The sequence below is a fragment of the Pseudomonas sp. LBUM1668 genome (assembly GCF_059695715.1).
The window spans coordinates 4,032,501-4,955,246 of sequence record NZ_CP166787.1; the positions used below are offsets into that span (position 1 = coordinate 4,032,501).

Consider the following 922,746-nt stretch of genomic DNA (forward strand, 5'->3'; position numbering starts at 1 on the left):
CTGCGCCCAACTGTCCTGAACCCTGCAGATCCACAACTCGGCCTGCTCACGCACCTGAATATCCGAACGGGCGATTTCCGCGCCTAACGCCGGCAACGCACAGCCGGACTCAGGCTGCTCAACGTGAGCCATGCTCAAGTAGTGTTTGAGGCAACGCTCCAGCCGCTCACGATCCTGCGCCCCCTGCCCGCCCAGCCGCTCAAGGCTTTGCCCCAACTCCCTCTCGACGATGGCAGTGAACAACGCATCCTTCGAGGAGAAGTGACTGTAGAACGCCGCTCCGCTCAGCCCGATAGCCTTCATCAAACCATCGACGCCGACCGTGGAAAACCCGGATCGCTTGGCCGACAGCGCACTGCTCTGCAATAGTTTTTCCCGGGTTTCCAGCTTGTGACTAGCGGAGTAACGCATGTTGTTTGCCCTCGAATTGACCACCTTGACGCTGGCCGAATCCTAGCATAACGTTCGTTCACTTAACGATCGTTTACTAAAGGGGTTCACCCATGAATAACAAGAAGGTCGTATTGGTTGTCGGTGCTGGTGATGCCACAGGCGGTGCGATTGCCAAGCGTTTTGCCAAGGAAGGATTCGTTGCCTGCGTCACGCGGCGCAGTGCCGAAAAATTGCAGCCGCTGGTGGACGCGATTCAGGCCGAAGGCGGCGAAGCTCACGGCTTTGCTTGCGATGCACGCAAGGAAGAAGACGTCATCGCGCTGATCGAAGACATTGAAGCCCGCCTCGGCCCGATTGAAGCTTTTGTCTTCAATATCGGCGCCAACGTGCCGTGCAGCATCCTTGAAGAAACCGCTCGCAAATACTTCAAGATCTGGGAGATGGCTTGTTTCTCAGGTTTTCTCAATGCTCGTGAAGTGGCAAAACGCATGGTCACGCGCAAACGCGGAACCATTCTGTTCACTGGTGCGACTGCCGGACTGCGCGGCGCATCGGGATTCGCCGCATTCGCCGGCGCCAAGCATGGCATCCGCGCGCTCGCACAAAGCATGGCTCGCGAATTGGGCCCGATGAACATTCATGTTGCCCATATCGTCGTCGATGGTGCCATTGATACGGATTTCATCCGCAACAGTTTCCCTGAGAAATACGCCACCAAGGATCAGGACGGCATTCTCAATCCCGAGCACATCGCCGAAAATTACTGGTATCTGCACAGCCAGCCACGCGATGCATGGACGTTCGAGCTGGATCTGCGCCCTTGGAATGAACGCTGGTAAACCCACCGCCCATAACAATAAATAGAGAGCAGCGAAAATGACCAAAACCGTGGAGTTCTATTTCGACCTCGGCAGCCCTGCCACTTATCTGGCCTACACCCAGCTACCGAAGATCTGCGCAGCAACCAATAGTCAGCTGATTTACATTCCGATGTTGCTGGGCGGCGTTTTCAAAGCGACCGGCAACGCCTCACCGGCAATGATCCCGGCGAAGGGTCGCTACATGTTTCAGGATCTGGACCGGTACGCCAAACGCTATGGCGTAGCGCTCAAGTTCAATCCGCATTTCCCGATCAATACGCTGCTGTTGATGCGCGCCGTCACTGGCATACAACTGCGCCAGCCGGAACGCTTTCAGGCGTTTATCGACTGCTTGTTCACGGCGTTGTGGGTGGAGGGCAGAAACCTGAGCGACCCGGCAACTGTGGCTGCCGTGTTGAGCGAAAACGGGTTCGTGCCCGATGACGTCCTGGCGCTGACCAATGACGAAACTGTCAAGGCTACGCTGAAGGACAACACTGAAACGGCCGTCAACCGAGGCGTTTTCGGTGCTCCGACCCTGTTTATCGGCAATCAGATGTTCTTCGGCCAGGATCGTCTCGACTTCGTCGAGGAAGCATTACGTCAGATTTAGATCGAAACGATGACAGGTGGGCGCTGATTTCAGCCCCCACCTGTCATGCGATCAGATTGCAGCAGTACGCGTATTCAGCCATTGGAGCGCGGCACCGTCGAGCAACGGGCTCAAGCGCTCACGCACCTCAGCGTGATAGGCGTTGAACCACTGTTTTTCCTCCTGACTCAGCAAGTCTGGCAGCAGACAACGCGTATCGATCGGGCACAGGGTCAAGGTTTCAAACTTGAGGAACTCGCCGAACTCGCTACTCCCCGCCTCACGGTTCATCGCCAGGTTCTCGATGCGCACGCCCCAACGGCCCGGACGATATGTGCCCGGTTCGATCGAAGTAATCATCCCCGGCTGCATCGCAGTCTGCAGTGTCGGCGCTGCCTGATAGGCAATGACTTGCGGCCCCTCGTGTACGTTGAGGAAATAGCCCACGCCATGCCCGGTGCCATGACCGTAATCCACGCTTTCAGCCCAGATCGGCGCGCGCGCGATGGCGTCGAGCAGTGGCGACAGAATGCCTTTCGGAAAATGTGCCCGCGACAGCGCAATCACGCCTTTCAACACGCGTGTGCAATCGCGCTTCTGTTCTTCAGTCGGCGTACCGACCGGCACCATGCGCGTGATGTCAGTCGTGCCGCCGAGATACTGACCACCGGAGTCGATCAGCAACAAACCATCGCCCTCGATCACCGCGTGCTCTTCTTCGGTGGCGTGGTAATGCGGCATCGCGCCATTGGCGTTAAACGCAGCGATGGTATTGAAACTCAGCGACACATAATCCGGACGACGCTCGCGGGCAGCGGTGAGTTTTTCGTCGATGGTCAACTCGGTAATGCGCTCACGCCCCCAGGCCGACTCCAGCCAGGCGAAGAATTCGCAGAGTGCCGCGCCGTCCTGCTCCATCGCTTTACGAATGTGCTCGGCGTCCGCTTCACTTTTTTGCGACTTGGCCAGTGTGGTCGGGTTCAAGCCTTCGACCAGTTTTACGCCACTGTCGAGGTTATCCAACAGACCGCTGGTGACTCGCGCGGGATCCACCAGCAGGCTTGCGCCGCTCGGTACGGCGCGCAAGGCATCGGACACTTCGCTGTAGTCGCGCAGCGTCACGCCGTCCTGTTCCAGCACGGCACGCAACTGCGCATCAACTTTGCTCAACGCAACGAACAGCGTGGCTTGCTGCTGATTGATCAGGGCGAAAGAGACGAACACCGGGTTGAACGACACATCGCCGCCGCGCAGGTTGAACAGCCATGCGATATCGTCGAGGGTCGCGATGAAGTGCCAGTCGGCGCCGCGCTCTTGCAAACTTTCGCGCAGTTTGGCGAGTTTCTCGCCACGGCTGACGGTCGCTTGTGGTGGCAGATGCTGATAGATCGGCGCGTTTGGCAGAGTCGGGCGGTCGCTCCAGACTTCCTTGAGCAGATCGATATCGGTACGCAGACGCGCGCCGCGTGTTTCGAGCTTGCTGCTCAAAGTGCGCGCCGAAGCCACGGCCATCACTGCGCCGTCTACTGCAACCACGCCACCTTCCGGGGTCTGCTCAGCCAGCCAGTCCAGCGGGCTCGGCTGCCCTGGTTGCAGCTTGACCAGTTCGATGCCGCTGCCGTTGAGTTCCTTGGTCGCCTGTTCCCAGTAACGACTGTCGGCCCAGACGCCGGCGAAATCGAGGGTGACTATCAGTGTCCCGACCGAACCATGAAAGCCCGACAGCCACTGCCGGCCCTGCCAGTAACCCGGCAAATACTCCGACAGATGCGGGTCGGCGGAGGGCACCAACAACGCATGAATGCCTTCGCGGCGCATCAGTTCACGGGTGCGCGCCAGGCGCTGGGGCACCGATCCTTCGGTCAAGGTCTGGGTACTCATCATGTCTCCTGCTAATCACTTGTTCGTTATTGTTCGTAGCCGTTGAATCGGCTGGTTATAGCCCTGTCGCCCAGAATGCCGGGGCACTGGCGCAGGCGTTCTTGATCAATTCGCAAGCCTTGTCGACATCTTCCGCGGTGGTGAAACGGCCGAGGCTCAAGCGAATGGTACGCCCCGCCAGCCGCGCATCATGTCCCAGCGCCACCAACACGTGGGATGGCGCGTTGCTTGCGGAGTTACAGGCTGAGGTCGCGGAAAACGCGATCGAATGGCTCAGCGCCGCGCTGTTGAATTCGCCCTCACTGAACGTCAGGCTCAAGGTGTGCGCAATGCGCTGACTGGCACTGCCATTAAGACGTACGCCGGGCAGGCTCAACAATTGTTCGAGCAAGCGTTCGCGCAACGCGACGATGGATTTTTTCTCTTCATCGAAAGCGCCAGCGGCCAACGCGAATGCGGCGCCCATTCCGGCAATCTGATGGGTTGCCAGCGTCCCGGAGCGCATGCCGCTTTCGTGTCCGCCACCATGAATCTGTGCCTGCACCCGTTGCTGCGCCCGCGGGCCGACATACAACGCGCCAATGCCTTTGGGGCCATAGAGTTTATGCGCCGAAAACGACATCAGATCCACCGGCCACTGCGCCAGGTCGATCGCCACTTTGCCGGCACCCTGTGCCGCATCGACATGGAACAGCGCCTCGCGCCCGCGGACGATTTCACCGATGGCCGGGACGTCGTTGACAGTGCCGAGCTCGTTGTTGACCAGCATCAGCGAGACCAGAAAGGTGTCATCGCGCATCGCTTCGCTGACCGCCTGCGGTGTGATCAATCCATCGGCGTCCGGGACCAGATAGGTCACGGCAACGCCGGCGTCCTGCAACTGGCGGGCGGTATCGAGAATGGCTTTGTGTTCGATCTGGCTGGTAATGATGTGGCCGCCGCAGACACCGCGCGCCTGCGCCACGCCTTTGAGCGCGAGGTTATTGGACTCGGTGGCACCGGAGGTCCAGACGATCTGTTCAGCTTGTGCCCCGACCAGTTCAGCGACTTGCCGGCGGGCCTGCTCGACCGTCTGCCGGGCCTGCTGGCCGAACGCGTGGGAGCTGGAGGCCGGGTTGCCGAAATTACCGTGAAACCCCAGACATTCGATCATCACCTGGATGACCCGCTCGTCCACCGGGGTGGTGGCGGCGTAATCGAAATACAACGGACGTGTGTTCATAAAAAGACTCGCAGAGCGTGTTCCGGGATCAGGAGGCTCGTGTCTGCAAACGGCACCGCGCAGCCTCGTGAGCTGCGCGTCGGTTCGAGAGCGTCATCAATACCTGATCGGATGCCGTTAAAGAAGAACAACTTCATTTAAAAGTGCGTAGGAACGCTCCTGAAGCCGAGCTTAACAGGCATCGGGCCGGCGGTTGAAGCAACGCGTCAGCTAAAGCTTTCAAGAAGTAACGGATACAACGAAATCACCAACAATGCCGCCATGCCCCAGTTGAATACGCGTAACCAGCGCGGTTCCTTCAGCACATTGCGCAGTAGCGTGCCACACGCTGCCCAGACGCCGACGCTCGGCAAGTTGATGATGGCGAACACCGCGGCGATCACCACGACGTTGGTGAAGTATCCCTGCATCGGCGTGTACGTGCTGATGGCACCAATGGCCATGATCCACGCCTTGGGATTGACCCACTGGAACGCGGCGGCGCCCAGATAGCTGATCGGTTTGGCTTCGCCCTGGACGTTGTCACCGACCGGCCCGGAATGGGCGATCTTCCATGCCAGATACAACAGATACGCCGCGCCGACGTAGCGCAGGACCGTATAGAGGATCGGATAGGACTGAAACACCGCGCCCAGGCCAAACCCCACGGCGACCACAAGGACGAAGAATCCACAGGTGATGCCGAGCATATGCGGGATGGTGCGGTTAAATCCGAAATTGACGCCCGATGCCAGCAACATGGTGTTGTTCGGCCCCGGCGTAATCGAGGTGACAAGGGCAAACAGGGCAAAGCCCAGCAGTAAATCAAGCGAGAGGTTCATGGTGCAGTCCGTCAGGGTCATTCAGGTGTAGACCCTACCCCACGCGGCCCGGCAAACCCACGGACAGTTGGCTAAAACTTCAACCAGTACAGTTTGTTTTTAGCTTGGGCGTCCATGCAGCTGTACGGCACGTTCAGCGCTCATCTCGCCCTGCTTGTCAAAACTGAAGGCCTTCTGTGGCTGGCCAAGTAATTGGGCTTTTTTGGCATGGTATTCGTCAAACGACAAACCGCTGCGGTTCAGCGCCTCCATGGCCAGTTCCCGAGATTCTTCTGCCGAGTAGGGCCGCAGTTCCGGAGAAACATGGCTGGCACATCCGGCGAGAACGGAGACGGCGAGCAACAGCGAAACAGTCAGTAAATGATTCATGGGAGCGTCCTGGCGGGCAATGTGGGGTCGATGGAGAAAGGCTACGCCCCGACACGCCTGCGCAGAAATCAACGCTTTCAATAGTGGCTATCAGCAAATCGTCACTAACCCACATATCTCTCCAAGGTGAGCGCCTGACCAAGCTGCCGATCTAACCGACCAGGTTGCAGTGCAACGCATCGTCGTGACTGCGGGCGATGCTGCTCAGTACCTGAAACGAATTGAAGGTCACTGTTTTCGCCTGATGGGCGCGGATCAACTCCCAGAAATCCTGTTCACCGCTTTCGAAACTGCGGAGCGCCGCCTCCCCCGCCTCGCGCGTCTGCCATTGCAGCAAGCTCAATACCCGCCGACCATCGTCGCTGGCTTGCACGCTCGCGCTGACAAAACCCTGGTAGCGCTGGGCCAGGCGTTCAGTCTGCATCGACAGCGCCGAGACCAGTCCCGGTTGCTGCCGAGGCTCGATCTCGAATTCGATCAATTGGGTGAAGCTGCGGTTTTTCGCTGATGCTTGCATGAAATTCCCCACTTGGCTGTAAGGCGAATCTTGCGACTCGAAGAAACGCAGGGTAAAACCTCTAGTTAAGTCAAGGTCAAGAGCAATTTCACCATGGTCACCAAGGAAAACCTGCACAAGCCCCTCACCGTCGGCGAAGTCGCGTCGCGTAGCGGTGTTGCGGTCACGGCCCTGCATTTTTATGAGTCCAAGGGTTTGATCAAGAGCCAGCGCAATGCTGGCAATCAGCGACGCTATGCGCGCGCCGTGCTGCGTCGAGTGGCATTGATCAAAGTTGCGCAGCGTCTGGGGATTCCGCTGGCGGAGATTGGCGAAGCACTGAAAGTCCTCCCCGACGATCGCGCACCGACGGCGGCGGACTGGAAGTTTCTATCGCAGCAGTGGCGACGGGAACTGGATGAACGGATCAATCAACTGACGCTGCTGCGCGACCGGCTCAATGGCTGCATCGGTTGTGGCTGCCTGTCGATGGAGGCGTGTCCGTTACGCAATCAAGGGGATGTGCTGGGTGAACAGGGGCCGGGGGCGCACTTTTTGGATAGGTAATGTGAGCTGCTGCTCGTCGGGCGAAATTCCTGGCCGGGAAGACAGTTCTATATTGATCCTTCCGGGAATCCGGTGAAGCAACATTTCGCAAAAACAAAAACAGGGAGAACGTCATGAGCGTCAAACCCATCCCCGAGGGGTATCACAGCATTACCCCGTATCTCGGCATTCATAAGGCCGCCGAGGCCATCGACTTCTACAAGAAAGCCTTCGGTGCCACCGAAGTCATGCGCCTGGCCATGCCCGACGGCGGCATCGGTCACGCGGAGCTACGTATTGGTGACAGCGCAATCATGCTCGGCTCGCCGTGCGATCAGGGGCCATTGAGCAGTCCGGACCAAACCGTCTCCGTCGGTTTGCACCTGTATGTGACGGATGTCGACAAGTCATTCCAAAGGGCGCTGGATGCCGGAGCAACCGTGGTGTCCGAGGTCAAGGATCAGTTTTACGGTGATCGCAGTGGAACGCTGAAGGATCCGTATGGGCATTTGTGGTTTCTCGCGACCCACAAGGAAGATCTGACTGAAGAACAGATCAAGCAGCGGGCGATGGAGATGTTTAGCCATAACTGATTGCTCCGTACCGGACCGGCTCGCTCCGACCTGAAAATACCTTTCAAGTGTTGGAGTGAGCCCGTGGTTCAGGACAGGATTTGTACTGCACAGGCGAATTGCGAAACATTTACTTTCACATTCCTTATCGGGATTTATCTCGCTCATCCGTCCTATAGAGATGCAGGCCGTTCGCGTAGGCAAAAGCCACGAGCGCCTTTCGGGGATACCCGTGCTGTGAAGCCCGCAGCCACGCGCCCTTTCACCATTCTCTAGACGCGTAATCATGTCGAAAAAATCCCGCTCAAAACTGTGGTTCCTCGTACATAGCTGGCTCGCATTACCCATCTGGTTTTTTGTTCTGATCGTCTGCGTGACCGGTACGCTGGCAGTGGTCAGCCAGGAAATCGTCTGGCTGGCCAACCCGCAGATGCGTGCCAGTCAGCCATCGGACGATGCGCCTCTGCTCAGTTACGACCAGGTTCTGGCCGCGATCAAAAAAGCCGAACCGCAAACCGTGGTCGAAAGCATCACCCGCCCTGACGAATCGCACTTCGCCCTGGACGTTGAGGTCAGCTACCCGGACGGGCGCTCGCTGACGGTGTACGTCAACCCATACACCGGGGTGATCCAGGGCACCGCGCCAGCCTTTGACTTCAAGGCTTTCACCCGCGCCTTGCATGGTTGGTGGCTAGTGCCGTTCACCAACGGCTTCAGTTGGGGATGGTATCTGGTGTCATTCCTTGGCGTGCCGATGCTGGTGTCGTTGATTACCGGCCTAGTGGTCTATAAGCGATTCTGGAAGGGCTTCTTGCGCCCCACTCTACGTATTCGCCATGGCGCGCGTATTTTCTGGGGCGATTTCCACCGTCTCAGCGGTATCTGGTCGATCTGGTTCATTGCGGTGATTTCCATCACCGGTGTCTGGTTTTTGATTCGGGCCTTCCTGTTCGATAACCAGATCTCCATCTCCAGCGAGCCGATCATCCCGGCCATGTCCCGTGAAAGCGTGCCGATTTCGGCGGCCGGCACTCCGCCGCCACGTATCAGCCTGGACCGCGCCGTAGAAATCGCTCAGCAAAAGATTCCGGGGCTGGAGGCCAGTTTCGTCAGCCTGCCGGGTAACGCTTACAGTCACATGAGCGTTGGCGGTCGCGGCTGGTATCCATTGATGTTCCAGACGGCGACGCTCAATCCGTACAACGGTGAGATGGCGGCTACACGGCTGCTGTCCGATCGTTCCTCGCTGGAGTTCGTCACAGAATCCATGCGCCCGCTGCACACCGGTGACTTCGGCGGGATCTGGATAAAGTTGATCTGGTTCTTCTTTGGCCTGCTGCTGAGCATGATGGTGCTCAGCGGCTTGCTGATCTGGACCAAACGCACCGCTCTGGCCACCGCCAATGCGCTCAAGCGCGAGGACAAAAAAAACCGGATCAAGGCACAACCGGCCCTCAGCCGTGAGCCTTCGGAGGTCAGCCTGTGAGCAAGTCCACAACGATCACGCCGCCATCGCGACTGGGGAGACTTTGGCACAAATGGCGATTCCACATAAATGTCCTGTTGTTGCTGATCCCGCTTGGTTTCATGCCCAAGTATTTTGCCGACGCTTCACTGTTTCGCGGCGACAGCGGCCTGGGACAACATGAAATCGGCAATATCCAGGTCGGCCCCTGGAGCCTGCGACTGGCCGAACTGCGCAACGAAGCCCCCACCCTCACGGGCCCGGCCGGCTATATGAAAGATTTCAGCGCGGCCCTGTGCGATGCCTGTGTCGACAAGGTCAAGGCCACTTACCTGCGCATCGGCAAACCGCGCAGCTTACGCGCTGCCGGGGCAATTTTTTTTGGTACGCCATACCGTATGGGCACACAACTGCCGATCCCGGAAAAAACCAAAGCTGACGCCGAACTGTGGATAACCATGGAAGGCTGGGACGGCAGCATGCATCAGGCCTCGATTCCCCTGAGCCAGGCCTCCCCCGCCACCATCGCCTGGCTGAACAAACAAGGAGCCAAACCATGACCTGCTCGCAACGCCCTTTCCGTCTGCGGCTCAGCGCCGCGCTGTTGGTGCTGTGCGCCGGCTTCAGTGCAAGCGCCCTGGCGCACAACCCGATGTGCGAATGCAAAGCCGTCGATGACGAACAGATCAAATGTACCGGTGGCTTTTCCGACGGCAGCGGCGCACCCGGTGTGACTCTGGATGTGATCGGTTACGACGAAACGATTCTGGTGCCGGGCAAGCTCGGTGCCGACTCGACCTTGACCTTCAAGAAACCCGGCGCCGAGTTCTACGTGCTGTTCGACGCGGGCCCTGGCCATGTGGTGGAAATCGACCAAGCGGATATCGAAGCGCCATGAGTACGCCCACCACACAAATCGTGCGTCCGGCCGGTGCCGGTCATGAAACCCTCAACGTGTTGCTGCTGTGCTTGCTGATCCTAGCGCTGGCCGGTTCCGTGGTGGCCTGGCGCGGGGTGTCCCATGAACCGGAACCGGTCGCCAGCAATCAACTGGACGCGCGCCGCGACCTCAGCGCCGCCGAGCAAGGCATCTATGCCGACCTGCGGGTGACACTGGACGAAATCCGCTTGCTGCGCGAAGAGCAGAAAACCTTGCCGACGCCACAAAATCTCGCGGACGAAGGTTTTGCCCCGTTCGCCCAGGACGCGAGTTCCGTCGCCCGAGGCGGTCACGCATGGCAAATGCCGACCGACGCCGCCTACTTCGGTCATAGCCAGACACCCTCCATCGCCGGTTCGTTTCTGATGCGCGTCGGCGCCGATGACCAGGCTGCGCCGGATATCTGGCTCAACCGTGACGCCGCACTCACGGCGCCTCGCGAGCTGACTGACGCCGCCCTGGCCGCTGCCGGCTGGAAACAGATCGTCGCGCAATACGATGCCGGGGTTACCCGCGAACATCGCCATTGATTCCTCGCCCTCACCCGAGAGAAGACCGTTTGCCCATGTCTATTTCATCTCCACGCCGTCCGTTGTTGCGTCTGTTTCTGTTGGGCCTTTGCGCCTGCCTGCTGAGCCCCCTGGCCAGCGCCGATCCGGCGAAACGCCTGCGCATCGGCATCACCCTGCACCCTTATTACAGCTATGTGGCGAACATCGTCGGCGACAAGGCCGAGGTCGTCCCGTTGATACCGGCCGGCTTCAATCCGCACGCCTACGAACCACGGGCCGAGGACATCAAGCGCATCAGCGGCCTCGATGTGATCGTGCTCAATGGCGTCGGCCATGATGATTTCGCCGACCGCATGATCGCCGCCAGCGAAACGCCGAACATCAAAACCATCGAGGCCAACGAAAACGTGCCGCTGCTGGCCGCGACCGGGGTCGCTGCGCGCGGCGCCGGCAAAGTGGTGAACCCGCATACCTTCCTGTCGATCAGCGCCTCCATCGCGCAGGTCAACAACATCGCTCGGGAGTTGGGCAAGCTTGATCCGGACAATGCCAAGACCTACACGCAGAACGCACGCGCCTACGGCAAACGCCTGCGGCAGATGCGCGCTGACGCGTTGGCCAAGCTGACCCAGGCGCCGAACGCCGAGTTGCGTGTGGCGACCGTTCACGCGGCTTACGACTATCTGCTGCGCGAGTTCGGGCTGGAAGTGACGGCGGTGGTCGAGCCGGCTCACGGTATCGAGCCGAGCCCGAGCCAGCTGAAGAAGACCATCGACCAACTGCGCGAACTGGATGTGAAGGTGATCTTCTCGGAAATGGACTTTCCGTCTACTTACGTCGAAACCATTCAGCGTGAATCGGGCGTGAAGCTGTACCCGCTGTCGCACATTTCCTACGGCGAATACACCGCTGAAAAGTACGAAAAGGAAATGACCGGCAACCTCAACACCGTGGTTCGGGCGATTCAGGAGTCTGGCGCATGACATCCAGAGAAACCCTGATCGCAGAAAACGCCGAGTCCCCTGTAGGAGCGAGCCTGCTCGCGAAGGCGCCCGGCCAAGCACCATCATTGTTGAATGACACACCGCAATCCCGAGCAGGCTCAGTCCTACAAGTGTGTGGTCCGACCCTGGAATTTGCGCAGGTCTGCCTGACACTGGGCCGCACGACAATTCTCGACAACGTCTCCTTCCAGGTGCAACCCGGCACCGTGCATGCACTGGTCGGCCCCAACGGCGGCGGCAAGAGTTCGCTGATCAAGACGTTGCTGGGGCAGATGCCGCATCAGGGGCAGTTGAGTCTGCAATGGCCCGGCGAGCCCGGCACCATCGGTTATGTGCCGCAGGCGCTTGAGTTCGATCGCGGCTTGCCGATGACGGTCGATGATTTCATGGCTGCCATGTGCCAGCGCCGCCCGGCGTTTCTTGGCTTGAGCAAGCACTACGCCGGCGCCATCGGCGAAGCGCTGGAACGGGTCGGCATGCAGGACAAACGCAAACGTCGCATGGGCGCGCTGTCCGGAGGTGAACGTCAGCGGGTGTTGCTTGCCCAGGGCTTGATCCCTGCACCGCAACTGCTGGTGCTGGATGAGCCGATGTCCGCTCTCGATGAGGCCGGGATCCAGGTCTTCGAACGCCTGCTTGGCGACTGGCGCGCGGCGGGCATCACCGTCCTGTGGATCGAACACGACCTGGAAGCAGTTGGCCGTCTGGCTGATCGGGTCACTGGTCTGAACCGTCGCGTGCTGTTCGACGCCACGCCACAACAGGCGCTGACTCCAGAGCGTCTGCTGACCCTGTTCTCGACCCATCCACGGAGCGCTGCCTGATGAGTTACGAAGCCTTTCGATTGATGGTCCAGGGTTGGGCCTCTTCCGGTTATCTGCCGGAGGCGCTGGCTTACGGTTTTGTGGTCAACGCGCTGCTCGCCGGTCTGTTGATCGGTCCGGTGCTGGGTGGCCTCGGCACACTGGTGGTGGTCAAGCGCTTTGCGTTTTTCTCCGAAGCGGTCGGCCACGCGGCGCTGACCGGTGTGGCCATCGGCATCCTGCTGGGCGAACCCTACACCGGGCCTTATGGCAGCCTGTTCGGCTACTGCCTGCTGTTCGGCATTTTGCTCAATTACCTGCGCAACCGCACCGGCCTGGCACCGGATACGTTGATCGGCGTGTTCCTCTCGGTGTCCCTGGCATTGGGCGCGAGTCTGCTGCTGATTCTCGCGGGCAAGATCAACGTGCACATTCTGGAAAACGTGTTGTTCGGCTCGGTGCTGACGGTCAACGGCAATGATCTGGCGGTATTGGCCATCGTCGGTTCGCTGGTCATGGCCCTGGCGCTGCCGCTTTACAACCGCATCATGCTCGCCAGTTTCAACCCGCAACTGGCAGCAGTTCGAGGCGTGGCAGTGAAGACTCTGGATTACCTGTTCGTGATTCTGGTGACACTGATCACCGTGGCTGCCGTGAAAGTCATCGGCGCGATTCTGGTCGGTGCCCTGCTGGTGATTCCAGCGGCGGCGGCGCGCTTGCTCAGCCAGTCGCTCAAGGGCTTTTTCTGGTGTTCGGTGCTGATTGCCACGGTCAGCACGTTGTGCGGGATTCTCGCGCCGATTGTTTTCGATCTGCCGATTCCGTCCGGCGCGGCGATCATTCTGGTCGCCGGTATTGCCTTCGCCCTCGCCGCCATCGCGCGCGGGGTTGTCCCGAGTCTGAAAGGGAATCTTGGATAAATGCTTTTTTCATTGCGCAACCTGACGTTGGCCATGGCCCTGTGCGGCGTGGTTTCCACACCTTTAATGGCCGCCGAAAGCGCCAAGCCCTTGCGAGTGCTGGCCTCTCTTCCGATCACCTACGGCCTGGGCGAGGTGCTGCTCAAAGGCACCGACGTCAGCCTCGAACGCGCGGCCCCGGCGAACTTGCCGGGCAGCCGCCAAACCGCGTACTTCACCGGGCGCGGCGCTCCGGCACTCAATAAACTGGCCACCGGCGCCGATGCGGTGATCGGCGTGCGCTCGCTGTGGGCCGATGACCCGCTGTACCCCTTCGCCCGTCGCAGCAACATTCGCATCGTTGAAGTCGATGCCGCACGCCCGGTCGACGGCGCGTTGCCCGGCATTGCCGTGCAACCGGATTTGAAAGTCGACGGTTTGAACAGCCAGCCGTGGCTGGCGAGCAACAACATGGGGCGCATGGCAGACGTGATGGCGGCAGATCTGGTGCGTCTGGCACCCAGCGCCAAGCCGAAGATCGAAGCGAATCTGGCGCTGTTGAAACAACGCCTGCTCAAACTCAGTGCCGCCAGTGAGGCGCGTCTGGCCAGTGCCGATAATCTGAGTGTGATGAGCTTGAGCGATCACTTCGGCTATCTGATCGGCAGCCTGAACCTTGAACTGATCGGGCAGGATCCCCGTCCTGACGCAGACTGGACGCCCGAGGATCTGAAAAAACTCACGGCGACACTCAAGGAAAACGATGTCGCGGTGGTGTTGCATCACCGTCAGCCATCGGAAGCGGTGAAAGCGGCGATTGCCGAGTCGGGTAGCCGATTGCTGGTGCTGAGTATTGATGCCGAAGATCCGGTGACGGAGCTTGAGGGCAATGTGGATTTGCTGCTCAAGGGGTTGAGCGGAGCGTAACTTCAGTTGTACCGAGTTATCGTTCATCGCTGGCAAGCCAGCTCCCACAGTGATCTGTGGTGTGTACAGCATTTGTGGAGCACAACAAAACCCTGTGGGAGCTGGCTTGCCAGCGATGAGGTCCTGACAGAAACCCCGTATCCCGGACATGAAAAAACCCGCTGACTGTCTCCAGTCCAGCGGGTTTCTTTTTGCCTGTCAGCTTATTGAGCTGCAGCCTGCCCTTCCATCTTCTGGCGCAGGCTGAGTGGGCGCATGTCGGTCCAGACTTCTTCGATGTAGGCCAGGCATTCCTTTTTCAGGCCGCTCTTGCCCACGGTGCGCCAGCCCTCTGGCACGGCCTTGTAATCCGGCCAGATCGAGTACTGCTCTTCGTGGTTGACCACGACCTGAAAGAGGATGTCCTCACGGTCGAATACTGACGTCATGCTGGTTCTCCATCGTTGTAAGGGTGGGCTGCACGTCGGGTGCAGCCGGGTATGTAGAAAGAACGTTCGGCGCGCTGAAAAATTTATACAGCGGCAGTAGCGGCAGCCAATGCACGACCGAAGATCTCGGCAACGCGGTCGATTTCGGCGGCGGTGATCACCAGTGGTGGCAGGAAACGCACCACGGCGCCATGCCGGCCGCCCAACTCCAGAATCAAGCCGCGCTTGAGGCATTCGCGCTGCACCAATGGCGCCAGACGCGCAAACGCCGGCGGATGGCCGAGCGCATCCGGGGTGCCCGTCGGGTCCACCAGCTCAACACCCAACATCAGACCAAGACCACGAATATCGCCCAATTGCGGAAAATCACGCTGCAGAATGCGCAGGTGCTCGCTCAGGCGCTCGCCCATGGCGGCAGCGTGTTCACACATCTTGTGTTCAAGCAGATAACGCATCACCGCAGAACCGGCAGCCATCGCCATCTGGTTGCCACGGAACGTGCCAGCGTGTGCGCCCGGTTGCCAGGTGTCGAGCCAGTCGCGATAGACCACCACCGCCAGCGGCAGGCTGCCGCCGATAGCTTTGGACAGCACGACCACGTCCGGGGTGATGCCGGCGTGTTCAAAGGCGAACATCTTGCCGGTGCGGGCAAATCCGCTCTGAATCTCGTCGACAATCAGCGCTACGCCGGCCTTCTCGGTAATCCGACGCAAGCCGCGCAGCCATTCGATGTCAGCCGGAATCACCCCGCCCTCACCCTGCACCGCTTCGACGATCACGGCCGCTGGCAATTGCACGCCGGCCTCGGGATCGTTGAGCAAATTGTCCAGATAGCTCAGATTTGCCTTCACTCCGTCAGCGCCGCCGATGCCGAACGGGCAGCGGTAGTCGTATGGAAACGGCATGAACTGCACGCCGTTGCTGAGTAACGCACCCAGCGGCTTTTTCGGCCCCAGGCTACCCATCAGGCTCAAAGCGCCCTGGCTCATGCCGTGATAACCACCGGAGAACGACAACACGGTGCTGCGACCGGTAGCCGTGCGCACCAGTTTCAGTGCCGCTTCCACGGCATCAGTACCGGTCGGGCCGCAGAACTGGATTTTCGCTTGCGACGCCAGTTCTGCCGGCAACAAGCCGAACAGATCCTGGACAAACTGATCCTTGACCGGGGTGGTCAGGTCCAGCGTGTGCAGCGGCAGTTCATCGGCCAGCACCTGCTGGATCGCTGCGATCACCACCGGATGGTTATGCCCCAGTGCCAGCGTGCCAGCACCGGCCAGGCAGTCGATGAACGTCCGCCCTTCGACATCTTCGACATAAAGACCCTTGGCGCGTTTGAGTGCCAAGGGAATACGTCGCGGATAGCTGCGGGCATTGGACTCCTGCTGTGCCTGACGAGCCAGCAATGGCGATTCATTGAACTCATACAACGTTTCCGCTGGCGCCGAGGCGACCCGGGCCGACGACTCTCTGATAAGGCTGGTGGCGACTGACATCTCTCGACCCCTCGATTCGCTATGGATAGTGACCAAAACAGCACACCGGACAGGTGCGCGTTCCAGTCACGGGGCGCACTTGCAGGTTTTCCTGTTTTGGAAACGCTTAAGCGAGGCAAGGATTTAGCCCCTTGAGCGACTGTTCATCCGGACATTGCCAGCGGCTTGCACATAGGCAGGATCTGCAAGCCGTTATGCGCGAGGGAGGGCGCAGATTCGCGGTAACCCAAATGGCGGTAGAACGCTTCGCCGGTGCGTGTGCTGTTGAGGTGGGCGGTGCGCACACCGCGAACCCGCAGCCAGCCTTCCAGATCGTACATCAGCGCCCTCCCGGCGCCACGGCGAAATGATTCGGGTTGAACGTGGCAGAGCACAACGTCGCCATTTGAACGGGCCATGCCGATACCGACCGGTTTGTCCGCCAGCATGGCAATACTCAGATAGAAGTGCGGATCGGCGAGCCAGGCGCTGATGAAATCGGCAGACTGCTGCCGGGTCCAGTCGCTGACGATCAGCGGGTCGTTGCGGTGATCGAGCGCACAACCAAAACGGATCGAGCGTTCGATGATACGGCTGATGATTCCGACGTCGGCCAGAATGGCCGGACGAATGCAGACAGGTGCTTGCATGGCGCTGTTCCCTCAATCCATTGAGTCAAGGCTGGCGCCGACCTTAACGTCAGCGCCGCCGATTAACCATTGGAGAGAAGTTACATTTGATGTGCCACACACCGATCCCCTGTAGGAGCTGCCGAAGGCTGCGATCGTTTGATCCTGATCTATAAACAAAAAAACAAAAGATCGCAGCCTTCGGCAGCTCCTACACGGGGAGTAGTGAAGTCAGATGGATTGCAATGGCATCGTCAGCTCAACGCGCAGCCCATCCGGGCGGCTGTCGAAATGCAGGGCACAGTCGCAACGCTGGACGATCGCCTGGACAATCGCCAGGCCGAGGCCGCAACCGGTGCTCTGGCCGTTGCGCCAGAAGCGCTGGGTAAGGTGTTGCAAATCATCCGGCGCAATACCCGGACCATGGTCACGCACGACGAAACGTACGCGGTTGCCGATGGTTTCCAGACGCAGCTCGACCGCACAATCCTCGGGGGTATGACGCAGGGCGTTGTCGAGCAGATTGCGCAACGCGGCAATCGACAGCACCGCAGGCATTTGCAACGGTGCAGAAGAGAATTCGGCGGGCAGGTGCAGTTTGATCCGCAGACGCTCTCCACCTGTAGCGTCAGCAATCGCCAACCTTGCCACTTGCTCGGCGCTGTATTGCGAACCGTCGTCGAAGGACAGACTGCCCTCGACCCGCGCCAGCAACAGCAGTTGCTCAAGCGTGCGATGCAAACGGTCGGCCCCCTCCTCGGCCCGCGCCAACGATTGATCGCGGGCGCTGCCGTCGGTCATGCGCGCCACTTGCAGGTGCGTCTTGATCGCCGTCAGCGGGCTGCGCAGTTCATGCGCGGCGTCACCGGTCAAACGACGCTCACGCTCGATGGTCTTGCCGATGCGCTGGAACAGCTGATTCTGGGTATCGAGCAGCGGCTTCAATTCGCTGGGAAACGATTGCAATTGCAGCGGCTCGAGCGAGTCGGCATTACGCCGCATCAAGGCTTCGCGCAGACGATTGAGCGGTGCCAGGCCTTGGCCGATTCCCAGCCACAACAGGCACAGACAGCCGAGCAACGCCACGCCCACCGGCACCGAAGCCGCCAGCAGGATCGACATGTTCAAGGCTTCGCGTTCGATCTGCCGATCCGCCGTGGTGATGCGCACATCGCCCCGGGCGAGGGTGAAACTGCGCCACGGCGCGCCGTCGATCATCTGATCGTGGAAGCCCATTTTCTCGGCTTCCAGCGCTTGCTCGGGATTGTTATGGCTGCGCGCGAGAATTTCCCCGCGCAACGAGCTGACCTGACAGGCCATGCCGCCGGGAATGTTCAGTTGCTCGGCACTGAAATGCGTGCCCTCGCCTTTGCTCGGCAATGTCGGCAATTGCTCCAGCAATCCGGCAACCATGCGCGCCGAAGCCACCAGACGCTGGTCGAGGGAAAACATCATCTGGTTGCGCAGATCGCTGAGCATCCAGGCCGCTGCCAGCGCCCAGATCAGCGCGAACGCAGCGCCAAGGGTCAGGCTCAGGCGCAGTCGCAGGCTCATCACTTGCCTTGATCTCCACCATCGGCCGGGCCCAGGCGATAGCCCAGACCGCGCACGGTTTCGACGATGCCCTTACCGAGTTTGCTGCGCAGGTGATGGATATGCACGTTCAGCGCGTTGCTTTCCAGCTCGTCGTTGAAGCCATAGACGCTGTCCTTCAACTGCTCGGTGGACAGGACCCGACCGCGATTGTGCAGCAGTGCCTGTAACAGCGATTGCTCGCGCCGCGACAGATCCACCGATTGCCCGGCCAGCCGGGTTTCGCGACTGCTCGGGTCGTAGGTCAGAGCACCGTGCTCGATCAGGTTGACGCTGCGCCCCGCCACCCGCCGCAGCAAGGTTTGCAGTCGCGCAAACAGTTCTCGCAGATCGAACGGTTTGAGCAGGTAATCGTCGGCGCCGGCCTGCAAGCCATCGACTCGATCGGTGACCGAATCTCGCGCCGTCAGTATCAGCACCGGAATTTCCAGGCCGTGCTGGCGCAACTGCTGCAACAGTTTCAGGCCATCTTCGTCGGGCAGGCCGAGATCAAGCACCATCACATCAAACTCGGCGACCTTGAGCATCGCCCGCGCTCTGGCCGCGGTATTGACGTGCTCGACGGTCAAGCCCTGGGCTGTGAGTCCGGCAACGATACCGCTGGCGATCAGTTCATCGTCTTCACAAACCAGTACGTGCATGGCAGCTCCCTGAGCAAAAACGCGAGTGAAACAGGTGAGGATTAAGCGGCAATTATGGCTGCCCCTGATGGAGACGGGAAGCAGGGGGAATTCTCGAGTGTGCCGGCGCTCGGCGATACAGTACGACATCGGCTACCGGTGCACTCCGCCCGCGCACAGAAAGTTCAGGAGCAACAACTTTCAACATATAGCGCCTGTCAATAAAAACAACTCTTGGATAACCTCGGCGAGCAACACAACCAAACTCAAATTAAAAGGAATTAAGTCAACATGCCTGCACTCGATAACTTCGTCGCCATTGATTGGCGCTCCGGCCCTGACCGCATCTATTTTTTCTTTCAGGATAACGACACTTACTCTAGATTCGATATTGGCGACAACAAAGTACCTGAAGGCTATCCCGGTGCAACCAAGGGTAGCTGGGACGCATTCGACCCATACACCAAAAAATTGCAATTCGGTTTTACCACTACATCATCTAGTTTTGAGAATGGCCTCGATGAAGACATCTCCTGGCTTTTCTTCTACGACGGAGACACGCCCACAGTCTGCAAATACAACCAGGACAAAGATAAAGTAGACGGCTTTTATAAAGTAGCCGACACGATCTGGGCGCCGATAACTGATTACTTTTTCGAAATCATGGCTGCCACATGGGACAAGTCAAGGAATGAAATCACGTTCCTTCTCCACGGCGCACGCTATATGTCTTTCGACTGCAGTGAACACACACTGACCGGAGGCAGGTTAGGCGAAGATCGCCTAGGAGCCTTGTTCCCGTATAGTAATCGGATCATCACGGCCGCCCAAAATGATCGAACTTTTGCGGACAGCTATTGGTATATATTTCTCACCGACAACCAATATCTTGTTTACAACATAGATGACGACAATCTCGTATCCGGTCCAAAAGACGTCAACGACGGCAATTGGCCTGGGCTGTTGCGTGATTGATCGGTTCATCCGAAGCTTCACGGGGCGCGGTTAGCCATCGGTTAACCGCGTGCCCCCGTCGCGCTCCTTAGCTACACAGAGGCAAGTTCCACCCCTGTTTTAGTCTGAGCGAGTTCCGGATCTCGGGCTTAAACATAGCGACAAGTAATTCCGCCTAAACAGAAGCGATAGACATACCACAACTTGCATAAAGGGATATTGATAACCATGCCTGCTTTAAATAACTTCGTCACCATTGACTGGCTCTCCGGCGCTGATAAGATTTATTTCTTCTTTAAAGATACCGATACTTACTCTCGATTCGATATTGGCGACAACAAAGTACCCGCTGGATATCCCGCCCCTACCCGAGGTAACTGGGATGCATTCGAGCCACATACCAAAGACTTGCTCTTCGGTTTCACCACCACCTCATCGAACCTTAAGAATGGCCTCTTCGACGAAGACATCGCCTGGCTGTTCTTCTACGACGGAGATACGCCCACAGTCTGCAAATACAATCAGGACGAAGATAAGGTTTCCGGCTTTTATAAAGTAGCCGATACCCACTGGAGTCCGATACTTCCCTACTTTGACGAAATCATAGCTGCCACATGGGAAGGCCCAAGGAGTGGCAACAGTGTAATCAGGTTCCTTCTCCAAGGCGCACGATATCTATCCTTCCACGGCACAAAACACACACTGACCTTACATAAATTCGGCAATGATCGTCTGGGCGCCTTGCTCCCGTATCACGAAAGGATCATCACGGCCGCCAAGAATGATCGAATTATCGCGGACGACTATTGGTATATATTTCTCACCAACAACCAATATCTTGTTTACAACATGGATGAGGACAAACTCGAATCCGGCCCACACTACGTCAACGATGGTAATTGGCCAGGGCTGTTACGCGGCTGACCAGTTCAGCCATTGCGCGGTTAGCCATCGGTAAACCGCGCCCTCCCAACGCCCTCCTTAGTTACACAGAGCCAAAATCCACAAATCGTGTTTCTTAGTCTAAATGAGTTTCTGATCTCGGGACCTACCCAAGCGACAAGCACGTTTGCCTAAACAGAAGCGATAGACATACCACAACCTTCATAAAGGGATACTGATAACCATGCCTGCACTAAAAAATTTCGTCGCCATCGACTGGCGATCCGGCCCTGATCGAATCTATTTCTTTTTTAAAGATAACGACACTTACTCTCGATTCAATATTGGCGACAATAAAGTACCTGAAGGTTACCCCGGTGCAACCAAGGGTAGCTGGGATACCTTCGACCCCTACACTAAAAACCTGCGTTTTGGTTTCACCACTGACGGAATGTTTTCCAGTGGCGCCGGAGACGATATTGCCTGGCTTTTCTTCTACTCGGGCAACACCCCGATGGTCTGCAGATATGATCAGGATAAAGACAAGGCTGCTGGCTATTGGAAGGTAGCTGAAAGTATCTGGCTCCCGATACTTCCTTACTTTGATAAAATTGTCGCCGGCACATGGACAGAAATCGCAGGCTATAGTCACCTGTTCACGTTTCTTCTCAATGACGGGCACTACCTGAGATTCAACTACCGGAAAAATGCTATCACCCGCAATGCCTTTGGCTCCAATATCTTTGGTGCGCTGATCCCCTATAAAGACCGGATCATTACCGCCGCACAAAATGACCGGACTTTCGCTGATAGCTATTGGTATATTTTCCTCACCAACAATCAGTACCTTGTTTACAACCTCCAGGACGGCAGGCTCGTTTCGGGCCCGCATGAGATCAACGAAACCAGTTGGCCGGGATTGTTACGCACCTGATTGGCCAATCGAGGAAGGCCTTGTAGGCTACGGTTAATTATCGGTTAATCGCCACCGCCCATTCTGCCCTCAATTGCACAGGGACAAGGCTCCTCCATGCGTCATATTTTTCTACTGTTTGCTCTATTGATCTCGGGCCTGGCCCAGGCCGGAAACAATCCTTTCGAGACAAAACCGGACTTTCTGCCGGTCGACCAGGCGTTCGTTCTCACCTCCGAACGCCTGGAATCCGGTGAAACCCAGCTGTTCTGGCAGATCACCGACGGCTACTACCTGTATCAGAAACGCCTGAAGTTCGACGGCTTGAGCGCTGCACAACAGCCGACGCTGCCCGAAGGCGAATCCCACAGCGACGAGTTTTTCGGTGAGCAACCGGTTTATCGCCAAGGGCTGGAGGTAAAGATCCCGGCGACGGCGACCGGTCAGATCAAGGTCAGCTATCAGGGTTGCGCCGATGCAGGTCTGTGTTACCCGCCGCAAACCCGGGTCATTGATCTGGGCGGCAAAGCGGTCACGCCGGCCAGTGCGCAAGCACCGGATGAAGCGTTGGCCAGCAGCCTGCAGCAACGAGCACTGGGCTGGAGCCTGCTGGTATTTTTCGGCCTCGGCCTGCTGCTCGCCTTCACCCCTTGCACGTTGCCGATGTTGCCGATTCTGGCGGGGATGATCGTCGGCAGCGGCGCGACGCCACGCCGGGGTTTTGCGCTGGCCGGCAGTTATGTGATCTGCATGGCACTGGTGTATGCGGCAATGGGCGTGATTGCCGCGCTGCTCGGCGCGAACCTGCAGGCCTGGCTGCAAAATCCGTGGCTGCTGGGGACTTTCGCGGCAGTCTTCGTGGTGCTGGCGTTGCCGATGTTCGGCTTCTTTGAACTGCAATTGCCGGTGGCCTTGCGTGACCGACTGGAACACGCCTCGCGCAGTCGCAGCGGCGGCAGCCTGATTGGCGCCGGCGTGCTCGGCGCACTGTCCGGCCTGCTGGTCGGACCGTGCATGACCGCGCCACTCGCCGGTGCGTTGCTGTACATCGCGCAAAGTGGCAATGCCCTGCACGGTGGTTTGATTCTGTTCTCGCTGGGGATCGGCATCGGTGTGCCGCTGTTGCTGCTGGTGACCGTAGGTAATCGCTTCCTGCCAAAACCCGGCGATTGGATGAACCTGCTCAAGGGCGTGTTCGGTTTCCTGTTCCTCGCCACGGCTCTGCTGATGTTGCGCCCGGTGCTGGACCCGTCGTTATGGCTCGGTCTGTGCGGCGCCTTGTTGTTGATCGCCGCTTACTGCGCGTGGAAGCAGTCCGAAGGCTTCGGCCGTGTCGCCCAGTTGTTCGGCGCCACTGCATTGCTGCTCGGGTTATGGGGCAGTTTGCTGGTGATCGGTGCAGCCGGCGGCAGTGATGATCCGTATCAGCCGTTGCAGGTTTACAGTGGCGACCGTGTCGCCAGTGCTGCGCCGATTGGTCATGACGCGTTCACCACCATCAAGGAACCGGCAGCATTGCAACGCGAACTGGATGCCGCCAAGGCCCAGGGCCAGTGGGTGCTGCTCGATTATTACGCCGACTGGTGCGTGTCCTGCAAAGTCATGGAAAAGCAGGTGTTCGGCAAGGACAAGGTGATGCAGGCGTTGAGTGACGTACGCCTGCTGCGACTGGATGTGACCGCTGACAATGCCGCCAGCCGCGAATTGCTCGGCCGCTATAAAGTGCCGGGGCCACCGACTTTTGTCTGGATCGGCACCGACGGCGAAGAGCGCCGCAGCCAGCGCATCACCGGTGAAGTCGATGCCGATACGTTCCTGCAACGCTGGACCACCACCCGAGACGCCAACTAATGCTGACTTTCACCCTCGGCACTTTTGCCATCGCGCTTAACCATTTGCTGCTGATCAGTGCATTGGCACTGGCGACCTTCGTCGGTTGGCGAGTGGCCAAACGCGGTGGCGATAATCCCGAGTCGGCGCTGTTCAGTCTGTTTTTGCTTGGCATGCTCGCGGCACGCATCGCGTTTGTCGCGTTGTACTGGAGCCACTACCGCAACGATCTGTGGCAGATCGTTGATTTGCGCGATGGCGGTTTCCTCGCCTGGCCGGGCGTGATTGTGTTGCTGCTCGCGGCACTGTATCGCGGCTGGCGTCGCCCGGGGCTGCGTCGGCCGCTGGGTTTTGGCGTGGCCAGCGGTGTGCTGTTCTGGGTGATGGCGACACTGTCGTTGAACATCTACGAACAAGGCACACGGCTGCCAGACATTTCCTTGCGTAACGCGGCTGGGGAAACCATCCAGCTCAGCGACTACAAAGGTGGGCCGCTGGTGATCAACCTGTGGGCCACCTGGTGTCCACCGTGCCGACGCGAAATGCCTGTGTTGGAAAATGCCCAGCAGCAACGCCCTGACCTGACGTTCCTGTTCGTCAATCAGGCCGAAAGCATGCAAAGCGTTGCGACGTTTCTCGAAACCCAGGGCCTGAGCCTGACCAACGTGTTGTTCGACCGCAGTGGTCGTTTGGGTCAGGCCGTGGGTTCCATGGCATTGCCGACTACCCTGTTCTATAGCCCTGATGGTCGCCTGTTGGCCAGTCACCTGGGCGAGTTGTCGAACGCCAGTCTGGCTCGCGCAATGGAAAACTTCGACACCCCGAATTCAAATCCGAACCCGGCCTCCGCACCGGCCACTTCGTCAAGGAAACTGCCATGCCCCGCCTCCGCCACCTGCTGACGCTGACTCTGGGCACTGCCCTGTTGCAACTGCCGTCGGTTCAGGCCGCTGAAGAATTGCCTGCCGCGATCAAGCAGATCGAAGCCAAAGGCGCGAAAATCGTCGGCCAGTTCGACGCCCCCGACGGTTTGCGCGGTTACGCGGCGCAATACCAGAACCGTGGCATGGCGTTATACCTGACCCCGGACGGTAAACACGTTCTGCTCGGCAACCTGTACGACGCCGACGGCAAAGACCTGAGCAGCGAACCGTTGCAGAAACTGGTGTACGCGCCAATGGCCAAGGAGGTCTGGGCCAAGTTCGAGGCGAGCAACTGGATTCAGGACGGCAACAAGGATGCGCCGCGCACGGTGTACCTGTTCAGCGATCCGAACTGCCCTTACTGCAACGTGTTCTGGGAACAGGCCCGCCCGTGGGTCAAGTCCGGCAAAGTGCAGTTGCGCCACATCATGGTCGGGATCATCCGCGAAGACAGCCCGGGCAAATCCGCCGCGTTGCTCGCCGCCAAAGACCCGGCCAAAGCGCTGGAAGATCACGAAAAAGCCGGCAAGAGCAGTTCGCTCAAGGCCTTGAAAGACATCCCGGTAGCCGTGCAGACAAAATTGGCGGCGAACATGCAGTTGATGGATGACCTGGAATTGCAGGCCACTCCGGCGATTTTCTACATGGATGCCAAGGGTGAACTGCAACAGCAACAAGGCGCGCCGACGCCGGACAAACTGGCGAAGATTCTCGGACCTAAATAAGCAAGATCAAAAGATCGCAGCGTGCCGCAGCTCCTACAGAAAACGCATATCCCTGTAGGACCTGCGGCACGCTGCGATCTTTTTCTCATCAGCGCCGCGAATGATGCTCAGCCAAAAACTTCAGCAACGCGTCATTCACAAACTGCGGATTCTCCAGATTGGAGATATGCCCCGCCTCCGGCACCAACACGCACGGGCAACCGATCAGTTCAGCCATTTCCTGCGCTTCGGCCGGTGGCCGGGGTTTGTCCTGATCACCGCACAGCACCAGAGTAGTTGCAGCGTTCAGCTCGCCCAGACGTGGCAACAGATCATCTCGACCGAAGGTGATGCGGCCCATCGGTACGATGCTTTCGCGCAGACGCTCGGATGAATACCCCGCCAGTTTCGCGCGAAAGTCCTGATACAGCGCCGATTGGAGATCGATGCCCGGGCGGAAGAAAATCGGTACGACGATGTCGAGCAACGCGTCCGATATTTCGCCGCTGTCTTCAATCTGTTTGAACAGCGAGAAGTAGTACTGACGGGTTGGCTCGGGTTCTACGCCGACATAGGTGTCCATCAGCACCAAACCGTTTATCCGATGCGGTGCCGACAGCGCCAGACGCACGCCCCACATGCCGCCAACCGACAGGCCGATCAGGGTGATCTGGTCGATACCCAGATGATCGAGCAACGCCTGCGCCTGACGCGCGATGTCATCCAGCGATGTGGTGTTTTCCGGCAATCGCCCGGATTCGCCGTGGCCCCAAAGATCCAGCGCAATCACCCGATAGTGCGGCGCCAGCGCAGCGATCTGCGGCGCCCACATGGTCTGATCCCACAGGTAGCTGCCCGCCAGTAACACGGCCGGGCCTGTGCCTTGATCGATGTAGTGAAGTGCTTGTCCGTCAACCGTGAAAAAAGGCATCGACTAACCCCTCGTTTGCAAAAAGAGAACCGGCAGACTGAGCTGCTACTACTCGGCAGTCAATTGTCTGAAAAGCGAAAAGATCGCAGCCTGCGGCAGCTCCTACAGGGAAACGCATATTTCTCTGTAGGAGCTGCCGCAGGCTGCGATCTTTTGCTTTTAAAAACCCTCCAGCTCCGCCATCAGATCATTCAACCGATCCACCTTCTCCTCAGTGATTTCACTGGCCGCCAGCCCATCGATGTACTCGGCCAGTTCCGCAACCGTACTGCACTCGAACATAGCTCGCAGCGGCACATCGCGTTGCAGGGTTTTCTGTACGCGCGAGGCGATCTGCGTGGCCAGCAACGAGTGCCCGCCGAGTTCGAAGAAGTTGTCGCGCACGCCAACCTGCTCGACCTTCAGCACCTCGGCCCAGATATCTGCCAGGGTTTGCTCCAGCTCGTTGCGCGGCGCCAGGTAATCCTGGCTCTGCAACTGACCGATCTCCAGTGCCGGCAAGGCTTTGCGTTCAAGCTTGCCGTTGGCATTGAGCGGCATCTGTGCGAGCCACAGCCAGTGCAGCGGCACCATGTATTCCGGCAGTTCACTGCGCAGGCGTTGCTTGATGCGCTCCAGACGTTCGCTCGGGTTCAGCGCAGAATCCGCTGCCACCAGATAGCCGACCAGATGCTTGCCGTTGATGCCTTCCTGCACACCGACCGCCGCATCGCGGACTTCCGGTTGCTCGTGCAGACGCGCTTCAATTTCACCCAACTCGATGCGGTAACCGCGAATCTTCACCTGATGGTCGACCCGACCGACGTATTCCAGCACGCCATCGCTACGACGTCGCGCCAGGTCACCGGTGCGATACAAGCGTTCGCCCGGTGCACCGAACGGGTTCGGCACAAACACCGGCGCGGTTCGCAGCGGATCGCTGACATACCCGCGCCCCACCCCGGTGCCCGCCACGCACAACTCACCCACTGCGCCCAACGGCACCAGTTCCAGCGCGCCATCCAGCAGATACAGCAAATTGTTGTCGGTCGGCGTACCGATCGGCAAATAACTGCCGCGAGTCGATGCCATGTCCACGCGGTAGAACGCCACGTCGTCCGAGCATTCCGCCGGACCATAAGCGTTGACCAGACCAATGTCCGGGTAACGCAGCAGCCATTGGTGCGCCAGTTCCGGCGGCATTGCTTCACCGGTCGGCAGCATCCAGCGCAGACCGTCGAGGCTCAGACGATCCGAGGCGAGCATGCCCTGAATCAGCGACGGCACACTCTCCAGCACGGTAATGCCCTGGGCCTGCACATGCACCAGCAACCCTTGCGGATCGTGAGCGATGGTATTCGGCACGATGTCGACCCGCGCGCCGAACAGCGGCGCAGCAAGGAACTGCCAGACCGAAATATCGAAGCTCTGCGAAGCGGTTTGCGCGATCACGTCAGCCGCCGTCAGATTCAGGTACGGCACCTTGCTCAACTGATTGTTGAGCATGCCGCGCTGCTCGACCATTACGCCTTTCGGCAGGCCGGTGGAGCCGGAGGTATAGATCACATAGGCGAGGTTGTCCGGGCCACTGTGAATGCCAGGGTTCTGCGCCGATGTCGCCAACGCTTGCACCTCTTCCCACACCAGCAAGCGTGGACGATTGGCGCAATTGAATTCATCGAGCAACGTCTGCGCCTGTTCACGGCACGCCTCGCTGCACACCAGCACGGGCGTGCGGCTCAGCTCAACGATCCGTTGCAGACGCTGACTCGGCAGACCCGGGTCCAGCGGCAAGTAACCGGCACCCGCCTTGAAGCTGCCGATGATCATGCCCAGCAAATCAAGATTACGCTCGGCCAGCAACGCCACCGGTTGATCCATTTGCACCCCGGCCGCGACCAAGGCATGGCCGAGACGGTTGGCATTCTGGTTCAGCGCCTGATAGCTCAATTGAACATTCAGGCAACTGGCGGCAATACGCTCCGGATGCGCAGCAACCTGCGCTTCGAACAGCGAAACGTAGCTCTGCTCCAACGGATAATCGTGGGCGCTCTGGTTGCAACCGTGGAGCAGGAAGTCCTGCTCCTCACTGCCCAGCAACGGCAGATCGGCCATGTCGCCATGGAAACCGTCGACCAGCGCCAGCAGCAGACGCTTGAACTCGCCGAGCATGCGCTCGACCGTCGACTCGTCGAAGTAACGCTGGTCATACGACAGGTGCAGCCCAAGGTCATCGCCCGGATAACACACCGCCGTCAGCGGGAAGTTGGTGTGGGTGCGGCCCGAATCCGAGGTTGCGTTCAGGCTCTGCGCACGGTCCAGTACCGAGACTTCTACCGGCGCGTTCTCGAACACAAACAGGCTATCGAACAGCGGCTGGCCTTTCGGCAGTTCGCTTTGCTCCTGAATGCTCACCAGCGGCAGGTATTCGTACTCGCGCAGTTGCATGTTGCTGTCGAGCAACCCGCTCAGCCATTGCCGCACGCTGGTACGCTGATCGTCCGCCGGCATCTGCACTCGCAGCGCGATACTGTTGATGAACAGGCCGACGGTGCGTTGCATTTCCGGCATCTCAACCGGACGCCCGGCAACGGTCACACCGAACAGCACGTCGCGATCACCGCTCATGCGCCGCAGCACCAGTGCCCATGCCGCTTGGGCGAAGGTATTGATGGTCAGTTGATGGGCCTGGGCCAGCTCACGCAGACGGGCACCGTCCGCAACATCGAGACGGGTGTAGCGGTCACCGACGATCATGCCGCCACTTTCGCCGGCATGTTCTCGCAGGAACGGTCGGTCGCTCGGGATCGGCGTGGTGCGTTCAAACCCTTGCAGGTTTTGCTGCCACCACTGACGCGCTTCGGCAAGACTCTGACGTTGCAGCCAGCCGATGTAATCGCGATAACGCGGCGGCACGCTCAGTTGAGCTTCGCGACCTTCGCCAAGCGCGGTGTAGATCTCGAAGAAATCGTTCATCAGCAGCGAACGGCACCAGGCATCGATGAGGATGTGGTGGTTGCTCATCATGAACCAGTAGCGCGCCGCGCCGACCTTGATCAGACGCAAGTGGAACGGTGCCTGGTTGAGCAGATCGAACCCGGCTTCGCGCTCGCTTTTGAGCAGCGCTTGCAGCTTGGGTTCCTGCTCGGCGTCGCTGATGGCGCTCCAGTCCAGATACTCGATTGGCGTGCGCCCCGGCGTGTGAATCACTTGCAGCATGTCTTCGCCGACGTTCCAGCAGAACGAGGCACGCAACGCTTCATGACGGCCGATCACGGCTTGCCACGCTTGAGCGAAACGCTCGGGGTCGAGTTCGCTGTTGATGCGGTAGCGATCCTGCATGTAGTACAGACCGGTGCCCGGTTCGAGCAAGGTGTGCAGCAACATGCCTTCCTGCATCGGCGTCAGCGGATAGACGTCTTCAATGTGTGCGGCAGGCACCGGCAAGGCATCGAGTTGCGCCTGGGTCAGTTTCGCCAGCGGGAAGTCCGACGGCGTCAGGCCACCGGCCTCAGCTTGCAGGCAATGCTCGATCAGGCTTTGCAATTCGCCCAGGTAGGCGTCGGCCAGATCATTGATGGTCTGCGCCTCGTAACGTTCGGCGCTGAAGGTCCAGCGCAGCAGCAGTTCACCGCCGTAGACCTGACTGTCGACGCTCAACTCGTTCGGCAACGGCGCCTGCGGATCGTGGGCCGCGCCGACCGGTTCATCCAGCGGACGGAACAGCGCATCGCTGGCGAAACTCTGATCGAACTGGCCAAGGTAGTTGAAGGTGATCGGCGCATTCGGCAGCGCGGCCATGCTGCGTTGGCTGAGTTCATCCGCCAGATAACGCAGCACGCCATAACCGAGGCCTTTGTGCGGCACAGCGCGCAACTGCTCCTTGATCGCCTTGATCGAAGCGCCCTGCCCGGCGGCTTCTTCGATGTTGTGCGGCGTCAGGCGCAATGGATAGGCGCTGGTAAACCAGCCGACGGTGCGGGTCAGGTCGATCTCGTCGAACAGGGTTTCGCGGCCGTGGCCTTCCAGTTGAATCAGCGCCGACGGTTGCCCGCTCCAGCGGCACAGCACACGGGCCAACGCGGTCAGCAGCAGATCGTTGACCTGCGTGCGATAAGCACTTGGCGCCTGTTGCAGCAATTGTCGGGTGCGCTCGGCATCGAGGCGCACGCTGACGGTTTGCGCGTGGCGATTCTGCTGGCCGCCCTGCGGATTTTCACACGGCAGATCAGCGCTCGGACCGGCCAGTTGGGTCCGCCACCAGTTGAGTTCTTCGCGCAGTGATTCGCTCCCGGCGTAAGCCTGCAGGCGTGCCGCCCAATCCTTGAAGGCACTGGTTTTCGCCGGCAGTTTCACCGACTGCCCGGCGTCGAGCTGGCGATACACGGTTTGCAGATCGTCAAGCAAGACACGCCAAGAGACACCGTCGACCACCAAGTGATGAATGGCGATGAACAGGCGTTGCTGAGCGTGCGGGCCATCGACCAGCAAGGCACGCAGCAGCGGACCGTTTTCCAGATCAAGACTGCGTTGAGCATCGGCGAACAGCGCCTCGCACATGTCCATCGACGCGACGTGCACTGACGACAAAACAACGGCATCCGAGACCGGTTGATGTGCCGCTTGCCACTCACCGCCCGCCTCGGTGAAGCGCAGACGCAGGGCGTCGTGCTGCTCGATCACCGCCAGTAGCGCTCGCTCAAGAAGCTGCGGCTCCAGCGCGGTAGTCGGTTCCAGCAACAACGCCTGATTCCAGTGCTGACGCTGAGGAATATCGGTGTCGAAGAACCAGTGTTGAATTGGCGTCAGACGCGATTCACCGCTCACCAAGCCTTGCTCGGCTGTCACCAACTCGGTGCGGCTGGCCACAGCGGCGAGGGTCTGCACGGTCTGGTGCTGGAACAGATCACGCGGACTGAAATGAATGCCCTGCTGGCGCGCGCGGCTGACCACTTGAATCGACAGAATGGAATCGCCACCCAGCTCGAAGAAGTTGTCGTTGAGGCCGACCTGTTCGACGTTGAGCACTTCGCACCAGATCTGCGCCAGGGTTTGTTCGAGCTCATTGCTCGGCGCCACGTAGTCCTGACGGTTCAGTTCGGGGTCCGGCGCCGGCAGTGCGCGACGATCCAGTTTGCCGTTAGCGGTGAGCGGCATGCTTGCCAGCAGCATCAGGTGAGTCGGCACCATGTAATCCGGCAGTTGAGCCTTGAGGTGCGTCTTCAGTGCTTCGCGCAGTTGAGCTTGTTCAGTCTCGCTGTGCTCGGCAATCTCGGTGACAAGGTAGCCAACCAGTTGTTTGCCGCTCGGCGCATCCAGCGCCAGCACCACCGCTTCGCGAATCGAATCGTGATCAAGAAGACGCGTTTCGATTTCACCAAGTTCGATACGGAAACCACGGATTTTCACCTGATGGTCGATCCGACCCAGGTACTCGACCAGACCGTCGGCACGCTGGCGCACCAGGTCGCCAGTGCGATACATGCGTCCACCCTCAGCGGCAAACGGGTCAGCGACAAAACGTTCGGCCGTGATACCCGGACGGTCGTGATAAGCCTGCGCCAGACCCGCGCCGCCGACAAACAATTCACCGGTCGCGCCTTGCGGCACCAGCGCCAGATCGGCGTCGAGAATGTACGCCACGCGAGCGCCGATCACGCTGCCGATCGGCACACTGCCGGCGCCCTCTTCGAGCACTTCCGGGGCCAGACTGGCCAGCGGCATGACCACGGTTTCGGTCGGGCCATAGGCGTTGAAGAACAGGCTCGGCTTGAACGCCGCACGAATGCGTTGCAGGTGTTCGCCGGTCAGCGCTTCACCGCCGGTGATGATCATCCGCACCGGCAGAATGTCGTTTTGCGTGGCGAGGAACTGCGCCAACTGGCTGCCGTAGCTCGGGGTGAAACCCAGTACGTTGATGCGATGGGTGCGGATCAGCCCGCAGATTTCTTCGGCGTCCCACTGACCTTGCGCCCGCAACACCACCTGCGCGCCGCTGAGCAGTGGCACCAGCAGTCGCTCGGTCGCAGCGTCGAAGTTGATCGAATAGAAGTGCAACTCGCAGTCGTCAGGGCGCATGCCGAAACGCTCGATGACAGCTTGGCAATGCATGGCGATTTCGCCGTGGGACACCACCACGCCTTTCGGTTTACCGGTCGAACCCGAGGTGTAAATCAGGTAGGCCTGATGCTGCGGCAGGCTGATAAATGGCAGCTCGGTGGCCGGGAAATCGGCCAGTGCGGCGCTGTCCTCTTCCAGGCACCAACTCGCCACGCTCGACGGTAGCTCGCCGAGCGCGTTGAACATCGCGCGATCACTGAGTAGCAGACCGATGCGGCTGTCTTCAATCATGTAATGCAAACGGTCGAGCGGGTATTCCGGGTCGAGCGGCACGTAAGCGCCGCCAGCCTTGAGGATCGCCAGCAGGCCAATGACCATCTCCAGCGAACGCTCGAGCGCCAGACCCACGCGCACTTGCGGGCCAACGCCGCGCTCACGCAGGGCCCAGGCCAGACGATTGGCGCGGGCGTCGAGTTCGGCGTAGCTCAAGGTCTGGCCAGCGAACGTCAGGGCTGGCGCATCTTTGCGCAGCAGTGCTTGCTCGGCGAACAGGTGATGAATGCACTGATCGAGACGATGCTCGCCCGGCTCGACGCCGAGGCTGTCGAGCAGTCGCTGTTGCTCCGGGGCGTCCAGCAGCGGCAGTTCGCTGAGGCGTTGTTGCGGGTCGGCGATCAGCGCTTCCAGCAGGTTGCGCCAATGTCCGGCCATGCGCGCGATGGTCGGCTCGTCGAACAGATCGGTGCTGTACGTCAGGCAGCAGCCCAGGCGATGGTCGAGGTCGGTGACCTCCAGGTTGAGATCGAACTTGGTCGCCCGCGCATCGTTGGCCAGGTACTCGACGGTCATGCCGGCGAGCATACGGCTCTGCTGGAATTCCCAGCGCTGCACGTTGCACATCACCTGAAACAGCGGGTTGTAAGCGGCGCTGCGCGGTGGCTGCAAGGCTTCAACCAGATGATCGAACGGCAGATCCTGATGGGACTGCCCTTCGATCACGGTGTGGCGCACCTGCTCGAACAACTCGCCGACCGACATCTGCCCGTCGAGCTGGCAACGCAACACCTGAGTGTTGAGGAACGCGCCGATCAGCCCTTCGCTTTCCGGGCGGATACGGTTGGCCACCGGTGCGCCGATGCGCAGATCGGTCTGGCCGCTATAGCGGTAAAGCAGCGTGGCGAGTGCGGCGGTCATGGTCATGAACAGGGTCAGACCGTTTTGCGCATTGAACGCCCGGACCCGCGCGGCGAGGTCATCACTGAGGTCGAAACGGAACAGCTCGCCCTGATGGCTTTGCACCGGTGGACGCGGGCGGTCACCCGGCAATTCCAGCAACGGATGTTCGCGGCCCAGTTGCGCGGTCCAGTAGTCGAGTTGACGCTGACGCTCGCCGGACTCCAGCCAGTTGCGCTGCCAGACGCTGTAGTCGAGGTACTGCACCGGCAACGACTCCAGCGGCGATTCGCGATCATCGACGAACGCTTCGTACAACGCGCTGAGTTCACGGGCAAAAATGTCCATCGCCCAGCCTTCGGTGACGATGTGATGCAGGGTCAGGACGAAGTAATGCTCATGCTCGGCAGTCTTGACCAGACAGGCGCGCAGCAGCGGACCGGTTTCCAGATCGAACGGCAGATGCGCTTCTTCGTCGGCCAGTTGCTGGACGTTCTGCTCACGCTGGTCAGCCGCGAGTGTCGAGAAATCTTTCCAGCCCATGCGCACGCCAGTCTCGGCGTGCACCTGCTGACGGGCCACGCCATCGACACTTGGGAATGTCGTGCGCAGGGTTTCGTGGCGCAGGATCAGCGCTTGCAATGCCGCCTCGAAATGCTCGACATGCAACACGCCACGCAGGCGCGCCATGCCGCCGACGTTGTACGCCGGACTGTCCGGTTCCATCTGCCAGAGGAACCACATGCGCTGTTGCGAGTAGGACAACGGCACGGGTTGGCTGCGGTCGACCTTTTCAATCGGCGGCTGTTTGTTAGTGCGACCGCTGACCTGGATCAGACGGATCTGTTCGGCGAAATCACCGAGCTCACTGTGTTCGAACAACGCGCGCAACGGCAATTCGACGTCGCAAGCCTGACGGGTGCGCGAGATGATTTGCGTGGCCAGCAGCGAATGACCGCCGAGGGCAAAGAAATCGTCACGCAGGCCGATTTGCGCCAGGCCCAGCACTTCGCGCCAGATGGCGGCGATCTGTTGCTCCAGTTCAGTGACCGGTTCGACATGCTCACGCACTTGCCATTGCGGCACGGGCAAGGCGCGGCGGTCGAGTTTGCCGCTCGGGCTCAGGGGCATTGCGTCGAGGCGCATCAGCTGCGCCGGGACCATGTATTCCGGAAGTTCGGCGGCCAGTGCGGTTTTCAGTCGGTTGATTTGCGCGTCCTGGTCTGCGCTGGCATCGGTCGCCGTGAAGTAGCCGATCAGTTGCGCGCCGGCAGCGGTTTCACGCACCAGCACCACGGCTTGGGCGACGCCGTCCTGTGCGAGCAAGCGTGCTTCGATTTCTTCCGGTTCGACGCGAAAGCCGCGCAGTTTGACCTGCTGATCGAGACGGCCGAGGTATTCGATCACGCCATCGTCAGTCCAGCGCGCACGGTCACCGGTGCGGTACAAGCGAGCACCCTGCTCGCCCAATGGATCGACCACAAAACGTTCGGCGGTCAGCGCCGGGCGACCGAGATAACCACGCGCCAGACCGATACCGCTGATGCACAGCTCGCCGGGTACGCCCGCAGGTACAGGATTGAGGTCAGCGTCGAGAACACGACAAACCACGTTGCCCAGCGGTCGGCCAATGGGCGAGCGCTCGCCATCAGCGGCGGTGCAATGCCAGTGGGTGACATTGATCGCGGTTTCAGTCGGGCCGTAGCGGTTGTGCAGTTGCACTGCCGGCAGTTGCGCCAGCACGCGGTTGCGCAACTCGGCTGGCAAGGCTTCGCCGCCGGAGAACACCCGGCGCAGGCTGGTGCATTCGCTGCTGAGCGGCTCGTCGATGAACAGCGAGAGCAGCGGCGGCACGAAGTGCAGCGTGGTCACGCCATATTGCTGAACCAGTTGCGCGATGCGATGCGGATCACGGTGTTCGCCCGGTGCGGTAATCAACAGACGCGCACCCGTGATCAGCGGCCAGAAGCATTCCCACACCGACACGTCAAAACTGATCGGCGCTTTTTGCATCAGCACGTCGGTTTCGTTGAGGCGATAAGTGTTTTGCATCCATTGCAGCCGTTCAGCCAGTGCCGCGTGGGTGTTGCCGACGCCTTTCGGTTGACCGGTGGAACCGGAGGTGTAAATCACGTAGGCGAGGTTGTCGCCGTGCAGGTGCAGTCCCGGCGCATGGCTTGGCCAGTTCTCCAGATGCAGGGCATCCATGGCAATGACGCTGACGCCATCGCTGGCCGGCAAACGATCTAGCAATTCGGTCTGGGTCAGCAGCAGCTCGACGCCGCTGTCGCTGAGCATGTAGGCCTGACGCTCGGCCGGGTAATCCGGATCGAGCGGCACATAAGCGCCGCCTGCCTTGATGATCGCCAGCAGGCCGATCAGCAGTTGCGGCGAACGCTCGGCCGCGATGGCCACGCAGACATCCGGGCCGACACCCTTGTCGCGCAGGTAATGCGCCAGTCGATTGGATTGAGCATGTAGTTCGGCGAAATCGAGACTGCCGCCCTCCCACACCAGCGCGGTGCGTTGCGGGGTCATGCGCAGTTGTTCGTTGAGCAGTTCCGGCAGCCATTGCTCAGCCTTGGCACAAGGGACGCTGCTCCAATCTGATTGCTGTTCGCTTTCGCTGGCAGTCAACAGTTGCAGATCACCGATGGCGTGGTGCGGACGCTCGCAGGCATCTCGCAGAAGATTGCTGAAATGCTCCGCCAGCCGCCCGATGGTCGCGGCGTCGAACAGCTCGTCGGCATAGTCGAAGGACAAGGTCAGGCGCCCGTTGCGGTCTTCTTCGCTGTGCAATTGCAGATCGAACTTGGCCTCGCGGCTGTGCCACGGCAACTCTTCGGCGAGTAGACCGGGCAGGCGTTTGAGTGCGCTGAGGTCGCGTTGCTGATGGTTGAACATGACCTGGAACAAACCCTGTTCGCGGGCCTGCGGGAAGGCTTCGAGCAGTTGTTCGAACGGCAGGTCCTGATGGGCTTGTGCGCCGAGTGCAGCCTCGCGGGTTTGCGCCAGCAACTCGGTGAACGACAGGCGTGAATCGACGTCCGCGCGCAGCACCTGAGTGTTGATGAAGAAGCCGATCAGGCCTTGGGTTTCCAGCCGTGGACGGTTGGCATTGGGCACGCCAATGCGAATATCGCGTTGACCGCTATAACGGTGCAACAGGCTCTGGAACGCCGCGAGCAACAGCATGAACGGTGTGGCATCGTGCGCTTGGGCAGTCTGGCGAATGGTTTCGCTGAGGCTGATGCTCAGACGTACGCTGTGGCGCGAGGCGCTTAGAAGTTGCTGGGCAGCTCGCGGATGATCGGTGGCCAGCTCCAGCGTCGGATGCTCATCGCCCAACTGCGCTTTCCAGTAGGCCAGTTGCCGCTCGCCCTCACCTTGCGCCAGCCATTGGCGCTGCCAACTGCCGTAGTCGGCGTACTGGGTTGGCAATGCCGCGAGCTCGGCGCGCTGGCCTTGGGAGGCGGCGGCGTACAGGCGCGAAAATTCATCGATCAACACGTTCAGCGACCAGCCGTCGGCGATGATGTGGTGCATCGTCACCAGCAGTTGATGGTCTTCGTCATCAAGGCGAATCAGCGTCACCCTGAGTAGCGGGCCTTTTTCCAGATCGAACCGGGTGCGCGCTTCGTCCTCACGGATTTGCTCAGCGCGAGCTTCACGTTCATGGGTTGGCAGGTCGCTGATGTCGACCAGTTGCAGGTTGAATTCAGCCGCAGCATCGACTTGTTGCAGTGCCACGCCGTCGCGTTCAAAGAAGCGCGTGCGCAGGGATTCGTGGCGTTCGATCAGTTGCTGAAAGCTTGCGCGCAGGGCGTCTTCATCGAGTTCGCCGCGCAGACGCAGCGCTCCCGGAATGTTGTAGGCGCTGCTTTGCGGATCCAGTTGCCAGGTGATCCACAAGCGATTTTGCGCCAGCGATTGTGGCATTGGCTCCGTACGCGACAGCGCGTTGATTGTGCCTTGAACACTTGCGCCATTCTGCTGCTCCAGGGCCACGGCAGCGGCGAAGGCGGACAGCGTCGGCGCTTCGAAAAGCAGACGCAGGCTCAGCGCCAGACCGAGCTCTTCGCGCACCCGGGCGATCACTTGGGTGGCGGCAATCGAGTTGCCGCCGAGCAGGAAGAAATGATCGTCGGCATTGACCTGTTTGACGCTCAGTTGCTCGGCCCAGATCTTGCCGATCAAGGCTTCGAGCTCGGAAGCTTGCAGGGTCGATTCGGCACCTTGCGCTTCATCTGAAGGGAACACCGCATAGCTGTCGAGGCTGCCATCGGCCAGGCGATTACGGCAGGCCGAACGCTGCAATTTGCCGCTGGAGGTTTTCGGCAATGCGCCCGGATTGAGCAACACCACCACGCTCGGTGCTTGCTGATAGGCCTCGGCCACCGCTTGGCGGATAGCTTTGATCAGCGCTTCTGGCGGCAGAATCTTCTGCACGCTGCGGCTGATCTCCGCCGCGATACCGATGCCTTCTTCGCCGTCCTGATTCACCGCAAATGCCGCGACCCGGCCCTTGCGCACCACTTCCACTTCGCTCTCGACCGTCTTCTCGATGTCCTGCGGATAGAGGTTATGGCCGCGCACGATCAACATGTCTTTCAGGCGACCGGTGACGAACAGTTCGCCGTCACGCATGAAACCCAGGTCACCGGTGCGCAGCCAGGTGCGGCCGGCGTGCTGGACGAAAGTCTTGGCGCTGGCCTCGGGGTTGCGCCAGTAACCGTGAGCGATGCTAGGGCCAGCCGCCCAGACTTCGCCGACGGCATTGTCGGCGAGTTCTTCAAGACGGGTTGGCTCGACGATCAGCACCGCGTGTTCTGGCTGGCTGATGCCGCAACTCATGATCGCGCTGCCGTCGCCCGGCTCTGCACGGTTTTGCGCCAGCGCCTGATCGTCCACGCGCAGCGCAGGAATGCCCTTGCCGCGCGGCGTGCCGGCGACGAACAGCGTGGCCTCGGCCAGACCGTACGAAGCCATGAAACTGTCGGCACTGAAACCACATGCCGCAAACTTTTCGGCGAAGCGTTCGTTGGTGTCGAGACGGATCGGCTCGGAGCCGGAATAGGCCACGCGCCAGCGGCTCAGGTCGAGACGTTCAAGCGCCGATTCACTGACCCGCTCGCTGCACAAGCGATAGGCGAAATCCGGCCCGCCGCTGATGGTGCCGCCGTATTGGCTGATCGCTTCGAGCCAGCGCAATGGCCGGCCGAGGAAGTACGCCGGCGACATCAGGATGCACGGCACACCACTGAAAATCGGCTGCAACAGACCGCCGATCAACCCCATGTCGTGGTACAGCGGCAGCCAGCTGACGATGACGTCATCGGGGTTCACGTCGATGCCGAAACCGTGGCGAATCAGCAGCTCGTTGGCGACCAGATTGCCATGGCTGACCTGCACGCCTTTGGGCAGTGCGGTGGAGCCTGAGGTGTATTGCAGGAATGCAATGTGATCGGCCGGCAGAGTCGGCTCAACCCAGCGCTCAGCCAGTGCGCTGTCAAGGGTATCGACACACAACAGCGGCGGCGCGCCTTCGATCTGCTGCAAGGCGTCGCGCAAGTCAGCGCTGGTCAGTAGCAGGCGCGGTTCGGCGTCGGCAATGATCGACAGCAGGCGCTCTTGATGATGACGGCGGGCCGATTCCGGTGGATAGGCCGGCACCGCGATCACCCCGGCATACAGGCAACCAAAAAACGCCGCAACGTAATCCGGGCCACTTGGAAACAGCAGCACCGCGCGATCAGCAAATTCGGCCTCGGCCTGCAACGCAGCAGCAATGGTGCGCGCGCGTTGGTCCAGTTCGCGATAGCTGAGGACCACAGCCTGCGCTTCGTTTTCGGCAAGAAAACGCAAGGCCAGCCGATCCGGCGTCAGGGCCGCGCGGCGCTGGAGGGCGTGGACCAGGGTGCTGGGGAGTTCGAACGCGTCGGTCATGAGGTTTCCTGCCTGAATTCGGCTTGCTAGTGGAATCGGGTTGCTGCGACACGCCCTCGCGGGGCATGCAGGGCGCGGTCTACGCCGACCGCGCAAGGCATGGGAATGCTGTCTGGCCGGGAGTCTTTATCCGGAACCATTCACCAATGAGAACGGATGACGTCTTGAAATAATTAGTCGGCAGGCTGGATCGCTAATAGGGCTGGGGTGCGGCGGCGTGTCGCAGTTCTCAGATCGCACCCATTCAATGGATTGTTTCTCTTTCTCATTTGACAATCATTATCATTCAACATAATTTGTCGCTCGATGTGTAGGGCAGCCCGCCCCCAGGCGCCCCACTAACCTATTGGCAGTAAGGTGATTTCCATGACGGAACAAGTATCCACAAGCAGGTGCGATTCACCGCTACTTCAGGCATTCGTCGACAACCGACTGATTCTGGTCAAGATTGCAGCACGCATTACCGGCTGCCGGTCACGCGCCGAAGATGTGGTGCAAGATGCGTTTTTCCGACTGCAGTCGGCACCGCCGATCACCTCGTCGATCAAGGCGCAATTGAGTTATCTGTTCCAGATCGTGCGCAACCTTGCGATCGATCACTACCGCAAACAGGCGCTGGAACAGAAGTACTCCGGCCCTGAGGAGGAAGGGTTGAACGTGGTCATTCAGGGTGCTTCGCCGGAAACCTCGCACATCAATTTCTCGACGCTGGAAAACATCGCCGATGCGCTGACCGAGCTACCGAGTCGCACGCGCTATGCATTCGAGATGTATCGCCTGCATGGTGTGCCGCAGAAGGACATCGCCAAGGAGCTTGGCGTGTCGCCGACCCTGGTCAATTTCATGATCCGTGATGCGCTGGTGCACTGCCGCAAGGTGTCGAGCAGCCGTCGGGATCCAGTGGCTGTGGGTCGTCGTTAAGACCGAGTTGTCCGCACAAAAAAGATCGCAGCCTTCGGCAACTCCTACACGGGTTTCGCGTTAACCCTGTAGGAGCTGCCGAAGGCTGCGATCTTTTGCTTTAAGGCAATATCAAGCCAGCTTGCACCGATCAAAAAACCGCTCACGCCCCAACATCATCAGCGCTGCACGTTTGTGCGGGAAGTCGAACTCTTTTTCGCAATGGAAGCACTGGTTCTGCATGTAGCCGATCATCTTCGCGTTGTCGGCGCGCGGTTCGGCGACCACTCGCTGAGTGCGCGGATCATCCAGAAACAGGTAATGCACCAGCGCCGATAACCAACTCGCCACTTTGTGCGGGCCGCGGTGATCCTCCTCACCTACCAACATATGAATGCCACGGTCGTAATTGTCGGCATCGTAGAACGGCGCGATGCGATCTTCCTTGGCCCAATAGGCTTCGAAATAGGCAAATGGCTGATCATCGAAACAGCCGATCAAGGTCAGCGTGTGCGGATCGGCGTCGAGTTTGCCGAGGTATTCGCGATGCTTTTCGAGACTGCCCTGTTCGTCCCAGAAACTGGCGACTCGCGGGTTGTTCTGCCAGCGATTGAAGCGCGGCAGGTCGTCTTCGATCTGGACCGTGCGCAGAGAAATCCAGGCGCCGAGGCGCGCATCGAAACGTCGATAGACTTCACCGCGCGGCTTCACCGGTCTTAAAGGATGGCGCTTGCCAGCGCTAATCTTCATTTGTTGCGGATAGCAGCCGGTCAGAGACGTGCCGAGCCACGGCTGCGGTAACTGCCAGAACAGCGTGCGCTCGCAGCGGTATTCGCCGGTCACTTCAGTGTTCACCAACAGACCGCTGAGCAAGGCTTCGGTCGGCGGCTGGTCGAGTTGCCAGGTCAATTGCTGGCACGCCGGATCGCGCGCGAACAGCCAATAACACGCTGCCCACAGGGCTTGCCCCGGCGGCAAAGCGAAACGCTCGTCGATCTGGATCGGCCCTTTGGCCTCGCGATCAAGGCGCAGGCGAATCAGCGGCTGCCCGTCCAGGCTCAGGCTCAAGCGGCTTTCGGTTGCATCAGCTACCAACTGGCTGCCCGAAGGCAATGCCAGGGCAGTCAGGTCATTCAGATTGGACATGGGTCGGCCTCACGATAATCGTCGACAGTTAAACGATGTGACGTGAGCCGAGGGCAAAAAATTAAGCTCAGTTGCAAAAATACTTAAACTTCGTTCCCTGACAACATTTCCTTCAAGCGAATACGGGTTACGTCGTAATCATTCCCGGCGACAGAATTAACATGACTGACCAGTCGCAGTTGCACAGTGCTGGAGTTGGCAATGAAGGTACTACCCACTGTGATCCATTCCGGCGATAGAAGAGGTGTCGGTTCTACAATGATCGACTGATCGCTTTCCAACGACAGTTTTGGCGCCGGATTAGCCGGACTATTCCTGCGAAGTTGCAGAGTGAATTCATAACTACGGCCCGGCTGCAGATACTTATAATCCTTGAACAGGTGAATACCGTTGTTGGGACTTGTATATCCCCAATTCCATAGATAGTGTCCAGTCTTGTCACTCTTCACAATGAGATCTAACGGATCCGCCGCGGCAGGTCCTTTCTTCCAACTGTTCCACCCCGTCAGGTCGAAATCTGTGAAGTCGTCGAGTAACTGATGCTCGCGCTGACGAATCTTGTGAGTCGTACGCGGAAGTTCCTGAGCAGTCTCAATATCTGATTGACCGCCATAGGCGAGAAAGCATTCAACTGTCAATGCTGAATAATCATCCAGGCCAAACAACCATCCGCGAGGAATAGTCAACTTGACACCCTCGACAAGATGACGCTCCTCAATCTCTTCCGCCTCCAGGAGCGTAAGCACTGTCTCGGACGGGTCAGCATGCAGGCCCGCAACACGAACCCACATCTTCTGACCCACGGCGAAAAAAGGTGGGGGGGCTAATGTGACTATCGCATCATGCGAAAGACTGCGCAGGTCCAGCACTTTATCCCCTTCGATTAGAGTCACATCTGGAAGTGCCGGGGCAGGGAGATCAGACATATCCAGATATTGCACCTGGAGTTCAAGCTTCTGTGATTCCCATGAGGTATTGCCTCGAGAAACCTCATACCAGACAAAAAGGGTTTTACCGATGCAGGCACCGATCGTGCAGGCAAGAATCCCGAAATCAACGCTTCCACTTTCATTACCTTGTTTTTCCTCGAAAGTGGGAACCCCTATACCTGCCGGCCCCTCGCAATGAAAAATAATGGTATCGGTCTTCTCCATCTTATATTTGACGGTCGCTGTTGCTCCGTCAAAAGCGTCCATTGGATAGAGCGTATTGTTAGTAAGCGCTTCTTTTACTTCCGGGACTGGTAAATCCATTTCCATGAAATGTGTCATTACTCAAACTCCTGCAAGATAAGGTCGTACACCGAGAGTCAGGTACGATCACGATTCAAACAGGAATAATCTGCCCCAACCACTGTCAGGTCTGACAGGTTAAAAAGCCTTCGCTGGGTGGTAGGCTGGCATGTTCAGAGTACCAACAGCATCTCTGTCAGTGATCATGCACCGGCACCACGGCAATCCGATAAGGATCGAAGATTTTCAGCATTTCGCCATTGTCGCGCAGGCCTTGCAGCAACTTGCTGAACGCTTCGCCGGTTATCGGCGCGGCCGGACGCAGGATGGCGTAATGGTGATAGACCTGATCGATGCGCTGGGACACCAGCAATTCATCGCGCACCTTCTCGTTGCGCAGCAGGTAGTCACTCAAGTACGAACGGGTCACCAGCGCAATATCCGCGCGTCCGCGTAGCACCATCAACAGGTTGCTGTCGTGGGAATAGGTCAGCGTGGCCTTGAAGTTTTGCGCGAGGAATTTCGGGTCGGCATTGAAGTTGGCGAACTCGTAGTGATAGCCACTGAACAGCGCCAGACGCTTGCCGCTCAGGTCGGCAAAATAGTTCTGCTGCCGGCCGTCTTCGCGTTGCGCGACAAAAATCTCGGCATCCTCAAGCCCCATGTCGACGTCGTTGTGAGGGATTTCCTTCCAGCCCCACTCAGGGTTCTCGAAGATCGCCATGTCGATCCGGCCCTGCTTGAAATCACCGAAACGGCGCGGAATCGAAGTTGGCACGAGGACGAACTGATAGTCGCTTTGCAGCCGGTTCAAGGCCTCGACCATCTGAGGCAACAGACCGGTGTCGGCACCGTTTTCGGGGCGAACGGTATAAGGCGGAAAGTGCGCTGCACCAACCCGAACCAATTGCGCTGCCTGAGCGGGCAATACCCATAATGCAGCCAGCGCTGCGAGCAATAACCTCGCGGCGGTCCGACTTGGCAAAGACTTCAAAACACCCCACTCCCCGAAAAAATACCGATCAATGCATTCAAGCTAGGCGGTTTCGCCCAGTTAGCCAGTTTCCCGGCCCGATAGAAAGCGCTTCAACGCTCTTCAAGCACCAGAATCAGCGCCTCATCAGCCAACTGATCAAGACTCAGACTGCCGCCGGCACGGAACCAGGTGGTGGTCCAGGACAGGGCACCGGTGAGGAAACGCCGCGTGACAAATACGTCCCCACGAATGAACCCGGCCTCCTTGGCTTCACCGAGCACCTGTAGCCAGATTTCTTCATAGACATCGCGCAAGGCGAGAACCTTGGCCTGGCCTTCTTCGGACAACGAGCGCCATTCATAGACCAGCACCGCCATGGCTTCGCCGCTGCCGCCCATGATCGATTGCAATTCACAGCGAATCAGCGCCAATACGCGCTCGCGCACATTGGTCGCATCGGCGAGCGCCGCGCGCATCAATGCGGTGTTATAGCGGATGGTTTCTTCCATCACCGCACGGAGAATTTCGTCCTTGCTTTTGAAGTGATGAAAAATGCTCCCCGACTGAATACCCACCGCGCCGGCCAGATCGCGCACCGTAGTACGCTCATAACCTTTGTTGCGGAACAGGTGAGCCGCCACTTGCAGCAGTTTGCCGCGGGCGCTGTCCGGGTCGGTCAACTGGCCTTGGTCGACCAATTCGCGCATGACCCTCAGGGCTTTTTGCTCGTCCACCCGTTCTCTCCTACAGTCGATCAGTCTGTTGCCCCCTGAAACCGCAGGGTTGCGCGCAATTTAAGCCGCCAACGACAACCAAGCAAGCGCTTGGGCAGAAGATATTTCAGCTGTTTACAAACCAAGCGCTTGCTTGGTAGCCTCCAAACACTTCTGTCGCAGGTCCCTGAGCCGGAGATAAAAATGCCAACCACCGTCCGCATCGGATGCGCCAGTGCTTTCTGGGGTGACACCTCTACCGCCGCCGCGCAACTGGTAGAGGGTGGGCGCCTGGATTATCTGGTGTTCGATTACCTGGCCGAAATCACTATGTCGATCATGGCCGGCGCGCGCATGAAGGATCCGCAGGGCGGGTTCGCCAGCGACTTCATCGACGTCCTCACCCCGCTGCTGCCACAACTGGCCGAGCAGAATATCCGCGTCATCAGCAACGCTGGCGGCGTCAATCCCCAGGCCTGCGCCGCCGCCCTGCAAGCTGCCTGCGACGCTGCCGGCATCAAGCGGAAAATTGCCGTCCTGCTGGGCGATGACCTGCAACCGCAATTCAAGCAGCTCGCCGCTCAGGGCATCAGCGAAATGTTCACCGGCGCGCCATTGCCACCGATGTGCGTCTCGACCAACGCCTACCTCGGCGCGCCAGGCATCGTCGAGGCGCTACGTCTGGGCGCCGACATCGTCATTACCGGGCGCGTGGTCGACAGCGCCGTCGTCAGTGCCGCGCTGGTGCATGAATTCGGCTGGTCGTGGCACGACTACGACAAACTCGCCCAGGCCGCACTGGCCGGGCACATCATCGAATGCGGCGCGCAGTGTACCGGCGGCAACTTCACCGACTGGCGCGACGTTCCGGATTACGAGCACATCGGCTTTCCAATCGTTGAAGTCAGTGCCGACAGCCACTTCATCGTCAGCAAGCCCGAGGGCTCCGGCGGCCTGATCACGCCGCTGACCGTCGGCGAGCAGATGCTTTACGAAATCGGCGATCCGCAGGCCTATCTGCTGCCCGATGTGGTCTGCGACTTCACTCAGGTCAAACTCCAGCAACAAGGCAAGAACGCGGTGCATGTGCACGGTGCCAAAGGCCTGCCGCCCAGCGACAGATACAAGGTCAGCGCGACGTATCCGGACGGCTTCCGTTGTACCGCCAGTTGCCTGATAGCCGGCATCGATGCAGTGGAGAAGGCCCGACGCGTCAGCCAGGCGATCATCGACAAGACGTCGGAAATGTTCAGCCAGCGCGGCTGGGTGCCTTACAGCGAAACCCACATTGAATTGCTCGGCAGCGAATCCACCTACGGCCCTCATGGGCAGCGCCACGACACCCGCGAAGTGGTGATCAAACTTGCCGTGCGCCATCCGAACAAGCAGGCGCTGATCCTGTTCTCCCGGGAAATCGCCCAGGCTGCAACCGGCATGGCACCAGGGCTGACCGGCATCGTTGGCGGACGGCCGACGGTCTATCCGGTTATCCGGCTGTTCTCGTTCCTGATCGACAAAAGCGTCTGCAGCCTCCACATCAACATGGCCGGTGAAAACCACCCGTGTGTCCTGCCCGCGCTGACCGCACTCGACAGCCAGGACTTGCCCATCGCCGAGCAACCACCCAAACCCCAGGGTCGCGCCGACGCCAGCCTGCCGTTGGTGAAACTGGCCGTGGCGCGCTCAGGTGACAAGGGCAACCACAGCAACATCGGCGTCATGCCGCGCAAGCCTGAATATCTGCCGTGGATCGCCGAAGCATTGACGCCTGAGGTGATCGTCGACTGGATGAGCCACGTTCTCGATCCGATCCACGGCCGCGTCGAACGCTGGTATCTGCCCGGCACCCATAGCCTCAACTTTCTATTGGAAAACGCCCTCGGCGGTGGTGGCGTGGCCAGTCTGCGCATCGACCCGCAAGGCAAAGCTTTCGCCCAGCAACTCTTGGAAATCCAGATCCCGGTGCCACAGAGCATCGCCGAACAGTTCGACTAGAGGATGGTTTGCATGGCTTACGCGTCGATTTTCAATGCCGATCTGTTCAGCGGCCAGACCATCATCGTCACTGGCGGCGGCAGCGGCATTGGTCGCTGCACCGCCCATGAACTGGCAGCGCTCGGCGCCCATGTGCTGCTGGTCGGGCGCAAACCTGAAAAGCTGCAAAAAGTCGCCGCCGAAATCACCGAGGACGGTGGTTGCGCGCATTGGCAGGCTTGCGATATCCGCGATGAGGAAGCGGTCAGACAACTGGTCAGCGAATTGATCGCTGAACACGGACCGATCCATGGACTGGTCAACAATGCCGGCGGCCAATACCCGGCGCCGCTGGCTTCGATCAATCAGAAAGGTTTCGAAACCGTACTGCGCACCAACCTGGTCGGCGGTTTTCTGATGGCACGGGAAGTGTTCAACCAGTCGATGAGCAAACACGGTGGCAACATCGTCAACATGCTCGCCGACATGTGGGGCGGCATGCCCGGCATGGGCCACTCCGGCGCGGCGCGTGCGGGCATGGACAACTTCACCAAGACCGCCGCCTTCGAGTGGGGTTACGCCGGGGCGCGGGTCAACGCGGTGGCGCCGGGCTGGATTGCCTCCAGCGGCATGGACACCTACGAAGGCGCATTCAAAGCGGTGATCCCGACCCTGCGCGAGCATGTGCCACTCAAGCGCATCGGCACCGAATCGGAAGTCAGCGCGGCGATCGTGTTTCTGCTCAGTCCGGCAGCGGCTTTCATCAGTGGCAGCACGTTGCGCATCGATGGTGCAGCCAGCCTCGGCAGTCGTGCGTGGCCGCTACACAAGGCGACCCACAGTGAATCGTTCAATGGTTTTCACCGGGCCTACCTTCCCGATGTGCTCAAGGACAAGGAGTAAGCCATGGCGCAGATCCAGTCCCGACTCGACCCGCACAGCGAGGCGTTCGCCCGCAACCGTGCGGCGATGCTTACCGCCATCGAGCAAGTGCAACAACTCGAACAGAACCTGCTGAACAAGGCCGCCGAAGCCAAGCCGAAATTCGACAAGCGCGGGCAACTACTGCCCCGCGAACGCTTGAACCTGCTGCTCGACCCCGGCGCACCTTTTCTCGAGCTGGCCAGCCTCGCCGGTTACAAACTGCATGACGACAAGGACGGCAGCGCGGCCGGTGGTGGCTTGATCGCCGGTATTGGCTACGTGTCAGGCATCCGCGCGATGGTCGTCGCCAATAACAGCGCAATCAAGGGCGGCACGATCTCGCCCAGTGGCCTGAAAAAATCCCTGCGCCTGCAACAGATCGCTCAGGAAAACAAACTGCCGGTGATCACCCTCGCCGAAAGCGGCGGTGCCAACCTCAACTACGCAGCGGAGATTTTCGTCGAAGGTGCGCGCAGCTTTGCCAATCAGGCACGGATGTCGGCGATGGGTTTGCCGCAGATCACCGTGGTGCATGGCTCGGCTACGGCGGGCGGCGCTTATCAACCGGGCTTGTCGGATTACGTAGTGGTGGTGCGCGGCAAGGCCAAGCTGTTTCTCGCCGGCCCCCCGCTGCTCAAGGCCGCAACCGGCGAAGTGGCGACCGATGAAGAACTGGGCGGCGCCGAGATGCACGCGCAGGTCGCCGGCACGGCCGAGTATCTGGCCGAGAACGATGCCGATGGCGTGCGTCAGGTGCGCGAGATTCTGCGGATGCTGCCGTGGAACGAGCAACTGCCGTGGCTGCCGGAACCGCAATACAAAGAGCCGCTCTACCCGATCGATGAATTGCTCGGCTTGATCCCGGACGATCCGAAAAAACCCTATGACGTGCGCGAAATCATTGCGCGGATCGCTGACGAATCGAACTTCCTAGAGTTCAAGGGCGAGTTCGACCAGCAAACCATTTGCGGCCAATTGAAAATCCAGGGCCGCGCCTGCGGCTTCATCGGCAACAACGGCCCGATCACGCCGAACGGTGCGAGCAAAGCTGCGCAGTTTATTCAACTGTGCGATCAGAGCCAGACGCCGCTGCTGTTTTTCCACAACACCACAGGGTTCATGGTCGGCACCGAGTCCGAGCAGCAAGGGGTGATCAAACACGGTTCGAAACTGATTCAAGCGGTGGCCAACGCGCGAGTGCCTAAACTGACGATGGTCGTCGGCGGCTCCTACGGCGCCGGCAACTATGCAATGTGTGGGCGCGGCCTCGATCCACGGTTTATTTTCGCCTGGCCCAACAGCCGCACGGCGGTGATGGGCGGTGCGCAGGCTGGCAAAGTGTTGCGCATCGTCACCGAAGCCAAACAGCTCAAGGACGGCCTGGTACCAGACCCGAAAATGCTCGACATGCTCGAACAGGTCACCGCGCAGAAACTCGACAGCCAGTCCACCGCGCTCTACGGCAGCGCCAACCTGTGGGACGACGGTTTGATCGACCCGCGTGACACTCGCACCCTGCTCGGGTACTTGCTGGATATTTGCCACGAAGCCGACATTCGCGCACTGCAACCCAACAGCTTCGGCGTCAGCCGCTTCTGACGGCCACGGATCTTACGGAGAACAATAAAAATGATCTTCACCCCGGAACACGAAGCACTGCGCCGCACCGTCCGCCAGTTTGTCGAACACGAGATCAACCCGCACGTCGATGAATGGGAAAAGGCCGGACGCTTTCCGATCCACGAGATCTTCCGCAAGGCCGGCGACCTCGGCCTGCTGGGCATTTCCAAGCCAGAAAAATTCGGCGGCATGGGCCTCGATTACAGCTACTCGATTGTCGCGGCTGAAGAGTTCGGCACCATTCATTGCGGCGGCATCCCGATGTCGATTGGTGTACAGACCGACATGTGCACCCCGGCGCTGGCGCGGTTCGGCTCGGATGAACTGCGCGAAGAGTTCCTTCGCCCGGCAATCACCGGCGAGCAGGTTGGCTGCATCGGTGTTTCCGAAGTCGGTGCCGGCTCGGACGTCGCGGGGTTGAAAACCACTGCGCGCAAGGACGGTGACGACTACGTGATCAATGGCAGCAAAATGTGGATCACCAACTCGCCGAGCGCCGACTTCATCTGCCTGCTGGCCAACACTTCGGACGACAAGCCGCACATCAACAAGTCGCTGATCATGGTGCCGATGACCACGCCCGGTATCAGCCTCAGCTCGCATCTGGACAAGCTCGGCATGCGCAGTTCGGAAACCGCGCAGGTGTTTTTCGACGATGTCCGCGTGCCGCAGCGCAACCGCATCGGTCATGAAGGCGCAGGCTTCATGATGCAGATGTTGCAGTTTCAGGAAGAACGCCTGTTCGGCGCGGCGAACATGATCAAGGGTCTGGAGTATTGCGTCGACAGCACCATCGAGTACTGCAAGGAACGCAAGACCTTCGGCAATGCACTGATCGACAATCAGGTCATCCATTTCCGCCTCGCCGAATTGCAGACTGAAATCGAATGCCTGCGCGCATTGGTTTATCAGGCCACCGAGCAATACGTTCGGGGCCAGGACGTTACCCGACTGGCGTCGATGGCCAAGCTCAAGGCCGGCCGGCTCGGCCGCGAAGTCAGCGACAGTTGCCTGCAATACTGGGGCGGCATGGGCTTCATGTGGGACAACCCGGTGGCACGCGCCTATCGCGATGTGCGGCTGGTATCGATTGGCGGCGGCGCCGACGAAATCATGCTGGGGATCATCTGCAAACTGATGGGCATCCTGCCGGGGAAAAAGAAATGAGTGGCCTGCCCGAGTGCCAGACGCTGCTTTTGGAACTGCATGGCGGTGTGCTGCACATCACCCTCAATCGCCCGGACAGCCGCAATGCCATGAGCCTGCAAATGGTCAGCGAACTGCGCGCGGTGTTGGCGGCTGTTCGCGATGACCGTGCTGTTCGCGCCTTGGTGCTCAGCGGTAGCGGCGGCCATTTCTGTGCCGGCGGCGACATCAAGGACATGGCCAATGCCCGCGCCGAGGGTGCCGAGGCTTACCGTGATTTGAACCGGGCGTTCGGCGCGCTGCTGGAAGAAGCCCAGCACGCGCCGCAAGTATTGATCTGCGTGCTGCAAGGCGCGGTGATGGGCGGCGGGTTTGGCCTGGCCTGTGTCAGCGACGTGGCGATGGCTGATCACAAAGCGCAATTCGGTCTGCCGGAAACCAGCCTCGGCCTGCTACCGGCGCAGATCGGGCCGTTTGTGGTGCAACGCATTGGCTTGACCGAGACACGCAGACTGGCATTGACCGCTGCGCGTTTCGATGGTCATCAGGCGCGGCGCTTGGGGGTTGTGCATTTTGTCGAGCAGGATGCGCAGGCATTGGCCGAGCGACTGGATGAGGTGTTGCAGCATGTCTTGTGTTGCGCGCCGCAGGCGAATGCCGTCACCAAACAACTTCTGCTGGCCAGTGCCGGGCAACCATCGACTGAGTTGCTCGATGAAGCGGCGCAGTGGTTCAGCGAAGCGGTGACTGGCGCCGAAGGCATCGAGGGCACCATGGCGTTCATGCAAAAACGCAAACCGGGCTGGGCCACCTGACCCTGTGGGAGCGGGCTTGCCCGCGAAGAGGCCAGATCATCTAGCACAAAACCAAAGGGAAAAAGCCCATGCCCATCATCCACAAAATCCTGATCGCCAACCGCGGTGAAATCGCCTGCCGTATCCAGCGCACCGCACAGGCCCTTGGTTACCGCACCGTCGCCATCTTCAGCGACGCCGACGCCGATGCGCTGCACGTAAAAATCGCCGATCAAGCCGTGCGGGTTGGCCCGTCGCCGGTGCAGCAGTCCTACCTGAACATTCCGGCGATCCTCGACGCCGCCCGCCGCAGCGGCGCCGATGCGATCCACCCCGGCTATGGTTTTCTCTCGGAAAACGCCGGGTTCGCCCGCGCCTGCGAACAGGCCGGCCTGATTTTCATCGGCCCGAGCGCCGAGGCGATCGAACTGATGGGCAGCAAACGCCTGTCGAAACTCGCCATGCTCGACGCCGGCGTGCCGTGCATCGCTGGCTATCAAGGTGCAGCGCAGGACGACACCACCTTGCTGAGCGAAGCCGAACGCATCGGCTACCCGTTGATGATCAAGGCCAGTGCCGGTGGTGGCGGCCGCGGTATGCGGCTGGTGCACAACGCTGCGCAACTGCCAACGCAACTGCGCACCGCGCGCTCTGAAGCCCTGAATGCATTTGGCAGCGACGAATTGATTCTCGAACAGGCGCTGATCGACCCGCGACACGTCGAAGTGCAACTGTTTGGCGATCACCACGGCAACCTGATCTACCTCGGCGAACGCGACTGTTCGATCCAGCGCCGGCACCAAAAAGTCATCGAAGAAGCGCCCTGCCCGGTGATGACCGCCGAGTTGCGCCAAGCCATGGGCGAAGCCGCACTGAAGGCCGGCCGCGCAGTGAATTATGTCGGCGCCGGTACCGTGGAGTTTTTGCTCGACGCGCGCGGGCAGTTCTATTTCCTTGAGATGAACACCCGTCTGCAGGTCGAGCACCCGGTGACTGAACTGATCACCGGGCTCGATCTGGTCGCCTGGCAATTGTCGGTGGCCGAGGGGCGGCCTCTGCCGTTGACTCAGGCGCAAGTCCAGCTCAATGGCCATGCCATGGAAGTGCGGCTTTATGCTGAAGATCCCGCGCAAGATTTTCTGCCGCAAACCGGGTGCATTCAGGCGTGGGAACCCGCGTTGCAACACGGCGCGCGGATTGACCATGGTTTGCATGAAGGGCAAACGGTCAGCCCGTTCTATGACCCGATGCTCGGCAAACTGATCGCTCACGGTGCCACGCGTGAAGAGGCCCGCCGCAAGCTGCTGCGCGCGGTGCAGGACACGGTGTTGCTGGGCGTGCAAAGCAATCAGCGCTTGCTCGAAAGTCTGCTGCAACATGCACAATTCATCAGCGGTGAATTCAGCACCGGATTCATTCCCCAGCATTTCAGCGATCACCAAAGCTTGCATGCCTACACGCCGAGTGCCGAAGAACTGGCCATCGCTGCCGTGCTGTTTTATCTGGCATCGGCGCAACAACACCGCGCGCCATTGAGCGGCTGGCGCAACAACGCCAGCGCGCCGCTGCATTATCGGCTGGGTCTTGATGAACAGAACTGGACCGCGCAACTGCTCAGGTGCGCGGGGGATGTGATTGAGGTGCAAATCGCTGAACGCGCCCTCGAGCTGAAACTCATCGATCACAGCACATGTTCAGTGACACTTGAAATCAATGGCCTGCGCCAACGCCACGCCTATCGCCTCGATGCCGGGCAACTCTGGCTGTTCACCCATCCCGGCAGTCTGCACCTGGAGGATCGAACTCACGCGGTGATCGACAGTCAGACCAGCGTCAGCTCCGGCACCTTGAAGGCGCCGATGGACGGTGCGATTGTCGACGTCCTTGTCAGCGAAGGCAGTGCAGTCAGCAAGGGTCAATTGCTGGTGGTGCTGGAGGCAATGAAAATGGAGCATCCGCTCACGGCCGGCATCGACGGCGTGCTCAAGCGGGTGCAGGTCAAGGTCGGCGATCAGGTAAAAAATCGTCAGGTTCTGTTGCAGGTCGAGTAGTCGCCCGAGCGCATCCGCGGGGTTTGACTACGCTCTGAATTATCAGAACGCGGAAATCAGGAACCCTGCGATGCCACACTGGCTGGTCATTGATCTGGAAGCTACCACCGACGAGGGTGGCTGGCCGGTCACGGAAATGGAAATCATCGAGATCGGCGCCACGCTGGTCGATCGTGCCGGACGCGAGCAGGATCACTTTCAGCGCTTCGTCAAACCGACACGGCGGCCCTTGCTGACGCCCTTCTGTCGCCAGCTCACGCACATCACCCAGGCCAATATCGACGCGGCACAGACCTTGACCGATGTCTGGCCGGCGTTCGAACGCTGGCTCGCCCAGCATCAGCCACGTCTGGAAGGCTGGGCCAGTTGGGGCGATTACGACCGCAAGCAATTGCTGCAGGAATGGCAGCGACTGGCAATCGACAGTGGATTGAGCAAAGTGCCGCACATGAATCTCAAGCAACGCTTTGCCAAGGCCCGGCGCCTGGAACGGCCGCTGGGGCTCAACGGTGCGCTGGCGCTCGCCGGCATGCAGTTCAGCGGCCAGCAACATCGGGCGCTGGAGGACGCGCGCAACACGGCGCGGTTGTTGCCTTTGGTATTGCCACTCTAGGGTCAATTCTCGACTTGCCGGACACGCGCCGGGCAGGTGACGGCGTGGAAAGCCTTGTGCATACTGGCCGCCCCACTTTTTAGCCCTTTTCGAGGAATCGCCCATGTTTAAAGTCAACGAGTACTTCGACGGCACCGTCAAGTCGATCGCCTTTGGCACCGCTGAAGGTCCGGCGACCATCGGCGTCATGGCCCCGGGCGAATACGAATTCGGCACTGCCCAGCGTGAAATCATGCACGTGGTGTCCGGCGCACTTACGGTCAAACTGCCAGACAGCACCGATTGGGAAACCTTCGCCGCCGGCAGCCAGTTCAACGTACCGGCCAACAGCAAGTTCCAGCTGAAAGTCGCCGTCGACACTGCTTACCTGTGCGAATACCGCGGCTAAACCGCTGGTTTCGAAGCACCAATGAAAATGCCCGTGTCCAAGGACACGGGCATTTTTTGTTTCAGTGAGGGGTTACTCGAGAATCTCCACCGGCATCCCGACCTCAAGACGACCGTTGCTGTCATTCACCAGGTTCTGCCCGAACATCGCGCCGTCAGCCTGCGCGCGGGTCTTTTGCAATGTCGCCAGCGGTTCGCGGTCAGCACTGCGCTCGCCGGTTTGCGGGTCGATGGTGGTGAGGATGCAGCGTGAGCACGGCTTGACCACGCGGAACTCGACGTCGCCAATGCGAATCCGCTTCCAGCCATCCTCGGCATACGCCTCACTGCCTTCTATCACCAGATTCGGCCGAAAACGCAGCATTTCCAGCGGCCGCCCAACCGCCTGCGACAAATGCTGCCGCGATGCCTCACCGATCAGCAACAACGGGAAACCGTCGGCTAACGCGACCTGATCGTCATCCTTGCCAAAACCTGCCTGAGTCATCCGCGCGCGATCCAGCGGCATTTGCACCAGACGGGTCGGTTTACCAATGAACTCACTGACCCATTGCGCCGCCTGATCACCCGCATCCGGCATTCGCAAGGTGTCGCGCCAAATGGTCACGCCGCGAAGTTCGGCGTCGTTGCCGGGCAAGTCGATTTCGATCGAAGCACGCTCGGGCGCACTCAGGGTCAAGCCGCCTTGGGCATTCCACAGCGCCGACAGCTGGCTCATCTTCGCTTCGGCGCGCTGGGTCAGGAACCGCCCGCTGGCTTCGTCCACCAGCATCCAGCGTCGATCGCCCTCAAGCCCCAGCTTGTCCAGGTTGATCCCTTGCAGAACCTCGCCCTTGCCGGATTTCAACGGATAACGATAAAGCGCGCTCAGACGCAGCATGGCCAGCTCCCTGGTGGGCAAAAAACGCCACCCTATACGAGCTTCAGCGGCGAATCAAAGACAGAGTTTGGATACTGCACGCAATCAATGCAGGAGCTGCGGCACGCTGCGATCTTTTGATTTTGATTTAAAGATCAAAAGATCGCAGCCTCGTTTCACTCGACAGCTCCTACAGAAGCGGTGGTGTTGCGATCAGGCCGGTACTTCATCAAGCATCAGGCGCTGACGCACCACGTCGACCAGTTTGTCCGGCTGGAACTTGGAGAGGAAGTTGTCGCAGCCGACCTTCTTCACCATCGAGTCGTTGAAACTGCCGGACAGGGATGTGTGCAACACCACGTACAGCCCGCGCAGGCGTGGGTCATTGCGTATTTCGGTAGTCAGGCGATAGCCATCCATTTCCGGCATTTCTGCGTCGGTGAAGATCATCAGCAGTTTGTCGGTCATGTTCACGCCGGTGTCGGCCCAGGCTTTGAGCATGTTCAGCGCCTTCAAACCGTCGCTGGCAATGTGCATTTTCACGCCGAGCTGACCGAGGGTGTCACGCAACTGCGAGAGCGCCACGTTGGAGTCGTCCACCAGCAACACTTCGCGGCCACGAGCGCGCTCCAGCACCGGATCATCGAGCTTTTCGCGCGAGACCTTGGCGTTGTACGGAACGATCTCGGCGAGCACTTTCTCGACGTCGATGATTTCCACCAGTTGATCGTCGACCTTGCTGATCGCCGTCAGGTAGTGCTGACGGCCGGCGCTGGCCGGTGGCGGCAGAATGGCTTCCCAGTTCATGTTGACGATGCGATCTACACCACCGACGAGGAAGGCCTGCACCGAGCGGTTGTATTCGGTAACGATGATGGTGCTCGTCGGGCTCGGCACCAATGGACGCATACCGATTGCCTGCGAAAGATCGATCACCGGCAACGTCTGCCCGCGCAGGTTGACCACACCGCAGACAAACGGGTGACGCTGAGGCATCAGGGTCAGCTTCGGCAGTTGCAGCACTTCCTGAACCTTGAACACGTTGATCGCAAACAACTGGCGCCCGGCCAGTCGAAACATGAGTATTTCCAGGCGATTCTCACCCACCAGTTGCGTGCGTTGGTCTACCGTGTCGAGAATGCCGGCCATCAATGACTCCTGGGCTTGTTCTGATGAATTCACTAAGAGGGGTTATCGGCTGCGAATGCCGAATCTTGATCCCCGCAGCAATCGCTCTGAAAATGCCATATCGGGGCATTGATGTCACATTAACATCATGCTTTACTGGCGCTGCATTTTTCATCTGCTAAAGTCTTTGCGGCGCGACCACGGTTCGCACGTTAGGTTCCCGCGCCTAAGGGATTCCCCTAGTATCAATCAGGCCCAACCTGATATTCGCAGTATCCAATAGCCATTAATGTGACGCCATTCTCATTGCATGAACGGAGTCAGGCTATTGTGTGCGATCGCAGTTCAGCGGAAACAAACCCTCTGGAACCTCTCAGTCTGTGCACCTGCACGTCTGGGCGCGATCTCCCGACGATCCACGATCGTCGTCACACACGGCATCCCCTCAGTAGCCATGATGTTGTGGAGATAAGCATGCCGATCGACCGTAAAGAGTGGGCGCAACGCTTCCCCGAATTTCTTGTCGAGGCTGAAACGCTCCTGGCCAAGTCCGAAGAATGCCTCAGCCATCTGCAGATGATCAGCAACGACAAGGACGCTATCGACTGCATGCTCAGTACCCTCCTCAAACTCGCAAGCAGGGCTGAAGCTCTGGCGCTTGAGGCGATTTCCGAGTTTTCCCTGCATATCTACGGTCTGCTCAATCTGGCACAGGATCACGTAGATCTGCACGAGCAGGCCCTGGAGGCGTTGAAGGAATGCTTCACACTGATGGCCTGGCAGCTTGAACTGGTCGATCATAAAACCGGGCAACTGAGCCTCGATAAAACCGAACAGACCTCACTGCTCGAAGCGTTTGCCTCTCAGGTCGGACAAGCTCAGTTTCAACCAGCGCTGAAAACCAAACGTTTGCCATTGCTGAACTATTCGGACCGCCAAGCCTGATTCGGCGTGACAGGGCTCGGCGAGGCTGACACACCGCAACGTCAATGTCGCAATTGAATAGCTCGTAGCTGCCAGCGACAAATCGAATAAATATTCATACCGGACAACAGCGTGTATTTCCTGCCGGGCTAAGGGTTTGCCTGTGTCTGAAGAGTTCAACTTCTGGCGATGCAGATACCATCGAACTCAATAAATCGATAATTTCATTATGGAACTCGCGTCCAACATGACGTATTTCCTGACGCATTGGACATATATAGCAAACGCGACCAACGGTATCTTAAGTGGTATTATGCCGCCCATTAAATGCTGCCAAGTTAATGGCACAGTGACTCCAGAGACAGGCATCCACCCGAAGTTGGTGATCCTGTACATTCACTGAGTCACGTTGAAATCCTAAACATTATTGACACCCTTTACAGACAGAGACCCGCCAGCCACCGGCCGGTCTACCCGCAGCGAACATCCATTGGCTCCATCCGTTATGTACGCCAGCCTCAAGTCAATCACTACATGGCCTCCCTCCCGGGAAAACGCGCGTCGGTTCACACTCATATTGTGCGTCGCGGCAGCACTTGGCAGCCTGCTGACCTACGGGTTTTCCGCGCAACTTCACCTGGGAGTACTGTTGCTGAACATTGCCGCCACCGCCTGTGTCTGGGTGCAATATCGGCTGTCACGCAAATCGATAAAATTCCAGCCACAGGAACTTGCTGACCGTTTGCTGGAAGTCCAGGAAAACGAGCGTCACCGCCTCAGCCGCGAATTGCACGATGATATCGGCCAATTGCTGACCGCCGCCAAGCTGCAAGGCGACTGGCTCAAACGACGAATGCCGGAAGATTTACAGGAACACTGCAGCACACTTTGCGAAACCCTCGAAGAGACGCTGAACAAAGTGCGCGATGTATCGGCCATCCTCAATCCCCGCCAGTTGACCAGCCTCGGCCTTGAGGCCAGCCTGCGAGCGCATCTGCTCAAGACAATGACCAACACCAGCGTGCACTGGAGTCTCGATTGTCAGCAACGCCTCAACGGCATCCCGGAAGAAATGGCGGTCGCCGCTTTCCGCATCACCCAGGAAGCCGTCACCAATATTTTGCGTCATGCACAGGCGAAAAACCTGCTGATACGCGTGCAGCGTCTGCCGAAAGGCCTGACATTGCTGATCAGCGATGACGGCCTGGGATTTGCCCCGGCTGCCAACCCGGGTCGTGAAGGACAGCGGGGCATGGCCGGGATGGCCGAACGGATCGAGCAATTGGGTGGCACCCTGAGCGTTACCAGCGAGCCGGGCAAAGGCACTCAAATCGAAGCACTTTTCCCCTGGGCGCCGCGGGCACTCGAGCGGGCCAGTACGAATAAGGTTATGCGTTGACTTGTAACTTACTTCTGGTGGATGACCACTCGCTGATCAGGGCCGGCGTTCGCGCTCTGGTGCTGGATATTCCCGGTTACGCGGTTGTTGGCGAAGCCAATGATGGCTCGCAACTGCTCGAAATGTTCGAGCAGCTCAGCCCCGATATTGTGCTGCTGGATATTTCCATGAAGCACACCGGTGGCCTGGAAGCCCTGCAACGACTCAAGCAAGTGCGGCCACAGAGCAAAGTGCTGATTTTGTCGATGCACACCGATCCTGCGTTGATCATGCAGGCACTGGAGTCCGGCGCTCACGGCTACCTTCTCAAAGACACCACGGCCACCGAACTCGAACACGCGCTGGAAGCCTTGCGCAATAACGAGCGTTACCTGAGTCCGGCCATCGCTCATACCGTGATCAACCAGGCACTGACTCGCAATCAGAAGCAGCCGGAAATCGCCGATTCGCACAACCTCACGGCCCGACAACTGGAAATCCTGCGCCTGATCGTGCGTGGAAAATCCACCCGGGAAATTGCCAATGGCCTGGGCTTGAGCATCAAAACTGTCGAGACCCACCGCTCGCAGATCATGAAGCGTCTGCAAATCTACGATGTAGCGGGCCTGGTGCTGTTTGCTGTACGCGAACAGATCATCAGTCTGGACGATTGAGCGCCAGATTTTCGCTCAACAGCGGCGAGTCCTTCGGCAGATGTATCTGCAACGCCGCCGGGCGCGCCTCGAAGCGCATGCTGTCGCCTTCCAGTGGCTCCCCGTCAAGATTGATGTAGAGCCCCTCGGCCACCTTGATCTCGACCCAAGGCAAGCGGGTTCGGACAAACATGTTGTCGATGCCGAATCCATCGCTGAGCAGGCTTTTCAGTGTGCCCACCAGCTCCTGTGGCGCAGGCAGGATGCTGATATCCAGCAACCCGTCGTCAGCCAGCGCCTGCGGGCATAAAACATGCCCGCCGCCAGCCTGGCGACCATTGCCTATCCCCAATGCCAGCAGCTCACCACTCCAGTGAAAGTCCGGCCCCTGCAGCTCGCCATAAGCGGCGTGCAGTTCGCTGAACCGCGACAAACCAGTGAACAGATAGGCCGCCCCGCCCAGTACCTTTTTCAGATCCTCTGAAGTATTGGCCGTGACCTGACTGCCGAAACCGCCGGTGGCCATGTTGAGGAAAATCTGCCCGCCCACTTCACCCAGATCAATGTCACGTGGCGGTACATCGAGGAGTTCAAGCGCCTCGGCCGGCTCCAGCGGAATCCCCGCCGCGCGGGAAAAATCGTTAGCGGTACCCAAAGGCAAAAGGACAAGGCTGGCTTTCCCGGGGTGGGCCGCAAGGGCTTCGGCGATGTCGCGCAACGTACCGTCTCCGCCGCCGGCAATAATTTTCGTGTACCCGTCCGCCAATGCTTGCTCGACCCAGCGTTGGGCATCCCCCGCCTCCCAGGTCAGGCGCACCGCCAACTCCCAGCCTTGCTCGCGTTTGTCCTCGACCGCGGTGCGAACCGCCTCGTTGAGTGCCTGCTTGCCATGCAGGATCAACAGTGCCCGGCGTTCACTCATAGCGTCACTCCCTGAATTGAATCGGTTGAAACATCTTGACCACCGTGGCGCGCAAAAAAGCCCAAAGAATGACAAATAATTCCTTCGTCTGGTTGCGGCGTCCTACACAGCGGTATTTTTTCTTACAAAACATGAGGAATCGGCTTAATTGACCGGGTGTAACAGTTGGTTCACCGTGTGCCAGCGGTATCAATCATCAATTCGACTACACAAGGACGTGCATGTAATGAGAGGTTACTCAAGGGTTTGTAACAGTTGGAGAGAGGGCAAATATTGCAGGAACAGGTTTGAAGCAGCAGATGGATATTTCCATGCCAAGCCGTGAAGCCAGAAAACCAGTGAATCCGATCGCCCCCCTCGCCGAATGTCGCGCGAATCACAAGTCCGATTTCAAGAAGACCACTGGAGCAGTTGATATGGAACCACGTGTGACCGAGCTGGAAACCCACCTCAAATATATTCGACGGGACATGGATGAAGTCCGCAGTGACGTCAGAACCATCAAGCATCGCCTGGCCTACTCAGCAGGTGCAACCGCCGTAATAATGGGTCTGCTGGGTTGGGTGGCCAATAGCCGATTCGACCAGCTGGTTACACTGTTGAGCCATTGACCGAATGAAACCTTGCAGGCACCGGCTGGATCAACCCATGCCTGCATTTGCCAGACAGGCTTCAGCCCAAGAGCTCACTTAGCGGGATGAAGACGACGGCGTCTCCTTCGAGCAGAGTGCGACCCTCAAGCACTTCCACCAATCCGTCTGCCCACGCAGCGCTGCGCAGCACACCCGAGCTCTGGTTACGGTAAATAGTCGCCCGCCCCTGCTCAAGACGGCCCCGCAGGTATTCACGCCGATTGCCAGCGACAGGCCAGACAAAGCCTGCTGGCACCGTGAACTTCAAAGGCTCGACGTCCTGCACACCCTGACGTCGCAACAGGTAAGGCCGAGCCAGTAACGCAAACGTGACCAACGTCGAAGCCGGATTGCCGGGCAACCCGATAACCGGCACATCGCGGAAATGGCCGAATGTCAGCGGTTTACCGGGCTTGATCGCCAGTTTCCAAAGGGCCAGTTCCCCTTCTTCTCGCAAGGCGATACCGAGAAAATCAGCTTCACCCACCGAGACGCCACCGGTGGAAAGAATCAGATCAACATCCTGCAACTCACCCAAACGGGCACGGGTGGTGGAAAGATCATCCGGAAGAATACCGGCGTCGATCACTTCGCAACCCAGGCGCTGCAACCAGCTGCACAGCAACACTCGATTGCTGTTGTAGATCTGACCCGGCCCCAGTGGCTGCCCCGGTTCGACCAACTCGTCACCGGTGGAAATCACCGCCACGCGAACCTTGCGCACAACCTTGACGCCGGCACAGCCCAGCGACGCAACCAAGCCCTGCTCTATCGGGCCAAGCCGGGTTCCGGCCGGCAAAATCAACTCGCCGACAGTAGTTTCCTGCCCTTGCGGGCGAATATTCTGTCCAATCTTCATCGGCTGGATGAAGCGCACGCTTCCATCGGCCTGGACCTCGGCGTTTTCCTGCATTTCCACGCAATCGGCACCCGGCGGTACCGGTGCCCCCGTGAAAATCCGCGCACACGTGCCGGGTTTCAGGGTTTGCGGAGATTGTCCGGCGAACACCTTTTGACTGACCGTCATGGCTTCACCCGTCCAGTCGGCCAGGTTCAGGGCATAGCCATCCATGGCACTGCTGGGCCAGGGCGGTAAATCCAGGGTCGAAATGAGGTCCTCGGCCAGCACTCGACCCTCGACCTGCGCCAGCGGCAAATATTCTTGCTCGGCAATCGGCGACGCTTCGGCCATTTCCAGCAGACGCGCCAGCGCAACCTCGACGGGCATCAACGAGCCCGTCTTGCCCGGCTTACCCACGGGATTCACAAGGCGCGGCCTGTTTCAGATGAGGGACGAAATTGCATGGACGGTGGCGCGCGTCCAGTTGCTCACCGAGAATGCCATCCCAACCCGTGCGCACGGCGTTGGTCGAGCCCGGCAGACAGCAGACCAGCGTACCGTTGGCCAGACCGGCCAGCGCACGGGACTGCACGGTAGAGGTGCCGATATCGGCCACCGATATCTGCCGGAACAACTCGCCAAACCCATCCACTTGCTTGTCGAGCAGGCAAGCCACGGCTTCCGGTGTACTGTCGCGGCCGGTGAACCCGGTGCCACCGGTAATCAGTACAACCTGAACAACATCGTCGGCGATCCAGTTGGCGACTTGCGCGCGAATTTTGTAGAGGTCATCTTTAAGCAGGACCCGCGCCGCCAGATTGTGGCCGGCCGCTGCCAGGCGGTCGACAAAGACCTGGCCTGAGGTGTCGGTTTCCAGAGTACGGGTATCACTGACAGTCAGCACCGCGATATTGAGCGGCACGAAAGGTACATCAGCCTTGGCTTTCATAGGCTCGTCCAGTTGTAGGAGAAACGGTGCGGTGTTATATCACAGCGCCCTGTTTTTTCGCCGCCCCTGTGGAGAGCTGCCATGACCTTTGAGACGCAACTGCCGCCCTGCTCCATTCTGCTACTGGCGGGCGGGCGCGGCCAACGCATGGGCGGTCAGGACAAAGGTCTGGTGCAATGGCAGGGCGAACCGTTGATTGCGCATTTGCATCGCAAGACTCGTCCGCTGACCGATGACCTGATCATTTCCTGCAACCGCAATCGCGAGCGTTACGCGCCGCTGGCCGATCAATTGGTGGAGGATGACGAAGGCGACTTTCCAGGACCGTTGGCCGGTATTCGCGCAGGCTTGAAAGCCGCGCGACGTTCGCACTTGTTGGTACTGCCTTGCGATGTCCCGCTTATCGACGATGCGTTGCTGCAAAGCATGCGCGAGTCCGCCAATCAGAATCCTGAAAAACCTTTAATGTTGTGGCATGACGAACATTGGGAACCCCTGTTGTGTGTAATTCCGGTAGCCCTTTCACCGGCATTCGAAAACGCCTGGAACGCTGGTGAACGCAGCCCCGGCCGCGTCATGCGCGGGCTCGGTGCCATGGCGCTGAAATGTCCCGACAACGACCCGCGACTGGCCAACCTCAACACCCCCGAACTGTTAAATGCTCACAACACTGTGTCAGACTGACACTATTCAAGGAACTCTAACGCCTTGTATACGTCTCAAGCTCAGTAACCAAAAGTATTCCCATTCGGAGACACACTCATGACTCAACGGACCCTCGCCACTTTCATGCTCGCACTGGGCCTTGCTACCCTCGCCGGTTGCTCCTCGCCTACAGTGATCACCTTGAATGACGGTCGCGAAATCCAGGCCGTCGACACCCCGAAATACGATGACGATTCGGGCTTCTACGAGTTCCAGCAACTGGACGGCAAAGAAACACGCATCAACAAGGATCAGGTTCGTACCGTTAAAGAGCTGTAAGCTCGACGTCGATCCCGGATACAGAAAAGCCCGCATTGATTGCGGGCTTTTTCATGGGCGCTCGAAAAGTTGCAGCAACCTCACCACTGTAAAGTGATGCGACTTTCGAACTCACGTTCCTCGCCGGTCACCGGATCGATAAAACGCAACCCTTGCGCCAGAAGCTTCAGCGGATGAGCATAGTCATCCTCAACATCCTTCAGTACGTCCGGGTAAAACGGGTCATTGCAGATACTCGCGCCAAGTGCAGTCATGTGTACCCGAAGCTGATGTTTTTTGCCGGTCACCGGGTACAGGCCATAACGCCAAAGGTCGCCGTTCTTTTCCCGAACCTCTACCGCCGTTTCGGTGTTACTGACACCGGGCCCTTCCTGCATACGGAAAAACGGTTCGCCATCGACCAGACGGCTTTTATGCACCAAGGGAAAATCGAGTCCAGGCAATGCCGGGGCAATGGCTTCGTAACGCTTGTCGATCTGTCGCGTTGGGAACAGCGACTGATAGGCGGAACGGGTTTGCGGGTTGGCCGAGAAAATCACCAGCCCCGCCGTATGCCGGTCGATACGGTGCAGGGGCACCAGATGGGGATTGTCCAGACGCCGGATCAGCCTGCGCAGCAAGGTTTGCTCTACGTACTCGCCGGCCGGCGTCACTGGCAGAAAATGCGGCTTGTCAGCCACCACCAGATGCTCATCGGCATAGAGAATCGACTCGACCACCGGGATCGGTTTTTCGTCCGGCACTTCGCGAAAGTAGTGAATGCGCAAGCCTTCCTTGTAGGGCAAATCCAGCGCAATCGGCTGACCGTGAGCATCCAGCACCCGCCCCCGAGCGATCCGGTCCAGCCACTGCTCGCGTCCAATGGCGCTGAAATGCTCGCACAAGCAATCGAGTACAGTCAGCCAGGCGCCGGGCGGCAGATAAAGCGTGCTGGCCTGATTCTGTGCAGCGGAAAACGTTGACGTGGACATATGAAAATTCGAACCCTCAAGGCAGGCCGGCATTATCCAGCACTGAGGGAAACGAACCTAGCGCAGAATCCTCAAGCCGGAATCGATTTGAGCGCCGCCGCGTCGGTAAACTCCTTGAGCCAGCGCAACACGTCGACAGCTTCCCAGCGGCCCGGGTCATACAAGGCGTACATCAGGCCCTGATACCCGACCACGTCCAGTTGCTTGTGATAACCGGCGCGCTGAAACAAGGCTTCGATCTCAGCAAAGCAGGTATTGAAATGCAGCTTGTTGAATGGCGTCTTGCCTTCCGTGACCAGCCCGTCCAGGCGCAATTCGAGAACCGCCTCGCGCACCACGTCAACCGACATCCGGTTCACGCTGTTCTTCAACTGTTCGACATTGACCACGGTTCGTCCCTCTGACCCAATTACTGTATGAACATACAGTAACCGAATAAGCCGGGAAGTGCCAAGGGATGGATTTGTGCCGGCGACCAGCGGGGCGCTGCGGGAAAACAGCTTAACGCAGGAACGCCACCACCTCGTCGGCGCTGAACGGCCAGCCAAGCTCCGCCCCGGTGTCGACTCGCCGCAGCACCGGAATCCGCAGGCTGTAAGCCTCATACCAGGATTCGTCTTCAGTGATGTCTACCAGTTCCACCAGCAGACCGCGTTCGACAAACTCCATCAGCATGGATTCAGCGACTTCACACAGATGACACCCCAGGGTGCCGAACAGCTGACATTCAGGAAGCATGTGCGCTCAACCACAGATTAATCCGCCTATTCTAGGCCGCCACCGAAAACCCGTCGAGCCACCGCCGCCCAAAGGCTTGAGCGCAGCCGCAAAGGCACATGCGCAAAACCCTGATGCAAATCAGCTCGCAAAAAAGCCAATCAGGCGATGCTCCCGGTCTTTTTGCTTCTACGCTTGAGAAGCCAGAGCCTGACCTCGGAGTGTCTAGTGTTTGCCAACCTGTTGATCATCCTCGCCTCGTCCCTCGTGGTGATTGCACTTTTTCGCCACCTGCGGCTGCCACCGGTCTTGGGTTATCTGTGCGTGGGATTGCTGGTCGGACCCAATGCATTCGATTGGGTCAATGAAAGTGAACATCTGCCCGACGTGGCGGAACTGGGCGTGGTGTTCCTGCTGTTTTCCCTCGGCCTCGAGTTTTCCCTGTCAAAGATGATCGCCCTGCGCCAAGTGGTGTTTCGCCTTGGCAGTCAGCAAGTGTTGATCAGCACGGCCGTGCTGGGCCTGTTATTGATGCTGTTGGGCATGCCGATAACGCCAGCATTGCTGCTCGGTGCCGGGCTTGCGTTGTCCTCTACGGCGATCGTCACCAAGGAATTGGGCAGCCTCGGTGAGGTGTTCAGCAGCCACGGTCAGAATGCGGTCGGCGTCCTGCTGTTTCAGGATGTGGTTGCGGTATTGCTGCTGACCCTGGTGCCGGTGTTCGCCGGCAGCAGCGAGCAGGCCTGGTACTGGGCATTGCCGCTGACGCTGGCGAAAACCGTGGTGTTGTTTGTCGGTCTGCTACTGGCCAGTCGTTGGTTGCTGCCCCGACTGTTCCATGAAGTCGCGGCCTCACGCTCGGCAGAATTATTTGTGCTGTTGGCGCTGGTGATTGTGCTGCTTACCGCGTGGCTGACTCACTTGCTCGGTCTGTCGCCCGCGCTGGGTGCTTTTCTGGCCGGCATGTTACTGGGTGAAAGCCATTACCGGCATCAGATCGAGGCCGATATCCGGCCCTTCCGCGACATACTGCTCGGGGTGTTTTTTGTCAGCATCGGCATGCTGATCGACCTGCAATTGTTCGTCAGCGATGGCCTGCTGATCCTCGGCCTGACTGTCGGCTTGATGATTATCAAAGGCATCGTTGTGGCGTTGCTGGTGAAGTGGCGCGGCAGTGACAGTGAAACCGCATGGCGCAGTGGTCTGGCGTTAGCTCAGGGAGGCGAATTCTGCTTCGCGCTGATGGCGCAGATGCAACAGAACAGCATGCTGCCCGAAAAGCTTGGCGCCTTGCTGCTTGCAGCGACTTTCTGCTCGATGCTGCTGACCCCCATCCTGTTACGCGCAGCCCCACGCATCGCCACGGCCCTGCACCGCAAACCCAATGAGGAAGCACAGATCGAGCACATCAGCGCGCTCAACGCCGGCCTCGACCAGCATGTGGTGATTTGCGGGTACGGACGGGTTGGTCAATCCATCGGCCGCTTCATGCGTAACGCAAAACAGCCTTACATCGCTTTGGACAATGACCCTGTGCGGGTACAGGAAGCTGCCACCGAAGAAAGTGACGTGCATTACGGTGACTCATCACGCGGTGATTTGCTCATCGCCGTCGGCCTGTTGCGCGCAAAACTGCTGGTGATTGCTGTGGATCAAACCGACGTTGCCCTGCACATTCTCAGGGAGGCACGCCGCCTCAATGATCAGATACCGATCCTGGTACGCACCCGCGACGACAGCCAATTGGCCGAACTCAAAGCCGCCGGCGCTACTGAAGTAGTGCCGGAGCTGTTGGAATCAAGCCTGATGCTCGGCTCTCACGCCTTGATCATGCTCGGCTTGTCGGCGCGCCAGGTACAAGAGAAAGCCGATCAAGTGCGAAGAGACCGCTATCGCCTGCTGCACGGCTTTTATTCCGGAGCCAATGATGAAGAAACCTAATCCTGGCTCACCGCGCCGATCTTGTGCACGGACAGATCGGCACCGTAATACTCTTGTTCCTGACTCAGGCGCAGCCCATGCAGCGCCTTGATCACGCCGTACACGGCAAAACCGCCGATCAACGCCACCGCCACGCCGAGCGCGGTGCCGATCATCTGGCTGATCAGGCTGACGCCGCCAAGCCCGCCGAGCGCGGTCTGGCCGAAAACCCCGCAGGCAATCCCGCCCCACACGCCGCAGAAACCGTGCAGCGGCCACACGCCCAGCACATCGTCAATGCGCCACTTGACCTGCGCCGCCGTAAAGCACCAGACAAACAGCGCGCCGGCGATGGCTCCGGTCACCAGAGCTCCGACCGGATGCATCAGATCGGATCCCGCGCAGATCGCCACCAATCCGGCCAGAGGGCCGTTATGCAAAAAGCCTGGGTCATTGCGTCCGACGATCAATGCCGCCATGGTGCCGCCGACCATCGCCATCAACGAGTTGACCGCCACCAGGCCGCTGACGCCTTGCAAGGTCTGCGCGCTCATCACGTTGAAGCCGAACCAGCCGACAATCAGAATCCACGAGCCCAATGCCAGAAACGGAATGCTCGATGGCGCGAAGGCCACCAGTCGTCCGTCTCGATAACGCCCATTGCGCGGACCCAGCAACAGTACCGCCGCCAGCGCCAGCCAACCGCCCATGGCGTGCACCACCACGGAACCGGCAAAATCATGAAACGCCGCACCGAACTGAGTGGTCAGCCAGGCTTGCAGGCCATAGTTGCCGTTCCAGATCATCCCTTCGAAAAACGGATAGATGAACGCAACGATCAGCGCCGTGGCGCACAACTGCGGCACGAAGCGCGCGCGTTCGGCAATGCCCCCGGAGATAATCGCCGGGATCGCCGCAGCGAAGGTCAGCAGGAAGAAAAACTTCACCAATCCATAGCCATGATCAGCACTAAGCACTGCTGCCGGCTGCATGAAGGTCACGCCGTAAGAGATCCAGTAACCTATAAAGAAATAGGCCAGGGTCGAGACAGCGAAATCGCTGAGGATTTTCGACAGCGCGTTGACCTGGTTTTTCTGGCGCACCGTACCGACTTCCAGAAAGGCGAAGCCAGCATGCATCGCCAGCACCATCACCGCACCAATCAGGATGAACAACGTATTGGAGCTGTGAACCAATGTTTCCACAGCGCTTTGCAGATTTTCCATAAAGAGGCAGACCTGAAAGATAAAAAGGCACCAAAGCAGTTCATGCACACATTTCTTGCACCAAGTTGCGCCCACAAAGTCATGAACCCGAAGGTCCGATGAACCGATTTGGCGCACAAGATCGATGTGCTGGCACGAACCGCTATTATCCGCGTCAGGCTTTTGCGGCCTGTACGCCCGGCAACAGCGCACGACTGACGAACGACGCACCACGACACAGCAAAAGTTGTACCAGTCATTTGTACTGAACCTTCGCGCAAGGCTCATACTCGAACGTTTCAGAAGCCACTTATACGGAGATCCACCCATGGCCAGCATCAAGGCAAAGACTGCTCAAGACATCCTGATGAACGACTTCCAGACACTGGTCGCCGACACCGAGCGGTTGCTCGAGCACACCGCCACTCTGGCCGGTGATCAGGCCGATGAGCTGCGTGCACAGATCCACGACAGCCTGCTGCGTGCACGCGAAACCCTGAAGCTGACCGAAGACACCCTGCGCGAACGCGGCCAGGCAGCGGTTACCGCCACCGAAGATTACGTGTCGGCCAATCCATGGCAGTCCGTTGGCATCGCTGCCGGTGTGGGCTTTTTGATCGGCCTGCTAGCTACTCGGCGCTGATTATGTCGATCGGTGAATCCGGCCCGGCTGCGGGCACCTCATCCTCTACGCGGCGTCTGGGCGCCGCTGTCCTTGGCTTGTTGCACAGTCATGTCGAGTTGTTCGGCATCGAACTGCAGGAACAGAAAGCACGCACGGTCAGCCTGTTGCTGTTCGCAGGTTTGGCATTGGTGTTTGCCTTGTTGTTGCTGGTCGGCTTGTCGACGCTGGTGCTGATCTTGTTCTGGGACACGTACCGCCTGCCTGCGATCATCGGCCTATGCGTTTTCTATACCCTTGCGGCAGCCTTTTGCGGGTTGCGCCTCAAGGCTGCGGTGTTCGATGAATCCTCACCCTTCCATGGCACGCTCGAAGAGCTGGCCAACGACCGGGAGCGCCTGCTGCCATGAGCCTGCCTGAACTTCCACATAACAGCTCACGTCGGGAAATGCGCAAGGCACTCATTCGCCTGCGCATGGAAATGCATCGGCAGGAAATCCGCCATGAGGCCGGGCAAGTGCTGCAACCTTTGCAGCGCATGCGTGGCATGTCGCAAAACCTGCAAGGCGGATTCGGGATCAAACATGCGCCGTTATGGGGTGTTGCCGCGGTCACGCTGTTGGGTTTCATCACCGGCAAAGGCGCGAAAAGCGGCGGTGTCGGTGGCCTTACCCGACTGATTCGCCTCGGTACCAGCCTAGGGCCACTGGTCAGACTGGTCATGCAGAGTTCTGGCAAGCGCTGAACTGACGTATCTGGCTACATTCTTGCAATGTCGGCGGGATTAACCTCTTTACCTGGAGGTTCAATCCCGCGTGCCTACCCGGTCGGCGGGTTCACTCAGAACAACAACGACTAAGGAGGCCTCGTGATCGACGGGCAACCGCTCGCCTGCTTTCAACCCTTCATCGATACCGCCACCGGACGTATTGCAGGCGTCGAAGCACTTGGCCGCCTGCGCCAGGCTGATGGACAACTGACATCGGTCGGGCCGTTGTTCGCCGATCCGCGTACGCCGGCCATTGCCCTGCGTCGCCTCGACCGACAGATCCGCGACAACGCTTTGAGCCGTCTGCACGAAGCACCGGCAGACTGGTTTCTCAGCCTGAACATGTCGCCCCACTGGATCAGCCGTCTACGCCCCGACCAAGCGCTGCCCAGCCTCAAACAAATGGCGCGACACAATGTCGATCCGCAACGCATCGTGTTCGAGATCACCGAACTTGGCGGCAACAGCCAACGTCTGGCCGAAGTGGTTGGCCGTTATCGCAAGGCGGGGGCGCGAATCGCCATCGACGATTTTGGCGCCGGTCACTCGCAGCTCGACCGGGTGCTGGCCCTGCAACCGGACATTCTCAAACTCGACATGCGCCTGTTTCAGGCAGCCGCTTTAGGCGGGCCAAGCAGCGACGTGGTCAAGGCGCTGGCGCAGATGGCCGAGAAGACGGGTTGCTGGATCATTGCCGAGGGCGTCGAGACCGAGGCTCAGCTGAATTTCGCCCTGGAATGCGGATCGCGTTACGTGCAGGGTTTTCTGTTCGCGCGGGCGCAAGAGGCGTTCTTTGCCACCGACGCGTTTGTGCAACGTTTTGCCGAACTGCGCCAGCGTTACGTTCAGCAGAAGCTCGCCGAGCGAGGACGACTGATGCAGATGCGCCACCAACTCAGCGAATTGATGGCGATCCTGCAGAACTGGGCACACGCTCGTGCGCCACTCAGCGCATTACCGCAACTGGACGCTTTCCCATGGCTGCTGCGGTTCTACCAATGTGATCGTCACGGCACGCAACTGACCCCCAATCTGGAATGGCGCCATAACGGCTGGGTCTCCGACGACCGCTATCTGGGGCACAACTGGTCGTGGCGCCCGTACTTCTACCATTTGCTCGCCGAAGGCTGGGAGGAGCGGCGCCTGACCCTGTCCAACACCTACCGCGATGCCACCAGCAACCAGTATTGCCTGACGGCCGGGCAATTTTTCGACAATGGTGAGCGGTTGCTGTTGATCGACATTGATGCGGCGGGACTGTAGTTGCACTTGCAGGCGCAGACCTGAACCCGGAAGCTAGGGCAATTCATCCATCAGACGGAGAGAATCAGCCTTGGATTGGCAAACCCTGCTCAACCGCGAACGTCTCGGAAAGCCGCTGCACAGTCCGCAAGAACTTGGCCGCAGCCCTTTTCACAAAGATCATGACCGCATCATTTTTTCTGGCGCCTTCCGCCGCCTGGGCCGTAAAACCCAGGTGCACCCGGTTACCAGTAACGATCACATTCACACTCGCCTGACCCACTCGCTGGAAGTCAGTTGTGTGGGCCGCTCGCTGGGTATGCGCGTCGGCGAAACACTGCGCAGTGCGCTGCCGCAATGGTGCGATCCGAGTGATCTGGGCATGGTCGTGCAATCGGCCTGCCTGGCTCATGACATCGGCAACCCGCCGTTCGGCCATTCCGGTGAAGACGCGATTCGCCACTGGTTTCAACAGGCGGCCGGGCGCGGCTGGCTGGATGGCATGAGCGAAGCCGAGCGCGGTGACTTCCTCAATTTCGAAGGCAATGCCCAGGGTTTCCGCGTGCTCACTCAGCTTGAGTACCATCAGTTTGACGGCGGCACGCGCCTGACTTACGCCACCCTCGGCACTTATCTGAAATACCCGTGGACGGCCCGACACGCGGACTCCCTCGGCTACAAGAAACACAAGTTCGGCTGCTATCAGAGCGAGCTGCCGCTGCTGGAGCAGATTGCTCACAAGCTTGGCCTGCCACAACTCGAAGATCAACGCTGGGCGCGCCATCCGTTGGTGTACCTGATGGAAGCCGCCGATGACATCTGCTATGCGCTGATCGATCTCGAAGACGGCCTTGAGATGGAGCTGCTGGAGTACGCCGAAGTCGAGTCGCTGCTGCTTGGACTGGTGGGCGATGACCTGCCGGAAACCTATCGTCAGCTTGGTCCGCAGGATTCGCGGCGGCGCAAACTGGCGATCCTGCGCGGCAAGGCCATCGAACATCTGACCAATGCCGCGGCGCGGGCCTTCGTCGAGCAACAGGACGCGTTACTGGCCGGCACGCTGCACGGCGATCTGGTCGAGCACATGCATGGTCCGGCCAAACGCTGCGTGTTGAACGCCAAGGACATTGCCCGCAAGAAGATCTTTCAGGACAAACGCAAGACGCTGCACGAAATCGGCGCCTACACGACGCTGGAGATCCTGCTCAACTCGTTTTGCGGCGCCGCACTGGAACAACACAATGGACGCACCCCGTCGTTCAAGAGCCGGCGCATCCTCGATCTGCTGGGCAACAACGCGCCTGATCCGCAAGGTTCGTTGCACACGTCATTTTTGCGCATGATTGATTTCATCGCCGGCATGACCGACGGCTACGCCAGCGACATGGCGCTGGAAATGACCGGTCGCTCCAGTCACTGACCTCGCCCCGTTCAGCCGGCCAGCAACCCGGGCCGGCTGAATGCAAGGCGCTCACCCTGCGCGATGCCATTATCAATGGCAAACTCTTGTCGATTCATGACGCAATGTAACCACTAAAAACAACCGGCCAACCCGCCAGATCTCACCAGACTTAAACACTATTGAAAGCCAATTACAGCCGGCACTTGCAAAACAAAAAAGGCGAACTATAAGCCAATACGTTTCTTGCACTTCCTTACGCTCGACCTAGTTCAGCTGTAGTCTTTTTCCTTATTAAATGTAGGAATTATCCGATAACACAACTGAAGTCATGTCAGCTCATGCGAGCGCTCATTCATCTGAGCTAAGGTGCGCGCTTTATTCGTGCTTGTATGGGATTTGATTATGAACTCCGCTTTTATTGTCGATGATCACCCGGTCATTCGTCTTGCCGTACGCATGCTGCTGGAACATGAAGGTTATAAGGTCGTCGGTGAGACCGATAACGGGGTTGATGCCATGCAGATGGTGCGCGAGTGCATGCCTGACCTGATCATTCTCGACATCAGCATTCCAAAGCTCGACGGACTGGAGGTGCTGGCCCGATTCAACGCCATGAGTTCACCTTTGAAAACCCTGGTGCTGACCGCTCAATGTCCGACCTTGTTCGGCATTCGCTGCATGCAATCCGGCGCCTCCGGGTATGTATGCAAACAGGAGGATTTGAGCGAACTGGTCAGCGCGATAAAAGCCGTACTTTCCGGCTACAACTATTTCCCCAGTCAGGCGTTGAATCCGGTTCGCAGTGACGATATTCGTTATACGGAACTGGAACTCTTCAAGTCCGTCAATGATCGCGAATTGATGGTTTTGCAATTGTTTGCCCAAGGTCGCACCAACAAGGAAATAGCCAAGGGGATGTTTCTTAGCAATAAAACCGTCAGCACTTACAAAAAACGTTTGATGCGAAAACTCAAAGCCAAATCCCTTGTAGAACTTATCGAGATGGCCAAACGCAACGCACTCGTGTGAGACCCCGCATGCACAGCCGTTTAAAGGACTATCTAATTGCGTTGAGTGCAGGGCTTTTCCTGAGCGCCAACGTGTTCGCCATGCAGGGCGGCTCACCGGACTACACCTTGCTCAGCCGGTCGGCAAACGAGTCGATGCCGGTAGCGTTTGAGCAGTCTCAACGACAGTGGCTGCAAACCCGCAGCGAGCTGCTACTGGGCACTTCCGCGCCGAACTATCCGCCTTTCGACATGACTGTCAGTGGCCAGGACTACGAAGGTCTGACCGCCGACTATGCAGGGATTATTGGCGAGGCCACCGGGATGCCGATCCGGATCAAACGCTTTCCCTCCCGGGAGGCCGCGATTCGCGCGCTGGTCGATGGTCAAATCGACCTGCTCGGTACGGCCAACGGCTATGAAGCCGGCAACGCCAACCTTGCGCTGTCCGAACCGTATGCCAATGATCAGCCGGTGCTCGTCACCCGCGAGGACGAAAGCCGCACATTGACCGAAGGCCTGGCAGGATTGCGCCTGAGCATGGTGTATCACTACCTGCCGCTGCATGAGGTCAAGGCGCTGTACCCCAAAGCCCTTATTACCTGCTACCCCTCCTACCAGAATGCAATCAACGCCGTCGCGTTCGACCAGGCCGATGTATTTCTCGGCGATACCATTTCCACGCACTACATGATCAACAAGGGCTACCTCAACAACGTACGCATGGCCAATTTCGGCAAGCAGGAAGCCCACGGTTTCAGCTTCGCCGTACGCCGCAACAATCCGCAGTTGTTGAGTATCATCGACACCGTGCTCAAAGCGGTGCCGCGTAGCGAGCGTGAAAATATCGCCAAACGCTGGAGCGCCGGCAGCGATCTGCTGCTCACCGACAAGAAGCTGCAACTGACCCAACGCGAAGAAGCATGGCGCAACCGGCATCCTGTCGTCAGTGTGGTCGTGAATGAGGCCTATGCGCCGCTGACCTTCTTCGACGGCGACGGCAATTTTCGCGGGATCAGCGCCGACCTTCTCGAACTGATCCGCCTGCGCACCGGTCTGCGTTTCGAGATCCGGCGCAGTCGTAGCGACGCGGAGATGATCCAGCAGATAGACAGCCATCAGGCCGACCTTATTGCCGCCCTCCTTCCGACTGCCGAACGGGAAAAAACCCTGAACTTCAGTCGACCCTATCTGGAAAACTCCTATGTCCTGCTGACGCGCAAGAGCGCCGACAGTCCGACCAATCTGGGCCAGCTCAAGGGCAAGCAACTGGCGATCGCCAAAGGCAATCCGATGGTCGAGTACTTGCGAAGCGAGTATCCGCGTATTCAACTGGTTGAGACGGCGGATACCTTCAGCGCTGTCTCCCTGCTGGCCGAAGGTCACGTCGACGGCGCGGTCAATTCACTGGTGATCGCCAACTACTTCATCTCCTCGCAAATCTTCGAACGAGCGTTGCAAATCACCACCACCATCGGCACCGGGCAGGCTGCGTTTTCTCTGGTAACCGCGCGTGACAACCCGGAACTGAATTCGATCATCAACAAAGCATTACTGAGCATTTCCCCCGAAGAACTGGGCGTAATCAATGGCCGCTGGCGTGGTTACTCCACGGCTTCGCAAAATATCTGGCGCAACTACCAGCGGCTGTTCTATCAAGTAATCATCGGCGCCTGCCTGCTCCTGCTGCTGTTGCTGGCGTGGAACGCCTACATGCGCCACCAGATCAAACAACGCCAGGCGGCGGAGCGGGCCCTGAGCGACCAGTTCGAATTCATGCGCTCGCTGGTCAACGGCACACCACATCCGATCTACGTTCGCGACCGCCAGGGGTTACTGCAAAGCTGCAACGACAGTTACCTCGAAACGTTCAATGCCAAGCGCGAGGACGTCATTGGCAAAAGCGTCATGCAGGGTACCGTGAGCAACGCTTTTGAGGCTCAAGCCTTCCACGCCGATTACCAGCGCGTCGTCGCTGAAGGCATTCCGCTGTTGCTCGACCGGCCGCTGCACATCGGCAACCGACGTCTGACGATCTATCACTGGATAATTCCCTATCGCGATTCCAGTGGTGACGTGAAAGGCATCATTGGCGGCTGGATCGACATCAGCGAACGCCGTCAGCTGTTCGAAGACCTGCGGGCAGCCAAAGAGCAGGCGGATGAGGCCAACCGCGCCAAAAGCACATTCCTCGCAACCATGAGCCATGAGATCCGTACGCCAATGAATGCCGTGATCGGCATGCTCGAACTGACCCTCAGGCGCATGGACCAACAGCATCCGGATCGCTCCTCGATAGACACCGCCTACCATTCGGCCAAGGATCTGCTGGGGCTGATCGGCGACATTCTCGACATCGCCCGGATTGAATCCGGGCGTCTGAGCCTGTGCCCGGAACGGGTCAACCTGGTCGATACGGTGACGTCTGTCGGAAGAATCTTCGACGGCCTCGCCCGACAAAAGAACCTCGCACTGCAAGTCATCTTCAACCCGCCGGATCTGGCAGTCGATGTGCATCTGGACCCCCTGCGCTTCAAGCAGGTGCTGTCGAATCTGGTCAGCAATGCCATCAAGTTCACTGAGCACGGACACATCAGGATCACCCTTGACCTCATGAGCACGGACGTGCCTGCGCCTGCGTTGATGCAACTGACGGTACAGGACAGCGGCGTCGGTATCAGTGCGGAGGATCAGCAGCGATTGTTCGAACCCTTCGCACAGGCGCAGAACAGCCATCAACTGGCCCGCAGCGGTGCAGGCCTGGGGCTGGTCATCAGCCGCAACCTCTGCGAAATGATGGGCGGCCAACTGCAACTGAGCAGCCAGCCCGGCATCGGTACTCAGGTCTGCGTTTCCCTGCCGCTGGAAACTTTTCCGGCGCAGGTGAGCACCGCCAGGAGCGAACCCTCGATCAAGACCTCACAGACACCCTTGCGCGTGTTGGTGGTGGATGACCACCCGGCAAATCGCTTGTTGATGTGTCAGCAGCTGGAGTTCCTCGGTCATCACTTCAGCATCGCCGAGAACGGCCGCAGCGGCTTTGAGCTGTGGAAGGATGGCGGCTTCGACCTGGTGATCGTCGACTGCAACATGCCTTTGATGAACGGCTATGACATGACCCGCGCCATTCGCCAGCACGAGCTGCAGAACCGCTGCCCGCCCTGCACGGTGCTGGGCTTCACCGCCAACGCGCAACCCGAGGAAGTACAACGCTGCAAACAGGCCGGCATGGATGACTGCCTGTTCAAACCCTTGAGCCTGAGTCAGCTCGGCCAGTGGGTCGACGGCATCACCCCGTTATCACCGACACCGGCATTCAATTTGCAAAGTCTGAACATGTTGACCGGTGGCAGCCCCGTACAGGCTCGGCGTCTGCTGGTGGAACTGCTCAAAAGCAGCCGTCTCGATCGTCAGGAGTTACTCACGCTGGCGCTGGAACATGATCGCGACGCGCTGGCGGTGGTCGCCCACAAAATCAAAGGCGCCGCGCGTATTGCCCAGGCATCGCGCGTGATCGAATGCTGCGATGCCCTCGAACAAGCCTGCGCGCAGGCATTGGCAAAAGAGGAGATTGGCCGTCGTTGCGAGGCGAGCAATCAGGCAATGCTCGAACTGGAGCAAGCTCTGCAGCAACAACTGGTTTTGTCCGATCAAGGCGCAATGAGCTTGCCTTAACTATGCTTAGGCGCTGAGCAGTGAGTCAAACGTCATGGAGAACCGGAAATGCCCAGCCCACTGCGCCCGGAACAACGCCGTTTCCCGCTGCACGTGCACATCAGCGTCATGTTCACGTTTCTCCTGCTGCTCACCGGCGTGGTACTGGGGTTGTTCAATTATCGCCAGACCACGCACATCATTCTGTCGAGCAGCGAGAAGCTGTTCAACCGGATCGAACAGGACGTGCGCCTGGACATATCCGCCACCTATCAGCCGATCCGGCACCTGCTGAGCCTGCTGGCGGACTACCCTGCCACTCAAGCGTTGAACCTTGAACAACGCTTGCCGCTGCTCAAGCCGTTCAGCCAGTCGCTCACGGACAACCCGAGTCTGGCTTCGCTCTATATGGGTTATGCCAATGGCGATTTCTTCATGGTGCGTCCGCTACGCACCGCAGCCCTGAAATCGCTGTTCAACGCTCCCGACGCCGCCGCTTACCAGGTCTGGAGCATTGAGCATGACTTGCAGGGTAAAGCGCGCTCGCAATCGCTGTTCTTTGATCAAACGCTGACTCAGCTCAGCCGCAAGGACAATCCCGTAGACTCATACGACCCGCGCAGCCGAGCGTGGTTCGTCAATGCCCGCCAGCAAACCGAACAGATCACCACCGAGCCCTACGTATTTTTTTCAACCCGCAATGTCGGCACCACGCTGGCCCGACGCAGCGGTGAAAACGCGGTAATCGGGGCCGACCTGACATTGGCCGCGCTGTCTGCCACCCTGACCAAACATGTGGTGACGCCGTCTACCGAAATTGCCTTGTTCGATGCCAAGGGCAACGCCGTGGCCTACCCCGACAGCAGCCGTCTGATCGTCGATGACAGTACCGCGCACCTGGTAAAAGCAGCCGACCTGAGCCCGACTTTGCACGCGCTGCTGTCCGATGCCCCCACCGCCAATCGCCTTGAGGCCGATGGCCGGCAATGGATCGTAGCCCGCAGCAGCATTCAGGAAGGCGGGCCGCAAGGTTTGCAACTGGCCCTGCTGGTGCCGGAAGACGAACTGCTGGTCGATGCCTATCGCATGCGCTGGCAAGGCGCGTTGATCACCCTGGCTACGCTGCTGATGTGCCTGCCACTGGGTTGGCTGATCTCACGAATTCTGGTCAAACCGCTGCATGCGCTGGTCAAGGAAGCCGATGCAATCCGCAGTTTCGATTTCAATTTTCCCCTGACTCGACGCTCACCGGTGCTGGAAGTCGACCAACTGAGCGTGTCGATGGCGCGAATGAAAGACACTCTGGCGAGCTTCTTCCGCATCACCGATACCCTGGGCGCCGAAACGCGCTTTGCCCCGCTGCTGCAACGTGTGCTGTTTGAAACGGTGCAAATCGCCCAGGCTCAGGCCGGGCTGATTTATCTGCGTGAAAACGACAGCAGTCGCATGGAGCCTTACGGACTGATCATCGACGGCGCACCGCAGTTGTTGGAGGCGTTCGATATTCAGGGTCACGACTTGCAGAAAAACAGCGGTCCGGCGTGGTTCGAAGAATTGGTCAGCGCCAATAATGTGGTGAGCAATTTCGGTGTCGATCAGGCTGGTGACCTGCAGCGAATCCTGCTGGCAATGGCCTCGCCCCGCGTTCATCTGATCGGCATCCGCCTGCACAACCGCCACAACGAAACCATTGGCTTGCTGATCCTGCTGGTCAACGACAGCGGCACGCCGGCCGACATGGAAAAACTGCGGCCCGACCGCATCGCCTTCTTGCAAGCGGTGTCCGGCGCCGCTGCAGTGAGTATCGAGAGCCAGCGTCTGCAGGACAGACAGAAGCAATTGCTTGATGCGTTCATTCATCTGCTCGCCGGCGCCATCGACGCCAAGAGCCCCTATACCGGCGGGCATTGCCAGCGGGTGCCAGAGTTGACCCTGATGCTCGCCCAGGCTGCAGCGGCGAGCACAGCGCCCCCCTTCAGCGCCTATCAACCCACCGAGGATGAATGGGAAGCCTTGCACATTGCCGCGTGGTTGCACGATTGCGGCAAGGTCACGACGCCGGAATACGTGGTCGACAAGGCCACCAAACTGGAAACCATCAACGACCGGATCCACGAGATTCGCACCCGTTTCGAAGTGCTCAAGCGTGATGCCTGGATCAGTTACTGGCAGGCGCGGGCCCTGGGCGGCGACGAACCATCACTGGCTGAACTGCGCGATACCAACCTGTCGGCACTGGACGAAGACTTCGCCTTTATCGCTCGCTGCAATCTGGGCAGTGAGGCGATGGCCGAGGCCGATCTGCAACGCCTCGACAAGCTTTCCCGTCTCACCTGGATGCGCACACTGGATGACCGTCTGGGCGTTTCATGGGAGGAAAACAAGCGTCAGGCACGCACGCCTGCACCGACTTTGCCGGTCAGCGAAAAACTGCTGGCGGACAAACCCGAGCATTTGCTTGAACGCAACGAAAACGAGCTGATTCCCGAAGACAACCCGTGGGGATTCAAACTGGAGGTGCCGCGTTACAAATACAATCGCGGCGAGCTGTACAACCTGAGCATTGCCCGGGGCACGCTGACCCGCGAAGAGCGCTACATCATCAATCACCACATGGTGCAGACGATCATGATGCTCAGCCACCTGCCCTTCCCCAGCCACCTGGACAGCGTTGCCGAAATCGCCGGCGGCCATCACGAAAAAATGGACGGCAGTGGCTACCCGAAACGTCTGAAACGCGAAGAAATGAGCCTGCCGGCACGGATGATGGCAATTGCCGATATCTTCGAGGCGCTGACCGCAGCCGATCGCCCGTACAAAAAGGCCAAGTCGTTAAGCGAAGCGCTGGGAATCATGGCGACCATGAGCCGCGAGGCACACATTGATGCGCAGCTGTTTGGTCTGTTCATCAACGAAGGCGTGTACCTGCAGTACGCCGAGCGTTTTCTCGACCCACAGCAGATTGATGCCGTGGACCCGGCCAGCCTGTTGCACAAGGCTGGCCTCGACGCATGATCAGCAGTCGGTCAGGCGCAGGAAAATCGCCGCCAGTTGCTCAATGCCAGCCTGATCGTGCACACCAAAACGGGCGAGCTTGGGGCTGTCGAGATCGAGCACGCCGATCAGGCGACCGTCCTTGACCAGAGGCACCACCAGTTCACTTTCCGACGCACTGTCGCAGGCGATGTGGCCGGGAAACGCATGAACGTCTTCAACCCGCTGCGTCTGCAGAGTGGCCGCAGCAGCGCCGCACACACCGCGACCAAACGGAATGCGCACGCAAGCGATCTGCCCCTGGAACGGCCCCAGCACCAGCTCTTCGTTGCGATTAAGGTAGAAGCCGGCCCAGTTCAAATCGTCGAGCTGGTTGAACAGGAACGCCGAAAACTGCGCGGCGTTGGCGATAAAGTCGCGTTCGTCCGCCAGCAGCGATTCCAGTTGTGCGGCCAACATGCCATAGCCTTCGAGGCCCTGGCCGCTCTGTTGCAAATCAATCATGCCTTGTGCTCCAACAATTTCAGTCCCACCCAGTATCGGGCGAATTGGTACGCGCAACGTCCGTTGCGATTGCCGCGGCCGGTGGCCCAGCGCACGGCGAGAATCTCCAGCTCTTCGTCGCGTTGCCAGCTCAAACCGGCCTTGGCAGCCAACTGGCCGATCCAGTGCTCGACGACGTTCAGGAAGTGTTCTTGCGTAAACGGGTAAAACGACAGCCACAGACCAAACCGGTCCGACAGCGCGATCTTGTCCTCCACCGCTTCGCTGGGGTGCAGCTCGCCGTCGACGCGCTTCCAGTTCTCATTGTCGCTTTCCTTCTCCGGCACCAGGTGGCGACGGTTGGAGGTGGCGTAAAGCAGGACGTTGTCCGGCGCCTGCTCCAACGAACCGTCGAGCACGCTCTTGAGGACGCGGTAATCGCCTTCGCCGGATTCGAACGACAGGTCATCGCAGAACAACACGAAACGTTGTGGCAGTTTGCCGATCTGCTCGACCACCCGTGGCAAGTCGGCCAGATGGTCGCGCTCGATCTCGATCAGGCGCAGGCCCGCCTCGGCGTGTTCCGCGAGCAATGCGCGCACCAGCGAGGATTTGCCGGTGCCACGCGAGCCCCAGAGCAAGGCATGGTTGGCCGGCATGCCATCGAGAAATTGCCGGGTGTTGCGCCCCAGCTGCTCCAGTTGACGGTCGACGCCGATCAGATCGGACAGACGCATGTCGAGGCTGACTTCCAGCGGCAGCAGGTACCCGCTGCGTCCGTCACGCTGCCAGCGCGCGGCCAGGCAGGTGCCCCAGTCAATCACCGGGCGCGTTGCCGGCAACAAGGGTTCGATCCGCGCCAGAACCGACTCGGCGCGTTCAAGAAAAGCATTTAATCGGGAATCCACGTCTTTTCCTCGGGCACGTTCACAGTGATGATGGCGATCCAGCGACGACACGCAGATAAAATTCCCGCTCCGTGCCTTGTTACAAGGCGATTCGGGAACCTCGGTATCGATGCATGATCGACTATGCTTGAGCAGCGAAGGGAAACGAAAGTGGTTCAACACCCCATGGATATCAAATTCACCCACCGGCTGTCGTACAAGCAAGCCAGGCTTACCGTGCTGGTCGGGTTCATTCTGGGCACGCTGCTCAGCCTGCTGCAAATCGGTATCGATTATGCCAGCGAAGACGCCTCCATCAATCGTGAAATCCTGTCTTTGCTGGAAATCAGCCACAACCCGGCATCACGCATCGCTTACAACATCGATGCCGAACTGGCCCAGGAACTCACGTTGGGGCTGTTGCGCTCACCGGCAATCATTTCTGCGCAACTGACCGACAACAACAATACGGTGCTCGCCAGCGTCAAACGCCCGGAGCTGCAAAGCGGCTATCGGGTCATCAGTGATTATCTGTTCGGCGCCAAGCGCCAGTTCGAAGATCGCCTGTATCTGGATCATCTGCCCAACGAATCGCTGGGGACCCTGAAGCTTGAAGTCGACACCTATGCATTCGGCAGCCGCTTCCTGCGCCGGGCGGAGGTGACTCTGCTCAATGGCTTCGCCCGCAGCCTGCTCCTGACCGGCATCCTCCTGGCGCTGTTCTATGTGATGCTGACCAAACCACTGGTGCGGGTGATCCGTGAACTCAGCGGGCGTGATCCGCGCAGTGCGGAACCTACAACCCTGGAATGCCCGAGCGGGCACGCCAACGATGAAATCGGCGTGCTGGTCAAAGTCGCCAATCAGCAATTCGAGAACATCGCCACCGAGATCCAGCAGCGACGCAATGCCGAAAACCGTCTGACCGATTACCTCGGTCAACTGGAAAACATCGTCTCGGCACGCACCGTCGAGCTCAAGACGATCAATGCCCGGCTCAGTCAGTCCAACGAAGAACTCGAAGTCGCCCGCAGCACTGCACTGGAAATGGCCGAAGCCCGCTCGGCGTTCCTTGCCAACATGAGCCATGAGATCCGTACGCCGCTCAATGGCCTGCTGGGGATGATCGCCCTGTCACTCGACGGACCGTTGAATGCCGAACAGCAGCAACAGCTGTCGATCGCCCACGACTCCGGCAAGGTGCTGGTGGAATTGCTCAACGATATTCTCGATTTGTCGAAGTTCGATGCCGGGCAACTCGAGCTTGAACACATTCCGTTCGATCTCGGCTCACTGATCGAGGACACCGCCAACCTGCTGTCGCAAAACGCGGCGCCCAGCGTCGAGCTGACTTGCCTGATTGATCCGCACTTTCCGGCGCTGGTGCTGGGCGATCCGACAAGGGTTCGGCAGATCGTCAGCAACCTGCTGTCCAACGCGCTGAAATTCACCCGTTTCGGTCGGGTCGATGTGCGTTTGTCGGCTTACCAGGAGGGTGTGCGTATAGAGGTTTGCGACACCGGTATCGGCATCGCGCAGGAAGCCCAGATGCGAATCTTCCAGCCGTTCACCCAGGCAGGCGCCGGTATCACCCGCCAATACGGCGGCACGGGGCTGGGACTGGCGCTCACTTACAACCTCTGCGAAGCGATGCAGGGACGCTTGACCATCAGTTCAGAGATCGGCTTCGGCAGCCAGTTTTGCGCCGATTTGCCCCTGCCGTGCCATACCCGCGCGCTGGCCCCGCCGCCCTTGCATGGCAAAATTCTCGCCATTACCGCGGCCAGCAGTGGTCTGGCGGAGTTGCTGAAGAATCTGTTGCCGGTGTGGGGCCTGACGTACGAACAACGCACCATCGACGACTCGCTGCTGGGTGTTATGCCCGACGTGGTGATCACCGATTGCCCGGAGTGCCTGTTCGGGCTGCGTCCGACACTTGTCGCGCCAATCCTGCTGGTGACCGCCTACGGCAGTTTCCTGCCCAGTGAGGAGGCGGCAGCCCTCGCCCCGTTGCAACAACAAGCACGGCCTCTGGCGCGCAATGCGCTCTACCAGAATCTGCGGCGCACCCTGCAACCTGAAGTCGCCACCCTCAACAATGCACAGCTCGAAACGTCGACACTGGTCGAACGCGCGAAGGTGTTGCTGGTCGAGGACAACCCGGTCAATCAACTGGTGGCAAAAGGCATGCTCGGCAAACTCGGTTGCGATGTCATCGTCGCCGCACATGGCGCCGAAGCACTGGATCAATTGGAGTACCACGAGTTCGACCTGGTGCTGATGGACTGCAACATGCCAGTAATGGACGGCTACGAAGCCAGCCGACAGATACGTCAGAGCGGACGCTGGCCAAACCTGCCGATCGTTGCGCTGACCGCCAACGCCATGTCCGAGGAACGCGAGCGCTGTCGGGCTGCCGGCATGAGCGACTATCTGGCCAAACCGTTTCGCCGTGAAGAATTGGCGGCGCTGCTGGATGAGTGGATCCCGACTAGGACAGCGCCTTGATCTGCACGAGCAGTTGATCAAGACCGTTACGCAGTTCGTTGAGCCGGTCCAGGTCCACCCCGCTGTCGCAAAGCAATCGGGCCTTGAGCGGCCCGACCTGGTCACGCAGCGCTTGCCCTTGCGGCGTCAGGCTCAGATGCACTTCGCGCTCATCGCGCGCCGAGCGCTGGCGCTGCACCAGTTGTAACTGCTCCAGACGCTTGAGCAGCGGCGTCAGCGTGCCGGAATCCAGCGCCAGACGCTCGCCCAAGGCCTTGACCGTCGGTTGCTCCGGCGCGGCTTGCTGCCATTCCCACAACACCAGCATCGCCAGATATTGCGGATACGTGAGGCCGAGCTGATCGAGCATCGGCTTGTAACCACGAATCACTGCCCGGGACGCGGCGTACAACTTGAAGCACAACTGACTGTCGAGCTTCAGCGAATCAACGGACAGGCTGTTCATTTGAGCAGGGCTTCGATCTCGCGGCTCAGGTCCTGCGGCTTGGTCGCCGGGGCGAAGCGCTTGACCAACTGGCCATCCTTGCCGATCAGAAACTTGGTGAAGTTCCACTTGATGCCTTGGGAACCGAGTACGCCCGGGGCACGTTTCTTCAATTGCACAAACAGCGGATGGGCGTCAGCGCCGTTGACTTCGATCTTTTTGAACAGGGGGAAACTCACACCAAAATTCAGTTCGCAGAACTCGCTGATCGCGCCCTCATTGCCCGGCTCTTGTTTGCCGAACTGATTGCACGGAAAGCCCAACACCACCAGACCTTGATCCTTGTAGGTCTGCCACAGCTCTTCAAGGCCTTTGTATTGCGGGGTGAAACCGCACTTGCTGGCAGTGTTGACCACCAGCACGGCTTTGCCGGCGTAATCGGCCAGGGTTTTCTGCTCACCTTTGATGGTGGTGCACGGGATATTCAGCAGGTTGTCGCTCATGTGACGGTCTCCGCAGATAGTCGAAGGGTAAACATAGCGAGCAATTAAATTGTGTGCAATTTAATTAATAGGATTACCCCCGTGTAGGAGCTGCCGAAGGCTGCGATCTTTTGATTTTGTTTTTACAGACAAGATCAAAAGATCGCAGCCTTCGGCAGCTCCTACACGGGTTCAATAGCTCAGCTCGAAATCACTCGCGAGGCACCAGATCCAGGCACACCGAGTTGATGCAATAACGCAGACCGGTCGGTGGCGGGCCATCAGGGAACACGTGCCCCAGGTGCGCATCACAGCGGGCGCACTTCACTTCGGTGCGAATCATGCCGTGGCTGACATCGCGAATTTCGGTCATGGCGCTTTCGCCGATCGGCGCATAGAAGCTCGGCCAGCCGCAGCCCGAATCGAATTTGGTCTTGGAATCGAACAGCGGCTCGTTGCAGCAGACACAGTGATAAACACCGTCGGTTTTGGTGGCGTTGTATTTACCGGAGAACGGTCGCTCGGTCGCACTGAGGCGGCACACGTTGTATTGCTCGGGGTCGAGCATGGCTTGCCATTCTTCCAGAGTTTTTTCCAACTTTTCCATCATCACACCTCAGCGGCTGAAAAAGCCCGATCTGTACCTTTTCCACGGATCGGGCGGCACGTATGATTGCGCCTCGTTACGCGCCAGTCTGGCAGCCAGACCGGGCGCATTCAAACGGATTCTTGGAGCCACGCGCTCAAGACGTCCGTCTGTGTGTAAACGCAGGAATCCCAGTACGGTTGTCCATCCGCCGCCTGGATCGTTCATTTTCGGGATCACATCGCCATGCAGTTCAGCAAATCGAACAAGCTCGCCAACGTCTGCTACGACATTCGCGGCCCCGTGCTCAAGCACGCCAAACGTCTGGAAGAGGAAGGCCAGCGCATCCTCAAGCTGAACATCGGCAACCCGGCGCCGTTTGGTTTCGAAGCGCCGGACGAAATCCTCCAGGATGTGATCCGCAACCTGCCGACCGCGCAAGGCTACAGTGACTCCAAAGGCCTGTTCAGCGCGCGCAAGGCCGTGATGCAGTATTACCAGCAGAAGCAGGTCGAAGGTGTCGGTATCGAAGACATCTACCTGGGCAACGGCGTCTCCGAGCTGATCGTGATGTCGCTGCAGGCGCTGCTCAACAACGGTGACGAAGTGCTGGTACCGGCACCGGATTACCCGCTGTGGACCGCGGCCGTCAGCCTCGCCGGCGGTAACGCCGTGCATTACCTGTGCGACGAAGGCGCCGACTGGTTCCCTGACCTGGCCGACATCAAGGCCAAGATCACGCCGAACACCAAGGCAATGGTGATCATCAACCCGAACAACCCGACCGGCGCGGTGTATTCGAAAGAAGTGTTGCTGGGCATGCTGGAACTGGCCCGCCAGCACAATCTGGTGGTGTTCTCCGACGAGATCTACGACAAGATCCTGTACGACGACGCCGTGCACATCTGCACCGCATCGCTGGCCCCGGACCTGCTGTGCCTGACCTTCAACGGTCTGTCGAAATCCTACCGCGTGGCCGGATTCCGCTCTGGCTGGATCGCTATCTCCGGGCCGAAACACAATGCCCAGAGCTACATCGAAGGGATCGACATGCTGGCCAACATGCGTCTGTGCGCCAACGTGCCGAGCCAGCATGCGATCCAGACGGCGTTGGGTGGTTATCAGAGCATCAACGATCTGGTGCTGCCGCAGGGTCGCCTGCTGGAACAGCGCAACCGCACCTGGGAGTTGCTCAACGACATTCCGGGCGTGAGCTGCGTCAAGCCGATGGGCGCGCTGTACGCTTTCCCGCGGATCGACCCGAAAGTCTGCCCGATCCACAACGACGAAAAATTCGTCCTCGACCTGCTGCTTTCCGAGAAGCTGCTGGTGGTGCAAGGCACGGCGTTCAACTGGCCATGGCCCGATCACTTCCGCGTCGTCACCCTGCCCCGGGTCGATGAGCTGGAAATGGCCATCGGCCGCATCGGCAACTTCCTCAAGTCCTACCGCCAGTAACTGGCCAGCAGTGCGCAACGGCCGAACGTTGCGCACTGTCTGATTCAGCAACACTTCTGCATTCCCTGCTTCCGCTCGCCTTCTACACTTGCGATTCATACCGGTCACATGCGTCTGACGCAATGGCGACGGGTCGCGAGTGTTCGTCATCCGTGTCGGTGTCTGCTGTGGGAAATGGGGTTGCGTGACGAAGAATCAGCTGTAGGACACAGTTTGAAATAGTCACCCGGTTGAATAGCCCGGTGCAGCACCTTATATACCCCGCAGTACGCTACATCTTTAGCTTGAGGAGATTTCTACAACCATGATGCGCATCCTGCTGTTTTTGGCCACTAACCTGGCGGTCGTGCTGATAGCCAGCATCACCCTGAGCCTTTTCGGCTTCAACGGGTTCATGGCGGCCAACGGGGTTGATCTCGACCTCAGTCAGCTGCTGGTTTTCTGTGCGGTCTTTGGTTTCGCCGGCTCGCTGTTCTCGCTGTTCATCTCCAAGTGGATGGCGAAAATGAGCACTGGCACCCAGATCATCAGCCAGCCACGTACCCGGCATGAGCAATGGCTGCTGCAAACGGTCGAGCAACTGTCCCGCGAAGCCGGGATCAAGATGCCCGAAGTCGGTATTTTTCCGGCCTACGAAGCGAATGCGTTCGCCACTGGCTGGAACAAGAACGACGCACTGGTCGCGGTCAGCCAGGGCCTGCTTGAGCGGTTCTCGCCCGATGAAGTGAAAGCCGTGCTGGCTCACGAGATCGGTCACGTCGCCAACGGTGACATGGTGACCCTTGCGCTGATCCAGGGCGTGGTGAACACCTTCGTGATGTTCTTCGCGCGAATCATCGGCAACTTCGTCGACAAGGTGATCTTCAAGAACGAAGAAGGCCAGGGCATCGCTTACTACGTGGCGACCATCTTCGCCGAACTGGTCTTGGGCATTCTCGCCAGCTCGATCGTCATGTGGTTCTCGCGCAAACGCGAATTCCGTGCCGACGAAGCCGGTGCACGTCTGGCCGGCACCAGCGCAATGATCGGCGCCCTGCAGCGCCTGCGCGCCGAACAGGGCCTGCCGGTGCACATGCCCGACACCCTGAATGCCTTTGGCATCAACGGTGGCATCAAACAGGGCTTCGCCCGCATGTTCATGAGCCACCCGCCATTGGAAGATCGTATCGACGCCCTGCGTCGTCTCGGTTGATTCAACCGGTAAAAACAAGAAGGCCCGCAGAGATGCGGGCCTTTTTTGTGGGGGCCATGTACTCGGCTGTTCATGCAGGCCTTATCGCTGGCAAGCCAGCTCCCACAGGGTTGTGTGGTGTTATCCCAATCTTCGATACACCGCAATTCACTGTGGGAGCTGGCTTGCCAGCGATGAGGCCGGAACAGCCAACACAACCTAACGAGTCGAAACCCGATAAACGCGCTCCTCCAGCCGCGTCACCCCTGCCTGCAAAAACTTCCCACTCTCCTGCAACACATCCTGCACTTGCAGCGTCTGCACCTGCCAACCAGTGCCCAGCAACCGCTGCACCTCATCATCCCCCACCGCAAACGGTGGTCCGGGAATCTGCGCCTGATAGTAATCCAGGGTGATCAGCAGCCCATTCAAGCCTTGCGGCAGAATCTGCTGGAGCTGCGCCGCATAGCGCTCGCGCATCGGCGGTGGCAAGGCAATCAACGCGGCGCGGTCATACAGCGCCGTGCAATCCGCCACATCGCTTGCCTTCAAGGCAAAGAAATCGCCGCACCACAGCTCGATGGCGTCAGCGCGATAGACCTTGAATGCACCGCTCTCGCTAATCTGTGGCTGTAGTTGATGCTCAGTGAAAAAGTCTTCGACAGCCTTCTGTGACAGCTCAACCCCGAGCACCTGATGACCACGCTCGACCAGCCACAGCAAATCCAGACTTTTCCCACACAGCGGAACCAGTACCCGCGCCGATGCGCGAATGTTCAGATCCGGCCAGTGCCGTTGTAAATGCGGGTTCACCTGCGGCAGATGAAAGCCGATCTGGTGCGACGCCCACTTCTTGTGCCAAAACTCAGGCTGCATGAATGACTCCCGATAATTCGATCAAAAAGCGTTAAAACTTATATTAGATTTAGATCAATGACTGTCTGAAGATGGGGCATCTTACCGCTCAGGAACCCATCATGTTTCCCAGCCTGTTTATTTCCCATGGTTCTCCCATGCTTGCCTTGGAGCCCGGCGCCAGCGGCCCGGCGCTGACACGATTGGCCGCCGAGCTGCCCAGGCCCAAAGCCATCGTGATTGTCTCCGCTCATTGGGAGAGTCACGAGCTGCTGGTCAGCAGCCATGCACAGCCAGAAACCTGGCACGACTTCGGCGGTTTCCCCCGCGCGCTGTTTGAAGTGCAGTACCCGGCGCCGGGCAATCCGCAACTGGCTGCTGAAGTCGCTGACCTACTTACATCCAGCGACCTGCCTGCGCGTCTTGATCCGCAACGACCGTTCGACCATGGCGTGTGGGTGCCACTGTCGCTGATGTACCCGCAGGCGGATATTCCCGTGGTGCAGGTTTCGCTACCGAGCCGTGGCGGTCCGGCGCTGCAAACCCGCGTCGGTCGAGCGTTGGCAGGCTTGCGCGAGCAAGGGATTCTGTTGATCGGCTCAGGCAGCATCACTCACAACCTGGGGGAACTGGATTGGCACGCAGGCCCGGAAAGCGTTGAGCCGTGGGCCCAGGACTTCCGTGACTGGGTGATAGACAAACTCGCGGCCGGTGATGAGGCAGCGCTGCATGACTACCGCCAGCAGGCTCCGAACGCGGTGCGCAGCCATCCGAGTGATGAGCACTTATTGCCGCTGTATTTCGCGCGAGGTGCCGGAGGAGCGTTCAGCGTGGCGCACAAGGGATTCACCATGGGCGCGCTGGGCATGGATATTTATCGGTTCGGTTAAACAGCCAGAGCAAAAGATCGCGCTCCCCTACTGTAGGAGCTGCCGAAGGCTGCGATCTTTTGATCTTTGCTCTTTGCCCTTGAAAAGCAGGCAAAAAAAATCCCCGAACCAGTCGGGGATTTTTTATGCTCGATCAATCAGCCCAAGGGCAGATCAATCTTCGCGATAGCGACGCAGCTTCAGCTGCTTACCAGCAACGCGAGTGTCCTTCAGCTTGGTCAGGAGCTTGTCCAGACCATCTTCCGGCAGCTCAACGAGGCTGAAGCTGTCACGCACCTGGATGCGACCGATCGCTTCACGGGCCAGACCACCTTCGTTGAGGATGGCGCCCAGCAGGTTTTTAGCGGCGATACCGTCACGCGCACCCAGCGCGGTACGGCAACGAGCACGGCCTTCGCCCAAAGGAATCGGCGCGCGACGCTCGCGATCACCACGGTCCGGACGATCACCGGTACGCTCAGGACGGTCGCCACGCGGTGCGTTGTTCGGCACCAGTGGACGTTCCCTCTCGATCGCAGCCAGAGTCAGCGCTTGACCATTGGTGGCCTTGCGCAGCAGAGCAGCAGCCAGAGCACGCGGCGTGCAACCGATGTCTGCAGTCAGACGATCGAGCAGCTCACCGTGAGTCGATTCAGCATCGGCAACCAGCGGCGCCAGGCTGTTGGTCAGTTTCTTGATGCGCGCATCGAGAACTGCCTGAGCGTCCGGCAGGCGAACCTCGGCAACTTTCTGACCAGTTACACGCTCGATCACTTGCAGCATGCGGCGCTCACGTGGAGTCACCAGCAGCAGGGCACGACCTTCGCGGCCGGCACGGCCAGTACGGCCGATACGGTGCACGTAGGACTCTGGATCGTACGGCATGTCAACGTTGAACACGTGAGTGATACGCGGAACGTCGAGACCGCGAGCAGCAACGTCGGTCGCCACAACGATGTCCAGACGGCCATCTTTGAGCGAGTCGATTACGCGCTCACGCTGGTTCTGGGCGATGTCACCGTTCAGCGCAGCGGCTTTGTAGCCTTTTGCGTCGAGGGCGCTTGCCAGATCCAGGGTCGCTTGCTTGGTACGCACGAACATGATCAGAGCGTCGAAATCTTCCACTTCCAGCAAGCTGAGAACGGCCGAAGTCTTCTGGTCAGCGTGAACCAACAGGTGAGCCTGTTCGATCGCGGTAACGGTCTGGGTCTTGGTCTGGATCTTCACGTGTTGCGGATCGCGCAGATGGCGTTCGGCAATGGCGCGGATCGACTGCGGCAGGGTCGCCGAGAACAAAACGGTCTGACGGGTAGCTGGCAGAGCCTTGAAGATAACTTCGAGGTCGTCCATGAAACCCAGTTTGAGCATTTCGTCTGCTTCGTCGAGAACCAGGTGGTTCACGGTCGACAGTACTTTTTCGTCACGACGCAGGTGGTCGCACAGACGACCCGGAGTGGCGACAACGATCTGTGCGCCATTACGGATTGCTTTCAGTTGTGGGCCCATAGGCGCGCCGCCGTAAACGGCCACAACGGTAACGCCCGGCATTTGCTTGGCGTAGGTTTCGAAAGCGGTTGCAACTTGCAGCGCCAACTCACGGGTTGGCGCCAGGATCAGGGCTTGCGGTTCGCGCTTGGCAGGATCGATGCAATGAAGAATTGGCAGAGCGAACGCGGCGGTTTTACCCGTACCGGTTTGCGCCTGACCGATCATGTCCTGGCCGGCCATGATGATCGGGATCGATTGCTGCTGGATAGCCGAAGGCTCTTCGTAGCCAGTCGCGATGACGGCTGCAAGAATGTTCGGATTAAGATTAAAAGCGGCGAATCCGCCGGTTTCCTGGGTCATGGGTCTGCCTCTAAGTGCATCCGCAAAGACCCATGCTCCAAAGCTGCGCATGCCGTGTAAGACTCAAGAGTCGCCCTGGCAGCTTTGTCGGCGGGGATTTGCGAAAACGAATGAAAGAAAAAAAGAAACGTCCAGGAAGAGCCCGCAGTGCGGACATGCAGCCGAAGCTGACTTCGGGGAATTGCGCTACCTTGACGCGGCCTGGCTAAAGGCCGGCGCGCACTATACCGGAAATTACCGAAAAAGGGAGCTTTTTTTATCGCCTGAATCCGTCCGTCACCGTTGTGTAACGGGGTTTTGCGGATAATCGTGCGAAGGTCTATTTTCCAAGGGCCCGGCCCTGCTGAAGATACTGCTTAAACGCTTCACCGATGTGCGGCATGTGGTCGCGGCCCCCTCCCTCCCCGCTCGAGGAAATTCTCATGAATCAGTCCTGTCCTGGCCGCGTCAGCCGGGAGCGCCGTGGTCACCTGCATATGATCGGCCTGGATCGAGCGGCCAAGCGCAATGCCTTCGACCTCGACCTGCTCAATGAACTGAGCCTGGCTTATGGCGAATTCGAGGCTGACAGCGAGGCGCGGGTGGCGGTGGTGTTCGGCCATGGCGAGCATTTTACCGCCGGTCTGGATCTGGTGAATGCCAGCACCGCCCTCGCCCAAGGCTGGCAGGTGCCGACCGGCGGTTGCGATCCATGGGGTGTTTTCGTCGGGCCGAGGGTCAGCAAACCGGTGATTGTCGCGGCACAGGGTTACTGCCTGACCATCGGCATCGAATTGATGCTGGCCGCCGACATCAACCTCTGCGCGAGCAATACCCGCTTCGCGCAAATGGAAGTACAGCGTGGGATTTTTCCTTTTGGTGGCGCGACTTTACGTTTTCATCAGGTGGCCGGCTGGGGCAACGCGATGCGCTGGTTGCTGACCGGGGACGAGTTCGATGCGCACGATGCGTTGCGCCTGGGATTGGTGCAGGAAGTGATGGCCAGCGAAGATCTGCTGCCGCGCGCGATTGAACTGGCTGAGCGGATTGCGCGGCAAGCGCCGTTGGGGGTGCAGGCGACGTTGCTGTCGGCGCGACAGGCGCGATATGAAGGCGAGACAGCGGCGGCACAGGGCTTGCCGCCGCTGGTGAAGAAGTTGCTGGCCAGTGAAGATGCCAAGGAAGGGGTGCGCTCTCTGGTTGAGCGGCGGCCCGGGATCTTCAAAGGGCTCTGAGCCATTGCCCAAACCCTTGTAGGAGCTGCCGCAGGCTGCGATCTTTTGATCTTGAAAAATCAAAGTCAAAAGATCGCAGCCTGCGGCAGCTCCTACAGGGGCTCAATCGCCATTTATGTCGCCGGGCGAATCGCCTTGATCAGCGACTGTAACGAATACCCCAAACTCGGCGCCAACGCCTCAGCCCGGGCGGCGAGCGCTTCCATATCCAACGCCTGATCGAGATCCGCCGGCACCAGCAGAATCACGTTGCCCTCCTTCACCGGCAGTTCCCAGTAATGGCGGTGATAGAGCCCGCGCAACAGTGCCGCGCCCAGTGGTTTGCCATCATCGGTGGCCCATTGATTGATCACCAGCCAGCCGCCCGGATTCAGGCGTTTCTGACAGTCACCGAGGAAACTCCAGGCCAGATGCCCGACGCCGGGGCCGACGTCGGTATAGAGGTCGACGAAGATCAAGTCCGCAGGCTCAGCAGTGGGCAGCAAATCAAGGGCATCGCCGACGCGGATGTACAAGCGCGGATCGTCATCCAGGCCAAGGTATTCAATGGCCAGGCGCGGAACGTCCGGGCGCAGCTCGATCGCCTCGACATCTTCCAGCGGCAGAAACTTGAGGCACGCCTGCGTTAACGTACCCGCGCCGAGCCCGAGGAACAGCGCACTCTCCGGGTGCTCGTGGCACAACGCGCCAATCAGCATCGCCCGGGTGTAGTCATATTCCAGCCAGCTAGGATCGGCAGTGAACACGCAGCTCTGCTCGATCGCATCGCCGAATTCAAGAAAGCGGTAATCGGCCACTTCCAGCACGCGAATCACGCCGAACTCATCCTGTACTTCGGCGAGCAGATGCTCGACGCGCTCCTCAGTCATCTCGTCTCCTGGTGGTCACCGGGCGCGGTGACGCGATGGCACCGCAGTGGCGCCGTGGCAAAGCGGCGATTGTCGACGAAGGGGCGGGAGCAGGTCACGCACTAATTGCTGCTAACATGGCCTTCCGTGCGTAGAACCTTAGAGACCGTGATGAGCCAACCGTGGAGCCCTGATAGCTGGCGCGCCCTGCCGATCCAGCAACAACCCCAATACCCGGACGCCGCGCATCTGCGCCAGGTCGAGCAGACCCTGGCCAGTTATCCGCCGCTGGTATTTGCCGGCGAGGCGCGGGAACTGCGTCGTCAATTTGCCGAAGTGACTCAGGGCCGCGCGTTCCTGTTGCAGGGCGGCGATTGCGCCGAAAGCTTTGCCGAATTCTCCGCTGCAAAGATTCGCGACACTTTTAAAGTGTTGCTGCAAATGGCGATCGTCATGACCTTCGCGGCCGGTTGCCCGGTGGTCAAGGTCGGACGCATGGCGGGCCAGTTCGCCAAACCGCGCTCGGCCAACGACGAAACCATTGATGGCGTGACCCTGCCCGCCTACCGTGGCGACATCGTCAACGGCATCGGCTTCGACGAAAAGAGCCGCGTGCCGGACCCGGAACGCCTGCTGCAGTCGTATCACCAGTCCACCGCGACGTTGAACCTGCTGCGCGCCTTCGCCCAAGGCGGTTTTGCCGACTTGCATCAGGTGCACAAGTGGAACCTCGACTTCATCGCCAACTCCGCGCTGGCCGAGAAGTACAGCCACCTCGCCGACCGCATCGATGAAACGCTGGCATTCATGCGCGCCTGCGGCATGGACAGCTCGCCGCAACTGCGCGAAACCAGTTTCTTCACCGCCCACGAAGCGCTGCTGCTGAACTACGAAGAAGCGTTCGTGCGCCGCGACAGTCTGACCAACGATTACTACGATTGCTCGGCGCACATGCTGTGGATCGGCGACCGCACCCGTCAGCTCGACGGCGCACACGTCGAATTCCTGCGCGGGGTGAACAACCCGATCGGGGTCAAAGTCGGCCCGAGCATGAACCCCGACGACCTGATCCGCCTGATCGACGTGCTCAACCCGGACAACGATCCGGGGCGCTTGAACCTGATCGCACGGATGGGTGCGAACAAGGTGGGCGATCACCTGCCGGCGCTGATCCGCGCGGTGCGGCGTGAAGGCAAGCAGGTGCTGTGGAGCTCTGATCCGATGCACGGCAACACCATCAAGGCCAGCAGCGGCTACAAGACTCGCGATTTTGCGCAGATCCTTGGCGAGGTTAAGCAGTTCTTCCAGGTGCACGAAGCCGAAGGCACTTATGCCGGCGGCATTCACATCGAAATGACCGGACAGAACGTCACCGAGTGCATTGGTGGTGCGCGGCCGATCACTGAGGATGGCTTGTCGGATCGCTATCACACGCATTGTGATCCGCGGATGAATGCTGATCAGTCGCTGGAGTTGGCGTTTTTGATTGCTGAAACGTTGAAGCAGGTTCGGCGCTGAGATCCTACATTTGTATCGTTTGAACTGGCCTCATCGCGGGCAAGCCCGCTCCCACAGGGATCTGTGTCGTATACAAAATTTTAGTACGACTCGGTCACTGTGGGAGCTGGCTTGCCAGCGATAGCGTCAGCTCAGACAACATCAATCTGCGCCAACGCCACCCGCAACCGCCCCGCACTCTCGCGCTGGCAATTGAGCTGCACCTGCGCCAGTCCCAACCAATCCGCCATTCGCCGCAAATTCACCGCCAGTGCCAACATCCCCTCTTCATCCAGCCCCGGCTCCTCCTCGTGTACCGCATGCACCGCCAACCGCCCCGCTGCCCGCTCGGCACGCAAATCCACCCGCGCGGCTATCCGCTCGTTGTGCAAAAACGGCAGCACGTAATACCCATAAACGCGTTTGTCCTGCGGCGTGTAAATCTCCAGCCGATAGCGGAAATCGAACAGACGCTCGGTGCGACTGCGCTCCCAGATCAACGAATCGAAGGGCGACAGCAGTGCACTGGCCGCGACCTTGCGCAGGACTTTCGGCTCCGGCAGGCAATAAGCGATTTGCCGCCAACCGGCGACTTCGCACATCTGCAATTGCCCCGCCTCGACCAGCTCGGCCAGTCGCGGACGTGCATCAGCAGGGTTCAAGCGAAAGTAATCACGCAGGTCTTTTTCCGTGCCGACGCCCAGCGCTTCGGCCGCATGCAGCAACAACCCACGCTGCGCCTGCGCTTCATCAGGCAACGGTTGTTGCAGGATCGCCGCAGGAATCACCCGCTCCGGTAAATCGTACAAACGCTCGAAGCCACGCCGCCCGGCGACGGTGACTTCACCGGCGGCGAACAACCATTCCAGCGCATGTTTTTCCGCACTCCAGTCCCACCACTGCCCAGGCTTGTCTTCGCGAGTCGATAAACTACCGGCGCCCAACGCGCCCCGCTCTTCGACCGCGCTCAAAACCCGGCGAATAACATCCTGTTGCTGAAGACCAAACTTCGCCAGTTGCTGATAAATATCTTTGCCGCGCTTGGCCCGCTGCATGCGCCAACCCATAAGCGGATACATCGACAACGGCAACAACGACGCCTCATGCCCCCAATACTCGAACAGCGTACGACGACGCCCCGAACTCCAGGCAGCCTGGTCGAGCAGATCGAAAGAATAGGAACCAAGACGAGAAAACAGCGGCAGATAGTGCGAGCGCACTACAGCGTTGACGGAGTCGATTTGCAGCAGGCCCAGCCGTTCGATCAGCCGGTTGATGTGGGGCGCCTTGACGGTCGGCGGCTGGCGCCCGTTGAACCCTTGGGCAGCCAGCGCCAGACGTCGAGCCTGTTTGAGGGAAAAGGACAGTGTCGCGGGCATGAGCATCTCCTTGTCTGCTCGCAACCTACCTCAGTCCAGAAGGTTTTGTGTAGCGATGGCCTCATCATTTATGCATCGGATCATCCCAGAACGGCCGCACTGACTCGTGCTCGACGTCGGCACGACTGACCCCGATGTCTTTCAACGCTTCGTCGCTCAGACTGGCGAGCAATTCACGCTCACGGTGAAGTTCGTACCAGCGGCTAAACTTGTGCAGCAAGTCAGAAACCATGTGGCCATGGCCGGAAAATTTTTCTTCGCCTACATACTCTCTTTGACCTTTCATCGTTTTGCTCTCCGTTGTGGATGGCTCAAGTCTCGCGCCAGCGCTAAGATCAATCCAACGAATGTTTCTGATGGTATGCATCACGGAGATTCATCAATTGTCGGCCTACCCCAGTATCGATACCGATGTCTTGCGCACCTTTGTCGCGATAGCCGATCAGGGCGGTTTTACCCGCGCCGGCGAAATGGTCAACCGCACGCAATCAGCGGTTAGCATGCAGATGAAGCGCCTGGAAGAGGATGTATTGCAGCGCCAATTGTTCGAGCGTGACGGGCGGCAGGTGCGCCTGACTGCCGAGGGTCAGGTGCTGCTCGGTTACGCGCGGCGCATCCTCAAACTGCACAGTGAAGTGTTCAATACCCTGCGCGAGCCACACATGGTCGGCACGGTGCGGATCGGCACGCCGGACGATTACGTGATGCGTTTTCTACCGGGGATTCTGTCGCGATTTGCGCAGTTCTATCCGTTGATCCAGATCGAGGTGCATTGCGAATCGAGCAAACAGTTGTTGCAGCGCACCGATCTCGACTTGTCGATCGTCACCCGCGAACCGGGCAACGAAATCGGCCAACTGCTGCGCAAAGAGCGTTTCGTCTGGGCCGAGGCACAAAATTTCAGCGCCCACGAACAGACGCCGTTGCCGCTGGCGATGTTCAACAGTGATTGTTTCTGCCGCTTGTGGGCGTGCAATGCGCTGGACGCGATGGGCCGCGATTACCGCATCGCCTACAACAGCAGCAGCCTCTCGGCGCTGATGGCCGTAGTGAGCGCGGGTCTGGCGATCACCGCGCAACTGGAAAGCCTGATAACCCCGGACATGCGCATTCTCGGTGCCGATGAAGATCTGCCGCAACTGCCCGAGGCCAGCATCATGCTGATCCGCAATCTGAACAATCCATCGCCGATCACCGAATGCCTGGCCGAACACATCGTCGAAGGCTTCAAACTTTAAAGGCGAGCATCACCGCGCACAGCACCAGGAAACCACAGAACAGCCCACGCAGAAGTTTTTCCGGCATGGCGTGGGCGACTTTTACCCCCCAACTGATGCTGGCCAGACCGCCAATCGCCAGCGGCAAACCGATCATCCAGTCGACTTCGTGGTGCACCGCGTAAGTCACCAGGGTGACGCCGGTACTCGGCAATGCCAGCGCCAGCGACAAGCCTTGGGCGACCACTTGAGTGGTGCCAAACAGGCTGGTCAACACCGGCGTCGCGACCACCGCCCCGCCGACACCGAACAACCCGCCCATGGTCCCCGACGCCGCGCCAAGTACGCCCAGCCATGGCCAGGAGTAACGCATCTCGGCCGTCGGCGCCGGGCGCTTGCCGAACATTTTCAGCAGGTTGTAAACCGAAAGCACTACGAGGAAGGCGACGAAACCAATGCGCATGGTCTGCGCGTCGATACCCACGGCCCAGATCGAACCGATCCAGGCAAAGCAGAATCCCATCACCGCCAATGGCAACGCGTGACGCAGTTCGATGCGATTGCGCTGGTGATAGCGCCACAGCGCCAGCATCACGTTCGGCACCACCATCACCAGCGCCGTGCCTTGGGCGATCTGTTGATCAAGCCCGAACCACACGCCGAGCAGCGGGATCGCGATCAAGCCACCGCCAATGCCGAAGATGCCACCCAGTGTGCCGAGCGCGGCGCCAAATAGCAGGAACAACAAAAACTCCATCACAGCCGAATTCCTCTTACGTGAGGCGACTCATCCTACGCAGTCGCGGCTGGCGGGGAAACGCACAGCAACGCACAATGGCTGTGCCGATTTCGCACAAGCGTTGAGTAACATGAATCCCAATCAATTGACCGATCAACTCGGGCTGTTTCTCGACGTGCTGGAAAGTGGCAGTTTCTCTGCCGCGTCTCGCCGTCATCCACTGACGCCTTCGGCTGTGGCGCGGCGCATCGACAGTCTGGAAAGCGCGGTGGGCAGCCAGTTGTTCATTCGCAGCACCCATGCCGTACGCGCTACGCCGGCAGGTCTGGCCTTTGCCGAACGGGCGCGGCGGATCGTCGCCGAACTGCAATTGGCCCGCGCCGAAGCCGTTTCCTTGAGCAGCGCACCGGAAGGCTTGATCCGCATCGATGCGCCGGCAGCGTTCGGACGCCGACATCTAGCGCCAGTGATTGCTGATTTTCTGGTGATGTATCCGGGCCTGGATGTGCAACTGCACCTGATCGACAGTTTCGTCGACATGCACGGCTCGAATCTGGGCAAGGTCGATTTGGTGTTGCGCGCCGGGCAACTGGCCGACACCCGACTGGTTGCTACGCCACTGGCGAGCATGGTGCGCATCGCCTGCGCGAGCCCCGATTATCTCAAGCGGCGCGGTGTACCGAATCATCCCGCGCAATTGAGCGAACATGACGGCCTCGACTGGGATGGCCTCGCCCCGCCCTTTGCCTGGCGTTTCGAGCAAGACGGGCAGATGCAGTTGCACCGCCCGGCACGCATCCGCATGAGCGCCAATAACGCTGAAGCACTGGTGTGCGGCGCGTTGGCCGGGTTGGGCATCGCGCACTTGCCGACATGGCTGGCCAGCGAATATCTGCTGCGCGGCGAACTGCTGCCACTGTTCTGCGAGAACGGTCTGCCGCAACCCGAGAGCACCGGCATCTACGCCTTGCGCATGGAGCAGCAGACAAACTCGCGCAGCCGTTTGTTGCTGGAATACCTCAAGACCCGCTTCAGCCCGGTGCCGCCGTGGGATCTGGCGTTGCAACGAGATTTGGGCAGACTCTAACGTCTGGAAAATTATCTGGCGCATTAAACATTCGAACGCTAGATTCATGTGCATCACTGATCAAGGCTTTGACATGACCACCGACCGCGACACCTGCGATGACCTGCTGCTGGATAATCAGGCTTGCTTCGCCCTGCATTCAACTACGCTGACGATGACCAAAGTCTACAAGCCCATGCTGCAAGCCATCGGCCTGACCTATCCGCAGTATCTGGCGATGATGGTGCTGTGGGAGAAGGATGGTCTCACCGTGGGAGAAATCAGCACGCGGCTGCTGACGGATCCGGGATCGATGACCCCCCTGCTCAAGCGACTGGAGGGTGAAGGGTTACTCAGTCGCACACGCAGCCGTGAAGATGAGCGCGTGGTGATTGTCGAGTTGACTGCGCAGGGCCGCGCTCTGCGAGACAAAGCTCAAAGCATCCCGCAATGCATCCTCGGCGCCAGCGGTTTCAGCCTTGAGCGTTTGCAGAATCTGCAAGCCGAGTTGCAGGCTCTGCGCAGTCACCTGCAAGAAAGCCTGATCTGAACCCGGGCTGGACCGAATCCATGTAGGAGCTGCGGAACGCTGCGATCTTTTGATGTTGTTTTTAAAGATCAAAAGATCGCAGCGTGACGCAGCTCCTACAGTTGAACCCTGCGCTGTGCAATTTTCCCGCCCCCTGTTCAATGCTGATAACTGCTCTGGATCAAGGGTTCTGACGCTCTTGGCGCTCCTGACGGACCCATGAAGCCAACTTTTTTTCAAAAATTATCTTGCGCGCTAAACATTAGCGAGCTACATTCACCTCGAACTTACTTAGCGCGCAAACAGTTAGCGCGACAAATCACACCCATCGAGGCTCACACCATGCAAACTCTCTACACCGCAATCGCAACCTCCACCGGCGGCCGTGACGGTCGTGCGATCTCCAGCGACAACGTGCTCGACGTCAAACTCGCCACCCCGAAAGAACTCGGTGGTGCTGGCGGCGCGGCGACCAACCCTGAGCAACTGTTCGCCGCCGGCTATTCGGCCTGCTTCATCGGCGCGCTGAAATTCGTCGCCAGCCAGACCAAACGCAAAATCCCGGACGATGCCTCGATCACCGCCCACGTCGGTATCGGCCAGATCCCTGGTGGTTTCGGTCTGGACATCGACCTGCACATCAGCCTGCCGGGCCTTGAACAAGCCGACGCACAAAGCCTGGTCGACGCCGCTCACCAGGTCTGCCCGTACTCCAACGCCACGCGTGGCAATGTCGAAGTACGTCTGCACGTCACGGTGTAAGCAAAGAAAAAGATCGCAGCCTTCGGCAGCTCCTACATGAACAGGTGTAGGAGCTGCCGCAGGCTGCGATCTTTTGATCTTTCTTGCAGACACAAAAAAGCCCGACTCAATGGTCGGGCTTTTTCTTTCCGCAAAAAGCAGTGCTTATTTGGCACGGCCTTTGTAGGAACCGCCTTCGCGGGTGTCGATTTCGATCTTGTCACCGATTTCGATGAAGTCAGCAACTTGCAGCTCGGTACCGTTGGCCAGTTTGGCTGGCTTCATTACCTTGCCGGAAGTGTCGCCACGAGCCGAACCTTCGGTGTAGTCAACGACGCGCACGATGGTGGTCGGCAGTTCTACCGAAACCAGACGCTCTTCGAAGAAGATCGCTTCGCAAACATCGGTCATGCCTTCTTCAACGAAAGGCAGAACGGCTTCGATGTCTTCGGCGTTCAGTTCGTACATGGTGTAGTCAGTGGTGTCCATGAACGTGTAGGTGTCGCCGCTGATGAAGGACAGGGTCGCTTCTTTGCGGTCGAGGATTACGTCGTCCAGTTTGTCGTCAGCGCTGTAAACGATCTCGGTCTTGTAACCGGTCAGCAGGTTTTTCAGCTTGGTCTTCATGATCGCGCTGTTACGGCCCGACTTGGTGAATTCAGCTTTCTGAACCAGCCAAGGATCGTTTTCGAGACGGATCACGGTACCGGGTTTGAGTTCTTTACCAGTTTTCATTGCGAATATCCGAATTTGGATGGGATTTACATAAATCTAGGCCGCGTATCATATCCAATTTAGGTAAAACTGTACCAGCGCTGCGGCAAGATCGGCCTGCAAGCCTTGTTCCAGACACCATGTCTCGGCATTTTCCTGCAGTTCTGGCCAGTGTTTACGGGCGCTGAGCCATTGATCGCCAATCGGCTGACCCGCACTCCACGCCTGCCATAGACCGTTCATCGCCTGCGCCGCTGCGGGCGAGAGGCCTTTCGTATACAGGGCAAGGAAGGCGTCGAGCTTGTCCAGATGGATGTCTTCGTCCTGCTGGTAGATGTGCCACAGCATCGGCCGCCCCGCCCACTGCGCCCTGACGAACGAGTCCTCACCGCGCACCGCGTTGAAATCGCAGCACCAGAGCAAGTGATCGTATTGATCCTGACGAACGAACGGCAGCACCTGCACGGTCAGCGCGTGACGCACCTCTATCGCCCCGACGGTCAAGGTTTCCACGCCGAGCCAGCGCGCAACGTCACCGAGAATCCGCCCTTCCGGCACCAGCAAATGCGTGGGCGTCGCGCCAGCCGCCAGCACGTCGAGCCAACTGGCTAGTCCAGCGTTCTCGTAGGCAAACAACGAGATCAACTGTGCGTCGGGCGCGCGCTCGATGCCTAGACCTTGAAGGAATTGTTGCTGCGCCTGGTCATCGCGCTGAAACTGCCGACGCTGTTCGAGCAAGCCTCTTTCGCGCAGCAGTCCACCCGTGCCGGGGCGGAACCCCGGGAAGAAGAAGATTTTCTGCACCGACTTGTATTTGACCGACGGCAGGCCGTGGCAGCCGGTGACCCAGTCTTCGGCGCTGAGATAGTCGAGGTTCAGCCACAACGGCGGCTTCTCCCGCTCGGCCATGACGTCCATGTAAGCACTCGGTAACTGGCAGGCGAACGCTGCGATCACCACGTCAGCGGCGTCGATGGGCAACCACTCGCTCGGCCAGTGCCGCACCTCTACACCTTGCTGCCATTGTTGCGCGGCGTTGATATCGATCTCTGGGCAAATACGTTCGAACGCACGCAGATCATCAACCCACAGCCGCACGGCCAGCGAATGTTCGGCCACCAATTGCCTGGCCAGACGCCAGGTCACGCCGATGTCGCCGTAGTTGTCGACGACGGTGCAAAAAATATCCCAGCGGGTATTCAGTGACGGCATTCAAGACTCCCGTTGGCAAAAGCACCGATTGTCCGCATTAATGAGCGAATGCAGAAGAGCCGACGGCGATTAATCTTCGTGCGACAATCGCCACTTGCCCGCAACCATCCGCCAGGAGGCAGCCATGCCCTATCGTCCCAACCCGCGTCGCCCCTTGCCTGTTCAGCTTAGCGCGCTGCAATTGACCGGCAGTATTGCCTTGGGCCTGTGGCTGGGTTTCCTCGCGATTGCGCTGACCTGCTGGCTGCTCTCGCGTTTTGTGTTCAATGAACAATTGGCGCCGGTGGCCCAGGCAGTTCAGCAACTGGCCACTCCACCCGTGGTGCAACCGGTGCCGGACATTGCGCCGCAGAGTCCGCTGTTCGATCAGTACGAAGAAAACCTGCGCAAGAACGAGCAACAGAATCGTCTGGATCAGGCACGCGACAGCCGCCGCAATCTGTCGAACCCCAAATGTCAGTTCTGGTTGCAACAGGACCAAACCGCGCCAAGCGAAAAAAGCCGCGCCAACGTTTTGCAATTCTGCGATTGATCATGAACAAACACAGCGTCCACCAACTGATCCTCGACAAGCTGCGCATCGACCTCGATATAGCCGAACGCGCCGCGCAAACCGCTTACGAAACCGCGACCCACGAAGAGAACATCGCCGAGAACAAGTACGACACGCTTGGACTTGAGGCGTCGTATCTGGCGGCAGGGCAAGCGAAACGCGTCGAGGAAATCCGTCAGTCACTGGCGCTGTGCCAGAACCTGACGCTGCGCGCCTATGACGAAAACCGTGGGATAGAGGTCGGCGCCCTGCTCGGTCTGGAGGACGAAAAAGGTCGCGAGCAATGGCTGTTCCTGGCACCGGATGCGGCAGGCCTGAAAATCGATGTGGTGGGTCAGCCGATCACCGTCATCACGCCGCGCTCGCCGCTAGGCAAAAGCCTGCTGGGCAAGTTCGAGGGTGATGAGGTAGAGATTCTGGTGGCGGGCACCCGGCAACAATTTGCTGTTACCGAGGTGCTCTGAAGCAGTGGATCAGTGGACCGGCAGTTCGACGCCGTCGAACAGCTCTTCCAGCTCCTGCTTGTTGTGGCACGCGATGGCTTTGGCCATCACTTCACGGGTCAGGTGCGGGGCAAACTTCTCGATGAAGTCGCACATGAAACCACGCAGGAAAGTGCCGCGACGGAAACCGATCTTGGTGACGCTCGATTCGAACAACTCGCTGGCATCCAGCACCACCAGGTCGCTGTCGAGTTTGGTGTCGACCGCCATTTTGGCGACGATGCCCACGCCCAGGCCCAGACGCACATAGGTTTTGATCACGTCGGCGTCGGCAGCGGTGAACACCACTTTCGGCGTCAGACCACGATGGCTGAAGGCTTCGTCGAGTTTCGAACGACCGGTGAAACCGAACACGTAAGTCACGATCGGGTATTCGGCCAGCGCTTCCAGAGTGAGCTTCGGCAGCTTGGTCAGCGGGTGGCCCTGTGGCACGACTACGCAGCGGTTCCAGCGGTAGCAAGGCATCATCACCAGATCGCCGAACAGTTCCAGCGCTTCGGTGGCGATGGCGAAATCGACGGTGCCGTCAGCTGCCATTTCGGCGATCTGCATCGGCGAGCCCTGGTGCATGTGCAGCGCCACATCCGGGTATTGCTTGATGAAGTTGCTGATCACCGGCGGCAGTGCATAACGTGCCTGAGTGTGAGTGGTGGCGATCGACAGGGTGCCTTTCTTCTCGTTGGAGAATTCCTGAGCGATCTGCTTGATGCTTTCAACCTTGCGCAGAATCTCACCGGCGGTGGTGATGATGCGCTCGCCGGCAGGGGTGACGCGGGTCAGGTGCTTGCCGCTGCGGGCAAACACTTCAACGCCGAGCTCGTCTTCCAGCAGTCGGATTTGCTTACTGATGCCCGGTTGCGAGGTGTAAAGGCTTTGGGCTGTAGCGGAAACGTTGAGGTCGTGGTGCGCCACTTCCCAGATGTAGCGCAATTGTTGAAGCTTCATATGTATCCCTCAAAGCAGATAGACGCCACGGGCATCAGCGACGGTATATAACTATATTAATGGTTTGAAGAATAAATCTAGAACTTTTTTGTCAAAGCGCCATTATTCCCGCTTCAGCGATCTTCGCGTCGCCGCCGCTCCACCAACGGCACCAGATAGACCGGCACCTTGGCCAGTTGCAGGACCCGCGCCGCCGTGCGCCCCAACGGCGTTTCAGCGCCCACCCCGTGGCTGTGACTTCCTACGATCAGCAAATCGACAGAGAGTTTCTGCGCCTGCTCGAGAATCACCTGCGACGGATCGCCCTGCACCACGCGCACTGCACGAATCCGCTGCAAATCCTGCTCGCCCTCTTCGCCAAGCTCTTCGCGAAAACTCTCCAGCACGCGCTGCTCGATATTGGCGATGACTGTTTTCAGACCCTGGCTATGAAATTCGTTCAGCGACTGCTCGTCGAGATAACTCTGCAACACCGATTCGGCGAACAGCCCCATCGGTTCCACCGCGTGCACTACATACAGATCGGCATTGAACGTTCGCGCCAACGCCAGGGCATGCTGCATGACGAAGGGTGCGTACAGACCGAGGTCAGTGGCATACAGCATCGAACGAATCATATGACCTCCTCGCAAGCCAACATGGCGGAGATTTGATTCAGCTTAGCAGTGCCTTGGCGAGTACGACGGGCAACGCAACGTCTTGAAGCACAGGGCTTTAGATCGACGGCTCGTTGCTGATGCCATGCGGCACATGGCCGGTGGCGACCACTTCACGGGCCAGTTCGCAATGACCGGCCTGATCGTCGAAGAACACGTCGGCGGCAAACGCTTCGAGGAACGCCGATTTGGTCAGGCCACCGAGAAACAATGATTCGTCGAGGCGGATGTCCCATTCACGCAACGTACGAATCACCCGCTCATGGGCCGGTGCCGAACGCGCGGTGACCAGCGCCGTGCGGATCGGACAGTCGTCGTCAGGGAACTCGCGTTGCAACAGGTTGAGCGCCGCCAGAAAGCCCTTGAACGGCCCGCCGCGCAATGGCTCGCGCGCCGATTCGCGCTCCTTGGCCTGAAAGGCTTCGAGCCCACCGGACTGATAAACCCGCTCCGACTCGTCGGAAAAAATCACCGCGTCACCGTCGAAAGCGATGCGCAATTCGTCGCTGGCGGCGCGGCTGGCGCCTCCGGACAAAATCGTTGCCGCAGCGAAACCGGCATCCAGCGCCGAGCGTACGTCTTCGGCGTGCGTGGAGAGAAACAGGTCGCAACCAAACGCTTTGAGGTAGGGATAAGGACTGCGCCCACCGACGAACGCCGCGCGAGAAATGGCCAGACCATAATGGTGAATCGAATTGAAGACGCGCAATCCGGTGTCTGCGCTGTTGCGCGACACCAGAATCACCTCGACACGCGCGCGGCCGAGGCGACTGTTCAGGCTCAGGAGTTTCTCCACCAGCGGAAAAGCATCGCCGGGGGCAAGAATTTCGTCTTCGTGTTCGATCTGATATTGCCGGTAGGCTTCGACGCCGCTCGACAGGTAGACCTTGTGGCTCTCGCTCAGGTCGAACAAGGCACGCGACGAAATCGCCAGCACCAGTTTGTCATCGATGTTCTTGGCCATACGTTCCCCCTCCTTGCGCAAAAAACCGACTCACGTGTTGCGTCGGTCAATAAAACTCAATGTTCGATACAGCGCTTCGATGCGCGGCAGTTCACAGCCTGCCGCTTTCGCCGCCGCCAAGGGTCGGGCATAAATCGCTTCAAGTTCCAGCGGGCGCTTGTGCAAAAAGTCGTGGTACATGCTCGGCCAGTAGTCGGGCATTTTTTCGGTCATCGTGAACAGGAAGTCGGCGTAACCGGGCGCCACGTCCTGGCCGCAAGCCTTGGCGCCCTGCACGACCTCGGCCATCAACGCCTGAATCAACGCGCGGCTGTCGGCATCGGCCATCAATGGCGTGGTGCCCGCGCCGAGCAGCACCGAGAGTCCGTTATAGGGAATGTTCCAGACCAGTTTCTGCCAGCGCGCCTGATGCAGATTGGGCATTGCCTGGGAATCAATGCCAGCAGCGCGGAACAGTCCGGAGCCCTCCTCGACGATCGCCATACGCGCGCCGTCATCGCATGCCGGGCCGCTGTGATAACCGACGTTGACTGCGCCGAGCGCCTGATGGGTGATCAGACCCGGGCCGTCGCGGTGCACGCAGATCAGGCACAGACCGCCGAGCAGATGCAGTGTGTCAGGCAGCAATTGCCGCAGGCTGTCTTCGACGTCGAGACCGTTTTGCAGCACCAGCACTTTCGCCCCTGGCTTGGCTGCCGCAATGATCGACGGCGCCAGCCCGGCATTGCTGGTGGTCTTGGCGCCGACCAGTAGCCAGTCGCATTTGGGCATGTCTTCGGCCGCAGAATAGGCCTGTACCGGATCGAGCTTCAGCAGACCATGCACCGCACTGTCCACCTGCAAGCCACGTTCGGCGACGGCAGAAAACTCGCTGCGCAACAGAAAGTGCACATCGAACCCCGCCCGCGCCAGCATCAACCCGTAGAACCCGCCAATCGCACCGGTGCCGATAATCCCCACCACCGGTTTGTTGATTGTCCCCATTTATGGCAACTCCTCTGCAATTCGACCCAGTGCCTGCGCCAATGCCGTGTTGAGTGCATCGGCTGTCAGGCGCGTATGCAATGCGCCAAAGAATTCGCCGTCGCGCACCACAAACAGCGCCGGCAAATGAAAGACCTGATATCGCTCGACCAGACCACCGTTGTTGCCGGCATCGATCCAGCACAGACGATCCACCGCCAGTGCGAATCCCGGCAACACCTCGCGGGCGAAGCGGCAACTGGCGCAGCCGACACTGGTGAAAATCACCAGCGAAACGCCGCTCATCGCCAACAGCCTTTGGTCGGCGTCGAAATCGGTCAGTTCGGATTCGACCACTATACTGGGGGAAACAATGTCAAATGGCTGACACAGGGAGTCTGTGCTCATGGGACGTTTCATTCCTCATCCGGACGAAGTGCCGGTTGAACTGACGTTGCTCAAGCCCGAATGTATTTCCAGGCAACAGCTGCACACTATCAGCCTCGGCGGCATCGCTTGCAATTACCACCGTGCCTGGCGCCATGGCACCGCGCTGCAAGTACGCCTGCCGACTCTCAACGCCGACCTCTGTTTTCCGGGCTATGTGGCGTGGTGTCTGCGCCGTAAAAAAGGTTATCTGGTGGGCATCGCCTTCACCGATGAACAAACGCTGTTCAGTGCACGAATGGGTGAGCAGGTGTGTCAGATTGAACGCTACTGCCGCATCAACGACGCCCACGATGGCCTGCAGAATATTCAAGCGGCGGCCCTGCAATGGGTCGAACAACATGCCGACGAGTTCTCCCACGATAGCGTGAGCAAGGCCTTTACCCTGCCAGTGCTGGATTAAAGCGGCGTTTGCCCATTGTCGAGCAGGCGCGTAACGCGCTAAGGTTCCGCTCCCCGACGCGCTTAAATCCGCTGTGCTCCGCCGCGCGGGGATCGCTGGCGGCCGGCACCCGTGACCTGACGAGTAAACGATGGCTGATTTACCGATCAACGACCTAAACGTCGCCTCTAACGAGACCCTGATCACTCCTGATCAGCTCAAGCGTGATATCCCTCTGAGCGACGCCGCCCTGCGCACCGTCACCAAGGGCCGCGAAGTCATTCGCAACATTCTTGATGGCACCGACCACCGTCTGTTCGTAGTGATCGGCCCATGCTCGATCCACGACATCAAGGCTGCCCACGAATACGCCGAGCGCCTGAAAGTGCTGGCTGCGGAAGTCTCCGATACCTTGTATCTGGTCATGCGCGTGTATTTCGAAAAGCCGCGCACCACCGTCGGCTGGAAAGGCCTGATCAACGATCCGTACCTGGACGACTCGTTCAAGATCCAGGACGGTCTGCACATCGGTCGTCAGTTGCTGCTGGACCTGGCTGAAAAAGGCCTGCCGACCGCGACCGAAGCCCTCGACCCGATCTCCCCGCAGTATTTGCAGGACCTGATCAGCTGGTCGGCCATTGGCGCGCGCACCACCGAATCCCAGACCCACCGTGAAATGGCTTCCGGCCTGTCCTCGGCAGTCGGTTTCAAGAACGGCACCGATGGCGGCCTGACCGTGGCGATCAACGCCTTGCAGTCGGTCTCCAGCCCGCACCGTTTCCTGGGGATCAACCAGGAAGGTGGCGTGTCGATCGTCACCACCAAAGGCAACGCTTACGGTCACGTGGTGCTGCGTGGCGGCAATGGCAAGCCGAACTACGATTCGGTCAGCGTTGCGCTGTGCGAGCAGGCGCTGAACAAGGCGAAGATCAAGCCGAACATCATGGTCGATTGCAGCCACGCCAACTCCAACAAGGATCCGGCCCTGCAACCGCTGGTGATGGAGAACGTCGCCAACCAGATCCTCGAAGGCAACCAGTCGATCATCGGCCTGATGGTCGAGAGTCACTTGAACTGGGGCTGCCAGGCGATTCCGAAGGACCTCGCCGATCTGCAATACGGCGTATCGATCACCGATGCCTGCATCGACTGGTCCGCTACCGAGAACACCCTGCGCAGCATGCACGCCAAGCTCAAGGATGTTCTGCCAAAACGCCAGCGCAGCTGATACGCGTTTTTCAGGCATAAAAAAACGCCGGGCATTGCCCGGCGTTTTTTTGTGTGCGATTCAGATCTTTGCGGCGCGGCGCTGATGACGTTCCATGTAACGCTCGACGTACGAGCAGGATGGAATCACCGTGTAGCCCATTTCTTCGGCATATTGCAGCGCGCTTTCGGTCAGCGCCGCCGCAATGCCGCGGCCGCGCAAGGCGTTGGGCACGAACGTGCGATAGATATCCAGGGTCTGTTTCCCCAGATCCATATAGGTCAGGTAGGCACGATGACCGTCCACATTGGTCTCGAACTGATGACCAGCCTGGTCATGGTGGATGGACAACGCCTCGCTCATCACTACTCCTCGCGGGTCTTGGATTCTGACCCCTACCTTACCGATGTTTTTCCGGCGAAGGAACATCTACGCCACCCCGTGCCTGATCGACAGCGAGAAGAGACACACCGATCTCGTACAACCGAGCACCTGATAAATAGTAGGCACCATTGGCAAAATTGCTCAAGGTGCGCTCGTCATCAAGCGGTTGACGGTGTTGGCTCCGATGGACGCAGGTGCGGTTTGGGAGAAGATCTTCCCGGGCCGCTCACCTGAACATTGCCGGATGTTGAGACTTAAGACGTGCGACCTTTTTTAAAGTCACCTCAACATGGATAAAGATAAGCGAAGCAGCACGCAAAATCGGAACAAAAGTGTGGACGAATTCATCTAGAAAGACTTTAGCCAACACTGCAAAAACAACACGCCATGACGGGAACTTTTTCTGATTGACTCGCTCAGCGCGGGGCTTGCAGCTGGATGTTTTTTATACAGCGCAGTTAAAAGTTGCTCGAAAAAGAATCAGCGCCTACAATTTTTTTTGCTTCTTGCTATACGTCAGTTTACTTACTACAAGTAATGGGTAGTATGTACGCCGGCTATTTCCTCAATCGGAGGAGACAGCCACTTAATTGAAAGTCCTTGAAGGGGAACACGATGAACAACGTTCTGAAATTCTCTGCTCTGGCTCTGGCCGCAGTTCTGGCTACCGGTTGCAGCAGCGCATCGAAAGAAACCGAAGCACGTCTGACCGCTACTGAAGACGCAGCTGCTCGCTCCCAGGCTCGTGCAGACGAAGCTTACCGTAAAGCTGATGAAGCTCTGGCTGCTGCTCAAAAAGCACAACAGACTGCTGACGAAGCTAACGAGCGTGCTCTGCGCATGCTGGAAAAAGCTAGCCGCAAGTAATAGTCCTTCGGGATTGTTATCAAGCCGACCCATTTTTTGGGTCGGCTTTTTTGTGCCGGATGCTTTTGTCCGGGCAATAAAAAACCCGCCGACGCTCACGCATCGGCGGGTTTTTTTTGAGCTTACTGCTGTAGATCGATCGGGGCGCTGGAGACCATCGGCGCCGAGGTGCCAGGCGTACCGATTTCGGTTGGCAGGCCATCTTCGGCTGCGACCACATCACGCACCACATCCCAATTCATGCGCAAGTTATTGGTGATGTCTTCACGCTTGAGCATCGCGTTGATCACTGCAGTGTGCTTGTCGACCACTGACGGATTGCCTTTGTCGTCGATCGGCGTGTGCGCTTCCAGATAGACCTTGCCGCCACTGCGACCGAACTTGTAGGCATCATTGAGGATGCGCACCGAAGTCCCGACCGGCACCATGCCGGCCATTTCCAGCACGTTGTTGTTGAACATGCGGAAGCAACCGTGGCTGGTGCGCATGCCAATGCCGAACTTCTTGTTCGAACCGTGGATCAGGTAGCCCGGCGTGCCCAGGGTGAACTTGAACGGACCCAGCGGGTTGTCAGGACCGGCCGGCACCACGTTTGGCAGCGGATCACCATCAGCAGCGTGTTCAGCCTTGATCGACGCTGGAGGCGTCCAGGTCGGATTAGGAGTTTTGGCGGTGATGGTGGTGTGCGCGATCGGCGAACCCCAGCCCTCACGGCCGATACCCAGCGGGAAGGTGTACACCACGTTCCGGCCTTTCGGGTAGTAGTAGAGGCGGTATTCGGCAAGGTTGATGACGATACCTTCACGCGGGCCCGGCGGCAGAATGAAACGTGTCGGCAGCACGATCTCGGTACCGGCACCTGGCAGCCAGGCATCGATGCCCGGATTGGCCGCGACCATTTCCGAATAGCCCAGATCGTAGGTGGTGCCCAGATCGGCGAAGGTGTCTTCGTACTTGGCTTTGATCACCTGCACCTGGCCGACGATGTCTTCACCGGGTGGTGGCAGGGGAAGCTCCAATGCAGCAACGGGACCGGCCACACACAGGGCGGCAAGTGACAGGCAGCGGGTGACGGCAGGAAAGCGCGGCAACATCCGGAAAATCCTTCGCATGATCATCAAGGGTATAAGAGCGCGATTGTACACTGCACTTTGAATATTCGGGGAGACAGGCCGATAGACCGCGCTGAGTGCGAAAAGATCGTCCGATCGCGGCCCGAGCCTTCGGCAGCTCCTACATGGGCTCGCGCAATCCTGTAGGAGCTGCCGAAGGCTGCGATCTTTTGATCTTAAAGCTCGAAACGCAACTCAGGCCAGATCGGCGAAGTCCCGCGCTTCTGCGACTCAAGAATCGCCCGGCACAGCGAGCACAGGCGCTGGTCCTGAAACACCCGGCGATCCACGCTCGACCAGCGTGGTTGCGCCGGCAGCAGGCTGCCGCACAGGGTGCGATCGGCCGAGCCGCCGAGTTCGAGTTGACGGGTCACCAGATGCACCCGCACTTCCTGGCAGGCGAACAGATCCAGCTGCTCGTCAGGCTCGATCAGTTGATAGGCAAAAAGGGACCAGGCAGAACGCGACATCGGGGCCTCCGATTAAGGGGGCGCCACATTAGCCGAAAGCCTGCCGCTAGAAAAGCCTCAAAGCAGCGGTTTTAGCGTCGGCCAGACATTTTCCAGCAACTTGCCCTGAGCCCCGGCCGCCGGGTGCAGACCATCGGCCTGCATCAGGTCCGGATGACCGCCCACGCCGTCGAGGAAAAACGGCACCAGCGGGATTTTTTTGTCATCGGCGAGTTTGCCGTAGACCTCGGCGAAAGCGTCGGTGTAGCGCTTGCCGTAGTTGGGCGGCAATTGCATACCCAGCAGCAGTACCTTCGCGCCGCTTTGCCGCGAGCTGTCGATCATCGCCGCAAGGTTTTGTTGCAATTGCGTTGGCGGCATTCCGCGCAGGCCGTCATTGCCACCCAGTTCGAGGATGACCAGTTCAGGCTTATGCTCTGCAAGCAGCGCGGGCAGCCGCGCCTGGCCTCCGGCACTGGTGTCGCCGCTGATGGAGGCATTGACCACTTTATCGTCGAAACCCTCCTGTTTAAGCCGTTGCTCCAGCAACGACACCCACCCCAAACGGGTATCCAGGCCGAAACCGGCGCTGATACTATCGCCAACGATCAGGACAGTACCCGCCGCTGCGTTCTGGGCCATGCACATCAAGGCCAGGCCAGCACTCAAAAACCATACACGCATCGGATTCTCCATGGGCGCAAGCATTCTCACCGCGAAGAACCTCAGCAAAGTGGTTTCCAGCGCGGAAGGTGAACTGACTATCCTGCACGAACTCAGCCTGGAACTGAACAAGGGCGACAGCCTGGCCATCGTTGGCGCGTCCGGTTCCGGCAAATCCACCCTCCTCGGCCTGCTCGCCGGGCTCGACCTGCCCAGCAGCGGCGAAGTCACGCTGGCCGGCCAGGGCCTGAGCGGTCTCGACGAAGACCAGCGCGCGCGCATCCGTGCCGAGCACGTCGGTTTCGTTTTTCAGTCATTCCAGTTGCTCGACAGTCTCAATGCACTGGAAAACGTCATGCTGCCGCTGGAACTCGATGGCCGCAAAGACGCTCGTGAGCGCGCAACCCAATTGCTGCAACGGGTCGGACTCGGCCAGCGCCTGACGCACTCGCCGCGCCAATTGTCCGGTGGTGAGCAACAACGCGTGGCGATTGCCCGGGCGTTTGCTGCCGAACCTGACGTACTGTTCGCCGATGAACCCACCGGAAACCTCGACAGCCACACCGGCGAGCGCATCAGCGACTTGCTGTTCGAATTGAATAAGGAACGCGGCACCACTCTGGTGCTGGTGACCCACGACGAACGCCTGGCCCATCGCTGCCGGCGTCTGATCCGTCTTGAAGCCGGGCTGTTGGTCGCCCCTCTGGAGCCTTGATGGCACGTCTGCCGCTGTTGCGTCTGTTCAGCCTCGCCATCCGCCAACTGCTGCGCGATGCCCGCGCCGGAGAATTGCGGGTATTGTTCTTCGCCCTCGTCGTGGCGGTGGCGGCGAGTACCGCCATCGGTTATTTCGGCGCTCGCCTCAACGGCGCCATGATGTTGCGTGCCACCGAGTTTCTCGGCGCAGACCTGGTGCTTGAAGGCAGTTCGCCGGCCCGCGAGGAGCAGATCAGGAGCGGCACAGAGCTGCGTCTGAACCATGCGCAGGTGGTGGAGTTTTCCAGCGTCATCGCCACCGACAACGGCATTCAGTTGTCGAGTATCAAAGCGGTCGATCGCGCTTATCCATTGCGCGGGGAGCTGAAAAGCGCGCCGGCGCCCTTCGCCACTGAAGAGCCCGGCGGCGAACCACAACCGGGCGAAGCCTGGGTCGAGGCGCGCCTGCTGACTGCGCTGGATCTGAAGATCGGCGACAGCATCGATGTCGGCTCGAAGACATTGAAGCTGACCCGGGTGCTGACCTACGAGCCGGATCGCGCCGGCAACTTCTACAGCCTGACGCCACGAGTGCTGATCAATCTCGACGATCTTGCCGCTACCGCAGTGGTGCAGCCTGGTAGTCGGGTGAGCTACCGCGAACTGTGGCGCGGCGAGCCGCAAGCGCTGGAAACCTATCGACAGTTGATCAAACCGGGGCTCGCGGCGAACCAGCGGATTCAGGATGCCCGCGACGGCAACCGACAGATTGGTGGCGCGCTGGGCAAAGCCGAGCGCTATCTGAACATGGCCAGTCTGGTCGCGGTGCTGCTGGCCGGGGTGGCCGTCGCTTTGTCAGCAAATCGCTTCGCCAGCCGTCGTTTCGATGCCAGTGCCTTGCTGCGCTGTCTCGGATTATCACGTCGGGAAACCATGCTGCTGTTCAGTATTCAACTGACGGTGCTGGGGTTATTCGCCGCCATTGGCGGTGCGTTGCTCGGTTGGTTGGCGCAACTGGGTTTGTTTGCGCTGCTGCATGATCTATTGCCGAGTGATGTGCCAGCGGGCGGCCTGTTTCCGGCCATCGCCGGGATCGGCACAGGGTTGGTGGCGCTGGCGGGGTTCGCCCTGCCGCCGCTCGCCGCACTGGGTCGTGTACCGCCATTGCGCGTGTTGCGCCGTGACATGCTGCCGATTCCATCGAGTACTTGGATGGTTTACGGCGCCGCTTTGGGCGCTCTCGGCTTGATCATGTGGCGCCTGAGCCTTGATCTGCTGCTGACGTTCGCACTGCTCGGCGGTGGCGTCGTTGCTGCGCTGGTGCTCGGTGGTCTGTTGCTGTTATTGCTGCAAAGCCTGCGGCGGATGCTCGCCCGCGCATCGTTGCCGTGGCGTCTGGGCCTCGGTCAACTGTTGCGCCACCCGCTGGCCGCAGCGGGCCAATCGTTGGCGTTCGGCCTGATCCTGTTGTCCATGGCGCTGATCGCGCTGTTGCGTGGCGAACTGCTCGACACCTGGCAAAACCAGCTGCCCAAAAACGCGCCGAACTACTTTGCCCTGAATATTTTGCCGGCGGACAAGCAGGCTTTCACCGATCACCTGATCAAGGTGTCCGCGCAAGCGGCGCCGCTGTACCCGGTCGTGCCGGGACGGCTGATCAGCATCAACGGCGACCCGGTGCAGCAAATCGTCAGCAAGGATTCTGCCGGCGACCGCGCGGTACAACGTGACCTGAGCCTTACCTGGGCCGCGGATATGCCCGCCGGCAACAAACTGACTGCCGGAACGTGGTGGACCGAACAGCCAACCGGCGATGTACCGGGCGTGTCAGTGGAAGGCAAAGTTGCCGAGAGCCTCAAGCTCAAACTGGGCGATCACATGGTGTTCAGTGTTGGCGGGGTCAATCGCGAAGCGAAGGTCACCAGTCTGCGCGATATCAACTGGGACAACTTCCAGCCGAACTTCTTCATGATCTTCCAGCCCGGCACATTGAAGGACCTGCCAGCGACCTACCTGACCAGTTTCTATCTGGCCGCGGGTCACGACCAGCAGATCGTCGAACTGTCGCGCGCCTTCCCGGCGGTGACCATTCTTCAGGTCGAAGCCTTGCTTGAACAGCTGCGCAGCATCCTCGCCCAGGTCACCCTGGCGGTGGAATATGTGTTGTTGTTTGTCTTGGCAGCGGGCATGGCCGTGCTGTTTTCCGGGTTGCAAGCGACGCTGGATGAACGCATTCGCCAAGGCGCGCTGCTGCGTGCCTTGGGTGCGGAGCGGCAATTGCTGATCAAGGCTCGGCGCATCGAGTTCGGCCTGCTCGGCGCGGTCAGCGGTTTGCTCGCGGCGATTGGCTCGGAAGTGGTAAGTCTGGTGTTGTACCGCTACGCGTTCGATCTGCCGTGGCATCCGCATCCGTGGCTGCTGGTGCTACCGCTGATTGGCGCAGTGCTGATCGGCGGCGCTGGTGTGTTCGGCACGCGCCGGGCACTCAACGCAAGTCCGCTGACAGTGTTGCGCGAGGGTTGATAGACTCAAGCGCTCGTCACCACAAGAAGTTGCCATGAGCCGTTATCGCCCTCCCCGCACCGCCGGCACCGCGCTGATCACCCCTGAAGGTGAAGCGCGGATGCGCGCCGAATTCCATGAGTTGTGGCACGTGCGCCGCCCGCAAGTGACGCAATCGGTCAGTGAGGCGGCGGCCCAGGGCGATCGCTCGGAAAACGCTGAATACACCTACGGCAAGAAGATGCTGCGCGAAATCGATAGTCGTGTGCGCTTTCTTACCAAACGTCTCGAAGCGCTCAAGGTAGTCAGCGAAAAACCCAGCGATCCGAACAAGGTCTACTTCGGCGCCTGGGTCACCATCGAGGACGAAGACGGCAAGCAATCGCGCTACCGCATCGTTGGCCCGGATGAACTGGATCTGAAACTGGGTTTGATCAGCATTGATTCGCCGTTGGCCCGAGCCTTGATTGGCAAGGCGCTGGATGCCGAAGTGCGTGTGCAAACTCCGACCGGCGAACAATGCGTTTACATCGTGGCGATTGATTACCCGTGAGCGCGATCAGCGACGGGTAATCAGCCCCTGCCGCGCGACACGCACCAGTTGCTTGATCATTTCAGGCGCATCTTCCTCACTCGGTGACTGAATCACCGCCAGATCGAAACTGTCACTGGCGAAACGCGTCAGCGACTCGCCGTCTTCAACGAACTGGATCAGGAACGCGGCAGGACCTCCGCTGCGACGTGGCCAGCCATCGAGATAACGCAACAGCGTCGGCTGATGTTTACCGCCAAGGAGGATTTTTGGATTGCGCTGGGTGATATGTGCCGTGATCGGCGCGGGACGTGCTGGAGGGCGTAGTGCATTCATTGTGTCGTGTCTCTGCCTCAAAAGTCTGCATGGCAGGTGAGAGGCAACACCGAACCAGCGCTTTAGCGGTATTTCGAAGCCCTGTTCCGGCTTCTGACGGCGACTGATCGAGTCACCTGGCGCCCCGCAAGTAGCTGTTTAAATCGGCGCATGGGCAACATCCTAGAGAACGTGACCGATCAGTGTCAAGAATCAGCGCCAACAAAAAAGGCCCGCACAATGCGGGCCTTTGCTTGAGCCAGAGCGGTCAACCGGCGATGGCGCGGTCCACCGAAAGCTTGCCGGCGCCTTCGATCAGCACCGCGAGGCTGCCACCGAGCAAAGCCAAGGCGAACTCGTAACCGTTGTTGGCCATGAACAGGCCGTTGCTGATGTGCACGGTGAAGATCGCCACCAGCGACAGGACGGTCAGACCCAATGCTGCCGGACGGACCAGCAGGCCGATGATCAGCGCCAGGCCAGCGAAAAACTCGGTACCACCCGACAGAACGGCCATGGCATAACCCGGCGTCAGACCCAGACTCTCCATGTACTGCGCGGTGCCGGCAAGGCCATACCCACCGAACATTCCGAAGAGTTTCTGCGCGCCATGTGCGGCGAAGATCACGCCGACTACGATGCGCAGGATGGCCAGGCCGTAGCCAGCGCGGGTGAACAGTACCTTGTTGATCAGAGAGCTCATGCTGCGTTCCTTGTTTTGCGAAAGTGTGTGTGGGTTGGCCGCTATATTAATCAGTTATTTTCATGTTTAAAGCGCAAATATTTCGCCATAACAATCGATTTATTTGATTATTTCCGTGAGACAACTTTCTGTCCACCGGGCTCCAACGACTCCCGCTCCCGATCGAACGCCAAGTAATACTTGTTCACGCTATTAACATAGCTGACGGCACCCATTCCCACCTGCTCCATGGCAATACGCTCGACCTGAAAGAACCATTGGTTGGGATTGAGTCCACGGCGCCGGGCTTCGGCGCGCATGCCTTGCACTCGCTCAGGGCCGATGTTGTAGGCCGCCAGCGTGAACGCCATGCGTTCGCGCTCGTTAAGTTTGGGGCTGTTGAAGAACTTGCGGCGGATCAGCGCCAGGTACTTGGCCCCGGCCTGCACGTTTGCATCGAGATTCTGGATATTGTTCACGCCGACGCGCTGGGCGGCGGATGGCGTAATTTGCATCAGCCCGGTCGGGCCACTGCCGCTGCGGGCGTTGGGCTGCAGCGCCGATTCCTTGAACGCCAGCGCTGCCAGGTTTAACCAATCCATATTTTGTGCAGCGGCGTGTTTTTGCAGGGTCGGGCGCAGTTTTTCCAGACGCTGACGGTCGGCCTTGGCCAATGGATAGTGAACCTGATAGAGCCGGCGATAAATGCGCAGAAACGCCGCATCTTCGTTCGCCGGTTTCTTGTAACCACTGATGAAGCGATCGACGCTGGCCCGCAACATCGACGCATCACGGCGCACGAACCAGTTTTCCTCACCCGGTTCGCTGATCACCAATTGTCGATCAACACGCAGCTTGGGCAGGATCTTGCCCCAGCGCTCGGCAATCGGCAGTTCAACGACGGTCAGGTGAAAGATGCCGCCCTGCACCATCTCCAACACGTCTTCGACGGCCAGCGTCGGATCGACCCATTCGATCTTGATCGGCGCGAGTTTGCGTAACGCCAGTTTTTGGTTGAGCTGACTGACCGCTTCCCCAGCAGCGCTGCCGGTGGGCAACGCGAGGGTTTTGCCGGCAAGTTGCTCGACCTTGGTGTAACGCCGCTCGCCCTTGATGCCGACCAGTACCAACGGCACGTTAGCGGCAATCGGCTCACTGCTGGCTACCGCATAACCGGCATGCAGATCGAGCAACTCCCCAGGGGCGACCAAGTCACCTTCGCCACGCTGCAACGCGCCGAGCAGTTGATCCTTGGCTTTGGGAATGATCTTGAGGGTAATTTCCTGGCCATCGCGGGAATGGCCATTGAGGTATTGCTCGAAGGCGCGCAGACGATGGTATTCGACGCCGATGGCCTGACCCTGGACTTCACCGGAACTGTTACGGCTCTGGTTGACCAGCACCCGCAACACGCGACTGCTGCGAATCTCCGAAAGATCGCGGACCTTGGCGGCAGGCACGGCTTGTAGCGGCCCGGGCAGACGCGCAACCGCCGTCATTGGCAGTAGCAACGATGCGCAAAACAGCAGCAAAACCGAGGGACGAATCATCCACTCTCCGGAAAGAATACGGGGCGAAATCACCGCGAAACGGTTGAGATCACCGACGAAAACAGAGCGCCAGGAGCGCTGGCATGGTGCGAGAGACTGGCACAGTGATGGCATTGCTGCCAACCCACGCTGCGTCGCGGCATCAAAAGACCGCGATAACTCATTGTAGTTCTTGGCTTTTCTTATGAATCTACAGCTCTGGTATGCTTTCCGGCCTTCGGCCCGAGGTAGCAACCATGCAACTCATCGATATCGGCGTCAACCTGACCAATCCAAGTTTCGCCGACAAACACCAGGCCGTACTCGACCGCGCCTATGCCGCCGGGGTCTGCCAACTGGTGCTGACCGGCACCAGCATCGAGGGGAGCGAGCAGGCGCTGGAACTCTGCCAGCAGCTGGATGAAAGCGGCCAACGACTGTTCGCCACCGCCGGGATTCACCCGCATTCGGCCAGTGACTGGAACGCTGACAGCGCCCGACGCCTGCGCAGTTTGCTGAAGGAATCCAGCGTGGTCGCAGTGGGTGAATGCGGTCTGGATTTCAACCGCGATTTCTCGCCGCGCCCGCAGCAGGAAAAAGTCCTCGAAGAACATCTGGCACTGGCCGTTGAACTGCAATTGCCGGTGTTCTTGCACGAGCGCGATGCCAGTCAGCGGCTGCTGGAGATTCTCAAGAATTTCCGCGATCAACTGCCCGCCGCCGTGGTGCATTGCTTCACCGGCGAGCAAAAGGCGTTGTTCAGCTATCTCGACCTGGATCTGCACATCGGCATTACCGGCTGGATCTGTGACGAGCGCCGAGGCACGCATCTGCATCCGCTGGTCAAAGAGATCAAGCGCGGACGGCTGATGCTCGAAAGCGACGCGCCGTATTTGCTGCCACGCACCTTGCGACCGAAACCGAAGAACGGACGCAATGAGCCGGCGTATCTGACTGAGGTGTTGCGTGAGGTGGCGTTGCATCGGGGTGAGACCGAGGAAGATCTGGCGGCGCACACGACCGCTTGTAGTCGGGCTTTTTTTGGTCTTCCTGAATTGGCCTGAGCATCAAAAGATCGCAGCCTTCGGCAGCTCCTACATGGACGGCATTCCCTTGTAGGAGCTGCCGAAGGCTGCGATCTTTTTCTTTCACCACCGGATCTGTTGACCCACATCAAATCGGCTCCCCTGCATAGCGGCACAATGCTGGCACCTTGCCAAAACTGTTTCCGCTATCAGAGAAGACCTCCATGGGTGCCTGGCTTAGCAATATCTCGCTGAAATACAAATTCTGGGCGGTCAACGCGGTCGCCTTCGTCACTACCCTGCTGCTGGTGCTGTATGCCGTTCAACTCGAACAGCAGGCCCGCAGTCAAGCGGCGCAATCGTCGGCGCAAGCTCAGGCGCAGTTGCTCAAGGCCTGGCCGGCCGGGCAGCCGCTGCCCAAGGCCGAGCAAGTGCTGACGTTTAAACGCGGCGAAGTACCGCGCTTCAACGATCAGCCGCTGTTGGAGATCACCGATAGCAACGGCTGGCACGAGCTCAATCACTTGCCACTGTTCGGCGACAACCTGCTGATCGGCGCTGAAGTGTTCAGCCGCGCCGACGGTCAGCAAGTCGCTGTCGTCGCCTATGGCCCGAGCCTGACTCAAGTATTCGGTGAGCGCTTCGCCAATTACGCGGTGGCGGTGTTCATCCTGATGCTGGCGATGCTCGGCGCTTCGCAATTGCTGATTCGCTTCCTGCTCAGCCAGCTGAACACGTTGAAAGACGTGATGCTGCACGTTGAAAAAAGCGGCGACCTCTCCGCCCGTGTGCCATTGGCCTGCAAGGACGAAGTCGGGCAGATGGCCAATGCGTTCAATGCGATGCAGGCCGGTTATCAGCGCGTCGTTACCACTGTCGCCAATACCGCACGGCAACTGGATGTCGGGGCGGCGCGCCTGGCGTCGAGCATGAACGAAGTGCGTCACGGCATGCTTGGCCAGCAGAGTGAAACCGATCAGGCAGCCACGGCGATCAACGAAATGACCGCCACCGTTTATCACATCGCCCAGCACGCCGGCGCCACCCGCGATCTGTCACAAACCGCCGATGCCCTCGCCGGCAGCGGCCAGCAGGTGGTGGCGCGGGTGCAGCATTCGATTACCGGCCTGTCCAGCGGCGTGCAACAGACCGCGCAGATGATTCAACGGCTGGCCGAGGACAGCCAGAAGATCAACGGCGTGGTCAGCGTGATTCACAGCATCGCCGAGCAAACCAATCTGCTCGCGCTCAACGCCGCCATTGAAGCGGCCCGCGCCGGTGAGATGGGCCGTGGGTTTGCGGTGGTCGCCGATGAAGTGCGCAACCTGGCCAAACGCGTGCAGGCCTCAACTGACGAGATCACCACGATGGTGTCGGCGTTGCAGGCCGGCACTCGCGATGCGGTGGATTTCATGCAAGAGAGTTCGTACAAGGCTGACGATTGTGTGCAGCAGGCGCAGGAGGCTGGCGAGGCACTGGCGGAAATCACTGGAGCGGTGGCGCAGATGCGTGAGAGCAACACGCAGATCGCCGTGGCGGCAGAGCAGCAAAGTCAGGTCGCCGAGGAGATGAATCGGGCGGTGGTGAGCATTCGCGATGTGACCGAGAACACCGTGCAGCAGACCGTGGATTCGGCGACGACCAGTAATGAGTTGGCGACGTTGGCTGGGGAATTGAGCAAGGCGATCGGACAATTGAAACTTTGAGGCCCTCATCGCGGGCAAGCCCGCTCCCACAGGGATCTCTGGCGGACACAAATTATGTGGACACCGCTCAACCCTGTGGGAGCGGGCTTGCCCGCGATGGCGTCAGCTGAATCGACATCGAATTTAGCCATTGTCACTATCACTTCAATAGCCAACCTTGATTCGCCGCCCTCCCCGCCCCGGCCTATTCTTCACCCATGTGTTCAACACGGATCGAGGAGTAGCAGACATGGGCAGACGTCACCCCAACCTTCCCGCGTGGCAATGGCGCACGCACCCGGGCAATGACCAGCATCCGACCCATCAGGTGCTGCACTTGATCGCAGTGCCGCTGTTCATCGTGGCGTTTCTGCTGATCGTTTCCGGCGTGTTCAGCCTGAGCCTGACCAGCGTGGCCATCGGTGTGATTGGTATCGTCGCGGCGGCAGGTTTACAGCGCCGCGGCCATCACCTGGAAGCGTGAGCGCCCGTCGGCATCGCGTCAGGCGAAGATCGTGACAGTCTGGCGACTCATGGCGATCAGTTCCCCTTGCGCGCTCCACAGCTTGGCGGCGACATGACCGTAACCGTCGGCAGCGTACTCGATGTCTGCCAGATATTGGCACCAGTCCAGCGTACTCAAGTCGCGTAGCGGCTGAACGAATTCGATGGTCCAGGTCAACGTGCTGCCCGGCGCAGGCTTTTTCAGATACGGCAACAGCGCGGGTGGCCACGCATCCACCAGCGCCAGCAGATGCGCTTCACTGACCGGCTCTTCTTTCACATCCCCACGCAGTCGTACCCAACCACCCATCAGCCGCGATGGGGTGCCGGTAAACGGCATGCCGCCGGTAGTCCAACGCATCGCCAGATGGCGCATGAACTCCGGCGTCACGCCTTTTATGTACGGCAACTCCTGGCATTCGTCCCAGTGCTTCATTTGCGGCGCGGGATACGCTTCAACCGCTACTTCCGATGGTCGCGAGGCACCAAAGCTGCCCTGAACGATCGTCACCACCTGACCGTTCTGCATCGCCCGGCCCAGCACCTGGCTGACGGCTTTGCCTTCTCGCAGCACATCGACTTCAAAACTCACCGGCACTTCGGGCTCGACCGGGCCGACAAAGGTGATCGCCAGCGAACGCACCGGGCGATCCGCCGGCACCTTGGCGCGCATGGCTTCAAATTGCAGGGCGGCGACCAGGCCACCGAAACTGGCGCGGCCCTGTCCCCATTCGGCAGGGATAGTCAGCGTCGAATCGCGGCGGACCGCATCAAGCAGATCGCTAAAGCGCATGGCAACCTCAGAAAGCAAAAATGAATGCCGGGATCTTAACCAGCCACGCAGAGCGCCGCAGCGTCTATTCCGGTCAAATGGGCAGACAGATAGGCCTTACACCGATTTCAAACCCAATGAAAAACCCTGTAGGAGCTGCCGAAGGCTCGGGCCGCGATTGGACGATCTTTTGATCTAGTTTTTAAAAACCAAAAATCAAAAGATCGCAGCCTTCGGCAGCTCCTACAGGGGGATTGCGGGGTTATTTGAAGCAGGAGGAACTGAGTTTTTCGAGCACCCGATCTGCCTTGGCTTCAGCCTTGATCATCGTTGCCTGCCACGTCGCGACACACGGCTGAAGGTCCGCCTCCAGCTCGGCCCGCGCCAGCCACTGCCAGCAATCGTGCCAATCGCCCAAGGCACCTTGCGCGGATTTCAGCCGTTCCAGCGCTGATTCGGGCAAGCGATCCAGTTCGGGATAGGCTTCGATGCCATAACGCACACGCTTGATCAGCAGTCGCAGGCGATGCCGGTCATGGGCCGGATCGTGCAGCGCCTGGTCGAGATTCTTCCATTGTTTGCCGAGGCGTTTTTCGATGCGCTTGCCCAGACGTTTGAGCAAGCCCTGACGCTGCGAGGCACGCAAAAAGCGCGGGAAAGCGTCGAGGATCATCAGCAGCGAGGCCACTTCCTGGCTCGCCGCCAGCGCCGGATAGGCTTCGGCCATTTGCGCCATGCGCCGTTGTGCGGCTTCAGGTTGATCGTGTTCGAGCAGGTACGCCGCCAGCACTTCGCGATCTCGCCACGGCGTGGTCAACTGGCCGACCGCCGACGCCGCGTCTTCCAGTTGCTCGACACCCGGCAAGCCGCGCAACGGCCGCAACAGGCTGCGCAAGCGCCGCACCGTAGTGCGCAGATCGTGCAGCGCCTCGGGGTCGGTCCGCGCGGTGAGGCGCGCCTGACAGACCAGCAATCGCACTTCCAGGCTCAAGACATGAGCCACCAAGCCGTCAACCAACGCAGACATCACTTGCTCCCTGATTCAAAAAGCCTGACGGCTGAGTCTGCAATGTCGCAGCCTCAGTCGACTTGTGCCAAGTCAGCAGCTTAGCGGCCGGCGCGAGATTCGCGAATGTAGAAACGCGCCTTCTCGGCTTTGCTGGCGCAACCCTCGAAGCCTTCAAATTGTTGTTGAGTTTTGGCGGCGGTCAACAATGACAGTGCTTTGGAATAACTCACGGTGCCGGCAAAGCCTTCGGCCTTGGCCAGATCCAGCTCATGCCACGCGGTGTCGAGCTGGCTGCCGCAGCTGTCGCGGTAAGCGGTCTTACCGGCGCAACCGGCCAATGCCAGAGCCAACAACGGTACACAGATCCAGGCTTTCATCACTCACACCTCAAAGATAGGTCAACAGTCGTGCAGGTAAGACGATAAGGCTGAGAAAAAGTGCCTTGTCGCCCCATGATTATGCGATGGCGAAAGGATAGCGCCGAGTGGTCACACAGTATCGAAAAAACGACGTCATCGACGCGCTGAGCGACTTCGGCGATTGAGCCACCTGCTCGATGAGTGCATTGTGCAACCTTGTCGGGAGGAAGTTTGATGAAAAAGCGTGTCGCACTGGTGCTGGGTTCCGGAGGCGCCCGGGGCTACGCCCATATCGGAGTCATAGAAGAGATCGAACGACGCGGTTATGACATCGCCTGTATTGCCGGTTGTTCGATGGGCGCGGTGGTCGGCGGGATCTACGCCGCCGGCAAGCTTGATGAATACAAACACTGGATCGAAAGCCTCGATTACCTCGACGTGCTGCGACTGGTCGACGTGAGCTTCCGTCTCGGCGCGATTCGCGGTGAAAAGGTCTTCGGCCAGATCCGCAAGATCGTCGGCGATATCAATATCGAAGATTTGCGTATCCCTTACACCGCGGTCGCCGCCGACCTCACCAACCAGCAGGAAATCTGGTTTCAGGAAGGCTGTCTGCATCAGGCCATGCGCGCGTCGGCGGCGATTCCCAGCCTGTTCACCCCGGTGATGCAAGGCAACCGGATGCTGGTGGATGGCGGGATTCTCAACCCGCTGCCGATCGTGCCGGTGGTGTCGAGTCATTGCGATCTGATCATCGCGGTCAATCTCAACTCGACCAACCAGCGGCATTACAAGTTACCGGTGATCCAGCGTCCTGCCGCCTTTCGTTCTCGGTTCGACAGCCTGATCAGTTCGCTCGGTTCGAAGCTGCCATTCCGCCGCACCCAGGCCGAGCAACTGCTGCGTCTGGAACAGGAAGCACTGCGTGCCGAAGCGGCGAGTATCAACCCGTGGCTCGAAGGCGCCGAACCCGAATCGCAACAACCCGCCGCGGCTCCCGAACGCGAAGGCGCACCGAAATCCGCGACGGGTTCATTCATCATCGATAACGTTGGGCCCGCGTCATTGCTGGACTTGATCAACCAGAGCTTCGAGGTGATGCAGACCTCGTTGGCGCAGTACAAGATTGCCGGGTATCCGCCGGACATCTTGATCAACGTGCCGAAGCGGGTGTGCCGGTTTTTCGAGTTTTACAAGGCGCCGGAGTTGATCGCTTTGGGGCGCGAGATTGCGCGGGACACCTTTGATCGATATGAAGAGGAGCAGAGCAGAGATTCCTGAAGTTCTCGACTGACTGTCAGGCCCTCATCGCTGGCAAGCCAGCTCCCACAGTGGTCTGTGTGAAACACAGTTTTCAACCACACCCGAGATACCTGTGGGAGCTGGCTTGCCAGCGATAGGGCCAGAAAAGGCCACACAAAAACTACAGACTGTTTTCACTCAACAGCCGATACCCAACCCCCGCCTCTGTCACGATAAACCGCGGCCGCGTCGGATCATCCGCCAGTTTCTGGCGTAAATGCCCAACCACGATTCGCAGGTAATGGCTGTCCTCGGTGTGCGTCGGCCCCCAGATATCCTTGAGCAATTGCTGCTGGGTGATCACCCGTCCCGGATGCCGCGCCAGTTGCGCCAGCACCGCATATTCCTTGCGAGTCAGGGCCACTTCGACGCCATCAAGCAACACCCGCCGATAGGCCAGATCCACCGTCAGCGGGCCGAAATTCAGCGCTGCCTGCTGCGCTTCTCCCGCCGGCGCCTGGCGCAACAACGCGCGCACCCGCGCCAGAAACTCCTGAATGCCGAACGGTTTGGTCACGTAATCGTTGGCGCCGCCGTCCAATGCCTCGACCTTCTGCCCTTCGCTGGCGCGCACCGACAGCACCAGCACCGGCGCCGTGGCCCACTCGCGAAACTCGCGCAGCACTTGCTGGCCGTCCATGTCCGGCAGGCCGAGGTCGAGCACCAGCAGGTCCGGTTTATTCAGCGCCGCTTGCGCCAGGCCCTCGGCGCCGGTGCCGGCCTCGAGCACTTTGTAGCCTTGTGAAACGAGGCTGATGCGCAGGAACTTGCGGATCTGCGGTTCGTCGTCAATGACCAAAATGGTCGCGGTCTGGCTCATGAATTCACATCAACACAAAAGATTGGCAAGAGAGTAGCGCAGTCGGATTCAAGCTTCATCGTCCATCCCCGGTTGCGCCTGCAATGGCAGGTGCAAGGTGATGCAGGTGCCGCGCCCGTCAATGCCATCGGCAACGCTGATTCGCCCGCCATGTGCACCGACCATGCCCTGACAAATCGCCAGGCCGAGGCCGGTGCCCTGGCCGCCGCGATCACCGCGTGCGGCGGTGTAGAACATATCGAAAATCTTCGCCCGCTCGTCTTCGGGAATCCCCGGCCCCTCGTCGCTGACCGAGAAGTAGATTTCGTTGTCGTTCGCGCCGGCATTCAATTGCAATCGGCCGTCAGGTGGCGAGAAACGTGCGGCGTTTTCAAGCACATTGACCAGCGCCTGTTCGATCAACGCCGCGTGCACGTACAGCAACGGCAACTCGGCCGGCACCTCGGTGCTGACCTGCAACGGCGCGAGCACTGCGCGCAGACGATTGAGCGAACTGCCGACGATATCGGCCGGCGACACCCAGTCCCGCGCCAGCTTCAGCGCGCCATGGCCCAGGCGTGTCATGTCGAGCAGATTCTGGATGTAGCGGTCGAGGCGTTCGGCTTCGTCACGGGTGCCTTCGAGCAGCTCGCGACGATCCTCCAGCGGGATCGCTTCGCCAAGGGCCAACAGGCTGTCGATGCTGCCACGCATGGACGTCAGCGGCGTGCGCAAATCATGGGAAACCGAGGCCAGCAGCGCGCTGCGCAATTGCTCGGTTTCGCCGTGCAGGCGCGCCGCTTCCAGATCATCCGCCAACTGCGCGCGAGCCAACGCTTGCGCCAGTGGCTGACTGAGCGCGGTGAGCAACCGGCGACGCTGGCCACTCAAGGTCTGGCCCTCTTTGGCGCACACCCCGAGCAGCGCCAGCGGACCGTCCTCGACCGACAGCGGCCACCACCACCAGCGACCGAACGGCAGCGTGCCGGTGCCCATCCCGGCCGGTTGATCGTGCTGCCAGGCCCAATCGGCGGCAGCGCGTTCGGATTCGGTGAATTGCAGCGGGCCGCCGGTTTCAACTTTCCAGCCACCCTGCCCGTCGCGATTGAGCAAGCAGATTTGCAGATCGCTCCAACCATTGAGGTGCTGCGCGGCGGCATTGACCACGGCCTGGCGGTCGGTGGCGGCGGTGAGTTTGCGCGACAGGTCGAGCAGCTCGGAAGTTTCTTCCTGGGTGTCGCGCAACGCCTGCAATTGCCGACGCTGACGCGCAGCCAGGTTGCCAGTGAGCGCCGCCATCAACAGAAAGAACAGCAAGGTCAGCACGTCTTCTTCACGCTGGATGCTGAACGAAAAATTCGGCGGAATGAACAGAAAGTCGTAGGTCAGAAACGACAACGCCGCACAGGCCAGCGCCGGACCGAGACTGCTGCGCACCGCCACCAGCAACACGGCCGCCAGGAACACCAGCGAGATGTTCGGCAGCGGCAACACACTCGACACTGCCCACGCCAGTGCAGTGGCCAACACCGTGGCGACCAGCGCCAGCAGGTAGTCGAACCAAACCAGTGTCAGTGGATTTCGAGTACGCGGTTGATCCTGTTGTTGATCGCTGTCGAGGACGTTGATTTCCAGCCCATGGGCCTGGCGCAGCAACCGAGCGGCCAGACCACCACCGAACAGACGACGGCGCAGACGCGGGCGGGACTGCCCGACAAGGACCAGACTCGCACGGCGTTCGGTAGCATGCTGGATCAGGGTTTTCGCCACCTCGCCGGCGCGCAGCAACACCACTTCGCCACCGAGCCGTTCGGCGAGTTGCTGAGCACTTTGCAGACGCAAACGTGATTGCTCGTCGCGCACGCTGCCGTTGTCGACGTGCACCAGACTCCACGGCAAATGCCGACGCTGCGCGACGCGGCTGGCGTGACGCACGAGACGCTCGGCCTGGGCATCGCCATCAATGCCGACCAGCAAACGTCCGCGCACCGCCGGCGCGGCCTGACCCATTTGGCGATAGCCTTGGGCGAGGTCGTTATCGACTTGTGCCGCGGCCGTTTGCATCGCCAGTTCGCGCAATGCGGTGAGGTTGGTCTGGGTGAAGAATGCATCGATTGCCGCCCGCGCCTGCTCCGGCACATAGACCTTGCCTTCGCGCAGCCGCTCGAGCAATTCACGCGGCGGCAGGTCGATCAGCAACAGCTCAAAGGCTTCTTGCAGCACCCAGTCCGGCAGGGTTTCGCGCACCTGCACGCCGGTGATGCCGCGCACCTGATCGTTGAGGCTTTCGAGGTGCTGGACGTTGACCGTGGTGAACACATCGATGCCGGCCGCGAGCAGTTCCTGAATGTCTTGCCAGCGTTTCGTATGGCGGCTGCCGGGGGCGTTGCTGTGGGCCAGTTCATCGACCAGCACCAGCTTCGGTTTGGCGGCGAGGAGGCCGTCGAGGTCCATTTCTTCGAGCATCACGCCACGGTATTCCGAGCGCACCAGAGGCTGCTGCGGCAAGCCGCCGAGCAACGCTTCGGTTTCGGCTCGGCCGTGGGTTTCAACGACGCCGGCGATGACTTTCACACCTTGACGCAGTTGGGTGTGGGCGGCCTGGAGCATCGCGTAGGTCTTGCCGACACCGGGCGCGGCGCCAAGGAAAACCTTGAGCCGGCCTCGGCCGTCGCGGGGCAGGTCTGCTAACAGTGCGTCGGCGCGGCCGGAGTCGCTCATCTGGGATTGCCTTGTTCGGTTTGAGATTGGTTGAAGCGTTAAAAGATCGCAGCCTTCGGCAGCTCCTACAATGGAACGGCGTACACCCTGTAGGAACTGGCGAAGCCTGCGATCTTTTGATCTACAGCTTCTCGAGCGCCATGTTCAGCGCCAACACATTCACCACCGGCGGCCCCACCAGCGGCTGCTCGATGTGTGCATCAAACAGTTGCTGCACGGTCGACACCGGCAGGTTACGCGCTTGCGCGACACGCGCCAGTTGATAGGCAATTGCCGCCGGAGGCAAGTGCGGATCGAGGCCGCTGCCGGAGGTAGTCAGCAGCGCCAGCGGCACCGGGCCTTGGCCGGGCACCTGCAACTTGTTGGCGTCGTCGATCACGCGGGTGGCCAGTGCCGGATTGCTCGGCGCCAGGTTGCTTGCGCTACTGGAAACAGTGGCAAAGGCACCGGCCGATGGCCGCGGATGGAACCACGCATCGCCAACAAAATCCTGGGCGATCAGCGATGAACCGCGGACCTTGCCGGCGGCGTCGTGCACCAGGCTGCCGTTGGCCTGCTCGGGAAACGCGAACTGCGCGACGCCCGTGACTACCAGCGGATAGGCAACGCCGGTGACGAGGGTCATCAGCACCAGCAGGCTCAGGGCCGGACGTATCATTGTGGACATTTCATAATCCTCGAATTCAAAAAGCACATATCGCATTAAGTCAGGTGGATCGAGTCGAGTTCATCGCCAGCAGGCTGGCTCCCACAGGGGAATGCATTTCAAATGTGGGAGCCAGCCTGCTGGCGATGGCGGCATGCCTGGCACGCCACTCAAAATCACACCAAGTGCAACGCCGTGAGCAGCATGTCGATCGCCTTGATCCCCACAAACGGCACCAAAATCCCGCCAACGCCATAAATCAGCAGATTGCGTCGCAGCAACGCCGCCGCACTCGCCGCTTGCACGCGTACACCGCGCAGAGCCAGCGGAATCAGCACTACGATGATCAACGCGTTGAACACAATGGCCGACAGAATCGCGCTCTGCGGACTGCTCAGGTGCATGATGTTCAGCACGCCCAGTTGCGGGTAGATCGAGGCGAACAACGCCGGCAGAATCGCGAAGTATTTGGCGATGTCGTTGGCGATGGAGAAGGTCGTCAGCGCACCACGGGTCACCAGCAATTCCTTGCCGATTTGCACCACGTCCAGCAGCTTGGTCGGATCGCTGTCGAGGTCGACCATGTTCGCCGCTTCGCGTGCGGCTTGCGTGCCGTCGTTCATCGCCATGCCGACGTCGGCCTGCGCCAGCGCCGGGGCGTCGTTGGCGCCGTCGCCGCACATCGCGACCAGACGACCGTCGTTCTGCTCAAGGCGAATACGCGCGAGTTTCTTCTCCGGTGTGGCTTCGGCGAGGACGTCATCGACGCCTGCTTCAGCCGCAATCGCAGCAGCGGTCAGCGGGTTGTCACCGGTGACCATCACCGTGCGAATCCCCAGTTTGCGCAGCTCGGCAAAACGCTCGCGGATACCCGGCTTGACCACGTCCTTGAGGTGGATCGCGCCGAGCAATTTACCGTCGACACAGACCAGCAACGGCGTGCCGCCGCTCTGGGCGATTTTGTCGATTTCCCGCGACAGGGCCGGGGCCAGATCGGTGCGTGGTTGACCGATGAAACTCAGCAGCGAATCCACCGCACCTTTGCGATAAACGCGGCCCTGATAGTCGACACCGGACAAGCGGGTTTCAGCGCTGAACGGCACAACAGTCAGGGTTTCCGGCGAAGGCTCAGGTTCCGGGTGCAGACCGCGCAGGTACTCGACGATGGATTTGCCTTCGGCGGTTTCGTCACCCAGCGACGCAAACAACGCACCTTCGGCCAAGTCCCGGCCCGTCACACCCGGCGCGGCATACACCGCGCTGCACCGACGGTTGCCGAAGGTGATGGTGCCGGTCTTGTCGAGCAGCAGCACATGCACATCGCCCGCCGCTTCCACCGCGCGACCGGATTTGGCAATCACGTTCAGGCGCACCAGACGATCCATCCCGGCGATACCGATCGCCGACAGCAGGCCGCCGATGGTGGTCGGAATAAGCGTCACCAACAGCGCCACCAAAAACACCAGCGGCAGGCTGCCGTTGGCGAAGTGGGCGAAGGGTTGCAGGGTCACCACCACCAGCAGAAAGATCAGCGTCAGACCGATCAGCAGGATATCCAGCGCGACTTCGTTCGGGGTCTTCTGGCGCTTGGCGCCTTCGACCAAGGCGATCATGCGGTCGAGGGTCGATTCACCGGGATTGGCGGTGATCTGCACCAGCAACCAGTCAGACACCAGTCGGGTGTTGCCGGTGACGGCCGAGCGGTCGCCACCAGACTCACGAATGACCGGCGCCGATTCACCGGTAATCGCCGCTTCGTTGACCGCCGCGATGCCTTCGATGACTTCGCCGTCACCCGGGATCATCTCCCCCGCTTCGACGCGAACCACATCGCCCTTGCGCAGACTGGTCGCCGGCACAACCTGGAAGCTGCCGTTCGCCTGTTTACGTCGAGCGCTGAGGCCTTCGCTGCCAGCCTTGAGGCTATCGGCGCGGGCCTTGCCGCGACCTTCGGCCAAGGCTTCGGCGAAGTTGGCGAACAGCACGGTGAACCAAAGCCACAGGGCGATTTGCGCGGCGACGAACGTCGGCACATCAGCGTCGGGAATGAAGCACAACACGGTGGTGAAAATCGCGGTCAGTTCGACCACCAGCATCACTGGCGAACGCTTTAGTTGCCGAGGGTCGAGCTTGACGAAGGCTTGCACCAGCGCCGGACGCCACAGGGCCGAGATTGCGGTTTTCGCTTGTTCCGGTGCTTTGGCGGCAGCGGGTTTGATTGCGGGCATATTCATCATTGACTCCTTAGAAGCCCAGGCTCAGATGTTCAGCGATCGGACCCAACGCCAGCGTCGGCAAAAAGGTCAGGCCGCCCACCAGCAAAATGGTCACGGTCAACAGGGTCACGAACAGCGGGCCATGGGTCGGGAAGCTGTTCTGGCCGATCGGTGCGGTTTTCTTCATTGCCAGGCTGCCGGCCAAGGCCAGAACCGGAAGGATGTAGCCGAAGCGACCGATCAACATGCCCAGGCCGAGCATCAGGTTGTGGAACGGCGTGTTCGCGCTCAAACCTGCGAATGCCGAACCGTTGTTCGCACTGGCCGAGGTGTAGGCGTAGAGCAACTGGCTGAAACCGTGCGGGCCGGGGTTGCTGATGGTTGCCGCAGGGCCTGGCAAGGTGGCGGCAATCGCACCGAGTACCAGCACGCCGACCGGCATCACCAGCAGCGTGACCACGAGCAATTGCACTTCTCGCGCCTGGAGTTTTTTACCGAGGTATTCCGGCGTCCGACCAATCATCAGACCGGCGAGGAACACCGCGATCAACACGTTGAGCAACATGCCGTAAAGCCCGGCACCGACGCCGCCGAAAATCACTTCGCCGACCATCATGTTGACCAGCGCAACCATGCCGCTCAGCGGATTGAGGCTGTCGTGCATGCCGTTGACCGAGCCGTTCGACGCCGCCGTGGTGGTCACCGACCACAGCACAGTGGCGGTGGTGCCGAAGCGCGCTTCCTTGCCTTCCAGCGGTGCGATCTGTTCGACGGCAGCGTTGTTCAGAGTCGGATTCGGCTGGTACTCAGCCCACAGCGAAGTCGCGCCGCCGATCAGGAACAGCGCCAGCATGCAGGCGATGATCGCGCGGCTCTGACGCAGGTCCTTCACGTAATGGCCGAACGTGAACACCAGCGCCGCCGGGATCAGGATGATCGAGGCGACTTCAAACAGGTTGCTCCACGCGGTCGGGTTCTCGAACGGATGCGCCGAGTTGACGCCGAAGAAGCCACCACCGTTGGTGCCCAGTTGCTTGATCGCAATCTGGCTCGCCGCCGGGCCCAGCGGGATCACTTGATCAACGCCCTGCAGGGTCACCGCATTCACATACTGCGCGAAGGTTTGCGGCACGCCCTGCCAGACCAGATACAGCGCCAGCAGCAGGCACAGCGGCAACAAGCCGTAGAGGGTAGCGCGGGTCATGTCGACCCAGAAGTTGCCCAGTGTCTTGCTCGACTTGCGGCCGATGCCACGGCACAGCGCGACCAACACGGCGAGGCCGGTGGCGGCGCTGACGAAGTTCTGCACGGTGAGGCCGACCATCTGACTCAGGTAGCTGAGCGTCGCTTCACCACTGTAGGACTGCCAGTTGGTGTTGGTCATGAAACTGACCGCAGTGTTGAACGCCTGAGTCCATTCCTGGCCCGGCAGGTTCTGCGGGTTCAGCGGCAAGTGATCCTGAAACAGCAGAATCGTGAACAACAGCAGGAAACCGGCAAGGTTGAAAGCCAGCAGCGCCAGCGTGTATTTCTGCCAGCTCTGTTCATCCTGCGGATTGACCCCGGCCACGCGAAAACAGCCGCGCTCGACCGGGCCGAGAATCGGCGTCAACCAGGTGCGCTGGCCTTCCATCACTTTGTAGTAGAAGCGCCCGAGGAACGGCGCCGGCAGCAAGACCAACGCGAAGAACGCGAGGATCAGCCAATAGTCATAACTGTGCATAGCCGCTCCTAGTTCCGATCCGCGCGCAACAGCGCAACCAACAGATAAATGAACAGCCCCACTGCCAATAGCAGTGACACCCCGTCCAGAACGCTCATGGAAGATCTCCGTGTTACGGCGTATTGCCGCGTGTGGAGTGATTGTCGGGAAGGAGGCTGTAAAGGAACGAGAGCGAGGGGTGTGGCGGGGCATAAAGAAAGCGTAAAGAGTGGGTTTATGCGGGCTTTACAGCCGATTTTTGCGTTGTCCGGACTGGCCTCATCGCGGGCAAGCCCGCTCCCACAGGTTCAGCGTCAGGTCGCAGTTGTGTGCTCGACGCAGATCCCTGTGGGAGCGGGCTTGCCCGCGATGGCGGCATTACAGACTCCACCGCACCCGACTGGCGCACAAAAATGCCAACATCCACCGCCGAACATCCCCGATACGACAAATTCAAGCCCATTACGACCCGCCAATACAAAATGGCACGCCCACTGCACACGCCCTCCCCCGAGCTTTCCAACCGTTCAGGGAGCAAACGCATGAACACACAACTCAAACCCACGCTAGGCACGCTGCACCTGTGGGGTATCGCCGTGGGGCTGGTGATTTCCGGGGAATACTTCGGCTGGAGTTACGGCTGGGGCGTGGCCGGGACGCTGGGTTTTCTGGTGACTTCGTTCATGGTCGCGACCATGTACACCTGCTTTATCTTCAGCTTCACCGAACTCACTACCGCGATTCCCCACGCTGGCGGGCCGTTTGCCTACAGCCGTCGAGCATTCGGTGAAAAAGGCGGATTGATCGCCGGGCTGGCGACGCTGATCGAGTTCGTCTTCGCACCGCCGGCGATTGCTCTGGCCATCGGCGCCTATCTGAATGTGCAATTTCCGGCACTTGATCCGAAACACGCGGCAGTCGGCGCGTACATCGTCTTTATGGGATTGAACATCCTTGGGGTGAAACTGGCGGCGACCTTCGAGCTGATCGTCTGCGTGCTGGCCGTTGCTGAATTGCTGGTTTTCATGGGCGTCGTCGCACCAGCGTTCAGCTTCAGCAACTTCGCCCTCAATGGCTGGGCCGGCTCGGACGTTTTCGGCGCGCCAGCGATTGCCGGGATGTTCGCCGCGATTCCGTTCGCTATCTGGTTCTTCCTCGCCATCGAAGGCGCAGCCATGGCCGCCGAAGAAGCCAAGGATCCGAAACGCACGATCCCCAAGGCTTACATCAGCGGCATTCTGACTCTGGTGCTGCTGGCAATGGGCGTGATGTTCTTCGCTGGCGGAGTAGGTGACTGGCGCACCCTGTCGAACATCAACGATCCACTGCCGCAAGCGATGAAAACCGTGGTCGGCGACAATTCCGGCTGGCTGCACATGCTGGTATGGATCGGCCTGTTCGGTCTGGTGGCGAGCTTCCACGGGATCATTCTTGGCTACTCGCGCCAGTTCTTCGCCCTCGCCCGCGCCGGCTACCTGCCCGCCTCGCTGGCAAAACTGTCGCGCTTCCAGACGCCGCATCGGGCGATCATCGCCGGCGGAATTATCGGCATCGCCGCGATCTACAGCGACGGCCTGATCAACCTCGGCGGCATGACCCTCACTGCCGCGATGATCACCATGGCGGTGTTCGGCGCGATCGTGATGTACATCATGAGCATGCTCAGCCTGTTCAAACTGCGTAAATCCGAACCGAACCTTGAGCGCACCTTTCGCGCGCCGTGCTATCCGTTGATTCCGATGATTGCATTGGTATTGGCGGTGGTGTGTCTGGTGGCGATGGCGTGGTTCAACACACTGATCGGGCTGATTTTCCTCGGCTTCATGGCGGTCGGTTTCGGCTACTTCCTGCTCACCGGCCAACTGCGTGCCAACGCCCCGGCCGACGCAATGCTTACCGGTCAATGAGGGATTGATCGGGTGCGCCGGGCATAACGGGCCTAGAATGGAACCACTGCGAGTTCACTTCGCTCAAAAGTTGTATGCAGCGGTTCACGGCGAAATCCTCGCCCACCGATCTGCCTTTAAGGAGAGCCGTTATGCCTTGGTATGCCTGGTTGATTCTGGTCGTTGCAATCGGCTCGATCGTGGGCGGGTTGATGATGTTGCGAGACACCGCCAACAAGGTCGAACTGACCGATGAAGAACGCAAGCGTGTCGCTCAACGCAATGCCGAAGCGGACGCGAAAGAAGCGCAAGACCGTTGAAACCAACCCCGCCTAACTGGCGGGGTTTGTTTTTCAGATCCGTATCCGCCCTTCTGTGTGTTTTTTAGAAGTAGAAGTACAGTCACCATTTAATTTTCCATGGTTAATATGGGGGTATTGTTGCGGAGAGATCCAAATGCGTTACTCGCAGGACCATAAAGCCCAGACACATCGACGGATAATCAAGGAAGCCTCAGCACGATTCCGCAAGGATGGAATCGGTGCGACAGGCCTGCAGCCGCTGATGAAAGCGCTGGGGCTGACCCACGGCGGTTTTTACTCGCACTTTCGATCGAAGGACGAGTTGGTCGAAAAGGCATTGCAAGAAGCAAGCGACCAGGTTGATGGGCTATGCGCTGAAATCTTTGCCCAGGAACATCCGCTGCAACTGTTTATAGACACTTACCTGTCCGAATGGCATCAGACGTCTCCACAGGAAGGCTGCCCTCTCCCGACCATCTCTGCAGAACTGGGATTGCGCGGACAACCCAGTCCAACCAGTGACGCCGTGCTTAACGCACGACTGGATCAGATCGAAAACACCCTCGAAGGTGACAATCGCGCCGACCGGGCCATCGTCATCATGTCGACCCTGGTTGGCGCGCTACTGCTGTCACGCAGTGTCGCGGATACCGAGTTTGCTCAACGCATCCTCGACGTCACCAGCGAGCACCTCAAACAATCCGAAGACTAATCCTGCCAACGCTTGAACAACACGCTGGCATTCACACCGCCAAAACCGAACCCGTTGGATAACGCATATTCGATCGGCATCGGCCGGGCCTGACCATGGACGATGTCCACGCCTTCACTGGCAGGATCCGGATTGTCAAAATTGAGCGTCGGCGGCACCACCTGATCGCGAATCGCCAATAACGTGAAGATCGCCTCAAGTCCGCCCGCAGCACCCAGCAAGTGACCGGTGGCGGATTTGGTCGAGGTCACGGCAATTTTGTTCTGCACACCGAACAACGCCTTGATGGCCGCCAGTTCGCCGAGGTCGCCAACCGGCGTGGACGTCGCGTGCGCATTCAGATGCTGGACCTGATCCGGCGTGATGCCGCCCTGAGCCAGGGCCAGCGCCATTGCCCGCCGTGCACCACTGCCGTCTTCCGGCCCAGCGGTCAGGTGATAGGCATCGGCCGTGGTGCCGTAACCGACCAGTTCGGCCAAGGGCTGCGCGCCACGAGCCAAGGCATGTTCAAGGGACTCGATCACCAACAGGCCGGCGCCTTCACCCATGACAAAGCCATCACGCCCACTGTCGAATGGACGTGAGGCGCGCTCCGGGGTGTCGTTATAGCCGCTGGACAGCGCTCGTGCCGCGGCGAAACCCGCAAGACTGACGCGATCGATCGACGCTTCCGCGCCGCCGCACACGGCGATATCGGCTTCACCGGATCGAATCAATCGCGCCGCATCACCAATCGCCTGAACACCGGCGGCGCAAGCAGTTACTGGCGCCCCCAACGGTCCTTTGAGGTGATGCTGAATGGATACGTGCCCGGCTGCGAGATTGACCAGAAACGACGGAATGGTGAATGGCGACAAACGACGCGGGCCACGGCTATCAGTCGTACGCACCGCGTCAGCGATGGCACCGAATCCGCCGACACCGGACCCGATGATTGTCGCTGTGCGTTCTTGATCCGTCGCATCGGCTGGATGCCATCCCGCCTGCTCCAACGCCTGCCGCGCCGCTTCCATGGCAAACATGATAAAGCGGTCCATCTTCTTCTGTTCTTTCGGCGCGGTGGCGCGATCCGGGTCGAAACCGGCCTCGGCGTCCTCTTCCAGAGTCGGCACTCTGCCGCCAACACTCGTTGGCAAGTCAGCGACCACTGCTTCAGGCAAATTGCGCAACCCCGAACGCCCCTGCAGCAAACGTTGCCAAACAACCTCAACACCGCTGCCCAAGGGTGAAACCAGGCCCATGCCCGTGACGACTATTCGACGCTGATCCATACCGCATGTACCTCTAACTGATTCAGAAAAACTTACTTGTAACGGCTGGCAGCCGAACTGCGGGACAGGTTCGGCGCCATCACCATCCGCGCAGCCACAAAGGCTTGCCACTCACCCGCATCCGGAAGGGACGGGATGGTAATGAGCTCGCCCTGATCCAGACCTGCCAGCGCGGCATCGACCATCTCGCCAGCGTCCATGACCATTTCGGCCGGTATGCCGCTGGCGTCGATTCCGGAACGCTCCCAGATTTCAGTGCGGGTAACGCCGGGCAGCACCGCCTGGACTTTTACACCGGTGCCGTCGAGTTCGGCGTTAAGCGATTGAGTCAGGCTCAGCACATAGGCTTTGCTGGCGCTGTAAGTGGCGTTGAAACGCTCTGGAAACAGGGCCACAACCGAGGCAATGTTGATGATCGTGCCGCGACCAGCCTTGGCAAAACTCGCCGCAGCGGCCGATGCCAGCCGGGTGACCGTGGTGACGTTGAGCTGGATCAGACGCTCAAGATTGTCTAAATCTGCATTGGCCAACAGACCATCAGCCGCAACGCCGGCGTTGTTGACCAGCAGGCTGATGCTGGAATCACTGCGCAGACGCTGCTCAAGTTTGAGCACATCATCTTTTTGCGTCAGGTCCGCCTTGAGCACTTCGACCTGAATGCCATGGGCATCCCGCAACCTGCTTGCGGCACTGTCCAGACGCTCTTGGTCACGGGCCACTAACAACAAGTCAAAACCGCGCGATGCCAACCGCTCTGCGTAAATCGCACCGATACCAGACGATGCACCAGTGACGAGAGCTGTACCTTGAGACGCAACAGAATTCATGACAGGACTCCTGGAATACTTGGGGGATCGCCCTCTGGATCTCGGTGATACAGAGCGCGCGGTAATTATTATAGGCATAATCCTAGCGCAATATGATAGCCGTAATTTTTAACTGGCAGACGAGCGTGCTTCTGGTTTCCTCAGGCAAACGCGCTACCTGAAAAACAAAAAGGCCGGTCAATGACCGGCCCCTTGGCGTTGAACAATCAGCTTAGTTCACTTCCAGCTTGTCGCGATTGCGATCCAGGATCGCTTTTCCAATACCCTTCACTTCCAGCAACTCGTCCACCGATGCGAACGGCCCATTTGTTTCACGATATGCAACAATCGCTTTGGCTTTGGCCTCTCCTACACCGGACAGTTCTTTTTGCAGCGTTGCCGAGTCGGCGTCGTTGAGATTGATTTTTGCGCTTTGTGAAGACGGCGCAACGTCAATGACGATTGGCGCCTTCACTGGCTCCGGTGGCGACAGAGGCGCAGCAATCGCGGCTATCGAGGCACTTGTAAGCAGGGCAAACATCAAGGAGTAAAAGTAACCGGTACGCATAGGTGACGCTCCATCATCATTTGAGAAAGCAGCTTTTCCGAAGCTGCTCTTCAAAAGTAGGCCATGACGGGCGCAAGTCAAAAATGCGTGCGTTACAGGATGTGAAACAATCAGGGCTCGAGGCGGCGTTGCTGGTAGATCCAGTCGACAATTTCGCCATCGGGGGTGTAGCCGCTGACGGTTTCGCGCAGGAGTTGGCGGACGCGGGTGTAGTCGTCTTTTTCTACAGCGATGAGCAACTCATCTAACTTGGCCTTCAATACCTCCCAAGGGAGGTGGTCTTCATTGGCTGTCATGATCATCGGGTGCGATGTTGCTGCGACGTTATCGCCGATCAGCAGCTCCTCATAGAGCTTTTCTCCCGGTCGCAAGCCGGTGAACTCGATGGAAATATCACCTTGCGGGTTGCGGTCGGAGCGAATGCTCAAGCCGGACAGATGGATCATCTTCTCTGCCAACTCGACAATTCGCACCGGTTCGCCCATATCCAGAACAAACACATCGCCACCCTGCCCCATTGAGCCTGCCTGAATGACCAACTGCGCGGCTTCCGGGATTGTCATGAAGTAGCGGGTGATTTTCGGGTGGGTGACTGTCAGTGGACCACCGGATTTGATCTGACTGTGGAACAGTGGAATCACAGAGCCGGACGAACCCAGTACATTGCCGAACCGCACCATGGTGAAGCGGGTTTTGTTGACCCGAGACACATTGGCGCTGTCACCAAACAGCACTGGAGCGACTTCACGACTCAGCGCCTGGAGAGTCATCTCCGCCAGACGTTTGGTACTCCCCATGACGTTGGTCGGACGAACCGCCTTATCAGTTGAAATCAGAACAAAGTTCGATACGCCAGACTGCAAAGCCGCTTGAGCCGTGTTAAGCGTTCCGATTGCGTTATTCAGGACGCCTTCAGCAATATTATGCTCGACCATCGGTACATGTTTATAAGCGGCTGCGTGGTAAACGGTGTCCACCTGCCAGGCTTTCATCACATCCAGTAACTTTTCCTGATGCCGGATAGAACCGAGAATCGGTAGCAGACGGATAGGCGCCGACTCTCGCGTACTTCGCTGCTCCAACTCTGAGAGAATGCTATATAGATTGAATTCGCTATGGTCGAACAGTAGAAGCTCAGTTGGCCCCAGCGAAAAAATCTGTCGGCACAGCTCCGAGCCGATCGAACCGCCGGCGCCAGTAACCATGACTGTCTTGCCCTTGATGCAGCGCTCCAGCAATTCCGGCTGCGCTGGAACGGCGTCGCGCCCCAGCAAATCGGCGATATCAACTTCCTGAATATCCTCAACCTTAACTCTGCCGCTGGCCAAGTCGGTGAAGTTGGGAACACTGCGTATGTGGAGCGGATAAGCTTCAAGAAAATTGAGGATTTCCCTGCGTCGTGCTCGAGTTGACGAGGGCAGCGCCAGGAGTATCTCCTGCGCGCCCGTGACATCGATCATCTGCTGAATATGCTTGGGTTTGTAGACCTGGAGACCAGAAATGGATCGATCAGCAATATTGGTATCGTCGTCGATAAACGCCACAGGCCGCATGACCCTGCCCATCCGTAATGCAGCAACCAATTGGTTGCCCGCAACGCCTGCACCGTAGATGGCGACCTTGGTCAGGCCATCATCGCGATTGGTGAACGGCACGTGCTGGGCAGCCGTGAACCAGTCCCCCATGAAATATTGACGCATGCACAGGCGCAGGCCACCGATGATGACGAGGCTCAGCCACCAGTAATTGAAGATAATAGAACGAGGTACTACGGCTTCATGGTTGCTGTACCAGTAAACAACTACAGCAAGAATCAGCGATGAAAGACTAACGGCTTTGATGATTGCAATAAGAGCGTCATTGCCAAAATAGCGCATTACGGCACGATACATGCCGAAGCGAATAAAAAGGGGAATAGCGATCACCGGAGCGCAAGCGAACAGCCAAAAATGTATTTTTAGCGGGTTGTACATGTCGTCTATTCCCAGACGAACGATAAACGCCAGCCACAAAGCGATCCAGACCAGGAAAACATCGGTAGCGACCTGAATCAGACGCTTGCGCCGTCGGGGCAGATTCACCAGATAAGTCCTGACTTTGTCCATAAATACCTCGCTCACCTCAAACTTCTCCTTTCCGCGGCTGCATTACCGGTCGAGCTCCGGACAGCATACCGCATTGACCTGAAGAATCTGAACGGCTCGAATCTGAAACTTTCTCGGTCAAGGGGAGTTTGATAGCCGATGAGAAGTCAACGAATGCACACCTTCTCCAATCCGTGAGGCGCATGAGCCGCGTTACCGTAGAGTCGGACCAACGCGGAGGAGAAGTGTTTCACTGAAACGACGAACGCACCCGAAAACGTTAACTGCTCCCGGCGTGTACATCTGTTTTGGCACGCCACTGCCTGATGCGGCTTATGCCGTGTAATACCCGGACAAACACGATAAGCTAACAAGCCTAGCTGTGATATCAAAGCTTTACTCGCCACCATGGAAAGAGCGTAAGACCTGTGCCAAATGACTCCTGCTCCCCTGCCGCCGCTACGAGTAAGCCAGCGATAGAAATTGAATGCGTGGCGATTCTTCTGTGCACCTACAATGGCGGTAGCTTTCTCAAGGATCAGCTGGACTCGATCGCTGCTCAAAGTCACGAGCGCTGGGTCGTATACGCATCCGACGACGGCTCGACGGATGACACCCTCGAAACCCTGCAGCGCTACCGTGAAGCCTGGGGTCAGGATCGCTTGATTATCCTGCAAGGGCCAGGACGCGGTTTTTCAAACAATTTTCTGTCCGTGCTGGGTCATGCGTGCGGTCGTCAAAAATATTACGCCTTCTGCGATCAGGACGATTACTGGCATCCCACGAAACTGCAACGAGCAGTGGCATGGCTGAAATGCCAGCCCGTCGACACGCCCGCGCTTTATTGCGGACGCACTCGAATTGTCACTGAGACAGGTGAGTTCGCCGGACTGTCTCCTTTGTTTTGCAAACCTCCGAGCTTCGAAAACGCGTTGATGCAGAATCTGGCTGGCGGCAACACGATGCTGATTAATCAGGCAGCCTGTTCTCTACTGAACATGACTCCGCCGGCCGCACCATTGGTATGTCATGACTGGTGGACCTATTTGTTGATCACCGGCTCTGACGGCAACGTCCATTACGATCCGACCCCCACGCTGGATTATCGTCAACATTCGCAAAACGTCATCGGCGCCAACACCTCGGTCAAAAGTCGCCTGCTTCGAGTCAAGCGGATGTTCCAGGGTTCAATGAAAGAATGGAACGATGCCAACATCGCCGCCTTGACGCTTCTTTCCGCGCATTTGAGCGAACGCAATGTGGAGACGTTCAAGCAATTTGAGCGCGGCCGCAATGCCGCACTTTTCAGCAGAATCAAAATGATGATTTCCAGCCGCTTTTATCGTCAGACTTTCATAGGCAATGTAGGCCTGGCTTTAGCGATCTTAATTAACAAAATGTAATCAGTAGATTGATTCACCCTCGCAGGAGTAACACTACCTGCTGATCGAAAGAGCCCTGATCATTGATTGGAACGCTCTGATCGAGCTCGACACCAATCAATTGCGCATACACCAGACATCATGGTCACGTGCCTGATCTCAGGAAGCTGCTGGCAAAACTTCAACCACGCCTTTGCGAGGGCCGCTCGACTGATACCGGCCACTCATTAGCCACCATCGGGCTCAGGCCATCCACGCATGGGACAGCCTTTGGAAAGCCCAGCAAAATCTCTGTCCTTTCCGCTTGCCAAGCTCTGAAACACTTCAGTTGAGCAACGACCGCTAGCCCTGAAACGCCATGTCCTGTTAATCTTGAGCGGCTATGCTCTGGGAATATTTCCCCAAATAAAGTTAGCTCCAGCCACGACCTACAGGTGGCGGCTGCCTCCCAAAGCGGCTAAAGGCTTTTAAGCATCAGGTATATTGAAGAGACAACTCAAAAATGTCGTATCTGTCACCCTCCAAACCGCCATATTCGATGTTTATCCAAGCGGCGGGATGCATAATGCGTAGTCCGACACTCGCTTCGATGAGTCGTCAAGCCGGTCAAATCACTAAAACAGCAACCACCCCTTCCTGTATTCACCCCGGCGGGCACTCACTTGTCGAGGTTGTCGGTTAATGCGTATCTTCCCAGCTACACCGGTTGAAATGGTGGCAAGCCTGTGGCGCCATCGAGCGCTAATTCACGCCTCAGCCAAACGCGAGGTATTAGGCCGGTATCGCGGCTCAATGCTCGGTTTGCTGTGGTCATTCTTCAATCCACTACTCATGCTTCTTGTATACACGTTTGTATTTAGCGTCGTATTCAAGGCTCGCTGGGGCACCGGCGGAGAGGGTTCAAAAATTGAGTTCGCCCTGGTGTTGTTTGCCGGACTGATCGTCTTCAATTTATTCGCCGAATGTGTAAACCGGGCACCATCACTGATCCTGTCCAATGCGAACTACGTTAAAAAAGTGGTGTATCCGCTGGAAATACTACCGTTCGTGGGGTTGCTGGCAGCGTTCTATCACGCTGCAATCAGCGTGACAGTGTGGCTTGTCGCCTATGCCCTTCTCATCGGCGCCCCTATGATCACGGCACTTTACCTGCCCTTGGTCCTGATTCCCTTCGCCCTGTTCATCATGGGCCTATGCTGGACACTGGCATCACTTGGAGTATTCCTGCGTGACGTGTCCCAACTGATCGCCGTAGTAACATCCGTCCTTATGTTTTTAAGCCCGATCTTTTATCCGGCCAGCGCCTTGCCCGACGAGTATCAACACATCCTTTATTACAATCCTCTTGTGCCCGTGATTGAGATGGTCAGGGACATTCTCTACTGGGGCAAATCGCCCGACCTGAACGCGCTGGCAATTTATACCCTGGCTGCTGCGGTTATCGCCTGGCTAGGTTTTGCTCTGTTTCAGAAGACAAGAAAGGGGTTCGCAGATGTCCTCTGAAATCGCTATCAAGATAGAAGGTCTGAGCAAGTGCTACGAGATCTACAACACGCCACGTGATCGCCTGAAGCAGTTCATTTTGCCAAAATTGCAGAGCACTTTAGGCATGCAGGCTCAGCAGTACTATCGCGAATTCTGGGCATTGAGGGATATATCCTTCGAAATCAAAAAGGGCGAGACCGTCGGTATTATCGGCCGCAACGGCGGGGGGAAATCGACGTTGCTGCAGCTTATCTGCGGCACACTCAACCCAACCGGTGGATTGATCGAGACCAACGGACGCATCGCGGCGCTGCTTGAACTCGGCTCTGGCTTCAATCCCGAGTTCACGGGCCGGGAAAACGTCTATTTGAGTTGCGCTCTGCTTGGGCTCACCAAAGAACAGACCGACGCGCGCTTTGATGATGTTGCCAGCTTCGCGGATATCGGCGATTTCATCGAACAACCGGTCAAGACATATTCAAGCGGAATGTTCGTCCGCCTCGCCTTTGCGGTGAACATCGTGTCCCAACCAGACATCATGATTGTGGATGAGGCATTAGCCGTTGGCGATATGAGTTTCCAAGCCAAATGCATGACTGCACTTCGCCGCATTCAAGATAACGGTGCAACCGTACTTTTTGTCAGCCATGACATCGGCAGCATTCGCAGTCTGTGCTCCCAGGCAGCGTATCTTGAACAAGGCAGGCTCAAGAGTTTTGGCAAGGCAAGCACTCTCACGGAAGAATATATTCGCGTCACCCGCGAAGAAATGAACAGTGAAGTGCTCAAATATTTGCCGGAAATAAAAAATCCGAAAGCCGACAAGACCGAGGTCTTGTCGACCTCCGCCAGCACTCATGGGTTTAAAGAATCCCAGGAGTTCGATCGTCGCGCCGCCGGCTTCCGATATGGCAAAGGTGGTGTACGAATTGCCTTTGCGGAATTGATAGACGCCTCTGGCGAGCCTGTGGTCGCTGCTGAGTTCAACCAGAAAGTAACCATCAGAATCTATATTGAAGCTGAAGAGCAGACGGAATGCTCAGTCAACTACTACATCCAGGACGACAAGAAGATTCAGATTCTTGGTGCTGGATTCAGAACGGCTGGACTACCGCTTCTGGAATGCGTGGCGGGCGGGCGGTACATTGTTTCCTACACTACCCTACTGCCTTTGCAAGAAGGCAATTACAGCATTCAGATTCAAATTTCAAAACCGGTGGTTTTAGAGCAAAGTGCCGAGTTTCTCGATGTCATTGATGACGCGATCGTTTTCAATGTGCAGAGACGCGCCGCGGGGCGTATCTGGGCCAAGGCGTATGTGGAAAACACTATCGAGGTGCAGAATCTATGAGCACGTCCACACTGAACGTTACAAGGCGCTTACAGCTGTCAAATGCTGGCACATGGTGCGCCGCTGAACCGGGTACTCCTGTGCATCCAGGCCGCCAATCCTCGCGCATCCTGCTCGTTGTAACTGCATCATGATTCCGGTTACCCGAACGCACCTGCCAGAACTGGATGTCTATACCGCGTACCTCAAGGGTATGTGGGAATCCGGGGTGCTGACAAACAATGGTCCGCTGGTGAAGCAACTCGGCGCAGAGCTCTCCAGTGCGCTCGGCGTAACCCACCTGCAACTCGTTACCAACGGCACGCTGGCACTACAACTGGCTATCAAGGCCCTTGGATTGCAAGGCGAGATCATCACCACGCCCTACAGCTACGTAGCTACGACAAACTCTATTCTTTGGGAGGGCTGCACGCCGAGATTTGTCGACGTGGACGCTGAATCCTTCTGCATTGACCCCTACTTGATCGAGGCTGCAATCACAGAAAAGACATCCGCTATTTTGGCAACGCATGTATATGGCTACCCATGCGATGTCGACAGAATTCAGGAAATCGCGGACCGTCATGACCTGAAGGTCATCTACGATGCCGCGCACGCGTACGGTGTGCGCCTGCACGGGCAATCAGTGTTAAATCACGGTGACTGCAGCACCCTGAGCTTCCATGCTACAAAGCTCTTTCATACGGGTGAAGGCGGTGCAATCGTATTTCGCGATAAGGAAGTAGCCGACGGGGCGTTCCTGATGAGCAAGTTCGGTCATTTGGGCGAGGATGACTACATTGATCTGGGCATCAATGCAAAGATGTCCGAATTACATGCAGCCATGGGGCTTAGCATGCTACCGCATGTCAGCTCGATCATCGAGGCGCGTCGCCAATGCTCGGCTTGGTACGATGAATTTCTGGCAGGTACTCGACTACAACGGCCACAAGTTGTCAGTGGGCTTGATTACAACTATGCGTACTACCCTGTCGTTTTCGAAACTCATCAAATAGCAATGGCAGTACGAGAAGCCCTGAACGAACGCGGCGTATTTCCACGTCGTTACTTCCACCCTTCTCTCAACACCCTGCCATTTCTGGATGATGCTACCCGTAGCCTGTGTCCCACCTCGGAATCACTGGCGAGCCGCGTCCTGTCGCTGCCACTTTATACTGCGCTCTCTCAGCAAGAAATCTCGATGATTTCTACTTGCATCAAGAATGTGCTTGAGTCCTGAGGTGGAACATTTGAAGCTGGCGATCATGCAACCTTACCTGTTCCCGTATCTTGGCTACTTTCAGCTGATGCGAGCAGTTGATGCATTTGTTGTTTACGACGACGTCAACTTCATCAAAGGTGGCTGGATCAACCGCAATTACATTCTCTCCAATGGTGACAAGCAGCTGATCACACTGCCGCTGCAGGGTGCCAGCCCAAACAAAATGATCAATCAGGTCGACATTGGTACTCAGCACAAGATCTTGCAGAGCATTCGGCAGAATTACAACAAGGCGCCCTATTTCGAGTGTGTCTTCCCCATGCTCGAAAAAATCCTCAGATACAACCACCGCAATCTGGCGGAGTTTCTTGATCACCAACTAAGAGTTCTATGCGGCTATCTCAACCTAAGCCCGGAGTGGCATATCTCCTCCGCACTCAAAAAAAATATCGAACTGCGTAGCCAAGACAAAGTAATCGCCATCTGCCGCGAGCTTGGAGCTACACACTACATCAATACGGCTGGAGGTAAGGCGCTTTATGATGCGCAATCCTTCGCCTCACATGGCTTGAAGCTTTCCTTCATTCAGTCACGCCCCATCAGCTATTCACAGTTCGGCAAAGAATTTCTGCCCAATTTGTCCATCGTCGATGTGATGATGTTCAATGACCGAGAGCAATGCGCTCAATTGCTTCAGGAGTACGACCTTGTCTGATGAACGTACGGCCAAATTTCGCCGCAACGAGTTGCTGGAAAATTTCCTCGCGGAGTTGAACAAGGATTTGCAGCCGTCTGAACAAGCCTTGTTGAAGCAACAGGGCAGCTTGGACGCCGACCACCCAGTGATATTCGTGATGGGCCCTCTTCGGAGTGGAACCACGTTATTTATGCAATGGCTCGCAAACACTGGCTTGGTTGCGTACCCGACCAATCTGCTGTCGCGCTTCTATCAGGCACCTGTGATCGGCGCCAAAATTCAACTTTTGTTAACCGATCCGCGGTTTGACTTCCGGGGCGAGTTGTCCGAGTTCGCACAGCAGACTCAGTATCGCTCCGAGAACGGCAAGACTGAGGGCGCTCTGGCCCCTAACGAATTCTGGTATTTCTGGCGCCGCTTTCTCGCTGAACCTTCACGCGATGTGTGGAGCGACCCAGAGTTGAAGCAGAACATGGATACCCAGACCATGCTAAGCGAGCTTCGAGGGATGATGGATGTTTTCCAGAAGCCATTTGCAGCCAAGGGAATGTTGTTCAACTACAACATTCCCTTCCTTGACTCAGTCTTTAATAAGGTACTCTTCGTTCATATCGTCAGAGACGAAGTGACGAATGCCGAGTCCGTGTTGGAAGCGCGCAGACGGCAACTGGGCGATGAAAAAGCCTGGTATTCGTTCGACATCCCGGAAAAAGAGCAACTGATGCACCTCAGCCCATCTGAGCAAGCGCTAGGCCAGGTTCGCGCCATCAATCAAGCCGTTGAGACTGGTCTGAAACACGTTGCCGAGTCTCGGAAGATGGTCGTCCAATACGAAGACTTCTGCGCTTCGCCTGCGAAGTATTTTGAAGCGTTGTCGAGAAAGCTGGGAATGACTGACGCGCCATACACCGGCACTGCAGCATTTGAAGTAACGAGAAAACGGTGAGCTCAACTCACAACGAGATCGCACGTGTGTTTTCAGGATTGCATGTTCAGCACCAAGGCGCTTTAAAACACACCTAAAACAATGGTAATGGTCATGTTGCAAGCCCCTACAGTCTCCGTCATTTTGACCTCTTTTAATCACTCGAAATATTTGCGAGCGGCGATTGAAAGCGTTCTGAACCAGACGTACGAGAATTTCGAGCTGATTATCTGGGACGATGCGTCTCAGGATGAATCGTGGGAAATTATCAACAGTTACGCCGATGCGCGAATTAAACCCTTTCGAAACAGCAAATCGAAGCGTGGCGTCTATGGCATCAACAAGGCCATTGCTGATGTTGCGCAAGGTGAATACATCGCCATTCACCACTCCGACGATGTCTGGGAAGCCGACAAGCTTGCCAAGCAAATAGGCTTTCTGAACACCCACCCGTCAGTCGGCGCAGTATTCTCCAACGCGCGGGCAATCGACGAAGACGGGGCAATCCATCCGGATACCTCGCATTACTATTCTTCTGTGTTCGATCGAGAAAACCGTTCACGCCAGGAATGGCTGCGCTTATTCTTCGATCAAGGTAATGCGCTTTGCCATCCGAGCGTGCTTATCCGTCGGCAATGCTATGACGACTGTGGCTTGTACCGTTTGGGTCTGGCACAGCTTGCCGATTTTGATATGTGGATCAGACTCTGCCTGAAATACGAGATCCACGTCCTGCCGGAAAAACTTGTCAAGTTCCGGGTGAGAGACAACGAGGCAAATTCCAGCGGGAATCGACCAGAAACACGCGCTCGTGTACTCTTTGAGTTCAGCATGCTACTGCCGCTTTACGGTCAGATCACTGACAAAGACGATCTTCTGAAGGTGTTTCCTGAAGCCGAGGCATTCCTCAGCGAGGAAGGCACTTGCGTGCATTACGCAATGGCAAGAGCCATGCTCGAGGTCAAGACATTTGACATTGTCGTACCTTTCGCCTTGACAGATCTTTTCAAAATTCTGAATTCGCCTGACAAAAAAGTGCCAGCAGAATTCAGCGTAACTGAGTTCGTCAGACTTACTGCAGAGCTTGATCCATTGAAGATGGGTCATTTCGACCACCTTGCCAAGGTGGCAGCTGAGCACGAAGCTGAGGTTTACAAGCGTGACGAGCACTTGGCCGAGTGCGGCATCGTGATTTCAGAACGTGAATCTCAGATTAAAGAAATTTCAATTGCGTTGTCGAAGCGCGAAGCACAAGTCGCCGAACTGGACGCACTGCTGTTGGAACAGCAGGCAAAGATCACTGACCGTGACTCCCAGCTGACACATCGCGAGCAGCAAATAATCGAGCGTGATGAAATGATAGCTCAGCGTGACGCGCAGATAGTTGAGTTTAGCGCAGTGATCTCCGAGCGGGACGCGCTGATAGATGGGTTTAACGCAGTGATCTCGGAACGTGACGCGCTAATCAATGAGCGTAACGCAGTGATCTCCGAGCGGGACGCGCTGATCAATGAGCGTAACGCGGTGATCTCCGAGCGGGACGCGCTGCGTAAAGCAATGATCTCCGAGCGGGACGCGCAGATTGATGGGTTTAACGCAGTGATCTCGGAACGGGACGCGCTGATCAAAGAGCGTAACGCAGTGATCTGCGAACGGGACGCGCAGATAGATAGGTTTAACGCAGTGATCTCGGAACGTGACGCTCTGATCAATGAGCGTAACGCAGTGATATGGGAGCGTGACGTGCAGATCAATGAACGTAACGCAGTGATTTTGGAGCGTGACACAAGGATAGAAGCGATTTACAAATCCAAAAGTTGGTGCGCCACGAAGCCACTTAGAACACTCAGCACTCTCTTCAAGAAACGTACCAAGCAAGAATCTGGAAAGGATGTTATGAAACAGCAAGCCAAGATCAGTCTGTTGTACAAACTTATAAAACTCAGCATTGCCAACCCCGGCTTTTTCGTGCGTAACCTCAACATGGCAAACGTACGCCGGTTCTTTGCCGCCGTACCCCGACACAATGAGGAAACTGTAATAAATCTGGCCAAGGACAAAATCGAGCAAGACAAGGTGCTTGCCCGCGTTCACCAGGCCGATGAAACCTCGCACCCAGGTTTGCTCAAGGCTCAGGCACTGGAAAAGTGCTACCCGGGTATCACGCAACCAGTTGGCCTGGGAAACATTTTCCTGCTGGAAGAAAAAATCTCCGCTCCACCGTTTGTAGTTGATCCTCTGGCACCTTCGCGGGTGAATGTCCTGTTGCCGCAACTGGATCCATTGATCATGTTCGGCGGCTATATCGCTTGCCTGCAGTTCATCTCGAAAATCCAGTCCGAGGGTTTTCAGGTCAGGATTCTACTCACCGAGTCTGATCGATTTGACCGCGAAGCCGTGGATTCAAAACTTGCCTCCAATCCGGCTTTGCAGAAAGCAGTCGCCGCTGCTGAAGTTGAAGATATTACGCAAGGGACGCACGAGCTGGTGATATCTCCAGGCGACGCATTTGTCGGCTATTCCTTCTGGACGTGTATCAAAGCGCACCATTTGGCCAAGGCAATCGGAAAAGAGTTCATCTTCTTTTTGCAGGAATATGAACCAATTTTCCACCCGCACGATTCCTTGTATGCCATTGGCAGTTATGTATATCGACTACCTCACAAGGTGATTTTCAATACCGAGTTGCTCGCCGACTATTTCCGCAGTAAACAACTAGGGGTGTTCTCGCGCCACGAAGGCGAAGAGCTGGAGGATCATTACGTTGCTTTTCAGCACGCCCTGACGCCTACAACACCGCCTTCGGTTGAGCAGCTGGCGAAACGCGAGACAAAACGCTTGTTGTTTTACGGACGTCCAGAAGGCCACGCTCGTCGTAATATCTTCGAGATCGGCATCCTCGGGCTCAAAGCTGCTATCGCCAACGGCGTGTTCGATAGCGATTGGGAATTCTATGGTGTTGGTACGCTGGGTCCTGACTACGATGTTGAATTGGGTCACGGCCGCGTGATGAAACTGAGCGGAACGCTTCCGCAGAGCGATTACGGTAAAGCCTTGGGTGAATTCGATATCGGCTTGAGCCTGATGCTGGCTCCGCATCCGAGTATTCTGCCATTCGAAATGGCATCGGCTGGTCAGGTCGTCGTCACCAACACCTATGAATCTCGTACCGCCGACGTGTTACGGTCTATTTCCTCAAACATCGAACCGTGCGAGGCCGATCCGTTCTCGATCGCCGAAGCCCTGGAAACTGCAGTGGCGCGCGCCAGTGATAGCGAAGCTCGCATTCAAGGGGCATCGTTCGACTGGGTTCGTGATTGGGATGATGCGTTCAATCCTCAAGTAATCGATAAGATCTCCAGGATCTTGCGGGCTTGAGTACTGCGGTACCTGGATCAAACTCTCATCTGACGCCAGTGGTGGCATTAACCATCGGTACGATGGATGAGGATTCCGGATACTGCGATTGGCTTGTTTTTAAAGCTCCGGCGATCTCAAAGCCATCGCCGGACCTTTCCCTTCATCCCATCAGGCATAACCAACATGATTTTCAGTTCGTGGCAGTTTATTCTGCTTTTTCTGCCCATCTCATTCTTCGTCTATTTTTGGTTAAACGACCGACGTTTAATCGTGGCAGGAAAGGTCTGGCTGGTTGCCGTCAGCCTGTTTTTCTATGCTTATTGGGACGTTCACTACCTCCCCCTCATATTGGGCTCGATTTTCCTGAACTTCGCGATAGGTACCGGCCTCGCCCAAGCGCACAAAGCCTCCCTTGACGATATCAAGAAGTCACATCACGCGATTAACAGAAAAGTTGTTCTGACAACTGGAATCGTGGCTAACCTGGTGCTCTTGGGGTATTTCAAGTACACCGACTTCCTGATTGGCAACGTTAACGCCGTTTTCGGCACTGACTACGCCATTCAGCATATCCTGCTGCCGTTAGCGATCAGCTTCTTTACCTTCACCCAAATCGTTTACCTGGTGGATAGCTATCGAGGCGAAACCGCAGAGTACGACCTGCTGAATTACTCGCTCTTCGTGACATTCTTTCCACATCTGATTGCCGGTCCGATTGTTCATCACCGCCAGATAATGCCGCAGTTTGCTTCGCGCTGGACACTGGTGCGCAGGTATCCGAACATCCTCAAGGGCTTGTTTATCTTTGCGATCGGCCTATTCAAAAAGGTCGTCATTGCGGACAGTTTTGCCGTCTGGGCCACTGCGGGATTCGATGGTAGTCATAGCCTCGGATTCTTCGAAGCATGGGCAACCAGTCTGGCTTACACATTCCAGCTTTATTTTGACTTCAGCGGCTATTGCGACATGGCCATTGGGGCATCGTTACTCTTCAATATCTGGCTGCCAATAAACTTCAATTCGCCTTACAAGGCCCTGAGCATCCAGGATTTCTGGCGGCGCTGGCACATAACGCTCAGTCATTTTCTGCGTGACTACCTCTACATCCCCTTTGGTGGCAATCGTTCTGGCGAATTTCGTACCTACATCAATCTCTTCGCCACATTCTTGCTCGGCGGTCTCTGGCACGGTGCAACGTGGATGTTTGTAATCTGGGGAGCGTTGCATGGCGCCGCCCTGGTCATCCATCGCTTATGGTCACAATTGCGCCGCCCCATGTCTCCGATACTTGGCTGGTTTCTGACCTTTATGTTCGTGAACGTGACATGGGTATTTTTCCGCGCAAAGACCATGGACGACGCGATGCGCGTGCTGAGCGGCATGGTTGATGTGAGCTCGGCATTTGGACACACAGCGGCTACCGTGCCAGTAGCAGATTTGGCTTGGGGAGGCAGTCTGTCCGATGTCGCATTGAACATCATGCCGGCAACACTGGTGGGTCAACTGCCAATTTTTGTGGCCATTGCTCTGGCGTTTATCATTGTTGCTCAAAAAAACTCGCTTGAAATGGCAAAAGGAGTGATAGGTAAATGGAGGCTGGCTTACGGTGCAGCCCTATTTTCGGTAGCGATGTGTTTCATGCTCGCTGCTACTAGCTCTGTATTTCTTTACTTCAACTTTTGATGGCGTCGACATGAAACGTATCGCACTTATTTTCCTATCATCAATTTTGCTCATACTGTTGTTTATTCCAGCAATAAACATCATAAATGCACCAAGCAAAAGCGCCATAAAACTTACTGAGAAGTCTTTTCTGTACAACATGGACTTCGTTGCCCGGTGGACGTCGAAAATACTCTATCCGTTCGGTATCAGCATAGATTCCAAACAGGTAATTATCGGCAAGGATGATTGGCTTTATCTGGGTGACATGTACCACGAAACCCTATCAAATAACCGACGTACCGCGACAGATTCGGACATTGTTCTTGCGAAAAGAATTGCCGCGGCCACCAAGAATTGGAACTCCTTCTTGGCAGATAGAGGCGTCAAAGTCTTCCGCATCATGATCGGACCAGACAAAGGCAGCATTTACCCTGAACATTTGCCATCGTGGGCTAAGACAGCCTCGTTCAATCCGACTGATGCGCTTCTTGCTGAAGCCGAGCCAGGGACCTTTATTGACCTGAGGCCAACACTGTTGGCAGCGAAAAAGACACACCCTGAGAATCTTTATTTTAAAACAGATACTCACTGGAATGCGCTGGGTGCCGGATTGGCATTTCGGGGTTTTGCTTATGAAGTTGCAAAAGCTGCCCCCGAACTTAAATGGCCTTCAGAGGAGGCGTACGGGATTGCACAAATCAAAAATATACATGGTGGTGATTTGGCAAACTTTCTTAGGCTGTCAGCGAGTCTTTCCGATAGCGAACCGCTCATAAATGCTGGCAACCTGCCGATAAAGACGACAAGAATTGACTTCGAAACCAAAAAAATTCTTTTTGAGGGTGGCAACCCGGAAGTCGGTCCTACCAGTAAAGCATTTATTGTAAAGTCTGAAGGTGCATTGAATAACAAAAAAGTGCTATGGCTGAGGGATTCATTTGGGAACAGCCTGTCGCCTTTGATGGCTGCGACGTTTAGCGAAGTGCTTCAAATTCATTGGGGTAACGCAACAGGGCCTGACGGTAACTTCACTGAACTGGTTGAAAAGTGGAAACCGGATTACGTTTTTATGACTGTAGTTGAGCGCGAGACGCCGTCACTTTGGTCGAGCAGCATGCCTGCAATCAGTGTGATCCCTACAGGTGAAAATTTCCAGGTTGGGAGCATCGCGTCGACCGCCAAAGTAAATCAATTGGCAACCGGACCGTCCGTTAATGAGTATGAAATCAATGGTGATGACGCCTACGTTGATTACTCATTCTCCAGTAAGGATGCGCGGATCAGTGCTCAGTACCTCAATATCAATCTGACGTGTACTGACGGCTCTCCAACCGTTCCGCTACAGTTGTTCTGGATGGAAGATGGGCAGGCCTACTACGATGAAGCGCATAGCACTCGGTTGCTGTTGCGAACCGGGCAGTCTTTGATCAACCTGAAAACAATTCCGAATTGGCCAGTAGGAGCTGACATCAAACGTGTTCGTGTGGATGTCGAGGCAGTTAAGAACTGCACTCGCTTTACGCTCGGCAACCCAAGTTTCGGCGTGCAGAATTGATCCTCTGAAAACTCAAGAACTGAATGGCAGCACCGAAGGTTATTGATGGGTTGCTGCCCTTCTCCTCCAGGTTCGATGCGGAAACTCACGGCATCCAGTTGTCTTTTGAAAAGACCAATAGCTTAAGATGCTATTGGTCTTTTTTTGCTATCAACTCTCGTCTGATCCTGAACAATGAAAAAGCCCTCAACCGCGTGACGGTTGAGGGCTCCAAGTGTTCAGAGAAAACTACTATTCAGCCTCGGGTTCATCCTTTGAAAAGCTTTTAACAACTTTGCTCGCCAGAGCACGGGCATGCTGACGAAGCTCAGGAACCGCCGTGGCTTCCCACAAATGAGCCTTAAGCATAGGGCCGACATAACTTAACCAATCCAGACTTTTCCCGGACCGATCAATAACTGCGTAATCGTCAGCAACTTTGATGCCGAGGTGCAGATCGTCGGCGCAAATTACAGACTCTTTCAGTAAGTAAGAAATGAACGGATCAGTAATTTTACAGACATCTGTGCACGGTCCCGTACAATTGATGACCTGATCGAACTGACGCTCGAGAATATTATCAGTGCCTCTTAATTTGATTTGCGCTGAGACACACGTTCCTTTGATGTCAATCGCTACGATTCGACCAGCGATCGAACTGACAGTGGACGCTGCAAACGCTTCCTGAAAAATCCTGAAAGTCTGCGGTGCGACTCGGTGACGGTAAACATCCCAGTGCGGTTGCAGGTGACGCAAAAAGCGTTTCCGCTCATTAACAGGCAGGCGCTCCCACAAAATAGAGGTAATGGGCCTGAGTGCCGCCACAACTTCACGCCAGTGCTCTGGGGAGCGGGAAACTTCCCTGCGAATTAGCTGGGTGTACACGGAAACAACAGGATCGGCGGCAAGCAGGTCATCACAGATCGTTGTCTTGAATCCAGGTGCAGGCAGCCGCACTCTATGTGCAGTCGGCAATAAGCCACGGCGCGAAACCATAGTTACTTTGGCATCCGGATGTGTACGACGCAGAGAGATCAAAGTATCAACTGCGGTCAGGCCACTTCCAATCAATAAAACAGTGGGTGCTTCTTGATTCATCTCGGCAGCGGGTGCAGACCAAGGATCTCCTAAATATGCTGGGCACTCGTCGAGTTTTTGTAACCCTTGAGGCTTGGCTGGCGAAAAATTCCCGAATGCCAACACCACATGATCCGCAACAATCCGCTCTCCGGTATGAATTTCTAATACCGCCCCGGTTCCCGAAGGCTCAATTGACAAGACCTCGCCCGTCATACGCGAACATTGGACTTCAGACTCTTTTTCAGCCTGAGCCAGCAACTCACTCAGATACGCACCGTACATTTTGCGCGAGACAAAACTACCGGAATGTACTTCTGGATCAAAATTGCGACAAAATTCAAGAAAGGAGTCGGGATCACCTACAAGTGCAGACATATTGCCTGCGGGTACATTCAGCAAGTGGTCAGGACTGCTGGTTCCATAAGCCAACCCACGCGCCATCTTGCCTGAACGGTTGATAATGGTGAGTCGGGATCCCTTGGGGGCGTGTTTGAGAAACTCAATAGCCGTTACTGCCCCGCTAAAGCCTGCGCCAATGATGACTAAACGCTTCACTTGGTATTCCATTGTTTCAAGTAAGCCATGATGGTATCCACCCCATCATCTATTGAATGAGTCAGTGTATCGATTTTGACGTGAGGAGAATCAGGCACTTCATAGGGCGAGTCGATACCGGTGAAGTTCTTGATAAGCCCCTGCCGAGCTTTGCTGTAAAGGCCTTTTGGATCCCTTCGCTCACACTCGCTCAGCGGTGTATCAAGATAGACTTCGATAAAGGACTCCTCACCAATCACACTGCGGGCAAGCGCACGATCGCGGTGGAACGGAGATATAAAGGACGTAATGACAATTAGCCCGGCATCCATGAAAAGATTAGCTACTTCCGCCACGCGACGGATGTTTTCCGTTCGATCCTGATCACCGAACCCTAGGTCCTTGCACAGCCCCATTCGTACGTTATCGCCATCAAGCAGATAAGTGTGGAAGCCATTCGCTATGAGCCGCTGCTCAAGCGCATCGGCCAGAGAAGACTTGCCTGAGCCGCTAAGACCGGTCAGCCAGATTACTACGGGACGCTGATTTTTTTGCTCGCCGCGCACCCGACTGGTCGTCGAGATAGGCTGGCAAGTGAGATTATTCTGCATAATTTCTCGTCATTTTGATGTCTGACCGTTTTCGAGTGCAGCCCCTGACCGACTGAATGACGCTCGGACAGCCTGCATCCACATTGTAAACGCCCCACTCGCTACAGATACCTTACGACTTCAAGCCTTGCCAGCACCAAAGCGATAAGCGAGATAAATCAGCGGAGTAAAAGCAATGAGCAGAGCGGTTATTACGCTCAACATGCCCAATGCAACGAACATCGATAAAGGCAGCAGGAACAGCACGTTTATCATCACAACGGCGAGCGTGACTTTCTTGTGACCTACACTTCGAGCAGCATGCTGGTAAGCGTGCGAACTGTGTGCCTGATAAACCTTGTCACCTCTGAGCAAGCGTCGACCGAGAGTCCATGTCGCATCCACGATGAAGACACCTAACAGGATAACCCAGCTGAACAGCAATTCAGGCTTGCTCCAGGCTCCTTGGAGAGACAAGACGGCTAGGATGATACCGAGAAAGCCACTCCCCGCATCGCCCATGAATATCTTCGCGGGAGGGAAATTCCACCACAGAAATCCTCCAACGGCCGCCGCTAGCATTAGTGGTGGCCAGATCAGCTCAACGCATCCAAGGACATAATAAACCAGACACATGCCCAGGCAGACGCTCATCGCTTCAGCGCTGGCCAATCCATCGATACCGTCCATGAAGTTGTAGAGGTTGAGCATCCAGACCAGATAAATCAAAGCGAGAAAGCACCCGATCCATCCCGGATCAAAGTTGATACCCCAGAGCAGGATCGCAGGCAGTCCATTGAGCCAGTACAACGCCCAGGCGGCAGCAACAAAATGGCCGATCAACCGCCATCTGGCAGCAATATGCCCGTGATCATCAATGAATCCGAGAACGGCTATCAACAAACCTGAACCCGAGAGCCCCCAGAGCGCAGCTGGGTTGATTAGATTCAACTGGGCAAGAACTGGTAAGACAAGTAGAAAGGCGGCAACGATCGCAACGCCCCCGCCCCTTGGAGTAGGCACAGAGTGGGAGCTACGTTCATTGGGTATATCCATCAAACTCTTCGCCAGAGCGTATCGACGCAGAATCATTGTCAAAACCCACGACAACACGAATACCGCCAGTAATAGGCTCCAAACAGTCATCTCTTTACGTTTTCCAGATAATGATCAGCAGTCTGTCGCATAGCGTCGTCAACGCTGACGGGCGGCGTCCAGCCCATTAATTCTCGATTTTTACTAATGTCAACATGCAACGAACCGCATAGTCGCTGAGCGAAAGCTTGCTTACCCAATGTGATGGCCGCCAGCTTCAAAAGCCAGGCTGGCACTGGCAAAAGTCGTGCAGATCTACCCATTGCTACCGAAAGGCGACGCAGCAATTGCGTTGTGGACAGATCTTCGCCGTCGCTTACCAAAAATGTCTGATTGGCCGCCATGGGGTGATCAATGCATACGACGATCAAATGCACGAGATTGCCAATTGCTACAAAACTTCGTTGATTGCGGATTGATCCCAGAGGCAGCGGAATACCCTTATCCAGCCACATCATCATGTTCAGAAAGTTGGCCTTCACCCCAGGCCCATAAACCAAGGGCGGCCGAATAATGACAACCTCCATCCCGGTATCGGAGTGTAGTTTCTTCAACGCTTCTTCGGCTTCGTATTTGGAGATGCCATAGGGATCCACAGGATTCGGCCGACTGTCTGCTTCGTAAGGTCTGGATGGGACTGTGCCTTCACCGTTGACCTTGATTGAACTGACAAAGATGAAACGTTTGACTCCCGATTCCGCTGCGCGCCGTGCCAGCCTCAAGGTTCCTTGCACGTTGACCTTGCGGAACTGCGCGAGAGCATCTTCTGCCGTTTCATTCATGACATGCACCCGAGCCGCAGCATGAACGACTACTTGAACATCATCCAGCGCAGGCAAAACATCGGCATTCATATTGAAAGGCTGGACGGAACACAATCCATTTAAGCGGGTGGCACTGCGCGATGCTGCGATCGGACAAAATTTCCCGTCCATCAACAACCTGAAAACCACAGCTTCTCCGACAAAACCGCTCGCCCCGGTTACCAAAACCTTTAGGGCAGTCATTGGGCCTTATTCCCAATCAACGCAGTGACCCAGCAAATACAAAAGAAAAAAACTTTATCCCTTACCCGACGGCGACACTGCCAGGCACTGAATGAAAGTTTAATTAATTGCCTGCGGCGCAGTTTGAGCCAAGTCATTACAAATGGATTTTTATCCTGTCCGACCAAGTGCACAATTAATTGAACTTGAGTGAACCACCAGCCGTCATGGATAGTTTTATAACGCGCAAACAATGGCGCCAACCCCTTGTTGGCGCCTACCTGGTTACGCTCATGCTGGCGATAGTCCATCGTCGGCTCAGGATCTATGTACCAAAGAAAACCATGGCTACGAGCAAAGGAATAGCAATACCAATCGTGCAGACTGACATCTTGTAACAGATGCCAATTACTGATCATTGACACCTTTAATGAGTCAGCGAGCCTTTTGTTCATAACATAAGTGCAGCCAGGCCCCGCCGCTTCAAAAAGAAAGTCCCAGTCAACCTGAAGCTGCGCCTTATCCAACAAATGGGTTTTTCCATCAGGCCAAAAAGCCGTGACATTGCTGGAGTAGGCGTCGACATGACGACTTTGGATGGCATGAGTCGCACGCTGCAACTTATCTACGTGCCAAATATCATCCTGATCAGCAAAGGAAACGAAATCGAAAGTTTCAAACTCAATATCGCGGATGAGTCGGAAGAAATTACGAGATGCGCCACCAAAGTTACCTGCTGGCGGCAAGACCCGAACTTGCGGGTGATTGGAGGCATAAACTGCACACCACGCTTCAGTACCGTCGGTAGAGGGGTCGATGCTTATATAAACGGTTACATCGACTGCTGACTGGCCAAGGATCGAGGCCAACTGCTCCTCGATCCACTGCATGCCATTATAAGCAGCCAGCAAAACTGCAACCTTGGGACGTTTTACTGGCATGCCATTCCTGCTGCACTGAAAAAACGCTGATGTTCGACGGGAACTGGTGTTTGAATCAGTGCGAAGGTGAATCCAGAAGTTTCTGGAGGTACTGACCGTAGCCAGTCTTTTTCAACGCGTTGGCTTGTTCACCCAACTGCTCGGCAGAAATCCAGCCGTTGTGGTAAGCGATCTCTTCCAGGCAAGCGACTTTCAGACCTTGGCGCTGTTCGATGGTGTGCACAAAGTGACTGGCCTCGAGCAACGAGTCGTGAGTGCCCGTGTCGAGCCAAGCGAAACCACGACCAAGCATTTCGACACTGAGGGACTTGCGCTCAAGATAAACGCGGTTTACGTCGGTAATTTCCAGCTCACCACGCTCAGACGGTTTGATGTTCTTGGCTATTTCCACAACTTCGTTGTCGTAGAAATAAAGACCCGTTACTGCGTAGTTGGATTTTGGGTTTAGTGGTTTCTCTTCAATGCTGAGCGCTCGGCCCTTAGCATCGAACTCGACTACACCAAAACGCTCGGGATCTGAAACGTGATAACCGAACACGGTCGCGCCGCTCTTCTGTTCGGTCGCCGAACGCAAATTGTCCGAGAAGTGCTGGCCATAGAAAATATTGTCGCCGAGGATCAGGCAGCAAGGATCCTGACCAATAAATTCCTCACCGATAATGAACGCCTGAGCGAGACCATCCGGAGTAGGTTGTTCTGCATAGGTCAACTTGATGCCATACAGGCTGCCATCGCCCAACAACTTGCGGAATAACGGCAAGTCCTCAGGCGTGGAGATAATCAGGATTTCGCGCATCCCTGCCAGCATCAGGACCGACAGCGGATAAAAGATCATCGGCTTGTCATAGATCGGCAGCATTTGCTTGGAGACACCAAGCGTGAGCGGGTGCAGACGCGTTCCCGATCCGCCAGCGAGGATGATGCCTTTACGATTTGTCGTGGTCATTTGTTCAGAACTTCCCTAAGCATTCGGGTTACACCACTTTGCCAATCCGGCAAGTGTAGAGAAAAATTGTCGCGCAGTTTCTGAGTATTCAATCGGGAGTTCAGGGGACGACGCGCAGGTGTTGGATACGCAGAAGTATCAATCGGATTGATCGCCGTAACGGCGAGTTCCTCACCATTTGTCTGCGCAAAATCGATCACATGACTGGCGTAGCCATGCCAAGAAACTTCGCCGCTGGCGGCCAAGTGATATAGGCCCGCCAATTCAGGGCGATGCATGACCTGCTGAATAGCCGATGCAGTCACGTCGGCAATCAGGTCTGCACCCGTCGGCGCACCAACTTGGTCGGCGATAACGCTAAGGGTTTCGCGATCCTTGGCCAGACGCAACATGGTTTTAGCGAAATTGTTGCCACGAGCGCCATACACCCAACTGGTGCGGAAGATCAGATGCTTGCAACCCGATGCGATAATCGCTTGCTCACCAGCCAGCTTGCTGGCGCCATAGTGATTCACGGGGGCGACTTGATCAGTTTCCTGCCAGCGCTGAGAACCTTGACCGCTGAACACATAGTCGGTCGAGTAGTGAATTAACCACGCGCCCAGGAACATGGCCTCATCAGCCATGACCTGACATGCCCCACCGTTGACCCGGTCGGCCAGCTCGGTTTCTGACTCAGCCTTATCAACCGCAGTGTAGGCGGCAGCGTTGACAATAACATCAGGTTTGACCAGGCGAATGGTCTCGCGTAATGCGTCCAAGTCGGACAGATCACCACCCGAGTTGCGGTCAAGGGCAATCAATTCACCGAGCGGTGCAAGAGAACGTTGCAGCTCCCAACCCACCTGGCCGTTTTTTCCTAAAAGCAGGATCTTCATGCTTTGCTCGAGCGATCGCTATAGTTCTGATCGATCCACTGCTGGTAGCTACCGCTCTTCACGTGCTCAACCCATTCAGTGTTGTTCAGATACCATTCAACGGTCTTGCGAATACCGGTTTCGAAGGTTTCTTCCGGAGTCCAGCCCAGTTCGCGCTGGATCTTGCTCGCATCGATTGCGTAACGCTGATCGTGACCCGGGCGATCCTGAACATATGTGATCAAGCTCGAATGTGGCCGATGCGCCGAATCCGGACGCAATTCATCGAGCAATGCACAGAGGGTATGCACCACTTCGATGTTTTGTTTTTCGTTGTGACCACCAATGTTGTAAGTCTCACCGATCACACCTTCGGTAACGACTTTGTACAACGCACGAGCGTGATCTTCTACATACAGCCAGTCACGAACTTGATTGCCTTTGCCATAAACCGGCAGCGGCTTGCCTTCCAGCGCATTGAGAATGATCAGCGGGATCAACTTCTCAGGGAAGTGGCATGGGCCATAGTTGTTCGAGCAATTGGTTACCAGTGTTGGCAGGCCATAGGTACGCGCCCAAGCGCGAACAAGGTGATCGGAACTGGCCTTGCTGGCCGAATATGGCGAGCTTGGCTGATACGGCGTGGTTTCGGTGAAGAGATCTTCCGGACCTTCGAGGTCTCCGTAAACTTCATCAGTCGAAATGTGATGGAAGCGGAAGTTAGTCTTGCGCGCATCATCCAACGCAGCCCAATAATGGCGTGCGGCTTCCAGCAAAGTGTAAGTACCGATGATGTTGGTCTGGATGAACTCTGAAGGGCCGGAAATCGAGCGATCAACGTGAGACTCCGCGGCCAGGTGCATGATTGCATCCGGCTGGTGCTCACGCAGAACACGGTCGATCTGATCGCGATCACAGATATCCACGCGCTCAAATGCGTAACGCGAATCCTGACTGACTTCTGCCAGCGACTCGAGGTTACCGGCGTAGGTCAGCTTATCGACGTTAACGACGGAGTCGGTGGTATTGGAGATGATGTGACGAATGACTGCCGAGCCGATGAATCCGGCGCCGCCGGTAACTAGAATTTTCACGCGAAACGATACCCTTGAGCTGCGGACAGAGCCAACAAAGAGCGCTGTCTAATCCATGAATGCAGAAGCCATCAAGTAGTGGCATCCGTCAGTGTCAGTCTGAAACGACGTGCAACAAGGCACTATCGAACAAGGGTTGCATTTTACAGCTTAATGACGGTTTTACTAATGGATAAAGATAGGTTGGAGAGCAATTTCGACAGATGCCCTGCACCTCTCGTTCTCAGACCAGTCGTTTTCGCGCAGCCCTGGAGGAACGCCCCAAGAACCAGCCGAGTATTGGCCCGATCAACATACCAATGAGCAACGCCAGTACGACGACCAACGAGACTGGCAACTGCGGACCAGACAGCCCAAGAAACAACAAAGATACCGACTGCTGATTCTCAAGCACAAACGCCAAAATCACCAACACCAGCAAAAGAATAAAAACGCCGAGAAGTATGCGCTTCAGGTTACGCATGACTAGCTCCTTGAAAGATCGCCACTGTCAAACCCCCTCCTCCTCTTCTTCGTTCACACGATCGCGCAGTTCTTTGCCCGGCTTGAAGTGCGGAACGAATTTACCATCCAGACTGACGGACTGGCCGGTCTTGGGATTGCGACCAACGCGCGGCGCGCGATAGTGCAGGGAGAAGCTGCCGAACCCACGGATCTCGATGCGATCACCAGTGGCCAGGCATTGGGACATTTGTTCAAGCATGGTCTTGATGGCCAGCTCCACATCCTTGGATGAGAGCAGCCCTTGATGGGTGACAATTCGTTCGATCAACTCCGACTTCGTCATATTTTTCCCTTCTTTTTCAAGCAGCTAGATCAGCGCTTGAAAGGTTTTAGCACGCCCGGAAGAATTTGAACAGCCCAGGGATTGACATATCTTCCACCGCGTCCAAACGCCCATTTTCGGGGCATCAACACCTGACCGATCACGCAAGATCAGCGACAGATCACCAGCATGGTCCGAGTCACGAAGCCCGCAGGGTTGAAGCCGAACGGGTAATCATCCTCATCCTTGGCATCGTCAGATCGCGTAATGACTTTGTAACCTGCACCCTTGCACTCCTTCGCCGCACGCTTTTGGCACTTTTCCCAGCCAGAGCCCAGCCCGGAACAGTCGACCTCGATACCACTGACGCCGCGCACAGCATGGGTCTTCGCACTTGTGGTGCAACCTGCCAACGCCAGCAACACTGCAACGACAATAAACTTGTTCATCCACTTCCTTATGCCAGGCCATGCCCGACGACTACACGCTTAAGACCAAGCTTAGTCGTGAATAGACGATTGATCCGATTAAAGAAACAGACCCACGAGCAAAGGAAATGGTTTCACGCGCTGAAGCGACGCATCAAATCGCAGGCACAAAAAAGGGCGACCGAAGTCGCCCTTTTTAATGATCAAGCAGAACTTAGTTCTGTTTGGCCATTGCCTGGCGCAGCAGTGCCGCCATGGTGGTGTCGCCAGCAGGAGCTTCTTCAGCCTTCAGGCTTTGGATAGCTTCTTTCTCTTCAGCATCGTCTTTCGACTTGATGGAGAGCTGGATTACGCGGCTCTTGCGGTCAACGCTGATGATCTTGGCTTCTACTTCCTGGCCTTCTTTCAGAACGTTGCGCGCGTCTTCAACGCGGTCACGGCTGATTTCGGAGGCTTTCAGAGTCGCTTCGATGTCGTCGGCCAGAACGATGATGGCGCCTTTGGCGTCAACTTCTTTCACAGTGCCTTTAACGATTGCGCCTTTGTCGTTCTCTTGAACGTACTCGGAGAACGGATCGCTTTCCAGTTGCTTGATACCCAGGGAGATACGCTCGCGCTCTGGGTCAACCGACAGGATAACGGTGTCCAGCTCGTCGCCCTTCTTGAAACGACGAACAGCTTCTTCGCCAACTTCGTTCCAGGAGATGTCGGACAGGTGAACCAGGCCGTCGATGCCGCCGTCCAGACCAATGAAGATACCGAAATCGGTGATCGACTTGATGGTGCCGGAGATTTTATCGCCCTTGTTGAACTGGCCAGAGAAATCTTCCCATGGGTTAGATTTGCACTGCTTGATGCCCAGGGAGATACGACGACGCTCTTCGTCGATGTCCAGAACCATAACTTCCACTTCGTCGCCGACTTGTACGACTTTCGAAGGGTGGATGTTCTTGTTGGTCCAGTCCATTTCGGAAACGTGTACCAGACCTTCAACGCCTTCTTCCAGCTCAGCGAAGCAGCCGTAGTCGGTCAGGTTGGTTACACGAGCGGTAACGCGAGTGCTTTCTGGGTAACGGGCTTTGATAGCAACCCATGGATCTTCGCCCAGCTGCTTCAGGCCCAAGGAAACACGATTGCGTTCGCGATCGTACTTCAGAACCTTAACGTCGATTTCGTCACCAACGTTGACGATCTCGGAAGGATGCTTGATGCGCTTCCAGGCCATGTCGGTGATGTGCAGCAGGCCGTCCACGCCACCCAGATCGACGAATGCGCCGTAATCGGTGAGGTTTTTGACGATACCTTTGACTTGCTGGCCTTCCTGCAGGGATTCCAGCAGAGCTTCACGCTCGGCGGAGTTCTCGGCTTCCAGGACGCTGCGACGGGAAACGACAACGTTGTTGCGCTTCTGATCCAGCTTGATGACCTTGAATTCCAGCTCTTTGCCTTCCAGGTGCGTGGTGTCGCGCACTGGACGGACGTCAACCAGGGAACCTGGCAGGAACGCACGGATGCCGTTAACGTCGACAGTGAAGCCGCCTTTAACCTTACCGTTGATAACGCCCTTGACCACTTCCTCGGCTGCGAAGGCAGCTTCCAGAACGATCCAGCATTCAGCGCGCTTGGCTTTTTCACGGGACAGCTTGGTTTCACCGAAACCGTCTTCAACCGAGTCCAGAGCAACGTGAACTTCGTCACCGACATTGATAGTCAGATCGCCAGCGTCGTTGTAGAACTGCTCAAGCGGGATGAGTGCTTCAGACTTCAGGCCAGCGTGAACGGTTACCCAGCGAGCTTGGTAATCGATATCAACGATAACACCGGTGATGATGGAGCCTGCCTGAAGGTTCAGGGTTTTTAGGCTTTCTTCAAAGAGTTCCGCAAAGCTTTCGCTCATTTTAATTCCTGTAAATGAGGGCGAAGGATACGCCCATCTCCACACCCCAGACGGTGTGGGTTAGTTTCATATAGAAGAAGCGCCGCAGGACTATGACTGGTCCCCTGCAACCTTCTTGGTCACCCGGCGATATCGCGAATGGCGATCTCGCTCATGATGCGTTCAAGCACCTGATCGATGGACAACTCCGTGGAATCCAGCTGTATGGCATCAGCCGCCGGCTTGAGCGGGGCTACTGCGCGCTGGGTATCACGCTCATCGCGTGCACGGATCTCATCTAGCAGACTCGACAGACTAACACCCTCGACTTTGCCCTTCAACTGCAAATATCGACGGCGCGCTCTCTCCTCGGCACTGGCGGTCAGAAAAATCTTCAGTGGTGCGGTCGGAAAAACCACCGTACCCATGTCGCGACCATCGGCCACCAGACCCGGCGCCTCCTGGAACGCGCGTTGACGCTGCAGCAGCGCCTCGCGCACGGCGGGCAATGCAGCCACTTGAGAGGCGCCGGAACCGACGCTTTCAGTACGAATGACATCGCTGACTTCGTCACCTTCCAGAATGATGCGCTGCAGCTGACCGTCGGTCGCCGCGATGAATTGCACATCCAGATGAGCGGCAAGTTTCTTCAGCAGCTCTTCATTGGTCAGGTCGACACCGTGATTGTGCGCAGCAAACGCCAGCAAGCGGTAAAGCGCACCGGAATCCAGCAGGTTCCAGCCCAGACGTTTGGCCAGAATCCCGGCTACCGTGCCTTTGCCCGAGCCGCTTGGCCCATCAATGGTGATGACCGGTGCAATTTTTTTCACGACTGAGCCTCTTGTGCCACACGAATACCGACCTGCGCACACAGCGCGAGGAAGTTCGGGAACGATGTCGCGACGTTGGCGCAATCATGGATGCGAATCGGCGCAGTGGCGCGCAACGAAGCCACGCTGAATGCCATGGCGATACGGTGATCGCCGTGACCATGCACTTCGCCGCCGCCGATCTGGCCGCCGTCGATGATGATGCCGTCCGGGGTCGGTTCGCACTTGACACCCAGCGCCAGCAAACCGTCCGCCATGACCTGGATGCGATCCGATTCCTTGACCCGCAGCTCTTCGGCGCCGGTCAGCACGGTGCGCCCTTCGGCACAGGCCGCGGCCACGAACAGCACCGGGAACTCGTCGATGGCCAGCGGCACCAACTCTTCAGGAATCTCGATACCTTTGAGCTTGGCTGCTCGCACACGCAGGTCAGCCACTGGTTCGCCGCCGACTTCACGCTGGTTTTCCAGAGTAATGTCCGCGCCCATCAGGCGCAGGATGTCGATGACACCGGTACGGGTCGGGTTGATACCGACGTGCTCAAGCACCAGCTCGGAACCCTCGGCGATCGAAGCCGCCACCAGGAAAAACGCGGAAGACGAGATGTCGCCCGGCACTTCGATATGGGTTGCGGTCAGCTTGCCGCCGGACTCGACCGATGCAGTCGCGCCTTCAACGCTCACCGGGTAACCGAAGCCGCGCAACATGCGCTCGGTGTGATCGCGAGTTGGCGCTGGCTCGGTGACGGTGGTCTTGCCTTCAGCGTACAGACCCGCCAGCAGCAAGCAGGATTTAACCTGAGCACTGGCCATCGGCATGCTGTAGGTCAGACCTTTGAGCTTGTGACCGCCACGAATAGTCATCGGCGGACGCCCTTCGGCGGCAGTTTCAATCACCGCGCCCATTTCACGCAGCGGGTTGGCCACGCGATTCATCGGACGCTTGGACAGGGAAGCATCGCCGGTCAGGGTGCTGTCGAAATTCTGCGCCGCCAACAGCCCGGACAGCAGACGCATCGATGTACCGGAGTTGCCCAGATAGATCGGACCCGGCGCAGGTTTCAGGCCATGCAGGCCAACACCGTGAATGGTCACGCGGCCGTGATGCGGGCCTTCGATAACCACGCCCATGTCGCGGAAGGCCTGCAAGGTTGCCAGAGCGTCTTCGCCCTCGAGGAAACCTTCGACTTCGGTGACGCCTTCGGCCAGCGAGCCGAGCATGATCGAACGGTGGGAAATGGATTTGTCGCCCGGTACGCGAATCCGACCGGACAGGCGGCCACCAGGTTGAGCCAGGAAGATCAGATCGTTGGAATTCATAGCGTCCACATAGGCCCTGCGGGCCAGGATTTTACTGAAATGCTCACGAGCAACCCGGGCGCGAGTGAAAACGCCCAACAATTGGTGCCCATCCCCTGCATCGACCGCGTCGCGCAAGGCGTCGAGGTCGCTGCGAAATGTATCGAGTGTGCGCAGAACAGCCTCGCGGTTGGCGAGGAAGATGTCGTGCCACATCACCGGGTCGCTTCCGGCGATTCTTGTGAAATCGCGGAAACCACCGGCAGCGTAACGGAAGATCTCAAGGTTTTCATTGCGCTTGGCCAACGAGTCAACCAGACCGAAGGCCAGCAAGTGCGGCAAATGACTGGTTGCGGCCAGCACTTCATCGTGACGCTCGACCTGCATGTGCTCGACGTCGGCACCCAATTCGCGCCACAACCGATCAACGATCGCCAGCGCAGCCGGATCGGTTTGCTCAAGCGGCGTCAGGATCACTTTATGACGACGGAACAGTTCGGCATTGGAGGCTTCCACCCCACTCTGCTCGGAGCCGGCAATCGGATGGCCCGGCACGAACCGCGCCGGCATGCCGCCAAACGCCTCGGTCGCCGCGCGCACCACATTGCCTTTGGCACTGCCGACATCAGTCAGAATCGCCTGACCCAGATCCATGCTCGCCAAACGTGCGAGGACTTTTTCCATGGCCAGAATCGGCACCGCCAACTGAATCACGTCAGCGCCCTGACAGGCAGCCGTCAGATCGTCTTCACAGCGATCCACCACACCCAACTCAACCGCCAGCTTGCGCGATTGCGCATCGAGATCGACCCCGACCACTTCGCGGCAAACACCACTTTCACGCAAGCCTTTGGCGAACGAACCACCGATCAACCCCAGACCGACCACCACAAGGCGACCGATCATAGGTGCAGCAGATTGCAGCGCAGTGACATCACCCACGAGCCAGAACCTTGCGCAGCGCTTCAAGGAAACGGCTGTTTTCGGCCGGCAGACCAATGGTGATCCGCAGGTGATTCGGCATGCCGTAATTGGCCACCGGGCGCACGATCACCCCTTCGGCCAGCAAGCCCTGGAACACCGGAGCTGCCACCTGAGCGAGATCGACGCAAATAAAGTTGCCTTTGGACTCGATCCAGCCAAGACCCAGCTCACGGAAACCGGCTTGCAACTGCTGCATGCCGGACTCGTTGAGCTGACGGCTTTGCGCCAGATACTCCTCGTCTTTCAACGCCGCACAGGCAGCCGCAAGGGCCAGGCTGTTGACGTTGAATGGCTGGCGAACACGGTTCAGCACATCCGCCACTACCGGAGTCGACAGACCGTAGCCAACGCGCAATGCCGCTAGGCCATAGGCCTTGGAGAAGGTGCGCGAAACCAGCAGGTTCGGGTACGCCGCGAGGAAATCCAGACCATCCGGCAAGTCGCTGCCTTCGGCGTACTCGATGTATGCCTCATCCAGGACCACCAGCACATGCTCCGGAACATCCTGCAGAAACTCGTCCAGCGCCTCGGCGCCGAACCAGGTGCCGGTCGGGTTGTTCGGGTTGGCGATGAACACCACGCGAGTGTTGGCATCGATGGCCGCCAGCATTGCAGGCAGGTCGTGCCCCCAATCCTTGGCTGGCACTACTTTGGCCTGAGCGCCGACCGCTTGAGTCGCGATCGGATACACCGCGAACGCATGTTCGCTGAACACAGCATTCAGGCCCGGCGCCAGATAGGCGCGCGCCACCAGCTCAAGAATGTCGTTGGAGCCATTGCCCAGCGTGACCTGGTCCAGCTCTACGCGGCACTGTTCGGCCAGCAGGGACTTGAGTGCGAAACCGTTGCCGTCAGGATAACGAGTCAGCTCGGCCAGCTCTTCGCGAATCGCCGCCAAGGCTTTAGGACTGGCGCCCAATGGGTTTTCGTTGCTTGCCAGCTTGACGATTTTCGCCGGATCCAGATCCAGCTCGCGCGCCAGTTCGTCCACAGGCTTGCCCGGAACGTACGGCGAAAGTTGTTGCACGCCCGGCTGTGCCAGAGCGAGGAAATTGCCACTCATTTACTACCGCCCCTTACAGAACTGCTTTCGGGTAGGAACCCAGCACTTTGAGTGCTACTGCTTCCTGACTGATCTTTTCCAGTACACCTTTGATCAACGGATCACGGTGGTGGCCGACGAAGTCGATGAAGAACACGTAGGTCCATTTGCCGCTGCGCGACGGCCGGGTTTCGATGCGGGTCAGGTCGATCCCGTTGTCATGGAAAGGCACCAGCAGCTCATGGAGCGCGCCGGGCTTGTTGCTCATGGAGACGATGATCGAGGTCTTGTCGTCGCCGGTCGGCGGCACTTCCTGGTTACCAATCATCAGGAAGCGCGTGGAGTTGTCCGGGCGATCTTCGATCTTTTCGGCCAGACGCGTCAGGCCATACAGACCGGCCGCCATGTCGCCCGCAATCGCCGCAGAATTCCACTCGCCTTTAACCCGCTTGGCCGCCTCGGCATTGCTGGACACTGCAACGCGCTCGACATTCGGGTAATGCGCGTCCAGCCACTTGCGGCACTGGGCCAGCGACTGAGCATGGGAATAGATGCGGCTGATGCTGTCGGTCTTGGTGTTTTCACCGACCAACAGGTGATGGTGGATGCGCAGCTCGACTTCGCCACAAATCACCATGTCGTGCTCGAGGAAGCTGTCGAGGGTATGGTTGACCGCGCCTTCGGTGGAGTTTTCCACCGGCACCACGCCAAAATTCACCGCACCGGCCGCCACTTCACGGAACACTTCGTCGATTGCCGCCATCGGCTTGCTGATCACTGCGTGACCGAAGTGTTTCATGGCCGCAGCCTGAGTGAAGGTGCCCTCAGGGCCGAGGTAAGCCACTTTCAGCGGCTGCTCCAGCGCCAGACACGAAGACATGATTTCGCGGAACAACCGCGCCATTTCTTCGTTGCCCAACGGCCCCTGATTGCGCTCCATCACTCGCTTGAGCACCTGGGCTTCGCGCTCAGGACGATAGAACACCGGCACTTCGCCTTCGGCCAGCGAGGCCATCTTTACTCGCGCGACTTCCTGGGCGCAACGCGCACGCTCACTGATCAGCTCCATGACTTTGGTGTCAAGAGCGTCAATGCGAACGCGCAGTGCCTTGAGTTCTTGCTCGGACATCAGCCGTGTTCCTTCTCGAATTCAGCCATGTACGCCACCAGCGCATTAACGGCGGTGATGTCAACGGCGTTGTAGATGGAGGCGCGCATGCCGCCCACAGAACGGTGGCCCTTGAGGTTGAGCAGACCGCGCTCTTCGGCACCGACCAGGAACGACTTGTCGAGACGATCATCGGCCAGACGGAACGGCACGTTCATCCACGAGCGGTCCGACTTGTTGATCGGGTTGCTGTAGAGGCCGCTGGCGTCGATGAAGTCGTACAGCGTGCGCTGTTTGGTGTCGTTCAGCTTGGCGATGGCTTCGACGCCACCCTGCTCTTTCAGCCACTGGAACACCAGACCGGACAGATACCAGGCCAGCGTCGGCGGCGTGTTGTACATCGAGCCGTTATCCGCCGCGACTTTGTAGTCGAGCATGGTCGGGCACAGCGCGCGCGCCTTGCCGAGCAAGTCTTCGCGAATGATGTTGACGACGATGCCGCTCGGGCCAATGTTCTTCTGCGCACCAGCGTAGATCATGCCGAAACGCGAGACATCGACTGGACGCGACAGAATGTCCGAAGACATGTCCGCCACCAATGGCACGTCACCGACTTCCGGAATCCACTGGAATTCCAGACCGCCAATGGTTTCGTTCGGCGCATAGTGAACGTAAGCAGCGTCTTTCGACAGGTTCCACTCGTTCTGGCCGGGGATGGCGAAATAGTCGTAAGGCTTGGCGGTGGCGGCAACGTTGACATGGCCGTAGCGCGAGGCTTCTTCGATGGCTTTCTGCGACCAGATACCGGTGTCGATATAGTCGGCCGAGCCGCCTTCAGGCAGCAGGTTCAGTGGAATCTGCGCGAATTGCTGGCTGGCGCCACCTTGCAGAAACAGCACTTTATAGTTCGACGGGATATTCAGCAGGTCACGCAAATCCTGCTCGGCCTGGGTAGCAATAGACACGAACTCATCGCTGCGATGGCTCATTTCCATGACCGACAAGCCCTTGCCATGCCAATCAAGGAGTTCACCCTGGGCGCGCTGCAGGACAGCTTCAGGAAGCGCCGCAGGACCGGCGCAGAAGTTATAGGCTCGCTTGCTCACATCCAATCTCGCTCTGATTTGGTGGTATCACAATAAATCTGTAAATCGATAATTCTGCACATCTACCTCTGCAGGAGTTGCCGAAGGCTGCGATCTTTTGATCTTGATTGTAAAAAACAGGATCAAAAGATCGCAGCCTTCGGCAGCTCCTCCAGGGTCTTGCGTTATTTTCATAAGGGACAAATAACAAGGGGGCGAATTCTCATCCGCCCCCTCGCTTGTCCGCTTATTCTTGCGGTTCTTCGTCTGCTGCGGCGTCGAGCTGCTGGTCTTCGGCAGCGTCGTCGATCACGACATTGCCTTCGAACTCCTCGCCCTCTTCACCTTCGAGCTCTTCACCTTCGACTTCCGAAGGCTCTTGCACCCGCTCCAGGCCGACCAGGGTTTCATCCTTGGCCAGTTTGATCAGCGTGACACCTTGAGTGTTACGACCCAGGCTCGACACTTCGTCGACACGGGTACGCACCAGCGTGCCCTGATCGGAGATCAGCATGATCTCTTCGCCGTCCTGCACCTGAACCGCACCGACCAGACGGCCGTTACGCTCGTTGCTGACCATGGCGATAACGCCCTGACCGCCACGCTTGTACTCAGGGAACTCGGTGATGGCGGTACGCTTGCCATAACCGCGCTCGGAAGCGGTGAGAATCTCGCTGCCTTCTTCCGGGATCAGCATGGAAATCAGCTTCTGACCTTCCGGCAGACGCATACCACGCACACCGCGGGCGGTACGGCCCATGGCGCGAACTTCGGATTCCTTGAAGCGAGTGACCTTGCCGCCGTCGGAGAACAGCATGATCTCCTGCTCGCCGTCGGTGACGGCTGCGGAAATCAGGATGTCGCCTTCGTCCAGCTCCAGCGCGATCAGACCAACGCTACGCTGACGGCTGAAGGCCACCAGCGGAGTCTTCTTGACCGTACCGTTGGCAGTCGACATGAAGATGAACGGTGCCTTCTTGCGGTCGGCAGCCTTGATGCGCGCGCGGCGCTCTTCGTCGGTCTCGTTGCTGTTTTCGATTTCTTCTACATCAGCCTCGGCGCCTTCGGCTTCTTCTTCATCAGCCTGACGCTTCATGGCTTCGAGATCGACCGGCAGCATGGTGGTGATGTATTCGCCCTCGCTCAATGGCAAGAGGTTGACCAGCGGACGACCACGGGCAGCGCGGGACGCTTCCGGGATCTCGTAGGTCTTGAGCCAGTACACCTTGCCCTTGCTGGAGAACAGCAGCAGCGTGGTGTGGCTGTTGGCAACCAGCAGGTGAGCAATGTAGTCCTCATCCTTGACGCCGGTCGCCGATTTGCCTTTACCGCCACGACGCTGAGCCTGGTACGCAGCCAATGGCTGGGTCTTGGCGTAGCCACCGTGGGAGATGGTCACGACACGCTCTTCTTCCGGGATCATGTCACCCAGAGTCAGATCGAGGCGCGCATCGAGAATTTCGGTGCGACGCACATCGCCGTATTCGGCACGGATCACTTCCAGCTCTTCGCGGATCACTTCCATCAGGCGCACGGCGCTGTTGAGGATGCGGATCAGCTCGCCGATCTGGTTGAGGATCTCTTGATACTCGGCCAGCAGCTTCTCGTGTTCCAGACCGGTCAGACGGTGCAGTCGCAGTTCCAGAATGGCTTGCGCCTGCTCTGGCGACAGGAAGTACTTGCCTTCGCGCAGACCGTATTGCGGATCAAGCGTCTCCGGACGGCACGAATCAGCACCGGCGCGCTCAACCATCGCGACCACAGCGGAGGATTCCCACGCGGTCTTGATCAGCGCTTCCTTGGCTTCCGACGGGGTCGGCGAAGCCTTGATCAGGGCGATCACCGGGTCGATGTTCGACAGGGCAACCGCTTGACCTTCAAGGATGTGGCCACGTTCACGGGCTTTACGCAGTTCGAACACGGTACGACGGGTGACGACTTCGCGGCGGTGACGAACGAAGGCTTCCAGCAGATCCTTGAGGTTGAGAATCCGCGGACGGCCGTCGATCAGCGCGACGATGTTGATGCCGAACACCGCTTGCAGCTGGGTCTGGGCGTAGAGGTTGTTGAGGATCACCTCAGGCACTTCGCCGCGACGCAGTTCGATCACGACGCGCATACCGTCCTTGTCGGACTCGTCGCGCAGCTCGGTGATGCCTTCCAGCTTCTTCTCTTTGACCAGCTCGGCGATCTTCTCGATCAGACGCGCCTTGTTCAACTGGTAAGGGAGTTCGGTGATGACGATCTGCTGACGACCACCGACCTTGTCGATGTCCTCGATGATCGAGCGGGCACGCATGTAAATGCGCCCGCGACCGGTGCGGTAGGCTTCGATGATGCCGGCGCGACCGTTGATGATCGCGGCGGTCGGGAAGTCCGGACCGGGGATGTATTGCATCAGTTCATCGACGGTCAGCTCAGGGTTGTCGATGAGCGCCAGGCAACCGTCGATGACTTCACCGAGGTTGTGCGGCGGAATGTTGGTCGCCATGCCCACGGCGATACCGCTGGAGCCGTTGACCAGCAGGTTGGGAATCCGCGTCGGCATGACCGCCGGGATCATCTCGGTGCCGTCGTAGTTCGGCACCCAGTCCACGGTTTCCTTGTGCAGGTCGGCCAGCAGCTCGTGCGCCAGCTTGGTCATGCGTACTTCGGTGTATCGCATGGCCGCGGCGTTGTCGCCGTCCACCGAACCGAAGTTGCCCTGACCGTCGACCAGCAGGTAGCGCAGGGAGAAAGGCTGAGCCATGCGGACGATGGTGTCGTACACCGCAGTATCACCGTGCGGGTGATACTTACCGATCACGTCGCCGACAACACGGGCAGATTTCTTGTACGGCTTGTTGTAGTCGTTGCCCAGCTCGCTCATCGCGAACAGTACGCGACGGTGCACGGGCTTGAGGCCATCGCGCGCATCCGGCAGTGCACGGCCGACGATCACGCTCATCGCGTAGTCGAGGTAGGACTGCTTCAGCTCGTCTTCGATATTGACCGGGAGGATTTCTTTGGCCAGTTCGCCCATGAGAAGCCTGATTCCTTTTTCTGGTGAAACTTCGTCATATCCATGTGGGAGCAACGAAGCTCGTCGGGCACGGCCGAGTGCCGTGCGCCGACTTACGACAAATCAACAATCCGGAGAGTGGATTTGCGCAGTAAAGACAGCTCCGTGGAGCTGCCTCGGAAAACGCCGGATGTTATCACAAAGGCCGCCACGCACCTATCCCCCAGACGCGCATGGAGCATAGTTAGTTGACTGGTGACAGGCTTAACGGGGACGAGAGAGGCTCAGAGCTTCTTTGAATGCAGAATTCGGGGTTGGTTTGAGGATGTTTATTGACTTTTAGGGCCCCATCGCGAGCAAACCCGGCCATCTATGACGACTCACATCCCTGTAGGAGCTGCCGAAGGCTGCGATCTTTTGATCCTGCTTCTTTGACAGCAAAGTCAAAAGATCGCAGCCTGCGGCAGCTCCTACATTGAATGAGTGTCAACGGTTTGAACGTGTCAGCCTCAATGCAGGCGCTTGCGGCACATCAACTGGGCCATTTTTGCCGTGTCCGGCCGCTCGACGATGCCCTTTTCAGTGACGATGGCATCGATCAGGTCCGCCGGCGTCACGTCAAACACCGGGTTGAACGCCTCAACGTCCGCGCCGACACGCTTGCCGCCGACTTCCAGCAATTCGGCACCATCGCGCTCTTCAATCGGAATTTCGTCGCCGCTGGCCAGATTCATGTCGATGGTCGAACTCGGCGCCACGACCATGAAACGCACGCCATGGTGCATGGCATTGACCGCCAGTTGATAAGTGCCGATCTTGTTGGCCACGTCGCCATTGGCGGTGATCCGGTCAGCGCCGACGATCACCCAGGTCACGCCTTTGGTTTTCATGATGTGCGCGGCGGCAGAATCGGCATTCAGGGTGACCGGAATGCCTTCGTTGGCCAGTTCCCATGCTGTCAGGCGCGAGCCCTGCAGCCACGGCCGGGTTTCGTCGGCATAAACGCGCTCGACCATGCCCTCGAGATATGCCGCACGAATGACGCCAAGCGCCGTGCCAAAACCGCCGGTCGCCAGAGCGCCGGTGTTGCAGTGGGTGAGAATCGCCTGAGCGTTGCCCTGATGCTTGCGGATCAGATCGACGCCGAGCTGGGCCATGGTCAGGTTAGCCTCGCGGTCACTTTCGTGGATGGCGATGGCCTCGGCTTCCAGCGCCGCCAGCGGATCGGCATTGCCTTTGAGGCGATCGAGCCGATCGTGCATGCGACCCAGCGCCCAGAACAGGTTGACCGCCGTCGGCCGGGAAGCGGCCAGCAGGGCAAAATCCTCTTCCAGCGCCGCGTACCAGTCGCCGCCTTCGGCTACCCGGGTACGGGCCGCGAGGACAATGCCATAAGCGGCACTGATGCCGATCGCCGGGGCGCCACGCACCACCATCGAACGAATCGCCTCGGCCACGCCGGCAGCGCTGGTGTAAGCGAGCCAGGTTTCCTCGAACGGCAAAATACGCTGATCCAGCAGGTGCAGCGCGCCATCTCGCCAATCGATGGCCTTCACTTTCTCCGCAGCCAACAGTCGATCGCGCATCCCACACCCCGCACTCATGAACAAAAGCCGCCGATTATAGCGATCCCCCCGCGAAGACGCTCGGGTATACTTCGCCATCCTTTACAAAAGCACTGGAACCGACCCTCGATGCCGAAACCTGCCATTGCGCTCGACTTATTATTGCTGCCGACCTGGCTGGTACCCGTCGAACCCGCAGGCGTTGTGCTCAAGGAGCATGGCCTGGGCATCCGCGACGGTCGCATCGTGTTTATCGGCCCGCGCAGCGAGGCGTTGAAGTGTAACGCCACTGAAGTACGCGAATTGCCGGATGTGCTGCTCAGCCCCGGCCTGATCAACGCCCACGGTCACGCGGCTATGACGCTGTTCCGTGGCCTGGCCGATGATCTGCCGCTGATGACCTGGCTGGAAAACCACATCTGGCCGGCCGAAGCCAAATGGGTCGATGAAGACTTCGTTCGTGACGGCACCGATCTGGCCATCGCCGAGCAGATCAAGGGCGGCATAACCTGCTTTTCGGACATGTATTTCTTCCCCAAAGTCGCCAGCGAACGCGTGCATGACAGTGGAATGCGCGCGCAGATCGCCATTCCGATCCTCGACTTCCCGATTCCCGGCGCCGCCAGCGCCGATGAGGCCATTCGCCAAGGTGTCGAGCTGTTCGGCGATCTGAAGCATCACGAGCGCATCAAGATCACCTTCGGCCCTCATGCACCCTACACCGTCGGCGATGAAAACCTCGAGAAAATCCGCGTGATTGCGGAGGAGCTGGACGCGTCGATTCACATGCACGTCCACGAAACGGCGTTCGAAGTGCAGCAAGCGGTCGAGCAGCGCGGTGAACGGCCTCTGGCCCGTCTAGGCCGACTGGGCCTGCTCGGCCCGCGCTTCCAGGCGGTGCACATGACGCAGATCAGCGATGACGACCTGGCGTTGCTGGTAGAAAGCAACACCAGCGTGATCCACTGCCCGGAATCGAACCTGAAGCTGGCCAGCGGTTTCTGCCCGGTCGAGCGTTTGTGGCAGGCTGGCGTGAATGTCGCGGTCGGCACCGATGGTGCGGCGAGCAACAATGACCTCGACCTGCTCGGCGAAACCCGTACCGCAGCGCTACTGGCCAAAGCTGTCGCTGGTTCCGCCACCGCGCTCGACGCCCATCGTGCGTTGCGCATGGCTACGCTCAACGGTGCCCGGGCACTGGGAATCGAGGCGCAGGTTGGCTCGCTGGAAATCGGCAAAGCCGCGGACATCGTCGCCTTCGACCTGTCTGGCCTGGCGCAGCAGCCGATCTATGACCCGGTTTCGCAGCTTATATATGCCACCGGTCGCGATTGCGTGAAACACCTGTGGGTCGCCGGCAAACAGTTGCTCGACGACCGGCGCCTGACACGCATGGATGAACAACAACTGGGCGCCACAGCCCGGGCCTGGGGCCAGCGCATCAGCGGCCACACCGAATCGTAAACACCTCGCAGCCAACCTGCGGGGCTACAGCCTTTTTCAAGTTTTAGAGGATTGAACCATGAGCAACGTCGACCACGCCGAAATCGCCAAATTCGAAGCCCTGGCCCATCGCTGGTGGGACCGTGAAAGCGAGTTCAAACCGCTGCACGACATCAACCCGCTGCGGGTCAACTGGATCGACGAACGGGTCAATCTGGCCGGCAAGAAAGTCCTCGACGTCGGTTGCGGCGGCGGCATCCTCAGCGAAGCCATGGCCCAGCGTGGCGCCACTGTGATGGGCATCGACATGGGCGAAGCGCCGTTGGCGGTCGCGCAGTTGCATCAACTGGAGTCCGGCGTCAGCGTCGAGTACCGCCAGATCACCGCCGAAGACCTGGCCGAGGAAATGCCCGAGCAGTTCGACGTCGTGACCTGCCTGGAAATGCTCGAGCACGTGCCTGATCCATCGTCGGTCATCGCCGCTTGCTACCGCATGGTCAAGCCGGGCGGTCAGGTGTTCTTCTCGACCATCAACCGCAACCCGAAGGCGTACCTGTTCGCGATCATCGGCGCCGAATACATCATGAAGCTGCTGCCGCGCGGCACCCACGACTTCAAGAAATTCATTCGTCCGTCCGAGCTGGGCGCCTGGAGCCGCATCGCCGGCCTGACCGTAAAGGACATCATCGGCCTGACCTACAACCCGCTGACCAAGCACTACAAACTGGCCAGCGACGTTGACGTCAACTACATGATCCAGACCCTGCGCGAGGAGTAAGCCGATGGCCATCAGAGCAGTTCTTTTCGACATGGACGGCACCCTGCTCGACACCGCGCCGGACTTCATTGCCATCTGCCAGGCGATGCGCGCGGATCGCGGCTTGCCGCCGATCAACGACAAGCACATTCGCGACGAGATTTCCGGTGGCGCCAAAGCCATGGTCGCGGTGACGTTTTCGATGGACCCGGAGTCGCCGGGCTTTGAGGAACTGCGTCTGGAGTTCCTGGAGCGTTACCTCGTCGGTTGCGCGGTGCACAGCAAACTGTTCGACGGTATGAGCGAACTGCTGGCCGACATCGAAAAGGCCAACCTGATCTGGGGCGTGGTCACCAACAAGCCTGTGCGTTTCGCCGAGCCGATCATGCAGCAACTGGGGTTGGCCGAGCGCTCGGCGCTGCTGATCTGCCCGGATCATGTGAAGAACAGCAAGCCGGATCCGGAGCCGCTGATTCTCGCGTGCAAGATGCTTGATCTGGATCCGTCGACCGTTCTGTTTGTGGGCGATGATCTGCGCGATATCGAATCGGGGCGCGATGCCGGGACCAAAACGGCCGCGGTAACCTACGGCTACATCCATCCGGACGACAACCCGCGGCACTGGGGCGCGGATGTGGTGGTGGATCATCCGCTGGAGTTGCGCAAGGTGCTGGATAGCGCGCTCTGCAGTTGCTGATCAAAGTCAAAAGATCGCAGCCTGCGGCAGCTCCTACAGGGGAGTTACCTAACTCATGTAGGAGCTGCCGAAGGCTGCGATCTTTTAGCTATTAACGGATTGTGAGGTTTTTATGTTTGATTATTCCGCTCGTCCCGAATTGCTCAAGGATCGGGTCATTCTGGTCACCGGTGCCGGTCGTGGCATTGGCGCGGCCGCCGCGAAAACCTATGCAGCCCATGGCGCCACCGTATTGCTGCTGGGCAAGACCGAAGCCAATCTGACGCAGGTCTACGACGAAATCGAAGCTGCCGGCCACCCGCAACCAGCAGTCATCCCCTTCAACCTCGAAACCGCCCTGCCCCATCAATACGATGAACTGGCAGCGATGATCGAAACCGAATTCGGCCACCTCGACGGCCTCCTGCACAACGCTTCGATCATCGGCCCGCGTACGCCGATCGAGCAGTTGTCCGGGGAAAACTTCATGCGTGTCATGCAGGTCAACGTCAACGCCATGTTTATGCTGACCAGCACGCTGCTGCCGCTGCTCAAGCTGTCGCAGGATGCGTCGGTGGTGTTTACCTCCAGCAGTGTCGGTCGCAAGGGCCGTGCTTACTGGGGCGCTTACGGTGTGTCGAAGTTCGCCACCGAAGGCCTGATGCAAACCCTGGCCGATGAGGTCGACGGCGTGGCGCCGGTGCGCTCCAACAGCATCAACCCGGGCGGCACCCGCACCAGCATGCGAGCGCAGGCTTATCCCGGCGAGAACCCGCTGAACAATCCGACACCGGAGGACATCATGCCGGTCTACCTCTACTTGATGGGCCCCGACAGCACGGGTATCAACGGTCAGGCATTCAACGCGCAGTAATGCCATACGTCGCTTTTGTTGCCGCGGCGGATTCCCGTCGCGGCAGGCATTTGCCGCTATCGGCCGTCACAATAAAGTCAAATATCCAGCACCTCCCCACCCAATGGTTTCACAAGCCATTGATTCATATGGGTTTAAATAAAACCGAACTGAATGGCACGACTTTCGCTCTAATTTCCCACAAAGCATGCCGTGTGAAGGCAGTGGGGCGAGGCCTGGTTCGATAGCTTACTAATCGTCATCAGGCAGACTAAACTTACGCCAAATGTCCTACGGGACTGATGGATCAGTACGACGCGCAGCCCATAGCCGCTCTCACCCAGCCTGTAAGACAGACTTACTGCTTAGGGGCTCACGCCACATGAAATCACCCTCCCAGACCAATGCAATTGACTTTGACAGTGCCAAATTGCAACGCCTGGGCTTTGGTCAGCTTCCTCCACTTCTGGAACGCCCGACCAGCCTGACGCAATTGCGCCAGCAAATGAGCCTGCAACTGCAAACCAGTCTCGAACCGCAACGCATACTCGGTCTGTTTTTCCGCGAGGTTCAACGCCTTGTGCCGCTGGACGCCTTGAGCTACGAGCACAAGGGCAGCGACTTGCGCCTGGAGTTCGGCGCACGCGGCCACCATTCCGTCAGCTACACCCTGAGCCACGAAGGCGAGCACATGGGCGAAGTGGTATTTCGCCGCAATCAGCGCTTCAACGAGCAGGATCAGGGCAATCTCGAATCGCTGCTGTCGTCGTTGCTGTACCCGATGCGCAATGCCTTGCTGTACCGAGCGGCCACCCAGAGCGCGTTGCGTGACCCGCTGACCGGCGCCGGCAATCGCATCGCGATGGAGCAGACGCTGCAACGCGAGATCGAGATGTCTCGACGGCATGTGCAACCACTATCGGTGTTGATGCTGGATATCGACCACTTCAAACGCGTCAACGACAGTCACGGCCACAGCGCAGGCGATGATGTGCTTAAAGCCGTAGCGGCGTCGATCAAGGGTCAACTGCGCAACGTCGACATGGTCTTTCGTTATGGCGGGGAAGAGTTTCTGATCATGCTGTCCAACACCAGCAGGGAAGCGGCGGCAATGGTCGGCGAGCGCCTGCGTTATGCGGCGCAAGCGGCGGAGTATTACGCCGATGGAAAACTGATCGAGCTGACGGTCAGTCTGGGTTGCTCCACCCTGCTACCGGGTGAATCGGCAGAAAGCCTGTTGCGCCGTGCCGACAGCGCGCTGTACGTGGCCAAGCGTGAGGGGCGGAATCGGTTGGCAATGGCGGGCTGAGCCCCTTCAGATACCCTAAAACAACTATAGGAGTGAGCCTGCTCGCGATGCGGTCTGACATTCAACAATGATGTTGACTGACAATCCGCCATCGCGAGCAGGCTCACTCCTACATTTTTTTGCGTTGTACCGAGCAATCAGTTCTCGAGCACAGCCCTGCGCTCACGGCTTACCAGCAAGCGCTCGGACGTTTCCAATTGCATGCACCGCTCCAGGAACAGGTACATGTAGTCGTAGCTCTTGCAGATTGCCTGACGCAATTCGGCCTGCAAGGCCTCGCTCGGGTTCATGCCCGCCAGGGTGCAGATGATTTCCAGCGCCTCCCATGGGTGAGCATCGTCGTACTGGGCGTGCATCTTCAGCCACTTCATCGCACGCTTGCGATCTTCTTCAGGGAATGCCGCGGCGTACACGCCATCGGAACAGACCAGCGCCGACCACTCCCCGGTCGCGCCCTCGATGGCGTAGTTGGTCGCGGCGATAGCGACGATCAGTGAATCGGCGGAACTGGTATGCCAGCACCAATGACTCAAGGCATGTAATTCGGGCGGCACATGCTGGGCTTGAAGATCCTCCAGGCTTACACCGTGCGCGCGACTCCAGTGCACCCAGTAATCGGCGTGATTGAGTTCGACGCGAATGTTGCGCATCAGCCAACGCCGCGCCATGTCTTCGCCGGGATGACGGGCAAACCTGGTTTTGGTCAGGTTCTGCGCCATGTACAAGGCGAACTGCTCAACAACCGGCCAGCCCCCGATCAGGTACTGGCGCATGGTTTTGGCGCTGAGTTTGTTGTCACGCATGCGCAGGTAAAGTTCATGTTCGACAACCCGGCGCTTGCTCTCGCTGCAATCATCTATCAGCTGTTGTGCCCAGCCTGGATAACTTGCGGCTTCCATGAGTGGTCCGGTTCGGTTGAATGTGTCGATCACTGTTCGGCTCCTTTTGATTTGTGATTGTAAGGATCGGCGAGAGACTTCAACGGAACGTGCCAGGCGCTTTGAATAACAGCGGTTGCGGTCTGGCGGGCCGACTTTGCAAACTGTCACAGGTAAATAATTGCGGACGCTCAATAACATAACCTTGAGCGTAATCCACACCAATTTCAAGCAATGCCTGTTCGATCTGAGTTGTTTCAACAAACTCGGCAATTGTCTGTTTACCCATGACATGCCCGATGTGATTGATCACTTCGACCATTGCGCGGTTTATCGGGTCGTCCAGCATATCCTTTACGAAACTCCCGTCGATCTTCAGGAAGTCTACAGGCAAATGTTTCAGATAAGCGAACGAAGACATTCCGGCACAAAAGTCATCCAGTGAGAAATAGCAACCTAAGCCTTTGAGTTCATTAATAAATCTAATTGCACTGCCCAAGTTTGAAATTGCACTGGTTTCAGTAATTTCAAAACAAATCATTTCAGGCGGTATTGAATACTTAACAAACTGCTCGCGCAGAAAGTGCAAAAACGCGTCATCTCCTATAGTAATGCCTGACAGATTAATCGCACACATCGCTAAAGGACCTTCATGCTCTTGCGCAATACATTGAGCAATCACCTTGAATACGTTTTGCACTACCCAGCGATCCAACTGAGTCATCAAGCCATAGCGTTCTGCGGCGGGAATGAAACTGTCGGGCAGAATCATTCGCCCGGCTTCATCATGCAGACGCAGCAGAATTTCAATATGCCCGCCCTTGCCTACACTCGGTTTCAGGGGGGAGATTTCCTGGGCATAAAGGCAAAAACGGTCTTCTTCCAGCGCCATGTGCAAACGCTGGACCCAGGCCATTTCACCGAAGCGCAGCGACAGTTCGGAGTCGTCGGCGTGATAGACCTGCACCCGGTTGCGGCCCTTTTCCTTGGCCATGTAGCAGGCCATATCAGCTGCACGCAGCGAGGTTTCGAGGGTCGTTGGCGTCTGCGTGATATGCACCAGGCCGATGCTGACGGTGGTCAGGAATGGCCGCCCTTTCCAGACAAAGTGCAGGTTCTGAACGGTCTGGCGCAGCGCATCGGCAATTTTCTCCGCCGCCTCCGGCGCGCAGTTCTGCAGCAAAATACCGAACTCGTCACCGCCTAGCCGCGCCAGCGTATCGCCCTCGCGCAGGCCCGATTGCAGCAGCGTGCAGATGTGTCGCAACAGTTCATCGCCCGCCGCATGGCCGCAGGTGTCGTTGACCAGTTTGAACTGATCCAGATCGAGGAACATCAATGCGTGCCGCCCCGCCTGCCGCGTGAGGTTGTGCAGCACCTGCTCCAGGCGATATTCGAACTCGCGACGGTTGGCCAGCCCCGTCAGCGCATCGTGGGTGGCCTGCCAGGAGAGATTGGCGATGTACTGGCGTTCCTGGGTCATGTCGTGCAGCACCAGCACCGTGCCGCTGACCTTGCCCGCATTGCGGATCGGTGCGCCGACCAGCGTCACCGACAACGTACTGCCGTCCAGGCGCTGGATCAGCTTGGAGTGTTCACTGCCGCCACTGAGCTGACCGCTGAGAATGTGCTCGATCAGTGCCAGGCCTTCGGCCTGGGCGTTGTCATCAAGCAAATTGAACAGCGCCGCCAGCGGCAGACCGGCGGCATGTTCGGCTTTCCAGTGGGTCATGGCTTCGGCGGCGGGGTTCATGTAATCGATGGCCCCCGTCACGTCGGTGGTAATCACGCCATCGCCGATCGATTGCAGCGTGACGTGCGCGCGATCCTTTTCCAGTTGCAGCGCCTCGGCAAAGGCGTGGCGCTGCTTGAGCAATTTCTGGGTGCGCAACAAGGCCAGCACGATCAGCCCCAGCGCCGTGGCCAGGTTGATCACCAGCAACAGGCGCAGGATCATCCGCGAGCCTTCGCCCAAGGCATCGCTGAAGGCTTTTGCCGCCGGAGTCACGGCATCATTGATCGCAAAGATCTGCGCCTTCCAGCGCAGGATATCGGCACTGCTGGCGGTATTCTCGGAAATACTGCGGTGCATCCCGCGCGCGAGCTCATCCAGCTCGACCAGATAAGCGTCACCCACCGTCCAGCGGTCGATGGCGGTCTCCAGGTAACTGAAATGACGGAAGTTGAGGTACAACCAGATTACGCTAGAGACATCGTCCGGATGGTTGCCACCCTTCAGAATGCCTTCGCGTGCGGCGGCCAGATCCGGCGGTTGACGATCCAGCGCCAGACGCAGCTGATGACCGCCCTGAGGGACGCCAATCGCGGTCCGGTACTTGAGGAATATCGTTTCGTCACGACTGTCTGCGTACAGATTGAGGTAGTAGATGGCATCTTTCTGGCCCTTGGACCAGAGACTTTCCCCCGCCACGTAACCGCGAACGGCCGACAGCACGTAAAGACTCACGCCCCCCAATAACGCTTGAAACAACACGACGGCAATAAATGGCCAGACGATGCCCAACAACCGTGGCGTTCCGAGAGTCCGCTTTTGCTCCATGAGATCCCTTGCGCAAGTACTGCCAGATGAACAACCGTAAAATCCCGCTCCTGACAGCTCAGCCTAGGCTAATTTTTGATATGTCAAAGGGACAGGTTGGCCGTCTGCAACGCTGATCGTGCAACCGACTGATCTTTAGAGGCTTTCCGAGCAGGTTTACTCAATGAGATTCACACACTGAGGGCAAAAAGGGCTGGAAGCTCAGGGACGCTGAATCTGCTGCAAATGGCCATACAACTTGGCGTACAGCCCGCCGTCGGCTATCAACTGCTGGTGATCGCCATCCTCGGCAACTTGTCCGCCATCGAATACCAAGACCCGATCCGCCTGCTTCACTGCCGATAACCGGTGCGCAATGATCAGCGTGGTGCGGCCATGGAGGAACCGCGCCATGGCTTGATGCAGGTTGTATTCGGTGGCGGCGTCGAGGGCCGAAGTGGCCTCGTCGAGGATCACCACTTTCGGCTCGGCGAGAATCATCCGCGCGATCGCCAGGCGCTGGCGCTGTCCACCAGACAAGCGCACACCGGAACGCCCAACAATGCTGTCGAGGCCTTCCGGCAAGACCCGGATGGCGGGTTCGAGCTGAGCGATTTCCAGCGCCTGCCAGCAGGCTTCGTCGCTGCGCGTGCGGCCCATGGTCAGGTTGGCGCGTACGGTGTCATTGAACAACGCCGGATGCTGCAACACCACCGCGACGTTTTCCCGAACCGTCTCCAGACCGATTTCCTGCTGGGTCGAACCGCCAAAGCGAATCGTCCCGGACAGCGGCGTGTACAGCCCCAGCAGCAATTGCACCAGGGTGCTTTTGCCACCGCCACTGGCGCCGACAATCGCGACTTTCTCACCGGGCGCGATGGACAGATTCAACTGATCCAGCACCGGTTCATCGCCGTAACCGAAGCTCAGGCCTTGCACCTCGATGCCCACGGTGTCGCGGCCCTTGAACGGATCGACGCCACCCGGATACTGCGGCTCATCGGCCCGCGCCAGCAGTTCGTTGATCCGCGCCAGCGCCCCGCCCGCCGCGTAGTAGGCGTATTGCAGGTTGAGCAGTTGTTCCACCGGGCCGATCATGAACCACAAGTAACTGAACACCGCGAGCATCTGCCCGATCGACAGGTCGGAGAACAGCACGGTGAGCATCGCCGCCGCGCGAAAGATGTCGATGCCGAACTGGAACAGCAGGCCACTGGCACGGTTGGAGGCGTCGGTTTTCCACTGCGAGTTGATCGCGTAATTACGCACTTCCTGCGCACGCAACACGAGCCGGCCGAGGAAGAAACCCTGACGGTTGCCCGCCCGCACTTCCTGAATCGAGTCGAGGGTTTCGCTCAGCGCCTGGGTGAACCGCGCGGTGCTGTCGTTCTCGAGTTTCTTCAGGTGTTTGACGCGTTTGCCCAACTGCACCGTGGCGTAGATCACCAGCGGGTTGAACAGCAGAATCAGCAGCGCCAGTTTCCAGTGCATCCACATCAGGATGCTCGCGGTGCCGACCAGCGTCAGCATCGCCACCAGAAACCGGCTGAGGGTTTCACCGACAAACTTGTCGAGGGTATCGAGATCGGTCACCAGATGGGTGGTCACCGTGCCGCTGCCCAGACTTTCATATTCGGCGAGGGAAATCCGCTTGAGCCGTTCGATCAAGCGCACGCGGATGCGATAGACGATGTCCTTGGCCAGACGCGCAAACAGCCGCGACTGCAACACGCCAAAGCCCAACGCGCCGCAGCGCAGGGTCAAGGTGACCACCAGCATCAGGCCGATATAGCCCGCCGCTTGCTGCCACATCGTCGGTAACAGGTGATTCATCACCTTCAGCGCCGCATCGCCATGGCCGAGCAGCACTTCGTCCACCAGCAATGGCAGCAGCAACGGAATCGGCACGCTGCACAGCGTCGCCAGAACGGCGACGCCGTTGGCGATCCACAGGGATTTTTTGTGAGTGAGTGCCAGTCGCCGGACTTCTGCCCAGCTCAGCCGGTCGACACGCTTTACGGCTGGCGTGTCATCGGCCCGGTCAGGCACAGGCTGCGCGCTCCAGCCATCGGCCGAGCAATGGCGACAGTTCACTGAGCGGCTGGTAACCGTTGGTCAACAGCGCCAGTTGGCCGTTGCGTTCGGCGAGCAGCGTGGGGAAACCGGCGATGCCGAGGTCCTGCACCCAGGTGAAATCGGCCTGAGTGGCTTTGTGTTGATCGGCATGATCGAACAACGCAGCGAATTCGATGCGCGGCACGCCCGCCTGCTCCGCCAACTCGACCAGTACGCTGGCCTGAGTGACATCGCGACCTTCAGCGTAAAACGCCTGCTGGATCAGTCCGACCAGTTTCCACGCACAATCCGGTGCCAGGCTGCGTGCAGTGACAATTGCACGGCAGGCAGGCTCGGTGTCGTAGACAAAACCGTCGGGCAACGCACCGTCAAGCTTGAACGGCTGTCCCGTGGCCTCGGTGACCGCTTGCCAGTGTTCAAGAATGTAGCGGCGGGTGCTCGGCTCCAGCGCCGAACCGCTGCCGGTGCGCAATCCGCCCACCACCAGATGCAGCTCGACCCCGGCTGCCTGCGCTTGCTCGACCAGTGCCTTGGCCACCGGAGCAAATCCCCAGCACCACGAACACATCGGATCCATCACATAGAGCAGGCGCGCAGACATGGTTAAGCCTCGGTAGATGCTTGCTTATAGTTAAAGCCGATCGGGTGCGGCTGGTTGCGGGCCTTGGCCAGTTCGATCTGCTTCTGCCGGTCAATGGCGCTGCGGCGAGTCTTCTCGCTCAGCGTGTTCCAGCAATGCGGGCAACTGACTCCAGCGACGTAGTGTTCGGAGGTGCGATCTTCAACGCTGATCGGTGTGCGGCAAGCATGACATTGATCGTAGTCGCCTTCGCTGAGGTCGTGGCGCACGGTCACACGGTTGTCGAACACAAAGCAGTCGCCCTGCCACTTGGTTTCTTCCTGCGGCACCTCTTCGAGGTACTTCAGAATGCCGCCCTTGAGGTGGTAAACCTCTTCAAAGCCTTCGCCCAGCATGTAGCTCGAGGCCTTTTCGCAGCGGATGCCACCGGTGCAGAACATCGCGACTTTCTTGTGCACGGCCGGGTCGAAGTGCGCTTTGATGTAGTCGGGGAATTCGCGAAAACTGGTGGTTTTCGGATCGATGGCGCCTTCGAAGGTGCCGATCGAAACTTCGTAATCGTTGCGTGTGTCGATCAACAGCACTTCAGGGTCGCTGATCAACGCGTTCCAGTCTTGCGGATCAACGTAGGTGCCGACTTTTTTGTTCGGGTCGACGCCATCGACACCGAGGGTGACGATCTCTTTCTTCAGTTTGACCTTGGTGCGGTAGAACGGCTGGTCGTCGCAATACGACTCTTTGTGGTCGATGTCGATCATGCGCGGGTCGTTCTTCAGCCAGGCGAGCAGGCCGTCGATGCCTTCGCGAGTGCCGGAAACCGTGCCGTTGATGCCTTCTTCGGCAATCAGCAATGTGCCTTTGATGCCGTTGTCGACCATCGCTTGCAGCAGTGGCTCGCGCAGGTTGACGTAATCTTCGAGGGTGACGAACTTATACAGTGCCGCCACGACAATCGGTTGTGTCATGGGTATTTCTCCAGGTGGCTACCCTCGTAAAGGGTGAACCGGATGCGAAAAAAAACGCGCCGGGTGAGCGGCGCGTTGCGGATTCTAGCAAAAACAGGATCGTTATAGGATGTGCCGAGAACTCTGTGGCGAGGGGATTTATCCCCGATGGGCTGCGAAGCGGCCCCAAAACCTGCGAATTCAGTCTCTCAGGGATACCGCATTCTGTGGGTTTACGACTGCTGCGCAGCCGATCGGGGATAAATCCCCTCGCCACAAAAGCTCCCACACCACAAAAAGCCCGTTACATACAAATCAGTGCTTGCTACCGCCGGCACAGGTCGGCGACGCGGGGGCGGCGCCGGTCTCTGCCCATTCCTGCGGGGTGTAAGTGTGCAGCGCCAACGCATGGAACTCGCCCATCAGCTCGCCGAGCGTGCCGTAGACTTTCTGGTGGCGCTTGACCCGGTTCAGCCCTTCGAACTGCGCGCTGACTACCACGGCCTTGTAGTGAGTCTGTAACCCACGACTGTGCATATGGCTTTCATCCAGCACCTGCAGATGTTCAGGCTGAAGCAGCGCCAGCGTCGATTCAATGCGTTGTTGCATGGTCATCACGAACTCCGCTTACTTCTTCTTGGCCGCAGGAGCTGCAGGGGCCAGCTCTTTGGTCATGTCTTCCAGCAGCTTGTTGACCACCGGCACGGCGCTTTCCAGCTTGGCCTGAGTCATCTGGGCCGATTGCTGAGTCAGCTGCGGCATTTTTTCCAGGACTTTCTTGCCCAGTGGCGACTTGTAGAACGCGACGAGGTCCTTGAGCTCGGACTCGCTGAAGTTGGTGGTGTAGAGCTTGACCATGTCCGGCTTGAGCTTGTTCCAGCCGATGGCCTGGTCCAGCGCAGCGTTAGCCTTGGCCTGATAGGTTTCCAGCACGGCTTTCTTGGCTTCCGGGGCTTTGGTCTGCTCAAAACGCTGGGCAAACATTTGCTGTACTTGCATGTACACCGGGGTGCCCAGTTTGTCAGCGTGCGCCAGGGTCAGGAAAGCTTCGGCACTGGCGTTGTGGCTGGCGGTATCGGCGAGGGCCTGGCCGCTGGCGCAAACCAGGGCTACTGCGGTACAGATGGCACGAAGACGAGTCATCGAGTTTCCTTTTCAGCTAGGCGAGGTAAAACCCCAAGGGCGCCCATTCTGCGCCTAACATTCATCGCGGCTCAACCCCCCAAGCCTTGCCGCGCTTGATTGGCGGGGTTTTACCGGTCAACAATCGATTCGAGGGAACCACCTGGGCCGACACCGGCCTAAACTGCGCAAACAGACCAACAGGAGTGTGCACGATGAGCCGTATCGAAACCGACAGCCTGGGCCAGATCGAGGTCCCGGACGACGCATACTGGGGTGCTCAGACGCAACGCTCGCTGATCAACTTCGCCATTGGTCAGGAACGCATGCCGCTGCCGGTACTGCACGCCCTGGCCCTGATCAAGAAAGCCGCCGCGCGGGTCAACGACCGCAACGGTGATCTGCCCGCCGATATTGCCCGCTTGATCGAGCAGGCTGCCGACGAAGTCCTCGACGGCCAGCACGACGACCAGTTCCCGCTGGTGGTCTGGCAGACCGGCAGCGGCACCCAAAGCAACATGAACGTCAACGAAGTGATCGCCGGTCGCGCCAACGAACTGGCCGGCAATCCACGCGGCGGCAAGACCCCGGTCCACCCGAACGATCACGTCAATCGCTCGCAAAGCTCCAACGACTGCTTCCCCACTGCCATGAGCATCGCCACGGTCAAAGCCGTGCAAGAGCATTTGCTGCCATCGATTGCCGAGCTGTCAGGTGGCTTGGCTGAATTGGCCGCGCGGCACATGAAACTGGTGAAAACCGGCCGCACGCACATGATGGACGCGACGCCGATCACCTTCGGTCAGGAGTTGTCGGGCTTCATAGCGCAACTGGATTACGCCGAGCGCGCGATCCGCGCGGCACTGCCGGCGGTGTGTGAGCTGGCGCAGGGTGGTACCGCCGTCGGCACCGGGTTGAATTCGCCGCACGGCTTTGGCGAGGCAATCGCGGCGGAGCTCGCTGCGCTGTCCGGCCTGCCCTTCGTCACCGCGCCAAACAAATTTGCTGCGCTGGCCGGTCATGAACCGCTGACCAGTCTGTCCGGCGCACTGAAAACCCTCGCCGTGGCCCTGATGAAAATCGCCAACGACTTGCGTTTGCTTGGCTCCGGCCCACGCGCAGGTTTCGCTGAAGTGCGCTTGCCGGCCAACGAGCCGGGTAGCTCGATCATGCCCGGCAAGGTCAATCCGACCCAGTGTGAAGCGCTGTCGATGCTCGCCTGTCAGGTGCTGGGCAATGACGTGTCGATCGGCATTGCCGCGAGCCAGGGCCATTTGCAGTTGAACGTGTTCAAACCGGTGATCATCCACAACCTGCTGCAATCGATCCGCTTGCTGGGTGACGGTTGCAGCAACTTCCAGCAGCACTGCATCGCAGGACTCGAGCCGGATGCGCAGGTCATGGCCCAGCACTTGGAGCGCGGTTTGATGCTGGTGACGGCATTGAACCCGCACATCGGTTATGACAAATCGGCGGAAATCGCCAAGAAGGCTTACAGCGAAGGGCTGACCTTGCGCGAAGCGGCGCTGGAGTTGGGCTATCTGACGGATGAAGAGTTTGATGCGTGGGTGCGGCCGGAGAACATGATCGAGGCTGGCGCCAAAGGCTAGAAGCAAAAAGATCGCAGCCTTCGGCAGCTCCTACAGGGGAACGCATTCCAACTGTAGGAGCTGCCGCAGGCTGCGATCTTTTGACCTTCAAGCCATCCGCAGGCGCCGTGCCTTGAGCCCGGCAAGCAACGAAGGCCCCAACGCCACCAGCGCCGAACCCAGCACCACCAGCACCGCCCCGCCATACCCCAGCGCATTGATTTGCTCGGCATGCACGTATTCCGGCCAGATCCTGGCCGCAATCGCCACCGCCACGAATGTCACCAGCGGCGTGATCGCCAGCGTCGCACTGACACGCGAGGCCTCCCAATGTGCCAGCGCTTCGGCAAACGCGCCGTAGGCAATCAGCGTGTTCATGCAGCACGCCAGCAGCAGCCAGCCCTGCACCGGGCTCAACTCAAGCGCTTCGAGCGGATGCACCCACGGTGTCAGCAACAACGCGCAAAACAGGTAAATCACCATCATTACCTGCAGCGAATTCCACACCGTCAGCAACTGCTTCTGGCCCAGCGCGTAGAACGTCCAGACCGTCGACGCCAACAGCACCAGCAACACGCCTGCGGTGTAATCCGACAGCGACGTCAGCAACTCCGCCAGCCGCTGATTGAAAAACAGCCCGAAACCGATCAGCAATACCGCCAGACCCACGCCCTGACCGATGCTGAAGCGCTCTTTGAACACAAACAGACTGGCGATCAGCAACATGATCGGGCCCATCTGCACCACCAGTTGCGCCGTGCCGGGGCTGAGCAGGTTAAGACCCATCAGGTACAGCACATAGTTGCCGACCAGCCCGAGCACCGCCATCAGCACCAGCCAGCCGCCCTTGGGCCCGAGCACCTTGCGGCTCGGCAAGCGTTTGACCGCGGCCAGATAAATGAACAGGCAGCCGCCGGACACCAGCAGACGAAACCAGGTCACCGTGACCGGGTCCATCACCAGCAACACCTGTTTGAGTTTGATCGGCAGGATGCCCCACAGAAATGCGGTCAGCAGCGCCAGGAACAAACCGTAAACCCAGCGACCGGATGAAATGTGCATGTGAACCCCAAAGCCTGCTGACTAGAGCGCTCATTCTAGGCTTCGCGCCTGATGCAACACAGGGACAGTTAGGGTCGGGCCGCTAATGAAACTGTGCAGGTCGCAGCATTAAATTGACGCAACGCCGTTGATCGGCTGGTCAGGCGGGCCAAGTGGTTCAGGCATAAGCTCATTCGATCCAGCCCAAGCGCTGCATCAGCAGGGAGATCGATCATGTTAGGCATGCGCGCCCAAGACCCCGCCCCCGCCACGCACTTTCGCAGTGACCGAGTGTGTCGGGTCAATGGCGAACTGTTTTTCAGCACCCGGGAAAATACCCTTGAGGGGCCGTTTGACAGCCATGAGAAGGCTGAGCAGGAGATCAAGGCTTACATCGCGCGGATGCAACTTCAGGATTCCAACCGCTAATCCGAACAGGACCCTGTGTAGGAGCATTCGAGTGAAACGAGGCTGCGATCTTTCGATTCTGGCTTTATTAGAGCAAGATCAAAAGATCGCAGCGTGCCGCAACTCCTACAGGGGTGCGGTGAGTCAGCGCACCGCCTCAAACAACCCCGTCGCCCCCATCCCGCCGCCCACGCACATGGTGACGATGCCGTAACGCAAGTTACGCCGCTGCAACTCCCGCACCAGATGCCCGACCTGCCGCGACCCGGTCATGCCGAACGGGTGACCGATGGAAATCGAGCCGCCATTGACGTTGTATTTGTCGTTATCGATCTCCAGCCGATCACGGCTGTACAAGCACTGCGAGGCAAACGCCTCATTCAGTTCCCACAAATCGATGTCAGCCACCTGCAAGCCCTTGGCCTTGAGCAGTTTCGGCACCGAGAACACCGGGCCGATGCCCATCTCGTCCGGCTCGCAACCGGCCACGGTGAAACCACGGAAAAACGCTTTCGGCTTGAGCCCCAGTTGCAGCGCCTTTTCCAGGCTCATCACCAGCGTCATCGACGCGCCGTCGGACAGTTGCGAGGAGTTGCCCGCCGTCACCGAACCGTCCTCGGCGAATACTGGTTTAAGCCCGGCGAGGCTTTCATAAGTAGTGTCCGGACGGTTGCAGTCGTCACGCTCGACGACGCCATCGAGGATCTGCACCTCGCCCGTGTTCTTGTCCTCAACGCGATACTTCACCGCCATCGGCACGATTTCATCGTCGAACAAACCGGCGGCCTGGGCTTGCGCGGTGCGCAGCTGACTTTGCAGGGCGTAGCGATCCTGGACTTCACGGCTGACACCATAACGACGTGCAACCACTTCGGCGGTCTGGCCCATCGTGTAATAGATGCCCGGGGTTTGCTGCTTGAGCAGCGGGTTGATCAGGTGATCGGTGTTAACGCTTTTCATCGTCAGGCTGATCGATTCGACGCCGCCCGCGACGATGATGTCGCTGCAGCCAGAAGCGATCTGGTTGGCGGCAATCGCAATGGCCTGCAAGCCCGAGGAACAGAAACGATTGAGGGTCATGCCGGCGGTACCGGTGCCCAGACGCGAGAGCACCGCGACGTTGCGACCGATGTTGTAGCCCTGCGCGCCTTCGTTGGAGCCGGCACCGACGATGCAATCCTCGACACTGGCCGGGTCGATGTCATTGCGCTCAAGCAGCGCGTTGACGCAATGAGCCGCCATGTCATCGGGACGGGTCTGGTTGAACTTGCCGCGAAAGGATTTGGCCAGGCCGGTCCGTACGCTGTCGACGATCACCACTTCACGCATGGCATACCTCATTGCTGTTGTCGGTTGAGAGTTGACCTGAGCATAAGTCCACCCGATTACCGACCGCGACAATCATTCACCTCGCGTATGCGTGCCCATCGTTTCAGTCCTTGTGCTTTTTCGCCTTCTTGTCGGATTTCTCGAAGGCCTCTTCCAACGCAAGGTTGATCGTGCGTAACACTTTGACCCGCGCCCAGCGCTTGTCATTGGCCTCGACCAATGTCCACGGCGCGATCTCGGTGCTGGTGCGATCAACCATGTCGCCCACTGCGGTGCGATAGGCGTCCCACTTGTCGCGGTTGCGCCAGTCGTCTTCGGTAATTTTGAAACGCTTGAAGGGGATTTCCTCACGTTCCTGGAAACGCTCCATTTGCGTGTCCTTGTCGATCGCCAGCCAGAACTTGACCACGATCACTCCCGCATCGGCGAGCTGCTCTTCGAAGTCGTTGATCTCGCTATAGGCGCGCAACCAGTCAGCCGGCGGGCAGAAACCTTCGATGCGCTCCACCAAAACCCGGCCGTACCACGAACGGTCGAACACGGTGAACTTGCCCCGCGCCGGCAGATGCCGCCAGAAACGCCAAAGATACGGTTGCGCGCGCTCTTCTTCGGTCGGCGCGGCAATCGGTACGATGCTGTACTGGCGCGGATCGAGTGCCGCCGCCACCCGGCGAATCGCCCCGCCCTTACCCGCCGCATCGTTACCTTCGAACACCGCCACCAAGGCGTGGCGGCGCATGCGCTTGTCACGCATCAGCCCGGACAGCCGTGCCTGCTCGGTGATCAATTGTTCTTCGTAGTCTTTCTTGTCCAGTTGTTGGCTCAGGTCGAGGCAGTCGAGCAGGTTTAATTGATCGACCGCAGTGCCCAGCGGCGCGGCGCTGACTTCGTGAGGATGAACGTCCGGACGCTTCAGAGCCGCTTGCAAACCTTCAAGGAGAATCTTGCCCACCGCCAGACTGCGATAGTTGGCATCCACACCTTCAATAACGTGCCACGGCGCATAGTCGCGGCTGGTGCGGCGCAACACACGCTCGCCGTATTTGACGAACTTGTCGTAGGTTTGCGATTGCTGCCAGTCCAGCGGGCTGATGCGCCAGCTGTGCAGCGGATCGTCAGCGAGGGCCTTGAGCCGCGCCTTCATTTGTTTTTTGGACAGGTGAAACCAGAACTTGAAAATCAGCGCGCCTTCATCGCAGAGCATCTTTTCCAGACGCTCGGCGCCGGCGATCGCCTGATCCAGCCGCGGGTCCTTGAACAAACCATGAACCCGGCCCTGAAGCATCTGGCTGTACCAGTTGCCGAAGAAAATCCCCATCCGCCCCTTGGCCGGCAGCATCCGCCAGTAGCGCCACGCCGGTGGACGCGCCAGCTCTTCATCGGTCTGCTGGTCGAAGGTGCGCACCTCGATCAGTCGCGGGTCCATCCACTCGTTGAGCAACTTGACCGTCTCGCCCTTGCCCGCACCTTCGATGCCGTTGATCAAAACGATCACCGGGAAACGCTTTTGCTGCTGCAGTTCGAACTGGGCTTCGAGCAGTGCTTCACGCAGCGCAGGGACGGCAGCCTCGTAGGTATCTTTGTCGATGGCATGACCGATTTCAGCGGATTCAAACATAGGACGGCTCCTTCCAGAATTCAGCAAGACTAGCGGATTGGGCACGGCTACAGGGCACAAATTCCCGAGGATCACACACAGATACTTTTGTGAATAAGAAACCTGTGGCGAGGGGATTTATCCCCGATGGACTGCGCAGCAGTCCCCAAACCATTCAACCCGGTTACTTCAGTCAAACCACATGTGCCGGGTTTGGGGCCGCTTCGCAGCCCATCGGGGATAAATCCCCTCGCCACAGGGATCTCCACCACAAAAATCCTTATATCCAGTCCTGAACCATCGATTGTCCGTGAGCTGTCCACCCTGCACTTTGCCATGGATCAAGCGCCCTGCTCCTGATCGGCTAGAATGGCCGCCTTGTCGTTGCCGAGCCTGCCATGAAACCTGTATCGCCCCACGCCCAACTCGACTGGGATGACCACGGACGTCCGCGTTCGCGGGAGTTCGATGACGTGTATTTTTCCGATCAGTCGGGGCTCGATGAAACCCGTTATGTGTTCCTTGAACAGAACCGTCTGGCCGATCGTTTTGCCGCGTTGCCGGCAGGTGGACGGCTGGTCATCGGCGAAACCGGGTTCGGCACCGGGTTGAATTTTCTCTGCGCCTGGCAAGTGTTCGAACAACACGCCGTGGCGGGTGCGCAGTTGCATTTTGTCAGCGTCGAAAAGTACCCGTTGAGCCCGGCGGATCTGCACCGCGCTTTGGCGTTGTGGCCGGAACTCAAGCCGCTCGCCGATCAGTTGTTGAAGCATTACGTGGCCATTCATCAAGGCTTCCAGCGCATCACGCTGGCCAATGGTCGCGTCACCCTGACACTGCTGATCGGCGATGCCCTTGAGCAATTGCCGCAGCTCGATGCCCAGATCGATGCGTGGTTTCTCGACGGCTTCGCTCCGGCAAGAAACCCCGACATGTGGACGGCCGAACTGTTCGCCGAACTGGCACGTCTGGCGGCGCCCGGCTCGACCATCAGCACCTTCACCAGCACCGGTTGGGTGCGGCGCTTGCTCAATGCCGCCGGGTTCAAGATGAAGCGCACGCCGGGCATCGGCCACAAATGGGAAATCCTGCGGGGTGAGTTCCTCGGCTGGCCCGAAGGCGTTGCGCCGCCCGCCGCCGAGAAACCCTGGTTCGCGCGCCCGGCCCCCTTGACCGGTGCGCGGCGAGCGCTGGTGATCGGCGCCGGTCTGGCCGGCTGTGCCACGGCGGCCAGCCTCGCGTCACGCGGTTGGCAAGTGAGTGTGCTGGAGCGTCACGCGAAGGTTGCGCAAGAAGCCTCGGGCAATCCGCAGGGCGTGCTGTATTTGAAACTGTCTGCCCATGGCACGGCGCTGTCGCAACTGATCGTCAGCGGTTTCGGCTACACCCGACGCCTGCTCGAAACCCTGCAACGCGGCACCGACTGGGACAATTGCGGCGTGCTGCAACTGGCGTTCAACGCCAAGGAAGCCGAACGCCACGCGCAGTTGGCTGCAGCGTTCCCGGAAGATCTATTGCAGTGGCTCGAACAGCCCGAGGCGCAAATCCGCGCCGGTGTCGGTCTGGCCCATGGCGGTTTGTACTACCCAGAAGGTGGTTGGGTGCACCCGCCCGCGTTGTGCCAGGCACAAGCGACGCACCCGAATATCAAATTGCTCAGCCATCAGGAGGCTGTCGAACTGCGCAGGGTCGATGATCAGTGGCAAGCCTTCGACGGTGACCATCTGCTCGCCAGCGCGCCGGTCGTGGTGCTGGCCGGCGCTGCCGAGATCAAGCGTTTCGCCCAAAGTGCCGAGCTACCGCTCAAGCGCATTCGCGGTCAGATCACTCGCCTGGCGCAGACAGTGCAAAGTCAGGCGTTGGCCACCGTGGTCTGCGCCGAAGGTTACGTTGCGCCCGCGCGATTGGGCGAACACACCCTCGGTGCCAGCTTCGATTTCAATAGCGATGACCTGACCCCGACCACCGCCGAACACCAAGGCAATCTGGCGATGCTCGAAGAGATCTCAAGCGACCTCGTCGCCCGTCTGCACATAGCCGAACAGAATGTCGAAGACCTTCAGGGCCGCGCGGCTTTTCGCTGTACCAGTCCCGACTATCTGCCGATTGTCGGCCCGCTCGCCGATCGCGAAGCCTTCACTCAAGCCTATGCAGCGCTGAGCAAGGATGCCCGACAAGTGCCGGACATCCCCTGCCCCTGGCTCGACGGTTTATACGTCAACAGCGGCCACGGTTCGCGCGGGCTGATCACCGCGCCGCTGTCCGGCGAATTGCTCGCCGCCTGGCTCAACAATGAGCCGTTGCCCGTACCGCGCAGCGTCGCCGAGGCCTGTCATCCGAACCGCTTCGTGTTACGCCAGTTGATTCGTGGCAAGTAACCCTTACACATCGGTCATCGCACAGATGCCCAGATCCACCCTGCGCATCGCTTCGTCGGTCAGTTGCTTGATCACCGCATCCTCGGCTTGCTCCTGTTCGAGCTGGATGGCTTCCATCTGGTTGCGGTAGTCGGCAGAACTCAATGAACCCGCCTTTTCGTACAACTCGTTCATCCGTGGCGGGTAAGTTGCGTCGATGCTGGCGAATTTCTGGCGCTGACTACGCTTGAGGTGGTCGCGCCAAAACGCCTGTTGCATCACGAATGCCTGCAGCTGAGGCGTCAGTTCTGAGGTAATGACCGCAGTTTTCGCCGCCGCCAGATCGGCTGTTGTCACTCCGGCGAGCGCGGCATAGCGCATGTGCTGCGGCTGGTTGGGAAGGCTCAATTCATTGACCAATCCAGTGCGATAGGCGAGCCCCACCTCCAGCGGATCGACCCCGGGGTTTTTCTTGATATGCGCCAGGGCAATCTCGTCAAGTTGCGTTAGCCGAAGCAGGCCGCGCCCAAGCTCGAGCAACCGCTCAGGGTTATCCGCCGCCCGGCTGACCTCCACGACGATTTCCACATCACTGAAATTCATCGCCGCGGTGTCCGTGCAGTTGATCGGCGAAGCGGCCACGTCCATTACCTGCGCGGACAACTGCGCATCCGGCTCGGCGGCCTCAAGTACCCGCCACACACGTCGATGCATGTCCTCTTTGACCCTCTCGGAGTCGGCGGTATCGCCCAGCTCCGAGAGCAAATGGAACAAGCCATCGGCCCTTTGATCATCCTTGAATGCCGTCCAGATCCGGTTGCGTCGCTCCCATTCCTGGCCGGCCTTATCGGTGAACCACAACGAACGTGCCTGGTATTCGTCCATACGGGCAATGTCGTTCTCCAGATAGCCCATGCCGATGCCGACGTTGTTGCGATAGTCGGCCAGATGCGTCTGGCTGACGAGTGACAAGGGGTTACCGCGCAGATTGAGCGTGCGACTGAAACGCTTGCCGGTCTTGAACAACCAGTCCGGCAAGTCCTTGATTTCATTGTTACGCAGATCCACCCAGTCCAGATGCGGCAAGCGTTGCAGCCCCAAGGGCAACTCGGTGGCGTGGGTATCGTTCAGACAAAGCGTGCGCAGATCAGCCAGTTTTTCGACTTTGAGGGTCGCACCCAGCGGATTCTTGTCCAGAATCAAGGTGCGTAATGTGCGCAAGTTGCCCAACTTCGACAGGGTTTGTTCGGTCAACTTGATGCGGTTGCGCGCCAGACTCAAATGCGTGAGCCTGGGCATTTGCGACAGCACCTCCGGCATGCGGGTCAGTTGATTGCCGTCGAGTTCCAGCGACACCACCTGCTTGAATGACTTGAGGAAATACGCAAGGTCATCGCCCTGCGCCATGTTCTTCAGCGACAAATGTTCGATATGGTCAAAGTTGAGCCCTGGCGGCAGCGTGGGTAACTTACCCCCCTGTAACCCGTCAAGATTGAGTGTGCAGACAAGCCTGCCGCTTTCATTCTTCTCCATGAACAGTCGCCGGAAGCTGTCTTCGATCTGCTCTGCCATCATCGTGCGGCTCTGTTGCACCTCGCGCACGTCGCCACCCAACGCCTTGATGGCCGCGTCATCGCCGTCCCATGCCTCCAGCACGTCACGCAGTTGCTCCAGATTACGGCGCAACGTTTTCACCCGGATCGCGCGGGTCAACGGGTCGGCACCCAGGTCGTCGATGAATTCGCTGGCCTGCACCTCGCTCAAGAGCGGGTAAAGTTTTCTGACCTTGCGCAGCAACGCAAGCGGATGCAGCGACGCTGTTGCCGGCGGGTTGGCCTGCATACACACAGGCTCATTGACCCGCGGATCCAGCTTGCCGTCCGCCAATACCTGCGTGCAGGTCTCACGATTATCGAGCGCAACGTCCAGCAGTTTGCCGCGCAGCCGCGCACTGTCGGCGTCCACAGGATTGGGGAAACCGACAGCACTGCGCTGGCGTGTTGGCAGCGCCTTGAGAATGGCTGCGTACAGGCTATCAGGGCCGGGGGCAACGCGACCGAGGGATTGACCGTCACCGGCAAATGCCTCGTAGCCTTCGCCGGACTTGACCAGCGTACAAGTGTGCAAAGGTGTCGCTGCCTCGTCGCCGATGGCTTCCAGCACCGGCCCGGTCAGCGTTTTGTCGCGCACTGTCAGGCGCAGTCGCGCGTCCCAGCCACTCAGCCGAGGCAACAACTGGATTGCCAGTTTTTCATTGTCGGCGTTGGCGATCTGCGGCACGTGGAACCCGCTCAGCGCGCGATCCACCCGCACTGTGGCAATGGCCCTTTGAACCTTCTGCCCCAGGCGCAAAGGCACTCGCCCGGTCGAGCGCAAATGCACTCGCTCGATACTCGGCGCCTGATCAATCAAGCGCTGGGCATAACGCGCCGGAATGTCGGCGAATACCTGGCGCAATTTTTTCACCTCGTCAGCATCACTCTGGTCGTAGCGCTGGTACATCCGCTCGAACACCCCACGCCGATCAGCGTTGAATGTCGCCCCCAGCTTCCTGGCCAAGGCCTGTCTCTGGTTGCCGGCACTGACCTTGGCCCCAAGCAATGTTTCGACCTCTTTCGGGTACAGGCCATCGATCACCGTCTGCAATAACTGCCCCTCTTCCAGCTGTTCCTGGCCGACCACCACACTGAGGGTCTCGTCATGCGCTACGTTGGCGGGATAGGTCGCCGTGATCCCACCCTCCGCATCGGTGATTTCCAAATAACGGTCAGTGGGCCAGCCTGGCGTTTGCGGCAAACCCTGCAATTGTTCTGGCAACGGCTGGGCTGCGTGTGTTTCACCGCTCGCAAGCTCGCGGATCAACTTATCCAGCTGCCGTTCGATCCGCATGCGTTGTACGGTGTCGCGCAAGCGAGCGGACAGCGCGAGATTATCGTTGTAGGTGCGATTCAACTCGTCATGAGTGGCACCGCCGAGCCGCCGGATCACGTCCAGATCCTTGTCGCCGAACTCGCACAAACCTGGATCAATACGTTTGAGTGTGTAAGGTGCGCTGTTCCATTCTTCGGCATCTTCAGCCGGAAGGCGCCAGCCCCCTTCAACGTGTTGGTCCAGCCTGGGCGTATAGGCCTGAGTACGTGCGGGATGTTCGAGGTGCCAACGGCGGGCGGCCGCATCATATGTCCCGGAAAAGATCCGGTGATCAACACAGCCAACGCTTTTGTCTCGGACTTGATACAACTGCACGGAGTCGTCCGCCACCGTGAACCCTGGTGGCAGGCGATGCTCGTAAGCCGTGAGATCAGGCTTCCATAGACGCGATTTTCCGGCGGAGTTGAGAATCGCGGTGAACTCACTGAAAAACTCCGGGTGGGCACGAACCAGTTTGCGCCCCAATGCTCCAACCACCTTCTGCCCCGCAGCAAACACGCCCATCAGCGCAATGTTTTCCGCCACGCTTAGCAGATGTGACAGTGCCTCCTGCTGATCGCCCCGCTGCCAGTCCTCGTAACCTTCATACACTTCGCCAAGGATTTGCCCGACAGCGACGCCCATCATCAACTGCCCTACGACCGGAACGAAAAACCCCGCCACCGTCGCCACCGTCACACCCAGTTCGAGAAAGTCGAGCAGGCGCTTGCGCCGCACATCTTCATCAATCTCGGCCGTCGGTACGGCGAGTTTGCAGGCGTCGATCTGCAACTTGCCGAGGTGACTTTGCACCATGAACTCGAACAGCGGCACGGTGATTGACAACTGTTTGATGTGTCCAAGGTCTGCGGTCTTCTTGAGGGCTTTGAAGAAGTCCGCCTTGTCATCTTCGTCAATACTGTTGGCCAGATAATCCTTGTAGCTTTGCGTACGCAGACTCTGCGCCAGGTATTGCTTGAACGCGGTGAAACTCTGGTATTCGTACAAAGGTCTTTGCGGCTCTGCAGCCATGTACACCACGCACTTTTCGTCTGGGTACAACTCGAACGAGCGCTGGGAAAACACCACGACGCCCCAGATGCAACTGTCTAGGACCTCAATGCCTTGCATGATCCAGGGACGTTTCCGGTAATGCAGGGTTTTCGCCGATACCACCCCGTCCGCGGCAATCAGTCTTTGCATCATCTGCGAGCCTGCTGGCGTGATGTGCTGCCTGAGCCCGGCCAGGTGCATATCCAGGTGCAGCAGGTGTTTTTTCATTGTTGCGATGTCCCGCGTTACCGGGCTGGTGGCCACTACCTTGCCTGCAGCGTCGCTGAGGCCGAACACCTCCTGAAAATGTTCCTGGTAGCGTTTGCCCAGATCCAGTTCGCGACAGAACTTTGCAAACGACGCCGGAGTCAACCCGGCCACGCCGGCAGGCGCACTGGCCACACGCACCAGGCTGCCGACGGGGTAATCGTTGGTCTCTTCGTCTTTGCTGAAATTCTGCATCGCCGCTTGCAGCAACGTCTGCGTGGCGTGGGGGAAAGTCTGAATACCCTCCTTGTCGGTAGCGCTGGGCGGGCAGCCACACTCGGCTCCCGGCAGACTCAGCAGGTCTTTTTCAACATCAAAAACGGCTGTCCACCTGGAATTCAGCGCCTTGATCAGTTGGCTTTTGCAGAAGGTGTGCAACGGTTGCAGCTTGCTCAGTTCCTTATCGACTGCCAACTGAGCGGCGTGCAGGTCGCGGGCCGTTTGATCGAGTGCGACCAGAGTTGCGGCCGAACTTTTGAGCAGTATGTCGGGCAGGCTTTTTTGCAGCGCTTCGGCGCTGTCCAGATCGCCCGTGCTTTCCAGTAGCACGCCAAGAACTTCGTTACTCGTTGGTGGCTGAGGGTTGACCTGGTTTTGTGTAGTGAGCATCGGCAATATTCCTTTATTGCAGGTTTGAGTTACAACCATATCGATACCAGACAAAATAAAAAACATAAAACCGGATATATTTAACCAATAGCAGACCGAGCACATTTGAAAAATAATTGTGCAATACATACCTATATCAATAATTCAAAATCCCGCTGAACTCACCCGCAAAACCATTAAATAATGGCGTTATTCTTTCACAAAGAAAGCACCTAGCATGACGCTGCCTTGCGGAAACAGACTGCGGCCCGCCGGACAAGACTTTCAAAACCCGCAAACTCCGGGCAACAAACTATTGTTGTTGGCGTTTATCTATCCAGCCTACACGCGCAAGACAACTTCAACCCATTAGACGGAACAACTTACATGACACTATTCAACTGGACAATTACCAACTGCTTCCCGCCCATGGGAAATACTAGTTCCAGAAAAAACCGGTACAAAGCGCTGCTTGTGGAAGAATTCATGTCCACAAAGATGAAAAATTTCGACCCGTCACACAACACCAGGATTGATGAATACCGTACGGCACTGGAAGAAGCATTTGTGCTTCAGTGCACACTCGAAGGGTCGCTTTCTACACTCGAGACACCCGTCGTCTTCTGCAAGCGAAAGCTCCGCGAGGCATTGCGAAAAAAATCCACAGCCCGGTTCAGGCCCAAGGACAAAATCAAGCTCAAACCCAAGACCTCCACAGAGGATGCCGGACACAGCATTACCCTGCTACAGGCTGTCATGTTGAACTTTTCCGGTGCCGAAATCGCACCGGATTACTACTCTAGCGACAGCGGCGTCTCATCCAGTGCGCAGGGTTCGCCTGACGAATCTCCAAACGAGAAAATCACCGCGCAGGCATTTGCCGAACTGAGCCGCAGTCTTGATATGGGCAGCGAATACCAAAAAATGCTCAAGGACAAATTTGATACTCCAGAGGCCCGCGAAAATGCCGTGAAACTGGCCATACTCAATATGAGAGTGGCGGCATACAGCAAGTTCTTCAGCGGTGAAATCAATGAAGAAACCTGGTTAACAATAAAAAAACTGACAGACAGAAAAGTCGACATTGTTAACGGTAGCGAACTCAAGAGCGAGCCGATTGTTTTTCACGCCGTGAGCCTTTTAGACAAGTACGTGGCGAATGCCGTAGCGCTGTTAGTTCGCGGAAAAACCCCTTCGACAAGCCAATACATCATATATGTACCCGATGACAGCGGGCCTGGCTTCCATGTGTACGACACCCCGGTGGAGTATCTCTCCAAGATGGATCACCAACTAAGACACGGCACACCACTGGCCAACTTCCTGGCGTCCCGAATGAGCCTGGTCGACCAAGCAACTTTCCTGAATGAGCTAAAGACATTTGACGAAAAAAAAGACACACAGAATGAGGATGTGGATCTGGCTGAAAAAAAACTTCCTGGGGGCGGATTATCCGGCAAGGACCGGGTAGCGTTCATTCCATTAAAGGAAAAAGGCCTGTTCGCCTATATTTCCACTCTGAATCTGAATACGTTTATATCCGACAGCAAACGAATTGCCGTTCCCGTAAACGAAGTCAACCAACTCATCCATGCCGACCGTCGTGCAAATTGTCATTCACATTCACGCCCAACGGTGTCCGAAAAGATCACCTATTCCTTCCGCACACGCCAGCGGTCGGCTCCAGTGGATTCTCTGTTGAACGAACTGTTTACAGGGGTAGAGACCTGGACGATTGAAGAAAAGCAACGGCAAGTGTGCCAATTACTGGAACTGAGGAAGCTGCTTAATCAGAAGAATACGCCCTCTATCAACAGCGATATTCAAACCCGGTTCATCGATTACTTCAAAGATTTCGAGCTGGTAAAAAACTCAAGGTCTGAAAATAAAAGTCTTCTTCTACTGTGGAAACGCGACCTGTCGGGTTACCAACAATCTGCGCTTGTGGCAAATCGACTGAAAAATTCAGGCAAACCCTCTAGCAATAATGACCGGACTTTAGACCTTAACGGCAAACACTATATTTGGATCAAGGACAGTGCCTATGAGGTTCAGCACACCTCCCAAGGTTGGCGAGTTATTCACCCGCTCGATAAAAGCGCATTCAGACCGCCCGTAATGCACTCGACAACCAGCGGATGGCATTTGCCCCAGTAAGCGTAGGCCGCTCAGGCAGGCAAAACTCAAAACAGACAATCACCTGCGCCGGATGACAAACGCTTCAGGGCCTGAGTTGCGCCCAGCAGTCGCCGTACTGCCAGCCTTATAACTTATCGTTCTAAAACTCCATTTACCGGGGCGGGTCAGTTTCTGAGTACCCGCCCTTTTGGCGAGGTAGCGTTTGACCCCTCCCCAACGGAAAAACCGGTAAGGATTTTATGTGTGGATTAGCTGGCGAGTTACGTTTTGATCAACAACCTGCAGACCTTGCAGCCATTGAAAGAATCACCCACCACCTGGCCCCTCGCGGCCCTGACGCGTGGGGCTTCCATGCCCAAGGGCCGATTGCCCTGGGCCATCGTCGCCTGAAAATCATGGACCTGTCGGACGGCTCGGCGCAGCCGATGATCGACAGTCAACTGGGCTTGTCCCTGGCCTTCAACGGCGCGATCTACAACTTCCCGGAGCTACGTGCCGAACTCGAAGCGCTGGGTTACGCCTTCTATTCCGGTGGCGACACCGAAGTGTTGCTCAAGGGCTACCACGCCTGGGGCGAAGCACTGCTGCCGAAACTCAACGGCATGTTTGCCTTCGCCATTTGGGAGCGCGATGCACAGCGTCTGTTTATCGCCCGTGACCGTCTCGGCGTGAAGCCGCTGTACCTGTCGCGCACTGGCCAGCGCCTGCGTTTCGCCTCTGCACTGCCGGCGCTGCTCAAGGGTGGCGACATCAACCCGATCCTCGATCCGGTGGCGCTCAACCATTACCTGAACTTCCACGCCGTTGTACCGGCGCCGCGCACTCTGTTGGCTGGCATCGAAAAACTGCCGCCAGCGACCTGGATGCGCGTTGAAGCCGATGGCACCACCGAGCAGAAAACCTGGTGGACCCTGCCCTACGGCCCCCGCGAAGACGAGAAAAACCTCAACCTCGAAGACTGGGTCGACCGCGTGCTCGACAGCACCCGCGAAGCCGTGGCGATTCGTCAACGTGCGGCGGTGGATGTCGGTGTGTTGCTGTCCGGTGGTGTCGATTCGAGCATGCTCGTCGGTCTGTTGCGTGAAGTCGGTGTGGAGAACCTGTCGACCTTTTCCATCGGTTTTCAGGATGCCGGTGGCGAGCGCGGTGACGAGTTCCAGTATTCCGACCTGATCGCCAAACACTACGGCACCCAGCATCACCAACTGCGCATCGACGAGAAAGAGATCATCGAGCAACTGCCCGCCGCGTTCCGCGCGATGAGCGAACCGATGGTCAGCCACGACTGCATCGCCTTCTATCTGCTATCCCGCGAAGTGGCCAAACACTGCAAAGTTGTGCAGAGCGGTCAGGGTGCCGATGAGTTGTTCGCCGGTTACCACTGGTATCCGCAGGTCGATGGCGCAGCCGATCCGTATGCGGCGTATCGCAATGCATTTTTCGACCGCAGCTACGACGACTACGCCGCCACTGTGCAACCGAAATGGCTGACCGCCAATGACGCTGCCGGCGACTTCGTCAAAGAGCATTTCGCCCAACCCGGTGCTGACGCCGCAGTGGACAAAGCCCTGCGCCTGGACAGCACGGTGATGCTGGTCGATGACCCGGTCAAACGTGTCGACAACATGACCATGGCTTGGGGTCTGGAAGCGCGCACGCCGTTCCTCGACTATCGACTGGTTGAACTCTCGGCCCGTGTGCCCGGCAAATTCAAGCTGCCCGATGGCGGCAAGCAAGTGCTGAAGGAAGCTGCGCGACGAGTCATTCCAAGTGAAGTGATCGACCGCAAGAAAGGCTACTTCCCGGTGCCCGGCCTCAAGCATTTGCAAGGCGACACATTGAGTTGGGTGCGCGAATTGCTGCTCGATCCAAGTCAGGATCGCGGCCTGTTCAACCCGGCCATGCTCGACAAATTGCTGACTGACCCGCAAGGCCAACTGACCCCATTGCGCGGCTCGAAGCTGTGGCAACTGGCAGCCCTGAACCTGTGGCTCAGTGAACAAGGAATCTGATTGATGAAACCCCACGCCACAGCCATCAACCAACGCCTGCTACGCGGCCAGACACCGTCGTATGAACGATTACAGGCGCGTCTGGCTGAAGACGGCAGCGAACTCAACACCACCCCGATTGCCGTGCATTGCGGCTGGGGCCGGTTGCTGATCGGTCACACGTTTCCCGACCCTGGATCATTGGCCCAGGAACTGCTCAACGAGCAGCCGGGCGAGCGTGATATCGCCCTGTACGTCGCCGCGCCGCAGCAGATTCTCGGCCTCGAACCGACACAGTTGTTCCTCGACCCGTCCGACACTCTGCGCTTGTGGTTCAGCGACTATCGTCCGGCCACTCGCGTGTTTCGTGGCTTTCGCATTCGTCGTGCGCAAAGCGAAGCGGACTGGCAGGCGATCAATCAGCTGTACCAGGCACGCGGCATGTTGCCGATCGATCCCGCGCTGCTGACCCCGCGTCATGAGGGCGGCCCGGTGTACTGGCTGGCTGAGGACGAGGACAGCGGCGCTGTTATCGGCAGCGTCATGGGCCTCAATCATCGCAAGGCGTTCAACGATCCGGAAAACGGCAGCAGCCTCTGGTGCCTGGCAGTTGATCCACAGTGCTCGCGGCCCGGAGTCGGCGAAGTGCTGGTGCGCCACTTGATCGAGCACTTCATGAGTCGCGGCTTGAGCTACCTGGATCTGTCGGTACTGCACGACAACCGTCAGGCGAAAAACCTCTACGCCAAACTCGGTTTCCGCAACCTGTCGACCTTCGCGATCAAGCGCAAGAACGGCATCAACCAGACACTGTTCCTCGGTCCGGGACCGGAAGCCGATTTCAATCCCTACGCGCGGATCATCGTCGAAGAAGCCCATCGGCGTGGCATTGATGTGCAAGTGGATGACGCCGACGCCGGCCTGTTCACGCTCAGTCACGGCGGGCGCCGCGTACGCTGCCGCGAATCGCTGAGCGACCTGACCAGCGCGATCAGCATGAGCCTGTGTCAGGACAAAAGCCTGACCCACAAAGTGCTAAAAGACGCCGGACTGAAATTACCGTCGCAGCAACTGGCGGGCAATGCCGACGACAATTTAGAGTTCCTCGATGAGCATCAGCGGGTGGTGGTCAAACCGCTCGACGGCGAACAGGGTCAGGGCGTTGCCGTGGATTTGCAGAGCATCGAAGAGGTGCAGCAGGCCATCGAAACAGCGAAGCAGTTTGACAGCCGTGTGCTGCTGGAAAGCTTTCACGAAGGTCTGGATCTGCGGATTCTGGTGATTGGTTTTGAAGTGGTGGCGGCAGCAATCCGTCGGCCAGCCGAAGTGATCGGCGACGGTCAGCATTCGATTGGCGCGCTGATCGAAGCCCAGAGCCGACGCCGGCAAGCGGCCACGGGCGGTGAAAGCAAAATCCCGCTGGACCATGAAACCCAGCGCACGCTGCATGCGGCGGGGTTCGACTACAGCAGCATCTTGCCGGCCGGCGAGCATTTATTCGTAAGGCGTACGGCGAACCTGCACACCGGCGGCACACTGGAAGACGTTACGGCGATTCTGCATCCGACGCTGGTCGATGCGGCTGTGCGTGCGGCACGGGCGCTGGACATCCCGATGGTCGGCCTCGATCTGATGGTGCCGGCGGCGGATCAGCCGGAATACGTGTTTATCGAAGCCAACGAACGGGCCGGTCTCGCCAACCATGAGCCGCAGCCGACGGCTGAACGCTTTGTGGATTTGTTGTTTCCGCACAGTCAGCCGGTTGTTTCTTGATTGCTTGGTTGCAGGACTGACGCCCTCGCTGGCAAGCCAGCTCCCACAGGTTCCCAGGTGCACACAAAACATGTGGGAGCTGGCTTGCCAGCGATGAGGCCCGATCAGGCAATACAAATTCTTTTCTCATCGAAACCATCGATGTGCTCAACCCATCAGGAGTTTCCATGACCCTCCAAACCCCCGAACCGGATCTCAACTATCTGCAAAAAGTCCTGCTGGAAATGCTCGCCATTCCCAGCCCCACCGGGTTTACCGACACCATCGTGCGCTATGTTGCCGAACGTCTGGAAGAACTCGGCATTCCGTTTGAGATGACCCGACGTGGCACCATTCGCGCGACGCTCAAGGGTAAAAAGAACAGCCCCGATCGCGCCGTTTCCGCGCACCTGGACACCATCGGTGCCGCCGTGCGGGCGGTGAAAGACAACGGTCGCCTGACGCTCGCACCGGTCGGCTGCTGGTCGAGCCGTTTTGCCGAGGGCAGTCGCGTCAGCCTGTTCACCGATAACGGTGTGATTCGCGGCAGCGTGTTGCCGCTGATGGCTTCCGGGCATGCGTTCAATACCGCCGTGGATGAGATGCCGATCAGTTGGGATCACGTCGAATTGCGCCTGGATGCCTACTGCGCAACCCGGGCCGATTGTGAGTCGCTGGGCATTAACGTCGGTGACGTCGTGGCGTTCGATCCATTGCCGGAATTTACCGAAAGCGGCCATATCAGCGCCCGTCACCTCGATGACAAGGCTGGCGTCGCCGCGCTGCTGGCAGCACTCAAAGCCATCGTCGACAGCGGTCAGGAACTGATGATCGACTGTCATCCGCTGTTCACCATCACCGAGGAAACCGGCAGCGGTGCAGCGGCGGCATTACCGTGGGACGTCAGCGAATTTGTCGGCATCGACATCGCGCCGGTCGCGCCGGGCCAGCACTCCAGCGAACACGCGGTGAGTGTGGCGATGCAGGATTCCGGCGGGCCGTACGACTATCACCTGTCGCGGCACTTGCTGCGCCTGGCCAGTGAAAACGAGCTGCCGGTGCGCCGTGATCTGTTCCGCTATTACTTCAGCGACGCGCATTCGGCGGTAACCGCCGGCCACGACATCCGCACTGCCCTGCTCGCCTTTGGCTGCGATGCGACTCACGGCTATGAGCGCACGCATATCGACAGTCTGGCGGCGCTGAGCCGCTTGCTCGGGGCGTATATCCTGAGCCCACCGGTATTCGCCAGCGACGCGGCGCCGGCGAATGCTTCGCTGGATCGCTTCAGTCATCAGATCGAGCACGACACGCAGATGGAAAGCGATACGCGGGTGCCGCCGGTGGACAGTCTGGTGGGGCAGCGTTCAGATAGCTGATTTTTTATTGACTGGACTATGGCTATCGCGAGCAGGCTCACTCCTACAGGGGAACGCATTCCAATGTAGGAGTGAGCCTGCTCGCGATGCGGCCGTATCAGGCAACACAAAACTGGCAGGTAACCCGCAATCGCCGTAGCATCCCGACATTGATTTAGCCGAGGTGCCCATGCTCATTCCTTACGACGCTCTTGAAGTCGACACCCTCACCCGCCTGATCGAAGATTTCGTGACCCGCGACGGCACCGACAACGGCGACGACACGCCGCTGGAAACCCGCGTACTGCGTGTGCGTCAGGCGCTGACCAAGGGCCAGGCATTGATTGTTTTTGATCCCGACAGCGAGCAGTGCCAGTTGATGCTCAAGCACGACGTGCCCAAGCATCTGTTTGACTGAAACCTCAACGGGCCTTTTCCAGGGCCTGTTTGCGCTGGATCCGTTCATAGACTTCCGCGCGATGCACATTGACCTTCTTGGGTGCCTCGACGCCAAAGCGCACACTTGCACCGTTCACTGACAGAACGCGCAGGGTGATGTCGTCACCAATTGAAATCAACTCACCAACGACACGGCTGAGTACAAGCATGAGATTCGTCCTTCAGGGTTAGCGAGCAATGAAGATGCGCGGCTTGCGGCGCCGGTTCAATGCATCGCGGACAAATCAGTAATGCCCTACAACCCTTCAGCGCGCCGCCCTTCAGACGTTTCCCGCAAATGGTTAAACAGCCTTTATCTCAAGCGGCAGAAAAGCGCGGCCCGAACAGAATCACGCTGGCACCGATCACGCACAGTGCCACGCCGATCCAGTCCGACCCCAATGGCCGAACCCGCTCGACTACAGCCAGCCAGCCAATAGACGCCACGATGTAAATCCCGCCGTAAGCGGCATAGGCACGCCCGGCGTAGGCCGCTTCAACACGCGTCAACAACAGAGCAAACAACGTCAGGCTGAGCAGCGCCGGGATTACCCACAGCGCACTTTTGCCCTGACGCAGCCACATGAAGAAGGCGAAACAACCGGCGATTTCAAACAATGCCGCGAGGAAGAACCACAAGTAATTGAGCATCAGCGCGTCTCGACAGGGTGACCATTGCGGCCACCCTAACGACGGTGCGTGTAACGGACAAGATCAACCGTTGTTTTGTTTGGCCTTGGCGCGCATTTTCTCGGCCATGGAGGTCATCTCGTTGTAGAGCAGTTGCGGATTCTTCTGCTTGATCGCCCATGCCATGCGCCCTTGTTCGTGGGGCAAGATCATGAATTCGCCGGCCGCTACTTGCTGATAGATGTAGTCGGCGATGTCCGCTGCGCTGATCGGCGAACTTTCCAGCAACTTGCCGACCTGGGCTTTCATCGCCGGGGTCGGGCCACGGAACGAGTCGAGCAAGTTGGTCTGGAAGAACGACGGGCAGACCACATGCACGCCGACTTCCTGTTGCGCCAGTTCAATCAACAGGCTTTCCGACAATGCCACCACACCCGCCTTGGCGACGTTGTAGTTGCTCATGGCCGGGCCTTGCATCAACGCCGCCATGGAGGCGATGTTGATGATCTTGCCTTTGCTTTGCTCAAGCAGTGGCAGGAACGCTTTGCAGCCCTTGACCACGCCCATCAGGTTGATCGCTATCTGCCAGTCCCAGTCTTCCAGCGACAGTTCGCTGAAGAACCCGCCCGAAGCAACACCGGCGTTGTTGACGATGATATCGATACCGCCAAGTTTCTCTTCGCAAGCCTGGGCGAACGCGGTGAGCTGGCTGTAATCACGCACATCGCAGCGCTGGATAAAACCGTCGCCGCCGGCCTCGCGGACCAGTTTCAAGGTTTCCTGCAGACCGGGTTCGCTGACGTCGGACAAGGCCAGTCGCCAGCCTTCACGCGCCCAGCGCAGCGCGATTTCGCGACCCAGGCCTGAGCCTGCGCCAGTGATCATCATGCGATTTTGCATAGCAGACAGCCTTGTTGTTCCGGGAAAGATTCGCCGAGTGTAGCGAAGGAACGGTGTCCACCCACGCTCCATCAAGTTGCTGAATGCAAGATCAAAAGATCGCAGCCTTCGGCAGCTCATACATGGATCGGTGTAGAAGCTGCCGAAGGCTGCGATCTTTTGATCTTAGGCTTCAAAGGAAATAAGCAAGCAATCCAAATAACTTAAAAAAACATTGAATTTTCTTTCATTCAGACCGGTCGGAATTTGTAAGCCGTCTGGAATTACTTAGTCTCCAGTCGCCCTAGAACACCAAGACTTCTCGAACGCTATCAACAAGGAAATCGCCATGGGCACAATTCTTATCATTATCCTGATCCTGTTGCTGATCGGCGGTCTGCCGGTCTTCCCGCACTCCAGAAGTTGGGGTTATGGTCCATCGGGCATTATCGGCGTGGTGTTGGTCGTGCTGCTGGTGCTGCTGTTACTCGGTCGGATATAACGATTCAAGCGTAAAAAAAAGAGGCCCTTTTCAGGGCCTCTTTTTTATTGTGCGGATCTTTGCAGCTGGATCAGTCCGGCTTGCCGTGGATTACACCGGCGGTGTTGTCCATCAGACTCTTGGTCGCCGTTTGCAGGAACGCTTCGAGTTTGAGTTTCAACTCGGCAGTGCGCGGTGCATTCGGCACGACCTGGGCACCTGGATTGGCACCCAACTGGTAATTCCAGATCTTCGGCCCCATATCCTTGTCTCTCGGCAGCACGAGGATCTGGTCAGCGGTAACGATCGCGGTGGTCTGCTCGCTGCCCGACGGCTTGATCACACCGAAACCGGTGTCGCCTTCCGGCAGATCGAGCAAGTCCCGACCCCAGCATTGATGACGCACTTCGCCACCGAGGCGACCCATGATGGTCGGCACGATGTCGATCTGCGTGCCCACGGTGTGGTCACGCGTACCAAACTTTTCCTGGATGCCCGGTGCGATCATCAGCATCGGCACGTTGAAGCGACCCAGATCCATTTCGGTGATCTGGCGCTCGTTGCCGAAACCGTGGTCACCGACGATGACGAACAGGGTTTCCTTGAAGTACGGCTCTTTGCGCGCCTTCTCCATGAACTGGCCTAGCGCCCAGTCGGAGTAACGCATGGCGGTCAAGTGCTCGTTCAGCGAGCCTCGGTCGGTCACGCGCTCAACCGGCAATGGCGTCGGCAAGGCGTACGGCGTGTGGTTGGACAGGGTTTGCAGCAGCGCGTAGAACGGTTTGCCGTTTTCCCGCGCCTTGAGCTCCTGCAGGCCACGGTCGAACATGTCCTGATCGGACACGCCCCACGTTGGATCGGAGAACACCGGGTTGACAAAGTCGTTACGGCCAACGAAGTTGGTCATGCCCTGGTTGCTGAAGAAACCCGACTGGTTGTCCCAGGCAAAGTCGCCGTTGTAGACGTAGACATCGTCGTAGTCACGGGCACTGAGCAACTGCGGCAGGCCAGACAGCTTGTGACTGCCTTCCGGGGTCTGCATCAGGTATTCGAAACCCGGCAGGTTCGGGAAGCAGGCCATGGTCGCGAACATGCCCTGGTGGGTGTGCGTGCCGTTGGAGAAGAAGCGGTCGAACAGCAGACCTTCCTTCGACAGCTTGTCCAGATACGGCGTGATGTTGCCCGGTGCACCCAATGCGCCGACCGAGTGACCGGCCATGCTTTCCATCAGGATCACGACGACGTTCTTGATCGGCAGGGTCTTGTCGGCGAGCGGCGTGTAGTCGCGGCGCACGGCGGCGATGTCGGCATCGACCAGTTTGTCTTGCGGCATCACCAGCATGTCGCGAACGATTTGCTGCGCTTGCTCTTGCGGCAGCGTGGCTTTCCAGATGTTGTCGCGATCCTCGCCCATGCGCGACTTGGCGGCAGCGATCAGCGACAGCGTGCCGTTAAGGCCGAGCTGGTTGGCGAAGTTGGAGTCGGTGGTGTACACGTCGCCCCAGCGCATTGGCGGGCCTTGACGCAGGGTGCCGCGCGCAGCGACCACGCAGATCAGCAGACAAACCACGAACACCGCAAGACGGGTGTACCACGGCGCCACCTGACGGGAGCTGACAGTACCGCCGCTGAAAGGTCCGCGTGGACGCGTGGCACGGTCGGCGCCTTTGAACGCCAACGTCAGAATCACCGTGCCGATGACCCACGCCAACAGATAGCGCACCACGGGGAAACCGTACCAGAGCATGCTCATCACGGTTTTCGGGTCTTCCTTCACGTACTGGAACACCAGGCCGTTGAGGCGCTGGTGGAACTCACGGTAGAAGTCCATCTCCATCAGACCGAGGAACAGCGCGATGCTCGACGCAACGGTCAGCCACAACCGGAAGAAGCCGCGCGCCGCCATGGCCCGGGCGCTGAACAGTGCCAGCACCAGCGGAATGCTCAGGTAAACCACCAGGCGCAGGTCGAAACGCAAGCCGTTGGCGAACGCTTCGAGGAACGTCGCAGCCGGGGTGTCGAGGATCATCTCGCGGTTGTAGACCAGCAGCGCGAGGCGCAGCACGGAAAACATCACCATCATGACCAGCGCACAAAGCAGCGTGTAGGCCAGATGCGATTTGACGGTCGGTTGCAGCAGGCGACTGGAAGATCGCTGCTGATTCAGGGCGTCCGGGTTTGCCATGTCGTTTTAGGACCCATTGGAAGTTGAAGTTGCAAAAATACAGCGGCGCCATGCCCTCTATTGGTCATTCCAGACCCCGGGGCGTGCGCAGTGCGCAAATGTTGCACGATCACCGGCACCATTGCCATTGATTAGTGCCCTGTCGCCAGAAGCATTCATTTGAAGTAACGGCCACGGGACAGCGTGGAAATAGCGCGGGCGGATTGTCTTGAACGCGTTGTGAAAATTTCGTTCAACGCATATCTGGAAACACAATATAAACCGCAAAACAAAACGCCCCGAATCAATCGGGGCGTTTCACTGAACACGAGAATTACTTCTCGGCGCGCTCTTTCAGGGCTTTCAGGGTATTGAAAGGAGCATCGACGACGAACTTGTTAGCAACCAACGCCGGGACGCTGCCACCTGGCTCGGTGTGCACTTGATAGGTCACTTCAACCTGATCGCCCTTGGGCACGAACTTCCAGAAGCCCTTGACCTGGGCCACGCGGACAAAGCCTTTTTCTTCCGGAACGTATTTCGGCACACCTTCAAGCGTGCGGGTCAGGCTGCCATCGGCGCCTTCGACGGTGGTGACATGTGTTGCCGAATCACGCGGAGTCACGGGCCACGGCGTATTGAACTGGGTGTAAGTCCAACTCTGATCGCCTTCGTGCTTGAGCAGCTTCTGGGTTTTGCATTCGTAAATCCAAGCACAAGCGCCCGTCACATCGTCCTGAAGTGCGCGCAACTTGGCGACAGTGGTCTTCATCAAGGCTACGCCCTGATAGGACTTGTAGTCCGAGCCTGGCACTTCACTCAGGGAAACCTTGATGCCGTCCTCGTTCTTGGCGACTTTCCAGTCTTCAGCCTGCGCCAGCGGCGTGGCCAGTACGGCGGTCAAACCACACAACACAGCGATACGATGCAGCGAACCCATAGTCTTATTCCTTATTGTTGAAGTTCCGTTCGTTTGACACATCAGGCCGCCGTCATTTGCTCCCACCAGCCGATCAACTTGATCGCCTCTTCCTGGCTATCGCCACAGACTTCGATATCAGCGGCAAAGCCCGAACAGACAGCCGGGCGCTCCGGGCGGCCGAAAATGCTGCACAGGTTTTCGACCGAGAGTTGCACGCAACGTTCGCCGGCAGGTTTGCCATCAGGCATGCCGGGAATCGCCGAGCTGATGGAAGGGGCAATGCAGCAGGCGCCACAGCCTTCACGGCATTTCATGACGAACAAATCCTCGCGACGGGCGATGTGTGAAAGGGACACGGAACAGGGTAACCGCTAAAACGGCTGTTTAAAATTCCCTGCACCGGGGTTTTTACGGATAAGTGAATGTGACTGACCAGTCTCCGACAAAGCGTCTGGTTCGCGGGTCACAGATGCGTTGGATTTACTGTTTGAATTCGAAATCCAGGGCTGCGCCTTCGACTTCATGGCGGTCTTCATTGCGCAGTTGCAACTGCATTTCGTTGCTGAGCAAACGGCCATTAAGCTGGAATCCGCTGTTCTTCTCGCCAAACATCTGCGGCAGGATCGGTTCGCGCTTGGGCAGAATCACCGTGCCGGGCGGTTTCAATTCTTCAACCATGTCCTTGGGCAAGCTCAAGTCGAGTCTGGCTGAGGGCAGTCTGGTTTTCGCCACTTCGCGGGCAGATTTCGACTTGGATGCCACTGGCGCACGCTTCTTCACCGGCGCAGCTTTCTTCTTCTGCGCATTGGCAGGAGTATTTTTTTTGCTCGCCAGCGGTTTCTTCTGGGTCGCCGCCGCGGCCGGTTTTTCCTGAACCGCAGCCGCCATGACATCCGGCGAATGACTGATCATCAGCAAGCAAAGGACAATCCCGGCGGCAGAAAAAATCGCTTTCATGAACCCAACGACACTAACGGCAGAGGGCCATATGCTCGCTTGTTGAGCGTCACAAGACAAGCATGTCCGTACGTTCGTTCAGAAACCGACCGCCGTTTCCTGACACAGTTGGGTTGCGAGCATTCCAAGGGTCATCAACGCCCGCTCCGCCTCGCGGTTCCACGGAATGCCGCAGTTCAGGCGGATACAGTGGTTGAATTGCTCGGTATTACTGAAGATCAGCCCGGGGGCAATACTGATGCCCTGCTGCAACGCGCGCACGTGCAACTCCTGAGTATTGACCCGCCCCGGCAGACTCACCCAGAGGATAAAACCGCCCGTGGGCCGGGTCATTTGCGTGCCTTCGGGGAAGTGCTGCTGCACCGCCAACTGGAAGGCGCTGAGGTTTTTCCGGTATTCCTGGCGGATGTACCGTAAATGCCGGTCATAACCGCCGTTTTCCAGGTAGGCGGCAATCGCCATTTGCGTCACGCTGCACGCCGAATGGGTGCTGAAGGTCTGCAAACGCTGGATTTCCTGCTGGTACTTACCGGCAATCATCCAGCCGATCCGCACACCAGGCGACAAGGTCTTGGAGAAGCTCGAGCAGTAGATCACTCGATCGAGTCGGTCATACGCCTTGAGGGCCTTGGTGCGGCCTTGTTCAAACATCAACTCGCCATAGATGTCGTCTTCGACGATCTGGATATCGAAATCCGAGGCCAGGCGCAGCAGTTGTTTCTGCCGCTCTTCCGGCATGGTGCCACCCAAAGGATTGCTCAGGCGCGTGGTCAACACCAACGCCTTGATCGACCACTGGTTGGCGGCCAGCTGCAGCGCTTCGAGGCTCATGCCAGTGGCGGGATCGCTGGGGATCTCGATGACTTTCAGGCCCAGCAGGTCGGCCAGTTGCAGCAGCCCGTAATAGGTCGGCGACTCGGCGGCGATCAGATCGCCCGGACGGGTGAGCACCCGCAGCGACATCTGCAACGCATCGACACACCCGTGGGTGATCACCACTTCGGACGGGTCGACCACCACACCCGCATCGCGCATGCGGATCGCCACTTGCCGGCGCAGCGGTTCGAAGCCGGGGCTGAACATGTAGCTGAACGCTCGCGGGCTGTGGAAGCGAGTGACTTTGGCCAGTTGCTGGTGCAGTGCCCGCACCGGCAAATAGTCCACGCTCGGCACTGCGGCGCCCAACGGAAATACGCCTTCGCGGCGCGACTCGACCAGAACCTGCTGAATGATGCTGCTGCGCGTGACCAGCCCTGGCCGTTCGACCCGGGCGATATCCGGCGTCGGTGCCGTCAGCGCGGGCGTCTGGTGCACGTAATAACCGGACTGTGGCCGTGCGCGAATCAGGCCCTGGTCTTCGAGATTGGCGTAAGCCTGCAACACCGTCGCATGGCTGACATTGAGCTGCGAACTCATCTTGCGTACCGAGGGCACGCGCTCCCCCGGTTGATAGACACCACGGCGGATGTCTTCGGCCAGTTGCTGAGCAATACGTTGGTAAAGCAAGAGATTGGTCATGACGCAGCACTCGATTTCACGGGCATTTTATTCTTGTGTGAAACAATACCGGAACAGTTTAGAAGTGTACTGGGACAGTTGTCACCATAGACGACCATACAGTGGGTTGTCTGCCACAACTGTACTGATTTGCGAGCAATTCGACAGGTGTAAAAAAGCCCGGCACTGCATGACAGTCCGGGCTTTCCAGAGACGCAACCCTCAACGGGCGGCGCCGAGCTGGCCTTTTTCGTCAGAGAACACAATTTCCACACGACGGTTCTGTGCTCGCCCACGCTCGGAAGCGTTGACGTCCACCGGGTATTCGTCGCCGTAACCTTCGACCTGAATACGTTTGTCGTCGATGCCCAGGTCCATCAGCACATCGGCCACCGACTGCGCGCGGTCGCGGGACAGTTTGAGGTTTTCCTGTTTGCCGCCGGTGCTGTCGGTGTAGCCCTCGATACGCACCACGCGTTTCGGATTCAGCTGCAGGAACTGCACAATCTTCAGGACCACGCGGTTGGCCGAGTTTTTCAGCTCCGCTTCACCGGTGTCGAACAACACGTCACCCAAGGTCATCACCAGACCACGATCAGTCTGCGTGGTGGCCAGCGCAACAATCTGCTCTTCGAGCCACTTGCCCTGCTGCTGCACGCTCAGCAGTTTCGATTCACGCAGGGCCAGTTGCAGGCGCTGACGATCCAGTTCGAGCTTGGCTGCACGCTCTTCGTTGAGCACTTGATTGGTGTGCTCACGGGCAATCGCGCTGTAACGCTGGCTAAGGTAGGCGTAGTGCACCACGTCCGAACCGCTGCCCCAGTAAGTGGACAGGCGATCGGCACGGGCCAGGGATTCACCGGCGCGGATCACGTCTTTCGGCGCAATGCGCAGCACGTTGGAATCTTCCTTGACCTTCTGGAAGTCGGTGCCGGCGTCTTGCAACGCGGACTCACTGTGCTGACCGGCGCAGCCGAACAGGCTTGCGCAACCGGCGAGGATCAGACCACCGAGGACCTGGGATTTGAGGCTCATTGGGCATCTCCCAGTTGCTTGCGCAGACGGACAATGCGGGTGTTCAGCACATTCAACTGTTCTTCGCTTTTCTGGGTCAGTACTTTGGCTTCTGCCAGACGTGCGTCGAGTTCGGCCTGTTCGGAACGCATGCGCGCGTTCCGAAAGGATTCGTCTGCCATATTGCCTTTGGCCCGGTTGTACTTGGTTTCGGCCAGTTTCATTTCCGGCACGTCATCGCCAGTGGCACCGACGGCCTTGGCCTGGGCGATGGCCTGCTCGGTCAAACGCATTTGTTCAATGGGTGCCGGATCGGTCGCGCAACCGGCCATGGCCAGAACGGCCACCGCCGCGAAAAGAGGTCGAATACTCACTAAGAATCCCTACTGTTTTGGGGCACTGACAGGTTGTTGCGGCTGTTGCTGCTGCGCCTTCCAGCGCTCGATATTGCGTTGCAGCGCGGCTTCCGTCAGTCCGGACGCGGGCAATTCTGTCATCTTTTTGGCCAGCTGTCCGCGCAACCACGGATCGTTGCACGCCGAGTTATGGGAAACCGCGAGGAACAGACCCGGTCTGTCGATGGGTTGCTCGAACGCCAAGAGGTCATTGGCCATGCCCAACGCCTGCGCGGCGGCCATGCCCGAGTAGCGTCCGGCGAGTACATATTCCACTTCGCCCAGCAGAAGTTTCTGAAAGGCCTGGGTGAGGTTTTCTGTCCGGACAAGGGTCAATTGCTGATCGGCGAAAGTGCCAAATGCCTGGGTCATCCGAGACTTTTCCGACACGCCACCGGTATGACCGTGCAGGTCACCGGCTTCGCTGTAGGTCAGCGTCGAGCCTTTGCGCGTCCACACCAGGTAGTCGTTTTCCAGCAATGGTGGATGGATATAGTCGAGATTCTCCAGCTCATTGAGCGTCAGCGGCGCGTCGGCCAGCATGTCCATGCGCCCACTGCGCACCTCGTCGAGGGCCTGCGAGCGCTTGCCGGCGTAGAGCAACTCGACCTTGATGCCCAAGTCCTTGGCCACTTGCTGCAACAGGTCTGCGCTGGCACCGATCATTTGCTTGGGGTTTTGCGGATCCTGCCACAGATACGGTGGAGCATCCGGACTGCCGGTTACGATCAGGCGCTCGCACTTGCCCGCAGCCGCGGCCAATCCTGGCAACAGGGCCAATCCCAACAACAATCCGCAGCGCAGATCCATGGCGAAACGCTCCCACTCAAACCCGAGACAAAAAAAAGCCCGACCAAAAGGTCGGGCTCTTTATAAGTGAAGCCGCTGGATTAGACCAGCTTCTCCAGCTCAGGGATTGCTTCAAACAGGTCCGCTACCAGACCGTAATCAGCTACCTGGAAGATCGGCGCTTCTTCGTCCTTGTTGATCGCAACGATCACTTTGGAGTCTTTCATGCCGGCCAGATGCTGGATCGCGCCGGAGATACCGACGGCGATGTACAGCTGTGGCGCAACGATTTTGCCGGTCTGACCGACCTGCATGTCGTTCGGTACGAAACCTGCGTCGACTGCGGCGCGCGAAGCACCTACAGCAGCGCCCAGCTTGTCGGCCAGGGCGTACAGGTGTTTGAAGTTGTCGCCGTTCTGCATGCCGCGGCCGCCGGAAACGACAATCTTGGCAGCGGTCAACTCAGGACGATCGGACTTGGCCAGCTCTTCGCCGACGAAGCTCGAAGTGCCCGCATCGTGAGCAGCGCCAACGGCTTCAACAGCAGCCGAACCACCTTCAGCGGCAACCGGATCGAAACCGGTGGCACGCACGGTGATCACTTTGATCGCAGCAGTCGATTGCACGGTAGCGATGGCGTTACCGGCGTAGATCGGACGCTTGAAGGTGTCAGCGCTTTCTACCGAGATGATCTCGGAGATCTGGTCAACGTCCAGCTGTGCAGCAACGCGCGGCAGGATGTTTTTGCCGTTGGAAGTGGCGGCAGCCAGAATGTGGCTGTAGCCAGCGCCGAGTTCTGCAACCAGAGGAGCAACGTTTTCCGGCAACTGATGCGCGTAAGCCGCGTTGTCAGCGTTCAGGACTTTGCTCACGCCAGCGATTTTTGCAGCAGCTTCAGCCACGGCGCCAGCGCCCTGACCTGCAACCAGAACGTGGATGTCGCCGCCAATTTTGGCAGCAGCAGCCACGGTGTTCAGCGTGGCCGGGGCCAGCACTTTGTTGTCGTGTTCGGCGATTACCAAGATAGTCATGATTAGATTACCTTCGCTTCGTTTTTCAGTTTCTCGACCAGTTCAGCCACCGACTTGACCTTGATGCCTGCGCTGCGTGCAGCCGGCGCTTCGACTTTCAGGGTCTTGTTGGTGGAGGCGGTGGAAACGCCCAAAGCGTCCGGAGTCAGCACTTCGAGAGGCTTCTTCTTGGCTTTCATGATGTTTGGCAGGGACGCATAACGCGGCTCGTTCAAACGCAGGTCGGTGGTGACGATCGCCGGTAGTTTCAGCGAAACAGTTTGCGCGCCGCCGTCGATTTCGCGGGTCACGGCAACGCTGTCGCCGGAGACTTCGACTTTCGAGGCGAACGTGCCCTGACCGTAGCCGCTCAATGCAGCGAGCATCTGGCCAGTCTGGTTGTTGTCGCTGTCGATGGCCTGTTTGCCAAGGATCACAAGCTGAGGCTGTTCCTTGTCGACCACAGCCTTGAGCAGCTTGGCCACGGCGAGCGAGGTCAGATCTTCAGCGGATTCGACGAGGATGGCACGGTCGGCACCCAGAGCCAGTGCGGTACGCAGCTGCTCCTGAGCGGTGGTCGGGCCGATGGAGACGACGACGATTTCAGTCGCAACACCTTTCTCTTTCAGGCGTACGGCTTCTTCCACTGCGATTTCGCAGAACGGGTTCATCGACATCTTGACGTTGGCGAGGTCTACGCCGGAATTGTCCGCCTTGACGCGGACCTTGACGTTGTAATCCACAACGCGTTTGACAGCTACAAGAACCTTCATGGATTCCTCGTTACTCTCCGGTGAAAAGAAAGTCGCCTAGGCGAACCTGGCGGTTGATGCTCATCGGGCTACAAGGGCACCTCTAAAAACGCCGGCCTGTGTACGAGATGATTCCACGCTGCGAAGTGCTGTGACCGTTCGTCAGTGGTGACCGACAAGTCATGCCTCTTCACGGTGTGTAAACTGCGCGCCGGACCTGCGCTGCGCATCACCTTGTACTGCCTACGCCCTGTCTTTAGAGGTGCTCTTGAAACCGCCAGTCTGCCTACGGCGAGCGCAAAACCGCCCGTATCTTGACCGGAACGCCTATTCCGGTCAATACAGCAAAATGACCATTCATAAGCCGCGCTTCTTTGATTTATCTGGGCTGGAGCCGATTCAAACAAACGTTTGTATTGGACGCTAGGAGTGGTGTAGATATAATGCGCCCCCTAGAGAGAAAGGTGGCTTCTCCTTTATCCCCTTGACGTTAACGTAAAGGCGTAGCGGAAGCGACATCAAACCTCCATATTAGAAAAAAAACTGTTGAGCCTTGAGTAGGAGATAGCCTGTGGAACGCGAATACATGGAATTCGACGTGGTCATCGTCGGTGCCGGCCCCGCTGGCCTGTCCGCCGCCTGCCGCTTGAAGCAGAAGGCCGCCGAAGCCGGTAAGGAAATCAGCGTCTGCGTGGTCGAAAAAGGCTCCGAAGTCGGCGCACACATCCTTTCCGGTGCCGTATTCGAACCCCGCGCACTGAACGAACTGTTCCCGGACTGGAAAGAACTTGGCGCCCCGCTGAACACGCCGGTTACTCGCGATGACATCTTCGTGCTGAAAAACGCCGAAAGCGCGCAGAAAATTCCAGACTTCTTTGTGCCCAAGACCATGCACAACGAAGGCAACTACATTATCTCCCTGGGCAACCTGTGCCGCTGGCTCGCCCAGCAGGCCGAGAACCTGGGCGTAGAAATCTACCCGGGCTTCGCTGCTCAGGAAGCGCTGATCGACGAGCAAGGCGTGGTTCGCGGGATCATCACTGGCGACCTCGGTGTCGATCGCGAAGGCAATCCGAAAGAAGGCCTGTACACCCCGGGCATGGAACTGCGTGGCAAATACACGCTGTTCGCCGAAGGTTGCCGTGGCCACATCGGCAAGCAACTGATCAAGCGCTACAACCTCGACAGCGATGCCGACGCCCAGCACTACGGCATCGGCCTGAAAGAAATCTGGGAAATCGATCCGGCCAAACACCAGCCAGGCCTGGTGGTACACACCGCCGGTTGGCCGCTGGACATCATGGGCACCGAGAACACCGGCGGCTCTTTCCTCTACCACCTGGAAAACAATCAGGTAGTGGTCGGTCTGATCGTTGATCTGTCGTACAGCAACACCTACCTGTCGCCGTTCGACGAGTTCCAGCGCCTGAAACATCACCCGGTGCTGGCTCAGTATCTGGAAGGCGGCAAGCGCATCAGCTACGGCGCCCGCGCAATCAGCAAAGGTGGCCTGAACTCGCTGCCGAAGATGGTTTTCAAGGGCGGCGCGCTGATCGGTTGCGACCTCGGCACCCTGAACTTTGCCAAGATCAAAGGCAGCCACACCGCGATGAAATCCGGCATGCTCGCCGCCGAATCGGTGGCTGACGCGCTGTTCGCTGAAAAGGACGGCACTGAAGAGCTGACCACTTACGTCGACGCCTTCAAGAAGAGCTGGCTTTACGACGAACTGTTCGCCAGCCGTAACTTCGGCCCGGCGATCCACAAGTTCGGCGCCATCGTCGGCGGTGGTTTCAACTGGCTGGATCAGAACATCTTCGCCGGCAAACTGCCGTTCACCCTGCACGACACCAAGCCGGATTACGCCTGCCTCAAGCTCGCGGCCGACTGCAAGAAGATCGACTACCCGAAACCCGACGGCAAACTCAGCTTCGACAAACTCAGCTCGGTGTTCATCTCCGGTACCAACCATGAAGAAGAACAGCCTTGCCACTTGAAGCTGACCGACCCGAGCATTCCGATCAGCAAAAACCTGCCGCTGTACGACGAGCCGGCGCAGCGCTACTGCCCGGCCGGCGTGTACGAGGTGATCACCAAGGAAGACGGCGAGAAACGCTTCCAGATCAACGCCCAGAACTGCGTGCACTGCAAGACCTGTGACATCAAGGACCCTTCGCAGAACATCACCTGGGTGACGCCGGAAGGCGCTGGCGGCCCGACTTACCCGAACATGTAAGCCGAACCGCTTAACAACAAGGCTCCCGAAATGGGGGCCTTTTTGTTGCCGCAATTCAGTGCATCACATCAAACCCTGTGGGAGCTGGCTTGCCAGCGATGGCGGTGGATCAGGCGACATCTATGTTGAATGTGCCGGCCTCATCGCTGGCAAGCCAGCTCCCACAGGGATTGTGTAAATCCTCAGGCAGCGCGCTCATCACCCGGGCTGCGCTCAAAGTAGCGCTTATATTCACGACTGAACTGCGACGTACTCTGATACCCGACCCGATGCGCCACCTGCGCCACACCCAGTCCCTCAGCCACCAACAACGTCTGCGCTTTCAACAACCGTAAACGTTTCAAATACTGCACCGGCGACAACAACGTGCTGCGTTTGAAATGCTCATGAAAGGTCGACACGCTCATGTTCGCGCAACTGGCCAACGTTTCGACGTTCAACGGCTCAGTGTAATGCGCGTGCAAATGACTGATCGACGCCGCCACCCGGGCGAACTGCCCCTGCTGCTCAACCAGCGCACGCAACACATCGGCCTGCGGTCCGCGCAAGGCGACGAACAGCAACTCGCGAATTCGCGCCGGGCCCAGAATCTGACACTCCAGCGGATCGTGCAGACAACCGAGCAACCGTTCGACACAGTCGCGCATGTCATCGTCGAGCACCACCGACGTCATCGACTCCGGTGTTTGCGCGGGAATATGCCGCCCCGGCGCCAGCCCCATGGCCAGCACCAGCTCGCCGAGCAAAACACGGTCGATCGCCACCGACACACCCAGCAGCGGCGCATCCGGCAAGGCAAAGGTTTCACACTCGAAAGGCACCGGCAGCGCCTGAATCAGATAATGTCCGGCGCCATATTCCATGGTGCGCGGCCCCAGAAACGCCAGTTTGCTGCCCTGGGCGATGATCATCAGGCTCGGTTCATAGATGTGCGGGCCACGGGCAACATCGCAACTGGCGCGCAGCACCTGCACGCCCGGCAGCCCGGTCGGGGAATAACCGTCGCGCAGTGCCAGCGGTTCAATCAGCGAAACCAGCGTGGCGTTGGCATCAAGGTGACGAGTTAATTGCATCGAGGTTCTTCAGAAAAAAGTAACGGAAAAAGGCATGAAAGCATCATCGCAGATCCTTTTGCCAATGCGACTGAACAAACCCGCTTGCCGGAGGATTAGGCATGAGACCCGGAGGAATCGCCATGGCCGGACAGTCGCGCGGCGCCCAAAATGCGCCGCCTCACTTGTCACTGCTTTGCGAGGTTTCACATGTATACCGCTATCGGCTATGCCGCCCAATCGGCCACCACGCCCCTCGCCCCGATGAAATTCGAACGACGCAGCCCTCGCGCCGACGACGTCGCCATCGAAATTCTCTACTGCGGCGTGTGCCACTCCGACATCCACCAGGCACGCAACGAATGGGGCATCGCTGTTTACCCGTTGATGCCCGGCCACGAGATCGTCGGAAAAGTCACCGCAATTGGTGCGAATGTCACCCAACACAAAGTAGGCGATCTGGTCGGTGTCGGCTGCATGGTCGACTCCTGCCGCAGTTGCGAAGCCTGCCAGTCGAACCTCGAGCAGTATTGCCTCGAAGGCCCGACCATGACGTACGCCACCCCGGACCGTATCGATGGCAGCAACACCATGGGCGGCTACTCCGACAGCATCGTCGTCAGCGAGCACTTCGTCGTGCGCATCCCGGAAAAACTGGCTCTGGCCAGCGCCGCGCCAATTCTCTGCGCCGGCATTACCACTTACTCGCCGCTCAAGCATTACGGCGTCAAGGCTGGCGACAAGGTCGGGATTCTCGGCATGGGTGGCCTGGGCCACATGGGCATCAAGTTCGCCAAGGCGATGGGCGCCGAAGTCACCCTGTTCACCCGTTCGGCGAGCAAGGCTGAAGAAGGTCGTCGTCAGGGCGCCGATCATGTGATCGTGTCCACCGATGCCGAGCAGATGAAGGCTGCCGCGGGTTACTTCGACTTCTTGCTGGACACCATTCCGGTGCAGCACGACCTCAACCCGTACCTCGATACCCTGCGCTTTGATGGCGTGCACATTCTGGTCGGCCTGATCGAGCCGGTTGATCCACCGGTACACGCCGGCAAACTGGTGATGAGCCGTCGCGTACTCGCCGGCTCGTTGATCGGTGGCATTGCAGAAACCCAGGAAGTGCTGGATTTCTGCGCCGAGCACAACATCACCTGCGACATCGAAATGCTCGACATCCGCCAGATCAACGAGGCTTACGCCCGCATGATCGCCGGCGACGTGAAGTACCGTTTCGTGATCGACATGGCAACGCTCAAGGTTTAATCACACCTTTAAACCCAGCTCCGCCGATAGCCGGGCTGTGACCCCTTTGATCAGGGGAATCAGCTCGGCCATTTTCTCCAGCGGCATGTATGGCACGGTGCTGGCGATGCTGATCGCCGCCACAATGCCCTTGCTCGCATCACGTATCGGCGCCGCCACGCAGCGGATCGACGGTTCGTTGTCTTCCAGATCGAACGCGTAGCCACCCGCCACGTATTCGGTCATGCGTTGTTCAAGCTGTTCCCACGACTGCTGCGGATGCTGCGGCCAGAACTGACTTTTCCCACCCGCCGGAAGGCTGATGTCGTACAGACGCTGCCAATCCTGCGGCGAGTCATCGAGCATCAACGCCTTGCCGATCCCGGTGCGTGCCAGCGGCATACGATGGCCGACCCGCGAACGCATTTCCGGGCCGTTGCGTCCCGGGTTCTTCAGCAGATACAGCACTTCATCGCCTTCACGAATCCCCAGGTGAACGGTGTCACCGGTCAGTGCCGACAACTCATCCAGATAGGGCCCGGCCAGGTTCACCAGCGGCAGTTCTTCACGCGCCTGAAAACCCAGTTCGATCAGCTTCGGCCCCAACAGATAACCGACTTGCGGCACTACGCGCAGATAGCGCTCGTCGACCAGACAACTGGCCAGACGATGGGTGGTGCTGCGCGTGGTGCCGATCAGCCGGGCAATTTCCTTGAGATCACGCGCGCCACTGGCCACGGCTTGCACCACGCCCAGTCCGCGAAGCAGCGTCTGGGTGCCAGTGGGTGCGGCGTCCTTGGTTTTTTCCGGAGCGTCTTCCTGCATATCCAGCCTTTACCGTTGAGCGAGGGAACGGGCGGCATTATGGTCGCCCGACGCTAAGCACTACAACTCGATACGTTCAACCTTGCCCACCAGCAGCACGTAGGACAAAGCACCGATCAACGCCAGAACCGCGATATAGGTGATCGCCGGGGCGAACGAATCACCGCTGGCGAGGAACCCGATCACGATTGGCGTGGCAATCGCCGACAGGTTGCCGATGAAGTTGAACACCCCACCGGTCAAGCCGAGCAGGCGTGCCGGCGCCAGTGTCGACACCAGCGACCAGGTGATCGATGCCAGGCCATTGCCAAAAAACGCCAGCGCCAGAAAGGCAATCACCAGCGGCGTCGACTCGACGAAGTTGGCGCCGATGATCGAAGTGGAAATCAGCAGCCCGCCAATGATCGGCAACTTGCGCGCAAACCCGATGGTGTAACCGCGACGAATCAAGAAGTCGGAAAAAAACCCCGAGCACAACACGCCTACGAACGCGGCGAGAAACGGCAACGAGGCCAGCAAGCCAGACTTGATGAAGTCCATGCCGCGATATTTCACCAGGTAGGTCGGGAACCACGTCAGGAAAAACCACAACGTCGAGTTCAGGCAGAACTGGCCGAGGTAGATGCCCCACAACTTGCGTTTGGTGAGAACGATGCCGAGATCGGTCCAGCTGAATTTGGCTTTGACCTTGGCGCTATCGGCCTGGATATCCACCAGCCCGCCGCCCTCGCGGATCAGCTCGATTTCTGCATCGTTGGCCCCTTTGAAATCCCGTGGCTCGCGGTACACCGCGTACCAGATCGCCGCCCAGATAATGCCCACCGCACCTGTCGCGACGAACACCATGTGCCAGCCGAATTCGTGTTGCAGCCACGCGAGAACTGGCGTGAGGAAGGCCAGCCCGACAAATTGCCCGGAAGTGTAAAAACCAATCGCCGTGGCGCGTTCACGCTCGGGAAACCAGGTGGTAACCACGCGACTGTTGATCGGATAGGCCGGTGCTTCCAGCGCGCCGACTGCCATGCGCAGCACGAACAGCGCAATGAAACTGGCGGCGAAACCGAGCATCACGGTGGCGATCGACCACGACAGTAGTGCGACGCTATAAAGAATCCGTGGCGGCACGCGATCCACCAGCCAGCCGCCGGGAATTTGCATGGCAGCGTAGGTCCAGCCGAATGCGGAGAAGATCAGGCCAACGTGAATCGGGTCGATGCCCAGCTCGCTGGTCAGGGCCGGCGCGGCAATCGACAGGTTGCTGCGGTCGAGGTAGTTGATGACCACGGTGATAAACAGCAACACCATGATGAAAAAACGCTTTCGGCTGGGCGTGACTAAAGACGCCTGCCCGGTGAGGGTTTGCGGTTGCATGAGAGATGCCTCTTCTTATGTTTATTTGAGGTCCTGACGCAAATCTCCCATCCATGGAGATCAATTGTGGGAGCTGGCTTGCCAGCGATAGCGGTACATCTGTCACATCAGTGTTGGACGTGCCGCCGTCATCGCTGGCAAGCCAGCTCCCACAGGGATTAGTGGTGTGTCAGGCGGGACTCACCACTCGGCAAAACTGCCATCGGCATGGCGCCAGATCGGGTTGCGCCAGCGGTGGCCGACGGCCGCGCGTTCGATCACATATTCCTCGTTGATCTCGATACCCAACCCCGGTCCGTTCGGAATCTTCACAAAGCCCTTGTCGTAATCGAACACCCGCGGATCCTTCACGTAGTCGAGCAAGTCATTGCTCTCGTTGTAATGAATGCCCAGGCTCTGCTCCTGAATAAACGCGTTGTAACAAACCGCATCCAGTTGCAGACACGCCGCCAGCGCAATCGGCCCCAGCGGGCAATGCAGCGCCAGCGCCACGTCATAGGCTTCGGCCATGTTGGCGATCTTGCGAGTTTCGGTAATGCCGCCGGCGTGGGAGGCGTCCGGCTGGATGATGTCGACGTAGCCTTCGCTCAACACGCGTTTAAAGTCCCAACGCGAGAACAGCCGCTCGCCAAGGGCAATTGGCGTGCTGGTCAGCGGTGCCAGTTCTTTCAGCGCTTCGTAGTTCTCGCTGAGCACCGGCTCTTCGATAAACATCAGTTTGTAGGGGTCGAGTTCCTTCATCAGCACCTTGGCCATCGGCTTGTGCACGCGACCATGGAAATCGACGCCGATGCCGACATTCGGCCCGACCGCATCACGCACGGCGGCGACGTTGGCCAGGGCGAGGTCGACTTTTTCAAAGGAGTCGAGAAACTGCAGCTCTTCCGTGCCGTTCATTTTTACTGCGGTAAAACCACGGCTCACGGCCTCTTTCGCCGCACGCGCGGTGTCGGCTGGACGGTCGCCGCCGATCCACGAATACACGCGGATCTTGTCGCGCACCTGACCACCAAGCAGATCACTGACCGACACACCAAGCGCCTTGCCCTTGATGTCCCACAGCGCCTGATCGATACCGGCCAGCGCACTCATGTGGATCGCGCCGCCACGGTAGAAGCCGCCGCGATACAACACCGTCCAGATGTCCTCGATGTTGCGTGGGTCTTTGCCGATCAGGTAGTCGGACAATTCCTCAACAGCCGCCGCCACCGTGTGCGCGCGACCTTCAACCACAGGCTCGCCCCAACCGGTCACGCCCTGGTCGGTTTCGATCTTGAGGAAGCACCAGCGCGGCGGAACGATGAAGGTTGTGAGTTTGGTGATTTTCATCTTGTTGTCTCTCTTATAGATGTAGCGCTCGCAGCGCCAAAAAGTCTTAGCGAAGGGCTTTCCAGGCAGCCACATAGGCCTTGGCATTCGCCGCTACTTGCTCAACGCTCATCCCCGGTTTGAATAGCCCCGAGCCGAGACCGAAACCCTTGACGCCAGCGTCGATGAATACCTGCATGTTGTCCGGGGTGATGCCTCCGACCGGCGCCAGAATCGTCCCGGCCGGCAATACCGCCAGCCAGGCTTTAACGACCGCCGGGCCCATCTGCTCGGCCGGGAACAGCTTGAGAATGTCCGCGCCCTCCTCCAGCGCCGCGAAGGCTTCGGTCGGCGTGGCAACGCCGGGCGACAGGTACAGCCCCGCCGCTTTCGCCGCGCGCAATACCTTGGCATCGCTGTGCGGCATGACGATGACCTGGCCACCGGCCGCCTTCACCAATTCGACCTGTTCGGGGGTCAACACCGTACCGGCACCGATCAGGCAATCGGCGGGCAAGGCCTTACGCAGGATGGCGATACTTTCGTACGGCGAAGGGGAATTGAGCGGTACTTCGATGACGCGAAATCCGGCCGCATACAGGACTTCTCCCACAGCGGCAGCTTCCTGCGGATGCAGGCCGCGCAGAATCGCGATCAGACCGTTTTGCGCCAATGCTTGCTTAAGCATGTCAGGCCTCCAGTCGGGGTTAACGGGATGAGGAATCGATCAGTCCGGCAGCCAGCGCCAGTTGCCATAAGCCACGCTCGGTGGCCTGTTCGGCCAGCGTCACGTTGGCGAAGCCACAGGCGTCAAGGGCACGGCTATAGCGTGCGCACAGTTGCGCATTGCCAATGAGGATGATCGAGGGAAGATTCGGATTGTCACGACGACGGCGCTGAGCGGTGGCAAGTGCCGCCAACTCATGACCAATCATCAGGCCGGACAAGTAATCCGCTTGCGCCGTCGGGCTGAGTTCGCCGGTCAGGCCCAGGGTACGGGCACTGAACAATGTAGAGAGCACACCGAGTTCACCGTCCGCCGACAGCGCAACCTGCACGCCGCGGTCAAATGCCTGACCATCGAAAGCGGCACCTTGCTGTTGGGTGCGGCCGAGAATGCTGTGTTCGCTGAGCACGGCGAACACTTCGCCGGTCATGAAGGTGTCGAAATGGGTGATGCAGCCATCGACCACCTCCACCCATTTCGAGTGGCTGCCCGGCAGGCCGATCAACAGATCACCGCCCGCCTCGACAGGTAGATTCTGCAGAACGCCCAGCACTTGGGTCTCTTCGCCGCGCATCACGTTCGGCAGACGCGAACGCTGAATCACGCCCGGCACGATATGCACTCGCGTACCGCGAAGAGTGACAACTGTTTGTAGGGAATTTCCGAGATTGGCGACGTTCGCCGGTGTGTCGCAGTAGGCAGCTTCGCGCCAGCCTTGCGCGCTGCCGACCATGCCGCAGGCGATCACCGGCAGATCCGGCTGCGCATCGAGCCAGTCGCCACAGGCCTCATCGAAAGCCAGTTCAAAACCGTCGGCACATTCGCGACCGTTGATGACTCGCGGGTTCTTCGGCAGTTGCATGATCCCGGACGACAGCGAGCGCTGTTCCAGCACCACACCGCCCGCCGCGAGTTTGTAAGCACGTAATGAGGTCGTCCCCCAATCGAGCGCGATCAATTGCGCCAGCATCGCTTCACCTGTTTTGTTTTTGGCAGTGAGTGCGACGGACTATAGACCTCTCAGCAGCAAAATCTCAATATGTAATTTCACATCCCATATTTTGGGACGAACTCAATCCGCGGCGTCCATCGCTCCACGGGTTGCAGTTTTTTATCGAGGATGACGCGCAGTACTTCATGTTCGCTGGCTCCGACTTCATGCGTCCGCCCTTCCTGATCGGTTACACCGGGCTCCAGGCGCCCATCCCCTCTGATGATGGTGTACGCCGCAAGCGGCGCGGGAGTTTCATCTACCTCTGAAACAAGTCGTAATTTGGTCTTGTATGGCGCGAATGAAGCGAGCATGCCGGCATAGGGCACGTCGCTACATAAACCGAGACTGTCGATCTGGTCATACATCGGCGACCGTTCATAGCGCCAGCGCAGAATGCACAGGGGCGCAAAGGGCACCCACGTTCGCGGTTGATCAGAGGGTTTGAGCGTCAGGCGTGAAGGCGCCACCCGCGGGTTTTCCACAGCGGCGATAAACCGCGAGGTGGGCAAATACATGACCTTTGAGTAATACGCCACGAACGGAAACGCAGTAATCACCACTTTGCATGGAATGTATTCCTGCGGTTTGAGGAGCTGCACCAACTCAACGGGCCTGATCTCGTTATGACCATCATTGATGACATGGTTCTCGACCCGAATGCTTGCAAACATTTCATAACGACGATCACCTTCGATCAATCGCATTTCACTGACAGTTCCGGCAGCTTCAAGCGCGATTTGATGTTCGACGGAAAAGTCCAGATCGCCATCCAGCGAGCACTGGATCGAGGTGCCGATCTGACCTTGTCGCCCATGCACCTTATACAAGTCGATCAGATTTCTGTCGGATGTAAAACGCAGATCGTAATAGGAAGAACTCAGGTGATCGATCGAGACAAACTCAAGCCTGGCGGGAGGGACATCCAGATGCATGCAAGCCGCACACGATAAAAAACCACCGAGCAAAAACCATTTAAAAATTCGCAAACTCAACATTTAGCCCTCTGTTCGATAACACGCACAAGCTCGTTGCGGCCAGCCAGAGCACGAAAAACACTATCATCAGAAACGTAAATCACATTGGAAAAACCGGCATCTCTTACTACATGTTATCCAGCCGTCCTCACCTGCCGAGTGCCCTTGTAAAGTCCTCTGAAGGGATGCGCATAAACTCCGAAAAGTAGGTTTTATATTTCGTTGTATTGACTCTAAACGTACATACGACAAATGGGTGCGCGCTCAAGGCACTGCGCAACCTATCGCCCTCAAGAATAAGTTCCTTGCCCTGCACGTCTCCGGTCTCTCGAAAAATAACCCGGGCGATATATTTTCCTTTCGAAGAGTCCTCACTCACCTCAACGATACCGCTACCATATCGTTTCTGGTAATGACCAATAGAAAAATCCAGATCATCATCCAGGGTACAAACCAACTCCTCGCCGATTTTAGACTGGAATAACCCTAACAGATCCGTATCACTTGAGAACCAAACGAAAAACGAACTCCCACTCGGCGTAATTGAAACGCTTTGAAAGTCAAGCACCGCTATTTGCCTGCCATGATTCGAGGAACATGAACTGCATAGCAATATGGCGATTGCCAAAAAAATTCTATTCACAGCTTATTTCTCCCTGAGATAACCGAGTATCGAGTCCGCCAACAATTGACGGGCCGATTTCCCACCCTCCAGTTTTTGATCAAACATAATATCCGCATCTGCGTGATTGACATCGACTCGACCACTGACATTGGGACCTGAAGTTATCTCCCACTGTTCACCAAAGTCTGCAACAGTATCCGATATGTCCCGATTCTGGATTTTCGCCGCGCGGATATTTATCCAGAACCTGGCAGTGGGCATGCGGTCGGATCGGTTACGCGGGCAGCAGGTTTACCACTCAATTCAAAGCTCCTTGCTTCAGAGGTTCCGGGTGTGACTGGTAGATGTCGACGTCGGTCGCGGCGAAGCGCCAGCGATTGTCGACGGGGTCGAACAGTGCGTGACGATACTCACGACTGTTCGGGTATGGAGTGGTTTGCAGTTGTTGCCAGGCATCGTCGAGTGGGTCACGGTCTTCGCTGACGCAGCGAAGGCTCCACGGGCGTGGAGAATTTTTGCCTGAGGCATTGCAGGTGTCGTCCGTGAGCGCGCAAAAATGCGCGCGTAGAATGCCGGACTAGAGCCTTGGCGACAATCGAATAAACACTAAATGGCCATCATCGTTCACTGGCCCTCGGCGAACTCGCGCAACACTTTGCCGTCCATGCGATAGCGCACCCATTCTTCCTGCGGTTGTGCGCCGAGGGATTTGTAGAATTCGATGGCCGGGGTGTTCCAGTCGAGTACGCTCCACTCGAAGCGTCCACAGTCATTGGCACAGGCGATTTTCGCCAATTGCCGCAGCAGGGTTTTGCCCGCGCCGCCGCCGCGTTGTTCGGGAGTGATGTAGAGGTCTTCGAGGTACAGGCAGTTGCTGCCAAGCCAGGTCGAATAGCTGAAGAAGAACACCGCGAAACCGATGGGCAAGCCGTCGCGCAGACAGATCAGGCCATGGGCGGTCGCGCCTTCGCCGAACAGGCTGCGCTCGATGTCGGCAACGCTGGCGATGACTTCGTGGCGAGCCTTTTCGAAATCCGCGAGTTCAGTGATGAAGGCGAGGATTTGTGGTGCATCGCTGGGAGTCGCCGGGCGGATCTCGATCGTCATGGACGGGCCTTGTCGGGGGAGGAAAACGCCATAGTAAATCGGTGCACGGTGCTCGTCACATGGCAATACACTGCTTCCCTGGCTCCATCGGCCATTGTGGTGAGGAGGTTTACTCCAGATGGCCTGCGCAGCGGGCCCTTTTTTCAGGGCCGCTTCGCGCCCCAACGGGGATAAATCCCCTCGCCACAAAAGCTTGAACGACACGATATGCACGTAAATCTGAAGGGATTCACATGAACCTCCAAGCCTTCACACCGCTGTCTTCTCTTGCGGCAGAACTGCTGCCCCACGCCCTCGAACCCTCGGATGACGGCGCGCACGACATCGCACACCTGCAACGTGTCTGGCACAACGTGCGTACTTTGCAAACCGAAGAAGGCGGCGATCTGGAAGTGCTGCTGGCCGCCGTGCTGCTTCACGATTGCGTAGCCGTCGAAAAGAACTCGCCACTGCGCTCGCAAGCTTCACGTCTGGCAGCGGAAAAAGCGTTGGCGGTGCTGACGGAGTTGAACTGGGCCGACGCTAAAATCGAGGCCGTCGCCCACGCCATCGAAGCCCATAGTTTTTCCGCCAACATCACCCCGCTCACCCTCGAAGCGAAACTCGTCCAGGACGCCGATCGTCTCGACTCGTTGGGCATGCTCGGCGTTGCTCGCACGTTCTATGTTGCCGGGCGCATGGGCTCGGCGCTCTACGACCCGCAAGATCCCGAAGCGAGGGAGCGCGACTACAACGACACACGTTTTTGCCTTGATCACTTCCAGACCAAACTGCTGCACCTCGCCGACGGTTTCCAGACCGTGGCCGGCCAGCGTCTGGCGCAGATTCGCCATCGGCGCCTGAAGGGTTTCATGGAACAGTTCAAAGAAGAGATCGGCATCGTCTGAAGCAATACTCCGGCCTGGTGCGATCCTGACTTCGCCAACCTCGCACCTAATCCCTGACCATGGCGTGGTAAACAGATGCTGTTCACCTTCTCGGGTCAAGGAACCGCGTCATGTCTCAAGCAACACCCCAAGTGTCGGGCAAGCTGTTCGGCTTGTTCTGCCTCGCCAGTTATCTGCTGTCGCTGTCCTACGGCTCGACGTTTTTGCTGGCGCTGTTGATCGGTTCTCGCGGTGGCAATGAACACGATGCGGGCAGCGTGATTTCTGCGGCGATGCTCAGTACGTTTGTCGCGGTGCTGGTGTCCGGGCATTTGTCGGATCTGCTGGGGGCGGCGCGTTCGATTGCCCTGTTTGGTCTGTTGCTTGTTGCGGCGAGCCTGGGCTTTGCGATGACGCCGGGGTTTGGTCATCTCTTGCTGTTTTTCGGTTTGCTGCTCGGCCTGGGCTGGGGTGTGTTTTACACGTTGGGGCCGATTATTGTGGCGAGTCTGGTGACCCCGGCGCAGCGGGCGAAGTACTTTGCCTTGCTGTCCGGCAGCATGATGACCGGAATCGGCAGCGGTCCACTGCTCGGGCGTGCGGCCAGCGCGCTGGAGTTGCCAGTGACCTCGGCGTTTTATCTGGCAGCGGCGGCGAGCCTCATCGGTGTGCTGTTGTTCTGGCGTCTCGGCTCGCGATTGAAAGGTAATCAAGCCACAACAGCCGCAAGCATCACTTGGCCAGCGATGACTCAGGTGCTCGGTTCCCGCGCAGTGTTTCCAATCATCATGGTCGGTCTGGGTGGCTGCGTATTCGGCGGTTTGTCGAGTTTCCAGACCAGTTATGCCGCCGCCCACTCGCTGGATTATTCGCTGTTCTTTCTCGGCTTCATGAGCGCGGCGATCAGCAGTCGCCTGTTGATCGCCGGGTTCGTGGTCAAGCGTGATCCCTTGCGGGCGTCGTGTCTGTTGTCGGGTTTGATGCTCGGCTCGATTGTGCTGTTCGCCTTCGGCATGCACAGCGCTTTCAGCTATCTGCTGGCGGCAGTCATGCTCGGTGTCGGATACGGCCTGACCTATTCGGTGATCAACGGATTGGCGGCCAACGAAGCGCCCGTCGGTACCACTTCACAGGCCTTGTTGCTGTTCAGCCTGGCGTACTTTATCGGCGTGTTCGGCTTTCCGCTGCTGGCCGGAAAGATCATCGTCGAACACGGTATGTCGGCGCTGCTGTACACCGTATTGGCTGTGGCGCTGATCAACTGGCTGATCACCATCGGCCGTTTGCTCTGGCGACGCCTCAACATCAGAACCGCGCCAGCGATCTAGACCGTTCGTCGCTCATCAGGCACCAATCGACGACGCGGGCAGACCAACAAAGGGTATGGATTCCAATCACTGGAGAAGCCCTATGATCCCGTCAAGGTTGACCGCTTTCGTATTCAGCGCCCTGCTCTGCCCCGCGGTTTTCGCCGCCACCGCTGCGGGCACCGGCCCTACCGATCCGACACCGCCCCGCGCGCCCGTCATCAACAGTGCCCCCGGCATTAACACCGATGGTTCTGGCGTGCCCCTGATCAATCAGCCACCTGCCACCGGTACTGACCCGCGCACGCAGGGCAGTGATCCCGGTCGCCAGGGTGGCATGAACACCCCCGACGCTCCCGCCACGCCAGACAACGCGGGCCCGGGCGTCGGTTCGAAAACCACCACCGGTGGCTCCGGTTCCGAAGGATCCGGCCAGTAGTTCGCCGACGCGAGCGTCCTATTCACACCCATGAAGAGGTAACCATGAACGTCGATAAAAACCTGGAAAAAGAAGTCCTCACCCGCCTGCTGCACGCCCACCCGAGTGGACTGGGCAAAGAGGTGCTGGACAATTACCGGGGCGAAAAGGTCGTGGCCAGCGCCCTCGCCTCACTGCAGGAACGCGGCTTGATACACCATGGCCATATCACCTGCAACGAGGCTGGCGAACACTCGTTGAATTTGCCGATCAAGCTCAGCGCTGCCGGGGTTGAAGCGGCGCGCAAACTCGATAGCTGAGTCGTGTAAACGTTTAACCCTGTAGGAGTTGGCGCAGGCTGCGGTCTTTTGACTTTGCCTGAAAAAGACAAGATCAAAAGATCGCAGCCTTCGGCAGCTCCTACAGGGGTTGCGTAAACGACATGAACTTTATGTGAACGATGTAGCCCCCCTGTGGCAGCTGGCTTGCCAGCGATGGCGGTAAATCAGTCGCCGCAAGTCTCGCGGATCAGCGCATCCACCTCAGCAGTCCCCGGCGCTGTCGCCGGCCCCCACCGAGTTACCGCCAAAGCCGCCGCAGCATTCGCCCGCCGCGCCGCTTCAAATGCAGTCAAACCCTGCGCCAACCCCGCAACAAACACCCCCGCATGCGCATCACCGGCACCATTGCTGTCCACCGCTTTAACGGCAAACCCGGGCACATGCCGACGCTCGTCACCTTGATGAATCCAGCAGCCCTGCGGCCCATCGCGCACCACCATCAACACGTCTTGCGGCAGATGCTCAGCCAGACAATCCAGCGCAACATCGATGTTCTCAGCCCCGGTAAAACGCAGCGCCTCGACGCTGTTGCTGGTCCACACATCAATGCGCGGCAGCAGCGCCTCCATCAGCGGTGAATCCGGCGATTCCACCAACGGGCCCGGATCGAACACCACGTGGATCGTGGCGGGCAATGCCAACGTCCAGGCAAGCAAAGCCTGCGCCTTACCCTCGTGCAGCAGGCTGTAACCGCTGAGATAAACATAGTCCCCGGCCTCAAAAGCCACGCTGTTCAAATCATCGACAGTGACCTCGCCTTCGGCGCCGATGTAGGAAATGAAACTGCGCTCGGCCGACGCATCGGTCAGCGCCACACACAACCCCGTGTCGCGCTGCGCAGGCTGGCTGATACCGATGTGAATCCCCTCGGCCTGCATCGCCTGCCGCGCCAGGTCGCCGAAACGCCCGGTGCCATGGCGACCGAGGTAAACCACCGGCAGGCCATTACGCACCGCCGCCGCCATCACGTTGAAACCGCCACCGGCCTCGAAACCGGCGGACTGTGCCAGTACGTCGCCGCCAATCTGCGGCAATTTATCCACGGCCATGACCAGGTCGATGATGACCTGGCCGGTGTGCAACATCTTAGGCATGAGCATTCTCGACTGGCGCGGCGCGGCGATCTTTTGCCCCGCCGAGGAGGAAATAAATGCCACCGGCGACCACGAACGTCACGATCCAGCCGAGGCCGTTGTGGCCCAGCCACGAGTCGGACAGGAAACCTTTGAACCAGACATTCTCAGCGGTGGTGCCGATGGTGCTGAAGCTGAAACCGAGCACGATGGCAATCGCCCACGCCCCGAATGCGCGCCACTCGATACCGCCGCGATACCAATAGGCGCTGCTTGGGCTGACGTCGAGCAGGTCTTGCGGGCTGTAGTAGTGACGATGAATCAAGTCGATCACGAAGATCCCGACCCACGCGGTGATCGGCACTGCCAGCAGGGAAATGAAGGTGATGAACGGGCCGTAGAAACTGTCGGCGATCAGCATGAAGTAGATCGAACCGGCGAAGATCGCAACGATGTCGACCACCACGGCGTAGACGCGCTTGACCTTGAGGCCGAGCGTCAACGTGGTCAAACCGGCGGAGTACACCGACAGGTTGTTCGACAGCAGCAGACCACCGAACGCCGTGATCAGGTACGGCACGGCCATCCAGGTCGGCAGCATGTCGCGGATCGCCACGATCGGGTCAGTCGCCGAGGCGAGATCGTTGTTGCCTACCGACAGCAGGCCGCCGAGGGTGATCAGCAGTACCAGTGGAATACCCGCACCGAACGCTGCGGACGCGACCAGACGCACGGCTTTGACGCTGCGATGCTGATAGCGCGACATGTCGGCGCCCGCGTTGGCCCAGCCGATACCGGTGCCGGCCGCCATGGTGCCGATGCCGATGATCATTGCGCTGACCGGCGCCGGTGTGGCGTTGAACACCGCGCTCCAGTCGATGGTGGCGCAGAGGAAGCCGCCGACCAGAATGTTCAGCGCGCCGAACACATACGTCGCCCACTTCTGGATCACCAGCAAGGTCGCATGGCCGAGGCCAGAGACCGCCAAAGTCAGCAGCACGAAAATCGCGATGAAGAGCAGCGTCAGCACGGGTGCGCTTTTCGCTTCAACCGGTGAGCCGAACAGGATCGAGCACAGCGACAGCAGCACGAATGCAGCGGTGGTGGTGTTGACGGTTTCCCAGCCCAGACGCGACATCAGCGAGACCAGTGTCGGGCCGATATTGCCGCGCACACCGAAGATCGCCCGCGACAAGGTCAGGCTCGGCGCGCGGCCACGGCGGCCGGCAATCGAGATGATCCCGACCACCGCAAACGAACCGGCAGCGCCGATGATCGCGACGATGATTGCCTGCCAGATCGCCAGGCCGCGAAACGCGACCAGCGTGGCACCCAGCGGCAGGCCGAGAATGGAAATGTTGGCGGCGAACCAGACCCAGAACAGTTGCAGCGGATGACCGTTGCACTCGGCTTCCGGTACCGGCTCGATGCCACGGGTTTCCAGTTGCCCGGCGCTTTGCCCGGCGTTCGATGAACTCATGAAAATGCTCCTGTTTGCCTTTTTTGTGGTTGTGGGCAATTTATCAACCTGCACCCTCTCCTGTAGGAGCTGCCGCAGGCTGCGATCTTTTGATCTTTATTTTCTGGCTGCCTGAAAACTGCTGAAGATCAAAAGATCGCAGCCTGCGGCAGCTCCTACACAGGTACCTCAGCGCAGGGTGAGAAGTCCATTCACCAGGGGCTCAAGCTGCAGATGATTGACGGCTTTCACCGTCTCGATCATCTCGGTCGGCCAACACTCAAGACCCAGGCAGGCCCCAAGCATCGCGCCGAGAATCGCGGCGATGGTGTCGGTGTCGCCACCCAGACTCGCCGCCATGCACAACGCATCGAACGCGCTCATTTCACCGATGGCCACCTGCTGCGCCAGGGCGAATGAGACCACCACTGATTCCTGCGACGCCACCGAGGTGCCGATCACGTCGTAGAGCAGATCGGCCAGCAACGCTTTGTCGCTGTCGACGCTGATGCTGCGCGCCCAACTGATGCGCGAAGCGATGCGCCCACCGGCCACCCAGTGACCGTGTACCTCGGCTTGTTGCGCGATTTGTTGGCCGAGGTTCAGCGCCTCGCCCAGATCCATGCCATTGATCCCGGCCGAGACCACCGCCGCCACCGCCGCCGCGCTGGAAATCCCCAACGTGGTGTTGTGGGTGACCTGACAGGCCTGCACCACTGCGGCGATAAACCGCTGAGGATCAGCAACATCCGCCGCTATCCCGACGGGGGTAATGCGCATGGCCGCGCCGTTGGTGGTGCCGTAGCGCCCGGACTCTTCCGGCGAATGACCCGCTAGGATCATTTCGATGGCGCGCTTGGTCGACGGGCCCAGCAGGTCCTGCGAGCCTTTGGCCTGCATCTGCGCTTCCCACTCGATCAGCCGTTGCGCGAGGATGGCCGGCTCGATATGGCCCTTGCCTTCGACCAGCAACTCGCCAACCAGAATCGCCTGTTCGGTGTCGTCGGTGATCGAGCCTTTGGGCATGTTCGCAGCGATGGGTTGCAGCGGACCGGCGTCTTGCAGATCGGTGATCTGGCCGAAGCGCGTCTTGATCGTTTCGCGGTTCAGCGATTGGGTCGGCATGCCCAGCGCATCACCGAGGGCCAGGCCATAAAACGCACCCAAGGCACGGTTGAGCGGGGTCATTTCGAATCTCCAAATTGCAGGTGCAGACGGAAATGCACCGGGTCGAGCAGGCTTTCGACCTGTTCCATGAAACGGTTCTGCCGGTCGTAGGTGGTGCGCAGGGCTTTGAGGAATACCGTGCCTGGCGGACGGCCGAGCAATTCGGCATCTTCGGCATTCAAGGGTTCGGCGCCGAGCCACTGATCGCCGCGCTCGCCGATGTAACCGTAGGCGGCCAGGGTGATGGTCAGGGAATTGTCGATCAGGCCGACACGCGGCAGGCTTTCCAGGCCTCCGTTGGCCGGCATCAGCGAGCGTTCGAGGGAGACCAGCGTGCCGTCGTTGGAGCGGCGACGGCGCTCGAGCAGGATGAATTGATCGGAGCCGAACACAGCCGAAAGATCGGTCCGGGTCACGGCTTCGAGGCGCAATACTTCGGTGTTGATCAACGCGCCAGTGTCTGCCAGCGCCTGCGCCCAGCCGCTGCGTTGGTCGAGGACCACACCGTCAAAGGTGACGATGGAGCCGACGCCGCTTTGCGTGGCGATGTATTTACGCCGCTTCAGTTCGGCCAGCGCTTCGCGCAACGTGCCACGGCTGACGTTGAATTCTTGAGCCAACTGATGCTCGCCGGGCAACAGAAAGCCGTCCTCCATGAGGCCGCTTTCGATGCGCCGGACGAGCTCGTCGACCACCCGTTGTTTCTTGTCGAATCGTACCTGTCTAATCATGTACAAAGTGATAACCGAAACGGTCGGTGGCGGGCAAGAAATATTTAAGGAAGATGACGAAAGGCGGGAAGTTGATGCGCTCCCCTGTAGGAGTGAGCCTGCTCGCGATGACGTCGGCACATTCAAGAACAATGTGTCTCAAAGAACGCAATCGCGAGCAGGCTCACTCCTCCATACCGCGGAATACGGTTTACCGTTGTTTCAAACGATCGATAACCACAGCCAACAACAAAATCGATCCCCGAATCACATACTGATAAAACGTATCGATGTTCTTCAGGTTCATCGCATTCTCGATGATCGCCAGAATCAACACCCCGGCAATCACATGCCGAATCATGCCGATCCCGCCGCTCAGCGACACCCCGCCCAGCACGCACGCGGAAATCACTGTCAGCTCGAAACCCTGACCAATCATCGGCTGCCCGGAGGTCATGCGCGATGCCAGAATCACCCCGGCCAGCGCACCGATCACACCGTGCACGGCGAAGATGATGATCTTGGTGCGATCAACGTTGACCCCGGCCAACAACGCCGCTTCCTGGTTGCCGCCGATGGCCATGGTGTTGCGCCCGTAGGTGGTGTAATTCAGCAGCCAGCCGAAAAACAGGAAGCAGACGATGGTGATCAGGATCGGTACCGGCACGCCGAACAACTGGCCGTTGCCAAACACGAAGAACGATTCCTGCGACACGCCCACCGCTTTGCCGTTGGCAAAAATGTAAGCCAGACCACGAACGATCTGCATAGTCGCCAGCGTCGTGATCAACGCATTGACGCGCAATTTGGCAATCACAATCCCGTTGATCAGCCCGACAATCAGGCCCATCACCAGCGCCGCACCGACGCCAAGGAATACGCTGTCGGTGTCGCGCATCACCACCGCCGCCACCACCCCGGCGCAGGCAATCACCGAGCCCACCGACAAGTCGAAATGCCCCGACGCCAGGCAATACAACATGGTGCAGGCGGCGATGCCGGTGGTGGAAATCGCCAGGCCCAACCCGCGCATGTTCAGCGGCGAAAGGAAGTTGTCGATCAGCAAGGTGCAGGCAACAAAAATGCCTACGGCCGCCAGCAGCATGACCCAGTCATCGAGGAAGCGGCGCATGTCCAAAGGTTTGCGCTCTTTCGGCAGGGTTTCGTTTTGGGTTGTCATCATAGTCACCTCTCAGTTCGCCACGCCGTCAGCACGGTGGCGCGGCAAAGCCAGTTGCAGCAGGTTGGATTCATTGGCCTGGTCGCGGCTGACTTCGCCGCGCAGGGCGCCTTCGCACAGCACCAGGATGCGGTCGGAAATACCCATCACTTCCATCAGGTCGCTCGACACCACAATCACCGAAATACCGTCAGCAGCGAGGTTATGGATGATCTGGTAGATCTCGGCTTTGGCACCGATGTCGATGCCACGGGTCGGTTCGTCGAGCAGCAGGACTTTCATCGGCACCGACAACCAGCGACCGAGAATGGCCTTCTGCTGATTGCCGCCGGAAAGAAACTTGATCTGCTGGCCGGCGTGGGGCGTTTTGACTTTCAGTGCCTTGATCTGTTTGTCGGCGTTGCCCTTCTCCCACAGACCGCGAATCAGGCAGCCAAGCCCCGAATGCGCGCCGCGCGCACTGATGTTGATGTTCTCGGCGACGCTGGCCAGCGGAATAATCCCTTCCTTCTTGCGATCCTCGGGGCACAGCAAAATCCCGGCGGCAATGGCATCGCGCGGTGAGCGCAATTTCAGTTCATGGCCTCGCAGTTCAAGGCGTCCGGCGGTTTTGCGCTCCAGACCACTGAGCAAGCGAAACAACTCGGTGCGCCCTGCCCCGACCAATCCGAACAAACCAAGAATCTCGCCTTTGTGCGCCTCGAAACTGATCGGCTCACGCAGGCCCGGACCGAGCAGGCCGTTGACTTTCAGCGCCACTGCGCCGCGTGGGCGATTGCGGTAATCGTAGATGTCCTGAATGTCGCGGCCGACCATGCAGGTCACCAGTTGATCGTGGGTCAACTGGCTCATGTCCTCGAAAGTGCGCACGTAGCGACCGTCCTTGAACACCGTCACCGCGTCGCAGATCCGGAACACTTCTTCCATGCGATGGGACACGTAAAGCACGACTTTGCCTTCGTCGCGCAGGCGCCCGATGATCGCCATCAAACGGTCGATCTCGCGCGCCGAAAGGCTGCTGGTCGGTTCGTCGAAGGCGATCACATGGGCGCCACGCGACAGGGCTTTGGCGATCTCCACCAGTTGCCGTTGGCCCAGCGACAAACGTCCGACTTTGGTCTGCGGATCGATTTCATCGGCCAGGCCTTTGAGGCAATCCAGTGCTTGCTGACGCAGCGTGCCGCGATTGATCAAACCGAAACTGGCCGGCAGATGACCGAGGAACAGGTTTTCGGCGACGGTCATTTCCGGCACCAGATGCAGCTCTTGGTGAATCACCGCCACGCCGCTGCCGATGCTGTCGGCGGTCGACTTGAACGCCATCGTCTGCTCGCCGATCTGCAACTCGCCGCTGCTCGGAATGTAAGCGCCGCCGAGGATTTTCAGCAGGGTCGACTTGCCGGCGCCGTTCTCGCCCATCAAGGCGTGAACCTGGCCGGGATGGGCGACGAAGCTGATGCCGTCCAGCGCTTTCACGCCGGGAAAGGTTTTGCCGATCCCGTTGAAGCGCAGGCTGCCGCCGTTGCGTTGTTCTTGTGTTTGTACTTGCGCGTGCATTTAAGCCACCTCTTCACACCGTTCAAACGGCCCGGTTGCCCGGGCCGTCGCTACGTCAGTTCCACAAGCCGATTTTTTCCAGCTCTTGCTTGAAGTTCTCGCGGGTGATCAGGGTGACGTCGTCCATGGCGGTGTATTTCGGTGGCTCTTTGCCGGTGGTGACCCACTCGTACATCATCTCGGCGGTTTTGTAGCCTTCGATGTGCGGGCTCGGCAGCATCGAACCGAAGAAGCCACTGTTAGGCTTTTTCAGTTCGCCGATGGCGTCGGTGCCGTTGATGCCGATGCCGATCACGTTGGCCGCGGCGAACCCGGCGGCTTCTGTGGCGCGGACGCCGCCGAGCACGGTGTTGTCGTTCATGCCGCCAATGATCAGGTTCTTCGCCGCGCTCGGCAGTTTCACCAACGCCGAGTTGGTGGCATCCATGCTGCCTGGCACATCGAGGGTTTTCAGCGCGGCGAAGAGGATGTGATCCTTCGGCATGCCGGCGTCTTCGAGGGACTTGACCGAGCCGTCGGTGCGCTTCTTGCCGGTGTCGAGTTCGTTGTAGGTGTTGACGACCGCGTAGGTGTCTTTCCAGTCCCAGTTGCGCTTTTTCGCTTCGGCAACCATCGCGGCGCCCTGCTTCTGACCGACTTCAAACGCGGCCATGCCGAGGTACGGCACGTCCTCCATGAACTTGCCGTTGGCGTCGACAAAACGGTCGTCGACGGCAATCACCTTGAGGTCATTGAGTTTGGCTTTGGCCATGATCGCCGGGCCGAGCGACACGTCCGGCGGGCAGATCACGAAGCCCTTGGCACCGTTGGCCGCGAGGCTGTCGATGGCCGACAGGGTTTTTTCGCCATCCGGGACGGCGATCTTGATCAGTTCAAAACCCCTGTCCTTGGCGGCTTTCTCGGCGAAAGCCCACTCGGTCTGGAACCACGGCTCCTCGGCCTGTTTGACCAGGAAACCGATCTTCACCGCATCGGCGGCGAGCAGCGAACTGCTCAGGCTGAACGCGGTGACCGCGAGCGCGGCACTGCACAGGGTACGAATCCCGAAACGACGTTTCATAAGCTGACTCCTTGTTATTTTTTTTGAGCAATGTTTGAAAAGCGGTAAAGCACGTTCCTGCAAAGCCTGTTGAAAATAGTCATATCGTATGATGATTGGATTTCAGGCGGATTTCTTCGCGTGGAATCCGATCGATCAGTCGTGGTACATCACCGAGCGGCCACCATCGATGGTGATGCACGAAGCATTGATGAATGGCGCTTCATCGCTGGCCAGGAACACCGCCGTCATCGCCACTTCAAGCGGCTGACCAATGCGTTTGGGCGGGTGCAGGTCGAGGGCACGTTGACGCTCGGCATGCGGGTCGGCGAAACCATTCCAGTAATCGACGTTCAGTTGCGTTTCGATGTAGCCCGGTGCGATGGCGTTGACGCGAATGCCCTTCGCTGCGTATTCGATACCGAGTGCGCGGGTCAGTCCCAGCAACCCGTGTTTGGCCACCGGGTACGGGAAACAGCCGGGAATAATGTGCGAAGAATGGGTTGAGGCAATGTTGATGATGCTGCCGATACCCTGCTCGATCATTTGCGGCAGGACCGCTTTGCAGCCGTACCACGCGCCGTCGAGGTCGATGGCGAAGCAACGGCGCCAGTCTTCTTCGGTCATCTCCAACGGATCGCGGAACACATTGACCCCGGCGCAGTTGACCAGCACGTCGATGCGCCCGTGCAGTTCAACGGCGCGTTTGGCCATGGCGTGCAGATCAGGTTGGCACGAAACGTCTGCCTTGATCGCCTGAACGTCAAAGCCTTGCTCGCGCCAATGGGCGGCAACCTTCTCGACTTTTTCGGCCTGGATATCACTGATCAGCAGCTTGGCTTGCTGCGAAGCGAAGGCTGCGACGATGGCTTCACCGATGCCCTGAGCGGCACCGGTGAGCAGCACAACCTTGTTTTTCAGGCGCTCGCCCTTCGGCGGTGCGGGCACCGGCGGCAGGGAAAGAGGTTCAGCCATGGCTCAGGACTCCTGTTCGCAAGCGCAAAAAAACCGGGCATCTGACGATGTCCGGTCTGGAGAGCGTTTAGAACTGAACAGGCAGGCGCCACTGACGGCATTGGACCGTTGCGTGGCACGGACTCCGCGTGGGAGTGCGATGGAAATTCGCTGCATCACTTCACCTGTTTTGTTCTTTTTAAGTGTGAGTGCGTGTTACTGCTGGAGCCGACTATAAACCCGACCGCCAAATAATCTCAATATATAATTTTGCATCCCATATTTTGGGATTTCTCCAGCGAAACGCGTACAGAGCTTTCCTGCAACATCAACCCGCATCGACAGTACCGCGCCGTCCAGCGGATGGTTGTGCGGGCTCATGGCGCTGGTGATGTACAGGGTTTTCAGGTCCTCGCCGCCGAACACGCAACTGGTCGGGCGACTGATCGGCAGATCGATTTTGCGGTCGACCTTGCCATCCGGCGACAGTCGCAAAAGACAGCTGCCGTCCCAACGGGCGTTCCACACATAGCCTTCGGCATCCATCGCCGAACCGTCAGGACCGCCATGTTGGTCGGGGCCGTACCAGATGTTGGCGGTGTCGAGGTTGCCGTCGGTGTGGATGAAGTAGCTGTACAACGTGGCGTCCATGCTGTCGCCGAACAACACCCGGGTGCCGTCGTCGCTCCACAGCAGCGTGTTGGGAATCCCCAGGTTGCGCAGCAACGGCGTGACGCGTTTGTCGGGATCGATACGGAACAGGGCCCCGGAACGCCGGACGATCGGCAGATCTTCGCCCTGCTCGCCGATGTTGTTTTGCATGGTGCTGAGCCACAGTCGGCCTTGCCCGTCGCAGCGGGCTTCGTTGGGTCGATTGCCGGGTTGCGGGTCGGCGACGCAGAACAGCGTCAGGCGCGGTTCAAGTCCCGGGGAGTCGAGGTCAAGGCGATAGACGCCACTGCTCAGGGTGACCAGCGCATCGCCGCTGGCGCAGGGGATGAACGCGGAAACGTGCTCGGGCATTTGCCAGATCTGCACGTTTTGGTCGATCAGGCGCAGGGCTTGTTGGCCGGCGATATCGACCCAGTACAGCGCCTGGGTCGGCGCGTCCCAGAACGGGCCTTCACCGAGTTGGGCGCGGTGTTGGGTCAGTGCGGTCCAGGTCATATCGACTCCTTCGTTATTGTTTTTATCTGTAGGAGTGAGCCTGCTCGCGATGGGACCGTGTCAGTTGAAATTAAAGTCACTGATCTACCGCTATCGCGAGCAGGCTCACTCCTACAATGGGACATGTGTTTTCAGCCGGCCTTTTTGTCGGCCATGACTTTCGGGTAAAACCGTTTGATCGCCAGGTCTGCGTTGTCGATCAGGGTCATGCAGGCCCACACACCTCGCGCAGAATCGCGAGCGGCGATGGCGTCGGCCATGTCTTTGTGAATCGGCAAGGTGCGGCGCAGTTCATCCGGATCGGCCGCTGATACTTCGAACGAGACTGCCAGCAACGCGCCCAGCGCCGGGACCATTTGTTCGATGAACTGATTATGGCTGGCGGCAAGGATGCATTCGTGGAAGGCCTGATCGGCACGGTTGTAATCGCCGCCGCTGTCTACCGCGCGCTCGAGGGCGTTGTAGGCCAGTTGCACGGCGTCGATCTGCTCCAGCGTCGCCCGTTCGCAGGCCCAGCGCACGGCCATCGGTTCAATGGTGCGGCGCAGGTCGAGCAAGTCATCGACGAAGTTTTCCGGCAGACCATTGCGTGACAGCCAACCGACGACCTGCGGATCGAACAGGTTCCAGCGGCGCACCGGCAACACGCGGGTGCCGACCTTCGGCCCGACTTCAAGCATGCCTTTGGCAACGAGGGTTTTGATCGCTTCGCGGATGACGGTGCGGCTGACGCCGAGCTGCTCGCCCAGATCCGCCTCGACCTTGATGGTCTGCCCCGGTTTTACCTGGCCAGCGGCAATCCAGCTGCCCAGCCAGTCAACCGTTGATGCATGAAAGCTGCTGGACATGAACACCTCAAAGCGGATCGCAATGGGTGACCAAGCTAATGATCATATGATTGGGTGTCAACGACAAAAAAAGATCGCAGCCTTCGGCAGCTCCTACAGGGAACGCATTTCCATGTAGGAGTTGCCGAAGGCTGCGATCTTTTAAGGTTCGAGGCCGATACGGAAGAACTCGCCGCCACTCCACACACCAAGCCAGCGCTGGCCGTCGATTTCGCGACTGACAGCCAGTTCAACCATCTGGTAGAACACGTTGCGATGAATCAACGCTTCAAGGTTGGTGCGCATATGCACGTACGGTGCAGGCTCTTGAGTGACCGGATCGATCTCAACTCGAATCGGATGCTCTGGCCCGGCTTCGGCAGTTTCGTCGACATTGGTGGTAAAGCGCAGCACCTGCGCCTCACCCTCGCCTTCAACCTCCACGGCAATCGCCACGAACGGCGCGTCGTCGACCTTGATCCCGACCTTCTCGACCGGCGTAATCAAAAAATAATCATCGCCGTCGCGGCGGATGATCGTGGAGAACAGCTTGACCATCGGCTTGCGCCCGATCGGCGTGCCCAGGTAATACCAGGTGCCGTCCCGGGCGATGCGCATGTCGATGTCGCCGCAGAAGTCCGGGTTCCACAAGTGCACCGGCGGCAGGCCTTTGGTTTTGGGGATTTGTCCCAACAGGTCATTGGCTTTTTGCGGGCCACTCATGGCGTACTCCTTGAAATTACTGGTTGCCGATCCCCAACAGGCTGCGCGCGTACTGCGCCAGCGGCGGGCCGATCAGGTCTTCGGGTTTGCTGTCGTGGAACGTCAGTAAACCGCCACGACTCTTGATTCGTGCAGTATCAATCAAATACTGGGTGCTGGTCTCGATCAACATGATCTGAATCACGCCACCGTCGATACCGAGACGATCCACCGCCTCCTCATCCAGCCACTCATCAGAGTTGCCGATGCGGTCATCAGCTTTGGCGAAACGGGTGTAAAGCAGGTAATGCGCACCGGCGTCACGGGCTTCGCCCATTGCCTGATCGAGGCCTGCCGGCGCACGGGCGCGGCGAACCATCGGGAAATATTCGATAAAGCCTTTGAACGCTTCCTCAGCGACCACGTTCGGCCGCGGATACGAACCACCCGGCGGCGCAAATGCTCCCTGGGCGATGTAGATGAATGAGTCCGGCTGAATGCGGAAGTTGTTCACGCGGCGGCTGTCGCTGTGGTCCAGCAGCCCCGCGTCGCTCATCTGATAGCGAGTGCCTTCGGCCATATCGCTGACAGTCATACAGCCGCCAAGCGCCAAAATGGCCAGCAGCAAAACCAGGCTACGCATCCTATTCCTCCAGAGGCCGGTGACGGAAAACCGGCGAATGGGCGTTGGATGCAGCTTTTGCGCCAGCTCAGGATCTTCGTGAAGTTATAGATCGCATTCGCGAGCAGGCTCGCTCCCACAGGGAAATGCATTCCCACTGTGGGAGCGAGCTTGCTCGCGAATGCGGGACTTCAGCCGCCGATGATTTTCATGATGGTTGCGCCGCCGGAAAACGCCACTTCCTGCTTGTCGCCCAAGGCCTTGACCAGCAAGCGCTGTAGCGCAGGCAGTGCCTGGTGACGCGGTTTATCGAGCAAATCGCCGACGTAGTGGCGGTTGCTCGACGACAGGCAACCATGCAGCCAACCGGTCGACGACAGACGCAGGCGTGAGCAGGTTCGGCAGAAAGGCACGCTTTCATTGGCAATCACCCCAAAATTACCCACCCCGGCAATCGCGTAACGCACCGCCGTAGCGTCGACAGGGGCATCAGCTTGCGCGTACTCGTAACGCTCACCGATCAGCTCCAGCAATTGTTGAAGACTGACAAACTGTTGCAGGAAGGCATTGGAGTCTTTGGCCAGATGGCCCATGCGCATCAGCTCGATAAAGCGCAGTTCATACCCGCGCTCCAGACAGTAGTCGAGCAACGGCATGACCTGATCGAGATTCTGCCCGCGCAACGGCACCATGTTGACCTTGATCTTCATCCCCGCTGCTGCGGCCTTATCCATACCGTCGAGCACGGTGGCCAGATCGCCGCCGCGGGCAATGCTGCGGAACGCGTCGGCGTCGAGGGTATCGAGAGAAACGTTGATCCGGCGCAGGCCGGCATCCACCAGCAGCGGGAGTTTCTTGGCGAGGAGTTGACCGTTGGTGGTCAGACTGATGTCTTCCAGCCCCATCTTGCCGACGGCGGTCATGAACGATTCGAGTTTGGGGCTGACCAGCGGCTCGCCACCGGTAATGCGCAAACGCTCGATGCCAGCAGCTTCGATCAGATACGCCACGCCGCGCGCCATGGCGTCGGCCGACAGCTCATCCTGCGCAGCCACCAACCGCTTGCCGTTGGGCACGCAGTAGGTACAAGCGTAATTGCAGGCTGAGGTCAGGCTGATCCGCAAATTGCGAAAACGCCTGCCTTGACGGTCAACGATCATGATCACTCCGGCGAAAGGAAATCGAGCGGCTAAAACTTGACTCACAAATCAAGTTTTAGCAAGCCCTATGCCTGAGTATATTCCTGCGGTACTGCGCCATGTAACGAAATCATCGCGCAATAAGGCAGCTGAATGGCTCAGCTGCTCGGCGTTTCCGGGTCGCGCTTGCGTTTGTTGCCCATGCGCACGCCGATGTCCATCAGGAACTGGAAGAAACCTTCCTGATCTTCCAGCACATTGCTCCAGAACGGTGAGTGGTACAGCGCGACCGCGCCGTGCACCAACGCCCAGGATGCGCAGTAGTGGAAGTACGGCGGCACGTCTTCGAGCTTGCCTTCGCTGATGCGACCTTTGATCAACAGGGTCAGGCGTTCGAAGTTCGAGGCACGGATCTTGTGCAGCTCCTCGACCATTTCCGGCACCTGGTTGCCCTTGACCACCTTCTCTTCGAGACGATCGAACAGACGGTAGCGCTGCGGATCGCGCATGCGGAATTCGAAGTAGGCACGGGACAGTGCTTCCTTGTCCTTGTCGACATCGGCCGAATGCAGCAGCTCGTTCAAATCGCGCTCGTAGTCGAGCATCAGGCGCAGATAGATCTCGGCCTTGGACTTGAAGTGTTTGTAGATCGTGCCTTTGCCGATACCCACGGCATCAGCAATCATCTCGACGGTGACACTGTCTTCACCTTGATCGAGGAACAGCTTGAGCGCGGTATCGAGAATTTCTTGCTCGCGGCGACGAAACTCACGGACCTTACGAGGTTCTTTGTGCATAAGAAAAAGGTCTGAAGGGTCAAAATTCGAAGCCGCGTATTATGCCTAACTTGCGCAAAAATGCACGGATCATCCGACCATATCTGTGTTTCTTGTTCATTTTGAGAACGTTTTCGGCGCAATGAGAACTCAACTGAAGCGAACGTATTCCAAATTTGTTTAAAAACCACGACCCGCTAACTGGACTGCACGCCAGACTGATCAATACTTCAACTGTCGGGCGGCATCTCCCCCAAGTGCCGCGCCGATAAAGGTACCAACGGACCGCGTGCCTTTGTTTTACTCCTAATGGTCTTAACCCGGATTCACCCCCCAGAACCCGGGTTTTTTTTGCCTGCGATTTGGTGATCGACCGGTCTATCCCGAACCTCACACTTGTAGCAGCTGCCGCAGGCTGCGATCTGTTGACCTTGCTTTTCAAAAAAAAGATCAAAAGATCGCAGCCTTCGGCATCTCCTACAGGTCGGCGGCGTTAACCTGAAGCTTTGACGTGCGCCAGCGGGAACAGGCGTTTGAAGTTCTCGGTGGTCTGCTCGGCAAAACGCTCGTACTTTTCGCCGCGCAGCATCGCCAGGAACTCTGCCACTTCACGCACGTATTGCGGCAGGTTCGGCTTGCCGCGATAAGGGATCGGCGCCAGATAAGGCGAATCTGTTTCAACCAGCAGACGATCCGCCGGGACTTTGCTCGCCACATCACGCAAGGCATCAGCATTGCGGAAGGTGACGATGCCTGACAGGGAAATGTAATAACCCATGTCCAGCGCGGCCTTGGCCATGTCCCAGTCTTCGGTGAAGCAATGCAGCACCCCGGCCTGTGGCAACGCGGCTTCACGCAGCAGTTCGAGGGTATCGGCACGGGCGCCGCGGGTGTGGATGATCACTGGTTTGCCGGTTTGCTGCGCCGCTTGCAGGTGCAGGCGGAACGACGCCTGCTGCAGCTCGGCGGCTTCCGGCTCGTAGTGGTAATCCAGACCGGTTTCACCGATCGCCACCACTTTCGGGTGGTTGAGTTCGTGCAGCAACCAGTCCAGCGCGGGGGCGGCGCCGGGTTGCACATCGAGAGGATGCACGCCTACCGAGCAATCGACATCGTCGTAACGCTCGGCGAGCGCTTTGACGTCAGCGGCGTTGTCGGCGCTCACGCCGATGCACAGAAAATGCCCTACCCCGCGCTCGCGGGCCGCATCGAGTGCGGCATCCAGCGAGCCGTCATGGGCGGCGAGGTCGAGGCGATCAAGGTGACAATGGGAATCTACGAGCATAAAAATACGGCTACTTACATCGTATGAGTGGGACGGTCGGACTTGAGGGCTCCGGCCAGATGGGTTTCGATGCGACTGCGCGCGGTGTTGTCGCCGTCGTTGAACTGCACGCCGACACCGGCTGCGCGATTGCCTTGTGCGCCTTTGGGCGTAATCCAGGTGACTTTGCCGGCAACCGGGATCTTTTCCGGCTCATCCATCAGGTTCAACAGCATGAACACCTCGTCGCCCAACTTGTAGCTCTTGTTGGTCGGGATGAACAGGCCACCGTTCTTGATGAACGGCATGTAAGCGGCGTAAAGCACCGACTTGTCCTTGATTGTCAGGGACAAAATGCCGTTGCGCGGGCCCGGGCTGACGGGTTCATTCATGTTGACCTCCACTGCTGATCTTCAGAGTCTAGGCGCACACCGTCGTTTTTGCGGGGATCACCGCTGGCCTGGCAGTCCCGCCCATTGCACCAACAGCGCTTCGAGCAATAGCGCCGGATTGAGATTGGCTTTGCTCAACACTTTTTGGCGCTGCGCGAGGATCCAGTCCTGAATTTCGAGCACTTTGCCTTGGGCGCTTTTCTGCGCCAGGTACTGCACCACCTTGCGCATATCCGTCAGACCAAGGCCGGCTTCATCCTCAGTCAGTTGATAACGCAGGATCAGGCTCGACCAGTCACAGAACCAGTCGAACAAACGCAGCATCGGGATGTTTTTCCATTCTTCGGCCAATTGCGTGGGCGATTGCTGCTGCTTGAGCAACTTCTTCACCCCTTCGACCACTTGCGCGCGCTGTTCGCGTACGCCCTGGGACTGAAGAGTGACCGCCATCAACGGCGAACCAGCGGCCAGCGTCAGCAGTTCGACACGCTCCGCTTCGGAACTCTCCGGCAGCGCCTGAGCCAACCATTGCAGGCTCATCGCTTCGCTCGGCAACGGGCAGGCTTGCTGCACACAACGACTCTTGACCGTCGGCAACAAACGGCTCGGCTGGTGGCTGACCAGCAACAACACCGTATTGCCGGAAGGCTCTTCAAGGCTCTTGAGCAAGGCGTTGGCGGCGTTGATGTTCATCGATTCCGTGGGTTCGATCAGCACCACCTTGCGCCCGCCCAGTTGCGCGGTCTGCACCACGAAACTGACCAGTTCGCGCACCTGATCGACCTTGATCGCCTTGTCGGCTTCTTCCGGTTCGAGAATGTAATTGTCCGGGTGACTGCCGGCCTTGAGCAGCAGGCAGGATTTGCATTCACCGCAAGCCTCCGGCGTCGGGTGCTTGCACAACAGACTGGCCATCAACCGCTCGGCCAGTGCGCGTTTGCCGATCCCGGCCGGCCCATGCAGCAGATAAGCGTGAGCATGCTGGCTACGTCCGGCCAGTTGCTGCCAGAGGCTTTCTTGCCATGGATAGGCCTCAGCCACGAGCCAACTCCAGCAAATTCGGGAGCAAGGTATCCAGCGATTGTTGAACCTTGACCAATGGTTGACCGGCATCGATGCGCACATAGCGCGCAGGATCGGCTTCAGCGCGCTTGAGGAATGCACTGCGCACCGCCTCGAAAAATGCCCGACCTTCCAGCTCGAAACGATCCAGACGTCCACGAGCGCTGGCACGGGCCAGGCCGATTTCTACCGGCAGATCGAAAATCAGCGTCAGGTCCGGGCGCAGATCACCCTGCACGAAAGCTTCAAGCGTCGCGATACGCTCCAGCGACAAACCGCGACCGCCGCCCTGATAGGCATACGTCGAATCGGTGAAGCGATCACACAGCACCACCGCACCGCGTGCCAGTGCCGGGCGAATCACCTCGGCCAGATGCTGAGCACGCGCAGCGAACACCAGCAGCAGTTCGGTATCCGGGTTCATGACTTCGTCGGCCGGGGCCAGCAGCACATCGCGAATCCGCTCGGCCAGTGGCGTACCACCGGGCTCGCGGGTCAGCACGACCTCGACACCGGCGGCGCGCAAACGCTCGGCGAGGTATTCGCGATTGGTGCTCTTGCCGGCGCCTTCAGGGCCTTCCAGGGTAATAAACAAGCCAGTCACAGGCAGTCCTTAATCAAAGTCATTGCGTGTTTTGTGGTGCGTCGGCGTCAGGAGTCGGCGCGGATTCCTCGGTCGGAACCTGCGGCAGCGACTCGGGCGCAGTATCCGGCGATGCCGCAGGAATCGACTCCTCGGCGGCCGGTGCCGCTTCCGGCGTAGTTGCCGGCGCCGGGCTGGAGCGGTAATCGGCACGGCGTTTGAGCTGAAATTCACGCACCGCATTGTTGTGTGCATCGAGATCGTCAGAAAACACATGGCTACCGTCGCCACGGGCAACAAAGTAGAGGCTGGTGCCTCCCACCGGATTCAGCGCCGCGTGAATGGCTTCACGCCCGACCATCGCAATCGGCGTCGGCGGCAAGCCAGGAATCACGTAAGTGTTATACGGCGTCGGCTCCTTGAGGTGAGCGCGGGTCAACTTGCCGGTGTAGCGATCGCCCAAACCATAGATCACCGTGGGATCAGTCTGCAGCTGCATGCCCAGCGCCATCCGGCGCACAAAAACCCCGGCAATCTCGCCGCGTTCCTGCGGTACACCGGTTTCCTTCTCGACCAGGGACGCCATGATCAGCGCTTGATAAGGTTCTTTGTACGGTGCATCGGCAGCGCGTTTTTCCCACTCTTTGGCCAGCACTTCGTCGAGACGATCGAAAGCCTTTTTCAGCAGCTCGGTATCGGACACGCCGCGCACGAAACGGTACGTATCGGGGAAGAAACGGCCTTCCGGGAACAGTCCCTTGTGGCCAATCTTTGCCATCACATCGCTGTCGCTCAAACCATTGAGGGTCTGTTCGATTTTTTCATCTTTCGCCAGTGCGGCACGCACCTGGTGGAAATTCCAGCCTTCAACCAACGTCAGGCTGTACTGAACCACGTCGCCACGCTTCCACGAATCGATCAGACCGTTGACGGTCATCCCGGGCTGCATGCGGTATTCGCCAGTGTGAATCGGCGTACCAGCAAGATTGAAACGCCAATAGACCCGTAGCCAGAAAGCGTCTTTGATGACGCCATCGCTTTCGAGTCCAAGGAAGGTACGGGTCGGTGTAGAGCCTTTGGGCACATCCAGCAGTTCTTCCTGCGTGATGTTCAGGGGCTGTTCCAGCGCGGAGTGAATCTTCCAGGCGCTGGCGCCCAACAGCAGCCCTGCCAGAACCAGTCCGGTTTCCAGCAGCAGCAAAAATTTACGTCTCACAAATCAGGCATCCAGTAGGGCGCGGGCAATGGTTTGCAGTTTACGGGTGAGCGGGCCAACCGGCCAGCTCAGTGCAGCGTAGGCGCGTACCGGCCAGACGCCATATACGCTGTTGCAGACAAACACTTCATCGGCCCATTGCAGCTGTTCCAGGCCGATATCGACGGTTTGGGTGGGGATGGCCAATGACTCGGCCTGAAACAATATTTCCGCGCGCATCACACCGGCGACACCGCAGTGTTTCAGATCGGGCGTGATCAACACACCATCGCGCACCAGAAACAGGTTACTGAAGACGCCTTCGATGACGCGACCGGTCTGATCGAGCATCAAGCCTTCAGCGTGCTCGCTGTCTTGCCATTCGGCGCGGGCGAGCACTTGTTCCAGTCGATTGAGGTGTTTGAGTCCGGCAAGCAATGGCTGTCTGGACAGGCGCGTGTTGCACGGAAACAGGCGGATGCCGTGTTCGGCATGTGCCGTCGGATAAGCAGCCGGCGGATTGCCTTGCAGAATGCGTCGACCCGGCGCCGCAGGGTCAGGCGCGTAACCGCGCAAACCGTCGCCACGGGTGAGGATGAGTTTGAGCACACCCTCGCCCATTGCGGCAGCGTAGCTCAGCAGTTCGTGGCGAATCAGTTCGATATCGGCAGAGATAGCCAGACGCGAGCAGCCATCGGCCAGCCGCGTCATGTGTCGATCGAGCAATACCGGCTGGCCGTCATGCACGGCAATGGTCTCGAACAGACCATCGCCGTAAGCCAGGCCGCGGTCTTTCAGCGACAGAGTGTCCGCCGGTTGACCGTCGACCCAGCTGTCCATCAGCCTGCGAACCGACGGAACGCCAAAGTACCGTTGGTGCCGCCAAAGCCGAAGGAGTTCGACAGCACGACATCGATGTCCATGTTGCGCGCAGTGTGCGGCACAAAATCGAGATCACAGCCTTCGTCCGGCTCATCAAGGTTGATGGTTGGCGGCGCCACCTGACTGTTGATGGCCAGGATACTGAAGATCGCCTCGACCGCGCCCGCCGCACCCAGCAGGTGACCGGTCATGGACTTGGTGGAGCTGACCGCCAGTTTGTAGGCATGCTCACCGAACACCGACCTGATCGCGTTGGCCTCGGCAAGGTCGCCGGCCGGGGTCGAGGTGCCGTGAGCGTTGATGTACTGCACTTGATCGACGTTGATCTTCGCGTCGCGCAAGGCGTTGGTGATGCAGCGAGCTGCACCCGCGCCGTCGGCAGGTGGCGAAGTCATGTGGAACGCATCGCCACTGGTGCCGAAACCGATCAGCTCGGCGTAGATGGTCGCGCCGCGCGCCTTGGCGTGTTCGAGTTCTTCGAGCACCAGTGCACCGGCACCGTCGGACAGTACGAAACCGTCACGCCCTTTGTCCCACGGACGGCTTGCGCGAGTCGGTTCATCGTTGCGGGTCGACAGCGCACGGGACGCGCCGAAGCCGCCCATGCCCAGACCGCATGCGGCCATTTCGGCACCGCCGGCAATCATCACGTCGGCTTCGTCGTACATGATGTTGCGCGCCGCCATGCCGATGCAGTGCGTACCGGTGGTACACGCTGTAGCGATGGCGTAGTTAGGTCCCTGTGCGCCCAGATGGATCGACAGAAAACCGGAAATCATATTGATGATCGAGCCTGGCACGAAGAATGGCGAGATTCGACGCGGGCCCGTCTCATGCAAAGTACGGCTGGTTTCTTCGATATTGGTCAGACCGCCGATGCCCGAACCCATGGCCACGCCAATGCGCTCACGGTTGGCGTCGGTAACTTCCAGGCCAGCGTTGCGAACGGCTTGAAAGCCAGCCGCGAGACCGTACTGAATGAACAGGTCGAGCTTGCGCGCTTCCTTGACCGACAGGTATTCCTCGACATTGAAGCCCTTTACCGAGCCGCCAAAGCGGGTGGAATAGGCAGAAAGGTCGGTGTGTTCGATCAGACCAATGCCACTGCGGCCAGCCAGAATGCCCTGCCAACTGCTCGGCACATCCGTGCCCAGTGGCGACAACATACCCATACCGGTGACTACGACGCGTCTACGCGACACAGCACTCTCCTTTTTCAAATGACGACTTTGCATCAGGCCTAAAGAAAAAACCGCACGCCGTGATGGCAGTGCGGTTTTTCCATGACAGCAAGCAACGATTACAAGCTATTAAGCCTGGTGGTTTGTAACGTAATCGATTGCAGCTTGTACAGTAGTGATCTTCTCAGCTTCTTCGTCAGGGATTTCGGTCTCGAATTCCTCTTCCAGAGCCATCACCAGCTCAACGGTGTCAAGGGAGTCGGCACCCAGGTCTTCTACGAAGGAAGCGGTGTTAACCACTTCTTCTTCTTTAACACCCAGTTGCTCGGCAACGATTTTCTTGACGCGCTCTTCGATGGTGCTCATACCTTGTTTTCACTCCTAATGGACAAATTCAGGCAGCTGGCCAGTGGGTAAGTGTATAGAAAGACTTTTCAGTTTTTCAACTGAAAGCTTCACTCCTCAAACCCTGCGGCCCTCTGCCTATAAATAGATTGCAGCTTTATAACGGATTTTAGACAGCTCGTATGACATTTTTTTGAAGCAATCCGTCACATTTTACTTACATGTACATCCCACCGTTCACCGGGATTGTAGCCCCAGTTACGTATGCCGCACCGTCGGATGCAAGAAAAGCGACCACAGACGCGATCTCTTGAGCTTGTCCCAGACGACCCAGCGGAATCTGCGTCTGCAAGGCTTCACGCTGTGCTTCAGGCAGTTCGCGGGTCATATCGGTGTCGATAAACCCTGGGGTTACCGAGTTGACCGTAATCGAACGCGAACCGACTTCACGCGCCATTGCACGGCTGAAACCTTCCAGACCGGCCTTGGCGGCTGCATAGTTTACTTGGCCTGCGTTGCCCATGGCACCCACCACCGAGCCAATACTGATAATTCGACCCCAACGGGCTTTGGTCATGCCGCGCAGAACGCCCTTGGACAGGCGATACAGACTGTTCAGGTTGGTATCGATCACGTCGTACCATTCGTCATCTTTCATGCGCATCATCAGGTTATCGCGGGTGATGCCGGCGTTATTGACCAAAATCGCCGGTGCACCGAACTGCTCCTGAATGGTCGCGATCACCTTGCTGACGGATTCGTCGCTGGTGACATTGAGTTCCAGACCGGTACCCTGAATGCCGTGCTCTTTGAGCGTGGCGGCAATCGCCTCGGCACCCTTGGCGGAGGTTGCGGTACCCACAACGATGGCGCCCTGACGGCCCAGTTCCAGTGCGATAGCCTGGCCGATACCGCGGCTTGCACCGGTGACCAGTGCAACTTTACCTTGCAGACTCATGCAAGTTTCTCCTGATTCAGGCCTGCGCTGCACGAGCGGCAGCGAAAGCGTCTGGGGTATTGAGGTTGGAAGTCGAAACGCCTTCGGCGCAACGTTTGTTCAGACCAGCCAGTACTTTGCCCGGGCCACATTCGACCAGATTGGTCGCGCCCTTGGCGGCCAGCGTCTGTACGGACTCGACCCAGCGTACTGGCTTGTAGAGTTGTTCGAGCAGATCACGCTTGAGGGTTTCCAGATCGGCCGGCACTTGTGCGCTGACGTTCTGTACCACCGGGATCTGCGGCGCCTGCCAGTCAATGGCGGCGATGGATTCGGCAAAGCGCTCGGCAGCCGGACGCATCAGTTCGCAGTGCGACGGCACGCTCACCGGCAGCGGCATGGCACGCTTGGCGCCACGCGCCTTGCAGCCTTCAATGGCGCGCTCGACGGCAGCCTTGGCACCGGCCACTACAACCTGGCCCGGGGAGTTGAAGTTGACGGCGCTGACCACTTCGCCCTGCGCCGCTTCAGCACAGGCCGCCAGCACGTCAGCGTCTTCCAGACCCAGAATGGCAGCCATGCCGCCCTGCCCGGCCGGAACCGCTTCCTGCATCAACTGGCCACGGCGCTCAACGAGCTTCACCGCGTCAGCCAGGCTCAGGCTGCCGGCAGCTACCAGCGCGCTGTATTCACCCAGGCTGTGACCGGCAACAAATGCCGGACGCGCGCCACCTTCAGCCAGCCACAGACGCCACAGGGCGATCGATGCGGTCAGAATGGCCGGCTGAGTCTTGTCGGTTTGATTAAGCAGCTCTTCCGGGCCCTGCTGGGTCAGTGCCCACAGGTCATAGCCCAGAGCAGCGGAGGCTTCTTGGAACGTTTCGAGGATCAGTGGATGTTGCGCGCCCAGCTCGGCCAGCATGCCGAGGGACTGCGAACCTTGTCCTGGAAAGACGAATGCGAGGGAAGCAGACATGTAACAAGCCCCTAATGATCTTGTCGTCGGAAAATGACGCCCCACTGGGGGACGCAAGAAACTGACAGTTGGATGGCCCTTTGAACCGGGCGGTCACATTTAAGCATTGTCCGACGAAAACGCCTAAGACAACAAATCCTCGAGACGCCCGTGAAGGCGCTCGGGCAGGTTCTCCTGAATCTCGATCAGCGCACGCTGAATCGCACTCTGGAAGCCCTGAACTCCCGCCGAACCGTGGCTTTTCACCACAATGCCCTGCAAGCCAAGGAAGCTTGCGCCATTGTGTCGCGCCGGTGCCAGATCTGCCTGCAGGCGCTTCATCAATGGCAGCGCCAAGGCACCGATTGCGCGCGAAGCCATGTTCTTTTTGAACAGCGCCTCGATGCGCGCAGCAATCATCGTTGCCAGGCCTTCGCTGGACTTGAGCAGAATGTTGCCGACAAATCCGTCGCACACCACCACATCCGCTTCACCGCGATACAGGCCGTCACCTTCGACGAAGCCGATGTAGTTAATGCCCCTGGCCGCCTGCAACAGCGTTGCCGCCAACTTGACCTGCTGGTTGCCCTTGATGTCTTCGGTGCCGATGTTCAGCAACGCCACCCGCGGTCGAGCAATACCCAACGTCTGCGCCGCCACCGAACCCATCACCGCAAACTGCAACAGATGCTCCGCACTGCAATCGACGTTGGCGCCAAGGTCAAGCAACTGGCAATAACCCTTCTGCGTCGGAATGGCGGCCACCATCGCGGGACGGTCGATACCCGGCAAGGTCTTCAACACATAGCGCGACAGCGCCATCAACGCACCGGTATTGCCAGCACTGACACAGGCTTGCGCCTTGCCATCACGCACCAGTTCAAGGGCGACACGCATCGACGAGTCCGGCTTGCCACGCAGGGCCTGAGTCGGTTTTTCGTCCATGGTGATGACTTCGCTGGCCGCAACAATCGTCAGGCGCGCGCGATCGGCAGCCGATTGGCCGTTGATCAATTCTTCAAGTAGGGAGGGTTGACCGACGAGGGTCAGGTGCAGCGAGGGCGTAGCAGACAGGCAAGCAAGGCTGGCCTGAACAATGCTGCGGGGACCGAAGTCCCCGCCCATTGCGTCAATCGCGATGACTTGAGCAGACAAGTGATTACTCGTCAGCGCCCTTGTCGATCACTTTACGGCCACGGTATACGCCTTCTGGCGATACGTGGTGACGCAGGTGAATTTCACCAGTGGTTTTTTCTACAGACAGAGTGCTCGCCGTCAGGGCGTCGTGCGAACGACGCATGTCACGGGCAGAGCGGGATTTTTTGTTCTGCTGAACAGCCATAATTGATTAACTCCTAAACGTTTGGGTCACGCTTTAACTGCGCCAATACACTGAACGGGTTGGACCGCGTTACCTCGTCCTCGCTCGGTTCGGGCTCATCTGACCCCGCCGGCTGCTGGCATTCTTCCGGATGATGAGCAGGCACGATAGGCAAGGCAAGCAAAAGCTCCTCCTCGACCAGTGACTGCAGATCCAATGGATCTTCGCCCAGTTCCAGCACGTCATAACCTTTCGGTAACGACTGGGTATTCGCACCCTCTTTCACCACAGCGTAACTGCATTCGCTGTGGATCGGCAGGGTGACCAGCTCAAGACAACGCTGGCAAACCATTTTGACCTCGGTGTCGATAAAGCTGTGAATTACCACAGATTTACGTTCATCTCGTTCAAAAACGAATTTCGCCTGCACCGTACCGACATTGTCGGAAAGCGGGTCGCAGAGTCTCTTCAAATCGGCCAGCAGCAGCTCACCTTGGATGGTGGTGCCACGATCAGCCAATTTGCGCGGGTCAACGTGAGGTGGAATCGGGTCATTCAACATAGGCGCAGCATTATAGGGATGCACCCACCCATGTCAAAGGAAATTGTGCCCTGTCCGTCACTTGCGTGCCTCCGCTAGAATTCACATCTGCCCCAGGAGACGCAAATGCTGCCTTTATTACTTGCCTCAAGCTCGACTTATCGCCGGGAATTGCTCGCCCGCCTGCACCTGCCGTTCGTCTGCAGCTCGCCGGATATCGATGAAAGCCACCGTCCTGGCGAACCGGCAATCGAGCTGGTCAAACGCCTCGCCGAACAGAAGGCCCGAGCATTGGCCGACAGCCACCCCGCTCATCTGATTATTGGCTCGGACCAGGTGGCCGTACTCGGCGACCAGATCATCGGCAAGCCGCACACCTTCGACAAGGCCCGCGAGCAACTGATGGCCGCCAGCGGCGCCAGCGTGACTTTCCTCACCGGCCTGGCGCTGCTCAATAGTCAGACGGGGCAAATTCAAGTCGACTGCGTACCGTTCACCGTGCACATGCGCCAGCTCGATCAGGCGCGGGTCGAGCGCTACTTGCGCATCGAGCAGCCTTACGACTGCGCGGGCAGCTTCAAGGCCGAAGGGTTGGGCGTGAGCCTGTTTCAGTCCACCGAAGGTCCTGACGCTACCAGCCTTATTGGTCTGCCGCTGATTCGGCTGATCGACATGCTATTGGTTGAAGGCGTGCAGATCCCTTAAAGCAAAAGATCGCAGCCTGCGGCAGTTCCTACAGCGTTCGTGTCATCGCAAAAATTGCAAATGAACATCGAACCTGTAGGAGCTGCCGCAAACTGCGATCTTTTGATCTTTACAACAAATTACCGCAACGATGGCCCGTGGAAACCCATCCACATCGCCAATTGCTCGGCCACACTGGCGCCAAGTTTCTTCGAGAAGCGGTCAAACGGCGATTCCTGGACGGTGAAGTCCACCAACTCTTTCTCGCCGACCACATCACGCGCCACCGAACTGGCATTGCCCAACCCATCGATCAAACCCAGCGGTAGCGCTTGCTCGCCAGACCAGACCAGCCCGGAGAACAGCTCCGGATGCTCTTTGTCCTTCAGGCGATCGCCACGACCCTGCTTGACGCTGTTGATGAACTGCTTGTGCGTGGTGTCCAGCACACCTTGCCAGAACGCCGTTTCTTCAGGCTTCTGCGGCTGGAACGGATCAAGGAACGATTTGTGCTCGCCAGACGTATACGTGCGACGCTCGACTCCCAGCTTCTCCATGGTGCCGACAAAGCCGTAACCGGCCGCCGTCACACCAATGGAGCCCACCAGACTCGCCTTGTCGGCGTAAATCTGATCCGCGGCGCTGGCGATGTAATACGCACCAGACGCGCCGAGATCGGAAATCACCGCATACAGCTTGATCTCGGGGTGCAAACCACGCAGACGCTTGATCTCGTCATACACATAACCGGACTGCACAGGACTGCCACCCGGACTGTTGATCCGCAGGATGACACCCTTGACCTTCTTGTCCTCGAACGCTGCGCGCAGGCTGCCGACAATGTTGTCGGCACTGGCCGGTTCTTTGTCGGCGATCACGCCGGTGACGTCGATCAGCGCGGTGTAGTTCTCGCCGCGAGTTGCGCTTTTCTCCATGTCCATCAGCGGCGTGAACAGGATCAACGCGACAAACAGGTAAACAAACGTCAGAAATTTGAAGAAAATCCCCCAGCGCCGCGAACGACGCTGTTCCTGCACACCCGCCAGAAGAGTTTTTTCCAGCAGCTTCCAGCTCTTCTCGTCACCGCCGTCGGCACTTGCCTTGGCCGGTGCTTTCCATTCGTCGGTCATGCCATCCACCCCAGCAAAAACGTATTAAGCCTGCAGCGCCAGCCAGGCATGCAATTCGGAAAAACGGTCGATCGACAGACGCGGCTCAAACAGCTTCAACGCCTCGATCGATTGCGCGCCATAACTGACAGCCACCGAATCCATCCCCGCGTTACGCGCCATCAGCAGATCGAAGGACGAATCCCCGACCATCAGCGCCTGGTCCGCACGCACCCCGCAATGCGCAAGTATCTGCTCCAGCATCAGAGGGTGCGGCTTGCTCGCAGTTTCATCGGCCGCGCGGGTAATGTCGAAATACTCTTCCCAGCCATTGGCCTTGAGCACACGATCCAGTCCGCGACGATTCTTGCCCGTCGCGACAGCCAGGTGATAACCCTGCTCACGAAAGGACGTCATCGATTCGACGACGCCCTCAAACAGCGGCGAAGGCACGGCTTCCGCTGCGATGTAGTGATCAGCGTAATACTCGCGAAACAAGGTCATTTCAGCGTCACTGATTTCGGGGTACAAGGTGCGGATCGCCTCGGGCAGGCCCAGACCGATGATGCCCTTGACGGCAAAATCATCACGCAACTCGAAACCGGAGCGCCCGGATGCGGAGTGCATCGCCTCGACGATCCGATGAATGGAATCGGCCAGTGTGCCGTCCCAATCGAAAATCAGCAGTTTGTAATCAGATGGGCGCACTCAATCGCTCCACGGTCTTGGCCCACATTTCATCGACCGGCGCCTGCAAGGTCAGCTTGCCGCCATCGGGCAGCGGCACGGTCAGCATGTAAGCATGCAGAAACAGGCGCTTGCCGCCCAGATCGCGGATTTCCTTGGTGAAACCCTCGTCGCCATACTTGCTGTCACCAGCAATGCAATGGCCGGCATGCAAAGTGTGCACGCGAATCTGATGGGTGCGACCGGTAACCGGTTTAGCCTCGACCATGGTCGCGAAATCACCGAAGCGGCGCAGCACCTTGAACATCGTCAGGGCTTCTTTGCCTTCTTCATTGACTTCAACCATGCGCTCGCCGGAACGCAAGTTGCTCTTGAGCAATGGCGCGCTGACTTTCTTGATCGAGGTCGCCCAGTTGCCACGAACCAGCGCCATGTAGCGCTTGTCGATGCCATCGCCGCGTAGCTGCTCGTGCAAATGACGAAGCATGCTGCGCTTCTTGGCGATCATCAGCAGGCCGGAAGTGTCGCGATCGAGACGGTGAACCAGCTCCAGCTCTTTGGTATCCGGACGCAACTGACGAAAGGCTTCGATCACACCGAAGTTCAAGCCGCTGCCACCGTGAACCGCAATGCCCGCAGGCTTGTTGATCACGATCAGGGCTTTGTCTTCGAAGACAATCGAGGCTTCCAGACGCTGCAACAGACCTTGGGCCAGAGGCACCGGCTCGTCACGCTCAGGCACGCGAACGGGCGGCACGCGCACGATATCACCGGCCTGCAGCTTGTATTCGGGCTTGATCCGACCTTTGTTCACACGCACTTCGCCTTTGCGCAAAATGCGGTAAATCAGGGTCTTGGGCACGCCTTTGAGCCGGGCGAGGAGAAAATTATCGATTCGTTGGCCGGCATACTCCGGCGAGACTTCAAGCAGTTGAACGCCTGGAGTCGTAGGGGCAGTAGTTGTCATGGCGCGGATGATAACAATTTTTATGGAATTGAAGCACTTAATCATTGCTGCTATAGTCGCGAACGCCGCCAAAAGCGGCCTGGACAGCGGCACCACGGTCAAAAACCGGCCCTGACCAACGCAATTCACCAGGACGCGAGGCCGTCCTACGGGGCTTTCGCTACGTAACGGTGGAGTTTGCAGTTGTAACAAGCGCAGGTGACATAAGGCCTGAATCACACCGCCGAGCAGAGTTTTTACTCGCCTGGCAGGCAAACATTCAAGGCCAGTTCACAAAGTGCAGTCAGCTGTGAATGACCCCGAGCGAAGGCTTCGGAAACAACGCCTAAATTAGCCATGATGCGTGACCTCCCCTTTCGGAGCTCACGGTAAATGCCAACCCGTTGCGGATTCTGCGCGCGGCAGCACCCGAATTATCAGGGATACGTGTAGGGTGGAGATGCACAACCGCTGGACTGTGTAGCATTAGGCTTTATCAAGACGCTTCATCTCGTCCACAGCCGCCGGTTGATTCCTCCTCCTGACTGAGTGCTTAAGTAGCCACAGCAAGCAGGACGCGTACGTCGCGGTCTCGGCCCAATTGGTCGCAATCGCCAGACACGGGAATGGCCAACCACTCCCGACGCACCTGACACCGACCGTGAGAAGTCGTGTGTGCCGAACGCCGTTTCCGGCAGCCCGGAAACCGACGGTACTACATGAAAAGAATGCTGATTAACGCAACTCAACCCGAAGAGTTGCGTGTTGCACTGGTAGATGGCCAGCGCCTCTACGACCTGGACATCGAATCCGGTGCACGCGAGCAGAAAAAAGCCAATATCTATAAAGGCAAGATCACTCGCATCGAACCAAGCCTTGAGGCTGCCTTTGTCGATTTCGGCTCTGAGCGCCACGGCTTCCTGCCCCTCAAAGAAATCTCCCGCGAATACTTCAAGAAAACCCCTGAAGGCCGCGTCAACATCAAGGACGTCCTGAGCGAAGGCCAGGAAGTCATCGTTCAGGTCGAGAAAGAAGAACGTGGCAACAAGGGCGCAGCCCTGACCACCTTCATCAGCCTGGCCGGTCGTTACCTCGTGCTGATGCCGAACAACCCGCGTGCCGGCGGTATCTCCCGTCGCATCGAAGGCGAAGAGCGCAACGAACTGCGTGAAGCGCTGAACGGCCTGGTTGCTCCAGCCGACATGGGTCTGATCGTGCGCACTGCCGGCCTTGGCCGCAGCAGCGAAGAAATGCAGTGGGACCTCGATTACCTGCTGCAACTCTGGACCGCCATCAAAGAAGCCTCGCTGGATCGCGCCGCGCCATTCCTGATCTACCAGGAAAGCAACGTGATCATCCGCGCCATCCGCGACTACCTGCGCCAGGACATCGGCGAAGTGCTGATCGACAGCGTTGAAGCCCAGGACGAAGCCCTGACCTTCATCCGCCAGGTGATGCCGCAGTACGCCAGCAAGATCAAGCTGTACGAAGACAGCGTTCCGCTGTTCAACCGTTTCCAGATCGAAAGCCAGATCGAAACCGCTTTCCAGCGCGTCGTCGAACTGCCTTCCGGCGGCTCCATCGTTATCGATCCGACCGAAGCCCTGGTGTCCATCGACATCAACTCGGCCCGCGCCACCAAAGGCAGCGACATCGAAGAAACCGCCCTGCAGACCAACCTTGAAGCGGCTGAAGAAATCGCCCGTCAGTTGCGCCTGCGCGACATCGGCGGCCTGATCGTCATCGACTTCATCGACATGACCCCTGCCAAGAACCAGCGCGCCGTGGAAGAGAAAGTCCGCGAATGCCTGGAAGCCGACCGCGCTCGCGTGCAGATCGGCCGTATCTCGCGCTTCGGCCTGCTGGAAATGTCCCGTCAGCGCCTGCGTCCATCGCTGGGCGAAAGCAGCGGCATCGTTTGCCCGCGTTGCAACGGCACCGGCATCATCCGCGACGTTGAATCGCTGTCGCTGGCGATCCTGCGCCTGATCGAAGAAGAAGCCCTGAAAGACCGCACCGCCGAAGTCCGCGCTCAGGTGCCGATCCCGGTTGCTGCGTTCCTGCTCAACGAAAAACGCAACTCGATCACCAAGATCGAACTGCGCACCCGTGCCCGCATCATCATTCTGCCGAACGATCACCTCGAAACGCCGCACTTCGAAGTTCAGCGTCTGCGTGATGACAGCCCGGAAGCCGCTACCGGCCAGTCGAGCTATGAAATTGCCGCCGCAGCTGCCGAAGTTGAAGAAGTTCAGCCAGCCGCCGCGACCCGCACTCTGGTTCGCCAGGAAGCCGCAGTGAAAACTGCTCCGGCCCGTGCCAATGCTCCGGTCCCGGCCGAAGTCGCTGCCCCGGCACCCGCTGCTGCGCCAGTTGCCATGCCAGAGCCAAGCCTGTTCAAAGGTCTGGTGAAGTCGCTGGTCAGCCTGTTCGCTACCAAAGAAGAGCCTGCTGCTCCGGTTGTGGTTGAGAAACCGGCCACCGAGCGTCCGGCCCGTAACGAAGAGCGTCGCAATGGTCGTCAGCAGAGCCGCAACCGTAACGGTCGCCGCGATGAAGAACGCAAGCCGCGCGAAGAACGTGCACCGCGTGAAGAACGCGCCCCACGCGAGCCGCGTGAAGAGCGTCAGCCACGTGAAGCCCGTGAAGTTCGCGAGCCTCGTGAAGCCCGCACCGAAGCGCCAGCCGCCCGCGAAGAACGCGCACCACGCGCCCCGCGTGAAGAGCGTGCACCACGTGCTCCACGTGAAGATCGCAAGCCACGTGGCGAGCGTGAAGAGCGTGTACGTGAACTGCGCGAGCCACTCGATGCCGTTCCAGCTGTAGCCGCCGCTGCTGCCGTGACCGCTGAAGAGCGTCCGGCCCGTCAGCCACGTGAAGAGCGCGCACCGCGCCCGCCACGTGAAGAGCGTCAACCGCGCGCCGAACAGGCCGCTGCTGCCGTAGCTGATGAAGAAGAAGTCATCAGCAACGAAGAGCAACTGCCGGAAGACGGTTCGGAGAGCGCCGAAGGCGATCGCCCACGTCGTCGTTCCCGCGGTCAGCGTCGTCGCAGCAACCGTCGCGAGCGTCAGCGTGATGCCAATGGCAACGTGATCGAAGGTTCGGAAGAGTCCGAGTCCGACGAAAACGCTGAAGGCCCGAGCACTGCCGATCTGGCTGCTGGCCTGGCCGTGACTGCCGCCGTAGCCAGCAGCGTGATCAGCGCTCCGGCTGAAGCACAAGCTCACGAGCAAGCCGAACGCGCCACCGCCGCTACTCTGGAAACTGCTCCAGTAGAAGCACCGGTTGTTGAAGCCACCACTCCAGTGGAAGTGACAGCAGCTCCGGAAGTTGAAGTAGCACCGGTTCGCGAAACCCAGGCTCAGTTTGAAGCGTTTGCTGAACCTGCCGCCGAACCTGCGGTAGTCGTCGAGGCGCCAGTCGTCGTTGCAGAGCCGGTTGTCGAAACCGTATCTGAAACCGTGACCGAAACCGTGCGTGAAGTTCGCGAAGAGCAGACTGCATTCAACTGGGTTGCCGAGCCTGCCGCCGCTGAAACACCAGCGCCTGCATACGAAGCGCCAGTGGTTGAAGAAGCCAAGGTTGCCGAACCGGCTCCAGCGCCAGTCGTTGAAGCGCCAGTCGTCGAGGCTCCAGTGGTTGCCGAAGCACCAGCTCCAGAAGTGGAAGTTGCTCCGGTCAGCGCCTTGGCAGCAAACGGCCGCGCACCAAACGACCCGCGTGAAGTGCGTCGTCGCAAGCGTGAAGAAGAGCGTCTGGCGAAGGAAGCCGAGCTGGCAGCAGCCTCTGCTCCGGTTGTTGCCGAGCCAGTGGTTGCTGAAGTGGTTGAGGCAGCTCCTGCCCCTACTGCTGAAGAAGCTGCGGTTGAATCGGTGATCGCCGAAGCGCCACGCTCCGTTCAGGACGCGGCACAGCAACACGAAGAGGCCCAGGAAAAAGAACACGAGCCTAAACCACTCGTCTGATTCCGTAAGCCACTAAAAAGCCCCGCCTGATTCGTCAGGCGGGGCTTTTTTATGCGGTTTGGAAGATCAAAAGATCGCAGCCTTCGGGAGCTCCTACAGGGGGATCGCATTTACACGATCGCTCCCATGTGGAGCGTGGGCATGATCAATATCTGGAATGCGATCCCCTGTAGGAGCTGCCGAAGGCTGCGATCTTTTGACTTTGCTGTTACTTAAATACCAAAGCCTCAGGCACATCGATATCCCACAACACCCCGGGATCATCCACCGACACTTCCACCACCCTTCCCTGCTTGAACAAGGGCCTGGCCCCGCGATCACCGCTCAACGCCAGCAACCCCGAACCAAACGAACGTCCAAACCCTACCGGATGCCCAAACTCGCCATCCTGCACCGGCACACTCACCGCATCGTTCGCCATCGCCGCCACCACCCGCTCGATACTCGACGGCAAGATAAACGGCATATCCCCCAGCACGATCAGCCAGCCATCAACATCCGGACAAGTCGCCACGCCCGCGGCAATGCTGTCGCCCATGCCGGTCGACTCGATCGAGACCACTTCACAGCCATATGCCTGCGCCATGCGCATCGCCTGCGGCCGTGCTTCAGTCGTCACCAGCACGCGCTTGTCGAGACTGGCCGGCAGGTTCACCAGCACTTGCTCGATCACCGAACGCACGGCGCCATCGCGACCGGTGCAATCGGCCAGCAACTTGTCCTTGTCCGCGCCCGCCACTTCGCGAAAGCGGCTGCCCTCGCCTGCTGCCAATACGATCACCGCGATGGAATGACTCATGCGCCCTCCACTGACTTCTTCTGTTTCAACTCGACCCCGTTCTTGATCGCTACAATCTCCGCGAGCAATGACAAGGCAATTTCCGCCGGCGAGTGACTGCCGATATGCAAACCGATCGGCCCGTGCAATCGCTTGATCGCCTCTACTGACAAGCCTAGCTGAGCCAGATTCTCCCGGCGTTTCTGACTGTTGACCCGCGAACCCAGCGCACCAACATAAAAGGCCGGCGAATCGAGCGCGGTGAGCAACGCCATGTCGTCCAGCCGCGGGTCGTGGGTCAGCGCGACAATCGCCGTGCGCTCATCGGTCTGGATGTTCAGCACCGCATCGTCCGGCATACCCGGAACGAAACGACCATGCTGTTCTTCCCAGCCGTAGACGAACTCGGTGCGCGGATCGCAGATCAGCACCTCGAAATCCAGCAGTCGCGCCATGTCCGCCACATACCGCGACAACTGGCCGGCGCCGATCAACAGCAGACGCCAGCGCGGGCCGTAAATCGCGCGCAGGGTCTTGCCATCGAACGCCAGCGCGTCGGATTTGCTCGCGGGCGTCAACACCACGTCACCCGTTTCAATGTTCAACTCACGGGCAACGATCTCGTGGGCTTCACATCGCGCAAGCAGTTCGGCGACCCACGCCGGGTCGCCGACCCGCTCTTCTGTCAGGCGCAACGTGCCACCACAAGGCAGGCCGAACCGCGCCGCCTCTTCGCGCGTAACGCCATAGGTGATCAGTTGCACCGGCGGCCCGTCGGTGGCAATGCGCCCGTCGTGCAGCCGGGCGATCAAGTCATCCTCGACGCAGCCGCCGGACACCGAGCCAATTACCACGCCATCCTCACGCAAGGCGAGCATGGCGCCGGGCGACCGCGGCGCCGTGCCCCAGGTCTGCACCACGCTGAACAGCACAACGCGCTGACCGGCGCGGCGCCATTCGAGCACGCTGCGCAGGACATTCAGATCAACGCTGTCCATCAGGCTTGTGCCTTCTGCCAGCCCTGCAACTGATAACGCACCGGCAGGTTGCGGATGCGTTTGCCGGTAGCGGCGAAGATCGCATTGCACAGCGCTGGCGCAATCGGCGGTACACCCGGCTCACCGACGCCACCCAACGGCACATCGCCCGGTGGCGTGACCAGATGCACGGCGACTTCCTTCGGCGCCAGCGACATGCGCGCCACTTCGTACATATGGAAATTGTCCTGCTGGACCTTGCCGTCCTTGAAGCTGATTTCACCCAGCACGGCGTTGCCCAGGCCCATCACACAAGCACCCTCGAACTGCGAGCGAATACGTTCAGGATTGATCTGCGGCCCGCAATCCACGGCGATGTCGGCCTTGTGCACGATCAGTGTGCCATCATCCTTGACCTCGACTTCAATCACCGCCGCCACGTAAGTGACGAAGCTGTAATGCACCGCCAGCCCCAGGCCACGACCCTTTGGCAGTTGACGACCCCAACCGGCTGCCTTGGCCGCGGTTTCCAGCACGGCGCGCATACGACCGGTGTCGATCGGATAACGCTCAGGGGATTCGCCGTAGTTCCACTCTTCGCTCAAGGTGCGCGGATCGATCTGCCGGTCCGGGCCAAGCAGCTTGATCTGATATTTGAGCGGATCCACACCGGCCTTGTGCGCCAGTTCATCAACGAAACTCTGGATCGCGAAACCATGAGGAATGTTCGACACCGAGCGATACCAGCCGACCCGCGTGTGCACCCTCGCTTCCGGGTTTTCCAGACGCACATTGGGAATGGCGTAGGCCATGTTGGTGAAGCCCATGCCCAGTTCGAACGCCGCTTCATGGTTCATGCCCGGCGCAAACAGCGCGGTGATGCTCGGCGCCACGGTGCGATGCAACCAGCCGGACGGCATGCCGTCCTTGCCCACGCCCGCCTTCAGGTATTCGGCGGACACGGTATGGAAATACGAGTTGTGCACGTCGTCCTCGCGCGTCCACTGCACCCGCACGGCCTTGCCAGGAAACTCCTTGGCGAGGATCGCCGCTTCAATGACGAAGTCCGGTTTCGACTTTCGCCCGAAACCGCCACCCAGCAGCGTCACATTGACGGTGACGTTATCGAATGGCAGCCCCAGGCGCTCGGCGATGCGCTCACGCGTCACCTGTGGTGCCTGACTCGGCGCCCACGCCTCGCAAACGCCGTTGTTGAAACGGGCGATGGCCACCATCGGTTCCATCGGTGCCTGCGCCAGATGCGGCAAATAATAAGAAGCTTCCAGGCTGCTGGCAGCACTGCTCAGCGCTTTGTCGATATCGCCGGTGTTGCGCACCACTTTCCCGGGCTTCAGCGACGCGGCTTCCAGTTCCTTGCGATAAGCGATCGAGTCGTAACTGGCGTTCGGGCCATCGTCCCATTCGATCTTCAGCGCCTCGCGGCCCTTGATTGCCGCCCAGGTGTTGCTGGCAACCACGGCCACACCGCCCAACGGTTGAAATTCCGAAGGCAATGGGCGGCCTTCGATCTGCATGACTTTTATCACGCCGGGCACTTTCAGCGCCGCGCTGTCATCCAGCGATTTGACCTTGCCGCCGTACACCGCCGGACGGGCGATGGTCGCGTACAGCATGCCGTCGAAATGCACGTCGGCGCCGTACACCGCACGGCCTTTGACAATGTCGTCACCGTCGATGGCTTTGCTGCCTTCCTTGCCGATGTAGCGAAATTCCGACGGCTGCTTGAGCCGCAGACTGTCGCGCGCCGGTACCGCCAACGCACTGGCTGCAGCGGCGAGCTCGCCATAACCCAGCTCACGCCCGGACGGCTTGTGAATGACTTTGTGCAGTTGCGCATGGCATTCGCCCACCGGCACCTTCCATTGCGCTGCCGCTGCTTGCTCAAGCATCGTACGGGCTGCCGCGCCGCAACGGCGCATCGGCTCGTACCAGTGACGCATGCTGCGCGAACCGTCGGTGTCCTGATTGCCGAAACGCACTTCATCGCCCGGCGCCTGCTGCACTTTGACGTGCGCCCAATCAGCTTCCAGTTCGTCGGCGACAACCATGGTCAGACTGGTGCGCACGCCCTGGCCCATCTCGGAGCGGTTGCACACAACAGTCACCGTGCCGTCGCTGGCGATGCTGACGTAGACCTTCGGATCATCGATCCAGCCGTTGGGCATGCCATCGGCACCGAACTGCTTCGGCTTGCCTTCGGCGAACGCATCCTGCCAACCCCAGCTCGCCGCCAGCACCAATGCACCGGTGGCGGTTGCGCCTTTAAGGAAGCCACGGCGACTGAGATTGCTCAGGGCGAAATCATTCGGCAGGCGACTCATGCCTTGGCCTCCTTCAGGTGGGTGGAAGCCTGGCGAATCGCGGTTTTGATCCGGTTATAGGTGCCGCAGCGGCAAATGTTGCCGACCATGGCCTCTTCGATCTGCTCGTCGCTCGGGTTTGGATTGGTTTTGAGCAACGCCGTGGCCGACATGATCTGCCCGCCCTGACAAAAACCGCACTGGGCCACAGCGCTGTCGAGCCAGGCTTGCTGGACGACTTGCCCGACCGGGTCGGCGTGCAGGTTGTCGATAGTGGTGACGTTCTGACCGACTACCGAGCCGATCGGCGTGATGCAACTGCGCGCCGGCAAACCATCGATATGAATGGTGCAGGCGCCGCACAGGCCCATGCCGCAACCGAATTTGGTGCCGTTATATCCGGCGACATCACGAATCGCCCACAACAGCGGCATGTCTTCGGTGACATCGAGTGGATGGTCTTGGCCATTGAGTTTCAGGGTAATCATGGGCACGCCCGCATATTTTTGGAGGTTATGGGGTCGAGCAATCTGCCGCCGGAAAGTCAGCGGTGGGTTCGCGCAGATCGACTCAGGCTAATGGGCTCTCTTGTGCCGACGGGAAGGTCTGCACCGGGCCTTTGGTGGAGCAAATGAACGGTATCGTTAGCTCGCTAAGTTAACCCAGCATTAACAAAAAAGCCCTGCACTTTTTAATCAGTGCAGGGCTTTGGATTACGCTCAGCAAGCGTAGCTTCAATACCGGTTGGGCTCCATTTCCAGTTCGACATTGAAACGTTCACTAATGTCTTTCTGAATACGCTGCGCCAAGTCGAGCAACTGCAGGCCGGTCGCCGCGCCGTAGTTGACCAGCACCAGCGCCTGCAATTTATGCACGCCGGCATCGGCCTCACGAAACCCCTTCCAGCCGGCGCGTTCGATCAGCCAACCGGCGGCGAGTTTCATCTGCCCGTCCGGTTGGGCGTAGGCCACCAGATCCGGATGCTGCGCCTTGATCTGCGCGACCAGCGCTGCCGATACCAGCGGATTCTTGAAGAAGCTGCCGGCATTGCCGAGCACGGCCGGGTCTGGCAGTTTTTCGCTGCGGATGCTGCAGATTGCGCGGCTGACGTCAGTGGGCGTCGGTTGCTCGATGCCCTGTTCGGTCAGGCGCTGACGCACCGGGCCGTATTCCAGATGCAGATGCGCGACGCGGTCGAGCGTAAAACGCACGCGCAGAATCAGCCAACGCCCCGGTTGCTGCTTGAACACACTGTCACGGTAGGCGAAGTTGCATTCTTCCAGACTGAAATCGCGCAGTTCGCCCGTGTGGCGATCCAGCGCGGTGAGCCCGGCGAATACATCCTTGATCTCGACGCCGTAGGCACCGATGTTTTGCATCGGCGCAGCGCCAACCGTGCCAGGGATCAGGCTGAGATTTTCCAGTCCGGAATAACCCTGCGCCAACGTGTGCTGCACAAAGGGATGCCACGGCTCGCCCGCTTCGGCTTCAATCACCACGCGACTGCCGTCATCGCTGATCACGCGGATACCACGCGTGGCCATGCGCAGCACCAGCGCCTTAATGTCAGCGGTCAGCAGCAAGTTGCTGCCGCCACCGATTACCAGCAAAGGCACATCGTGAGACTCGGCATACGCCAGCGCTTCTCGGACATCGGCGTCGCAGTGGGCTTCGGCGAACAGCTGCGCGTGAACGTCCACGCCAAAACTGTTGAACGGTTTCAGGGAAACCCGGGGTTGCACCAGCAGACTCATAACCGGCCCTTCACTTCGATCAGCAGTTGGTCACAGGCCGCTTCGATCAGATCCAGCACCTGCTCGAAGCCCTGGTCCCCGTCGTAATACGGGTCCGGCACTTCATCGACGACACCGGCATAACGACGCAGGAACAGATCCAGTTCGGCCTTGCCCGTGGACGGTTGCAGCGCCTTGAGGTTGCGCAGGTTGCTGTTGTCCATGGCCAGGATCAAATCGTAACTGGCGAAATCGGCACGGCTGACCTGCTGCGCGCGTTGCGCCGACAAATCATAACCGCGCACCTTGGCCGCGGCCTGGCTGCGCCTGTCCGGCGAGTTGCCAACGTGCCAGTCACCGGTGCCGGCGGAGGCCACTTCGACCTGATCCGCCAGCCCCGCTTCACGCAGTTTGCGGCGCAACACGCCTTCGGCGGTGGGTGACCGGCAAATGTTGCCCAGGCACACGAACAAAACCCGCATCAGGCCTCCAGCAGGCGACGAACGCGCTCGAGGTCTTCGACTGTGTCAACGCCGGTTGGCGGCGCGATCAGTGCGTCGGCGACATGAATGCGCACGCCGTGCCACAGGGCACGCAGTTGCTCCAGCGATTCAGTGTTTTCCAGCCAGCACGGGCCCCAACTGACGAAGTCCTGGAGGAACCCGGCGCGGTAGGCATAAATGCCGATGTGGCGACGATAAGGCACGCCATCAGGCAACTGCTCGCGGCTCTTGGCAAACGCATCGCGGGCCCACGGCAAGGTTGCACGGCTGAAGGTCAGCGCCAAGCCATTAAGGTCGCTGACGACCTTGACCACGTTCGGGTTGAACAGGGTTTCCACGTCTTCGATCGGCTCGGCCAGCGTGGCCATGCGCGCTTCAGTGTGGGCCGCGAGGTTGGCGGCGACCTGATCGATCACGCTTGGCGGAATCAGCGGCTCGTCGCCCTGCACGTTGACCACGATCGCGTCAGACTCAAGGCCCAGTTTCGCCGCGACTTCGGCCAGACGATCGGTGCCGGAGTTGTGATCTTCACGGGTCAGCACCACTTCGGCGCCAAAGCTTTTGCAGGCCTCGACGATGCGCGGATCGTCGGTTGCCACTACCACACGAGTGGCGCTGCTTTTGCTCGCCTGTTCCCAGACGTGCTGGATCATCGGCTTGCCGGCAATGTCCAGCAGCGGTTTACCCGGCAGCCGGGTCGACGCGTAACGCGACGGGATGACAACGGTGAAGGCAGTGGTCATTTATCCAGACGCTCATCGGTGGTCAGGGTGCGGGCTTCACTTTCGAGCATTACCGGGATGCCGTCACGGATCGGATACGCCAGGCCGGCGCCCTTGCTGATCAGTTCGGTCTTGTCGGCGCTGAGCTTGAGCGGGCCTTTGCAGATAGGGCACGCGAGGATGTCGAGCAATTTGGTGTCCATGAACATTCCCTGGATAAAAGAGTTAAGGCAAAAGACGATCCGGCATCAGGCGTATCAGCTGTGTGTCGAACCAGGCCACGAAGGCCGGCGACGGCACGGCATCGACCGCCAGATACCACCAGTCGGCAGCCGCGAAGGCACGGCACTTCACCGCGTCCTTTTCAGTCATCACCAACGGCAATGACGGTGTGAAATTCAAGGCCTGCACGCTGTACTCGGCGTGGTCGGCAAACGCATGCGGGACTGGTCGCCAGTCTAGCGCTTCGAGGGTATTGAAGAAACGTTGCGGATTACCGATCCCGGCCACTGCATGCAGCGCCTGACCGCCCGAAAAATGATCGAGCGGCTTGCGTTCGCCACTGCGCAGATTGATCAGCGAGGTGGGTTGCAGGCGGAAAGCGAAACCGTCGTCGCGGTCCTCGGTGGCACCGTTGAACAGCACACCGTCAACGCTTTGCAGACGTTCGATCGGCTCGCGCAACGGACCTGCCGGCAAGCAGCGTTTATTGCCCAGGCCACGAGCGGCGTCGATCAGCACCAGTTCCAGATCCCGCGCCAGGCGGTAGTGCTGCATGCCATCGTCGGAGAGGATCAGATCCAGCGGTTCACTGGCGCACAAGGCTTTGACGGCGGCGCTGCGATTGGGGTCGATCATCAGCGGCACGCCGGTTCGTTGCACGATCAGCAATGGTTCGTCGCCAGCAATGTCGGCGCTCTGATCGGCCTCGACTCGCCAGGGCAACTGCGGCGGTTTGGCGCCGTAACCACGACTGACCACGCCGACGCGCAAACCGCTGCGGCGACAATGTTCGATCAACCAGAGGATCATCGGCGTCTTGCCGGTGCCGCCGACCGTGATGTTGCCCACCACAATCAATGGCACCGGCGGCTGATAGATTTCGCCTTCACCGTCGAGAAAACGCTGGCGCTTGCCGATGACGACGCGCCGATAAAGCATTTCCAGTGGCCGCAACAGCGTCAGGGCCGGGTGCCCCTGATACCACGCGGCAAGCAAACGATCGGACAGGCTCATCAGGATTTAGGCGCCGCCTCGACCGTGGTCATGCGCAGATGGCTGAAACCGAGCTTGCCGGCCGCGTCCATGGCGGTGATCACTGATTGATGCTGAGCCTTGCCATCGGCACTGATCGACAACGGCATGTTGGTATCGCCGTTGGATTCCTTCTGCATGGCTTCCATCAGCGTCGCCAGATCGTTTTTCGGCAGAATCTTGTTATTCACCGAAAACACGCCTTCGGCGCTGATGGCAATATCCAGTTGCTTGAGTTGCTGATCTTCGGCCGGCGAGCCGCTGACCGCTTCCGGCAGATCCACGCGCAATTGGGTTTCGCGAGTAAATGTGGTGGTCACGACGAAAAACAGCAGGAGGATGAACACCACGTCGATCAGCGACGCGAGGTTGATGTCTACGGTTTCCCGGGGCTTGCGACGGAATTTCACGCGCGGCCCTCAGCCAGGTCGACGTCACGGTCGCCCTGCACCACTTCAACCAGTTTGATCGCTTCCTGCTCCATGCCCACCACCAGCTCATCGATGCGGCGTTGCAGGAAACGGTGGAAGAACACGGCCGGAATACCGACCATCAGGCCCGCAGCCGTGGTGATCAGCGCTTTGGAGATACCACCGGCCAGAACCGAGGCGTTGGTGGTCATGCCAGAACCGGTGAACGCGCTGAAAATGTCGATCATGCCCAGCACGGTGCCGAGTAAACCCAGCAACGGTGCCATGGCGGCGATGGTGCCGAGTGCGTTGATGTAGCGCTCGAGCTCGTGAATGACCCGGGCAGCGGCCTCTTCGATGCACTCTTTCATGATCTCGCGACCATGCTTGGAGTTGGCCAGGCCTGCGGCGAGGATTTCCCCCAGCGGCGAATTGGCGCGCAACTCCTTGAGTTTTTCTTTATTGAGCTGCTTGTCCTTGATCCAGACCCAGACCTGGCCCAACAAGTGCTCGGGGGTGACGCGACTGGCGCGCAGGGTCCACAGGCGCTCGGCGACAATCGCCATGGCCGCGATGGAACTCAGAATGATCGGCAGCATCATCCAGCCGCCGGATTTGACCAATTCCCACACAGTGACAGTCCCCTCGAAAAAGTGCGCCACTTTACCATACCGGTTCGCGATTAAGACCCGCCGCTCCGACGACCGTGATGTCGCTTTCACGCTTGCCCCGCTCAATGGGAGGACAGCGGCGGTTCACGCCAGAAACGCGGGTACTGGCGCATTGTCCACGGTGGTTTGAACGCGCCCAGTTGCAGATGAATGGCACCTTGCTCGGCGCTGTCGTAGATACGCAGGCCCTGCTGTCGATAACGCGCCATGACAATCGGATGCGGATGGCCGAACGAGTTGCCCTGGCCACGGGATATCAAAACGGCATTGGGTTTCAGCGCTTTGAGCAATGCCATCGATGAAGAACTGCGGCTGCCGTGGTGCGGGGCTTGCAGCCATTGAGTGGCTACGTTCAGAGGGCTTTGCAGCAACACTCGTTCAGCGCGTGCATCAATATCGCCGGTCAGCAGCAGGCGCTCGCCATTGGCCTCGATCTGCAGCACGCAGGAGCGCTGATTGCTGTCGTGAGCGTCCGCCCATTGCCAGAGTTGAAAACTGACACCGTCCCACTGCCATTGCTGGCCACTTTCACACGCCTGCGCGTTGAGTTCGGCTGGCAGCCCCGGCGGATCGCCGCTGATGACTTGCTTCACCTGCAAACGGCGCGCAACGGCCAAAGCACCACCGGCATGATCGGCGTCGGCATGGCTGAGCAGCATCAGGTCCAGTGTCTCGACATTCAGTTTGCGCAGGGCCGGCAGGACAACACGCTCGCCAAGATCGAAATCGCGAAACCGCGGCCCGGCATCGTAGAGCAGCGCGTGATGACGAGTACGGATCAGAATCGCCAGGCCCTGGCCGACATCGAGTTGCCAGACATCGGCCAGTCCGGCGTCCAGCCGCTCCCGTGGCGGCACGACCAGAATCAACAATAATGGCCAGCCCAACGGACGCAGCGGTACGCCCCGCGGTAGCAACAACAGCACGGCACCGAGGCTGCCGATAGCCAACGCCCACGCGGGAAGCGACGGCGCAATCCACGCCGGCCACTGCCCGGCGATCAGCGCCAGGCCTTGGAACAGCCAGTCGATCAAACCACCCGCCAGCCACAACAACCCTTCGCCGACATACGGCACTGGCAACAACAGCGTCCCGAGCAATGCCGGGGGCAGCACCACCAGACTGACCCAAGGCACCGCCAGCAAATTCGCCAACGGCCCACTGAGGCTGATCGGCAGATTCAGCGCCAACAACACCGGGCACAGGCCGATCGCGATCAACCATTGCGCCCGCGTCCAGGTCTGCCACCAGCGCCATGCCCCGAGACGCCCGCCAAAGGTGAAGATCAGCACCGCCACCGCCGCGAAGGACAACCAGAAACCGGGGCGCAGACTGGCCAGCGGATCCAGCAACAGCACGCCATTGAACGCCAGCAACAGTGGCCACCAGGCGCCGAGATGGCGAAAGCGCAGACGCCACAACAGTACCAGCCCGACCATCACGCAGGCCCGTCGCACCGGCACATCAAATCCGGCGAGTAACCCGTAACCGAGTGCCGCGGCGAAGGCCAGGCCACAGGCCCAAGGCAGCCACGGCCACCGCAGCGGCCACAGACCATATCGGGCCAGCCCGGCGACCAGCAAGTACATCACCGCCGCCAGCATGCCGATGTGCTGGCCGGAAATCACCAGCAAATGCACGGTGCCGGTGTCTTGCAGAGTCTGCCAATCCTCGCGACTCAGGCCCGAGCCATCGCCGAGCACCAGCGCCGCCAGCGCCCCTCCCCGGCCCTGCGTGTCGACCGCCAGCAAGCGCTGACGAATGCTGTCGCGCCACGCCCATCGCGCCTCGCCAAGGCGCTGACCCTCCTTGACCGTGCCCGTTGCGCCAATGCGTTGGGCGAGTAGCCAGGCTTCGTAATCAAAGGCGTCCGGATTTAGTAACCCGCCCGGGCGCTTGAGCTTGACCGCCAGGCGCCAGCGCTCGCCGCTGTTGACCGGCGGCCCGGCGTACCAGGCCAGGCGCATCAGTGACGGCAGTTTGCCGTGGCGCGAATGGGCGTTCGCCAATTCGAAACGAACCACGCCGTCGCTGTTTTGCGGCAACCCGACCACGCGCCCTTCGAGCCAACGGGTCTCGCCATCCAGCGCCACCGGCAAGCGATCCTGCAACGCCCAATGCGCGCTGACGCAAGCCCAGGTGAAACCAAAAAGCAGAAAAGCCAATGGATAGCTGCGAAACGGCAGCAGCATCAAAGCCACGACCGCCAGCAACACCATCAACCAGACCGGCGGTAAGGCCGGCACAAATATCGGAGCAAGCAAACCGACTGCCAGCGCCATCATCCCTGTGCGCATAAGCCCGTCCTTGAGAGTCCCGAACTTAGGCATAGCGGGTATTTGGCACGACCGCCGTCAACAATTGTCACAAAGTCTGAATGGGCCGTTCATGGAATCCAGACATACTTGCCGCCTTAACCGACCGAGAAGCCTTATGCCCCGGCGCTTATTCAAACGTTACATGCCCGACCCGACGAGCATCAGGGAACACAAATCCTTACGCTTTCTCGGCAAGTTGCTGCATGACCCAAACCTCTGGCACCTCAATCGCCACTCGGTGGCCCGAGGGATGGCGGTTGGGCTGTTCGCCGCTTTCCTGCCGATTCCCGCTCAGATGCTGGTCGCCGCGGCACTGGCAGTCGTGGTTCGGGGCAACATGCCGATTGCCGTCAGCCTGGTGTGGCTGACCAATCCGATCACCATGCCGGCGGTGTTTTTCTGCACCTATCAGACCGGCGCCTGGTTGATGGACGTGCCGGCGCGGCACTTGCCGGATGAGCTGACCTGGGAATGGATCAGCGGTGAACTGTCGACGCTGTGGCAACCGTTTTTGCTGGGCTCGGTCGTGGTCGGACTGGTGCTTGGCGTCATCGCCTATTTCGGCGTGATGATGTACTGGCGCTGGTGGGTGTCCCGGCAATGGGCGCGGCGCAAGAAAAAACGCATGTCCTGAATGCAAAACGGCCTCCGCAATGGAGGCCGTTTTTTGTGTTGCCTGAACTGACAACAATCCCACTGTAGGAGCTGTCGAAGGCTGCGATCTTTTGATCTTGCCTTTAAAAACCAGATCAAAAGATCGCAGCCTTCGGCAGCTCCTACATGTGCGTATTAAGTACGCATCCCGCGCCCACTCACCAGCAACCGCGCACAGCCGATATACAACACCACCGTCGCCACCAACATGAACGTGATCGCGATGCCGATGCGGATATCCGACACTCCCAGAATGCCGTAACGAAACGCATTGACCATATGCAACACCGGGTTAGCCATCGACACTGTCTGCCAGAACGGCGGCAGCAGAGTGATCGAGTAGAACACGCCACCCAGATACGTCAGGGGTGTCAGCACGAAGGTCGGGATGATCGAAATATCATCGAAGTTGCGCGCAAACACGGCGTTGATGAAGCCCAGCAGCGAGAAAATCGTCGCCGTCAGCACCACCACCAGAATGGTCACACCCAGGTGATGCACCTGCAAATCAGTAAAGAACAGCGACAGGATAGTCACGATCACCCCGACCATCAAACCGCGCAGCACGCCGCCGCAGGTGTAGCCGATCAGGATCGTGTGCGGTGATACCGGCGATACCATCAGCTCTTCAATCGAGCGCTGGAATTTGCTGCCGAAGAAGCTCGAGACCACGTTGCCATAGGAGTTGGTGATCACCGACATCATGATCAGCCCCGGCACGATGTACTCCATGTAAGTGAAGCCGCCCATCTCGCCGATCTGCCGACCGATCAGGTTGCCGAAGATCACGAAGTACAAAACCATGGTGATCGCCGGCGGCAGCAGCGTCTGCGGCCAGATCCGCGTGAAGCGTTTGACCTCGCGGTAAACGATGGTCTGGAGGGCGACGAGGTTTGGACGTAACTCGGAACTCATACCGCCACCTTCGACAGATTTTTCTCCACCAGGGACACGAACAACTCCTCGAGGCGATTGGTTTTGTTGCGCAGGCTCAGCACTTCGATGTTCTGCAACGCCAATTGGCCGAACAGCGCGGTAACGCCCATCGATTTGTCGACCTGGACTTCCAGCGTGTGCGCATCCACCAGACGAGCCGGATACCCGACCAGTTGCGGTGCGGCAGCCAGATCACCCTTGAGGTCGAGCAGGAAGGTTTCCACATGCAACTGACCGAGCAGCTGACGCATGCTGGTGTTCTCGACAATGGTGCCGTGGTCGATGATGCCGATGTTGCGGCACAGTTGCTCGGCCTCTTCCAGATAGTGCGTGGTGAGAATGATGGTGATGCCTTTCTCATTCAGTTCGGTGAGGAACGTCCACATCGAACGGCGCAGCTCGATGTCGACCCCGGCAGTCGGTTCGTCAAGGATCAGCAGACGCGGCTCATGCACCAGCGCGCGGGCAATCATCAGCCGCCGCTTCATGCCGCCGGACAGCGAACGCGACGGCACATCGCGCTTGTCCCACAGACCGAGCTGGGTCAGGTACTGCTCGGCGCGTTCCTTGGCGATCTTCGCAGGAATGCCGTAGTAACCGGCCTGGGTCACGACGATGTCGAAAGTCTTTTCGAACTGGTTGAAGTTGAATTCCTGGGGCACCACGCCAATCGAGCGCTTGAGCTGCGCAGGATTCTTGTCCAGGTCATGACCGAAGATATTCACCGTGCCGCTGGTCTTGTTCACCAGGGTCGAAAGAATGCCGATGGTCGTGGATTTGCCAGCACCGTTAGGGCCGAGCAAGGCGAAAAAGTCACCTTCGGCGACGTCCAGATCGATACCACTCAAGGCCTGGAACCCGTTGCCGTAGGTTTTGGTTAGCTGCCGGATGGACAGAGCGGAACTCATATCTGATTTACGCACCATGGTGAAGGGAAGAAAGACTGAATAAGGGCACGCGACGGCGAATTCAACCGCGGCGCAAGAGCGCAATGGTGCGTGCCGCCGCCGCACAAGTACAGTCAAGTGTGTCGATAGTAGGTATTAAGTCAACGCGGTCATAACTGCTTTGCGGTACGCCGGACGCTGCTTCAGGCGCTCGTACCAGGCTTGCAGATGAGGCTGCGGCGCGCGCTCGATGGGCATCTCGAACCAGGCATAAATGAAACTGCCGAGCGGGATATCGCCCATGCCGATTTCGTCACCGGACAAGTAAGCCTGGTCGGCGAGGGCCTGATCGGCCATGGCCAGCAACTCGGTGCATTCCTTGATTGCGGCGCGAATGGCTGGCCAGTCCTGCTGCTCGGCCGGGGTGCGCACCACGCCCCAGAACACGGTGCGGAAGGGGCCGGCAAAACTCGAAGTGGTCCAGTCCATCCACTTGTCGGCGACAGCGCGGGCTCGCGGATCGGCGGAGTACCACGCGCTGTTCGGTGCATGTTTTGCCAGCAGATAACGGACGATGACGTTGGATTCCCACAACACGAAGCCGTCATCCTCAATCACCGGCACCCGACCATTCGGGTTCATCGCCCGATACTCGGGCGTGTCGACGACGCCAAATGCGCCACCGGCATCAATCGCCTCGTAAGCCAGGCCCAATTCCTCGGCAGCCCACAGTGGCTTCCTGACATTCGATGAGTTTTTCCGTCCCCAGATCTTCAGCATGACCGCCTCTTTGCACATGAGTGGGCAGGCAGCATACGCCGGATCAGAGACGGCTTACATCACTGTGCATGTCACCCAACAGTTGCGGCTGATGATCGCCGAACAGGTGCGGATAGCATTTTTCCAGGTGTTCGAAGAAGAAGGTTTCCGGCACATCAGTGAACTGGCCATGATCGACCAGATACTCCATCAGTTGCGCGCCGTCACGGTTGAACGGGTGGAAAACACTGTCGTTGATACCGTCGAATTCCAGCGGTGCGACGTTGAACATCTCGCAGAGTTGCTGGTTGAACGCCGGGGTCGCCTTGACCCAGCGACCGTCGAGAAACAGCTCCGTGTAGCCGTGCATGGCGAACACATCGCTTTTCAGCAATTCAAGCAAACGCGGGGTCGACAGGTGATTTCTGACATCGGCCAGCCCGATACGCGCAGGAATACCGCAATGGCGTGCGCAACCGGCAAGCAGCGTGGCTTTCGGCACGCAATAGCTCTCCCCCGCTGCCAGCGCATAGCTGCCGCACAAAGTTTGCGGGTCACGGCTGAAGGTGTAGGGGTTGTAACGCACTGCCTCGCGCACGGCGTAAGAAAGGCTGATCGCCTGCTCACGCGGATCGCGGCTGGCACCACGATGTCGTTCGGCGAACTCCACCACCGCCGGGTGGTCACTATCGATGAAGCGGCCGGGACTCAGATACTCGCGCATGACGACAGATCTCCTGGGTGAGCCTCGAGTCTAGCGACAGCTCAAGCACAGAGATAACGACGTTTCGGCCAAACTTGGACGCAAAGGCGCGGAATAAGCGAACGATTTCCCACACGTGTTGCCCACCGAACCTACGAAAACCATCCGGGGTTTCCCACGATTTCAATCACCTTGCTCTGACCACCCGGTTTCGCAGATGCCGTCTAAGCTGTGGAGGGTCGATTTGCCTTGGTTCACGGAGGACTGAAATATGCTGTTGTTGTGGATACTGGTTTTGATCATTGGTGTGGCGTACCTCGCCCACCGGCGCATCGCCCCGCTGCCCGCGCTGGGCATCGTTGCCGTCTACCTTTTGGCAATGGGGATTTTCGGCCACGCGCCAGGCTTGCTGCTGCTGGTGCTCTGGGTCGTATTGGCGGTAGTCGCCGCGCCCTTGCTGTTGCCCGATCTGCGCCGCAAGCATTTCAGCGCGCCGCTGTTCAACTGGTTCCAGAAAACCCTGCCGCCGATGTCGCAGACCGAACGCGACGCGATCGATGCTGGCACCGTGTGGTGGGATGGCGAGCTGTTCAGTGGTCGTCCGGACTGGGACAAATTGCTGGCCTATCCCAAGGTTCAATTGAGCGAAGAAGAACAGGCGTTCATTGATGGCCCGACCGAAGAACTCTGCGCAATGGTCACGGACTGGCAGATCGGCCAGTCGATGGACTTGCCGCCAGAAGCCTGGACGCACATCAAGCAACACGGCTTCTTCGCCCTGATCATTCCCAAGGAATTCGGCGGCAAAGGCTTTTCGGCTTATGCCCACTCGCAAGTGGCCATGAAACTCGCCACGCGCAGCGGCGACCTCGCTTCCACCGTGATGGTGCCCAACTCCCTCGGCCCGGCCGAATTGCTGCTGCATTACGGTACCGACGAACAACGTAATCACTATCTGCCAAGGCTGGCCCGTGGCGACGACATCCCGTGCTTCGCCCTCACCGGACCACTGGCCGGTTCCGACGCCGGCGCGATGCCCGACACCGGGATCATCTGCAAAGGCCAATGGGAAGGCGAGGAAGTTCTCGGTCTGCGCCTGAACTGGGAAAAGCGCTACATCACCCTCGGCCCGGTAGCCACCCTGCTCGGCCTCGCGTTCAAGGCTTATGACCCGGATCACATGCTGGGCGACAAGACCGACCTCGGTATCAGCCTGGCGCTGATTCCGACCGATACAGCCGGCGTGGAAATCGGTCGTCGTCACCTGCCACTTGGCGCCGCGTTCATGAACGGGCCGAACTCGGGCAAAGATGTGTTCATCCCGCTGGACTTCCTCATCGGCGGTCAGGAAATGCTCGGCAAAGGCTGGATGATGCTGATGAACTGCCTGTCGGTCGGCCGTTCTATTTCGCTGCCGGCAGTGGGCACCGGCGCAGCCAAGTTCACCAGCCTGGTAACCGGCCAGTACGCGCAGATTCGTGAGCAATTCAACGTGCCGCTGTCGGCATTCGAAGGTATTCAGGAAGCGCTGGCGCGCATCGGCGGTAACGCGTGGATGATGGACGCCGCGCGGATGCTCACCGCCAACGCTGTGGATCTGGGCGAGAAACCCTCGGTGCTGTCAGCGATCCTCAAGTATCACCTCACTGAACGCGGTCGCGAATGCATCAGCCACGCCATGGATGTACACGGCGGCAAGGCGATCATCATGGGCCCGAACAATTACCTGGGACGCAGCTGGAACGGTGCACCGATCTTCATCACTGTGGAAGGCGCGAACATTCTCTCGCGCAACCTGATGATCTTCGGCCAGGGTGCGATTCGCTGCCATCCGTTCGTGCTCAAGGAAATGGCTCTTGCCGGTCGCGAGGACAAGGATCAGGCACTGAAAGAATTCGATGGCCTGCTGCTCAAACACATCGGCTTCGCCGTGAGCAATGCCGCCAGTACGCTGGTGCTGAACCTCGGTTTCGGTCATTTCGAAAAGGCACCGGGCGACAAGATCAGTCAGGGCTACTTCCGTGCACTCAATCGTCAGGCGGCTGCGTTCGCCATGCTCGCCGACTTCAGCATGATGCTGCTGGGCGGCGAACTGAAACGTCGCGAACGCCTGTCGGCACGTCTGGGTGATGTATTGAGCAATCTGTATCTGGCTTCCGCTGCGCTCAAGCGTTATCACGATCTGGATTCGCCGGCCTACATGGAGCCGTTGTTCAGATGGGCCATGGAAGAAAGCCTCGGCCAGTCGGAACGAGCGCTGGATGAACTGCTGAGCAACTTCCCGAACAAGGTCTTCGGCTGCCTGTTGCGCGTGATCGTGTTCCCGTTCGGTCGTCGTCATAAAGGCCCGTCGGACAAACTCGGTGCCGAAGTGGCAGGTGTCATCGGCCGCGCCAAAGGTGATCCGGCGCTGGAAGAACTGCTTGCCGGCTGCTATCGCCCGCAATCGGCGGACGATGCTGTCGGTGTGCTGCAACACGCCAGCGATCTGCTGAATGCCGCGCAGCCACTGCACAAAAAACTGCACACTTCGTTGAAAAGCGGCCAGGTCAAACCGGTGGCGGGCGAACACGCCATTGATGCGGCGCTGGAAGCAGGTGTGTTGCAACCGCTTGAAGCGCAGAGCCTGCGCGATGCCGAAGCAGCACGGCGCAAGGTGATCGATGTCGATGACTTCGACAAAGAGGAACTGGAGCTGGCGGAGGGCAAAGTGCGCTGATCGCCGCAACCGCCTGACCGTTACCCGTGAAAAAAGGGCGCAGGAGCTTTATACTCCTGCGCCCGTTTTGCTCTTGAGGACTTATCTCGTGTCCAACGTCGTTGCCGATCATCTTGTGTTACTCGACCATCTGCGCAGTATTCTGGTCGCCGTAGGTGAGGCCGAACAGGTTCCCGAAGAAAGCCATGCCTTGTTCCTGGAGCGCTTCGACGAATTGCTCGCGTCACTGCCGATCGAACCGATCGAAAGCCAATACCTGGGGCAGGACATCCTGACTCAAGTGATCAGCCGTTATCCGCAAATTGCCCACCTGATCCCGCGCGATCTGCTGTGGTTCTTTGCTGGCGATTGCCTGCACTACCTGTCCGATGAAGAGATCGACATGTATCAGGCTCTGGAAGAACGTCGCTTCGAGGCTGAACAGAACGATGAGCCGTTCGACTGGAATCAGGAAAAACAGCTGATGGCGATGTCCGCTCAGGACAGCAAGCACTGATTTTTATCTGCTGAAGATCAAAAGATCGCAGCCTTCGGCAGCTCCTACAGGAGAATACGTTCCCATGTAGGAGCTGCCGAAGGCTGCGATCTTTTGCTTTTACGCTACAACAACCCCTCGCTTTCCGGTAACTCATACGCCATCGCTGCGTTAACCACCCCACCCGGCTTCCCCGGCTTGCTCAAGGTCGGCTCTTTCTCCAGACACTCCACCAGATAGTCGATAAACACCCGCAACTTCGGCGGCAGGTAGCGCGTTGGCGAATGCAGCAACCACAGCCCACCATGGTATGAAGCCAGGAACGCCCAGTCTGGCAGCACCTGCACCACCAACTTCTGCTCCAGCGCATAGCGCGCGGTGAAATACGGCAGGCTGCCTATACCGATGTGCTGTAACACCGCACCCAAGCGCACGCCGGTGTGATTGGCGGCATAGCGACCGCGCACCCCCACCGTTACTGCTTTGGTGCCCTTCTTGAATTTCCAGCGCGCGTCACTCGGGGTTTCTCCCAGATAAATGCAGCTGTGATTGAGCAAATCGTGGGGATGCGTTGGCGTACCGTGCTCGGCCAGGTATTGCGGGGAAGCGCAGAGCAAATGATCGATGGTCAGCAGTTGCCGCCCGACCAGCCCGGCCGGTGGCCGATCCGTGATGCGGATCGCCAGATCGACATGATCGTCAATCAGATCGACCTGCCGGTCTTCCAGCAACAACTCGACATCGACCTTGGGGTAACGCCGCAGAAACTCGGGCATGTGCGGATGAATCACGAAACGCCCCACCGCCTTCGGCACACTGACGCGTATCAGGCCCTCGGCTTCATGGGTGAACTGGCCGCTGATCTCCATCACCGATTTGGCGGCGCTGACCATCTCCTGACAACGCTTGAACACCTCTTCCCCGCCGTCACTCAGCCGCAATTTGCGCGTAGTGCGCTGCAACAGCCGCGTAGCCAACGCCTTTTCCAGCCGAGAAATGCTGCGACTGACCGCCGACGGAGATGAACCGAGCTGGCGCGCGGCCTCAGAAAAGCTGCCGGTCTCCACGACCTTGACGAAAATCGCCATTTCGCCGAGCAGTGGTAGCGGTAGATTGATGCTCACAGCGCACAAGTCCTTTGATGTTTGAACGGATTATCACGTTATTGCACGATTCATATAATAAAAATAGAAACTTTAATCAGGGCATGGAATATGACGCTTCGCCTCTTTTTCCATAGTGATGACCTCAAGGCCAATGTGGAAGTCCTCGACTGCACGCCCCAAGAGAACGAATTCGCAGTAGTGCTGCGCGCCACTTTGTTTCATCCGCAAGGTGGCGGCCAGCCATGTGACACCGGCTGGATTGGCGAGAGTCTGGTGCTGCGCGTGGTGCAGGAACCGGATCGAATCATCCACTTCGTCGACCGACCGGTACCGCTCGGTATGACCTGCATCCGGGTCGACGAACAGCGCCGTGGCTTTAATACCCGCATGCATTCGGCCGGCCATTTGATCGGGCATTTCGTTCAGGCTCTGGGCTGGACGCCGATCAAGGCACACCACTGGCCAGACGAAGGACGCGTGCAATTCAAGCCGGGCGATGCCGCGCAGGAGGTCGACGCGCAATCCGTTCAACTCGGTATCGATCAATGGGTCGAACACGATCTGCCACGCTTGACGTCACTGCGCGAAGGCGCGCGGGAAATCGGTTTTGGTGAGCTGCCAGCCTATGGCTGCGGCGGCACCCACGTACGTAGCCTGAAGGATCTGGGCACAGTCACGATCGCGTCCCTTTCACAGAAGAAAGGCACGTTGTCCGTCCACTACAGCGTGGATTGAGCATTTCGGCCGCTGCCCTGCGCAGTGGCCGGCGCGGGGGAACCGCACGCGCGGATTCCGTTGACTATCGATAGATGGACCTAAAGAAAATGATGCTAGACGTCGAGCGTCTCGATGAGACGTGCATAAAAAAACTGGCCAACGAAGAAGTCCTCGCCATCCGCCTCAGAGGCTTTTTGCCCGAGCCGCTGGCGATCCGGATTGGCGACAAGATTCTTGCGCCCGGCTTTGAGGGCTACATCAACGCACCGAGTATCGGCCGCATCGGCATGGCGTTTTATGAAGCGGAAAACCAGCCGCTACTGATCGAGGATTATTTCGAGCGGGCCACCAGCAACATCGCCGAACTGCGTCAGCGCTGTGCGCCCTACTCTTCGCCGGTCGACACGCTGCGCTGCATGCTCGACGAATCCTGGCCCGCCGGCGCACATCTGGAAAACCTCTACGGACGCAAAATGTATGTCGGCCTTTCGCGCGTGGTGAAACCCGGCGTGTGCTTCCTGGCCCACCACGACATTTTCGCCAAGGACGCGCCGGAGAGTTTTCAGGCCCGCAGCCTCGAGGCGCAATTCGCCTGCAACGTATACCTGAACATGCCGACCGAGGGCGGCGCGTTGCAAATGTGGGATGACGACATTACGCCGGATCAATTCGACGAAATGCGCGGCGAAAGTTACGGCATCGATCCGGCACTGCTCGGCCCGCCCACCCTCGAAGTGCGACCCGAGCCCGGCGATTTCATCATGTTCAATTCGCGCTGTATGCACTCGGTAACGCCGGGCGTGGCCGATCCGCGCTTGAGCCTTTCCTTCTTTGTCGGCTACCGCGGCAATGCTTCACCCCTGACTTTCTGGAGCTGAGATGTTATCGAACTACCTGGGCGAGTTTCTGGCGCTGGCCACCATTCACTTTCTGGCCGTGGTCGCTCCCGGACCGGATTTCGCGGTCACCATTCGCCAGAGTGTGCGTTTTGGCCGACTGGTGGGAATTTGCACGGCACTGGGTATCGGCGCAGGCATTTCCGTACATGTGCTGTACACCTTGCTGGGCGTCGGCGCATTGATGCACACCACCCCGTGGCTGTTGACGGTCGCCAAGGTGATTGGCGGTGCCTACATTTTGTATCTGGGTGTCAGCCTGCTGCGCAGCAAGCCGAAATCGACACTCGAGGGTGACAAAATCGTCGATGAGCCCGTCGCCGAACAAACGCTGTTCAAAGCCTTCAGTACCGGTTTTCTGACTAATGCCACCAACCCCAAAGCCACGCTGTTCTTCCTCGCGATATTCACCACCATCATCAGCGCCAGCACACCGCTGGAGATTCAAGCGCTTTACGGTGTGTGGATGTGTTTTGTGAATGCGCTGTGGTTCGTGATCGTCGCGCTGTTTTTCTCAAGCAACAAAGTGCGGTTGTTGTTCATGCGCATGGGGCACTGGTTCGAACGCACCATGGGTGTCGTGCTGATTCTGTTTGCCGGTCGACTGATGCTGTCCTGGTAATTCGCCCACGCAACGCAAAAGGCCCACCGACTTTCATCGATGGGCCTTTTTTGTCTGCGTGATACTTGGGAAGAAGAATCCATAAAACGCGCATACAAAAACGCCGCTCATCACTGAGCGGCGTTTTTGTGAAATTGGAGCGGGAAACGAGACTCGAACTCGCGACCCCGACCTTGGCAAGGTCGTGCTCTACCAACTGAGCTATTCCCGCAAATGGCGTCCCCTAGGGGACTCGAACCCCTGTTACCGCCGTGAAAGGGCGGTGTCCTAGGCCACTAGACGAAGGGGACACGCTACCCGGAACACATGGTGTGTGTTTCGGTGTCCAGATCCGCATCCGAAGACTTGGTTCTGGTTTCACTCAGCCCCGCCCGAAAGCAGTGCTGTTTAAAAATGGAGCGGGAAACGAGACTCGAACTCGCGACCCCGACCTTGGCAAGGTCGTGCTCTACCAACTGAGCTATTCCCGCATTGGCGTCCCCTAGGGGACTCGAACCCCTGTTACCGCCGTGAAAGGGCGGTGTCCTAGGCCACTAGACGAAGGGGACACACTACAACATTCACTCCCTACCGCGTTTCGCTGTGTGCTTTACGCTGTAAGTGGCGCGCATTCTATGGATGGATTGGAGGGTCGTCAACCCCCTGATATAAATTTATTTAAATCAATGACTTCGACCTGCTTTCAGGCACCGTTCCGGCTTTTCCTTCGCCCGACGATTGACGCCTATATTCCGGCAGTCGCCAAGACGTTATAGTCACCGCACAGTGATGGCAATCTGCATATCATGCGCCAGCATTCATATAAGTGGTGCATGGCCGATACAGATAGAACCCACTGCGCCAACTCGTCGAACGGCGCTAGGCGCATAAATGCCCAACCACTACACTCGCATGCGAACCCTATAAAGAGGTCTTACCGGTGACACCACTCATGATCACCCTGCTAGTAGTAGCCGGGATCGCAATTCTGATCGCCATTGGCTACATGAACCATGTGGTGGAAAACAACAAACTGGAAAAGGCCCGCACCAAAGTCGAACTCAACGACCGCCTGCGCCGTTGCGGCGAACTGACCGAGACCTTCCCCGGCCAGTTCATGACCCCGGCCCTCAAGCTGTTGCTGACCCGCCTGGAACTCAACGTCTGCCAGCGCCTGCTGAACCTTGAGAAAACCAGCGCCGCCACCAAAGCCCGCATCACCGAACTGAACGCACTGGTAGCCCAAGGCGAATCGATCCCGGTCAACAATCCACCGGCGCCGATCCTGACCGAAGCCAAAGCCAAAGACGTACGCTTCCTCCTCGAAGCCCTGCACGGCCAGATCACCCGCGCCGCCCATGACGGCTTCCTGCCACCGAACGAAGCCAAACACTGGATCCGAGAAGTCCGCCACATTCTGGTACTGCTGCACATCGAGTTCTTCAACAACCTCGGCCAGCAGTCCCTGCAACAAAACCAACCCGGCCAGGCCCGCCTCGCCTTCGAACGCGGCGTGCAATACCTGCGCAAACAGCAAGACCCGCAGATGTATGCCGAACAACTGCAGTACCTGGAAAAACTGCTGGCTCGCGCCAACGCCCAGGTCATGGACAAAATCGCCCCGGTCGAAGGTGAAGAAAACCAACTGACTGCAGGGCTCAAGGATGCTGAAGCAGATGCGGACTGGAAGAAAAAAGTCATCTACGACTGATCGCTGATGCTGAAAGAGAAGCCACCGAGAGGTGGCTTTTTTGTGGGCTGATGTTGGTGTTTCATTTGCACAAGCAAGGTGAATGACAGGTCGCCATCGCGAGCAGGCTCACTCCTACAGTTTGGGATGGATGCATTCAACCAGGGATTGGCCAGCTCACACAAAGAGCAACAGCAAAATCAAAAGATCGCAGCCTTCGGCAGCTCCTACAGGGAGTCCCCACTACAAGCAAAACAGCAAGCAGCACCACCGCGGCGCAGCCGCCCCACTCAACAGAATGAGCGTTAGCTCGACTGCAGCTCTTGATCTTGATTCACCTGCCCCGTCGGCAGGCTGAGAGGAGGGATTCATCCGGGGGGCAGGCGCGCAGCGCCGTTCGACGAAGTCGAACACATCGAAAGGAGGTGCAGCGCAGCAAACCGGAAGCGATGCGCCCGGATGGATCCCGGAGCGAAGGAACCCCGAGCCCCAGCGAGCGGGCCGAACGTTGGGGCAAAGCCTTTTGGGTTACCTTTTCGGCGTTTGGAAAAGGTGACCCGCCGTAAGGGCGGAACCCTATGCCGCCATCACAAAAAAAACGGATATTCACCCCAACCCCCACAACATGGTCGGCCCAAAGGCCGCCAAGTCAAAAGCGTCAAAGCCGAAAATGCCCAACCATCCCCCGCAACTCACTCCCCAACTGCGCCAGCTCAATACTCGAAGCCGCATTCCCACGCATCGCAATCGACGACTGATCCGCACTCGCGCGAATACTCGTCACACTGCGATTGATCTCCTCCGCCACCGAACTCTGCTCCTCCGCCGCCGCCGCAATCTGCTGATTCATCTGCTGAATCAACGAAACCGCCGCTGCAATACTCCCCAACGCACTCTCAGTCTGCAACGCATCACTCACCGCCAGCTTCACCAACTCACCGCTACTCTGAATCTGCTGCACCGACGAATGCGCCGCCGAGCGCAATGCACTGACCAGCCGCTCAATCTCTTCGGTCGATTGCTGCGTGCGTCGAGCCAAGGCGCGAACCTCATCGGCCACCACCGCAAAGCCCCTGCCCTGCTCCCCGGCCCGTGCTGCCTCGATCGCCGCATTCAATGCCAACAGATTGGTCTGCTCAGCAACGCTTTTGATCACACCCAGCACCGTCCCGATATTCTGGATTTCGGCACTGAGACTCTCGATGCTTGAGCTCGCCGAATTCGCCGAATCCGCCAGCTGCTCGATCCGCGCCATGCTCTGGCGTACCACCTGCTGACCACTCTCGACCTTGCCGTCCGCCGTCTGCGCCGCCAACGCCGCTTCTTCAGCGTTGCGCGCGACATCGTGGACGGTGGCGGTCATCTGGTTCATGGCGGTGGCCACCTGTTCGGTTTCTTCCTTCTGACTGCTGACCTCAAGATTGGTCTGCTCGGTGACGGCCGACAGCGACTGCGCGGAACTGGCCAATTGTTCGATACCGGCCTGCAACCCACTGACAATCGTGCTCAATCCCGCGCCCATCTGCTGCATCGCCAACATCAGTTGGCCAATCTCGTCACGGCGAGTGACTTCCACGGTCGCACTCAAATCACCGGCCGCAATGCGCTGCGCGACATTGATCACACTGCGCAACGGCGCGACGATCAGCCGAGTAATCAGCCACGCCGCAATCAAACCGACCAACAGCGCCAGTGCCGAAGAACCCACAATCAACAGCGAGTTCTTTTTCAGCTCGGCCTGCATGGCGGCATCTTCGGCAACGTAAGCCTGATCCACCCGTTCCACCACTTGTGCCGCGCGCTGATGCAATTGCTCGTAGACAGTCTTTTCCTGTGCGAGCAATCCGGTGTACTCGGCCAGTTTGTCGTTGAAACCGGCGATGTGCCCCGAGACTTCATTGAGCACCGTCAGATACCCATCGTCCTTGACCGAGGACTTCAGCGCCTCTGCCTGGCTCTGGGCTTGCGCGGCCTGTTCGATATTGCCCTTGCCACCACTGTCATCGCCCTTTCGACTCTGATCCAGGCGAACCCGCGCCTCATTCATCGCTTGCAGCATCAGCCTCGACACCTGGCTGATCTGACTGGCCTGCTCGATGAACTGCGCACCGTCCTTGCCTTCGGTGTCCTTCAGGGTATAGGCACCGTCATCCGCCAGCCCGGCCTGCAACACGTCGAGGTTGTTGGCCACGCTTGAGACTGACCAACTGGCCATTTCCAGCGCCAGATCCTTGGCCTGGGTCAACGAGACAAACTCGTCGAACGCCTTGCGATAGGCGCCCAACGACTGCTCGACATCCGCCATTACCGTGACGTTGGCAGGCGATTGCGCCTTGAGCTCGTTGGCCAGGGCAATCAAGCCATCCACGCCCTCACGCAAGGCATCGGCCGTTTTCGGATTACCGCGCAAGGCATACTCCTGCTCGAGCAATCGAACCTTGAGCAGGCCGCTATTGAGCGAGGACATCTGTTTCAGCCCGTCAAATCGGTGGCTGATGGTTTGCAGGGACCAGACGCCAATCGCGGCCACCAGAGCGGTCAGCAGCAAAACCAGCACAAACCCGATACCCAGTTTTTTCGCCATACCGAGGTTGGCAAAACGTCCTTGCACGGCCGAAATCATTGCGCGTAGTCCCCTGCCAAAGTCAGTTGACGAAGAGTCGCAATGGCCATGAACGAGCACAAGTCTCTGGCATCGGAATAATGGCAAAAAGCTACGCCTGCGTCGTTTTCAGAACACTTGAGGTCGATCCGAACCGGTATTGCGAAAAAACTGTCGAGCCCGCGGATCACAGGCGTAAGCGACGTTGATGCGATGCCAGTCGCCTCCCTCGCCACTTGGGCTGAAGGCATCCGGGGCGGACAGCAAAACACCGCAACGCTGAGCCTGTGCGCGCACTCGCGCCTGATCCGCCACCCGCGCACGTGCCCAGATGAACAAGCCGCCAGTCGGTTTGCCGAACACTTCCCAGTCGGCGTCTTCCAGTGCCTGCAACGCCGCGGCGCGATCGGCATTCAAACGCTGCCGCTGGCGCTGCACCAGTTTGCGATAAGCACCGGTAGCCATCAGGTTGGCCAGCACCGCCTCGGAAAACCTTGAGGCCCCTAGACCACTGATCATCTTGACCTGGGCAAGCCGCGCAACAATCTCGCTGTCGGCGAGAACAAATCCGACCCTTATCGAACTGCTGAGTGTCTTGGAAAAACTGCCGACGTAAATCACTCGCCCTTCATCGTCCAGCGCGGCCAGTCGAGTACCGTTGCCAGTGTGCAGATCGGCGTAGACATCGTCTTCGATCACGCGCAAATCGTAAGTCTTGCTCAATTGCACGATGCGCTGCGCCACCGCCGGCGTCAGGCAACTGCCAGTGGGGTTCTGGTGATGGCTGTTGATGAACAATGCACTGGGCTGAAACTGGCGCAGCAACGCCTCGAGCGCGACCGTATCCGGCCCGCTCGGTGTGCGGTGCACTTCAAGCATCCGTACCCCGTGCAGCCGCAACAGGTCGAACAACGGCGCGTAACCGGGGGTTTCGACCACCACACAGTCGCCGGCCTTGAACAAGGTTCGAACGATCAGATCCAGCGCGTGACTGGCGCCGCACGTGCTAAGCAACTGCGTGCTGCGGGCCTCGACCCCGAACAGTCTCAGGCGTTTGACGATCTGCTCACGCAATGCCGCAAGGCCCAGCGGCGTGCTGTAGTTGAACAGGCTGGCCATGTCGGTGCGCGCCACCTCTCGCAGCGCATAGCTGAGATCGTCAGGCTCGCGCCAGCTCTGCGGCAAACCGCCGCCGCCAAGCTTCAGACCACTCGCGGCCCCACACACCGCATCACACCAGACAAGCCGGCTCTCGAAGGGTACGGACTCATCCTCTGCGCCCGTCGTCGACGGCGACGCTGCCACGATAAACCCCGCACCTTGGCGGGTGGTCAGGACGCCCTGCGAAACCAGCCGTTCGCACGCCTCGACGACACACGACTGGCTGAGCAGATTACCCCGGGCGATTTGCCGGATCGAGGGCAAACGGGTGTCTGGCGGTACCCCGCTTTGCAGGATCCACTCAGTCAGCCCGTCAACAATCTGCTGTACGACGGGCACCATTGCCTGTCGGTCAATTCTCAATTCCATGAGCAAGCAAACTCCTGTCCGTTTTGCTGGCGGCAGTTAATCACAGCCACGCCGCACAGGCTGTGCGACAACGCCCTCAAAAGCGACTGTTCTAATCATTTGATACACATTGTTTAGTGGTTTAAGTGAAGTGAACACGGCGCATAAAAAAACCCGCACGAATGCGGGTTTTTTCAACAGTGTGATTCAGAACGCGGTAACGCCACCATCCACGGCCAACGAATGACCGGTGGTGAACGCCGCGCCGTCGCTGCACAGATACAACACCGCACTGGCGATCTCCTCGACCTTGCCGATGCGCCCCACCGGATGCATGGCGTTGGCGAACTCGCCTTTCTTCGGATCGGCCTCATAGGCACGACGGAACATGTCGGTGTCGATGACTGCCGGACACACCGCGTTGACGCGAATTTTCTTCTTCGCGTACTCGATGGCCGCCGACTTGGTCAGACCGATCACCGCGTGTTTCGACGCCGCATAAATGCTCATCTTCGGCGCCGCCCCCAGGCCCGCCACCGAGGCGGTGTTGACGATCGCCCCACCGCCCTGAGCCAGCAACAGCGGCAATTGATATTTCATGCACAGCCAGACGCCTTTGACATTGACGCCCATGATCGCGTCGAACTCGTCCATCGAACCGTCGGCCAGTTTGCCCTTCTCGATTTCGATTCCGGCATTGTTGAAGGCATAGTCGAGACGGCCGTAGGTATTAATCACCTCGTCCATCAGATTTTTCACTTCGCTTTCGACGGTAACGTTGCAACGCACGAAGGTCGCTTCGCCGCCGGCTGTACGAATAAGCGCGACAGTGCCCTCCCCTCCGGCAGTATCCAGATCGGCCACCACCACTTTCAGACCTTCGGCGGCGAATGCCTGGGCCGTTGCGCGGCCAATGCCGTTGGCGGCTCCCGTGACTACGGCAACCTGACCGGAAAACGTCATGCTCATTGTTATGTCCTCGAACGGATAGATGCGGGGCGGTTTAGACATGCAGCGCAATTGCAGCATAGCGACAAGGGTTTGCCGGACGTCAGCACTATCAGAAGGCTGTCTATGTGCCCATGCGTCGCAGTGATAAATCCATGCCTATGACTATCACTGCATTGGATCGGCGTGCATTCGCCGCATCAGCCAACCTTGCGACATCCCCCATGAAGGTCTATCAACAAGGCTTCATTCAACTTGAGTGCCTGTCATGACTTCCCAGACCAATCGCCAGTTCCTGCTCGCCAAACGCCCGGTGGGTGCCGCCACCCGCGAGACCTTCACCTATCAGGAAGTGCCGGTCGGGGAGCCTGCGGCAGGACAGATTCTGGTCAAGAACGAATACCTGTCCCTCGACCCGGCCATGCGCGGCTGGATGAATGAAGGCAAGTCCTACATTCCGCCGGTCGGTATCGGCGAAGTCATGCGCGCCTTGGGCGTAGGGAAAGTCGTCGCATCGAACAACCCGGGGTTTGCAGTCGGGGACTACGTCAACGGCGCCCTTGGCGTGCAGGATTACTTCCTCGGCGAGCCCAGAGGTTTCTACAAAGTCGATCCGAAACTGGCGCCCCTGCCGGTTTATCTGTCTGCGCTGGGCATGACCGGCATGACCGCTTACTTCGCCCTGCTCGATGTCGGCGCACCGAAGGCCGGCGACACCGTGGTGCTTTCCGGCGCGGCCGGTGCGGTGGGCAGCATTGCCGGACAGATCGCCAAGATCAAAGGTTGCCGCGTGGTCGGCATTGCTGGCGGTGCCGACAAGTGCAAATTCCTTATTGATGAATTGGGCTTTGACGGCGCCATCGACTACAAGAGCGAAGACGTGGTTGCAGGGCTTAAACGTGAATGCCCGAAAGGCGTCGATGTTTATTTCGATAACGTCGGCGGCGATATTCTCGACGCGGTGTTGAGCCGTCTGAACATGAAGGCGCGAGTGGTGATCTGCGGTGCGATCAGCCAATACAACAACAAAGAGGCGGTGAAAGGCCCGGCCAACTACCTGTCGCTGCTGGTCAATCGTGCGCGGATGGAAGGTTTTGTGGTGATGGACCATGCCGCACAATTTGCTGCCGCCGGACAGGAAATGGCCGGGTGGATGGCCAAGGGCGAACTCAAGAGCAAGGAAGATATTGTCGAGGGGCTGGAGACGTTCCCGGAGACGCTGATGAAATTGTTCAGCGGTGAGAATTTCGGCAAGTTGGTGTTGAAGGTTTAAAACAAACCCATTGTAGGAGTGAGCCTGCTCGCGATTGCGGTGGATCAGTCAACTTTGATGTCGACTGACACTACCTCATCGCGAGCAGGCTCACTCCTACAGTTTAATTTTCAGTGTCTGATCAGGCGATTTCGGCGACGACGGAGGCCAACGCCTGCGCCGGATCAGCCGCCTGGCTGATCGGACGGCCGATCACCAGGTAATCGGAGCCTGCATCCAGCGCCTGACGCGGGGTCAGAATGCGCCGTTGATCGTCCTGCGCACTGCCCGCCGGGCGAATCCCCGGGGTCACCAGTTGCAGCGACGGATGCGCGGTTTTCAGCGCTTGGGCTTCCAGTGCCGAGCACACCAGACCATCCATCCCGGCTTTCTCGGCCAGTGCTGCCAGGCGCAGAACCTGCTCTTGCGGCTCGATATCCAGACCAATACCCGCCAGGTCTTCGCGTTCCATGCTGGTCAGCACGGTTACGCCGATCAGCAACGGCTGCGGGCCGCTGCGCTTGTCCAGCACTTCACGGCAGGCTGCCATCATGCGCATACCGCCGGAGCAGTGAACGTTGACCATCCAGACGCCCATCTCGGCAGCCGCTTTCACGGCCATCGCAGTGGTGTTGGGGATATCGTGGAATTTCAGATCAAGGAATACTTCAAAGCCCTTGTCCCGCAGAGTGCCGACGATTTCAGCGGCGCAACTGGTGAACAGTTCCTTGCCCACTTTGACCCGGCACAGTTTCGGGTCTAACTGATCGGCCAGCTTCAGTGCGGCGTCACGGGTGGGAAAATCCAGGGCGACGATGATAGGAGTCTGGCAGACGGACATTGGAAGGGCTCTCAGGCAGGTCGAAATCGGCGCGCATTGTAGCGGAACCGGCGGCGGCGCGGCACCCGATGATCGGTAAATCGTCGCGCCAGCCGAGATCAGCATAGCGCTCGCTGCTATTGTGTCGACTCCGATACACAGCCGACATGTCGCCAACACGCGCCCGCGCTAGCCTCGCCAGCCGCAACACGTCCTTACATCAGCACTTCCCGCCTCACCGCCGGACGCCTATGCTGAAACCACCACCTCGCAGCCCATCTTTGTGGTTGGCGGCCTACTGGCAGATGAACAGCCCCATGCACAACACCCAAATCACCATGACGGATGAGCAGAAAGACGACAAGCGCTGGAGCATTCGTGCACTGATCGTCGACGATGACGTGCCGATCCGCGAATTGATGATCGACTACCTCGCGCGTTTCAACATCCACGCGAGCGGCGTCACCGATGGCACATCGATGCGCCAGGCCTTGCAAGCCGAGCATTTCGATGTGGTGGTGCTGGACCTGATGCTGCCCGGCGAGGACGGCTTGTCGCTGTGCCGCTGGCTGCGCGCCGAATCGGACATTCCGATCCTGATGCTCACCGCACGCTGCGAACCCACCGACCGCATCATCGGCCTCGAACTCGGCGCCGACGACTACATGGCCAAACCGTTCGAACCGCGCGAACTGGTCGCGCGGATCCAGACCATCCTGCGCCGCGTGCGCGATGATCGCACCGAGCAGCGGGCGAACATCCGCTTCGACAACTGGCGCCTGAACAGCGTCCTGCGCCAACTGGTCGCCGACGATGGCCTGGTGGTGCCGCTGTCCAACGCCGAATTTCGCCTGCTCTGGGTGTTTATCGAACGTCCGCGCCGGGTACTCAGCCGCGAACAATTGCTCGACGCTGCTCGCGGTCGCTCGATCGAAGCGTTCGATCGCAGCATCGACTTGCTGGTCTCGCGCCTGCGACAGAAACTCGGCGACGATCCAAAAGCCCCGCAGTTGATCAAAACCGTGCGCGGTGAAGGTTACCTGTTCGACGCCCGAGACATCGGCTGATGCGAGCGCGCTTCGACACGCTGTTCGGCCGTCTGTTTGGCGTGCTGTTCTTGGCGATCGTCCTGGCGCACTTGCTCGCTTTTACCTGGTTCCGCCTCTACGGCCCACCCCCGCCTCCGCCGCCACCGGAATTTTCCCAGAACATCGAAGGCCAACAGCCGCCACACGATCCGCGCTACCCGCCACGCCCACCGCGCCCCTGGTTCGGCGGCCCGATCGTGCCGCTGACTTTTCAGTTCATCACCTTGATGATCGCCGCCTGGTACGGCGCCAAGTTGCTCAGTCGACCGATCCAGCGCCTGAGCGACGCCGCTGAACGTCTCAGCGAAGACCTCGACAGCCCCCCGCTGGACGAGTCCGGCCCACGCGAGGCGCGGCAAGCGGCGCACACCTTCAACCTGATGCAGCGGCGCATTCGTGAACAGGTCCAGCAGCGCGCGCGCATGCTCGGCGCGGTGTCCCATGACCTGCGCACACCGTTGTCACGCCTGAAACTGCGCCTGGAAAACATCAGCGACGACAAGCTGCAAAGCCAGATGCGCCAGGACCTGAACGACATGATCGCCATGCTCGACGCCACTCTCACCTACCTGCACGAGCAACGCACCAGCGAAGCCTTGCAACTGATGGACGTGCAGGCGCTGGTCGAATCATTGTGCGAAAACGCTCAGGACCAAGGCGCAGACGTACACGTGAGCGGCCACTGCGCACCGCTGCCGGTGCAACCGATGGCGCTGCGCTCCTGCCTCAACAACCTGATGGATAACGCCCTGCGTTACGCCGGGCAGGCGCGCATCGAATTGCACGATCAGCGCGAGCAACTGCTGATCCGCGTGATCGACCATGGGCCGGGGATTGCCGAGGACAAACGTGAAGCGGTGTTTGAACCGTTCTTTCGTCTGGAAGGATCGCGCAACCGCAATTCCGGTGGTGTCGGGCTGGGCATGACCATCGCCCGGGAAGCCGCGCAACGACTGGGCGGGCAATTGAACCTGGAAGAAACACCGGGCGGTGGTCTCACAGCGATCATTCGCCTGCCCCGCACCTGAAAACACCCACCCTGTAGGAGTGAGCCTGCTCGCGATAGCCGTACATCCGTCGATATTGATGTCGACTGACACGCCGTCATCGCGAGCAGGCTCACTCCTACAGGTTCAGTGGTGATCGTTCGATCTGTGTACCAGCCGGTACAAACTCAACATACCCACGACAACTTGCGCCTTGAGGCTGCATAAGCCGGTACGCCCACCGGTTTTCCAGTCCAAGGAGTGAGCCCGATGATCGGTAGCGTCAGCAACTACACGAGCTATACCAGCACCAACAGCACCGCCACGCAAAACGCCCGCAGCCAGCAACTGCAGAAAGACCTGTTCGCCAAACTCGACAGCAACGGCGACGGCGCGGTGGATCAGGACGAACTGAACAGCGCCCTGTCGCAAAAGTCCGACGACGGCCTGCTCGTCAACCTGAGCAAACAATTCGGCGACCTGGACAGCGACGGCAGCGGCAGCCTCAACGCCGAAGAAATGACGGCCATGGCGCCGCCACCACCGCCGCAAAACCAAGCCCCCAACACCGACCTGGCCGACGCCCTGATCAGCGCCCTCGACACTGACGGCGACGGTGCCATCAGCAACGATGAACTCAGCAGCGGCCTGACCAGCGCCGGTAGCACCGATGACAGTGCTGCGTTGCTCAAGGTTCTGGATAGCGACAGCAGCGGTGGCGTGAGCAGCGATGAGTTGAAAGCGGCTTTGCAGGCGGGGCGTGAACGTTCTGACGAAGAGCAGACCGCCAGTGCCCAGACCAGCTCTGAAGCGTTGAACCGCATGATTGCCAACTTGAGCAAGCAGTACTCGCTGGATAATGCGGCGCCAGTGGGCAAGTACCTCAACGTCGCTACGTAACCCGCCTACTGTAGGAGCTGTCGAGTGGAACGAGGCTGCGATCTTTTTTCTGTTTTTTTTGAATTTGCAGCAAGATCAAAAGATCGCGGCGTTTGGCGGTTTCTGCGTGGGGGGTGATGGGGATTTGGGGTTTGGGATTTGGGGCATATCCGTTGCTGCGGGTGTTGCCGCTGGCGGTTTCGCCCTTACGGCGAGTCACCTTTTCCAAACGCCGAAAAGGTAACCCAAAAGGCTTTGCCCCGGCGTACGGCACTTCGCTGAGGCTCAGTGTTCCCTCGCTACGGTGTCCATCCGGGGGCATCGCCTACGGTTTGCTTCGCTGCACCTCCTCTCGATGGATGCGGCTTCGCCGCACGGCGCTGCGCGCCTACCCCCTGATGAACACCTACGCTCGGCCTGCCGATGGGGCAAAAAATCAAGAGCCAGATCAAGAGCCAGATCAAGAGCCAAGGCCAGATCAAGAGCCCCTCACCCTAGCCCTCTCCCGGAGGGAGAGGGGACTGATCGAGGTGTTTGGCAGAGCTATGCCGACCTGGGATACCGAGTCGAACTCAGATTCTGAAAGCCTCACAAATCGGCTCCCTCTCCTCGGGGAGAGGGCTGGGGTGAGGGGTGAATCCAACACCGAACAAAAGCCGACCGCATGCTCTCCCACCACTCAACACAATGAGCGTTAGCTCGAGTGCAGCTCTTGATCTCAGAGCCCGTCGGCAGGCTGAGTGGAGGGATTGATCCGGGGTTGGGAGCGCAGCGACCGTTCGACGAAGTCGAACACATCGAGAGGAGGTGCAGCGAAGCAAACCGGAGGCGATGCCCCCGGATCAATTCCGCAGCGAAGGAACCCGAGCCACAGCGAGGGCCGTACGTCAGGGTAAAGCCTTTTTGGTTATTTTTTCGCTGGGCCGGCACCCCGGCGTCTGGAAAAAGTGACCCGCCGTAAGGGCGGAACCCTAATCAGCCATCACCACAAAAACGGATATACACACCTCAAAGCGCCCCTAAACCCGAGCCTGACTCTTACTCCAGTCCGTCAACAAACTATAAGCCACCGCCAAAAGCGTAGGCCCGATAAACAACCCGATAAACCCAAACGCAATCAACCCGCCAAACACCCCAAGCAACACAATCACCAACGGCAAATTCCCGCCTCGGCTGATCAGATAAGGTTTCAACACGTTATCCACGCCACTGATGATCAACGCGCCCCAGATCCCCAAAAACACCGCCATCCCATACTCGCCCTTCCAGGCCAGCCAAGCCGTGGCCGGCACCCAAACCAACGGTGGCCCCATCGGAATCAGACTCAGCAGAAACGTCACGATCCCCAGCACCAGCGCACCCGGCACCCCGGCAATCAGGAACCCGATCAACGCCAGGACCGCCTGCGCCGCTGCCGTGCCGATCACCCCGTTGACCACCCGCTGCACCGTCCCGGCAACCAGTTCGATGTAGTACCCGGCGCGATCACCGATCAAACGCTCCAGCAAACCGTGCACGAACGCCGCCAGACGCGGCCCGTCGCGATAGAAAAAGAACACAAAGACAATGCTCAGCGTCAGCTCGAGAATCCCGCCGCCGATCTGCGCACTGCGCGCCAGCAACCAGTTGCCGACCTGCCCCAGATAAGGCTTGATCGATACCATCAACGCAGCGCCCTGCTGATCGATGCTGTCCCAAATGCCGACCAGCCGTTCGCCCACAAGCGGCACACTGGCGAGCCAGGTCGGCGCCTCCGGCAACCCATCTACCTGCACATCCTTGATGAACGCCGTCGCGTCACGCACATGATCGGCGAGGTTGAAGCCCAGCCAGACCAGCGGCGCCGCCACCAGTAACATCCAGCCCAGGGTCAGAATCGCCGCCGCGAGTGATTCGCGGCCATTGAGTAGCCGGGTCAAAAGACGCATCAGCGGCCAACTGGCAAACGCCAGTACTGCGCCCCAGAACAGCGCCGACCAGAACGGCGCCATCACCCACAGGCTGGCGCCAAACAACACCAGCAGCAGGATCTGCACCAGCAGTCGATCGTTATTGAGCATGTAAGGTCTCGAAAAAGTCAGTCAGGCAAAGAGTAGGCGAACATGCTGCGCGTGCCCGCCCGATGCAGCTTATCGCAACAGATCAATGCGCAAACCTGTGCCATCGACCTTGCCGGTTTCCATCCGCGACGCGCGCACGCCCTGATTGATCAATGCCTGGCGCCAGGCCTCGGCTTTGGGCCCCGACACTGTCACCCGCTGCGTGGTATCGAGATTCAGTCCACGAGAAATCAGGCGCAACCAGGTGTCATCCGGGTCATTCACGAGTTTGGGGAAATCCAGTTCACCCGTGCTCTTGAGCTGGCGCAGCAGGGTCGCCGACGTCGGCAGCAACTCGCCCAGCGGCGCAGCCGCTTCGAACTGTTCGACATGCAGATAGGCTTTGCGATTGCCCCGCGTGATGCTGTAGAGCGCCACCAGCGTGTTGTCCCGCGGTGCGGCCAGCCTCAGCAACAAATACGCCTGTTGTTCGTCGGCACCGTACAGTTTGGCATTGCCGAACACCTCGTTGGCCCACAGGCTGCTTTCGCCGCAGTCGCGGGCCTGGCACCAGAACAGCAACTCGGCGTCCTGCTTTTGCAGGGCTTCGCGGGCGGCGGTGAAGGCTTCGGTGGCGGCGTGTTCGGGTGGCAACTCGTAAGTGACCGAGGTGGTCTGGCCACGGGCAGTGACCTGGCCGTCAAAGCGCAACTGGCCGCTGATCTTGCGGATCGAGCCCAAGGGGTAAATCCGCTCCTGCTCTGCCGGAGCGCGATAGTCGACGATTTGCGCGTCGGCCAGTCGCGGCACGATCTGCAGATCCTGACTGCCCGGCACATCGGCGGCGAACGAAATGGAACTGAAATAGCACAGCGCCAACAGACTGAGTGACCGCATAGTCAGGCTCATCGGATCGGCATGGCTTGGCGGATCGGGGTCGTAGCGGTATAGAAATCCATCGTGGTTGTCTCCCATTTCAACCCGCCCAGCCTCGACAGTTGCCCGGTGCAAGTCAAGGAATGGCGAAGAACCGATTGAAACAGTCTGCGACAAGATCCGCACCGGCCTCGTCGTTCAGGTGCAAATGGTGCCCGCCGGGCAGCTGTTCCCGGCTAAAGGGTAGACGCTCCAGCAGCTCAGGATGCTTGGCCAGCATGCCGTCCGCCGCGACCACCAATTGCGCCGGGCAACCGATGCGCTGGACGAAGGCCATCGCCTGCTCCTGAGTCAGGCGCAGTGGCGATGGCAGGGTCAGGCGATTGTCGGTGCGCCAGGTGTAACCGCCGGGTACCGGCATCAAGCCGCGCTGGGCCAGCAACTCTGCGGCCTCCCGACTGACCGCGACCAGGCCTTTCATCCGCGCCTCGATGGCACGGTCGAGGGTGTTGTAGACCGGTTTGCGCTTGTCGCGCAGATCCAGTTGCGCTTGCAGGGCCATGCCCATGCGCTCGGCAGCGTTTTCGCCCTTGTCTGTAGGAGGAATCACCCCATCGATCAACGCCAAATGAGTGATCCGATCCGGCAACGATCCCGCCAGCACCATGGAAACAATCGCGCCCATGGAATGCCCGAGCAGGCCGAAACGCTTCCAGCCCAGTTGCTCGGCGACTTGCAGTACGTCATGGGCGTAGTCCCACAGCGCATACCCGGCGCCGTGCGGCCGATGCCCGGAATGCCCGTGTCCAGCCATGTCCAGCGCGATAATGCGCAGGCCTTTGAGCTTCGGCGCGAGACGGGCAAAGCTGTTGGCGTTGTCGAGCCAGCCATGCAAGGCAATCACCGGCACACCGTCTTCGGGGCCGAACAAATGCGCTGCCAACTCGATATGCGGCAGGCTCAGGCGCACTTCTTCGAAGGTCGGGGTCATGCGCAATCCTTGTCCAGGCGGTTTTCCCAGCGCGTAAACAGATTCTTCAACAGCCGTGCGGTGTCTTGCGGACGCTCCAGGGGAAACATATGGCCACCGGGCATGCTCAGCGCTTCACCTTGGGCAAGACGCGAAACGAAGCGCGTGTGATGACGCATGACCACACGGCTGGTGTGCCCACGCACCACCGCCAGCGGCACTTGCAACTGGCGGGTGCGGCCGGGGCTGGTGTGCGGCACGCCGCGATAAATGCTGATTTCGGTGGCCGGGTCGAAGCGCAGGCGCAGTTTGTCGCCCACCTGGTGCAAGCCATGCTGCAGGTAGGCATCGAAGCATTCCGGGTCGAACCCGCGAAACAGGCTCTTGCCGGCGAAATAGCTGCGGGCGCTGGCGAGGTCGGTAAATTCTTCACGTCGACCAAGGGTGCGGCCGGCCGGGGTCAGTCTGTCGATGAAGCCGAAGCGCTTGGCGGCGCGGATCACCCATTGGTCGGTGCGGGTCAGCACCGGCGAATCGAGCATCACCACACCGCGATACAACTCAGGGCAACGCAACGCCGCATGCAGGTGCAGCACACCGCCAAAGGAGTGGCCGACGCCCCACACTGGCTGGTCTTGCTGCTGCAAATGGTGGATCAATTCGTCGACAAGGTTGTACCAGTTGTCATCTGCCGGGAAACGCGGGTCATGAGCATGCTGCTCCAGATGCGCGACCCGATACTCGGGCGCCAGCGCCGCGAACAACTTGCCGTAGGTGCCCGAAGGAAACCCGTTGGCGTGGGCGAAAAAGATAGGTTGCGACATGCTGGCAAATCCATGAGCGGGAAACGTGGCGTTGATTGTCCGCAAGACCGGAGGCTACAGCAATGACCGTAACTGCCAGGAATGATGACAGCGTCGTTTCATCGATGAAAACAATCCGAAAATATCGTCGAAAAACAGCCCTTACCTGTTAGTTCTGACAGTTGACGAGCGTCCGGCAAAGGCGGATGAATGCTGACAGTTCACAGCGTTCTCGGGGGCGCCACCATGCATGCCAAAACGCCAACAGTTTCTGTACGGGATCCTCGCGGACTCGACATCGCCTCGGTGTCCTACTGCCGCGAAGTCCCCGGCGCCGAGGCGCAACCGCGGATTTACCGACAAACCTATGATGCCGCAGGTCGCCCGACGGTCAGCCTTGATCCCCGCCTGCACGAACTGTTGAAGACTGAACCAGACGCCCGACCCAACCTGCAAACCATCCACGGACTGACGGGTGTCGCTCTGCGCAGCGACAGCGTGGATGCGGGCAGTCGTCTGATATTGCCAGGGTTAGCCAAAGAGACGGTTGTCGGCTGGGACAGCCTGTTGACTGAGGTCCGAATCGAATATGACCTCATGTTGCGCCCGGTCAAAAGGATCGAACTGGCTCATGGCGGGCCGGCAAGAAACAGTGCGTTTTACACGTACGGCGACAACGCCGCGCCGTTCGCCTCGCACAATCAATGCGGCAGAGTGGTTCGTATTGACGACAGTGCTGGCTCAATATTTTTTTCAAGCTACGCACTGACGGGCGGCGTCGCTTCCCAGACCCGATACTTTCTTGAAACTCTGGATGAGCCGCACTGGCCGGTTGCCGAGGCCGAGAGAGACCTGCTCCACGAACCCGGCAGCGGAGCCATAACGCGCACAGCCTTCAACGCCATAGGCAACACGCTCTGCGTGGAAGATGCGAAAGGTAATGTGCAGTTTTCCGATCTGAATGTCGCAGGTCAGCTCAGTAGTGTTCGACTGCAACAGGCCGGGGATTCGAATGCTGCACCGCTATTGCACGGCATTCAGTACAGCGCCGGTAATCAGATCCTGCGACAGACTGCCGGCAATGGCGTGATCAGCGAAAACCTGTACGACACGCGGGACGGCCGGCTTCTGGAAATCCGCGCGGGCCTGCCCGGTCAGCCGCCACTGCAACGTCTGCTGTACCAATACGATCAGGTGGGCAATATTCTCCGGATCGAGGACACGGCTCAGCGCACTTATTATTTTCGCAACCAGAGGATCGAACCCGTCAGCGAGTTTACCTACAACAGTCTTTATCAGTTGATCGAGGCTACCGGTCGCCAGCGAATCAACACCCGCAACGGCCCGCATGAACCGGTATTCACCTCCCCCTCCGATCCCGGACAACTGGAAAATTACCGACAGACATACACCTATGATGCTGGCGGCAACCTGACCCTACTGATTCATGGCGCAGCCAGCCAGGGCTGGACCCAGCGCATGGCGATTTCCAGGTACAGCAATCGGGGCCTGACACAAAAGGATGATGGCAGCCTGCCCGACGAGAGTGAAATCGCCGCCGGTTTCGATGCCTGCGGCAAACAGCATCAACTGCTTGCCGGCCAGAACCTGAGCTGGAGCCTCGACCAGCGGCTGCGCCAGGTTGACCAGGTCGTGCGCAAGGAGGCGGCGAACGATTTTGAACGCTACATCTACGATGTCGCCGGGCAACGCCAACGCAAAATTCGCCTGGTCCACAACGGCGTCACCATGCGAACCCACGAAACCCGATACTTGCCGGGACTGGAAATCCGCACGACACCGCAAGAAACGCTGGAGGTGATCTGCGTACAGGCTGGGCGCTGCTCCGTGCAGGTACTCCACTGGACTCACGGCGGCCCCGGTGCCGACCAGTTTCACTACAGCCTCAGCAATCATCTGGGCTCCAGCCAGCTGACGCTCGACAAAGACGCCGCACTGATCAGCGAGGAAGAGTATTTCCCTTATGGCGGCACGTCATGGTGGGCCGGTCAGGACAAAGTGCAGGCCAGCTACAAGACGCGGCGTTACTCAGGACAAGAGCGCGACGCTACCGGCCTGTATTACTACGGCCAACGCTATTACGCCCACTGGTGGATGCGCTGGCTCAGCCCGGACCCGGCAGGCATTGGCGATGGCCTGAACCTGTTTGCGATGGTGCGCGGCAATCCGGTCAGATTCGTCGACCTGCAAGGCCTCGCCGGTTCTGACACGGTCAAGGCGGCTGCAGCAACCGCGGGCCGAGAACTGCCCAGCGCCCTGCTTGCCGCCGGTGCGCAATATACCGTCACCGGAACGCTCTCTCCCCTTGGCGCGGGAGTAACTATTGCCGGTGCAATCGCGGGCGGCATCACCGGAGCGATCAGTGGGTACGCCAGCACTAACTGGGCACAGTCGCGCTTGTCTTTCGATGATCCCGGCAGCATGGCACCTTTTTTAGCTAAAGTCGGCGGAACTGTTCTTGGCGCAGCACTGGGGGCAGCCCCCTCTTTGCTCGGCGCTCTCGACCCATTAGGCAATACCGCTGCAGCCGCGCAAATCGGCAGCGCATTCGGGACTGTGTTTCGCGAACTGTCTTCACAATTTCTCGCCAACGCCGGCCCGAGCAATCCCTCCGTCGGCCGTGCCGACTTCAGCACCGGGGCCGCTAGCATGGGCGCCGTGGGTGCTGCGGGTGGCGCCTTGGGCTATGCTGGCTCGCTGTTGTTTGGCGCCGAGCCTGCGGGACAAGCCTTGCAATCAACCTTGGTCGCCGCCGCGGCGACGGCCGTCGGCGCAGCTGGAGCCTCCGCGGCAAGGGGCCTTTTGGGAACGCCCACCAAACCCTCGAAAGGCAGCGGGCCGACACTCGACAAGGCCAAAGCCGTCGTCGGGTACAGCAGCCGGCATTTCTTTTCCTCACTGGGTCAACTGGCCAACCTGGCGGTCGCACAAATACCGGGTTTTGACAAATTGGACGCCAATGCTCAGGCAGCAGTCAGTCGAGCGGTCGCCAATGGGATTGGCGACTTGCGCTCGACATTTGTCACCACCGCAACTCCCGGCTTGAGCGCAGATCTGGGCCAGACCCGTTGGGATGTGGAAAGTAACACTGTCGGCAGCGGCATCGAACTGGAGGAGGTGCCGATGTCCAGCAATCAGGCCTACGACCCCGCCGCCACAGAGGTGTTTTACATCGTCAGCGAAACGGCGCCCGGTCAACGCAAATACTCGCGATCAAATCTGCACTTTTAGACGACACCTGTGACGACTCAATCGCATGATCCTCATCGAGCCGGCGGTTGTTGCCCCAGTGGCACAACCGCCATGGTCAACCGCGAGACACAACTGGCCTTGCCTTCATCGCTGGTCAGGCGGATATCCCAGACATGCGTGGTGCGGCCGATGTGAATCGGCTTGGCCACCGCTGTCACCCGGCCACTGCGCAGGCCGCGCAAATGGTTGGCGTTGATCTCAAGCCCCACGCAATAAAACTTGCTGGCATCGATGCACAGATAACTGGCCATCGAGCCGACGGTTTCCGCCAGCACCACCGAAGCGCCGCCGTGCAGCAAGCCATAAGGCTGATGAGTGCGGTGGTCGATGACCATGCTCGCGGTCAGCGACTCCTCGTCGAACGCTTCGAAACGGATGTCGAGCACTTCGCCGATGGTGTTTTTCTGGATCGCGTTCAACTGCTCGATGTTGGGAGTGGTACGCCACAAGCTCATCGCAGACTTCCTTTGTTGTTTTAGTCGTCGCTCAATCCTGCCACAGCACCGCCTCGCTGCGCGCGCTCCATTCTTCGAAGCGGGCGCCGTAGGTGTCTTCTATGACGTTGCGTTTGATTTTAAGGGTCGGCGTAAGGAAGCCGTTTTCCACCGCCCAGCTGTCCTTGACCACCACCAGCCGGCGCAGACGCTCGTGCTTGTCGAGCACGGCGTTGACCTCCTCCAGCAGTTTTTCCAGGCTCGAATGCAGGCTCGCGCGAGGCTCTTCCTGATTGACGGTCGAAAGCACACACAACCCCAGCGGCGCGCTCAAACCATCACCGACCACACACACCTGTTCGATGCGCGAGTGCACGGCCAAACGGTTTTCGATCGGCGCCGGGGCGACGTATTTGCCTTTGCTGGTCTTGAAGATTTCCTTCAGTCGCCCGGTCAGGCGCAAGCGCCCTTCGGCATCCTGTTCGCCCTTGTCGCCGGTGCGCAGATAGCCGTCTGCTGTGAGGGTCTCGGCGGTTTTTTGTGGTTCCTTGAAGTAACCGAGCATGTTCGCCTGACTGCGCACCTGCACCTCGCCGGATTCATCGATGCGCACCTCGACATCCGGGCACGGTTTGCCGATCCAGCCCTGTTTGTATTCGCCGGGCAAACAGATGTGCGAGTAACCGCAACCCTCGGTCATGCCGTAGACCTCCAGCACATCGAGGCCGAGTTTCTGATACCAGGCGAGCAATGTCTGCGGCACTGGTGCTGCACCGGAAAGCGCCACGCGCAAGGCGTCCAGCCCCAGGCCCGCCAGCACTTTATGCCCCACACGCTTGCCGATGAAGGGCAGACCGAGCAGCAAATCAAGACGCTTCGCCGGGATCTTGCTGTAGACGCCCATCTGGAATTTGGTCCAGATCCGCGGCACCCCGAACATCGCCGTCGGCCGCGCCCGCTTGAGATCGGTGATGAAGGTGTCGAGGCTTTCGGCAAAGAACACTGTCTGCCCGGTATAGATCGAGGCCATTTCAACGAACATACGCTCGGCAACATGGCACAACGGCAGGTACGACAGCAGCCGATCGCTCTCGTTGAGCCCGAAGAGCTGCGTGCCCCGGCTGGTGGCAAATCCCAGATTGGCAAAACTGTGCATCACGCCTTTGGGCAGGCCAGTGGTGCCGGAGGTGTAGATGATGGTCGCCAGTTGCTCGGCGGCGGGACGCGGATCGTCCTGGATCGGCGAGCTGCTTTGCAAATCGGCCCAGCTGAAATCGAAATCGCCGGGCGGATGCAGCGGCAGGCTGATGGTCGGCAAGCCCGCCGGCACGCCTGTCGACATGCTCGGCCAGTCATCAAGCTTGCCGATAAACGCCAGCACACTCTCCGAGTGTTTGAGCACTTGAGCGACGGAGTCGGCCGTCAGGTTGGGATACAGCGGCACTGACACGTGCCCGGCCATCCAGATGGCCAGATCGGCAATGATCCAGTGCGCGCAGTTTTTCGAGATCAGAGCGATATGGCTGCCTTGCGGCAACTCCCGTGCACGCAGCCAGTGTGCGGCGCAGCGGGCCTGATGGCCGACGTCGGCCCAGGTCAGCGTGTCGACCTGGCCACCACCAATGGGTTGCACAAGAAAACGCTGGCGCGGATGCCGGGCTTCACGTTCGTAAAACACGTCCAGCGGCAAACGGAATGCGGCAGACATGCGACTCGCTCCTGTTTTTTTAGGTCTGGAGCAAGCGTAGTCAACCAAGCAAGTGCTTGGTTGGAATTTTTACTAAAAGAAACAAGATCAAAAGATCGCAGCCTTCGGCAGCTCCTACATGAGAATGCGATCCCATGTAGGAGCTGCCGAAGGCTGCGATCTTTTGCTTTAAGGATGCTTGAGGCTGTTGAGGGTCATCGAGCCGATCAGCAGTTCAGCACTCTCCAGCTCGGCCAACCCCGCCGTGCTGACTTTCTCCGGCGGATACCCGGCGCCATGCTGCAGATAGCTGAGCAAATTGCCCACCAGCGGGTTGTGACTGACCAGCAGCACATTGCTCACCGAAACCAGCTGATCGGTGACCTTGTCCGGATCGACCTCCGGCGTCAGCCACTCGACCGTGCGGATCTCGGGCTCGAAGCCCAGCGCCTCGCGGACAATCTGCGCGGTCTGTTGCGCGCGCAGGTAGGGGCTGGCGTAGATCGCCGTCAGCGGCTGACCGATCAATCGGGCCGCGCTGCTCAAGGCTTCCTTGCGACCGTGCTCGGTCAGTTCCCGTTCGGAGTCGGGGCACGAGCCATAAGGCACGGCCTCACCGTGACGCAATACCCAGAGTTTCATAGCTTGGGTTCCTCATCGCGAACCGGATGCGGTGCTGGCGGCACGGCATGTGGCGCCTCGCCTTCCGGCGTACGCGGCGCTGGCCAGTCGGCAAACGGCCAAGGCTTCTGGTCGCTGTGAAAACTGCCGAAGCGGCCGATCTGCGCCAGAAACTGGCTCAGACTGTCGCCGAAGTTCATCAGGCTGGCGCTCGGTGCGCCATAGATCAAACGATAGATCAGTTGCACCAGCACCACCGCGCCGAGAATAAACTGCGCCACTTGCCAGACCAGCAGGTAGACGATCATCCACAACACCCGCAGGAGGATGGATTCGTACCTGGCTTCGGATTTTGATTCGTTCATGTTCAGCTCCCCTACCCGTGAATAACAGCAGTCAGTTGAAACCACTGGTGGAAATAAAGTCGACGTCGGTTTTCGGCTCGGCGCGCATCAACAGCTCGATGACCTGTTCCAGCGTGCGCCCCTCGAACAGGATCGCGTGCAAGCCGGCGACCAGCGGCATGTAGACGCCGACTTCCTGGGACTTGGCTTTCAGCACTTTCAGGGTATTGACCCCTTCGGCGACTTCACCGAGGCGCGACACCGCTTCCTCAAGGCTCAGGCCCTGACCGAGGGCGAATCCGACCTGATAGTTGCGGCTTTTCGGCGACGAGCACGTGACGATCAGATCGCCAACACCCGCCAGGCCGAGGAAGGTCATGGGGTTGGCGCCCTGATTCACCGCAAACCGGGTCATCTCGGCCAATGCGCGGGTGATCAGCATGCTCTTGGTGTTCTCGCCCATTTCCAGGGCCACCGCCATGCCGGCGATGATCGCGTAAACGTTCTTCAACGCCCCGCCCAGTTCGACACCGAAACGGTCGGCGCTGGCGTAAACACGAAATGTGCGGCCATGCAGCGCGGCTTGCACCTGTTTGCACAGTTCTTCGTCTTCACTGGCGACCACCGTTGCCGTCAGCGCGTGCTCGGCAATTTCCCGCGCAAGATTGGGCCCGGACAACACGCCGATGCGCGCCTGCGGGGCGATCTCTTCGAGGATCTGGCTCATCAGCTTGAAGGTGTGGGCTTCGATGCCTTTGGTCAGGCTGACCAGCATCTTGCCGCTCAGACGCTCGGCGTGCGCGGCGAGCACTGCGCGCAGTGCGCTGGACGGCAGCGCGACAAAGCACAAGTCGCAGGCGTCGAGGGTGTGCTGCAAGTCGGTGACCGCAGTCACGCCCGGCAGAATCTTGATGCCTTTGAGGTAACGCGGGTTTTCGCGGTTGACCCGGATGGCCTCGGCCTGCTCGGGGTCACGCATCCACTGCAAGACTTGATGGCCGTTCTCGGCCAAAAGGTTGGCCACGGCGGTACCAAAACTTCCGCCTCCCAGGACCGCAATCGGGCGCTGCTCAGTCATATGCAATCCGTTAATCCATACCAGTGGCGATGCCGGCATTATACGGGGCGACCCGGTCGCGGCCAGCCCCTGCGTCAATTACCGACACTTGTAGGAAGAAGACCAATAAAACCTAGGAAAATGCCTGCAACGTGATTAGAAAAGTCGCTGTCCTCGGTTAACATGCGCGCCAATTCTTCGTTCGATAGGCCGCGTCGTGTTTTTCGCTCCTCCCCCACCGCGTTCCTCCCTGCTGCTGGCGCTGTTGTTCAGCCCGGTATTGCTGGCGGACGACCTGTTCATGGACAGCCAGGCGCTGCCGCAGGTACTGACAGCCACTCGGCTGAAACAGACGCCGGCGGAAGTGCCGGGGAGCATGACCGTGCTCGACAGCGAATTGATCAGCGCCAGCGGCGCCCGCGACATCAGCGAACTGCTGCGGCTGGTGCCGGGCATGATGGTCGGCAACATCAGCGGCAATCAGGCGGCGGTCAATTACCACGGCACCAACGCCACCGAAGCGCGGCGCATGCAGGTATTGATCGACGGCCGTTCGGTGTACCGCGCAGGTCTGGCCACGGTGGACTGGAGCGATATTCCGGTGGCCATGGAGGACATCGAGCGCATCGAAGTCTTTCGCGGCCCGAACACTGTCAGCTACGGCGCCAACGCGCTGATGGCGGTGGTCAACATCATCACCCGCAATCCGGCAGACAGCCACGGCACACGGCTGAAAATCACCCGAGGCCAGCGCGGCATCAACGATTTTTATGCCAGCCAGGGCACCGGATGGAATGGCGGTGATCTGCGTCTGTCGCTGTCCGGCCAGGAGGATGACGGTTTCGACAGCGATCGCACGGGCGCCGATTACCGTGACAGCCGCCGCTTGAACCGCTTCAGCCTTGCGGTCAGCCACACGCTGACTGACAACCAGAGCCTCGACTGGCAGGTCAATGCGAAGGACGGCAGCAATCAACGGCCTTATACCTACCGCCCGGTGTTCTCGGGGATTACTGACAGCGGCAACAATTCCGACGTGGTGGCCAAGGACTATGCCGGTTCAGTGCGCTGGAATCTCGACATCAATCCCGAGCACAGTCTTTATATACAAGGCTCGGCGCAGCACTGGGATCGTCAGCAGGTGTGGCGCGCCTGTGATGCAGAGGTGTCGTTCAGCCCGGAGCTGACACAGCTGTGGCAGCTCAACCCGAATTACACCGAACGTTTAGCGCGCAACATCACGCGCTTCACCGGTCCAGGCGCGGAACCTGGTACGCCGCGGGAAATGGCTCTGGCCAACCAAGTGCTCGATCAGTGGCGCAACGGCGCCAGTCAGACCCTGTGCGGCGACATCGACCAGAGCGCGCGCGAGTCGCGCTACGACCTCGAACTGCAAGACACCCTCAGTTTGTCCGACAGCCTGCGTCTGGTCAGCGGCCTGAACTATCGTTACGACCGCGCCAATTCCGAGACCTACTTCAACGGCACGCTGGACGACACTACGTGGCGGGCGTTCGGCCAATTGGAGTGGCGCGCCACTGAACACTGGCTGTTGCAGGGCGGCGCGATGTTCGAGGACACGCAACTGATCGGCAGTTCGCTGACCCCACGCTTCGCGATCAATTACCTGATCAACCCGCGTCACGGCCTGCGTGCGGTGTACTCGGAGGCGATCCGCTCGCCGGACATGTTCGAGAACAACGTCAACTGGAGCTATCAGGTCAGCAAACTGCGACCTTCGGCGTACGGCAAGTCTTCGGCGCGCTACTTCGTCAAGACCCGCGGCCCCGGCGATCTCGACCAGGAACACATGCGCTCGCGAGAGCTGGGGTACAACGGCTACTTCGCCGAATGGGGCCTGGCGGTCGACGTCAAACTGTTCTACGACGAGATCACCGGGATGATCAGCGAACCGCTGCGCAACAATCAGTACATCGCCAGCAACGCCAACAGCTCACGTTTTCGCGGCACCGAAACCCAACTCGACTGGCGCGTGAACACGGTCGACCGCTTGCGCTTCACTTACGCTTACGTCGACGCCGAGGCGAGCAATCCGCTGGATCAGCAATTTACCGCCAGTCACAGCGGTTCTGCCGGATGGCTGCGCGATTGGGGTCACGGCTGGAACAGCGCCCTCTTCTATTACGGCGACAACGCGCTCAACGGCTATCGCTTCGAGCGCGTCGACACGCGAATCGCCAAACGCATCACGCTGGGCAAGGCCCAACTGGAACTGGCCGGCGTGTTGCAGCAGCGCCTCGATCACGAGCCGACCACCTTCGTCGACAACAATTACGACGAACGCCGCGTGATGTACGTCAGCGCCGAGCTGGAGTTCTAGGATGCGCCACGGTCTGTCAAGGAAGGCGCCGACCCTCGGCCATTGGCTGGCCGGACTTTGCCTGTTTGTGACCGTGTGGTTGCACGGCGTGGCGGTGCAAGCCGCCGACATTCTGTTGACCGGCGCCGAAGAAAGCCCCGGCGTGCAGGCGTTCGTGCAGGCACTGAGTGAATTGCGTCCCACCGACAACGTGCGTTTCCAGCCCTTGGCCAGTCTGCCTGCGCCAGGCAAATTGCCGGCCAGCCTGCGCCTGATTCTGCTCGACCTGCCGAGCCTCGACTGGCGCCTGCAAGAACCTCAAGGCCCGGCGACGCTGGTGTTGCGCATCAGTCGTCTGCAAGCCCGACAACGCCTCGGCGCCGCGCAACCGGCGCACCTGAGTTTGCTCTGGAGTGATCCGCCGCTGAGCCGACAGTTGCAGTTGATCCGCCACATCCTGCCTCAGGTGAGCAGGATTGGCGTGTTGTTCGATGAACACAGCGAGTTCCTCCTCAAAGAGCTGCTTCTGGCTGCCGAGCCGCTGAATCTGCAAGTGGTCAGCCAGCGCTGGGACAACACTCACGACAGCCGCCCCCTGCAAGCCGTGCTGAAAAACAGCGACGTGCTGCTGGGCCTGGATGACCCCGATCTGTACAACCCGAAGACCGCGAAAAATCTGCTGCTCAGCAGCTATTCCCGGCAAATGGCGCTGGTCGGGCCAAACGCCGCGTTCGTGCGCGCCGGCAGCCTGGCCAGCACTTACAGCGACCAGAGCGATTGGCTGAGCGTTCTCGACCGGTTGCTCGACCAGCCGCCGATCCATTGGCCGCGATCGCTCTATCCCGAACGCTTCAAGGTCTCAAGTAATGCCCAGGTCGCTCGTTCCTTGGGTATCGAACCGCTGAATGAAGCGTCTGTTGCCAGCGCGTTGGCTGAAGGAGAAAGCCGCCCATGAATTTTCGTCGTCGTTGGGACATCAATACCCGCACTCAGTTGATCAGCCTGGGCCCGGCACTGTTGCTGACCTTGTTGTTGATCAGTTTCTTCACCTTTGTGCGCATTCAGGATTTGCGCCAGGAGCTCAACCACACCGGTCAACTGATCGCCAACCAACTGGCGCCCGCCACCGAATACGGGGTGATATCCGGCAACAACGACGTGTTGGAAAGTCTGCTCAAGGCGACGCTGGCAACGCCCAACGTGCGCTTCCTTGAAGTACAGGACAGCGCCAACCGGATTCTGGTGTATGTCGAACAACCGGCGGATGCCCACAGTCGTCCGCATCAGGTCGAAGTGTTCCAGGCGCCGGTACGGCTGCAAAGAATTGCCCTGAACAATGATTTTTTCCAGGACGCCAAAGTCAGCAGCGGCGCGGCCAGCGAGGACTATCTGGGGCGAGTGATCGTTGGTCTGTCCAACGATGCCTTCAGTCAGCGCCAGCAGGAAATTCTGCTCAAGGCCGGGATTCTGGCGCTGTTCGCCCTGCTCTTCACGTTTGTCCTGGCGCGACGTCTGGCCGGCAGCCTGTCGCAGCCGATTCGCAATATCGGCGACGCGGTCAAGGCGATCCAGGATGGCGACTTTAAAACCCCGCTGCCGATCGTCGATGACACCGAACTGGGCGCGCTGTCGCAGCACATCAACAATCTCGCTCAGGCGCTGGAACAGGCCAGTCGTGAACAGCATCAGGCGATGGCGCAACTGATCCAGACTCGCGAGGAAGCGGAAAAAGCCAACAACGCCAAATCCGACTTCCTGGCGATGATGAGCCATGAACTGCGCACGCCCATGAATGGCGTGCTGGGCATGCTGCAATTGCTGGAAACCACCGAGATGACCGAGGAGCAGATCGAGTACGCCGCGCTCGCCTCGGAGTCCACTGAACACTTGCTCAAGGTGATCAACGACATCCTCGACTTCTCGCGCATCGAGCGTTCGGAGCTTGAACTGGAACACATTCCGTTCAACCTCGCCGAACTGATCGGCGCGTGCGCCCAGTCGTTCCAGCACAGCGCAGTGCAACGTGGCTTGGCGCTGAACCTGCGGATTCCCGAAGACATGCGCGGCCTGCAGGTGCAGGGCGATCCGACGCGCATCCGGCAGATTCTGGTCAATCTGGTCGGCAATGCCTTGAAGTTCACTGAACAGGGCCGGGTCAGTATCGAGGCACAGTGGCAGTCGCTGGATCACGAGTTGCTGTGGTTCACCTGCTCGGTGCGCGACAGTGGCATCGGTATTTCGTCCGAGCACCTGGAGCTGATGTTCAACGCGTTCCAGCAGGCTGACAGCTCGATTTCGCGACGCTACGGCGGCACCGGTCTGGGCCTGCCGATCGCGCGTACACTGGCCGAACGCATGGGCGGTACATTAAGAGCGCAGAGTGAGGAAGGTCTTGGCTCGGTGTTCACCCTGGAAATTCCGCTGGCTCTTTATAAGCAGGCATTGCCGCCATTGGCTGCGCCGCGGGTGCTCAATGGCAGCGGCGATGGTGAAGGGCGCCATGTGTTGTTGGTCGAAGACAATCCGGTCAATCAGACGGTTATTGAAGCGATGCTGCGCAGTCTGGGCTTTACTGTCAGTGTCGCCACCGATGGCGTGCAGGCGGTGCGTAGTGTCGAGGGCAGTGAGTTCGAAGTGATTCTGATGGACTGTCGTCTGCCGATCATCGATGGCTATGAAGCGACCCGGCAGATCCGCCGCCTGCCCGGACGCGGCAACGTGCCGATCATCGCGCTGACCGCCAATGCCTTGCAGGGCGACCGGGAAACCTGTCTGTCGGCGGGGATGAACGATTATCTGGCGAAGCCGTTCAAACGTAATGATCTGCAGCAGATTCTGCAGCGGTGGGTGTCTTAGTGTCGGCTTTTCGACCATCTGCGACTGGCATGAAAAGCGAAAGTGCGGCAGTCTTAGGCACCCGAACGAGCCTCAAAAGAGGCTTGATTAAAAATTTCAGTGCACAAGTGTACATTCATGTCCTTGGTGCTGTGACTTTCACCACAACGCAATAGTCTATGAGTAGGCTGCCGGTTCGAGGCATGAATGCTTCGAACGGTCGGGAAGATTTGCCCCACCTGCCGCATGGGATTATTGAGGAGCTCGCATGACCAAACAAAACGCCTTTACTCGGGAAGACCTGCTGCGCTGCAGTCGCGGTGAGCTGTTCGGCCCAGGTAACGCGCAACTGCCCGCCCCGAACATGCTGATGGTGGATCGCATCACCCATATCAGCGAAGAAGGCGGCAAGTACGGCAAAGGTGAATTGGTCGCCGAGCTGGATATCACCCCTGACCTGTGGTTCTTCGCTTGCCACTTCGAGGGCGATCCGGTGATGCCGGGCTGCCTGGGCCTTGACGCCATGTGGCAACTGGTTGGCTTCTTCCTGGGCTGGCAAGGTCTGCCGGGCCGTGGCCGTGCGCTGGGTTCGGGCGAAGTGAAATTCTTCGGCCAGGTTCTGCCGACCGCCAAGAAAGTCACCTATAACATTCAAATCAAGCGCGTCCTCAAGGGCAAGCTGAACCTGGCAATCGCTGACGGTTCGGTCTCTGTGGACGGTCGCGAAATCTACACCGCCGAAGGCCTCCGGGTCGGCGTGTTTACCTCCACTGAAAACTTCTAAGGGTTATCCGCATGCGCCGCGTCGTTATCACTGGTCTGGGTATCGTTTCTTGCCTGGGCAATGACAAAGAGACCGTCTCCGCTAACCTGCGTGCAAGCCGCCCTGGCATCCGGTTCAACCCGGAATATGCCGAAATGGGTCTGCGTAGCCAGGTTTCCGGCTCCATTGACCTTCCCCTCGAAGAGCTGATCGATCGCAAGATCTTTCGCTTCGTCGGCCACGCCGCGGCTTACGCCTACCTGGCGATGAAAGACGCGATCACTGACTCCGGCCTGACCGAAGAGCAAGTGTCCAACCCGCGTACCGGCCTGATCGCCGGCTCCGGCGGTGCTTCCACGCTGAACCAGATGGAAGCGCTGGACATCCTGCGCGAGAAAGGCGTGAAGCGCGTCGGCCCATACCGTGTAACGCGGACCATGAGCAGCACCGTTTCCGCTTGCCTGGCCACGCCATTCAAGATCAAGGGCCTGAACTACTCCATCGCTTCTGCCTGCGCCACCAGTGCTCACTGCATCGGTACCGCCATGGAACAGATCCAGATGGGCAAGCAGGACATCGTTTTCGCCGGTGGCGGTGAAGAAGAGCATTGGAGCCAGTCGTTCCTGTTCGACGCGATGGGCGCCCTGTCCAGCAAGCGTAACGACACCCCGGAAAAAGCCTCCCGCGCCTACGACGCCGACCGTGACGGTTTCGTCATCGCCGGTGGTGGCGGCATGGTCGTGGTTGAAGAGCTGGAACACGCTCTGGCCCGTGGCGCGAAGATCTACGCGGAAATCGTTGGCTACGGCGCGACGTCCGACGGCTACGACATGGTTGCCCCAAGTGGCGAAGGCGCGATCCGCTGCATGCAGATGGCGATGTCCACCGTTGATACCCCGATCGACTACCTGAACACCCACGGCACTTCGACTCCGGTCGGCGACGTCGCGGAAATGAAAGGTGTGCGTGAAGTGTTCGGCGACAAGGCTCCAGCGATCAGCTCGACCAAGAGCCTGTCCGGTCACTCCCTGGGCGCTGCCGGCGTTCACGAAGCGATCTACTGCATGCTGATGATGGAAGGCAACTTCATTGCCGGTTCCGCCAACATCGACGAGCTGGACCCGGAAGTGGCTGACATGCCGATTCTGACCAAGACTCGCGAAAACGCCACCATCAACACCGTGATGAGCAACAGCTTCGGCTTCGGCGGCACCAACGCGACGCTGGTGATGAAGCGCTGGGAAGGCAAGTAATTCCCAAGGCTTGAGCCACACATGAAAAAACGCCCCGACTGGTTCGGGGCTTTTTTTTTTGGCCTGCAAAAAACCTCATGACCCAACACAAATCCCTGTGTAGGAGCTGCCGAAGGCTGCGATCTTTTGATCTTGTGTTTTAAGATCCAGATCAAAAGATCGCAGCCTTCGGCAGCTCCTACACAGGTGGTATACGGCATTTGAAAATGAAACTTCTGTCATGAAACTTACCGCCCTGCGACCGAATGTCGCGGATTACGCGGCCTGCAGCACTGTTGCAAAATACGTAACAACACCTTGCGCGAATCAGCCGTTTACTTAGCTGCCTAACAAATTCTATAAAAGAGTCCTGCACACGCCTTGCTGCAGATAACTTGAGATTTGGAGCTAGCAGATGACTGTAAAAGTAACTGAACGCGACGATTCACACATGTCCCATGAAGGCGTAGCCGCCGGTATCCGGATCTGGGATGTGCATCAACAAGACTTGCTGGTCGGGATGTTCCACAACGAAATCGACGCCCACAACTACAAGGCCGAACTGGAAGTGCAAGAGCAGCAACGGGATTTACGATCTGCCTGAATCAACCACAGCATTGAAAACGACAAACCCCGCGATCAGCGGGGTTTGTCGTTGTTACAGGCTCAGCGATTTACCACATCAGATCGTCAGGGATCTGATAGGCCGCGTACGGATCGTCCTCGGCGTTGACCTCTTCGGTCTGCACGTTGAGTTGCACGATGCGCTGTGGATCGCGCTCCTGGATCTTCAGGGCCGCTTCACGGGGAATCACTTCATAGCCGCCGGCATGATGCACGATCGCCAGCGAACCGCTGCTGAGCTTGTTGCGCATCAGCGTGTTGACCGACAGGCGCTTGACCTTCTTGTCGTCAACGAAGTTGTAGTAATCCTCGGTGGTCAGCTTCGGCAGACGCGAGACTTCGATCAACTGCTTGACCTGTGCGGCGCGCTCCTTGGCTTCGGCCTTCTCTTTCTGCTGACGGTTCAGCTCCTGGTCGCGCTTGACCTTCTCGGCCATGGCTTCCTGGGCGGCGCGCTGCTGCGAGTCGTCCAGCTCGATCTGACCTTTGTGGACCAGACGCTGCTGCTTCTGCTTGTCCTTGCTGACCTGCTTGGCCTGCTTTTGGTTGACCAGGCCTGCTTTGAGCAACTGATCGCGAAGGGAAATACTCATGGTGCTTACTCACTTGGGCAGTTGCTCAGCCGCAGCTGGGCAAATTCTTTTCCTGACGTTTGGCTTCACCCCACAGGGCGTCCAACTCTTCGAGGGTGCAATCTTCTATGGGACGGTGGGTGTCACGCAATGCCTGTTCGATAAAACGGAAACGTCTTTCGAACTTGCCGTTGGCGCCACGCAATGCAGTTTCCGGGTCGACCTTCAGATGCCGGGCCAGATTGACCACGGAAAACAGCAGATCACCGATCTCGTCAGCCACCGCTGCGGGATCGTTTTCGGACATCGCTTCGAGCACTTCATCGAGCTCTTCACGCACCTTGTCGAACACCGGCAAGGCGTCCGGCCAGTCGAAACCGACCTGCCCTGCACGCTTCTGCAACTTGGCTGAGCGCGACAATGCAGGCAACGCAGCCGGTACGTCATCAAGCAATGAAAGCTGCTGCGGCGCGGCGGATTTCTCGGCACGCTCTTCGGCCTTGATTTCTTCCCAGCGCTGCTTGACCTGCTCTTCATTCAAACGCGGCACGTCCAGCGGCGCGTACAGGTCGCCAGTAGGGAAAACGTGAGGATGACGGCGGATCAGCTTGCGGGTGATGCTGTCGATCACCCCGGCAAACTCGAAACGCCCTTCCTCTCGCGCCAACTGGCTGTAATAGACGACCTGAAACAACAGGTCGCCAAGCTCGCCCTGCAAATGATCGAAATCGCCGCGCTCGATGGCGTCGGCCACTTCGTAGGCCTCTTCGAGGGTGTGCGGGACGATGGTCGCGTAGGTTTGCTTGATGTCCCACGGGCAACCGAACTGCGGATCGCGCAGACGGCTCATGAGATGGAGCAGGTCTTCAAGGCTGTACATCAAATTCTCTCTTAGAACCGATCCCTGTAGGAGCTGCCGCAGGCTGCGATCTTTTGATCTTGTTTTCAAAATCAAAGTCAAAAGATCGCAGCCTGCGGCAGCTCCTACAGGGGATTGCGTCACGGGGTGCGATTACGCCGCGTCTCGATGATGTTCGGCAACTGCGAAATCCGCCCAAGCAACCGACCCAGTGCATCCAGCCCCGGGATCTCGATGGTCAGGGACATCAGCGCGGTGTTGTCTTCCTTGTTCGAGCGGGTGTTGACCGCCAGCACGTTGATCCGCTCGTTGAGCAGTACCTGCGAGACATCACGCAGCAGACCCGAACGGTCGTAGGCGCGGATGACGATGTCCACCGGATAGGTGAGCACCGGCACTGGTCCCCAACTGACCTGAATGATCCGCTCTGGCTCGCGCCCGCCCAGTTGCAGCACCGAGGCGCAGTCCTGGCGGTGAATGCTCACGCCACGGCCCTGGGTGATGTAACCGACAATCGCATCGCCAGGCAACGGCTGGCAGCAGCCGGCCATTTGCGTCATCAGGTTGCCGACACCCTGAATCTGAATGTCGCCGCGCTTGCCCGGCTTGTAGCCGGTCGCTTTGCGCGGGATCAGTTCCAGCTGTTCGTTACCGCGTTCCGGCTCGACCAGTTGCTGCGCCAGGTTGACCAGTTGCGCCAGACGCAGGTCGCCGGCACCGAGGGCGGCGAACATGTCTTCGGCGGTTTTCATGTTGGCCTTCTCGGCCAACTTGTCGAAATCTACCGCTGGCAGGCCGAGGCGTGTGAGCTCGCGTTCGATCAGGGTTTTACCGGCGGCGACGTTCTGGTCTCGGGCCTGCAACTTGAACCAGTGAACGATCTTCGCCCGCGCCCGCGACGTGGTGACGTAACCGAGGTTGGAGTTCAGCCAGTCGCGGCTTGGTGTGCCGTGTTTGCTGGTGATGATCTCGACCTGCTCACCGGTCTGCAGGCTGTAGTTGAGCGGCACGATGCGCCCGTTGATCTTCGCGCCACGGCAGTTGTGACCGATTTCGGTGTGTACGCGGTAGGCGAAGTCCAGCGGTGTCGCGCCTTTCGGCAAGTCGATGGCGTGACCGTCGGGCGTGAAGATGTAGACCCGATCAGGTTCGATATCGACGCGCAGTTGTTCGGCAAGACCACCAATATCACCCAGCTCTTCATGCCACTCGAGCACCTGACGCAGCCAGGAAATTTTCTCTTCGTAGTGATTGGAACCGGATTTGACGTCAGTGCCCTTGTAGCGCCAATGCGCGCAGACGCCGAGCTCGGCTTCTTCGTGCATCGAATGCGTACGGATCTGCACTTCCAGCACTTTGCCTTCCGGGCCGATCACGGCCGTGTGCAACGAGCGGTAGCCGTTCTCTTTCGGGTTGGCGATGTAGTCGTCGAATTCTTTCGGGATGTGTCGCCACAGCGTGTGGACGATACCCAGCGCGGTATAGCAATCGCGCATTTCCGGGACCAGCACGCGCACTGCACGCACGTCGTAGATCTGGCTGAATTCCAGACCCTTGCGCTGCATTTTGCGCCAGATCGAATAGATGTGTTTGGCCCGACCGCTGATGTCGGCGTCGACGCCGGTGGCCTGCAATTCATCCTTGAGCTGGGTCATCACGTCGGCGATGAAACGCTCGCGATCAAGCCGCCGCTCATGGAGCAACTTGGCGATCTGCTTGTATTGATCAGGTTCGAGATAACGGAAGGACAAGTCCTCCAGTTCCCATTTGATATGACCGATGCCGAGCCGGTGCGCGAGCGGCGCATAGATGTCGAAGACTTCCCGGGCGACACGGTTACGCTTCTCGTCGTCGGCGGTTTTCACTGCACGAATGGCGCAGGTGCGTTCCGCCAGTTTGATCAGGGCAACCCGCACGTCGTCGACCATGGCAACGAGCATTTTGCGCAGGTTTTCCACCTGCCCTTGCGTGCCCATGACCATCGACTGGCGCGGACTGAGACTGGCGCTGATCGCGGCCATGCGCTGCACGCCGTCGATCAGTTTGGCCACCACCGGACCAAAGCGCTGGCCGACCGCCGCAAATTCGATCTGGCCTTCGCGCACGCCACGGTACAGGACCGCCGCGACCAGCGAATCCTGATCGAGCTTGAGATCGGCGAGAATCTCGGCGATCTCAAGGCCGGTTCTGAAACTCCCGGAGCCCTCGGCCCACAGGTTTTTCGCAGCATTGGACTGTTGTTCGGCCTCGCGAGCAAACTCGCAGGCTTCTTTCAAGGCTTCGCGATCCAGTGCCAGATCGACACTGACCGCGTGATCGAGCCAAGCCTCGAGATTGATACTGCCGTCAGTGTTGATCGGCTGGTGTGCTCTCACCTGTACCATCTTGCTTTACCTTCCCTACGACGCAGATTCAATGCGTCAAAATCGCTGACCTTCGTTGCCCGTTTGCACTCGTGGGGCTAGAGCGAGCGCTGTACGGACGGACCAGACGGATCAGACGAGCCATCCTGGCTCGCTTCAAATAACGCCATGGCCTCGACATGTGCCGTCTGAGGAAACATATCGAGAATCCCGGCACGTTTTAACCGGTAGCCCTGCTTGATCAATTCGACCGTGTCGCGCGCCAGCGTTGCAGGGTTGCACGACACATACACCAACCGCTTGGCACCCAGGGTCGCCAGCTTGCGCACCACCTCGAAAGCACCGTCACGCGGTGGGTCCAAGAGTACCGCAGAAAAGCCATTTCCGATCCACTGAGCATGGCTCAAAGGCTGGGATAAATCGGCTTGAAAAAACTTTGTGTTATGCAAATTGTTACTGGCGGCGTTCGCGGCGGCACGCTCGACCATGGTCTGCACACCCTCCACCGCCACCACTTCACGCACCGTTCTGGCCAGTGGCAAAGCAAAGTTGCCGAGCCCGCAGAACAGGTCCAGCACGCGCTCTTCGCTGGTCGGCTTCAGCCAGTCCAGTGCCTGCGCAACCATCGCTTCGTTGACGCCCGCGTTGACCTGAATGAAATCCCCCGGCCGGTAAGCCAGATCCAGATCCCACTGCTCCAGGCGATAACTGAGCGACTGCGTGGCATCGACCGGTTGCGGCCCGTCTTCGCCGTGCAACCACAACTGCGCTTCATGAAACTGGCAGAAGTCCTTGAGGATCGTCAGATCTGCTTCGGACAACGGCGCCATGTGTCGCAGCAACACCGCCAGCGACGAACCTGCGAACAATTCGACATGGCCCAACGCTTGCGGCTTGCTCAAACGACGGAGCATCTCCGGCAAACGGGTCATGATCGGCTGCAAGGGCTGTACCAGCACCGGGCATTCATTGATGCCGACGATGTCCTGACTGCCGGCGGCGCGGAAACCCACTTCGAGTTTCTTCGCTTTCATGTCCCAGCGTACGGCGACGCGAGCGCGACGGCGATAGCCGAACTCGGGGCCGGTCAACGGTGCTGCCCACTCTTGCGGTTCGACACCGGCAACCTTCGTTAATTGCTCGGCGAGCATGCGCTGTTTCAGGGCAAGCTGTTCGCTGTGGGGCAAGTGCTGAACGCTGCAACCACCACAGCGACCGGCGTGCTGACACGGCGTCGGGCGGCGCAGTTCGCTGGCCTTGAACACGCGTTCGGTGCGCGCCTCGACCACTTTGCCGTGGGCGCCGAGCACGCGCGCTTCGACCTCTTCACCGGCAAGCGCGCCGAGGACGAACCAGGTCCGGCCTTCGAAAAACGCGATACCGCGCCCGTCATTGGCCAGGCGCTCGATGTTCAAGCGCTGTTTCTTGCCAGTCGGGATCTGCGGGGCCTTGCTGCCGCCGGTGGGCTGGAAGCGCAGGCCTCTCTCTTGCTTGGCCATCAGTTGGGCGCGTCGAAAATGCCGGTCGACAAGTATCGGTCGCCACGGTCGCAGATGATCGCGACGATCACCGCGTTTTCAACCTCTTGAGACAGACGCAGCATCGCTGCTACCGCACCGCCCGAGGACACGCCGCAGAAGATGCCTTCTTCGCGGGCCAGACGACGGGTCACGTCCTCGGCCTCGCTTTGCGCCATGTCGACAATCCGATCAACGCGATCGGCCTGATAGATCTTCGGCAGGTATTCCTCTGGCCAGCGGCGAATGCCGGGAATGGCCGAGCCTTCCATCGGTTGCAGACCGACGATCTGCACGGTGTCGCTCTGCTCTTTCAAGTAGCGCGAGACGCCCATGATGGTGCCGGTGGTACCCATCGAGCTGACGAAGTGAGTGATGGTGCCCTCGGTCTGACGCCAGATCTCCGGACCGGTGGTGGTGTAGTGCGCTTCAGGATTGTCGCCATTGGCGAACTGATCCAGCACCTTGCCACGGCCTTCGGCCTCCATGCGTTGGGCGAGATCGCGAGCGCCTTCCATGCCCTCTTCCTGACTGACCAGAATCAGCTCGGCACCATAAGCGGTCATCGCCGCTTTGCGCTCGGCGCTGGAGTTGTCGGGCATGATCAGGATCATCTTGTAACCCTTGATCGCGGCGGCCATCGCCAACGCGATCCCGGTGTTGCCCGAGGTCGCTTCGATCAGCGTATCGCCGGCGTGAATCTGCCCGCGCAACTCGGCACGGGTGATCATCGACAGCGCCGGACGGTCCTTGACCGAACCCGCCGGGTTATTCCCTTCGAGCTTGAGCAATAGGGTGTTGCTGGTAGCACCGGGCAGGCGCTGCAAACGCACCAGCGGAGTGTTGCCGACGCAATCGGCGATGGTTGGGTACTGCAGGGTCATGGCGTATTCGCAATCCAGACGTGCGGGGGCGCCTATCATACCGGCAAACCCGCGAAGGCCATATCACGCAAAGTGCGGTGCTTATGGTTTATGGGAATAAGCAGATGACTCGGCGCTGTCCGTTTGCGAAACATTCAATGCGTAGAACTCATGCAGCTTGGCTTGCAGCAATTGCTTGTCCGGCAATCGAGTCTGGTATTCCGCTATTAACGCAGGCGAAAGACTACGGTTAAGGGAATACTCGACGACCTCGTCTTCTTTGCTGGCGCACAGCAATACGCCGATTGCCGGATTTTCGTGAGGTTTGCGCTCGCCGCGATCCAGCGCCTCCAGATAGAAGTCCAGCTTGCCCATGTATTCCGGCTCGAAACGCCCGACCTTGAGTTCAATGGCCACGAGACAATTGAGGCCTCGATGAAAGAAGAGCAAGTCGAGCGAGAAATCCCGACCGCCGACTTGCAGTGGATATTGGGAACCGACGAAGCAGAAGTCGCGACCCAGTTCGATCAGGAATTCCTTGAGACGCCCCAACAATCCCTGATGCAGATCGGTTTCTGCATGAGCACCGGGGAGGTCGAGAAATTCGACGATGTAGGAATCGCGGAATATCTCCAGTGCTGCTGGGTGAGTTTGCTTCAAGGCCGCAGATGCCTTTGCTGGATCGGTGACACTTCGTTCGAACAGAGCTCCCTTGAATTGACGCTCTAACTCTCGCGTAGACCATTTTTCTTGAATAGCCATCCGCAGATAAAATTCGCGCTCTTGAGGGAGCTTACTCTGAGTCAAAATGAGCAAATTATGAGTCCAGGGTAATTGTGTCAGCAGTGCTGACACTTTCTCATAGCCTTGGTAAGCCTCGTAAAATTGGCGCATTCGGAACAAATTGCGCCGGGTAAATCCCCGCAATCCCGGTTGCGTCAGAGCCAAATGATCAGCCAATTGCTCAACCACCGAATCCCCCCACTCCGCTAGTTCAATCTTGCGACTGATATGCGCACCAACCTGCCAATAGAGTTCAATCAAGTGTGTATTGACTGCCTGCATGGCCTTGTGTCTGGAGCTCTGGATCAGTGCGAGCACTTCACTGAAACGATCGCCACCTGTGCTGCCGATCAGGCTGGATGCATTCATGCGCAATTCCTTGAAGATGAGGTGAAACAGGAGCTTAACCCCTCAAGAAACCTTGAAATGACCGCCAACACAGCTTGGGAAATGTCATACAGAAATACCAGAGCACTCCCTCAACGCCTTCGGATACTGTGGTTGCAAGGGACTACATCGCGAGCAGGCTCACTCCTACAGGAGAACTGGGCTAGTCATACAATCACGGGCGAACACAGCTCCACTGTAGGAGCGAGCCTGCTCGCGATAGCATCAGTCGGCGCGACACCATCATCCGCCACCAACCGCAAATTCAGCCGCAACCCCGCCCCGCTGTTCTCCGCCCAAATACTTCCGCCCTGACGCTGCACGGCATTGCGCGCGATGCTCAGCCCCAAGCCAAAACCACCGTCCCCCGGTCGCGAGCCGTCGAGTCGGGTGAATGGATCAAAAATCCGCTGCAAATCCGCTTCAGCCACCCCGCCGCCCTGATCTTCCAGCCACAGGTGCCAGTAATCCCCGTCCCGCCGCCCATCCAGCCGCACAATCCCGCTCTCGGGCGAATGACGAATGGCGTTGCGCAGGATGTTCTCCAGCGCCTGGGCCAAGGTGTTGAGATTGCCGCGCACCCAGCAAGAAGCCTGCACCGAGCACTGCAATTGCAGGCTCGGCCAGCCACTTTCGTAACAGGCGTTGTCGGTAAGCATCTCCCACAACGCCTGAATCTGGATCGCTTCGTCGGGCAATGGTGAGCGTTCGGTGTCGAGCCACGCCAGTTGCAGGGTGTCGTCGACCAGTCGCTGCATGCCGTCGACTTCACGGCCGATGCGTTCGCGCAATTGCACCAGGCCCTGTTCGCTTTCGCTGGCCACGCGCAGGCGGCTCAGCGGTGTGCGCAATTCGTGAGACAGATCGCGCAGCAATTGCTGTTGCAGGGCGACGGTGGTTTGCAAGCGTTCGGACATCGAGTCGAACGCCCGGGCCAGTTCACCGAGTTCGTCCGGGCGCTGGGTGATGCCGCTCGACAGCCGCACATTCAATTGATCGGCACGCCAGGCATTGGCCTGTTCGCGCAGATTGTTCAGCGGCACCACCAGCAGGCGATACAGCCCGACGCACAGCAGCAAGGTGAACAGCCCCGGAATCACCCCGTTGGTGATCACCCGCCAAAACAGTCGATATTTGCCCGGCAGGAAACGCTCGGGCAACTCGATCACCAGACTGCCGGCGGAAGGATCCTTGGGAAACGGTATGCGCAGCCCGGGCCGGCCCTTTTTATGAATCGGCCAATCGAGCCCGCGCAGAAACGTCAGGCGCTGGATTTCCTCATCATGCAGTGGCTCAGTGCCCAGCGACTGTAAATTGCTGTCAATTACGCCGACCCAGCCAGCCTCGCGCAATTCCATGCTCTGCAGCCAACTATCGATGCCGTCACGCCGACCTTGCTGCCATGCCCGTTCGGCCTCACCGGCATAACGCGCCAAAGTGCCGCGAGCCTCGTCGGAGAGGAACTGGTTACGCTCCTCCATATAACGGCCCCACGACCAGCTCAGCCAGATCATCAGCAGACAGAACGCGACCAGCAAACAGGCCAGTTTCCAGAACAGCGAATGACGCCCCGGCAACTCAGACACTTTCATCAGCACCACTGAGCACGTAGCCCTTGCCCCACACGGTGCGCACTTCGCGCTCGGTGTAGCCGATGGCTTTGAGTTTGCGGCGGATCTGGCTGATGTGCATGTCGAGGCTGCGATCGTGAGCGGCGTAGCCGCGTTGCAGAACGTGCTGATAAAGGAAGGCCTTGCTCAGTACCTCCTCGTCATTGCGGTTGAGGGTTTCCAGCAGACGGAATTCGCTTCGGGTCAGGCCGGCAGGTTGCTCGCAGAAGAACACGTCGCACTGTTCATCGTCGAAACGCAGCGTGCCTGTCGCCACTGGCACCGAGAGCCCTGGAGGACGCCGATCAAGGGCGACCCGGCGCAGGATCGCTTCGATGCGTACATGCAGTTCGGCCATGCTGAACGGCTTGGGCAGGTAATCGTCGGCGCCCAGCCGAAAGCCACTGATACGATCAGCTTCGGCACCAAGCGCCGACATCAACAACACCGGCGTCGAATGGCTCTGGCGCAGTTGGGTGAGCACGTTCAGACCGTCCAGCCCCGGCAACAGAATGTCCATCAACACCACGTCGAACGGCTGGCGTTGGGCGATGCTCAGGCCTTCCTGCCCGTTCTGGCACCAGGTCACCTGAAAGCCGCTGCGACCCAGATGCTCATGAACATAGGCACCGAGGACAGGATCGTCCTCGATGGAAAGAATGCGTGGCTGGCCAACGGAAACAGGAGTCATGAGTATCTGCAAGTAATTCTCAGTTAGGCGCGATTATTCAAGATTGTCAGACACCGGGCAACCCAAGGTTGCACTGTCGGACGAACGCGCCTTGCCACGCCGAACGACAACGCCCGTATTTTTCCGGAGATTGCCCGCGAGCAAATCGCTACACTGCGCCCATGTCGCGTGCCGGATGCACGCATGAGTCAACAGATCAGCGGGATGCAGGAGATAGGCGTGCTCAAGAAACTGGGAATCAAAGGTCGCGTGTTGTTGCTGACCTTGTTGCCGACCAGCCTGATGGCGCTGGTGCTGGGTGGTTATTTCACCTGGACGCAGCAGTCCGACCTGCAAACCCAATTGCTCCAGCGTGGCGAAATGATCGCCGAGCAACTGGCACCGCTGGTGGCGCCGGCGATGGGCCACGGCAATGGCGAATTGCTCGAACGCATTGCCACTCAGTCCCTTGAGCAACCGGACGTGCGCGCGGTGACCTTTCTCGCGCCGGATCGCTCGCCACTGGCCCACGCCGGCCCGACCATGCTCAATCAGGCGCCGAGCGGCAACAGCGCGCATTTGCAACGACGCAGCGGCAATGACGCAACCCGTTACCTGATGCCGGTCTTCGGCAAGCACCGCAACCTCGCCGGAGAACTGATCCCGGCAGAATCCGACCGCCTGCTCGGCTGGGTTGAACTCGAGCTCTCGCACAACGGCATGTTGCTGCGCGGTTATCGCAGCCTGTTTGCCAGCCTGTTGTTGATCGCCGCTGGCCTTGCCGGTGCGGCGCTGCTCGCGTTACGCATGGGCCGCACCATCAATCGGCCGCTGAGCCAGATCAAACAGGCCGTCGCGCAACTCAAGGACGGTCACCTGGAAACCCGCCTGCCACCGCTCGGCAGTCAGGAACTGGATGAACTGGCGTCGGGCATCAATCGCATGGCCGGCACCCTGCAAAACGCCCAGGAAGAATTGCAGCACAGCGTCGATCAAGCCACCGAAGACGTACGCCAGAACCTTGAGACCATCGAGATCCAGAACATCGAACTCGATCTGGCCCGTAAAGAGGCGCTGGAGGCGAGCCGGATCAAATCCGAATTCCTCGCCAACATGAGCCACGAAATCCGCACGCCGCTCAACGGTATTCTCGGCTTCACCCACCTGTTGCAAAAAAGCGAACTGACCCCGCGCCAGCTCGACTATTTAGGCACCATCGAAAAGTCTGCCGACAGCCTGCTCGGGATCATCAACGAGATTCTCGATTTCTCGAAAATCGAGGCCGGCAAACTGGTGCTCGACCACATTCCGTTCAACCTGCGCGACTTGCTGCAAGACACCCTGACTATTCTCGCCCCCGCCGCTCACGCCAAGCAGCTGGAACTGGTCAGTCTGGTGTACCGCGACACGCCGCTGTCGCTGGTCGGTGACCCGCTGCGCCTGAAGCAGATCCTCACCAACCTGGTCAGCAACGCCATCAAGTTCACCCGCGAGGGCACCATCGTTGCCCGCGCAATGCTTGAAGAAGAACACGAAGACAGCGTGCAGCTGCGCATCAGCATTCAGGACACCGGCATCGGCCTGTCGAATCAGGACGTGCGTGCGTTGTTCCAGGCCTTCAGCCAGGCCGACAATTCGCTGTCGCGCCAGCCCGGCGGTACCGGTCTGGGCCTGGTGATCTCCAAGCGCCTGATCGAACAGATGGGCGGCGAAATCGGCGTCGACAGCACGCCGGGCGAAGGTTCGGAATTCTGGATCAGCCTGAGCCTGCCCAAGGCCCGCGACGACGCCGAAGATTTGCCCTCCGCGCCGCTGCTCGGCCGCCGGGTCGCCGTGTTGGAAAACCATGAACTGGCGCGTCAGGCCTTGCAGCATCAACTGGAAGACTGCGGGCTTGTTGTCACCCCGTTCAATACGCTGGAAAGCCTGACCAATGGCGTTACCGGCGCACACCAGACCGATCAGGCGATTGATCTGGCGGTGATCGGCATCACCAGTAACGATATGCTGCCCGAGCGCCTGAACCAGCATATCTGGGACCTCGAACACCTGGGCTGCAAAGTGCTGGTGCTGTGCCCGACCACCGAGCAGACGCTGTTCCATTTGTCAGTGCCCAACCCGCACAGCCAGTTGCAAGCCAAACCGGCCTGCACGCGCAAACTGCGCCGCGCCCTGTCGGATCTGGCCAATCCCCGCCAACCGCGTAACGAACCCGGCGAACCGCTGTCGAGTCGCGCGCCGAAAGTGCTGTGCGTCGACGACAACCCGGCCAACCTGTTGCTGGTGCAGACACTGCTCGAAGACATGGGCGCCAAGGTATTGGCCGTGGAAAGCGGTTATGCCGCGGTCAAAGCGGTGCAGACCGAATCATTTGATCTGGTGCTGATGGACGTGCAGATGCCGGGCATGGACGGGCGCCAGAGCACCGAAACCATTCGCCAGTGGGAAAGCGAACGGCATTGCACACCGCTGCCGATCGTCGCCCTCACCGCCCATGCCATGGCCAACGAAAAACGTGCGTTGCTGCAAAGCGGCATGGATGACTACCTGACCAAACCGATCAGCGAGCGGCAACTGGCGCAAGTGGTGCTGAAATGGACTGGTCTGGCACTGCGCAATCAGGCGCCGGAGCGAGTCAGCGAAAGTGCTGTGGGCAATCACGAATTGCCGGTGCTTGATCACGAGGAAGGTTTGCGTCTGGCTGCCGGTAAAGAAGATCTGGCGGCGGACATGCTGGCGATGCTGCTGGCCTCACTGGAAGCCGACCGCGAAGCCATCCGCAGCGCGCGCGACAGCCACGATCAGAATGCACTGATTGAACGCGTGCATCGCCTGCATGGCGCCACGCGTTACTGCGGCGTACCGCAATTGCGCGCAGCCTGCCAGCGCAGTGAAACCCTGCTCAAACAGGAAGACCCGAAAGCGTCGATAGCGCTGGATGAGCTGGAACGGGCGATCAACCGACTGGCCGCGCAAGCGAAGATCAGCGCCTGATCCAGCGCAATGCCGGTCAACGCCTTCACGGCTAAAGTGGACTCTGGGGATTCAGCCCAGGTGATGCCTCAGGAGGATTTCATGCGCACGATCGTTTTCAGCAGCCAGACCTACGACCGCGAGAGTTTCCTCGGCGCCGATTGCCCCGCGGGTATCGAACTGCATTTTCAACCGGCCCGGCTCAGTCTCGACACGGCGGCACTGGCCGACCAGCACGAAGTGGTCTGCGCCTTTATCAATGACGACCTCAGCGCTGCAGTGCTGGAACGTCTGGCGGCGGGCGGTACCCGGCTGATTGCCTTGCGTTCGGCCGGTTACAACCATGTCGATCTGCTCGCGGCGCAACGTCTGGGGCTGGCCGTCGTGCGGGTTCCGGCCTACTCGCCGCATGCCGTGGCCGAGCATGCCGTAGCGCTGATCCTCGCCCTCAACCGCCGCCTGCACCGCGCCTACAACCGTACCCGCGAAGGCGATTTCAGCCTGCATGGCCTGACCGGGTTTGATCTGGTCGGCAAGACTGTCGGCATCGTCGGCACCGGGCAGATCGGCGCCACCTTCGCGAAAATCATGCACGGTTTCGGCTGTGAGTTGCTGGCGTACGATCCGTATCCAAATCCCGATGTTCTGGCACTCGGCGCACGTTATCTGAGCCTGCCGGACTTGCTCGCGCAGTCGCGCATCATCAGCCTGCACTGCCCGCTGAACGAACAGAGCAAACACCTGATCAATCGCGATTCACTGGCGCATATGCAATCAGGCGCCATGCTGATCAACACCGGTCGCGGCGGACTGGTCGACACTCCCGCGCTTATTGACGCCCTCAAGGACGGTCAACTCGGTTATCTGGGGCTGGATGTGTATGAAGAAGAAGCGCAGCTGTTTTTCGAGGATCGTTCCGACCTGCCGTTGCAGGACGATGTGCTGGCGCGCCTGCTGACCTTTCCTAACGTGATTGTCACCGCGCACCAGGCTTTCCTGACGCAGGAGGCATTGGGCGCAATTGCCGCGACCACCCTGCACAACATCGCGACCTGGGCGGCGGGCTCGCCACAGAACCAGGTCGAAGGTTGATCGCTCAGGCGATTATTTCAGCGTGGACGCCAGAATCAGCAGGGCCAGCCAGCCGAAACCAAACAGCCGTTGTTTCGCCGAATGGCCGTTGCGCAGCAGGAACCAGACGAAAATCCACGGAATCAGAAACACCATGATCTTCAGCCAGCCTTCCACCGGGCGGCTGCCGTCCTCATTGATCTGCGCAGCTTGCGCGGCCTGCTGTCGACGCCGACGCCCCGCCGCGGCCGGCATGATTTTCGGCAATCCCTCGGACGCTTGCGGTAACACCGCAGCCTCAGGAACCGCGCTGTTACGCGGCAGACTGCCGAAAGAAATCGCCGAAGCCTGAACCCGAGCGGCTGCGGTCTGCGTTTGTGCGTGAGCCTGGTGCTCCGCCATCGGAGCCCCGCAATGAATGCACGCTTTGACTTCGGAACTGATGCTCCGCTTGCATTCATAACATTCGATCAGCGCCATGTTCCGTTCCTTCAGAGTCGAGGGCGGCAGTTTGCCATGTGTGCAGGTCGATTTGAACCTGATCGAAGGTCGCACGCGCGCATCATTCTGCAACGTAGCCCGTGCTAGCATGTCGCGCATATTTGGAGGACCCATGGTCGAACACGATTTCCGCTACAACCTGATGAACCCGCAACACACCCTCACCGAATGCCGCGCCCTCGTACCGGGCCGCTATCAGGTTACCGGCAACGGTGGCTCGATCCGCATCGGTGACGCGCTGTTGGTCACCCTCAAAGGCAGCAAGGATTTGTCCATGCGTCTGACTGTCGAAACCGTCCGCCACCTGATCAACCCGCCGGGCCAATGGACCGCGATGACCACAGGCCCGGTGTTCGGCGAACTGGCGATCCACACCTGGCAGGTCAATTGCGACAGCTGCGCCAAAGAGCTGAGCTTCGAGTTTGCAGTGGACGCCAAGCTGGGCAAAACGGCAGAAAAACCGGCCGCCACCGCACGCATCGCCGAGTTGGGCTGGAAGGCTGTTGGCGACAAGCACCTGTGCCCGAAATGCCAGGAGCCCGCGTGATGAAACGCTTTGCCCTGACCGCTCTGGTCGGTGTTGGCCTCGCGGGCTGCGCCGCCGAGCCTGTGCAACTGCAACAGAACCGCAGTTACATTCTGGAATGGATCGGCGAGCGGCCATTGATGGATTACAGCCATCTGACCGTGACCCTTGGCGATGATGGTCGCGCCTACGGTAACGGCGGCTGCAACCATTGGTTCGCGCCGTACACCCTGGATGGCGACAAGCTGACCTTCGGCAAGATCGGCAAGACCCGCAAACTGTGTGCACCGGCGCTGATGGAACAGGAACAACGCTTCCTGGAGGCGCTGGAGCATGTCGAGCGCTGGGACATTTCGCCCATCGAGCAGATGCGTTTCTGGCCGGCGCAAGGCAAACCGTTGCGCTGGTGGCTGGAAGAGGGTTGATCTGCTGTGGTGAGGGGATTTATCCCCGATGGGCTGCGTAGCAGCCCTGAAACCTCGGAGTACGGTTGTCTGAAACTACGCGGGGGCCGCTTCACGCCCCATCGGGGATAAATCCCCTCGCCACAGAGGCTCATTTGCCACATATGCTTGGCATGCCTACTTCGCCGCCTGCAACGCATCAAGCTTGGCCATCACCCCCGCCGCCGTCTGCTCACCCATCAGCTGTTCCCGCACCTTGCCCTTGTTGTCGATGATGTACGTCACCGGCAGCGCTTCGCTGCGTGGCAGCTCGAACAACTCCGCCGGATCCTGCGCCAGCACGGTGAACTTGATGCCGAGTTTTTCGCTCGCACTCTTCAGCTCTTCACCCTGCACGTTGTCGAAGTTGACCCCGAACACACCGACATTCCTGCTCTTGAGCTCATCAGCCAAGTGATTGAGTTCCGGGATCTCGGTTCGACACGGGCCACACCATTCGGCCCAGTAGTTGATGATCACCCATTGCTTGTCGAGGCGCTCGGATGCGACCTTCTGACCGTTCTGGTCAATCCCGTAATCGTTGCCGCAGCCCCCCAGCATCAACGCCCCGATTATCGTCAATGCCGCTGCCAATCGCCGTGTCATGTCATGTTCCTTGTGAAAATCTGAATACGCCTGCAACCCATCACCTCTGAAGGTTCTGGATTGCGCGCTGCACAGTTAGAATAGCCGCCACTCTACGCCAGAAGCGACCCGACATGACCGATCTGACGCTTTATCACAATCCGCGCTGCTCGAAATCTCGCGCGGCACTGGAGCTTCTTGAAGCCCGCGGCCTGACGCCAAACGTCGTGCGCTACCTCGAAACCCCGCTGGACGCTGCGCAAATCAAGGCCCTGCTCGGCAAGCTGGGCATCAGCGCGCGGCAATTGCTGCGTACCGGGGAAGATGAATACAAAATGCTTCAGCTCGCTGACGACAGCCTCAGCGAAGATCAACTGATCTCTGCGATTGCCGAGCATCCAAAACTGATGGAACGACCGATTCTCGAAGTCGGCAACAAAGCCGTCATCGGTCGTCCACCGGAGAATATTCTGGAGTTGCTGCCGTGAGCGCGCCGTACATTCTGGTGTTGTATTACAGCCGCAGCGGTTCGACCAACGAGATGGCGCGGCAGATTGCCCGCGGTGTCGAGCAGGCCGGCCTCGAAGCGCGTCTGCGTACCGTGCCGGCGATCTCCACCGAGTGCGAAGCCGTAGCGCCAGACATCCCGGACGAAGGCGCGCTCTACGCCACCCTCGACGACCTGAAAAACTGCGCCGGTCTGGCCCTGGGCAGCCCGACGCGTTTTGGCAACATGGCCGCGCCGCTCAAGTACTTCCTCGATGGCACCAGCAACCTGTGGCTGACCGGAGCGCTGGTTGGCAAACCGGCCGGCGTGTTCACCTCCACCGCCAGCCTGCACGGCGGTCAGGAAACCACCCTGTTGTCGATGATGCTGCCGCTGCTGCACCACGGCATGCTCATCACCGGCCTGCCCTACAGCGAATCGGCGCTCCTGGAAACCCAGGGCGGCGGCACGCCTTATGGTGCCAGCCATCACGCCGGGGCGGATGGTAAAAGTGGGCTGGATCAGCACGAAGTGGCGCTGTGTCGCGCGCTCGGTCTGCGCTTGGCCAAGACCGCGCAGAAACTGGAGGGTTGACGTGGCCAGGAAGCCGAAAGTCCTGCCGTCTGTCGAGTGGCTGGAGCCGCGCGTGAAGGCGATGCGAGTAATCAGCCTGCTGAGCTTTTTCGCCCTCGGCGGATTGCTGGCTGCCTATTACCTGATATTCGCCGACCTGCACGGCGCGCGGCCGTGGGTGATTCTGCTGGTCGAACTGATCCCGTGGCTGATCCTCGCCCCGGCGATGATCATGGGCAGCGCCCGCGGGCATTCGTGGATGTGTTTTGTGGTGAATCTGTATTTCATCAAAGGCGCACTGGCCGCGTATGACCCGAACCGGCAGTTGTTCGGGGTGCTGGAGATGGCGGCAAGCCTGGCGGTGTTCTGCTCGGCGCTGTTGTATGTGCGCTGGCGGTATCAGTTGAATCGCAAACTGGCTGGCGAAGGGGAAATCTCCGTCGCCTGAGTGGACGCCATCGCTGGCAAGCCAGCTCCCACAGGATCTGTATCGAAACACAATTGTGTGATCGCTACAAAAACCTGTGGGAGCTGGCTTGCCAGCGATTGGGACGACTCGGTCTTAATGATTGACGGTGTAAGCGAGCATCATCGAAATCTGGCTCATCGCCCGCCCGCCACTCTGTTCATGCCACTGATTGAACGCGTCCTGCACAATCGCCAGATCACGCAGACTGGTCGGCACTTTGTCGACGATCTTCTGCGCATTCAGCGCCGCCACCACGTCATAGCTCGGCACAAACGTGTCCTTGCCGACCATGCGCAAAAACCGTGGCGCCGACAGCCCACCCAGTTGATGTCCACGCTTTTTCAGGTACGTCCACAGACCGACAATGTCGGTCACCGGCCAGTCGGCAATCAACGCGCCAAAGCTGCCGCGTTCTTTTTCCTCATCGAGAATGAACTGCGCATTGCGCGGCACGCTCTTGAGCTTGCCCAAATGACGGATAATCCGCGCGTCCTGCATCAACCGTTCAAGGTGTTCGGCGCTCATCAGCACGACTTTTTCCGGGTCGAACTTGAAGAACACCTCTTCAAACGCCGGCCACTTGGCGTCTACCAGACTGTGCTTGAGGCCGGCGCGGAACACGCGCAGGGCCATGGTCGAGAGGTAGCGGTCGTCGCTGATCTTGCGCAATTGCGCCGGGGTCTTGGGAACGGGCAGATGGGCTTCCAGTTCAGCCGCCGAACCGAAACGGTTCAGACAGTATTCGTGCAGCCACTTGTAATCGCGCATGCCCTCTCCTGATGAATTCAACGAAAAACAATTGCAGGAGTGAGCCTGCTCGCGATAGCGGAGTATCAGTCAGCACTCATGTCGACAGACACACCGCTATCGCGAGCAGGCTCACTCCTACAGTTTTTGATTAGAGGTTTACGACATTGACGAAGCGCGAAGCCGCCGTCTCGTCGATCTTGAGACTGGTGAAGTCGAACAGGTTGCGGTCGGCCAGTTGTGACGGAATCACATTCTGCAGACTGCGGAAAATCGATTCGGTGCGGCCCGGCGTCTTGCGATCCCATTCCTGAAGCATGTCCTTGACCACCTGGCGCTGCAGGTTTTCCTGCGAGCCGCAAAGGTTGCACGGGATGATCGGGAATTGCTTGAGGTCCGAGTAGGCCTGGATGTCTTTCTCGCTGCAGTAGGCCAGCGGACGGATGACCACATTACGGCCGTCGTCGGCGCGCAGCTTGGGCGGCATCGCCTTGAGGCTGCCGTTGAAGAACATGTTGAGGAAGAACGTCTCGACGATGTCGTCACGGTGGTGACCGAGGGCCATTTTGGTCGCGCCGATTTCGTCAGCGAAGGTGTACAGCGTGCCGCGACGCAGACGCGAGCACAGCGAGCAGGTGGTCTTGCCTTCCGGGATCAGCTCTTTGACCACCGAATAAGTGTCTTTTTCGACGATGTGATACTCGACGCCCAACTCTTTGAGGTAGGCCGGCAGCACGTGTTCGGGGAACCCCGGCTGCTTCTGGTCCATGTTCACGGCGACGATCTCGAACTTGATCGGCGCAACCTTCTGAAAGTGCATCAGCACGTCGAGCATGGTGTAGCTGTCCTTGCCCCCGGACAGGCAGACCATGACCTTGTCGCCGTCTTCAATCATGTTGAAATCGGCGACAGCTTCGCCCGCCAGACGGCGCAGGCGCTTTTGCAGCTTGTTCTGGTTGACCGTAAGAGTGCCCATGACGCGAAATCCGTGAGGTGTGACGAAAGGCCGGCATTTTACGCAAAAAACACCGTGAGGGCGAAGGGCCGGTCTGTCCTTCTTGCTCAGTAGATGTGGGGGGAATAAATTCCTGTGGCGAGGGGATTTATCCCCGTTCGGCTGCAAAGCAGTCGCCAAGGCATTCACCACGGTGCGTCATGCAAACCTGATGTTCAGGTTTTGGGGCCGCTGCGCAGCCCAACGGGGATAAATCCCCTCGCCACAGGAACTCCCTCCCTCATAGAAGGCGTGTCCGTAATGGCGCAAGACCTCAAGGCGATTAAGCCCGGTGTTTACAGCGCAATTTGCTCTAAGCCCCTAGTGCCTGTGCGGTTAAGACCTTTCTATACTGCGACGTAAGGTCGCACACATCTGAAGACCTGAATTTGCTCGGCCACCTTGGCCCGTACGCGCTCCGTTGGGGGGCGATGGCAATAACAAGAGGAGTGAATGGCATGATCCATCACGTAGTGGGACTTTTTACCCACCCCGATCAGGAATGGAAGGAAATCCGTGGCGACCAAGAGGAAAGCATCAGCCACATGTACCTGACGCACACGCTGATTCTGGCGGCGATCCCCGCTGTCTCGGCGTTTATCGGCACCACACAGGTTGGCTGGGTCATTGGTAATCGCGCGCCGGTCATGCTCACGGTCGAAAGTGCGGCGTGGATGACGGTCATGTCATACCTGGCGATGCTTGGCGGAGTCGCGGTCATGGGTGCCTTCGTGCACTGGATGGCCCGCACCTATGACGCCAACCCGAGCCTGGCCCGTTGCGTGGCGTTTGCCACCTACACCGCGACGCCGCTGTTTGTCGGCGGGCTGGCGGCGCTGTATCCGCATATGTGGCTGGGGATGATCGTCGGCACGGCGGCCATTTGCTACACGGTATATCTGTTGTATGTGGGGCTACCGACGTTCATGAATATTCCGTCGGACGAAGGCTTCCTGTTTTCCAGCTCGGTACTGGCGGTGGGTCTGGTGGTGCTGGTAGCCATCATGGCGTTCACCGTGATTGTCTGGGGACTGGGCGTGGGGCCCGTCTATACCAACTGACGCAATGACTTCCCGAGAAAAACAAGATCTGCCAACACAGGCCGCCGCAAGGCGGCCTTCTCGTGTGGAGGATGACCATTCGGCGGTTCGGCGATTCGCAAGTCTTGAGGGTTGCGGCATACTTGACGCCTCTGGAGATCCATCAAGCATGCCCGAGCAACTCAATACCCGCGTCGAAGACTGTTACCAACTCGCTGAATCCTTTTTCAAACGTCATTTCCAACGCCCCGTGGTGAGTCTCAAGCTGCGCGGACAAAAAGCCGGTGTCGCGCATCTGCACGAGAACCTGCTGCGCTTCAACCCGCAGCTCTACCGGGAAAACGCAGAACACTTCCTCAAGCAAACCGTGGCCCACGAAGTGGCGCACCTGATCGCCCATCAACTGTTCGGTGACCGCATCCAGCCCCACGGCGAGGAGTGGCAATTGATCATGCGCGGCGTTTACGAGCTGCCGCCGGATCGCTGCCACACTTATGCAATCAAACGCCGCAGCGTGACCCGCTATATCTACAAATGCCCGTGTGCGGAAAGTGATTTTCCATTTTCGGCGCAGCGCCATAGCCTGGTGCGGCAGGGGCGACGGTATCTGTGCCGGCGATGCCGGAACACGTTGGTGTTCAGTGGTGAGATGCGGGTGGAATAGTCAGTGTTGTGTTGCCCTGACTGGCCCCATCGCTGGCAAGCCAGCTCCCACAGTGTTCGAGGTGTCCACAGATTCTGTGTACGACACCGAAACCTGTGGGAGCTGGCTTGCCAGCGATGAAGCCAGAACAGGCACTAAAGAATGACTTTGGCCCGGCGCAGCTCTTCAATTTTCGAAGGACTCAACCCCAACTCTCCCAACACCTCATCCGTATGCTGCCCCAACCCCGCCCCGACATGCCGTGGCGCCGGCAACCCTTGGGAAAACTTCAGCGGACAGGCCATCTGCGCCTGCGTCGAACCATCCCCGCGTGGCACTTGCGTCACCAACTCCCGCGCCTGTAATTGCGGATGTTTCACGGCTTCGCCGAGATTCAACACCGGCTCGACACACGCATCGATCCCGGCAAACAACTCGCACAGCTCGGCAAAGTCATGCTTTTCAAACTCGACCTTCAATGCCTCCTTCAGTGCCCGCTGATGCTCCGGCTTGGGCGACAAGCCCTGCGCCGCCAACTCCGGCCGCCCCAGTGCCGCGCACAATGGCTGCATGAATGCCGGTTCCAGACTGCCCACCGACATCCAGCGACCATCCCGTGAACGGTAATAATCATAAAAACTGCCGCCATTGAGCATCTGGTCTTCCCAGCCCGGCTCCGCGCCGCAGGCGAGAAAACCGGCACCGGCCATGGCATTCAGGCTGAATGCACAATCGGTCATGCTCACGTCCAGATGCGTGCCCTGCCCGGTTTGTTGACGGGCGATCACTGCAGCGAGCAGACCAATCACCCCGTGCAACGAACCACCGGCGATGTCAGCGACTTGCATGCCCAGCGGCAACGGCCCGCTGTCGGCGCGGCCGGTGTAACTGGCAAGCCCGGCCAGCGCCAGGTAGTTGATGTCATGCCCGGCGCGGTCCTTGTAGGGGCCGGTCTGCCCATAACCGGTGATCGATACGTAAATCAGCTTCGGGTTGATCGCCTTCAGGGCCTCATACCCCAGACCCAGACGCTCCATAACGCCGGGGCGAAACTGCTCGAGGACGATGTCGTAATCGGCCAGCAACTGCTTGACCAGCTCCAGCGCTTCGGGCTGTTTCAGGTCCAGCGCGAGGCTGCGCTTGTTGCGGTTCAGATAAGCGTGACTGGCCGACAGCCCCTGATCATGCGGCGGCAGGACCCGCAGCAAGTCCATGCGCGTCGGCGATTCGATGCGCAACACCTCAGCGCCCATGTCCGCCAGCAACAGCGAGGCAAACGGCCCCGGCAGCAGAGTGGAGAAATCGAGAATCTTCAATGAGGCCAGCGGTGCGGACATGGGCGAACTCCTTGGACGATGCCTTCAGCCTAGGCAGGCATTACCAATGCGGCAATCACCGCAAGTGTCACCAGCCGTGACCGTTACGCTCAAATCGCAGGCAATAAAAAAACCCTGTGACGATGGGATTTATCCCCGATGGACTGCGAAGCAGTCCCCTTCAGAGTGACAAGAAGGGGGCCGCTGCGCGAACCATCGGGGATAAATCCCCCACCACAAGGGCTCTCACAATCCCGCATCAACAGATGCGGGATCTTTTCTTACTTGACGTTAATCGGGGTTGGGCCTTCAGCCACACCCAGGTCGAATTCAGGACGGGTATCAGCGATACCGCGACCGCCCGAAGCCAGTTCGGTTTGCAGCACGTCGGTGTCCAGCTCTTTCACCCACTTGGCGACAACGATAGTCGCAACAGCGTTACCAACCAGGTTGGTCAGGGCGCGAGCTTCGGACATGAAGCGGTCGATACCCAGGATCAGCGCCAGACCGGCCACCGGCAGGTGACCTACCGCCGACAGCGTAGCCGCCAGCACGATGAAGCCCGAACCGGTTACGCCAGCCGCACCTTTGGATGACAACAGCAGCACCAGCAGCAGCGTGATCTGGTGGGTGATGTCCATGTGGGTGTCGGTCGCCTGAGCGATGAACACCGCGGCCATGGTCAGGTAGATCGAAGTACCGTCGAGGTTGAACGAGTAACCGGTCGGGATCACCAGACCGACTACCGACTTCTTCGCACCCAGACGTTCCATTTTGATCAGCATGCGCGGCAGTGCCGATTCAGAGGACGAAGTGCCCAGTACGATCAGCAGCTCTTCGCGGATGTAGCGAATCAGTTTCAAAACACTGAAACCGTGCGCGCGGCAGATCCCACCCAACACCACCAACACAAACAGCACGCAGGTGATATAGAAGCAGATCATCAACTGGCCCAGTTGCACCAGCGAGCCGACACCGTAAGCACCGATGGTGAAAGCCATGGCACCGAACGCACCGAGCGGCGCCAGTTTCATGATCATGTTGATGATGTTGAACATCACGTGGGCGAAGCGATCAATCATGTCCAGCAGCGGACGACCATACGAACCCAGGCGATGCAGGGCGTAGCCGAAGATCACCGAGAACATCAGCACTTGCAGGATGTCGCCAGTGGCAAACGCGCCGACGATGGTGTTCGGGATCACGTTGAGCAGGAAGCCGACGATGCTCTGGTCTTTACTGGCCGTCACATAGGTGGCGATTTTCGAGGCATCCAGAGTGGTCACGTCGATGTGCATGCCGGCGCCCGGCTGCACGACGTTGACGACGATCAGGCCGATCAGCAAAGCGATGGTGGATACGACTTCAAAATACAGCAGCGCGTAGCCGCCGGTCTTGCCCACCGATTTCATGTTCTGCATGCCGGCGATGCCGCTGACAACGGTACAGAAGATGATCGGGGCGATGACCATTTTGATCAGTTTGATGAACCCGTCACCCAGCGGCTTGAGGGCCACACCGGTCTGCGGATAGAAGTGACCAAGCAGAATGCCGATAGCGATGGCAACGATCACCTGGAAATACAGGGATTTGTAAATTGGCTGACGAGTCGTCATTGCAAGTTTCCTCAAGCGTCCCGCGTGGCAACATCCATCTGTCGTCAGCGAAACCTGAATTGCGAACCCTCCTGCACTGGAGGGATTTGTTGTTGGAACGGCGCTTTGCGGCAAGCAGAACGCACGCTTCTGTCACTTGTATCGCAATCGTCGTGCCACATTGGTGCATATGGCTGTGAGCCTTTTGATATCAGGGGTTACAGGTTTTTATCGTCACCATTCAGTTACTCAGGTGTGGCGGATATCCGCCAACTCGCCAGCTCTCGTCCTACAATTTGGCGGAAATCCGCCTTGTTGCACGTGCCACCCTCCGGCTACCATCCGGCGCCTGAGGAAGGATCTGCCGCTTATGCGCGAACGCACCATTGCCAGTCATTTCGCCCGTGCCGCCCTCGGTGGCGCACGCCGTCTGGGGTTCGATTACTCGGGCCTGCTGTTGCAACTGGGCATCGGCCCCGAACTGCTCGAAGAGCCCCGCGCGCGCATCGCCCCGGAACAGTTCACCCGCTTGATCCAGAGCCTGTGGCTGGCACTGGACGACGAATACCTGGGTTTCGGCAAGGCAGCGAGCAAACCCGGCAGCTTCGCCATGATGTGCCACGCCTCGATCCACTGCCGCAATCTGGAAAAGGCTCTGCAACGCGGCCTGCTGTTTTACAGCCTGTTCCCCGACGCCCCGCGCCTGAGCCTCAGCCGCGAAGACGAATGGGTGCGACTGAGCCTCGACGATGCGCAATGGTGGGACCCGGATCACTTCCTCAGCGAAAGCCTGCTGGTGATCTGGCATCGTCTCGGCAGTTGGCTGATCGGCCAGCGAATCCGCCTGGAGCAAGTGACCTTCAGCTATCCCAAACCTGCCCACGGCGCCGAGTACGACCTGCTGTTTCCCTGCCCTTTGGCGTTTTCAGCAGACCAGACCAGCCTGGTATTCCACAGCCGCTACCTGCACATGCCGTTGCTGCAGGACGAACGCACCCTCAAACACTTCCTCGAACGCTCCCCCGCTGATTTGCTGTCACGCCCCGACGACGGCGACAGCCTGAGCAGCCGCCTGCGCCGTTTGCTCAGCCGCGACAGCGCACGCTGGCCTGACCTGGACGCTGTGGCCGCGCACCTGCACATCAGCCCGCAAACCCTGCGCCGGCATTTGCGCGAGGAAGGCACCAGTTTTCAGGAGCTGAAAGATCAACTGCGGCGGGATATCGCCATCTACCATTTGGGCCGCGCGGATCTGTCGTTGCAACAGATCGCTGAACAGCTGGGTTTTTCCGAACCGTCGGCGTTTCATCGGGCGTTCAAGAAGTGGACGGGGTTAACGCCCGGGGCTTATCGGGCGCAGGAGCATTGAAAACGCTGACGGATTTGGGAGAGGTAATGACAGGCCTCGATGCATAGCCTGAAAGCATGTCTGAAGATGTCGGTTTAACGCCTTCGTTGAACGTTTATTCAGGCGATAAAAATCGGGGCAGGCACGTAAATCCGGACGCTGCGCTCCCTCGCCTCAAGCTTGGATAACTCGAACTTTTCCATTCGCCATCCTTTGAAACAGACGGGGCACTTTGCCTCCATGACGCTTCATCGCTTCACACCGGTAAGGTTCTCGCTTCAAAAAAACCTCCTCCGCGACATTTGCACAGACCAGGAAGCCTGCTGTGCACGGAGCCTTATCAAGGAACGATCATGCTTCAAATCCCCGATATTTCATTCATCCCCGCGCTTGCGCTGACACTCCTGTTAACCGGATGCCTGACAAACCCCGTACAGCCCTCGATAGATCCGACGCCGTTCGAGACGCCGGAATATCAGGCCCAGAAAGGCTTGGCGATTGTCCATGCTTCAGCCCTTTATGCCCGCGGCGGCACCGGTCAGGGCGTGGCCGTCGCACTGATCGACTCGGGATTGAACAGCAACTTGCCGGAGTTTCAGGGACGGCTGCGTGACCCGGGGTTTGATCATGTCGAAAACCGCGCCGGCACCTTTGACCGAATCGGTCACGGCACCCAGATGGCTGGCATTCTCGCCGCCAACAAGGACGACCAGGGCATGCACGGCGTCGCGTTCAACGCACAGCTAATCCCGTTTCGATTCGGCGACGACAACGAGCCGTTTTTCTTCGACAGCGAGATTGCCCAATCCTGGCAGGCCGGTTTCGACAAAGGCGCACGGATCCTCAATAACTCATGGGCGAATGCCATCCCGGCGACCGAGATCAATGAAGCACGCTACAAGCAGGTCATGCCGGAGTCGCTGGCAACCGCCCGAAAACTGGTTCAGGACGGCGCGGTATTCGTCTTCCCGACCGGTAACGAGTTGAAACGAGAACCCTTGGCCGAACCTGGCTTGCCACTCGCCCTGCCAGAACTTGAAAAAGGCTGGATCGCCGTGGTTGCACTGAAAAACGATGGCAGCGCCATCAATGCCAAATCCAACTACTGCGGCGTGGCAGCGGCCTGGTGCATCGCAGTCCCGGGCGGCGACTCAGGTACTGACCAAGGTCTGTTGACCACCAACAAGGATGGCAAATACGTCCAGACTGCCGGCACATCTCCCGCGGCAGCACTGGTCAGTGGCGCCATGGCAGCGCTGCAAAGTCGCTATCCCGAACTCACGCCACAACAAGTCCGCGCACACCTGCTGGCCACAGCCAACCGGACAGGCATCTACGCCAACAGCGAAGCCTACGGACAAGGACTGCTGGATCTGGAAGCCGCCTCCCGCCAAGCGCCGGACTCCAGCATTGATTGATGCAGTTTTGAGGGACTGACGGAGGAGTTAGGGGGAAGTACGCACCCGCGGTATACCGAACCGTGCTCGCATCCAGAAAAGCACCGCAAAGATCAGAATCAAAAGATCGCAGCCTCCGGCAGCTCCTACAGTTGAACCGAGTTCACGCAAGAAACCGCCGACTGTCAGCCAGCTCCCACAGCTATATTGGCGCCCCAAGCAAGTGGCCCAGCCACCCCACTCAACACAATGAACGTTAGCTCGAGTGCAGCTGTTGATCTTAAAGGCCCGTCGGCAGGCTGAGCGGAGGGGTTCATCCGGGGAAGACATCGAAAGGAGGTGCAGCGAAGCAAACCGGAATCGATGCCCCGGATGGATCCCGGAGCGAAGGAACCCCGAGCCCCAGCGAGTGGGCCGAACGTCAGGGCACAGACCTTTTGGTTACTTTTGGGGCGTTTGCCAAAAGTGACCCGCCGTAAGGGCGGAACCCTAAGCTGCCATCACCGCAGCAACGGATATACACCCAACCCCAAACCCCAACTCAAACCACCGGAAAAACAATCCGAAACGCAGCCCCCCCCATCGGCGAATCCCCCAACATCAACTTCGCGTTATAGCTCTCAATAATATCCTTCACCACCGCCAACCCAATCCCCTGCCCCGGATGCTGCCGATCCAGCCGCTCACCACGCTCAAGAATCCGCGCCCGCTGATCCGCCGGCACACCCGGCCCATCATCCTCAACACACAACTCAACCCCGGTCAGGCTCTCCCGCACACTGATGCGCACCTCACCCAGACAAAGCCGATAAGCGTTCTCCAGCAAATTCCCCATCATCTCCAGCAAAGCGCCCTGCTCGATCGGCACGTAACAATGCTCCGGCAAATCAAACGCCACCCGCACACGCTTGTCGCGATACACCTTGTCCAACGTATCGCACAGACTTTGCAACACCGGACGCAACCGCACCTGATGCCGCACCAGCCCACTTTTGCGCAAACTCGCCCGCTGCAACTGATAACTGATCTGCTGACTCATGCGCTCAATCTGACTCTGCAGAACCCAGGCCTGATCGACGTCTTCAGGCCGTTGAGCCATGTCCTCACTGACGCCTTGCAACACCGCCAACGGCGTTTTCAGGCTGTGCGCCAAATCATCCAGCGAGTCGCGATAACGGCTGCGCTGCTGCCGTTCGCTAAGCAGCAACCGGTTAAGCGAACCCGTCAGACGCAGCAGTTCGCGCGGGTGTTGTTCGGTGAGACTTTCGCGGGCGCCGGTCTCGATTTCGTCGAGTTCCTGACTGAGTTGGCGCAAGGCTTTCAGGCCCCAGGTCAGGCCGATCCACAACAAAGCCAGCAGCACCAGCAAGGCTGCGCCGAAGCCCAGATACAGGTTTTCGCGCAGGCCTTGAAGGGTGGTTTCGTACTCGCGCACCGGTTGCAGGGCGACGATGCTGAACGCCGCACTTTTGCCGCCGAGCAGTTTGACTTCAACGTCGTAGACGAAGAACTCCTGACCATTGGCTTCGCGTATCCGCGCGAACTCATTGCCGAGTCCGTCGTAACGCGGCTTGTAGTTGATCTGTTCTTCCTGGGTGGCTTTGGAGCGCCACACCAGATGCCCTTCACGGTCGTAGATGTAACCGAGCAAACGGAAGTCGGTGAGGTTGAAACGCTCATCGGGCAACTGCGACGGCATCATCAGTCGCCCGTTTTCAACGCGCGCGGCAGAGATCAGCGTGGTGACGTCCGAGGCCAGGCGTTGCTCGATCGAATCCTGCAAGGCAAGGCTGAATGCGCCCTGCATCGCTGGCAGCAAGGCGAGCATGAACAACACCGCCAACGTGGTGGCGGCGAGCATCAGCCGAACGCGAAGGGAACGAATCAAGTGCAGCGCTCATTGAACAGGTAACCGAGGCCACGCACGGTGTCGATCGGCTTGAACCCGGCCGGGCCTTCGAGTTTGCGGCGCAAGCGGCCGACCAGCACTTCGATCACATTTGGATCGCGCTCGTCGTCGTCCGGATAGAGCTGCTCCATCAAGCGATCCTTGGGCACCACTTGCTGGTGATGGCGCATCAGGTATTCGAGGATGCGGTATTCGTAGGCGGTCAGCGCCAGCGGTTGCTCATCGAGGCTCGCCTGTTTGCGATTGAGATCAAGCAACAGCGGGCCGGCAACGATGGTCGACTGGGTGAAGCCGCTGGAACGGCGCAGCAAGGCATTCAGGCGCGCGTCGAGCTCTTCGAACTGGAACGGTTTGACCACGTAATCATCGGCACCGGCGGCGAGGCCTTCGACCTTGTCCTGCCAGTTGCCGCGCGCGGTGAGGATCAGGATCGGAAAGGTCTTGCCGCCTGAACGCAACTGACGAATCAGGTCGAGACCGCCCATGCCCGGCAGACCGAGATCAATCACCGCCAGATCAAAGTTGAACTGGCCGGTCTGGTACAGCGCCTCTTCGGCATTGGCCACGGACTCGACCACGTGGCCGCTCTCCGTCAGGCGGGTTTGCAGGTGATGGCGCAACAGCGCTTCATCTTCGACGACCAATAGTTTCATGACGCTCTCCCGGGTAAATCAAATGCTCCAGACAACTTGTGTGGGAGCTAGCCTGCTGGCGATAGCGATTTGACAGCCGACAATATGATCGGCTGTCAGGACGCTATCGCCAGCAGGCTAGCTCCCACAGGGTGCAGAAGGCGAACTTCCTTAGAAAAAGTAGTTGGCCGACAAGTACGTCTGCGCGCTGCTGGTCAGGTCCAGCGAGCCTTGCTTGCTGCCACCGCGTTCGCTCATCTCGGTGCTGGCATTGCTGCGCAGGTAACGGTAACCGAGTTCCACCGAGGTGTTTTGCGAAACTTGCTGCATCACACCGAACTGGCCGCCGACTGCATAACCGATGTCGCTGTCACGGCTAAAGCCTGGGGATTCCTGAGTCAGCTTGGTCAGACCCGCCGTTGCGCCGCCGAACAGTTTGGTGCTGCTGCCCACCGGGTAGAACAGATCGTAGCTGCCCAGCAGGTTTTCCTGACGCAGTTTAATGCCATTGTGCGAACCGGACACATTGTCGTAGGTGGCGTAGTAGCGACCTTGCGAGTTTTGCTGACCGACGCGCACGCCGTAGGTGTTGTTGCCGTCGATCGCGCCGGTGGCGTTCGGGTGATCAAGGTTATCGTTCAGTGCGTGGGACTTTTTGATCTTGTCGCTCGTCTGGCCGAAAGTCAGGCCAGCGAAGTTGGAAGTGGTGTCGGCATGGGCCGCGATGCTGGCGCTCATTACAGTAAATGCCAGCAGCAGTTTGTTTAAACGAGTCATGGTATTTCCTCTTTCACAGTGCTGTTTGGGTATGGCGCAAGGTTACTGACCCTCCCCTGTACCGCCCCTGAACGCTCTCTGAACCTGACCTGAACCAAATCGACTAGGCTGTTTTGACCACTTATCAATAAGGAGACCGACCATGCGCCTGTTCCTCGCCCTCACGTTACTGGCCGTCAGCAGCCTCACCCAGGCTGCGATCAAGACTGAAGAAATCCCCTACCAGAGCGCCGACGGCACGAAGCTGATCGGTTACTACGCCTACGACGACGCCATCAAGGGCAAGCGCCCGGGGATTGTCGTGGTGCATGAATGGTGGGGCCTGAACGATTACGCCAAGCGCCGCGCGCGGGATCTGGCCGAACTCGGCTACAGCGCGCTGGCGATCGATATGTACGGCGAAGGCAAGAACACCGAGCACCCGAAAGATGCGATGGCGTTCATGCAGGCAGCGACTGCAGACGCGGCGGCCGCCAGCAAACGTTTCGAAGCAGGGTTGGATTTGCTGAAGAAACAACCGCAGACCGACGTCAGCAAACTTGCGGCCATCGGCTACTGTTTCGGCGGCGCGGTGGTGTTGAACGCGGCGCGTCAGGGTGTGCCGTTGGCGGGCGTGGTGAGTTTCCACGGCGCACTGGCAACCAAAACCCCGGCCACGCCTGGCAGTGTGAAAGCGAAAGTTCTGGTGGAACATGGCGCGCTCGACAGCATGGTCACACCTGACGCCGTTACCGCGTTCAAGGCGGAAATGGGCAAGGCTGGCGCTGACTATAAGTTTGTCAGCCTGGAGGGTGCCAAGCATGGCTTCAGCAATCCGGATGCTGATCGCTTGAGTCATGGCGAGCACGGTGGCCCGGATATCGGCTACAACAAGGCCGCCGACGAAAAATCCTGGGCGGACATGAAAGCGTTCTTCAAGAAGATCTTCAACTGATCGCATCCCCCCCCTGTAGGAGCTGCCGAAGGCTGCGATCTTTTGACTTTGATTGCAAAAAAACAAGATCAAAAGATCGCAGCCTTCGGCAGCTCCTACATTGATATGCACTACCCAGCTCTTGTGCTAACCGGCAAAATGCCCGCCATGAATCCAACTCCAACCCTCCCCGCCTGTTGCACCCAGCTCGACGCCCACTGGCCGTTGCCGACGGTGTTGCCCGACACGGTGCTGCTCAGCACGCATTTCGATCCGTCACAGCTGCTTGGCGATGACTTCCAGCGCAGCGCCATCGAGCCGCCGCCGAGTATTCAGCGTTCGGTGGCCAAGCGGCAGGCGGAGTTTCTCGCCGGGCGCATCTGTGCCCGCGCGGCATTGCAGCAACTTCAGGGCAGCGGCGTGGTTCCGCCCATTGGCGAGGATCGCGCGCCGGTGTGGCCGGCGCACATCTGCGGCTCGATCACCCACAGCACCGGCCGCGCGGCGGCGATTGTCGCCAACAAGCAGCATTGGCGCGGTTTGGGCATGGACCTGGAAAATTTGCTCAACCGCGAACGCGCCGAGCGCCTGGCCGGAGAAATTCTGACCGCGCCGGAAATGCAGCGCATGGCTGCAGCGTCGCCGGATCAATTGGCCCTGTGGGTGACACTGACGTTTTCGGTGAAAGAAAGTTTGTTCAAGGCGCTCTATCCGATCGTGCAGAAGCGCTTTTACTTCGAGCACGCCGAAGTGCTGGAGTGGACCGAGGCGGGATCGGTCCGGTTGCGTTTGTTGACCGATTTGTCGGGCGAGTGGCGCAACGGAACAGAGCTGGATGCCCAGTTCGGGGTGCAGGATGGACAGTTATTGAGCCTGGTCAGCATTCCTGCCTGAACCTTTGCGTTGCCTGAATAGGCCCTATCGCGAGCAGGCTCACTCCTACAAGGGAAACGCATTCCAAATGTAGGAGTGAGCCTGCTCGCGATGGGACCAGCACTGCCGCCACCGGAATCAGCGCCGTTCCTGGTTGCGCGGCCAACTCAGGCTAAAGCAAGCCCCACCCAGGCTCTTGCTCTTGCCAATGATCGCCCGGCCGTCATGCCAGTGGATGATCCGCCGCACAATCGATAACCCCAAACCATGCCCGCCTGACGCCCGAGTGCGACTGTCATCCAGACGAAGGAATGGCGTAAATATCCGCTCCCACGCCACCTCCGGCACACCCGGCCCGTCATCTTCGATGTCGACCCGACAACGCAATTGCCCGACCTGATAACTCACCGTGACCTTCGAGTGCGCGTGGCGCATCGCGTTACCCACCAGATTCTGCAGGGCGCGGTGCAGATACCGAGGCTCAGCCTCGACCCAGGCATCATCATTGTCGGCAGCCGACAGGCACAACCCACGCTGCACCGTGACCTCGGCGCGCAACGGCGCCAGCTCTTCGATCACCTGATTGACCAGTGCATCGAGGTCAATGCGCTGAAACGTCAGCGCCGGCGAACCCTGCTCCAGCCGCGCGTAAGTGAGCATTTCGTCGACCAGCTTATCGAGGTCCTCGATGTCGTGATCCATGCCCTCCCGGTACTTTTCCAGTGCTTGCGGGGTGGTCGCCGAGCCGATCATCTCCAGGCCGAAACGCAGGCGCGCCACCGGCGTGCGCAATTCGTGAGACACCGCGCGCACCAGTTCACGCTGGATCGCCAGCAATTGCTGCAAGTGCTCGGCCATGCCATTGAACGCCGAAGCCAGTCGCCCGACCGAGTCGGCACCGCGCGCCGGCACGCGGGTTTCCAGGCTGCCCTTGGCGATGCGCGTGGCCGCTGCTTCGAGACCGCGCAAACGCCGCTCCAACTGACGCACCAATAAATAAACAATGAGGCCGATCAAACTCAGACCGAGCGCGGCGATCAGCACCAGCCACTCCGGCGGATACGGATTCATCTGATACAACGGGCCGATTTCCAGCACCCATGGCGTGCCGACCATGCCGGCAAAGACACGGATCGAATCGCCGCCCTTGCCCAGCGCCATCACCGTATCGCCCTCGGACACGCGCCGGCTCTGGTCTTCGTCCATGTCGGCGTCATTGATCGTGACCAGCCGCAGGTCAAAACCAAAACCCTTGTCTTTCTTTATCTGCGCCAGCCGTTTCGGTTGCTCGGCCACTGGCACGCGCACCAACTCATCAGCCAGCAGGTAAATCGTCGCCCGGGCCAGTTGCTCGCTGATCTGCTGCACCTCGCCGGTGAGGACGAGTTGTTCCTTGTCGCTGACCAGTCGATAGACCTTCGCCGCGTGCGGCCCGGTCTGCTCGACCAGCGCCAGACCGCGCTGCACCCGGGCGCGCTGAGACAGATCGAGATCGGTTTCGGCAAATTTCTTCAGCGCCAGCGGAATCCCCAGCAGTCGCTCCCACACCAGCAGCGCACGATGGCGCTCGGTTTCGTTCATCGGTTGCAGGTTGTCGGCCATCAGCGAGAACGTGCCATGGGCCAGACGCTCGCGATATTGTTCGCTGCGCACCTGATTGAGCAGGTGCAGCGCCAGCACACCGAGCACCGCCACCAGAATCAGCGCTGCGCACATGCCGCCGTAGATGCGCAGAAAGATCGAATTCACAGCGTCAGGTCCACGCAGGCTTCAGGGACAAACAGATAGCCTTTGCTGCGGATGGTCTTGATCAGGCGCGGGTGATCGGGGTCATCGCCGATTTTCGGGCGGATGCGCGAGATACGCACATCGATCGAACGGTCCTGGCCGTCGTAACCGATGCCACGCAGCGCAGTGAAGATTTCCTCCCGCGACAGGATGCGCCCGGCGTTGGACACCAGCAGCCAGAGCAGGTCGAATTCGGCGCTGGTCAGCTCGATGCCGTTGTCGCTCAGCCAGGCCTCGCGCAAGGCGTTGTCCACCACCAGCGGGCCGAATTGCAGGCGACGGCTTTTTTCCGCGCTCGGCTCGGGTGTGTCACTGCGTCGCAGCAATGCCTGAATGCGTGCCAGCAGCAGTCGCGGACGCACCGGTTTGCACACGTAATCGTCGGCGCCGAGGTCGAGCCCCTGGATCTGGTCGGCATCGTCGGTGCGCGCGGTCAGCATCAGGATGGGCCCGTCATAACGGTCGCGCACCTTGCGGCAGATAGTCAGGCCATCTTCACCGGGGAGCATCAGATCGAGGATCACCAGATCCGGCTGCTCGGTGATGATCCGCGCCGCCGCCAGCGCGCCGTTGCCTTCGATTTCCACGCGCAATCCATTGGCTTGCAGGTAGTCCCGAGTGAGTTCGGCCAGACGTTGATCATCCTCGACTATCAATATCTGAAAGGCTTGTTGCTCCACCGGTGACCTCTGCTTGCTGTTTTTATTAATAGAAGGGATGGCTTCGAATCAGACTCTGCAGGAGCTGCAGCACGCTGCGCTGTTTTGATCTGGTTTTTTACAATCAAAAGATCGCAGCCTTCGGCAGCTCCTACAAAAGCATGTGGAATATCCACGATCATCCCGTTCATTTGTCATGTTTTTGGAGGATAAGAATGCCTGCGCGTGAGCCGATTGTATAAACGGCGTACAGCCAGAACACAAGTCGGTAAATGCGTTCGGACAAGGTCAGCTTTTGTGATAGGGTTCGCGCCCTTAAAAAACCGCTGAAGCGATTTTGTCGGCGGAAAAACAGTGACAAACGGTCTAGGTCAGCAGGTTCGCGGCCTACACGGGAATTCCAGGTTTCTTACACAATTTACGCACAGGTTTATCCACAGCCCGTACGTTGCAACCCCCCTTAAAACGCATTATCTTGTAGCACGGCGAAAACAGAGACCCTACATGTAGGGTTTTCACCTAAAAAGCCCAACCACATTTCAGAGCTGAAACTCAAGCGATTTATGGCCAGTTTCAGCTTGAACACAGCAAGTTTTTCGAAGACCAGACCGCACTCGCGGATGGCACCGTTTTTATAGCTCCGAACGGGCAAAACGGTATGGGTGTTGCAGTCATAACTGTCACCTGAAAGGAATCCGGTTCGAGCATGTGCTCGCAACCAAAAACTTCGGCAAGGATGCGGCGTCGTAGCCTTTTTCCTACTGCTCCGAAGTTGTGAATGCCGACTCTCGTCGGTTGTAGTGCTTCGGGACAGAACGGTGAGCACCATGATGGTGCCCAAACAAACATAGAGAATGTGGAGACAATCCCTCATGCAAACCGACACAACTCGCGAGAACCCGCAGGGCACCTTGCCGCAGGCCGCCGATTCGAATTCGGATCTGGCAGCCACCGCGCCTGGTCAACTGCGCGTGATCAAGCGTAATGGCACTGTCGTTCCTTACACCGATGACAAGATCACCGTCGCTATCACCAAAGCGTTTCTCGCAGTTGAGGGCGGCACCGCTGCCGCTTCGTCGCGAATCCACGACACCGTTGCCCGCCTGACCGAACAGGTCACCGCGACCTTCAAGCGTCGCATGCCTTCGGGCGGCACCATCCACATCGAAGAAATCCAGGACCAGGTTGAACTGGCCCTGATGCGTGCCGGTGAGCAGAAAGTCGCTCGCGACTACGTGATCTACCGCGACGGTCGTTCGAAAGAACGCGCTGCCCACGCCCCGGCCGAAGAAGCCGTCAACGCGCATCCGTCGATCCGCATCACCCGTGCCGACGGCAGCCTGGCGCCGCTGGACATGGGTCGCCTGAACACCATCGTCACCGAAGCCTGCGAAGGCCTGGCTGAAGTCGACGGCGACCTGATCCAGCGCGAAACCCTGAAAAACCTGTACGACGGCGTGGCCCTGACCGACGTCAACACCGCTCTGGTGATGACCGCACGTACGCTGGTCGAGCGCGAGCCGAACTACTCGTTCGTGACCGCCCGCCTGCTGATGGACACCCTGCGTGCCGAAGGCCTGAACTTCCTGGAAGTGACCGAGAGCGCCACTCACCACGAAATGGCCGACCTGTACGCCAAGGCCCTGCCGGCTTACATCGCCAAAGGTATCGAGTTCGAACTGCTGAACCCTGTGCTGGCCACCTTCGACCTGGAAAAACTGGGCAAGGCGATCAACCACGAGCGCGATCAGCAATTCACCTATCTGGGCCTGCAGACCCTGTACGACCGTTACTTCATCCACAAGGATGGCGTGCGTTTCGAACTGCCGCAGATCTTCTTCATGCGCGTGGCCATGGGCCTGGCGATCGAAGAGAAGAACAAAGAAGACCGTGCGATCGAGTTCTACAACCTGCTGTCCTCGTTCGACTACATGGCTTCGACTCCGACCCTGTTCAACGCCGGTACCCTGCGTCCTCAGCTGTCGAGCTGCTACCTGACCACCGTGCCGGATGACCTGTCGGGCATTTACCACGCGATTCACGACAACGCCATGTTGTCGAAATTTGCTGGCGGCCTGGGCAACGACTGGACCCCGGTCCGTGCGCTGGGTTCGTACATCAAAGGTACCAACGGCAAGTCGCAAGGCGTGGTTCCGTTCCTCAAAGTCGTGAACGACACCGCTGTAGCCGTTAACCAGGGTGGCAAGCGCAAAGGCGCTGTGTGTGCTTACCTGGAAACCTGGCACATGGACATCGAGGAGTTCATCGAACTCCGCAAGAACACCGGTGATGATCGTCGTCGTACCCACGACATGAACACTGCCAACTGGATCCCTGACCTGTTCATGAAGCGCGTCTTCGATGACGGCCCGTGGACCCTGTTCTCGCCATCCGAAGTACCGGATCTGCACGACCTGACCGGCAAGGCTTTCGAAGAGCGTTACGAGTACTACGAAGCGCTGTCCCAGTACCCAGGCAAGATCAAGCTGTTCAAGACCATCCAGGCCAAAGACCTGTGGCGCAAAATGCTGTCCATGCTCTTCGAAACCGGCCACCCATGGCTGACCTTCAAAGACCCGTGCAACCTGCGTAGCCCGCAGCAGCACGTCGGCGTGGTTCACAGCTCGAACCTGTGCACCGAGATCACCTTGAACACCAACAAGGACGAGATCGCGGTCTGCAACCTGGGCTCGATCAACCTGCCGAACCACATCGTCGACGGCAAGCTGGACACCGTTAAACTGCAACGCACCGTGAACACCGCCGTGCGCATGCTCGATAACGTGATCGACATCAACTACTACTCGGTACCGCAGGCGAAGAACTCCAACTTCCGCCACCGTCCGGTGGGTCTGGGCATCATGGGCTTCCAGGACGCTTTGTACCTGCAGCACATCGCCTACGGCTCCGACGCTGCCGTCGAGTTCGCCGACAAGTCGATGGAAGCGGTCAGCTACTACGCCATCCAGGCCTCTTGCGACCTGGCTGACGAGCGCGGCGCTTACGAGACGTTCCAGGGTTCGCTGTGGTCCAAAGGCATTCTGCCGCTGGATTCGCAACAGATCCTGATCGAACAACGTGGCCAGAAGTACATCGACGTTGACCTGAACGAATCCCTGGACTGGGCACCGGTTCGCGCCCGTGTACAGAAAGGCATTCGTAACTCCAACATCATGGCCATCGCACCGACCGCAACCATCGCCAACATCACTGGCGTATCGCAGTCGATCGAACCGACCTACCAGAACCTGTATGTGAAATCGAACCTGTCGGGCGAATTCACCGTGATCAACCCGTACCTGGTTCGCGACCTCAAGGCGCGCGGTCTGTGGGACTCGGTCATGATCAACGACCTGAAGTACTACGACGGTTCGGTTCAGCAGATCGAGCGCATCCCGCAAGAGCTCAAAGAGCTCTACGCAACTGCGTTCGAAGTGGACACCAAGTGGATCGTTGACGCGGCCAGCCGTCGTCAGAAGTGGATCGACCAGGCCCAGTCGCTGAACCTGTACATCGCCGGCGCATCGGGCAAGAAGCTGGACGTCACCTACCGCATGGCTTGGTACCGTGGTCTGAAAACCACTTACTACCTCCGTGCCCTGGCCGCGACCAGCACCGAGAAGTCGACCATCAACACCGGCAAGCTGAACGCTGTTTCCAGCGGCGGCAACCACGGTGATGATTCGGTCCTGGCGGCTCCTGCCGGTCCTGCTCCAGTGCCGAAGGCTTGCGCGATTGACGAGCCGGATTGCGAAGCTTGCCAATAAGCTGAGCTGAATCAGGCGTTGCGAAACGCCTGATACTTCCAGGCAAAAGAAAACCCCCGACAGACTTTTGGTTTGTCGGGGGTTTTGTTTTTTGGGGTTGGGGCATCGCCTTCGCTCGGCTTGCCGAAGGGGCGAAAGATCAAAAGCCCCTCACCCTAACCCTCTCCCGGAGGGAGAGGGGACTGACCGCGGTGATTGGGAGAGATATACCGAGGTGAGTACCGAGTCGAGTTCAAGCTCTGAATAGCCCACAAGTCCGCTCCCTCCTCCTCGGGAGATGGCCGAACGTGAGGGCACAGACCTTTGGTTACTTTGGACTGGGCCGGCACTCCGGCGCTTGCCAAAGTGGCCCCGACGTCAGGGCGCAACCTTAAGCAGCGATCACCGCAACAACGGATATCCCCCCGCCCCCAAAAACGCCATCCACAAAAAAGCCCCTCAAAAAGAGGGGCTCCCTGTACAGCCAATACCCAGAATCAAGCCATCTGAATAATGGTCTGCATAATCGTGCTCTGAGTCGAAATCGTTTTCGCGTTCGCCTGATAGTTCGATTGACCCTTGATCAGATCAACCAGCTCATTGGTCAGGTTAACGTTCGACTCTTCCAGAGAGTTGGACTGAATGGAACCCAGAGTACCGGTTTCCGGAGCGTCGTAACCCGGGATACCCGAAGCAAAGGTTTCTTTCCAGCTAGTACCACCAACAGCCTGCAGACCCTGCTCGTTGGTGAAGCTGGCCAGCGCAACCTGGCCGATGGCCTTGTTCTGATTGTTGCTGAAGTTGGCGAACAGAGTACCAGTGCCGTCGATGGTCAGGTTTGTGATCTGGCCAGTGGCGTAACCATCCTGAGTCGGAATCGTACGCGAGTTGTCCGCGTTGTACTGGGTAGTCTTGGCCATCGAAATGGTCACACCAGCCGGGTTGGCAGCTGCGCCGTTGGGCGTAAAGACACCGTTGGTCACCGTGCCCGGCCTCCAGCTTTTCAGCGTCAGGTCGCTGCTGATGATCGGATCGGCTGGATCTGCCGGGTTTGGTGTGCTGACCTGAGTCAACTTGCCTGCAGAGTCAAAGGTCAGGGTCGATGCCACTGGCGGAGTGGTTTTTGGATCGCTACCCGTTGCATCCGGGTTACGACCGTCAACCAACGTGTATACCTTCCAGGTGTTTTCGCCCGTCTTCACCACATACTGATCCATGTCGTGTTTGTTGCCCTGCGTATCATAGATCGGGGTGCTGAACGACTTGGTGTAGGTCTCGACCTTGGACGGATCGAATATGACGGCGTTGGCGCCAGTATCAACGATCACGGGGGACGAAGAGTTCAGGTTGATGCTCGATCCCACGGCCGAAGTCGACTTCGGTGCCAGGTTCGAGGTGTCGATTTTCAGGTCGGTCAACACACCGTTGATAACCTTGCCGTTGGCATCCACGCCGTAACCTTGCAGGCGCGAGGTGTAATCGGTGTTGGTGATGAAACCGGCGTCGTCGACCTTGAATGTACCGGCACGGGTATAGGAGATCGAGCCGTTATTGCTCATGGTGAAGAAACCCGAGCCGTTGATGCCCATGTCCAACACGTTGCCGGTGTTGCTGATGTCACCCTGGGTGAACTGCTGCGAAACGTTGGCCAGGCGCACACCGTTACCGATGACCTTGCTGCCGGTGCCCAGTTTGGTCGCCGAGTAGACGTCTTCAAACTCTGCACGGGAAGATTTGAAACCGGCAGTCGCGACGTTGGCGATGTTGTTGCCGGTCACGTCCAGTTGTTTGTTGGCTGCATAGAGACCGCTAAGGCCGATATTGAAAGACATATTCCACTCCTTTGTGCCGGTTAGTCGGCTCTATATACCAATGGTTTGTACTTTGGACAGGGCGACGCTGCCCTTGCCGGCCAGGTTGAGCATCAGCTCGCCGCCGGTCTGGCTGATCGTCACGCTGTTGACGGTGGCCGGCAGGTAAGTTGCCAGGTCCGTCGCGGCGCCGTTGATCGGTGCGTTGGCCTTGAAGGTGTAAGTACCGACGGGCACCACGGTGCCGCTGGTGTCCTTGCCATCCCACGTGAAACTGGCGGCGCCAGCGGCGCGGCTACCCAGGTCGATGGTGCGAACCGTTTTGCCGTCCTTGTCGGTGATCGTCACGGTGCCTTCCGCGATGGACGATGGCACGGTTACCGAACCAGTCATGCCTTTGGTCGGGTCGTCGAGCTGTGCGGTATTGGTCTGCACAATCACGTTGCGGCCAACCAGAGACGACGCCTGCAACGCTTGCGACGAGTTGTAGTTGCCGGCCAGCCCGCTAACGGTGCTGTTGAGCGTGGTAATGCCTTCCAGGCTGCTGAACTGCGCCAACTGCGCAACGAATGCGCTGTTGTCCTGCGGATCGAGCGGGTTCTGGTTTTTCAGCTGGGTGACCAGCAGCTGCAGGAACGCATCCTTGCCCAGGGCTTGACCGCCGGTGGCGCTGTTGGTGGCCGAAGCAATGCCACCAGTGGTCGAACTGGTGCTCTTCGAAGAGTTCGCCAGGATGTCGTTCATGCTGAGGCCGCTGGTGGTATCGGTAACGCTCATGACAGTCGCCCCTTATTACTGACCGAGGGTCAGTACCTTCTGCATCATGGTTTTGGCGGTGTTCATCATTTCGGCGTTGGTCTGGAAGGACCGGCTCGCGGAGATCATGTCAGCCATCTCTTCCACCACGTTGACGTTCGGGTAGTAGACGTAGCCCTTGCCATCGGCAGCCGGATGGTTCGGCTCGTAGCGCGCTTCGAGGTTGCTCTGGTCTTCGACCACGCCGAGCACCTGCACACCTTGACCAGCAGCGTCCTGGTTCTGGAACAGCGAGTTGCTGCCGCCGCTCTGGCCGCCCTGGAACATGGTGGCGAATACCGGGTGACGGGCACGGTAGGTCTGGTCGATGCTCGACGAGACGGTTTCGGCGTTGGCGATGTTCGATGCCACGGTGTTCAGACGCGTGGTTTGTGCGCTCATGCCGCTGCCGGCAATGTTGAAAACGCTGGACAGGGACATGGATTACTCTCCGCGCAGGGCTGAAACCAGCCCTTTGAATTTGCTGTTGAGCAGGGTGAAGCTGGCCTGGAAGCCCACGGCGTTTTCCGCGTAGTTGGACTGCTCAATCTGGGCGTCAACAGTGTTCTGGTCGATCGACGGTTGCATCGGCGTGCGATACAGCAACGATTCGTCACCATTGCCCAAACCTTCAGCTTCGATGTGACGGCTGTTGGTCATGTTCAGGGCGAAGTGGCCACCGCTTTTGGTTTTCTCGGTCTGTGCTTCCAGCACTTTGGAGAAGTCCAGATCCCGAGCCTTGTAGTTCGGGGTATCGGCGTTGGTGATGTTATTGGCCAGCACTTCAGCGCGCTGGGCGCGGAAGCCCAGAGCCTTTTCGTGAATGCCGAGCGCTTTATCGAAGCTGATGCTCATGTCGGGAACCTTCAGGTGACCGGTTTTTCGTAACTGAGCTTTAGCAAGTGGCGTGCCAATGCAAGAAACACCCGTAAACCGGGGCCTTGTGGGCTATCGGCAATGCGGCAATGCCAGAAAAGCGGCAACCGCTTTCCGCCAGATGCCGCTTTTCTGCCGCTTGCCCCTGCCTTTACCGAATACCCCGGAACTGGTCTCAATCTGTAGGAGCTGCCGAAGGCTGCGATCTTTTGACTTTGTTTTTTAGAAACAAGATCAAAAGATCGCAGCCTTCGGCAGCTCCTACAGGGAATTGGCGCCTGGGAGATTATTCGGCACAAAAAAACGGGAGCCCCTGAGGACTCCCGTTCTTGTGACGCCGATGTCAGTTACTTCGCCTGGTAAATGATCCCCGGGCTGCACTGAACCATCTGGTAATGGTCCGGCAAACCGTTCAGCGCTTCGGAAGCACCGAGGAACAGATAACCGCCCGGCTTCAACGTGCTGTGGATGCGCAACAGAATGTCTTTCTTCACTTCAGCCGAGAAGTAGATCAACACGTTGCGGCAGAACACGATGTCGAACTTGCCCAGCGCTGCATAGCTGTCGAGCAAGTTGAACGAGCGGAATTCCACCCGGTTCTTGATCGGCGCCTTGACGGCCCAGCGACCCGGCCCTTTCGGGTCGAAGTAACGTTGCAAGCGATCAGGCGACAAGCCACGACCGATTGCCAGGCTGTCGTACTCGCCGGTCTTGCAGTTGTTCAACATGAGACCAGACAGATCCGTGGCAACGATCTGCACGCCCATCTTCAACTGGCCGAGATTGCTGCGCTCGAACTCGTCGATCGACATCGACAGCGAGTACGGTTCCTGACCCGAGGAACACGCCGCCGACCAGATCCGCAGACGCTGGTTGGGAGCGGCCTTGATGGCTTCGGGCAGCACCTTGTTCTTCAAGACTTCAAACGGATAGGTGTCACGAAACCACAGGGTTTCGTTGGTCGTCATGGCATCGACCACCTGCTCGCGCAAACCGCTGCGCGGCTGGGTCTGGATGCGCTGAACCAGCTCACCCAGGGACTTGATGCCTTGCACTTCCATCAGTTTGTTGAGACGGCTCGAGACCAGGTATTGCTTGTTTTCACCGAGCAAAATGCCACAGGCTTTTTCCAGGAACACCCGGAACTGTTCGAAATCCAAATTACCCGTAGACAATGATGCCGCCTCTTAAATCGTGTTGACCGCCAGGGGCAGAAGGCCCCTAGCTGATATCTGCTGCTTTGATCCGGTCGACTACCCGGGATGCCAGGTCATCAGGACGGAATTTGGCCAGAAAGTCATCGGCACCGACTTTCTTGACCATCGCCTGATTGAACACTCCCGACAACGAAGTATGCAGGATGATATGAAGCTTTTGCATGCGTGGGTCGCTGCGGATTTCCGCCGTCAGGGTGTACCCGTCCATCTCCGGCATCTCGATGTCGGAGATCATCATCAGGAACTCTTCTTCCGGCTTCTTGCCCTCGTCGACCAGCTTGCGCAGGTAATCCAGCGCCTGCTTGCCGTCGTTCAACGCCACGACTTCCACGCCAACCGTCTGCAGACACCGCGAGACCTGCTTGCGTGCCACCGACGAGTCATCGACTGTCAGCACCCGCAGCGACAACGCTTTGGTCTGGGTCTCGACATCGACCACGCCGACCGAAATCGCTTCCGGCGTCGGTGCGACTTCCGCCAGCACTTTCTCGACGTCGATGATTTCGACTAACTGATTGTCCACCCGAGTCACAGCGGTCAGATAATGATCGCGACCCGTGCCCTTGGGCGGCGGATGAATCTCTTCCCAGTTCATGTTGACGATGCGCTCCACCGAGCGGACCAGGAAACCCTGGGTCTTGGTGTTGTACTCCGTGATGATCACGAACGGGTTGTTCTTGTCTTTCAACGCACCTGAGCCGGTCGCCATTGCCAGATCAAGGATCGGAATGGTCGCCCCCCGAATACTTGCCACCCCGCACACGACAGGACTGGACTTGGGCATCAACGTCAGCGACGGGCATTGCAGCACTTCCCGAACCTTGAACACGTTGATCCCGTAGAGTTGCTGACCGTCAAGACGGAACAACAACAGCTCCAGGCGATTCTGCCCTACCAGTTGCGTGCGCTGGTTCACCGAATCCATTACACCAGCCATGCCAGACTCCTAAACCAACGCCAAGTGTTGTTGCGACGCACATTCATTGCTAAACGGCACGGCGCTTGCTTTTTAACTCGTATGAACGCTCAAACGACATTTTTCCGACGCCTGACATCTTCCCTCCGCAGAGGGCTTTGCGCGGTGTCCGCCATTTATTGCTGTTTCGCTGGCAGCCCTGCCATTGCTGATGCGGTTACCCTGCCTGACATGCTTATCGGCGTCACACAGGGCTTTCTTGAGTTCACCGTAGAAGACTATCTGGCAACCAGTCAAACGGAAGGCCGCTACGAAATCGAAGTGAACCAGCTCGACCCCCGCATGCGCATGCCCATGTGCGACAAGGAATTGACAGCCTCACTGGAGAGTCCGGCACGTCCTTTGGGCCGGGTAACGGTCAAGGTTCGCTGTGAGGGCGCCTCCCCCTGGACCGTGTTCGTACCCGCTCAAGTCCGCCTGTTTCGCGAGATTGTGACCACTACCCGCCCCCTCAAGCGCGCCGGGATTATCGAGCCTCAGGATGTGGTTTTGCGCGAGCGCGATGTCAGCACAATCAACCAGGGTTTTTTGACGTCGGTAGACGACGCGATCGGGCAGAAATTAACCCGACCAACGGTAGCCGATCAGGTCATTACCCTGGTGCATCTGGAACAGGCGGAAGTTGTGCGCAAAGGCGATCAAGTGGTCATCACCGCCCGCAGCGGGACGATGGCCGTGCGCATGCCCGGCGAAGCCTTGGCCAACGGCGGCCTGAGGGAACAGATCCGGGTGAAAAACCTCAACTCGCAACGGGTCATCAAGGCGCAAGTCGTCGCGCCGGGCCAAGTGGAAGTCGCCATGTAGAAGCCCTCGTGAGAAAACTGGCGCGGACCCCGTCGCTTCCCTAAACTGTGCCGCAGCAGGACACGCGCCGGCGCATGCAGACTCATTCGCAAATGGGCCTAAAGTTTTCCAGGGGATAGCCGAAAACATGGCAAGCGTCCAAATTCCCAGAGGTTTTTATCATGGTCATCGATTTCAGCCGTTTGAACAGCTCCTCGTCACTTACGGGCAGTACGCGTACCAGCAACGCCAAGGAAACCGCCGAAAACGGCACCTCAGCGCCGCTGAATACCCCGGCCGAATCGGCCAGTACCGCTAAAAGCGGGGAATCGGTACACCTCAGCAATGAGGCTCAACAGTTGCAGAAGGTCACTGACAAGCTGCGCGATCAACCTGCTGTCGACAAAGCCCGTGTGGCCGAGTTGAAAGCCGCGATTGCCGATGGCAGCTATAAAGTCGACAGCAACCGTGTAGCCAGCAAACTGCTCAACTTCGAAGCCCAGCGCTAGGCCTTCGCCTGCGCCAGGCTTTTGGACGCTTAAAACCCAAGGCCAGCCATGCACGACACTAATTTACTGCAACTGATCAACGACGACTTTGCTCCAGCTCAACAATTGCTGGAGTTACTGCAAACCGAGGCCCTCGCCTTGCACGGTCGCGACATGCCCTTGCTGGAAGAAATTCTGGCGCGCAAACAGGCATTGATCATTCTGCTTGAACAGCATGGCCGCAAGCGCAGCGAAATCCTCGCCAGCCTGAACCTGCCGACTGACCGCACAGGCCTCGAGCAACTGGCCAGCCAGTCGAGCATTGGCGAGCAGTTGATGACGCAGGGCGATGCCCTCACTGACCTCATCAGCCAGTGCCAGGCAGCCAACGCCAAGAACGGCCAGTCGATCCAGATCCAGCAGGCCGCGACATCCAATCAGTTGAAAATTCTCACCGGGGGCGAACCGCCAGCGCTTTATGACGCCAGCGGCACTTTCGCCAGACCCGTCAAGCCGCGCACCTTCAGCCAGGCGTGAGCCATTCGCACTATCAACACGCGGAACATGCTGGCAAAATGCTGGCCATTCATCGTCAAATTTTGTCTGGAGATTGAGAGAACGTGCCAAACGCCCTAAGCGCGGATGATGCTCCGCAGCCACCTAAGGTGCTCACCACGCCCCTGGAAATCTCCAGCAACCTGCGTCAACTGCAAGACAGTCACGACCCGCTGATCATCACGTTCCATGAGCGCAGCCAGCGCTTCCAGAGCTACCTGATCAAAGTAGACCGCGACAGCGCCTCGATCGCTCTGGACGAAATGATCCCGCGTGACGGCGAACGCTTTCTGCTGGCCGGTGAACCGTTCAGGGTTGAAGGCTTCCATGATGGCGTACGCATTGCTTGGGAATGCAACGGTACGCTGAACATCGAAGAATCCGACGGCGACCGCTTTTACACCGGCGAGCTGCCGACCGAAGTGGTTTATCACCAGCGCCGCAACGCGTTTCGCGCAGCACTGAAACTGACCGACCTGGTCAGCGTTGAACTGGGTGGCGAAAAGCTCAAGGCGCCGATCCAGGGCAAACTGCTGGATATTTCCGCCACCGGTTGCAAACTGCGCTTTGAAGGCGACATCACTGACCGGCTGCAACTGGGCCAGGTCTACGACCGCATGATCGCCCCGCCACTGTTCGGCAATCAGCCGATTTCCGTCGAACTGCGCTATCTGCACTTCGAAGAAAAACTCAACATCACCTTCGCCGGCCTGCGTTTCCACAACATCAGTGGCCCGGCCGCGCGCAACGTCGAGCGTTTCGTCTATCAGTTGCAACGTGAAGCACGGCGTTTCGACAAAGACGATATGTGAGTCGTACGCGCCAATAAAAAGGGCAGTCACCTCGCGGTGACTGCCCTTTTTTATGTCTGCCAAAGGATTGAAGCGCTAGGAAATCCCTGTGGCGAGGGGATTTATCCCCGATGGGGCGCGAAGCACCCCCAAGAACCATTCAATGCGGTGTATCAGTGAGATCAGGTCAAAAGGATTTGGGCCGCTGCGCAGCCCATCGGGGATAAATCCCCTCGCCACAAAAGCCTGCGCAACTCCGAAATCCTCAGTTGCTTGCTCTGCCTTATTCAAGGCCTGGCACCGCTGATATCCGGTGTTGGTTTTTCGCCGTCGTCATCGGGGCTTGCTTCTGGCTCAGATGGAGATTCAGGCTCTGTTTCAGGCTCCGGCTCTGGTTCCGGCGACACCGGATTCTGCATCTGCTCCTGCACCACCTGCTCATCCACTCGCGGATCAAGCGCAGCGACCAGCGGCGAACTCGACATGCTGTCCGGCATCGCCACGTGATGCAGCGGCGCGTCGTCGACCTGATGCAGATTGGTCACCGCTTTCGGGCGGATTCGCCACACCAGCACCAGCGCAAAGAAGCTGAAGAACGCATACAGGCTCTGACTGCCGAGAAACTTCATCAGTACGCCCGCCAGCAATGGCCCAATACTCGCACCCACCCCGTAAGTGACCAGCAGCATCGCCGTCAGCGACACGCGCCGATCACCTTCGACGTGGTCGTTGGAAAACGCCACCGCCAACGGATACAGACAGAACTGCACCAGCGAGCAAAAGAAGCCGACCACGAACAGCACCTCCAACGGCACCTGCGGCATGATCGCCAATGGCAACGCCGCCACCGCAAGGAAACCGGCGAAGCAACGGATCAGCAGCGCGCGGTCATAACGATCAGACAGCCAGCCCAACGGCCACTGCACCAGCAGCCCGGCAAAGATGCAGCTACCCATGAACAGACCGACCTGCTCGGTCGACAGCCCCTGCTGCGACGCATACAAAGGTGCCAGACCGTAGAACGCGCCGATGATCAATCCCGCACCGAGCACCGTGCTCAACGACTGCGGCACGCGCTTGATAAAGAAGCGCGGCTCCATCGGTGCCGGATGCAGTGGCGCCGGGTGAATCCGCCGGGTCAGCGTCACTGGCACCAGGCACAGGGCAAAGCACAGCGCGACCAGCATCAGCAGTTCCAGACCCAGACCCGGGTGCATGACCAGAATCAGCTGACCGAGCACCAGCCCCAGGTACGAGGCAATCATGTAGCCGCTGAACACCAACCCACGTTGATTGGCATCAGCCTGCTCATTGAGCCAGCTCTCGATCACCATGTATTGGCACATCATGCCCAGACCGACGATGGTCCGCAGCACCAGCCACGCCGGCAACCAATCGACCATGCCGTGGCCAAGTACCGCCGCACCGACGATCCCGGCACACGCGGAATACGCCCGGATATGACCGACCCGGGCGATCAACCGATGGCCGATCTTGCCGCCCAGCACCAGGCCGAAATAGTTGGCCGCCATCAGCGCACCGACCCACAGTCCGTCGACATTCTCGGCGGCCAGACGCAATGCCAGATAAGTAGACAAAAGGCCCGAGCCGATCAACATCATCAGCGAGGCGAAATACAGCGCTCGAAAGGATTTCCAGATTTGGCGCATCGGCGTTCCGAGCGGCTCCTTGCAGTAAAGATCGGGCTACCAGAACGATAGCCCGGTGACGATGGTACGTCAGGCCTGGGCTGCTAGAACACGCCGTTCCCAGGGAGTTATTTCATCAAAGAAGCTGGTCAATTCCATGGTCTTCGAAGCGATGTAGCCTTCGATGAACTCCTGTCCAAACAGTTCCCTCGCCAATTGACTACGCTTCAGACGCTCAAGCGCGGCGTGCAAGGTACACGGCAGCGAAAGATTGTCCGGCACCGCGAACTCGCCCTGAATCGCTTCGCTCGGCTCAAGCTCATGCTCGATGCCATGCAAACCGGCGGCCAGACTGGCGGCGATCGCCAGATAGGGGTTGGCATCGGCGCCCGGCAAACGGTTTTCCACCCGACGTGCGACCGGCGCACTGGCCGGAATCCGTAACCCGGCCGCACGGTTATCGTGCGACCAGCAGGCGTTGTTCGGCGACGCGTACGGATGGCACAGGCGCTGGTACGAGTTCACATTGGGTGCAAACAGTGCAGTGAAATCGGCCATGCCGGCCTGCTGCCCGCCGATGAAGTGGCGGAACATCGCGGTCGGCTCACCGTGCTCGTCACTGAAGACGTTTTTGCCGGTGGCGATGTCGACGATGCTCTGGTGAATATGCATCGAGCTGCCCGGCGTGTGCGCCAGTGGCTTAGCCATGCACACCACGGTCAAGCCATGCTTGAGCGCGACTTCTTTAAGCAGATGCTTGAACAGGAACGTCTGGTCGGCCAGCAGCAGCGGATCGCCATGCAGCAGGTTGATCTCGAACTGGCTGACGCCCATTTCATGCATGAAGGTATCGCGCGGCAAACCGAGGGCCGCCATGCATTTATACACTTCGCTGAAGAACGGCCGCAGACCGTTATTGGAACTGACGCTGAACGCCGACAAACCATCCTCGCGGCGACCATCGAGGCCGACTGGCGGACGAAACGATTGGGTTGGATCGGTGTTCGGCGCGAACACGAAGAACTCCAGTTCGGTCGCCACCACCGGTGCCAGGCCGCGCGCCGCGTAACGGGCGATGACTGCCTTGAGCTGTCCGCGGGTCGACAGACTGGAGCTTTCGCCGGTCAGCTCATCGGCATCGCAAATCGCCAGGGCCCGCGGTTCGTCGCTCCACGGCAAGCGATGAATCTGGTCTGGCTCGGCAATCAGCGCCAGGTCGCCGTCATCACTGCCGTAAAACCGCGCCGGCGGATACCCCCCCATGATGCATTGCAGCAGCACACCCCGCGCCAACTGCAAGCGCCGCCCTTCGAGGAAACCCTCGGCAGTCATTACCTTGCCCCGTGGTACGCCGTTCAAATCCGGCGTGACACATTCAATCTCATCAATGCCCGTCAGTCGCTGTGCGAGTGAACGCTGGCCATCGGTTGTCATGACGCAATCCTTGTTATTGTGCGAGCCGCGAACGGCGACCCGTACAAAATAGGCTCCGGCTGTTCGCAATATCAAGCAGCGTCAAACAAAATCCCATGCCCCATGTAGGAGCTGCCGCAGGCTGCGATCTTTTGATGTTGCTTTTTCAATATCAAAAGATCGTCCGATCGCGCCCCGAGCCTCCGGCAGCTCACATGACGCAGAGCGGGTGTCAGGGGAGATAGAGACTGAACACTCCGCCACCCAATGGCCCGCCATTGCCGATTTCGGTGCGCCCTTCAACGCCATTGCGCTGATGCAACGCCGCAATTCGATTGGCGAAATACAGGCCTAGCCCGGTGCTGCCGCTGCTGTGATTGATGCCCTGCACGTAGTCGGCCTGACGTTCGAGCATCTGGGCCGGATAACCGTCGCCGTCATCGTTGATGCTTATCACCAATTGTCCGGCCTCGTCGCTTACGCTGATCAGCAACGACTCGCGGGCGTAACGGATGGCGTTATTGATGCAGTTGCCCAACACCGAAGCGACCAATTCGCGATCGAAGAAACCCAGCGGAATCAGCGGATCAACTTCATAGGTCGCGATGATCCCGCGACTGGCGAACACTTCTTGATGCGCCGCCAGTTGCGCCTCGATGAAATCATCGAGTTCGTGGTACGCAGGCTGTAACGGCATCTGGTTGACGCCGAGCTTATACAGCCCGAGCAGTTGCACCAGCATGCCGTTGAGGTGGGCGAACTCGAAGTCGATCACGCCCTGCTCCGAGCCTTCGCGCTGAGCCTGCGGCAGACGCGCCAGCCATTGGCTGTGGGCCTGCATGAGCATGGCCAGCGAGTTCTTCATGTCGTGGACGGTGGAGGCGATCACCGTGGAAAAATCCAGAGCCTGCTCGTCTTGGTTCATTCGCCAAACGCCTTGCTTTTCAGCTTCTGATAACGCGCATGACGCGCGTCGGTGTCGGGCATCAGGCCGACCATTTTCAGGCAGGCCCGACATTCTTCCAGCTCCGCCGACGGCACACTGGTGTCGGTGCCGTGCAGCAGCGACTGGGCCATGTTCAGCGCAATACTGATGTTCTTCGGTTGCATCTTCAGCGCCTTGCGGAACACCTCGCGGGCCTCCACCAGATTGCCGGTCTTGTACACGCGCACGCCCTGACGATTGAGGTCGGCGGCGGCGTTGCTGGAACTGAGGATAGTCGGGTCATCGGTGAGCTTGGCAATGTCTTTCATCACCGCCGGATCGTCGCCGTAGATCTCCGCACAGCTCTTGAGCATCGAGTTGCCCGCCTCGGCCTGACCGAGCATCTGCAACTGCTTGGCGACCAGCAGCGCTGCCTCCGGACTCATGAACTGCTCCATGCCGTCGAGGCGCATCATTGCCTGCTCGGTAAGCTTGTCAGCGGTTTCGGCATCGTTGAGCAGCAGGCTGGTGGCCTTCATCAGACGCGCCCGAATCTGCAGGCCCGGATCGCTCGGGTTCTCTTTGGCCACAGCGCTGAGCGTGGTGTTGATCTCGAGCCGCGTGCGGGTGTCGAGACCGCGCTCGCTGCCCTTGCTGATCAAGGCGTGGGCCAGGCCGAGGTTGCTTTCTGCATCCTTGAATCGCGACTGCGCGCCCTGCGCCACGGCCTGACGATAAGCGCGCGAGGCGGTGTCGAAATCTTCGTTGGCCATCGCCAGTTTGCCCAGCAACGCCTGTCGACGCACCGCCAGTGGCGACAACCGGATCGCCTCTTCCAGCACCCGCTGCGCGCCTTTGGTATCGCCCTCGGCAACCAGCACATCGGCCATGCCGTCATACAGCGACGGCATCAACGGGAATACTTTCAGGGCTTTCTCGTACACGCCTTTGGCTTGTGCAACCTGGCCACGCTTGAACAACAACTTGCCCAACCCGGCAAAAGCCCAAGGCAACGGTCGATCAGCAATGATGCTGTCGTACAGACGCTCCAGCGCTTCGTTCTGATTCAGGTCGCGCAGCGCATCGGCGCGGTAACGCAGGCACAGCGGCGAATAGCGGATGTCCTGCTTGCACAGGGCGATGCAGGCATTGAGCACCTCGACCGGTTTGCCACGATCGAGGGCTTGCAGAATCGGCTTGAGCAACGTCTTGCGCTGCTCCAGACGCTCAAGGCGCTGAGCCAGGCCCGAGCGGTTGAACGGTTTGGTCAGGTAGGCATCCGGCTCATGCTCAAGAGCACTGAGCACCATCGCCTGACTGGTCTCGGCGGTCACCATGACGAACACTGCTTCATGGCTGATGAGCTTTTCCACCATCAAGTCTTCGAGGACTTGCTGGCCGTTCTTTTTACCGTCGCCGAGGTGGAAATCCTGCAGGATGAAATCGTAGGACTTCTGCGCACACATCTTCAGCGCCTGCTCGCCGGTGTCCGCCGTATCCACGTCCTTGACGCCCAGTTCGCGCAACATTGAGCGCACGGAACTGCGAAAATCCGAGAAATCATCGACGATCAGAAAACGCTTTTGGTGATACGACAGCATCGAGGATTTCCAGGCAATTGAAGTGAGGGCAATTTCGGGCGCGGAGATGATAGCCGGCGGCAAAATGCTATCAAGCGATTTCACGCGACTTTGAAGTCACCGTTTGTGTTATCGGCCAGAAGTGGCGTTCCCTGAAGCTCGCGCTTCAAGATTCCTCGCACTGCGATTACTCTGCGCGCCTGCACAACTCTCACTACAAGGCTTACTTCGTGTACATCAAAGGACGCTACATCGTGTCCGCCTGTGCGCTGCTGTTTCTCCAGCAGGCAATGGCGAACGCAATGGACTGCAGCAAGGCGGCGACTGCCGTTGAAACCACTATCTGCGCGAATAAAGGTTTGTATGAACTGGATGCGCAGATGGGGACGGTTTATCGGGGTTTGATGAAGGCTTCTGTCGAGGCACAACCCGAGCTCAAACGTACTCAGCGGCTTTGGTTGAAAGCGCGCAACGATTGCGCTGAAGATGTCGCCTGCCTGGATCAACGCTACCGCGAGCAACTGAAGGTTTTGCATGCGCAGTGGACAGAAGTTGTCGCCCATCAGCCGAGTGGCGTCGATAAACAGGTATTGGATGATCTGCAAAACAGTATTCGGGCAATCAGTAAAAATGATCCGGAGTTTGCCCTGGAACGGGCACTCGCTTCACTGTCGTTAAAAAGCCCTGAAACCACATTTTCTGCAGAGCCGGACGCCGATCAGTATTCTGATAAAACCCACTTCCCGAAAGCCATCCCCAAAGGCGTTTCCCGAGATGAGTGGAAGGCTTTGAGCGCCACTGATTTCGAGGCTGACACCGCACAGGGCCCGACATCATTCACGCTGCTGGATCTGGACAGTGATGGGCAACGTGACCTGATTGTTCAGACCTACAGCGGCGGCACCGGCCTGTTCACTTTCGTTGGAACCTATCGCCGCGACGGCGACCAGTTCACCCGCAGGACGCAGGCGTCGGAGGGAGAATCCATTGGCGGCGCCCTCTACTCCACCAATGATCGCGGCGCCAACCAGTCCGTGAACTGGATCAGCATTCGCGGCAAGGTTTACGCCGCCTATCGCGACGGTGGGTACGGCATTGATAATGTCTACCTGCTCAGTCCGTTGCAGGTAAACCGCGAAGTGCCCACGCTGACGGTTCGCTACCGCTATCGACTCAGCATCCCCCGCACTCAGCCTGATGATGATCACAAAAAAACTTACAAACTGAAGCCGGACCTGCACCGGGCACTTGCCCAAGGCCTGGCCACCGTCGAGGAAGACACGCCCGACACAGGTCAAGAAAGAAAGCCCCTCTGCCCCATTCCTGCGTCCGCCACAGACGTCGAGGAATATTACGGCTACGGAGCAGGCTATTACGCCATCGAGCCAGTCGCCGACTTCCCGGTGATCACCGGTGGTGAGTGTTTTATTGCGAGAATGAATAACTGGTTCGGCACCTACAGCGCTAAGGATGGCTTGTACGCGCAAGTAACCGTGCGCAAACCGGGCGAGGCAGAACAAGAGCTCGACTATAAGGTCAACGGCCGTCGGCGCATTACCGAGATAAGCACTTCAATCGGCAAACCCGGAGGTGGCGCTGAGCAATAGTCCCGATGCCTGCACATGAAAAAGCCACGACAACTGACGCTGTGCGGGGCTTTGCTTCATCTGAAATCACCGACTTTTTGAAATCACACCACTCATGTACTGATTCAAATCGCGAAAATCCTTAACCGTCCAAGCGTGCGGCGCCAGCGTTACACCATTCTCTTGCAAGGTCCGCGGGATCAAATCCCCGTTTGGGCGAAGAATTATTGATGACACGATAACGCCCGGATAGGCCTTCAGTCGCTGTTTGAAAGCGGATGTTGTCAGATCAGGCGTAGGTGGATTGCTTTTATCAGCCAGTGGCCCTGTTGCTTTGAGATCTGTCCCGTGGCACATGGCGCACCGCTGTGAATAGAGGTTCTTCCCACTGACATTATCTGCAAAGGATCGCGACGCTTGGATCAGCGATAAAAATCCAAGCGAAACGATGAACAGTATTTTCAGGCCATCCATTGGCAACATCCTTAAACCGTGAATACGAAAAAGCCCCTTCCAGATCATTCTGAAAGGGGCTTTATTTTATCCTGCTGCTGCCGCGCTGCTATCGCAGGGAACGCGGCTGGCAGAAAAGTGGCCAGAAGGCCTGAAATATATGGTGTCCCAGGGCAGGTTCGAACTGCCAACCTTCCCCTTAGGAGGGGGATGCTCTATCCAATTGAGCTACTGAGACACTGAGTTGTCGGCAGCAGACGCTGCGCGACGGACGGCGTGCATGTTAACGGCAGGGCCCCGATTTGTCATGTCGTCCGTAGGGCTTTTTAAGTGTAGGCAAGCGCCTCGCAACGCTGCGGGAGGCTTTACCGTGCATTTTGCACTATCCCAAAACGCCAGCATTGCAGATTGCAACCCGCAACGATTGAAAAACCCTCTCAAATCCTTGTTTTTAAAGGACTTAACAGCGGTTAGACTGTTGGCACGACGGCTGCTTTGTCTGTTCTATAGAAGAACAACCGGAGCACCGCCCCATGAACAGCACTCTCTTGCTTGCAAACGCAATTGCATTCGCGGTTTTAATGGGTTTTCACTTTTTGCCCGAGCGAGCTGCGCCGGAGTCGGTGGCTCAACGCATGCCGCATTATTTGCAGGTGCAAAGAGCCCCGCAGTTGGCGGTTTTAAGCGATCAGCGAAGTTTTGTCCCACAGGCGGTCAGCGAGCCTGAGCAGGCATTGTCATCTCACGCTACCGAACGTCTGGTTTTTTGAAATATCTTCAGGAGTACAGCATGTCCAAATCAGCTGCAGGATTTCTGATCCTCGCCTTAGTCAGTGGCGTATTGCATTTTTCGCTGTTCGAGGAAACCGAAATCACCCTGCCTCTGGTTGGCTGTGGCGTGTTTGCGGTGTTGTTCGTATTGGCACTGGTGGCCGGGCGCAAATTCAAGTTTGATCCGGTTCTGCGTTGAGTTGGATCAAGTCCAGTAGATGGCTGACCGCGTCAGCCAGGTCACCCGAGTTGTCTATCAGGTAAACAACGTCGTCAGTTGATCGCCTGTCCTTGAACAGAGCGTTGCGAGCCAGCCTCGCATCAATTTGCTCAGACGTCTCACGGCCACGTCTAAGCAGGCGCTCATGCAACACCTCATCCTTGACTGTCAGCAAAATCGGCAACAGCGTCGGATAGCACTCCAGGGCTTTTCGCAGGTTGGCGCGAGAGCCGTTTACCAGCACGTGCCGCCCATCCTTGAGCCATTGATCCATTTGCGCAGGAATGCCATAGGCAAGTCCATTGGCCTGCCACGCCAGGGAAAAATCTCCTGCGCGCTGACGTCTTTCGAACTCTTGCGGTGTCACGCCGATCGCATCCTCGCCTACCGATTCGGCCGATCGCGTAATCACTCGGCGTATCACTTCGCAGCCGAGCATGCGCAATGGCTCACGTGCAGCCTCAATCAGGCTGTCTTTGCCGGAACCTGACGGCCCCATCAGATAAATAAGCCTGCCATCCATCTCGAAAACGCCCTCCGGCATGCTTCAGCGCTAGTAAATCGGCAAAATGCCACTATCCTGTATAGATAAGGGACAAGGATCGAAAGCCACATAGCATGCACCTTCTGACGTCTTTGGACATCAACGGTTGTGCGTCAGGAGGCGAACAGCGATGCAACTCAGGACAAAGTTTTCAAACCAGTCCGCATTTCTGATAATTGGTGCTGGCATTAAGCCTTTATCCGGATCAATATTTGTCACAGAATTGACGCCAATGATCTGGCAATTTTGAGGCATGATGCGGGCCTCTTAACAATTCAGGTTGAACCATTTGGCGCAAATGCGTGTCCTACCACACATCCTGCGGCCAATCCCGAGAACCGCTCCCCTGAACTAACCGGTTAAATATATGCGCCCATTGAAACAGGCAATTTATTCCAGCCGTACGGCTGACAAGTTTGTCGTACGTCTGCCAGACGGAATGCGTGAACGCATTGCCGAGGTGGCTCGCAATCATCATCGCAGCATGAACTCTGAAATCATTGCGCGCCTTGAGCAGAGTCTTATTCAGGAAGGTGCATTGGGCGAAGAGCTGAGCATGCGCCTGGACAGCCCTGAGCTGTCGTTGCACGAACGCGAACTGCTGCAACGCTTCCGCCAGCTGTCTCACCGTCAACAGAACGCATTGGTGTCCTTGATTGCACACGACGCCGAAATGGCCGCAGACGCGTCCTGAGTCATATCGAACATATCAAGCCAGCATGATTGCTGGCTTTTTTTTGCCTGGGATTTGGCTTGGCCGTTTTCACAGATATAAAAAAGCCCGCCAATTTGGCGGGCTGTTTCATTGCAGCAGATCAGAGCAGGAAGATTGTTGCCAACCCCAGGAAAATGAAGAAGCCACCACTGTCCGTCACTGCGGTGATCATCACGCTCGCACCCATTGCAGGGTCGCGGCCCATCTTCGCCAAAGTCATGGGAATGAAGACACCCATGAGTGCAGCGAGCAACAGATTGAGCGTCATTGCCGCCGTCATCACCACGCCCAGCGACCAACTGCCATAAAGCAGGTAAGCGACTACGCCAATCACCCCGCCCCAGACCAGACCGTTGATCAGCCCGACTGCCAATTCTTTACGCATCAACCGTGAAGTGTTGCCGGTGCTCACCTGATCCAGCGCCATGGCCCGCACAATCATGGTGATCGTCTGATTACCGGAGTTACCGCCGATACCCGCCACAATCGGCATCAGCGCTGCGAGCGCTACCAATTTCTCGATCGAGCCTTCGAACAAGCCAATCACTCGAGAGGCGACGAACGCGGTAATCAAATTGATCGCCAGCCAAGCCCAACGGTTGCGCAGTGATTTCCACACGGAGGCGAAGATGTCTTCCTCTTCACGCAGACCGGCCATGTTGAGAACTTCGCTTTCGCTCTCTTCACGAATCAGGTCGACCATTTCGTCGATGGTCAGACGACCGATCAGCTTGCCGGTCTTGTCGACCACAGGGGCAGAGATCAAGTCGTAACGCTCGAACGCTTGTGCGGCGTCGTAGGCGTCTTCGTCCGGGTGGAAACTCACCGGATCGCTGGCCATCACCTCGGCAACCTGCTTTTCCGGATCATTGACCAGCAAACGCTTGATCGGCAGCACGCCTTTGAGCACGCCGTCGTAATCGACCACGAACAGCTTGTCGGTATGACCCGGCAACTCTTTGAGACGACGCAGGTACCGCAGAACCACTTCAAGGCTGACATCCTCACGGATAGTCACCATCTCGAAGTCCATCAGCGCACCGACCTGGTCCTCGTCATAAGACAGGGCCGAACGTACACGCTCGCGCTGCTGGTTATCGAGGCTCTCCATGAGCCCATGGACGACGTCTCGCGGCAGCTCGGAGGCCAGGTCAGCAAGTTCGTCGGCGTCCATGTCCTTGGCAGCAGCCAGGAGCTCGTGATCGTCCATGTCGGCGATCAGCGTTTCACGGACGGAATCGGATACTTCGAGAAGAATGTCGCCGTCGCGATCGGCCTTGACCAGTTGCCAAAGCGTCAGACGATCGTCCAGCGGCAAGGCTTCAAGTATGTAGGCGACGTCGGCGGAGTGCAGGTCATCGAGCTTGCGTTGCAGCTCGACCAGATTTTGCCGGTGAACCAGGTTTTCCACCCGGTCGTGATGCGCGCCTTCCTGGCGGTGAGTCAGGTCTTCAACGACCCGTTGGCGCTGCAGCAACTCGACGACCTGAGCCAGGCGGTCCTGCAGGCTTTCCTGTGTTTTCTTTACTTCGATTTCAGACATAGGCGAACTCCACTCCCAGCAGCGGGGCACGCCGGAAGGATCAATCAGTCAATTCATGATTGGAAAAACGGGGTACTGAGTAGCTACTGGGTAAGTCCATGGAGGTTTTCCATAAGCCCCGGCGGGGCTGACGGGCGCAATGATACACCGCCTGACGGTTTAACACGTTAAAAAATCGTGGCTGAAACAAGCGCTTGCGAGACAAACCTGAGCGCCATCCTGATCCATGTAAGTGCGACGACTCATCCTGAAAAGAAAACACACCAGCGCAGAAGATTGCAGCGACTACCCTTGAACCAAGATCGTCATGGAGGACATCGAATGCCATCGAAACCATCCCGCTTTTTACTCGCAAGCCTTCTCTGCCTGCCGCCTGCCGGGGCTGCAACCAGCCTTCATCGTTGCGAAGCAACCGACGGAAGTATCACGTTCACGTCGATGAGCTGCGCGAACGGTGAAAAACTTTCCGTACAGGAAGTTCACCCCTACCTCCCCGGATCGGTCGTGGCAATCATGCCGGAGCACAACCACGAAGAAATATCCGGTATGAAAAACACAGGCCGCGAACCGGGCATCGTTGGTCGTACACAAGACAAATGCGGAAATCTGATCGACGCCAGACAACGCCGCGAAGCGATCATCAATCGACGCGTGATTGCCGGCATGAGTCAGCAGGATGTAGAAAGCGCGCTCGGCAAACCGGACAAGGTGAATATTCGGACATCGACGACAAGCTATCGGTACGACCTCAAACGAGGCCGAAGTGCTCAAGTCGATTTTGATGAGAGAGGATGCGTGAAGGCGAAAGCCAAATCCCGGACAGCAAAAAGCCCGCGTTAAACGCGGGCTTTTCGTTATATGGTGCACTCGACAGGATTCGAACCTGTGACCGCTCGGTTCGTAGCCGAGTACTCTATCCAGCTGAGCTACGAGTGCATTTTGTGTTTTTAGACCAGACCACAACTGGCTGCAACCGAGTTACTTACATTGCTGCAACTAACTCTTAAATGGTGCACTCGACAGGATTCGAACCTGTGACCGCTCGGTTCGTAGCCGAGTACTCTATCCAGCTGAGCTACGAGTGCATTTGTGTTTTTTAGACCAGATCACACCTGGTTGAAGCAAGTCACTTACATTGCTGTAACTGACTCTTAAATGGTGCACTCGACAGGATTCGAACCTGTGACCGCTCGGTTCGTAGCCGAGTACTCTATCCAGCTGAGCTACGAGTGCATTTGTTGCGCCGCATTATAGCCCGTCTAATCTCTATTCCAACCACTTTTTCTAGTAATTTCAACAACTTACCGAAAAAGCCAGATTACGACGTACTAAGCAAATAATGGCGGAGAACGGGGGATTCGAACCCCCGACACCCTTTTGAGGTGTACTCCCTTAGCAGGGGAGCGCCTTCGGCCACTCGGCCAGCTCTCCGCAACACGGGGCGTATATTAACCAGCTTCTTCCCCGTTTGCAAACATAAAAATCGATAAAAATTAATGGCTTGGTTCTTCGTCCTTCTCTTTCTTTATACGCAGGTAAATTTCTTCACGGTGCACGGCAACCTCTTTCGGGGCGTTGACGCCGATACGCACTTGATTTCCTTTAACGCCGAGCACGGTCACGGTGATTTCGCCATCACCGATAATCAGGCTTTCTGCGCACCGACGAGTCAGAATCAGCATACCTTTCTCCTTACGCAATTCAGTTCAGGGACAACAGTCTGCAAAAAAAAGGCACCCGACCTACAACCAGAGCGATCGTAGCCCTACATGCCTGAGTATTGACCAGCGCGAGCAAAAGAACAGATCAGGGCTCGCGCCATTCAAAAAATAAAGGGCGCGGTCAGACCGCGCCCTTCAAGAAGCGGAATTACTCGCCCTGACGGGCCGGAGCATCCAGTTCGAAAGCCGTGTGCAGGGCGCGCACGGCCAGTTCCAGGTACTTCTCTTCAATGACCACGGAAACCTTGATTTCCGACGTCGAGATCATCTGGATGTTGATGCTTTCTTTGGCCAGCGATTCGAACATGCGGCTGGCCACACCTGCGTGGGAACGCATGCCGACACCGACGATCGAGACCTTGGCAATCTTGATGTCGCCAACCACTTCACGGGCACCGATCTCGCGAGCGGTGTTTTCCAGCACGGTCTGTGCGGCCTGGAAGTCATTGCGGTGCACGGTGAAGGTGAAGTCGGTGGTGTTATCGTGCGCAACGTTCTGCACGATCATGTCGACTTCGATGTTCGCGGCACTGATCGGACCAAGAATCTTGAACGCCACACCCGGGGTGTCTGGCACGCCACGGATGGTCAGCTTGGCTTCATCGCGATTGAAAGCGATGCCGGAAATGATCGGCTGTTCCATGGTTTCCTCTTCATCAATAGTAATGAGGGTGCCCGGACCCTCTTTGAAGCTGTGCAGTACGCGCAGCGGTACGTTGTACTTGCCGGCGAATTCCACCGCACGGATCTGCAACACCTTGGAACCGAGGCTGGCCATTTCCAGCATTTCTTCGAAGGTGATCTTGTCCAGACGCTGAGCCACCGGCACCACACGCGGGTCGGTGGTGTAGACACCATCGACATCGGTGTAGATCTGGCATTCATCAGCTTTCAGCGCTGCAGCCAATGCCACACCGGTAGTGTCCGAACCGCCACGACCCAGCGTGGTGATATTGCCGTGCTCGTCGACACCCTGGAATCCGGCGACAACAACAACGCGGCCTGCCTTCAGATCACCGCGAATCTTCTGGTCATCAATCTGCAAGATACGCGCTTTATTGTGTGCGCTGTCCGTCAGGATCCGCACCTGATTACCGGTGTACGACACCGCCGGCACACCGCGCTTGATCAGCGCCATGGCCAACAGGGCAATCGTCACCTGCTCACCGGTGGAAACAATCACGTCCAGCTCACGCGGAACCGGTTGACCGTCACCACTGATTTGCTTGGCCAGATCGATCAGACGGTTGGTTTCGCCGCTCATTGCAGACAGCACGACCACCAGGTCATCGCCGGCATCGCGGAATTTCTTAACCTTGTCGGCGACCTGCTCGATTCTCTCGACAGTGCCGACCGAGGTGCCTCCAAATTTCTGTACGATCAAAGCCATTTCAAAGCCGCCTCTGCCCATGAAGGGCGCCCAAATAATCAACTCAAACAGCCGTCGGGCCCGCCACTAGACTGCGGGGCCGACGGACTGTCTTATAAAGCTTGCTCGACGAATGGAACGGTCAGCGCCAGTGCGCCATCCAGCGCGCCGGCGTCGATACCGCCGCCCTGCGCCATGTCCGGACGACCACCGCCCTTCCCGCCCACTGCCGCAGCAGCCTGTTTCATCAAATCACCGGCTTTGAGTTGGCCAGTCAGGTCTTTGGTTACGCCTGCAACCAGAACGACCTTTTCCTCATGGACACTGCCGAGCAGGATCACTGCGCGGCCGAGTTTGTTTTTCAGCTGATCGACCAGCGCCAGCAGCGCCTTGGCGTCCTGACCGTCGAGACGCACGGCCAATACCTTCACGCCTTTGACATCCAGTGCCGAAGCCGACAGATCGTCGCCTGCAGCGCTGGCAGCCTTGGCCTGCAACTGCTCGAGTTGCTTCTCCAGCAGACGGTTGCGCTCCAGCACAGCCGACAGCTTGTCGATCAGGTTGTCACGGCTGCCCTTGACCAGGCTGGCCGCTTCCTTGAGTTGTTCTTCTGCAGCGTTCAAGTAGGCCAGTGCGGCTGCACCGGTAACTGCCTCGATACGACGCACGCCCGATGCCACACCGCCTTCGCTGATGATTTTCAGCAGGCCGATGTCGCCGGTACGGTTGGCGTGGATACCGCCACACAGCTCGACGGAGAAAGAGCCACCCATGCTCAGCACGCGCACGTTGTCGCCGTATTTCTCGCCGAACAGCGCCATCGCGCCTTTGTTCTTGGCAGTTTCGATGTCGGTTTCTTCGGTTTCAACCGCGGAGTTCTTGCGAATCTCGGCGTTGACGATGTCTTCCAGTGCTTTTATTTGCTCAGGCTTGATCGCTTCAAAGTGGCTGAAGTCGAAGCGCAGGCGCTGACTGTCGACCAACGAGCCCTTCTGTTGAACGTGTTCGCCCAGCACCTGACGCAATGCGGCGTGCAACAAGTGCGTCGCCGAGTGGTTCAGCGCAGTAGCGTGACGCACTTCGGCATCAACGTGGGTTTCAACCGGCGCGCCGATGGTCAGGCTGCCCGACGCCAACACGCCGTGGTGGAGGAACGCGCCGCCAGTCTTGGTGGTGTCGCGCACATCGAAACGTGCGTTGCCGGCCTGAAGGAAACCGCAGTCGCCGATCTGGCCACCGGATTCGGCGTAGAAAGGGGTCTGGTTGAGAACGATCACGCCCTCTTCGCCTTCACTCAGTACGTCGACCGATTGGCCTTCTTTATAGATAGCAACGATTTTGGCCGAACCGCTGGTCTCGGCGTAGCCGGTGAACTCGGTGGCCACGTCAACTTTAACCAACGTGTTGTAGTCCAGACCGAACGAGCTGGCCGAACGCGCACGAACACGCTGAGCTTCCATTTCACGCTCGAAACCGGCTTCGTCGACGGTCAGGCTGCGCTCGCGGGCGATGTCCGCGGTCAGGTCCATCGGGAAACCGTAGGTGTCGTAGAGTTTGAACACCACGTCGCCCGGCACCACGGTGCCTTTGAGTTCCAGCAGATCCTGTTCGAGAATCTTCAGGCCGTGTTCCAGGGTCTTGGAGAACTGCTCTTCTTCGGCCTTGAGCACGCGCTCGATGTTGCTCTGCTGCTTCTTCAGTTCCGGGAACGCATCGCCCATCTCGGCAACCAGTGCCGCGACGATCTTGTAGAAGAAGCTGCCGGTGGCGCCCAGCTTGTTGCCGTGACGGCAGGCGCGACGGATGATCCGGCGCAGCACGTAGCCGCGACCTTCGTTGGATGGTGTTACGCCGTCGGCGATCAGGAAACCGCACGAACGAATGTGGTCGGACACAACCTTGAGCGAAGACTGATCGCCGTTTTCGCAGCCGATCGCTTCAGCCGAAGCCTTGAGCAGGTTTTTGAACAGGTCAATGTCATAGTTGGAATTGACGTGCTGCATTACCGCACTGATCCGCTCCAGGCCCATGCCGGTATCGACCGACGGCGCTGGCAACGGATGCAACACGCCATCGGCGGTGCGGTTGAACTGCATGAACACGTTGTTCCAGATCTCGATGTAACGGTCGCCGTCTTCTTCCGGCGAACCCGGTGGGCCGCCCCAGATGTGGTCGCCGTGATCGTAGAAAATCTCGGTGCAAGGGCCGCACGGGCCGGTATCACCCATGGTCCAGAAGTTGTCGGACGCGTAAGGCGCGCCCTTGTTGTCGCCGATGCGGATCATGCGCTCGACCGGCACACCGATTTGCTGGGTCCAGATGTCATACGCTTCGTCGTCCGAGGCGTACACGGTGACCCAGAGTTTTTCCTTCGGCAGTTGCAGCACGCCGGTCAGGAAGGTCCACGCGTAAGTGATCGCGTCTTTCTTGAAATAGTCACCGAAGCTGAAGTTGCCGAGCATTTCGAAGAACGTGTGGTGACGAGCGGTATAACCGACGTTTTCCAGGTCACTGTTCTTGCCACCGGCACGCACGCACTTCTGGCTGCTGGTTGCACGGGTGTACGCACGTTTTTCCTGGCCCAGGAAGCAGTCCTTGAACTGGTTCATCCCCGCGTTAGTGAACAGCAGGGTTGGGTCGTTGCCCGGAATCAAAGAGCTGGAGGCTACACGGGTGTGGCCTTGCTCTTCGAAGAAGCGAAGGAAGGCTTCACGGATTTCTGCGCTTTTCATTAGGTTCTTCCACGGAGGCTGCGGCCAAAGGCCTGTTCGAAACGTCAACAGACGAAGCGACGGCAAAGGGCCGCATTATATCGGCCCTGCGCGCGGGGTACAGCGTGTTTATACGATAGAAACGGTCAATTGGACGGGTAACGCTGTCACTTGCGCGAAAACTCGACGAATGCCGCGATAACTTGTTCGATTTGCGAGCGATTGACGTCCATGTGCGTGACCATGCGCAGACGTGCGGCGGCGCTCAATTTGATCCCGCGCTCGGCGGCAAACGCCTTGATGGCCTCGGCCTTGTCGCCTGCCTGCACATAAACCATGTTGGTCTGCACGGGTTCGACGCTGAAGCCGGCACCACGCAAGCCTTCGGCGAGAAATTGCGCGTTGGCGTGGTCATCGGCCAAACGCTCGACGTTGTGATCCAGCGCATACAGCCCCGCCGCCGCCAGCAATCCGGCCTGACGCATACCGCCGCCGACCATTTTGCGCAGGCGCCGAGCCTTGCCGATCAACGCGACCGAACCGCACAACACCGAACCCACCGGCGCGCCAAGGCCTTTGGACAGGCACACCGACACCGAGTCGAAGTGCTGGGTGATTTCCCGGGCATCAACGCCCAATTTGACCGCCGCGTTATACAAACGCGCGCCGTCCAGGTGCAGTTGCAGACCGTTGTCCTGGGTGAATTTGCGCGCGCGGACCAGATATTCCAGCGGCAACACTTTCCCTTGCATGGTGTTTTCCAGCGCCAGCAACCGGGTCCGGGCGAAGTGGAAGTCATCGGGTTTGATTGCCGCCGCGACCTGCGCAAAATCCAGCGAGCCGTCAGCCTGAACTTCCAGCGGCTGCGGCTGAATCGAACCGAGCACTGCCGCGCCACCGCCCTCGTACTTATAGGTGTGCGCCTGTTGGCCGACGATGTATTCGTCACCGCGCTCGCAATGCGCCATCAAGCCCAGCAAGTTGCTCATGGTGCCCGTCGGCACAAACAACGCGGCAGCGAATCCCAGCCGTTTTGCCAGTTCCGCTTCCAGACGATTGACCGTCGGATCTTCGCCATAGACGTCGTCACCGGTGTCTGCCGCGGTCATCGCGTCGAGCATGGCGGGAGTCGGTTGGGTGACGGTGTCGCTGCGAAGATCGATAACACTCATGAACCTGGCCTCAAGTCAGCAGGGGAAATCCCTTTGCGAGGGTGAATTACTGCGGTCATCGCGGCGATTAATCAACCCTTGGCGCAGGAAAACACCACACGAGCGTTCAAAAAACTCGATAACAATCATCAGATAGGCGCAATGCACGGATACACAATCTGTGTTAAAAACGCTGCGTCGCCCAAAAAGGGGCGGCAAAAACGTTCTCAGGGCGGGGTGCAATTCCCCACCGGCGGTAATTGCGCGCAACGCGCATAGCCCGCGAGCGCTTGGCGACGAACACGGCTTTGGCCGGTGATCGACGGCAAGGTCAGCAGACCCGGTGTGATCCCGGGGCCGACGGTCATAGTCCGGATGAAGAGAGAACGGGATTAACGCCAGAGGGCCGTCCGCGTGCATTCGTGCAAGCGTGCGTACCCTTGAATCCCTTTCGATTCATAACGCCCTGTTTTTCACACAAACAGGAGTCAGAACATGCAACCCACCGCTATCGACAGCAAAAGCAAACACCCTCACGGCGAGCGCGTCGCGTTCATCCAGGCCTGCTGGCACAAGGAAATCGTTGATCAGAGCCGTAAAGGCTTTATCACCGAAATGCTTGCTCAGGGGTATCAGGAATCGGACATCGACTTCTTCGAAGTCGGCGGTGCCTTTGAAATGCCCCTGCACGCCAAGCTGCTGGCCAAAACCGGTCGTTACGCCGGTATCGTTGCAGCAGCCCTGGTGGTGGACGGCGGGATCTACCGTCACGAGTTCGTCGCCCAGTCGGTCGTCAGCGGCCTGATGCAGGTTCAGCTGGAAACCGAAGTGCCAGTGTTCTCGGTATCACTCACCCCGCACCACTTCCATGCCGGCGAAGAACACCAGAAGTTCTTCTTCGAGCACTTTGTGCACAAGGGTCAGGAAGCGGCGAAGACGTGTGCGGATACACTGATGAAGGTGCGTGCGCTGCGCCGCAGTGAGCCGCGTGCGGTAGCGGTCTAAACCACTAATGATCGTTCCCATGCATCGCCCGGGAATGCCTCAATAGACATTCTGCGTACCGATTCGCGGGGAACGATCATCACCTGTAGGAGCTGCCGAAGGCTGCGATCTTTTGATCTTGTCTTTTAAGATCAAAAGATCGCAGCCTTCGGCAGCTCCTACGGGGGAATGTGCTGAATTCAGGCGAGGTTTTCGTCGGTAGTCGGGACGATCAGGATGCCCGCTCGCAAGCCGTTCTTGACCTTGGGATTGGGGAAGATGATCCGGGCGCCCGGCTCTTCGATGATCCAGCGGGTATTGGCCAGGTCTTCGGCCAGCACGTAACCCATTTCCAACTCTGAAAAGTTTTCGATGTCCTGCGGCAGGTTCAAGCGGAACGCATCGCTGTGCTTGATGATTTCCCGCGCCACGCTGAACAGCTGCAGACCGTCCAGCCCTTCTGCGGCAACCTCCGGCTCAGTCCCTTCGATGATCTGCTTCAGACGGGTTTCCAGCAGCGAAACATTGACCCCATCGTTCTGCCCGAACGGTCGCGCCTTGCCCAACTCCAGCGTGAAGGCCTCGGCGCCGAGCTTGTCGTAGGTATACGAGCTGAACACGATCGACGGTTTGTTCTGCAACAGCACCGCTTCCATGCCGGCAGCGCGCAGCCGCGCCAGTTCCAGCCGCGAATGCTGGCGACCTTCCTTCCATGGATACAAGGCGAACTGCTCGATCTTCGAGCCGCGAATCGCTGTGTGCAGGTCGTAGTGCAAACGCTGGCGATCCGGCTGGCTGAAGAACACCGCCGCCAATCGTTCCAGCTCACAGGCACGCAGCGCTTCGCTGCCACTGCTTTGTTCATGACGGCCGTTGAACAGCCGATTGACGTCCTGCTCGATAAAACGCTCGCCTTTGCGAATCGCCTCCGGGTTGCCGAACAGGAACAGAATGCGTGCGCGCGGCTTCAGATCACCGCGAGCGATGTCGTGCAGCAACCGATCAAGCAACTCGATCGGCGCTGTTTCGTTGCCATGGATGCCTGCCGACAGCAGCAGGTCCAGGCCATTGTCGCGAGCTTCGGGAGGCCGGACTTCCAGCGCGCCCTCGCTCAACCAGCGCATGCGCACGCCTTCGACAGTCAGTTGAGTCTTCTCCGCCGGTTCGCGGCCGGCGAGGGTCAGTTCAAGCAGTTTGCCGAGGGCGAGCATAGAGCGGTTTCCTTAGTGGTCGTGGTTGCAATCCGGGCCGTGCACGTGATCTTCGTCGTCGCCGACTTCGGCCGGTTCCATTTCCAGTTGCAGACTTACCAGATTAGTCGCCAATGGGCGCAACAGCAGGTTGGCGTACTCGGCATCACCTTCTTCGACGTCTACGCCGATCAACAGCTGGCCGCGGCCGTCCTGCTGGATCCACAGCTCTTTGCCTTGCCACAGGACCGCGACGCGGGTGCAGGAAGTTTCCAGTTGCGTGCCGTCGGTGTCTTCAAGGATCAGCTGCAGGGAATCGCTCATGTTTTTACTCTCTTGGGGAGACAAGCCGCGCGCCGCGTTCAGGCGACGCGCCGGCCATCAATTGATCTGGAATGGATAAACCGCGCCCAGTTTAAGGATTTGCGTCAGTTCATCCAGTGCCGTCCGGCATTCAAGCAGCAACTGCGGGTCCGCCAGATCGGTTTCGCTCAGGCGGTCGCGGTAGTGCTTTTCAACCCATTCGGTTAACGAACCGTACAACGGGGCCGTCATGATAACCCCTGGGTTGACTGCCGCCAGTTCGGTTTCGTTGAGCGCGACGCGCAGTCGCAGGCACGCCGGACCACCGCCGTTCTGCATGCTCTGCTTGAGGTCGAATACCTTCACTTCGCGGATCAGGCCGCCGGAGCTGGTCAGGCCTTGCAGGTAGTTCCACACGCGCTCGTTGGCCTGGCACTCTTGCGGCACGATCAACAGCATCGAGCCATCAGGACGTGACAGCAGCTGACTGTTGAACAGGTACGAACGCACTGCGTCATCCACGGTGACCGCCGAACGCGGCACACAGATCGACTGGAAATTGCCACCGACCCTGGCGAGTTTGCCTTGCAGCTCGGCCAGCATCTGCTCGGTGTCGAGAAACGCGTCCTCGTGATAGAACAGCGCCTCGCCGTTACCCACGGCAATCACGTCGTTATGGAAGACGCCCTGATCGATCACGCTCGGATTCTGCTGGGCGTACACCACGCCTTCGTCACGCAGACCGTGCAGACGCGCAACAGCTTGCGACGCTTCCAGAGTCTGGCGCGCCGGGTACTTCTGCGGCGCCGGATAGCGGTTGTCGAAGGCACTGCGACCGAACACGAAAAACTCGACACCTGCCTCACCGTATTCACGGCAGAAACGCGTGTGGTTGGCTGCGCCTTCGTCACCGAACTGCGCCACTGCCGGCAGCGCCGCGTGATGGGCGAAGTGTTGCTGATTGGCGAACATCGCGCCGAGTACGCGGCTGGTGGTCGGGTGCTCGATGCTGCGGTGGTACTTGCAGTTGAGGTTGGCGGCGGTGAAATGCACGCGACCGTCAGCGGTGTCGGCGCTCGGGCTGACGGTAGCGGCGTTGGCCACCCACATGCTCGATGCCGAGCAACTGGCAACCAGCAGCGGCATCGCTTCTTTGGCGGCACGCTCGATCACTTGAGCGTCGGTGCCGCTGAAACCCAGACGGCGCAGTGCGGCCACGTCCGGACGTTCCTGCGGTGCCAGTACGCCTTGCTGAAAGCCCATTTCCATCAGCGCTTTCATTTTCGCCAGGCCTTGCAGCGCCGCTTCCTTCGGGTTCGAGGATTGCTGGCTGTTGCTCTGGGACGCGACGTTGCCGTAGGACAGACCGCCGTAGTTATGGGTCGGCCCCACTAGACCGTCAAAATTGACTTCATAGGATTTCATCAGCGAGGCTCCACGAGAATCTGTTGTTATAGGCATCGAGTAACAATTCTTTGAGACCGAGGTGAGGCCATCGCTGGCAAGCCAGCTCCCACAGGGTTAGCGGTGTTCACAGATTTTGTGTACGACGCATTCCATGTGGGAGCTGGCTTGCCAGCGATGGGCATCACGCCATCTTCACGCCAGGCGTCAACGTCGCAGGCATCACCAGGCTCGGCGTTTCCAGCGACGCCACCGGGTACGCGCAATAATCTGCTGCGTAGTAGGCGCTGGCGCGATGGTTGCCAGAGGCCCCCACACCGCCGAACGGTGCGCTGCTCGCAGCGCCCGTCAGTTGCTTGTTCCAGTTGACGATACCGGCGCGGCTTTGCAGCCAGAATTGCTGGTAGCGATCTTCAGAATCCGACAACAAACCCGCCGCCAAACCGTAAGCGGTGTCGTTGGCCTCGCTGATCGCCGCTTCGAAATCCGCGTAACGGATCACTTGCAGCAGCGGGCCGAACAGTTCTTCGTCCGGGCGCTCGGCGACCGCGGTCACATCAACAATACCCGGCGTCAGCAGTGCGGCTTGCGCTTGCGGCTGAGTCATTGCCAGCAACGACACAGCACCGCTGGCCAGCAAATGTTCTTGAGCATCCATCAGCGCTTTCGCAGCGCCCAAGGAAATCACCGAACCCATGAACGGCGCTGGTTGCTGATCGAATGCACCGACTTCAATGGTCGCGCTCACTTCAACCAGACGCTTGAGCAGGCTGTCGCCCCACGCGCCTTGCGGCACCAGCAGACGACGGGCGCAGGTGCAGCGCTGGCCGGCAGAAATGAACGCCGACTGAATGATCGTGTAAACCGCCGCATCCAGATCAGCAACCTGATCGACTACCAGTGGATTGTTGCCACCCATTTCCAGAGCAAGAATCTTGTCCGGACGACCGGCGAACTGCTGGTGCAGATGATTGCCGGTACGGCTCGAACCGGTGAAGAACAGACCGTCGATACCAGCATTCGCGGCCAGCGCGATGCCGGTTTCGCGAGCGCCTTGCAGCAGGTTCAACACGCCTGCGGGCAGACCGGCTTCGATCCAGCACTTGACCGTCAGCTCGGCGACTTTCGGCGTCAGCTCGCTTGGCTTGAACAGCACGCTGTTACCGGCCAGCAGCGCCGGCACAATGTGACCGTTCGGCAAGTGACCGGGGAAGTTGTAGGGGCCGAACACCGCCACCACGCCATGCGGCTTGTGGCGTAATACAGCGGTGGCGTCGCCCAATGGGCCGCTCTTCTCGCCTGTGCGTTCGCGGTAGCTCTGCACCGAGATCGCGATCTTGTTGACCATGCTGGTGACTTCGGTCGCGGCTTCCCACAACGGTTTGCCGGTTTCCTCACCGATGGTACGAGCCAGTTCGTCAGCGTGGTTTTTCAGCGCTGCGGCGAACGCTTCAAGAACGCTGATGCGCTCTTCCAGCGTACGACGCGCCCACTCCGGAAACGCCTGACGTGCAGCCTGCACCGCCGACTCAACCTGAGCGGCGGTAGCGCCCTCCCCCGACCACAGCACTTGCTGGGTCACCGGGTTCAGCGATTGAAAGGCTTCGCCTTGGCCGGCCAGCCATTCACCTGCGATGTATAGCGAATTCATTATTTCGACTCCCGAGCAGCGGACAACGCCACGGCGCGAACCTGGTCGCCTGCGTTGAGTTGAAGACGTTTGGCAGTCTGCGAATCGACCACCAGCGTGCCGGCAGCCAGACGGGCCGGCGCGGCGGTGATGCGGCAATCTTCGCGTTTGCGGTTATGGATGATGAACGGCGTAGCGTCATCGCCCGGCGTACCAATGGCCAGCACCAGCGCTTCGCTGTCACGCACCGCGCGGATCTTGCTGGTCTCGCATTCAATCCCCGGGCCCGCGTCGAAGATGTCGACGTAACCCTGATAGCTGAAACCTTCGCTCTTGAGCATCGCCAGCGCCGGTTCGGTGTCCGGGTGAACCTGACCGATCACACTGCGCGCGTCTTCCGACAGGAAGCAGGTGTACAGCGGGAATTTCGGCATCAGTTCAGCAATGAACGCCTTGTTGCCGACACCGGTGAGGTAATCGGCCTGGCTGAATTCCATCTTGAAGAAGTGACGCCCCAGGCTTTCCCAGAACGGCGAACGGCCAGCTTCATCGGACACGCCGCGCATCTCGGCGATGATCTTGTTGCCGAACAGTTCCGGGAACTCGGCGATGAACAGCATCCGCGCCTTGGACAGCATGCGACCGTTGAGGCCGTTGCGGTAATCGGCGTGCAGGAACAGCGAGCACAGCTCGGAGTTGCCGGTCAGGTCGTTGGCCAGGAACAGCGTCGGAATCTCGCGATAGATGTTCAGCTCTTGCGAAGCGCTGACGGTCAGGCCGACACGGAAGTTGTACCAGGGCTCACGCAGACCGACCGCGCCGGCAATGGCAGAAATCCCCACCACGCGACCGTCATCGTCTTCGAGCACGAACAGGTAGTCCGCATCGCCACGGCCGGCTTCGCCGCGAAAGGTCTTCTCGGCCCAGCCAACCCGGTGGGTCAGGCGTTCTTCGTTGGCCGGCAACGTGGTCAGGCCGGTGCCGGTGCTGCGGGCCAGGTCGATCAGCGCGGATAAATCGCTGCTGCGTACGGGACGAACAATCATGCTATCTCCTCAAACGGGCCGCCTTCGGCCACCCGTAAAACTCGCTAAGGCGTTAAACCGCCACCAGGCGCACGCTGGCACCTTCACCGACGCCCAGGGCTTCGGCCGCTTCCAGATCCAGGGTCACCGGTTTGCCCGGCGCGTAATCCAGCTCGAGCAACACGGCGCGGTAATCCTGCAACTGCGCGTTGGCCACAAGATACTGGCGTCCGGCACCTTTGACCGGCTCGCCGATCTTCACTGGCACGACGCGGCTCTGGGCGATCGAACGGATCCCCGAAACGCGCGCATGCAGGGTCGGGCCACCGTCGAAAATATCGATGTAGTGATCGGTCTCGAAGCCTTCGCGCATCAGGATGTCGAAGGTGATCTGCGCACGCGGGTGCACCTGCCCCATCGCCTCTTGGGCGGAATCCGGCAGCAGCGGCACGTAGATCGGGTAATGCGGCATCAGCTCGGCGAGGAACGTCCGGCTCTTCAGGCCACACAGGCGTTCAGCCGCAGCGTAGTTGAGGTCGAAGAAGTTGCGACCGATGGCATCCCAGAACGGCGAGTCGCCATTCTCGTCGCTGTAACCGACGATCTCGGTCACCACCGAATCAGCAAAACGCTCCGGGTGGCTGGCAACAAACAACAGACGGCCACGGGAGTTGAGCTCGGACCACGGCGACCCCACCAACTCGCGCTGCACATAGAAACTGGTCAGCAAGCTATTGCCGGTCAGGTCGTGGCACTGCGAGAGCACGTGGATCTTGTTGTGGATCTTCAGTTCGCGGGAAGCGTGGACGAAGGTCTCGTTGCGGAAGCTGTAGAACGGTTCCGAGTAACCGGCCGAAGCAACGATGGCCGAGCAACCGACCAGTTTGCCGGTGGCGGTATCTTCGAGAACGAAGAAGTAACTCTCTTCACCGTTGAAGCTCACTTCGGCAGAGAACGAGGCTTCGCTCGCAGCGATCTTGTCGCTCAGACGTTCCACGTCATCCGGCAAGGAAGTGACACCAATCGGGCTGTCCGCAGCCAGACGCTGTACCTCGCCCAGATCAGCCATTTGCGCGGGGCGCATCACCAGCATGGTGTCACTCCTTTCTCTTATAAATTCACAGAAAAAACACCGGACGTTGCAGGAGTGAGCCGTTGTGGTGAGGGGATTTATCCCCGATGGGGCGCGCAGCCCCCCCAAAAAGGCTGGGTCTGCTGCGCAGCCCATCGGGGATAAATCCCCTCACCACAGGTTCAATCCAACATTGATTTGGACCGGTATTAAAAAATTTTGATCGACGCCTGAAATGTTCAGGCGCCGAAGGATCTATCAGGCTTGCGTCAGTTTTGCTGCAGCACGTTCGAAGCGGTCGAGACCGGCATCGATATCGGCGTCTTCCACCACCAGGCTCGGGGCGAAACGGATCACGTCCGGGCCGGCTTGCAGAATCATCAGGCCTTCTTGTTCAGCGGCGTTGAAGATGTCCTTGGCCTTGCCTTTCCAGGCATCGCTCAGCACGCAACCGATCAGCAGACCGAGGCCACGCACCTGAGTGAACAGGCCGTACTTCTCGCCGATCTGCTCCAGGCGTGCCTTGAACTTGTCGTGCTTGGCATTCACACCGCTCAACACCTCAGGGGTGTTGATCACGTCGATCACCGCTTCTGCCACCGCGCACGCCAGCGGGTTGCCGCCGTATGTGGTGCCGTGGGTGCCGACGACCAGATGTTTGGCCAGCGCTTCGGTGGTGAGCATGGCTGCGATCGGGAAACCACCGCCCAGGCTCTTGGCGCTGGTCAGGATGTCCGGGGTCACGCCGTAATGCTGGTAGGCGAACAGCTTGCCGCTGCGGCCCATGCCGGTTTGCACTTCGTCGAACACCAGCAGCGCGTTATTCGCGTCGCACAGTTCACGGGCGCCTTGCAGGTAAGCCAGCTCGGCCGGCAACACGCCGCCCTCGCCCTGAATCGGTTCCAGCACAACCGCGCAGGTCTTGTCGGAAACGGCGGCTTTCAGCGCAGCCAGATCGTTGTAAGGAACGTGGGTGATACCGGTTATTTTCGGGCCGAAACCGTCGGAGTACTTCGACTGGCCACCGACGTTAACGGTGAACAGGGTACGGCCGTGGAAGCTGTTCAGCGCGGCAATGATTTCGTATTTCTCGCTGCCAAAACGGTCGAATGCAACACGACGGGCCAGCTTGAACGCGGCCTCGTTGGCTTCAGCGCCGGAGTTGCAGAAGAACACGCGCTCGGCGAACGTGGCGTCGATCAGCTTGTGCGCCAGGCGCAGGGCTGGTTCGTTGGTGAACACGTTGGAAACGTGCCACAGCTTGTTCGCTTGCTCGGTCAAGGCACCGACCAGCGCCGGATGCGCATGGCCCAATACGTTGACGGCGATACCGCCGGCGAAGTCGATCAGCTCGCGGCCGGCCTGGTCCCAGACACGGGAACCGGCGCCACGCACCGGAATGAAAGCGGCAGGCGCGTAGTTGGGAACCATAACCTGGTCGAAATCGGCGCGTTGTACCGCAGCGTGCTCAACGGACATCGGAGTCTCCTGATGAGGGCCACCCGCCGGAAACTGGCGAGCGATGGGGGGATTGTAAGGACAGTTATCGGCCCGGCCTTGCCGCCAGGCGACAACTTCTTATAGCGCCAACCCCGGATTTTTCCGGGTTTACGGCAATGCGACAAATAACGTCGCAAAGGCGCAGTTTAAACTGCCTCCGCCGATTTGCGGCAGGCCCGGGAGGATATCAATTCAACCCGGTGCCACAGATATATATATGTACCGCACCGCCATCGCATGATTCTGATTTGCTGGGGCCTTTCCAGACGCCAAGGAATGGCCCCCCATGCACCCAGTCACAGAACGGCGAACCGCGCATCCTCTCGAATCGCCCCAACGCGAACACCCCGATAACCATTATCTGCCGCTCAAAGCCGCCATCCCCGATTGGCTCGGCAATGCGTCTGCCGCCAAGCGCGAGGCCTTCGGGCGCCAGGCCCCCTTCCTGCCGCCCAAACTGCAAACGGCCACGGACGACAAGCATCGGGCTCTCATGACCTTGAACGCTGCGCACTGGACCGCGCAAAACGATGTCGAGAAACGCCTGGAGCAGCTGCAGGATGCCAGCGCCTTCGCCGAACCGTTGCTGGGGGCAGCGCTGAAAGAGAAATTCGACCTGGAGCTGAACCTCAGGACAACCTTCGTGCGGCTTTACATTCCCGCGAAAACCCCATGGTTTGCGATCAAGACTGGTGCCCGCGCCTGGACGGTCTCGTTACTTGAGGCGGCGTTGCACAACTTCGAGGAAGCGGAAACCGAAGACACCGCCTATGACCCCGAGTCGACCTTCATCACCCAACCCGATGCCAGAGGACAGTTCGATACCTTGCCGTCGCTTAACGCCAAGCTGAGCATCGCGGCGTTTACCAAGCTGTGCCGGGAGCTGGATATAGGCGCCAAATACCAGACCTATCTGCGCGAGAGTTTCGGTAACACCAATCCCGTCGGCGCCGCAGTGCTGCGACTGAAAATCGACCAGAGCCAGAAAGCCGCGATGAAAGCTGCCCTGCAATGGGCGCGAATGAGCGGTGACATCAGCGAGGACTACTTCCTCGAGATCGGCGGCCTGCTCGAAGAAACGCCGGGCACACAACCTGATCGGCAAGGACTGAAATGCTACGACATGACGATGCTGGAAATGCCCCTGACCGGCATTGTCGTTTTTGCTCCCGACCTGCTGGAATCACGGACGTCGGCACGACTGGTCGCCTATGTGCCGGATGACACCGAGCACCCGATCAAGGAGTATGCCTCGACCATAGAGATGCTCATCGAGCTCACCCGTCAACTGCGTTCCCGTGATTATCAAAAATTCTTCAGCCGGTTCGTCAACCTTGAGCAGCACGGTATTTTTTTCGCCACGCTTAACAGTCGACTGAGCGAGGTAAAGTGGCACGCACCGGTGGCCGGCAGCAGTGAACCACCATGGCGAGATTCCCCACGCGAACGGCCCAAACTGCAACTGTCCGTTACGCCGATCAACGCACCACTGTGGCAACACCTCTACCAGAGCAAGCTGAACAAGATCCTCAATGATGCCGCGGCCATGGCCGTGCCGACCGCCTTGGTCGACCAGAAAGCACGCTGGGCGTTCTGGGATTCGGTCGTCAATATTGTCTCGACGATCCTGCAGACCGTCGCGTTCATCGTCGCGCCGTTTGTACCCGGCCTAGGCGAGCTGATGATGGCCTACATGGCGTATCAAATGCTCGACGAAGTGTTCGAGGGCATCCTTGCCTGGGCGCAAGGGCGAACCACCGAAGCGTTCACCTACCTGATGGGCACACTCGAATCACTGATTCAGCTGGGCACATTTGCCATCGGCGGGGCGATTGGCGCAGCCGAGTTTCGCAACATCCTGCCCAAGGAAATCGTCGAATTCATCGACCGCTTCAAGCCTGTCGAAATGCCCAGCGGCAAGACCAAATACTGGGAACCGGACCTGACCCGGTACGAGCACACAGCCTCGCCCGCCGCAAATTCCGCACCGAATGAACTGGGCTTGCACGCACACGAGGGCCGTCACCTGCTGCCCCTTGATGACGCGCATTTTGCAGTCAGCGAAACAGCCGATGCCGGTGAATACCGGATTGCCCATCCTACCCGGCCTGAAGCCTATCAACCCAGGGTGCGCCATAACGGCGAAGGTGCCTGGCACAGCGAAATCGAACAGCCGCAGGAGTGGGACAGGCCGACAGCCCTGCGGCGGATCGGCCACTCGGTCGAATCATTTTCTGCGGCGCAGCGTGAAACGATCCTGCAGGTCAGCGGCCTCGACGAAGAAGTCCTGCGCACCATGCACGTCGATCAGGAAACGATCCCCCCGCTGCTGTCGGACAGCATCCAGCGCTTCAAGATTGATCAGGACCTGCAACGCTTTTCCGATGATTTACACAGCGAATTGCCCGAGGCGTATTTGCGCGCTGATCGTGTTCTGCAGCTGCAACTGTTGACCGAACATGGACGTTGGCCGAAGGGCCAGCGCTTACGCCTGCTCGACCCCGAAGGCGAACTCGTCTGGCAGTCGTCCAGTGATGAGAGCCTGCCGCTGACAACCATTCGCCAAGACAGCCTCAAGGACGGCGACCTGCTCAAGACCCTGCTCTCCGTCCTCGACGAACAGCAAGTCAAGGATTTGCTCGGTGAGTCGTTCGCCAGCCCGACACTGGCGCTGGATGTTCGCAGCCAGAAGCTGAGAAAACAGCTGGCACAGATCGCCACACAGCAGCGAACTTCAATTTTCGAATCCCGCTACGACGCCCTTCAGCGCAATGACGATCCGCTGGCTAACCTGCTCGCACATCATGACTCAGGCTTACCCGCCAGCGTCACCCGCGAACTGCTCGACACCGCGACCGGAGACGAGCTTGTGCAAATCAGCGAGGGGCAGTTGCCCCCGCGCCAACAGGCGCTCATGCAACTGGCCAATCAAGAGCTGCGTGTCACCCGCGCCTTTGAAGGGCTGGAACTGGACTCGGTGAACAATCCGGATGCTGACACCTTGGCGCTGCACAGTCTCAAACGAGTTCCCGGCTGGAGTGGCGACGTGCGGCTGGAGATTCGTGACGGGCATTACAAAGGACGATTGCTCGACAGCACAGGAAACGGGGATGCGTCCTTTCAGAAGGTTCTGGTGCGGCAAACCGACGGGACGTACCAGCCTTTCGACGATCAAGGTCAGGAGCTGCACTCGGCCACTGATTTTTATTCGAGCATTCTGTACGCCCTGCCCGACAGCGAGCGGCAAAACCTGAACATTCAGATTGGCCAGGGCGACAGGCTCAAAGCGACAATCCGCGAGCGACCGATGGAACGAAGCGAGCTGCGTCTGGCGATTTTCCCGGAGCCGATCCCGGAACCGCCCCTGGACACGTTGCGCCTTTTGGGGCGTGACGGTCAGCGTGGAGCCATGGGCGTTTTAGGGGATTATCCGTCTTATGAGCCGACTGGCATCGCGGCTGATGTGGCAAGGGTGCGGGCAATATATCCGGCCTTTACCGCCGAAGAAGCGCGGGCATTCGCAGCCCGGTTCCAGCATGAACCGGCAGGCCTGAGCAACGAACTGGCGCGTTTGCGAGCGCAATTCAATCAACTCAGGGATGGCTTGCGACTCTGGAGAGACGCATTGTTGAATGAGATTCCGGCTACCGATCCACCGCTGACATACATCCAGCAGCGGGCCCTGCTGCAGAACCGCGCCCTGTTCAAAAAAGCCGTCGAGCGTTGCTGGCGCCGGGAAGGAAGCGCCGGCGGCTACATGTTGCAGATTACAGAACCGCTGATCGGCGAACTGCCCACACTGGATGCCGACTTCAGCCATGTCACCCTGCTTTCCCTCCAAGGCAGCCCAGGCACTCTCGGCGTTGACCGATTTTTGCAGAATTTCCCCTCCCTGCGCTCCCTGGACTTGCATGATCTGAACATGCCCCAACTGCCACAATCCTTGAGTGCCATGCCACAGCTACAACATCTGACGTTGCGCAATTGCGGCATAAGCCTCTCTGGTGCAGACGCCCCCCGCTTCCCCGCCATGTCACACCTTGCGGTGCTCGACCTGCAAGGCAACCCATTGGGCATGGCGCCGGACATTCAGGATTTGCCTTCATTGCACTTCCTTAACCTCGACAACACCGACATCAGCGCAGCGCCGTCCGGTCTTGTCAGCCATCCGAGTCTTTTTGCCGGTAAATTTGACGGCAACCAGATCACGGAAATACCCCTGGAACTGCTGTCGTCATCCGACCCGGTCACCGGGGAATTCAGCTTTGCCGGCAACCCGCTCTCGGCCGTAAGCCGGGAGGCAGTGAAGACCGTCTACAACCGGACACGGCAAAACTTCGGGGTGATGATCGAGCAAGCTGACCTCCAGCGCATGACGGAGCTCTTTCCCGCTCTGACCGAAGATCAAGCCAACCATCTGCTCTATGAGTTACCAGGCTCCCTGGCTGAGGGGCGAACCCGACTGAGCGAATGGCAAGCCGAAGTCACAGTGCTGCGCGGCGAGCTCGCGCAATGGAAAAACCGGATTCCCGATCGCTCTCCCGGCAGCGACCGCACGTTGAGTTTCAACGAGCAGGTAAGCGAACTGCTGGCGCGGGAGGAGTTTGCCGAAAAAATGGAAAGCTTCTGGCGCAGCCGGTTGCCTGGCAATTTCAACGCCAGAAACAATCATCTGGTAGCAAACCTTGAGTTCATGGGGGACATGCCGGTGCTCAGCGCGGATTTCGGTCATGTCACCCGCCTAACGCTCAACGGCAACAAAAACATCACGGCGATCTCACCATTCCTGCAGCGGTTCCCCAATCTGAGCGTTCTTGAACTGCGCTCCTTCGATCTGGAACCGAATGACCTGCCCAGCCTCGACCTGTCAGGCCTCACCACGCTGGAGCTGAAAAATTGCGACCTCGTACTGACGCCTGAGAATGAGGCGGCACTGCTCACCATGAACCAGATCGAGGTGCTCGATTTGAGCGGCAATCCCATAGGTTACCTGTTCGATCTGAAACTGCTGCCCACTCTCAAGACTCTGGATTTGTCCTCGACCTACATCAGCCAGGTGCCGCCAGGATTTCTCGACCTTCCAGAACTGCACAAGGCGACGCTGCGCGACAACTTGATCACTGAGCTGCCAGAGGCGATGTTCGAGTTACCACAGGGCCGTACTCGCGGGTTCGACTTCGCCGCAAACCCACTGTCCATCGAATCGCGCAACCGGATAAAAACCTACGTCCGCGAGACCAGTCACGACTTTGAAGTACCGGCGGATCCATTCGACATAGAACTGGCCAGGCAACTGTTTCCAGCACTCGATGAGCAAGGCGCGAGCGATATGATTTACGGCCTGCCCGGTACCTTGGCGCAGGGCCGAAATCAGTTACGGCACTGGAGAGCAGAGCGCGAGACCTTGAGGTCGGAGCTCTCTGCGTGGACCACCCAGAGCTCGGCGACTCACCCGGTGACGGGCGTACAGCGCACACCCCTCGAGCTCTACGATGACTACCGGGCACGATCGGAATTTCGCGAGCAGGTGCTGCGATTATGGGAAAGCCGATCGGACACCGGCATGCGCAACGATATCTTCGAAGCGAATCTGGGTTTCTCAGGCGACATGCCAAATCTGACGGCCGACTTCAGTCACGTGCTTACGCTTGATTTAACCGGCAACGCGACCATCAAAGACCTCGGCGGATTCCTTGACCTGTTTCCTCATGCGCAAATTTTGAAGATGCGCGATTTCGCACTGGGTCGCGTGCCTGACAGCCTCTCACGATTGCCGGAACTCAAAGAGTTGACTTTGAACAACTGCAGCGTGGCAATGACAGCCGGCAGTCAGAGCGTGCTTGAATCCTTTGGCGAACTTCAACTGCTTGACCTGCGCTTCAACTCGCTGGGCACGGCGCCCGATCTGGAAACGCTGCCGTATCTCAACGACGTTCGCTTATCCGACACCGGGATTTCCAGCGTGCCAAGCGGCGTCGCTGATCATCCCAATCTGCGCACCCTCAAGCTTGATGGCAACCAGATTGTCGATGTGCCTGATACTTTCCTTGAGGCTTACTTTGATATTGGCAAGGGCACCGATCTCTCACGCAATCCGTTGTCGGCGGCCAGTCGCCAGCGAATCAAGGACAACTACCGCGACGCCAACCATTTCAACGTGCTGCCCGAGGCGGCAGACATCGCCAAAGCCCAGGAAATGTTTCGGGCGCTGAGCACCGAAGGTGCCGTCCACATGATCTACTCACTGCCCGGCACTCTCGAGGCTGGCCGCGCGCAGTTGCTGCACTGGGAAGCGGAACTGGCAACCCTGAAGCGAGACCTGCGCTTGTGGACCGGGAACGTACCGAGGCGCAATCCGTCCACCGGGAGTTTGTACAGTACTCAGGCAAGAGATCTACAACGGGCACTCAGAAAGGATCTGGGCACAAAACTGAAACGCCTATGGCGCAGCCGATTTGTCGACCCGACCGACCTGCCGCCAGGCCTATTGGAAACGCGACTCGACTTTGTCGGCGACCTGCCGAGCTTGACGGCTGATTTCAGTCACATCACCCAACTGAAACTGCTGGGCAATCCCTCGCTCAAGATGTCCGATGGATTTCTGCGCAGCTTCAGTGGACTGAACAGATTGAAGCTGCATAACTTTGCCTTGGGGCGAATACCTCAGGCCTTAAGGCGTATGCCCACGCTCGTATCGCTAAAGCTGCGCAACTGCGGCATCACTTTCGATGCCGATGGGCAGGCTGCGCTGTCTTCACTGTCGCGACTCAGGACTTTGGTTCTGCACAACAATCCATTGGTCGATGTGCCAGACGTCTCGGCGCTGACGGAAATGATGTTCCTGGATCTCTCCAAAACCTTGATCGACCGAATACCACCGGGACTCACCAGCCTGCCCAATCTGGAGGAAGCATTGCTCAATGAGAACAACATCAGCGAACTGCCCGATGAACTGTTCAACTTCCCCGAAGACGTCGGCTGGAGTATCGACTTGCATGACAACCCGGTCTCTGCGGCTACGCGGGAGCGGATCAAAACCTGCTACCAAACCAATGGCTACGCATTCAACGTGCCGGTCGAAGCCATGGACAGGGAACTGGCCCTTGCGCTTTACCCAAGGTTGACCGACGGCCAAATCAGCGGGCTCGTCTACAGCCTGCCCGGCACGCTGGCCGATGGCCGTATCGAACTGATGCGTCGCAACACTGAACTCGCCACCCTGACTCAAGAGCTTGAGTCCTGGGTCAACGAGACACCGCTGGATCCGTCCAGCCACAGTCCACTGACGGGGGACGCCCTGCGACAGGAACAAGTCAACCGACAGTCTCTCAAGCAAAACCTGGAAAACTGCTGGCGCCGTATCGCGGAGCAGGGGCAGGACGAATTTGACTTCACGTTAGAGGTGCCTTTGACGAGTGATCTGCCCACACCGACGGCAGACTTTGCGCATGTACGCACCATCATCATGGCGAACGGCTCTGGGGTGCCGTCGCGCATCGGCCAGTTCCTGAATCTCTTCCCTGACGCGGAAAAACTGGCAATTCAAGGTTATCAACTCAACGACATTCCAGCCGCCGTACTGTCCATGGAAAAACTGACAGCACTGAGCCTTCGGGACTGCAATATCACACTGACCCCGGCCAGCGTCGAGGCGCTGGCCACGAAAAGCAATCTCAACGCGCTGATTCTAAGAAACAACCCGCTTGGCCTCACTCCCGATGTTGGCAGGCTGGAGAAGTTGTACTGGCTGGATCTGAGCAACACGGGCATCAGCGAGTTGCCACCAACACTCCCCGTGCAGCGGCTGGAGTACGTCAACTTCTCCAACAATGCCATTGTCGAGATACCCGAAAACTTCTGGGACGCCAGCACCACCGAGTTCGATTTCAGCGGCAACCCGCTATCTGCGCAAAGTGCGCAACGCGTGGAAAGTTATCGACTCAGAAGAAGTGTCGCACTGGCAGAGCGTGCTCCGCCGCCATCCGGATCGTCATCCGCCTCCGCGGAAACGGATGGGTCGACGATGTCGATCGACTCCTCGCAGCCCTCGGCATGATTGAGGCTGAGGACGGTTAGCCGCGCTCTGACGGCACCGACGACAATTCAAACGGGCTGCTGCTGCGCCGCTGGTTGCGATCTTCCCGCGGCGTGGCACCGAAGAAGTTGCGGTAGGCGCTGGAAAAGTGCGGCCCCGAAGAGAAGCCACACGACAGGCCGATCTGGATGATCGACTTGCTGGTCTGCATCAACATTTGCCGGGCCTTGTTCAGGCGCAGTTCCAGGTAGTACTGGCTCGGCACGCGGTTGAGGTATTGCTTGAAGATCCGCTCGAGTTGCCGACGGGACACGCACACATGCTGGGCGATCTCGTCGGTGGTCAGCGGTTCTTCAATGTTGGCTTCCATCAGCAACACGGCTTGCGTGAGCTTTGGATGACTGGAGCCGAGGCGATTCTGCAACGGAATGCGCTGACGCTCGCCGCCCTCGCGGATGCGCTCGACCACCAGTTCTTCCGAAACGGCACCGGCCAACTCTGCACCGTGATCACGGGCCAGCAATGCCAGCAGCAGATCGAGCACGGACATGCCGCCGCACGCGGTCAGGCGATCACGATCCCAATCGAACAGATGGCTGGTAGCGATGACCTTCGGAAAGCGCTCGGCGAAATCGTCCTGCCAACGCCAGTGAACCGCGGCGCGGTAACCGTCGAGCAAACCCATTTGCGCCAACGGATACACACCGGCGGACAAACCACCAATCACGCAACCGGCACGCACCAGTTGCTTGAGCGCACTGCTGAGTGCCGGGGCCAGGGTCGTCGGCGGCTCGTCGGCGACCAGAAACAGTTTCTGGAAGTTTTCCAGCTTGCCGGCCCAGGGTTCGCCGGGTAATTGCCAGGCGCCGTCGCTCGGCGGCTCGGCCTGCAAGAACGACAGTTCGTAGACCACGTCCGGATGCACACGCTGGGCAACACGCAAGGCCTCCTCCGCCAGCGCCAGCGTCAACGCTTTAGTGCTGGGCCAAATCAGGAAACCAATTCGATGGGCAGTCATGGGTGGGCGATCCGAAACGAACAACGGTGATGAAGGCATGGGCCAATGCTAGCCCGTAAATGAACGTAAATCCTGAAACTGCGCAGATCAAATGTAGGAGTGAGCCTGCTCGCGATGGCGGTGTAACAGTCAACATGATTGCTGTTTGAACCACCGCGATCGCGAGCAGGCTCACTCCTACAAGGGATTTGCCTCGGTCTCTAGGTCGCGAAGCATGACCTAATATGGTGCATAACAGCAGCGATTACTTGAGGCTACCCGACAAGAATTGCTGCAGACGTTCCGATTGCGGATTGACCAGCACTTCGCGCGGGTTACCGCTCTCCTCGACAACACCTTTGTGCAGAAACACCAACTGGTTCGACACTTCACGGGCGAAGCCCATTTCGTGGGTGACCACCACCATGGTGCGGCCTTCCTGAGCCAGCGCCTGCATTACCTTCAACACGTCGCCGACCAGTTCCGGGTCGAGCGCCGAGGTCGGTTCGTCGAACAGCATCACTTCCGGCTCCATCGCCAGCGCACGGGCAATCGCCACACGCTGCTGCTCGCCACCGGACATGTGTCCCGGGAACGCGTCTTTGCGATGCGCCACGCCAACCTTGTTCAGGTAGTGCTCGGCTTTCTCGCGGGCTTCGGCCTTGGAGACGCCGAGCACATGCACTGGCGCTTCCATGATGTTTTCCAGCGCGGTCATGTGCGACCACAGGTTGAAATGCTGGAACACCATCGACAGGCGTGAACGCATGCGTTGCAGCTGTTTCGGATCAGCGGCTTTGAGCGCGCCGTCCTTGTTGGCGACCAGTTTCAGCTCTTCGTTGTTGAGCAGAATTTTGCCCGCGTGCGGCTGCTCGAGCAGGTTGATGCAGCGCAGGAAAGTACTTTTGCCGGAGCCACTGGAGCCGATGATGCTGATCACATCGCCGGCTGCCGCTTTCAGGGAAACACCCTTGAGCACTTCGTGACTGCCATAGCGTTTATGCAGGTCTTGGACTTCAAGTTTGTACATGCGGTCGGTTCTCACAAAAACAGTCAGTCAGTCGTTGAGCAAGCGCCCGTGACGCAGCGCTTCGCGCCCCGCCACCTTGGCCAGCCAGAAACCGGGTTGGGCATAGCGCAGCCGTTCAATGGCAAACAGCACCCCGGACGTACCAGCACATACCGTGCTGACCCGATCGGACACAGGGTCGATCACTTCAAAAATCTCGTCACCGGCTTCAACCCACTCGCCGGGTTTACGCAGAAAACTCACTACGCCCGGGTGGGGCGCGAACAGCAATTGTGTGCCTTCAAACGGCATGCCTTCGCACGCTTCGTGCGCCGCATTCGGCCACTCGCCGGTAATCAAACCTTGCTCGGCGAGGAACGCCAGAATGCCTTCAGCATACCCCTCGGCCTCGGCTCGGCCGGTGTCGGCCTGCCCGCCCAGCTCAATCGTCGTCGCCAGGCACGCCAATGGAATCTGCGCATCGGGGAACTGCCGCGACAGACGCAACCACGGCAGCGAACACGCTTCGTCGAAGGAGCTGCCGCCGGAATCTTCCGCCAGCAAGCCAACCTTCACATTCAAGTGCGCGGCCAGCGAACGCCACTGCGGCCAGTGCTGCGGCAGCGCATACATGTGCAGCGCGGCTTCGGCGTCGCAGTGCAAGTCGAGCACCACATCAGCGGTGCAGGCATGGCTGAGCAAGACGCGTTGCATGCCTTGCAACTGGCTGCTCGCCGCAGGCAACGCCGCCAGATGATCAGCCATCGCCTGACGGATCAGGCGAACGTTGGCGTGTGGATCATCACCAAGGCTGTCGGCCAAAGCTGCCGCAACCGGCGCGCTCAACTCAACGAAATCACGGTTGAAGTTCTTGCCACTGCCCGCCTCGAAACGGCCCTGGTGATTGCCTTGCAGCAATTGCCCGAGACCCAGTGGATTGGCCACCGGCACCAGTTCGATCACGCCGTTGAGAAAGCCCTTGGCTTCGAGTTCGCCGAGGCGCTTTTTCAGCTCCCACGCGGTGCGCATGCCGGGCAATTCGTCAGCGTGCAGGCTGGCCTGAATGTAGGCCTTGCGCTCGCCTTTGCCGAAGCGGAACACCGAAATCTTGCGCTCGCTGCCCAGATGGCTCCACGGTAATACGTGATCGATGCGTTCCATATCAGTGCTTCCGCGGGGCCAGGTAGCTCAGCCAGCGGCGCTCGGCCAGCTTGAACAGCTTCACCAGAATGAAGGTCAGGCACAGGTAGAACACGCCAGCGGTGATGTACGCCTCGAACGGCAGATAGAACTGCGCGTTGACGGTACGCGCCGCACCGGTAATGTCGATCAGGGTCACGATGGACGCCAGACTGGTGGTCTGCAGCATCATGATCACTTCGTTGCTGTACTGCGGCAACGCCCGGCGCAGAGCCGACGGCAACAGGATGCGTTTGTACAGTTTGAAGCGCGACATGCCCATGGCCTTGGCCGCTTCGATCTCACCGTTCGGCGTTGCCTTGAGGCTGCCGGCGATGATTTCAGCGGTGTAGGCGCTGGTGTTGACCGCGAATGCCAGACACGCACAGAACGTTGCGCTGGACAGCCACGGCCAGAGGAAGCTTTCACGTACGGCCTCGAACTGCGCCAGACCGTAGTAGATCAAAAACAGCTGCACCAGCATCGGCGTGCCGCGAATCACGTAGGTGTAGAGCCACGCGGCGCCGTTGACGACCGGGTTCTTCGAGACGCGCATCAGGCCCAGTGGCAACGCCGCCAGCAAACCGAAAAACAGCGAAAACGCGAGTAATTTGAGGGTGGTCACCAGGCCGCCGAAGTACAGCGGCAGAGCCTCCCAGATGACGTTGTAGTCGAAGATCATAGATCAGCCGCCCTTACGCCTACCGAGTAGCGCTTCTCAAGTTGACGCAGTATCAGCAACGACACGCTGGTGATGACCAGGTACATCGCCGCCACTGCAAGGAAGAAGGTGAAAGGCTCGCGGGTGGCATCCGCCGCCTGCTTGGCCTTGAACATCATGTCTTGCAGACCGACCACGGAAATCAGCGCGGTGGCCTTGGTCAGTACCAGCCAGTTGTTGGTGAAGCCCGGAATCGCCAGACGAATCATCTGCGGCACCATCACCCGGAAAAACACCTGAAAACTGCTCATGCCGTACGCCATGCCCGCTTCGGCCTGGCCTTTGGGAATGGCCATGAACGCACCACGGAAAGTTTCCGACAGGTACGCACCGAAGATGAAACCGAGGGTGCCGATACCGGCGGCCAGCGGATTCAAATCGATGTAATCGTCATAGCCCAGCATCGGCGCGACGCGGTTGAGCAAGTCCTGACCACCGTAGAAGATCAGCAGGATCAGCACCAGGTCGGGAATGCCGCGGATCACCGTGGAATACAGATCGCCCAGCCAGGCCAGCCAGCGCACCGGCGACAGGCGCAACGCGACACCGATCAGCCCGAGAACGATGGCCAGGGCCATGGAAGACAAGGCGAGCTGAAGCGTCAGCCATGCGCCATCGAGGATGACAGCCCCGTAGCCTTTCAACATGATTCAGGTCCTCGAAAGTTGGGATGAAAAAATGGCGCAAACCTCAGAGATCCTGTTGCTTGCGCCATTTCGGACTTGTCGCAGAGACGTCTTACTTGCCGTAGATATCGAAGGCGAAGTACTTGTCCTGGATTGCTTTGTATTTGCCGTTGTCACGGATGGCCGTGATAGCGGTGTTGATCTTGTCTTTCAGGGCATCGCCCTTGCGCACTGCGATGCCTACGCCGTCGCCGAAGTATTTGACGTCGGTGAAGGCCGGGCCAACGAAGGCGAAACCTTTGCCAGCGTCGGTTTTCAGGAAGCCGTCATCCAGCAGGGTTGCGTCAGCCACGGTGCCGTCGAGGCGACCGGCGGCCACGTCGAGGTAGATCTCGTTCTGCGAACCGTACGGCTTGATCTCGGCACCCAGCGGGGCCAGGACTTCGCGGGCGAAGCGCTCGTGGATCGAACCACGTTGCACGCCGATGTTCTTGCCCTTGAGCTCAGCCAGACCTTCGCTGACCTGAGTACCGGCCTTCATGACCAGACGAGCCGGGGTGTTGTAGTACTTGTTGGTGAAGTCCACGGACTTCTTGCGATCTTCAGTGATCGACATGGACGACAGAATCGCGTCGATCTTGCGCACTTTCAGTGCCGGGATCAGACCGTCGAACTCTTGCTCGACCCATACGCACTTGACCTTCATTTCTTCGCACAGGGCGTTGCCGATGTCGTAGTCGAAACCGACGATGCTGCCGTCCGGCGACTTCGACGCGAACGGAGGGTAAGCCGCTTCGATACCGATTTTCAGAGGTTTTTCATCTGCGAAGGAATTCAGCGACAGCACGGACAGTGCCAGGGCGCCAAGCAGCACAAGTTTCTTCATCTTGGGACTCCATCGGTAAAGGGCAAAAACGGCAGAGTGAGCGACAGCCCAATATGCGAATGGGTGAAACGGGAAATCGGTTGCTGCATCGGTGGGAAATTTCCCATTGAAACCGTCGCAGGTTTCAACGTTAGCCACGATGAGCGGGTGATCGGCATTCTAACGACAGGCCCGAAGCCGATATTTCTTCAATGCGACAACTAATTACAGATGCACAGAGAAACCCGCTTGAGCACATTGACAGCCCTGCAATTTCATGCAAGAGCGAACGATTGTGAACCGATCTATGCTGCAAATTGCGGGCCTATTATTCGCAAACCCTTCTAATCCGGCAAGCGCAGCGTTATGTCTTATTTTTCACCGGGTGCTTTAGGGCTCTAAAACGGGGCGATGCGTTTCCCTTTGCCCCGGTTTGGCGCAAGCGGTTACACATTCGGTTACGTGGATCTGACCCGGTAACAGTGGGAAAAGTCTTACGGGGGAGATCGATAATTATTGGCTGGGTGATTCAGAATCAAAAGATCGCAGCCTTCGGCAGCTCCTACATTGATCGCGTTGCCGCCCATTTCGCGGATGAACGCTGAACCTGTAGGAGCTGCCGAAGGCTGCGATCTTTTGATCTTGCCTCCACAAAAAAGCCCCGCCCGGCAAAACCGGACAGGGCTTTCTGCTTTTCAGACCTGCTACTTAAGCAACATTCATGGTCTTGTGCGTATCAATCAAATGCTGCACCACTCCCGGATCAGCCAGGGTCGAAATATCGCCCAACCCGTCATATTCAGCGGTAGCAATCTTGCGCAGAATCCGGCGCATGATCTTGCCCGAACGGGTCTTCGGCAAACCCGGCGCCCACTGGATCACGTCCGGCGAAGCAATCGGCCCGATCTCTTTACGCACCCAGTTTTTCAATTCCAGACGCAACTGCTCGGTCGGTTCCTCGCCATTCTTCAACGTGACATAAACATAAATGCCCTGCCCCTTGATGTCGTGAGGCACACCGACCACCGCTGCTTCAGCGACTTTAGGGTGAGCAACCATTGCGCTTTCGATCTCAGCCGTGCCCATGCGGTGGCCAGACACGTTGAGCACGTCATCCACGCGCCCGGTGATCCAGTAGTAACCATCAGCATCACGACGTGCGCCGTCACCGGTGAAGTACATGCCGCGGAACGTCTTGAAGTAGGTGTCGACGAAGCGGTCATGATCGCCATACAGCGTACGTGCCTGACCCGGCCACGAATCGAGAATTACCAGATTGCCTTCGGCCTCGCCCTCGATAATGTTGCCAAGGTTGTCGACCAGCGCCGGCACCACACCAAAGAACGGACGCGCTGCCGAACCCGGCTTCAGCGCATGCGCACCCGGCAACGGGCTCATCATGTTGCCGCCCGTTTCGGTCTGCCACCAGGTATCAACGATCGGGCAACGCGACTTGCCGACATTCTTGTAGTACCAGTCCCAAGCTTCCGGGTTGATCGGCTCGCCCACCGAACCCAGCAGACGCAGGCTGCTGCCATCAGCGCCTTCAACGGCTGCCTGACCCGAGGCCATCATCGCGCGGATCGCGGTTGGTGCGGTGTAGAGGATGTTGACCTTGTGCTTGTCGACGATCTTCGCCACCCGGGTGATGTCCGGATAGTTCGGCACGCCTTCGAACAGCAACGTGGTCGCGCCATTGGCCAGCGGACCGTAGACGATGTAGCTGTGGCCGGTAACCCAGCCGACGTCGGCGGTGCACCAGTAAACTTCGCCCGGGCGATAGTCGAACACGCGCTCGTGGGTCATCGCCGCGTACAGCAAGTAACCGCCAGTGGTGTGCTGCACGCCCTTCGGCTTGCCGGTCGAGCCGGAGGTATAAAGGATGAACAGCGCTTCTTCAGCGCCCATCTCTTTCGGCGCGCAAACGGTGCCCGCCACTTTCATCAGGTCTTCGTACCAAATGTCGCGATGCTGGTTCCACTTGATGTCGCCACCAGTGCGCTTGCACACGATGACTTTCTGGATGCTGCTGGTTTCCGGATTGGTCAGCGCGTCGTCGACGTTGGCCTTGAGCGGGATCTTCTTGCCGGCACGGATGCCTTCGTCGGCGGTGATCACCACTTTCGATTTGCAGTCGATGATGCGACCGGCCAGTGCTTCCGGCGAGAAACCGCCGAACACCACCGAGTGAATCGCGCCGATCCGGGTGCAGGCCAGCATGGCGACCACGGCTTCGGGAATCATCGGCATGTAAATGGTCACCACGTCGCCGCGGTGTACGTCCTGGCCACGCAGGGCGTTGGCGAGTTTGCACACTTGCTCGTGCAGTTCGCGGTAGGTGATGTTGCGGCTCTCGGCCGGGTCGTCGCCTTCCCAAATGATCGCGATTTGATCGCCGCGCTCGGCCAGATGACGGTCGAGGCAGTTGTAGGAAACGTTCAGCGTACCGTCGGCGAACCACTTGATGTCGACATGGTGATCGTCGAACGACGTCTGTTTCACCGTGGTGAAAGGTTTGATCCAGTCGAGACGCTTGGCTTGCTCGCGCCAGAAACCGTCAGGGTTGACGACCGACTGCTGGTACATGGCTTTGTAGGTCGCCTCGTCAGTCAGCGTGTTAGCCAGAACCTCGGGACGAACGGGATACAGAGAAGCCGCACTCATCTTTCCTACCTCGGTGTAATAGTTGTTTTTGTATGACCCTGTTGTAACGGGGCGGGGGCCATAGAACCATTCGACGATGGTAGTAACAAGCCCTCGCCCCCCCCACCACACCCCCTGTAGGAGCTGCCGAAGGCTGCGATCTTTTGATCTTGCTCCTGAAAGGCAAAAGATCGCAGCCTTCGGCAGCTCCTACAGGGGAATCGCGGTGGCTTTCAGCGATTGTTACCAAATCTGCCAAAAGTGTTTATCAAAACCCCCTCTGTTTACCCCTGCCCTACCTCCCTAAAATTCACCTCGCCAACAAGGCAAAGCGATTAACAACGTTACAGCCCCCACGAAGGCCGTTAATCCAGTTCTCCAAGTAATGCATCAACTACTCAAGCTCCACACGCAACCCCAAAAAGGTTGCGTGACCCCACTCGACCTCAAAAAGGTAACTTTGAAATGAAAGCTTTATTGGTTCTGGCCCTCAGCAGTCTGTGCGCAACCGCCATGGCAGACGAGGTCCCGACTGATGTCGCACAGCAACAACCGGTCATCGAGGAATACACTTACTCGACTCACCTGGACATCGCCAACGTTGTATCGATGAGCGAGATTCCAAATGTCTGCGAAGTAGTACCGGCGAAAATGGAGTACGACGACTCCAAAGGTCAGCGTCATATCCTGCGTTACAGCGTGATGGGCAACGGCTGCACCAATTGATGATTGAGACTGCACCGAATTGAACCGTTCAGCGCAACATCGAGGGTCAATTCCAGCCCGACTTCGGTCGGGCTCAGTTGTGTCTGAGAGTGCTCAAAAGGCTTGCAAAACACTAGATGTAGTAAAAACCGTGCTTTTTTGCTCGTTTTTTGACCAAATCGACATTCGCGAGATATTTCCGAAAAAAAATCTTCGCCCGGCAAAGCCCCATAAACCCTCGCTCTGACCGAAAAACCGCCCCTCTCGGCCGTTCTGTGAGCCGATTCGCCGCACCACGCGCGTGAAAATTTCCCTATAATGCCGCCCTATAGCGGGCCTGCAATATCCCCTTACAGGGAGAACAGCCAGTCTGAAGCCCCGCAGCAGCGTCCAACGTTGCCTGCGCCCATCAGAGGCTCTCGGAACCCCGTACAAATTTCTGTTTGATGCCTGCGTATAGCTGCTGCAAAAAACGATTCCTTTAGATCCAATGCGGCCAGTACGGCCGTGTGAAAAACCAACCTTTCAGTTTTCACACGGGCATCTGGCCCTCACGCAGGAGACGACACGTCATGCTGAGCTGGGACGAATTCGACAAAGAAGACAGTGAAGTAGCCGTGGCAAAAGGCGCAAACGCCGGCCACGCCACTGAAGCCAACATGGACCGCCTCGACAGCGCCGGCGGTGCCGCCGCCCTCGAAGCACGCGCCGTGACGGCCAGTGACTCGGCTGCCGTGGCCCGCGCCAAGGCTGCACTGAACTCCCTCGACGTCGCCGAAGGCCTCGCCGAACTCGAAGGCGCCTCCGCCCGCGTCGCCGTTGACGAAAAGCGCATGATCAACTGCCGCGCCGACCTCAACCAACTCGTGCCATTCAAGTACGACTGGGCCTGGCAGAAGTATCTGGACGGTTGCGCAAACCACTGGATGCCGCAAGAAGTCAACATGACCGCCGACATCGCCCTCTGGAAAGACCCGGAAGGCCTGACCGACGACGAGCGCCGCATCGTCATGCGCAACCTCGGCTTCTTCTCCACCGCCGACTCCCTGGTTGCCAACAACCTGGTGCTGGCCGTGTACCGCCTGATCACCAACCCGGAATGCCGCCAGTACATCCTGCGCCAAGCGTTCGAAGAGGCGATCCACACCCACGCCTACCAGTACTGCATCGAATCGCTGGCCATGGATGAAGGCGAGATCTTCAACATGTACCACGAGATCCCATCGGTCGCGAAAAAAGCCACGTGGGGCCTGAAATACACCCGCTCGATCTCCGATCCGAAGTTCGAAACCGGCACCGTCGAAACCGACAAAGAGCTGCTGCGCAACCTGATCGCCTACTACTGCGTTCTGGAAGGCATCTTCTTCTACTGCGGCTTCACCCAGATCCTCTCCATGGGCCGCCGCAACAAAATGACCGGCGTCGCCGAGCAGTTCCAGTACATCCTGCGCGACGAATCCATGCACCTGAACTTCGGCATCGACGTGATCAACCAGATCAAAATCGAAAACCCACACCTGTGGGATGCCGAAATGAAGGAAGAAGCGACCCAGATGATCCTGCAGGGTACGCAGCTGGAGATCGAATACGCCCGCGACACCATGCCTCGCGGCGTACTGGGCATGAACGCGGCGATGATGGAGGACTACCTGAAGTTCATCGCTAACCGTCGTTTGTCGCAGATTGGTTTGAAAGAAGAGTACCCAGGGACGACTAACCCGTTCCCTTGGATGAGCGAGATTATGGACTTGAAGAAAGAGAAGAATTTCTTTGAGACTCGGGTTATTGAGTATCAGACTGGTGGTGCGTTGAGCTGGGATTGATCTAGCCCGCACTATTTAGAAAAAACCCGCGCAAGCGGGTTTTTTTTCAAAACCACTTCTACAATATAGGGGCAATCACAAAATTTAAATAGGAGTCACCTAATGCTTTTAAAAATGCCGGAAATTGATAAAAAAAAGATCACTGGCTTCACATCAGATATTGATATTTTTGGACGAAAGCCATTAGGTGATGCGATATGCAGCCTACTCGAAAGTACAACGGAAGATTTAGTGCTTGGCTTGGACGGACAGTGGGGAGAAGGAAAGAGCACTTTCGCACTTATGTTATCCGCCCATTTCAGCCAGGAGAAAAACGTTCACACAATATATTTTGACGCATTTAAAAACGACTACCAAAAAGATGCTTTCTTAGCAATCGCGAGCGAAATCCAACAGCTTCTTGAGCGAGAATCGACAAAACCTAAAGCAGAGTACAAAGATTCCCTAATCAAAGCATCTAAAGCAATTACAAGGGGTGCAATTAAAATTGGAATTCGCACTCTATCAGCAGGCTTACTTGATGAAACGCTACTAGACAACCTAGGCACTGCCGATAAAGTAGGGGAGGAAATATCCGACGGCTTTGACAAGGCATTAGCAGCTAGACTGGACGAAGCGAAATCTGACAAAGCCTCTTTAGACACTTTTAAAACAGTACTAGAGAACCACATAGCTGATTTAGGAGAAGGAAAGCCATTAGTATTCATTATTGATGAACTAGATCGATGCCGGCCCGACTTCTGCTTAGAGATCATCGAACAAATCAAACACTTGTTCAGCGTAAAAAATCTAAAATTTATTCTTATCACGAACAAATCACAACTCCACGCTTCGATCCAAAAACGATATGGCACGAATATAAATGCGCACTCGTACCTCCAAAAATTTGTCGATTTGTGGATCGAACTACCCAGACAAGAGACTGAATACGCCAGCCATACGGAAACCTACTTCAATCATCTAATTAAAAGCATCACCAAAGAAGATGAAGCGTTACCCAACAGCCTAGCTCTTGACACTTTGAAAAATCTATTCATAACTAACAGAACGAGCTATCGAGGCATCCAAAAGACAGTCTCCTACTTTTCTATTTTCCACAATACTTCCAACAGTACTCGCTACTACGATTATTACCAAACCGCGATTGCACTTTGCTGTTTCAGCAAAGCTGAAAGGCCAGATCTGATCGATACAATACTCAGCCGCATCGATTATCAAACAACAATGGCTTCGCTATTTCCATTCCGAAACAAAACCGGCCACCGATCAGACTACACCCAAGACTACACTCAAGCCCTACTTAAGTACCTAGTATCGAATGAGGCAGAACAACAAGCCATGATACAAAACAGAGAGATCTCTACCGACTTCGGGCGAATGGTTCCCAAAGACATGTTTAAAAATATCAACAGTACTTTAAACTTATTTTCACACTAACAAATCCCTCCCTTAAATTTATATAATTTTAAGGGTAATAGTACTCTTGACCATTTCATTTCCACACAATATTCTCCACACCTGGTGCCTAAGAAACACCTCACACAGCGGACTCACCGCACCCGACAGTCGCGGCTTTTTTGTGCCTACGGTTTCCCCGTGCGCATCAAAAAACTCTGTTATGCCGGGAGTGGGCGAATACAAGACCCGAAAGGGGAATATGTCCGGCCCTCTGTGTGGGGTTTCTTAGCTCCCGGCACCCAGCCCTAAGAAAGCTGACATCACACAGAGGTAAAGGATATGCCTAAAAATGTCTCCTTCGGTACGAAGGTAATTTGCTTCAACCGCACCGCCACCTGCAAGCTTCCAGTTCTGGAGGCTTACCATGTCTGATTCTCACACCCCCACACTCTTCACCCGCCACAACCTCTCTCTCCACACCCTCCTCCTTGAAAACCAACCATGGTTCTGCGCCCGCGATATCGGCCGTTTGATGGGTGTCCATCTGAGCGAGCGTATGGTCAACAAACTGGACAAGGATCAGCGGCGCGTTTTGTGGATTGAGTATTTCCGGCAACCCGAAAAGCAACTGATGCTCAGCGAGTCCGGTGTGTACGCACTATTGGTGTATCACTACGTTCCAGGGAATCGGTTGTTGCGTGAGTGGTTGACTCATCAGGTGGTGCCGGCCTTGCGCGATGCGGAACATTTGGGAAATTCAGATCGGCCGATGTTGAGTTTGTTGGATTGGCCGGAGATGTCGTTGAGTCTGCTGCATTGGCAGAACGAAGGTTGGATTCGGCTGCGGGATATGCCCTATCTGTTGAGCGATCAGAAACCAAGAAAAGCGATTGCGACGAAGTCTTGGTGGCGAAGGCTCGCTCACGCGTTTCAGTCGTCGAAGCATTCGATGGGTTAGAGATCACTCTGTAGGACCTCGCGAGATCCATCTCTATTTTCTGTAGGAATTTTCGTAGACAGCAGTAATGGCCACTCAGTATCGTCCGAGGGTTTTCAACCCTCGGCGATTGTATGGACACGGATAAAAGTAACAGCGATTGGAGTGAGGTCGAGATTCAGGCGGCAGTCGATGCCTATCTCAAGATGCTTGCACGCGAGCAGAGCGGCCAGAAATTCGTCAAGACTGAGGAAAATCGCATTTTGCGTGAAGGCCCATTAGCCGGTCGGACTAAGGGCTCTGTTGAGTTTCGGATGCAGAACATATCTACCGTGCTGGTCGAAATGGGTAGAACGCGCATTGAAGGCTACAAACCGGCCAAGAATGTTGGCGCGAATGTAGCGCGCAGCATTCGTATGGCGCTTGATGCTTCCACTGTTCTGACACTTGAAGATTCCGATCCAACGGCGGACGAAGCATTGCTTGAGCAACGCGCGGCTAAATTTGAGCGAAAGCAATTTGATTACGTCCCCAAAGGAATAAAAACACCTATCCAAACGACTTCCACTAGAAAGGTTTACTTTCGCGATCCTGAATTGAGGGGCTGGGTTCGTCAGCAAGCCGATGGCAAGTGCGAAGGTTGTGGCAAAGCGGCGCCATTTGAAAAGGATGGGAAACCGTTTTTAGAAGTGCATCACGTCAAGCACCTGTCGCAAAAGGGATCGGACCTTGACACGAATGTTGTGGCGTTGTGTCCCAACTGTCACCAACGTTGCCACCATTCGGACGACAGAGCGGAATTCACTGCTTGGCTTTATGACAACGTTGGAAGACTCGAAAAGGAATAATTGCAGTTTGTCTGGCTAACCTCATTTGCTGGATTTGGGGCAGCTTCGCTGCCCATCGGGGATAAATCCCCTCACCACAATTCAAGGTGTTGCTGCTGGGTGGGTGTCTGGATTCAAGATTAGGTTGATCCCACCAATCGCCAGCAGGCTGCCTCCTACAGATTCCGCATCATCCTGAAAACAATCAGTGCAACCCGCGCCGCCTCCCGCTATTAATACCCCTCCCCCACTCAAGGATCCGAGCCCCACCATGAAATTCGATCTCGCCTACTGCCTCAGCCTCGACGACAAGTTGTCGATCTATGACGTTCGCGATCTCAATTTCGACGAGACGGTGGCGTTCGATTCCGCCAAAGAACATTTCCAGTGCCCCAACGATGCTTGTCGTTCGGCGTTCGAGGCTTCCAACGAGCTGGGCACGTTCAACGCCAAGAACGTAAATTACGTGCGCACGCCGCACTTCAAGAATTTGCCGACTACCCAGCATGTAGCGGGTTGTCCGTATGTGAGTTTGAAAGCTTCAGCGTCTGGCGTTGAGACAGCGGATGGCGAGGTGGATGACGGGCGTGAGGAACATTTCCCATCAGAGCTGTTGCTGACCCGCCGTGAGTATGTGCGTAAGGCTGCCGCGCCAGCGGTAGAAGCGGATGTGTTGCGCGATGATCCGGTTCGGGTAGCGGCGGACAGTGCTAAAGAGTCTGCAAATCGTGAGTCGGCGCCGGACAAGACCAGTGTATTTGCGCATCCGGTGGAGTGTTTTGTCTCGAACTTCGCGGACAAGGAATTGCTCAAGCGCATGCCGTTGAAGGTCGGTGAGCATTCGGCGCCGTACAGTTCGTTCTTCAAGAAGATTGAGTATCTGACGGACAACAAGGGGCTGATTTATTGGGGGCGGATCAAGAAGATTGAGGATTTCCACAGTGGCGCCAGTTTTCGTATCGATTTCGTGGACAAGGTCTGGTTCAAGAAGCCCGAGGACAGCAAGAAGAAGCCGTATCCAATCAGTGTTTATCTGAACAAGAAGCTGATCGACAACTACCGCAAGCGCAAGGCGTTTCTGGAAGAGATCAAGCACGCTGCTGATAGCGACAAGGCGTTGTTCTGTTTCTTCTATGGCGTGACGCCGGAGTTGAAGCAGGTGCCGGGCAAGAAGAACCCCGAAAAGCCTTTCGAGGTCTTCAATGCCAATATCGAGAACCTGGATCACTTCATTATTCGTGAAGCACCGGGTCTGGAGTGACGGTTAACCCTGAGGCAGTTGCAGTTTGACGGCGCCGGGGTGTTGTTTGACTAGCGAGTACGGCAGGATCGACCAGTCGGGTGAATCGCAGGCGCGTTCTACGCGGGCGAAGTACGCGCCCAGGTACAGACCTTTTTCGGTGAAGTGCCAGTTGGAATAGCTCCAGTTGTCTTCATTGGTGAAGTCGCAGCTGTCTTCATCACCCTCCGCCGGTTTCTTCATTTCATCCGGGTACAGCGCGGTGAGTTGTTTGACCAGCCATGGTTTGAATACTTCGCGCTGATACTTTGAGCGCGCCGCGTCTTCGGCCTCAGTCAATGGCTGGTCACCGCCTCTGTAACGATCGGCGTGAAGGATTGGCTGCCCCTCGCCCACCCAGAGCACGTCCTCGAGCGACAACGGATGCCCGGTTTTCACATCGATGTTAAGTGGGGAATCGCCGAAGTCTGGATGTGCGCCGCCGCAGTCGTAGCTGGTGGAAATGTTCAGGCTGATCACACTGGGCGATATGAATGTCGGGGTGACGTCCTGGAGGAATTCGGCATAGCCGCGACCGCGCAACTGGCAACCGTAGTAACTGATGGCCTCGTCCCACAAGCGCCCGAGCAACTGCTGGTTAACCCGTTGCAGATCTTCTTTGGGCAGACCGGATTCGATGCTGAACATGGACATCTTGGTATCAGGCTCTTCCCACCATTGCAGGGTGTAGCCCATGAAGTCCTGTTTTTTACCGGGTTTGAGTTTCAGGCCCTGAAGGCGTAGGTATTCGTAAGGCTCGCTCTTGGGCAACTTGGCGATGTAAGGCAATGCATTCGCTGGCACTTCGGGAAGTGGCGTATCGGTGACCAGTACGGGCAGTTTTTTGCCTTTCGGGTTTTGCCATTCGCCCTTCCAGCCGCCATCAATCTGTTGCAGTTTGAGGGTCGGTAACGGCTTGTCCGGCTCCATACGATTGCTGCCCTCTGTCAGCACCAGAACGTCGTTTTTCAACGTGCCGTTGAGTTCCAGATCGCGGTGGAATTTCTCGTAGAAGTAGCGACCGGTGACTTGCTCCGGGTCACTGGTGTCGACTTCGAACACGATCGGCATTTTGCCCAACGTGCCGGTGAATACCAGCCGGTTATCTTCGGCGTGCGCGGTGGAAATCAGTGTGAACAGCGCAGCGGCGTATGGCGCCAGGCGCAGCAGTCCCTTGAGCATGGATCGATCCCTGAATGAGTCGGTGGTTGCGCCTGAGGTTTGCACACCGGCGCGCAGAAAGTCGGGGCGGATTATGGCGAGGCTAAACCAGAGAATCGAGTGCAACCGCACATTTCGGCCTCACCCTGGCGCTTAATGAAAAGCTTCGATCTCTCGCCACGCCACCAGACGCCGCTCCAAGGCACTTTCGATACCCGACTCATTAACAGCGCAATATTCACGTAACCAGTGAGCGACCATTTCAACATTCGGCCAGTACATATCTTTCTGACCTTTGCTGCGTCTGGGCGTGTCATTCATCGCGGCATCGAAACCAATGGCTGCACGTTCATCTTGTGGTAAACAGCCCCACTCAGTTGCACTGCCCTGGAAATACCAGGCGATTTCATCAATGTGTTTTTGTGCGCTGCGATGGCTGCGTCGATAAAACCTGTACTCGCGACAGCCTTGATCCATACGCTCCGGCATGATGCCGGCATCGACCCAATCCATAAGACCGTGGTTGATCGCATCGCGGATCAACCCTTCACGCCAGCGATCTGCAAACCAGGCAACAAAACCTTCTGCGTCCGCCTTTTTCGCATCGGCGAAGACCATGCAGTAACGGGTTTTCACATGGATAACAAACACTACGTGCTTACGTTGCACAGTGACCGCATGGACTAGCCACTGCTCCACAGAACGGCTGGCCTCGTCATCTTCGATGGCCGGCGACGGTGGTTTGTTGTCCACCGGCGTAATCTTTTTGCCCTTATGGATGCGGCTAAAGAACTTGCTGGCAGCTTCGGTGCAATTGAAGATCAACATCCTGGTTCTCTGCTAAGACGGCTAACTTGAGCTGAGCCGAGTAATCACTTATCTGATCACCATACCCAGCATCACGACTATCAACAATCCAACATAAACCCACGCATGCACCCGATCCGGCATCCGCCCGATCCATCGCGTCGCCAATCGAATCCCCAGCAACGAACCCACCGTCAGCAACGCAAACGCCAGCAGATCCACATACCCGATGAACCACGGCCCGAGATCTGTCTCGCTGAAACCGGCCAGCGCCATGTACGTCAACGTTCCCGCCAGTGCCACCGGCACGCTCAACGGATTAGCCATGGACGTCGCCTGGGACATGCTCAAGCCGCAACGGCGCAGTAGCGGCACGGTCATGACGCTTCCTCCTACGCCAAGAAACGTCGCGATAGCGCCAATGCCTACACCGCCGCCGGACGTTTCCACCCTGCCTAATCGGCGTGGGACTGCGCCTTCGGTGTGTGTGAGAAATCCGCGTCGCAGCAGGCAATCAACAATGGTTACACCGAGGTAGGCGATGAACGCATAGCGGATCACTTCGCCGCTGACCCACACCGCCGCTACCGCGCCGATGATCGCGCCCAATCCGATGAACCCGCCCAACGGCCACAGGTAATCCCGAATGAGATTGCCGACGCGGCGGTGTTTGTCGGTGGCGATCAGTGCGTTGACGATCATCACGCAGGTCGAAGTGGCGACGGCGATGTGCATCGCTGACTGGCCGATGGGGTCGTCGGCGCCGTGGCTGGCGGTGAGCATTCGGTAAAGCAGCGGCACAACGACGAAGCCGCCACCGAATCCAAAGAGCACCGCGGTGACGCCGGTCAGGCAGCCGAAGAGTGTCAGCAGGAGATAGAACATGGTGCGTCGTCCGGTTGTGGGGAGCGGTCGACGATAAGGCGACAGGGCTTGGCCTGCTTCAGCAAGTCAGCCAATAATGTTTGCGTTTACGCCAACCACTGAGCACCACTTGATGCGCAACGTTTCGATCAATCTGCTGGATGACACGCCGCGCCCGGTGGTGGCGATCGGTACGGATTATTCCCACGGCCATCTGTTGCCATTTCATACGCATCGTCGAGCGCAATTGCTCTATGGCGCGACGGGAGTGATGCAGGTCAGCACCCATGACGGCAACTGGGTGGTGCCGCCACAACGGGCAGTGTGGATTCCGCCGGGAGTGGCGCATGAGGTGTTGATGCTTGGGGTGAGCACTCGCAGTTTGTACATCGAACCGGGTGCGGTTGATTTGGGCGAGCGTTGTCAGGTGATCGATGTGTCACCGCTGATGCGCCATCTGCTCATGGAAGCGGTGGAGATTCCGCTGGCCTACGACCCGAGTGGGCGCGACGGTGCGCTTATCGATTTATTGCTGCATGAACTCGTGCGCAGTGCGCCATTGCCCTTGCACATTCCTTTACCGACTGACGGAAAACTACTCGCGCTGTGTCAGAACTTTCTGCATCAGCCCAACGCCCACCAGTCGCCACAACAGTGGGCCGACCAGTTACACATAAGCTTACGCACCTTCAACAGAGTGTTTCGCCAGCAGACCGGGATGAGCTTCAGCCAATGGCGGCAAAGGGCCTGCGTGGTGCTCGCGTTGGCACGGTTGGCGGCGGGTGAAGCGGTGACGCGAATAGCCCTGGACTTCGGTTATGAGAGCCCGGCAGCGTTCTCGACAATGTTCCGGCGCATCCTCGGTCAGCCACCGTCCGTCTGGTTGGCGGCGACAAATCAGGCCAAATCTAAAAATGCGTTTGATCCCGGCTGAAAACAACTGTACAAAAACACAGTACATTTTCAATCAGCACTCTTGAGCCCGGAGCACACCATGGCCTCTCTTGCGATGAACCACATCCTCGAACGCATTGCCCTTTTCCAGTTCACCCCGACGCACTGCGTGCAGGCCAGAGTAATGCTGGGCTGGAGCGTGGAACAGCTATCGCGAGAGGCTGAAGTTTCGGTAGGCGACATTCAACGGTTTGAAGCGCAGCAAGAGGTGGCGGATGCGGCACGTCTGGCGTTGGCGTACCGGTTTGAGTCGCGGGGGCTGGTGTTCTTTCCCGGGTTTGCGCCGGGACGTAGTGCGAGTTTGAACGGGGTGGCTGCGGAATCAGTGGGGCGTGGGGATTTTGCGATGGCTGATTGAAAAGACGAGTTGATCTTTATTCCTATATAGGTATATTTTCGCATGAGTGCAAGGAAGCCACTCTTGTGGGTCTGCAATAGTAAAAAAGATCTCAAGCAGATGCCCACAGAAGTACAGGATGTTTTTGGTTACGCACTGGACTTGGCCCAAAGAGGCCTGAAGCCCCCAGATGCAAAACCCCTGAAAGGGTTTGGAGGTGCAGGTGTTCTGGAGTTGATGGAAGACTTTGATACCAATACCTACCGCGCCATTTATACGGTTCGTTTCGGCAGTGCCATTTACGTTTTGCACTGTTTTCAGAAGAAGTCAGCGAGTGGGATTAAAACAGCCCAACCCGACATTGAGCTGATCCGAAGCAGACTTCGAGCCGCTCAGGATCACGCGAAAGGATCAGGAAATGATAGAAATTGAAGAAGGCAGCGGGAACGTCTACCAGGATCTCGACTTGCCTGATGCCAGCGAAATGCAGGTCAAGGCACAACTCGCTTCGAAAATCAGTGAAATCATCAAAGCTCGCCATCTAACTCAAATTCAGGCGTCTGAAATTTTGGGGCTTTCTCAACCCAAGCTTTCCGAAATGCTACGCGGTAAATTTCGCGGCATCAGTGAGGCGAAAATGATGGAGTGTCTTTCGCACCTCGGGCGAGACGTACAGATCGTGGTCAAACCGGCCCCCCGTTCACGAAAAGAGGGCCGAATTGAAGTGGTATTTGCTTAACCTGAAATCGTTAAGCGTTCTGCACTACCCCCTCACTCTCCCCTTCAACCCCCAACCACCAGGCATTCCCACGCTGCGGTTGAGCGATGTTAAACGCTTCCCCCATCTGCGGCGTGGTAATCGAAACGCTGCGCTCCCAGGCCAGCGCCAGAATCCGGTCGAACGGTTCATGCCACGCATGCATCGCCAGGTCAAAAGTGCCGTTGTGGATCGGGAATAGCCAGCGGCCTTTCAGGTCGATGTGGGCTTGCAGGGTTTGTTCGGGTTGCATGTGCACGTGGGGCCATTCGACGTTGTAGGCGCCGGTTTCCATCAAGGTCAGGTCGAACGGGCCGAACTGTTCGCCGATGCGTTTGAAGCCGTCGAAGTAGCCGCTGTCGCCGCTGAAGAAGATGCGTGTGTCGCCGTCGATCATCACCCATGACGCCCACAAGGTGCTGTTGCCGTCGAACAGGCCACGACCGGAAAAGTGCTGCGACGGCGTGGCGATGAAGCGGACACCGGCGATTTCAGTACCTTGCCACCAGTCGAACTGGCGCACCTTGTTCGCGTGAATGCCCCACTTGATGAGCGTGTCGCCGACGCCCAGCGGGGTCAGGAACAGATTGGTTTTGACCGCCAGCCTGAGCACCGCCTCGTAATCGAGGTGGTCGTAATGGTTGTGCGACAGGATCACTGCCTCGATCGGTGGCAACTGGTCGAGGCTGATCGGTGGTTGGTGGAAACGCTTCGGGCCGGCCCATTGCACGGGCGAGGCGCGTTCAGCGAAGACCGGGTCGGTGATCCAGAATTTGTCCTGCATCTTCAGCAACAGGGTCGAGTGACCGAGGCGATAGACGCTGTGGTTTGGCGCTGCCAGCAGATCTTCACGGGTCAGCGGTTGCACCGGTATTGCCGCGGCAGGTCGGGTGTTGTGGGGTTTGTGGAAGATCATGTTCCACATGATCCGCAGCATTTTGCGCAAGCCTTCGCGTTGCACCGGCGCATGATTGCGGAACAGCCCTTGGTCCTGTCGAGAGGCTTCAGGCGTGGATGTTTTATCCGGAACGGAAACTGGATTGGCCATGACTGAGTGACTCCAGAAAACCCGCGCTATTCACGGTTTTCCTCGGTGGGACGATAAATGGCCAAAGCACGCACGCATCAGCCGAACTGTCTGGTTTTTAGGTTACGAGGATTAACGCAACATTACACCGATCGGTGTAGTTTCCTAGGTTGCATCAAAGTCGATGACAAGTAAACTGCCAAGTGTAATTTCATCTCTCACCTGCCGAAGCGTACTTATGACAGCTCCACAGCGCCTCACCGACCGCAAACGGGAAGCCATTATCCAAGCGGCGATTGCCGAATTCCGTGCCAACGGTTTCGAGATCACCAGCATGGACAAAATCGCGGCGACTGCCGGTGTGTCGAAGCGCACTGTGTACAACCATTTCCCCAGCAAAGAAGAGCTTTTCGCCGAAATTCTCAACCAGCTGTGGGCCCGTATCACCGCCGAGCAAGTCATTACGTACAGCGCGAATCAGCCGTTGAGCGAGCAATTGCGGCAGATGTTTCTGGCCAAGTTGCAATTGATGGCCGACGACAATTTCCTCGGACTTGCACGCGTGGCGATTGCCGCGACCATCCACTCTCCAGAGCGTGCGCAGGATATGGTCGCGCGCATGGGGGAGCGGGAGGAAGGCCTGACGGTGTGGATTCGTGCCGCTCAGGCTGATGGCCGGTTGAAACCCGTGGATGCAGATTTTGCTGCGCAACAGGTGCACGGATTGCTGAAGTCATTCGGCTTCTGGCCGCAGATTTCCATGGGCCAGCCGCCGCTTGATGCCGAGAGACAGAACACCGTCGCGGCATCGGCGCTGGAGATGTTTCTGGCGCACTATCAGCGCTAGATCGACCTTCCCCTGCAACAGCACAACAGCTGATCGACATCGATCATTTCAAGCTCATCAATGACAGCTACGGCATATCGACGGCGATGCCGTGCTGCAATAGTTGAATCGCGAACCGGCATCTGAGCACATTCGTACAATTTCGAAACAGCAGTTTCTTGTACAGAACCTATAAGTCTGTATAAGATTCGTCGGCCAGCCTGGATGCTGGCACTTTGCAGCCAATGCCAATAACCCTCAGCTTGGCCTGCCCCGCGGAAACAGGGACAAAACCCAGTCTTTCCCTACTTCCAGGTATGCGCCATGTTCTTCAATCGCCACAAATCCGCCCTCGACGACCTTCAACAGACCCTCACTCAACAGAACGGCCTGCTCGATGCAATCAACCGCTCAATGGCGGTAATTGAGTTTGATCTCGACGCCGTCGTGTTGAGTGCCAACGACAACTTCCTCAAAACCATGGGTTACCGCGCCGAACAAGCGATCGGCCAACCCCATCGTCTGTTCTGCACGCCTGAGTTTGGCCGCAGTGCTCAGTACAGCGAGCTGTGGTCACGCCTGAAAAGAGGTGAGTTTCAGTCCGGCACGTTCGAACGCATCAATAGCAAAGGCGAGTCGGTCTGGCTTGAAGCCAGTTACAACCCGATCAAGGATGCCGCCGGACGCGTGGTGAAAGTGGTCAAGTACGCGATGGACGTCACGGCCAAGGTGCAGCAGGAAAGCGAGGCCAATGCCAAGTTGGAGGCGATCGACCGGGCGATGGCGGTGATTGAGTTCAACCTCGACGGCAGCATTATCACGGCCAACCAGAATTTTCTGACGCGCATGGGTTACACACTCGCCGAACTCAAAGGCAAACATCACCGTTTGTTCTGCACCTCGGAATTGGTCAACAGCAGCGCGTATCAGGATTTCTGGCGACGGTTGAATCAGGGGGAGTTCTTTCAGGGCCAGTTCGAACGCGTCGACAAGCGCGGCCAGACCGTTTGGCTGGAGGCCAATTACAACCCGGTTTACGACGCCTCCGGCCGCTTGTGCAAAGTGGTGAAATTCGCCTCGGACGTCACCGCTCGGGTCGAACAACATGAGCAAGACGCGCGCAGTGCCAGCGCCGCTTATCACATCTCGGTCGAGACGCGGAAAGTCGCCGAACAAGGCACTCAGGTCATTCAACAAGCGGCCAGCGAAATGCGCGAAATTGCTGAGGACATTGCCGCGTCTTCGACGTTGATCGCCCACCTGGGTGAACGCTCCGAGCAGATTACGGCCATCGTCAACACCATTCGCGCGATTGCTGACCAGACCAATTTGCTGGCGCTCAACGCTGCCATCGAAGCGGCGCGAGCCGGTGAACAGGGCCGTGGTTTTGCGGTGGTGGCCGATGAAGTCCGGCAACTGGCGGCGCGTACCAGCGGCTCCACAGCGGAAATTTCCAACATGATCGGTTTGATCCAGAGCGAAACCCGCCAGGCGATCAAGAGCATGGACGGCACCCGCGATCGCGCGGCCCAGGGCGTGGAACTGGCGGATCAGGCGGGTACGGTGATCTTGCAGATTCGTGATGGCGCCAGTGAAGCGGTGCAGGCGGTGAGCATGTTTGCCAATGAGCGGGCGCCGAATTGAGGGTTGTGCAGGGCTGATAGACCGGGTCGCGACCTTCGCGGGCAAGCCCGCTCCCACAGGGAATGAGTCAATCACACATGCTGTGTACGACTGCTGAACCTGTGTGGACTTGCCCGCGAAGAGGCCGGCCGCCACAACGCAGAGCTATAGTGACGGCACGTCCGAAGTCCTGCCGAGCACACCATGAACAACGAAAAACCCGAAATATCCCCCGCCCCCATCGATCACCTGCGCTTCCACCGCCCCCACGCCCACCTGAACACGACCTTCGGTAACGACGCCTTCGCCTTGCGCGCCGAAGCCTTTGCGCGGTTCTTCGGCACGCCGCTGTTCCTTGGCGCGCAAACCTTGATTGTTGCGGTGTGGATCGGCCTCAACGTTTGGGGCGTGACTCAATTCGACGTCTACCCGTTCATCCTGCTGAACCTGGCCTTCAGCCTGCAGGCGGCCTACGCCGCGCCACTGATCCTGCTCGCGCAAACCCGTCAGGCCGCGCGCGACAAGGCGCAGGCCGACGCCGATGCGCAGCACCGTGAAGCGCTGGCACAGGCCAATACCGAACGTCAGGCTGAGGCGGCGAAAAATTCCGCGCAATTGCTGGCGTTGCTGGAACAAAACACCCGCCTTACCGAAATGACGAAAAACCTCACGGAGCGCATCGAAGGCCTGACCAGCGAGTTGCACGCTCACGTGTGCCAGAACCCACTGCGTTGATCAGGGCAAACGCAGTGCCCGCCCCAGCTCATCGAACAGCGTTACCACCGAGCGCAACGCCCGGCAATCCGGACGCGTCAGCAGCCACAGCGCCGTGTCATAGCCGTGCAACGGCTCGCTCAGCGCCTGCAAACCATCGTTGATAAGAAAATCCGGCAACGCCGCAACGCCGAGGCCGGCGCGCACCAGTTCCGTGACCGACAGCATGCTATTGCAGCGATATCCCGGGGTCACGCCGGGCAAATGCTGGCGGCGCCAGGCGATGGTCGGGTGATCGGGCAGGAAGTCGTCCGGAGCGATCCAGGTCAGTGCGGCCAGATCCGCCGTATCGACGTTTTGCAGATAGCCTGCACTGGCGCAAACCCTGTAGGAAACCTGCGCCAATTGCCGTCCGACCAGGTGATCTGGCGGTGTACGCGTCAGACGCAAGGCGATGTCGGCATCGCGGCGGCTGAGGTTGGCGAAATCGTTGGAGGTGCTCAGTTCAATGGTCAGCGCCGGATAGTTGGGCATGAACTGCGCCAGCGCCGGCAGCAGCAAGCCTTGCAACACTGAATCGGTGCAGGTGAGCCGCACCGTACCGCTGATCACTTCGCCGCCCTGCTCCACACCGATCCGCGCCGCGTCGAGTGCCTGCTCTGCGCGTTCAGCCTGCTCGGCCAGCGTCTGCGCCAAAGTTGTGGGCAAGTAACCGGCGCGACTTTTTTCGAACAGTTGCTGACCGAGCGCGGCCTCCAACCGCCGCACAGCGCGGAACACCGTCGACACATCGACCTTCAACAGCTGCGAAGCGCGGGCCAGAGAGCCGCCGCGTACCAAGGCGAGGATCAGCGCCAGATCCGGGTAATCGAGTCGATAGTGCGCGGGTGCATTGATCACTTGGGGAAACGCCAATATTGAGTGCGTGAGCGCCAATCTATAGTGACCACCACCCTGTGGCGAGGTGATTTATCCCCGATGGGCTGCGAAGCGGCCCCAAAGAAGAGACGACTGCTGTGCAGTCGGTCGGGGATAAATCCCCTCGCCACAAGGACTCTTCACTTTCGTCATACAAAGGAAATCCCATGGACGCCATTTCCATTGCCCTGATCGGCGATTACGACCCGCAAGTCACTGCCCACCAAGCCATACCTGTGGCACTTGGTCTGATCGCCGAACACCACCATCGCCACGTGCAATTCGAATGGTTGGCCACCGATCAAATCCACGCTGATACACCCTTAAACAGGTTCGACGGTTTCTGGTGCGTGCCTGCCAGCCCTTACAAAAGCGAAGCTGGCGCTCTGCGAGCGATCCGTTTTGCCCGCGAGCAACAACGCCCTTTCCTCGGCACCTGCGGCGGTTTTCAACATGCGGTACTGGAATTTTCCCGCAATGTGCTGGGCTGGACGGATGCTGAACATGGCGAAACCTCGCCCGACTCCGAAAGAGCAGTGCTTACACCCCTTACCTGTTCGCTGGTCGAAGCCGTGGACAGCATTCATCTACTGTCCGGTTCGTTGATCGTCAAGGCGTACGAAACGTCGGAGATTCATGAAGGCTATCGCTGCCGCTTCGGTGTGAATCCGCAGTTTGAAGCGCAGCTTTTAGAACATCAGCTACAGGCTGTGGGTCATGATTCGGCGGGGGATTTACGGGCGATCGAATTGAAAAACCATCCGTTTTTTGTCGCAACGTTGTTTCAACCGGAACGCGCGGCACTCAAGGGACAGATGCCACCGCTGGTCCGAGCATTTGTTGAAGCCTGCGCGGAGCCACGTTGATGACGTCTTGTTTTGCGGTGATTTTTACCTCGACCCGTACCGAGGGTGACAACGGTTATGCCGAAGCGGCTGAGCGCATGGCCAAATTGGTGAGCGAACAGCCGGGTTTTCTCGGTGTTGAGTCGGTTCGAGGCGCGGATGGCGTCGGGATCACGGTGTCGTATTGGGAGAGCGAAGCGGCGATTCTGGCGTGGCGGCAGCATCCAGAACATCGGCTGATTCAGCAGCGTGGGCGGTCGACCTGGTATTCGTCGTTTCATACGCGGGTGTGTCGAGTGGAGCGTGAGTATCGGTTTGGCCAGTGAGTATTGCGGTGTACTCACTGGCCCCATCGCTGGCAAGGCAGCTCCCACAGGTTAGATGTTGCTCTGAAGATCACGCCGTACCTGTGGGAGCTGGCTTGCCAGCGATGAGGCCCAGACAGCCACGGCAAAAACCTAGCCCCGCACCAAGCTCCGCACCGCCTCAATCTCCGGCACTTCACGCTTGCTCATATACACCCGCAACGGTTCGGTGATGTTGATCCGGTCGTCAATATTCTGATCCAGCAGCAACTGAATCAGCTCACGCTTCAACGTCATGGTCGTTGGCGAAATCTGGGCCCAGACGAATTCGCTGGTCGGGATAATGCCGTCATCCGCTACGTCCATGCCGAACGAGTCTTCGCTGAAGCGCACGATGTACTGGCCGGTTTTGCGGTTGAGGCCGACAAAGCCCTTGAGGTCGTCGGCTGCCTGGCAGATGAGTTGGGAGGTGATGCGCATGGTAAACCTCACGAAATGTTGATCGATGGTTTACACGCAGGACAACTGAACGGCGCGCCCTCTGCCGGGACGTCTGCCGAGGGCAAGCGTACTGCAAACAGCACCACAAAAGTGCAGGAAATATCGCTTTTAATAGGTTTATGTCGGTCTGGCGATAGCAAGCAATCGATTCAGTTGTTAAAAGGTACGTCTTTGAAAATGCCCTGCGAAAGGAACTCGACCATGCCCGCCACTTTCACCAAAAGCGCCCTCATGCTGAGCCTGTTGCTCGGTTTCAGTCAGGCGCATGCCGCCACTCACAGCGATCCGAATGCCGTGGCTGCAGCTCACGGCATCCCTCACCCGGCGGTGATCGCCCACCGTGGCGCGTCATTCGATGCACCGGAATCCACCGCCGCGTCCTACAAACTGGCCCGTGACCTCGGCGCCGATTATCTGGAAATGGACTTGCAGCGCAGCAAGGACGGTGTGCTGTTCGTCCTGCACGACGACAATCTGCAGCGCACCACCGACGTCGCCAGCAAATTCCCCGATCGCAAGGACAGCCCGGCCAACGCCTTCACCATGGCCGAGTTGAAAACCCTCGATGCCGGCAGTTGGTTCAACACCAAATACCCGGACCGCGCACGCCCGTCCTACGCCGGGCTGAAAATTCTTACTCTCGATGAAGTCATCGACATCGCCCAGGCCAATCCGCAGCACAAACCTGGTCTGTACATCGAGACCAAAGAGCCGCAGCTGTTCCCCGGCCTCGAAAAAGACCTGAAGGAGAAACTGCAAGATCGCGGCTGGCTCAGCCCAGCGGGTTCGAAACTGGCGAAAAGTGCGCTGGGTGTCGGTCAGGGCAAAGGCAAGGTGATCCTGCAAACCTTCGAGAAGAACAGCCTCGAACTGCTGCAAAAGGAAATGCCGCAGGTGCCGAAGATTCTCCTCCTGTGGGTCGGCGAAGGCAGCATCGAGCCGAAATCCAAGGTGACCTTTGCCGAGTCCGGCGAGAAGGACAAAAACGCTTTCTACGGCAAGCAGGAGCCGAAATCCGAAGCTGAATTTAAACAATGGGTTGATTACGCCAAGGCTCAGGGTGCTATCGGCACAGGCCCTTCGGCGAAGCTCACCCAAGGTGGCGACCAGAGTTATTCGGATCTGGTGCAGCCGTGGATGAACCAGTACACCCACGATCAGGGCCTGCTGGTGCACGTCTACACCGTCGATGAGCCGGTGGACTTCGACAAAGTCATGGCCGCAGGCGTCGATGGCATCTTTACCAACCGTGCCAGTGAACTGTTGAAGTTCTATAAACGCCCGGCCGCCGCGAGCGTTGATCAGGTGTTGAAGAACAACGGGTTCTGATCGGTAAACCGGGTTGTCCGCATCGCGAGCAGGCTCACTCCTACAAGAGCCCTGCACGCGATGTGGGGTTTTAAGGGTGAATTAAGTTGCGTTGGCTAATCTGAACTCACTTCAACAGAACACGCACTTAAACAAACGAAGGAATGAACCGATGAAAACTTTGACTGCCCTGTTTACTGCTGCTGCCCTGACCCTCACCGCGGGTATCGCTCAGGCTGATGTACGCGTCGATCAGATCCCTGAGCTGGTCAAGTCCGGCAAGATCAAGTCGCTGGAATCGATGAACGAGGCTGCACTGAAACTGCATCCGGGTGCGACCATCACTGACACCGACCTGGACAACCACTTCAACGGTTACGAGTATGAAGTTGAATTGAAAACGGCTGATGGCAAAGAGTTCGATGTGGACTTCGACGCTACCACTGGCAAAGTGCTGAGCGACAAGCAAGACACTTGATACACCGTTTAACCAAAGCCGCACGATTGAAAGATCGTGCGGCTTTTTTACGTCTGGAGTAAATCGTTGCAGGAGTGAGCCTGCTCACGAATGCGGCTACCGCTTTCGCGAGCAGGCTCACTCCTACAATGACCGCGTCAGCCACAACATTGTGCGGCTGGCTAGAACCCTGTAGGAGCTGTCGAGTGAAACGAGGCTGCGATCTTTTGATCTGATTTTTTACAATCAAAAGATCGCAGCGTGCCGCAGCTCCTTGTATGTTGCCCTCACACCAGTCGATTGAGATCTAAGCTCGCTGGTGCGGACATACGAAGATGTGTTTCTGGGGGAGACCGATCGCTCCTGAAGGCAGGACTTGCTCCTGACCTTGTCTGTAGAGAGGTCCCCCCGCCTCATTGCCCACCACGAAGAGTATCGAGAAGCCGACAAGTCGGACTTCGCATTACAAGGTTGCAGTGGCATGAAGTTCGAGGTCAGGGGAACCAGAATGCATTTCTAACCCAGTTCTCTCGGAGTTGAAAGCATGAGCATGCATGTCGGTTTGGATGTGGGGTCTCGTACGACCGCCATGGGCTGGCGCAACCACGGCCGTTTTGCAGGGGCCTGCAACATCGACCAAACGCCCGCCGGGCGTAAAGCAGCGGTCAACAAGCTGCTCGAGCTCAAGCCTTTATCTGTGGTAATGGAAGCCACTGGCATCTATTACCTGGATTTGGCCATGGAGCTCACTGCAGCGGGTTTGCCCGTTTCGGTTATCAACCCGAAGAGCTTTCATAACTTCGCCAAGCTGATGCTGAAGAACAGCAAAACCGATGCGATCGATGCCCAATTGTTAGCCGAATACGGCGAGCGCATGAGCCCCGGATTGTGGACACCACCCACGGCCGTACAGTTGGAACTTCGGGCTATCGGAAGGCATATCAATCGTTTGACGTGTCATCGCACCCGAGCCAAGAACGAGCTGCATGCGCTGAAAGCCACTCAAACAACCCTAACGATGTTGATTGAAGACGAAGAAGAAGCCATTGAGGCATTTGACAAGCGAATCGAGCGTTTCAGACTCGCAGGTCGGGCGCTGATCGACAATTGCCCGACGCTAAGCGCCCAGTTCGGGCACATGATCGCAGCGCCGGGCATGGGCGAAGTTTCAGTATTTGCGGCACTGGCTGAATTGACGACCTTGCCAGTGACACTTAAGTCCGCGCAGGTCAGCCGACATGCAGGACTCGATGTGCGGCTTACGCAATCAGGTACCAGCATCGATAAACCTGGACGGATAAGTAAGGGCGGAAACGCCTACCTACGCTCAGCGATGTACATGCCAGCGCTGACTGCCATACGTTGCGACAGCAACGTGAAAGCCTTTTACGAAGCGTTGATCGGGCGAGGGAAGAGAAAAATGCAGGCTGTCGTCGCCGTCATGCGCAAATACCTGACCGGCTTGTGGGCCTGTATGCGAGCTGGCGAAGACTTCAATACGGCCAAGCTTTTTAGCGAAAAACACCTCGCAAAAGCTTGACCGTGAACAGAGTATCTACATAGATATCGCGGTTGAGGGTTTAGGCAGAAGTACTGACCAACGAACCGGACGTGCTCGAATCCGAATCCTGCAACGCCTGCAACAACCCTGCCGTCGCCGTTTGCAGCGAGGCCGAAGTTGCCGTGACTTGCGCTTGTGCCGCCGCAACATCTGCCGCTTTCGCATCGGCACTTTGCTGCTTCGCCTGTGCCGCTTGCAGCGCTTGTTGCTGTTCCTGCAACTGCTTTTGCAACTCGGCGATCTGCTTGCGCAGTTCTTTTACCGTGTCCGATTCTGAGCTGCTGGAACTGCCGCCACCCGCCGCTGCAGCCCCGCCGCCCGCAGCGACTTTACCGGTATCGCCAGTATCGCCGGTGCTGGCAGTCGCGGTGGTCGAGGTGTCTTCACTGGCCGAGGCTTTGTTGGCCGAAGTGGCCACAGGCTGAGTGATCGAAACAGAGGTGAGGCTGACCATGAGAGTGCTCCAATGCCGGTTATAGATCCCCGGACATCGGCCATGCTCGCGTCAAATTGAGATCGACTGTGTACCGACTCGGTATCCGAATCGGTACACAGTCAACGGATCACGCGCTCAGGCGAGCGGTGACTTCGTTCAGTTGCCCGGACAGGCCGTGCAGATTCTGGCTGGCGCTTTCGGTGCGCTGCACGTTGTCGAGGTTGGTGCTGGCAATCGAGGTGATTTCGGTCAGGTTGCGCGAGATGTCCTCGGCAACCGACGTCTGCTCTTCGGCCGCCGTGGCGATCTGACGGTTCATGTCGCGAATCGCTTCCACCGCGTGGGTGATACGCTCAAGCATGGCGCCCGCCTGCGTCACTTGCTCAACGCTTTCGTCGCTGCGGGTCTGGCCGCTATAGATGGCTTGCGCCGCATCTACCGCGCCGGTCTGCACGCTCTGAATGATCTGGTTGATCTCGATAATCGACTCCGCCGTGCGCTGCGCCAGGTTGCGCACTTCGTCAGCGACCACCGCAAAACCGCGCCCGGCCTCTCCGGCACGCGCCGCTTCAATCGCCGCGTTCAGCGCCAGCAGGTTGGTCTGTTCGGCGATGCCACGAATCACTTCCAGCACCTTGCCGATGCGGCCACTGTCGGCTTCGAGACGACGAATGACCGTGGCGGTGTTGGCGATTTCGCTGCGCATCAGCGTGATGGAATGGATGGTGCTTTGCATGACCTTTTCACCCTGCTGGGCGGACTGGTCGGCATCGTCGGCAGCTCGCGCGGCATCGGCGGCGTGACGCGCGACTTCCTGGGCGGTGGCGGACATTTCGTTCATCGCCGTGGCTACCTGGTCGGTGCGGTTGAACTGCTCGTTGGTGCCGCCGGCCATGGTCGTGGCGATGGCGTTCAACTCGCCGCTGGCGCTGTCCAGATCACTGGCGCTGCGCTGCAAACGAGTGAACGTATCCGCGAGAAAATCGCGCAGGGTGTTGGCGGCTGCGGCGAGGTTACCCAGCTCATCCTGACGGTCGCTGACCACCCGTTCGGCCAGTTTGCCGCGGCTCAGTTGGGTGACGTAGTCGATGAGTTTGCGGATCGGCTCGATCAGGTTGCGGTTGACCAGCCACAGGCTCAACAGCCCGATCAACAGACCCGAAGCGAGCATCACCAACAGCCCCAGCCATACGGTGCGATCGGCCTCGGCACTGATCAGCGCCGACTGCTCGGTGCCCTGCTTGCGCAATTCGGCGACCAGTTCGCTCATCTGATCGCTGGCAGCGCGATCAACACCTTTGACAGCCGCGTCACCGGCAGCAGAATCGCCACCCGCGGCGACGTAGGCATCACGGCCCTTCTGGTAGGCGCCGGCCAACTGACGATGCTCTTCACGCAAGCGCTCGATGCGGGTTTTCAGGCTTGGCTCTATACCTTTCTGGCTGGCCAGTTCGCCGAGGATTCTCTGCACATCGCGCTGGCGATCTTCAAACTGGCTCCAGTACTTGGCCAGATCCGCCGGCTGCTTGCCGCGCAGCAGGACGTTTTTCCATTCCTGTACCTGCACCTTGAATTGCAGGTTGGCTTCATCGATCAATTGCGAAGTGTGCAACGGGCCGGCGATCAATTGGCTGTAGCTTTGCACGCCGTTGGAGAGGAAGTGAAAACACGCCAACGCGATCAACAGCACCGCCAACAGGCTGCCGCTCAGCAGGGCGAGAATTTGCGCTCTCAGGGATTTTTGCAACATCGCAGATACTCAGGACAGGGATGAGGCACGCCAGGAAAAGGCGTGAAAAGTGGCCTGACTTCCCTGTCGGCGAACCTTGGCCAACGGCCAATGGCGCGCAACCTAACTCACCTGAGATCGGCGCGCCAGAGCGTTTCTTGAAGAACTCCCGACCGCCGGTAACGCTATGATTTGACGTCATTTTGCCGTCACACAAACGTCATGTGACATTGCGATGATCCGGCACAGGTGAATCTGAAAATCCCGCCCAGCGCCCTCCTCGCAGCGAGCCTCCATGAACCACAGCCTCGATATCAGCCATCGCGATCCTGACCTGTTCGGTTTGCTCTACGGTTTTCGTTTCCTGCCTGGGGAACGTGGCCGCGAAGTCGATTCGGCGACGGCACTGCGTTGTTTGCAGGACGACAGCGACAGTGGTGAATTCCTCTGGCTGCACTTGAATCTGGCCCACGCCGCGTGCGAGCGCTGGATGAAAAGCCATCTGCAACTGCCCGAAGAATTTTTCGAGGCGCTGCACGAAGGTTCGCGTTCGACGCGCATCGAGCACGTCGACTCGGCGTTGCTGGCGGTGGTCAACGATGTGGTGTTCAACCTCAGCAGCATGGTGTCGTCGGACGTGTCGACGCTGTGGGTGTGCGTGCGCAGTAAACTGATTGTCAGTGCGCGCCTGCAACCGCTGCACTCGGTGGATAAATTGCGCTCATCGGTGAAGGCCGGTGAGCGTTTTCGTTCGCCCTCGGAATTGCTCGTGCACCTGCTGCGCGATCAGGGCGAAGTGCTGACGCAGATCGTGCGCAAGACCAGCCTGAGTGTTGATACGATCGAAGACGAGTTGCTCTCCTCGCGCCTGTCGACCAACCGCGCCGAACTCGGTGCCAACCGCCGAGTGCTGGTGAGATTGCAACGGCTGCTGGCATTGGAGCCGGGTTCGTTACTGCGCTTGCTCAACCGCCCGCCGCCGTGGTTGCAGAAGGAGGACGTCAAGGAACTGCGCAAATCCACCGAGGAGTTTGCGCTGATCATCAATGACCTCACTGCCCTCGGCGAGCGCATCAAACTGTTGCAGGAAGAAATCGCCGCCAACCTCAACGAACAGAGCAACCGCACGCTGTTCACCCTGACCGTGGTGACGGTGCTGGCGCTGCCGATCAACATCATTGCCGGTTTCTTCGGGATGAATGTCGGTGGCGTGCCGCTGTCGCAGGACGCGCATGGGTTCTGGATATTGGTGGCGCTGGTGGCGACATTTACGGTGATTGCGGGGCGGTGGGCGTTTCGTAAGCGTGGAGATTATTAAGATCAAAAGATCGCAGCCTTCGGCAGCTCCTACACTGCCACTGTAGGAGCTGCCGAAGGCTGCGATCTTTTGACTTTGCCTCTAGCGATTCATCCAAACACTGACCTGAAGCAGTCTCTCTGTAACATTCTGCAACGATCATGGGCGACATTCCTTCCCTCGCTCAGGATTGTCCTCTCATGGCTACTCCCTCCCTGACCGCCAGCCCAACGTCCGCCGCCAGCGGCAGGCCCGCCCTCGACAAGAAAACCGGCCCGTTCACCTACGTATTGTTTTTCGCGGTGCTGGCCATGGGGATGCTGTTCACCGCCTACAGCCTGATGCACGACATGCAGGAACTCGGCACGACGGTCACCACCTGGACGCCATTTCTGCTGCTCGGCGTGGCGTTGGTGATTGCGCTGGGTTTTGAGTTCGTCAACGGTTTCCACGATACCGCCAACGCCGTGGCTACGGTGATCTACACCCACTCGCTACCGCCGAATGTGGCGGTGGTCTGGTCGGGTTTTTTCAACTTCCTCGGCGTGTTGCTATCGAGCGGAGCGGTGGCGTTCGGCATCATCGCGCTACTGCCGGTGGAGCTGATTCTGCAGGTCGGCTCGTCTGCTGGTTTCGCGATGATCTTCGCCCTGTTGATCGCAGCGATCCTGTGGAACCTCGGCACCTGGTGGCTGGGTTTGCCGGCCTCGTCGTCGCACACCTTGATCGGTTCGATCATCGGCGTCGGCGTGGCCAATGCCTTGATGCATGGCCGCGACGGCACCAGCGGTGTCGATTGGGCGCAGGCCACCAAGATTGGTTACGCGTTGCTGCTCTCGCCGCTGGTGGGTTTCGGTTGTGCGGCGCTGTTGCTGCTGGCGTTGCGCGCATTCGTGAAGAATCGCGCGCTGTACAAGGCACCGAAAGGCAACACCCCGCCGCCATGGTGGATTCGTGGTCTGCTGATCCTCACCTGCACCGGCGTGTCGTTCGCCCACGGCTCCAACGACGGCCAGAAAGGCATGGGCCTGATCATGCTGATTCTGGTCGGCACCTTGCCGATGGCCTATGCATTGAACCGCACCATGCCCGAAGAACAATCGCTGCAGTTCGCCGCCGTGGCGCAAGTCACCCAACAAGCCCTGGTGAAAAGTGCGCCGCAGCCGGCACCTGCCGATCCGCGCCCGATCCTCACGGAGTACATGCGCAGCAAGGAAGCCACGCCGCAACTGATCCCCGCTCTCGCCGCCCTGATTGGGCACATCGGCGAGGAAGTCAAAGGCTACGGTTCACTGGCGAAAGTCCCGGCCGAGGCGATGGGCAACGTGCGCAACGACATGTACCTGGCCAGCGAATCGATTCGCCTGATGGACAAGAACAAGGTCGGCAACTTCGACGCCGACACCGCTGGCAAGCTGCAACTGTTCAAGCAACAGATCGACAACGCCACACGGTTTATCCCGCTGTGGGTGAAGATCGCCGTCGCTATCGCATTGGGGCTCGGCACCATGGTCGGCTGGAAACGCATCGTGGTGACGGTCGGCGAGAAGATCGGCAAAACCCACCTGACCTACGCGCAAGGCGCCTCGGCGGAAACCGTGGCGATGCTGACCATTGGTGCAGCGGACATGTTTGGTTTGCCGGTGTCGACGACGCATGTGCTGTCCTCGGGCGTGGCCGGGACCATGGTCGCCAATGGCGGTGGATTGCAGATGAGGACCATCCGTAATCTGCTGATGGCGTGGGTGCTGACGCTGCCGGCGGCGATCTTGTTGTCGGGTAGCCTCTACTGGCTGTTCACCCAAATCTTCTGACCAAAATGATCCCCCTGTAGGAGCTGCCGAAGGCTGCGATCTTTTGATCTTTTTTTTAGATCAAAAGATCGCAGCCTTCGGCAGCTCCTACAGACGGCCAGGGTGGGTCAGAGGGTTGAGCGGATTACATCCCCCAGCCAATCCATGAACACCCGCACCCGCAGCGGCAAATGCCGTTGCCGCGCATACAGCAACGAAATTCCCATCGACGGCGCGGTGAATTGCGGCAACACGGTCACCAGTTCGCCGTTGTCCAGATGTGGCTGCATCCCCGTGCGCGGGACCTGTACCAGACCGAAGCCGCCCAGACATGCCGACTCGTAGGCGTCGGTGCTGTTGACCGTCACGCTGCCAGCCATTGGCAAGCGCCGAACCTGACCGTCCTGCTCGTAGACAAACCCTTCCGAACGCGAACCCAGTACGCCGACGTAATGCACCAGGCGATGCTGCGCCAGATCTTCCAGTGTCTGCGGCACACCATAGCGCGCGAGATACGCGGGACTGGCGCAATTGATCATCGGGAAGTCGCCAAGGTGCCGCGCCACCACGGATTGATCCGGCTGCGCGCCAATGCGCACCACACAATCGAAACCCTCGCTGAGCAGGTCGACGCGGCGGTCGGTGCTGCTGATTTCCAGTTCCAGATTCGGATGACGATCCATGAACTGCGGCAGCCGCGGCATGACCAGACGCCGCGACAGAATGTTCGGCATGTCGACGCGAATACGCCCCGTCAGTGAGGCCTCGTCCTGCCGGAACAAGCCTTCGATCTCGTCCATGTGCGAGAGCAGATCCTTGCTGCGTTGGTACAACACCAAACCGTCTTGCGTTGCCTGCACCTTACGCGTGGTGCGTTGCAGCAAGCGCGTGCCGAGCAGCGCTTCCAGCGCTTGCACCTGTTCGGACACCGTCGAACGTGGCAGCCCGAGGCTTTCCCCGGCGAGGGTGAAACTCGATAACTCACTGACCCGGACGAAGGTGCGCAGCAGTTCCAGTTTGTTCATGGGGGGGGAGCTCTTTGATTGTTCGACTTAACCGACCAGTGATTCCGGTTTAAGCCTGTTTATCACCCCAGGGCGGATAAATAAACTTTGATCCATCACCACTCACCGCAATCGAGGACTTCACATGAGCCGCAAAATCGCATTGATCACCGGCGCCAGCCGTGGCCTGGGCAAGAACGCAGCACTGCACCTCGCCGCTCAGGGCGTGGACATCATCGGCACTTATCACAGCCGGGCGGACGAAGCGCAGGCGCTGGTCGTCGAACTGGAAAAACTCGGCGCAAAAGCCGTGATGCTGCAACTGGACGTCGGCCGCAGCGACAGCTTTGGCGCATTCGGTACGCAGGTCGAACAGGTGTTGCAGCAGCAGTTCGAACGTCAGCGTTTCGATTTTCTGATCAACAACGCCGGGGTCGGTCTGCATGTGAGCTTCGCCGAAACCACCGTCGAGCAATTCGACATGTTGATGAACGTGCACTTCAAAGGGCCGTTCTTCCTGACTCAGCAACTGCTGTCGCTGATTAACGACGGCGGGCGGATCATCAACGTGTCCAGCGGTCTCGCACGGTTCAGCATTCCGGGCGCCAGTGCCTATGCGGCGATGAAAGGCGCGATGGAAGTGCTGACCCGCTATCAGGCCAAGGAGTTGGGCTCACGCCAGATCACCGTAAATACCCTGGCACCCGGCGCCATCGAAACCGACTTTGGTGGCGGTGCGGTGCGCGACAATTCGGCGGTAAATGCGATGGTCGCCGAGAACACCGCGCTGGGCCGCGCGGGGCAGCCGGATGATATCGGCGGAGCACTGGCGTTGTTGCTGTCGCCGGGCGCGCAGTGGATCAATGGTCAGCGGGTTGAGGCGTCGGGGGGGATGTTTCTCTAAGCCTCACTAAAACTTTTGTGGAAATAGCCATTGTGGCGAGGGGATTTATCCCCGATGGACTGCGCAGCAGGCCCATTTTCTGGGGCTGCTTCGCAACCCATCGGGGATAAATCCCCTCGCCACAGGTTTTATATTTGCCACAGTTTTTGGTTAACCCTCACAGACACGACGGGTCAGGAAGCGCTCGCGGAGTACGTCGTAGCCCCAGTGATAAACGTAGGTATACGGCAGGAAAAACAGCAACACGCCGATGTCGAGCAAAAACGCCTGCCACAGGCTGACCGACAGCCACCAGGCAATCAGCGGCACGCCCATCACGATCAAACCACCCTCGAACAGCAAGGCGTGAACCACCCGCACCCAAGCGTTATGGGCGACATTCATGCGCTCGAGCATGCGGTCGAAAAACCGGTTGAACACCACGTTCCAGCCCAGCGCCAGCATCGCGATCAGCACCGTCACCGCGCCCATTTCAAGCATCGGTTTTTTCATGATCCACGCCAGCAACGGCGTGCAGATCAGAATCGCCAGCAATTCGAAACCGACAGCCTGGAAGATACGTTCAGTGATGGATTTTTGGGCAGTCATGGCCTGAGTCCTTGAGTGAAGATGGTTGCCATGATCTGCCCTCGCATCGATACTTCAAAACCAATAACCATCGATCAAGGCGATAGTTCATGGCCTCGCAAGAAGTGCTTTTGGCGTTTGTCCAAGCGGCGACCCAAGGATCGTTTTCGGCGGCGGCGCGCAAACTCGGGCGCAGTCAGTCGACCATCAGTGCGGCGGTGGCGAGTCTGGAGATTGATCTGGACCTGGTGTTGTTTGATCGCAGCAGCCGCAAACCGACGCTGACGCCCGCCGGCCATATGATGCTGCAACGCGCCGAGGCGATTCTTACGGCCAACAGTCGTCTGGAAATGACTGCACGGCAATTGTCCCAAGGTGTTGAGCCGAAATTGACCGTGGCGATTTCCGACACCTATCAATCCGCGCGTTTCGAAGCGGCGCTGTTCGGTTTTGAACAGCGCTATCCGGATCTGGAACTCGAATGCCTGATCGCCGAATGCGATGACTTGATCGAACTGGTGCAGCGCGGTCGGGCGCATCTGGCGTTTGCAGAGATGCAGGACAATTACCCGCCGGATCTGGTGACCTCGACCGTGGCTGAGCGCACTGATATTGCGCTGTTCGTCAGTCGCGAACATGCGCTGGCGACACTGGAGCACGTCGATCAGCCAATCCTGGAGCAGCATCGCGAGTTGCGTCTGGCGACGATCGTCAATCCCTACGACAGTCGCGCCAAGGGTCGCGTCTGGTCGGCGCCGAGTTATCTGATGCTGATGGAAATGGCCGAAATGGGTTTCGGCTGGGCGCCGCTGCCGCGCTGGCTGGTGGGGCGTTTCGGCAATGGCACGCTGGTAGAGCTGACAGTGCGCGGCTGGCCGAAACCGGTGTTTGTCGATGCCTTGTGGTCGCGGCTATATCCGCCGGGGCCGGCGGGGAGCTGGTTGTTGGGCAAGATGCTGGAATAGATCAAAAGATCGCAGCGTGCCGCAGCTCCTACAGTTACAACCCATGTAGGAGCTGCCGAATACAGTTGCAACCCATGTAAGAGCTGCCGAAGGCTGCGATCTTTTGATCTTGTTGTTGATTGAAGAAAATCAACGTTAAAAGATTGCAGCCTTCGGCAGTTCCTACAGGGGGTTGGGTGTCGGTAGTTGGTTTAAGCGCGCCTCGATAAACCGCCGCTCAGGCTCTTGCCGCGTCAATTCCAGCGCCCGCAAATAAGCCACCCGCGCCTCCTCCGCCCTGCCCAACTGCCGACAAAACTCCGCCCGCGCCGAATGCGCCAAGTGATAATCCTGCAACTCACCGCGATCCATAATCCCTTCGATCAGCGTCAGCCCCGCCAACGCCCCATCCCGCTTGGCCACCGCCACCGCGCGATTCAACTCGATCACCGGCGACGGCATCGCCCGCAACAGCACGTCATACAGACCGACGATCTGCTGCCAATCGGTTTCCTCAGCGGTTGGCGCCTCGGCGTGTACGGCGGCAATCGCCGCTTGCAGGCAATACGGCCCAAATCGTCGTGTGGTCAGCGCCCGCTCCACCAACGCACAACCTTCAGCGATCAACTCAGCATCCCACTGCGAGCGATCCTGATCGTCCAGCAGCACCAACTCGCCATCGGGCGAGGTGCGCGCCGGGCGGCGGGACTCGTGCAGCAGCATCAATGCCAGCAACCCCATCACCTCGGGCTCCGGCAACAATTCCATTAGCAATCGCCCGAGCCGGATCGCTTCACGGGTCAGATCTTCGCGGGTCAGCTCAGCCCCCATCGACGCCGAATACCCTTCGTTGAACACCAGATAAATCACCCGCAGCACACTGTCGAGGCGCTCGGGCAGTTCGCTCAGGCTGGGGACTTGATAAGGGATTTTCGCGTCTCGGATCTTGGCTTTCGCGCGCACGATGCGTTGGGCAATGGCCGCCGGCGCCGAGAGAAATGCGCGGGCGATTTCCTCGGTGGTCAGGTCGCAGACTTCACGCAAGGTCAGCGGCACTTGCGCATCCGCCGCCAGCGCCGGGTGACAGCAGGTGAAGATCAGCCGCAGGCGATCGTCTTCCACGTCTTCGTCGCTCCAGTCGGCATCTTCGAGTTCTTCCAGTTGCGCCAGCAACAATGGCTGCGAGGCTTTGAAGCGTGCGCGGCGGCGTAACACGTCGATTGCCTTGAAGCGCCCGGTCGACACCAGCCAGGTGCGCGGATTGTCCGGCACGCCGTCACGCTGCCAACGCTCGACCGCGACGAAGAACGCCTCGTGCAAGGCTTCTTCGGCGAGGTCGAAATCGCCGAGCAGGCGGATCAAGGTCGCCAGAATCCGCCGCGAGTCTTCGCGATAGACCTGCTCGACCCGCGCCCGGACCTCAGACATTCAACTGCCGCACGGGGCGCACTTCAACGCTGCCGACCCGGGCCGCCGGAATGTTCCCGGCGACCTGAATCGCTTCGTTGAGATCCTTGGCGTCGATCAGGTAGAAGCCGGCCAGTTGCTCCTTGGTTTCGGCGAACGGCCCATCGGTGATCGACAATTTACCGTTGCGCATACGTACCGTGGTGGCGGTCTGCACCGACTCCAGCGCCTCGGCGGCAACCATCCGCCCGCTGCCCTGGATCGACTCGGCATAGGCCCAGCATTCGGCGTCTTCGGGGCTGTCGGGCGACGAATGCAGCAGGCGTTCATCGCTGTAGACCAGGCATAGATATTTCATGGCGTGCTCCTGATTCGAACGGATCAACTATGGCTGAAGATCACGGTTGCACATCAAACAGCGTGGCGCCGCTCATCGGATCAAACGGTGCCGACCAGTGTTCATGGGCAATCCGCCACGCGCCGCCGACCTGCCGATAGCACGCGGTGACGCGCATCCAGCAGCTTTGGGTTTCACCCTTCTCGTTGGTGCCGCCGCAATTGGCGACCCAGTGGGCGAAGGCGATGTTGTCGGCAGTTTCGATGACGACTTCCTGAAACTCGAAGATGTGCGGGCCGGGGCACATTTGCATGCAATCCACCCAGTGCGCGCGGTAGGCCCGTTTGCCCTTGAATTGCAGGGCCTTGATCGCGTCGAACGAGACGATGTCATCGGCGTACAGCGCCATGACTTTCTCCACGTCTTTGGTCATGACGGCGTCGCGGTAGGTATTGATTAGGGTTTGAATTTCAGACTGTGCGCTCATGGTGTTCTCCGTGTTTTTTGTTGTGAAGACACCCTTAGTCGTTCGGCGCATCGGTCGATCGACAACTGAAACAAAAAAATTCCGCACGAGGCAAAGTCGCTAGAATCCGAGGCTCATCTTTGTAGGAAAAAGGAAATTCCCGTGTCAGCCCAACTCGTGCCGTACGACAGCCTGAACGCCCAGCAGCGTGAGCAAGTCGAGGCGATTGAAATCCACCCCGAGCAAATCAAGTTCTCCGGCGACATCCACGGCGCCCTGCACACCTTGCTGTCGAAACCCGGCCCTGGCGTGAAGGGTTTTGCACTGCTGGCCGATGATGTGCCGGTGGCGTTCCTGCTGCTCAAGCGTCCGCCGGTGTTACCGGCATGGGCCGATGAACACAGCGCCACGCTGCATGCGTTGCAGGTCGATCGCCGGGCGCAGGGCAAGGGTTACGGCAAGGCGTGTCTGCAAGCGTTGCCCGAGGTTGCGCGCCAGTCATGGCCGGAGATCAAGGGGCTGGAACTGTCGGTGGACGCCGACAACGATGCCGCCATCGCGCTGTACGCCAAACACGGCTACGTCGACAGCGGCGAAGCGTACAAGGGCCGAATCGGTTACGAGCGGCGCATGGGGCTATTTTTCTAAGTCATCGAGGGATGCACGATGATCGATTCAATTGAAGCACTGGAAGCTATTTACGGTTTGCCCCACGAACGTGCGGTGCGCAAGCAGATCACTTTTCTCAACGAAGACTATCAGGCGATGGTGCGGGTCTCGCCGCTGGTAATCGTCAGCTCGGTGGGGGCCGATGGTCTCGACAATTCGCCGCGCGGTGATGCTCCGGGGTTTGTGCGGATCATCGATGAACGCACGCTGGCCCTGCCAGACCGCCCGGGCAACAACCGCATCGATACCTTGCGCAATGTGCTGCACGATCCACGGGTGTCACTGTTGTTCATCATTCCGGGGATTGGCGAGACGTTGCGGGTCAACGGCACGGCGTTGATCAGTGATGAACCGGCGTTACTGGAGAGTTTTTCGGTAAACGGCAAACCGGCGAAAACGGTGTTGCTGGTGACGGTGGAGGCGGCGTTTTTCCACTGTTCGAAGGCGTTTGTGCGTTCGGATGCGTGGAACCCTGAAACGCATCTGCCGCGCTCGGCACTGCCCACGGCTGGCGCCTTTCATAAACGTCTGAACGATGGGCAATTCGACGCCGACACGTACGACCGCGAAGCGCCGACCAGGGTCCGCGATAGCCTTTACTGACGCACCACGCCCCCCATGTAGGAGCTGCCGAAGGCTGCGATCTTTTGATCCTGTTTTTTACAAGCAAGATCAAAAGATCGCAGCCTTCGGCAGCTCCTACAGGGGTAATGATCCAGAGAGTCAGAGGATCAGAGGGTCAGAGGGTCAGAGGGTCAGAGGGTCAGAGGGTCAGAATCATCTCGTGCCACGCCATCCCGCCATGGTCGGACTCCGACGGCTTGATGTAGGCAAAACCAAACCCGGCATACAACGCAATGTGCTGTTCCTTGCACATCAAATGAATTGTCGCTTTATCCATCCCGCGCATGCGTTCAATGAACTCCGCGAGCAAACGCTTGGCCAGCCCCTGCCCTTGATAATCCGGGTGCACCACCACCGACATGATCACCACGTTCGGCCCCGCCGGATCATGGCCGATCAGTTCCTTGAACGCCTCATCCGACATCTGCACATCGAACGCCGCGCCCGAGTTGACGAACCCGGCGACCTCGCCATCCACCTCGGCAACGATGAAACCATCCGGCCAGGTCGCAATGCGCGTGGCGATCTTCTCGCGGGTGGCGGCTTCATCGCCTTCGTAGGCAACGGTTTCGATGGCGTAGCAGCGATCCAGGTCAGCGGCAGAGACGTTGCGGATAACGGTGTTCATGGCAGCTCGGAAATCAGCGGGAAAAGTGCGCAAAGCATAAAGGAATAAGGAGTGCATATCGATCCGCGCGGGCAGCGTAAAGCCTGCGTATAAGCGCTTTTCTTGCGCCTCGCGGGCGGCTATTTCTGTGGCGTGTCTCTGATTACCCTTGGGGGAACCCGTTTATGAGCAGCGTAGAAATCGGCCTGTTAATGGTGTTGGGCATCAGTACGTTCGGCTTTATCACCCTGGGCATCGACCTGTTGCGGGCGCGACGTGTGGGCAAGGGCAAGCGTGGTTGAAAGCGTTGACTGGACGGATCGCTGATCCGTCCATCAACGTGCGTCACACCTTGAGCGGCAGCCAGATTTCCAGCGTGCCGGTATGCAACATGGGATTGAAGTCTTCGCTGTAGCGCTCGAACTCCGGCGCATCCGCCGCTTCGCGACCGGACTGCGGCAGCCAGGTTTTCCAGATGTGCTGGAACGTCGCCGGCAATTGGTCGAGAGAGCCCTTGTGCTCGAACACCGCGTAATCCTGCGGTTGCACCTCGATCCAGCGGTATTGCTCCGGCAGGTCATCGAGCTTGCTGATCTCGACCCCGGCGATGTATTCGAAACCACCCTTGCCGTCCGCATTGCAGCAGACGCCGAAGGTCACTTCGTTCTTTTGCCCGGGAATCTTGCCCAGATGCGGGATGAATTTTTCCCACAGCGCGGGGATGCCATCGGTGGTGTCCTGGGTAAATCGTCCGCCAAGCCCTGCGATCAGCAGGAAGTGTCCATGTTCGAAGCGAGGTTCTGCCACTTCAACGCGTGTTTGCTCATCCATGACTCGACTCCTGGAACGAAAAAAGTGGGTTCGGCTGGGAGTATAGAAGCCAAACCCGATTCGCAACATTACAGCGTATGCAGGGCCTCGGCCGCACCCGACCCGACAAACTCGTTATAGCCAGATACGATCACGTAAACCGCGAAATAGCAGAAGATCGCTGCAGATGCCATGTAGGAGTAGCGCAGCAGTTTATCGCCCAAGAGCCTGCCGCCATGGCTTGCAGCGAAGCACAAACCGGCCGACCACACCAGCCCGGCGCACAGAAACCCGGCGAGGAACAACGCCGAGCTCAAAGGCCCGCCGCCACCCGAACGGGCGATCAACGTGCCGCCTACCGCAGCGAACCAGAGAATCGCGCTCGGCGATGACATGGCAAGGAAGATCCCCCGCAGGAACTCCTTGCGATGGGAGTTGTGCCCCACCTCAGCCGTCTCGGCCAACAGCGCATCGTGATGGATTGCCGAATAGATCATCTTCGCCGCGAAATAGATCAGCAGCGCCGAACCGCCGATCCACAGCACCCAGCGCACGGTTTCGTATTGCAGCAACACGGTCATCCCGGCGAGCGCCAGCACCGCGTAGATCAAATCGCCGACACAGGTGCCGAGGCCCAGCGCAAAGCCCTGAAAATACCCGCGCTGCATCGCCAACGTGATCATTGCGATGTTGGCCACGCCGATATCCAGGCACAGCGAAAGGCTCAGCAAAAAGCCGCTGGTGAATTCCATCAACCGATTTCCTTGGGAAAAATTTGTTTACGCACAGGCTGGACAGTCTGCCATCCCTGCCCTTATCTTCGCCAACAGGTCACCGCAGTGACCAGCGTCGCTCGGACGGTTCCGGGCGCTTACGTTATCCGAGGCAACAATGGCTGAACAAGGTTCGCCGCGCCGCTTTGCGCGCATAGATCGACTCCCCCCTTACGTTTTCAACATCACCGCCGAGCTGAAAATGGCCGCGCGGCGTCGTGGTGAAGACATCATCGACCTGAGCATGGGCAACCCCGACGGGGCCACGCCGCCGCACATTGTCGAAAAACTCGTGCAGGTCGCCCAGCGTGACGACACCCACGGTTATTCCACGTCCAAGGGCATTCCGCGCCTGCGTCGGGCGATTTCCAATTGGTACAAGCAGCGCTACGAAGTCGATATCGACCCGGAAAGCGAAGCCATTGTCACCATCGGTTCCAAGGAAGGCCTGGCGCATCTGATGCTGGCGACCCTGGATCAGGGCGACACGGTGCTAGTGCCGAACCCGAGCTACCCGATTCACATCTACGGCGCGGTGATTGCCGGCGCCCAGGTGCGTTCGGTGCCGCTGGTGCCGGGTGTGGATTTCTTCGCCGAACTGGAACGGGCGATTCGCGGCTCGATCCCCAAGCCGAAAATGATGATCCTTGGCTTCCCGTCGAACCCGACCGCGCAGTGCGTGGAACTGGATTTCTTCGAACGGGTGATCGCCCTCGCCAAGCAGTACGACGTGCTGGTGATCCACGATCTGGCCTACGCCGACATCGTCTACGACGGCTGGAAAGCCCCGTCGATCATGCAAGTGCCGGGCGCCAAGGACATCGCGGTGGAGTTTTTCACCCTGTCCAAGAGCTACAACATGGCCGGTTGGCGCATCGGTTTCATGGTCGGCAACCCGGAACTGGTCAACGCCTTGGCGCGGATCAAGAGCTACCACGACTACGGCACTTTCACCCCACTGCAAGTCGCCGCGATTGCTGCGCTGGAAGGCGATCAGCAGTGCGTGAAAGACATCGCCGAGCAGTATCGCCAGCGCCGCAATGTGCTGGTCAAGGGACTGCATGAGCTGGGCTGGATGGTTGAAAACCCGAAGGCTTCGATGTACGTCTGGGCGAAGATTCCCGAGGCTTACGCGCACTTGGGCTCGCTGGAATTCGCCAAGAAACTGCTGGCCGAGGCCAAGGTTTGCGTCTCGCCGGGGGTGGGGTTTGGTGAGTATGGCGATGATCACGTGCGCTTCGCGCTGATCGAAAACCAGGACCGCATTCGCCAGGCTGTGCGCGGCATTCGCGGGATGTTCCGGGCGGATGGCCTCACGCCGAAATCGGCTACCTGACACAAAACCTGTAGGAGTGAGCCTGCTCGCGATTGCGGTGTGTCAGTCACCGTAAATGTCACTGATTAACCGCTATCGCGAGCAGGCTCACTCCTACAAGGGGGATGTGTTCAGCCTTAAGGTTTCACCCACAAAAAAACCGCATCGCTGCGGTTTTTTTGTGTCTGGCGTTTGCTGTTAAACGAACATCGACAACAGCAGGATAAAGCCCAACGCGACCACCGAGAGGATGGTTTCCATCGCCGTCCAGGTCTTGAACGTCTCAGCCACGGTCATGTTGAAGTATTGCTTCACCAGCCAGAAACCGGCGTCGTTGACGTGGGACAGGATCAACGAACCGGCACCGGTGGCCAGCACCAGCAGCTCACGGTTAACGCCCGGAACCATCCCGACCACCGGCACCACAATGCCCGCGCCAGTGATGGTCGCGACCGTTGCCGAACCGGTAGCAATACGGATCACCGCCGCCACCAGCCATGCCAGCAGGATCGGCGAGATCTGCGCGCTGACCGCCATGTGGCCGATCACGTCGCCCACGCCGCTGGTCACCAACATCTGCTTGAAGCCACCGCCGGCACCGATGATCAGGATGATCGCGGCGGTTGGCGCCAGGCTCGCATCCAGCCACTTGAGGATCTGGTTGGAACCGATGCCCTGCTTGTAACCGAAGGTGTAAAGCGACAGCAGCAACGCCAGCAGCAGTGCCGAGATCGGGTGACCGATCATGTCCATCCAGGTGCGGAAGAAGTTACCGTCCGGCAGCGCCACGTCAGCGAAGGTCTTCAGCAGCATCAGGAATACCGGCAGCAGCACGGTGATCAGGGTGATGCTGAAGCTCGGCAGGACAGCGGTATCGTTTTCGCGGGCCAGTTGATCGACCAGCTCCTGATTCGGGTGACCCGGAATATGTTTGGCGATGAACGTACCGAAGATCGGCCCGGCAATGATTGCAGTCGGCAGCGCAACGATCAGACCGTAGAGAATGGTCTTGCCGATGTCAGCACCGAATACGCCGATGGCCAGCAGCGGGCCCGGGTGCGGTGGCACCAGACCGTGCACGGCGGACAGGCCGGCGAGCAGCGGGATACCGATCTTGATGATCGACACGCCCGTGCGGCGGGCAACGATGAACACCAGCGGAATCAGCAGCACGAAGCCGATTTCGAAGAACAACGGAATGCCCACCAGGAACGCGGCGAACATCATTGCCCACTGGACTTTGTCCTTGCCGAACGCGCGAATCAGGGTCTGGGCAATCTGATCTGCCCCGCCCGATTCGGCCATCATTTTGCCGAGCATGGTGCCCAGCGCGAGGATGATGCCGACGAAACCGAGCACGCCACCAAAGCCGTCCTGGAACGCTTTGATGATGGTGCCGATCGGCATGCCGGACGTCAGGCCGAGGAATGCGGCGGCGATGGTCAGGGCAATGAAGGGGTGAATCTTGAACTTGGTGATCAGGATGATAAGTCCGATCACCGTGACCACTGCATCAAGCAGCAGGTAGGCGTCGTGGGACATGCCAAACATTGGGGGTGTCTCCTGGTTTGTTGTTGTTATTAAAGCGGGTTAATCAGAAGTCGTAAGGACAGCGCTGTCTGCATGAACACACTCATACCGCCTGTTTCAGGCCATTGGCCTGCCACCAGACGTGAGCTTGCTCTGCCAGTTCTTCGACGCTGTGAATCGAAGCGTTCAACGCCAGGGTCAACGGCTCGCCTTTGGGCGATTCGAGGGTGGCGAACTGGCTTTCGATCAACGTGGCCGGCATGAAGTGGCCCGGACGATGAGACACACGCTCGGCGGCAACTTCAGGGGTCAATTCAAGGAACACGAAGCCCAGGCCCGGCAAGGCACTGCGCAGGATTTCGCGATAACTGTGTTTGAGGGCCGAGCAGGTCAGCACCGGGCGCTGGCCCGTGGCGTCAACGCGGCGCAGTTCCTCGCACAGGCTGTCGAGCCAGCCGGCACGGTCGTCGTCGTTCAGGGGGATCCCCGCGCTCATCTTTTCGATGTTCGCGGCCGGATGGAAAGTATCGCCTTCAATGGCAGTGGCGCCGCTCAATTGGCACAGGGCCTCGCTGACGCACGTCTTGCCGCAACCGGCAACGCCCATGATGACCACGGCGGTGATGGGATGATTCATGAAACACCTCAGCGCGCAGACAGCGCTACCTTTGCAAGCTATGACTCTAGTGCACAGATAGAAGTTGCCGACGCCTTCTTGTCGTTTTTTTGGGTTGCAGCAGGTTTGTTCCCAACACCAAAAAGCGAAGATCAGGCAGGACCTCGCTTACGCATTTGCAGCTGCATCAGGACAGCGCTACCTTAGTGCCTTGATTTTTGTTTGGCAAGCCGCCCGATGACCACTCCTAAAAACGATAAAAATACCCGCACCACCGGCCGTCCCACCCTCAATGAAGTTGCTCGCCTTGCCGGCGTCAGCCCTATTACCGCATCCCGTGCCTTGCGCGGGGTCAGCACCGTGGCCACCGAACTGGTGGAAAAAGTCCGCAAGGCCGCCCTAGAACTCAACTACGTGGTCAACCCTGCCGCCCGTGCTTTGGCCTCGGCGCAGAGCCATTCTGTAGTGGTTTTGGTGCCGTCACTGTCCAACCTGTTGTTCATCGATACGCTGGAAGCCATTCATCGGGTTTTGACGCCCAAGGGCTTCGAAGTACTGATCGGCAACTTCCACTACTCCCGTGATGAAGAAGAAAACCTGCTGCGCAACTACATGGCTTATCAGCCGCGCGGGTTTCTGCTGACCGGTTTTGATCGCACCGAAAGTTCGCGGCGAATGATCGAGGCCAGCAACATTCCCTGCGTGTACATGATGGAACTGGACAGCGCTGCGGGCGTGAATTGCGTCGGCTTCTCCCAGCTCAGCGCCGGCGAAACGGCGGCAGAGCATTTGCTTTCCCGTGGGCGCAAACGTCTGGCTTACATCGGTGCGCAACTTGATCAGCGCACGTTGCTGCGAGGCGAAGGTTTTCGCAAAGCGTTGCAGAAGGCCGGGCGTTATGACCCGGATCTGGAAGTGCTGACGCCGCGTGCTTCGTCGGTGGGATTGGGTGGCGAGTTGTTTCTGCAATTGCTGGCGGCGCACCCGAATGTCGATGCGATCTTCTTCGGCAACGATGACCTGGCACAAGGTGCATTGCTGGAGGCGCTGCGCCACGGCATCAAAATCCCTGAGCAAGTGGCAATTCTGGGCTTCAACGACTTGCCGATGTCCGAGCACATGGTGCCGCGCCTGAGCAGCATCAACACCCCGCGTGAGGCGATTGGCCGGCGCGCAGCGGAGCAGATGCTGACGTTGATGGCGGGCAACAACGTGGCACGGCCGGTGGAAGACATGGGCTTCGAACTGAAGATCCGCGAAAGCACCTGAGCCTGCCTCGGGTCCATGTAGGAGCTGCCGAAGGCTGCGATCTTTTGATCTTGTTGTTAAAGATCAAGATCAAAAGATCGCAGCCTTCGGCAGCTCCTACAGGGGGGGTGTGCGTCAGTCGATACATTATTGACTGAAAGACCGCTATCGCTGGCAAGCCAGCTCCCACAGGTTTCTGTGGCGCACACAAGCCCAAGGTTTACCCCGCAATTTGTGCGGGGCTTAGTGGCCGAGCAATTCGACCAACGCCAATGCAGCCTTCTGTAACGGCTGGCTCTTGAGCCATACCGCGTGTACCGGCAGTACCAGGCCATTTTCGATGTTGCGAAAATTCAGCCGTTTCAAACGCCCGGCATCCAGTCGCGACTGCACCACCGACAGCGGGAAATTGCCCCAGCCCAATCCCGCCTCGACCATTTCCATCGCGGTTTCCAGGGTATCGGTGCGCCAGTGCGATTCAGCCACTAACGGCCGCGTCTCACTGATCGGCAAGTCACGACTGGCGACGAAGATCTGCCGTACGTGCACCAGGTCTTCAAGAAACAGATCCTGCCCCTGCAACAACGGACTGTCCGCCGCCAGCGTCGCGATCATCCGTTCGCTGCCGACAAACTGAAAGCGCTCCAGCACGTTCATGCTCAACCCGGCGAACGCCAGGCATACACTGACGCGGCCGCTGTGCAGCATCGCCAGCACATCATCCTGCGGCGCCGTCAGGACTTCGATGTCGAGCAGCGGATGGCGCTCGGCAATAGCCTTGATCGCCGCCAGCAAACGCCGACGGTCGATGTCCGCGACCACGCCGATCGACAACTTGCTCTCCAGCCCCAACGACAACTCCACCGCGTGCACTTGCAGTTGCTTGAGCTGCCCGGCAATCAGCCGTGCGTGCGGTACCAGAGAAAGCGCCATCGCCGTCGGTTGCGGTTCGCGATGGCTGCGATCAAACAGCGGATAACCGAGTTCGGCTTCAAGGTTGCCGATGCCCATGCTCACTGCCGACGGGACTTTGCCCAATGCGCGGGCGGCGGCGGAAAACGAGCCGCGTTCAATCACCGCAAGGAACAGTTCAATGCTGTCGCTGTTGAAATTCAATGGGTCAACCTATCAATAGAACTGAAAGCTTCTGACTTTTTCTGTCAGCCCTATTGAAGCTATCTTTCGCCGCCTCCGCCAGTCCCACTGGCCAACAAATGGCAAGAAAGAGGCAAATCTGCATGCAAGGCGTCAAACGCAAACTGGTCTATGTGTCGCTGTATGAAGTGATCGGCATGACCTTTTCCGCCCTCGGTCTGGCCCTGTTGTCGGGCACCTCGCCGGGCAGCACCGGGCCGTTGGCGGTGATCATCACCACTATCGCCGTCACCTGGAATTTCATCTATACCTCGATGTTCGAGCACTGGGAGAGTCGTCAGCAGTCACGCACCCGCACCGTAAAACGACGCATCGCCCACGCAATCGGCTTTCAACTGACGTTGATCGTGTTCCTGATTCCGTTGATCGCGTGGTGGATGAATATCAGTCTGGTGCAGGCGTTCCTGCTGGATCTGGCGCTGATCATCTTCATCCCTTGCTACACGTTTGCGTTCAACTGGCTGTTTGATCGTGTGTTTGGTCTGCCTGCTTCGGCGTTGCCGGATTCCCCTGCGGCGGCATAAATCGTCAGCCACTGCAATGGAAACATGATGTAGGAGCTGCGGCACGCTGCGATCTTTTGATCTGGAATTTAAAGATCAAAAGATCGCAGCGTGCCGCAGCTCCTACAGTTTTTATGCGTGGTTAATTCAACTGCAGGGTCTCATTGAACTGGCTGATCGCATCTACCACATGCCGCGAGCCTTGCTGAATCTCCAGGATCACCTCCCCCGCCTCATTCGCCAGTTCAACCCCAAGCCCGGTGCGGCTCAAACTCGATTGCATGCTCGAAACCGCACTCAACGACAAGTCATGGTTCTTGCGCACCACTTCAACAATCTCCAGCGTCGCCTGACTGGTGCGCGCAGCAAGACTGCGCACTTCATCCGCGACCACCGCAAAACCCCGCCCATGTTCGCCGGCCCGCGCTGCTTCGATGGCCGCGTTCAGCGCCAGCAAATTGGTCTGATCGGCGATGCCGCGTATGGTCTGGACGATGGTGCCGATGATGTCCGACTGCTTGCTGACCGCATCGATGCTGACCGCCGCTTCGTTGAGATCGCGGGAAATGTCCTGAATGATCTGCACCGTTTGCTGCACGACCTGTGAGCCTTTTTGCGCGCAGGCGTCGTTTTGTACCGAAGTGCTGTGGGCCGATTCCGCGGCATTCTGCAACGTGGTCATCTGGCGGGTGATGTCGCTGGCGAACTTGACCACTTTGTACAAGCGGCCCTTGGCGTCGAACAACGGGTTATACGAAGCTTCGAGGTAAACCATCTGCCCGGACTTGTTCTTGCGCTCGAAGCGATGGGAGTGGTATTCGCCGCGATTGAGCGAAGCCCAGAATGCCTTGTATTGCACCGACTCGGCTTCGGCCCGATGGCAGAACATGCTGTGATGGTGGCCGACAACTTCGTTGAGCGTGTATTGCGTGGTCTTGAGGAAGTTTTCGTTGGCGGTAATCACATTGCCCTCCGGCGTGAACTCGATCACCGCCATCGAGCGACCAATCGCCGCGAGCATGCTTTCCTCTTCATGTTCCTTGTTGATCCGCGCGGTAATGTCCGCCGCCACTTTGATCACACTTTTTACTTGTTTGTCCGGGCCATAGACCGGCATGTAACTGGCTTCTAGCCAGACTTCCCTGCCGCTCTTGTTCAAACGCAGGAACGTCCCGCTGATCGGCTCGCCCCTGGCCAGGTCACGCCATAACTTCGCGTAATCCTCGCTGCGATAAAACGCTTCTTCGCAAAAGATTCGGTGATGTTTGCCGCGCACTTCTTCGGCACCGTAACCCATGGTCTTGCAGAAGTTTTCATTGGCATCCAGAACAATGCCATCGGGGCTGAACTCGATCATCGCCATCGAACGGCTGATCGCCGCCAACTTGGCATTGGTTTCAGTCAAGGCGCAGCTGAAGCGCTCGATTTCCTTCAGGTCAGCCTTGTGATGTAGGTTGAACATGGTTGTATCACCTTCCGCGCGTTCTTTTGATTTGATGAAAGTTCAGGTCTTTCAGAATCCACCACTACGTTCCACAGAACAGGCACACGCCTTCCTCCATGGGAGGAAGTTGTCAGGTGATAAATGATGATCAATCGGAACGTCCATGCAGCAACGCTCTAATCAAGACATCCTTCTCTTGATAGCCCGGTTGAGGGCCAGCCCTAACGTGTTGAAGAAAGTCCATTTAGGTGTCGCTCCTTGTTGGTTCGGTGTCGGTGCCTCGGGTTGCGCACTCTGGCAGCATGAATCACGGACTAACCCTATGGACTCGGCACGCTTTGGCATGACGGTCGACATAGTTAGTTAGGTGTCAGCATAGCCAGCGCGAAGTCTTGCGCAAGGCCACTAGTCGGCCAGTATCTGGCACTTTTTGCACAAGAAACGGTTCAGCGAAGACGTCTCAGAAAATATCTATCCAGAGTCAAGCGCCACCATTCGTCGGAAATCAGCCTCTACCTGTCAGACCTGACAGTTGTCGTAACCGCACCATTCCCTTCTGATCAGAGCTCCAGCTGCTCTTTTACTCGCAGCCACCCACGAAGGAACGTCGCCATGATCAAGCCGCACGATGAAAACAATCCGCTCGCGCTTCATCGCCCCTTCATTGTCGGCAGTACCGATCTGAGCACACCTGAGCACTACGACGGCGGTATCCCGGTACGCGCGCTCGAGGGCGATTTACAAATCATCTTCAATCCCTGGTTGGTGATGAGCATTGGCGATGAGCTCAAATGTTTCTGGGGCAATCTCTCGACGCCGGTGCGCAGCATCATTATCGAAGACGAAAACCAGATGGGGGAACGGGTCGTCATCACCATTCCCCAAGGCTTTGTTATCGATGGTGACGCGCAGATGTTTTACAGCGTAACGCGCGTGGGCCAGGCCGAGGAAAGTTACCAGCCGGTGCTGACGATGCTGGTCAAGACGACGCGCCCGGGCGGCTTCGATGACAGCCCTGAAGAAGGCCACTCCGGCCTCAATTACACGCTCATACCGGACTTGTCCAACGGGGTGGATCCCGGCATGGCCGAGCGCGGAATCCAGATGCGCATCGAGCCCTACGAAAACATGGCGACGTTTGATTGCATCATTTGCCGCTGGGGGAGCCAGCAGGTCATTTATTACCCCGTGACCCAGCAGCAGATCGACGACCCGGTCAACCACCCGATTATCGTCACCTTCGACAAAGCAACCATCGAGAAACACGGCGATGGCGCCAACGTCCCGGTGACCTATCAAGTGATCGACCGCGTCGGCAACTACCCCGACGAGCGTGCGCCCTGGGCGAAAATCACCCGTGTACTGGTGGACCTGAAAGGCAATCGCTTGAATGCAGCGCTGGTGCTGGTCGATGGCAAACCGGTGTCGACCATTGATCTTGCGAAACTGGGGGATATCAACGTCATCGTCTGGATCTATACCCCGGAAAATGACTTCGCCGTAGGCGACAAGGTCGTCATGACCTGGACCGGCACGGCGCCCAACGGTCAGCCGATCATCGTCGGGCCACTGGAGCAGACAGTCGAATATGTGCCGTTCCATTGCGATTTCGTCATTCCCAACGCCTCGGTCAAAGCCATCGCCAAAGGCTGGGCTTCAGTGGGTTACATACTGCAAAGAGCGGGCGTGGCGGACAGGCCGTCGAAAAATACCAGCGTGACTGTTGAAGGGCAGATCAACCATCTGGCGGCGCCCTCGGTAGTTGAGGCGCCGGGCGGCATTCTGGATCCCGATGAACCTTGGGCAACGGCGAAGATCGCTGCATATCCGGGCCGCAAGGGTAGCGATCAACTGACGCTGATCATGGAGGCGCGACACCCCAATGGCACCATCGTTTATTACGACGATTCGCGGCCAGTCGGTAATGTCCCCGAGAACGAGCCTATTCTGCGCAGCGTCAGCAACGCCGTAATTCGTCGGTTCACCGGGTTGCGCGTGAAGGTGTTTTATCGGGTGGCGAACGATGACGCTGTACTGCTTGATGTGCGCGACTCGCAGGTGTTTTACATGCAGGTAGGTGTGTCACTGCCCCAGTTTGAGCGGCCGCACGTAGAAGAAGCCGGACAGGACGGCACGCTCGATCCGGACCATGTTCCACCGACGGGCGCCACATTGGTTGTGCCACATACCAACACAATCCTGGGGGATTGCGTGACCTATCGGTGGCGCGGCTCGACCACTGACGGAAGCACCAGTGACTTCATCGAACTGACGTCGCACACGGTGGGAAAACCGGTGAAATTCACTGTGCCCAAAACGTATGTGATCAACAACCTGAATGGCACGGTGATGGCGAGCTACACCCTGCAGCGCAATGGCCAAATGATGGGGACCTCGGCCGAACTGAAGTTGAATATCGGCAAGCCACAGGCCGAACTGCCACCGCCCGAAGTCGTTGAAGCACCCGATCTCATACTTGATCCCAATCACCACCAGCACGGCTTTACCGTCAGGTTCAATACCGCCGAAGTCCCCGCCGGCAGCGAGATCGAACTGACCATCATCGGTCGTGATGGCGAGGGTTCGACCACGCCGCAACGCAAACCGGTCAACGGCCAGCAGCGCGTTGATTTCAATATTGCGGCGGCTATCACTGGCGCCAATTTAAAGCGCAGTGTTTTGATTGATTACAAAGTGCTGAATACCCGAGCGCCAACTCCTGCGCAAACGCTGGAGTTGCGTATTGGTGAACTGTTGCAACAGAGCATGCCGAAACCATTGTTGGAAGGGTTCGCGGGAGAAGTTCTGCAAATCAGTTTGATCACGAATGCTACTAAGGTGCTGTGCGACAAATGGCCGTTCCAGCGCAGCGGCCTGCCGATCTGGTTAAGTTACAAGGAACAAAGAACCGACGGAACTTCACGTTCCAAAGATCAGTTTGTGGGTACAGCACATGATCAGGGCCCCGGATTGAGTTATACGGCCGAGGTGGCGTGGTTGCGTGAGTGCAAGGCGGATTCGACGGTTGCGATTGTGTTGAAGGTGGGATTTTTTAGAGAGGCTATGGTGAGTGATGCGGAGGAGTGTGAGGCCAGGGTTTATACGGTGAAGGCATGGCTGGATGATTTGACGACTTTTGATCGGTTTAATTGGAATGGCTGGATTCCCCAGGCGAGTTACGCTAGCAAGATCGTGTTGGAGCAAGGTGAGTATTTTGCGCAAGCGACAATTCAGCACAATCATTTGATACTAGAAAAAAGTTTCGATGACATCGAGGTTGGTGAAGTGTATGAACTAAGTTTTAAATATCGGTGTCCGTTTGTATCACAGCTGAACGTCTTTCAAGACAACTCCGCAATTGTTAGAATTAGTAATTTCCCAGCGTCGAACACGTGGAAAACTTATTCGATAACCTTCCCCTCAAAAAATACTTCTCCAGCGTCGCCGATAAAACTGCATATAGGGATCGGTTATAAAATCGGGCACCCCATCGGCAGCACAAAAATAGATGATATCCGCCTGAGACACATTCCAAAAACTTAACCCACCCTCGTTGATCAGATCATTCCGGACGCATCCGGAATGATCCATTCAACTTAGAAACAGGCAATCAATGCCCAAAAACATCTACCTTCTTGGCCTTCTTCTCCGCCCGCTTTTCAATCGCGGTCTTGGCCGGTTTCTTCTTCGCGGCTTTCTTTGAATCCATACCTTTGGACATGTCAAATACTCCACTCACAGGGCTGTAGGCTCAGGTATACACCTATCCAGTGACGCGCGTTCTTTTATAATCGCCGCCTCCCCCACCGCCAGTCCGATCCCATGCCCGACACCCAGTACAGCCTGCTCGACGAGTCGTTATGGCCGTTGATGAACAAGTTTTACCGCAGCCACCAATCCTCGATGAAAGCCGTTCGCGAGGCGCAGCTGTGGGTGGCGCGGCGTGGCGACATTGTTGCGGCGCTGTGCTTACGGCCGGTGGCGGGTGGGCTGTGGTTGACGGGGTTGTTTGTTGATCCTGCGTGTCGTGAGCAGGGGGTTGCTGCGCAGTTGATCAGCATGGCGGTGAAGGATGTGACAGAGCCGGTGTGGCTGTTCTGCCATCCGGATTTGCGCGGGTTTTATGAGCGACGCGGGTTCAGTGCCGACCCTGCCCTGCCCCAGGCGATGGCGGAGCGGTTGAGCCGGTATGCGCGGAGCAAGCCGATGATTGCGATGGGGTTGAATGCGGGGCAATAAAGATCAAAAGATCGCAGCCTTCGGCAGCTCCTACACGGATCTCTGTAGGAGCTGCCGAAGGCTGCGATCTTTTGATTTGGCTTTAGTCGTCTGCGCCTGGATCGAGATCCGGAAACATCACTTCGGTAAAACCGAACTTGCTGAAATCGGTGATCCGCGACGGGTACAACCGGCCGATCAAATGGTCGCATTCATGCTGCACCACCCTCGCATGGAAACCTGAAGCCACGCGCACAATCGGCTCGCCCTTCGGATCAAAGCCTTCGTAGCGAATCAGCTGAAAGCGATCCACCGCACCCCGTAAACCGGGCACTGACAGGCAGCCTTCAAAACCTTCTTCCGTCAACGTATTGAGCGGCGTGATCAGCGGATTGATCAGGATGGTCTGCGGTACCGCTTCGGCGTCCGGGTAACGTTCGCTGTGCTCGAAACCGAAGATCACCAGTTGCAGATCGACACCGACCTGCGGCGCGGCCAGGCCAACGCCGCCGACGCTTTCCATGGTCTGGAACATGTCGTCGATCAGTTGCCACAGCTCCGGGCTGTCGAACATTTCCGGCGGAACCGGCGGGGCTATACGCAGCAGGCGCTCGTCGCCCATTTTCAGAATTTCACGAATCATGGTCAGGCTTCATCAGTGTCCGGCTTGATCGAGTGATCGCGACCCAGGCCCGAGACGTGTTGTTTGGGATGTTCATCGAGTTCGCCGGGGACTTTCTCGCCCGCGTCCTTGCCTTCGCTCGACATGTGTTCGATCACCGCATTCATCTCCGCGCCGAGCAGCAGCACGGCAGCGGAAATGTAGAAGTACAGCAACAGCACAATGATCGCCCCGATGCTGCCATACATCGCGTTGTAGTTGGCGAAGGTTTTGACGTAAAACGCAAAACCCAACGAGGCAATGATCCACACCACCACGGCCAAAACCGAACCCGGCGTGATGAAGCGGAATTCCTGTTTGACGTCCGGCATCACGTAGTAGATCAGTGCCACGGCGACCATCATCAGAATCACGATGACCGGCCAGCGCGCGATGGTCCATAGGGTGACGATGAATTCCTCCAGCCCCACCTGGGCGGCGATCCAGCCCATCACCTGCGGCCCGAGCACCATCAGGGCCGCCGCCACCAGCAACATGCCGGCAATGCCGACGGTGTAGACGATCGACAGCGGGAAGCGCTTCCAGACAGGTCTGCCTTCAACAACGTCATAGGCGGCGTTCATTGCGCTCATCATCAGGCGCACGCCGGCAGACGCGGTGTACAGGGCAATGACGATACCCACCGACAGCAAGCCGCCCTTGGACTGCTGCAGCTGATCGATCACCGGGTTGACCTGCTCCAGCGCTTGCGGTGGCAGCACCAGCTCCGATTGCAGGCGCAGCCAGGAGAAGAAGTCCGGCAGGTGCAGGAAACCGATCAGGGCGATCAGAAACAGGATGAACGGGAACAGCGAGAACAGCATCTGATAGGCCAGTGCCGAGGCGTACGTCGACATCTCGTCGTCGATGAATTCAGTGACCGTGCGCACCATCACCCGGTGCAGGGGCAGACCTTTCATGTCCGGAAAAATCATTCGCGTCTCCTTTCGCCGCAATACAGGTTGAAGTCGTGGCGACTCAGGGGCCGTTTTTTACATCACGGTAGCCTGTTTGGCGACCCTTGCAGGATAACCGCAGGCTTTTGACACAAAAACGGCCATCCTTGGATGGCCGCTCGTGTCTTTCGTTCAAGGCCGGATTACGCCTTGTCGACGGTGTTCTTCACTGCATCTTTGGCTTTGCCAACGGCTTGCTGGGCTTCGCCTTTTTTCTCTTGGATTTTGCCTTCGGCTTTCAGTTTTTCATTGTCGGTAGCTTTACCGACGCCTTGCTTGACGTTGCCGACTGCTTCGTTGGCCATGCCTTTTACTTTATCGCCTGTGCTACTCATGGTGTTTCTCCTTGGTGCAATTAGGGGAAAGTCAGTACGTAATGATTGACTGGCCGCGTTTGCGCCAAGTTTCATTTATTTTTAGCGGCTCATTTCGTCGCGGCGTGCAGGTTGGGCTTTATGTTTGCTCGCCCAGCCCCGAGAATGCGCACCTATGGGCGCCGTGCGCCAGATAACCGATCCCGCAGGAATGTCATGAAACTCGATAAAAAGCAGGCCATTGCCCGTAGAAACCAGGAACTGGGCGGTGCCGTGCTCGGCACCAACAACTGCCACTTCGCCGAACTGAACCGCAACCGCAACATCTGGTGGTTCGACCTGCCGGTGGCGCGTCTGGCCGTCGGTCAGTACGAGTGGATTCACCTGCTGATGCACACACCGGACACCGACGAACTGCTGCACCTGAAAGTGCCGACGGTGTTTCTGCGTGAGAAGCTGGAAGGGCTGGTGATTCGTAATGAAGGCAAGCGCAAGGCTGCGTTGAGCCTGGAATTGAGTGCGGACAAGGATTCGTATCTGCAGGACATGCGTCCGGCGGGGACTAACGTGAACTTTGCGCCGTTTCGGCAGTAACCAACTCTCGCGGAGAGCCTGATCCCTGTGGCCTGGCGGTTCTCTGTGGCGAGGGGATTTATCCCCGATGGGCTGCGGAGCAGCCCCAAAACTGCCACCCAGGTTCTGTCAGGCAGACCGCATTCATCGGGTTTACAACTGCTGCGCAGCCGATCGGGGATAAATCACCTCGCTACAAAGGCATAGAATCAAAAAGCCCCGCATCTGCGGGGCTTCTTGTTTACGCGGCGTTCTTCGCCTTGATCTTCTTCAGCTCTTCGTCGCGCAGTTCGCGGCGCAGGATCTTGCCGACGTTGGTGGTCGGCAGCGCATCGCGGAACTCCACCGAGCGCGGCACCTTGTAACCGGTGACGTTGGCGCGCATGTGCTCCATCACCGTTTCCTTGGTCAGCGTCACACCAGGCTTGGCGACGATGAAAATCTTGATCGCCTCGCCCGACTTCTCGTCCGGTACCCCGATGGCTGCGCACTGCAACACGCCCGGCAGGGTCGCCAGCACGTCCTCCAGTTCGTTCGGGTACACGTTGAAACCGGAGACCAGAATCATGTCTTTCTTGCGATCGACAATGCGCATGTAGCCATCCGGCTGGATCAGCGCGATATCACCGGTTTTCAGCCAGCCGTCACTGTCGAGCATTTCATCGGTGGCGTCCTGACGCTGCCAATAGCCCTTCATCACCTGCGGGCCTTTGACGCACAGCTCGCCGATTTCACCCAGCGGCTGCTCGACACCGGCATCGTCGATGACTTTGCACAGGGTCGATGGCACTGGAATGCCGATGGTGCCGATCTGGATGTGCTGGATCGGGTTGACCGTGGCCACCGGGCTGGTTTCGGTCATGCCGTAACCTTCGCAGATGGCACAACCGGTGACCGCTTTCCAGCGTTCGGCAGCGGCCAGTTGCAGGGCCATGCCGCCAGACAGAGTGACTTTCAGCGCCGAGAAATCCAGCTTGCGGAAACCTTCGTTGTTGCACAGCGCCACGAACAGCGTGTTCAGGCCGACGAAACCGCTGAACTTCCACTTCGACAGTTCCTTGACCATCGCCGGCAGGTCGCGCGGGTTGCTGATCAGGATGTTGTGGTTGCCGATCAGCATCATCGCCATGCAATGAAAGGTGAACGCATAGATGTGGTACAGCGGCAGCGGGGTGATCAGGATCTCGCAACCTTCATTGAGGTTGGAACCCATCAGCGCCTTGCATTGCAGCATGTTGGCGACGAGGTTGCGGTGGGTCAGCATTGCGCCTTTGGCCACGCCGGTGGTGCCGCCGGTGTATTGCAGCACCGCGACATCACCGCTGTCCGGGTTGGCTTCAGCCACAGGCTGGCCCTGGCCCTTGCTCAGCACGTCGTTGAACTTGACGGCTTTTGGCAAGTGATAAGCCGGGACCATTTTCTTCACATACTTGATGACGCTGTTGATCAGCAAACGCTTGATCGGCGGCAGCAGGTCGGCGACTTCGGTGACGATGACGTGTTTGACGCCGGTTTTCGGCACCACGGCTTCGGCCAGGTGCGCCATGTTCGCCAGGCACACCAGCGCTTTGGCGCCGGAGTCGTTGAATTGGTGTTCCATTTCCCGCGTGGTGTACAGCGGATTGGTGTTGACCACGATCAGCCCGGCGCGGATGGCACCGAAAACGGCCACCGGGTATTGCAGAACGTTGGGCAGTTGCACGGCGATTCGATCACCGGGCTGCAAATCGGTATGCTGTTGCAGATACGCGGCAAACGCACCGGACAATTCGTACAATTCACCGTAGGTGATTGTCTTGCCCAGGTTGCTGAAAGCCGGTTTGTCGGCGAAGCGTTGGCAGGATTGCTTCAACACTGCCTGAATGTTCGGATACTCGTCTGGATTGATCTCGGCAGCGATTCCAGCCGGGTACTTATCCTTCCAAAAGTCTTCGATCATGGAAGCCCACTCCTCAGCAACGCGAATTCTTCACCGCATTTGATGCGATTATTATTGGTGTGTGTTTTGTATTGGTGAATCCGGCTTGTATATAGGCCGAGAAGTCACAAAGCGCGCCGAGAGTAGCAGCTTTGCCGAGGGTCGACTAGAGCCAAAAGCGGCCCCTATAGTCACATTTGTGACTCAAGACTTTCTAGCAGTCATTTTAGAGCAAAAATCCTAGAACACCTCAAAAGTCCCGTAATTCGGGCCTTGAAAGCAAAAGATCGCAGCCTTCGGCAGCTCCTACATGTGAATGCGTTTCCTGTAGGAGCTGCCGAAGGCTGCGATCTTTGCGCTATTGCTCTTTATGCGATATCGCGCAACTCACGTCGCAGAATTTTCCCGACAGGCGTCATCGGCAACGACTCACGCAACACAATGTGCTTGGGCACTTTGTACGCAGTGAAATTCTCCTTGCAGTAAGCCTTCAGTTCTTCAAGGCTGACCCCGGCCTCCCGCGCCACCACGAACAACTTCACCGCCTCGCCCGAACGCTCGTCCGGCACACCGATCACCGCGCAGTTGGCGACTTTCGGGTGGGCCATGACCACGTCCTCGATTTCATTCGGATACACGTTGAAACCGGAAACGATGATCATGTCTTTCTTGCGATCAACGATACGCACGAAACCGTCCGGATCGATGACCGCAATGTCGCCGGATTTGAACCAGCCCTCGGCATCCAGCACTTCAGCGGTGGCTTCGGGTTTGTTCCAATAGCCTTTCATGATCTGCGGGCCTTTGATGCACAGTTCGCCACGCTCGCCCATGGGCTGCTCGACGCCGTCATCGTTGATCACTTTCAACAGCGTGCCCGGCACTGGCAAACCGACTGTGCCCAGACGCGACTGGTCGCCGTACGGGTTGGTGCAAGCCACCGGCGAGGTTTCGGTCAAGCCGTAACCTTCAGTGATGCGGCAACCGGTGATCTGCTCCCAGCGTTCGGCGGTCGCCTTCACCAGCGCCGTGCCGCCGGAGTTGGTCAGTTTCAGTGTGGAGAAATCCAGGGTCTTGAAATCCGGGTGCTCCATCAACGCGACAAACAGGGTGTTGAGCCCCAGCAGCGCCGAAAATTTCCAGTTCTTCAGTTCTTTGATGAACCCGCCAATGTCCCGCGGGTTGGTGATCAGTACGTTGTGGTTGCCCGAGACCATCATGCACATGCAGTTCGCGGTGAATGCATAGATGTGGTACAGCGGCAGCGGCGCGATCATCACTTCCTGGCCTTCGCGCAACAGCGGCTGACCATCGGGGCCGAGTTGCGCAAGGCAGGCGCGCACTTGCTGCATGTTCGCCACCAGATTGCCATGAGTGAGCATTGCACCCTTGGCAAGGCCTGTCGTGCCGCCGGTGTATTGCAGCACGGCGATGTCGTCGAGGCCGACCTTCAGCGGCTTGATGCCCAGGCCACGCCCCATGCGCAGCGCGCTCTTGAAGGAGATCGCCTGCGGCAGTGAATACGCCGGGACCATTTTCTTCACCTTGCTGACTACGGTGTTGACCAGCCAGCCTTTGGCGGTGGGCATCAGGTCGCCCATCTTCGCCTCGATCAGGTATTGAATATCGGTGTCGGCCAGCACTTCCTGGACTTTCTGGCCGAACATGTTCAGGTAGACCAACGCCCGCGCACCGGAATCCTTGAACTGGTGGCGCATCTCCCGCGCGGTATACAGCGGGTTGGTGTTGACCACGATCAGCCCGGCGCGCAACGCACCGAACACGGCAATCGGGTAATGCAGGACGTTGGGCATCTGCACCGCGATGCGATCCCCCGGCACCAGATCGGTATGCGCTTGCAGGTAACCGGCGAATGCTGCGCTCTGGCGCTCAAGCTCGGCGTAGGTCAAGGTCACGCCCATGTTGCTGAACGCCGGGCGATCCGCGAACTTCTTGCAGGAACGCTCGAACACCTCGATCACCGACTTGAATTCCCCCATGTCGATGTCCAGCGGTACGCCGGCGGGGCGTTTGTCATTCCAGAAATCAGGTTGCATTGTTCTTGTCCTCTTTACCTGAGCCGATCCGGGCCGCTTTCTGTCATTTCTGAAAAAGCGGAGCTTCACGGACACTAGCAGTTATGGCCATTCAGGCAAATATGGGCGAGGTCCTCATTGATCGTGTGAATCTTCGTGCCGTGGCGTGGGCTGATCAGACGCGCTATACAATGTGCCGACTCTGAGCAAAGGAATCGCCATGACCCACGACACCCTATGGCTGGACGCGAGTGACCGCAGCCGCCTGTACGTCAATCGCTGGCTGCCGCTCGGGCCGCTCAAAGCGGTGATCCTGCTGGCCCACGGCATGGCGGAACATAGCGCTCGATACGCCCGATTAGCCGACACGTTTTGCGACAAAGGTTATGGCGTGTACGCCCCGGATCTGCGTGGACATGGCAAAACCGCCGATAACGGCACCCTCGGCCATTTCGCCGATGACGACGGCTGGTGCAAAGTCGTCGGTGATCTGGCCAGTCTCAACCAGCACATCGGCCAGCAGCATCCCGGCGTGCCGATCATCTTGCTCGGCCACAGCATGGGCAGCTACCTCGCCCAGGGTTATTTGCTGCATCACAGCGCCAGCCTGCACGGGGCGATTCTCAGTGGCTCGAACTTCCAACCGGTGGCGCTCTATGGCGCGGCGCGGCAGATCGCCCGTGTGGAGAAGCTGCGCCAGGGCGGCAAAGGACGCAGCGCGCTGATCGAGTGGCTGTCGTTCGGCTCGTTCAACAACAAATTCAAACCGGTGCGCACACCGTTCGATTGGCTGAGCCGCGACCCGGCTGAAGTCGACAAGTACGCCAGCGACCCAATGTGTGGGTTTCGCTGCACCAATCAGCTGTGGATCGACTTGCTCGGCGGCTTGCAGCAAATCAGCAAAGCGTCCAATCTCGCCCAGATCGCTCCGGGCCTGCCATTGCTGGTAATCGGTGGTGAATGTGATCCGGTGAGCGATGGCAAACGTCTGAAAGACCTGGCTGATGCATTGCGCTCGGCCGGCAGCCAGAACCTGCAACTGAAGATCTACCCGCAGGCGCGGCACGAATTGTTCAACGAAACCAATCGCGACGAAGTGATCGCCGATGTGCTGGCCTGGATCGACCAGACCCTGAGCCATCCACGTCCTCAGCGCAGCGAATAATTTTTTTTGTGGATTGATCCAATCCATCACAGGAATCGAGACCGATGACCCAGGTTACCAACATCCCTTACGAAGCCCTCGAAGTCGGCCAGACCGCCAGCTACAGCAAGACTGTCGAAGAGCGTGATATTCAGCTGTTCGCCGCGATGTCGGGCGACCATAACCCGGTGCACCTGGACGCCGAATTCGCCGCCGCCAGCATGTTCAAGGAGCGCATCGCCCACGGCATGTTCAGCGGCGCATTGATCAGTGCGGCGGTGGCATGCGAACTGCCTGGACCGGGCACTATTTATATCGGTCAGCAGATGAGCTTTCAAAAGCCGGTGAAGATTGGCGACACCTTGACGGTGCGTCTGGAAATTCTCGAGAAGCTGCCGAAGTTTCGCGTGCGCATTGCCACTCGCGTGTTCAACCAGCGTGATGAGTTGGTAGTGGATGGCGAGGCCGAGATTCTGGCGCCGCGCAAGCAGCAGACGGTGACGTTGCCGACGTTGCCGGCGATTAGCATTGGCTGATTGGTTGCGGGGGGTCAGGTAGATCTTTTCCCCCTCACCCCAACCCTCTCCCCCAGGGGGACGAGGGGGAAAGGGAGCAGATTTGAGTATTTTTCAAATCCTGAGTTCGACTCGTTCATTCAGGTCGATGTATAGCGCAAGACACCTCGGTCAGTCCCCTCTCCCTCCGGGAGAGGGCTAGGGTGAGGGGCTTCTACTTTTCACACACACAAAAAACGCCAGACTAGCTGGCGTTTTTTATACAGCCTACGAACGCTTACGAACGTGCGCGAGCCTGGTTACGCAGGGCTTTCACCTGGTCGTGGTTACGTTGCACGCCGTGGTACTGGCGTTCAACCAGATCACGAATACCGACCAGGTTGTGCTTGTTGATTTTTTCGATGGCTTCACGATAAGCCTTCAGGGCGTGATCTTCACCGCGCTCGGCTTCGTTCAGCACCGCTTCTTCGTCTTTGCCGGTAAACATGGCTTTGACGTCGACCCAGCGACGGTGCAGGTCACCGCTGACACTGGTGGAGGTTTCCGGATCGCCACCCAGCTTGCGAACTTCAGCTTGCAGCTCGGCAGCGGCAGCGGCGCAATCGGCAGAGCGGGTCACGAACAGGGTTTTCAGTTCTGGATGCTTGATGTCTTCAGCGCAAGTCTTGAACCCTTCCTGACCGTCTTTGCTGGTTTCGATCAGGTCGTTCAGTACGGAGATGGCTTCTTTATTTACGTCGGTCATTTTTCAATTCCTTGCGGGTTGATGAAAGATGCAAGGGATATTGCAGAGTGCGTGCCAGCTTTTTTATTTTTAAATAATCGTTATAAATCAACAACTTAAAGATAAGTGAACTATCTGTATCTCGGTAATTTGCATGATCTGTCATTTGGCCTGCATGCAGAATGCCTGTATTTTTCAATCTGATTTGAATCCAGACGAAAACCGATGAATCCAGAAAAACTCGAACTGCTGATCACCCGCGAAATGCCCTTCGGCAAATACAAGGGCCGAATCATTGCCGACCTGCCGGGCCCTTACCTCAACTGGTTTGCCCGTGAGGGATTTCCTCACGGCGAACTGGGTGGCTTGCTGGCATTGATGCAGGAGATCGACCACAACGGCCTCTCGGACTTGCTCGAACCACTGCGCGCCAAACACGGCAAACCTGCCCCGCGCCATTGAAGCGCCCTTCTCTATCAGAGTTAAGTCGACCATGCCTGATAACACCCGCCGCGCCCGTGATGAAGACTTCTGGCAAACGTTCGGCAATCGCTACGACGCTCAACCCGCCCCGGTAAACCTGGAAAACGGTTACTTCGGGCGCATGTCGCGCACGGTGATCGAGGAGTATCAACGCAACATCGAGCTGATCAACAACAGCAATTCGGTGTATGTGCGCCAACGCTTCGAACAGCACGACAACCTCGATATCCGCGCGCAACTGGCCGAGCTGATCGGCGTGCGTGCGCAAAGTGTCGCGTTCACCCGCAACGCCACCGAAGGCCTGCAATCGCTGATCCGCAACTACAATCGCCTGCAACCGGGCGATCAGGTGCTGATTTGCGATCTGGAATACGACACGGTCAAGGGCGCCATGCGCTGGCTGGGCAAGCATCGCGGCGTCGAGGTGATCGAGATTGCCCACGCGCATCCGGCCAGCTTCGACAGCCTGCTGGAGACGTATCGCGAGACGTTCATTCGCCACCCGAAACTCAAGTTGATGGCACTGACCCATGTTACCCACCGCACCGGCCTGGTGATGCCGGTACAGGCGATTGCCGCGCTGGCCAAGGAACATGGCGTCGATATCATCCTCGACGGCGCCCATGCGCTGGGTCAGCTCGAATTCAATCTCGAAGCGATGGGCATCGCGTTCGCCGGCTACAACCTGCACAAATGGATCGGCGCGCCGCTGACCCTCGGCTTTCTCTATATCGCCCCGCAACGCTTGGCTGATATCGATCCGGACATGGGCGAGATGCATTACCCGAGCAAAGATATCCGCGCACGCACGTCGTACAGCACGCCGAACATCCCGGCGCTGATGACCCTGCCGCTGGTGTTCGAGGAACACCGTTCACTCGGCGGCGCAGCGGCCAAAGGTGCGCGGCTCAATTACCTGCGCAATCTTTGGGTCAGCGCCGTGCGCCACTTGCCAGGTATCGAAGTCATGACACCGGATGATCCGCGACTTTATTGCGGGATCACGGCGATGCGCTTCACCCGCCATGACGATCAACAGTCGATGGCCGAGCGCCTGCTCAATGAATACAAGCTGTTCACTGTGGTGCGCACTGGCGCCGCGTGCGGGCCATGCATCCGCATTACGCCGGGGGTGACCACCACCGCCACCGACATGCAGTTACTGACCCGCGCGCTCAACGAGCTGCGTTGACTGACTTAAACCGTGTACTTGTCGAAGTCCTCGGGTTTGATCTGCGACGACACCGCGAAGGTGTCGATGCCGATGGTGAGGTGGCCGAAAAAACCGTCCTCGTGCGACTCTCGACCGATCGGCCAGACCGTCAGCGTCGAGGCTTCACCGTTCTGGCTGGCAAAAAGAACGTCCTCGGCGTTGTTCAGCGGTAATGACGCTCGCCCGCGATAGGCTCGGGCATTGAGCACTGAACGGGATATCACCTCGGGAAAATACAGCTGGCCGACCCAGGCGACATTGCGCTCCTCCAGGTATTCATTACCGGCGACGATGCGCACCGCCACATGAATGTGCAGCGCGCGCCCGGCATAGAAGCCGGGATAGACGGTGGTAAACCGCGCGCGCCCCAAGTGATCACAGAACTGGCTGCCGCGCAGGTAAGTGTCATCGTCCGTGCGCGGAATCGAGCCGATGGCCGCGACATCGACTTCCATGTCCGGATTGAGTCGGCTCCAGCCCGAGTACGCGCCTCGTGCGTTGCAATGCCAGATATCCACCAACGCACCGTTGACGGGCTCACCGGTCATGGCATCAACGATGGTCAGGCGCAGGACCAGCGGTATCCCTTCAGCACCTTCGCTGATGTTGCGCCGCAAGAGTTTGGGGTTGCGAAAGAAGGGCCCGGCGATTTGCTCGGGGGCCAGTTGATACACAGACTGCTGTGAGGCTGATGCGAGATCTCGCTCCATGAGTACGTCCTCTCTTCCATAAGATGAACGCAAGGTTAGCGCCACGGAAAAATCGCCGTGCGGTAACTATGTATCGCTGAGTAACCGATGACCTGCTTCATTAGAAGCAAGATCAAAAGATCGCAGCCTCGTTTCACTCGACAGCTCCTACAGAAAAACTGTCACGCCTCCTGTAGGCGCTGCCGCAGGCTGCGATCTTTTGATGTTGTTTTTAAACAAGGGAAAGCCGGTTTTCTACAGGCAAAAAAAACGGTGCACCGACCAAGCGCACCGTAAAGCCGTAGAACACACAACGAAGTGTCAGGTATTGATCAGTCCAGCAGCGCCAACGCCTCGGCGGTGCATTCCTGAATGCGGGCCCAGTCGCCGTTCTTGATCCACTCCGGATCAAGCATCCAGCTACCGCCCACGCACATGACGTTTTTCAGCGCCATGTAGCTCTTGATGTTGGCCGGGCCGACGCCGCCAGTCGGGCAGAATTTAACTTCGCCGAACGGGCCGCCGAGGGCTTTGATCGCGGCCACGCCGCCGCTGACTTCAGCCGGGAACAGCTTGAAGCGGCGATAACCCAAGCCATAGCCTTCCATGATGCCGGAGGCGTTGCTGATGCCCGGCAACAGCGGAATCGGGCTGTCGACACTGGCTTCGAGCAGGTCACGGGTGATGCCTGGGGTGACGATGAATTGCGAGCCCGCCGCTTCAGCAGCCGCGAGCATGGTGCGATCCAGCACAGTGCCGGCGCCGGTCATCAGTTCCGGGCGCTGGTCGCGCAGGATCTGGATAGCCTTGAGGCCGAACTGCGAACGCAGGGTTACTTCCAGCGCGGTCAGACCACCGGCAGCGAGGGCGTCAGCCAGTGGCAGCACGTCCTGTTCGCGGGCGATGGTGATCACCGGCAGGATCCGTGCCTTGGCGCAGATGCTGTCGATCAGGGCAACTTTGTCCGCCATGGAAACGGTCGGGGATGGGGTTGTCATAGCGGCTGTTCCTTGGCTCATGGGCACCAGTAGATCTCTAACGTAGGTTGCAGAAACGCGCGCACCGGCATGGCCGCGACGTCATCGGATGCCAGCGCGGCATTCAGGGTGGTCAGTTTCGACTGACCGGAAATCGACAAAATCTTGTGTTCGGCCGAAGCCAGCAGCGCGCGGCTCATGGTCAGGCGCTGACGCGGCACACTCGGCGCCAACATCGGCCAGCAACGACGCGTGCCGTCGGTTTGCAGCGCTTCGGCCAGGTTCGGGCTATCGGGAAACAGCGACGCGGTGTGGCCGTCATCGCCCATGCCCAACACCAGCACATCGATTGGCGGCAGTTCAGCGAGTAAACGGTCAGCCTGTTCGGCAGCCTGCTCGACATTCGCCGCAGCGCTGTAGAGGCTGAGGAATTGCGCCTTGGCCGCCGGCCCCTTGAGCAGATACTGCTTGAGCAGACCGGCATTGCTGTCGGCATGTTCAACCGGCACCCAGCGCTCGTCGGCGAGGGTCACGACAACCTTCGACCAGTCCAGCTCCTGCTTGGCCAAGTGCTGGAAAAAAGCCACCGGGCTGCGACCGCCGGACACCACCAGCACCGCGTTGCCGCGTGCGGCGATGGCATCGCTCAGTTGCTTGGCCACATTCAGCGCCAGACCTTCAGCCAACAGCACCGGGCTTTTGAATGCGTGGGCATTCACGCCCGCAGGCAGTTTCACATCAGATATCGCCATACCACGACCTCCCGTCCCGCGTGATCAATGCAATGGAGCTCATCGGCCCCCACGACCCGGCCGCGTACGGCTTGGGCGCGTCACCGGATTTTTTCCACCCGGCGATCAGCTGGTCACACCAGTTCCACGCGGCTTCGATTTCATCTTTACGGACAAACAGGTTCTGATTGCCGTTCATCACTTCCAGCAACAACCGCTCGTAGGCATCGGGAATCCGCGCGCTACGCCAGGTGTCGGAGAAATTCAGTTGCAGCGGACCGCTGCGCAATTGCATGCCCTTGTCCAGGCCCTGCTCTTTGGTCATCACGCGCAAGGAAATGCCTTCGTCCGGTTGCAGGCGAATGATCAGTTTGTTGCTGATCTGCAGGCGCTGCTCGGGGGCGAAGATGTAGTGCGACGGTTCCTTGAAGTGGATGACGATCTGCGAGAGTTTCTGCGGCATACGCTTGCCGGTACGCAGGTAAAACGGCACGCCGGCCCAGCGCCAGTTGCGGATGTCGGCACGCAGGGCGACGAAGGTTTCGGTGTCGCTCTGGGTGTTGGAATTCGGTTCTTCGAGGTAGCCCGGTACGGATTTGCCTTCGCTGTGACCGGCAATGTACTGGCCGCGCACGACCTGGGTGGTCAGGCCTTCCGGGCTGATCGGCGCCAGCGCCTTGAGCACTTTGACCTTCTCGTCACGGATGCTGTCGGCGGACAGGTCGGCCGGCGGGTCCATGGCGATCAGGCAGAGCAACTGCAACAGGTGATTCTGGATCATGTCGCGCAGTTGGCCGGCCTTGTCGAAATAGCCCCAGCGGCCTTCGATACCGACCTTCTCAGCCACGGTGATTTCCACGTGGGAGATGTAGTTCTGGTTCCACTGGGTTTCGAACAGGCTGTTGGCGAAACGCAGGGCGATCAGGTTCTGAACGGTTTCTTTGCCTAGGTAGTGGTCGATGCGGTAGGTACGGTTCTCCGGAAAGAACTGCGCCACGGCGTCGTTGACCTTGCGCGAGGATTCCAGATCGGAGCCGATCGGTTTTTCCAGGACCACGCGAGTGTTTTCTGCCAGCCCGACATTCGCCAGGTTCTCGCAGATCGCGCCGTAGACCGCCGCCGGAGTGGCGAAGTAGGCAATCATGCGTTGCGTGCTGCCGGCCATTTCGGCCAGCGCGACGTAATCTTCAGCCTTGAGGAAGTCGACGTGCAGGTAGGTCAGGCGCGCCAGAAAACGTTCGGCGACGGCCTCGTTCAACTCTTTGCCGACGTAGCGGCGCAATTCGGCGGCGATGAACGCCAGATGCTGCTGCTCGCTGCCGTCTTCACGGGCCAGCGCAATAATGCGCGTGTCCTCGTGCAACAAGTCAGCGCCATCGAGGTGGTAAAGGGCAGGAAACAACTTGCGCAGGGCCAGATCGCCAAGAGCGCCGAACAAGGCAAAGGTGCACGGTTCAACCGTAATCGAAGGCATGATGTTTGTTCTTTTATCAAGTTAAGCTACAAATACCTTTTTTCAAGGCATCACTCAAGGGAAAATGTAGTAATAACCACAACATTTTCGCAAAATACAGATTCCGTGTGGTGGTCGGTCGGAGCCATCAGTAGGATAGGCCACCGTTACGGGCGATATCAAAGGCCCAATTTGCATAGCCCGGCGCACCTTTGCGCAGGTGAATTAGGAATTCCATATGGATCGCGTGCGAAATTTACTGGAACAGATCCAGAGTCGCCTTGAAGACCTGAACAAGGCCGAACGCAAAGTCGCCGAAGTGATCCTGCTCAACCCGCAGCAGGCCACCCGCTTCAGCATCGCCGCCCTTGCCCAGGCAGCGTCGGTGAGTGAGCCGACGGTCAACCGTTTCTGCCGTTCGTTCGGCGTCAGCGGCTACCCCGAGCTCAAGCTGCAACTGGCGCAGAGCCTGGCCAGCGGTGCAGCGTACGTCAGCCGGGCGGTCGAGGCCGATGACAATCCCGAAGCGTACACGCAGAAGATTTTCGGCAGCGCCATCGCCTCACTGGACAGCGCTTGTCAGGCGCTTGATCCGAACCTGATCAGCCGTGCCGTCGACCTGTTGATTCAGGCGCGACAGATCCACTTCTTCGGCCTCGGGGCTTCGGCGCCGGTGGCTCTGGATGCGCAGCACAAGTTTTTCCGTTTCAACCTGGCGGTGACAGCGCACGCCGATGTGTTGATGCAGCGAATGATTGCTTCGGTGGCGCACACCGGTGAGCTGTTCGTGATCATCTCTTACACCGGCCGCACCCGTGAACTGGTGGAAGTGGCGCGCATTGCTCGCGAGAACGGTGCTTCGGTGCTGGGCTTGACCGCCGAGAATTCGCCGCTGGCCAAGGCCAGCACCTTGAGCCTGAACATTCCATTGCCGGAAGACACCGACATCTATATGCCGATGACTTCACGGATCATTCAGTTGACCGTGCTGGATGTGTTGGCGACCGGGATGACGCTGCGTCGCGGGGTGGATTTCCAGCCGCATCTGCGCAAGATCAAAGAGAGTTTGAATGCGAGCCGGTATCCGGTTGGGGATGAGTTCAACTGAGGTCTGATGATTCTTTATTGAATGATCCGGCCTCATCGCTGGCAAGCCAGCTCCCACAGTGTCGGTGTCGTACGCAGAATCGATGACCACCACCGAATCTGTGGGAGCTGGCTTGCCAGGGATGGGGCCAGCAGCAACAGTACAAATTCAGGCAGCCGCCCACGCCTGCAAACTCAAATGCGCCTTTTCCCCCGGCGCCAGATGCAGACTATCCGTCCCCCCCGCCGCCGCTTCCACACACACAAACTCCAGCACTTCATCCCAGCTCACGCCCAACAACGGCCGCGAGCCCGGATGCCACACCACTGTGTCTGCACTGTCACCCGTATCGATGCGCAACTCGCGCTGCCAGGCGTGATCCTTGAGCTGTAATTCACCGTCGTGCTGAAACACCCGCTGACAGCCGCCGTCGACCCGCAACTCGCCTTCCTGCTGGCAAGCCTGGCGGTTCAACTGGTCATAACCTTGCGCGCCTTCGAGCCCAGACAGCGCTATCTCACCGACATCGCCAATACGCCAGTAAGCGTGCAAAGCCTGGCTCAACTGGCACGGCATGTCGTCCTGATGCTCGGTGCTCAGGCGTAATTCCATGCGTTCGCCAAGGTGCGCGTGCAGGTCAACCTGCCAGTCGCACAGTTGCAATTGCCAGTGCAGACGCACGCCGTCTTCGCAGCTGCTGCTGTCTAGCAACTTCCAGTCGAGCAGGCGCGCCCAACCATGGGAGGGCCAGGCGTTTTCGCTTGGATGGCGGCCATACCACGGCCAGCACACCGGCACACCACCACGGATCGCACCCACATGCGGCCACTTCGCCGCACACCACAACCACGGCTTTTGCCCGCGCGGCTGAAAATGCAGCAACTGCGCGCCCTGCCGACTGAACACCGCCTGACACAGCGGATGATCGATCACCAACACGTCGCGCATCTGATAGCGCTCCCAGGCGAACACCGGTTGTTCGCGCAAGGATTTGAAGAAGCGTTGTAGCGGATGCTCATGCATTTGCCACGGTCCTGAAAATCATGGGGGTATTTATCAATCCAAAGCCTTGCATAGCACTTTGTGGCGAGGGGATTTATCCCCGTTGGGTCGCGAAGCGGCCCCAGAACCATTCACTGAGGTGTATCAGCCAGAACGCGTTTTCCGGGTTTGCGACTGCTTCGCAGCCGAACGGGGATAAATCCCCTCGCCACAATAAATCCCAGCAAAACATCAAATCTCATCAGCACAAAAAGTCCCAGCACCACATCAAATTTCAACAGTGCAAAAAGTCCGCGACACATCTCGGCAAAAAAAAGCGGACAGCCTTGGCTGTCCGCAAATATGCGCACATAGAGAGGAGCTTATCGCAGACGCGTTAGAACACCGACTGAATTTTCAGGCCGGCGACCAGAGCGTTGTCCACTTCATCAACACCGCCCGGGTGTGTGATGTATTGCAGGTTAGGACGCACGGTCAGCCAGTTGGTGACGTGGAAGCCGTAGTTGATCTCGTAGTTGTATTCGGTTTCACGAATTGGCGAGAACACCGGATTGTCGTAGTCCGAAACACCGTTGGAAACGTTGAGCAGCTCGGCGTTTTTCTTCACGTCATCGTTGACGTGGATACGCGCCGCGCCGATACCGACGTCATCCTTGGGACGCGCGTCGAACGGGCCTTTGTAGACAAACATCACCGACTGATAGTTGTCGATGAAGTTGGTGTCCTTGTCGTGGAACGTGGCATTGGCCGCGATGTTCAGGCCGCGGGTCGCATCACCGTTATGGCTGGTGAGTTGCTGTTGCGCCACGAACCAGTAGCCGCTTTTGCTGCTGTGAGACTTGTAGGCGTCGCCAGTAGTCGCAGCGTCGAAACCATTGATGTCCTCACGAACATCATCAGCATCGGCCGTGCTCTTGTAGTAACCGACGCGGTATTCGCCCGGCAGGCTGTTAACCTTCGGCGACCAGACCAGTTCGACCGGCAAAACGGTGCCTTTGGTGCCGCTGCCGCTGAGTTTGAAGCCGTTGCCGTGCTCCAGTTGCGACGGGTTCTGGTTGTACGCACCGATCTGAGCGTAGAGCTCATCATTGATGTTGTACTTCACACGAATCGCGGCCTGGCTGACGGGCCAGTTGTACCAGATGTTGGTCGCCCAGTTACCCACTTGCGAACCGCAGAACGCCAGGTTCTGGAAGTCGCACGGGAAGGTGTTGAAGTCTTCGCCTTCACCGAAGTAACCGGCCTTGACGTCGAGTTTGTTATCGAAGAACTGGTGCTGAATCCACAACTGGGTCAGACGCACCATGTGGCCACGGCCATAGACTTCCTGCGACGAACTCAAGGTGCCGGCACGCGGATCGCCAACACGGTCGTTGGAGATGTTGTAGCCGTTACGGTTGGTCAGCTGGATCTTGGCCTGAGTGTTGTCCCAGCCCCACAGCTTTTGCAGATCGAGTGCCACGCCCAGACCGAATTGGTCGGCGTAACGCGCAGTCTTGTCGTCGTTGTAGCCACCGTTCAGGTTGCCACCGACTTCCCCAACGTAGTCGGCCTTGATGTCGATACCCTGCTCGATCAGCTTGGTCCGCTCGCCGCCCCAGTCACCGGTCATCCATTTGGAGTCGGAGCTGAAAGCATCCGCCGCCATCGCATTGCCGGCCAGCACCAGTGCTGCCGCAGCTGACACTTGGCAGATCAACCGGGCATTGACGTGTTTCATTTTCATCCCTACATCCTCGTCTTTATTGTTATTAACTGTTTTTATCTAACGCGGTTTACATCGCCGTGAGAGCAGCCCTTGTGGCGAGGGGATTTATCCCCGATGGGTCGCGAAGCGGCCCCAAAAAGCTGGGGGTGCTGCGCACCCCATCGGGGATAAATCCCCTCACCACAAAAGCTCACTCCTACATTTTGATCTTCAGCGGCCCTTGAACTGGGCGACGTTGGCGCTGTGCGCTTCGGTCTTCGGCTGCGCCGCAACGCCCAACCGCTCGCCAGTCTTGGCATCAAACAACAACACTTTCGACGGATCGAATTGCAGCGTCAGGCTCTCGCCCACCTGCGGCGCCACATCCGGTGCCAGACGGCAGCAGACCTTGGTGTCGTTCAGATTGACGAACACCAGCGTGTCCGGACCGGTCGGTTCGGTGACCTGTACTTCAGCGCGAATGCTCGGCAGGCCGTTGCCCTCGCCGTTCGCCAGAACGATCTGTTCCGGGCGCAGGCCGAGGATCACTTCGCGGTCTTCAAGACCGGCGTCCTGCATGCCCATCGGCAATTCGCAACGGGCCTGGCCGCTGTCGAGCAGCGCCAGCAGACGACCGTCCTTGCGTTGCAGACGCAGCGGGATGAAGTTCATCGGCGGCGAACCGATGAAGCTCGCCACGAACAGGTTGGCCGGGTCGTTGTAGATCTCTTTCGGCGTGCCGAACTGCTGAATGATGCCGTCCTTCATCACCGCAACCTTGTCGCCCAGGGTCATCGCTTCGATCTGATCGTGGGTCACGTACACCGTGGTGGTTTTCAGGCGCTGGTGCATCAGTTTCATTTCGGTGCGCATCTCGACGCGCAGCTTGGCGTCGAGGTTGGACAGCGGTTCGTCGAACAGATAGATCTTCGGCCGACGCGCCAACGCACGGCCCATCGCCACACGCTGTTGCTGACCACCGGAGAGCTGGCCCGGCTTGCGGTTGAGCAAGTGTTCGATCTGCAACAGCTTGGCCACGCGAGCGACTTCTTCGTCGATCGCCGACTGCGGCATCTTGCGAATCTTCAAACCGAACTCGATGTTCTCGCGCACGCTCATGGTCGGGTACAAGGCGTAGGACTGGAACACCATGGCGATGTCGCGATCCTTGGGGCTCATGCCGCTGACGTCTTGATCGCCAATCATGATCGCGCCGCCGGTGATGGTTTCCAGCCCGGCGATGCAGTTCATCAGGGTCGACTTGCCGCAGCCCGACGGGCCGACGAGGATCAGGAACTCACCTTCCTTGATCGACAGTTCGATGTTCTTCAGGGTGTCCGGCAGGCCGGGGCCATAAGTCTTGTTTACGTTGCGAAGTTCGAGCGTTGCCATGATTACCCCTTGACCGCGCCGGCCGTCAGCCCGCGCACGAAATACTTGCCTGCGACCACATAGACCAGCAGGGTCGGCAGGCCGGCGATCATCGCCGCTGCCATATCAACGTTGTATTCCTTGGCGCCGGTGCTGGTGTTGACCAGGTTGTTCAGCGCCACCGTGATCGGTTGCGAATCACCGCTGGAGAACACCACACCGAACAGGAAGTCGTTCCAGATCTGGGTGAACTGCCAGATCAGGCAAACCATGATGATCGGCGTCGACATCGGCAGAATGATCCGCCGAAAAATGGTGAAAAACCCTGCACCATCCAGACGTGCGGCTTTCACCAACGCATCAGGGATGCTCACGTAGTAGTTACGGAAAAACAGCGTGGTGAACGCCAGGCCGTAAACCACGTGGATGAACACCAGGCCGGTGGTGGTGCTCGCCAGGCCCATCTTGCCGAGGGTGAACGAGGCCGGCAGCAGCACGGTCTGGAACGGCAGGAAGCAGCCGAACAGCAGCAGGCCGAAGAACAGTTGCGAACCACGGAAGCGCCAGAACGACAGCACATAGCCATTCAACGCGCCGATGGCGGTGGAAATGATCACGGCCGGGACGGTGATCTTGATCGAGTTCCAGAAGTAGCCGTCGACGGTGGCCCAGGCTTTCACCCAGCCGATGCCGGTGACCACGGTCGGCCAGCTCAGCAGGTTGCCGGTGCCGATGTCTTCCGGGGTCTTGAAGCTGGTCAGCAGCATGACCACCAGCGGCACCAGATACAGGAACACCGCGAGGATCAGCACCGCGTAGATCGCGATGCGACTCAGGCTGATGGGGGATTTGGCAGCGAGACTAGTCATTACGCTTGGTCCTCAGCTCGGAGTACAGGTAAGGCACGATGATCGCGAGAATCGCACCGAGCATCAGAATCGCACTGGCCGAGCCCATGCCCATCTGGCCGCGACTGAAGGTGAAGGAGTACATGAACATCGCTGGCAGGTCGGAGGAGTAACCCGGACCACCGGCCGTCATCGCCGCGACCAGGTCGAAGCTCTTGATCGCGATGTGCGCCAGAATCATCACGGCACTGAAGAACACCGGACGCAGGCTTGGCAGCACGACTTTCCAGTAGATGCGCGGCATGCTCGCGCCATCGATCTGCGCGGCACGAATGATCGATTGATCAACTCCGCGCAGGCCGGCGAGGAACATCGCCATGATGAAGCCCGAGGCTTGCCACACAGCGGCGATAACCAGGCAGTAGACCACGCGATCCGGGTCGATCAGCCAGTCGAGACGGAAGCCTTCCCAGCCCCAGTCACGCAACAATTTGTCCAGGCCCATGCCCGGGTTGAGCAGCCATTTCCACGCGGTACCGGTGACGATCATCGAGAGCGCCATCGGGTACAGGTAAATGGTGCGGATAAAGCCTTCACGACGGATACGCTGGTCGAGGAACACCGCCAGCAACACGCCGATCACCAAGGTGATGCCGATGAACATGCCGCCGAACATCGCGAGGTTCTTGCTCGCGACCCACCAGCGATCGTTGTCGAACAACCGCGCGTATTGCGCCAGACCGGCCCACTTGTAGTTGGGCAGGAATGTCGAGGTGGTGAACGACAGGACGAACGTCCACAGGATGTAGCCATAGAAGCCCACCAGCACGATGAACATGCTCGGCGCCAGCACCAGTTTGGGTAGCCAGCGTTGCAATGCATCGAACGGCGAGGCCTTGCTGAACACAGCAACAGAACTCATGGGGAAATCCAGTACTAGAGAAAAGGACTACTTGTTGTGCATTCCCTTCCCATGTGGGAGCGGACTCTTGTGGCGAGGGGATTTATCCCCGATCGGCTGCGAAGCAGTCGCAAAACCATTGCACACGGTGTTTCTGATACCCACCCATTGCAACTTTTTTGGGGCCGCTGCGCGGCCCATCGGGGATAAATCCCCTCACCACAAAAGCCCTTTCCCACAGGAGGGGCGTGCGATGCCAAGGACTATTTGGACGACTTGATCGCCGCGCCGAGTTTCTTGGCGGTGTCGGCCGGGTCGGCTTTCGGGTCGTTGATGTAGTTGGTTACTACGTCAAAGAACGCGCCTTGTACGGCCAGCGTGGTCGCCATGTTGTGCGCCATGCTTGGCTGCAGGCCGCCGGACTTGGAGTCCGCCAGGAAGTCTTTGGCAGCCGTTTGTGCGCAGGAGTCGAAACCGAGTTTCTCCATGTCGTTCAACATGTCGATTCGTACCGGGATCGAGCCTTTGTTGATGCTGAAGACTTTCTGGAAGTTTTCACCCAGCACGACTTTGGCGATGTCCTGCTGACCAGCCGCGGTGCCCGCGTCTTTCTGCTTGAACACGGCCAGCGAGTCGATGTTGTAGGTGAACGCCTTGTCGGTACCCGGGAAAGCTACGCACTGGTAATCCTTGCCGGCGATTTTCTTCGCGGCGGTCCATTCGGACTTGGCCCAGTCACCCATGATCTGCATGCCGGCCTTGCCGTTGATGACCTTGGCCGCTTCCAGGTTCCAGTCCTGGCCTTTGCCGTCGGCGTCCATGTAGGTCGCGACTTTCTTCAGCTCGGTCAGCGCCTTGACCATTTCCGGGCCAGTCAGCGCAGCGTTGTCCAGATCGACCAGGGCTTTCTTGTAGCCATCAACACCCATGACCGAGAGCACAACGGCTTCGAACACGGTGCTGTCCTGCCAAGGTTGACCGCCGTGAGCCAGCGGGATGAAGCCCGCAGCCTTGAGCTTGTCGCCAGCGGCGTAGAATTCTTCGAGGGTGGTCGGGGCTTTTTCGATGCCGGCTTTCTTGAAGACTTCCGGGTTGATCCACAGCCAGTTCACACGGTGAATGTTCACCGGCACGGCCACGTAATCACCGTCGTACTTCACGGTATCGGAGACTTTCTTGTCGAGCAGGCTGTCCCACTTTTCCGACTTGGCAACGTCTTTCAGAACGTCGGTGTCGAGCAGTCCGGTCGACGCCCATTCCTGGATGTCCGGGCCTTTGATCTGGGCAACACCTGGCGGGTTGCCGGCCACTGCACGGCTTTTCAGCACGGTCATGGCAGTCGCACCGCCACCACCGGCGACTGCGCCGTCTTTCCAGGTGAAACCGTCTTTTTCGACTTGGGCCTTGAGCACATCGACGGCAGCTTTTTCGCCACCGGAGGTCCACCAGTGCACGACTTCCACCGAACCTTTGGATTCGGCAGCGGAAACACTGAGAGGCAGAATTGCGAGCGGGAACAGGGAGGCGACAGAAATGACAGTAGCGAGGCGAGAAATCGCATTCATCTGAGATGTACCTTTCTTGTTGTTATGCGTTGCAAGTCTGGTGCTTGCGCTGCACAGGAGTTTAAACAGGGCGATTCCCCTCGCAGGTAACGAAGGGACGCGCGAATGTCACCACATGGTTACACAGGAATGCTCTGGGACAACTGTGCCAGCGCAGTGGCCATGCTCGGCGCCAAGGGTAGGCGCGGAATCAGCACCGCTTGCCAGGCGTGATACAGATCGGGTTTGCCCGGCCAGATATCGGCACTTGGAGTGTTTTGCGGATTGAGCTCGTGATGCCAGCTGCCATCGCAACGGTCGATGAAATTCACGTCGCAAAAATCCCAGAACAGTCGGTACCAGGTTTCGTATTGCTCATCGCCGGTGCGCTTGAGCAAAGCGCTGGCTGCAGCGCTGGCTTCGGCATGCGTCCAGTGCAAGCGATGGCGGACCACGGCTTTGTTGTTCCAGTCGAGGGTGTAGACGATGCCCGGCGCGCCATCGACATCCCAACCGTAACGGCAGTTTTGCTCGAAGAGTTTCTGCGCGTCGGTAGCGAGCCAACCGGGGGTGAGCATGCCGGCCTGCACCCGCGCCGCTTCGAGGTGCAGCAACAGCCGCGCCCACTCGAAACCGTGGCCCGGCGTGGTGCCGTAAGGACGGAAGCCGTCGGCGGGATTGTCATGGTTGTACTCGCGCAGCGGTTGCCAGTCGCGGTCGAAGTGCTCAATGACCAGATAATCGTTGGCGGCTGCGTGGCCGTGAATCACTCGCTCGACGATGCGCTGGGCGCGCACCAGCCAGCGTGGGTCTTCGGTGACATCAGCGAGGGCGAGAAACGCTTCGGTCGCGTGCATGTTGCTGTTGGCGCCGCGATAGGCTTCCTCTTCGCTCCAGTCGCGATTGAAGAATTCGCGCATGGCGCCCTCTTCTTCGCTCCAGAAATACGTGTCGATAATGTCGATCGCATCATCGAGCAGCGCCTGCGCGCCGGGACGTTGCGCGACCACCGCCGAGCTCGCCGCCAGTGCAACGAAGGCGTGCAAGTAAGCGTTCTTGCCCGTGTTGTCATCGCGATGCTCGGCCACCGCAAACCAGCCGCCGTGCAGCGCATCACGCAACGGCCCGCGCAGGGCGGCAATGCCGTGATCGACCAGTTCGGCAAACCCCGGTAAACCCTGAATGAGGGCCATGGCGAAGCTGTGGGTCATGCGCGCGGTGTTCATGGTTTCGGCTCGTGCGTTCGCCGGCAAACGGCCGCGTTCGTCGAGGTTGCCGAAGCCTTCAGGCAGTCGTGATGCCTTGGCGAAATCCAGCAGACGCAGGCCTTCGGCGGCTAGCCATTGCTGGTGCGCGGGGGCATTGAGCCAGCTGCTGAAGCCGGGGTCGAAGTGATCCATGGGGGGCCTTTTTTGTTGTTATGACTGCGGGGAGTCTAAACAACGGGCCGGGGTGGGCTTGTAACGAAGGGGACGGGTTTTGTCACTGATCCGTGACATGAAAAAGATCGCAGCCTTCGGCAGCTCCTACAGGGATCGGTGTAGGAGCTGCCGAAGGCTGCGATCTTTTGATCTTCAATCCACCGACCGCGGCAACTGCAACGTCACCCGCAACCCGCCCTCACGCAGATTCTGCAACGTCACCTCGCCGCCATGGCTATGAGCGATATTGCGCGCAATCCCCAATCCAAGCCCATACCCCTGCTGCTGCCCCGCCAACCTGAAGTGCGGCTCAAACACCTGCTCCAGCCGCTGCTCCGGTACGCCCGGCCCTTCATCATCGACGTGCAGGACGAATGCACTCTCATCGTCATCAATGTGCAGATGGGCGTTCTGCCCATACTTCAACGCATTGTCGATCAGGTTGCCGATGCAGCGCTTCAAAGCCAAAGGTTTGCCCGAATACGCCGCCAGCGCCCGCCCATGCTGGGTCACGCGACCATTGCCGTTAGGCGCCAGATACGGCTCCACCAGACAATCGAGCACATGATTGAGATCGACCGGTTCGATGTTTTCGTGGATGTCAGTGTCTTTCACGCATTGCAAAGCGCCTTTGACCAGCAGCTCCAACTCATCCAGATCACGACCAAACTTGATTTGCAGCTGTTCGTCTTCGAGCAGTTCGACACGCAAACGCAGACGGGTGATCGGCGTGCGCAAGTCGTGGGAAATCGCGCTGAACAACTGGCTGCGTTCGGTCAGGTAACGGCTGATGCGCTCGCGCATGGTGTTGAACGCGCGGCCGACCTCGACCACTTCACTGCCGCCGCCCTCCGCCACCGGTTCGACGTCGGCGCCCAGCGACAGATCCCGCGCGGCCCGGGCCAGGCGCTTGAGCGGCCGGCTCTGCCAGTGCACCAGCACACCGATGAACAGCAGCAGAAAGCCGCTGGTGAGGACGATGAACCACACTTGCTGCGACGGCAGGCCTTGCTCTTCAAGGCTGGTGTAGGGCTCGGGCAACAGCGAGGCGATGTACAGCCATTCGCCCGGCGCCATCTGAATCTGCGTGACCAGCACTGGCGGATTCACCGGCTCAAGGGTCAGGGCGTAGTGCGCCCAGGAGCGCGGCAATTCATCGAGTTTCAGCCCGGCGTTGAAGATGCGCAGATCCTCGGGACTGACGAAAGACACCGAGATGTCGGTGTCGTGACCGAGGGACTGACGCAGCACTTCGTCGACCGCTTTCATCACCGCAGCTTTACGCGGCGTGACCGGTAACACGTCCATACCCAGCGGTTTGTCGTTGAGTGTTACGACAAACCGCGTGCCGCCCATGCTGCGCAATTGATCAAGCACAAGCGGCCGATAGGCCACCGGCAACGAACGAAAATAACTGACGCTGGCGGTCATCGAGTGGGCAAGGCTGCGGCCGCTGGTGACCAGGCCTTCGAGCTGGGTGGCGCGCAATTGCGAAACCCAGATCACACTCGACAAGGTCTGCGCAAACAGCACCGCGAGCAAGGTAAGCAGCAACATCCGCCCCAGCAGCGAACGCGGCACCGGCACCTTGGCGGCGAGCTTGCGCAGCGACTCAGTGACCATTGCCGGCAACCACGTTGGCTGCCAGTTGATAGCCGCTGCCGCGTACGGTGCGAATCAGCCGTGGCGGCTTTTCCGTGTCACGCAGACGTTGGCGCAAGCGGCTGACGGCCATGTCGACGATGCGATCAAGCGGCATCAAGTCGCGGCCACGGGTGGCGTTGCCGATGGTGTCGCGGTCGAGAATTTCCTGCGGGTGATCGAGGAACAGTTTCAGCAGAGCGAAATCGGCACCGGACAGAATCACTTCTTCGCCGTCGGTGTGAAACAGCCGATGACTGACCATGTCCAGCCGCCAATCGTCAAACGCCAGCACCTCACTGCCGCTGCGTTCCTGGCCGAATTGTGCACGGCGCAGCAACGCTTTGATGCGCGCCTGCAGTTCGCGGGGGCTGAAGGGTTTGCCGAGGTAATCGTCGGCGCCGAGCTCCAGACCGATGACCCGGTCGGCCTCGTCGGAACTGGCGGTGAGCATGATGATCGGCACCTGCGCCTGACGCGGATGCTGACGCACCCAGCGGCACAGACTGAAACCGTCCTCGTCGGGCAGCATGACATCGAGGATCACCAGATCGCTCGGTGCCTCGTTGAGGGCCTGACGGAAACTGGCGCCATCGGCTGTGGCCCGTACCTGAAACCCGGCGCGGGTCAGATAGGTTTCCAGCAACTCGCGTATTTCCTGGTCGTCATCGACCAACAATATCGACTTGTTGACTGAGCTCACTTCGAAGGCATCCTTGTTGTTGGAATTGGGGCGGATTATGCCTGATGAACCTTGGAAATTTGTTGTCTGTTCTGACGCCATCGCTGGCAAGCCAGCTCCCACAAAGATCTGTGTCGTTCACAAAACCTGTGGGAGCTGGCTTGCCAGCGATGAGAGCAACTCGGTATCAAGCCTGTTCGAGGGCCACGCCGGCGCCAACCAGCCCGGAATACGGTGCCGTCACCAGCCACACCGGAATGCCTTTGAAGTAATCGCTCATGCAGCCCTTGTCGGCAAAACTGCGGGCAAAACCACTTTCAAGGAAGAAGTCGGCAAAGCGCGGAATCACCCCACCGACGATAAACACCCCACCCCGGGCGCCAGTGGTCAGCACGTTGTTACCCGCCACGCGGCCGAGCCAGCAGCAGAACTGCTCCAGCACTTCCAGGGCAATCGGATCGCCTGCAAGGCCTGCGGCAGTAATGGCTTCTGGCGTTTCGAGCGTCGGCTCATGGCCATCCACCGCACAAATCGCCCGATAGACACGCGGCAAACCACCACCACTCAGCGCAGTTTCGGCGCTGACATGGCCGATCTCGTTGTGGATGTGCTGCCAGAGCTGTGTTTCACGCGGGCTGCTCAGCGGCAGATCAACGTGACCACCTTCGCCCGGAAGCGCTGCAAATCGGCCCTCGCCCAGATCGAGCAAAGTGCCGACGCCAAGGCCAGTGCCCGGACCAATCACCACTGCCGGACGCAACGGCTCTGGCGTGCCTTCGCACACCACCCGAAACTCGCCCGGCTGCAAACGGGTCATGCCCAGCGCCATCGCCGAGAAGTCGTTGACCAGCAACAACTGCTCGACCTGCAAAATGTTGCAGAACGCTTTGCGGCTCAGCCGCCAGTGGTTGTTGGTGAACTTGAATTCATCGCCACTCACCGGGCCGGCCACCGACAGGCACACCGAACCGATAGCGCCCGGCGCCAGACCGAGCCCGCTCAGGTAGAGGCTGATGGCCTCTTCCGGGCTGGCATGGTCCGCCGTGGCCAACACTTGAATCGATTCCAGTTGCTGGTTTTTCCACAACGCGAACCGTGCGTTGGTGCCTCCGATGTCACCGACCAAAGCCAGTTTCAATTAAGCGTCTCCAGGGCAGAAGTGAAGGCGCTGGCGCCCTGCTCCGCCGAGCTGAAGGCCACGCGCATGAAACCGAACAGTTCGCGACCGCTGCCAATGTTGTTGCCCAACAGGCCTTTGGCGGGTTCGCGCGCTGCAAATTCGTCGGCGTCCACTTTAAGTTCCAAAGTGCCTTTGACGCCATCGACGCGGATGATATCGCCCTCTTGCACACGAGCCAAAGCACCACCGACATAAGCTTCCGGACTGACGTGGATTGCCGCCGGGATTTTCCCCGAGGCGCCGGACATGCGCCCGTCCGTCACCAACGCTACTTTGAAGCCGCGATCCTGCAGCACGCCGAGGAACGGCGTCATCTTGTGCAACTCGGGCATGCCGTTGGAGCGCGGGCCCTGGAAGCGCATCACGGCGACGAAATCCTTCTCAAGCAAACCGGCTTTGAACGCGTCGGCCAGATCCTGTTGATCCTGGAACACCATGGCCGGCGCTTCGACAATCTGGTTTTCCAGCGCCACCGCAGACACCTTCATCACACCGCGACCGAGGTTGCCCTCCATCACCCGCAGACCACCCTCCGGCGAGAACGCGCGTGCCACCGGTCGCAAAATGTTTTCGTCGAGGCTGTCGACCGGGCCTTCGCGCCATACCAGTTCGCCGTTATCGAGGAACGGCTCTTTGGTGTACTTGCTCAAGCCGTGGCCGAGCACGGTGTTGACGTCTTCGTGCAGCAGGCCGGCACCGAGCAGTTCGCGGATCAGGAACGACATGCCGCCCGCTGCCTGGAAGTGGTTGATGTCGGCTTTGCCGTTCGGGTAAACGTGGCTCAGGGTCGGGACGACTTCGGAGAGGTCGGCCATGTCCTGCCAGGTCAGTTGAATGCCCGCTGCCATGGCGATGGCCGGCATGTGCAGGGTGTGGTTGGTCGAGCCGCCAGTGGCGTGCAGCGCGACAATCGAGTTGACCAGCGACTTCTCGTCGACGATTTCGCCGATCGGCATGAAGTTGCCGTTCTGCTTGGTCAGGCGCGTGACTTGATGCGCCGCTTCGCGGGTCAGTGCATCACGCAGCGGCGTGTTCGGGTTGACGAAAGAGGCGCCCGGCAAGTGCAGGCCCATGACTTCCATCAGCAACTGGTTGGTGTTGGCGGTGCCGTAGAACGTGCAGGTGCCCGGGCTGTGGTAGGACTTCATCTCCGATTCCAGCAGCTCTTCGCGGGTCGCTTTGCCTTCGGCGTACTTCTGGCGAACGTCGGCTTTTTCCTTGTTGGAAATGCCCGAGACCATCGGCCCGCCCGGTACAAAGATTGTCGGCAGATGACCGAAACGCAGCGAGCCCATCATCAGACCTGGCACGATCTTGTCGCAGATGCCGAGCATCAGCGCGCCGTCGAACATGTTGTGGGACAACGCCACCGCCGTCGACATCGCGATCACTTCGCGGCTCGGCAGGCTCAGTTCCATGCCCGGTTCGCCTTGGGTCACGCCATCACACATCGCCGGAGTGCCGCCAGCGAACTGGCCGACCGAACCGATTTCACGCAAGGCGTTTTTGATTTGTTCAGGGAAGACTTCGTACGGCTGATGCGCCGAGAGCATGTCGTTATATGAAGAAACAATGGCGATGTTCGCCGAGTTCATCATCCGCAGGCTGTGCTTGTCTTCAGTGCCGCACCCGGCCACGCCGTGAGCGAAGTTGGCGCATTGCAGCTTGCCGCGCATCGGGCCGTCAGTTGCAGCGCCGCGAATCAGCGCAAGGTAAGCCTGACGCGTGGCGCGGCTGCGGGCGATAAGCCGTTCGGTGACCTCAAGGACGCGGGGATGCATGTTTAGAACTCCAGGCTAACGGATATGGCGACCTGATTGTCTATGCTGACCAAGGGCCCGCGCATTCGGGATGACGGACGGTTTTCTTGATCATTCGGACCAGTTGATTCAGGTCACTCGTTGTAGATAAAACAAAATATTGCCACTAAAAAGGCTTGTTTTCTATTTTTATGCGAATAATCTTGTAATTCCAACAACAAAACGACGGCGGCGCTGTTCCATGACTCTTCGAATTGCAATCAATGGTTTTGGCCGCATTGGCCGTAATGTCCTGCGCGCACTGTATACCCAAGGCTATCGACAGGATCTGCAGATTGTCGCCATCAACGACCTGGGCGACAGCTCGATCAACGCGCATCTGCTCAAATACGACACCGTTCATGGCACGTTCGACGCCGAAGTGGCGCACGATAACGAAAGCCTGACCGTCAACGGCGACCGCATTGCGGTGAGCGCCATTCGCAACCCGGCCGAGCTGCCATGGGCTGCGGAAAAAATCGATGTAGTCTTCGAATGCACCGGTCTGTTTACCGACCGTGCCAAAGCCGCTGCGCATATTACTGCCGGCGCGCGCAAAGTGATCATCTCCGCCCCGGCCAAAGGTGCCGATGCCACCGTCGTTTACGGTGTGAACCACGACATTCTGCGCCAGTCGCACCAGATCATCTCCAACGCTTCGTGCACCACCAACTGCCTGGCGCCGGTCGCGCAAGTGCTGCACCGTGAGCTGGGCATCGAAAGCGGTTTGATGACCACGATCCACGCGTACACCAACGATCAGAACCTGACCGACGTCTACCACACCGACCCGTACCGCGCGCGTTCGGCCACGCAGAACATGATCCCGAGCAAGACCGGCGCCGCTGAAGCAGTGGGCCTGGTGCTGCCGGAACTGGCGGGCAAACTGACCGGCATGGCCGTGCGGGTGCCGGTGATCAATGTGTCGCTGGTGGATCTGACCGTACAACTGAAGAAAGAAGCCACGGCCGAGGAAGTCAACGCACTGCTCAAGGCTGCCAGCCAACATTCGAAAATTTTGGGTTACAACACGTTGCCGCTGGTTTCCAGCGACTTCAACCACAACCCGCTGTCGTCGATCTTCGACGCCAACCACACCAAATCCAGCGGCAAACTGCTGAAAGTACTGGCCTGGTACGACAACGAGTGGGGCTTCTCCAACCGCATGCTGGATAACTGCCTGGCATTGTGTAACGCCGAGTAAGCTTTCATTACAGCTTCCGGTAGTTGACTGACTCTCCCTGTAGGAACTGCCGAAGGCTGCGATCTGTTGATCTTGTTATAAAAACAACATCAAAAGATCGCAGCCTACGGCAGCTCCTACAGTTATCTCGGTGCAATCCAGACCTTTACCGATCTCTGACAAATCAATGCTTGACCATTCAGCTAGATGACAATCATTATCATTCGCTTGAAATGGATCAGGTCCTCCCGTGAGTCAATCGCGCTTCAACCACGTCTTCCTCACCCAGCGCATTTCGCTGCTGCGTACGCTGGAACGGATGGTCAACAATCACAGCACCGCTGAAGACCTGCTGCAGGAGACCTATCTGCGCGTGGCGCGGGCGCTGAACGAGCGGGCCATCGATCACCTCGAACCCTTTGTCTTCCAGACCGCGCGCAACCTGGCGCTCGATCATCTGCGTGCGCGCAAGATTCATTCGCGGACCATGGTCGATGACGTGCCGCAGGAAATCGTGCACAGCATCGCCGCCCCTGCCAGCAGCGCCGAAGACGCCGCCCACGCCGAACAGATGCTGGAGCGCTTGAACGTGAGTCTCAGTCAACTCAGCCCGCGCCAGCAGCAGATCTTCATCCTCAGCCGCCTGCACGGGCACAGTTATCAGGAAATCGCCGAAGAACTGAGCGTGTCCCTCAGCACCGTGCAAAAAGAACTCAAACTGATCATGAGCATTTGCATCGGCGTCGCCGAACGACACGACAGCAGCGGCAAGCTGTAAGCTTCACGCTCCAAGTAAAAACGAAAAGCAGTACACGCATCTGGCTTGCAGCTTGCAGCTTGAAGCTTGAAACTGCTTCGCCAGAAGCCCGAGGAAACACCGTGACGGACACCCATCGCTCGCCTTCGCCCGAGTCGGCGCAGGACGCTGCAAGTGCAATGGACCAGGCCCTGGACTGGCTCATCGTGCTCGGCAGTCCGGACGAGGAGCAGACCCGGCAGTTCCATGCCTGGCTGGCAGCGGATCCATTGAATGCCGAGGCGTTCGCCAAGGCTCAGGCAATCTGGGACGGTCCGCAAATTGCCCAGTGCGCGCAAAACCTGGCTTCAAAACCCGCGAAAGTCACCTTCCTCCAACGGCTGCGTCCACACTGGAAACCGCTGGCCACCGCCGCCGTGCTGGTGCTTGGTCTGTTCAGTTTCAGCAATCTGCCGATGCGTTTGCAGGCCGATCATCTGACCGTGGTCGGCGAACGTCAGCGCCTGCAACTGGAGGACGGTTCGCAAGTCCTGCTCAACACCAACTCGGCGTTCTCCAGCACCATCGATGATCAGCAGCGCGTCGCGCGGTTGTATCAGGGCGAAGCGTTTTTCGAGGTCGCGGCCAATCGCAATCAACCGCTGGAAATTGACGCCGGCCCGGTCAAGGCCAGCGTGCGCGACACCGCGTTCGCCGTGCGCTATCTGGACGGAGTCGCGCAGGTCAATGTGCAGCGTGGCGATGTCGATTTGCGCGCCACCCACAACGATGCGCGGGTGCGCCTGTCTGCCGGGGAAAGTATCCGCATCGGCCCCAACGGTTTCGATCGCCCTGCCAGACTCGACGCGGCCACCGAGCTGGCGTGGGTGCAAGGCCGACTGGTGTTCGAGAACTGCCCGCTGAATCAGGTACTGGCCGAGTTGCGCCGTTACTATCCGGGCTGGATCATCAACAACAACGAGCAGTTGGCCGGCGTTGCCGTGACCGGCAATTACCGCCTCGATCAGCCGCTCGACGTGGTGCGTTCTCTCGCACACATCACCTCGGCGCGCCTGCAGGAGTTCCCGGCGCTGGTCATCCTGAACTAAATGAGAATTATTTTTACTCGATAGCGTGAGCGCGTTCGTCTAGTTATAGCCAATGCAATTGATTCGCATCCTCGGATACGCGTCAGCAACTATAAAGATTCGTGCGACACGGAGCGCTATCGATGTCCCTTCGCCTTACCCGCCAGACCTCTTCCCCTTCCCGCGTATTGTCGCTGCTGACCGCGGCCATCCTCATGGCCGGCACCGCGCCACTGATGGCTGCGACCGAGCAACCGGCGCGCAACATGGGTGATTACTCTTTCTCTATCAGTCAGCAGCCGCTGGTGTCGGCGCTCAACGCGTTCACCTCCGTGACCGGTTGGCAGATCGGCCTGCCGGCAGAACTGGGTCAGGGCATCTCGTCGCCGGGCGTGCGCGGCTCGCTGCCACCGGAAAAAGCCCTGGAGCGCCTGTTGGTGGGGACCAACCTGAGCTTCCGCAAGCTGAGCAACAACAACGTCGTGCTGGAGAAGCGCAGCAGCAGCAGCGCACTGAATCTGGATCAGGTGACCATCAGCGCCACCCGCCAGGAACAGTCGGTGAACAGCGTGCCAAGCACCGTTACCGTGCAAACACGTGAAGAACTCGATCGCAACAACGTCAACTCCATCAAGGATCTGGTGCGCTATGAGCCGGGCGTGTCGGTCGGCGGCGCCGGTCAGCGCGCCGGGCTGACTGGCTACAACATCCGGGGTATCGATGGCGACCGCGTCCTGACGCAGATCGACGGCGTGCAAGTGCCGGACAGCTTCTTCAATGGCCCCTACGCCCAGACCAATCGCAATTACGTCGACCCGGAAATCGTCAAACGCGTGGAAATTCTCCGCGGCCCGGCATCAGTGCTCTACGGCAGCAACGCCATCGGCGGCGCCGTCAGCTACTACACCCTCGACCCGGACGACATCATCAAACCTGGCAAGGACGTCGGCGCGCGGTTGAAAACCGGTTACAGCTCCGCTGACGACAGCTGGCTGACCTCCGGCACCGTCGCTGGCCGCAGTGGCGATTTTGACGGTTTGCTGCATCTGAGCCAGCGCAATGGCCATGAAACCGAATCCTACGGGGAAACCGGTGGCACCGGCCTGAACCGCACCGAGGCCAATCCCGAAGATGTACGCACCACCAACGTTCTGGCCAAACTGGGCTGGAATTACGCCGACGATGCGCGCTTCGGGCTGACCTACGAACATTACAAGGACGACCGCGACACTAACCAGTTGAGCGCTGTCGGCGGGCCGTTCAACGCTGGACGGGGTTTCGGTTTCTACAAATCCCGCACGGGCAACGATACCGTCACGCGCGAGCGTTTTGGCCTGGAACACAGCTTTGGTCTCGACAGCGCGCTGGCTGACAACATCAAGTGGTCGCTCAATTACCAGATCGCGAAAACCGACCAGAGCACCGAAGAAATCTACGCACCTTCGCGCACTGTATTGCGCGAACGCGAGACCACCTACAAAGATCGCCAATGGGTGTTCGATGCCCAGGCTGACAAGTCCTTCGCCATTGCTGACACCGACCACGTTGTCACCTACGGCACCACGATCAAACAGGACAAAGTCACCGGTCTGCGCACCGGCAGCGGCACTTGCCTGACCGTGGCCGGCGCCTGCCGTGTGATCGGCGCGCCAAGCGCTGCCGATACCCTGACACCGGCCAGCGACTTCCCCGATCCGACCATCAACAGCTACAGCCTGTTTGCCCAGGATCAGATCAGTTGGGGCAACTGGACTTTCCTGCCGGGGGCACGTTACGACTACACCCAGCTCAAGCCACACATCACCGACGAATTCCTGGTCACTGCCGACCAGAGCGGCAACGGCGTGGTCAGCGACAAGACCAAAACCTGGCATCGTCTGTCGCCCAAGTTCGGCACCACTTACAGCTTCAACGACAACTACACCTGGTACGGCCAGTACGCTGAAGGGTTCCGCACGCCGACCGCGAAAGCCCTTTATGGCCGTTTTGAAAACCTCGCCGGCGGCTATCAGGTCGCGCCGAATCCCGATCTCGACCCGGAAAAGAGCAAGAGCTATGAAACCGGCCTGCGCGGTCAGTTCGAGGCAGGCACGTTCGACGTGGCGGTGTTCTACAACAAGTACCGTGATTTCATCGACGAAAACGCCATCACCCCCGGTTACTCGGAGACCACTTTCCAGAGCAATAACATCAAGCACGCGACCATCAAGGGAGTGGAGCTCAAGGGTCGTCTGAACCTTGATGCATTCGGCGCGCCGACCGGCCTCTACACCCAAGGCTCGATGGCCTATCTCTACGGTCGCAATGATGACAGCGGGCAACCGCTGAACAGCGTCAATCCGCTGACCGGCGTGTTCGGCCTCGGTTACGACCAGGACAACTACGGTGCCCTGCTGAGCTGGACGCTGGTCAAGCGCAAGGACCGCGTCGACAGCAGCAGTTTCAACACGCCGGACGGCACCAGTTCCCAGTTCAAGACGCCGGGGTATGGCGTGCTGGACCTGGCGGGCTTCTACAAGGTTACCGACGACGTGACCCTGAACGCCGGCCTCTACAACCTGACCGACAAGAAATACTGGCAGTGGGATGACGTGCGCGGCTACGACAGCGTCGGCGAAGCCTCGGTGACGCAACCGGCCAACCTTGATCGCCTGACCCAACCGGGTCGTAACTTCGCAATCAATCTGGTGTGGGACATCTGACCCCGCCGGCCTCGCTGCGCGTGTAAACGCAACGCGCAGCGAGGCTTTTTTTACTGTCCGGCGCTTGCCCGTTCGTCTTGTTATCAAGCGCCTCATTTATCAAGGACACGTCATGACCTCTTCGGAAAAAGCCCTGCGTTCACAACGCCTGAACCAGATCACCCACGAGCCGCACAGCAAACTCGACACCTTGGTCAAAGCCCATGCGCCGTTTGAAACCCGCGCCAACTTCGCCCGTTTCGTGGTCGCGCAATACCTGTTCCAGTCGGAACTGGTTGAGCTGTACAACGATGCCGAACTGACTGCGATCGTGCCTGACCTGCCGGCTCGCTGCCGCGCTGATGCAGCCAAGGCTGATCTGGCCGATCTCGACACCGAAGTGCCGGCACCGGTGGCCGGCGCGGTGAAAAACCCGAGCAAGGCCCGAGCGCTCGGTTGGATCTTCGTTTCTGAAGGTTCGAAGCTTGGTGCGGCATTCCTGATCAAACGCGCCGTGGCGCTGGAGCTGAGTGAAACCTTTGGTGCCCGCCATTTGGGCGAACCTGAAGGTGGCCGCGCCGAAGGCTGGAAGCGCTTCGTCAAAACCCTCGACACGTTGCAATTCAGCGCCGAGGAAGAAGCCGAAGTGGAGCAAGGCGCGATTGACGCGTTCAACCGCTTCACCGTGCTGCTGGAACAGGCTTACGCGACAGAAGCCGAAATGGCCTGATACCCGATACACCACAAAACCCTGTGGGAGCTGGCTTGCCAGCGATGAGGGCTGATCAGTCTCCATTTATGTTGCCTGACCCACCGCTATCGCTGGCAAGCCAGCTCCCACAGGGAACAACGCAAGTCTGTAAGATCCCCATCTCGCCTCACAGCAATCCCGAGCCCATGCCGCAACCAGCCTCCTCCAAACTCGCCCGTCTGCTGTTCGGTCTGCTGGCCTACGTCAGCCTCGGCATCGGCCTGATCGCCATTGTCGTACCCGGATTGCCGACCACCGAGTTCATCCTCCTCGCCGCCTGGGCCGCCACCCGCAGTTCACCGCGCCTGAGTGCCTGGCTGGAAAATCATCGGCTGTTCGGGCCGATCCTGAGTAACTGGCGCAACGGCAAGATCATCGCGCGCAAGGCCAAAGTCAGCGCCACGCTGAGCATGTTGCTGTGTGCGACGTTGATGCTGGTGATGCTCGATCACGGCTGGCCGATTTATTTGGCGATGGCCGGGATGGGCATGGGCAATCTATGGATCTGGTCGCGACCGGAAACTATCGCCACCCCTTCCTGACTGCCCACATCCCCCTGGTCAAAGGAGCTTCTGTGGTGAGGGGATTTATCCCCGATTGGCTGCGCAGCAGCCACAAATCAGACCTCGCGTAGTGTCAGCCAAAACGGGTTCTCAAGTTTTGGGTCTGCTGCGCAAACCATCGGGGATAAATCCCCTCGCCACAAAAGCATCCACCTGCATCCAGCCTCCCGCAACATCCCTGAAACATCCCTGTAATTAGTCCCCTTTTCAGGACATTCCCCTGCGCAAACGTTTAGCGCTGACCGTCCGTCGGCAAACACCTCATGCGCTCTCGTTCCACGCCGATGAGCATTGAATGGCGCTGAATGGATTTGGCGATTCGGGTACCTCGTACCCACAGCCCCCGTTTATTCATTCGCGAGATCGCCCCATGTTCGACTCTCTTTCCATTCGCCTGAAAATCGTTCTGCTCTCCGGTCTGTGCCTGCTCGGTGTGGTTGCGCTGATCGTCGGCATGAACATTTACCAGACCAACCAGAACGACGAACTGGTCAGCCATTCCAGCAGCAAGATGCTCACCGCCAGCGTGCAAGACTTGCTTCAGGCCAAAGCCGCCGAACAAGCGGTGCGAGTGCAGAAAACCTTCGGCGAAAGCCTGGTGGTGATCACCGCGCTGGCCGACCAGATCAAGGACATGCGCGTGATGGCCACCAAACGTTCGCTGGACGCCGGCGCCTTGCGTGAAGAGTTGAACCTGAGCCTGAAAACTGCGTTCGAGCGCAACGACAAAGTGCTCGGTATCTGGCTCGCCTTCGAACCCAATAGCCTGGACGGCAAGGACAGCGAGTTCGCCAACGACGCCGCCCGCCAGTCCAACGAAGCCGGACGCTTCGCCGCGTACTGGAGCCGCGCCGGCGGTGCCTCGCTGAACACGGTCATGGTAGAAGATGATTTAACCAAAACCACCCTCAGCGTCAGCGGTACGCCCTATAACAGCTGGTACACCTGCCCTCGCGATAACAAACGCACCTGCCTGCTCGACCCGTACGCTGACACCGTCGGCGGCAAGGAAATGCTCATGACGACCATTTCCGTGCCGTTGATCGTCGACGGCAAAGCCATCGGTGTGGTCGGTGTCGACATCGCCCTCGATGCCTTGCAAGCTGCAACGGTGGAATCCCAGCGCAACCTGTTCAACAACGCCGGGCATATGCTCATTGTCTCCGGCAGCGGCGTGCTGGCTGCCGATAGCTCCGACGCTACCAAAGTCGGCAAGAAGATCAGCGACACCCTCGGCGCCGAGGGCAAAGACGTGCTGCAACTGCTCGGCAGCGGCACGCCGAAAATCCTCGAACAGGGCGACCTGATCCGGGCGGTGTATCCGGTCGACCCGATTGGCAACTCGCGTGCTTGGGGCGTGGTCATCGACCTGCCGAAGCAGGTGCTGCTGGCCGACTCGGTCAAGCTGCAAGCGGTGCTCGACGAAGCACAGGAAACCGGTGTGTTCACGGCGCTGGCAGTAGCTGTGGTCGCGGGGCTGATTGGCCTGCTGCTGATATGGCTCACTGCTTCCGGCGTCACTCGCCCGATCAACAGCGTCGCCGAGATGCTGAAGAATATCGCCAGCGGTGAAGGTGATCTGACCCAACGCCTGAACTACAGCAAGAAGGATGAGCTGGGCGAACTGGTGAACTGGTTCAACCGCTTCCTCGACAAGCTGCAACCGACCATCGCGCAGATCAAACAGAGCATCACCGAGGCTCGCGGCACTGCCGACCAGTCTTCGGAAATCGCCCGTCAGACCAGCGAAGGCATGCAGGTGCAGTTCCGCGAAATCGACCAGGTCGCCACCGCGTCCAACGAAATGAGCGCCACCGCCCACGATGTCGCCAACAGCGCATCGAACGCGGCCAACGCCGCGAAAGGCGCCGACCAGTCAGCCAAGGACGGCATGTCGATCATCGAGCGCAGCACCCGCGACATCAATCAACTGGCCGATGAAGTCAGTAAAGCGGTGACCGAAGTTGAAGCACTGGCGGTCAACAGCGAGCAGATCGGTTCGGTTCTGGAAGTGATCCGCAGCATCGCCGAGCAAACCAACCTGCTGGCGCTCAACGCCGCCATCGAAGCCGCTCGCGCCGGGGAAAGCGGTCGCGGTTTTGCCGTGGTCGCGGATGAAGTGCGCAACCTCGCCAAGCGCACGCAGGATTCCGTGGAAGAAATCCGCATCGTCATCGAGAAAATTCAGACTGGCACTCGCGGCGTGGTCGCGACCATGCATTCAAGCCAGACCCAGGCCCACAACAACGCCGGGCAGATCCGCCAGGCCGTGGATGCGCTGGGCAAGATCAGCGACGCGGTGACGGTGATCAGCGACATGAACCTGCAAATCGCCAGCGCCGCCGAACAGCAGAGCGCAGTGGCTGAAGAGGTTAACCGCAACGTCTCGGCGATTCGTACGGTGACTGAAACCTTGACCGGGCAAGCCACAGAGTCGGCGGCGATCAGCAGCCAGCTCAATGCGCTGGCCAGCCAACAGATGAAATTGATGGATCAGTTCCGCGTCTAGTGGATCACCTCAAGTCCCTGTGGGAGCTGGCTTGCCAGCGATGACGGTGGATCAGTTGATACAGGGGTCGACTGACACACCGATATCGCTGGCAAGCCAGCTCCCACAGGGTCAAAGGCCCCCTCTCCCTCCGGGTCAAAGTGCACCCGACAACCTCACAACGACAACACACCACTGTACAAACCATAAGCCGCCAGCCCCGCGCCAATGATCACGCACGTAAAAATGCCCTTCTCGACATGGGTGAACAGCGGCTCACCCTGCTCATGTTTGGCCTTGGCGAACAGAATCACTCCCGGCGCATACAACAGCGCCGACAGCAGCAGATATTTCACCCCGCCGGCATACAAAAGCCACACCGCATAACTCAGGGCGATGCCGCCAATCAGCAGATCCTTGGTGCGTTCGGCCGAGGCGTGTTCGTAGGTTTCGCCGCGCCCGCTCAACAACACCGCGTACGCCGCCGACCACAGGTACGGCACCAGAATCATTGATGACGCCAGATAAATCAGGCTGGTGTAGGTGCCCTCCGAGAACAGCGTGATCAGCAGGAAGATCTGAATCATCACGTTGGTCAGCCACAACGCGTTGACGGGCACATGGTTGGCATTTTCCTTTTTCAGGAACGCCGGCATGGTCTTGTCCCGGGCCGTGGCGAAAAGGATTTCGGCGCAGAGCAACGCCCACGACAGCAACGCCCCAAGCAGCGAGATCGCCAAACCGATGCTGATCGCCAGCGCCCCCCACGGCCCGACGATGTGCTCAAGCACCGCCGCCAGCGACGGGTTCTGCAGGTTGGCCAGTTCCGGCTGGCTCATGATCCCCAGTGACAACACGTTGACCAGCACCAGCAGCGCCAGTACGCCGATAAATCCGATCACCGTGGCACGCCCGACATCGCTGCGTTTTTCCGCTCGCGCCGAGTACACGCTGGCGCCCTCGATGCCGATGAAGACGAACACCGTCACCAGCATCATGTTGCGCACCTGATCCATCACCCCGCCGAAACTCGGGTTGCTGCGGCCCCAGATGTCGCGGGTGAAAATGTCTGCCTTGAACGCCACAGCGGCAATGACGATGAACATGATCAGCGGCACGATCTTGGCCACGGTGGTCACCTGATTGATGAACGCCGCCTCCTTGATCCCGCGCATCACCAGAAAATGCACGGCCCACAGCAGCACCGAGGCGCAGCCAATGGCGATCGGCGTATTGCCCTGGCCGAATACCGGAAAGAAATAACCGAGGGTGCTGAACAGCAGAACGAAGTAGCCGACATTGCCCAGCCAGGCACTGATCCAGTAACCCCAGGCGGACGAGAAGCCCATGTAGTCGCCAAACCCGGCCTTGGCGTAGGCATAGACGCCGGAGTCCAGCTCGGGCTTGCGATTGGCCAGGGTCTGAAACACGAAGGCCAGGGTCAGCATGCCAATGGCAGTAATCCCCCAACCGATCAGGATCGCTCCCGCATCGGCGCGTGCCGCCATGTTCTGCGGCAGCGAGAAAATTCCGCCGCCAATCATCGACCCCACCACCAGGGCGATCAACGCACCAAGGCGCAGCTTTTGCGTCGGTTGCGACATTCCAGTCTCCCTCTTCCTGACTACCCGTTCTCGAAACCTGTTTACACCTGTGGCGAGGGGATTTATCCCCTCGCCACAAGGCTCGTCATATTCTGGTTATTAACTAAACGGATCAAGAGTAAGAACGCCTGTCGAATAAGGCCAAACAACAGCCTTTATATATAGCGGATAAAGCTAACGCCTACCACGTTAAGACAGTTTTGTGCGCTGATCCTGATAAATCAATTCTGTACTGAAAACAGATGGGGGGAATTTGCCAAACCCGGAAAAAGAACTAGCGTCATAACTCGAAAGCAATAATAGCCATTCCCAACCACATAGCGAAAAACCGTTCTGGAACGGGCCTCGCAGACGGTCGCTTTATGCCTCAAGCGACTCCTTAAGTCATTCATTAACAATGGAATGTGACCATGAACTGATCCAAGTCAGCTGTTTGAACAGACAACAGAACTACGCTGTGATCTCTTCCTGCAATGGAGTCATGCAATGTCTGAAGCTCCCGGAAAACTACGACTCGGTGCACTGGTTGCATTGGTAGTCGGTTCAATGATCGGTGGCGGGATATTCTCCTTGCCACAAAACATGGCCGCCAGTGCCGACGTCGGCGCGGTATTGATCGGTTGGGCGATCACCGCTGTCGGCATGCTCACCCTCGCTTTCGTCTTTCAAACCCTCGCCAATCGCAAGCCTGACCTGGACGGCGGTGTCTACGCCTATGCCAAGGCCGGATTCGGCGATTACATGGGTTTCTCATCCGCCTGGGGTTACTGGATCAGTGCCTGGCTGGGCAACGTCGGTTACTTCGTTCTGCTGTTCAGCACCCTCGGTTATTTCTTCCCGATTTTCGGTGAAGGCAACACGGTTGCTGCGGTCATTGGTGCTTCGATTCTGTTGTGGGCGGTGCATTTCCTGGTACTTCGCGGGATCAAGGAAGCGGCATTCATCAACCTCGTGACCACCGTGGCCAAAGTCGTGCCGCTGGTGCTGTTTGTGTTGATCGCCGTCTTCGCCTTCAAACTGGACATCTTCACCGCCGACATCTGGGGCGTGAAAAACCCGGATCTGGGCAGCGTGATGAACCAGGTACGCAACATGATGCTGGTCACTGTGTGGGTGTTCATCGGCATCGAGGGCGCGAGCATTTTCTCGGCCCGCGCCGAAAAGCGCTCCGACGTCGGCAAGGCCACCGTGATCGGCTTCATCACCGTGCTGCTGTTTTTGATGCTGGTGAACGTGCTGTCGCTGGGCATCATGACTCAGCCAGAACTGGCCAAATTGCAGAACCCGTCGATGGCTGCCGTGCTTGAGCACGTGGTCGGTCCGTGGGGCGCAGCGCTGATCAGCGTCGGTCTGATCATCTCGCTGCTGGGGGCGCTGCTGTCGTGGGTGCTGCTGTGTGCGGAGATCATGTTCGCCGCCGCCAAAGACCACACCATGCCGGCGTTTCTGCGCAAGGAAAACGCCAACCACGTACCGGTCAACGCCCTGTGGCTGACCAACGCGATGGTGCAGATTTTCCTGGTCATCACCCTGTTCTCGGCCAGTACTTACCTGTCGCTGATCTACCTCGCCACGTCGATGATTCTGGTGCCGTATCTGTGGTCGGCGGCGTATGCCCTGCTGCTGGCGGTGCGCGGCGAGAGTTATGAAGGTTTCGCGGCCGAGCGGCGCAAGGATCTGATCATCGGCGGCATCGCCCTGATCTACGCGGTGTGGCTGCTGTACGCCGGCGGCGTGAAGTACCTGCTGCTCTCGGCCCTGCTCTATGCGCCCGGCGCGATCCTGTTCGCCAAGGCCAAGCTCGAACTCAAACAACCGGTTTTCACCAACGTCGAGAAGCTGATTTTCGCCGCAGTGGTCGTGGGCGCCCTGGTGGCTGCCTACGGACTGTATGACGGCTTCCTGACTCTGTAATTGCCAAACATTTTATCTCTGGAGGATCACTGCAATGACCACGGAAAAAGTTAAGTACGGCGTCCATTCCGAAGCCGGCAAACTGCGCAAAGTCATGGTTTGCTCCCCAGGTCTGGCCCACCAGCGGCTGACCCCGAACAACTGCGATGAACTGCTGTTCGACGATGTACTGTGGGTCGCCCAGGCCAAGCGCGACCACTTCGACTTCGTCACCAAGATGCGTGAACGCGGGATCGACGTGCTGGAAATGCACAACCTGCTGACCGACATCGTCGCCATCCCGGAAGCGCTGGACTGGATTCTCGATCGCAAGGTCACCGCCGATTCGGTGGGCCTGGGCCTGATCAGCGAAGTGAAATCCTGGCTGAAAAGCCTCGAGCCGCGTCACATCGCCGAATTCCTGATTGGCGGCGTGTCCGCTGATGATCTGCCGGACAGCTTCGGCGGCAAGATCATCGAGATGTATCGCGATTTCCTCGGCCACTCCAGCTTCATTCTGCCGCCGCTGCCGAACACTCAGTTCACCCGCGACACCACATGCTGGATCTACGGTGGCGTGACGCTGAACCCGATGTACTGGCCCGCGCGTCGTCAGGAAACCCTGCTGACCACCGCCATCTACAAATTCCACCCGCAGTTCACCAACGCCGAATTCGAGATCTGGTACGGCGACCCGGACAAGGACCACGGCAGCTCCACCCTTGAGGGCGGCGACGTTATGCCAATCGGCAACGGCGTGGTGTTGATCGGCATGGGCGAGCGTTCCTCGCGTCAGGCCATCGGTCAATTGGCGCTGAATCTGTTCAAGAACAAAGCCGTGGAGAAAGTCATCGTTGCCGGCCTGCCGAAGTCTCGCGCCGCGATGCACCTGGACACCGTGTTCAGCTTCTGCGACCGCGATCTCGTGACGATTTTCCCGGAAGTGGTCAACCAGATCGTCGCCTTCACCCTGCGACCTGATGAAAGCAAACAGGGCGGCATCGACATTCGCCGCGAAGAAACCAGCTTCCTCGACACCGTGGCGGCCGCGCTCAATCTCAAGGCGCTGCGCGTGGTGGAAACCGGCGGCAACAGCTTCGCCGCCGAACGCGAGCAATGGGACGACGGCAACAACGTGGTGGCCGTGGAACCGGGCGTGGTCATCGGCTACGACCGCAACACCTACACCAACACCCTGCTGCGCAAGGCAGGTGTGGAGGTCATCACCATCAGCGCCGGTGAATTGGGCCGTGGCCGTGGCGGCGGCCACTGCATGACCTGCCCGATCATCCGCGACCCAATCGACTACTAAACCTCTGAGCCCTGGCCTGCACTTACAGCGTGCGGCCAGGGGGATAACCGATACCGAAGGAGATCCATCATGGCTTTTAATATGCGCAACCGCAGTTTGCTGAGTTTGATGCACCACACCACTCGCGAACTGAATTACCTGATCGACCTGTCCCGCGACCTCAAACGCGCCAAGTACACCGGCACCGAGCGTCCACACCTGCAAGGCAAGAACATCGCGCTGATCTTCGAAAAAACCTCGACCCGCACCCGTTGCGCGTTCGAAGTCGCGGCCCACGATCAGGGTGCTCACGTCACCTACATCGACCCGGTGTCGTCCCAGATCGGCCACAAAGAAAGCATGAAAGACACCGCCCGCGTCCTCGGCCGGATGTTCGACGCCATCGAGTACCGTGGCTTTGAACAGGAAATCGTCGAAGAGCTGGCCAAGTACGCCGGCGTGCCGGTGTTCAACGGCCTGACCGCTGAATTCCACCCGACGCAAATGATCGCCGACGTGCTGACCATGCGCGAACACAGCGACAAGCCGATGCATGACATCAGCTACGCCTACCTCGGCGACGCCCGCTACAACATGGGCAACTCGCTGCTGATGATCGGCGCCAAACTCGGCATGGACGTGCGTATCGCTGCGCCGAAAGCCCTGTGGCCACACGCTGACTTCATCGCTCAGTGCAAAGAGTTCGCGGAAGAAAGCGGCGCGCGCATCACCATCACCGAAGACCCGAAAGAAGCGGTCAAGGGTGTCGACTTCATCCACACCGACATCTGGGTGTCGATGGGTGAACCGGTGGAAGCGTGGGACGAGCGCATCGAGCAACTGCTGCCGTACCAGGTCAACACGCAGATGATGAAAGCCTCCGGTAATCCACGGGTGAAATTCATGCACTGCCTGCCGGCGTTCCACAACAGCGACACCAAGGTCGGCAAAGATATCGCTGCGCGCTATCCGCACTTGGCCAATGGCGTCGAAGTAACGGAAGACGTCTTCGAATCCCCGGCCAACATCGCCTTCGAGCAAGCGGAAAACCGCATGCACACCATCAAGGCGATTATCGTGTCGGCGTTGGCGGATATCTAAAAGCCTGACGCAATCTTTCCTGCAGGATCACCGATCCTGTGGGAGCTGGCTTGCCAGCGATGGGATCAACCCGGGCTTTCAGACAACCCGTGGTGACGCCATCGCTGGCAAGCCAGCTCCCACATGGATCGAGTACACATAGAAAGATTGCGTCGCTCGAAACTTCTCTGCTCAAAAGGACATGCACCATGCGTATCGTCGTAGCGTTGGGCGGTAACGCCCTGCTCCGCCGTGGTGAGCCGATGACCGCTGATAACCAGCGCGCCAACATCCGCATCGCCACCGAGCAAATCGCCAAAATCTATCCCGGCAACCAACTGGTCATCGCCCACGGCAATGGCCCGCAAGTCGGCCTGCTGTCGCTGCAAGCGGCGGCCTATACCTCCGTCACCCCTTACCCGCTGGACGTGCTCGGTGCCGAAACCGAAGGCATGATCGGCTACATCATCGAGCAGGAACTGGGCAACCTGCTGGACTTCGAAGTGCCGTTCGCCACCCTGCTCACCCAGGTTGAAGTCGACGCCAATGACCCGGCCTTCAAGAACCCGACCAAACCGATCGGCCCGGTCTACGAGAAAGCCGAAGCAGAAAAACTCGCCGCCGAAAAAGGCTGGGCCATCGCCCCCGACGGTGACAAGTTCCGCCGTGTGGTGGCCAGTCCACGGCCAAAACGCATCTTCGAAATCCGTCCGATCAAGTGGCTGCTGGACAAGGGCAGCATCGTCATCTGCGCCGGTGGCGGCGGGATTCCGACCATGTACGACGAAAACCGCAACCTCAAGGGCATCGAGGCGGTGATCGACAAGGATCTGTGCTCGTCGCTGCTGGCAGAACAGCTTGAGGCCGATTTGCTGGTGATTGCCACTGACGTCAACGCCGCGTTCATCGACTACGGCAAGCCGACGCAGAAAGCCATCGCCGAGGCCCACCCGGATGAACTCGAACGCCTGGGCTTCGCCGCGGGCTCCATGGGACCAAAGGTTCAGGCAGCCTGCGAATTCGCGCGCCATACTGGCAAGGTCGCGGTGATCGGTTCGCTGGCGGACATCGAAGCGATTGTCCAGGGCACCGCCGGTACGCGGATCAGCACGGCGAAACCCGGTATCACCTATCGATAATCAGAAACTCCGGGGGCAGGCCCAGGGTCTGCCCTTCTCCCATGCCTTGAAAGGAGAAATCCATGGCCCAGTTTGAACCTGGTCATTTGCACATTGAGCGGCACGCGTTGACCCCGGACGACGTCAGTTACAACGTGCACCTCGACTACGAATTGTTCACCGACCCTCAAAAGGGCAAGGGCATCCAGTTCACGATGCATGGCAACCTTCAGGGCAAGGACATGAAAGAAACCTTCTTCCTGCCCAAGGAGGAGGCCTACAACTTTGCCAACAACGTGACGAAAATCGCCGAGAAGTACGGCATTCCGAAGACTCACAGCCAGATTGGCTCGGTTCACAAGCATTACGACATGATGTTCGAAGACATCCGCAAGCAGCTGGATATGAAATCCGGCGATCCGGTTAACCTCGAGCATTTCGAATAATCAGAACACGACACCTCCTGTAGGAGTGAGCCTGCTCGCGATAGCGGTCTGTCATTCAACATTTATGTCGTCAGACTCACCGTCATCGCGAGCAGGCTCACTCCTACAGGGTTCGATGTCGGCCTGAAATCCTGCACCGGATTTCACCTCTGCCCTCGCCCCAAGGCATACTTGCCACCCTCCGCACTGCAGAACACTGAACCGCCCCCATGCGTATCCACGTCAGCTTCATCGACCGCGTCGGCATCACCCAGGAAGTCCTGGCCATTCTCGGTGGGCGCAACCTTAATCTGGATGCCGTGGAGATGATCCCGCCGAACGTCTACATCGACGCCCCGACCCTGAGCCCGCAAGTACTCGAAGAACTCAAAGATGCGCTGTTTCGCGTGCTCGGCGTGGAAGCGGTAACGGTGGTCGACATACTCCCCGGCCAGCGTCGGCACTTGCAACTCGACGCCTTGCTCGCGGCGATGACCGACCCGGTGCTGGCCCTCGACAGTGCGGGCAAAGTGCTGCTGGCCAACCCGGCATTGATCGCGTTGTACGGGCGGGAGCCGGCGGGCGAAGGCGTCTCTGAACTGTTCAACGATCCCGGTCTGCTGGAGACCCTGCTCGAACACGGTTTTCGCCTGCCGCTGCGCGAGATCACCGTCAACGGCCAGACGCTGTTGCTCGACGCTACGCCGATCACCGACGCTGGCGCCCTGCTCACGCTGTATCAACCGAACCGCATCGGCGAACAGCTCTCGGCGTTGCACCACGACCACGCTGAAGGTTTCGATGCGCTGCTCGGCGAATCCCCGGCGATCCGCACCCTCAAGGCGCGTGCGCAGCGTGTGGCCGCCCTTGATGCGCCCCTACTGATTCAAGGCGAAACCGGCACCGGTAAAGAACTGGTCGCCCGTGCCTGCCACGCGATCAGTGCGCGGCACAGTGCGCCGTTCCTGGCATTGAACTGCGCTGCTCTACCGGAGAACCTCGCCGAGAGCGAACTGTTCGGCTACGCCCCCGGCGCCTTCACTGGCGCGGCGCGTGGCGGCAAACCGGGGCTGATGGAACTGGCCAACCAAGGCACGGTGTTTCTCGACGAGATCGGCGAGATGTCACCGTACTTGCAGGCCAAGCTGCTGCGTTTTCTCAACGATGGCAGCTTCCGTCGGGTCGGCGGTGACCGAGAGGTGAAGGTCAACGTGCGGATCCTCAGCGCAACTCACCGCGACCTGGAAAAAATGGTCAGCGAAGGCTCGTTTCGCGAAGACCTGTTCTATCGCCTCAATGTGCTCAATGTCGAGGTGCCGCCGCTGCGCGAACGCGGTCAGGACATTCTGTTGCTGGCGCGTTATTTCATGCAGCAGGCCTGTGCGCAGATTCAGCGCCCGGTCTGCCGTCTCGCACCCGGTACTTACCCGGCACTGCTCGGTAATCGCTGGCCGGGCAACGTGCGCCAATTGCAGAACGTGATCTTCCGCGCCGCTGCGATTTGCGAAAGCAGTCTGGTGGACATTGGCGACCTCGACATTGCCGGCACTTCCGTTGCGCGTCAGGTCGACAGCGACGTTGACAGCCTTGAACAAGCGGTCGAAGGCTTCGAGAAATCGCTGCTGGAAAAACTCTACGCCAGCTACCCCTCGACCCGCCAACTGGCCAGCCGCCTGCAAACCTCGCACACCGCCATCGCCCATCGTTTGCGCAAATACGGCATCCCCAATAAACCCTGACTCACCCAAATCCCCTGTAGGAGCTGCCGAAGGCTGCGATCTTTTGATCATGATGTTGAAAAAACACAGTCAAAAGATCGCAGCCTTCGGCAGCTCCTACACTAGGCATATCTGCTTTAAAAGCGACCTCCACCTGTACTGAAAGCGCTACAGCGGAACGATATCGCTACACCCTCCTCCAGTCACCGCCGTGCAAGGCTTTGATCCCGTTCAGCTTTTTTCCCTGCTCCACGCTGTAGCGATTTCGCTACACGCACACCCTCAGCCTTAACTTAAAAAATCCACAAGCCATTGTTTTATAACGATAAATTCACATTGGCCGCGATCTTGCTAATCAACCCCTCATAAATAAGGGCTTCCCTGCCCAAGCCTTCCACCGCGTCCACCAGACGAGTCTGGCCCCTGAGGAGTTTCCATGAGCGAGTTGCGTTTTACTGAAGATCACGAATGGCTGCGCGCCGAAGCTGACGGTAGCGTTACTGTCGGCATCACCGCTTTCGCGCAGAACGCCCTGGGCGACGTGGTGTTCGTGCAACTGCCTGAACTGCAGGCTTACGAAAAAGGCGCCGAAGCCGCCACCGTGGAATCGGTGAAAGCCGCGAGCGGCGTTTACATGCCCCTCGACGGTGACGTGCTGGAAGTGAACCCGGCGCTGGAAGACAGCCCTGAGCTGGTCAACGAAGATCCACTGGGCCAAGGCTGGTTCTTCCGCTTCAAACCAAGCGACGCCGCCGCTGTCGGCAAACTGCTTGATCAAGACGCTTACGACCGTCTGATCAAAGCCCAAGCCGAAGCCTGAGGAGAGCCGACATGACACAAGTAAACCTGGGCACCGCCAACGAATTCATCGCCCGTCACATCGGCCCGCGCGCCGGTGACGAGCAAGCCATGCTCAACAGCCTCGGCTTCGACTCGCTCGAAGCCCTGAGCGCCAGCGTCATCCCGGAAAGCATCAAGGGCACCAGCGTGCTCGGCATGGACGATGGCCTGAGCGAGGCCGATGCACTGGCCATGATCAAGGGCATCGCCGGCAAGAATCAGCTGTTCAAGACCTACATCGGTCAGGGCTATTACAACTGCCACACGCCGTCGCCGATCCTGCGCAACCTTTTGGAAAACCCGGCCTGGTACACCGCTTACACCCCGTACCAGCCAGAAATTTCCCAGGGCCGTCTCGAAGCGCTGCTGAACTTCCAGACCCTGATCAGCGACCTCACCGGCCTGCCGATCGCCAACGCCTCCCTGCTCGACGAAGCTACCGCCGCTGCCGAAGCGATGACCTTCTGCAAACGCCTGAGCAAGAACAAGGGCAGCCATCAATTCTTCGCCTCGATCCACAGCCACCCGCAAACCCTCGACGTGCTGCGCACCCGTGCCGAGCCGCTGGGCATTGAAGTGGTCGTGGGCGATGAGCGCGAATTGACCGATGTAACGCCATTCTTCGGCGCGTTGCTGCAATACCCGGCCAGCAACGGTGATGTGTTCGACTACCGCGAACTGACCGAGCGCTTCCACGCCGCCAACGCCTTGGTTGCCGTAGCCGCCGACCTGCTGGCCCTGACCCTGCTGACCGCCCCGGGCGAGTTCGGCGCTGACGTTGCGATCGGTTCCGCACAACGCTTCGGCGTGCCGCTGGGCTTTGGTGGCCCGCACGCGGCTTACTTCTCCACCAAAGATGCGTTCAAGCGCGACATGCCGGGCCGTCTGGTCGGCGTTTCGGTTGACCGTTTCGGCAAGCCAGCGCTGCGCCTGGCGATGCAGACCCGCGAGCAACACATCCGCCGCGAGAAAGCCACGTCGAACATCTGCACCGCGCAAGTGCTGCTGGCCAACATCGCCAGCATGTACGCCGTGTATCACGGCCCGAAAGGCCTGACCCAGATCGCCAACCGCATCCATCACCTGACCGCGATTCTGGCCAAGGGCCTGACTGCGCTGGGTCTGAATGTCGAGCAGGAAAGCTTCTTCGACACTCTGACCGTGGCTACCGGCGCGCAAACCGCTGCGCTGCACGACAAGGCTCACGCCCAGCAGATCAACCTGCGTGTCATTGACGCCCAGCGTCTGGGTCTGTCGGTTGACGAAACCACCGCTCAGGCTGATATCGAAACCCTGTGGAGCGTCTTCGCCGACGGCAAAACCCTGCCGGACTTCGCCGCCCTCGCCGCCACCGTGCAGAGCACCATTCCTGCTGCGCTGGTACGCCAGTCGCCGATTCTCAGCCACCCGGTGTTCAACCGTTATCACTCGGAAACCGAGCTGATGCGCTACCTGCGCAAACTGGCAGACAAGGACCTGGCCCTGGATCGCACCATGATTCCGCTGGGCTCGTGCACCATGAAGCTCAACGCCGCCAGCGAAATGATCCCGGTGACCTGGGCCGAGTTCGGCGCCCTGCACCCGTTCGCCCCAGCCGCGCAAAGCGCCGGTTATCAGCAACTGACCGATGAACTGGAAGCGATGCTCTGCGCCGCGACCGGTTACGACTCGATCTCGCTGCAACCGAACGCCGGTTCGCAGGGTGAATACGCAGGTCTTTTGGCGATCCGCGCCTATCACCAGAGCCGTGGCGATGACCGTCGCGACATCTGCCTGATCCCGTCGTCCGCCCACGGCACCAACCCGGCTACTGCCAACATGGCCGGTATGCGCGTGGTCGTGACCGCGTGCGATGCGCGTGGCAACGTAGACATCGAAGACCTGCGCGCCAAAGCCATTGAGCACCGCGATCACCTCGCCGCGCTGATGATCACTTACCCGTCGACCCACGGCGTGTTCGAAGAAGGCATCCGCGAAATCTGCGGGATCATTCATGACAATGGCGGCCAGGTATACATCGACGGCGCCAACATGAACGCGATGGTCGGCCTCTGCGCACCAGGCAAGTTCGGCGGCGACGTGTCGCACCTGAACCTGCACAAAACCTTCTGCATCCCCCACGGCGGTGGCGGCCCGGGCGTCGGCCCGATCGGCGTCAAATCGCACCTGACGCCGTTCCTGCCAGGCCACGGCCACATGGAACGTAAGGAAGGCGCGGTCTGCGCGGCACCGTTCGGCAGCGCAAGCATTTTGCCGATCACCTGGATGTACATCCGCATGATGGGCGGCGCGGGTCTGAAGCGCGCTTCGCAACTGGCGATTCTGAATGCCAACTACATTTCCCGTCGCCTCGAAGAGCACTATCCAGTGCTGTACACCGGCAGCAATGGTCTGGTGGCGCACGAATGCATCCTCGACCTGCGTCCGCTCAAAGACAGCAGCGGCATCAGCGTTGATGACGTCGCCAAGCGTCTGATCGACTTCGGCTTCCACGCTCCGACCATGTCGTTCCCGGTGGCCGGCACGCTGATGATCGAGCCGACCGAAAGCGAATCCAAGGAAGAACTCGACCGCTTCTGCGACGCCATGATCCGCATCCGCGAAGAAATCCGCGCTGTGGAAAACGGCACGCTGGACAAGGAAGACAACCCGTTGAAAAACGCTCCGCACACCGCAGCGGAACTGGTCGGCGAGTGGACTCACCCGTACAGCCGCGAGCAAGCCGTTTACCCGGTGGCCTCGTTGATCGAAGGCAAATACTGGCCACCGGTCGGTCGCGTCGACAACGTGTTCGGCGACCGCAACCTGGTCTGCGCCTGCCCGTCGATCGAAAGCTACGCTTAAACGAATGAGGGGCGGGTTCACCCGCCCCGAACGATTCACCTGGTTCACCTGATCCAACTGTAGGAGCTGCCGAAGGCTGCGATCTTTTGATCTTCTGTTAAAGATCAGGATCAAAAGATCGCAGCCTTCGGCAGCCCCTACAGGGAAATGCATCAAGCCTGATGTTTCGCCAATTCCTATAACAAGAAACCGGAGAACCACTCATGTCGTTAAGCGTGTTCGACCTGTTCAAGATTGGCATCGGCCCCTCCAGCTCCCACACCGTCGGCCCGATGCGCGCAGCTGCGCGCTTCGCCGAGGGTTTGCGTCGTGAAAACCTGTTGAGCGCAACCGCCAGCGTTCGCGTCGAGTTGTACGGTTCTCTCGGCGCCACCGGCAAAGGTCACGGCAGCGACAAAGCCGTGTTGCTTGGCCTGGAAGGCGAACACCCGGACACGGTAGACACCGAAACCGTCGCCGCGCGTTTGCAAGAAATTCGTAGCAACGGACGCCTGAACCTGCTGGGCGAACACAGCATTGCGTTCAACGAGAAAGAACAGCTGGCGATGATCCGCAAGCCGCTGGCCTATCACCCCAACGGCATGATCTTCCGTGCGTTCGACGCGGCGGGCCTGCAAATCCGCAGCCGCGAGTACTACTCGGTCGGCGGAGGTTTTGTTGTCGACGAAGACGCGGCCGGCGCCGACCGCATCGTCGAAGACGCCACCCCGCTGACTTTCCCGTTCAAAAGCGCCAAGGACTTGCTCGCACATTGCAGCACGTATGGTCTGTCGATCAGCCAGGTCATGTTGACCAACGAAAGCGCCTGGCGCCCGGAGGCGGAAACCCGCGCCGGCCTGCTGAAAATCTGGCAGGTGATGCAGGATTGTGTGACCGCCGGCTGCCGCAACGAAGGCATTTTGCCGGGCGGATTGAAGGTCAAACGGCGCGCGGCGGCGTTGCATCGGCAATTGTGCAAGAACCCCGAATCCGCGCTGCGTGATCCGCTGTCGGTACTCGACTGGGTCAACCTCTACGCGCTGGCCGTCAACGAAGAAAACGCCAATGGCGGACGCGTGGTCACCGCACCAACCAACGGCGCAGCGGGAATCATCCCGGCCGTGCTGCATTACTACATCCGTTTTATCCCCGGTGCGAATGACGATGGCGTCGTGCGTTTTCTGCTGACCGCGGCGGCAATCGGCATTCTGTACAAGGAAAATGCCTCGATCTCCGGCGCCGAAGTCGGTTGTCAGGGTGAAGTCGGCGTGGCTTGTTCGATGGCGGCTGGGGCCTTGTGCGAAGTACTCGGCGGCAGCGTTCAGCAAGTCGAGAACGCCGCCGAAATCGGCATGGAACATAACCTCGGCCTGACCTGCGACCCGATTGGCGGGCTGGTGCAAGTGCCGTGCATCGAGCGCAACGCCATGGGCTCAGTGAAAGCGATCAACGCGGTGCGCATGGCTTTGCGTGGCGACGGGCAACACTTCGTCTCCCTCGACAAGGTCATCCGCACCATGCGCCAGACCGGCGCCGACATGAAAAGCAAATACAAAGAGACCGCCCGCGGCGGCCTGGCGGTCAACATTATCGAATGCTGATCACGTAATTAACTCCCTCTCCCTCCGGGAGAGGGCTGGGGTGAGGGGCTCTTGACCTTGATCTTGAGCGCCATCCCCAACCACCCATTCAAGGAGCCACGCATGTCCACCGAACAACTGTCGAAAACCCCGCTGCACGCCCTGCACATCGAACTCGGCGCCCGTATGGTGCCGTTCGCCGGCTACGACATGCCGGTGCAATACCCCCTCGGCGTGATGAAAGAGCACCAGCACACCCGCGAGCAGGCCGGACTGTTCGATGTCTCGCACATGGGTCAGATCCACCTGACCGGCGCGAATGCCGCCAAAGCCCTGGAAACCCTGGTGCCGGTAGACATCATCGACCTGCCGGTGGGCATGCAGCGTTACGCGATGTTCACCAACGAGCACGGCGGGATTCTCGATGACCTGATGGTTGCCAACCTCGGCAATGATGAACTGTTTCTGGTGGTCAACGCAGCGTGCAAGGATCAGGACCTGGCGCATCTGCAAAAACACATTGGCGATCAGTGCACCATTACGGCGCTGTTCGAGGAGCGCGCACTGCTCGCGCTGCAAGGTCCTGCGGCGGTAACAGCATTGGCGCGTCTCGCTCCGGAAGTGGCGAAGATGACCTTCATGCAGTTCAATCGCGTGCAGCTGCTCGGCGTGGATTGCTTCGTCAGCCGTTCCGGTTACACCGGTGAAGACGGTTTCGAAATCTCGGTGCCGGCCGCCGACGCAGAAAAACTCGCACGCGCCCTGCTCGCCGAACCTGAAGTAGCGGCCATCGGCCTCGGCGCTCGCGATTCGCTGCGCCTTGAAGCCGGCCTGTGCCTGTACGGCCACGACATGAACACCGAAACCACGCCCATCGAAGCCAGCCTGCTGTGGGCAATGTCCAAGCCGCGCCGCGCCGATGGCGCACGGGCCGGGGGTTTCCCGGGGGCAGAGCATATCTTCGCCCAACAACAAAATGGCGTCGCACGCAAGCGCGTCGGCCTGCTCCCGCAGGAACGCACGCCGGTGCGCGAAGGCGCGGAAATCGTCAACGAGGCCGGCGACATCATCGGTAGCGTGTGCAGTGGCGGCTTCGGTCCGACACTGGGTGGGCCATTGGCAATGGGTTACCTCGACAGTGCTTACGTCACTCTCGATACGCCAGTGTGGGCAATTGTTCGTGGGAAAAAGGTGCAAATGCTTGTAAGCAAAATGCCATTTGTTCCACAACGCTACTACCGTGGTTGATTGACTGTTTCTATAAGTAACGCGATTGCGTTATGCGTGCACTAATGTGTAACGCAATCGCCATAAAACAGTGCAGTTTCTAACAACCGTTTCGAATATGAACTTTGCTTATAACGTTCGAAAACATTTGAACAAGCTAATCGTCTAAGCCTGCACTAGCGGATTGACTAAGTGCCTTCAAGCGCAGCAAAACCGGGCCTGCAAGGGGCTTGTTTTTTCTCCGGTAGTTGGCGTAGAGTTTCCTCACTGTGTTTGCATGGGTCAGCTTGGAATCGTGACCTGGGCAGTAGCCTACAAGTTAGCTACATCCCGTTCGACGTCTTCTTACTCTCCTGCAACCAGCCCCAGTACTCTTTCATGAGAAAGAGGCTGTCATTAATTTATTGCGTCAAAGGAATAAGAAATGTCCACACGTCAGAGCGGTACCGTCAAGTGGTTTAACGACGAGAAAGGTTTTGGTTTTATCACTCCAGAAAGCGGTCCGGATCTGTTCGTGCATTTCCGCGCCATTCAGGGCAACGGCTTCAAGAGCCTGAAAGAAGGCCAGAAGGTGACCTTCGTTGCAGTGCAAGGCCAAAAAGGCATGCAGGCTGACGAAGTACAAGCAGAAGCCTGATCTGTGTAACGAAAAAGCCCCTGATATTGATATCAGGGGCTTTTTTGTCCGCGCGAATCCGTAAAATGGCGGTTCCTTCAAGCGTCCAGAGGCTGCCATGTCGAAGAACCTGCTCACTCCCCAGGGCGATTTTCCTGCCGTTGGCCTTGGCCGTCGGCTGGCCGCGATGTTCTACGACTTTCTGTTGTGCACCGCCCTGCTGATCGTGACCGGCTTCGTTTACAAGCTCATTCAGGGTTTGATCATCGGTGCAGAACGCCTGCGGGTGATGACCGACGCCGGACAGCTCGACGGTGATCCGCTGTACTCGACCGTACTGCTGTTGGTGTTGTTCGGATTCTTCGCCAAGTTCTGGACCCATGGTGGGCAGACGCTGGGCATGCAGGTGTGGGGCATTCGCGTGCAGAACGCCAATGGCACCGCAATCAGCCTGTGGCAGGCGTTGCTGCGGTTTATGGTGTCGATTGCGTCGTGGCTTTGTGTGGGGCTGGGATTCTTCTGGTCGCTGTATGACAAACAGAAGCGCACGTGGCATGACATCTATTCGGATACCTGCGTGGTGCGGGTTCCGAAGAAGACGAAGTAAGTACCCACAAAAAAAGATCGCAGCCTCCGGCAGCTCCTACAGGTATCAGTGTAGGAGCTGCCGAAGGCTGCGATCTTTTGCTTTTTAAGCGTTACCGGCCAGCTTCATCCGCGCCGCCTGGGTGAAATCCAGCATCCGCTTCAAAGGCCGAATCGCCTGCGGAATCAACGCCGGATCAACAAAGATCTCGTTCGTCCCTTCCTTCAAGCTCTTGAGCGTACGCTCAAGGGTATTCATGGCCATCCACGGACAATGTGCGCAACTGCGGCACGCGGCGCCGTTACCGGCGGTTGGCGCCTCGATGAAGACCTTGTCCGGGCACAACTGCTGCATCTTGTAGAAGATGCCGCGGTCGGTGGCAACGATCAGGGTCTTGTTCGGCAGGGACTGCGCAGCGGCGATCAATTGACTGGTGGAGCCCACGGCGTCTGCCAGTTCGATCACGGCAGTCGGCGATTCGGGGTGCACCAGAATCGCGGCGTCCGGGTACAAGGCCTTCATGTCTTCGAGCTGCTTGGACTTGAACTCCTCGTGGACGATGCAGGCTCCGTCCCACAGCAGCATGTCGGCGCCGGTCTTGCGCTGAATGTAGGTGCCCAGATGCTTGTCCGGCCCCCAGATGATGGTCTCGCCGTTGTCCATCAGGCTTTCGACGATTTCCAGCGCACAACTCGACGTCACCACCCAGTCGGCCCGGGCTTTGACGGCAGCGGAGGTGTTGGCGTAGACCACGACCGTGCGCTCCGGGTGCTGATCGCAAAACGCCGAGAACTCGTCGACCGGGCAACCCAGGTCCAGCGAACACGTGGCTTCGAGGGTTGGCATCAGCACACGTTTTTCCGGGTTGAGAATTTTTGCAGTCTCACCCATGAACTTCACGCCGGCGACCACCACGGTCTTGGCCGGATGGGCATTACCGAAGCGGGCCATTTCCAGGGAGTCGGATACACAGCCACCGGTTTCTTCGGCCAGGGCCTGAATCACCGGATCGCAATAGAAGTGGGCAACCAGAACCGCGTCCTGAGCCTTGAGCTCGGCGGCGATGGCGGAACGGTAATAAGCCTCTTCCTCGGCAGTCAGCGGTTTGGGCTGTTTGGCGTCGAGGTGGGCTTGAACCAGAAGGCGTTCGGAAATCTGCGTCATGTTCGCAAGACCTGCAGGCGCTTTCGCGCGAAAGTCGAGTATACACCCGGCTCCGGACCGCTTGAGGGTACCGCCGGGAGAGTGAGTTTTATCAGGCACGGACAGCGTTGAAGCTGCGCAAGGCTACAGAATATCCCGGGGATACAAAAGATGATTCTGACCTGCGTCAGCGCAACTTGCACTGGAACAACGCACGCCCAAATCACAGGCAAAAAAAAACCCGGAAATCCTCACTTGCGTGGGCCTTCCGGATTTTCTAAACCGCCAAAAATGGTGGGTCGTGTGGGATTCGAACCTACGACCAATTGGTTAAAAGCCAACTGCTCTACCAACTGAGCTAACGACCCGCTGTGTGGTGGCGCGTATAATACTGATTTTTAAGGACTATTCAACACCTTTTTGAAAATAATCAAAAATAAGGTGTTGGATCGCTCACGCCGGCCGCTGCAAAGCCTTCTGCGCGCAGGCGGCAGCTGTCGCATTTACCGCAGGCACGGCCTTCATCGTCGGCCTGATAGCAGGAAACAGTCAGACCGTAATCAACGCCGAGCTTCACGCCCGCCTGAACGATTTGCGCTTTGCTCAGGTTCTGCAACGGCGCCTGAATGCGGAAGCCATTACCCTCGACGCCAGCCTTGGTCGCCAGATTGGCCATACGCTCGAACGACTCGATGAACTCGGGACGGCAATCTGGATAGCCGGAGTAGTCCACCGCATTCACACCAATAAAGATGTCACGAGCGCCGAGCACTTCAGCCCAACCCAACGCCAGAGACAGGAACACCGTGTTGCGCGCCGGCACGTAAGTGACCGGGATGCCCTCACCCAGCTCTTCAGGGATATCAATGCTGGTGTCGGTCAGTGCCGAACCGCCCATGCCGTTCAGGTTGATGCCGATCACCTTGTGCTCGACCACACCCAGGTCGCGAGCGACGCGCGCAGCGGCATGCAATTCGGCATGGGAGCGCTGGCCGTAATCGAAACTCATGGTGTAGCAGGCGTAGCCTTCAGCGCGGGCCATGGCCACGACCGTTGCCGAGTCCAGACCACCGGACAGCAGGATCACCGCACGTTTTTCGGTTGTGTTCAGTTGTTCAGTCATTTCAGCGCCCCGGCTCATCATTCCATAGATATTTATGCAGCTGCAGTTGCAACCGCACTGGCAGGTTGTCCGCCACCACCCAATCCGCCAGATCCCTTGCGTTGAGGTCATGGTGACTTGGAGAAAACAGGACTTCGCCGGCACGCCGGTCGAGCCCGTACTGGATCAGTTTGGAAACCGCCCAGTCGTAATCTTCCCGCGAGCAGATGACAAACTTCACCTGATCGTTGGGAGTCAGCAATTCGATATTTTCGTAAAGGTTGCGATGGGCTTCTTTCGAACCCGGTGTCTTCAGATCAAGCACGCGACTAACGCGCGGATCGACCGCCGAAATGTCGAGGGCACCGCTGGTTTCCAGCGAGACCTCATATCCGGCATCACATAGCTGTTTGAGCAAGGGAATAGCGTTGGGCTGCGCCAACGGCTCACCGCCGGTGACACAGACGTAACGCGGACGAAATCCGGCCACTTGCTCGAGGATATCGTCGAGGGTGCGCACGGTGCCGCCACTGAATGCGTAGGCACTGTCGCAGTATTGGCAACGCAATGGGCAACCGGTCAGGCGCACAAAAACAGTGGGCAGCCCGGCAGTCCGCGTTTCCCCCTGCAAAGAGTAGAAAACTTCGGTAATTCTCAATGTGTCTTGCATAGTCGCCACGGGCGTAACAGCTAAACAGGCTGTCCGCCTCCGTCAGGCACTTCAGGTAATCGCGCCAACGCGCGGATCACAAGAAGCGTGTTTCAGAAAAAGGGCGTGAATTCTAACGAAAAAACCCGCGACAGGCGCGGGTTTCTTCTAAACGGGTGCAACACCTGAAAAGCTCAGGCTTACATGCGCTGCAAATCGCGTTGGGCCAACTGAGCGGCGGAGGTACCCGGATACTGGGCCACCACCTGTTGCAGAATGCCTTTTACCTTGTCGGTATGACCGAGGCGGCGCTCTACATCAGCCAGCTTGTACAGCGAATCCGGCACTTTGTTGTGCTTGGGATACAGCTGCGAAACCTTGGCGAAAGCCTGACCTGCACCTTGCAGATCACCCTTGGCCAGGTTCACTTCGCCCAACCAGTACTGGGCGTTGCCCGCGTATTGGCTGTTCGGGTATTTGCGCAGGAATGCCGAGAAAGCCTGGCTGGCCTTGTCGAAATCCTTGGCTTTGATCAGGTCGAAAGCGGCATCGTAATACAGCTTTTCCTTGGCCGGATCAGCCGGTTCGCTACCCGCAGCAGGAGCCTGGGCGGCAGCAGCCCCGGCGCCAGCGGCAGCACCGGCAGCAGCACTTGCATCGCCACCGGCAGAAGAATTCTCAGGAGTCGCGGCAGGTGCAACGCCGGATCCTATGCGCCGATCAAGATCCTGGTATCGCTCCAGGGATTCTTGCTTCATGCGCGCAACCTGGTTCTGCAGTTCTTCAATCACACCTTGCTGGCGCGATATCTGATCCTGCATCTGTTGCAGTTGGTTAAACAGCATGCCTTGTGCCGAGGCAGGGGCCGAAGCCGCTCCCCCGGCATAGGCGCCGTTCGTACCGTAACCCGCAGGCGGATAACTGCTCCCGCTATTGTTATAACCGGAGTTGTCATCGACCACAGGAACCGCAGCCCACACCGCAAGCGGTGCGAGGCTGAGAGCCAGAACAGTTACAGCACGACGGCACGTTCGCATATCGAATTACTTACGCAGTTCGACGCGACGGTTTTGAGCCCAGGACTGCTCGTCGTTGCCGGTAGCAACTGGACGCTCTTCGCCGTAGGAAACCAGTTCCAGCTGAGCTGGGGAAACACCTTGCAGTACCAGGTAGCGTTGAACGGCTTTCGCACGACGCTCGCCCAGTGCCATGTTGTACTCACGAGTACCACGTTCGTCGGTGTTGCCTTCCAGAACAACGCGAGCGCCGTTTGCTTTCAGGTCTTTGGCGTGAACGTCCAGAGCGCGCATGGCTTCTGGCTTCAGGTCCGAGCTGTCGTATTCGAAGTAGAAGGTGGTGATTGCGCGCAGAGCAGCTTCTTCGCTCAGGGAACCGTCAACGGCACCAGTGTTTGCGCCGTAACCAGCGTTTGGATCAACAGCGCCTTCACCGGCGTTGTCGCCGCCTTTGGACGAGCAACCTACAGCTACAGCCATGGCCAGAGCCAGCGCAGCAAATTTACCAAACTTCAGCATTTCCATCGTGAAACTCCTAATGAACCCCAGTGTGTTAAGTAAAACGTGTAGCGCCCGCTCACTTCAGGTAAGGGGACCAGGACGGTTCTCTGACTTCGCCTTGAGCGGTAGGAAGCGGGAGCCTAACGCGTCCATTAATGGACACGAGCATCAAGACTCCCCGGCCCTGTTGGCGGGTGGCGTAGATTACCATGGTGCCGTTGGGCGCAACAGTAGGCGACTCGTCCAGAGTGCTATCAGTGAGAATCTTTACACTACCTCGCTGCAAATCCTGGGCTGCCACCTTGAAATTAGTGAAACCATCCTGGCGATGGATCATCACCAGCGTCTTTTCATCTGCCGACAGTTTCGGGTTGGCGTTGTAGTTACCTACGAACGTCACACGCTCGGCACCGCCGCCACTGGCGCTGGTTTTGTAGATCTGTGGCTTGCCGCCACGGTCCGAGGTGAAGTAGATGGTCGAACCATCCTTACCCCAGTACGGTTCGGTGTTGATGCCCGGGCCCGCGGTTACACGATTGATCTGACGCGAAGCCAGGTTCATCACATAAATATCCGGGTTACCGTCTTTCGACAGCACGAACGCCAGACGATCACCATTCGGCGACCAGGCAGGTGCGCCGTTCAGGCCTTCGAAGTTGGTGATCTGCTCACGACGACCGGTGTCGATGTTCTGCATGAAGATCCGCGGACGCTTCTGCTCGAACGACACGTAGGCGATGCGCTTGCCATCCGGTGCGAAACGCGGCGACAGGATCGGCTCGCGCGATTGCAACAGAGTCACGGCGCGAGCACCGTCGTAGTCCGAACGCTGCAGGGTGTAACGGGTGTTCTTCTCGGAGAAGCGTTCAGCCGTTACGTACAACAGACGCGTCGAAAACGCACCCTGGATACCGGTGAGTTTTTCGAACGACTGGTCAGCGATGAAGTGCGCCATGTCGCGCAACTGCTCGGTGGTACCGGAAACACTGCCGTCAGCCACTTTCTGTTCGGTGGCCACGTTGAACAGTGCCCACTGCACCTGCAGACGGCCGCCCGCAGGAGCGATGCTGCCGACCATCATGTATTGAGCACCGACCGCCTTCCAGTCACGGAAGATGATTTCGCTCGGCTGGCTTGGCTGGCTGATCATGTTTTGCTTTGGAATCGGCGAGTAGTAGCCCGAGTTACGCAAATCGTTACCAATGATTTCAGCCATGTCGTCCGGCAGGACGGCGCCGCCCTGCAAACCGAACGGTACAACAGCGATCGGAGTAGCCCGATCGCTGCCGCTGGTGACCAGAATGTTCTTTTCATCAGCCATCGCGATCCCTGCCATGCAGCAGATCACGACCAGCATTCCTCGAAGAAGGTTTCTCACAAGGCTAGATCCTCAGGTGTGAATGTCATCTTGAATGAACGATACGGAGCGAAATCGCTCGGCTTCATTCCCTGCATTTCTGTCAAACGTCCAATATTCTTGACCGCCGCTACTGCCGAAGCATCGAACGGACCATCGCCACTGGATTTGGCCACGCTGACCGAGGTCACCGTACCGTCCGGCAACATGCCGATTTGCAACACGACCGTCATGCCTTTGCGTGCCGAAGGTGGACGAGCCCAGCCTTCCGCTGCCCGCGCACGAATCAGGTCATCGAAACTGCCCGCAACTTCGTCGCCCTGCTCATCGGCCAAGGCCTGCTGACGCTGCGGCGTGTCGGAAAGCAAATCTGCCAAGGCCTGAGCCTTTTTGTCTTCGGTAGATTTACGTGCCGCATCCTGCGCTTTCTTCTTCGCAGCATCGGCAGCAGCTTTCTTCTTCGCTTCGTCGGCGATTTTCTTCTTCGCCTCTTCAGCTTCAGATTTCTTCTTGGCGTCTTCGGCGGCTTTCTTCTTCGCGTCTTCGACGATCTTTTTCTTCGCTTCTTCAGCGGCCGCTTTCTTGGCCTCTTCTTCAGCAGCCTTTTTGGCTTCTTCTTCAGATTTCTTCTTGGCTATATCAGCCAATTGTTTCTCTTCTGCCTTCTTGGCTTCGGCGGTCTTCTTCGCGTCATCGGCTTTTTTGGCTTCATCAGCCTTTTTCGCCTCGTCCGCTTTTTTCGACTCGTCGGCCTTCTTGGCTTCCTCGGCCTTTTGAGCCGCTTCTTCTTTCTTTTGTTCCGCAGCTTTCACCGCTTCCTGCTCGACCTTTTTCTGTTCCATCTGCTCGACTTCAGTCTGACGCGCGGCGGATTTCTTCGCCTCACCCGCAATCTTCTGATTGGTCTGGGTGGTTGCCTGACTTTTCGATTTCAGCTGGTACAGGGTCGCCTGGACAATCGGCTTGGCCGGCGGCAGCTCTGGTGTAAAGGCGAAACTGACGAACAGCATGCCGAATACCAGCACGTGCAGGACAATCGCCAGAACACTAGGCCAGAAGTAGCTTTCCGAGGCAGACGGCTCTCGCAGTGGCTGCATCAGGGGGCCTCGGTAATCAAACCAACGTTACCGACCCCGGCTTTCTGCAACCCGCCCATGGCGCCCATGACGGAACCATAGTCGACGGTTTTGTCGCCGCGGATGAAGACCTGGGTACGCTTGCCGTTATCGTTGCCAGCAGAAATGATCTTCGTCACCGCACTGGTCATCTGCGGCAGGGTCATGGCCCTGTCCTGTTGCTTCTCGGTGTCGACTTCGCTGCCAAGGTTCCAGTAATAGGTCTTGTCAGCCTTGATCGAAATGGTCAGGACCTGAGTGTTGTTGTCCTGCGGCAAGGCTTCGCTGGAAACCTTGGGCAGATCAACTTTCACGCCCTGATTGAGCATCGGCGCGGTCACCATGAAAATGACCAGCAGCACCAACATCACGTCGATGTATGGCACCACGTTCATCTCGGCGACCGGCTTGCGCTTTTTGCGAGCTCGAGCGATTAAAGCCATTGGAAATTACCTGCTTATTCTTCGCTGGTGTGCACTTTGCGGTGCAGGATCGCCTGGAATTCATCGGCGAAGGTGTAGTAACGGCCCAGCAGGGTTTCGCTGCGAGCAGCAAAACGGTTGTAAGCGATTACGGCAGGGATTGCCGCGAACAGGCCGATCGCCGTGGCGATCAGTGCTTCGGCGATACCCGGAGCCACGGTGGCCAGGGTTGCTTGCTGGGCGCTGGCCAGACCGCGGAAGGAGTTCATGATGCCCCATACGGTACCGAACAGACCGATGTACGGGCTGACCGAACCAACAGTGGCGAGAAACGGCAGGCTCTGCTCCAGTTTCTCTTCTTCGCGCGAGATGGCAACGCGCATGGCACGGGCCACGCCTTCCATCACCGCTTCAGGATCGACACCTGGCTGCTGGCGCAGACGGGAGAACTCCTTGAAACCGGCGCGGAAGATTTGCTCGACGCCCGAATCCGGATCAGGGTTGCTACCGGCCTGACGGTACAGCTTGGACAAATCGATACCCGACCAGAAGCGCTCTTCGAAGCTCTCCAGGGCGCGTCGACCGGCACGCAGCAGGTTGCTGCGCTGAAAGATCATGATCCATGAGGTCACCGATGCGGCCACCAGAGTCAACATTACCAACTGCACCACGATGCTGGCATTGCTGACCAGGCTCCACATGGAGGAATGGTCGACGACGTTAGCTTCCACGCTTTATCTCCTGCTTTGAGTGTGTACCCGGGCCGACCGCGTCGGCGAAAGCCGCACGCAAGTCTTCGGGAAGGGCCCGGGGTTTCAAACTGTTAGTGCGCACACAGGCCACCAAAAACTGCCCTTCACAGAGCAGCACATTATCCGTTGCCCGCCTGACCTGCTGTTTGAAACGCAGGCTGGCACGGTTCAATTCGATTACTTCAGCACTTACCAGAAGCTCGTCGTCCAGTCGCGCCGGCGCGTGGTAACGCGCTTCGCTGGAATGCACGACAAACAACAGGTCCTCTCCGGCAAGCTGCGATTGGGCAAAGCCCAGTTCGCGGAGCCGCTCGGTTCGAGCCCGTTCCATAAACTTGAGGTAATTAACGTAATACACGATGCCGCCCGCATCGGTGTCCTCGTAATAAACGCGACAACGATGTGCGAACGGCTCAAGCCCGTTTTGCGCGCGCATACTCTAGTGCTTACTCCTCATGTTGCCAATCCGGCCAGACAACTGTTTTTCGTTGTTTCAGGGCTTTACTGCAAAAGTACCGTCCTCTGACAGTACAAACCCTGAATAAATCGACAACAAATGTGTATTAATCGTCCACGGCATCGAGAAACTCGTCTACCACGGGCGTCTCACCCATTCGTGACGGAATGTTTAAACCGAAATGCAGATACGCATGCCGCGTCACCACCCTGCCCCGTGGCGTGCGCATGATGTAGCCCTGCTGAATCAGATACGGCTCCAGCACGTCTTCAATCGTGTGGCGTTCTTCACTGATCGCTGCTGCAAGGCTGTCGATACCGACCGGCCCGCCATCGAACTTCTCGATCATGGTCAACAGCAGACGTCGGTCCTGATGATCGAAACCATGCTCGTCGACATCCAGCAGATTCAACGCCAGATCCGCCACCGCTTTGGTGATGTGGCCCTTGGCGCGCACTTCGGCAAAATCGCGCACGCGGCGCAGCAATCGGTTGGCAATTCGCGGCGTACCACGGGCACGTCGAGCGATTTCAAAGGCGCCCTCCGGGTCCAGTGGCAGGCCAAGAATATTCGCCGAACGACCGACAATCGTCGCCAGATCCGCGGTGCTGTAGAACTCAAGACGCTGGACGATACCGAAGCGGTCACGCAACGGGTTGGTCAGCATGCCGGCGCGAGTAGTCGCCCCGACCAGGGTGAACGGCGGCAGGTCGAGTTTGATCGAGCGTGCTGCCGGCCCTTCACCGATCATGATGTCGAGCTGGAAATCTTCCATCGCCGGGTACAAGACTTCTTCGACGATCGGCGACAGACGATGGATTTCATCGATGAACAGCACGTCATGCGGCTCAAGATTGGTCAGCAATGCCGCCAGATCACCCGGACGCTCCAGGACCGGGCCCGAGGTGCTCTTGATCGACACGCCCATTTCCTGGGCGATGATGTTGGCCAGCGTGGTTTTACCCAGCCCCGGCGGACCGAAGATCAACGTGTGATCAAGGGATTCGCTGCGGCCACGAGCAGCCTGAATGAACAGTTCCATCTGCTCGCGCACCGTTGGCTGGCCAATATAATCGGCCAGACTGACCGGACGAATGGCCCGATCCTGGACTTCTTCGCGCTCGCGCGGAATGTGCGCAGCGGCGATCAGACGATCAGCTTCAATCACTTAAATCATTCCCTTCAGGGCGCGGCGGATCATGTCTTCACTGCTCAAATTCTTGTCCTTGATGGCCGAAATTGCCTTGCTCGCTTCCTGCGGCTTGTAACCCAGGGAAATCAGCGCGCTGACCGCATCGTTTTCAGCGGTGTTGACCGGCGCCGGGCCGTCCGGCTGGTTTGGCACCAGGGCGAACATGGCCGGCGAGGTTTCCCAGGCCTTGAAGCGATCTTTCAGCTCGACGAGCAAACGCTCGGCGGTTTTCTTGCCAACACCCGGCACCTTGGTCAGCGCCGACGTGTCCTGCGACTGCACGCAGCGCACCAGTTCATCGACTTCCAGGCTCGACATCAATGCCAGGGCCAATTTCGGCCCGACACCATTGAGACGGATCAACTCGCGAAAAAAGTCTCGCTCACGCTTGCCGGCGAAACCATAGAGTAACTGCGCGTCTTCGCGTACGACCAAGTGCGTGTGCAGGGTCAGCGGTTCACCGACCGGCGGCAGTCGGTAGAGGGTGGTCATGGGCACTTCCAGCTCATACCCGAGGCCATTTACATCGAGAATCAGGTGCGGCGGCTGTTTCTCAGCCAGGGTGCCGCGCAAGCGTCCAATCACGTTTCAGATCCTTGAGCGTTGGCCAGCCGTGGGCTGGCGACTGACGGAAGGCGTGCTTCAGGCCGACGACCCAGGCGCGAAACCCGCATTCCGGAAAATTTGATTGCTGATGCTATCAGAGACGCAGGCGCCCGCCACGACTGCGTGCTGCTCCCAGGCCATGCGGCAGCAGACTGGAACGCGTGTGGGCGTGGCAAATGGCAATGGCCAGGGCATCCGAAGCATCGATTTGCGGTTTGCTGGTCAACTTCAGCATGTGCATGACCATCATCTGCACCTGCTCTTTATTGGCCGCGCCCGTGCCGACCACGGCTTGCTTGACCTGGGTTGCTGTGTACTCGGCAATTTCCAGGCTTTCTTCGGCACCGGCAACAATCGCCGCGCCACGGGCCTGCCCGAGTTTGAGCGCCGAGTCGGCGTTTTTCGCCATGAACACTTTTTCGATGCCCATGGTAACCGGGCCGTAGGTCTGAATGATTTCACGCACGCCGCGATAGACGATTTGCAGTCGTTCATGCAGCTCGCCAGCGCCGGTGCGGATACAGCCCGAGGCGACGTAGATGCAGCCGCCACGTCCGGTATCGCGAACAATGCCGTAACCGGTGATGCGCGAACCGGGGTCGATACCAAGAATTAAAGTCATAACGCCTGCAAGAGAGATCGCATTCGCCTGAGGATAACTGTAGGAGCTGCCGCAGGCTGCGATCTTTTAAATAAACAGCAGAAAATCAAAAGATCGCAGCCTTCGTCAGCTCCTACAGAGAGCTTTCAAGGCTGCGATCTTTGTAGTGCATCAACCGAGCTGGGCGGCGACGTCTTCCGGAATATCCGCGTTGGAATAAACGTTCTGCACGTCGTCCAGGTCTTCAAGCATGTCGATCAGCTTGAGCACTTTCTCCGCGCCTTCCAGATCCAGTTCGGCGCTGGTGGTCGGCAGCATGACGATTTCCGCGTCATCACCTTTGAAACCGGCGGCTTCCAAGGCGTTACGCACGGAATAGAAACCGGCGAACGAAGTGAACACGTCAATCGAACCGTCTTCGTTCGTAACCACGTCATCGGCGTCGGCTTCCATCGCCGCTTCGATCAGAGCGTCCTCATCGACGCCCGGGGCGAAGGAGATCTGGCCCTTGCGCTCGAACAGGTACGCGACCGAACCGTCGGTGCCAAGGTTACCGCCGCACTTGCTGAACGCATGGCGCACGGCTGCTGCGGTGCGATTGCGGTTGTCGGTCATGCACTCGACCATCACCGCCACGCCGCCCGGGCCGTAACCTTCGTAACTCAGCTCGACCATGTCGTCGGTGTCGGCGGCACCGGCACCGCGAGCAACCGCGCGATCAATGATGTCGCGGCTCATGTTCGCACCGAGGGCCTTGTCCAGCGCCAGACGCAAACGCGGGTTGGAACCGGGATCACCGCCACCTTGACGGGCAGCGACGGTCAGCTCACGAATCCACTTGGTAAAGATTTTGCCTTTCTTGGCATCCTGACGTTCTTTGCGGTGCTTGATGTTCGCCCACTTGGAATGACCCGCCATAACTCGCTCCGAATTCTCTTTGAAACGTTGCCCGCCCTGCTCTTGCAGCGGCCGGCAAACAAAAAATCTTGAACAGCTTTCAATCTATAAGAAAGAAAAAAGGCGCATCCGAAGATGCGCCTTCAGGCCCGTCTTACTCAGCCTTTGGCGTTTCGCGCAAACGAATGTGCAATTCGCGCAATGCCTTGGCATCCACCACACCCGGTGCTTGCGTCATGACGTCGGCAGCGCTCTGGGTTTTCGGGAAGGCGATCACTTCACGGATCGACTGGGCGCCGGTCATCAGCATGACCAGACGATCCAGACCGAAGGCCAGACCACCGTGCGGTGGTGCGCCGTACTTCAGGGCGTCGAGCAGGAAGCCGAATTTCTCTTCCTGTTCCGCTTCGTTGATGCCCAACAGACGGAACACCGACTGCTGCATTTCCTTGCGGTGGATACGGATCGAACCGCCACCCAGCTCAGTACCGTTCAGCACCATGTCGTACGCGCGGGACAGAGCAGCGGCCGGGTTGGCTTCGAGCTCTTGCGGCGTGCACTTCGGTGCAGTGAACGGGTGGTGCAGCGCAGAGAAGCTGCCGTCGTCGTTTTCTTCGAACATCGGGAAGTCGACGACCCACATTGGCGCCCACTCGCAAGTCAACAGCTTCAAGTCGTGACCGAGCTTGATGCGCAGTGCGCCCAAGGCTTCGCTGACGATCTTGGCCTTGTCGGCGCCGAAGAACACGATGTCGCCATCGACTGCGCCAACGCGATCGAGGATCACGTTCAGCTTGTCTTCCGGGATGTTTTTCACGATCGGCGATTGCAGACCTTCAACACCGGCTGCGCGCTCGTTGACCTTGATGTATGCCAGGCCCTTGGCACCGTAGATGCCGACGAACTTGGTGTAGTCGTCGATCTGCTTGCGCGGCATGCTCGCCCCGCCTGGAACGCGCAGTGCAGCGATACGGCATTTCGGATCGTTGGCCGGGCCACTGAAGACCTTGAAATCGACTTCTTTGAGTTGATCGGCAACGTCGACCAGTTCCAGCGGGTTACGCAGGTCTGGTTTGTCGGAACCGTAACGGCGCATGGCTTCTTCGAAAGTCATGTGCGGGAATTCGCCGAATTCCAGGCCCAGCACTTCCTTGAACAGGTTGCGGATCATTTGCTCGGTGAGGCCCATGATCTCTTTTTCATCGAGGAAGCTGGTCTCGATGTCGATCTGGGTGAATTCCGGCTGACGGTCGGCACGCAGGTCTTCGTCGCGGAAGCACTTGGCGATCTGGTAGTAACGGTCGAAGCCGGCCACCATCAGCAGTTGCTTGAACAGCTGCGGCGATTGCGGCAACGCGAAGAACGAACCGGCGTGAGTGCGGCTCGGCACCAGATAGTCGCGTGCGCCTTCTGGAGTAGCACGGGTCAGGATCGGCGTTTCAACGTCGAGGAAGCCGTTTTCGTCGAGGAAGCGACGGATGCTGGTGGTCATGCGCGAACGCAGACGCAGCTTCTCGGCCATTTCCGGACGACGCAGGTCGAGGAAGCGATAGCGCAGGCGGGTTTCTTCGCCAACGTCGGAGTATTCGTTGAGCGGGAACGGCGGGGTTTCCGACTCGTTCAGCACTTCCAGTTCGTAACCCAGCACTTCGATCATGCCCGACGCCATGTTGGCGTTGGTTGCACCGGCCGGACGCAGACGCACCTTACCGGTGATCTTCACGACGTACTCGCTGCGCACGCGATCGGCAGCGGCGAAGCTCTCGGCGCGATCCGGATCGAACACCACCTGGGCCAGACCGTCACGATCACGGATATCGAGGAAAATCACCCCGCCGTGGTCGCGGCGACGGTGAACCCATCCGCAAAGGGTAATTTCCTGACCTTCCAGGCTTTCGTTCAGTTGGCCGCAATAGTGGCTGCGCATCATGGTAGTGGTTCGCTTCTCGTAATTCGAAATTCGGTGGAGATCCCGTCGCACTCAAGCATTGTGCGACGTGTGGAAACTCACGCGTGTCGTTCGACCTGGGCTTGAACCCTAGTCAGATTTGTCGCTACCGGCCAGATTCTTCTTGGTTCCGGTCTTGAAATCGGTTTCGTACCAACCGCTGCCGCTGAGGCGAAAGCCGGGCATGGACAGCTGTTTCTTGAGCTCTGGCGCCTGGCAGGCAGGGCAGTCGACCAGCGGTGCATCGCTGATCTTTTGAATGGCTTCCAACTGATGACCACAGGAAGCACATTGATAATCGTACATCGGCATGGAGGTGTCTCGGCGATCAGATTGCCACCGCGCGCAGGGCTTTGCGGCGAAAGAGCGGGATTATATCCATTAAATGCGGCCTGTGCAGCCGTAAGACTGCACAGGCTGCAACCTCCTTTGCAACCGCTGTTTCAGAGCGATTTCACTGGTTCAGCGACTTTGACCCCGTTCATGACACACACCACTCGTACCAGCGCACTGAAATTTTTCACCCCGCCGTGACGCAGATGCACCTCACGGTCAACGTGGGATAACAGTGAGCTGATCGAACAGCAGTTGTCTTTGGCCATGGCGCCGAGGATGTTCCAGTACACCTGCTCCAGCCGCAGGCACGTCGCGTATCCGTTCAAACGCACGGATCGGGACAGCGGCTGTACCAATGACATGTCGAATTCGTTGACGAACGGATCGAACTTCAATTCATGCTGCAAGCCGACAATCCTGTCGCCTCGCCTGTCTCCCTCTATCATATCGGTGACACTCCTTTGCCATCTCTGCGTGTTTTCAAAGTCACATCCTGTGACTTCTATAAAAGCGCAGACGCAAAGTTATATCCAGATGACTAATTGACCATCCCCGTAGGATAAGCCAACGATAGAAGTAAGACTTCGGACAGCGCGGGCATCCTCAAGGCATGCCCGCGCAATGGGGTCAGGCTTCGAGCAATGCGCGCAACATCCACGCGGTTTTTTCATGAACCTGCATGCGCTGGGTCAGCAGGTCGGCCGTTGGCTCATCGCTGACCTTGTCGAGCAGCGGGAAAATGCCGCGCGCGGTGCGGGTCACGGCTTCCTGACCGGCGACCAGTTGCTTGATCATGTCCTCGGCGCTTGGCACGCCCTCCTCCTCCTTGATAGAAGAAAGCCGCGCATAAGTGGCGTAAGCGCCCGGCGCCGGAAAACCCAGCGCGCGAATACGCTCGGCGATCGAATCGACGGCCAGCGCCAATTCGTTGTATTGCTCTTCGAACATCAGGTGCAGTGTGCGGAACATCGGGCCTGTGACGTTCCAGTGGAAGTTATGGGTTTTCAGATACAGCACGTAGGTGTCCGACAGCAGACGCGACAGCCCCTCGACGATGGACTTGCGGTCTTCTTCACTGATACCGATATCGATTGCCATGTTTACCCCCTAACGGCGATTTGGATTCATCCAAGGTACCGCCCCACTCTAGCAAGGCTGTCGATACCTCGCAGCCTCGAATCGACGCTCGCAGTGCGACAAATCGACCACTTTGCTGCCGCTGGCCGGCCTGATTTGAGTAGCTGCAGGCTTTGCTGTTAAATAGGCAGTGTGTCGCCATGCCCCATTTTCCGGGGATTTGCGCATAGGCTGATGCTGTGTCCGTGTCCACCGCCTCTTATTTTGTTCCGAAGCGAACCGTGCGCCTTCAGCTCTTCCTTGTGAGCCGTTAATAACGTGAGCCAATCAAAATGTTGAAAATCGTCCACCTGCTAATGGGCGCAGCGGCACTGCTGCTGTCGTTCATACCTAGCTTGAAATCCGAAGCCGTTCCCTACCTGCAACAACCCGATGCACTTTACCTGGCCTTTTTCGGCCTGCTGAACCTGGTCATTGCTCCAGTGATTCCTTACTGGAACAAAGGCCCGCGCCAGCATCTGCAAAATCTGGTCAGCGCTCTTCTGGTGCTGACTGTCGTCCTGCAAACCTTGACCCTGATCGCGCCGATGCCTGTCATCGCCGGCCAGCCAGCCGTGTTGTTCAGCCTGGTGATTGCCCTGGTTGCCGTGGTCGTGCACCTGGCCGTCAGCTTTTATAGATCTTCACCGGCAGCCACGCCAACCAGCTACGACATGACCAACCGCGATACTGGCACCGTCAAGTGGTTCAACACCTCCAAAGGCTTCGGCTTTATCTCCCGGGATTCCGGTGATGACATTTTCGTGCACTTTCGCGCGATCCGTGGCGAAGGCCATCGCGTTCTGGTCGAGGGCCAGCGCGTGGAGTTCTCGGTGATGAACCGGGACAAAGGCCTGCAAGCCGAGGACGTGATCGCCGCGCTGCCGCGTCGCTGATCCAAGGCATAAAAAAAACCGCGAGCAGCGTGCTGTTCGCGGTTTTTTTACGCCTGATGAAAAGACCGTATTAATAGTGTGGCGGAGGCGCCTCATCCTCGAAGGACTCGAACTGCCCGACCATCTCTTCCTGACGCTTGAGCAACGCAGCCATTTGCAATTGCAGGCGCTCGACCACCCGCTGCTGCGCCACCAGGATGTCGTTCAACGTCTGGATAGTGTCGTCCTGAAACGCCAGACGGCTTTCCAGATCGTTAACGCGCTCTTCCAGGGTCATGAATCAGCCCTCCACAAAGGTGAAATCTTCGGTCAGCACCACACGCAACTGCGCGCGAATGGCCGCCACCTGCTCGCTGTCATAAGGCTTGGCCGGGTGCTTGCCCCAGACCGGCGCCGGCCACGCTGCATCGTCGCGTTTGCGCACGATCACATGCATGTGCATCTGACTGACCACGTTACCCAGCGTTGCGACGTTCATTTTGTCGGCGTCGAACAAGTCTTTAAGCAACTCGGCCAGCGCGGTGGTTTCGAGCCAGAACTGCTGCTGATCGGCGACATCCAACTGAAACAATTCGCTGATATCGTTGCGGCGTGGCACCAGGATGAACCACGGGTAGTTGGCGTCGTTGGACAGCAACAGTCGGCAGAGCGGAAAGTCGCCGATGGTCAGCGTGTCCTGTTGTAGTCGTGAATCTAAAGCAAACACTGCGCGCACTCCCGGCTGATCTACATTATTCAGCTTGGCGGCTCACCCGACAGGCAGCGCACCAAGCGACAGAACCGCAGCATACCTGCGAATGCGCTCGCCTTCACGACGACTGTGCCCTTGCCATTCTCCGGGCGCCCCGACATGTGACATTTTGAGACACCCCGCACCAGTACGGAACCCGAACCATACTGAAATGACCGAAAACCCTAAGGTGCTCACGATCGCCCGCAGGCAGATCTGTATGAATCCGGTACAGCGCGTAAATTTTTTGCACCAAAACCGCACAGTGCGTCTACGCTCAGTGCGTCGGGCATCCGCCGAATACTCACTGCCGGGGTGAACCGGTAACGTTTTTGGTTGTCACGCGTCGATTACGGTGTAGCAACACCATACGAACAATCGCGTCAAGCCCCGACAGAAAGTGGCTTGGCGCCCCGTATTTATGAGGTTTTTACAGGTAACGACAGGCGTTCTGAAAAATAACCGCACCGACATTGCAGTTTGTGCACGCTTGTTGCATTCGTACTCATATGGACTATAAGCGCACCACGGGAAGTGGGAGCCTTAAGCCCGAAAAAAATAGTGGCAGGGCTGCCCGATGGAGATTCAAGTGTTTTGCCAGGGACTCTTTTTTAGCGATGCAAAAGGCTAGAAAAACAGCGAGAAAGTTGTCGGTCCGATTGCATCGGTACTGTGAATTTGCGACATCTACAAAGCCATCTGCGACAGCGTCGTAAAGAAGGTGAAAGGTTAGATTCGCAAGTATCGCCAACAATGTCGGCGTGATATAAGTTTGCGCCGACACAAAAAGAAAGAGCCGCCCAGATAATAAAACAGGTGGGACGGCAGTACTCTTCTAAAAACCAAAGGAGCAAATCACGATGCGCGTGATGAAGTGGAGCATGATCGCCCTGGCTGTAGCAGCAGGCACCTCGCAGTTCGCAATGGCCTCTTCTCAGGATGAAGCCAAAGGTTTCCTGGAAGACCAGAGTCTGAAACTGAAGACTCGTATGGAATACATGAACCGTGACTTTAAAAACGGTGCAGGCAACAGCACTTCCGGCACTGCCGGCTATCGTCAGGACACCGGCGTCAGCCAACTGCTGTCCTACGAATCGGGCTTCACTCAAGGCACCGTAGGCTTCGGTCTCGACGCCATGGCAATGGGCGCAGTCAAACTCGACGGCGGCTCGGGCCACCGTGGTAACGGTCTGTTCGCCAACGACAGCGACGGCAACCCGGAAAAATCCCAGGGTAAAATCGGCGGCGCAGTCAAATTCCGCGTATCCGACACCGTGTTGAAATACGGCCAGCAATTCGTTGCCAGCCCGGTTTTCGCCACTGACGACAGCCGTATGCTGCCAGAAGTCGCTACCGGTACCCTGATCACTTCCAAAGAGATCAAAGGTCTGGAACTGAGCGCAGGTCGCTTCACTTCCCTGAGCAAGCAAACCGGTATGGGCCGTGACAGCATCGGCGGTCTGCCTGATGAGAACGGTAATGGCGGCAAAGGCCTGACCAACATCAACATCTTCGGTGCCAGCTACTCGTTCACCGACAACTTCACCGGTGCACTGGCCGCCTCCGACGCTGACGACTACTTCAAGAAGTACTACGTCAACCTGAACTACACCTTGCCGATCAACGACGAGCAGTCGCTGAACTTTGACTTCAACGGTTACCACACCAAAGGCGACAGCCGTGGCGATCTGGTTGATGCCATCGGCGACGGCACCACCGGCGTGGACAACAACCTGTGGTCCCTGGCTGCTGCCTACAGCATCGGTGCTCACAAGTTCACCCTGGCTCACCAGCGCTCCAGCGGCGACAACGCTTACTACTATGGCGTTGACGGCAACAGCACCATCTTCGTGGCCAACTCCATCCAGATCTCCGACTTCGTGGGCCGCGACGAGCGCTCCTGGCAAGCTCGCTACGACCTGAACATGAAAACCTACGGCGTTCCTGGCCTGAGCTTCATGACCCGTTACGTGATGGGTGACCACATCACCACCAACGGTCTGGGCGAAGGCAAGGAAAACGAGTGGAACGCCGAATCCAAGTACGTGATTCAGGAAGGTCCTGCCAAAGACCTGTCGTTCCGTCTGCGCTACGCCATGTACCGCTCCAATGGCGCGTACAGCGGCTACTCGTCTGACAACAACGACACCCGTCTGATCGTTGAGTACCCACTGAACATCCTCTAATAGGGATGAACAGCTGACGTACTGTAGAGCACTGCTCTAACAAGAACCGCCCACCTGATTCAGGTGGGCGGTTTTTTTATGCGCGAGAAACTTCGTACACCTGAAAAACATTAGCCAGCTATCTATTAGCCAGCAAACTTTCACACCGACATAAAAAAACCCAAGAGTGCGAACACCTCTTGGGTTGGCATTAATTAACTGACCGTAAAGCCAGGTATCAATGTTGTTACTGAACAGCGCTTTCCTGAACTACGCGAATCACCCGTTGCGGAAACGGAATATCAATGCCAGCAGCTTTTAAACGATCGCGGGACTGTTCATTCAACATGAACATCACATCCCAATAGTCTGCAGTTTTAACCCACACACGCAGGGACACCGTGATCGAACTGTCGCCCAGTGTCGAAATCACTGCCTGCGGCTCAGGATCTTGCAGAACACGCTCATCCTTGGCCAGATCCAGCAGCACCTGACGGGCCTTTTGCAGATCGGCTTCGTAATCCACGCCCACATCGAACACAACCTTGCGGGTTGGCTGACGGTTGGTGTTGGTGATGATGCCGTTCGACAGATTGCCGTTTGGCACGATGACGGTTTTGTTGTCGCCGGTACGCAGTACGGTGTGGAAGATCTGGATGCTGTCGACCGTACCCGCCACGCCTTGCGCTTCGATCCAGTCACCGATGCGGAACGGGCGGAACAGCAGAATCAGCACACCACCAGCGAAGTTCGCCAGGCTGCCCTGCAACGCCAGACCGATGGCCAGACCCGCAGCACCGATCGCTGCAACGAACGAGGTGGTTTCGACACCGATCATCGAGGCCACGCTGACGATCAGCAACACCTTGAGAATGATGTTGGCCAGGCTGCTGATAAAGCCTTGCAGTGCCAGGTCAGCGTTACGCAGGGCCAGCAAACCACCGAGTTTTTGCGTGACCTTGTTGATCAGCCACCAGCCGATCCCCAGGGTAATCACTGCCAGCAGCACGCGGCTGCCGTATTCCATGATCATCGGGATCCACGCTTGGGATGCCTTGACCAAGTGGTCTACTTCAGCATTCAAATCCATGTTCTATCTCCTGATTTCCGGCTACCCGGGATGTGCACAAATAAATGTGGCAGCAGTTTCAACGGATAACGCTTAGTCGCGGAAGTTGTTGAACTGCAGCGGCATGCCGAATTCCTTGGCACGCAAGGCCGCGATGGCTTCTTGCAGGTCATCACGCTTCTTGCCGGTCACACGCACTTGCTCGCCCTGAATGGCGGCCTGCACCTTGAGTTTGGCGTCCTTGATGTGGCCGACGATTTTCTTCGCCAGCTCCTTGTCGATGCCTTCCTTGAGCACGGCGTCCTGCTTCATCAGCTTGCCCGAGGCGTACTCATCCTTGACTTCAAGGCACTGCACGTCGATCTTGCGCTTGACCAGGGCCAGCTTGAGGATTTCGATCATCGCTTCCAGCTGGAATCCGGCTTCAGCGGTCAGACTGACAGTCAGGTCCTTTTCCTTGAACTCGAAACTGCCTTTACCTTTCAGGTCATAACGACGATCGAGTTCCTTCACGGCGTTCTCGACCGCGTTGGTGAGTTCGTGTTTGTCCAGTTCGGATACCACGTCGAACGACGGCATGTAATCTCTCCAATAAAAAGGCGCGCCCGATGTGGATGGAGCGCGCTTGGCTTGCGGTTAAAATCGGGCTCATTATAACGGGTCTTTTCCTGTCGACACGCGAGCCGAGCATGCCTGTATTCAATCGAGCAAAAAACTGATGTCTACCCCTTGGCACATTCTCGGCGCCGGCAGTCTCGGCACACTCTGGGCTACACGGCTGGCTCGGGCCGGCCTGCCGGTGAGGCTGATCGTGCGCGACGTGACGCGTTTGCACAGCTATAACGCAGCCGGCGGGTTGACCCTTGTAGAAAACGGACAAGCCAACACCTATGCAGTTCCCGGCGAAACCCCGGACAGCCCCGAACCGATCCGGCGCCTGCTGGTGGCCTGCAAGGCCTACGACGCCGAAAACGCGGTGGCGCGCCTCGCCCCGCGCCTGACGCCCGATGCGGAAATTATTCTGCTGCAGAACGGCCTCGGCAGTCAGGACGCTGTCGCCGCGCGAGTACCGCATGCACGCTGCGTCAGCGCTTCAAGTACCGAAGGGGCGTTCCGCGATGGCGACTGGCGTGTGGTGTTCGCCGGCCACGGTTTTACCTGGCTCGGTGATGCCGCTCATCCAGTGGCGCCGATCTGGCTGGATGATCTTGAGGCGGCGAAAATCCCCCACGAATGGAGCACCGATATCCTCACACGGCTGTGGCGCAAACTGGCGCTCAACTGCGCGATCAATCCGCTGACGGTGCTCCACAACTGCCGCAACGGTGGCTTGCAGGCGCATCATTGCGAAGTCGCCACGCTCTGCGCTGAGCTCGCCGAACTGCTGCAGCGCTGCGGTCAACCTGCGGCGGCGGACAATCTGCAACAGGAAGTCGAACGGGTGATCCAGGCCACCGCGGCCAATTACTCATCGATGTATCAAGACGTCGCCAACCAGCGCCGCACCGAGATCAGTTATCTATTGGGCCACGCCTGCAAAGTCGCCGCACGCCACCAGCTAAACCTGCCGCACCTCAGTCAATTGCAGCAACGCCTGATCGCTCATCTGCGCAGCCTCGGATTGCCCAGCGACTGAGCAGCGGCTACGCTGGCGACTTGTTCCTTTGCTGCGAAAAACCCGATGCCATTGCGCCAGCGCCTCGAAAACCTGCCGGTCGGCCAGAAACTCCTGGCCGCCCTGCTGGTGCTGTTGACCACTGTGTTGCTGGTCGCCAACCTGACGTTTATCAGTGCCGCCTATTACATCTCCCAGGAAAGCATGGCCCCACAGGCCTTGCAGACCATCGGCCGCCTGATCGCCAACCCGAGCCTGGTCAGTGAAGCCCTGCAATCACCGCAAAGCGCCGAACGCCTGCTCAAGGAACTCGACAGTTATTCACCACTGCGCGCCGCCGCCCTGTATGACGGCAAGGGCGAACGGCTCGCGCAGTTACAACACAGCGACAAACTCCACCTGCCGGAACGTTACCGGCACATCGAAGCCTGGCAACTCACCGAATTTCGCACCAACCAGGTGATCACCCTGCCCCGCCCCGGCACCGAGCCGGGTCATCTGCTGCTGGTGGCCAGCAGCGAACTGCCGATGGCGTTCTACACCGGCACGCTCACGGCTAGCCTCGGCATCCTGATTTTCAGCGTGCTGTTGTGGTTGGTGATTGCCCGGCAGATCAAACGGCTGATCACCCGCCCAATCCATGAACTGGAAGAGCTTTCGCGCCAGGTCACCCGCGAAGAGAACTACGCGTTGCGTGCCTCGCGGGGCAACCACGACGAAATCGGCAGTCTCGCCGAAGCGTTCAACACCATGCTGTCGCGTATCGAAGCCCGTGAGCAACAACTCAAACGCGCCCGCGATGACTCGCAAGCCGCTTACGATCAGGCTCAGGGGCTGGCCGAGGAAACCCGCCACACCAACCGCAAGCTTGAGCTGGAAGTTCAGGTGCGCAGCAAGATCGAAAAGAAACTCACCGGTTTCCAGAATTACCTCAACAGCATCATCGACTCGATGCCTTCGGCGCTGATCGCGCTCGATGAGCAGCTCTACGTCACCCAATGGAACCAGGAAGCCAGCGCCCTCTCCGGGACGCGCCTGGACGAAGCACTGAACCAGCCGATCTTCCTCGCGTTCGAACCGCTGAAACCGTTTTTGCCGCAGCTCAAGCAAACGGTCGAGCAGCACACCGTGGCGAAAATCGAACGGGTGACATGGTTCAAGGACGAGGAGCCCAAACATTACGCGCTGACCTTCTACCCGCTGATGGGCGGTACCGGGCGTGGCGTGGTGATCCGTATCGACGACATCACCCAGCGTCTGTCGCTGGAAGAAATGATGGTGCAATCAGAAAAAATGCTCTCGGTCGGCGGCCTCGCGGCGGGCATGGCCCATGAAATCAACAACCCGCTCGGTGCGATCCTGCACAACGTGCAGAACATCCGCCGGCGCCTGTCCGCAGACCTGCCAAAAAATCTCGAAACCGCCGAGCAACTGGGCATTGAGCTGGACACGGTCAACCGCTACCTGCAAGGCCGGGAAGTCCCGAAACTGCTCGACGGTATTCAACAGGCTGGTGCGCGGGCAGCGAAAATCGTCACCCACATGCTCAGCTTCAGCCGTCGCAGCACGCGGCAGATGGCGCCGTGCGATCTGCCGGCACTGATTGATCAAGCGGTGGAAATCGCCGGTAACGACTTCGACCTGGCCATCGGTTTTGACTTCAAGGGTCAGGCGATCATCCGCCAGTTCGACCCGGCGCTCGGCCCGGTACCGGGCACTGCCAACGAGCTGGAGCAAGTGCTGCTCAACCTGTTGAAGAACGCCGCGCAAGCCATTCATCAGCGCGAGGAGGACAGCGAGCCAGGGCGGATCATTCTGCGCACCAGACTCAATCCGCCGTGGGCCGAGATTCAGGTAGAGGACAACGGCATCGGCATGAGCGAGAACGTGCGCAAGCGCACCTTCGAACCGTTTTTCACCACCAAGGAAATTGGCCAGGGCACCGGTCTTGGCTTGTCGGTGTCGTACTTCATCATCACCAATAATCACAAAGGGCAGATGGAGGTGCAGTCGGCGCCGGGGCAAGGTACGTGTTTCACGTTGCGCCTGCCGCTGGCCCATCCACTGCCCATCGCTGCTGAAACCAATCAACTGACGAGGTAACCCATGGGCTTTCGCCTGTCGAAAATCTACACCCGCACCGGCGACAAAGGCGAAACCGGCCTGGGCGATGGCCGCCGCGTGCCCAAGGATCACCCACGCATCGAGGCCATTGGCGAGGTCGATACGCTGAACAGTCAGGTCGGCGTGTTACTGGCCGGTTTGATTGCCGAGCGTGAGACGTATCCGGGGCTGAATGAGCTGATCGAGGTGCTGGCGCCCTGTCAGCATCGGCTATTCGACCTCGGGGGCGAGTTGGCGATGCCGGAATATCAGGCACTGAACGTGGCGGAAATCGAACGGCTGGAAGCGGCGATTGATGTCTGGAACGAAGAGTTGGGGCCGCTGGAGAATTTCATTCTGCCGGGCGGTTCGATGCTGATTGCTCAGGCGCATGTGTGCCGGAGTCTGGCAAGGAGTGCCGAGCGGCGCTGTCAGCATTTGAATGCTGAAGAACCCTTGGCCGGGGTTGGCCTGGCGTATATCAATCGGTTGTCGGATTTGTTGTTTGTCGCGGCACGGGTGATTGCGCGGCGCCAGGGGATTGCGGAGATTTTGTGGCAGCCGGCGGTGAAGCCTTCAGATAAATAGCGTCTGACAGGACGCCATCGCTGGCAAGCCAGCTCCCACAGGTTCCATTGGTGTACACAACATCTGTGAACGACACAAAACCCTGTGGGAGCTGGCTTGCCAGCGATGAGGCCGGTGGCCGCTCTACATGATCAAGCCTCAGGCCAGAACGCCCGAATCCCCGCCACACCCTGCGCCCCAACACCCCAGGCCTTTTCGCACTCTGCCGGGCCAACTCCCCCCAGCAAAAACACCGGTTTGCTGAAGCCCTCGATCAACGTCGAAGCCTGCTCCCAGCCCAACGGCTGCGCATCCGGATGGGTCAAGGTCGGCTGCACCGGCGACAAGGTCACGAAGTCCACGCCCATCTGCTCGGCCAGCGCCAGCTCTTCGGCGTTATGGCAAGACGCCGCAAGCCAGCGCTGCGCCGGCAACGGGCGCCCCGCCGCTGCGTATTTACGCAACTGCGCGGAAGTGATGTGCCACCCCGCAGACGGAAAATCACCGAGCCATTCGAATGGTCCCTTGATCATCAATTGCGCCTTGCCCGCACACAGCCCCGCGGCGTCCACCGCCAGATCGCGGTACTTCGGGTCATAGCCATTCGGTGCGCGTAGCTGGATCAATTTGATCCCGCCGGCAATCGCCTTCTGAATTCCGCGCAGCAAGGCCGGGGTTTCCAGATCTTCCGGCGTGATCAGGTATTCGGCAGGCAAACGTGCCGCTGCGACGATCGGCTGGTTGGCGGCCGGGAACTCATAGTTCGCCAGCTCCTTCGCCGTCACCCAGGCCAATGGCTGGCCTTCGGCACCGTGCGGCTCGCCGCTGAAATTCGACACTTCCCAGACATCCAGCAACACCTGCTTGTCCGGGTAATCGTGACGCACCTTGATCAACGGCCGAGCGGCGCCAACGACGATGCCCAACTCTTCTTGCAGCTCTCGGGCCAGCGCGGTTTCGACCGATTCGTCGGCCTCGACCTTGCCGCCGGGAAACTCCCACAAACCACCCTGATGCTGAGTGTCGGCACGGCGGGCGATAAGGATTTTGCCACTGCTGTCACGAATGACGGCGGCGGCGACGTGTACGCGTTTCACGGGTTCAATTCCTCCAGTCCAGCCTTTTGCCACGCCTTGAAGGCGGGCCATTGGTAGACGGTTTCAACATAGGCTTCGTCGGCGTCCGGCAAGTTCACCTGATAGGTGCGCAGGCGCACGGCGATCGGCGCAAAAAACGCATCGGCCAGGCTCACACGGCCAAACAGGTACGGCCCGGACTCGGTGGCGACGGCACGGCATTCTGCCCACAGCGCGAGCATGCGCTCGATATCGACCTTAACCTCTGGCGGCACCGGATTCAGCGGCGCGTCGTGGCTGAGGTTGAACGGCATGTGGTTGCGCATGGCGAAGAAGCCGCTGTGCATCTGCGCACAGGCTGATCGGGCCTGGGCGCGGGCGGCGATATCGGTTGGCCAGAGTTGCTCGGAAGGGAACTGCTCGGCCAGGTATTCGGCAATCGCCAGCGAATCGGCAACGGTGCCGCGTGCGGTTTTCAGCAGCGGTACCTTGGCGGTCGGCGAATGCTTGAGCAAAAGCGCACGGGTGTCAGGCTTGCCGAGTTTGATCAACTCTTCGGTGTAGGGCGCGCCGGTCAGCTCAAGCGCCAACGCGGCGCGCAAGGACCAAGAGGAAAGCAGTTTGTCGCCGATGATCAGGTGCAAGGACATGGTGTGGCGCCTTTTCGTCAGGGGGACAGCTTTGGGACTCGTAGTGTCTGGGCTACCGCCTTCGCGAGCAAGCTCGCTCCCACAGTGATCCCGGATACTCACAAATATTGTGTACACCAGTGAACCCTGTGGGAGCGAGCTTGCTCGCGAAGAGGCCGGCACATTCAACGTTGATGTTGCCTGAAACTCCGCTATCGCTAGCAGGCTAGCTCCTACAAGGGATCTGTGTCGTTCACAAAACTACTGTGGGAGCCAGCCTGCTGGCGATGCAGGCGACTCGGTCTCAGGTTAGATCAGGTCCGGTACTCGGCGTTGATCTTCACATATTCGTGCGACAGGTCGGTGGTCCAGATGGTTTCGCTGCAATCGCCACGACCCAGTTCGATGCGGATGGTGATCTCTTCCTGCTGCATCACCGCCGAGCCTTGCGCCTCAGTGTAGGTCGCGGCGCGGGCGCCACGACTGGCGATGCACACTTCGCCGAGGAACACGTCGATCTTGCTCACGTCCAGATCCGGCACGCCGGCACGACCGACAGCCGCCAGAATACGGCCCCAGTTCGGGTCGGAGGCGAACAGCGCGGTCTTGATCAGCGGCGAGTGCGCCACGGTGTAGCCAACGTCGAGGCATTCCTGATGATTGCCGCCGCCGTTCACTTCAACGGTGACGAACTTGGTTGCGCCTTCGCCGTCACGCACGATGGCCTGGGCCACGTCCATGCACACTTCGAACACCGCTTGTTTGAGTTTGGCGAACAGCTCGCCTTCCGCGCGGGTGATTTCCGGCAGGGCAGCCTTACCGGTGGCGATCAGCATGCAGCAGTCGTTAGTCGAAGTGTCGCCGTCGATGGTGATGCGGTTGAACGACTTGTTGGCGCCGTCGAGCATCAGGTTTTGCAAGACCTCACGGGAGACTTTGGCGTCGGTAGCGATGTAGCCCAGCATGGTCGCCATGTTCGGGCGGATCATGCCCGCGCCTTTGCTGATGCCGGTGACGGTGATGGTCACGCCGTCATGCTGGAACTGGCGGCTGGCGCCCTTGGGCAACGTATCGGTGGTCATGATCCCGGTGGCGGCCGCTTCCCAGTTGTTTTCCGACAGATCGTCCAGTGCCGCTTGCAGTGCACCTTCGATCTTCTCGACCGGCAGTGGCTCGCCGATGACACCGGTGGAGTACGGCAGAATCTGGTTTGCATCGACGCCGGTCAGCTCGGCGAGCTTCGCGCAGGTGCGCTCGGCGGCGGCCAGGCCTGGCTCACCGGTACCGGCGTTGGCGTTACCGGTGTTGGTCAGCAAGTAGCGCACATCGTTCTGTACGCGCTTCTTCGCCAGAATCACTGGTGCTGCACAAAAGGCGTTCAACGTGAACACGCCCGCCACCGTCGAACCTTCGGCGCAGCGCATCACCACGACATCTTTGCGCCCGGGGCGCTTGATGCCGGCCGAGGCGATACCGAGTTCAAAACCGGCAACCGGGTGCAACGTTGGCAAAGGACCAAGACCAACAGCCATGAATGCGCTCCTTACTCAATGATGTCTGCACCGCCCATTTGCAGGCAGTGGTTTAAATGGCAAAACGCCGCGACGGCAGGAGCCGGTCGCGGCGCGGGTATTTCAGCGATTGGAACGGGTTTTACTGGATCTGCCCGTGGCAATGCTTGAATTTCTTGCCCGAACCGCAGTAGCACAGTTCGTTGCGGCCCAGCTTCTGCTCGTTGCGAACCGGGGCGGTGGCGAGGGCCACATCAACCTCTTCACCGAGCAATTCCGGTTGCTCCAGACCCGGCGCTTCGGCGTGTTCGAACTGCATGCGGGCGGCCAGTGCTTCGGCTTCCTGACGCAGACGTTGCTCTTCGGCTTCCGGATCTTCGCGGCGGACCTGAACGTGCGACAGCACACGGATCGAGTCGCGCTTGATCGAATCGAGCAGCTCGGAGAACAGCGTGAACGACTCGCGCTTGTATTCCTGCTTCGGGTTTTTCTGGGCATAGCCACGCAGGTGGATGCCGTGACGCAGGTGATCCATGGTCGACAGGTGGTCTTTCCACAGATCATCCAGCACGCGCAGAACGATTTGCTTCTCGAAGGAGCGCAGTGCCTCGGCACCGGCCTGATCTTCTTTCTCGTTGTACGCGGCCATCAGCTCGGTCATGAGCTTCTCGCGCAGGGTTTCTTCGTACAGGTGATCGTCTTCGTCGAGCCATTGCTGGATCGGCAGCGCCACACCGAAGTCGCTCTGCAGCGAAGCTTCCAGACCGGCGACGTCCCACTGCTCTGGCAGCGATTGCGGCGGAATGTGCGCGCTGACGGTGGCGTTGAGTACGTCCTGACGGAAGTCAGCGATGGTCTCGCCAATGTTGTCAGCGGCCAGCAACGTGTTACGCATGTGATAGATCACTTTACGCTGTTCGTTGTTGACGTCATCGAACTCAAGCAATTGCTTACGAATGTCGAAGTTACGGCCTTCAACCTTGCGCTGCGCCTTCTCGATCGCGTTGGTCACCATGCGGTGCTCGATCGCTTCGCCCGGCTGCATGCCCAAGGCTTTCATGAAGTTCTTCACCCGATCAGAGGCGAAAATGCGCATCAGGCTGTCTTCCAGCGACAGGTAGAAGCGGCTGGAACCGGCATCACCCTGACGACCGGCACGGCCGCGCAGCTGGTTGTCGATACGACGGGATTCGTGACGCTCGGATGCGATCACCTGCAAGCCGCCGGATTCCAGCACTTGTTGGTGGCGCTTCTGCCAGTCGGCCTTGATCTGGGCGATCTGCTCAGGCGTCGGATCTTCCAGCGAAGCAACTTCAACTTCCCAGTTGCCGCCCAACAGGATGTCCGTACCACGACCGGCCATGTTGGTAGCGATGGTCAGTGCGCCCGGACGACCGGCCTGCGCGATGATCTCGGCTTCTTTTTCGTGGAACTTGGCGTTCAGAACCTTGTGTTCGATGCCTTCCTTCACGAGCAATGCGGACATGTGCTCGGAAGTTTCGATGGTTGCAGTACCCACCAGCACCGGACGACCGGCAGCCATGCTTTCCTTGATGTCGGTAACGATTGCCGCGTACTTCTCTTCGGCAGTCAGGAACACCAGGTCGTTGTAGTCCTTACGCGCCAACGGCTTGTTCGGCGGAATGACCATCACTTCCAGACCATAGATCTGGTGGAATTCGAACGCTTCGGTGTCAGCGGTACCGGTCATGCCGGACAGCTTGGTGTACAGACGGAAGTAGTTCTGGAACGTGGTCGATGCCAAGGTCTGGCTCTCGGCCTGAATGTTCAAGCCTTCTTTGGCTTCGATGGCCTGGTGCAGACCTTCGGACAAACGACGACCCGGCATGGTACGACCGGTGTGTTCGTCGACCAGTACGACCTGGCCGTCCTGCACGATGTATTCAATGTTGCGATTGAACAGCTTGTGCGCACGCAGACCGGCATAAACGTGGGTCAACAGGCCCAGGTTATGTGCCGAGTACAGGCTCTCGCCTTCAGCCAGCAGGCCGACGCGGGTGAGCATGTCTTCGATGAACTGGTGACCGGCTTCGTTGAGTTCGACCTGACGGGTCTTCTCGTCAACGGTGTAGTGGCCAGCCTTGGTGACTTCGCCTTCGACTTCTTCAACGTGCAGTTCCAGCTGCGGGATCAGTTTGTTGATCTCGGTGTACAGCTTGGAGCTGTCCTCGGCCTGACCCGAAATGATCAGCGGGGTACGTGCTTCGTCGATAAGGATGGAGTCGACTTCGTCGATCACGGCAAAATTGAGTTCGCGCTGGAATTTTTCTTCCATGCTGAACGCCATGTTGTCGCGCAGGTAGTCGAAACCGAATTCGTTGTTGGTGCCGTAGGTGATGTCCGCAGCGTAAGCCTGGCGCTTCTCTTCCGGCGGCTGGAACGGCGTCACGACGCCGACGGTCAGGCCGAGGAATTCATACAGCGGGCGCATCCAGTTGGCGTCACGACGTGCCAGGTAGTCGTTCACCGTCACAACGTGCACGCCCTTGCCGGACAGTGCGTTGAGGTAAACACCCAGGGTCGCCACGAGGGTTTTACCCTCACCGGTGCGCATTTCGGCGATCTTGCCTTCGTGCAAGGTCATGCCACCGACGAGTTGCACGTCGAAGTGGCGCATGCCCATGACACGCTTGCCGGCTTCGCGGGCAACCGCAAAGGCTTCTGGCAATAGCTTGTCGAGGGTTTCCCCTTTGGCGATGCGGGCTTTGAACTCTTCAGTCTTGGCGCGCAATTGATCGTCCGAAAGGGCTACCATTTGCTCTTCGAAGGCATTGACGTTCTGTACCGTCTTGAGCATGCGTTTGACTTCACGCTCGTTCTTGCTTCCAAAAAGTTTCTTTAACAAAGGCGCAAACATATCGGCAGATCTTCCACACTAAAGGGATGGAGGGCGGCCCCGTGAGTCGCCCGAGCAGCCCTCATGGCCGCATGCGAACGAGCATTCTACCCGGAAACGGTGGTGAGGAAAGTGGCGATGTTCCACGATGCTGGCACTGCGCTTTGACGGGGCTCACTTAAAATAAGGGCGTTTTGCTCAACTTCAACCCACAAGGGAAAGAAGTTAGTCGTTGATTTAATGGGTAAAGCAGGGGCAAAAGCAATGGGCGAGTGATTTCGGTGCTTTCTGCTACCATGGCGCTTCTGTTACTTCAGGTGTTCGATCATGGCATTTCGCCCTCTTACGGCCAAAGCACCCGCCGTTTTGCTACGCGAAGCCAAGCCGCTCAAAGCCATCCTCGGCCATGCCCATCGACTGGGTCATCTGCAACGCCTGCTCGAAAGCCAACTGCAACCCGCCGCCCGCGAACATTGCCATGTGGCGTCGTGGCGTGAAGGCAATCTGCTGTTGATCGTGACCGATGGCCACTGGGCCACGCGTCTGCGTTATCAGCAAAAACGCCTGCAACGGCAATTGCAGATGTTCGATGAGTTCGCCAGCCTGACGCGGATTCTGTTCAAGGTGCAGCCGCCGACGGTTCAGCGCGGGGCGACCGGGCACACGATGGACCTGTCGACGAACGCGGCGGCGACCATTCAGGCCACGGCGGACGGCATCAGTGACCCGGGCTTGCGCGCGGCACTGGAGCGATTGGCGGCGCACGCCAAAGACAAAACCTGAAAGCAAGATCAAAAGATCGCAGCCTGCGGCAGCTCCTACAGTTGGAATGCAATCCCCTGTAGGAGCTGCCGCAGGCTGCGATCTTTGCTTTTAGCGGCGTTTGCTGCCGCCGAGCAGGGAGCCCATCAAGCCACGCACCAGTTGTTTACCCAGGTTGTTGGCTGCCTGGCGCATTGCCGATTTCAACGCCTGGCCCGCCGCCGTGCCGAGAAACTCCCCGGCACGATCAGCCAGGCTCGGTTCCTCGGCCGCTGGTTTGCCCGCGGGTGCCTCTGCATCCGGCGCCAACCCTTTACGCCCCATCAGGATTTCATAAGCCGACTCGCGATCAATCGGTTTGTCATAGCGCCCTTTGAACGGTGACCCGGCAATCAGCACCGTGCGCTCGGTTTCCGTCAGCGGCCCGATTCGCGACTGCGGTGGCGCCACCAGTACGCGCTGAACCATTTCCGGCGTGCCTTTTTCCGTGAGCGTGCCGACCAGCGCCTCGCCGATCCCCAACTCGGTCAGCACCGACAGACTGTCAAATGCCGGATTCGGCCGGAAGCCGTCCGCCACCGCGCGCAGGGATTTCTGCTCTTTGGCGGTGAACGCGCGCAAGCCGTGCTGAACGCGCAGGCCCAACTGCGCCAGCACATCGTCCGGCAAGTCGGCTGGCGATTGAGTGACGAAATACACACCCACGCCTTTGGAACGGATCAACCGCACCACTTGCTCCAGCCGTTCCTGCAACGCCTTCGGGGTATCGCCGAACAGCAAATGCGCCTCATCGAAAAACAGCGCCAGCAGCGGTTTGTCGGCATCGCCGCGCTCCGGCAACTGCTCGAACAATTCGGCGAGCAGCCACAACAGGAACGTCGCATACACCTTCGGTGCCTCGTGCACCAGACGACTGGCATCCAGCAGATGAATGCGCCCACGGCCATCGGCGGCCGGTTGCAGGATGTCTTCGAGCTGCAGCGCCGGCTCGCCGAACAGGGCCTCGGCGCCCTGCTGCTCCAGGGTTGCCAGACGGCGCAACAGCGCCTGACTGGAACCGGTGGTCATCAGCGCCGCATCTTCGCCCAACAACTGCGGGTTGTCCTTGAGGTGGTTGAGCAGCGCTTTCAGATCCTTCAGATCCAGCAACAACAGCCCTTCGCGATCCGCGACCTTGAATGCGGCATACAGCGCCGACTGCTGACTGTCGGTGAGCTCCAGCAGACTGCCGATCAACAGTGGGCCCATTTCGCTCAACGTAGTGCGCAATGGATGACCGGACTCGCCGTGGATATCCCACAACGTCACCGGATAAGCCTGGGGCTGATGATTGAGCCAAGGCATCCCGGCGATGCGCTCGGCGACCTTGCCCTGAGGGTTGCCCGCAGCACCGAGGCCGCACAGGTCGCCCTTGATGTCGGCCGCAAATACAGCGACGCCGGCGTCGCTGAAGGCTTCGGCCAAGCGCTGCAAGGTCACGGTTTTACCGGTACCGGTGGCGCCGGCGATAAGGCCGTGACGGTTTGCCAGGCGCATGGCCTGTGCGATCGGTTGCCCGGCGAGATCGGCGCCGATTACGAGTTGCGATGAGTCAGGCATTTTGTCACCCAATGGTTAATCTTTAATGCGCGATGGCCGATAGATAAAGGCGTAGACCTGACTGAAAAGTCGGTAGGACATTTCCCTAAGGAGAGACGGAAATATCAGCTTTTATTCACCTTTGCCCATATTGCGCGTCTTTATAAAAGCACGCCCAGGACATTAAGACCTTAGCGGAACCCCAAGCCATGAACAAAAATCTGCGCTTCAGCCATAAAATTTTGCTTGCCGCCGCCCTCATCGTCATCGCCGCTTTTGCCTCGTTTACGCTTTACAACGACTGGCTACAGCGCAACGCGATTCGTGAAGACCTGGACAACTATCTCAATGAGATGGGCGAAGTCACTGCCGGCAGCATCCAGACCTGGCTCAGCGGCCGCATTATGCTGGTCGAAAACGCCGCCCAGAACATTGCCATCAACCCCGAACCCGCCAACGTCGCCAGTTTGCTGGAACAGAAAACCCTGACTTCGACGTTTATGGCCACCTATCTGGGCGATGCCACCGGCCACTTCACCATCCGCCCGGACGTGAAGATGCCCGACGGTTTCGATCCGCGGGTTCGCCCTTGGTATAAAGGTGCCGAGAGCAGCAGCACCTCGACCTTGACCGAACCGTACATCGACGCGGCCACCGGTCAGTTGATCATCTCCGTCGCCACCGCCTCGAAAAAATCCGGCCAGAGCGTCGGCGTGGTCGGCGGCGACCTGAGCCTGCAATCACTGGTCGACACCCTCGCCGCCCGGGATTTCGACGGCATGGGTTATGTGTTCCTGGTCAGCGCCGACGGCAAGATTCTGGTGCACCCGGACAAAGCCCTGGTGATGAAATCACTCAAGGAAGCTTATCCACAGGACACCCCGCGCATCAGCAGCGACTTCAGTGAAGTCACCGTCGATGGCAAAACCCGCATCGTCACCTTCGCGCCGATCAAAGGCCTGCCGTCGGTGAACTGGTACATCGGCCTGTCGGTGGACAAGGACCAGGCCTTCGCGATGCTCAGCGAATTCCGCGCCTCGGCAGTCATTGCGACCATCATCGCCGTCGGCATCATCCTTGCCCTGCTCGGCATGTTGATCCGCATCCTGATCCAGCCGCTGCACGTCATGACCCGCGCCATGGAAGACATCGCCGATGGCGAAGGTGACCTGACCAAGCGTCTGACCATCGTCAATAACGATGAATTTGGTGTGCTGGGTACGGCGTTCAACCGCTTCGTCGAGCGGATTCACGGCTCGATCCGCGAAGTGTCGTCGGCCACCGGCCAAGTCAACGAAGTCGCCCTGCGCGTGGTCGCTGCGTCGAATTCGTCGATGTACAACTCCGATCAGCAGGCTTCGCGCACCAGCAGTGTCGCTGCCGCGATCAATCAGCTCGGCGCCGCCGCACAGGAAATTGCCCGCAATGCCGCCCAGGCCTCGAATCAGGCCAGCGACGCCCGCGGCCTCGCCGAAGACGGCCAGCAAGTGGTGGATCGCAGCATCAAGGCGATGAATCAACTGTCGAGCATGCTCAGTGCGTCGAGCAGCAACATCGAGTCGCTGAACAGCAAAACAGTGAACATCGGGCAGATTCTCGAAGTCATCACCAGTATTTCCCAGCAAACCAACCTGCTTGCGCTCAACGCGGCCATTGAAGCAGCGCGTGCCGGTGAGGCCGGTCGTGGTTTCGCCGTGGTGGCGGATGAAGTGCGTAATCTGGCGCACCGCACGCAGGAATCGGCGCAGCAAGTGCAGACCATGATCGAGGAACTGCAAGTCGGCGCGCGGGAATCGGTGAGCACCATGAGTGAGAGCCAGCGTCACAGCCAAGACAGCGTCGAGATCGCCAACCTTGCCGGTGAGCGTCTTAACAGCGTGACTCAACGGATTGGCGAGATCGACGGGATGAACCAGTCGGTGGCGACCGCGACCGAGGAGCAGACCGCGGTGGTCGAGTCGATCAACGTCGACATCACCGAGATCAACACGCTGAACCAGGAAGGCGTGGAGAACCTGCACGCAACGTTGCGTGCGTGTTCGGATCTGGAGCAGCAGGCTTCGCGGTTGACGCAATTGGTGGGCAGTTTCCGTATTTAAGGCGCACCTGCCGGCCTCTTCGCGAGCAAGCTCGCTCCCACAGTTGTAATGCATTCCCCTGTGGGAGCGAGCTTGCTCGCGAAGGCGTCCTTTCAAACGCCTCAAAACCTCAATGACACCCCTGCCAGCAATCCCGACCGAACATCCCTTGCGGATAAAGGTCAACCAAGGGAGAACAACAGCGCAGGGACCATCACCGTGCACATTGCCGACATCACCATGTTCTACGCCCCGGCCAGCGGCGGCGTGCGTACTTATCTGGATGCCAAGCACCGTCGGCTGGGCATCAAATCCGGGATTCGCCATAGCCTGCTGATCCCCGGGGCAAAATTCGGCGAGCACGATGGTGTCTACACGGTTCCCGCTCCCGCCCTGCCCTTCGGCAAGGGTTATCGCTTTCCGGTACGCCTGGCCCCGTGGCGAAATGTCCTTCAGGATTTGCAGCCGGATCTGATCGAAGTCGGCGATCCGTACCTCACGGCGTGGGCCGCTCTGGATGCCCGGCGACAACTGGATGTGCCGGTGATCGGCTTTTATCATTCCGACCTGCCGCTATTGGTCAGTAACCGCATGGGCCAATGGGTCACGCCGAATATCGAGGCTTACGTCACCAAGCTCTACGGCAACTTTGACCGGGTTCTCGCGCCGAGCCAGGTCATGGCAGACAAGCTTATCGGCCTCGGCGTGCGTAACGTCTTCGTGCAACCGCTGGGTGTCGATCTGCAAACTTTCAACCCTGACGCCCGTGATTCAGGCCTGCGCGCCGAACTGGGGATCGACGAAGACACGCGTCTGCTGATCTTTGCCGGGCGTGGTTCGAAAGAGAAAAACCTGCCGGTGCTGCTCAAATGCATGCAACGCCTCGGACCGCGCTATCACCTGCTGCTGGTCGGCTCGTCGATGCCCGCTGTGGTGCCGGACAACGTCAGTGTCATCAATGAATTCTGCACGGCACCGACCGTTGCGCGACTGATGGCCAGTGCCGATGCGCTGCTGCACGCCGGTGATCAGGAAACTTTCGGCCTGGTGATCCTTGAGGCCATGGCTTGCGGCATTCCGGTGGTGGCGGTGGCGGCCGGGGCGTTTGAAGAAATCGTCGCCGAGTCTTGCGGCCTGCTCTGCGCACCGAATAATCCGCAGGCGATGGCCAATGCCGTGCGCGAATTGTTCAGTCGCGGCGTTAACAAACTCGGTGCTCAGGCGCGCCAACATGTCGAACGCCATTACGCCTGGGACACCGTGGTCGACAGCCTGCTGAGTCACTACCACGCTGTCCTCGGCCACGCGATCCCTCGGGTGGCTAATGGCTGATCTCATCAACCGCCCCGCTGTGCTGCTGGTGTTGCACGACGTGGCGCCATCGACCTGGGCGGATTACCAACCGTTTGTCGAGGCAGTCGATGCACTGGGCAACGTGCCGATGACCTGGCTGGTGGTGCCGGATTTTCATCGCCACGGCAACCTCGATGCACACGCGGATTTTCGTCGACTTCTGAGCGAGCGCGTCGCCCGTGGCGATGAATTGGCCCTTCACGGTTTTTTCCATGATGACCAGGAGCCTCGACCGCGTACGCCGCGCGACTGGTTCATGCGCCGCATCTATACCCATGAAGGCGAGTTCTATCGTTTGTCCCACGAGGCCGCCCTCGCCCGTCTGCGCGCCGGCATTGAAATGTTCCAGCGCTACGACTGGCCATTGCACGGTTTCGTTGCCCCGGCCTGGTTGATGAGCGAAGGCACGCGCCAGGCGCTGGCCGCATTGCCGTTGCGCTATACCAGTGATCCGCAGCATCTGTATCGTCTGCCGGATTTCACCCCGATCGACGCGCCGGGCCTGGTCTGGAGTGCCCGCAGCGCCTGGCGTCGTGGCCTTTCAAAAATCCTCAGCGAGCAACGTGAACAGCGCTGGCGCCAAGCGCCGGTGATTCGGCTAGGATTGCACCCGGTGGACATGCGCCACGGGTTCTCCCGCGAATATTGGCTTGATACCCTCGAACGGCTACTGACGGATGGACGAGTACCGATGACCAAAATCAACTGGCTGGCCCAACAGAGCGGTCAACTGGAACACGCCGCATGAACCGCGGCATTGTGCTGTTGGTCGGCCTGCTCGCTGCGGTGCTGATTCCGCTGCTGCTCGGTGGCAGTGAAATCTGGGCGCGCCTGCACAGCTTTCCGCTGCAATGGCTGCTGATCATGTTCGGCATGATTCTGCTGTGCTGGGGCATCAACACCTTGCGCCTGCGTTTGTTGCTCGGCGATCAACGTGACCGCGTCACGCCGCTGAAAAGCCTGGGCGTGGTCATGGCGGCCGAGTTCGCCTATTGCGCGACACCCGGCGGCAGCGGCGGACCGCTGACGATCATGGCGCTGCTGGCCCGCTGCGGCGTACGGCCGGCCCGAGGCAGCGCAGTGTTTGCCATGGATCAACTCAGCGATTTGCTGTTTTTTCTCTGCGCCCTGAGCGGCATTCTGATTTACGCGCTGTTTCAACACCTCAGTGACCGTATGGAATGGCTGCTGATTATCAGCGCCGTGTCGTTGTTCGGCGGGTTGTGCAGTTGCGTGCTGCTTGCGCGCTACCATCGCCGACTGATTCGCCTGAGCGGCCGGTTGCTGGCCCGCATGAACGTGCGCGCCGACACCCGTCGCCGCTGGGCACGCAAGCTGCTGCATTTTCTTGCGGCATTCATCGATACGCTGAAATTGCCATGGCAAACCTTGAGCAAAGTCTTCGTCCTGACCTGTGTGCATTGGCTGCTGCGCTACAGCGTGCTGTATCTGGCATTGCGCGGTTTGGGAGCGGACTTGCAGTGGGCCTGGAGTTTTCTGGTGCAGATGCTTTCGCTGGGCGCCGGGCAGTTCAGTCTGTTGCCCGGTGGCGCGGGCGCTGCGGAGTTGACCTCGGCGGCGCTGCTGGCACCCATGGTCGGCAAATCGACAGCAGCGGCGGCGATTCTGATCTGGCGGGTGGTGACGTTTTATTTCTATCTGGTGGTCGGTGGGCCGGTGTTTCTGATGATGCTGGGGCGACCGTTGCTGAGGAAGCTGATGAAGGTGCGTCAAGCTTAGAAGATCGCAGCCTGCGGCAGCTCCTACAGGGGGATCACATTCCAAATGTGAGCTGCCGAGGGCTCGGGCCGCGTTCGGACGATCTTTCAGCTCTTCCCGTCCTTAACTTCGGGCTCATCCTGCAACTGCTCCCACAACTCGGCCGCACCGGGAAACTCGGTGCCATCCTCCGGGCTCATGTCATCCGGGTCATAGCGACTCAAACAACCCTCGCCCAACGTAGCGGGTGCTTTGGAAGTGGCTTTGTCCAGTGGATCGCTCATGGCTTTTCCTCGGATCAAAAAACGGCAAAGGGATTTATACAAAAAAGGGCCTGGACGATTGAACGCCCAGGCCCTTCCTTTTTCAAGCATGCGTGAGTTCGATCAGAACACCACAGTCTTGTTGCCGTGCACCAGCACTCGATCTTCGAGGTGATAACGCAGACCGCGCGCCAGAACCATCTTCTCGACGTCACGACCGAAACGCACCATGTCTTCGATGCTGTCGCTGTGGCTGACGCGCACAACGTCCTGCTCGATGATCGGGCCGGCGTCCAGCTCTTCGGTCACGTAATGGCAGGTCGCGCCGATCAGCTTCACGCCACGCAGGGACGCCTGGTGATAAGGCTTGGCGCCGACGAACGACGGCAGGAAGCTGTGGTGAATATTGATGACCTGGTGCGCATATTCGCGGCACAGCGCCGGCGGCAGGATTTGCATGTAGCGCGCCAGCACTACAACTTCGGCGTCGTGCTGTTTGACCAGACGTGACACTTCGGCGAAGGCCGGTTCCTTGTCCTGCGGATTGACCGGAACATGGTAATAAGGAATGCCGTGCCACTCGACCATGCTGCGCAGGTCGTCGTGATTGGAAATCACGCAGGATATTTCGCAGTCCAGCTCATCGCTGTGCCAGCGGTGCAGCAGGTCAGCCAGGCAGTGGGATTCGCGGCTGGCCATCAACACCACGCGTTTTTTCTGCTCGGTATCGGTGATGCGCCAGTCCATCGAGAACTCTTCGGCGATTGGCGCAAACTTCTCGCGCAATACTTCAATACCGAACGGCAGCGAATCGGCACGAATCTCGTGACGCATGAAGAACCAGCCAACCTGATTGTCCGAGTGGTGGCTCGCTTCGGTGATCCAGCCGTTGTGGGATGCCAGAAAATTACTGACTTTGGCAACGATGCCAACGCGGTCCGGGCAAGAAATCACCAGCCGAAAAGTGCGCATGAGGGGGTAACTCCAGAACTTCGCAAAGGCCGCCATTCTAGCGACTGCGCAGGAAAACTGCAGTATTGATGAACGCGGGCGTGCGTCCGGCCCCGCAGCAGGGCTTTTTTTGACGGGCCCACCGTCAACTTGACGACAAATCAATGACTCCTTTTGTGCAGGGCACTGTGAATATCTGTGATGACTGCATCACACTATTTAACTGAACATTCAATTCGCTGCTAATTCTTGTAACTCATTTAAATAAAAAACCCGGTTAAATGTTTACTTGATGAAACAGCCTGACTATTATTGCGCCACTGTCCCCTGCAATTCAGCACTCTACTAAGGTAGTAATCATGTCCTTGATCAACGAATATCGCGCCACCGAAGAAGCAATCAAAGAGCTGCAAGCCCGTTTGAAGAACCTGTCGCAAGACGACAAACTGCAAACCGAGCTGGAATTCGAAGGCAAACTGCGCACCCTGATGGGCGAATACTCCAAATCCCTGCGTGACATCATCGCGCTGCTGGATCCGGAATCGAAAACCAAAGCACCACGCGGCGGCGCAGTAAAAACTACCGGCACCAAGCGTGCCCGCAAAGTTAAACAATACAAAAACCCGCACAACGGCGAAGTCATCGAAACCAAAGGTGGCAACCACAAAACTCTGAAAGAGTGGAAAGCCAAGTGGGGCGGTGACGTGGTTGAAGGCTGGGCTACCCTGCTGGGCTAAGCCGCAACGCCTTCGCAGAGCGATCCGCGAAAAAAGAAACGCCAGCGAATGCTGGCGTTTTTTTATGCCTGGAATTTGCTCCCGGGCATGTTCGATTTCAAAGATTCAAACGTTTGCGTAATGCCTGGACATAATTCTGCCATTCATTGAGCACCTCTTTCTGCATCGGTGTCGCACTTAGCAACCATTGCTCTGCGGCCTGCGTAAAAGATTTCAAGGTATTGGGTGCACCCCATTCAGGCTCGGACAAACGCTGCCGAGAGAATATTTGCCAGCGCGCCTGCTCTTCAGGATTCAACGTCTCTGGAAAGTTGCGTGCTCGATATCGAAAAAGTAATTCAGGCAAACGTTCATCATCGAAAGGCCATTGCTCTTGCGCCAATTGAGCAGGATCAGCCGCTCTGACTTGCTCACATAGACGCCGGTCGCGGTCACCGATAAATCCGTCGTACAACTGTTGTTCCGGATCCTCGCTCGGGGTGAAATCTTCACTGGCATAAATCGCCGCAACTTTATCTTTCAAAACTTGTTGTGCGTCAGTTAGTCGCAGCGTTCGTTCCTGATAAAGCGCCATGTCCAGACCCAGCCTTTGCTGATCCTGGGCACGCAATACCGTCAGCGGTGCCACCACCGGGCAACGGTTTATGTGAATCAGCTTGAGCGGTACCGGCAACTCGCCTTCCAGCAAATCATCACGGCGGGTGTACAGGCGCTGGCGCAGGGTTTGCGCATCCAGATCGAGCAAGCCCTGCGGATCGAGGTGCAAGTCGCAGACGATCAAGGCGTTGCGGTTTTTCGGGTGCCAGGCCAGCGGCAGTACCACACCGACATAACTGCGCGCCGCCGAGAAGCGTCCGCTGATATGCACCATCGGCTGAAGCAGGCGAATCTGATCCATGACTTTTTGCTTGCTGCGCATCTGGAACAGCCAGTCGTACAGCTTTGGCTGCTTTTCACGGATCAACCGCGCCAGCGCGATGGTTGCGCGCACGTCCGACAACGCTTCGTGGGCATGCCCGTGATCAATGTTGTTGGCGGCTGTCAGACGCTCGAGCTTGAGGGTCACCCGCCCCTCGTCATCGGTCGGCCAGACCAGCCCGTCCGGACGCAAGGCATACGCGGCACGCACCACGTCGATCAAGTCCCAGCGACTGTTGCCGCCCTGCCATTCGCGCGCGTACGGGTCGAAGAAATTGCGATACAAACTGTAGCGCGTCATCTCGTCGTCGAAACGCAAGGTGTTGTAACCCGCGCCACACGTGCCGGGCGCGGCCAGTTGCGCGTGTACCCGGGTCATGAAATCGGCTTCGCTCAAACCCTTTTCGGCGAGCTGGCTCGGGGTAATACCAGTGATCGCGCACGCAGCCGGGTGCGGCAGGATGTCTTCGCTGGGCTGGCAGTAGAGATTGACCGGCTCGTCGATTTCGTTGAGCTCGTGGTCGGTGCGAATCCCGGCAACCTGCAGCGGCCGGTCGCAACGGGGATTGATGCCGGTGGTTTCGTAGTCGTACCAGAAGATGGAAGTCACGGGCGGTTCCTGAACTGAAGATCGGCAAAGTCTAGGCGCTCAACCGCGCTCGCGGCCAGCCTCGCGTCATTGAACCACCGGGCGACACACGATGTGCAATACATAGTTATGTCGTTTTCCCCCGAGAGGCTGCTAGCATCGGCCCCACTTGCATCCCGAACAGGCGAACATCAGGAAGCCCATGCTCGAGCCCACAGCACCGCCAAGGAAAGCACCGCTGGCCCCGCCACTGGATACGCGGCACCAGGTCGAAACGCCGGAGGGTATCGACTTGCCGTTGCGTCCGGCCGGGTTGATGGTGCGGGCCATCGCATTCGCGATCGATCTGGGGATTCGTGGCTTGATCATGGGCGTGCTGTTTATCGTGCTGGCGTTGCTCGGCAGACTCGGCATGGGCCTTGGCTCGCTGCTGTTGTTTGCGATCAGTTGGTGGTACATGGTGCTGTTCGAAGTGCTGCGTCAGGGACGCTCGCCGGGTAAACAATGGATGGGGTTGCGGGTGGTGCACGACGACGGCACCCCCATCGGCTGGTCGGCCTCCTTGCTGCGCAACCTGCTGCGCTTTGTCGACCTGCTGCCGTTCGGCTACTTCCTCGGCGCTATCAGTTGCCTGCAACACCCGACCTTCAAACGTCTGGGCGATATCGCCGCCGGCACGCTGGTGGTGTACAGCGAACGCCCGCTGACCCGCCCGCAATTACCCGACGCCGAACCCCGCCGTGCGCCTGTGCCGCTCACCCTGAGCGAGCAACGTGCCGTGCTCGGGTTTGCGGAACGCCAAGGTGAACTGACACCCGCACGGGTCAATGAACTGGCCGGTTTGCTGGCCCAGCCGCTGCATATTTCCGCCCCCAAAGCCGTCGCCGAACTCAACGGGATCGCTCGCGGTTTGTTGGGCCCGGCATGAAGCAAAGTCTTTTCGAAAGTCGCCACAAGGCCGAATGGGAGCGCTTTGCGCTGGCCCTTGAACGCTTCGAACGGGGCAAGGAAACCTCGCAAGTGGCGGGTTTTCCCAAGGCTTATCGACGCCTTTGCCAACACCTGGCGCTGGCGCAGGAACGCGGCTACAGCAGTTTTCTCATCGACTCTCTGCAACAACAGGTGCTGCGCGGCCACCAACAACTTTACCGGCATCGCAGTCGACTGGGGGCCAACCTGATCGGCTTCGTCCTCGCCGACTTCCCCCGACTGGTGCGCAGCGAATGGCCCTTCGTGCTGGTTGCCGGCCTGCTGTTTTTTGGCAGCCTGATCGGCGTCGGCGTGCTGGTCTACGTTTTCCCCGAGTTGGTTTACAACCTCATCCCCGCCGATCAAGTGCGTGAAATGCAGGGCATGTATGACCCGGTGGCCGGCCACCTCGGGCGCCCGGCCGAGCGGGCTGCCAGCGAAGACTGGATGATGTTCGGGTATTACGTGATGCACAACATCGGCATTGCCTTTCAGACGTTCGCCAGCGGTTTGCTGATGGGCGTGGGCAGCGCGTTTTTCCTGTTCTACAACGGTCTGGTGATCGGCGCCGTGGCCGGGCACCTGAGTGAAATCGGTTTCGGCCAGACCTTCTGGTCATTCGTCATCGCCCATGGCGCTTTTGAACTGACCGCCATCGCCCTGGCCGGCGCCGCGGGGCTGGAACTGGGGTGGGCATTGATCGCACCGGGGCGCCTGACCCGCGCCGATGCGTTGAAACGCGCCGCACGCAAAAGCGTGTTGCTGATCTGTGGGGTCATGCTGTTCTTGCTGATCGCAGCATTCATCGAAGCGTACTGGTCGTCGAAAACCAGCGTCACGCCGCTCACCAAATACCTGGTCGGTGCCGGTCTGTGGATATTGGTCGCGATCTATTTGCTGTTCGCCGGAAGGACCCGTCATGCGCCTGAGTGACGCCACCGTGGTGATCCGCCCGCGCAGCACTTGGGAAGCCATGGATCTGGGCGTGCTCATGAGCCAGCAACACCGGCGCCTGTTGATGACCAGTTGGGCAATCGTCACCCTGCCGCTGTTCGCCTTGTTGAGCGTGTTGCTATGGGACTCGCCGTCACTGGCGGTGTTTATCTTCTGGTGGCTGAAGCCGGCCTACGAACGCCTGCCGCTGTACATACTGTCCAAAGCCCTGTTCGGCGAAACCCCGACGCTCAAGCAGGCCCTGCGCGAGTGGCCGCGGCTGCTCAAGCCACAATTGCTGGCCAGCCTGACTTGGCGACGGTTGAGTTTCAGCCGCAGTTTCCTGATGCCCGTGGTGCAACTCGAAGGCCTGGACGGCAGTGCACGGCAGCAACGTCTGCAAGTGCTGCTGCAACGTAACGCCGGCGCCGCGCAGTGGCTGACCATCATCGGCGTGCATCTGGAAACGGCGCTGTGGATCGGCCTGTTGGTGCTGTTCTACCTGCTGTTGCCGCAGCAGATTGAAACCGATTGGGACTGGCAGTCACTGATTCTCGCGGCGGATAACGACTGGCGCTGGCTGGAGCACCTGACCAATGCTTTTTATGCGCTGGTGCTGGTGGTGTGGGAGCCGATCTACGTGGCCTGCGGGTTCAGCCTCTATCTGAACCGGCGCACGCAACTGGAAGCGTGGGACATTGAACTGGTGTTCCGGCGCTTGCGCCAACGGCTGAACAGCAGCGTGCTCGGCGTGCTGCTGGCGGTGTGCCTGCTGCTGCCGAATGTCCAATCGGTCTGGGCTGCCGAGCCCGTTGATGCACCGGACGCTCCCCGTCTGTTGAATCAGCCTCTGACCAGTCAGGCATCACGCGACAGCATCAAGGCACTGCTCGAACAACCACCCTTCAAAAACCCGGAATCCGTCACCCGTTACCGTTTTGGCGATGACCCGGCAAACACCGCAAAAGAAGAACAACCCGGTGAAGCCCCACAGTGGCTCAAAACCCTGCTGGGTTGGCTGGATGGCCAGCACTTCAATGCCTTGGCCACGATCATCGAAGTATTGCTGTGGGGCACATTGATCGCTGCGCTTGGCTGGCTGATCTGGCGTTACCGCGAGTTTCTGCAAGCGTTCGTCAGCCGCCGTCCGGCCCTGCCCGCCCGGGCAAAACGGCCCGCGCCGCAGCAAGCCTTCGGCCTGGATCTGAACCGCGACACCTTGCCCGACGATATCGCCGCCCACGCCGAACAACTCTGGCAGAGTCAGCCACGCGCGGCCCTGAGCCTGCTCTATCGGGGATTGCTCAGCCACTTGCTCCACGACTTTGATCTGACCCTGAAAGCCGCCGACACCGAAAATCAGGTGCTGGCGCGAGTCGAACAACTCCAGCGTCCGGAGCTGCTTGCGTTCAGCCGCACCCTGACCACCCATTGGCAGAACATGGCCTACGGGCATCGCGTACCGGCGGTGCATCTGCAACAGGAATTGTGCGATGGCTGGCGCGCATTATTCGGCCATGGAGCGTCCCGTTGAATCGGCGCACGCTGTGGTGGGTCGGCGCATTGATCATCGCGCTGCTGAGTGCGCTGGGGGTTTTTCTCTTCCTTGCCGCCAAGCCTTATCAGGAACAGATCGATCACGGCCCATCGCCCGCCGCACAGGCCAATCCCTATCTGGCGGCGGAAATGTTCTTGCGTGAGCGCGGCATCAACGTCAGCCATGCCGAAAGCCTTGCGGTGCTGCCGGATATCGAACCGCACGGGCACACCCTGCTGCTGTTCAATGACCGCTCGCGGATGACTCCGCGTCAGGTCGATCAAGTATTGAACTGGACGCGGGCTGGCGGACGACTGTTGTTCGTTGCCGAATCGTTGTGGGATGAACAGACAAAACAGAGCAACGACCTGTTGCTGGATCGGGTGCAACTGCATCAATCACTGAGCAAGGATCTGAAGGATTCGCCCGCCGATCAAGAGAAGGATCCGTACCCGAAATTGACCAAGTTGTATCTGGAGGACGAAGATGCCCCGGCCTACGCCGGGTTCGACACCGACTTCCACCTCGACGACCCGAAGAATCTTGCGCAAGCCTGGGCCAACAGCGCCAAGGCCACGCACATGATGCAACTGGCCTACAGCCTCGGTTCGATCACAGTGGTCACCGATGCCGAGCTGTGGAAAACCACGGCGATCGCCCAGTACGACAACGCCTGGCTGCTCTGGTATCTGAGCGCCGACACCGACGTCACGCTGATCTACAACACCGAGCACGATGGCTTGCTGACGCTGCTCTGGCGCTATTTTCCGCAAGCCATCGTCGCTCTGCTTGCGCTGATCGGTTTGTGGCTCTGGCAGGCCGGCGTGCGCCATGGCCCACTTCAGGCGCCAGCCCCAAATGGCCGCCGGCAGTTGCAGGAACACTTGCGCGCCAGTGCCGATTTCATGCTTCGGCACAACGGTCAGCAAGCGCTGTTGCAGGCTCTGCAACAAGACGTATTACGCCGCGCCCGTCGCCGCCATCCCGGTTTTGATCAATTGAACGTTGCCGAACAATGGCTGGCGTTGTCGCGCCTGACCCGACAACCCACCCGCGCCATCAGCCAGGCCTTGAGCCCGGTGCCGAACCGGCGGATGTCCAGCGCCGATTTCTGCCGCCAGGTCGCCCACCTGCAAACCTTGAGGAACACGCTATGACTGAACAGATCGAGCCCGGCAGCGCCAGCCACGCCGCCCAGCAACGCCAGCGCGCCAGTCAACTGGCGCAAGCGGTGCGCAGCGAATTGCGCAAAGCGATAATCGGCCAGGACGCAGTCATCGACGACGTGCTGACGGCGTTGATCGCTGGTGGCCACGTGCTGCTCGAAGGCGTTCCCGGACTGGGCAAGACCTTGCTGGTGCGGGCGTTGGCGCGTTGCTTTGGCGGCGAATTCGCACGCATTCAATTCACTCCCGACCTGATGCCCAGCGACGTCACCGGCCACGCCGTGTACGACCTGCACACCGAGCAATTCAAGCTGCGCAAAGGCCCGTTGTTCACCAATCTGCTGCTGGCCGACGAGATCAACCGCGCCCCGGCGAAAACCCAGGCAGCGCTGCTCGAAGCGATGCAGGAGCGCCAGGTCACACTGGAAGGACGCGCCCTGCCGATCGCTCAGCCATTTATGGTTTTGGCGACGCAGAACCCGATCGAACAGGAAGGCACATACCCACTGCCGGAAGCCGAACTCGACCGCTTCATGCTCAAGGTGCGCATGGACTACCCCGATGCGGATCAGGAGCTGAACATGGTGCGGCAGGTCAGTCGTTCGACCCGCGCCGACATGCTTGATGTACAGCCGTTGCGCACCGTGCTGCAAGCCAAGGACGTGCAGGCCTTGCAGCGCATTGCCAGTGATTTGCCGCTGGACGATCAGGTGCTCGATTACGCCGTTCGCCTGGCGCGCAGCACCCGCACCTGGCCGGGCCTGACCCTCGGTGCCGGGCCGCGTGCCTCGATTGCACTGGTGCGTTGCGCCCGCGCTCGGGCTTTGTTACGCGGCGGTGAATTCGTGATTCCGGATGACATCAAGGGCTGCGCGCTGGCGGTGTTGCGCCATCGCGTGCGCATTGCCCCGGAGCTGGACATCGAAGGCCTGCAAGTCGATCAGGTGCTGCAACAACTGCTCGATCAGATTCCGGCGCCGCGCCTGTGACACTCCTGAAAAGGTCAAAAGATCGCAGCCTTCGGCAGCTCCTACATCGAGCGCATTCCTCTGTAGGAGCTGCCGAAGGCTGCGATCTTTTCTGCAGACAACACGGTGTCAGATCATGAAGCCCTCCAAACTGTTATTGAGTTGGGTCGCCGTGCTGCTGGCCATCGGCATCGTGCTCGGCACTTTGCAGGCCTTGCAGATCGAGCTCCCGGCCAGTCTGCTGTCGATCAACTGGGGGTTGCTGCTGGCACTGCTGGCGTTGGCGATGCTCGACGCGTTGCGCCTCAAGCGTTTGCCCACCGTGCGGATCACGCGACAGATGCCCGGCAGCCTCGCATTAGGACGTTGGGGAGAGGTGCAGCTCAAGGTTGAACATGATTTTGCCGAGCCATTGAACATTCAGATTTTCGACCATGTGCCCGATGGCCTGAGTTTCGAAAACCTGCCGCTGGACGTCGAATTGCAGCCCGGGCAAACCAGCCAGATCAGCTATCGCCTGCGCCCGCTCAAACGCGGGCATTTCAGCTTCGAGCACTGCGAAATCAGTGTGCCGAGTCCGCTGGGTTTATGGTCGGGCAAACGCCTGCTCAGCGTTATCGACAACACTCGGGTTTACCCGGATTTCGCGCGACTCTACGGCGGCCAATTACTCGCGGTGGACAACTGGCTCAGCCAGCTCGGGGTGCGTCAACGGCAACGTCGCGGCCAAGGGCTGGAGTTTCACCAGTTACGTGAATTCCGCGAAGGCGACAGCTTGCGTCAAATCGACTGGAAAGCCACCGCCCGCCAACGCACACCGATTGCCCGCGAATATCAGGACGAACGCGATCAGCAGATCATTTTCATGCTCGACTGTGGACGACGCATGCGCAGTCAGGACGATGAGTTGTCGCACTTTGATCACGCGCTCAATGCCTGCCTGTTGCTCAGTTACGTCGCCCTGCGCCAAGGCGATGCAGTGGGTTTAAGTACCTTCGCCAGTGATCAACCGCGCTACGTCGCGCCGGTGAAAGGCAACGGCCAACTCAACGTACTGCTCAATAGCGTCTATGACCTCGACAGCACGCAACGCCCTGCCGATTACCAAGCCGCCATCAACCAACTATCGGCCCGACAAAAACGCCGGGCACTGGTGGTGCTGGTCACCAATTTGCGCGATGACGACGATGAAGAACTGCTGAACGCGGTCAAGCGCCTGAGCAAGCAACACCGAGTGCTGGTGGCGAGCCTGCGCGAGGACACACTCGACACCTTGCGTAAGGCGCCAGTGCAAACGCTACCCGAGGCATTGGCCTATTGCGGCACCGTGAGCTATTTGAACGAACGGGCAGAAGTGCATGAGCGGTTGAGTGCTCATGAAATCCAGTTCCTGGATTCCCGGCCCTTTGAACTAGGGGTTGGATTGGTGACACGGTATCTGGCATTAAAAAAGGCAGGAGATTTATAGGCGGTGAGTAAAACACCTAATCTCAGTGAAAAGGTGTTTATTGACTAGCACCCCGACAGGCCGCGTCAAACGATAGTTCCGTCATATCGGTTGTGAATCTCCAGCCGCTCCCCGCCTGATGAAGCGATATAGCAGCCTCTCCATAGAATTGGCGCTTTGAAATAAACTCAGCATCAAGCACGGCGTATTCTTTAACTATACTTCCACCCCGTTATAGCGATTAAAAACAGATAATCCAACACTCGCGCCATCACGATTACTCACCTGAGCTTCGCCATTCGAGTTTGCGCTCAAGTAACTGACGTGGCCATTTCTGACTAACTTTACCTGAACACCGTCAGCGGGCTTATTCAAAAAAACGGACGTAGCACGAATATGATGCGAAAACCATGTTTCGGCTGGATATGCCCAATGCTCCTCCTGCCAACGCTCAACCTTCACAAGGTTATGGGCCATCGACATTGCTAATGGAGATGTCACCAGTCCCGATTTGACCAACGTCAATTGCAAGGAGAAATCCCCTGAACGGTTACTGTTGAGACAATCTAAATCCCACGTTTTCCCTTCTTGCGTCAGCAGTTCCTCTTCGCCAAGCGCTGGTGTGATCACCACACCGAGATTTGCGCCAGGTGCCTTTTCCCATTGCAGTTTTATTAGCTTGCCCAGCAATTGGCTGGAGGGCTTGGGTCGAACGGTCAACGTGTGCTTTGCGCCAAGACATGGAAAAGCGCTACCTGCGAAGGCAACATCAAACTCGTCAAATTTCACCTCCAGTTCCTGCGCCAGATTCAGTATCGTTCCCGGCACTGGTGGTGACCTCGGTATGCCAGCAATGGGTGAAAGACCAAATTGCAATACAAAAGCGGCGCTTGGTGCGTTTTGCGCCGTGATAGTCCAACTCACAGACGTAGTGCCTATTGCCATTTCAATCAACTGTTCCAGAGGCGGTTCGAAAATCAGTCCAAGCCCAGCCTCACCAACCAGGCAATACAGACCAATATGACCCTCAGACGCGCCAATCAACCAGCTGTATTCATAATCCAGGGTCAGTGTGCAAACTTCGCCTGCCAATAAATTCAACGTCAGGTCAGGCCACCTCACATGCTGGCCATTTACATAGGGTTTAAACTCTTGAAACCAGGTAGGCGAGTTAGGCACCTCATGAGTATTCATACTTATGACTCCTTCTACACACGTTAAAGTACGCCAATCAAACACAGGCATACGCTCTTCCAATCAATTAAATATCAGTTGCCACCAATTCGAATTCGAGAGATTGAACTTGCCATCCGGCAAGTCCACCTTTTATGGAGGCTTTAAGCCAGGCACGTTTTATACCGGGCAATCTGAACTCGACTCGGGCATTACCGTTGGCGTCTGTTGTGGTTGGAGAAAGAATTCTGTCGGGGTATTCCCATTCGACTTCGACGTCCTGCAGAGGCTCGCCGGTAAGGGCTGACACGACATTGACGACAGCGCTAACCCGCTCTCCCAGATGACCACTGGGCTTGGGACTGGTGAAAGAGTGAATTTCCCGAGGTTGATTGAGGAAAAACTGCAACGAAAGCGACTCCGAGTACAAAGCATCGCCAACAGTAGCGGTCAACTCAAACACCCCCGGTGTAACGGGAACAAAGTGAGTCCTCGCTACACCATAAAAATCGCTGGTCGTCGTGACTTCCCCAAGGTCGGAACTGCGCCAGGTCACGGTCATGCCCACCATGGGATTACCGGTAACCGAGGAGACTACGGTGATCTGCTCAAACACCTCGTCACCCCAGAACAAGGTCTGGTTGACCCTCTGACGCTCGGCAATCTTTACCAACTGCGAGCCTTCACCCAGGGACATCGCGTTTACCGGGGACAGGTTCGCCAGTCGATTGGAGGCGAAGCACAAGCCGAAGCTGCCATCGTTAGTGCTATTGACCACAAATTGATAATGGAACCCCTCGCTGAATGACATGGGCTTGCCGAGTCCTGGGTCAAGGAAGCGTATGCCGAGTTGCGCAGGCCCAGTGCCCGTCATGCCCAGCGCAAGCTGGTGGTTGCACAACTCGCTGTCTTCCTTCGCCGCCAGCCTGAACGCATAAGTGCCTTTACGCCGCGGGAAGTAGGTTTTTTCACCCCACGGCTGTTCCGGTTGATCTTCAAAACACACCATAAGATCGTCCCACGGATCACTCGCCAGCGCTTTGACCCGTAACTCGCCCGAGTCTGCGTAGTTATCGAAGTGGCTGTCTACCGATGCGATCACCGAATGCTCGCCGGCAGTTTTCGGCGCGAAGGGGAATCTGCTCCAGCCGTCATCATCGGTCGGCTCGATGCCACCGTCGGCGCCGTCCGACCATTTCACCTTGACTTGCCCCACCGGTTGGTCGGTGAACTGCGAAAAGATCCGTGCCCACAACCACACCGGTTCCTGGTCAACGACCGGATCCACAGCCGATTCGAGCAGGGTCTGAATCCTGACTTTGTTGTGAAACAGCTCCATCGGTTTGGCGACAGCTTCAATGCCCAGTTCAGGCAAGACAAGGGTCAGTTCGAATCGCCCCCGTTGCTCGCTGTTGGAGAAATTTAGCGTCCAGACCACGCCCCCATCGTCCAAGGTTCGAGCAACATCCAGCGCCGGCTCAATCGTTGCTCCCAGCTCCTCGGCGGTATCTCCCGTCCATTTCACTTCGGTCTTCAGGCCCACCAACGGACTCAGAGCGTTAGGCAGGATTTTGAAATGGTGAATGGCACCCAGACACGGATAAAGCAATTCTTCGTTTAACTGCGCCCGAACCTGATCGAGCATCAGTTGCACTTCCTTGTTCAGATTCGCCGCCAGCAACCTACCGGGCAGCGCTCGAACTGTCGCCTCTCCATTAAGGCGCAACTCCAGATCGAACAAACTGCTGATACTGTTATTTGCCGCAGAATCCAGCGTCCACTCCGCTCCTGTTTCCCGGATAACCTGCCATTGTCCGGGGTCAGAGGGGGTCAACCCGATGCCCGGGTCACCGCCACGCCAATTCAGACTGATGTATTTGCCGATCCAGGGGCTGTTGGCCACTGGCTCGACCTTCAGGGTATGTGTCTGCCCATGCAGGCAGAGCACACCCACCGTTTTCAGATCGACTGTCTCGCCGTCGAGCAATATCCGCACATGACTTTTCCAGGGACTGGTCGCAATGGCGTGGAAGGTGAAGTTTCGTTCGATCGGGACCGCCTCGGAATGCGCCTTGATGCTGGCCGTGACGACAACCTCGCCTGCGGTTTTCGGCGTGTACAACAAGCTCGACCAGCCATCGGCACCGGTCACGCTCTCAATGACCTCACCTTCAGGTGTTCGCCAGTCCACCAGCGCATTAATGACCGGAGCGCCATCGCCCAGAGAGGTGTCATATAACACCTGCAACCGCAGCAGCACACTTTCGTCTTCGTCCACTATCGGCGACTTGTTGGCCTCTCGCACCTCGCCGATTTTGACCCGGTTGCGCGCCAGCGACATTGGTTTGGCCGGCGAGGGTTCCAACAGTTTCGAGCAGCGCAGTGTCAGCTTGAACCGACCGTCGAGTTGATCTTTACTGGTCAGCGTCCACACCAGATCGTCAGTTGTCACGGGCACCGGAGTCTCCAGCGCCGGGCTGACCTCAACGCCGAGCTGGTCGGCAAGATCACCGCTCCAGTGCAACGAAAGTTCGGTATTCACCAAGGGACTGTCCGCAGCAAATCGCAGTTGAACCGGATGGTCGCTACCCCGGTTCGGATAACCTTGCGCCTCCCAGGCCGTCAACTTGCCATCCACAACGGCCCTTAAATCTGGCCACGGATCTGTCTCCAGTACCTTGACCTGAAAATCTCGGGTAACCACACCAATCTCGTAATAGGGGCTGGCAACCGAAGCGGTCGCGACAAAATCGCCGGCAGCCGTTGGTCGATAGATGTAGCCACTCCAGCCGCTATCGTCAGTGACCGCCGTGTCTGTCTCGTCCTGTCCTTCAACCGACCAGGTGACTGTCTGGCCAGCCATCGGCTGACCGGTGTAATACGACACCACTCGCACCCCCAGCCCTACACTCTGCGCGTACTCCAGCACCGGGTAATGGGCAGCTACTCGCTCATCCACCAATTTGAGACGGTGATGCCCCAGCGATACGGGGATGACATAAGGGTCGGCGGTGTATCGGTTGCGCAGGATCAACTGGAACTCATCGCGTTGCTGATCGTTGATCATGGGGCTGTCAATCAGCCATGGTGATTCCACTGGCTGATTAACTCCCCAGCCTGGCGTGACAGTCACCGCCTCCAGCGGATTACCGTCAACGTTCAGCGAAGCGTCGCTGCCCAGCCAGATATTTTCAGCTTCAGGTACGAATCTCAGTTCATGCGGGCTGCCAGCTTCTTTCGTGCCCAAACACAGGTATAACAGCTCGCCTGGTGGCAGCACCTGGTCATCGAGTTGCATCTTTTGCAGCGTTAACGGCATCAGATGCAGCAGCATTTTGACGCGGGTAATGCGGATATGCGACTGCCTGTCCGAAGGGGCATTCTTCGGACTGATGATCTCGAGGGTCAGCTCATCACCCTGAGCAACCGACACCAGCTCCTGATTGTATTCATCCGGCAGGAAGTCCAGCGGCTCCTCGCTTGTCGAAGATGAAGAAACGGATACCTGGCGGTTCGAGCCAGAGGGTTTGAGCTCGATAGCGAGCAACTCTTGCGTCCCTCTGAAGACGCGCATCCAGCCTGACTGGTTATGTCGCACTTCACAGAGAAAGCTCAACCGATATCGCGCATTGAGGCCTGGGTCCATGGGGATTTTGATAATCTGCCGAACCCATCCACCGTTTGAAGCCTCCAGAAGATTAACCCGCTCCGATTCGTACCAATCCACTGAAGTGCCGATCAGCCCCCGCATCTCCCAGTGCTTCAGATTGGTGAAGTCCCCATTCAGCACCAGACTTTCATTCGCTTGAATAACGGGCTCATCCATGATTGCGCGCTCCTTTGCCCAGCTTGTCTGGTTCGGGTTTTTCAATGGCGGTGACCAGATCCATTACCTTGCTGACAAACGTCGCATCGCCGGATTTGGCCCTGAAGTTGATGACCAGGATGATGTCGGTAAGCGTTCCCATCACGTCCGACTGCGGTGATTTGGAAGGCCACGGGAAGCTCAGTTTCCATTTGGATACGGCGCCGGTGTTTTCGAACGGGTTGAGCAGGCCTTCATCGGGTTTCATCGCCGTCATACCGTTGTCGGCGATGCCCGACGACAAGGCAATCTGCTGGCCGCTGCGCAAATTGAACAGCACATCGGAAGGCGCTACTCCTTGCGGATTGTGCAGGTACTGCACCGATTGCGTGGTGGCCCGGGTTGCCGTCATGCTGCTGAACTGCACCAGCGTGGCTTTCACATCCTCGTAGGGGCCAAGCAGAACCGGCAGATTGACTTCAACCGAACTGATCTGGCGGCAGAAATGCCCCGGATAATCGCGGTCATAGAGTAACTGCGGCAGGCTGAACTCCAGCGAGCCTGTGCGCCGCAACTGCTTAAGTGCGTCTGCCCAGTCGCTGGCACTTTTCTGCGGATCGACCGTGTCGTCGAAGAGCTTGCGCAGAGACACCGTTTTCGTCAGTTCCAACCGTCGCTCAAAGCGTTGCAGATATTCGCGTTCCATCTGCAGCAAATACCCACGCAGGTGCTCGCCCGCCGTGAAACCATGGCGCTGGTCAAGCCATACCTTGGGCATAGGGATTTGCTTATCGTAATCACCGGTTTCAGCATTCATCGAGTTCTGGGCGGTCAGGCACAGACTGATGACCGCGTCGTAAGCCTGGTAATGCAAAGCCTTGAGCTGGCCGAGCATCCAGCCGAACAGCTCCGCGTTGGTCGCACGTTTTTTCAGGTAGTTGTAGATCGTCAACGCCTGGCCATTGGCACGCAGGGTTTGCGCCAGGCTGGTTCGGGCAGCGGTGACAGCATGACGTTGCGCCTCGATCTGCGCATCGATGGCATCGACTTCCAGCAACGCCTGGTCGCGCTGCAGTTGCCAATCATCACGGCGTCGACGATAGGCTTCGGTGGTTGCCTGCTTGTCGGCGTCCAATTGCGCCACCGACGAAGCAACGCCCAATCCGAAACTGACGGCCTCAAGCGCCCGATCCACGCGATGCCCGCCATTGGCAAGACCTAGGATATTTGGCAGAGCAGCCAGCGCCGCCGCCGCAGGCTGGATGCTTGAAGACGCCAGCGAGAGCATTTTGGACAAGTACAGGCTGCTCAAGACTTCGTATTCGACTGCCGATACGTTTTGGTCATAATGCTGTGCGTACGTCTCAGCGCGTTGCAGCGCCACTGCACGACTCTGCTCGAGTGCCGTCACGCTGGCTTCCAGTTGCGCAATGGACTGTTCCTGCACGGTTTTGGCGTAATCGCCCAACTCCACCAGATGGGTTTGCTGCAATACTTCCTGCTCGGCGTTATCACGCAGTTGGAGCATGCTCAGCACCTTGCTACCGAGCTCCTCCAGTACCTGCGATGAGCGCAATGCCACTTCGTGGCTCAAGCGCCAGTGAAACGCATTAACCACTAGCGTTCCGCCCATCGACCGCGGGCCAGCAGCACCGCCGGCAGCCAGGTCACGCAGCAACTGGTTAGGATCGGTTGGTGGGCTGAACAGCGGGATGTCCAGCGGTTTGCCGTCAATGGTGAGGTTGTTGCGCAGGTTGTGCAGACGTTGCTCAGGCGCCGCAAACAGATCCAGCAATGGTTGATTGATCGGCGCCTTGAACGGCCCGCAGGCCAGCATGCCCAGCATGGGCGCCGCGTCGGAGCCGGACGGAACATCGGCCAGGCTGAAGTTCAGCGTCTGTTCAAACGCTTCAAGCTCTGGACGGCTTTTGCATTCCTCCAGCAATTCGCCAACCGTCTTGGTCTGCCAGCGCGAAACCGTGAGGGCGGTGGGTGCCTTGCCCATCAGGAATCCTGCCTGCACCTAGCAGAGCTTGGCCGCCACAAGGCTGTCGCGGGTCAGTTGCCGGTAAAGCCCGTTCCCTTGTTCCATCAGATTTATTACGTAATCGCAGAAAATCCGGATCTTGAAGTGTTCCGGTTTCGAATAGCCGATAGCGTCCGGGTCGATGGGTGCCAGGGCTTCACAGCCCGGATTACCCTGGTTTTTGGCCAGCGGCCGGCAGCGCCAGTAAAGCGGTTTGCCATTGATGTCGGACTCATCTGCGGCCGCCTGTGGGTCGAACACGTAATGCAGCCAGTTCTGCGAATCGGCAAAGCGCTCTTCGTTGCGCAGGAGCGTGGCCACCAAATGCGGCAAATGGAAAAACAGCTCCCAGAAAAACAGCCCGTTGGCCCCGTCGAACGCTCCGTTGATTTCCTTGAAAGCCGGGTCAGCAGCCGGTGGCGGTTCAGTTTTGAACTGAGTGCTCCAGTCCAGAACTGCATCCACGCCAATATTGGAAAGCTGCACCAGTTCCGGGCCGAACAGTGAGTTCAGGCGGGTGTGCCGCAGATACGGCGCCGGCAGGTTGAAGGAAAGAAACTGCGCCGCGTCAGTGCTGTTTTTCAGCAGTGTTGGCGGCGTGAAGTCCGAAAGATTGGCAATCGTCAACTTGAACTCTCGACCGCCAAACCCGGCCGTTTGCGTGACGAGTTTGAACGCGGTGGGCTGCGGCCATGAGCCTTTACTGCGACTCAACGTCAGCGGTTCGGTTGTCCAGCCACCGACGGGGGAAAGGTCAACGTTCAGTTCGCGATCGTCCACCGTTTTGTTCACCAACCCCATTGCAAAAGGAAGCGATTGCGGGGTGTCGGGCAACCCTGTCGGCTCGCACAAACCGATCACTGTCACCACGTCCCTGCCGCCGAGACGCACAGCCGTGGCTTGCAAACTCAGGAAAGGTGACATGGACCCCTCAGGGTTGCCCGCGCTAGTCATCGTTACCTGATTGCTCAATGAATGCTGAACAGTTTCCGCCGTGGCAAATCGCTCCCTTGCCGCATCCAGCCAAGTGCCGGCGTCAATTGTGTCGGGGCGCATCAACACATCGAAAATCTTTTGCACCCTCAGATCATCCGGTGTTTGATCCGCCGTGATCAGAATCCCCAGCTTGCCTTTGGGCGCTGGGCTCTCCATCAGCACCGAGGCAATCAAGCGAAAGTTCACCGGTTCAGCATCAGCATCGAAATCGGCACTGTAAATATCCAGCGGTGCCGACCACTGACCACTCTGTGTCATGAACGCCAGGTTGACTTCCAGCCTGGCCGGTATGAACTCCTTCGGATCTTTGCCGCTTACTTTGTCGCGCCATTGCGCCCAGACCAGACACAAGCGACCGTTCCAGAACACCGGGCGCATATCCAGCACCCGATTGGCCGGCTGAATGTCCACCGCTTGCCATTCACTCCAGGCTGCCGGATTGACGCCAACGCAGGTGGGCGTGAGCTCGATCCCGGCCTTGCGCCAGTAGTATTGGAACGGCTGCACGCGCTGGCGTCCGACAAAGTAGTAATCGGCCAGGTCAGGCGTGGCACCGTCCATGTAGCAACTGAGGACGTCCAGATCACAGGTCTGCTCGAAAGTATGCAAATACCCCTGCAACGCAGACTGCACCGAATCGTTATTGAGGCGGCTCTGGTTGAGGTCGTTTTCAAGGTTCTTGAACAGGCTGGACTTGCGTTGCCGAACAAAGGGGTTGATGTAGTTTTCCGGGTAGATCGAAATCAACTGCACCGCCGCCCAGTCCGGGTAGTTGTTGTATAGCTGCCATTGGGCCAATTCATGTGGGGGGAATTGGTGCGTGGCAAAACCGGGCTCCAGCTTGCGATACACCGCATGTATATATTGCTGCACACAACTGGTCGCCTCGGCCACCCAGGAGTTCTGCACCGCAAACGTGTCCAGCGGATCCGTGCGCAAGAGTTCGAACAAATCGGCGGCTGACTTCACAAAGTCAAATGCCGGCTTATTGACTTGACCGATGCTGTACTCAAGCAGTGCATAACGACGCTTTTCCATCAGAACGCCAATGTCACTCAGTGCCATGATCCTTGCTCCTTGGGGAAACCGAGACAAATGCTTGTTGAGGTAACCGCTCACTCCGACATCGGCTCGCCATCGAACGTAATAGGGAGGAACACGGCGGTCTGTTCACTGCCGTGGCCAAGCACACTGAACACGAAGGTTCCGCCAGTGAAACTGGAAACGAAAACCCGTGTGAGCCCTTCCTGATTGGTGAACCCCTGCGAAGGCCGGACAATCGCAACAGGTAGTTTGATTACGTCGACGGGTTCGACGAACCAGTCCACCAGCATCTCCCGGCCGAGGTTTCCATACTTGTCCATCATCGTGGCGTAGAGCTCGACCTCCTCCCCGATTGGCACCACCTCCGATGGCACGGGGGATCTGTAGAAGAGCGGGAACTCCATGCTGGTGGCCTCGGCAATGATGTTGATGGTCGGGGCGTATTCGGGGTCGAACAGATCGAGCCAGTACTTCGGCGTCTCGGCCCCCATCGTCGTGCCGGGCGTGTACACGGCCTCCAACGTGCCTCTGGCGTCGGTCATGCCGTTCTCGACAGTGCCCAGCCTGGCTTCCCAGTAAACAGTGACACCCTCCAGTGCCTGCCCTGTGGAGTTCTTGATCGTCATCGTGAAAGTGGCTTTTTCGCCGGGTTTCCTGGCAATCACCTCCGTGCGATCGACAACACACGTTGTAGTGACCAGCTGTTGCAGATCCCCCGCCATCTCGACACGCGACACTTGCTCACCGGTTTCGCTCAACAAGGCGCGCTCGGCTGCACTGGCATAAGCCTTTCTGGACGCGTCGTCGCCCACTGTCGCAGGCAAGGTACCGAGCAGGAAAATCGTCAGGGCATCCATGCCAGTCGTTGTGGACAGCACCCGGACCCGCATCAACAGATCCAGTTGTCTGAGGTTTTTGAGTATCGGCAGATCAGGGTCAATGCGCCTGACACACTCGCGAACTTCCTGCACGCTCCAGCCGAAAAGCTCGGCCAGCTTGATGGTCGACGCCTCGTGCGCCAGGGTTTTGGCATCAACCGAAAGGTTTGGCAGTGCATTGACCTGGCGCAGGTAGTCGAGGAGTTTCTGCTGTGGTAGTTCGCTGAGCGCAAAGGCGCGTTTGAACAGTGACAGGTAGTACAGCGTGTTCAGCGATATCGTGTATTTATCGGTCTGACCGAGCCAGGCCAGATGGCCGTAATCCAGATAGTCCTGCAACAACACAGCACTGAGTTCCAGCGTCGAAACCACCGCACTGCGCCGCCGCACATCGGCCAACAAATCGATCAACGGGTCGGTTTCATTCGTGCGCCTGCGCTCCCCGCCGTCATCCGTCAAAGCGATGCGCTGGAGCAACTGCTGCAACAAACGGAAAACCGTTGTGCCAGCCCAGTTGATGACCGGAATCGCCAGCTCCACTGCAACGCCGGCATAGACCGCCAGCGTTTCCTTTACCACCGACACCTGCGCGTCCCGGGCTTCCAGGAGCACATTGAGCATGCTGCCAACCAGCGCGTCACGTTGCGGGGTCCAGGTTGCGTCCAGCGCGTTATCGACCGCCCAGCCAAGCCGTTTGCGCGCGAAGATCAGGTATTCGTCCGGCGTGCCGACAGGCGCCAGCACCAAGCCGCTGGCATCAACAATCGGTCCCAACGACTCGGACTTACCATCGGGCAGCGGCAGAGCGACGGTCTGCGTCAAAAAGTCCAGCCAGTCGGCGGCTCCCGCAGAAGGCAGGCCGGCCATCAACAAACCGGCATTGGAGAAAAGCGCGCTCGGGAGCAAATTGCGCAGTTGTTCGAAGAGTGCCAGATCGCGCTCTGACATCTCTCGCCCCGGTGAAAACTCAACCGCGTGCTGCACCACCCACAGCACCGGCAACTCGCTTTGCTTGCACCATCGCACGCAGGCATCCATGGCACTAATGAGCGTCAGCACATCGGGAGCGCCGTCGGCTGCAGATTTGATCAACGGCTGACCTGCAAAACCCTTGACCCAGTCGTCGCCGCCCAGCAACTGCAACAGCAGCACACCTTCGACCGGCGTTATGCGCAACAGCCGTGGCAACCACACCAATCGACAAAAACTCGAGATGATCGGCAGACTTCGGTGCAACGCATTGCCGGTAATCTTGTGTGCGCTGGCCACCGCTACCGCCAGATGCCGGTAAGTCTGCAGGTCGATCCGCAGGCCTGCACACAGTTGGCTGATCGTCAGGTCGTCCGCCCCCGGCTCCGGTATTACCGGGAACGTCCCGTTATCGAGCTTCATGGGCTGGCGATAGTCCGCTCGAGCGTTGAACACCTGATCAAACTGCGAAAGCGCTTCGCCGCGACCGTAAACCGACAGGTCATCGAGGAACACCGCAAAGTCTGCCGCGGTACAGGCGTAGCGTTCGCGCAAAACCTGGAACAACCCGAGTGCGTGCACGACGTTGTCCGAGATCAGCCATTTGTTGGCAACCCCGGAACTGGCCCGTGCCTCAGCACGCATCGCGGCCGCCAGCAAAGCGTCCACCTGATCGCTGGGCAGTTGCAGCCAGTTGTCCAGGCGCAACTTGCGGTTCATCCGGTCGAAGGTAACCCGTCCCTGTGCACGATCGGGCTCCACGGACAGTCGATTCAAAGGCGAAGACGTTGACGATGCATCGGTTTCGATAGATACGCCAGGGTGAATATTGGCATTGATATAAACCGAGCCGGATCGAGCGCTTTCAGCCCCCCCCGCCGTCTCCGAGCCATAGGTCACGTTGGGCGAGCGCATGGGGGCGAATGCCTGGACTGATAACAGGCTTTCGAGCATCAAGGTGTCGAGTTTTGTTTGCGTGGCGAAGTTTGGAACGTGGTGCAGATCCTTCCATTGCGCATCCGTTGCACCGAAGTTGACGCGATAGAATTCTGCCCATTCATTTTCTCCCTCAGCGCCGGTTGGCATAGCCTCCGTCAGCAACGCTCGCTGATAGGGGCCCAGGCGCGAAGCATGTGCCAAGGCCTGCCCGGGTCGGACAGCACTGGATCCGCTTGAAAAATAGGGGTAAGACAAGTCCACGATGTCATGAAAGTCGCCCACCGACCGTTTGTTGAGCTGGGCGATGCCATCAATCGTCACCCAGTGCTGGTAATAAGGCAGGCCATTGGGGTATCGCGATGTGATCAAGGCTTGCTCAATGTCGATTTCCGGATTGTGTGCGGTGATATAGGCTTCCAATACCGCCGTGGTGATGCCCACCGAGGACACCGACTGGTACACCGCATTGAAATCGACCGACAACTTCTTCAAGTCGGTACGACGCACATGGAGCGGGAGCTGAGTCTGATCGCCCTCAGGCTCGATCTTTTCGATAACCCACCACAACAAATCGGTCAGGTACGCCACCGGTGAAATGCACGACTCGAGCGCGTCCGGAGGGCTCATTTTTTTAAATGCGGTTTTGAAAATGTCTTCGTATTTCGGGCCAGTGACCATCGACAACAGCCCTGAAGAGGGATCGCCCGGCGCACTTTGGTCAGTGACAAGGGTGTGCTCGATAAACTGGCGGCGCACATACGTGGCCATGCTGTTGGCCCGACGCAAAAACTGCTGCGCTGCCTCAGTGCTCAAGCCGTACTCCCTGGCGAGGCCTGGCACTCCCTTCTGCACCAGTGGAAAAATCGAACCGCCTTGCTCAAGGTATGTCTTGAGCTTCTGAAGAGAGATTTCCTGTGCCTGTTGATCTCCACTGAACAACTGCTCGTACAGTTGCACTGAGGGGCGGGTGCCTTGAGCCATGATCAGAATCCTTGAGTCGATAACCGGCCGCAGCAGCCTGACGATGGTGTCAGGCTGCAAAGTCTTGGTTAAGATTTGGCGCCGAATCGGGGCTAAGATCTACTGTCAGAACTGACAGGTTTTGTGACCGTTCGTCGGTTTTACAGATCGATTTTCGGTGTGACGGGCTCCACTTCGAAACGCGAGCTGACCACCCAGGCCGAATGTGGCCCCTCACTTCCTCCGGTCAGCGTCTGGCTGAACAGTGCCCATTGCCCCCCCTGGCGTAATGACTGCGCGGCCTGGCCTTGCCATTTGTTACCGGTGACGGCAACAGGCGCAAGCCACTTCTGGTCCGGGTCGAACCAGCTCACCACTTGCCCGACACCTGTGCGCCCCTGCCCTGCGAACAGCACCGGATTCTCCACCCGATGCCCTCCCGCCGGACTATTGAAGGAGGGAAGATACGTGCCCAGCAGCACTGGACATTGCGTGGCTTCAGATTCGAAATCATCTAGCGCCGCTGTTACTTCAAAGCTGTGCGCTCCCCCGGTCTGAGTGAGTGCAAGCTTTACCGACCAAGTGCGATCCGCCATGACTGCTGCACTGGCTTGTACGGCGCCGAGTTTCACGGTGACACTGTCACCCGGCACACCGAACCCGGAGACCACCACCCGTTGCCCGATGTGTTGGCCCGCAACAGGCGTCTCGACAAAAGGCGCAGCCGGAACGACGCTGTATTGCACAGCAGCCGAGTATTCCGACCAGTAGATTTTTCCATCTTCGATGAAGCTCTGCCGGGCCCGAAGGGTTCTGAGTCCAACCGCAAAGGTCACCTCACCCTCCCACTCACCGTCCCTGTTCACGACAATGTCCTTGAGTAAAGGCTCGGTGGCCCCCACCTCCCAGACCTCGACCCACCCTCCGCGCCTGCCGCACCCTTTAATCTTTCCGGTGCGCGGCAGGTTGCCACCCTCTGTCGGCTGAGTGATCTGCGGCGCCAACACCACTACGTTGAAGTTGCGCCGATCACTGTTGGAGACGCGATTTTTATGAGTCTGGCGTGCAATGATGCCGTAGGGCCTGATGCTCAGGTCTTTGAGGGTTATCTCCCAATTCCCATCCGCTTTCAGCAGTAGGGGGGCGGACAAATCCTTGTCGTACACCGCATCCCACACCTGTATCGTGGCGTCTTCCATACCGCCTTCGCCCTCGATCGTAACCTCGTGGCCGACGTTACTGCCTTCGGCCGGTAGCGTGATGACCGGTTTGATCATCGGTCTTGAAACCGTGAAGGATTTCGTCGCAGCAGGCGAGGTCTGGGTTGCCACGGTTTGCGTGACAGTGATCGTATAAAGCTTATCGGGCTCGAAAGCGATGGGTCGGCTGCAGGTCCAGGTGCCTGCAGTCACCGTCGCTTTGTAAGTAACGGAGTCGTCGCTGAACCTGACATCCACCACGGCACCCGGCCAGCAGGTGCCGCGAAAGGTCGGCGACAGACCGTCATCGACTGGCACTTCAATCGTCGGCGCCAGCGGCGCGATGGTGACGGGATGCTTGACCCAATTGAGCGACTCATGCCCGTCCAGAAACTGCTTGATATGCACTTCCCGGTTGAGCGTCGGCCCCCACTGTTGACTGGCTTTGCTCTGCCACTCCCCATTGCGCACGACCACCTCGGGGGCAGCCTGACTAGCGCCGCCGGGGTTGAAAAGCTTCACGGTGGCACCGGTGAAACCCTTGCCGCGGAAGGTCGGCTGATAATCCTCAGTGGAGCTCACGGCATACACGTCAGGCAGTGAATTGTTGACCTCGAAGGTGTATGGCAACGACTCGATCCAGCCGTTGGCATTGTCAGGGACCTTTTGCAGGACGCTTGCGCGGTGCTTGCCAAGCGCCAGACCTGTCGCCTTGACTTCCCACTCGCCCCCCTCTGCAACAACCGGCTGTGGCAGAGTGACCGGCCAACCGGGGATGGTGATCACGACCGTTGCACCGGGGTAGCCGATCCCGGAGAAGGTTATCGATTTGTCGATAATGTCGACTTTGACCTCGTCAATTTTGGCGGGGCGGATTTTGAAGGCTCGAGGTGCACTACGTTCGGTTCTCTTGCCCGAGGCAATCTGCTCAACCGCTAATGAATGATTGCCTGGCTTGAGCGTGACCTGCACTTCCCAAATGCCGGCCGCTCCCACTGTTCCACTTCCGACCATTTGCGCATCAACGAATACCTCGACCCTGCTGTTTAAATCGCTGAGCCCGTTATCACCTTTAAGGGTAAAGGTTCGATCCTGAATTGAAGACCCGGCAGGTGCGGTTATGCGAGGGGCACCCAAGACAATGAAGTTGACGACAGATGAGTAAAAATGAGGCAACGTTCCATGTTTGATTTGCGCCTTGACTGCCGCAGGCCCACTTGGAGGAACTTTGGTCATCGGCATTCGCCAGACTTCCGTGATGGGAACGTTAACCACACCACCCCAATTGTCATAATGATCACTATCACTGACCACTTTGATTTGTGTATCGGAAGCGGCGGTACCGATGAAAACAATTTCTTTTAACAACAGTATTGAATTGTTCTCGGGGGAAGTTATTGTTGCTCGTCGAACCGTCACCAAACTGGTGTTTTCTGACCGTACATTATTAAGGTATTGATACGCCTGAAAGCGCAGAACGCTGACATTATCTGCAACAGAGAGTGACACTGTCCAAGCCCCATCGGATTTCACAATGCCAAACTCACCAGTGCTCATAAATATAGTTGCTCCAGCAAGACCTCTGCCGGTTACATTAACCACCCGTGAAGAAAAATTGGGCATGGGATTAATAATTGGTATCGGGACTGGGTTTTCGGCGTAAAAATCTCCAGAACTGTACCAACGCGACCAATCGTTTGAAAACACGGTTCTGAAGTGGATATACCCGCGCCCTTGCGCAAGTTCAAAATCCGTCCTCCAAACAATCGGACCGCCACTGGTATGAAAATTTCTTTTCTGATAAACCACACCATCCTTGTTATAAAAGTGCAACTGAACGGCGTGATGGGGAACAAAGATCGGGGAGCTTCTCAGCTCAATTCCACGAGTCCTGATAATAGTGCTATTTTTTGCAGGTACGACCCACGGCATTTCGTCCAGGAGTAATTCCGGTTGCGAATCTCTACCGGCCGCTCCAACAGTCTCTTGAATTGAATCAAGCATCTTCCTTTCATCGCTCGATGCCCCGCTCGCACCATCTCCTGAATCATCCTTTATATTCATGGCTAGACCCATCACTCCAAGTTATAAGTCGCTACGTTGGGCATTTTCATGCATAGAACCATTAAATGCCGGCTACAAATGCTACGGCACCTGACAGTGCTGACAGTCCGGACGAATGATCATCGCGCTACTGTGCTCTGAAGAGTGAAGCGTCAACACTGCCAGATCCCGCGATCACAACCTCAAAACGCCCACTAATCAGCGAATTCGAAACAGGCACTCCCGCTGCGTCATGCATCTGGCACAGCAACCAATTAGGCCCCACCGACAATGATTGCCCGGCCCAGCCCTGCCATTTGCCGTTGCTGACAGGCAACTGGGCCACCACTTCGTCCGGGGTGTACCATCTCGCCACCCGCGCGATGCCCGGGCGACCCTTTCCGGCCAGTGCAATCGGATTGCTGACCACCCTGCCAGCGGCGGGTTGTTCGATGGACGGCGTGTATTGCAACGTCCTGACCCGACGCAAGGCAACTTGTGACTTGAACCCGTCGCACTCGGCCACGGCATGCAGCAAGTATTCGCCTTCCGCCGCCTCCACCTGCAGTTTGAGAAACCAGGTTCGGTCTTGCGAAATAACCATCGACACGCCATTCACGCTAATCGTGTCGCCCGGCACACCGAACCCGGAGACCACCACCTGCTGCCCGATGTGTTGGCCCGCAACAGGCGTCTCGACAAAAGGCGCAGCCGGAACGACGCTGTATTGCACAGCAGCCGAGTATTCGGACCAGTGGGTTTTTCCTTCTTCGATGAAGCTCTGCCGGGCCCGAAGAGTTCTGAGTCCAACCGCAAAGGTCACCTCACCCTCCCACTCACCGTCCCTGTTCACGACAATGTCCTTGAGTAGAGGCTCGCTGGCCCCCACCTCCCAGACCTCGACCCACCCTCCGCGCCTGCCGCACCCTTTAATCTTTCCGGTGCGCGGCAGGTTGCCACCCTCTGTCGGCTGAGTGATCTGCGGCGCCAACACCACTACGTTGAAGTTGCGCCGATCACTGTTGGAGACGCGATTTTTATGAGTCTGGCGTGCAATGATGCCGTAGGGCCTGATGCTCAGGTCTTTGAGGGTTATCTCCCAATTCCCATCCGCTTTCAGCAGTAGGGGGACGGACAAATCCTTGTCGTACACCGCATCCCACACCTGTATCGTGGCGTCTTCCATACCGCCTTCGCCCTCGATCGTAACCTCGTGGCCGACGTTACTGCCTTCGGCCGGTAGCGTGATGACCGGTTTGATCATCGGTCTTGAAACCGTGAAGGATTTCGTCGCAGCAGGCGAGGTCTGGGTTGCCACGGTTTGCGTGACAGTGATCGTATAAAGCTTATCGGGCTCGAAAGCGATGGGTCGGCTGCAGGTCCAGGTGCCTGCAGTCACCGTCGCTTTGTAAGTAACGGAGTCGTCGCTGAACCTGACATCCACCACGGCACCCGGCCAGCAGGTGCCGCGAAAGGTCGGCGACAGACCGTCATCGACTGGCACTTCAATCGTCGGCGCCAGCGGCGCGATGGTGACGGGATGCTTGACCCAATTGAGCGACTCATGCCCGTCCAGAAACTGCTTGATATGCACTTCCCGGTTGAGCGTCGGCCCCCACTGTTGACTGGCTTTGCTCTGCCACTCCCCATTGCGCACGACCACCTCGGGGGCAGCCTGACTAGCGCCGCCGGGGTTGAAAAGCTTCACGGTGGCACCGGTGAAACCCTTGCCGCGGAAGGTCGGCTGATAATCCTCGGTGGAACTTACGGCATACACGTCAGGCAGTGAATTGTTGAATTCGAAGGTGTATGGCAACGACTCGATCCAGCCGTTGGCATTGTCAGGGACCTTTTGCAGGACGCTTGCGCGGTGCTTGCCAAGCGCCAGACCTGTCGCCTTGACTTCCCACTCGCCCCCCTCTGCAACAACCGGCTGTGGCAGAGTGACCGGCCAACCGGGGATGGTGATCACGACCGTTGCACCGGGGTAGCCGATCCCGGAGAAGGTTATCGATTTGTCGATAATGTCGACTTTGACCTCGTCAATTTTGGCGGGGCGGATTTTGAAGGCTTGAGGTGCACTACGTTCGGTTCTCTTGCCCGAGGCAATCTGCTCAACCGCTAATGAATAATTGCCTGGCTTGAGCGTGACCTGCACTTCCCAAATGCCGGCCGCTCCCACTGTTCCACTTCCGACCATTTGCGCATCAACGAATACCTCGACCCTGCTGTTTAAATCGCTGAGCCCGTTATTACCTTTAAGGGTAAAGGTTCGATCCTGAATTGAAGACCCGGCAGGTGCGGTTATGAGAGGAAGGCCCAGCACATGAAAGGTAACCGGTGGCGAGTAACCATGAGGCACGTCCGGAAACAGGTACTGTGCCTCAATCGTCAAGGACCCACTGGATAATGTCGCTCCCGTCTTCAGTGAAAGTTGCCAATTATCGGTTTGAAAGGTCTCGCGCTCGCTATATTCAACATAATGGTCCTGCGCATTAACCACGATGATGGAAGAGCCTGGCTGACAAGTACCGTTGAAAAGCAAATCCGCAGGAAAGATCACTGCATTATTTGAAGGCGACAAGATAGTTGCAGGTGGAAGAAGTATTACTTTCACGGGATCCGCATTATCGGATGTCACGTTTTTGAATGTCTGTCGACAAGTCAAAGTGTTCTCACCAAGCGTCATACCCTGAGATTCAATACTCCATTTACCATCGGGGCCGGCACTCTTCGTACCGTAAGAAGTTTGCGTGCCATTTTTGTACAGCGTCACTTGCGCATTTGGAACGGCACCGACTCCTTCAATGGTGGGGGTAAGTCCGAAAAATAGTCCGCGACTGGTGATCAATGGCTTCTGAACAGCGTAAAAACGGGCGGAGGCATGATCCGAGCCGTAACCAGTTGCTGTGTAGGCTGTCGTTAAACGACACTCGACTCCAGCAGCACTGCCTATTTCAACCTCATACCAATGGCCTGAATGTCTACCGTGATACTCCCACTGATTGGGGACGGGAGGATTTTTAAGCGTAGCCCACCACTCTCCGTTCGCTGAGAAAGGAAATGTCATTTGAACCTTGAAGGGAAGTTTTTGCGCGGAGTCCGCAAATGAAGAGGGGAAAGTGGGAGCAGCCGGCCCCTTGGCGTCTTGCGATTCTTCGGAATTCAGCACCGCTCTCAGCTCAGGAGCAGCGGAGTGTGAGTTAGTGTCCCGTGCTCGCCTTTCGTCATCGTTATTATCCACAGCCGTTATCCTCTCAATGTCTGCCCTTCACTTTTTACATTGCTCCCACTCGCAATTCCTACCTGTAAAATCTGACAGTCCCGACCAACGGTAACTATTCCCACAACACAATCCGGCGGCGTCCTTCAGCTACAAAAACGCGGCTACGTTGCCTTGCGCCTTTGCCTACACATCCCTCAGAATCCGCCGGCTTGTGCGCTTTGCTGATGCCCCGTAACTTGGTCCGTGCCACTGCCAATCAGTGGTCGGGTTTAGTCGCCCGGTGGTTGAAATGATGCGTATAAGCGTCATCCAGTCGGGTATTCCCTATCCCCGCACTCGATGGTGGCTGTTCGCAGGGCGCCTCCGGGCGCGCCGGGATTCATTTCTCCACCGGTCGACTAACCTGCGTTCAGCCGCCACCCCATTCGTTTAGTCGCGAAATGGTGGCGGCCTACCTTGGAGAAATGATCATGATCAAAGACACCCCAAATCCCCCCGAAACCGGCGACTCGGTTTCCCCCTACGAATCCGCCGATTCAAAAAAACTCCACGAGGCCGCCGAAAAAGCCCTCGACCATTACCTCAAACCCGCAGCGCCGCCCTCGCGCAATTCCGTGGATCGCGGCATGCAGATGTTCATGATCGCCCCCGATCTCAATCCCGAAGCCGTGGCCATTCAGACGTACGAGACGTTTTCGTCGGTGAACATTCTGTTGCTCGACCTGGCGGACAGCATCGAAGACAAACCGCGGCATCTGGCGATGGCGATTTATCAGTTGAGCGAGATGGGGTTGTTGCTGGCGGAGAAGGCGCTGGATAACGAGCGGGCTATCAGTATTTCTGGCTGAAGATCAAAAGATCGCAGCCTGCGGCAGCTCCTACAGAATGAACATCAATCCCGTGTAGGAGCTGCCGCAGGCTGCGATCTTTTGCTATTGAGGTTCAGGCCGAGGCCGGCAACGGCTGAAAACTGAAGTACTGGCGCAGCGCCTCAACCAGTTGCCCGTATTCCGGCGGCGGTCGATGCAGGCTGAAGCCAGCGTCGTAGTGCAGCGGTGTCGCGTCTTCGTGACACCACAGGCAACACGCGGTGAGGTCGATCACCTGTTGGCAGCCATCGCAGCCGGGGATTTTCAGGCGCAGATTGAAATCCACGCCGATCATCATCGGTAACTGGCTGATCAACATCAGCCCGTCTGCGGACACATTGCCGAGAAAGCCGATGGGTTTGTCGGTGATGCTGTTGAACACTCTGAGGAAATACGGCAGTTGATGCCGTTCGATCCGGCGGTCGGTAAACATGCGCAGTTCGCCATGCAAGGCTCCATCACAGAGCCGCACTTTTGCTTCGGAACGCGCCGTACGACAGATACGACACAGGCGCGCTCTCCCCGCTTCCGGTGTGACGGTCGCTACATCGCCGCCACCTTACAACTGACCAGTCGCAGGTGTTGCCCCGGAATAGAGACTCGGCTCTAAAACCGGATCATTCGACTATAGCTCAGGCTGTACAACCGGCCAGATTTTGTATGACAACTACCATCAGAAACGGGTTGGGCGCACCACGGCTGCCGCACTGCGCGTCGGGTAGTGGCCCAGACTCTGCAGGGTTTCCAGGCGCGCACGGGCGCGGTAGGCATATTCGCTGTAGGGGTACGAGGCGATGATGAACTGATAGGTCTGCGCCGCGTCGACAAACATTTTTTGCCGTTCCAGGCACTGGCCGCGCATCATCGACACTTCCGGCCACACATACGGGCGGGCACGGCTGGCGCGTTCGACCTTGGACAGTTCGAGCATCACCTGCTCGCAATTGCCCCGGTCATAGGCGCTGTAGGCGTTGTTCAAATGATGGTTCATCGACCAACGGGTGCAGCCCGTCACGGCGAGGACGCTGAGGGCAAGGGCGGCAATGGGCAACAATCGCATGGGGGTTCTCCTGTCTTGAGCTCTGTATCGACCCATGGTCGAAAATCTTCAGGTGCGTTTGTCCCAAAGTTGCCGGGTTCAATAAAGAAAACAATAAGTAGTGCAAACGAACAATGACTACACCCTCGGAGCATAGTAGCCTCTGCCTGCGCTTGAACTCAGGAGTCTTTGCATGTCCGTCCGTCGTACCAAAATCGTCGCTACCCTTGGCCCGGCCAGTAACTCGCCGGAAGTTCTCGAACAGCTGATTCTGGCTGGTCTGGACGTTGCCCGTCTGAACTTCTCCCACGGCACCCCCGACGAGCACAAGGCTCGCGCGAAGCTGGTGCGTGACCTCGCTGCCAAGCACGGCCGCTTCGTCGCCCTGCTGGGTGACCTGCAAGGCCCGAAAATCCGTATCGCCAAATTCGCCAACAAGAAGATCGAGCTGAAGATCGGTGACCAGTTCACCTTCTCCACCAGCCATCCGTTGACCGAAGGCAACCAGCAAGTGGTCGGTATCGACTACCCGGATCTGGTCAAGGACTGCGGCGTAGGCGACGAGCTGCTGCTCGACGACGGCCGCGTGGTGATGCGCGTTGATACCGCTACTGCCACCGAGCTGCACTGCACCGTGACCATCGGCGGCCCGCTGTCCGACCACAAAGGCATCAACCGTCGCGGTGGCGGCCTGACCGCACCGGCCCTGACTGAAAAAGACAAGGCCGACATCAAGCTCGCCGCTGAAATGGAAGTCGACTACCTCGCGGTGTCCTTCCCGCGTGACGCCGCCGACATGAACTACGCCCGTCAACTGCGCGACGAGGCCGGCGGCACTGCCTGGCTGGTGGCGAAGATTGAACGCGCCGAAGCCGTGGCCGACGACGAAACCCTCGACGGTCTGATCCAGGCCTCCGACGCGGTAATGGTTGCCCGTGGTGACCTGGGTGTGGAAATCGGCGACGCCGAGCTGGTAGGCATTCAGAAGAAAATCATTCTGCACGCACGCCGCCACAACAAGGCTGTGATCGTTGCGACCCAGATGATGGAGTCGATGATCCAGAACCCTATGCCGACCCGCGCCGAAGTGTCCGACGTGGCCAACGCCGTGCTCGACTACACCGACGCCGTGATGTTGTCCGCCGAGTCCGCTGCCGGCCTGTATCCGCTGGAAGCTGTGCAGGCGATGGCGCGTATCTGCGTCGGCGCTGAAAAGCACCCGACCGGCAAGACCTCCAGCCACCGCATCGGCAAAGTGTTCGAAAGCTGCGACCAGAGCATCGCGCTGGCGGCCATGTACACCGCCAACCACTTCCCGGGCGTCAAAGCGATCATCGCCCTGACCGAAAGTGGCTACACGCCGTTGATCATGTCGCGCATCCGTTCTTCGGTGCCGATCTACGCGTTCTCCCCGCACCGCGAAACCCAGGCCCGCGCGGCCATGTTCCGTGGCGTGTACACCGTGCCGTTCGACCCGGCATCGCTACCGCCGCACGAAGTGAGCCAGAAGGCGATCGACGAGCTGGTCAAGCGCGGCGTTGTGGAGAAAGGCGACTGGGTCATCCTGACCAAGGGCGACAGCTACCACACCACCGGCGGCACCAACGGCATGAAGATCCTGCACGTGGGCGACCCGCAGGTCTGAGTGCTCAGGCGCTGAAATAAAAAGCCCCGCCATGTGAATGGCGGGGCTTTTTACATTCTGATCCAGCAGGTGTTGTGGCTGTCGGGCCCCATCGCTGGCAAGCCAGCTCCCACAGGATTTGGTGTTTTTCACAATATGAATGGCCAACACAGAACCTGTGGGAGCTGGCTTGCCAGCGATGAGGCCGGCCAGGGCAGCGAAATTTCAATGCCGTTTGATAAACCCGGTCAACGCCGCCAACGCTTCCGGCGAACGCAGCCGCTGGGTGAACAAGGCGCCCTCCTCCTCGATCACCTTGCGGATCAACTCGCGATCCGGCGCCCGCATCAATTGCTTGCTGATGCGCACTGCTTCCTGTGGCAGCTCTTCAAAGCGCGACGCCATCTCCCGAGCCTTGGCCAGTGCGGCCGCGCCACTGCCCAGCGCCTCTGTCGCGATGCCCCAGTCGGCGGCCTGTTCACCGCTGAACCCTTCGCCGAGCAATAGCAGTTCAGACGCTTTGGCGTGCCCAAGCATGCGCGGCAAAATCAGGCTGGAGCCAAACTCGGGGCATAAACCAAGGTTGACGAACGGCATGCGCAGTCGCGCATCGCGGCTTACATAAACCAGATCGCAATGCAGCAAAAGTGTCGTGCCAATCCCCACCGCCGCCCCCGCCACAGCAGCGATCACCGGTTTGCGGCATTCGAGCAGGTTGAGCATGAAGTGGAAGACCGGGCTGTCGAGATCGCCAGGCGGCTGCTGGATAAAGTCAGCGATGTCGTTGCCGGCCGTGAAGCACTCGGCGCTGCCGGTGATCAGCACGGCGTTGATTTCGGGGTCGCTGTCGGCCTGCTTCAACGCCTCGGCGAGACGGCTGTACATCGCCCGGGTCAGGGCGTTTTTCTTGTCGGGACGGTTCAGGCGCAGGGTCAGCAGACCGCGTTCGCGTTCCAGCAGGATGGCTTCGGTCATGGTGGGTCTCAGCAGTGTCGATTCACGAAGAACAACTGTGGTGAGGGGTTCTGTGATGAAAGGACTGTGTAGTGATGGTTATTTGTGGCGAGGGGATTTATCCCCGACTGAGTGCGCAGCGCTCACAAACTTTTAGGGCCGCTGCGCAGCCCATCGGGGATAAATCCCCTCGCCACAGAGTTCCGCTCAGCTCTGAAATCCTTTCACCCCAAGAATCCTTTCATAAAGATCTTCGAACCAATGAAAATCTGCACTCAACCGCGTGACAGAAACACATCGGCCAGCAGTTGATTGCGCGGCAGTCCGGCCAGGTACAAACGCTTGGCGAAGGCGTCGACGCTGGTCGCTGAGCCGCAGACTAAGGCCAGGGTTTGCCGGGAAACAAGGCGCAGTTGCGCCAAAGCGGCGCCTGACTCGGCCGCCGTCCACAGGTCGACGCTGAGGTTTTCACGCTGGGCAGCCAGCGCCGCCAGGGGTTTGGCCAGATAGTGCTCGCTGGCGTCATGGGCCAGGTGAATGACGCGGATGGCGCCTTGGTGATCCTGGCGCAAGGCTTCGCGCAGCACACCAAACAATGGCCCGAGCCCCGTACCGGCGGCCAGCAACCACAACGGTCGGTTGTGCCAGTCGGCGTCGTAATGCAACGCACCGCCGCGCAATTCGCCGAGGCGGATCGGGTCGCCGATGTGCAGGCGTCGCGCCGCATCGCTGAACTCGCCGGGCTGACGGCAATCGAGGTGGAATTCGAGGAAGCGATCCTCTTCCGGCAGGCTGGCCAGCGAATACGGCCGCGCGATGTGATTGATCCACAGCACCAGATGTTGTCCGGCGCTGTAGCGCAACGGCCGTTGCGGAGTCAGGCGCAGACGCAGAACGTTGTCACTGAGCCAGTCCAACGCTTCGACGACGGCCGGCCGGCCATCCAGCAGAGGATCGAAGGTATGCACCTGCAAATCCTCGGTGACCTGACACTGGCACGCCAGCCGCCAACCTTGCTGGCGCTGCTCGGCGCTCAAGGCGTCCGGGCGATTATCCGCCGGCAAGCCTTGGACGCACTGCACCAGGCACGCATGGCAACTGCCGGCGCGGCAACTGTAGGGCACGGCCACGCCGTTCTGGTTGAGGGCGTCGAGCAAATTGCTGCCCGCCGCCACCGACCATAGCCGGTCACCGACGCGAAGTTCAGGCATCGACGTTCTCCCACGCGGCCGCACAGCGATTGCGTCCGTCACGTTTGGCCCGATAAAGCGCCTGATCGGCACGGTGCAGGGCGTCATCGAGGTCATCACCCAAGGCCAGCAGCGTCATGCCAGCCGACAGACTGAGATTACGCACATTCAGGCCAACCAGTTCAACATCGGTAAAAGCAACGCGCAGACGTTCACAGCAGGCCGTCAGACGCTCGGCGTCGCAGTCGGGCAGCAAGACGACGAATTCCTCGCCACCATAGCGCGCCAGCACATCGCCGTCGCGCAGGCACGCCTGGGCGACACCGGCGAACGCCTGCAATACCTGATCGCCAGCAGCGTGCCCGTAGAAGTCGTTGATGCGTTTGAAGTGGTCGAGGTCGATCAGCGCCAGACCGTGCACGGCATCACTGTCCATCGCGTTCAGTTCACGCGAGGCCAGACGCAGGAAGTGCCGACGGTTGAACAGGCCGGTCAGTTCGTCTGTGGCCACGAGATCCTCGAGCTGACGCATCATTCCGCGCAGGGTGTCCTGATGCGCCTGCAAGGCAAACCGGCGCTGACGCATGCGTTGGCGCGACACCTGAACGAAACGCGCGTAAAGCACCAGCCACGCCAGCACCATCGCCAGAATACAAACCTGTAAAGCCGCGAGCGCAGGCTCCGGCAAGCGCAAGTGGTAAGCATCCCACAGGGTGATAACACAGAAGCTGAAGAACACCAGCAACGCACAGCGGATGAACGCCCGCCGGCTCAGGTGAAACAGTCCAAACAGCAGGATCAGCACGTAGAACACCAGAAAGGCGCCGCGCGCTTCGTCCAGATGAGCGATCAGCCAGGTCTGCCAGCCGAGTCCGAGCAGCACTTGCGTTTCGGTCAGGCTTGGATCGTCAAAACGCTGGTTGCAACCCGACCAGAACAGGCCAAACAGGATGGCTTGACTGATGACTACCAGCGCGCTGCCGACAGCAATAGTGCTCAAGGATTGGTCGTAATGCCCGGTGAAAAACGCCAGCCACAGCAGCAGCAAAGCCAATCCGTAGGTGGCTGCAGCGAGGGCAAAGCGTTTGAGCAAAAGACGTTGAATGGCGTTATGGGTCAATCGTTGACTCACCGTGCGATTGGAGGCTGACCGAGTGTCCTACCCTACAGACCGGCTGCCACTTTAGTGGCGTAGTCGATAAATGACCACCGATTTTCGGGCTCGAAATTTGACGTCAAAAGTGTGGCCCGCGTGCACCGCCAGAGGCCCTCACCCTAGCCCTCTCCCAGAGGGAGAGGGAACTGACCGCGTTGTTCTCACACGCTGCACCGACCTGAAATACCGAGCCGAGCTCAAACGTTGAAACCGCATAGATCGGCTCCCTTTCCCCCTCTCCCCCTTGGGGAAGAGGGTTGGGGTGAGGGGGAAAGGATTTCAAGTTGCAAATACAATCCTCGTCAACCCGCCCACCCATGCGACCAACGAATGACTGCCGGCGCGTGTATGCCCCACCGAGGCGCGGTATACTGCCGCGCCTTTTTAGCGTCGCGCCAGCAGCCCCGGCGTGCCTTGAAAGGTGTCTGCGACCGACCGAGACACCCAAGCCGCAGGCACCTTATTGAATGTTCCCGTCTTATAGAGGAGCGCGACTCATGACCGTGATCAAGCAAGACGACCTGATTCAGAGCGTTGCCGACGCCCTGCAGTTCATTTCCTATTACCACCCGGTGGATTTCATCCAGGCGATGCACGAAGCCTACCTGCGCGAAGAATCGCCAGCGGCCCGTGATTCGATGGCACAGATCCTGATCAACTCGCGCATGTGCGCCACCGGCCACCGCCCGATCTGCCAGGACACCGGCATCGTCACCGTATTTGTACGTGTAGGCATGGACGTGCGCTGGGATGGCGCCACCATGAGCCTGGACGACATGATCAACCAAGGCGTGCGCCAGGCTTACAACCTGCCGGAAAACGTCCTGCGTGCCTCGATCCTCGCCGACCCGGCGGGCGCTCGTAGAAACACCAAGGACAACACCCCGGCCGTTATTCACTACTCCATCGTCCCGGGTAACACCGTGGAAGTGGACGTGGCGGCCAAGGGCGGCGGTTCCGAGAACAAGTCGAAAATGGCCATGCTCAACCCGTCCGATTCGATCGTTGACTGGGTACTCAAGACCGTTCCGACCATGGGCGCCGGCTGGTGCCCACCGGGCATGCTGGGCATCGGTATCGGCGGCACCGCCGAGAAAGCTGCGGTGATGGCCAAGGAAGTGTTGATGGAATCCATCGACATTCACGAGCTGATCAAGCGTGGCCCGTCCAACCGCATTGAAGAAATGCGTCTGGAGCTGTTCGAGAAGGTCAACCAGTTGGGCATTGGCGCCCAGGGCCTCGGTGGCCTGACCACCGTGCTCGACGTGAAGATCATGGACTACCCGACCCACGCCGCCTCCTTGCCGGTGTGCATGATCCCGAACTGCGCCGCCACCCGTCACGCGCACTTCGTGCTCGACGGTTCCGGCCCGGCCTCGCTGGAAGCGCCACCGCTGGACGCCTACCCGGAAATCGTCTGGGAAGCCGGCCCTTCGGCTCGTCGCGTCAACCTCGACACCCTGACCCCGGAAGACGTGCAGAGCTGGAAGCCGGGCGAAACCGTCCTGCTCAACGGCAAGATGCTCACCGGTCGCGACGCTGCGCACAAGCGCATGGTCGAGATGCTGAACAAGGGCGAAACCTTGCCGGTAGACCTGAAAGGTCGCTTCATCTACTACGTCGGCCCGGTTGATCCGGTCGGTGACGAAGTGGTTGGCCCGGCTGGCCCGACCACTGCCACGCGGATGGACAAGTTCACCCGTCAGATCCTTGAGCAGACCGGCCTGTTGGGCATGATCGGCAAGTCCGAGCGCGGTCCGACCGCGATCGAAGCGATCAAGGACAACAAAGCCGTGTACCTGATGGCTGTCGGCGGCGCCGCTTATCTGGTTGCCCAGGCGATCAAGAAGTCCAAGGTACTGGCGTTCGCCGAGCTGGGCATGGAAGCGATCTACGAGTTCGAGGTCAAGGACATGCCGGTCACCGTTGCGGTGGACAGCCAAGGTGAGTCGGTACACATCACCGGTCCTGCGATCTGGCAAAAGAAGATCAGCGAGAGCCTGGCAGTAGAAGTGCAGTAAGCGCTTTACCGCTGTAAAGAGAGGCCGGCCCGTCATACGACGGGCCGGCCTTTTTTGTGTCCGCCCCTGTATCCGCCTCCCCCCTGCAGGAGCTGCCGAAGGCTGCGATCTTTTGATCTGCCTTGAAAAATAAAGTCAAAAGATCGCAGCCTTCGGCAGCTCCTACACGTTGCGAATGTGGTATCGCGATAAGAATCCTGGCAAAGCACACAAATCGATCTTGTGCACCTGTCACATCTGACAGGTTACGCCCCGAGCCATTGTTGGTAGCGTCGATTCACCTACGCCACTGCAACTGCACCGGACGCAATCATGGCTGACCAAGAACTGAGCATCGTTACTCCGTCCATCGCCAAAAGCGCGACGATCGCCACCATCGGCAAGAGTTGGGGCAGCGTCGGCCCGACCGGAGCCGCATCGTTCGAGCTGCCAATCCCGCTTTCCGCCGGGCGAGGTTGGGCCCCTCAACTGTCCCTTAGTTACAGCAGCCAGACCGGTAACGGGCCGTTCGGTGTCGGCTGGAGCCTGGGCCTGAGTCAGATCAGCCTGCGCACTCACAAGGGCGTGCCGCGTTATACCGAGCATGACGAAATCGTCGGGGCCGACGGCGAGGTGTGGATGCCCGAGCTCAAGGCGGACGGGAGTATCAAGTCGCGCCTCGAATCCACTTACGACGGCGTCGCCATTGGCCCGCACAACGTGGTGCGCTACTGGCCGCGAGTAGAAAGCGACTTTGCCCTGCGTGAGCGCTGGCAGTCGACGAGCGACCAACCACCTTTCTGGCTGGTGCATGGCGCGGATGGCTCGCTGCACCTCTACGGCAAAACCCCGGCTTCACGTCTTGCCGATCCGGATGATCCGCTACGCGTTAGCGCCTGGCTGCTGTGCGAAAGCATGAACGCGCGCGGCGAGCACATCGCTTATGTCTACAAGGCTGACGACCAGGATCCCGACCCGATAAACGATTTCCGCGCCCAGCGCTATGTGGAGCGGGTGTGCTACGGCAATTTTACGGCGAGCAAAGACCTTTACGCCTGGACAGTCGAAAACCTCGCCGATCCGGGTTGGCATTTCCAATTGCTGTTCGACTACGGTGAGCGAACCACCTCGCTAACCGAGGTCCCGGCCTACGACGGCGAAACGCTACAGCCGTGGCCCGCGCGGGTAGATCCCTTCTCGACCTACGGCCAGGGCTTTGAAATCAGTACCCGCCGTCTCTGTCGGCAAATGCTGATGTTTCATCACTTCCCGCCCAGCCAAGGGGATAAACCGGTACTGGTGCGACGTCTGCTGCTGGAACACAGCGACGTCACTGCGCACTGGTCGTTCAGCCAGATCTGTGCCGCGCACTACCAGGCCTTCGATGCCAGTGGCACGGTGGAAAACACCCCGCCGGTGGAGTTCGATTATTCATCGTTCAAGATCAACAAAATCCCTACACGTCTGCTTGAGAACGATCACCAACCGGGAATTGAAGACGACGGTTTTTACCAGTGCGTAGACCTCTATGGTGAAGGCGTCCCGGGGTTTCTGTGCCGCTTTGACCAGAGCTGGTACTACCGCGAACCGCTGCGCGCGGAAGCGGGCGGCGATGAAATCGGCTATGGCCCGTGGACGGCGCTGGAGAAGATTCCGGTGGCCAATCGCAACAGCGCGGTGCAGCAACTGCTCACCGACCTGACCGGCGACGGGCGCCTCGACTGGGTCACTGCACAGCTCGCAAGCGCCGGTTTCCGCACGCTTGATGAGAAGGGGAAATTCGCCAACTACCTTACCTTCAATGCCTTTCCCCTGGAGTTTTTCCACACGCTATCGACCTTGGGCGACCTGAGTGGTGATGGTCTGGATTCGATTGCCATGATTGGCCCGAACTCGGTGAGGCTTTACGCCAACCGACGCGAACAGGGGTTCGCCCCGGCCGAAGAAGTGCCGCACGAACCGGCCAGTGACCGCTTGCCGCTGTTCAGCAACACGCCCACTGAACTGGTGCTGCTCGGCAATCTGCTGGGCAGTGACATGCCCGAGCTGTGCCGCATTCGACACAACGAAATCCGCTGCTGGCCCAATCTCGGTCACGGCCGTTTTGGTGAAGGCCGCAAGATCAGTGACCTGCCCTTCGCCTACGAGCAATTCGATTCGTCGCGGGTGCGTCTCGCCGACCTCGACGGCTGCGGCGCAACAGCACTGATCTACCTCAAAAGCGATGTTTTCGAGATCTATCTGAACCGTGGCGGCAACGGTCTGGAGCAAACGCCGATCAGCGTGCCATGGCCCAAAGGTGTGCGTTACGACCGTTTAAGCCAGGTGAGCTTCGCCGATTTGCAAGGGCTGGGTTGCGCCAGCCTGATACTCACCGTAACGCACACAAAGCCGCAGCACTGGCGCTACGATTTCGTCACAGCCAAACCGTATCTGCTGACGGCCAGTAACAACAACATGGGCTGCAGCACCAGCGTGGTCTATCGCGGTTCGGCGCAGGAATGGCTGGATGAGAAACAGCAGGTACTCAAGCTGAATCGGCTGCCGATTTCGCACTTGCCCTTCCCGGTGGCTGTGGTCAAAAAACAACAAAAGCTGGATGAAATCACCGGCAACTGCCTGACTCAGGCGTTCGTCTGGCGCGAGGGTGTTTACGACGGCAAGGAACGCGAGTTCCGCGGCTTCGGTTACTTGCAGCAAACCGACAGCGAGAGTGCAAGCGGCGATGACGACGTCGGGTTCAGCGCGCCAGTGCGGGTGTGTAGCTGGTTTCACACCGGACAAGCGCTGGATCGCCCCCGCGACCGCTATTTCAATCGGGACGCCGAGGCGATTGCGCTGGGTAAAACCCTGTTCAGCCGCTACCACGCTGCCGACGAACAGGATGAGCCGATACCGCCACACAATCCCGAGAGCGAATACCAGATTTCGCGAGCGCTGGTCGGCTCGATCACCCGCATCGAAACGTATGCCGATGCGGATTTCGCCTCTACCGACGCCCTGCCCTATGCGGTTGAAGAGTTGCGCTATCTGGTGCGTGAGGTCAGGCCCCAGGGCCACTACGCGGCGGCCGTGTTGCTGCCGTTGGTGGTGGAAACAATCAGCTACCAGTACGACCGCATCATCACTGATCCGCTTAGCCGTCACGACCTCAACTTGCGCTGGAACGCTTTCGGTCTGCCAACCCACGCAATGACGGTGAGCTACGCACGCAGGCGTAACGGCGAGGACACGCCGCCGTTTGCCGATCCTGATGAGCAACAGTGGTGGCGCGACGCTCACGACGAAGCGCAGCGGTCGTTTTACATCAGCGAAACCCGCGCCGCCTTCATCGATCTGGATACCGATCCACAGCACTGGCGCCTGGGTTTGCCTTATCAGCAACGCAGCAACGCACTGGTATTGCCCAAAGGCACGCTGCCGACTGGCCTTGATCCTGAGCAGGTGTCATTCGAATCGCTGACAACGCATCAGGACAGCGCACACTGGCAGACTCAACGCGTGCTTACGACGCAATCGGTGCAACGCTATGTGACGGTCGACGGGACGCTGCTGGACGAAGGAGATGCCAGCTTCGAAGCCTTGGCTGGCCCGCTGGAAATGGCGCAGCTGGACAAGACCGCACTGGACGCCTACGACGTGCTGCCGGCGCCTTTCAACATCCGTGACGAGCTGCGAAAGATCGGCTACACGGCCATGCCGCTGCTGTTTGAGCCCTCACCGTCGGTCGATGCTGAAGAGAACTTGTGGTCGTCGTCGTTCGGCTACGCCCGGTACGCTGACCTCCGCGGTTTTTATCAAGTGCGCGATTACAACGAAACGCCCAGCCATGGCGTGACCCACGCGGTATATGACGATTATCGACTGGCAGTCACCAGCGTCGAGCTGCCGGATGGCTGCACCACCCAAATCACCTACGACTATCACGCGCTGCAACCGATGCGCATCGTCGATGCCAACGACAACATCGAAGAGGTGATTTACGAACCCTCCGGCCAGCCGCTGGCGACCAGTTTCCACGGCACTGAAAACGGCTTGGCGGTGGGTTTCGCACCGTTGAGCGAATACCGGCGCCCCGAGGATCATCGCCCTGATCCGGCTATCGAAGATCCTGAAGTGGCCATACAAAAAGCGGCCAGTACCCTGCGCAAAGACCTGTTCAGCTGGATGGGGCAGCTCCCCGTCGGCGACAGCTCCAGCGACGAATGGATCGCCAGCGGTTATCTGCTGCCCAGCGGCCATATTCGTGCCAGCGCTCGTCGGCGACTGGCCCGGTTAAACACACTGACCACGGCGGAACAAGCGTTGCGCTCAGCCATCGCCAGTGTCCGACGCGAGCCGGTGCACAGCGTCGTGCTCAGCGCCGACCGCTATCCAGACGACGAGGTGAAGGCGCAAATCCAGATCATCAAGACCTGTGTCGACGGCTTTGGCCGCGCGCTGCAAACCCAGCAGTTGGTTGACCCGGGGATGGCGTACAAGGTGGTGGATGGTTCGCTCGTCATTGAAGACGGCAAGTATGTCGAGGTGTACGCCGACTCACGGTGGAGAATCAGCGAGCGGGTCGAATACAACAACAAGGGCTTGCCGGTTCGCCAGTTCCGACCGTACTTTGCCGATACCCACGGTTACGTCAACGACCAGTCGCTGCACGAACTGGGCTACTTCGATCAACTGTTCTATGACCCGCTGGGCCGTCCGATCAAACTGATCAACGCCAAAGGCGACTTCTCCCGCGAGGCTTACCATCCCTGGTATCACACCAGCGAAGACTTCAACGACACCGCTGAGTCAGTATCGCCAAAACGATCATTACGGTCGTGACCGCAAGCACTGAAACCTGTATGGCCGCGTGTTATCGTGCCGGCCCGACCAGCCATCCATCTGCCCAGCATGCCGCCGACTTCCCGTACCCTGCGTCTGTCGTTGTACACACTGCTGATCGTCGCCGGCGCTGCGCTTGCCGCAACGCTTGCCATCCGCCACGCCGAACGTCAGGCGCTGGAAGAGGACGCGGCCCGGGCCAACCAGCAACTGGCGCTCTATGCCAATTCGCTGCACACCCTGATCGACCGCTATCGCGCCCTCCCCGCCGTACTGGCGCTGGACCCGCAATTGCGTTCGGCACTGGCCGGCCCCGTTGATGCCCAGGTACAAACGGCGCTGAATCTGAAACTGGAAAAGATCAACGGTGCGGCGCAGTCCTCGACCCTTGAATTGCTCGATCACACCGGCCTCGCCGTAGCCGCGAGCAACTGGCGTTTGCCCAGCAGCTACGTCGGCCACAATTACGGCTTCAGGCCGTACTTCAGCCAGACCCGCACCCAGGGCACCGGGCGTTTTTACGCGGTGGGCGTGACCAGCGGGATTCCCGGTTACTTTCTCTCCAGTGCGGTGCTGGGCGACAACGACCAGTTCCTCGGGGCGATGGTGGTCAAACTGGAGTTCCCCGAACTGGAGCACGAGTGGAGCCAGGGCAACGACACCTTGCTGGTCAGCGATGCGCGCGGCATCGTCTTTATCGCCAATCAGCCCGGCTGGCGCTATCGCTTGTTGCGCCCCTTGAGTGCCAGCGATCAGGCCGAGATCAAGACGACGCGCCAATACGACAAACAGTCGCTGACGCCACTGACCCATCTGTCGCTGCGCCGCTTCGATGACAACAGCGATCTGCGCCGCGTCGAAGGCCCGCAAGGGACGGCGGATTATCTGTGGGAGTCGCTGCCACTGACCACCGAAGGCTGGACCCTGCATCTGCTGCGCCACCCGCAAGTGGCTTTCGAAGACCTGCGCAACGCTGGCCTCGCGGCTGCCGGCGTATGGCTGGCGCTGGTGTTTCTGTTGCTGTTCCTCAATCAGCGCTGGCGCCTGTCGAAGGTCCGTCAACGCAATCGCGAAGAACTCGAGCAACTGGTCGAGGAACGCACCCGCGAACTGCGCACTGCGCAAGAAGGTTTGGTGCAGTCGGCAAAACTCGCCGCCCTCGGCCAGATGTCCGCCGCCCTGGCCCATGAAATCAACCAACCGCTGACCGCTCAGCGCATGCAACTGGCGACACTGCGCCTGCTGCTCGACCATGGCCGCGTCGATGACGCCTACAAGGCCCTGAAACCGGTGGACGAGATGCTCACGCGCATGGCCGCCCTCACCGGCCACCTGAAAACTTTCGCCCGCAAGAGCCCCGGTGGTTTGCGCGAGCGTCTGGATCTGGCGACGGTGGTCGATCAATCCCTGCAATTGCTCGACGCACGACTGCGTGACGAACAGGTCAGCCTGGTGCTGCACCTGACCCGCCCGGCATGGGTGCGCGGTGATGCGATCCGTCTCGAACAGGTGTTGATCAACCTGCTGCGCAACGCCCTTGATGCCATGCAGGGCAAACCGTGCAAGCGCCTGGAAATTCGTCTGCAAGCCGACGAGCAGTTGTGGTGTCTGAGCGTCATCGATAATGGCGGCGGCATTGCCGAAGAACATCTGGGGCAGGTGTTCGACCCGTTCTTCACCACTAAACCTGTAGGTGACGGCCTTGGCCTGGGGCTGGCAGTATCTTTTGCCATCGTGCACGAATCCGGCGGTCGTCTGAGCGTCGAGAACGGCGACGGCGGTGCGGCATTCACCCTGACTTTGCCGATTGATCTGGAGACACACATCTGATGCTCAACTCGGTGATGGTGGTCGATGACGAAAGCAGCATTCGCAGTGCTGTCGAGCAGTGGCTGAGCCTGTCGGGATTCGAGGTGCAGCTGTTCAGCCGCGCCGAAGAATGCCTCGCCGCCCTGCCCGCGCATTTTCCCGGGGTGATCCTCAGCGACGTGCGCATGCCCGGCCTTAGTGGCCTGGAACTGCTGGCCGAGGTACAGCGCCGCGACGCCGATCTGCCGGTGATTCTGCTCACCGGGCATGGCGATGTGCCGATGGCGGTCGAAGCGATGCGCGACGGCGCCTACGACTTTCTGGAAAAACCGTTCAGCCCGGAGACGTTGCTCGGCAGCCTGCGCCGGGCGCTGGAGAAACGCCGACTGGTCCTGGAAAACCGCGCCCTGCACGAGCAGGCCGACAATCGCGCCAAACTCGATTCGACGTTGCTCGGCGTGTCCCGTGGCTTGCAGACTTTGCGCCGGCAGGTGCTGGATCTGGCCGCGCTGCCGGTCAATGTGTTGATCCGTGGCGAGACCGGCAGCGGCAAGGAACTGGTTGCGCGCTGCCTGCATGACTTCGGCCCCCGTGCGGACAAACCATTCGTGGCGCTCAACTGCGCGGCGATCCCTGAACAGCTGTTTGAAGCCGAACTGTTCGGCCATGAGAGCGGCGCGTTTACCGGCGCCTCCGGCAAGCGTATCGGCAAGCTGGAATACGCCGATGGCGGCACGTTGTTTCTCGATGAAATCGAAAGCATGCCGCTGGCCCAGCAAGTGAAATTGCTGCGGGTATTGCAAGAGCAGAAGCTTGAACGACTGGGGTCGAACCAGAGCATTCGCGTGGATTTGCGGATTGTCGCGGCGACCAAACCGGACTTGCTCGACGAGGCGCGTGCCGGGCGTTTTCGCGAAGACCTCGCGTATCGCCTCAACGTTGCCGAACTGCGCTTGCCGCCGCTGCGCGAACGCCGCGAAGACATTCCATTGCTGTTCGAATCATTCGCCCAGAGTGCGGCGCAGCGTCTGGGTCGCAGCTTCCCACCGTTGACCGGGGCGCAGTTGAGTCATCTGCTGTGCCATGACTGGCCGGGCAATGTGCGCGAACTGGCCAACGTCGCCGAGCGGCAGGTATTGGGTCTGGATGAACCGGCACCGGGAATTGATCCGGGGCAGTCGCTGGCGGCGCAGCAGGAGGCTTTCGAGGCGCAGTGCTTGCGCGCGGCACTGACGCGGCACAAGGGTGATGTAAAAGCAGTGCTTGAAGAGCTGCAACTGCCGCGGCGTACGTTCAATGAAAAGATGCAGCGGCATGGGTTGAGTCGGGAGATGTTTGTCGGCCCTTGAAGAGCAAAAGATCGCAGCCTGCGGCAGCTCCTACAGAGCTCCGGTGTCCGCATCATTTGCGCATGACACTGAACTTGTAGGAGCTGCCGCAGGCTGCGATCTTTTAAGCGAAAATCCGCTCAACACCCACCCAACATAAGCGGATTTTCGCTCATCAAAACCCGCTACCCCTTCTAAACCGCCCCTCTCCCCGTTGGCACAGCTCCTGCTATAGCTCCCGCAGGCTGCGTTTTAACGCGCTCCACAAAAACAATTAAATGAAGGATCCTTCAATGGATAACTCCAACGCCCTGCCACTTGGGTCGGCTGCCGCGCCGGCCAAAGAAAGAACCACCGCCAGCCGGATCAAATCGATCTTCAGCGGTTCCGTTGGCAACATGGTCGAGTGGTACGACTGGTACGTCTATGCCGCCTTCTCGCTGTACTTCGCCAAGAGCTTTTTCCCTGCTGGCTCCTCCACCGCACAATTGATGAACACTGCTGCGATCTTCGCCGTGGGCTTCCTGATGCGCCCGATTGGGGGCTGGCTGATGGGCCTGTACGCCGACAAAGTCGGGCGCAAGAAAGCGTTGATGGCCTCGGTGTACCTGATGTGCTTCGGCTCGCTGATCATCGCGTTGAGCCCCAACTACGCAACCATCGGCATCGGCGCACCGATCCTGCTGATCTTCGCCCGCCTGCTGCAAGGCCTGTCGGTCGGCGGCGAGTACGGCACCTCCGCTACTTACCTGTCGGAAATGGCGACCAAGGAGCGTCGCGGCTTCTTCTCCAGCTTCCAGTACGTGACTCTGATCTCCGGCCAGCTCATCGCCCTCGGCGTGTTGATCGTGCTGCAGCAGACACTCACCACCGAGCAGTTGTACGCGTGGGGCTGGCGCATTCCGTTTGCCATCGGCGCGCTGTGCGCAGTGGTTGCGCTGTACCTGCGTCGCGGCATGGAAGAAACCGAGTCGTTCACCAAGAAAGAGAAGTCCAAGGAAAGCGCAATGCGCACCTTGATGCGTCACCCCAAGGAACTGGCAACCGTGGTCGGCCTGACCATGGGCGGCACGCTGGCGTTCTACACCTACACCACCTACATGCAGAAATACCTGGTGAACACCGTCGGCATGAGCATCTCCGACTCGACGACCATTTCTGCCGCCACGCTGTTTTTGTTCATGTGCCTGCAACCGATCATCGGTGGCCTGTCGGACAAGATCGGTCGTCGTCCGATCCTGATCGCCTTCGGTGTGCTGGGCACGATTTTCACCGTGCCGATCCTGATGACTCTGCACACCATCCAGAGCTGGTGGGGCGCGTTCTTCCTGATCATGGCGGCGCTGATCATCGTCAGCGGTTACACCTCGATCAACGCGGTGGTCAAAGCCGAGTTGTTCCCGACTGAAATCCGCGCCCTGGGCGTCGGCCTGCCATACGCACTGACCGTGTCGATCTTCGGCGGCACCGCCGAATACATTGCGCTGTGGTTCAAGAGCATTGGCATGGAAACCGGTTACTACTGGTATGTGACGGCGTGCATCGCTGTGTCGTTGCTGGTGTACATCACCATGAAGGACACCCAGAAGCATTCGCGGATCGTCACTGACTGATTGACTGACTGAACGTCAGGCAAGATCAAAAGATCGCAGCCTTCGGCAGCTCATACAGGGGTTGTCGGAGGCTGCGATTTTTTGTTTCCGGCGATTAATCACCGGTTAATTCTGCCTCGGCATCCTGTGCCTACCTGATCGATTACCTGCGCGACGTTCGCTCCTGATGATGGAAGCCATTAAATGCGTCGCCCTTAACATCTATTTAATCGATAGTTTTTAGCATTATTTTGCGCTTTTTAATCAATTTAGTTGGCGTAGCATGAACCCCATGCAAGACACACCCGCCAACGAATCTGGAGTAACGAACATGAAAACCAAACTGATCCTCGCCCTGACCCTGTCCGTACTGGCCGCCAACACCTTTGCTGCCGACGGTTTTGATCGCACCGGCTCGGCCGTTGCCGCCGATGGTTACGACCGCACTGGCTCCGCTACTGTTGCTGCTGACGGTTTTGACCGTACCGGTTCCGCCACTCTTGCTGCTGACGGTTTTGACCGCACCGGTTCCACCACTCTTGCTGCTGACGGTTTTGACCGCACCGGTTCCGCCACTCTTGCTGCTGACGGTTTTGACCGCACCGGTTCCGCTACTCTTGCTGCTGATGGCTATGACCGGACTCAATCCGCTTCCATCAGTTAAATGCCGCTGTAAAGCGCACAGCCCGGCTTCGGCCGGGCTTAGTCATTTCTGGGGAATGGCAATTTTATGAAATCACTGGAGAACCTGTGGGAGCTGGCTTGCCAGCGATGGCGGACTGTCAGTCGACATTAACGCCGCATGAAAAATGCCATCGCTGGCAAGCCAGCTCCCACAGATTGCTCATTAAATGGAATATCTGTGGCTGACTGGAAATTGCCTCAATGTACTTGCACTATTAGCCGCGAGCCCCAGCCCCTCAGGAACACACGCCATGCCCGATGACATCCACTTCTACGAACCCGCCAACGGCCACGGCCTGCCGCACGATCCGTTCAACGCCATCGTCGGCCCGCGCCCCATCGGCTGGATTTCCTCGCAGGATGCCAACGGCCGGTTGAACCTGGCGCCGTACAGCTTCTTCAACGCCTTCAACTACATTCCGCCGATCATTGGCTTCTCCAGCGTCGGGCGCAAAGACAGTCTCAACAACATCGAGCAGACCGGCGAATTCGTCTGGAACCTCGCCACTCGCCCACTGGCCGAACAGATGAACCAGAGCTGCGCGATGGTCGCGCCAGAGGTCAACGAGTTTGAACTGGCAGGCCTGACGACCGTGGCGTCGAAAGTGATTTCAGTGCCACGCGTCGCCGAAAGCCCGGTGTCCTTCGAATGCAAGGTCACGCAGATCATTCAATTGCAGCGCGCTGATGGCGAGACAGTACCGAGCTGGCTGATCCTCGGCGAAGTGGTCGCCGTGCATATCGCCAAGTGGCTGTTGAAAGACGGGGTCTACGACACCGCCGCGGCAGAACCGATTCTGCGCGGCGGCGGGCCGGCGGATTATTTCCAGTTGGGGCCTGAAGCCCTGTTCAAGATGTGGCGTCCGGGCGCGGCGAAGTAACGACTTACCAGATCAACTCGGCGTCTTCGGTGACGCCCTTGAGGCGGTCCAGCTCATTGATGGCGGCCTCATCGGCCGCGATGGCGCCGGGGAAGACCTGATCTTCCAGCAGTTTGTGAAAGCGTGGCGCACCGCCATCGACCAGGGCCTTGACCGCGATCGCCGCGTAATAGCCCTTGTTGCCACCCAACTCGACGGGGACAACTGCGGATACTGCTTCGAAGTGTTCGAACTCTTTACGTGCCATGTCGCAAGTCCTGGCTCAGTCAATTAAGCCGGACATTAAACCCTCAACCGACGAGTTTGTGTATCGGTGCTGAACACTGGCCGAGCGCCTGTGCCGCCGAGACATCCTTGAAGGTGTGAAAATCCAGACTGTTGACCACCAGTTCCTGCACCAGCTCGGCGAAGATTTCCATTGCCGGACTGTTGAAGTACGCGGTCATCATCTGCTGATTGCTCCAGAAACCGGAGACCAGCCACAACTCGGGATCACACTGCGAATGCTGCAAGGCAAAGCTCAGGCAACCGGGGGCGGCACGAGAAGGATCGATCAACGCGCTCAGGCGTACACCGAGTTCTGCCGAACGCCCGGCGCGCGCTCGTACGAAGGCCATATGACTGACGGGAATCTGCTTGGACATGTTCAACCCTCCCAGGGAGTTGCGTGGCAGCCGGGGGGAGGCTGCGACAGGATCCAAGGTTAAGGCGCGGGCGCGAGGTGCCGTTAGTCGATTCCTGCCGCCGCGTTGCACAATCCTGCGAGACTTGCCTGAACACCAAACCACGCCCGTACCCTGTAGGAGCTGCCGAAGGCTGCGATCTTTTGATCTTATAAACAAAAATCAAAAGATCGCAGCCTTCGGCAGCTCCTACAAGCAAGGGGCGAACCGTGTGTCGTGAATATCGCGGTGCAGAATCAGGCAAGCATTTGGCAGGATGTGTCTACCGCTGGCGCTTGCACAAACATATGCTCTGCTCCATTCCACCTCCCTTGCCGAGGATGCCGTGCATGACGTCATTCGATCGTTTTCAAGCCGAACCCACCGCCGACATGGAAAAGCAGCGTGCGGAACTGGCGGCGATCATCCGCCGCAACACCACCGACGATGGCAGCTATCAGACCGCTGTCGGTTCGCTGTTCATGTCGCGCCACACCCGATCCCACGACTTCGCCCCGGTGCTCGCGCAACCGGCGCTGTGCATCATGGCGCAAGGTCGTAAGGAGGTGCGGCTGGCCGATGAGTTCTTCAATTACGATCCGCTGAATTACCTGGTGGTCTCGGTTTCGATGCCGTTGAGCGGGCGAGTGGTTAACGTGTCGCCTGAAGAGCCGATCCTCGCCGTGCGCCTGGATATCGACCCGGCGGAAATCACCGCACTGATCGCCGACGCCGGCCCCATGGCCGTGCCGACCCGGCCAACCGGGCGCGGCTTGTATGTCGAGAAAATCGACAGTGCGATGCTCGACGCGGTGCTGCGTCTGGCGCGTTTGCTCGATGCACCGAAAGACATCGCCATGCTCGCGCCACTGATTCGCCGGGAGATTCTCTATCGCCTGTTGCGCAGCCCGCAGGGCCATCGCTTGTATGAGATCGCGATTGCCAACAGCCAGAGCCATCGCATCAGCCAGGCGATCAAGTGGCTCAACGGCAACTTCGAACAGCCGCTGCGAATTGATGATCTGGCCAAGGAAGTGAACCTCAGCGTGTCGACTTTGCATCACCGTTTTAAAGCGATGACGGCGATGAGCCCGCTGCAATATCAGAAGCAGTTGCGCCTGCAAGAGGCGCGGCGCTTGATGCTGGCCGAAGGGTTGGAGGCGTCGGCGGCGGGGTATCGGGTGGGGTATGAAAGCCCGTCGCAATTCAGCCGCGAATACAGCCGATTGTTTGGGGCACCGCCGTTAAGGGATCTGGCGCGGTTGCGCTTGTCGGTCTGATCCAGATTATTTGATGCGGCGACGGACCTTTTCGCGGGCAAGCCCGCGAAGAGGCCAGTCCAGTCAAACCGCCCTAATCACATGCTTGATCTCCTGAAACGCCGCCAGCCCCCAAGGCCCCAATTCACGACCAATGCTGCTCTGCTTGTAACCGCCCCACGCGGTTTGCGGGAAAATCACTTGCGGCGCGTTCTGCCACACAAGACCCGCCTGCAGGGCGTTGGCGACACGATCGGCGGTCTCGACATTACGGGTCACCACACTGGCGACCAGCCCGAATTGGCTGTCGTTAGCCAATGCAATCGCCTCGGCTTCGCTGCTGAAACTGCGCACACAAAGCACCGGCCCGAAAATCTCTTCGCACCACAGCGCACTGTCCAGCGGCACGTCAGTGAACACGGTTGGCTGCAAGAAGTATCCACGCGGCAAATGCTCAGGACGATTGCCGCCGCAGAGCAACTTCGCGCCAGCACTCAGCCCACGATCAATATGCCCAAGCACACGCTGGTACTGCGCCTGATTGACCAGTGCGCCCATTTCCACTTCCGGGTCGAACGGGTCAGCCACGCGAATTGCCTGCGCACGTTTTTGCAGGCGCATGAGGAACTCTTCCTCCAACTCTTCAGCGACCAGCACGCGGCTGGTGGCCGAGCACATTTGCCCTGCATTGAAGAATGCGCCGCCGCAGGCCAGTTCAACCGCCAAGTCCAGATCGGCATCTGCCAGGATCAACAACGAGGATTTGCCACCCAGTTCCAGGCTGACGCCCTTCACGGTTTCAGCGGCCCTCTGCATCACCTGCACGCCAACCGCATTGCTGCCGGTGAAGGAAATTTTGGCGATACGCGGATCTGCCGACAACGGTGCACCCACTGCCAGACCGGTGCCGCAGACCAAATTGAATACACCGTTCGGCAATCCGGACTCAGCAATGATCGCGGCCAGTTCCAGCTCCGGCAAAGGCGTGACTTCCGACGGTTTTAGCACCACGCAGCAACCGGCGGCCAGGGCTGGCGCGAGTTTCCATGCCGTGGTGACCATCGGGAAATTCCACGGCACGATCAACCCGACCACACCGCACGGCTCGCGTCGCAGGCGTGCGCTGAAATCTTCGCTGGGCAGCGGCACGTTGCTGTCCTGTTGCGCATCGAGGCCTTCGGCGAGTTCGGCGTAGTACTCGAACGTGGCGATCACGTCATCGACATCGATGGCCGCTTCGAACAGCGGTTTGCCGTTGTTGCTCGACTGCAATTTCATCAAGTGCTCGCGACCGTTGCGCACTCCGGTGGCGATGTTGCGCAGGATCACGCCGCGCTCGGCGCCCGTGGTTTGCGACCAGCTCTTGAAAGCTTCAGTCGCCGCGCTGACGGCTTGATCGACTGAGCGCTCGTCACCGCCGATGACCGTGGTCAGCAGCGCTTCGGTGGCGGGGTTGATCACGCGCAAATGCTCGCGGCCAGTCGCCCATTGGCCGTTGATGTAGAGGCCGTCGAGTGTGGTGGGGAAATTGATCATTGCGCCACCGCCTGCATCCATTGGCTCTGGTCGATTTCAATCACTGTCGGGCCTTGGCGATCGGTTGCGGCCCTGAGTGCGCCACGCAACTGCTCAACCGAATTGATCGCTTCAGCCGCGCAACCAAGAGCTTTGGCCACACCGATGAAGTCTGGGGTGTAGATGTCCACGCCGACCGGCTCGATGGCGCGGTTGACCATGTACTTCTTGATCTCTTCGTAGCCCTGGTTATTCCACAGCAGGACGATGACCGGTGTGCGCGCTTCAACGGCGCTGGCCAGTTCCGGCAAAGTGAATTGCAGGCCACCGTCGCCGATCAGACAGACCACTGGTGGGCGAACCCCGCTCTCGGTGCTGCCGCCGAGCCACGCACCGATGGCCGCAGGCAATGCGTAACCGAGGGTGCCGTAACCGGTCGACGAGTTGAACCAGCGACGCGGGCGCTCCGGGTTGAACGTGAGGTTGCCGGTGTACACCGGTTGCGTGGAGTCGCCGACAAACACCGCGTTCGGTAATTCGTGCAGCACGGTTTCAAGGAAACGCGTCTGGGCCCGCGTCGGTGCGTCCCAGGTGGCGGCCAGATCATCGCGCAGACGCGCAGCACGAACCTGCCCCCAATCGCTGCTGCGCTCGGCCAGTGGTTTGTGCGACAGCGCACTCAGCAATGCTTGCGCGGCGTTGCGCGAGTCGGCCACCAGGGCGACATGCGGCGGATAGTTGCGCACGGTCTGATCGGCGTCGATATCGATGCGCAGCAGCTTGCCGGGAATCTCGAAACCACCGGCGAAAGTAACGTCGTAATCGGTCTCCGCCAGTTCGGTGCCAATGGCCAAAACCACATCGGCATCGGCGACCAATGCGCGGGTGGCGACCAGGCTTTGCGTCGAGCCGATCAGCAGCGGGTGACGGGACGCCAGCATGCCTTTGGCGTTGATGGTCAGCGCCACCGGGGCGTCGAGCAACTCGGCCAATTCGGTGAGTTCGGCGGCGGCATCGATGGCGCCACCGCCAGCAAGAATCAGCGGACGTCTGGCGCCGGCCAGCAGCTCGGTCATACGGCTCACGGCAGCCGGGGCAGCACCTGCGCGGTCGATGTTGACCGGGACGCTGGCAAGCAGTTCATCGGCCTCTTCTACCAGCACATCCAAAGGAATTTCGATGTGCACCGGACGCGGACGGCCGGCCTGGAACAGCGCGAAGGCGCGAGCCAGGACGCCGGGCAATTCCGCCGCCGACATCAACGTATGAGAGAACGCTGCAACGCCGCCGACCAATGCGCTCTGGTTCGGCAACTCGTGGAGTTTGCCGCGACCGCCGCCCAACTGACTGCGCGATTGCACGCTGGAGATCACCAGCATCGGGATCGAATCGGCATAGGCCTGGCCCATGGCGGTGGTGATGTTGGTCATGCCCGGGCCGGTAATGATGAAGCACACACCCGGTTTGCCGCTGGTGCGCGCATAGCCGTCAGCCATGAATCCGGCGCCCTGTTCATGCCGAGGGGTGACGTGGTTGATGCTCGAACGGGCCAGCCCGCGATACAGCTCCACGGTGTGCACCCCGGGAATGCCGAACACCTGCTCGACCCCATAACCTTCGAGTAACTTGACCAGTACTTCGCCACACGTCGCCATGTCGATTGCCCTTCTTGTTCGTGGAATGGGCTTCATTGAACTGGCGGTGGGTAGCCGCAACAATCGATTAAAAGTCATACTAGCCATGTCCTCACGTCATAGCTTGAAGCCAAATGAAACGACTGCCGCCCCTGCCCGCCCTGCACACGTTCTGGATCACCGCCCAGTGCTGCAACTTCACCCGGGCTGCCGAGCAGTTGCACATCACGCAGGGCGCGGTCAGCCGACAGATCGCCGGGCTGGAAGAGCATCTGGGTTATCCGCTGTTTATTCGTCTGGCCCGAGGGTTGAAGCTGACAGCCGAAGGTCGGGAATGGATGTTGCGCGTGCAACAGATGTTCGGCCTGCTTGGCGAGGCCGTGGAGCAGATCGGCGTGCGCCGTCAGACCCTGCAACTCAAGGCGCCGAGTTGTGTGATGCGCTGGCTTTTGCCACGGTTGCTGCAATGGCAGAAGGAGCGCCCGGACGTACCGGTGAAACTGACCGCGTCCTTGCAACATGGCGTCGACTTTCAACGTGAGCAGTTCGACGCGGCGGTGATTTATGGAACATCGCCAGACAACTCGCCGGGTGCGTTGCATCTGTTCGATGAACAACTGACACCGGTCTGTTCGCCACTGCTGCTCAAAGGCTCGCCGGCGCTGAAGACACCCGCCGATCTACAGCAACATCTGCTGCTGCATCCGACGCACGATGTGCAGGACTGGTCGGTGTGGCTGAGCGCCGCCGCACTTCAATTGAACAATGTCAGCAGCGGTCAGCATTTCGAGACGCTGGATCAGGCCATGTCGATGGCGTCCCACGGGACGGGGGTTGCCATCGGTGATTGGTCACTGATCGGTGATGACTTGCACGCGGGAAGACTGGTGATGCCGTTTGAGCTGAAGGTGAAGACCGGGCTGGCGTACTACCTGGTGGTGCCGCAGGGCGGGGAAACTTCGCCGCAGCTTGAAGAGCTGATGCTGTGGCTGGTTGAGCAGGCCCACACCCGCTGAACATCCCGTCAAACCAGAAACCCTAATCCCCTGTAGGAGCTGCCGCAGGCTGCGATCTTTTGACTTTTGTTTTTTAAAGACAAGATCAAAAGATCGCAGCCTTCGGCAGCTCCTACACGGGATGTGTGTGTGTGTGGGTTCAGAAGCCGACCGTAAACCGCTGACGCGAATGCTTCGGCGCTTCCACCTCGTCGATCAGCGCAATCGCGTAATCGGCAAAAGTGATCCAGCTCCGCCCTTCTTCACTCACCAGCAAATGATCTTGGCCGACGCGGAACTTGCCGCTGCGCTCACCTTCGACAAACTCCGCCGACGGTGACAGGAAGGTCCAGTCCAGATCCTTCTCCTGGCGCAAAGCATCAAGAAACGCAGCACCGGCACTGGCTTCGGTTTTGTACTCCGCCGGAAAACCTGCACTGTCGATCACCCGAGTGTCGTCCGGCAGCAACAACGAGCCAGCACCGCCGACCACCAACAAGCGTTTCACACCCGCCTGCTTCACCGGCCCGACAATGGCGCTGGCCGGCACCGTGGCGAAATGCGCGGCGGTGATCACCACATCGTGTCCCGCCACGGCGTCTTGCAGTGCGGCTGAATCCAGCACATCGACATTCTTGCTGACTACACCTGCACGCGAACCGATCTTCGAAGTATCGCGGGCAATGGCAGTGACGCTATGACCGCGACGCAGGGCTTCTTCCAGCAGTTGGCTACCGGCACGACCGGTGGCACCAATGATTGCGATTTTTCTCATGACATTCTCCAGTTGGCTTGAGTGTTTCAGTAACGGCAAAAATCTACTGTTGTAAGGCAATCCCCTCGCCACAAATGCAGTCTTCAGTCCTCAGTTTTTGAGCGGTCAGTGTCAGCGGGTTACCACTGCATCTCACCTTTGGCGACTTTCGCGCTCAGTTCGAGCGAGCTTTCCTCGCCCAGCGTCGGGTAGCGCTTTTTCATCGCGGCGATCAGTGCAGCGGAGTCCTTGGCTTTGGCGGTTTCTGCGTCGAACGCTTTGATGTAGTCGGCAGTGAATTTAACGCTGGCCAGCGAACGGCTGCTCTCACCCAGGTAATGTCCCGGCACCACGGTTTGCGGTTTCAGGGTTTCGATCGAGTGCAGTGTCGCCAGCCAATCGACGTGAGATTGCGCGGTCTGGGTGTCGGCCATCCAGACGTGGATGTTTTCGGCGACGACCACGCCACCGACCACGGCCTTGAGCGACGGAATCCACACGAAGCTGCGGTCCGGTTGTTTGCCGTCCAGCCCGATCACCTGCAACTTCTGCCCTTCGAGCATCAGGCTGTCGCCCTTGAGGACGCCCGGCACGATGGTTTTGGCGGGCACGTCGGCGCCCATTTTCGGGCCCCAGAACGCGAGTTTCCCTTCGACGGTTTTGTTGATGTGATCAACGGTCGGCTGCGAGGCCAGCACCTTGGCGTCAGGGAAGGCTTTGGTCAGGGTATCGAGGCCGAAGTAGTAATCCGGATCACCGTGGCTGATGTAAATGGTGGTCAGGTGCTTGCCGCTGGCGCGGATCTTTTCCACCACTTGCTCGGCTTGGGATTTGCCGAACTGCGCGTCGACCAGAATCGCGTCTTTCGCGCCGCTGACCAGTACCGAGGTCACCGGAAAAATAGCGTTGGTGCCAGGGTTATAGACATCGAGGGTAAGGTTGGCAGCGGCTGCGTGGGCGGCGAAGCCGAGGGAGGCCGTGGCGAGTAAAACGCGTTTGATTGTGGTGAAGCCGATCATCTGTTGCTCCAGTATCCGAAATGCCGTGTCTGGCGATGGGACAGAGCTTAGTTGCCTGAGTCAGTACAAAAAATGCGATGCTTGAACATAGTTTGTTTCTGAAAGCGGGCAAATCATGGATCGTCTCCAAGCAATGCGAGTATTCGTCACGGTGGTGGATCTGGGCAGCCAGTCGGCCGCCGCCGATCATCTGGACCTGTCACGCCCGGTGGTTTCGCGTTATCTGGCAGAGCTGGAAGACTGGGTCGGTGCACGCCTGATGCACCGCACCACGCGCAAATTGAGCCTGACCGCTGCCGGCAGTGAAATCCTGCCGCGTTGCCGACAGATGATCGAACTGTCGAGCGACATGCAAGCCGCCGTCAGCGAGCCCGACGATGCGCCGCGCGGGTTGCTGCGGATCAGCGTCAGCACCTCGTTCGGCCAGGCGCAACTGGCCGATGCGATGGCGGCTTACGTCAAGCGCTATCCGGGCGTGAGCATTGACCTGCAGATGCTTGATCGCACGGTGAATCTGGTGGATGAGCGGATCGACCTGGCGATTCGCACCAGCAACGATCTGGACCCTAACCTGATTGCCCGGCGCCTGACGGTGTGCCGCTCGGTGGTCTGCGCGACCCCGGCGTATCTGCGCGAAAATCCCGCGCCACAGCGCGTCGAAGATCTCAGCCGGCACAACTGCCTGACCCACTCGTATTTCGGCAAGAGTCTGTGGCACTTCGAAGAGGATGGCGAGCAGGTGTCCGTGCCGGTGCAGGGCAACATCAGCGCCAACGAGGCCAGTACGTTGTTACGCGCGACCCTGGCCAGCGCCGGGGTGGCGATGCTGCCGACGTATCAGGCCGGGGGGCATATTCATGCGGGTGAATTGATTCGGCTGCTACCTGATGCCGAACCGCGACAGATGAACATCTACGCGGTCTACGCCTCACGCAAACACATGCCGACGGCGTTGCGCAGCCTGCTGGATTTTCTGGTGGTGAGGTTTCCCGAGAATCCTGAATGGGATGTGGGCCTGTAAAGATCAAAAGATCGCAGCCTTCGGCAGCTCCTACAGGGTCTATGTAGGAGCTGCCAAAGGCTCGGGCCGCGATCGGACGATCTTTTGATCTTGTTCTATGCTGAAAGTAATACCGCAGAGTATTCGTTCAGAGGTCGAACACCATGAACATCAAAACAAGAAGGTATTTCGCAATTTTCATTACCTGCGCCGCCACGCTCGCGCTGTATGGCACTGCGGCCTGGCGGGTCGAGCAACAGCGACAACTGCCCCGCGAATACGCGAGTTGCAACTTCGAGCGCTGCATTCCGCACAATGCCACGCTGAACGCATTGCGCTGATCCAGCTGACTGGAATGCGATCCTGTGGGAGCTGGCTTGCCGGCGATTGCGGACTCACATTCAACATTGATGTCGACTGAGCCACCGCCATCGCTGGCAAGCCAGCTCCCACAGGTTTTTGCAGCGTTTATGAGGCTATTGCTCGGCCTTCAACCGGTCGCGAAACGCCTTTGGCGATATCCCCACCCGACGCCTGAACAACCGCGTGAAGTTGGTCGGATCGGAAAACCCCAACAATTCCGACATCTCATAAATCGTCATGCTGGTGTAGGTCAGCAAGCGCTTGGCTTCCAGTAACTGACGCTCGTGCATGATCTGCAACGCCGGTTGCCCCGCCAGCTCACGGCAGGTGCCGTTGAGGTGCGACACCGAAATGCCCAGTCGATGCGCAAGATCCTCAACCTTCACATGCTGGCGGTAAGTCTCTTCCACCAGTTGGATAAACCCATTGAGGTATTCGCGCTGGCGCTGTGGCCGCTGGCTGGCCTTATGGCGCACGATTGCCTGACGACTGACCCAGACCATGATCACGCTGACCAGCGCATGCATGAGCATTTCCCGCGCCGGTTGATGGCCGTTGTACTCAGCCTGCAACGCTGAAAACAGGCTGTTCAGATAATCGCCGTCGTTGCCCGCCGAGTAAGCATGCGCCTGCGCCAACGCGTGCACCGCGTCGCCCAGTTGAGCCTGCAAGTGATGGATCAGCGGCGTTGCGAGGGTAACGATGAACCCTTCAACGTCCTCGGAAAAGCGAAAGCCATGCACCGACAGCGGCGGCAGGACTTGAATCGCGGGTGTTTCGAGCTGGGTGCGCTGGCCTTCGATTTCAAGCTCTGCCTGACCTTTGAATACGAAGAGCAACTGACACAAATCGGCGTGGCGGTGGGGTTTGATTTCCCATTGATGTTCGCGACTGCGTGAGGAAATGGTTTCACAGTGCAGCAAGTCAGGGGTCGGCCAGTCCAGGCTTTCACCGTAGAGCTTGAACACCGGAATCGAAGGCAGCTCGGGCTTGTTCATCACTTCAATCCAGGCCTCTTGTATTGCGGGCGATAATCGCCCCGATTGGCAGAATGTACAGGTATCGGCTCAGTTTTCACCTTCAATTGACAGACCCGCAAGGGAAAAATGCAAGCACTCGATCCATAAAAATCATTCACCGGCGAATGTCGCGTGAAGCTTGCGAGTCATAAAAACAATGAAAACGCTAAAAACCCAAGTCGCCATCATCGGCGCCGGTCCGTCCGGACTGCTCCTCGGCCAACTGCTGCACAACGCTGGCATCGATACACTCATCATCGAACGTCAAACACCTGACTATGTGCTCGGGCGGATTCGCGCCGGTGTGCTTGAACAAGGCATGGTAGAGCTGTTGCGTGAGGCGGGCGTCGGTCAGCGAATGGATGCCGAAGGGTTGGTGCACGGGGGGTTCGATCTGGCGTTGAACGGGCGCCAGGTGCACATCGATCTGCACGCTTTGACCGGTGGCCAGAACGTGATGATCTATGGCCAGACCGAAGTCACCCGCGACCTGATGGCCGCTCGTCGGGAGGCGGGGGCGACGACGATTTACGCAGCGAGCGATGTCGTTCCTCACGGCATGAAAAGCGACGAAGCTTTTGTCACCTTCGAAAAGGACGGTGAAGCCTGGCGTGTCGACTGCGATTACATCGCCGGTTGCGACGGTTTCCACGGTGTCGCCCGCCAGTCGATTCCGGCTGATTGTCTGAAGGTGTTCGAGCGGGTGTATCCGTTCGGCTGGCTGGGGATTCTTGCCGATACCCCGCCAGTGCATGACGAACTGGTCTACGCCCGCCACGAACGTGGTTTTGCCCTGTGCAGCATGCGCTCGGCGACTCGCACCCGGTATTACCTGCAAGTGCCGGCAGACGAAAACGTCGACGACTGGTCCGATCAGCGCTTCTGGGATGAACTGAAACGTCGCTTGCCCGTGGAGCTTGCAGAGAAACTGGTCACCGGCCCGTCTATTGAAAAAAGCATCGCGCCGCTGCGCAGTTTTGTCGTCGAGCCGATGCAGTACGGACGGATGTTTCTGGTCGGCGACGCCGCGCACATCGTCCCGCCCACCGGTGCCAAGGGTTTGAATCTGGCGGCCAGCGACGTCAGCACACTGTTCAACATTCTGCTGAAGGTCTATCGCGACGGTCGCACGGAGCTACTGGAGAAATACTCCGAGATCTGTCTGCGCCGGGTGTGGAAGGCCGAGCGTTTTTCCTGGTGGATGACCTCGATGCTGCATCGCTTCGACGATCACGATGCGTTCACCCAACGCATCAGCGCGTCGGAACTGGACTACTTTGTCAGTTCAGAAGCCGGTCGAAAAACCATTGCAGAAAATTACGTCGGACTTCCTTATGAGGCTATCGAATAGCCTGCTACCGACTTACACTGGCGAGCATCCCCGCTCGCCTGATGATCTGCGGGACTTCCACTGCCCGCAGGTTTTGCCCGTGACCCATCTCAATCACCCCGAAACGCCCAAACCGGCCATTCGCAGCGTGCTGGTCGCGCTGATGATGGCGATTTTTCTGGGTGCGCTGGATCAGACCATCGTTGCCGTGTCGATGCCGGCCATCTCCGCACAGTTCAAGGACGTCAGCCTGCTGGCCTGGGTGATTTCCGGGTACATGGTGGCGATGACCGTGGCGGTGCCGATCTACGGCAAGCTCGGCGATTTGTACGGGCGACGCAAACTGATGCTGTTCGGCATGGGCCTGTTTACCTTGGCCTCGCTGTTCTGCGGCATGGCGCAAAGCATGGAGCAACTGGTGCTGGCGCGGATTCTTCAGGGGATTGGTGCGGGCGGAATGATCTCGGTCAGCCAGGCAATCATTGGCGACATCGTGCCGCCACGCGAACGCGGCCGCTATCAGGGTTACTTCAGCAGTATGTACGCCGTCGCAAGCGTGGCCGGCCCGGTGCTGGGCGGCTACATGACCGAATACCTGTCGTGGCGCTGGGTGTTTCTGATCAACCTGCCACTGGGCCTTGGCGCCTGGTGGGTGGCCAATCGCAATCTGCGCGGGCTGCCGATTCCGCAGCGCAAACCGGTCATCGACTATCTCGGCACGTTGCTGATGATCATTGGCCTGACGGCGTTGTTGCTCGGCATCACGCAGGTCGGTCAGGGCCATTCGTGGCGCAGCAGCGAAGTGCTGGGGTTGTTCGCTTGTGCGGTCGTGGTGCTGGCGATTTTCGTCTGGCACGAGCGTCGCGCACGGGAGCCGTTGTTGCCGATGCATCTGTTCGCCAACCGTAATGCGTTGCTGTGCTGGTGCACGATTTTCTTCACCAGTTTCCAGGCGATTTCGCTGATCGTGTTGATGCCGCTGCGCTTTCAAACCGTCACCGGTGCCGGCGCCGACAGTGCCGCGCTGCACCTGCTGCCGCTGGCCATGGGTCTGCCGATCGGGGCGTTTTTTGCCGGCCGGCGCACGTCCATCACCGGTCGCTACAAACCACAGATTCTGACGGGTGCGATCCTGATGCCGATCTCGATTGTCGGCATGGCCTTCAGCCCGCCCGAGGCGACGCTGATGAGCGGTTTGTTCATGTTGCTCAGCGGTATTGCCGGCGGCATGCAGTTCCCGACTTCACTGGTCGGCACGCAGAACTCGGTGGAGCAACGCGACATTGGCGTCGCCACCAGCACCACCAACCTGTTCCGCTCGCTGGGCGGCGCGGTGGGTGTGGCGTTGATGTCGGCGCTGTTGCTGGCGTTGCTGCAGGATTCGAATTTCGCCCATTTGGCGAGCAGTTCGCTGATGGCCGAGGGACATTCCGGCAACGTACTGCTGGACGGTTTGAACGCGGCGCCGGGGGATGCGCAAAACGCTTTGCGCGCGGAGCTTGCGGTGACCTTCCGGCATTTGCTGTGGGTCAGTGCGGCGGTGTCGCTGCTGGGGCTGGCGGCGGCGATTGCGATGCCGAACAACCTGCTGCGCGGACGTGAGCACGGCGCCCGCTAACAGCAAAGATCGCAGCCTGCGGCAGCTCCTACAGGGGGTTTCGGTAAACATTGCCCCCCTTGTAGGAGCTGCCGCAGGCTGCGATCTTTTGACTTTCAGGGGCTGTAATACCCAACCGCCACCAGAAAATGCCCGACCTTCTTCAGGTACGCATGCTTGTCTTCGACCTTGCCGGTCACCGGGTTCTTCCAGCGGTATTCGTATTCGCCGTCGTCCTGCTTGCCAATCAGCGCCAGAATCGGCTCGCCCACCGGTTTGCCTTCCGGGTCCTTGATCTTGCCGAAGTCGGTATTGATCAGGCGCAGATTGGTGCCGTGGGCGACGTAGCGCTGGTTATTCAGATCGACCACGAACACATACAGGTCATCCTGCAGATAACCGCCCTTGAGCGAATTGATCGCCGTGAGCGTGCCTTTTTCGTCTTTGCCAAGATCCGTGGCGGCTTTGTCGAGCAACGCCTTGGCTTGTTCTGCCGACGCACGGGGCAGGTAGTAACCGACCGCGAGGATGCGCTGGCCGATGCGCTGATAAAACACATGTTTGCGCTCGACCTTGCCGTCGGCCCAGTTCTGCCAACGGTATTCGGCCTGCTGAATGCCATTGCCTTCCGGCACCCGCAACGCTTCCTTGAAGGCTTTTTGCAGATCAGGGCCGAGCACTTCGCTGACATCGCGGCCGATGAGCGCCGATGACGGGCCGCCACTGGCGAGCATCACGCCTTTGGTGTCGACCACAAACACGTAGCGGTCCTTGTCGACAAACTCGCCCTGGCGACTGAATGCGGCGAACGCCTTGTCGCCGTTGTCGTGGTAATAGGCCAGTGCCTTTTCCAGCAGGGCAATAGCAGCCTTGCTGTCATCCTTCTCCGTGGTCGCGGCGCTGGCTTGCCCCAACCCCACTAACAGCATCACGCCGAGCCAGGCCACTTTATGCAAAAACCCCATGACGCATCCCTCGTTCTTGTTGGTGTTTCAAGAGCGTAGACGGGTTGGGGTGATGTATGGATATTCAGATTGTTTCTGAAAACTGCCGCAGCTTTGTGTGGTGGGTGGTTTTATTTGTGGGGAAGGGATTTAGCTGTGAAAAGAGATTTATCTGTGTACAGATTATCTGTGGCGAGGGGATTTATCCCCGATGGGTTGCGAAGCAGCCCCCAAGCCATTCAGTGCGGTGGGTCAGTAAAAATGGGTGGTCTGGGTTGGGGCTGCTGCGCAGCCCATCGGGGATAAATCCCCTCTCCACAGATAAATCCTCTCTCCACAGATACCCCTCACCACAGGGTTCATCGACACATCATCCGATCTCAGGGCCGCGCATTGATCTGCTGCTGCAAGTTCTGGATCTGCGCCGACAGCGTGTTGAGGTTGCGGGTCATCTGGCCACGGAACGCATCGAACTCGGCCGTGTTGCCGCCACCCTGTGGCGTGGCCGGGCGGTTGTCCTGCATGCTTTTGAGGACGACGATTTCCTGCGCCAGACGATCAATCTCGGCGCTCGGGTTACCCTGCTTTTTCAGCGCCGCTATATCAGCGCCAAGGCTCTTGAACTGCGCATCGAAAGCCTTGAGCTGAGCGTCAACCTTACTGGTGTCGGCCGGAGTGCTTTTAATGGTTGCCAGCTCTGCGCCCAGAGCTTTTACCTGCGCTTGCAACTGTGTATTCGCGGTCTGCTGCTCGGTGGTCTGGGCACTCATCTGCGCCAGACGCTTGTCCAGATCACTGGCCTGCCCCGCCACACCTTGCTGCTGTTTGCTTTGATCGAGCAGCTTGCCTTCCAGCTGTTTGATCTGCAGCTTCAAGGCTTCGCTGTCAGTGCTGACGTTGGTCTGGCTGGCGACGACCTTGCCGGAAATATCCTGCAAGCGCCCCGCCGCTTCCTCGCTGATCCGCGCGAAACTTTCCTGGGTGGCCACCAGTTGCTGCTCCATCAGCGAGATCTGCTGAAAACTCCACCATGCCAGGCCGATGAACGCGAAGAACAGTGCACCGACCAACGCCCACAGCGGCCCGGTGCTGGCGGCCTTGACCTTGACCACCGGCGGCGTACGCGAGTGCACGGCGGTGCGGGCAGTGGTCGGAATGTCATCGTCGTCGAAGGTGTCGGCACGCAGGCTCGGTACATCATCGAAATCGTCGTGGGCATCATTACGCATGGACATTGAGGCAACCTTTGTGAATCGCGGTGATGGCTAAATGCTGCGAAGTATAACCGCCGCAGCCGCAGGGATTGACCCTCAACCTGCGGTGCGGTTCATTGCCGGCCGGCCGATTGGTATCAACAGGTTTCAGCGAATGTCCTGGGCTTTCCACCAACCGCAGAACTCGTCGAGGGCCGTCCACAGGCTGACTTTCGGATCGTAGTCCAGATAATGCTGTGCCCGGCTGATGTCGAGGGTGAAATTTTTCTTCATGACCTGCATGCCCAAACGCGACAGCGTCGGCTCCGGACGTCCCGGCCAGAGTTTGCAGGCACCTTCATTCAGCGCCGCGACACTGTAGGCGAGCCCGTAGGATCGGTACTTGGTGACCTGTGGGACGTCCATTTTGCGCATCACGTAATTGACCACATCCCACAAGGGCACTGGGGCGCCGTTGCTGATGTTGTAGGCCTTGCCCAACGCAGAACCGGCTGCCAGCAGACTGCTGAGCAACGCCTCGTTGAGGTTGTGCACGCTGGTGAAATCGACCTTGTTCAGGCCGTTGCCGATGATCGCCAGACGGCCCTTGCGCTGCATGTTCAGCAGGCGCGGAAAAATGCTCATGTCACCGGCGCCCGTCACGAAGCGCGGGCGCAGGGCGATGGTTTCCAGGCCGAATTCCTGTGCGCCAAAGACCTTTTGCTCGGCCAGATACTTGGTCGCGGCATAGTGATGTTTGAAGCGTTTGGGCACCTGCTCTTCAGTCAGGCCCAGGTGATCGCGACCATCGAAATAAATCGACGGCGACGACAAATGCACGAGACGCCGCACCCGTTGTTTCAAACAGGCTTCGACGACATTTTCGGTGACCTGGACATTGCCCTGATGGAAGTCCTGATAACGGCCCCACAAGCCAACCGCACCCGCGCAATGCACCACGGCCTCGACGTCGGCGCAGAGATCGCGCACCAGTTGCGGATCGGTCAGATCACCGGGGACGAACTCGGCGCCACGGCGCACCAGATGCTCGACGCTCTCGGCGCGGCGGCCGTTGACCCGCACGTCCAGGCCCTGCTCCAGGGCGAAACGCGCAAAGCGTCCGCCAATGAAGCCGCTTGCGCCGGTGACCAGAATTTTCATGTAGAGCTCCAACAAAACCAGCTGCGAGCTTCAAGCTTCGAGCTGCAAGATAAAAACAGTGCGCAAGCGCTTCACTTGCCGCTTGCAGCTTGACGCTTACAGCTGCTTCAAGGGCACCAGCCATTGCGCTGAAGAACGCACCAATTGCTCGGTCAACAAGCCCAGCAGTTGACCGCCATTGCGCCAATGATGCCAGTACAACGGCACATCGATCGGTTTATCTGGCAACAGTTCGCGCAACACGCCGCGTTGCAATTGCTCATGCACTTGCAGTTCCGGCACCAGGCCCCAGCCCAGACCGGCCTCGGCCAGACGGATAAAACCTTCGGATGATGGACACAAATGGTGTTCGAAACCGCCATCCACGCCCAGCGATGCCAGATAGCGATGCTGGAGGAAATCGTCCGGGCCAAACACCAGCGCCGGCGTGCGCGGCAGTTGTTCGGCGCGCACGCCATCGGGGAAATGTCGCTCGATAAATGCCGGGCTGGCCATTGCGCGATAGCGCATGGCGCCGAGCAAAACGCTGCGCGCACCCGCTACCGGTCGTTCGCTGGCGCATAGGCAGGCGGCCACTTCACCGGCACGCATGCGTTTGAGGCCGACAGTCTGGTCTTCGACGATCAGATCGAGCAACAAATGTTGTTCGGCGCAGAAATCCCCCACCGCTGGCGCCCACCACGTGGCGAGGCTGTCGGCGTTAAGGGCAATACGCAGGCGTTCCGGCAGCCCTTCTTCATCCAATGCAGGCACGAGGCTCTGCAAGTCGCGCTCAAGCAAGCGCACCTGCTGCACATGGTTGAGCAGACGCCGGCCAATTTCGGTCGGCGATGGCGGCGTACCGCGCACCAGCACCGGTTGGCCGACCCGCGCTTCGAGCAGTTTGATCCGCTGCGAGATCGCCGATTGGGACAAACCCAACACCTGCGCTGCACGCTCGAATCCGGCCTGCTCGACCACGGCGGCCAGAGCGGAAAGCAATTTATAGTCGAACATCAGTTTTCCTAATGAGCGATCAGCATTATTGGTTTTTCTTATACAGCTTTCAGTCGGAGAATAGCCAGCAAGCACTCTTATCAGGACTTCACTCATGGCTGGCGAAACTTCACTCACGACCTTGCTGCGCAGCATGAGTCCGCAACTCAATGCCGGCGAATACGTGTTCTGCACCCTGCGCAACGGCAACTTACCAAGCGGTCTGGAGGTCATTGGCAGCTTCCGCGAACAGGAAGGGCTGACCGTGATTCTCGAACGTGCCCACGCCGAGCAGGCCGGTTTGAGCTTCGACTATGTTGCCGCGTGGATCACTCTCAACGTGCATTCGGCGCTGGAAGCGGTCGGCCTCACCGCCGCGTTCGCCACCGCACTGGGCAAGGCCGGAATCAGCTGCAACGTGATCGCCGGCTACTACCACGACCATCTATTTGTCGGCCAGGCCGACGCCGAGCGCGCCATGCAAGTGCTGCGCGATCTCGCAGCCAACGCGGAGTAATTGTTATGTGGCAGAGCTATGTGAACGGCTTGCTGGTGGCGTTGGGACTGATCATGGCCATCGGCACGCAAAACGCTTTCGTCCTCGCGCAGAGCCTGCGCCGCGAGCATCACCTGCCGGTGGCAGCGCTGTGCGTGGTGTGCGATGCGCTGCTGGTCGCTGCCGGGGTTTTCGGTCTGGCGACGATTCTGGCGCAGAGTCCGACGCTGCTGGCGATCGCCCGTTGGGGCGGCGCGACCTTCCTGATCTGGTACGGCAGCCAGGCACTGCGCCGGGCATTCTCGAAACAAAGTCTGGATCAGGGCGGGAACCAGACCGTGCGTTCGCTGCGGGCGGTGATGCTCAGTGCGCTGGCGGTGACGTTGCTCAACCCGCACGTTTATCTGGATACGGTGTTGCTGATCGGCTCACTTGGTGCTCAGCAATCAGTGCCGGGCGCTTACGTGGTGGGCGCGGCGAGTGCGTCACTGCTGTGGTTTTTCACTTTGGCGCTGGGTGCTGCGTGGCTGGCGCCTTGGCTGGCTCGGCCAAGCACATGGCGGATTCTCGATCTGGTCGTGGCGTTGATGATGTTCGCCGTGGCGGGTCAATTAATTATCGCTGGCTGATTTATTCCAAAAGGCTCTGGAACCTCTATTCCACACAGTTGTTGCGTGGTTAAGCCGCAACCCCGGTGCTATGATCCGAACCCTGCGCCGCAAAGAGTAAAAACTCGTCGGTGCATTTCTGGCCGCCCGTGATCGGCCTTGCGCTCACCGCAACAGACCTGATTAGGAGAATCATCATGGCTTTCGAATTGCCGCCGCTGCCTTACGCACACGATGCCCTGCAGCCGCACATTTCCAAGGAAACCCTGGAATTTCACCACGACAAGCACCACAACACCTACGTCGTGAACCTGAACAACCTGGTGCCAGGCACCGAGTTCGAAGGCAAGACCCTGGAAGAGATCGTCAAGACTTCCTCGGGCGGCATCTTCAACAACGCCGCTCAGGTCTGGAACCACACTTTCTACTGGAACTGCCTGGCGCCAAACGCCGGCGGTCAACCAACCGGCGCGCTGGCTGAAGCCATCAACGCTGCGTTCGGTTCGTTCGACAAGTTCAAGGAAGAGTTCAGCAAAACCTCCATCGGCACCTTCGGTTCCGGCTGGGGCTGGCTGGTGAAAAAGGCTGACGGTTCCCTGGCCCTGGCCAGCACCATCGGCGCCGGCAACCCGCTGACCAGCGGCGACACCCCGCTGCTGACCTGCGACGTCTGGGAACACGCTTACTACATCGACTACCGCAACGTTCGTCCGAAGTATGTCGAAGCGTTCTGGAACCTGGTCAACTGGAAGTTTGTTGCCGAGCAGTTCGAAGGCAAAACCTTTACTGCTTAAGCTGCGCGCCAGATAAAAAACCCGGCCATGGCCGGGTTTTTTTATGCCTTTGATTTATGTAGGAGCTGCCGAAGGCTGAGATCTTTGATCATGGTTTATAGAATCAACATCAAAAGATCGCAGCCTTCGGCAGCTCCTACAGGGGATAGCGTTTTTCTCACGGTGAATGCTGGTCAGCGCTGCTTGCTGCCGCGCCACAGCGGGCTAACATCCAACAGAGGAAAATTTGCCCCGCATCGCTCAAGTTGAGGGCTAAAACTACCGACACAGTACAAATAGGGCTAATACTCCAGATGGCAGCATTCTGGCCAAGCCCACAGGCAAATTATCCTGTGCCCGATTGTCCCTTTGACTGCCAACACGGGATTGCCAATACTCATGGCAAACTGACGCTACCCGCACGGAACAAGGAATAACCCTTTGAAGCTGGAACTCAAGAACAGCTTGTCGGTGAAGTTGCTCCGGGTCGTGCTCCTGTCGGCATTGATCGTTGGCGTAGTCTTGAGCTGCGCGCAGATTGTGTTCGACGCCTATAAAACCCGTCAGGCCGTGGCCGGCGATGCCGAACGCATCCTCGATATGTTCCGCGACCCCTCCACTCAGGCCGTCTATAGCCTGGATCGGGAGATGGGCATGCAGGTGATCGAAGGCCTGTTCCAGGACGACGCCGTGCGTCAGGCCTCTATCGGCCATCCCAATGAAGCCATGCTCGCGCAAAAATCCCGCGAGTTGCAGCATTCCAGCAGCCGCTGGCTGACCGACCTGATTCTGGGCAAGGAGCGCACCTTCACCACCCAACTGGTGGGACGCGGGCCGTACAGTGAATATTATGGCGACCTGAGCATCACCCTCGACACCGCCACCTATGGCGAAGGTTTTATCGTCAGTTCGGTCATCATCTTTATCTCCGGCGTTTTGCGTGCGCTGGCCATGGGCCTGGTGCTGTATCTGGTTTATCACTGGCTGCTGACCAAACCGCTGTCACGGATCATCGAGCACCTTACCGAGATCAATCCGGACCGTCCCAGCGAGCACAAGATCCCGCAGCTCAAGGGCCACGAGAAAAACGAACTGGGCATCTGGATCAACACCGCCAACCAGTTGCTCGAATCGATTGAACGCAATACGCATCTGCGTCACGAAGCGGAAAACAGTCTGCTGCGCATGGCCCAGTACGATTTCCTCACCGGTCTGCCGAACCGCCAGCAGTTGCAGCAGCAACTGGACAAGATTCTGGTCGACGCCGGCAAACTGCAACGCCGGGTCGCGGTGTTATGCGTGGGGCTGGACGATTTCAAAGGCATCAACGAGCAGTTCAGCTACCAGACCGGCGACCAATTGTTGCTGGCGCTGGCCGATCGACTGCGTGCCCACAGCGGCCGCCTCGGCGCCCTCGCCCGTTTGGGCGGCGATCAGTTCGCCCTGGTGCAAGCCGATATTGAACAGCCTTACGAAGCCGCGGAACTGGCGCAAAGCATTCTCGATGACCTGGAAGCAGCGTTTGCCCTTGATCATCAGGAAATCCGCCTGCGCGCGACTATCGGCATCACCCTGTTCCCGGAAGATGGCGACAGCACCGAGAAGCTCTTGCAGAAAGCCGAGCAGACCATGACGCTGGCCAAGACTCGCTCGCGCAATCGTTATCAGTTCTACATCGCCAGCGTCGACAGCGAGATGCGCCGCCGGCGTGAACTGGAAAAAGACCTGCGCGATGCGTTGCTGCGTGACCAGTTCTACCTCGTCTATCAGCCGCAGATCAGCTATCGCGATCACCGCGTGGTCGGTGTCGAGGCGCTGATTCGCTGGCAGCATCCGGAGCACGGTCTGGTGCCGCCGGACCTGTTCATCCCGCTGGCCGAACAGAACGGCACGATCATCGCCATCGGTGAATGGGTACTCGATCAGGCCTGCAAGCAATTGCGCGAATGGCACGATCAAGGCTTCGCCGATCTGCGCATGGCGGTCAATCTGTCCACCGTGCAATTGCACCACGCCGAGCTGCCACGGGTGGTCAACAACTTGATGCAGATGTACCGCCTGCCGCCACGCAGCCTGGAACTGGAAGTGACCGAAACCGGCCTGATGGAAGACATCAGCACCGCTGCCCAGCACTTGCTGAGCCTGCGTCGCTCGGGTGCGTTGATCGCCATCGACGACTTCGGCACCGGCTATTCATCGCTGAGTTATCTGAAAAGCCTGCCGCTGGACAAGATCAAGATCGACAAGAGCTTCGTGCAGGATCTGCTCGATGACGACGACGATGCGACCATCGTTCGCGCGATCATCCAACTGGGCAAAAGCCTCGGCATGCAGGTGATCGCCGAGGGCGTTGAAACCGCCGAGCAGGAAAGCTACATCATCTCCGAAGGCTGCCACGAAGGTCAGGGCTATCACTACAGCAAACCGCTGCCGGCACGCGAGCTGAGCGTTTATCTGAAGCAGGCGCAGCGCAGCAACGCGGCAATCCTCTAGAAGATCAAAAGATCGCAGCCTCGTTTCACTCGACAGCTCCTACATTTGAAATGCGTTCTCCTGTAGGAGCTGCCGCAGGCAGCGATCTTTTGATCTTGATGCGCGAATAAGAAATATTTCCAAGCACGACCCTTTACACATAATGCGAAAGATTTGCATTATGTCGCAGTTTTGCGCCCCCAGCGCGAGTCCACTCAACTACCGAAGCAGGATGTTCGCCATGATTCGTATGCCTCTGGCTACCGCCAGTTTGCTGGCCATCGCTATTTCTCTCGCCGGTTGCGGCGAAGGCAAAGACAAAGACAAAGCCTCTGAAATGACGCCGGCTTCCAGCAGCGCTGCTCCAGCCCCTGCCGCTGCGCCTGCTCCTGCTGCCGGTAAAGTTGACGATGCCGCCGCCAAGGCTGTGGTCGCGCACTACGCCGACATGGTCTTCGCCGTTTACAGCGATGCCGAATCCACCGCGAAAACCCTGCAAACCGCCGTCGACGCCTTCCTGGCCAAGCCGAATGCCGACACCCTGAAAGCCGCCAAGGCTGCCTGGGTCGCTGCTCGCGTGCCGTACCTGCAGAGCGAAGTGTTCCGCTTCGGCAACACCATCATCGACGATTGGGAAGGTCAGGTTAACGCCTGGCCGCTGGACGAGGGTCTGATCGACTACGTCGACAAATCCTACGAGCACGCACTGGGTAACCCGGGTGCCGCGGCCAACATCATCGCCAACACCGAAGTACAGGTCGGCGAAGACAAGGTCGACGTCAAAGACATCACCCCGGAAAAACTCGCCAGCCTGAATGAACTGGGCGGTTCCGAGGCCAACGTCGCCACCGGCTACCACGCCATTGAATTCCTGCTGTGGGGCCAGGACCTCAACGGTACCGGCCCTGGCGCTGGCAACCGTCCTGCTTCCGACTACCTGGAAGGCGCCGGTGCTACTGGCGGTCACAACGATCGTCGCCGCGCTTACCTGAAGTCCGTGACCCAATTGCTGGTCAGCGACCTGGAAGAAATGGTCGGTAACTGGAAGCCAAACGTGGCTGACAACTACCGCGCCACCCTGGAAGCCGAGTCGGGCGAAACCGGTCTGCGCAAAATGCTCTTCGGCATGGGCAGCCTGTCCCTGGGCGAACTGGCGGGCGAGCGCATGAAGGTTTCTCTGGAAGCCAACTCCCCGGAAGACGAACAGGACTGCTTCAGCGACAACACGCACTACTCGCACTTCTACGATGCCAAAGGCATTCGTAATGTTTACCTGGGCGAGTACACCCGTGTTGACGGCACCAAGATGACCGGCGCCAGCCTGTCGTCGCTGGTGGCCAAGGCCGATCCGGCTGCCGACACCGCACTGAAAGCCGATCTGGCCGCGACCGAAGCCAAGATCCAGGTCATGGTTGATCACGCCAACAAGGGTGAGCACTACGACCAGTTGATCGCTGCCGGCAACACCGCTGGCAACCAGATCGTCCGTGACGCCATCGCATCCCTGGTCAAGCAGACCGGTTCGATCGAAGCCGCTGCCGGCAAACTGGGCATCAGCGACCTGAACCCGGACAGCGCTGATCACGAGTTCTGATCAACAATGTCTGACTGAAAAAGGCGACCTTCGGGTCGCCTTTTTCATGCCTGCAAAAGCGCCCCCACATGTAGGAGCTGCCGCAGGCTGCGATCTTTTGATCTTGTTGTTTTAAAGCAAAATCAAAAGATCGCAGCCTGCGGCAGCTCCTACAGGTTGGTTGGTGCTCCCAAGAGCCGAGCACTCCTACAAGGTTTTGCATTGGCCCAGGGATCTGCCCCACATCAAGCAAACGATAATTCCTCTTATTCAAACTCCCTCGCCCTGTTAGACTTTGCGCCTTTGTTTTCGCCCGTCCGCAGGATGTCTGATGCCCTCGCTGCTTCTTCGCTTGTCCGCACTGTTTCTGGCCTTGGGCCTGAGTGCCTGCGATGACGCCCCGCGTTTCACCAAGGCTGAGCCCGATGAAGCACGCTCGGGCGGTGCGGCGACCGTGCGCAAGAGCGATCAGAACGCATTCTCCCTGCCCTCGGCCAATCTGCCGCCGTCGCGGCGGGTGGATTTCAGCGTCGGCAACAGTTTCTTTCGCAGCCCTTGGGTGACAGCGCCGTCGACCACCACCGCGCGCGACGGCCTCGGCCCGCTGTTCAACACCAACGCCTGCCAGAACTGCCACATCAAGGACGGTCGCGGTCATCCGCCACTGCCAGACGCGGCCAACTCGGTGTCGATGCTGGTGCGCCTGTCGATCCCCGATGCGCCGCAATACGCCAAAGTCATCGAGCAGCTCGGCGTAGTGCCGGAGCCGGTGTACGGCGGACAGTTCCAGGACATGGCCGTGCCGGGTGTTACGCCGGAAGGCAAGGTGCGCGTCGAGTACACGCCGGTTCCCGTGCGCTTCAAGGACGGCACCGAAGTCGAACTGCGCAAACCGGCGCTGCAGATCACTCAGCTCGGCTACGGCCCGATGCACCCGGACACGCGTTTCTCGGCGCGTGTCGCCCCGCCGATGATCGGCCTCGGCCTGCTCGAAGCGATCCCCGAAGATGCGATCCTCGCCAACGCTGCCGCGCAGGCCAAAGACAAAAACGGCATCAATGGCCGACCGAACCGCGTTTGGGACGACGAACTGCAAAAAACCGTCATCGGTCGATTTGGCTGGAAAGCCGGGCAACCCAACCTCAATCAACAGAATGTTCACGCGTTTTCAGGTGATATGGGCCTCACCACCAGCCTGAGACCGTTCGATGACTGTACCGACGCGCAAACCGCCTGCAGACAGGCGCCGAACGGCAATGGCCCGAATGGCGAGCCGGAGGTCAGCGATAACATCCTGCGACTGGTGCTGTTTTACAGCCGCAACCTGGCCGTGCCAGCGCGCCGAGGCATCAACGACGAACAAGTGCTGGCCGGCAAAAACCTGTTTTTCCAGGCCGGTTGCCAGTCGTGTCACACACCGAAATACACCACCGCCGCCAACGCCGCCGAACCTGAGCTGGCCAGTCAAGTGATTCGCCCGTACAGCGATCTGCTGCTGCATGACATGGGCGACGGTCTGGCCGACAACCGCACCGAATTCCAGGCCTCCGGCCGCGACTGGCGCACGCCGCCGTTGTGGGGGATCGGCCTGACGCAAGCGGTCAGTGGCCACACCCAGTTTCTGCATGATGGTCGTGCCCGCAATTTGCTCGAAGCGGTGCTCTGGCACGGCGGCGAAGCGCAAGCTGCGCAACAACAGGTTTTAGCTTTCAATGCCGAGCAGCGTGCCGCGCTGCTGGCGTTTTTGAACTCACTTTAAATACAGATAAAGATCCGGGAGCCCGACATGTTCCGTCCCAAGCTGTTGTTCACCAGCCTTGCCGCCATCGCCCTCGGCGCCTGCTCGCCGCAGGATCCGCAAGCCGTTACCTCGGCAGCCATCGCCAAATCGGTGATCCTGCCGACCTACACGCGCTGGGCCGAGGCCGACAAGCAACTGGCCGTCAGCGCCCTCGCCTACTGCCAGGGCAAAGAGACGCTGGAAACCGCCCGCGCCGACTTCCTGCACGCGCAGAAAGCCTGGGCCGAGCTGCAACCGCTGCTGATCGGGCCACTGGCCGAGGGCAACCGTTCGTGGCAGGTGCAGTTCTGGCCCGACAAGAAAAACCTCGTCGGCCGTCAGGTCGAGCAACTGGTCGTCGCGCAACCGCAGATCGACGCCGCCGCACTGGCCAAATCGAGCGTGGTGGTGCAAGGCCTGTCGGCTTACGAATACATCCTGTTCGACGCCAAGCCAGACGTCGCCAACGCTGAGCAGAAAGCCAAATACTGCCCGCTGCTGATCGCCATCGGCGAACGCCAGAAGCAATTGGCCGAAGAGATTCTGCAAGGCTGGAACAACACCGACGGCATGCTCGCGCAGATGAGCAAGTTCCCCAACCAGCGCTACGCTGACTCCCACGAAGCGATCGCCGATCTGCTGCGTGTGCAGGTCACCGCGCTCGACACCCTGAAGAAAAAACTCGGCACGCCGATGGGCCGTCAGAGCAAAGGTGTGCCGCAGCCATTCCAGGCCGATGCGTGGCGCAGCCAGTCGTCAATGACCGCGCTGCAAGCCAGCCTCGCCGCCGCCAAAACCGTTTGGGAAGGCGTCGACAACAAAGGCCTGCGCGGTCTGTTGCCGGCTGAGCAAAAGCCACTGGCGGACAAGATCGATGCTGCCTATGCCGCGTCGCTGAAACTGTTCGACAGCACCCAGCGTTCGCTCGGCGAAATGCTTGAAGACGACGCCGGTCGGCAACAACTCAACGACATCTACGACAGCCTCAACGTCGTCCATCGCCTGCACGAAGGCGAACTGGCCAAGGCGCTGGGTATTCAACTGGGCTTCAACGCCAACGACGGTGACTGATGAGGGCAAGTGCCATGCTGCGACGCCAGGCTCTGACTTTAGGTAGTTTGCTGCTGGGAGCAGTGACGCTGGGCGGCTGGACGCTGTTCAAACGCAAGGATCAGAGCCCGCTGCTGCTGTCGGCTCGCGACGATACCGACGGCAAGCACTACGCCGTCGGCTATCGGCTGGATGGCACGCGCGTGTTCGCCACCGAGGTGGGTCAGCGCTGCCACGACATCATCAATCATCCGACGCTTGCGATTGCGCTGTTCGTCGCCCGTCGGCCGGGCACTGAAAGCTATCTGATCGACCTGCGTGACGGCACATTGCTGCAGACTGTGACGTCGCAGCCAAACCGGCATTTCTACGGCCACGCCGTGGTGCATAAGGACGGCGAATACCTGTACGCCACCGAAAACGACACCACCGATCCGGGTCGTGGCTTGCTCGGGGTGTACAAGTTCGAAGGTGAGCGGCTGGTGCACAGCGGCGAGATTTCCACCCATGGTCTCGGCCCGCACCAGGTGTCGTGGATGCCGGATGGCGAAACGCTGGTAGTGGCCAACGGCGGGATTCGGACCGAGGCAGAAAGCCGCGTCGACATGAACCTCAGCGCCATGGAACCGAGCCTGGTCCTGATGCAACGCGACGGCACCCTGCTGAGCAAGGAAACCCTCGCCCAGCAGATGAACAGCGTGCGCCACCTGGGGATTGCCAGCGATGGCACCATCGTCGCCGGTCAGCAATTCATGGGCGCGTCGCATGAGCGTTCTGAGCTGCTGGCGATCAAGCGTCCGGGTCAGCCGTTCGTGGCGTTCCCGGTGCCTGAGCATCAATTGCAGTCGATGGGGCATTACACGGCCAGCGTTGCGGTACACAGCGATTTGCGTCTGGTCGCACTGACAGCGCCGCGTGGTAATCGATTCTTTATCTGGGATCTGGACAGCGGCGAAGTGCGCCTTGATGCGCCATTGCCTGATTGCGCAGGTGTGGGTGCGGTGAAGGACGGCTTTGTCGTGACCTCGGGTCAGGGGCGTTGCCGCTACTACGATTGCCGTCAGGCTGAACTGCTGGCCAAGCCGCTGGAATTACCGGCAGGGCTCTGGGATAACCATCTTCATCTGATGGCTTGAGTTCCGACTTCTGGCCTGATAACACTTCTTTTGGGGATGACTCAAAACCTGTGGTGAGGGGATTTATCCCCGACCGGCTGCGAAGCAGTCGTAAAACTGTTACACGCGGTTCAACAGATGAACCGCGTGTAATGGTTTTGGGGCGGCTTCGCCACCCATCGGGGATAAATCCCCTCGCCACAGGGGTTGTGTTCAGACTTATTCACTTCACTTCACCTCTCCTCTCCTCTCTCCTCCCCCCTGTAAAAACTGCCAGTTGGAATCCCCCCTGAACTCGGAGTAATGTTCCCGCCTGTCTCACCTGATTTATCCAAGGAACTGGAAATATGCTGCGTCGCCGCATGCTGATCATGTTGGGTGTTGTTTTGCTGATCGTCCTGGTGTTGGGCGGGTACAAAGCCTTTTCGATTTACACCATGGTTCAAGGCTTCTCCAAGCCGAAACCGCCGATCAGCGTCGCCGTGGCCACTGCCAGCGAGCGTCCGTGGCAGATGCGTTTGCCCACCGTCGGCAGCCTCAAGGCCCTGCAAGGCGTCGACCTGAGCCTGGAATCCTCCGGCACCGTCACCGAGCTCAAATTCGAATCAGGGCAGAAGGTCAAGGCCGGGCAACCGCTGCTGCAACTCGACAGCGCCGTTGAAGCCGCTCTGCTGGAGACCGCCAAAGCCGACCTGGGCCTGGCGCAACTGGACTTCGGCCGTGGCAGCCAACTGATCGACAGTCGCGCCATTTCCAAAGGTGAATACGACCGACTCTCGGCGGTTCTGCAAAAGGAGCGGGCCACGGTCAACCAGCTCAACGCAGCGCTGGCGAAAAAACGCATCCTCGCACCGTTCAGCGGCACCATCGGCATCCGTCAGGTCGACATCGGCGACTACCTCGCCAGCGGCACCAAAATTGCCACTCTGCAGGATCTGAGCAGCCTCTACGCCGACTTCTATGTGCCCGAGCAATCGGTGCCGAAACTGGCCCTCGGCCAACCGGTGAATATCTCGGCCGCCGCGTACCCCGGGCAGATTTTTACGGGGAAGATCAGCGCGATCAACCCGCTCGTCGAAAGCACCACGCGTAACGTGCTGGTACGCGCCACCCTGGCCAACCCCGACGGCAAATTGTTGCCGGGCATGTTCGCCAGCCTCGAAGTGCTGCTGCCTGATCCGCAGAAACACATCGTGGTGCCGGAGAGCGCGATCACCTACACCCTCTACGGCAACTCGATCTACGTGGTCGGGCAGAAGAAAGCCGAAGACGGCAGCCTCGAAAAAGACGACAAGGGCCAACCAGTGCTGATCGCCGAGCGACGCTTCATCGAAACCGGTGAGCGTCGCGATGGGCTGGTGATGATCAACAAGGGCGTGCAGAGCGGCGAACAAGTGGTGACGGCAGGCCAGATCAAACTGGACAACGGCGCACACATTGCCATCAGCGACGACAAGACCCTCGGCGAGCAGAACAGTCCGCCCCGCGCCGACTGATCAAGGAATCCCCATGGCTTTTACCGACCCGTTCATCCGCCGCCCGGTGCTCGCCACCGTGGTCAGCCTGCTGATTGTGCTGCTGGGCTTCCAGGCCTGGAGCAAGCTGCCGCTGCGCCAGTACCCGCAAATGGAAAACGCCCTGATCACGGTGACCACCGCCTACCCCGGGGCCAATGCCGAAACCATTCAGGGTTACATCACCCAGCCGATGCAGCAGAGCCTGGCCAGCGCCGAGGGCATCGACTACATGACCTCGGTCAGTCGGCAGAACTTCTCGACGATTTCGATCTACGCGCGCATCGGCTCCAATACCGACCGCCTGTTCACCGAGTTACTGGCCAAGGCCAACGAAGTCAAAAACCAACTGCCGCAAGACGCCGAAGACCCGGTGCTGAGCAAGGAATCCGCCGACGCCTCGGCGCTGATGTACATCAGTTTTTTCAGCAAAGACCTGAGCAACCCGCAGATCACCGACTACCTGTCACGGGTGATCCAGCCAAAACTGGCAACCCTGCCGGGCATGGCCGAAGCGCAGATCCTCGGCAATCAGGTGTTCGCCATGCGCCTGTGGCTTGATCCGGTGAAGCTTGCCGGCTTCGGCCTCAGCGCCAGCGACGTGACCAACGCCGTGCGCCAGTACAACTTCCTCTCCGCCGCCGGCGAAGTGAAAGGCCAGTACGTGGTCACCAGCATCAATGCCAACACTGAATTGAAGTCCGCCGAAGCCTTCGCGGCGATTCCGCTCAAGGTCAGTGGTGACAGCCGCGTGCTGCTCAGCGATGTCGCGCGGGTCGAAATGGGTGCGGAAAACTACGACTCGATCAGTTCGTTCGGTGGTACGCCCTCGGTGTATATCGGCATCAAGGCCACGCCGGGAGCCAACCCGCTGGATGTGATCAAGGAAGTGCGCAAGATCATGCCGGAGCTGGAGGCGCAGTTGCCGCCGAACCTCAAAAGCGAGATCGCCTACGACGCCACGCTGTTCATTCAGGCCTCCATCGACGAAGTGGTGAAAACCCTGTTCGAGGCGGTGCTGATTGTCATCGTCGTGGTGTTCCTGTTCCTCGGCGCACTGCGTTCGGTGGTAATCCCGGTGGTGACCATTCCGCTGTCGATGATCGGCGTGATGTTCTTCATGCAGATGATGGGCTACTCGATCAACCTGCTGACCCTGTTGGCGATGGTGCTGGCCATCGGCTTGGTGGTCGACGATGCGATTGTCGTGGTGGAGAACATCCACCGGCATATCGAGGAAGGAAAAACCCCGTTTGATGCAGCGCTTGAGGGCGCGCGTGAAATCGCCATGCCGGTGGTGTCGATGACCATCACCCTGGCGGCGGTTTATGCGCCAATCGGTTTCCTCACCGGGCTGACCGGGGCGCTGTTCAAGGAGTTCGCGCTAACCCTGGCCGGCGCCGTGGTGATTTCCGGCGTCGTCGCCCTGACCCTGTCACCGATGATGTGTGCCTTTTTGCTGCGCCACGAGGAAAACCCCACAGGCCTGGCGCATCGGCTCGATCGCGTCTTCGACAGCCTCAAGCGCCGCTACCAGAGCACGCTGCACGGCACGTTGAACACACGCCCGGTGGTGCTGGTGTTCGCCTTGATTGTGCTGTGCCTGATCCCGGTGTTCCTCAAGTTCACCAAATCGGAACTGGCGCCGGACGAAGACCAGGGCATCATTTTCATGATGGCCACCGCCCCGCAGCCAACCAACCTCGATTACCTGAGCACCTACACCGACGAATTCATCAAGATCTTCAAGGAGTTTCCGGAGTACTACTCCTCGTTCCAGATCAACGGCTACAACGGCGTACAGGCGGGCATTGGCGGGTTCCTGCTCAAGCCTTGGAACGAGCGCAGCCGCACCCAGATGGAGATCCTGCCCGAGGTGCAAGGCAAACTGCAGAACATTCCGGGCTTGCAGATTTTCGGCTTCAACCTGCCCTCCCTGCCCGGCACAGGTGAAGGCTTGCCATTCGAGTTTGTGATCAACACGGCCAACGACTACGAACTGCTGCTGCAAGTGGCCGACCGGATCAAGAAACGCGCCATGGAGTCAGGCAAGTTTGCCTTCGTCGACCTCGATCTGGCATTCGACAAACCGGAAGTGGTGGTCGACATCGACCGCGCCAAAGCGGCGCAGATGGGCGTGTCGATGCAGGATCTGGGCGGCACTCTGGCGACGTTGCTCGGGGAGGCGGAAATCAACCGCTTCACCATCGAAGGGCGCAGCTACAAGGTCATCGCCCAGGTCGAACGCCCCTTCCGTGACAACCCGGACTGGCTGAACAACTACTACGTGAAAAATACCCAGGGCGAGTTGCTGCCACTGTCGACGCTGATCAAGGTCAGCGACCGCGCGCGACCGCGTCAACTCAACCAGTTCCAACAGCTCAACGCGGCGAAAATCTCTGGTTTCCCGCTGGTGAGCATGGGCGAAGCGATCGACACCGTTTTGCAGATCGCCCGGGAAGAGGCGCCGGCCGGATTCGCGTTCGACTATGGCGGCGCATCCAGGCAATTCGTGCAGGAAGGCAGTGCCTTGTGGGTGACGTTCGCGCTAGCACTGGCGATCATTTTCCTGGTACTGGCGGCGCAGTTCGAAAGTTTCCGTGATCCCTTGGTGATTCTGGTGACGGTGCCGCTGTCGATCTGCGGTGCGCTGATCCCGCTGTTCCTCGGCTGGTCGAGCATGAACATCTATACCCAGGTCGGCTTGGTGACGTTGATCGGGCTGATCAGCAAGCACGGCATCCTGATCGTCGAGTTCGCCAACCAGTTACGCAAGGACAAGGGCCTGTCGGCGCGTGAAGCGGTCGAAGAGGCTGCAGCGATTCGGCTACGCCCGGTATTGATGACCACGGCAGCGATGGTATTCGGCATGGTCCCGCTGATTCTGGCGACCGGCGCGGGGGCCGTCAGCCGGTTTGATATCGGCATGGTGATCGCGACGGGGATGTCGATCGGGACGTTGTTTACGCTGTTTGTGCTGCCATGCATCTACACATTGCTGGCGAAACCCGATACCAAACCTTGAGCCTGACTCTGACTCGGACCTGACTCTGACCCTGACTCTAACTCGGACCTGACCCTGACCCTGACCCTGACCCTGACCCTGTAGGAGCTGCCGAAGGCTGCGATCTTTTGATCTTGTTTTTAGAATCAAGATCAAAAGATCGCAGCCTTCGGCAGCTCCTACAGGGGGATTTGCATCCAAAAAAAAGGCCTCGCATCTGCGAGGCCTTTTATTTTGGCTTCAATCGGTTCAACTCTGTGGCCTCATGCCTTGAGTAAGTCCGAACATGAACAACAACAAATCATGATCGGGTTGAGTTGCCACGGAGGCTTTCGCCACCCGTGGTACTGCACAATGCGCATCCGTCGTGGATGCGCCGAGGACCTGCATGCGCGGCTGCTCCCAGGCAGCCACCGCCAGTGAAGCAACTGCCAAGGCTCCTACCAAAAACAAACCTCGTGCAATTTCGAGTTTCATCGCTATAAACCTTTGATAGCGCTGCCAAACGCCGTCTCGTAAAAGTAGACGAGTTTCTTCCAGTCGGCATCGCGGAACGACGAATGGCGACGCAATTGCTTCATGTCGTGGGAGGCGGCGCGATAAGCGGTCAGACGCTGGCGGCATTTCTCCAGATCGATCAACGCCACCTCAACGGTGGCCGACTCGCCTTCGCCCGTCACCCGTACAAAAACGTGTTTGATGTAGATGCAGCTGTGCTGCCAGCGGCCCTTGTGCATACGCGCCAGGTTTTCGGCCAGATCCTTGAGCACACGCTCATAGACCGCGTCGCCGCACTGATCGCGACCACCGGCAGACGCCAGCCAGTGTTCCAGTTCCTGGAAACCGTCCAGAGACTTGGTCACCAGCAGAGCACGCCACTTGTGCTGCGGATCAGGCTGGGCACCACAGAAAACGATTTGCGGTACGCGCACGCCAAGCTTGCTGACACCGGTCAGGGCATCCAGCTCGCGCAATACGGTCGGACGTCCGAACGGATGCAGCCAACTGCGATAAATGTGACCGGTCTGGCGCTTGGCATACAGCAACTGGCCATCGCGACTGACAATGCGTTGTACACCACTTTCGCCGCCACGGCGCACATTGGGTTCTTCGACCCACTCACCGCGCTGACTCCAGTAGTAGTCGAAGCTATCCTGGGGAGTCACTTGCGCTTCTGCTGCCATTTGCACTGCCATCCTTTACCTCTTGCGTAATACGTAAACTCGCCACATCGCATAGAGCGGAATAAAGTCGAGTTGTTCCTGAATACGGAAACCCGCCGTTTCAAATTCTTTTTCGACCGTAGCCGCCGGAATCAAAAAGCGATTCTGGTAGTCACGGTTGGGACGATCCTTCTCCGCACGCTTGCGTTTCCATGCCTTGAAATTGCCGTCGACCCACAGCGAAACAATCACGCTGTCACGGGTTACGCGCTCGAACTCGCGCAAAATCGCCAGACGGTGCTCGGCTTCTCCGACGTGATGGAGCAAGCGCATGCAGAAAATGCTGTCGACGGCGTTATCTGGCAGAGCAATATCGAAAGCTGAGGTGTGCAAAGGTTGCACCCGTTTCACCACATCTGCCGGTTGTCCTTCCAATGCGGTCTTGATCATCGATTCGGAGTTGTCCGCTCCGATGATCACCCGATTGGGCTTTTCCGCCAGCAACGGCCAGAAGCGTCCGGCACCGCAAGGCAAATCCAGCACAAGGCCAGGTTCGCCGGCCAGGGTCAGAGCCTTACGCGCCAACTGCTCGTCGCGTAGATGGGAAAGACGACGTCCGAGGCTTTCTTTATGTTTGCGCAGATATTTCTTAGCGTGTTGATCGTCGTACTTTTCGGAAAAATCGAGCTTGATCGGGCCGGTCATCACCAGGACTCCTGAATTACTGATGGCACCACCTTAAGGAGCGGTGTGTCAGCGTCAGGTCATCCAAATGTGAAAAAAATGTCAGGTAAACCGACAAATTATTACAACGTTATACAGGATTTAGACAGGTTGGCGGGAGTAGCCTGAAGCCACTATTTGCGTCCGAAATGGCCAAGATCTACCTCAAAGCGGCAGCCATTGGGTTCCATCGTGCTCAGGCTGACAGTCCAGCCCTGGTTTTCGCAGATGCGTTGTACCAATGACAAACCCAGCCCCAGCCCCTCCCCGCGCTTCTCGCTGCCCCGCACGAAAGGCTCGAACATGGCCTCGCGTTTTTCTTCAGGGATGCCGACGCCGGAGTCTTCGACGACAAATCCGTTGGCGGTGAGCGTCAGGCGGATGAAACCCTGCTCCGTGTAATGCAATGCGTTGCGCAGCAAGTTACCCATCACGGCGTTCAGCAGGGTTGCGTTATAGCGGGTATCCGCAGGGTTACCGGGTTCGAGGGTGAGGGTCAGTCCCTTGCGCTCGATCGGCTCGCGCCACAGGCACACCAGACTTTCTGCCACTTGCGTCAGGTTTTGCTGCGGTGCCGCCCCGGCTTCTTCATTTTGTGCGCGGGCGAGCATCAGGAAGGTCTGCACCAACTCGCGCATTTCCTCGCTGGCGCGGGCAATGCGCTCGACCTGGGAACGGCCGCGCTGGTCGATTCCCGGGTTTTCCAACAGCAGTTCGCAGGAGCTCGCCAGCACCATCAACGGCGTGCGCAACTCGTGGCTGACGTCACTGGTAAACAGTCGTTCGCGGGTCAGAGCCTGGCGCAAACGCCCCAGCGTGGCATCGAACGCCACCGCCAGTTCACCGACCTCATCGGCCGCGTAGTCCGGCGCCAGCGGCGGCGCCAAACCCAGCAATTGATCGCGATGCCGAACCTGGCGTGCGAGGCGCACCACTGGTGCCATTACCTTGCGCGCGAGCACCCAGCCGAGGAATACCGCCAGCGCCAGGCTGAGCACGAAGCCCACCAGCACCACGGCAAACAGCACACGCTCACGTTCTTCGAAATCGCTTTGATCCTGCAGCAGCACATACCGCCGGCCATCCACAACTTCGACCATGGCGTGGTACGACAGTTGCTCGCGGAAGACTTCGTGGAAACCTGCATCCAGATGACGCAGATCCTTGGGCAAGTCGAAGTCGCCGGGGCCACCACTGAAATAGAACAGCTGGTCCGGCTCCGGGCGATGGCTCCAGTCAGAGACATTGTCCATCAGCAACAGGCGCTGCAGATCGCCGCCCAGCCCCGCCGAAATCAGTTTTTCCTCGACCAGATGCACCGTCGCGACAATGCCCATGGCGAAAGCGCCGGCAACCAGTGCGCTCATCAGCGCAAAGGCGATGATGATCCGTTGGGAAAGGCTTTGCTTAAACTCCATCACGCCCCTCGGCCAAGCGATAACCGACGCCGTGCACGGTGTGCAGCAAAGGTTTGGCAAACGGTTTGTCGATCACCTGACGCAATTGGTGAACGTGGCTGCGCAGGCTGTCGCTGTCCGGGCAGTCATCGCCCCACAGCGCTTCCTCGAGAATTTCCCGTCGCAGTACGTGCGGGCTCTTCTGCATCAATACCGCCAGCAGTTTGAGGCCGACCGGGTTGAGCTTGAGCAGCTTGCCTTCGCGGGTCACTTCCAGAGTGTCGAGGTCGTAGCTCAGATCGGCGACCTGCAAGGCACGCCGGCCGCCGCCCTGCGCCCGACGCATGACCGCTTCGATCCGCGCCGCAAGTTCAGACAATGCGAAGGGCTTGATCAGGTAATCGTCGGCGCCGGACTTGAAGCCCTGTAAACGGTCGTCCAGTTGATCGCGGGCGGTGAGCATGATTACCGGGGTATCACGGCGGGCATCCTCGCGCAGGCGTTTGCACAGGGTGTAGCCGTCGATACCGGGCAGCATGATATCGAGCACGATCAGGTCGTAATGCTCGGTGGCCGCCAGATGCAGGCCCGACAGACCGTCCTGGGCGCAATCGACGGTATAGCCTTTGAGCCCCAGGTAATCGGCCAGATTGGCCAGGATGTCGCGGTTGTCTTCGACCAATAAAATTCGCATGAGCACCTCTTGCGTACACAGTTACGGCCATCACGGCTCGCGCAGCTTACGGCCAAGTGTGGCTCAGGGCTAGGCGTGTGTCGGGATGTTTATCGATAAACCGGTTGTTTGTGCCGGCCAACGTTTTTTTCACTTTCGGTTAACAAATCACCTACGCACGCGGGCGCAGACTTCGCGCGATTACGCCCCTCAAAATACTTGCCGACCAAGGAATTGCCATGGTGTCGACCTCTGCCCGTCCCGTTTCAAGGCCTCTGAATTTCTGGCTGTGCCTGGGCATTCCTGCCTTGGCTGCACTGGTGCTGGTGCTGCTCGAACTGACCGATCTGGACATGGATCTGGCCAGGCTATTCTACGATCCGGTCGCGGGCGACTTCATCGGCCGGCACAGCTACTTCCTCGAAGACATCCTGCACGATCGCGCCAAGCAGGTAGTGATCGCATTTTCGGTGTTCGCCATTTTCGGCTTCATCGGCGCGTTCTTCATCGACAGGCTCAAGCCGTTCAAGCGCGAGTTGGGCTGTCTGGTGCTGTCCCTTGGGCTGGCGACTTCGTTCGTGACGCCGGTCAAAGCAGTGACCGCTGTGCAATGCCCCTGGAGCCTGGAGCAGTTCGGCGGCCATGAAACCTACAGCAAATTGATGGATCATCGTCCGCCGACCGATAAACCCGGGCGTTGCTGGCCGGGCGGTCATGCGGCGACGGGGTTCACCCTGTTTGCGTTGTTCTTCGTGTTGCGTGATCGGCGTCCGCGTCTGGCGCGACAGGCGTTTATCTTTGCCTTTGCGCTGGGCTCGGTGTTCTCTATCAGCCGGATGATGCAGGGCGCGCACTTCTTTTCGCACAACGTGTGGACGGCGATTTTCTGCTGGCTGATTTGTCTGGGATCGTATTACTGGGTGCTGTATCGCCCGGCGGTGAAGACTGAATCGGTGATCAACACACAACCTGTCAGCGTCTGAACAAAGATCAAAAGATCGCAGCCTTCGGCAGCTCCTACAGGGTAAGGAATCACGTGTAGGAGCTGCCGAAGGCTGCGATCTTTTGACGTTGATCTTTTAGAAGGCAATAAAAAACCCCGCTGACTTTCGCCAGCGGGGTTTTTGCGTTACAGGGGTAAGGCTGGCTTACATCATGCCGCCCATGCCACCCATGCCGCCCATGTCTGGCATACCGCCGCCAGCCGGAGCGTCTACTTTTTTGTCAGCGATTGCAGCTTCGGTGGTCAGGATCAGGCCACCGATGGAAGCTGCTGCCTGCAATGCCGAACGAGTCACCTTGGTAGGATCCAGGATGCCCATTTCGATCATGTCGCCGTACACGCCAGTTGCAGCGTTGTAACCGTAGTTACCTTTGCCGTTCTTGACTTCGTTGACCACGACGCTTGGCTCGTCGCCGGAGTTGGCAGCGATCTGGCGCAGCGGCGCTTCAACAGCACGACGCAGTACAGCGATACCAACGTTCTGGTCAGCGTTGTCGCCGGTCAGGTTGCTCAGGGCTTCCAGAGCGCGGATCAGCGCAACGCCACCGCCAGGTACCACGCCTTCTTCAACGGCTGCGCGGGTTGCGTGCAGGGCGTCTTCAACGCGGGCTTTCTTCTCTTTCATTTCAACTTCGGAACCAGCGCCAACCTTGATTACTGCAACGCCGCCGGACAGCTTGGCCAGACGCTCTTGCAGTTTTTCACGGTCGTAGTCCGAGGAAGTTTCGGCAACCTGAGCACGGATCTGAGCGATACGCGCTTCGATGTCGCCTGCTACGCCAGCACCGTCAACGATGATGGTGTTTTCCTTGGAAATGGTCACACGCTTGGCGCTACCGAGGTTTTCCAGGGTGGCGCTTTCCAGGCTCAGGCCGATCTCTTCGGAGATAACGGTACCGCCGGTCAGAACAGCGATGTCCTGCAGCATGGCCTTGCGACGGTCGCCGAAGCCTGGAGCCTTGACGGCTGCAACCTTGACGATGCCACGCATGTTGTTCACAACCAGAGTCGCCAGGGCTTCGCCTTCAACGTCTTCGGAAACGATCAGCAGTGGACGGCCGGCTTTGGCAACGGCTTCCAGCACTGGCAGCATTTCGCGGATGTTCGAGATCTTTTTGTCGACCAGCAGAACCAGCGGGCTCTCCAGTTCGGCAACCATGGTCTCAGGCTTGTTGACGAAGTACGGGGACAGGTAGCCACGGTCGAACTGCATGCCTTCTACAACCGACAGTTCGTTTTCCAGGCCAGTGCCTTCTTCAACGGTGATCACGCCTTCCTTACCGACTTTTTCCATGGCTTCGGCAATGATTTCGCCGATGGAGCTGTCGGAGTTGGCCGAGATGGTGCCGACCTGAGCGATGGCCTTGGTGTCAGCGCATGGCTTGGACAGGTTTTTCAGCTCAGCAACAACGGCGATGGTCGCCTTGTCGATGCCGCGCTTGAGGTCCATCGGGTTCATGCCGGCAGCGACGGCTTTGTAGCCTTCGTTGACGATGGCCTGAGCCAGCACGGTAGCGGTGGTGGTGCCGTCGCCTGCGTCATCGTTGGCACGGGAGGCAACGTCTTTGACCAGCTGCGCGCCCATGTTTTCGAAACGGTCTTCGAGTTCGATTTCTTTGGCGACGGAAACGCCGTCCTTGGTGATGGTCGGAGCGCCGAAGCTCTTCTCGATGATCACGTTACGGCCTTTCGGGCCCAGGGTCGCTTTTACGGCGTCTGCCAGGACGTTGACGCCCTTGAGCATTTTCTTACGGGCGGAATCGCCAAACAGAACTTCTTTAGCAGCCATGATCGATATTCCTTAAATACTTTGTAGTAGCGGGAAAATGGACGGGGTAATCAGCCTTCGATAACGGCGAGAATTTCGTTCTCGCTCATTACCAACAGGTCTTCGCCGTCGACTTTCACAGTGTTGCTGCCGGAGTAAGGACCGAACACAACCTTGTCGCCTTCCTTAACGGACAGTGCGCGCACTTCGCCGTTTTCCAGAGCTTTGCCCGGGCCTACAGCGAGAATCACACCGTGGTTGGCTTTTTCAGCAGCCGAACCTGGCAGGACGATACCGCCAGCGGTTTTCTTTTCTTCTTCGCTGCGACGGATTACGACGCGGTCATGCAGAGGACGAAGCTTCATTGTCGATCTCTCCTAATTGTGGTTTTCATCGGCCGGTGTAGTCCCGGCGGGTTTAACAAATCCGGCCTTCGCCGGGTGCGCCTCGTCGAGCGAGACGCGGAAGTCTGACTGGCGCAAATGCCAGAAACCTTGCGGTGACCGTTACATAAGGGCGCATAAGCTTATTACAAGGGCGAACGGAGAAAATTTTTCATCGCAGCGCCCGGATGCAGCCCACATAAAAACCCGGCACCCGAGGGTGCCGTGTCGATCCAGGTGTCACTTGGTGTCGCGGTGTTCGAACTCGCCTTCGATCACGTTGGGCTCACGGCCCAGCGTCTCGCGTGGGGCAGGCCCGCCGCGTGGTTGCAGATCGTCAGCGAACGCACGCTGGCGCATCGCCTGTTCTTCGGCGCGCTGGCGCATTTTATTGGCCAGCAGTCGACGGGTGAATGGCAGCAGCATCACCAGACCGACCACGTCGCTGATGAAGCCTGGCAGGATCAACAGGCCACCGGCCAGTGCCAGCATCAGACCTTCAAGCATGGTTTGCGCTGGCAGTTCGCCGCGGTTCAGGCTTTCACGGGCACGCAGTGCCGTGGCCAGACCGGCGACGCGCAGCACGAATACCCCGAACATCGAGCCGAGAATGATCAATAGCAGGGCCGGGAAAAACCCGATAGCCCCTGCCACTTTGACGAATACGAACAGCTCCAGCACCGGAAACAGCAGAAAGAGCAACAAAAAAGGGCGCATCTAACTTTCCTCTACGCAAGAAATGCCTTGCAGTAAGCCTTAGATGACGTCGCCCTTTCGTGAATTCAAGCGTCGGCCACTGCATTTTTTGGCCAATGCTCGGCGTGAGCCAGAGAAACCAAGGCTTCGCGCACTTGTATCGGCGTATGACATGGAGCTTGAAACGGCAACCAGTACAGCGCCTGACCGATGCGCAGATGCATGCCTTCGGTGTCGATCCCGGCCAGTTGCGCCGGCACGGTTTTCGGCAGCCCGGCCAGATCGACGTAGTGCGCGATGGCTTTGGCGTGGTCGCTGTTCATGTGTTCGACCATGCTGATTTCGGCTTTGCCGGCGAACGGGTTGGCCAAGGTCAGTTGATCGACCCAGTGAATTGCACCGAAACCACCGATGTAGCGATGGCGCACCGGATTCAAAACCCAGAAATCGAAATCGTGGGCCTTGTGGTAGTTTTGCGAATCGGGGAAGTAGCGGTAATAACGCTCGGCCGCCGCGTCAATGCTGGCGGTGTCTTCGAGCTTTTGCGCCTCGGCCAGATAGGTCAGGCGACCAACGGCTTGCACATCATCTGCCTCGCGCTCACCCACGAGCATCGAGCATTTCGGGTCTTTTTGCAGATTGTGCGTGTGCTGGGCGATGCGGCTGATCAGGATCAACGGCCGGCCCTGCTCGTCCAGGCAATACGGCACGACGGAGCCAAAAGGAAAACCGGGCATGGATTTAGAGTGGGTCGAGAGCACTCCACGGTATTCCTTGAGAAGCAATTCTCGGGCATTCTTCGCCACTTCAACGCTCAATTTATGACTCCTTAAATAGAATCCGTCGAAAAAACGGACAGGTGCGCGGGATAAGTTCCGCTCACCATCGGGCAATTCTCATGTGCAGCCAGGCCACATCGGGCGCAGATCGAGAGGCTCTCTAAGGGAAATCCACTCTGACCTGCTATCGGGGCATGCGAATGCAACTCAACGACAAAGTAATCATTATCACTGGCGGTTGCCAGGGTTTGGGCCGTTCGATGGCCGAGTATTTCGCCGACAAAGGCGCGAAGCTGGCGCTGGTCGATCTGAACCAGGAAAAGCTCGACGACGCAGTCGCCGCCTGCAAAGCCAAAGGCGTCGAGGCCCGCAGCTATTTGTGCAACGTCGCCAATGAAGAACAGGTGGAGCACATGGTCGCGCAGGTCGCCGCAGATTTCGGCGCGATCCACGGTTTGATCAACAACGCCGGGATCCTGCGTGATGGCCTGCTACTGAAGGTCAAGGACGGCGAGATGACCAAGATGAGCCTGGCCCAGTGGCAGGCGGTGATCGACGTCAACCTGACTGGCGTATTCCTCTGCACGCGCGAAGTCGCGGCGAAAATGGTCGAGCTCAAGACCAGCGGCGCAATCATCAACATCTCGTCGATCTCGCGCGCAGGCAACGTTGGCCAGACCAACTATTCCGCAGCCAAGGCCGGTGTGGCGGCGGCGACCGTGACCTGGGCCAAGGAGCTGGCGCGTTATGGCATTCGCGTGGCGGGCATTGCGCCGGGCTTCATCGAGACCGAGATGACCCTGGGCATGAAGCCGGAAGCGCTGGAGAAGATGACCGCCGGGATTCCGCTCAAGCGTATGGGCAAACCGCAAGAGATCGCCCATTCGGCGGCGTACATCTTCGAGAACGACTATTACACCGGTCGGATTCTGGAGATGGATGGCGGGTTGCGGATCTAGAACAAGATCAAAAGATCGCAGCCTCCGGCAGCTCCTACACAATGTTTTTCTGTAGGAGCTGCCGAAGGCTGCGATCTTTTAACTGGCGACGCCGATCAATCGTCGCTGATGGTGATGTTCGGCATGGCCGGCATTGCCGCTTCCTGCAACACAATCCGCGCGCCAACGTGACGCGCCAGTTGCTGATAGACCATGGCAATCTGGCTGTCCGGCTCGGCGATCACCGTTGGCTTGCCGCCATCGGCCTGTTCGCGGATCAGCATCGACAACGGCAGCGAGGCCAATAGCTCGACACCGTACTGGCTCGCAAGCTTCTCGCCGCCGCCTTCACCGAACAGATGCTCGGCGTGGCCGCAATTCGAGCAGATGTGCACGGCCATGTTTTCCACCACGCCCAACACCGGAATGTTGACCTTGCGGAACATTTCCACGCCTTTGCGCGCGTCGAGCAAGGCCAGGTCCTGCGGTGTGGTGACGATCACAGCGCCTGCCACCGGGACTTTCTGCGCCAGGGTCAGCTGGATGTCGCCAGTGCCTGGCGGCATGTCGATCACCAGATAATCGAGATCGCCCCACGCGGTTTGCGTGACCAGTTGCAGCAATGCGCCGGAGACCATCGGCCCACGCCAGACCATTGGCGTGTTGTCGTCCGTCAGGAACGCCATCGACATGACTTCGACGCCGTGGGCCTTGAGCGGCACGAACCACTTCTGATCCTTGACTTCAGGGCGAGTGCGCTCGGGAATGCCGAACATGATGCCCTGACTCGGGCCGTAGATATCGGCATCGAGAATGCCAACCTTGGCGCCTTCACGGGCCAGCGCCAGCGCGAGGTTGGCGGCGGTGGTCGATTTGCCGACACCGCCCTTGCCCGACGCCACGGCAACCACGTTCTTGACGTTGGCCAGCCCCGGGATCTGCGCTTGAGCCTTGTGCGCAGCGATCACCGTGTTGACCTCGACTTTGGCAATCACTACGCCGTCGAGGTTTTCGATGGCCAGTTGCAGCAATTGCGCCCAGCCGCTTTTGAACAGGCCGGCGGCGTAACCGATTTCCAGCTGCACATTGACGCGGTCACCGACGATCTCGATGTTCTTCACGCAACCGGCGCTGACCGGGTCCTGGTTCAGGTAAGGGTCGGTGTATTGGCTGAGGACGGCTTCCACCGCTGCGCGAGTGACTGCGCTCATGGGCAACTCCGATAACAAGACTGGGAAAAGATGGCGGGTATCGTACCGCGCAGATTGATTTGTGGTGAGTGGATTTGTACCGCAAACATTCCAGGGTGAATGGGATTTATGCCAGTCACAGATATTGTGGCGAGGGGATTTATCCCCGATGGGAGGCGAAGCCTCCCCAAAACCGGACACCTCAGCCCATCAGATACACCGCGTGCAATAGATTTACGACTGCTGCGCAGCCGATCGGGGATAAATCCCCTCGCCACAGGCAAACCCGTTCACAACACAGGGATTCACAGTCAAAAATAATCTGCCTGGCGCATCCGGAAACAGGCGCACAGGGTGAAAAATATGCGCCAGCGCTTTATAGTGGCCGACCTCCGTTTCATCAAGTAGCGAAGCCCCACATGTCCGAGCCACGCAAGATCCTCGTCACCAGCGCCCTGCCCTACGCCAACGGTTCGATCCACCTTGGCCACATGCTGGAATACATCCAGACCGATATGTGGGTGCGCTTCCAGAAGCATCGCGGCAATCAATGCATCTACGTCTGCGCCGACGACGCCCACGGTTCGGCGATCATGCTGCGCGCAGAAAAGGAAGGCATCACCCCGGAACAACTGATCGCCAACGTGCAGGCTGAACACAGCGCCGACTTTGCCGAGTTCCTGGTCGACTTCGACAACTTCCACTCCACTCACGCCGAAGAAAACCGTGAGCTGTCGAGCCAGATATACCTCAAGCTGCGTGACGCCGGGCACATCGCCCAACGTTCGATCACGCAGTATTTCGACCCGGAAAAGAAAATGTTCCTGGCCGACCGCTTCATCAAGGGCACCTGCCCGAAATGCGGCACCGAAGACCAGTACGGCGACAACTGCGAAAAATGCGGTGCGACCTACGCACCGACTGATCTGAAGGATCCGAAGTCGGCAATCTCGGGCGCCACCCCGGTGCTCAAGGATTCCCAGCACTTCTTCTTCAAACTGCCGGACTTCCAGGAAATGCTGCAAGCCTGGACCCGCAGCGGCACCTTGCAGGACGCCGTGGCCAACAAGATCGCCGAGTGGCTGGACGCTGGCCTGCAACAGTGGGACATCTCCCGCGATGCGCCGTACTTCGGTTTCGAGATCCCGGGCGAGCCGGGCAAGTATTTCTACGTATGGCTGGATGCGCCAATCGGCTACATGGCCAGCTTCAAGAACCTTTGCGACCGCACGCCGGAGCTGGACTTCGACGCGTTCTGGGCCAAGGATTCCACTGCCGAGCTGTACCATTTCATCGGCAAGGACATCGTCAACTTCCACGCCCTGTTCTGGCCAGCCATGCTCGAAGGCGCCGGTTACCGCAAACCGACCGCGATCAACGTACACGGCTACCTGACCGTCAATGGCCAGAAGATGTCGAAATCGCGCGGCACCTTTATCAAGGCCCGCACGTACCTGGATCACCTGTCGCCGGAATACCTGCGCTACTACTACGCAGCCAAACTGGGCCGTGGCGTCGACGACCTCGACCTGAACCTCGAAGACTTCGTGCAGAAGGTCAACTCCGACCTGGTCGGCAAAGTCGTCAACATCGCCAGCCGTTGCGCCGGGTTCATTCAAAAGGGCAATGCCGGCCTGTTGGTCGACAACAATGCCGCGCCTGAGCTGACCGAGGCTTTCCTCGCCGCCGCGCCAAGCATCGCCGACGCTTATGAAGCCCGCGACTTCGCCCGTGCCATGCGTGAAACCATGGCCCTGGCCGACCGCGCCAACGCCTGGATCGCCGACAAGGCTCCGTGGTCGTTGAACAAGCAGGAAGGCAAACAGGATGAAGTCCAGGCGATCTGCGCCACCGGCATCAACCTGTTCCGCCAACTGGTGATTTTTCTCAAACCGGTGCTGCCGCTGCTGGCCGCCGATGCCGAGGCGTTCCTCAACGTCGCCCCGCTGACCTGGAACGACCACACCACCCTGCTGGCCAATCATCAGCTCAACGAATTCAAGCCGTTGATGACCCGCATCGACCCGGTAAAAGTGCAAGCCATGACCGACGCCTCGAAAGAAGACCTCGCTGCCAGCCAGACCGATACCGGCGCAGCCGCCCCGGCAGGCAACGGCGAACTGGCCAAGGATCCGCTGTCGCCGGAAATCGACTTCGACGCATTCGCTGCGGTCGACCTGCGCGTTGCGCTGATCATCAAGGCTGAAGCCGTGGAAGGCGCCGATAAGCTGCTGCGCCTGACCCTGGACATCGGTGACGAGCAACGCAACGTGTTCTCCGGAATCAAGAGCGCTTATCCAGACCCATCCAAGCTCGACGGTCGCCTGACCATGATGATCGCCAACCTCAAGCCGCGGAAAATGAAGTTCGGTATTTCCGAAGGCATGGTGATGGCGGCAGGTCCTGGCGGTGAAGAAATCTACCTGCTGAGCCCGGACAGCGGCGCCAAGCCGGGTCAGCGCATCAAGTAAGACTCTGCGGCAAATCGATCCCACAGGCGTGCGCGCATGCCTGTGGGATTTTTCATATCTGGCCCACTCACCGTCGCTGCCGGATAATGCCTAACCTTATGAGACATCCGCCCGTTTCGCCGGCAGCCCCATGACCGAACTCGTGCTTACGCTTATCAGTGCCGCGCTGCTCAACAACTTCGTGTTGCACTGGCCGCTGGGCGTCGATCCGCTATTGGCGGGCAGCCGTCGGCAGGTGCACGCGCTGGGGCTGGCGACCTTGTGTCTGATGGTGATCGTCGGCGTGGTTGGCTATTCAATCTGGCACTGGCTGCTGGTACCCCTGCAACTGCAAGCGCTGCGCCTGTTCGTGTTTTTGCCATTGAGCGTGTTGCTGATCGCGCCGTTGCTGAAACTCTTGGCGCGTGGGTTGCCGAACCTGCCGTTCGAGGGTTTGTGGCCGCTGTTGCTGGGCAACGCCGGCGTGCTTGGGCTGGCGCTGATCAATGCGCAGAGCGATCAGGGCCTGTTGACTGCGACGGCGCTGAGCCTTGGTGCCGGGCTGGGTTTCTGGCTGGTGCTGAGTCTGTTCAGCGATTTGCGTGAGCGTACAACCGACAACGATATTCCCCTGCCCTTTCGCGGCCTGCCGATCGATCTGATCGGCGCCGGACTGATCGCAGTGATTTTTCTCGGATTCAGTGGACTGATCAAAACATGAGTCTGATTCAACGCATCGACGCCCTTCTGCCGCAGACTCAGTGCGGCAAATGCGGTCATCCAGGATGCAAACCTTACGCACAGGGCATTGTCGACGGCGAGCCGATCAACAAGTGCCCCCCGGGTGGTGATGAAACCATCACGGCACTGGCCGAGCTGTTGAAAGTGCCGGTGCTGGAACTGGACGTCAGTCGCGGTTCGGCGCCAGCGCAGGTGGCTTACATCCGCGAAGCCGAATGCATCGGCTGCACCAAGTGCATTCAGGCCTGCCCGATTGATGCCATCGTCGGCGCGGCGAAATTGATGCACACCGTTCTGATCGACGAATGCACCGGTTGCGACCTGTGCGTCGCGCCCTGCCCGGTGGACTGCATCGAAATGCATCCTCTGCCGCCGAGCACACTGCCTGTGGTCGGTGGCCTCGCGTTCAATCTTGAAGAACAGCGCGCGCGCGCCGCCAAACGTGATCACGCCCGCCAGCGCTTTGAACGACGCAATGCCCGCCTGCAACGCGAAGAACAACAGAAACAGGCTGAGCGCGAGGCGCGAGCCAAACGCGCCGCTCAATCTGAAGTGACAACGCTCGACCCGGTGCAAGCTGCACTGGAACGCGTGCGCGCGCAAAAATCCGCAGGCGCCGACGCCGCACTGAAAAAAGCCAAGATCGATGTCGCGATGAGCCGTGCGCAACTGCATAAATCGCTGAAAGCCTTCGGCCATCCGCCGACCTTTGAACAGCAGTCGCAATTGATCGTGTTGCAGCAGCAATTCGAACTGGCCGAACAGGCTTTGGCAAAACTCGAAAGCAGCGCACCCGCCACTCCGCCAGCTCCAGCTCCAGCTCCAGCTCCAGCGAAAGACGCGGACCTGAAGCGGGCAAAAATTCAATTGGCCATGCGCCGCGCCGAACTGAAAAAGGCCCAGACCGCCGAAGCGCCGACCGAGCAGATTGCGACCCTGGAACAGGCCTTACGTGACGCCGAGCAAGCCCTTCACGCCGCCGAAGCGGCCAGCGATCAGCCCGCGCCTGATCTGGTGCGCGTGGAAAAACGCCCGATCGACAGCCAACTTCGCCAGTTGAAAACCGAATTGGCCTACGCCCGCGCTGACCTGAACAAACTCGAACGACACGCCGATACTCCGGCCGAAACCCTCGACAAGGCCCGCGCCCGCCTGCAAGACGCCGAGCGCCAGGTGCAAGACCATGTTGCCCCTTGAAACACCCGACGATCGCCTGCAACAGGCGATGAAGCTGGTGCTGCTTGCCATGCTGCCGGGGCTGCTGAGCTTGTTCTGGTTTTACGGATGGGGCGTATTGATCAATCTGATCCTTTGCGTCGCCTGCGCACTGGCCGTCGAGACCGGCGTGGCACGCCTGCGCGGGCAAGCATTGCAGCCGCTGCTCACTGACGGCAGCGCATTGGTCAGCGCGACTTTGCTGGCCGTCGCCCTGCCGCCCTATTGCCCCTGGTGGCTGACGATGACAGCGACCGCCTCAGGTCTGCTGTTTGGCAAACATCTGTACGGCGGCGTGGGCAAAAACCCGTTCAATCCGGCCATGCTCGGCTTTGCCTTGGTCATCGTGATGTTCCCGCAGCCGATGACCCAATGGCCGGCCCATGGCATGGCGCTGCTCGACGCCTTGCAGCAGGTATTCAATCCGGGGCAGGCCCCGGACGCCTGGGTTCAGGCCACGGCCCTGGACAGCCTGCGCATCAATAAAAGCCTGACCATCGATGAATTGTTCGCCGCCAATCCAGCCTTCGGGCGCTTCGGCGGGCGTGGCATGGAATGGGTCAATCTGGCGTTTCTCGCCGGCGGGCTATTTCTGCTGCAACGGCGAGTATTCGGCTGGCACGCGCCCGTCGGTATGCTCGCCAGCCTGTTTTTAGTCAGCCTGCTGTGCTGGAACGGCTCGGGCTCGGACTCTCACGGCTCGCCACTGTTTCATCTGCTGAGCGGTGCCACCATGCTCGGCGCGTTTTTCATCATCACCGAACCGGTATCCGGGGCAAAAAATGCGCTGGCGCGCGTGTTGTTCGGCGCCGGAGTCGGACTGCTGACTTACCTGATCCGCACATGGGGCGGTTACCCGGACGGCGTCGCGTTCGCGGTGCTGTTAATGAATCTCTGCGTGCCGGCACTCGAGCGTTTCGCCGTGAGTCGACAGACACCGGTGCACCCATGAACCGCACAAATAGCGCACTCACGCTGCTGCTATTGGCCTTCGTCGGCATCACGGCGACGTATCTTGTGCAACGCAGCAATGCGCCGCAGATAGCCGCCGAACAACGTCTGCTCGACAGCCGCAAACTGCTCGACGTGCTCGTGCCCGACAGCTACGACAATCAACCACTCAACCAGCCGCTGGCCTTGGTGGACGTTGCCTTGAGCCACAGCACGCTGACCGGCGGCTATCGCGCAAGCAAAGCAGGGCGACCGGTCGCAGTGTTGCTGCGCAGCCGCAGCGAGGGTTATGCGGGCAGCATCGAACTGCTGATTGCCATTGATGACCATGGAAAACTGTTGGGCGTGAAAACCCTCAAGCAAAATGAAACGCCAGCACTCGGCGGACATCTGGGCGAATGGCCGAATGCATGGCTGCAGGTATTTATCGGGAAATCGAGTGATGAACCGACGGATGCCGGTTGGGCACTGAAAAAGGATCAGGGGCAATTCGATCAAATGGCCGGTGCGACCATCACTTCCCGCGCGGTGATCAACGCTGTCCATGACGCTCTTCGCTACTTTGACCAGCATCGTCTGGCATTGCTGGGGAGCCCGCCATGAACCGCACGGCGCACGTGGCGAATTCATTGATGCTCTTGCTTTTGCTCGGAACGACGAGTTCGTTGGCTGGCGCGCTGGGCGCGATTTTGATGTTCGCGGTGGTCGTTGGTGCCTATGGCTTGTGCATGTCTTTTTTACGCTCGCGCCTGACGCCTGCGGCCACATGGTCAGCAGGCCTGCTGCTCGCCGCGACGTTGACCAGTTGTGCCGAGGTCTTCGCGCAACGCTGGTTTCTGCCATGGCATCAGGCTTTTGGTCTGTATGCCGGGTTGATCGCCTTGCAGTGCCTGGTACTGGAACATAACGGATTTTTCCGCCAGACACGCCTCGAGCGCCTAAAGCTAAGCAGTCTGTTCAGCGCATTGATGGTGATACTCGCCGTCGTGCGTGAACTCGCAGGCCAGGGTCGCTTGGGCCGAGGACTGTTCGAACACTGGCAAGGTCTGGTTTTACTTAGCGAGGGGTTGCCTCTGGCAACCCTGGTTCCCGGCGCGCTGATTGTCTTGGGGCTGCTGCTCGCGGCCCGTCAGGCGTGGACTCGCTCGAACTCAATTCCCAAGGAAACGCATCGCCCATGAATGCCGCAAAACGTCTTGAGATTTTCCGCCGCCTGCATGAAGACAATCCCGAGCCGAAAACCGAACTGGCCTACTCCTCGCCCTTCGAATTGCTGATTGCGGTGATTCTTTCGGCGCAGTCGACCGACGTTGGCGTAAACAAGGCGACAGCCAAGCTGTACCCGGTCGCCAACACCCCGGCAGCGATCTACGCGCTGGGCGTGGAGGGGCTGTCCGAATACATCAAGACCATCGGCCTCTACAACAGCAAGGCTAAAAACGTCATCGAGACATGCCGCTTGCTGGTCGAACGCCATAACGGTGAAGTGCCACAAACGCGTGAGGAGCTCGAAGCGTTGCCCGGTGTCGGCCGAAAGACCGCCAACGTGGTGCTCAACACGGCGTTCCGTCAGCTGACCATGGCCGTCGACACGCACATCTTCCGAGTCAGCAACCGCACGGGCATCGCTCCCGGCAAAAATGTGGTCGAAGTGGAAGACAAGCTGATGAAGTTTGTACCAAAGCAATTCCTGCTCGATTCCCACCACTGGCTGATTCTTCACGGACGCTACGTGTGTCTGGCGCGCAAGCCGCGGTGCGGCAGTTGCCGAATCGAAGACTTGTGCGAATACAAACAAAAAACATCGGACGATTGATCAGTTATAGAAATAAATGAGTGATCGATTGAAAAAATCTTTTTTACCCGCCGCCGGAATGTCGATATAAGGGGCGCCAACGGCAGTCTTAGGGTGGGAGTTAATCTGATGAGTACTGATAAAGAGGAACTGGAGCTGGAAGTGGATGATGACCCCACGGATGACGCCGAACCCGTGGTTGAAGTCGCCAAGACCAACCTGAGCAAACGCCGCACGATCGATAACCTGCTGGAGGAGCGCCGACTGCAAAGGAAGTTGGCCGATTACGACTTTGATCTCTGATATTTGAAAGCCTCCCGAAACGGAGGCTTTTTTGCTTTTAATGCCTAGCTGAATTCGATCGGCCCATGACCCCGTCAGCGACTGAAGTATTCAGACAAGCCCGTTTCGCTGGGCCAGCTCAATCAGATCAACCAGTGAACGCGCATTGAGTTTAAGCAACAAGCGGGTCTTGTAGGTACTCACTGTCTTGTTACTCAAAAACATTCCATCAGCGATTTCCTTGTTGGTCTTGCCCCGCGCCAACTGTTGCAACACCATCATCTCGCGCCCGGAAAGGCGATCCACCATGTCTGCTTCACTGGCATTGCCCAGGCTGGTACGTACGGTGTGCAAGGCCTGATTGGGAAAATAACTGTAGCCGGATAGAACAGCTTTTATCGCACTTAGCAACTCGGTCAAATCTTGCTGTTTACATACATAACCCGCCGCCCCCGACTGCATGCAACGCATGGAGAAATGGCCCGGCGCCTGAGAAGTCAACACCAGGACTTTAGTAGGCATTGCGACCGAGGTCAGTCGTGCAATTACTTCCAGACCATCAAGTTTCGGTATTCCAATATCCAGAATGACAATATCCGGCATTTGTTCGCGAGCCAGTTGTAATGCATCCACGCCGTTATCCGTTTCTGCAATGACTTCGTAGCCATGACGTTCCATCAGCATACGTACCGCAAGACGAATGACGGGGTGGTCATCCACGATCAGCACTTTATTCATGGGCAAGTCCAGTTTCGCTGTTCGAATTTTTAGAACACGCACAATAGCTCAGCCATTTGCTCTATGGCATGTCAGGTCTCTCATGCACTTGCATCGAAAGACATCCCCTACAGCCATCGAGGAATATTCCTACAAAAAACCCACCTCACTATAAACATCCGACGAAAAAACTCTTCACCCGCCTGCAAAACTTCAGGTTTTGACTTGTAACAGTTCGCGACCGATGTTCGCTGAAGAGCAGCCTCAACACCCGCTTTCATTACAGCTCGGCTGTGGGGCCGCCGCCGAATACCCGCATGAGATTCTAAAGATATTGCAGATTAGAAACATCATGCAATGACGGCAATTGCCCACACCTTCCGCATACAAGGCTTGGAAAACATAAACACTTGAAACAAGATATTTATACTCAAACAAACACTTTTGCTATAAATAGAAACCACCATAAACCCGACTTACTCACAAGCAAACACATACAACCCACTAACAACAAGACACCTGAACAAGAGCATATATATGTTAAAGATAAAAAATAAAATCACCAACCCGATGACGGTTATCGCCATATTCGCTGCCATATCGGAAGGGTCCGCCGCGGCATCTTTGCCGTTTCTTAACAACGAAGATCGAGAAATCTACGTATGGTTCCTAATCAGCTTTCCGTTTTACCTGTTATTCCTTTTCTTTATTACTTTAAACTTCAACCATCGCTCGCTTTATTCACCCTCTGATTTCGGCAAGGACAAGAATTTTTTAAAAGTCATCTACAGCGATTACCGCGAGAACAAACGAAACACGTCGCTGCATGAGACAGATACACACGCCACATTCGGCATATCAAGTCACATCGTACCCAGCGAAGCCGCTGCTGCAGGGTGCAGGGACTCGTGCAAAGTCCATAATGCATCCGACCCGCCGCCAGGCACCAGTGCGAAGTCGAATCTGAGGATTCAACACAACATTCAGCTACCCGCCTCTATCAGCAACCTGCACATCATCGATGCACGGGACATCGATGCGTCGAGAGAACTCGCAACAATTCTGGAGAAAATCCGACGCACCGACAAAAAAACCGCCCGTGTCATCATGTTTCTTTCCAGTCATATGTCGGACGTTTCACTGACAAAGAATGCATTACTGCAGATCAGGCAGGCGAAGAAAGGCTCGGGCACAACACTCTGTATTGTTTACAACCTGTGTTCACAGACGGTCACGCTGTTGGGACGAGCTTGAAAGATGGGACATTGCCACGCAGGCATAGAGACAAGGGACATTGCAGGTAAGCGTCGGACAAAAGAATTCTGTAAAAAAGGGCGGCCTGTCTCCAAGACAGGGCCGCCCTTTTATTGCGCGTCAGTCTGAAAAATCAGAACAGTTTGCGGCCCTTGTTGGCAGCAATGCGCATGCGCAGCGCGTTGAGCTTGATGAAGCCCGCCGCGTCAGCCTGGTTGTAAGCACCGCCATCCTCTTCGAAGGTGGCGATGTTGGCATCGAACAGCGAATCGTCGGACTTGCGGCCCGTCACGATCACGTTGCCTTTGTACAACTTCAGGCGAACCACACCATTCACGCTGGTCTGGGAAGCGTCGATCATCTGTTGCAGCATCAGACGCTCAGGGCTCCACCAGTAACCGGTGTAGATCAGGCTGGCGTACTTGGGCATCAGCTCGTCTTTCAAGTGAGCGACTTCGCGATCCAGGGTGATCGATTCAATGGCGCGGTGAGCGCGCAGCATGATCGTGCCGCCCGGGGTTTCGTAGCAACCACGAGACTTCATGCCGACATAACGGTTTTCGACGATGTCGAGACGGCCGATACCGTGCGCACCACCGATCTTGTTCAATGTCGCCAACACGGTGGCCGGGGACATTTCGACGCCGTCCAGCGCGACGATGTCGCCGTTACGGTAGGTCAGTTCCAGGTACTGCGGGGTGTCGGGAGCCTTCTCCGGGGAGACGGTCCAACGCCACATGTCCTCTTCGTGCTCGGTCCAGGTGTCTTCCAGCACGCCACCTTCATAGGAGATGTGCAGCAGGTTGGCGTCCATCGAGTACGGGGATTTCTTTTTGCCGTGGCGCTCGATCGGGATCGCGTGCTTCTCGGCATAGTCCATCAGCTTCTCGCGGGACAGCAGGTCCCACTCACGCCACGGCGCGATCACTTTCACGCCTGGCTTGAGCGCGTAGGCACCCAGTTCGAAACGCACCTGATCGTTGCCCTTGCCGGTGGCGCCGTGGGAAATGGCGTCAGCGCCGGTTTCGTTGGCGATTTCGATCAGGCGCTTGGCGATCAGTGGACGCGCGATGGAAGTACCCAGCAGGTACTCGCCCTCGTAAACGGTGTTGGCGCGGAACATCGGGAACACGAAGTCACGCACGAATTCTTCGCGCAGATCGTCGATGTAGATTTCTTTGACGCCCATGGCCTGAGCCTTGGCGCGGGCCGGCTCGACCTCTTCGCCTTGACCGAGATCAGCGGTGAAGGTCACCACTTCACAGTTATAAGTATCCTGCAGCCACTTGAGGATCACCGAAGTGTCCAGGCCGCCGGAATACGCCAGAACGACCTTGTTTACGTCCGCCATGCCATCACTCCACGGGGTTCTACGGAAAGCCGAGGAGTCTAACGCCCAAACGCGATAATTTACAGAGGCGCGACAGCTTAAGACGACAAAGCGACAGATTGTGTCGAGCGCGCGACGATGACCGGCGGGTCAGGAAGTTGCCGCAGCGTTCGCTGGCGTGCTGGCAGTGGGTGCCGGGGCCGTTGCCGGGGCTACTCGCGCAAGGTGCACGTTGACCCGACGGTTCTTCGCCCGGTTGGCCGCATTGGTGTTCGGCGCCAACGGGTAGCGTTCGCCATGGAAACGTACGGTGATCTGCGATTCCTGAATGCCGTTGGCCTTGAAGAAATCGACCACAGCCAAGGCCCGACGACGGGACAGTTCGCGATTGGTCAGGCGATTGCCGCTGTTGTCCGAGTGGCCATCGAGTTCGATGTGATTAACCGTCGGATCAGCCTTCATGTACTCGAGCATCACTTGCAGCTTGGCCTTGGCGGCTGCATCCAGTTCGATGCCTTCGCCGGGGAAGCCGATCTGCGACTGTTTAACCTGTTCGAAATTCTGCGGCAGCAACTTCGCCACACAGCTCTGGTAATCGTTGAAGGCCTTGTTGAACCTGACCGGCAACAAACGCACTTCCGAGATCCGACCATCGCTTGAAGCTCGACGAACAACAGGGCTGCGCCCGTCCATCAGGCCACTGATCAAGCCACCGGCCTGAGACTGCGAACTGTTGAACAAGACGTTGCCGCTGCCCAGTCTTACAGAGCCCAGATTGATGTCGCCGCGTCCCGGCTGCCAAGGTGCTGCGGCTGCGAGCAACGTCGCCGAACCGCCGCCGAGCATGGCGTTGTAGGCATTCAGACGGAAGATCGCCTGTTCACCGGCCTTGCGCACGAACTCACCCGAGCCGAAATCTGTAATCGGTTGTGTCAGACGGCACTCGAACTTGTCGCCGGCGACCGTCCACTCAATGTTCTCCAGGCGAGTCTGGTACGTAAGCGCCATCGCAGGAAAACTGGCAAACACACTGAGCAAGGCTAAATATCGCTGGCGCACGGGAGGCTCCATTGGCTTCTGAAACACAAAGACCGATTCACACTACGTTTACGGCGTACCTACGGGATATCGGAAGGTTCCCGCAAAACTTGATAGCGAGTGCCTGCAAGAGTCTTTTCCGGTAGCATTCGCCTCAGTTTGACCCGCCTGGAATCCCCTCATGTCCGACCGCCTGACCCTGCTGCGTCCCGACGACTGGCATATTCATCTTCGCGATGGTGCCGTGTTGACCAATACCGTTGCCGATGTTGCGCGCACGTTTGGTCGCGCCATCATCATGCCCAACCTGGTACCACCGGTGCGCAACGCCGCTGAAGCCGACGGCTATCGCCAGCGGATTCTCGCTGCCCGCCCGGCCGGCAGTCGCTTTGAGCCGTTGATGGTGCTGTACCTCACCGACCGCACCCAGCCCGAAGAAATTCGCGAGGCCAAGGCCAGCGGTTTCGTGCACGCCGCCAAGTTGTACCCGGCCGGCGCCACCACCAACTCGGATTCTGGCGTCACCAGCATCGACAAGATCTTCCCGGCAATCGAGGCCATGGCCGAAGTCGGGATGCCGTTGTTGATTCACGGTGAAGTTACCCGTGGCGATGTCGACGTGTTCGACCGCGAAAAAATCTTCATCGATGAGCACATGCGTCGTGTGGTCGAGCGTTTCCCGACGCTCAAGGTTGTTTTCGAACACATCACCACCGCCGATGCCGTGCAGTTCGTCAACGAGGCCCCGGCCAACGTTGGCGCGACCATCACCGCACATCACCTGCTGTACAACCGCAACCACATGCTGGTGGGCGGGATTCGGCCGCACTTCTACTGCTTGCCGATCCTCAAGCGCAACACCCACCAGGAAGCCCTCCTCGATGCCGCCACCAGCGGCAGCGCGAAGTTCTTCCTCGGCACCGACTCGGCGCCGCACGCCCAGCACGCCAAGGAAGCCGCTTGCGGTTGTGCTGGCTGCTACACCGCGTACGCCGCCATCGAGATGTATGCCGAAGCCTTTGAACAGCGCAATGCGCTGGACAAGCTCGAAGCGTTCGCCAGCCTCAACGGCCCGCGTTTCTATGGCCTGCCGGTGAACACCGATCGCATCACCCTGGTTCGTGACGAATGGACCGCCCCAACCAGCCTGCCATTTGGCGAGCTGACCGTTATCCCGCTGCGCGCCGGTGAAAAACTGCGCTGGCGCCTGCTGGAGGAACACGCGTGAGTGAAGACCATTTCGACGACGAACTGGACGGTCAAAGTGGCGGAGGCGGTTCCCGTCACCCAATGGCAGCACGCTTTCGCGGCTACCTGCCGGTTGTTGTCGACGTAGAAACCGGCGGCTTCAATTCGGCCACCGATGCGTTGCTGGAGATTGCCGCGACCACCATCGCCATGGATGAAAAGGGTTTCGTTTATCCGGATCACACCTACTTCTTCCGTGTCGAGCCGTTCGAAGGCGCCAACATTGAAGCGGCGGCACTGGAGTTCACCGGGATCAAGCTGGACCACCCGCTGCGCATGGCTGTCAGCGAAGAGACGGCACTGACCGACATCTTCCGTGGCATCCGCAAGGCGCTGAAAGCCAACGGCTGCAAGCGCGCGATTCTGGTCGGCCACAACAGCAGCTTCGACCTTGGCTTCCTCAATGCCGCCGTTGCGCGACTGGACATGAAGCGTAATCCGTTCCACCCGTTCTCCAGTTTCGACACGGCGACGCTGGCCGGTCTGGCTTACGGCCAAACCGTACTGGCGAAAGCCTGTCAGGCGGCCGACATCGATTTCGACGGTCGTGAGGCGCACTCGGCGCGTTACGACACCGAGAAAACCGCTGAGCTGTTCTGCGGCATCGTCAATCGCTGGAAACAGATGGGCGGCTGGGAAGACTTCAACGACTGATCCTCGTCGATCTACCGCTCATAAAAAAACCGGCCACGTGGGCCGGTTTTTTTGTACCTCAAACGTTGCGCCTTACAGGGCAGCAGCGTTCTCGGTCAGGTAAGCAGCAACGCCTTCTGGCGAAGCGTTCATGCCTTTGTCGCCTTTTTTCCAGTTGGCAGGGCAGACTTCGCCGTGCTCTTCGTGGAATTGCAGAGCGTCGACCAGACGGATCAGCTCTTCCATGTTACGGCCCAGTGGCAGGTCGTTGATGATCTGCGAGCGGACAACGCCTTTGTCGTCGATCAGGAATGCGCCACGGAAAGCCACGCCGCCTTCGGATTCAACGTCGTAAGCCTTGGCGATGTCGTGCTTCATGTCGGCAGCCATGGTGTATTTCACCTGGCCGATGCCGCCATTGTTCACTGGGGTGTTGCGCCAGGCGTTGTGGGTGAAGTGCGAGTCGATCGACACAGCGATCACTTCAACGTTGCGTGCCTTGAAGTCAGCCATGCGGTTGTCCAGAGCGATCAGCTCGGACGGGCAGACGAAGGTGAAGTCCAGTGGGTAGAAGAACACCAGGCCGTATTTGCCTTTGATGGCCGAGGACAGGGTGAAGCTGTCAACGATCTCGCCATTGCCGAGTACGGCCGGGACGGTGAAGTCTGGGGCTTGTTTGCCTACGAGTACGCTCATTGATATCTCCTGGTGTAGAAACTTGAAGTTCAGGGTCCGGGCCAGCCTGCCACCCTCAGGCGACAGCCCTGTGACACGAACCCCCTTCGCAAGGGCCGACCATCATACACTGCGTTTTTGACCTGTCCTTAACGGTTTTTTGCAGTTTGCCGATCACAAGGCTGCATTTACGGGGCCAGACAGATCGCCAGTAATCACCGTTCGTCAGTCACGCGCCAATCTGGTGAAAAGGCCTCGCAAAGCACTTTGACAATCATTCTCGTTATTATTAAGATCCATCGCAATTGAGTCACAACCAGCGACGGTTCTCACTTATGTATGTTTGTCTCTGCACTGGCGTCACCGACGGACAGATCCGCGAAGCGATCTATGAAGGTTGCTGCAGCTATAAAGAAGTCCGCCAGGCCACCGGCGTCGCCAGCCAGTGCGGCAAATGTGCCTGCCTTGCCAAGGAAGTGGTTCGCGAAACCCTGACCAAGCTGCAAACCGCCCAGGCCGCGATTCCTTATCCAGTAGAATTTACTGCTGCGTAATTACCCCTATTTCAAAGAACCGGACTTATGTCCGGTTTTTTTATGCCTGTAAATCAAGCGCTTAGGCTCCAGACGCGGAACACAAACATTCTTATTCCGATTAATTTTCATATATTATTCAATAACTTAGGTTTGACACTTATAAATACGAAGCTCAAACTCCGCCTTATATACAGCTATTACAGGGCAGGACTCCGATCATGAAAGGCGACATTACAGTCATCCAGCATCTCAACAAGATCCTTGCCAATGAGCTGGTCGCGATCAATCAGTACTTCCTGCATGCGCGCATGTATGAAGATTGGGGCCTGAACAAGCTGGGCAAGCACGAGTACAAAGAATCCATCGACGAGATGAAGCACGCGGACAAGCTGATCAAGCGCATCCTGTTCCTCGAAGGTCTGCCAAACGTGCAAGACCTGGGCAAGCTGCACATCGGCGAGCACACCCAGGAAATGCTGGAGTGCGACCTGCGTATCGAGAAGACCGGCCACGCTGACCTGAAAGCCGCGATCGCCCATTGCGAAACCGTTGGCGACTTTGGCAGCCGTGAACTGCTCGAAGATATCCTCGAATCCGAAGAAGAACATATCGACTGGCTGGAAACCCAACTGGGCCTGATCGGTAAAGTCGGTCTTGAGAATTATCTGCAGTCGCAGATGGGCGAAGAGTGATCTAACACTCGCCAGATTCAAGACATTAAAAAGCCCCGCCCTCTTTCGAGGTGCGGGGCTTTTTATTGGCTGAAGATCAAAAGATCGCAGCCTCGTTTCACTCGACAGTTCCTACAGGGGAAGCGTCGTCGAATGAACCTGCGGGGAAGCAAAAAAGCTTGCTTCCCTACAAGCCGATCAGGCTTCGGACTTGTTCGCAGCAGCGGCTTCGACAGCAGCCTTGATGGTGCTTTGCAGCGAACCGTCTGCCGACATCTCGGTCATGATATCGCTACCGCCGACCAGCTCACCGCCGACCCACAGTTGCGGGAAAGTCGGCCAGTTGGCGTACTTTGGCAGGTTGGCGCGGATTTCCGGGTTCTGCAGGATGTCCACGTACGCAAACTTCTCACCACACGCCATGACAGCCTGTGCAGCTTTCGCGGAAAAGCCACATTGTGGGGCATTCGGCGAGCCTTTCATGTAAAGCAGAATGGTGTTGTTGGCAATCTGCTCTTTAATCGTTTCGATGATATCCATGGAGCACCTCGGCTGAACTTTCCGACTCACGGGTCGGCACGGTGGCGCATTGTAACGGAATCCCGAGCGCCATGCTCGGTCTCCCCGACAGACATGCTCAAGCCGCCGCCACGGTCACCGGCACACCATTGAGCGCTGCATTGCCGGACAACTCGTCGAGCTGGCATTCGTCGGTCAGGTCATTGGCGCTCGACCCCGGTTGACTGCTGGCGATCGCCATCTGCACTCCCGGACGCGCATGCCCCCAACCGTGCGGCAGGCTGACCACGCCTTTCATCATGTCGAGGCTGCCGAGCACTTCCACTTCAATCTGCCCGACCCGCGAACTCACCCGCACAAGCTGTCCATCATTTAGCCCGCGGCTGACGAGGTCATCCGGGTGCATCAGCAACTGGTGACGCGGCTTGCCCTTCACCAGACGGTGATAGTTGTGCATCCACGAATTGTTGCTACGCACATGCCGGCGACCGATCATCAACAGTTCATCGGCGGCCGGTGCCTGCAAGGCGGCGAACCGCGCCAGGTCAGCGAGGATCTCTGGCGGCGCAGCCTGTATGCGTTGACTCGGCGTTTTCAGGCGCGCGGCCAGATTAGGCTTCAACGCGCCCAGATCTATTCCATGGGGATGGTCAAACAGCGTCGCCAGCGACAGTTTTTGTTCGGCGGCATCGCCGTACATCCCCATGCGCAGGCCCATGTCGATCATCTTCGCCGGCGGCATGGTCGGCTTCAGTTCCTTGCCGGTTTTCTCGGCGAAGGCCTTGGCCAGACCGACAAAGATTTCCCAGTCATGCAGCGCGCCCTCGGGCTTGGCGAGGATCGCGCGATTGAAGCGGGTGACGTTGCGCACCGCGAACAGGTTGAACGTGGTGTCGTAGTGATCGTTCTCCAGCGCCGAAGTCGACGGCAGAATCAGGTCGGCATAACGTGTGGTTTCGTTGATGTACAGGTCGATGCTGACCATGAACTCCAGACCGTCCAGCGCTTGTTCGAGTTGTCGACCATTGGGCGTCGACAGCACAGGATTGCCGGCCACGGTGATCAGCGCACGGATCTGTCCTTCACCTTCGGTGAGCATCTCTTCAGCCAGCGCCGACACCGGCAGTTCGCCGCCGTATTCAGGGCGCCCGGAAACACGGCTTTGCCATTTGTTGAAATGCCCGCCCGAGGTCGACGCCACCAGATCCACTGCGGGCTCTGTGCACAGCGCCCCGCCAACGCGATCCAGATTGCCAGTGACCAGATTGATCAACTGCACCACCCAGTGGCACAACGTGCCGAACGCCTGAGTGGAAACGCCCATCCGCCCATAACACACCGCACTCGGTGCGGCGGCGAAGTCGCGGGCCAATTGGCGGATTTGCTCGGCGGGCACCGCGCACAACGGGCTCATGGCTTCGGCGGTGAACGTCGAAACGGCCGCGCGCACTTCGTCCAGGCCATCCACTGGCAAATGACTGTCGCTGGTCAATCCCTCGCTAAACAACGTGTTGAGCAAACCAAACAACAACGCAGCATCGCCCCCGGGACGCACGAACATATGTTGATCGGCGATTGCCGCCGTTTCACTACGTCGCGGATCGACCACCACCACTTTGCCGCCGCGGGCCTGAATCGCCTTAAGGCGTTTTTCGACGTCGGGCACCGTCATGATGCTGCCGTTCGAGGCGAGAGGATTGCCGCCCAGGATCAGCATGAAATCGGTGTGATCGATGTCGGGGATCGGCAGCAGCAAGCCGTGGCCGTACATCAGGTAACTGCTGAGGTGATGGGGCAGTTGATCGACCGATGTCGCGGAATAGCGGTTACGGGTTTTCAACAGTCCGAGGAAGTAATTGCTGTGGGTCATCAGCCCATAGTTGTGCACGCTTGGGTTGCCTTGGTACACAGCCACTGAATTCTGCCCATGCCGCTCCTGGATCGCTGCCAGGCGCTCGGCCACCAATGCAAATGCCTCGTCCCACTCGATCGGCAGCCATTCGCTACCGACACGGCGCATTGGCTGGCGCAGCCGATCAGGATCGTTCTGAATGTCTTGCAGAGCCACGGCCTTGGGGCAGATGTGCCCACGGCTGAAGGTGTCGAGGGCATCGCCCTTGATCGAGGTAATCGCGACAGCGCCATCGGTTTCGGTGGTTTCGATGGTCAAGCCGCAAATGGCTTCACACAGGTGGCAGGCACGGTGATGGAGAGTCTTGGTCATGGCCAGTCTCTGTTTTGTTCTGGGCAGGCAACAACGCCTGCGGGAACAAAACTATGGCCCGTGTGCCGACACGGCGCCAGCGACGTTCGTCTTGTGAATCGGCGGCCATCAGGCGAGCCGATAGGCCGACGCGATCAATTGATCGGCAGAGAGGGTGGCGGCGCCAACTGGATTTCCTGAATGGTTTCGATCTGCTCGTGGGCAATGTGCACGCCGGTGAGTTCGCCGATCAGGCGCCAATGCTCGTCGAGCCCGGCACTGATGGTCGCCATGCGATCAATCATTTGACGGCTGGCGGCCTTGACCACTTCGTCCTCGCTGCGCAGCAGTTCGAAGGACATCGAGGTCATTGAAGCGGTGAGATGGGTCAAGGAGCGAGCCGTGTGGCCCAGCAAATCCATTAACAGTTGTTCTTTCGATTCCATGCGGAGGCTTCCTGCGTCGCTCGAAGGCTATTTATAACTCAGCACTTTGCTTTAGCAAATGTTTCCACGCGAACATCCGACCAAGCGATTGCGCGATCACCCGGTATTAAAGCGACCAGCGTGGCGCCATACCCGCCACGCCTGATTGCCAAGCCCGGTAAGGCCAGTGTACAAAGAGGTTCGCTGCTGTCCTGAACCCGGCTTCAAATGCGCGACTGCAACTTGCCGTCCGCCCTCCGAATCCCGCAAAAACCGTAGCCTATTGGAAAAACGCGACATTTAATGTCAATATCGCGCCTTCCCCTATTTCGTCGCCCTGTGCGGCTTACGCCGCAGGTCTCGCCCGTTGTTCCGATAAACAAGGCTTTGAGCATCTGCGGTTTGTAGCAAAAGGTAGTCAATGATGAGCGCAAGGCACTTTCTCTCCCTGATGGATTGCACGCCCGAAGAGCTGGTCAGCGTGATCCGTCGAGGCGTTGAGCTCAAGGACCTGCGTAACCGCGGCGTACTGTTCGAGCCTCTGAAAAACCGCGTGCTGGGGATGATCTTCGAGAAATCCTCGACCCGCACCCGGATCTCGTTCGAGGCCGGCATGATCCAGCTCGGCGGCCAGGCGATCTTTCTTTCGCCGCGCGACACGCAACTGGGCCGTGGCGAGCCGATCGGCGACTGCGCCATCGTCATGTCGAGCATGCTTGATGCGGTGATGATCCGTACTTTCGCCCACAGCACTCTCACCGAATTTGCCGCCAACTCGCGCGTACCGGTGATCAACGGCCTGTCCGATGACCTGCACCCGTGCCAGTTGCTGGCCGACATGCAGACTTTTCTTGAGCATCGTGGCTCGATCCAGGGCAAGACCGTGGCCTGGATCGGCGACGGCAACAACATGTGCAACAGCTATATAGAAGCGGCGATCCAGTTCGACTTCCAGTTGCGCATCGCCTGCCCGGAAGGCTACGAGCCCAACCCGGAATTCGTCGCCAAGGCCGGCGATCGCGTGACCATCGTCCGCGATCCAAAGGATGCCGTGCGCGGCGCACACCTGGTGAGCACCGACGTCTGGACCTCCATGGGCCAGGAAGAGGAAACCGCCAAACGCCTCAAGTTGTTCGCACCGTTCCAGGTCAACCGTGCCCTGCTCGACCTCGCGGCCGAGGACGTGCTGTTCCTGCATTGCCTGCCCGCGCACCGTGGCGAAGAAATCAGTCTCGACCTGCTGGATGACCCGCGCTCCGTCGCTTGGGATCAGGCAGAAAACCGTCTCCACGCACAGAAGGCCCTGCTCGAGTTCCTCGTCGAACCGGCATATCACCACGCATGAGCCATGAATTACTGCTGAACCTGCGCAACCTCGCTTGCGGCTATCAGGACCAACGTGTGGTGCAGAACCTCAATCTGCACCTCAACGCCGGTGACATCGGTTGCCTGCTCGGCTCGTCCGGCTGCGGCAAGACCACCACCCTGCGCGCGATTGCCGGTTTCGAACCGGTGCACGAAGGCGAAATCACTCTGGGCGGCGAGACTATTTCCAGCGCCGGTTTCACCCTGGCGCCGGAGAAACGCCGGATCGGCATGGTGTTTCAGGACTACGCACTGTTTCCGCACCTGAGTGTCGCGGACAACATTGCCTTCGGCATTCGCAAGCACCCGAACAAGGCGCGCGTAACCGAAGAGTTGCTGGAACTGGTCAACCTGAAGAACCTCGGCAAGCGCTTCCCGCACGAGCTGTCCGGCGGCCAGCAACAGCGCGTCGCCCTCGCCCGTGCCTTGGCGCCAGAACCGCAATTGCTGCTGCTTGATGAACCGTTCTCCAACCTCGATGGCGAGCTGCGGCGCAAGCTCAGCCACGAAGTGCGCGACATCCTCAAGGCTCGTGGCACCAGCGCGATTCTGGTGACCCACGACCAGGAAGAAGCCTTTGCCGTGAGCGATCACGTCGGCGTTTTCAAGGAAGGTCGACTGGAGCAATGGGACACGCCGTACAACCTGTATCACGAACCGGCCACCCAGTTTGTAGCCAGTTTTATCGGTCAGGGCTACTTCATTCGCGGCCAGCTCGCCAGCCCGGAATCGGTGCAAACCGAACTCGGCGAACTGCGCGGTAATCGGGCTTATACCTGGCCGATTGGCGGCGCAGTGGATGTGTTGCTGCGGCCGGATGACATCGTGTATGCGCCGGATAGCGCGCTGAAGGCGCAGATTGTCGGCAAGACATTTCAAGGCGCATCGACGCTGTATCGCCTGCAACTGCCGACCGGTGCACAACTTGAGTCGATATTCCCGAGCCACGCCGATCATCATGTCGGTGCTGAGGTAGGCATTCGCGTTGCGGCCGAACACCTGGTGCTGTTCCAGGCCTCGGGCAGCACGGTCGCGCAGATTCCAGCGGTGGAAAACGGCGTTCGGCGCTACAGCACTGCTCTCTGAAGATCAAAAGATCGCAGCCTTCGGCAGCTCCTACAGGGATCAGTGTAGGAGCTGCCGAAGGCTGCGATCTTTTAGCTTTTAACCGAGGATCAAGGTGCCGCTGGCAACCAGCGTCGCATTGCCGCCAATCTTCACTCGCTCGCCTTCCTGCCGACAAAACAACTCCCCGCCCCGCGCCGAGCGCTGGCAAGCGGTCAGGCTCGATTTGCCCAGACGCTTCGACCAGTAAGGGATCAGGCTGCAATGAGTCGAACCGGTCACCGGGTCCTCATTGATACCTATCGCCGGGGCGAAATAACGCGAGACGAAATCGTGCTGGTTGCCGCGTGCGGTGACGATAGCGCCCAGCCACGGCAGTTTGGCCAACGCGACCATGTCCGGCGTGCAATCGAGCACCGCCTGCTCCGATTCCAGGACCACGAACAGTTCGTTGGAGCCCAGCACATCCACCGCCTCGACACCCAGCGCACGCTCGACATCCAGCGTCACACCAATCTCTGACGGCACAATCGACGGGAAATCCAGCCATAAGCGGCCATCCTGACGACTGACGCTCAGCGGCCCGGACTTGCAAGTGAAGTCGATACGTTCGGCTTCTTCCTTGTAGATCTCGAACAGCACGTAAGCGCTGGCTAGCGTCGCGTGACCGCATAACGGCACCTCGGTGGTCGGAGTGAACCAGCGGATATGCCAGACCTGACCTTCGCGCACCATAAACGCAGTTTCCGCAAGATTGTGTTCGGCAGCGATTTTCTGCATCAGCTCATCGGCGAGCCACGCATCGAGCCGATAAACCATTGCCGGATTGCCACTGAACGGCCGATCACTGAACGCGTCAACCTGATGAAACTCGAGCTGCATAACCTTCTCCCTAAGTCAGTTGAAAGAGCATGCAACCAGGCTGAAATCAGCGCCAGTGACAGATCCGGCGAATTTTCTTCATACAGCGCGAGTGAATGTCACGCGCGGCCAATATCGGCAAATTTCGCCTGGGTGTGTTCGGCAAGTACTGCAGGCGCCAACTCGACTTCCAGCCCTCGCCGACCGGCGCTGACATAAATAGACGCAAAACCCTGAGCTGAATGATCAATAAAGGTGCGCAGGCGCTTTTTCTGCCCCAAAGGGCTGATACCACCCAACAAATACCCTGTGGAACGCTGAGCCGCGGCCGGGTCTGCCATCTCGACTTTTTTCACGCCAGCGGCATGGGCCAAGCCCTTGAGGTCGAGGCTTCCGACGACCGGCACCACCGCCACCAGCAATTCGCCTTTTTCACTGGCCGCCAGCAACGTCTTGAACACCTGCGCAGGCTCGAGGCCAAGCTTCTCTGCCGCCTCCAGCCCATAAGATGCGGCCTTCGGGTCATGTTCGTAACTGTGCACGCGATGTTCGGCACGAACTTTTTTCAACAAGTCCAACGCAGGGGTCATGGCAACTCCAGGCTCGGCAGTGACAGGAAAATGCTGCCCCGGATTCTAGGCGATCACTCCAGGCTTTCACAGCGCAAAGGCTCTATTCCAAGCCACGTTTCCCGTGGCTTGCAGGCTTTTCGAACTCGTCGCTCTGCGCCGATGCAGAAGGATCATTCACAACGCGAATAGTTACATTGTGACCGACAGTTCACTTTCGACCTTTGACAGGTTTGTTTCTTGTCTATATTTTTTCGAATCTGAATAATGTAAGAATTGCGGTCATCGCAGCACCCAGCAGTAACCGGGAACAGGATGGGGATCCTGCCTCGGGGAAAATCGCGCCTTGCCCTGTCGGCAACGCGCCAGACAACAACAAAAATCGAGGTTTTCAATGACAACTGCTTTACAGCAACCATCGCTCTCAGGCCAATGCATGGCCGAGTTCCTGGGTACTGCCCTCCTGATCTTCTTCGGCACCGGTTGTGTCGCCGCGCTCAAAGTCGCGGGCGCCAGCTTCGGCCTGTGGGAAATCAGCATCATCTGGGGCGTCGGCGTGAGCATGGCGATCTACCTCACTGCCGGTGTTTCCGGCGCGCACCTGAACCCGGCCGTCAGCATCGCCCTGACAATCTTCGCCGACTTCGAAAAGCGCAAACTGCCGTTCTACATCCTCTCGCAAATTGCCGGCGCCTTCTGCGGTGCGCTGTTGGTTTACACGCTGTACAGCAACCTGTTCTTCGATTTCGAACAAACCCATCAAATGGTTCGTGGCTCGGCCGCCAGCCTTGAGTTGGCGTCGGTGTTCTCGACATTCCCGAATCCGGTGCTGTCAACCGCTCAGGCGTTCCTGGTCGAGATGATCATTACCGCGATCCTGATGGGCGTGATCATGGCCCTGACCGATGACAACAACGGCTTGCCGAAAGGCCCGATGGCACCGCTGCTGATCGGTTTGCTGATTGCGGTGATCGGCAGTTCGATGGGCCCGCTGACCGGTTTTGCGATGAACCCGGCGCGTGATTTTGGTCCGAAACTGATGACTTTCTTCACCGGCTGGGGTGAAATTTCCTTCACTGGCGGCCGTGACATTCCGTATTTCCTGATTCCGATTTTTGCACCGATTGTCGGTGCCTGCCTCGGCGCTGCCGGGTATCGCGGGCTCATCGCCCGTCACCTGACCGGCGCCACACCTGCTACAAAGGATGCAGAACCGGCCATTGACGGCAAACCAAGAACTTCTTGAAACAGTCGGCGCAGGTTCCTGCCCTATATAACCTGCGCCACGGCCCACTCTCCCTTATTTCGTCCAAGGCAATCGACATGACCGACATTCAGAATAAGAACTACATCATTGCCCTCGATCAGGGTACGACCAGCTCCCGCGCGATCATTTTCGACCGCGATGCGAACGTGGTCTGCACCGCGCAGCGCGAATTCGCCCAGCATTACCCGCAAGCCGGTTGGGTCGAACACGACCCGATGGAAATTTTCGCCACTCAGAGCGCAGTGATGGTCGAAGCGCTGGCCCAGGCCGGTCTGCATCACGATCAGGTCGCCGCCATCGGTATCACCAACCAGCGTGAAACCACGGTGGTCTGGGACAAGACCACCGGCCGTCCGGTCTACAATGCCATCGTCTGGCAGTGCCGCCGCAGCACCGAGATCTGCCAGCAGCTCAAGCGCGATGGCCACGAAGAGTACATCCGTGACACCACAGGTCTGGTCACCGACCCGTACTTCTCTGGCACCAAATTGAAGTGGATCCTCGACAACGTCGAAGGCAGCCGCGAGCGTGCGCGCAACGGCGAATTGCTGTTCGGCACCATCGATAGCTGGCTGATCTGGAAATTCACTGGCGGCAAGGTGCACGTCACCGACTACACCAACGCCTCGCGCACCATGCTCTTCAACATTCACTCGCTTGAGTGGGACGCGAAGATGCTGGAGATCCTCGACATCCCGCGCGAAATGCTCCCGGAAGTGAAAGCTTCTTCCGAGATCTATGGCCGCACCAAAAGCGGCATTGCCATCGGCGGTATCGCTGGCGACCAGCAAGCGGCGTTGTTCGGCCAGATGTGCGTCGAGCCGGGCCAGGCGAAAAACACCTACGGCACTGGCTGCTTCCTGCTGATGAACACCGGCGACAAAGCGGTGAAATCCAAGCATGGCATGCTCACCACCATCGCTTGCGGCCCGCGTGGCGAAGTCGCTTATGCGCTGGAAGGTGCGGTATTCAACGGCGGCTCGACCGTGCAATGGCTGCGCGATGAGCTGAAAATCATCAACGACGCCCACGACACCGAATACTTCGCCAACAAGGTCAAGGACAGCAACGGCGTGTACCTGGTACCGGCCTTTACCGGTCTCGGCGCTCCGTACTGGGACCCGTATGCCCGTGGCGCGCTGTTCGGCCTGACTCGCGGCGTGCGCGTGGATCACATCATCCGCGCCGCGCTGGAATCGATTGCCTACCAGACTCGAGATGTCCTCGACGCCATGCAACAGGACTCCGGCGAACGCCTCAAAGCCCTGCGCGTAGACGGCGGCGCGGTGGCGAACAACTTCCTCATGCAGTTCCAGGCCGACATCCTCGGCACCCAGGTCGAGCGCCCGCAAATGCGCGAAACCACTGCACTGGGCGCGGCGTATCTGGCAGGTCTGGCATGCGGCTTCTGGGGCAGCCTGGATGAACTGCGTGGTAAAGCGGTGATCGAGCGTGAGTTTGAACCGAGCCTGGACGAAGTAGAAAAAGAGAAACTGTACAAAGGCTGGAAAAAAGCCGTCAGCCGCACCCGTGACTGGGCGCGCGAGGACGCTGAATAAGCCAACCTGAGGACTGACTAAAGCTGTCCAAACAGCGTGAAAGCGTAGCGAGCGAAGGCAAGACAAGGCAAAAACAGGCGAGGACGCGGAGTTTACGGGTTTGTAAATGAGCAGTCCGAGCCTGTTTTTAACGCAGGATTGCTTGCGTAACGCCGTAGGCGCCCAGCACGAAGTAGCTTTCACGTTGTTTGGAAACTGGTAGGGAGCGGATTCCTGCGTCATCATGGGCAAATTTTGCACGGCAGCCCAAAGGAAGCCCCATGAATCTGCCTCCCCGTCAGCAGCAAATCCTCGAGCTGGTCCGCGAACGCGGCTATGTGAGCATCGAGGAAATGGCCACGCTGTTCGTTGTTACCCCGCAAACCATCCGCCGCGATATCAATCAGCTCGCGGAAGCCAATCTGCTGCGTCGCTACCATGGTGGTGCGGCCTATGATTCCAGCGTCGAAAACACTGCCTATGCGATGCGCGCCGATCAGATGCGCGATGAAAAACAACGCATCGGTGAAGCCATCGCCGCACAGATTCCCGATCATGCCTCGCTGTTTATCAACATCGGCACCACCACCGAGTCGATTGCCCGCGCCCTGCTCAATCACAACCACCTGAAAATCATCACCAATAACCTGCACGTGGCGTCGATGCTCAGTGCCAAGGATGATTTCGATGTGCTGCTGACCGGTGGCAATGTCCGTCGCGATGGCGGTGTGGTGGGTCAGGCGAGTGTGGATTTCATCAATCAGTTCAAGGTTGATTTCGCGCTGGTCGGTATCAGTGGTATCGACGAGGACGGCAGTCTGCTCGACTTCGATTATCAGGAGGTCCGGGTTTCGCAGGCGATCATCGCCAATGCACGCCAGGTGATTCTGGCAGCGGACTCGAGCAAGTTCGGACGTAACGCGATGATCCGGCTCGGGCCGATCAGCCTGATTGATTGCCTGGTGACCGACCAGCAACCGGTGCCGGCATTGGCGCAGTTGTTGAGCCAGCACAAGATTCGGCTGGAAGTGGTTTAACCCCCCCCCAAAGATCAAAAGATCGCAGCCTTCGGCAGCTCCTACAGGTCAAATGAACCCATGTAGGAGCTGCCGCAGGCTGCGATCTTTTGCTTTTAATGTTCGAAAATTTTCCTTTCCCAGCCCTTCGATGAGTTTTTTCAATCGAATGCGACTGGCTGTGCGCGTGTTTATGGGCTACCATTTTCGCAAATGAACATTAATGTTCGAATTCAAATATAGAAAATCACAAGAGCCCGAGGCCAGCCGATGTCCACATCTACCTTGCGTACGCCCCCTATCTCCGAGATCTACGACATCGCCGTCATCGGTGGCGGGATCAATGGGGTGGGGATCGCAGCGGATGCCGCCGGTCGCGGTCTCTCGGTGTTCCTTTGCGAAAAGGATGACCTCGCCAGCCACACCTCGTCGGCCAGCAGCAAGCTGATCCACGGCGGCCTGCGCTATCTCGAACATTACGAGTTCCGCCTGGTGCGTGAAGCGCTGGCTGAACGTGAAGTGTTGCTTGCCAAGGCACCGCACATCGTCAAGCCGATGCGCTTCGTGCTGCCCCACCGTCCGCACCTGCGTCCAGCGTGGATGATTCGTGCCGGTCTGTTCCTTTACGACAACCTCGGCAAGCGCGAAAAACTCGCAGGTTCGCGCAGTCTCAAGTTCGACGCCGACAGCGCACTGAAAAGCGAAATCACCAAAGGCTTCGAATACTCCGACTGCTGGGTCGACGACGCCCGCCTCGTGGTGTTGAACGCCATGGCTGCCCGGGAAAAAGGCGCCCATGTGCACACCCAGACTCGCTGCGTCAGCGCCCGCCGCGCCAAAGGCTTGTGGCATCTGAATCTTGAGCGTGCCGACGGCAGCCTGTTCTCGATCACCGCCAAAGCACTGGTAAACGCCGCGGGTCCGTGGGTTGCCAAATTCATTCGCGACGACCTGAAGATGGAGTCGCCATACGGCATCCGTCTGATTCAGGGCAGCCACATCATCGTGCCGAAGCTCTATGAAGGCGAACATGCGCACATTCTGCAAAACGAAGATCAGCGCATCGTTTTCACTATTCCGTACCTGAACCATTTCACCTTGATCGGCACCACCGACCGCGAGTACACCGGCGATCCAGCCAAAGTGGCGATCACCGACGGCGAAACCGATTACCTGCTGAAAGTGGTCAACGCTCACTTCAAGAAGCAAGTCAGCCGCGACGAAATCCAGCACAGCTACTCGGGTGTGCGTCCGCTGTGCAACGACGAATCCGATAACCCGTCGGCCGTGACCCGTGATTACACCCTGGCGTTGTCGGGTGGCGGTGAAGAAGCACCGCTGTTGTCAGTATTCGGCGGCAAGTTGACCACCTACCGCAAACTCGCCGAGTCGGCGATGGCGCAGTTGATGCCGTACTTCACCCAGATGCGCCCGAGTTGGACGGCTTCGGCGACCCTGCCCGGCGGCGAAGACATGACCACACCGCAGGCCTTGAGCGCGTTGATCCGCGACAAGTTCGACTTCGTGCCAACCGAGATCGCCCGCCGCTGGTCCACCACCTACGGCAGCCGCACCTGGCGCATGCTCGAAGGCGTAGAAACCCTCGCCGACATGGGTGAGCACATTGGTGGCGGGCTCTACACCCGCGAAGTGGATTACCTGTGCAGCGAGGAATGGGCAACGACGGCGCACGACATTCTGTGGCGTCGCAGCAAGCTGGGGTTGTTCACCACACCCGCCGAGCAGGAGAAACTGGCGGCGTATCTGGGCAAGGTCGAGCAGAATCGCAAGATTGAAGCGGCCTGATCTACACATCGCTTAAACGAAAGCCCCTGAATTGTGAGATTCAGGGGCTTTTTCGTATATCGGGAAGACACTATCCCTGTAGGAGTGAGCCTGCTCGCGATCGCAATACATCCGTCACAAATAAGTTGCCTGGTCTGACGCTATCGCGAGCAGGCTCACTCCTACAGAAATGCGTTCGGATTTCCGAACGCGACCTGTTAGTCAATTCGGTTAACCGGATCAGCCACACCACAAAAATCCGCCACAAAAGTTTAATAGCTTTATAAATCATATAGTTAGGCATTCGCGACTGGTATGGCACGACTCATGCTCTACACTCTCTCGACGAATGCCTGTTGTGCCAACACTTCAGGAGCCGTCAGGCATTCGAAGCACAAAAGGGCCGACAAACTGGCTCCATAAAAAAAACAATGTCGAGGAAAATTTGATGCGCATCGTTCCCCATATCCTGGGCGCAGCCATTGCTGCCGCTCTGATCAGCACGCCAGTTTTCGCAGCCGAACTCACCGGCACCCTGAAGAAGATCAAAGAGTCCGGTGTCATTACCCTGGGCCACCGCGATGCCTCCATCCCGTTTTCCTACATCGCTGATGCCTCCGGCAAACCGGTCGGCTACTCGCACGATATCCAGCTGGCCATCGTCGAAGCGATCAAGAAAGACCTCGACCTTCCAAACCTGCAGGTCAAATACAACCTGGTAACCTCGCAAACCCGTATTCCGCTGGTGCAGAACGGCACCGTGGATGTCGAGTGCGGCTCCACCACCAACAACGTCGAGCGTCAGCAGCAGGTTGACTTCTCCGTCGGCATCTTCGAAATCGGTACCCGTCTGCTGTCCAAGGTTGACTCCAAGTACAAGGATTTCGACGACCTTAAAGGCAAGAACGTCGTGACCACCGCCGGAACCACGTCCGAGCGCATCCTCAAGGCGATGAATGCCGACAAGCAGATGGGCATGAACGTCATCTCCGCCAAAGACCACGGTGAATCCTTCCAGATGCTGGAATCGGGTCGTGCCGTTGCGTTCATGATGGACGACGCACTGCTGGCCGGCGAAGCGGCCAAGGCCAAGAAAGCCACCGACTGGGCCGTGACCGGTACTCCACAGTCCTACGAAATCTACGGCTGCATGATGCGCAAAGGCGACGAGCCGTTCAAAAAGGCTGTGGATGACGCCATCAAGGCGACCTACGCATCGGGCGCGATCACCAAGATCTACGACAAGTGGTTCATGGCGCCGATCCCACCAAAAGGCCTGAACCTGAACTTCCCGATGAGCGACGAGCTCAAGGCCCTGATCGCCAATCCGACCGATAAAGCGGCTGACGACAAGAAATCCTGATTTCTGACTAACCTTATCTCCTGAAGGGGCTCGGCCCTTTCAGGAGTTTGTCACTCCCTGCTGGCACATTCTGGAAACACTCGAACCGGTGGCTGTCGAGCCGATCGCGTGTGCCTGATCTTCACGATCAGAGGGAACGGAGTTTCCCAGGCGGGCACTTGTATATCGATCGAATCGAGGGGAGACCCTAATGAATTACAACTGGGACTGGGGCGTGTTCTTCAAGTCCACCGGCGTGGGCAGCGAGACCTATCTCGACTGGTTCATTTCCGGTCTGGGCTGGACCATCGCCATCGCCATCGTGGCCTGGATCATCGCTCTGCTGCTGGGCTCGATACTGGGCGTCATGCGCACCGTGCCGAACCGCATCGTGTCGGGCATTGCGACCTGCTACGTCGAGCTGTTCCGTAACGTGCCACTGCTGGTTCAGCTGTTCATCTGGTACTTCCTGGTGCCCGACCTGCTGCCGGCGGACCTGCAAGAGTGGTACAAGCAGGACCTCAACCCGACCACTTCGGCCTACCTGAGCGTGGTCGTGTGCCTGGGTCTGTTCACCGCCGCGCGTGTTTGCGAACAGGTACGTACCGGCATCCAGGCGTTGCCGCGTGGCCAGGAATCGGCCGCCCGCGCCATGGGCTTCAAGCTGCCGCAAATCTACTGGAACGTGCTGCTGCCCCAGGCCTACCGGATCATCATTCCGCCGCTTACCTCGGAATTCTTGAACGTCTTCAAGAACTCCTCCGTGGCCTCGCTGATCGGGCTGATGGAGCTGCTCGCGCAGACCAAACAGACCGCCGAGTTCTCGGCCAACCTGTTTGAAGCGTTCACCCTCGCTACCCTGATTTATTTCACCCTGAACATGAGCCTCATGCTGCTGATGCGCGTGGTCGAGAAGAAAGTTGCCGTGCCCGGCCTGATCTCCGTGGGGGGTAAATAATGGAATTTGATTTCAGTGGCATCGTCCCGGCCATTCCCGGCTTGTGGAACGGCATGGTGATGACCCTCAAGCTGATGGCGATGGGCGTGGTGGGCGGGATCATTCTCGGCACCATCCTGGCGCTGATGCGCCTGTCCTCGAGCAAACTGCTGTCGCGGGTTGCCGGCGCCTACGTCAACTATTTCCGTTCGATCCCGCTGTTGTTGGTGATCACCTGGTTCTATCTGGCGGTGCCGTTCGTGCTGCGCTGGATCACCGGCGAAGACACCCCGATCGGTGCGTTCACCTCGTGCATCGTCGCGTTCATGATGTTTGAAGCGGCTTACTTCTGCGAAATCGTCCGCGCCGGTGTGCAGTCGATTCCCAAAGGTCAGATGGGTGCTGCGCAGGCGCTGGGCATGAGCTACGGACAGATGATGCGTCTGATCATCCTGCCGCAAGCGTTTCGCAAGATGACCCCGCTGTTGCTGCAACAGAGCATCATTCTGTTCCAGGACACCTCGCTGGTTTACACCGTGGGCCTGGTGGACTTCCTCAATGCCTCGCGCGCCAGTGGCGACATCATTGGCCGTTCCAATGAGTTCCTGATCTTCGCAGGTCTCGTGTACTTCACAATCAGCTTTGCCGCCTCGCTGCTGGTCAAGCGTCTGCAAAAAAGGTTCGCCGTATGATCTCTATCAAGAACATCAACAAGTGGTATGGGGACTTCCAGGTGCTGACTGATTGCAGCACCGAGGTCAAAAAAGGCGAAGTGATCGTGGTTTGCGGCCCGTCAGGTTCCGGCAAGTCGACCCTGATCAAATGCGTCAACGCGCTGGAACCGTTCCAGAAAGGCGACATCGTGGTCGACGGCACTTCGATCGCCGACCCGAAGACCAACCTGCCGAAACTGCGCTCGCGCGTGGGCATGGTGTTCCAGCATTTCGAACTGTTCCCGCACCTGACCATAACCGAAAACCTGACCATCGCGCAGATCAAGGTGTTGGGCCGCAGCAAGGAAGAGGCGACCAAAAAAGGTCTGCAACTGCTGGAGCGCGTCGGCCTGTCGGCTCACGCCCACAAGCATCCTGGTCAACTGTCCGGCGGTCAGCAGCAGCGTGTGGCGATTGCCCGTGCGCTGGCAATGGACCCGATCGTCATGCTGTTCGACGAACCGACCTCGGCGCTCGACCCGGAAATGGTCAACGAAGTGCTCGACGTGATGGTGCAACTGGCCCAGGAAGGCATGACCATGATGTGCGTGACCCACGAAATGGGCTTCGCGCGCAAAGTGGCTGACCGCGTGATCTTCATGGACGCCGGCAAAATCATCGAAGACTGCCCGAAAGAAGAGTTCTTCGGCGACATCAGCGCCCGCTCCGAACGCGCGCAGCACTTCCTTGAGAAAATCCTGCAGCACTAAAAGCAACACAGGCTTCCCCTGTAGGAGCTGCCGCAGGCTGCGATCTTTTGATTGTGAGTTTGAAGATCAAAAGATCGCAGCCTGCGGCAGCTCCTACAAGGGATCGCCATAGCTTGTTGTTGTGGTTGACCCAAGGCATCTGTGATGAAATGCGACCCCAATCTCTATCGCGCCGCGCCGCCATCACTTGCCGTGAAGCCCCGTCTGATTCGTCATCTGTTCCTGCCGCCACTGGTCATCGCCCTGATGGTCGGCCTGGGTTTTATCGGCTTCTGGACCAGTGAACATTTCGGCATCCGCAGCCTTGGCGAGAACGGCCAGCGTCAGCTGGAGTTGCACGCCCGCGCCGTCGAGAGCGAGATCAGCAAATACACCTACCTCCCCAGCCTGCTGGAGCTGGAAACCAGTGTCCCGCAATTGCTCGCCAACCCGACCCCGGAACACCGGCAAACGGTCAACGACTACCTTGAAGGCCTGAACCGGCGCAGCCGCAGTCGGGCCATCTACGTGATGGACACCACCGGCCGCGTAATGGCCACCAGCAACTGGCGCGATGTCGACAGTTATCTGGGCGAAGACCTGTCCTTCCGTGCTTATTTTCAGAAAGCCATACGCGGTGAACCCGGGCGCTTCTACGGCATCGGCAGCACCAACGGCGAACCCGGCTACTACCTCGCCCACGGCCTCGAAGAACACGGCAAGATCATCGGCGTTGCCGTGGTCAAAGTGCGCCTCGAAGCCATGGAAGAACGCTGGCAACGGGCGCGCCTGGAAGCGTTTGTCAGCGATGAAAACGGCATCATCATTCTGTCCAGCGATCCGGCCAGACGCCTTAAATCGGTCATCCCGCTGAGTGACGAAGTCAAAGAGAAACTCGCCCGCAGCTTGCAGTACTACTGGTTCCCGCTCACCGAGCTGCAACCGCTGGCTCGGGAAACCTTGTCCGAAGGCGTGGAAAAACTCACCTTCCCGGCCAACAGTGAAGTGCAGTCTGACGAAGACGACATCAGTTATCTGGCACAGACGCGGCCTCTTGGCGATACACCGTGGAATTTCACCCTGCTGACGCCGCTTCAGGATTTGCGCCGCGAAGCGATCAACCAAGGCATTCTGGTCGCTGTCGCATTTGCCTTGGTGGCGTTCCTGCTGATTGCCTGGAATGAGCGGCGCAAGGTCATCGCCACCCGTCTCGCCGCCCGCGAAGCCTTGCAGGAAGCCAACAATCAACTGGAGCGTCGGATTACCGAACGCACCGCCGACCTGCGTGCCAGCAACGACCGACTCAAGAGTCAGATCCGCGAGCGCCGGCAGGCTGAAGAGACGCTGCGCCGGGCCCAGGATGAACTGGTGCAGGCCGGCAAACTTGCCGCCATCGGCCAGATGTCCACGAGCATCGCCCACGAATTGAACCAGCCGCTGGCGGCCATGCGCACGTTGTCGGGCAATACCGTGCGTTTTCTCGAGCGCGGTCAGCTCGATGTCGCCAGCACCAATCTCAAAACCATCAACGACCTGATCGACCGCATGGGCCGGATCACCGCCAGCCTGCGCTCGTTTGCCCGGCGTGGTGACAATCAGGGCCAGGCCAGCCTCGGCAAAGCCGTAGACGCGGCGCTGCAATTGCTCGGAGCGCGGCTGGAAAATCCGGCGCTGCAACTGCACCGACAATTCATTGATGTGCAGCTGCACATCGACCAGACCCGCCTCGAACAGATTCTGGTCAACCTGATCGGCAACGCCCTCGACGCCATGCAGGCGCAACCGCTGCCGCAACTGTGGCTGGAAGGTGAAGAGTTCAATGGCAAATATCGCCTGCGCGTGCGCGACAACGGCCACGGTGTCGACGCCGAGGCGCGCAAGCATCTGTTCGAACCGTTCTTCACCACCAAGCCCGGCGAACAAGGCCTGGGCCTGGGCCTGACGCTTTCCGCCAGCCTCGCCGCCGCTACGGGCGGACATTTGGGTGTCGAACACCCTGGTGGCGGCGGTACCACTTTCGTTCTCAGTTTACCGTTGGTAAGCCCTACCCCTGCCGAGCCAATATGAACCAAGACCTCAGTGTATTGATCGTCGAAGACGACCCCCATGTGTTGCTCGGCTGCCAGCAAGCGCTGACGCTGGAAGACATCCCCAGCATTGGCGTCGGCAGTGCCGAAGAGGCGCTGGAGCGTATCGGCGACAACTTTGCCGGTATCGTCATCAGCGACATTCGTCTGCCCGGTATCGATGGCCTGGAGCTGCTGACCCGGCTCAAGCAACGCGACCGCAGCCTGCCGGTGGTGCTGATTACCGGGCACGGCGACATCTCCATGGCAGTCGGCGCAATGCAGAAAGGCGCCTACGACTTCATGGAGAAACCGTTCTCGCCGGAGCGCCTGGTCGATGTTGCACGCCGTGCGCTGGAGCAACGCAGCCTCGCCCGCGAAGTCTCGTCGCTGCGTCGGCAACTGGCCGAGCGGGATTCGCTTGAAGGCCGGATCATCGGGCGCTCGCCGGCCATGCAGAACCTGCGCGAGTTGATCGCCAACGTCGCCGACACCTCGGCCAACGTCCTGATCGAAGGCGAAACCGGCACCGGTAAAGAACTGGTCGCCCGTTGCCTGCACGATTTCAGTCGGCGCCACAGCAAGCAGTTCGTAGCGCTGAACTGCGGCGGCTTGCCGGAGAACCTTTTCGAAAGCGAGATCTTCGGTCACGAGGCCAACGCGTTTACCGGCGCCGGCAAGCGCCGCATCGGCAAGATCGAACACGCCGACGGCGGCACGCTGTTCCTTGATGAAGTGGAAAGCATGCCGCTGCCGCTGCAAATCAAACTGCTGCGCGTTTTGCAGGAACGCACCCTCGAACGCCTCGGTTCGAACCAGAGCGTGGCGGTGGATTGCCGAGTGATTGCGGCGACCAAATCCGACCTCGACGAATCGAGCAAGGCCGGCGAATTCCGCAGCGACCTTTATTACCGTCTCAATGTGGTGACGCTGGAATTGCCACCACTGCGCGAACGCCGCGAAGACATCCTGCAACTGTTCGAACACTTCACCCAGCAATCGGCCTTGCGCTTCGACCGCGCGCTACCGGACATGGACAACCAGACCCTATCGAACCTGATGAGCCACGACTGGCCGGGCAACGTGCGTGAACTGCGCAACGTCGCCGAGCGTTTTGCCCTCGGTTTGCCGGCGTTCAAGAAAACCGGTGCTGGCAGCGCGGGCCAGGGTTTGGCGTTTGCCGAAGCGGTGGAAGCCTTCGAACGCAACCTGCTCAGCGACGCGCTGCAACGCAGCGGCGGCAACCTGACCCAGGCCAGTCTGGAACTGGGCATGGCCAAGACCACGCTATTCGACAAAGTCAAAAAATACGGGTTGAGCCACTGATGGATCTGTTGCTGAAAGCGGCACTCGGTGCCGCGGTTGTGCTGATTCTCGCGGCGCTGGCCAAGACGAAGAACTACTACATCGCGGGGTTGGTGCCGCTGTTCCCGACGTTTGCGCTGATTGCTCACTACATCGTCGGCAAGGGCCGCTCGGTTGATGACCTGAAGACCACCATCGTCTTCGGCATGTGGTCGATCATTCCGTACTTTGTGTATCTGGCGACGTTGTATGTGATGGTCGACCGGATGCGGCTGGAGGCTTCGCTGGCCGTGGCGGCGGTGGCCTGGTTGATGGCGGCGACGGTGTTGGTTTCGGTTTGGGTGCGCGTACATGGCTAACGTCTACCCCTGTAGGAGCTGCCGAAGGCTCGGGCCGCGATCGGACGATCTTTTGATCCTGACCTTTTAAAAACAAGATCAAAAGATCGCAGCCTTCGGCAGCTCCTACAGGGGAACGCATTCCTGTGTGGGAGCGGACGCAGCTACAGCAGATTACGCCCCACCACCGGCTCAATCTGCGCCCAATGCGAAGTGTCTTCGCGGTGCGCCTGCAAATACGGCAATACCGCCGCCAGCAACGGTTCCTTGAACGCTTCCTGAAACCGGTGGGCCAGCCCCGGAATCAGCTTCAACTGACTGCCGCGAATGTGCGCCGCCAAATGCACACCATGCATGACCGGCAGCAACGGATCGGCCGTGCCGTGCACCACCAGCGTCGGCACGCGTAACTGGTTGAGCAGCGCCACCCGGCTCGGCTCGGCCAGAATCGCCATGATCTGGCGCTTGACGCCTTCCGGGTTGAACGCGCGATCGTAGGAAGCCGCCGCTTGATGCAACAACTCCTGGCGATCATCGCTGACCGCCGGGCTGCCGAGCGCCGCTAGTAAATCCGCCTGCTGCTCCAGCGCCACCTCTCGGTTCGGTGCACCACGTCGCGCCAGCAATTGCACCAGCGCCGCGTTGGGTGCCGGCAACCCTTCGGCGCCGGAGCTGGTCATGATCAGCGTCAGACTTTCCACCCGTTGCGGCGCCATGGCCGCCATGTGCTGGGCGATCATCCCGCCCATGCTCGCACCGAGCACATGGAATTGCTCGACATGCAGCGCGTCCATCAGGCCCAGCGCATCGTCGGCCATGTCCGTGAGGCTGTACGGCGCCGACACCGGCAGTCCGAGTTTGTAGCGCAGCACTTCAAAGGTCAGGTTGGCCTCCACCGGTGCCTGCCGCCAGGTCGATAAACCGACATCGCGGTTGTCGTAGCGAATCACCCGAAAGCCCTGCTGACACAGCGCCTCAACCACCTCATCCGGCCAATGGATCAACTGCCCGCCCAACCCCATCACCAACAGCAATGCCGGATCCGACGCACGACCGATGCTCTGGTAGGCAAGGCTCACCTGCGCCAGATCGACCCGTTCGGTCGGTACATTCACATCACAGCGCGACGCCGCAGAAGCCGGCAAGCCGAACAAAAGCGCGGCCAGAACGGCCGCGATCGAGAAAAAAACCTTACCCATGGAAAAACACCGAAACGCAGAACCCCAGTAGAGCGCGAGTCTGATGAAGTTTGTACAAGCGCGCTGCCACAGTTCGATGACAGTTTGATGAAGAGTGCCGAGCGGTCGCCCGGCAATAACTATGTACCGCCATCGAGGCCGACAAATTCAATGCAATGGCCGTGACAAGAAGCGGAGTTCCGCTTCACACAGCGAGCAATTGCGACCATGCCAGATTTTATACTTCTCGATTATCCCATCCTGAGTTCGTCTTCCCCGCCGACCGAAACACGCTTGCCGGACACCTACGACGACGCCCTGCTCTTGACCGCTTCGCAGCGCTGGCGTGACAGTAGCGAGGGTTTGCGTGAGCTGATTGTCGGTATTCCGGCCGCCCGCGACACCCTCGCTCGGTCGCTGGAACTGAAATGGGATCTGGGCGAGCCAGACATCGGCCTGCAATTTGCGGCCACCGAGCAACGCCCTGAACACTTCGTCCCGCTGGTCCAGGCGTGCGCCTTTGTCTTCCAGCATCCGACACTGCCTGACACGCTCAATCAGCAGTGCAAGGTGATCGGCCTGCCGACGACGCATGCGCTGTTCACGCGGACACCGCAACAATTGCTGGAACGGATCAAGACACTCGACCCGGAACAAGTCCTGCGCACCGCCTGGAATGAGTATTGGGATGAGCGCGCGCCGGGTACACCGGTGTCACGCCGTGAACGGGCCCGGCAGTTTTACTGCGAGCATCTGGAAGCCACTGCTCAAGTGGCCCTCGCCCGCCGCCAACTGACCGCGGCACAACTCAAGCCCTTGGCATTGCTGATGGATGCGAGCAGCGCCACGGCGCAGGTCACCACCCAGACACTGGCGCTGGTGATGAGCAACGGCAGCAAAGTGAAGATTCCCGCCGCGTGGGTGATCAACTTCGCAAACGCCGCGCCGCTCCCGCATTGGCTGTATCTGCCGTTGTGCGCCGAGGCATTCAAGGGGTTCGCCGGGCGCACCGAACTTGAGGCCTGGCTGACCGATCAGAATCTGGTTCCACGTGGGTTGCCCAGCGCTGGCATGGGATTCGAATACACCGACCGCGATCTGCCTTTGAGCACGGGCATGACCGACCTGCTGGAGCATTTGCGCAAGGCGCAGATTGATGCGCTACGCAATAGCCGGATCGCCGCGCCAGACTTTGCCGAACACGCCGGCAGCGCCCTCGATCATGCCGATCTGACTGACCGCCAACGCAGCACCACCGGCGTATTCGCCTCGCCACCGCGCATGACGCCTGACGTGAGCGAAGACGATGAGCCGTCATTGTTCGGCAGTCTGCACGCCGAGATACCCTGGGCGCTTCGTCAGGCGGCATTGGGCCGTCAGCGCACTGCCCTGGAAACGCTGCGCGGTATCGCGCAAGAAAGCAGCACATTACAGCCGGTCAAGGATGCACACGCGGCACTGGAAAACGCCGAACAAGCCGCCGACACAGCGATCACCGCCCTGCTGACAGGTTCGCGCGCTACCGATCCGGCCACGTTCGAGCGTCAACTCACCGCCCTGCATAAAGCCCACAAGGACGGTTTGCAGGCGGAAATCAACGCGCAATATTTGCTCGAACAAGTGACCATTGAGGAGCGCGAACGGGTCAATGCGCTACTGGATACCCCGACCAATCCGGGGGCCGGGCACAGGGCCGCGAGTCTGATCGTGAGCCTGAGCGAGCACACCGCTGACAAGCACACACTCACGACGCAGGCACTCAAGGGCCCGTTCGTGATGACGCACCCGGATGCGCTGCTCGACCCGGCATCGGCGCACAGCATGTTGCTGTACTGGCCGGGCACCGGCGGTGGCCTGCAGACATTCGCTGATCGTCGGTCGCTGGAAAACCGCGTGTTCAAAATCACCACGCAGGACAAGACCCGCACCCTGCAACTGAAGGCAATCGAGACAGATCCACTGCGACACGCCTTGAATGGCCTGATCGGCGAATTCGAAGAGCAAGCCGCAGCAATCCGCACACGCCTTGGCGCCGACGCGCAGGCAGCCGAACAAGCCGAGCAACTGAGCATGTTGCGCGAACGCTTCAACGCCGCCCTGCAAGTGCCCGTGCATGCGGCGCGCAGCCTGGCGCTGATGCATGTGCAGGAGCAAGAGCGAACGGCCACGCTGGTCGCCAACCTGCCCGACTGGCTGGGCAACCTGCCAGTCACCGAGCGCGTCGCCCTCAACACCGAGATCCACGCGTTCATCAAGGCCATGCAACTGAGCCACGCCTTGATGACCACCGCGTTGGAGCCACGCGACGACTTCACTCGCAAGCACTTGCATGCGCGTTTGCGCAAAGACTTTTCGCTGCAGGGTGATTTCACGGTCACCCTGGATTTGCCCGATGAGGTCAAATGGGAAACCCGATACAGCGCCGGGCCCACGGCCCCCGTGCGATCGTCGGTGATGGTTGCCGGTGACAAGCGCAGTCATCTCACGCTTGAAGAACTGGCGCAGCTCAACCTCGACAAAGAGCAATCGGTGCAACAGGACTCGCTGTCGCAGCGACTGATATTCATGCGGTTGAAGGTGATCGCGGCGAATCGTCAGGACCGTATCCGATTGCTCAACGGCGTCAACCTGATCTATTTGCGCAAAGTGCTGCCCGAACTGGATCTTCCCAAGGCCTATGAACGTCAGATCTACGAGGCCTTCCGAGGGGCTAGCGGCGCGTCCGCGTTCACTTTGGCGCATCACCGCGAATGCCTGATCGAGCCCTGGCGCCAGACCCTCAGGTTACAAGGCCGTTTTGCCCGTTTGCAGGGTCATATCAACGACAGCCACCTGCAAATACTGGAAATCGCGATCAGCGCCGACCATGCACAGGCGTGGAACAGGCATAACCAACGCGTGGTCATCCTGCCCGCCATCCTGACCATGGGCGGCAAGGACACCCCGCGTCAAGGGCCCAGCACGCTATCGGGTGTGACCTTTATCCAGGAGCAAGTCAGCGGCGTCACTCTGGTGTATCTGCCCGAGAGCCCGGATGGCCGGTTTTTGCGTTCATACGACAACCTGCAAACGGCACGCTTGGGGCTGTACAGGCTTTGCCAGCAAGACTCGATGATCACCTATGTGGCCGGGCGTACGGTCCACGGCAATGTGCGCGCTCATAAAAGTCGTATCAATGAAGCCGTGTACAGACGCTTTGACGCGATGATCGGCGTTGGCACGCGCTGGCCGGCGACCACCTCCCTGGCCGCGCACCTGCTCGATGCGCACATGGGCCGACTGATCATGGCGCACCGCGATACCTCCCGTTCCAATGATGAGCTGTATCTGGAACGTTTCGCGCTGCGCGGCCCGCGTGCGTTCAACTACTTGAAGATGGCGCTCGGCATGCTGCCCTTCATCGGCACCGCCATCGCGTTCTACGATGCCTGGACTGCGGCGAACCAGGCGGTGGCGGCGTTCTTGCGCGGCGAGATCGGCGATGGGCTGGAAGAACTGGCAACGATGTTGTTGTGCCTGATCGACGCGGCGGTCGACCTGCTTCCCGGTGAAGCGCTGACCGGTGTCCTGTCGCGCACCGCCCGCGCATTGACGCGTATGCGCCAGGCGCAGCGGCTGCTGCGCAATGTGGCGGCACTGCATGGCAACAGCCAGCGCCAGGCCCGTCACCTGCTCGCACGCTTCGCCAGATACGAGTATGAACAACCGATTTCGCTGGCCGGCCTGCAAACAGGCAACCACGGTATTTATCGCGGGATCTACCGCCATGCCGACGGTGACTTCATTGTCCGTCAGGGCCGGATCTTCGAGGTTCAACTCGACACCAGCGCACGCTTCTGGCGTTTGCGCGGTACCCGCCAGGCCACCTACAGGCAACCGATTGCCCTGGATGAAACCGGCCAGTGGGACACCTGGTTCGGCGTTCATGGCACAACATTCGAAGGCGGTGGACTCGGCGGCGGTAATGTCGCCGGGCATCTGGCCGACGCGCTTGAACCGATCTGGCCGCAGGTCATTCGGCAACGCTTGCCGCGCTGGTGGGTGGATCGAACGCATCGCCGTTATCAATACCTGGCCATTCAGGCCAACGCCTCGGCCCCCGAATTCCGTTTGCGCATCAGAAACAGCGACGTTGCGATAAACCGCCTCGCAGCGACACCAGCGGAAAAAGTAAGCCGGCCCTTGGTTGCGGCGTCTGAAGCCGCCGCTGTCGGCGACATTGAGCTGGGAAAGCGGCGTTACCAGACGTTGGTCGAACTGGAGGCGGTGTCCACTGGCGATGTACGCCGTATGGTGAACGAGCAGCAAAGCTATCCGGCCTCGATGGTGGCGGACCGGTACCTACACCGCGTGAATCATTACTACTGGTCGAATACCCATTACCGCAAAATCGAGGCACTGAACGCACAACTGCGTGCGTTGCCGGAAGACGCCTACGCCAAGCTGAGGGAAGTGCATAAACAGATACGCGAACACCGTGTCGAGATGCTGTCCGAACTGGATCAGATTGAAACCCTGAGAAATGAGGCAAACCACTGGTACAGACGCATCGGGAAGGCAGACGACAGGCAAAGGCTAGCGGACCGTTTGGGGCAAGTTAACGACGCTTACAGCGATTTTCGGCTGACTGAAAGGAGGGTCTCACATCGGTATCACGCGGTTTATCGATCCGGTATTCCCAAAGAGATGGCGTGGTATCACCTCAATGATCAGATACGCGATTTGCATGGAAAATTCAGACGTACTCTGGACACACATCGTGCCTTGGCATTGGCTGAAGTCACGTCCGAACAACGCGATCAAATCCTTCAACGCTGCGTAGATGTGTACACGGAGTTCAGTCGCGAGATGAAAGTCTGGACCAGCGGTTATCCGCAGCTTTTCTACGAGGACATGGTCGACCCATTGTTGTCCGGAATTGATTTGCTCACCGACCATGCTCGCAAGAACATCGCGCGCCCGCGGCCCGTGCGTACTACGCAAAAGGCAGGAAAAATACCGCCCAAGGTCTTCCCTACTGAAGATGAATACTGGCTGATCGGGACGGAAAATTGGGATCCGAAAACCAAAAAGTACGAATACACGATGAAAAACGGCGAAGTCTGGGAAGAAACCGCCAACCAGAAATATCGCCTGAAAGCATCGGCAATCGTGCCCCCGCGGCAGGAACAGCCAGACCTCGCGGCGTTGCTGGCCGAAGCACGCACGCGCCTCGATTCGCAAGCGACTTACCTGGGGCGGGTTCAGTCATACGCCGATAAAGGCATGCTGCCGGTCAATGTGGAACACATGATGGTCAGTGAATCCGCCGAACTGACGCGCCGGGCCGATCGTATCCATGCGCTTTCGCCACAAGACCCGATGATTGTCGAACTGCGCACCACCGCCACCGAGCTGACAGCCACCGGCCGCGCCTTGCGCACCCGCCAGTCACTGACCAGCAAGAAACCCACCGACGGCATGCTGCTGGATCTGATCGGACAAAACGCCGTGACCATTCGCAAGGTCGCACCGCTGAAAGATCTTGGCAAAAAAACTCGAAAGGACTTCATGCAGGAATATGAAATCCGGAATCAGACCCTCATCCCCAATGAACTGCTGTGGTACGCGCACTTTCACTATTCCAGTGCAACGCCCGTACTGCGCGCGTTCGAGAAAGCCCATCTGAAACTGCCCGAACACCGTTTTCTGACCCACGCCGATGATGCCAGCCTGCCCTACGCCGATATCGGCAAGCAGTCGGCAGTGCTGGTGCATTTCGAAGGGCTCTAAGCTTCGTTGCCAGGCAGCAACCCCGTTGAGCTATCGGCTGCAACGGGGTTGCTGCCTGGCAACGCACGCGTCCTGAGCACCGGAAAAATGCACAGAGGCGATATCCCTGTACCGCCACGCGCTGTGTCCACTGACTTTCAATAGCTCGCAAGAGGGGTGGATCCGCCGCCCCCGGCACCGAGTATTTTTTGTCCATGGACGTTTCTCTGCAGTTGACCATGCCCGAACCGGCCTCCGTTCTCTTGCCGGCCTTCAAACCCAGCGCGCGCCTGCCCGATGAAAGCCTGGCGATCAGCGCCATGAGTCGATGGCGACAAAGCCGGGAAGGCCTGCGCGAAATGCTGGCGGCGACTCCGGGCATGCGCGACACGCTCAACCACAGGTTCAAGGAAGTTCTCGATCTCGATGGCGAGCGCACCGGTCTGCTGTTCCCCGCCACGGATCTGCTGCCTGAACGGTTCATCAGTTTCACCAACGTCTGCGCCTTCGTTCTGCAGTATCCACAGGTGGAAAAAGACCTGAATCAGCAGTGCCGGGTATCCGGCCTGCCTCAGGCGCACCCGCTGCAGGCCCTGCAACCTGAGCAATGGTTCGAGCGCTTGAAGATGCTCGGTATGCAGCAGGCGCATGCGCAACGGTGGCGAGCGTTCTGGGACAGTCGAGCACCGGGCACGGCGGTTTCTCGGCGCGAGCATGTCCAACAGCTTTATCGCCTTCATTTCGAAGCCTGCGCGCACCTGGCCTATGCCCATAAAACCCTGAGTGCCGAGCAGCTCAAACTGGTGCAGTTGGTCATTGATCCACCGCCCGGTGCGCTGATGATGAATGCGCAGCCGGTCTACACCGAGCAACTGGCAATGGTCCTCAAAGACGAGCGTAAAGTCATGCTTAGCGGGGCGTGGGTGGTTCGGGCCGGTGCCGACGCCGACGCTGCTCCCCTGCTTTACCTGCCGTGTCGCGCCGTTGCGATCCAGGCCTTCGCGCAACGCAGCGACATGCAAGCGTGGCTGCTCGAACAGTCGCTCGTGCCCACCGGACTGCCCACCGACGACATCCGCTTTGAGTACACCGTCAGCACCGACGCGCTGGAACTCGGTGCCCACGACCTGCTCGCGCACCGCCAGCAATCTCAAGTCACCTTGCTGACCACCCCGAGCCGCCGCGAAGCCACCCTGGCGGCAGATGGCGGACAATCCCTCGCCCAGGTCGACCGGGTCGATCAACAGCGCAGCCACGATGAACTGATTGCGGCACCGCCGAGTCCGACGCCGCCACTGCCCCCGGTCGATGCCGATGACGACGCCGAGGCTGATGAGCAGGCATTGTTCGGCAGCCTGTTCGCTGATATTCCCTGGCCATTGCGTCAGGCGGCACTGAACCGCCAGCGCGAGGCGTTTGAGGCGCGAATGGCAGACGTCGGTGACGGCCCCGGGCTGCAATCCTTCAAGGATTCGCTCAAGGCACTGGAGTCTGCCGAACAGGCCGGCGACGAAGCGGCCACGGCCCTGCTCTATCGGGCACGGACGTCGGACCTGCAGACATTCCAGCGTGAATTCACCGCGCTGCATGCGGCGCACAAGGCCGGGTTGCAGGCCGAATGCGCACTGCAACAGGCGCTGGGGCAACTCGACGAAGACGACTGCAACAGGCTGCGCACCGTGCTCGACGCATTGCCGGTAGCCGGCAGTGACACCGTCGTCGCCAGCATAACCCTGACGATGAACACTGAGGTCGCAGGCCAGACCACGCTCACTAAGCAAGAACTGCCCGGCGTCTGGGTCGTCACCCAAGCCGCGGTGCTCCGCGACCCGACCTGCGCGTGCAGCCTGCTCCTGTATTGGCCCGGCACCGGCGGCGGCTTGCAGCGCTACGCCGGGCTTGGCGAACTGGCACGCCAAGTGTTCAAGATCGATCCGGCGGATCGCACATTGACCCTGCAGCTCAAACAGATTCGTGATGATGTGCTGGTCCATGGGCTCAACCAGCTGACAAGCGAATTCGAAGAACAGGCCGCCATGCTGCGCCAGCGTCATGCTGCTTCGACCGATGCCGGCGCGCTCGGTGAAGCGCTGGACAGCTTGCGCACCAAAACGCTCGCCAGGTTGCAGGTTCCGGTGCACGCTGCCAGAAGCCTGGCCTTTGCCCACCTGTTGGAACAGAGCCGTAGCGCGACGCTGGTTTCCCATCTGCCCGACTGGCTGAAAACCATGGCGGAGGCCGATCGGCTGACGCTCAAAAAGCTGATTAAGGCGTACATGGCGGCCATGGGCCGCAGTCATGAAATCATGACCCTGTTGCTGGAACCGCGCGATGACTTCACGCGCAAGCGCCTGCACGCACGGCTGAGCAAGGACTTTGCGCTCACGGGCAGTGTCCGGGTCCAGCTTGATCTGCCCGACACGACAAAATGGCAAAGCCAGTTCTACCCCGCGCCAGGCGCGCCTATGACACCGGAAAAACTGGTCCTTGTGCCCAGTGCCGCGCGCAGCAAAATGAGCCTTGAAGAGCTGGCGCAAACCAACATCGACAACACGCCATCGATGCAACTGGAGCCGCTGGCGCTACGCCTGGCTTTCATGAAGGTCGAGGTCAGCACCCGCGAAGAAGCCGAGCGTCTGCGCTTGACGTCTGGCATTACCCTGGACTACCTCAAGCAAGTGCTGCCGGAGTTGAACCTGCCGCACGCTTACGAACAACTGATCCGCGACACCTTCAACGGCCCCCTCACCGAATCGGCGTTCGCCAGGGCACAGCGCCGCGGATGTCTGGTCGAGCCGTGGCGTCTGATGCTGCGCTTACAGGGTGAATGCGCGCGCCTGCAGCGGCATATCGGCAGTGATGACCTGCTTACACTGAACATCGCCATCGACGCCAACACTGCCCAGGCGTGGCGCACCGATGGCAAACGTGTGGTGTTACTGCCGGCTTACCTGAGTGCCGGGGGCAAGGACACCCCGTACCAATTGTCGGTGGCCCTGTCGGGTGTGACCTTTATCCAGGAACAGGTCAGCGGCGTGACGTTGCTTTACCTGCCGGACAGCCCCGACGGACAGTTCCTGCGCCGGTACGACAGCCTCGAAGCCGCGCGCAAGGGCCTGTTCAACCTGTCCGTGGTCGACAAATGGAACAAGTACCTCGCCGGTCGGACGTTGCAGGGTAATGTTCGCGCTCACGAAAACCGGCTGAACCAGGCCTGGGCCAATCGCTACGACGCCATGATTGGCGTCGGTCTGAGCTGGCCGGCTACCACGTCACTGAGCGAGCATCTGCTCGACGCCCACATGGGCCGGCTGATCGAGGCTCATCGCGGGACCTCTCGCTCCAACGATGCGTTGTACCTGGAGCGTTACGCGCTCAAAGGTCCACGCGCCTTCAATTACATCAAGATGGCAGTCGGGCTGGTGCCGTTTGTCGGCACCGTGTTGTCCCTCTACGATGCATGGACGGCTGCCAATCAGGCCGTGGCAGCTTTTCTGCGCGGTGAAATCGGCGATGGCTTGAGCGAACTCAGATCAGTGCTGACCAGTTTGATCGACGCGGCCATGGACCTGCTGCCGGGCGAAATGCCTAGCTCGACCTTGTCCCGCACGGCCCGCCAGCTCACCCGTACTCGCCAATTGCGCCGCCTGGCTCGCCACGCGTCGGCCTTGAAAGGCACTTCCCAACGCGAGGCCCGGCAGGTGGTGCAGCGCTTCAAGGACTACGAATACGAATTGCCGATTTCCCTTGCCGGCCTGCAACCCGCCACCCATGGCCTCTATCGCGGGATCTACCGGCATGCCGATGGCGACTTCATCGTCCGTCAGGGGCGGATCTTTGAAGTGCAGCGCAGTCAGGATTCGCGCAACTGGCGATTGGTCGGCAACAGTCGCAAAACCTACAAGCAACCGATTGCCCTGGACGAAAGTGGTCAGTGGGACACCTGGTTCGGTGTATACGGCACGACTTTCGAGGGGGGTGGTCTGGGTGGCGGGCAAGTACTCGGGCACATGGCCGATGCGCTTGATCCGCTCTGGCCGCAGGCGATTCGTCAGCAATTGCCGCGTTGGTGGGTCGACCACGCTTTTCGCCGTCATCATCGCCTGGCCCAGGCTGCCGAGGGCCTCGGGGATCAGATTCAGGCCAGAAACACGGTGAGCAATGCGGCGATCAACCGGTATAACGATGCCGCAGCCAAGGATCGTCCAGCACTGGTCGCCGCTGCCGAAACGGCGTGTCTGGGTGACATCGAACTGGCCAAACGCGCTTTTCAGACACTGGATGAATTGATCCCGTTGACCAGCGGCAACAAAAAACAGGAGGCCAGGCTGTTCCGCAGCAAGACCGCCTGGCAGTTGACCGACCGCTATCATCGCGTGGCCTCTTACACGTCACGCAGTGTCCTGCCCATCACCAATAGAATCGACGAGTTGACTCAGGCGCTGAACAATCTGCCAGGCAACAACCTCGCCCCTCGGATAGCTCCGCTTGAGGAGATCCGCCTGCTGCGCTTGCAATACCTCAGCAAACTGGATCGGCTTGAGAAACTGAAGATCGAGCTCAATCTGTGGAATGAGCGCATTCAGGTCAGGGCAGACAAGCTCGATCTCGCCTCCGACGTCAACGAGATCAACAGCAAACACAGTGACGCCAGTCTGCTGTATCTGCGCACCAGCCAGCGCTTGGAAACCGTAAAGCGTTACGGCCGGGCTGATGATGTGTCGTGGTTCTATCTGCTGGGCCAGGCACACGAACTGCGCATTGATGTCGATCGCGCTCTGTACACGCAATACATCTTGCCGACCCTCACCGCGACCCCGGCCCAACGCAGCCGGATTCTGCAGAACTGCGTCGACCTGTACAGCCGTTTTCGCCTCGAGATGAACATCTGGACCCACCGTTACCCACAGCACTTTCACCTTGATCAGGTGGAACCGCTGCTCAACGGTATCGAACAGCTAGGCGAACGTGCGCGCAGGGGCATTATCGCGCCGGCGCAAGCGGCACCGGCAGGCCAATCTGCCCAGCGCGTTTTTACCACCGCCGACAATCAGTTGCTGTATGGCGTCGAGCGCTGGGAGCCGACGACGCAAACACGCCAATACGTGTCGACGGGCCGGGGCGGCCATGAAGAAATCTGGCAACAGGGCAACGATGGTCAATTCCGCTTGCTGAACCCGCGACCAGTCGAACAGCAAGCACCCGCGAACCTGCAACTGCCGGCATTGCTGACAGAAGCTCGACAACGCCTCGCTACGCTCCCGGCCTATCAAACCCGGGTCCAGGCATATGCCGAACAGAACATGCTCCCGGTGAATCTGGAACATATGCTGGTCAGCGAAGCCGCCGAGCTCACTCGCCGTGCCGACCGCATCGCCGCCAGCGCGCCGCAGGAGCCGGTCATTGAGCAACTGCGCGACCAGGCCGCTCAATTGATCACCAGCGGCCGCGCCATGCGTACTCGCCAGTCGCTGGTCAGCCGCGACCCCACCGACGGGATGTTGCTCGATTTGATCAGCGAAAACGCGGTAGAAATACGTCGCAACACCGCGATCAGAAACCTCGGAAGGCGCGACGGTCGCACCGACTACATGCAGGAATATGAAGTGTGGAATTTGACGTCCGAGCCAGCCGGGTTGTTGTGGTACGCCCACTTTCACTATCGCAGTGCGACGCCAGTGTTCGGCACATTCGAGAAGGCTCACTTGAAGCTGCCCGAACACCGTTTCCTGACCCACGCTGACGACGCCACCCTGCCCTACGCGAATATCGGCAGGCAGTCGGCGGTGCTGGAGCATTTCCAGGCGCTGGCCAACTAGATTCACGGGGCCGCAGGCCTATATCACCGACATTAAAAAACCCGTTGCGCCCCAAGGCACAACGGGTTTCATGCAGCGCCGGATCAAGCGCCGACGCTTATGCCAGTTGACTGCGCAACTGTCGAGCCGCCGCCACCATGTTCACCAACGCCGCTTCTGTCTCGGGCCAGGCGCGGGTTTTCAGACCGCAGTCGGGGTTGACCCACAGGCGCTCTGCAGGAATCCGTTGCACCGCTTTACGCATCAGCTTGACCATCTCGGCGGTGTCCGGCACCCGTGGCGAGTGGATGTCATAGACGCCGGGGCCGATGTCGTTCGGGTAGTCGAACGCCTCAAAGGCGTCGAGCAATTCCATGTCCGAGCGCGAGGTTTCGATGGTGATGACGTCGGCGTCCATCTCGGCAATCGCCTTGATCACATCGTTGAATTCGCTGTAGCACATGTGCGTGTGAATCTGCGTTTCGTCCTTCACGCCAGACGCCGTCAGACGGAACGCCTCGACCGCCCAGTCCAGATATTCCTGCCATTGCGCCCGCCGTAACGGCAGGCCTTCGCGGAAAGCGGCTTCGTCGATCTGCACGATCTTGATGCCGGCGTTTTCCAGATCAACCACTTCATCGCGCAGGGCCAGCGCCAGTTGCTGCGCCTGAATTTTGCGCGATACGTCTTCACGCGGGAACGACCACATCAGCATGGTCACGGGACCGGTCAACATGCCTTTCATGACCTTGTCAGTCAGGCCCTGCGCGTAGCTGATCCAGTCGACCGTCATCGCTTGCGGACGACTCAGGTCGCCATAAATCACCGCCGGTTTCACACAGCGCGAACCGTAGCTCTGGACCCAGCCGAACCGGGTGAACAGGTAGCCGTCGAGTTGCTCGGCGAAGTACTCGACCATGTCGTTGCGCTCGGCCTCACCGTGCACCAGCACGTCCAGCCCGAGGCGTTCCTGAATCTGCACGGCGTGGCGGATTTCACTGCGCATGGCGTCGTGGTAATCGTTGGCCGACAGCTTGCCCTGCTTGAACGCCTGACGCGCCAGACGGATCGCCCCGGTCTGCGGGAACGAGCCGATGGTGGTAGTCGGGAACGTCGGCAATTGCAGACGCACCTGTTGCCTGGCGATGCGCTTGGCAAACGGCGAATGACGCTGACTGTCGCTGGCATTGATCGCCTTGACACGCGCCTGCACTGCGGTTTTATGAATACGTGGCGACTGCGCACGGCTGGCCTGAATAGCCCGACTCTCGGCCAGTGCAGATTGCACCTTGGGCGCCTGCGGATCATTCAGCGCATCACGCAGCACGGAGATTTCGCTGCACTTCTGTACGGCAAACGCCAGCCAGCTTTTCAGTTCCGGATCGAGTTTGTCTTCACGCTCGACATCCACCGGACTGTGCAGCAACGAGCAGGAACTGCTGACCCACAGGTTGTCGCCGAAACGCTCCTGCGCCGGTTGCAGTTGCGCCAGCGCCTGCTCCAGTTCGCAGCGCCAGACGTTGCGACCATTGACCAGACCTACCGAGAGAATCTTGTAGGTCGGCAGACGATCGAGCACCTGACCGAGTTGCTCCGGCGCGCGCACCGCGTCGATGTGCAGCCCCTGCACCGGCAGACCCACGGCCAGACCCAGGTTGTCTTCGAGGCCGCTGAAATACGTCGCCACCAGTTTCTTCAGCGGCGAATACTGGAGGATGTGATAAGCGCGTTCGAAGGCGCTTTTCCATGCTTGCGGCAGGTCGAGGGTGAGGATCGGTTCGTCGATCTGCACCCATTCCACGCCTTGCTCGGCGAGGCGCACGAGAATTTCGTTGTAGACCGGCAGCAAGCGCTCAAGCAAATCCAGCTTGTCGAAATCATTGCCTTTGGCCTTGCCCAGCCACAGGTAGGTCAGCGGGCCGATGATCACCGGTTTGACGTTGTGGCCCAGCGCTTTGGCTTCTTCGACTTCATCGAACAACTGGTTCCAGCTCAGCTTGAATGTTTGATCAGCGCTGAATTCCGGGACGAGATAGTGGTAGTTGGTGTCGAACCACTTGGTCAGTTCTTGCGCATATTGAGTCTTGCCGTGCTCGGTGCCGCAGCAGTTGGCGGACGCACCACGGGCCATGGCGAACAGGGTGTCGAGGCTCGGCAGGCCGCGCTCGTCACGCACGCCGTCGAAGCGCTCGGGGATCACGCCAAACGTCAGCGAGTGGGTCAGCACTTGGTCATACCAGGCAAAGTCGCCGACCGGCAGCAGATCGATACCGGCGTCTTTCTGCAATTGCCAGTGGCGGGCGCGCAGTTCACGACCGACCTGGTTCAGGGCAGCCTGATCAAGATCGCCGTGCCAATAGGCTTCGAGGGCTTTCTTCAGTTCGCGGTCGGCGCCGATGCGCGGGAAACCAAGGGTGTGGGCCACGGCCATGTCGAGTGTGCTCCATTGCATAAAAGATGGCGCCATTGTCGACAGTCAAACCAACATGAGACAAACTCAACCTTTTCGTGTTGATCACAAGTTTTCCTCATGGAGCCAGCCGGTGCTTGAAATCCGTCATCTGAAAACCCTGCACGCCCTGCGCGAAGCCGACAGCCTGGTCGATGCCGCTGACCGTTTGCACCTGACCCAATCGGCACTTTCGCACCAGTTCAAGGAGCTTGAAGAGCGGCTGGGCATGCAGTTGTTCGTGCGCAAGACCAAACCGGTGCGCTTCACCAGCGCCGGCCTGCGCCTGCTGCAACTGGCCGACGCGACCCTGCCACTGCTGCGCGCCGCCGAGCGCGACATCAGCCGCTTGGCCGGTGGCACTGCCGGGCGTTTGCACATGGCAATCGAATGCCACAGTTGCTTCCAGTGGCTGATGCCGACCATCGACCAATTCCGCGATGCCTGGCCGGAGGTCGAACTCGACCTCGCGTCAGGCTTCTCCTTTGCGCCGCTGCCGGCCCTGGCGCGTGGCGATCTGGATCTGGTGGTGACCTCTGATCCGCTGGAAATCGCCGGCATCACTTACGTGCCGTTGTTCACCTACGAAGCCATGCTCGCGGTGGCCAATCAGCATGCGCTGGCGAGCAAACCGTACATCGTCCCCGAAGATTTGCTGACTGAAACGCTGATCACCTACCCGGTAGAACGCGACCGACTGGACATCTTCACCCGCTTCCTCGAACCGGCCGACATCGAACCGGCGCAAGTGCGCACTTCGGAGCTGACGGTGATGATGATGCAACTGGTCGCCAGCGGCCGTGGCGTCTGCGGCATGCCGCACTGGGCGCTGCATGAATACAGCTCACGCGGTTACGTGAAAGGCAAACGGTTGGGCGAGAAAGGCTTGTTTGCCACGCTTTACGCGGGAATCCGCGCCGACATGCTCGATGCGCCGTACATGCGTGATTTTTTGCTGACGGCCAAGGACACATCGTTCTCGACGCTGGATGGGGTCAGCGCCGTGCGCTGATACGAGAACACCACGAGTCCCTGTAGGAGCGAGCCTGCTCGCGATGGCGTCGGGTCAGGCAATATTTGAGCGACTGACACACCGCTTTCGCGAGCAGGCTCACTCCTACAGGGTTCTGCGCATGGATTCAGATCTGGCGCCACATGTGGATCTTGTCGAAGTAGTCTTCGCCCACCCGTACCGCTAACGGTTCCAGTCCGAACTGGATAAAGCCGCAGCGCTGATACAGCTTGAACGCTGCATCGTTGCCAGCCGTAACAGTGAGCTGGACAAGCTTCAGCTCGGGATGATTCTGCGCCTCGGCCAGCGCCGCTTGCACCAGTTCAAACCCCAAACCGTGCTGACGAAAATCCGCCGACACATACATGCCGAACAGCGTGGCCTTGTGTCGGGCTTTTTCTCGCGGCTCGAATGCCAAACCGACAATGCCAGCCAGCGTGCCACCTTCGAACGCGCCGAGCACCACGTCGAGCTTGCTGATCAGGCGCGCTTCCCACCAGCTCAGCGGCATCACTGCGCGTTCACGCACGCTGGAGGTGAAGGCCTGCGGATGCCGGTCGTAGGCTTCGAGCATCAGTTCCCGATAGGCCAGGGCATGGCTGGCGTCCAGCTTTTCGATCCACATCTCAAGCGGCTCGCCGTTGCTCAAGCATCAAGCGAATGGCCAGACCGCCCAGTACCAGGCCCATGAAATAACGCTGCATCACCAGCCACGTCGGGTTGCGCACGAACCACGAAGCAATGCCCGCCGCAAACAGCGCAATCAGCAGATTGACGCTGAAACTGACGCTGATCTGAGTCAGGCCGAGGATGATGCTTTGGGTGAACACCGAGCCGTGTTCAGGGCTGATGAATTGCGGAAACACCGAGAGATAGAACACCGCGATTTTCGGGTTCAGGGCGCTGGTAAGAAAGCCCATGGTGATCAGTTTGCGCGACGAATCCGGCGGTAACTGCTGGGCTTCGAACGGCGAACGCGCGCCGGGTTTCAGCGCCTGCCAGGCCAGCCACAGCAGGTACAGCGCACCCGCCCACTTCAACACTTCATAAGCCATCGGCACCGCGAGAAACACCGCGGTCAAACCGGCAGCAGCGGCAAACATATGCACAAAGAAACCCGCGACCACGCCTAGCAACGAGGTGACGCCCGCCTTGCGCCCCTGACAGATCGAACGCGAGATCAGGTAGATCATGTTCGGCCCCGGCGTGAGGACCATCAGCAACGCGGCGGCGGCAAAGATCAGCAGGTCTTGAAGCGGGATCATGGTGGGCGTCCCTTGCGTTAATGATCAGGCGATTTGGGTCAGCGAGGCTCGATAAAACGGCAGGATCAGGTCGCGTGTCAATGGCGCCAGTTCGAGCGCCGGATCAGTGGCCGGATCGACCCAGATGACCTCTTCGATTTCAGCTGCCGGGAAGACTTCGGCATTGATGGTCAGTTGAAAGATTTCTGCCTGCACGACAAATCCCGGTTCATTGGCGGCGGGAGCCGAGAACTGGCCAAGGAACGTCGCCTGCGATGGATCGATCACCAACCCCAACTCTTCTTCCAGCTCACGGGCCAGTGCCTGCACCGGCAATTCATGGGCTTCGATCTTGCCGCCCGGTTGCATGAACGCCGTGGTGGCGCGTTTGCGTACCAGCAAGGTCTGGCCGTCAGCGTTGAGCAGCAGCGCGGCGGCGATGTGGATGATGCGAGGTGAAACGGCGGGTGCACACGTCATGGGTCAGCCACGGGTCTGGAGAAAACCGCAAGGATCCCATGCCTGCCCCGCCAACGTCACCTCTTACGCCATCACCCCTGTGCCTCGAGCGCCCCTTCGACTTCCTCCGGTACCTTCACGAACACTTTGTATTTGGCCCCCTCCATGGCCTCGAAGCTGATCAGTTTGTCCACCAGCAGTGCGCTCAAAACCTTGCCGGTATTGAGCAGCAACATGCCGTTGTCGGCATTCAGGTTGCGCGCCAGAATCATGCCCGCCGCCAGCTCGCGGGTGCCCAGCACCTTGACGTCAGGGTCGGCGAGGACCACGTCGCTCAGGAACGCCGCGCACACTTGGATGAAGTCCTCGACCAGCTCGGGATCGTAAAGTTTGCCGGCGTACTGACGCAGGTATAACAACGCCTCGTCGCTGTTCATTTGCCGCTCGAGAATCAGCCCGCGCTGCAATTCGACGAAGTCCACTGCCAGTTTCAGCAGCCGCGACCCCAACGGGATCGCCTCGCCCTTGAGCCGATCCGGAAAACCGCTGCCGTCCCAGCGCTCCTGATGATGCAGGATCAACCGGGCCGCATCCTTCATCGGGTCGAGGGTCATCAACAGCGATTCACTCTGCTTCGGGTAACCGCGATAGCGATCACGCTCGGTATGGCGAAGCAGATCCGAGGGGGTGACCATCATGTTGTCGGTCCAGCTCAGTTTGCCAATGTTGTACAACGCAGCGGCCATGGTCAGGTCACGACTGCCGGCTTCATCGATGCCGTGCATTTTGCAGTAGCCGCGCACCAGTTCGATGATCTGCCGATTGGTCTGCTTGGCAGGCGGCAGGCGCAGGTTGGCCAGCAACGAGAACACTTCGGTGCCAGTCACGTAACTGTGTTTGAGTTCCTCGTAGGCCAGATCAAGCATGTCGGCGGTTTGCTGCAACTCGGCGGTACGCGCGGCGACGTGTTTTTCCAGGGTGCTGTTGAGCAGTTTGAGCTGATCGTTCTGCACTTGGGCCAACCGCTCAAGGCGCTGACGTTCACGCTCTGAATGCTGATGCTCCAGCGCCTGACGCAAGGTCAAGAGCATTTCTTCGTCGTTCCAGGGTTTGCTGATGTAGCGATCGATCCGCCCTTCGTTGATGGCTTTGATGATCGCCGCTGGATCGGCATAGCCGGTGAGCATGATCCGCGTGGTCGCCGGATAGAGTTCATGGACACGAGCCAGCAATGTCGCGCCGTCCATATTGGGCATGCGGGCGTCGCTCATCACCAGGTCGACGGGCTGTTGGGTCAGCATTTCCAGCGCCTGGGCACCGCTGGTGGCCAGCAGCACGTCGTAAGGCTGACTGCGCAGCAGACGCCGCAGGCTGTTGAGGATCGACTCCTCGTCATCGACCAGCAACACCTTCGGCCGGTGCGGTGAAATCGGGGCAGATTGTTCTTCCATGGGGTGGCCTCAAGCGAAACAGTGAACCTGACAGGCGCGCCGACAGACGTCCTGACTTGCCTGCGCTTGAAGGCAAGGCTAGATGATTTTCGCGGGGCTCACGCAATACATTGGTTACACACCTGCAAGCGAAGTGCCCTGCGGCCAACTATGCTCAAGAGGTCGAACGACACCAACGGCCCGCGTGCGGGCATGCGAGGAGGGGAAAGGATGCTCCCGAGTAACAGCGAGTCTGGATCTGGCGTAGCGCCGTGAGTGCGCAAGCCGGGCCGATCAACCGCCGCATACTCATCGTCGACGATACCGCGTCGATCCATGCCGATTATCTGAAAATACTCAGTCCGGGCAATGCAGGCTCCGACAGCCTCGGGGAAACTGAAAACCTGCTGTTCGGCACCCCGGCCACCGCACCGAAAGAGCACTTTGAACTGGACTCGGCATTCCAGGGAAGCGAAGCGCTGGAAAAACTGCAAGCCGCCATGGCCGCTCAACGCCCTTATGCGATGGCGTTCATCGACATGCGCATGCCGCCGGGCTGGGATGGCCTGGAAACCATCGAACGGCTGTGGCAGGTCGACCCCAAGCTGCAAGTCGCGTTGTGCACGGCCTACACCGATTATTCCTGGGAGGACATCGATCAGCGGCTGGGGCTGACCGATGGTCTGCTGATTCTGAAAAAACCCTTCGATGCGATCGAGATCCGCCAGATGGCCAGTGCCCTCACGGTCAAATGGCAGATGACCGAGAACGCCGCGCTGAAAATGACGCAACTCGAACTGGCCGTTCAGGAGCGCACGCGAGAGCTCTCCGACGCCAATATCATCGTGCAGAACAGCCCGACGATCCTCTACCGGTTACGCGGCGACCCCTCGTTCAAACTGATGTATATCTCGCACAACATCACGCGATACGGCCATGTGGCCGCCGATCTGGTGGCATCGGCAAACTGGGCGCAGGATCTGATTCATCCCGACGATCAGGCTGGCGTAGATGCCGCCATGGCCCGGGTGCTGGACCGACACGCATTGGGCGCCTCGATCGAGTTTCGCCTGCGCACCGGAGAAGGCACCTGGCGCTGGGTGGAAAACCGCTACGTCCCGGTCCGCGACCATGATGGCCGCTTGCTGGAGGTCGAAGGCATCATCCTCGACATCACCGAGCGCCGTGTGGCCGAGGAGAAGCTCGCCTTGCTGGCTCGCACGGACGGTCTCACCGGGCTGGCCAATCGCGCCACCCTGATCGAGCGTCTGCATCAGGCGTTTGCCGGCGCACGGCGGGGCGCAGCGCCATTCGCGGTGTTTTATCTGGATCTGGACCACTTCAAGCGAATCAATGACAGCCTCGGTCACCCGATCGGCGATCTGCTATTGCAGGAAGTGGCGCGGCGGATCAAATCGAGTGTGCGGGAAAACGACGTCACGGCGCGCCTGGGCGGCGACGAATTTGCGATTCTGCAACTGGACGTCAGCGACCCGACCCGTTCCGCCGCCATGGCCAGCAATATCCTCGATGCGCTGACGGCGCCGTTCCACCTGGCGGGCAATGCCGTGCATATTTCAGGCAGCATCGGCATCAGCACCTACAGCGACGCCTGCCACGACGCCGACAGCCTGCTGGGGCAGGCGGACATGGCGCTGTACCGCGCCAAGGACACGGGCCGCAATCAGTATCACTTCCACTCCGAGGCGATTACCCAGGAAGTGGCCGAGCGCATGGCCATCGTCAATGAGCTGATGATTGCACTGGAACGCGATGAACTGGAGTTGAAATACGCGCCGGAAGTCGACATGCACAGCGGCAGGATTTTAGGCATGGAAGCGCAGGTCTGCTGGAATCACCCCACGCGCGGACTACTGCAAGCGAGCGCGTTTGTCCCGGCCGCGGAGATAACCGGCGCCATCATTCACCTCGGCCGCTGGGTGCTGGATCGCGCCTGCCGGCAAATGAGCCAGTGGCGCAACGCGGGGGTAGCGCCCCCGGTGATGGCGATCAAGATTTCGCTGGCCCAGCTCAAAAGTGGCCCGGAGCTTATCTACGACGTATTGCGCACCACCGCACGCCATGAACTCGCCCCCTGGGATCTGCGTTTTGACGTCACCGAAGCGACGCTGGCCCAGACCAAGTGGACCCACAACGACGTGCTGCCGAGATTGAGTGAGCTGGGGGTGAAAATCGCCATCGATGATTTTGGCACCGAATACTCATCGTTCGACTACCTGAAAACCTACCGGGTCAATCACCTGAAACTCGCCCAGTCGTTTCTGGACAGCGCGACTCAGGACACGGCCGGGGCCAACACGCTGAAGGCGATCATCAATTTCGCCAGGGATCTGGGTATCGGCATCATTGCCGAAGGCGGCCAGCAGCCGGGGCAACCGCACATGCCAACGCCCGACGTTCCGCTGCCGGCTGCGCAGGGCCTTTACTTTCGCGAGGCGCTCAGCCCCGAGCGCGCGGTCCGGATGCTCACGGCCGCCAGCAGCGAGTCGAACGGCACAAGGGAGAGTGAGGGATGAAAACGCCCTTTGCCCAGACCAACCGCCGGATTCTGATCATCGACGATACCCCGGCGATTCACGCTGACTTTCGCAAGATACTCACCCCGGACACCAGCGGCGAAGCAGATCTGAACAGCTTGGAACAGACGCTGTTCGGCACCCGACAGGCATCGCACCTGGCCTTCCAGCTCGACTCCGCCTATCAGGGGCAAGAAGCGCTGAAACTGGTTCAACTGGCTCTGGAGCAAGGGCGCCCCTATGCGCTCGCCTTCACTGACATGCGCATGCCGCCCGGCTGGGATGGTCTGGAAACCATCGAAAGACTGTGGCAAGCCGATCCGAACCTGCAAATCGCCTTATGCACCGCCTACACCGACTACAGCTGGGAGGCCATGGCCGAGCGGCTGGAGTTCGGCGATCAGTTATTGATCCTGAAAAAACCTTTCGATGCCCTGGAAATTCGCCAGATGGCCAACGCCCTGACCTGGAAATGGCAACTGGCTCAGGACGCCGCACTGAAGATGCTCAACCTCGAACAGACTATCGAGGCACGGGTCCACGAATTGCTCAAGGTGTCGCATCTGTTGCAGTACGACAGCCTTACAGGTCTGCCCAACAGCACCCTGCTCGGTGACCGCCTGACTCAGCACCTTGCTGCCTGCCGACGCCATGACAAAAAACTGGTGGTGCTGTTCCTCGGTCTGGATCGCTTCAAGCGCATCAACAATGCGCTGGGGCATCCGGCCGGCGACGAAATGCTCAAACGGGTGGGTCAGCAGTTGCTCAAAAGCGTACGCGGATCGGACTCGGTTTTTCGCTACGGCTCTGACGAGTTTGTGGTGATTCTCACCGATATCAACCACCCCCAGCAGACCCGCAGCATCGCCGAAAAACTGCTGGGCATTATCCGCACGCCACAGATGATCGCGGGGCATGACGTCAGCGTCACCGCCAGCATGGGGTTAAGCGTTTATCCGGACGACGGGCTTGAGGCCACCGAACTGATCAAGAAAGCTGAAACGGCCATGCGTAACGTCAAGGACAGCGGTCCGGACAATTACGGTTTTTTCATCGAGGCGATGAATGCGCGCGCCCGGGAACAGCAGAGTATCGAATCCGGTATTCGCCAGGCGTTGCAGCGAAACGAGTTTGTCTTGCACTACCAGCCAAAAATCGCCCTGCAGAGTGGTCGGATTGTCGGTGCGGAAGCGCTGGTTCGCTGGCAAAAACCGGGGCATGGCTGGGTCTACCCGTCAGACTTTATTCCAGTGGCCGAAGACAGCGGGCTGATCGTCCCGCTGAGCAAATGGGTGTTGGCCGAAGCCTGCCGCCAGACGCGGCAATGGCAAGCAGCAGGATTGCCGCCGATCCGCATGTCGGTCAACACCTCGGCCATCGACTTTCGTCAGCGCCACTTTGTCGAGAGCGTCGAACAGGTGCTTGCAGACACGGGGCTGGACCCCTGCCTGCTGGAGCTGGAAATCACCGAAAGCGTGCTGATGCAAAACGTCGACGCGACCATGAGCGCGTTGCAACGGTTGAAAGCACTGGGGGTCAAGCTGGCCATCGATGACTTCGGTACCGGGTATTCAAGCCTCAGCTACCTGCGTCGCTTCCCTATCGATGTACTGAAAATCGATCAGTCATTCATTCGTGGTCTGAGCAGCGACAGCAGCGATGCCGCGCTGGTCGGCGCGATCATCAGCCTGGGCAAGAGCCTGAGTCTGAACGTCATCGCCGAAGGCGTGGAAACAGCAGCGCAACTGAAATATCTCAAGGATCACCATTGCGAAGAAGCTCAGGGTTTCTACTTCAGCGAAGCCTTGCCGGCACCGGCATTTGCCCAACTGCTGAACGCAGGACTGCCGGGGCCCTGGGCCGATCCATCGAGCTCCAGCGACAGTCCGCCGGCCAGCACGGGGGACAATCTCCAATGAGCCTTTTCCGATACGCGCTGGCCTTTATGATTTGCGGGGTTTGTGTCAATGCTGCCAGCGAGCCATTGAACCAGCCACTCAAGCCGTTGCCCGAGATGGCTCCCGTTAATCGCGAACGCGTCGCGCTCGGTCGCCAATTGTTCAATGATCCGCGGCTATCGGCGAACAACACGTTGTCCTGCGCCAGTTGCCACCAACTGGACAAGGGCGGTGCCGACACCCGCGCCCTGTCGCTGGGCTTCGATGGCAAACCGGTGGCGTTCAACACGCCCACGGTGCTCAACGCCAGCCTCAATTTCCGGCAATTCTGGGACGGACGGGTCGAGACGCTGGAGGAGCAAACCGACAATGTCATCACCAGCCCCCACGAAATGGGCGGTGACTGGAAAACCGTCGTGCAACGCATCACCGACGATCCCGGCTACCGCAAAGCCTTCGACGGCGCCTACCCGGATGCCGTGACCCAAGCCAATATCCAGAATGCGCTCGCCACCTACGAACGCACCCTGTTATCCCCCGGGTCGCGCTTCGATCAATACCTTTTGGGCGATACCGACATCCTCACCCTCGAAGAAAAGTACGGTTATCAACGCTTCAAGGACTACGGCTGCATCGCCTGCCATCAGGGCGTGAACATCGGCGGCAACATGTTTCAGAAGTTCGGCGTATTCGGTGATTACATCGCCGATCGCGGTAACCCGACGGTCGCTGATCTGGGACGATTCAATGTCACCGGCGACGAAGCTGATCGCGCGGTTTTCAAGGTGCCGAGCCTGCGTAATGTCGCGCTGACCGCACCGTACTTCCACGACGGTTCAGCCCCTGACCTCGAACGGGCCGTGGACGTCATGTTCCAGTATCAACTGGGGCGCATGCCGAGCGCAGAAGACAAAACACTGATCATCCAGTTTCTCAAGACCCTGTCCGGCCAATGGGAGGGCAAGCCATGAAGAAGATGTCACGCAGAACCAGCCTGCTGTTGGTCACGCTGGTAGCCATTCTGCTGGCCTCGACGCTGTTGTTCCTCTACCTCAAGTCCAGCTCCGAAAAGACCGTCACGTACATCGAATCGCGCGACTTGATCCGCCAGATCACCCAACAGGACGCGCGATGGGAAAACGAGATACTCAAAGCGCGCGTGGCGATTTCCCATAACTACGACCCGCTGGTGTCTCCGGTGATCGAGATGCGCCAGTTGTGGGAGCGCTTCGCCACAATGGAGTCGGGGCATGGGCGCAAGGACTCCAGGCAATGGAACGATGCGCACGAAGGCTTTCTCAAAGCGATGCAGGAAAAGACTCGCCTGGTGGAGCAGTTCAAGTCACACAACGCCTTGTTGCGTAACTCCCTGGCCTTCCTGCCGACCGCCGAAGACGATATCCAGGCGCAACTGGCGGACTTGTCCGACCTCGACAAGCTGCAAGTACAAAACATCGCCACCGACACCTACGACTTGCTGCTCAGTGCCCTGGAATTCGCCCAGGTCACCTCTGCCGACAAGGCCGCCGACATCGAAGTGGGCCTGAACAAACTGGCGGTGAACGCGCAACGCTTGCCGGAAGAATTTCATGCCCCGGTGAAGATTCTCAGCAGTCACGTCGCGCTGATCTTGCGCGAGCAGCCAATCGTCAACGAACTGCTGGAAAACATCGAAGCCGTGCCCGTGGCCGAACGTCTGGACGACATCACCCACATGCTCAACCTGGACCAGCAACGGGTCGAAAAAATCGATCGCGAGTACCACTTCTACATGCTGCTGTTTTCCGTGCTGCTGATGTTGTCGCTGCTGTGGCTGGCCGTCCGGCTGATCCGCAGCTTCGCCGAGATCCACCGGGTCAACAACGCCCTGCAAAACGCCAACGATGTGCTGGAACAAAGGGTCGAAGAACGCACCCAGGAACTCAAGAATGCCCAGAGCGAACTGCTCGACGCCGCGCGGCAGGCGGGCATGGCTGAAATCGCGACCAACGTGTTGCACAACGTCGGCAACGTGCTCAACAGCGTGAACATCTCCTGCGAGCTGATCGGGCGAAAACTGCGCAGCAGCAAGGCGCTTGGCCTGGGCAAGGCCATGCAGTTGATCAACGCACACCCCAACGACCTCGGGCATTTCCTCAGTGAGGACGACAAGGGCAAATTGCTGCCCGGCTATCTCAATCAACTGGTCAGCGCGATTGCCCAGGAACAGCAGGAAATGGCCGATGAACTGGGCCAGATGAACAAGAGCGTCGACCACATCAAGGACATCGTCGCCACCCAGCAGTCCTACGCGGGGGCCAACAGCATGACCGAACCGCTGTATATCGACGAGCTGCTGGAAGACGCCCTGCGCATGAATGCCGGCGCGCTGACTCGCCATCACGTCACCGTGGTCAGGCAATACAGTGAAGTGCCCCAGGTGATGGGTGACAAACACCGCTTGCTGCTGATTCTGATCAACCTCATCAGCAACGCCAAATACGCCATGACCGACCTCAGCAACCGCCCTCGGACAATGACACTCGGGGTGGAAATCGTTGACGAGACCTTTCTGCAAATCAGCGTCCGGGACGATGGTGAAGGCATCGCCCCGGAAAACATGACACGGATCTTTGCTCACGGTTTTACCACGCGCAAAGAGGGCCACGGTTTTGGCCTGCACAGTTGCGCGCTGGCGGCGATCGAAATGAACGGCCACCTCACTGCCCATAGCGACGGACCAGGGCTGGGGGCCTTGTTCACCTTGCAACTTCCGCTGATCACCGTAACGGAGAACGCATGAGCGAACTGTCGAACCGTCGCATTTTGCTGATCGACGACATGCCGTCGATTCACGAAGACTTTCGCAAGATTCTCACCCCGCCCCTGGCGCACTCGGCAGAACTGGACGAGATGGAGACGGCGCTGTTTGGTGCTCAAGTCCGCCCGCAACGACCGAATTTCGAGCTCGACTCCGCTTACGGTGGCGAGGAAGGACTGGCCAAACTCAACCTCGCCCTGCAGGAGCAGTGTCCCTACGCCTTGGCGTTTGTCGACATGCGCATGCCCGACGGATGGGACGGCGCGAAAACCATCGAACACCTTTGGCAGCAGGACCCGCAATTGCAGGTGGTCGTCTGTACGGCATATTCCGACTATTCCTGGGACGAGTTAATGGATCGCCTGCAGGCTCAGGACCGTCTGCTGATCCTGAAAAAACCCTTCGACAACATTGAAGTCCAGCAAATGGCCAACACGCTGCTGACCAAGTGGCAGATGACCGAACGCGCGTCATTGCAAATGCATCATCTGGAACATCTGGTGGATCAGCGCACCGCCCAGTTCAAGCAGGCCAGCGTGGCCTTGCAGCGCGAGATCGACGAGCGCAAACAACTGGAAAGTCAGTTGGTGCAGTCCGAAAAGCTTGCCTCGCTCGGACAGCTGGCGGCCGGGGTTGCCCATGAAATCAACAACCCGATCGGCTTCATTTCCTCCAACCTCGGTTCACTGGACGGGTACTTTCAGCAGTTGCTGAGCATGCTCGACGCCTACCAGGCCGCCGGGCAAACGCTGCCACCTGAACCGGCCGCGCAACTGCAAAAACTGCGTAAAGAGCTCGAACTGGATTTCCTGCTTGAGGATATTCCCGTGCTGATCCGAGAATCCAAGGAGGGCATCGGTCGCGTCAGCCAGATCGTCAAGGACCTGAAGGATTTCTCCCGGGTCGACACCCAGCAACAATGGCAGTGGGCCAATCTGCAACAAGGCATCGAATCGACCCTGAACATTGTCGCCAGCGAACTCAAATACAAGGCCGATGTGGTCAAGGAATATCAGAATCTGCCGGACATCGAATGCCTGCCGTCACAGATCAATCAGGTGATCATGAACCTGGTGGTCAATGCCGCGCAGGCCATGGGACCTGAACGCGGCGTCATCACCCTGCGCACGGGGCTGCAAGGGGAAACCGCGTGGATCGAAGTGGCTGACAACGGGTCAGGCATTGCGCCCGAAACCTTGCAGAAAATCTTCGACCCGTTCTTCACTACCAAACCGGTGGGGCAAGGGACAGGGCTAGGTTTGTCCCTGTCCTATGGCATCGTGAAAAAACACGGCGGGGATATTTCGGTGCGCAGCGAACTCGGGGCTGGCACTACGTTCCGTGTGCTGTTGCCGCTGCGTCAGTCTGTTGCCTGACGCCGAAATAGGCAGAAAGTCTGGCTGTTCACGGTTTCTACGTTGGCGCAGAATCCCTGCCTGCCCTACAAAGTCCGAACCAAGGAAACCGTATGAGCCTGTCCCTCCTGAGCCGCTACGCCTTCTTTGCCGTCTGCGTGATGTTCACCCTCGCCAGCCTGCCTTTTCTCGAACATGACTGGCTGTGGCCGATCACCGCCGTCACTGGCGTGCTAAGCCTGCTCGGTCTGTTCGACCTGCTGCAAAGCCCGCACGCGGTGCGCCGCAACTACCCGATTCTGGGCAACATCCGTTATCTGGTCGAAGGCATCCGCCCGGAAATTCGCCAGTATTTGCTGGAGTCCGACAGCGACGCCCTGCCCTTCTCGCGCGCTCAGCGTTCGCTGGTCTACTCGCGGGCAAAAAATGAAAGCGCCGACAAACCGTTCGGCACGCTGATCGATGTCTACCAATCCGGTTTTGAATTCATCGGCCATTCGATGCGTCCGGCGCCATTGAGCGACCCGAGCAGTTTTCGTGTCACCGTTGGTGGTCCGCAGTGCACGCAGCCGTATTCGGCGTCGGTGTTCAATATCTCGGCGATGAGCTTCGGTTCGCTCAGCGCCAACGCCATCCGCGCACTGAACCAAGGGGCGAAGCTTGGCAACTTCGCCCACGACACCGGCGAAGGCAGCATCAGCCCTTATCACCGTGAACACGGCGGCGACCTGACCTGGGAACTGGGCAGCGGCTATTTCGGTTGCCGCACCAGCGACGGCCGATTCGACCCGGAACGCTTTGCCACCCAGGCGCAGAACCCACAAGTACGCATGATCGAAATAAAGATGAGCCAAGGCGCCAAACCGGGCCACGGCGGGATCCTGCCCAAGCACAAAGTCACCAAAGAAATCGCTGAAACCCGCGGCATCATGATGGGCGAAGACTGCGTGTCGCCGTCACGCCACAGCGCGTTTTCGACGCCGATCGAGATGATGCATTTCATCCAGCAACTGCGTGAACTGTCTGGCGGCAAACCGGTGGGTTTCAAATTCTGCCTCGGCCATCCGTGGGAGTTCATGGGCATCGCCAAAGCCATGCTGGAAACCGGCATCCTTCCCGACTTCATCGTCGTCGACGGCAAGGAAGGCGGTACCGGCGCCGCCCCCGTGGAATTCACTGACCACATTGGCGTGCCGATGCGCGAAGGGCTGCTGTTCGTCCACAACACGCTGGTCGGTTTGAATCTGCGCGACAAGATCAAACTCGGCGCCAGTGGCAAAATCGTCAGCGCCTTCGACATCGCCAGCGTGCTGGCCATCGGCGCCGACTGGGCCAACTCCGCACGCGGTTTCATGTTCGCCATTGGCTGCATCCAGTCGCAGAGCTGCCACACCAACAAATGCCCGACTGGCGTTGCGACTCAGGACACTCTGCGCCAACGCGCGCTGGTCGTGCCGGACAAGGCGCAGCGGGTCTACAACTTCCATCGCAACACGCTCAAGGCGCTGGCGGAAATGCTCGCCGCCGCCGGCCTCGATCACCCCTCGCAACTGTCGGCCAAGCACTTGGTACGACGTATGTCGGCGACCGAGATCAAGCTGTTCTCGCAGTTGCATGTATTCCTGAAACCGGGGGAGTTGCTGACCGGAGAAGTGAATGGCGAGTTCTATTCGCGGATGTGGCAGATGGCACGGGCGGACAGTTTTGAGCCACAGGAAGTGGCGGCGGCCTGAAGGTTGATTGTGCCAGTATGAATCACGGGCGCATTTTTGGAAAAACTGTGAATGACCGGCGCGCCGTATTGGGACTGGTAGGCTTGTGTAGGAGTTACTTCGGCAACTCCTACAAAAGTGCGTGGACGTGTTTATACCTCTGCGCGGTTCAGGTGGCTTCGTGAAAATCCACTTCCGACGACTGGCGACGGAAGCCGTCGATGATCATCGCCATGACGATGAATCCGCAATCGTCGATCAGTTGGATCCTGTCTTCAAATCATGACTTGAATCGAGAGCAGCTCATCCGGCAAATCGGGCAACTCGATAGAAGACAGTTCTTTCACGTGTTCAATGTAACTCGCATCAATATTGTTGATATTGAACTCGCTGACTTCGTAAACGCGACCTCCTCGCGTACTTCGAAATGTATTGTGCGAAGAGGCGAGCGCACCGTTTTCCAGCACTTTAACAAAAGTTTCCTGCATGGCCGCTATAGACTCCAGCTTCGCCAGCCCCGAATTTGGATCATAAAAAAACCATTGGGGATTGCCATCGGTCACTCTAATCCCTGCAACCATTCCGTGATCTTTGGTGCTAAGCATCAGCGTTTTTGAATGGGGAGAAGAAAGCAGTGTGTTGACAATTTCATTAACAGTCATCACTTCCAGGGTCGCATTCAAATGAAAATTAGACTTTTTATTGACCTTGTCCTGAAAGTTCCGCAGATCATGGATGAATTTATTGGCTTGAGGAATATCTGGTTTGTGAGCGGCCTTGTAAAGATTTTGCAAGAGAACATCCTCTTTCCCTTGCGCCATGGCAACTGCCATGGCGCTGGAGAGTCCTGCACATTCACCTTTGGAGGCCAAGTCAACATAAGCTATATAATATGCCTGCGACATCGGGGTAACCTTTGTAAACTTTGTCGGCACGTCTTGAAGAAGCAGATTGGTAGCATAATAGGAACTATCCAGAGTCTTGCGCTTGATTTCCTTCGTTAGTGCACCAATCTGTTCCGGAAGCAACTTGGGATTTGAAGCCAACTCGTATAACTCATCGAGATCCAGACTTGGGCTATAATCGCTGATTCCTTCTAAAAGCCCATTATTGAATCCTCTTTGATAGGAGGAAAGATTTTGCGGTTTTCGCGCACTAATCAAATTATTATAAAAACGCTCGTGGTAAAGGGCACTGTCGACGCTGGGTCCAAAGATTCGTCCCTGGCCGAAAAGCTTTGGCTGAAACTCATGAGGCAAACCATATGGCTTATTGATATAGGCATTGTAGTGATACCAATTTCCGTTTTTCAAAACCCCCACGCCATCGATGCTTTTTTCACCCACTTTGAAGGTCCCCAGCACCGTCGGGCCAAACTCTTTACCCGCTGCGACCAAGAGGTCATACCCACCCGATGCCCCCCGAATCTTGTTCAATTGGTGCACGGCCATCTTCCCAACGAACTTGACCCCCTTACCCACCTGCTGCACTCCTGCCAGCACTCCAGACAGTGGATTAAGCTCACCGATGATCACTGCGCCTATGATTTTTGCAGCCTTGAGCGCCTTGCCAATTGCCGAAGCCGTCTTGGCACCGATCTTCGCCAGCTTCGCGGCAGCACTTGCGCCAGCGGTGACGAAACCTAATACATCCAGGAACAGATCTATTGCACCTTCGACATATTTGCCGTTTATAAAGTTGGTAATAGCTGACTTGAACGGGATCAGGTTGAGCACAAAATCAACCACCTTCATCGCGACCGCGTGTTCCTGTTCTAGCGTCGTCACGCCTTTGGCTTCTATGAGAACCGCTTCGTTATCCAGATCAAGATGTTGAACAAAAGCATCGGCAATCATTCGGGTTCTTACGCTGCTGTAACTGGTGGGCGTCAACGAGAGTGTTGCTGTCTTTACCCAGCGCTTTACCCCTACCAACCCGTCGGAAAACTCGAAAGACTCAATGGCGTACACGAAGCTTGGGCTGTCTGGATAGCTCCACTTTGCTGCAGGAAGTTCGCGGGTAAACTCTTTTCTTTTAATGGCTCCGCCGTGCAGATCAATTGTATAGAACTGTGTATCGGCACCCAGTTCGGTCTTCACGATCAGTTCCGGGTCCGTGGACTGGAGACTTGTGCGCCAATGGCCATCTGACTTGTAATTCTTAGATTGAAAGAAAGTGACGATGCCATACTCCAGATTCCTTCTGTCCTCAAGTGGCAACTCGGATATCAGATGTCTTATGGTCAGACGGACACCTTCCTTCAGCTTGCCGAGAGAACTGTCAAACTCAGCCTGGAAAATTTCCGGCACGCGAAGGTCATACAGTTTGTTGATGGTCGTCCTATGAGGGCGCAGACGACTGTCGCTCGTTCTCCATAGGGTGTAACGAGAGCTTTCCGTCATGGCGATATCCAACAAGGAATACGTGCCCTTTCCCCCACCCGAAGGTACGGTGGTTCGACCCGACATAGGTTCTTTATCCAGAAGTTTCTCTTCAAAAGGTACGTAGCCTTTAAACCTCTCCTTAAGCTTGGTTAGCGCGATTTCCTTGCGACTGGGGAATTGGCTTCTCAACAGGATCGACGCGTTGAGCCGGTCGGCCAATTGATCATTGAAATGAGTCTTCACACCCTCCAGTTGTGTGGTGCTGTAAAGATCATCGGATCTTTTTTCCAGCGAACCATTGACGATCCCCCAGTCCACTAACGCTGCTGCCTGAGCCTGGAGAGTAACGTCCGGATCAGCCTGAGCAGCGCTTTCAGCGCTGTTCATGACCTGGGCGAAGGTCATACACGCGACTTTACCCGGTGTTTGAGCTTCGATCGTCTGCGCGGCAACAGCCAGGTTAAGCCATGCCGCGCTACCGTATTTCAAATGGTCGGGAAGGTCGCTGATCAGCAGCGCGGGCGCCTTCCACACCAGCAACAGGTTTGCGGTCAATCGGGCCATTCTCCGGCTGCTCAAGTGTGCCTTGACCAGATACTCAACCAGATTATTGAATATCGCCGATACAGGTTTGCCCCAATGTTTCTGATCGGCGATGTCGAACCCGGCGACCGTATTGCGCTGGGGATCCTCAAGCCCCCCCTGATGCAGGACCAACTGGATGCCGGCCATGGCGTATTCGTTGACACTGACGTCCGTGGCAATCCCGTTCAGGCGATTCTGCACCGCCAGCCCCAACGCTTGACCACGAGCGCCGGTAATAAGTTTTTCCAGCGCCGAGGGTGTATCGCCAAGCGCTTTATCAGAAAGCTGCAAATCGCTGTTCAGATAGTCCAGCACACCAAAGCCCGCAGTTCCAAAATCATCAAGACCGTTCAAATAGTGGCTGGCGGCGAGCCGTAAGTTATTCTTTTGCAAGACAGACAGGGGCATCGGCCAGGACAATGCCCCGCCAAAATCGCCGAACCGGTGCGGCAGGTTTTTATCAACTTCAACATTGCCTGTAACAACACCAGCCTCATTACTATTCGCCGCAGCAACTTTACTTTCAGAACCTTTTAATTCAGACATTCGATCTTCCTTTGATCAATTACAGATGACCAAAAGTAGATAGCAAAACGAGCAAAACAAAAAGTCGGCTTTTATTGCAAATCACTTAGCCAAACACTTCACGCATAAAGCACTTACTTACACACCCTTGACAACTGAAGTTAACAACACAGGGATTAAAACCGAATACTCATGGATTACTCCCACCGTTTGCCGACCGAACTCATTACTGCACAATACAAAAAGTCGCACCCTGCAACAGTTCCTGCAGGGGAAACATCACCACTACAATCACTGCCGCACGTTGCGACTTTTTGTTTTACCGCACGCTCGTCAGCTATGAAGCCGAGCGAATCGCAACTTGTGAGTCACCGGTCGGTTGCAGGCCGGGTTCTTTCATGACGATGAAGCCTTGGTCACCAACAGGGTCTCCCCCGCTATGCCGGGATGGCCGCGTAAACCTCGCCTCGCTTCGCGACATTGGCGACCGTTTCCACCGGTTTGGTACCGGTCTTCACGATATGTGTTTGGGGATAAACCAGAGCCATCCGGGTGGAAGGCTCAAACCAGCCAGCATCATTTTTGGAATAACTGTTGATGACCGGCGCGCCGTATTGGGACTGGTAGTGTATTTTCCACTGCTTCGCCGCCCGGTCATATTTCAAGTAGGAAAATCCGGTCAGCATCGTGTCGGCATTGCCGTTCAGATCAAAACCTACTCCATAATCCGTGAACTCCATGGCAGCACTTTGCCCCATCCCGTGCTCATGACGGGAAAGGTTGTTGTATTGAGCCGCTTCCTTGCTACCTTCGACATGCCGCACGCGCAGCGTACTGTCTCCCATCTGATCCACCACAAATGAACAGCCACCGAAACCCGGTGTGAAAACATGGTCGGCGTCCGCCCATCCCGGATGAACCGGGATATCCACATAGCCGCCCTGTGCTACCCAAAAACCGTGTACCGAATCGATTTTACCCGGCACTTCGCCGGCCTGCAGTTCCAACGCCCTCAAGGCATTGAACTCTGTTTTCACAGCGCCGGTAGTCTTCATTCGCTGCATACTGAAAATCATCGTTGCGCCACCTTCCTTGTTGGTCAATAGCGAGTTCTTTTCGAGTGGGTTTGACCAGAACTTTGAATTGAAAAGGTCGCAGCTAATCGACAGTTGAGCGAACTCCGTGCCCGATAATGCGTGGTGGATATTGGTCGGACTGGCTGTAAACGAAACTATATGATAGTCGCCCCAATTGCGGGACAGATGTGCGACTTCACTGGTCGTTATGGCTTCAATGATTGGCTCCGACAAGCCGTTTTGCAGACGCTGGCGCGTAATAGGCGAAGGGATCCATTTGATCTCGTCGGTGAGGTTTCCGCCGCGTATTGCCAGCGGTTGCCATTGATCCGGCGCCACTTGCCAGAGCCTCGCGCCGTGCGTGCGATTGGTCGCGGGATCGACAAGGATGACGTCCGTGAAATCGCTGCTCCGGGTGAAATCGTTCCTGATCTGGTACACGGCCTCTGCGCCGGTTTCATCGAAGTTGCGGATATAAAAGCGCTCCCCGTCGGCACTTCGAAAAATGCCTTGGGCATTGGCTTCAAGACCGGCGATTTCCGATGGTCTGACGGCGAAGCGCCCCAAGTCCTTGTTGTCCAATCCCCCAAGACCGAGGCGGCCAGGCTTGGGTCGAAAATCGCCTGGGGGGCCATACAACCGATTGTTCACAGGATTGAGCTGATAAAACTGGCCATTTTTTAACACCCCCACACCATCGACACTCTCCTCGCCTAGCTTCCAGACGCCAATCAGTGTCGGTCCGTGTTGCTTGCCTGCAACACGCAACAGATCATAGCTGCCAGAAGCCCCGCGCAACTTGTTGAGGTAATGCAGGCTTTGGTTGCCCACGAAATTGACACCCTTGCCCAGCAATCGGGTCCCTCCCGTTACCAGCCCCGTCAACCCGCTCAACGGGTTCAGTTCGCCAATGACCACCGCGCCGATGATTTTTGCGGCCTTAAGGGTTTTGCCAATTGCCGAAGCCGTCTTGGCACCGATCTTCGCCACCTTCGCTACAGCACCTGCGCCGGCCGTGACGAACCCCAATACGTCCATGAACAGATCCACTGCACCTTCGGCATAATTGCCTTTGATAAAGTTGGAAATAGCTGACTTGAACGGGATCAGGTCGAGTACAAAATCAATGACCCTCTGCGCGGCCGCATCTTCCCGTTCTTTTGTAGTCTGGCCTTTGGCATCTTTAAGAATTTTCTCATTATCCAGATCAAGATGTTTAACAAAAACATCGGCAATTGTCTGGGTTCTTACACTCGCGTAACTGGCCGGAGTTGTCGAGAGAATCGCTGTAGTTGGCAAGAGCTTTGCCGCCACCGACTTGTCGAAGGCATGGAAGGACTCAGTGGCGTACTGAATACTCGGGCTGCCAGTATTGTAAGACTCGCCTGGAACGGCTTGGGTAAACTCAACTCTTTCAATGACTCCACGATTCAAATGAATGTTATAGACCGTTGTATCACGGCCCAACTCAGTCTTAATGGTCAGTTTCGCGTCCGTGGACTGGAGATCTTTTCCCCAATGGCCGTTTGACTTGTAAGTTTTATGTTGAAAAAAAGTCACGCGGCCATATTCCAGATTCTTTCTGTCCTCAAGTGGCAACTCGGATATCAGATGGCTTATGGTCAGACGGACACCGTCCTTCAGCTTGCCGAGCGTATTGTCAAACCGAGTCTGGAAGGTTTGCGGCACGTCTAGGTTGTGCAGTTCGTTGATGGTATTCAGATGCAGGACCAGGCGGGCATCGCGAGTTTTCCATCGACGGGGACGGGAGCTTCCCGTCATGGCGATATCCAATAAGGAATACTTGCCATTCCACCCGTCCGCAGAGAGGAAGACTCCATCGCCGCCCTCTGCTGTTTCTTGTTCCAGAAGGCGCTCTTCAAAAGGTACGTCACCTGTAAACCGTTCTTTAAGCCTGGCCAACGCGATTTCTTTGCGGCTTGGGAACTCGCTGTTCAACTGGATCGACGCATTAAGCCGGTCGGCCAATTGATCATTGAAATGTGTCTTCACGTCCTCCAGTTGTGAGTGGGTGTAAAGATCATCGGATCTTTTTCCCAGCAAACCATTGACGACACCCCAGTCCACCAACGCTGCTGTCTGAGCCCGGAGAGTAACGTCCGGATCTGCCTGAGCAGCGCTTTCAGCGCTGGCCATGACCTGGGCGAAGGTCATATACGCGACTTTACCCGGTGTTTGAGCTTCGATCGTCTGCGCGGCAACAGCCAGGTTAAACCATGCCGCGCTACCGTATTTCAAATGGTCGGGAAGGTCGCTGATCAGCAGCGCGGGCGCCTTCCACACCATCAACAGGTTTGCGGTCAATTGGGCCATTCTCCGGCTGCTCAAGTGTGCCTTGACCAGATACTCAACCAGATTATTGAATATCGCCGACGCGGGTTTGCCCCAGTGTTTCTCACCTGCCAGGTCGAACCCGGCGACCGTGTTGCGCTGAGGATCTTCAAGCGATCCCTGATACAGGACCAACTGGATGCCGGCCATGGCGTATTCATTGATACTGACATCCGTGGCAATCCCGTTCAGGCGATTCTGCACCGCCAGCCCCAACGCTTGGCCACGAGCGCCGGTAATCAGTTTTTCCAGCGCCGAGGGTGCATCGCGAAGTGCGTCATCAGAAAGTCGCAACTCACCGTTCAGATAATCAAGCACACCAATGTACGCACTTTCCGGGTTCTCGATACGATTCAAATAGTGGCTGGCGGCGAGCAGCACATTACCCTTTTGAGAGACCGACAAAGGCATCGGCCAAGACAGTGCCCCGCCAAAATCGCCGAACCGGTGCGGCACGACTTTATCAACTTTAAAATAGACCGGAACTGCATTGGACTCGTTATTTTCTGCCGCAGCAGTATTACTTGCGGAACCGTTAGATTCAGACATTCGATCATCCCTTGATCAATTAAAGAGGACCAAAAGTAAATAACGAAACACACAAAACAAGAAGCCGGCATCTATTGCAAATTACTTACCCGACCAACTTAAGCACAACTTTCTAACACATGAATACTTTATAGCCAGAGCCAACCACAGAGGGATTAAAACCACATATAGAAAGGTTACTTATACCGCCCGCCGATCAAATTCATTACCGCATAAATACAAAAAGTCGCACCCTGCAACAGTTCCTGCAGGGGAAATATATTCACCACTACAGGCACTGCCGCACGTTGCGACTTTTTGTTTTACCGCACGCTCGTCAGTTATGAGGCAGCGCGAACTGCTCCTTGTGAGTCACCAGTCGGTTGCAACTTGAACACGTAGAACAACACGGTCAGCAACACCAGGAACGCCGGGCCCACGTACAAGGCGACGCGGGTGTCCGGGAAGTACGCCATCAGGCCGACCACCAGCACCAGGAACGCCAGCGCAAAGTACGAACTGATCGGGTATAGCCACATTTTGTATTTGAGTGCGGCACGTTCGCTGGCGCTCAGGCCTTTGCGGAACTTCAATTGCGCCAGCAGGATCATCACCCAGGTCCAGATCGCGCCGAATGTCGCAATCGAGGTTACCCAGACGAAGACTTTTTCCGGCACCAGATAGTTGAGCAGTACGCCCAGCAGCAGCGCAGCGATCGACAGCAACAGTGCACGACGCGGCACGCCATTGCTCGAGGTCTTGGCGAAACCGGCCGGCGCCTGGCCATTCTGCGCCAGGCTATAGAGCATGCGCCCGGTGCTGAAAATGCCGCCGTTGCAGGACGACAGTGCGGCGGTGATCACCACGAAGTTGATGATGCCGGCGGCAGTCTTGATGCCAAGACGCTCGAAGGTCATCACGAACGGACTGCCCTGAGTGCCGATCTCGTTCCACGGATAGATCGACAGAATCACGAACAAGGCGCCGACGTAGAACAGCAGAATCCGCCAGAACACCGAGCCGATGGCGTTGGGGATGGTCTTCTGCGGGTTCTTCGCTTCACCGGCGGTCAGGCCGATCATCTCGACCCCGAGGTAGGCGAACATGACCATTTGCAGGGACATCAGCACACCGGTCACGCCGTTGGGCATGAAGCCGCCGTGGGCCCACAGGTTGGAAATCCCCAGTGCCACGCCGTCATTGCCGAAACCGAAAGCGATGATGCCGATGCCGCCGATCACCATGGCAATGATGGTGACGATCTTGATCAGGGCGAACCAGAATTCGAATTCACCGAAGGCCTTCACCGCGATCAGGTTGATCGAGCCCATGCTGATCAACGCCGCGAGGGCCCAGATCCAGCGCGGGACATCGGGGAACCAGATGCCCATGTAGACGGCGACGGCGGTGATTTCCGCGACGCAGGTCACCAGCCACAGAAACCAGTAGTTCCAGCCAGTGAGAAAACCCGCCAACGGGCCGAGATAATCTTGCGCATAGCGACTGAACGACCCGGCTACCGGGTTGTGCACGGCCATCTCGCCGAGGGCGCGCATGATCACCAGGATCGCCAGACCGCCCAGAATGTAGGAAATCATGATCGCCGGACCGGCCATTTCAATGGCTTTGGCCGAACCCAGAAACAGACCGACGCCGATACAGGCACCGAGCGCCATCAGGCGAATATGCCGTTCGCCGAGTTCACGTTTGAGCGGACCGCCCTGAGCGGTTTCGCCGTGAGGCAGGTGATTGCCAACTGGCATAGGGGTACAACCTCGTCTTGTTATTGGATATGACCACCGAGTGTCGAAGCGTCGGCCGATAGACCTTGGCTCACCTGAAACCGCACCTGCTTCATGGGCAAACGCGTCTTGTAGGACAAAACCTGCAAGATCAGTGGGGCGTGCAGTATAAAAAGCTTCCGACAGGTTATTTCACTCTATAAACCACAACATTTAGCGAGAACTCTCGGTAAAAGCCCGGTATTCGGAGAGGCATCAACTGCTTAAGTAGGAATATTCGCTATCGAAAAAGGCGCCGAGTATTGCACAGCATTGGTGCATCGTCATGCCCCTGCTTTGGCAGTAATGCCGCGCCGACAGCTCTATTTCAAATGTCTTAAGGACATTGCGCCCCCTGTGGTGAGGGGATTTATCCCCGATAGCCTGCGCAGCAGGCTCAAAGCCTGAGAAGGCGGTATGTCTGAATAAATCTGGGGCTGCTTCGCAGCCCATCGGGGATAAATCCCCTCGCCACAGTAAATCTGCTCTCCACAATAAATCTGCATTCCACGGTGAAATCTCTCCACAGGTCCTTCTCAGAAACAGAAATTTCACACAGCAATTGCAGATCCGCTTCGGCCAACCGCGCTCTAGCCTTAAGGGGGCAATGAACCACCACAAGGAAGTGAAGTGCCTGCCCATCCAAACTCTCACCGTCTGCGCCTTGGCCGTAGTTCTGAACGTCATGCCCCTGCTTTGGCAGTAATGCCGCGCCGACAGCTCTATTACAAATGTCTTAAGGACATTGCGCCCCCTGTGGTGAGGGGATTTATCCCCGATAGCCTGCGCAGCAGGCTCAAAGCCTGAGAAGGCGGTATGTCTGAATAAATCTGGGGCTGCTTCGCAGCCCATCGGGGATAAATCCCCTCGCCACAGTAAATCTGCTCTCCACAATAAATCTGCATTCCACGGTGAAATCTCTCCACAGGTCCTTCTCAGAAACCAGAAATTTCACACAGCAATTGCAGATCCGCTTCGGCCAACCGCGCTCTAGCCTTAAGGGGGCAATGAACCACCACAAGGAAGTGAAGTGCCTGCCCATCCAAACTCTTACCGTCTGCGCCTTGGCCGTAGCTCTGAACAAGGCCGCGCCTACTTCATCACCGCCGTGGTTCACAATCGCCAGCCTGTATTTTCAGATTTTCAGACCGGGCGCCTCTTGGTCGCAGAACTTCGCCGCGCACACGAACAAGGGTATGTTGAGTCAATCGCCTGGGTTGTTATGCCTGACCATTTTCACTGGTTAATGCAATTGCAGAGCGGCAATCTCGGCCAAGTCATCGGTGGTATCAAGGCGCGTTGCACTCAAGCAGTAAACAGAAAAACCGGGAGCCGCGGCCCATTGTGGCAAACCGGCTACCACGATCGCGCTATCCGTGATAGCGAAGACGTGAAGCCGTTCGCTCGGTACATCATTGCCAACCCACTACGTGCAGGTTTGGTAGATAAAATCGGCGACTACCCGCTCTGGGATGCCTGCTGGCTGTAAAACCGAATTCACCTGGATTATCTGTGGTGAGGGGATTTATCCCCGATAGCCTGCGCAGCAGGCTCAAAGCCTGAGAATGCGGTATGTCTGAATAAATCTGGGGCTGCTTCGCAGCCCATCGGGGATAAATCCCCTCGCCACAGTAAATTCCATCATCCCAGAGATATCCAAACCACAGACATCCCCGCACTACAGGGTGCCTTGATTCCAGATTTGTTCAGCCCCCAGCCCCACACAATTTCCTCACCAGCGCCAACCACCGTCTAAGCTTCAGACAAGTCCGATCAATCTGCGTGAATGGATCAATCGACTATGGGCGCTTTGTGGCAAACCGATTCGAGTAAAGCCGTGGTTCCGACTGAACGTGTGGATGATCAAGCGCCTGTCCCTGAAAAACCCCGCCGCAGCCGGCATGGGTGGAAGGCTTTCTGGCTATTGCTGCTGATTATCGCGGTGGTGGTAGGGCTTGGTGCGTCCAAAGAAATGCGCACCTCGCGCTTTCAATCCCGTGAACTCAGCCAATACGCCGCCTCGCTGACCTACAAACTGGAACCTGGTCCCAGTGAGGCCATCCGTTATCCGGGCAACGGGCCCTTCGATTTGCGTCTGGGTTACAGCTCGCTCGATGAATTCCTGCCGCGCCTGATCAAACGCAATTACGTCGTCACCGAGCAGACACGCTTCTCCCCCGCCCTGCTCAGCTACACCGACAAAGGCCTGTTTGTGCCTTATTCCGAGAAGATCCAGGCCGGGTTGTCGATCACCGATTGCCGCGCCGCGCCGCTGTACAAGTACAACTATCCGCAGCAACTGTATTCGAACTTCGCGGCGATTCCGCCGGTGGTGGTCAGCAGCCTGCTGTTTATCGAAAACCGCTTTCTGCTCGACCCCAAACAACCGCTGGCCAACCCGGCGGTGGATTGGCCACGGTTCGGCATGGCCGCCTGGTCGCAAGTGGCGAAGGTGCTGCATCTGCCCGGGCAATCGGCTGGCGGCAGTACGCTGGCGACGCAACTGGAAAAATATCGGCACTCCCCTGAAGGCCTGACGGCTTCCGGCGCCGAGAAGATCCGCCAGATGATTTCCGCCAGCGTGCGTGCTTATCAGGACGGTCCGCAAACCTTGGGTGCACGGCAAAACATCATTCGCGATTACCTCAACAGCGTGCCGTTGTCTGCCGTACCGGGCCACGGTGAAGTGCACGGCATGGCCGAGGGTTTACGGGTCTGGTACGGCACTGATTTCGTCAAGGCCAACGAGCAGCTCAACAGTCCGCAGACCGACCCGAAAACCATGGCCGACAAAGGCCTGGCCCTGCGCGAAATGCTCTCGTTGATGATTGCCCAGCGCCGCCCTTCGTATTACCTGACCAGGGGCCGCGAAGAACTCGCCAACCTCACCGACAGCCATTTGCGCCTGCTCAAGCAGAGCGGCGTGATCGACAGCGCGTTGGCCGATGCTGCACTGGCCAGCACCGTCAGCTATCGCGACTGGCAGACCCAGCCGACCATCCAGCCAATCGAGACCAACAAAGGTATCAGCGCTGCCCGCAGCCGTCTGGCGAGCATGCTCAACCGGCCGCTGTACGACCTCGACCGGCTCGATCTCTCGGCCACCAGCACCCTGCAAGGCGAGTTGCAAACCCAGGCCACCGCCTACCTGAAGAAACTCGCCGACCCGGCCTACGCTGCCGAAGTCGGTTTGCTCGGCGAGCGCTTGCTGACGCCGACCAGCACCACTCAAGTGCGCTACAGCTTCACGCTGTTCGAACTGACCCCGGATGGTTCGCGCGTGCGGGTGCAGACCGACAGCACCGACCAGCCGTTCGACATCAATGAAGGCAGCAAACTCGAATTGGGCTCGACAGCGAAGATGCGCGTGCTCACCACCTACCTGCAAATCATCGCCGAACTGCACGACAAGTACGGCGCCATGGGCGTGCCGGAACTCAAAAAAGTCGAGGTGCCGGAGCAGGATCGCCTCAGCCGCTGGGTTGTCGATTACCTGATCCAGAACAAGGATCACGACCTGTCGAAGCTGCTCAGTGCAGCGCTGGATCGCAAATACTCGGCCAGCCCCGGCGAAGCATTTTTCACGGGCGGCGGGCTGCACACCTTCAACAACTTTCGCAAAGAGGACAACGGTCGCCTGCCGACCCTGCGCGACTCCCTGCGCGAGTCGATCAACCTGCCGTTCATTCGGCTGATGCGCGATATCGTGCGTTACACCACCTACTCCGGTCCCAACAGCAGCGCCGAGTTGCTCAAGGATGATCGTGACCCAAGGCGCCAGGAATACCTGGCGAGTTTCGCCGATCGCGAAGGCACTTCGTTCCTGCTCAAGTTCTGGAAAAAGTACAAGAACAAGGACACGAAGGCGCGTCTCGAAACGTTCCTCGACAGCATGCGCCCGACGCCGATCCGCATGGCCGCCGTGCACCGTTATCTGTTGCCGAACGCCAGCCAGGAAGACTTCAACACTTTCGTGCGCTCGCACCTCAAAGGCGCCAAGCTCAACGAGAAACTGACAGACGACCGCCTCATCCGGCTCTACGATTCCTACGGCCCGGGCAGCTACGACTTGCCCGATCAAGGCTTCATCGCCAAGGTCCACCCGCTCGATCTGTGGCTGATCGGCTATCTGCTGAATCACCCGGACGCGACCTTCAGCCAGATCGTCAAGGCCAGTCACTTCGAACGTCAGGAAGTCTACAGCTGGCTGTTCAAGAGCAAGCACAAAGGCGCGCGCGACAGCCGCATCCGCACCATGCTCGAGATCGAGGCGTTTCTTGAAATTCATCAACGCTGGCAACAAGTCGGCTACCCGTTCGACCATCTGGTGCCGTCGCTGGCCACTGCCATCGGCAGCTCCGGCGACCGTCCGGCAGCGCTGGCCGAACTGATCGGCACCATCCTCAATGACGGCGTGCGCATGCCGACACTACGGATCGACAGTCTGCATTTTGCCGCCGACACACCCTATGAAACCCGGCTGGTCAACGACCCGCACGTTGGCAAACGGGTGATGCCATCGGAAGTCGCCACGGCGATGCGCGAAGCACTTTCGCAAGTGGTGGACGCCGGTACGGCAAAACGTGTTTCCGGCAGTTTCAAACTCGCGGATGGCACCCCACTGGCCATGGGTGGCAAGACCGGTACCGGCGACAACCGCATCGAAGCCATCGGCTCGGGCGGACGCATCCTCAGTTCGAAGTCGATCAACCGCACCGCGACCTTCGTGTTCTACATCGGCGATCACCATTTCGGCACCCTCACCGCGTTCGTTCCGGGGCGCTCGGCGGAGAACTTCAAATTCACCTCGGCCTTGCCGACGCAGGTACTCAAGGGCATGGCGCCAATTCTCACGGCGTATCTGCAACCGGGCAGCGACTCACAATGTCGCCCGGTTGAAGGTTCAAGCGTTGCACGCCTGGAGCAACACTGATTGGCGCCCTGGCAGGTGGTAGTCAGTTATTTTTCAGATTCAAATACTCAGCGGATAAACGGGTAAAAGAGCCGCTGGGGCGGCAATTTTTAGACTTTTGTTTTGCCCTCCAACAGATAGGCTGGTCATCCTCAAACAATCAAGGATGATTGCCATGTCTGATGCTTCCACGCCTGACCAGAACAAAGGTCGGCACTACGATTTCATAAGCTCCACCCTGCACGAAAACTTCAAAACCGCGAGCCTCGGCCGGGGCAAGGCACTGGCGAGCGCGGCACTGAAGATCGAGCCCTGGTACAACACCGCGCCTGCCGGCCAACACACCCAACTGAAAAACGCCAACCTGAAGGCCTGGGGCTCTCAGAATCAGGTCGACAAGCTGTTCGAAAAACTCCAGGACGTGCGTACATTCGCGGCGCCTTTGCTCCAGGCGAAGCTCAAGGAAAAATACGCCGTCACCCATGACGTCAAGACAACCTTCCTGCACTTGTACATCCCCAAGACAGGACCTTGGTACACGATCGATACCTTGGGCGGTGTCACGACTCGAACCGTATCGCTGCTGGACGCCGCGCTGCACAACTTCGCTGCCAGCGAAACGGTACTTGCCGATTCGCAATACATCAGCCAACCCGACAAGCTCGGGCATTTCGATATATTGCCGATCAAGGCAAAGATGACCATCAGCCAGTTCCAGACGCTGTGCAGGGAACTGGACATCGGCAAACTGTACAACCAGCACCTGCAAAGCTACTTGCTGCCCGGCGAACCGGTGGCCGTCGCCGTCATGCAGCACAAAGTGACGCAAAGTCTGAAGGATGCATTAAGCGCCGCCGCCGAGTTGGCATTGACCACGGGCGACATTCAGATCGACGCCTACAAGCTGATCACCGCGCTGGCCAATGGCGCCCCTCTGCCGCTGCTCAATGGCCTACGCATGCAGTGCTGTGATCTTTCCATGATGGAGACACGTCTGACCGGTGTGCTGCTGTTGGTTCCTGCCGTGAGAGACAGCCAAGGCATTCGCCAGCTCATTGCCTATGTCCCCCATGATCCGGAGCATCCGCTGAAGGAATACACATCACCCGATGCCTTCATGACTGAGCTGACGCGGCAACTGCGCGAAAACAAAACCGGCGCTGCATCGCAACTCAGTTACCGCCAGTTCTTCAGCCAGTTTGTCGATCATCAACAGCGCGGGCACTTCTTTGCCGACCTCGAACAATGTCTCAGCCACGTGGTCTGGCACGAAAAGGTTGATCCGACGGACTCGCGTCCGCCATGGCGTACAGAAGACAAGCTCAATGCGCACCTGAAGTTCGAGCACCTGCCACTGCCCAGCGACTACTGGACACATGCCTATCAGCAAAAGCTCAACAAGATTCTCAACGACGCCAAGGTAATCGCCGTGTCTACCGCCGACACTGATACCAGGGCGCGCTGGGCCTGGTGGGAAAATTTCAAGAAAATCGTATCGGACATTTTCAACGTGGCCTTGCTGATAGCGACGCCATTCGTGCCGGGCCTGGGCGAATTGATGATGGCTTACACGGTTTATCAACTGACCTATGACGTGATCGAAGGCATTGTCGATCTTGCTGAAGGCCTGGGCCTTGAGGCGGCCGAGCACGTAGTCAGCGTGGTGACGGATGTCATTCAACTGGCGTTATTTGCAACCGGGGCCGAGATTGCGGGCGCGTTCAAGTTCAAGTTATCGCCACTGGTCGAGGGCATGAAGCCCGTGAAGCTGCCCGATGGCCGTGACACACTCTGGCACCCGGACCACGCCCCCTATGAACAGCGAACAATCGATCTGCCGAAGGACGCCAAGCCCGACGCAACAGGCGTGCACGCGTACGAAGGCAAGGAGATTCTGCGTGCGCAGGACAAACACTATGAACTCACACGCGATGCGAAAACCGGCACGACTCGCTTGAAACACCCTGAACGCACTGAAGCCTATCAACCGCAAGTCACGCTCAATGGCACGGGTGCCTACGTGCTCGAAGGCGAGCAACCGCGGACCTGGGACGACGCCACTTTATTGCGTCGCATTGGCCCTGCCGTTGCGGATCTGAGCGATGCCCAGCTCGAAACAGCGCGCAAGATCAGCGGCACCGACCCCGCAGAATTGCGTGGCATGTATGTCGAGAACCTGCGCCCTCCCACTCTGCTGACCGACACGATAGAGCGCCTTGATATTGACTCGGACATCCGTTCGTTCATCGACTCCCTGAGCAGCGACGACCCGCTGGTCTATGGAAAAGCGGACCCCGTGACACAGCTGCAGATACTCACGGCTCATGGCATGTGGCCCGAAAAAGCCTCGATGCGGATTATTGACGCTACGCACAAAACCATCTGGGAGCACACAGGCAAAGACGCTTCGGCAGGTAAAAAGCTGGTTGTTCAACTCCAGGATCGCCAATTGTTCAACGGTGAACTGTTGAAGATCGTGATGCAGACGCTGGATGAAAACGGTACGGCGATCATTCTCGATGTCCCGGCAGATGCCCTTCCGGCATCGCTGGATGCGCGCGTTCGCGCGTTGCGCAAACGCATCGTTGCCGTGACTGAGAACGGCCGCGGCAAATTGTTCAACGAAGATTACGCCAGCCGTGAAGTATTCGAGAATAAAGGCCTGGCGCCCCTGATCCGCGCGGCGTTTCCCGACATCCCGGCGCAAGGCATCGACAATCTTCTGGCCACAGCCACCCGCGCCGAACGGGCGATCATGGTCGCCGAGAATCGCCTCCCCTTGCGCCTCAAACGCATCGCCCGGGAGCTGCAGCTGGAAACGCGAACCGCGCGGGCGCATGAAGGTTTTTACCGAAAATCTTTAACGAACGCCGATACCGAACGCTTGACGCTCAATGCGCTGCGCCTTTACAGCGACTCACTGGCAGATGTGCGCATCGAGCTTCGCGTCGGCCGTTTCGATGGTGAGCTGACTTGCCAGGTGGGCCCGGAGAATGCCGCCACCGTACGAATTCTGGTCAAGGGCAGCGACGGCCGCTATGAAGTTCAAGACGCCCAAGGCACAAAGTTGCATGAGCCGACTGATCTGTATCAAGGTGTTTTGCAGGCGTTGCCTGACGAACAATTGAATGCGCTGAGGTTGCGCCGCAATGAAGGCCCCCTGTTCAAACAGTGGGTCATCGCGCGGACTGCAACGCCGGCCGAACGTCGGGTCGCCCTTGATGATCGAGGGCGTGTGCCTGAGTGCCCAAGAGAAGATTTACTGTTGCTGCGAGGGCCCAGGCAGTCCCGGCATGAGGCGAACCTCGCCTCATGGGTGGAGGATTTGTACCCTCATTTCAATGAGCGAGAGGTCAGGCAGTTTGTCCAGTCGCTGGGTACCCAGGACGACGCGATGGCCACACTGAAACGCCTGGAAACAGAGCTCGACGACCTGCGCGTGTTACTCCACAAGTGGCAGTGGGAACAACCGGATTACCCGGTATCAGACCCACGCAATTTCGTCAGCGGTGGCGGACGACACATCGCTGAGCAACTTATCGACTGTTTCAAACGAAAAGCCAGGTTCCTCGACAAACGCAGCGCCCATGTGGATGAGGGATATACGCTTGACCTGTCGAGCGATCTGGCTCCGAGCGATCTCGTACGGTGGTGGAAAAAACTGCCGGAAATGAGCAAGTACCTCGACCAGATCACCGCACTGAATGTGGATAACTCGCGCTTTGCCATCGACTCCAAAGGCCTGCTGAAAGACTTCCGGCAACTGCGTCAGTTAAGCGCCAGACATTGTCAGTTGAAGCAACTTCCCGAAGGCATCGGCAATATGCATATGCTCGAGACGCTGCGTCTGAGCGACAACCTGATTGAACTGAGCGCCGCCGACGTCGAGCGTCTGGGCAACCTGACGCGTCTGGAAAGCTTGCGGCTCGACGGTAACCCTTTGGGTCGTGCGGTAAATGTCGAGCGCATGCCACGCTTGAAAGTACTGAGCCTGAACAAAACCGGCATTGATGGCTGGCCGGAGGGGATTTTCAAAAAGCGTCGGCCCAGAGGTTTCTTTCTGGACATGCAGGCAAACCCCATCAGTCGAATCCCGCAGGTGACCGCAGGTTCCGATCAGGCGCTGCTTGTTGCTCGTACACGCCTTGATGCCGAGAGTCTGTCTGAAGCCAATCGGCTGGCCTATCACGAGTATCGAAGATCGGTCGGCATCGATCCCGAGCATTACTACAGTGAACCGGCTGCGCGGGATGTGTCGTCCTGGCGAATGTCTGACCTGACATTCTGGGGCACCAGCGAGTCCGGGCGCGGGGCGTTCAGGCTCGAGGCATGGCACGACCTGGCGACAGAACCCGATTCACAGGGGTTCTTTCAGGTCATCGACAAACTGCTGATATCCGCCGACTACCGAAACGGTGGTGACGCTCGCAAGCAACTTACCGATCGCGTCTGGCGCATGATCGACGCCGCTTATCTCGATCCGAAAGTGCGCAATGAACTGTTCGCCGAATCCACGGCACCGACGACCTGCGCCAATGCCGGCGCGCAGATGTTCAACAACATGGGAATCAAGGTACTTGCCTCGGAAGCCTATTCGTATTCGACGTCACAGGCAGAACTGGAAGGCAAACTGGTGACGCTGGCAAAAGGCGCGGCGCGCCTTGAGCAAGTCAACGACATCGCCCGTGAAGTTGTTGCCACCCGGGCAGGCCGACCTGATGAAGTGGAGGTGCATTTAGCCTATGAAACCGGACTGGCCGAGCGCCTGGAGCTGCCATGGCAGTCCCGGGACAGACGTTGGTCAGAGCTCGCCGGCGTCGATCAGGAAGCCATCGATAAAGCGTATGACAGGGTGATTGCGCTGGAAGAGGGCGACGGCCTGGTCAACAAGATGCTCGAGCAGGTTTTCTGGACGGACTACTTACACGACACTTACCCAGGCCAATTCAAAAACAACGCAAGTATCCACGAAGGCAAAGCCAGGCAACTGGACGAGTTGCGTGTAGCGCAAAAAGCCTGGGCGGATGGCAAGGATTTGCCTGAAGAGCAAAAAGCGTTGCGTCGCCAGGCGCTGCAAAATCTTGCCCGACAGCTATCGGTTCCAGACGCTACGGTTTTCACCGGTGACGCCATGACCGACGCAGTGTACGAACGGCTGTACACCGACATCGGCGATGAGGAGAAGGCGCTGGGCAGACGACTGACCCGCACAGCACTGACAAACGCTGGAATCTGAAACAGCCCCCGTGGCAACCCTGCGGGTATGACGATGATTGTCGTCATGTCCGCAGGTCGGCCCACTGCAACTGGCGGTTGTTCAGGCCAGGCTCAGACTTGCGAATCCCAGATCACGGTGACGTTGCCTGAGTAGTGGCGGGCGGTCCCTTGGTTGATCATCTCCTCAACGTCATCACGCGGCACTTCGAAATGCAGCGTGCCCGGTTTGCGGTCCACGTAAATACCGGGCTGAAACAGCTCGGTACCGACACCATCGCGACGCAATGGACGACGATTCACCGGCTCGTTCGAGGCATCAGTCAAGCCGCTCGGCAGCGTGACACTGACTTCAAGCGGTACAACGTGACCGGCATTCGGCTCCAGGAGTGCGCAGTTGTTACCGCTGACGTATTGGCATTCCAGGTTCATCTTGAAGCGCGAAGAAGCCGACAGATTGAAGGTTTGATCGCGGAATAATCGCGTCGGTCTGCGCCCCTGATTCAGCCAGGCTTGCCAGCCACCCTGGGGCAGCAACTCGACCCGGTGCCCGCCTGGCGGGACTTCAACTTTAAGGGTGTGTTGCACCGACAAATTGAAGTTGAAGGTGTACAGGGTGTCATTGGGGATCATGATGTCGCCGAAGTCGAAATCTTGCCCCGGCCCCATGGTGTAGGTGATGGAACCGGTGTAGTTGCCGGTGGACATGGTTAGAGGATTGGGGGTCCTGAGCTCGTAGGAGTATTCGAGTAGTTGATACGTCAATTCAGGAATTTCTACCTGTGCAGCTACGGCACAGACTCCCGCCCGTTCCGGAACGATCCAGTGCCAAAGAATGTACCAAGGTGTACCGATCACGTAACCCGTACTCTGGCAAGGATTGGGTGGTTTGGGGTGTGACCAGGACCCTTGCCCACCGACCCACACCTTGTGATGCGACATATCAGTAGGCAGATCAGACCTGACACCCACCCCGGCAATTCGCATTTCAACGGTTTCGACTTCCCCCGTCTCTGTGTGGGTCACTTGAAAACGACGCCAGTCGGACGGCATCTTGAACATCGCGCCCTGCCTGGGATCAGCGGCGTCGGCCAATAACGGACCATTGGAATTCGCTTTGAACATATCGTCCCTGATCGAGAAAATATTCATCGCCTCACATCGAGCCGGCATGTGCCCCGCACACACTCCTGTTACCGGTGTGTCGTTACGAAACTTGTTCATTTGCGGGTTTGCCGCATCGGGTCGAAACGACGCGTCAATATTTTTCGTCAGCGCTTGCGCCGTCAGACTCAGAGACGCAGACAGCACAATGCCCGCAACCAGACGCTTTAAAACATTGTTGAATCGACTGCTGTTCATTCTGAAAGATCCTTGTGGCGAGATCAGCGCCGAGCGACACCCGCACCGCTGAAAATTACTCAACCAGCGACCGCAAAGCCGGTAAGCGCAGCGATGTCCTCGCGCATGAATGATCAAGGCGCCAGCGCTTCAAAAATCATGTGCACACTGCCGTAGTAACTGCCTGGCTGATAAGCGTCCACCGGTAAAGCCGCGGCTATTTCCAGGCCCACCCGCTGGCCTGCCTGGCCATCGAGTTCAGTGATGACCGGTTCGGCAACGAGGCTCAGGCGTTTGCGGTTGAACGTTACGATCAACGGGATGTTGTCCGTGTCCCTGCCATTACTCAGATAGGGCTCGGTACTCATGCGCGCCGTAATGCCGCCATTGACGTTTTTCACATCGAAGTTCTTTCGCAGCGGGGTAAACGTCCCCGATACCGGATTGAACGGCAACGCCTGCTCCTGATGAATCCAGTCAGGCTCGGAGGGGATTACATAAAACTCCGCGGTGGGGATACTCACCGAGACCTCGAACTTTTCACGCTCGACGGTCGCATTCACAATGCCGCTCATGGGTAACAGCAGCGCCAGTGAAATGGCTGCGCGTGTGGTGTTTGACATCTTCATCACCTTTTACGTCCGGGTATCAACCCTTGACCTCGATCGGTTTGCTCGACTTGCCCTCGATCAACATGAAGTTGTATTCACGACCGCTCTGTTTATCGAACGTGAAGGCACGGCCTGGCAGTACGTGATGCTTGGTGGTCGGCTGGCAGTCGCTTTCATCTTTCGCCGAACAGTTTCTGAACTCGTCGACCACCACCGTACTGTTGCCACTGTTGCGCACTTCATAGCGGGTCGCGTCGTTGCTGATCACGCTGTTGAAACGAGTCTCCTTGGGGCGCACGAAGAACACCGTGCCGTATCCGGCCAACACGTTTACGCCTGCCGACAGGCCTTTTTTGTATTCATCGCGCTCCTCTTCGGCCACTGCAAATTCATCTTCTTTTTCCGGCACCACCGGGACGAATCGCACGCGGAAATAACGCTCCTTTTCCCGTTCGCCCATGAACACCAGACGACTGCCCTGCATGCCATTGGCCGGGACGATCAGTCGCGCGGGGCTGGCCATCAAGCCATCACGGGCATTGGCTTCGGTCTGGTTGACCAGCGCAATTTCCCGCGCGGTGCCGTCGGCGTCGTACACGATTTCGAGGATGTTGATCTTGACGAACGCGGTGGCGTCGCCACCGTTGAAAACCCGTTTCAGGTAAGTGCTCTTATCACCGTCGAGATAGTCGTAGACCACGCCGACGTTGATCGCGGGTCCAGCGTGAGAGATAAGCGGTAGCCAGCCTGCGAGCAGCAATGCCAGTCGATAATTCATGGTTTCAGCCTCTGGATGTAGAACGATGAACGAAACACGCACACAGGGTGCTCAGACTTGCGAATCCCAGATCACGGTGACATCGCCGGTGTAGGTTTTCCCCTCACCGGTAAGCATTTGCTCGACCGCTTCACGGCCGACTTCGAAATGCAGCGTTGCCGGTTTGCGATCAACGTAATAGGCCGGCTCAAAAAGCTCGGTGCCTGTACCGTCGCGCAATAACGGACGTCGATTGACTGGCTGCCCGCCGGCATCGATCATTCCGGCCGGCAGAGTGACGGCGATGTTCAGCGGCACGGCATCTCCGGAAACCGGATCGCGGATCAGGCACGTATTGCTCCCGTCGCCGTACTGGCATTCGAGCTGCATCTTGAAACGGCTGGAACTCGAGATACTGAATGTCTGGTCGCGGAACAGGCGTTCAGGGCGGCGATTGCGCTGCAGCCAGGCCTGCCAGCCGCCCTGCGGCAACAGCTCGATACGATGACCGCCGGGGGGGATTTCGACTTTGAGGGTGTGCTCAACGCTCAAGACAAAATCGATGGTGGCCAGCGAATCGTTGGGGAGGACGGCGTCACCAAAATCGAAATCCAGACCCGGCCCGACCGTATAGGTGATGCTGCCTCGGTAGGTACCGGTCGGCATTTTCAGCGGATTGGGCGTACGAAGCTCGTATCCGAAGAAGATATAGCGGTAATTGAAGTTGGGCAGGTCAAACAGCGCTGTCGTGGCACACGCGCCTGCATTTTCCGGCACCATCCACATGAAAATGACGTAATAGCTGGTACCGTTCAATCCGCCACCGGACACACAGGGAGCGGGGGCTGCGTGCCAGCGGCCGGTGCTCCACAACTGGTTATAGCCACCGCCGCCGGTCAACTCCCCAACATCGGCATGATGGTCGGCGCGGCCACCGATGCCGGAAATGCGAATTTCCAGACTGGCCTCATCACCGCTCTCGTTCGTGACAGACAATCGTCGCCATTGCGAGGGCGTTTTCAGGTAGGCCCCTTGGCGCGGGTCGGGATGATTGGCCTGCACCGGTTTGCCCGAAGTGACCGGGTACCCGCCCAATGGCAAGGTCAGACTGAACAAATTGTTGGCCTGACAATGCGCCCAGAAATGTTCGCAGTAACCGGAACTGGGTGTGGTGTTGGTGAATTTATTGACCATGGGATTGGTCGGATCCGGCCGAAACAAAGCCGTCACTTCAACATTGCCTGCTTGCGCCCACAGCGGTGATGCCGCAAACACCACGGCCGCAGTGAATCGGCCGAAGCGACTCTTCAGCGAGCTGGGTAATTTCAATGTTTGTCCAGTCATTGGTTAACCTGCCGTTCGTTGACGTGGAGTGGTGTCTGCCAACGTATCCGGCGTGCAACGCAGATCCCCGATCATCAGCACATCGTTTTCACTGCGCGCATTGGCCGTGTCGAGACGGAACTGGCACAGCAACTGTTCACCGGAGCGCACTTCCAGGGTCGGTGAACCGGCGTTCATTTCCATCGAGAAGAAGCCGTCCACCTCGCTGACACCGCGACTGGCGTGGTTGATGATGTGGTGGCCCTTGAGCGGCTTGCCTTGCGGATCGAGCAAACGCCCGAGCACGGTCAGGGTTCTGCTCACGGTGATCTTGCGGTACCCCACTCCGCCCTTGTTCATGTGGTAGCGGGCGCGCTGCGGTTGAATGCTGGCGGACGGCACGTGGTTGCCTTCGAAATCGAAGCTCACCGAGCTGTTTTTATAGGCGGTCAGTGACACGTAATTGCGCCCCGGGCGCAGGGTTGTGCTGCCGCCACTGAGGTCGTCGGCGCGTAGAGCGATGTCGTCGAGATCGCTTTCAACGTCGATGATCATCCCGGCACCGCCGCTGGCGTGCTGGCTGGTCATGACGATCTTGTCTGCGCCAACCGCCACGGTGCTGTCGAGGTTGAGGCCGCCGGTGTAATTGCCGTTGTAGGACGAGCGCTGAATGAACGCATCGCCATTGAATGCATCGGTGCGGAAACTGCCAAGGCCTGATACGCCGACGCCATAGGTGTCAGCGAGCGCCGTCACCGAGACGTTTTGCAGTACGTGGTTTTCCAGAGTCTTGTTGTAGGTCAGCGACGCGTTGTTGTCGCGGCCACCCTCCCGGGCCGTGCGCGTACCGATGCTGCCCGACCACTGTTCGCCCTTTGCGCCGAGGGCCAGGCTGACACTCAAATCGACTCCGCGATTGCGTGCCTGCCCGCTGCTGAAACTGGCGGGGCGATCGAACACCGAAAAACGCCAACTGGCATCGCTGCCAAGCAGCAGGCTGCGTTGCGTCCAGCCCAGGTCGATACCCACGCCCTCGACATTGCCCTCGCTATGGGAAACCCGGCCATTGAGCGATTGCTTGCTGTTAAGTCGATGGTTGATCGCCAGCGACGTATTGGCGGTCTGGCCGATATACACGTTGCGTTGGCGTACCCGCGTACCGTCCGGCAAGGTCTCATAAATATTGGTGGTGTCCAGCCAGCTGCGGTTATGCGTGGCGAACAGGTTGCCCGAGCCATAGTTGTAGATGCCTTGCAGATCCATCCCGGTGCCGTGGTCTTCGGTCTGGTAAACGTTGGCGTACAGGCTGGTGTTATTGGCCAACGTCCAGTCAATCGACGAAGCCACTTGCTGCTTGCCTTGCAGTTGCCGCGCCGAGAGGCCGACGATCACCCGCGGGTGCAGCAGATAATTCAGCGCTGCACCGGCCGTCATATCCCCACGAGACTGTTCGTCCCAGTTACTCAACAATTTGCTTTCCTGGCCGGCGAAAACGCTGTAGCGCCAACGCTCATCGTGATTGCGCCAGTTGCTGGGTTTGTACACCAGATCCTGCGTGGTTGAGGTGATCTGGCCGTCTTCGATCAGCCGCACTTCGACTTCGTAAATGCCCCCAGGCAGCGTCCGGGTGTCGAGGGTTTGCAGGCCGGCACTGACCGCTTGGGTGTTGATCAACAGACCATTGCGATAGATTTCCACCGATGCCTGGCGGTTGGCCGTGACGTAGATCGGATAAACGCTGGGCGTAGGATTGTTGATTGCCAGGCTGTCGGAGCTGCCAAACATCACGCCCGCCGCCGTATCGGGGCTGGCGCCAAATGAACGCAACTGCCGCGTCAGGCCTTCGGAGCTGGGGGTGAAATAACCCAGGCGCAGAAAATTGCCCTGCAATTCACGCTGGCCGTACAGTTCGTGCACCGCGTGATAGAGCTTGTCGTCAGGTCCGCCCAGGCGCGCCAGTTGCAGGTTGACCCGTTGCGTCCAGTTGCCGAGGCTGCTACTCGCCTCAAGGCCATAACGTCCGCCGAGGTCTTGCTCCTGCCCACCGTTGAGGTTCAGTTGATTACGCAGGATCAACCCGGTGCTGCCCTGTTCCGGGAGGGTGTAATAGCGCAGGGCGTCGATGTCGCGCTCGGCATTTTCGGTAGCAATCGACACCAGCGAATTCTGCAGGTTGTAATGCACTGCCAATACTTGCTCGGGGCAACTGCCCTGACAGGCGCCCAGGCTCACACCCTGCTTCAGAAAAACACCCAATATCTCCCGTTCACTGGCCGGGATCTGGCTGTCGCTGGTATCGGTAAATTCCAGCAGAGTGACGCGATCATCCTTGCTTAATACGACCATCGCCTCACCGAGAAATTGTTGATCACGCTCAACCCGAACAGCTAATGGCACATCGAAGAAGTGTTCTTCGAATTCCGCCGGCAACCCTTTGGCCTGAGCAAGCAGACTGCGCGGTGTGTTAGCGTTATTAGTGGGCGCGGCCAAGGCACTGGCACATAAAAAAAGTGCGAGCGCTGCCGCGATGGGCGTCATCGGGAACATGGTCTTTAATACTCGAATTACTTGATGAGCTGGCGTCCACTGATCATCGATAGATGATCAGTGGGCCAAGACTATTGAATAAGCATTGTGTTATTCAAAAAGTTGTTTACGGCTTCAACACAGGCTCGAATACCACGGCGAAACTACCCGAGTAGTTGCCCGATTGCCCAGCAGTTGGCGCGGCAGCCCTGATGACCATTTCCCGCTGCACGCCAGGTACAGAGTCAGTTTCGTTGACGATTTCGGTGGTGACGCTAGTGACTTCCACGCCACCGATCTTGACGCTCAGCGGGATGCTGTCACGGCCGTTGTACAACGCGGCAGTGCCGTCGAGCACGGCATTGATCGCACCCTTGTTGTCGGTATGCTTCATGTTGAAGATTTCAGTAATAGTGCTCAGTTCGCCGCTGCCCAACTGGGTCATGGTTTCATCGACACCGAAGCCTGGCGTCTGAGGAGCGACATTGAACAGCGAAGTAGGCACGAAGGCCTTGATGTTGATCGTCTGGCTAATCGGGTCTGCGGCAAACGCCACGGAAGAACTCAGTGCCAGAATGGCCATCGGGGCGGAAATTGCAAACTTCTTGAACATGATCAGTACCTGCTTTTGATAAGGATTGATGCGTGGAAAGTTTTGTCATTTGCCGACTCAACTTTCGACGCGGAGGCATGATCAAGTAATTCAACAACAAAGTAAGTAGGAAATTTCACCACTACCCGTAGTTATTGATACCCATGTAAAAGAGAAAAAAAACTGTTTTAAGCCCTTAAGAGAACAGTGACTCTCAGAACTATACTACATACAGTTTTCAGCAAAAAAACATACAGATTTAAAACCTTCCATAGCGCTTGTTATTACAGGCTTATGCGCCAATAAAGAAACTGATATTCGATTTCACACTGTTGTAATTAGCACAATTACTCTAGAAAAATACAAACCTCATCCCGCATCGACGCCGGCGCCATTTTCGTTGAAGCGCCGCAGCGACCGCTGATCCGAACCTCTTGCATTCGCCATAAGATATATCTTAAGTTGTATCTAAACACGACGAGAGAAGACAGAAATGAGAGACCATCATTCCCCCCACCGCGAACATGGCGATGGCCGTGACGGCTTCGAGAAACGCCCCGGCCGCGAACGCGGTGGTCGCGGCCCGCGAGTATTTGCCCCGGGCGATCTGAAATTGCTGCTGCTGGCGTTGGTCGCCGAACAGCCGTGCCACGGCTACGACCTGATCCGCCAGATCGAAGCCATGTTCGACGGCGCCTATAGCCCGAGTCCCGGCGTGATCTATCCGACCCTGACCTTTCTGGAAGAAAGCGAATTGATCAGCGGCGACGCCGAGGGCGGCAAGAAACGCTACAGCGTGACTGACAGCGGACGCCTTTCGCTGAGCGAGCAAGCCGTGGCGCTGGACGGTGTGCGCATGCGCATCGACGTCAGCAAACGTTCGCTGCGCGGCCATGACCGGCCGCCGGAAATCCACGAAGCGGTGCACAACCTGCGCCACGCCTTGCAGTTGCATCACGGGCGCTGGAGCGCGGAAGAAATCCTGCGTGTGCGTGATCTGCTCAACAACACCGCCAAAGCCATCGTCGACGGCCCCGCCGTTCAACCTGCCCCGGAGAAAGCCGAATGACTGCAGTCGATAGCCAAACCATTCACCGCGTGATGCATGAAATCAAACGCCGCCGCCTCGAAGTGCTGCGTGTGGTCGACCTGACCCCGCGCATGCGCCGCATTACCCTGGGCGGGCCGGAACTGGCCGGGTTCATCAGCCTGGGCACGGACGATCACGTCAAACTGCTGTTCCCGCAGAACGCCGAACAAAGCGCTGCACTGGAGACGATGGTGCTCGGCGGCAAGAACGAAGGCCCGATGCCCGAGATGCGCGACTACACCCCGCGCCGCTACGATCTCGACACACTTGAGCTGGACATCGACTTTGTCTTGCACGGCGACGGGCCTGCCTCGACCTGGGCCGAACAGGCCACACCGGGCCAGTTCCTGCACATCGGCGGGCCGCGCGGCTCGATGATCGTGCCGGACATTTTCGACAGCTACCTGCTGATCGGCGACGAAACCGCCCTCCCGGCCATCGCACGCCGCCTCGAAGGCTTGGCGGCCAATCGCAAGGCGCTGGTGGTGATCGAAGTGGCAAACGGTGCCGAGCAGCAAACGCTGGAAAGCGCCGCGCAGGTCAATGTCATCTGGGTACTGCGCGATGGCGGTACGGATAACCTGCTGACCACCGTCAAGCAACTGCAGGTGCCCAAAGGCAATCTCTATGCGTGGGTGGCGACGGAGACCAAAGTCTCGCGGCAGATCCGCCGCGTGCTGCTCGATGAGCATGGGCTCGACGAGAAACTGGTGAAAGCCGTCGGCTACTGGCGCGCCGAAGGCTCTGAAGAAGAGTGATATCCCCTGTAGGAGCTGCCGCAGGCTGCGATCTTTTGATCTTGTCTTTTTAAGCCAGAGTCAAAAGATCGCAGCCTGCGGCAGCTCCTACCGGTACTTTAACTTCGTGCGGGAGCGCCAATGGTCCAGGCCAATCACCGCCACGCCAATCCCCACAAACCCCACCAATATCCCCCCGGCATTGATGAACACCTGTGGATAACCCAACGTCGCCACATCAATGAACGGGTACGCATACGCCCCGAGAAAATGCCCGCGAAGCAACGCGTAAATGAAGTAGATCAGCGGATAAATCAGCCACAACGGCAGATGCCACAGGCGCAACGTGCCTTTCGGTACGCAAAACCACCAATAGCCCAGAAATAACAGCGGCATCACGTCGTGGAGCAATTCGTCGGCGATGAATTGCCAACCCTCGGGGTGCCATAAATGCCGCAGCAAAATACTGTAGGCGAGGCCGACCACAGCGATGCTTACCGCCACCCCGCTGCTGACCCACGGTTGCAGAAACCAGCGCCGTGCCGCGGATTCGCGCTGGGTCACCGCGCAGGTCAGCACCGTCGCCACCAAGGTGTTGGTCAACACCGTGAAGTAACTGAAGAAACTCACCAGCCCGCCCAGCAGACTGGCATCGACACTCAAACGCGCGATAAAAATCAGGTACAGCTGAATGCCCAACCCTGCCCAGCCAAGGGTGGCTGCGAGGGTGATCAAGCGATGGCGCCACACGGGGTCCATCTCAGAGCGGTCGCTTGGTGCGCATCAATTTCACGTACAGACGTTCGACTTTCTCCCGCGCCCACGGGGTTTTACGCAAAAACGTCAGGCTCGACTTGATGCTCGGATCGCTCTTGAAGCAACGAATGTCGATACGCTCGGCGAGCCCCGACCATTCGTAGTGGGCCACCAGCGCGGTGAGGATCTGTTCGAGGGTTACGCCGTGCAGCGGATCGGGGGTTTGTTCGTTCATGCCTGGCCTTTGGGCGAAGTGAAAATACAGAAGCCGCGCACCTTAGCCGAGGGGCTGACCGGGTGGAAGGCCTGACTTCAAATGTAGGCCAACCCGCGAAGATCGCAGCCTGCGAACGAGGAGACAATGCGCCCGTTTGCCGCACTGTTACCGAATACGAAATGCTGCATGTCTACAAAAGCTCTTTGTCTTTTTGTTACAGATCATTATCCTGCCGCCCTTCCGCTGAATCGCTTCACTGCCTGCGTCAAATCGTAGCGGCCAGCTTATCCCCAAAAAAAGACCAAGAAAGACCCCTTTTATGCCTGATTTTCCGTTGTTTCGAGATAGCGCTATCTCCACCCTGCGCCTGATTGGCGGCTGCACCGCCCTCGGCCTCGCCACCTGCGCTCAAGCCGCCCCCGCGTTCGACAGTGAATCGCCGTATATGCTCGGTGACTGGAACGGCAAGCGCACAGAACTCTCGGAAAAAGGCTACGACTTCAAGCTCGATTACACCGGCGAAATGGGCAGCAACCTGCACGGCGGCTACGACCACGATCGCACGGCGCGCTACAGCGACCAGTTCGGCCTCGGTACGCACCTGGACCTGCAAAAGATCCTCGGCTGGGACGACGCCGAGTTTCAACTGACCATCACCAAGCGCAGCGGCAACAACATCAGCAACGACCGCATCAACGATCCGCGCGTCGGTGGCTTCACGTCGGCCCAGGAAGTCTGGGGCCGTGGCCAGACCACGCGCCTGACGCAGATGTGGTACCAGCAAAAATTCTTCGATCAGAAACTCGACATCAAGGTCGGCCGTTTCGGCGAAGGCGAAGACTTCAACAGCTTCCCGTGCGACTTCCAGAACCTGGCGTTCTGCGGTTCGCAGGTCGGCAACTGGGTCGGCGGCATCTGGTACAACTGGCCGGTCAGTCAGTGGGCGATGCGCGTCAAATATCACCTGACGCCCGAGCTGTACGCACAGGTCGGCGCTTACGAGCAAAACCCGTCCAACCTCGATCGCGGCAACGGCTTCAAGTTGAGCGGCAGCGGCACCCAAGGCGCGATCCTGCCGGTTGAATTGGTGTGGACGCCGAAATTCAACGGCCTGCCGGGCGAGTACCGTGCCGGTTATTACTACAGCAACGCCAAGGCCAGCGATGTCTATAAAGACAACAACGGCCAACCCGCCGCCCTCAGCGGCGAAGCCTACCGCAGCGCCTCCAGCAAACACGGTGTGTGGCTCGGCGTGCAGCAGCAGATCACCAGCATGGCCAGCGACAACTCGCGTGGCCTGAGCGTGTTCGCCAACGGCACGATGCACGACAAGAAAACCAACGCCATCGACAACTACGTGCAGGCCGGTATCACCTACAAAGGCCCGTTCGATGCCCGCGCCAAAGACGACATCGGCTTCGCCATGGCCCGCGTCCACGTCAACCCGGCCTATCGCAAAAACGCCGAGAAGACCAACCAGGCCCGCGCCGTTTATGACTACGACGACCCATCGTTCCTGCCGCCGCAAGACACCGAGTACAGCGCCGAACTGTATTACGGCGTGCATGTGACGAACTGGCTGACCGTACGCCCGAACCTGCAATACATCCGCCATCCGGGCGGCGTAGACAAAGTTGATGACGCACTGATCGGCGGGATCAAGATCCAGTCTTCGTTCTAAAAAACACTGCAAAAACCTGTGGGAGCTGGCTTGCCAGCGATAGCGGTGGGTCAGACAGCAGACATGCCGGCAGATAGACCGCAATCGCTGGCAAGCCAGCTCCCACAGGAAATTCGTTAGCTACACAAGTTTTATCTGAACCATGCCCACGCCAAATCGTCATCTACAGTGACTACAGCGCGGGACTACATAAACGTCACGGAGAATCACACTATGAGCACCGAAAGTGCTTCGAGTCGGGGCCGTCTGTTACCGAGCCTGCTCGGCATTCTGCTTCTACTGATGGGCCTGGCCATGCTGGCCGGAGGGGTCAAGCTGAGCATGCTCGGCGGCTCGCTGTATTACCTGCTGGCCGGTATCGGCATCGCGCTGACCGGCATTCTGTTGCTGCTGCGCCGCCGCGCCGCGCTGGGCCTGTACGCCATCGTGCTGTTTGCCAGCACCGTTTGGGCGCTGTGGGAAGTCGGTCTGGACTGGTGGCAGTTGGTACCACGTCTGGCGATGCTGTTCGCCCTGGGCCTGGTCATGTTGCTGCCATGGTTCCGTCGTCCGCTGCTGCTCGATGGCCCTGCCCCGATGGGCACCGGCGCCTTGAGCGTGGCCGTGGTTCTGGCCGGCCTGACGGCACTGGCCAGCCAATTCACCAACCCGGGTGAAATCAAAGGCCAACTGGATCGCGACAGCGTTGAAGGCATGACCAACACCGCCCCGGCCATGCCCGACGGTGACTGGAACTCCTACGGCCGCAGCGCCCACGGTGACCGTTACTCGCCATTGGCGCAGATCACTCCGGCCAACGTGAGCAAACTGGTTCCAGCGTGGACCTACCGCACTGGCGATATCCCGGGGCCGAACGATCCGGGCGAAACCACTGCCGAAAACACCCCGCTGAAAGTCAACGGCATGCTCTACGTGTGCACGCCGCACAGCCAGGTGATTGCCCTTGATCCGGATTCGGGCAAGGAAATCTGGCGTTTCGATCCGAAGCTGAGCACGCAGAACGCGGCCAACTTCAAAGGCTGGGCACACATGACCTGCCGTGGCGTGACTTACCACGACGACGCGGTCTATGCGTCCGAGCAGAGCCCGACCGGTTCGGCCAGCCCGGCCCCGGCCAGCGCTTGCCCACGCCGCATCTTCCTGCCGACCGCCGACACCCGTCTGATCGCCCTGAACGCCGACACCGGCAAAATGTGCGAAGACTTCGGCGACAAAGGCCAGGTTGACCTGTCTGCCAACATCGGCGGTTTCAATGCCGGTGGTTACTACTCCACCTCGCCTCCAGCGGTCACCAAAGACCTGGTGGTGATTGGCGGCCACGTTACCGACAACGTTTCCATCGACGAGCCGAGCGGCGTGATCCGCGCGTTCGACGTGCACACCGGCAAACTGGTGTGGAACTGGGACAGCGGCAACCCGGACGACACTGCGCCGATTGCCGAAGGCAAGACCTACACCCGCAACTCGCCCAACATGTGGTCGATGTTCGCGGTCGACGAAAAACTCGGCATGCTCTACCTGCCGATGGGCAACCAGACCCCGGACCAGTTCGGCGGCGCGCGTACCCCGGAATCGGAACTGCACGCAGCCGGCCTGACCGCGCTGGACATTGCCACCGGTAAAGTGCGCTGGAACTTCCAGTTCACCCACCATGACCTGTGGGACATGGACGTTGGCGGCCAGCCAACCGTGATGGACATCAAAACCGCAGACGGCGTGAAGCCTGCGGTGCTGGCGTCGACCAAGCAGGGCAGCATCTATGTGCTGGATCGCAACACTGGCAAAGCCATTGTGCCGATCAACGAGATCCCGGTACCGCAAGGCGCGGTGGAAGGCGACCACACTTCGCCAACCCAACCGAAATCCGACCTGAACTTCATGCCGCCGCCGTTGAAAGAACGCGACATGTGGGGCGTTACGCCGTTCGACCAGATGCTGTGCCGGATCGACTTCAAATCCCTGCGTTATGACGGCCCGTTCACCCCGCCGTCGCTGCAAGGTTCGATCGTTTATCCAGGCAACTTCGGCGTGTTCGACTGGGGCGGCATCTCGGTCGATCCGGTTCGCCAGATCGCGTTCGTGAACCCGAGCTACATGGCGTTCCGTTCGAAACTGATCCCGGCCGCCGATATCGCCAAGCAAGGTCCACGTGTCAGCGAAACCGAAGGCGTACAGCCAAACAAAGGCGCGCCGTACGGTGTGATCCTCGAAGCGCTGCTGTCGCCAATGGGCCTGCCGTGCCAGGCGCCAGCGTGGGGTTATGTTGCCGCGGTCGACCTGACCAACAACAAAACCATCTGGATGCACAAAAACGGCACCGTGCGCGACAGCTCGCCGGTTCCGATCCCGCTGAGCATGGGCGTACCTAGCCTGGGCGGCACGTTCACCACTGCCGGTGGCGTTGCATTCCTGAGCGGTACTCTCGACCAGTACCTGCGTGCCTACGACGTGAAAAACGGCAAGCAACTGTGGGAAGGCCGCCTGCCAGCAGGCGCGCAAACCACACCGATGACCTACACCGGCAAGGACGGCAAGCAATACGTGCTCGTCGTTGCCGGCGGCCACGGTTCGCTGGGCACCAAGCAAGGTGACTATGTGATTGCGTACAAACTGTCTGAATAAGCGTTAACGGCAGTTAAGGAAAAGGCGATGTCCCGCGAGGGGCATCGCCTTTTTTGTTGCCACCGACTCCCTGTAGGAGCTGCCGAAGGCTGCGATCTTTTGATCGTGTTTTTTGCAGATCAAAGTCAAAAGATCGCAGCCTTCGGCAGCTCCTACAGGGGATTGGGTGGAGTCCTACAGAACGGAAATTGGCCGAGACATTTCCGACAAGTCGCGTCGGTTGTGCGTCGGAAATGGGGTGGATAGGCTCAAGGGGTCGCTGCAAATTCAGCGACCGGGCGTCGCGGCCCGATAACTGATGCATAATCGCCAACCTCAAGGTGCCTCGGTGCCTGTTGTTTGAGTCATGGCGGCTGTGCGCGGGATACCTTCTTGGAGGTATGCCGATTTCTCAGTTATCGGTCCGCGAACCCGCGTACAGCTGCCACCTCAGATTGCTTCGCGGCAATCGTGGGTAGCTCCACTTTCACCAACTGAGTATTCATCATGAAAAAGCCCACACCCAACCCACCAGAAACCAACGACACCTCGCCCTACCAATCCCCCGATTCGAAGAAATTCCACGAAGCCGCCGAACGCGCCCTCGACCATTACCTCAAACCCAACGCACTCACCTTGCGCTTCCACAAACCCAGCACCATGTTCCAGGTCGCGCCCGATCAAGACAGCGAAAGCCTGCTGGTCCACGCCTGCGAATCCCTGGCGCAAGCCAGCCTCATGAGCAGCGACATCGCCGCCTACATCGACCTGCCCCAGCGGCGGACGATCCTGGCGATCCAGCAAATCATCATGCTCGCGGAACTGGCGGTGAATCGAGTGCTGGATAACCTCGAAATCCCACAACCGACGCCACACAGCTGAGCCCCTGTAGGAGTGAGCCTGCTCGCGATTGCAGTCCGACATTCAACACAGTTGTCGACAGACCCACCGCCATCGCGAGCAGGCTCACTCCTACAATTGAATCGTATGCCTCTAGCCAGAAACCGGTCGGCTGCCAGGCCGCCATCGCTGGCAAGCCAGCTCCCACAATTCTGACCGCGTGCAAACCATGCGGCGTAGCCGCCCCACTCAACAGGATGAGCGTTAGCTCGGCTGCAGCTCTTGATCTACCTGGCCCCTTCGGCAGGCTTCGTTGCGGGATTGATCCGGGGGGCAGGCGCGTAGCGCCGTTCGACGAAGTCGAATACATCGAAAGGAGGTGCAGCGAAGCAAACCGGAAGCGATGCCCCCGGATCAATTCCGGAGCGAAGGAACCCCGAGCCCCAGCGAGCGGGCCGAACGCCGGGGCCCAGCGTTTTGGTTACTTTTGGGCGTCTGCAAAAGTGACTCGCTGTAAAAGCGAAACCGCCAGCAGCAGCACCCTCAGCAACGGATATACCCCCAAAACCCCAAGAACATGGTCGGCCCAAAGGCCGCCAAGTCCAAAGCGTGACCCCTGTCAAAACCCTGAACACACAAACAGAAACACTCCCCCACCATTGAAACCACTCAAGCCCTGCCCCATCTAACACCCATACCCAATTGCGCAGGTGCCCCATGAGCGACCAGCAAGAATTCCCCGATAACCCCGACGACTACACCGAAGCCAGCGAAGACCACATCGAACACACCACCTCCGGCAAAGGCCTCGCCCTGCCCGGCCAGAACCTGCCGGACAAGGTCTACATCATCCCGATCCACAACCGCCCGTTCTTCCCGGCGCAAGTCCTGCCGGTCATCGTCAACGAAGAACCCTGGGCCGAAACCCTCGAACTGGTCAGCAAATCCGACCACCACTCCCTGGCCCTGTTCTTCATGGACACGCCCCAGGAAGACCCGCGCCACTTCAACACCGACGCCCTGCCGCAATACGGCACCCTGGTCAAAGTCCATCACGCCAGCCGCGAAAACGGCAAACTGCAGTTCGTCGCCCAAGGCCTGAGCCGCGTACGCATCAAGACCTGGCTCAAGCACCACCGCCCGCCGTATCTGGTGGAAGTCGAATACCCGCATCAGCCCACCGAGCCGACCGACGAGGTCAAGGCCTACGGCATGGCGCTGATCAATGCGATCAAGGAACTGCTGCCGCTCAACCCGCTGTACAGCGAAGAGCTGAAGAACTACCTCAACCGCTTCAGCCCCAACGATCCGTCACCGCTGACCGACTTCGCCGCCGCCCTGACCTCGGCCACCGGCCCGGAATTGCAGGAAGTGCTCGACTGCGTGCCCATGCTCAAGCGCATGGAAAAAGTCCTGCCGATGCTGCGCAAGGAAGTCGAAGTCGCGCGCCTGCAAAAAGAAATCTCCGCTGAGGTCAACCGCAAGATCGGCGAGCACCAGCGCGAGTTCTTCCTCAAGGAACAACTCAAAGTCATCCAGCAGGAACTCGGCCTGACCAAGGACGACCGCAGCGCTGATCTCGAACAGTTCCAGCAGCGTCTGGAAGGCAAAGTCCTGCCGGCGCAGGTGCAGAAACGCCTCGACGAAGAAACGCACAAACTGTCGATCCTCGAGACCGGTTCGCCGGAGTACGCGGTCACCCGCAACTACCTCGACTGGGCGACGTCGGTGCCGTGGGGCGTTTATGGCGCGGACAAACTCGACCTCAAGCACGCACGCAAGGTGCTCGACAAACACCACGCCGGCCTCGACGACATCAAGGACCGTATCCTCGAATTCCTCGCCGTCGGTGCTTATAAAGGCGAGATCAGCGGCTCTATCGTGCTGCTCGTCGGCCCGCCGGGTGTGGGTAAAACCAGTGTCGGCAAATCCATCGCCGAATCCCTCGGCCGACCGTTCTATCGCTTCAGCGTTGGCGGCATGCGCGACGAAGCCGAGATCAAGGGCCACCGCCGTACCTACATCGGCGCACAGCCAGGCAAACTGGTGCAGGCGTTGAAAGACGTCGAAGTGATGAACCCGGTGATCATGCTCGACGAGATCGACAAGATGGGCCAGAGCTACCAGGGCGACCCGGCCTCGGCGCTGCTGGAAACCCTCGACCCGGAACAGAACGTCGAATTCCTCGACCACTACCTCGACCTGCGCATGGACTTGTCGAAAGTCCTGTTTGTCTGCACCGCCAACACTCTGGATTCGATTCCCGGTCCGCTGCTCGACCGCATGGAAGTGATTCGTCTGTCTGGCTACATCACCGAAGAAAAAGTCGCCATCGCCAAGCGTCACCTGTGGCCGAAACTGTTGGAAAAGGCCGGCGTGTCCAAGGGCAGCCTGAGCATCAGCGACAGCGCGCTCAAAGCCTTGATCGACGGTTACGCCCGTGAGGCCGGGGTGCGCCAGCTCGAAAAGCAGATGGGCAAACTGGTACGCAAAGCGGTCATGAAACTGATCGACGAGCCGAAAGCGGTGATCAAACTCGGCCCGAAAGATCTGGAAGCCTCGCTGGGCCATCCGGTGTTCCGCAACGAACAAGTGCTGTCCGGCACGGGCGTTATCACGGGACTGGCGTGGACCAGCATGGGCGGCGCCACGCTGCCGATCGAAGCGACGCGGATCCACACACTCAATCGCGGTTTCAAACTCACCGGGCAACTGGGCGACGTGATGAAGGAATCGGCGGAGATCGCCTACAGCTACGTCAGCTCGAACCTGAAACAGTTCGGCGGCGATGCGAAATTCTTCGACGAAGCCTTCGTCCACCTGCACGTACCGGAAGGCGCCACACCGAAGGATGGCCCGAGCGCCGGCGTCACCATGGCCAGCGCTTTGCTTTCCCTGGCGCGCAACCAAGCGCCGAAAAAAGGCGTGGCGATGACCGGTGAACTGACGCTGACCGGGCATGTGCTGCCGATTGGCGGGGTACGCGAGAAAGTGATCGCAGCGAGAAGGCAGAAGATTTTCGAGCTGATTCTGCCAGAGCCGAACCGCGGCAACTTCGAGGAACTGCCGGACTATCTGAAAGAAGGCATTACCGTGCACTTCGCCAAGCGGTTTGCCGATGTGGCGAAGGTGCTCTTCTGAACATGAAGTAGCGACTGCACTACCGCTATCGCTGGCAAGCCAGCTCCCACAATGTTCATTGGTGCTCACAAATCTTGTGCTCTACCGAGAAACCTGTGGGAGCTGGCTTGCCAGCGATGGCGTCCTTGACGACACCGCCAAACCGCCCGACGGTCACACTTTGTCTCATCTTCGGTTATGCTCGCCGTTCGTCGCCAACGCCGGAGCCGCTGACCTTATGTCCCCCATTCGCCTGTTTGTCCCCATCGCCTTTTCCTTGCTGGCCGCTTGCGCCACGCAGCCGAAACACAACGTGACCGTGGAAAAACAAAGCGAATGCCCCGTGCGACTGACCAGCGGGCAAAATCTGATCGTGATGCTGCCAAGCAACCCGACCACGGGTTATCGCTGGGCGATTCAGGATTCCGCCGGCGGCGTCTTGCGCGCCCTCAGCCCTGAGGTCTATAGCAACCCGGAAGATGCTGGCGTGGTCGGTGCTGCCGGGCTTTCCACCTGGCGTTTTCAAGCGTTTGCCGCGGGCACCGGGCGTCTGCGCCTGACCTCGCAACAGCCATGGGCGCCGGAAGTGCTGCCGGTGGAAACCTTTGACTGTGCCATTTCGGTGAATTGATCGTGGGCTGGCTGATTCTGGCGCTGATGGGCGCGGTGACCTTTCTCTATGGCCTGAGCACCCACGCGGCGCTGCTCTGCCTGTTGGTCAAACCGTTGCCGGTACTGGCATTGCTCGGCTGGCTGCACGACGCACCGCCCAGCGACTATCGCCGCTGGATCAGTCTCGGTCTGATTTTTTCTCTGCTGGGCGATGTGTTGTTGGCGTGGCCAGGGGATTTGTTCGTGTTTGGTCTCGGCGCATTTCTCGTTGCGCATCTGGCGTATCTCAAGGCCTATCTCAGCGACTGCAAACGTCTTGCGTTGATGCCACTGGTGCTCGCGCTTGGCGTGGGTGCCGTGCTGTTGGGGATGCTGATTGCCAGTGGTCTCGGCCCGCTGCTGGTACCTGTGATCGTCTACGGCACTGCGATCAGCGCCATGCTCTGGCGTGCTCTCGCTCGCCTCGGCAGCGACGTGCCCAAGCGTTCGGCGTTACTGGCAGCGGGGGGTGCGCTGGCGTTTGTGTTCTCTGACAGTGTGATCGGCATCGATCGGTTTGTTGCGCCGTTCCATGCTGCGCCTTACGTCATCATCCTCAGTTACTGGCTTGGCCAATGGGGTATCGCTGCCTCGGCGTTTAATAAAGACAAACAACCTGGTCATATGTAATAACCATAAAAATCTTTTCCTATCTCGAATCGATATAAAAACCTGTCAGATCTGACAGTACCTCGAATTTCTTCCCCTACTTACTATCCCCGTGTCGTATCCCAAACCACGAATGTAAGAGCAAGGAAGAAAATCATGAGCCTCAGAGACAAAGATTCGCAAAGTGCAGCGCTAACCCTGTTCTCCGCCAGCTGCGATGTTCAAGCCTCGATTTCGAACCGAGTGAATTTCAATACGCAAAATATCCAGTTCGGGCAACACTCTGACGGTAAAGTCGAATTCCGCGCCCGCTCCTACGAGGGTTATAAGGAATCAGCAAAGGGGATTACGTTTAAGTTTCCCAGCGACATTAAGACTGGAAGTTACGAAACAACAGATCCAGCCTTTCCGTTCGAGATCCTCTCCTATTTTGAAACCGGCACTTACAGCGACTTCTTAACTATTTACAGTTACGCTGCGACAAGCGGCACTGTCGAGGTCGAAGTCATTTCAAACGACCCTCGGGAAATGCGCTACCTCATCAGCTTTGACTTCAAAGGCAAAGACAACAGAACAGAAGAACTGCACATCACTGGCAAAGCCGAATTAAACGGTTTCATACGCGCTACTTGATTTCGCTTTAAACATTGAATGACCAAGTCTTGATTTTGACTTGGTCATTCACTGCTTTTCCCGAACTCCCTTCATCCCCCTCCCTTTGTACACGACATGCCGATCCCCACGCTTTATCAGACAACCCAAGCATCCCCGCGCCACTTTGGCTAAAATGCCGGCCTTTTCCACCGACATCGCCGGAACCGCCGTGAGCAAAGAACCCGATCGCATTTTCGCCCAGCCCTTGGCACAGGTGCCTGACTTCGCCTTCAACGAAGACGTGGTGCGCGTGTTCCCGGACATGATCAAGCGCTCGGTGCCAGGTTACCCGACCATCGTCGAAAACCTCGGTGTGCTTGCCGCGCAGTTCGCCCAGCCGAACAGCGTGCTCTACGACCTCGGCGCCTCCCTCGGCGCGGTGACCCAGGCCCTGCGCCGTCACGTGCGTACCGACGGTTGCCGCGTCATCGCTGTGGATAACTCGGCCGCCATGGTCGAACGTTGCCGCGAATACCTCAACGGTCAGGACTCGATGTTTCAGGAGTTGCTGCCGGTCGAGGTGATCGAGGGCGACATCCTCGCCCTCGACTTTCAGCCTGCCTCGGTGGTGGCACTGAACTTCACCCTGCAATTCATCGCCCCGGATCAGCGCACCGCGTTGTTGTCGCGCATCCGCCAATCACTGCTGCCCGGCGGCGCACTGATCCTGTCGGAAAAACTGCGCTTCAACGATGCCGAAGAACACGCATTGCTCACCGATCTGCACGTCGCGTTCAAACGCGCCAACGGCTACAGCGAACTGGAAATTGCCCAGAAGCGCAGCGCCATCGAAAACGTCATGAAGCCCGACAGCCTCGAAGAACACCGCGAACGCCTGCTGGCCGCCGGGTTCTCGAAAGTCGTGCCGTGGTTCCAGTGTCTTAACTTTGCCTCGTTGATTGCCTTGCCATGATTGATCTGTCCCCCCTCGCCCGCCGTCTGGCCGGTACACCGCTGGCCGAATGGGCCAACACCCTGCAGCGTCAACTCGACAAGAAAATGGAGAAGGGCCACGGCGATCTGGAGCGCTGGCAAAGTGCGCTGGACGCCTTGCCAAAGATCCAGCCGAGCGAAGTCGACCTGCTCAACGGCTTGAAACTCGACACCGATTGCGACGACGAAACCCGCGCGCAAATGCGTACCGCCCTGATGGGCCTGTCGCCGTGGCGCAAAGGGCCGTTCGATCTGTTTGGCGTGCACGTCGATACCGAATGGCGCTCGGACTGGAAGTGGTCGCGGGTCGCCCCGCATCTGGATCTGAAAGGAAAACGCATCCTCGATGTCGGTTGCGGCAACGGCTACTACATGTGGCGCATGCTTGGCGCCGGCGCGAACAGCGTGATCGGCGTTGACCCGAACTGGCTGTTCTTCTGCCAGTTTCAAGCTGTGCAGCGTTATTTGTCTGAGCCAAACGCGTGGCACCTGCCCTTCCCGTTCGAGGATTTGCCGCCGAATCTGGAAGGTTTCGACACCGTGTTTTCCATGGGCGTGTTCTACCACCGCCGCTCGCCAATCGAGCATTTGCTGGCGCTGAAGGATTGCCTGGTCAAGGGCGGTGAACTGGTGCTGGAAACGCTGGTGGTTGAAGGCGACAAGCACCAAGTGCTGGTGCCGGAAGACCGTTACGCGCAGATGCGCAACGTGTGGTTCCTGCCCTCGGTGCCGGCGCTGGAGTTGTGGTTACGGCGTGCCGGGTTTACCGATATTCGTTGCGTGGATGTCAGTACGACGACGATTGAGGAACAGCGCGGCACCGAGTGGATGAAGTATCAGTCGCTGAGTGACTTCCTTGATCCGGATGATCACAGCAAGACGATCGAAGGGCTGCCGGCGCCGATGCGGGCGGTGATTGTGGCGAAAAAATAGAGCAGATCAAAAGATCGCAGCCTTCGGCAGCTCCTACACCGATCCCTGTAGGAGCTGCCGAAGGCTGCGATCTTTTGATTTTAATCCCGGCGTGCGCGACGGGCTCTGAAGAATTCGGTCAACACCGCCCCACACTCCTCCGCCAACACCCCGCCCTCATACAACACCCGGTGATTCAAAAAGCCCTGAGTGAAAAACTGCCCCTGGCTTTGCACGATCCCGGCTTTTGGTTCCAGAGCGCCATACACAACCCGCGCCACCCGTGAATGCACGATCAAACCGGCGCACATGCTGCAAGGCTCCAGCGTCACGTACAGCGTGCTGCCGGGCAGTCGATAGTTATCCACCGCGTGCGCTGCGGCGCGGATCGCGACCATTTCGGCGTGAGCGCTCGGGTCACTGGCGCTGATCGGGCAATTGAAGCCGCGACCGATGATCTCGCCATCCTGTACCAGCACCGCGCCCACCGGTACTTCGCCGAGGGCTGCCCCCTGCGCTGCAAGGGCAAGCGCTTCACGCATGAAGTCGCGGTCACGGCTGCGGTCGATGATCGCTGCGGGGCGAATCTGGCGCATCACTTCACCTCAATGGCGGCCATCAGGCCGGTTTCCATGTGGTCGATCACGTGGCAATGGAACATCCATACCCCCGGGTTATCTGCCACCAGCGCCACTTGCGCACGCTCGTTCTTGCCCAGCAGATAGGTGTCGGTGAAGTACGGAATGACCTTGTGGCGGTTCGACGCAATCACCTTGAAGCTCATGCCGTGCAGGTGAATCGGGTGCTGATACTGGGTCATGTTCTTCAATTCGAAAATATAGCTCTGGCCCAGTTTGAGACTGGCAATCGGCCGGTCAGCGCACGTCTTGTCGGTGATGTCCCAGGCCTTGCCGTTGATCTGCCAGAGACTTGGCGGCTTGCCGTTGTCGACGTTGACCGACACCGAACCGACCCATTCGAAATTGAAGTTGAGTTTCTCGGCATTGGCCAGGTCCGGCTCGGCCACCGGGTTGGCGGGCAGCGCGGGCGGCCATTCGGTCGGCGCGTCCGTGTTGGCCACCGAGCGCAGAGTGCCCAGACGCACCGGGCCGTTGCGCAGCGACAATTCTTCGCCTGCCGCCGGTGCCTTGATCGCCAGGCAAATACGCATGCCGGGGCCGAGCCAGTATTCCTTGCCCAGCGGGCGCGGCTCCACCGGATTACCGTCCAGCGCGTAGATTTTTGCCTCAACACCAGGAATGTTGATGCGGTAAGTCAGGGTGTTATCGAGATTGAGCAAACGCACCCGAGTAATCTGCCCGGCCGGCAGGTCGATCACCGGCAAAGGTACGCCGTTGATGGTCGACAAACGCCCCGCCGTGCCACCGCGAGCGGCTTCACGAGGGATGCTGAATTCAACGAAATTGCCTTCATCGTCGATGTGCCAGTTCTTCAGGCTCAGGGTCTTTTCGTATTTGAAACCGGTCGGCTCGCGCTCTTCGATGATCAGCGGCCCGACCAATCCGCGCCCCAGTTCTTCGCTGCTGCTGACATGTGGGTGATACCAGTAGCTGCCGGCGTCCGGCACGCGGAATTTGTAGTCGAAGTACTCGCCCGGTAGCACCGGCAATTGCGACACGTACGGCACGCCGTCCATTTCCAGCGGCAGGCGAATGCCGTGCCAGTGAATGGTGGTCGCCACCGGCAGATGGTTGATGAAGCGCACCCGCAGCCATTCGCCCTGACGCACGCGCAACTCGGTGCCCGGCGCCGAGGGGCCGAACGCCCAGGCCTCGGTCTTGTGCCCCGGCACCAGTTCCACGTCCAGGGGCGCGGCGATCAGCTCGTAGTCGTGGCCCGCCTCGGCGTCAGCCATCTTGCCCAGCCAGTAACGCGACGCGCCCCCCGCTCCAACGCCTACGACAACAAGACCGGCCAGGCCACCGAGGATTTGGCGACGGGTAAAGGACATGAACTCAACTACCTCACGTATCAGCGACAGACCCCTGAAGGCCCGTAAAAGGCGAATACGATACACCTGCGGTTGAGAAACAGTAAGGGTGACCTGAGGCCGCACATCCCTTCGGACTTAAGGCCGCAAGCCGCGAATCAAGTGCACCACCCCATCCTCCAGGGGCATGACGCCCGCGACACCGGCATCGCTCAATGCCTGACGATCCATGCGCGACACGTCACGCAACACCACCCGCACCCGGGTCAGCGCCACCGGTTGCTGCGATTTGAGGTTATCCCCACCACCCATCGCCGCAACGATGTCTGCGCTTAGCCCCCCGGCAGTTTCGGCCGACACTTGTGGCTCGTCCGGCACCAGATCCGGGGTCAGGGCCTTCCAGAACGCCTGCTGCAATTTATTGAACATGTCAGTTCTCCAGAACCGGTGAAGTATCGACCGTTGCCTCGTGATACAGCCGCAGTGCTTCGCGCACTTCCTCAGCGCTCTCCAGCCCCTGTACCTGTTCGGCGATAGCCTTGCAGTCGAGCAGGTCCACCTCACGCACTGCCGCTTTGATCGCCGGAATCTGCGGCACGCTGACCGACAACTCATCCACGCCGAGCCCCAGCAACAGCGGCACGGCCAGACGTTCCGAGGCCATCGCGCCACAGACGCCGACCCATTTGCCGTGGGCATGCGCACCTTTCACGGTCATGGCGATCAGGCGTAATACCGAGGGGTGGAAACTGTCGGCCTGACTGGCCAGACGTGGATGGTCGCGATCCATCGCCAGGGTGTATTGAGTCAGATCGTTGGTGCCAATCGAGAAGAAATCCACATACGGCGCAAACAAATCGGCCATCAGTGCCGCCGCCGGCACCTCAATCATGATCCCCAGCTTCGGCAGTTCGACGATGTTCAGTGCCTGGGCTTCCTCCTCCAGCATTCGCCGGGCCAGATGCAGCTCCGAGATTTGCGTGACCATCGGCAACATGATGTGCAAGCGCGTCATACCGACACTGCCAAGGATCGCCCGGAACTGCTCGCGCAATAGTTGCGGACGCTCCAGACACAGCCGAATCCCGCGCAGTCCGAGGAACGGATTGGTTTCGCTGTCCATCGGCACGTAAGCCAATGGTTTGTCGCCGCCGACATCCAGCGTGCGCACCACCAGATTGTGCGACGGCCCCACGGCTTGGGCGATGGCGCTGTAGGTCGAGACTTGTTCGTCGAAAGTGGGCGCGTGGTTGCGATCCAGATAAAGAAACTCCGAGCGCAAAAGCCCGACGCCGGCACCGCCCAGGCCCATCGCCTGCTCGGTTTCACTCAGCGAGGAGACGTTGGCCGTCACCTCGATATGGTGCCCGTCGCGGGTGCAAGCGGCCAGTGTCGCCTGCGCGTGATCATGTTGATGGCGCAGACGCTGTTGCTCGAGTCTGGCTTGCAATTGCTCGATGGCGAGCGGATCGGGATTGAGTTGCAGTTCACCCTTGTCGGCATCGAGCAGCACCGTGCTGCCGTTCGCCAATGCCAGCATCTGCGCCGGCACCCCGCAAATCGCCGGCAGGGCAAAGGCCCGCGCAAGAATTGCGACATGACTGGTGGCGCCGCCCCCGACCGTGGCGATGCCAAGCACCTTTGTGACATCAAGCCCCGCAGTCTGCGACGGCGTCAGTTGATCGGCGATCAGGATCGTCCCGTGCGGTAACGTCAGGACCGGGTCCTGCACGCCGAGAATCAACTTGAGGACTCGCAAGCTGACGTCCGTCAGGTCTGCCGCACGCTCAACCAGCAACGGACTGGCCGACTGCCGAAACAGCGTCGCGGTGGACGCGGTAGCAGCATGCCAGGCAAACGCCGCGCTTTTGCCCTCGGCAATCAACGCTTGCGCCTGATCGAGCAGGCTCGGGTCATCGAGCAGTTCCTGATGAGCCTTGAAGATTTCCTCCTGAGCGCTGCCTCCCGCCGTGTCGCGCAAGTGCTGCAAGGCCATTCCCGCCTCGATCAACGCGTTCGTCAGCGCCTCCTGCTCCGTTTTTGCCCCGGCACCGGACTCTTTTATGTCGAGGCTCGGCTCGGTGATCTGCATCACCTGGCCCAATGCTGAACCGGGCGATGCACAGACTCCACGCAGAACCGTCAGCACCTCAGGGTCGATGCTCTCCAAAGGCTCCGACGCAGGCAACACTGTGACCGATTCTCCACAACCCTCGGCGAGTAATCGCGAGAGCGCGTTGATCGCGGCTTCGGCGTCTTCGCCCACCGCGCTCACTTGCACGCTGTCAGCAAAAGCGGTCTGCAGCGCCATGATTGCCACCAGTGATTTGGCGTTGGCTTCGGCCTGCTGTTTGTGCAGATAAATCTTTGCTGAAAAAACCTTCGCCGCTTGCGCGAACACCGCCGCCGGACGCGCATGCAGACCGTTGGGGTTGGGCAGTTTGAGCCAGTTTGAGAAAAACACTTCGCCTTCCGGCGCGGCCTGTTCTTCGCGGGTGGCCTGCGCACTGGCGAGGCTCAGCAGTGGTTGGCCGGTTTCGACCAGACCGGTCTGCGCGGCCGTCCAGGTGAATGGCTCACCGCTGACCACCAGCATCAGGGTCAACAGACTGCGGGCGTGCAGGGCGATGTAATCGGCATCGAACTCGATCAGCGATTCGCCAGCCGCCACCCGCTGACCTTCTTCAACCAGGCGGGTGAAACCCTGACCGCCCAGATTCACCGTATCCAGACCGATGTGCAGCAACACCTCAACGCCATGGTCATCGGTGATGCTCACGGCATGCCCGCTGGCCTGCACGTTGCTGACCACTCCGGCCAGCGGTGCGCATAACGTTGATGAAGTCGGGTCGATGCACAGGCCGTCGCCGATCACGCGATTGGCGAAAACAGAATCGGGCACTTGATCCAGAGGCATAAGCACGCCGGACAAAGGCGCCAGCAGTTGCAATTGTTGGGGTGTGGCCATGACGTCACCTGCGGTTTTGTTCTTTGAAGTACCCGTGGAGCGCAACGCCCCACCAGCATCGCTTATTTCCACCAGTATTCGACCTGCAATCCAACATTCGCGCCGTGGCGTGCGGTACTGAAGGCGCCGGTATCGGACAGCGCCGACCCTTGGGCCAATTCGTTGGCCGCCCGTTTAGCCGCCGCGTTCCAGCTGGCATAGGTGTAATACAGACGCACCTCGGGGCGCGCCCAGAACTCCGGGCCTTTAGGTGACCATGTCGGCGCAATGGTGAATTTGCTCAGCTTGCGCGTGCCACCCGGTGCATCGACTTGATCATGGCCCAGTTCGGTGACCAGTTTGAATTGTTCGGTAAGCGCATAGGTCGGACGCACGCCCAGCGACATCCAGTTCTGGTCAGCGCCGTCCGGGCGAATGTCTTTTTGATACACCGCCTCGATTTGCCCGCCAAAACGCGGCGTCAGTTGCCAGTCGAAAAACTCGACGATCCGATAACTTTTATTGCTGTCGTCCAGTTTGACGTTACCGGTGTAGCCCAGCCCGGTGCCGGGCCCTTCACCGTACTGGAAGGCCAGTTTGTTTTTGCCACCGAGAAAGTCCTTCTGCACATGCTGCGTGGTGATCGCCCAGCCCCGGTGCGCATCGCGGCTGTCGGGTTTGTCGATGTAGCTCAAGCCAAACTCCAGCTCGCCGCCGGGATTGGTAGCGAAACCGGCGACGTTGAAGTCGTGCCGGTTGATGTAGTCCTTTTGATAAAGGTTGTCTTTGCGCGAAAAGGCGTAGCTGTATTTCAGATCACCAATCAGCACGTCCTCGATCCCGCCACCGGTAGCGCTCTGGTTCCAGTAGTAGAAATCGGAAATGTGGATGTCATTACGTTTGTAGTAGCGACGACCGGCCCAGAGCGAACCGCCATTGAGCGCGGGCATGTTCGACCACTGTGCATAGGCCTGCGGCAGACGCACCGAGCCGTTGTCTTCATTGAACGTGAGGCTGTGGTTGTAGCGGTTGTACAGCGAGACCATGCCATCGACGCTGAATACCGAGCCATCGTCGAGGGTGTACAAATCCTGGCGCAACTCAAGCTCGCCGTACTGCTCGCATTCGTTGCCCAAGCGGTATTTGGTCTGCGCCCCCGGCAACTGGAAACACGATTGGCTACCGCCCTTGGTCGCGTTGCCAATGCCACTGCGCAAGTAACCGCCGAACTCCAGCGCTTGTGATGTCTGTGGTAACGCAAGGCATAAACCTGCGACTGCAAGGCTGCGATTTATTGTTGTTTTCATAAGCCACCCCATTATTTTTATTGTGTGTTTCCATGAATTCGGCGCGCAAAACTCCCCCGCGCAGTGCTCTGCGTGTTTTTTCAAACGTTGGTTTTCTAGTTAGGGATCAGGGATCGATCAGGTGCAGGACGAACGATTCATAAGGTCGCAAACTCACCTGTCGATTGCGTGGCGGACAGTCCGGGTAATTACTGATCAGTAGTCGCTGGTTCTGCGTCTCGTCGATCTCTATCGGCAGTTCGATTTCACACGGTGTCGCGTAGAAGTTGTTCACGATCAGCAGACGTTCGCCCACGCCTTCACGCAGGTAAACCCAGACTTGTGGGTGCTCGGGCAACAGCTGTCGATAGACGCCGTCCGTAATCAATGCCTCTGTGCGCCGCAACGCGATCAGTCGACGGTAGTGATGCAGCACGGACTCCGGGTCATCGAGCTGGTGGGCGACGTTGATCCGGGCGGCATTGGCCGGCACCTCGATCCACGGTTCGACGCGGCTGAAACCAGCATGCTGTTCCGCGTCCCAATGCATCGGCGTACGACCGTTGTCACGGGACTTCTGCATGATCGCCGCCATGTTGTCGATGTCGCTGGTGCCTGCTTCACGTTTGAGCCGAAAGATGTTCAGCGTTTCGACATCGCGGTACTGATCGATACGCTCGAAACCCGGATTGGTCATGCCCAGCTCTTCGCCCTGATACACGAACGGCGTGCCCTGCAGAAAGTGCAGCGCGGTACCGAGCATTTTCGCCGAGAGCTCCCGATACTCACCGTCATGGCCGAACCGCGAGACCACCCGAGGTTGATCGTGGTTACACCAGAACAGCGCATTCCAGCCACCACCGGCCTGCATGCCGGTCTGCCAGTCGGACAGAATCTGCTTGAGCTGGAGGAAATCGAAATCGGCGCGAACCCACTTTTCCAGGTTTGGATAATCGACTTTCAGATGATGAAAGTTGAAGGTCATCGACAGTTCTTGCGACTGCGGATTGGAGTAACGAATGCAGTGTTCGAGACTGGTGGATGACATCTCGCCGACGTTGATCAGGTCGTGACCGGCGAACACCTCACGGTGCATCTGCTGCAAGTACTCATGGACATTCGGCCCGTCGGTGTAAAAGCGTCGGCCGTCGCTGTCGTCCTCGGCAAAGTCCGCAGGCTTGGAAATCAGATTGATCACGTCCAGCCTGAAACCACCCACGCCCTTGTCCCGCCAGAAGCGCATCATCTTGAAGACTTCGGCGCGTACCTTGGGGTTGTCCCAATTCAGGTCAGCCTGGGTATGGTCGAACAGATGCAGGTAGTACTGACCGGTCTGGGCCTCGTACTCCCAGGCCGAACCGCCGAACTTGGACTGCCAATTGTTCGGCTGGTCGCGCCAGATATAGAAGTCGCGGTAGGGGTTATCAAGGCTGCTGCGCGCCTGCTGAAACCAGACGTGTTCGATCGAGGTGTGATTGACCACGATGTCGAGCATCAGCTTGATCCCGCGCTTGCCCGCCTCGGCGATCAGCAACTCGCAGTCGGCCATGCTGCCGTAGCTGGGATCAACCGCGTAGTAGTCGCTGATGTCATAGCCGTTGTCACGTTGCGGCGAGCGCAGGAAAGGCGTGATCCACAAGCAATCAACACCCAGCCATTGCAGGTAATCGAGCTTGGCCACGACGCCGAGCAAATCACCTGTCGGGTTACCGGCGTGGCTGTGAAAACTCTTCGGGTAGATCTGGTAGATCACCGAACGTTGCCAGTCTTGCATGGCACATTTCCCTCTTGATTTTATAAACCGCCAAACCCTGCGCCCCCTGTAGGAGCTGCCGAAGGCTGCGATCTTTTGACTTTGGCTTTAAAAAAAACAACATCAAAAGATCGCAGCCTGCGGCAGCGCCTACAGGTCGATATCAGGCGACCCGATAGCCGGGGCGGACAATTTTCATGCTCAGCGCACAGGTCAGAACAAACGGCACCACCATGGCGATGATCATCCCGATCACGAACATCGGAATGAACTGCGGAATGATCGAGATAAACCCGGGCAAGCCGCCGACGCCGATGGCCGAAGCCTGAATCTTGTTCAGCGACAGGAAGATGCAGCCCAGCGCCGAACCGGACAGCGCGGCATAGAACGGAAATTTGTAACGCAGATTGACCCCGAACATGGCGGGTTCGGTGATACCGAAATACGCGGAGATCGCTGAGGTCGAGGCCATGCTTTTATCGCGCGCATTGCGCGTCATGTAGAACACAGCCAACGCAGCGCTGCCTTGAGCGAGGTTGGACATGACGATCATCGGCCAGATGAAGGTGCCGCCCTGAGTCGAGATCAGTTGCAGATCGACTGCGAGGAACATGTGGTGCATTCCAGTGATCACCAGTGGCGCATACAGCAGTCCGAAAATCGCCCCGCCGACCATCGGTGCCAGATCGAACAGCATGACCACGCCCTCGGTGATGTAGATGCCGATATGGCGGGTTACAGGTCCGATTACCGCCAGCGCCAGAACGCCCGTGACGACAATCGTGGTGATCGGCACCACCAGCAATTGCACTGCGTTGGGCACGCGCGCCCGCAACCATTTTTCGATGACGCTCATCACGTAAGCGGCCAGTAATATCGGCAGGATCTGTCCCTGATAACCGACTTTCTCTACCTGGAACAGTCCGAGGATGTCGAAGTACGGCATCTGCTGACCGTCCAGACCGGCCACGGCCTTGCCATAGTTCCAGGCGTTGAGCAGATCCGGGTGAACCAGCATCAGGCCGAGTACGATGCCGAGAATTTCACTGCCGCCAAAACGCTTGGCCGCCGACCATCCCACCAACGCCGGCAAGAATACGAACGCGGTGTTGGCCATCAGGTTGATCAGGCTCCACAGCCCTTCGAGTTTCGGGTAGGCATCCAGCAGGGTCTGACCTTCGATAAACATGCCTTTGGCGCCGATCAGATTGTTGATACCCATCAGCAAACCGGCAACGATCAGCGCCGGCAGAATCGGCATGAACACGTCGGAAAACACCCGCACCAGACGCTGCATGGCGTTGATCTTCTCGGCGCTTTTCTGTTTGACGTCGGCGATGGTCGACGCGGCGAGGCCGGTCTGGCGGCGCAATTGGGCGTAGACCTTTTCCACTTCGCCCGGACCGATCACCACCTGATACAGACCGCCGGTGAAGAACGAGCCTTTGACCAGATCGATCTGGTTCAGCGCGGCATTGTCGACCAGGCCGGGATTCTTCAACGCCAGGCGCAAGCGCGTGACGCAATGTGCGGCCTGCTCGAGATTGTCGTTACCGCCAAGGCATTTCAGTAGCTCGCTGGCGATCTTCGGGTAATCGTGGCTCATGCTAAGTCTTCCGCTGTGGATTTTTGTTATTGGCAGCACGTCGAAGCGAAAAGTACTCGTCTGTACGAGTTATTGCAACAACTCGTACAGACGAGTTTGTTTTTGTATAGTCCCGCCAGACCGCTGAAGAATTTTCCTACCTTGTCCTTGGGCGATTTCCATTCCCTACATGGACAAAGCCCTACCCTGCCCTTAAGGTTCGAAGCTTTGAGCAGAGCCGGCACAGAGCCTAACCATGAGCAAATACAACCAGATCTATAGCGATCTGCTGGCCAGCATCACGACCGAACGCCTCGAACGCGGCGCCCGTCTGCCTTCAGAGACTGAGCTGATGGACAGCTATCAGGCCAGCCGCGGCACTGTGCGCAAGGCCATCGAACAGCTTCAGGAGCGCGGTTTTGCGCAGAAAATCCATGGCAAAGGCACGTTCGTACTGTCGACCAATCCGATCGAGTTTCAACTGGGGGGCATCGTCAGCTTCCAGGAAACCTACCCGCGACTGGGCAACGACGTCAGCACCGAGGTGGTCGAACTGACGCAAATACCGCTCGAAGGTGCGTTGCTCGAGCACATCAATGCCGAACCCGGCACGCCCATTACGCGAGTCATGCGCGTGCGGCGTATCGACGGTAAACGGGTGATTCTCGACATCAACCATTTCGTCAGCGCGGTCATTCCAGGCCTGTCCCTGGACATCGCCGAGCAGTCGATCTACGCCTACATCGAACAGACCCTGCAGCTCCAGATCGCCTACGCCCAACGTACCATCGAAGCGGTACCGCGCAGCAAGGATGACCAATTGCACCTGGACCTCGACGGCCAGAGCCATGTGATCGTCGTCAGCAACCAGACTTTCCTTCAGGACGGCCGTCAGTTCGAGTACACCGAATCACGGCACACCCTGGACAAGTTTTACTTCTCCGACGTGGCACGGCGCTGACCGGCACACGTTACGCACAGCGATGTGCGGTATACAGGTAGTGCACCCCTCTTGAGCGAATCGCCCATGCTCGGCGTTCGTTTCTCAAGGAAGGTGAACGCATGAACGCTGTTGAACAACGTCCACTGCCGAACGCGGCAGACAAAGCCACTCTCAAAATCATTGCCGCGGCCGTCGTGCAAACGTGTCCGGGCCTGTACGACACGGCGCATCAAGTCGCCAGCGAATTGCTGGTGCGCAAGGGCATTCCAGGCGTCGACCCGGATCGGGTTTATTTTCACCGCTTCAAAACTGCGCAGAGCAGTAGCCAGTCGTTTACTGGCTGGGAGCATGCCGGCGAAAAGCCCTACGAATCGCTGACCCTCACCCAATTGGTGATTCATCGCTTTCGCGCAACTGATCAGGACAATGCCGACCTTCTGGACCTCTATGACGGTTTCTATACCGGCGGGCCCGAGGCGGAATATTTCGACCACCGCAATGAAGTGCGCCTGCACGGCAACGAGGTGCTCAAAGACTTCTGGGATATTGATTTCAGCTCGCACTACGACAATAAGCTGACCGCCTTCTGGAGCACACACGCGGATGATTTTCGCACGTTGGCCAAGTGCAACTTTCTCAGCCTTGCGGTGCAGGCACTTGAGCTCAAACAACTGAGCGGCAGCGATTTTCAGTGGATAGTCGGCGCGGTCATCGGGCCTGTCACCTGGCCGGTGACACTGGCCATGCTGCAATCGCCCCACGACGCGAGCAGTGATGTGCGCGCTTTCGATATCGCCGGGCATGTCGCCAGCAATCTCCTGCGCATCGTCGCTTCTGACGGGCGGCAGATCCTTTATCTGCCGGGCGCGGCGCCAGCGTTTGTCGTTATGCAAACCCCGGCTGTCATGCATTGGTGGGTGCTCGAGCAGATGAACGAGGCAACCCGGCGAGAAGCGCTGCTCAGCCACTTCGCACTGGCAGATCGTCAGCAGATGACCGAGGGTCTTACCCACTTGATGAACCAACTGGTCGGCACCTGGGGCCGCGCCGATCATCACCTGATCAATCAGCAGGACCGCGAGATCAGCGGTGATGCATTTCACTGGCTAGGCGAGTCGACTCGCACCGCAATGTTTGCCGAAGCCAGCCTGTCCCTGACGTCCAACCGTGACTTGCGCAAAAAACTCTGGATCGGCTACCTGAGCGCCGGCCTCAAGGTATTTGGCCCGATGGCCGCTGTAGGCTGGCCGGTTGCTCTGCCCGTGATTGGCGCCAGCATCGCCAGCATGGGCGTGAATATCGATCAGGCGGTCAATGGCAAAACCGCCAGTGATCGCAAGGCCGGGGTACTCGGTGCGGTAATGAGCGGCATCGACGCGCTGTTGAATATCCCCTTTCTGAAGGGCTCTGGCTCGATGCTGGAAGTTGGCGTTCAGGTGGAGTCCTCCGAGGCCGCGGAAATGGCCGAGCTTGGCGGCGACGATTCGGCACTGGAGCCGTCAGACCCGCTCATCGATCCGACGCAGAGTAGCGTTGTCGAAGAGCCAGACGTCATCGAGCCAGCGCTGGAAACCCCAAGATTGACGCCTGCAGAGCATGCAGCACCACCGCCGATTCCTGACAAATACATGTGCAATGAGCTGCTCGACGGACTGGACGCAGACAATTCGGCGGGACAATTCAAGAATATTTTTCGACTCGACAGCGATCCGCCTTTCGCCATCCTGATGAATGACAACCCCTACTACGTGCGCTATTTCGGCGATCCGAACGAGGGAGGTTACTGGGCTATCGTTGACCCGGAGCGGCCCAACCAGTTTGTCCATTCCCTACCGGTTCGCTTGAACGCCGAAGGCGCGTGGGAACGCATGCCAGCGCTGCGCCTGAGGGGCGGTGGCCAATGCATGGGCAAACCATGCGCCCCCGATATCGAGCTCGAAAGCGTCGAGACCACCGAAACCACCGTGACCACCGAAGCCACCGAAACCGCCGCGCCGCAACCACAAGTCGAAGCACAAAGTCCGCGAGCACGCCGGTTGCAGATTGTGCCCTCTGCCTACGATATCGACCCGACAGTGCGCCGCTCGATAAAAGCCTGGGCACTGAACCTGAATGAAACCCACGCAGAACTGACACCCACCGCCGACGGTGCTTTTGGCATGGAGGATCCTTTCGAGCGATATGCAGTAGGCAGGCTTGAATCGCTGCAGGTCGCTGCCAGACAATTCTTCAACGAACTTCCGTGGATCACCTCGCCTGCGCGCCCGGCAATCACCTTAAATGCACAAATGTCGATCGCCGAACTGGTCGACCGCATCTTTGAATCGGCACACGGCCTGGTGGTGGGCGAAACCCTCGACCGTATCACCAGCATGCGTTTCATGATCGAAAACATGCCGGCACTGGCCCGCCATGCGAACACGCTTTATATGCGCGGCGTACTCAGTGACTTCGCGCAAGTGGACCTGAACCGTTACTTCAACAGCGGGACCCTGTCGGCGGATCTGCGAACCTACCTGACAAGTCTGGGCACTGATTCGACGGGACGTTTCAACGCCCTGGAACTGGTCAGAGTGGCCAGGGAAAACGGCGTGCGGGTACAGGGCATCGATTGCGCGGCGAGCTACAAGATGAAGTCGCCGTCTTCGCCCTACGACGAGCAAATGATTGGTACGTTTCTGGCCAATAACGTCATGAGGAGTGACGCCTACATCAACAGCCCTGGAAAATGGATAGTGCTGACCGGCGCGCAGAATACCAACACGTTCAGGGGGTTGGACGGTCTCAGCGAAATCAAGGGCGGCATCGGTTTGCGCATCGAGGAAACGGGGACGGGAACGCCCATGGTGGTCGATGTCGATCCGGGCGTGGAAGTGCGTCAGGGGGCGTTTTCCGATGACGCTGCAGCACCTATCAATAACGACGTACTTCGCGCCGATCTGCGCCTGCGAATGCCGGCAGAACCCGTGATCTGGAATAACGACACGCTGGAGAATCTGTTACACCGACGTGGCATGTTCATGTTCATAAAGATCGAGGACACCTGCACTTTGCTGCACCGCAGCAAGCAAGGGGTGCTCGTGCGCACACGCGTGACGCAACTGGCTGATGATGGCGTTTCCCTGCATCGCCCTGGATGGCCAAAGGTCAACGACGTCCGCTTCGCCAACATCAAGGAACTGTCGCAACGCCTGACCGCAATGGGTCTGACGCTGCAGAGCCGCCTACCCGACTGACACCGATGCCAGACACCGCAAACCCCAGGCTTGAGCCCGGGGTTTTCGTCACTGTTTTCCCCATGGATGGAGAAGTACATGAATACCCCCGAACGCCGCCTGCTGCCAAACGCAGCAGACAAGGCCAGCCTCAAGGCAATCGCTACAACACTCGTTCTGGTTTGTCCCGGCCTGCAGGAGGCGGCCCGAGAGACTGCCAGTCAACTGCTGACCGATAAAGGACTCTCGGGCACCGATCCGGACCGGGTTTATTTCCATCGCTTCAGGACAGCGCAAAGCAGCGCTTTAACCTTTACCGGCTGGGAACACCAGAAGGAAAAGCCCTACGAATCGTTGACCCTCACTCAACTGGTGATCCATCGCTTTCGCGCAACAGATCAGGACAATGCGGATCTGCTGGCGCTCTACTGCGGTTTCTACTCGGATGGCCCTGACGCCGAAAGCTTCGATCAGCGCAACGAAGTACGCCTGCGGGGCAGTGATGTTCTGAATGAGTTCTGGAGCATCGATTTCAGCACGCGCTACACCCGTCAACTGACAACGTTCTGGCAATCTTCGGCGGATAATTTCCGCACGCTGGCGCGGTGCAGTTTTCTCGACCTGGCGGTGCAAGCACTGAAACAGGGGCACCTGAACAGCAATGATTTTCAACGCGTCGTCGACTCGGTGATAGGCACTATCACCTGGCCGGTCACCCTGCAAATGCTGCAAGCGACGCACCCGGCCAGCAGCAACGTCCGCGCATTGAATCTCGATGGTCATGTAGCCATCCATGTGCTGCGTCTGGTCGAGGACAGTGGCCGGCAAATCCTCTATTTACCGGGCGAAGCCCAGGCTTTTCGGGTGATGGCGAATGAAGCGGATCTGCACTGGTGGGTGCTTGATCAGATGAACTCCGAGGGCAAGCGCAAGATTTTCCTGAGCCGTTTCCCGCTGGCCGACCGCAACAGCATGACCGAAAAATTGACCGACCTGATGAATCGTCTGGTGAGCGGCTGGGGTCACAGTGATCATCGGATAATCAACCATAGCAACGTCGCGATCAGCGGTGACGCGCTCACCTGGCTATGCAATTCGACCCGCAACGCCATGTTTGCCGAAGCCAATCTGGCGCTCATCTCCAACAGTGACCTGCGCAAAAAACTCTGGATGGGCTACTTGAGCGCCGGCCTCAAGGTATTCGGCCCGATGGCGACTGTGGGCTGGCCGCTGGCATTGCCAGTGATTGGCGCCGGGATCGTCAATATGGGCCTGAACATCGATCTGGCAGTCAACGGCAGGACTGCCGCCGAGCGCAGGGTCGGCACCCTCGGGGCGGTGCTCAACGGCATCGAGGCGGTGTTCAATGTGCCGTTCCTGATCGGCTCCGGCGAGCTACTTGAAGTGGGCCCGCAGGTAGAGTTTTTGGAGGCTGAAGAGATGGCCGGGTTGATCGAGCTTACCGCGGCGAACGAGCCCTTCCTGCCACCGCTTGATAAGCCGCAGGTGTTGGTGACTGAAACCGGGGCCGGCGAGACCGCAAGCGGAACATCTGCTGAGGCCACACCCGTTTCCCCCAATCTCGAAGTGCTCCCCGCCCCCGCCACGCCACAGCCCTCTGCACTGAAGGTTCCCGCCAGATATCAATGCGACGCGGTGCTCGAAAACCTTCGTGCCGAGACCGCACCGGGGAAGTTCCAGGGCATTTACCGCCTCAATACGGAGCCAGGCTATGCCATCAATCTCGATGGCAACCCGTACTACGTGCGCTATTTCAATGCCTCCGAGGACAGTGGCAATTGGGCAATCGTCGATCCAGAGCGGCCCAGCCAGTTCGCATTCTCCTTGCCGGTTCGCTTCACTGCCAGCGGCAAGTGGGAGCGCATGCCTGCGCTGCGACTCAAAGGAGGCGGTCAATGCGTCGGCACTTGTAAGCCGCATGCGCCCTCATCGGCTCCCGCGCCAGAACCATCGCCAGACGCGTTGTTGGTGCCGCCGCCCGCGCCGTCTCCCCGCCCTCTGCGCCGTGTGCTTACGAACTACGACGCGTACGGTGCGGACGTGACCAACCTTAGAAAGTGGGCGATGAACTTGCCTGACGATGCCACCGGCGTAGCTGCCGAGGCTGGAAGCAGTGGAACGGTCGACAACGTGTATGAGACCCAATTCGCCCACAGACGCACACTACTTCTGAATGAGGCCCGGTCGTTATACGCGGAGCTGGACTGGAGCAACCTGCCTGTACGTTCGACCGTGTCCGAAGTCACCCCCTCAATGCAGACCGACGTACTCATTGATCGCATCTTCGAACAAACCGACGGTCTGGCAGTCGGCGAAACGCTTGATCGCATCACCAGCATGCGCTTCATGATCGAAAACATGCCCACGTTCGCACGCCATGCCAAGACCCTCTACGTGCGTGGCCTGCTCAATGATTTCGCGCAGGTTGATCTGAACAAATTTCACACCACCGGACAAATGTCCGCAGATTTACGCATTTACCTGACCAGCCTTGGAACCGACCCGAACGAGGCGTTCAACATGCTGGAACTGGTCAAGGCTGCCCAGACCAATGGCATCCGGATTCAAAGCCTCGATTGCGCGGCAACTTACAAAGCGAAGGTATCGCTGACCTCGATTGAGGAGCAAATGATGCACACGAACCTGATGTCGCTGATCATTGGGGGGGACAATGCTGCTAACGGGCCGGGTAAATGGATCGCACTGATCGATGCCCAGAACACCAATAACTTCAGAAACCTGCCAGGCATCAGCGAGCTCACAGGCGGCATCGGTTTACGGATAGAAGAAACCTTCCCCTCAGAAGGGGCTGGCGTGGGCATCGACCCGGGCGTCGAGATCGCTCGCGGCCCCTTTGACAATGGCGCGAGCACCCGCGACTCATTCGACTACCTGATGGCTGACCTGCGCCTGCAAATCGAAGCACCGCCAGTCACCTGGACGGAGCAAACACTGGATCGGCTGCTGCACCGCAATGGCATGTACGTGCTTGATAAGTCGCACGACAATTACACACTCATACGTCGCAACAGTTCAGGCAACATCGTCCGAACACCGGTGAATCAGACAGCGGACGGCCAGGTGTATGTCTGGAGCCACACCCTGCCTCGGATCACTGGCGTTTTGTTTCCTGATATCGCAGCGTTATCCCAGCGCCTGACAGAAATAGGAATGAAACTGCAGAGCCGACTGCTCGTCTGACAGTTTTCAGGCACAAGAAACAAAAAACCCCTGGCCTGGGCCAGGGGTTTTCCGTCACTCAATGCGGGCATTGAAGCGCAGCGGGATCACTCCCACTCAATGGTCGCCGGTGGCTTGCTCGACACGTCGTAAGTAACGCGCGAAATGCCTTCGATTTCATTGATGATGCGGCCGCTGACAGTTTCCAGCAGTTCGTAAGGCAGGTGCGCCCAACGTGCGGTCATGAAGTCGATGGTTTCCACGGCACGCAGGGCAACGACCCAGGCGTAACGACGGCCATCGCCTACAACGCCAACCGATTTCACTGGCTGGAACACTACGAACGCCTGGCTGACTTTGTGGTACCAGTCGGCCTTGCGCAGTTCTTCGATGAAGATGTGGTCGGCACGACGCAGCAGGTCGGCGTATTCCTTCTTCACTTCACCGAGGATGCGCACGCCCAGGCCCGGGCCCGGGAACGGGTGACGGTAGACCATGTCGTACGGCAGGCCCAGCTCCAGGCCCAGACGACGGACTTCGTCCTTGAACAGTTCGCGCAGTGGCTCGACCAGTTTCAGGTTCATCTCTTCCGGCAGGCCGCCCACGTTGTGGTGCGACTTGATCACGTGAGCCTTGCCGCTTTTGGCGCCAGCCGACTCGATCACGTCCGGGTAGATGGTGCCCTGAGCGAGGTACTTGATGTTGTCCAGTTTGTTCGACTGGGCATCAAAGACGTCGATGAAGGTGCGACCGATGATCTTGCGCTTCTTCTCTGGGTCGGCTTCGCCGGCCAGATTGTTGAGGAACTGCTCTTCAGCGTTGGCGCGGATCACCTTGACGCCCATGTTCTCGGCGAACATGGCCATCACTTGCTCGCCTTCGTGCAGACGCAGCAGACCGTTGTCGACGAAGACGCAGGTCAGCTGGTCGCCGATGGCTTTGTGCAGCAGCGCGGCAACCACCGAGGAGTCAACGCCGCCGGACAGACCCAGCAACACGTTGTCGGTACCGACCTGTGCGCGGATGTTGGCAATGGCGTCTTCAGCGATCTTCGACGGTGTCCACAGCGCTTCGCAGCCACAGATGTCGAGAATGAAGCGCGACAGGATGCGGCCGCCCTGTTTGGTGTGGGTCACTTCCGGGTGGAACTGCACGCCGTAGTAGCCGCGATCATCGTTGAACATGCCAGCGATCGGGCAGCTTGGAGTGCTGGCCAGGATGTGGAAGTCTTCCGGCATCTTGGTGACCTTGTCACCGTGGCTCATCCACACGTCGAGGCCGAACAGGCCGTCGGCGTCGATGTGGTCTTCGATGCCGTCGAGCAGACGGCTCTTGCCGACCACGTCAACGCGGGCGTAACCGAACTCACGCAGCTCGGAACCTTCAACCTTGCCGCCCAGTTGCTCGGCCATGGTCTGCATGCCGTAGCAGATACCGAAGACCGGTACGCCCAGGTCAAACACGGCTTGCGGGCAGCGCGGGCTGTTGGCTTCGTGCACGGACTCTGGGCCGCCGGCGAGGATGACGCCTTTAGGTGCGAATTCGCGGATCGCATCTTCGTCCATATCGAACGGGTGCAGTTCGCAGTACACGCCGATCTCGCGCACGCGGCGGGCGATCAGCTGGGTGTATTGCGAACCGAAGTCGAGGATCAGGATGCGGTGAGCGTGAATGTCGAGGGCCATGATTCAGTCTCGTCTAAGTAATTCAGAAACAGTCGTGATTCAGAAACAACTCGGGGCTGAATAACACAGCCCCGGTTGCTTAACGATTTGCTTGAAGGCTCAACCTACGCGGTAGTTTGGCGCTTCTTTGGTGATCTGCACGTCGTGGACGTGGGATTCGGCCATGCCGGCGCCGGTGATCCGCACGAACTCAGGCTTGGTGCGCATTTCTTCGATGTCGGCGCTGCCGGTGTAACCCATCGAGGAACGCAGACCGCCCATCAACTGGTGAATGATCGCGCTCAGGGTGCCTTTGTACGGCACACGGCCTTCGATGCCTTCCGGAACGAGTTTCTCGGCGCCTGCCGAGGAGTCCTGGAAGTAACGGTCGGAAGAACCTTGAGCCTGGGACATGGCGCCCAGCGAACCCATGCCGCGATAAGCCTTGTACGAACGGCCCTGGAACAGTTCGATCTCGCCCGGTGCTTCTTCAGTACCGGCGAACATCGAGCCCATCATCACGCAGGAAGCACCGGCAACGATGGCCTTGGACAGGTCACCGGAGAAACGGATGCCGCCGTCGGCGATCAACGGCACGCCTGTGCCTTCAAGGGCAGCGGCGACGTTGGCGATGGCACTGATTTGCGGAACGCCGACACCGGCGACGATGCGGGTGGTGCAGATCGAGCCAGGGCCGATACCGACCTTGACCGCATCGGCGCCAGCTTCGGCCAGGGCCTTGGCGGCAGCGCCGGTGGCGATGTTGCCGCCGATCACCTGCACGTCAGGGAAATTCTGTTTGACCCAGCGAACGCGGTCGATCACGCCTTTGGAGTGACCGTGAGCGGTGTCGACCACCACCACGTCCACACCGGCATTGACCAGAGCCGCGACGCGGTCACCGGTGTCTTTACCGGTACCAACCGCAGCACCCACGCGCAGACGACCTTGGTCGTCCTTGCTGGCCAGCGGGTAGGCTTTGGCTTTTTCGATGTCGTTGACGGTCATCATGCCTTTGAGGGCGAATTTGTCGTCGACGATCAGCACGCGCTCGATGCGGTGCTTGTGCAGCAGTTCGCGTGCTTCGTCCTTGCTGGCGCCTTCCTTGATCGTGACCAGACGCTCTTTGGGCGTCATCACTTCACGGACAGTCGCTTCCAGACGGCTTTCGAAACGCACGTCGCGGGAGGTGACGATGCCGACCAGGTCGCCATCGTGCAGCACCGGAACGCCGGAAATATTGTGCATGCGGGTCAGTTCGAACAGATCACGTACCGTGGCGTCAGCCTCGATGGTAATCGGATCCTTGACCACACCGGCTTCGAACTTCTTGACCTTGCGCACTTCGGCAGCTTGCTGCTCGATGGTCATGTTCTTGTGGATAATGCCGATGCCACCTTCCTGAGCCATGGCAATTGCCAGACGGGCTTCAGTAACGGTGTCCATGGCGGCAGAAACCAGAGGAATGTTCAGTTCGATGCCACGGGTAAGACGGGTCTTGAGACTGACTTCGTTAGGTAGCACCTCGGAATAACCAGGCACTAAAAGAATGTCGTCGAAGGTCAGAGCTTCTTGGCTGATACGCAGCATCGCGGGGGCTCCCGAGCGGGAAAATGGAAGCGCGCCATTATAGTCAGACACCCCCTGCTGTTCAATGTAAAACTCAGCCTAATTGATATACGGAAAACCCTGCTCTTTGTAGGAGTTGCCGAAGGCTGCGATCTTTTGATTTTGCTTTTGAGGAACAACGTCAAAAGATCGCAGCCTTCGGCAGCTCCTACATGGGCGCAGGTGTGCGTTAGAGTTCGACTTTTACCCAGCTCACAGGTTGATCGAGCCAATCGGCAAATTCGTCGATAAAGCTCTGTTTGAAGCCCGCTTCCAGCCAGTTGTTGAAGATGAAGCCAAGATTGGAGAACGCGCATTCCTGCAGGAACAGAAAGCCGTTGATGTCGTCTTCGTGCCCGCATTCCGGGCAGGTGAAGTTGTCGGTGCGTGCCGGCATCCATTCTTCGAGGCTTTCGAACAGCGCCTCGCCGATTTCCCGGCGACATTCGGCGCAACCGGCTTCTTCGAGGAAGCCCTTGGCCGGGGTGAAGATGCAACGCTTGGTGACGATTTCCAGGCCATTGACCGGCTCGCCGAATGGCAGCGCCTCGGGGTGCAGCACCACCGCGCGGGCGCCATCAGCGATCGCGTAGGCCATGCGGTTGCCGGTGCGCCCGCAGGTGCTCAGCTCTTCCTTGACGATATTCTTGCGCACCAGCCAGCGCACAATCGCCCGCGCCCGGGGCTCGTGCACCGGCAAGGTGGAGATTTTAGGGACGATGATGCTTTGCGAATTCATGGGTGCAGCCTGCGACGTCAAATGGAAGTTCTGCGGTGCTCACTCTGCCGTCATCGCGGGCAAGCCCGCTCCCACAGGGTCTGAGGCGAATACAAACATTGTGATCGACTCAAATTACTGTGGGAGCGGGCTTGCCCGCGATGGCGTCAGTGCGGCCGGCAGCTTAATCCCTGACGAAATCCGGTCAAGTGCTGAAGTAGCGCACGATCAACGCAATCCCGCTCGCCAGCACCAGCCACATCACCAGTCGCACAAACGCCTCGCGGGACAACCGCATCGTCAACCGCCGACCAGCCCACAAGCCCAATGCCATGGCCGGCAACAAACACAGCGCCAGCGTCAACAAGGGTAGCTCGGCATACACACCTGCGATGGCGAACAGGCTCAAACGCACCACCGTGCTGCAACTGATGAGTGCACTTTGCGTAGCCCGCGCGGCCTCTTTCGGCAGACGACTATTGAGATAGATCGCATATAGAAAGCCGCCACTGCCAAACAGCGCCCCGAACAATCCACCCACCGTGCCCATCGGTAGCGCCCACGCGGCGGACAACTGCGTGGGCTGCGTTCTGACCCACAAGCTGTAAACGGCATAGGCCGTGATAAACAGCCCCATCAACAGCAACAATAGATCTGATTTGAGGTTGAGCAGAAATATCACCCCCAGCGTACAGCCCACCGCCATGCACGGCAGCAGCCGCAGCAACTCGGTTTTTGCCACATCACGGCGCGACGGCAGCAGATTGCCGAACGCGGCGACGAAATCCAGCAGCACCAGCAACGGCACGATCTTCGACAGCGGCATGAACAGAATCAGAATCGGCCCCGCCACCAGTGCCGTCCCGAATCCGGCGATGCCGAACACGATATAGGCCAGCGCAATACTGAGGCCAATGACCAACCAGCCTTGCAGACCCCACGACCACTCACTCAACAATCCAGCCACGCTCATCGACCTGCTTCCTTTTTAAGCCTGTGATGACTTTAGTCATTGCGGTGTGTTGCGACTAATATCTTCAAAGCCCACTACTCATCTCGAAAAGGCATGACTCGTGCTTTCCACCCGTCAACTGCGTTACTTCGTAGAAATCACCGAATGCGGCAGCTTCAGCGCGGCGGCTGAACGTTTGTTTGTCGCGCAATCAGCCCTGAGCCGGCAGATCAAGGACATGGAAATTCGCCTGCAAACCCCACTGTTCGGACGCACCGCACGGCAGCCGCGCCTCACCGCTGCGGGCGAAGCGTTTTTGCCGCGAGCGCGCAATCTGCTCACCGAGCTGAACAAGGCCAGCGCCATGGCCACCGAAGTCGGCAAGGGTCAACTCGGCACGTTGCGTTTAAGTCATTCCAGCACTGTGCCAATCAGTGGACGACTGCTGCGCGACATCAGTGCGTACCTCGATCAGCAACCCGGCGTTTCTCTGGACATTGGCAAGCTGTCCTCCGAAGCGCAGCTTGAAGAGCTCGCTGAGGGAAGGCTCGATATTGGTCTGTTACGCCTGCCGGTTCTGCGTCAGCGTGAAGGCATTCAGGTGGTGCCGCTGTTTACTGAAAAATTGTTACTGGCCGTGCCGGCAAATCATCGATTGGCGGCCTTCAAAATCGTCGATCTGGCACAGCTGAAGGACGAAGCGTTCATTTCGATCCCGCATCCGCAACGCGGCGGTCTGAGCTATTTATGCGCCGATCTGTGCATGCGCCAGGGTTTCTTCCCACAACCTGCGCGGGTGATGTCGCGCAAAACCACGCAGTTGCAGTTGATTCAGGCAGGATTCGGTATCGCCCTGCTGCCCGAGTCGATGCAGGACATCGCCCCCACCGGTGTACGATTTTTGCCGCTGGCCGATCCCGATTGCCAAAGCACCGTCGCCCTCGCCTACCGCCAGAATCCCACACCGCTGATTCACCAGTTCATCCAGACATTCACAAATCCCCAAACCCTCCCCTAATCCCGACTTACTCAAATCCCTGTAGGAGCTGCCGAAGGCTGCGATCTTTTGATCCTGCTTTTAAAATCAAAAGATCGCAGCCTTCGCCAGCTCCTACACAGGATCGTGCATTGATTGGGGGAATGCCTTTAAACTGCGCCCCATGATTAAAGATCCCTTTGCAAGACTTGGCCTGGACCGTGAAGTCCTGACCGTCAGCCAGCTCAACGGCCGCGCGCGGGTGTTGCTTGAAGACGTGTTCAGCAACATCTGGGTCGAGGGCGAAATCTCCAACCTCGCCCGTCCGGCGTCCGGCCACATCTATTTCACCCTCAAGGACAGCGGCGCTCAGGTGCGCTGCGCACTGTTCCGGCAGAACGCCGCTCGAGTGCGTCAGGCGCTGAAGGACGGTTTGGCGGTGAAGGTGCGCGGCAAGGTCTCGCTGTTCGAGGGCCGTGGCGACTATCAATTGATACTCGACACCGTGGAACCGGCCGGTGACGGCGCGTTGCGCCTGGCCTTCGATGCGCTGAAGGAAAAGCTCAGCGCCGAAGGCCTGTTCAGTGCCGAACGCAAAGTGCCGCTGCCGGCGCATCCGCAGCGCATCGGCATCATCAGCTCGCCGACCGGTGCGGTGATCCGCGACATCATCAGCGTCTTCCGCCGCCGTGCGCCGCAGGTGCAGTTGACCTTGATCCCCACCGCCGTACAGGGCCGCGAAGCCACCGCGCAAATCGTCCGCGCCTTGAAACTGGCGGACGCGCGCGGCTTTGACGCATTGATCCTCGCTCGTGGTGGCGGCTCGCTCGAAGACCTCTGGTGCTTCAACGAAGAAGCCGTGGCGCGCGCGGTCGATGCCTGTGTGACGCCAATCGTCAGCGCCGTCGGCCATGAAACCGATGTGTCGATCAGCGACTTTGTCGCCGACGTGCGCGCACCAACACCTTCCGCTGCCGCCGAGTTGCTCGCTCCCGATTCCAGCCATCTGATCCGTCAGGTCGAAAGTCTGCATCGTCGTTTGGTGATGCGTATGCGTGACCGCTTGATGCGCGATCGTCTGCGCCTGGAAGGCATGGCTCGTCGTTTGCGTCATCCCGGCGAGCGTCTGCGCCAGCAGGCTCAGCGCCTGGATGATCTGGATATGCGCATGCGCCGGGCTTTCGAGCGCCAGCTCAATACCCGCCGCGAACGTCTGATCCGTCTGGAAACCCGCCTCGCCGGACAACATCCGGGACGCCAACTGGCGATGTTGCGCCAGCGCCTCGACAGCCTCGCCGAACGGCTGCCCCGGGCCATGCGCGAAGGTCTGAAAAACCGTCGACTGCAATTGCAAAGTCAGATGCAGACGCTGCATGTGGTCAGCCCGCTGGCGACCCTCGGCCGTGGTTACAGCATTTTGCTCGACGAACGCGGCAACGCGATTCGCAATGCCGCGCAGACCCACACCGGCCAGCGCCTGAAAGCCAAACTCGGCGAAGGCGAACTGCAAGTGCGCGTCGAGGACAATCACCTGACGCCCGTCACCCTTTCTTTACTGGACTGATCCATGCCGCGTTTTCTGGCTCCATTGTTTTTGCTGTGCCTGACCTTCAATGCCCACGCCGACAGTTACATCACCCGGCTGCTGAACAAACCGGTTCCCGGCGGTGTGGCAGTGGTTGATCTGGGCGCTGGCGCTCAGGCGCCGAAAGCCACGTACCAGGGCAAACCCGTATTGGTAGTGAAAGAACAGAACAACTGGCTGGCGATTGTCGGTGTGCCGTTGACGGTCAAGCCTGGCGCGCAGCAGATCAGTAGCGGCGGACGTACTCTGCCGTTCACCGTTGGTAACAAGAAATACCCCGAACAGCGCATCACCCTGAAGAACACTCAGCAGGTCAATCCGAACCCGGCCAACCTCAAGCGCATCGAGGGCGAACTGGCCGAGCAGATCAAGGCTTACCGCAGCTTCAGTCCGAACACACCAAGCAATCTGCTGCTGGATAAACCGGTCAACGGGCCGCTGTCGAGCAAGTTCGGCGTGCGCCGGTTCTTCAACGGTGAAGAACGCAATCCTCATGCTGGCCTCGATTTCGCAGTCCCGGCCGGCACGCCGATCAAGACCCCGGCGGGGGGCAAAGTGATCCTGACCGGTAATTACTTTTTCAACGGCAATACGGTGTTTGTCGATCATGGCCAGGGCTTTATCAGCATGTTCTGCCATATGTCGAAAATCGATGTGAAGGTTGGCGATCAGCTGGCTCGTGGGGCAGTTGTGGGTAAGGTCGGTTCTACTGGCAGGGCGACCGGGCCGCATATGCACTGGAACATCAGCCTGAATGATGCGCGGGTGGATCCGGCGATTTTTATTGGTGCGTTTCAGCCCTGAGTTATGTGGTGAGGCTACCGGCCTCATCGCGGGCAAGCCCGCTCCCACAGGGTTCGAGGTGAACATGAATGTTGTGTACACCACCAATCTCTGTGGGAGCGTGGCTTGCCCGCGATGACGGACTCACTGTCACCGAAATATTCTGGAATAACACATCACCCTCAATTGCGCCCCAACCAAACCTCGCGCAAACATCAAAACGATCCGGCAACTTACAAGCAATAAAATCGCGCAAAACCCGTCTTTTCGAGTATTCCTCTCAATTTTTTTCGACTGCTTGCCAACCTCTCCCCTCGCGGTTAGGGTTGAAGGCATGAAAACCTCTCACACCCTTATTCAGCTTCGCCAGCACCGCAGCCTGTGCCTCGTCAGCGCACGACTGCCAGGCTGAATCGCGGCGCCTCGTCCCACGCTTTTCCCAACATATTCGTTGCACCGGCAGGCCGCCTCTTTTCGGCCCAGACAATAAGGAATTCCCGATGAGCATGCTCAAAGATCCGTCCTCGAAATACCGCGCTTTCCCCGTCATCAACTTGCCGGATCGTACCTGGCCGTCGAAAACCATCGACACCGCGCCGATCTGGTGCAGCTCCGACCTGCGTGACGGCAACCAGTCGCTGATCGAGCCAATGGATGCGGCGAAAAAGCTGCGCTTCTGGAAAACCCTGGTGCAGGTCGGCGTGAAGGAAATCGAAGCGTCGTTCCCGGCCGCTTCGCAAACCGACTTCGACTTCGTGCGTACCCTGATCGAAGAAGGCCACATCCCGGACGACACCACCATTCAGGTGCTGACCCAGGGCCGTGAAGACCTGATCGAGCGCACATTCGAATCCTTGCGCGGTGCGAAGAAAGCCATCGTCCATTTGTACAACGCCACTTCGCCTTCTTTCCGTCGCATCGTCTTCAACCAGGACAAGGACGGCATCAAGGCCATCGCGGTGAACGCGGCCAAGCTGTTCGTCAAATACGCCGCCATGCAGCCGGACACCGAGTGGACTTTCGAATACTCGCCGGAAACCTTCAGCGCCACCGAGCTGGAGTTTGCCAAGGAAGTCTGTGATGCAGTGATCGAGGTGTGGAACCCGTCGCCTGAGCACAAGATGATCCTCAACTTGCCGGCCACTGTTGAGTGCGCAACACCGAACATCTATGCCGACCAGATCGAATGGTTCGGTCGCAACATCAACCGTCGTGACAGCGTGATCATCAGCCTGCACACCCACAACGACCGTGGCACTGGCGTGGCCGCCACCGAGCTGGGTCTGATGGCTGGCGCCGACCGCGTCGAAGGCTGCCTGTTCGGCAATGGCGAGCGTACCGGCAACGTCGACCTCGTTACCGTCGCACTGAACATGTACACCCAGGGCCTGGACCCTCAGCTGGATTTCTCCGACATCGACGGCGTGCGCAAAGTCGTTGAAGAGTGCAACCAGATTCAGGTTCACCCACGTCACCCGTACGTTGGCGATCTGGTCCACACCGCATTCTCCGGTTCCCACCAGGACGCCATCCGCAAAGGCTTCTCCCAGCAGAAACCGGATGCCCTGTGGGAAGTGCCGTACTTGCCGATCGACCCGGCCGACATTGGCCGCAGCTATGAGGCGGTGATTCGCGTCAACAGCCAATCGGGCAAGGGCGGCATCGCCTACTTGCTGGAGCAGGAATACGGCATCAGCCTGCCGCGTCGCATGCAGATCGAGTTCAGCCAGGTCGTGCAGCGTGAAACCGATCGCCTGGGCCTGGAGATGACAGCCAAGCAGATTCACTCGCTGTTGATCAGCGAATACCTGCAAGCCAACACCCCTTACGCACTGGTCAGCCATCGCCTGCAAGAAGAAAACGGCAACAGCGCCGTCGAAGTTGAAGTCGCGAGCAAGGGTCAGGGCGAAACCAACCTGCACTGGCGCGGCAAGGGCAACGGTGCGCTGGAAGCACTGGTGGCCGGCTTGCCGATTCCGGTGGAGATCATGGACTACAACGAACACGCGATTGGCGCGGGCACCAACGCCAAGGCAGCGGCTTACATCGAGCTGCGCGTGAACGGCGAACGAGCGGTGCACGGCGTGGGTATCGATGAAAACATCACCACTGCCAGCTTCAAGGCACTGTTCAGCGCGCTGAATCGCTCGTTGAGCCAGCCGGAAGCGAAAGCGGCTTAAGCCTTCGCTGACATGCAAAAGGCCCCGGAGTGTGAACTTCGGGGCCTTTTTGTTGAAGATCAAAAGATCGCAGCCTTCGGCAACTCCTACAGGATGTACACCGTCCCGATGTAGGAGCTGCCGAAGGCTGCGATCTTTTTCTTTTTCAGGTGAATTCGAAGGTGTCGGCATCCAGATTCGCCGGAAATCGCTCGCGATATGCCGCCAGTGGCGCCGCTTCCAGCACAGCCTTGAACACCCCGTCCGCCTCCCCCGCCGCCAGCAAAGACTCGCCCTGAAAATCCAGCACCTGGCTGTCGCCGGTGTAGGCAAAGCCTTTACCGTCGGTGCCAACGCGATTCACCGCTGCCACATAACAGAGGTTTTCGATGGCGCGCGCCGGCAACAACCGATTCCAGTGCAGCCGCCGCGCACCCGGCCAGTTCGCGGTGTACAGCAGCAGATCGGTGTCCTGCGCGTCGCGACTCCACACAGGGAAGCGCAAGTCGTAGCAAATCAGCGGACGAATTCGCCAACCCTTGAGTTCGAACTGCACCTGCCGCTCACCCGGCGTGTAGTGATTGTGTTCGCCGGCCATGCGAAACAAGTGACGCTTGTCGTAATGCAGCACTTCACCGTCCGGCCGTGCCCACAACAAGCGATTGCGATGGCTGCCGTCAGCCGCCTGGATGATCACGCTGCCGGTGACCACCGCATTGAGCTTTGCAGCCTGAAGCCGCAGCCATTTGCTGGTCGGACCATTCTCAGCTTCGGCGAGGGTTTCCGACTCCATGGAGAAGCCTGTGGTGAACATCTCCGGCAGGATGATCAGATCCGCTCCGCGCGCCTGCTCCAGCAACACCTCGAAATGCTCGAAGTTGGCCTGGCGATCGTGCCACGCGAGGCTGGTCTGGATCAGCGCCAGGTTGAGATCGGGTAATGCACTCAAATCACGCATAGTTTTGCCGCCGCTTCGCGCAGCGTCTCCTCGCGTTTGGCAAAGCACAGCCGCACGAGGCGCTGGCCTTCAGGTGGGCTCTGGTAGAACACCGAGATCGGAATACTCGCCACGCCGTGTTCGCGGGTCATCCACAGGGCCATCTCGACGTCGTTGAGGTCAGGGCGGATTTGCGAGTAATCGACCAGCTGGAAATAGGTGCCCGCAACCCGATTAAAGGTGAATCGCGACGGTGCCAGCAAATCACAGAACAGATCGCGCTTGGCCTGATAGAACGCTGGCAGCTCTTCGACATGCTCCGGGTGCTCGGCCATGTAATCGGCCAAGGCGTATTGCAGCGGCGTGACGCCACAGAAACTGACGTACTGGTGCACTTTACGCAGTTCAGCCGTCAGGGCTGGCGGCGCGACGACGTAACCGGTTTTCCAGCCAGTAACGTGGTACGTCTTGCCGAACGAGCTGATGACGAAGGCGCGCTGATACAGCTCTTCATGAGCCAGCACGCTGACATGCGGCACGCCGTCAAACACCAGGTGTTCGTAGACTTCATCGCTGATCAGATAGATGTCGCGATCGCGGATCAGCGCCGCCAATTGATCCAGTTCGGCGCGGCTGATCAGCGCTCCGCTCGGGTTGTGTGGGGTGTTGAGGACGATCATTCGCGTGCGTGGGCTCAGGGCGGCGGCAAGCTTGTCAAAATCGATGGAGAAATCGTCAGGGCTCAGCTGCACATGCACGCAGCGACCACCAGCCAATTGCGTTGCGGGGTCGTAGCTGTCATAGCACGGGTCAAACACGATGACTTCGTCGCCGCTGTGGATAACTGCCTGAATCGCACAGAAGATCGCCTGGGTGGCGCCGGGCGTCACGGTCACTTCATTTTCGGCATCCACCTTCACGCCATAGCTGCGGGCGATCTTCGCCGCGATCTGCTCGCGCAGTGCCGGCAGGCCAGTCATCGGCGAATACTGATTGTGGCCACCGGCAATATGCCGACCGACTGCATCGCGCAGGGACTGCGGGCCGTCGAAATCAGGAAAACCCTGGGACAGGTTGATAGCGCCAGTCTGCGCCGCGAGCTGAGACATCTGCGTGAAAATCGTGATGCCGACATTCGGCAGCTTACTGGTGATCATCGAGGGTTCCCTGCTCAACACCCGGCTCTGACGACGGCGCGGGAGAGCCCGAGGATAGCCCATCCGACGCCCATAAAAAAAGGGCGCCAGATGGCACCCTTCTTCTTTGTAAAACACCGCGATACCTGTGGCGAGGGGATTTATCCCCGATCGGCTGCGAAGCAGTCGCAAATCCGTTGAATGCGGTTTGACTGATACACCGCGGGCGCAGGTTTTGGGGCTGCTGCGCAGCCCATCGGGGATAAATCCCCTCACCACAAAAGCCCCACACAAAATTGTGCAGGGCCTCGGATCACTTCTTGTCGCGGCGCTTCTTGTCGGCTTTCTTGCTGTGGGACATCATCCGACGCTTCCTGTTGACCTGGCGGTCGGTCAGGGTGTTCTTGTTGCCTTCGTACGGGTTTTCGCCGCCCTTGAACTCGATGCGGATCGGCGTACCGACCAGCTTCAGCACACGGCGGTAAGTGTTTTCCAGATAGCGCACGTACGACTTCGGCACTTTCTCGATCTGGTTACCGTGGATCACGATGATCGGCGGGTTCGCACCACCCAAGTGGGCGTAACGCAGCTTGATCCGGCGGTTGTTGACCATCGGTGGCGCGTGCTCGCCAACCGCGTCTTCCAGAATCTGGGTCAGACGGTTGGTCGGCCAGCGGGTGACCGCGGACTTGAACGAGTTCTGTACGGAAGCGTAGAGGTTACCCACGCCAGTGCCGTGCAGTGCCGAGATGAAGTGGATGTCGGCGTAGTCAACGAAGAACAGACGACGCTGAAGTTCGACTTTCACGAAGTCGCGCTCGCTCGGCGTCATGCCGTCCCACTTGTTGATCGCGATCACCAGCGCACGACCCGACTCGATGGCGAAGCCCAGCAGGTTGAGGTCGTGATCGACCACACCTTCGCGGGCGTCCATCACGAAGATCACTACGTTGGCGTCTTTGATCGCCTGCAGGGTTTTGACCACGGAGAATTTTTCGACTTCTTCGTGAATCTTGCCGCGCTTGCGCACACCAGCGGTGTCGATCAGCGTGTACTTCTCTTCATTCCGTTCGAACGGGATGTAGATACTGTCGCGGGTGGTGCCGGGCTGGTCATAAACGATTACCCGGTCTTCACCGAGCATGCGGTTGACCAGAGTCGACTTGCCAACGTTCGGGCGACCGATGATGGCGATCTTGATGCCGTCTTTTTCGCTCGGGCCAGGAATGCGCTTGGCTTCCTCACCTTCGGCAACGACTTCTTCTTCGCCGTCTTCCGGCTCTTCTTCGTCTCTCGGGAATTCACCCAGGGCGATTTCCAGCATCTGGGTGATGCCACGGCCGTGAGCACCGGCGATAGGAATCGCGTGGCCCATGCCCAACGGAGCAAATTCAGCGCGGGCCATTTCCGGGTCGATGTTGTCGACCTTGTTGGCAACCACGTAGGAACACTTGTTACGTTTGCGCAGGTGTTCGGCGATCATCTGGTCGGCGGCGGTGAAACCGGCCTTGGCATCTACCAGGAACAACACAACATCCGCTTCTTCAATGGCCAGCAGCGACTGCTCGGCCATTTTTTCGTCCATACCGTGCTCGTCACCGGAGATACCACCGGTGTCGACCAGAATGTAGGAACGCCCTTGCCACTTGGCCTCACCGTACTGGCGATCACGGGTCAGACCGGACAAGTCGCCGACGATGGCGTCGCGAGTCCTGGTCAGGCGGTTGAACAAGGTGGACTTGCCGACGTTCGGTCGGCCCACCAGGGCGATTACGGGAACCATGCGGCTCTCCACTTCGTTATTTCAGAAAATACAAAAGCCGCTGCGAGGCAGCGGCTGGTGCTCGGGGCAACACTGCGGGGGTGAACAGGTTCACTCCCGCAAGTGAAGCTGCCTGGGGTGTTATCCCCAAGCATAGTTGTTACTTGATGGTCAGGGCTTCCAGTTTGCCGCTGTTGCCATACACATAAATCGTGTCACCCACCACCAGCGGACGGGCACGCAGGCCGTCGCTGTCGATGCGCTCACGGCCGACGAAACGACCGTCAACCTGACTCAGCAGGTGCAGATAACCTTCCAGGTCACCTACTGCAACATAGCTGGAGAACACTTCCGGAGCCGACAGTTGGCGGCGAGCCAGCGAATCGTTGCTCCACAAAGCCGTGGTAGAACGCTCGTCGACGCCTTCAACGGTGCCCGAAGACAGGCTCACGTAAACGCTGCCGAAACCTTGAGCAATACCGGCGTAGCTCGACGCATCGCGCTGCCACAGTTGACGACCGCTTTCCAGATCCAGTGCCGCAACGCGACCCTGATAGCTGGCAACGTACAGCGTGCCGCCGGACAGCAGCAGACCGCCGTCGATATCGACCACGCGCTCCAGTTCCGAACGACCCTGTGGAATCGCGATGCGCTGTTCCCACACCGGCACGCCATTGGAAATATCCAGGGCGACAACTTTACCGGTCGACAGGCCAGCCACCGCGAGGCGGTTGGTCACGAGCGGTGCGCTGGTGCCACGCAGGGTCAGCACGGCTGGAGTGCTGTCATACACCCAGCGCTGAGTACCGGTGGAAGCATCCAGACCGATCAAACGATCGTCCTGAGTCTGCACCACTACCACGTCGCCGTTGTTGGCCGGCGGCGCGAGGACTTCACTGTTGACGCGAGCACGCCACTTCTCTTCACCGTTGATGGTGTCCAGAGCGACGACTTCGCCACGCAGCGTACCAATCAGAACCAGACCGTAACCCACGCCAACGGCGCCGGAGACAGGCAGTTCAAGATCCTGATCCCACTTCACGTCGCCATTGCTGCGATCCATGGCCATTACCACGCCGGTCACATCGGCCGCGTAGATGGTGTCGCCGTCGATCGCCGGTACCAGCATGTTGTAGGTTTCGCCCTGACCGTCACCGATCGAACGACTCCACTGCTTTTGCAGAACGACTTCTTCTTTGAAGTCGGTCAGCTCGGCCGGTGGCAATTCTTTTTTGCTGTTGCTGCTGCAACCCGCGGCCAAAATGGCCAGAGCCAGCAATGCTGCATGCTTCCAACGGATCACGTCACGCATCCCCTTTGGCCAGGTCGTCGAGCTTGATTTGAAGGCCACCGACCGCCGCTTCATCCGACAGTGCCGCCTTGGCTTTTTGATACGCCTTGTTCGCGTCGTCGGTACGGCCCAGCTTCACCAGCAGGTCGCCCTTGAGTTCTTCGCGAGTGGCCAGGAACGCTTTGTCGGCGTCGCCGTCGAGCAGTTTCAGAGCGTCATCCGCTTTGTCCTGCGCGCCCAGCACCTGCGCCAGACGCTGACGGGCGATTTCGCCCAGCGCCGGATTGGCCGGTTTGTCGACGATGGTTTTGAGCTCGGTCGCGGCGTCGTCCAGCTTGCCGCTGTCGACTGCAACTTTGGCCACGAACAGGCTGCCGTACTGCGCATAGGCAGTGCCGCCGAATTCGCTCTTGAGCTTGCCGGCCAGATCCGCAACGCGGGCAGCATCAGGCTTGCCGTCAGGCGTCAGCGTGGTTTCCAGCAGTTGCTGATAGAGCACCGAGGCGCCTTGCGACTGGTTGCCCTGATATTTGTGATAAGCCTGCCAGCCGAACACGATGACCAGCGCCAACAGGCCGCCGGTGACCAGAGGTTTGCCGTTGCGTGTCCACCAGTCTTTCAAATCCGCCAACTGTTCGTCTTCGGTACTCGACACCCCAATACTCCTTAATCGCTAATTCGGCTGTTAAGACAGCTTCAACCCTGCACGACGCAGGTGGCCAGGTGAGCGGCAAGCGCATCCCAGGCAATGCTTTGTTGTTCGCCCTGGCCACGCAGGGGTTTGAAACCTACCACTTGCTGGGCCATTTCGTCGTCACCGAGGATCAGTGCGTACAGCGCACCGCTCTTGTCGGCCTTCTTGAACTGGCTTTTGAAGCTGCCAGCGCCGGCATTGACTTGCAGACGCAGGTTTGGAAGCTGATCACGTACACGCTCGGCCAGAGCCAGACCGGCCAGCTCGGCTTCTTCACCGAAGGCGCAGAGGTAGACGTCGACCTGACGGGAAATTTCTTCCGGGATCTGCTCGAGGGTCTCGAGCATCAGCACCAGACGTTCGATGCCCATGGCGAAACCAACGCCGGTGGTCGGCTTGCCGCCCATTTGCTCGACCAGACCGTCATAACGACCGCCCGCGCAAACAGTGCCCTGGGCACCGAGCTTGTCGGTGACCCATTCAAAAACGGTTTTGCTGTAGTAATCGAGGCCGCGTACCAGCTTCGGGTTGAGCACGTACGGAATGCCGACGGCATCCAGACGGGCCTTCAAGCCTTCAAAGTGTGCACGGGACTCGTCGTCCAGGTAGTCGGCCATCTTCGGCGCATCAACCAGCACGGCCTGGGTGTCGGCATTTTTGGTGTCGAGCACGCGCAGCGGGTTGGTTTTCAGGCGACGCTGGCTGTCTTCGTCGAGCTTGTCGTGATGCGCCGAGAGATACTCGACCAGCGCTTCACGGTAGCGACCACGGGACTCGCTGGTGCCGAGGCTGTTGAGTTCGAGCTTGACCGCATCACGGATGCCCAGCTCGCCCCACAGGCGCCAGGTCATGGTGATCAGCTCGGCGTCGATGTCCGGACCGTCGAGGTTGAACACCTCCAGACCGATCTGGTGGAACTGGCGATAACGGCCTTTTTGCGGACGCTCGTGGCGGAACATCGGGCCGATGTACCAGAGTTTCTGCACCTGGCCGCCGCCAGTGATGCCGTGCTCAAGCACTGCACGCACGCACGCCGCGGTGCCTTCCGGACGCAGGGTCAGGGAGTCGCCGTTGCGGTCTTCGAAGGTGTACATCTCTTTTTCGACGATGTCGGTCACTTCACCGATCGAGCGTTTGAACAGCTCGGTGAACTCGACGATCGGCATGCGGATCTGCTTGTAACCGTAGTTATCCAGCAGACGCGCAACAGTGCCCTCGAAATAACGCCACAGCGGGGTCTGTTCGGGCAGGATGTCGTTCATGCCACGAATGGCTTGCAATGACTTGCTCACTTTAAATCCTTAAATTCGTTCGGCTCTGTAGGCTCAGCCGCGCGCGATAACCGCTGCGTCAGCTTCGACCTTTTCGGCCGCTTTCTGGCGGATCAGCTTTTCCAGATGATCCACCAGATTGTCATTCGTCAGTTTCTGCGCCGGCTTGCCGTCGATGTAAATCAGGTTTGGCGTGCCGCCGGTCAAGCCGATATGGGCTTCCTTGGCTTCGCCGGGGCCGTTGACCACACAACCGATCACCGCGACATCCAGCGGCACCAGCAGGTCTTCAAGACGCCCTTCCAGCTCGTTCATGGTCTTGACCACATCGAAGTTCTGCCGCGAGCAGCTCGGGCAGGCGATGAAGTTGATGCCACGGGAACGCAAATGCAAAGACTTGAGAATGTCGTAACCGACCTTCACTTCCTCGACCGGATCGGCCGCCAGCGAGATGCGAATAGTATCGCCAATCCCTTCGGCGAGCAGCATACCTAGGCCCACGGCGGATTTCACTGTACCCGAACGCAATCCACCGGCTTCGGTGATGCCAAGGTGCAGCGGCTGGACGATTTCTTTCGCCAGCAAGCGGTAGGCTTCGACGGCCATGAACACGTCGGAAGCCTTCACGCTGACCTTGAAGTCCTGAAAATTCAGGCGTTCGAGGTGTTCAACGTGACGCAGAGCGGACTCGACCAGCGCCGCCGGGGTCGGCTCGCCGTATTTCTTTTGCAGGTCTTTTTCCAGCGAGCCGGCGTTGACGCCGATGCGGATCGGGATACCGCGATCACGCGCAGCATCAACCACTGCACGCACGCGATCTTCGCGACCGATGTTGCCCGGGTTGATACGCAGGCAGTCCACACCCAGTTCGGCTACGCGCAAGGCGATCTTGTAGTCGAAGTGAATGTCGGCAACCAGCGGCACCTTGACCAATTGCTTGATCTTGCCGAATGCCTCGGCGGCGTCCATGTCCGGCACCGAAACGCGAACGATGTCGACGCCAGCGGCTTCCAGACGGTTGATTTGTGCAACGGTGGCGGCTACGTCATTGGTGTCGCTGTTGGTCATGCTCTGTACAGCGATAGGCGCATCGCCGCCCACCGGTACGTTGCCGACCCAGATCTTGCGCGAAACGCGACGTTTGATTGGAGATTCGCCGTGCATGACTTATTGACCCAACTTCAGGCGAGCAGTCTCGCCACTGGTGAACGGAGCGACATCGACCGTTTGGCCGTTGTAGCTGACCTGAGCGCCACGGGCATAGCCCAGGCGTACGGCAAATGGAGGCTTGCCGGCAACAGACAGGCTGTCGCCCTTACGCTTCAGGCCACTGAACAGAGTCTTGCCACTGGCATCGGTAACCTGGGTCCAGCAATCGGCAACGAACTGCACCGAAACCTGACCCTGCCCCGCAACTGGCGCAGACGCTTGCGCGGTTGGCGCTGGCGTCGCAGGAACCACCGGAGCGGTAACGGTCGGAGCAGGAGTGGCCGGAACGTTTGGTGCCGGCGTGGCAGGGGCAGCGACAACCGGTGCCGGGGTTTGAGCCGGCGCAGTTGGCATCGCACCCGGAGCGGCCGGTGCTGCCGGTGCCGTTGTCGCAGTGGCAGGCTCGGCGCCGGTAGATTCGGCGGTGGTCTCCGATTGCGGCAGTGCCAGGGCAGTCGCGCCCTCGGCCTGACCTTCGGCAACGGCCTGGTCTTCCGGCTCGTCAATCGGGTGAATCTGCGTGGTGCCATCGGCGCCTTCGACTTCGACGTGCTCAGGGGCGAGGCTGGTCAAGTCTTTGGTGCGCTGCGAAGTCTGATCCTGCCACCAGACGAAACCGCCGCCGATGACCGCGATCAGCAACAGCAGGCTGACGATGCGCAAAATGGTGTGGGAAACCCGCACCGGCTCTTCGATACGCCCCAGCGCATGCACGTTGCTGCCCTGGGAATCGGTGCCGGTGGACTGGTCAAATTGCTGAACCAGAGCGGTCTGGTCCATGCCGAGCAACTTGGCATAGGCGCGAATATAGCCGCGAGCGAAGGTGTGCCCCGGCAGCTTGTCGAAAGCGCCGGCTTCAAGATTGCTCAGGGAAGTCACGGTGAGGTTGAGCTTGAGGGCCACTTCGGCCAGCGACCAGCCATTGCTTTCGCGGGCCTGGCGCAAGGTCTCACCGGGGTTAACGCGATTCGCTGCTACAACTTCGGGATGCGCCGCTTTCATCATTGCTCCGACAGGTATTGCTGATATTCCGGCGTACCGGGATAGAGTCGTTTTAATTGCAGGCCATAACTGGCGGCCTTGTCGCGATCTTCAAACACTTTTGCCAGCCGAACGCCGAGCAATAGACTACGTGCATTTTGTTCGGTTAGCAGGCTGAAACGGTCGTAATAGTCACGCGCGGGCACATAATGCCTGTCTTCGAAGGACAACTCAGCCATTTCCAGCAATGCGCGAGGTTGTTGACGATTCAGGCGCAGGGCTTTTTCCAGTTGCTGCTGCGCCAGATCACGCTGTCCGAGCTTAGCCGCCGTCATGCCGAGATTCTCGAACACGCGCGAGCGCTCAGGATACAGGGTATCGGCGGCGGCCTGTTCAAAACGCTCGTAGGCTTCCTTGTAACGCTGTTCTTCGTAGAGAAAACTGCCGTAGTTGTTGAGGGTTCGGGCATCGGCGGGACGTGAAGACAAGGCCTTGCGGAAGTGTTCGTCAGCCAGTGCAGGCTCCATCTCGGCCTGGAACACCAGTCCGAGCGCAGCATTGGCGTCCGGATCGGAGCTGTCCAGGTCCAGAGCCTTTTTCAGCGGCACCTTGGCGCGTTCGGTCATGCCCTGCTGCAAATACCCCAGCCCCAACTGCACATAAGCGGCTCGCGCTTCATCGCGGCCCTTGCTGGTCTTCATCGGGTTGTAGTCACCCGACAGGACACAGCCAGCACTCAGGCTGGCCAACAGCAACAGCAGCGCAAAGCGCAGGGACATAGAGATCCTCTCTTAGTTTGTATTCGCGGCGTTCTGCGCCAGATCGCCGTCGGCGTTCAATTCCCGCACGGCAATGTAACGTTCGCTGCGACGGGTGCGATCCAGCACCTGTCCTACCAATTGACCACAAGCCGCGTCGATGTCTTCACCACGGGTGGTGCGCACAGTGACGTTGAAGCCTGCCTGATGCAGTTGATCCTGGAACCGGCGGATAGCATTGTTGCTAGGCCGCTCGTACCCGGAATGCGGGAACGGGTTGAACGGAATCAGGTTGATCTTGCATGGAATGTCTTTCAGCAACTCGACCATCTCAACGGCATGTTCGACTTTGTCGTTGATGTCCTTGAGCAAGGTGTACTCGATGGTCAGCACGCGCTTCTCGCCCAGGGACGACATGTAGCGCTGGCACGACTCGAGCAGCATCTTAAGCGGATATTTCTTGTTGATCGGCACCAATTGGTTACGCAATGCGTCATTCGGTGCGTGCAGGGACAACGCCAGGGATACGTCGATGTGCTTGGACAGCTCATCGATCATCGGCACCACACCCGACGTGGACAGGGTCACGCGGCGCTTGGAGATCCCGTAGCCGAGGTCATCCATCATCAGATGCATGGCGGCGACGACGTTGTCGAAGTTCAGCAGCGGCTCACCCATGCCCATCATCACCACGTTGGTGATGGCACGGTCGACGGTGGCCGGGACGCTGCCGAAAGATTTGTTGGCAATCCACACCTGACCGATGACTTCGGCGGCGGTGAGGTTGCTATTGAAGCCTTGCTTGCCGGTGGAGCAGAAACTGCAATCCAGGGCACAGCCTGCCTGGGACGAAACGCACAAAGTACCGCGCTTGCCCTGGGGAATGTACACGGTCTCGACACAGCTGCCGGACGCCACGCGCACCACCCACTTACGGGTGCCGTCGGTGGAGATGTCCTCGCTGACAACTTCGGGACCACGGACCTCGGCAATAACCTTGAGCTTGTCGCGCAAGGCTTTGCTGACGTTCGTCATGGCGTCGAAATCATCGACGCCAAAGTGGTGAATCCATTTCATTACCTGACCGGCACGGAAACGCTTCTCCCCGATTGAGTCGAAGAATTTTTCCATTTCCGGCTGGGTCAGACCCAGCAGGTTGGTTTTAACAGTCGATGTAGTCATGGATTCACCTTCACTCTTAAGCCAATGCTTAGCGAGTGGTTACTTCAGTAGCTGCGAAGAAGTACGAGATTTCACGAGCAGCTGCGGCTTCGGAGTCCGAACCGTGAACAGCGTTGGCGTCGATGGAATCAGCGAAATCAGCGCGGATGGTACCGGCAGCAGCTTCTTTAGGGTTGGTAGCGCCCATCAGCTCACGGTTCAGAGCGATAGCGTTTTCGCCTTCCAGAACCTGAACAACAACAGGACCGGAGATCATGAAGGAAACCAGGTCGCCGAAGAAACCACGAGCGCTGTGCTCAGCGTAGAAGCCTTCAGCTTCAGCTTTGGACAGTTGCTTCAGTTTCGAAGCTACAACGCGCAGGCCGGCTTTTTCGAAACGAGTGGTGATTTCGCCGATGACGTTTTTTGCAACAGCGTCAGGCTTGATGATGGAGAAAGTGCGTTGAACAGCCATGGTGTAACTCCAGAAACGGTAATTTGTGAAAAATTAAACCCGCGAATTATACGCGGGTTCTTGGGTATTGCCTAACCTGCGAGACGATCAGTCCAATTCTTTGGCCCAAAGCTCCTGAACCGCTTCCAGCACCTTCTCACCGACTCGGCCAGAAGTGCTATCAAACTCAGGCAGATCCAGGATCATCTGCTGCAGACGTACGAAACCTACAGAATATGGATCGACACCGGCATGGGCCTCGGCCAGCTCTTCTGCAATACGTTGAACATCATTCCAACCGTAGCTCATGACAGTCTTACCAGTCAGTGCGGCGCTTCAGCCGCATGGTTAAGCGAATATTTCGGAATCTCGACGGTGATGTCTTCTTCACCCACGATAGCCTGACAGGCCAGACGCGATTGCGCTTCCAGGCCCCAGGCACGATCAAGGAAGTCTTCTTCCAGCTCGTCAGCCTCTTCCATCGAGTCGAAACCCTCACGGATGATGCAGTGACAAGTGGTGCAAGCGCAGACGCCGCCGCAAGCACTTTCCATCTCGATGTGGTGTTCGTGGGCCAGTTCAAGAATCGATGTGCCGGGCGCAGCGTCGACCACCATACCCTCAGGGCAGAACTTGTCGTGGGGCAGAAAAATGACCTGCGGCATCAGATATCCTCGATTTCATTCAGATTGCGCCCCGACAGAGCGGCTTTCACCGTCAAATCCATGCGGCGGGCAGCAAAAGCATCGGTCACTTGCGACAGACGCTTGGTCTGCTGCTCGATGGCGTAACCATCGGTACCTTTCATCAGTTCGGCCAGTTCCTGCAATTGCAGGTCGATGACCATGCGCTCTTCGGCGTCGAGCAACCGCTCGCCATCCACCTCCAGAGCACCCTGCACGGCCTCGATCAGACGCTGGGCATCAACTTGCTGTTCACGCAAAACGCGAGCGACCTTGTCGTCATTGGCGTGCTGGAACGAATCCTTGAGCATCTTGGCGATTTCGCCGTCGGTCAGACCGTAGGACGGCTTGACCTGAATGCTCGCCTCGACACCCGAACCCAGTTCGCGGGCGGAAACACTGAGCAGACCGTCAGCATCGACCTGGAAGGTCACGCGAATCTTCGCTGCACCTGCGACCATCGCTGGAATGCCGCGCAATTCAAAACGTGCCAGAGAGCGGCAGTCGCTGATCAATTCACGTTCGCCCTGCAAGACGTGAACAGCCATGGCCGTCTGACCGTCTTTATAAGTGGTGAAGTCCTGAGCGCGGGCGACGGGGATGGTGGTGTTGCGCGGAATCACCTTCTCCATCAGGCCGCCCATGGTTTCCAGCCCCAGGGACAGCGGAATCACGTCGAGCAGCAGCAGCTCGCCGCCATCGCGCTTGTTGCCAGCCAGAGTGTCGGCCTGGATCGCAGCACCGATGGCCACCACTTGATCCGGATCGATTTCGGTCAATGGCTCACGACCAAAAGCTTCGGCCACTGCTTCGCGAACGCGCGGGACGCGAGTCGAACCACCGACCATGACCACGGCGTGCACATCTTCCAGCTCAATGCCGGAATCGCGAACGGCGCGGCGGCAGGCTTTGAGGCTGCGCGCGACCATCGGTTCGATCAGCGCATCGAAGGCTTCGCGGGTCAGCTGTGCTTTCCAGTCGCCGTAGGCAACTTCAACACTGGCCGCATCGGTCAGGGCTTCTTTGGCCGCGCAAGCGGTTTGCAGCAGATTACGTTGTGCGCCCGGATCGAGATCGGCGGACAGGCCCGCGCTCTCGATGATCCAGCCAGCAATCGCGTGATCGAAATCATCGCCGCCCAGCGCGCTGTCGCCGCCAGTGGCCAGAACTTCAAACACACCGCCAGTCAGACGCAGAATCGAAATATCGAAGGTGCCGCCGCCCAGGTCATAGATCGCAACCAGGCCCTCGGCGTGTTGATCCAGACCGTAAGCCACAGCAGCAGCGGTCGGCTCATTGAGCAGGCGCAGCACGTTCAGACCGGCCAGTTTGGCCGCATCTTTGGTGGCCTGGCGCTGAGCATCGTCGAAATACGCCGGAACGGTAATCACCGCGCCAACCAGCTCGCCACCCAAGGTCGCTTCAGCACGCTGGCGCAACACTTTGAGGATATCGGCGGAGACTTCGACCGGGCTTTTCGGCCCCTGCACAGTATCGATGAACGGCATGTGCGATTCGCCACCGACGAAACGGTATGGCAGTTGCTCGCCCAATTGCTTGACGTCGGACAAACCACGACCCATCAAGCGCTTGACCGACAGCACAGTGTTCAAAGGATCGGAAGCGGCAGCCAGTTTGGCCGACTCGCCGACTTCGACGCGATCGGCGTGATAACGCACGGCAGACGGCAGGATGACCTGCCCGTTTGCGTCGGCCAGCGGCTCGGAAAGACCACTGCGCAACGCAGCGACCAGCGAATTGGTAGTGCCCAAGTCGATCCCCACAGCCAGACGGCGCTGGTGCGGTTGAGGACTTTGGCCGGGTTCGGCGATCTGCAGTAGGGCCATCGTGATCAGGACTTATCTGTATATCAGGCGTGCGACCGGAGCGGCACTGGGTTAATCGTCGAGGCGCTCTTCTAACTGGCGCACTTCGTAGGTCAGCTTGTCGAGGAACTGCATGCGCCGCATCAGGCGTTCGGCCTGATCACGTTGTGCTGCATCATCCCAACAGGCTGCAAAACTTTCGTTGAGCTCTTCCTGGGCCACTTTCAAGCGACGCTTGAAAACTGCGACGCCGTCGAGATCGGCACTGTCCTGGAGGTCTTCGAGCTCTTCGCGCCATTGCATCTGCTGCAAAAGAAACTCGGGATCCTGGACGGTGACTTCCATCGGCACTTCATGCCCACTGACCTTCAGCAGGTAGCGCGCACGCTGGGGTGGGCTCTTGAGCACCTGATACGCCTCGTTGAGGCCGGCAGACTGCTCAAGCGCCAACCGCTGCTCGCGCTCGGAAGCATCGGCAAAGCGGTCAGGATGAACACCACGCGCCAACTCACGGTAGCGCGCGGCCAACTGCTCGAGATCCAGACGGAAGCTCGGTTGCAGCTCGAATAAAGCGAAATGACAAGGACTACCCACGACAAGCCTCAGATGTTGAAGCTTTCGCCGCAGCCACACTCACCGCGTACGTTGGGATTGTTGAACTTGAAGCCTTCGTTCAACCCTTCCTTGACGAAATCGAGCTCGGTGCCGTCCAGGTAGGCCAGGCTTTTCGGGTCGATAATCACTTTTTCACCGTGACTTTCGAACACCTGATCCTCTGCAACCACCTCGTCGACAAACTCCAGCACGTAGGCAAGGCCGGAACAACCTGTGGTGCGAACACCCAGACGAATCCCTTCACCTTTGCCGCGCCCGTCGAGGGAGCGCCGCACGTGTCGAGCAGCCGCTTCTGTCATGCTGATAGCCATCGGTGACTCCTTACTCGTCGCCAAATCCTGAAAGTCAGATCAAGCCTTTCTTCTGCTTGTAATCGCGAACAGCCGCTTTGATAGCGTCTTCAGCGAGTACCGAGCAGTGAATTTTCACTGGCGGCAGGGCCAGTTCTTCGGCCAGCTGGGTGTTCTTGATGGTTTCCGCTTCGTCCAGGGTCTTGCCCTTCATCCACTCGGTAGCGAGGGAGCTGGAAGCGATTGCCGAACCGCAGCCGTAGGTCTTGAACTTGGCATCTTCGATGATGCCCTGATCGTTGACCTTGATCTGCAGACGCATAACGTCGCCGCACGCTGGTGCGCCGACCATGCCAGTACCGACATCCGGGTCCTCGGCATTCATCTTGCCGACGTTACGCGGGTTTTCGTAGTGGTCGATGACCTTTTCGCTGTAAGCCATGATTCTAATCCTCACTCATCAGGGCCGCTCTTGAGGCCCTGTAGCTGCGCTGCATCAGTCGCCGCGTCGCTACAGGATCTGTATCCGGCGGCTTCTATATTTAGTGTGCCGCCCACTCGATTTTCGAGATATCGACGCCGTCTTTGTACATGTCCCACAGCGGCGACAAAGTGCGCAGCTTGGTAACGGCCTCGCAGACTTTCTGCGCGGCGTAGTCGATTTCTTCTTCGGTGGTGAAGCGGCCGAAGGTGAAGCGGATCGAGCTGTGTGCCAGTTCGTCGTTGCGGCCCAGGGCGCGCAGTACATACGAAGGCTCAAGCGATGCCGAGGTGCACGCCGAACCGGACGAAACCGCCAGATCCTTGAGTGCCATGATCAGCGACTCGCCCTCAACGTAGTTGAAGCTCAGGTTCAGGTTGTGCGGAACGCGGGCAGTCAGGCTGCCGTTGACGTACAGCTCTTCCAGATGCTCGACCTGCTTGTAGAAACGGTCGCTCAAGGCTTTGATGCGCACGTTTTCGGCAGCCATGTCTTCCTTGGCCACACGGAACGCTTCGCCCATGCCGACGATCTGGTGGGTCGCCAGGGTACCGGAACGCATGCCGCGTTCGTGACCGCCGCCGTGCATGGTCGCTTCGATACGCACACGCGGCTTGCGGCTCACGTACAGCGCGCCGATGCCTTTAGGACCGTAGGTCTTGTGGGCGGAGAACGACATCATGTCGACTTTCAGTTTCGACAGGTCGATGTCGACCTTGCCGGTGGACTGAGCGGCGTCGACGTGGAACAGGATGCCTTTGGCGCGAAGCATCTCGCCGATGGCTTCGATGTCGTTGATGGTGCCGATTTCGTTGTTCACATGCATCGCCGACACGAGAATGGTGTCTTCGCGCAGTGCGGCTTCGATCATTGCCGGAGTCACCAGACCATCAGTCTGAGGCTCGAGGTAGGTCACTTCGAAACCTTCACGCTCGAGTTGGCGCATGGTGTCGAGGACAGCCTTGTGCTCAATCTTGGTGGTGATCAGGTGCTTGCCCTTGGAGGCGTAGAAATGTGCCGCACCTTTGATCGCCAGGTTGTCGGACTCGGTGGCGCCGGAGGTCCAGACGATTTCACGCGGGTCGGCGTTGACCAGATCGGCCACCTGACGACGGGCGTTTTCGACGGACTCTTCAGCTTTCCAGCCGAACACGTGGGAACGGGACGCCGGGTTACCGAAGTTTCCGTCGACCAGCAGGCATTCACTCATTTTTTGCGCAACGCGCGGATCGACCGGGGTGGTCGCAGAGTAATCAAGGTAAATCGGCAATTTCATGGACTATCTCCTAAATCAGGGCTGGCGTGCCGCTGGCTCTACGGCTGTCATTCGACGGCGGACGCTTCAATCTTGTCCAGGCGTGGCGCCTTGCTGTTGCAACGGCGCTGGTCCTGACGCTGGGCTACTTCTTGTACCTCACGGCGAGTCACAAGATCAGCCAAGCTGATACCACTTAGAAATTCGTGAATCTGCAGGCTCAGGTCGCACCACAGGTGATGGGTCAGGCAGGTATCGCCGGAATGGCAATCACCCTGCCCCCCGCACTTGGTGGCATCGACCGACTCGTTCACTGCGTCGATCACCTGAGCCACCTGAATGCCCTGCATGTCGCGGGACAACTGGTAGCCACCACCCGGACCGCGAACACTGGAAACCAGGTTACTGCGGCGCAGCTTGGCAAAAAGCTGTTCGAGATAGGACAGGGAAATGCCTTGGCGCTCGGAGATATCGGCCAGGGACACCGGCCCGTGCTGCGCATGCAACGCCAGGTCAAGCATGGCAGTCACGGCGTATCGGCCTTTTGTAGTCAGTCGCATGGACAATTACCACGGAGTTCAGAATGGGCGGGAGTATGCAATTCCCGAGCATTTAAGTCAACTATAAGACCTAGTGCTTTAGTCGGGTTTACCCGCAAAAGAGCGCGCGAATGATATCAGGGTCTGCGGCTTAATGGCACACCGGCTGGCGTAGGCCTTTGCAGGAAATGTCGGAGGCTTCGATCTTTTGATTTTATGAACAAGCAAGATCAAAAGATCGCAGCCTTCGGCAGCTCGTACAGGGGCGTTATACGGCTTTGGATTCGTCTTTATCCTTCACGCAGGCGAAGTCTTCTTCGCGCAGCTCAGGCAGATCTTTCGCACAGTAATTACTGCCCAGATCCTTCAGCGCGCCGCACATCCCCTCCAACCGCCCGTCTACCGCTTGCAGGTGATCGAGCAACTGACCGATGGCACGCGCCACTGGGTCGGGCATGTCTTCGCTGACGCCATAGGCATCGAAACCGATCTTCTCGGCCATGGCCTTGCGCTTGGCGTCCTGCTCCTCATCGGATTTGACGATGATTCGACCCGGAATGCCCACGACAGTGGCACCCGGCGGCACTTCTTTAGTCACCACCGCGTTGGAGCCAACCTTGGCACCGGCACCGACCGTGAACGGCCCGAGCACCTTGGCACCAGCGCCCACGACAACGCCGTCGCCCAGTGTCGGGTGACGCTTGCCCTTGTTCCAGCTCGTGCCACCCAGGGTCACACCCTGATAAATGGTCACGTCATCGCCAATCTCGGCGGTTTCACCGATGACGATGCCCATGCCGTGATCGATGAAAAAACGCCGACCGACCTTGGCCCCCGGGTGAATTTCGATCCCGGTCAACCAGCGACCGAAGTTCGACACCAGCCGCGCCAACCATTTCAGCTCGTTGCGCCAGAGCATGCCCGCCAATCGATGGATCCAGATAGCGTGCATGCCGGGGTAGCAGGTCAGGACTTCAAAAGCGTTACGCGCCGCCGGGTCTCGATGGAATACGCTCTGGATATCTTCACGCAAACGCTCAAACATCATTCAGTCCTTCCGCTTTAGAAGCTCACCACGGGCCGCTTTCTGGGTTTCCGTGAGGATGCCACGCAATATATTCATTTCCGCCCGGCTGACCGAGCTGCGTCCGTACAACCGGCGCAGGCGCGCCATCAAGTGCCGCGGTTTTTCCGGATCAAGGAATTCGATGGCGACCAGCGTCTGCTCCAGATGCTCATAGAATCGCTCAAGCTCATCCATGGTCGCCAGCTCGGCGCTTTTCACCGAGGCCACTTCTTCTTTCTCGATCTTGCTCGGCTGACCTTGTGAGGCCAGCCAGGCCATGCGCACTTCATAGCTCAAAACCTGCACCGCCGCCCCGAGATTCAGCGAGCTGAACTCCGGATCGGAAGGAATATGCACGTGAAAGTGACATCGCTGCAGCTCGTCATTGGTCAGGCCGGAATCTTCACGGCCGAATACCAAAGCGATTTCCGCACCTTGCCCGGCCTCCTCGACCACTTTGGTCCCGCATTCGCGCGGATCCAGCAGCGGCCAGGGAATGCGCCGGTCACGAGCACTGGTGCCGAGCACCAGATTGCAACCGACCAAGGCATCTTCCAAGGTGGCGACAACTTGCGCGTTTTCAAGGATGTCACCGGCACCGGAGGCGCGAGCATCGGCCTCGTGGTGCGGAAACAGGCGCGGTTCGACCAGCACCAGGCGCGACAGACCCATGTTTTTCATGGCGCGCGCGGCCCCGCCGATGTTGCCGGGGTGGCTGGTATTGACCAGGACGACACGAATGTTCTGCAGCAAGGGAGGCGCTCTCGGACACAGGAAAGGGGTGCAAATCTTACAGAACAGCCTACCGTTAAGCTATGAAAGCGAACAGCGACCTTCACCTGAAGAAAAGTTCTGATAGAATGCGCGGCTTTCTTTAACAACCTTAGGTGACACATCCATGCAGCCCATGCTGAATATCGCGCTGCGCGCCGCCCGCAGCGCCAGTGAACTGATCTTCCGCTCCATCGAGCGCCTGGATACCATCAAGGTCGACGAAAAAGACGCCAAGGATTATGTATCCGAGGTGGACCGCGCCGCCGAGCAGAAAATCATCGACGCGCTGCGCAAGGCTTACCCGAACCACTCGATCCGTGGCGAAGAGACCGGCATGCACGCCGGTACCGGTATCGAAGGCGAAGAATACCTGTGGATCATTGATCCGCTGGACGGCACCACCAACTTCCTGCGCGGCATTCCTCACTTCGCTGTCAGCATCGCCTGCAAATATCGCGGTCGCCTGGAACACGCTGTTGTTCTGGACCCGGTTCGCCAGGAAGAATTCACCGCCAGCCGTGGTCGCGGCGCTCAACTGAACGGTCGCCGCCTGCGCGTCAGCGGTCGCACCAGCCTCGAAGGCGCCCTGCTGGGCACTGGCTTCCCGTTCCGTGACGACCAGATGGACAACCTCGAAAACTACCTGGGCATGTTCCGCGCTCTGGTTGGCCAGACTGCCGGCATCCGCCGCGCCGGTTCGGCGAGCCTGGACCTGGCTTATGTGGCTGCCGGTCGTTTCGACGCGTTCTGGGAGTCGGGCCTGTCCGAGTGGGACATGGCTGCAGGCGCCCTGCTGATTCAAGAAGCTGGCGGCCTGGTGAGCGACTTCACCGGTGGTCACGACTTCCTTGAAAAAGGTCACATCGTTGCCGGCAACACCAAATGCTTCAAGGCAGTGCTGACGGCGATCCAGCCGCACCTGCCAGCTTCGCTGAAGCGCTAAGCTTCCGGCGAAACGAAAAAGCACCCTTCGGGGTGCTTTTTTTATGCCTGAAATTCAACACTCCCCTGTAGGAGCTGCCGAAGGCTGCGATCTTTTGCTTCTGGTTTTTAAAAACAGGATCAAAAGATCGCAGCCTTCGGCAGCTCCTACATTGGGTATCAGGTGATCACCGACGGATCAGTCGACTGGCAAGAATACGGGCACAAAAAAGCACCCCGAAGGGTGCTTCTTTTCAAACGCTCAGCGAATCACTGAGCCGGCTCATTCTGCGACAGAACCAGTTTGCCTTCCTTATCGACCGGAATCTGGTTGCCCGGATCACGATCCATGCGCACTTTACCTTCCTTGCCATCCAGCGAGTAACGAACGTCGTAACCGACAACCTTGTCACTGATGTCGTTTACGGTGTTACAGCGAGTCTGTGTCGTGGTGTAGGTGTCACGACCCTGCATGCCTTCCTGAACCTTGTTACCGGCATAACCGCCACCGACCGCGCCGGCGACCGTGGCAATCTTCTTGCCGTTGCCGCCGCCGATCTGGTTACCCAGCAAACCACCCGCTACGGCACCGATGGCGGTACCGAGAATCTGGTGTTGATCCTTGACCGGCGCCTGCCGGGTCACTGCTACATCCTTGCACACTTCACGTGGCGTCTTGATCTGTGTTTTGACCGGTTCAACGGCTAATACTTGCGCATACTCAGGGCCGCTTTTAACCAGGCTGTAGGTGGCAACAGCACCCCCGGCAGTCACACCGACAGCACCCAATACCGCACCAACCAGCAACGACTTGTTCACATGAACCTCCTGACCATCACATGCGGGACGGGCCCGCGCTTCTCCCAGCCTTGGAGCATAAAAAAAGGCGCGAGTTCAACTCGCGCCTTTTTTGGCTGACAGCAGGGAAAACGATGACCGTTATGGACGGTCGTCGATTTCCTTCTCGGTGTTAGCCGGTGGAATCAGGTCTTCGGTTGTCAGGTTCAGCCAGATCAGCACCACGTTAGCGATGTAGATCGACGAGTACGTACCCGCCAGAACACCGATAAACAGAGCAATCGAGAAGCCGAACAGGTTGTCGCCACCAAAGAACAGCAGCGCAGCGATCGCCAGCAAGGTCGAAATCGACGTCGCCATGGTGCGCAGCAGGGTCTGTGTGGTCGAGATGTTGATGTTCTCGATCAGCGTTGCCTTGCGCAGCACACGGAAGTTCTCACGAACCCGGTCGAATACCACAATGGTGTCGTTCAGCGAGTAACCGATGATCGCCAGCACCGCTGCCAGTACTGTCAGATCGAAAGTGATCTGGAAGAACGACAGGATACCGATGGTCACGATCACGTCGTGGATCAGCGAAACGATAGCGCCGACCGCGAATTTCCACTGAAAGCGGAAAGCCAGGTAGATCAGGATGCCGCCGAGCGCCAGCAGCATGCCGAGGCCGCCCTGGTCGCGCAGCTCTTCACCGACCTGCGGGCCGACGAACTCGACACGCTTGACCATCGCCGGGTTGTCGCCGCCAACCTTCAGCAGCGCTTCCGCGACCTGATGGCCCAGCTGCGGGTCTTCACCCGGCATCCGCACCAGCAGATCGGTCGTCGCACCAAAGCTCTGCACGATGGCTTCGTGGTAACCCGAACTCACCAGTTGCTCGCGCACCTTGGTGACATCGGCCGGACGCTCGTAGGTCAGCTCGATGAGCGTACCGCCGGTGAAGTCCAGACCCCAGTTCATGCCCTTGGTAGCGACGCTGAACAGAGCCAGCAGGGTGAGGAATACTGTGACGCCGAACGCGAAGTTGCGAACGCCCATGAAGTTGATTGTACGTAACATGGCAGCCCCTTAAATCCACAACTTCTTGAAGTCACGTCCGCCAAAGATCAGGTTGACCATTGCGCGGGTCACCATGATGGCCGTGAACATCGAGGTAAAGATCCCGAGGGACATCGTCACTGCGAAACCTTTGACCGGGCCCGTGCCCATCGCAAAGAGAATCCCGCCGACCAACAGAGTGGTCAGGTTGGCGTCGAGAATCGCGGTAAATGCCCGGCCGAAGCCTTCGTTGATTGCGCGCTGCACGGTCATGCCGGCGGCGATCTCTTCACGTATCCGCGAGAAGATCAGCACGTTGGCGTCGACCGCCATACCCATGGTCAAGACGATACCGGCGATACCCGGCAGGGTCAGCGTTGCACCCAGCAGCGACATCAGCGCCAGCAGCAACACCATGTTCACCGACAGAGCGACAGTGGCGATGATGCCGAAGAAGCGATAGATCGCGATGATGAACAGCGACACGAACAGCATGCCCCACAACGACGCATCGATACCCTTGGTGATGTTGTCAGCACCCAGGCTCGGGCCGATTGTGCGCTCTTCAGCGAAGTACATTGGAGCGGCCAGACCACCGGCACGCAGCAGCAGCGCCAGCTCGGACGACTCACCCTGACCGTTCAGGCCAGTGATACGGAACTGAGCACCCAGCGGCGACTGGATGGTCGCCAGGCTGATGATCTTCTTCTCTTCCTTGAACGTCTGCACCGCGACGTCTTTTTCGACGCCATTCACCATTTGCTTGGTGTAAGTGGTGACGGGACGCTGCTCAATGAAGATCACAGCCATGCTGCGACCGACGTTGCTGCGGGTCGCACGACTCATCAGCTCACCACCGTGACCATCCAGACGGATGTTCACTTCAGGTGTGCCGTGCTCGCCGAAACCGGCCTTAGCGTCGGTTACCTGGTCACCCGTGATGATCAGGCCGCGCTCGATCTGCGCCGAAGGACGATTGCCTTCACGGAACTCGAAAGTTTCGGAAGTGGCTTTCGAAGCGCCAGGCTCTGCAGCCAGACGGAACTCAAGGTTGGCCGTCTTGCCGAGAATACGCTTGGCTTCGGCAGTGTCCTGCACGCCCGGCAGCTCAACCACGATGCGGTTGGCGCCCTGACGCTGGACGATCGGTTCGGCAACACCCAGCTCGTTGACGCGGTTACGTACCGTGGTCAAGTTCTGCTTGATGGAGTATTCACGGATTTCCGCCAGCTTGGCCGGGGTCATCGCCAGACGCAGCACCGGTTGACCGTTGAGGTCGGCCGGAACAATGTCGAAATCGTTGAAGTTCTTGCGGATCAGCGCACGGGCCTGTTCGCGGGAATCTTCATCGCTGAAGCCCAGCTGAATGGCACCATTGAGCTGCGGCAGACTGCGATAACGCAGCTTCTCTTTGCGCAGCAGGCTCTTGACGTCGCCTTCGTAGACTTTCAGGCGTGCATCGAGGGCTTTATCCATGTCCACTTCCAGCAGGAAGTGCACACCACCGGACAAGTCCAGACCCAGCTTCATCGGGTGCGCGCCCAGGTTGCGCAGCCATTGCGGGGTGGTCTGTGCCAGGTTCAGCGCGACGACGTAGTCATCACCCAATGCCTTGCGCACAACGTCTTTGGCCGGCAGCTGATCTTCAGCCTTGGTCAGACGGATCAGACCGCCCTTGCCGTTCGCCGCCAGCGTGGCAGCCTTGACGTTGATTCCGGATTCTTTCAGCGCGGTGCTTACGCGATCCAGATCGGCCTGATTGACCTGCAGTGCCGTGCTGGCGCCGCTGACCTGAATGGCCGGGTCATCAGGATATAGATTGGGAGCGGAATAAATCAGACCGACCGCCAGCACCGCCAGGATCAGAATGTATTTCCACAGAGGGTATTTGTTCAGCATCACGCCGCCCGTTATGAACGCGGGGCGCCTTGCGCGCCCCGTCGATTGAGTAGAAGTTGGAACCTTAGATCGCTTTCAGCGTGCCTTTTGGCAGCGTGGCGGCGATGGCGCCTTTCTGGAACTTCATTTCCACAGTGTCGGAAACTTCCAGAACCACGAAGTCATCGGCCACTTTGGTGATCTTGCCGGCGATGCCGCCGGTGGTGACCACTTCGTCGCCCTTCTGCAGGCTGCTCAGCAGGTTCTTCTGCTCTTTGGCGCGCTTGGCCTGTGGGCGCCAGATCATCAGGTAGAAGATGACCAGGAAGCCGACCAGGAAAATCCACTCGAAGCCGCCGCCCATTGGGCCTGCAGCAGCCGGTGCAGCAGCGTCAGCCATGGCGTTAGAGATAAAAAAGCTCATTTAGCACTCCAGTTGCAAATGTTGAATCTTGGGGTCAGAAAACTCAGTCCAAAGGCGGAACGGGGAGCCCGCGTTTGGCGTAGAAGGCATCGACAAAGGCGGCCAATGTACCCTGTTGAATAGCCTCGCGCAAACCAGCCATCAGCACCTGATAATGGCGCAAGTTATGGATGGTATTGAGCATGCTTCCCAGCATTTCGCCGCACTTGTCCAGGTGATGCAGATAAGCGCGAGAGAAGTTCTGGCAGGTATAGCAATCGCAGGTCGGATCCAGTGGCGATTCATCATGGCGATGGAACGCGTTACGGATCTTCAGCACGCCTGTATCAATGAACAGATGCCCGTTGCGGGCATTACGGGTTGGCATCACGCAATCGAACATGTCCACACCGCGGCGCACACCCTCAACCAGATCTTCCGGTTTGCCAACGCCCATAAGGTAACGAGGTTTGTCAGCCGGCATCATGCCCGGTAGATAATCGAGCACCTTGATCATCTCGTGCTTCGGCTCGCCCACCGACAGACCGCCAATGGCCAGGCCATCAAAGCCGATCTCGCAAAGGCCGTCGAGCGAGCGCATGCGCAGATCCGGGTGCATGCCGCCCTGAACGATGCCGAACAGTGCAGCGGTATTCTCGCCGTGAGCAATCTTCGAACGCTGAGCCCAGCGCAACGACAGCTCCATCGACACACGGGCGACGTCTTCGTCAGCCGGGTACGGCGTGCATTCGTCGAAAATCATCACGACGTCGGAACCGAGATCGCGCTGAACCTGCATCGACTCTTCCGGGCCCATGAAAACTTTGGCGCCGTCGACCGGAGAGGCAAAGGTCACGCCCTCCTCCTTGATCTTGCGCATGGCGCCGAGGCTGAACACCTGGAAGCCGCCGGAGTCGGTCAGGATCGGGCCCTTCCACTGCATGAAATCGTGCAGGTCGCCGTGCTCCTTGATCACCTGGGTGCCAGGACGCAGCCACAGGTGAAAGGTGTTGCCCAGGATCATTTCCGCGCCGGTGGCGACGATGTCACGCGGCAACATGCCCTTGACCGTGCCGTAAGTACCGACCGGCATGAAGGCCGGGGTCTCGACGGTGCCACGCGGGAAGGTCAGACGACCACGACGGGCCTTGCCATCGGTGGCAAGCAGCTCGAACGACATACGACAGGTGCGACTCATACTGTTTCCTCTGGGTCCGATTCACTAGGGGCAGTCGGCGCGGGATTTCGGGTGATGAACATCGCATCACCGTAGCTGAAAAAGCGGTAACCGTGATCGACGGCAGCCTTATAGGCGGCCATGGTTTCGGGGTAACCGGCGAAGGCCGAAACCAGCATCAACAGCGTGGATTCAGGCAAATGGAAATTGGTCACCAGGGCATCGACCACATGGAACGGCCGGCCCGGGAAGATAAAGATATCGGTGTCGCCGCTGAACGGCTTGAGCACACCATCGCGCGCCGCACTCTCCAGCGAACGCACGCTGGTGGTGCCCACGGCAATCACTCGACCACCGCGCGCACGGCACGCGGCGACTGCATCGACCACGTCCTGGCCGACTTCCAGCCACTCAGTGTGCATGTGGTGATCTTCAAGCTTCTCGACGCGCACTGGCTGGAACGTACCAGCGCCAACGTGCAGCGTGACGAATGTAGTCTCGACGCCTTTGGCGGCAATCGCCTCCATCAGCGACTGATCGAAATGCAGCCCCGCCGTCGGCGCCGCCACCGCGCCCAAGCGCTCGGCGTACACCGTCTGATAACGCTCGCGATCCGAGCCTTCATCCGGGCGGTCTATATAAGGAGGCAACGGCATGTGCCCGACGCGATCAAGCAGCGGCAGCACTTCTTCGTCAAAGCCCAACTCGAACAACGCGTCATGACGCGCAAGCATCTCGGCTTCGCCACCGCCATCGATGAGAATCTTCGAACCCGGCTTCGGCGACTTGCTGGAACGCACATGCGCCAGTACGCGATGCGTATCGAGTACCCGTTCGATGAGGATTTCCAGCTTGCCACCGGACGCTTTCTGCCCGAACAGCCGCGCCGGAATCACCCGGGTATTGTTGAACACCATCAAATCGCCCGAGCGCAAATGCTCAAGCAAATCAGTGAATTGACGGTGTGCCAGAGCACCGCTGACCCCATCAAGGGTCAACAGGCGACTACCGCGACGCTCGGCCAAAGGGTGGCGGGCGATCAGCGAATCAGGGAGTTCGAAGGTAAAGTCAGCAACGCGCATGATGGGGTTCGTCTAGCAGGGGCCGAAAGTCTAGCGGAAATATCGAAAATTGACCATGAAACGTGATTGACCAACGGTAATCTCATCTCTATACTTCGCCGCCATTGAGCCCTGATGGCGGAATTGGTAGACGCGGCGGATTCAAAATCCGTTTTCGAAAGGAGTGGGAGTTCGAGTCTCCCTCGGGGCACCAAAATTAAGAAAGGTCTTGCTTAGGCAAGGCCTTTTTTTTCGTCTGTAGAAAACTGGTTGCCCTCGGCTAGATGATTTTCAGATGCATCCAGCCGAAGAAGCCGCATGAGATCAGGTCTCAGGGCTGGAAGCGGGCTCAGCTTGTGCACTCCCCCCAAACAACCGCTCAGCTATCTTCCGACCTCGCTGCATGCCTTCATCTGTCAACCAGATCGACTTGTTCTTGTTCACCGGATTACTGATGAAACCCTGCTCATGCAATCGGTTCATGATCTCGAAGTCGAAGCCTTTCCAGGCATTGCCGTCATCTGAACTTAAAGCTGCCAACAGGGCGAGCACGGCATCCTCCATCAGCTTGTCGTCGTATTCCATGGTCGTCACTCCGCTTGCGTTCAACATTTAACGTCGAGTTTGTGGGGGCACAACTCCGATTCCCATTCGACCGGGCCTGTACCCGTAACCCTTATCGAACGGGGCTATTTAATTCTGCATCTCTCAACATCATCCTGCGTTCTCAGCGCCGTATCGAGCCCCAGTCGATACCGACAGTAATCCATGATCATTTTTCGCTCCTCGTCCGTAAGCCGTTCCACTTGCCTGATCTCCCCGTCGTTGGCGTGGATGTTGTAGAACCTCATCTGCCACGTCGGATGCTTTTTGATAAACAGGATGGTTTCAATGTCACCGTCTTCAAGGGCTTGGTAGTAGCCGCTGTAGAGCATAGCCCCCATCACGAGCGCCGCCCCGACCAGTAACTTTTTCATCCTTGCGGTGCCGATGGTCGCAACTGCTGCGTTTTGGGTTCGGTTATTTGTGCGAATGGCTTTGCCATGCATGACTCCATGTCAGCGATTTTAGCGATGGAGAATTTATCAGAACTGCTTTGAATGCAGCGTCACCACTCTCGAGTCCTGGCTGTACCGAAGTGGGCGGTATCGTTGTTGATCACTCCCCCGAATGCAGTCGGATACGTATAATCGCGCCCGTCCCCGGTGCAGCGTTGGCTGCCCCCAGAACCCTCATCTCTTGTTACGAAGGACATCGCAAAAGGCACCCCATGGAAACGTCACTGGAAACAGTCGCCCTCTTCTCCCTCAAGCTCGCTTACGAGGAAGAAGGCCTGAGCCCGATTTTGCGGGACGACATGGTCATGGGTGATTACCAGAAGGACATTTTCGAGTTGCTGGTGCGGCGGGGTGATGTCGAGACCATTCAGTTGAAGATGAACGAGTGTCTTGGTCTGGCGATGGACGCCTTGGGCGGTGTCGAGAAACCTTTGGGGCGTGAGTTACATAAGCTATCCGCCGATTTCAGCCAGGCGCAATCGCTGGAGCAGCTTGATCAGCCGCTCCTTGCACTCAAGGGTTACTTGAAAGACATTCTTTGAGATTCAAGCGTCATCAGGCGCGGGAAGAACTGGCTTTGGGGTCTTCATGAGTCCAATAAAGGTTATAGGCCAGAAATATTGCAAGCAAAAGCAGCATGACGGCAATTGCAAACATCCCGTAAAACGCTGTGTCATTTTTAGTTAACGAACTTTTGGGTACCTCTGTGAGTGGCGACAACTCAACCGCTCCTTCGGAATGGACTGAAGATATTTTGTCCAGCGCCTTCTCCGCCGAATCATTCAGCCACGCCCTGATATAGACCGATTCTCCAGGGGCGAGCTTCTCAATGATCACGTTAGCTCCATCCCGGACTTCATAGGCCTTGGATCTTTCGGGTTCGACGGTGATCAGTCGGGCTGTCGGGAAGGTCACTCGGATGTCAGCCGCCGATTTATCGCCCTCATTATGCAACCCGGCGTAAGCAATGGAATTTATTCCGGAGTACTTGACGACGTCTGAGTAACTGGCTTCCAACAACTTTCTGTCACCGCTCTCATCGAAAACAGATGTCAATGAAGGGGGAAAATTGAAATCCGAGACACTGTACGCCAATGACACTTCTGCCTTTGGCACTTTATAAGTAGCGTACCCTTGGTACAACCCGGACAAAACAGCAGCACCCGCGATTATGTTCCATATGATCTTTAACATCGACGCTCCACCAACTCATTACATTTATCTTTTTACAGGAGTTCTAAAGTAGCAATTCCTGGAAAAAAGTTACCCAGCCACACTAACTAACGCAGTAACTTCAGCACCCGAATGTCTGTCGGGAAGCCATCCGCGCCTGCAAGCTTCTTCCACCCCACATACTGAAACTCGCCTTTCTCATCAATGTAGTCACCCTTCTCCACCGCTCGACCGCCCACCACCGCCACGCGCTTTACCTCGCCACACCCACCATCCGACGGCCGAACGGTGTAGATCACATACGGCTTCACATATTGCGTGGCGCGGAAGTATTGGCCGCAGACTTCGTCGACGGTGATCAGCATGGTTTTCAGGCGTGCTTCACCTTCGGTGTCTTCGTGCAGTTTCAGGAAGGAGATATCGCCGACGTCGCTGAAGCCGAGGGAGCGGGCGCGTTGGTATTCGGGGGAGTTCTGGTGGGCAATTCTGCCTTCCTGTACGCCACGCTCCATTTTGGCGGCGAACTCGGCTTTGCCTTGGGCAATCGTCGCTTCGGCCTGGGCGGCGACGTTTTCGCATTGCGCGAATTCGCGGGAGCCGAGGTGTTGCGGGGCCAGGTTCGAGCGGCGTTGAGCCATGGACCGCAGGCTGCCTTCCAGATCAAACATCACCTCAAAAGCACCCGGAACCCGACCGCTCTGGACGTCGGCCATTTTTTCCTGCATACGCTGGCAATTGGCGAAGTAATAGTCCCAACTGTTTTGCGGATTTTCTTGCACTGCGGCGATGGCCGGGCTCATGCCGACGGCGAAGGAAAGTCCGCAGAGCAAGCGTAAGGCTGACGTGATAGTCGACATGTGTAGTCCATTACGGGAATCAAGTGAGTGGCGCGACGCTACTATTTTGCTATCTTGCCGTCCACTGTCGGTGCGGTGCCAACAGCCTCAACCGGTGTCGATTTAAAAAGGAAGAATACGATGGATTGGGCGGTTTTCTTTTTGGCTTGGGCGGCAATGTGGGTGTGGGTCGTCCGGCATCGGGGGGCGTGGAATCTGATAGTCGCCAATGCGCTGGGCGCCGCCAGCGGCATGATGGTGGGTCTGGTCTTCTCGGAGCTTTACATCGGACTGCTCGGATCATCTCGCCCGCCCCGTCCAGAGGGCATGTGGACGGTGTTTGAATTCCTGACAATCGCCGCGGCTCTGGCAGGTGCATGGATGTGGGTGGCGCGCCGCTCAGGGATTGAACATCCGATCGCACGCCAACTTCTCGCAGGCGTTTGCGGCGTTGTGGCCGGCGTGACTGTATTGATGTTTTTCGCTCAAATAGTCCACCCCGGCCATTTGATGTAAATGTCCTCGTGGCACCAGACTTCTATTTTGATATCTTGCCGCCCATCGTCAGGGCTCATCATCGCGGTGTGCTGCTTTCAGGATTTTGAAGGTTTAAGGAAAGGATCAAATGGAGTTTCTGCGTTTTCTGGCGTTTGTCGCGGCCTGGGGTTTCATGTGGCGCTGGGTGGTGAAGAACCGTGGCAGCTGGAATATTTTCTACGGCAACATTGTTGGCGCGGCCGGTGGTTTTATTGTGGCCATGGTGGTGCTGTCGATCACCTTGTCGCTGTTTCCTTCTTCACATGATTACGAAACCGTGCAGACGCAGGAGGCCGAACCCACTTCGCTGTTGCCCGAAGCCGAATCAGTCACCCCTCCCGCTGCCCTGAAAGATGCGCCGGTGTTTGCCGCCATCGAACCGGATGACAAGCCTTCGCCCGCCGACTCTGCCTTGCTGCCGAACTACGCCAGCCGAGCGCCGAAGTCGATGGCGGTACAAACCGTGCTCGACCAAAGTGACGATGAGGGGCGCAAAGCCCTCGCGGCGTTGAGCAAAAAGTTTCGCAGTGACGCACAAGCCGACAAGTCGATGCTCGCGTATGTCATGTGCAGCCCGTACGTTACCGGCACATTGCGCTTCCCCGCCTCGGCTCGCTTTGCTGACAGCAAGACCCTCGTCAGCCACCGTTTCAAGGATCAGGTTTACACCTTCAGCAACACCGTCATCGCTCGCAACATGACCGGCGACGATGTCACCTACCGTTTCGACTGCTCCTTGCAAGAGCTGCCGAGAGTTGACGCGATACCGCCCGAATGGCGTCTGCTCGGTCTGAAACTGCAAAAAGCCGACTCTTAAGCCTCGCTTAAGCGTTCAAGGCGCCGGCTGCGCTATCATCGCCGGCCGTGCGCCTTGAGTCTTGTCCCCGGATGTCCCCAACACTTGATGAACTGACCCCGCTGCCTCCGGTTTTGGCCGGCCCGTTGTTGCGACGGCTGGAGCCCAAGCGACTGGTGCTGTGGCTGGTTGGCACGCGCCAACTGTCGCTGACTTTGCGCGTGCAAGGTGTAGGAGACATTCCTCTCGATGCCGAGAAATGCACGGTCATTCCCGTAGGCACTCGCGCATTCGTTCATCTCATTGATGTCAGCCTGGAAACCGCCCTGCCCCTCGACGAGTTTGTCGATTACGACGTGTTGATTGATGGCGACGAGGGCATCGCCGATTGGGCGCCGCATCTGTTGTATGGCGACGCCAAGTGTCCAAACTTCGTGGTGCGTTCGCGGATCGACCAGTTGCTGCACGGCTCTTGCCGTAAGCCGCATCATCCGGCGGTGGATGGTTTGCTCTGCGTCGACCAACTGCTGGCCGCCGAAACCGATCCGCAACAGCGCCCGGCGCTGCTGATGATGAGTGGCGATCAGGTCTACGCCGATGACGTCGCCGGGCCCACGCTGCGAGCGATTCATGCCTTGATCGGACGCCTTGGCCTGTTCGACGAACACCTCGAAGGCGCCGTGGTCAGCGACAGCGCCAAGCTCTACGACCATCCGGCGAGCTACTACCATCGTGCGGATTTATTACCCGCGCTTGAGAGCAACGAGACATTGCGCGAGCGATTTTTCGGCGGTGCGCGTAAGCCGATTTTCACCAGCAGCAGCGCCGACAATCACCTGGTGACTTTCGCTGAAGTCATGGCGATGTATCTGCTGGTGTGGTCGCCGGTCGCGTGGACACTGATCAACCCGACAGCGCCAACGCTCACGCCCGAACGACTCAAGCGCTATACCCTCGAACAGACGCGCATCGACGCCTTCAAGGCTGGCCTGGGCAACGTCGCCCGGGCGCTGGCGCATCTGCCGAGCCTGATGATTTTTGACGACCACGACATTACCGATGACTGGAATCTGTCCGCGCAATGGGAGGAAACGGCCTACGGCCATCCGTTCTCCAAACGCATCATCGGCAATGCGTTGATCGCCTACATGTTGTGCCAGGGCTGGGGCAATAACCCGGACGCTTTCAAGGATGTGCTGGTGAAGACTCGTCGTCTGATTGCCAGCGGCGATGACCATTACCTCGATAGCCCGGTGCAGGATGATCTGATTGATGAGTTGCTGCGCTTTCAGCACTGGCATTTCGTGCTGCCCACCAGCCCGGCGCTTGTAGTCATCGACACCCGGACCCGACGCTGGCGCAGCGAAATGGCGCTCAAGCAACCATCAGGACTGCTCGACTGGGAAGCGTTGAGCGAACTGCAGCAGGAGTTGCTCGATCACCCGTCGGCGATCATCGTTTCACCCGCGCCGATCTTCGGTGTGAAGCTGATTGAAACCGTGCAAAAAATCTTTAGCTGGTGCGGTTTTCCATTGCTGGTCGATGCCGAAAACTGGATGGCCCACCGGGGCGCCGCGCAGGTGATCCTGAACATTTTCCGACACTCGCGCACGCCGGGAAACTACGTGGTGCTGTCCGGCGATGTGCATTATTCCTTCGTCTACGAAGTACTTATCCGACACCGTAAGGCCGGCCCGCGAATCTGGCAGATCACCAGCAGCGGCATCAAGAACGAGTTCCCGCCTACATTGCTGGAGTGGTTTGATCGCCTCAACCGCTGGCTCTACTCACCCCGCTCACCGCTGAACTGGTTCACCAAACGCAGGCTTATGCGCATCGTGCCGTACACGCCAGAACATGCTGAAGCCGGCGAACGGTTATGGAATTCGGCGGGGATCGGTCAGGTGTTTTTCAATGAACAGGGACAGCCGCGAGAGATCATTCAGCACAACTCGAACGGCGCGCCGAAGACGCGGATGATGGCGCCGGATTTGGCGGATTATCCGGACTGATCATGCGGGAAGAATTACCGAACCATCAGTGCACCGCAATCAGGATTCTGGATGGCAAAGCTGACGGAACAGGACTACACCCAAAGCAGAAACGTCTCGGCGAGACTTCGATGACAATAGCTTTTCTCGCAGAAACCTCTTTTGCGAAGCATCTCCGGCGAATACAACTTTATGCAAACCATCAACTACACAACAGCCCGTGCGCACCTCTCTGAGACGATGGATCGCGTCAATGAAGACCGAGCGCCAGTTCTCATTACTCGGCAAAAAGGCCTGCCCATCGTCATTATGTCGCTAGCGGAATACAACGCACTCGAAGAAACAGCCTATTTGCTGCGCTCTCCCGCTAACGCCGAGCGATTGGTCAAATCGATTGGCGAAAAGCGGGTAGGGGAAACTCAAGCCAGACAGTTGATCGAAGAATAAAAATCGGTCTCAGGGCAACGGATATCACTACTAACCAGTCGCAATGCTATTACCCAACGTCCGCCCGACACCCCGAACAATCATCCCCACCTCCCGCTCATCAATCGTCAGCGGCGGCAGCAGCCGTATCGTCTTGCCGCGCGTGACGTTGATCAGCAGCCCATGATCCCGTGCCGCGATCAGTGTCAAATCCCGAATCGGCTGTTTCAGCTCGATGCCGATCATCAATCCCTGCCCTCGAATCGCCAACACATTGGGGTTGTCCGCCAACTCTGCGCGTAACCGCGTCAACAGGCGCTCACCCTGCACTTGGGCGTTCTCCAGCAGGCCTTGTTCTTCGATGATATCCAGCACGGTGCAGCCAACCCGACAGGCCAATGGGTTTCCGCCAAACGTGCTGCCATGACTGCCCGGCGTAAACAGATCCGCCGCCCTGCCGCGCGCAAGACACGCACCGATCGGCACGCCATTGCCGAGTCCTTTGGCCAACGTCATGACGTCCGGGACGATGCCTTCGTGCTGGAACGCAAACCACTGGCCAGTGCGGCCGATACCGGTCTGGATCTCGTCAAGCATCAGCAGCCAGGCACGCCGGTTACAGATGTCGCGCAGGGCTTTTAGGTAACCGGGCGGCGCCAGTTGCACGCCGCCTTCGCCCTGAATCGGCTCGACCAGAATCGCCACGATCCGCTCGCCGTGCTTGCGCTGAACCTGTTCCAGCGCGGCGAGATCACCGAACGGCACTTTGACGAAATCACCCGGCAGTTCACTGAAGCTCGAACGCACCGCCGGCCCGTCGCTGGCAGACAGCGTGCCGAGCGTGCGGCCATGAAACGCGTTGGCCATCACCACCACCAGCGGCTGTTCGATGCCTTTGCGCCAGCCGTAGAGCCGTGCCAGTTTCAGTGCAGTTTCATTGGCCTCGGCCCCGGAATTGTTGAAGAACGCCCGCTCCATCCCCGACAGTTCGGTCAACCGTTTTGCCAATTGCTGCTGCCAATTGATGCTGTACAGATTTGAAGTGTGTAGTAGCAGTCCGGCCTGCTCGCTGATGGCCGCCACGATCCGCGGGTGCGAGTGGCCGACGTTGGTCACGGCGACCCCAGCGACCGCATCCAGATACTCGCGGCCAGCCTGATCCCACAGACGTGTGCCCAGCCCCTTGGTGAAGCTCAGGGCCAGCGGTTGGTAAGTGTTCATCAGGGCGGCGGTCATGACTTCAAACTCCAGTGAAGGTCGGTGTGTTTGCAGTATGGTTAGCCACCAGAACTGGATAAACTCGGTAAAACTTCAATCATTTAGAAGCTGGGCTTGATAATGGATTTGTTCCAGTCGATGAACGTCTACGTCAAAGTCGTTGAAGCCGGAAGCATGACGGCGGCCGCGTTGCAGTGCGATATGTCGACGACGATGGTAGGAAATCATCTGCGCGCGCTGGAGCAACGGCTCGGTGTGCAATTGCTGCAACGCACTACCCGGCGGCAACGGCTCACCGAATTCGGCAGCGTTTACTACCAGCGTTGTCTGGATGTATTGGGGCTCGTGGCGGACTCCGAACGCCTCGCCGAACAGGCGCTCGATGAGCCACGCGGCATCCTGCGCATTACCGCGCCGCTGACCTTCGGCGTTGAACGGCTGGCCCCGGCACTGAGTGAATATTCGCTGCAATGGCCGAAGGTCAAACTCGACGTGGTGCTGACCAACAGCCGTCCGGATCTGCTGGAAAGTGGCCTCGACGTCGCCTTTCGACTGGGCCACTTCGAGCAGTCCAACCTGATTGCCCGGCCGCTGATCGATTACACCCTGACCGTATGCGCATCGCCGGAATATGTCGCACGACGCGGCATGCCGCTTACGCCGCAAGAATTGCAGCAGCATGACTGCCTGGCCTTCGCCTACCCCACTGGCGATGACTGGCAATCGGTAGAGAAACGCTGGCGCCTAAGCGGCCCGGAAGGGGAAATCATGGTCGACGTCAGCGGCCCGATGCTGATCAACAGCTCCGCCGGTTTACATCAGGCCGCACGCACCGGCATGGGCATCGTGATGCTGCCCGATGCACTGGTGGAACAGGATCTGCGCGACGGCAGACTGGTGACGGTCATCCCTGAATACCAGCCGCCGAGCCGCCCATTGCACCTGCTCTACGCCCCGGATCGGTATCGACTGCCCAAGCTTCGGCGCTTTGTCGAGTTTGCGATGAGGGCTTGGGGTAGAGCCTGATTCAGAAAACCATCCTCGAATGATCACCGACAAGGAGTCGCCCCACCGATGAACGACAACCCGAACGTACGCGACGTCCTGCCCGCCGAAGTAGAGTCGGTTCGACAGTTTCTTGGGCAAAATGGCTGGGGACACCGGACAGGGTCCAGCGATTACTTTGCGCAACTTGTCAGGAATTCCCAACGCACTGCCGTCGCGTTGGACGGCGAACAGATCATCGGCTTCGCTCGCGGCATCACCGATAGCTTGTCCAATGGTTACCTGTCGATGGTCGTGGTCGACGGGCAACATCGACGTCGAGGGATTGGCCGGGCATTGGTCGAGCACATCATGGGCGACAACCCCGACATCACTTGGGTGCTGCGGGCTGGCCGTGAAGGTGCGGAGGCGTTTTTTGCCGGTCTGGGGTTTGAGACCTCAGTGATCGCGATGGAGCGGACTCGTACTCGCTACTGAAATCGAGTTTGCCATCAGAGCAATAAAATCACTTTCTTTCAGTATTCGGATGTTGTGGCCACTTAAGATTAGTTGTTCTGCTTTCAGATGTTTCGCGCTTTTTTCTTTGCCGGCCAATCTAACGACATCCTGATCACCGACGACCAGAAGCGTAGTCTTTTGAGTCACCCCGCTACCCACAGCACACCCACAATTCAACGCCATCGCTTCAGCTTCTTTTCTGACCAGGCTCAGACTTCCGGTGAAACAAATCACCTCATCCAGCAAAATTCCGTCCAGATTCTGCGCAACCTCAACCCCAATGAGTAGCGGTTGACTAATACGCTGCCGCCAATCAGAGACACTAATTCCAGTAGCCTGCACCGCCGCTAGCAGGATGTATCCCGCCGCTTTGGCATCTTCGAGAGCATCATGATGTTGAAACGAGTAACCGATGTGCGCCGCGACACTTTTGAGGCCATACCCCTTACTCGAGAACTGCTGCCAGCTCCTCCGGGCAACTCTTGCCGAATCCAGCCAATCGATATTCATCTTCGGCAAACCATATTTAGTAAAAGCTCGATCAAGGGATATCCGATCAAAATGGGTATGACATACGCAGATAGCTCCTTCGAGATAGCTACGGAGCAATCCGACAATGTCCAAAAGTCTCGGCGCGTCCCTGACATCGTGTTCGTCGATACCGTGAATACCAATGTTGATCTCACTAAAGTAATCCTCTGGATCGACCAGCGTTTTCCATTCTTTAGTGAGCACTCCATTCTCAAAACAAGCGATACCGATCTGACAGATCGATGCCATATCGGCATTAGCGGTTTCAACGTCGATCGCTACAAAATTCATCTGAAAATCTCCATGTCGAACCTGATACATCATCCCATGACGGATACCGCTTAGAATTCCAATATGCCATCATCCAGTCTCATATGTAAAAAGCACAGGGAGTGGCGAGATGAAGATCAATCAAGAAGAGCGCGCAGCACGCGCATGGCCAATTTTGACAGGGCATGCGATTCAAGGAACGGCGCTGACTTACGGTGAATTGGGAGCGCTTCTCGGCATCCATCACCGGGCATGTCGATATGTCTTGTTAGAGATTCAAGACTATTGTCTGGAAAATGACTTCCCTCCTCTGACAATGGTTGTAGTGAACAGCGGCACAAAAACTCCCGGGCAAGGTTGTGTCGTGCACGACTATCGATTGATTGCGCAACAACGGACGGAGGTTCAACAATTTCCGTGGAATGCTCAGGAAAATCCCTTCGGTTACGCGGCACTAGGCTTTACCGGGGAGCAGTTGGCCAACGAGCTTCTGCAAAGCCCATCCAGTGCAGGCGAGATCTATTCGATGGTAAAAGTGCGAGGGAAAATTCAACGTCTTTTCAGAACAGCCCTCCTTAAAGCTTATGGATATCGATGCGCATTGACTGATACGACCTTTACACAGGTCCTGGAGGCTTGTCACATCCTGCCCTGGAGCCAAAGTACCGAGACAGAAAGGCTCGATGTACGAAACGGCATCTTATTGAACGCCAATCACCACAGATTGTTTGACCGGGGAATCATCACCTTGGATCTGAACCTGAATCTCATTTATGGCGATATGGAACTAGAAGACGGCCCTTACACTGAAAGCGATCACAATCTTTCTACCCGGCTTCATGGGCGATCAATCAACTTGCCCACGCCACTCAATCTGGCTCCCGGGACTGATTATTTGAAAAGAAGCCACAAGTGGTATGGATGGGAACTTTAAGGTCTCCAATCCGTAGGCCTGGCATGGAGGGCTTTGCTTAGCGTCCTGCCGCCGAAACTCCAAGCTTCATCTTTCCAAGCGTGTGTTTTGCTGCTGCATTTCCTGTTTGCTATGAGTAGCTACTTCACTTATCTAGCTAAGGCGTGTCCGGAGCGGGCGCAGCTTCGGATTTGCTGCTGATCAAATCGGCACTATCAGGTTCAGTTTGCGGGCTGATAGCCTTCAATTGCTTTAGCGTTACTGGCTAGTGCAGAGCCTTTGCAAACAACAGGCCCGATTGGCTACGCCACCTTCGATTGGCGGGAACACGCAAAAAATAATCCGCACCACCAGCCCGTTGCTCCGTGACAACGTCGCCCCGCTCCCCTAAATTAGTCGACCTGAAAAAGCCCCGTGCTTGCTCATCTCCACTCAAGTTAAAAAGTAGTGAAATTTCAATGTCCGATTTCAACACCGCTGAATCCGTAGTCACCGAATCGTCCAAAGCGGAATACGAAAACTCCATCAATCTTTCACAACACCTGCCACAAGCCAAAATCATCAGCGAGATGGTGCTGGACGCGTTCCAGTCGAGCCGCGAGAGCGACCAGATCCGTGAACTGCGCACGGCGATCCGTGAAGCTCACGACCGCTTCGATGACGACAAGGCCTACGAGCTGATGGGCGAACTCAAGAGCCTCAAGGATGCCGAGGCTGCCGACATCGCCGCCCTCGAAGACCTGAGCAGCAAGTTCTCGATCGGCCGCATCCTCTCCAGCTTCAAGGACGATCCGGCTTTCCAGGAAATCGTTTACGGCCTGGCGCTCAAAGTGCTGAACCAGACCCATCAGGCGATCAGCAACCCGAGTGGCGGCAAGAGCAAAGCGGCACGTGCGAAGAAAGAAGTCGAAATCTTCACCATCAGCAAGGATGGCAGCAGCGTGACCCTGCCATTGCGCACGCCACGCTCGCGTCTGAATGTTGACCGTGAAGCGCTGGAGTTCCTTGGTTTCACCTTCGTCGGTGAAGGTGAGGAAGCCGAAGTCGATGGCGAAACATTCGTCGACAATGCCGGTACCGAACACGCCGTGAATCGCAAGAACATCATCACCGCCCTGCAACAGCAGACCGCGTTTGATGGCTTCAGCATCGCCGCGCAGTAAAGGCCACGCTGACGGAAAAGCCCCGCGCTGAGTGATCAGGCGGGGCTTTTTGTTTTCCGGCGCGAGGATTATGCGCCCGAGTGCAACGCCACAATCATGTCGACTTCAATCGCCGCATTCTTCGGCAACTGATAGACACCCACCGTGGTGCGCGTGTGCCGACCAGCATCGCCGAGCACATGGCTGAACACATCCGACGCGCCGTTGGCCACTTCACTCAGGTCAACAAAGTCAGGCGTGGACTTCACGTACACCGTGACCCGCAACAACGCCCGGATCTTGTCCAGCGAACCGACTGCGTCAACGATCAACGCCAGACAACGCATCGCGCTGATGCTCGCGGCGGCTTGCGCATCCTTGAGCGTCAACTCCAGGCCAACCCGACCGGGATACTGAATCTTGCCGTGAGTGCGTGGCACCATGCCGCTGATGTACAGCTCATCGTGATGACGGATCAGCGGCGCGTAATTGCCACCGGCTGTGTTCTCACCGTAGATGTCGTAGTTCAGCTCTTGTGCCAGGGCAATGAAGCGTTCGTCGCAGGTCATCCTTTCAGTCATTTCGCCCAGCCTCTTTATCGGTGCATGAAAAACAGTTGAGCATCCGGGAAATGGCATGGCGCTATCACTGTCCTGGTTGGATCCGAATCTAGGGGGTTTACTCCGATACCGCAACTAAACCCTGTAGGAGCTGCGGCACGCTGCGATCTTTTGATTTTGATTGTAGTTTTAAAGATCAGAATCAAAAGATCGCAGCGTACCGCAGCTCCTACAACGGTATCGCGTGGAGGTGGTACCTGCTCGCGATTGATGGCGCCTCAATCACCGAAGGTCAGCCAACAAAAAACCCCGCACATCTCTCGATGGCGGGGTTTCTTGTACAATCTGTAAACCTTACGGCGCGTACGTCAGCAACAACTCGCTTGGCACCTTGAAGTCCAGGGACATCATGACGCTCAACGCAGTGATGGTGAAGATCGAGAACACGAACAGCTTGCGTGCCCAGACCGTGTCATCCACTGCCTTGTAACCGGTCCAGGCCATGTACAGCCAGTACATGCCCATCGCGGCGGCGACGGCGAGGTAGCTCATGCCGGCGTAGCCGCTGAAGGTCAGCATCAAGGTCGCCACGAGGAACGCCAGGATGTAGAGCAGGATGTGCTTCTTGGCCACTTGAATCCCGCGCTTCACTGGCAGCACCGGAATCGATGCGGCCAGGTAATCGTTGAAGCGGAAGATCGCGATGGCGTAGGAATGCGGCATCTGCCACAGGCTGAACATCACCAGCAGGACCAGCGCGGCCATGTCGAAGCTATTGGTTACAGCGACGTAACCGATCACTGGCGGCATGGCGCCCGACAGACTACCCACCAGCGTGCCGTGAACCGACTTGCGCTTGAGGTACAGGCTGTAGAAGCCGACGTAGATCACGAAGCCGATTACCGCGAACAGGGCGGCCAACGGATTGGCCACCTTGTACAACAATGCAACGCCGAGAACACCAAGGATGGTCGCGTAGATCAGGGCCAGTTTCAGGGAGATCAAGCCCTGGACCAGCACCCGGTTCTTGGTGCGTTCCATCTTCAGGTCGATGTCGCGGTCGATGCAGTTGTTGAACACGCAACCGGAGGCTACAACCAGGGAGGTGCCGATCATGGCTGCCAGAAACACCGCCAGATCGACATGCCCTTTCGAGGCCAGGAAGAACCCGCCTGCCACAGAAAGCACGTTACCGAAAATGATCCCCGGTTTGGTGATTTGGATAAAGTGCTTGAGCGACATCGGGTCTACCTCACTTCGCCATCATGTACGTGTGGATGCTGAACATGATCCACAGCGACAGGCCAACCAGCAGCACGATCACGATGGCCGTGAAGACAAACGCAATCACGTTGTTACGCTGAGCAATGGAACGGTCCAGGTGCAGGAAGTAATACAGGTGAACGATCACCTGGATCACTGCGAACAGCAGGACGATTGCCAGAGTCGTCATCTTCGGCAAGGTCGGGTACATCACCAGGCCGAACGGGATGACGGTCAGGATCACCGACAGGATGAAGCCAATGGCGTACGACTTGGCGCTGCCGTGGCCAGCATCATGGCTGTCATGGGAGTGTGCGTTAGCCATTACAGAGTCCCCATCAGGTAAACAACGGTGAATACGCAGATCCACACCACGTCCAGGAAGTGCCAGAACAGGCTCAGGCAGCTCAGACGGGTCTTGTTGGTCGCCGTCAGGCCGTGCTTGTTGACCTGGTACATCATGATGCCCATCCAGATCAGACCTGCGGATACGTGCAGACCGTGGGTACCGACCAGGGTGAAGAACGCGGACAGGAAGCCCGAACGGCTAGGACCGAAGCCCTCGGAGATCAGCAGGTGGAACTCGTTGATCTCCATGGCGATGAAGCCAGCGCCGAGCAGGAAGGTCATGAACAACCAGCCCAGAACCTGCTGCTTCTTGCCTTTGTACAACGCCAGCATGGCGAAGCCGTAGGTGATCGAGCTGAACAACAGCAGAGCGGTTTCGCCCAGCACGTATGGCAGTTCGAAGATGTCGTGGCCCGACGGGCCACCGGCAACGTTGTTTACCAGTACCGCGTATACCGCGAAGATCGACGCAAACAAGATGCAGTCGGTCATCAGGTAGAGCCAGAAACCGTATACGGTCATCTCGCCCGAATCGTGGTGATGGTCATCGTGCCCATGTTCACCATGGGCGTGTCCAGCATTGGTCACTAAATTCGACATGGTTTAAGCCTGTTCCAACGAGGTTTCAACACGGGTGGCACCGGCCGGGATTTTCCCTGCCGCGACCAGACGCTTGTGCTGCTCGGCTTCGATGCGCTCGATCGTTTCAACCGGAACCATATAGCCCTGGTCGTCACGTGCAGCGTGGATCACGAAGTAGACGACAGTGCCTACCAGGCTCGCGATTGCCAGCCACCAGATGTGCCAGATCATGGCAAAACCGAAGACGGTCAACAGCGCGCCCATCACAACGCCAGTGGCGGTGTTGTTCGGCATGTGGATCGGCTCGTACTTGGCCGGACGCTGGTACGCGGTACCGTCTTCCTTGGCTTCGGTGAACGGGTCGATGCAGTCAGCCTTAGGCAGCACAGCGAAGTTGTAGAACGGCGGTGGCGACGAGGTCGACCATTCCAGGGTGTGTGCATTCCACGGATCACCGTGTTCGCACATGTTCTCTGGCTTGTTGCGGTCACGCACACTGACGTACAGCTGAATCAGTTGGCAGGCGATACCGACAGCGATCATCACCGCACCGAACATGGCAACGTACAGGTACGGTACCCACTCAGGGTTGGTGGTGGCGTTCAGACGACGGGTCATGCCCATGAAGCCCAGTGCATAGAGCGGCATGAACGCGACGAAGAAGCCCGAGATCCAGAACCAGAACGCTGCTTTACCCCAGCCTTCGTGCAGCTTGAAGCCGAACGCTTTCGGGAAGTAGAACGCGAAACCTGCGATGTAACCGAATACCGCACCGCCGATGATCACGTTGTGGAAGTGAGCGATCACGAACAGGCTGTTGTGCAGAACGAAGTCAGCACCCGGGATGGCCAGCAGTACGCCGGTCATGCCGCCGATGGCGAAGGTCACCATGAAGCCCAGAGTCCACAGAACCTGGCTGGTGAAGCGCAGACGGCCCTGGTAGATGGTGAACAGCCAGTTGAATAGCTTCACACCCGTCGGGATGGAAATCAGCATCGTCGCCAGACCGAAGAAGGCGTTGACGCTGGCACCCGAACCCATGGTGAAGAAGTGGTGCAGCCAAACCATGAAGCCCAGTACCGAGATCGCGCCCGAGGCGTAGATCATCGAGTGGTGGCCGAACAGTTTCTTGCCGGTGAAGGCCGAGATGACTTCCGAGAAAATGCCGAATGCCGGCAGGATCAGGATGTATACCTCAGGGTGGCCCCACGCCCAGAACAGGTTGACGTACATCATTGGATTGCCACCAAGTTCATTGGTGAAAATGTGGAAATCCATGTAACGGTCAAGGGTCAGCAGTGCCAGGGTAGCGGTCAGGATCGGGAACGAAGCCACGATCAGAACGTTTGCCCAGGTGCAGGTCCAGGTGAAGATCGGCATGTCCATCAGTTTCATGCCAGGGGTACGCATTTTCAGCACGGTGGCGAGGAAGTTAACCCCCGTCAGCGTTGTACCTAACCCGGATAACTGTAGCGCCCAGATGTAGTAATCCATCCCCACGCCCGGACTGTATTGCAGGCCCGACAGCGGCGGATAAGCAACCCAACCGGTCTTGGCGAATTCGCCAACGCCCAGCGACAGGTTGATCAGCACAACGCCCGATACCAGCAGCCAGAAGCTCAGGGAGTTCAGGAACGGGAAGGCAACGTCACGCGCGCCGATCTGCAGCGGCACTGCAAGGTTCATCAGGCCGGTGAAGAATGGCATCGCCATGAAGATGATCATGATCACACCGTGAGCGGTGAAGATCTGGTCATAGTGTTCAGGTGGCAGGTAGCCAGGCGAACCCTCGGTGGCCATGGCCAACTGGGTACGCATCATGATGGCGTCGGCAAAACCGCGCAGCAGCATGACCATGGCGACGATGATGTACATCACGCCGATTTTCTTGTGGTCAACCGAGGTCAACCACTCGGTCCACAAGTAGGTCCACTTCTTGAAGTAGGTGATTGCAGCGAACAGCGCCACGCCACCGAGCGCGATCATGGCGATGGTAATCATCACGATCGGTTCGTGGAACGGGACCGCTTCCCAACTTAATTTACCAAACATCGTTTACTCCTCTGCCCCGGCAGCTGAATGCGAACCCGCGTCAATATCCGTGGCCGCCACTTCTTTCTCTTTCTTCTCGTGCTTCAGCGGCTTGCCCGGCTTCATACCTTCGTACTTGTCGACGATGATCTGGAACTGGTTCGGCGTGACCGACGAGTAGAGCTCGACTGGGTTGTTCTGGCTCGGTTTGGCAAGGGCTGCGTATTCAGCTTGATCAAGCTGTTTAGGTGACTTCTTGACTTCATTTACCCAGGCGTCGAAATCTTCCTGAGTCGTCGAGATGGCTTTGAACTTCATGCCGGTGAAACCCGCGCCGCTGTAGTTGGCGGAGATACCGTCCATTTCAGCGTTGCGGTCAGCGATCAGGTGCAGTTTGGTCTGCATGCCCGCCATCGCGTAGATCTGGCCGCCCAGGCCCGGGATGAAGAACGAGTTCATCACAGCGTCGGAGGTGATCTTGAAGTTGATTGGCGTGTGCGCCGGGAACACGATCTTGTTGACCGTGGCAATGCCTTGTTCCGGGTAGATGAACAGCCACTTCCAGTCCAGCGCAACCACTTCGATGGTGATCGGCTTGACGTCGGATTCGATTGGACGATACGGGTCCAGTTCGTGGGTCGAAATGTAGGTGATGTAACCCAGCGCGATGATGATCAGAACCGGAATGGTCCAGACGGCCACTTCGATTTTGGTCGAGTGCGACCATTTCGGCGTGTAGATGGCGTCTTTGTTGGAGGCGCGATACTTCCAGGCAAACAGGAAGGTCATGACGATAACCGGCACGACGACCAACAGCATCAGCAGGGTCGCGGTGATGATCAGGTTGCGCTGTTCCAGGCCGACCTGGCCCGTTGGATTGAGCAGGGTCATGTTGCAGCCTCCCAGCAACAACGTGCCGAGCAGCGGCACTAGGCCTAGTAATCTGGGGTACCTGTTTTTACTCATCTCACGACCTCTAAAGCAGCTTGCGCAATGCAGTTGGGTTTTGATCGCCAACACTTCACCCTGCCAAGGGTTGGCATTTTCTTTGGATTGAATAAGGGCCGCCCGTCGCGCGTCAGACGCTCGACAAAACCTGGGACAGCGGTAAGTTCTTATTCGAATTCGTGGTCAAAGGCCTTGTTACAGACCAATTCCATTTGGTGCGGAAAGTTGGAAGGCACCGACACCTGGGTGTCTTGAAAGCCTTACAGCCTGCTCGACACCCGACTTCCTGCCCGCCTCCTTAATGAAGGCTGAACAGCGCCGGGAATTCAGTGCGGGCGATTGTAGATAGGTAGCGCCCTATACACCATGTCTTATCCCGAAATAATTTTTATCCGTTCAAGCAACAATCCATCGCCATTTTTGCAAAAGTGCCGCATGTTATCGAAATAAATTCTCAACAAAAACGCCAAGATTTGTAGGTGTACCCGCCTCAGTTCAGACAGCTCTGAAGGCTTTTTCAGAGGACCGGATCGGCGCAAAGCCCGATACCCCAAGGCTTCTGGCCATTTGCCCGCGCTTGTTAAAACTGCCTGATCTGGCACACGCGTTCAAAAGCCCAAAAACACCGAAACTGACCAATCCTTTTTTGTAACAGTGCGCCAATCCGGGTAGGTGGATCGGCTTGCGCCACCGCCTGTGTGACAACATGTCGCACACCTGCCACACCCTTCCTTGCCGTTCGTCACGGTGTTTTCACAAACACTCTGAAATGCAAAACGCCCCGATCTGCTGAACCGCAAATCGGAGCGTTTTCTGTATCGGCAAGCGATCCGAAAAGTTGACTCAGCGCAGGGCTTTTCGATTACGCAAGGTCAGCAACGGCACCAGGATCACCACCAGCAAGAACGCTACCAACGCCCATTGCGCCAGCGACAGACCGAGGACTGGCGGGTAAGGGGTCGAACAGAAACCGTCGACCTGGAACCCCAGCGGGAAGATCTTCGCCAGCGGCAGATCATCAACAATCGGCTGCAATACATCGATGCCACAGCTAATCGCCGGATAGAACTGGGTGTACACGTGATGCCCGGCGACTGCCGCCCCGGCAATCGCACAGATCACCACCAGTACTTCGAATACGGTGATGCTGCGCCGAGTGCGCGTGGCCGCACCGATGAAGGCGAACAGCGCGATCAGCAGCAACGCATAACGCTGCAGGATGCACAGTGGGCACGGCGCCTCGCCCAGCACGATCTGCATGTACAGCGCGCCGCCGATCAACGCCAGGCAGATGATGCCCAGCAAAACCAGAAAGCGCCGCTCACGACCCAATCGAATTGTTTCCTCGCTCATCGCGTTTCCCTTATATGTCCATGGTTCAGCCGTCTGGCGACTGAAAGTTGTCGCAAGTCTACACCGGGGAAATAAACGATAAAGCGGTTAAGGAACCATTAATTCAAAGGGATTTTTGCAAATCAGAACCGTGTAATGGCCATCGCGGGCAAGCCCGCTCCCACAGGTCCAGCGTCGTACATAAATTTTGCGTACGCCATGAAACCTGTGGGAGCGGGCTTGCCCGCGATATGGACTACTCGGTCTCGACTATCTATTCCAAAGCAGCAGCCGGCCCGAAGAACTCATACCGGCTCTGTTTCTCAGGCACACCCAGCGCTTTCAGATGCCGCTTGATCGCGCTCATGAAACCTTTTGGCCCAAGGAAGTAGGCGTCGACATCACGCTGCTCCGGCAGCCATTGAGCGAGCAACTCCTGGCTCAGCATCCCGACCTTGTCCGCTGCCGGGCTCACGCCGTCGTCTTCGGCGTAGCAGTAGAAACGCTTGAGTTGCGGATGACGCGCAGCCAGGCCGTCGATCCAGTCGCGGAACGCATGCACACTGCCATTGCGCGCGCAGTGGATGAAGTGCACCGGGCGCTCGGTTTCCAGCGCCGCTTCGAGCATCGCCAACGTCGGAGTAATGCCGACGCCACCGCTGATCAACACCAGTGGTTTGTCGCTGGCAGCCAGGGTGAACTCACCGGATGGCGGAAACAGCTGAATGCTCGCGCCGACATGCAACTGATCGTGCAAGTGATTGGATGCACGACCACCCGGTTCGCGTTTGACGCTGATACGGTACTGACCTTTATTCGCCAGCGCCGACAGCGAATAGTTGCGGCGGACCTCTTCGCCATCCAGCACCAGTTTCATGCCGATGTACTGACCCGGCTCGGCCGCCAGAATCGGGCCTTTGTCCGCAGGTTCAAAGTAGAAGGACGTGATTTCCGCGCTCTCCTCGACCTTGGCCGCAACGATGAATTCGCGCGCCCCGCGCCAACCGCCGACGGCTTGCTCTTTCTGATCGTAGATGGCGGTTTCGGCGCCGATCAGGATGTCGGCCAGTTGCCCGTACGCCGCGCCCCAGGCACTCATCACTTCTGGCGTGGCGATCTCTTCGCCAAGCACTTCTGAGATGGCGCGCAACAGGCACGCACCGACAATCGGGTAGTGCTCCGGCAGGATCTGCAAGGCGACGTGCTTGTTGATGATCTTCGCCACCAGATCGCCCAACTGGTCGAGCTGATCGATGTGGCGGGCGTACATCAACACGCCGTTGGCCAGCGCACGCGGCTGGTCGCCGCTGGCCTGGTGCGCCTGGTTGAACAATGGGCGCACTTGCGGGTATTCGGAGAGCATCATGCGGTAGAAGTGCGTGATCAGCGCCTCACCGCCGCTTTCCAGCAGAGGCACGGTGGATTTGACGATGGCACGATCCTGGACGCTAAGCATAAGGGTGACTCCTGAGCTTTCTTTGAAAAGTTAACGTGGCTTTATCAGTTTTCGTACCAACTATTTTTCTGTTTTAAATCAGCCACTTGAAAATAACGTAGTCATATCGACTCAGGACACCTTATAGTCATCCCGACTACATCTTGTCTCTTTGACTACACGACCATGATCGCCAAATCCCTGCTGACCGCCCTGCTTCCGTTAGTCTCCGACCTCTCCCGCGAATTGCCGGAGGGTGAGCGTTATCGTCGATTGCTCGAAGCCATGCGCGCACTGCTGCCCTGCGATGCCGCCGCGTTGTTGCGCCTCGACGGCGAATCGCTGGTGCCACTGGCGGTGGATGGCTTGAGTACGGACACCCTCGGCCGCCGCTTCAAAGTCAGTGAGCATCCACGCTTTGAAGTTTTGCTGGCAGGCGCCGGGCCGACCCGGTTTGCCGCTGACAGCGACTTGCCCGACCCTTACGACGGTTTGATCGACGGCCTCGACGATCACCTGGAAGTTCACGATTGCCTCGGCTGTCCGCTGTTTGTCGATGAAAAACTCTGGGGCCTGATCACCCTCGACGCGCTCGATCCGGAGCGCTTCGAGCCGATCGAACTGGACGTATTGCAAGCCTTCGCCAGCCTTGCCTCGGCCACGGTCAACGCCGCCGAACGCATCGAGCGTCTGGCGATCCGCGCCGAAGACGAGCACCAGCGCGCAGAGATTTACAGGCAGGCCAGCGGTCAGCAGAACCGCGAAATGATCGGCCAGAGCAAGACGCATAAGCGCCTTGTGGAAGAGATCAACCTGGTCGGCGGTAGCGATCTGACCGTGTTGATCACCGGCGAAACCGGGGTTGGCAAGGAGTTGGTGGCTCAGGCAATCCACGCCGCCTCAGCCCGCGCCGACAAACCGATCATCAGCCTCAACTGCGCGGCATTGCCCGACACGTTGGTGGAAAGCGAGCTGTTCGGCCACGTGCGCGGCGCCTTCACCGGGGCCACCAGTGACCGCCGCGGCAAATTCGAACTGGCCAATGGCGGCACGCTGTTTCTCGATGAAGTGGGCGAATTGTCGCTGACCGTGCAGGCCAAACTGTTGCGCGTGCTGCAGAGCGGCCAGTTACAACGTTTGGGCTCAGACAAGGAGCATCAGGTCGACGTGCGCTTGATCGCCGCGACCAACCGCGACCTGGCCGAAGAAGTGCGCAGCGGTCGCTACCGTGCCGACTTTTACCATCGCCTGAGCGTCTACCCGCTACGGGTGCCGGCCCTGCGTGATCGCGGGCGTGATGTGTTGTTGCTCAGCGGTTTCTTCCTCGAACAGAACCGCTCGCGCATGGGCCTCAATAGCCTGCGACTGAACAGCGATGCTCAGGATGCCCTGCTCGCCTACACTTGGCCGGGCAACGTGCGTGAGCTGGAGCACTTGATCGGGCGCAGTGCCTTGAAGGCCTTGGGCAACTGCAAGGTGCGGCCGAAAATTCTAAGCTTGAGTGCGGCGGATCTTGATTTGCCGCGTGAGGTTGTGGACAACTTGCCTGAGCCAGTGGCTGGGGTTACGGCCTCGGCGCCATTGATCAGCGGGGATTTGCGCAGTGCGACCGAGGCGTATCAGCGTCAGTTGATCAGTGCGGCACTGGAACGTAATCAGGATAATTGGGCGAGTGCGGCGCGGGAGTTGGGGGTGGATCGGGCGAATCTTGGGCGGATGGCCAAGCGCCTCGGCATGAAATAAAAGCACAGATCGCAGCCTGCGGCAGCTCCTACAGGGATAGGTGATCTCTGTAGGAGCTGCCGCAGGCTGCGATCTTTTGATCTTCACCTGCCCAAAGGCACTAAAGCCTGCCCCCGACAAGTCGATAACCCGGCATCAATAGTTTCTGGCGATTTCCACCCTCGCCCATCACCTTTTTCCACAGAAGGTTTTTATGTCTTCCAACAAAGCCCGCGCAGATTCACTTTCGCTTCTGCTGTTTACCTTGCGCAGCGGCAAGCTGATGGCGATCAACCTGCTGAAAGTCAGTGAAATCATCCCCTGCCCGCCGCTGACCAAGCTGCCAGAGTCGCATCCGCACGTCAAAGGCATCGCCACCCTGCGCGGTGCCGCGCTGTCGGTCATCGACCTCAGCCGCGCCATCGGCGAGCGACCGCTGGAAGACCCCAACGGTGGCTGCCTGATCGTCACTGATGTCAGTCGCTCCAAACAGGGCCTGCACGTTCAAGCGGTGAGCAAAATCGTCCACTGCCTGACTACCGATATCAAACCACCGCCGTTCGGTTCCGGCGGGCCACGCGCGTACATCACGGGTGTGACCTCGGTGGACGGCACGCTGGTGCAGGTGCTGGATATCGAAAAAGTCATCCACAGCATCGCCCCGGCGCAGATCGAAATGGCCCCGACCGACCTGACCATGGAAGACGCCGACGTCCTCGGCAACGCGCGCATTCTGGTGGTCGACGACAGTCAGGTGGCGCTGCAACAATCGGTGCACACCCTGCGCAATCTCGGCCTGCAATGCCATACCGCACGCAGCGCCAAGGAAGCCATCGACTGCCTGCTCGATTTGCAGGGCACCGCACAGCAGATCAACCTGATCGTCTCCGACATCGAAATGTCCGAGATGGACGGCTACGCCTTCACCCGCACACTGCGCGAGACCCCGGATTTCGCCCATCTCTACGTGCTGCTGCACACCTCGCTCGACAGCGCGATGAACAGCGAAAAGGCACGACTGGCCGGGGCCAACGCCGTGCTGACGAAGTTTTCCTCGCCGGAGCTGACCCAACGTCTGATCGAAGCGGCCAAACACGTCGCAGCCAACGGTTACTGAGTCTTGGACGAGATTTACTGCTTTTTGCTGCGGCGCGATCTGGGTGCAGACGTGCCGGATGTCGTCTGGCCGCTGGGTGTTGAAATCAGCACCTATCGCCCGAAACTGGCTGGCGCCGTGCATGACTTGATGCAACTCGGTCACCTCGAAGGCGGCGGCCGGGTGCCGGCGCTGGAGGTTTGGCAGCAACGGTTTGAATGCGACCCGGAATATGACCCGGCTCTGTGTTTCATTGCCATTGATGCCGAGGGTGTCGTTGGTGTGGCGCAGTGCTGGACCAGTTCATATATCAAGAGCCTGGTGGTGCATCCGCGCGCTCAGGGTCGAGGATTGGGCCGGGCATTGCTGCTCAATGCATTCAAGGTGTTTCAGCAACGGCGCGAAGGGTTTGTCGATTTGAAAGTGCTGGAAGACAACCTGCGGGCACAGCGATTGTATGAAAGTGCCGGGATGTACGTAGTCCGCCGGGAAATCGTACCGACCTGAAGAAAATCAAAAGATCGCAGCCTTCGGCAGCTCCTACAGGGAACCGCATATCCATGTAGGAGCTGCCGAAGGCTGCGATCTTTTAGCGGTGTCCCAGGCAACAAAACTCTTTAGGCAGACTCCAACCTTGGCCACCCAAGACCAAGGACACCCACCATGAAAGCCATCACCTTAAGCCTGCTCTGCCTCACCGCCCTCGCCTCCAACGCCCACGCGTCCAGCCCTGATGCCTGGGCTGCCTACGACAAAACCGTGCTCGCCAGTTGCACCAAAGCCAGCGGTTTGAAGAACGCCAAACCGGTCGGCAATGCCGCGCAATTCGACGATCGCGTCGGCTACACCGCTGTGTTGTTGCAAGGCCAATACCCGCAAAAACACATGAAAGGCCAACAAGGCACCGAGCTGTGCCTGTACAACAAAAAATCGAAAACCGCGTTCGTCACCGAGTGGGACTCGATCCGCCAGACCGCCAAAACCCAATGAATGGCGCATAACTTGCTTCGATCGGTAATCCCATGGCGGCTTTATGTCGCCGATTCACACCCTGATTGAAGATTGATCGTTCAATGAATACGACGTTTTCCTGCGTAGGCTGCGGCAAGTGCTGCACCGACCACCATGTCCCCCTGACCCTCGCCGAAGCCCGCATGTGGGCGGCGGACGGTGGTCAGGTGATCGTGCTGGTAGAGGCTTTTCTCGGCAACGGCCTGGGCTTGCCGGCGCAGCAGCGTGAACATGCCGAACGGCGTTCGGTAGCGGTGCGCAGCGGTGAATCGGCTGCGCACGTGGCCATCACTTTTGCCGCTTACAACGTCGGACCTTGTCGGAATCTTGACGATGACAAGCTGTGCCGCATCTACGAGCGTCGACCGTTGGTGTGCAGGATTTATCCGGCGGAGATCAATCCCCACATCCCACTCAACCCTGCCGCCAAGGATTGCCCGCCAGAGTCTTGGGAACAGGGGCCGCTGTTGATCGTTGGGGGCGAGTTGGTTGATCAGGAACTGGTCGAGCTGATTCAGCGTTCGCGTCAGGCTGATCGTGATGACATTAGGTCAAAGGATGCGATCTGCGCTGCGCTGGGTATCCGGACCACGGCGCTCAAGGGCGACGGGTTTACCGCGTATCTGCCGAATATGGACGCTTTTGCGAAGGTAATTGATCAGGTGAACGCGCAGCCACTGGATGAAGTGGCCAGTGAATGGCTGTTTCATTTGTCCGGGGATGATGTGGCCGGGCAAGTGCGGGCGGCGGGGGCGCAGGTGGTGACGGAGCCGGCGCTGACGTATGCGTTTATATCGCTGCGGGCGGCTTGATCCGGATTATCTAGCGATCTGACTGGCCTGATCGCCAGCAGGCTAGCTCCCACAAGGTCTTGTGTCGTACATCAAAATAAGTGAACAACCGGAAAACCTGTGGGAGCTGGCTTGCCAGCGATGGGGCCAGTGAAGGCGATCTCAATCCCAAACCTGTCGCCGCCCTCAAAAACCCGCGCAACCCAACGCAATTCCCCGAAGGAAAACTCAGCGCTTGCCCATCGAACGACGGGTGCCCGGCGGTGCCATGCCTGGGCTCTTGGTATGGCCGTTCTTGGCGCCGTTCTTGTACCACGGCTGGTTAGAGCCTTTGGCACCCGCCAGTTCGCCCGGTTTGAACGGGAACTTGAATGCCGGGATCTCGGCTTTGGAATCGCTGGCGTCGGCCATATCGGCCGGGACATCGCTCACGGCGTCGTCAACCGGCGGTTGGATCGGGGAAGTCATGAAAGCTCCGCAAAACAAAAAGTCGCGCCCGGTAAGTGGGCCGCGAAGGCGCGCAGTATACCTGCGCGCCGTGGCTCGGCACCTGAAGATTTGCACCGCACGCCGAACGGTTTACAGGTAAGTGATGGTCACGATGCCTGCGTCCGTCGAGGTTTTCAGCGGCTCATAGGTCATGGAAAACGGCAACGCCCCACGGCTGCAAGCGTTGCGGTAAGTGTCGACATCAACCTTAACGCCTGGCGCGGGTTCGATCTGCCGGGATTCGCTGGTCGCCAACGCCCCCACTCGCCCGACTTCACACCCGGAATCGACGATTTGCCCGGTGAAGCGGATCTCGCCGGAAAGGATCTGAGGCGCGGCGCAGACCGTTAGCGGAAGTAAAACAAGCACACTGGAAATGACAGTTTTGAGCTTCATTGCAGGACACTCCCGAAGAGACCGCAGCGATAATGGCCGGGGTATACAACGTGTATCCGCTGGCGGGAGCGGATCTTTAGAAGCGTAGATGGCGCGAGCAGGCTCGCTCCTGCAATGGGTTCGCATGCAGCCTGCAAGACATTGGTCGGCTGGCGGGCCGCCATCGCTGGCAAGCCAGCTCCCACAGTTTCAACCGAGTACACCTGCAAGACATTGGTCGGCTGGCAGGCCGCCATCGCGAGCAGGCTCACTCCTACAATGGGTTCGCATGCAGTCTGCAAGACATTGGTCGGCTGTCAGGCCGCCATCGCTGGCAAGCCAGCTCCCACAGTTTCAACCGAGTACACCTGCAAGACATTGGTCGGCTGGCAGGCCGCCATCGCGAGCAGGCTCACTCCTACAATGGGTTCGCATGCAGTCTGCAAGCCATTGGTCGGCTGGCAGGCCGCCATCGCTGGCAAGCCAGCTCCCACAGTTTCAACCGAGTACACCTGCCAGAAATTGGGCAGTTGTCAGGCCGCCATCGCGAGCAGGCTCGCTCCTGCAATGGGTTCGCATGCAGTCTGCAAGACATTGGTCGGCTGGCGGGCCGCCATCGCTGGCAAGCCAGCTCCCACAAAAAGCAAAAGCCAGATCAAAAGATCGCAGCCTGCGGCAGCTCCTACAGAGGAGAGAGGTACAACCCGCACGCGGCGAATGCCGCCCCACTCAACAATGAGCGTTAGCTCGAGTAAAGCTCTTGATTTTGATCTCAGAGCCCGTCGGCAGGCTTCGTTCCGGGATTGATCCGGGGGTGGGAGCGCAGCGACCGTTTGGCGAAGCCAAACACATCGAAAGGAGGTGCAGCGAAGCAAACCGGAAGCGATGCCCCCGAATCAATCCCGGAACGAAGGGACCCCGAGCCTCAGCGAGGGGCCGAACGCCAGGGCACAGACCTTTTGGTTACTTTTGGGGCGTTTGCCAAAAGTGACCCGCCGTAAGGGCGGAACCCCAAGTGGCCGTTACCACAGCAACGGATATACACCCGAATCCGAAACTGACAGCCAGGACAGCTAGCCGTCACCCTCCTGACCCCCAAACACGTTTATAAATATCCAATCTGCCCAAACTCCACACCCTCGGCGCCCAAAAAGCATGCAAATCCAAAAGCACAAAGCCCTGCTAGCCACCCTGCTCATCGCCCTGGCAGCCATGGGCCTATGGTTTGCAATCAAACCCGCCCCGACCAAACTCGCCACCCCTACCGCCATCCCGGTGCGAGTGATCGCCGTCAGCGAAAAAGACGTCCCCCGCTATACCAGCGGCATCGGCTCGGTGCTGTCCCTGCACAGCGTGGTCATACGCCCCCAGATCGACGGCACCCTGACCAAAATCCTCGTCAAGGAAGGTCAGTTAGTAGAAGCAGGCGACCTGCTCGCCACCATCGACGACCGCTCGATCCGCGCCAGTCTCGACCAGGCCCGCGCCCAACTCGGCGAAAGCCAGGCGCAACTGCAAGTCGCCCAGGTCAATCTCAAACGCTACAAACTGCTCAGCGTTGACGACGGGGTTTCCAAGCAGACCTACGACCAGCAACAAGCCTTGGTCAACCAACTGAAGGCCAGCGCCCAAGGCAATCAAGCGTCGATTGATGCAGCGCAGGTACAACTTTCCTACACACAGATTCGCTCCCCGGTCACTGGCCGCGTCGGTATTCGCACAGTCGATGAGGGCAACTTCCTGCGCATGACCGACACCCAGGGCCTGTTCACTGTTACCCAGATCGACCCGATTGCCGTCGAATTCTCTCTGCCACAACAAATGCTGCCGACCCTGCAAGGCCTGATCAGCGATCCGCAACATGCGCAGGTCAAGGCTTACATCGGTGCCGACACCGACGGCGAAACCGGCAACCTGCTTGGCGAAGGTCACCTGACCCTCATCGACAACCAGATCAACGCCAACACCGGCACCATCCGCGCCAAAGCCGAATTCGCCAACGCCAGCCAGAAGCTCTGGCCGGGCCTGCTGGTGACAGTAAAAATTCAGACGGCCCTCGACAAAGATGCGCTGGTCGTCCCGCCAACCGTCGTACAACGCGGCCTCGACCAGCACTTTGTTTACCGAGTGAACGGCGACAAGGTTGAAGCCGTGCAAGTGCAGATGGTTTATCAGGGCAGCGGTCAGGACATCATCAAAGGCGTGAAGGCCGGTGACGTGCTGGTGACCGATGGCCAGTCGCGGCTCAAACCGGGTTCGACCGTGCAAGTCCTGAGCGAGCCGCCGCAGGTGGTGCAGGCGGAGCCGAAACCATGAAGGCGCACAAAGGGGTTTCGACGTGGTGCATCGATCACCCGGTGGCGACCATTCTGCTGACCATCGCGCTGGTGCTGGTCGGCATCATTGCCTTCCCGCGTTTGCCGATTGCCCCACTGCCGGAAGCGGAATTTCCTACGATTCAGGTGTCCGCGAAATTGCCCGGCGCCAACCCCGACACCATGGCCTCGTCCGTGGCCACGCCGCTGGAGGTGCAATTCAGCGCCATCCCCGGCATGACCCAGATGACCTCCAGCAGTGCCTTGGGCTCGACCCTGCTGACCCTGCAATTCACCCTCGACAAAAGCATTGACACCGCCGCCCAGGAAGTCCAAGCGGCGATCAACACCGCCGCCGGCAAATTGCCCAAAGACATGCCGACGCTGCCGACCTGGAGGAAGGTCAACCCGGCCGACAGTCCTGTGCTGATCCTGAGTGTCAGCTCGACGCAGATGCCCGGTACCGAACTCAGCGATCTGGTGGAAACCCTGCTGGCCCGTCAGATAAGCCAGATCGACGGTGTAGGCCAAATCAACATTACCGGTCAGCAACGTCCAGCGATTCGCGTTCAGGCTTCGGCGGATAAACTCGCGGCCATCGGTTTGACCCTCGCCGACATTCGTCTGGCGATTCAGCAAACCAGCCTCAACCTGGCCAAAGGTGCGCTGTACGGCGAATCAAGTATTTCCACGCTGTCGACCAACGACCAGTTATTCCATCCCGAGGACTACAGCCAACTCATCGTTTCCTACAAGGATGGCGCCCCGGTTCACCTAAGAGATGTCGCCAAAGTCGTCAACGGTTCGGAAGATGATTATGTGCAAGCCTGGGCGGGTGACCGACCGGGGGTAAACCTGGTGATCTCGCGCCAGCCGGGCGCCAACATCGTCGAGACCGTGGACCGGATTCAAGCCGCCCTGCCCGGCCTCGAAGCCATGCTGCCGGCCTCTGTGCAGGTCGACGTACTGATCGACCGCACCCAGACCATCCGCGCCTCGCTGCATGAAGTCGAGATCACCTTGTTGATCGCGATCCTGCTGGTGGTGGCGGTGATGGCGCTGTTCCTGCGTCAGTTGTCGGCGACGCTGATTGTCTCGGCGGTACTCGGTGTGTCGCTGATCGCCAGTTTCGCGCTGATGTACATCCTCGGGTTCAGCCTGAACAACCTGACGCTGGTGGCGATCGTGGTGGCCGTGGGATTTGTGGTCGACGATGCGATTGTGGTGGTGGAGAACATTCACCGGCACCTGGAGGCCGGCGATGATATGCGCGAAGCGGCGATCAAAGGCGCAGGCGAGATCGGCTTCACCGTGGTTTCGATCAGTTTCTCGCTGGTGGCGGCGTTTATTCCGCTGTTGTTCATGGGCGGCGTGGTCGGGCGACTGTTCAAAGAGTTTGCCTTGACCGCGACCTCGACCATCATGATTTCCGTGGTGGTTTCGCTGACGTTGGCGCCGACCCTCGCGGCGCTGTTCATGCGCAAACCGGTGCATCACGCCCACGCCAAACCGGGCTTCAGCGAACGCTTGCTCGGCGGGTACGAGAAAGGCCTGCGCCGCGCCCTCGCCCACCAGAAATTGATGATCGGCGTGTTCGGTTTGTCCCTCGCGTTGGCCATCGCCGGCTATATCTTTATCCCCAAGGGTTTCTTCCCGGTGCAGGACACTGGCTTCGTGCTCGGTACGACTGAAGCCGCTGCGGACATTTCCTACGGCGATATGGTGAAAAAACACTTGGCCATGGCCGAAATCGTCGGCGCCGATCCGGCCGTTCAAGCGTTTTCCCACTCGGTGGGTGTTTCCGGCAGTAACCAGACCATCGCCAACGGACGCTTCTGGATCGCCCTGAAAAAACGCGGCGACCGCGACGTCAGCGCCAGCCAGTTCATTGACCGGATTCGTCCGCAACTGATGAAAGTCCCCGGCATCGTGCTCTACCTGCGTGCCGGCCAGGACATCAACCTCAGCTCCGGCCCAAGTCGCGCGCAGTACCAATACGTACTCAAGAGCAACGACGGCGCGACCCTCGCCACCTGGACCCAGCGCCTGACCGAAAAACTGCGCAGCAACCCGGCGTTTCGCGACATTTCCAACGACCTGCAACTGGGCGGCAGCATCACCCACATCAGCATCGACCGCAGTGCCGCCGCACGTTTCGGCCTGACTGCCAGCGATGTCGACGAGGCGCTATACGATGCGTTCGGCCAGCGGCAGATCAATGAATTCCAGACTCAGGTCAACCAGTACAACGTGATTCTGGAGCTGGACACCAAACAGCGCGGCAAGGCCGAAAGCCTCAACTATTTCTACCTGCGCTCGCCGCTGAGCGGGGAAATGGTGCCGTTGTCGGCGCTGGCCAGATTCGACGCGCCAACCATTGGCCCCCTGTCGATTGCCCATGACGGTATGTTCCCGGCCGCCAACATGTCGTTCAACCTGGCGCCCGGCGTGGCGTTGGGCGATGCGGTGATTCTGCTCAATCAGGCCAAGGCCGAGATCGGCATGCCGACCGCGATCAGCGGCAACTTCCAGGGTGCGGCGCAGGCGTTCCAGAGTTCGCTGGCCAGTCAGCCATGGCTGATTCTTGCGGCGCTGGTGGCGGTGTACATCATTCTCGGCGTGCTTTATGAAAGCTTCGTGCATCCACTGACGATCATTTCGACCTTGCCGGCGGCGGGTTTGGGCGCGGTGATCATGTTGTGGATCTGCGGCCAGGATTTTTCGATCATGGCGCTGATCGGGCTGGTCTTGCTGATCGGCATTGTGAAGAAGAACGGCATCCTGATGATCGACTTCGCCCTCGAGGCCCAACGTCAACGCGGGATGTCAGCAGAGGATGCGATTTTCGAAGCATGCATCACGCGGTTTCGGCCGATCATCATGACCACCCTCGCCGCGCTGCTCGGTGCCCTGCCGCTGATGCTCGGCTACGGCACCGGCGCCGAACTGCGCCAGCCGCTGGGTATCGCGGTAGTGGGCGGCTTGCTGGTCAGCCAGATGCTGACGCTGTTTACCACGCCAGTCATATACTTGTGGCTTGAGCGACTTTTCCATAGACCCAAACCTGCGCCCGTACCGGCGTTGGCGACCACAGACTGAGGCGGGTCATGCGCGTTCTGATTATCGAAGACGAGGAAAAAACCGCGGACTATCTGCACCGCGGTCTGACGGAACAGGGTTACACCGTGGACCTGGCCCGTGACGGCATCGAAGGCCTGCACCTGGCGCTGGAAAGCGACTACGCGGTGATCGTCCTCGACGTCATGTTGCCGGGCCTCGACGGCTTCGGCGTGCTGCGCGCATTGCGTGCGCGCAAGCAAACCCCGGTGATCATGCTCACCGCCCGTGAACGCGTCGAAGACCGAATCAAAGGCTTGCGCGACGGTGCTGATGATTACCTCGGCAAACCGTTTTCCTTCCTCGAACTGGTCGCGCGTCTGCAAGCGCTGACCCGGCGCAGTGGCGGGCATGAGCCGGTACAGGTGAGCATCGCCGACCTGTGGATAGATCTGATCAGCCGCAAGGCGACTCGCGCCGGCACGCGGCTGGACCTGACCGCCAAGGAGTTCTCGTTGCTCAGCGTCCTCGCCCGCCGCCAGGGTGAAATCCTCTCGAAAACCGCCATCGCCGAAATGGTCTGGGACATCAATTTCGACAGCGATGCCAACGTCGTCGAGGTGGCGATCAAACGCTTGCGCGCCAAGCTCGACGGACCGTTCGACGAGAAACTGCTGCACACCATTCGTGGCATGGGTTATGTGCTGGAGAGTCGTGGTGTCCAGTAATTCCATTGCCCTGCGCCTGAGCGGAATGTTCACCTTGGTGGCGCTGCTGGTGTTTCTGTTGATCGGCGGCGCGCTGTATCAGCAGGTCGATAAAGGTTTGGGCTTGTTACCGGAAGCCGAACTGGAAGCGCGCTACAGCGTGCTCGAATCGGCACTCAATCGCTTCGGCACCCCGGAGCATTGGGTGAAGATCAACGCCAAGTTGAAACTGCTCGGCGAAGAGGACAAGCGCATTCGTTTCTGGGTGGTGAGTGGTGATCCGGGTTACGAATACGGTGCGCCGGATTCACGGATCCGCGCCTTCGCCCAAGGGCCGCTGGGGATGCATGACTTGCAGCTGCCGGAGCGTGCTTATCCACTGAAAGTGCTGTTGACTGAACTGCCGGCCAAGGATCAGCGCCCGCCGCTGCGCTTCATGATCGGTATCGACACCGAGACGTTTCACGAGACCCAGCACAACCTGCTGATCGCCTTGATCAGCCTGGCGATTGTCGGCGTGCTGCTGGCCTCGGCGCTGGGGTATTGGGTGGCACGGATCGGCCTCAAACCGCTGATCAAACTGTCCCACGAAGCGCAGCGTCTGGCCCCGCCGTTACGGGCCGGTCGCTTGCGGCTGTCACCGTTGCCGCCGGAGCTGGAGCAGTTTGTCGACTCGTTCAACTCGACGCTGGAACGGGTCGAAATGGCCTATTCGCGACTGGAGTCGTTCAACGCCGACGTGGCGCACGAACTGCGTTCGCCGCTGACCAATCTCATCGGCCAGACCCAGGTGGCACTGACGCGCGGACGTTCGGCGGAACATTACTTTGAAGTGCTGCAATCCAATCTCGAAGAGCTGGAGCGGCTGCGTTCGATCATCAACGACATGCTGTTTCTGGCCAGTGCCGATCAGGGCAACAAGGCGACCAAACTGACTTCGACGTCGCTGGCCGATGAAGTGGCGACGACGCTGGAGTATCTGGATTTCATCCTGGAAGACGCGCAGGTTCAGGTGCAGGTCAGTGGCGATGCGCAGGTGCAGATCGAGGTCGCGCATTTGCGTCGGGCATTGATCAATTTGCTGAGCAATGCGGTGCAACACACCGGGCCAGGTCAGGTGATCGAGGTGCGGATCGAGGTGGAAGAACAGCTAGTCAGCATTGGCGTGGCCAACCCCGGGTTGCCGATTGCCAGCGAGCACTTGCCGCGGTTGTTCGAGCGCTTTTATCGAGTGGATGCTTCGCGCAGCAACAGTGGCAATAACCATGGGCTGGGGCTGGCGATCGTGAAAGCGATTGCGCTGATGCATGGTGGGGATGTGTTTGTGCGCAGTGATCGGGGGATGAATACCTTTGGGATTCACCTCCCTGTCTGACGCTTAGCCCCCCAGTGCAGGCAAATCCCTGCGGCAGTGGTTTGGAGTGAGGAAGCTTTTGTGGTGAGGGGATTTATCCCCGATGGGCTGCGAAGCGGCCCCAAAGCCAGCGATCGCGGTATTCCTGACACAACCTGCACAAAGAATTCAGGGCTGCTTCGCAGCCCATCGGGGATAAATCCCCTCGCCACAAGTTCGCGCCCAGTCTGAAAGATTTTTGCCTCTGCTGTAACAGTCATTTATGAAAATCACGCTGTTTCCAAACCCCCGGCAACCTTATCTTTGCCCGCACCAAACAGCACTTGCCAAGCAAGAAGGTTTTCAAGATGTCCAACAGTATGGGTATTGCCAGCGCTTTCGTTTTGTCCTCATTGATCCTGTCGCCGATGGCGATGGCTGAAGAGTCCCAGGCCTTCGTTGCGCACAACAGCGCTCGGGCCCAGGCGTACGACCAGCATCAGACAGAAATGATGGCCAAGGCCAAAGACGCGACGCAGACACCTCAGGCTGCAGCAGCCCAGACTCAGGCCTCCGAGAAAGACAGCTGAGTCGCACACCGCTCCGTTTCCCTCGACGCGGTTGTTTGGCTCTTCCCGTTCAACCGTCGTCATTCCAGGCCGCTGCCTTTCAGCGGCCTTTTTTCGTTGTGGTCTGAAAGCTGTTTGGTGCGTCTTTTACAACAAGAAACATTTCGCGCCTCGGAATATTGAGGTGCCGTTGACCCAAGGAGCTCTACCGCACGTGCGTTACCCAGTCCGTTTCACTCCACTGTTCATTGCAATTGCCGCAACGATTGCCCCCGCCGTTCACGCTGATGAGCCCGCGCCAGAAGGGTTTATCGAAGGCTCAAGCCTCAACCTCAACGCCCGCAACTACTACATGAATCGCAACCGTCTGCAGAAAGCGGACGACAACATCGAGTGGGGCCAGGGCTTTCTCGGGGTATTTCAGTCGGGTTACACCCAAGGCACAGTCGGTTTCGGCATTGATGCCCACGCCATGCTCGGGCTGAAACTCGACGGCGGTGGCGGTACGGACGGCTCCAGCATCCTGCCGATCAGCGATGGCAACGGCAAGGCACCGGGGTCGTTTTCAACAGCCGGCGGCACTTTGAAAATGCGTGCGTTCGACACCGAATTGAAGGCTGGTGATCTGTTTCTCACCAACCCGGTGATTGCCGGCGGAGACACGCGCATGCTGCCGCAGACGTTCCGTGGCGTCAGCCTGACCAACCATAGCTTCGACGGCTGGTTGATCGAAGGTGGCCAGGCCAGTTTCACCAAACCTTACAATCAGAGCGGCCACACGCGCATCGGCACCTCGTACGGCACCCTGGCAGATGGCGACGATAGTCATCACCTGAACTGGGCCGGCGCGTCCTGGAGCGGTGTCGAAGGCTTGACCAGCAGCCTCTACGCGTCCGAGCTCAAGGACATCTGGAACCAGTATTACTACGACCTGGATTACACCTGGCAGTTGAACGACCTGGTCAGCCTTAACCCGGGCCTGCACTTCTATCACACCCAAGACACCGGCGATGCGCTGCTCGGCGACATCGACAACAACACCTACAGCCTGCATTTCACCGTCGGCATCGGCAGCCATAGCGTCACGGCCGCTTACCAGCGGGTCAACGGCAACACGCCGTTCGACTACATCAGCCAGGGCGACAGCGTTTACCTCGACAACTCCCAGCAATACTCGGACTTCAACGGCCCGAACGAGCGTTCGTGGAAACTCAAGTATGCCTACGACTTCGCCGGTGTCGGCGTGCCGGGGCTGACTTCGGCAGTGTCCTACTCGCGGGGGACGGTTGATTTGACCAAGGCTGACCCGAGCAGCGTGGGGTATTCCAATTGGTACAGCGCCGACGGTGGCAACGCCAAGCACTGGGAACGCGATCTCGACTTGAAGTACGTCGTACAAAGCGGCCAGGCGAAAGACCTGGCGGTGCGTCTGCAATGGGCGACACATCGCGTTGGCAACGGTTATGGCGTGATTGATTCGGACGCAGATGAATATCGCGTGATCGTCGACTACCCGATCAACGTCTTCTAAGATCAGTCAGTTAACACTGGACATGTAGGAGCTGCCGAAGGCTGCGATCTGTTGATCTTTCTCTTGAAAATCAAAAGATCGCAGCCTTCGGCAGCTCCTACAGTGGCGAAACAGCAAGCTCTCCACAGTTAATCCTTTGTTTGTGCAACTACTCTCATAAGATCCCCCAACCGATAACCCCACCATGATCGCGAGCCGTACCCCACCTGTTGCGGGCAAGACCGGACGCCCCGAGCTGCTTTTGATTTTCGGCAGCCTGCTGAGCGTGATCGCTATTGTGTGCATCGTCACTTTCCTGTTGATTCGTGAGCACGCCAGCGCTCAGGAGTCAGCCACCCGCAGCGCGACCACCATCGCCCAGTTGATCGACGCCGATGTTCTGCGCACTGTCGAGTTGTACGACCTGACGCTGCAAGGCCTGATCGCCACTTCGCAGCGTGATGACCTGCGTGACCTGACCCCGCAGATCCGCCATCTGGCGCTGTTCGACCGCTCGACCACTGCACGCTTCAAGGGCGACATTCTGTTGCTCGACAAGCTCGGCAATGTGGTTGCCGACTCATCTCAGCTCGTGCCGAAGCCGGGCAACTTCGCTGACCGCGATTACTTCCTCGCCCATGCTTTCAACCGCGATGTCGGCATGTTTATCAGCCGACCTTTCAAGACCCGCTGCGACTGCGACGAGGCCAATCAATGGCGCCTCAGCTTCAGTCGACGTATTTCCTCAGACACCGGCGAGTTCATTGGCGTGGCCGTGGCATCGTTGAAGCTCGATTACTTCGACCAACTATTCAACAGCCTCGACATCGGCAATGACAGCACACTGAACATCATCGACAACGATGGCGTGTTGCTTGCGCAGAAGCCGTACCTGCAAAGCGACTCCGTCGGTAAAAGCTTTGGCAACCGTCCCAACGTGGTGCGGATTCTGAACGACAGAAGTGGTAACGGCAGTTTTACCAGCACGTCGAGCATCGATTATCAGCAGCGGCTCTACACCTATTCGCGAGTCGGTAACCTGCCGCTGACCGTGATCGTCGCGCTGTCCAGCAACGAGGTATTCGCCGCTTGGCGCCGCACCGCAATACTGATCAGTGGCGCCACCGGTGTGCTGTGCCTTGGCTTGCTTTGGCTGACCTGGCTGCTCGTCCGTGAACTGCGCCTGCGTCAACGGGCCGAACACGAACTGGCGCAATTGGCCGCCACCGATGCGCTCACCGGGGTGGCCAACCGGCGGATGCTCGATCAGTCGCTGCGCCATGAATGGTTCCGCGCCCAGCGCTCGGGCCAACCGCTGTCGGTGATGATGATCGACGCCGATCACTTCAAGGCGTTCAACGACCGGCATGGGCATCAGGCCGGGGATCAGGCGTTGCGCGAATTGGCCAAAGTAATCACGGCAAACGTGCGACGCCCGGCGGATCTGGTGGCGCGTTACGGCGGCGAGGAGTTTTCGGTGATTCTTGCCGAGACCGACAGTACGGGCGCGCAGCTGATTGCCGAGCATATTCGTCAGGCAGTGGAGCAGTTGCCGTTGGTCGATGGGGCTGAGTTGCCGATGACAGTGAGTATCGGCATCGCCTCTTGGACGACGGCGAGCGAGATGACGCTGGAGCAGTTGCTGTTCGCGGCGGACAAGGCGTTGTATCAGGCCAAGGAAGGTGGGCGCAATCGGGTGGTTGTCTCTTAAGATCAAAAGATCGCAGCCTGCGGCAGCTCCTACATTTGGAATGCGCTCCCTGTAGGAGCTGCCGCAGGCTCGGGCCGCGATCGGACGATCTTTTGATCTTTTAAAAAGGCATAAAAAAAGGCCATCCGAGGATGGCCTTCAAAAAACTAGAGAGGTTTTTTACTTACACCGCCGCAACAGGGCGCATGTAAGAGATAGGTGCGGTACTGGCGTCTTCGAACGTCACCACTTCCCACGCATCTGTCTGCTCAATCAATTTGCGCAGCAGCTGGTTGTTCAGTGCATGACCGGACTTGAAGCCTTTGAACTCACCAATCAGGCTATTGCCCAGCAGGTACAGATCGCCAATGGCATCGAGGATTTTGTGCTTCACGAATTCGTCTTCATAGCGAAGACCGTCTTCGTTCAGTACGCCATCGGCATCGACCACGATTGCGTTTTCAACGCTGCCGCCGAGTGCGAGGTTGTGCTTGCGCAGGTACTCGATATCACTCATGAAACCGAAAGTACGGGCGCGGCTGACTTCTTTTACGAACGAAGTGCTGGAAAAATCCACGCTTGCACTTTGGGTGCGGTCCCGGAAAACCGGGTGATCGAAATCGATCTCGAAGCTCACCTTGAACCCTTCGAAAGGGACGAAAGTGGCGCGCTTGTCGCCGTCTTCCACTGTCACTTCACGCAGGATGCGGATGAATTTCTTGGCGGCGTCCTGTTCTTCCAGGCCAGCCGATTGAATCAGGAATACGAAGGGTCCAGCGCTGCCATCCATGATCGGGACTTCGGACGCGGAGAGCTCGACGTAGGCGTTATCGATGCCCAGGCCAGCCATGGCCGAGAGCAAGTGCTCTACCGTGTCCACTTTGACGTCGCCGTTTACCAGCGTCGTCGACATAGTGGTTTCACCGACGTTTTCCGCGCGGGCAGGAATCTGCACCACAGGGTCGAGGTCAGCGCGACAAAACACAATGCCAGTGTCGACAGGCGCAGGCTTGAGGGTCAGATAGACCTTCTCACCGGAGTGCAGGCCTACACCTGTGGCACGGATAATATTTTTCAGTGTGCGTTGTTTAATCATGGCTTGGGCCGCTTCAGCGCAAATTGCGAACTGGTATCAACAAAGGCTGGCGATAATAGCAGACCGAGCCTTTGCTGAACACCAATCACCTTCATAGCCCTGATACATTCCATCAATCGGCCTGACGACGCAGGAAAGCCGGGATGTCCAGGTAGTCCAGGTCATCTTGCGGATTCATCTTCGCGGCAGCCGCAGCACCGGCCTGAGCCTGGTTGCGCATGACGGTCGGACGATCCAGATCACGGTAGTTCACCGCTGGCGCTTCCTGACGGGACGGAGCCGGTTGCTGAACCTGAGAAGCAGCCATGGACGTGTGAACGGTGTTGTCGATGACCTTCACAGGCTTCTCGATTTTCGCGCCCAGACCGGTGGCAACTACGGTGACGTGCAGCTCGTCACGCATGTCCGGATCGATAACGGTACCGACCTTGACCATGGCGTGTTCGGATGCGAAGGCTTCGATGATGCTACCCACGTCGGAGTACTCACCCAGGGACAGGTCAGGACCGGCGGTGATGTTCACCAGAATGCCGCGTGCGCCTTGCAGGTTCACGTCTTCCAGCAGCGGGTTGCGAATTGCTGCTTCGGTGGCTTCACGTGCACGGTTCGGACCGCTGGCGCAGCCAGTGCCCATCATCGCCATGCCCATTTCGCTCATCACGGTACGTACGTCGGCGAAGTCGACGTTGATCATGCCCGGACGCTTGATGATGTCGGAGATACCGCGAACGGCACCGGCCAGTACATCGTCAGCCTTGGCGAAAGCCGACAGCAGGCTCGCGTCTTTACCGAGGATGGTCAGCAGCTTCTCGTTGGGAATGGTGATCAACGAGTCAACGCTTTCAGACAGCAGACGGATACCTTCGTCGGCGATCTGCATGCGCTTGCGGCCTTCGAACGGGAACGGACGAGTCACGACCGCGACGGTCAGAATGCCCATTTCCTTGGCCACTTCGGCGATGATCGGCGCAGCACCGGTACCGGTACCGCCGCCCATGCCCGTGGTGATGAACACCATGTTGGTGCCCTGCAGGACTTCGGCAATGCGCTCACGGTCTTCGAGAGCGGCCTGACGACCTACTTCAGGGTTGGCGCCAGCGCCGAGACCTTTGGTCACGCCGGTGCCCAGTTGCAGGATGGTCCGCGCGCCGATGGATTTCAGCGCTTGAGCATCAGTGTTGGCGCAGATGAATTCAACGCCTTCGATGTTGCTCTTGACCATGTGATTGACAGCGTTGCCGCCGCCACCGCCAACACCGATAACTTTGATTACCGGGCTTGCGGGGATGTTGTCTACGAGTTCGAACATTTTCCCTCTCCTTACATTCTCTAGTTTTTTCGCCTACTGCTTTTTGTTGCGGTGTTGCGGTAAATCTTTAGAAATTGCCCTGGACCCACTTTTTCAGTCGGTCGAGCAGCGGCGCCTGAGGCTCTTCGCTGCTGTAGCTGTCGCGGCTGCCGATGCCGGAGAACGAAACTCCGTCGGACTGCTTTTGCAGGCCGTACATCAACAAGCCAACGCCAGTGGAATAAATCGGGTTACGCACCACGTCATCCAGACCTTTCACACCGTGCGGGACACCGAGGCGTACCGGCATGTGGAAGATTTCTTCGGCAAGCTCAGTGGCGCCTTCCATCTTCGACGTACCGCCGGTCAGGACGATGCCGGCCGGGATCAGGTCTTCGTAGCCGCTGCGACGCAGTTCGGCCTGAATCAGGGTGAACAGTTCGTCGTAACGCGGCTCGACCACTTCGGCCAGGGCCTGACGCGACAGTTCACGCGGTGGACGGTCGCCAACGCTTGGCACCTTGATGGTTTCGCCGGCGCCAGCCAGTTTGGCCAGGGCGCAGGCGTAACGGATCTTGATTTCTTCGGCGTACTGGGTCGGGGTGCGCAACGCCATGGCGATGTCGTTGGTCACCTGATCACCGGCAATCGGGATCACGGCCGTGTGGCGGATCGCGCCTTCGGTGAATATTGCGATGTCGGTGGTACCGCCGCCGATGTCGACCAGGCACACGCCCAGCTCTTTCTCGTCATCGGTCAGCACCGAATACGCGGACGCCAGTTGCTCAAGAATGATGTCGTCGATTTCCAGACCGCAGCGGCGCACGCATTTTTCAATGTTCTGTGCGGCGTTGACGGCGCAGGTGACCACGTGAACCTTGGCTTCCAGACGTACGCCAGACATGCCCAGAGGTTCGCGAACGCCTTCCTGGTTATCGATCACGTAATCCTGCGGCAGGGTGTGCAGCACGCGCTGATCAGCCGGGATCGCGACAGCCTGAGCGGCGTCGAGCACGCGCTCAAGGTCGGCCGAGCTGACTTCGCGATCACGAATCGCAACGATGCCGTGGGAGTTCAGGCTGCGGATGTGATTACCCGCCACGCCGACGAACGCCGAGTGAATGCGGCAGCCCGCCATCAATTGGGCTTCTTCGATCGCGCGCTGGATCGATTGCACGGTGGACTCGATATTCACCACCACGCCTTTTTTCAGGCCGCGGGACGGATGTGTACCGATACCGACGATTTCCAGCGTGCCGTCGTCCGAGACCTCGCCTACCAGCGCCACCACCTTGGAGGTGCCGATATCCAGACCGACGATCATTTTGCCGCTTTGCACGTTTGCCATGGGTCCTGCCTCTTCTTAATTCTTTGCGACAGCGGGTTGGGCTGCCGTCGGCGCTACTGGTTCCCGCCAGCCAACAGCAAGGCCGTTGGCGTAGCGCAGATCGATGCGCGCAATGTTCGTAATCTGTTCTTTGAGCGTCTTGTCATAGATGGCGATAAAGCGGCGCATCTTTTCCACGAGGTTGCCGCGTCCCAGCAGCAACTCGATGCCGGGGCCGGAACTGCCGGCACCGGTGGTCAGGAACCAGCTACCTCGCTCACGCAATTCCAGGCGTGCAATCGAGAAGCCCATAGGCCGGAGCATCTGGCTCAGCACCTGGTATTGCTGCATCACTTGCTGCTGAGCCCGTTGTGGGCCGAACAGCTGTGGCAGGTGTTCGTAGTTCGCCAGCTCCCTGGGCGTAAACGCCTGGCCTTGGTTGTTGAGCAATGACTCGTCGCCCCAACGCGCTACCGGCAGTTGCTCTTCGAGGCGGATCACCACTTGATCCGGCCACACCCGACGCACTTCGGCGTGGGCAATCCAGGGCATTTGCTCAAGCTCTTTGCGCATGCTGGCCAGGTCGATGGTGAAGAAGCTCGACGCGACGAACGGGGCGATTCGCTGCTGCACCGCTTGCTGGCTGATGTAGCTCAGGTCGCCCTGCACGGCGATCTTGGTGATCGGCCGGTCGGCGTACGGCAGCAACCGCTGCGCACCTTCATAAGTACCGAACCCGAGCACCACCAGCAGCACTGGCCAGAACAGGCTTTTCACAAAACCGAAGTTGGCTTTTGGCAGGCGCGCGGACATCGGCTCTTTGGCCACCATTCGGCTGGCACCCCGCGGCACCGGCTTGCGGCCGGGTGCGGGTGGCTGATGTCTGAGCTGAGCGCCTTGCATGCTCTTAACCTCTCGACTCTTGAACGCTGGCAGCCAGAATGGCCAGTACCAGTTGCTGGAAATCCAGACCGGCAGCACGGGCCGCCATCGGCACCAGACTGTGATCGGTCATGCCCGGTGCGGTGTTCACTTCCAGGAACCAGAACTGCCCGTCGGCGTCCTGCATCACGTCTGCCCTGCCCCAACCGGCGATACCCAACGCCTCACTGGCCTTGGCCGTGAGTTCCATGAGTTCCTGCTCTTTGGCGGCATCCAGCCCGCACGGAATGCGGTACTGGGTATCGTTGGCGATGTACTTGGCGTCGTAGTCGTAGAACGTGTGCGGTGTACCCAGGGCGATTGGAGGCAACACCTGGTCACGCAGGGTGGCGATGGTGAACTCCGGACCTTGAATCCATTGCTCGACCAACACTTGCGAATCGTAGGTACTGGCCGCTTTCCATGCGTCGATCAACTCGGACGCAGAACTCACTTTGGCCATCCCGATACTTGAACCTTCATGCGCCGGTTTGACGATCAAAGGGAAGCCCAGTTCCGTCGCTGCCGAAATACAATCGGCTTCGCTGCACAGCACGGCGTGACGCGGCGTCGGAATCCCGAGGCTGTGCCAGACCTGCTTGGTGCGAAGTTTGTCCATCGCCAGTGCGGAAGCCAGAATGCCGCTGCCGGTGTACGGAATGCCCGCCACTTCGAGCAGGCCCTGCATGGAGCCGTCTTCACCGCCACGACCGTGGAGAATGATGAACGCGCGGTCGATTTTTTCGCTGAGCAGACGCTGCAGAATATCGTCGCCGACATCGATGCCGAACGCGTCCACACCAGCGCTTTGCAGCGCCGCGAGCACGGCGTTACCGGATTTCAACGAAACCTCACGCTCGGCACTCAGGCCACCGAACAGCACGGCGACGCGGCCGAAGTCTTTCGGCGCAATGGTGGAGAACAGATTGGCGTAGGCAGCAGTCATTTCAACTTCCCCTCGACCGGCGCAGCCACGGCGCCAGCGAACAATTCACTTTTCAACAGCTTCGGCGCGAGACCGCCGATATCACCAGCGCCCTGGCACAGCAGGATGTCGCCGGCGCGCAACAGCGGCTTGACCAGCGGCGCCAGATCGACGCCACGCTCGATGTAGATCGGGTCGAGTGCACCGCGCTGCCGAATGCTGTTGCACAGCTTGCGGCTGTCGGCGCCCGGGATCGGTTCTTCGCCGGCCGGATAGACTTCCATCAGCAGCAGCACGTTGGCGTCAGCCAGTACATTGACGAAGTCGTCGTACAGATCGCGGGTGCGGCTGTAACGGTGCGGCTGGTAAACCATCACCAGACGGCGCTCCGGCCAGCCACCACGTACGGCTTTGATCACGGCTGCGACTTCGGTCGGATGGTGGCCGTAGTCATCGACCAGCATCACGCTGCCACCGTCCACCGGCAGTTCGCCGTAGACCTGGAAGCGACGACCCACGCCCTGGAAGCCCGACAGGCCCTGAACGATGGCTTCATCGCTGACGCCCTCGTCGGTGGCGATGCAGATGGTTGCCAACGAATTGAGCACGTTGTGGTTGCCCGGCATGTTCACCGATACATCCAGCGGCTCGCGATCAGGACGCAGCACGGTGAAGAAGGTCTGCATGCCTTGCTGGCGCACGTTGATCGCACGAATGTCGGCGTCTTCACTGAAGCCGTAAGTCACGGTCGGACGTTTGACCAGTGGCAGGATTTCGCGCACCACCGGATCGTCCAGGCACATCACCGCCAAACCGTAGAACGGCAGGTTGTGCAGGAATTCGACGAAGGTTTTCTTCAGTATGTTGAAGTCACCGCCGTAGGTCGCCATGTGATCGGCGTCGATGTTGGTGACCACGGCCACCAGCGGCTGCAAGTGCAGGAAGCTCGCATCGCTTTCATCGGCTTCGGCAATCAGGTAACGGCTGGTGCCGAGTTGCGCGTTGGTGCCGGCAGCGTTCAGACGCCCACCGATAACGAACGTCGGATCGAGACCACCGGCGGCGAACACAGACGCGATCAGGCTGGTCGTGGTGGTTTTGCCGTGGGTACCGGCAACGGCGATGCCGTGGCGATAGCGCATCAGCTCAGCGAGCATTTCGGCGCGTGGTACCACCGGGATGCGGCGTTCCAGTGCGGTCGCGACTTCCGGGTTGGAGGTGTTGACGGCGCTCGACACCACCAGCACATCGGCGGCAGCGGCGTTCTCGGCACGGTGGCCGATGAAGATCTTCGCGCCGAACGATTCCAGACGCTCAGTGACCGGCGAGGCTTTCAGGTCGGAACCGGACACTTCATAGCCCAGGTTCAACAACACTTCAGCGATGCCGCACATGCCCACGCCGCCGATACCGACGAAGTGGATGCGACGGATGCGGCGCATTTCCGGTTGCGGCATGGCTTTCTGATTCTCAACCATGGACCACCTCCAGACAGGTATCGACCACGCTACGGGTGGCATCGGGTTTCGCCAGACGGCGGGCCGCTTGGGCCATTTCTTCGAGTCGTTGCGGTTGCATCAAGACCTCTGTCAGGCGCGCGGCAAGGTCCGCGGCACCAGTCGTTCTTTGCGGCATCAGGAAGGCAGCGCCTTCACGGGCCAAATAATCGGCGTTGCGGGTCTGGTGATCGTCGATTGCGTGGGGCAAAGGCACCAGCATCGAGGGCAGACCGGCGGCAGCCAGCTCACTGATGGTCAACGCGCCTGCACGGCACACCACCAGGTCAGCCCAGCCATAGGCCTGGGCCATGTCTTTGATGAACGGCTGCACCTGCGCTTCCACGCCGGCGGCGCGGTAGCGCTCTGCAGTCACTTCATCGTGGTTTTTGCCGGCCTGATGGAACACTTCCGGACGCAAATCGGCAGCGACTTGCGCCAGCGCTTCAGGCAGCAACTTGTTCAACGGTTCTGCGCCCAGGCTTCCGCCCAGGATCAGCAAACGCGCTTTGCGACCGGCCAGGGCAGGTCGCGGTGTTTCGAGGAACAGCTCGCTGCGCACCGGATTACCGGTGGTGCGGCGGCTGTCCGACAGAGTAAAGGTGTCGGGGAACGCTTCACACACTCGGGCGGCGAACGGCACCAGCAACCGATTGGCGGTGCCGGCGACGGCGTTCTGCTCGTGAACGATCACCGGCACACCGGCCAGTTTCGCCGCGAGACCGCCGGGGCCGGTCACGTAGCCACCGAAGCCGACCACACACACCGGACGCAGCCGACGAATGATCGCCCGCGCCTGCCAGACCGATTTGAGCAGCATGAAGGGTGCCTTGAGCAGTGACAGCTTGCCCTTGCCGCGCAGACCACTGGCGTTGATCCGGTGCAGTTCCAGCCCAGCGGCCGGCACCAGTTCGTTCTCGATCCCGCGTGGGGTGCCGAGCCAGTGCACGGTATAGCCGCGCGCCTGAAACTCGCGGGCACAGGCCAGCGCCGGGAATACGTGGCCGCCGGTTCCGCCGGCCATGATCAATACGTTAGCGCCCATGATTCGGCTCCTCGGCGAAGTCGCTCTCATGGAATTCCATCTCTTCACTGCCCAGATGGGTTCGACTCTCCCACTCGATCCTCAGCAACAAGCCGAGACAGGCACAGCAGATCACCAACGAGCTGCCGCCGTAACTGAGGAACGGCAAGGTCAGACCCTTGGTTGGCAGCAGGCCGACGTTCACACCGATGTTGATCAGGAACTGACCAATCCACAGGAACGACAAGCCGTATGCAACATAAGCGGCGAAGAACTGCTTGGCTTTCTCGGCCCACAGACCGATGTACATGCCGCGGATACACACGAACACGAACAGTGCGACGGTGCACAGCGAACCCACCGCACCGAGCTCTTCGGCAAGTACCGAGAACACGAAGTCGGTGTGGGCTTCCGGCAGGTAGAACTGCTTCTGCACGCTGTTGCCCAGGCCCACGCCCAGCCACTCACCACGACCGAACGCGATCAGCGCTTGCGACAACTGATAACCGGCACCGAACTGGTCGGCCCACGGGTCGGCGAAGTTGGTCAGACGCGCCATCCGGTACGGCTGCATCTGAATCAACAGGACCACGGCCCCGACCGCCAACACCACCATCAGCGAGAAGCGGAACAGGCCGACCCCGCCAAGGAACAGCATCGCCGCCGCAGCGCCCATCATCACTACGGTGGCGCCGAAGTCCGGCTCCATCAGCAACAGGCCGGCCATTGGCAGCAGCACGATGAACGGCTTGAAGAAACCCATCCAGCTCTCGCGCACTTCTTTCTGGCGACGCACAAGATAACCGGCGAGGTAAATCACCACGAATACCTTGGCGATCTCCGACGGCTGCACGTTGAAGAAGCTGAAACCGATCCAGCGCATCGAACCGTTAACCTCACGGCCGATCCCCGGGATGATCACCATGATCAGCAGGCCAAATGCGCCGAGCAGCATCAACCAGCCGAGACGTTGCCAGGTGGCGATCGGAATCATCATGGTGATGATGCACGCGCCCAATCCCAGCACCACATAGATAAGGTGGCGGATCATGTAATACAGCGGACTGCCCGACTGCGCGGCCGCCACTTCGGTGGAAGCCGAAGCGATCATGATCAGACCCAGGCCGAGCAGCGCCAGGCAACCGGCGAGCATCGGGAAGTCGAGATCGATGCCGCGTCCGGTAATCAGCGGCGACGGGTACGGCTTGATGATATTTCTCAGGTTCATGCCAATTCCTCCACGGCGCGGACGAACTGGTGACCACGGTCTTCATAATTCTTGAACATGTCGAAACTGGCACAGGCTGGCGACAGCAGCACCACATCACCCGGTTGGGCGGCAGCGCGGCATTGCGCGACAGCATCAACCAGGGAGGTTGCGCGAATCAGTGGCACGCCATCGCCGATGGCCGCGCCGATCTTGTCGGAGTCGCGGCCCATCAGGATCACGGCACGGCAGTTGGCTGCCACCGGATCACGCAGGTCGTTGAACTCGGCACCTTTGCCATCACCACCGGCGATCAGAATGACCTTGCCGTCGATGTCCGCACCCAGGCCTTCGATGGCCGCCAGTGCGGCGCCAACGTTGGTGGCTTTGGAATCGTTGTAGTAAGCGACGCCGTCCAGATCACGCACCCACTGGCAGCGATGTTCGAGACCGGCGAAGGTGCGCAGGGCCGCCAGCATCGCGTCGAACGGCAGGCCGACCGCATGGCCGAGCGCCAGCGCCGCCAGTGCGTTGGACTGGTTGTGCGCGCCACGAATTTTCAGCTCGCGTACCGGCATCAGGTTCTGGAATTCGAAGGCCAGATACTTCTCGCCATCTTCTTCGCGGATACCGAATGCCTTGAAATCAGGTTTGGTCAGGCCGAACGTCCAGCATGGCTGGCCCTCGCCTATCAGCGGACGGGTCAGTGCATCCTGACGATTGACCACGAACTGCTTGGCACCACGGAAAATCCGGTGCTTGGCCAGGTGGTACGCCGGCAGACCGCTGTAGCGATCCATGTGGTCTTCGCTGATGTTCAGCACGGTCGCCACTTCAGCGTTGAGCTGATCGGTGGTTTCCAGCTGAAAGCTCGACAACTCCATCACGTACAACTCGACGTCGTCGCTGAGCAGATCCAGCGCCGGGGTACCGAGATTGCCGCCCACCGCCACACGCTTGCCGGCCGCAGCCGCCATCTCGCCGACCAGGGTGGTGACCGTGCTTTTCGCGTTGGAACCACTGATGGCCACAATCGGCGCCTTCGCGTTACGCGCGAACAGCTCGATGTCACCGGACAGTTTCACGCCACGGGCCGCAGCGGCTTGCAGGGCCGGGGTCGCCAGCGCCAGGCCGGGGCTCACGTAGAGCTCGTCGGCACGGCAGAGGAATTCGACGTCCAGCTCGCCACAACGCACTTCCACGTGCGGATAGTCACGCTTGAGCGTGGCCAGTTCCGGTGGATTCTCCCGCGTATCGGCCACGGCAAACGACGTGCCCCGGTTCGCCAGGAAGCGAACCAGGGACATGCCGCTCTTGCCGAGGCCGACAACGATGCGGAAGTGGTCAGAAGCGATCAGAGACACTCGTTCTACCTCAGCTTCAGGGTGGCAAGGCCAACCAGCACGAGAATCACGGTGATGATCCAGAAACGGACGATCACGCGCGGCTCGGGCCAGCCCTTGAGTTCAAAGTGGTGGTGGATCGGTGCCATGCGGAATACGCGGCGACCGGTCAGCTTGAAGGACGCCACCTGGATGACCACCGACAGGGTTTCCATCACGAACACGCCGCCCATGATGAACAGGACGATTTCCTGACGGACGATCACCGCGATGGTGCCCAGTGCAGCACCCAGCGCCAGTGCGCCAACGTCGCCCATGAAGACTTGGGCCGGATAGGTGTTGAACCAGAGGAAACCCAGACCGGCACCGATCAGCGCACCGCAGAACACAATCAGTTCGCCCGCGCCCGGTACATACGGGATCAACAGGTATTCAGCGAATTTCACGTTACCCGACAGGTAGCAGAAGATGCCGAGACCACCGCCGACCATCACGGTTGGCATGATCGCCAGACCGTCGAGGCCGTCGGTGAGGTTGACCGCGTTGCTCGAACCGACAATCACGAAGTAGGTCAGCACGATGAAACCGAAGCCCAGCGGAATGCTGTAGTCCTTGAGCATCGGCAGGATCAGCGTGGTTTCCACCGGCGTCGAAGCGGTCATATAAAGGAAGATCGCCGCGCCCAGACCAAACACCGACTGCCAGAAATACTTCCAGCGGCTCGGCAAGCCTCGCGAGTTCTTCTCGATGACTTTGCGGTAATCGTCGACCCAGCCGATGGCACCGAACAGCAGGGTAACCAGCAACACAGTCCAGACATAGCGGTTGCTCAGGTCAGCCCAGAGCAAAGTACTGACGCCGATGGACGACAGGATCAGCGCGCCACCCATGGTCGGTGTACCCGACTTCGACAGGTGCGATTGCGGACCGTCGTTACGAACGGACTGGCCGATCTGACGGTTCTGCAGAGTGCGGATCATCCACGGGCCATAGCACAGCGACAAAACCAGCGCGGTCAGCACACCGAGGATCCCGCGCAGGGTCAGGTACTGAAAGACCGCGAAGCCTTTGTGGAACTGTTGCAGATACTCCGCTAGCAGCAGCAGCATTAATGTTTCTCCAGACTGGACCCGCACAGAGCCGCAACGATGTTTTCCATCGCTGCACTGCGCGAACCCTTGATCAAAATAGTGGTGTTTGTGTCCTGCTCGGCGTCCAGGGCCTGGATCAGTTCGGCTTGTGTGCCGAAGTGATGCGCCTGCTCACCGAATGCGTTGACGGCGTGAACCATGTTCGGTCCAACTGCGTAAAGCGCGGATACCTTGCCCCGGGCGTACTCGCCCACGTCGCGGTGCCCCTGCTCCGCCCAATCGCCCAACTCGCCGATATCTCCGAGCACCAGGACGGTGCGGCCGGAAAAGCCGGCGAGTATATCAACGGCCGCGCACATCGAGGTGGGGTTTGCGTTGTAAGTGTCATCAATCACGCGCATGCCGTTTTTCGCCAATTGCGCGACGGTGCGGCCCTTGACCGGTTGCACCGCGCCAAGGCCAGTGGCGATGCCGAACAGCGACACACCCAAGGCGTGGGCAGCAGCGGCGGCAGCCATGGAGTTGGCAACGTTATGGGTGCCGAGCAGGTTCAGTTGAACGCGCTCCATACCTTCAGGCGTGTGCAGATTGAAGGCCGGGCAACCGCGTGCATCAGTGCTCAGGTCGCTGGCGTAGAAGTCCGCTTGAGTGTTGCTCAGGGCGAAGGTCAGCACCTTGCGACCGGCAGCGCGGCTCTTCCAGATACCAAAGGCCTTGTCGTCGAGATTGAGCACGGCGATGCCATCGGCCGCCAGCCCTTCGATGATTTCGCCTTTGGCTTCGACGATTTTTTCCGGGCCACCGAACTCACCAACGTGAGCGGTACCGGCGTTGTTGAGGATCGCTACGTGCGGCTTGGTCAGCCCGACGGTGTAGGCGATTTCGCCCAGACGCGAGGCCCCCAGTTCGATCACGGCGGAGGTGTGTTCCGGCGCGAGCTCGATCAGGGTCAGCGGAACGCCGAGGTCGTTGTTCAGGTTGCCGCGTGTTGCCAGCACCGGACCGCGCGTGCGCAGGATGCTGGCGAGCATTTCCTTGACCGTGGTCTTGCCGCTGGAACCGGTCACGGCAGCCACTGGCTGAGTGAACGCCGCACGGTTCAAGGCACCCAACTGGCCCAGGGCCTGACGGGTGTCCTTGACCAACAATTGCGGCAGGGTGCTGTCGGCGACTTCGCGCTCGACCAGTGCAGCAACGGCGCCTTTGCCGGCGACGTCGTTCAGATAATCATGACCGTCGAAACGCGGGCCAGTCAGGGCAATAAACAGTTGGCCGGGTTTAATCCCACGGCTGTCGATGCTCACGCCGTCGAAACTGGCATCGGAGCTGATCAGGCGTGCGTCGAGCGCGTTGCTCAGCTCGCTGAGTGTCAGGGCCTTAAGCATGGGCCACCTCCCAAGCGGTCAGCGCGTGATCTGCTTCGACCAGGTCAGAGAAGGCATGACGCTCGCCGTTGATTTCCTGATAGTCCTCGTGACCTTTACCGGCCAGAACGATCACGTCATCCGCCGAAGCGTCGGCAATCAATTGCGCAATCGCCTGACCACGGCCGGCGACGAAGGTGACTTTATCCACAACCGTGAAACCGGCGCGGATGTCATCGAAAATCACTGCCGGGTCTTCGGTGCGCGGATTGTCATCGGTGACAACCACTTGATCGGCCAGACGCTCGACCACTTCGGCCATCAGCGGACGCTTGCCACGATCACGGTCACCGCCGCAGCCGAACAGGCACAGCAACTGGCCTTTGACGTGCGGGCGCAAAGCCGTCAGGACTTTTTCCAGCGCATCCGGGGTGTGGGCGTAATCGACCACCACCAACGGCTGAGTGCCGCCGCCAAGACGCTGCATGCGTCCGGCCGGGCCTTCGAGTTTCGGCAGTACCTTGAGAATTTCGTCGAGCGCGTAATCCAGGCCGAGCAAGGCGCCGACGGCTGCCAGTACGTTGCTCAGGTTGAAACGGCCGAGCAGCGTGCTGCGCAGATGATGCTCGCCCTGCGGCGTGACCAATGTGGCGCGCACGCCGTGATCGTCAAACTGCGCTTCGCGGCAGTACAGATAAGCGCTGCTGTCGAGGAGACTATAGGTGATCAAACGCGACTCGCGTTTTTCGGCGGCCAGTTGCCGGCCGAAATCGTCGTCGAGGTTGACCACACGGCATTTCAGATCATTCCAGGCGAACAGCTTGGCCTTGGCCTGCGCGTAAGCCTCCATCGTGCCGTGATAATCCAGATGATCGCGGGACAGGTTGGTCATCACGGCGACGTCGAACGCCAGCGCGGTGACGCGGCCTTGATCCAGACCGTGGGACGACACTTCCATGGCCACGGCTTTGGCGCCGGCCTTTTTCAGGTCGCCCAAAGTCGCTTGCACGGCGATCGGATTCGGCGTGGTGTGCAGACCACTTTGCAATGCGCCATAGAAGCCGGAACCGAGGGTGCCGACAATGCCGCAATGCTGGCCGAGCAGATCCAGCGCTTGCGCGACCAGTTGGGTCACGCTGGTTTTACCGTTGGTGCCCGTTACGCCCACCAGATTCAGGTGATGGCTCGGCTCACCGTAAAAACGTCCGGCGATGTCCGACAGCTGCGCCGCCAGCCCCTTGACCGGGATCAGCGGCACGTCCGTGATCGGCAGCACGGTGGCGCCTTCGACTTCATAAGCAACGGCCGCGGCGCCACGGGCAAGCGCGTCAGCAATGTGCGCACGGCCATCGAATTTGCCGCCCGGCACCGCGAGAAACAGGTCGCCCGCGCGTACGTTACGGCTATCCAGTGCCAATTCACGGATCAACAGATCGTGGCCGGCGTGGGGGAATATCTTGTTCAGACTTAATGACATCAGCCGCGCCCTCCATTGGCTTTCAGCGGAACGACCGGGGTGGCGTTGGCCTGTTGAGTGGTCGGCAGGTTATCCGGGGTCACGTTCATCAAGCGCAGGGTGCCGGACATCACGCGACTGAACACCGGCGCGGAAACCAGACCACCGAAGTAACCGGCCTTGCTTGGCTCATCGATCACCACAACGATGGCGTAACGCGGATCGCTCATCGGGCCGAAGCCGGCGAACAGCGAACGGTAGGAGTTTTCGGCGTAGCCCTTGGTGCCCACCGAAGTCTTGCGCGCAGTACCCGACTTGCCCGCCACGTGATACGCCGGCACCTGCGCACGGAACACACCGCGCGGGGCTTCGATCACCTGGGTCAACATGCCCTGCATGGTTTTCGCGACAGCTTCCGGCAGCACTTGCGTGGTCTGCGGCATCTTGTCGGTTTTGATCAGCGTCAACGGTGCGAGGCGACCGTTGTTGGCCAGCGCCGAGAAGGCGTGAACCAGTTGAATCGCGGTTACGGAAATACCGTAGCCGTAGGACAGTGTCGCGGTTTCGGCCTTGCGCCAATCGCGGTAGTTCGGCAGGTTGCCGACACGTTCGCCCGGGAAGCCGAGGCCGGTGTCCTGGCCGAGACCGACTTTTTGCGCAAGGCGGAAAATCGTTTCGCCGCCGATATCGAACGCGACCTTACTCATGCCGACGTTACTGGAATTGATCAGGATGCCGGTCAGGTCGAGCACCGGACCTTCGGACCTGGAAACGTCCTTGATGGTGTATTTGCCGATCTGCAGCGTGCCTGGATAAACCTCGACGGTATCGCTCGGTTTCCAGCGACCGGTTTCGATCGCGGCGGCCATCGAGATGGCTTTCATGGTCGAACCCGGTTCGAACACGTCGATCATCGCGCGGTTACGCATCATCGCCGGTTGCAGGTTGCGACGGTTGTTCGGGTTATAGGTCGGCTGGTTGACCATGGCGAGGATCTCGCCAGTCTTCACGTCCATGATCACCAGGCTGCCAGCCTTGGCGCCGTTCTCGATGATCGCGTTACGCAGCTCGCGGTTGGCCAGATATTGCAGGCGCAGGTCAATGGACAACGCCAAGGGCTTGCCGGCCTTGGCGTTTTTGGTGACCTGAACATCTTTGATCAGCCGACCGCGCCGATCCTTGATGACTTGTCGTTTGCCCGGCACTCCGGCCAGCCATTCGTCGTAGGCCAGTTCGACGCCTTCGCGACCGTGATCATCGATGTCGGTAAAGCCGACCATGTGCGCGGTGACTTCACCGGCCGGGTAAAACCGGCGGAATTCTTCGATGCCGTAGACGCCCGGCACTTTCAGGTCGAGCACAGACTGGCCTTGCTCGGGGGTCAGCCCACGCACCAGATAAATGAATTCTTTGTTGGCCTGCGCCTCAAGGCGTTCGGTCAGGGCTTTCGGGTCCTGACCCAGCGCGGCGGCCAGTGCTGGCCACTTCTCTTTGGCTGTTTGCATTTCCTTGGCGTTGGCCCACAGGGTGGTCACCGGGGTACTGACGGCCAAAGGCTCGCCGTTACGGTCGGTGATCAGACCACGGTGAGCAGGAATCGGGATGTGACGAAGACTGCGCGCATCGCCCTGACCTTTGAGGAAGTCACGGTCAACCACTTGCAGGTCAATGATGCGCCAGCAGATCGCAGCCACCATCAAACCGAGCAGGGCCACCATCAGGCGGAAGCGCCACGGGAACAGTGCGCCTTCAAGTTTCATCATGGCGCCACCATCTTCACGTCAGCCGCGCCAGGGATATGCATTTTCAGTTGTTCGGTGGCCAGCACTTCGATGCGGCTGTGCGCGGTCCAGGTGCTTTGCTCGAGAATCAAGCGGCCCCACTCGGCCTGCGCCTTGTCGCGCACGCTGAGTTCGTTATAAAGATTGTTCAGCAACTGGCGGTTCCAGTGCGCGCTGTACGACACAGCGATGGCCGAGACGAGCACGCCTACAAACAGCAGCAGCATGAAAAAGCTGCCGCCGGGCAGTGGCTTGGCGAAAAGCTTGCTCAACGCAATTTCTCCGCGACGCGCATGACGGCGCTACGGGAACGTGGGTTGGCTTTGAGTTCGGCGTCGGAGGCCGTCTGCGCTTTGCCATGGACTTTGATTTTCGGCTCGAACGCCACATGGCGAACCGGCAGGTTGCGCGGCAGGTTATCGGCTTCGCCCTTCACCAGCTTGCGCATGAACAGCTTGACGATGCGGTCTTCCAGCGAATGGAAGCTGATCACGACCAGACGGCCGCCCACTTCCAGAGCTTCCAGCGCGGCTTCGAGGCCGGCTTCCAGATCGCCCAATTCGTTATTGACGTGAATGCGCAGCCCCTGGAACGCACGGGTGGCCGGGTTCTTGCCCTTTTCCCATGCCGGGTTGGCGACCTTGAGCACTTCGGCCAGATCGGCGGTGCGCTCGAAAGGTTTGATATCGCGACGTTCGGCGACGGCACGCGCCATGCGACCGGAGAAACGTTCTTCACCGTATTCCTTGAACACCCGGGCGATTTCTTCAGCCGGCGCGGTGTTGACGAATTCAGCGGCGCTGATGCCACGGGACGGATCCATGCGCATGTCCAGCGGGCCGTCGTTGAGGAAACTGAAACCGCGCTCAGCGTCATCGAGCTGCGGCGAGGACACGCCCAGATCGAGCAGAATGCCGCTGACCTTGCCGGCCAGACCGCGTTCGGCGATTTCCGAACCGAGCTCGGCAAAGCTGCGCTGCACAACGACAAAGCGGCCGTCTTCGGCCGCTAGCGTTTGCCCGGTGGCAATCGCTTGTGGATCTTTGTCGAACCCGATGAGTCGACCATCCGGCCCGAGCTGGCTGAGGATCAATCGACTGTGTCCGCCGCGCCCGAACGTACCGTCCAGATAGCAGCCATCAGGACGTACGGCGAGAGCCTCGACGGCTTCGTCAAGCAGTACGGTGATGTGGTTAAAGCCGCTATCAATAGTCACAGGATCAAATCACGCAGTTCATCAGGCATCGCGCCCGGTTGTTGAATGGCAGCAAGGTCAGCGGCAGATACCGCATTCCATGCATCCTCGTCCCACAATTGGAACTTGTTCAGTTGGCCCACCAGCATCGCTTTCTTATCAAGCTTTGCGTATTCGCGCAGACGCGGTGGAACCAGAAAACGACCACTGCCATCGAGCTCGAGGTCGACGGCATTACCAATCAATAAACGCTGCAAGCGGCGGTTCTCTTCACGAAGCGAAGGGAGCGCGCGCAACTTGGTTTCAATAATTTCCCACTCGTCGAGCGGGTAGACACAAAGACACGGATCAACGGCATCAATGGTGACGATCAATTGGCCGGAACTACGCGAATCGAGCTCGTCACGGTACCGGCTCGGCATAGCGAGACGGCCCTTTGCATCGAGACTGATAGCGTTAGCTCCGCGAAACACGTCTGCGTTTCTCCAATTTTTATCGTTTTGAGCTCAAAAAACCCACTTCATGCCACTTTCCGCCACTTGTGCACACTATAGGAATGCGGCCACCACACCGTCAAGGCGCGGATTAAAGGAAAAGCCTTACAGAACGGAGATTTAGGAGCATAAAAGGAGGAGTAACGAGAATCTGGCGGAGACTTTTGACCCATAACTTGATGCAGCACTGAAAGCTGCGCTCGAAAGTTAAAGTAATTTGTTAAGAGTAAGATTTTTTCGGTATTACAAAAGCGCTTCTGCTGTTGATTGAAGCAAGGTGGGAAAAGGCTATTACTGCAATTGCCGCTGCCGAACTTTCAGAGCAGGCCTGCTGATATTACACAGCCCCGATGCCATTGATTCAAGCAGGGAAAGAAAAAGGTGGAGAGTCGATCTGTAAGCCGGGTTCTGTCTTGAACAGTCATTCGTCTACGATGGCCATCACTGGACATCTTTAGCAACCTACCCGGTCCCAGCGCGGGCCACGCCTTGGGACCCTATTTGGTCTTGCTCCAAGTGGGGTTTACCTAGCCACGAACTGTTGCCAGACGTGCGGTGCGCTCTTACCGCACCTTTTCACCCTTACCGGCGCCGAAGCGCTTAGGCGGTTATTTTCTGTGGCACTTTCCGTAGGCTCACGCCTCCCAGGCATTACCTGGCACTTCGCCCTATGGAGCCCGGACTTTCCTCCCCCCCCTAATTTTCATAGAGGGCAGCGACTGTCCGATCGACTCTCCGCCGCGAAGGTTAACGGCAGAGCGGCCGAAGAACAAGCGCTAAAAGCCTCAAGACCGCTATGGGCGACGGCTTACACGTCTTTCTGCTTATCCAGCGCGACCTGATACAGGACGTTCTTGCGCTCACCGGTAATCTGCGCTGCCAGCGCGGCGGCACGCTTGAGCGGCATCTCTTCGAGCAACAGATTGAGGATGCGCATGGCTTCGCTGCTGACCGCGTCCTCGCTCTCAGGGGCAGTCCAGCCGGCGACCAACACCACGCATTCGCCGCGCTGCTGGTTGCTGTCGGACTCGACGAATGCGCGCAACTCAGCCAGCGGCAGCCCCTTGAGCGTTTCAAAGGTCTTGGTGATTTCTCGGGCCAGCAGTGCCTGCCGTTCGCCACCGAACACTGCTTCCATATCCTGTAGACATTCCAGAATGCGGTGCGGGGCTTCGTAGAAAATCAGCGTACGTGGTTCTTCCTTGACCGCTTCGAGTCGCGCCTTGCGCCCTACCGACTTGGCCGGCAGAAAACCTTCGAAGATGAATCGATCAGACGGCAAGCCCGCTGCCGACAATGCTGCGATCAAAGCGCAGGCACCCGGCACCGGCACCACATTGATCCCGGCAGCACGGGCCTGACGCACCAGGTGATAACCCGGATCGGAAATCAGCGGCGTGCCCGCGTCGGAAATCAGCGCGACACTATCACCAGCCAGCAGACGGGTGATAAAGCGGCTACCTTCATCTCGTTCGTTATGTTCGTGGCAGGCAGCCAACGGCGTCGAAATGCCGAAGTGCTGCATCAGTCGCTGCGAGTGACGCGTATCTTCGGCAGCAATCAGCGCCACTTCACGGAGGATTTTCAGTGCCCGGGCGCTGATGTCGTCCAGGTTGCCGATGGGCGTCGCCACCACATAAAGCGAGCCGGCAGCGGAATTCAGGGAACCTGGAGCAGTCAAAGCGCACACCTCATGATCGGTAAAAACCGGCATTGTAGCGCGTCACGAGGCTTGCGACGTCCTCTGCTAACGTGCGGTTTTTGCGCGCAGTTGTGCGACGCCGCAACATTTACTTCAGCTAAATTGACCGATTAACGCCAGCAACATCGCGCCCCGGCCAGTGCTTGGGTACAATTCCACGCTAATTTGATCGAGTATCAGGAACACTTACATGATCGCTTGCCTGCGGCTGTTCACTGCCCTCTGCCTCGCTGCCCTTTTGGCGGCTTGCGCCAGCTCCCCTTCCTCCAGCCTTGGCGAACTTCCACGGACTCCGGATGCCAGCATCGAGCAACTGCTCGAACAGGCTTCCCAGGCTAAAACCCCGGAAAAAGCTGCCCTGTTGCGCCTGAGCGCAGCAGACCTGGCTTATCGCCAAGGCAATGCCGGGCAGTCTGCGCAAATCCTGCAACAAGTGCCGGTGGAACAACTCAAGCCGGGCCAGCAGATTTTTGCCAACACGCTCTCCGCTGAACTGGCGATGACGCGTAATCAGCCGAAAGCGGCACTGACCGCCCTGAGCCATCCAAGCCTGCAAAAGCTGGGCGAAATGCCGGAAGAGCAACAGGTCCGCACTGGCACCGTTCACGCCCGCGCCCTTGAAGCCGATGGCCAGACGCTGCCTGCCGCCCGCGAGCGCATTTTCATTGCGCCGATGCTCAAAGACGAAGCGGCGAGCAAGAACCATGAAGCGATCTGGACACTGATCGCCTCGCTGCCGACCGATCAACTGCAACCCAACACCACCGACGACCTTGGCGGCTGGATGAGTCTGGCGATGGCCGTGAAAACTGCCGGCACGCTCGAACAGCAACAAGCCGCAATCGACACTTGGCGCACCCAGAATCCAAAGCACCCGGCTGCAATCAACCTGCCGCTGCCGCTGACCAAACTCAAGGAACTGGCCAGCCAGCCGCTGAGCAAAATTGCCCTGCTGCTGCCACAGGACGGCCAACTGGCGTCGGTCGGCAAAGCACTGCGCGAAGGTTTCATGGCGGCGCACTATCAGGCTCAGCAGGCCGGGCAGAATCCGCCAGCGATCGAGTTCTATGACAGCTCGAAACTGACCTCCATGGACGAGTTCTACCGCAAGGCTCAGGCTGACGGCGTGCAACTGGTCGTCGGCCCTCTGGAAAAACCTCTGGTCAAACAACTGAGCACCCGCCCGCAACTGCCGATCCCCACCCTCGCACTGAACTACAGCGAAGGCGATCAAGGTCCGGCGCAGCTGTTCCAGTTTGGTCTGGCCGCTGAAGACGAAGCCCGCGAAGTATCCCGCCGCGCCCGCGCCGACGGCCTGCATCGCGCCGCGATCATGGTGCCGAAAGGTGAATGGGGCGACCGCGTCCTGCGTGCGTTCAGCCAGGATTGGCAAGCCAATGGCGGCAGCATCGTTGCCACCGAGCGTGTCGACCAGCCAGTGCAACTGGCCCAGCAGATTGCCGACATGTTCCAGCTGCGCCAGAGCGAAGCCCGCGCCAAGAGCCTGCAAAACGCTGCAGGCACCAACGTCGCCGCTCAGCCATCGCGCCGTCAGGACATCGAATTCATCTTCCTCGCCGCGACCCCGCAACAGGCGCAGCAGATCAAGCCGACCCTGAACTTCCAGTACGCCGGCGACGTACCTGTCTACGCAACCTCGCACGTCTATAGCGCCAGCGGCGATGTGAACCAGTACAACGACATGAACGGCATTCGCTTCTGCGAAACGCCATGGTTGCTGGAAACCAGCGATCCGCTGCGCCAGCAAGTCACCGCGCAGTGGCCACAAGCCGCCGGCAGCCTTGGCCGCCTGTACGCCATGGGCGTCGATGCTTATCGTCTGGCACCGCGCCTGGGCCAACTCAAAGCCCTGCCGGACAGCCGCATCGAAGGTCAGTCGGGCAGCCTCAGCATGACCCAGACCCAGCGTATTGTGCGCCAGTTGCCTTGGGCTCAGTTCGTCAGCGGCCAGGTTCAGCGCCTGCCGGACACCCAGCGCTAATGCCTGACAGGTCACGCTCGCAAAGCGGTAAGGATGCCGAGCGCCAGGCGCTCGAGCATCTACAAAATCAGGGCCTGCGCCTCTTGGCGCAGAACTGGTTGTGTAAACGCGGCGAGCTTGATCTGGTCATGCTTGATGGCGATACAGTAGTATTCGTTGAAGTTCGCTACAGAAAAAACACTCAATGGGGTGGCGCGCTCGCTAGCATCGATGGGCGCAAGCAGCAGAAACTGATTTTCGCTGCGCAGTATTTTCTTCAGCGCGAGTCGCGTTGGGCCAATTCCCCCTGCCGCTTCGACGTGGTGGCCATCGACAGCCATCCGAGTCAGCTGAACTGGTTGCAGAATGCTTTCGACAGTTGACCTGCACCCAACCCGGACTTTTTCATCCGACAACTTTTGCTCTTTGCTTTGCGGGCTGCACATTCATGTGCCGAACAGCCGCGCTACTTAAGGTCACACAGATGGACATGCAATCGCGAATTCGCCAGCTTTTTCAGGCCAGTATCGACACCAAGCAACAGGCGATGGACGTACTTGCACCGCACATCGAGCAAGCCAGCCAGATCATGGTCAACGCCCTGCTCAACGAAGGCAAAATGCTTTCGTGCGGCAATGGCGGCTCTGCCGGCGACGCCCAGCACTTCTCCTCGGAGCTGCTCAACCGCTTCGAGCGCGAGCGCCCGAGCCTGCCGGCCATCGCCCTGACCACCGATACCTCGACGATCACCTCGATCGCCAACGACTACAGCTACAACGAAGTGTTCTCCAAGCAGATCCGCGCACTCGGTCAGCCAGGCGATGTTTTGCTGGCGATTTCGACCAGCGGTAACTCGGCGAACATTATTCAAGCGATCCAGGCCGCACATGATCGCGAAATGATTGTCGTAGCTTTGACCGGACGCGATGGCGGCGGCATGGCGTCATTGCTGTTGCCCGAGGACGTCGAGATTCGCGTACCGGCCAACGTCACTGCACGTATTCAAGAAGTCCACTTGCTGGCGATCCATTGCCTCTGCGATCTGATCGACAGCCAACTGTTCGGGAGTGAAGAATGACCCCTAATCGCCTTGGCCTTCTGGCCTTGACTCTGTGCCTCGGCATCAGCGGTTGCACATCGGTGGTGAATGCCAGCCGTGAAGCGCCGATTGATGACGACCGCGGCACTCGCACCTTCGGCAGCAAGATCGATGACTCGCTGATCGAAACCAAAGTGGGCGTTAACGTAGCCAAGGCCGACCCGGCGCTGGACAACGATTCGCATGTTGTCGTTACCAGCTTCAACGGCGTCGTGCTGCTGGCTGGCCAGACACCGCGTGAAGACCTCAAGGCCAAGGCCGAACAGGCCGCTGCCAACGTTCAACGCGTGAAGAAGGTGCACAACGAACTGCAAGTGCTGCCACCCTCCTCCCTGCTGGCGCGTCAGAACGACACGTGGCTGACCACCAAGATCAAGACCCAGATGCTCACCGACGCCAGCATTCCCGGCTCGCGCATCAAGGTCGTGACCGAGAATGGCATCGTCTATCTGCTGGGCCTGCTGACCAAGCAGGAAGCCGCTCAGGCGACCAATCTGGTGCAGGGCGTATCGGGCGTGCAGAAGATTGTGAAGCTGTTCGAGTACATCGACTGACTTACCCTCCCTCTGTAGGAGCTGCCGAAGGCTGCGATCTTTTGATTCTCAAAACAAGATCAAAAGATCGCAGCCTTCGGCAGCTCCTACAGGGGAAAAACAGGTCATAAAAAAGGCGATCCATCTGGATCGCCTTTTTTATTACTTCACAACCTTCAGACTTGGCCGGCCGCTTGGACGCGGTGGCTCGCTGTCCGGGGGCGGCAGGTCATCGTCCTGCTCGATATCGTCTTCGTCACCCATCGGCGACTCGATATCGAACACCATGCCCTGACCGTTCTCCCGGGCATAAATACCCAGGATGGCGCTGATCGGCACGTAGAGACTGTGCGGAACACCACCGAAGCGACCCTCAAAGGTCACCACGTCGTTGTCCATGTGCAGATGACGCACAGCGCTCGGCGAAATGTTCAGGACAATCTGCCCGTCACTGGCAAAACCCTGCGGCACCTGCACGGCTGGGTACTCGGAATTAACCAGCATGTGCGGGGTGCAATCGTTATCCACAATCCACTCGTAGAGCGCGCGGACCAGATAAGGTCGACTGGAGTTCATAGCGGCTCCTTAAGCCTTAGCGCATGTCGCGTTCGACACCAGACAGACTCGCCTGGAAAGCCTCACGCGCAAAAGAGCGCTCCATGTAATCAAGCAACGGCTTGGCAGGCCGCGGCAGTTCAATACCCAGAATCGGCAAACGCCAGAGTATTGGCAATAGGCAGCAATCCACCAGACTTTGTTCCTCACTGAGGAAAAACGGCTTGTCGGCAAACAGCGGCGACACGCCAGTCAGGCTTTCGCGCAATTCCTTGCGCGCCACGACGCGCGCGGCCTCCTTGCTTTTAGGATCCAGAATCAGATCCACCAGACCACACCAGTCGCGCTGAATACGATGAATCAGCAGTCGGCTGTTGGCACGTGCCACCGGGTAAACCGGCAGCAACGGCGGGTGCGGGTAACGCTCATCCAGATACTCCATCACCACGGTCGACTCCCACAACGCCAGGTCACGATCGACCAGCGTCGGCAGACTTCCGTAAGGGTTCACCTCAATCAGTTTAGGCGGCTGGCGACCAGCTTCCACATAAATGATCTCGGCGCTGACACCCTTCTCTGCAAGCACAATGCGCACTCGGTGGGAATAGTGGTCGGCGGGGTCGGAGTAACAGGCCAACCGATTGGTCACGCCCATGGCGATCCTCCTCGCTTGTTGAAATTATCGGAACCGGAAAAACGCGCGCGCCCAGAGGGCGCCTCCCGTAACACCTGGCTTACCAGGCGCTACGCTGTCGGAGGCGCCCTTGGGCGCGCGCGATTAACAGCAATGCTTGAAGCGTATCAGTGCACGTCTTTCCAGTATTCACGCTTGAGCAAATAGGCGAACACAAAGAAGAACGCCAGGTACAGCAAAACGTAAGTACCGATGCGCTGATGTTGCAGCTTAACCGGGTTAGCCGAGTAAGCCAGGAAGGTTACCAGATTCTTGACCTTCTCATCGAACTGCTCTTCATTCAGAGCACCGGACTTCGGCACGATGGTCAGTTGATCGCACGCTTCATGAGTCAGAGGCGTACCGGTCAGCGGATCATATTGCTTCTTGCCGTCCTCGACGATCTGCACCTGTTTGCAGCCTACGACCTGACGACCTTGCAGGCCGACCAGCACGTTAGGCATGCCGACGTTCGGGAAGACCTTGTTGTTCACGCCCCATGGACGCGCAGGGTCTTCGTAGAACGACTTCAGGTAACCGTAGAGCCAGTCAGTGCCACGAACGCGAGCCACCAGCGTCAGATCCGGCGGCGCTGCGCCGAACCAGGTCTTGGCGTCGGCCGGCTGCATGCCGATGTTCATGTGGTCGCCGATCTTGGCGCCAGTGAACACCAGCTTCTCCAGCATCAGTTCGTGGGGCACGCCAAGATCATCGGCAACCCGCTCGTAACGCTGGAACTTGGCACTGTGGCAACCCATGCAATAGTTGGCAAAGGTACGCGCACCATCTTGCAGGGCAGCCTTGTCACCGACGTCAATATCGACTTTTTCCAGCTCCGGACCGCCGTGTTCAGCGGCGAAAGACAGGACAGGCAAAGCAGCAAAAATCAGAGCAAAAAATAACTTTTTCATCAGCCAGTCACCCTATCCGGAACCGGTTTGGTCTTCTCGAGCCTGGTGTAGAACGGCATCAGAATGAAGTAGGCGAAGTACAGGAAGGTGCAGACCTGCGACAGCAGCGTGCGACCCGGGGTTGGCGCCAGAACGCCTAGAACGCCGAGGATCACGAACGAAATGCAGAACACCACCAGCCAGATTTTGCTCAGCCAGCCTTTATAACGCATCGACTTGACCGGACTGCGATCAAGCCACGGCAGGACAAACAGCACTGCAATGGCCGCGCCCATGGCGATAACGCCCATGAGTTTGTCCGGGATTGCCCGCAGGATCGCGTAGAACGGGGTGAAGTACCAAACCGGTGCAATGTGCTCTGGTGTCTTGAATGGGTTGGCCGGTTCAAAGTTCGGCTTTTCGAGGAAATAGCCGCCCATTTCCGGGAAGAAGAACACGATAAAGCAGAAGATGAACAGGAACACCACTACGCCGACAATGTCTTTCACGGTGTAGTACGGATGGAAAGGAATGCCATCCAGCGGGATGCCGTTTTCGTCTTTGTGCTTCTTGATATCAACGCCGTCAGGGTTGTTCGAACCCACTTCATGCAGCGCCAGAATGTGCAGCACCACCAGACCGAGGATCACGATCGGCAAGGCCACAACGTGCAAGGCGAAGAAGCGGTTCAGGGTGATCCCGGAAATCAGGTAGTCACCACGAATCCACTGGGTCAGGTCGTCGCCGATCAGCGGAATCGCACCGAACAGCGAGATGATCACCTGTGCACCCCAGTAGGACATCTGACCCCACGGCAGCAGATAACCCATGAAGGCTTCGGCCATCAGCGCCAGGTAGATCAACATGCCGAACACCCAGACCAGCTCACGCGGCTTCTGATACGAACCGTAGAGCAAGCCACGGAACATGTGCAGATAGACCACGATGAAGAACGCCGAGGCGCCAGTCGAGTGCAGCAGACGCAGGATCGAGCCGTACTCGACGTCGCGCATGATGTATTCGACGGAAGCAAACGCCTCTTCTGCCGACGGGGTATAGCTCATCGTCAGCCAGACACCGGTGACGATCTGGTTGACCAGAACCAGCAGCGCCAGCGAGCCGAAAAAGTAGAAGAAGTTGAAGTTCTTTGGAGCGTAATACTTGCTGAGATGGTCTTCCCACATTTTTGTGGCGGGGAAGCGCGCATCAACCCAATCCATGAACTTGCTCATCACGCTTTCTCCGTATCGACGCCAATGACAATCAGGTCATCGGTCTCATAGGAATGCGGGGGAACTGGCAGGTTCAAAGGCGCAGGTTGCGACTTGTAGACGCGGCCAGCCAGATCGTAGTGGGAACCGTGGCAAGGGCAGAAATAACCGCCTACCCAGTCTTTACCCAGATCCGCAGGTGCCACTTCGGGACGGAAGGTCGGTGAGCAACCCAAGTGTGTGCAAATCCCGATCAGCAGGAGAATTTCCGGCTTGATCGAACGCACTTCAGGGTCGACATAGGTGGGTTGCGTGGAGTTTTTGGAGGTCGGATCAGAGAGCTGGCCCTCGATCTTCTTAAGATTCCCCAGGATTTCCTCGGTACGGCGGACAATGAACACCGGCTGGCCGCGCCATTCAGCAATCATCTGCTGTCCTGGCTCGATTTTGCTGATATTCACTTTCACCGGTGCACCAGCGGCTTTCGCCTTGGCACTGGGAAACCATGACCCCACGAACGGGACCGCAGCCCCCACCGCTCCTGCAGCACCCACCACGGATGTGGCTGCTACCAAGAAGCGACGCCGGCCTGCATTCACGCCGTCATTGCTCATTCAGTCCTCTCCCATCAGCTTTTGTGGCCTGTTAAATCAGGCGTCTACTAAATAAATCAATGTTACTTATAAAAATTTTGCCGAGATGGTAATGAAAAGCCCCAGTTCTGACAAGGGAATTACCCGGAGCTCTCCCCCTCAAGCCTTGCAGTATAGGGGTTCTACGAATGAGGCAAGTTGTCACAGCGCAATTCTTTTGATAAATCGCAGGCATAAAAAAACGCCCGCTTCCGTGAGGAGGCGGGCGTTCTTTTGAACGCGGAAGCGGAATTAACGCTTCGAGTACTGCGGACGCTTACGCGCTTTACGCAGACCAACTTTCTTACGTTCAACTTCACGGGCGTCGCGAGTAACGAAGCCGGCTTTGCGCAGAGCGCCACGCAGGGTTTCGTCGTAGTCCATCAGAGCGCGAGTGATGCCGTGGCGGATTGCGCCAGCCTGACCACTTACACCACCACCGATCACGGTGACGTAGATGTCGAACTTCTCGACAGTCTCAGTCAGCTCCAGCGGCTGGCGAACTACCATGCGGGCAGTTTCGCGGCCGAAGAAGTTTTCCAGCGAACGATTGTTGATGGAGATATTACCAGTACCCGGACGCAGGAAAACGCGTGCGGTTGCGGTCTTGCGACGGCCAGTGCCGTAATTTTGAGTCGCCGACATAATGTACTATTCCGTTAAAACTTCAGTTCTTGGGGCTGCTGAGCAGTATGTGGGTGTGCAGCGCCCGCATAGACTTTCAGCTTACGGTACATGTCGCGACCCAGTGGGTTTTTAGGCAGCATGCCTTTAACCGCGGTCTCGATCACGCGCTCAGGGGCTTTAGCGATCAGCTTTTCAAAGTTGATCGACTTGATGCCGCCCGGGAAACCGGAGTGGGAGTAGTACATTTTGTCAGTGGTTTTAGCACCGGTAACACGAATCTGCTCAGCATTGATTACGACGATGTAGTCGCCGGTGTCAACGTGAGGAGTGTACTCAGGCTTGTGCTTGCCACGCAGACGGCTCGCGATTTCGGTGGCCAGACGACCCAGGGTCTGACCAGCAGCGTCGACGACAAACCAGTCGCGCTTTACTGTTTCTGGTTTAGCAGTAAAAGTTTTCATTCTTTATAGCCTCAGGGGCCGCCCTGTAAATTAGACGGCGGATCTTACTGAATAGTGCGTACTTTGACAAGTCAAAGGCAGCCGGATACAGACGCTTTCGGGGGCTCGGGTCGGCGCGTCCGTTCAACGGCAAGATTCTTCGGCGGCGGCGCATCACTTCCACTGCAGAAAGAGGTCGGCAATTATGCAGATTGCGAAAAATATTTCAACCTGCTTTTATGATTGTTTTGCCCAAGGAGCACCCGATGGACTATCGCCAGCTAGGCCGTACCGACCTGAACGTGAGTGCAATCTGCCTCGGCACCATGACCTGGGGCGAGCAAAACACTGAAGCTGAAGCCTTCGCCCAGATCGAACGGGCCAAAGAGGCCGGGATCAATTTCATCGACACCGCCGAGATGTATCCGGTACCGCCGAAAGCCGAAACCTATGCCACCACCGAGCGTTATATCGGCAATTACTTCAAAAGCCGTGGCGATCGTGCCGACTGGATACTGGCCAGCAAGATCGCCGGTCCCGGCAACACCATCGACTATATCCGCGACAAAAACCTGCGCCACAACCGCCAGCACATCACCGCAGCGGTGGATGCCAGCCTCAAGCGCCTGCAGACCGATTACATCGATCTTTACCAACTGCACTGGCCGGAGCGCAGCACCAACTTTTTCGGACAACTGGGCTACAAACACAAGATCGAAGCCAACCTGACGCCACTTGAAGACACCCTCGAAGCACTCGACGAGCAAGTGAAGGCCGGCAAAATCCGCCACATCGGCCTGTCCAACGAAACGCCGTGGGGCACCATGCGCTTCCTCGCCCTGGCCGAAGCAAGGGGCTGGCCGCGTGCCGTGTCGATCCAGAACCCGTACAACCTGCTCAACCGCAGCTTTGAAGTGGGCCTGGCAGAAATCGCCATCCGCGAACAATGCGGCTTGCTCGCCTATTCGCCGCTGGCGTTCGGTTTCCTTTCGGGCAAGTACGAAGGTGGCGCGCGCCCACCAAAAGGTCGTCTGAGCCTCTACAGCCGCTTCAGCCGCTATTTCAATGCGCAATCGGAAGCAGCGTGCAGCCGTTATGTCGCACTGGCCCGTGAACACGGACTGGATCCGGCGCAAATGGCTTTGGCGTTCGTGACTCAGCAGCCGTTCGTCACCAGCAACATCATTGGCGCGACGACGCTTGAGCAACTGGACAGCAACATTGCCAGTTTTGATCTGAAGCTTTCCGACGAAGTGCTGGAAGGGATCGAGGCGATTCACAAGGATCATCCGAATCCTGCGCCGTAAATAAAAGATCGCAGCCTTCGGCAGCTCCTACACAGGGTAGGTGAACACCCGTATGAGCTGCCGCAGGCTGCGATCTTTTCAGCCATTCAAAGCGACCGCGCAATGATCTCCTTCATGATTTCATTGGTGCCGGCATAAATCCGCTGCACGCGCGCATCCGCCCACGCCCGGGCTACCGGGTATTCCCACATGAAGCCGTAACCGCCGTGCAACTGCACGCATTCGTCGAGCACCTTGCATTGCAGGTCGGTGCCCCAGTACTTGGCCATCGCCGCCGTCGGCACGTCGAGCTTGCCTTGCAGATGCAGCTCAAGACAGCGGTCAACGAAGACCCGGCCAATCTGAATCTCCGTGGCCATTTCCGCCAGTTTGAAGCGGGTGTTCTGGAAATCGGCAATCGCCTTGCCGAACGCCTTGCGATCACGGGTGTAATCCAGCGTCCATTGCAACGCTGCTTCCGCGGAAGCCAGGCCACCAATCGCCACGGTCAAACGCTCTTGCGGCAACTCCTGCATCAGGTAAGCAAACCCCGACCCGGCCTGCCCCAGTAAATTTTCCTTCGGCACGCGTACGTCCTGGAAGAACAATTCCGACGTGTCCTGCGCCTTCATTCCGACCTTCTCCAGGCGCTTGCCCTTCTCGAAGCCCGGCGTATTCGCTTCCACCAGAAACAGGCTGGTGCCCTTGGCGCCGGCCTTTGGATCGGTCTTGGCGACGACAATCACCAGATCAGCGAGAAAGCCGTTGGTGATAAAGGTCTTGGAGCCGTTGATCACGTACTCATCACCGTCCAGCACGGCGGTGGTCTTGACGCCCTGCAGATCGGAACCCGCGCCGGGCTCAGTCATGGCAATGGCCGTGACCATCTCGCCGGACACCAGTTTCGGCAGGTATTTGTGCTTCAGCGCTTCGCTGCCGTAATGCAGGATATACGGCGCAACAATGTCCGAATGTAACGAGAAACCGATGCCGGTCAGGCCCAATCGCCCAACCTCTTCGATCACCACCGCGCTGTAAAGAAAGTCCGCCCCCAAGCCTCCGTACTCTTCCGGCAGATGCGAGCAGAGCATCCCCGCCTCCCCTGCCTTGTTCCAGAGTTTGCGGTCAATGTGCCCTTGTTTCTCCCATTGCCCGTGAAACGGCACGGCCTCTTTTTCGAGGAAGGTTCGTACGCTGTCGCGGAACAATTCGTGCTCGGAGCTGAACAAGGTTCTGGGGATCATGCGGCACCTTTCTTTCTTGTTGGAGGGCTGTGTCCTTCAGAGACTAAGCCTCCCCTCCGATAGAGGACACTGGACACATCCGACAAAAAATAAGACGATCCAGCCGTCTGGTGACCACTTTCCCTTATAAAAACAAAACAAAAGTTGAATTATGTCCAAGCACGTCTCCACGCCCTTGCGGCGCGTCAGCATCCTGGCGATCGACCAGGTTTTCGCCTACACACTTATGCAAGCCAAGGACTTCTTCCATGTGGCGAGCCTGCGTTACGGTAAACAACTGGGCCAAGGCCTGACCCCGGCGTTCGAAACCCGCCTGGTCAGCCCCGATGGCAAGCCGGTCAAAAGCTTCAGTAATGTGGTCATGCCAGTGGACGGCGGCCTGGAAAATACCGATATCATCATCCTCCCGGCGTTCTGGGACGATTTCGATACGCTGTGCAGCCGCTACCCGCAAGTCCTGCCGTGGCTGCGTGAGCAACATGCTCGCGGCGCCGTCCTGTGCGGCGAAGCCACCGGGGTGTTCTGGCTGGCCGAGGCCGGCCTGCTCGATGGCAAGGAAGCAACGACCTATTGGCGCTTTTTCAACGCTTTCACCGAGCGTTTCCCGAAGGTCTACCTCAATCAGGACAAACACCTGACCGATGCAGACAATCTCTACTGTGCCGGCGGCACCACCTCGGCCTGCGACCTCTACATCTACTTGATCGAGCGCTTCTGCGGCGCCAACGTCGCGCAGGCTGTAGCCCGCGACATCCTCTACGAAGTGCAGCGCAGCTACTCGCCGGGCCGCATCGGTTTTGGCGGGCAGAAGCTGCATCAGGACGTGATCATCCTGCAGATCCAGCACTGGCTCGAAGAGCATTTCGCCGACAAGTTCCGCTTCGAGGACGTCGCGCGCGAGCACGGCATGAGCATCCGCAACTTCATGCGCCGCTTCCAGACCGCCACTGGCGACAAACCCCTGCACTATCTGCAACGCCTGCGCATCGAAACCGCCAAGGGCTTGTTGTCCGCCAGCCGCAAGAGCATCAAGACCATCAGTTATGAAGTCGGCTATGACGACGCGAGCTTCTTCGCGCGGCTGTTCCGTCAGCACACTGAACTGTCACCGAACCAGTATCGGCAGCAGTTTCAGCAGGCTGCATAGACACATCAGACAGACGTCCATGTGCGAGTAGTCCTCTCACATGGACTGCTCTGACTGGCATGTTTTTTCCCACAAAAATCAGCGAAATCACATCAGCTTCTCGACCTGTTTTACGACTGTCCATGCATGGGTTCGCCGTACAGACTCCTTCACATGCACATCGCATCAAGGAAGATGAACAGTGACCATCGGATCCAGCTACAACTATCCATCACAGGCCACCGGCGCTGAGGCAAGAACAAAACGCTCTACGCCATCGAGATGGAAGGCCCGCTTTCCCAATCCTCCTGACTTGTGCTTTGACTATCGCGCACTGGTCGAGCAAAAAGGCGGCATCGCTTGCGCCACTGACCCACACCACCGAATCTGCATCATTGGCGCTGGCATCACCGGTCTCACAGCCGCCAGAGAGTTACTGCGCTGCGGCTTCAGGCATATCACCCTCATCGAGCAATCCTCCCGAATAGGCGGCAGGCACCTGACCGTTCCGGGAAGCCCGCAATCCAGCGCGAGCCATACCCCTTTTGAAATGGGCGCGATGCGCATGCCTCTGTTCAACCTCGAAGGCGAGTTGCCGACTGAAGGCCGGTCGCTCATGGCCTATTACGCAAAGACCTTTGACTTGGCGCTTTCGGACTTCGCCAACCCTGGCAGCCAATGGGTCAAATCAACCGGCATTTACCTGCGCGAGGGTAGCCTGTCGGGCGAGTCCACACCGCAAATGCTGATCTGGAAAAATGCCGACAGTCAGACGCCTCCACCCAGTGGCGAACTGCAAGCGGTGTATACCAAGTGGCGAGCTTTCGCCGACCGCATGACCCGGCACATTGCCGAAATGTACGCGGGTGAGGACTGGGAGGACGCGTGGGCCGCAATCGTCGAAAAATACCACGCCGTTTCCTTCCGCGAACTGGTTGGCATGCCTGCCTTGCAGAGCTGGAATCGCGACAGTCCCGGCGACTTTGGCGGGATGGGCATGTCAGCAAAGGAGTCGGCCATTTTCTATGCCATCGGGATTGGTGACGGTAGTTGGGGCGCCTTCTACGACGTATGCGCTTTATACCCACTGCGCACTGCAATATTTGGCTTCAGCAGCCAGCTGCAATTAGTGCATGGTCGAGTCGATGAAAAAGGTGACCCGTTAGCTGACTCGCCCCTTTTGAACAGCAATGCTGTTTTCGATTCGACTGGTCTGCAGTTTGATAAACCACGCTATCTGGGGCTCGCGGCACTGAGTGAATGCCTGATGTTCATGAAGCCCGAGGAGTCCACTCAATCTTTTTATGAGCACTGCCAGCAAAGCAGCGAAGGCCTGCTGACCGACTGCTCCGTCAACAGATTGAAAAAACTCGGCAGCGGAAGAACCCGCGTCTACTTCAATTGGAAACAGAGCAAGCCCGAGTTAACCCAGGAACACTTCAACGACTTTGATTCAGTGATCATGACGCTGCCCTCATGGTTGATCGAGACAAGAATCAAGCTGGAAAACTTCACGCCACAGATGCTGCCGTTTGAAACGATTAACGCCTACAAAACTGCGCACTGGGAAACCAGCTGTAAAGTCTTCGCGCCGCTGAAGAAATCCTTTTTATCCGGCAATACCACCATCCCCCAGGCGATCGTCACGGACAGCTTTATCCACGACGTTTATACCTACCGCTACAACGAGAACTACAGCTACGACTGCATTCTTTTGAGTTACACCTGGGAGGACGATGCAACCAAACTTTCCTGCTTCAGCGACAAAGAACTGGTCGCAAAGTGCGCAGAGGAACTAGATCGAATCCTCATGAACTCCAGCAATATCCAACAACGGATATCCCCGTACATTGGCCTCGAACAAGCTGGCGCTTACCACGATGCCGTTCGCTTGTTGAAATACAACCGAGACTACTCAAGGGGTTCTGGACTGTATTTGTCTGGAGAGTCTTTTTCGGTTGATGCAGGCTGGACAGAACCCTGCTTTCGCGGTGCCGTGGATGCAATCATTCATATTTGCGACAAGACCGGTGCCAGTTTCAACGGCGGCTTCACCATGAATGACTACCCGCATTATCAACACGATGCCTGATTGTCCGGGCGCAGCATCCTCGTCCTAGGAGACGGACTACAACTTAACCGGAAAGCGCCGACTTACGCTTTGCTCTCGACTCGACTCTTATGACCCCGCCATTCAACGGCGTGAAAACAATAATAAGAGGTCATGAAAATGAGTGAGTCCACAAGCCCCGTTCGTGTCGCGGTTGTGCAATGTGATCCACAGGTCGGTACACAGAACCGCGCGGCAAATTTGGGTACCAGCCTGGAGTTGGCGCTGGAAGCGGTTAATAACGGTGCAAATCTGATCGTTTTGCCCGAGCTGACCAGTACCGGTTATTACTTCCAGAACCGGCAGGATGCGTTTGATCATGCCGAAGCGGTTCCCGACGGGCCGTGTGTCAGCAGCTGGGAAGACTTTGCCCGTCATCATCAGGTTTATCTGGTAGCCGGGCTGACCGAGCGTGAAGGTTCGAGGCTGTACAACACTGGCGTACTGGTAGGGCCTGACGGGTTTATCGGCAAGTATCGCAAGGCTCATCTCTGGAACCTGGAAAAGCTCTGGTTTACTGCCGGCGACTCGGGATTTCCGGTCTTCGACACGCCTATCGGTCGCATTGGATTGCTGATCTGCTGGGACATCTGGTTTCCCGAAGTCCCGAGGATTCTGAGTCAGCAAGGCGCAGACATCATTTGCAGCCTTAACAACTGGGTCTGGACTCCGCCACCGTTGTTCGATGACGCCGGCAAATGCATGGCCTCCTATCTGACCATGACCGCCGCACACGTCAACAATGTGTTTATCGCGGCGGCGAGCCGAATCGGCGAGGAGCGCGGTGCCCGATATCTTGGATGTTCATTGATCGCTGGGACCAACGGCTGGCCGATCGGCCGCGTGGCATCTGCCGACCAACAGGAAATCCTCTATGCCGATATTGACCTGACCAGCGCTCGCAGTGCGCCTATCTGGAACGACTTGAACGACCTGCATCGGGATCGTCGCTGCGATGTCTACGACCGAATGCTCGGTTATACCCAGCATCCGTGCCTTCCGCGCTAACCGGAGGGACATGCAATGGGAACTATCCACGCAAAACCACGGAAACAAATCGCCGCCAGAACAATGCTGGACAGCATGATCATTGGATTGCTGCTGGGTGCTACTGCGCTGATTGTCTGGCTCTCAATGACCAATCACTCACTGTGGTCAGCACGCTGGCCGGATTACGGCCACATGGTCTCGAATCTTCCCGAGCCGACCGCCTGGCTGCGCTGGGTGCTGGGAGATATCAGCGAGGTGGCATTTTATAAACACGAGTTCGCATCCATGGGCCTTCTGGCGGGTGCGTATCTGGGTTACTGGGCGAATCGAACGGGAAAATCCTGGCAAGGCTTTACCATCTGTTACGGCAGCGGACTATGGCCGTGGCTCGTCACCAGTTCGCTACTGGGCCTGGTATTGAGCAATCTCGCGTGGGGCTGGACGGTCACCGCCACGAGCTGGCAGCCAACGTTTGCGGCGTTCGTGTCGTTGCCTGCGGCCATGGTGCTGATGTTTGGGGGTGGCTGGAAGGTCGCGGTCAATGGCGCAATCATGGGAGCCCTTTTCGTGACGCCCATGTGCATGCTGATAGTGAATTACGTCTGCAATCCCCTCGGACTGCCCGTCGTGATCGGCAACGTATCGGGCATGGCAATCGCCAGCATCGGCGCCTTCGTACTCTGCCGCTGCGTGCCGAGTCTGGTGACATCCGCGGCGCCCGAACAAGTCGCCGAGGAGGCCCGCATCCCTGTGACCGCCAAGGCTCCGGATTATGGTGTGGTCTGGAGCATTCGCCGGGTATTGGCGGACTTTTCCGAGGCACCGTTCTTCGGAAACGAATGGGCCAGTCTTGGGCTGATCGTCGGCGCATTGCTGGCGTTCACCTTGAACCCGATGAGCCCTGTCTACGGCACAGGTTTGCTGCCGCAACTGCTGGCGGGCCAGGCTTTGACCTCGGCACTGGGCGTGCTGATCTGGCGCAAACAATGGATGGTCCGGGGCTGGTACCCGACCTATGTGCCGCTGGTATCAGTCGTTCCGGCAGCTATTTTGACCTACGGCGGCGAGTGGCAAGTGATTGTCTCAAGCGCATTGCTCGGCGCCCTGATCGCGCCACCGCTGGCTTGCGCCCTAGCGCAACGAGTGCCGGGGCACATGCACGGTTTCATCGGGAATGTGTTGTCGATGGCCATCAGCACGCTGCTGATCCTTCCGCTCGTCGGCTGGCTGGCAACCCACTGACGCCCCCCTCCCCGGCGGGCTCTTGAATCCGATTCAGGAGCCGCCGGTTTCCTTTGCGAGGTATCACATGGACTTGCCCAAACTGGCCATTGCCGCACTCGGCGGTACTGTCAGCATGCAATCGCTAAAAAGCGGCGAAGGTGTCGTTCCATCGGTGTCCGGCGAGACGCTACTGAACACGGTGCCGGAACTGAAAACGCTCGCGCAGTTGACCGTCGAGACACTCGGCCTATTGCCTGGCGCCTCACTTGATTTCGAATACCTGCTGAGCGTGTTGTGCTGGGCGAACTTTCAGATCAATCAAGGTGCGGCAGGAGTAATCATTGTTCAAGGCACGGACACGCTGGAGGAATCCGCTACTTTTTTTGATCATCTATGGGACCACGACGAGCCACTGGTGCTGACTGGTGCGATGCGCTCGGCAGCCCAGGCCGGGGCCGATGGTCCGGCAAACCTGTTGGACGCCGGCCGCGTCGCACTGGCGCAATGCAGTCGGGGGCGCGGCGCCCAAGTGGTGATCAACGGGCAGATTCACCGGGCGAGCGCTGTGCGCAAAGTCGACTCCATGGCGCTGCACGCGTTCGCATCGCCTGTGACCGGTCCTGCCGGCGCTTTAATGGAAGGGGTTGTGCACTATTTGCAGCCGCCTGTTGCACGTCAAGTCTTGCCCCTGCCGCAAAACACCCACCAGACGATCGCCTTGCTGGAAGCGTCGCTCTCTGCGGACAGCCTGCTGCTGGAAAATGTCATCGAACTGGGTTACGAAGGGCTGGTGATTGCCGGATTCGGCGCCGGACATGTTTCCGCACACTGGGCCAAAGTCATCGAAAACATCGCCCGACACATCCCGGTAATCATCGCGACACGCACCGGCTGCGGCTCCACGGCACGGTCAACCTACGGTTTTGAGGGCAGCGAAATCGATTTGCAGCGTAAGGGGGCCTTGATGGCGGGGTTTGTCTGCCCCCGCAAAGCGAGGATTTTGCTCTGGCTGCTGGTCGGGTGCCACCAGCAAAAGGATCTGGCGTCTTACCTCGATCAAATCAACTGACCAAAACGCGCAAAAAAAAGGGCCTGCAATTGCAGGCCCTTTTTCTGTATTGGCGATTCTGTTTAAGGCTTATGCGCCCGCGACAGGAATTCGTGCGACTGCATCTCCAGCAGACGACTCAGCGTGCGCTGGAACTCGAAGTTCAGGCGCCCGCCGGTGTAAAGATCCTTCAACTCGACTTCAGCAGAAATGATCAGCTTCACGTTTCGGTCGTAGAACTCGTCGACCATGTTGATGAAGCGCCGAGCGATGTCGTCGGTGGTGACGCTCATCTGCTCGACACCGCTGAGCAGCACGGCGTGGAAGATTTTGCCCAGTTCGATGTAGTCGTTCTGGCTGCGCGGGCCGTCGCACAGTTCGCGGAAGTCGAACCAGGCAACGTCATCACAAGTGCGCAGGGCGCGGATCTCGCGATTTTCGATGATCAGCACGTCGTTTTCCACCGCCGCCGTGCATTCCGGTGTCAGTGCCTTGAAGCTCTTGCGCAGGCTTTCGTGAGCGGCTTCGTCGAGCGGATAGTGGAACAGTTCCGCCTGCTCGAGGTGACGCAAACGATAGTCGACGCCGCTGTCGACGTTGACGATTTCGGTATGCTGCTTGATCAGCGCGATGGCCGGCAGGAAGCGCGCGCGTTGCAGGCCGTCCTTGTACAGACCATCGGGAACGATGTTCGAGGTCGCGACCAGGGTCACGCCGTTCTTGAACAACTCTTCCATCAGCGTGCCGAGGATCATTGCGTCGGTGATGTCAGAGACAAAGAACTCATCGAAGCAGATGACCCGCGATTCAGTCGCGAAACGCTTGGCGATGATGGTCAGCGGATTTTTCTCGCCGCCGAGGGTTTTCATCTCTTCGTGCACACGCTTCATGAAGCGGTGGAAGTGCGTGCGGGTCTTTTCCTTGAACGGCAGCGCTTCGAAGAAGGTGTCGACCAGGTAAGTCTTGCCGCGACCCACGCCGCCCCAGAAATACAGACCCTTGACCGGCGTCTGATCCTTTTTGCCAAACAGTTTGCTCAACAGGCCCGGCTTGTTCTGATCGGCGGCGATCAGATCTTCGTACAGGCGCTGCAAATGACGCACAGCAGTTTCCTGCGCGGCGTCATGGAAGAAGTCCGGGCGTTTCAGATCAGCTTGGTATCGTTCTAGGGGCGTCATAATTCGTTAGCAAGGCAACAAAAACGGGCCGTCACTGTAGCGACGGCCCATGGGAATGGCAATCAGCCCTTGGTCGGGCCGAGCCGCTGATTATTCCTGTACCGGGGTCAACGCGATGCGCAAGGCCTCGATGGCCGCGTCCCGCGCCGTGCTGTCAGCGAATGCCGGGCTGTCGCCGATGCACTCACCTTCCAGCCACACGCTGAAGCTCAGGTCTTCGTTGCGCACGTCCAGAGGCTGACCGGATTGCAGTTGCTTGGTCACCTGGCCGGCGGTTTTGCCATCGGCGAAGTTGCGCGACAACAGCAATTGCTCGCCATCGGCCGCCAGCAGACGGAAGCGGAAACTGCCGTCGTCCTCGCGGAAACTTACGAAGCGCGCGGCTTTCGCGGCTTTCTTCTTGGTGGTGGCAGCCACCTGCACCTGATTGACGAACGAACGCAGGCCAACGGCTTCGCGCAGTTCGTTGAGGAACGGCGTTGCCACGGCACGGGCCTTTTTGGCACCGATCTGCAGGATGTCTTCGAGATCCGCCGGACGCTCGATCAACTGGTGATACTTGTCACGCGCTTCGCCCAGTTCGTTGTCGAGCAACTGGAACAGGCGGTTCTTCGCCTCGCCCCAACCCAGGCCACCGAGCAGTTCACTGCGGAATTCGTCAGCCTGTGCTGGCGTAGCGAAGGCCTGAAACAGAGTGAACAGGTGCGAGTTGTCCGGGTCCTTGGCTTCGCCTGGCGCTTTGGAGTCGGTGACGATCCGCGAGATCGCGTCCTTCATCTCTTTGGCGCTGGAGAACAACGGGATGGTGTTGTCGTAGCTTTTCGACATCTTGCGACCGTCGAGGCCTGGCAACGTTGCCACGCTTTCCTCGATCAGCGCTTCAGGCATGGTGAAGAATTCTTTGCCTTGGCCAAACAGGTGGTTGAAGCGCTGGCCGATGTCGCGGGCCATTTCCACGTGCTGGATCTGGTCACGACCGACCGGCACCTTGTGCGCGTTGAACATCAGGATGTCCGCGGCCATCAGCACAGGATAGCTGTAGAGGCCCATGGTGATGCCGGCATCCGGGTCCTCACCGGTTTCGACGTTCTTGTCCACCGAGGCCTTGTAGGCGTGCGCACGGTTGAGCAGGCCTTTGGCGGCGACACAGGTCAGCAACCAGGTCAGCTCGGGGATTTCCGGGATGTCCGACTGACGGTAGAAGGTCACGCGGTCGACATCAAGGCCACCGGCCAGCCAGGTCGCAGCGATTTCCAGACGCGAGCGCTGGATGCGCAGCGGGTCATCGCATTTGATCAGGGCGTGATAGTCGGCCAGGAAGTAGAACGAATCGGCATTGCTGTCACGACTGGCGAGGATCGCCGGACGGATGGCGCCGGCGTAGTTGCCAAGGTGTGGCGTGCCGGTGGTGGTGATGCCGGTGAGGATGCGGGTACGGTTCGTCATGGGTAATCGCTTGTCAGACTGCAATCAATTCGAGAGACGCGGCAGGATCAGATCCTTGAGATCGGTCAACTTGCCATGAAAAAAGTGTCCGCATTCTGCCACTTTCAGCAGCTCATGGGGGCGCTGGAGTTTTTCAGACCATTGGTAAACCAGTTGCGGATCGATGACTTCGTCGGTTTCCGGCTGGATCACGGTCAGCTCGCCGTGCTGCGGCAGTTGATCCTGCTCGCCCAGACGCATCACCGCCGGCGCAACCATGAACAGGTGCTTGAGCTGCACGCCCTGGGCTTCGAGACGACCGCCGAGACTTGCTGCAACAAATCCGCCGAAGGAGAAACCGAACAGGGTCAGCGGCAGATTCGGGTGTTTTTCCCGTAGCCATGCGGCGGCGGCTTGAGCGTCGTCGACTTCACCGGTGCCCATGTCGTGGCTACCTTCGCTGGCGCCGACGCCGCGATAGTTGAAGCGCAGGGTAATCAGACCGGCGTCGCGGGCCGTGCGCTGCAGGGTCGAGACGACCTTGTTGAGCATGGTGCCGCCCTGCACCGGGTTCGGATGGCAGATCAGCGCGATGCCGCGCGGCTGCTCGTTATCCAGGTGAAGAGCTTCAATTTGGCCGACGGGGCCATCAATCACTACAGGGGTTTCACGCATCAGCAAGGAAGGAACTCCGTGACCTCGAATCGGGTCGACTCGTCTAGCAAATTGTCTGTGCCAATCTATTGCGAGTGAATCGCGGTATACAGCGCAGGTTCGAGCCGTTAACGTAAAGCAAAGCCGTTTATAGAGGAAGGACTCGTGGAACACTCGCTCTTAGTTTGGTTGTTACCGACTCTTGCCCTGGTTGTGGGTGTCGCCATTGGATTCCTGATCGCGCGCGTTGCGCCGAACGCTGCGCCGAGCCGTACGCAGCGTCAACTGGATGATATCCAGGAGCGTTTCGACAGTTATCAAAACGAAGTGGTCACCCACTTCAACAGCACCGCGATGCTGGTCAAGAAACTGACCCAAAGCTATCAGGAAGTGCAGGATCATCTCGCCGAGGGTGCCAATCGTCTGGCCCTGGACGAGCAGACTCGCCAGCGCTTGCTCGCCTCGTTGCACTCTGAAGCGGTGCAGGCTCCACGCGAGCGTCTGACGCCACCGCGCGATCAGGAGCCGCCACGCGATTACGCGCCGAAGACTCCGAACGCGCCGGGCATGCTCGATGAGCATTATGGTTTGAAGAAGTAATCAGTCGTCGCGACAAGCAAAAAGCCCCCGGACAGTGAAGTGTCCGGGGGCTTTTTTGTATTTGATGATTTTACGGTGAATGCACCGGCCCCATCGCGGGCAAGCCCGCTCCCACAGGTTTATTTGGTGTACACAAAATCAGTGTTCCACACATAACCCTGTGGGAGCGGGCTTGCCCGCGATGGAGTCAGCACCGGCCACACAAAAAAAATGCCCGATCACAGGATCGGGCATTTTTTCATTCAGGCAATCAGTTACGGATACTGCTGAACCGTGCCCGGCTGTTGCTGACCACCATACTGCTGACCCGGAATCGCCTTCAGGTTGACCTCAACCCGACGGTTCTGAGCCCGGCCGTTGACGTCGCCGTTGCTGGCAATCGGATTATCAGGACCGGCGCCACGGGCCGACAGGTTGGCGCCGCTGACACCTTGCGACGTCAGGTAGGTCGCCACGCTCTGCGCACGACGCTGGGACAGGTCCATGTTGTGCTGGCGGCTGCCGGTGCTGTCGGTGTAGCCGACGATTTCGATCTGGTTCTGGCTGAACTCTTTCAGCGAACCAGCGAGGTTGTTCAGCGGCTGGTAGAAGCTCGAAGCGATGTTCGCCGAATCGGTAGCGAAAGTGATGTTGCCCGGCATGATCAGCTTGATCTGATCGCCCTGACGCTGCACTTCAACCCCGGTATTGGCCATGCTCGCGCGCAGTTTCTTCTCTTGCTGGTCGGCGTAGTAACCGTAACCGGCAGCGGAAGCACCGACCACAGCAGCGCCGATCAGCGCGCCCTTGCCACGGTTATCGTGACCGATGGCAGCACCAGCCAGTGCACCGGCCAGAGCGCCGAGGCCGCCGTATTTGGCGGTTTTGCTCATGCCTTGGGAGCCACCGTCGGCCTGGCCCTGATTGTCATAAGGGTTAGGCGAGGCGCAGCCGGACAACAAAGCCACGGCAGTAGCGACAATAATCAAACGACGCTTGGTGAACATGAAGAGCTCCTACTTTTCTGCATTCTGAGGTGCAGCGGCCGGTTGGCAATAAACCTCTGCGGGCGTTGGATCATGACAATGGAGAAAAATTCCGCCGCACACCCATGACAAAATATTTACGCCCGCACAAAAGGGTTTTCGCGCATTTCGTCACCCAGACGCGTGTCCGGACCATGCCCGGTAACCACCGTTGCGTCTTCGTCGAGGGTGTACAGCCGCTGCTTGATCGATCGCACGATGGTCGCCTGATCGCCACCCCATAAATCCGTGCGCCCTACCCCGCGACGAAAAAGCGTGTCGCCGGCAATCAACAGCTTAGCCTCGGAAAACCAAAAGCTCATGGAACCGGGCGTATGACCCGGCGTATGCAGTGCCACCCCGCAACCGCAGGCGAGTTCCTCATCGTCGGACAGCCAGCGATCCGGTGATGGCACCGGCACGTAGGGCACACCGAACATCTGGCATTGCATCTCGAGGTTGTCCCACAGGAACTGATCTTCCTTGTGCAAATGCAGCGTCGCGCCGGTCTTTTCTTTCATCTGCCCGGAGGCAAGGAAGTGATCGAGGTGCGCATGGGTGTGGATGATGCTGACCACTTTCAGGCCCAGCGCATCGAGGCGGGACATGATCAGATCAGGATTGCCGCCCGGGTCGACAACGATGGCTTTTTTGGAGATCGGGTCGCCAATGATCGTGCAGTTGCACTGCAATGGGCCGACGGGGAAGGTTTCGCGGATAAGCGCTGGGCTTGGAACGGTCATGAGTAATCCTGGACAGACGGCGATTGTTTTGCTTCAGGATTCTACTGCACTCGCCGATACAGAACGCCAGGTCAGTAATTTGACGCCACCAATAAAAAAATAGTGGCCAAATGATGTCAAATATTTATGTTCTGTTGCAAAATCTCACTTTTGTAGCGGTCGCACCAGGAAGGGCCGCAGCGTACTCAGGATACTTCGCATGCCGATGCCCCAGACTTACTCGTTTAGCCTCCCAGCCACACTGACCGGCAACGCCGTGGTCGACAGTCTTATTTCCGGAACCTACTGGCTGGGAGCAAACTGGGACTCGTCTGGGCCGACCAGCCTGAGTTACAGCTTCATGGCGCCGGTGACGTCTTACTTCATCACTAATTACAGTCCCGACAACGAGTACAACGCACTTTACGAGCTGACTGCCGGACAGAAGCTTGCCATCACCAGCTCTCTAGCCTCATGGAGCGCCGTCGCCAATCTGACTTTCACGCTGACCACAGATAACCTCGCCAACGTGGGTGATCTACGTTTCGGCGGCTACCGGTTGATGGACGACAAAACCGCTGCCTGGGCGTATTTCCCTGCCAACACGCCGACCGCCGGAGATGTGTGGGTCGGCCCGCAAACCAATGATCCGAACCCAGCCAAAGGCACTTACGACTACATGACGTTCGTGCATGAAATCGGGCATGCGCTAGGTCTCAAGCACCCGTTCGATACTAGTGCGACCAACAAAACCCTGCTCACACCGGCTTTGGACGATGTTCATTTCACGGTGATGAGTTACAACAGCAACTACTCCTATCAGCCGACCACGCCGATGGTACTGGACATCATCGCAATCCAGAGTCTGTATGGCGCCAATATGGCGTGGCAGGCAGGCGACACCGTCTACAACTGGGGAGCTAATCAGTCAGTTTTCGAGACCATCTGGGACGCCGGTGGCAACGACACGATTGATGGCAGCAATCAACTGGCGCCCGTCAGTATCAACCTCAACGAAGGCGCGTACAGCCAGATCGGCAAAGCCTTTATTGATTACAACAACCAGACAGCTATCAATGACGGGCTGGCGATTGCCTATGGCGCCAAGATCGAGAATGCGGTCGGCTCTGCCTTCAACGACATCCTGACCGGTAACGCACTGGACAATACGCTGAATGGGAGCCTCGGCGCTGACACCATGATCGGCGGCGGCGGTATCGACACCTACTACGTCGACAACATCGGCGATGTCGTCATCGAGACCGATACGTCGCTGACCGCAATCGATCAGGTGTTCTCCTCCATCGACTACACCCTCGGGGCCAACGTCGAGCAACTGATCCTGATCGGCAACGCCATCAACGGCACCGGCAACTGGACAAACAACACCCTCATCGGTAACGGCGGCGATAACGTGCTAGACGGCCGTCTTGGTGGCGACACCATGATTGGCGGTCTCGGCAACGACACCTATATCGTCGATAACGTCTACGACAGCACGATTGAAACCAGCACACTGGCGGGCGAAATCGACACCGTACGCGCCTCGATTGACTGGACCCTGGGCGCCAACCTGGAAAACCTCACACTGACCGGCAATGCCAACCTCAACGGCACAGGCAACTCGGTGAACAACGGCATCATCGGCAACGATGGCGATAACGTCCTCGACGGTGGCCTGGGTGCCGATAGTTTGGTCGGCGGTCTGGGCAACGACACCTACATCGTCGACAACATCTACGACAACGTGAGTGAAAACAGCACCCTGATCAGTGAAATCGACACCGTGCGTTCTTCGGTGGACTGGACCCTGGGCGCCAATCTGGAAAACCTGGTGCTGACCGGCACGGCCATCAACGGTAACGGCAACACACTGAACAACACGCTGACCGGCAACGCCGCAGCCAACACGCTCAACGGCGGCCTCGGCGCTGACACCATGATCGGCGGCGACGGCGTCGACACCTACTACGTCGACAACATCGGCGATGTCGTCATCGAGACCGATACGTCGCTGACCGCAATCGATCAGGTGTTCTCCTCCATCGACTACACCCTCGGGGCCAACGTCGAGCAACTGATCCTGATCGGCAACGCCATCAACGCGACCGGCAACTGGACAAACAACACCCTCATCGGTAACGGCGCCGATAACGTGCTGGACGGCCGCCTTGGTGGCGACACCATGATTGGCGGTCTGGGCAACGACACCTACATCGTCGATAACGTCTACGACAGCACGATTGAAACCAGCACACTGGCGGGCGAAATCGACACCGTGCGCTCTTCGGTCAACTGGACCCTGGGCGCCAATCTGGAAAACCTCGTACTGACCGGCAATGCCAATCTCAATGGCTCGGGCAACTCGATGAACAACAGCATCATCGGCAACGATGGCGATAACGTCCTCGACGGTGGCCTGGGTGCCGACGTCCTGACCGGGGGTCTGGGCAACGACACCTACATCGTCGACAACGTCTTCGACAGCGTGGTTGAAACCAGCACTCTGGCGGGCGAAGTCGACACCGTACGCGCCTCGATCGACTGGACCCTGGGCGCCAACCTGGAAAACCTGGTGCTGACCGGCACGGCCATCAACGGTAACGGCAACACACTGAACAACACGCTGACCGGCAACGCCGCAGCCAACACGCTCAACGGCGGCCTCGGCGCTGACACCATGATCGGCGGCGACGGCGTCGACACCTACTACGTCGACAACATCGGCGATGTCGTCATCGAGACCGATACGTCGCTGACCGCAATCGATCAGGTGTTCTCCTCCATCGACTACACCCTCGGGGCCAACGTCGAGCAACTGATCCTGATCGGCAACGCCATCAACGGCACCGGCAACTGGACAAACAACACCCTCATCGGTAACGGCGGCGATAACGTGCTAGACGGCCGCCTTGGTGGCGACACCATGATTGGCGGTCTGGGCAACGACACTTACATCGTCGACAACATCTTCGACAGCGTGGTTGAAACCAGCACTCTGGCGGGCGAAATCGACACCGTACGCGCCTCGATCGACTGGACCCTGGGCGCCAACCTGGAAAACCTGGTGCTGACCGGCACAGCCATCAACGGTAACGGCAACACACTGAACAACACGCTGACCGGCAACGCCGCAGCCAACACGCTCAACGGCGGCCTCGGCGCTGACACCATGATCGGCGGCGACGGCGTCGACACTTACTACGTCGACAACATCGGCGATGTCGTCATCGAGACCGACACATCGCTGACCGCACTCGATCAGGTGTTCTCCTCCATCGACTACACCCTCGGGGCCAACGTCGAGCAACTGATCCTGATCGGCAACGCCATCAACGCGACCGGCAACTGGACAAACAACACCCTCATCGGTAACGGCGCCGATAACGTGCTGGACGGCCGCCTTGGTGGCGACACCATGATTGGCGGTCTGGGCAACGACACCTACATCGTCGATAACGTCTACGACAGCACGATTGAAACCAGCACACTGGCGGGCGAAATCGACACCGTGCGCTCTTCGGTCAACTGGACCCTGGGCGCCAATCTGGAAAACCTCGTACTGACCGGCAATGCCAATCTCAATGGCTCGGGCAACTCGATGAACAACAGCATCATCGGCAACGATGGCGATAACGTCCTCGACGGTGGCCTGGGTGCCGACGTCCTGACCGGGGGTCTGGGCAACGACACCTACATCGTCGACAACGTCTTCGACAGCGTGGTTGAAACCAGCACTCTGGCGGGCGAAATCGACACCGTACGCGCCTCGATCGACTGGACCCTGGGCGCCAACCTGGAAAACCTGGTGCTGACCGGCACGGCCATCAACGGTAACGGCAACACACTGAACAACACGCTGACCGGCAACGCCGCAGCCAACACGCTCAACGGCGGCCTCGGCGCTGACACCATGATCGGCGGCGACGGCGTCGACACCTACTACGTCGACAACATCGGCGATGTCGTCATCGAGACCGACACGTCGCTGACCGCAATCGATCAGGTGTTCTCCTCCATCGACTACACCCTCGGGGCCAACGTCGAGCAACTGATCCTGATCGGCAACGCCATCAACGGCACCGGCAACTGGACAAACAACACCCTCATCGGTAACGGCGGCGATAACGTGCTAGACGGCCGTCTTGGTGGCGACACCATGATTGGCGGTCTCGGCAACGACACCTATATCGTCGATAACGTCTACGACAGCACGATTGAAACCAGCACACTGGCGGGCGAAATCGACACCGTACGCGCCTCGATTGACTGGACCCTGGGCGCCAACCTGGAAAACCTCACACTGACCGGCAATGCCAACCTCAACGGCACAGGCAACTCGGTGAACAACGGCATCATCGGCAACGATGGCGATAACGTCCTCGACGGTGGCCTGGGTGCCGATAGTTTGGTCGGCGGTCTGGGCAACGACACCTACATCGTCGACAACATCTACGACAACGTGAGTGAAAACAGCACCCTGATCAGTGAAATCGACACCGTGCGTTCTTCGGTGGACTGGACCCTGGGCGCCAATCTGGAAAACCTGGTGCTGACCGGCACGGCCATCAACGGTAACGGCAACACACTGAACAACACGCTGACCGGCAACGCCGCAGCCAACACGCTCAACGGCGGCCTCGGCGCTGACACCATGATCGGCGGCGACGGCGTCGACACCTACTACGTCGACAACATCGGCGATGTCGTCATCGAGACCGATACGTCGCTGACCGCAATCGATCAGGTGTTCTCCTCCATCGACTACACCCTCGGGGCCAACGTCGAGCAACTGATCCTGATCGGCAACGCCATCAACGGCACCGGCAACTGGACAAACAACACCCTCATCGGTAACGGCGGCGATAACGTGCTGGACGGCCGTCTTGGTGGCGACACCATGATTGGCGGTCTGGGCAACGATACCTATATCGTCGATAACGTCTACGACAGCACGATTGAAACCAGCACACTGGCGGGCGAAATCGACACCGTACGCTCTTCGGTCAACTGGACCCTGGGCGCCAATCTGGAAAACCTCGTACTGACCGGCAATGCCAATCTCAATGGCTCGGGCAACTCGATGAACAACAGCATCATCGGCAACGATGGCGATAACGTCCTCGACGGTGGCCTGGGTGCCGACGTCCTGACCGGGGGTCTGGGCAACGACACCTACATCGTCGACAACGTCTTCGACAGCGTGGTTGAAACCAGCACTCTGGCGGGCGAAATCGACACCGTACGCGCCTCGATCGACTGGACCCTGGGCGCCAACCTGGAAAACCTGGTGCTGACCGGCACGGCCATCAACGGTAACGGCAACACACTGAACAACACGCTGACCGGCAACGCCGCAGCCAACACGCTCAACGGCGGCCTCGGCGCTGACACCATGATCGGTGGCGCTGGTGATGACACTTACATCGTGGATAACTACCAGGATGTGGTGATCGAACAGATCGGTGAAGGTCATGACCTGATCAAAACCAGTTCCAGCTACACCCTGTCGGCCAACATCGAGGACCTGACGATGGTTGGCAATGACCACTCGGTGTTGACCGGCAATGCGTTGAACAACGTGATCAGGGGTAATTCCGGCATCAACCATATCGACGGCGGACTAGGTGCCGACACCATGATTGGCGGCGCTGGCAACGACTCCTACAACGTGGACAATATCAATGATGTTGTCATTGAACTCGCCGACGAAGGGATTGATACCGTCAACACCAGTATCGACTACACACTGGCGGATAACGTCGATGATGGCCAGATGATTGGCAACGCCAACCTGAATCTCACTGGTAACGCACTTGATAACGTATTGCGCGGCAACGAAGGCAACAATATTCTCTCGGGCGGGCTCGGTGCTGACCGCATGATTGGTGAGGGCGGCGACGATATCTTCATCGTGGATAACGTCAATGACTTGGTGTTTGAATTTCCCCTCAATGGCGGTCACGACCTTATTCGGACTACTGTCGACTACTTCCTCGCGGAAAACGTCGAAGACGGTACTATGCTCGGCAACGCAGACTTGCGCCTGACAGGCAACAATCTCGATAACGTCCTGACCGGCAACTCCGGCAACAACATACTCATGGGTAATAATGGTACCGACACGCTGTACGGTGCAGAAGGTAACGACACTCTATATGGCGGATCGGGAAATACCACGTTGGTCGGTGGTACCGGGGCCGACACCTTTGCCTTCACCAATATGATCGTGATGGGACTCGAAACAGGCACAGGCCGTTCGCATAACGTCGTTAACGACTTCAACGCGTTGGAAGGGGACAAGATCGATTTCTCCAGTTTCGATATTGATCCGATGGCGCTTGGCTACCAACACCTGACGTTCATTGGCTCAAATGAATTCACCGGAACCGGACAACTGCGCTTTGCGGATCAGGTCCTGTCGGGCAACTTGAGCGAAATCCTAGGGGGTTACTTCGAGGTGCAAATGGTGGGTGTGAACTCTCTCACCGCGAACGACGTATTGGTCTGACCTTTTCGCTCTTGCTGCGAATCGAAATACGCAAATGACAATACCCCGCCAGGGCGGGGTGTTTTTTGTTCGTGCTCTTTATCCCTCAGACCAACACCCCCAACGCCTTGGCCCGCGCCACTGCCTGTGTACGCCGCTCAACCCCTAGCTTGCTGTTGATGTGGCTGGCATGGGTTTTCACCGTGTGCAGCGAAATGAACAACTGCTCGCTGATTTCCTGGTTCGAACAACCTTGCGCGATCAGCCGCAGTACCGCCAGTTCACGACTGCTGAGCTGTTCGGTCGTGCTCGATTCCACCGCCGGACGGGATGTCGCTGGCGGAAAGTGTTGCAGCAGTTGCTGTCCTGCCAGCGTTGGCGAGGTCAGCAATTGTCCGCGCAACCAGTCCTCGTGCCCTTTGACCAAAGCATCGAACGGTTGCAGCACGCCCCCGGCCGCAGCCTCCAGCGCCAGATTCAGCGCTTTACGCGCCTCCGCTTCGCGCCCGTTCGCCAACAGCAACGCCACCTTCTGCGTCAACGCCATCACACTGAGCAACTGGCGCCCGGTTTGCTGGCCGTTTTCGTGCAATACGTTCAAGCGCCCCTCGGCGAGCATCGGTTGCCCCTGAATGACATCGAGCAGTGCCTGTTGCAGTTCGACATGCAAAGGCAGCTGTGGATGAAATTCCGGCGGCGCCGCTGCACGTTCGCCCGTATAAGTCTGGCCCAACCGCGCGAGCCAGGCTTCGGCCAGATCGGTGCGGCCCTGCGCCAGCCACAGTTCACATTTGACCAGGGTGATCATCGCCAGATAGTAGATCGGTGGCACGTCCCAGATGTGCATCAGGCGTTCGGCTTCGGCGAGTTCGGCGAAGGCTTTGGCGAATTCGCCACTGGCACCGTCCAGGCGGGCGATCACGCAGTGACCGATCAACACGCTGATGTCACGACAGGCCCGAGCTTCACTGAGCCCGGCCAATAACCGCACGCGTGCGAGCTGCGGCTGCAAGCGCATCGCCAATAGAAAACCTTCGTACAGCGTCAGTCGCGCGCGCACGGCATACAGGCGCTGCGGGGAAAGTCCGCGCAACCGTTCCAGGCCCTGATGGACTTCATCGAGCGAACGCTGAATTTCACCGCGAGCCTGCAGAACGCGGGCGCGATCGTAATGCGCCAGTGCTTCGAATAACGGATTACCGACGCGTTGCGCCAACTCAAGGGACTCACGATTCAATCCCCGCGCGCGCCACAGATCACCGTCGGCAATCGCCAGGTTGGATAACGTCGACAAGCACATCAGCCGCTGGCCGTAGCGCTTGGCCGGCAGGCTTTCGAGCGCTTCGCTGCAGTACTTGAGCGTCAACTCGCGATGACCGCGTCCGCGCGCGATGATCCCGCTCAACGCCAGCCATTGCGCCAGCATCGACTTTTGCGCCGTGGCCGATGGCGCCGGCAGAAAGCGGCTCAGATGGCTGGACAATTCTTCGGCCGCGTCGAGCTGACAGGCTAGCCCCAGGGCCCAGCTGTACAGCACGATCAAGCGCGGCGTGCTGATCAGCAAGCTGTCGGGCAAGTCCATTTTCCAGCGCAGCAGCATGCCGACATTCTGCTCGGCCAGCAGTTGCTCCTCCGACAGGTTCTGCACCAGATTCGCCGCCACATCCAGATGGCCGGCACGCAACGCCTGCTCCACCGCTTCGTCGAGCAGACCCTGAGCGTTGAACCAGCGACAGGCGCGCAAATGCAATGTTGCGGTGGGCACCATGGCCTGAGCAACCGGGCGACTGCGCAACAAGTCGGAAAACAAATGGTGATAGCGATACCAGTGCCCGTGCTCATCCAGCGGCACCAGAAACACCTGATGCGCCTGCAGGAAACGCAGGATCTCGGCACTGTCATGGGCTTCGCGGACGGCATCGCACAGTTCGCTGCAAAAGCGCTCCTGCGGTGCCGTGTCGTAGAGAAACGATTGCACTTCGATGGGCAGGCAATCGATGACTTCTTCGAGCAGATAGTCGCGGATCAGCCCTTCCCCGCCATTCAACGCTTGCGGCAACGCTGCTTCACTGCCGGCTTCAGATGCTGCCAGCAGCCAGAAACGCAGTCCGGCGACCCAGCCTTCGCTGCGCTGGATGAGGTTTTCCAACGCTTCGCCGCGCAGTGAAGTGCTGTGGCGATCGAGCAATGTCAGGGCTTCGTCGTGGGTCAGGCGCAAATCCTGCTCGTGCAGTTCCAGCAATTGCCGCGACAGTCGCAAGCGCGCCAGGTGCCAGTCAGGGCGCTGCCGACTGGTGACCATCACCAGCAACCCCTCGGGCAAGTGATTGAGGAAAAACTGCAGGCAACGGTCGAGCACCGGGCCTTGGGCAAGATGGTAATCGTCGAGCACCAGCAACAAGGGTGTCGCCGGATCAAGGTGCTGCGCCAGTTCATCAAGCAAGCCGTCGAGCCATTCTTCAAAGGCAAACGGCTGGTGGCGTTGGCGCATCTTCAGCAGGCCGAGTGCGCGGCTGCCCAATTGTGGAAAGTAGTCCTGCAGGCCTTCGAGCAAGCGCTCGAGAAAGCGACCGGGGTCGCTGTCCCGTGGGCTCAGGCCCAGCCAGAGACTTTGCCAATGCACCGGCAGACTTTGGCAAAACTCCACGGCCAGCGAACTCTTGCCGAAGCCTGCGGGGGCGCTGACCAGCAACAGCCGTCCACCGAGTCCTGCTTGCAGGCGCTCGCAAAGGCGTGGTCGCAATACGTGCCCGTCAGGCAGCGGCGGGCGAAAAAAACGCCCGTCCAGTGCCGCGACGGCAACGCTTGCGGGACCCGGAAGTGGGGACAGATCAGTCATGGCCGGCTCTTGTTCGAATTGCTGTTGGCGGCGTTGCAGATGTCCGCAGACTAGCCTTAAACGAACCGGTTATGAAGGTAGCTGCTACAAATGGCTACAAAAAGGCTACAAGGACCTCCACGCCAAATCCTGTAGGAGCTGCCAAAGGCTACGATCTTTTGACGTTGGAGTTTCAGAATCAACAGCAGGATCAAAAGATCGCAGCCTTCGGCAGCTCCTACACAAAGCGCTGCAAAAATGATCAGCAAAAAAAAAACGCCCCGAACCAGTCGGGGCGTTTTCACGAGGATGCGGCCTCGGGTTTACAGCGGTTTAACGAACACCTTCCTGACGCAGAGCGGCCGGGGTGAAGTCGCTGGTGGTCGCGGTGAAGCCGAAGTCATACGCACTCTTCTCTTCGTTCTTCATGCCCAGCGCCAGGTAGCGGCCGGATTGCAGGTCGTAGAGGGTTTCCAGGGCGTACCACGGCACTTGCTTGTCGTAGTAGTTCTCGGCATGCGCCTCGGCCACACGCCACAGCTGACCACGACCGTCGTAATGGTCGATGACCGCTGCTTGCCAGGTGTCCTCGTCGATGTAGAAGTCACGTTTGGCGTAGATATGGCGCTGACCTTCTTTCAGGGTCGCAACCACGTGCCAGACGCGGCGCAGCTCGTAACGCGCCAGATCCTGGTTGATGTGGCCGGCCTTGATGATGTCGGCGTATTTCAGTTTCGGATCGTCGAGTTTGTAGCTGTCGGAGGCGATGTACATCTCTTTCTTGCCTTCGAGCTTCCAGTCATAGCGATCCGGCGCGCCGTTGAACATATCCAGGTTGTCGGAAGTACGCAGACCGTCCGCCGCAGTACCCGGGCCGTCATAGGACACTTGCGGTGCGCGGCGCACCCGGCGCTGACCGGCGTTGTAGACCCACGCCGAACGTGGCTCTTTAACCTGGTCGAGGGTTTCGTGCACCAGTAGCACACCACCGGCCAGACGTGCCGGCGCGGTCACTTTCTGCTTGAAGTAGAACAGGATGTTGCCAGGGTTCGCCGGATCGTAGTCCTTCATCTTGTCGCGGAACACGAACTGATCCTGGAAGTACACCAGGCTGTACGAACCGTTCGGTTGCGGTGTGGCCTGGGTCACCAGACGCGTCACGCTGCCACCACGATAGCGGGTGATGTGGTTCCAGATGACTTCGACGCCGGTTTTCGGAATCGGGAACGGCACAGCCGTTTCGAAGTTTTCCAGACCGTTGCCGCCCGACACCAACGTGGTGGTGGTGGCGTTTTTCTTGATGGAGGCGAACACCTCATCCGGCACGGTAGCGCCGCGATGCGACGGGTAGACCGGCATCTTGAAGGTTTCCGGGTAGCGCTTGAACATCGCGTACTGGCCCGGCGCAAGTTTGTCCTTGTACTTGTCGACATCCTTGGCAGTGATGGTGAACAGCGGTTGCTCACTGGCGTAAGGGTTGGACAGGAAGCCACGCGCGTCGACCGTGCCGGCATTCTTCGCCAACGGCTTCCAGGCCGGGATAGAACCATCGGCGTTGCCCGCCATTTCTGCGCCCATCGGGGTCAGACTCTTGCCCAGCTTGTCCGCTTCGCCAGCAGGCACTGCGGCCATGACGCCGGTCGCCAGCAGCGACAGACCCAGAACACCCGCGTGGAACAGACTTTTTGTTATTTTCATAAATTCGTTCGTCCTGAAATGCAGTGCTTAGAAGTTCACGCCGAAGCTGAGCGCAACGAAGTCGCGGTCATCCACGGTGGTGTACTTGCCGTCGAAGAAGTTGGTGTAAGCCAGGCTCGCGGTGTAGGTGTTCTGGTACTCGGCATCGACGCCCAGACTGACCGCTTTGCGACCTTCTTCGAAGTTGCCGCCAGGGCCAGGCGAGTAGCCGCTGACGTCATGGGACCAGGCCACGTTCGGCTTGAGGTTCACACCGGCGAAGACGTCGTTGTAATCCCAGATGGCCCGACCGCGATAGCCCCACGACATCGATGTGGTGAAGCCGTCGTTGTCGCAATTGCGGCTGCGGTTGTTCTGTGGCGAACCCGGCCCTGCACCATTGATGGTGCTGGCGTTGAGAATGTTGGCGCAGGTATTGATAGCGCCAGTGGCCGGCAACTCACCCGGACCATAAACCGGATCCCGGCCATAACGCTTGTCGGAACGGCTTTCCAGACCGCCGACGTAGGTCATGCCCGCTTCACCAACGAGGGTCAGACGGCTGGCGCCCATGACCTGATCGAAGAAGTGCGTGAAGGTCGTTTGCAGTTGGGTGATTTCCTTGCGCTCATAGCCGTGCAGGTCCTGACCAGGAACGCCATTGAGCAGCGAAGCGTTGGTCAGCGCGCCGCCCAGCGGACGAACACCGGCGAACAGGATGTCGGTGGAGTTCAGTTGTACTGGAGCATTCGGGCGATAGCTGATTTCACCGCTCCACGCCGTACCGGTAGGCAGGGTGGTGGAGAAGCTCAGGCCGTAGAGGCGAATGTCCTCAGGGTATTCAATAAAGTAATTCGAGTTGCCCGCCACCAGCAGTGGTGCGAGAGCAGCGAACGGCCCAGGCAAAGACGCTGCGGTGTTGTAGACCGACTGTGGCGCACCGGTGGCGCTGAAGATCGGCGCACGGCTGTGGTAGTTCATGAAGTACGCGCCAAACTCGGTATCCAGAGGCTCGAACATGTACTTCAGGGACGCGCCCCACTGACCGCTGTCACGGGCATCGCGGTCCGGACCACGGCGCACCAGAACGCCTTCCTGATTGACATCGACGCCGTTGGCGGCCAACGGCCCCAGTGCAACGGCCGGAATAGTCGAACGCTTGTTCAGCACGCGCAGGTTGTCGTTGCAACCGTCCGCGACAATGTCCGGCTGCGAGAAGAAAGTGCCGCAGTTATCGACGACGGTCTGGTCCCATTCGAGCTGGTAGAAGGCTTCGGCCGACAGGTTGTCGGTCAGGCTCTGAGACACGTAGAACATGTTGACCGGGATCAGGCCTTCCTTGATCTCGGCACCTGGACGGCGGAAAGCAGACACGTCGATCGGGTTGATCGAGTTGATGCCGCCACCGATGAAGGTACTTTCACCCCAGCTCACCACCTGCTTGCCCAGACGCACCGAGCCCGGCTGATCGGCGATGGCGTAGTTGTGGTAGACGAAGGCGTCGAGGATCTGCCCACCGGAGGACTTGGCGCCTTCCTTGCGGTTGTTGTCACTGATGTCCTTGAACTGACGGCTTTCATCCTTGAGTTCGAAGTCGTACCAGTATTTGCCACGGACGAACACACCAGTGTCGCCATATTTCAATTCAAGGTCATGAATGCCCTTGAAGATCTTCGAAAAGGTTTCGCCGCTCTTGAAGTTGGCGTGGCCATCGTCAGAAGTCTGCGACAGACCGTGACCGCCATTGTTGACGCCGATGAGGTTCTTGTTCGGGCTCTGGGTAGACCAACTTGCGCCGATCGACAGGGATGAATCGAACTGACCTTCGATTTCACCAACGTTGAAACTGACGCCGAATGCAGGCCCGGCGAGCGAGGAAGCAAGACTGACTGCCAGAGGCAGTTTCGCCCGGCGCCAGAACTGGTTTACTGAGGTCATCGACGCTACTCCATGTGCATTATTGTTATGGCAGTGAGTACTTTTAAAAACGTCTGGAGGACCGGATGCCAAAGGCTGTCCGACGTCACTCCAAAGATGCATCGCCCCGTTTTGTGCGTGTGCCACGTTCTTAAAAATCCTTGAGTGGACTATAGCCAGCAGGTTGTAGAGCTTGATCCCTCTAAAGTGTGATTTGCAGCTGCCGACCACTCTGGAACAGTCCTTTCGCCAGTCCGACACGTGTCGGCATGGCAAGGATGGCTGAAATTTTCGATTTCACAAGGCAAGCGCTTGCTTGGCGGGTCTGGCGCGCCATTTTCGGCGCGCCAGCAGACGCTAAAGTGTCGAGAGGAAGGTGCTGTTATTGGCCTGCCATTCAGTGATGTCGAGGCGGATGCGCTTCTTGTCGAGCTTGCCGACGCTGGTCTTGGGAATTTCGGTAACAAGAGCGATCTGGCTTGGAATCGCCCACTTGCTCAGGTGCCCCAACTCCACGAATGGCTTGAGGTGTTCCTTGAGCTCGCGCGCCCCGATTTCGTGCCCTTCGCGGATCACCAGCAAGGCAAACGGGCGCTCGCCCCACTGCGGATCGGCGATGCCCACCACTGCTACTTCGCGTACCGCGACGTGACGGCTGATCAGGTCTTCGAGGTCCAGCGAGGAAATCCATTCGCCGCCGGTCTTGATCACGTCCTTGATCCGGTCACGGATGTCGATCACGCCCATACTGTCGAGCGTCGCGACGTCGCCGGTGTGCAGCCAGCCGCCGGCCCACAGTTCGGCGCCTTTTTGCGGTTCGTTGAAATAACCTTCGGTCAGCCACGGCGCACGCAGCACCAGCTCGCCCTGGGTTTCGCCATCGGCCGGGAGGAAGTTGCCGTCGGCATCAACGATTGCGGCTTCTACCAGTGGCCCCGGCACACCAGCCTTGATTCGATAGGTGGTGCGCTCATCTTCGGTGCCGGCCATCAGCTCATCGTTGAGGTGCGCGCACGACACCAATGGCCCGGTCTCGGACATGCCATAAGCGGCGGTCAGTTGAATGCCGCGAGCCTTGGCGGTTTCGTACAAGGTACGGTTGAGTGCGCTGCCGCCGATGACGATTTTCCAGCCGCCGAAATCGGTGTCCTGCGCACCTTTGGCGTTGAGCAGCATTTGCAGGATGGTCGGCACGCAATGGGAGAACGTGACTTTCTCTTTGCGCCACAGTTCCACCAGAAACTCCGGATCATAGCGCCCCGGATAAACCTGTTTGAGCCCGAGCATGGTCGCCACGTAAGGCAGGCCCCACGCGTGTACATGGAACATCGGCGTGATCGGCATATAGACGTCGTTGGTGCCGAGCAGGCGCACGCTGTCGATGGAGCCCATGATCGTCGACACGCCCATGGTGTGCAGCACCAGTTGCCGATGGGTGAAGTACACGCCTTTCGGGTTGCCGGTGGTGCCAGTTGTATAGAACGTGGTGGCGACCGAGTTTTCGTCGAAGTCCGCAAAGTTGTACTGCGGGCTGGCGGCGGCCAGCAGTTGCTCATACTCGCCCACCAGATTCGGCAGCTCGGCGGTTTTTTCCGGCAGATCGGTCAGCAGCAGGGTTTTCTCGACCGTGGTCAGGTGCGGCGCGATCGCCTGGTACAAGCCGACGAACTCGCTGTTGACCAGCACAAAGCGGTCCTCGGCGTGGTTCATGGTGTAGAGGATCTGTTCCGGTGACAGGCGCACGTTGATGGTGTGGATCACCGCGCCGATCATCGGAACGGCAAACATGCATTCCAGGTAACGGTGACTGTCCCAGTCCATCACCGCCACGGTGTCACCGGCCTTGACGCCCGCAACCGTCAGCACGTTGGCCAGCCGCGCCACGCGCTCGATCAGGGTCGGGTAGCTGTAGCGCAACTGGTCACGGTAGATGATCTCGCGGGTTTTCTCGTAACGGGCACCGGACATCAGCAGCCGCTTGATCAGCAATGGATACTGGTAGGCCCCATCGGCTGGGGGAATGACGCGAGTCTGCAACATAAGAATCCCTTTTCTGACGGCTCGGTGTTGGCGTAGAGATTTGTACTCTAAAACCCTTATACGCCAGCCAAATCAGCCAAAGGAATGATTTGCAGAGCCGTACAAATGCTAGCTTTGCGCCAGCATTTGCCGATTCGAGGGAAGTGGAAGGTAACAACTGTAGGAGCTGCCGAAGGCTGCGATCTTTTGATCTAGTCTCTCAAAAACAGATCAAAAGATCGCAGCCTTCGGCAGCTCCTACATGGGGAGTCGGCTAGGGCCAGCCGATCAATGCATTTCGGTGAACGCGATTTTCACACCGAGGGCGATCAGCACCGCGCCCATGGTGCGATCGAACCAGTGGCCCATGCGGGCGAAACCGGCGCGTACGCGTTGCTGACTGAACAGCATGGCCACCAGGCAGAACCAGAAAGCGGTCGCGACGGCGAGGTAAACGCCGTAACCGGCCTGCACCGCCAGCGGCGTGTGCGGGTTGATCACCACGGTGAACAACGACAGGAAGAACAGCGTGGCTTTCGGATTAAGGCCATTGGTGACGAAGCCCGAAGTGAACGCACCACGGGCGGTGCGCTCACCCGCTTCCTTGTGCAGGTCATCGGTGACGGTTTTTGCCGGTTGCGCACGCAAGGCCTTGAAGCCGATGTACAGCAGGTACGCCGCAGCCGCCCATTTCAGTGCGTTGAACAGCACAATCGACTGCGACACGATCAAACCGATGCCCAGCAGCGAATAGCCCACATGCAGGAAAATCGCCGTGCCCACACCCAGCGCCGTCCAGGTGCCGGCGCGTCTTCCGTGGGTGACGCTCTCGCGCACGACCACGGCAAAGTCCGGGCCGGGGCTGGCGACGGCCAGCAGGTGGATCAGCGCAACGGTCAAGAACTCGGTCCAGTACATGGGGGCTCCTTTTTAAAGGTTAAAAATTATTCTCGAGCGACCTTAACCCTGTGGCGAGGGGATTTATCCCCGATGGGATGCGAAGCAGCCCCAAAACTGTTGCCCGCGGTGTGTCTGGCACACTGAGGTGAGTTGTCTGGGGGCTGCTGCGCAACCCATCGGGGCGGTGCGACATTTCGCTAAATCCCCTAGCCACAGGGTGTAGTGCCTTTACGTAACGATTTGTTTCATCTGGTAGGCTCGGCAGATTACGCCTTCCGTTCACAGCACAAAAGGTACAGTTGATGACGAACCCGCGCCGCGCCGTATTCCTTGATCATCCTTCACTGGATCTTGGCGATCTCGACCTCAGCCCGTTGCGCGCCTGCTTCAGCGACTTGCAATTGTTCGCTCAGACCTTGCCTGAACAGGTTGCCGAACGCCTGCAAGGTGCCACCGTGGCGATCAGCAACAAGATCCTGATCGACGCCGCCGCCATGGCCGCCAACCCTGACCTCAAACTGATCCTGATCACCGCCACTGGCACCAACAACGTCGATCTGGTGGCCGCTCGCGCCCACGGCATCACGGTGTGCAACTGTCAGGGTTACGGCACGCCATCGGTGGCGCAACACACGATCATGCTGTTGCTCAACCTCGCCACCCGCCTGGCCGATTATCAAAAAGCCGTCGGCGAAGGCCGCTGGCAGCAGGCGAAACAGTTCTGCCTGCTCGACTACCCGATTGTCGAACTTCAAGGCAAAACCCTCGGCTTGCTCGGTCATGGCGAACTCGGCAGCGCCGTCGCGCGACTGGCCGAAGCGTTTGGCATGCGCGTATTGCTCGGGCAGATCCCGGGGCGCCCTGCCCGAGCGGATCGTTTGCCGCTGGATCAACTGCTCCCGCAGATCGACGCCCTGACCTTGCACTGCCCGCTCAACGAACACACACGCCACTTCATCGGCGCCCGCGAACTGGCCTCGATGAAACCCGGCGCGTTCGTGGTCAACACCGCCCGCGGCGGGCTGATCGATGAACAGGCACTGGCCGATGCTTTGCGCGCCGGTCATCTGGGCGGCGCCGCCACTGACGTGCTGAGTGTCGAGCCGCCCACCCAAGGCAATCCGCTGCTGGCCGCCGACATTCCGCGTCTGATCGTCACGCCACACAACGCCTGGGGCAGCCGCGAGGCGCGGCAGCGCATCGTCGGTCAATTGACCGAAAACGCCGAGGCGTTCTTCAGCGGTAAGGCGCTGCGGGTCGTCAGTTGATAGACTGCGGCACTTTTTTTTGAGGAGCAGATATGGATCCGCGCAGTGAAGTACTGCTTCGTCAGCCCGAGTTATTCCAGGGTTCGCTGTTGTTGGCCGGTTTGCCTGCCGACGATTTGCTCGGGCGCCTGCCCAACGCGTTTGGCTGGTGCTGGCATGCTGGCGACCAAAACGCCCTGGAGGCGCGCTTCGAAGGGCGTAGCCATTTCGGCGTGAACATTCCACAGCGCGAGTTCGACAGCGCCGTGGTGTTCCTGCCCAAGTCCAAGGACTTGACCGACTACATCCTCAACGCTGTGGCCGCGCGTCTGGCCGGGCGCGAAGTTTTTCTGGTCGGGGAGAAACGCAGCGGCATCGAAGGCGCTTCCAAGCAGCTCAACCCGTTCGGCAAGCCGCGCAAGCTCGATAGCGCGCGGCACTGCCAGCTCTGGCAAGTCACGGTAGCCAATGCCCCTGAAGTGAAGTCGCTGGAAAGCCTGGCACAAACCTATGAATTGCCGCTGGCCGAAGGTCCGCTGAAAGTCATCAGCCTGCCGGGCGTGTTCAGCCATGGTCGACTGGATCGCGGCAGCGCCCTGCTGCTCGATCATCTGGACAAACTGCCGAGCGGCCATCTGCTGGATTTCGGCTGTGGCGCTGGAGTGTTGGGCGCTGCGGTAAAACGTCGCTACCCGCACAACCAGGTCACTTTGCTCGACGTCGACGCGTTTGCCGCCGCCAGCAGCCGTCTGACCCTTGCCGCCAACGGGCTGGAGGCTGAAGTGCTGACCGGTGACGGTATCGATGCTGCACCGATGGGTCTGAGCGCGATTCTGAGCAATCCGCCGTTTCATGTCGGCGTCCATACCGATTATTTCGCAACCGAGAACTTGCTGCGAAAAGCAGCCAAACATCTGAAAAACGGTGGCGAACTTCGCTTGGTTGCCAATAGCTTCCTGAAGTATCAACCGCTGATTGAAGAGCACCTCGGGGTCTGCGCGATCAAGGCCGAGGGGAACGGTTTCCGGATTTACCGGGCCAAGCGCGGCTGAAAATTTGTTCTTGCTCTATCGGATTTGCGAAGGCAGAATCCGCTCCGTCCTAGGGGAGTAGTCTCCCACGAGCACCAAGCTCGTCCGGCATACGTCAACATACTTGATCCTCAGATCATGGCGTATGCGACCCAAGCGTCCGCATCAGACGGATTGCAGGGTTTGACAAGACCTATGACACGCACACCTTACCCGGGGCGGGAAGGCTGTACGTGTCATAGCCGTGTCGACCCGCCCCTTAGGAAAATCCTGATGCTGGACTCGTTACTCGTTCCCACCGCAATCGTTGCCTTGGCCGAAATCGGCGACAAGACGCAACTGCTCGCGCTGATTCTGGCCGCACGCTTTCGCAAACCCTGGCCGATCATTGCCGGCATCGTCGCTGCGACCCTGGCCAACCACGCAGCAGCCGGTGCGGTAGGTGCCTGGTTTGGCAGCTTCTTCTCCGACTCCGTGTTGCACTGGATTCTCGCCGCAAGCTTCGCCGCCACTGCGCTGTGGACATTGGTCCCGGACAAAATGGATGACGATGAAGCCAGCACCGCGCGCAAGTTCGGGCCGTTCCTCACTACGCTTATCGCGTTCTTCCTTGCCGAGATGGGCGACAAAACCCAGGTCGCAACGGTGATGCTCGCCGCGCAATATCCGGAGTTGTGGCTGGTGATTATCGGCACCACGTTGGGCATGCTGATTGCCAACGTGCCGGTTGTACTGGCGGGTAATTTTGCCGCGGACAAACTGCCGCTGACCTTGATCCGACGCCTGGCGGCCTCGGCATTCCTGATTCTGGCGCTCGTTGCGGTGTACAAGGCGATGCAGAGCAGTGGCTGGGTTTAACACCCCTGACTGATGTGGCACTGACCTGTGGTGAGGGGATTTATCCCCTCACCACAATGAAATCCCGTCAATCATAGAATCTGCGAGAGTCTCAGGACTTCGGAGCTTTTTCGTACAGCGGCATCACCTTCGGAATCGCCGCCTGCAACGAAGCGATCCGACTGGTCGACGCCGGGTGTGTGCTCATGAACTCTGGCGGCGAGCCTTCCGATGCCTTGCTCATCTTGTTCCACAGGGTGATTGCGGCATTCGGGTTGAAGCCGGCACGAGCAGCCAGTTCCAGACCGATAAGATCGGCTTCGTTTTCATTGGCGCGGCTGTTAGGCAAGGTCATGCCGTAGTTGGCCACGGTGTCGGCCAGCGCCAGGCTGTCCTGGCCAAGACCGAGCAGCGCGCCCGCGCCCTGTTTGGCCATTTCAATGCCATAGGCCTTGGACATCGCTTCCCGACCATGCTCGCGCAGGGCGTGGGCGATTTCATGGCCGATGATTGCGGCAATTTCATCGTCGGTGAGTTTCAGGCTGTCGATCAGCCCGGTGTAGAAAATGATCTTGCCGCCGGGGCCGCAGTTGGCGTTGAGTTCATCGCTCTTGATCAGATTGACTTCCCACTTCCACTGCGCCGAATCCGGACGGAAATTCGGTGCCTGGGCGATCAGACGGCTGGAAATGGCCTGAACCCGCTTGGCGTCGCTGCTGGTCTTGTCCAGCACACCCTTGGTCGACGCCTCGCCTACGGTCTTCTGATAGGACTGGGCATACATCTGATCGACCTCTTGCGAGGACAGCATGCTGAACATGTATTGCTTGCGCTCCACACCCACGGCGCCGCCGCTGGTGGTGTTGACCGACTGACAACCGGCCAGCAACAGCGCTGCGCTCAGTGCACTTACAACCAATGTCTTGTTCATTCAAAAGCTCCCTGAAAACCTGTCGCGTATCGTAGGTGGGTAATTGTATTGGCGCCAGATACAACGGACGTGTTGCAGCGACTTTCAGACATATCCCGTCAGAGCAAAAGCCCCTCACCCTAACCCGGGGTCAGACACTCCGGCCCATTGAGCTTCGGATCATTGACCATGTTCGCCAACACCCGCTCGCGCAACGCGGCGGGTTCACTGGCAAGCAAGGCTTGCAAGGCATGCAACGGCGTTGCTGGATCCAGCCACGCGGCCTGCCCCGCCTCATCCAGAATCAACGGCCGACGCTGACTGGCGGCTGATTGCGTGATCACCGCTGTACTTAACCAAACCTGCTCCTGCACCGGATACGCCTCCCAGATCGCCGCAAAAAACAGCGAAGCACCCTCCCCCGGCGTCAGCCAGTACGGGCGCTTGCGTTGGGTGCCGCGCCATTCATAAAAGCCGTTGGCCGGCAGCAGGCAGCGACGCAAACGCAGCGCCTCGCGAAACATCGGTTGCTCGGCCACGGTTTCGGCGCGGGCGTGCGCCGGGGTGCGCGACAAGTCCGTCAGCCATGGCGGCGTCAACCCCCAGCGGGCGCGGGCCAAGGTGCGCTCGCCGTCTTCACCGGCACGCAGCATCAGCACCGAATCGTTGGGGGAAATGTTCCACTGCGCCAGTTGATCGGCAGGAAAACCTGGCAGGGCCGCGAAGTCGCGGTTCCAGCGAAACAGGGCATAACGTCCACACATGGGGCAACACGACTCAGAAAATAAAACGAACGTCAGCCTAACAGACCAGCGTACCGGGGAAGCTCTCCGGTTCGTCGCCGGGCAGCGGCAGCGCGGCATTGTACGCGGTGATCAGCTCGAGGGCGTATTGGGCCTGATCGTTATCGACCGACAGCCCCAGCAATCCGAAGATCGGCAACTCGCCCGTGCCGCCGAGCAAATCCCGGCCCACCAGATGCGCCTCGATACCCTCGCTGGCGAGCATGCCCTTGAGCATCTCGCCTTCCATCAGGTTTTCCGGTTCGTAGATTCGCTGCATGGGCGCCCCTCACTCGTTTTCGCTGAAGACTTCCAGATGCCATTCCTCACCGTGAACCTGCAATACAAACGTAATCGGCCGACAGCACACCTGACAGTCCTCGATATAAGTCTGATCGCCGCCGGACAGGTCCACCGACGTCTCTACCTGCTCCCCACAATAAGGACATTCATACAGTGCGGCTTCCAGCATCGCGGTCTCCCAAGTGACTTGTGCGTATAATCGCCGGTCTATTTGCAGGGCTATTTTTGTCTGGCTATTTTTTCAGACCGTGCCCCGTTGGTTTTCGATCAAAACCTTTACTTACCCTAGCCGTTTCCAACAAGAGAGCATGATGGGCGAATTCGATGCCATCCGACCTTACGACGACAGCGAAGTACCTGTGGTACTGGCAAGACTGCTCGGCGACAAGGCGTTTCTAGATATCCTCACCCACTTCCGCTTCCCGCGTTTTGCCGGTCCTTTCGGCTGGATGCTCAAACCACTTATAGCCCATCGGCTGCGTCGTGAGTTTGCCGACGTGACATCGGTGGCGACTTTGCAGGACAAGGTCGAGGCTTACGTCGACCACACCATCGAGCGCGCCACTGACGGCGTGACCTACACCGGGGTCGAGCAATTCAAGTCCGGCAGCGCGTATCTGTTCATCGCCAACCACCGCGACATCGTCATGGACCCGGCCTTCGTCAACTATGCCGTGTACCACGCCGGCCTGCCGACGCCGCGTATCGCGATCGGTGACAACCTGTTGCAGAAGCCGTTCGTCAGCGACCTGATGCGCCTGAACAAGAGTTTCATCGTGCACCGCTCGATCACCGGCCGTCGCGAGAAAATGGCCGCGTATCAGTTGCTGTCGGCGTACATCAACCACTCGATCCGCAACGACTGCGCCTCGATCTGGATTGCTCAGGCCGAAGGCCGGGCGAAGGATGGGGACGACCGCACCGAGTCGGCGATCCTCAAGATGTTCCACATGAGCCGCAAGGACGAGCCGTTCGGCGAAGTGATTCAGTCGCTGAACGTCACCCCGGTGTCGATCAGCTACGAATACGATCCGTGCGACCAGGCCAAGGCCCGCGAACTGTACATCCGCGCCACCACCGGCACCTACAGCAAAGTGCCGGGCGAGGATGACGTGAGCATTGCCAAGGGCATCACTGGCTACAAGGGCCGGGTGCACGTGAACTTTGCTGCGCCGATCACCGAGTTGTTCGAAGACACCAAACTGTTGGCAGTCGAGATGGACAAGCAGATTCTCGGCGGCTACCGGTTGTTCCCCGTGCATTACCTGGCGTATGCGCAATGGGCCGATGCGGATCCGCAACTGAATGTGCCCAAAGCTGCCGAGGTGTTCCCGGCGGATGAGCTGGCCAAGGCGCAGGAAGAGTGGCAGTCACGGCTGGACGCTTGCCCTGAAGAGCATCGTCCGTATCTGGTGCTGCAATATGCAACGCCGGTGCGTAACCAGTATCGGGTCAAGGCTGGGTTGGCGCTTTAAGACATAAGCAAGATCAAAAGATCGCAGCCTCCGGCAGCTCCTACAGGGTAAATATCTATCCCCTGTAGGAGCTGCCGAAGGCGGCGATCTTTTGATTTTAAAATTGGGTACTGATCCAGGAAATGACCAGCGCCAGACCCAGGCAGGCAAAACCGAAGCGATAGAAAAAGCGGTTCATGCGCAACGTCGACCAATCCAGAATCGGTTCGGCATTCGGCTGAGCCTGGCGCTGTGCGGCGATGCTGGCCGATGCGCGTTGTTCGCGGCGGCGGGTCGCGTGCAGCAGCCAACTGCCGGGAAACGCCAACAACAGCGCCAGCAGATTGATCAATTTGGCGGGATGATTGGTAAACAGCGTCATCAAATGCAGCGACATCACAGACCTCAAACTTAATCAGTGTGGCAGACGCCAGACCGACGACCGCGGCGCGATTCTACCGAAACCTGCCTGCCCCGCCCCAGCCTTTACGACAAATAACGCGACAATCGACCGATGGCTGTCCTGTGTCACGGCTTCGTCATGTGGATGCACCACCATGCGCGCCTCGAAACACACATGGAACGCGTCATGCTTCACGCTGAAAACCAGGATCGTCTGTACCTCATCACCCCTTACGACGAGCAGCAAAGTCTCGTTGGCAGCCTTGCCTTCAATGTTCAGGATCGTCATTGGCTGGTGTATTGCGCGCTGGGCGGGCATCAGCATGCGGATTTGCCTGAAACGGATTTGCTGACGGGGGTTAGCGTTCTCGATTTTTATTCGCAGGCTGCCTGAACGATACGCCCCCTGTAGGAGCTGCCGCAGGCTGCGATCTTTTGATTTTGATTGTTTGAAAACAAGATCAAAAGATCGCAGCCTTCGGCAGCTCCAACAGGGATGGGGTGTGCAGGTAGAGATGTAGGCATGAAAAAGCCCGGAACCATCACTGGCCCCGGGCTTTTTCACATCAGGCGAGCAGCTTATTCAGCCAGAACCTGACCCACGGTCGGATCCTTGAACAGACGTGTCAACGCATCGCTCAACACGTCGCTAACCAGCTTGGTGTTGGTTTCCTGATTCGGCGCCATGCCGAAGCGCTGGTCCAGCGAAGCACCGTAACGGCCGCTGTAGCGACGGTTGGCGTTCTGCACGTCAGAGCGGAAGGTTGCGCCGATGGTCGCTTCGGTCACGTACATGCCTTCTTTGGGCGACTGATATTTCAGTTCGGCCAGGGTCACAGTCAGTTGCGGAGCGTTAGGTGCGTTGTTGGTCGGGGTGAACCCGAGCAAACGCACGGCGGCTTCAGCCTGAGCCTGCAACTTCGGCAGGATCTGCTCGCGCTGGACGGTGATGGCGCTGGTCTCAGGGTACAGACCGCCACGGGTGCCCAGGGTTGGCGACGGACGACCGTCAACCACACGCACGACGACTGGCTGGCCACGGCCGACCGCAGGCAATTGCGTGGTCAGCTTCGGTTCCGGACTCAGTTGTTGCGGGCTGTGGGCGCAGCCGGCCAGAGTCAAACCGGCCACAGTGATCAAACCGAACAACAGGCGTTGCAACATGCTTTTCTCTCCAGAATCAGGCACAAACAGGCCCGCAGTATAGCGGTGGGCCACTGCGGGTCACCAGCACCCGACGGTGAATACTGAAATGTCTGACAAACCCCGTCGAAAGCGGTTCCTGTCACAGATTCTTCACCCGCCATACATGTGCACGTCACGGCTCGCCGGCATCCTTCAAATCAGTCCTCCAACAAGGTACTCGGCCATGCGTTATCTGATCTCGTTGTTCGCGCCACGCCCGCTGCATCGCAGCTTTGCTTTGCTCGACCGCAACGGCCTTTGCCAAGCGTTCAAACAGTGCAGCCTGCAACCGATGGGCGATGGCTGGGTGGAAATAGAAGAAATCCGCCTCACCTGGTTGAACCAGCCGCTGCCCGCCAGCGCCCGGGTCGTACCGCGTCAAATGCGCGCACGGGCGCAGGTGCAGTTGAGCATCTGACCGGATGCCTAATAAAAGTCATTAAACTCGACCAACTCCGCGCATTTCTTCGATACAATCTCCCCCCGATTATAAGGACGTCTCCTGATCGGGCCCCGCAACACCGTCAATGCGCTTGCATTGGCATCAAAAATCGCCCACAGAGAGCCGCCCACACAGATCGAGTGAAGTTGGCGCGCTTGCCTGTTCTTCCGGCAAACCCCCGCTTTTCGCGAATCTGCAGAGCTGTCATCACGCTCGGCCACCGCGTTGTTTTGCCCTTGCGGGCAGGGTGCCAGGCATGGACAGCCCTTTTTGAGGTTCACGTCTTCAAAAGAGCGTGAAAAAAACGGGTTTTCACAACTTCACAAGAGTGTGGCGAGCAAATGAATAGTTTTGCGTCTGAACATGCACCATTAGCGTCTGAAACAGCCCAACGACACAGGACCGGGTATACCTCGAATACCGGAGCCTGAAGCCTGTCCGCTACGGATTTGGTTGCACAAAAACGGATGTCTCGACCATAAGTCGAATTGCCAGCCGGGCGCTGAAATGAGTTCATGGAGCTCTGGAAGCCACGCCGCACGCATCCGTCAAAGTTGCGAAGAATTGCGAAGATTCGGACATGGCGAAACCTGACCACGGATAGCCGGGACACAACTGACCTGTCCCTGAATGCCTGGCAGCCATGCCGACAATTTGGTGCTGCAGATTTTGGAGACGCGTTAAATGGCGCATAACGAAGCAGTCGACGTAGTACTGGTTGGGGCCGGCATCATGAGTGCCACCCTGGCAGTGCTGCTCAAAGAGCTCGATCCGGCGATCAAACTGGAAGTTGTCGAGCTGATGGACTCCGGTGCTGCGGAGAGTTCCAACCCGTGGAACAACGCCGGTACCGGCCACGCTGGCCTGTGCGAGCTGAACTACACGCCGCAAGCGGCCGACGGCAGCGTCGATATCAAGAAAGCCGTGCACATCAATACCCAGTTCGAGGTGTCCAAGCAGTTCTGGTCGTACCTGACCAAAAAAGGCACCTTCGGCTCGTGCAAATCCTTCATCAGCCCGGTGCCGCACCTGAGCTTCGTGCAGGGCGACAGCGGCGTGTCCTTCCTCAAGTCACGCTTCGATGTGCTGAGCAAGCACCACGCCTTCTCGGACATGGAGTACACCGAAGACAAGGCCAAAATGGCCGAGTGGATGCCACTGATGATGCCGGGACGTTCGAGCGATGAAGTGCTCGCCGCGACCCGCGTGATGAACGGCACCGACGTCAACTTCGGCGCCCTGACCAATCAGTTGCTCAAGCATCTGACCAGCGCTCCCGACGCCCAGGTCAAATACTGCAAGCGCGTCACCGGCCTCAAGCGTAACGGCAATGGCTGGACCGTCAGCATCAAGGACGTCAACAGCGGCAGCAGCCGTGAAGTCGATGCCAAATTCGTCTTCCTCGGTGCCGGTGGCGCGGCCCTGCCGTTGCTGCAGGCTTCGGGTATCGAAGAAAGCAAAGGCTTCGGCGGCTTCCCGATCAGCGGCCAGTGGCTGCGCTGCGACAACCCGCAAGTGGTCAAACAGCACCAGGCCAAGGTTTACAGCCAGGCTGCCGTAGGTTCGCCACCGATGTCGGTGCCGCACCTGGACACCCGCGTGGTCGATGGCAAGAAATCCCTGCTGTTCGGGCCATACGCCGGTTTCACCACCAAGTTCCTCAAGCACGGTTCCTTCATGGACCTGCCGCTGTCGGTTCGCGCCGGCAACATCGGGCCGATGCTGGCGGTGGCAAAAAACAACATGGACCTGACCAAGTACCTGGTCAGCGAAGTGATGCAGTCGATGGAACAGCGTCTGGAATCCCTGCGCCGTTTCTACCCGGAGGCGAAAGCCGAAGACTGGCGCCTGGAAGTGGCCGGCCAGCGGGTACAGATCATCAAGAAAGACCCGAAAAAGGGCGGCATCCTGCAATTCGGTACCGAACTGGTCGCGGCCAAGGACGGTTCTCTTGCGGCCCTGCTCGGCGCTTCGCCGGGTGCGTCGGTGACCGTTTCGATCATGCTGGAATTGATCGAGAAGTGCTTCCCGGGCAAAGCGTCCGGCGAGTGGGCTGGCAAACTGGCGGAAATCTTCCCGGCCCGTGAAAAGGTTCTGGAAACCGATGCTGCGCTGTATCGCAAGATCAACACGCAGAACAACATCGCCCTGGAACTGGTTGAAGAAAGCAGCGAGACGCCAAGCTACGCTTGATCTTGCGGCAAAAAAAACGCCCCGATCGGGGCGTTTTTTATGTCTGTCAGAAGCAAAAGATCGCAGCCTTCGGCAGCTCCTACAGGGTGTACATCAATCCCATGTAGGAGCTGCCGAAGGCTGCGATCTTTTGATCTGTCTTTTGACCTTAGCCGCGAGCCCTGTCGATCAGCTCGATGTACTCCGGGGCGTTGCGCTGATCCTTGATCTGATCAACAAACGTCTGGCCCTGCTCGTCCTTGCCATCGAGGTCATACCCGGCCTCGACGAAGAACGTCAGAAACCGCTCGAAGTCGTCGATACGCAGACCACGGTAAGCCTTGATCAGTTTGTGCAGCGACGGCGAAGTGGCGTCGACCGGTTCAAAATCGAGAAACAGCTTGATCTGCTCATCGCCGATCTCGTCACCAATCACTTGTTTCTTATCTTTACGCATTGCCGACTCCAGCTCGCAGACATGACACGGGGCGGGCAGTTTACCCCTGCCCTGCCGCTCGGCTCAACGCGCACGCACGCTGCCGGTGTGCAAATTGGCCTGGATACTGTGCATCGGCGCGGCGGACAGGAGCAGACTGAGGGCGGGGCCAAGCACTTTAGCAGCCTCTAAAAGCAAAAGATCGCAGCCTCCGGCATCTCCTACAGGGTGTACATCAATCCCCTGTAGGAGCTGCCGCAGGCTGCGATCTTTTGATCTTGCTTACATGCCTTTAACGGCGAAGATCCCGTTGGCGTTACGCCAGTAGCCTTTGTAGTCCATGCCGTAACCGAAGATGTAACGGTCGATGCACGGCAGGCCGACGAAATCGGCTTTGAGGTCAGGACGCGCCTTGCGGTCGTGATCCTTGTCGATCAGCACGGCGGTGTGCACTTTGCGCGCGCCGGCGTGTTTGCAGTAATCGATGATCGCGCCCAGGGTATGCCCTTCGTCGAGGATGTCGTCGATGATCAGCACGTCACGGTCAAGGAACGAGACTTCTGGCTTGGCCTTCCAGAACAGGTCGCCGCCGCTGGTTTCGTTGCGATAACGGGTCGCGTGCAGGTAGGACGCTTCCAGCGGGAAATGCAGATGGGTCAGCAGCTTGCCGGAAAAAATCAGCCCGCCGTTCATCACGCAGAACACCACCGGGTTGCTCTCGGCCAGTGTTTCGTTGATTTGTGCACCGACGCGGGCAATGGCGGCCTCGACTTCAGACTCGGTGTACAGGCAGTCAGCCTCTCGCATGATTTGACGGATATGCTCGAGATCAGCGGACATGGCGCTCTCCGGGGGGTGATTGAAGGGGGGGATAGTCGCGAAAAGCGGGCAAAGGTACGCATCTCGCACGACTGAATCAAGCCTTTATGGACTAACGTACTCTATGTCCTATAGGACATCACCCTCGGATAGATTAATCTAGGCCGGTTTTTTTGCCCGCCGCCGGAGCCTTTCCCCATGTCCATCCAAGAGATCCGCCATCCGCTGATCCGTCACAAACTTGGCCTTATGCGCCGCGCAGACATCAGCACCAAGAATTTCCGCGAGCTCGCTCAGGAAGTCGGTGCGCTGTTGACCTACGAAGCTACCAAAGACCTGCCGCTGGAAACCTACGATATCGAAGGTTGGTGCGGCACCGTGTCGGTCGAGAAAATCGCCGGCAAGAAGATCACTGTCGTGCCAATCCTGCGTGCCGGTATCGGCATGCTCGAAGGCGTGCTCAGCCTGATCCCGGGTGCCAAGGTCAGCGCTGTGGGTGTTGCCCGCAACGAAGAAACCCTGCAAGCCCACACCTATCTTGAAAAACTGGTTCCGGAAATCGACGAACGTCTGGCGATGATCATCGACCCGATGCTCGCCACCGGCAGCTCCATGGTTGCGACCATCGACCTGCTGAAAAAGGCTGGCTGCAAGGAAATCCGCGCGATGGTGCTGGTTGCCGCGCCGGAAGGCATCGCCGCTGTAGAAAAGGCTCACCCGGACGTGACCATCTACACCGCGTCGATTGATGAACGTTTGAACGAACACGGTTACATCATCCCAGGGCTTGGCGATGCCGGTGACAAGATCTTCGGCACCAAGCAGAAGGACGCGTGACCATGCAACAAGAGTTCAACGATCCGCTCTGGCGCACGGTGCTGTCCGGCGCCCAGATGCTGTTCGTGGCTTTCGGCGCCTTGGTGCTGATGCCGCTGATCACGGGCCTTGACCCGAACGTGGCACTGTTTACCGCAGGTCTTGGGACGATTCTGTTCCAGATCGTCACTGGCCGTCAGGTGCCGGTGTTCCTGGCGTCGAGCTTTGCTTTCATCACCCCGATCATTCTCGCCAAGGGCCAGTTTGGCCTCGCCGCGACCATGGGCGGCGTGATGGCGGCCGGTTTCGTCTACACCTTTCTTGGCCTGGCCGTGAAGATCAAAGGCACCGGTTTCATCGACCGTCTGCTGCCGCCGGTGGTCATCGGTCCGGTGATTATCTCCATCGGCCTGGCCATGGCGCCGATTGCCGCGAACATGGCGATGGGCAAGTCTGGCGACGGTGCTGAACTGATCCACTACCAGACCGCGATGATGATCTCGATGCCAGCGCTGCTGACCACGTTGATCGTGGCAGTGTTCGGCAAAGGCATTTTCCGTCTGGTGCCGATCATTTCCGGCGTGCTGGTCGGTTTCGCCATGGCGTTCTATTTCGGTGTGGTCGATACCGCGAAAATTGCCGCAGCACCGTGGTTCGCGATCCCGCATTTCACCGCGCCGGAGTTCAACTGGCAGGCGATTCTGTTCATCGTTCCGGTGGCATTGGCCCCGGCGATTGAACACATCGGCGGCGTGATTGCAGTCGGTAGCGTGACCGGTCGTGACTATCTGAAGAAGCCGGGCCTGCATCGCACCCTGCTCGGTGACGGCATCGCCACCACCGCAGCTGGTATGTTCGGCGGCCCGCCTAACACCACCTACGCCGAAGTGACTGGCGCCGTGATGCTGACCAAGAACTACAACCCGAAAATCATGACCTGGGCGGCGATCTTCGCCATCAGCCTGGCGTTTGTCGGCAAGTTCGGCGCGCTGCTGCAAAGCATTCCGGTACCGGTGATGGGCGGGATTCTGTGCTTGTTGTTCGGTTCGATCGCGGCGGTGGGCATGAACACCCTGATCCGCCACAAGATCGATCTGGGCGAAGCACGCAATCTGGTGATTGTTTCGGTGACGCTGGTATTCGGGATTGGTGGTGTGCTGGTTGGCACTGGCACCGGTCCGGACGACTTCGGCCTCAAAGGCATCGCGCTGTGCGCGGTGGTGGCGATTGCGCTGAACCTGCTGCTGCCGGGCAATGATGGCTGGAAGAACAAGAAGGCGGATGATCCGCTGCTCTAATCAAGTTGTAAGTTTTTTGTTGTTTGTGCAAATGTCATCGCGGGCAAGCCCGCTCCCACAGGAACTGCACTGAACCTGTGGGAGCGGGCTTGCCCGCGATGCTTTTAGAGGGCCAGAGGCGCTCTTTCGCAGAGGGTCGCCAACGCCTTCGCCCATTGCGGGTCGTCATTCAGGCACGGCACCAGCAACAACTCCTCGCCCCCCGCTTCGCGGAACTGCTCCTTGCCGCGATCACCAATCTCTTCCAGCGTTTCGATGCAATCAGCAACGAACGCCGGGCACATCACCAGAATCTTCTTCACGCCGCTTTTCGCCAACTCATCCAGCCGCGCTTCGGTGTACGGCTCGATCCATTTGGCACGACCCAATCGCGACTGGAACGACACCGACCATTTGCCGTCCGCCAGCCCCATGCGCTCGGCGAACAGTGCCGCCGTGCGCAGGCATTGCGCGCGATAACAGGTAGCCAGAACCGCCGGGGATGCGTTCTTGCAGCAATCTTCGTTCTTGAAACAATGCTGCCCGGTCGGATCAAGCTTGGTCAGATGCCGCTCCGGCAAACCATGGAAGCTCAGCAGCAGGTGATCGTAATCCTGCTGCAAATGCGGTTTGGCGCTGGCGACGAGCGCGTCGAGGTATTCCGGCTGATCGTAGAACGGCTGCAAAATCGAGAGCTGCACATCGAGCTTCTTCTCGCGCAGCACTCGTTTGGCTTCTTGGATAACCGTGGTGGCGGTGCTGTCGGCGAACTGTGGGTACAGCGGCGCCAGCGTGATGCGCTTGTGCCCTGCCGCGACCAGTCTTGTCAGGCACGTTTCAATTGAAGGCTCGCCGTAACGCATCGCCAGATCGACCGGGCCATGCTTCCACTGCGCCTTCATCTGCTCTTGCAAGCGACGGCTGAGCACCACCAGCGGCGACCCCTCCTCCCACCAGATCGAGGCGTAGGCGTGGGCGGATTGCTCGGGGCGCTTGATCAGGATCAGCGATACCAGCAAACGCCGTACCGGCCACGGCAGGTCGATCACGTACGGATCCATCAGAAATTGATTGAGGTAGCGGCGTACATCGGCCACCGAGGTGGAGGCCGGGGAACCCAGGTTGACCAGAAGCAAGGCGTGATCGGTCATGCAACGTCCTATTTCAGAGGCGGCTGGAGAGATCATCCAGAGCCGCGCGTAAATCCGTGAACTGGAAAGTGAATCCCGCTTCCAGCAAGCGTGCCGGCGTGGCCCGTTGGCCGCCCAGCAACAGCAATGACATCTCGCCCAGACCGACCTTCAGTGCCAGGGTCGGCATTGGCATGAACGCCGGACGGTGTAAAACACTGCCCAGCGTCTTGGCAAATTCGCGATTGCGCACAGGTTTTGGCGCGCACGCATTATAAGGACCACTGGCCTGATCACGATGCAGAAGAAAATCAATCAGGGCGATTTGGTCATCGATATGAATCCATGGCATCCACTGACGGCCATTGCCCAAAGGCCCGCCCAACCCAAGTTTGAACGGCAGTAACAGCCGCGACAAAAAGCCGCCTTCGGCCGACAGCACCAGACCGGTGCGCACCAGTATCACGCGGATGCCCAACGCTTCTGCGCGCTGGGCAGTCTCTTCCCAGGCAATACACAACTGACTGGCGAAATCGTCGATCACTGGCGGTGAGTCTTCGCTCAACTCGCGCTCACCACCGTCGCCGTACCAGCCGATGGCCGAAGCGGAAATCAGCAGCGCCGGTTTCTGCGCCCGGGTTTCAAGCCACGCCAACAGGGTTTCCGTGAGTTTGATGCGGCTGCTCCACAACAACGCTTTGCGTCGATGGGTCCACAGTCGGTCGGCAATTGGCGCGCCAGCAAGATTGATGATTGCGTCGACGGGTTCTTCGCCAAGCTCTTCCAGCCGTGCGATGGCGCGCACCTGCGTCCCGCAGATTTTTGCGACCGCTTGCGGGCGTCGACTCCAAACCGTCAGACGATGGCCCTGCCCCGACCAGTGTCGGCAGAGCTGACGTCCGATCAAACCAGTACCGCCGGTCAGCAATATATGCATGACATCTTCCTCGCGTGGCGTTTTACCCGGATCACTAGTCTATTTTTATAAACAGGGATCTTTTCTATCGGGCAGGTTCTATTGTTTAACCATAGGCCAAGCTGCCAGAACGAGAACGCTAGAAGTTATACCAAAAAACAAAATTGTACAGGTTTCAACGACGGCGTAGTCTGTACAGAAAGGTAAACGAGGCCCCTATGACTGTACCTATCGCAATCATCGGCACCGGCATCGCCGGACTCTCGGCAGCTCAGGCTCTTACGGAGACTGGGCACACCGTCCAATTGTTCGATAAAAGTCGCGGCAGCGGCGGACGTATGTCGAGCAAACGCAGCGACGCCGGTTCGCTGGATCTGGGCGCGCAATATTTCACCGCCCGCGATCGACGTTTCGTCACCGAGGTACAGCGCTGGCAAAGTCAGGGCTGGGTCGCCGAGTGGACACCGCAGCTCTACACCTTCCAGGGCGGGCAACTGAATCTGTCGCCGGACGAGCAGACCCGCTGGGTCGGTGCGCCACGGATGAGCGCCATCACCCGCGGCTTGCTCGAGGGTCTGGAGGTGCAATTTGCCTGTCGGATTACCGAGGTCTATCGCGGCGAAGAACATTGGCATCTGCAAGACGCCGAAGGCTTCACCCACGGTCCTTTCAGTCATGTCGTGATCGCCACGCCGGCACCGCAAGCTACCGCGTTGCTGGCCGCCGCGCCGAAACTCGCCGGTGCCGCCGCCGGGGTAAAAATGGACCCGACCTGGGCCGTCGCCCTCGCCTTCGATACGCCGCTGGATACTCCGATTGAAGGTTGCTTCGTGCAGGACAGCCCCCTCGACTGGCTGGCGCGCAATCGCAGTAAACCGGGGCGCGACAACACGCTCGATACTTGGGTGTTGCACGCCACCAGTGCCTGGAGCCGACAGCACATCGACCTGCCCAAGGAAGCGGTGATCGAGCAACTGCACGGCGCATTCGCCGAATTGCTGCACAGTGCAATGCCCGCGCCGACCTTCAGCCTTGCCCATCGCTGGCTCTACGCACGCCCGGCGACGGGCCACGAATGGGGCGCGCTGGCGGATGCCGATCTGGGTTTGTACGCCTGCGGCGACTGGTGCCTGTCCGGACGCGTCGAGGGTGCCTGGCTCAGCGGCCAGGAAGCTGCGCGCCGTCTGCATGAGCATCTCCAGTGAATCAGATCAACCCGCGCAAATTGCTGCTGTCGAAATGGACAGCAGCCCACCCGCAAAATCGTGAAAAACATTTTCTGGTGACCGAGCTGATTCGCGATGAGGACGGCACTGTGCTCGAAGTCGAGTTGCAGGCGGTGCTGACCAAACGTGTCGAACGGTTCGATTGGCATGCGTTACAAAACAACGCCCAATGGAAAATCGGCTGGCTCATGTAGGAGCTGCCGAAGGCTGCGATCTTTTGATCTTTGCTTCTCAAAACTCCCAAATCAAAAACAGGATCAAGAGATCGCAGCATGCGGCAGCTCCTACAGAAAAACTTATACAAATGATTTGACTTGTACACCCATGAATCTATGCTGAAGAAATGTTGTACAGAGATCGATCTCTGTACAGGTATAGATTCGAGAGGTATCCATGTCAGACCTTTCCATGTCCCGGCCGAAAATCGCCATCAGCGCCTGCCTGATGGGCGCCGAGGTTCGCTTTAACGGCGGTCACAAGGAATCACGCCTGTGCAGCCGCACCCTCGCTGAATATTTCGAATTCGTCCCGGTGTGCCCGGAAGTCGCCATCGGCATGGGCATCCCCCGCGAACCGATCCGTCTGGTCGGCGATCCGCAAAGTCCGCAAGCCGTCGGCACCGTCCATCCCTCGATCAACGTCACCGCGCCTCTGGCCGAGTACGGCGAGAAAATGGCCGGCGAGCTCAATGACATCTGCGGCTACATCTTCATGCAGCAATCACCTTCCTGCGGGCTGGAACGGGTCAAGGTCTATCACGATAACGGCGCGCCGGTGAATGGCGGTGGCCGTGGCATCTACGCCCAGGCTTTCTGCGCGCGGCACCCGGACTTGCCGGTGGAAGAAGCCGGGCGCCTGAACGATCCGGTGCTGCGTGAAAACTTCATCACCCGGGTACTCGCCTACAGCGCCTGGAAGCAAGTGCTTGCCCAAGGCCTGAGCCGCCGTGCGCTCACCGAATTCCACTCACGCTACAAATACCAGCTGATGGCGCACAACCCGCTGCAATACAAGGCGCTAGGCAAGTTGTTGGGCAACATGGCGCAGAGCGACCCTGCCGAACTTGGCCCGCGTTACTTCAGCGAATTGATGGCAGCGCTAAAAAAATGTGCGACCCGCGGCACCCATAGCAATGTTCTGCAGCACATCAGCGGTTACTTGAAACAGGTAATCAGCGCCGAAG

At 58.7% G+C, this 922,746-nt stretch carries 796 protein-coding genes, 11 tRNA genes, 1 other RNA gene, 7 pseudogenes and 2 riboswitches (2 of these 817 running past the window's edge); of the genes and pseudogenes, 345 read left to right on the plus strand and 470 right to left on the minus strand.

The annotated features are described in order from the left end of the window. Positions 1-411, minus strand: the 5' portion of a protein-coding gene (locus ACA061_RS18155; protein ID WP_150603417.1) for a TetR/AcrR family transcriptional regulator. The gene continues 153 nt to the left of window position 1, outside the view; the window shows 411 of its 564 coding nt (coding positions 1-411); its start codon is at positions 409-411; its stop codon lies beyond the left edge, outside the window. A 92-nt stretch (positions 412-503) separates the two neighbouring features. On the opposite strand from ACA061_RS18155, the gene ACA061_RS18160 reads away from it, so the two are divergent. Next, complete coding sequence (locus ACA061_RS18160; protein ID WP_150603416.1) at positions 504-1,232, plus strand: SDR family oxidoreductase; 729 nt, start codon at positions 504-506, stop codon at positions 1,230-1,232. 37 nt (positions 1,233-1,269) lie between these two features. Beyond that, a complete protein-coding gene (locus ACA061_RS18165; protein ID WP_497299786.1) occupies positions 1,270-1,866 on the plus strand; it encodes a 2-hydroxychromene-2-carboxylate isomerase in 597 nt (198 codons plus the stop codon). A 51-nt stretch (positions 1,867-1,917) separates the two neighbouring features. Here ACA061_RS18165 and ACA061_RS18170 read toward each other — a convergent pair whose 3' ends face one another. The 5 genes from ACA061_RS18170 to ACA061_RS18190 all read right to left on the minus strand — a co-directional run bounded on the left by ACA061_RS18170 (position 1,918) and on the right by ACA061_RS18190 (position 6,655). Further along, positions 1,918-3,726 carry an aminopeptidase P family protein gene (locus ACA061_RS18170; RefSeq protein ID WP_497299787.1) on the minus strand — a complete coding sequence of 603 codons (1,809 nt, stop codon included), beginning with the start codon at positions 3,724-3,726 and terminating at the stop codon, positions 1,918-1,920. 55 nt (positions 3,727-3,781) lie between these two features. Continuing rightward, complete coding sequence (locus ACA061_RS18175; protein WP_210553919.1) at positions 3,782-4,948, minus strand: aminotransferase class V-fold PLP-dependent enzyme; 1,167 nt, start codon at positions 4,946-4,948, stop codon at positions 3,782-3,784. Between the two features lie 206 nt (positions 4,949-5,154). Continuing rightward, entirely contained in the window at positions 5,155-5,769 is a 615-nt protein-coding gene (locus ACA061_RS18180) for a LysE family translocator (RefSeq protein ID WP_042560193.1), read from the minus strand. Positions 5,770-5,868: 99 nt separating this feature from the next. Then, positions 5,869-6,138 carry a hypothetical protein gene (locus ACA061_RS18185; protein ID WP_497299788.1) on the minus strand — a complete coding sequence of 90 codons (270 nt, stop codon included), beginning with the start codon at positions 6,136-6,138 and terminating at the stop codon, positions 5,869-5,871. A 151-nt stretch (positions 6,139-6,289) separates the two neighbouring features. Next, positions 6,290-6,655 (minus strand): antibiotic biosynthesis monooxygenase, encoded by a 366-nt coding sequence (locus ACA061_RS18190; protein ID WP_497299789.1) that lies wholly within the window; start codon positions 6,653-6,655, stop codon positions 6,290-6,292. 93 nt (positions 6,656-6,748) lie between these two features. On the opposite strand from ACA061_RS18190, the gene soxR reads away from it, so the two are divergent. From soxR to ACA061_RS18240, 10 genes are all read left to right on the plus strand, one after another. Then, on the plus strand, positions 6,749-7,201 hold the full coding sequence (gene soxR, locus ACA061_RS18195; RefSeq protein WP_210553920.1) for a redox-sensitive transcriptional activator SoxR: 453 nt from the start codon (positions 6,749-6,751) through the stop codon (positions 7,199-7,201). A gap of 113 nt (positions 7,202-7,314) precedes the next feature. Further along, positions 7,315-7,773 (plus strand): VOC family protein, encoded by a 459-nt coding sequence (locus ACA061_RS18200; protein WP_210553921.1) that lies wholly within the window; start codon positions 7,315-7,317, stop codon positions 7,771-7,773. A gap of 265 nt (positions 7,774-8,038) precedes the next feature. Further along, positions 8,039-9,238 (plus strand): PepSY-associated TM helix domain-containing protein, encoded by a 1,200-nt coding sequence (locus tag ACA061_RS18205; RefSeq protein ID WP_150615885.1) that lies wholly within the window; start codon positions 8,039-8,041, stop codon positions 9,236-9,238. Further along, positions 9,235-9,777 (plus strand): PA2404 family protein, encoded by a 543-nt coding sequence (locus ACA061_RS18210; protein ID WP_210553922.1) that lies wholly within the window; start codon positions 9,235-9,237, stop codon positions 9,775-9,777. The genes ACA061_RS18205 and ACA061_RS18210 overlap by 4 nt, the downstream gene beginning before the upstream one ends. Beyond that, positions 9,774-10,115: a hypothetical protein gene (locus ACA061_RS18215; RefSeq protein WP_150603406.1), complete on the plus strand. Its 342-nt coding sequence runs from the start codon at positions 9,774-9,776 to the stop codon at positions 10,113-10,115. Before ACA061_RS18210 ends, ACA061_RS18215 begins: the two co-directional genes overlap by 4 nt. Beyond that, positions 10,112-10,687, plus strand: a complete 576-nt coding sequence (locus ACA061_RS18220) for a DUF6162 family protein (protein WP_210553923.1) — start codon at positions 10,112-10,114, stop codon at positions 10,685-10,687. The genes ACA061_RS18215 and ACA061_RS18220 overlap by 4 nt, the downstream gene beginning before the upstream one ends. A gap of 35 nt (positions 10,688-10,722) precedes the next feature. After that, positions 10,723-11,652, plus strand: coding sequence for a metal ABC transporter substrate-binding protein (locus tag ACA061_RS18225; protein ID WP_150603405.1), 930 nt, complete (start codon positions 10,723-10,725; stop codon positions 11,650-11,652). Continuing rightward, on the plus strand, positions 11,649-12,497 hold the full coding sequence (locus ACA061_RS18230; RefSeq protein ID WP_224450889.1) for a metal ABC transporter ATP-binding protein: 849 nt from the start codon (positions 11,649-11,651) through the stop codon (positions 12,495-12,497). The genes ACA061_RS18225 and ACA061_RS18230 overlap by 4 nt, the downstream gene beginning before the upstream one ends. After that, positions 12,497-13,396, plus strand: a complete 900-nt coding sequence (locus ACA061_RS18235; protein ID WP_007917717.1) for a metal ABC transporter permease — start codon at positions 12,497-12,499, stop codon at positions 13,394-13,396. Before ACA061_RS18230 ends, ACA061_RS18235 begins: the two co-directional genes overlap by 1 nt. Then, positions 13,397-14,302 (plus strand): metal ABC transporter substrate-binding protein, encoded by a 906-nt coding sequence (locus ACA061_RS18240; RefSeq protein WP_210553924.1) that lies wholly within the window; start codon positions 13,397-13,399, stop codon positions 14,300-14,302. A 203-nt stretch (positions 14,303-14,505) separates the two neighbouring features. Here the strand turns inward: ACA061_RS18240 and ACA061_RS18245 are convergent, their stop codons facing one another. From ACA061_RS18245 to ACA061_RS18265, 5 genes are all read right to left on the minus strand, one after another. Then, complete coding sequence (locus ACA061_RS18245) at positions 14,506-14,730, minus strand: MbtH family protein (RefSeq protein WP_003226665.1); 225 nt, start codon at positions 14,728-14,730, stop codon at positions 14,506-14,508. Between the two features lie 83 nt (positions 14,731-14,813). Beyond that, positions 14,814-16,226 (minus strand): aspartate aminotransferase family protein, encoded by a 1,413-nt coding sequence (locus tag ACA061_RS18250; RefSeq protein ID WP_210700443.1) that lies wholly within the window; start codon positions 16,224-16,226, stop codon positions 14,814-14,816. A 143-nt stretch (positions 16,227-16,369) separates the two neighbouring features. After that, positions 16,370-16,855: a GNAT family N-acetyltransferase gene (locus ACA061_RS18255; protein ID WP_497299790.1), complete on the minus strand. Its 486-nt coding sequence runs from the start codon at positions 16,853-16,855 to the stop codon at positions 16,370-16,372. Positions 16,856-17,065: 210 nt separating this feature from the next. Next, entirely contained in the window at positions 17,066-18,388 is a 1,323-nt protein-coding gene (locus tag ACA061_RS18260) for an ATP-binding protein (protein WP_497299791.1), read from the minus strand. Beyond that, positions 18,388-19,068 (minus strand): response regulator, encoded by a 681-nt coding sequence (locus ACA061_RS18265; protein ID WP_150615894.1) that lies wholly within the window; start codon positions 19,066-19,068, stop codon positions 18,388-18,390. Before ACA061_RS18265 ends, ACA061_RS18260 begins: the two co-directional genes overlap by 1 nt. Positions 19,069-19,338: 270 nt before the next feature. On the opposite strand from ACA061_RS18265, the gene ACA061_RS18270 reads away from it, so the two are divergent. The 6 genes from ACA061_RS18270 (at position 19,339) to dsbG (ending at position 25,274) form a co-directional block, all read left to right on the plus strand. Next, complete coding sequence (locus ACA061_RS18270; protein ID WP_210553926.1) at positions 19,339-20,022, plus strand: hypothetical protein; 684 nt, start codon at positions 19,339-19,341, stop codon at positions 20,020-20,022. 207 nt (positions 20,023-20,229) lie between these two features. Further along, complete coding sequence (locus ACA061_RS18275) at positions 20,230-20,925, plus strand: hypothetical protein (protein WP_210553927.1); 696 nt, start codon at positions 20,230-20,232, stop codon at positions 20,923-20,925. Positions 20,926-21,127: 202 nt separating this feature from the next. After that, positions 21,128-21,817 carry a hypothetical protein gene (locus ACA061_RS18280; RefSeq protein WP_210553928.1) on the plus strand — a complete coding sequence of 230 codons (690 nt, stop codon included), beginning with the start codon at positions 21,128-21,130 and terminating at the stop codon, positions 21,815-21,817. A gap of 96 nt (positions 21,818-21,913) precedes the next feature. Then, positions 21,914-23,647, plus strand: a complete 1,734-nt coding sequence (dsbD, locus tag ACA061_RS18285; protein ID WP_210700440.1) for a protein-disulfide reductase DsbD — start codon at positions 21,914-21,916, stop codon at positions 23,645-23,647. Then, positions 23,647-24,528, plus strand: coding sequence for a TlpA disulfide reductase family protein (locus tag ACA061_RS18290; protein WP_150603395.1), 882 nt, complete (start codon positions 23,647-23,649; stop codon positions 24,526-24,528). The genes dsbD and ACA061_RS18290 overlap by 1 nt, the downstream gene beginning before the upstream one ends. Further along, entirely contained in the window at positions 24,504-25,274 is a 771-nt protein-coding gene (dsbG, locus tag ACA061_RS18295; protein WP_150603394.1) for a thiol:disulfide interchange protein DsbG, read from the plus strand. The genes ACA061_RS18290 and dsbG overlap by 25 nt, the downstream gene beginning before the upstream one ends. Before the next feature lie 88 nt (positions 25,275-25,362). Here dsbG and ACA061_RS18300 read toward each other — a convergent pair whose 3' ends face one another. Together ACA061_RS18300 and ACA061_RS18305 are read right to left on the minus strand one after the other, a co-directional pair. Further along, on the minus strand, positions 25,363-26,184 hold the full coding sequence (locus ACA061_RS18300) for an alpha/beta fold hydrolase (RefSeq protein WP_497299792.1): 822 nt from the start codon (positions 26,182-26,184) through the stop codon (positions 25,363-25,365). 159 nt (positions 26,185-26,343) lie between these two features. Further along, on the minus strand, positions 26,344-39,342 hold the full coding sequence (locus ACA061_RS18305; protein ID WP_497299793.1) for a non-ribosomal peptide synthetase: 12,999 nt from the start codon (positions 39,340-39,342) through the stop codon (positions 26,344-26,346). 366 nt (positions 39,343-39,708) lie between these two features. Between ACA061_RS18305 and ACA061_RS18310 the strand changes: the two genes are divergently transcribed. After that, on the plus strand, positions 39,709-40,263 hold the full coding sequence (locus tag ACA061_RS18310) for an RNA polymerase factor sigma-70 (protein WP_150603391.1): 555 nt from the start codon (positions 39,709-39,711) through the stop codon (positions 40,261-40,263). A gap of 111 nt (positions 40,264-40,374) precedes the next feature. Here ACA061_RS18310 and ACA061_RS18315 read toward each other — a convergent pair whose 3' ends face one another. The 4 genes from ACA061_RS18315 to ACA061_RS18330 form a co-directional block, all read right to left on the minus strand. Then, entirely contained in the window at positions 40,375-41,388 is a 1,014-nt protein-coding gene (locus tag ACA061_RS18315) for a GNAT family N-acetyltransferase (RefSeq protein ID WP_497299794.1), read from the minus strand. A gap of 83 nt (positions 41,389-41,471) precedes the next feature. After that, on the minus strand, positions 41,472-42,659 hold the full coding sequence (locus tag ACA061_RS18320; protein ID WP_210553934.1) for a hypothetical protein: 1,188 nt from the start codon (positions 42,657-42,659) through the stop codon (positions 41,472-41,474). A gap of 157 nt (positions 42,660-42,816) precedes the next feature. Next, a complete protein-coding gene (locus ACA061_RS18325; protein WP_210700435.1) occupies positions 42,817-43,614 on the minus strand; it encodes a substrate-binding periplasmic protein in 798 nt (265 codons plus the stop codon). Positions 43,615-43,706: 92 nt separating this feature from the next. Continuing rightward, on the minus strand, positions 43,707-44,330 hold the full coding sequence (locus tag ACA061_RS18330) for a TetR/AcrR family transcriptional regulator (protein WP_150603388.1): 624 nt from the start codon (positions 44,328-44,330) through the stop codon (positions 43,707-43,709). 183 nt (positions 44,331-44,513) lie between these two features. Here ACA061_RS18330 and ACA061_RS18335 point away from each other — a divergent pair, with 183 nt between their 5' ends. The 8 genes from ACA061_RS18335 to ppnP all read left to right on the plus strand — a co-directional run bounded on the left by ACA061_RS18335 (position 44,514) and on the right by ppnP (position 53,819). Continuing rightward, positions 44,514-46,304: an acyclic terpene utilization AtuA family protein gene (locus tag ACA061_RS18335; RefSeq protein WP_497299796.1), complete on the plus strand. Its 1,791-nt coding sequence runs from the start codon at positions 44,514-44,516 to the stop codon at positions 46,302-46,304. A gap of 12 nt (positions 46,305-46,316) precedes the next feature. Continuing rightward, positions 46,317-47,186 carry an SDR family oxidoreductase gene (locus ACA061_RS18340; protein WP_497299797.1) on the plus strand — a complete coding sequence of 290 codons (870 nt, stop codon included), beginning with the start codon at positions 46,317-46,319 and terminating at the stop codon, positions 47,184-47,186. 3 nt (positions 47,187-47,189) lie between these two features. Continuing rightward, the gene (atuC, locus tag ACA061_RS18345; protein WP_497299798.1) at positions 47,190-48,806 is read left to right on the plus strand and encodes a geranyl-CoA carboxylase subunit beta; all 1,617 of its coding nucleotides are present in this window, start codon (positions 47,190-47,192) and stop codon (positions 48,804-48,806) included. Between the two features lie 30 nt (positions 48,807-48,836). Then, the gene (gene atuD, locus ACA061_RS18350; RefSeq protein ID WP_042560224.1) at positions 48,837-49,994 is read left to right on the plus strand and encodes a citronellyl-CoA dehydrogenase; all 1,158 of its coding nucleotides are present in this window, start codon (positions 48,837-48,839) and stop codon (positions 49,992-49,994) included. Beyond that, positions 49,991-50,788 (plus strand): enoyl-CoA hydratase/isomerase family protein, encoded by a 798-nt coding sequence (locus ACA061_RS18355; protein ID WP_497299799.1) that lies wholly within the window; start codon positions 49,991-49,993, stop codon positions 50,786-50,788. Before atuD ends, ACA061_RS18355 begins: the two co-directional genes overlap by 4 nt. 68 nt (positions 50,789-50,856) lie before the next feature. After that, positions 50,857-52,818 carry an acetyl/propionyl/methylcrotonyl-CoA carboxylase subunit alpha gene (locus tag ACA061_RS18360; protein WP_497299800.1) on the plus strand — a complete coding sequence of 654 codons (1,962 nt, stop codon included), beginning with the start codon at positions 50,857-50,859 and terminating at the stop codon, positions 52,816-52,818. Positions 52,819-52,888: 70 nt separating this feature from the next. Next, a complete protein-coding gene (locus ACA061_RS18365) occupies positions 52,889-53,431 on the plus strand; it encodes a 3'-5' exonuclease (protein WP_210700428.1) in 543 nt (180 codons plus the stop codon). A gap of 103 nt (positions 53,432-53,534) precedes the next feature. Continuing rightward, a complete protein-coding gene (gene ppnP, locus ACA061_RS18370; protein ID WP_003183665.1) occupies positions 53,535-53,819 on the plus strand; it encodes a pyrimidine/purine nucleoside phosphorylase in 285 nt (94 codons plus the stop codon). A gap of 72 nt (positions 53,820-53,891) precedes the next feature. Here the strand turns inward: ppnP and ACA061_RS18375 are convergent, their stop codons facing one another. Further along, positions 53,892-54,698 (minus strand): MOSC domain-containing protein, encoded by an 807-nt coding sequence (locus tag ACA061_RS18375; protein WP_497299802.1) that lies wholly within the window; start codon positions 54,696-54,698, stop codon positions 53,892-53,894. Positions 54,699-54,890: 192 nt separating this feature from the next. Beyond that, a complete protein-coding gene (locus tag ACA061_RS18380; protein WP_150603380.1) occupies positions 54,891-55,826 on the minus strand; it encodes a chemotaxis protein CheV in 936 nt (311 codons plus the stop codon). A gap of 453 nt (positions 55,827-56,279) precedes the next feature. Between ACA061_RS18380 and ACA061_RS18385 the strand changes: the two genes are divergently transcribed. The 3 genes from ACA061_RS18385 (at position 56,280) to ACA061_RS18395 (ending at position 58,781) form a co-directional block, all read left to right on the plus strand. Further along, positions 56,280-56,750: a hypothetical protein gene (locus tag ACA061_RS18385; protein WP_497299803.1), complete on the plus strand. Its 471-nt coding sequence runs from the start codon at positions 56,280-56,282 to the stop codon at positions 56,748-56,750. A 484-nt stretch (positions 56,751-57,234) separates the two neighbouring features. Next, positions 57,235-58,128, plus strand: coding sequence for a sensor histidine kinase (locus ACA061_RS18390; RefSeq protein WP_210554162.1), 894 nt, complete (start codon positions 57,235-57,237; stop codon positions 58,126-58,128). Further along, positions 58,125-58,781 (plus strand): response regulator, encoded by a 657-nt coding sequence (locus tag ACA061_RS18395; RefSeq protein WP_150603378.1) that lies wholly within the window; start codon positions 58,125-58,127, stop codon positions 58,779-58,781. Before ACA061_RS18390 ends, ACA061_RS18395 begins: the two co-directional genes overlap by 4 nt. Here ACA061_RS18395 and yegS read toward each other — a convergent pair. Further along, positions 58,765-59,682, minus strand: a complete 918-nt coding sequence (gene yegS, locus ACA061_RS18400) for a lipid kinase YegS (RefSeq protein WP_150603377.1) — start codon at positions 59,680-59,682, stop codon at positions 58,765-58,767. The genes ACA061_RS18395 and yegS overlap by 17 nt on opposite strands. A gap of 311 nt (positions 59,683-59,993) precedes the next feature. On the opposite strand from yegS, the gene ACA061_RS18405 reads away from it, so the two are divergent. After that, the gene (locus ACA061_RS18405) at positions 59,994-60,293 is read left to right on the plus strand and encodes a hypothetical protein (RefSeq protein WP_497301956.1); all 300 of its coding nucleotides are present in this window, start codon (positions 59,994-59,996) and stop codon (positions 60,291-60,293) included. A gap of 61 nt (positions 60,294-60,354) precedes the next feature. On the opposite strand, the gene ACA061_RS18410 is transcribed toward ACA061_RS18405, so the two are convergent. Next, positions 60,355-61,581, minus strand: a complete 1,227-nt coding sequence (locus ACA061_RS18410) for a molybdopterin molybdotransferase MoeA (protein WP_497299806.1) — start codon at positions 61,579-61,581, stop codon at positions 60,355-60,357. Continuing rightward, the gene (moaB, locus tag ACA061_RS18415) at positions 61,565-62,104 is read right to left on the minus strand and encodes a molybdenum cofactor biosynthesis protein B (protein WP_150593175.1); all 540 of its coding nucleotides are present in this window, start codon (positions 62,102-62,104) and stop codon (positions 61,565-61,567) included. Before moaB ends, ACA061_RS18410 begins: the two co-directional genes overlap by 17 nt. Before the next feature lie 81 nt (positions 62,105-62,185). Between moaB and mobA the strand changes: the two genes are divergently transcribed. Both mobA and ACA061_RS18425 read left to right on the plus strand, forming a co-directional pair. Further along, complete coding sequence (gene mobA / locus ACA061_RS18420) at positions 62,186-62,788, plus strand: molybdenum cofactor guanylyltransferase MobA (RefSeq protein WP_150615916.1); 603 nt, start codon at positions 62,186-62,188, stop codon at positions 62,786-62,788. 78 nt (positions 62,789-62,866) lie between these two features. Then, positions 62,867-63,088 carry a YgdI/YgdR family lipoprotein gene (locus ACA061_RS18425; RefSeq protein ID WP_016770600.1) on the plus strand — a complete coding sequence of 74 codons (222 nt, stop codon included), beginning with the start codon at positions 62,867-62,869 and terminating at the stop codon, positions 63,086-63,088. An 80-nt stretch (positions 63,089-63,168) separates the two neighbouring features. Here the strand turns inward: ACA061_RS18425 and ACA061_RS18430 are convergent, their stop codons facing one another. The 3 genes from ACA061_RS18430 to ACA061_RS18440 form a co-directional block, all read right to left on the minus strand. Beyond that, positions 63,169-64,059: a pseudouridine synthase gene (locus tag ACA061_RS18430; protein WP_150615917.1), complete on the minus strand. Its 891-nt coding sequence runs from the start codon at positions 64,057-64,059 to the stop codon at positions 63,169-63,171. A 71-nt stretch (positions 64,060-64,130) separates the two neighbouring features. Next, positions 64,131-64,448, minus strand: coding sequence for a transcriptional regulator (locus tag ACA061_RS18435; RefSeq protein WP_042560239.1), 318 nt, complete (start codon positions 64,446-64,448; stop codon positions 64,131-64,133). A 112-nt stretch (positions 64,449-64,560) separates the two neighbouring features. Then, positions 64,561-64,797: a glutaredoxin family protein gene (locus ACA061_RS18440; protein ID WP_150615918.1), complete on the minus strand. Its 237-nt coding sequence runs from the start codon at positions 64,795-64,797 to the stop codon at positions 64,561-64,563. Between the two features lie 207 nt (positions 64,798-65,004). Between ACA061_RS18440 and ACA061_RS18445 the strand changes: the two genes are divergently transcribed. Next, positions 65,005-66,717, plus strand: a complete 1,713-nt coding sequence (locus tag ACA061_RS18445; protein ID WP_210553942.1) for a cation:proton antiporter — start codon at positions 65,005-65,007, stop codon at positions 66,715-66,717. On the opposite strand, the gene ACA061_RS18450 is transcribed toward ACA061_RS18445, so the two are convergent. Further along, complete coding sequence (locus ACA061_RS18450; protein ID WP_497299809.1) at positions 66,714-67,922, minus strand: ammonium transporter; 1,209 nt, start codon at positions 67,920-67,922, stop codon at positions 66,714-66,716. The two genes, ACA061_RS18445 and ACA061_RS18450, sit on opposite strands and share 4 nt — an antisense overlap. 307 nt (positions 67,923-68,229) lie before the next feature. On the opposite strand from ACA061_RS18450, the gene ACA061_RS18455 reads away from it, so the two are divergent. The 8 genes from ACA061_RS18455 (at position 68,230) to ACA061_RS18490 (ending at position 79,612) form a co-directional block, all read left to right on the plus strand. After that, entirely contained in the window at positions 68,230-68,544 is a 315-nt protein-coding gene (locus tag ACA061_RS18455) for an ElaB/YgaM/YqjD family protein (RefSeq protein WP_042560243.1), read from the plus strand. Between the two features lie 2 nt (positions 68,545-68,546). Then, positions 68,547-68,933 (plus strand): phage holin family protein, encoded by a 387-nt coding sequence (locus tag ACA061_RS18460; RefSeq protein ID WP_150603369.1) that lies wholly within the window; start codon positions 68,547-68,549, stop codon positions 68,931-68,933. Beyond that, on the plus strand, positions 68,930-69,268 hold the full coding sequence (locus ACA061_RS18465; protein WP_497299811.1) for a hypothetical protein: 339 nt from the start codon (positions 68,930-68,932) through the stop codon (positions 69,266-69,268). Before ACA061_RS18460 ends, ACA061_RS18465 begins: the two co-directional genes overlap by 4 nt. Before the next feature lie 123 nt (positions 69,269-69,391). Further along, positions 69,392-70,555: an EAL domain-containing protein gene (locus ACA061_RS18470; RefSeq protein ID WP_210553944.1), complete on the plus strand. Its 1,164-nt coding sequence runs from the start codon at positions 69,392-69,394 to the stop codon at positions 70,553-70,555. A gap of 70 nt (positions 70,556-70,625) precedes the next feature. Next, positions 70,626-71,954 (plus strand): deoxyguanosinetriphosphate triphosphohydrolase, encoded by a 1,329-nt coding sequence (locus tag ACA061_RS18475; RefSeq protein ID WP_042560247.1) that lies wholly within the window; start codon positions 70,626-70,628, stop codon positions 71,952-71,954. 384 nt (positions 71,955-72,338) lie between these two features. After that, on the plus strand, positions 72,339-72,965 hold the full coding sequence (locus tag ACA061_RS18480; protein WP_497301958.1) for a response regulator: 627 nt from the start codon (positions 72,339-72,341) through the stop codon (positions 72,963-72,965). Positions 72,966-72,973: 8 nt separating this feature from the next. Beyond that, positions 72,974-76,618: a transporter substrate-binding domain-containing protein gene (locus ACA061_RS18485; RefSeq protein ID WP_497299812.1), complete on the plus strand. Its 3,645-nt coding sequence runs from the start codon at positions 72,974-72,976 to the stop codon at positions 76,616-76,618. 48 nt (positions 76,619-76,666) lie between these two features. Beyond that, positions 76,667-79,612, plus strand: a complete 2,946-nt coding sequence (locus ACA061_RS18490) for an HD domain-containing phosphohydrolase (protein WP_497299813.1) — start codon at positions 76,667-76,669, stop codon at positions 79,610-79,612. On the opposite strand, the gene ACA061_RS18495 is transcribed toward ACA061_RS18490, so the two are convergent. Together ACA061_RS18495 and ACA061_RS18500 are read right to left on the minus strand one after the other, a co-directional pair. After that, a complete protein-coding gene (locus tag ACA061_RS18495) occupies positions 79,613-80,095 on the minus strand; it encodes a GAF domain-containing protein (RefSeq protein WP_042560251.1) in 483 nt (160 codons plus the stop codon). Then, on the minus strand, positions 80,092-80,982 hold the full coding sequence (locus ACA061_RS18500; protein ID WP_150593165.1) for an ATP-binding protein: 891 nt from the start codon (positions 80,980-80,982) through the stop codon (positions 80,092-80,094). The genes ACA061_RS18495 and ACA061_RS18500 overlap by 4 nt, the downstream gene beginning before the upstream one ends. Positions 80,983-81,147: 165 nt before the next feature. On the opposite strand from ACA061_RS18500, the gene ACA061_RS18505 reads away from it, so the two are divergent. Then, positions 81,148-83,469 carry a hybrid sensor histidine kinase/response regulator gene (locus ACA061_RS18505; RefSeq protein WP_497299814.1) on the plus strand — a complete coding sequence of 774 codons (2,322 nt, stop codon included), beginning with the start codon at positions 81,148-81,150 and terminating at the stop codon, positions 83,467-83,469. Here the strand turns inward: ACA061_RS18505 and ACA061_RS18510 are convergent. From ACA061_RS18510 to msrB, 3 genes are all read right to left on the minus strand, one after another. Beyond that, positions 83,453-83,914, minus strand: coding sequence for a MarR family winged helix-turn-helix transcriptional regulator (locus tag ACA061_RS18510; protein WP_150615925.1), 462 nt, complete (start codon positions 83,912-83,914; stop codon positions 83,453-83,455). The genes ACA061_RS18505 and ACA061_RS18510 overlap by 17 nt on opposite strands. Then, complete coding sequence (locus tag ACA061_RS18515) at positions 83,911-84,396, minus strand: glutathione peroxidase (protein ID WP_150603361.1); 486 nt, start codon at positions 84,394-84,396, stop codon at positions 83,911-83,913. The genes ACA061_RS18510 and ACA061_RS18515 overlap by 4 nt, the downstream gene beginning before the upstream one ends. Positions 84,397-84,586: 190 nt before the next feature. After that, positions 84,587-84,982 carry a peptide-methionine (R)-S-oxide reductase MsrB gene (gene msrB / locus ACA061_RS18520; RefSeq protein WP_150615926.1) on the minus strand — a complete coding sequence of 132 codons (396 nt, stop codon included), beginning with the start codon at positions 84,980-84,982 and terminating at the stop codon, positions 84,587-84,589. Positions 84,983-85,207: 225 nt separating this feature from the next. On the opposite strand from msrB, the gene ACA061_RS18525 reads away from it, so the two are divergent. Together ACA061_RS18525 and htpX are read left to right on the plus strand one after the other, a co-directional pair. After that, the gene (locus ACA061_RS18525) at positions 85,208-86,419 is read left to right on the plus strand and encodes a pyridoxal phosphate-dependent aminotransferase (protein ID WP_042560257.1); all 1,212 of its coding nucleotides are present in this window, start codon (positions 85,208-85,210) and stop codon (positions 86,417-86,419) included. Positions 86,420-86,723: 304 nt separating this feature from the next. Then, a complete protein-coding gene (gene htpX / locus ACA061_RS18530) occupies positions 86,724-87,611 on the plus strand; it encodes a protease HtpX (protein WP_042560258.1) in 888 nt (295 codons plus the stop codon). Positions 87,612-87,809: 198 nt separating this feature from the next. Here the strand turns inward: htpX and ACA061_RS18535 are convergent, their stop codons facing one another. Beyond that, complete coding sequence (locus ACA061_RS18535) at positions 87,810-88,466, minus strand: thiopurine S-methyltransferase (protein WP_497299815.1); 657 nt, start codon at positions 88,464-88,466, stop codon at positions 87,810-87,812. A gap of 101 nt (positions 88,467-88,567) precedes the next feature. On the opposite strand from ACA061_RS18535, the gene ACA061_RS18540 reads away from it, so the two are divergent. Then, positions 88,568-89,335: a DODA-type extradiol aromatic ring-opening family dioxygenase gene (locus ACA061_RS18540; protein ID WP_497299816.1), complete on the plus strand. Its 768-nt coding sequence runs from the start codon at positions 88,568-88,570 to the stop codon at positions 89,333-89,335. Positions 89,336-89,488: 153 nt separating this feature from the next. On the opposite strand, the gene ACA061_RS18545 is transcribed toward ACA061_RS18540, so the two are convergent. Next, a complete protein-coding gene (locus tag ACA061_RS18545; RefSeq protein ID WP_497299817.1) occupies positions 89,489-91,162 on the minus strand; it encodes a DEAD/DEAH box helicase in 1,674 nt (557 codons plus the stop codon). 422 nt (positions 91,163-91,584) lie between these two features. Between ACA061_RS18545 and ACA061_RS18550 the strand changes: the two genes are divergently transcribed. Continuing rightward, positions 91,585-92,376, plus strand: a complete 792-nt coding sequence (locus tag ACA061_RS18550) for a crotonase/enoyl-CoA hydratase family protein (protein ID WP_150603357.1) — start codon at positions 91,585-91,587, stop codon at positions 92,374-92,376. Between the two features lie 113 nt (positions 92,377-92,489). On the opposite strand, the gene ACA061_RS18555 is transcribed toward ACA061_RS18550, so the two are convergent. Continuing rightward, on the minus strand, positions 92,490-93,245 hold the full coding sequence (locus ACA061_RS18555; protein WP_150615929.1) for a spermidine synthase: 756 nt from the start codon (positions 93,243-93,245) through the stop codon (positions 92,490-92,492). Between the two features lie 150 nt (positions 93,246-93,395). Between ACA061_RS18555 and ACA061_RS18560 the strand changes: the two genes are divergently transcribed. Continuing rightward, entirely contained in the window at positions 93,396-94,742 is a 1,347-nt protein-coding gene (locus ACA061_RS18560; protein ID WP_210700414.1) for a class II 3-deoxy-7-phosphoheptulonate synthase, read from the plus strand. Between the two features lie 131 nt (positions 94,743-94,873). On the opposite strand, the gene ACA061_RS18565 is transcribed toward ACA061_RS18560, so the two are convergent. Then, on the minus strand, positions 94,874-96,100 hold the full coding sequence (locus ACA061_RS18565) for a winged helix-turn-helix domain-containing protein (protein ID WP_210700413.1): 1,227 nt from the start codon (positions 96,098-96,100) through the stop codon (positions 94,874-94,876). A 64-nt stretch (positions 96,101-96,164) separates the two neighbouring features. Beyond that, positions 96,165-96,386, minus strand: a complete 222-nt coding sequence (locus tag ACA061_RS18570) for a DUF1127 domain-containing protein (protein WP_150615931.1) — start codon at positions 96,384-96,386, stop codon at positions 96,165-96,167. A 97-nt stretch (positions 96,387-96,483) separates the two neighbouring features. Here ACA061_RS18570 and ACA061_RS18575 point away from each other — a divergent pair, with 97 nt between their 5' ends. Further along, positions 96,484-97,338 carry a LysR substrate-binding domain-containing protein gene (locus ACA061_RS18575; protein ID WP_191626448.1) on the plus strand — a complete coding sequence of 285 codons (855 nt, stop codon included), beginning with the start codon at positions 96,484-96,486 and terminating at the stop codon, positions 97,336-97,338. Here the strand turns inward: ACA061_RS18575 and ACA061_RS18580 are convergent. Beyond that, the gene (locus ACA061_RS18580) at positions 97,328-98,077 is read right to left on the minus strand and encodes a sulfite exporter TauE/SafE family protein (RefSeq protein WP_191626445.1); all 750 of its coding nucleotides are present in this window, start codon (positions 98,075-98,077) and stop codon (positions 97,328-97,330) included. The two genes, ACA061_RS18575 and ACA061_RS18580, sit on opposite strands and share 11 nt — an antisense overlap. A 109-nt stretch (positions 98,078-98,186) precedes the next feature. Here ACA061_RS18580 and ACA061_RS18585 point away from each other — a divergent pair, with 109 nt between their 5' ends. The 3 genes from ACA061_RS18585 (at position 98,187) to ACA061_RS18595 (ending at position 100,413) form a co-directional block, all read left to right on the plus strand. Next, entirely contained in the window at positions 98,187-99,143 is a 957-nt protein-coding gene (locus tag ACA061_RS18585) for a LysR family transcriptional regulator (protein WP_150615933.1), read from the plus strand. A 73-nt stretch (positions 99,144-99,216) separates the two neighbouring features. Continuing rightward, positions 99,217-99,672, plus strand: coding sequence for a MarR family winged helix-turn-helix transcriptional regulator (locus tag ACA061_RS18590; RefSeq protein ID WP_191627670.1), 456 nt, complete (start codon positions 99,217-99,219; stop codon positions 99,670-99,672). Between the two features lie 321 nt (positions 99,673-99,993). Further along, the gene (locus ACA061_RS18595; protein ID WP_042560269.1) at positions 99,994-100,413 is read left to right on the plus strand and encodes an organic hydroperoxide resistance protein; all 420 of its coding nucleotides are present in this window, start codon (positions 99,994-99,996) and stop codon (positions 100,411-100,413) included. 144 nt (positions 100,414-100,557) lie between these two features. Here the strand turns inward: ACA061_RS18595 and ACA061_RS18600 are convergent, their stop codons facing one another. Beyond that, entirely contained in the window at positions 100,558-101,127 is a 570-nt protein-coding gene (locus tag ACA061_RS18600; protein WP_007908599.1) for an elongation factor P, read from the minus strand. 48 nt (positions 101,128-101,175) lie between these two features. Further along, on the minus strand, positions 101,176-102,318 hold the full coding sequence (gene earP, locus ACA061_RS18605; protein ID WP_497299818.1) for an elongation factor P maturation arginine rhamnosyltransferase EarP: 1,143 nt from the start codon (positions 102,316-102,318) through the stop codon (positions 101,176-101,178). Positions 102,319-102,442: 124 nt separating this feature from the next. Here earP and ACA061_RS18610 point away from each other — a divergent pair, with 124 nt between their 5' ends. Beyond that, positions 102,443-102,850, plus strand: coding sequence for a hypothetical protein (locus ACA061_RS18610; RefSeq protein WP_150615936.1), 408 nt, complete (start codon positions 102,443-102,445; stop codon positions 102,848-102,850). A 2-nt stretch (positions 102,851-102,852) separates the two neighbouring features. Beyond that, positions 102,853-103,335 (plus strand): GreA/GreB family elongation factor, encoded by a 483-nt coding sequence (locus ACA061_RS18615; RefSeq protein ID WP_150593146.1) that lies wholly within the window; start codon positions 102,853-102,855, stop codon positions 103,333-103,335. Positions 103,336-103,344: 9 nt separating this feature from the next. Here ACA061_RS18615 and cysB read toward each other — a convergent pair whose 3' ends face one another. From cysB to ACA061_RS18640, 5 genes are all read right to left on the minus strand, one after another. Further along, positions 103,345-104,319 (minus strand): HTH-type transcriptional regulator CysB, encoded by a 975-nt coding sequence (gene cysB, locus ACA061_RS18620; protein WP_042560273.1) that lies wholly within the window; start codon positions 104,317-104,319, stop codon positions 103,345-103,347. 113 nt (positions 104,320-104,432) lie between these two features. Further along, entirely contained in the window at positions 104,433-104,936 is a 504-nt protein-coding gene (locus ACA061_RS18625; protein ID WP_210553956.1) for a universal stress protein, read from the minus strand. A gap of 97 nt (positions 104,937-105,033) precedes the next feature. Beyond that, a complete protein-coding gene (locus ACA061_RS18630) occupies positions 105,034-105,939 on the minus strand; it encodes a 5'-nucleotidase (protein WP_150603346.1) in 906 nt (301 codons plus the stop codon). Positions 105,940-105,969: 30 nt separating this feature from the next. Continuing rightward, positions 105,970-106,923: a putative 2-dehydropantoate 2-reductase gene (locus tag ACA061_RS18635; protein WP_497299819.1), complete on the minus strand. Its 954-nt coding sequence runs from the start codon at positions 106,921-106,923 to the stop codon at positions 105,970-105,972. After that, positions 106,924-107,310, minus strand: coding sequence for a thioredoxin family protein (locus ACA061_RS18640; RefSeq protein WP_047302379.1), 387 nt, complete (start codon positions 107,308-107,310; stop codon positions 106,924-106,926). Between ACA061_RS18640 and ACA061_RS18645 the strand changes: the two genes are divergently transcribed. Together ACA061_RS18645 and ACA061_RS18650 are read left to right on the plus strand one after the other, a co-directional pair. Continuing rightward, positions 107,309-107,752: a PilZ domain-containing protein gene (locus ACA061_RS18645; protein ID WP_150603344.1), complete on the plus strand. Its 444-nt coding sequence runs from the start codon at positions 107,309-107,311 to the stop codon at positions 107,750-107,752. The two genes, ACA061_RS18640 and ACA061_RS18645, sit on opposite strands and share 2 nt — an antisense overlap. Before the next feature lie 130 nt (positions 107,753-107,882). Then, the gene (locus ACA061_RS18650) at positions 107,883-108,959 is read left to right on the plus strand and encodes a 3-deoxy-7-phosphoheptulonate synthase (RefSeq protein WP_042560279.1); all 1,077 of its coding nucleotides are present in this window, start codon (positions 107,883-107,885) and stop codon (positions 108,957-108,959) included. Positions 108,960-109,019: 60 nt separating this feature from the next. Here ACA061_RS18650 and ACA061_RS18655 read toward each other — a convergent pair whose 3' ends face one another. Continuing rightward, complete coding sequence (locus ACA061_RS18655) at positions 109,020-109,301, minus strand: GNAT family N-acetyltransferase (protein WP_003226804.1); 282 nt, start codon at positions 109,299-109,301, stop codon at positions 109,020-109,022. Positions 109,302-109,937: 636 nt separating this feature from the next. On the opposite strand from ACA061_RS18655, the gene oprI reads away from it, so the two are divergent. Continuing rightward, positions 109,938-110,189, plus strand: coding sequence for an outer membrane lipoprotei OprI (oprI, locus tag ACA061_RS18660; RefSeq protein ID WP_003183784.1), 252 nt, complete (start codon positions 109,938-109,940; stop codon positions 110,187-110,189). A 122-nt stretch (positions 110,190-110,311) separates the two neighbouring features. On the opposite strand, the gene ACA061_RS18665 is transcribed toward oprI, so the two are convergent. The 3 genes from ACA061_RS18665 to ACA061_RS18675 form a co-directional block, all read right to left on the minus strand. Continuing rightward, complete coding sequence (locus ACA061_RS18665) at positions 110,312-111,283, minus strand: L,D-transpeptidase family protein (protein WP_150603343.1); 972 nt, start codon at positions 111,281-111,283, stop codon at positions 110,312-110,314. A gap of 194 nt (positions 111,284-111,477) precedes the next feature. Next, positions 111,478-111,771, minus strand: a complete 294-nt coding sequence (locus ACA061_RS18670; RefSeq protein ID WP_007908575.1) for a hypothetical protein — start codon at positions 111,769-111,771, stop codon at positions 111,478-111,480. Between the two features lie 57 nt (positions 111,772-111,828). Next, positions 111,829-112,434, minus strand: coding sequence for an arylesterase (locus ACA061_RS18675; protein ID WP_047599834.1), 606 nt, complete (start codon positions 112,432-112,434; stop codon positions 111,829-111,831). Between the two features lie 10 nt (positions 112,435-112,444). Between ACA061_RS18675 and ACA061_RS18680 the strand changes: the two genes are divergently transcribed. From ACA061_RS18680 to greB, 3 genes are read left to right on the plus strand one after another with little or no spacing between them, the layout of a single operon-like run. Further along, complete coding sequence (locus ACA061_RS18680; protein WP_150603341.1) at positions 112,445-113,128, plus strand: ABC transporter ATP-binding protein; 684 nt, start codon at positions 112,445-112,447, stop codon at positions 113,126-113,128. Then, positions 113,128-115,632 carry an ABC transporter permease gene (locus ACA061_RS18685; protein ID WP_150615940.1) on the plus strand — a complete coding sequence of 835 codons (2,505 nt, stop codon included), beginning with the start codon at positions 113,128-113,130 and terminating at the stop codon, positions 115,630-115,632. The genes ACA061_RS18680 and ACA061_RS18685 overlap by 1 nt, the downstream gene beginning before the upstream one ends. Positions 115,633-115,666: 34 nt before the next feature. Further along, the gene (greB, locus tag ACA061_RS18690; protein ID WP_025113125.1) at positions 115,667-116,164 is read left to right on the plus strand and encodes a transcription elongation factor GreB; all 498 of its coding nucleotides are present in this window, start codon (positions 115,667-115,669) and stop codon (positions 116,162-116,164) included. Between the two features lie 6 nt (positions 116,165-116,170). On the opposite strand, the gene ACA061_RS18695 is transcribed toward greB, so the two are convergent. From ACA061_RS18695 to ACA061_RS18705, 3 genes are all read right to left on the minus strand, one after another. Beyond that, positions 116,171-116,479 carry a class I SAM-dependent methyltransferase gene (locus ACA061_RS18695; RefSeq protein ID WP_150615941.1) on the minus strand — a complete coding sequence of 103 codons (309 nt, stop codon included), beginning with the start codon at positions 116,477-116,479 and terminating at the stop codon, positions 116,171-116,173. 247 nt (positions 116,480-116,726) lie between these two features. Further along, on the minus strand, positions 116,727-117,161 hold the full coding sequence (locus ACA061_RS18700; RefSeq protein WP_497299820.1) for a DoxX family protein: 435 nt from the start codon (positions 117,159-117,161) through the stop codon (positions 116,727-116,729). A 107-nt stretch (positions 117,162-117,268) separates the two neighbouring features. After that, positions 117,269-118,690, minus strand: a complete 1,422-nt coding sequence (locus ACA061_RS18705; RefSeq protein WP_150603338.1) for an MltF family protein — start codon at positions 118,688-118,690, stop codon at positions 117,269-117,271. A 236-nt stretch (positions 118,691-118,926) separates the two neighbouring features. Here ACA061_RS18705 and ACA061_RS18710 point away from each other — a divergent pair, with 236 nt between their 5' ends. The 3 genes and pseudogenes from ACA061_RS18710 to ACA061_RS18720 form a co-directional block, all read left to right on the plus strand. Next, on the plus strand, positions 118,927-119,733 hold the full coding sequence (locus tag ACA061_RS18710) for a TatD family hydrolase (protein ID WP_210553961.1): 807 nt from the start codon (positions 118,927-118,929) through the stop codon (positions 119,731-119,733). A gap of 185 nt (positions 119,734-119,918) precedes the next feature. Next, complete coding sequence (locus ACA061_RS18715) at positions 119,919-121,400, plus strand: methyl-accepting chemotaxis protein (protein WP_210553962.1); 1,482 nt, start codon at positions 119,919-119,921, stop codon at positions 121,398-121,400. A 229-nt stretch (positions 121,401-121,629) separates the two neighbouring features. Next, positions 121,630-121,860: pseudogene (locus ACA061_RS18720) on the plus strand (terminase); the annotation flags it as partial. Between the two features lie 21 nt (positions 121,861-121,881). On the opposite strand, the gene ACA061_RS18725 reads toward ACA061_RS18720, so the two are convergent. The 3 genes from ACA061_RS18725 to ACA061_RS18735 all read right to left on the minus strand — a co-directional run bounded on the left by ACA061_RS18725 (position 121,882) and on the right by ACA061_RS18735 (position 124,041). Continuing rightward, positions 121,882-122,676, minus strand: a complete 795-nt coding sequence (locus ACA061_RS18725) for an acyl-CoA thioesterase (protein ID WP_210553963.1) — start codon at positions 122,674-122,676, stop codon at positions 121,882-121,884. Positions 122,677-122,917: 241 nt separating this feature from the next. After that, positions 122,918-123,682: a CHAD domain-containing protein gene (locus tag ACA061_RS18730; protein ID WP_210553964.1), complete on the minus strand. Its 765-nt coding sequence runs from the start codon at positions 123,680-123,682 to the stop codon at positions 122,918-122,920. An 80-nt stretch (positions 123,683-123,762) separates the two neighbouring features. Further along, positions 123,763-124,041, minus strand: coding sequence for a hypothetical protein (locus tag ACA061_RS18735; protein ID WP_150603333.1), 279 nt, complete (start codon positions 124,039-124,041; stop codon positions 123,763-123,765). A gap of 216 nt (positions 124,042-124,257) precedes the next feature. On the opposite strand from ACA061_RS18735, the gene ACA061_RS18740 reads away from it, so the two are divergent. Then, a complete protein-coding gene (locus tag ACA061_RS18740) occupies positions 124,258-125,304 on the plus strand; it encodes a patatin-like phospholipase family protein (RefSeq protein WP_150615947.1) in 1,047 nt (348 codons plus the stop codon). Positions 125,305-125,446: 142 nt separating this feature from the next. On the opposite strand, the gene ACA061_RS18745 is transcribed toward ACA061_RS18740, so the two are convergent. From ACA061_RS18745 to kdpF, 6 genes are all read right to left on the minus strand, one after another. Then, complete coding sequence (locus ACA061_RS18745; protein WP_497299821.1) at positions 125,447-126,145, minus strand: response regulator; 699 nt, start codon at positions 126,143-126,145, stop codon at positions 125,447-125,449. 48 nt (positions 126,146-126,193) lie between these two features. Beyond that, positions 126,194-128,845, minus strand: coding sequence for a DUF4118 domain-containing protein (locus ACA061_RS18750; protein WP_497299822.1), 2,652 nt, complete (start codon positions 128,843-128,845; stop codon positions 126,194-126,196). 121 nt (positions 128,846-128,966) lie between these two features. Further along, the gene (kdpC, locus tag ACA061_RS18755; RefSeq protein ID WP_210700405.1) at positions 128,967-129,512 is read right to left on the minus strand and encodes a potassium-transporting ATPase subunit KdpC; all 546 of its coding nucleotides are present in this window, start codon (positions 129,510-129,512) and stop codon (positions 128,967-128,969) included. Between the two features lie 155 nt (positions 129,513-129,667). Continuing rightward, on the minus strand, positions 129,668-131,725 hold the full coding sequence (gene kdpB / locus ACA061_RS18760; protein WP_497299823.1) for a potassium-transporting ATPase subunit KdpB: 2,058 nt from the start codon (positions 131,723-131,725) through the stop codon (positions 129,668-129,670). Positions 131,726-131,735: 10 nt separating this feature from the next. Next, positions 131,736-133,430, minus strand: coding sequence for a potassium-transporting ATPase subunit KdpA (gene kdpA, locus ACA061_RS18765; protein WP_210553970.1), 1,695 nt, complete (start codon positions 133,428-133,430; stop codon positions 131,736-131,738). Positions 133,431-133,438: 8 nt separating this feature from the next. Continuing rightward, positions 133,439-133,528 carry a K(+)-transporting ATPase subunit F gene (gene kdpF / locus ACA061_RS18770; RefSeq protein WP_007899818.1) on the minus strand — a complete coding sequence of 30 codons (90 nt, stop codon included), beginning with the start codon at positions 133,526-133,528 and terminating at the stop codon, positions 133,439-133,441. Positions 133,529-133,951: 423 nt separating this feature from the next. Between kdpF and eat the strand changes: the two genes are divergently transcribed. The 3 genes from eat (at position 133,952) to ACA061_RS18785 (ending at position 136,309) form a co-directional block, all read left to right on the plus strand. Beyond that, the gene (gene eat, locus ACA061_RS18775) at positions 133,952-135,316 is read left to right on the plus strand and encodes an ethanolamine permease (RefSeq protein WP_150603326.1); all 1,365 of its coding nucleotides are present in this window, start codon (positions 133,952-133,954) and stop codon (positions 135,314-135,316) included. A 131-nt stretch (positions 135,317-135,447) separates the two neighbouring features. Beyond that, positions 135,448-135,615 (plus strand): DUF2897 family protein, encoded by a 168-nt coding sequence (locus ACA061_RS18780; protein WP_100847753.1) that lies wholly within the window; start codon positions 135,448-135,450, stop codon positions 135,613-135,615. A 136-nt stretch (positions 135,616-135,751) separates the two neighbouring features. Beyond that, positions 135,752-136,309 carry a TetR/AcrR family transcriptional regulator gene (locus tag ACA061_RS18785; RefSeq protein WP_497299824.1) on the plus strand — a complete coding sequence of 186 codons (558 nt, stop codon included), beginning with the start codon at positions 135,752-135,754 and terminating at the stop codon, positions 136,307-136,309. Here ACA061_RS18785 and fabF (ACA061_RS18790) read toward each other — a convergent pair. The 4 genes from fabF (ACA061_RS18790) to ACA061_RS18805 all read right to left on the minus strand — a co-directional run bounded on the left by fabF (ACA061_RS18790) (position 136,306) and on the right by ACA061_RS18805 (position 141,059). Next, positions 136,306-137,580 (minus strand): beta-ketoacyl-ACP synthase II, encoded by a 1,275-nt coding sequence (fabF, locus tag ACA061_RS18790; protein WP_497299825.1) that lies wholly within the window; start codon positions 137,578-137,580, stop codon positions 136,306-136,308. The two genes, ACA061_RS18785 and fabF (ACA061_RS18790), sit on opposite strands and share 4 nt — an antisense overlap. A gap of 32 nt (positions 137,581-137,612) precedes the next feature. Further along, complete coding sequence (locus ACA061_RS18795; RefSeq protein WP_210700402.1) at positions 137,613-138,407, minus strand: SDR family NAD(P)-dependent oxidoreductase; 795 nt, start codon at positions 138,405-138,407, stop codon at positions 137,613-137,615. 211 nt (positions 138,408-138,618) lie between these two features. Then, the gene (locus ACA061_RS18800; protein ID WP_150615956.1) at positions 138,619-138,954 is read right to left on the minus strand and encodes a ComEA family DNA-binding protein; all 336 of its coding nucleotides are present in this window, start codon (positions 138,952-138,954) and stop codon (positions 138,619-138,621) included. Between the two features lie 110 nt (positions 138,955-139,064). Further along, positions 139,065-141,059 carry a polysaccharide biosynthesis protein gene (locus ACA061_RS18805; RefSeq protein ID WP_210554164.1) on the minus strand — a complete coding sequence of 665 codons (1,995 nt, stop codon included), beginning with the start codon at positions 141,057-141,059 and terminating at the stop codon, positions 139,065-139,067. A 470-nt stretch (positions 141,060-141,529) separates the two neighbouring features. Here ACA061_RS18805 and ACA061_RS18810 point away from each other — a divergent pair, with 470 nt between their 5' ends. The 9 genes from ACA061_RS18810 (at position 141,530) to ACA061_RS18850 (ending at position 154,659) form a co-directional block, all read left to right on the plus strand. Continuing rightward, the gene (locus ACA061_RS18810) at positions 141,530-142,441 is read left to right on the plus strand and encodes a glycosyltransferase family 2 protein (protein ID WP_224450888.1); all 912 of its coding nucleotides are present in this window, start codon (positions 141,530-141,532) and stop codon (positions 142,439-142,441) included. Between the two features lie 660 nt (positions 142,442-143,101). Continuing rightward, positions 143,102-143,923, plus strand: a complete 822-nt coding sequence (locus ACA061_RS18815) for an ABC transporter permease (protein WP_210553974.1) — start codon at positions 143,102-143,104, stop codon at positions 143,921-143,923. Further along, positions 143,913-145,256 (plus strand): ABC transporter ATP-binding protein, encoded by a 1,344-nt coding sequence (locus tag ACA061_RS18820; protein WP_210553975.1) that lies wholly within the window; start codon positions 143,913-143,915, stop codon positions 145,254-145,256. The genes ACA061_RS18815 and ACA061_RS18820 overlap by 11 nt, the downstream gene beginning before the upstream one ends. Positions 145,257-145,386: 130 nt before the next feature. Further along, positions 145,387-146,475, plus strand: a complete 1,089-nt coding sequence (locus ACA061_RS18825; protein ID WP_497299826.1) for a DegT/DnrJ/EryC1/StrS family aminotransferase — start codon at positions 145,387-145,389, stop codon at positions 146,473-146,475. A 10-nt stretch (positions 146,476-146,485) separates the two neighbouring features. Further along, a complete protein-coding gene (locus ACA061_RS18830; RefSeq protein ID WP_224450887.1) occupies positions 146,486-147,172 on the plus strand; it encodes a WbqC family protein in 687 nt (228 codons plus the stop codon). After that, the gene (locus ACA061_RS18835) at positions 147,165-148,100 is read left to right on the plus strand and encodes a sulfotransferase (protein WP_210553978.1); all 936 of its coding nucleotides are present in this window, start codon (positions 147,165-147,167) and stop codon (positions 148,098-148,100) included. The genes ACA061_RS18830 and ACA061_RS18835 overlap by 8 nt, the downstream gene beginning before the upstream one ends. Before the next feature lie 93 nt (positions 148,101-148,193). Continuing rightward, positions 148,194-151,457, plus strand: coding sequence for a rhamnosyltransferase WsaF family glycosyltransferase (locus ACA061_RS18840; RefSeq protein WP_497299827.1), 3,264 nt, complete (start codon positions 148,194-148,196; stop codon positions 151,455-151,457). Between the two features lie 165 nt (positions 151,458-151,622). Beyond that, positions 151,623-153,122, plus strand: a complete 1,500-nt coding sequence (locus ACA061_RS18845) for an MBOAT family O-acyltransferase (RefSeq protein ID WP_210553980.1) — start codon at positions 151,623-151,625, stop codon at positions 153,120-153,122. Positions 153,123-153,132: 10 nt separating this feature from the next. Next, positions 153,133-154,659 (plus strand): alginate O-acetyltransferase AlgX-related protein, encoded by a 1,527-nt coding sequence (locus ACA061_RS18850; protein ID WP_210553981.1) that lies wholly within the window; start codon positions 153,133-153,135, stop codon positions 154,657-154,659. Between the two features lie 231 nt (positions 154,660-154,890). Here the strand turns inward: ACA061_RS18850 and ACA061_RS18855 are convergent, their stop codons facing one another. The 19 genes from ACA061_RS18855 to mtnA form a co-directional block, all read right to left on the minus strand. Next, positions 154,891-156,273, minus strand: coding sequence for an FAD/NAD(P)-binding protein (locus tag ACA061_RS18855; protein WP_210700399.1), 1,383 nt, complete (start codon positions 156,271-156,273; stop codon positions 154,891-154,893). Beyond that, entirely contained in the window at positions 156,270-156,863 is a 594-nt protein-coding gene (gene cysC / locus ACA061_RS18860; RefSeq protein ID WP_210553983.1) for an adenylyl-sulfate kinase, read from the minus strand. The genes ACA061_RS18855 and cysC overlap by 4 nt, the downstream gene beginning before the upstream one ends. Positions 156,864-156,983: 120 nt before the next feature. Then, positions 156,984-157,988, minus strand: a complete 1,005-nt coding sequence (locus ACA061_RS18865) for an MraY family glycosyltransferase (RefSeq protein ID WP_210553984.1) — start codon at positions 157,986-157,988, stop codon at positions 156,984-156,986. Then, complete coding sequence (locus tag ACA061_RS18870; RefSeq protein WP_210553985.1) at positions 157,985-158,944, minus strand: UDP-glucose 4-epimerase family protein; 960 nt, start codon at positions 158,942-158,944, stop codon at positions 157,985-157,987. Before ACA061_RS18870 ends, ACA061_RS18865 begins: the two co-directional genes overlap by 4 nt. Continuing rightward, on the minus strand, positions 158,941-159,864 hold the full coding sequence (locus tag ACA061_RS18875; protein ID WP_210553986.1) for a glycosyltransferase: 924 nt from the start codon (positions 159,862-159,864) through the stop codon (positions 158,941-158,943). The genes ACA061_RS18870 and ACA061_RS18875 overlap by 4 nt, the downstream gene beginning before the upstream one ends. A 55-nt stretch (positions 159,865-159,919) precedes the next feature. Continuing rightward, a complete protein-coding gene (rfbA, locus tag ACA061_RS18880) occupies positions 159,920-160,810 on the minus strand; it encodes a glucose-1-phosphate thymidylyltransferase RfbA (protein ID WP_210553987.1) in 891 nt (296 codons plus the stop codon). Further along, positions 160,807-161,688: a dTDP-4-dehydrorhamnose reductase gene (gene rfbD, locus ACA061_RS18885; protein ID WP_210553988.1), complete on the minus strand. Its 882-nt coding sequence runs from the start codon at positions 161,686-161,688 to the stop codon at positions 160,807-160,809. Before rfbD ends, rfbA begins: the two co-directional genes overlap by 4 nt. Further along, positions 161,685-162,761 (minus strand): dTDP-glucose 4,6-dehydratase, encoded by a 1,077-nt coding sequence (rfbB, locus tag ACA061_RS18890; RefSeq protein ID WP_210553989.1) that lies wholly within the window; start codon positions 162,759-162,761, stop codon positions 161,685-161,687. Before rfbB ends, rfbD begins: the two co-directional genes overlap by 4 nt. A gap of 223 nt (positions 162,762-162,984) precedes the next feature. After that, positions 162,985-163,224 carry a lipopolysaccharide assembly protein LapA domain-containing protein gene (locus tag ACA061_RS18895; protein WP_210553990.1) on the minus strand — a complete coding sequence of 80 codons (240 nt, stop codon included), beginning with the start codon at positions 163,222-163,224 and terminating at the stop codon, positions 162,985-162,987. A 27-nt stretch (positions 163,225-163,251) separates the two neighbouring features. Continuing rightward, positions 163,252-163,548, minus strand: a complete 297-nt coding sequence (gene ihfB / locus ACA061_RS18900; RefSeq protein WP_003189779.1) for an integration host factor subunit beta — start codon at positions 163,546-163,548, stop codon at positions 163,252-163,254. A 149-nt stretch (positions 163,549-163,697) separates the two neighbouring features. Beyond that, on the minus strand, positions 163,698-163,976 hold the full coding sequence (locus tag ACA061_RS18905) for a hypothetical protein (RefSeq protein WP_150603302.1): 279 nt from the start codon (positions 163,974-163,976) through the stop codon (positions 163,698-163,700). Positions 163,977-164,169: 193 nt separating this feature from the next. Continuing rightward, positions 164,170-165,852: a 30S ribosomal protein S1 gene (gene rpsA / locus ACA061_RS18910; protein ID WP_007908431.1), complete on the minus strand. Its 1,683-nt coding sequence runs from the start codon at positions 165,850-165,852 to the stop codon at positions 164,170-164,172. A 119-nt stretch (positions 165,853-165,971) separates the two neighbouring features. Further along, positions 165,972-166,661, minus strand: a complete 690-nt coding sequence (gene cmk, locus ACA061_RS18915; protein ID WP_210553992.1) for a (d)CMP kinase — start codon at positions 166,659-166,661, stop codon at positions 165,972-165,974. Next, complete coding sequence (locus ACA061_RS18920) at positions 166,658-168,865, minus strand: bifunctional prephenate dehydrogenase/3-phosphoshikimate 1-carboxyvinyltransferase (RefSeq protein WP_497301960.1); 2,208 nt, start codon at positions 168,863-168,865, stop codon at positions 166,658-166,660. Before ACA061_RS18920 ends, cmk begins: the two co-directional genes overlap by 4 nt. A gap of 28 nt (positions 168,866-168,893) precedes the next feature. Then, positions 168,894-170,006, minus strand: coding sequence for a histidinol-phosphate transaminase (gene hisC / locus ACA061_RS18925; RefSeq protein WP_210700397.1), 1,113 nt, complete (start codon positions 170,004-170,006; stop codon positions 168,894-168,896). A gap of 13 nt (positions 170,007-170,019) precedes the next feature. Then, positions 170,020-171,114 (minus strand): prephenate dehydratase, encoded by a 1,095-nt coding sequence (gene pheA, locus ACA061_RS18930; RefSeq protein ID WP_007908404.1) that lies wholly within the window; start codon positions 171,112-171,114, stop codon positions 170,020-170,022. Continuing rightward, the gene (gene serC / locus ACA061_RS18935; RefSeq protein ID WP_497299828.1) at positions 171,114-172,199 is read right to left on the minus strand and encodes a 3-phosphoserine/phosphohydroxythreonine transaminase; all 1,086 of its coding nucleotides are present in this window, start codon (positions 172,197-172,199) and stop codon (positions 171,114-171,116) included. The genes pheA and serC overlap by 1 nt, the downstream gene beginning before the upstream one ends. Before the next feature lie 226 nt (positions 172,200-172,425). After that, complete coding sequence (gyrA, locus tag ACA061_RS18940; RefSeq protein ID WP_150615977.1) at positions 172,426-175,200, minus strand: DNA gyrase subunit A; 2,775 nt, start codon at positions 175,198-175,200, stop codon at positions 172,426-172,428. Positions 175,201-175,688: 488 nt separating this feature from the next. Next, positions 175,689-176,765, minus strand: coding sequence for an S-methyl-5-thioribose-1-phosphate isomerase (mtnA, locus tag ACA061_RS18945; RefSeq protein WP_210553996.1), 1,077 nt, complete (start codon positions 176,763-176,765; stop codon positions 175,689-175,691). A gap of 108 nt (positions 176,766-176,873) precedes the next feature. On the opposite strand from mtnA, the gene ACA061_RS18950 reads away from it, so the two are divergent. The 5 genes from ACA061_RS18950 (at position 176,874) to ACA061_RS18970 (ending at position 181,782) form a co-directional block, all read left to right on the plus strand. Continuing rightward, positions 176,874-178,208: a TRZ/ATZ family hydrolase gene (locus ACA061_RS18950; RefSeq protein ID WP_497299829.1), complete on the plus strand. Its 1,335-nt coding sequence runs from the start codon at positions 176,874-176,876 to the stop codon at positions 178,206-178,208. Positions 178,209-178,266: 58 nt separating this feature from the next. After that, complete coding sequence (gene ubiG, locus ACA061_RS18955) at positions 178,267-178,965, plus strand: bifunctional 2-polyprenyl-6-hydroxyphenol methylase/3-demethylubiquinol 3-O-methyltransferase UbiG (RefSeq protein ID WP_150603295.1); 699 nt, start codon at positions 178,267-178,269, stop codon at positions 178,963-178,965. Between the two features lie 4 nt (positions 178,966-178,969). After that, entirely contained in the window at positions 178,970-179,641 is a 672-nt protein-coding gene (gene mupP, locus ACA061_RS18960; protein WP_210622846.1) for an N-acetylmuramic acid 6-phosphate phosphatase MupP, read from the plus strand. A gap of 112 nt (positions 179,642-179,753) precedes the next feature. Then, complete coding sequence (locus tag ACA061_RS18965; protein ID WP_042560369.1) at positions 179,754-180,494, plus strand: YciK family oxidoreductase; 741 nt, start codon at positions 179,754-179,756, stop codon at positions 180,492-180,494. A gap of 361 nt (positions 180,495-180,855) precedes the next feature. Next, a complete protein-coding gene (locus ACA061_RS18970; protein ID WP_497299830.1) occupies positions 180,856-181,782 on the plus strand; it encodes a GGDEF domain-containing protein in 927 nt (308 codons plus the stop codon). 137 nt (positions 181,783-181,919) lie between these two features. On the opposite strand, the gene ACA061_RS18975 is transcribed toward ACA061_RS18970, so the two are convergent. The 7 genes from ACA061_RS18975 to ACA061_RS19005 all read right to left on the minus strand — a co-directional run bounded on the left by ACA061_RS18975 (position 181,920) and on the right by ACA061_RS19005 (position 189,942). Beyond that, the gene (locus tag ACA061_RS18975; RefSeq protein ID WP_215731397.1) at positions 181,920-182,681 is read right to left on the minus strand and encodes an iron-containing redox enzyme family protein; all 762 of its coding nucleotides are present in this window, start codon (positions 182,679-182,681) and stop codon (positions 181,920-181,922) included. Between the two features lie 79 nt (positions 182,682-182,760). Then, the gene (locus ACA061_RS18980) at positions 182,761-185,220 is read right to left on the minus strand and encodes an EAL domain-containing protein (protein WP_497299832.1); all 2,460 of its coding nucleotides are present in this window, start codon (positions 185,218-185,220) and stop codon (positions 182,761-182,763) included. A gap of 201 nt (positions 185,221-185,421) precedes the next feature. Beyond that, entirely contained in the window at positions 185,422-187,248 is a 1,827-nt protein-coding gene (locus tag ACA061_RS18985) for an ABC transporter ATP-binding protein (RefSeq protein WP_497299833.1), read from the minus strand. After that, the gene (locus ACA061_RS18990) at positions 187,241-187,843 is read right to left on the minus strand and encodes a DsbA family protein (RefSeq protein WP_210554165.1); all 603 of its coding nucleotides are present in this window, start codon (positions 187,841-187,843) and stop codon (positions 187,241-187,243) included. The genes ACA061_RS18985 and ACA061_RS18990 overlap by 8 nt, the downstream gene beginning before the upstream one ends. A gap of 35 nt (positions 187,844-187,878) precedes the next feature. After that, entirely contained in the window at positions 187,879-188,820 is a 942-nt protein-coding gene (gene trhO, locus ACA061_RS18995) for an oxygen-dependent tRNA uridine(34) hydroxylase TrhO (RefSeq protein WP_150603288.1), read from the minus strand. A 294-nt stretch (positions 188,821-189,114) separates the two neighbouring features. Then, entirely contained in the window at positions 189,115-189,414 is a 300-nt protein-coding gene (locus ACA061_RS19000) for a BolA family protein (RefSeq protein WP_150603287.1), read from the minus strand. Between the two features lie 12 nt (positions 189,415-189,426). Next, positions 189,427-189,942 (minus strand): DUF2059 domain-containing protein, encoded by a 516-nt coding sequence (locus ACA061_RS19005; RefSeq protein ID WP_042560377.1) that lies wholly within the window; start codon positions 189,940-189,942, stop codon positions 189,427-189,429. Positions 189,943-190,136: 194 nt separating this feature from the next. Here ACA061_RS19005 and ACA061_RS19010 point away from each other — a divergent pair, with 194 nt between their 5' ends. Continuing rightward, positions 190,137-191,531, plus strand: a complete 1,395-nt coding sequence (locus tag ACA061_RS19010) for a class II fumarate hydratase (RefSeq protein WP_150603285.1) — start codon at positions 190,137-190,139, stop codon at positions 191,529-191,531. A gap of 87 nt (positions 191,532-191,618) precedes the next feature. On the opposite strand, the gene ACA061_RS19015 is transcribed toward ACA061_RS19010, so the two are convergent. Beyond that, complete coding sequence (locus ACA061_RS19015; protein ID WP_150603284.1) at positions 191,619-192,572, minus strand: DMT family transporter; 954 nt, start codon at positions 192,570-192,572, stop codon at positions 191,619-191,621. Between the two features lie 213 nt (positions 192,573-192,785). Between ACA061_RS19015 and ACA061_RS19020 the strand changes: the two genes are divergently transcribed. Then, positions 192,786-192,980: a DUF6316 family protein gene (locus ACA061_RS19020; protein ID WP_042560379.1), complete on the plus strand. Its 195-nt coding sequence runs from the start codon at positions 192,786-192,788 to the stop codon at positions 192,978-192,980. Between the two features lie 123 nt (positions 192,981-193,103). Here the strand turns inward: ACA061_RS19020 and ACA061_RS19025 are convergent, their stop codons facing one another. Then, on the minus strand, positions 193,104-194,288 hold the full coding sequence (locus ACA061_RS19025; protein ID WP_497299834.1) for a thiolase family protein: 1,185 nt from the start codon (positions 194,286-194,288) through the stop codon (positions 193,104-193,106). A 103-nt stretch (positions 194,289-194,391) separates the two neighbouring features. Continuing rightward, a complete protein-coding gene (gene pap, locus ACA061_RS19030; protein WP_497299835.1) occupies positions 194,392-195,906 on the minus strand; it encodes a polyphosphate:AMP phosphotransferase in 1,515 nt (504 codons plus the stop codon). 377 nt (positions 195,907-196,283) lie between these two features. Between pap and mnmC the strand changes: the two genes are divergently transcribed. Beyond that, positions 196,284-198,263, plus strand: coding sequence for a bifunctional tRNA (5-methylaminomethyl-2-thiouridine)(34)-methyltransferase MnmC2/FAD-dependent 5-carboxymethylaminomethyl-2-thiouridine(34) oxidoreductase MnmC1 (mnmC, locus tag ACA061_RS19035; protein WP_497299836.1), 1,980 nt, complete (start codon positions 196,284-196,286; stop codon positions 198,261-198,263). 3 nt (positions 198,264-198,266) lie between these two features. Here the strand turns inward: mnmC and ACA061_RS19040 are convergent, their stop codons facing one another. Next, positions 198,267-203,081, minus strand: a complete 4,815-nt coding sequence (locus ACA061_RS19040; RefSeq protein WP_497299837.1) for an NEL-type E3 ubiquitin ligase domain-containing protein — start codon at positions 203,079-203,081, stop codon at positions 198,267-198,269. A gap of 366 nt (positions 203,082-203,447) precedes the next feature. On the opposite strand from ACA061_RS19040, the gene ACA061_RS19045 reads away from it, so the two are divergent. The 5 genes from ACA061_RS19045 (at position 203,448) to ACA061_RS19065 (ending at position 210,718) form a co-directional block, all read left to right on the plus strand. Then, positions 203,448-205,217 carry a dermonecrotic toxin domain-containing protein gene (locus tag ACA061_RS19045; RefSeq protein WP_497299838.1) on the plus strand — a complete coding sequence of 590 codons (1,770 nt, stop codon included), beginning with the start codon at positions 203,448-203,450 and terminating at the stop codon, positions 205,215-205,217. Between the two features lie 221 nt (positions 205,218-205,438). Then, positions 205,439-207,211: an N-acetylglutaminylglutamine amidotransferase gene (locus ACA061_RS19050; RefSeq protein WP_150605429.1), complete on the plus strand. Its 1,773-nt coding sequence runs from the start codon at positions 205,439-205,441 to the stop codon at positions 207,209-207,211. A gap of 3 nt (positions 207,212-207,214) precedes the next feature. Beyond that, complete coding sequence (gene ngg, locus ACA061_RS19055) at positions 207,215-208,963, plus strand: N-acetylglutaminylglutamine synthetase (RefSeq protein ID WP_497299839.1); 1,749 nt, start codon at positions 207,215-207,217, stop codon at positions 208,961-208,963. Between the two features lie 167 nt (positions 208,964-209,130). After that, the gene (locus ACA061_RS19060) at positions 209,131-210,321 is read left to right on the plus strand and encodes an osmoprotectant NAGGN system M42 family peptidase (protein ID WP_150596250.1); all 1,191 of its coding nucleotides are present in this window, start codon (positions 209,131-209,133) and stop codon (positions 210,319-210,321) included. 169 nt (positions 210,322-210,490) lie between these two features. Continuing rightward, entirely contained in the window at positions 210,491-210,718 is a 228-nt protein-coding gene (locus ACA061_RS19065) for a YheU family protein (RefSeq protein ID WP_003236706.1), read from the plus strand. 4 nt (positions 210,719-210,722) lie between these two features. On the opposite strand, the gene csrA (ACA061_RS19070) is transcribed toward ACA061_RS19065, so the two are convergent. The 3 genes from csrA (ACA061_RS19070) to ACA061_RS19080 form a co-directional block, all read right to left on the minus strand. Further along, positions 210,723-210,908 (minus strand): carbon storage regulator CsrA, encoded by a 186-nt coding sequence (csrA, locus tag ACA061_RS19070; protein WP_150605426.1) that lies wholly within the window; start codon positions 210,906-210,908, stop codon positions 210,723-210,725. Positions 210,909-211,056: 148 nt separating this feature from the next. Beyond that, positions 211,057-211,389, minus strand: coding sequence for a YnfA family protein (locus ACA061_RS19075; RefSeq protein WP_003226957.1), 333 nt, complete (start codon positions 211,387-211,389; stop codon positions 211,057-211,059). 63 nt (positions 211,390-211,452) lie between these two features. Beyond that, positions 211,453-212,268: an SDR family oxidoreductase gene (locus ACA061_RS19080; RefSeq protein WP_150615990.1), complete on the minus strand. Its 816-nt coding sequence runs from the start codon at positions 212,266-212,268 to the stop codon at positions 211,453-211,455. A gap of 322 nt (positions 212,269-212,590) precedes the next feature. Here ACA061_RS19080 and ACA061_RS19085 point away from each other — a divergent pair, with 322 nt between their 5' ends. Then, complete coding sequence (locus ACA061_RS19085) at positions 212,591-212,749, plus strand: DUF3309 family protein (RefSeq protein WP_191626519.1); 159 nt, start codon at positions 212,591-212,593, stop codon at positions 212,747-212,749. Between the two features lie 70 nt (positions 212,750-212,819). Here the strand turns inward: ACA061_RS19085 and ACA061_RS19090 are convergent, their stop codons facing one another. The 10 genes from ACA061_RS19090 to ACA061_RS19135 all read right to left on the minus strand — a co-directional run bounded on the left by ACA061_RS19090 (position 212,820) and on the right by ACA061_RS19135 (position 222,249). Further along, positions 212,820-214,913 (minus strand): LTA synthase family protein, encoded by a 2,094-nt coding sequence (locus ACA061_RS19090; protein ID WP_150605424.1) that lies wholly within the window; start codon positions 214,911-214,913, stop codon positions 212,820-212,822. 313 nt (positions 214,914-215,226) lie between these two features. Next, positions 215,227-215,832: an START domain-containing protein gene (locus tag ACA061_RS19095; protein WP_497299840.1), complete on the minus strand. Its 606-nt coding sequence runs from the start codon at positions 215,830-215,832 to the stop codon at positions 215,227-215,229. A 41-nt stretch (positions 215,833-215,873) separates the two neighbouring features. Then, positions 215,874-216,128 carry a YkgJ family cysteine cluster protein gene (locus tag ACA061_RS19100; protein ID WP_150605422.1) on the minus strand — a complete coding sequence of 85 codons (255 nt, stop codon included), beginning with the start codon at positions 216,126-216,128 and terminating at the stop codon, positions 215,874-215,876. Positions 216,129-216,294: 166 nt separating this feature from the next. Beyond that, on the minus strand, positions 216,295-216,771 hold the full coding sequence (locus tag ACA061_RS19105) for a translation initiation factor 2 (RefSeq protein WP_150605421.1): 477 nt from the start codon (positions 216,769-216,771) through the stop codon (positions 216,295-216,297). A 78-nt stretch (positions 216,772-216,849) separates the two neighbouring features. After that, positions 216,850-218,289 (minus strand): aminotransferase-like domain-containing protein, encoded by a 1,440-nt coding sequence (locus ACA061_RS19110; RefSeq protein ID WP_042560395.1) that lies wholly within the window; start codon positions 218,287-218,289, stop codon positions 216,850-216,852. A 201-nt stretch (positions 218,290-218,490) separates the two neighbouring features. Then, on the minus strand, positions 218,491-219,303 hold the full coding sequence (locus ACA061_RS19115) for an OmpA family protein (RefSeq protein WP_497299841.1): 813 nt from the start codon (positions 219,301-219,303) through the stop codon (positions 218,491-218,493). Then, positions 219,300-219,656: a DUF4398 domain-containing protein gene (locus ACA061_RS19120; protein WP_042560397.1), complete on the minus strand. Its 357-nt coding sequence runs from the start codon at positions 219,654-219,656 to the stop codon at positions 219,300-219,302. The genes ACA061_RS19115 and ACA061_RS19120 overlap by 4 nt, the downstream gene beginning before the upstream one ends. A 9-nt stretch (positions 219,657-219,665) precedes the next feature. Further along, entirely contained in the window at positions 219,666-220,487 is an 822-nt protein-coding gene (locus ACA061_RS19125; RefSeq protein ID WP_497299842.1) for a substrate-binding periplasmic protein, read from the minus strand. 80 nt (positions 220,488-220,567) lie between these two features. After that, positions 220,568-221,497 carry an electron transfer flavoprotein subunit alpha/FixB family protein gene (locus ACA061_RS19130; RefSeq protein ID WP_042560399.1) on the minus strand — a complete coding sequence of 310 codons (930 nt, stop codon included), beginning with the start codon at positions 221,495-221,497 and terminating at the stop codon, positions 220,568-220,570. Positions 221,498-221,499: 2 nt separating this feature from the next. Then, a complete protein-coding gene (locus ACA061_RS19135) occupies positions 221,500-222,249 on the minus strand; it encodes an electron transfer flavoprotein subunit beta/FixA family protein (protein ID WP_007908338.1) in 750 nt (249 codons plus the stop codon). A gap of 550 nt (positions 222,250-222,799) precedes the next feature. Here ACA061_RS19135 and ACA061_RS19140 point away from each other — a divergent pair. Continuing rightward, positions 222,800-224,464 carry an electron transfer flavoprotein-ubiquinone oxidoreductase gene (locus tag ACA061_RS19140; protein WP_150605417.1) on the plus strand — a complete coding sequence of 555 codons (1,665 nt, stop codon included), beginning with the start codon at positions 222,800-222,802 and terminating at the stop codon, positions 224,462-224,464. Positions 224,465-224,646: 182 nt separating this feature from the next. Here the strand turns inward: ACA061_RS19140 and ACA061_RS19145 are convergent, their stop codons facing one another. Next, positions 224,647-225,537, minus strand: a complete 891-nt coding sequence (locus ACA061_RS19145) for an AraC family transcriptional regulator (protein WP_497299843.1) — start codon at positions 225,535-225,537, stop codon at positions 224,647-224,649. A gap of 189 nt (positions 225,538-225,726) precedes the next feature. On the opposite strand from ACA061_RS19145, the gene ACA061_RS19150 reads away from it, so the two are divergent. Beyond that, positions 225,727-226,779, plus strand: a complete 1,053-nt coding sequence (locus tag ACA061_RS19150) for an NAD(P)-dependent alcohol dehydrogenase (RefSeq protein WP_497299844.1) — start codon at positions 225,727-225,729, stop codon at positions 226,777-226,779. Here ACA061_RS19150 and ACA061_RS19155 read toward each other — a convergent pair whose 3' ends face one another. The 9 genes and pseudogenes from ACA061_RS19155 to ACA061_RS19195 all read right to left on the minus strand — a co-directional run bounded on the left by ACA061_RS19155 (position 226,780) and on the right by ACA061_RS19195 (position 234,689). After that, on the minus strand, positions 226,780-227,583 hold the full coding sequence (locus tag ACA061_RS19155) for an IclR family transcriptional regulator (RefSeq protein ID WP_150615995.1): 804 nt from the start codon (positions 227,581-227,583) through the stop codon (positions 226,780-226,782). It abuts the gene before it with no gap. A gap of 60 nt (positions 227,584-227,643) precedes the next feature. Further along, positions 227,644-228,954 carry an MFS transporter gene (locus tag ACA061_RS19160; protein ID WP_497299845.1) on the minus strand — a complete coding sequence of 437 codons (1,311 nt, stop codon included), beginning with the start codon at positions 228,952-228,954 and terminating at the stop codon, positions 227,644-227,646. Between the two features lie 180 nt (positions 228,955-229,134). Beyond that, a complete protein-coding gene (gene dgoD, locus ACA061_RS19165) occupies positions 229,135-230,283 on the minus strand; it encodes a galactonate dehydratase (RefSeq protein WP_497299846.1) in 1,149 nt (382 codons plus the stop codon). Positions 230,284-230,329: 46 nt separating this feature from the next. After that, positions 230,330-230,950: a 2-dehydro-3-deoxy-6-phosphogalactonate aldolase gene (locus ACA061_RS19170; protein WP_150615996.1), complete on the minus strand. Its 621-nt coding sequence runs from the start codon at positions 230,948-230,950 to the stop codon at positions 230,330-230,332. A gap of 19 nt (positions 230,951-230,969) precedes the next feature. After that, positions 230,970-231,959, minus strand: a complete 990-nt coding sequence (locus tag ACA061_RS19175; protein ID WP_497299847.1) for a 2-dehydro-3-deoxygalactonokinase — start codon at positions 231,957-231,959, stop codon at positions 230,970-230,972. Between the two features lie 77 nt (positions 231,960-232,036). Next, positions 232,037-232,978: a hypothetical protein gene (locus ACA061_RS19180; RefSeq protein ID WP_497299848.1), complete on the minus strand. Its 942-nt coding sequence runs from the start codon at positions 232,976-232,978 to the stop codon at positions 232,037-232,039. Positions 232,979-233,105: 127 nt separating this feature from the next. Continuing rightward, positions 233,106-233,600 carry a hypothetical protein gene (locus ACA061_RS19185; RefSeq protein ID WP_497299849.1) on the minus strand — a complete coding sequence of 165 codons (495 nt, stop codon included), beginning with the start codon at positions 233,598-233,600 and terminating at the stop codon, positions 233,106-233,108. A gap of 221 nt (positions 233,601-233,821) precedes the next feature. Then, a pseudogene (locus ACA061_RS19190) lies at positions 233,822-233,884 on the minus strand (PAAR domain-containing protein); the annotation flags it as partial. Positions 233,885-234,206: 322 nt separating this feature from the next. Beyond that, complete coding sequence (locus ACA061_RS19195) at positions 234,207-234,689, minus strand: GNAT family N-acetyltransferase (RefSeq protein ID WP_042562173.1); 483 nt, start codon at positions 234,687-234,689, stop codon at positions 234,207-234,209. A gap of 233 nt (positions 234,690-234,922) precedes the next feature. Here ACA061_RS19195 and ACA061_RS19200 point away from each other — a divergent pair, with 233 nt between their 5' ends. The 4 genes from ACA061_RS19200 (at position 234,923) to ACA061_RS19215 (ending at position 237,600) form a co-directional block, all read left to right on the plus strand. Beyond that, positions 234,923-235,576 (plus strand): HD domain-containing protein, encoded by a 654-nt coding sequence (locus ACA061_RS19200; protein ID WP_497299850.1) that lies wholly within the window; start codon positions 234,923-234,925, stop codon positions 235,574-235,576. A gap of 110 nt (positions 235,577-235,686) precedes the next feature. Next, positions 235,687-236,883 (plus strand): MFS transporter, encoded by a 1,197-nt coding sequence (locus ACA061_RS19205; RefSeq protein ID WP_497299851.1) that lies wholly within the window; start codon positions 235,687-235,689, stop codon positions 236,881-236,883. An 82-nt stretch (positions 236,884-236,965) separates the two neighbouring features. Continuing rightward, positions 236,966-237,301 (plus strand): hypothetical protein, encoded by a 336-nt coding sequence (locus ACA061_RS19210; RefSeq protein ID WP_150605248.1) that lies wholly within the window; start codon positions 236,966-236,968, stop codon positions 237,299-237,301. Between the two features lie 44 nt (positions 237,302-237,345). Continuing rightward, positions 237,346-237,600: a hypothetical protein gene (locus tag ACA061_RS19215; RefSeq protein ID WP_150593055.1), complete on the plus strand. Its 255-nt coding sequence runs from the start codon at positions 237,346-237,348 to the stop codon at positions 237,598-237,600. Between the two features lie 185 nt (positions 237,601-237,785). Here the strand turns inward: ACA061_RS19215 and ACA061_RS19220 are convergent, their stop codons facing one another. The 27 genes and pseudogenes from ACA061_RS19220 to ACA061_RS19350 all read right to left on the minus strand — a co-directional run bounded on the left by ACA061_RS19220 (position 237,786) and on the right by ACA061_RS19350 (position 262,672). Then, a complete protein-coding gene (locus ACA061_RS19220; RefSeq protein ID WP_497299852.1) occupies positions 237,786-238,715 on the minus strand; it encodes a PfkB family carbohydrate kinase in 930 nt (309 codons plus the stop codon). After that, entirely contained in the window at positions 238,708-240,174 is a 1,467-nt protein-coding gene (locus ACA061_RS19225) for a purine-cytosine permease family protein (RefSeq protein WP_497299853.1), read from the minus strand. Before ACA061_RS19225 ends, ACA061_RS19220 begins: the two co-directional genes overlap by 8 nt. 168 nt (positions 240,175-240,342) lie before the next feature. After that, positions 240,343-241,341 (minus strand): ADP-ribosylglycohydrolase family protein, encoded by a 999-nt coding sequence (locus tag ACA061_RS19230; protein WP_497299854.1) that lies wholly within the window; start codon positions 241,339-241,341, stop codon positions 240,343-240,345. Then, on the minus strand, positions 241,338-242,051 hold the full coding sequence (locus tag ACA061_RS19235; protein ID WP_150593050.1) for a GntR family transcriptional regulator: 714 nt from the start codon (positions 242,049-242,051) through the stop codon (positions 241,338-241,340). Before ACA061_RS19235 ends, ACA061_RS19230 begins: the two co-directional genes overlap by 4 nt. A 190-nt stretch (positions 242,052-242,241) precedes the next feature. Beyond that, complete coding sequence (gene araH, locus ACA061_RS19240; protein ID WP_042562174.1) at positions 242,242-243,210, minus strand: L-arabinose ABC transporter permease AraH; 969 nt, start codon at positions 243,208-243,210, stop codon at positions 242,242-242,244. Between the two features lie 12 nt (positions 243,211-243,222). Then, a complete protein-coding gene (araG, locus tag ACA061_RS19245; protein ID WP_497299855.1) occupies positions 243,223-244,767 on the minus strand; it encodes an L-arabinose ABC transporter ATP-binding protein AraG in 1,545 nt (514 codons plus the stop codon). 55 nt (positions 244,768-244,822) lie between these two features. Further along, positions 244,823-245,827, minus strand: coding sequence for a substrate-binding domain-containing protein (locus tag ACA061_RS19250; protein ID WP_150605241.1), 1,005 nt, complete (start codon positions 245,825-245,827; stop codon positions 244,823-244,825). A gap of 135 nt (positions 245,828-245,962) precedes the next feature. Beyond that, positions 245,963-246,781: an SDR family oxidoreductase gene (locus ACA061_RS19255; protein WP_210554023.1), complete on the minus strand. Its 819-nt coding sequence runs from the start codon at positions 246,779-246,781 to the stop codon at positions 245,963-245,965. Between the two features lie 273 nt (positions 246,782-247,054). After that, positions 247,055-247,927, minus strand: a pseudogene (locus tag ACA061_RS19260) (SMP-30/gluconolactonase/LRE family protein); the annotation flags it as partial. Positions 247,928-248,058: 131 nt separating this feature from the next. Then, the gene (locus ACA061_RS19265; RefSeq protein ID WP_150616008.1) at positions 248,059-248,775 is read right to left on the minus strand and encodes a FadR/GntR family transcriptional regulator; all 717 of its coding nucleotides are present in this window, start codon (positions 248,773-248,775) and stop codon (positions 248,059-248,061) included. 141 nt (positions 248,776-248,916) lie between these two features. Beyond that, positions 248,917-249,477, minus strand: coding sequence for a DUF1285 domain-containing protein (locus ACA061_RS19270; RefSeq protein ID WP_210700377.1), 561 nt, complete (start codon positions 249,475-249,477; stop codon positions 248,917-248,919). A gap of 16 nt (positions 249,478-249,493) precedes the next feature. Continuing rightward, complete coding sequence (locus ACA061_RS19275; RefSeq protein ID WP_150593043.1) at positions 249,494-250,099, minus strand: DUF4823 domain-containing protein; 606 nt, start codon at positions 250,097-250,099, stop codon at positions 249,494-249,496. Between the two features lie 170 nt (positions 250,100-250,269). After that, positions 250,270-251,238 carry a GTP 3',8-cyclase MoaA gene (locus ACA061_RS19280; RefSeq protein WP_150616010.1) on the minus strand — a complete coding sequence of 323 codons (969 nt, stop codon included), beginning with the start codon at positions 251,236-251,238 and terminating at the stop codon, positions 250,270-250,272. A gap of 137 nt (positions 251,239-251,375) precedes the next feature. Continuing rightward, positions 251,376-252,014, minus strand: coding sequence for a TetR/AcrR family transcriptional regulator (locus ACA061_RS19285; protein WP_007908276.1), 639 nt, complete (start codon positions 252,012-252,014; stop codon positions 251,376-251,378). 472 nt (positions 252,015-252,486) lie between these two features. Further along, positions 252,487-253,278, minus strand: a complete 792-nt coding sequence (locus tag ACA061_RS19290; RefSeq protein WP_210700376.1) for a TatD family hydrolase — start codon at positions 253,276-253,278, stop codon at positions 252,487-252,489. 14 nt (positions 253,279-253,292) lie between these two features. Further along, positions 253,293-253,649, minus strand: coding sequence for a PilZ domain-containing protein (locus ACA061_RS19295; RefSeq protein ID WP_042560427.1), 357 nt, complete (start codon positions 253,647-253,649; stop codon positions 253,293-253,295). 57 nt (positions 253,650-253,706) lie between these two features. Continuing rightward, the gene (locus ACA061_RS19300; RefSeq protein ID WP_150605234.1) at positions 253,707-254,690 is read right to left on the minus strand and encodes a DNA polymerase III subunit delta'; all 984 of its coding nucleotides are present in this window, start codon (positions 254,688-254,690) and stop codon (positions 253,707-253,709) included. Further along, positions 254,683-255,315, minus strand: coding sequence for a dTMP kinase (gene tmk, locus ACA061_RS19305; RefSeq protein ID WP_150605233.1), 633 nt, complete (start codon positions 255,313-255,315; stop codon positions 254,683-254,685). The genes ACA061_RS19300 and tmk overlap by 8 nt, the downstream gene beginning before the upstream one ends. Positions 255,316-255,334: 19 nt before the next feature. Beyond that, complete coding sequence (gene mltG / locus ACA061_RS19310) at positions 255,335-256,510, minus strand: endolytic transglycosylase MltG (protein ID WP_210554026.1); 1,176 nt, start codon at positions 256,508-256,510, stop codon at positions 255,335-255,337. 3 nt (positions 256,511-256,513) lie between these two features. Continuing rightward, the gene (pabC, locus tag ACA061_RS19315) at positions 256,514-257,329 is read right to left on the minus strand and encodes an aminodeoxychorismate lyase (protein ID WP_210554027.1); all 816 of its coding nucleotides are present in this window, start codon (positions 257,327-257,329) and stop codon (positions 256,514-256,516) included. Continuing rightward, entirely contained in the window at positions 257,329-258,573 is a 1,245-nt protein-coding gene (gene fabF, locus ACA061_RS19320) for a beta-ketoacyl-ACP synthase II (RefSeq protein WP_150605230.1), read from the minus strand. Before fabF (ACA061_RS19320) ends, pabC begins: the two co-directional genes overlap by 1 nt. A 108-nt stretch (positions 258,574-258,681) precedes the next feature. Further along, a complete protein-coding gene (gene acpP / locus ACA061_RS19325) occupies positions 258,682-258,918 on the minus strand; it encodes an acyl carrier protein (protein WP_003442511.1) in 237 nt (78 codons plus the stop codon). Between the two features lie 196 nt (positions 258,919-259,114). Beyond that, the gene (fabG, locus tag ACA061_RS19330; protein WP_042560433.1) at positions 259,115-259,855 is read right to left on the minus strand and encodes a 3-oxoacyl-ACP reductase FabG; all 741 of its coding nucleotides are present in this window, start codon (positions 259,853-259,855) and stop codon (positions 259,115-259,117) included. Positions 259,856-259,871: 16 nt separating this feature from the next. After that, positions 259,872-260,810 carry an ACP S-malonyltransferase gene (gene fabD / locus ACA061_RS19335; RefSeq protein WP_497299856.1) on the minus strand — a complete coding sequence of 313 codons (939 nt, stop codon included), beginning with the start codon at positions 260,808-260,810 and terminating at the stop codon, positions 259,872-259,874. A 123-nt stretch (positions 260,811-260,933) separates the two neighbouring features. Continuing rightward, entirely contained in the window at positions 260,934-261,944 is a 1,011-nt protein-coding gene (gene plsX / locus ACA061_RS19340; RefSeq protein WP_080896053.1) for a phosphate acyltransferase PlsX, read from the minus strand. A gap of 4 nt (positions 261,945-261,948) precedes the next feature. Beyond that, positions 261,949-262,131 (minus strand): 50S ribosomal protein L32, encoded by a 183-nt coding sequence (gene rpmF / locus ACA061_RS19345; RefSeq protein WP_008152339.1) that lies wholly within the window; start codon positions 262,129-262,131, stop codon positions 261,949-261,951. Positions 262,132-262,144: 13 nt separating this feature from the next. Beyond that, entirely contained in the window at positions 262,145-262,672 is a 528-nt protein-coding gene (locus tag ACA061_RS19350; protein WP_150616016.1) for a YceD family protein, read from the minus strand. Positions 262,673-262,777: 105 nt separating this feature from the next. Here ACA061_RS19350 and ACA061_RS19355 point away from each other — a divergent pair, with 105 nt between their 5' ends. Continuing rightward, complete coding sequence (locus tag ACA061_RS19355; protein WP_497299857.1) at positions 262,778-263,356, plus strand: Maf family protein; 579 nt, start codon at positions 262,778-262,780, stop codon at positions 263,354-263,356. A 119-nt stretch (positions 263,357-263,475) separates the two neighbouring features. Here ACA061_RS19355 and ACA061_RS19360 read toward each other — a convergent pair whose 3' ends face one another. Genes ACA061_RS19360 through rluC form a run of 3 tightly spaced genes read right to left on the minus strand, consistent with a single transcriptional unit; the run spans position 263,476 to position 266,098 of the window. Beyond that, on the minus strand, positions 263,476-264,465 hold the full coding sequence (locus ACA061_RS19360; RefSeq protein ID WP_150616018.1) for a S49 family peptidase: 990 nt from the start codon (positions 264,463-264,465) through the stop codon (positions 263,476-263,478). A gap of 24 nt (positions 264,466-264,489) precedes the next feature. Beyond that, positions 264,490-265,152, minus strand: a complete 663-nt coding sequence (locus tag ACA061_RS19365) for an HAD-IA family hydrolase (RefSeq protein ID WP_497299858.1) — start codon at positions 265,150-265,152, stop codon at positions 264,490-264,492. After that, positions 265,139-266,098, minus strand: coding sequence for a 23S rRNA pseudouridine(955/2504/2580) synthase RluC (gene rluC / locus ACA061_RS19370; protein ID WP_150605224.1), 960 nt, complete (start codon positions 266,096-266,098; stop codon positions 265,139-265,141). Before rluC ends, ACA061_RS19365 begins: the two co-directional genes overlap by 14 nt. Positions 266,099-266,796: 698 nt before the next feature. On the opposite strand from rluC, the gene rne reads away from it, so the two are divergent. After that, complete coding sequence (gene rne / locus ACA061_RS19375) at positions 266,797-270,045, plus strand: ribonuclease E (protein WP_497299859.1); 3,249 nt, start codon at positions 266,797-266,799, stop codon at positions 270,043-270,045. A gap of 208 nt (positions 270,046-270,253) precedes the next feature. On the opposite strand, the gene ACA061_RS19380 is transcribed toward rne, so the two are convergent. The 12 genes from ACA061_RS19380 to ACA061_RS19435 all read right to left on the minus strand — a co-directional run bounded on the left by ACA061_RS19380 (position 270,254) and on the right by ACA061_RS19435 (position 281,711). Next, positions 270,254-270,844 (minus strand): nucleotidyltransferase family protein, encoded by a 591-nt coding sequence (locus ACA061_RS19380; RefSeq protein ID WP_497299860.1) that lies wholly within the window; start codon positions 270,842-270,844, stop codon positions 270,254-270,256. Further along, on the minus strand, positions 270,841-271,821 hold the full coding sequence (locus ACA061_RS19385) for an XdhC family protein (RefSeq protein ID WP_497299861.1): 981 nt from the start codon (positions 271,819-271,821) through the stop codon (positions 270,841-270,843). Before ACA061_RS19385 ends, ACA061_RS19380 begins: the two co-directional genes overlap by 4 nt. Beyond that, positions 271,821-274,142, minus strand: coding sequence for a xanthine dehydrogenase family protein molybdopterin-binding subunit (locus ACA061_RS19390; protein WP_497299862.1), 2,322 nt, complete (start codon positions 274,140-274,142; stop codon positions 271,821-271,823). Before ACA061_RS19390 ends, ACA061_RS19385 begins: the two co-directional genes overlap by 1 nt. Continuing rightward, positions 274,139-274,609 (minus strand): (2Fe-2S)-binding protein, encoded by a 471-nt coding sequence (locus tag ACA061_RS19395; protein WP_123466814.1) that lies wholly within the window; start codon positions 274,607-274,609, stop codon positions 274,139-274,141. Before ACA061_RS19395 ends, ACA061_RS19390 begins: the two co-directional genes overlap by 4 nt. A 246-nt stretch (positions 274,610-274,855) precedes the next feature. Next, positions 274,856-275,875, minus strand: coding sequence for a UDP-N-acetylmuramate dehydrogenase (gene murB, locus ACA061_RS19400; RefSeq protein ID WP_497299863.1), 1,020 nt, complete (start codon positions 275,873-275,875; stop codon positions 274,856-274,858). Further along, complete coding sequence (locus tag ACA061_RS19405; RefSeq protein WP_497299864.1) at positions 275,872-276,336, minus strand: low molecular weight protein-tyrosine-phosphatase; 465 nt, start codon at positions 276,334-276,336, stop codon at positions 275,872-275,874. The genes murB and ACA061_RS19405 overlap by 4 nt, the downstream gene beginning before the upstream one ends. After that, positions 276,336-277,100 (minus strand): 3-deoxy-manno-octulosonate cytidylyltransferase, encoded by a 765-nt coding sequence (gene kdsB / locus ACA061_RS19410; RefSeq protein ID WP_497299865.1) that lies wholly within the window; start codon positions 277,098-277,100, stop codon positions 276,336-276,338. The genes ACA061_RS19405 and kdsB overlap by 1 nt, the downstream gene beginning before the upstream one ends. Then, complete coding sequence (locus ACA061_RS19415; RefSeq protein ID WP_003174668.1) at positions 277,097-277,282, minus strand: Trm112 family protein; 186 nt, start codon at positions 277,280-277,282, stop codon at positions 277,097-277,099. Before ACA061_RS19415 ends, kdsB begins: the two co-directional genes overlap by 4 nt. 22 nt (positions 277,283-277,304) lie before the next feature. Continuing rightward, entirely contained in the window at positions 277,305-278,315 is a 1,011-nt protein-coding gene (gene lpxK / locus ACA061_RS19420) for a tetraacyldisaccharide 4'-kinase (RefSeq protein ID WP_497299866.1), read from the minus strand. Then, a complete protein-coding gene (gene pocB / locus ACA061_RS19425) occupies positions 278,315-278,743 on the minus strand; it encodes a flagellar polar localization protein PocB (protein WP_150605215.1) in 429 nt (142 codons plus the stop codon). Before pocB ends, lpxK begins: the two co-directional genes overlap by 1 nt. Next, positions 278,740-279,375: a flagellar polar localization protein PocA gene (gene pocA / locus ACA061_RS19430; RefSeq protein WP_042560451.1), complete on the minus strand. Its 636-nt coding sequence runs from the start codon at positions 279,373-279,375 to the stop codon at positions 278,740-278,742. Before pocA ends, pocB begins: the two co-directional genes overlap by 4 nt. A gap of 101 nt (positions 279,376-279,476) precedes the next feature. After that, positions 279,477-281,711 carry a DNA internalization-related competence protein ComEC/Rec2 gene (locus ACA061_RS19435; RefSeq protein WP_497299868.1) on the minus strand — a complete coding sequence of 745 codons (2,235 nt, stop codon included), beginning with the start codon at positions 281,709-281,711 and terminating at the stop codon, positions 279,477-279,479. A 136-nt stretch (positions 281,712-281,847) separates the two neighbouring features. Here ACA061_RS19435 and ACA061_RS19440 point away from each other — a divergent pair, with 136 nt between their 5' ends. Then, the gene (locus tag ACA061_RS19440; protein WP_497299869.1) at positions 281,848-282,366 is read left to right on the plus strand and encodes a DUF2062 domain-containing protein; all 519 of its coding nucleotides are present in this window, start codon (positions 281,848-281,850) and stop codon (positions 282,364-282,366) included. A gap of 155 nt (positions 282,367-282,521) precedes the next feature. Here the strand turns inward: ACA061_RS19440 and ACA061_RS19445 are convergent, their stop codons facing one another. The 4 genes from ACA061_RS19445 to ACA061_RS19460 all read right to left on the minus strand — a co-directional run bounded on the left by ACA061_RS19445 (position 282,522) and on the right by ACA061_RS19460 (position 285,692). Beyond that, complete coding sequence (locus tag ACA061_RS19445; protein ID WP_150605213.1) at positions 282,522-283,301, minus strand: ABC transporter permease; 780 nt, start codon at positions 283,299-283,301, stop codon at positions 282,522-282,524. After that, the gene (locus tag ACA061_RS19450) at positions 283,298-284,230 is read right to left on the minus strand and encodes an ABC transporter ATP-binding protein (RefSeq protein WP_497299870.1); all 933 of its coding nucleotides are present in this window, start codon (positions 284,228-284,230) and stop codon (positions 283,298-283,300) included. The genes ACA061_RS19445 and ACA061_RS19450 overlap by 4 nt, the downstream gene beginning before the upstream one ends. Before the next feature lie 135 nt (positions 284,231-284,365). Continuing rightward, the gene (locus ACA061_RS19455; protein WP_210554037.1) at positions 284,366-284,989 is read right to left on the minus strand and encodes a glutathione S-transferase family protein; all 624 of its coding nucleotides are present in this window, start codon (positions 284,987-284,989) and stop codon (positions 284,366-284,368) included. A gap of 43 nt (positions 284,990-285,032) precedes the next feature. Further along, entirely contained in the window at positions 285,033-285,692 is a 660-nt protein-coding gene (locus ACA061_RS19460) for a transglutaminase-like domain-containing protein (protein WP_497299871.1), read from the minus strand. Between the two features lie 250 nt (positions 285,693-285,942). On the opposite strand from ACA061_RS19460, the gene ACA061_RS19465 reads away from it, so the two are divergent. After that, positions 285,943-288,390 (plus strand): acyl-CoA dehydrogenase, encoded by a 2,448-nt coding sequence (locus ACA061_RS19465; protein WP_497299872.1) that lies wholly within the window; start codon positions 285,943-285,945, stop codon positions 288,388-288,390. Positions 288,391-288,478: 88 nt separating this feature from the next. Next, positions 288,479-288,886 carry a PA2817 family protein gene (locus ACA061_RS19470; protein ID WP_150605208.1) on the plus strand — a complete coding sequence of 136 codons (408 nt, stop codon included), beginning with the start codon at positions 288,479-288,481 and terminating at the stop codon, positions 288,884-288,886. A gap of 104 nt (positions 288,887-288,990) precedes the next feature. Here ACA061_RS19470 and ACA061_RS19475 read toward each other — a convergent pair whose 3' ends face one another. Then, positions 288,991-289,989: a LysR family transcriptional regulator gene (locus ACA061_RS19475; protein WP_210700364.1), complete on the minus strand. Its 999-nt coding sequence runs from the start codon at positions 289,987-289,989 to the stop codon at positions 288,991-288,993. A 90-nt stretch (positions 289,990-290,079) separates the two neighbouring features. Between ACA061_RS19475 and ACA061_RS19480 the strand changes: the two genes are divergently transcribed. The 3 genes from ACA061_RS19480 to ACA061_RS19490 all read left to right on the plus strand — a co-directional run bounded on the left by ACA061_RS19480 (position 290,080) and on the right by ACA061_RS19490 (position 292,206). Next, positions 290,080-290,706 carry an alanyl-tRNA editing protein gene (locus tag ACA061_RS19480; RefSeq protein ID WP_150605206.1) on the plus strand — a complete coding sequence of 209 codons (627 nt, stop codon included), beginning with the start codon at positions 290,080-290,082 and terminating at the stop codon, positions 290,704-290,706. Between the two features lie 89 nt (positions 290,707-290,795). Then, a complete protein-coding gene (locus ACA061_RS19485; protein WP_150616035.1) occupies positions 290,796-291,566 on the plus strand; it encodes a 2OG-Fe(II) oxygenase in 771 nt (256 codons plus the stop codon). A gap of 1 nt (position 291,567) precedes the next feature. Further along, positions 291,568-292,206 (plus strand): LysE family translocator, encoded by a 639-nt coding sequence (locus ACA061_RS19490; RefSeq protein WP_497299873.1) that lies wholly within the window; start codon positions 291,568-291,570, stop codon positions 292,204-292,206. A gap of 135 nt (positions 292,207-292,341) precedes the next feature. On the opposite strand, the gene ACA061_RS19495 is transcribed toward ACA061_RS19490, so the two are convergent. The 4 genes from ACA061_RS19495 to ACA061_RS19510 all read right to left on the minus strand — a co-directional run bounded on the left by ACA061_RS19495 (position 292,342) and on the right by ACA061_RS19510 (position 292,754). After that, positions 292,342-292,417 (minus strand) — tRNA-Gly (locus ACA061_RS19495). Between the two features lie 3 nt (positions 292,418-292,420). Further along, a tRNA-Glu gene (locus ACA061_RS19500) sits at positions 292,421-292,496 on the minus strand. Positions 292,497-292,600: 104 nt separating this feature from the next. Continuing rightward, positions 292,601-292,676 (minus strand) — tRNA-Gly (locus tag ACA061_RS19505). Between the two features lie 2 nt (positions 292,677-292,678). Next, a tRNA-Glu gene (locus tag ACA061_RS19510) sits at positions 292,679-292,754 on the minus strand. Between the two features lie 383 nt (positions 292,755-293,137). Here ACA061_RS19510 and ACA061_RS19515 point away from each other — a divergent pair. After that, positions 293,138-293,896 (plus strand): hypothetical protein, encoded by a 759-nt coding sequence (locus tag ACA061_RS19515; protein WP_191626510.1) that lies wholly within the window; start codon positions 293,138-293,140, stop codon positions 293,894-293,896. A gap of 637 nt (positions 293,897-294,533) precedes the next feature. On the opposite strand, the gene ACA061_RS19520 is transcribed toward ACA061_RS19515, so the two are convergent. The 4 genes and pseudogenes from ACA061_RS19520 to ACA061_RS19535 all read right to left on the minus strand — a co-directional run bounded on the left by ACA061_RS19520 (position 294,534) and on the right by ACA061_RS19535 (position 298,955). Then, a complete protein-coding gene (locus tag ACA061_RS19520) occupies positions 294,534-295,415 on the minus strand; it encodes a methyl-accepting chemotaxis protein (protein WP_412071367.1) in 882 nt (293 codons plus the stop codon). Next, positions 295,395-296,498, minus strand: a pseudogene (locus ACA061_RS19525) (HAMP domain-containing protein); the annotation flags it as partial. The pseudogene ACA061_RS19525 and the gene ACA061_RS19520, both read right to left, overlap by 21 nt. 108 nt (positions 296,499-296,606) lie before the next feature. Continuing rightward, positions 296,607-298,007, minus strand: a complete 1,401-nt coding sequence (locus ACA061_RS19530) for an aminotransferase-like domain-containing protein (protein WP_497299874.1) — start codon at positions 298,005-298,007, stop codon at positions 296,607-296,609. Positions 298,008-298,193: 186 nt separating this feature from the next. Beyond that, positions 298,194-298,955 (minus strand): SDR family oxidoreductase, encoded by a 762-nt coding sequence (locus ACA061_RS19535; RefSeq protein ID WP_150593011.1) that lies wholly within the window; start codon positions 298,953-298,955, stop codon positions 298,194-298,196. A gap of 247 nt (positions 298,956-299,202) precedes the next feature. Between ACA061_RS19535 and ACA061_RS19540 the strand changes: the two genes are divergently transcribed. Further along, a complete protein-coding gene (locus tag ACA061_RS19540; RefSeq protein ID WP_150605200.1) occupies positions 299,203-300,207 on the plus strand; it encodes an NADP-dependent oxidoreductase in 1,005 nt (334 codons plus the stop codon). A gap of 121 nt (positions 300,208-300,328) precedes the next feature. Here ACA061_RS19540 and pyrF read toward each other — a convergent pair whose 3' ends face one another. Continuing rightward, the gene (pyrF, locus tag ACA061_RS19545; RefSeq protein WP_042560469.1) at positions 300,329-301,027 is read right to left on the minus strand and encodes an orotidine-5'-phosphate decarboxylase; all 699 of its coding nucleotides are present in this window, start codon (positions 301,025-301,027) and stop codon (positions 300,329-300,331) included. A gap of 296 nt (positions 301,028-301,323) precedes the next feature. Between pyrF and ACA061_RS19550 the strand changes: the two genes are divergently transcribed. The 3 genes from ACA061_RS19550 to xopAW all read left to right on the plus strand — a co-directional run bounded on the left by ACA061_RS19550 (position 301,324) and on the right by xopAW (position 303,980). Continuing rightward, positions 301,324-302,073 (plus strand): response regulator, encoded by a 750-nt coding sequence (locus ACA061_RS19550; RefSeq protein WP_497299875.1) that lies wholly within the window; start codon positions 301,324-301,326, stop codon positions 302,071-302,073. Further along, positions 302,073-303,122, plus strand: coding sequence for an ATP-binding protein (locus ACA061_RS19555; RefSeq protein ID WP_210700359.1), 1,050 nt, complete (start codon positions 302,073-302,075; stop codon positions 303,120-303,122). The genes ACA061_RS19550 and ACA061_RS19555 overlap by 1 nt, the downstream gene beginning before the upstream one ends. A gap of 228 nt (positions 303,123-303,350) precedes the next feature. Continuing rightward, positions 303,351-303,980 carry a XopAW family type III secretion system calcium-binding effector gene (gene xopAW, locus ACA061_RS19560; RefSeq protein ID WP_497299876.1) on the plus strand — a complete coding sequence of 210 codons (630 nt, stop codon included), beginning with the start codon at positions 303,351-303,353 and terminating at the stop codon, positions 303,978-303,980. A 998-nt stretch (positions 303,981-304,978) separates the two neighbouring features. Here xopAW and ACA061_RS19565 read toward each other — a convergent pair. From ACA061_RS19565 to ACA061_RS19580, 4 genes are all read right to left on the minus strand, one after another. Then, entirely contained in the window at positions 304,979-306,019 is a 1,041-nt protein-coding gene (locus ACA061_RS19565) for an AI-2E family transporter (RefSeq protein WP_150616043.1), read from the minus strand. Positions 306,020-306,088: 69 nt separating this feature from the next. Next, complete coding sequence (locus ACA061_RS19570; RefSeq protein WP_497301963.1) at positions 306,089-306,895, minus strand: DUF4892 domain-containing protein; 807 nt, start codon at positions 306,893-306,895, stop codon at positions 306,089-306,091. Positions 306,896-307,010: 115 nt separating this feature from the next. After that, complete coding sequence (locus tag ACA061_RS19575) at positions 307,011-307,865, minus strand: alpha/beta hydrolase (RefSeq protein WP_210554049.1); 855 nt, start codon at positions 307,863-307,865, stop codon at positions 307,011-307,013. Further along, positions 307,862-308,668: an alpha/beta fold hydrolase gene (locus tag ACA061_RS19580; RefSeq protein ID WP_150604223.1), complete on the minus strand. Its 807-nt coding sequence runs from the start codon at positions 308,666-308,668 to the stop codon at positions 307,862-307,864. The genes ACA061_RS19575 and ACA061_RS19580 overlap by 4 nt, the downstream gene beginning before the upstream one ends. Positions 308,669-309,145: 477 nt before the next feature. On the opposite strand from ACA061_RS19580, the gene ACA061_RS19585 reads away from it, so the two are divergent. Beyond that, a complete protein-coding gene (locus ACA061_RS19585; RefSeq protein WP_497299877.1) occupies positions 309,146-311,899 on the plus strand; it encodes an RHS repeat-associated core domain-containing protein in 2,754 nt (917 codons plus the stop codon). A 32-nt stretch (positions 311,900-311,931) separates the two neighbouring features. On the opposite strand, the gene ACA061_RS19590 is transcribed toward ACA061_RS19585, so the two are convergent. The 5 genes from ACA061_RS19590 to ACA061_RS19610 all read right to left on the minus strand — a co-directional run bounded on the left by ACA061_RS19590 (position 311,932) and on the right by ACA061_RS19610 (position 316,084). Beyond that, positions 311,932-312,375, minus strand: coding sequence for a hotdog fold thioesterase (locus ACA061_RS19590; protein ID WP_150616045.1), 444 nt, complete (start codon positions 312,373-312,375; stop codon positions 311,932-311,934). Between the two features lie 31 nt (positions 312,376-312,406). After that, the gene (locus tag ACA061_RS19595) at positions 312,407-314,062 is read right to left on the minus strand and encodes an AMP-binding protein (RefSeq protein ID WP_497299878.1); all 1,656 of its coding nucleotides are present in this window, start codon (positions 314,060-314,062) and stop codon (positions 312,407-312,409) included. Between the two features lie 168 nt (positions 314,063-314,230). Continuing rightward, positions 314,231-314,683 (minus strand): phosphohistidine phosphatase SixA, encoded by a 453-nt coding sequence (gene sixA, locus ACA061_RS19600; protein WP_150604226.1) that lies wholly within the window; start codon positions 314,681-314,683, stop codon positions 314,231-314,233. Beyond that, entirely contained in the window at positions 314,680-315,027 is a 348-nt protein-coding gene (locus ACA061_RS19605; protein WP_042560479.1) for a DUF4389 domain-containing protein, read from the minus strand. Before ACA061_RS19605 ends, sixA begins: the two co-directional genes overlap by 4 nt. 31 nt (positions 315,028-315,058) lie before the next feature. Beyond that, a complete protein-coding gene (locus ACA061_RS19610) occupies positions 315,059-316,084 on the minus strand; it encodes an NAD(P)H-dependent glycerol-3-phosphate dehydrogenase (RefSeq protein ID WP_150604228.1) in 1,026 nt (341 codons plus the stop codon). Positions 316,085-316,280: 196 nt separating this feature from the next. Here ACA061_RS19610 and ACA061_RS19615 point away from each other — a divergent pair, with 196 nt between their 5' ends. The 6 genes from ACA061_RS19615 to ACA061_RS19640 all read left to right on the plus strand — a co-directional run bounded on the left by ACA061_RS19615 (position 316,281) and on the right by ACA061_RS19640 (position 323,817). After that, entirely contained in the window at positions 316,281-318,404 is a 2,124-nt protein-coding gene (locus ACA061_RS19615) for a TonB-dependent receptor plug domain-containing protein (RefSeq protein ID WP_497299879.1), read from the plus strand. A gap of 1 nt (position 318,405) precedes the next feature. Next, positions 318,406-319,338, plus strand: a complete 933-nt coding sequence (locus ACA061_RS19620; protein ID WP_497299880.1) for an ABC transporter substrate-binding protein — start codon at positions 318,406-318,408, stop codon at positions 319,336-319,338. Beyond that, the gene (locus ACA061_RS19625; protein WP_210554054.1) at positions 319,335-321,239 is read left to right on the plus strand and encodes a response regulator; all 1,905 of its coding nucleotides are present in this window, start codon (positions 319,335-319,337) and stop codon (positions 321,237-321,239) included. The genes ACA061_RS19620 and ACA061_RS19625 overlap by 4 nt, the downstream gene beginning before the upstream one ends. 247 nt (positions 321,240-321,486) lie before the next feature. Then, positions 321,487-322,002 carry a 3-hydroxyacyl-[acyl-carrier-protein] dehydratase FabA gene (gene fabA / locus ACA061_RS19630; protein ID WP_042560484.1) on the plus strand — a complete coding sequence of 172 codons (516 nt, stop codon included), beginning with the start codon at positions 321,487-321,489 and terminating at the stop codon, positions 322,000-322,002. An 11-nt stretch (positions 322,003-322,013) separates the two neighbouring features. Continuing rightward, positions 322,014-323,234 (plus strand): beta-ketoacyl-ACP synthase I, encoded by a 1,221-nt coding sequence (gene fabB / locus ACA061_RS19635; protein ID WP_150604232.1) that lies wholly within the window; start codon positions 322,014-322,016, stop codon positions 323,232-323,234. A 394-nt stretch (positions 323,235-323,628) separates the two neighbouring features. After that, positions 323,629-323,817 (plus strand): hypothetical protein, encoded by a 189-nt coding sequence (locus tag ACA061_RS19640; RefSeq protein ID WP_008079144.1) that lies wholly within the window; start codon positions 323,629-323,631, stop codon positions 323,815-323,817. Positions 323,818-323,887: 70 nt separating this feature from the next. On the opposite strand, the gene ACA061_RS19645 is transcribed toward ACA061_RS19640, so the two are convergent. The 8 genes from ACA061_RS19645 to ACA061_RS19680 all read right to left on the minus strand — a co-directional run bounded on the left by ACA061_RS19645 (position 323,888) and on the right by ACA061_RS19680 (position 333,482). Then, entirely contained in the window at positions 323,888-324,430 is a 543-nt protein-coding gene (locus ACA061_RS19645) for a DUF2058 domain-containing protein (protein WP_150604233.1), read from the minus strand. Positions 324,431-324,455: 25 nt separating this feature from the next. Further along, positions 324,456-325,289, minus strand: a complete 834-nt coding sequence (gene mazG / locus ACA061_RS19650; protein ID WP_210700353.1) for a nucleoside triphosphate pyrophosphohydrolase — start codon at positions 325,287-325,289, stop codon at positions 324,456-324,458. Positions 325,290-325,408: 119 nt separating this feature from the next. Continuing rightward, positions 325,409-327,652 (minus strand): GTP diphosphokinase, encoded by a 2,244-nt coding sequence (gene relA, locus ACA061_RS19655; protein ID WP_150604235.1) that lies wholly within the window; start codon positions 327,650-327,652, stop codon positions 325,409-325,411. A 77-nt stretch (positions 327,653-327,729) separates the two neighbouring features. Further along, positions 327,730-329,130, minus strand: a complete 1,401-nt coding sequence (rlmD, locus tag ACA061_RS19660; protein ID WP_150616050.1) for a 23S rRNA (uracil(1939)-C(5))-methyltransferase RlmD — start codon at positions 329,128-329,130, stop codon at positions 327,730-327,732. Further along, the gene (gene cysM, locus ACA061_RS19665) at positions 329,130-330,032 is read right to left on the minus strand and encodes a cysteine synthase CysM (RefSeq protein ID WP_210554168.1); all 903 of its coding nucleotides are present in this window, start codon (positions 330,030-330,032) and stop codon (positions 329,130-329,132) included. Before cysM ends, rlmD begins: the two co-directional genes overlap by 1 nt. 81 nt (positions 330,033-330,113) lie before the next feature. Continuing rightward, positions 330,114-331,163, minus strand: a complete 1,050-nt coding sequence (locus ACA061_RS19670) for a PDDEXK nuclease domain-containing protein (protein ID WP_497299881.1) — start codon at positions 331,161-331,163, stop codon at positions 330,114-330,116. Between the two features lie 185 nt (positions 331,164-331,348). After that, positions 331,349-332,773 carry a sensor histidine kinase gene (locus ACA061_RS19675; protein WP_497299882.1) on the minus strand — a complete coding sequence of 475 codons (1,425 nt, stop codon included), beginning with the start codon at positions 332,771-332,773 and terminating at the stop codon, positions 331,349-331,351. Further along, complete coding sequence (locus ACA061_RS19680; RefSeq protein ID WP_497299883.1) at positions 332,760-333,482, minus strand: response regulator transcription factor; 723 nt, start codon at positions 333,480-333,482, stop codon at positions 332,760-332,762. The genes ACA061_RS19675 and ACA061_RS19680 overlap by 14 nt, the downstream gene beginning before the upstream one ends. Positions 333,483-333,701: 219 nt before the next feature. On the opposite strand from ACA061_RS19680, the gene ACA061_RS19685 reads away from it, so the two are divergent. Both ACA061_RS19685 and ACA061_RS19690 read left to right on the plus strand, forming a co-directional pair. Further along, positions 333,702-336,455, plus strand: a complete 2,754-nt coding sequence (locus tag ACA061_RS19685) for a response regulator (RefSeq protein ID WP_497301965.1) — start codon at positions 333,702-333,704, stop codon at positions 336,453-336,455. An 81-nt stretch (positions 336,456-336,536) separates the two neighbouring features. Then, the gene (locus tag ACA061_RS19690) at positions 336,537-337,526 is read left to right on the plus strand and encodes a 2-hydroxyacid dehydrogenase (RefSeq protein ID WP_497299884.1); all 990 of its coding nucleotides are present in this window, start codon (positions 336,537-336,539) and stop codon (positions 337,524-337,526) included. A gap of 12 nt (positions 337,527-337,538) precedes the next feature. On the opposite strand, the gene ACA061_RS19695 is transcribed toward ACA061_RS19690, so the two are convergent. After that, positions 337,539-337,985: a hypothetical protein gene (locus tag ACA061_RS19695; RefSeq protein ID WP_210554060.1), complete on the minus strand. Its 447-nt coding sequence runs from the start codon at positions 337,983-337,985 to the stop codon at positions 337,539-337,541. A gap of 133 nt (positions 337,986-338,118) precedes the next feature. On the opposite strand from ACA061_RS19695, the gene ACA061_RS19700 reads away from it, so the two are divergent. Continuing rightward, on the plus strand, positions 338,119-338,553 hold the full coding sequence (locus ACA061_RS19700; RefSeq protein WP_008079168.1) for a hypothetical protein: 435 nt from the start codon (positions 338,119-338,121) through the stop codon (positions 338,551-338,553). After that, positions 338,553-338,957: an META domain-containing protein gene (locus ACA061_RS19705; protein ID WP_150598205.1), complete on the plus strand. Its 405-nt coding sequence runs from the start codon at positions 338,553-338,555 to the stop codon at positions 338,955-338,957. The genes ACA061_RS19700 and ACA061_RS19705 overlap by 1 nt, the downstream gene beginning before the upstream one ends. Before the next feature lie 156 nt (positions 338,958-339,113). Here ACA061_RS19705 and ACA061_RS19710 read toward each other — a convergent pair whose 3' ends face one another. Next, the gene (locus ACA061_RS19710) at positions 339,114-339,581 is read right to left on the minus strand and encodes a TlpA disulfide reductase family protein (RefSeq protein WP_210700348.1); all 468 of its coding nucleotides are present in this window, start codon (positions 339,579-339,581) and stop codon (positions 339,114-339,116) included. Positions 339,582-339,694: 113 nt separating this feature from the next. Between ACA061_RS19710 and arsC the strand changes: the two genes are divergently transcribed. From arsC to ACA061_RS19725, 3 genes are read left to right on the plus strand one after another with little or no spacing between them, the layout of a single operon-like run. Then, a complete protein-coding gene (gene arsC / locus ACA061_RS19715) occupies positions 339,695-340,048 on the plus strand; it encodes an arsenate reductase (glutaredoxin) (protein ID WP_210554063.1) in 354 nt (117 codons plus the stop codon). Next, the gene (gene wrbA, locus ACA061_RS19720; protein WP_103306881.1) at positions 340,045-340,641 is read left to right on the plus strand and encodes an NAD(P)H:quinone oxidoreductase; all 597 of its coding nucleotides are present in this window, start codon (positions 340,045-340,047) and stop codon (positions 340,639-340,641) included. Before arsC ends, wrbA begins: the two co-directional genes overlap by 4 nt. A 1-nt stretch (position 340,642) precedes the next feature. Next, on the plus strand, positions 340,643-341,068 hold the full coding sequence (locus ACA061_RS19725; protein ID WP_210554064.1) for a DUF2069 domain-containing protein: 426 nt from the start codon (positions 340,643-340,645) through the stop codon (positions 341,066-341,068). Between the two features lie 114 nt (positions 341,069-341,182). Here the strand turns inward: ACA061_RS19725 and ACA061_RS19730 are convergent, their stop codons facing one another. Beyond that, positions 341,183-341,857 (minus strand): DNA-3-methyladenine glycosylase I, encoded by a 675-nt coding sequence (locus tag ACA061_RS19730; RefSeq protein WP_150604247.1) that lies wholly within the window; start codon positions 341,855-341,857, stop codon positions 341,183-341,185. Between the two features lie 130 nt (positions 341,858-341,987). After that, complete coding sequence (ttcA, locus tag ACA061_RS19735) at positions 341,988-342,812, minus strand: tRNA 2-thiocytidine(32) synthetase TtcA (protein WP_150616060.1); 825 nt, start codon at positions 342,810-342,812, stop codon at positions 341,988-341,990. A gap of 476 nt (positions 342,813-343,288) precedes the next feature. On the opposite strand from ttcA, the gene ACA061_RS19740 reads away from it, so the two are divergent. Together ACA061_RS19740 and ACA061_RS19745 are read left to right on the plus strand one after the other, a co-directional pair. Further along, entirely contained in the window at positions 343,289-343,891 is a 603-nt protein-coding gene (locus tag ACA061_RS19740; RefSeq protein WP_042560502.1) for a Yip1 family protein, read from the plus strand. A gap of 148 nt (positions 343,892-344,039) precedes the next feature. Next, positions 344,040-344,534, plus strand: a complete 495-nt coding sequence (locus tag ACA061_RS19745) for a SprT family zinc-dependent metalloprotease (RefSeq protein ID WP_047302662.1) — start codon at positions 344,040-344,042, stop codon at positions 344,532-344,534. Positions 344,535-344,668: 134 nt separating this feature from the next. Here ACA061_RS19745 and ACA061_RS19750 read toward each other — a convergent pair whose 3' ends face one another. Continuing rightward, positions 344,669-345,850: a CaiB/BaiF CoA transferase family protein gene (locus tag ACA061_RS19750; protein ID WP_497299885.1), complete on the minus strand. Its 1,182-nt coding sequence runs from the start codon at positions 345,848-345,850 to the stop codon at positions 344,669-344,671. A 260-nt stretch (positions 345,851-346,110) separates the two neighbouring features. Continuing rightward, positions 346,111-347,445 carry a dicarboxylate/amino acid:cation symporter gene (locus ACA061_RS19755; protein ID WP_497299886.1) on the minus strand — a complete coding sequence of 445 codons (1,335 nt, stop codon included), beginning with the start codon at positions 347,443-347,445 and terminating at the stop codon, positions 346,111-346,113. Positions 347,446-347,794: 349 nt separating this feature from the next. Here ACA061_RS19755 and ACA061_RS19760 point away from each other — a divergent pair, with 349 nt between their 5' ends. Beyond that, positions 347,795-348,793, plus strand: coding sequence for an AraC family transcriptional regulator (locus ACA061_RS19760; RefSeq protein WP_497299887.1), 999 nt, complete (start codon positions 347,795-347,797; stop codon positions 348,791-348,793). Positions 348,794-349,125: 332 nt separating this feature from the next. Beyond that, entirely contained in the window at positions 349,126-350,190 is a 1,065-nt protein-coding gene (locus ACA061_RS19765; RefSeq protein ID WP_497299888.1) for a S8 family peptidase, read from the plus strand. A 520-nt stretch (positions 350,191-350,710) separates the two neighbouring features. On the opposite strand, the gene ACA061_RS19770 is transcribed toward ACA061_RS19765, so the two are convergent. From ACA061_RS19770 to ACA061_RS19780, 3 genes are all read right to left on the minus strand, one after another. Then, the gene (locus ACA061_RS19770; protein ID WP_497299889.1) at positions 350,711-352,057 is read right to left on the minus strand and encodes an ATP-binding protein; all 1,347 of its coding nucleotides are present in this window, start codon (positions 352,055-352,057) and stop codon (positions 350,711-350,713) included. Then, positions 352,054-352,731, minus strand: a complete 678-nt coding sequence (locus ACA061_RS19775; protein WP_042560510.1) for a response regulator transcription factor — start codon at positions 352,729-352,731, stop codon at positions 352,054-352,056. The genes ACA061_RS19770 and ACA061_RS19775 overlap by 4 nt, the downstream gene beginning before the upstream one ends. A 150-nt stretch (positions 352,732-352,881) precedes the next feature. Continuing rightward, complete coding sequence (locus ACA061_RS19780; protein WP_150604253.1) at positions 352,882-353,487, minus strand: porin family protein; 606 nt, start codon at positions 353,485-353,487, stop codon at positions 352,882-352,884. A 142-nt stretch (positions 353,488-353,629) separates the two neighbouring features. Between ACA061_RS19780 and ACA061_RS19785 the strand changes: the two genes are divergently transcribed. After that, the gene (locus ACA061_RS19785) at positions 353,630-354,421 is read left to right on the plus strand and encodes a dienelactone hydrolase family protein (RefSeq protein ID WP_497299890.1); all 792 of its coding nucleotides are present in this window, start codon (positions 353,630-353,632) and stop codon (positions 354,419-354,421) included. Between the two features lie 147 nt (positions 354,422-354,568). Next, the gene (locus ACA061_RS19790) at positions 354,569-355,294 is read left to right on the plus strand and encodes a 4'-phosphopantetheinyl transferase family protein (RefSeq protein WP_497299891.1); all 726 of its coding nucleotides are present in this window, start codon (positions 354,569-354,571) and stop codon (positions 355,292-355,294) included. Positions 355,295-355,411: 117 nt separating this feature from the next. Here ACA061_RS19790 and ACA061_RS19795 read toward each other — a convergent pair whose 3' ends face one another. Together ACA061_RS19795 and ACA061_RS19800 are read right to left on the minus strand one after the other, a co-directional pair. Then, positions 355,412-357,022 carry an ATP-binding protein gene (locus ACA061_RS19795; protein ID WP_150616068.1) on the minus strand — a complete coding sequence of 537 codons (1,611 nt, stop codon included), beginning with the start codon at positions 357,020-357,022 and terminating at the stop codon, positions 355,412-355,414. Further along, a complete protein-coding gene (locus tag ACA061_RS19800) occupies positions 357,019-357,741 on the minus strand; it encodes a response regulator (protein WP_150597780.1) in 723 nt (240 codons plus the stop codon). Before ACA061_RS19800 ends, ACA061_RS19795 begins: the two co-directional genes overlap by 4 nt. 851 nt (positions 357,742-358,592) lie before the next feature. Between ACA061_RS19800 and ACA061_RS19805 the strand changes: the two genes are divergently transcribed. Next, a complete protein-coding gene (locus ACA061_RS19805) occupies positions 358,593-361,487 on the plus strand; it encodes a ribonucleoside-diphosphate reductase subunit alpha (RefSeq protein WP_497299892.1) in 2,895 nt (964 codons plus the stop codon). Positions 361,488-361,963: 476 nt separating this feature from the next. On the opposite strand, the gene flgE is transcribed toward ACA061_RS19805, so the two are convergent. From flgE to ACA061_RS19835, 6 genes are all read right to left on the minus strand, one after another. Beyond that, entirely contained in the window at positions 361,964-363,298 is a 1,335-nt protein-coding gene (gene flgE / locus ACA061_RS19810) for a flagellar hook protein FlgE (protein ID WP_210554071.1), read from the minus strand. Between the two features lie 30 nt (positions 363,299-363,328). Continuing rightward, the gene (flgD, locus tag ACA061_RS19815) at positions 363,329-364,054 is read right to left on the minus strand and encodes a flagellar hook assembly protein FlgD (RefSeq protein WP_150616071.1); all 726 of its coding nucleotides are present in this window, start codon (positions 364,052-364,054) and stop codon (positions 363,329-363,331) included. 15 nt (positions 364,055-364,069) lie between these two features. Beyond that, on the minus strand, positions 364,070-364,513 hold the full coding sequence (gene flgC, locus ACA061_RS19820; RefSeq protein ID WP_042560519.1) for a flagellar basal body rod protein FlgC: 444 nt from the start codon (positions 364,511-364,513) through the stop codon (positions 364,070-364,072). 3 nt (positions 364,514-364,516) lie between these two features. Further along, entirely contained in the window at positions 364,517-364,927 is a 411-nt protein-coding gene (gene flgB / locus ACA061_RS19825) for a flagellar basal body rod protein FlgB (protein ID WP_150616072.1), read from the minus strand. Positions 364,928-365,295: 368 nt separating this feature from the next. Next, positions 365,296-366,123: a protein-glutamate O-methyltransferase CheR gene (gene cheR / locus ACA061_RS19830; RefSeq protein ID WP_150604263.1), complete on the minus strand. Its 828-nt coding sequence runs from the start codon at positions 366,121-366,123 to the stop codon at positions 365,296-365,298. A gap of 46 nt (positions 366,124-366,169) precedes the next feature. Beyond that, on the minus strand, positions 366,170-367,102 hold the full coding sequence (locus tag ACA061_RS19835) for a chemotaxis protein CheV (protein WP_150604264.1): 933 nt from the start codon (positions 367,100-367,102) through the stop codon (positions 366,170-366,172). A gap of 81 nt (positions 367,103-367,183) precedes the next feature. Here ACA061_RS19835 and flgA point away from each other — a divergent pair, with 81 nt between their 5' ends. From flgA to ACA061_RS19855, 4 genes are all read left to right on the plus strand, one after another. Beyond that, on the plus strand, positions 367,184-367,945 hold the full coding sequence (gene flgA / locus ACA061_RS19840) for a flagellar basal body P-ring formation chaperone FlgA (protein WP_210554072.1): 762 nt from the start codon (positions 367,184-367,186) through the stop codon (positions 367,943-367,945). A 161-nt stretch (positions 367,946-368,106) separates the two neighbouring features. Continuing rightward, positions 368,107-368,433 (plus strand): flagellar biosynthesis anti-sigma factor FlgM, encoded by a 327-nt coding sequence (gene flgM, locus ACA061_RS19845; protein WP_042560523.1) that lies wholly within the window; start codon positions 368,107-368,109, stop codon positions 368,431-368,433. A gap of 48 nt (positions 368,434-368,481) precedes the next feature. Beyond that, positions 368,482-368,949: a flagella synthesis protein FlgN gene (locus ACA061_RS19850; protein WP_042560524.1), complete on the plus strand. Its 468-nt coding sequence runs from the start codon at positions 368,482-368,484 to the stop codon at positions 368,947-368,949. Positions 368,950-369,032: 83 nt separating this feature from the next. Then, positions 369,033-369,779, plus strand: coding sequence for a flagellar brake protein (locus ACA061_RS19855; protein ID WP_210554073.1), 747 nt, complete (start codon positions 369,033-369,035; stop codon positions 369,777-369,779). Positions 369,780-370,045: 266 nt separating this feature from the next. On the opposite strand, the gene ACA061_RS19860 is transcribed toward ACA061_RS19855, so the two are convergent. The 4 genes from ACA061_RS19860 to ACA061_RS19875 form a co-directional block, all read right to left on the minus strand. Then, positions 370,046-371,428, minus strand: a complete 1,383-nt coding sequence (locus ACA061_RS19860) for an MFS transporter (protein ID WP_210700343.1) — start codon at positions 371,426-371,428, stop codon at positions 370,046-370,048. A 69-nt stretch (positions 371,429-371,497) separates the two neighbouring features. After that, entirely contained in the window at positions 371,498-372,739 is a 1,242-nt protein-coding gene (locus tag ACA061_RS19865; protein WP_497301967.1) for a glutamine synthetase family protein, read from the minus strand. Positions 372,740-373,052: 313 nt separating this feature from the next. Beyond that, positions 373,053-373,745, minus strand: a complete 693-nt coding sequence (locus ACA061_RS19870) for a sensor histidine kinase (protein WP_150604269.1) — start codon at positions 373,743-373,745, stop codon at positions 373,053-373,055. Next, positions 373,742-375,346 carry a tetratricopeptide repeat-containing response regulator gene (locus tag ACA061_RS19875; protein WP_150604270.1) on the minus strand — a complete coding sequence of 535 codons (1,605 nt, stop codon included), beginning with the start codon at positions 375,344-375,346 and terminating at the stop codon, positions 373,742-373,744. Before ACA061_RS19875 ends, ACA061_RS19870 begins: the two co-directional genes overlap by 4 nt. A 209-nt stretch (positions 375,347-375,555) precedes the next feature. Here ACA061_RS19875 and ACA061_RS19880 point away from each other — a divergent pair, with 209 nt between their 5' ends. Beyond that, positions 375,556-376,932 (plus strand): lysozyme inhibitor LprI family protein, encoded by a 1,377-nt coding sequence (locus tag ACA061_RS19880; protein WP_210554076.1) that lies wholly within the window; start codon positions 375,556-375,558, stop codon positions 376,930-376,932. A gap of 66 nt (positions 376,933-376,998) precedes the next feature. Here the strand turns inward: ACA061_RS19880 and ACA061_RS19885 are convergent, their stop codons facing one another. Next, on the minus strand, positions 376,999-377,385 hold the full coding sequence (locus ACA061_RS19885; protein ID WP_411959655.1) for a c-type cytochrome: 387 nt from the start codon (positions 377,383-377,385) through the stop codon (positions 376,999-377,001). A 140-nt stretch (positions 377,386-377,525) separates the two neighbouring features. Then, positions 377,526-377,602 (minus strand) — tRNA-Arg (locus ACA061_RS19890). A 295-nt stretch (positions 377,603-377,897) separates the two neighbouring features. Between ACA061_RS19890 and ACA061_RS19895 the strand changes: the two genes are divergently transcribed. Together ACA061_RS19895 and ACA061_RS19900 are read left to right on the plus strand one after the other, a co-directional pair. Continuing rightward, positions 377,898-378,134: a hypothetical protein gene (locus ACA061_RS19895; protein WP_497299895.1), complete on the plus strand. Its 237-nt coding sequence runs from the start codon at positions 377,898-377,900 to the stop codon at positions 378,132-378,134. Between the two features lie 20 nt (positions 378,135-378,154). Continuing rightward, positions 378,155-378,334: a PA3371 family protein gene (locus ACA061_RS19900; protein WP_042560533.1), complete on the plus strand. Its 180-nt coding sequence runs from the start codon at positions 378,155-378,157 to the stop codon at positions 378,332-378,334. Here the strand turns inward: ACA061_RS19900 and phnN are convergent. Continuing rightward, positions 378,309-378,878 carry a phosphonate metabolism protein/1,5-bisphosphokinase (PRPP-forming) PhnN gene (gene phnN, locus ACA061_RS19905; RefSeq protein WP_497301969.1) on the minus strand — a complete coding sequence of 190 codons (570 nt, stop codon included), beginning with the start codon at positions 378,876-378,878 and terminating at the stop codon, positions 378,309-378,311. The genes ACA061_RS19900 and phnN overlap by 26 nt on opposite strands. A gap of 388 nt (positions 378,879-379,266) precedes the next feature. Here phnN and ACA061_RS19910 point away from each other — a divergent pair, with 388 nt between their 5' ends. Continuing rightward, positions 379,267-379,593: an Arc family DNA-binding protein gene (locus tag ACA061_RS19910; protein WP_003178899.1), complete on the plus strand. Its 327-nt coding sequence runs from the start codon at positions 379,267-379,269 to the stop codon at positions 379,591-379,593. Between the two features lie 121 nt (positions 379,594-379,714). Here ACA061_RS19910 and mgtE read toward each other — a convergent pair whose 3' ends face one another. After that, positions 379,715-381,157: a magnesium transporter gene (gene mgtE / locus ACA061_RS19915; protein WP_150592956.1), complete on the minus strand. Its 1,443-nt coding sequence runs from the start codon at positions 381,155-381,157 to the stop codon at positions 379,715-379,717. A 321-nt stretch (positions 381,158-381,478) separates the two neighbouring features. Between mgtE and ACA061_RS19920 the strand changes: the two genes are divergently transcribed. Then, positions 381,479-381,997 carry a cell envelope protein SmpA gene (locus ACA061_RS19920; RefSeq protein WP_210554079.1) on the plus strand — a complete coding sequence of 173 codons (519 nt, stop codon included), beginning with the start codon at positions 381,479-381,481 and terminating at the stop codon, positions 381,995-381,997. A 19-nt stretch (positions 381,998-382,016) separates the two neighbouring features. Here ACA061_RS19920 and ACA061_RS19925 read toward each other — a convergent pair. The 8 genes from ACA061_RS19925 to ltaE form a co-directional block, all read right to left on the minus strand. Further along, positions 382,017-382,093, minus strand: a tRNA-Arg gene (locus ACA061_RS19925). A gap of 72 nt (positions 382,094-382,165) precedes the next feature. Then, positions 382,166-382,242, minus strand: a tRNA-Arg gene (locus ACA061_RS19930). 71 nt (positions 382,243-382,313) lie between these two features. After that, positions 382,314-382,390, minus strand: a tRNA-Arg gene (locus ACA061_RS19935). 107 nt (positions 382,391-382,497) lie between these two features. After that, positions 382,498-382,588: transfer RNA gene (locus ACA061_RS19940), tRNA-Ser, on the minus strand. A 62-nt stretch (positions 382,589-382,650) separates the two neighbouring features. Then, a complete protein-coding gene (gene csrA, locus ACA061_RS19945) occupies positions 382,651-382,839 on the minus strand; it encodes a carbon storage regulator CsrA (RefSeq protein WP_002554426.1) in 189 nt (62 codons plus the stop codon). 187 nt (positions 382,840-383,026) lie between these two features. Beyond that, entirely contained in the window at positions 383,027-384,268 is a 1,242-nt protein-coding gene (locus ACA061_RS19950; protein ID WP_042560536.1) for an aspartate kinase, read from the minus strand. Between the two features lie 92 nt (positions 384,269-384,360). Next, positions 384,361-386,979, minus strand: coding sequence for an alanine--tRNA ligase (alaS, locus tag ACA061_RS19955; RefSeq protein ID WP_497299896.1), 2,619 nt, complete (start codon positions 386,977-386,979; stop codon positions 384,361-384,363). A gap of 146 nt (positions 386,980-387,125) precedes the next feature. Beyond that, on the minus strand, positions 387,126-388,130 hold the full coding sequence (gene ltaE, locus ACA061_RS19960) for a low-specificity L-threonine aldolase (RefSeq protein ID WP_210554081.1): 1,005 nt from the start codon (positions 388,128-388,130) through the stop codon (positions 387,126-387,128). 198 nt (positions 388,131-388,328) lie between these two features. Then, positions 388,329-388,501, plus strand: a riboswitch (FMN riboswitch). Positions 388,502-388,604: 103 nt separating this feature from the next. Between ltaE and ACA061_RS19965 the strand changes: the two genes are divergently transcribed. Further along, complete coding sequence (locus ACA061_RS19965; RefSeq protein ID WP_210700339.1) at positions 388,605-389,114, plus strand: 6,7-dimethyl-8-ribityllumazine synthase; 510 nt, start codon at positions 388,605-388,607, stop codon at positions 389,112-389,114. Positions 389,115-389,293: 179 nt separating this feature from the next. On the opposite strand, the gene astE is transcribed toward ACA061_RS19965, so the two are convergent. The 7 genes from astE to ACA061_RS20000 all read right to left on the minus strand — a co-directional run bounded on the left by astE (position 389,294) and on the right by ACA061_RS20000 (position 397,196). Further along, the gene (astE, locus tag ACA061_RS19970; protein ID WP_210700338.1) at positions 389,294-390,304 is read right to left on the minus strand and encodes a succinylglutamate desuccinylase; all 1,011 of its coding nucleotides are present in this window, start codon (positions 390,302-390,304) and stop codon (positions 389,294-389,296) included. A 12-nt stretch (positions 390,305-390,316) separates the two neighbouring features. After that, entirely contained in the window at positions 390,317-390,607 is a 291-nt protein-coding gene (locus ACA061_RS19975; protein ID WP_150604280.1) for a topoisomerase II, read from the minus strand. Positions 390,608-390,664: 57 nt separating this feature from the next. Next, a complete protein-coding gene (astB, locus tag ACA061_RS19980; protein ID WP_497299897.1) occupies positions 390,665-392,011 on the minus strand; it encodes an N-succinylarginine dihydrolase in 1,347 nt (448 codons plus the stop codon). 163 nt (positions 392,012-392,174) lie between these two features. Further along, positions 392,175-393,644 carry a succinylglutamate-semialdehyde dehydrogenase gene (gene astD, locus ACA061_RS19985; protein ID WP_210700457.1) on the minus strand — a complete coding sequence of 490 codons (1,470 nt, stop codon included), beginning with the start codon at positions 393,642-393,644 and terminating at the stop codon, positions 392,175-392,177. Then, on the minus strand, positions 393,641-394,666 hold the full coding sequence (astA, locus tag ACA061_RS19990; RefSeq protein WP_150604283.1) for an arginine N-succinyltransferase: 1,026 nt from the start codon (positions 394,664-394,666) through the stop codon (positions 393,641-393,643). Before astA ends, astD begins: the two co-directional genes overlap by 4 nt. 52 nt (positions 394,667-394,718) lie before the next feature. After that, a complete protein-coding gene (gene aruF / locus ACA061_RS19995; RefSeq protein WP_042560545.1) occupies positions 394,719-395,738 on the minus strand; it encodes an arginine/ornithine succinyltransferase subunit alpha in 1,020 nt (339 codons plus the stop codon). Positions 395,739-395,975: 237 nt separating this feature from the next. Continuing rightward, on the minus strand, positions 395,976-397,196 hold the full coding sequence (locus ACA061_RS20000; RefSeq protein WP_150604284.1) for an aspartate aminotransferase family protein: 1,221 nt from the start codon (positions 397,194-397,196) through the stop codon (positions 395,976-395,978). 514 nt (positions 397,197-397,710) lie between these two features. Between ACA061_RS20000 and ACA061_RS20005 the strand changes: the two genes are divergently transcribed. Beyond that, positions 397,711-405,273, plus strand: coding sequence for a dermonecrotic toxin domain-containing protein (locus tag ACA061_RS20005; protein WP_497301971.1), 7,563 nt, complete (start codon positions 397,711-397,713; stop codon positions 405,271-405,273). Positions 405,274-405,289: 16 nt separating this feature from the next. Here the strand turns inward: ACA061_RS20005 and argR are convergent, their stop codons facing one another. The 7 genes from argR to acs form a co-directional block, all read right to left on the minus strand. After that, positions 405,290-406,270, minus strand: a complete 981-nt coding sequence (gene argR, locus ACA061_RS20010) for a transcriptional regulator ArgR (RefSeq protein ID WP_042560546.1) — start codon at positions 406,268-406,270, stop codon at positions 405,290-405,292. A 244-nt stretch (positions 406,271-406,514) separates the two neighbouring features. Further along, positions 406,515-407,279 (minus strand): ABC transporter ATP-binding protein, encoded by a 765-nt coding sequence (locus ACA061_RS20015; protein ID WP_003227281.1) that lies wholly within the window; start codon positions 407,277-407,279, stop codon positions 406,515-406,517. A 27-nt stretch (positions 407,280-407,306) separates the two neighbouring features. After that, entirely contained in the window at positions 407,307-408,419 is a 1,113-nt protein-coding gene (locus ACA061_RS20020) for a M14 family metallopeptidase (RefSeq protein WP_497299899.1), read from the minus strand. A 1-nt stretch (position 408,420) separates the two neighbouring features. Then, complete coding sequence (locus tag ACA061_RS20025; protein WP_042560548.1) at positions 408,421-409,119, minus strand: ABC transporter permease; 699 nt, start codon at positions 409,117-409,119, stop codon at positions 408,421-408,423. Next, on the minus strand, positions 409,116-409,805 hold the full coding sequence (locus ACA061_RS20030; protein WP_007912702.1) for an ABC transporter permease: 690 nt from the start codon (positions 409,803-409,805) through the stop codon (positions 409,116-409,118). The genes ACA061_RS20025 and ACA061_RS20030 overlap by 4 nt, the downstream gene beginning before the upstream one ends. A gap of 91 nt (positions 409,806-409,896) precedes the next feature. After that, positions 409,897-410,670 (minus strand): ABC transporter substrate-binding protein, encoded by a 774-nt coding sequence (locus ACA061_RS20035; RefSeq protein WP_497299900.1) that lies wholly within the window; start codon positions 410,668-410,670, stop codon positions 409,897-409,899. Positions 410,671-411,357: 687 nt separating this feature from the next. After that, positions 411,358-413,313, minus strand: coding sequence for an acetate--CoA ligase (gene acs / locus ACA061_RS20040; RefSeq protein WP_150604288.1), 1,956 nt, complete (start codon positions 413,311-413,313; stop codon positions 411,358-411,360). Between the two features lie 444 nt (positions 413,314-413,757). Between acs and ACA061_RS20045 the strand changes: the two genes are divergently transcribed. The 6 genes from ACA061_RS20045 (at position 413,758) to ACA061_RS20070 (ending at position 420,243) form a co-directional block, all read left to right on the plus strand. Continuing rightward, positions 413,758-414,018, plus strand: coding sequence for a DUF2790 domain-containing protein (locus tag ACA061_RS20045; protein WP_008084846.1), 261 nt, complete (start codon positions 413,758-413,760; stop codon positions 414,016-414,018). 551 nt (positions 414,019-414,569) lie between these two features. Continuing rightward, a complete protein-coding gene (locus ACA061_RS20050) occupies positions 414,570-415,820 on the plus strand; it encodes a ribonucleotide-diphosphate reductase subunit beta (RefSeq protein WP_150604290.1) in 1,251 nt (416 codons plus the stop codon). Between the two features lie 102 nt (positions 415,821-415,922). Beyond that, the gene (locus tag ACA061_RS20055) at positions 415,923-417,257 is read left to right on the plus strand and encodes a KAP family P-loop NTPase fold protein (RefSeq protein WP_497299901.1); all 1,335 of its coding nucleotides are present in this window, start codon (positions 415,923-415,925) and stop codon (positions 417,255-417,257) included. Positions 417,258-417,642: 385 nt separating this feature from the next. Further along, entirely contained in the window at positions 417,643-418,176 is a 534-nt protein-coding gene (locus tag ACA061_RS20060) for a BRO-N domain-containing protein (protein ID WP_497299903.1), read from the plus strand. 113 nt (positions 418,177-418,289) lie between these two features. After that, on the plus strand, positions 418,290-419,003 hold the full coding sequence (locus ACA061_RS20065) for an HNH endonuclease (RefSeq protein WP_497299904.1): 714 nt from the start codon (positions 418,290-418,292) through the stop codon (positions 419,001-419,003). A 250-nt stretch (positions 419,004-419,253) separates the two neighbouring features. Continuing rightward, positions 419,254-420,243 carry a hypothetical protein gene (locus ACA061_RS20070; RefSeq protein ID WP_497299905.1) on the plus strand — a complete coding sequence of 330 codons (990 nt, stop codon included), beginning with the start codon at positions 419,254-419,256 and terminating at the stop codon, positions 420,241-420,243. A gap of 3 nt (positions 420,244-420,246) precedes the next feature. On the opposite strand, the gene ACA061_RS20075 is transcribed toward ACA061_RS20070, so the two are convergent. The 3 genes from ACA061_RS20075 to ACA061_RS20085 form a co-directional block, all read right to left on the minus strand. Then, positions 420,247-421,443, minus strand: coding sequence for a hypothetical protein (locus tag ACA061_RS20075; protein ID WP_497299906.1), 1,197 nt, complete (start codon positions 421,441-421,443; stop codon positions 420,247-420,249). A gap of 132 nt (positions 421,444-421,575) precedes the next feature. Next, on the minus strand, positions 421,576-422,250 hold the full coding sequence (locus ACA061_RS20080) for a DUF6933 domain-containing protein (RefSeq protein ID WP_497299907.1): 675 nt from the start codon (positions 422,248-422,250) through the stop codon (positions 421,576-421,578). Positions 422,251-422,298: 48 nt separating this feature from the next. Continuing rightward, positions 422,299-423,114 carry a sulfite exporter TauE/SafE family protein gene (locus ACA061_RS20085; RefSeq protein WP_497299908.1) on the minus strand — a complete coding sequence of 272 codons (816 nt, stop codon included), beginning with the start codon at positions 423,112-423,114 and terminating at the stop codon, positions 422,299-422,301. A gap of 112 nt (positions 423,115-423,226) precedes the next feature. Between ACA061_RS20085 and ACA061_RS20090 the strand changes: the two genes are divergently transcribed. The 4 genes from ACA061_RS20090 to ACA061_RS20105 are packed head-to-tail and all read left to right on the plus strand — an operon-like array spanning position 423,227 to position 425,123. Further along, entirely contained in the window at positions 423,227-424,027 is an 801-nt protein-coding gene (locus ACA061_RS20090) for an AraC family transcriptional regulator (RefSeq protein WP_497299909.1), read from the plus strand. A 60-nt stretch (positions 424,028-424,087) separates the two neighbouring features. Then, positions 424,088-424,405, plus strand: coding sequence for a helix-turn-helix domain-containing protein (locus tag ACA061_RS20095; RefSeq protein ID WP_497299910.1), 318 nt, complete (start codon positions 424,088-424,090; stop codon positions 424,403-424,405). Positions 424,406-424,447: 42 nt separating this feature from the next. Next, on the plus strand, positions 424,448-424,816 hold the full coding sequence (locus tag ACA061_RS20100; protein ID WP_497299911.1) for a type II toxin-antitoxin system RelE/ParE family toxin: 369 nt from the start codon (positions 424,448-424,450) through the stop codon (positions 424,814-424,816). Beyond that, positions 424,803-425,123 (plus strand): helix-turn-helix domain-containing protein, encoded by a 321-nt coding sequence (locus tag ACA061_RS20105; protein ID WP_497299912.1) that lies wholly within the window; start codon positions 424,803-424,805, stop codon positions 425,121-425,123. The genes ACA061_RS20100 and ACA061_RS20105 overlap by 14 nt, the downstream gene beginning before the upstream one ends. A 10-nt stretch (positions 425,124-425,133) precedes the next feature. Here ACA061_RS20105 and ACA061_RS20110 read toward each other — a convergent pair whose 3' ends face one another. After that, entirely contained in the window at positions 425,134-426,189 is a 1,056-nt protein-coding gene (locus ACA061_RS20110) for an MBL fold metallo-hydrolase (RefSeq protein ID WP_497299913.1), read from the minus strand. Between the two features lie 217 nt (positions 426,190-426,406). Between ACA061_RS20110 and ACA061_RS20115 the strand changes: the two genes are divergently transcribed. From ACA061_RS20115 to ACA061_RS20125, 3 genes are all read left to right on the plus strand, one after another. Then, entirely contained in the window at positions 426,407-427,015 is a 609-nt protein-coding gene (locus ACA061_RS20115) for a TetR/AcrR family transcriptional regulator (protein WP_497299914.1), read from the plus strand. Positions 427,016-427,318: 303 nt separating this feature from the next. Beyond that, complete coding sequence (locus tag ACA061_RS20120) at positions 427,319-428,638, plus strand: methyl-accepting chemotaxis protein (RefSeq protein WP_497299915.1); 1,320 nt, start codon at positions 427,319-427,321, stop codon at positions 428,636-428,638. A 183-nt stretch (positions 428,639-428,821) separates the two neighbouring features. Beyond that, positions 428,822-429,352 carry a DUF1003 domain-containing protein gene (locus tag ACA061_RS20125; RefSeq protein ID WP_497299916.1) on the plus strand — a complete coding sequence of 177 codons (531 nt, stop codon included), beginning with the start codon at positions 428,822-428,824 and terminating at the stop codon, positions 429,350-429,352. Here ACA061_RS20125 and ACA061_RS20130 read toward each other — a convergent pair whose 3' ends face one another. Beyond that, the gene (locus ACA061_RS20130) at positions 429,353-430,231 is read right to left on the minus strand and encodes a LysR family transcriptional regulator (protein WP_497299917.1); all 879 of its coding nucleotides are present in this window, start codon (positions 430,229-430,231) and stop codon (positions 429,353-429,355) included. 185 nt (positions 430,232-430,416) lie between these two features. Here ACA061_RS20130 and ACA061_RS20135 point away from each other — a divergent pair, with 185 nt between their 5' ends. Both ACA061_RS20135 and ACA061_RS20140 read left to right on the plus strand, forming a co-directional pair. Next, complete coding sequence (locus ACA061_RS20135; protein ID WP_497301973.1) at positions 430,417-431,115, plus strand: CTP synthase C-terminal region-related (seleno)protein; 699 nt, start codon at positions 430,417-430,419, stop codon at positions 431,113-431,115. Beyond that, positions 431,115-431,420 carry an antibiotic biosynthesis monooxygenase family protein gene (locus ACA061_RS20140; protein WP_497299918.1) on the plus strand — a complete coding sequence of 102 codons (306 nt, stop codon included), beginning with the start codon at positions 431,115-431,117 and terminating at the stop codon, positions 431,418-431,420. Before ACA061_RS20135 ends, ACA061_RS20140 begins: the two co-directional genes overlap by 1 nt. Positions 431,421-431,552: 132 nt before the next feature. Here ACA061_RS20140 and ACA061_RS20145 read toward each other — a convergent pair whose 3' ends face one another. Beyond that, on the minus strand, positions 431,553-431,879 hold the full coding sequence (locus tag ACA061_RS20145) for a DUF2025 family protein (RefSeq protein ID WP_210704247.1): 327 nt from the start codon (positions 431,877-431,879) through the stop codon (positions 431,553-431,555). Positions 431,880-432,101: 222 nt separating this feature from the next. Here ACA061_RS20145 and ACA061_RS20150 point away from each other — a divergent pair, with 222 nt between their 5' ends. The 3 genes from ACA061_RS20150 to ACA061_RS20160 all read left to right on the plus strand — a co-directional run bounded on the left by ACA061_RS20150 (position 432,102) and on the right by ACA061_RS20160 (position 435,205). Next, entirely contained in the window at positions 432,102-433,229 is a 1,128-nt protein-coding gene (locus tag ACA061_RS20150; RefSeq protein WP_497299919.1) for a glycerophosphodiester phosphodiesterase, read from the plus strand. 151 nt (positions 433,230-433,380) lie between these two features. Further along, a complete protein-coding gene (locus ACA061_RS20155; RefSeq protein WP_150592925.1) occupies positions 433,381-433,686 on the plus strand; it encodes a PepSY domain-containing protein in 306 nt (101 codons plus the stop codon). 523 nt (positions 433,687-434,209) lie between these two features. Next, positions 434,210-435,205: an IS110 family RNA-guided transposase gene (locus ACA061_RS20160; RefSeq protein ID WP_497299920.1), complete on the plus strand. Its 996-nt coding sequence runs from the start codon at positions 434,210-434,212 to the stop codon at positions 435,203-435,205. Positions 435,206-435,245: 40 nt separating this feature from the next. Here ACA061_RS20160 and ACA061_RS20165 read toward each other — a convergent pair whose 3' ends face one another. Further along, on the minus strand, positions 435,246-435,680 hold the full coding sequence (locus ACA061_RS20165; RefSeq protein ID WP_150616111.1) for a hypothetical protein: 435 nt from the start codon (positions 435,678-435,680) through the stop codon (positions 435,246-435,248). A gap of 109 nt (positions 435,681-435,789) precedes the next feature. Further along, positions 435,790-437,412, minus strand: coding sequence for a methyl-accepting chemotaxis protein (locus ACA061_RS20170; RefSeq protein WP_210554103.1), 1,623 nt, complete (start codon positions 437,410-437,412; stop codon positions 435,790-435,792). Between the two features lie 274 nt (positions 437,413-437,686). Between ACA061_RS20170 and ACA061_RS20175 the strand changes: the two genes are divergently transcribed. Together ACA061_RS20175 and ACA061_RS20180 are read left to right on the plus strand one after the other, a co-directional pair. Further along, positions 437,687-438,709 (plus strand): transporter, encoded by a 1,023-nt coding sequence (locus ACA061_RS20175; protein ID WP_497299921.1) that lies wholly within the window; start codon positions 437,687-437,689, stop codon positions 438,707-438,709. Positions 438,710-438,888: 179 nt separating this feature from the next. Beyond that, positions 438,889-440,502 carry an inorganic phosphate transporter gene (locus ACA061_RS20180; RefSeq protein WP_150616114.1) on the plus strand — a complete coding sequence of 538 codons (1,614 nt, stop codon included), beginning with the start codon at positions 438,889-438,891 and terminating at the stop codon, positions 440,500-440,502. A 107-nt stretch (positions 440,503-440,609) separates the two neighbouring features. Here the strand turns inward: ACA061_RS20180 and ACA061_RS20185 are convergent, their stop codons facing one another. Continuing rightward, positions 440,610-441,506, minus strand: coding sequence for a LysR family transcriptional regulator (locus ACA061_RS20185; protein ID WP_150601587.1), 897 nt, complete (start codon positions 441,504-441,506; stop codon positions 440,610-440,612). 124 nt (positions 441,507-441,630) lie between these two features. Here ACA061_RS20185 and ACA061_RS20190 point away from each other — a divergent pair, with 124 nt between their 5' ends. After that, complete coding sequence (locus ACA061_RS20190; protein ID WP_210554105.1) at positions 441,631-442,389, plus strand: SDR family NAD(P)-dependent oxidoreductase; 759 nt, start codon at positions 441,631-441,633, stop codon at positions 442,387-442,389. Between the two features lie 150 nt (positions 442,390-442,539). Here ACA061_RS20190 and ACA061_RS20195 read toward each other — a convergent pair whose 3' ends face one another. Continuing rightward, on the minus strand, positions 442,540-442,977 hold the full coding sequence (locus tag ACA061_RS20195; protein ID WP_497299922.1) for a multidrug/biocide efflux PACE transporter: 438 nt from the start codon (positions 442,975-442,977) through the stop codon (positions 442,540-442,542). An 89-nt stretch (positions 442,978-443,066) separates the two neighbouring features. On the opposite strand from ACA061_RS20195, the gene ACA061_RS20200 reads away from it, so the two are divergent. Then, positions 443,067-443,921: a LysR family transcriptional regulator gene (locus tag ACA061_RS20200; protein WP_497299923.1), complete on the plus strand. Its 855-nt coding sequence runs from the start codon at positions 443,067-443,069 to the stop codon at positions 443,919-443,921. 162 nt (positions 443,922-444,083) lie between these two features. On the opposite strand, the gene ACA061_RS20205 is transcribed toward ACA061_RS20200, so the two are convergent. From ACA061_RS20205 to ACA061_RS20215, 3 genes are read right to left on the minus strand one after another with little or no spacing between them, the layout of a single operon-like run. Then, a complete protein-coding gene (locus ACA061_RS20205; RefSeq protein WP_497299924.1) occupies positions 444,084-445,328 on the minus strand; it encodes an RNA polymerase sigma factor in 1,245 nt (414 codons plus the stop codon). Further along, positions 445,321-445,665: a YciI family protein gene (locus tag ACA061_RS20210; RefSeq protein ID WP_008081988.1), complete on the minus strand. Its 345-nt coding sequence runs from the start codon at positions 445,663-445,665 to the stop codon at positions 445,321-445,323. Before ACA061_RS20210 ends, ACA061_RS20205 begins: the two co-directional genes overlap by 8 nt. Positions 445,666-445,705: 40 nt before the next feature. Next, positions 445,706-446,131: a YybH family protein gene (locus ACA061_RS20215; RefSeq protein ID WP_497299925.1), complete on the minus strand. Its 426-nt coding sequence runs from the start codon at positions 446,129-446,131 to the stop codon at positions 445,706-445,708. A gap of 141 nt (positions 446,132-446,272) precedes the next feature. Here ACA061_RS20215 and ACA061_RS20220 point away from each other — a divergent pair, with 141 nt between their 5' ends. Together ACA061_RS20220 and ACA061_RS20225 are read left to right on the plus strand one after the other, a co-directional pair. Beyond that, positions 446,273-446,758 (plus strand): GNAT family N-acetyltransferase, encoded by a 486-nt coding sequence (locus ACA061_RS20220; RefSeq protein ID WP_150601593.1) that lies wholly within the window; start codon positions 446,273-446,275, stop codon positions 446,756-446,758. An 18-nt stretch (positions 446,759-446,776) separates the two neighbouring features. Then, positions 446,777-447,382 (plus strand): pyridoxamine 5'-phosphate oxidase family protein, encoded by a 606-nt coding sequence (locus ACA061_RS20225; RefSeq protein WP_210700307.1) that lies wholly within the window; start codon positions 446,777-446,779, stop codon positions 447,380-447,382. 160 nt (positions 447,383-447,542) lie between these two features. On the opposite strand, the gene ACA061_RS20230 is transcribed toward ACA061_RS20225, so the two are convergent. From ACA061_RS20230 to ACA061_RS20240, 3 genes are all read right to left on the minus strand, one after another. After that, the gene (locus tag ACA061_RS20230; RefSeq protein ID WP_497299926.1) at positions 447,543-448,031 is read right to left on the minus strand and encodes a GNAT family N-acetyltransferase; all 489 of its coding nucleotides are present in this window, start codon (positions 448,029-448,031) and stop codon (positions 447,543-447,545) included. Between the two features lie 324 nt (positions 448,032-448,355). Further along, positions 448,356-448,841: a GyrI-like domain-containing protein gene (locus ACA061_RS20235; RefSeq protein ID WP_497299927.1), complete on the minus strand. Its 486-nt coding sequence runs from the start codon at positions 448,839-448,841 to the stop codon at positions 448,356-448,358. Positions 448,842-448,909: 68 nt separating this feature from the next. Further along, the gene (locus tag ACA061_RS20240; RefSeq protein ID WP_210554112.1) at positions 448,910-449,572 is read right to left on the minus strand and encodes a LysE family translocator; all 663 of its coding nucleotides are present in this window, start codon (positions 449,570-449,572) and stop codon (positions 448,910-448,912) included. Between the two features lie 139 nt (positions 449,573-449,711). On the opposite strand from ACA061_RS20240, the gene alaC reads away from it, so the two are divergent. Continuing rightward, positions 449,712-450,929 (plus strand): alanine transaminase, encoded by a 1,218-nt coding sequence (gene alaC / locus ACA061_RS20245; RefSeq protein WP_150601597.1) that lies wholly within the window; start codon positions 449,712-449,714, stop codon positions 450,927-450,929. A gap of 177 nt (positions 450,930-451,106) precedes the next feature. On the opposite strand, the gene ACA061_RS20250 is transcribed toward alaC, so the two are convergent. Then, positions 451,107-452,459 carry a GntT/GntP/DsdX family permease gene (locus tag ACA061_RS20250; protein ID WP_042560582.1) on the minus strand — a complete coding sequence of 451 codons (1,353 nt, stop codon included), beginning with the start codon at positions 452,457-452,459 and terminating at the stop codon, positions 451,107-451,109. A gap of 82 nt (positions 452,460-452,541) precedes the next feature. Then, complete coding sequence (locus ACA061_RS20255; protein ID WP_497299928.1) at positions 452,542-453,075, minus strand: gluconokinase; 534 nt, start codon at positions 453,073-453,075, stop codon at positions 452,542-452,544. 216 nt (positions 453,076-453,291) lie between these two features. On the opposite strand from ACA061_RS20255, the gene gntR reads away from it, so the two are divergent. Then, positions 453,292-454,323 carry an HTH-type transcriptional regulator GntR gene (gene gntR, locus ACA061_RS20260; protein WP_497299929.1) on the plus strand — a complete coding sequence of 344 codons (1,032 nt, stop codon included), beginning with the start codon at positions 453,292-453,294 and terminating at the stop codon, positions 454,321-454,323. A 222-nt stretch (positions 454,324-454,545) separates the two neighbouring features. Here gntR and ACA061_RS20265 read toward each other — a convergent pair whose 3' ends face one another. Next, complete coding sequence (locus ACA061_RS20265; RefSeq protein ID WP_210554115.1) at positions 454,546-455,418, minus strand: LysR family transcriptional regulator; 873 nt, start codon at positions 455,416-455,418, stop codon at positions 454,546-454,548. 122 nt (positions 455,419-455,540) lie between these two features. Here ACA061_RS20265 and ACA061_RS20270 point away from each other — a divergent pair, with 122 nt between their 5' ends. Next, a complete protein-coding gene (locus ACA061_RS20270) occupies positions 455,541-455,981 on the plus strand; it encodes a PACE efflux transporter (protein ID WP_150601600.1) in 441 nt (146 codons plus the stop codon). Positions 455,982-456,102: 121 nt separating this feature from the next. Here the strand turns inward: ACA061_RS20270 and ACA061_RS20275 are convergent, their stop codons facing one another. Then, on the minus strand, positions 456,103-456,642 hold the full coding sequence (locus ACA061_RS20275) for a methyl-accepting chemotaxis protein (protein WP_224787096.1): 540 nt from the start codon (positions 456,640-456,642) through the stop codon (positions 456,103-456,105). A gap of 6 nt (positions 456,643-456,648) precedes the next feature. After that, positions 456,649-457,422, minus strand: a pseudogene (locus tag ACA061_RS20280) (PAS domain-containing protein); the annotation flags it as partial. Between the two features lie 594 nt (positions 457,423-458,016). Here ACA061_RS20280 and ACA061_RS20285 point away from each other — a divergent pair. Further along, on the plus strand, positions 458,017-460,947 hold the full coding sequence (locus ACA061_RS20285) for a hypothetical protein (protein ID WP_497299930.1): 2,931 nt from the start codon (positions 458,017-458,019) through the stop codon (positions 460,945-460,947). Positions 460,948-461,226: 279 nt separating this feature from the next. After that, entirely contained in the window at positions 461,227-461,643 is a 417-nt protein-coding gene (locus ACA061_RS20290) for a GNAT family N-acetyltransferase (RefSeq protein WP_150601605.1), read from the plus strand. 82 nt (positions 461,644-461,725) lie between these two features. Here ACA061_RS20290 and def read toward each other — a convergent pair whose 3' ends face one another. The 3 genes from def to ACA061_RS20305 form a co-directional block, all read right to left on the minus strand. Then, positions 461,726-462,265, minus strand: a complete 540-nt coding sequence (gene def, locus ACA061_RS20295) for a peptide deformylase (protein WP_150616128.1) — start codon at positions 462,263-462,265, stop codon at positions 461,726-461,728. Positions 462,266-462,267: 2 nt separating this feature from the next. After that, the gene (locus ACA061_RS20300) at positions 462,268-463,218 is read right to left on the minus strand and encodes a YihY/virulence factor BrkB family protein (protein ID WP_150601607.1); all 951 of its coding nucleotides are present in this window, start codon (positions 463,216-463,218) and stop codon (positions 462,268-462,270) included. 164 nt (positions 463,219-463,382) lie between these two features. After that, complete coding sequence (locus tag ACA061_RS20305; protein WP_210700302.1) at positions 463,383-463,574, minus strand: CsbD family protein; 192 nt, start codon at positions 463,572-463,574, stop codon at positions 463,383-463,385. A 195-nt stretch (positions 463,575-463,769) separates the two neighbouring features. On the opposite strand from ACA061_RS20305, the gene ACA061_RS20310 reads away from it, so the two are divergent. Next, on the plus strand, positions 463,770-464,147 hold the full coding sequence (locus tag ACA061_RS20310; RefSeq protein WP_150601609.1) for a hypothetical protein: 378 nt from the start codon (positions 463,770-463,772) through the stop codon (positions 464,145-464,147). A 220-nt stretch (positions 464,148-464,367) separates the two neighbouring features. Here the strand turns inward: ACA061_RS20310 and fadD1 are convergent, their stop codons facing one another. After that, positions 464,368-466,065 carry a long-chain-fatty-acid--CoA ligase FadD1 gene (gene fadD1, locus ACA061_RS20315; RefSeq protein ID WP_150601610.1) on the minus strand — a complete coding sequence of 566 codons (1,698 nt, stop codon included), beginning with the start codon at positions 466,063-466,065 and terminating at the stop codon, positions 464,368-464,370. Positions 466,066-466,412: 347 nt separating this feature from the next. Continuing rightward, on the minus strand, positions 466,413-468,101 hold the full coding sequence (fadD2, locus tag ACA061_RS20320; protein ID WP_150601611.1) for a long-chain-fatty-acid--CoA ligase FadD2: 1,689 nt from the start codon (positions 468,099-468,101) through the stop codon (positions 466,413-466,415). A 199-nt stretch (positions 468,102-468,300) separates the two neighbouring features. Between fadD2 and ACA061_RS20325 the strand changes: the two genes are divergently transcribed. Then, entirely contained in the window at positions 468,301-469,245 is a 945-nt protein-coding gene (locus ACA061_RS20325; RefSeq protein WP_497299931.1) for an alpha/beta hydrolase, read from the plus strand. A gap of 44 nt (positions 469,246-469,289) precedes the next feature. Beyond that, a complete protein-coding gene (locus ACA061_RS20330; protein WP_003227420.1) occupies positions 469,290-469,760 on the plus strand; it encodes a MaoC family dehydratase in 471 nt (156 codons plus the stop codon). 256 nt (positions 469,761-470,016) lie between these two features. Here the strand turns inward: ACA061_RS20330 and ACA061_RS20335 are convergent, their stop codons facing one another. After that, a complete protein-coding gene (locus tag ACA061_RS20335; RefSeq protein ID WP_497299932.1) occupies positions 470,017-470,484 on the minus strand; it encodes a ferritin-like domain-containing protein in 468 nt (155 codons plus the stop codon). A gap of 204 nt (positions 470,485-470,688) precedes the next feature. On the opposite strand from ACA061_RS20335, the gene ACA061_RS20340 reads away from it, so the two are divergent. Beyond that, on the plus strand, positions 470,689-470,925 hold the full coding sequence (locus ACA061_RS20340) for a DUF3820 family protein (protein ID WP_003227425.1): 237 nt from the start codon (positions 470,689-470,691) through the stop codon (positions 470,923-470,925). 31 nt (positions 470,926-470,956) lie between these two features. Then, positions 470,957-472,138: an aminotransferase class V-fold PLP-dependent enzyme gene (locus ACA061_RS20345; RefSeq protein ID WP_497299933.1), complete on the plus strand. Its 1,182-nt coding sequence runs from the start codon at positions 470,957-470,959 to the stop codon at positions 472,136-472,138. A gap of 5 nt (positions 472,139-472,143) precedes the next feature. Here the strand turns inward: ACA061_RS20345 and ACA061_RS20350 are convergent, their stop codons facing one another. The 4 genes from ACA061_RS20350 to zwf all read right to left on the minus strand — a co-directional run bounded on the left by ACA061_RS20350 (position 472,144) and on the right by zwf (position 476,030). Continuing rightward, positions 472,144-472,869 (minus strand): intradiol ring-cleavage dioxygenase, encoded by a 726-nt coding sequence (locus ACA061_RS20350; RefSeq protein WP_497299934.1) that lies wholly within the window; start codon positions 472,867-472,869, stop codon positions 472,144-472,146. 311 nt (positions 472,870-473,180) lie between these two features. Then, positions 473,181-473,846, minus strand: coding sequence for a bifunctional 4-hydroxy-2-oxoglutarate aldolase/2-dehydro-3-deoxy-phosphogluconate aldolase (locus ACA061_RS20355; protein ID WP_150616133.1), 666 nt, complete (start codon positions 473,844-473,846; stop codon positions 473,181-473,183). Between the two features lie 17 nt (positions 473,847-473,863). Beyond that, the gene (pgl, locus tag ACA061_RS20360; RefSeq protein WP_497299935.1) at positions 473,864-474,577 is read right to left on the minus strand and encodes a 6-phosphogluconolactonase; all 714 of its coding nucleotides are present in this window, start codon (positions 474,575-474,577) and stop codon (positions 473,864-473,866) included. After that, positions 474,564-476,030, minus strand: a complete 1,467-nt coding sequence (gene zwf, locus ACA061_RS20365; RefSeq protein WP_497299936.1) for a glucose-6-phosphate dehydrogenase — start codon at positions 476,028-476,030, stop codon at positions 474,564-474,566. The genes pgl and zwf overlap by 14 nt, the downstream gene beginning before the upstream one ends. Positions 476,031-476,256: 226 nt before the next feature. Between zwf and ACA061_RS20370 the strand changes: the two genes are divergently transcribed. After that, the gene (locus ACA061_RS20370) at positions 476,257-477,117 is read left to right on the plus strand and encodes a MurR/RpiR family transcriptional regulator (protein ID WP_171057240.1); all 861 of its coding nucleotides are present in this window, start codon (positions 476,257-476,259) and stop codon (positions 477,115-477,117) included. 147 nt (positions 477,118-477,264) lie between these two features. Here ACA061_RS20370 and ACA061_RS20375 read toward each other — a convergent pair whose 3' ends face one another. The 11 genes from ACA061_RS20375 to edd form a co-directional block, all read right to left on the minus strand. Next, on the minus strand, positions 477,265-478,119 hold the full coding sequence (locus ACA061_RS20375) for a D-hexose-6-phosphate mutarotase (protein ID WP_497299937.1): 855 nt from the start codon (positions 478,117-478,119) through the stop codon (positions 477,265-477,267). Positions 478,120-478,474: 355 nt separating this feature from the next. Then, positions 478,475-479,824: a carbohydrate porin gene (locus tag ACA061_RS20380; protein WP_150601619.1), complete on the minus strand. Its 1,350-nt coding sequence runs from the start codon at positions 479,822-479,824 to the stop codon at positions 478,475-478,477. Between the two features lie 192 nt (positions 479,825-480,016). Continuing rightward, positions 480,017-481,177 (minus strand): ABC transporter ATP-binding protein, encoded by a 1,161-nt coding sequence (locus ACA061_RS20385; RefSeq protein WP_150601620.1) that lies wholly within the window; start codon positions 481,175-481,177, stop codon positions 480,017-480,019. A gap of 2 nt (positions 481,178-481,179) precedes the next feature. After that, positions 481,180-482,025: a carbohydrate ABC transporter permease gene (locus tag ACA061_RS20390; protein ID WP_150616137.1), complete on the minus strand. Its 846-nt coding sequence runs from the start codon at positions 482,023-482,025 to the stop codon at positions 481,180-481,182. After that, a complete protein-coding gene (locus tag ACA061_RS20395; protein WP_042560606.1) occupies positions 482,018-482,926 on the minus strand; it encodes a carbohydrate ABC transporter permease in 909 nt (302 codons plus the stop codon). The genes ACA061_RS20390 and ACA061_RS20395 overlap by 8 nt, the downstream gene beginning before the upstream one ends. 242 nt (positions 482,927-483,168) lie before the next feature. Beyond that, positions 483,169-484,470, minus strand: coding sequence for an ABC transporter substrate-binding protein (locus tag ACA061_RS20400; protein WP_210554124.1), 1,302 nt, complete (start codon positions 484,468-484,470; stop codon positions 483,169-483,171). A 119-nt stretch (positions 484,471-484,589) separates the two neighbouring features. Then, the gene (locus tag ACA061_RS20405; protein ID WP_497299938.1) at positions 484,590-485,849 is read right to left on the minus strand and encodes a D-mannose isomerase; all 1,260 of its coding nucleotides are present in this window, start codon (positions 485,847-485,849) and stop codon (positions 484,590-484,592) included. A 174-nt stretch (positions 485,850-486,023) separates the two neighbouring features. Next, positions 486,024-487,493 (minus strand): ATP-binding protein, encoded by a 1,470-nt coding sequence (locus tag ACA061_RS20410; RefSeq protein WP_497299939.1) that lies wholly within the window; start codon positions 487,491-487,493, stop codon positions 486,024-486,026. Next, entirely contained in the window at positions 487,483-488,214 is a 732-nt protein-coding gene (locus tag ACA061_RS20415; RefSeq protein ID WP_042560610.1) for a response regulator, read from the minus strand. The genes ACA061_RS20410 and ACA061_RS20415 overlap by 11 nt, the downstream gene beginning before the upstream one ends. A 166-nt stretch (positions 488,215-488,380) precedes the next feature. After that, complete coding sequence (locus ACA061_RS20420; RefSeq protein ID WP_497299940.1) at positions 488,381-489,331, minus strand: glucokinase; 951 nt, start codon at positions 489,329-489,331, stop codon at positions 488,381-488,383. Next, positions 489,328-491,154 carry a phosphogluconate dehydratase gene (gene edd / locus ACA061_RS20425; RefSeq protein ID WP_150601625.1) on the minus strand — a complete coding sequence of 609 codons (1,827 nt, stop codon included), beginning with the start codon at positions 491,152-491,154 and terminating at the stop codon, positions 489,328-489,330. The genes ACA061_RS20420 and edd overlap by 4 nt, the downstream gene beginning before the upstream one ends. A 220-nt stretch (positions 491,155-491,374) precedes the next feature. Here edd and gap point away from each other — a divergent pair, with 220 nt between their 5' ends. The 8 genes and pseudogenes from gap (at position 491,375) to ACA061_RS20465 (ending at position 500,683) form a co-directional block, all read left to right on the plus strand. Continuing rightward, positions 491,375-492,376 (plus strand): type I glyceraldehyde-3-phosphate dehydrogenase, encoded by a 1,002-nt coding sequence (gap, locus tag ACA061_RS20430; RefSeq protein ID WP_047300149.1) that lies wholly within the window; start codon positions 491,375-491,377, stop codon positions 492,374-492,376. Between the two features lie 229 nt (positions 492,377-492,605). Continuing rightward, a complete protein-coding gene (locus ACA061_RS20435; RefSeq protein ID WP_150601626.1) occupies positions 492,606-493,133 on the plus strand; it encodes an RNA polymerase sigma factor in 528 nt (175 codons plus the stop codon). 101 nt (positions 493,134-493,234) lie between these two features. Beyond that, a complete protein-coding gene (locus ACA061_RS20440; RefSeq protein WP_497299941.1) occupies positions 493,235-494,200 on the plus strand; it encodes a FecR family protein in 966 nt (321 codons plus the stop codon). A gap of 122 nt (positions 494,201-494,322) precedes the next feature. Next, positions 494,323-496,881: a TonB-dependent receptor gene (locus tag ACA061_RS20445; RefSeq protein WP_497299942.1), complete on the plus strand. Its 2,559-nt coding sequence runs from the start codon at positions 494,323-494,325 to the stop codon at positions 496,879-496,881. Positions 496,882-496,993: 112 nt separating this feature from the next. After that, a complete protein-coding gene (locus tag ACA061_RS20450; protein WP_497299943.1) occupies positions 496,994-497,590 on the plus strand; it encodes a biliverdin-producing heme oxygenase in 597 nt (198 codons plus the stop codon). Positions 497,591-497,757: 167 nt separating this feature from the next. Continuing rightward, a complete protein-coding gene (locus ACA061_RS20455) occupies positions 497,758-498,153 on the plus strand; it encodes a YbaN family protein (RefSeq protein ID WP_150601630.1) in 396 nt (131 codons plus the stop codon). A 664-nt stretch (positions 498,154-498,817) separates the two neighbouring features. Beyond that, positions 498,818-499,825, plus strand: a pseudogene (locus tag ACA061_RS20460) (methyl-accepting chemotaxis protein); the annotation flags it as partial. A 102-nt stretch (positions 499,826-499,927) separates the two neighbouring features. Then, positions 499,928-500,683: a methyl-accepting chemotaxis protein gene (locus ACA061_RS20465; protein ID WP_395599692.1), complete on the plus strand. Its 756-nt coding sequence runs from the start codon at positions 499,928-499,930 to the stop codon at positions 500,681-500,683. A gap of 155 nt (positions 500,684-500,838) precedes the next feature. On the opposite strand, the gene arcD (ACA061_RS20470) is transcribed toward ACA061_RS20465, so the two are convergent. Then, a complete protein-coding gene (arcD, locus tag ACA061_RS20470) occupies positions 500,839-502,266 on the minus strand; it encodes an arginine-ornithine antiporter (protein ID WP_150601632.1) in 1,428 nt (475 codons plus the stop codon). A 486-nt stretch (positions 502,267-502,752) separates the two neighbouring features. On the opposite strand from arcD (ACA061_RS20470), the gene arcD (ACA061_RS20475) reads away from it, so the two are divergent. The 12 genes from arcD (ACA061_RS20475) (at position 502,753) to ACA061_RS20530 (ending at position 517,484) form a co-directional block, all read left to right on the plus strand. After that, the gene (gene arcD, locus ACA061_RS20475) at positions 502,753-504,180 is read left to right on the plus strand and encodes an arginine-ornithine antiporter (protein ID WP_497299944.1); all 1,428 of its coding nucleotides are present in this window, start codon (positions 502,753-502,755) and stop codon (positions 504,178-504,180) included. Positions 504,181-504,214: 34 nt separating this feature from the next. Continuing rightward, positions 504,215-505,471: an arginine deiminase gene (arcA, locus tag ACA061_RS20480; protein ID WP_150592878.1), complete on the plus strand. Its 1,257-nt coding sequence runs from the start codon at positions 504,215-504,217 to the stop codon at positions 505,469-505,471. A 69-nt stretch (positions 505,472-505,540) separates the two neighbouring features. Next, positions 505,541-506,551, plus strand: coding sequence for an ornithine carbamoyltransferase (locus tag ACA061_RS20485; protein ID WP_150601634.1), 1,011 nt, complete (start codon positions 505,541-505,543; stop codon positions 506,549-506,551). A gap of 188 nt (positions 506,552-506,739) precedes the next feature. Continuing rightward, positions 506,740-507,669 (plus strand): carbamate kinase, encoded by a 930-nt coding sequence (gene arcC, locus ACA061_RS20490; RefSeq protein WP_150601635.1) that lies wholly within the window; start codon positions 506,740-506,742, stop codon positions 507,667-507,669. 62 nt (positions 507,670-507,731) lie between these two features. Continuing rightward, positions 507,732-508,094, plus strand: a complete 363-nt coding sequence (locus tag ACA061_RS20495) for a DUF5064 family protein (protein WP_150601636.1) — start codon at positions 507,732-507,734, stop codon at positions 508,092-508,094. A 209-nt stretch (positions 508,095-508,303) separates the two neighbouring features. Continuing rightward, complete coding sequence (gene gcsR / locus ACA061_RS20500; protein WP_497299945.1) at positions 508,304-509,812, plus strand: transcriptional regulator GcsR; 1,509 nt, start codon at positions 508,304-508,306, stop codon at positions 509,810-509,812. A gap of 415 nt (positions 509,813-510,227) precedes the next feature. Beyond that, complete coding sequence (gcvH, locus tag ACA061_RS20505; protein WP_042560627.1) at positions 510,228-510,611, plus strand: glycine cleavage system protein GcvH; 384 nt, start codon at positions 510,228-510,230, stop codon at positions 510,609-510,611. Positions 510,612-510,622: 11 nt separating this feature from the next. Next, entirely contained in the window at positions 510,623-513,475 is a 2,853-nt protein-coding gene (gene gcvP / locus ACA061_RS20510) for an aminomethyl-transferring glycine dehydrogenase (protein ID WP_210700293.1), read from the plus strand. A gap of 203 nt (positions 513,476-513,678) precedes the next feature. Further along, complete coding sequence (locus ACA061_RS20515; RefSeq protein WP_150601640.1) at positions 513,679-515,055, plus strand: L-serine ammonia-lyase; 1,377 nt, start codon at positions 513,679-513,681, stop codon at positions 515,053-515,055. 102 nt (positions 515,056-515,157) lie between these two features. After that, positions 515,158-516,282, plus strand: a complete 1,125-nt coding sequence (gcvT, locus tag ACA061_RS20520; protein WP_150601641.1) for a glycine cleavage system aminomethyltransferase GcvT — start codon at positions 515,158-515,160, stop codon at positions 516,280-516,282. A gap of 403 nt (positions 516,283-516,685) precedes the next feature. Continuing rightward, a complete protein-coding gene (locus ACA061_RS20525; RefSeq protein ID WP_003227496.1) occupies positions 516,686-516,898 on the plus strand; it encodes a cold-shock protein in 213 nt (70 codons plus the stop codon). A 97-nt stretch (positions 516,899-516,995) separates the two neighbouring features. Further along, positions 516,996-517,484: an RDD family protein gene (locus ACA061_RS20530; protein ID WP_210554138.1), complete on the plus strand. Its 489-nt coding sequence runs from the start codon at positions 516,996-516,998 to the stop codon at positions 517,482-517,484. Between the two features lie 84 nt (positions 517,485-517,568). Here the strand turns inward: ACA061_RS20530 and nadA are convergent, their stop codons facing one another. From nadA to ACA061_RS20625, 19 genes are all read right to left on the minus strand, one after another. After that, positions 517,569-518,627: a quinolinate synthase NadA gene (gene nadA / locus ACA061_RS20535; protein ID WP_042560632.1), complete on the minus strand. Its 1,059-nt coding sequence runs from the start codon at positions 518,625-518,627 to the stop codon at positions 517,569-517,571. A 271-nt stretch (positions 518,628-518,898) separates the two neighbouring features. Then, positions 518,899-518,974 (minus strand) — tRNA-Lys (locus ACA061_RS20540). Between the two features lie 62 nt (positions 518,975-519,036). Continuing rightward, positions 519,037-519,729, minus strand: a complete 693-nt coding sequence (gene queC, locus ACA061_RS20545) for a 7-cyano-7-deazaguanine synthase QueC (protein WP_150601643.1) — start codon at positions 519,727-519,729, stop codon at positions 519,037-519,039. 1 nt (position 519,730) lies between these two features. Continuing rightward, the gene (gene queE / locus ACA061_RS20550) at positions 519,731-520,378 is read right to left on the minus strand and encodes a 7-carboxy-7-deazaguanine synthase QueE (protein ID WP_047302757.1); all 648 of its coding nucleotides are present in this window, start codon (positions 520,376-520,378) and stop codon (positions 519,731-519,733) included. A gap of 179 nt (positions 520,379-520,557) precedes the next feature. After that, positions 520,558-521,394: a tol-pal system protein YbgF gene (gene ybgF / locus ACA061_RS20555; protein ID WP_047302758.1), complete on the minus strand. Its 837-nt coding sequence runs from the start codon at positions 521,392-521,394 to the stop codon at positions 520,558-520,560. A gap of 6 nt (positions 521,395-521,400) precedes the next feature. Then, positions 521,401-521,898 carry a peptidoglycan-associated lipoprotein Pal gene (gene pal, locus ACA061_RS20560; RefSeq protein WP_003178634.1) on the minus strand — a complete coding sequence of 166 codons (498 nt, stop codon included), beginning with the start codon at positions 521,896-521,898 and terminating at the stop codon, positions 521,401-521,403. 52 nt (positions 521,899-521,950) lie between these two features. After that, positions 521,951-523,231: a Tol-Pal system beta propeller repeat protein TolB gene (gene tolB / locus ACA061_RS20565; protein WP_210554172.1), complete on the minus strand. Its 1,281-nt coding sequence runs from the start codon at positions 523,229-523,231 to the stop codon at positions 521,951-521,953. Positions 523,232-523,248: 17 nt separating this feature from the next. Next, positions 523,249-524,328, minus strand: a complete 1,080-nt coding sequence (gene tolA, locus ACA061_RS20570) for a cell envelope integrity protein TolA (RefSeq protein WP_150616154.1) — start codon at positions 524,326-524,328, stop codon at positions 523,249-523,251. Then, positions 524,328-524,780, minus strand: a complete 453-nt coding sequence (gene tolR / locus ACA061_RS20575; protein WP_210554173.1) for a protein TolR — start codon at positions 524,778-524,780, stop codon at positions 524,328-524,330. Before tolR ends, tolA begins: the two co-directional genes overlap by 1 nt. A gap of 23 nt (positions 524,781-524,803) precedes the next feature. Next, a complete protein-coding gene (gene tolQ, locus ACA061_RS20580) occupies positions 524,804-525,499 on the minus strand; it encodes a protein TolQ (protein WP_008080223.1) in 696 nt (231 codons plus the stop codon). Further along, the gene (ybgC, locus tag ACA061_RS20585) at positions 525,489-525,956 is read right to left on the minus strand and encodes a tol-pal system-associated acyl-CoA thioesterase (RefSeq protein WP_064119107.1); all 468 of its coding nucleotides are present in this window, start codon (positions 525,954-525,956) and stop codon (positions 525,489-525,491) included. Before ybgC ends, tolQ begins: the two co-directional genes overlap by 11 nt. A 127-nt stretch (positions 525,957-526,083) precedes the next feature. Next, complete coding sequence (gene ruvB, locus ACA061_RS20590; protein WP_150592864.1) at positions 526,084-527,145, minus strand: Holliday junction branch migration DNA helicase RuvB; 1,062 nt, start codon at positions 527,143-527,145, stop codon at positions 526,084-526,086. Continuing rightward, positions 527,146-527,754, minus strand: coding sequence for a Holliday junction branch migration protein RuvA (gene ruvA / locus ACA061_RS20595; RefSeq protein WP_042560639.1), 609 nt, complete (start codon positions 527,752-527,754; stop codon positions 527,146-527,148). It lies immediately after the preceding gene. 115 nt (positions 527,755-527,869) lie between these two features. After that, on the minus strand, positions 527,870-528,397 hold the full coding sequence (gene ruvC, locus ACA061_RS20600) for a crossover junction endodeoxyribonuclease RuvC (protein WP_007912737.1): 528 nt from the start codon (positions 528,395-528,397) through the stop codon (positions 527,870-527,872). 150 nt (positions 528,398-528,547) lie between these two features. After that, the gene (locus ACA061_RS20605; RefSeq protein ID WP_150598218.1) at positions 528,548-529,294 is read right to left on the minus strand and encodes a YebC/PmpR family DNA-binding transcriptional regulator; all 747 of its coding nucleotides are present in this window, start codon (positions 529,292-529,294) and stop codon (positions 528,548-528,550) included. 133 nt (positions 529,295-529,427) lie between these two features. Further along, positions 529,428-531,203 (minus strand): aspartate--tRNA ligase, encoded by a 1,776-nt coding sequence (aspS, locus tag ACA061_RS20610; protein ID WP_150592862.1) that lies wholly within the window; start codon positions 531,201-531,203, stop codon positions 529,428-529,430. A 108-nt stretch (positions 531,204-531,311) separates the two neighbouring features. After that, positions 531,312-531,533, minus strand: coding sequence for an FmdB family zinc ribbon protein (locus ACA061_RS20615; RefSeq protein ID WP_042560642.1), 222 nt, complete (start codon positions 531,531-531,533; stop codon positions 531,312-531,314). A 131-nt stretch (positions 531,534-531,664) separates the two neighbouring features. Beyond that, positions 531,665-532,003, minus strand: coding sequence for a ribbon-helix-helix domain-containing protein (locus ACA061_RS20620; RefSeq protein ID WP_150601647.1), 339 nt, complete (start codon positions 532,001-532,003; stop codon positions 531,665-531,667). A gap of 181 nt (positions 532,004-532,184) precedes the next feature. After that, positions 532,185-532,655 (minus strand): Dps family protein, encoded by a 471-nt coding sequence (locus tag ACA061_RS20625; protein ID WP_042560644.1) that lies wholly within the window; start codon positions 532,653-532,655, stop codon positions 532,185-532,187. Positions 532,656-532,966: 311 nt separating this feature from the next. On the opposite strand from ACA061_RS20625, the gene ACA061_RS20630 reads away from it, so the two are divergent. Continuing rightward, on the plus strand, positions 532,967-533,569 hold the full coding sequence (locus ACA061_RS20630; protein WP_150601648.1) for a cold-shock protein: 603 nt from the start codon (positions 532,967-532,969) through the stop codon (positions 533,567-533,569). A gap of 70 nt (positions 533,570-533,639) precedes the next feature. Here the strand turns inward: ACA061_RS20630 and ACA061_RS20635 are convergent, their stop codons facing one another. After that, complete coding sequence (locus ACA061_RS20635) at positions 533,640-533,846, minus strand: SlyX family protein (protein WP_150601649.1); 207 nt, start codon at positions 533,844-533,846, stop codon at positions 533,640-533,642. Between the two features lie 3 nt (positions 533,847-533,849). Continuing rightward, positions 533,850-534,275: an HIT domain-containing protein gene (locus ACA061_RS20640; RefSeq protein ID WP_210700288.1), complete on the minus strand. Its 426-nt coding sequence runs from the start codon at positions 534,273-534,275 to the stop codon at positions 533,850-533,852. Between the two features lie 884 nt (positions 534,276-535,159). Here ACA061_RS20640 and ACA061_RS20645 point away from each other — a divergent pair. After that, complete coding sequence (locus tag ACA061_RS20645) at positions 535,160-536,485, plus strand: OprD family porin (protein ID WP_150616159.1); 1,326 nt, start codon at positions 535,160-535,162, stop codon at positions 536,483-536,485. 226 nt (positions 536,486-536,711) lie between these two features. On the opposite strand, the gene ACA061_RS20650 is transcribed toward ACA061_RS20645, so the two are convergent. Both ACA061_RS20650 and ACA061_RS20655 read right to left on the minus strand, forming a co-directional pair. Beyond that, positions 536,712-537,554, minus strand: a complete 843-nt coding sequence (locus ACA061_RS20650; protein ID WP_210554140.1) for a mechanosensitive ion channel family protein — start codon at positions 537,552-537,554, stop codon at positions 536,712-536,714. Positions 537,555-537,626: 72 nt separating this feature from the next. Further along, entirely contained in the window at positions 537,627-538,112 is a 486-nt protein-coding gene (locus tag ACA061_RS20655; RefSeq protein WP_042560649.1) for a YajQ family cyclic di-GMP-binding protein, read from the minus strand. Positions 538,113-538,251: 139 nt separating this feature from the next. Here ACA061_RS20655 and ACA061_RS20660 point away from each other — a divergent pair, with 139 nt between their 5' ends. Genes ACA061_RS20660 through ACA061_RS20670 form a run of 3 tightly spaced genes read left to right on the plus strand, consistent with a single transcriptional unit; the run spans position 538,252 to position 541,839 of the window. Beyond that, positions 538,252-539,169 (plus strand): putative 2-dehydropantoate 2-reductase, encoded by a 918-nt coding sequence (locus ACA061_RS20660; protein ID WP_210554141.1) that lies wholly within the window; start codon positions 538,252-538,254, stop codon positions 539,167-539,169. 45 nt (positions 539,170-539,214) lie between these two features. Further along, positions 539,215-541,251 (plus strand): ATP-binding protein, encoded by a 2,037-nt coding sequence (locus tag ACA061_RS20665; RefSeq protein WP_210554142.1) that lies wholly within the window; start codon positions 539,215-539,217, stop codon positions 541,249-541,251. Between the two features lie 3 nt (positions 541,252-541,254). After that, positions 541,255-541,839: a cob(I)yrinic acid a,c-diamide adenosyltransferase gene (locus ACA061_RS20670; RefSeq protein WP_210554143.1), complete on the plus strand. Its 585-nt coding sequence runs from the start codon at positions 541,255-541,257 to the stop codon at positions 541,837-541,839. Positions 541,840-541,970: 131 nt separating this feature from the next. Here ACA061_RS20670 and ACA061_RS20675 read toward each other — a convergent pair whose 3' ends face one another. The 4 genes from ACA061_RS20675 to secA form a co-directional block, all read right to left on the minus strand. Beyond that, positions 541,971-542,915 carry a Nudix family hydrolase gene (locus ACA061_RS20675; protein WP_497299946.1) on the minus strand — a complete coding sequence of 315 codons (945 nt, stop codon included), beginning with the start codon at positions 542,913-542,915 and terminating at the stop codon, positions 541,971-541,973. Beyond that, entirely contained in the window at positions 542,912-543,544 is a 633-nt protein-coding gene (locus tag ACA061_RS20680; RefSeq protein ID WP_150616164.1) for a glutathione S-transferase family protein, read from the minus strand. The genes ACA061_RS20675 and ACA061_RS20680 overlap by 4 nt, the downstream gene beginning before the upstream one ends. 293 nt (positions 543,545-543,837) lie before the next feature. After that, positions 543,838-545,055 (minus strand): bifunctional glutamate N-acetyltransferase/amino-acid acetyltransferase ArgJ, encoded by a 1,218-nt coding sequence (gene argJ, locus ACA061_RS20685; RefSeq protein ID WP_497299947.1) that lies wholly within the window; start codon positions 545,053-545,055, stop codon positions 543,838-543,840. 121 nt (positions 545,056-545,176) lie between these two features. Continuing rightward, a complete protein-coding gene (gene secA / locus ACA061_RS20690) occupies positions 545,177-547,912 on the minus strand; it encodes a preprotein translocase subunit SecA (RefSeq protein WP_150601660.1) in 2,736 nt (911 codons plus the stop codon). Between the two features lie 306 nt (positions 547,913-548,218). Here secA and ACA061_RS20695 point away from each other — a divergent pair, with 306 nt between their 5' ends. Then, entirely contained in the window at positions 548,219-548,674 is a 456-nt protein-coding gene (locus tag ACA061_RS20695) for a DUF721 domain-containing protein (RefSeq protein WP_042560657.1), read from the plus strand. Positions 548,675-548,764: 90 nt separating this feature from the next. Here the strand turns inward: ACA061_RS20695 and ACA061_RS20700 are convergent, their stop codons facing one another. Next, positions 548,765-550,252, minus strand: coding sequence for a helicase HerA-like domain-containing protein (locus ACA061_RS20700; protein WP_210554147.1), 1,488 nt, complete (start codon positions 550,250-550,252; stop codon positions 548,765-548,767). A gap of 188 nt (positions 550,253-550,440) precedes the next feature. On the opposite strand from ACA061_RS20700, the pseudogene ACA061_RS20705 reads away from it, so the two are divergent. The 5 genes and pseudogenes from ACA061_RS20705 to gpgF form a co-directional block, all read left to right on the plus strand. Continuing rightward, positions 550,441-551,472: pseudogene (locus ACA061_RS20705) on the plus strand (HAMP domain-containing protein); the annotation flags it as partial. A gap of 93 nt (positions 551,473-551,565) precedes the next feature. Beyond that, entirely contained in the window at positions 551,566-552,330 is a 765-nt protein-coding gene (locus tag ACA061_RS20710; protein WP_390896373.1) for a methyl-accepting chemotaxis protein, read from the plus strand. 198 nt (positions 552,331-552,528) lie between these two features. Further along, positions 552,529-553,641 carry an N-acetylglucosaminyl phosphatidylglycerol synthase gene (gpgS, locus tag ACA061_RS20715; RefSeq protein ID WP_497299948.1) on the plus strand — a complete coding sequence of 371 codons (1,113 nt, stop codon included), beginning with the start codon at positions 552,529-552,531 and terminating at the stop codon, positions 553,639-553,641. Further along, the gene (gene gpgD / locus ACA061_RS20720; RefSeq protein WP_497299949.1) at positions 553,634-554,410 is read left to right on the plus strand and encodes an N-acetylglucosaminyl phosphatidylglycerol deacetylase; all 777 of its coding nucleotides are present in this window, start codon (positions 553,634-553,636) and stop codon (positions 554,408-554,410) included. The genes gpgS and gpgD overlap by 8 nt, the downstream gene beginning before the upstream one ends. Continuing rightward, on the plus strand, positions 554,407-555,402 hold the full coding sequence (gene gpgF / locus ACA061_RS20725; RefSeq protein ID WP_497299950.1) for a glucosaminyl phosphatidylglycerol flippase: 996 nt from the start codon (positions 554,407-554,409) through the stop codon (positions 555,400-555,402). Before gpgD ends, gpgF begins: the two co-directional genes overlap by 4 nt. 86 nt (positions 555,403-555,488) lie before the next feature. Here gpgF and ACA061_RS20730 read toward each other — a convergent pair whose 3' ends face one another. After that, positions 555,489-555,665 (minus strand): hypothetical protein, encoded by a 177-nt coding sequence (locus ACA061_RS20730; RefSeq protein ID WP_497299951.1) that lies wholly within the window; start codon positions 555,663-555,665, stop codon positions 555,489-555,491. A 102-nt stretch (positions 555,666-555,767) separates the two neighbouring features. Continuing rightward, positions 555,768-556,616, minus strand: coding sequence for a formyltetrahydrofolate deformylase (gene purU, locus ACA061_RS20735; RefSeq protein WP_042560661.1), 849 nt, complete (start codon positions 556,614-556,616; stop codon positions 555,768-555,770). A gap of 338 nt (positions 556,617-556,954) precedes the next feature. Here purU and mvaT point away from each other — a divergent pair, with 338 nt between their 5' ends. Continuing rightward, complete coding sequence (gene mvaT / locus ACA061_RS20740) at positions 556,955-557,332, plus strand: histone-like nucleoid-structuring protein MvaT (RefSeq protein ID WP_007933316.1); 378 nt, start codon at positions 556,955-556,957, stop codon at positions 557,330-557,332. Positions 557,333-557,429: 97 nt separating this feature from the next. Here the strand turns inward: mvaT and sbcB are convergent, their stop codons facing one another. Next, a complete protein-coding gene (sbcB, locus tag ACA061_RS20745) occupies positions 557,430-558,860 on the minus strand; it encodes an exodeoxyribonuclease I (RefSeq protein ID WP_150616171.1) in 1,431 nt (476 codons plus the stop codon). A 181-nt stretch (positions 558,861-559,041) separates the two neighbouring features. On the opposite strand from sbcB, the gene ACA061_RS20750 reads away from it, so the two are divergent. The 6 genes from ACA061_RS20750 (at position 559,042) to ACA061_RS20775 (ending at position 565,880) form a co-directional block, all read left to right on the plus strand. After that, positions 559,042-559,767 (plus strand): RDD family protein, encoded by a 726-nt coding sequence (locus ACA061_RS20750; RefSeq protein ID WP_210554152.1) that lies wholly within the window; start codon positions 559,042-559,044, stop codon positions 559,765-559,767. Beyond that, a complete protein-coding gene (locus tag ACA061_RS20755; RefSeq protein WP_497299952.1) occupies positions 559,764-560,741 on the plus strand; it encodes a stage II sporulation protein M in 978 nt (325 codons plus the stop codon). Before ACA061_RS20750 ends, ACA061_RS20755 begins: the two co-directional genes overlap by 4 nt. Continuing rightward, positions 560,728-562,275, plus strand: a complete 1,548-nt coding sequence (locus tag ACA061_RS20760) for a DUF4129 domain-containing protein (protein ID WP_497299953.1) — start codon at positions 560,728-560,730, stop codon at positions 562,273-562,275. Before ACA061_RS20755 ends, ACA061_RS20760 begins: the two co-directional genes overlap by 14 nt. Then, positions 562,272-563,435: a DUF4350 domain-containing protein gene (locus ACA061_RS20765; protein ID WP_497299954.1), complete on the plus strand. Its 1,164-nt coding sequence runs from the start codon at positions 562,272-562,274 to the stop codon at positions 563,433-563,435. Before ACA061_RS20760 ends, ACA061_RS20765 begins: the two co-directional genes overlap by 4 nt. Next, positions 563,432-564,433, plus strand: a complete 1,002-nt coding sequence (locus ACA061_RS20770; protein ID WP_210554155.1) for an AAA family ATPase — start codon at positions 563,432-563,434, stop codon at positions 564,431-564,433. The genes ACA061_RS20765 and ACA061_RS20770 overlap by 4 nt, the downstream gene beginning before the upstream one ends. Before the next feature lie 115 nt (positions 564,434-564,548). Beyond that, the gene (locus ACA061_RS20775; RefSeq protein ID WP_497299955.1) at positions 564,549-565,880 is read left to right on the plus strand and encodes a DUF58 domain-containing protein; all 1,332 of its coding nucleotides are present in this window, start codon (positions 564,549-564,551) and stop codon (positions 565,878-565,880) included. Positions 565,881-566,075: 195 nt separating this feature from the next. Here the strand turns inward: ACA061_RS20775 and ACA061_RS20780 are convergent, their stop codons facing one another. From ACA061_RS20780 to ACA061_RS20810, 7 genes are all read right to left on the minus strand, one after another. After that, on the minus strand, positions 566,076-567,053 hold the full coding sequence (locus ACA061_RS20780; RefSeq protein WP_497299956.1) for a hypothetical protein: 978 nt from the start codon (positions 567,051-567,053) through the stop codon (positions 566,076-566,078). A 67-nt stretch (positions 567,054-567,120) separates the two neighbouring features. After that, positions 567,121-570,858 (minus strand): Ig-like domain-containing protein, encoded by a 3,738-nt coding sequence (locus ACA061_RS20785; RefSeq protein ID WP_497299957.1) that lies wholly within the window; start codon positions 570,856-570,858, stop codon positions 567,121-567,123. Continuing rightward, the gene (locus tag ACA061_RS20790; protein WP_497299958.1) at positions 570,851-572,842 is read right to left on the minus strand and encodes a Tc toxin subunit A-related protein; all 1,992 of its coding nucleotides are present in this window, start codon (positions 572,840-572,842) and stop codon (positions 570,851-570,853) included. Before ACA061_RS20790 ends, ACA061_RS20785 begins: the two co-directional genes overlap by 8 nt. A gap of 18 nt (positions 572,843-572,860) precedes the next feature. Continuing rightward, entirely contained in the window at positions 572,861-574,924 is a 2,064-nt protein-coding gene (locus tag ACA061_RS20795; RefSeq protein ID WP_497299959.1) for a neuraminidase-like domain-containing protein, read from the minus strand. Between the two features lie 50 nt (positions 574,925-574,974). Beyond that, the gene (locus tag ACA061_RS20800) at positions 574,975-578,670 is read right to left on the minus strand and encodes a Tc toxin subunit A (protein WP_497299960.1); all 3,696 of its coding nucleotides are present in this window, start codon (positions 578,668-578,670) and stop codon (positions 574,975-574,977) included. Between the two features lie 140 nt (positions 578,671-578,810). Further along, complete coding sequence (locus ACA061_RS20805) at positions 578,811-581,912, minus strand: hypothetical protein (RefSeq protein WP_497299961.1); 3,102 nt, start codon at positions 581,910-581,912, stop codon at positions 578,811-578,813. A gap of 127 nt (positions 581,913-582,039) precedes the next feature. After that, positions 582,040-585,135, minus strand: coding sequence for a hypothetical protein (locus tag ACA061_RS20810; protein ID WP_497299962.1), 3,096 nt, complete (start codon positions 585,133-585,135; stop codon positions 582,040-582,042). 452 nt (positions 585,136-585,587) lie between these two features. On the opposite strand from ACA061_RS20810, the gene ACA061_RS20815 reads away from it, so the two are divergent. Beyond that, positions 585,588-585,965, plus strand: coding sequence for a DUF6124 family protein (locus tag ACA061_RS20815; RefSeq protein ID WP_497299963.1), 378 nt, complete (start codon positions 585,588-585,590; stop codon positions 585,963-585,965). Between the two features lie 94 nt (positions 585,966-586,059). On the opposite strand, the gene ACA061_RS20820 is transcribed toward ACA061_RS20815, so the two are convergent. After that, the gene (locus ACA061_RS20820) at positions 586,060-586,419 is read right to left on the minus strand and encodes a PilZ domain-containing protein (protein ID WP_150616184.1); all 360 of its coding nucleotides are present in this window, start codon (positions 586,417-586,419) and stop codon (positions 586,060-586,062) included. 240 nt (positions 586,420-586,659) lie between these two features. Beyond that, complete coding sequence (locus tag ACA061_RS20825) at positions 586,660-587,046, minus strand: tetratricopeptide repeat protein (RefSeq protein ID WP_210555055.1); 387 nt, start codon at positions 587,044-587,046, stop codon at positions 586,660-586,662. A 172-nt stretch (positions 587,047-587,218) separates the two neighbouring features. Between ACA061_RS20825 and pyk the strand changes: the two genes are divergently transcribed. Then, positions 587,219-588,670, plus strand: coding sequence for a pyruvate kinase (pyk, locus tag ACA061_RS20830; RefSeq protein WP_150601679.1), 1,452 nt, complete (start codon positions 587,219-587,221; stop codon positions 588,668-588,670). 204 nt (positions 588,671-588,874) lie between these two features. Here pyk and ACA061_RS20835 read toward each other — a convergent pair whose 3' ends face one another. From ACA061_RS20835 to ACA061_RS20845, 3 genes are all read right to left on the minus strand, one after another. Further along, complete coding sequence (locus ACA061_RS20835) at positions 588,875-589,624, minus strand: enoyl-CoA hydratase-related protein (protein ID WP_210555054.1); 750 nt, start codon at positions 589,622-589,624, stop codon at positions 588,875-588,877. A 254-nt stretch (positions 589,625-589,878) separates the two neighbouring features. Then, entirely contained in the window at positions 589,879-590,814 is a 936-nt protein-coding gene (locus ACA061_RS20840) for an iron-sulfur-binding ferredoxin reductase (RefSeq protein WP_497299964.1), read from the minus strand. Continuing rightward, positions 590,807-591,913 (minus strand): GGDEF domain-containing protein, encoded by a 1,107-nt coding sequence (locus ACA061_RS20845; protein WP_150616188.1) that lies wholly within the window; start codon positions 591,911-591,913, stop codon positions 590,807-590,809. Before ACA061_RS20845 ends, ACA061_RS20840 begins: the two co-directional genes overlap by 8 nt. Before the next feature lie 533 nt (positions 591,914-592,446). Between ACA061_RS20845 and ACA061_RS20850 the strand changes: the two genes are divergently transcribed. The 7 genes from ACA061_RS20850 (at position 592,447) to ACA061_RS20880 (ending at position 605,067) form a co-directional block, all read left to right on the plus strand. Then, the gene (locus ACA061_RS20850) at positions 592,447-593,970 is read left to right on the plus strand and encodes a fumarate hydratase (protein WP_042560679.1); all 1,524 of its coding nucleotides are present in this window, start codon (positions 592,447-592,449) and stop codon (positions 593,968-593,970) included. A gap of 312 nt (positions 593,971-594,282) precedes the next feature. Next, the gene (locus ACA061_RS20855) at positions 594,283-598,773 is read left to right on the plus strand and encodes a SpvB/TcaC N-terminal domain-containing protein (RefSeq protein WP_497299965.1); all 4,491 of its coding nucleotides are present in this window, start codon (positions 594,283-594,285) and stop codon (positions 598,771-598,773) included. Between the two features lie 69 nt (positions 598,774-598,842). Continuing rightward, the gene (locus ACA061_RS20860; protein WP_497301976.1) at positions 598,843-600,603 is read left to right on the plus strand and encodes a sensor histidine kinase; all 1,761 of its coding nucleotides are present in this window, start codon (positions 598,843-598,845) and stop codon (positions 600,601-600,603) included. Then, positions 600,603-601,931, plus strand: coding sequence for a sigma-54-dependent transcriptional regulator (locus ACA061_RS20865; RefSeq protein ID WP_210555050.1), 1,329 nt, complete (start codon positions 600,603-600,605; stop codon positions 601,929-601,931). Before ACA061_RS20860 ends, ACA061_RS20865 begins: the two co-directional genes overlap by 1 nt. A gap of 272 nt (positions 601,932-602,203) precedes the next feature. After that, positions 602,204-603,523 carry an MFS transporter gene (locus tag ACA061_RS20870; protein ID WP_150601687.1) on the plus strand — a complete coding sequence of 440 codons (1,320 nt, stop codon included), beginning with the start codon at positions 602,204-602,206 and terminating at the stop codon, positions 603,521-603,523. Between the two features lie 310 nt (positions 603,524-603,833). Beyond that, positions 603,834-604,166, plus strand: a complete 333-nt coding sequence (locus ACA061_RS20875) for a hypothetical protein (protein WP_497299966.1) — start codon at positions 603,834-603,836, stop codon at positions 604,164-604,166. Positions 604,167-604,437: 271 nt separating this feature from the next. Then, a complete protein-coding gene (locus ACA061_RS20880) occupies positions 604,438-605,067 on the plus strand; it encodes a flavin reductase family protein (RefSeq protein ID WP_210700268.1) in 630 nt (209 codons plus the stop codon). Between the two features lie 4 nt (positions 605,068-605,071). Here ACA061_RS20880 and ACA061_RS20885 read toward each other — a convergent pair whose 3' ends face one another. Beyond that, on the minus strand, positions 605,072-605,314 hold the full coding sequence (locus ACA061_RS20885) for a hypothetical protein (RefSeq protein WP_042560686.1): 243 nt from the start codon (positions 605,312-605,314) through the stop codon (positions 605,072-605,074). A gap of 43 nt (positions 605,315-605,357) precedes the next feature. Further along, positions 605,358-605,711, minus strand: coding sequence for a putative quinol monooxygenase (locus tag ACA061_RS20890; RefSeq protein ID WP_150616192.1), 354 nt, complete (start codon positions 605,709-605,711; stop codon positions 605,358-605,360). A gap of 368 nt (positions 605,712-606,079) precedes the next feature. Between ACA061_RS20890 and ACA061_RS20895 the strand changes: the two genes are divergently transcribed. Continuing rightward, positions 606,080-607,009, plus strand: coding sequence for an AraC family transcriptional regulator (locus tag ACA061_RS20895; RefSeq protein WP_150616194.1), 930 nt, complete (start codon positions 606,080-606,082; stop codon positions 607,007-607,009). Between the two features lie 63 nt (positions 607,010-607,072). On the opposite strand, the gene ACA061_RS20900 is transcribed toward ACA061_RS20895, so the two are convergent. Then, positions 607,073-608,524: an aldehyde dehydrogenase family protein gene (locus ACA061_RS20900; protein WP_497299967.1), complete on the minus strand. Its 1,452-nt coding sequence runs from the start codon at positions 608,522-608,524 to the stop codon at positions 607,073-607,075. Then, positions 608,521-610,158, minus strand: a complete 1,638-nt coding sequence (locus tag ACA061_RS20905) for a 5-guanidino-2-oxopentanoate decarboxylase (protein ID WP_497299968.1) — start codon at positions 610,156-610,158, stop codon at positions 608,521-608,523. The genes ACA061_RS20900 and ACA061_RS20905 overlap by 4 nt, the downstream gene beginning before the upstream one ends. 113 nt (positions 610,159-610,271) lie before the next feature. Between ACA061_RS20905 and ACA061_RS20910 the strand changes: the two genes are divergently transcribed. After that, positions 610,272-611,153, plus strand: a complete 882-nt coding sequence (locus ACA061_RS20910) for a LysR substrate-binding domain-containing protein (RefSeq protein ID WP_150616197.1) — start codon at positions 610,272-610,274, stop codon at positions 611,151-611,153. Between the two features lie 139 nt (positions 611,154-611,292). Here the strand turns inward: ACA061_RS20910 and ACA061_RS20915 are convergent, their stop codons facing one another. Both ACA061_RS20915 and ACA061_RS20920 read right to left on the minus strand, forming a co-directional pair. Then, complete coding sequence (locus ACA061_RS20915) at positions 611,293-611,907, minus strand: NAD(P)-dependent oxidoreductase (RefSeq protein ID WP_497299969.1); 615 nt, start codon at positions 611,905-611,907, stop codon at positions 611,293-611,295. Between the two features lie 119 nt (positions 611,908-612,026). Next, positions 612,027-612,905 carry an MBL fold metallo-hydrolase gene (locus tag ACA061_RS20920; RefSeq protein ID WP_497299970.1) on the minus strand — a complete coding sequence of 293 codons (879 nt, stop codon included), beginning with the start codon at positions 612,903-612,905 and terminating at the stop codon, positions 612,027-612,029. Between the two features lie 115 nt (positions 612,906-613,020). Here ACA061_RS20920 and ACA061_RS20925 point away from each other — a divergent pair, with 115 nt between their 5' ends. Next, positions 613,021-613,926 (plus strand): LysR family transcriptional regulator, encoded by a 906-nt coding sequence (locus tag ACA061_RS20925; RefSeq protein WP_210555044.1) that lies wholly within the window; start codon positions 613,021-613,023, stop codon positions 613,924-613,926. Between the two features lie 143 nt (positions 613,927-614,069). Beyond that, complete coding sequence (locus ACA061_RS20930) at positions 614,070-614,246, plus strand: hypothetical protein (protein WP_176091768.1); 177 nt, start codon at positions 614,070-614,072, stop codon at positions 614,244-614,246. A gap of 135 nt (positions 614,247-614,381) precedes the next feature. Here ACA061_RS20930 and ACA061_RS20935 read toward each other — a convergent pair whose 3' ends face one another. Further along, positions 614,382-615,266 (minus strand): helix-turn-helix domain-containing protein, encoded by an 885-nt coding sequence (locus ACA061_RS20935; protein WP_042560695.1) that lies wholly within the window; start codon positions 615,264-615,266, stop codon positions 614,382-614,384. A 178-nt stretch (positions 615,267-615,444) separates the two neighbouring features. Between ACA061_RS20935 and pobA the strand changes: the two genes are divergently transcribed. Continuing rightward, positions 615,445-616,638, plus strand: a complete 1,194-nt coding sequence (gene pobA / locus ACA061_RS20940; protein WP_497299971.1) for a 4-hydroxybenzoate 3-monooxygenase — start codon at positions 615,445-615,447, stop codon at positions 616,636-616,638. A gap of 79 nt (positions 616,639-616,717) precedes the next feature. Beyond that, on the plus strand, positions 616,718-618,235 hold the full coding sequence (locus ACA061_RS20945) for an MDR family MFS transporter (RefSeq protein ID WP_497299972.1): 1,518 nt from the start codon (positions 616,718-616,720) through the stop codon (positions 618,233-618,235). Positions 618,236-618,330: 95 nt separating this feature from the next. Here ACA061_RS20945 and ACA061_RS20950 read toward each other — a convergent pair whose 3' ends face one another. From ACA061_RS20950 to ACA061_RS20965, 4 genes are all read right to left on the minus strand, one after another. Further along, a complete protein-coding gene (locus ACA061_RS20950; RefSeq protein WP_497299973.1) occupies positions 618,331-619,179 on the minus strand; it encodes a cache domain-containing protein in 849 nt (282 codons plus the stop codon). 359 nt (positions 619,180-619,538) lie between these two features. Then, positions 619,539-620,393, minus strand: a complete 855-nt coding sequence (locus ACA061_RS20955; RefSeq protein ID WP_497299974.1) for an ATPase — start codon at positions 620,391-620,393, stop codon at positions 619,539-619,541. Between the two features lie 126 nt (positions 620,394-620,519). After that, positions 620,520-621,512, minus strand: coding sequence for an NAD-dependent epimerase/dehydratase family protein (locus tag ACA061_RS20960; RefSeq protein ID WP_150601701.1), 993 nt, complete (start codon positions 621,510-621,512; stop codon positions 620,520-620,522). 96 nt (positions 621,513-621,608) lie between these two features. Next, positions 621,609-622,508 (minus strand): LysR family transcriptional regulator ArgP, encoded by a 900-nt coding sequence (locus ACA061_RS20965; RefSeq protein ID WP_150616204.1) that lies wholly within the window; start codon positions 622,506-622,508, stop codon positions 621,609-621,611. A 94-nt stretch (positions 622,509-622,602) separates the two neighbouring features. On the opposite strand from ACA061_RS20965, the gene ACA061_RS20970 reads away from it, so the two are divergent. The 10 genes from ACA061_RS20970 to ACA061_RS21015 all read left to right on the plus strand — a co-directional run bounded on the left by ACA061_RS20970 (position 622,603) and on the right by ACA061_RS21015 (position 636,893). Further along, positions 622,603-623,004: an ACT domain-containing protein gene (locus tag ACA061_RS20970; RefSeq protein ID WP_150616205.1), complete on the plus strand. Its 402-nt coding sequence runs from the start codon at positions 622,603-622,605 to the stop codon at positions 623,002-623,004. 5 nt (positions 623,005-623,009) lie between these two features. Next, a complete protein-coding gene (locus ACA061_RS20975; RefSeq protein WP_150601704.1) occupies positions 623,010-623,612 on the plus strand; it encodes a LysE/ArgO family amino acid transporter in 603 nt (200 codons plus the stop codon). A 176-nt stretch (positions 623,613-623,788) separates the two neighbouring features. Continuing rightward, entirely contained in the window at positions 623,789-624,385 is a 597-nt protein-coding gene (locus ACA061_RS20980) for a superoxide dismutase (protein WP_042560704.1), read from the plus strand. A gap of 420 nt (positions 624,386-624,805) precedes the next feature. Beyond that, a complete protein-coding gene (locus tag ACA061_RS20985) occupies positions 624,806-626,857 on the plus strand; it encodes a putative bifunctional diguanylate cyclase/phosphodiesterase (RefSeq protein WP_150601705.1) in 2,052 nt (683 codons plus the stop codon). Between the two features lie 220 nt (positions 626,858-627,077). After that, entirely contained in the window at positions 627,078-628,430 is a 1,353-nt protein-coding gene (locus tag ACA061_RS20990) for an imelysin family protein (protein ID WP_150601706.1), read from the plus strand. Positions 628,431-628,740: 310 nt separating this feature from the next. Beyond that, positions 628,741-630,168: a di-heme oxidoreductase family protein gene (locus ACA061_RS20995; RefSeq protein WP_497299975.1), complete on the plus strand. Its 1,428-nt coding sequence runs from the start codon at positions 628,741-628,743 to the stop codon at positions 630,166-630,168. Between the two features lie 27 nt (positions 630,169-630,195). Beyond that, on the plus strand, positions 630,196-631,260 hold the full coding sequence (locus ACA061_RS21000; protein ID WP_150601708.1) for an imelysin family protein: 1,065 nt from the start codon (positions 630,196-630,198) through the stop codon (positions 631,258-631,260). Between the two features lie 14 nt (positions 631,261-631,274). Continuing rightward, complete coding sequence (locus tag ACA061_RS21005) at positions 631,275-632,375, plus strand: DUF1513 domain-containing protein (protein ID WP_150601709.1); 1,101 nt, start codon at positions 631,275-631,277, stop codon at positions 632,373-632,375. 326 nt (positions 632,376-632,701) lie between these two features. Beyond that, positions 632,702-633,850, plus strand: coding sequence for an efflux RND transporter periplasmic adaptor subunit (locus ACA061_RS21010; protein WP_150601710.1), 1,149 nt, complete (start codon positions 632,702-632,704; stop codon positions 633,848-633,850). Positions 633,851-633,863: 13 nt separating this feature from the next. Further along, positions 633,864-636,893 carry a multidrug efflux RND transporter permease subunit gene (locus ACA061_RS21015; protein WP_497299976.1) on the plus strand — a complete coding sequence of 1,010 codons (3,030 nt, stop codon included), beginning with the start codon at positions 633,864-633,866 and terminating at the stop codon, positions 636,891-636,893. A gap of 228 nt (positions 636,894-637,121) precedes the next feature. On the opposite strand, the gene ACA061_RS21020 is transcribed toward ACA061_RS21015, so the two are convergent. The 5 genes from ACA061_RS21020 to colR all read right to left on the minus strand — a co-directional run bounded on the left by ACA061_RS21020 (position 637,122) and on the right by colR (position 640,849). Next, positions 637,122-637,349, minus strand: a complete 228-nt coding sequence (locus ACA061_RS21020; RefSeq protein WP_042560713.1) for a hypothetical protein — start codon at positions 637,347-637,349, stop codon at positions 637,122-637,124. A gap of 2 nt (positions 637,350-637,351) precedes the next feature. Next, positions 637,352-638,068, minus strand: coding sequence for a lipopolysaccharide kinase InaA family protein (locus tag ACA061_RS21025; RefSeq protein WP_497299977.1), 717 nt, complete (start codon positions 638,066-638,068; stop codon positions 637,352-637,354). A gap of 3 nt (positions 638,069-638,071) precedes the next feature. Then, on the minus strand, positions 638,072-638,740 hold the full coding sequence (locus ACA061_RS21030) for a class I SAM-dependent methyltransferase (protein ID WP_150616211.1): 669 nt from the start codon (positions 638,738-638,740) through the stop codon (positions 638,072-638,074). A gap of 152 nt (positions 638,741-638,892) precedes the next feature. Then, complete coding sequence (locus ACA061_RS21035; protein WP_150616212.1) at positions 638,893-640,176, minus strand: sensor histidine kinase; 1,284 nt, start codon at positions 640,174-640,176, stop codon at positions 638,893-638,895. Then, positions 640,166-640,849 (minus strand): two-component system response regulator ColR, encoded by a 684-nt coding sequence (gene colR / locus ACA061_RS21040; RefSeq protein WP_042560717.1) that lies wholly within the window; start codon positions 640,847-640,849, stop codon positions 640,166-640,168. Before colR ends, ACA061_RS21035 begins: the two co-directional genes overlap by 11 nt. A gap of 218 nt (positions 640,850-641,067) precedes the next feature. On the opposite strand from colR, the gene ACA061_RS21045 reads away from it, so the two are divergent. After that, positions 641,068-641,811 carry a phosphatase PAP2 family protein gene (locus ACA061_RS21045; protein ID WP_150616213.1) on the plus strand — a complete coding sequence of 248 codons (744 nt, stop codon included), beginning with the start codon at positions 641,068-641,070 and terminating at the stop codon, positions 641,809-641,811. 165 nt (positions 641,812-641,976) lie between these two features. Here ACA061_RS21045 and groL read toward each other — a convergent pair whose 3' ends face one another. The 4 genes from groL to ACA061_RS21065 form a co-directional block, all read right to left on the minus strand. Continuing rightward, positions 641,977-643,620: a chaperonin GroEL gene (gene groL, locus ACA061_RS21050; protein ID WP_150592796.1), complete on the minus strand. Its 1,644-nt coding sequence runs from the start codon at positions 643,618-643,620 to the stop codon at positions 641,977-641,979. Positions 643,621-643,670: 50 nt separating this feature from the next. Then, entirely contained in the window at positions 643,671-643,964 is a 294-nt protein-coding gene (locus tag ACA061_RS21055; protein WP_007916610.1) for a co-chaperone GroES, read from the minus strand. A 258-nt stretch (positions 643,965-644,222) separates the two neighbouring features. Then, positions 644,223-644,699 carry an FxsA family protein gene (locus ACA061_RS21060; protein ID WP_150601717.1) on the minus strand — a complete coding sequence of 159 codons (477 nt, stop codon included), beginning with the start codon at positions 644,697-644,699 and terminating at the stop codon, positions 644,223-644,225. 65 nt (positions 644,700-644,764) lie between these two features. Then, positions 644,765-645,496 carry a HugZ family pyridoxamine 5'-phosphate oxidase gene (locus tag ACA061_RS21065; RefSeq protein ID WP_150601718.1) on the minus strand — a complete coding sequence of 244 codons (732 nt, stop codon included), beginning with the start codon at positions 645,494-645,496 and terminating at the stop codon, positions 644,765-644,767. A gap of 161 nt (positions 645,497-645,657) precedes the next feature. Between ACA061_RS21065 and ACA061_RS21070 the strand changes: the two genes are divergently transcribed. Then, positions 645,658-646,416: an SDR family oxidoreductase gene (locus ACA061_RS21070; RefSeq protein WP_150616215.1), complete on the plus strand. Its 759-nt coding sequence runs from the start codon at positions 645,658-645,660 to the stop codon at positions 646,414-646,416. 95 nt (positions 646,417-646,511) lie between these two features. Here the strand turns inward: ACA061_RS21070 and apbC are convergent, their stop codons facing one another. Then, a complete protein-coding gene (gene apbC, locus ACA061_RS21075) occupies positions 646,512-647,606 on the minus strand; it encodes an iron-sulfur cluster carrier protein ApbC (protein ID WP_497299978.1) in 1,095 nt (364 codons plus the stop codon). 398 nt (positions 647,607-648,004) lie between these two features. On the opposite strand from apbC, the gene metG reads away from it, so the two are divergent. From metG to ACA061_RS21115, 8 genes are all read left to right on the plus strand, one after another. Next, the gene (metG, locus tag ACA061_RS21080; RefSeq protein WP_150616217.1) at positions 648,005-650,056 is read left to right on the plus strand and encodes a methionine--tRNA ligase; all 2,052 of its coding nucleotides are present in this window, start codon (positions 648,005-648,007) and stop codon (positions 650,054-650,056) included. A 130-nt stretch (positions 650,057-650,186) separates the two neighbouring features. Continuing rightward, positions 650,187-650,756, plus strand: a complete 570-nt coding sequence (locus tag ACA061_RS21085) for an electron transport complex protein RnfA (RefSeq protein WP_497299979.1) — start codon at positions 650,187-650,189, stop codon at positions 650,754-650,756. Further along, positions 650,753-651,973, plus strand: coding sequence for an electron transport complex subunit RsxB (rsxB, locus tag ACA061_RS21090; RefSeq protein ID WP_497299980.1), 1,221 nt, complete (start codon positions 650,753-650,755; stop codon positions 651,971-651,973). Before ACA061_RS21085 ends, rsxB begins: the two co-directional genes overlap by 4 nt. Then, positions 651,960-652,943, plus strand: a complete 984-nt coding sequence (locus ACA061_RS21095; protein ID WP_497299981.1) for an RnfABCDGE type electron transport complex subunit D — start codon at positions 651,960-651,962, stop codon at positions 652,941-652,943. Before rsxB ends, ACA061_RS21095 begins: the two co-directional genes overlap by 14 nt. Continuing rightward, positions 652,940-653,545, plus strand: coding sequence for an RnfABCDGE type electron transport complex subunit G (locus ACA061_RS21100; protein WP_497299982.1), 606 nt, complete (start codon positions 652,940-652,942; stop codon positions 653,543-653,545). Before ACA061_RS21095 ends, ACA061_RS21100 begins: the two co-directional genes overlap by 4 nt. Then, positions 653,542-654,123 carry an Rnf-Nqr domain containing protein gene (locus ACA061_RS21105; RefSeq protein WP_497299983.1) on the plus strand — a complete coding sequence of 194 codons (582 nt, stop codon included), beginning with the start codon at positions 653,542-653,544 and terminating at the stop codon, positions 654,121-654,123. The genes ACA061_RS21100 and ACA061_RS21105 overlap by 4 nt, the downstream gene beginning before the upstream one ends. Then, the gene (gene nth / locus ACA061_RS21110) at positions 654,120-654,758 is read left to right on the plus strand and encodes an endonuclease III (RefSeq protein ID WP_150601727.1); all 639 of its coding nucleotides are present in this window, start codon (positions 654,120-654,122) and stop codon (positions 654,756-654,758) included. Before ACA061_RS21105 ends, nth begins: the two co-directional genes overlap by 4 nt. Positions 654,759-654,866: 108 nt before the next feature. After that, complete coding sequence (locus tag ACA061_RS21115; protein WP_191627662.1) at positions 654,867-655,040, plus strand: PA3496 family putative envelope integrity protein; 174 nt, start codon at positions 654,867-654,869, stop codon at positions 655,038-655,040. Positions 655,041-655,130: 90 nt separating this feature from the next. Here the strand turns inward: ACA061_RS21115 and ACA061_RS21120 are convergent, their stop codons facing one another. Further along, complete coding sequence (locus ACA061_RS21120; RefSeq protein ID WP_150616224.1) at positions 655,131-655,757, minus strand: response regulator transcription factor; 627 nt, start codon at positions 655,755-655,757, stop codon at positions 655,131-655,133. Between the two features lie 516 nt (positions 655,758-656,273). Here ACA061_RS21120 and ACA061_RS21125 point away from each other — a divergent pair. Continuing rightward, positions 656,274-656,990: a hypothetical protein gene (locus ACA061_RS21125; protein ID WP_150616225.1), complete on the plus strand. Its 717-nt coding sequence runs from the start codon at positions 656,274-656,276 to the stop codon at positions 656,988-656,990. Positions 656,991-657,123: 133 nt separating this feature from the next. On the opposite strand, the gene ACA061_RS21130 is transcribed toward ACA061_RS21125, so the two are convergent. Both ACA061_RS21130 and ACA061_RS21135 read right to left on the minus strand, forming a co-directional pair. Continuing rightward, on the minus strand, positions 657,124-658,341 hold the full coding sequence (locus ACA061_RS21130; RefSeq protein WP_150601729.1) for an argininosuccinate synthase: 1,218 nt from the start codon (positions 658,339-658,341) through the stop codon (positions 657,124-657,126). Positions 658,342-658,470: 129 nt separating this feature from the next. Then, positions 658,471-659,379 carry a flagellar protein MotY gene (locus ACA061_RS21135; RefSeq protein WP_497299984.1) on the minus strand — a complete coding sequence of 303 codons (909 nt, stop codon included), beginning with the start codon at positions 659,377-659,379 and terminating at the stop codon, positions 658,471-658,473. Positions 659,380-659,539: 160 nt separating this feature from the next. Here ACA061_RS21135 and pyrC point away from each other — a divergent pair, with 160 nt between their 5' ends. Next, on the plus strand, positions 659,540-660,586 hold the full coding sequence (pyrC, locus tag ACA061_RS21140; protein ID WP_042560737.1) for a dihydroorotase: 1,047 nt from the start codon (positions 659,540-659,542) through the stop codon (positions 660,584-660,586). Next, positions 660,583-661,260 carry a ribonuclease T gene (gene rnt, locus ACA061_RS21145; RefSeq protein WP_042560738.1) on the plus strand — a complete coding sequence of 226 codons (678 nt, stop codon included), beginning with the start codon at positions 660,583-660,585 and terminating at the stop codon, positions 661,258-661,260. Before pyrC ends, rnt begins: the two co-directional genes overlap by 4 nt. A gap of 72 nt (positions 661,261-661,332) precedes the next feature. Here the strand turns inward: rnt and ACA061_RS21150 are convergent, their stop codons facing one another. Then, on the minus strand, positions 661,333-661,935 hold the full coding sequence (locus ACA061_RS21150; RefSeq protein WP_003227723.1) for a peroxiredoxin: 603 nt from the start codon (positions 661,933-661,935) through the stop codon (positions 661,333-661,335). Between the two features lie 314 nt (positions 661,936-662,249). Here ACA061_RS21150 and ACA061_RS21155 point away from each other — a divergent pair, with 314 nt between their 5' ends. After that, on the plus strand, positions 662,250-662,468 hold the full coding sequence (locus ACA061_RS21155) for a bacterioferritin-associated ferredoxin (RefSeq protein ID WP_003227725.1): 219 nt from the start codon (positions 662,250-662,252) through the stop codon (positions 662,466-662,468). A gap of 200 nt (positions 662,469-662,668) precedes the next feature. Then, a complete protein-coding gene (gene bfr / locus ACA061_RS21160) occupies positions 662,669-663,142 on the plus strand; it encodes a bacterioferritin (RefSeq protein WP_042560739.1) in 474 nt (157 codons plus the stop codon). A 177-nt stretch (positions 663,143-663,319) separates the two neighbouring features. Here bfr and grxD read toward each other — a convergent pair whose 3' ends face one another. The 3 genes from grxD to plzR form a co-directional block, all read right to left on the minus strand. Then, positions 663,320-663,661, minus strand: coding sequence for a Grx4 family monothiol glutaredoxin (gene grxD / locus ACA061_RS21165; protein WP_042560740.1), 342 nt, complete (start codon positions 663,659-663,661; stop codon positions 663,320-663,322). Positions 663,662-663,758: 97 nt separating this feature from the next. Beyond that, positions 663,759-665,864 (minus strand): molybdopterin oxidoreductase family protein, encoded by a 2,106-nt coding sequence (locus tag ACA061_RS21170; RefSeq protein WP_497299985.1) that lies wholly within the window; start codon positions 665,862-665,864, stop codon positions 663,759-663,761. A 134-nt stretch (positions 665,865-665,998) separates the two neighbouring features. Beyond that, positions 665,999-666,289, minus strand: coding sequence for a PlzR type 4 pili assembly inhibitor (gene plzR / locus ACA061_RS21175; protein ID WP_150592781.1), 291 nt, complete (start codon positions 666,287-666,289; stop codon positions 665,999-666,001). 403 nt (positions 666,290-666,692) lie between these two features. On the opposite strand from plzR, the gene argF reads away from it, so the two are divergent. Both argF and ACA061_RS21185 read left to right on the plus strand, forming a co-directional pair. Continuing rightward, positions 666,693-667,613: an ornithine carbamoyltransferase gene (gene argF, locus ACA061_RS21180; protein ID WP_150601734.1), complete on the plus strand. Its 921-nt coding sequence runs from the start codon at positions 666,693-666,695 to the stop codon at positions 667,611-667,613. Further along, positions 667,610-668,719: an ABC transporter ATP-binding protein gene (locus ACA061_RS21185; protein WP_150601735.1), complete on the plus strand. Its 1,110-nt coding sequence runs from the start codon at positions 667,610-667,612 to the stop codon at positions 668,717-668,719. Before argF ends, ACA061_RS21185 begins: the two co-directional genes overlap by 4 nt. Before the next feature lie 78 nt (positions 668,720-668,797). Here ACA061_RS21185 and ACA061_RS21190 read toward each other — a convergent pair whose 3' ends face one another. Together ACA061_RS21190 and ybaK are read right to left on the minus strand one after the other, a co-directional pair. Further along, positions 668,798-669,580, minus strand: coding sequence for a PhzF family phenazine biosynthesis protein (locus ACA061_RS21190; RefSeq protein ID WP_497299986.1), 783 nt, complete (start codon positions 669,578-669,580; stop codon positions 668,798-668,800). A gap of 98 nt (positions 669,581-669,678) precedes the next feature. After that, entirely contained in the window at positions 669,679-670,149 is a 471-nt protein-coding gene (ybaK, locus tag ACA061_RS21195) for a Cys-tRNA(Pro) deacylase (protein ID WP_150601737.1), read from the minus strand. 373 nt (positions 670,150-670,522) lie between these two features. On the opposite strand from ybaK, the gene ACA061_RS21200 reads away from it, so the two are divergent. The 11 genes from ACA061_RS21200 (at position 670,523) to ACA061_RS21250 (ending at position 683,145) form a co-directional block, all read left to right on the plus strand. After that, positions 670,523-671,374, plus strand: a complete 852-nt coding sequence (locus ACA061_RS21200) for an MIP/aquaporin family protein (RefSeq protein WP_150601738.1) — start codon at positions 670,523-670,525, stop codon at positions 671,372-671,374. A gap of 77 nt (positions 671,375-671,451) precedes the next feature. Next, a complete protein-coding gene (glpK, locus tag ACA061_RS21205; RefSeq protein ID WP_042560749.1) occupies positions 671,452-672,954 on the plus strand; it encodes a glycerol kinase GlpK in 1,503 nt (500 codons plus the stop codon). A gap of 260 nt (positions 672,955-673,214) precedes the next feature. Continuing rightward, positions 673,215-673,970 carry a DeoR/GlpR family transcriptional regulator gene (locus ACA061_RS21210; protein WP_007916700.1) on the plus strand — a complete coding sequence of 252 codons (756 nt, stop codon included), beginning with the start codon at positions 673,215-673,217 and terminating at the stop codon, positions 673,968-673,970. A gap of 249 nt (positions 673,971-674,219) precedes the next feature. After that, positions 674,220-675,755, plus strand: coding sequence for a glycerol-3-phosphate dehydrogenase (gene glpD, locus ACA061_RS21215; protein WP_497299987.1), 1,536 nt, complete (start codon positions 674,220-674,222; stop codon positions 675,753-675,755). Positions 675,756-676,182: 427 nt separating this feature from the next. Next, entirely contained in the window at positions 676,183-677,097 is a 915-nt protein-coding gene (locus ACA061_RS21220; protein WP_042560751.1) for a glutamate/aspartate ABC transporter substrate-binding protein, read from the plus strand. Between the two features lie 190 nt (positions 677,098-677,287). Further along, positions 677,288-678,034, plus strand: coding sequence for an amino acid ABC transporter permease (locus ACA061_RS21225; RefSeq protein WP_095190466.1), 747 nt, complete (start codon positions 677,288-677,290; stop codon positions 678,032-678,034). Next, a complete protein-coding gene (locus ACA061_RS21230) occupies positions 678,034-678,705 on the plus strand; it encodes an amino acid ABC transporter permease (protein ID WP_042560753.1) in 672 nt (223 codons plus the stop codon). Before ACA061_RS21225 ends, ACA061_RS21230 begins: the two co-directional genes overlap by 1 nt. Further along, entirely contained in the window at positions 678,702-679,436 is a 735-nt protein-coding gene (locus tag ACA061_RS21235; RefSeq protein WP_042560754.1) for an amino acid ABC transporter ATP-binding protein, read from the plus strand. Before ACA061_RS21230 ends, ACA061_RS21235 begins: the two co-directional genes overlap by 4 nt. 144 nt (positions 679,437-679,580) lie before the next feature. Beyond that, complete coding sequence (gene aauS, locus ACA061_RS21240; RefSeq protein ID WP_497299988.1) at positions 679,581-681,482, plus strand: two-component sensor histidine kinase AauS; 1,902 nt, start codon at positions 679,581-679,583, stop codon at positions 681,480-681,482. Next, positions 681,479-682,807 carry a two-component response regulator AauR gene (gene aauR, locus ACA061_RS21245; RefSeq protein WP_497299989.1) on the plus strand — a complete coding sequence of 443 codons (1,329 nt, stop codon included), beginning with the start codon at positions 681,479-681,481 and terminating at the stop codon, positions 682,805-682,807. Before aauS ends, aauR begins: the two co-directional genes overlap by 4 nt. A gap of 8 nt (positions 682,808-682,815) precedes the next feature. Beyond that, complete coding sequence (locus tag ACA061_RS21250) at positions 682,816-683,145, plus strand: GlpM family protein (RefSeq protein WP_181818525.1); 330 nt, start codon at positions 682,816-682,818, stop codon at positions 683,143-683,145. A 143-nt stretch (positions 683,146-683,288) separates the two neighbouring features. Here the strand turns inward: ACA061_RS21250 and ACA061_RS21255 are convergent, their stop codons facing one another. After that, a complete protein-coding gene (locus ACA061_RS21255) occupies positions 683,289-684,323 on the minus strand; it encodes an alpha/beta fold hydrolase (protein WP_497299990.1) in 1,035 nt (344 codons plus the stop codon). A 207-nt stretch (positions 684,324-684,530) separates the two neighbouring features. Here ACA061_RS21255 and ACA061_RS21260 point away from each other — a divergent pair, with 207 nt between their 5' ends. Next, positions 684,531-690,074, plus strand: a complete 5,544-nt coding sequence (locus ACA061_RS21260; RefSeq protein ID WP_497299991.1) for a dermonecrotic toxin domain-containing protein — start codon at positions 684,531-684,533, stop codon at positions 690,072-690,074. Between the two features lie 194 nt (positions 690,075-690,268). Continuing rightward, a complete protein-coding gene (locus ACA061_RS21265) occupies positions 690,269-695,872 on the plus strand; it encodes a dermonecrotic toxin domain-containing protein (protein WP_497299992.1) in 5,604 nt (1,867 codons plus the stop codon). 97 nt (positions 695,873-695,969) lie between these two features. Here ACA061_RS21265 and metE read toward each other — a convergent pair whose 3' ends face one another. Continuing rightward, the gene (metE, locus tag ACA061_RS21270; RefSeq protein WP_497301978.1) at positions 695,970-698,282 is read right to left on the minus strand and encodes a 5-methyltetrahydropteroyltriglutamate--homocysteine S-methyltransferase; all 2,313 of its coding nucleotides are present in this window, start codon (positions 698,280-698,282) and stop codon (positions 695,970-695,972) included. Positions 698,283-698,394: 112 nt separating this feature from the next. On the opposite strand from metE, the gene metR reads away from it, so the two are divergent. Further along, complete coding sequence (metR, locus tag ACA061_RS21275; RefSeq protein ID WP_150601746.1) at positions 698,395-699,312, plus strand: transcriptional regulator MetR; 918 nt, start codon at positions 698,395-698,397, stop codon at positions 699,310-699,312. A gap of 127 nt (positions 699,313-699,439) precedes the next feature. Here metR and ACA061_RS21280 read toward each other — a convergent pair whose 3' ends face one another. The 4 genes from ACA061_RS21280 to nosR form a co-directional block, all read right to left on the minus strand. Then, entirely contained in the window at positions 699,440-699,937 is a 498-nt protein-coding gene (locus tag ACA061_RS21280) for a GNAT family N-acetyltransferase (RefSeq protein ID WP_497299993.1), read from the minus strand. Position 699,938: 1 nt separating this feature from the next. Next, positions 699,939-700,577, minus strand: coding sequence for a LysE family translocator (locus tag ACA061_RS21285; RefSeq protein WP_497299994.1), 639 nt, complete (start codon positions 700,575-700,577; stop codon positions 699,939-699,941). Between the two features lie 24 nt (positions 700,578-700,601). Beyond that, a complete protein-coding gene (locus tag ACA061_RS21290; protein ID WP_497299995.1) occupies positions 700,602-701,036 on the minus strand; it encodes an NUDIX hydrolase in 435 nt (144 codons plus the stop codon). 71 nt (positions 701,037-701,107) lie between these two features. Further along, the gene (gene nosR / locus ACA061_RS21295) at positions 701,108-702,466 is read right to left on the minus strand and encodes a response regulator c-di-GMP phosphodiesterase, NosR family (protein ID WP_150601750.1); all 1,359 of its coding nucleotides are present in this window, start codon (positions 702,464-702,466) and stop codon (positions 701,108-701,110) included. Between the two features lie 251 nt (positions 702,467-702,717). On the opposite strand from nosR, the gene ACA061_RS21300 reads away from it, so the two are divergent. The 6 genes from ACA061_RS21300 (at position 702,718) to ACA061_RS21325 (ending at position 712,768) form a co-directional block, all read left to right on the plus strand. Then, on the plus strand, positions 702,718-704,982 hold the full coding sequence (locus ACA061_RS21300; RefSeq protein ID WP_497299996.1) for a GGDEF/EAL domain-containing response regulator: 2,265 nt from the start codon (positions 702,718-702,720) through the stop codon (positions 704,980-704,982). Next, complete coding sequence (locus tag ACA061_RS21305) at positions 704,979-706,901, plus strand: putative bifunctional diguanylate cyclase/phosphodiesterase (protein ID WP_497299997.1); 1,923 nt, start codon at positions 704,979-704,981, stop codon at positions 706,899-706,901. Before ACA061_RS21300 ends, ACA061_RS21305 begins: the two co-directional genes overlap by 4 nt. Then, positions 706,898-707,851 carry a cytochrome-c peroxidase gene (locus ACA061_RS21310; RefSeq protein WP_497299998.1) on the plus strand — a complete coding sequence of 318 codons (954 nt, stop codon included), beginning with the start codon at positions 706,898-706,900 and terminating at the stop codon, positions 707,849-707,851. Before ACA061_RS21305 ends, ACA061_RS21310 begins: the two co-directional genes overlap by 4 nt. Further along, the gene (locus ACA061_RS21315; RefSeq protein ID WP_210555012.1) at positions 707,848-709,662 is read left to right on the plus strand and encodes a DAHL domain-containing sensor histidine kinase; all 1,815 of its coding nucleotides are present in this window, start codon (positions 707,848-707,850) and stop codon (positions 709,660-709,662) included. The genes ACA061_RS21310 and ACA061_RS21315 overlap by 4 nt, the downstream gene beginning before the upstream one ends. Further along, positions 709,659-711,056: an ATP-binding protein gene (locus tag ACA061_RS21320; RefSeq protein ID WP_497299999.1), complete on the plus strand. Its 1,398-nt coding sequence runs from the start codon at positions 709,659-709,661 to the stop codon at positions 711,054-711,056. The genes ACA061_RS21315 and ACA061_RS21320 overlap by 4 nt, the downstream gene beginning before the upstream one ends. 92 nt (positions 711,057-711,148) lie before the next feature. After that, positions 711,149-712,768, plus strand: coding sequence for an FMN-binding glutamate synthase family protein (locus ACA061_RS21325; protein WP_210700243.1), 1,620 nt, complete (start codon positions 711,149-711,151; stop codon positions 712,766-712,768). A gap of 254 nt (positions 712,769-713,022) precedes the next feature. Here ACA061_RS21325 and ACA061_RS21330 read toward each other — a convergent pair whose 3' ends face one another. From ACA061_RS21330 to ACA061_RS21340, 3 genes are all read right to left on the minus strand, one after another. Then, positions 713,023-716,262 (minus strand): Mcf1 protease effector domain-containing protein, encoded by a 3,240-nt coding sequence (locus ACA061_RS21330; protein WP_497300000.1) that lies wholly within the window; start codon positions 716,260-716,262, stop codon positions 713,023-713,025. A gap of 416 nt (positions 716,263-716,678) precedes the next feature. Further along, positions 716,679-720,218, minus strand: a complete 3,540-nt coding sequence (locus ACA061_RS21335; protein WP_497300001.1) for a hypothetical protein — start codon at positions 720,216-720,218, stop codon at positions 716,679-716,681. A gap of 320 nt (positions 720,219-720,538) precedes the next feature. After that, complete coding sequence (locus ACA061_RS21340; protein ID WP_150601760.1) at positions 720,539-721,960, minus strand: amino acid permease; 1,422 nt, start codon at positions 721,958-721,960, stop codon at positions 720,539-720,541. A 1,048-nt stretch (positions 721,961-723,008) separates the two neighbouring features. On the opposite strand from ACA061_RS21340, the gene ACA061_RS21345 reads away from it, so the two are divergent. From ACA061_RS21345 to ACA061_RS21355, 3 genes are all read left to right on the plus strand, one after another. Continuing rightward, on the plus strand, positions 723,009-723,467 hold the full coding sequence (locus ACA061_RS21345; protein WP_497300002.1) for an REP-associated tyrosine transposase: 459 nt from the start codon (positions 723,009-723,011) through the stop codon (positions 723,465-723,467). Between the two features lie 312 nt (positions 723,468-723,779). Then, complete coding sequence (locus ACA061_RS21350; RefSeq protein ID WP_497300003.1) at positions 723,780-726,911, plus strand: transglycosylase domain-containing protein; 3,132 nt, start codon at positions 723,780-723,782, stop codon at positions 726,909-726,911. A gap of 154 nt (positions 726,912-727,065) precedes the next feature. After that, positions 727,066-732,126: an NEL-type E3 ubiquitin ligase domain-containing protein gene (locus ACA061_RS21355; protein WP_497300004.1), complete on the plus strand. Its 5,061-nt coding sequence runs from the start codon at positions 727,066-727,068 to the stop codon at positions 732,124-732,126. A gap of 92 nt (positions 732,127-732,218) precedes the next feature. On the opposite strand, the gene ACA061_RS21360 is transcribed toward ACA061_RS21355, so the two are convergent. The 6 genes from ACA061_RS21360 to ACA061_RS21385 all read right to left on the minus strand — a co-directional run bounded on the left by ACA061_RS21360 (position 732,219) and on the right by ACA061_RS21385 (position 739,275). Next, positions 732,219-733,466 (minus strand): hypothetical protein, encoded by a 1,248-nt coding sequence (locus ACA061_RS21360; RefSeq protein ID WP_497300005.1) that lies wholly within the window; start codon positions 733,464-733,466, stop codon positions 732,219-732,221. 113 nt (positions 733,467-733,579) lie between these two features. Next, complete coding sequence (locus tag ACA061_RS21365) at positions 733,580-734,068, minus strand: CS1 type fimbrial major subunit (RefSeq protein ID WP_224450921.1); 489 nt, start codon at positions 734,066-734,068, stop codon at positions 733,580-733,582. A 25-nt stretch (positions 734,069-734,093) separates the two neighbouring features. Then, positions 734,094-734,834 carry a molecular chaperone gene (locus tag ACA061_RS21370; protein WP_210555003.1) on the minus strand — a complete coding sequence of 247 codons (741 nt, stop codon included), beginning with the start codon at positions 734,832-734,834 and terminating at the stop codon, positions 734,094-734,096. A 51-nt stretch (positions 734,835-734,885) separates the two neighbouring features. Further along, positions 734,886-736,157: a hypothetical protein gene (locus tag ACA061_RS21375; RefSeq protein ID WP_497300006.1), complete on the minus strand. Its 1,272-nt coding sequence runs from the start codon at positions 736,155-736,157 to the stop codon at positions 734,886-734,888. 3 nt (positions 736,158-736,160) lie between these two features. After that, complete coding sequence (locus tag ACA061_RS21380; protein WP_210555002.1) at positions 736,161-738,683, minus strand: TcfC E-set like domain-containing protein; 2,523 nt, start codon at positions 738,681-738,683, stop codon at positions 736,161-736,163. 106 nt (positions 738,684-738,789) lie between these two features. After that, complete coding sequence (locus tag ACA061_RS21385; protein WP_210700235.1) at positions 738,790-739,275, minus strand: CS1 type fimbrial major subunit; 486 nt, start codon at positions 739,273-739,275, stop codon at positions 738,790-738,792. A 472-nt stretch (positions 739,276-739,747) separates the two neighbouring features. Between ACA061_RS21385 and ACA061_RS21390 the strand changes: the two genes are divergently transcribed. Continuing rightward, positions 739,748-740,323: a PadR family transcriptional regulator gene (locus tag ACA061_RS21390; protein ID WP_150601770.1), complete on the plus strand. Its 576-nt coding sequence runs from the start codon at positions 739,748-739,750 to the stop codon at positions 740,321-740,323. Beyond that, the gene (locus ACA061_RS21395; protein ID WP_150616253.1) at positions 740,320-741,102 is read left to right on the plus strand and encodes a siderophore-interacting protein; all 783 of its coding nucleotides are present in this window, start codon (positions 740,320-740,322) and stop codon (positions 741,100-741,102) included. Before ACA061_RS21390 ends, ACA061_RS21395 begins: the two co-directional genes overlap by 4 nt. 87 nt (positions 741,103-741,189) lie before the next feature. Here ACA061_RS21395 and ACA061_RS21400 read toward each other — a convergent pair whose 3' ends face one another. Both ACA061_RS21400 and ACA061_RS21405 read right to left on the minus strand, forming a co-directional pair. Then, on the minus strand, positions 741,190-741,840 hold the full coding sequence (locus tag ACA061_RS21400) for a Pr6Pr family membrane protein (RefSeq protein ID WP_497300007.1): 651 nt from the start codon (positions 741,838-741,840) through the stop codon (positions 741,190-741,192). Between the two features lies 1 nt (position 741,841). Continuing rightward, a complete protein-coding gene (locus ACA061_RS21405) occupies positions 741,842-742,072 on the minus strand; it encodes a VF530 family protein (RefSeq protein ID WP_042560787.1) in 231 nt (76 codons plus the stop codon). 301 nt (positions 742,073-742,373) lie between these two features. On the opposite strand from ACA061_RS21405, the gene ACA061_RS21410 reads away from it, so the two are divergent. From ACA061_RS21410 to cmoB, 9 genes are all read left to right on the plus strand, one after another. After that, a complete protein-coding gene (locus ACA061_RS21410; RefSeq protein WP_497300008.1) occupies positions 742,374-743,735 on the plus strand; it encodes a carbohydrate porin in 1,362 nt (453 codons plus the stop codon). Between the two features lie 213 nt (positions 743,736-743,948). Then, on the plus strand, positions 743,949-746,357 hold the full coding sequence (locus ACA061_RS21415; protein WP_150616257.1) for a glucose/quinate/shikimate family membrane-bound PQQ-dependent dehydrogenase: 2,409 nt from the start codon (positions 743,949-743,951) through the stop codon (positions 746,355-746,357). 486 nt (positions 746,358-746,843) lie between these two features. Then, positions 746,844-747,218 carry a DUF6124 family protein gene (locus tag ACA061_RS21420; protein ID WP_497300009.1) on the plus strand — a complete coding sequence of 125 codons (375 nt, stop codon included), beginning with the start codon at positions 746,844-746,846 and terminating at the stop codon, positions 747,216-747,218. Between the two features lie 675 nt (positions 747,219-747,893). Next, positions 747,894-750,317 carry an endopeptidase La gene (gene lon, locus ACA061_RS21425; protein WP_150616259.1) on the plus strand — a complete coding sequence of 808 codons (2,424 nt, stop codon included), beginning with the start codon at positions 747,894-747,896 and terminating at the stop codon, positions 750,315-750,317. 217 nt (positions 750,318-750,534) lie between these two features. Next, positions 750,535-750,927, plus strand: a complete 393-nt coding sequence (locus tag ACA061_RS21430; RefSeq protein WP_150601779.1) for a protease inhibitor I42 family protein — start codon at positions 750,535-750,537, stop codon at positions 750,925-750,927. A gap of 2 nt (positions 750,928-750,929) precedes the next feature. Further along, on the plus strand, positions 750,930-751,577 hold the full coding sequence (locus ACA061_RS21435) for a lysoplasmalogenase (protein ID WP_210554997.1): 648 nt from the start codon (positions 750,930-750,932) through the stop codon (positions 751,575-751,577). 135 nt (positions 751,578-751,712) lie between these two features. Beyond that, positions 751,713-752,189, plus strand: coding sequence for a hypothetical protein (locus ACA061_RS21440; protein ID WP_497300010.1), 477 nt, complete (start codon positions 751,713-751,715; stop codon positions 752,187-752,189). Positions 752,190-752,343: 154 nt separating this feature from the next. Beyond that, on the plus strand, positions 752,344-753,123 hold the full coding sequence (gene cmoA, locus ACA061_RS21445) for a carboxy-S-adenosyl-L-methionine synthase CmoA (protein ID WP_210554995.1): 780 nt from the start codon (positions 752,344-752,346) through the stop codon (positions 753,121-753,123). Then, positions 753,120-754,076 (plus strand): tRNA 5-methoxyuridine(34)/uridine 5-oxyacetic acid(34) synthase CmoB, encoded by a 957-nt coding sequence (gene cmoB / locus ACA061_RS21450; RefSeq protein ID WP_210700229.1) that lies wholly within the window; start codon positions 753,120-753,122, stop codon positions 754,074-754,076. The genes cmoA and cmoB overlap by 4 nt, the downstream gene beginning before the upstream one ends. A gap of 80 nt (positions 754,077-754,156) precedes the next feature. Here cmoB and tadA read toward each other — a convergent pair whose 3' ends face one another. From tadA to treP, 7 genes are all read right to left on the minus strand, one after another. Next, entirely contained in the window at positions 754,157-754,651 is a 495-nt protein-coding gene (gene tadA, locus ACA061_RS21455) for a tRNA adenosine(34) deaminase TadA (RefSeq protein WP_497300011.1), read from the minus strand. Continuing rightward, positions 754,651-756,027, minus strand: coding sequence for a multicopper oxidase family protein (locus tag ACA061_RS21460; RefSeq protein ID WP_497300012.1), 1,377 nt, complete (start codon positions 756,025-756,027; stop codon positions 754,651-754,653). Before ACA061_RS21460 ends, tadA begins: the two co-directional genes overlap by 1 nt. 117 nt (positions 756,028-756,144) lie before the next feature. Further along, the gene (locus ACA061_RS21465) at positions 756,145-756,435 is read right to left on the minus strand and encodes a PTS sugar transporter subunit IIB (protein WP_497300013.1); all 291 of its coding nucleotides are present in this window, start codon (positions 756,433-756,435) and stop codon (positions 756,145-756,147) included. Position 756,436: 1 nt separating this feature from the next. After that, the gene (gene ptsP / locus ACA061_RS21470; protein WP_497300014.1) at positions 756,437-758,974 is read right to left on the minus strand and encodes a phosphoenolpyruvate--protein phosphotransferase; all 2,538 of its coding nucleotides are present in this window, start codon (positions 758,972-758,974) and stop codon (positions 756,437-756,439) included. A 62-nt stretch (positions 758,975-759,036) separates the two neighbouring features. Next, positions 759,037-760,260, minus strand: coding sequence for a maltoporin (locus ACA061_RS21475; RefSeq protein WP_497300015.1), 1,224 nt, complete (start codon positions 760,258-760,260; stop codon positions 759,037-759,039). Positions 760,261-760,366: 106 nt separating this feature from the next. Continuing rightward, positions 760,367-762,013, minus strand: a complete 1,647-nt coding sequence (gene treC / locus ACA061_RS21480) for an alpha,alpha-phosphotrehalase (protein ID WP_497300016.1) — start codon at positions 762,011-762,013, stop codon at positions 760,367-760,369. Between the two features lie 142 nt (positions 762,014-762,155). Further along, on the minus strand, positions 762,156-763,598 hold the full coding sequence (gene treP / locus ACA061_RS21485) for a PTS system trehalose-specific EIIBC component (RefSeq protein WP_497300017.1): 1,443 nt from the start codon (positions 763,596-763,598) through the stop codon (positions 762,156-762,158). Between the two features lie 235 nt (positions 763,599-763,833). Here treP and treR point away from each other — a divergent pair, with 235 nt between their 5' ends. From treR to ACA061_RS21500, 3 genes are all read left to right on the plus strand, one after another. After that, the gene (treR, locus tag ACA061_RS21490) at positions 763,834-764,538 is read left to right on the plus strand and encodes a trehalose operon repressor (protein WP_150601790.1); all 705 of its coding nucleotides are present in this window, start codon (positions 763,834-763,836) and stop codon (positions 764,536-764,538) included. A gap of 101 nt (positions 764,539-764,639) precedes the next feature. Further along, positions 764,640-767,756, plus strand: coding sequence for a membrane-targeted effector domain-containing toxin (locus ACA061_RS21495; protein WP_497300018.1), 3,117 nt, complete (start codon positions 764,640-764,642; stop codon positions 767,754-767,756). Positions 767,757-767,834: 78 nt separating this feature from the next. Beyond that, positions 767,835-770,957, plus strand: coding sequence for a membrane-targeted effector domain-containing toxin (locus ACA061_RS21500; protein ID WP_497300019.1), 3,123 nt, complete (start codon positions 767,835-767,837; stop codon positions 770,955-770,957). Positions 770,958-771,043: 86 nt separating this feature from the next. Here ACA061_RS21500 and guaA read toward each other — a convergent pair whose 3' ends face one another. The 4 genes from guaA to ACA061_RS21520 all read right to left on the minus strand — a co-directional run bounded on the left by guaA (position 771,044) and on the right by ACA061_RS21520 (position 775,899). Continuing rightward, positions 771,044-772,621, minus strand: a complete 1,578-nt coding sequence (guaA, locus tag ACA061_RS21505; RefSeq protein WP_042560909.1) for a glutamine-hydrolyzing GMP synthase — start codon at positions 772,619-772,621, stop codon at positions 771,044-771,046. 99 nt (positions 772,622-772,720) lie between these two features. Continuing rightward, positions 772,721-774,190, minus strand: a complete 1,470-nt coding sequence (gene guaB / locus ACA061_RS21510) for an IMP dehydrogenase (protein WP_115147749.1) — start codon at positions 774,188-774,190, stop codon at positions 772,721-772,723. 208 nt (positions 774,191-774,398) lie between these two features. Next, entirely contained in the window at positions 774,399-774,947 is a 549-nt protein-coding gene (locus ACA061_RS21515) for a sugar ABC transporter ATPase (protein WP_150601793.1), read from the minus strand. Positions 774,948-775,131: 184 nt separating this feature from the next. Next, positions 775,132-775,899 carry a sulfite exporter TauE/SafE family protein gene (locus ACA061_RS21520; protein ID WP_497300020.1) on the minus strand — a complete coding sequence of 256 codons (768 nt, stop codon included), beginning with the start codon at positions 775,897-775,899 and terminating at the stop codon, positions 775,132-775,134. 100 nt (positions 775,900-775,999) lie between these two features. On the opposite strand from ACA061_RS21520, the gene ACA061_RS21525 reads away from it, so the two are divergent. From ACA061_RS21525 to leuA, 4 genes are all read left to right on the plus strand, one after another. Then, positions 776,000-776,896, plus strand: coding sequence for a LysR family transcriptional regulator (locus ACA061_RS21525; RefSeq protein WP_497300021.1), 897 nt, complete (start codon positions 776,000-776,002; stop codon positions 776,894-776,896). Positions 776,897-777,038: 142 nt separating this feature from the next. After that, positions 777,039-778,418, plus strand: coding sequence for an exodeoxyribonuclease VII large subunit (xseA, locus tag ACA061_RS21530; protein WP_047302997.1), 1,380 nt, complete (start codon positions 777,039-777,041; stop codon positions 778,416-778,418). Positions 778,419-778,421: 3 nt separating this feature from the next. Continuing rightward, on the plus strand, positions 778,422-779,243 hold the full coding sequence (locus tag ACA061_RS21535) for a M23 family metallopeptidase (protein ID WP_150601796.1): 822 nt from the start codon (positions 778,422-778,424) through the stop codon (positions 779,241-779,243). A 479-nt stretch (positions 779,244-779,722) separates the two neighbouring features. Continuing rightward, on the plus strand, positions 779,723-781,402 hold the full coding sequence (gene leuA, locus ACA061_RS21540) for a 2-isopropylmalate synthase (RefSeq protein WP_150601797.1): 1,680 nt from the start codon (positions 779,723-779,725) through the stop codon (positions 781,400-781,402). Positions 781,403-781,547: 145 nt separating this feature from the next. Here leuA and ACA061_RS21545 read toward each other — a convergent pair whose 3' ends face one another. From ACA061_RS21545 to trmJ, 21 genes are all read right to left on the minus strand, one after another. Next, positions 781,548-782,339: an amidohydrolase gene (locus ACA061_RS21545; protein ID WP_150616276.1), complete on the minus strand. Its 792-nt coding sequence runs from the start codon at positions 782,337-782,339 to the stop codon at positions 781,548-781,550. Continuing rightward, positions 782,327-783,475 carry a pyridoxal phosphate-dependent aminotransferase gene (locus ACA061_RS21550; RefSeq protein ID WP_497300022.1) on the minus strand — a complete coding sequence of 383 codons (1,149 nt, stop codon included), beginning with the start codon at positions 783,473-783,475 and terminating at the stop codon, positions 782,327-782,329. Before ACA061_RS21550 ends, ACA061_RS21545 begins: the two co-directional genes overlap by 13 nt. Before the next feature lie 292 nt (positions 783,476-783,767). Next, on the minus strand, positions 783,768-785,237 hold the full coding sequence (gene der / locus ACA061_RS21555; protein ID WP_042560918.1) for a ribosome biogenesis GTPase Der: 1,470 nt from the start codon (positions 785,235-785,237) through the stop codon (positions 783,768-783,770). A 139-nt stretch (positions 785,238-785,376) separates the two neighbouring features. Beyond that, positions 785,377-786,528 (minus strand): outer membrane protein assembly factor BamB, encoded by a 1,152-nt coding sequence (gene bamB / locus ACA061_RS21560; protein WP_042560919.1) that lies wholly within the window; start codon positions 786,526-786,528, stop codon positions 785,377-785,379. Next, positions 786,521-787,162, minus strand: a complete 642-nt coding sequence (locus tag ACA061_RS21565; RefSeq protein WP_150601800.1) for a YfgM family protein — start codon at positions 787,160-787,162, stop codon at positions 786,521-786,523. Before ACA061_RS21565 ends, bamB begins: the two co-directional genes overlap by 8 nt. A gap of 41 nt (positions 787,163-787,203) precedes the next feature. Further along, entirely contained in the window at positions 787,204-788,493 is a 1,290-nt protein-coding gene (gene hisS, locus ACA061_RS21570; protein WP_016984369.1) for a histidine--tRNA ligase, read from the minus strand. Between the two features lie 33 nt (positions 788,494-788,526). Further along, positions 788,527-789,636: a flavodoxin-dependent (E)-4-hydroxy-3-methylbut-2-enyl-diphosphate synthase gene (gene ispG / locus ACA061_RS21575; protein ID WP_150592716.1), complete on the minus strand. Its 1,110-nt coding sequence runs from the start codon at positions 789,634-789,636 to the stop codon at positions 788,527-788,529. A 3-nt stretch (positions 789,637-789,639) separates the two neighbouring features. Next, positions 789,640-790,683: a RodZ domain-containing protein gene (locus ACA061_RS21580; protein WP_497300023.1), complete on the minus strand. Its 1,044-nt coding sequence runs from the start codon at positions 790,681-790,683 to the stop codon at positions 789,640-789,642. Beyond that, positions 790,683-791,441 carry a type IV pilus biogenesis/stability protein PilW gene (gene pilW, locus ACA061_RS21585; protein ID WP_150604297.1) on the minus strand — a complete coding sequence of 253 codons (759 nt, stop codon included), beginning with the start codon at positions 791,439-791,441 and terminating at the stop codon, positions 790,683-790,685. The genes ACA061_RS21580 and pilW overlap by 1 nt, the downstream gene beginning before the upstream one ends. A 12-nt stretch (positions 791,442-791,453) precedes the next feature. Then, complete coding sequence (rlmN, locus tag ACA061_RS21590) at positions 791,454-792,602, minus strand: dual-specificity RNA methyltransferase RlmN (RefSeq protein ID WP_042560925.1); 1,149 nt, start codon at positions 792,600-792,602, stop codon at positions 791,454-791,456. 28 nt (positions 792,603-792,630) lie between these two features. After that, complete coding sequence (gene ndk / locus ACA061_RS21595; RefSeq protein WP_042560926.1) at positions 792,631-793,056, minus strand: nucleoside-diphosphate kinase; 426 nt, start codon at positions 793,054-793,056, stop codon at positions 792,631-792,633. 87 nt (positions 793,057-793,143) lie between these two features. Beyond that, positions 793,144-793,344, minus strand: a complete 201-nt coding sequence (gene iscX / locus ACA061_RS21600) for a Fe-S cluster assembly protein IscX (protein ID WP_150604298.1) — start codon at positions 793,342-793,344, stop codon at positions 793,144-793,146. Positions 793,345-793,358: 14 nt separating this feature from the next. Beyond that, positions 793,359-793,700, minus strand: coding sequence for an ISC system 2Fe-2S type ferredoxin (fdx, locus tag ACA061_RS21605; protein WP_150592713.1), 342 nt, complete (start codon positions 793,698-793,700; stop codon positions 793,359-793,361). Then, complete coding sequence (hscA, locus tag ACA061_RS21610; protein WP_150616279.1) at positions 793,700-795,565, minus strand: Fe-S protein assembly chaperone HscA; 1,866 nt, start codon at positions 795,563-795,565, stop codon at positions 793,700-793,702. Before hscA ends, fdx begins: the two co-directional genes overlap by 1 nt. A 51-nt stretch (positions 795,566-795,616) precedes the next feature. Next, positions 795,617-796,138: a co-chaperone HscB gene (hscB, locus tag ACA061_RS21615; protein ID WP_210554980.1), complete on the minus strand. Its 522-nt coding sequence runs from the start codon at positions 796,136-796,138 to the stop codon at positions 795,617-795,619. Between the two features lie 8 nt (positions 796,139-796,146). Further along, positions 796,147-796,470, minus strand: coding sequence for an iron-sulfur cluster assembly protein IscA (iscA, locus tag ACA061_RS21620; RefSeq protein ID WP_003227904.1), 324 nt, complete (start codon positions 796,468-796,470; stop codon positions 796,147-796,149). Between the two features lie 34 nt (positions 796,471-796,504). Further along, on the minus strand, positions 796,505-796,891 hold the full coding sequence (gene iscU / locus ACA061_RS21625) for a Fe-S cluster assembly scaffold IscU (protein ID WP_042560931.1): 387 nt from the start codon (positions 796,889-796,891) through the stop codon (positions 796,505-796,507). Positions 796,892-796,991: 100 nt separating this feature from the next. Continuing rightward, positions 796,992-798,206 (minus strand): IscS subfamily cysteine desulfurase, encoded by a 1,215-nt coding sequence (locus ACA061_RS21630; protein ID WP_150604301.1) that lies wholly within the window; start codon positions 798,204-798,206, stop codon positions 796,992-796,994. 47 nt (positions 798,207-798,253) lie between these two features. After that, a complete protein-coding gene (gene iscR / locus ACA061_RS21635) occupies positions 798,254-798,745 on the minus strand; it encodes a Fe-S cluster assembly transcriptional regulator IscR (protein ID WP_150592710.1) in 492 nt (163 codons plus the stop codon). Positions 798,746-798,992: 247 nt separating this feature from the next. Beyond that, the gene (gene cysE / locus ACA061_RS21640; protein ID WP_150616280.1) at positions 798,993-799,769 is read right to left on the minus strand and encodes a serine O-acetyltransferase; all 777 of its coding nucleotides are present in this window, start codon (positions 799,767-799,769) and stop codon (positions 798,993-798,995) included. A 3-nt stretch (positions 799,770-799,772) separates the two neighbouring features. After that, a complete protein-coding gene (gene trmJ / locus ACA061_RS21645) occupies positions 799,773-800,543 on the minus strand; it encodes a tRNA (cytosine(32)/uridine(32)-2'-O)-methyltransferase TrmJ (protein WP_150592709.1) in 771 nt (256 codons plus the stop codon). A 145-nt stretch (positions 800,544-800,688) separates the two neighbouring features. On the opposite strand from trmJ, the gene suhB reads away from it, so the two are divergent. Then, positions 800,689-801,507, plus strand: coding sequence for a type III secretion system regulator SuhB (gene suhB, locus ACA061_RS21650; RefSeq protein WP_150604302.1), 819 nt, complete (start codon positions 800,689-800,691; stop codon positions 801,505-801,507). Positions 801,508-801,755: 248 nt separating this feature from the next. On the opposite strand, the gene ACA061_RS21655 is transcribed toward suhB, so the two are convergent. From ACA061_RS21655 to queA, 6 genes are all read right to left on the minus strand, one after another. After that, positions 801,756-802,304: a glycine zipper 2TM domain-containing protein gene (locus tag ACA061_RS21655; RefSeq protein ID WP_150592708.1), complete on the minus strand. Its 549-nt coding sequence runs from the start codon at positions 802,302-802,304 to the stop codon at positions 801,756-801,758. Between the two features lie 120 nt (positions 802,305-802,424). After that, complete coding sequence (secF, locus tag ACA061_RS21660; RefSeq protein ID WP_150604303.1) at positions 802,425-803,339, minus strand: protein translocase subunit SecF; 915 nt, start codon at positions 803,337-803,339, stop codon at positions 802,425-802,427. A 9-nt stretch (positions 803,340-803,348) separates the two neighbouring features. Beyond that, positions 803,349-805,217, minus strand: coding sequence for a protein translocase subunit SecD (secD, locus tag ACA061_RS21665; protein ID WP_150604304.1), 1,869 nt, complete (start codon positions 805,215-805,217; stop codon positions 803,349-803,351). Between the two features lie 64 nt (positions 805,218-805,281). Then, complete coding sequence (gene yajC, locus ACA061_RS21670) at positions 805,282-805,620, minus strand: preprotein translocase subunit YajC (protein ID WP_007916913.1); 339 nt, start codon at positions 805,618-805,620, stop codon at positions 805,282-805,284. A 43-nt stretch (positions 805,621-805,663) separates the two neighbouring features. After that, on the minus strand, positions 805,664-806,779 hold the full coding sequence (gene tgt, locus ACA061_RS21675; protein WP_191627681.1) for a tRNA guanosine(34) transglycosylase Tgt: 1,116 nt from the start codon (positions 806,777-806,779) through the stop codon (positions 805,664-805,666). A gap of 14 nt (positions 806,780-806,793) precedes the next feature. Further along, the gene (queA, locus tag ACA061_RS21680; RefSeq protein ID WP_497300024.1) at positions 806,794-807,858 is read right to left on the minus strand and encodes a tRNA preQ1(34) S-adenosylmethionine ribosyltransferase-isomerase QueA; all 1,065 of its coding nucleotides are present in this window, start codon (positions 807,856-807,858) and stop codon (positions 806,794-806,796) included. Between the two features lie 108 nt (positions 807,859-807,966). On the opposite strand from queA, the gene ACA061_RS21685 reads away from it, so the two are divergent. Next, a tRNA-Leu gene (locus tag ACA061_RS21685) sits at positions 807,967-808,051 on the plus strand. 110 nt (positions 808,052-808,161) lie between these two features. Here the strand turns inward: ACA061_RS21685 and ACA061_RS21690 are convergent. Both ACA061_RS21690 and ACA061_RS21695 read right to left on the minus strand, forming a co-directional pair. After that, positions 808,162-808,422, minus strand: coding sequence for a DUF6429 family protein (locus tag ACA061_RS21690; RefSeq protein ID WP_210554963.1), 261 nt, complete (start codon positions 808,420-808,422; stop codon positions 808,162-808,164). Between the two features lie 104 nt (positions 808,423-808,526). Beyond that, complete coding sequence (locus ACA061_RS21695) at positions 808,527-808,814, minus strand: hypothetical protein (protein WP_497301980.1); 288 nt, start codon at positions 808,812-808,814, stop codon at positions 808,527-808,529. A gap of 293 nt (positions 808,815-809,107) precedes the next feature. Here ACA061_RS21695 and ACA061_RS21700 point away from each other — a divergent pair, with 293 nt between their 5' ends. Next, positions 809,108-809,437, plus strand: coding sequence for a hypothetical protein (locus tag ACA061_RS21700; protein ID WP_042560946.1), 330 nt, complete (start codon positions 809,108-809,110; stop codon positions 809,435-809,437). 13 nt (positions 809,438-809,450) lie between these two features. Here the strand turns inward: ACA061_RS21700 and ACA061_RS21705 are convergent, their stop codons facing one another. Both ACA061_RS21705 and ACA061_RS21710 read right to left on the minus strand, forming a co-directional pair. Further along, the gene (locus ACA061_RS21705; protein WP_497300025.1) at positions 809,451-810,089 is read right to left on the minus strand and encodes a hypothetical protein; all 639 of its coding nucleotides are present in this window, start codon (positions 810,087-810,089) and stop codon (positions 809,451-809,453) included. Positions 810,090-810,175: 86 nt separating this feature from the next. Beyond that, entirely contained in the window at positions 810,176-810,925 is a 750-nt protein-coding gene (locus ACA061_RS21710; RefSeq protein ID WP_497300026.1) for a hypothetical protein, read from the minus strand. Between the two features lie 27 nt (positions 810,926-810,952). Between ACA061_RS21710 and ACA061_RS21715 the strand changes: the two genes are divergently transcribed. The 4 genes from ACA061_RS21715 to ACA061_RS21730 all read left to right on the plus strand — a co-directional run bounded on the left by ACA061_RS21715 (position 810,953) and on the right by ACA061_RS21730 (position 814,675). Then, on the plus strand, positions 810,953-811,420 hold the full coding sequence (locus ACA061_RS21715) for a hypothetical protein (protein ID WP_497300027.1): 468 nt from the start codon (positions 810,953-810,955) through the stop codon (positions 811,418-811,420). A 109-nt stretch (positions 811,421-811,529) separates the two neighbouring features. After that, the gene (locus ACA061_RS21720; protein ID WP_497300028.1) at positions 811,530-812,258 is read left to right on the plus strand and encodes a hypothetical protein; all 729 of its coding nucleotides are present in this window, start codon (positions 811,530-811,532) and stop codon (positions 812,256-812,258) included. Between the two features lie 71 nt (positions 812,259-812,329). Then, on the plus strand, positions 812,330-814,249 hold the full coding sequence (locus ACA061_RS21725) for an alkaline phosphatase D family protein (RefSeq protein ID WP_497300029.1): 1,920 nt from the start codon (positions 812,330-812,332) through the stop codon (positions 814,247-814,249). Positions 814,250-814,420: 171 nt separating this feature from the next. Further along, positions 814,421-814,675, plus strand: a complete 255-nt coding sequence (locus tag ACA061_RS21730) for a type II toxin-antitoxin system prevent-host-death family antitoxin (protein WP_497300030.1) — start codon at positions 814,421-814,423, stop codon at positions 814,673-814,675. A gap of 30 nt (positions 814,676-814,705) precedes the next feature. Here ACA061_RS21730 and ACA061_RS21735 read toward each other — a convergent pair whose 3' ends face one another. Continuing rightward, the gene (locus ACA061_RS21735; RefSeq protein WP_497300031.1) at positions 814,706-815,890 is read right to left on the minus strand and encodes an aspartate aminotransferase family protein; all 1,185 of its coding nucleotides are present in this window, start codon (positions 815,888-815,890) and stop codon (positions 814,706-814,708) included. Positions 815,891-815,992: 102 nt separating this feature from the next. Here ACA061_RS21735 and ACA061_RS21740 point away from each other — a divergent pair, with 102 nt between their 5' ends. Beyond that, positions 815,993-816,898, plus strand: coding sequence for a LysR family transcriptional regulator (locus ACA061_RS21740; RefSeq protein WP_497300032.1), 906 nt, complete (start codon positions 815,993-815,995; stop codon positions 816,896-816,898). Between the two features lie 48 nt (positions 816,899-816,946). Next, on the plus strand, positions 816,947-817,354 hold the full coding sequence (locus ACA061_RS21745) for a GNAT family N-acetyltransferase (RefSeq protein WP_497300033.1): 408 nt from the start codon (positions 816,947-816,949) through the stop codon (positions 817,352-817,354). Here the strand turns inward: ACA061_RS21745 and ACA061_RS21750 are convergent. Next, a complete protein-coding gene (locus tag ACA061_RS21750) occupies positions 817,316-818,197 on the minus strand; it encodes an exonuclease domain-containing protein (protein ID WP_210700205.1) in 882 nt (293 codons plus the stop codon). The two genes, ACA061_RS21745 and ACA061_RS21750, sit on opposite strands and share 39 nt — an antisense overlap. A 109-nt stretch (positions 818,198-818,306) precedes the next feature. On the opposite strand from ACA061_RS21750, the gene ACA061_RS21755 reads away from it, so the two are divergent. After that, entirely contained in the window at positions 818,307-819,110 is an 804-nt protein-coding gene (locus ACA061_RS21755; RefSeq protein WP_497300034.1) for an HNH endonuclease, read from the plus strand. A gap of 437 nt (positions 819,111-819,547) precedes the next feature. After that, positions 819,548-820,252, plus strand: a complete 705-nt coding sequence (locus tag ACA061_RS21760) for a hypothetical protein (protein ID WP_150616331.1) — start codon at positions 819,548-819,550, stop codon at positions 820,250-820,252. A 68-nt stretch (positions 820,253-820,320) separates the two neighbouring features. On the opposite strand, the gene ACA061_RS21765 is transcribed toward ACA061_RS21760, so the two are convergent. The 8 genes from ACA061_RS21765 to hmpA all read right to left on the minus strand — a co-directional run bounded on the left by ACA061_RS21765 (position 820,321) and on the right by hmpA (position 828,751). Continuing rightward, a complete protein-coding gene (locus ACA061_RS21765) occupies positions 820,321-820,812 on the minus strand; it encodes a RidA family protein (RefSeq protein WP_095191598.1) in 492 nt (163 codons plus the stop codon). Positions 820,813-821,145: 333 nt separating this feature from the next. Beyond that, positions 821,146-822,033 carry a heme o synthase gene (cyoE, locus tag ACA061_RS21770; RefSeq protein WP_150604331.1) on the minus strand — a complete coding sequence of 296 codons (888 nt, stop codon included), beginning with the start codon at positions 822,031-822,033 and terminating at the stop codon, positions 821,146-821,148. A gap of 10 nt (positions 822,034-822,043) precedes the next feature. Beyond that, the gene (cyoD, locus tag ACA061_RS21775; RefSeq protein ID WP_150592687.1) at positions 822,044-822,379 is read right to left on the minus strand and encodes a cytochrome o ubiquinol oxidase subunit IV; all 336 of its coding nucleotides are present in this window, start codon (positions 822,377-822,379) and stop codon (positions 822,044-822,046) included. Beyond that, complete coding sequence (cyoC, locus tag ACA061_RS21780) at positions 822,379-823,002, minus strand: cytochrome o ubiquinol oxidase subunit III (RefSeq protein WP_042560958.1); 624 nt, start codon at positions 823,000-823,002, stop codon at positions 822,379-822,381. Before cyoC ends, cyoD begins: the two co-directional genes overlap by 1 nt. A 3-nt stretch (positions 823,003-823,005) precedes the next feature. Then, positions 823,006-825,036: a cytochrome o ubiquinol oxidase subunit I gene (gene cyoB, locus ACA061_RS21785; protein ID WP_150604332.1), complete on the minus strand. Its 2,031-nt coding sequence runs from the start codon at positions 825,034-825,036 to the stop codon at positions 823,006-823,008. Between the two features lie 3 nt (positions 825,037-825,039). Further along, entirely contained in the window at positions 825,040-825,981 is a 942-nt protein-coding gene (gene cyoA / locus ACA061_RS21790) for a ubiquinol oxidase subunit II (RefSeq protein ID WP_150604333.1), read from the minus strand. Between the two features lie 825 nt (positions 825,982-826,806). Continuing rightward, positions 826,807-827,316 (minus strand): disulfide bond formation protein B, encoded by a 510-nt coding sequence (locus tag ACA061_RS21795; protein ID WP_497300035.1) that lies wholly within the window; start codon positions 827,314-827,316, stop codon positions 826,807-826,809. Positions 827,317-827,569: 253 nt separating this feature from the next. After that, a complete protein-coding gene (hmpA, locus tag ACA061_RS21800; RefSeq protein WP_497300036.1) occupies positions 827,570-828,751 on the minus strand; it encodes an NO-inducible flavohemoprotein in 1,182 nt (393 codons plus the stop codon). Between the two features lie 165 nt (positions 828,752-828,916). On the opposite strand from hmpA, the gene norR reads away from it, so the two are divergent. From norR to ACA061_RS21825, 5 genes are all read left to right on the plus strand, one after another. Further along, positions 828,917-830,473 (plus strand): nitric oxide reductase transcriptional regulator NorR, encoded by a 1,557-nt coding sequence (gene norR, locus ACA061_RS21805; RefSeq protein ID WP_210554953.1) that lies wholly within the window; start codon positions 828,917-828,919, stop codon positions 830,471-830,473. A gap of 193 nt (positions 830,474-830,666) precedes the next feature. After that, complete coding sequence (locus ACA061_RS21810) at positions 830,667-831,569, plus strand: chemotaxis protein CheV (protein ID WP_042560964.1); 903 nt, start codon at positions 830,667-830,669, stop codon at positions 831,567-831,569. 3 nt (positions 831,570-831,572) lie between these two features. Next, complete coding sequence (locus ACA061_RS21815) at positions 831,573-832,055, plus strand: GNAT family N-acetyltransferase (RefSeq protein WP_210554952.1); 483 nt, start codon at positions 831,573-831,575, stop codon at positions 832,053-832,055. A 156-nt stretch (positions 832,056-832,211) separates the two neighbouring features. Then, positions 832,212-832,538 carry a hypothetical protein gene (locus ACA061_RS21820; protein WP_210554951.1) on the plus strand — a complete coding sequence of 109 codons (327 nt, stop codon included), beginning with the start codon at positions 832,212-832,214 and terminating at the stop codon, positions 832,536-832,538. An 83-nt stretch (positions 832,539-832,621) separates the two neighbouring features. Continuing rightward, on the plus strand, positions 832,622-833,371 hold the full coding sequence (locus ACA061_RS21825) for a YkgJ family cysteine cluster protein (RefSeq protein WP_150604340.1): 750 nt from the start codon (positions 832,622-832,624) through the stop codon (positions 833,369-833,371). A gap of 207 nt (positions 833,372-833,578) precedes the next feature. Here ACA061_RS21825 and ACA061_RS21830 read toward each other — a convergent pair whose 3' ends face one another. Further along, complete coding sequence (locus ACA061_RS21830; RefSeq protein WP_047303058.1) at positions 833,579-833,818, minus strand: hypothetical protein; 240 nt, start codon at positions 833,816-833,818, stop codon at positions 833,579-833,581. Between the two features lie 111 nt (positions 833,819-833,929). Beyond that, entirely contained in the window at positions 833,930-834,235 is a 306-nt protein-coding gene (locus ACA061_RS21835; RefSeq protein WP_210554950.1) for a type 1 fimbrial protein, read from the minus strand. Positions 834,236-835,369: 1,134 nt separating this feature from the next. Between ACA061_RS21835 and ACA061_RS21840 the strand changes: the two genes are divergently transcribed. The 7 genes from ACA061_RS21840 (at position 835,370) to ACA061_RS21870 (ending at position 845,416) form a co-directional block, all read left to right on the plus strand. After that, positions 835,370-836,530, plus strand: coding sequence for an efflux RND transporter periplasmic adaptor subunit (locus ACA061_RS21840; RefSeq protein ID WP_497300037.1), 1,161 nt, complete (start codon positions 835,370-835,372; stop codon positions 836,528-836,530). Next, on the plus strand, positions 836,527-839,628 hold the full coding sequence (locus tag ACA061_RS21845) for a multidrug efflux RND transporter permease subunit (protein WP_497300038.1): 3,102 nt from the start codon (positions 836,527-836,529) through the stop codon (positions 839,626-839,628). Before ACA061_RS21840 ends, ACA061_RS21845 begins: the two co-directional genes overlap by 4 nt. An 8-nt stretch (positions 839,629-839,636) precedes the next feature. After that, entirely contained in the window at positions 839,637-840,314 is a 678-nt protein-coding gene (locus ACA061_RS21850; RefSeq protein WP_090180292.1) for a heavy metal response regulator transcription factor, read from the plus strand. Beyond that, positions 840,304-841,668: a heavy metal sensor histidine kinase gene (locus ACA061_RS21855; protein ID WP_210700194.1), complete on the plus strand. Its 1,365-nt coding sequence runs from the start codon at positions 840,304-840,306 to the stop codon at positions 841,666-841,668. The genes ACA061_RS21850 and ACA061_RS21855 overlap by 11 nt, the downstream gene beginning before the upstream one ends. 326 nt (positions 841,669-841,994) lie before the next feature. Then, the gene (locus ACA061_RS21860) at positions 841,995-842,216 is read left to right on the plus strand and encodes a hypothetical protein (protein ID WP_115148185.1); all 222 of its coding nucleotides are present in this window, start codon (positions 841,995-841,997) and stop codon (positions 842,214-842,216) included. A 193-nt stretch (positions 842,217-842,409) separates the two neighbouring features. Further along, positions 842,410-843,726 carry an OprD family porin gene (locus ACA061_RS21865; RefSeq protein WP_497300039.1) on the plus strand — a complete coding sequence of 439 codons (1,317 nt, stop codon included), beginning with the start codon at positions 842,410-842,412 and terminating at the stop codon, positions 843,724-843,726. Between the two features lie 184 nt (positions 843,727-843,910). Then, positions 843,911-845,416 (plus strand): sensor domain-containing diguanylate cyclase, encoded by a 1,506-nt coding sequence (locus ACA061_RS21870; RefSeq protein WP_497300040.1) that lies wholly within the window; start codon positions 843,911-843,913, stop codon positions 845,414-845,416. A gap of 163 nt (positions 845,417-845,579) precedes the next feature. Here ACA061_RS21870 and lpxC read toward each other — a convergent pair whose 3' ends face one another. The 18 genes from lpxC to rsmI all read right to left on the minus strand — a co-directional run bounded on the left by lpxC (position 845,580) and on the right by rsmI (position 865,117). Then, positions 845,580-846,491: a UDP-3-O-acyl-N-acetylglucosamine deacetylase gene (lpxC, locus tag ACA061_RS21875; RefSeq protein ID WP_007939852.1), complete on the minus strand. Its 912-nt coding sequence runs from the start codon at positions 846,489-846,491 to the stop codon at positions 845,580-845,582. 112 nt (positions 846,492-846,603) lie between these two features. Beyond that, positions 846,604-847,800, minus strand: coding sequence for a cell division protein FtsZ (ftsZ, locus tag ACA061_RS21880; RefSeq protein WP_042560977.1), 1,197 nt, complete (start codon positions 847,798-847,800; stop codon positions 846,604-846,606). A gap of 67 nt (positions 847,801-847,867) precedes the next feature. Continuing rightward, positions 847,868-849,127 carry a cell division protein FtsA gene (gene ftsA / locus ACA061_RS21885; protein WP_047303071.1) on the minus strand — a complete coding sequence of 420 codons (1,260 nt, stop codon included), beginning with the start codon at positions 849,125-849,127 and terminating at the stop codon, positions 847,868-847,870. Between the two features lie 15 nt (positions 849,128-849,142). Further along, positions 849,143-850,009 (minus strand): cell division protein FtsQ/DivIB, encoded by an 867-nt coding sequence (locus tag ACA061_RS21890; protein ID WP_150604348.1) that lies wholly within the window; start codon positions 850,007-850,009, stop codon positions 849,143-849,145. A 4-nt stretch (positions 850,010-850,013) separates the two neighbouring features. After that, a complete protein-coding gene (locus tag ACA061_RS21895) occupies positions 850,014-850,973 on the minus strand; it encodes a D-alanine--D-alanine ligase (RefSeq protein ID WP_150604349.1) in 960 nt (319 codons plus the stop codon). Further along, positions 850,970-852,430, minus strand: a complete 1,461-nt coding sequence (gene murC / locus ACA061_RS21900; protein ID WP_150592674.1) for a UDP-N-acetylmuramate--L-alanine ligase — start codon at positions 852,428-852,430, stop codon at positions 850,970-850,972. Before murC ends, ACA061_RS21895 begins: the two co-directional genes overlap by 4 nt. Beyond that, complete coding sequence (gene murG, locus ACA061_RS21905) at positions 852,423-853,493, minus strand: undecaprenyldiphospho-muramoylpentapeptide beta-N-acetylglucosaminyltransferase (protein WP_115148181.1); 1,071 nt, start codon at positions 853,491-853,493, stop codon at positions 852,423-852,425. The genes murC and murG overlap by 8 nt, the downstream gene beginning before the upstream one ends. Next, positions 853,483-854,700, minus strand: coding sequence for a putative lipid II flippase FtsW (gene ftsW, locus ACA061_RS21910; protein ID WP_047303079.1), 1,218 nt, complete (start codon positions 854,698-854,700; stop codon positions 853,483-853,485). Before ftsW ends, murG begins: the two co-directional genes overlap by 11 nt. After that, entirely contained in the window at positions 854,697-856,043 is a 1,347-nt protein-coding gene (gene murD / locus ACA061_RS21915; RefSeq protein ID WP_210554944.1) for a UDP-N-acetylmuramoyl-L-alanine--D-glutamate ligase, read from the minus strand. The genes ftsW and murD overlap by 4 nt, the downstream gene beginning before the upstream one ends. 5 nt (positions 856,044-856,048) lie before the next feature. Further along, positions 856,049-857,131 (minus strand): phospho-N-acetylmuramoyl-pentapeptide-transferase, encoded by a 1,083-nt coding sequence (gene mraY, locus ACA061_RS21920; RefSeq protein WP_047303084.1) that lies wholly within the window; start codon positions 857,129-857,131, stop codon positions 856,049-856,051. Then, positions 857,131-858,498 carry a UDP-N-acetylmuramoyl-tripeptide--D-alanyl-D-alanine ligase gene (locus tag ACA061_RS21925; protein WP_210700191.1) on the minus strand — a complete coding sequence of 456 codons (1,368 nt, stop codon included), beginning with the start codon at positions 858,496-858,498 and terminating at the stop codon, positions 857,131-857,133. The genes mraY and ACA061_RS21925 overlap by 1 nt, the downstream gene beginning before the upstream one ends. Further along, positions 858,491-859,954 (minus strand): UDP-N-acetylmuramoyl-L-alanyl-D-glutamate--2,6-diaminopimelate ligase, encoded by a 1,464-nt coding sequence (locus ACA061_RS21930; RefSeq protein WP_210700190.1) that lies wholly within the window; start codon positions 859,952-859,954, stop codon positions 858,491-858,493. Before ACA061_RS21930 ends, ACA061_RS21925 begins: the two co-directional genes overlap by 8 nt. Then, positions 859,954-861,693, minus strand: a complete 1,740-nt coding sequence (locus ACA061_RS21935) for a peptidoglycan D,D-transpeptidase FtsI family protein (RefSeq protein ID WP_210555058.1) — start codon at positions 861,691-861,693, stop codon at positions 859,954-859,956. The genes ACA061_RS21930 and ACA061_RS21935 overlap by 1 nt, the downstream gene beginning before the upstream one ends. Beyond that, positions 861,693-861,986: a cell division protein FtsL gene (gene ftsL / locus ACA061_RS21940; RefSeq protein ID WP_150604354.1), complete on the minus strand. Its 294-nt coding sequence runs from the start codon at positions 861,984-861,986 to the stop codon at positions 861,693-861,695. Before ftsL ends, ACA061_RS21935 begins: the two co-directional genes overlap by 1 nt. After that, positions 861,983-862,930 (minus strand): 16S rRNA (cytosine(1402)-N(4))-methyltransferase RsmH, encoded by a 948-nt coding sequence (gene rsmH / locus ACA061_RS21945; RefSeq protein WP_390896372.1) that lies wholly within the window; start codon positions 862,928-862,930, stop codon positions 861,983-861,985. The genes ftsL and rsmH overlap by 4 nt, the downstream gene beginning before the upstream one ends. Next, on the minus strand, positions 862,927-863,382 hold the full coding sequence (gene mraZ, locus ACA061_RS21950) for a division/cell wall cluster transcriptional repressor MraZ (protein ID WP_042560992.1): 456 nt from the start codon (positions 863,380-863,382) through the stop codon (positions 862,927-862,929). Before mraZ ends, rsmH begins: the two co-directional genes overlap by 4 nt. Positions 863,383-863,784: 402 nt before the next feature. Next, an RNA gene (gene rnpB, locus ACA061_RS21955) (RNase P RNA component class A) lies at positions 863,785-864,138 on the minus strand. A 73-nt stretch (positions 864,139-864,211) separates the two neighbouring features. Further along, on the minus strand, positions 864,212-865,117 hold the full coding sequence (rsmI, locus tag ACA061_RS21960; RefSeq protein ID WP_150592668.1) for a 16S rRNA (cytidine(1402)-2'-O)-methyltransferase: 906 nt from the start codon (positions 865,115-865,117) through the stop codon (positions 864,212-864,214). Positions 865,118-865,295: 178 nt separating this feature from the next. On the opposite strand from rsmI, the gene ACA061_RS21965 reads away from it, so the two are divergent. From ACA061_RS21965 to ACA061_RS21980, 4 genes are all read left to right on the plus strand, one after another. Then, entirely contained in the window at positions 865,296-867,107 is a 1,812-nt protein-coding gene (locus tag ACA061_RS21965) for a penicillin-binding protein activator (RefSeq protein WP_497300041.1), read from the plus strand. After that, the gene (locus ACA061_RS21970) at positions 867,107-867,469 is read left to right on the plus strand and encodes a YraN family protein (RefSeq protein WP_150592666.1); all 363 of its coding nucleotides are present in this window, start codon (positions 867,107-867,109) and stop codon (positions 867,467-867,469) included. The genes ACA061_RS21965 and ACA061_RS21970 overlap by 1 nt, the downstream gene beginning before the upstream one ends. 101 nt (positions 867,470-867,570) lie before the next feature. Next, the gene (locus ACA061_RS21975; RefSeq protein ID WP_008082788.1) at positions 867,571-868,164 is read left to right on the plus strand and encodes a phosphoheptose isomerase; all 594 of its coding nucleotides are present in this window, start codon (positions 867,571-867,573) and stop codon (positions 868,162-868,164) included. Beyond that, positions 868,161-868,739: a BON domain-containing protein gene (locus ACA061_RS21980; protein WP_150604356.1), complete on the plus strand. Its 579-nt coding sequence runs from the start codon at positions 868,161-868,163 to the stop codon at positions 868,737-868,739. The genes ACA061_RS21975 and ACA061_RS21980 overlap by 4 nt, the downstream gene beginning before the upstream one ends. Positions 868,740-868,880: 141 nt before the next feature. On the opposite strand, the gene ACA061_RS21985 is transcribed toward ACA061_RS21980, so the two are convergent. From ACA061_RS21985 to rplM, 7 genes are all read right to left on the minus strand, one after another. Continuing rightward, on the minus strand, positions 868,881-869,294 hold the full coding sequence (locus ACA061_RS21985; protein ID WP_150592664.1) for a ClpXP protease specificity-enhancing factor: 414 nt from the start codon (positions 869,292-869,294) through the stop codon (positions 868,881-868,883). A 16-nt stretch (positions 869,295-869,310) separates the two neighbouring features. After that, on the minus strand, positions 869,311-869,928 hold the full coding sequence (locus tag ACA061_RS21990) for a glutathione S-transferase N-terminal domain-containing protein (RefSeq protein ID WP_047303097.1): 618 nt from the start codon (positions 869,926-869,928) through the stop codon (positions 869,311-869,313). Between the two features lie 146 nt (positions 869,929-870,074). Then, positions 870,075-870,857, minus strand: coding sequence for a cytochrome c1 (locus ACA061_RS21995; RefSeq protein ID WP_150604357.1), 783 nt, complete (start codon positions 870,855-870,857; stop codon positions 870,075-870,077). Beyond that, positions 870,857-872,068 (minus strand): cytochrome b, encoded by a 1,212-nt coding sequence (locus ACA061_RS22000; RefSeq protein WP_150604358.1) that lies wholly within the window; start codon positions 872,066-872,068, stop codon positions 870,857-870,859. The genes ACA061_RS21995 and ACA061_RS22000 overlap by 1 nt, the downstream gene beginning before the upstream one ends. Then, a complete protein-coding gene (petA, locus tag ACA061_RS22005) occupies positions 872,068-872,661 on the minus strand; it encodes a ubiquinol-cytochrome c reductase iron-sulfur subunit (protein ID WP_463394960.1) in 594 nt (197 codons plus the stop codon). The genes ACA061_RS22000 and petA overlap by 1 nt, the downstream gene beginning before the upstream one ends. Positions 872,662-872,931: 270 nt before the next feature. After that, positions 872,932-873,324, minus strand: a complete 393-nt coding sequence (gene rpsI / locus ACA061_RS22010) for a 30S ribosomal protein S9 (RefSeq protein WP_008080273.1) — start codon at positions 873,322-873,324, stop codon at positions 872,932-872,934. 14 nt (positions 873,325-873,338) lie between these two features. Beyond that, positions 873,339-873,767 carry a 50S ribosomal protein L13 gene (gene rplM, locus ACA061_RS22015; protein WP_007917032.1) on the minus strand — a complete coding sequence of 143 codons (429 nt, stop codon included), beginning with the start codon at positions 873,765-873,767 and terminating at the stop codon, positions 873,339-873,341. Positions 873,768-874,012: 245 nt separating this feature from the next. On the opposite strand from rplM, the gene ACA061_RS22020 reads away from it, so the two are divergent. Then, on the plus strand, positions 874,013-875,053 hold the full coding sequence (locus ACA061_RS22020) for an NADP(H)-dependent aldo-keto reductase (protein WP_150604359.1): 1,041 nt from the start codon (positions 874,013-874,015) through the stop codon (positions 875,051-875,053). An 86-nt stretch (positions 875,054-875,139) separates the two neighbouring features. Here ACA061_RS22020 and ACA061_RS22025 read toward each other — a convergent pair whose 3' ends face one another. Further along, the gene (locus tag ACA061_RS22025; protein ID WP_210700187.1) at positions 875,140-876,276 is read right to left on the minus strand and encodes an acyl-CoA dehydrogenase family protein; all 1,137 of its coding nucleotides are present in this window, start codon (positions 876,274-876,276) and stop codon (positions 875,140-875,142) included. A gap of 250 nt (positions 876,277-876,526) precedes the next feature. Here ACA061_RS22025 and ACA061_RS22030 point away from each other — a divergent pair, with 250 nt between their 5' ends. The 5 genes from ACA061_RS22030 to ACA061_RS22050 all read left to right on the plus strand — a co-directional run bounded on the left by ACA061_RS22030 (position 876,527) and on the right by ACA061_RS22050 (position 882,795). Further along, complete coding sequence (locus ACA061_RS22030) at positions 876,527-877,423, plus strand: GlxA family transcriptional regulator (protein ID WP_191627683.1); 897 nt, start codon at positions 876,527-876,529, stop codon at positions 877,421-877,423. Positions 877,424-877,604: 181 nt separating this feature from the next. Next, a complete protein-coding gene (locus tag ACA061_RS22035) occupies positions 877,605-879,494 on the plus strand; it encodes an FAD-dependent oxidoreductase (RefSeq protein ID WP_497300042.1) in 1,890 nt (629 codons plus the stop codon). 138 nt (positions 879,495-879,632) lie between these two features. Continuing rightward, complete coding sequence (locus ACA061_RS22040; protein ID WP_150604362.1) at positions 879,633-880,520, plus strand: nitrilase family protein; 888 nt, start codon at positions 879,633-879,635, stop codon at positions 880,518-880,520. Positions 880,521-880,535: 15 nt separating this feature from the next. After that, positions 880,536-881,744: a hypothetical protein gene (locus ACA061_RS22045; RefSeq protein ID WP_497300043.1), complete on the plus strand. Its 1,209-nt coding sequence runs from the start codon at positions 880,536-880,538 to the stop codon at positions 881,742-881,744. 67 nt (positions 881,745-881,811) lie between these two features. Then, positions 881,812-882,795: an asparaginase gene (locus tag ACA061_RS22050; protein ID WP_497300044.1), complete on the plus strand. Its 984-nt coding sequence runs from the start codon at positions 881,812-881,814 to the stop codon at positions 882,793-882,795. A 62-nt stretch (positions 882,796-882,857) separates the two neighbouring features. Here the strand turns inward: ACA061_RS22050 and zapE are convergent, their stop codons facing one another. From zapE to ACA061_RS22065, 3 genes are all read right to left on the minus strand, one after another. After that, complete coding sequence (gene zapE / locus ACA061_RS22055) at positions 882,858-883,952, minus strand: cell division protein ZapE (protein ID WP_042561007.1); 1,095 nt, start codon at positions 883,950-883,952, stop codon at positions 882,858-882,860. 90 nt (positions 883,953-884,042) lie between these two features. Next, entirely contained in the window at positions 884,043-885,398 is a 1,356-nt protein-coding gene (locus tag ACA061_RS22060; protein WP_150604365.1) for a tryptophan--tRNA ligase, read from the minus strand. Positions 885,399-885,422: 24 nt separating this feature from the next. Further along, the gene (locus ACA061_RS22065) at positions 885,423-886,052 is read right to left on the minus strand and encodes an alpha/beta hydrolase (protein WP_150616418.1); all 630 of its coding nucleotides are present in this window, start codon (positions 886,050-886,052) and stop codon (positions 885,423-885,425) included. 144 nt (positions 886,053-886,196) lie between these two features. Here ACA061_RS22065 and ACA061_RS22070 point away from each other — a divergent pair, with 144 nt between their 5' ends. Continuing rightward, positions 886,197-886,631, plus strand: coding sequence for a Z-ring associated ZapG family protein (locus ACA061_RS22070; RefSeq protein ID WP_150616352.1), 435 nt, complete (start codon positions 886,197-886,199; stop codon positions 886,629-886,631). A gap of 254 nt (positions 886,632-886,885) precedes the next feature. Here ACA061_RS22070 and ACA061_RS22075 read toward each other — a convergent pair whose 3' ends face one another. Together ACA061_RS22075 and ACA061_RS22080 are read right to left on the minus strand one after the other, a co-directional pair. Next, on the minus strand, positions 886,886-887,617 hold the full coding sequence (locus ACA061_RS22075; protein WP_150616353.1) for a YiaD family glycine zipper/OmpA-like lipoprotein: 732 nt from the start codon (positions 887,615-887,617) through the stop codon (positions 886,886-886,888). Between the two features lie 116 nt (positions 887,618-887,733). Beyond that, positions 887,734-888,378 carry an MBL fold metallo-hydrolase gene (locus tag ACA061_RS22080; protein WP_210554935.1) on the minus strand — a complete coding sequence of 215 codons (645 nt, stop codon included), beginning with the start codon at positions 888,376-888,378 and terminating at the stop codon, positions 887,734-887,736. 199 nt (positions 888,379-888,577) lie between these two features. Between ACA061_RS22080 and ACA061_RS22085 the strand changes: the two genes are divergently transcribed. Beyond that, complete coding sequence (locus ACA061_RS22085) at positions 888,578-894,868, plus strand: matrixin family metalloprotease (RefSeq protein ID WP_497300045.1); 6,291 nt, start codon at positions 888,578-888,580, stop codon at positions 894,866-894,868. An 85-nt stretch (positions 894,869-894,953) separates the two neighbouring features. Here the strand turns inward: ACA061_RS22085 and ACA061_RS22090 are convergent, their stop codons facing one another. Continuing rightward, a complete protein-coding gene (locus ACA061_RS22090; RefSeq protein ID WP_497300046.1) occupies positions 894,954-897,686 on the minus strand; it encodes a winged helix-turn-helix domain-containing protein in 2,733 nt (910 codons plus the stop codon). Between the two features lie 71 nt (positions 897,687-897,757). Between ACA061_RS22090 and ACA061_RS22095 the strand changes: the two genes are divergently transcribed. Then, positions 897,758-898,036, plus strand: coding sequence for a hypothetical protein (locus ACA061_RS22095; protein WP_497300047.1), 279 nt, complete (start codon positions 897,758-897,760; stop codon positions 898,034-898,036). Here the strand turns inward: ACA061_RS22095 and ACA061_RS22100 are convergent. From ACA061_RS22100 to ACA061_RS22115, 4 genes are all read right to left on the minus strand, one after another. Further along, positions 897,999-899,363 (minus strand): DUF1329 domain-containing protein, encoded by a 1,365-nt coding sequence (locus tag ACA061_RS22100; RefSeq protein WP_150605511.1) that lies wholly within the window; start codon positions 899,361-899,363, stop codon positions 897,999-898,001. The two genes, ACA061_RS22095 and ACA061_RS22100, sit on opposite strands and share 38 nt — an antisense overlap. 27 nt (positions 899,364-899,390) lie before the next feature. After that, complete coding sequence (locus tag ACA061_RS22105) at positions 899,391-901,280, minus strand: DUF1302 domain-containing protein (RefSeq protein WP_150605510.1); 1,890 nt, start codon at positions 901,278-901,280, stop codon at positions 899,391-899,393. Between the two features lie 336 nt (positions 901,281-901,616). Further along, positions 901,617-903,299 carry a fatty acid--CoA ligase gene (locus tag ACA061_RS22110; protein WP_497300048.1) on the minus strand — a complete coding sequence of 561 codons (1,683 nt, stop codon included), beginning with the start codon at positions 903,297-903,299 and terminating at the stop codon, positions 901,617-901,619. 267 nt (positions 903,300-903,566) lie between these two features. Further along, entirely contained in the window at positions 903,567-904,196 is a 630-nt protein-coding gene (locus ACA061_RS22115) for a LysE family translocator (protein ID WP_150616360.1), read from the minus strand. A 284-nt stretch (positions 904,197-904,480) separates the two neighbouring features. Here ACA061_RS22115 and ACA061_RS22120 point away from each other — a divergent pair, with 284 nt between their 5' ends. From ACA061_RS22120 to ACA061_RS22130, 3 genes are all read left to right on the plus strand, one after another. Continuing rightward, positions 904,481-905,446 (plus strand): 2-hydroxyacid dehydrogenase, encoded by a 966-nt coding sequence (locus ACA061_RS22120; RefSeq protein ID WP_210702123.1) that lies wholly within the window; start codon positions 904,481-904,483, stop codon positions 905,444-905,446. 32 nt (positions 905,447-905,478) lie between these two features. Further along, on the plus strand, positions 905,479-906,477 hold the full coding sequence (locus ACA061_RS22125) for a methyltransferase (protein WP_497300049.1): 999 nt from the start codon (positions 905,479-905,481) through the stop codon (positions 906,475-906,477). Positions 906,478-906,516: 39 nt separating this feature from the next. Next, positions 906,517-906,641: riboswitch (yybP-ykoY riboswitch) on the plus strand. Between the two features lie 88 nt (positions 906,642-906,729). Next, positions 906,730-907,314 carry a TMEM165/GDT1 family protein gene (locus ACA061_RS22130; protein WP_042561019.1) on the plus strand — a complete coding sequence of 195 codons (585 nt, stop codon included), beginning with the start codon at positions 906,730-906,732 and terminating at the stop codon, positions 907,312-907,314. A 91-nt stretch (positions 907,315-907,405) separates the two neighbouring features. Here the strand turns inward: ACA061_RS22130 and ACA061_RS22135 are convergent, their stop codons facing one another. The 4 genes from ACA061_RS22135 to ACA061_RS22150 all read right to left on the minus strand — a co-directional run bounded on the left by ACA061_RS22135 (position 907,406) and on the right by ACA061_RS22150 (position 909,457). Then, on the minus strand, positions 907,406-908,224 hold the full coding sequence (locus ACA061_RS22135) for a M48 family metallopeptidase (protein ID WP_150616364.1): 819 nt from the start codon (positions 908,222-908,224) through the stop codon (positions 907,406-907,408). Positions 908,225-908,343: 119 nt separating this feature from the next. Further along, a complete protein-coding gene (locus ACA061_RS22140) occupies positions 908,344-908,967 on the minus strand; it encodes an SOS response-associated peptidase (protein ID WP_042561021.1) in 624 nt (207 codons plus the stop codon). A 37-nt stretch (positions 908,968-909,004) separates the two neighbouring features. Beyond that, complete coding sequence (locus ACA061_RS22145; RefSeq protein WP_150605302.1) at positions 909,005-909,265, minus strand: putative signal transducing protein; 261 nt, start codon at positions 909,263-909,265, stop codon at positions 909,005-909,007. 9 nt (positions 909,266-909,274) lie between these two features. Continuing rightward, the gene (locus ACA061_RS22150) at positions 909,275-909,457 is read right to left on the minus strand and encodes a CPXCG motif-containing cysteine-rich protein (RefSeq protein ID WP_042561023.1); all 183 of its coding nucleotides are present in this window, start codon (positions 909,455-909,457) and stop codon (positions 909,275-909,277) included. A gap of 142 nt (positions 909,458-909,599) precedes the next feature. On the opposite strand from ACA061_RS22150, the gene ACA061_RS22155 reads away from it, so the two are divergent. Further along, on the plus strand, positions 909,600-910,763 hold the full coding sequence (locus ACA061_RS22155; protein WP_191626512.1) for a 1-acyl-sn-glycerol-3-phosphate acyltransferase: 1,164 nt from the start codon (positions 909,600-909,602) through the stop codon (positions 910,761-910,763). A 97-nt stretch (positions 910,764-910,860) separates the two neighbouring features. Here the strand turns inward: ACA061_RS22155 and ACA061_RS22160 are convergent, their stop codons facing one another. Further along, the gene (locus tag ACA061_RS22160) at positions 910,861-911,139 is read right to left on the minus strand and encodes a hypothetical protein (protein ID WP_042561025.1); all 279 of its coding nucleotides are present in this window, start codon (positions 911,137-911,139) and stop codon (positions 910,861-910,863) included. 192 nt (positions 911,140-911,331) lie between these two features. On the opposite strand from ACA061_RS22160, the gene ACA061_RS22165 reads away from it, so the two are divergent. Beyond that, the gene (locus ACA061_RS22165; protein ID WP_008083982.1) at positions 911,332-911,538 is read left to right on the plus strand and encodes a hypothetical protein; all 207 of its coding nucleotides are present in this window, start codon (positions 911,332-911,334) and stop codon (positions 911,536-911,538) included. Positions 911,539-911,723: 185 nt separating this feature from the next. Here ACA061_RS22165 and ACA061_RS22170 read toward each other — a convergent pair whose 3' ends face one another. Beyond that, positions 911,724-912,308 (minus strand): YajG family lipoprotein, encoded by a 585-nt coding sequence (locus ACA061_RS22170; protein ID WP_007912832.1) that lies wholly within the window; start codon positions 912,306-912,308, stop codon positions 911,724-911,726. Between the two features lie 205 nt (positions 912,309-912,513). Here ACA061_RS22170 and ACA061_RS22175 point away from each other — a divergent pair, with 205 nt between their 5' ends. After that, a complete protein-coding gene (locus ACA061_RS22175; RefSeq protein ID WP_150605300.1) occupies positions 912,514-912,747 on the plus strand; it encodes a hypothetical protein in 234 nt (77 codons plus the stop codon). 708 nt (positions 912,748-913,455) lie between these two features. Further along, on the plus strand, positions 913,456-914,964 hold the full coding sequence (gene mqo / locus ACA061_RS22180; protein WP_150605299.1) for a malate dehydrogenase (quinone): 1,509 nt from the start codon (positions 913,456-913,458) through the stop codon (positions 914,962-914,964). Between the two features lie 148 nt (positions 914,965-915,112). Here the strand turns inward: mqo and ACA061_RS22185 are convergent, their stop codons facing one another. Together ACA061_RS22185 and ACA061_RS22190 are read right to left on the minus strand one after the other, a co-directional pair. Continuing rightward, complete coding sequence (locus ACA061_RS22185) at positions 915,113-915,400, minus strand: PA4642 family protein (RefSeq protein WP_497300050.1); 288 nt, start codon at positions 915,398-915,400, stop codon at positions 915,113-915,115. A gap of 261 nt (positions 915,401-915,661) precedes the next feature. Next, complete coding sequence (locus ACA061_RS22190; RefSeq protein WP_042561030.1) at positions 915,662-916,219, minus strand: hypoxanthine-guanine phosphoribosyltransferase; 558 nt, start codon at positions 916,217-916,219, stop codon at positions 915,662-915,664. Positions 916,220-916,396: 177 nt separating this feature from the next. Here ACA061_RS22190 and upp point away from each other — a divergent pair, with 177 nt between their 5' ends. Beyond that, complete coding sequence (upp, locus tag ACA061_RS22195; RefSeq protein WP_042561031.1) at positions 916,397-917,035, plus strand: uracil phosphoribosyltransferase; 639 nt, start codon at positions 916,397-916,399, stop codon at positions 917,033-917,035. A gap of 2 nt (positions 917,036-917,037) precedes the next feature. Further along, entirely contained in the window at positions 917,038-918,312 is a 1,275-nt protein-coding gene (locus ACA061_RS22200; protein ID WP_150605297.1) for a uracil-xanthine permease family protein, read from the plus strand. A 104-nt stretch (positions 918,313-918,416) separates the two neighbouring features. On the opposite strand, the gene hemH is transcribed toward ACA061_RS22200, so the two are convergent. Together hemH and ACA061_RS22210 are read right to left on the minus strand one after the other, a co-directional pair. Then, positions 918,417-919,442: a ferrochelatase gene (gene hemH / locus ACA061_RS22205; protein WP_497300051.1), complete on the minus strand. Its 1,026-nt coding sequence runs from the start codon at positions 919,440-919,442 to the stop codon at positions 918,417-918,419. A 13-nt stretch (positions 919,443-919,455) separates the two neighbouring features. Next, entirely contained in the window at positions 919,456-920,358 is a 903-nt protein-coding gene (locus ACA061_RS22210; RefSeq protein WP_497300052.1) for a TIGR01777 family oxidoreductase, read from the minus strand. 197 nt (positions 920,359-920,555) lie between these two features. Between ACA061_RS22210 and ACA061_RS22215 the strand changes: the two genes are divergently transcribed. The 3 genes from ACA061_RS22215 to ACA061_RS22225 form a co-directional block, all read left to right on the plus strand. Continuing rightward, the gene (locus ACA061_RS22215) at positions 920,556-921,542 is read left to right on the plus strand and encodes an NAD(P)/FAD-dependent oxidoreductase (RefSeq protein WP_150605294.1); all 987 of its coding nucleotides are present in this window, start codon (positions 920,556-920,558) and stop codon (positions 921,540-921,542) included. Beyond that, positions 921,539-921,757: a TIGR02450 family Trp-rich protein gene (locus tag ACA061_RS22220; RefSeq protein WP_150605293.1), complete on the plus strand. Its 219-nt coding sequence runs from the start codon at positions 921,539-921,541 to the stop codon at positions 921,755-921,757. Before ACA061_RS22215 ends, ACA061_RS22220 begins: the two co-directional genes overlap by 4 nt. Positions 921,758-921,956: 199 nt before the next feature. After that, a protein-coding gene (locus ACA061_RS22225) for a YbgA family protein (protein ID WP_497300053.1) crosses the window boundary here: on the plus strand, positions 921,957-922,746 show its 5' portion. Its footprint extends 173 nt past the window's final position; 790 of the gene's 963 nt are visible here — the first part of the coding sequence; the start codon lies at positions 921,957-921,959; the stop codon falls past the right edge of the window.

Excerpts from the sequence above, each read along its gene's own strand:
- ACA061_RS18160 (WP_150603416.1), top strand. The coding sequence starts at position 504 with ATGAATAACAAGAAGGTCGTATTGGTTGTCGGTGCTGGTGATGCCACA.
- ACA061_RS18165 (WP_497299786.1), top strand. The coding sequence starts at position 1,270 with ATGACCAAAACCGTGGAGTTCTATTTCGACCTCGGCAGCCCTGCCACT.
- ACA061_RS18170 (WP_497299787.1), bottom strand. The coding sequence starts at position 3,726 with ATGAGTACCCAGACCTTGACCGAAGGATCGGTGCCCCAGCGCCTGGCG.
- ACA061_RS18175 (WP_210553919.1), bottom strand. The coding sequence starts at position 4,948 with ATGAACACACGTCCGTTGTATTTCGATTACGCCGCCACCACCCCGGTG.
- ACA061_RS18180 (WP_042560193.1), bottom strand. The coding sequence starts at position 5,769 with ATGAACCTCTCGCTTGATTTACTGCTGGGCTTTGCCCTGTTTGCCCTT.
- ACA061_RS18185 (WP_497299788.1), bottom strand. The coding sequence starts at position 6,138 with ATGAATCATTTACTGACTGTTTCGCTGTTGCTCGCCGTCTCCGTTCTC.
- ACA061_RS18190 (WP_497299789.1), bottom strand. The coding sequence starts at position 6,655 with ATGCAAGCATCAGCGAAAAACCGCAGCTTCACCCAATTGATCGAATTC.
- soxR (WP_210553920.1), top strand. The coding sequence starts at position 6,749 with ATGGTCACCAAGGAAAACCTGCACAAGCCCCTCACCGTCGGCGAAGTC.
- ACA061_RS18200 (WP_210553921.1), top strand. The coding sequence starts at position 7,315 with ATGAGCGTCAAACCCATCCCCGAGGGGTATCACAGCATTACCCCGTAT.
- ACA061_RS18205 (WP_150615885.1), top strand. The coding sequence starts at position 8,039 with ATGTCGAAAAAATCCCGCTCAAAACTGTGGTTCCTCGTACATAGCTGG.
- ACA061_RS18215 (WP_150603406.1), top strand. The coding sequence starts at position 9,774 with ATGACCTGCTCGCAACGCCCTTTCCGTCTGCGGCTCAGCGCCGCGCTG.
- ACA061_RS18220 (WP_210553923.1), top strand. The coding sequence starts at position 10,112 with ATGAGTACGCCCACCACACAAATCGTGCGTCCGGCCGGTGCCGGTCAT.
- ACA061_RS18225 (WP_150603405.1), top strand. The coding sequence starts at position 10,723 with ATGTCTATTTCATCTCCACGCCGTCCGTTGTTGCGTCTGTTTCTGTTG.
- ACA061_RS18230 (WP_224450889.1), top strand. The coding sequence starts at position 11,649 with ATGACATCCAGAGAAACCCTGATCGCAGAAAACGCCGAGTCCCCTGTA.
- ACA061_RS18235 (WP_007917717.1), top strand. The coding sequence starts at position 12,497 with ATGAGTTACGAAGCCTTTCGATTGATGGTCCAGGGTTGGGCCTCTTCC.
- ACA061_RS18240 (WP_210553924.1), top strand. The coding sequence starts at position 13,397 with ATGCTTTTTTCATTGCGCAACCTGACGTTGGCCATGGCCCTGTGCGGC.
- ACA061_RS18245 (WP_003226665.1), bottom strand. The coding sequence starts at position 14,730 with ATGACGTCAGTATTCGACCGTGAGGACATCCTCTTTCAGGTCGTGGTC.
- ACA061_RS18250 (WP_210700443.1), bottom strand. The coding sequence starts at position 16,226 with ATGTCAGTCGCCACCAGCCTTATCAGAGAGTCGTCGGCCCGGGTCGCC.
- ACA061_RS18255 (WP_497299790.1), bottom strand. The coding sequence starts at position 16,855 with ATGCAAGCACCTGTCTGCATTCGTCCGGCCATTCTGGCCGACGTCGGA.
- ACA061_RS18260 (WP_497299791.1), bottom strand. The coding sequence starts at position 18,388 with ATGAGCCTGCGACTGCGCCTGAGCCTGACCCTTGGCGCTGCGTTCGCG.
- ACA061_RS18265 (WP_150615894.1), bottom strand. The coding sequence starts at position 19,068 with ATGCACGTACTGGTTTGTGAAGACGATGAACTGATCGCCAGCGGTATC.
- ACA061_RS18270 (WP_210553926.1), top strand. The coding sequence starts at position 19,339 with ATGCCTGCACTCGATAACTTCGTCGCCATTGATTGGCGCTCCGGCCCT.
- ACA061_RS18275 (WP_210553927.1), top strand. The coding sequence starts at position 20,230 with ATGCCTGCTTTAAATAACTTCGTCACCATTGACTGGCTCTCCGGCGCT.
- ACA061_RS18280 (WP_210553928.1), top strand. The coding sequence starts at position 21,128 with ATGCCTGCACTAAAAAATTTCGTCGCCATCGACTGGCGATCCGGCCCT.
- dsbD (WP_210700440.1), top strand. The coding sequence starts at position 21,914 with ATGCGTCATATTTTTCTACTGTTTGCTCTATTGATCTCGGGCCTGGCC.
- ACA061_RS18290 (WP_150603395.1), top strand. The coding sequence starts at position 23,647 with ATGCTGACTTTCACCCTCGGCACTTTTGCCATCGCGCTTAACCATTTG.
- dsbG (WP_150603394.1), top strand. The coding sequence starts at position 24,504 with ATGCCCCGCCTCCGCCACCTGCTGACGCTGACTCTGGGCACTGCCCTG.
- ACA061_RS18300 (WP_497299792.1), bottom strand. The coding sequence starts at position 26,184 with ATGCCTTTTTTCACGGTTGACGGACAAGCACTTCACTACATCGATCAA.
- ACA061_RS18305 (WP_497299793.1), bottom strand. The coding sequence starts at position 39,342 with ATGACCGACGCGTTCGAACTCCCCAGCACCCTGGTCCACGCCCTCCAG.
- ACA061_RS18310 (WP_150603391.1), top strand. The coding sequence starts at position 39,709 with ATGACGGAACAAGTATCCACAAGCAGGTGCGATTCACCGCTACTTCAG.
- ACA061_RS18315 (WP_497299794.1), bottom strand. The coding sequence starts at position 41,388 with ATGTCCAATCTGAATGACCTGACTGCCCTGGCATTGCCTTCGGGCAGC.
- ACA061_RS18320 (WP_210553934.1), bottom strand. The coding sequence starts at position 42,659 with ATGACACATTTCATGGAAATGGATTTACCAGTCCCGGAAGTAAAAGAA.
- ACA061_RS18335 (WP_497299796.1), top strand. The coding sequence starts at position 44,514 with ATGCCAACCACCGTCCGCATCGGATGCGCCAGTGCTTTCTGGGGTGAC.
- ACA061_RS18340 (WP_497299797.1), top strand. The coding sequence starts at position 46,317 with ATGGCTTACGCGTCGATTTTCAATGCCGATCTGTTCAGCGGCCAGACC.
- atuC (WP_497299798.1), top strand. The coding sequence starts at position 47,190 with ATGGCGCAGATCCAGTCCCGACTCGACCCGCACAGCGAGGCGTTCGCC.
- atuD (WP_042560224.1), top strand. The coding sequence starts at position 48,837 with ATGATCTTCACCCCGGAACACGAAGCACTGCGCCGCACCGTCCGCCAG.
- ACA061_RS18355 (WP_497299799.1), top strand. The coding sequence starts at position 49,991 with ATGAGTGGCCTGCCCGAGTGCCAGACGCTGCTTTTGGAACTGCATGGC.
- ACA061_RS18360 (WP_497299800.1), top strand. The coding sequence starts at position 50,857 with ATGCCCATCATCCACAAAATCCTGATCGCCAACCGCGGTGAAATCGCC.
- ACA061_RS18365 (WP_210700428.1), top strand. The coding sequence starts at position 52,889 with ATGCCACACTGGCTGGTCATTGATCTGGAAGCTACCACCGACGAGGGT.
- ppnP (WP_003183665.1), top strand. The coding sequence starts at position 53,535 with ATGTTTAAAGTCAACGAGTACTTCGACGGCACCGTCAAGTCGATCGCC.
- ACA061_RS18375 (WP_497299802.1), bottom strand. The coding sequence starts at position 54,698 with ATGCTGCGTCTGAGCGCGCTTTATCGTTATCCGTTGAAATCCGGCAAG.
- ACA061_RS18380 (WP_150603380.1), bottom strand. The coding sequence starts at position 55,826 with ATGGCCGGCATTCTCGACACGGTAGACCAACGCACGCAACTGGTGGGT.
- ACA061_RS18385 (WP_497299803.1), top strand. The coding sequence starts at position 56,280 with ATGCCGATCGACCGTAAAGAGTGGGCGCAACGCTTCCCCGAATTTCTT.
- ACA061_RS18390 (WP_210554162.1), top strand. The coding sequence starts at position 57,235 with ATGTACGCCAGCCTCAAGTCAATCACTACATGGCCTCCCTCCCGGGAA.
- yegS (WP_150603377.1), bottom strand. The coding sequence starts at position 59,682 with ATGAGTGAACGCCGGGCACTGTTGATCCTGCATGGCAAGCAGGCACTC.
- ACA061_RS18405 (WP_497301956.1), top strand. The coding sequence starts at position 59,994 with ATGCCAAGCCGTGAAGCCAGAAAACCAGTGAATCCGATCGCCCCCCTC.
- moaB (WP_150593175.1), bottom strand. The coding sequence starts at position 62,104 with ATGAAAGCCAAGGCTGATGTACCTTTCGTGCCGCTCAATATCGCGGTG.
- mobA (WP_150615916.1), top strand. The coding sequence starts at position 62,186 with ATGACCTTTGAGACGCAACTGCCGCCCTGCTCCATTCTGCTACTGGCG.
- ACA061_RS18425 (WP_016770600.1), top strand. The coding sequence starts at position 62,867 with ATGACTCAACGGACCCTCGCCACTTTCATGCTCGCACTGGGCCTTGCT.
- ACA061_RS18430 (WP_150615917.1), bottom strand. The coding sequence starts at position 64,059 with ATGTCCACGTCAACGTTTTCCGCTGCACAGAATCAGGCCAGCACGCTT.
- ACA061_RS18440 (WP_150615918.1), bottom strand. The coding sequence starts at position 64,797 with ATGCTTCCTGAATGTCAGCTGTTCGGCACCCTGGGGTGTCATCTGTGT.
- ACA061_RS18450 (WP_497299809.1), bottom strand. The coding sequence starts at position 67,922 with ATGGAAAATCTGCAAAGCGCTGTGGAAACATTGGTTCACAGCTCCAAT.
- ACA061_RS18455 (WP_042560243.1), top strand. The coding sequence starts at position 68,230 with ATGGCCAGCATCAAGGCAAAGACTGCTCAAGACATCCTGATGAACGAC.
- ACA061_RS18460 (WP_150603369.1), top strand. The coding sequence starts at position 68,547 with ATGTCGATCGGTGAATCCGGCCCGGCTGCGGGCACCTCATCCTCTACG.
- ACA061_RS18465 (WP_497299811.1), top strand. The coding sequence starts at position 68,930 with ATGAGCCTGCCTGAACTTCCACATAACAGCTCACGTCGGGAAATGCGC.
- ACA061_RS18480 (WP_497301958.1), top strand. The coding sequence starts at position 72,339 with ATGAACTCCGCTTTTATTGTCGATGATCACCCGGTCATTCGTCTTGCC.
- ACA061_RS18485 (WP_497299812.1), top strand. The coding sequence starts at position 72,974 with ATGCACAGCCGTTTAAAGGACTATCTAATTGCGTTGAGTGCAGGGCTT.
- ACA061_RS18490 (WP_497299813.1), top strand. The coding sequence starts at position 76,667 with ATGCCCAGCCCACTGCGCCCGGAACAACGCCGTTTCCCGCTGCACGTG.
- ACA061_RS18495 (WP_042560251.1), bottom strand. The coding sequence starts at position 80,095 with ATGATTGATTTGCAACAGAGCGGCCAGGGCCTCGAAGGCTATGGCATG.
- ACA061_RS18505 (WP_497299814.1), top strand. The coding sequence starts at position 81,148 with ATGGATATCAAATTCACCCACCGGCTGTCGTACAAGCAAGCCAGGCTT.
- ACA061_RS18510 (WP_150615925.1), bottom strand. The coding sequence starts at position 83,914 with ATGAACAGCCTGTCCGTTGATTCGCTGAAGCTCGACAGTCAGTTGTGC.
- ACA061_RS18515 (WP_150603361.1), bottom strand. The coding sequence starts at position 84,396 with ATGAGCGACAACCTGCTGAATATCCCGTGCACCACCATCAAAGGTGAG.
- msrB (WP_150615926.1), bottom strand. The coding sequence starts at position 84,982 with ATGGAAAAGTTGGAAAAAACTCTGGAAGAATGGCAAGCCATGCTCGAC.
- ACA061_RS18525 (WP_042560257.1), top strand. The coding sequence starts at position 85,208 with ATGCAGTTCAGCAAATCGAACAAGCTCGCCAACGTCTGCTACGACATT.
- htpX (WP_042560258.1), top strand. The coding sequence starts at position 86,724 with ATGATGCGCATCCTGCTGTTTTTGGCCACTAACCTGGCGGTCGTGCTG.
- ACA061_RS18535 (WP_497299815.1), bottom strand. The coding sequence starts at position 88,466 with ATGCAGCCTGAGTTTTGGCACAAGAAGTGGGCGTCGCACCAGATCGGC.
- ACA061_RS18540 (WP_497299816.1), top strand. The coding sequence starts at position 88,568 with ATGTTTCCCAGCCTGTTTATTTCCCATGGTTCTCCCATGCTTGCCTTG.
- ACA061_RS18545 (WP_497299817.1), bottom strand. The coding sequence starts at position 91,162 with ATGACCCAGGAAACCGGCGGATTCGCCGCTTTTAATCTTAATCCGAAC.
- ACA061_RS18550 (WP_150603357.1), top strand. The coding sequence starts at position 91,585 with ATGAATCAGTCCTGTCCTGGCCGCGTCAGCCGGGAGCGCCGTGGTCAC.
- ACA061_RS18555 (WP_150615929.1), bottom strand. The coding sequence starts at position 93,245 with ATGACTGAGGAGCGCGTCGAGCATCTGCTCGCCGAAGTACAGGATGAG.
- ACA061_RS18560 (WP_210700414.1), top strand. The coding sequence starts at position 93,396 with ATGAGCCAACCGTGGAGCCCTGATAGCTGGCGCGCCCTGCCGATCCAG.
- ACA061_RS18565 (WP_210700413.1), bottom strand. The coding sequence starts at position 96,100 with ATGCCCGCGACACTGTCCTTTTCCCTCAAACAGGCTCGACGTCTGGCG.
- ACA061_RS18570 (WP_150615931.1), bottom strand. The coding sequence starts at position 96,386 with ATGAAAGGTCAAAGAGAGTATGTAGGCGAAGAAAAATTTTCCGGCCAT.
- ACA061_RS18585 (WP_150615933.1), top strand. The coding sequence starts at position 98,187 with ATGAATCCCAATCAATTGACCGATCAACTCGGGCTGTTTCTCGACGTG.
- ACA061_RS18590 (WP_191627670.1), top strand. The coding sequence starts at position 99,217 with ATGACCACCGACCGCGACACCTGCGATGACCTGCTGCTGGATAATCAG.
- ACA061_RS18595 (WP_042560269.1), top strand. The coding sequence starts at position 99,994 with ATGCAAACTCTCTACACCGCAATCGCAACCTCCACCGGCGGCCGTGAC.
- ACA061_RS18600 (WP_007908599.1), bottom strand. The coding sequence starts at position 101,127 with ATGAAAACTGGTAAAGAACTCAAACCCGGTACCGTGATCCGTCTCGAA.
- earP (WP_497299818.1), bottom strand. The coding sequence starts at position 102,318 with ATGCCGTCACTGAATACCCGCTGGGATATTTTTTGCACCGTCGTCGAC.
- ACA061_RS18610 (WP_150615936.1), top strand. The coding sequence starts at position 102,443 with ATGCCCTATCGTCCCAACCCGCGTCGCCCCTTGCCTGTTCAGCTTAGC.
- ACA061_RS18615 (WP_150593146.1), top strand. The coding sequence starts at position 102,853 with ATGAACAAACACAGCGTCCACCAACTGATCCTCGACAAGCTGCGCATC.
- cysB (WP_042560273.1), bottom strand. The coding sequence starts at position 104,319 with ATGAAGCTTCAACAATTGCGCTACATCTGGGAAGTGGCGCACCACGAC.
- ACA061_RS18625 (WP_210553956.1), bottom strand. The coding sequence starts at position 104,936 with ATGATTCGTTCGATGCTGTATGCCACTGACCTCGGTCTGTACGCACCC.
- ACA061_RS18630 (WP_150603346.1), bottom strand. The coding sequence starts at position 105,939 with ATGGCCAAGAACATCGATGACAAACTGGTGCTGGCGATTTCGTCGCGT.
- ACA061_RS18635 (WP_497299819.1), bottom strand. The coding sequence starts at position 106,923 with ATGGGGACAATCAACAAACCGGTGGTGGGGATTATCGGCACCGGTGCG.
- ACA061_RS18645 (WP_150603344.1), top strand. The coding sequence starts at position 107,309 with ATGGGACGTTTCATTCCTCATCCGGACGAAGTGCCGGTTGAACTGACG.
- ACA061_RS18640 (WP_047302379.1), bottom strand. The coding sequence starts at position 107,310 with ATGAGCACAGACTCCCTGTGTCAGCCATTTGACATTGTTTCCCCCAGT.
- ACA061_RS18650 (WP_042560279.1), top strand. The coding sequence starts at position 107,883 with ATGGCTGATTTACCGATCAACGACCTAAACGTCGCCTCTAACGAGACC.
- ACA061_RS18655 (WP_003226804.1), bottom strand. The coding sequence starts at position 109,301 with ATGAGCGAGGCGTTGTCCATCCACCATGACCAGGCTGGTCATCAGTTC.
- oprI (WP_003183784.1), top strand. The coding sequence starts at position 109,938 with ATGAACAACGTTCTGAAATTCTCTGCTCTGGCTCTGGCCGCAGTTCTG.
- ACA061_RS18665 (WP_150603343.1), bottom strand. The coding sequence starts at position 111,283 with ATGTTGCCGCGCTTTCCTGCCGTCACCCGCTGCCTGTCACTTGCCGCC.
- ACA061_RS18670 (WP_007908575.1), bottom strand. The coding sequence starts at position 111,771 with ATGTCGCGTTCTGCCTGGTCCCTTTTTGCCTATCAACTGATCGAGCCT.
- ACA061_RS18675 (WP_047599834.1), bottom strand. The coding sequence starts at position 112,434 with ATGCGTGTATGGTTTTTGAGTGCTGGCCTGGCCTTGATGTGCATGGCC.
- ACA061_RS18680 (WP_150603341.1), top strand. The coding sequence starts at position 112,445 with ATGGGCGCAAGCATTCTCACCGCGAAGAACCTCAGCAAAGTGGTTTCC.
- ACA061_RS18685 (WP_150615940.1), top strand. The coding sequence starts at position 113,128 with ATGGCACGTCTGCCGCTGTTGCGTCTGTTCAGCCTCGCCATCCGCCAA.
- greB (WP_025113125.1), top strand. The coding sequence starts at position 115,667 with ATGAGCCGTTATCGCCCTCCCCGCACCGCCGGCACCGCGCTGATCACC.
- ACA061_RS18695 (WP_150615941.1), bottom strand. The coding sequence starts at position 116,479 with ATGAATGCACTACGCCCTCCAGCACGTCCCGCGCCGATCACGGCACAT.
- ACA061_RS18700 (WP_497299820.1), bottom strand. The coding sequence starts at position 117,161 with ATGAGCTCTCTGATCAACAAGGTACTGTTCACCCGCGCTGGCTACGGC.
- ACA061_RS18705 (WP_150603338.1), bottom strand. The coding sequence starts at position 118,690 with ATGATTCGTCCCTCGGTTTTGCTGCTGTTTTGCGCATCGTTGCTACTG.
- ACA061_RS18710 (WP_210553961.1), top strand. The coding sequence starts at position 118,927 with ATGCAACTCATCGATATCGGCGTCAACCTGACCAATCCAAGTTTCGCC.
- ACA061_RS18715 (WP_210553962.1), top strand. The coding sequence starts at position 119,919 with ATGGGTGCCTGGCTTAGCAATATCTCGCTGAAATACAAATTCTGGGCG.
- ACA061_RS18725 (WP_210553963.1), bottom strand. The coding sequence starts at position 122,676 with ATGCGCTTTAGCGATCTGCTTGATGCGGTCCGCCGCGATTCGACGCTG.
- ACA061_RS18730 (WP_210553964.1), bottom strand. The coding sequence starts at position 123,682 with ATGTCTGCGTTGGTTGACGGCTTGGTGGCTCATGTCTTGAGCCTGGAA.
- ACA061_RS18735 (WP_150603333.1), bottom strand. The coding sequence starts at position 124,041 with ATGAAAGCCTGGATCTGTGTACCGTTGTTGGCTCTGGCATTGGCCGGT.
- ACA061_RS18740 (WP_150615947.1), top strand. The coding sequence starts at position 124,258 with ATGAAAAAGCGTGTCGCACTGGTGCTGGGTTCCGGAGGCGCCCGGGGC.
- ACA061_RS18745 (WP_497299821.1), bottom strand. The coding sequence starts at position 126,145 with ATGAGCCAGACCGCGACCATTTTGGTCATTGACGACGAACCGCAGATC.
- ACA061_RS18750 (WP_497299822.1), bottom strand. The coding sequence starts at position 128,845 with ATGAGCGACTCCGGCCGCGCCGACGCACTGTTAGCAGACCTGCCCCGC.
- kdpC (WP_210700405.1), bottom strand. The coding sequence starts at position 129,512 with ATGTCCACAATGATACGTCCGGCCCTGAGCCTGCTGGTGCTGATGACC.
- kdpB (WP_497299823.1), bottom strand. The coding sequence starts at position 131,725 with ATGAATATGCCCGCAATCAAACCCGCTGCCGCCAAAGCACCGGAACAA.
- kdpA (WP_210553970.1), bottom strand. The coding sequence starts at position 133,430 with ATGCACAGTTATGACTATTGGCTGATCCTCGCGTTCTTCGCGTTGGTC.
- kdpF (WP_007899818.1), bottom strand. The coding sequence starts at position 133,528 with ATGAGCGTTCTGGACGGGGTGTCACTGCTATTGGCAGTGGGGCTGTTC.
- eat (WP_150603326.1), top strand. The coding sequence starts at position 133,952 with ATGAACACACAACTCAAACCCACGCTAGGCACGCTGCACCTGTGGGGT.
- ACA061_RS18780 (WP_100847753.1), top strand. The coding sequence starts at position 135,448 with ATGCCTTGGTATGCCTGGTTGATTCTGGTCGTTGCAATCGGCTCGATC.
- ACA061_RS18785 (WP_497299824.1), top strand. The coding sequence starts at position 135,752 with ATGCGTTACTCGCAGGACCATAAAGCCCAGACACATCGACGGATAATC.
- fabF (WP_497299825.1), bottom strand. The coding sequence starts at position 137,580 with ATGGATCAGCGTCGAATAGTCGTCACGGGCATGGGCCTGGTTTCACCC.
- ACA061_RS18795 (WP_210700402.1), bottom strand. The coding sequence starts at position 138,407 with ATGAATTCTGTTGCGTCTCAAGGTACAGCTCTCGTCACTGGTGCATCG.
- ACA061_RS18800 (WP_150615956.1), bottom strand. The coding sequence starts at position 138,954 with ATGCGTACCGGTTACTTTTACTCCTTGATGTTTGCCCTGCTTACAAGT.
- ACA061_RS18805 (WP_210554164.1), bottom strand. The coding sequence starts at position 141,059 with ATGGACAAAGTCAGGACTTATCTGGTGAATCTGCCCCGACGGCGCAAG.
- ACA061_RS18815 (WP_210553974.1), top strand. The coding sequence starts at position 143,102 with ATGCGTATCTTCCCAGCTACACCGGTTGAAATGGTGGCAAGCCTGTGG.
- ACA061_RS18820 (WP_210553975.1), top strand. The coding sequence starts at position 143,913 with ATGTCCTCTGAAATCGCTATCAAGATAGAAGGTCTGAGCAAGTGCTAC.
- ACA061_RS18825 (WP_497299826.1), top strand. The coding sequence starts at position 145,387 with ATGATTCCGGTTACCCGAACGCACCTGCCAGAACTGGATGTCTATACC.
- ACA061_RS18840 (WP_497299827.1), top strand. The coding sequence starts at position 148,194 with ATGTTGCAAGCCCCTACAGTCTCCGTCATTTTGACCTCTTTTAATCAC.
- ACA061_RS18845 (WP_210553980.1), top strand. The coding sequence starts at position 151,623 with ATGATTTTCAGTTCGTGGCAGTTTATTCTGCTTTTTCTGCCCATCTCA.
- ACA061_RS18850 (WP_210553981.1), top strand. The coding sequence starts at position 153,133 with ATGAAACGTATCGCACTTATTTTCCTATCATCAATTTTGCTCATACTG.
- cysC (WP_210553983.1), bottom strand. The coding sequence starts at position 156,863 with ATGCAGAATAATCTCACTTGCCAGCCTATCTCGACGACCAGTCGGGTG.
- ACA061_RS18865 (WP_210553984.1), bottom strand. The coding sequence starts at position 157,988 with ATGACTGTTTGGAGCCTATTACTGGCGGTATTCGTGTTGTCGTGGGTT.
- ACA061_RS18870 (WP_210553985.1), bottom strand. The coding sequence starts at position 158,944 with ATGACTGCCCTAAAGGTTTTGGTAACCGGGGCGAGCGGTTTTGTCGGA.
- ACA061_RS18875 (WP_210553986.1), bottom strand. The coding sequence starts at position 159,864 with ATGCCAGTAAAACGTCCCAAGGTTGCAGTTTTGCTGGCTGCTTATAAT.
- rfbA (WP_210553987.1), bottom strand. The coding sequence starts at position 160,810 with ATGACCACGACAAATCGTAAAGGCATCATCCTCGCTGGCGGATCGGGA.
- rfbD (WP_210553988.1), bottom strand. The coding sequence starts at position 161,688 with ATGAAGATCCTGCTTTTAGGAAAAAACGGCCAGGTGGGTTGGGAGCTG.
- ACA061_RS18895 (WP_210553990.1), bottom strand. The coding sequence starts at position 163,224 with ATGCGTAACCTGAAGCGCATACTTCTCGGCGTTTTTATTCTTTTGCTG.
- ihfB (WP_003189779.1), bottom strand. The coding sequence starts at position 163,548 with ATGACGAAGTCGGAGTTGATCGAACGAATTGTCACCCATCAAGGGCTG.
- ACA061_RS18905 (WP_150603302.1), bottom strand. The coding sequence starts at position 163,976 with ATGAACAAGTTTATTGTCGTTGCAGTGTTGCTGGCGTTGGCAGGTTGC.
- rpsA (WP_007908431.1), bottom strand. The coding sequence starts at position 165,852 with ATGAGCGAAAGCTTTGCGGAACTCTTTGAAGAAAGCCTAAAAACCCTG.
- ACA061_RS18920 (WP_497301960.1), bottom strand. The coding sequence starts at position 168,865 with ATGATCGGTCGCCTTGTGGTGGTCGGTCTGGGGTTGATCGGTGGTTCG.
- hisC (WP_210700397.1), bottom strand. The coding sequence starts at position 170,006 with ATGAGTGGCAATTTCCTCGCTCTGGCACAGCCGGGCGTGCAACAACTT.
- pheA (WP_007908404.1), bottom strand. The coding sequence starts at position 171,114 with ATGTCCGAGCAAGAACTCAAGGCACTGCGCGTTCGCATTGACGCTCTT.
- gyrA (WP_150615977.1), bottom strand. The coding sequence starts at position 175,200 with ATGGGCGAACTGGCCAAAGAAATCCTCCCGGTCAATATCGAAGACGAG.
- mtnA (WP_210553996.1), bottom strand. The coding sequence starts at position 176,765 with ATGCGCGATCGACTGTTGGCTGCGGAGAAAGTGAAGGCCATCGATTGG.
- ACA061_RS18950 (WP_497299829.1), top strand. The coding sequence starts at position 176,874 with ATGCCGAAACCTGCCATTGCGCTCGACTTATTATTGCTGCCGACCTGG.
- ubiG (WP_150603295.1), top strand. The coding sequence starts at position 178,267 with ATGAGCAACGTCGACCACGCCGAAATCGCCAAATTCGAAGCCCTGGCC.
- mupP (WP_210622846.1), top strand. The coding sequence starts at position 178,970 with ATGGCCATCAGAGCAGTTCTTTTCGACATGGACGGCACCCTGCTCGAC.
- ACA061_RS18965 (WP_042560369.1), top strand. The coding sequence starts at position 179,754 with ATGTTTGATTATTCCGCTCGTCCCGAATTGCTCAAGGATCGGGTCATT.
- ACA061_RS18970 (WP_497299830.1), top strand. The coding sequence starts at position 180,856 with ATGAAATCACCCTCCCAGACCAATGCAATTGACTTTGACAGTGCCAAA.
- ACA061_RS18975 (WP_215731397.1), bottom strand. The coding sequence starts at position 182,681 with ATGGAAGCCGCAAGTTATCCAGGCTGGGCACAACAGCTGATAGATGAT.
- ACA061_RS18980 (WP_497299832.1), bottom strand. The coding sequence starts at position 185,220 with ATGGAGCAAAAGCGGACTCTCGGAACGCCACGGTTGTTGGGCATCGTC.
- ACA061_RS18990 (WP_210554165.1), bottom strand. The coding sequence starts at position 187,843 with ATGTGTTCGTGGTGCTGGGGATTTGCTCCGGTGGCCAAGGCACTGGTC.
- trhO (WP_150603288.1), bottom strand. The coding sequence starts at position 188,820 with ATGACACAACCGATTGTCGTGGCGGCACTGTATAAGTTCGTCACCCTC.
- ACA061_RS19000 (WP_150603287.1), bottom strand. The coding sequence starts at position 189,414 with ATGACCATGCAACAACGCATTGAATCGACGCTGGCGCTGCTTCAGCCT.
- ACA061_RS19005 (WP_042560377.1), bottom strand. The coding sequence starts at position 189,942 with ATGACTCGTCTTCGTGCCATCTGTACCGCAGTAGCCCTGGTTTGCGCC.
- ACA061_RS19010 (WP_150603285.1), top strand. The coding sequence starts at position 190,137 with ATGAGCCGTATCGAAACCGACAGCCTGGGCCAGATCGAGGTCCCGGAC.
- ACA061_RS19015 (WP_150603284.1), bottom strand. The coding sequence starts at position 192,572 with ATGCACATTTCATCCGGTCGCTGGGTTTACGGTTTGTTCCTGGCGCTG.
- ACA061_RS19020 (WP_042560379.1), top strand. The coding sequence starts at position 192,786 with ATGTTAGGCATGCGCGCCCAAGACCCCGCCCCCGCCACGCACTTTCGC.
- ACA061_RS19025 (WP_497299834.1), bottom strand. The coding sequence starts at position 194,288 with ATGCGTGAAGTGGTGATCGTCGACAGCGTACGGACCGGCCTGGCCAAA.
- pap (WP_497299835.1), bottom strand. The coding sequence starts at position 195,906 with ATGTTTGAATCCGCTGAAATCGGTCATGCCATCGACAAAGATACCTAC.
- mnmC (WP_497299836.1), top strand. The coding sequence starts at position 196,284 with ATGAAACCTGTATCGCCCCACGCCCAACTCGACTGGGATGACCACGGA.
- ACA061_RS19040 (WP_497299837.1), bottom strand. The coding sequence starts at position 203,081 with ATGCTCACTACACAAAACCAGGTCAACCCTCAGCCACCAACGAGTAAC.
- ACA061_RS19045 (WP_497299838.1), top strand. The coding sequence starts at position 203,448 with ATGACACTATTCAACTGGACAATTACCAACTGCTTCCCGCCCATGGGA.
- ACA061_RS19050 (WP_150605429.1), top strand. The coding sequence starts at position 205,439 with ATGTGTGGATTAGCTGGCGAGTTACGTTTTGATCAACAACCTGCAGAC.
- ngg (WP_497299839.1), top strand. The coding sequence starts at position 207,215 with ATGAAACCCCACGCCACAGCCATCAACCAACGCCTGCTACGCGGCCAG.
- ACA061_RS19060 (WP_150596250.1), top strand. The coding sequence starts at position 209,131 with ATGACCCTCCAAACCCCCGAACCGGATCTCAACTATCTGCAAAAAGTC.
- ACA061_RS19065 (WP_003236706.1), top strand. The coding sequence starts at position 210,491 with ATGCTCATTCCTTACGACGCTCTTGAAGTCGACACCCTCACCCGCCTG.
- csrA (WP_150605426.1), bottom strand. The coding sequence starts at position 210,908 with ATGCTTGTACTCAGCCGTGTCGTTGGTGAGTTGATTTCAATTGGTGAC.
- ACA061_RS19075 (WP_003226957.1), bottom strand. The coding sequence starts at position 211,389 with ATGCTCAATTACTTGTGGTTCTTCCTCGCGGCATTGTTTGAAATCGCC.
- ACA061_RS19080 (WP_150615990.1), bottom strand. The coding sequence starts at position 212,268 with ATGCAAAATCGCATGATGATCACTGGCGCAGGCTCAGGCCTGGGTCGC.
- ACA061_RS19090 (WP_150605424.1), bottom strand. The coding sequence starts at position 214,913 with ATGGCAAACCCGGACGCCCTGAATCAGCAGCGATCTTCCAGTCGCCTG.
- ACA061_RS19095 (WP_497299840.1), bottom strand. The coding sequence starts at position 215,832 with ATGGGTTCGCTGCATCGTATCGCTGTGTTGTGTGGTTTGACCGCCGTA.
- ACA061_RS19100 (WP_150605422.1), bottom strand. The coding sequence starts at position 216,128 with ATGAAATGCCGTGAAGGCTGTGGCGCCTGCTGCATTGCCCCTTCCATC.
- ACA061_RS19105 (WP_150605421.1), bottom strand. The coding sequence starts at position 216,771 with ATGAAAGCGATTTTTTCTGCCGCCGGGATTGTCCTTTGCTTGCTGATG.
- ACA061_RS19110 (WP_042560395.1), bottom strand. The coding sequence starts at position 218,289 with ATGACCAATCTCTTGCTTTACCAACGTATTGCTCAGCAACTGGCCGAA.
- ACA061_RS19115 (WP_497299841.1), bottom strand. The coding sequence starts at position 219,303 with ATGAGCCTCAAATCCCAGGTCCTCGGTGGTCTGATCCTCGCCGGTTGC.
- ACA061_RS19125 (WP_497299842.1), bottom strand. The coding sequence starts at position 220,487 with ATGGATCTGCGCTGCGGATTGTTGTTGGGATTGGCCCTGTTGCCAGGA.
- ACA061_RS19130 (WP_042560399.1), bottom strand. The coding sequence starts at position 221,497 with ATGACTATCTTGGTAATCGCCGAACACGACAACAAAGTGCTGGCCCCG.
- ACA061_RS19135 (WP_007908338.1), bottom strand. The coding sequence starts at position 222,249 with ATGAAGGTTCTTGTAGCTGTCAAACGCGTTGTGGATTACAACGTCAAG.
- ACA061_RS19145 (WP_497299843.1), bottom strand. The coding sequence starts at position 225,537 with ATGCAATTAACTCGTCACCTTGATGCCAACGCCACGCTGGTTTCGCTG.
- ACA061_RS19150 (WP_497299844.1), top strand. The coding sequence starts at position 225,727 with ATGTATACCGCTATCGGCTATGCCGCCCAATCGGCCACCACGCCCCTC.
- ACA061_RS19155 (WP_150615995.1), bottom strand. The coding sequence starts at position 227,583 with ATGCAGGAAGACGCTCCGGAAAAAACCAAGGACGCCGCACCCACTGGC.
- ACA061_RS19160 (WP_497299845.1), bottom strand. The coding sequence starts at position 228,954 with ATGCAACCGCAAACCCTCACCGGGCAGGCGTCTTTAGTCACGCCCAGC.
- dgoD (WP_497299846.1), bottom strand. The coding sequence starts at position 230,283 with ATGAAAATCACCAAACTCACAACCTTCATCGTTCCGCCGCGCTGGTGC.
- ACA061_RS19170 (WP_150615996.1), bottom strand. The coding sequence starts at position 230,950 with ATGCTTAAGCAAGCATTGGCGCAAAACGGTCTGATCGCGATTCTGCGC.
- ACA061_RS19175 (WP_497299847.1), bottom strand. The coding sequence starts at position 231,959 with ATGCTGGCGCAATTGATCGCGCTCGATTGGGGGACGACCTCATTACGT.
- ACA061_RS19180 (WP_497299848.1), bottom strand. The coding sequence starts at position 232,978 with ATGTTGAGTTTGCGAATTTTTAAATGGTTTTTGCTCGGTGGTTTTTTA.
- ACA061_RS19195 (WP_042562173.1), bottom strand. The coding sequence starts at position 234,689 with ATGACGATCGAGATCCGCCCGGCGACTCCCAGCGATGCACCACAAATC.
- ACA061_RS19200 (WP_497299850.1), top strand. The coding sequence starts at position 234,923 with ATGAACCTCCAAGCCTTCACACCGCTGTCTTCTCTTGCGGCAGAACTG.
- ACA061_RS19205 (WP_497299851.1), top strand. The coding sequence starts at position 235,687 with ATGTCTCAAGCAACACCCCAAGTGTCGGGCAAGCTGTTCGGCTTGTTC.
- ACA061_RS19210 (WP_150605248.1), top strand. The coding sequence starts at position 236,966 with ATGATCCCGTCAAGGTTGACCGCTTTCGTATTCAGCGCCCTGCTCTGC.
- ACA061_RS19215 (WP_150593055.1), top strand. The coding sequence starts at position 237,346 with ATGAACGTCGATAAAAACCTGGAAAAAGAAGTCCTCACCCGCCTGCTG.
- ACA061_RS19220 (WP_497299852.1), bottom strand. The coding sequence starts at position 238,715 with ATGCCTAAGATGTTGCACACCGGCCAGGTCATCATCGACCTGGTCATG.
- ACA061_RS19225 (WP_497299853.1), bottom strand. The coding sequence starts at position 240,174 with ATGAGTTCATCGAACGCCGGGCAAAGCGCCGGGCAACTGGAAACCCGT.
- ACA061_RS19230 (WP_497299854.1), bottom strand. The coding sequence starts at position 241,341 with ATGACCCCGCTCAACCGTGCCTTGGGTGCGTTTTATGGCCTGGCCCTC.
- ACA061_RS19235 (WP_150593050.1), bottom strand. The coding sequence starts at position 242,051 with ATGATTAGACAGGTACGATTCGACAAGAAACAACGGGTGGTCGACGAG.
- araH (WP_042562174.1), bottom strand. The coding sequence starts at position 243,210 with ATGACAACCCAAAACGAAACCCTGCCGAAAGAGCGCAAACCTTTGGAC.
- araG (WP_497299855.1), bottom strand. The coding sequence starts at position 244,767 with ATGCACGCGCAAGTACAAACACAAGAACAACGCAACGGCGGCAGCCTG.
- ACA061_RS19250 (WP_150605241.1), bottom strand. The coding sequence starts at position 245,827 with ATGAAACGTCGTTTCGGGATTCGTACCCTGTGCAGTGCCGCGCTCGCG.
- ACA061_RS19255 (WP_210554023.1), bottom strand. The coding sequence starts at position 246,781 with ATGGCTGAACCTCTTTCCCTGCCGCCGGTGCCCGCACCGCCGAAGGGC.
- ACA061_RS19265 (WP_150616008.1), bottom strand. The coding sequence starts at position 248,775 with ATGTCCAGCAGCTTTCATGCATCAACGGTTGACTGGCTGGGCAGCTGG.
- ACA061_RS19270 (WP_210700377.1), bottom strand. The coding sequence starts at position 249,477 with ATGAGTGGCCCGCAAAAAGCCAATGACCTGTTGGGACAAATCCCCAAA.
- ACA061_RS19275 (WP_150593043.1), bottom strand. The coding sequence starts at position 250,099 with ATGCGTAGCCTGGTTTTGCTGCTGGCCATTTTGGCGCTTGGCGGCTGT.
- ACA061_RS19280 (WP_150616010.1), bottom strand. The coding sequence starts at position 251,238 with ATGATCGTTGACCGTCAAGGCAGGCGTTTTCGCAATTTGCGGATCAGC.
- ACA061_RS19285 (WP_007908276.1), bottom strand. The coding sequence starts at position 252,014 with ATGCACAAAGAACCTCGTAAGGTCCGTGAGTTTCGTCGCCGCGAGCAA.
- ACA061_RS19290 (WP_210700376.1), bottom strand. The coding sequence starts at position 253,278 with ATGCTCGTAGATTCCCATTGTCACCTTGATCGCCTCGACCTCGCCGCC.
- ACA061_RS19295 (WP_042560427.1), bottom strand. The coding sequence starts at position 253,649 with ATGAATGAACCCGTCAGCCCGGGCCCGCGCAACGGCATTTTGTCCCTG.
- pabC (WP_210554027.1), bottom strand. The coding sequence starts at position 257,329 with ATGGACAGCTGGGTCGACGGTCAACCGGCGGACACTCTGTCGCTGAAA.
- acpP (WP_003442511.1), bottom strand. The coding sequence starts at position 258,918 with ATGAGCACCATCGAAGAGCGCGTCAAGAAAATCGTTGCCGAGCAACTG.
- fabG (WP_042560433.1), bottom strand. The coding sequence starts at position 259,855 with ATGAGTCTGCAAGGTAAAGTTGCACTGGTCACCGGTGCAAGCCGCGGT.
- fabD (WP_497299856.1), bottom strand. The coding sequence starts at position 260,810 with ATGTCTGCTTCCCTCGCATTCGTCTTTCCAGGACAAGGTTCGCAGTCC.
- rpmF (WP_008152339.1), bottom strand. The coding sequence starts at position 262,131 with ATGGCTGTTCAGCAGAACAAAAAATCCCGCTCTGCCCGTGACATGCGT.
- ACA061_RS19350 (WP_150616016.1), bottom strand. The coding sequence starts at position 262,672 with ATGTTGAATGACCCGATTCCACCTCACGTTGACCCGCGCAAATTGGCT.
- ACA061_RS19355 (WP_497299857.1), top strand. The coding sequence starts at position 262,778 with ATGCTGCCTTTATTACTTGCCTCAAGCTCGACTTATCGCCGGGAATTG.
- ACA061_RS19360 (WP_150616018.1), bottom strand. The coding sequence starts at position 264,465 with ATGACCGACGAATGGAAAGCACCGGCCAAGGCAAGTGCCGACGGCGGT.
- rluC (WP_150605224.1), bottom strand. The coding sequence starts at position 266,098 with ATGACAACTACTGCCCCTACGACTCCAGGCGTTCAACTGCTTGAAGTC.
- rne (WP_497299859.1), top strand. The coding sequence starts at position 266,797 with ATGAAAAGAATGCTGATTAACGCAACTCAACCCGAAGAGTTGCGTGTT.
- ACA061_RS19380 (WP_497299860.1), bottom strand. The coding sequence starts at position 270,844 with ATGAGTCATTCCATCGCGGTGATCGTATTGGCAGCAGGCGAGGGCAGC.
- ACA061_RS19385 (WP_497299861.1), bottom strand. The coding sequence starts at position 271,821 with ATGGACAGCGTTGATCTGAATGTCCTGCGCAGCGTGCTCGAATGGCGC.
- ACA061_RS19390 (WP_497299862.1), bottom strand. The coding sequence starts at position 274,142 with ATGAGTCGCCTGCCGAATGATTTCGCCCTGAGCAATCTCAGTCGCCGT.
- ACA061_RS19395 (WP_123466814.1), bottom strand. The coding sequence starts at position 274,609 with ATGATTACCCTGAAACTCAATGGCCAAGACCATCCACTCGATGTCACC.
- murB (WP_497299863.1), bottom strand. The coding sequence starts at position 275,875 with ATGAGTCTGCTGGTGCAACCCCGGGTTTCCCTGAAACCGTTCAACAGT.
- ACA061_RS19405 (WP_497299864.1), bottom strand. The coding sequence starts at position 276,336 with ATGCGGGTTTTGTTCGTGTGCCTGGGCAACATTTGCCGGTCACCCACC.
- kdsB (WP_497299865.1), bottom strand. The coding sequence starts at position 277,100 with ATGACCACTGCCTTCACCGTTGTCATCCCGTCGCGTTACGCGTCGACC.
- ACA061_RS19415 (WP_003174668.1), bottom strand. The coding sequence starts at position 277,282 with ATGGACACCAAATTGCTCGACATCCTCGCGTGCCCTATCTGCAAAGGC.
- lpxK (WP_497299866.1), bottom strand. The coding sequence starts at position 278,315 with ATGAGCCTGTCCGATCGTTTGCTTGCCGCGTGGTATCAGGGGCACCCG.
- ACA061_RS19435 (WP_497299868.1), bottom strand. The coding sequence starts at position 281,711 with ATGCGCACAGGGATGATGGCGCTGGCAGTCGGTTTGCTTGCTCCGATA.
- ACA061_RS19440 (WP_497299869.1), top strand. The coding sequence starts at position 281,848 with ATGCCCCGGCGCTTATTCAAACGTTACATGCCCGACCCGACGAGCATC.
- ACA061_RS19445 (WP_150605213.1), bottom strand. The coding sequence starts at position 283,301 with ATGAGTTCCGAGTTACGTCCAAACCTCGTCGCCCTCCAGACCATCGTT.
- ACA061_RS19450 (WP_497299870.1), bottom strand. The coding sequence starts at position 284,230 with ATGAGTTCCGCTCTGTCCATCCGGCAGCTAACCAAAACCTACGGCAAC.
- ACA061_RS19455 (WP_210554037.1), bottom strand. The coding sequence starts at position 284,989 with ATGCTGAAGATCTGGGGACGGAAAAACTCATCGAATGTCAGGAAGCCA.
- ACA061_RS19460 (WP_497299871.1), bottom strand. The coding sequence starts at position 285,692 with ATGCGCGAGTATCTGAGTCCCGGCCGCTTCATCGATAGTGACCACCCG.
- ACA061_RS19465 (WP_497299872.1), top strand. The coding sequence starts at position 285,943 with ATGCTGTTGTTGTGGATACTGGTTTTGATCATTGGTGTGGCGTACCTC.
- ACA061_RS19480 (WP_150605206.1), top strand. The coding sequence starts at position 290,080 with ATGACGCTTCGCCTCTTTTTCCATAGTGATGACCTCAAGGCCAATGTG.
- ACA061_RS19485 (WP_150616035.1), top strand. The coding sequence starts at position 290,796 with ATGATGCTAGACGTCGAGCGTCTCGATGAGACGTGCATAAAAAAACTG.
- ACA061_RS19490 (WP_497299873.1), top strand. The coding sequence starts at position 291,568 with ATGTTATCGAACTACCTGGGCGAGTTTCTGGCGCTGGCCACCATTCAC.
- ACA061_RS19515 (WP_191626510.1), top strand. The coding sequence starts at position 293,138 with ATGATCACCCTGCTAGTAGTAGCCGGGATCGCAATTCTGATCGCCATT.
- ACA061_RS19520 (WP_412071367.1), bottom strand. The coding sequence starts at position 295,415 with ATGTTGGCGATGCAGCAGATGGGCGCGGGATTGAGCACGATTGTCAGT.
- ACA061_RS19530 (WP_497299874.1), bottom strand. The coding sequence starts at position 298,007 with ATGGAATTGAGAATTGACCGACAGGCAATGGTGCCCGTCGTACAGCAG.
- ACA061_RS19535 (WP_150593011.1), bottom strand. The coding sequence starts at position 298,955 with ATGAGCATGACGTTTTCCGGTCAGGTTGCCGTAGTCACGGGAGCCGCC.
- ACA061_RS19540 (WP_150605200.1), top strand. The coding sequence starts at position 299,203 with ATGACTTCCCAGACCAATCGCCAGTTCCTGCTCGCCAAACGCCCGGTG.
- pyrF (WP_042560469.1), bottom strand. The coding sequence starts at position 301,027 with ATGTCCGTCTGCCAGACTCCTATCATCGTCGCCCTGGATTTTCCCACC.
- ACA061_RS19550 (WP_497299875.1), top strand. The coding sequence starts at position 301,324 with ATGCACAACACCCAAATCACCATGACGGATGAGCAGAAAGACGACAAG.
- ACA061_RS19555 (WP_210700359.1), top strand. The coding sequence starts at position 302,073 with ATGCGAGCGCGCTTCGACACGCTGTTCGGCCGTCTGTTTGGCGTGCTG.
- xopAW (WP_497299876.1), top strand. The coding sequence starts at position 303,351 with ATGATCGGTAGCGTCAGCAACTACACGAGCTATACCAGCACCAACAGC.
- ACA061_RS19565 (WP_150616043.1), bottom strand. The coding sequence starts at position 306,019 with ATGCTCAATAACGATCGACTGCTGGTGCAGATCCTGCTGCTGGTGTTG.
- ACA061_RS19570 (WP_497301963.1), bottom strand. The coding sequence starts at position 306,895 with ATGCGGTCACTCAGTCTGTTGGCGCTGTGCTATTTCAGTTCCATTTCG.
- ACA061_RS19575 (WP_210554049.1), bottom strand. The coding sequence starts at position 307,865 with ATGACCCCGACCTTCGAAGAAGTGCGCCTGAGCCTGCCGCATATCGAG.
- ACA061_RS19580 (WP_150604223.1), bottom strand. The coding sequence starts at position 308,668 with ATGTCGCAACCTATCTTTTTCGCCCACGCCAACGGGTTTCCTTCGGGC.
- ACA061_RS19590 (WP_150616045.1), bottom strand. The coding sequence starts at position 312,375 with ATGAGCTTGTGGCGTACCACTCCCAACATCGAGCAGTTGAACGCGATC.
- ACA061_RS19595 (WP_497299878.1), bottom strand. The coding sequence starts at position 314,062 with ATGTCTGCCGCATTCCGTTTGCCGCTGGACGTGTTTTACGAACGTGAA.
- sixA (WP_150604226.1), bottom strand. The coding sequence starts at position 314,683 with ATGAAACTCTGGGTATTGCGTCACGGTGAGGCCGTGCCTTATGGCTCG.
- ACA061_RS19605 (WP_042560479.1), bottom strand. The coding sequence starts at position 315,027 with ATGAACGAATCAAAATCCGAAGCCAGGTACGAATCCATCCTCCTGCGG.
- ACA061_RS19610 (WP_150604228.1), bottom strand. The coding sequence starts at position 316,084 with ATGACTGAGCAGCGCCCGATTGCGGTCCTGGGAGGCGGAAGTTTTGGT.
- ACA061_RS19620 (WP_497299880.1), top strand. The coding sequence starts at position 318,406 with ATGCGCCACGGTCTGTCAAGGAAGGCGCCGACCCTCGGCCATTGGCTG.
- ACA061_RS19625 (WP_210554054.1), top strand. The coding sequence starts at position 319,335 with ATGAATTTTCGTCGTCGTTGGGACATCAATACCCGCACTCAGTTGATC.
- fabA (WP_042560484.1), top strand. The coding sequence starts at position 321,487 with ATGACCAAACAAAACGCCTTTACTCGGGAAGACCTGCTGCGCTGCAGT.
- fabB (WP_150604232.1), top strand. The coding sequence starts at position 322,014 with ATGCGCCGCGTCGTTATCACTGGTCTGGGTATCGTTTCTTGCCTGGGC.
- ACA061_RS19640 (WP_008079144.1), top strand. The coding sequence starts at position 323,629 with ATGACTGTAAAAGTAACTGAACGCGACGATTCACACATGTCCCATGAA.
- ACA061_RS19645 (WP_150604233.1), bottom strand. The coding sequence starts at position 324,430 with ATGAGTATTTCCCTTCGCGATCAGTTGCTCAAAGCAGGCCTGGTCAAC.
- mazG (WP_210700353.1), bottom strand. The coding sequence starts at position 325,289 with ATGTACAGCCTTGAAGACCTGCTCCATCTCATGAGCCGTCTGCGCGAT.
- relA (WP_150604235.1), bottom strand. The coding sequence starts at position 327,652 with ATGGTACAGGTGAGAGCACACCAGCCGATCAACACTGACGGCAGTATC.
- rlmD (WP_150616050.1), bottom strand. The coding sequence starts at position 329,130 with ATGGCCAAGCAAGAGAGAGGCCTGCGCTTCCAGCCCACCGGCGGCAGC.
- cysM (WP_210554168.1), bottom strand. The coding sequence starts at position 330,032 with ATGACCCTGCAGTACCCAACCATCGCCGATTGCGTCGGCAACACTCCG.
- ACA061_RS19670 (WP_497299881.1), bottom strand. The coding sequence starts at position 331,163 with ATGAATGCATCCAGCCTGATCGGCAGCACAGGTGGCGATCGTTTCAGT.
- ACA061_RS19675 (WP_497299882.1), bottom strand. The coding sequence starts at position 332,773 with ATGAAAGTGTCTGAGTTGCCGGGGCGTCATTCGCTGTTCTGGAAACTG.
- ACA061_RS19680 (WP_497299883.1), bottom strand. The coding sequence starts at position 333,482 with ATGACTCCTGTTTCCGTTGGCCAGCCACGCATTCTTTCCATCGAGGAC.
- ACA061_RS19690 (WP_497299884.1), top strand. The coding sequence starts at position 336,537 with ATGCGCACGATCGTTTTCAGCAGCCAGACCTACGACCGCGAGAGTTTC.
- ACA061_RS19695 (WP_210554060.1), bottom strand. The coding sequence starts at position 337,985 with ATGGCGCTGATCGAATGTTATGAATGCAAGCGGAGCATCAGTTCCGAA.
- ACA061_RS19700 (WP_008079168.1), top strand. The coding sequence starts at position 338,119 with ATGGTCGAACACGATTTCCGCTACAACCTGATGAACCCGCAACACACC.
- ACA061_RS19705 (WP_150598205.1), top strand. The coding sequence starts at position 338,553 with ATGAAACGCTTTGCCCTGACCGCTCTGGTCGGTGTTGGCCTCGCGGGC.
- ACA061_RS19710 (WP_210700348.1), bottom strand. The coding sequence starts at position 339,581 with ATGACACGGCGATTGGCAGCGGCATTGACGATAATCGGGGCGTTGATG.
- arsC (WP_210554063.1), top strand. The coding sequence starts at position 339,695 with ATGACCGATCTGACGCTTTATCACAATCCGCGCTGCTCGAAATCTCGC.
- ACA061_RS19730 (WP_150604247.1), bottom strand. The coding sequence starts at position 341,857 with ATGCGCGATTACAAGTGGCTGCACGAATACTGTCTGAACCGTTTCGGT.
- ttcA (WP_150616060.1), bottom strand. The coding sequence starts at position 342,812 with ATGGGCACTCTTACGGTCAACCAGAACAAGCTGCAAAAGCGCCTGCGC.
- ACA061_RS19740 (WP_042560502.1), top strand. The coding sequence starts at position 343,289 with ATGATCCATCACGTAGTGGGACTTTTTACCCACCCCGATCAGGAATGG.
- ACA061_RS19745 (WP_047302662.1), top strand. The coding sequence starts at position 344,040 with ATGCCCGAGCAACTCAATACCCGCGTCGAAGACTGTTACCAACTCGCT.
- ACA061_RS19750 (WP_497299885.1), bottom strand. The coding sequence starts at position 345,850 with ATGTCCGCACCGCTGGCCTCATTGAAGATTCTCGATTTCTCCACTCTG.
- ACA061_RS19755 (WP_497299886.1), bottom strand. The coding sequence starts at position 347,445 with ATGACGACTCGTCAGCCAATTTACAAATCCCTGTATTTCCAGGTGATC.
- ACA061_RS19760 (WP_497299887.1), top strand. The coding sequence starts at position 347,795 with ATGCGCGAACGCACCATTGCCAGTCATTTCGCCCGTGCCGCCCTCGGT.
- ACA061_RS19765 (WP_497299888.1), top strand. The coding sequence starts at position 349,126 with ATGCTTCAAATCCCCGATATTTCATTCATCCCCGCGCTTGCGCTGACA.
- ACA061_RS19775 (WP_042560510.1), bottom strand. The coding sequence starts at position 352,731 with ATGAAACTATTGGTCGTCGAAGATGAAGCGCTGTTGCGCCATCACCTG.
- ACA061_RS19780 (WP_150604253.1), bottom strand. The coding sequence starts at position 353,487 with ATGACTCGTTTAAACAAACTGCTGCTGGCATTTACTGTAATGAGCGCC.
- ACA061_RS19785 (WP_497299890.1), top strand. The coding sequence starts at position 353,630 with ATGCGCCTGTTCCTCGCCCTCACGTTACTGGCCGTCAGCAGCCTCACC.
- ACA061_RS19790 (WP_497299891.1), top strand. The coding sequence starts at position 354,569 with ATGAATCCAACTCCAACCCTCCCCGCCTGTTGCACCCAGCTCGACGCC.
- ACA061_RS19805 (WP_497299892.1), top strand. The coding sequence starts at position 358,593 with ATGCAAACCGACACAACTCGCGAGAACCCGCAGGGCACCTTGCCGCAG.
- flgE (WP_210554071.1), bottom strand. The coding sequence starts at position 363,298 with ATGTCTTTCAATATCGGCCTTAGCGGTCTCTATGCAGCCAACAAACAA.
- flgD (WP_150616071.1), bottom strand. The coding sequence starts at position 364,054 with ATGAGCGTTACCGATACCACCAGCGGCCTCAGCATGAACGACATCCTG.
- flgC (WP_042560519.1), bottom strand. The coding sequence starts at position 364,513 with ATGTCCCTGTCCAGCGTTTTCAACATTGCCGGCAGCGGCATGAGCGCA.
- flgB (WP_150616072.1), bottom strand. The coding sequence starts at position 364,927 with ATGAGCATCAGCTTCGATAAAGCGCTCGGCATTCACGAAAAGGCTCTG.
- ACA061_RS19835 (WP_150604264.1), bottom strand. The coding sequence starts at position 367,102 with ATGGCTGGTGTAATGGATTCGGTGAACCAGCGCACGCAACTGGTAGGG.
- flgA (WP_210554072.1), top strand. The coding sequence starts at position 367,184 with ATGAACGCTCAAACGACATTTTTCCGACGCCTGACATCTTCCCTCCGC.
- flgM (WP_042560523.1), top strand. The coding sequence starts at position 368,107 with ATGGTCATCGATTTCAGCCGTTTGAACAGCTCCTCGTCACTTACGGGC.
- ACA061_RS19850 (WP_042560524.1), top strand. The coding sequence starts at position 368,482 with ATGCACGACACTAATTTACTGCAACTGATCAACGACGACTTTGCTCCA.
- ACA061_RS19860 (WP_210700343.1), bottom strand. The coding sequence starts at position 371,428 with ATGCGCCAAATCTGGAAATCCTTTCGAGCGCTGTATTTCGCCTCGCTG.
- ACA061_RS19865 (WP_497301967.1), bottom strand. The coding sequence starts at position 372,739 with ATGACTGCCGAGGGTTTCCTCGAAGGGCGGCGCTTGCAGTTGGCGCGG.
- ACA061_RS19870 (WP_150604269.1), bottom strand. The coding sequence starts at position 373,745 with ATGAACCAAGACGAGCAGGCTCTGGATTTTTCCACGGTGATCGCCTCC.
- ACA061_RS19875 (WP_150604270.1), bottom strand. The coding sequence starts at position 375,346 with ATGCTGTCGTATCACCAAAAGCGTTTTCTGATCGTCGATGATTTCTCG.
- ACA061_RS19885 (WP_411959655.1), bottom strand. The coding sequence starts at position 377,385 with ATGGATGGCCTGAAAATACTGTTCATCGTTTCGCTTGGATTTTTATCG.
- ACA061_RS19895 (WP_497299895.1), top strand. The coding sequence starts at position 377,898 with ATGAACAGCACTCTCTTGCTTGCAAACGCAATTGCATTCGCGGTTTTA.
- ACA061_RS19900 (WP_042560533.1), top strand. The coding sequence starts at position 378,155 with ATGTCCAAATCAGCTGCAGGATTTCTGATCCTCGCCTTAGTCAGTGGC.
- phnN (WP_497301969.1), bottom strand. The coding sequence starts at position 378,878 with ATGGATGGCAGGCTTATTTATCTGATGGGGCCGTCAGGTTCCGGCAAA.
- ACA061_RS19910 (WP_003178899.1), top strand. The coding sequence starts at position 379,267 with ATGCGCCCATTGAAACAGGCAATTTATTCCAGCCGTACGGCTGACAAG.
- mgtE (WP_150592956.1), bottom strand. The coding sequence starts at position 381,157 with ATGTCTGAAATCGAAGTAAAGAAAACACAGGAAAGCCTGCAGGACCGC.
- ACA061_RS19920 (WP_210554079.1), top strand. The coding sequence starts at position 381,479 with ATGCCATCGAAACCATCCCGCTTTTTACTCGCAAGCCTTCTCTGCCTG.
- csrA (WP_002554426.1), bottom strand. The coding sequence starts at position 382,839 with ATGCTGATTCTGACTCGTCGGTGCGCAGAAAGCCTGATTATCGGTGAT.
- ACA061_RS19950 (WP_042560536.1), bottom strand. The coding sequence starts at position 384,268 with ATGGCTTTGATCGTACAGAAATTTGGAGGCACCTCGGTCGGCACTGTC.
- alaS (WP_497299896.1), bottom strand. The coding sequence starts at position 386,979 with ATGAAAAGCGCAGAAATCCGTGAAGCCTTCCTTCGCTTCTTCGAAGAG.
- ltaE (WP_210554081.1), bottom strand. The coding sequence starts at position 388,130 with ATGAGTGTTATCGATCTTCGCAGCGACACCGTCACCCAACCGACTCCC.
- ACA061_RS19965 (WP_210700339.1), top strand. The coding sequence starts at position 388,605 with ATGCAACCCACCGCTATCGACAGCAAAAGCAAACACCCTCACGGCGAG.
- astE (WP_210700338.1), bottom strand. The coding sequence starts at position 390,304 with ATGCTCGCCCTCGGCAAACTGCTTGAACTGACCCTCGCCGGCCGCGAA.
- ACA061_RS19975 (WP_150604280.1), bottom strand. The coding sequence starts at position 390,607 with ATGAGCGATTCCCTGCAGCTGATCCTTGAAGACACCGACGGCACGCAA.
- astB (WP_497299897.1), bottom strand. The coding sequence starts at position 392,011 with ATGAAATCCTATGAAGTCAATTTTGACGGTCTAGTGGGGCCGACCCAT.
- astA (WP_150604283.1), bottom strand. The coding sequence starts at position 394,666 with ATGATTGTTCGTCCCGTACGCAGCAGCGATTTATCCGCGCTGATCGAC.
- aruF (WP_042560545.1), bottom strand. The coding sequence starts at position 395,738 with ATGCTGGTGATGCGCCCCGCGCAAATGGCTGATCTGGGCGAGGTACAG.
- ACA061_RS20000 (WP_150604284.1), bottom strand. The coding sequence starts at position 397,196 with ATGTCCGTTGAGCACGCTGCGGTACAACGCGCCGATTTCGACCAGGTT.
- ACA061_RS20005 (WP_497301971.1), top strand. The coding sequence starts at position 397,711 with ATGACCTTGAACGCTGCGCACTGGACCGCGCAAAACGATGTCGAGAAA.
- argR (WP_042560546.1), bottom strand. The coding sequence starts at position 406,270 with ATGACTGCCCATCGAATTGGTTTCCTGATTTGGCCCAGCACTAAAGCG.
- ACA061_RS20015 (WP_003227281.1), bottom strand. The coding sequence starts at position 407,279 with ATGTACAAACTTGAAGTCCAAGACCTGCATAAACGCTATGGCAGTCAC.
- ACA061_RS20020 (WP_497299899.1), bottom strand. The coding sequence starts at position 408,419 with ATGGAACGCATCGATCACGTATTACCGTGGAGCCATCTGGGCAGCGAG.
- ACA061_RS20025 (WP_042560548.1), bottom strand. The coding sequence starts at position 409,119 with ATGATCTTCGACTACAACGTCATCTGGGAGGCTCTGCCGCTGTACTTC.
- ACA061_RS20030 (WP_007912702.1), bottom strand. The coding sequence starts at position 409,805 with ATGTTGAAAGGCTACGGGGCTGTCATCCTCGATGGCGCATGGCTGACG.
- ACA061_RS20035 (WP_497299900.1), bottom strand. The coding sequence starts at position 410,670 with ATGAAGAAACTTGTGCTGCTTGGCGCCCTGGCACTGTCCGTGCTGTCG.
- acs (WP_150604288.1), bottom strand. The coding sequence starts at position 413,313 with ATGAGTGCGGCTTCTCTGTATCCCGTTCGTCCCGAGGTTCTGGCTAAC.
- ACA061_RS20045 (WP_008084846.1), top strand. The coding sequence starts at position 413,758 with ATGAAAGCTTTATTGGTTCTGGCCCTCAGCAGTCTGTGCGCAACCGCC.
- ACA061_RS20050 (WP_150604290.1), top strand. The coding sequence starts at position 414,570 with ATGCTGAGCTGGGACGAATTCGACAAAGAAGACAGTGAAGTAGCCGTG.
- ACA061_RS20055 (WP_497299901.1), top strand. The coding sequence starts at position 415,923 with ATGCTTTTAAAAATGCCGGAAATTGATAAAAAAAAGATCACTGGCTTC.
- ACA061_RS20060 (WP_497299903.1), top strand. The coding sequence starts at position 417,643 with ATGTCTGATTCTCACACCCCCACACTCTTCACCCGCCACAACCTCTCT.
- ACA061_RS20065 (WP_497299904.1), top strand. The coding sequence starts at position 418,290 with ATGGACACGGATAAAAGTAACAGCGATTGGAGTGAGGTCGAGATTCAG.
- ACA061_RS20070 (WP_497299905.1), top strand. The coding sequence starts at position 419,254 with ATGAAATTCGATCTCGCCTACTGCCTCAGCCTCGACGACAAGTTGTCG.
- ACA061_RS20075 (WP_497299906.1), bottom strand. The coding sequence starts at position 421,443 with ATGCTCAAGGGACTGCTGCGCCTGGCGCCATACGCCGCTGCGCTGTTC.
- ACA061_RS20080 (WP_497299907.1), bottom strand. The coding sequence starts at position 422,250 with ATGTTGATCTTCAATTGCACCGAAGCTGCCAGCAAGTTCTTTAGCCGC.
- ACA061_RS20085 (WP_497299908.1), bottom strand. The coding sequence starts at position 423,114 with ATGTTCTATCTCCTGCTGACACTCTTCGGCTGCCTGACCGGCGTCACC.
- ACA061_RS20090 (WP_497299909.1), top strand. The coding sequence starts at position 423,227 with ATGCGCAACGTTTCGATCAATCTGCTGGATGACACGCCGCGCCCGGTG.
- ACA061_RS20095 (WP_497299910.1), top strand. The coding sequence starts at position 424,088 with ATGGCCTCTCTTGCGATGAACCACATCCTCGAACGCATTGCCCTTTTC.
- ACA061_RS20100 (WP_497299911.1), top strand. The coding sequence starts at position 424,448 with ATGAGTGCAAGGAAGCCACTCTTGTGGGTCTGCAATAGTAAAAAAGAT.
- ACA061_RS20105 (WP_497299912.1), top strand. The coding sequence starts at position 424,803 with ATGATAGAAATTGAAGAAGGCAGCGGGAACGTCTACCAGGATCTCGAC.
- ACA061_RS20110 (WP_497299913.1), bottom strand. The coding sequence starts at position 426,189 with ATGGCCAATCCAGTTTCCGTTCCGGATAAAACATCCACGCCTGAAGCC.
- ACA061_RS20115 (WP_497299914.1), top strand. The coding sequence starts at position 426,407 with ATGACAGCTCCACAGCGCCTCACCGACCGCAAACGGGAAGCCATTATC.
- ACA061_RS20120 (WP_497299915.1), top strand. The coding sequence starts at position 427,319 with ATGTTCTTCAATCGCCACAAATCCGCCCTCGACGACCTTCAACAGACC.
- ACA061_RS20125 (WP_497299916.1), top strand. The coding sequence starts at position 428,822 with ATGAACAACGAAAAACCCGAAATATCCCCCGCCCCCATCGATCACCTG.
- ACA061_RS20135 (WP_497301973.1), top strand. The coding sequence starts at position 430,417 with ATGGACGCCATTTCCATTGCCCTGATCGGCGATTACGACCCGCAAGTC.
- ACA061_RS20140 (WP_497299918.1), top strand. The coding sequence starts at position 431,115 with ATGACGTCTTGTTTTGCGGTGATTTTTACCTCGACCCGTACCGAGGGT.
- ACA061_RS20145 (WP_210704247.1), bottom strand. The coding sequence starts at position 431,879 with ATGCGCATCACCTCCCAACTCATCTGCCAGGCAGCCGACGACCTCAAG.
- ACA061_RS20150 (WP_497299919.1), top strand. The coding sequence starts at position 432,102 with ATGCCCGCCACTTTCACCAAAAGCGCCCTCATGCTGAGCCTGTTGCTC.
- ACA061_RS20155 (WP_150592925.1), top strand. The coding sequence starts at position 433,381 with ATGAAAACTTTGACTGCCCTGTTTACTGCTGCTGCCCTGACCCTCACC.
- ACA061_RS20160 (WP_497299920.1), top strand. The coding sequence starts at position 434,210 with ATGAGCATGCATGTCGGTTTGGATGTGGGGTCTCGTACGACCGCCATG.
- ACA061_RS20165 (WP_150616111.1), bottom strand. The coding sequence starts at position 435,680 with ATGGTCAGCCTCACCTCTGTTTCGATCACTCAGCCTGTGGCCACTTCG.
- ACA061_RS20170 (WP_210554103.1), bottom strand. The coding sequence starts at position 437,412 with ATGTTGCAAAAATCCCTGAGAGCGCAAATTCTCGCCCTGCTGAGCGGC.
- ACA061_RS20175 (WP_497299921.1), top strand. The coding sequence starts at position 437,687 with ATGAACCACAGCCTCGATATCAGCCATCGCGATCCTGACCTGTTCGGT.
- ACA061_RS20180 (WP_150616114.1), top strand. The coding sequence starts at position 438,889 with ATGGCTACTCCCTCCCTGACCGCCAGCCCAACGTCCGCCGCCAGCGGC.
- ACA061_RS20185 (WP_150601587.1), bottom strand. The coding sequence starts at position 441,506 with ATGAACAAACTGGAACTGCTGCGCACCTTCGTCCGGGTCAGTGAGTTA.
- ACA061_RS20190 (WP_210554105.1), top strand. The coding sequence starts at position 441,631 with ATGAGCCGCAAAATCGCATTGATCACCGGCGCCAGCCGTGGCCTGGGC.
- ACA061_RS20195 (WP_497299922.1), bottom strand. The coding sequence starts at position 442,977 with ATGACTGCCCAAAAATCCATCACTGAACGTATCTTCCAGGCTGTCGGT.
- ACA061_RS20200 (WP_497299923.1), top strand. The coding sequence starts at position 443,067 with ATGGCCTCGCAAGAAGTGCTTTTGGCGTTTGTCCAAGCGGCGACCCAA.
- ACA061_RS20205 (WP_497299924.1), bottom strand. The coding sequence starts at position 445,328 with ATGTCTGAGGTCCGGGCGCGGGTCGAGCAGGTCTATCGCGAAGACTCG.
- ACA061_RS20210 (WP_008081988.1), bottom strand. The coding sequence starts at position 445,665 with ATGAAATATCTATGCCTGGTCTACAGCGATGAACGCCTGCTGCATTCG.
- ACA061_RS20215 (WP_497299925.1), bottom strand. The coding sequence starts at position 446,131 with ATGAGCGCACAGTCTGAAATTCAAACCCTAATCAATACCTACCGCGAC.
- ACA061_RS20225 (WP_210700307.1), top strand. The coding sequence starts at position 446,777 with ATGATCGATTCAATTGAAGCACTGGAAGCTATTTACGGTTTGCCCCAC.
- ACA061_RS20230 (WP_497299926.1), bottom strand. The coding sequence starts at position 448,031 with ATGAACACCGTTATCCGCAACGTCTCTGCCGCTGACCTGGATCGCTGC.
- ACA061_RS20235 (WP_497299927.1), bottom strand. The coding sequence starts at position 448,841 with ATGGATGAGCAAACACGCGTTGAAGTGGCAGAACCTCGCTTCGAACAT.
- ACA061_RS20240 (WP_210554112.1), bottom strand. The coding sequence starts at position 449,572 with ATGGAATTCACCAGCGGCTTTTTGCTGAGCCTTTCGCTGTGCCTGGAT.
- alaC (WP_150601597.1), top strand. The coding sequence starts at position 449,712 with ATGGCTGAACAAGGTTCGCCGCGCCGCTTTGCGCGCATAGATCGACTC.
- ACA061_RS20250 (WP_042560582.1), bottom strand. The coding sequence starts at position 452,459 with ATGTTTGGCATGTCCCACGACGCCTACCTGCTGCTTGATGCAGTGGTC.
- ACA061_RS20255 (WP_497299928.1), bottom strand. The coding sequence starts at position 453,075 with ATGAATCATCCCATCACCGCCGTGGTCATCATGGGCGTTGCCGGTTGC.
- gntR (WP_497299929.1), top strand. The coding sequence starts at position 453,292 with ATGACCACTCCTAAAAACGATAAAAATACCCGCACCACCGGCCGTCCC.
- ACA061_RS20270 (WP_150601600.1), top strand. The coding sequence starts at position 455,541 with ATGCAAGGCGTCAAACGCAAACTGGTCTATGTGTCGCTGTATGAAGTG.
- ACA061_RS20275 (WP_224787096.1), bottom strand. The coding sequence starts at position 456,642 with ATGACCACGTTGCAGAATGCCGCGGAATCGGCCCACAGCACTTCGGTA.
- ACA061_RS20285 (WP_497299930.1), top strand. The coding sequence starts at position 458,017 with ATGATCAAGCCGCACGATGAAAACAATCCGCTCGCGCTTCATCGCCCC.
- ACA061_RS20290 (WP_150601605.1), top strand. The coding sequence starts at position 461,227 with ATGCCCGACACCCAGTACAGCCTGCTCGACGAGTCGTTATGGCCGTTG.
- def (WP_150616128.1), bottom strand. The coding sequence starts at position 462,265 with ATGATTCGTGAAATTCTGAAAATGGGCGACGAGCGCCTGCTGCGTATA.
- ACA061_RS20300 (WP_150601607.1), bottom strand. The coding sequence starts at position 463,218 with ATGATTTTTCCGGACATGAAAGGTCTGCCCCTGCACCGGGTGATGGTG.
- ACA061_RS20305 (WP_210700302.1), bottom strand. The coding sequence starts at position 463,574 with ATGAGTAGCACAGGCGATAAAGTAAAAGGCATGGCCAACGAAGCAGTC.
- ACA061_RS20310 (WP_150601609.1), top strand. The coding sequence starts at position 463,770 with ATGAAACTCGATAAAAAGCAGGCCATTGCCCGTAGAAACCAGGAACTG.
- fadD1 (WP_150601610.1), bottom strand. The coding sequence starts at position 466,065 with ATGATCGAAGACTTTTGGAAGGATAAGTACCCGGCTGGAATCGCTGCC.
- fadD2 (WP_150601611.1), bottom strand. The coding sequence starts at position 468,101 with ATGCAACCTGATTTCTGGAATGACAAACGCCCCGCCGGCGTACCGCTG.
- ACA061_RS20325 (WP_497299931.1), top strand. The coding sequence starts at position 468,301 with ATGACCCACGACACCCTATGGCTGGACGCGAGTGACCGCAGCCGCCTG.
- ACA061_RS20330 (WP_003227420.1), top strand. The coding sequence starts at position 469,290 with ATGACCCAGGTTACCAACATCCCTTACGAAGCCCTCGAAGTCGGCCAG.
- ACA061_RS20335 (WP_497299932.1), bottom strand. The coding sequence starts at position 470,484 with ATGACCGACGTAAATAAAGAAGCCATCTCCGTACTGAACGACCTGATC.
- ACA061_RS20340 (WP_003227425.1), top strand. The coding sequence starts at position 470,689 with ATGAATCCAGAAAAACTCGAACTGCTGATCACCCGCGAAATGCCCTTC.
- ACA061_RS20345 (WP_497299933.1), top strand. The coding sequence starts at position 470,957 with ATGCCTGATAACACCCGCCGCGCCCGTGATGAAGACTTCTGGCAAACG.
- ACA061_RS20350 (WP_497299934.1), bottom strand. The coding sequence starts at position 472,869 with ATGGAGCGAGATCTCGCATCAGCCTCACAGCAGTCTGTGTATCAACTG.
- ACA061_RS20355 (WP_150616133.1), bottom strand. The coding sequence starts at position 473,846 with ATGACAACCCCATCCCCGACCGTTTCCATGGCGGACAAAGTTGCCCTG.
- pgl (WP_497299935.1), bottom strand. The coding sequence starts at position 474,577 with ATGGCGATATCTGATGTGAAACTGCCTGCGGGCGTGAATGCCCACGCA.
- zwf (WP_497299936.1), bottom strand. The coding sequence starts at position 476,030 with ATGCCTTCGATTACGGTTGAACCGTGCACCTTTGCCTTGTTCGGCGCT.
- ACA061_RS20375 (WP_497299937.1), bottom strand. The coding sequence starts at position 478,119 with ATGCATGAGCATCCGCTACAACGCTTCTTCAAATCCTTGCGCGAACAA.
- ACA061_RS20380 (WP_150601619.1), bottom strand. The coding sequence starts at position 479,824 with ATGAAAATGAAACACGTCAATGCCCGGTTGATCTGCCAAGTGTCAGCT.
- ACA061_RS20385 (WP_150601620.1), bottom strand. The coding sequence starts at position 481,177 with ATGGCAACGCTCGAACTTCGCAACGTAAACAAGACTTATGGCCCCGGC.
- ACA061_RS20390 (WP_150616137.1), bottom strand. The coding sequence starts at position 482,025 with ATGACTAGTCTCGCTGCCAAATCCCCCATCAGCCTGAGTCGCATCGCG.
- ACA061_RS20395 (WP_042560606.1), bottom strand. The coding sequence starts at position 482,926 with ATGAGTTCTGTTGCTGTGTTCAGCAAGGCCTCGCCGTTCGATGCATTG.
- ACA061_RS20400 (WP_210554124.1), bottom strand. The coding sequence starts at position 484,470 with ATGAATGCGATTTCTCGCCTCGCTACTGTCATTTCTGTCGCCTCCCTG.
- ACA061_RS20405 (WP_497299938.1), bottom strand. The coding sequence starts at position 485,849 with ATGGATCACTTCGACCCCGGCTTCAGCAGCTGGCTCAATGCCCCCGCG.
- ACA061_RS20410 (WP_497299939.1), bottom strand. The coding sequence starts at position 487,493 with ATGGTCACTGAGTCGCTGCGCAAGCTCGCCGCCAAGGTGCCGGTGCCG.
- edd (WP_150601625.1), bottom strand. The coding sequence starts at position 491,154 with ATGCATCCCCGCGTCCTTGAGGTCACCGAACGGCTTATCGCCCGCAGC.
- gap (WP_047300149.1), top strand. The coding sequence starts at position 491,375 with ATGACTCTTCGAATTGCAATCAATGGTTTTGGCCGCATTGGCCGTAAT.
- ACA061_RS20445 (WP_497299942.1), top strand. The coding sequence starts at position 494,323 with ATGTCCCTTCGCCTTACCCGCCAGACCTCTTCCCCTTCCCGCGTATTG.
- ACA061_RS20450 (WP_497299943.1), top strand. The coding sequence starts at position 496,994 with ATGACCTCTTCGGAAAAAGCCCTGCGTTCACAACGCCTGAACCAGATC.
- ACA061_RS20455 (WP_150601630.1), top strand. The coding sequence starts at position 497,758 with ATGCCGCAACCAGCCTCCTCCAAACTCGCCCGTCTGCTGTTCGGTCTG.
- ACA061_RS20465 (WP_395599692.1), top strand. The coding sequence starts at position 499,928 with ATGCAGGTGCAGTTCCGCGAAATCGACCAGGTCGCCACCGCGTCCAAC.
- arcD (WP_150601632.1), bottom strand. The coding sequence starts at position 502,266 with ATGTCGCAACCGACGCAAAAGCTGCGCCTTGGTGCGTTGATCGCCCTG.
- arcD (WP_497299944.1), top strand. The coding sequence starts at position 502,753 with ATGTCTGAAGCTCCCGGAAAACTACGACTCGGTGCACTGGTTGCATTG.
- arcA (WP_150592878.1), top strand. The coding sequence starts at position 504,215 with ATGACCACGGAAAAAGTTAAGTACGGCGTCCATTCCGAAGCCGGCAAA.
- ACA061_RS20485 (WP_150601634.1), top strand. The coding sequence starts at position 505,541 with ATGGCTTTTAATATGCGCAACCGCAGTTTGCTGAGTTTGATGCACCAC.
- arcC (WP_150601635.1), top strand. The coding sequence starts at position 506,740 with ATGCGTATCGTCGTAGCGTTGGGCGGTAACGCCCTGCTCCGCCGTGGT.
- ACA061_RS20495 (WP_150601636.1), top strand. The coding sequence starts at position 507,732 with ATGGCCCAGTTTGAACCTGGTCATTTGCACATTGAGCGGCACGCGTTG.
- gcsR (WP_497299945.1), top strand. The coding sequence starts at position 508,304 with ATGCGTATCCACGTCAGCTTCATCGACCGCGTCGGCATCACCCAGGAA.
- gcvH (WP_042560627.1), top strand. The coding sequence starts at position 510,228 with ATGAGCGAGTTGCGTTTTACTGAAGATCACGAATGGCTGCGCGCCGAA.
- gcvP (WP_210700293.1), top strand. The coding sequence starts at position 510,623 with ATGACACAAGTAAACCTGGGCACCGCCAACGAATTCATCGCCCGTCAC.
- ACA061_RS20515 (WP_150601640.1), top strand. The coding sequence starts at position 513,679 with ATGTCGTTAAGCGTGTTCGACCTGTTCAAGATTGGCATCGGCCCCTCC.
- gcvT (WP_150601641.1), top strand. The coding sequence starts at position 515,158 with ATGTCCACCGAACAACTGTCGAAAACCCCGCTGCACGCCCTGCACATC.
- ACA061_RS20525 (WP_003227496.1), top strand. The coding sequence starts at position 516,686 with ATGTCCACACGTCAGAGCGGTACCGTCAAGTGGTTTAACGACGAGAAA.
- ACA061_RS20530 (WP_210554138.1), top strand. The coding sequence starts at position 516,996 with ATGTCGAAGAACCTGCTCACTCCCCAGGGCGATTTTCCTGCCGTTGGC.
- nadA (WP_042560632.1), bottom strand. The coding sequence starts at position 518,627 with ATGACGCAGATTTCCGAACGCCTTCTGGTTCAAGCCCACCTCGACGCC.
- queC (WP_150601643.1), bottom strand. The coding sequence starts at position 519,729 with ATGACTGAACAACTGAACACAACCGAAAAACGTGCGGTGATCCTGCTG.
- queE (WP_047302757.1), bottom strand. The coding sequence starts at position 520,378 with ATGCAAGACACATTGAGAATTACCGAAGTTTTCTACTCTTTGCAGGGG.
- ybgF (WP_047302758.1), bottom strand. The coding sequence starts at position 521,394 with ATGCGAACGTGCCGTCGTGCTGTAACTGTTCTGGCTCTCAGCCTCGCA.
- pal (WP_003178634.1), bottom strand. The coding sequence starts at position 521,898 with ATGGAAATGCTGAAGTTTGGTAAATTTGCTGCGCTGGCTCTGGCCATG.
- tolB (WP_210554172.1), bottom strand. The coding sequence starts at position 523,231 with ATGCTGGTCGTGATCTGCTGCATGGCAGGGATCGCGATGGCTGATGAA.
- tolA (WP_150616154.1), bottom strand. The coding sequence starts at position 524,328 with ATGCAGCCACTGCGAGAGCCGTCTGCCTCGGAAAGCTACTTCTGGCCT.
- ybgC (WP_064119107.1), bottom strand. The coding sequence starts at position 525,956 with ATGCGCGCGCAAAACGGGCTTGAGCCGTTCGCACATCGTTGTCGCGTT.
- ruvC (WP_007912737.1), bottom strand. The coding sequence starts at position 528,397 with ATGACTTTAATTCTTGGTATCGACCCCGGTTCGCGCATCACCGGTTAC.
- ACA061_RS20605 (WP_150598218.1), bottom strand. The coding sequence starts at position 529,294 with ATGGCGGGTCATTCCAAGTGGGCGAACATCAAGCACCGCAAAGAACGT.
- aspS (WP_150592862.1), bottom strand. The coding sequence starts at position 531,203 with ATGATGCGCAGCCACTATTGCGGCCAACTGAACGAAAGCCTGGAAGGT.
- ACA061_RS20615 (WP_042560642.1), bottom strand. The coding sequence starts at position 531,533 with ATGCCGATGTACGATTATCAATGTGCTTCCTGTGGTCATCAGTTGGAA.
- ACA061_RS20620 (WP_150601647.1), bottom strand. The coding sequence starts at position 532,003 with ATGATAGAGGGAGACAGGCGAGGCGACAGGATTGTCGGCTTGCAGCAT.
- ACA061_RS20625 (WP_042560644.1), bottom strand. The coding sequence starts at position 532,655 with ATGGCAATCGATATCGGTATCAGTGAAGAAGACCGCAAGTCCATCGTC.
- ACA061_RS20630 (WP_150601648.1), top strand. The coding sequence starts at position 532,967 with ATGTTGAAAATCGTCCACCTGCTAATGGGCGCAGCGGCACTGCTGCTG.
- ACA061_RS20635 (WP_150601649.1), bottom strand. The coding sequence starts at position 533,846 with ATGACCCTGGAAGAGCGCGTTAACGATCTGGAAAGCCGTCTGGCGTTT.
- ACA061_RS20645 (WP_150616159.1), top strand. The coding sequence starts at position 535,160 with ATGCGCGTGATGAAGTGGAGCATGATCGCCCTGGCTGTAGCAGCAGGC.
- ACA061_RS20650 (WP_210554140.1), bottom strand. The coding sequence starts at position 537,554 with ATGGATTTGAATGCTGAAGTAGACCACTTGGTCAAGGCATCCCAAGCG.
- ACA061_RS20655 (WP_042560649.1), bottom strand. The coding sequence starts at position 538,112 with ATGCCGTCGTTCGACGTGGTATCCGAACTGGACAAACACGAACTCACC.
- ACA061_RS20660 (WP_210554141.1), top strand. The coding sequence starts at position 538,252 with ATGTCTACCCCTTGGCACATTCTCGGCGCCGGCAGTCTCGGCACACTC.
- ACA061_RS20665 (WP_210554142.1), top strand. The coding sequence starts at position 539,215 with ATGCCATTGCGCCAGCGCCTCGAAAACCTGCCGGTCGGCCAGAAACTC.
- ACA061_RS20670 (WP_210554143.1), top strand. The coding sequence starts at position 541,255 with ATGGGCTTTCGCCTGTCGAAAATCTACACCCGCACCGGCGACAAAGGC.
- ACA061_RS20680 (WP_150616164.1), bottom strand. The coding sequence starts at position 543,544 with ATGTCCTTGCACCTGATCATCGGCGACAAACTGCTTTCCTCTTGGTCC.
- argJ (WP_497299947.1), bottom strand. The coding sequence starts at position 545,055 with ATGGCTGTTGGTCTTGGTCCTTTGCCAACGTTGCACCCGGTTGCCGGT.
- secA (WP_150601660.1), bottom strand. The coding sequence starts at position 547,912 with ATGTTTGCGCCTTTGTTAAAGAAACTTTTTGGAAGCAAGAACGAGCGT.
- ACA061_RS20695 (WP_042560657.1), top strand. The coding sequence starts at position 548,219 with ATGGCATTTCGCCCTCTTACGGCCAAAGCACCCGCCGTTTTGCTACGC.
- ACA061_RS20700 (WP_210554147.1), bottom strand. The coding sequence starts at position 550,252 with ATGCCTGACTCATCGCAACTCGTAATCGGCGCCGATCTCGCCGGGCAA.
- ACA061_RS20710 (WP_390896373.1), top strand. The coding sequence starts at position 551,566 with ATGTACAACTCCGATCAGCAGGCTTCGCGCACCAGCAGTGTCGCTGCC.
- gpgD (WP_497299949.1), top strand. The coding sequence starts at position 553,634 with ATGGCTGATCTCATCAACCGCCCCGCTGTGCTGCTGGTGTTGCACGAC.
- gpgF (WP_497299950.1), top strand. The coding sequence starts at position 554,407 with ATGAACCGCGGCATTGTGCTGTTGGTCGGCCTGCTCGCTGCGGTGCTG.
- ACA061_RS20730 (WP_497299951.1), bottom strand. The coding sequence starts at position 555,665 with ATGAGCGATCCACTGGACAAAGCCACTTCCAAAGCACCCGCTACGTTG.
- purU (WP_042560661.1), bottom strand. The coding sequence starts at position 556,616 with ATGCGCACTTTTCGGCTGGTGATTTCTTGCCCGGACCGCGTTGGCATC.
- mvaT (WP_007933316.1), top strand. The coding sequence starts at position 556,955 with ATGTCCTTGATCAACGAATATCGCGCCACCGAAGAAGCAATCAAAGAG.
- ACA061_RS20750 (WP_210554152.1), top strand. The coding sequence starts at position 559,042 with ATGCTCGAGCCCACAGCACCGCCAAGGAAAGCACCGCTGGCCCCGCCA.
- ACA061_RS20755 (WP_497299952.1), top strand. The coding sequence starts at position 559,764 with ATGAAGCAAAGTCTTTTCGAAAGTCGCCACAAGGCCGAATGGGAGCGC.
- ACA061_RS20760 (WP_497299953.1), top strand. The coding sequence starts at position 560,728 with ATGCGCCTGAGTGACGCCACCGTGGTGATCCGCCCGCGCAGCACTTGG.
- ACA061_RS20770 (WP_210554155.1), top strand. The coding sequence starts at position 563,432 with ATGACTGAACAGATCGAGCCCGGCAGCGCCAGCCACGCCGCCCAGCAA.
- ACA061_RS20775 (WP_497299955.1), top strand. The coding sequence starts at position 564,549 with ATGAAGCCCTCCAAACTGTTATTGAGTTGGGTCGCCGTGCTGCTGGCC.
- ACA061_RS20780 (WP_497299956.1), bottom strand. The coding sequence starts at position 567,053 with ATGAATACTCATGAGGTGCCTAACTCGCCTACCTGGTTTCAAGAGTTT.
- ACA061_RS20785 (WP_497299957.1), bottom strand. The coding sequence starts at position 570,858 with ATGGATGAGCCCGTTATTCAAGCGAATGAAAGTCTGGTGCTGAATGGG.
- ACA061_RS20790 (WP_497299958.1), bottom strand. The coding sequence starts at position 572,842 with ATGGGCAAGGCACCCACCGCCCTCACGGTTTCGCGCTGGCAGACCAAG.
- ACA061_RS20795 (WP_497299959.1), bottom strand. The coding sequence starts at position 574,924 with ATGGCACTGAGTGACATTGGCGTTCTGATGGAAAAGCGTCGTTATGCA.
- ACA061_RS20800 (WP_497299960.1), bottom strand. The coding sequence starts at position 578,670 with ATGGCTCAAGGCACCCGCCCCTCAGTGCAACTGTACGAGCAGTTGTTC.
- ACA061_RS20805 (WP_497299961.1), bottom strand. The coding sequence starts at position 581,912 with ATGAATATAAAGGATGATTCAGGAGATGGTGCGAGCGGGGCATCGAGC.
- ACA061_RS20815 (WP_497299963.1), top strand. The coding sequence starts at position 585,588 with ATGATCAAAGACACCCCAAATCCCCCCGAAACCGGCGACTCGGTTTCC.
- ACA061_RS20820 (WP_150616184.1), bottom strand. The coding sequence starts at position 586,419 with ATGTTTACCGACCGCCGGATCGAACGGCATCAACTGCCGTATTTCCTC.
- ACA061_RS20825 (WP_210555055.1), bottom strand. The coding sequence starts at position 587,046 with ATGCGATTGTTGCCCATTGCCGCCCTTGCCCTCAGCGTCCTCGCCGTG.
- pyk (WP_150601679.1), top strand. The coding sequence starts at position 587,219 with ATGTCCGTCCGTCGTACCAAAATCGTCGCTACCCTTGGCCCGGCCAGT.
- ACA061_RS20835 (WP_210555054.1), bottom strand. The coding sequence starts at position 589,624 with ATGACCGAAGCCATCCTGCTGGAACGCGAACGCGGTCTGCTGACCCTG.
- ACA061_RS20840 (WP_497299964.1), bottom strand. The coding sequence starts at position 590,814 with ATGCCTGAACTTCGCGTCGGTGACCGGCTATGGTCGGTGGCGGCGGGC.
- ACA061_RS20850 (WP_042560679.1), top strand. The coding sequence starts at position 592,447 with ATGACCGTGATCAAGCAAGACGACCTGATTCAGAGCGTTGCCGACGCC.
- ACA061_RS20855 (WP_497299965.1), top strand. The coding sequence starts at position 594,283 with ATGGCTGACCAAGAACTGAGCATCGTTACTCCGTCCATCGCCAAAAGC.
- ACA061_RS20860 (WP_497301976.1), top strand. The coding sequence starts at position 598,843 with ATGCCGCCGACTTCCCGTACCCTGCGTCTGTCGTTGTACACACTGCTG.
- ACA061_RS20865 (WP_210555050.1), top strand. The coding sequence starts at position 600,603 with ATGCTCAACTCGGTGATGGTGGTCGATGACGAAAGCAGCATTCGCAGT.
- ACA061_RS20870 (WP_150601687.1), top strand. The coding sequence starts at position 602,204 with ATGGATAACTCCAACGCCCTGCCACTTGGGTCGGCTGCCGCGCCGGCC.
- ACA061_RS20875 (WP_497299966.1), top strand. The coding sequence starts at position 603,834 with ATGAAAACCAAACTGATCCTCGCCCTGACCCTGTCCGTACTGGCCGCC.
- ACA061_RS20880 (WP_210700268.1), top strand. The coding sequence starts at position 604,438 with ATGCCCGATGACATCCACTTCTACGAACCCGCCAACGGCCACGGCCTG.
- ACA061_RS20885 (WP_042560686.1), bottom strand. The coding sequence starts at position 605,314 with ATGGCACGTAAAGAGTTCGAACACTTCGAAGCAGTATCCGCAGTTGTC.
- ACA061_RS20890 (WP_150616192.1), bottom strand. The coding sequence starts at position 605,711 with ATGTCCAAGCAGATTCCCGTCAGTCATATGGCCTTCGTACGAGCGCGC.
- ACA061_RS20895 (WP_150616194.1), top strand. The coding sequence starts at position 606,080 with ATGACGTCATTCGATCGTTTTCAAGCCGAACCCACCGCCGACATGGAA.
- ACA061_RS20900 (WP_497299967.1), bottom strand. The coding sequence starts at position 608,524 with ATGATCAATTTCCCCACCACACTCGACGGCCTCTACATCAACGGCCAA.
- ACA061_RS20905 (WP_497299968.1), bottom strand. The coding sequence starts at position 610,158 with ATGGCGACGTGTGGCGAAGTACTGGTCAAGTTACTCGAAGGTTATGGG.
- ACA061_RS20910 (WP_150616197.1), top strand. The coding sequence starts at position 610,272 with ATGAAACGACTGCCGCCCCTGCCCGCCCTGCACACGTTCTGGATCACC.
- ACA061_RS20915 (WP_497299969.1), bottom strand. The coding sequence starts at position 611,907 with ATGAGAAAAATCGCAATCATTGGTGCCACCGGTCGTGCCGGTAGCCAA.
- ACA061_RS20920 (WP_497299970.1), bottom strand. The coding sequence starts at position 612,905 with ATGATCGGCTTCACCACAATCAAACGCGTTTTACTCGCCACGGCCTCC.
- ACA061_RS20925 (WP_210555044.1), top strand. The coding sequence starts at position 613,021 with ATGGATCGTCTCCAAGCAATGCGAGTATTCGTCACGGTGGTGGATCTG.
- ACA061_RS20930 (WP_176091768.1), top strand. The coding sequence starts at position 614,070 with ATGAACATCAAAACAAGAAGGTATTTCGCAATTTTCATTACCTGCGCC.
- ACA061_RS20935 (WP_042560695.1), bottom strand. The coding sequence starts at position 615,266 with ATGAACAAGCCCGAGCTGCCTTCGATTCCGGTGTTCAAGCTCTACGGT.
- pobA (WP_497299971.1), top strand. The coding sequence starts at position 615,445 with ATGAAAACGCTAAAAACCCAAGTCGCCATCATCGGCGCCGGTCCGTCC.
- ACA061_RS20950 (WP_497299973.1), bottom strand. The coding sequence starts at position 619,179 with ATGGGGTTTTTGCATAAAGTGGCCTGGCTCGGCGTGATGCTGTTAGTG.
- ACA061_RS20955 (WP_497299974.1), bottom strand. The coding sequence starts at position 620,393 with ATGTCCATGCGTAATGATGCCCACGACGATTTCGATGATGTACCGAGC.
- ACA061_RS20960 (WP_150601701.1), bottom strand. The coding sequence starts at position 621,512 with ATGAAAATTCTGGTCACCGGCGCAAGCGGCTTCATTGGCGGACGCTTT.
- ACA061_RS20965 (WP_150616204.1), bottom strand. The coding sequence starts at position 622,508 with ATGTTCGACTATAAATTGCTTTCCGCTCTGGCCGCCGTGGTCGAGCAG.
- ACA061_RS20970 (WP_150616205.1), top strand. The coding sequence starts at position 622,603 with ATGGCTGGCGAAACTTCACTCACGACCTTGCTGCGCAGCATGAGTCCG.
- ACA061_RS20975 (WP_150601704.1), top strand. The coding sequence starts at position 623,010 with ATGTGGCAGAGCTATGTGAACGGCTTGCTGGTGGCGTTGGGACTGATC.
- ACA061_RS20980 (WP_042560704.1), top strand. The coding sequence starts at position 623,789 with ATGGCTTTCGAATTGCCGCCGCTGCCTTACGCACACGATGCCCTGCAG.
- ACA061_RS20990 (WP_150601706.1), top strand. The coding sequence starts at position 627,078 with ATGATTCGTATGCCTCTGGCTACCGCCAGTTTGCTGGCCATCGCTATT.
- ACA061_RS20995 (WP_497299975.1), top strand. The coding sequence starts at position 628,741 with ATGCCCTCGCTGCTTCTTCGCTTGTCCGCACTGTTTCTGGCCTTGGGC.
- ACA061_RS21000 (WP_150601708.1), top strand. The coding sequence starts at position 630,196 with ATGTTCCGTCCCAAGCTGTTGTTCACCAGCCTTGCCGCCATCGCCCTC.
- ACA061_RS21005 (WP_150601709.1), top strand. The coding sequence starts at position 631,275 with ATGCTGCGACGCCAGGCTCTGACTTTAGGTAGTTTGCTGCTGGGAGCA.
- ACA061_RS21010 (WP_150601710.1), top strand. The coding sequence starts at position 632,702 with ATGCTGCGTCGCCGCATGCTGATCATGTTGGGTGTTGTTTTGCTGATC.
- ACA061_RS21015 (WP_497299976.1), top strand. The coding sequence starts at position 633,864 with ATGGCTTTTACCGACCCGTTCATCCGCCGCCCGGTGCTCGCCACCGTG.
- ACA061_RS21020 (WP_042560713.1), bottom strand. The coding sequence starts at position 637,349 with ATGAAACTCGAAATTGCACGAGGTTTGTTTTTGGTAGGAGCCTTGGCA.
- ACA061_RS21025 (WP_497299977.1), bottom strand. The coding sequence starts at position 638,068 with ATGGCAGTGCAAATGGCAGCAGAAGCGCAAGTGACTCCCCAGGATAGC.
- ACA061_RS21030 (WP_150616211.1), bottom strand. The coding sequence starts at position 638,740 with ATGACCGGCCCGATCAAGCTCGATTTTTCCGAAAAGTACGACGATCAA.
- ACA061_RS21035 (WP_150616212.1), bottom strand. The coding sequence starts at position 640,176 with ATGGAGTTTAAGCAAAGCCTTTCCCAACGGATCATCATCGCCTTTGCG.
- colR (WP_042560717.1), bottom strand. The coding sequence starts at position 640,849 with ATGCGAATTTTATTGGTCGAAGACAACCGCGACATCCTGGCCAATCTG.
- ACA061_RS21045 (WP_150616213.1), top strand. The coding sequence starts at position 641,068 with ATGGTGTCGACCTCTGCCCGTCCCGTTTCAAGGCCTCTGAATTTCTGG.
- groL (WP_150592796.1), bottom strand. The coding sequence starts at position 643,620 with ATGGCTGCTAAAGAAGTTCTGTTTGGCGATTCCGCCCGTAAGAAAATG.
- ACA061_RS21055 (WP_007916610.1), bottom strand. The coding sequence starts at position 643,964 with ATGAAGCTTCGTCCTCTGCATGACCGCGTCGTAATCCGTCGCAGCGAA.
- ACA061_RS21060 (WP_150601717.1), bottom strand. The coding sequence starts at position 644,699 with ATGCGCCCTTTTTTGTTGCTCTTTCTGCTGTTTCCGGTGCTGGAGCTG.
- ACA061_RS21070 (WP_150616215.1), top strand. The coding sequence starts at position 645,658 with ATGCAACTCAACGACAAAGTAATCATTATCACTGGCGGTTGCCAGGGT.
- apbC (WP_497299978.1), bottom strand. The coding sequence starts at position 647,606 with ATGAGCGCAGTCACTCGCGCAGCGGTGGAAGCCGTCCTCAGCCAATAC.
- metG (WP_150616217.1), top strand. The coding sequence starts at position 648,005 with ATGTCCGAGCCACGCAAGATCCTCGTCACCAGCGCCCTGCCCTACGCC.
- ACA061_RS21085 (WP_497299979.1), top strand. The coding sequence starts at position 650,187 with ATGACCGAACTCGTGCTTACGCTTATCAGTGCCGCGCTGCTCAACAAC.
- rsxB (WP_497299980.1), top strand. The coding sequence starts at position 650,753 with ATGAGTCTGATTCAACGCATCGACGCCCTTCTGCCGCAGACTCAGTGC.
- ACA061_RS21095 (WP_497299981.1), top strand. The coding sequence starts at position 651,960 with ATGTTGCCCCTTGAAACACCCGACGATCGCCTGCAACAGGCGATGAAG.
- ACA061_RS21100 (WP_497299982.1), top strand. The coding sequence starts at position 652,940 with ATGAACCGCACAAATAGCGCACTCACGCTGCTGCTATTGGCCTTCGTC.
- ACA061_RS21105 (WP_497299983.1), top strand. The coding sequence starts at position 653,542 with ATGAACCGCACGGCGCACGTGGCGAATTCATTGATGCTCTTGCTTTTG.
- nth (WP_150601727.1), top strand. The coding sequence starts at position 654,120 with ATGAATGCCGCAAAACGTCTTGAGATTTTCCGCCGCCTGCATGAAGAC.
- ACA061_RS21115 (WP_191627662.1), top strand. The coding sequence starts at position 654,867 with ATGAGTACTGATAAAGAGGAACTGGAGCTGGAAGTGGATGATGACCCC.
- ACA061_RS21120 (WP_150616224.1), bottom strand. The coding sequence starts at position 655,757 with ATGAATAAAGTGCTGATCGTGGATGACCACCCCGTCATTCGTCTTGCG.
- ACA061_RS21125 (WP_150616225.1), top strand. The coding sequence starts at position 656,274 with ATGTTAAAGATAAAAAATAAAATCACCAACCCGATGACGGTTATCGCC.
- ACA061_RS21130 (WP_150601729.1), bottom strand. The coding sequence starts at position 658,341 with ATGGCGGACGTAAACAAGGTCGTTCTGGCGTATTCCGGCGGCCTGGAC.
- pyrC (WP_042560737.1), top strand. The coding sequence starts at position 659,540 with ATGTCCGACCGCCTGACCCTGCTGCGTCCCGACGACTGGCATATTCAT.
- ACA061_RS21150 (WP_003227723.1), bottom strand. The coding sequence starts at position 661,935 with ATGAGCGTACTCGTAGGCAAACAAGCCCCAGACTTCACCGTCCCGGCC.
- ACA061_RS21155 (WP_003227725.1), top strand. The coding sequence starts at position 662,250 with ATGTATGTTTGTCTCTGCACTGGCGTCACCGACGGACAGATCCGCGAA.
- bfr (WP_042560739.1), top strand. The coding sequence starts at position 662,669 with ATGAAAGGCGACATTACAGTCATCCAGCATCTCAACAAGATCCTTGCC.
- grxD (WP_042560740.1), bottom strand. The coding sequence starts at position 663,661 with ATGGATATCATCGAAACGATTAAAGAGCAGATTGCCAACAACACCATT.
- ACA061_RS21170 (WP_497299985.1), bottom strand. The coding sequence starts at position 665,864 with ATGACCAAGACTCTCCATCACCGTGCCTGCCACCTGTGTGAAGCCATT.
- plzR (WP_150592781.1), bottom strand. The coding sequence starts at position 666,289 with ATGGAATCGAAAGAACAACTGTTAATGGATTTGCTGGGCCACACGGCT.
- argF (WP_150601734.1), top strand. The coding sequence starts at position 666,693 with ATGAGCGCAAGGCACTTTCTCTCCCTGATGGATTGCACGCCCGAAGAG.
- ACA061_RS21185 (WP_150601735.1), top strand. The coding sequence starts at position 667,610 with ATGAGCCATGAATTACTGCTGAACCTGCGCAACCTCGCTTGCGGCTAT.
- ACA061_RS21190 (WP_497299986.1), bottom strand. The coding sequence starts at position 669,580 with ATGCAGCTCGAGTTTCATCAGGTTGACGCGTTCAGTGATCGGCCGTTC.
- ybaK (WP_150601737.1), bottom strand. The coding sequence starts at position 670,149 with ATGACCCCTGCGTTGGACTTGTTGAAAAAAGTTCGTGCCGAACATCGC.
- ACA061_RS21200 (WP_150601738.1), top strand. The coding sequence starts at position 670,523 with ATGACAACTGCTTTACAGCAACCATCGCTCTCAGGCCAATGCATGGCC.
- glpK (WP_042560749.1), top strand. The coding sequence starts at position 671,452 with ATGACCGACATTCAGAATAAGAACTACATCATTGCCCTCGATCAGGGT.
- ACA061_RS21210 (WP_007916700.1), top strand. The coding sequence starts at position 673,215 with ATGAATCTGCCTCCCCGTCAGCAGCAAATCCTCGAGCTGGTCCGCGAA.
- glpD (WP_497299987.1), top strand. The coding sequence starts at position 674,220 with ATGTCCACATCTACCTTGCGTACGCCCCCTATCTCCGAGATCTACGAC.
- ACA061_RS21220 (WP_042560751.1), top strand. The coding sequence starts at position 676,183 with ATGCGCATCGTTCCCCATATCCTGGGCGCAGCCATTGCTGCCGCTCTG.
- ACA061_RS21225 (WP_095190466.1), top strand. The coding sequence starts at position 677,288 with ATGAATTACAACTGGGACTGGGGCGTGTTCTTCAAGTCCACCGGCGTG.
- ACA061_RS21230 (WP_042560753.1), top strand. The coding sequence starts at position 678,034 with ATGGAATTTGATTTCAGTGGCATCGTCCCGGCCATTCCCGGCTTGTGG.
- ACA061_RS21235 (WP_042560754.1), top strand. The coding sequence starts at position 678,702 with ATGATCTCTATCAAGAACATCAACAAGTGGTATGGGGACTTCCAGGTG.
- aauS (WP_497299988.1), top strand. The coding sequence starts at position 679,581 with ATGAAATGCGACCCCAATCTCTATCGCGCCGCGCCGCCATCACTTGCC.
- aauR (WP_497299989.1), top strand. The coding sequence starts at position 681,479 with ATGAACCAAGACCTCAGTGTATTGATCGTCGAAGACGACCCCCATGTG.
- ACA061_RS21255 (WP_497299990.1), bottom strand. The coding sequence starts at position 684,323 with ATGGGTAAGGTTTTTTTCTCGATCGCGGCCGTTCTGGCCGCGCTTTTG.
- ACA061_RS21260 (WP_497299991.1), top strand. The coding sequence starts at position 684,531 with ATGCCAGATTTTATACTTCTCGATTATCCCATCCTGAGTTCGTCTTCC.
- ACA061_RS21265 (WP_497299992.1), top strand. The coding sequence starts at position 690,269 with ATGGACGTTTCTCTGCAGTTGACCATGCCCGAACCGGCCTCCGTTCTC.
- metE (WP_497301978.1), bottom strand. The coding sequence starts at position 698,282 with ATGGCCGTGGCCCACACCCTTGGTTTCCCGCGCATCGGCGCCGACCGC.
- ACA061_RS21280 (WP_497299993.1), bottom strand. The coding sequence starts at position 699,937 with ATGTGGATCGAAAAGCTGGACGCCAGCCATGCCCTGGCCTATCGGGAA.
- ACA061_RS21285 (WP_497299994.1), bottom strand. The coding sequence starts at position 700,577 with ATGATCCCGCTTCAAGACCTGCTGATCTTTGCCGCCGCCGCGTTGCTG.
- ACA061_RS21290 (WP_497299995.1), bottom strand. The coding sequence starts at position 701,036 with ATGACGTGTGCACCCGCCGTTTCACCTCGCATCATCCACATCGCCGCC.
- nosR (WP_150601750.1), bottom strand. The coding sequence starts at position 702,466 with ATGGAAGAACAATCTGCCCCGATTTCACCGCACCGGCCGAAGGTGTTG.
- ACA061_RS21305 (WP_497299997.1), top strand. The coding sequence starts at position 704,979 with ATGAAAACGCCCTTTGCCCAGACCAACCGCCGGATTCTGATCATCGAC.
- ACA061_RS21310 (WP_497299998.1), top strand. The coding sequence starts at position 706,898 with ATGAGCCTTTTCCGATACGCGCTGGCCTTTATGATTTGCGGGGTTTGT.
- ACA061_RS21315 (WP_210555012.1), top strand. The coding sequence starts at position 707,848 with ATGAAGAAGATGTCACGCAGAACCAGCCTGCTGTTGGTCACGCTGGTA.
- ACA061_RS21320 (WP_497299999.1), top strand. The coding sequence starts at position 709,659 with ATGAGCGAACTGTCGAACCGTCGCATTTTGCTGATCGACGACATGCCG.
- ACA061_RS21325 (WP_210700243.1), top strand. The coding sequence starts at position 711,149 with ATGAGCCTGTCCCTCCTGAGCCGCTACGCCTTCTTTGCCGTCTGCGTG.
- ACA061_RS21330 (WP_497300000.1), bottom strand. The coding sequence starts at position 716,262 with ATGTCTGAATTAAAAGGTTCTGAAAGTAAAGTTGCTGCGGCGAATAGT.
- ACA061_RS21335 (WP_497300001.1), bottom strand. The coding sequence starts at position 720,218 with ATGTCTGAATCTAACGGTTCCGCAAGTAATACTGCTGCGGCAGAAAAT.
- ACA061_RS21340 (WP_150601760.1), bottom strand. The coding sequence starts at position 721,960 with ATGCCAGTTGGCAATCACCTGCCTCACGGCGAAACCGCTCAGGGCGGT.
- ACA061_RS21350 (WP_497300003.1), top strand. The coding sequence starts at position 723,780 with ATGGGCGCTTTGTGGCAAACCGATTCGAGTAAAGCCGTGGTTCCGACT.
- ACA061_RS21355 (WP_497300004.1), top strand. The coding sequence starts at position 727,066 with ATGTCTGATGCTTCCACGCCTGACCAGAACAAAGGTCGGCACTACGAT.
- ACA061_RS21360 (WP_497300005.1), bottom strand. The coding sequence starts at position 733,466 with ATGAACAGCAGTCGATTCAACAATGTTTTAAAGCGTCTGGTTGCGGGC.
- ACA061_RS21365 (WP_224450921.1), bottom strand. The coding sequence starts at position 734,068 with ATGTCAAACACCACACGCGCAGCCATTTCACTGGCGCTGCTGTTACCC.
- ACA061_RS21370 (WP_210555003.1), bottom strand. The coding sequence starts at position 734,834 with ATGAATTATCGACTGGCATTGCTGCTCGCAGGCTGGCTACCGCTTATC.
- ACA061_RS21375 (WP_497300006.1), bottom strand. The coding sequence starts at position 736,157 with ATGACTGGACAAACATTGAAATTACCCAGCTCGCTGAAGAGTCGCTTC.
- ACA061_RS21380 (WP_210555002.1), bottom strand. The coding sequence starts at position 738,683 with ATGTTCCCGATGACGCCCATCGCGGCAGCGCTCGCACTTTTTTTATGT.
- ACA061_RS21385 (WP_210700235.1), bottom strand. The coding sequence starts at position 739,275 with ATGTTCAAGAAGTTTGCAATTTCCGCCCCGATGGCCATTCTGGCACTG.
- ACA061_RS21390 (WP_150601770.1), top strand. The coding sequence starts at position 739,748 with ATGAGAGACCATCATTCCCCCCACCGCGAACATGGCGATGGCCGTGAC.
- ACA061_RS21395 (WP_150616253.1), top strand. The coding sequence starts at position 740,320 with ATGACTGCAGTCGATAGCCAAACCATTCACCGCGTGATGCATGAAATC.
- ACA061_RS21400 (WP_497300007.1), bottom strand. The coding sequence starts at position 741,840 with ATGGACCCCGTGTGGCGCCATCGCTTGATCACCCTCGCAGCCACCCTT.
- ACA061_RS21405 (WP_042560787.1), bottom strand. The coding sequence starts at position 742,072 with ATGAACGAACAAACCCCCGATCCGCTGCACGGCGTAACCCTCGAACAG.
- ACA061_RS21410 (WP_497300008.1), top strand. The coding sequence starts at position 742,374 with ATGCCTGATTTTCCGTTGTTTCGAGATAGCGCTATCTCCACCCTGCGC.
- ACA061_RS21415 (WP_150616257.1), top strand. The coding sequence starts at position 743,949 with ATGAGCACCGAAAGTGCTTCGAGTCGGGGCCGTCTGTTACCGAGCCTG.
- ACA061_RS21420 (WP_497300009.1), top strand. The coding sequence starts at position 746,844 with ATGAAAAAGCCCACACCCAACCCACCAGAAACCAACGACACCTCGCCC.
- lon (WP_150616259.1), top strand. The coding sequence starts at position 747,894 with ATGAGCGACCAGCAAGAATTCCCCGATAACCCCGACGACTACACCGAA.
- ACA061_RS21430 (WP_150601779.1), top strand. The coding sequence starts at position 750,535 with ATGTCCCCCATTCGCCTGTTTGTCCCCATCGCCTTTTCCTTGCTGGCC.
- ACA061_RS21440 (WP_497300010.1), top strand. The coding sequence starts at position 751,713 with ATGAGCCTCAGAGACAAAGATTCGCAAAGTGCAGCGCTAACCCTGTTC.
- cmoA (WP_210554995.1), top strand. The coding sequence starts at position 752,344 with ATGCCGGCCTTTTCCACCGACATCGCCGGAACCGCCGTGAGCAAAGAA.
- cmoB (WP_210700229.1), top strand. The coding sequence starts at position 753,120 with ATGATTGATCTGTCCCCCCTCGCCCGCCGTCTGGCCGGTACACCGCTG.
- tadA (WP_497300011.1), bottom strand. The coding sequence starts at position 754,651 with ATGCGCCAGATTCGCCCCGCAGCGATCATCGACCGCAGCCGTGACCGC.
- ACA061_RS21460 (WP_497300012.1), bottom strand. The coding sequence starts at position 756,027 with ATGTCCTTTACCCGTCGCCAAATCCTCGGTGGCCTGGCCGGTCTTGTT.
- ACA061_RS21465 (WP_497300013.1), bottom strand. The coding sequence starts at position 756,435 with ATGTTCAATAAATTGCAGCAGGCGTTCTGGAAGGCCCTGACCCCGGAT.
- ptsP (WP_497300014.1), bottom strand. The coding sequence starts at position 758,974 with ATGGCCACACCCCAACAATTGCAACTGCTGGCGCCTTTGTCCGGCGTG.
- ACA061_RS21475 (WP_497300015.1), bottom strand. The coding sequence starts at position 760,260 with ATGAAAACAACAATAAATCGCAGCCTTGCAGTCGCAGGTTTATGCCTT.
- treC (WP_497300016.1), bottom strand. The coding sequence starts at position 762,013 with ATGCAAGACTGGCAACGTTCGGTGATCTACCAGATCTACCCGAAGAGT.
- treP (WP_497300017.1), bottom strand. The coding sequence starts at position 763,598 with ATGAGCCACGATTACCCGAAGATCGCCAGCGAGCTACTGAAATGCCTT.
- treR (WP_150601790.1), top strand. The coding sequence starts at position 763,834 with ATGAGCAAATACAACCAGATCTATAGCGATCTGCTGGCCAGCATCACG.
- ACA061_RS21495 (WP_497300018.1), top strand. The coding sequence starts at position 764,640 with ATGAACGCTGTTGAACAACGTCCACTGCCGAACGCGGCAGACAAAGCC.
- ACA061_RS21500 (WP_497300019.1), top strand. The coding sequence starts at position 767,835 with ATGAATACCCCCGAACGCCGCCTGCTGCCAAACGCAGCAGACAAGGCC.
- guaA (WP_042560909.1), bottom strand. The coding sequence starts at position 772,621 with ATGGCCCTCGACATTCACGCTCACCGCATCCTGATCCTCGACTTCGGT.
- guaB (WP_115147749.1), bottom strand. The coding sequence starts at position 774,190 with ATGCTGCGTATCAGCCAAGAAGCTCTGACCTTCGACGACATTCTTTTA.
- ACA061_RS21515 (WP_150601793.1), bottom strand. The coding sequence starts at position 774,947 with ATGAATTCGCAAAGCATCATCGTCCCTAAAATCTCCACCTTGCCGGTG.
- ACA061_RS21520 (WP_497300020.1), bottom strand. The coding sequence starts at position 775,899 with ATGAGCGTGGCTGGATTGTTGAGTGAGTGGTCGTGGGGTCTGCAAGGC.
- xseA (WP_047302997.1), top strand. The coding sequence starts at position 777,039 with ATGATTAAAGATCCCTTTGCAAGACTTGGCCTGGACCGTGAAGTCCTG.
- ACA061_RS21535 (WP_150601796.1), top strand. The coding sequence starts at position 778,422 with ATGCCGCGTTTTCTGGCTCCATTGTTTTTGCTGTGCCTGACCTTCAAT.
- leuA (WP_150601797.1), top strand. The coding sequence starts at position 779,723 with ATGAGCATGCTCAAAGATCCGTCCTCGAAATACCGCGCTTTCCCCGTC.
- ACA061_RS21545 (WP_150616276.1), bottom strand. The coding sequence starts at position 782,339 with ATGCGTGATTTGAGTGCATTACCCGATCTCAACCTGGCGCTGATCCAG.
- ACA061_RS21550 (WP_497300022.1), bottom strand. The coding sequence starts at position 783,475 with ATGATCACCAGTAAGCTGCCGAATGTCGGCATCACGATTTTCACGCAG.
- der (WP_042560918.1), bottom strand. The coding sequence starts at position 785,237 with ATGGTTCCCGTAATCGCCCTGGTGGGCCGACCGAACGTCGGCAAGTCC.
- bamB (WP_042560919.1), bottom strand. The coding sequence starts at position 786,528 with ATGCGTGACGTGATCCGTTGGAAGCATGCAGCATTGCTGGCTCTGGCC.
- ispG (WP_150592716.1), bottom strand. The coding sequence starts at position 789,636 with ATGCACGGCGAATCTCCAATCAAACGTCGCGTTTCGCGCAAGATCTGG.
- ACA061_RS21580 (WP_497300023.1), bottom strand. The coding sequence starts at position 790,683 with ATGAAAGCGGCGCATCCCGAAGTTGTAGCAGCGAATCGCGTTAACCCC.
- pilW (WP_150604297.1), bottom strand. The coding sequence starts at position 791,441 with ATGTCCCTGCGCTTTGCGCTGCTGTTGCTGTTGGCCAGCCTGAGTGCT.
- rlmN (WP_042560925.1), bottom strand. The coding sequence starts at position 792,602 with ATGACTACATCGACTGTTAAAACCAACCTGCTGGGTCTGACCCAGCCG.
- ndk (WP_042560926.1), bottom strand. The coding sequence starts at position 793,056 with ATGGCTGTTCAACGCACTTTCTCCATCATCAAGCCTGACGCTGTTGCA.
- iscX (WP_150604298.1), bottom strand. The coding sequence starts at position 793,344 with ATGAGCTACGGTTGGAATGATGTTCAACGTATTGCAGAAGAGCTGGCC.
- fdx (WP_150592713.1), bottom strand. The coding sequence starts at position 793,700 with ATGCCGCAGGTCATTTTTCTGCCCCACGACAAGTTCTGCCCTGAGGGT.
- hscA (WP_150616279.1), bottom strand. The coding sequence starts at position 795,565 with ATGGCCCTACTGCAGATCGCCGAACCCGGCCAAAGTCCTCAACCGCAC.
- iscA (WP_003227904.1), bottom strand. The coding sequence starts at position 796,470 with ATGGCTATCAGCATGACAGAAGCGGCTGCTCGACACGTGCGGCGCTCC.
- iscU (WP_042560931.1), bottom strand. The coding sequence starts at position 796,891 with ATGGCTTACAGCGAAAAGGTCATCGACCACTACGAAAACCCGCGTAAC.
- ACA061_RS21630 (WP_150604301.1), bottom strand. The coding sequence starts at position 798,206 with ATGAAATTGCCGATTTACCTTGATTACTCTGCGACCACCCCGGTCGAT.
- iscR (WP_150592710.1), bottom strand. The coding sequence starts at position 798,745 with ATGCGACTGACTACAAAAGGCCGATACGCCGTGACTGCCATGCTTGAC.
- cysE (WP_150616280.1), bottom strand. The coding sequence starts at position 799,769 with ATGTTTGAGCGTTTGCGTGAAGATATCCAGAGCGTATTCCATCGAGAC.
- suhB (WP_150604302.1), top strand. The coding sequence starts at position 800,689 with ATGCAGCCCATGCTGAATATCGCGCTGCGCGCCGCCCGCAGCGCCAGT.
- secF (WP_150604303.1), bottom strand. The coding sequence starts at position 803,339 with ATGTTACGTACAATCAACTTCATGGGCGTTCGCAACTTCGCGTTCGGC.
- secD (WP_150604304.1), bottom strand. The coding sequence starts at position 805,217 with ATGCTGAACAAATACCCTCTGTGGAAATACATTCTGATCCTGGCGGTG.
- yajC (WP_007916913.1), bottom strand. The coding sequence starts at position 805,620 with ATGAGCTTTTTTATCTCTAACGCCATGGCTGACGCTGCTGCACCGGCT.
- tgt (WP_191627681.1), bottom strand. The coding sequence starts at position 806,779 with ATGTCGTTCGAGCTGCTTGCCACCGATGGCAAGGCCCGTCGTGGTCGT.
- queA (WP_497300024.1), bottom strand. The coding sequence starts at position 807,858 with ATGCGCGTTGCTGACTTTACCTTCGAACTCCCTGATTCGCTGATCGCC.
- ACA061_RS21690 (WP_210554963.1), bottom strand. The coding sequence starts at position 808,422 with ATGGAATACGACGACAAGCTGATGGAGGATGCCGTGCTCGCCCTGTTG.
- ACA061_RS21695 (WP_497301980.1), bottom strand. The coding sequence starts at position 808,814 with ATGAAAAAGTTACTGGTCGGGGCGGCGCTCGTGATGGGGGCTATGCTC.
- ACA061_RS21700 (WP_042560946.1), top strand. The coding sequence starts at position 809,108 with ATGGAAACGTCACTGGAAACAGTCGCCCTCTTCTCCCTCAAGCTCGCT.
- ACA061_RS21705 (WP_497300025.1), bottom strand. The coding sequence starts at position 810,089 with ATGTTAAAGATCATATGGAACATAATCGCGGGTGCTGCTGTTTTGTCC.
- ACA061_RS21710 (WP_497300026.1), bottom strand. The coding sequence starts at position 810,925 with ATGTCGACTATCACGTCAGCCTTACGCTTGCTCTGCGGACTTTCCTTC.
- ACA061_RS21720 (WP_497300028.1), top strand. The coding sequence starts at position 811,530 with ATGGAGTTTCTGCGTTTTCTGGCGTTTGTCGCGGCCTGGGGTTTCATG.
- ACA061_RS21725 (WP_497300029.1), top strand. The coding sequence starts at position 812,330 with ATGTCCCCAACACTTGATGAACTGACCCCGCTGCCTCCGGTTTTGGCC.
- ACA061_RS21730 (WP_497300030.1), top strand. The coding sequence starts at position 814,421 with ATGCAAACCATCAACTACACAACAGCCCGTGCGCACCTCTCTGAGACG.
- ACA061_RS21735 (WP_497300031.1), bottom strand. The coding sequence starts at position 815,890 with ATGACCGCCGCCCTGATGAACACTTACCAACCGCTGGCCCTGAGCTTC.
- ACA061_RS21740 (WP_497300032.1), top strand. The coding sequence starts at position 815,993 with ATGGATTTGTTCCAGTCGATGAACGTCTACGTCAAAGTCGTTGAAGCC.
- ACA061_RS21745 (WP_497300033.1), top strand. The coding sequence starts at position 816,947 with ATGAACGACAACCCGAACGTACGCGACGTCCTGCCCGCCGAAGTAGAG.
- ACA061_RS21750 (WP_210700205.1), bottom strand. The coding sequence starts at position 818,197 with ATGAATTTTGTAGCGATCGACGTTGAAACCGCTAATGCCGATATGGCA.
- ACA061_RS21755 (WP_497300034.1), top strand. The coding sequence starts at position 818,307 with ATGAAGATCAATCAAGAAGAGCGCGCAGCACGCGCATGGCCAATTTTG.
- ACA061_RS21760 (WP_150616331.1), top strand. The coding sequence starts at position 819,548 with ATGTCCGATTTCAACACCGCTGAATCCGTAGTCACCGAATCGTCCAAA.
- ACA061_RS21765 (WP_095191598.1), bottom strand. The coding sequence starts at position 820,812 with ATGACTGAAAGGATGACCTGCGACGAACGCTTCATTGCCCTGGCACAA.
- cyoE (WP_150604331.1), bottom strand. The coding sequence starts at position 822,033 with ATGTCGCTCAAGCACTTTATCCAAATCACCAAACCGGGGATCATTTTC.
- cyoD (WP_150592687.1), bottom strand. The coding sequence starts at position 822,379 with ATGGCTAACGCACACTCCCATGACAGCCATGATGCTGGCCACGGCAGC.
- cyoC (WP_042560958.1), bottom strand. The coding sequence starts at position 823,002 with ATGTCGAATTTAGTGACCAATGCTGGACACGCCCATGGTGAACATGGG.
- cyoB (WP_150604332.1), bottom strand. The coding sequence starts at position 825,036 with ATGTTTGGTAAATTAAGTTGGGAAGCGGTCCCGTTCCACGAACCGATC.
- cyoA (WP_150604333.1), bottom strand. The coding sequence starts at position 825,981 with ATGAGTAAAAACAGGTACCCCAGATTACTAGGCCTAGTGCCGCTGCTC.
- ACA061_RS21795 (WP_497300035.1), bottom strand. The coding sequence starts at position 827,316 with ATGAGCGAGGAAACAATTCGATTGGGTCGTGAGCGGCGCTTTCTGGTT.
- hmpA (WP_497300036.1), bottom strand. The coding sequence starts at position 828,751 with ATGCTTAGCGTCCAGGATCGTGCCATCGTCAAATCCACCGTGCCTCTG.
- norR (WP_210554953.1), top strand. The coding sequence starts at position 828,917 with ATGATCGCCAAATCCCTGCTGACCGCCCTGCTTCCGTTAGTCTCCGAC.
- ACA061_RS21810 (WP_042560964.1), top strand. The coding sequence starts at position 830,667 with ATGTCTTCCAACAAAGCCCGCGCAGATTCACTTTCGCTTCTGCTGTTT.
- ACA061_RS21820 (WP_210554951.1), top strand. The coding sequence starts at position 832,212 with ATGAAAGCCATCACCTTAAGCCTGCTCTGCCTCACCGCCCTCGCCTCC.
- ACA061_RS21825 (WP_150604340.1), top strand. The coding sequence starts at position 832,622 with ATGAATACGACGTTTTCCTGCGTAGGCTGCGGCAAGTGCTGCACCGAC.
- ACA061_RS21830 (WP_047303058.1), bottom strand. The coding sequence starts at position 833,818 with ATGACTTCCCCGATCCAACCGCCGGTTGACGACGCCGTGAGCGATGTC.
- ACA061_RS21835 (WP_210554950.1), bottom strand. The coding sequence starts at position 834,235 with ATGAAGCTCAAAACTGTCATTTCCAGTGTGCTTGTTTTACTTCCGCTA.
- ACA061_RS21840 (WP_497300037.1), top strand. The coding sequence starts at position 835,370 with ATGCAAATCCAAAAGCACAAAGCCCTGCTAGCCACCCTGCTCATCGCC.
- ACA061_RS21845 (WP_497300038.1), top strand. The coding sequence starts at position 836,527 with ATGAAGGCGCACAAAGGGGTTTCGACGTGGTGCATCGATCACCCGGTG.
- ACA061_RS21850 (WP_090180292.1), top strand. The coding sequence starts at position 839,637 with ATGCGCGTTCTGATTATCGAAGACGAGGAAAAAACCGCGGACTATCTG.
- ACA061_RS21860 (WP_115148185.1), top strand. The coding sequence starts at position 841,995 with ATGTCCAACAGTATGGGTATTGCCAGCGCTTTCGTTTTGTCCTCATTG.
- ACA061_RS21870 (WP_497300040.1), top strand. The coding sequence starts at position 843,911 with ATGATCGCGAGCCGTACCCCACCTGTTGCGGGCAAGACCGGACGCCCC.
- lpxC (WP_007939852.1), bottom strand. The coding sequence starts at position 846,491 with ATGATTAAACAACGCACACTGAAAAATATTATCCGTGCCACAGGTGTA.
- ftsZ (WP_042560977.1), bottom strand. The coding sequence starts at position 847,800 with ATGTTCGAACTCGTAGACAACATCCCCGCAAGCCCGGTAATCAAAGTT.
- ftsA (WP_047303071.1), bottom strand. The coding sequence starts at position 849,127 with ATGGCAAACGTGCAAAGCGGCAAAATGATCGTCGGTCTGGATATCGGC.
- ACA061_RS21890 (WP_150604348.1), bottom strand. The coding sequence starts at position 850,009 with ATGCAAGGCGCTCAGCTCAGACATCAGCCACCCGCACCCGGCCGCAAG.
- ACA061_RS21895 (WP_150604349.1), bottom strand. The coding sequence starts at position 850,973 with ATGACTGCTGCCTACGCCAATCTGTTCTCCACCATTGCGCCGAAAGAC.
- murC (WP_150592674.1), bottom strand. The coding sequence starts at position 852,430 with ATGGTTGAGAATCAGAAAGCCATGCCGCAACCGGAAATGCGCCGCATC.
- murG (WP_115148181.1), bottom strand. The coding sequence starts at position 853,493 with ATGGGCGCTAACGTATTGATCATGGCCGGCGGAACCGGCGGCCACGTA.
- ftsW (WP_047303079.1), bottom strand. The coding sequence starts at position 854,700 with ATGAACCTGAGAAATATCATCAAGCCGTACCCGTCGCCGCTGATTACC.
- mraY (WP_047303084.1), bottom strand. The coding sequence starts at position 857,131 with ATGCTGCTGCTGCTAGCGGAGTATCTGCAACAGTTCCACAAAGGCTTC.
- ACA061_RS21925 (WP_210700191.1), bottom strand. The coding sequence starts at position 858,498 with ATGCTTAAGGCCCTGACACTCAGCGAGCTGAGCAACGCGCTCGACGCA.
- ACA061_RS21930 (WP_210700190.1), bottom strand. The coding sequence starts at position 859,954 with ATGTCATTAAGTCTGAACAAGATATTCCCCCACGCCGGCCACGATCTG.
- ACA061_RS21935 (WP_210555058.1), bottom strand. The coding sequence starts at position 861,693 with ATGAAACTTGAAGGCGCACTGTTCCCGTGGCGCTTCCGCCTGATGGTG.
- rsmI (WP_150592668.1), bottom strand. The coding sequence starts at position 865,117 with ATGCCGGTTTTTACCGATCATGAGGTGTGCGCTTTGACTGCTCCAGGT.
- ACA061_RS21965 (WP_497300041.1), top strand. The coding sequence starts at position 865,296 with ATGATCGCTTGCCTGCGGCTGTTCACTGCCCTCTGCCTCGCTGCCCTT.
- ACA061_RS21970 (WP_150592666.1), top strand. The coding sequence starts at position 867,107 with ATGCCTGACAGGTCACGCTCGCAAAGCGGTAAGGATGCCGAGCGCCAG.
- ACA061_RS21975 (WP_008082788.1), top strand. The coding sequence starts at position 867,571 with ATGGACATGCAATCGCGAATTCGCCAGCTTTTTCAGGCCAGTATCGAC.
- ACA061_RS21980 (WP_150604356.1), top strand. The coding sequence starts at position 868,161 with ATGACCCCTAATCGCCTTGGCCTTCTGGCCTTGACTCTGTGCCTCGGC.
- ACA061_RS21985 (WP_150592664.1), bottom strand. The coding sequence starts at position 869,294 with ATGAACTCCAGTCGACCTTATCTGGTCCGCGCGCTCTACGAGTGGATT.
- ACA061_RS21990 (WP_047303097.1), bottom strand. The coding sequence starts at position 869,928 with ATGGGCGTGACCAATCGGTTGGCCTGTTACTCCGACCCCGCCGACCAC.
- ACA061_RS21995 (WP_150604357.1), bottom strand. The coding sequence starts at position 870,857 with ATGAAAAAGTTATTTTTTGCTCTGATTTTTGCTGCTTTGCCTGTCCTG.
- ACA061_RS22000 (WP_150604358.1), bottom strand. The coding sequence starts at position 872,068 with ATGAGCAAGTTCATGGATTGGGTTGATGCGCGCTTCCCCGCCACAAAA.
- petA (WP_463394960.1), bottom strand. The coding sequence starts at position 872,661 with ATGAGCAATGACGGCGTGAATGCAGGCCGGCGTCGCTTCTTGGTAGCA.
- rpsI (WP_008080273.1), bottom strand. The coding sequence starts at position 873,324 with ATGTCGGCGACTCAAAATTACGGCACTGGCCGTCGCAAGACCGCAACC.
- rplM (WP_007917032.1), bottom strand. The coding sequence starts at position 873,767 with ATGAAAACTTTTACTGCTAAACCAGAAACAGTAAAGCGCGACTGGTTT.
- ACA061_RS22020 (WP_150604359.1), top strand. The coding sequence starts at position 874,013 with ATGGACTATCGCCAGCTAGGCCGTACCGACCTGAACGTGAGTGCAATC.
- ACA061_RS22025 (WP_210700187.1), bottom strand. The coding sequence starts at position 876,276 with ATGATCCCCAGAACCTTGTTCAGCTCCGAGCACGAATTGTTCCGCGAC.
- ACA061_RS22040 (WP_150604362.1), top strand. The coding sequence starts at position 879,633 with ATGAGTGAGTCCACAAGCCCCGTTCGTGTCGCGGTTGTGCAATGTGAT.
- ACA061_RS22045 (WP_497300043.1), top strand. The coding sequence starts at position 880,536 with ATGGGAACTATCCACGCAAAACCACGGAAACAAATCGCCGCCAGAACA.
- ACA061_RS22050 (WP_497300044.1), top strand. The coding sequence starts at position 881,812 with ATGGACTTGCCCAAACTGGCCATTGCCGCACTCGGCGGTACTGTCAGC.
- zapE (WP_042561007.1), bottom strand. The coding sequence starts at position 883,952 with ATGACGCCCCTAGAACGATACCAAGCTGATCTGAAACGCCCGGACTTC.
- ACA061_RS22060 (WP_150604365.1), bottom strand. The coding sequence starts at position 885,398 with ATGACGAACCGTACCCGCATCCTCACCGGCATCACCACCACCGGCACG.
- ACA061_RS22065 (WP_150616418.1), bottom strand. The coding sequence starts at position 886,052 with ATGCGTGAAACCCCTGTAGTGATTGATGGCCCCGTCGGCCAAATTGAA.
- ACA061_RS22075 (WP_150616353.1), bottom strand. The coding sequence starts at position 887,617 with ATGTTCACCAAGCGTCGTTTGATTATTGTCGCTACTGCCGTGGCTTTG.
- ACA061_RS22080 (WP_210554935.1), bottom strand. The coding sequence starts at position 888,378 with ATGACCGTTCCAAGCCCAGCGCTTATCCGCGAAACCTTCCCCGTCGGC.
- ACA061_RS22085 (WP_497300045.1), top strand. The coding sequence starts at position 888,578 with ATGCCGATGCCCCAGACTTACTCGTTTAGCCTCCCAGCCACACTGACC.
- ACA061_RS22090 (WP_497300046.1), bottom strand. The coding sequence starts at position 897,686 with ATGACTGATCTGTCCCCACTTCCGGGTCCCGCAAGCGTTGCCGTCGCG.
- ACA061_RS22095 (WP_497300047.1), top strand. The coding sequence starts at position 897,758 with ATGAAGGTAGCTGCTACAAATGGCTACAAAAAGGCTACAAGGACCTCC.
- ACA061_RS22100 (WP_150605511.1), bottom strand. The coding sequence starts at position 899,363 with ATGAAAATAACAAAAAGTCTGTTCCACGCGGGTGTTCTGGGTCTGTCG.
- ACA061_RS22105 (WP_150605510.1), bottom strand. The coding sequence starts at position 901,280 with ATGACCTCAGTAAACCAGTTCTGGCGCCGGGCGAAACTGCCTCTGGCA.
- ACA061_RS22110 (WP_497300048.1), bottom strand. The coding sequence starts at position 903,299 with ATGTTGCAGACTCGCGTCATTCCCCCAGCCGATGGGGCCTACCAGTAT.
- ACA061_RS22115 (WP_150616360.1), bottom strand. The coding sequence starts at position 904,196 with ATGTACTGGACCGAGTTCTTGACCGTTGCGCTGATCCACCTGCTGGCC.
- ACA061_RS22120 (WP_210702123.1), top strand. The coding sequence starts at position 904,481 with ATGACGAACCCGCGCCGCGCCGTATTCCTTGATCATCCTTCACTGGAT.
- ACA061_RS22125 (WP_497300049.1), top strand. The coding sequence starts at position 905,479 with ATGGATCCGCGCAGTGAAGTACTGCTTCGTCAGCCCGAGTTATTCCAG.
- ACA061_RS22130 (WP_042561019.1), top strand. The coding sequence starts at position 906,730 with ATGCTGGACTCGTTACTCGTTCCCACCGCAATCGTTGCCTTGGCCGAA.
- ACA061_RS22135 (WP_150616364.1), bottom strand. The coding sequence starts at position 908,224 with ATGAACAAGACATTGGTTGTAAGTGCACTGAGCGCAGCGCTGTTGCTG.
- ACA061_RS22140 (WP_042561021.1), bottom strand. The coding sequence starts at position 908,967 with ATGTGTGGACGTTATGCCCTGTTTCGCTGGAACCGCGACTTCGCGGCC.
- ACA061_RS22145 (WP_150605302.1), bottom strand. The coding sequence starts at position 909,265 with ATGCAGCGAATCTACGAACCGGAAAACCTGATGGAAGGCGAGATGCTC.
- ACA061_RS22150 (WP_042561023.1), bottom strand. The coding sequence starts at position 909,457 with ATGCTGGAAGCCGCACTGTATGAATGTCCTTATTGTGGGGAGCAGGTA.
- ACA061_RS22155 (WP_191626512.1), top strand. The coding sequence starts at position 909,600 with ATGGGCGAATTCGATGCCATCCGACCTTACGACGACAGCGAAGTACCT.
- ACA061_RS22160 (WP_042561025.1), bottom strand. The coding sequence starts at position 911,139 with ATGTCGCTGCATTTGATGACGCTGTTTACCAATCATCCCGCCAAATTG.
- ACA061_RS22165 (WP_008083982.1), top strand. The coding sequence starts at position 911,332 with ATGCTTCACGCTGAAAACCAGGATCGTCTGTACCTCATCACCCCTTAC.
- ACA061_RS22170 (WP_007912832.1), bottom strand. The coding sequence starts at position 912,308 with ATGTTGCAACGCCTGTTGTTCGGTTTGATCACTGTGGCCGGTTTGACT.
- ACA061_RS22175 (WP_150605300.1), top strand. The coding sequence starts at position 912,514 with ATGCGTTATCTGATCTCGTTGTTCGCGCCACGCCCGCTGCATCGCAGC.
- mqo (WP_150605299.1), top strand. The coding sequence starts at position 913,456 with ATGGCGCATAACGAAGCAGTCGACGTAGTACTGGTTGGGGCCGGCATC.
- ACA061_RS22185 (WP_497300050.1), bottom strand. The coding sequence starts at position 915,400 with ATGCGTAAAGATAAGAAACAAGTGATTGGTGACGAGATCGGCGATGAG.
- ACA061_RS22190 (WP_042561030.1), bottom strand. The coding sequence starts at position 916,219 with ATGTCCGCTGATCTCGAGCATATCCGTCAAATCATGCGAGAGGCTGAC.
- upp (WP_042561031.1), top strand. The coding sequence starts at position 916,397 with ATGTCCATCCAAGAGATCCGCCATCCGCTGATCCGTCACAAACTTGGC.
- ACA061_RS22200 (WP_150605297.1), top strand. The coding sequence starts at position 917,038 with ATGCAACAAGAGTTCAACGATCCGCTCTGGCGCACGGTGCTGTCCGGC.
- hemH (WP_497300051.1), bottom strand. The coding sequence starts at position 919,442 with ATGACCGATCACGCCTTGCTTCTGGTCAACCTGGGTTCCCCGGCCTCC.
- ACA061_RS22210 (WP_497300052.1), bottom strand. The coding sequence starts at position 920,358 with ATGCATATATTGCTGACCGGCGGTACTGGTTTGATCGGACGTCAGCTC.
- ACA061_RS22215 (WP_150605294.1), top strand. The coding sequence starts at position 920,556 with ATGACTGTACCTATCGCAATCATCGGCACCGGCATCGCCGGACTCTCG.